Source organism: Bordetella sp. H567 (assembly GCF_001704295.1).
Classification (GTDB): Bacteria; Pseudomonadota; Gammaproteobacteria; order Burkholderiales; family Burkholderiaceae_B; genus Bordetella_C.
Map to the genome: position 1 here is coordinate 3185180 of NZ_CP012334.1, position 922746 is coordinate 4107925.

At 65.3% G+C, this 922746-nt stretch carries 806 protein-coding genes, 15 tRNA genes, 6 rRNA genes, 1 other RNA gene and 6 pseudogenes (1 of these 834 running past the window's edge); 352 read left to right on the forward strand and 482 right to left on the reverse strand.

The annotated features are described in order from the left end of the window. Positions 1–1136, forward strand: the 3' portion of a protein-coding gene (locus AKI39_RS14315) for an FAD-binding oxidoreductase (protein ID WP_066637179.1). 259 nt of this gene lie to the left of the window's left edge; the window shows 1136 of its 1395 coding nt (coding positions 260–1395); its start codon lies beyond the left edge, outside the window; the stop codon is at positions 1134–1136. An 81-nt stretch (positions 1137–1217) separates the two neighbouring features. Here AKI39_RS14315 and AKI39_RS14320 read toward each other — a convergent pair whose 3' ends face one another. Next, positions 1218–1895, reverse strand: a complete 678-nt coding sequence (locus AKI39_RS14320) for an ABC transporter ATP-binding protein (RefSeq protein ID WP_066637182.1) — start codon at positions 1893–1895, stop codon at positions 1218–1220. Between AKI39_RS14320 and AKI39_RS14325 the strand changes: the two genes are divergently transcribed. Beyond that, positions 1894–2541, forward strand: a complete 648-nt coding sequence (locus AKI39_RS14325; RefSeq protein WP_066637185.1) for an arylesterase — start codon at positions 1894–1896, stop codon at positions 2539–2541. The two genes, AKI39_RS14320 and AKI39_RS14325, sit on opposite strands and share 2 nt — an antisense overlap. A 38-nt stretch (positions 2542–2579) precedes the next feature. On the opposite strand, the gene AKI39_RS14330 is transcribed toward AKI39_RS14325, so the two are convergent. Next, on the reverse strand, positions 2580–4547 hold the full coding sequence (locus AKI39_RS14330) for a SurA N-terminal domain-containing protein (protein WP_066637191.1): 1968 nt from the start codon (positions 4545–4547) through the stop codon (positions 2580–2582). 397 nt (positions 4548–4944) lie between these two features. Between AKI39_RS14330 and ugpQ the strand changes: the two genes are divergently transcribed. Genes ugpQ through AKI39_RS14345 form a run of 3 tightly spaced genes read left to right on the forward strand, consistent with a single transcriptional unit; the run spans position 4945 to position 6795 of the window. Next, entirely contained in the window at positions 4945–5694 is a 750-nt protein-coding gene (gene ugpQ / locus AKI39_RS14335) for a glycerophosphodiester phosphodiesterase (RefSeq protein WP_066637195.1), read from the forward strand. 26 nt (positions 5695–5720) lie between these two features. After that, a complete protein-coding gene (locus AKI39_RS14340; protein ID WP_066637198.1) occupies positions 5721–6578 on the forward strand; it encodes a 23S rRNA (adenine(2030)-N(6))-methyltransferase RlmJ in 858 nt (285 codons plus the stop codon). A 22-nt stretch (positions 6579–6600) separates the two neighbouring features. After that, on the forward strand, positions 6601–6795 hold the full coding sequence (locus AKI39_RS14345) for a hypothetical protein (protein ID WP_066637208.1): 195 nt from the start codon (positions 6601–6603) through the stop codon (positions 6793–6795). A gap of 37 nt (positions 6796–6832) precedes the next feature. On the opposite strand, the gene adeC is transcribed toward AKI39_RS14345, so the two are convergent. The 3 genes from adeC to AKI39_RS14360 are packed head-to-tail and all read right to left on the reverse strand — an operon-like array spanning position 6833 to position 12816. Then, the gene (gene adeC, locus AKI39_RS14350) at positions 6833–8401 is read right to left on the reverse strand and encodes an AdeC/AdeK/OprM family multidrug efflux complex outer membrane factor (protein WP_145925279.1); all 1569 of its coding nucleotides are present in this window, start codon (positions 8399–8401) and stop codon (positions 6833–6835) included. An 11-nt stretch (positions 8402–8412) separates the two neighbouring features. Continuing rightward, complete coding sequence (locus AKI39_RS14355) at positions 8413–11604, reverse strand: efflux RND transporter permease subunit (RefSeq protein WP_066637211.1); 3192 nt, start codon at positions 11602–11604, stop codon at positions 8413–8415. A gap of 21 nt (positions 11605–11625) precedes the next feature. Further along, positions 11626–12816: an efflux RND transporter periplasmic adaptor subunit gene (locus AKI39_RS14360; protein ID WP_066637214.1), complete on the reverse strand. Its 1191-nt coding sequence runs from the start codon at positions 12814–12816 to the stop codon at positions 11626–11628. Between the two features lie 212 nt (positions 12817–13028). Between AKI39_RS14360 and AKI39_RS14365 the strand changes: the two genes are divergently transcribed. Continuing rightward, positions 13029–13964, forward strand: a complete 936-nt coding sequence (locus AKI39_RS14365; RefSeq protein ID WP_145925427.1) for a LysR family transcriptional regulator — start codon at positions 13029–13031, stop codon at positions 13962–13964. A 140-nt stretch (positions 13965–14104) separates the two neighbouring features. Here the strand turns inward: AKI39_RS14365 and mdeB are convergent, their stop codons facing one another. After that, positions 14105–16777, reverse strand: a complete 2673-nt coding sequence (mdeB, locus tag AKI39_RS14370; protein ID WP_066643021.1) for an alpha-ketoglutarate dehydrogenase — start codon at positions 16775–16777, stop codon at positions 14105–14107. Between the two features lie 327 nt (positions 16778–17104). Here mdeB and AKI39_RS14375 point away from each other — a divergent pair, with 327 nt between their 5' ends. Continuing rightward, complete coding sequence (locus AKI39_RS14375; RefSeq protein WP_066637219.1) at positions 17105–17587, forward strand: Lrp/AsnC family transcriptional regulator; 483 nt, start codon at positions 17105–17107, stop codon at positions 17585–17587. Between the two features lie 121 nt (positions 17588–17708). Here AKI39_RS14375 and AKI39_RS14380 read toward each other — a convergent pair whose 3' ends face one another. The 6 genes from AKI39_RS14380 to AKI39_RS25535 all read right to left on the reverse strand — a co-directional run bounded on the left by AKI39_RS14380 (position 17709) and on the right by AKI39_RS25535 (position 25112). Further along, on the reverse strand, positions 17709–18440 hold the full coding sequence (locus AKI39_RS14380; RefSeq protein ID WP_066643024.1) for a pseudouridine synthase: 732 nt from the start codon (positions 18438–18440) through the stop codon (positions 17709–17711). A 61-nt stretch (positions 18441–18501) separates the two neighbouring features. Next, complete coding sequence (locus tag AKI39_RS14385) at positions 18502–18951, reverse strand: hypothetical protein (RefSeq protein WP_235610652.1); 450 nt, start codon at positions 18949–18951, stop codon at positions 18502–18504. Beyond that, positions 18948–20456 (reverse strand): efflux transporter outer membrane subunit, encoded by a 1509-nt coding sequence (locus AKI39_RS14390; protein WP_066637227.1) that lies wholly within the window; start codon positions 20454–20456, stop codon positions 18948–18950. Before AKI39_RS14390 ends, AKI39_RS14385 begins: the two co-directional genes overlap by 4 nt. Next, positions 20453–23638, reverse strand: a complete 3186-nt coding sequence (locus tag AKI39_RS14395; RefSeq protein ID WP_066637229.1) for an efflux RND transporter permease subunit — start codon at positions 23636–23638, stop codon at positions 20453–20455. Before AKI39_RS14395 ends, AKI39_RS14390 begins: the two co-directional genes overlap by 4 nt. Next, a complete protein-coding gene (locus AKI39_RS14400) occupies positions 23635–24891 on the reverse strand; it encodes an efflux RND transporter periplasmic adaptor subunit (RefSeq protein WP_066637231.1) in 1257 nt (418 codons plus the stop codon). Before AKI39_RS14400 ends, AKI39_RS14395 begins: the two co-directional genes overlap by 4 nt. Next, positions 24891–25112 (reverse strand): hypothetical protein, encoded by a 222-nt coding sequence (locus AKI39_RS25535; RefSeq protein WP_145925280.1) that lies wholly within the window; start codon positions 25110–25112, stop codon positions 24891–24893. Before AKI39_RS25535 ends, AKI39_RS14400 begins: the two co-directional genes overlap by 1 nt. A 104-nt stretch (positions 25113–25216) precedes the next feature. Here AKI39_RS25535 and AKI39_RS14405 point away from each other — a divergent pair, with 104 nt between their 5' ends. Next, entirely contained in the window at positions 25217–25876 is a 660-nt protein-coding gene (locus AKI39_RS14405) for a chorismate--pyruvate lyase family protein (RefSeq protein ID WP_066637239.1), read from the forward strand. 272 nt (positions 25877–26148) lie between these two features. Here the strand turns inward: AKI39_RS14405 and AKI39_RS14410 are convergent, their stop codons facing one another. The 6 genes from AKI39_RS14410 to AKI39_RS14435 form a co-directional block, all read right to left on the reverse strand. Continuing rightward, complete coding sequence (locus AKI39_RS14410; protein ID WP_066637241.1) at positions 26149–26688, reverse strand: YaeQ family protein; 540 nt, start codon at positions 26686–26688, stop codon at positions 26149–26151. Between the two features lie 20 nt (positions 26689–26708). Further along, positions 26709–28583: a dipeptide ABC transporter ATP-binding protein gene (locus tag AKI39_RS14415; protein ID WP_145925428.1), complete on the reverse strand. Its 1875-nt coding sequence runs from the start codon at positions 28581–28583 to the stop codon at positions 26709–26711. Between the two features lie 12 nt (positions 28584–28595). Then, the gene (locus tag AKI39_RS14420; protein ID WP_066637250.1) at positions 28596–29477 is read right to left on the reverse strand and encodes an ABC transporter permease; all 882 of its coding nucleotides are present in this window, start codon (positions 29475–29477) and stop codon (positions 28596–28598) included. Next, entirely contained in the window at positions 29474–30418 is a 945-nt protein-coding gene (locus AKI39_RS14425; RefSeq protein ID WP_066637252.1) for an ABC transporter permease, read from the reverse strand. Before AKI39_RS14425 ends, AKI39_RS14420 begins: the two co-directional genes overlap by 4 nt. Positions 30419–30493: 75 nt before the next feature. Beyond that, positions 30494–32005, reverse strand: coding sequence for an ABC transporter substrate-binding protein (locus tag AKI39_RS14430; RefSeq protein WP_066637254.1), 1512 nt, complete (start codon positions 32003–32005; stop codon positions 30494–30496). A gap of 40 nt (positions 32006–32045) precedes the next feature. Continuing rightward, positions 32046–33674: a gamma-glutamyltransferase family protein gene (locus tag AKI39_RS14435; RefSeq protein WP_066637257.1), complete on the reverse strand. Its 1629-nt coding sequence runs from the start codon at positions 33672–33674 to the stop codon at positions 32046–32048. A gap of 193 nt (positions 33675–33867) precedes the next feature. Between AKI39_RS14435 and AKI39_RS14440 the strand changes: the two genes are divergently transcribed. Continuing rightward, a complete protein-coding gene (locus AKI39_RS14440) occupies positions 33868–34767 on the forward strand; it encodes a LysR substrate-binding domain-containing protein (RefSeq protein WP_066637259.1) in 900 nt (299 codons plus the stop codon). Between the two features lie 7 nt (positions 34768–34774). Here AKI39_RS14440 and AKI39_RS14445 read toward each other — a convergent pair whose 3' ends face one another. The 3 genes from AKI39_RS14445 to AKI39_RS14455 all read right to left on the reverse strand — a co-directional run bounded on the left by AKI39_RS14445 (position 34775) and on the right by AKI39_RS14455 (position 37237). Beyond that, positions 34775–35065, reverse strand: coding sequence for a 4a-hydroxytetrahydrobiopterin dehydratase (locus tag AKI39_RS14445; RefSeq protein WP_066637262.1), 291 nt, complete (start codon positions 35063–35065; stop codon positions 34775–34777). A gap of 78 nt (positions 35066–35143) precedes the next feature. Then, complete coding sequence (locus tag AKI39_RS14450; RefSeq protein ID WP_066637264.1) at positions 35144–35482, reverse strand: P-II family nitrogen regulator; 339 nt, start codon at positions 35480–35482, stop codon at positions 35144–35146. A 78-nt stretch (positions 35483–35560) separates the two neighbouring features. Next, a complete protein-coding gene (locus tag AKI39_RS14455) occupies positions 35561–37237 on the reverse strand; it encodes an NAD+ synthase (RefSeq protein WP_066637267.1) in 1677 nt (558 codons plus the stop codon). A gap of 138 nt (positions 37238–37375) precedes the next feature. Here AKI39_RS14455 and argH point away from each other — a divergent pair, with 138 nt between their 5' ends. Then, positions 37376–38794, forward strand: a complete 1419-nt coding sequence (gene argH / locus AKI39_RS14460; RefSeq protein WP_066637270.1) for an argininosuccinate lyase — start codon at positions 37376–37378, stop codon at positions 38792–38794. A gap of 76 nt (positions 38795–38870) precedes the next feature. On the opposite strand, the gene rlmD is transcribed toward argH, so the two are convergent. The 7 genes from rlmD to surE all read right to left on the reverse strand — a co-directional run bounded on the left by rlmD (position 38871) and on the right by surE (position 45829). After that, a complete protein-coding gene (rlmD, locus tag AKI39_RS14465; protein ID WP_066637272.1) occupies positions 38871–40277 on the reverse strand; it encodes a 23S rRNA (uracil(1939)-C(5))-methyltransferase RlmD in 1407 nt (468 codons plus the stop codon). Between the two features lie 195 nt (positions 40278–40472). Beyond that, positions 40473–41225: a TorF family putative porin gene (locus tag AKI39_RS14470; RefSeq protein WP_066637274.1), complete on the reverse strand. Its 753-nt coding sequence runs from the start codon at positions 41223–41225 to the stop codon at positions 40473–40475. Positions 41226–41784: 559 nt separating this feature from the next. Beyond that, positions 41785–42399 carry a hypothetical protein gene (locus AKI39_RS14475; protein WP_066637276.1) on the reverse strand — a complete coding sequence of 205 codons (615 nt, stop codon included), beginning with the start codon at positions 42397–42399 and terminating at the stop codon, positions 41785–41787. A gap of 136 nt (positions 42400–42535) precedes the next feature. Further along, the gene (locus AKI39_RS14480) at positions 42536–43315 is read right to left on the reverse strand and encodes a ribonuclease H-like domain-containing protein (RefSeq protein WP_066637286.1); all 780 of its coding nucleotides are present in this window, start codon (positions 43313–43315) and stop codon (positions 42536–42538) included. A gap of 2 nt (positions 43316–43317) precedes the next feature. Further along, the gene (locus AKI39_RS14485) at positions 43318–44235 is read right to left on the reverse strand and encodes a peptidoglycan DD-metalloendopeptidase family protein (RefSeq protein ID WP_066637289.1); all 918 of its coding nucleotides are present in this window, start codon (positions 44233–44235) and stop codon (positions 43318–43320) included. A 17-nt stretch (positions 44236–44252) separates the two neighbouring features. After that, on the reverse strand, positions 44253–45083 hold the full coding sequence (locus AKI39_RS14490; protein ID WP_066637290.1) for a protein-L-isoaspartate(D-aspartate) O-methyltransferase: 831 nt from the start codon (positions 45081–45083) through the stop codon (positions 44253–44255). Beyond that, positions 45068–45829: a 5'/3'-nucleotidase SurE gene (surE, locus tag AKI39_RS14495; protein WP_066637292.1), complete on the reverse strand. Its 762-nt coding sequence runs from the start codon at positions 45827–45829 to the stop codon at positions 45068–45070. The genes AKI39_RS14490 and surE overlap by 16 nt, the downstream gene beginning before the upstream one ends. Positions 45830–46021: 192 nt before the next feature. Between surE and plsY the strand changes: the two genes are divergently transcribed. Next, complete coding sequence (gene plsY / locus AKI39_RS14500; protein WP_066637294.1) at positions 46022–46669, forward strand: glycerol-3-phosphate 1-O-acyltransferase PlsY; 648 nt, start codon at positions 46022–46024, stop codon at positions 46667–46669. A gap of 27 nt (positions 46670–46696) precedes the next feature. Here the strand turns inward: plsY and tsaD are convergent, their stop codons facing one another. Further along, positions 46697–47740 (reverse strand): tRNA (adenosine(37)-N6)-threonylcarbamoyltransferase complex transferase subunit TsaD, encoded by a 1044-nt coding sequence (gene tsaD / locus AKI39_RS14505; protein WP_066637299.1) that lies wholly within the window; start codon positions 47738–47740, stop codon positions 46697–46699. A 120-nt stretch (positions 47741–47860) separates the two neighbouring features. Here tsaD and AKI39_RS14510 point away from each other — a divergent pair, with 120 nt between their 5' ends. From AKI39_RS14510 to queD, 3 genes are all read left to right on the forward strand, one after another. Continuing rightward, entirely contained in the window at positions 47861–49153 is a 1293-nt protein-coding gene (locus tag AKI39_RS14510; RefSeq protein WP_066637310.1) for an NCS2 family permease, read from the forward strand. Positions 49154–49243: 90 nt separating this feature from the next. After that, positions 49244–49876 carry a 7-carboxy-7-deazaguanine synthase gene (gene queE / locus AKI39_RS14515; protein ID WP_066637319.1) on the forward strand — a complete coding sequence of 211 codons (633 nt, stop codon included), beginning with the start codon at positions 49244–49246 and terminating at the stop codon, positions 49874–49876. Next, the gene (queD, locus tag AKI39_RS14520) at positions 49873–50346 is read left to right on the forward strand and encodes a 6-carboxytetrahydropterin synthase QueD (protein ID WP_066637327.1); all 474 of its coding nucleotides are present in this window, start codon (positions 49873–49875) and stop codon (positions 50344–50346) included. Before queE ends, queD begins: the two co-directional genes overlap by 4 nt. A 63-nt stretch (positions 50347–50409) precedes the next feature. Here queD and AKI39_RS14525 read toward each other — a convergent pair whose 3' ends face one another. The 3 genes from AKI39_RS14525 to AKI39_RS14535 form a co-directional block, all read right to left on the reverse strand. Beyond that, positions 50410–50625, reverse strand: coding sequence for a helix-turn-helix domain-containing protein (locus AKI39_RS14525; protein ID WP_066643027.1), 216 nt, complete (start codon positions 50623–50625; stop codon positions 50410–50412). Between the two features lie 38 nt (positions 50626–50663). Beyond that, complete coding sequence (locus AKI39_RS14530) at positions 50664–51257, reverse strand: DUF2975 domain-containing protein (RefSeq protein WP_076879706.1); 594 nt, start codon at positions 51255–51257, stop codon at positions 50664–50666. A gap of 240 nt (positions 51258–51497) precedes the next feature. Further along, the gene (locus AKI39_RS14535; protein ID WP_066637328.1) at positions 51498–53822 is read right to left on the reverse strand and encodes a phosphocholine-specific phospholipase C; all 2325 of its coding nucleotides are present in this window, start codon (positions 53820–53822) and stop codon (positions 51498–51500) included. Between the two features lie 94 nt (positions 53823–53916). Between AKI39_RS14535 and AKI39_RS14540 the strand changes: the two genes are divergently transcribed. From AKI39_RS14540 to AKI39_RS14550, 3 genes are all read left to right on the forward strand, one after another. After that, positions 53917–55368, forward strand: a complete 1452-nt coding sequence (locus AKI39_RS14540; RefSeq protein WP_083228857.1) for an FAD-containing oxidoreductase — start codon at positions 53917–53919, stop codon at positions 55366–55368. A gap of 212 nt (positions 55369–55580) precedes the next feature. Beyond that, entirely contained in the window at positions 55581–55922 is a 342-nt protein-coding gene (locus tag AKI39_RS14545; RefSeq protein WP_235610653.1) for a toxin-antitoxin system TumE family protein, read from the forward strand. 1 nt (position 55923) lies between these two features. Further along, positions 55924–56280 carry an HVO_A0114 family putative DNA-binding protein gene (locus tag AKI39_RS14550; protein WP_066637330.1) on the forward strand — a complete coding sequence of 119 codons (357 nt, stop codon included), beginning with the start codon at positions 55924–55926 and terminating at the stop codon, positions 56278–56280. A gap of 141 nt (positions 56281–56421) precedes the next feature. Here AKI39_RS14550 and AKI39_RS14555 read toward each other — a convergent pair whose 3' ends face one another. Then, positions 56422–57399: a Bug family tripartite tricarboxylate transporter substrate binding protein gene (locus AKI39_RS14555; protein ID WP_066637340.1), complete on the reverse strand. Its 978-nt coding sequence runs from the start codon at positions 57397–57399 to the stop codon at positions 56422–56424. 222 nt (positions 57400–57621) lie between these two features. After that, the gene (locus AKI39_RS14560) at positions 57622–58872 is read right to left on the reverse strand and encodes an MFS transporter (RefSeq protein WP_066637342.1); all 1251 of its coding nucleotides are present in this window, start codon (positions 58870–58872) and stop codon (positions 57622–57624) included. A gap of 560 nt (positions 58873–59432) precedes the next feature. Here AKI39_RS14560 and AKI39_RS14565 point away from each other — a divergent pair. Beyond that, the gene (locus AKI39_RS14565; RefSeq protein WP_066637345.1) at positions 59433–60413 is read left to right on the forward strand and encodes a Bug family tripartite tricarboxylate transporter substrate binding protein; all 981 of its coding nucleotides are present in this window, start codon (positions 59433–59435) and stop codon (positions 60411–60413) included. 1 nt (position 60414) lies between these two features. On the opposite strand, the gene hutI is transcribed toward AKI39_RS14565, so the two are convergent. After that, positions 60415–61662 carry an imidazolonepropionase gene (hutI, locus tag AKI39_RS14570; protein ID WP_066637347.1) on the reverse strand — a complete coding sequence of 416 codons (1248 nt, stop codon included), beginning with the start codon at positions 61660–61662 and terminating at the stop codon, positions 60415–60417. A 131-nt stretch (positions 61663–61793) separates the two neighbouring features. On the opposite strand from hutI, the gene hutC reads away from it, so the two are divergent. The 6 genes from hutC to AKI39_RS14600 all read left to right on the forward strand — a co-directional run bounded on the left by hutC (position 61794) and on the right by AKI39_RS14600 (position 68342). Then, the gene (gene hutC, locus AKI39_RS14575; protein ID WP_066637349.1) at positions 61794–62561 is read left to right on the forward strand and encodes a histidine utilization repressor; all 768 of its coding nucleotides are present in this window, start codon (positions 61794–61796) and stop codon (positions 62559–62561) included. Continuing rightward, positions 62558–64240, forward strand: a complete 1683-nt coding sequence (gene hutU / locus AKI39_RS14580; RefSeq protein ID WP_066637358.1) for a urocanate hydratase — start codon at positions 62558–62560, stop codon at positions 64238–64240. The genes hutC and hutU overlap by 4 nt, the downstream gene beginning before the upstream one ends. Positions 64241–64385: 145 nt before the next feature. Next, entirely contained in the window at positions 64386–65378 is a 993-nt protein-coding gene (locus tag AKI39_RS14585; RefSeq protein ID WP_066637360.1) for a Bug family tripartite tricarboxylate transporter substrate binding protein, read from the forward strand. Between the two features lie 13 nt (positions 65379–65391). Then, positions 65392–66396, forward strand: a complete 1005-nt coding sequence (locus AKI39_RS14590) for an ornithine cyclodeaminase family protein (protein ID WP_066637362.1) — start codon at positions 65392–65394, stop codon at positions 66394–66396. Beyond that, complete coding sequence (locus AKI39_RS14595; protein WP_235610654.1) at positions 66393–67223, forward strand: phosphate/phosphite/phosphonate ABC transporter substrate-binding protein; 831 nt, start codon at positions 66393–66395, stop codon at positions 67221–67223. The genes AKI39_RS14590 and AKI39_RS14595 overlap by 4 nt, the downstream gene beginning before the upstream one ends. A gap of 429 nt (positions 67224–67652) precedes the next feature. Further along, complete coding sequence (locus AKI39_RS14600; RefSeq protein WP_066637364.1) at positions 67653–68342, forward strand: SDR family NAD(P)-dependent oxidoreductase; 690 nt, start codon at positions 67653–67655, stop codon at positions 68340–68342. Between the two features lie 11 nt (positions 68343–68353). Here AKI39_RS14600 and AKI39_RS14605 read toward each other — a convergent pair whose 3' ends face one another. The 4 genes from AKI39_RS14605 to AKI39_RS14620 all read right to left on the reverse strand — a co-directional run bounded on the left by AKI39_RS14605 (position 68354) and on the right by AKI39_RS14620 (position 72496). Then, the gene (locus AKI39_RS14605; RefSeq protein WP_066637366.1) at positions 68354–69235 is read right to left on the reverse strand and encodes a polysaccharide deacetylase family protein; all 882 of its coding nucleotides are present in this window, start codon (positions 69233–69235) and stop codon (positions 68354–68356) included. Then, positions 69232–70059 carry a polysaccharide deacetylase family protein gene (locus AKI39_RS14610; RefSeq protein ID WP_066637370.1) on the reverse strand — a complete coding sequence of 276 codons (828 nt, stop codon included), beginning with the start codon at positions 70057–70059 and terminating at the stop codon, positions 69232–69234. The genes AKI39_RS14605 and AKI39_RS14610 overlap by 4 nt, the downstream gene beginning before the upstream one ends. Before the next feature lie 16 nt (positions 70060–70075). Further along, entirely contained in the window at positions 70076–71131 is a 1056-nt protein-coding gene (locus AKI39_RS14615) for a Bug family tripartite tricarboxylate transporter substrate binding protein (RefSeq protein ID WP_083228858.1), read from the reverse strand. A 234-nt stretch (positions 71132–71365) separates the two neighbouring features. Next, a complete protein-coding gene (locus AKI39_RS14620) occupies positions 71366–72496 on the reverse strand; it encodes a C45 family autoproteolytic acyltransferase/hydolase (protein ID WP_066637372.1) in 1131 nt (376 codons plus the stop codon). 121 nt (positions 72497–72617) lie between these two features. Here AKI39_RS14620 and AKI39_RS14625 point away from each other — a divergent pair, with 121 nt between their 5' ends. Together AKI39_RS14625 and AKI39_RS14630 are read left to right on the forward strand one after the other, a co-directional pair. Beyond that, positions 72618–73580 (forward strand): LysR family transcriptional regulator, encoded by a 963-nt coding sequence (locus AKI39_RS14625; protein WP_066637374.1) that lies wholly within the window; start codon positions 72618–72620, stop codon positions 73578–73580. Between the two features lie 58 nt (positions 73581–73638). Beyond that, positions 73639–74214: a hypothetical protein gene (locus AKI39_RS14630; RefSeq protein ID WP_145925282.1), complete on the forward strand. Its 576-nt coding sequence runs from the start codon at positions 73639–73641 to the stop codon at positions 74212–74214. A 143-nt stretch (positions 74215–74357) separates the two neighbouring features. Here AKI39_RS14630 and AKI39_RS14635 read toward each other — a convergent pair whose 3' ends face one another. The 14 genes from AKI39_RS14635 to AKI39_RS14705 form a co-directional block, all read right to left on the reverse strand. After that, complete coding sequence (locus AKI39_RS14635; RefSeq protein ID WP_066637378.1) at positions 74358–75182, reverse strand: nucleotidyltransferase domain-containing protein; 825 nt, start codon at positions 75180–75182, stop codon at positions 74358–74360. 93 nt (positions 75183–75275) lie between these two features. Further along, the gene (locus tag AKI39_RS14640; protein ID WP_145925283.1) at positions 75276–75569 is read right to left on the reverse strand and encodes a DUF6984 family protein; all 294 of its coding nucleotides are present in this window, start codon (positions 75567–75569) and stop codon (positions 75276–75278) included. A 519-nt stretch (positions 75570–76088) separates the two neighbouring features. Then, on the reverse strand, positions 76089–76544 hold the full coding sequence (locus AKI39_RS14645; RefSeq protein ID WP_235610655.1) for a hypothetical protein: 456 nt from the start codon (positions 76542–76544) through the stop codon (positions 76089–76091). 129 nt (positions 76545–76673) lie between these two features. Next, the gene (locus AKI39_RS14650) at positions 76674–76994 is read right to left on the reverse strand and encodes a hypothetical protein (protein WP_066637391.1); all 321 of its coding nucleotides are present in this window, start codon (positions 76992–76994) and stop codon (positions 76674–76676) included. 1185 nt (positions 76995–78179) lie between these two features. Further along, on the reverse strand, positions 78180–78752 hold the full coding sequence (locus AKI39_RS14660) for a hypothetical protein (RefSeq protein ID WP_066637396.1): 573 nt from the start codon (positions 78750–78752) through the stop codon (positions 78180–78182). 277 nt (positions 78753–79029) lie between these two features. After that, entirely contained in the window at positions 79030–79302 is a 273-nt protein-coding gene (locus AKI39_RS14665; RefSeq protein WP_066637399.1) for a hypothetical protein, read from the reverse strand. A 1307-nt stretch (positions 79303–80609) separates the two neighbouring features. After that, positions 80610–81386, reverse strand: a complete 777-nt coding sequence (locus tag AKI39_RS14675) for a hypothetical protein (protein WP_066637408.1) — start codon at positions 81384–81386, stop codon at positions 80610–80612. A gap of 425 nt (positions 81387–81811) precedes the next feature. After that, positions 81812–82084 carry a DUF2489 domain-containing protein gene (locus AKI39_RS24960; RefSeq protein ID WP_235610830.1) on the reverse strand — a complete coding sequence of 91 codons (273 nt, stop codon included), beginning with the start codon at positions 82082–82084 and terminating at the stop codon, positions 81812–81814. Positions 82085–82212: 128 nt separating this feature from the next. Next, positions 82213–82644, reverse strand: coding sequence for a hypothetical protein (locus tag AKI39_RS14680; protein WP_066637415.1), 432 nt, complete (start codon positions 82642–82644; stop codon positions 82213–82215). 13 nt (positions 82645–82657) lie between these two features. Next, positions 82658–83185 (reverse strand): hypothetical protein, encoded by a 528-nt coding sequence (locus AKI39_RS14685; RefSeq protein ID WP_066637418.1) that lies wholly within the window; start codon positions 83183–83185, stop codon positions 82658–82660. Between the two features lies 1 nt (position 83186). Next, positions 83187–85112, reverse strand: a complete 1926-nt coding sequence (locus AKI39_RS14690; protein ID WP_145925284.1) for a hypothetical protein — start codon at positions 85110–85112, stop codon at positions 83187–83189. Beyond that, complete coding sequence (locus AKI39_RS14695; RefSeq protein ID WP_145925285.1) at positions 85069–85569, reverse strand: hypothetical protein; 501 nt, start codon at positions 85567–85569, stop codon at positions 85069–85071. The genes AKI39_RS14690 and AKI39_RS14695 overlap by 44 nt, the downstream gene beginning before the upstream one ends. Positions 85570–85625: 56 nt before the next feature. Beyond that, positions 85626–87365: an ATP-dependent DNA ligase gene (locus AKI39_RS14700; RefSeq protein WP_083228859.1), complete on the reverse strand. Its 1740-nt coding sequence runs from the start codon at positions 87363–87365 to the stop codon at positions 85626–85628. Then, the gene (locus AKI39_RS14705; protein ID WP_076879708.1) at positions 87362–88510 is read right to left on the reverse strand and encodes a ligase-associated DNA damage response exonuclease; all 1149 of its coding nucleotides are present in this window, start codon (positions 88508–88510) and stop codon (positions 87362–87364) included. The genes AKI39_RS14700 and AKI39_RS14705 overlap by 4 nt, the downstream gene beginning before the upstream one ends. A gap of 486 nt (positions 88511–88996) precedes the next feature. On the opposite strand from AKI39_RS14705, the gene glgA reads away from it, so the two are divergent. From glgA to AKI39_RS14770, 13 genes are all read left to right on the forward strand, one after another. Then, positions 88997–90601 (forward strand): glycogen synthase GlgA, encoded by a 1605-nt coding sequence (gene glgA, locus AKI39_RS14710; RefSeq protein ID WP_443103627.1) that lies wholly within the window; start codon positions 88997–88999, stop codon positions 90599–90601. 211 nt (positions 90602–90812) lie between these two features. After that, complete coding sequence (locus AKI39_RS14715; protein WP_066637428.1) at positions 90813–94256, forward strand: maltotransferase domain-containing protein; 3444 nt, start codon at positions 90813–90815, stop codon at positions 94254–94256. Between the two features lie 41 nt (positions 94257–94297). Beyond that, positions 94298–97642 carry a maltose alpha-D-glucosyltransferase gene (gene treS / locus AKI39_RS14720; RefSeq protein WP_066637430.1) on the forward strand — a complete coding sequence of 1115 codons (3345 nt, stop codon included), beginning with the start codon at positions 94298–94300 and terminating at the stop codon, positions 97640–97642. Positions 97643–97655: 13 nt separating this feature from the next. Next, a complete protein-coding gene (glgB, locus tag AKI39_RS14725) occupies positions 97656–99869 on the forward strand; it encodes a 1,4-alpha-glucan branching protein GlgB (protein WP_066637432.1) in 2214 nt (737 codons plus the stop codon). A gap of 7 nt (positions 99870–99876) precedes the next feature. Further along, positions 99877–101985, forward strand: a complete 2109-nt coding sequence (gene glgX, locus AKI39_RS14730) for a glycogen debranching protein GlgX (RefSeq protein WP_066637434.1) — start codon at positions 99877–99879, stop codon at positions 101983–101985. Next, positions 101982–103820: a malto-oligosyltrehalose trehalohydrolase gene (gene treZ, locus AKI39_RS14735; RefSeq protein ID WP_083228861.1), complete on the forward strand. Its 1839-nt coding sequence runs from the start codon at positions 101982–101984 to the stop codon at positions 103818–103820. The genes glgX and treZ overlap by 4 nt, the downstream gene beginning before the upstream one ends. A gap of 73 nt (positions 103821–103893) precedes the next feature. Continuing rightward, positions 103894–106026, forward strand: a complete 2133-nt coding sequence (malQ, locus tag AKI39_RS14740) for a 4-alpha-glucanotransferase (protein WP_235610656.1) — start codon at positions 103894–103896, stop codon at positions 106024–106026. After that, positions 106023–108722 (forward strand): malto-oligosyltrehalose synthase, encoded by a 2700-nt coding sequence (treY, locus tag AKI39_RS14745; protein ID WP_066637436.1) that lies wholly within the window; start codon positions 106023–106025, stop codon positions 108720–108722. The genes malQ and treY overlap by 4 nt, the downstream gene beginning before the upstream one ends. A gap of 220 nt (positions 108723–108942) precedes the next feature. Then, positions 108943–109428 (forward strand): MarR family winged helix-turn-helix transcriptional regulator, encoded by a 486-nt coding sequence (locus AKI39_RS14750; RefSeq protein WP_066637438.1) that lies wholly within the window; start codon positions 108943–108945, stop codon positions 109426–109428. Continuing rightward, a complete protein-coding gene (locus AKI39_RS14755) occupies positions 109425–111497 on the forward strand; it encodes an FUSC family protein (RefSeq protein ID WP_066637440.1) in 2073 nt (690 codons plus the stop codon). Before AKI39_RS14750 ends, AKI39_RS14755 begins: the two co-directional genes overlap by 4 nt. Next, entirely contained in the window at positions 111494–111712 is a 219-nt protein-coding gene (locus tag AKI39_RS14760; protein WP_066637442.1) for a DUF1656 domain-containing protein, read from the forward strand. The genes AKI39_RS14755 and AKI39_RS14760 overlap by 4 nt, the downstream gene beginning before the upstream one ends. Then, positions 111709–112620, forward strand: coding sequence for an efflux RND transporter periplasmic adaptor subunit (locus AKI39_RS14765; protein ID WP_066637444.1), 912 nt, complete (start codon positions 111709–111711; stop codon positions 112618–112620). Before AKI39_RS14760 ends, AKI39_RS14765 begins: the two co-directional genes overlap by 4 nt. A gap of 10 nt (positions 112621–112630) precedes the next feature. Then, the gene (locus AKI39_RS14770; RefSeq protein WP_066643048.1) at positions 112631–114088 is read left to right on the forward strand and encodes an efflux transporter outer membrane subunit; all 1458 of its coding nucleotides are present in this window, start codon (positions 112631–112633) and stop codon (positions 114086–114088) included. A 104-nt stretch (positions 114089–114192) separates the two neighbouring features. On the opposite strand, the gene ypfH is transcribed toward AKI39_RS14770, so the two are convergent. The 3 genes from ypfH to AKI39_RS14785 all read right to left on the reverse strand — a co-directional run bounded on the left by ypfH (position 114193) and on the right by AKI39_RS14785 (position 116989). After that, on the reverse strand, positions 114193–114894 hold the full coding sequence (gene ypfH / locus AKI39_RS14775; RefSeq protein ID WP_066637445.1) for an esterase: 702 nt from the start codon (positions 114892–114894) through the stop codon (positions 114193–114195). Between the two features lie 61 nt (positions 114895–114955). Then, positions 114956–115969 (reverse strand): zinc-binding alcohol dehydrogenase family protein, encoded by a 1014-nt coding sequence (locus AKI39_RS14780; protein ID WP_066637453.1) that lies wholly within the window; start codon positions 115967–115969, stop codon positions 114956–114958. 114 nt (positions 115970–116083) lie between these two features. Then, on the reverse strand, positions 116084–116989 hold the full coding sequence (locus AKI39_RS14785) for an IclR family transcriptional regulator (RefSeq protein WP_066637456.1): 906 nt from the start codon (positions 116987–116989) through the stop codon (positions 116084–116086). 221 nt (positions 116990–117210) lie between these two features. On the opposite strand from AKI39_RS14785, the gene AKI39_RS14790 reads away from it, so the two are divergent. The 5 genes from AKI39_RS14790 to AKI39_RS14810 all read left to right on the forward strand — a co-directional run bounded on the left by AKI39_RS14790 (position 117211) and on the right by AKI39_RS14810 (position 122538). Continuing rightward, positions 117211–117981 (forward strand): SDR family NAD(P)-dependent oxidoreductase, encoded by a 771-nt coding sequence (locus AKI39_RS14790; RefSeq protein WP_066637459.1) that lies wholly within the window; start codon positions 117211–117213, stop codon positions 117979–117981. A 4-nt stretch (positions 117982–117985) separates the two neighbouring features. Then, complete coding sequence (locus tag AKI39_RS14795; RefSeq protein ID WP_066637461.1) at positions 117986–119464, forward strand: MmgE/PrpD family protein; 1479 nt, start codon at positions 117986–117988, stop codon at positions 119462–119464. 187 nt (positions 119465–119651) lie between these two features. After that, entirely contained in the window at positions 119652–120623 is a 972-nt protein-coding gene (locus AKI39_RS14800; protein WP_066637463.1) for a Bug family tripartite tricarboxylate transporter substrate binding protein, read from the forward strand. 16 nt (positions 120624–120639) lie between these two features. Then, the gene (locus AKI39_RS14805; RefSeq protein ID WP_145925286.1) at positions 120640–121323 is read left to right on the forward strand and encodes a DUF4286 family protein; all 684 of its coding nucleotides are present in this window, start codon (positions 120640–120642) and stop codon (positions 121321–121323) included. Between the two features lie 129 nt (positions 121324–121452). Further along, positions 121453–122538 (forward strand): Bug family tripartite tricarboxylate transporter substrate binding protein, encoded by a 1086-nt coding sequence (locus AKI39_RS14810; RefSeq protein ID WP_083228864.1) that lies wholly within the window; start codon positions 121453–121455, stop codon positions 122536–122538. A gap of 76 nt (positions 122539–122614) precedes the next feature. Here the strand turns inward: AKI39_RS14810 and AKI39_RS14815 are convergent, their stop codons facing one another. The 4 genes from AKI39_RS14815 to AKI39_RS14830 all read right to left on the reverse strand — a co-directional run bounded on the left by AKI39_RS14815 (position 122615) and on the right by AKI39_RS14830 (position 128163). Continuing rightward, positions 122615–123505 carry a Kdo hydroxylase family protein gene (locus AKI39_RS14815; protein WP_443103629.1) on the reverse strand — a complete coding sequence of 297 codons (891 nt, stop codon included), beginning with the start codon at positions 123503–123505 and terminating at the stop codon, positions 122615–122617. Between the two features lie 297 nt (positions 123506–123802). Beyond that, complete coding sequence (locus tag AKI39_RS14820; protein ID WP_201258507.1) at positions 123803–124948, reverse strand: lipocalin-like domain-containing protein; 1146 nt, start codon at positions 124946–124948, stop codon at positions 123803–123805. Further along, positions 124938–127409 (reverse strand): ABC transporter permease, encoded by a 2472-nt coding sequence (locus AKI39_RS14825; protein WP_066637467.1) that lies wholly within the window; start codon positions 127407–127409, stop codon positions 124938–124940. The genes AKI39_RS14820 and AKI39_RS14825 overlap by 11 nt, the downstream gene beginning before the upstream one ends. Positions 127410–127422: 13 nt before the next feature. Further along, positions 127423–128163, reverse strand: a complete 741-nt coding sequence (locus AKI39_RS14830; RefSeq protein ID WP_083228866.1) for an ABC transporter ATP-binding protein — start codon at positions 128161–128163, stop codon at positions 127423–127425. Between the two features lie 206 nt (positions 128164–128369). Here AKI39_RS14830 and AKI39_RS14835 point away from each other — a divergent pair, with 206 nt between their 5' ends. Further along, positions 128370–128966 (forward strand): hypothetical protein, encoded by a 597-nt coding sequence (locus AKI39_RS14835; RefSeq protein ID WP_066637470.1) that lies wholly within the window; start codon positions 128370–128372, stop codon positions 128964–128966. Between the two features lie 60 nt (positions 128967–129026). Here AKI39_RS14835 and AKI39_RS14840 read toward each other — a convergent pair whose 3' ends face one another. Both AKI39_RS14840 and AKI39_RS14845 read right to left on the reverse strand, forming a co-directional pair. Continuing rightward, positions 129027–130619, reverse strand: coding sequence for a GMC family oxidoreductase (locus AKI39_RS14840; protein ID WP_066637473.1), 1593 nt, complete (start codon positions 130617–130619; stop codon positions 129027–129029). A 9-nt stretch (positions 130620–130628) separates the two neighbouring features. Continuing rightward, positions 130629–131429: a shikimate dehydrogenase family protein gene (locus tag AKI39_RS14845; protein WP_066637476.1), complete on the reverse strand. Its 801-nt coding sequence runs from the start codon at positions 131427–131429 to the stop codon at positions 130629–130631. 226 nt (positions 131430–131655) lie between these two features. Between AKI39_RS14845 and AKI39_RS14850 the strand changes: the two genes are divergently transcribed. Further along, a complete protein-coding gene (locus tag AKI39_RS14850) occupies positions 131656–132363 on the forward strand; it encodes a GntR family transcriptional regulator (protein ID WP_066637478.1) in 708 nt (235 codons plus the stop codon). A 69-nt stretch (positions 132364–132432) separates the two neighbouring features. Here AKI39_RS14850 and AKI39_RS14855 read toward each other — a convergent pair whose 3' ends face one another. The 4 genes from AKI39_RS14855 to AKI39_RS14870 are packed head-to-tail and all read right to left on the reverse strand — an operon-like array spanning position 132433 to position 135503. Continuing rightward, the gene (locus AKI39_RS14855) at positions 132433–132792 is read right to left on the reverse strand and encodes a hypothetical protein (protein WP_145925287.1); all 360 of its coding nucleotides are present in this window, start codon (positions 132790–132792) and stop codon (positions 132433–132435) included. 31 nt (positions 132793–132823) lie between these two features. Continuing rightward, positions 132824–133759, reverse strand: coding sequence for a 3-keto-5-aminohexanoate cleavage protein (locus AKI39_RS14860; protein WP_066637483.1), 936 nt, complete (start codon positions 133757–133759; stop codon positions 132824–132826). Continuing rightward, positions 133752–134690, reverse strand: coding sequence for a 3-hydroxyacyl-CoA dehydrogenase (locus AKI39_RS14865; RefSeq protein ID WP_066637486.1), 939 nt, complete (start codon positions 134688–134690; stop codon positions 133752–133754). The genes AKI39_RS14860 and AKI39_RS14865 overlap by 8 nt, the downstream gene beginning before the upstream one ends. A 30-nt stretch (positions 134691–134720) precedes the next feature. Next, a complete protein-coding gene (locus AKI39_RS14870; protein WP_066637489.1) occupies positions 134721–135503 on the reverse strand; it encodes an SDR family oxidoreductase in 783 nt (260 codons plus the stop codon). 178 nt (positions 135504–135681) lie between these two features. Here AKI39_RS14870 and AKI39_RS14875 point away from each other — a divergent pair, with 178 nt between their 5' ends. The 5 genes from AKI39_RS14875 (at position 135682) to AKI39_RS14895 (ending at position 141405) form a co-directional block, all read left to right on the forward strand. After that, the gene (locus AKI39_RS14875) at positions 135682–136884 is read left to right on the forward strand and encodes an ABC transporter substrate-binding protein (protein ID WP_066637497.1); all 1203 of its coding nucleotides are present in this window, start codon (positions 135682–135684) and stop codon (positions 136882–136884) included. Positions 136885–137015: 131 nt separating this feature from the next. After that, complete coding sequence (locus AKI39_RS14880) at positions 137016–137882, forward strand: branched-chain amino acid ABC transporter permease (RefSeq protein ID WP_066637500.1); 867 nt, start codon at positions 137016–137018, stop codon at positions 137880–137882. Positions 137883–137895: 13 nt separating this feature from the next. Further along, positions 137896–139710, forward strand: a complete 1815-nt coding sequence (locus tag AKI39_RS14885; protein WP_066637502.1) for a branched-chain amino acid ABC transporter ATP-binding protein/permease — start codon at positions 137896–137898, stop codon at positions 139708–139710. Next, on the forward strand, positions 139703–140407 hold the full coding sequence (locus AKI39_RS14890; RefSeq protein ID WP_066637504.1) for an ABC transporter ATP-binding protein: 705 nt from the start codon (positions 139703–139705) through the stop codon (positions 140405–140407). Before AKI39_RS14885 ends, AKI39_RS14890 begins: the two co-directional genes overlap by 8 nt. A gap of 173 nt (positions 140408–140580) precedes the next feature. Next, complete coding sequence (locus tag AKI39_RS14895; RefSeq protein WP_083228867.1) at positions 140581–141405, forward strand: SDR family oxidoreductase; 825 nt, start codon at positions 140581–140583, stop codon at positions 141403–141405. A 29-nt stretch (positions 141406–141434) separates the two neighbouring features. Here the strand turns inward: AKI39_RS14895 and AKI39_RS14900 are convergent, their stop codons facing one another. Genes AKI39_RS14900 through AKI39_RS14915 form a run of 4 tightly spaced genes read right to left on the reverse strand, consistent with a single transcriptional unit; the run spans position 141435 to position 146411 of the window. Further along, positions 141435–142178 carry a FadR/GntR family transcriptional regulator gene (locus tag AKI39_RS14900; RefSeq protein ID WP_083228868.1) on the reverse strand — a complete coding sequence of 248 codons (744 nt, stop codon included), beginning with the start codon at positions 142176–142178 and terminating at the stop codon, positions 141435–141437. 10 nt (positions 142179–142188) lie between these two features. Next, the gene (locus AKI39_RS14905) at positions 142189–143403 is read right to left on the reverse strand and encodes a 2-oxo acid dehydrogenase subunit E2 (RefSeq protein WP_066637506.1); all 1215 of its coding nucleotides are present in this window, start codon (positions 143401–143403) and stop codon (positions 142189–142191) included. Continuing rightward, the gene (locus AKI39_RS14910; RefSeq protein ID WP_066637508.1) at positions 143403–145592 is read right to left on the reverse strand and encodes an alpha-ketoacid dehydrogenase subunit alpha/beta; all 2190 of its coding nucleotides are present in this window, start codon (positions 145590–145592) and stop codon (positions 143403–143405) included. Before AKI39_RS14910 ends, AKI39_RS14905 begins: the two co-directional genes overlap by 1 nt. Positions 145593–145607: 15 nt before the next feature. Continuing rightward, positions 145608–146411 carry an SDR family NAD(P)-dependent oxidoreductase gene (locus AKI39_RS14915; RefSeq protein ID WP_066637510.1) on the reverse strand — a complete coding sequence of 268 codons (804 nt, stop codon included), beginning with the start codon at positions 146409–146411 and terminating at the stop codon, positions 145608–145610. 223 nt (positions 146412–146634) lie between these two features. Between AKI39_RS14915 and AKI39_RS14920 the strand changes: the two genes are divergently transcribed. Continuing rightward, positions 146635–147738 (forward strand): mandelate racemase/muconate lactonizing enzyme family protein, encoded by a 1104-nt coding sequence (locus AKI39_RS14920; protein WP_066637512.1) that lies wholly within the window; start codon positions 146635–146637, stop codon positions 147736–147738. A 21-nt stretch (positions 147739–147759) separates the two neighbouring features. Here the strand turns inward: AKI39_RS14920 and AKI39_RS14925 are convergent, their stop codons facing one another. From AKI39_RS14925 to AKI39_RS14955, 7 genes are all read right to left on the reverse strand, one after another. Next, on the reverse strand, positions 147760–149490 hold the full coding sequence (locus tag AKI39_RS14925) for an ABC transporter substrate-binding protein (protein WP_066637514.1): 1731 nt from the start codon (positions 149488–149490) through the stop codon (positions 147760–147762). Between the two features lie 112 nt (positions 149491–149602). Further along, positions 149603–149911, reverse strand: a complete 309-nt coding sequence (locus AKI39_RS14930) for a DUF2160 domain-containing protein (RefSeq protein WP_066637516.1) — start codon at positions 149909–149911, stop codon at positions 149603–149605. Between the two features lie 9 nt (positions 149912–149920). After that, complete coding sequence (locus AKI39_RS14935; protein WP_066637518.1) at positions 149921–150733, reverse strand: carbohydrate ABC transporter permease; 813 nt, start codon at positions 150731–150733, stop codon at positions 149921–149923. Next, positions 150726–151616, reverse strand: coding sequence for a carbohydrate ABC transporter permease (locus AKI39_RS14940; protein WP_066637521.1), 891 nt, complete (start codon positions 151614–151616; stop codon positions 150726–150728). The genes AKI39_RS14935 and AKI39_RS14940 overlap by 8 nt, the downstream gene beginning before the upstream one ends. Continuing rightward, positions 151613–152701, reverse strand: a complete 1089-nt coding sequence (locus AKI39_RS14945; RefSeq protein WP_066637523.1) for an ABC transporter ATP-binding protein — start codon at positions 152699–152701, stop codon at positions 151613–151615. The genes AKI39_RS14940 and AKI39_RS14945 overlap by 4 nt, the downstream gene beginning before the upstream one ends. Beyond that, entirely contained in the window at positions 152701–153804 is a 1104-nt protein-coding gene (locus AKI39_RS14950; protein WP_066637525.1) for an ABC transporter ATP-binding protein, read from the reverse strand. The genes AKI39_RS14945 and AKI39_RS14950 overlap by 1 nt, the downstream gene beginning before the upstream one ends. A gap of 209 nt (positions 153805–154013) precedes the next feature. Then, complete coding sequence (locus AKI39_RS14955; protein WP_158515182.1) at positions 154014–155108, reverse strand: PHB depolymerase family esterase; 1095 nt, start codon at positions 155106–155108, stop codon at positions 154014–154016. Positions 155109–155310: 202 nt separating this feature from the next. On the opposite strand from AKI39_RS14955, the gene pdxR (AKI39_RS14960) reads away from it, so the two are divergent. Continuing rightward, a complete protein-coding gene (pdxR, locus tag AKI39_RS14960) occupies positions 155311–156759 on the forward strand; it encodes a MocR-like pyridoxine biosynthesis transcription factor PdxR (RefSeq protein ID WP_235610657.1) in 1449 nt (482 codons plus the stop codon). A gap of 20 nt (positions 156760–156779) precedes the next feature. Here the strand turns inward: pdxR (AKI39_RS14960) and AKI39_RS14965 are convergent, their stop codons facing one another. The 3 genes from AKI39_RS14965 to AKI39_RS14975 form a co-directional block, all read right to left on the reverse strand. Next, positions 156780–157736 (reverse strand): tripartite tricarboxylate transporter substrate binding protein, encoded by a 957-nt coding sequence (locus tag AKI39_RS14965; RefSeq protein WP_066637526.1) that lies wholly within the window; start codon positions 157734–157736, stop codon positions 156780–156782. Between the two features lie 185 nt (positions 157737–157921). Continuing rightward, on the reverse strand, positions 157922–158479 hold the full coding sequence (locus AKI39_RS14970) for a DUF4232 domain-containing protein (protein WP_066637527.1): 558 nt from the start codon (positions 158477–158479) through the stop codon (positions 157922–157924). A 189-nt stretch (positions 158480–158668) separates the two neighbouring features. Next, positions 158669–160117 carry an MFS transporter gene (locus tag AKI39_RS14975; protein WP_066637535.1) on the reverse strand — a complete coding sequence of 483 codons (1449 nt, stop codon included), beginning with the start codon at positions 160115–160117 and terminating at the stop codon, positions 158669–158671. 216 nt (positions 160118–160333) lie between these two features. On the opposite strand from AKI39_RS14975, the gene AKI39_RS14980 reads away from it, so the two are divergent. Continuing rightward, entirely contained in the window at positions 160334–160585 is a 252-nt protein-coding gene (locus AKI39_RS14980; RefSeq protein ID WP_066637537.1) for a hypothetical protein, read from the forward strand. A 252-nt stretch (positions 160586–160837) separates the two neighbouring features. Here the strand turns inward: AKI39_RS14980 and AKI39_RS14985 are convergent, their stop codons facing one another. Then, the gene (locus tag AKI39_RS14985) at positions 160838–161662 is read right to left on the reverse strand and encodes an alpha/beta fold hydrolase (RefSeq protein WP_083228871.1); all 825 of its coding nucleotides are present in this window, start codon (positions 161660–161662) and stop codon (positions 160838–160840) included. A gap of 231 nt (positions 161663–161893) precedes the next feature. Here AKI39_RS14985 and AKI39_RS14990 point away from each other — a divergent pair, with 231 nt between their 5' ends. The 3 genes from AKI39_RS14990 (at position 161894) to msrA (ending at position 163403) form a co-directional block, all read left to right on the forward strand. Further along, on the forward strand, positions 161894–162274 hold the full coding sequence (locus AKI39_RS14990; protein ID WP_066637542.1) for a VOC family protein: 381 nt from the start codon (positions 161894–161896) through the stop codon (positions 162272–162274). 164 nt (positions 162275–162438) lie between these two features. Then, positions 162439–162885 carry a peptide-methionine (R)-S-oxide reductase MsrB gene (msrB, locus tag AKI39_RS14995; RefSeq protein WP_066637545.1) on the forward strand — a complete coding sequence of 149 codons (447 nt, stop codon included), beginning with the start codon at positions 162439–162441 and terminating at the stop codon, positions 162883–162885. Continuing rightward, positions 162885–163403 carry a peptide-methionine (S)-S-oxide reductase MsrA gene (msrA, locus tag AKI39_RS15000; protein WP_066637548.1) on the forward strand — a complete coding sequence of 173 codons (519 nt, stop codon included), beginning with the start codon at positions 162885–162887 and terminating at the stop codon, positions 163401–163403. Before msrB (AKI39_RS14995) ends, msrA begins: the two co-directional genes overlap by 1 nt. Positions 163404–163422: 19 nt before the next feature. Here msrA and AKI39_RS15005 read toward each other — a convergent pair whose 3' ends face one another. After that, a complete protein-coding gene (locus AKI39_RS15005; RefSeq protein ID WP_066637551.1) occupies positions 163423–164628 on the reverse strand; it encodes an MFS transporter in 1206 nt (401 codons plus the stop codon). Between the two features lie 120 nt (positions 164629–164748). Here AKI39_RS15005 and AKI39_RS15010 point away from each other — a divergent pair, with 120 nt between their 5' ends. Beyond that, on the forward strand, positions 164749–165531 hold the full coding sequence (locus AKI39_RS15010; RefSeq protein ID WP_066637554.1) for an AraC family transcriptional regulator: 783 nt from the start codon (positions 164749–164751) through the stop codon (positions 165529–165531). 100 nt (positions 165532–165631) lie between these two features. Here the strand turns inward: AKI39_RS15010 and AKI39_RS15015 are convergent, their stop codons facing one another. Further along, a complete protein-coding gene (locus AKI39_RS15015) occupies positions 165632–166909 on the reverse strand; it encodes a YbfB/YjiJ family MFS transporter (protein ID WP_066643077.1) in 1278 nt (425 codons plus the stop codon). 149 nt (positions 166910–167058) lie between these two features. Here AKI39_RS15015 and AKI39_RS15020 point away from each other — a divergent pair, with 149 nt between their 5' ends. Beyond that, positions 167059–167988 carry a LysR family transcriptional regulator gene (locus AKI39_RS15020; RefSeq protein WP_066637556.1) on the forward strand — a complete coding sequence of 310 codons (930 nt, stop codon included), beginning with the start codon at positions 167059–167061 and terminating at the stop codon, positions 167986–167988. A 106-nt stretch (positions 167989–168094) separates the two neighbouring features. Here the strand turns inward: AKI39_RS15020 and AKI39_RS15025 are convergent, their stop codons facing one another. Beyond that, the gene (locus tag AKI39_RS15025) at positions 168095–168832 is read right to left on the reverse strand and encodes an SDR family oxidoreductase (RefSeq protein WP_066637559.1); all 738 of its coding nucleotides are present in this window, start codon (positions 168830–168832) and stop codon (positions 168095–168097) included. 375 nt (positions 168833–169207) lie between these two features. Here AKI39_RS15025 and AKI39_RS15030 point away from each other — a divergent pair, with 375 nt between their 5' ends. Next, positions 169208–169414, forward strand: coding sequence for a hypothetical protein (locus AKI39_RS15030; protein ID WP_145925288.1), 207 nt, complete (start codon positions 169208–169210; stop codon positions 169412–169414). A 21-nt stretch (positions 169415–169435) separates the two neighbouring features. On the opposite strand, the gene AKI39_RS15035 is transcribed toward AKI39_RS15030, so the two are convergent. Beyond that, on the reverse strand, positions 169436–170347 hold the full coding sequence (locus AKI39_RS15035) for a LysR family transcriptional regulator (RefSeq protein ID WP_066637564.1): 912 nt from the start codon (positions 170345–170347) through the stop codon (positions 169436–169438). Positions 170348–170564: 217 nt separating this feature from the next. Between AKI39_RS15035 and AKI39_RS15040 the strand changes: the two genes are divergently transcribed. Further along, positions 170565–171437, forward strand: a complete 873-nt coding sequence (locus AKI39_RS15040; protein ID WP_066637573.1) for an aldo/keto reductase family oxidoreductase — start codon at positions 170565–170567, stop codon at positions 171435–171437. 67 nt (positions 171438–171504) lie between these two features. Here the strand turns inward: AKI39_RS15040 and AKI39_RS15045 are convergent, their stop codons facing one another. Further along, positions 171505–172371, reverse strand: a complete 867-nt coding sequence (locus AKI39_RS15045) for an SDR family oxidoreductase (RefSeq protein WP_066637581.1) — start codon at positions 172369–172371, stop codon at positions 171505–171507. Between the two features lie 161 nt (positions 172372–172532). Here AKI39_RS15045 and AKI39_RS15050 point away from each other — a divergent pair, with 161 nt between their 5' ends. The 3 genes from AKI39_RS15050 to AKI39_RS15060 all read left to right on the forward strand — a co-directional run bounded on the left by AKI39_RS15050 (position 172533) and on the right by AKI39_RS15060 (position 175020). Beyond that, entirely contained in the window at positions 172533–172865 is a 333-nt protein-coding gene (locus AKI39_RS15050) for an ArsR/SmtB family transcription factor (protein WP_066637583.1), read from the forward strand. Continuing rightward, positions 172858–173328: an SRPBCC family protein gene (locus AKI39_RS15055; RefSeq protein WP_066637586.1), complete on the forward strand. Its 471-nt coding sequence runs from the start codon at positions 172858–172860 to the stop codon at positions 173326–173328. Before AKI39_RS15050 ends, AKI39_RS15055 begins: the two co-directional genes overlap by 8 nt. A 153-nt stretch (positions 173329–173481) precedes the next feature. Further along, on the forward strand, positions 173482–175020 hold the full coding sequence (locus tag AKI39_RS15060; protein ID WP_443102117.1) for a 3-deoxy-D-arabino-heptulosonate 7-phosphate synthase: 1539 nt from the start codon (positions 173482–173484) through the stop codon (positions 175018–175020). Positions 175021–175055: 35 nt separating this feature from the next. Here AKI39_RS15060 and AKI39_RS15065 read toward each other — a convergent pair whose 3' ends face one another. Then, on the reverse strand, positions 175056–176228 hold the full coding sequence (locus AKI39_RS15065; RefSeq protein WP_201258597.1) for an MFS transporter: 1173 nt from the start codon (positions 176226–176228) through the stop codon (positions 175056–175058). Between the two features lie 175 nt (positions 176229–176403). Here AKI39_RS15065 and AKI39_RS15070 point away from each other — a divergent pair, with 175 nt between their 5' ends. Continuing rightward, the gene (locus tag AKI39_RS15070) at positions 176404–176853 is read left to right on the forward strand and encodes a winged helix-turn-helix transcriptional regulator (protein ID WP_066637595.1); all 450 of its coding nucleotides are present in this window, start codon (positions 176404–176406) and stop codon (positions 176851–176853) included. A 33-nt stretch (positions 176854–176886) separates the two neighbouring features. Here AKI39_RS15070 and argC read toward each other — a convergent pair whose 3' ends face one another. Further along, positions 176887–177816, reverse strand: coding sequence for an N-acetyl-gamma-glutamyl-phosphate reductase (argC, locus tag AKI39_RS15075; RefSeq protein ID WP_066637598.1), 930 nt, complete (start codon positions 177814–177816; stop codon positions 176887–176889). Between the two features lie 119 nt (positions 177817–177935). Between argC and AKI39_RS15080 the strand changes: the two genes are divergently transcribed. Then, the gene (locus tag AKI39_RS15080) at positions 177936–178823 is read left to right on the forward strand and encodes a LysR family transcriptional regulator (RefSeq protein WP_066637600.1); all 888 of its coding nucleotides are present in this window, start codon (positions 177936–177938) and stop codon (positions 178821–178823) included. A gap of 24 nt (positions 178824–178847) precedes the next feature. On the opposite strand, the pseudogene AKI39_RS15085 reads toward AKI39_RS15080, so the two are convergent. From AKI39_RS15085 to AKI39_RS15100, 4 genes and pseudogenes are all read right to left on the reverse strand, one after another. Further along, positions 178848–179201, reverse strand: a pseudogene (locus AKI39_RS15085) (YciI family protein); the annotation flags it as partial. Between the two features lie 182 nt (positions 179202–179383). After that, positions 179384–179839, reverse strand: a complete 456-nt coding sequence (locus AKI39_RS15090; protein ID WP_066637604.1) for a carboxymuconolactone decarboxylase family protein — start codon at positions 179837–179839, stop codon at positions 179384–179386. Between the two features lie 24 nt (positions 179840–179863). Further along, positions 179864–180325 (reverse strand): cupin domain-containing protein, encoded by a 462-nt coding sequence (locus AKI39_RS15095; protein ID WP_066637607.1) that lies wholly within the window; start codon positions 180323–180325, stop codon positions 179864–179866. A gap of 37 nt (positions 180326–180362) precedes the next feature. Continuing rightward, positions 180363–181265 carry an MBL fold metallo-hydrolase gene (locus AKI39_RS15100; protein ID WP_066637609.1) on the reverse strand — a complete coding sequence of 301 codons (903 nt, stop codon included), beginning with the start codon at positions 181263–181265 and terminating at the stop codon, positions 180363–180365. A 149-nt stretch (positions 181266–181414) separates the two neighbouring features. Between AKI39_RS15100 and AKI39_RS15105 the strand changes: the two genes are divergently transcribed. Further along, complete coding sequence (locus tag AKI39_RS15105) at positions 181415–182371, forward strand: helix-turn-helix domain-containing protein (protein WP_145925431.1); 957 nt, start codon at positions 181415–181417, stop codon at positions 182369–182371. A 48-nt stretch (positions 182372–182419) separates the two neighbouring features. Here AKI39_RS15105 and AKI39_RS15110 read toward each other — a convergent pair whose 3' ends face one another. The 5 genes from AKI39_RS15110 to AKI39_RS15130 all read right to left on the reverse strand — a co-directional run bounded on the left by AKI39_RS15110 (position 182420) and on the right by AKI39_RS15130 (position 187295). Further along, positions 182420–183007 (reverse strand): DJ-1/PfpI family protein, encoded by a 588-nt coding sequence (locus AKI39_RS15110; protein WP_066637615.1) that lies wholly within the window; start codon positions 183005–183007, stop codon positions 182420–182422. A 65-nt stretch (positions 183008–183072) separates the two neighbouring features. Next, positions 183073–184026, reverse strand: a complete 954-nt coding sequence (locus AKI39_RS15115) for a substrate-binding domain-containing protein (RefSeq protein WP_066637617.1) — start codon at positions 184024–184026, stop codon at positions 183073–183075. 32 nt (positions 184027–184058) lie between these two features. Then, complete coding sequence (locus AKI39_RS15120; RefSeq protein WP_066637619.1) at positions 184059–185054, reverse strand: ABC transporter permease; 996 nt, start codon at positions 185052–185054, stop codon at positions 184059–184061. After that, on the reverse strand, positions 185020–186612 hold the full coding sequence (locus AKI39_RS15125; protein ID WP_066637621.1) for a sugar ABC transporter ATP-binding protein: 1593 nt from the start codon (positions 186610–186612) through the stop codon (positions 185020–185022). The genes AKI39_RS15120 and AKI39_RS15125 overlap by 35 nt, the downstream gene beginning before the upstream one ends. After that, positions 186609–187295, reverse strand: coding sequence for a GntR family transcriptional regulator (locus tag AKI39_RS15130; RefSeq protein ID WP_235610658.1), 687 nt, complete (start codon positions 187293–187295; stop codon positions 186609–186611). The genes AKI39_RS15125 and AKI39_RS15130 overlap by 4 nt, the downstream gene beginning before the upstream one ends. A gap of 172 nt (positions 187296–187467) precedes the next feature. On the opposite strand from AKI39_RS15130, the gene AKI39_RS15135 reads away from it, so the two are divergent. The 3 genes from AKI39_RS15135 to AKI39_RS15145 are packed head-to-tail and all read left to right on the forward strand — an operon-like array spanning position 187468 to position 191052. After that, a complete protein-coding gene (locus tag AKI39_RS15135) occupies positions 187468–188667 on the forward strand; it encodes an iron-containing alcohol dehydrogenase (RefSeq protein ID WP_066637626.1) in 1200 nt (399 codons plus the stop codon). 19 nt (positions 188668–188686) lie between these two features. Further along, positions 188687–190150, forward strand: a complete 1464-nt coding sequence (locus tag AKI39_RS15140; RefSeq protein WP_066637628.1) for an NAD-dependent succinate-semialdehyde dehydrogenase — start codon at positions 188687–188689, stop codon at positions 190148–190150. A 47-nt stretch (positions 190151–190197) separates the two neighbouring features. Further along, positions 190198–191052: an alpha/beta hydrolase gene (locus AKI39_RS15145; protein WP_066637636.1), complete on the forward strand. Its 855-nt coding sequence runs from the start codon at positions 190198–190200 to the stop codon at positions 191050–191052. Positions 191053–191126: 74 nt separating this feature from the next. Here AKI39_RS15145 and AKI39_RS15150 read toward each other — a convergent pair whose 3' ends face one another. Beyond that, positions 191127–191897 carry a DUF72 domain-containing protein gene (locus tag AKI39_RS15150; RefSeq protein WP_066637639.1) on the reverse strand — a complete coding sequence of 257 codons (771 nt, stop codon included), beginning with the start codon at positions 191895–191897 and terminating at the stop codon, positions 191127–191129. Positions 191898–192259: 362 nt separating this feature from the next. On the opposite strand from AKI39_RS15150, the gene AKI39_RS15155 reads away from it, so the two are divergent. The 6 genes from AKI39_RS15155 to AKI39_RS15180 are packed head-to-tail and all read left to right on the forward strand — an operon-like array spanning position 192260 to position 196351. Next, on the forward strand, positions 192260–193240 hold the full coding sequence (locus AKI39_RS15155) for a CobW family GTP-binding protein (RefSeq protein ID WP_066637641.1): 981 nt from the start codon (positions 192260–192262) through the stop codon (positions 193238–193240). Positions 193241–193279: 39 nt separating this feature from the next. Beyond that, positions 193280–193780 carry a DUF1097 domain-containing protein gene (locus AKI39_RS15160; protein WP_066637643.1) on the forward strand — a complete coding sequence of 167 codons (501 nt, stop codon included), beginning with the start codon at positions 193280–193282 and terminating at the stop codon, positions 193778–193780. Positions 193781–193804: 24 nt separating this feature from the next. Next, positions 193805–194554, forward strand: coding sequence for a nitrile hydratase subunit beta (gene nthB / locus AKI39_RS15165; RefSeq protein WP_066637645.1), 750 nt, complete (start codon positions 193805–193807; stop codon positions 194552–194554). A 21-nt stretch (positions 194555–194575) separates the two neighbouring features. Continuing rightward, entirely contained in the window at positions 194576–195202 is a 627-nt protein-coding gene (gene nthA / locus AKI39_RS15170) for a nitrile hydratase subunit alpha (protein ID WP_066637647.1), read from the forward strand. 14 nt (positions 195203–195216) lie between these two features. Beyond that, the gene (locus tag AKI39_RS15175; protein ID WP_066637650.1) at positions 195217–195549 is read left to right on the forward strand and encodes a nitrile hydratase accessory protein; all 333 of its coding nucleotides are present in this window, start codon (positions 195217–195219) and stop codon (positions 195547–195549) included. Then, positions 195539–196351 carry a HoxN/HupN/NixA family nickel/cobalt transporter gene (locus tag AKI39_RS15180; protein WP_083228872.1) on the forward strand — a complete coding sequence of 271 codons (813 nt, stop codon included), beginning with the start codon at positions 195539–195541 and terminating at the stop codon, positions 196349–196351. Before AKI39_RS15175 ends, AKI39_RS15180 begins: the two co-directional genes overlap by 11 nt. Before the next feature lie 26 nt (positions 196352–196377). Here the strand turns inward: AKI39_RS15180 and AKI39_RS15185 are convergent, their stop codons facing one another. From AKI39_RS15185 to AKI39_RS15195, 4 genes are all read right to left on the reverse strand, one after another. Next, positions 196378–197376: a GlxA family transcriptional regulator gene (locus AKI39_RS15185; RefSeq protein ID WP_235610659.1), complete on the reverse strand. Its 999-nt coding sequence runs from the start codon at positions 197374–197376 to the stop codon at positions 196378–196380. A gap of 43 nt (positions 197377–197419) precedes the next feature. Further along, entirely contained in the window at positions 197420–197575 is a 156-nt protein-coding gene (locus AKI39_RS25740) for a hypothetical protein (RefSeq protein WP_158515183.1), read from the reverse strand. Positions 197576–197648: 73 nt separating this feature from the next. Next, positions 197649–198248 (reverse strand): NADPH-dependent F420 reductase, encoded by a 600-nt coding sequence (locus AKI39_RS15190; protein WP_066637656.1) that lies wholly within the window; start codon positions 198246–198248, stop codon positions 197649–197651. A gap of 82 nt (positions 198249–198330) precedes the next feature. After that, on the reverse strand, positions 198331–199065 hold the full coding sequence (locus AKI39_RS15195; RefSeq protein WP_066637658.1) for an SDR family NAD(P)-dependent oxidoreductase: 735 nt from the start codon (positions 199063–199065) through the stop codon (positions 198331–198333). Positions 199066–199188: 123 nt separating this feature from the next. Between AKI39_RS15195 and AKI39_RS15200 the strand changes: the two genes are divergently transcribed. Next, positions 199189–199779, forward strand: coding sequence for a TetR/AcrR family transcriptional regulator (locus AKI39_RS15200; protein ID WP_066637660.1), 591 nt, complete (start codon positions 199189–199191; stop codon positions 199777–199779). Positions 199780–199971: 192 nt separating this feature from the next. Here the strand turns inward: AKI39_RS15200 and AKI39_RS15205 are convergent, their stop codons facing one another. Further along, entirely contained in the window at positions 199972–200931 is a 960-nt protein-coding gene (locus AKI39_RS15205) for a LysR family transcriptional regulator (protein ID WP_066637662.1), read from the reverse strand. 103 nt (positions 200932–201034) lie between these two features. On the opposite strand from AKI39_RS15205, the gene AKI39_RS15210 reads away from it, so the two are divergent. Both AKI39_RS15210 and AKI39_RS15215 read left to right on the forward strand, forming a co-directional pair. After that, positions 201035–202003, forward strand: a complete 969-nt coding sequence (locus AKI39_RS15210) for a Bug family tripartite tricarboxylate transporter substrate binding protein (RefSeq protein WP_066637664.1) — start codon at positions 201035–201037, stop codon at positions 202001–202003. 18 nt (positions 202004–202021) lie between these two features. Beyond that, on the forward strand, positions 202022–203482 hold the full coding sequence (locus AKI39_RS15215) for a sulfatase-like hydrolase/transferase (protein WP_066637667.1): 1461 nt from the start codon (positions 202022–202024) through the stop codon (positions 203480–203482). A gap of 51 nt (positions 203483–203533) precedes the next feature. On the opposite strand, the gene AKI39_RS15220 is transcribed toward AKI39_RS15215, so the two are convergent. Further along, entirely contained in the window at positions 203534–204631 is a 1098-nt protein-coding gene (locus tag AKI39_RS15220; protein WP_076879710.1) for a CaiB/BaiF CoA transferase family protein, read from the reverse strand. 1 nt (position 204632) lies between these two features. Beyond that, positions 204633–205574 carry a Bug family tripartite tricarboxylate transporter substrate binding protein gene (locus AKI39_RS15225; protein ID WP_066637671.1) on the reverse strand — a complete coding sequence of 314 codons (942 nt, stop codon included), beginning with the start codon at positions 205572–205574 and terminating at the stop codon, positions 204633–204635. A gap of 90 nt (positions 205575–205664) precedes the next feature. Here AKI39_RS15225 and AKI39_RS15230 point away from each other — a divergent pair, with 90 nt between their 5' ends. Both AKI39_RS15230 and AKI39_RS15235 read left to right on the forward strand, forming a co-directional pair. Next, positions 205665–206525 carry a TrmB family transcriptional regulator gene (locus AKI39_RS15230; RefSeq protein WP_066637673.1) on the forward strand — a complete coding sequence of 287 codons (861 nt, stop codon included), beginning with the start codon at positions 205665–205667 and terminating at the stop codon, positions 206523–206525. Between the two features lie 250 nt (positions 206526–206775). Then, positions 206776–207738 carry a DUF1460 domain-containing protein gene (locus AKI39_RS15235; RefSeq protein ID WP_235610660.1) on the forward strand — a complete coding sequence of 321 codons (963 nt, stop codon included), beginning with the start codon at positions 206776–206778 and terminating at the stop codon, positions 207736–207738. Between the two features lie 22 nt (positions 207739–207760). Here the strand turns inward: AKI39_RS15235 and AKI39_RS15240 are convergent. From AKI39_RS15240 to fusA, 5 genes and pseudogenes are all read right to left on the reverse strand, one after another. Then, positions 207761–208000, reverse strand: a pseudogene (locus tag AKI39_RS15240) (helix-turn-helix domain-containing protein); the annotation flags it as partial. A gap of 140 nt (positions 208001–208140) precedes the next feature. Then, complete coding sequence (locus tag AKI39_RS15245) at positions 208141–209193, reverse strand: alpha/beta fold hydrolase (protein ID WP_066637677.1); 1053 nt, start codon at positions 209191–209193, stop codon at positions 208141–208143. A gap of 832 nt (positions 209194–210025) precedes the next feature. Then, entirely contained in the window at positions 210026–211618 is a 1593-nt protein-coding gene (gene guaA, locus AKI39_RS15250) for a glutamine-hydrolyzing GMP synthase (protein ID WP_066637683.1), read from the reverse strand. A gap of 104 nt (positions 211619–211722) precedes the next feature. Beyond that, complete coding sequence (guaB, locus tag AKI39_RS15255) at positions 211723–213183, reverse strand: IMP dehydrogenase (protein WP_066637685.1); 1461 nt, start codon at positions 213181–213183, stop codon at positions 211723–211725. A 259-nt stretch (positions 213184–213442) separates the two neighbouring features. Continuing rightward, a complete protein-coding gene (gene fusA, locus AKI39_RS15260) occupies positions 213443–215551 on the reverse strand; it encodes an elongation factor G (RefSeq protein ID WP_066637687.1) in 2109 nt (702 codons plus the stop codon). A 310-nt stretch (positions 215552–215861) separates the two neighbouring features. On the opposite strand from fusA, the gene AKI39_RS15265 reads away from it, so the two are divergent. Further along, positions 215862–216695 (forward strand): class I SAM-dependent methyltransferase, encoded by an 834-nt coding sequence (locus AKI39_RS15265; RefSeq protein ID WP_066637690.1) that lies wholly within the window; start codon positions 215862–215864, stop codon positions 216693–216695. Between the two features lie 43 nt (positions 216696–216738). Here AKI39_RS15265 and AKI39_RS15270 read toward each other — a convergent pair whose 3' ends face one another. From AKI39_RS15270 to AKI39_RS15320, 11 genes are all read right to left on the reverse strand, one after another. Next, positions 216739–217299: a DUF1415 domain-containing protein gene (locus AKI39_RS15270; protein ID WP_066637693.1), complete on the reverse strand. Its 561-nt coding sequence runs from the start codon at positions 217297–217299 to the stop codon at positions 216739–216741. A gap of 19 nt (positions 217300–217318) precedes the next feature. Further along, positions 217319–218791, reverse strand: a complete 1473-nt coding sequence (locus AKI39_RS15275; protein WP_066637696.1) for a M20 family metallopeptidase — start codon at positions 218789–218791, stop codon at positions 217319–217321. 14 nt (positions 218792–218805) lie between these two features. After that, on the reverse strand, positions 218806–222843 hold the full coding sequence (purL, locus tag AKI39_RS15280) for a phosphoribosylformylglycinamidine synthase (RefSeq protein ID WP_066637698.1): 4038 nt from the start codon (positions 222841–222843) through the stop codon (positions 218806–218808). 90 nt (positions 222844–222933) lie between these two features. Beyond that, positions 222934–223491 (reverse strand): transcription elongation factor GreB, encoded by a 558-nt coding sequence (gene greB / locus AKI39_RS15285; protein WP_066643081.1) that lies wholly within the window; start codon positions 223489–223491, stop codon positions 222934–222936. A 97-nt stretch (positions 223492–223588) separates the two neighbouring features. Beyond that, a complete protein-coding gene (locus AKI39_RS15290; protein WP_066637700.1) occupies positions 223589–224437 on the reverse strand; it encodes a 3',5'-nucleoside bisphosphate phosphatase in 849 nt (282 codons plus the stop codon). A gap of 31 nt (positions 224438–224468) precedes the next feature. Further along, complete coding sequence (locus tag AKI39_RS15295; protein ID WP_066637701.1) at positions 224469–225401, reverse strand: alpha/beta fold hydrolase; 933 nt, start codon at positions 225399–225401, stop codon at positions 224469–224471. A gap of 104 nt (positions 225402–225505) precedes the next feature. After that, positions 225506–228013: a DNA internalization-related competence protein ComEC/Rec2 gene (locus AKI39_RS15300; protein WP_235610661.1), complete on the reverse strand. Its 2508-nt coding sequence runs from the start codon at positions 228011–228013 to the stop codon at positions 225506–225508. Between the two features lie 488 nt (positions 228014–228501). Next, entirely contained in the window at positions 228502–228843 is a 342-nt protein-coding gene (locus AKI39_RS15305) for a DUF4148 domain-containing protein (RefSeq protein WP_066637705.1), read from the reverse strand. 229 nt (positions 228844–229072) lie between these two features. Beyond that, entirely contained in the window at positions 229073–229882 is an 810-nt protein-coding gene (locus AKI39_RS15310) for a TatD family hydrolase (protein WP_066637708.1), read from the reverse strand. 24 nt (positions 229883–229906) lie between these two features. After that, entirely contained in the window at positions 229907–230581 is a 675-nt protein-coding gene (locus tag AKI39_RS15315; RefSeq protein ID WP_066637711.1) for an ABC transporter ATP-binding protein, read from the reverse strand. Further along, the gene (locus AKI39_RS15320) at positions 230574–231806 is read right to left on the reverse strand and encodes a lipoprotein-releasing ABC transporter permease subunit (protein ID WP_066643084.1); all 1233 of its coding nucleotides are present in this window, start codon (positions 231804–231806) and stop codon (positions 230574–230576) included. Before AKI39_RS15320 ends, AKI39_RS15315 begins: the two co-directional genes overlap by 8 nt. 178 nt (positions 231807–231984) lie before the next feature. Between AKI39_RS15320 and AKI39_RS15325 the strand changes: the two genes are divergently transcribed. Genes AKI39_RS15325 through AKI39_RS15335 form a run of 3 tightly spaced genes read left to right on the forward strand, consistent with a single transcriptional unit; the run spans position 231985 to position 235086 of the window. Beyond that, positions 231985–232935, forward strand: coding sequence for a hypothetical protein (locus tag AKI39_RS15325; RefSeq protein ID WP_066637713.1), 951 nt, complete (start codon positions 231985–231987; stop codon positions 232933–232935). Beyond that, positions 232917–234617, forward strand: coding sequence for a single-stranded-DNA-specific exonuclease RecJ (gene recJ / locus AKI39_RS15330; RefSeq protein ID WP_066637715.1), 1701 nt, complete (start codon positions 232917–232919; stop codon positions 234615–234617). Before AKI39_RS15325 ends, recJ begins: the two co-directional genes overlap by 19 nt. Before the next feature lie 4 nt (positions 234618–234621). Then, complete coding sequence (locus AKI39_RS15335; RefSeq protein ID WP_066637717.1) at positions 234622–235086, forward strand: NUDIX domain-containing protein; 465 nt, start codon at positions 234622–234624, stop codon at positions 235084–235086. Between the two features lie 136 nt (positions 235087–235222). Here the strand turns inward: AKI39_RS15335 and AKI39_RS15340 are convergent, their stop codons facing one another. Next, on the reverse strand, positions 235223–236530 hold the full coding sequence (locus AKI39_RS15340) for an MFS transporter (RefSeq protein WP_066637719.1): 1308 nt from the start codon (positions 236528–236530) through the stop codon (positions 235223–235225). Between the two features lie 321 nt (positions 236531–236851). Here AKI39_RS15340 and prfB point away from each other — a divergent pair. From prfB to lysS, 3 genes are all read left to right on the forward strand, one after another. Continuing rightward, a protein-coding gene (gene prfB / locus AKI39_RS24970; protein WP_145925289.1) for a peptide chain release factor 2 occupies positions 236852–237956 on the forward strand; the annotation gives its coding sequence in 2 pieces (ribosomal slippage) (positions 236852–236932 and positions 236934–237956; 1104 coding nt in all). Between the two features lie 52 nt (positions 237957–238008). Further along, on the forward strand, positions 238009–238764 hold the full coding sequence (locus AKI39_RS15345; protein WP_066637722.1) for an SDR family oxidoreductase: 756 nt from the start codon (positions 238009–238011) through the stop codon (positions 238762–238764). 8 nt (positions 238765–238772) lie between these two features. Then, a complete protein-coding gene (lysS, locus tag AKI39_RS15350) occupies positions 238773–240293 on the forward strand; it encodes a lysine--tRNA ligase (RefSeq protein ID WP_066637725.1) in 1521 nt (506 codons plus the stop codon). 84 nt (positions 240294–240377) lie between these two features. On the opposite strand, the gene AKI39_RS15355 is transcribed toward lysS, so the two are convergent. The 11 genes from AKI39_RS15355 to uvrB all read right to left on the reverse strand — a co-directional run bounded on the left by AKI39_RS15355 (position 240378) and on the right by uvrB (position 250317). Continuing rightward, positions 240378–241274 carry a methylglyoxal synthase gene (locus tag AKI39_RS15355; protein WP_066637728.1) on the reverse strand — a complete coding sequence of 299 codons (897 nt, stop codon included), beginning with the start codon at positions 241272–241274 and terminating at the stop codon, positions 240378–240380. Between the two features lie 244 nt (positions 241275–241518). Then, entirely contained in the window at positions 241519–241713 is a 195-nt protein-coding gene (gene iscX, locus AKI39_RS15360; RefSeq protein ID WP_066637730.1) for a Fe-S cluster assembly protein IscX, read from the reverse strand. Next, positions 241713–242054 (reverse strand): ISC system 2Fe-2S type ferredoxin, encoded by a 342-nt coding sequence (fdx, locus tag AKI39_RS15365; RefSeq protein ID WP_066637732.1) that lies wholly within the window; start codon positions 242052–242054, stop codon positions 241713–241715. The genes iscX and fdx overlap by 1 nt, the downstream gene beginning before the upstream one ends. A 26-nt stretch (positions 242055–242080) precedes the next feature. Further along, positions 242081–243946 carry a Fe-S protein assembly chaperone HscA gene (gene hscA / locus AKI39_RS15370; RefSeq protein WP_066637734.1) on the reverse strand — a complete coding sequence of 622 codons (1866 nt, stop codon included), beginning with the start codon at positions 243944–243946 and terminating at the stop codon, positions 242081–242083. 66 nt (positions 243947–244012) lie between these two features. Beyond that, positions 244013–244531: a Fe-S protein assembly co-chaperone HscB gene (gene hscB / locus AKI39_RS15375; RefSeq protein ID WP_066637737.1), complete on the reverse strand. Its 519-nt coding sequence runs from the start codon at positions 244529–244531 to the stop codon at positions 244013–244015. 3 nt (positions 244532–244534) lie between these two features. Then, positions 244535–244858, reverse strand: coding sequence for an iron-sulfur cluster assembly protein IscA (gene iscA / locus AKI39_RS15380; RefSeq protein ID WP_066637740.1), 324 nt, complete (start codon positions 244856–244858; stop codon positions 244535–244537). 1 nt (position 244859) lies between these two features. Beyond that, positions 244860–245246 (reverse strand): Fe-S cluster assembly scaffold IscU, encoded by a 387-nt coding sequence (iscU, locus tag AKI39_RS15385; RefSeq protein WP_066637749.1) that lies wholly within the window; start codon positions 245244–245246, stop codon positions 244860–244862. A 78-nt stretch (positions 245247–245324) separates the two neighbouring features. After that, entirely contained in the window at positions 245325–246536 is a 1212-nt protein-coding gene (locus tag AKI39_RS15390; protein WP_066637751.1) for an IscS subfamily cysteine desulfurase, read from the reverse strand. Between the two features lie 21 nt (positions 246537–246557). Continuing rightward, complete coding sequence (gene iscR / locus AKI39_RS15395) at positions 246558–247112, reverse strand: Fe-S cluster assembly transcriptional regulator IscR (protein ID WP_066637753.1); 555 nt, start codon at positions 247110–247112, stop codon at positions 246558–246560. A gap of 365 nt (positions 247113–247477) precedes the next feature. After that, the gene (locus AKI39_RS15400) at positions 247478–247969 is read right to left on the reverse strand and encodes a low molecular weight protein-tyrosine-phosphatase (protein WP_066351875.1); all 492 of its coding nucleotides are present in this window, start codon (positions 247967–247969) and stop codon (positions 247478–247480) included. A 320-nt stretch (positions 247970–248289) separates the two neighbouring features. Continuing rightward, complete coding sequence (uvrB, locus tag AKI39_RS15405) at positions 248290–250317, reverse strand: excinuclease ABC subunit UvrB (RefSeq protein WP_066637755.1); 2028 nt, start codon at positions 250315–250317, stop codon at positions 248290–248292. A gap of 76 nt (positions 250318–250393) precedes the next feature. Here uvrB and AKI39_RS15410 point away from each other — a divergent pair, with 76 nt between their 5' ends. Further along, positions 250394–251599, forward strand: a complete 1206-nt coding sequence (locus tag AKI39_RS15410) for an amino acid aminotransferase (RefSeq protein WP_066637758.1) — start codon at positions 250394–250396, stop codon at positions 251597–251599. Between the two features lie 199 nt (positions 251600–251798). Further along, a complete protein-coding gene (lexA, locus tag AKI39_RS15415; protein WP_066637760.1) occupies positions 251799–252449 on the forward strand; it encodes a transcriptional repressor LexA in 651 nt (216 codons plus the stop codon). A 57-nt stretch (positions 252450–252506) separates the two neighbouring features. Here lexA and lon read toward each other — a convergent pair whose 3' ends face one another. The 4 genes from lon to tig form a co-directional block, all read right to left on the reverse strand. Continuing rightward, positions 252507–254963, reverse strand: a complete 2457-nt coding sequence (gene lon / locus AKI39_RS15420) for an endopeptidase La (protein ID WP_066637761.1) — start codon at positions 254961–254963, stop codon at positions 252507–252509. A gap of 181 nt (positions 254964–255144) precedes the next feature. Continuing rightward, positions 255145–256443 carry an ATP-dependent Clp protease ATP-binding subunit ClpX gene (gene clpX / locus AKI39_RS15425; protein WP_066637763.1) on the reverse strand — a complete coding sequence of 433 codons (1299 nt, stop codon included), beginning with the start codon at positions 256441–256443 and terminating at the stop codon, positions 255145–255147. A gap of 97 nt (positions 256444–256540) precedes the next feature. Then, entirely contained in the window at positions 256541–257197 is a 657-nt protein-coding gene (clpP, locus tag AKI39_RS15430; RefSeq protein WP_066637765.1) for an ATP-dependent Clp endopeptidase proteolytic subunit ClpP, read from the reverse strand. After that, positions 257197–258507 (reverse strand): trigger factor, encoded by a 1311-nt coding sequence (gene tig / locus AKI39_RS15435; RefSeq protein ID WP_066637771.1) that lies wholly within the window; start codon positions 258505–258507, stop codon positions 257197–257199. Before tig ends, clpP begins: the two co-directional genes overlap by 1 nt. Positions 258508–258729: 222 nt before the next feature. Here tig and AKI39_RS15440 point away from each other — a divergent pair, with 222 nt between their 5' ends. After that, positions 258730–259305: a TIGR00645 family protein gene (locus AKI39_RS15440; RefSeq protein WP_066637774.1), complete on the forward strand. Its 576-nt coding sequence runs from the start codon at positions 258730–258732 to the stop codon at positions 259303–259305. 162 nt (positions 259306–259467) lie between these two features. On the opposite strand, the gene AKI39_RS15445 is transcribed toward AKI39_RS15440, so the two are convergent. After that, complete coding sequence (locus AKI39_RS15445) at positions 259468–259674, reverse strand: cold-shock protein (RefSeq protein ID WP_066637777.1); 207 nt, start codon at positions 259672–259674, stop codon at positions 259468–259470. Positions 259675–260384: 710 nt separating this feature from the next. Next, a tRNA-Leu gene (locus AKI39_RS15450) sits at positions 260385–260471 on the reverse strand. A 44-nt stretch (positions 260472–260515) separates the two neighbouring features. Here AKI39_RS15450 and dapC point away from each other — a divergent pair. The 5 genes from dapC to AKI39_RS15475 are packed head-to-tail and all read left to right on the forward strand — an operon-like array spanning position 260516 to position 266546. Beyond that, a complete protein-coding gene (dapC, locus tag AKI39_RS15455; RefSeq protein ID WP_066637780.1) occupies positions 260516–261715 on the forward strand; it encodes a succinyldiaminopimelate transaminase in 1200 nt (399 codons plus the stop codon). Positions 261716–261735: 20 nt separating this feature from the next. After that, the gene (dapD, locus tag AKI39_RS15460; protein ID WP_066637783.1) at positions 261736–262557 is read left to right on the forward strand and encodes a 2,3,4,5-tetrahydropyridine-2,6-dicarboxylate N-succinyltransferase; all 822 of its coding nucleotides are present in this window, start codon (positions 261736–261738) and stop codon (positions 262555–262557) included. After that, positions 262557–263696: a succinyl-diaminopimelate desuccinylase gene (dapE, locus tag AKI39_RS15465; RefSeq protein WP_066637786.1), complete on the forward strand. Its 1140-nt coding sequence runs from the start codon at positions 262557–262559 to the stop codon at positions 263694–263696. The genes dapD and dapE overlap by 1 nt, the downstream gene beginning before the upstream one ends. A 7-nt stretch (positions 263697–263703) precedes the next feature. Continuing rightward, the gene (gene prmB, locus AKI39_RS15470) at positions 263704–264600 is read left to right on the forward strand and encodes a 50S ribosomal protein L3 N(5)-glutamine methyltransferase (protein WP_066637789.1); all 897 of its coding nucleotides are present in this window, start codon (positions 263704–263706) and stop codon (positions 264598–264600) included. Then, on the forward strand, positions 264597–266546 hold the full coding sequence (locus AKI39_RS15475; protein WP_145925290.1) for an ABC-F family ATP-binding cassette domain-containing protein: 1950 nt from the start codon (positions 264597–264599) through the stop codon (positions 266544–266546). The genes prmB and AKI39_RS15475 overlap by 4 nt, the downstream gene beginning before the upstream one ends. Positions 266547–266677: 131 nt before the next feature. On the opposite strand, the gene AKI39_RS15480 is transcribed toward AKI39_RS15475, so the two are convergent. Further along, positions 266678–268963 (reverse strand): UvrD-helicase domain-containing protein, encoded by a 2286-nt coding sequence (locus AKI39_RS15480; protein WP_066637802.1) that lies wholly within the window; start codon positions 268961–268963, stop codon positions 266678–266680. Continuing rightward, the gene (locus tag AKI39_RS15485; RefSeq protein WP_066637804.1) at positions 268960–270168 is read right to left on the reverse strand and encodes a DesA family fatty acid desaturase; all 1209 of its coding nucleotides are present in this window, start codon (positions 270166–270168) and stop codon (positions 268960–268962) included. The genes AKI39_RS15480 and AKI39_RS15485 overlap by 4 nt, the downstream gene beginning before the upstream one ends. Before the next feature lie 243 nt (positions 270169–270411). Here AKI39_RS15485 and AKI39_RS15490 point away from each other — a divergent pair, with 243 nt between their 5' ends. Then, positions 270412–270831, forward strand: a complete 420-nt coding sequence (locus AKI39_RS15490) for a hypothetical protein (RefSeq protein WP_066637806.1) — start codon at positions 270412–270414, stop codon at positions 270829–270831. On the opposite strand, the gene AKI39_RS15495 is transcribed toward AKI39_RS15490, so the two are convergent. Together AKI39_RS15495 and purN are read right to left on the reverse strand one after the other, a co-directional pair. Continuing rightward, complete coding sequence (locus AKI39_RS15495; protein ID WP_066643092.1) at positions 270806–272176, reverse strand: RsmB/NOP family class I SAM-dependent RNA methyltransferase; 1371 nt, start codon at positions 272174–272176, stop codon at positions 270806–270808. The two genes, AKI39_RS15490 and AKI39_RS15495, sit on opposite strands and share 26 nt — an antisense overlap. A gap of 165 nt (positions 272177–272341) precedes the next feature. Continuing rightward, entirely contained in the window at positions 272342–272956 is a 615-nt protein-coding gene (purN, locus tag AKI39_RS15500; RefSeq protein WP_083228876.1) for a phosphoribosylglycinamide formyltransferase, read from the reverse strand. Between the two features lie 121 nt (positions 272957–273077). Between purN and AKI39_RS15505 the strand changes: the two genes are divergently transcribed. The 7 genes from AKI39_RS15505 to dut all read left to right on the forward strand — a co-directional run bounded on the left by AKI39_RS15505 (position 273078) and on the right by dut (position 280528). Beyond that, the gene (locus AKI39_RS15505) at positions 273078–274046 is read left to right on the forward strand and encodes a bifunctional riboflavin kinase/FAD synthetase (protein WP_066637810.1); all 969 of its coding nucleotides are present in this window, start codon (positions 273078–273080) and stop codon (positions 274044–274046) included. Beyond that, entirely contained in the window at positions 274036–276897 is a 2862-nt protein-coding gene (gene ileS, locus AKI39_RS15510; RefSeq protein WP_066637812.1) for an isoleucine--tRNA ligase, read from the forward strand. The genes AKI39_RS15505 and ileS overlap by 11 nt, the downstream gene beginning before the upstream one ends. After that, positions 276890–277420, forward strand: a complete 531-nt coding sequence (gene lspA, locus AKI39_RS15515; protein ID WP_066637814.1) for a signal peptidase II — start codon at positions 276890–276892, stop codon at positions 277418–277420. The genes ileS and lspA overlap by 8 nt, the downstream gene beginning before the upstream one ends. A 42-nt stretch (positions 277421–277462) precedes the next feature. Beyond that, positions 277463–278659, forward strand: a complete 1197-nt coding sequence (gene coaBC / locus AKI39_RS15520; protein ID WP_066637817.1) for a bifunctional phosphopantothenoylcysteine decarboxylase/phosphopantothenate--cysteine ligase CoaBC — start codon at positions 277463–277465, stop codon at positions 278657–278659. 167 nt (positions 278660–278826) lie between these two features. After that, positions 278827–279468 carry a DedA family protein gene (locus AKI39_RS15525; RefSeq protein ID WP_066637820.1) on the forward strand — a complete coding sequence of 214 codons (642 nt, stop codon included), beginning with the start codon at positions 278827–278829 and terminating at the stop codon, positions 279466–279468. 8 nt (positions 279469–279476) lie between these two features. Beyond that, positions 279477–280025, forward strand: a complete 549-nt coding sequence (locus AKI39_RS15530) for a hypothetical protein (RefSeq protein ID WP_066637824.1) — start codon at positions 279477–279479, stop codon at positions 280023–280025. A 53-nt stretch (positions 280026–280078) separates the two neighbouring features. Continuing rightward, on the forward strand, positions 280079–280528 hold the full coding sequence (dut, locus tag AKI39_RS15535; protein WP_066643095.1) for a dUTP diphosphatase: 450 nt from the start codon (positions 280079–280081) through the stop codon (positions 280526–280528). 15 nt (positions 280529–280543) lie between these two features. Here the strand turns inward: dut and AKI39_RS15540 are convergent, their stop codons facing one another. Continuing rightward, on the reverse strand, positions 280544–281656 hold the full coding sequence (locus tag AKI39_RS15540; RefSeq protein ID WP_066637826.1) for an NADH:flavin oxidoreductase/NADH oxidase: 1113 nt from the start codon (positions 281654–281656) through the stop codon (positions 280544–280546). A 164-nt stretch (positions 281657–281820) separates the two neighbouring features. Between AKI39_RS15540 and AKI39_RS15545 the strand changes: the two genes are divergently transcribed. Together AKI39_RS15545 and AKI39_RS15550 are read left to right on the forward strand one after the other, a co-directional pair. After that, positions 281821–282246, forward strand: coding sequence for an OsmC family protein (locus AKI39_RS15545; protein ID WP_066637828.1), 426 nt, complete (start codon positions 281821–281823; stop codon positions 282244–282246). A gap of 309 nt (positions 282247–282555) precedes the next feature. Continuing rightward, entirely contained in the window at positions 282556–283848 is a 1293-nt protein-coding gene (locus tag AKI39_RS15550; RefSeq protein WP_066637831.1) for an Nramp family divalent metal transporter, read from the forward strand. A gap of 39 nt (positions 283849–283887) precedes the next feature. On the opposite strand, the gene AKI39_RS15555 is transcribed toward AKI39_RS15550, so the two are convergent. The 14 genes and pseudogenes from AKI39_RS15555 to clpS all read right to left on the reverse strand — a co-directional run bounded on the left by AKI39_RS15555 (position 283888) and on the right by clpS (position 307043). Next, positions 283888–284619 carry an ABC transporter ATP-binding protein gene (locus AKI39_RS15555; RefSeq protein ID WP_066637834.1) on the reverse strand — a complete coding sequence of 244 codons (732 nt, stop codon included), beginning with the start codon at positions 284617–284619 and terminating at the stop codon, positions 283888–283890. A 77-nt stretch (positions 284620–284696) separates the two neighbouring features. Then, positions 284697–285482: an ABC transporter ATP-binding protein gene (locus AKI39_RS15560; RefSeq protein ID WP_066637837.1), complete on the reverse strand. Its 786-nt coding sequence runs from the start codon at positions 285480–285482 to the stop codon at positions 284697–284699. Next, on the reverse strand, positions 285479–286522 hold the full coding sequence (locus AKI39_RS15565; protein WP_443103633.1) for an ABC transporter permease subunit: 1044 nt from the start codon (positions 286520–286522) through the stop codon (positions 285479–285481). The genes AKI39_RS15560 and AKI39_RS15565 overlap by 4 nt, the downstream gene beginning before the upstream one ends. A 44-nt stretch (positions 286523–286566) precedes the next feature. After that, the gene (locus tag AKI39_RS15570) at positions 286567–287496 is read right to left on the reverse strand and encodes a branched-chain amino acid ABC transporter permease (protein WP_066637848.1); all 930 of its coding nucleotides are present in this window, start codon (positions 287494–287496) and stop codon (positions 286567–286569) included. A 102-nt stretch (positions 287497–287598) separates the two neighbouring features. Beyond that, entirely contained in the window at positions 287599–288753 is a 1155-nt protein-coding gene (locus tag AKI39_RS15575; protein WP_066637851.1) for a branched-chain amino acid ABC transporter substrate-binding protein, read from the reverse strand. A gap of 344 nt (positions 288754–289097) precedes the next feature. After that, positions 289098–289331 (reverse strand): annotated as a pseudogene (locus tag AKI39_RS26270) (hypothetical protein); the annotation flags it as partial. 71 nt (positions 289332–289402) lie between these two features. Further along, positions 289403–292910, reverse strand: a pseudogene (gene putA / locus AKI39_RS15580) (trifunctional transcriptional regulator/proline dehydrogenase/L-glutamate gamma-semialdehyde dehydrogenase); the annotation flags it as partial. 177 nt (positions 292911–293087) lie between these two features. Continuing rightward, the gene (locus AKI39_RS15585; RefSeq protein ID WP_066637856.1) at positions 293088–293756 is read right to left on the reverse strand and encodes a PqiC family protein; all 669 of its coding nucleotides are present in this window, start codon (positions 293754–293756) and stop codon (positions 293088–293090) included. Beyond that, positions 293753–295453, reverse strand: a complete 1701-nt coding sequence (locus AKI39_RS15590; protein ID WP_066637858.1) for a PqiB family protein — start codon at positions 295451–295453, stop codon at positions 293753–293755. Before AKI39_RS15590 ends, AKI39_RS15585 begins: the two co-directional genes overlap by 4 nt. A 12-nt stretch (positions 295454–295465) precedes the next feature. After that, complete coding sequence (locus AKI39_RS15595; protein ID WP_066637860.1) at positions 295466–296812, reverse strand: paraquat-inducible protein A; 1347 nt, start codon at positions 296810–296812, stop codon at positions 295466–295468. Next, the gene (clpA, locus tag AKI39_RS15600) at positions 296812–299115 is read right to left on the reverse strand and encodes an ATP-dependent Clp protease ATP-binding subunit ClpA (protein ID WP_066637862.1); all 2304 of its coding nucleotides are present in this window, start codon (positions 299113–299115) and stop codon (positions 296812–296814) included. Before clpA ends, AKI39_RS15595 begins: the two co-directional genes overlap by 1 nt. Before the next feature lie 55 nt (positions 299116–299170). Beyond that, positions 299171–301429, reverse strand: a complete 2259-nt coding sequence (gene pbpC / locus AKI39_RS15605) for a penicillin-binding protein 1C (protein ID WP_083228878.1) — start codon at positions 301427–301429, stop codon at positions 299171–299173. Next, positions 301429–306603 (reverse strand): alpha-2-macroglobulin family protein, encoded by a 5175-nt coding sequence (locus tag AKI39_RS15610; RefSeq protein WP_443103635.1) that lies wholly within the window; start codon positions 306601–306603, stop codon positions 301429–301431. The genes pbpC and AKI39_RS15610 overlap by 1 nt, the downstream gene beginning before the upstream one ends. A 125-nt stretch (positions 306604–306728) precedes the next feature. Then, positions 306729–307043: an ATP-dependent Clp protease adapter ClpS gene (gene clpS, locus AKI39_RS15615; protein ID WP_066637864.1), complete on the reverse strand. Its 315-nt coding sequence runs from the start codon at positions 307041–307043 to the stop codon at positions 306729–306731. A 220-nt stretch (positions 307044–307263) separates the two neighbouring features. Here clpS and AKI39_RS15620 point away from each other — a divergent pair, with 220 nt between their 5' ends. Together AKI39_RS15620 and AKI39_RS15625 are read left to right on the forward strand one after the other, a co-directional pair. After that, positions 307264–307509: a cold-shock protein gene (locus tag AKI39_RS15620; protein ID WP_006220277.1), complete on the forward strand. Its 246-nt coding sequence runs from the start codon at positions 307264–307266 to the stop codon at positions 307507–307509. Positions 307510–307625: 116 nt separating this feature from the next. Then, positions 307626–308111, forward strand: a complete 486-nt coding sequence (locus tag AKI39_RS15625) for a DUF192 domain-containing protein (RefSeq protein WP_443103637.1) — start codon at positions 307626–307628, stop codon at positions 308109–308111. A gap of 137 nt (positions 308112–308248) precedes the next feature. On the opposite strand, the gene pcaF is transcribed toward AKI39_RS15625, so the two are convergent. From pcaF to xseA, 4 genes are all read right to left on the reverse strand, one after another. Then, entirely contained in the window at positions 308249–309454 is a 1206-nt protein-coding gene (gene pcaF, locus AKI39_RS15630; protein ID WP_066637867.1) for a 3-oxoadipyl-CoA thiolase, read from the reverse strand. Between the two features lie 94 nt (positions 309455–309548). Then, complete coding sequence (locus tag AKI39_RS15635; RefSeq protein ID WP_066637870.1) at positions 309549–310949, reverse strand: chloride channel protein; 1401 nt, start codon at positions 310947–310949, stop codon at positions 309549–309551. 153 nt (positions 310950–311102) lie between these two features. Beyond that, positions 311103–311681, reverse strand: a complete 579-nt coding sequence (sodB, locus tag AKI39_RS15640; RefSeq protein ID WP_066637873.1) for a superoxide dismutase [Fe] — start codon at positions 311679–311681, stop codon at positions 311103–311105. Positions 311682–311806: 125 nt separating this feature from the next. Beyond that, on the reverse strand, positions 311807–313168 hold the full coding sequence (xseA, locus tag AKI39_RS15645) for an exodeoxyribonuclease VII large subunit (protein WP_066637876.1): 1362 nt from the start codon (positions 313166–313168) through the stop codon (positions 311807–311809). A 345-nt stretch (positions 313169–313513) separates the two neighbouring features. On the opposite strand from xseA, the gene AKI39_RS15650 reads away from it, so the two are divergent. From AKI39_RS15650 to rpsT, 10 genes are all read left to right on the forward strand, one after another. Beyond that, entirely contained in the window at positions 313514–314185 is a 672-nt protein-coding gene (locus AKI39_RS15650) for a MotA/TolQ/ExbB proton channel family protein (protein ID WP_066637879.1), read from the forward strand. Next, complete coding sequence (locus AKI39_RS15655) at positions 314182–314592, forward strand: ExbD/TolR family protein (protein WP_066637882.1); 411 nt, start codon at positions 314182–314184, stop codon at positions 314590–314592. Before AKI39_RS15650 ends, AKI39_RS15655 begins: the two co-directional genes overlap by 4 nt. Further along, positions 314589–315638, forward strand: a complete 1050-nt coding sequence (lpxK, locus tag AKI39_RS15660) for a tetraacyldisaccharide 4'-kinase (protein ID WP_066637884.1) — start codon at positions 314589–314591, stop codon at positions 315636–315638. The genes AKI39_RS15655 and lpxK overlap by 4 nt, the downstream gene beginning before the upstream one ends. Before the next feature lie 9 nt (positions 315639–315647). After that, a complete protein-coding gene (locus tag AKI39_RS15665) occupies positions 315648–315836 on the forward strand; it encodes a Trm112 family protein (protein ID WP_066637887.1) in 189 nt (62 codons plus the stop codon). A gap of 8 nt (positions 315837–315844) precedes the next feature. Beyond that, on the forward strand, positions 315845–316609 hold the full coding sequence (gene kdsB, locus AKI39_RS15670) for a 3-deoxy-manno-octulosonate cytidylyltransferase (RefSeq protein WP_066637889.1): 765 nt from the start codon (positions 315845–315847) through the stop codon (positions 316607–316609). A gap of 93 nt (positions 316610–316702) precedes the next feature. Next, positions 316703–317356 carry an adenylate kinase gene (gene adk / locus AKI39_RS15675; protein WP_066637891.1) on the forward strand — a complete coding sequence of 218 codons (654 nt, stop codon included), beginning with the start codon at positions 316703–316705 and terminating at the stop codon, positions 317354–317356. A gap of 22 nt (positions 317357–317378) precedes the next feature. Next, on the forward strand, positions 317379–318137 hold the full coding sequence (locus tag AKI39_RS15680; protein ID WP_066637893.1) for a 3-hydroxyacyl-CoA dehydrogenase: 759 nt from the start codon (positions 317379–317381) through the stop codon (positions 318135–318137). A gap of 37 nt (positions 318138–318174) precedes the next feature. Then, complete coding sequence (murJ, locus tag AKI39_RS15685) at positions 318175–319755, forward strand: murein biosynthesis integral membrane protein MurJ (RefSeq protein WP_066637895.1); 1581 nt, start codon at positions 318175–318177, stop codon at positions 319753–319755. 220 nt (positions 319756–319975) lie between these two features. Then, positions 319976–321013, forward strand: a complete 1038-nt coding sequence (locus AKI39_RS15690; RefSeq protein WP_066637898.1) for a FecR family protein — start codon at positions 319976–319978, stop codon at positions 321011–321013. Positions 321014–321088: 75 nt separating this feature from the next. Further along, a complete protein-coding gene (gene rpsT, locus AKI39_RS15695; RefSeq protein ID WP_066352075.1) occupies positions 321089–321352 on the forward strand; it encodes a 30S ribosomal protein S20 in 264 nt (87 codons plus the stop codon). Between the two features lie 231 nt (positions 321353–321583). On the opposite strand, the gene garL is transcribed toward rpsT, so the two are convergent. The 5 genes from garL to AKI39_RS15720 all read right to left on the reverse strand — a co-directional run bounded on the left by garL (position 321584) and on the right by AKI39_RS15720 (position 326404). Then, on the reverse strand, positions 321584–322348 hold the full coding sequence (gene garL, locus AKI39_RS15700; protein ID WP_066637901.1) for a 2-dehydro-3-deoxyglucarate aldolase: 765 nt from the start codon (positions 322346–322348) through the stop codon (positions 321584–321586). A gap of 111 nt (positions 322349–322459) precedes the next feature. Next, positions 322460–323455: a Bug family tripartite tricarboxylate transporter substrate binding protein gene (locus AKI39_RS15705; protein WP_066637904.1), complete on the reverse strand. Its 996-nt coding sequence runs from the start codon at positions 323453–323455 to the stop codon at positions 322460–322462. Between the two features lie 10 nt (positions 323456–323465). Next, positions 323466–324500, reverse strand: a complete 1035-nt coding sequence (locus AKI39_RS15710; protein ID WP_083229122.1) for an Ldh family oxidoreductase — start codon at positions 324498–324500, stop codon at positions 323466–323468. A gap of 134 nt (positions 324501–324634) precedes the next feature. After that, positions 324635–325336 carry a FadR/GntR family transcriptional regulator gene (locus tag AKI39_RS15715; RefSeq protein WP_066643106.1) on the reverse strand — a complete coding sequence of 234 codons (702 nt, stop codon included), beginning with the start codon at positions 325334–325336 and terminating at the stop codon, positions 324635–324637. 138 nt (positions 325337–325474) lie between these two features. After that, the gene (locus tag AKI39_RS15720) at positions 325475–326404 is read right to left on the reverse strand and encodes a dihydrodipicolinate synthase family protein (protein ID WP_066637908.1); all 930 of its coding nucleotides are present in this window, start codon (positions 326402–326404) and stop codon (positions 325475–325477) included. Between the two features lie 245 nt (positions 326405–326649). Between AKI39_RS15720 and AKI39_RS15725 the strand changes: the two genes are divergently transcribed. Together AKI39_RS15725 and AKI39_RS15730 are read left to right on the forward strand one after the other, a co-directional pair. Further along, complete coding sequence (locus tag AKI39_RS15725; protein ID WP_066637910.1) at positions 326650–327621, forward strand: Bug family tripartite tricarboxylate transporter substrate binding protein; 972 nt, start codon at positions 326650–326652, stop codon at positions 327619–327621. Positions 327622–327669: 48 nt separating this feature from the next. Continuing rightward, the gene (locus AKI39_RS15730; protein WP_066637916.1) at positions 327670–328629 is read left to right on the forward strand and encodes a 2-hydroxyacid dehydrogenase; all 960 of its coding nucleotides are present in this window, start codon (positions 327670–327672) and stop codon (positions 328627–328629) included. Positions 328630–328644: 15 nt separating this feature from the next. On the opposite strand, the gene AKI39_RS15735 is transcribed toward AKI39_RS15730, so the two are convergent. After that, positions 328645–328962 carry a DUF3579 domain-containing protein gene (locus AKI39_RS15735; protein ID WP_066643109.1) on the reverse strand — a complete coding sequence of 106 codons (318 nt, stop codon included), beginning with the start codon at positions 328960–328962 and terminating at the stop codon, positions 328645–328647. 252 nt (positions 328963–329214) lie between these two features. On the opposite strand from AKI39_RS15735, the gene argF reads away from it, so the two are divergent. Beyond that, the gene (gene argF / locus AKI39_RS15740) at positions 329215–330156 is read left to right on the forward strand and encodes an ornithine carbamoyltransferase (RefSeq protein WP_066637919.1); all 942 of its coding nucleotides are present in this window, start codon (positions 329215–329217) and stop codon (positions 330154–330156) included. 47 nt (positions 330157–330203) lie between these two features. On the opposite strand, the gene AKI39_RS15745 is transcribed toward argF, so the two are convergent. Continuing rightward, positions 330204–330812 carry a DUF4286 family protein gene (locus AKI39_RS15745; protein WP_201258508.1) on the reverse strand — a complete coding sequence of 203 codons (609 nt, stop codon included), beginning with the start codon at positions 330810–330812 and terminating at the stop codon, positions 330204–330206. 211 nt (positions 330813–331023) lie between these two features. Between AKI39_RS15745 and AKI39_RS15750 the strand changes: the two genes are divergently transcribed. The 3 genes from AKI39_RS15750 to argG all read left to right on the forward strand — a co-directional run bounded on the left by AKI39_RS15750 (position 331024) and on the right by argG (position 335291). Then, positions 331024–332514 (forward strand): amidase, encoded by a 1491-nt coding sequence (locus AKI39_RS15750; protein WP_066637922.1) that lies wholly within the window; start codon positions 331024–331026, stop codon positions 332512–332514. 52 nt (positions 332515–332566) lie between these two features. Then, positions 332567–333880 carry an MFS transporter gene (locus tag AKI39_RS15755; RefSeq protein ID WP_066637925.1) on the forward strand — a complete coding sequence of 438 codons (1314 nt, stop codon included), beginning with the start codon at positions 332567–332569 and terminating at the stop codon, positions 333878–333880. A gap of 76 nt (positions 333881–333956) precedes the next feature. Further along, the gene (gene argG, locus AKI39_RS15760) at positions 333957–335291 is read left to right on the forward strand and encodes an argininosuccinate synthase (protein WP_066637928.1); all 1335 of its coding nucleotides are present in this window, start codon (positions 333957–333959) and stop codon (positions 335289–335291) included. Positions 335292–335381: 90 nt separating this feature from the next. Here the strand turns inward: argG and AKI39_RS15765 are convergent, their stop codons facing one another. The 12 genes from AKI39_RS15765 to rnr all read right to left on the reverse strand — a co-directional run bounded on the left by AKI39_RS15765 (position 335382) and on the right by rnr (position 347764). Continuing rightward, positions 335382–337295, reverse strand: coding sequence for a potassium transporter Kup (locus AKI39_RS15765; protein WP_066637929.1), 1914 nt, complete (start codon positions 337293–337295; stop codon positions 335382–335384). Then, entirely contained in the window at positions 337292–338317 is a 1026-nt protein-coding gene (locus AKI39_RS15770) for a sensor histidine kinase (RefSeq protein WP_066643117.1), read from the reverse strand. Before AKI39_RS15770 ends, AKI39_RS15765 begins: the two co-directional genes overlap by 4 nt. Before the next feature lie 183 nt (positions 338318–338500). After that, positions 338501–339172 (reverse strand): response regulator transcription factor, encoded by a 672-nt coding sequence (locus tag AKI39_RS15775; protein WP_066637933.1) that lies wholly within the window; start codon positions 339170–339172, stop codon positions 338501–338503. A 73-nt stretch (positions 339173–339245) separates the two neighbouring features. Continuing rightward, positions 339246–339719, reverse strand: coding sequence for an ExbD/TolR family protein (locus tag AKI39_RS15780; protein ID WP_066637936.1), 474 nt, complete (start codon positions 339717–339719; stop codon positions 339246–339248). Further along, positions 339720–340601: a MotA/TolQ/ExbB proton channel family protein gene (locus AKI39_RS15785; protein ID WP_066637940.1), complete on the reverse strand. Its 882-nt coding sequence runs from the start codon at positions 340599–340601 to the stop codon at positions 339720–339722. Position 340602: 1 nt separating this feature from the next. Continuing rightward, a complete protein-coding gene (locus AKI39_RS15790) occupies positions 340603–341418 on the reverse strand; it encodes an energy transducer TonB (RefSeq protein WP_083228881.1) in 816 nt (271 codons plus the stop codon). Between the two features lie 346 nt (positions 341419–341764). Next, positions 341765–341840, reverse strand: a tRNA-Val gene (locus AKI39_RS15795). 161 nt (positions 341841–342001) lie between these two features. Further along, complete coding sequence (locus AKI39_RS15800) at positions 342002–342274, reverse strand: HU family DNA-binding protein (protein WP_066637942.1); 273 nt, start codon at positions 342272–342274, stop codon at positions 342002–342004. A 309-nt stretch (positions 342275–342583) separates the two neighbouring features. Next, the gene (locus AKI39_RS15805; RefSeq protein ID WP_066637945.1) at positions 342584–343264 is read right to left on the reverse strand and encodes a Fe2+-dependent dioxygenase; all 681 of its coding nucleotides are present in this window, start codon (positions 343262–343264) and stop codon (positions 342584–342586) included. Positions 343265–343278: 14 nt separating this feature from the next. Then, positions 343279–344523 (reverse strand): cystathionine gamma-synthase family protein, encoded by a 1245-nt coding sequence (locus AKI39_RS15810; protein ID WP_066643123.1) that lies wholly within the window; start codon positions 344521–344523, stop codon positions 343279–343281. Between the two features lie 39 nt (positions 344524–344562). Then, positions 344563–345300, reverse strand: a complete 738-nt coding sequence (rlmB, locus tag AKI39_RS15815; protein WP_066637947.1) for a 23S rRNA (guanosine(2251)-2'-O)-methyltransferase RlmB — start codon at positions 345298–345300, stop codon at positions 344563–344565. A 49-nt stretch (positions 345301–345349) separates the two neighbouring features. Next, complete coding sequence (gene rnr / locus AKI39_RS15820) at positions 345350–347764, reverse strand: ribonuclease R (RefSeq protein ID WP_076879770.1); 2415 nt, start codon at positions 347762–347764, stop codon at positions 345350–345352. A gap of 169 nt (positions 347765–347933) precedes the next feature. Between rnr and AKI39_RS15825 the strand changes: the two genes are divergently transcribed. Continuing rightward, positions 347934–348018 (forward strand) — tRNA-Leu (locus tag AKI39_RS15825). 245 nt (positions 348019–348263) lie between these two features. Next, positions 348264–348348 (forward strand) — tRNA-Leu (locus tag AKI39_RS15830). Between the two features lie 88 nt (positions 348349–348436). On the opposite strand, the gene AKI39_RS15835 is transcribed toward AKI39_RS15830, so the two are convergent. Further along, positions 348437–348880 (reverse strand): GNAT family N-acetyltransferase, encoded by a 444-nt coding sequence (locus AKI39_RS15835; protein ID WP_066637952.1) that lies wholly within the window; start codon positions 348878–348880, stop codon positions 348437–348439. 157 nt (positions 348881–349037) lie between these two features. Here AKI39_RS15835 and AKI39_RS15840 point away from each other — a divergent pair, with 157 nt between their 5' ends. From AKI39_RS15840 to AKI39_RS15860, 5 genes are all read left to right on the forward strand, one after another. Continuing rightward, positions 349038–349982 (forward strand): AEC family transporter, encoded by a 945-nt coding sequence (locus tag AKI39_RS15840; protein WP_066643125.1) that lies wholly within the window; start codon positions 349038–349040, stop codon positions 349980–349982. 60 nt (positions 349983–350042) lie between these two features. Beyond that, the gene (locus AKI39_RS15845) at positions 350043–351320 is read left to right on the forward strand and encodes an arsenic transporter (protein WP_066637954.1); all 1278 of its coding nucleotides are present in this window, start codon (positions 350043–350045) and stop codon (positions 351318–351320) included. 131 nt (positions 351321–351451) lie between these two features. After that, positions 351452–352678: a YeeE/YedE family protein gene (locus tag AKI39_RS15850; protein ID WP_066637957.1), complete on the forward strand. Its 1227-nt coding sequence runs from the start codon at positions 351452–351454 to the stop codon at positions 352676–352678. Positions 352679–352871: 193 nt separating this feature from the next. Next, on the forward strand, positions 352872–354533 hold the full coding sequence (locus tag AKI39_RS15855) for an FMN-binding glutamate synthase family protein (protein WP_066637965.1): 1662 nt from the start codon (positions 352872–352874) through the stop codon (positions 354531–354533). 86 nt (positions 354534–354619) lie between these two features. Beyond that, positions 354620–354901 (forward strand): MatE family transporter, encoded by a 282-nt coding sequence (locus AKI39_RS15860; RefSeq protein ID WP_235610662.1) that lies wholly within the window; start codon positions 354620–354622, stop codon positions 354899–354901. A gap of 95 nt (positions 354902–354996) precedes the next feature. Here the strand turns inward: AKI39_RS15860 and AKI39_RS15865 are convergent, their stop codons facing one another. Continuing rightward, positions 354997–356391 carry a sigma-54-dependent transcriptional regulator gene (locus AKI39_RS15865; RefSeq protein WP_066637968.1) on the reverse strand — a complete coding sequence of 465 codons (1395 nt, stop codon included), beginning with the start codon at positions 356389–356391 and terminating at the stop codon, positions 354997–354999. Positions 356392–356821: 430 nt separating this feature from the next. Here AKI39_RS15865 and AKI39_RS15870 point away from each other — a divergent pair, with 430 nt between their 5' ends. Beyond that, positions 356822–357742, forward strand: coding sequence for a sigma-54 interaction domain-containing protein (locus AKI39_RS15870; RefSeq protein ID WP_443102169.1), 921 nt, complete (start codon positions 356822–356824; stop codon positions 357740–357742). A 9-nt stretch (positions 357743–357751) separates the two neighbouring features. Here AKI39_RS15870 and AKI39_RS15875 read toward each other — a convergent pair whose 3' ends face one another. Next, positions 357752–358204 (reverse strand): PRC-barrel domain-containing protein, encoded by a 453-nt coding sequence (locus tag AKI39_RS15875; protein ID WP_066637977.1) that lies wholly within the window; start codon positions 358202–358204, stop codon positions 357752–357754. Positions 358205–358489: 285 nt separating this feature from the next. On the opposite strand from AKI39_RS15875, the gene AKI39_RS15880 reads away from it, so the two are divergent. From AKI39_RS15880 to AKI39_RS15890, 3 genes are all read left to right on the forward strand, one after another. Beyond that, positions 358490–359968 (forward strand): RNA polymerase factor sigma-54, encoded by a 1479-nt coding sequence (locus AKI39_RS15880; protein ID WP_443102171.1) that lies wholly within the window; start codon positions 358490–358492, stop codon positions 359966–359968. Positions 359969–360165: 197 nt separating this feature from the next. Next, a complete protein-coding gene (locus AKI39_RS25830; RefSeq protein WP_162493861.1) occupies positions 360166–360552 on the forward strand; it encodes a hypothetical protein in 387 nt (128 codons plus the stop codon). 54 nt (positions 360553–360606) lie between these two features. Further along, on the forward strand, positions 360607–360975 hold the full coding sequence (locus AKI39_RS15890; RefSeq protein ID WP_066637989.1) for a hypothetical protein: 369 nt from the start codon (positions 360607–360609) through the stop codon (positions 360973–360975). A 69-nt stretch (positions 360976–361044) separates the two neighbouring features. Here the strand turns inward: AKI39_RS15890 and AKI39_RS15895 are convergent, their stop codons facing one another. The 4 genes from AKI39_RS15895 to AKI39_RS15910 all read right to left on the reverse strand — a co-directional run bounded on the left by AKI39_RS15895 (position 361045) and on the right by AKI39_RS15910 (position 363831). Continuing rightward, positions 361045–362505, reverse strand: coding sequence for a phospholipase D-like domain-containing protein (locus tag AKI39_RS15895; protein ID WP_066637992.1), 1461 nt, complete (start codon positions 362503–362505; stop codon positions 361045–361047). Positions 362506–362605: 100 nt separating this feature from the next. Further along, positions 362606–362917, reverse strand: coding sequence for a hypothetical protein (locus AKI39_RS15900; RefSeq protein WP_066637995.1), 312 nt, complete (start codon positions 362915–362917; stop codon positions 362606–362608). A 16-nt stretch (positions 362918–362933) separates the two neighbouring features. Beyond that, positions 362934–363455 (reverse strand): hypothetical protein, encoded by a 522-nt coding sequence (locus AKI39_RS15905; RefSeq protein WP_066637998.1) that lies wholly within the window; start codon positions 363453–363455, stop codon positions 362934–362936. Between the two features lie 37 nt (positions 363456–363492). Then, a complete protein-coding gene (locus AKI39_RS15910; protein ID WP_066638001.1) occupies positions 363493–363831 on the reverse strand; it encodes a DUF883 family protein in 339 nt (112 codons plus the stop codon). A gap of 221 nt (positions 363832–364052) precedes the next feature. On the opposite strand from AKI39_RS15910, the gene egtD reads away from it, so the two are divergent. The 3 genes from egtD (at position 364053) to AKI39_RS15925 (ending at position 366635) form a co-directional block, all read left to right on the forward strand. Continuing rightward, a complete protein-coding gene (egtD, locus tag AKI39_RS15915; RefSeq protein ID WP_066638002.1) occupies positions 364053–365075 on the forward strand; it encodes an L-histidine N(alpha)-methyltransferase in 1023 nt (340 codons plus the stop codon). Positions 365076–365111: 36 nt separating this feature from the next. After that, the gene (gene egtB / locus AKI39_RS15920) at positions 365112–366404 is read left to right on the forward strand and encodes an ergothioneine biosynthesis protein EgtB (protein WP_066638005.1); all 1293 of its coding nucleotides are present in this window, start codon (positions 365112–365114) and stop codon (positions 366402–366404) included. A 154-nt stretch (positions 366405–366558) separates the two neighbouring features. Then, positions 366559–366635 (forward strand) — tRNA-Met (locus tag AKI39_RS15925). A gap of 521 nt (positions 366636–367156) precedes the next feature. Here AKI39_RS15925 and AKI39_RS15930 read toward each other — a convergent pair. Continuing rightward, positions 367157–367633 (reverse strand): DUF3597 domain-containing protein, encoded by a 477-nt coding sequence (locus tag AKI39_RS15930; protein WP_066638008.1) that lies wholly within the window; start codon positions 367631–367633, stop codon positions 367157–367159. Between the two features lie 164 nt (positions 367634–367797). On the opposite strand from AKI39_RS15930, the gene AKI39_RS15935 reads away from it, so the two are divergent. After that, the gene (locus AKI39_RS15935; protein ID WP_076879713.1) at positions 367798–368424 is read left to right on the forward strand and encodes a VirK family protein; all 627 of its coding nucleotides are present in this window, start codon (positions 367798–367800) and stop codon (positions 368422–368424) included. 190 nt (positions 368425–368614) lie between these two features. On the opposite strand, the gene AKI39_RS15940 is transcribed toward AKI39_RS15935, so the two are convergent. Beyond that, a complete protein-coding gene (locus AKI39_RS15940; RefSeq protein ID WP_066638013.1) occupies positions 368615–368818 on the reverse strand; it encodes a cold-shock protein in 204 nt (67 codons plus the stop codon). A gap of 387 nt (positions 368819–369205) precedes the next feature. Between AKI39_RS15940 and AKI39_RS15945 the strand changes: the two genes are divergently transcribed. Next, a complete protein-coding gene (locus tag AKI39_RS15945; RefSeq protein WP_066638015.1) occupies positions 369206–369544 on the forward strand; it encodes a hypothetical protein in 339 nt (112 codons plus the stop codon). A 24-nt stretch (positions 369545–369568) separates the two neighbouring features. Here AKI39_RS15945 and AKI39_RS15950 read toward each other — a convergent pair whose 3' ends face one another. From AKI39_RS15950 to purB, 3 genes are all read right to left on the reverse strand, one after another. After that, positions 369569–369868 (reverse strand): hypothetical protein, encoded by a 300-nt coding sequence (locus AKI39_RS15950; RefSeq protein WP_066638022.1) that lies wholly within the window; start codon positions 369866–369868, stop codon positions 369569–369571. A gap of 86 nt (positions 369869–369954) precedes the next feature. After that, entirely contained in the window at positions 369955–370185 is a 231-nt protein-coding gene (locus tag AKI39_RS15955; RefSeq protein WP_066638025.1) for a hypothetical protein, read from the reverse strand. Positions 370186–370443: 258 nt separating this feature from the next. Next, positions 370444–371820 (reverse strand): adenylosuccinate lyase, encoded by a 1377-nt coding sequence (gene purB / locus AKI39_RS15960; RefSeq protein WP_066638034.1) that lies wholly within the window; start codon positions 371818–371820, stop codon positions 370444–370446. 170 nt (positions 371821–371990) lie between these two features. Here purB and AKI39_RS15965 point away from each other — a divergent pair, with 170 nt between their 5' ends. After that, positions 371991–372605, forward strand: coding sequence for a glutathione S-transferase (locus AKI39_RS15965; protein ID WP_066638036.1), 615 nt, complete (start codon positions 371991–371993; stop codon positions 372603–372605). Between the two features lie 12 nt (positions 372606–372617). Here AKI39_RS15965 and AKI39_RS15970 read toward each other — a convergent pair whose 3' ends face one another. Together AKI39_RS15970 and mnmA are read right to left on the reverse strand one after the other, a co-directional pair. Continuing rightward, positions 372618–373433: a sulfite exporter TauE/SafE family protein gene (locus tag AKI39_RS15970; RefSeq protein ID WP_066643129.1), complete on the reverse strand. Its 816-nt coding sequence runs from the start codon at positions 373431–373433 to the stop codon at positions 372618–372620. A 19-nt stretch (positions 373434–373452) separates the two neighbouring features. Continuing rightward, a complete protein-coding gene (gene mnmA / locus AKI39_RS15975) occupies positions 373453–374574 on the reverse strand; it encodes a tRNA 2-thiouridine(34) synthase MnmA (protein WP_066638038.1) in 1122 nt (373 codons plus the stop codon). Positions 374575–374761: 187 nt separating this feature from the next. On the opposite strand from mnmA, the gene AKI39_RS15980 reads away from it, so the two are divergent. From AKI39_RS15980 to AKI39_RS15990, 3 genes are read left to right on the forward strand one after another with little or no spacing between them, the layout of a single operon-like run. Then, positions 374762–375880 carry a Re/Si-specific NAD(P)(+) transhydrogenase subunit alpha gene (locus tag AKI39_RS15980; RefSeq protein ID WP_066638050.1) on the forward strand — a complete coding sequence of 373 codons (1119 nt, stop codon included), beginning with the start codon at positions 374762–374764 and terminating at the stop codon, positions 375878–375880. After that, positions 375881–376198, forward strand: coding sequence for an NAD(P) transhydrogenase subunit alpha (locus AKI39_RS15985; RefSeq protein ID WP_066638052.1), 318 nt, complete (start codon positions 375881–375883; stop codon positions 376196–376198). Continuing rightward, on the forward strand, positions 376195–377634 hold the full coding sequence (locus tag AKI39_RS15990; protein ID WP_066638054.1) for an NAD(P)(+) transhydrogenase (Re/Si-specific) subunit beta: 1440 nt from the start codon (positions 376195–376197) through the stop codon (positions 377632–377634). Before AKI39_RS15985 ends, AKI39_RS15990 begins: the two co-directional genes overlap by 4 nt. Here AKI39_RS15990 and glcF read toward each other — a convergent pair. The 7 genes from glcF to AKI39_RS16025 form a co-directional block, all read right to left on the reverse strand. Further along, on the reverse strand, positions 377618–378874 hold the full coding sequence (glcF, locus tag AKI39_RS15995) for a glycolate oxidase subunit GlcF (RefSeq protein WP_066638060.1): 1257 nt from the start codon (positions 378872–378874) through the stop codon (positions 377618–377620). The genes AKI39_RS15990 and glcF overlap by 17 nt on opposite strands. A gap of 7 nt (positions 378875–378881) precedes the next feature. Next, positions 378882–379991, reverse strand: coding sequence for a glycolate oxidase subunit GlcE (gene glcE, locus AKI39_RS16000; RefSeq protein ID WP_066638062.1), 1110 nt, complete (start codon positions 379989–379991; stop codon positions 378882–378884). A 12-nt stretch (positions 379992–380003) separates the two neighbouring features. Next, positions 380004–381506: an FAD-linked oxidase C-terminal domain-containing protein gene (locus AKI39_RS16005; protein WP_066638065.1), complete on the reverse strand. Its 1503-nt coding sequence runs from the start codon at positions 381504–381506 to the stop codon at positions 380004–380006. A gap of 76 nt (positions 381507–381582) precedes the next feature. Next, positions 381583–382992 carry an FAD-binding oxidoreductase gene (locus tag AKI39_RS16010; protein ID WP_066638069.1) on the reverse strand — a complete coding sequence of 470 codons (1410 nt, stop codon included), beginning with the start codon at positions 382990–382992 and terminating at the stop codon, positions 381583–381585. Positions 382993–383067: 75 nt separating this feature from the next. Continuing rightward, positions 383068–384138, reverse strand: a complete 1071-nt coding sequence (gene aroG / locus AKI39_RS16015) for a 3-deoxy-7-phosphoheptulonate synthase AroG (protein WP_066638072.1) — start codon at positions 384136–384138, stop codon at positions 383068–383070. A gap of 367 nt (positions 384139–384505) precedes the next feature. Continuing rightward, complete coding sequence (tldD, locus tag AKI39_RS16020; RefSeq protein ID WP_066638075.1) at positions 384506–385966, reverse strand: metalloprotease TldD; 1461 nt, start codon at positions 385964–385966, stop codon at positions 384506–384508. 19 nt (positions 385967–385985) lie between these two features. Further along, the gene (locus tag AKI39_RS16025; protein ID WP_066638083.1) at positions 385986–386813 is read right to left on the reverse strand and encodes a carbon-nitrogen hydrolase family protein; all 828 of its coding nucleotides are present in this window, start codon (positions 386811–386813) and stop codon (positions 385986–385988) included. 117 nt (positions 386814–386930) lie between these two features. Between AKI39_RS16025 and AKI39_RS16030 the strand changes: the two genes are divergently transcribed. Then, complete coding sequence (locus AKI39_RS16030) at positions 386931–387299, forward strand: H-NS histone family protein (RefSeq protein ID WP_066638086.1); 369 nt, start codon at positions 386931–386933, stop codon at positions 387297–387299. Positions 387300–387510: 211 nt separating this feature from the next. Here the strand turns inward: AKI39_RS16030 and AKI39_RS16035 are convergent, their stop codons facing one another. Further along, positions 387511–388146: a DUF4136 domain-containing protein gene (locus AKI39_RS16035; protein WP_235610665.1), complete on the reverse strand. Its 636-nt coding sequence runs from the start codon at positions 388144–388146 to the stop codon at positions 387511–387513. Between the two features lie 168 nt (positions 388147–388314). Here AKI39_RS16035 and pepN point away from each other — a divergent pair, with 168 nt between their 5' ends. Continuing rightward, positions 388315–391017 carry an aminopeptidase N gene (gene pepN, locus AKI39_RS16040; RefSeq protein ID WP_066638091.1) on the forward strand — a complete coding sequence of 901 codons (2703 nt, stop codon included), beginning with the start codon at positions 388315–388317 and terminating at the stop codon, positions 391015–391017. A gap of 25 nt (positions 391018–391042) precedes the next feature. Continuing rightward, on the forward strand, positions 391043–392071 hold the full coding sequence (locus AKI39_RS16045; RefSeq protein ID WP_066638094.1) for a class 1 fructose-bisphosphatase: 1029 nt from the start codon (positions 391043–391045) through the stop codon (positions 392069–392071). A 69-nt stretch (positions 392072–392140) separates the two neighbouring features. On the opposite strand, the gene AKI39_RS16050 is transcribed toward AKI39_RS16045, so the two are convergent. The 3 genes from AKI39_RS16050 to AKI39_RS16060 form a co-directional block, all read right to left on the reverse strand. Then, complete coding sequence (locus tag AKI39_RS16050) at positions 392141–392356, reverse strand: YgdI/YgdR family lipoprotein (protein WP_066638097.1); 216 nt, start codon at positions 392354–392356, stop codon at positions 392141–392143. Between the two features lie 230 nt (positions 392357–392586). Next, positions 392587–393579 carry a quinone oxidoreductase family protein gene (locus AKI39_RS16055; RefSeq protein WP_066638100.1) on the reverse strand — a complete coding sequence of 331 codons (993 nt, stop codon included), beginning with the start codon at positions 393577–393579 and terminating at the stop codon, positions 392587–392589. Between the two features lie 80 nt (positions 393580–393659). After that, complete coding sequence (locus AKI39_RS16060; protein WP_066638101.1) at positions 393660–394613, reverse strand: DMT family transporter; 954 nt, start codon at positions 394611–394613, stop codon at positions 393660–393662. A 165-nt stretch (positions 394614–394778) separates the two neighbouring features. Here AKI39_RS16060 and AKI39_RS16065 point away from each other — a divergent pair, with 165 nt between their 5' ends. The 4 genes from AKI39_RS16065 to AKI39_RS16080 all read left to right on the forward strand — a co-directional run bounded on the left by AKI39_RS16065 (position 394779) and on the right by AKI39_RS16080 (position 399676). After that, a complete protein-coding gene (locus AKI39_RS16065; RefSeq protein WP_066638102.1) occupies positions 394779–395279 on the forward strand; it encodes a MarR family winged helix-turn-helix transcriptional regulator in 501 nt (166 codons plus the stop codon). 134 nt (positions 395280–395413) lie between these two features. Then, positions 395414–396853, forward strand: a complete 1440-nt coding sequence (locus tag AKI39_RS16070) for an efflux transporter outer membrane subunit (protein WP_066638108.1) — start codon at positions 395414–395416, stop codon at positions 396851–396853. Positions 396854–396869: 16 nt separating this feature from the next. After that, a complete protein-coding gene (locus tag AKI39_RS16075; protein WP_066638111.1) occupies positions 396870–398063 on the forward strand; it encodes an HlyD family secretion protein in 1194 nt (397 codons plus the stop codon). Beyond that, complete coding sequence (locus AKI39_RS16080; RefSeq protein WP_083228883.1) at positions 398060–399676, forward strand: DHA2 family efflux MFS transporter permease subunit; 1617 nt, start codon at positions 398060–398062, stop codon at positions 399674–399676. Before AKI39_RS16075 ends, AKI39_RS16080 begins: the two co-directional genes overlap by 4 nt. 69 nt (positions 399677–399745) lie before the next feature. Here the strand turns inward: AKI39_RS16080 and AKI39_RS16085 are convergent, their stop codons facing one another. Further along, positions 399746–400729, reverse strand: a complete 984-nt coding sequence (locus AKI39_RS16085) for a hypothetical protein (protein ID WP_235610666.1) — start codon at positions 400727–400729, stop codon at positions 399746–399748. A gap of 361 nt (positions 400730–401090) precedes the next feature. Next, a complete protein-coding gene (locus AKI39_RS16090; protein ID WP_066638113.1) occupies positions 401091–402158 on the reverse strand; it encodes a tartrate dehydrogenase in 1068 nt (355 codons plus the stop codon). Positions 402159–402341: 183 nt separating this feature from the next. On the opposite strand from AKI39_RS16090, the gene AKI39_RS16095 reads away from it, so the two are divergent. Then, positions 402342–403709 carry an aspartate aminotransferase family protein gene (locus AKI39_RS16095; protein ID WP_066638116.1) on the forward strand — a complete coding sequence of 456 codons (1368 nt, stop codon included), beginning with the start codon at positions 402342–402344 and terminating at the stop codon, positions 403707–403709. Between the two features lie 15 nt (positions 403710–403724). Here AKI39_RS16095 and AKI39_RS16100 read toward each other — a convergent pair whose 3' ends face one another. Further along, the gene (locus AKI39_RS16100) at positions 403725–405266 is read right to left on the reverse strand and encodes a helicase HerA-like domain-containing protein (RefSeq protein ID WP_145925292.1); all 1542 of its coding nucleotides are present in this window, start codon (positions 405264–405266) and stop codon (positions 403725–403727) included. Between the two features lie 147 nt (positions 405267–405413). Between AKI39_RS16100 and AKI39_RS16105 the strand changes: the two genes are divergently transcribed. From AKI39_RS16105 to AKI39_RS16135, 7 genes are all read left to right on the forward strand, one after another. Further along, complete coding sequence (locus AKI39_RS16105; RefSeq protein ID WP_066638119.1) at positions 405414–406148, forward strand: YebC/PmpR family DNA-binding transcriptional regulator; 735 nt, start codon at positions 405414–405416, stop codon at positions 406146–406148. Positions 406149–406247: 99 nt separating this feature from the next. After that, on the forward strand, positions 406248–407552 hold the full coding sequence (gene purD, locus AKI39_RS16110) for a phosphoribosylamine--glycine ligase (RefSeq protein ID WP_066638120.1): 1305 nt from the start codon (positions 406248–406250) through the stop codon (positions 407550–407552). 2 nt (positions 407553–407554) lie between these two features. Then, a complete protein-coding gene (hemF, locus tag AKI39_RS16115; protein ID WP_066638123.1) occupies positions 407555–408490 on the forward strand; it encodes an oxygen-dependent coproporphyrinogen oxidase in 936 nt (311 codons plus the stop codon). Continuing rightward, on the forward strand, positions 408481–409077 hold the full coding sequence (gene nadD / locus AKI39_RS16120; RefSeq protein ID WP_201258509.1) for a nicotinate (nicotinamide) nucleotide adenylyltransferase: 597 nt from the start codon (positions 408481–408483) through the stop codon (positions 409075–409077). Before hemF ends, nadD begins: the two co-directional genes overlap by 10 nt. Positions 409078–409152: 75 nt before the next feature. Further along, the gene (gene rsfS, locus AKI39_RS16125) at positions 409153–409548 is read left to right on the forward strand and encodes a ribosome silencing factor (RefSeq protein WP_066638128.1); all 396 of its coding nucleotides are present in this window, start codon (positions 409153–409155) and stop codon (positions 409546–409548) included. Between the two features lie 54 nt (positions 409549–409602). After that, on the forward strand, positions 409603–410073 hold the full coding sequence (gene rlmH / locus AKI39_RS16130) for a 23S rRNA (pseudouridine(1915)-N(3))-methyltransferase RlmH (RefSeq protein WP_066638131.1): 471 nt from the start codon (positions 409603–409605) through the stop codon (positions 410071–410073). A 12-nt stretch (positions 410074–410085) separates the two neighbouring features. After that, positions 410086–410709, forward strand: coding sequence for a Maf family protein (locus AKI39_RS16135; RefSeq protein WP_066638134.1), 624 nt, complete (start codon positions 410086–410088; stop codon positions 410707–410709). A gap of 99 nt (positions 410710–410808) precedes the next feature. Here AKI39_RS16135 and AKI39_RS16140 read toward each other — a convergent pair whose 3' ends face one another. The 6 genes from AKI39_RS16140 to AKI39_RS16165 form a co-directional block, all read right to left on the reverse strand. Continuing rightward, positions 410809–412137, reverse strand: coding sequence for a dicarboxylate/amino acid:cation symporter (locus AKI39_RS16140; protein ID WP_066638137.1), 1329 nt, complete (start codon positions 412135–412137; stop codon positions 410809–410811). 236 nt (positions 412138–412373) lie between these two features. Then, positions 412374–412486: ribosomal RNA gene (gene rrf, locus AKI39_RS16145) — 5S ribosomal RNA — on the reverse strand. A 306-nt stretch (positions 412487–412792) separates the two neighbouring features. Continuing rightward, positions 412793–415678, reverse strand: a 23S ribosomal RNA gene (locus AKI39_RS16150). Positions 415679–416020: 342 nt separating this feature from the next. Then, a tRNA-Ala gene (locus AKI39_RS16155) sits at positions 416021–416096 on the reverse strand. 27 nt (positions 416097–416123) lie between these two features. After that, positions 416124–416200: transfer RNA gene (locus tag AKI39_RS16160), tRNA-Ile, on the reverse strand. Positions 416201–416283: 83 nt separating this feature from the next. Next, positions 416284–417814, reverse strand: a 16S ribosomal RNA gene (locus AKI39_RS16165). Together the 16S, 23S and 5S rRNA genes with 2 tRNA genes alongside form the textbook arrangement of a ribosomal RNA operon. Before the next feature lie 691 nt (positions 417815–418505). On the opposite strand from AKI39_RS16165, the gene rng reads away from it, so the two are divergent. Further along, positions 418506–419990 carry a ribonuclease G gene (gene rng / locus AKI39_RS16170; RefSeq protein ID WP_066638138.1) on the forward strand — a complete coding sequence of 495 codons (1485 nt, stop codon included), beginning with the start codon at positions 418506–418508 and terminating at the stop codon, positions 419988–419990. Positions 419991–420071: 81 nt separating this feature from the next. On the opposite strand, the gene AKI39_RS16175 is transcribed toward rng, so the two are convergent. The 5 genes from AKI39_RS16175 to msbA all read right to left on the reverse strand — a co-directional run bounded on the left by AKI39_RS16175 (position 420072) and on the right by msbA (position 425362). Then, positions 420072–420632 (reverse strand): DUF924 family protein, encoded by a 561-nt coding sequence (locus AKI39_RS16175; RefSeq protein WP_066638139.1) that lies wholly within the window; start codon positions 420630–420632, stop codon positions 420072–420074. Between the two features lie 141 nt (positions 420633–420773). After that, positions 420774–422489, reverse strand: coding sequence for a copper resistance CopC/CopD family protein (locus AKI39_RS16180; RefSeq protein ID WP_066638141.1), 1716 nt, complete (start codon positions 422487–422489; stop codon positions 420774–420776). A 10-nt stretch (positions 422490–422499) separates the two neighbouring features. Continuing rightward, positions 422500–423027, reverse strand: a complete 528-nt coding sequence (locus AKI39_RS16185) for a YcnI family copper-binding membrane protein (RefSeq protein WP_066638148.1) — start codon at positions 423025–423027, stop codon at positions 422500–422502. Positions 423028–423092: 65 nt separating this feature from the next. Beyond that, the gene (locus tag AKI39_RS16190; RefSeq protein WP_066638150.1) at positions 423093–423482 is read right to left on the reverse strand and encodes a hypothetical protein; all 390 of its coding nucleotides are present in this window, start codon (positions 423480–423482) and stop codon (positions 423093–423095) included. 101 nt (positions 423483–423583) lie between these two features. After that, entirely contained in the window at positions 423584–425362 is a 1779-nt protein-coding gene (gene msbA / locus AKI39_RS16195) for a lipid A export permease/ATP-binding protein MsbA (protein ID WP_066638152.1), read from the reverse strand. A 132-nt stretch (positions 425363–425494) separates the two neighbouring features. Between msbA and AKI39_RS16200 the strand changes: the two genes are divergently transcribed. From AKI39_RS16200 to AKI39_RS16210, 3 genes are read left to right on the forward strand one after another with little or no spacing between them, the layout of a single operon-like run. Next, positions 425495–426502, forward strand: coding sequence for a glycosyltransferase family 9 protein (locus AKI39_RS16200; protein ID WP_066643141.1), 1008 nt, complete (start codon positions 425495–425497; stop codon positions 426500–426502). 14 nt (positions 426503–426516) lie between these two features. Beyond that, a complete protein-coding gene (locus AKI39_RS16205) occupies positions 426517–427281 on the forward strand; it encodes a YdcF family protein (RefSeq protein WP_066638155.1) in 765 nt (254 codons plus the stop codon). Continuing rightward, positions 427281–427547 (forward strand): YkgJ family cysteine cluster protein, encoded by a 267-nt coding sequence (locus AKI39_RS16210; protein ID WP_066643144.1) that lies wholly within the window; start codon positions 427281–427283, stop codon positions 427545–427547. The genes AKI39_RS16205 and AKI39_RS16210 overlap by 1 nt, the downstream gene beginning before the upstream one ends. 18 nt (positions 427548–427565) lie before the next feature. Here the strand turns inward: AKI39_RS16210 and AKI39_RS16215 are convergent, their stop codons facing one another. The 6 genes from AKI39_RS16215 to dnaE all read right to left on the reverse strand — a co-directional run bounded on the left by AKI39_RS16215 (position 427566) and on the right by dnaE (position 435705). Then, on the reverse strand, positions 427566–428294 hold the full coding sequence (locus AKI39_RS16215; RefSeq protein ID WP_076879714.1) for a polysaccharide deacetylase family protein: 729 nt from the start codon (positions 428292–428294) through the stop codon (positions 427566–427568). A gap of 89 nt (positions 428295–428383) precedes the next feature. Next, positions 428384–429496 (reverse strand): glycosyltransferase family 4 protein, encoded by a 1113-nt coding sequence (locus tag AKI39_RS16220; protein ID WP_066638159.1) that lies wholly within the window; start codon positions 429494–429496, stop codon positions 428384–428386. Beyond that, the gene (locus AKI39_RS16225; RefSeq protein WP_066638161.1) at positions 429493–430269 is read right to left on the reverse strand and encodes a glycosyltransferase family 2 protein; all 777 of its coding nucleotides are present in this window, start codon (positions 430267–430269) and stop codon (positions 429493–429495) included. Before AKI39_RS16225 ends, AKI39_RS16220 begins: the two co-directional genes overlap by 4 nt. After that, positions 430266–431114, reverse strand: coding sequence for a polysaccharide deacetylase family protein (locus AKI39_RS16230; RefSeq protein ID WP_066638163.1), 849 nt, complete (start codon positions 431112–431114; stop codon positions 430266–430268). Before AKI39_RS16230 ends, AKI39_RS16225 begins: the two co-directional genes overlap by 4 nt. Continuing rightward, positions 431111–432211: a glycosyltransferase family 4 protein gene (locus tag AKI39_RS16235; protein WP_066638165.1), complete on the reverse strand. Its 1101-nt coding sequence runs from the start codon at positions 432209–432211 to the stop codon at positions 431111–431113. The genes AKI39_RS16230 and AKI39_RS16235 overlap by 4 nt, the downstream gene beginning before the upstream one ends. Further along, complete coding sequence (gene dnaE / locus AKI39_RS16240) at positions 432208–435705, reverse strand: DNA polymerase III subunit alpha (protein ID WP_066638167.1); 3498 nt, start codon at positions 435703–435705, stop codon at positions 432208–432210. The genes AKI39_RS16235 and dnaE overlap by 4 nt, the downstream gene beginning before the upstream one ends. 119 nt (positions 435706–435824) lie before the next feature. Here dnaE and lpxO point away from each other — a divergent pair, with 119 nt between their 5' ends. Continuing rightward, complete coding sequence (gene lpxO / locus AKI39_RS16245; protein ID WP_066638174.1) at positions 435825–436724, forward strand: lipid A hydroxylase LpxO; 900 nt, start codon at positions 435825–435827, stop codon at positions 436722–436724. 15 nt (positions 436725–436739) lie between these two features. Here the strand turns inward: lpxO and AKI39_RS16250 are convergent, their stop codons facing one another. From AKI39_RS16250 to AKI39_RS16260, 3 genes are all read right to left on the reverse strand, one after another. Further along, positions 436740–436937: a hypothetical protein gene (locus AKI39_RS16250; RefSeq protein WP_066638177.1), complete on the reverse strand. Its 198-nt coding sequence runs from the start codon at positions 436935–436937 to the stop codon at positions 436740–436742. A 129-nt stretch (positions 436938–437066) separates the two neighbouring features. Continuing rightward, positions 437067–441041 (reverse strand): ATP-dependent RNA helicase HrpA, encoded by a 3975-nt coding sequence (hrpA, locus tag AKI39_RS16255; RefSeq protein WP_083228885.1) that lies wholly within the window; start codon positions 441039–441041, stop codon positions 437067–437069. 184 nt (positions 441042–441225) lie between these two features. Beyond that, entirely contained in the window at positions 441226–443016 is a 1791-nt protein-coding gene (locus AKI39_RS16260) for a DUF342 domain-containing protein (RefSeq protein WP_066638183.1), read from the reverse strand. Between the two features lie 360 nt (positions 443017–443376). Here AKI39_RS16260 and AKI39_RS16265 point away from each other — a divergent pair, with 360 nt between their 5' ends. The 3 genes from AKI39_RS16265 to AKI39_RS16275 all read left to right on the forward strand — a co-directional run bounded on the left by AKI39_RS16265 (position 443377) and on the right by AKI39_RS16275 (position 446058). Then, positions 443377–444156, forward strand: a complete 780-nt coding sequence (locus AKI39_RS16265) for an SDR family oxidoreductase (RefSeq protein WP_066638186.1) — start codon at positions 443377–443379, stop codon at positions 444154–444156. 95 nt (positions 444157–444251) lie between these two features. Beyond that, positions 444252–445607, forward strand: coding sequence for an amino-acid N-acetyltransferase (gene argA / locus AKI39_RS16270; RefSeq protein ID WP_066638189.1), 1356 nt, complete (start codon positions 444252–444254; stop codon positions 445605–445607). Positions 445608–445785: 178 nt separating this feature from the next. Continuing rightward, on the forward strand, positions 445786–446058 hold the full coding sequence (locus AKI39_RS16275; RefSeq protein WP_066638192.1) for an oxidative damage protection protein: 273 nt from the start codon (positions 445786–445788) through the stop codon (positions 446056–446058). A 126-nt stretch (positions 446059–446184) separates the two neighbouring features. Here AKI39_RS16275 and phoU read toward each other — a convergent pair whose 3' ends face one another. The 18 genes from phoU to AKI39_RS16365 all read right to left on the reverse strand — a co-directional run bounded on the left by phoU (position 446185) and on the right by AKI39_RS16365 (position 464273). Further along, entirely contained in the window at positions 446185–446910 is a 726-nt protein-coding gene (phoU, locus tag AKI39_RS16280) for a phosphate signaling complex protein PhoU (protein WP_066638194.1), read from the reverse strand. Between the two features lie 139 nt (positions 446911–447049). Next, positions 447050–447727: a ribose-5-phosphate isomerase RpiA gene (rpiA, locus tag AKI39_RS16285; RefSeq protein WP_066638196.1), complete on the reverse strand. Its 678-nt coding sequence runs from the start codon at positions 447725–447727 to the stop codon at positions 447050–447052. Positions 447728–447837: 110 nt separating this feature from the next. Further along, complete coding sequence (gene rmuC, locus AKI39_RS16290; RefSeq protein ID WP_145925435.1) at positions 447838–449187, reverse strand: DNA recombination protein RmuC; 1350 nt, start codon at positions 449185–449187, stop codon at positions 447838–447840. Between the two features lie 202 nt (positions 449188–449389). Beyond that, positions 449390–450082 (reverse strand): DNA-3-methyladenine glycosylase, encoded by a 693-nt coding sequence (locus tag AKI39_RS16295; protein WP_066638202.1) that lies wholly within the window; start codon positions 450080–450082, stop codon positions 449390–449392. A gap of 13 nt (positions 450083–450095) precedes the next feature. Continuing rightward, the gene (locus AKI39_RS16300) at positions 450096–450452 is read right to left on the reverse strand and encodes an arsenate reductase (RefSeq protein WP_066643147.1); all 357 of its coding nucleotides are present in this window, start codon (positions 450450–450452) and stop codon (positions 450096–450098) included. Between the two features lie 2 nt (positions 450453–450454). Then, on the reverse strand, positions 450455–451258 hold the full coding sequence (locus tag AKI39_RS16305) for an ABC transporter permease subunit (RefSeq protein ID WP_066638205.1): 804 nt from the start codon (positions 451256–451258) through the stop codon (positions 450455–450457). After that, entirely contained in the window at positions 451255–452175 is a 921-nt protein-coding gene (locus AKI39_RS16310) for an ABC transporter permease subunit (protein WP_066638208.1), read from the reverse strand. The genes AKI39_RS16305 and AKI39_RS16310 overlap by 4 nt, the downstream gene beginning before the upstream one ends. Continuing rightward, the gene (locus AKI39_RS16315) at positions 452172–453299 is read right to left on the reverse strand and encodes an ABC transporter ATP-binding protein (protein ID WP_066638209.1); all 1128 of its coding nucleotides are present in this window, start codon (positions 453297–453299) and stop codon (positions 452172–452174) included. The genes AKI39_RS16310 and AKI39_RS16315 overlap by 4 nt, the downstream gene beginning before the upstream one ends. Positions 453300–453304: 5 nt before the next feature. Next, the gene (locus AKI39_RS16320; RefSeq protein WP_066638210.1) at positions 453305–454408 is read right to left on the reverse strand and encodes a polyamine ABC transporter substrate-binding protein; all 1104 of its coding nucleotides are present in this window, start codon (positions 454406–454408) and stop codon (positions 453305–453307) included. Positions 454409–454505: 97 nt separating this feature from the next. After that, complete coding sequence (locus AKI39_RS16325) at positions 454506–455225, reverse strand: 3-deoxy-D-manno-octulosonic acid kinase (protein WP_066638213.1); 720 nt, start codon at positions 455223–455225, stop codon at positions 454506–454508. Further along, a complete protein-coding gene (locus AKI39_RS16330; RefSeq protein WP_066638215.1) occupies positions 455215–455643 on the reverse strand; it encodes a group II truncated hemoglobin in 429 nt (142 codons plus the stop codon). Before AKI39_RS16330 ends, AKI39_RS16325 begins: the two co-directional genes overlap by 11 nt. Further along, positions 455640–458192, reverse strand: coding sequence for an ABC transporter permease (locus AKI39_RS16335; RefSeq protein WP_083228887.1), 2553 nt, complete (start codon positions 458190–458192; stop codon positions 455640–455642). The genes AKI39_RS16330 and AKI39_RS16335 overlap by 4 nt, the downstream gene beginning before the upstream one ends. 125 nt (positions 458193–458317) lie before the next feature. Continuing rightward, entirely contained in the window at positions 458318–458521 is a 204-nt protein-coding gene (locus tag AKI39_RS16340; protein WP_066638217.1) for a hypothetical protein, read from the reverse strand. Positions 458522–458852: 331 nt separating this feature from the next. Then, a complete protein-coding gene (gene radA / locus AKI39_RS16345; protein ID WP_066638220.1) occupies positions 458853–460223 on the reverse strand; it encodes a DNA repair protein RadA in 1371 nt (456 codons plus the stop codon). An 80-nt stretch (positions 460224–460303) separates the two neighbouring features. Then, positions 460304–461020: an SDR family oxidoreductase gene (locus AKI39_RS16350; RefSeq protein WP_066638222.1), complete on the reverse strand. Its 717-nt coding sequence runs from the start codon at positions 461018–461020 to the stop codon at positions 460304–460306. 198 nt (positions 461021–461218) lie between these two features. Beyond that, positions 461219–462202, reverse strand: coding sequence for a tripartite tricarboxylate transporter substrate binding protein (locus AKI39_RS16355; protein ID WP_158515184.1), 984 nt, complete (start codon positions 462200–462202; stop codon positions 461219–461221). An 87-nt stretch (positions 462203–462289) separates the two neighbouring features. Next, complete coding sequence (locus AKI39_RS16360; protein WP_066638228.1) at positions 462290–463051, reverse strand: transporter substrate-binding domain-containing protein; 762 nt, start codon at positions 463049–463051, stop codon at positions 462290–462292. Positions 463052–463079: 28 nt separating this feature from the next. Further along, a complete protein-coding gene (locus AKI39_RS16365; RefSeq protein ID WP_066638230.1) occupies positions 463080–464273 on the reverse strand; it encodes an alpha-hydroxy acid oxidase in 1194 nt (397 codons plus the stop codon). Positions 464274–464668: 395 nt separating this feature from the next. Here AKI39_RS16365 and AKI39_RS16370 point away from each other — a divergent pair, with 395 nt between their 5' ends. From AKI39_RS16370 to AKI39_RS16395, 6 genes are all read left to right on the forward strand, one after another. Then, positions 464669–465625 carry a LysR substrate-binding domain-containing protein gene (locus AKI39_RS16370; RefSeq protein ID WP_066638233.1) on the forward strand — a complete coding sequence of 319 codons (957 nt, stop codon included), beginning with the start codon at positions 464669–464671 and terminating at the stop codon, positions 465623–465625. A gap of 242 nt (positions 465626–465867) precedes the next feature. Next, positions 465868–466812, forward strand: coding sequence for a Bug family tripartite tricarboxylate transporter substrate binding protein (locus AKI39_RS16375; RefSeq protein ID WP_066643153.1), 945 nt, complete (start codon positions 465868–465870; stop codon positions 466810–466812). 49 nt (positions 466813–466861) lie between these two features. After that, on the forward strand, positions 466862–467506 hold the full coding sequence (locus tag AKI39_RS16380; protein WP_066638235.1) for a flavin reductase family protein: 645 nt from the start codon (positions 466862–466864) through the stop codon (positions 467504–467506). Between the two features lie 37 nt (positions 467507–467543). Beyond that, the gene (locus AKI39_RS16385; protein ID WP_066638237.1) at positions 467544–468161 is read left to right on the forward strand and encodes a glutathione S-transferase N-terminal domain-containing protein; all 618 of its coding nucleotides are present in this window, start codon (positions 467544–467546) and stop codon (positions 468159–468161) included. Positions 468162–468180: 19 nt separating this feature from the next. After that, a complete protein-coding gene (locus AKI39_RS16390) occupies positions 468181–468795 on the forward strand; it encodes a carboxymuconolactone decarboxylase family protein (RefSeq protein WP_066638239.1) in 615 nt (204 codons plus the stop codon). After that, a complete protein-coding gene (locus tag AKI39_RS16395) occupies positions 468792–469694 on the forward strand; it encodes an amidohydrolase family protein (protein ID WP_066638241.1) in 903 nt (300 codons plus the stop codon). Before AKI39_RS16390 ends, AKI39_RS16395 begins: the two co-directional genes overlap by 4 nt. Before the next feature lie 7 nt (positions 469695–469701). Here the strand turns inward: AKI39_RS16395 and AKI39_RS16400 are convergent, their stop codons facing one another. From AKI39_RS16400 to AKI39_RS16425, 6 genes are all read right to left on the reverse strand, one after another. Further along, positions 469702–470664, reverse strand: coding sequence for a LysR family transcriptional regulator (locus AKI39_RS16400; RefSeq protein ID WP_066638244.1), 963 nt, complete (start codon positions 470662–470664; stop codon positions 469702–469704). Between the two features lie 106 nt (positions 470665–470770). Continuing rightward, the gene (locus AKI39_RS16405) at positions 470771–471742 is read right to left on the reverse strand and encodes a Bug family tripartite tricarboxylate transporter substrate binding protein (protein ID WP_066638247.1); all 972 of its coding nucleotides are present in this window, start codon (positions 471740–471742) and stop codon (positions 470771–470773) included. 35 nt (positions 471743–471777) lie between these two features. Continuing rightward, complete coding sequence (locus tag AKI39_RS16410) at positions 471778–474120, reverse strand: acyl-CoA dehydrogenase (protein ID WP_066638248.1); 2343 nt, start codon at positions 474118–474120, stop codon at positions 471778–471780. Further along, positions 474117–475340 carry a CaiB/BaiF CoA transferase family protein gene (locus tag AKI39_RS16415; RefSeq protein WP_066638250.1) on the reverse strand — a complete coding sequence of 408 codons (1224 nt, stop codon included), beginning with the start codon at positions 475338–475340 and terminating at the stop codon, positions 474117–474119. The genes AKI39_RS16410 and AKI39_RS16415 overlap by 4 nt, the downstream gene beginning before the upstream one ends. Before the next feature lie 94 nt (positions 475341–475434). Further along, positions 475435–476232, reverse strand: a complete 798-nt coding sequence (locus tag AKI39_RS16420; protein WP_145925293.1) for an enoyl-CoA hydratase/isomerase family protein — start codon at positions 476230–476232, stop codon at positions 475435–475437. Positions 476233–476250: 18 nt separating this feature from the next. Then, positions 476251–477471 carry a CaiB/BaiF CoA transferase family protein gene (locus AKI39_RS16425; protein ID WP_066638254.1) on the reverse strand — a complete coding sequence of 407 codons (1221 nt, stop codon included), beginning with the start codon at positions 477469–477471 and terminating at the stop codon, positions 476251–476253. 192 nt (positions 477472–477663) lie between these two features. On the opposite strand from AKI39_RS16425, the gene AKI39_RS16430 reads away from it, so the two are divergent. Both AKI39_RS16430 and AKI39_RS16435 read left to right on the forward strand, forming a co-directional pair. Then, entirely contained in the window at positions 477664–479997 is a 2334-nt protein-coding gene (locus tag AKI39_RS16430) for an acyl-CoA dehydrogenase (protein ID WP_066638257.1), read from the forward strand. Positions 479998–480061: 64 nt separating this feature from the next. Further along, on the forward strand, positions 480062–481036 hold the full coding sequence (locus AKI39_RS16435; RefSeq protein ID WP_235610667.1) for a Bug family tripartite tricarboxylate transporter substrate binding protein: 975 nt from the start codon (positions 480062–480064) through the stop codon (positions 481034–481036). A gap of 23 nt (positions 481037–481059) precedes the next feature. Here the strand turns inward: AKI39_RS16435 and AKI39_RS16440 are convergent, their stop codons facing one another. Both AKI39_RS16440 and AKI39_RS16445 read right to left on the reverse strand, forming a co-directional pair. Next, the gene (locus AKI39_RS16440) at positions 481060–482037 is read right to left on the reverse strand and encodes a Bug family tripartite tricarboxylate transporter substrate binding protein (protein ID WP_066638260.1); all 978 of its coding nucleotides are present in this window, start codon (positions 482035–482037) and stop codon (positions 481060–481062) included. 109 nt (positions 482038–482146) lie between these two features. Beyond that, positions 482147–482935: an enoyl-CoA hydratase/isomerase family protein gene (locus AKI39_RS16445; RefSeq protein ID WP_066638262.1), complete on the reverse strand. Its 789-nt coding sequence runs from the start codon at positions 482933–482935 to the stop codon at positions 482147–482149. Between the two features lie 68 nt (positions 482936–483003). On the opposite strand from AKI39_RS16445, the gene AKI39_RS16450 reads away from it, so the two are divergent. Then, a complete protein-coding gene (locus tag AKI39_RS16450; RefSeq protein ID WP_066638264.1) occupies positions 483004–483714 on the forward strand; it encodes a GntR family transcriptional regulator in 711 nt (236 codons plus the stop codon). A gap of 10 nt (positions 483715–483724) precedes the next feature. Continuing rightward, entirely contained in the window at positions 483725–484894 is a 1170-nt protein-coding gene (locus AKI39_RS16455; RefSeq protein ID WP_066638266.1) for a CaiB/BaiF CoA transferase family protein, read from the forward strand. Between the two features lie 6 nt (positions 484895–484900). Here the strand turns inward: AKI39_RS16455 and alr are convergent, their stop codons facing one another. After that, positions 484901–486046, reverse strand: coding sequence for an alanine racemase (alr, locus tag AKI39_RS16460; RefSeq protein ID WP_066638268.1), 1146 nt, complete (start codon positions 486044–486046; stop codon positions 484901–484903). A 103-nt stretch (positions 486047–486149) separates the two neighbouring features. Here alr and hpnC point away from each other — a divergent pair, with 103 nt between their 5' ends. From hpnC to hpnE, 3 genes are read left to right on the forward strand one after another with little or no spacing between them, the layout of a single operon-like run. Then, a complete protein-coding gene (gene hpnC, locus AKI39_RS16465) occupies positions 486150–486980 on the forward strand; it encodes a squalene synthase HpnC (protein WP_066638270.1) in 831 nt (276 codons plus the stop codon). Between the two features lies 1 nt (position 486981). Next, on the forward strand, positions 486982–487845 hold the full coding sequence (gene hpnD / locus AKI39_RS16470; RefSeq protein WP_066638271.1) for a presqualene diphosphate synthase HpnD: 864 nt from the start codon (positions 486982–486984) through the stop codon (positions 487843–487845). After that, on the forward strand, positions 487842–489158 hold the full coding sequence (gene hpnE, locus AKI39_RS16475) for a hydroxysqualene dehydroxylase HpnE (protein ID WP_066638273.1): 1317 nt from the start codon (positions 487842–487844) through the stop codon (positions 489156–489158). Before hpnD ends, hpnE begins: the two co-directional genes overlap by 4 nt. Before the next feature lie 71 nt (positions 489159–489229). Here the strand turns inward: hpnE and crcB are convergent, their stop codons facing one another. From crcB to AKI39_RS16490, 3 genes are read right to left on the reverse strand one after another with little or no spacing between them, the layout of a single operon-like run. Then, the gene (gene crcB, locus AKI39_RS16480) at positions 489230–489616 is read right to left on the reverse strand and encodes a fluoride efflux transporter CrcB (protein ID WP_145925294.1); all 387 of its coding nucleotides are present in this window, start codon (positions 489614–489616) and stop codon (positions 489230–489232) included. Positions 489617–489650: 34 nt separating this feature from the next. Then, positions 489651–490433, reverse strand: a complete 783-nt coding sequence (locus AKI39_RS16485; RefSeq protein WP_066643163.1) for an ABC transporter permease — start codon at positions 490431–490433, stop codon at positions 489651–489653. Between the two features lie 43 nt (positions 490434–490476). Beyond that, positions 490477–491427, reverse strand: coding sequence for an ATP-binding cassette domain-containing protein (locus tag AKI39_RS16490; protein WP_083228889.1), 951 nt, complete (start codon positions 491425–491427; stop codon positions 490477–490479). 242 nt (positions 491428–491669) lie between these two features. Here AKI39_RS16490 and AKI39_RS16495 point away from each other — a divergent pair, with 242 nt between their 5' ends. Continuing rightward, positions 491670–492644 carry a D-2-hydroxyacid dehydrogenase family protein gene (locus AKI39_RS16495; RefSeq protein ID WP_066638276.1) on the forward strand — a complete coding sequence of 325 codons (975 nt, stop codon included), beginning with the start codon at positions 491670–491672 and terminating at the stop codon, positions 492642–492644. 77 nt (positions 492645–492721) lie between these two features. On the opposite strand, the gene thrC is transcribed toward AKI39_RS16495, so the two are convergent. Genes thrC through alaC form a run of 3 tightly spaced genes read right to left on the reverse strand, consistent with a single transcriptional unit; the run spans position 492722 to position 496616 of the window. Continuing rightward, positions 492722–494131, reverse strand: coding sequence for a threonine synthase (thrC, locus tag AKI39_RS16500; protein ID WP_066638279.1), 1410 nt, complete (start codon positions 494129–494131; stop codon positions 492722–492724). Beyond that, a complete protein-coding gene (locus AKI39_RS16505; RefSeq protein WP_066638282.1) occupies positions 494128–495432 on the reverse strand; it encodes a homoserine dehydrogenase in 1305 nt (434 codons plus the stop codon). Before AKI39_RS16505 ends, thrC begins: the two co-directional genes overlap by 4 nt. Then, positions 495429–496616: an alanine transaminase gene (gene alaC, locus AKI39_RS16510; protein ID WP_066638285.1), complete on the reverse strand. Its 1188-nt coding sequence runs from the start codon at positions 496614–496616 to the stop codon at positions 495429–495431. The genes AKI39_RS16505 and alaC overlap by 4 nt, the downstream gene beginning before the upstream one ends. Before the next feature lie 167 nt (positions 496617–496783). Here alaC and AKI39_RS16515 point away from each other — a divergent pair, with 167 nt between their 5' ends. The 6 genes and pseudogenes from AKI39_RS16515 to AKI39_RS16540 all read left to right on the forward strand — a co-directional run bounded on the left by AKI39_RS16515 (position 496784) and on the right by AKI39_RS16540 (position 503172). Then, positions 496784–497236: an Mth938-like domain-containing protein gene (locus tag AKI39_RS16515; RefSeq protein WP_066643168.1), complete on the forward strand. Its 453-nt coding sequence runs from the start codon at positions 496784–496786 to the stop codon at positions 497234–497236. After that, on the forward strand, positions 497236–497700 hold the full coding sequence (locus AKI39_RS16520; protein ID WP_066638288.1) for a peroxiredoxin: 465 nt from the start codon (positions 497236–497238) through the stop codon (positions 497698–497700). The genes AKI39_RS16515 and AKI39_RS16520 overlap by 1 nt, the downstream gene beginning before the upstream one ends. A 57-nt stretch (positions 497701–497757) precedes the next feature. Continuing rightward, positions 497758–499467: a PhoH family protein gene (locus tag AKI39_RS16525; protein WP_066638291.1), complete on the forward strand. Its 1710-nt coding sequence runs from the start codon at positions 497758–497760 to the stop codon at positions 499465–499467. A 64-nt stretch (positions 499468–499531) separates the two neighbouring features. After that, complete coding sequence (pdxA, locus tag AKI39_RS16530; RefSeq protein ID WP_066638294.1) at positions 499532–500515, forward strand: 4-hydroxythreonine-4-phosphate dehydrogenase PdxA; 984 nt, start codon at positions 499532–499534, stop codon at positions 500513–500515. 106 nt (positions 500516–500621) lie between these two features. Further along, complete coding sequence (locus tag AKI39_RS16535) at positions 500622–501611, forward strand: bile acid:sodium symporter family protein (protein WP_066643171.1); 990 nt, start codon at positions 500622–500624, stop codon at positions 501609–501611. Positions 501612–501817: 206 nt separating this feature from the next. Continuing rightward, positions 501818–503172: pseudogene (locus AKI39_RS16540) on the forward strand (3-deoxy-D-manno-octulosonic acid transferase). Positions 503173–503229: 57 nt separating this feature from the next. Here AKI39_RS16540 and AKI39_RS16550 read toward each other — a convergent pair. Continuing rightward, on the reverse strand, positions 503230–505377 hold the full coding sequence (locus AKI39_RS16550) for a TonB-dependent siderophore receptor (RefSeq protein WP_066638304.1): 2148 nt from the start codon (positions 505375–505377) through the stop codon (positions 503230–503232). Between the two features lie 187 nt (positions 505378–505564). Here AKI39_RS16550 and AKI39_RS16555 point away from each other — a divergent pair, with 187 nt between their 5' ends. Then, on the forward strand, positions 505565–506398 hold the full coding sequence (locus AKI39_RS16555) for an AraC family transcriptional regulator (protein WP_066638306.1): 834 nt from the start codon (positions 505565–505567) through the stop codon (positions 506396–506398). Here AKI39_RS16555 and AKI39_RS16560 read toward each other — a convergent pair. From AKI39_RS16560 to AKI39_RS16605, 10 genes are all read right to left on the reverse strand, one after another. Then, positions 506376–507749 (reverse strand): replicative DNA helicase, encoded by a 1374-nt coding sequence (locus tag AKI39_RS16560; RefSeq protein ID WP_066638309.1) that lies wholly within the window; start codon positions 507747–507749, stop codon positions 506376–506378. The genes AKI39_RS16555 and AKI39_RS16560 overlap by 23 nt on opposite strands. 8 nt (positions 507750–507757) lie before the next feature. After that, positions 507758–508582: a hypothetical protein gene (locus AKI39_RS16565; RefSeq protein WP_066638312.1), complete on the reverse strand. Its 825-nt coding sequence runs from the start codon at positions 508580–508582 to the stop codon at positions 507758–507760. Between the two features lie 165 nt (positions 508583–508747). Continuing rightward, on the reverse strand, positions 508748–509203 hold the full coding sequence (gene rplI, locus AKI39_RS16570; RefSeq protein WP_066638314.1) for a 50S ribosomal protein L9: 456 nt from the start codon (positions 509201–509203) through the stop codon (positions 508748–508750). A 13-nt stretch (positions 509204–509216) separates the two neighbouring features. Next, positions 509217–509489 (reverse strand): 30S ribosomal protein S18, encoded by a 273-nt coding sequence (gene rpsR / locus AKI39_RS16575; RefSeq protein WP_066638316.1) that lies wholly within the window; start codon positions 509487–509489, stop codon positions 509217–509219. 96 nt (positions 509490–509585) lie between these two features. Beyond that, entirely contained in the window at positions 509586–509903 is a 318-nt protein-coding gene (gene priB, locus AKI39_RS16580) for a primosomal replication protein N (RefSeq protein ID WP_066638323.1), read from the reverse strand. A 63-nt stretch (positions 509904–509966) separates the two neighbouring features. Next, positions 509967–510344 (reverse strand): 30S ribosomal protein S6, encoded by a 378-nt coding sequence (gene rpsF, locus AKI39_RS16585; protein ID WP_066638325.1) that lies wholly within the window; start codon positions 510342–510344, stop codon positions 509967–509969. 207 nt (positions 510345–510551) lie between these two features. Beyond that, positions 510552–511367, reverse strand: a complete 816-nt coding sequence (gene folE2 / locus AKI39_RS16590) for a GTP cyclohydrolase FolE2 (protein WP_066638328.1) — start codon at positions 511365–511367, stop codon at positions 510552–510554. Between the two features lie 133 nt (positions 511368–511500). Continuing rightward, entirely contained in the window at positions 511501–513390 is a 1890-nt protein-coding gene (gene dxs, locus AKI39_RS16595; RefSeq protein ID WP_066638333.1) for a 1-deoxy-D-xylulose-5-phosphate synthase, read from the reverse strand. A 46-nt stretch (positions 513391–513436) separates the two neighbouring features. Beyond that, positions 513437–514348, reverse strand: a complete 912-nt coding sequence (locus AKI39_RS16600; RefSeq protein ID WP_066638335.1) for a polyprenyl synthetase family protein — start codon at positions 514346–514348, stop codon at positions 513437–513439. Beyond that, a complete protein-coding gene (locus AKI39_RS16605) occupies positions 514345–514632 on the reverse strand; it encodes an exodeoxyribonuclease VII small subunit (protein WP_066643174.1) in 288 nt (95 codons plus the stop codon). Before AKI39_RS16605 ends, AKI39_RS16600 begins: the two co-directional genes overlap by 4 nt. Positions 514633–514877: 245 nt before the next feature. Here AKI39_RS16605 and AKI39_RS16610 point away from each other — a divergent pair, with 245 nt between their 5' ends. Together AKI39_RS16610 and AKI39_RS16615 are read left to right on the forward strand one after the other, a co-directional pair. Beyond that, positions 514878–515843, forward strand: a complete 966-nt coding sequence (locus AKI39_RS16610; protein ID WP_066643176.1) for a Bug family tripartite tricarboxylate transporter substrate binding protein — start codon at positions 514878–514880, stop codon at positions 515841–515843. Positions 515844–516017: 174 nt separating this feature from the next. Further along, positions 516018–517175: an aromatic ring-hydroxylating oxygenase subunit alpha gene (locus tag AKI39_RS16615; RefSeq protein WP_066638337.1), complete on the forward strand. Its 1158-nt coding sequence runs from the start codon at positions 516018–516020 to the stop codon at positions 517173–517175. A gap of 131 nt (positions 517176–517306) precedes the next feature. On the opposite strand, the gene AKI39_RS16620 is transcribed toward AKI39_RS16615, so the two are convergent. Beyond that, complete coding sequence (locus AKI39_RS16620; protein ID WP_066638339.1) at positions 517307–518158, reverse strand: sulfurtransferase; 852 nt, start codon at positions 518156–518158, stop codon at positions 517307–517309. Next, positions 518155–519036: a DMT family transporter gene (locus AKI39_RS16625; RefSeq protein ID WP_066638341.1), complete on the reverse strand. Its 882-nt coding sequence runs from the start codon at positions 519034–519036 to the stop codon at positions 518155–518157. Before AKI39_RS16625 ends, AKI39_RS16620 begins: the two co-directional genes overlap by 4 nt. A 182-nt stretch (positions 519037–519218) precedes the next feature. Between AKI39_RS16625 and htpX the strand changes: the two genes are divergently transcribed. Then, positions 519219–520097, forward strand: coding sequence for a protease HtpX (gene htpX, locus AKI39_RS16630; protein WP_066638351.1), 879 nt, complete (start codon positions 519219–519221; stop codon positions 520095–520097). A gap of 121 nt (positions 520098–520218) precedes the next feature. Here the strand turns inward: htpX and AKI39_RS16635 are convergent, their stop codons facing one another. Next, positions 520219–521610 carry an L-serine ammonia-lyase gene (locus AKI39_RS16635; RefSeq protein WP_066638353.1) on the reverse strand — a complete coding sequence of 464 codons (1392 nt, stop codon included), beginning with the start codon at positions 521608–521610 and terminating at the stop codon, positions 520219–520221. A 229-nt stretch (positions 521611–521839) separates the two neighbouring features. Here AKI39_RS16635 and AKI39_RS16640 point away from each other — a divergent pair, with 229 nt between their 5' ends. After that, positions 521840–523501: a Na/Pi cotransporter family protein gene (locus AKI39_RS16640; protein ID WP_066638355.1), complete on the forward strand. Its 1662-nt coding sequence runs from the start codon at positions 521840–521842 to the stop codon at positions 523499–523501. Between the two features lie 98 nt (positions 523502–523599). Here AKI39_RS16640 and AKI39_RS16645 read toward each other — a convergent pair whose 3' ends face one another. Together AKI39_RS16645 and polA are read right to left on the reverse strand one after the other, a co-directional pair. Next, a complete protein-coding gene (locus tag AKI39_RS16645) occupies positions 523600–524391 on the reverse strand; it encodes a dienelactone hydrolase family protein (protein ID WP_066638356.1) in 792 nt (263 codons plus the stop codon). Between the two features lie 134 nt (positions 524392–524525). Further along, a complete protein-coding gene (gene polA, locus AKI39_RS16650) occupies positions 524526–527243 on the reverse strand; it encodes a DNA polymerase I (RefSeq protein ID WP_066638358.1) in 2718 nt (905 codons plus the stop codon). 55 nt (positions 527244–527298) lie between these two features. Here polA and AKI39_RS16655 point away from each other — a divergent pair, with 55 nt between their 5' ends. From AKI39_RS16655 to AKI39_RS16700, 10 genes are all read left to right on the forward strand, one after another. Continuing rightward, a complete protein-coding gene (locus AKI39_RS16655) occupies positions 527299–527925 on the forward strand; it encodes a TIGR00730 family Rossman fold protein (RefSeq protein ID WP_066643178.1) in 627 nt (208 codons plus the stop codon). 319 nt (positions 527926–528244) lie between these two features. Continuing rightward, the gene (locus AKI39_RS16660; RefSeq protein ID WP_066638360.1) at positions 528245–529117 is read left to right on the forward strand and encodes an urease accessory protein UreD; all 873 of its coding nucleotides are present in this window, start codon (positions 528245–528247) and stop codon (positions 529115–529117) included. Positions 529118–529134: 17 nt separating this feature from the next. Further along, positions 529135–529437 carry an urease subunit gamma gene (gene ureA / locus AKI39_RS16665; RefSeq protein ID WP_066643180.1) on the forward strand — a complete coding sequence of 101 codons (303 nt, stop codon included), beginning with the start codon at positions 529135–529137 and terminating at the stop codon, positions 529435–529437. A 44-nt stretch (positions 529438–529481) separates the two neighbouring features. Next, positions 529482–530081 carry a HupE/UreJ family protein gene (locus AKI39_RS16670; RefSeq protein ID WP_066638368.1) on the forward strand — a complete coding sequence of 200 codons (600 nt, stop codon included), beginning with the start codon at positions 529482–529484 and terminating at the stop codon, positions 530079–530081. 16 nt (positions 530082–530097) lie between these two features. Then, on the forward strand, positions 530098–530403 hold the full coding sequence (locus tag AKI39_RS16675) for an urease subunit beta (RefSeq protein WP_066638370.1): 306 nt from the start codon (positions 530098–530100) through the stop codon (positions 530401–530403). A gap of 172 nt (positions 530404–530575) precedes the next feature. Beyond that, a complete protein-coding gene (gene ureC, locus AKI39_RS16680; protein WP_066638372.1) occupies positions 530576–532279 on the forward strand; it encodes an urease subunit alpha in 1704 nt (567 codons plus the stop codon). Positions 532280–532311: 32 nt separating this feature from the next. Then, positions 532312–532968 carry an urease accessory protein UreE gene (ureE, locus tag AKI39_RS16685; RefSeq protein ID WP_066638374.1) on the forward strand — a complete coding sequence of 219 codons (657 nt, stop codon included), beginning with the start codon at positions 532312–532314 and terminating at the stop codon, positions 532966–532968. Next, positions 532946–533632, forward strand: coding sequence for an urease accessory protein UreF (locus tag AKI39_RS16690; RefSeq protein WP_274532996.1), 687 nt, complete (start codon positions 532946–532948; stop codon positions 533630–533632). The genes ureE and AKI39_RS16690 overlap by 23 nt, the downstream gene beginning before the upstream one ends. A gap of 36 nt (positions 533633–533668) precedes the next feature. Then, on the forward strand, positions 533669–534295 hold the full coding sequence (gene ureG / locus AKI39_RS16695; RefSeq protein WP_066643184.1) for an urease accessory protein UreG: 627 nt from the start codon (positions 533669–533671) through the stop codon (positions 534293–534295). A 354-nt stretch (positions 534296–534649) separates the two neighbouring features. Continuing rightward, positions 534650–535249 carry a nitroreductase family protein gene (locus AKI39_RS16700; protein WP_066638382.1) on the forward strand — a complete coding sequence of 200 codons (600 nt, stop codon included), beginning with the start codon at positions 534650–534652 and terminating at the stop codon, positions 535247–535249. A 53-nt stretch (positions 535250–535302) separates the two neighbouring features. Here the strand turns inward: AKI39_RS16700 and AKI39_RS16705 are convergent, their stop codons facing one another. From AKI39_RS16705 to scpB, 10 genes are all read right to left on the reverse strand, one after another. Then, complete coding sequence (locus AKI39_RS16705; protein ID WP_066638385.1) at positions 535303–536304, reverse strand: Bug family tripartite tricarboxylate transporter substrate binding protein; 1002 nt, start codon at positions 536302–536304, stop codon at positions 535303–535305. 252 nt (positions 536305–536556) lie between these two features. Next, the gene (locus tag AKI39_RS16710) at positions 536557–537705 is read right to left on the reverse strand and encodes an FAD-dependent oxidoreductase (protein ID WP_066638388.1); all 1149 of its coding nucleotides are present in this window, start codon (positions 537703–537705) and stop codon (positions 536557–536559) included. Positions 537706–537924: 219 nt separating this feature from the next. Continuing rightward, positions 537925–539751: a translational GTPase TypA gene (gene typA / locus AKI39_RS16715; protein WP_066638391.1), complete on the reverse strand. Its 1827-nt coding sequence runs from the start codon at positions 539749–539751 to the stop codon at positions 537925–537927. A gap of 10 nt (positions 539752–539761) precedes the next feature. Beyond that, positions 539762–540499: a tRNA pseudouridine(55) synthase TruB gene (gene truB / locus AKI39_RS16720; RefSeq protein WP_066638393.1), complete on the reverse strand. Its 738-nt coding sequence runs from the start codon at positions 540497–540499 to the stop codon at positions 539762–539764. Positions 540500–540535: 36 nt separating this feature from the next. Next, a complete protein-coding gene (gene rbfA, locus AKI39_RS16725) occupies positions 540536–540937 on the reverse strand; it encodes a 30S ribosome-binding factor RbfA (protein ID WP_066638395.1) in 402 nt (133 codons plus the stop codon). 18 nt (positions 540938–540955) lie between these two features. After that, positions 540956–544117, reverse strand: coding sequence for a translation initiation factor IF-2 (gene infB, locus AKI39_RS16730; protein WP_066638397.1), 3162 nt, complete (start codon positions 544115–544117; stop codon positions 540956–540958). Positions 544118–544218: 101 nt separating this feature from the next. After that, the gene (nusA, locus tag AKI39_RS16735; protein ID WP_066638401.1) at positions 544219–545700 is read right to left on the reverse strand and encodes a transcription termination factor NusA; all 1482 of its coding nucleotides are present in this window, start codon (positions 545698–545700) and stop codon (positions 544219–544221) included. Continuing rightward, entirely contained in the window at positions 545697–546179 is a 483-nt protein-coding gene (gene rimP / locus AKI39_RS16740) for a ribosome maturation factor RimP (protein ID WP_066638404.1), read from the reverse strand. Before rimP ends, nusA begins: the two co-directional genes overlap by 4 nt. A gap of 436 nt (positions 546180–546615) precedes the next feature. Next, the gene (locus AKI39_RS16745) at positions 546616–548481 is read right to left on the reverse strand and encodes a pseudouridine synthase (RefSeq protein WP_066643187.1); all 1866 of its coding nucleotides are present in this window, start codon (positions 548479–548481) and stop codon (positions 546616–546618) included. 716 nt (positions 548482–549197) lie between these two features. Next, positions 549198–550412: an SMC-Scp complex subunit ScpB gene (scpB, locus tag AKI39_RS25290; protein WP_083228891.1), complete on the reverse strand. Its 1215-nt coding sequence runs from the start codon at positions 550410–550412 to the stop codon at positions 549198–549200. 80 nt (positions 550413–550492) lie between these two features. Between scpB and AKI39_RS16755 the strand changes: the two genes are divergently transcribed. Beyond that, positions 550493–550569 (forward strand) — tRNA-Met (locus AKI39_RS16755). 752 nt (positions 550570–551321) lie between these two features. Here AKI39_RS16755 and AKI39_RS16760 read toward each other — a convergent pair. Continuing rightward, entirely contained in the window at positions 551322–552386 is a 1065-nt protein-coding gene (locus AKI39_RS16760) for a CobW family GTP-binding protein (RefSeq protein WP_443102225.1), read from the reverse strand. Next, entirely contained in the window at positions 552377–552757 is a 381-nt protein-coding gene (locus AKI39_RS16765; RefSeq protein ID WP_145925297.1) for a RidA family protein, read from the reverse strand. Before AKI39_RS16765 ends, AKI39_RS16760 begins: the two co-directional genes overlap by 10 nt. Before the next feature lie 220 nt (positions 552758–552977). Between AKI39_RS16765 and AKI39_RS16770 the strand changes: the two genes are divergently transcribed. The 7 genes from AKI39_RS16770 to AKI39_RS16800 all read left to right on the forward strand — a co-directional run bounded on the left by AKI39_RS16770 (position 552978) and on the right by AKI39_RS16800 (position 559460). Next, positions 552978–554000 (forward strand): ABC transporter substrate-binding protein, encoded by a 1023-nt coding sequence (locus AKI39_RS16770; protein ID WP_066638408.1) that lies wholly within the window; start codon positions 552978–552980, stop codon positions 553998–554000. Positions 554001–554008: 8 nt separating this feature from the next. Beyond that, positions 554009–554869 carry an ABC transporter ATP-binding protein gene (locus tag AKI39_RS16775; RefSeq protein WP_083228892.1) on the forward strand — a complete coding sequence of 287 codons (861 nt, stop codon included), beginning with the start codon at positions 554009–554011 and terminating at the stop codon, positions 554867–554869. Further along, complete coding sequence (locus AKI39_RS16780; RefSeq protein WP_066638410.1) at positions 554850–555656, forward strand: ABC transporter permease; 807 nt, start codon at positions 554850–554852, stop codon at positions 555654–555656. The genes AKI39_RS16775 and AKI39_RS16780 overlap by 20 nt, the downstream gene beginning before the upstream one ends. Before the next feature lie 45 nt (positions 555657–555701). After that, positions 555702–556466 (forward strand): SDR family NAD(P)-dependent oxidoreductase, encoded by a 765-nt coding sequence (locus AKI39_RS16785; protein ID WP_066638412.1) that lies wholly within the window; start codon positions 555702–555704, stop codon positions 556464–556466. Between the two features lie 135 nt (positions 556467–556601). Next, positions 556602–557444: a fumarylacetoacetate hydrolase family protein gene (locus tag AKI39_RS16790; protein WP_066638414.1), complete on the forward strand. Its 843-nt coding sequence runs from the start codon at positions 556602–556604 to the stop codon at positions 557442–557444. A gap of 64 nt (positions 557445–557508) precedes the next feature. Continuing rightward, entirely contained in the window at positions 557509–558522 is a 1014-nt protein-coding gene (locus AKI39_RS16795; protein ID WP_443103644.1) for an ABC transporter substrate-binding protein, read from the forward strand. Between the two features lie 17 nt (positions 558523–558539). Continuing rightward, positions 558540–559460, forward strand: a complete 921-nt coding sequence (locus tag AKI39_RS16800) for an SMP-30/gluconolactonase/LRE family protein (RefSeq protein ID WP_066643197.1) — start codon at positions 558540–558542, stop codon at positions 559458–559460. On the opposite strand, the gene AKI39_RS16805 is transcribed toward AKI39_RS16800, so the two are convergent. Continuing rightward, positions 559451–560365, reverse strand: a complete 915-nt coding sequence (locus AKI39_RS16805; protein WP_066638420.1) for a LysR family transcriptional regulator — start codon at positions 560363–560365, stop codon at positions 559451–559453. The two genes, AKI39_RS16800 and AKI39_RS16805, sit on opposite strands and share 10 nt — an antisense overlap. Positions 560366–560719: 354 nt before the next feature. Here AKI39_RS16805 and AKI39_RS16810 point away from each other — a divergent pair, with 354 nt between their 5' ends. After that, on the forward strand, positions 560720–560983 hold the full coding sequence (locus tag AKI39_RS16810) for a hypothetical protein (protein ID WP_066638423.1): 264 nt from the start codon (positions 560720–560722) through the stop codon (positions 560981–560983). Between the two features lie 137 nt (positions 560984–561120). Here AKI39_RS16810 and AKI39_RS16815 read toward each other — a convergent pair whose 3' ends face one another. The 3 genes from AKI39_RS16815 to AKI39_RS26070 form a co-directional block, all read right to left on the reverse strand. After that, positions 561121–562332, reverse strand: a complete 1212-nt coding sequence (locus AKI39_RS16815) for an MFS transporter (protein WP_066638432.1) — start codon at positions 562330–562332, stop codon at positions 561121–561123. Between the two features lie 141 nt (positions 562333–562473). After that, a complete protein-coding gene (locus AKI39_RS16820; protein ID WP_066638434.1) occupies positions 562474–562815 on the reverse strand; it encodes an HVO_A0114 family putative DNA-binding protein in 342 nt (113 codons plus the stop codon). Next, positions 562812–562970 (reverse strand): toxin-antitoxin system TumE family protein, encoded by a 159-nt coding sequence (locus AKI39_RS26070; protein WP_338012432.1) that lies wholly within the window; start codon positions 562968–562970, stop codon positions 562812–562814. Before AKI39_RS26070 ends, AKI39_RS16820 begins: the two co-directional genes overlap by 4 nt. 405 nt (positions 562971–563375) lie before the next feature. On the opposite strand from AKI39_RS26070, the gene AKI39_RS16830 reads away from it, so the two are divergent. Together AKI39_RS16830 and AKI39_RS16835 are read left to right on the forward strand one after the other, a co-directional pair. Continuing rightward, complete coding sequence (locus AKI39_RS16830; RefSeq protein ID WP_066638437.1) at positions 563376–564533, forward strand: serine hydrolase domain-containing protein; 1158 nt, start codon at positions 563376–563378, stop codon at positions 564531–564533. Between the two features lie 111 nt (positions 564534–564644). Further along, the gene (locus AKI39_RS16835; protein ID WP_158515185.1) at positions 564645–566324 is read left to right on the forward strand and encodes a S53 family peptidase; all 1680 of its coding nucleotides are present in this window, start codon (positions 564645–564647) and stop codon (positions 566322–566324) included. Here AKI39_RS16835 and AKI39_RS16840 read toward each other — a convergent pair. Then, a complete protein-coding gene (locus tag AKI39_RS16840) occupies positions 566321–566563 on the reverse strand; it encodes a hypothetical protein (protein WP_066638443.1) in 243 nt (80 codons plus the stop codon). The two genes, AKI39_RS16835 and AKI39_RS16840, sit on opposite strands and share 4 nt — an antisense overlap. A 637-nt stretch (positions 566564–567200) precedes the next feature. Then, a complete protein-coding gene (locus tag AKI39_RS16845; protein ID WP_076879715.1) occupies positions 567201–568364 on the reverse strand; it encodes an acyltransferase family protein in 1164 nt (387 codons plus the stop codon). Positions 568365–568730: 366 nt separating this feature from the next. Here AKI39_RS16845 and AKI39_RS16850 point away from each other — a divergent pair, with 366 nt between their 5' ends. After that, positions 568731–569204, forward strand: coding sequence for a site-specific integrase (locus AKI39_RS16850; protein ID WP_235610836.1), 474 nt, complete (start codon positions 568731–568733; stop codon positions 569202–569204). A 15-nt stretch (positions 569205–569219) separates the two neighbouring features. On the opposite strand, the gene AKI39_RS16855 is transcribed toward AKI39_RS16850, so the two are convergent. The 5 genes from AKI39_RS16855 to AKI39_RS16875 all read right to left on the reverse strand — a co-directional run bounded on the left by AKI39_RS16855 (position 569220) and on the right by AKI39_RS16875 (position 573541). Then, positions 569220–569295: transfer RNA gene (locus AKI39_RS16855), tRNA-Asn, on the reverse strand. A gap of 65 nt (positions 569296–569360) precedes the next feature. Beyond that, positions 569361–570689, reverse strand: a complete 1329-nt coding sequence (locus AKI39_RS16860; protein ID WP_066638450.1) for an MFS transporter — start codon at positions 570687–570689, stop codon at positions 569361–569363. Positions 570690–570749: 60 nt separating this feature from the next. Further along, positions 570750–572069: an amidase gene (locus tag AKI39_RS16865; protein ID WP_066638453.1), complete on the reverse strand. Its 1320-nt coding sequence runs from the start codon at positions 572067–572069 to the stop codon at positions 570750–570752. Between the two features lie 28 nt (positions 572070–572097). After that, positions 572098–572775: a DUF2848 domain-containing protein gene (locus AKI39_RS16870; RefSeq protein ID WP_066638463.1), complete on the reverse strand. Its 678-nt coding sequence runs from the start codon at positions 572773–572775 to the stop codon at positions 572098–572100. A 64-nt stretch (positions 572776–572839) separates the two neighbouring features. Next, complete coding sequence (locus AKI39_RS16875) at positions 572840–573541, reverse strand: GntR family transcriptional regulator (protein WP_066638464.1); 702 nt, start codon at positions 573539–573541, stop codon at positions 572840–572842. 431 nt (positions 573542–573972) lie between these two features. Here AKI39_RS16875 and AKI39_RS16880 point away from each other — a divergent pair. After that, positions 573973–574048: transfer RNA gene (locus AKI39_RS16880), tRNA-Thr, on the forward strand. A 53-nt stretch (positions 574049–574101) separates the two neighbouring features. On the opposite strand, the gene AKI39_RS16885 is transcribed toward AKI39_RS16880, so the two are convergent. Further along, positions 574102–574593 (reverse strand): DUF421 domain-containing protein, encoded by a 492-nt coding sequence (locus AKI39_RS16885; RefSeq protein ID WP_066638465.1) that lies wholly within the window; start codon positions 574591–574593, stop codon positions 574102–574104. A 131-nt stretch (positions 574594–574724) separates the two neighbouring features. Between AKI39_RS16885 and AKI39_RS16890 the strand changes: the two genes are divergently transcribed. Next, positions 574725–575228 (forward strand): CinA family protein, encoded by a 504-nt coding sequence (locus AKI39_RS16890; RefSeq protein ID WP_066638466.1) that lies wholly within the window; start codon positions 574725–574727, stop codon positions 575226–575228. A 47-nt stretch (positions 575229–575275) separates the two neighbouring features. Here AKI39_RS16890 and AKI39_RS16895 read toward each other — a convergent pair whose 3' ends face one another. After that, on the reverse strand, positions 575276–575803 hold the full coding sequence (locus AKI39_RS16895; protein WP_145925298.1) for a hypothetical protein: 528 nt from the start codon (positions 575801–575803) through the stop codon (positions 575276–575278). Positions 575804–576088: 285 nt separating this feature from the next. Here AKI39_RS16895 and AKI39_RS16900 point away from each other — a divergent pair, with 285 nt between their 5' ends. Together AKI39_RS16900 and AKI39_RS16905 are read left to right on the forward strand one after the other, a co-directional pair. Continuing rightward, positions 576089–576841, forward strand: a complete 753-nt coding sequence (locus tag AKI39_RS16900; protein WP_066638471.1) for a GntR family transcriptional regulator — start codon at positions 576089–576091, stop codon at positions 576839–576841. 30 nt (positions 576842–576871) lie between these two features. Continuing rightward, positions 576872–577747 (forward strand): NAD(P)-dependent oxidoreductase, encoded by an 876-nt coding sequence (locus AKI39_RS16905; protein ID WP_066643209.1) that lies wholly within the window; start codon positions 576872–576874, stop codon positions 577745–577747. Between the two features lie 115 nt (positions 577748–577862). Here the strand turns inward: AKI39_RS16905 and kdgD are convergent, their stop codons facing one another. After that, a complete protein-coding gene (gene kdgD / locus AKI39_RS16910; protein WP_066638472.1) occupies positions 577863–578777 on the reverse strand; it encodes a 5-dehydro-4-deoxyglucarate dehydratase in 915 nt (304 codons plus the stop codon). 205 nt (positions 578778–578982) lie between these two features. Between kdgD and garD the strand changes: the two genes are divergently transcribed. Continuing rightward, positions 578983–580536 (forward strand): galactarate dehydratase, encoded by a 1554-nt coding sequence (garD, locus tag AKI39_RS16915; protein ID WP_066638474.1) that lies wholly within the window; start codon positions 578983–578985, stop codon positions 580534–580536. A gap of 8 nt (positions 580537–580544) precedes the next feature. Here garD and maiA read toward each other — a convergent pair whose 3' ends face one another. Genes maiA through AKI39_RS16930 form a run of 3 tightly spaced genes read right to left on the reverse strand, consistent with a single transcriptional unit; the run spans position 580545 to position 582669 of the window. Next, a complete protein-coding gene (gene maiA / locus AKI39_RS16920; protein ID WP_066638477.1) occupies positions 580545–581189 on the reverse strand; it encodes a maleylacetoacetate isomerase in 645 nt (214 codons plus the stop codon). A 26-nt stretch (positions 581190–581215) separates the two neighbouring features. Beyond that, positions 581216–582205 carry a 4-hydroxy-3-methylbut-2-enyl diphosphate reductase gene (gene ispH, locus AKI39_RS16925; RefSeq protein WP_066638479.1) on the reverse strand — a complete coding sequence of 330 codons (990 nt, stop codon included), beginning with the start codon at positions 582203–582205 and terminating at the stop codon, positions 581216–581218. Next, complete coding sequence (locus tag AKI39_RS16930; protein ID WP_066638481.1) at positions 582205–582669, reverse strand: FKBP-type peptidyl-prolyl cis-trans isomerase; 465 nt, start codon at positions 582667–582669, stop codon at positions 582205–582207. Before AKI39_RS16930 ends, ispH begins: the two co-directional genes overlap by 1 nt. Before the next feature lie 109 nt (positions 582670–582778). On the opposite strand from AKI39_RS16930, the gene radC reads away from it, so the two are divergent. The 4 genes from radC to AKI39_RS16950 all read left to right on the forward strand — a co-directional run bounded on the left by radC (position 582779) and on the right by AKI39_RS16950 (position 587186). Further along, the gene (gene radC / locus AKI39_RS16935) at positions 582779–583459 is read left to right on the forward strand and encodes a RadC family protein (protein WP_066638483.1); all 681 of its coding nucleotides are present in this window, start codon (positions 582779–582781) and stop codon (positions 583457–583459) included. Between the two features lie 144 nt (positions 583460–583603). After that, a complete protein-coding gene (locus AKI39_RS16940; RefSeq protein WP_066638487.1) occupies positions 583604–583870 on the forward strand; it encodes a type B 50S ribosomal protein L31 in 267 nt (88 codons plus the stop codon). Between the two features lie 164 nt (positions 583871–584034). Then, on the forward strand, positions 584035–585771 hold the full coding sequence (locus AKI39_RS16945) for an ArnT family glycosyltransferase (RefSeq protein WP_066638489.1): 1737 nt from the start codon (positions 584035–584037) through the stop codon (positions 585769–585771). After that, positions 585768–587186, forward strand: coding sequence for an MATE family efflux transporter (locus AKI39_RS16950; RefSeq protein ID WP_066638492.1), 1419 nt, complete (start codon positions 585768–585770; stop codon positions 587184–587186). The genes AKI39_RS16945 and AKI39_RS16950 overlap by 4 nt, the downstream gene beginning before the upstream one ends. Before the next feature lie 12 nt (positions 587187–587198). Here AKI39_RS16950 and paaK read toward each other — a convergent pair whose 3' ends face one another. The 9 genes from paaK to paaA form a co-directional block, all read right to left on the reverse strand. Continuing rightward, entirely contained in the window at positions 587199–588512 is a 1314-nt protein-coding gene (gene paaK, locus AKI39_RS16955; protein ID WP_145925438.1) for a phenylacetate--CoA ligase PaaK, read from the reverse strand. A gap of 67 nt (positions 588513–588579) precedes the next feature. Beyond that, positions 588580–589032 carry a hydroxyphenylacetyl-CoA thioesterase PaaI gene (gene paaI, locus AKI39_RS16960; protein ID WP_066638495.1) on the reverse strand — a complete coding sequence of 151 codons (453 nt, stop codon included), beginning with the start codon at positions 589030–589032 and terminating at the stop codon, positions 588580–588582. Then, on the reverse strand, positions 589032–589826 hold the full coding sequence (paaG, locus tag AKI39_RS16965) for a 2-(1,2-epoxy-1,2-dihydrophenyl)acetyl-CoA isomerase PaaG (RefSeq protein WP_066638498.1): 795 nt from the start codon (positions 589824–589826) through the stop codon (positions 589032–589034). Before paaG ends, paaI begins: the two co-directional genes overlap by 1 nt. A gap of 28 nt (positions 589827–589854) precedes the next feature. Continuing rightward, positions 589855–591519: a phenylacetic acid degradation protein PaaN gene (gene paaN, locus AKI39_RS16970; protein WP_066638503.1), complete on the reverse strand. Its 1665-nt coding sequence runs from the start codon at positions 591517–591519 to the stop codon at positions 589855–589857. Positions 591520–591551: 32 nt separating this feature from the next. Then, positions 591552–592628: a 1,2-phenylacetyl-CoA epoxidase subunit PaaE gene (paaE, locus tag AKI39_RS16975; RefSeq protein WP_066638506.1), complete on the reverse strand. Its 1077-nt coding sequence runs from the start codon at positions 592626–592628 to the stop codon at positions 591552–591554. A 13-nt stretch (positions 592629–592641) separates the two neighbouring features. Then, positions 592642–593184, reverse strand: a complete 543-nt coding sequence (paaD, locus tag AKI39_RS16980) for a 1,2-phenylacetyl-CoA epoxidase subunit PaaD (protein WP_066638509.1) — start codon at positions 593182–593184, stop codon at positions 592642–592644. Beyond that, positions 593178–593942, reverse strand: coding sequence for a 1,2-phenylacetyl-CoA epoxidase subunit PaaC (gene paaC, locus AKI39_RS16985; protein WP_066638512.1), 765 nt, complete (start codon positions 593940–593942; stop codon positions 593178–593180). Before paaC ends, paaD begins: the two co-directional genes overlap by 7 nt. A gap of 8 nt (positions 593943–593950) precedes the next feature. Further along, entirely contained in the window at positions 593951–594238 is a 288-nt protein-coding gene (gene paaB / locus AKI39_RS16990) for a 1,2-phenylacetyl-CoA epoxidase subunit PaaB (RefSeq protein WP_066638578.1), read from the reverse strand. Between the two features lie 36 nt (positions 594239–594274). Continuing rightward, positions 594275–595258: a 1,2-phenylacetyl-CoA epoxidase subunit PaaA gene (paaA, locus tag AKI39_RS16995; protein ID WP_066638583.1), complete on the reverse strand. Its 984-nt coding sequence runs from the start codon at positions 595256–595258 to the stop codon at positions 594275–594277. A gap of 149 nt (positions 595259–595407) precedes the next feature. On the opposite strand from paaA, the gene paaX reads away from it, so the two are divergent. Continuing rightward, positions 595408–596355: a phenylacetic acid degradation operon negative regulatory protein PaaX gene (paaX, locus tag AKI39_RS17000; RefSeq protein ID WP_066643212.1), complete on the forward strand. Its 948-nt coding sequence runs from the start codon at positions 595408–595410 to the stop codon at positions 596353–596355. A 6-nt stretch (positions 596356–596361) separates the two neighbouring features. Here the strand turns inward: paaX and orn are convergent, their stop codons facing one another. After that, entirely contained in the window at positions 596362–596907 is a 546-nt protein-coding gene (orn, locus tag AKI39_RS17005) for an oligoribonuclease (protein WP_066638584.1), read from the reverse strand. A gap of 58 nt (positions 596908–596965) precedes the next feature. Between orn and AKI39_RS17010 the strand changes: the two genes are divergently transcribed. Both AKI39_RS17010 and rsgA read left to right on the forward strand, forming a co-directional pair. Beyond that, positions 596966–598216: a M48 family metallopeptidase gene (locus tag AKI39_RS17010; RefSeq protein WP_066638587.1), complete on the forward strand. Its 1251-nt coding sequence runs from the start codon at positions 596966–596968 to the stop codon at positions 598214–598216. A gap of 188 nt (positions 598217–598404) precedes the next feature. Beyond that, complete coding sequence (rsgA, locus tag AKI39_RS17015; RefSeq protein ID WP_066643216.1) at positions 598405–599241, forward strand: ribosome small subunit-dependent GTPase A; 837 nt, start codon at positions 598405–598407, stop codon at positions 599239–599241. Positions 599242–599273: 32 nt separating this feature from the next. On the opposite strand, the gene AKI39_RS17020 is transcribed toward rsgA, so the two are convergent. From AKI39_RS17020 to AKI39_RS17095, 16 genes are all read right to left on the reverse strand, one after another. Continuing rightward, complete coding sequence (locus tag AKI39_RS17020; RefSeq protein ID WP_066643219.1) at positions 599274–600017, reverse strand: CoA pyrophosphatase; 744 nt, start codon at positions 600015–600017, stop codon at positions 599274–599276. 93 nt (positions 600018–600110) lie between these two features. Further along, complete coding sequence (gene rplS / locus AKI39_RS17025) at positions 600111–600521, reverse strand: 50S ribosomal protein L19 (RefSeq protein WP_066638592.1); 411 nt, start codon at positions 600519–600521, stop codon at positions 600111–600113. 139 nt (positions 600522–600660) lie between these two features. Further along, on the reverse strand, positions 600661–601029 hold the full coding sequence (locus tag AKI39_RS17030; RefSeq protein ID WP_066638597.1) for a hypothetical protein: 369 nt from the start codon (positions 601027–601029) through the stop codon (positions 600661–600663). A gap of 24 nt (positions 601030–601053) precedes the next feature. Continuing rightward, positions 601054–602316 carry a PA0069 family radical SAM protein gene (locus AKI39_RS17035; RefSeq protein ID WP_083229126.1) on the reverse strand — a complete coding sequence of 421 codons (1263 nt, stop codon included), beginning with the start codon at positions 602314–602316 and terminating at the stop codon, positions 601054–601056. A gap of 201 nt (positions 602317–602517) precedes the next feature. After that, positions 602518–603813: a sulfate adenylyltransferase subunit 1 gene (locus AKI39_RS17040; RefSeq protein WP_066638598.1), complete on the reverse strand. Its 1296-nt coding sequence runs from the start codon at positions 603811–603813 to the stop codon at positions 602518–602520. Positions 603814–603834: 21 nt separating this feature from the next. Continuing rightward, complete coding sequence (cysD, locus tag AKI39_RS17045; protein ID WP_066638600.1) at positions 603835–604743, reverse strand: sulfate adenylyltransferase subunit CysD; 909 nt, start codon at positions 604741–604743, stop codon at positions 603835–603837. Positions 604744–604778: 35 nt separating this feature from the next. Further along, a complete protein-coding gene (locus AKI39_RS17050) occupies positions 604779–605558 on the reverse strand; it encodes a phosphoadenylyl-sulfate reductase (RefSeq protein WP_083228897.1) in 780 nt (259 codons plus the stop codon). Between the two features lie 33 nt (positions 605559–605591). Beyond that, a complete protein-coding gene (locus tag AKI39_RS17055) occupies positions 605592–606653 on the reverse strand; it encodes a sulfate/molybdate ABC transporter ATP-binding protein (protein WP_066638603.1) in 1062 nt (353 codons plus the stop codon). Between the two features lie 90 nt (positions 606654–606743). After that, positions 606744–607775: a sulfate ABC transporter permease subunit CysW gene (cysW, locus tag AKI39_RS17060; RefSeq protein ID WP_083228898.1), complete on the reverse strand. Its 1032-nt coding sequence runs from the start codon at positions 607773–607775 to the stop codon at positions 606744–606746. Next, entirely contained in the window at positions 607739–608596 is an 858-nt protein-coding gene (gene cysT / locus AKI39_RS17065) for a sulfate ABC transporter permease subunit CysT (protein WP_443103648.1), read from the reverse strand. The genes cysW and cysT overlap by 37 nt, the downstream gene beginning before the upstream one ends. Positions 608597–608648: 52 nt before the next feature. Next, on the reverse strand, positions 608649–609683 hold the full coding sequence (locus AKI39_RS17070) for a sulfate ABC transporter substrate-binding protein (RefSeq protein ID WP_066638612.1): 1035 nt from the start codon (positions 609681–609683) through the stop codon (positions 608649–608651). A gap of 252 nt (positions 609684–609935) precedes the next feature. Further along, the gene (locus tag AKI39_RS17075) at positions 609936–610577 is read right to left on the reverse strand and encodes a peroxiredoxin (protein ID WP_066643222.1); all 642 of its coding nucleotides are present in this window, start codon (positions 610575–610577) and stop codon (positions 609936–609938) included. A gap of 142 nt (positions 610578–610719) precedes the next feature. Then, a complete protein-coding gene (locus AKI39_RS17080; protein WP_066638615.1) occupies positions 610720–612564 on the reverse strand; it encodes an acyl-CoA dehydrogenase in 1845 nt (614 codons plus the stop codon). A 151-nt stretch (positions 612565–612715) separates the two neighbouring features. Continuing rightward, positions 612716–613645 carry an electron transfer flavoprotein subunit alpha/FixB family protein gene (locus tag AKI39_RS17085; RefSeq protein ID WP_066638617.1) on the reverse strand — a complete coding sequence of 310 codons (930 nt, stop codon included), beginning with the start codon at positions 613643–613645 and terminating at the stop codon, positions 612716–612718. 1 nt (position 613646) lies between these two features. After that, positions 613647–614396, reverse strand: coding sequence for an electron transfer flavoprotein subunit beta/FixA family protein (locus tag AKI39_RS17090; protein WP_066638620.1), 750 nt, complete (start codon positions 614394–614396; stop codon positions 613647–613649). 139 nt (positions 614397–614535) lie between these two features. After that, positions 614536–615459, reverse strand: coding sequence for a histone deacetylase family protein (locus AKI39_RS17095; RefSeq protein ID WP_066638622.1), 924 nt, complete (start codon positions 615457–615459; stop codon positions 614536–614538). 9 nt (positions 615460–615468) lie between these two features. On the opposite strand from AKI39_RS17095, the gene mltB reads away from it, so the two are divergent. After that, a complete protein-coding gene (gene mltB, locus AKI39_RS17100; RefSeq protein WP_066638625.1) occupies positions 615469–616719 on the forward strand; it encodes a lytic murein transglycosylase B in 1251 nt (416 codons plus the stop codon). On the opposite strand, the gene cysM is transcribed toward mltB, so the two are convergent. From cysM to gyrA, 15 genes and pseudogenes are all read right to left on the reverse strand, one after another. Beyond that, positions 616692–617603, reverse strand: coding sequence for a cysteine synthase CysM (gene cysM, locus AKI39_RS17105; RefSeq protein ID WP_066638628.1), 912 nt, complete (start codon positions 617601–617603; stop codon positions 616692–616694). The genes mltB and cysM overlap by 28 nt on opposite strands. Positions 617604–617677: 74 nt before the next feature. Further along, on the reverse strand, positions 617678–618151 hold the full coding sequence (locus AKI39_RS17110; protein ID WP_083229127.1) for a ComEA family DNA-binding protein: 474 nt from the start codon (positions 618149–618151) through the stop codon (positions 617678–617680). 118 nt (positions 618152–618269) lie between these two features. Then, a complete protein-coding gene (gene rfaD / locus AKI39_RS17115) occupies positions 618270–619265 on the reverse strand; it encodes an ADP-glyceromanno-heptose 6-epimerase (RefSeq protein WP_066638631.1) in 996 nt (331 codons plus the stop codon). Continuing rightward, the gene (gene rfaE1 / locus AKI39_RS17120; RefSeq protein WP_066638633.1) at positions 619262–620200 is read right to left on the reverse strand and encodes a D-glycero-beta-D-manno-heptose-7-phosphate kinase; all 939 of its coding nucleotides are present in this window, start codon (positions 620198–620200) and stop codon (positions 619262–619264) included. Before rfaE1 ends, rfaD begins: the two co-directional genes overlap by 4 nt. Beyond that, positions 620197–621417, reverse strand: coding sequence for a lipopolysaccharide assembly protein LapB (lapB, locus tag AKI39_RS17125; protein ID WP_066638634.1), 1221 nt, complete (start codon positions 621415–621417; stop codon positions 620197–620199). Before lapB ends, rfaE1 begins: the two co-directional genes overlap by 4 nt. 63 nt (positions 621418–621480) lie before the next feature. Continuing rightward, positions 621481–621804, reverse strand: a complete 324-nt coding sequence (locus tag AKI39_RS17130; protein WP_066638636.1) for a LapA family protein — start codon at positions 621802–621804, stop codon at positions 621481–621483. A gap of 262 nt (positions 621805–622066) precedes the next feature. Then, positions 622067–622429, reverse strand: coding sequence for an integration host factor subunit beta (locus tag AKI39_RS17135; protein WP_066638638.1), 363 nt, complete (start codon positions 622427–622429; stop codon positions 622067–622069). Between the two features lie 6 nt (positions 622430–622435). Then, a complete protein-coding gene (gene rpsA / locus AKI39_RS17140) occupies positions 622436–624175 on the reverse strand; it encodes a 30S ribosomal protein S1 (protein WP_066638640.1) in 1740 nt (579 codons plus the stop codon). Positions 624176–624358: 183 nt separating this feature from the next. Continuing rightward, positions 624359–625039 (reverse strand): annotated as a pseudogene (gene cmk, locus AKI39_RS17145) ((d)CMP kinase); the annotation flags it as partial. Further along, positions 625036–626370, reverse strand: a complete 1335-nt coding sequence (gene aroA, locus AKI39_RS17150; protein WP_066638643.1) for a 3-phosphoshikimate 1-carboxyvinyltransferase — start codon at positions 626368–626370, stop codon at positions 625036–625038. The pseudogene cmk and the gene aroA, both read right to left, overlap by 4 nt. A 98-nt stretch (positions 626371–626468) precedes the next feature. Next, entirely contained in the window at positions 626469–627368 is a 900-nt protein-coding gene (locus AKI39_RS17155) for a prephenate dehydrogenase (protein WP_066638646.1), read from the reverse strand. After that, positions 627365–628489, reverse strand: coding sequence for a histidinol-phosphate transaminase (hisC, locus tag AKI39_RS17160; RefSeq protein WP_066638649.1), 1125 nt, complete (start codon positions 628487–628489; stop codon positions 627365–627367). Before hisC ends, AKI39_RS17155 begins: the two co-directional genes overlap by 4 nt. A 70-nt stretch (positions 628490–628559) precedes the next feature. Beyond that, on the reverse strand, positions 628560–629645 hold the full coding sequence (pheA, locus tag AKI39_RS17165) for a prephenate dehydratase (protein ID WP_066638652.1): 1086 nt from the start codon (positions 629643–629645) through the stop codon (positions 628560–628562). After that, positions 629638–630768 (reverse strand): 3-phosphoserine/phosphohydroxythreonine transaminase, encoded by a 1131-nt coding sequence (gene serC / locus AKI39_RS17170; RefSeq protein ID WP_066638654.1) that lies wholly within the window; start codon positions 630766–630768, stop codon positions 629638–629640. The genes pheA and serC overlap by 8 nt, the downstream gene beginning before the upstream one ends. Continuing rightward, positions 630768–633425, reverse strand: coding sequence for a DNA gyrase subunit A (gyrA, locus tag AKI39_RS17175; protein ID WP_066638658.1), 2658 nt, complete (start codon positions 633423–633425; stop codon positions 630768–630770). Before gyrA ends, serC begins: the two co-directional genes overlap by 1 nt. A 492-nt stretch (positions 633426–633917) precedes the next feature. On the opposite strand from gyrA, the gene ompA reads away from it, so the two are divergent. From ompA to ssrA, 4 genes are all read left to right on the forward strand, one after another. Then, the gene (gene ompA / locus AKI39_RS17180; RefSeq protein WP_066638661.1) at positions 633918–634544 is read left to right on the forward strand and encodes an outer membrane protein OmpA; all 627 of its coding nucleotides are present in this window, start codon (positions 633918–633920) and stop codon (positions 634542–634544) included. Between the two features lie 165 nt (positions 634545–634709). Further along, positions 634710–635432: a bifunctional 2-polyprenyl-6-hydroxyphenol methylase/3-demethylubiquinol 3-O-methyltransferase UbiG gene (ubiG, locus tag AKI39_RS17185; RefSeq protein ID WP_066638664.1), complete on the forward strand. Its 723-nt coding sequence runs from the start codon at positions 634710–634712 to the stop codon at positions 635430–635432. Next, on the forward strand, positions 635429–636118 hold the full coding sequence (locus tag AKI39_RS17190) for an HAD-IA family hydrolase (RefSeq protein WP_066638667.1): 690 nt from the start codon (positions 635429–635431) through the stop codon (positions 636116–636118). The genes ubiG and AKI39_RS17190 overlap by 4 nt, the downstream gene beginning before the upstream one ends. 228 nt (positions 636119–636346) lie before the next feature. Further along, positions 636347–636751, forward strand: a transfer-messenger RNA (tmRNA) gene (gene ssrA, locus AKI39_RS17195). 159 nt (positions 636752–636910) lie between these two features. On the opposite strand, the gene AKI39_RS17200 is transcribed toward ssrA, so the two are convergent. The 7 genes from AKI39_RS17200 to AKI39_RS17230 form a co-directional block, all read right to left on the reverse strand. Then, the gene (locus AKI39_RS17200) at positions 636911–637264 is read right to left on the reverse strand and encodes a hypothetical protein (RefSeq protein ID WP_066638670.1); all 354 of its coding nucleotides are present in this window, start codon (positions 637262–637264) and stop codon (positions 636911–636913) included. A gap of 314 nt (positions 637265–637578) precedes the next feature. Beyond that, the gene (locus tag AKI39_RS17205) at positions 637579–638394 is read right to left on the reverse strand and encodes an alpha/beta fold hydrolase (protein ID WP_066638672.1); all 816 of its coding nucleotides are present in this window, start codon (positions 638392–638394) and stop codon (positions 637579–637581) included. A gap of 7 nt (positions 638395–638401) precedes the next feature. Continuing rightward, positions 638402–638728, reverse strand: coding sequence for an NIPSNAP family protein (locus AKI39_RS17210; RefSeq protein WP_066638674.1), 327 nt, complete (start codon positions 638726–638728; stop codon positions 638402–638404). A gap of 106 nt (positions 638729–638834) precedes the next feature. Beyond that, a complete protein-coding gene (locus AKI39_RS17215) occupies positions 638835–639689 on the reverse strand; it encodes a sulfurtransferase (RefSeq protein WP_066638676.1) in 855 nt (284 codons plus the stop codon). After that, entirely contained in the window at positions 639686–640660 is a 975-nt protein-coding gene (locus AKI39_RS17220) for a Bug family tripartite tricarboxylate transporter substrate binding protein (protein WP_066638679.1), read from the reverse strand. Before AKI39_RS17220 ends, AKI39_RS17215 begins: the two co-directional genes overlap by 4 nt. A gap of 78 nt (positions 640661–640738) precedes the next feature. Next, positions 640739–641242, reverse strand: a complete 504-nt coding sequence (locus AKI39_RS17225) for an aromatic-ring-hydroxylating dioxygenase subunit beta (RefSeq protein WP_083228903.1) — start codon at positions 641240–641242, stop codon at positions 640739–640741. Then, the gene (locus AKI39_RS17230; protein WP_066638681.1) at positions 641242–642510 is read right to left on the reverse strand and encodes an aromatic ring-hydroxylating oxygenase subunit alpha; all 1269 of its coding nucleotides are present in this window, start codon (positions 642508–642510) and stop codon (positions 641242–641244) included. The genes AKI39_RS17225 and AKI39_RS17230 overlap by 1 nt, the downstream gene beginning before the upstream one ends. Positions 642511–642617: 107 nt before the next feature. On the opposite strand from AKI39_RS17230, the gene AKI39_RS17235 reads away from it, so the two are divergent. The 3 genes from AKI39_RS17235 (at position 642618) to speG (ending at position 645233) form a co-directional block, all read left to right on the forward strand. Beyond that, positions 642618–643562, forward strand: a complete 945-nt coding sequence (locus AKI39_RS17235) for a LysR family transcriptional regulator (protein WP_083228904.1) — start codon at positions 642618–642620, stop codon at positions 643560–643562. A gap of 146 nt (positions 643563–643708) precedes the next feature. Further along, complete coding sequence (locus tag AKI39_RS17240; protein WP_066638684.1) at positions 643709–644404, forward strand: MBL fold metallo-hydrolase; 696 nt, start codon at positions 643709–643711, stop codon at positions 644402–644404. Between the two features lie 268 nt (positions 644405–644672). Further along, positions 644673–645233 (forward strand): spermidine N1-acetyltransferase, encoded by a 561-nt coding sequence (gene speG, locus AKI39_RS17245; protein WP_066638686.1) that lies wholly within the window; start codon positions 644673–644675, stop codon positions 645231–645233. Positions 645234–645294: 61 nt separating this feature from the next. Here the strand turns inward: speG and AKI39_RS17250 are convergent, their stop codons facing one another. Then, complete coding sequence (locus AKI39_RS17250; protein WP_066638689.1) at positions 645295–646230, reverse strand: AraC family transcriptional regulator; 936 nt, start codon at positions 646228–646230, stop codon at positions 645295–645297. Between the two features lie 169 nt (positions 646231–646399). On the opposite strand from AKI39_RS17250, the gene AKI39_RS17255 reads away from it, so the two are divergent. Further along, positions 646400–647287 carry an oxidoreductase gene (locus AKI39_RS17255; RefSeq protein ID WP_066638691.1) on the forward strand — a complete coding sequence of 296 codons (888 nt, stop codon included), beginning with the start codon at positions 646400–646402 and terminating at the stop codon, positions 647285–647287. 117 nt (positions 647288–647404) lie between these two features. Here AKI39_RS17255 and aqpZ read toward each other — a convergent pair whose 3' ends face one another. Further along, positions 647405–648151 (reverse strand): aquaporin Z, encoded by a 747-nt coding sequence (gene aqpZ / locus AKI39_RS17260; RefSeq protein WP_201258511.1) that lies wholly within the window; start codon positions 648149–648151, stop codon positions 647405–647407. Between the two features lie 270 nt (positions 648152–648421). Between aqpZ and AKI39_RS17265 the strand changes: the two genes are divergently transcribed. The 8 genes from AKI39_RS17265 (at position 648422) to AKI39_RS17300 (ending at position 656437) form a co-directional block, all read left to right on the forward strand. After that, the gene (locus AKI39_RS17265) at positions 648422–649546 is read left to right on the forward strand and encodes a 3-deoxy-7-phosphoheptulonate synthase (protein ID WP_066638695.1); all 1125 of its coding nucleotides are present in this window, start codon (positions 648422–648424) and stop codon (positions 649544–649546) included. 129 nt (positions 649547–649675) lie between these two features. After that, positions 649676–650194, forward strand: coding sequence for a DinB family protein (locus AKI39_RS17270; RefSeq protein ID WP_066638697.1), 519 nt, complete (start codon positions 649676–649678; stop codon positions 650192–650194). A gap of 320 nt (positions 650195–650514) precedes the next feature. Beyond that, the gene (locus AKI39_RS17275; protein WP_066638699.1) at positions 650515–650796 is read left to right on the forward strand and encodes a UxaA family hydrolase; all 282 of its coding nucleotides are present in this window, start codon (positions 650515–650517) and stop codon (positions 650794–650796) included. Positions 650797–650840: 44 nt separating this feature from the next. Continuing rightward, on the forward strand, positions 650841–652016 hold the full coding sequence (locus AKI39_RS17280; RefSeq protein ID WP_066638702.1) for a UxaA family hydrolase: 1176 nt from the start codon (positions 650841–650843) through the stop codon (positions 652014–652016). A 194-nt stretch (positions 652017–652210) separates the two neighbouring features. Further along, a complete protein-coding gene (locus AKI39_RS17285; RefSeq protein ID WP_066638707.1) occupies positions 652211–653230 on the forward strand; it encodes a Bug family tripartite tricarboxylate transporter substrate binding protein in 1020 nt (339 codons plus the stop codon). A gap of 205 nt (positions 653231–653435) precedes the next feature. Further along, entirely contained in the window at positions 653436–654365 is a 930-nt protein-coding gene (locus AKI39_RS17290; RefSeq protein WP_066638709.1) for a hydroxyacid dehydrogenase, read from the forward strand. 151 nt (positions 654366–654516) lie between these two features. Then, the gene (locus AKI39_RS17295) at positions 654517–655524 is read left to right on the forward strand and encodes an Ldh family oxidoreductase (protein ID WP_066638715.1); all 1008 of its coding nucleotides are present in this window, start codon (positions 654517–654519) and stop codon (positions 655522–655524) included. A 13-nt stretch (positions 655525–655537) separates the two neighbouring features. Continuing rightward, positions 655538–656437: an NAD(P)-dependent oxidoreductase gene (locus AKI39_RS17300; protein ID WP_066638718.1), complete on the forward strand. Its 900-nt coding sequence runs from the start codon at positions 655538–655540 to the stop codon at positions 656435–656437. Here the strand turns inward: AKI39_RS17300 and AKI39_RS17305 are convergent. Continuing rightward, positions 656400–657281, reverse strand: coding sequence for a ferritin-like domain-containing protein (locus AKI39_RS17305; protein ID WP_066638725.1), 882 nt, complete (start codon positions 657279–657281; stop codon positions 656400–656402). The two genes, AKI39_RS17300 and AKI39_RS17305, sit on opposite strands and share 38 nt — an antisense overlap. A gap of 92 nt (positions 657282–657373) precedes the next feature. Here AKI39_RS17305 and AKI39_RS17310 point away from each other — a divergent pair, with 92 nt between their 5' ends. From AKI39_RS17310 to AKI39_RS17345, 8 genes are all read left to right on the forward strand, one after another. Then, entirely contained in the window at positions 657374–658513 is a 1140-nt protein-coding gene (locus AKI39_RS17310; RefSeq protein ID WP_066638728.1) for a GNAT family N-acetyltransferase, read from the forward strand. A 126-nt stretch (positions 658514–658639) separates the two neighbouring features. After that, positions 658640–660271: a methyl-accepting chemotaxis protein gene (locus AKI39_RS17315; protein ID WP_066638731.1), complete on the forward strand. Its 1632-nt coding sequence runs from the start codon at positions 658640–658642 to the stop codon at positions 660269–660271. Then, positions 660271–660810 (forward strand): chemotaxis protein CheW, encoded by a 540-nt coding sequence (locus AKI39_RS17320; protein WP_066638733.1) that lies wholly within the window; start codon positions 660271–660273, stop codon positions 660808–660810. The genes AKI39_RS17315 and AKI39_RS17320 overlap by 1 nt, the downstream gene beginning before the upstream one ends. After that, on the forward strand, positions 660807–662168 hold the full coding sequence (locus tag AKI39_RS17325; RefSeq protein WP_066638736.1) for a CheR family methyltransferase: 1362 nt from the start codon (positions 660807–660809) through the stop codon (positions 662166–662168). The genes AKI39_RS17320 and AKI39_RS17325 overlap by 4 nt, the downstream gene beginning before the upstream one ends. Then, positions 662161–662823, forward strand: a complete 663-nt coding sequence (locus tag AKI39_RS17330) for a chemotaxis protein CheW (protein WP_066638739.1) — start codon at positions 662161–662163, stop codon at positions 662821–662823. Before AKI39_RS17325 ends, AKI39_RS17330 begins: the two co-directional genes overlap by 8 nt. Next, positions 662820–665054, forward strand: coding sequence for a hybrid sensor histidine kinase/response regulator (locus AKI39_RS17335; RefSeq protein WP_066638741.1), 2235 nt, complete (start codon positions 662820–662822; stop codon positions 665052–665054). Before AKI39_RS17330 ends, AKI39_RS17335 begins: the two co-directional genes overlap by 4 nt. Beyond that, positions 665051–666073, forward strand: a complete 1023-nt coding sequence (locus AKI39_RS17340) for a chemotaxis response regulator protein-glutamate methylesterase (protein WP_066638743.1) — start codon at positions 665051–665053, stop codon at positions 666071–666073. Before AKI39_RS17335 ends, AKI39_RS17340 begins: the two co-directional genes overlap by 4 nt. Positions 666074–666089: 16 nt before the next feature. After that, positions 666090–667106, forward strand: a complete 1017-nt coding sequence (locus tag AKI39_RS17345; RefSeq protein ID WP_066638746.1) for a response regulator — start codon at positions 666090–666092, stop codon at positions 667104–667106. A 1-nt stretch (position 667107) separates the two neighbouring features. Here AKI39_RS17345 and AKI39_RS17350 read toward each other — a convergent pair whose 3' ends face one another. The 3 genes from AKI39_RS17350 to manD all read right to left on the reverse strand — a co-directional run bounded on the left by AKI39_RS17350 (position 667108) and on the right by manD (position 670597). Beyond that, positions 667108–667836, reverse strand: coding sequence for a GntR family transcriptional regulator (locus AKI39_RS17350; RefSeq protein ID WP_083228906.1), 729 nt, complete (start codon positions 667834–667836; stop codon positions 667108–667110). Between the two features lie 105 nt (positions 667837–667941). Then, complete coding sequence (locus AKI39_RS17355; protein WP_066638749.1) at positions 667942–669291, reverse strand: MFS transporter; 1350 nt, start codon at positions 669289–669291, stop codon at positions 667942–667944. Between the two features lie 97 nt (positions 669292–669388). Then, complete coding sequence (manD, locus tag AKI39_RS17360; RefSeq protein ID WP_066638752.1) at positions 669389–670597, reverse strand: D-mannonate dehydratase ManD; 1209 nt, start codon at positions 670595–670597, stop codon at positions 669389–669391. Positions 670598–670657: 60 nt separating this feature from the next. On the opposite strand from manD, the gene AKI39_RS17365 reads away from it, so the two are divergent. Then, positions 670658–672124 (forward strand): mannitol dehydrogenase family protein, encoded by a 1467-nt coding sequence (locus tag AKI39_RS17365; protein ID WP_066638755.1) that lies wholly within the window; start codon positions 670658–670660, stop codon positions 672122–672124. A 9-nt stretch (positions 672125–672133) separates the two neighbouring features. On the opposite strand, the gene AKI39_RS17370 is transcribed toward AKI39_RS17365, so the two are convergent. Beyond that, the gene (locus AKI39_RS17370; RefSeq protein ID WP_066638758.1) at positions 672134–672616 is read right to left on the reverse strand and encodes a cyanophycin metabolism-associated DUF1854 family protein; all 483 of its coding nucleotides are present in this window, start codon (positions 672614–672616) and stop codon (positions 672134–672136) included. Then, positions 672591–674894 (reverse strand): cyanophycin metabolism-associated ABC transporter, encoded by a 2304-nt coding sequence (locus AKI39_RS17375; RefSeq protein ID WP_066643233.1) that lies wholly within the window; start codon positions 674892–674894, stop codon positions 672591–672593. The genes AKI39_RS17370 and AKI39_RS17375 overlap by 26 nt, the downstream gene beginning before the upstream one ends. Before the next feature lie 273 nt (positions 674895–675167). On the opposite strand from AKI39_RS17375, the gene cphA (AKI39_RS17380) reads away from it, so the two are divergent. The 4 genes from cphA (AKI39_RS17380) to AKI39_RS17395 all read left to right on the forward strand — a co-directional run bounded on the left by cphA (AKI39_RS17380) (position 675168) and on the right by AKI39_RS17395 (position 681285). Beyond that, positions 675168–677783 (forward strand): cyanophycin synthetase, encoded by a 2616-nt coding sequence (gene cphA / locus AKI39_RS17380; RefSeq protein WP_066638761.1) that lies wholly within the window; start codon positions 675168–675170, stop codon positions 677781–677783. 47 nt (positions 677784–677830) lie between these two features. Beyond that, the gene (gene cphA, locus AKI39_RS17385) at positions 677831–680407 is read left to right on the forward strand and encodes a cyanophycin synthetase (RefSeq protein WP_066638764.1); all 2577 of its coding nucleotides are present in this window, start codon (positions 677831–677833) and stop codon (positions 680405–680407) included. 321 nt (positions 680408–680728) lie between these two features. Beyond that, a complete protein-coding gene (locus tag AKI39_RS17390) occupies positions 680729–680890 on the forward strand; it encodes a DUF1328 domain-containing protein (RefSeq protein WP_066638768.1) in 162 nt (53 codons plus the stop codon). A gap of 44 nt (positions 680891–680934) precedes the next feature. After that, positions 680935–681285: a BON domain-containing protein gene (locus AKI39_RS17395; RefSeq protein WP_066638771.1), complete on the forward strand. Its 351-nt coding sequence runs from the start codon at positions 680935–680937 to the stop codon at positions 681283–681285. A gap of 290 nt (positions 681286–681575) precedes the next feature. Here the strand turns inward: AKI39_RS17395 and AKI39_RS17400 are convergent, their stop codons facing one another. The 11 genes from AKI39_RS17400 to AKI39_RS17450 all read right to left on the reverse strand — a co-directional run bounded on the left by AKI39_RS17400 (position 681576) and on the right by AKI39_RS17450 (position 692068). Next, positions 681576–682232, reverse strand: coding sequence for a hypothetical protein (locus AKI39_RS17400; protein WP_066638774.1), 657 nt, complete (start codon positions 682230–682232; stop codon positions 681576–681578). Between the two features lie 216 nt (positions 682233–682448). Further along, positions 682449–683423, reverse strand: a complete 975-nt coding sequence (locus tag AKI39_RS17405) for a PhzF family phenazine biosynthesis protein (protein ID WP_066638777.1) — start codon at positions 683421–683423, stop codon at positions 682449–682451. Continuing rightward, positions 683420–684805 (reverse strand): 4Fe-4S binding protein, encoded by a 1386-nt coding sequence (locus AKI39_RS17410; protein WP_066638780.1) that lies wholly within the window; start codon positions 684803–684805, stop codon positions 683420–683422. Before AKI39_RS17410 ends, AKI39_RS17405 begins: the two co-directional genes overlap by 4 nt. A gap of 40 nt (positions 684806–684845) precedes the next feature. Beyond that, a complete protein-coding gene (locus AKI39_RS17415) occupies positions 684846–685703 on the reverse strand; it encodes an FTR1 family iron permease (RefSeq protein WP_066638783.1) in 858 nt (285 codons plus the stop codon). Between the two features lie 29 nt (positions 685704–685732). After that, a complete protein-coding gene (locus AKI39_RS17420; RefSeq protein ID WP_066638786.1) occupies positions 685733–686083 on the reverse strand; it encodes a cupredoxin domain-containing protein in 351 nt (116 codons plus the stop codon). Next, a complete protein-coding gene (locus tag AKI39_RS17425; RefSeq protein ID WP_066638789.1) occupies positions 686083–686619 on the reverse strand; it encodes an iron transporter in 537 nt (178 codons plus the stop codon). Before AKI39_RS17425 ends, AKI39_RS17420 begins: the two co-directional genes overlap by 1 nt. Before the next feature lie 354 nt (positions 686620–686973). Beyond that, positions 686974–687537 carry a polyhydroxyalkanoate synthesis repressor PhaR gene (gene phaR, locus AKI39_RS17430; protein WP_066638791.1) on the reverse strand — a complete coding sequence of 188 codons (564 nt, stop codon included), beginning with the start codon at positions 687535–687537 and terminating at the stop codon, positions 686974–686976. A 151-nt stretch (positions 687538–687688) separates the two neighbouring features. Beyond that, complete coding sequence (gene phbB, locus AKI39_RS17435) at positions 687689–688426, reverse strand: acetoacetyl-CoA reductase (protein WP_066638794.1); 738 nt, start codon at positions 688424–688426, stop codon at positions 687689–687691. Between the two features lie 102 nt (positions 688427–688528). Beyond that, positions 688529–690187, reverse strand: a complete 1659-nt coding sequence (gene phaC, locus AKI39_RS17440; RefSeq protein WP_066638797.1) for a class I poly(R)-hydroxyalkanoic acid synthase — start codon at positions 690185–690187, stop codon at positions 688529–688531. A 125-nt stretch (positions 690188–690312) separates the two neighbouring features. Further along, positions 690313–691053, reverse strand: a complete 741-nt coding sequence (gene pgeF, locus AKI39_RS17445) for a peptidoglycan editing factor PgeF (protein ID WP_066638806.1) — start codon at positions 691051–691053, stop codon at positions 690313–690315. A 55-nt stretch (positions 691054–691108) separates the two neighbouring features. Next, on the reverse strand, positions 691109–692068 hold the full coding sequence (locus tag AKI39_RS17450) for an RluA family pseudouridine synthase (RefSeq protein WP_066638807.1): 960 nt from the start codon (positions 692066–692068) through the stop codon (positions 691109–691111). 49 nt (positions 692069–692117) lie between these two features. On the opposite strand from AKI39_RS17450, the gene AKI39_RS17455 reads away from it, so the two are divergent. Further along, positions 692118–692975 carry an outer membrane protein assembly factor BamD gene (locus AKI39_RS17455; protein ID WP_083229129.1) on the forward strand — a complete coding sequence of 286 codons (858 nt, stop codon included), beginning with the start codon at positions 692118–692120 and terminating at the stop codon, positions 692973–692975. Positions 692976–693268: 293 nt separating this feature from the next. Here the strand turns inward: AKI39_RS17455 and AKI39_RS17460 are convergent, their stop codons facing one another. Beyond that, positions 693269–695503, reverse strand: a complete 2235-nt coding sequence (locus tag AKI39_RS17460) for an ATP-dependent DNA helicase (RefSeq protein WP_066638808.1) — start codon at positions 695501–695503, stop codon at positions 693269–693271. A 162-nt stretch (positions 695504–695665) separates the two neighbouring features. Between AKI39_RS17460 and tex the strand changes: the two genes are divergently transcribed. Next, on the forward strand, positions 695666–698068 hold the full coding sequence (tex, locus tag AKI39_RS17465; protein WP_066643238.1) for an RNA-binding transcriptional accessory protein Tex: 2403 nt from the start codon (positions 695666–695668) through the stop codon (positions 698066–698068). Positions 698069–698155: 87 nt separating this feature from the next. Here tex and AKI39_RS17470 read toward each other — a convergent pair whose 3' ends face one another. The 7 genes from AKI39_RS17470 to AKI39_RS17500 form a co-directional block, all read right to left on the reverse strand. Continuing rightward, positions 698156–698482: a hypothetical protein gene (locus AKI39_RS17470; protein ID WP_066638810.1), complete on the reverse strand. Its 327-nt coding sequence runs from the start codon at positions 698480–698482 to the stop codon at positions 698156–698158. A gap of 436 nt (positions 698483–698918) precedes the next feature. Further along, the gene (locus AKI39_RS17475) at positions 698919–703616 is read right to left on the reverse strand and encodes an NEL-type E3 ubiquitin ligase domain-containing protein (RefSeq protein ID WP_066638812.1); all 4698 of its coding nucleotides are present in this window, start codon (positions 703614–703616) and stop codon (positions 698919–698921) included. A gap of 249 nt (positions 703617–703865) precedes the next feature. Then, a complete protein-coding gene (locus AKI39_RS17480; RefSeq protein ID WP_066638814.1) occupies positions 703866–705251 on the reverse strand; it encodes a tryptophan--tRNA ligase in 1386 nt (461 codons plus the stop codon). A gap of 31 nt (positions 705252–705282) precedes the next feature. After that, positions 705283–706374: a cell division protein ZapE gene (zapE, locus tag AKI39_RS17485; protein ID WP_066638816.1), complete on the reverse strand. Its 1092-nt coding sequence runs from the start codon at positions 706372–706374 to the stop codon at positions 705283–705285. A gap of 122 nt (positions 706375–706496) precedes the next feature. Next, on the reverse strand, positions 706497–707924 hold the full coding sequence (lpdA, locus tag AKI39_RS17490) for a dihydrolipoyl dehydrogenase (protein ID WP_066638820.1): 1428 nt from the start codon (positions 707922–707924) through the stop codon (positions 706497–706499). A gap of 163 nt (positions 707925–708087) precedes the next feature. Further along, complete coding sequence (gene odhB, locus AKI39_RS17495; RefSeq protein WP_066638822.1) at positions 708088–709308, reverse strand: 2-oxoglutarate dehydrogenase complex dihydrolipoyllysine-residue succinyltransferase; 1221 nt, start codon at positions 709306–709308, stop codon at positions 708088–708090. A gap of 88 nt (positions 709309–709396) precedes the next feature. Next, positions 709397–712267, reverse strand: coding sequence for a 2-oxoglutarate dehydrogenase E1 component (locus AKI39_RS17500; RefSeq protein ID WP_066638825.1), 2871 nt, complete (start codon positions 712265–712267; stop codon positions 709397–709399). A 513-nt stretch (positions 712268–712780) separates the two neighbouring features. On the opposite strand from AKI39_RS17500, the gene AKI39_RS17505 reads away from it, so the two are divergent. From AKI39_RS17505 to AKI39_RS17535, 7 genes are all read left to right on the forward strand, one after another. Further along, positions 712781–715078, forward strand: a complete 2298-nt coding sequence (locus AKI39_RS17505; RefSeq protein WP_066638827.1) for an NADP-dependent malic enzyme — start codon at positions 712781–712783, stop codon at positions 715076–715078. Positions 715079–715288: 210 nt separating this feature from the next. Further along, positions 715289–716641: a hypothetical protein gene (locus AKI39_RS17510; RefSeq protein ID WP_145925304.1), complete on the forward strand. Its 1353-nt coding sequence runs from the start codon at positions 715289–715291 to the stop codon at positions 716639–716641. A 113-nt stretch (positions 716642–716754) separates the two neighbouring features. Further along, positions 716755–717207 (forward strand): DUF2214 family protein, encoded by a 453-nt coding sequence (locus AKI39_RS17515; RefSeq protein ID WP_066638832.1) that lies wholly within the window; start codon positions 716755–716757, stop codon positions 717205–717207. A gap of 111 nt (positions 717208–717318) precedes the next feature. Next, complete coding sequence (locus AKI39_RS17520; protein ID WP_066638834.1) at positions 717319–718623, forward strand: pentapeptide repeat-containing protein; 1305 nt, start codon at positions 717319–717321, stop codon at positions 718621–718623. Positions 718624–718708: 85 nt separating this feature from the next. Next, positions 718709–719569, forward strand: a complete 861-nt coding sequence (locus AKI39_RS17525) for a pentapeptide repeat-containing protein (RefSeq protein WP_066638835.1) — start codon at positions 718709–718711, stop codon at positions 719567–719569. Positions 719570–719976: 407 nt separating this feature from the next. After that, complete coding sequence (locus tag AKI39_RS17530) at positions 719977–721023, forward strand: pentapeptide repeat-containing protein (protein ID WP_158515186.1); 1047 nt, start codon at positions 719977–719979, stop codon at positions 721021–721023. A 240-nt stretch (positions 721024–721263) separates the two neighbouring features. Then, positions 721264–722472 (forward strand): CocE/NonD family hydrolase, encoded by a 1209-nt coding sequence (locus AKI39_RS17535; RefSeq protein WP_201258512.1) that lies wholly within the window; start codon positions 721264–721266, stop codon positions 722470–722472. Positions 722473–722535: 63 nt separating this feature from the next. Here the strand turns inward: AKI39_RS17535 and AKI39_RS17540 are convergent, their stop codons facing one another. The 8 genes from AKI39_RS17540 to AKI39_RS17575 form a co-directional block, all read right to left on the reverse strand. Next, the gene (locus AKI39_RS17540) at positions 722536–723840 is read right to left on the reverse strand and encodes a citrate synthase (RefSeq protein WP_066638843.1); all 1305 of its coding nucleotides are present in this window, start codon (positions 723838–723840) and stop codon (positions 722536–722538) included. An 18-nt stretch (positions 723841–723858) separates the two neighbouring features. Further along, entirely contained in the window at positions 723859–724119 is a 261-nt protein-coding gene (locus AKI39_RS17545; RefSeq protein WP_145925305.1) for a succinate dehydrogenase assembly factor 2, read from the reverse strand. Positions 724120–724196: 77 nt separating this feature from the next. After that, on the reverse strand, positions 724197–724913 hold the full coding sequence (locus AKI39_RS17550) for a succinate dehydrogenase iron-sulfur subunit (RefSeq protein WP_066638851.1): 717 nt from the start codon (positions 724911–724913) through the stop codon (positions 724197–724199). Between the two features lie 13 nt (positions 724914–724926). After that, positions 724927–726705 carry a succinate dehydrogenase flavoprotein subunit gene (gene sdhA, locus AKI39_RS17555; RefSeq protein WP_066638853.1) on the reverse strand — a complete coding sequence of 593 codons (1779 nt, stop codon included), beginning with the start codon at positions 726703–726705 and terminating at the stop codon, positions 724927–724929. A gap of 3 nt (positions 726706–726708) precedes the next feature. Continuing rightward, positions 726709–727092 (reverse strand): succinate dehydrogenase, hydrophobic membrane anchor protein, encoded by a 384-nt coding sequence (gene sdhD, locus AKI39_RS17560; RefSeq protein ID WP_066638855.1) that lies wholly within the window; start codon positions 727090–727092, stop codon positions 726709–726711. Between the two features lie 2 nt (positions 727093–727094). Beyond that, positions 727095–727508: a succinate dehydrogenase, cytochrome b556 subunit gene (gene sdhC, locus AKI39_RS17565; RefSeq protein ID WP_066638858.1), complete on the reverse strand. Its 414-nt coding sequence runs from the start codon at positions 727506–727508 to the stop codon at positions 727095–727097. 120 nt (positions 727509–727628) lie between these two features. Further along, on the reverse strand, positions 727629–728411 hold the full coding sequence (locus tag AKI39_RS17570; RefSeq protein ID WP_066638861.1) for a GntR family transcriptional regulator: 783 nt from the start codon (positions 728409–728411) through the stop codon (positions 727629–727631). 305 nt (positions 728412–728716) lie between these two features. After that, positions 728717–729211, reverse strand: a complete 495-nt coding sequence (locus tag AKI39_RS17575) for a hypothetical protein (RefSeq protein ID WP_145925306.1) — start codon at positions 729209–729211, stop codon at positions 728717–728719. 350 nt (positions 729212–729561) lie between these two features. Here AKI39_RS17575 and AKI39_RS17580 point away from each other — a divergent pair, with 350 nt between their 5' ends. From AKI39_RS17580 to AKI39_RS17595, 4 genes are all read left to right on the forward strand, one after another. Further along, complete coding sequence (locus AKI39_RS17580) at positions 729562–730080, forward strand: hypothetical protein (protein WP_066638866.1); 519 nt, start codon at positions 729562–729564, stop codon at positions 730078–730080. Positions 730081–730293: 213 nt separating this feature from the next. Continuing rightward, a complete protein-coding gene (locus tag AKI39_RS17585; protein ID WP_066638868.1) occupies positions 730294–731283 on the forward strand; it encodes a malate dehydrogenase in 990 nt (329 codons plus the stop codon). A gap of 109 nt (positions 731284–731392) precedes the next feature. Then, entirely contained in the window at positions 731393–732559 is a 1167-nt protein-coding gene (gene prpC / locus AKI39_RS17590; protein ID WP_066638875.1) for a bifunctional 2-methylcitrate synthase/citrate synthase, read from the forward strand. 30 nt (positions 732560–732589) lie between these two features. Further along, a complete protein-coding gene (locus tag AKI39_RS17595; protein ID WP_066638877.1) occupies positions 732590–734041 on the forward strand; it encodes a bifunctional 2-methylcitrate dehydratase/aconitate hydratase in 1452 nt (483 codons plus the stop codon). 82 nt (positions 734042–734123) lie between these two features. Here AKI39_RS17595 and AKI39_RS17600 read toward each other — a convergent pair whose 3' ends face one another. Beyond that, on the reverse strand, positions 734124–734549 hold the full coding sequence (locus AKI39_RS17600; protein ID WP_066638879.1) for a hypothetical protein: 426 nt from the start codon (positions 734547–734549) through the stop codon (positions 734124–734126). A gap of 222 nt (positions 734550–734771) precedes the next feature. Between AKI39_RS17600 and AKI39_RS17605 the strand changes: the two genes are divergently transcribed. From AKI39_RS17605 to AKI39_RS17615, 3 genes are all read left to right on the forward strand, one after another. Next, positions 734772–735164 carry a hypothetical protein gene (locus AKI39_RS17605; RefSeq protein WP_235610668.1) on the forward strand — a complete coding sequence of 131 codons (393 nt, stop codon included), beginning with the start codon at positions 734772–734774 and terminating at the stop codon, positions 735162–735164. Between the two features lie 99 nt (positions 735165–735263). Beyond that, a complete protein-coding gene (locus AKI39_RS17610) occupies positions 735264–735890 on the forward strand; it encodes a glutathione S-transferase family protein (RefSeq protein ID WP_066638884.1) in 627 nt (208 codons plus the stop codon). A gap of 85 nt (positions 735891–735975) precedes the next feature. After that, positions 735976–736608 (forward strand): glutathione S-transferase family protein, encoded by a 633-nt coding sequence (locus AKI39_RS17615; protein WP_066638886.1) that lies wholly within the window; start codon positions 735976–735978, stop codon positions 736606–736608. A gap of 183 nt (positions 736609–736791) precedes the next feature. Here the strand turns inward: AKI39_RS17615 and AKI39_RS17620 are convergent, their stop codons facing one another. Continuing rightward, positions 736792–737694 (reverse strand): LysR family transcriptional regulator, encoded by a 903-nt coding sequence (locus AKI39_RS17620; RefSeq protein ID WP_066643240.1) that lies wholly within the window; start codon positions 737692–737694, stop codon positions 736792–736794. A 143-nt stretch (positions 737695–737837) separates the two neighbouring features. On the opposite strand from AKI39_RS17620, the gene AKI39_RS17625 reads away from it, so the two are divergent. The 3 genes from AKI39_RS17625 to AKI39_RS17635 are packed head-to-tail and all read left to right on the forward strand — an operon-like array spanning position 737838 to position 739958. Continuing rightward, positions 737838–739235: an MFS transporter gene (locus AKI39_RS17625; protein ID WP_066638889.1), complete on the forward strand. Its 1398-nt coding sequence runs from the start codon at positions 737838–737840 to the stop codon at positions 739233–739235. A gap of 49 nt (positions 739236–739284) precedes the next feature. Continuing rightward, positions 739285–739560 (forward strand): GNAT family N-acetyltransferase, encoded by a 276-nt coding sequence (locus tag AKI39_RS17630; RefSeq protein WP_066638890.1) that lies wholly within the window; start codon positions 739285–739287, stop codon positions 739558–739560. Between the two features lie 2 nt (positions 739561–739562). Continuing rightward, positions 739563–739958: a YchJ family protein gene (locus tag AKI39_RS17635; RefSeq protein ID WP_066638892.1), complete on the forward strand. Its 396-nt coding sequence runs from the start codon at positions 739563–739565 to the stop codon at positions 739956–739958. Between the two features lie 140 nt (positions 739959–740098). Here AKI39_RS17635 and rrf (AKI39_RS17640) read toward each other — a convergent pair. From rrf (AKI39_RS17640) to AKI39_RS17660, 5 genes are all read right to left on the reverse strand, one after another. Next, positions 740099–740211 (reverse strand): 5S ribosomal RNA (gene rrf / locus AKI39_RS17640). A gap of 306 nt (positions 740212–740517) precedes the next feature. Further along, positions 740518–743403 (reverse strand): 23S ribosomal RNA (locus tag AKI39_RS17645). Positions 743404–743745: 342 nt separating this feature from the next. After that, positions 743746–743821 (reverse strand) — tRNA-Ala (locus AKI39_RS17650). Positions 743822–743848: 27 nt separating this feature from the next. Beyond that, positions 743849–743925 (reverse strand) — tRNA-Ile (locus tag AKI39_RS17655). 83 nt (positions 743926–744008) lie between these two features. Further along, a 16S ribosomal RNA gene (locus AKI39_RS17660) occupies positions 744009–745539 on the reverse strand. A gap of 1043 nt (positions 745540–746582) precedes the next feature. On the opposite strand from AKI39_RS17660, the gene AKI39_RS17665 reads away from it, so the two are divergent. Next, complete coding sequence (locus AKI39_RS17665; protein WP_235610669.1) at positions 746583–747149, forward strand: carboxymuconolactone decarboxylase family protein; 567 nt, start codon at positions 746583–746585, stop codon at positions 747147–747149. 145 nt (positions 747150–747294) lie between these two features. Here AKI39_RS17665 and AKI39_RS17670 read toward each other — a convergent pair whose 3' ends face one another. The 7 genes from AKI39_RS17670 to AKI39_RS17700 all read right to left on the reverse strand — a co-directional run bounded on the left by AKI39_RS17670 (position 747295) and on the right by AKI39_RS17700 (position 754680). Continuing rightward, entirely contained in the window at positions 747295–747564 is a 270-nt protein-coding gene (locus AKI39_RS17670; RefSeq protein ID WP_066638894.1) for a hypothetical protein, read from the reverse strand. A 517-nt stretch (positions 747565–748081) separates the two neighbouring features. Further along, a complete protein-coding gene (locus tag AKI39_RS17675; RefSeq protein WP_066638901.1) occupies positions 748082–748792 on the reverse strand; it encodes a glutathione S-transferase in 711 nt (236 codons plus the stop codon). Between the two features lie 242 nt (positions 748793–749034). Continuing rightward, entirely contained in the window at positions 749035–749823 is a 789-nt protein-coding gene (locus AKI39_RS17680; protein ID WP_066638904.1) for an ABC transporter permease, read from the reverse strand. Continuing rightward, a complete protein-coding gene (locus AKI39_RS17685; protein WP_083228909.1) occupies positions 749820–750932 on the reverse strand; it encodes an ABC transporter permease in 1113 nt (370 codons plus the stop codon). Before AKI39_RS17685 ends, AKI39_RS17680 begins: the two co-directional genes overlap by 4 nt. Further along, positions 750929–752128 (reverse strand): ABC transporter ATP-binding protein, encoded by a 1200-nt coding sequence (locus AKI39_RS17690; RefSeq protein ID WP_066638908.1) that lies wholly within the window; start codon positions 752126–752128, stop codon positions 750929–750931. Before AKI39_RS17690 ends, AKI39_RS17685 begins: the two co-directional genes overlap by 4 nt. Next, positions 752125–753588: a hypothetical protein gene (locus AKI39_RS26075; protein ID WP_066638911.1), complete on the reverse strand. Its 1464-nt coding sequence runs from the start codon at positions 753586–753588 to the stop codon at positions 752125–752127. The genes AKI39_RS17690 and AKI39_RS26075 overlap by 4 nt, the downstream gene beginning before the upstream one ends. A gap of 30 nt (positions 753589–753618) precedes the next feature. Then, positions 753619–754680 carry an ABC transporter substrate-binding protein gene (locus tag AKI39_RS17700; protein ID WP_066638916.1) on the reverse strand — a complete coding sequence of 354 codons (1062 nt, stop codon included), beginning with the start codon at positions 754678–754680 and terminating at the stop codon, positions 753619–753621. 412 nt (positions 754681–755092) lie between these two features. Here AKI39_RS17700 and AKI39_RS17705 point away from each other — a divergent pair, with 412 nt between their 5' ends. Next, positions 755093–757459: a DUF3772 domain-containing protein gene (locus AKI39_RS17705; RefSeq protein ID WP_235610838.1), complete on the forward strand. Its 2367-nt coding sequence runs from the start codon at positions 755093–755095 to the stop codon at positions 757457–757459. A 69-nt stretch (positions 757460–757528) separates the two neighbouring features. Here AKI39_RS17705 and AKI39_RS17710 read toward each other — a convergent pair whose 3' ends face one another. Next, positions 757529–758497: a tripartite tricarboxylate transporter substrate binding protein gene (locus tag AKI39_RS17710; RefSeq protein ID WP_066638919.1), complete on the reverse strand. Its 969-nt coding sequence runs from the start codon at positions 758495–758497 to the stop codon at positions 757529–757531. A 278-nt stretch (positions 758498–758775) separates the two neighbouring features. Here AKI39_RS17710 and AKI39_RS17715 point away from each other — a divergent pair, with 278 nt between their 5' ends. Next, positions 758776–759735 (forward strand): LysR family transcriptional regulator, encoded by a 960-nt coding sequence (locus AKI39_RS17715; protein WP_066638922.1) that lies wholly within the window; start codon positions 758776–758778, stop codon positions 759733–759735. A 12-nt stretch (positions 759736–759747) separates the two neighbouring features. Here AKI39_RS17715 and AKI39_RS17720 read toward each other — a convergent pair whose 3' ends face one another. After that, positions 759748–760377 (reverse strand): transglycosylase SLT domain-containing protein, encoded by a 630-nt coding sequence (locus tag AKI39_RS17720; protein WP_145925309.1) that lies wholly within the window; start codon positions 760375–760377, stop codon positions 759748–759750. A gap of 255 nt (positions 760378–760632) precedes the next feature. On the opposite strand from AKI39_RS17720, the gene acnB reads away from it, so the two are divergent. The 4 genes from acnB to selA all read left to right on the forward strand — a co-directional run bounded on the left by acnB (position 760633) and on the right by selA (position 768344). Then, the gene (gene acnB, locus AKI39_RS17725; RefSeq protein ID WP_066638925.1) at positions 760633–763218 is read left to right on the forward strand and encodes a bifunctional aconitate hydratase 2/2-methylisocitrate dehydratase; all 2586 of its coding nucleotides are present in this window, start codon (positions 760633–760635) and stop codon (positions 763216–763218) included. 452 nt (positions 763219–763670) lie between these two features. Further along, on the forward strand, positions 763671–765908 hold the full coding sequence (locus tag AKI39_RS17730) for a TonB-dependent receptor (RefSeq protein WP_066638928.1): 2238 nt from the start codon (positions 763671–763673) through the stop codon (positions 765906–765908). Positions 765909–766009: 101 nt separating this feature from the next. Further along, complete coding sequence (locus AKI39_RS17735; RefSeq protein ID WP_066638931.1) at positions 766010–766900, forward strand: LysR substrate-binding domain-containing protein; 891 nt, start codon at positions 766010–766012, stop codon at positions 766898–766900. A 28-nt stretch (positions 766901–766928) separates the two neighbouring features. Next, positions 766929–768344 (forward strand): L-seryl-tRNA(Sec) selenium transferase, encoded by a 1416-nt coding sequence (selA, locus tag AKI39_RS17740; RefSeq protein WP_066643261.1) that lies wholly within the window; start codon positions 766929–766931, stop codon positions 768342–768344. Positions 768345–768390: 46 nt separating this feature from the next. On the opposite strand, the gene AKI39_RS17745 is transcribed toward selA, so the two are convergent. From AKI39_RS17745 to pdxR (AKI39_RS17755), 3 genes are all read right to left on the reverse strand, one after another. Beyond that, entirely contained in the window at positions 768391–768711 is a 321-nt protein-coding gene (locus tag AKI39_RS17745) for a DMT family transporter (protein ID WP_066638933.1), read from the reverse strand. A gap of 122 nt (positions 768712–768833) precedes the next feature. Continuing rightward, complete coding sequence (locus AKI39_RS17750) at positions 768834–769289, reverse strand: carboxymuconolactone decarboxylase family protein (protein WP_066638935.1); 456 nt, start codon at positions 769287–769289, stop codon at positions 768834–768836. Between the two features lie 123 nt (positions 769290–769412). Continuing rightward, positions 769413–770834 (reverse strand): MocR-like pyridoxine biosynthesis transcription factor PdxR, encoded by a 1422-nt coding sequence (gene pdxR, locus AKI39_RS17755; RefSeq protein WP_066638937.1) that lies wholly within the window; start codon positions 770832–770834, stop codon positions 769413–769415. Between the two features lie 207 nt (positions 770835–771041). On the opposite strand from pdxR (AKI39_RS17755), the gene AKI39_RS17760 reads away from it, so the two are divergent. Further along, positions 771042–771137 (forward strand) — tRNA-Sec (locus AKI39_RS17760). A gap of 10 nt (positions 771138–771147) precedes the next feature. On the opposite strand, the gene AKI39_RS17765 is transcribed toward AKI39_RS17760, so the two are convergent. Genes AKI39_RS17765 through AKI39_RS17775 form a run of 3 tightly spaced genes read right to left on the reverse strand, consistent with a single transcriptional unit; the run spans position 771148 to position 773905 of the window. Next, complete coding sequence (locus AKI39_RS17765; RefSeq protein WP_083228913.1) at positions 771148–772044, reverse strand: amidohydrolase family protein; 897 nt, start codon at positions 772042–772044, stop codon at positions 771148–771150. A gap of 44 nt (positions 772045–772088) precedes the next feature. Further along, positions 772089–773087: a Bug family tripartite tricarboxylate transporter substrate binding protein gene (locus tag AKI39_RS17770; protein ID WP_158515188.1), complete on the reverse strand. Its 999-nt coding sequence runs from the start codon at positions 773085–773087 to the stop codon at positions 772089–772091. 29 nt (positions 773088–773116) lie between these two features. Next, positions 773117–773905: a class II aldolase/adducin family protein gene (locus AKI39_RS17775; protein ID WP_066638939.1), complete on the reverse strand. Its 789-nt coding sequence runs from the start codon at positions 773903–773905 to the stop codon at positions 773117–773119. A gap of 279 nt (positions 773906–774184) precedes the next feature. Here AKI39_RS17775 and AKI39_RS17780 point away from each other — a divergent pair, with 279 nt between their 5' ends. From AKI39_RS17780 to pepE, 5 genes are all read left to right on the forward strand, one after another. Beyond that, entirely contained in the window at positions 774185–774982 is a 798-nt protein-coding gene (locus AKI39_RS17780; protein ID WP_066638942.1) for an IclR family transcriptional regulator, read from the forward strand. 21 nt (positions 774983–775003) lie between these two features. After that, positions 775004–776695 (forward strand): OPT/YSL family transporter, encoded by a 1692-nt coding sequence (locus tag AKI39_RS17785; RefSeq protein ID WP_066638944.1) that lies wholly within the window; start codon positions 775004–775006, stop codon positions 776693–776695. Positions 776696–776877: 182 nt separating this feature from the next. Beyond that, the gene (locus tag AKI39_RS17790) at positions 776878–777810 is read left to right on the forward strand and encodes a DUF1177 domain-containing protein (RefSeq protein ID WP_066638946.1); all 933 of its coding nucleotides are present in this window, start codon (positions 776878–776880) and stop codon (positions 777808–777810) included. 21 nt (positions 777811–777831) lie between these two features. Beyond that, entirely contained in the window at positions 777832–778521 is a 690-nt protein-coding gene (locus AKI39_RS17795) for an AroM family protein (RefSeq protein ID WP_066638952.1), read from the forward strand. A gap of 5 nt (positions 778522–778526) precedes the next feature. Next, entirely contained in the window at positions 778527–779219 is a 693-nt protein-coding gene (gene pepE / locus AKI39_RS17800; RefSeq protein ID WP_066643267.1) for a dipeptidase PepE, read from the forward strand. A gap of 69 nt (positions 779220–779288) precedes the next feature. Here the strand turns inward: pepE and AKI39_RS17805 are convergent, their stop codons facing one another. From AKI39_RS17805 to AKI39_RS17835, 7 genes are all read right to left on the reverse strand, one after another. After that, positions 779289–780050 carry an ABC transporter ATP-binding protein gene (locus AKI39_RS17805; protein ID WP_066638955.1) on the reverse strand — a complete coding sequence of 254 codons (762 nt, stop codon included), beginning with the start codon at positions 780048–780050 and terminating at the stop codon, positions 779289–779291. After that, positions 780047–781906 carry a branched-chain amino acid ABC transporter ATP-binding protein/permease gene (locus AKI39_RS17810; protein WP_066638958.1) on the reverse strand — a complete coding sequence of 620 codons (1860 nt, stop codon included), beginning with the start codon at positions 781904–781906 and terminating at the stop codon, positions 780047–780049. Before AKI39_RS17810 ends, AKI39_RS17805 begins: the two co-directional genes overlap by 4 nt. Positions 781907–781914: 8 nt before the next feature. Continuing rightward, positions 781915–782955, reverse strand: a complete 1041-nt coding sequence (locus AKI39_RS17815) for a branched-chain amino acid ABC transporter permease (protein WP_066638961.1) — start codon at positions 782953–782955, stop codon at positions 781915–781917. Between the two features lie 78 nt (positions 782956–783033). Then, positions 783034–784194, reverse strand: a complete 1161-nt coding sequence (locus tag AKI39_RS17820; RefSeq protein WP_066643270.1) for an ABC transporter substrate-binding protein — start codon at positions 784192–784194, stop codon at positions 783034–783036. Positions 784195–784356: 162 nt separating this feature from the next. Next, a complete protein-coding gene (locus tag AKI39_RS17825; RefSeq protein ID WP_066638964.1) occupies positions 784357–784917 on the reverse strand; it encodes a biotin transporter BioY in 561 nt (186 codons plus the stop codon). Between the two features lie 216 nt (positions 784918–785133). Beyond that, complete coding sequence (locus tag AKI39_RS17830) at positions 785134–785730, reverse strand: energy-coupling factor transporter transmembrane component T family protein (protein ID WP_066638966.1); 597 nt, start codon at positions 785728–785730, stop codon at positions 785134–785136. After that, positions 785727–786404: an energy-coupling factor ABC transporter ATP-binding protein gene (locus AKI39_RS17835; protein WP_066638969.1), complete on the reverse strand. Its 678-nt coding sequence runs from the start codon at positions 786402–786404 to the stop codon at positions 785727–785729. The genes AKI39_RS17830 and AKI39_RS17835 overlap by 4 nt, the downstream gene beginning before the upstream one ends. A gap of 52 nt (positions 786405–786456) precedes the next feature. Between AKI39_RS17835 and msrB (AKI39_RS17840) the strand changes: the two genes are divergently transcribed. Genes msrB (AKI39_RS17840) through AKI39_RS17855 form a run of 4 tightly spaced genes read left to right on the forward strand, consistent with a single transcriptional unit; the run spans position 786457 to position 788528 of the window. Then, a complete protein-coding gene (msrB, locus tag AKI39_RS17840; RefSeq protein ID WP_066638972.1) occupies positions 786457–786855 on the forward strand; it encodes a peptide-methionine (R)-S-oxide reductase MsrB in 399 nt (132 codons plus the stop codon). Then, entirely contained in the window at positions 786852–787442 is a 591-nt protein-coding gene (locus AKI39_RS17845; protein WP_066638976.1) for a septation protein A, read from the forward strand. Before msrB (AKI39_RS17840) ends, AKI39_RS17845 begins: the two co-directional genes overlap by 4 nt. A gap of 32 nt (positions 787443–787474) precedes the next feature. Further along, the gene (locus AKI39_RS17850; protein ID WP_066638979.1) at positions 787475–787741 is read left to right on the forward strand and encodes a BolA family protein; all 267 of its coding nucleotides are present in this window, start codon (positions 787475–787477) and stop codon (positions 787739–787741) included. A 10-nt stretch (positions 787742–787751) separates the two neighbouring features. After that, positions 787752–788528, forward strand: a complete 777-nt coding sequence (locus AKI39_RS17855; protein WP_066638987.1) for a peptidylprolyl isomerase — start codon at positions 787752–787754, stop codon at positions 788526–788528. 144 nt (positions 788529–788672) lie between these two features. Here AKI39_RS17855 and ligA read toward each other — a convergent pair whose 3' ends face one another. From ligA to smc, 3 genes are read right to left on the reverse strand one after another with little or no spacing between them, the layout of a single operon-like run. Continuing rightward, positions 788673–790787 carry an NAD-dependent DNA ligase LigA gene (ligA, locus tag AKI39_RS17860; RefSeq protein WP_066638989.1) on the reverse strand — a complete coding sequence of 705 codons (2115 nt, stop codon included), beginning with the start codon at positions 790785–790787 and terminating at the stop codon, positions 788673–788675. Further along, on the reverse strand, positions 790784–791905 hold the full coding sequence (locus AKI39_RS17865) for a cell division protein ZipA C-terminal FtsZ-binding domain-containing protein (RefSeq protein WP_066638990.1): 1122 nt from the start codon (positions 791903–791905) through the stop codon (positions 790784–790786). Before AKI39_RS17865 ends, ligA begins: the two co-directional genes overlap by 4 nt. Positions 791906–791949: 44 nt before the next feature. Then, on the reverse strand, positions 791950–795480 hold the full coding sequence (smc, locus tag AKI39_RS17870) for a chromosome segregation protein SMC (RefSeq protein WP_066638992.1): 3531 nt from the start codon (positions 795478–795480) through the stop codon (positions 791950–791952). Positions 795481–795858: 378 nt separating this feature from the next. On the opposite strand from smc, the gene lplT reads away from it, so the two are divergent. Next, positions 795859–797175, forward strand: coding sequence for a lysophospholipid transporter LplT (lplT, locus tag AKI39_RS17875; protein WP_066643272.1), 1317 nt, complete (start codon positions 795859–795861; stop codon positions 797173–797175). 74 nt (positions 797176–797249) lie between these two features. Here the strand turns inward: lplT and AKI39_RS17880 are convergent, their stop codons facing one another. Both AKI39_RS17880 and tsaB read right to left on the reverse strand, forming a co-directional pair. Further along, the gene (locus tag AKI39_RS17880) at positions 797250–798035 is read right to left on the reverse strand and encodes a uracil-DNA glycosylase family protein (protein ID WP_083229131.1); all 786 of its coding nucleotides are present in this window, start codon (positions 798033–798035) and stop codon (positions 797250–797252) included. Between the two features lie 322 nt (positions 798036–798357). After that, positions 798358–799725: a tRNA (adenosine(37)-N6)-threonylcarbamoyltransferase complex dimerization subunit type 1 TsaB gene (gene tsaB, locus AKI39_RS17885; RefSeq protein ID WP_066638996.1), complete on the reverse strand. Its 1368-nt coding sequence runs from the start codon at positions 799723–799725 to the stop codon at positions 798358–798360. Between the two features lie 131 nt (positions 799726–799856). On the opposite strand from tsaB, the gene risA reads away from it, so the two are divergent. From risA to AKI39_RS17905, 4 genes are read left to right on the forward strand one after another with little or no spacing between them, the layout of a single operon-like run. Continuing rightward, positions 799857–800591, forward strand: a complete 735-nt coding sequence (gene risA / locus AKI39_RS17890; protein WP_066639002.1) for a response regulator transcription factor RisA — start codon at positions 799857–799859, stop codon at positions 800589–800591. A gap of 34 nt (positions 800592–800625) precedes the next feature. Next, a complete protein-coding gene (gene risS / locus AKI39_RS17895; RefSeq protein ID WP_066639010.1) occupies positions 800626–802017 on the forward strand; it encodes a sensor histidine kinase RisS in 1392 nt (463 codons plus the stop codon). A 52-nt stretch (positions 802018–802069) separates the two neighbouring features. Then, positions 802070–802618: a peroxiredoxin gene (locus AKI39_RS17900; protein WP_066639014.1), complete on the forward strand. Its 549-nt coding sequence runs from the start codon at positions 802070–802072 to the stop codon at positions 802616–802618. Positions 802619–802672: 54 nt separating this feature from the next. Then, a complete protein-coding gene (locus AKI39_RS17905) occupies positions 802673–803191 on the forward strand; it encodes a carboxymuconolactone decarboxylase family protein (RefSeq protein ID WP_066639017.1) in 519 nt (172 codons plus the stop codon). Between the two features lie 40 nt (positions 803192–803231). On the opposite strand, the gene ispF is transcribed toward AKI39_RS17905, so the two are convergent. Both ispF and ispD read right to left on the reverse strand, forming a co-directional pair. Then, the gene (gene ispF / locus AKI39_RS17910; RefSeq protein ID WP_066639020.1) at positions 803232–803729 is read right to left on the reverse strand and encodes a 2-C-methyl-D-erythritol 2,4-cyclodiphosphate synthase; all 498 of its coding nucleotides are present in this window, start codon (positions 803727–803729) and stop codon (positions 803232–803234) included. Beyond that, entirely contained in the window at positions 803726–804409 is a 684-nt protein-coding gene (gene ispD / locus AKI39_RS17915; RefSeq protein ID WP_066639023.1) for a 2-C-methyl-D-erythritol 4-phosphate cytidylyltransferase, read from the reverse strand. The genes ispF and ispD overlap by 4 nt, the downstream gene beginning before the upstream one ends. 29 nt (positions 804410–804438) lie before the next feature. On the opposite strand from ispD, the gene mfd reads away from it, so the two are divergent. From mfd to AKI39_RS17930, 3 genes are all read left to right on the forward strand, one after another. Continuing rightward, positions 804439–807903 (forward strand): transcription-repair coupling factor, encoded by a 3465-nt coding sequence (mfd, locus tag AKI39_RS17920; protein WP_066639026.1) that lies wholly within the window; start codon positions 804439–804441, stop codon positions 807901–807903. A gap of 23 nt (positions 807904–807926) precedes the next feature. After that, entirely contained in the window at positions 807927–808784 is an 858-nt protein-coding gene (gene serB / locus AKI39_RS17925; RefSeq protein WP_066643274.1) for a phosphoserine phosphatase SerB, read from the forward strand. Between the two features lie 229 nt (positions 808785–809013). After that, complete coding sequence (locus tag AKI39_RS17930; protein ID WP_145925310.1) at positions 809014–810045, forward strand: hypothetical protein; 1032 nt, start codon at positions 809014–809016, stop codon at positions 810043–810045. A 42-nt stretch (positions 810046–810087) separates the two neighbouring features. On the opposite strand, the gene AKI39_RS17935 is transcribed toward AKI39_RS17930, so the two are convergent. After that, positions 810088–812322, reverse strand: coding sequence for a TonB-dependent receptor (locus AKI39_RS17935; RefSeq protein ID WP_066639031.1), 2235 nt, complete (start codon positions 812320–812322; stop codon positions 810088–810090). A gap of 277 nt (positions 812323–812599) precedes the next feature. On the opposite strand from AKI39_RS17935, the gene AKI39_RS17940 reads away from it, so the two are divergent. Next, entirely contained in the window at positions 812600–813022 is a 423-nt protein-coding gene (locus tag AKI39_RS17940; protein WP_066639033.1) for a YkvA family protein, read from the forward strand. Here AKI39_RS17940 and AKI39_RS17945 read toward each other — a convergent pair. From AKI39_RS17945 to AKI39_RS18035, 19 genes are all read right to left on the reverse strand, one after another. Continuing rightward, the gene (locus tag AKI39_RS17945; RefSeq protein ID WP_066639035.1) at positions 812991–813323 is read right to left on the reverse strand and encodes a DUF2818 family protein; all 333 of its coding nucleotides are present in this window, start codon (positions 813321–813323) and stop codon (positions 812991–812993) included. The two genes, AKI39_RS17940 and AKI39_RS17945, sit on opposite strands and share 32 nt — an antisense overlap. Positions 813324–813384: 61 nt before the next feature. Then, complete coding sequence (gene nuoN, locus AKI39_RS17950; RefSeq protein ID WP_066639038.1) at positions 813385–814854, reverse strand: NADH-quinone oxidoreductase subunit NuoN; 1470 nt, start codon at positions 814852–814854, stop codon at positions 813385–813387. Positions 814855–814863: 9 nt separating this feature from the next. Beyond that, positions 814864–816351, reverse strand: coding sequence for an NADH-quinone oxidoreductase subunit M (locus tag AKI39_RS17955; RefSeq protein WP_066639040.1), 1488 nt, complete (start codon positions 816349–816351; stop codon positions 814864–814866). Positions 816352–816363: 12 nt separating this feature from the next. Next, on the reverse strand, positions 816364–818418 hold the full coding sequence (nuoL, locus tag AKI39_RS17960) for an NADH-quinone oxidoreductase subunit L (protein WP_066639042.1): 2055 nt from the start codon (positions 818416–818418) through the stop codon (positions 816364–816366). A gap of 18 nt (positions 818419–818436) precedes the next feature. Then, a complete protein-coding gene (nuoK, locus tag AKI39_RS17965; RefSeq protein WP_066639044.1) occupies positions 818437–818745 on the reverse strand; it encodes an NADH-quinone oxidoreductase subunit NuoK in 309 nt (102 codons plus the stop codon). Beyond that, on the reverse strand, positions 818742–819386 hold the full coding sequence (locus AKI39_RS17970) for an NADH-quinone oxidoreductase subunit J (RefSeq protein WP_066639047.1): 645 nt from the start codon (positions 819384–819386) through the stop codon (positions 818742–818744). The genes nuoK and AKI39_RS17970 overlap by 4 nt, the downstream gene beginning before the upstream one ends. A gap of 16 nt (positions 819387–819402) precedes the next feature. Further along, positions 819403–819891, reverse strand: a complete 489-nt coding sequence (gene nuoI, locus AKI39_RS17975; RefSeq protein ID WP_066639049.1) for an NADH-quinone oxidoreductase subunit NuoI — start codon at positions 819889–819891, stop codon at positions 819403–819405. 20 nt (positions 819892–819911) lie between these two features. Further along, positions 819912–820985: an NADH-quinone oxidoreductase subunit NuoH gene (nuoH, locus tag AKI39_RS17980; protein WP_066639051.1), complete on the reverse strand. Its 1074-nt coding sequence runs from the start codon at positions 820983–820985 to the stop codon at positions 819912–819914. Continuing rightward, a complete protein-coding gene (nuoG, locus tag AKI39_RS17985) occupies positions 820985–823312 on the reverse strand; it encodes an NADH-quinone oxidoreductase subunit NuoG (protein WP_066639053.1) in 2328 nt (775 codons plus the stop codon). Before nuoG ends, nuoH begins: the two co-directional genes overlap by 1 nt. A gap of 15 nt (positions 823313–823327) precedes the next feature. Next, complete coding sequence (gene nuoF / locus AKI39_RS17990; protein ID WP_066639059.1) at positions 823328–824695, reverse strand: NADH-quinone oxidoreductase subunit NuoF; 1368 nt, start codon at positions 824693–824695, stop codon at positions 823328–823330. Beyond that, positions 824692–825186: an NADH-quinone oxidoreductase subunit NuoE gene (gene nuoE, locus AKI39_RS17995; protein WP_066639062.1), complete on the reverse strand. Its 495-nt coding sequence runs from the start codon at positions 825184–825186 to the stop codon at positions 824692–824694. Before nuoE ends, nuoF begins: the two co-directional genes overlap by 4 nt. Positions 825187–825247: 61 nt before the next feature. Then, the gene (locus AKI39_RS18000; RefSeq protein ID WP_066639068.1) at positions 825248–826504 is read right to left on the reverse strand and encodes an NADH-quinone oxidoreductase subunit D; all 1257 of its coding nucleotides are present in this window, start codon (positions 826502–826504) and stop codon (positions 825248–825250) included. A gap of 2 nt (positions 826505–826506) precedes the next feature. Further along, the gene (locus tag AKI39_RS18005) at positions 826507–827136 is read right to left on the reverse strand and encodes an NADH-quinone oxidoreductase subunit C (protein WP_066639070.1); all 630 of its coding nucleotides are present in this window, start codon (positions 827134–827136) and stop codon (positions 826507–826509) included. Positions 827137–827184: 48 nt separating this feature from the next. Continuing rightward, positions 827185–827664 carry a NuoB/complex I 20 kDa subunit family protein gene (locus tag AKI39_RS18010; protein WP_066353485.1) on the reverse strand — a complete coding sequence of 160 codons (480 nt, stop codon included), beginning with the start codon at positions 827662–827664 and terminating at the stop codon, positions 827185–827187. 42 nt (positions 827665–827706) lie between these two features. Then, the gene (locus AKI39_RS18015; RefSeq protein ID WP_066639071.1) at positions 827707–828066 is read right to left on the reverse strand and encodes an NADH-quinone oxidoreductase subunit A; all 360 of its coding nucleotides are present in this window, start codon (positions 828064–828066) and stop codon (positions 827707–827709) included. 446 nt (positions 828067–828512) lie between these two features. Then, complete coding sequence (locus AKI39_RS18020; protein WP_066639076.1) at positions 828513–829670, reverse strand: porin; 1158 nt, start codon at positions 829668–829670, stop codon at positions 828513–828515. A gap of 351 nt (positions 829671–830021) precedes the next feature. Next, positions 830022–831824: a gamma-glutamyltransferase family protein gene (locus AKI39_RS18025; RefSeq protein WP_145925444.1), complete on the reverse strand. Its 1803-nt coding sequence runs from the start codon at positions 831822–831824 to the stop codon at positions 830022–830024. Positions 831825–832001: 177 nt separating this feature from the next. Next, entirely contained in the window at positions 832002–833504 is a 1503-nt protein-coding gene (locus AKI39_RS18030) for an ABC transporter substrate-binding protein (protein ID WP_066639081.1), read from the reverse strand. Positions 833505–833600: 96 nt separating this feature from the next. After that, positions 833601–834536, reverse strand: coding sequence for a LysR family transcriptional regulator (locus AKI39_RS18035; RefSeq protein WP_066639084.1), 936 nt, complete (start codon positions 834534–834536; stop codon positions 833601–833603). A 250-nt stretch (positions 834537–834786) separates the two neighbouring features. On the opposite strand from AKI39_RS18035, the gene AKI39_RS18040 reads away from it, so the two are divergent. From AKI39_RS18040 to AKI39_RS18055, 4 genes are all read left to right on the forward strand, one after another. After that, the gene (locus AKI39_RS18040) at positions 834787–835875 is read left to right on the forward strand and encodes an Ldh family oxidoreductase (protein ID WP_066639086.1); all 1089 of its coding nucleotides are present in this window, start codon (positions 834787–834789) and stop codon (positions 835873–835875) included. A 160-nt stretch (positions 835876–836035) separates the two neighbouring features. After that, positions 836036–837196: a PQQ-dependent sugar dehydrogenase gene (locus tag AKI39_RS18045; RefSeq protein WP_145925312.1), complete on the forward strand. Its 1161-nt coding sequence runs from the start codon at positions 836036–836038 to the stop codon at positions 837194–837196. Positions 837197–837337: 141 nt separating this feature from the next. Then, entirely contained in the window at positions 837338–837700 is a 363-nt protein-coding gene (locus AKI39_RS18050) for a winged helix-turn-helix transcriptional regulator (protein WP_076879717.1), read from the forward strand. Between the two features lie 120 nt (positions 837701–837820). Continuing rightward, positions 837821–840511, forward strand: coding sequence for a mechanosensitive ion channel domain-containing protein (locus tag AKI39_RS18055; RefSeq protein ID WP_066639101.1), 2691 nt, complete (start codon positions 837821–837823; stop codon positions 840509–840511). A 13-nt stretch (positions 840512–840524) separates the two neighbouring features. Here the strand turns inward: AKI39_RS18055 and AKI39_RS18060 are convergent, their stop codons facing one another. Beyond that, positions 840525–841148, reverse strand: coding sequence for an FMN-binding negative transcriptional regulator (locus AKI39_RS18060; protein ID WP_066643276.1), 624 nt, complete (start codon positions 841146–841148; stop codon positions 840525–840527). A gap of 124 nt (positions 841149–841272) precedes the next feature. Further along, complete coding sequence (locus tag AKI39_RS18065) at positions 841273–841638, reverse strand: response regulator (RefSeq protein ID WP_066639104.1); 366 nt, start codon at positions 841636–841638, stop codon at positions 841273–841275. A 231-nt stretch (positions 841639–841869) separates the two neighbouring features. Between AKI39_RS18065 and AKI39_RS18070 the strand changes: the two genes are divergently transcribed. The 3 genes from AKI39_RS18070 to AKI39_RS18080 all read left to right on the forward strand — a co-directional run bounded on the left by AKI39_RS18070 (position 841870) and on the right by AKI39_RS18080 (position 844351). Further along, positions 841870–842241, forward strand: coding sequence for a DUF2784 domain-containing protein (locus AKI39_RS18070; RefSeq protein WP_066639106.1), 372 nt, complete (start codon positions 841870–841872; stop codon positions 842239–842241). 21 nt (positions 842242–842262) lie between these two features. Next, positions 842263–842751, forward strand: coding sequence for a DUF2946 family protein (locus AKI39_RS18075; RefSeq protein WP_066639107.1), 489 nt, complete (start codon positions 842263–842265; stop codon positions 842749–842751). A 73-nt stretch (positions 842752–842824) separates the two neighbouring features. Continuing rightward, positions 842825–844351 (forward strand): PepSY-associated TM helix domain-containing protein, encoded by a 1527-nt coding sequence (locus AKI39_RS18080; protein WP_066639108.1) that lies wholly within the window; start codon positions 842825–842827, stop codon positions 844349–844351. 77 nt (positions 844352–844428) lie between these two features. On the opposite strand, the gene AKI39_RS18085 is transcribed toward AKI39_RS18080, so the two are convergent. After that, positions 844429–845352, reverse strand: a complete 924-nt coding sequence (locus AKI39_RS18085) for a LysR family transcriptional regulator (protein WP_066639109.1) — start codon at positions 845350–845352, stop codon at positions 844429–844431. A gap of 209 nt (positions 845353–845561) precedes the next feature. Between AKI39_RS18085 and AKI39_RS18090 the strand changes: the two genes are divergently transcribed. The 4 genes from AKI39_RS18090 to AKI39_RS18105 all read left to right on the forward strand — a co-directional run bounded on the left by AKI39_RS18090 (position 845562) and on the right by AKI39_RS18105 (position 849423). Further along, the gene (locus AKI39_RS18090) at positions 845562–846614 is read left to right on the forward strand and encodes an NAD(P)-dependent alcohol dehydrogenase (protein WP_066639111.1); all 1053 of its coding nucleotides are present in this window, start codon (positions 845562–845564) and stop codon (positions 846612–846614) included. A 51-nt stretch (positions 846615–846665) separates the two neighbouring features. Next, positions 846666–847325: a thiopurine S-methyltransferase gene (locus AKI39_RS18095; protein ID WP_066639114.1), complete on the forward strand. Its 660-nt coding sequence runs from the start codon at positions 846666–846668 to the stop codon at positions 847323–847325. Between the two features lie 149 nt (positions 847326–847474). Then, the gene (locus AKI39_RS18100; RefSeq protein ID WP_066639116.1) at positions 847475–848023 is read left to right on the forward strand and encodes a gluconokinase; all 549 of its coding nucleotides are present in this window, start codon (positions 847475–847477) and stop codon (positions 848021–848023) included. Continuing rightward, on the forward strand, positions 848020–849423 hold the full coding sequence (locus AKI39_RS18105; RefSeq protein WP_066639121.1) for a GntT/GntP/DsdX family permease: 1404 nt from the start codon (positions 848020–848022) through the stop codon (positions 849421–849423). Before AKI39_RS18100 ends, AKI39_RS18105 begins: the two co-directional genes overlap by 4 nt. A 73-nt stretch (positions 849424–849496) precedes the next feature. Here the strand turns inward: AKI39_RS18105 and AKI39_RS18110 are convergent, their stop codons facing one another. Together AKI39_RS18110 and AKI39_RS18115 are read right to left on the reverse strand one after the other, a co-directional pair. Then, a complete protein-coding gene (locus AKI39_RS18110) occupies positions 849497–850417 on the reverse strand; it encodes an alpha/beta fold hydrolase (RefSeq protein WP_083228917.1) in 921 nt (306 codons plus the stop codon). Beyond that, positions 850417–851805, reverse strand: a complete 1389-nt coding sequence (locus AKI39_RS18115) for an MFS transporter (RefSeq protein WP_066639123.1) — start codon at positions 851803–851805, stop codon at positions 850417–850419. Before AKI39_RS18115 ends, AKI39_RS18110 begins: the two co-directional genes overlap by 1 nt. Positions 851806–852128: 323 nt before the next feature. On the opposite strand from AKI39_RS18115, the gene AKI39_RS18120 reads away from it, so the two are divergent. The 8 genes from AKI39_RS18120 to AKI39_RS18155 all read left to right on the forward strand — a co-directional run bounded on the left by AKI39_RS18120 (position 852129) and on the right by AKI39_RS18155 (position 861444). After that, entirely contained in the window at positions 852129–852905 is a 777-nt protein-coding gene (locus AKI39_RS18120; RefSeq protein WP_066639125.1) for an SDR family oxidoreductase, read from the forward strand. 225 nt (positions 852906–853130) lie between these two features. Then, a complete protein-coding gene (locus AKI39_RS18125; RefSeq protein WP_066639127.1) occupies positions 853131–854198 on the forward strand; it encodes an ABC transporter ATP-binding protein in 1068 nt (355 codons plus the stop codon). A gap of 14 nt (positions 854199–854212) precedes the next feature. Beyond that, the gene (locus AKI39_RS18130; protein ID WP_066639129.1) at positions 854213–855262 is read left to right on the forward strand and encodes an extracellular solute-binding protein; all 1050 of its coding nucleotides are present in this window, start codon (positions 854213–854215) and stop codon (positions 855260–855262) included. Between the two features lie 45 nt (positions 855263–855307). Beyond that, positions 855308–857026 (forward strand): ABC transporter permease, encoded by a 1719-nt coding sequence (locus tag AKI39_RS18135; RefSeq protein WP_066643281.1) that lies wholly within the window; start codon positions 855308–855310, stop codon positions 857024–857026. 75 nt (positions 857027–857101) lie between these two features. Then, complete coding sequence (locus tag AKI39_RS18140) at positions 857102–857809, forward strand: FCD domain-containing protein (RefSeq protein WP_066639131.1); 708 nt, start codon at positions 857102–857104, stop codon at positions 857807–857809. 41 nt (positions 857810–857850) lie between these two features. Beyond that, positions 857851–859266, forward strand: coding sequence for an MmgE/PrpD family protein (locus tag AKI39_RS18145; protein WP_066639133.1), 1416 nt, complete (start codon positions 857851–857853; stop codon positions 859264–859266). Between the two features lie 30 nt (positions 859267–859296). Further along, positions 859297–860373: an isocitrate/isopropylmalate dehydrogenase family protein gene (locus tag AKI39_RS18150; RefSeq protein WP_066639135.1), complete on the forward strand. Its 1077-nt coding sequence runs from the start codon at positions 859297–859299 to the stop codon at positions 860371–860373. A 69-nt stretch (positions 860374–860442) separates the two neighbouring features. Beyond that, complete coding sequence (locus tag AKI39_RS18155; protein WP_201258514.1) at positions 860443–861444, forward strand: PdxA family dehydrogenase; 1002 nt, start codon at positions 860443–860445, stop codon at positions 861442–861444. 90 nt (positions 861445–861534) lie between these two features. Here AKI39_RS18155 and AKI39_RS18160 read toward each other — a convergent pair whose 3' ends face one another. Further along, positions 861535–863094 carry a DHA2 family efflux MFS transporter permease subunit gene (locus tag AKI39_RS18160; protein WP_066639141.1) on the reverse strand — a complete coding sequence of 520 codons (1560 nt, stop codon included), beginning with the start codon at positions 863092–863094 and terminating at the stop codon, positions 861535–861537. A gap of 160 nt (positions 863095–863254) precedes the next feature. On the opposite strand from AKI39_RS18160, the gene AKI39_RS18165 reads away from it, so the two are divergent. Continuing rightward, positions 863255–864187: a LysR family transcriptional regulator gene (locus AKI39_RS18165; protein ID WP_066639148.1), complete on the forward strand. Its 933-nt coding sequence runs from the start codon at positions 863255–863257 to the stop codon at positions 864185–864187. Here AKI39_RS18165 and AKI39_RS18170 read toward each other — a convergent pair. After that, a complete protein-coding gene (locus AKI39_RS18170) occupies positions 864181–864411 on the reverse strand; it encodes a hypothetical protein (RefSeq protein WP_201258515.1) in 231 nt (76 codons plus the stop codon). The genes AKI39_RS18165 and AKI39_RS18170 overlap by 7 nt on opposite strands. A gap of 147 nt (positions 864412–864558) precedes the next feature. Between AKI39_RS18170 and AKI39_RS18175 the strand changes: the two genes are divergently transcribed. The 7 genes from AKI39_RS18175 (at position 864559) to AKI39_RS18205 (ending at position 869069) form a co-directional block, all read left to right on the forward strand. Next, a complete protein-coding gene (locus AKI39_RS18175; protein ID WP_066639150.1) occupies positions 864559–864870 on the forward strand; it encodes a BufA1 family periplasmic bufferin-type metallophore in 312 nt (103 codons plus the stop codon). Between the two features lie 33 nt (positions 864871–864903). Continuing rightward, positions 864904–865827: an MNIO family bufferin maturase gene (gene bufB, locus AKI39_RS18180; protein WP_083228919.1), complete on the forward strand. Its 924-nt coding sequence runs from the start codon at positions 864904–864906 to the stop codon at positions 865825–865827. After that, a complete protein-coding gene (locus AKI39_RS18185; RefSeq protein WP_066639153.1) occupies positions 865817–866611 on the forward strand; it encodes an HvfC/BufC N-terminal domain-containing protein in 795 nt (264 codons plus the stop codon). The genes bufB and AKI39_RS18185 overlap by 11 nt, the downstream gene beginning before the upstream one ends. Before the next feature lie 5 nt (positions 866612–866616). Further along, on the forward strand, positions 866617–867120 hold the full coding sequence (locus AKI39_RS18190; protein WP_083229132.1) for a DoxX family protein: 504 nt from the start codon (positions 866617–866619) through the stop codon (positions 867118–867120). 13 nt (positions 867121–867133) lie between these two features. Further along, positions 867134–867775, forward strand: a complete 642-nt coding sequence (locus AKI39_RS18195) for a DUF1109 domain-containing protein (RefSeq protein WP_066639156.1) — start codon at positions 867134–867136, stop codon at positions 867773–867775. A gap of 83 nt (positions 867776–867858) precedes the next feature. Continuing rightward, the gene (locus tag AKI39_RS18200; RefSeq protein ID WP_066639159.1) at positions 867859–868431 is read left to right on the forward strand and encodes a sigma-70 family RNA polymerase sigma factor; all 573 of its coding nucleotides are present in this window, start codon (positions 867859–867861) and stop codon (positions 868429–868431) included. After that, the gene (locus AKI39_RS18205; protein ID WP_066639160.1) at positions 868428–869069 is read left to right on the forward strand and encodes a DUF1109 domain-containing protein; all 642 of its coding nucleotides are present in this window, start codon (positions 868428–868430) and stop codon (positions 869067–869069) included. The genes AKI39_RS18200 and AKI39_RS18205 overlap by 4 nt, the downstream gene beginning before the upstream one ends. 111 nt (positions 869070–869180) lie before the next feature. Here the strand turns inward: AKI39_RS18205 and AKI39_RS18210 are convergent, their stop codons facing one another. Beyond that, the gene (locus tag AKI39_RS18210; RefSeq protein ID WP_066639161.1) at positions 869181–869669 is read right to left on the reverse strand and encodes a YciE/YciF ferroxidase family protein; all 489 of its coding nucleotides are present in this window, start codon (positions 869667–869669) and stop codon (positions 869181–869183) included. A gap of 364 nt (positions 869670–870033) precedes the next feature. Between AKI39_RS18210 and AKI39_RS18215 the strand changes: the two genes are divergently transcribed. From AKI39_RS18215 to AKI39_RS18225, 3 genes are all read left to right on the forward strand, one after another. Then, complete coding sequence (locus tag AKI39_RS18215) at positions 870034–870921, forward strand: manganese catalase family protein (RefSeq protein WP_066639165.1); 888 nt, start codon at positions 870034–870036, stop codon at positions 870919–870921. 150 nt (positions 870922–871071) lie between these two features. Continuing rightward, positions 871072–871398, forward strand: a complete 327-nt coding sequence (locus AKI39_RS18220) for a hypothetical protein (RefSeq protein ID WP_066639168.1) — start codon at positions 871072–871074, stop codon at positions 871396–871398. 49 nt (positions 871399–871447) lie between these two features. Next, a complete protein-coding gene (locus AKI39_RS18225; protein ID WP_066639171.1) occupies positions 871448–871897 on the forward strand; it encodes a low affinity iron permease family protein in 450 nt (149 codons plus the stop codon). Positions 871898–872001: 104 nt separating this feature from the next. On the opposite strand, the gene AKI39_RS18230 is transcribed toward AKI39_RS18225, so the two are convergent. From AKI39_RS18230 to AKI39_RS18240, 3 genes are read right to left on the reverse strand one after another with little or no spacing between them, the layout of a single operon-like run. After that, the gene (locus AKI39_RS18230) at positions 872002–873399 is read right to left on the reverse strand and encodes a hypothetical protein (RefSeq protein ID WP_066639173.1); all 1398 of its coding nucleotides are present in this window, start codon (positions 873397–873399) and stop codon (positions 872002–872004) included. Between the two features lie 39 nt (positions 873400–873438). Next, positions 873439–873762 carry a hypothetical protein gene (locus tag AKI39_RS18235; RefSeq protein ID WP_066639175.1) on the reverse strand — a complete coding sequence of 108 codons (324 nt, stop codon included), beginning with the start codon at positions 873760–873762 and terminating at the stop codon, positions 873439–873441. Positions 873763–873821: 59 nt separating this feature from the next. After that, a complete protein-coding gene (locus AKI39_RS18240; RefSeq protein WP_066639177.1) occupies positions 873822–874790 on the reverse strand; it encodes a Bug family tripartite tricarboxylate transporter substrate binding protein in 969 nt (322 codons plus the stop codon). Between the two features lie 177 nt (positions 874791–874967). Here AKI39_RS18240 and AKI39_RS18245 point away from each other — a divergent pair, with 177 nt between their 5' ends. From AKI39_RS18245 to AKI39_RS18255, 3 genes are all read left to right on the forward strand, one after another. After that, positions 874968–875903: an SDR family oxidoreductase gene (locus AKI39_RS18245; RefSeq protein WP_066639178.1), complete on the forward strand. Its 936-nt coding sequence runs from the start codon at positions 874968–874970 to the stop codon at positions 875901–875903. A gap of 20 nt (positions 875904–875923) precedes the next feature. After that, positions 875924–876811 (forward strand): formate/nitrite transporter family protein, encoded by an 888-nt coding sequence (locus AKI39_RS18250; protein WP_066639181.1) that lies wholly within the window; start codon positions 875924–875926, stop codon positions 876809–876811. Between the two features lie 95 nt (positions 876812–876906). Further along, complete coding sequence (locus AKI39_RS18255) at positions 876907–877329, forward strand: VOC family protein (RefSeq protein WP_066639183.1); 423 nt, start codon at positions 876907–876909, stop codon at positions 877327–877329. Between the two features lie 57 nt (positions 877330–877386). Here the strand turns inward: AKI39_RS18255 and AKI39_RS18260 are convergent, their stop codons facing one another. Next, positions 877387–878370 (reverse strand): LysR family transcriptional regulator, encoded by a 984-nt coding sequence (locus AKI39_RS18260; RefSeq protein ID WP_066639185.1) that lies wholly within the window; start codon positions 878368–878370, stop codon positions 877387–877389. Positions 878371–878468: 98 nt separating this feature from the next. Between AKI39_RS18260 and AKI39_RS18265 the strand changes: the two genes are divergently transcribed. After that, on the forward strand, positions 878469–879710 hold the full coding sequence (locus AKI39_RS18265) for an MFS transporter (protein ID WP_066639189.1): 1242 nt from the start codon (positions 878469–878471) through the stop codon (positions 879708–879710). 26 nt (positions 879711–879736) lie between these two features. On the opposite strand, the gene AKI39_RS18270 is transcribed toward AKI39_RS18265, so the two are convergent. The 7 genes from AKI39_RS18270 to AKI39_RS18300 all read right to left on the reverse strand — a co-directional run bounded on the left by AKI39_RS18270 (position 879737) and on the right by AKI39_RS18300 (position 886619). Continuing rightward, entirely contained in the window at positions 879737–880342 is a 606-nt protein-coding gene (locus AKI39_RS18270) for a PqiC family protein (RefSeq protein ID WP_066639192.1), read from the reverse strand. Continuing rightward, positions 880342–881970: a PqiB family protein gene (locus AKI39_RS18275; protein WP_066639198.1), complete on the reverse strand. Its 1629-nt coding sequence runs from the start codon at positions 881968–881970 to the stop codon at positions 880342–880344. Before AKI39_RS18275 ends, AKI39_RS18270 begins: the two co-directional genes overlap by 1 nt. Beyond that, the gene (locus AKI39_RS18280) at positions 881963–883348 is read right to left on the reverse strand and encodes a paraquat-inducible protein A (protein WP_235610670.1); all 1386 of its coding nucleotides are present in this window, start codon (positions 883346–883348) and stop codon (positions 881963–881965) included. Before AKI39_RS18280 ends, AKI39_RS18275 begins: the two co-directional genes overlap by 8 nt. A gap of 92 nt (positions 883349–883440) precedes the next feature. Then, entirely contained in the window at positions 883441–884001 is a 561-nt protein-coding gene (locus tag AKI39_RS18285; protein WP_066639202.1) for a YSC84-related protein, read from the reverse strand. 157 nt (positions 884002–884158) lie between these two features. Beyond that, on the reverse strand, positions 884159–884545 hold the full coding sequence (locus tag AKI39_RS18290) for a response regulator transcription factor (protein WP_066639204.1): 387 nt from the start codon (positions 884543–884545) through the stop codon (positions 884159–884161). Positions 884546–884685: 140 nt separating this feature from the next. Beyond that, on the reverse strand, positions 884686–885330 hold the full coding sequence (locus tag AKI39_RS18295) for a response regulator transcription factor (protein ID WP_066639206.1): 645 nt from the start codon (positions 885328–885330) through the stop codon (positions 884686–884688). Then, complete coding sequence (locus AKI39_RS18300; RefSeq protein ID WP_083228920.1) at positions 885327–886619, reverse strand: two-component system sensor histidine kinase NtrB; 1293 nt, start codon at positions 886617–886619, stop codon at positions 885327–885329. The genes AKI39_RS18295 and AKI39_RS18300 overlap by 4 nt, the downstream gene beginning before the upstream one ends. Positions 886620–887085: 466 nt before the next feature. Between AKI39_RS18300 and AKI39_RS18305 the strand changes: the two genes are divergently transcribed. Next, positions 887086–888552: a patatin-like phospholipase family protein gene (locus tag AKI39_RS18305; RefSeq protein WP_066639209.1), complete on the forward strand. Its 1467-nt coding sequence runs from the start codon at positions 887086–887088 to the stop codon at positions 888550–888552. A gap of 168 nt (positions 888553–888720) precedes the next feature. Here AKI39_RS18305 and AKI39_RS18310 read toward each other — a convergent pair. The 3 genes from AKI39_RS18310 to AKI39_RS18320 all read right to left on the reverse strand — a co-directional run bounded on the left by AKI39_RS18310 (position 888721) and on the right by AKI39_RS18320 (position 891170). After that, positions 888721–888805, reverse strand: a tRNA-Leu gene (locus tag AKI39_RS18310). A gap of 85 nt (positions 888806–888890) precedes the next feature. After that, positions 888891–890180: an amidase gene (locus tag AKI39_RS18315; protein ID WP_066639211.1), complete on the reverse strand. Its 1290-nt coding sequence runs from the start codon at positions 890178–890180 to the stop codon at positions 888891–888893. Between the two features lie 6 nt (positions 890181–890186). Further along, on the reverse strand, positions 890187–891170 hold the full coding sequence (locus AKI39_RS18320; protein ID WP_066639213.1) for a tripartite tricarboxylate transporter substrate binding protein: 984 nt from the start codon (positions 891168–891170) through the stop codon (positions 890187–890189). 145 nt (positions 891171–891315) lie between these two features. On the opposite strand from AKI39_RS18320, the gene AKI39_RS18325 reads away from it, so the two are divergent. Further along, the gene (locus AKI39_RS18325; RefSeq protein ID WP_066639217.1) at positions 891316–892239 is read left to right on the forward strand and encodes a LysR substrate-binding domain-containing protein; all 924 of its coding nucleotides are present in this window, start codon (positions 891316–891318) and stop codon (positions 892237–892239) included. 6 nt (positions 892240–892245) lie between these two features. Here the strand turns inward: AKI39_RS18325 and secG are convergent, their stop codons facing one another. The 3 genes from secG to AKI39_RS18340 all read right to left on the reverse strand — a co-directional run bounded on the left by secG (position 892246) and on the right by AKI39_RS18340 (position 894804). Next, positions 892246–892719, reverse strand: coding sequence for a preprotein translocase subunit SecG (gene secG / locus AKI39_RS18330; RefSeq protein ID WP_066639219.1), 474 nt, complete (start codon positions 892717–892719; stop codon positions 892246–892248). Between the two features lie 20 nt (positions 892720–892739). Further along, positions 892740–893438 carry a triose-phosphate isomerase gene (gene tpiA, locus AKI39_RS18335; protein WP_066643292.1) on the reverse strand — a complete coding sequence of 233 codons (699 nt, stop codon included), beginning with the start codon at positions 893436–893438 and terminating at the stop codon, positions 892740–892742. Between the two features lie 388 nt (positions 893439–893826). Beyond that, a complete protein-coding gene (locus AKI39_RS18340; protein ID WP_066639222.1) occupies positions 893827–894804 on the reverse strand; it encodes an NAD(P)H-quinone oxidoreductase in 978 nt (325 codons plus the stop codon). Between the two features lie 156 nt (positions 894805–894960). On the opposite strand from AKI39_RS18340, the gene AKI39_RS18345 reads away from it, so the two are divergent. The 9 genes from AKI39_RS18345 to AKI39_RS18385 all read left to right on the forward strand — a co-directional run bounded on the left by AKI39_RS18345 (position 894961) and on the right by AKI39_RS18385 (position 905095). Then, complete coding sequence (locus AKI39_RS18345; RefSeq protein WP_201258516.1) at positions 894961–895458, forward strand: DUF2165 family protein; 498 nt, start codon at positions 894961–894963, stop codon at positions 895456–895458. 21 nt (positions 895459–895479) lie between these two features. Next, positions 895480–895791 (forward strand): putative signal transducing protein, encoded by a 312-nt coding sequence (locus AKI39_RS18350; RefSeq protein ID WP_201258604.1) that lies wholly within the window; start codon positions 895480–895482, stop codon positions 895789–895791. 244 nt (positions 895792–896035) lie between these two features. Then, the gene (locus tag AKI39_RS18355; RefSeq protein ID WP_066639228.1) at positions 896036–897832 is read left to right on the forward strand and encodes a thiamine pyrophosphate-requiring protein; all 1797 of its coding nucleotides are present in this window, start codon (positions 896036–896038) and stop codon (positions 897830–897832) included. After that, positions 897829–898968, forward strand: a complete 1140-nt coding sequence (locus AKI39_RS18360; protein ID WP_066639231.1) for an enolase C-terminal domain-like protein — start codon at positions 897829–897831, stop codon at positions 898966–898968. The genes AKI39_RS18355 and AKI39_RS18360 overlap by 4 nt, the downstream gene beginning before the upstream one ends. Positions 898969–898984: 16 nt before the next feature. Next, the gene (locus AKI39_RS18365) at positions 898985–899977 is read left to right on the forward strand and encodes a hypothetical protein (RefSeq protein ID WP_066639234.1); all 993 of its coding nucleotides are present in this window, start codon (positions 898985–898987) and stop codon (positions 899975–899977) included. Then, a complete protein-coding gene (locus tag AKI39_RS18370; protein ID WP_066639237.1) occupies positions 899974–900630 on the forward strand; it encodes a gluconate 2-dehydrogenase subunit 3 family protein in 657 nt (218 codons plus the stop codon). Before AKI39_RS18365 ends, AKI39_RS18370 begins: the two co-directional genes overlap by 4 nt. 63 nt (positions 900631–900693) lie before the next feature. Continuing rightward, positions 900694–902262, forward strand: a complete 1569-nt coding sequence (locus AKI39_RS18375; RefSeq protein ID WP_235610671.1) for a GMC family oxidoreductase — start codon at positions 900694–900696, stop codon at positions 902260–902262. Between the two features lie 42 nt (positions 902263–902304). Next, positions 902305–903306 (forward strand): SDR family oxidoreductase, encoded by a 1002-nt coding sequence (locus AKI39_RS18380; protein ID WP_066639243.1) that lies wholly within the window; start codon positions 902305–902307, stop codon positions 903304–903306. A 4-nt stretch (positions 903307–903310) separates the two neighbouring features. Beyond that, the gene (locus tag AKI39_RS18385) at positions 903311–905095 is read left to right on the forward strand and encodes a glycoside hydrolase family 15 protein (RefSeq protein ID WP_066639245.1); all 1785 of its coding nucleotides are present in this window, start codon (positions 903311–903313) and stop codon (positions 905093–905095) included. Positions 905096–905103: 8 nt separating this feature from the next. On the opposite strand, the gene AKI39_RS18390 is transcribed toward AKI39_RS18385, so the two are convergent. Beyond that, the gene (locus AKI39_RS18390) at positions 905104–905640 is read right to left on the reverse strand and encodes a carboxymuconolactone decarboxylase family protein (RefSeq protein ID WP_066639246.1); all 537 of its coding nucleotides are present in this window, start codon (positions 905638–905640) and stop codon (positions 905104–905106) included. Positions 905641–905685: 45 nt separating this feature from the next. Continuing rightward, complete coding sequence (locus tag AKI39_RS18395) at positions 905686–906720, reverse strand: MBL fold metallo-hydrolase (RefSeq protein ID WP_066639248.1); 1035 nt, start codon at positions 906718–906720, stop codon at positions 905686–905688. A 311-nt stretch (positions 906721–907031) separates the two neighbouring features. On the opposite strand from AKI39_RS18395, the gene AKI39_RS18400 reads away from it, so the two are divergent. Then, positions 907032–907715 carry a M24 family metallopeptidase gene (locus tag AKI39_RS18400; protein WP_066639251.1) on the forward strand — a complete coding sequence of 228 codons (684 nt, stop codon included), beginning with the start codon at positions 907032–907034 and terminating at the stop codon, positions 907713–907715. 197 nt (positions 907716–907912) lie between these two features. Continuing rightward, the gene (locus AKI39_RS18405) at positions 907913–908896 is read left to right on the forward strand and encodes a GlxA family transcriptional regulator (protein ID WP_066639254.1); all 984 of its coding nucleotides are present in this window, start codon (positions 907913–907915) and stop codon (positions 908894–908896) included. A 557-nt stretch (positions 908897–909453) separates the two neighbouring features. Here AKI39_RS18405 and AKI39_RS18410 read toward each other — a convergent pair. Continuing rightward, positions 909454–909747, reverse strand: a complete 294-nt coding sequence (locus tag AKI39_RS18410; RefSeq protein ID WP_066639258.1) for an addiction module antidote protein — start codon at positions 909745–909747, stop codon at positions 909454–909456. A gap of 344 nt (positions 909748–910091) precedes the next feature. Between AKI39_RS18410 and AKI39_RS18415 the strand changes: the two genes are divergently transcribed. Both AKI39_RS18415 and AKI39_RS18420 read left to right on the forward strand, forming a co-directional pair. Then, positions 910092–910180 (forward strand) — tRNA-Leu (locus AKI39_RS18415). A 385-nt stretch (positions 910181–910565) separates the two neighbouring features. Then, the gene (locus AKI39_RS18420) at positions 910566–912374 is read left to right on the forward strand and encodes a DUF4153 domain-containing protein (protein ID WP_066639261.1); all 1809 of its coding nucleotides are present in this window, start codon (positions 910566–910568) and stop codon (positions 912372–912374) included. An 81-nt stretch (positions 912375–912455) separates the two neighbouring features. Here AKI39_RS18420 and AKI39_RS18425 read toward each other — a convergent pair whose 3' ends face one another. After that, positions 912456–913097: a DsbA family oxidoreductase gene (locus tag AKI39_RS18425; RefSeq protein ID WP_066639264.1), complete on the reverse strand. Its 642-nt coding sequence runs from the start codon at positions 913095–913097 to the stop codon at positions 912456–912458. Between the two features lie 239 nt (positions 913098–913336). Here AKI39_RS18425 and AKI39_RS18430 point away from each other — a divergent pair, with 239 nt between their 5' ends. Beyond that, positions 913337–913756, forward strand: coding sequence for a hypothetical protein (locus AKI39_RS18430; RefSeq protein ID WP_145925313.1), 420 nt, complete (start codon positions 913337–913339; stop codon positions 913754–913756). 192 nt (positions 913757–913948) lie between these two features. On the opposite strand, the gene AKI39_RS18435 is transcribed toward AKI39_RS18430, so the two are convergent. The 5 genes from AKI39_RS18435 to AKI39_RS18455 all read right to left on the reverse strand — a co-directional run bounded on the left by AKI39_RS18435 (position 913949) and on the right by AKI39_RS18455 (position 919803). Next, a complete protein-coding gene (locus AKI39_RS18435) occupies positions 913949–914365 on the reverse strand; it encodes a PRC-barrel domain-containing protein (RefSeq protein ID WP_066639270.1) in 417 nt (138 codons plus the stop codon). A gap of 389 nt (positions 914366–914754) precedes the next feature. Continuing rightward, complete coding sequence (locus AKI39_RS18440; RefSeq protein WP_066639272.1) at positions 914755–915855, reverse strand: ornithine cyclodeaminase family protein; 1101 nt, start codon at positions 915853–915855, stop codon at positions 914755–914757. Positions 915856–915974: 119 nt separating this feature from the next. Further along, a complete protein-coding gene (locus AKI39_RS18445) occupies positions 915975–916958 on the reverse strand; it encodes a Bug family tripartite tricarboxylate transporter substrate binding protein (protein WP_066639275.1) in 984 nt (327 codons plus the stop codon). A gap of 285 nt (positions 916959–917243) precedes the next feature. Beyond that, the gene (locus tag AKI39_RS18450; protein ID WP_066639279.1) at positions 917244–918869 is read right to left on the reverse strand and encodes a glucan biosynthesis protein; all 1626 of its coding nucleotides are present in this window, start codon (positions 918867–918869) and stop codon (positions 917244–917246) included. A 259-nt stretch (positions 918870–919128) separates the two neighbouring features. Beyond that, positions 919129–919803, reverse strand: a complete 675-nt coding sequence (locus AKI39_RS18455; protein ID WP_145925314.1) for a hypothetical protein — start codon at positions 919801–919803, stop codon at positions 919129–919131. Positions 919804–920022: 219 nt separating this feature from the next. Here AKI39_RS18455 and AKI39_RS18460 point away from each other — a divergent pair, with 219 nt between their 5' ends. Continuing rightward, positions 920023–920646, forward strand: a complete 624-nt coding sequence (locus AKI39_RS18460) for a PIN domain-containing protein (RefSeq protein WP_066639284.1) — start codon at positions 920023–920025, stop codon at positions 920644–920646. Positions 920647–920698: 52 nt separating this feature from the next. On the opposite strand, the gene AKI39_RS18465 is transcribed toward AKI39_RS18460, so the two are convergent. Next, a complete protein-coding gene (locus tag AKI39_RS18465) occupies positions 920699–921916 on the reverse strand; it encodes a threonine ammonia-lyase (RefSeq protein WP_066639287.1) in 1218 nt (405 codons plus the stop codon). Positions 921917–921965: 49 nt separating this feature from the next. Beyond that, positions 921966–922697 (reverse strand): hypothetical protein, encoded by a 732-nt coding sequence (locus AKI39_RS18470; protein WP_066643298.1) that lies wholly within the window; start codon positions 922695–922697, stop codon positions 921966–921968. Between the last annotated feature and the right edge of the window lie 49 nt (positions 922698–922746).

The window sequence follows — 922746 nt, forward strand, 5'->3', positions numbered from 1 at the left end:
GCGTCATGATCGACCTGTCGCTGATGCGCTCGGTGCGCATCGATCCGGCGACGCAACGGGCCTGGGTCGAACCGGGCGCGACGCTGGCCGACTTCGACCATGAAGCGCAGGCCTTCGGCCTGGCCACGCCGGTGGGCATCAATTCGACCACCGGCATCGCGGGCTTGACCCTGGGCGGCGGCTTCGGTTGGTTGAGCCGCCGCTTCGGCATGACGGTCGACAATCTGCGGGCGGCCGACGTCATCACGGCGGACGGCGAACGTATCCACGCCAGCCCGGCCACGCACGAGGACCTGTTCTGGGCGATACGCGGGGGCGGCGGCAATTTCGGTGTGGTGACGATGTTCGAATTCCAGCTGCACGCAGTCGGACCGCAGGTCTATGGCGGGCTGGTCGTGCTGCCGATGGACCAGGCGCGCGACGCCCTGCAGGCCTATCGCCAGGCCACCAAGTCCATGCCGGAGGAACTGACGGTGTGGGGCGTGCTGCGCCAGGCGCCGCCGCTGCCCTTCCTGCCGCCCGAGGTGCATGGGACACCGGTGGCCGTCTTCGCGGTGTGCTACAGCGGCCCGGTGGAAAACGGCCCCGTGGTGGTCGAACCGGTGCGTCAATTCGGCACGCTGCTCGGCGAGCACCTGGGCGTCATGCCCTATACCGCATGGCAGAAGGCGTTCGACCCCCTGTTGACCCCCGGCGCCCGCAACTACTGGAAGTCGCATGATTTCGGCGAACTATCGGACGATCTGTTCGAAACGCTGATCGATTCGGCATCGCGCCTGCCGTCGCCGCAATGCGAGATTTTCCTGGGACAGCTGGGTGGCCAGGCCGGACGGGTGCCGGCCGATGCGATGGCCTATCCCAACCGCAATGCGAAGTTCATCGTCAATGTGCATGCGCGCTGGGACGATCCCGCCGACGACGCGGCCTGCATCGCCTGGGCGCGCGGCTTTTTCGATGCGGCGGCGCCGTTCTCGCTGGGCAGCGTGTACGTGAACTTCATGACCGAAGAAGAAACCGGCCGCATCAACGCCGCCTACGGCGCCAACTACACGCGATTGGTTAGCATCAAGGGGCGCTACGACCCGCACAACCTGTTCCGGCACAACCAGAACATCCAGCCCGCCACGCGGGCGTAAGGGCGTTCCAGCGACTGTCACTGGGGCAAAGGCCGAAGACGGTGTCGCGGTCGCTTTATCACCTGCGACACCAATTCCGCCTCAAGCCCCCGATACCACTTTCCCGGCCGCCAGCACCAGTTGCCGTTCGCAGCGCGCGGCAAGACCGGCATCATGGGTGACGAGCACCAGCGTGGCGCCATGCTCGCGGTGCAGCTCGAAAATGAGGTCGATGACGCGCTCGCCGGTGGCAGCATCCAGGCTGCCGGTGGGCTCGTCGGCGAACAGCAGGTCCGGCTTGACCACGAAGGCGCGCGCCAGCGACACCCGCTGCTGTTCGCCGCCCGACAGCGTGCGCGGGTAATGATGCAGGCGGTCGCCCAGGCCCACGCGTTCGAGCATGCCGCGCGCGGCGTCGCCCGCCGGCAGCCCGGCCAATTCCAGCGGCAGCATGACGTTTTCCAGCGCGGTCAGATTCGGCAGCAGTTGGAAGGACTGGAAGACGAAGCCCACGTGATGGGCCCGCAGCCGGGCGCGGCCGTCCTCGTCCAGCGCGAACAGGTCGCGCCCCGCCAGCGTCACGGAGCCGGTGCTGGGAACATCCAGGCCGGCCAGCAGTCCCAGCAGAGTCGATTTGCCGGAGCCGGAACTGCCCGTGATGGCCAGGGCCGTACCCGCCGGAACCGTAAAATCGATGTCGTCCAGAATGGCCAGCGTGCCGCCTGCGTCGGCGACCCGCTTGCCCAGCCCCCGCACCTCTATTGCGTTACCTGTATCCATGCGCCCGCTCATCCGTTTGTTGTTTGTGACCATCCTGGCCCTGCTGGCGCCCGCCGCCTACGCTCAGACCACATCCGCCGCCACCGGTTCCGCCGGACAGAAAACCATACTGGTGGTGGGCGATAGTCTATCCGCGGAATATGGAATCGCGCGCGGCACCGGCTGGGTGCCCCTGCTGGGCCGGCGACTGTCCCAGCAGTATCCGGGCTGGACAGTCGTCAATGCCAGCATCAGCGGCGATACCACCAGCGGCGGGCTGACACGCCTGCCCGGCCTGCTGCGGCAGCATCATCCGGCCATCGTGATCCTGGAATTGGGCTCCAACGATGCGCTGCGCGGGCTACCGCTGGCGATGACCCAGCAGAACCTGGCCGCCATGACGCAACAGGCCAGGCAAGGCGGCGCCGCGGTGCTGCTGGTCGGCATGCAGATCCCGCCCAACTACGGCCGCGCCTACGCCGACCAGTTCCGCGAGCTGTTCGGCAAGGTGGCGAAGGCGGAGAACGCCGGCCTGGTACCGTTCCTGATGGAAGGTATCGCGAGCAACCGCGATCTGTTCCAGCCCGACGGACTGCACCCCAACGAGCAGGGCCAGCCCCGGCTCTTGGACAATGTATGGGCCGGATTGCGGCCGATGCTGAATTGACGGGGGCGCGCCGGCGCGGCGCCCCCGCTTGACGCGGTTCAGCTGGTCTGCTGCTCGGTTTCGCCGCCCTGCAGAATGCGGTTGGCCTCCGGCGCGATTTCCACCTTGTACTGCTGGCGCAGTATCTTCAGCACGGCTTCGTCCTCGGCTTGGCCCCAGGCACCGGACAACTGCTGGTTCAGGGCCGTCAGGGCCTCCGGATCGCTCTTGCCCGGCTCCACCTTGTCGATGCGCGCGACGACATAGTCGTCACCGTCGCGTGCGCCGGCATAGGACGGCAGCGGGGCGGCGGGCGCCCGCATAACGGCGTCCAGCAGCGGGCGCGCCATGTTCTGGGGGTTCTGGCGCGAGACGTCCGCCGCGCCGCCGAAACCGTCGGCCGGGGCCGCGGGCGTCTTGCGCAAGGCTTCCAGCATCTGCTCGCCCGCCTTGGCGGCGGCGTCGGCCGCCCGCGTTTCGACCAGGCGCGCGCGGATCTTGTCCTTCAATTGGTCCAGCGGCGGCACGTGAGCCGGCGTATTGGCCGCCACGCGCACCACGAGCATGGTGTCCGATGCCAGTTCGATCACGCCGGAATTCTGTTTGTCGCGCAGGACTTCCGGGCTGAACAGCGCCTGGCGCACGCGCGGATTATCGAGCAAGGCGGAATCCGGGCTGGCGGACGCGGAGCCCGGGCCCGTCTGGTCCTGCGGCAGCAAGCCGGTACGGGTGATGCCGCCCGCCTGGCGGATCTTCAGGCCCAGCGCATCCGCGGCCGGCTGCAGGCTGTCGCGCTGGTCATACACCAGCGAGGTCAACTTGGTGGCCATGTCGGAAAAGCGTGAGGAAGCGATCTGCTTGCGGATCTCGTCGACGATCTGGTCGCGCACTTCGGCCAGCGGCTTGGTCTGCGCCGGCTGCAGGTCGGTCAATTGCACGATATGCAGGCCGAAGGGGCTTTCGATCACGCCGGAGACCTGGCCCTTCTGCAGCGCGTCGACCGCCTTTTGCAGCGCCGGGGTCAGCATGCCCGGACCGATCCAGCCCAGGTCGCCGCCGCGGGTGCTGGAACCGGCATCCTCGGAATACTTCTTGGCCAGCTCGGCGAAGGCGCCGGGATGGGCGGCGGCCTGCTTGGCGATATCGTCCGCCTTGGCGCGGGCCGCTTGGCGCTGGGCGTCCGTCGCATCGGGCGCCAGCTTGATCATGATATGGCTGGCGCGGCGGCGCTCGGGCTGGCCGAAGCGGCTTTTGTTCTGCTCGTAGTACTTGGCGATATCGTCGTCGCTGACCTTGATGCCGGCGCTGGCGGCGGCTTCGTCCAGCACCAGGTATTGCGCCTGGACCTGGTCGGGCACCTGGTACTGCTGCTTGTTGGCGTCATACCAATTCTGGATGTCCGCGTCGCTGACCTGCACCTTGCTCTTGTAATCGACGGCGGCAAAGCGCCGCGTCGACACGTGGCGGGTTTCGGTCAGCGCATGCTCGATGGAGCCGGCCACGGCGGCGGGCAGCCGCGCCGATTGCGCGATCGGGTCCAGGACGCGGCCGATGGCCAGGTCGCGGCGCAGGCCGGCTTCGAACGCCGCCGGCGTCAGGCCCTGCGCGGCCAGCGCGGCGCGGTAGCGCTCCGGCGAAAACTTGCCGTTGTCCTGCACGGCGGGATTCGAGGCGATCGTATTGCGCAGGGTCTCGTCCGACACCGAAAAGTGGTTGTCGGTCGCCGCCGCCGCCAGCAAGCGCTGGTTGATCATCTGGTCCAGCAGCCGCTGGCGCATCGCCGGGGTATCCAGCAGCGCGGGATCGAACTGCGCGCCCATCATCTGTCGATATTGGTCCAGCTGGTCGCGCCGCGCCTGGTCGTATTCACGCTGCGTGATGGGCTTGCCGTTCACCGTCGCCATCTTGGGTTCTTCGGACATGAAGCTGCTGTAGCTTTGCACCCCGAAGAAGGCGAAGGTCGGAACAATCAGGATCAGCAGGATGAACTGCATCCAACGCTGATGGTTGCGGATGAAATCGAACATGAGGTCCCTGTTGCGGCGGGCGCTTGTCCCCGAGGGGCGTTTCTGGCTTCGAGCAGCCCGGCGCCAAAAAAAGCGAACTGGATTCGCCTCGCTTCTTGCTGTGGTACCGGATCAGCGGGCACAGGAGTTTAACACCTTCGGGCGTCCGTGGCCGGCATACGGGGACGGAGCCAAATCCGTCCCGGCTCCCCGTCGCCGTCGTACCACTGCCCTACACCGCCGGCCGGTATGAGATAGCGGCGAACGCCAGCTACATACTGGGTAACGAAGAACCCGTCGCACCCTGCGCGTTCGCGCTGTTCGACGATCTTCACGGCCCGAAAATACGGGCAATATGACATTCCCGAGGTTCCGGTATGCTGACGGACTCATACCGAATCAGATGCGCGACCCCGCTATGGACACTCCCCTTCCCGCCTGGCCCTATCCTCGCCTGATCGCCCATCGCGGCGGCGGCAGGCTGGCGCCCGAAAACACCATGGCCGGCATGCGCGTCGGCGCCGAGCATGGCTTTCGCATGTTCGAATACGACGTCAAGCTAAGCAAGGACGATGTCCTGATCCTGCTGCATGACGACGATCTCGATCGTACGACCAGCGGCCAAGGCCCGGCGCGCGCGAAGACCTATGCGGAATTGGCCCAGTTGGACGCCGGTGCGTGGCATTCCCCTGGCTTCGCCGGGGCCCGCATCCCCACGCTGGAAGAAGTCGCGCGCTACACGCTGGAACAGGGCATTGCCAGCAATGTAGAGATCAAGCCCTGCCCTGGCCGGGAAACCGAAACCGGCACGGCGGTCGCGTTGGCCGTGCGCGAACTCTGGCGCGGCGCCGCGGTGCCGCCGCTGCTTTCGTCGTTCTCCGAGTCGGCGCTGGCGGCCGCCCATGTGGCCGCGCCGACATTGCCGCGGGCGCTGCTCGTGGACAAGATCCCCATGGACTGGCGCGACCGCCTGGTGCAGCACGATTGCATCGCCTTCAACGTCAACCAGAAAACCGTCACGCCGGAACTGGTCAAGATGGTCCACGGCGCCGGCTACCGGCTGGCTGCCTGGACGGTAAACGACCCGGCACGCGCACGGGACCTGCTGGCCTGGGGCGTGGACGCCATTTTCACCGACGAACTGGCCACCATCCGGCCGGACGCCTGACCACGCGGGACCAGAGAGCGCACACCTTGTTCAGCTATCGCCACGCCTTTCACGCCGGCAACCACGCCGACGTGCTCAAGCACGCCATCCTGATCCACGTACTGGATTACCTGGGGCAGAAGGACACCCCCTACTGGGTCATCGATACCCACGCCGGTGCCGGCCTGTATCGGCTGGACAGCGATTGGGCCAATAAAAACGCCGAATTCGCCGACGGTATCGGCCGGCTGTGGGATCGCACCGACCTTCCACCCCTGCTGGCGCGCTACATGGAATGCATGCGCCAGTACAACCCGAATGGACAATTGCGGCACTACCCCGGCTCGCCGTGGCTGGCGCTGGACGGCTTGCGCGAGCACGACCGCCTGCGCCTGTTCGAGCGGCATCCAACCGAAGCGGAGGTCCTGGTCGGCAACCTGGAAAAGCGCGGTGGCATGGCGCTGCGCCAGGCAACGATTTTCGACACCGACGGCTTCGAGGGCATGAAGGCCCTGCTGCCGCCTCCCCCGCGCCGCGGCCTGGTGGTGATCGACCCTTCCTATGAGGACAAGCAGGACTATCGCCACGTGGCCCTCGCCGTGAAGGAAGGGCTCAAGCGCTTCGCCACGGGCACCTATGCGGTCTGGTACCCACAGGTGCAGCGGCGCGAATCGACGGAGCTGCCCAGGCAGCTGGAAAAGCTGGGCGCGCAGCGCTGGCTGCATGCCTCGTTATCCGTCAGGAAGCCGGCCACGGACGGCTTCGGCCTGCACGGCAGCGGCATGTTCCTGGTCAATCCGCCCTGGACGTTGGGGGCCCAGCTGAAGGAAGCGCTCCCCTGGCTGAAGAACGTCCTGGCGCAGGACGAACGCGCTCGATACACGCTAGACGTGCACATGGACTGATCCGCCACACGACCAGCCGCTTATGCGTATCGGAAACGCCTGCACCGGCGTCTATCCCCGGGATATCGACAATGCGGACCCGGTCTTGCAGGACCGCGGCAAGCGGTCGGCTGCGCCGGCGGCGGCCCTCACGTCCGCCCCCGACGCACACATACTGCGCGAATCGCTGGAGCACCTGTGGGCCACGCTGACGGGGCGCGACCGCCCGCCAGCCTGAGGGCGCCGGCCCTTGCGCCGCGTTGCCGAGCCGCCCGCTAGCGTGCCGCCGTTTGCCCGCCGGCCTGCGGCACGGCACCTTGCCGCGGTACGGCGGCCGTCGGCGCGTTCTGCCCTGCCTGCGCGTTCTGCCCCGCCTGCGTGTTCTGCCCCGCCTGCGCGGTGTGCTCCGTCCAGCCGCCGCCCAGCGCCTTGTACAGATTCACCAGATTGGTCAGGCGCGCCAGGCGCGTCTGCACCAGGATCTGCTGCGAGTCGTACAGCGAACGTTGCGAGTCGAGCACGTTCAAATAGCTGTCCACTCCCTGGCGGAAACGCTGCTGGGACAGATCGTAGGCGCGCTGGTTGGCCTGCACCAGCAACTGCTGGGCGCGGATCTGGTCGTCGATGGTGCCGCGGCCGGCCAAGGCATTGGCCACGTCGCGGAACGCCGACTGGATGGAGCGTTCGTAGTTCGCGATCTCGATGCGCTTCTGTACCTGGGACAAGTCCAGGTTGGCCTGCAGCGACCCGCCCGTGAAAATCGGCATGGTGATTTCCGGCGCGAAGCTCCAGGCACCCTGCCCGCCGTGGAATAGACGGCCCAGGCTGGCGCTGGCGGTGCCGGCGCTGGCGGTCAGCGAAATGGTCGGGAAGAAAGCCGCGCGGGCCGCGCCGATATTGGCGTTGGCCGCTTCCAGCTGGTGTTCCGCCGCGCGGATGTCCGGACGGCGTTCCAGCAGGTCGGACGGCAGCCCGGCCGGCAAGGTCGTGGGCATCATCGCGTCGTCCAGGGCCGACGGGGTTTCCAGCCTGGCGCGCACCTGCTGGGGCAGCGGATCGCCCAGCAACAGCACCAGGGCGTTCATGTCCTGCGCGACCTGGCGTTCGAACTGCGCCCGGTTGCGCTCGGCCGTGCGCACGGATACCTCGGCCTGGCTGAGGTCCAGCGCGGTCGCGATGTCGTTGTCGTAGCTCTGCTTGGTCAGGTTGTAGGAATCCTGCTGGCTTTTCAGCGTATCGCGGGTCAGCTGCAGCAATTCCTGGTCGCTGCGCAATGCCAGGTAGGCCGTCGCGACTTCGGACACCAGCGACAACTGCGTGGCCGTGCGCGTCTCGTCCTGCGCCAGGTAAAGCTGCAGGGCCTGTTCGTTCAGGCTCCGGATACGGCCGAACAGATCCAGTTCCCACGATGCCACGCTCGCGCCCACCTGGTAGGCGTGCGTGGTGGCCGCGGTGCCGCTGCGCGACAGGTCGCCCGGCGTGCGCTGCGCCGTTTCCTGCGCGCCCACGCCCACGGTGGGCAGCAGTTCCGAGCGCTGGATGCGGTACTGCGCGCGCGCCGCTTCCACATTCAGGGCCGCCACGCGCAGATCGCGGTTGTTCTGCAAAGACAGCGCGATCAGTTCCTGCAGCAGCGGATCCGTGAAGAACTCGCGCCATCCCACGTCGGCGGTTGCCACGCCGTTCGGCGCCGCAACGGCCTGGTTGGCGGAACGGTAGGCCGGCCCACTGGGATACGCGGCATCGATGGGCGCCGCCGGTCGTTCATAGTCCGGTATCAGGGTGCAGCCCGCCAGCACCGCGATAAAGGCGGCCGACAGGGAAAAACGCAGCGGTGTTCTCATTGTTCCGGCGCTCATTCGGCGTGCCCCTCTGCCGGGGCGGACGGCGCCGAACGGTGTTTCTCGTCATTGGGATCATGCGGATCGCCGCGCTCGCTGTGGCGCTTGACCTTGAACAGGCGCAGCATCGCCACGAAGAAGGTGGGCACGAAGAAAATGGCCAGGAAGGTCGCCGTCAGCATGCCGCCGATCACGCCGGTGCCGATGGCGTTCTGGCTGCCCGAACCCGCGCCGTTGGCGATGGCCAAGGGCACGACGCCCAGGATGAAGGCCATCGAGGTCATCAGGATGGGCCGCAGGCGCTGGCGCGCCGCGTGGATCGCGGCCTCCGTCAGGCTGGCCCCCGACTCGTAGTGTTCCTTGGCGAACTCCACGATCAGGATGGCGTTCTTCGCCGCCAGGCCCACGGTCGTCAGCAGGCCCACCTGGAAGTACACGTCGTTGGACAGGCCCCGCAACAGGGTGGCCCCCAGCGCGCCGACGATCCCCAGCGGGACCACCATCATCACCGCCGTCGGGATGGACCAGCTTTCGTACAGCGCCGCCAGGCACAGGAACACCACGATCAGCGATATCGCGTACAGCGCCGGCGCCTGCGAACCGGACAGGCGCTCTTCGTACGACAGGCCGGTCCACTCGTAGCCGATGCCGGGCGGCATGGTCGCCGCCAGGCGCTCCATTTCGGCCATGGCTTCGCCGGTGCTGCGGCCCGGCGCGGGCTGGCCCAGGATTTCGTAGGCCGGCACGCCGTTGTAGCGGTTCAGTTTCTGCGGACCGTAGCTCCATTCCGCCGACGCGAAGGCCGAGAACGGCACCATATCGCCATGCGCATTGCGCACGTACCACTTGTTCAGGTCGTCGGGCAACATGCGGGACGTAGGCATGCCCTGCACATAGACCTTCTTCACGCGGCCGCGGTCGATGAAGTCGTTGACGTAGCTCGAGCCCCATGCCGTGGTCAGCACGCTGTTCAGGTCCTGGATGGAAACCCCCAGCACGCGCGCTTTTTCGCGGTCGATGTTCAGCCGGTACTGCGGCGCGTCTTCCACGCTGTTCGGCCGCACGCCCGCCAGGAGGGGGCTTTGCGCGGCCGCGCCCAGCAGCTTGTTGCGTGCGTTCAGCAGCGCTTCGTGGCCCAGGCCCGCGCGGTCCATCAACATCATATCGAAACCGGTGGCGTTGCCCAGCTCCAGCACGGCGGGCGGCGCGAAGGCCACCACCATCGCGTCGCGGATGGCCTGCGCGAAATGGCCGGAAGCCCGCTGCGCCAGCGCCGCCACCTTCTGGGGGGCCTTCGGCCGGTCGCCCCAGTCCTTCAGCTTGACGAACATCAGTGCCGCATTCTGGCCGCGTCCGCCGAAGTTGAAGCCATTGATCGAGAAGACCGACGCCACCGTATCCTTTTCATTGTCCAGGAAGTACTTGGTGGCCTGGTCGACGACCGCCTGGGTGCGTTCGGCCGTCGCGCCCGATGGCGTGGCGATCTGGACGAACAGGATGCCCTGGTCTTCTTCCGGCAGGAAGGACGTGGGAATGCGGGTGAACATCACCACCATGCCGGCGACGATCAGCGCATAGATCAGCATCAACCGCGGCGTGCGGTTCAGCACTCGCGCCACGGTATTGGCATAACCATGGCTGCCGCGGTGGAAGGTGCGGTTGAACCAGCCGAAGAAACCGGTCTTGGCTTCGTGATGGTCCTTGTCGATGGGTTTGAGCAAGGTCGCGCACAGCGCCGGAGTGAAGACCAGCGCGACCAGCACGGACAGCGCCATCGACGAAACGATGGTGATGGAAAACTGCCGGTAGATCACGCCCGTGGAGCCGCCGAAGAAGGCCATCGGGATGAACACCGCCGCCAGCACCATCGCGATACCGACCAGGGCGCCGGTGATCTGCTCCATGGATTTGCGCGTCGCCTGGCGCGGGGTCAGTCCTTCCTCGGCCATCACGCGCTCGACGTTTTCCACCACGACGATGGCGTCGTCCACCAGCAGGCCGATGGCCAGCACCATGCCGAACATGGTCAGTGTATTGATGGAATAGCCGAATGCCGCCAGCACGCCGAACGTGCCGAGCAACACCACCGGCACCGCCAGCGTGGGGATCAGCGTGGCGCGCAGGTTCTGCAGGAACAGGTACATGACCAGGAACACCAGCACGATGGCTTCGCCCAGGGTCTTGAACACGTCCTCGATGGAAAGCTTGACGAACGGCGTGGTGTCATACGGGTACACCACCTGCATGCCCGGCGGGAAGAAAGGCTTCAGGCCGTCGATGGTGCGGCGGACCGCGTCGGCGGTATCCAGCGCGTTGGCGCCGCTGGCCAGCTTGATCGCCAGGCCTGCCGCGGGCTTGCCGTTGTACAGGCTGTCGATGGTGTACGACTGCGCGCCCAGGGCGACGCTGCCGACGTCGCGCAGGCGCACCTGCGAGCCGTCCGGATTGACCTTGAGCAGGATGTTGCCGAACTGGTCCGCCGTCTGCAGGCGGCTGGGACCGATGATGGTGGCCGTCAGGTCCTGGCCGCGCACGGCCGGCAACCCGCCCAGCTGGCCCGTGGACACCTGCACGTTCTGCTGGGAAATGCCGTTGACCACATCGATCGTGGTCAGGTTGTAGTTCAGCAGCTTGGCCGGGTCCAGCCAGATGCGCATGGCGTACTGCGAGCCGAACAGCTGGAAATCCCCCACGCCGCTGGTGCGGCTGATCGGATCCTGCACATAGGACGCGACGTAGTCGGCCAGGTCCGCGCGGTTCATGCTGCCGTCGGTGGAAATGAACGCCGCCACCATCAGGAAGTTCTTGGTGGCCTTGGTCACGCGGATGCCCTGCTGCTGCACTTCCTGCGGCAGCAGCGGCTGCGCGAGCGACAGCTTGTTCTGGACCTGGACCTGCGCGGTGTCGGGATTGGTGCCCTGCCCGAAGGTCAGCGTGATGGTCACGCTGCCGTCGGCGGCGCTTTCCGAGTTGAGGTATTCCAGGTTGTCCAGCCCGTTCATCTGCTGTTCGATGACCTGCACGACCGTGTCCTGCACGGTCTGCGCCGAAGCGCCCGGATAGTTCACCTGGATGCTGATCGACGGCGGCGCGATGGCGGGATACTGCGACACCGGCAGGCGCAGGATGGACAAGGCGCCCGCCAGCATCATGACGATCGCGATTACCCAGGCGAAGACCGGCCTTTCGATAAAAAACTTAGCCATGCTTGGAACTCCTTCCCCGCCTTACTGGGCCGGGGCGGCCGGGGCCGACGCGGTGGACGCCGGCGAGGCGCTGGCCTCGTGAGCGGCCACCTCCACGCCCGCGCGTATCGTCTGCAGGCCCTCGACCACGACCTTGTCGCCCGGCTTCAGGCCGGCGGTCACCAGCCAGTTCGAGCCGATGGCGCGATCCGTGACCAGGTCGTGGACCTCGATCTTGCCCTCTGCGTTCACCACGTAGGCGATGGGGGTGCCGCGCTGGTTGCGCGCCACGCCGCGCTGCGGCACCAGCAGGCCTTCGGTGGCGACGCCGTCGACCAGCCGGGCGCGCACGAACATGCCGGGCAGCAGCCGGTGCTCCGGGTTGGGGACAACGGCACGCAGGGTGACCGAACCGGTGCTCTGGTCCACCGTCACCTCGGAAAACTGCAGCTTGCCCTCGTGGTTGTACTGCGTGCCGTCCTCCAGCATCAAGGTCACCTGGGCCGCCTGCTCGCCGGCGGCGCGCTTGATTTCGCCCTTGGCCAGCTGGTCCTGCAGGCGCAGCAGCTGCACGCTGGACTGCACGACATCGACGTAGATGGGATCGATCTGCTGGACGGACGCCAGCGCGCTGGTCTGGTTGGCGGTCACCAGCGCGCCTTCCGTGACCGTGGAGCGGCCGATGATGCCGTCAATGGGCGACAGCACCTTGGTATAGACCAGGTTGATGCGGGCGGTGTCGACCGCCGCCTTGGCGGAGAGCACGTCGGCCTTGGCCTGGTCGCGCGCGGCCACGGCGTCGTCATAGGTCTGGCGGCTGATGGCGCGGGTTTCGGTCAGCGGCTTGTAGCGTTCGGCCAGCAGGCTGGCGGTCTTGACCTGGGCTTCCGCGCGGGCCAGGGCGGCGCGCTGGCTGTCCAGCGTGGCCTGGTACAGGGAAGGATCGATCTGGTACAGCTGCTGGCCGGCCTTGACCGTGCCGCCTTCGGTGAACAGGCGCTTCAGGACGATGCCGTTGACCTGCGGCCGGACCTCGGCCACGCGGAACGGCGAGGTACGGCCCGGCAATTCGGTGGTCAGCGATACGGACTGTGCCTGCACGGTCACCACGCCGACGGTCGGCTTGGCGGGGGCAGCGGCAGCGTTGTCCTTCTTCCCGCAGGCGGCCAGCATAAGCGCGAGCACGCCCATCGCGGCCGCCGCGGCGGCACGCCTGGCAGTCTTCTTATTCATACGGTGCATTTCCTGATTCCAGCTAGAGCCGACCGGCGAGCGCCGGCCTTCGTCACCATCACGGTCGCGCGCCGGCCACGGGGGGCAAGGCGCGTTGCTGCATTGCAAAAGTCTAGATTTTGCACTATTCCATCGGCGTAACAAAGGGGCGGTTCGCGAAAACATCGTTCCATGAGTGAGACAATTACGCCATGACCAAACGTTTGCTCACCATGGAACTGTTCGTCGAGGTCGCGCGCGCCAAGAGCTTCAGCCGCGCGGCCCTGGTGCTCGGCATCCCCAAATCCACGCTGTCGCGCCAGGTGGCCGAACTGGAACGATCGCTGGGGGTGCAATTGCTCAGCCGCACCACGCGCAAGGTGGAGCTGACCGATGCCGGCACCCGCTACTTCGAACGCTGCCAGCACATCGTCGCCGAAGCGCAGATCGCGGACGAGGAAATCCAGGGCCTGGCCAGCACGCTCGCCGGGCCGCTGCGCGTGAACATGCCGGTGGACTTCGGCACCGACTTCCTGGCCGAATCCCTGATGGCGTTTTCGCGCCGCTATCCCGACGTCACCTTCCACCTGGACATGGCCGCGCCCGAACACGCCGGCAAGGTCTTCCAGTCCTGCGACGTGGCCATCGAAATCGGCGAACTGCAGTCGGCCACCCGCATCGCGCGCCAGCTCGGCTCGATATCGGCCTACCTGTATGCCTCGCCGGCCTACCTGGCGGCGAGCGGCGTACCGCGGCATCCGGACGACCTGGCGGTGCACGAGTGCATGGAGTTCCGCGCGACGCTGGGCGCGCGCGTCACCCCGTGGCCGCTGCAGCGGAACGGCGAACATATCGACTTTCATCCAGGGAAGCGCTTCTCGCTGAACAGCGCCAGCATGATACGGCGGCTGGCCACACTGGGCGCGGGCATCGCGGTACTGACTGACGTCAGTGCGTCGCAGGAAGTGGCCGCGGGCCGGCTGCAGCGCGTGCTACCGGACTGGGAGGTCGGGCCCTTTCCTGTATACGCGGTGACCGAAACCCGCCTGCTGCCTGTCAAGACCCGCATATTCGTCGAGTTCCTGACCGAGCGTTTGCACCACGAATGGTCGCGCCAAGGCAAGGGTAGCGCAGCGCCCGTGGTGGCCGCGACCGTTGAAACCGACTGAAATAAGTGATGCGGCCCTGCTTATCGCAGGGTTATCCGCGTTTGCGAATGCGCGCCGTGGCGCCACCACGGCCGCGCCTCGCACCCCGCCCTGCCCCTGATTGCGTACCCATGCGAGGCGCGCTCCCGCGTAGACAGGCCCTAGCGTTCCCACGGCGGCGCGGTGCGGTAGTCGCTGTCCAGCCGCGTCCGCAGTGCCCGCACGGCGTCCTCGCGGCCCAGCATGTCCAGAGCCGTCAATACCTGCCAGTCCGCGCCGACCTCGAAGAAATCGCGCAACCGGGCGCGCGTGTCGCTGCGGCCGAAACCGTCCGTGCCCAGCGTGCGGTACGGTGCGCCGACCCACGCGCGGATCTGTTCCGGCACGGCGCGCACGTAATCGCTGGCCGCGACCACCGGCAGCGGCGTCCCGCCCCACTGGCTTTCCATCCATGAAGGCGCGGTCTGCCGCCCCAGCAGGCGCGCGCGCTCGACCGTCCGCGCGTCGCGCGCCAGTTCCGAAAAGCTTGTGGCGCTCCAGACTTCGGCGGCGATGCCGTACTCGTCACGCAGGCGTTGCGCGGCGACGACCGCCTCGTTCACGATGGCTCCCGCGGCAATCAGGCGGATGGCCGGTGCCCCGTCGGCCGCTCGCAGGCGGTACATGCCGCGCAGTATGCCCTCGCGCGCGGTGGCATCGGCCGGCATGTCGGGCTGCGCCAGGTTCTCATTGGTGACCGTCAGGTAGTAGAACTCGTCGCGCTGCTCGCCCAGCATGCGTCGCAGGCCGGCCTCGACGATGACCGCCACTTCGTAGGCATAGGCGGGATCGTAGGCGCGGCAATTGGGGATGGTGGCCGCCACGGCGTGGCTGCTGCCGTCCTGGTGCTGCAGGCCTTCCCCGCCCAGCGTCGTGCGCCCGGATGTGGCGCCCACCAGGAAACCGCGGGTGCGCTGGTCGGCCGCCGCCCAGATCAGGTCGCCCACGCGCTGGAAACCGAACATGGAGTAGTAGATGTAGAACGGCAGCATGGGCAGGCCGTTGACGGAATAGCTGGTGCCCGCCGCGATCCACGACGACAGGGCCCCGGCCTCGGTGATGCCCTCTTCCAGGATCTGCCCGTCGCGCGCCTCGCGATAATGCAGCACCGAACCGATGTCCTCCGGCTCGTACAGCTGGCCTTGCGAGGAATAGATGCCCACCTGGCGGAACAGGTTTGCCATGCCGAAGGTACGTGCCTCGTCGGCGACGATGGGCACGATGCGCGCGCCGATGCCCGGGTCCTTGAGCAAGGCGGTCAGCATGCGCACGATGGCCATGGTGCTGGACATTTCCTTGCCGTGCGGAGCCAGCGCGAAGGCGGCCCAGGCGTCCGCGGGCGGCGCGGCGAGCGACGGCGCCGCCGCGTTGCGGCGCGGCACGCAGCCGCCCAGCGCGGCGCGGCGTTCGCGCAGGTAGCGCATTTCCGCACTGTCCGCGTCGGGCCGATAGAAGGTCAGCGCGGCGCAATCCGCGTCGCTGATCGGCAGCGCGAAACGATCGCGGAACGCCAGCAGGGCCTCGACATCCAGCTTCTTCTGCTGGTGCGTGGTCATCCTGCCTTGGCCGGCCTCGCCCATCCCGTAGCCTTTCTTCGTCTGCGCAAGGATGACGGTGGGCTGGCCCGCATGCCGCACCGCGCGGTGATAGGCCGCATGGATCTTCGCGATATCGTGGCCGCCGCGACGCAGACGGTCGATGGCCTCGTCCGACCAGTCCGCCACCAGCGCCGCCAGGGCCGGATCGCGGCCGAAGAACGCGCGCCGGTTGTAGGCGCCGTCCTTGGCGGCGAAGGTCTGGAATTGCCCGTCCACGGTATGGGCGAAGGCGCGCGTCAGGGCACCGCCGGCGTCGCGGCGCAGCAGCGGATCCCAGTCGCCACCCCACAAGAGCTTGATGACGTTCCAGCCCGCGCCCGCGTACAGCGTTTCGAGCTCGTCGATGATGCGTCCGTTGCCACGCACCGGGCCATCCAGGCGCTGCAGGTTGCAGTTCACGACGAACACCAGGTTATCCAGGCGTTCGCGTGCGGCCAGGGTCAGCGCGGCGATCGACTCCGGCTCGTCCATCTCGCCGTCGCCGAAGATGCCCCACACCTTGCGGTCGGACGCGGCGGTCAGGCCGCGGTGTTCCAGGTAGCGCATGAAGCGCGCCTGGTAGATGGCGTTGATCGGGCCGATGCCCATGGAGCCGGTGGGGAACTGCCAGAAGTCCGGCATCAGCCAGGGATGCGGATAGGACGACAGGCCGCGCAGGCCGTGTTCCGCCGCGGTGATTTCGCGGCGGAAGTGCGCCAGGTCCGCTTCGCCCAGGAAGCCTTCCAGGAAGGCGCGCGCATAGACGCCCGGCGCGGAATGCGGCTGCATGTACACCAGATCGCCGCCGTGGCCGCCCGCGGGCGCGCGCCAGAAATGGTTGAAGCCGACTTCGAACAGGTCGGCGGCCGATGCATAGCTGGCGATATGGCCGCCCAGTTCGCCATGGGCCTGGTTGGCGCGCACCACCATGGCCAGGGCGTTCCAGCGATTGATGGATGCGATGCGTTCCTCGATGCGCAGGTCGCCCGGAAAAGGCGGCTCCTGCTCCACGGGGATGGTATTCAGGTAGGCCGACGCGACCGGGCCATGACCCCGCACGCCCAGCCTGGCGGCATGGGCCAGCACTTCGTCCAGGACGAAGGCCGCGCGGTCGGGGCCTTCCGCCGCGACGAGCGAGGCCAGCGCGTCGCGCCACTCCGCCGTTTCCTCGGGGTCGCCGTCCTGCGGGACGGCGAGCGGCGTCGGCGCATGCGCCATGGCGCCGTCCGCCGTGGCGTCCGCTGGCGGAACCGGAGCCTGCTGCAGCCCGGAGGCGCTCGCCGCCGCCACGGGGCCGTCCATCTTGGGCGCGTCGCCGGCCGGCGGAGTACCGGTCGCGCCATCTCGCGATGGGGTGGCTGTAAGAGGCGGCATCGTGTCGGTGTCGAACATGGGGGTCTCCAGGACGGCGGCGCGCGCGGGCCAGATGACCACGCCGCCACGGTTATCCTAGGCCCGACGCTCCGGCATAGGGATTTGAAATACCCATTTATAAACTGTTGATACAGCATAAAATGCTGCTGTTTGCACCACCGCGAGCAGCCCATGCCGAGCCCGACCCTGGACGCCATCGATCGCCGTATCCTGGAGGTCCTGCAGACCGACGCCAGCATCACCAATGTGGAGCTGGCCCGCCGCGTACATCTGTCGCCTTCGCCATGCCTGGCGCGCGTCAAGGCCCTGGAAGCAGCCGGCGTCATCCGGGGCTACGTCGCGCTGGCCGATCCGCTGACGCTGGGCCTGAGCCTGAACGTGTTCATCCAGGTCAGCCTGGAAAAACAGATCGAGGCGGAACTGGAACGCTTCCAGCAAGCGATGGCCGCCTATCCCGAAGTGATGGAGTGCTACCTGATGACCGGGGATGCCGATTACCTGCTGCGCGTCGTGGTTCCCGACATGCGTGGACTGGAGCGTTTCATCGTCAGCCACCTGTCGCGGATTCCCGGCGTGAAGAACATCCGCTCGGGCTTCGCGCTGAAGCAGGTCAAATACCAGACCGCCCTGCCCTTGCCCGAGCCGGCGCCCTGAAACGCCGCCGCGAAGGGCGGCGAGCGGCGTGCTGGCAAATAGACTGGGGCGACACGCCGGCCCGCACGGGGCGCCCGTCATGTGCATGGGACGCGCCGGACCGGCGATGGCCGCAGCGTGGCTAGAACTGCTCGCCGTCGCGCAGATAACGCCATTGCCCCGGCGGCAGGTCGCCCAGCATCACGCGCCCGATGCGCACCCGCTTCAATCCCACGACCTTCAGCCCGACCAATTCGCACATCCGCCGTATCTGGCGCTTCTTGCCTTCGCGCAGAATGAAGCGCAACTGGTCATCGTTCTGCCAGGCCACTTTGGCAGGACGCAAAGGCTTGCCGTCCAGCGACAGGCCGTGGTTGAGCAGCGCCAGCCCCTGTTCGCTCAGGCGGCCCTGCACACGCACCAGGTATTCCTTTTCGATCCCGGAATCCTCGCCGATCAGTTGCTTGGCGATGCGGCCGTCCTGCGTCAGCACCAGCAGGCCGGTCGAATCGATGTCCAGCCGCCCCGCCACGGCGAGTCCACGCAAGTGGGCGCGATCAAAGCGCAGGGGCGATCGATCGTTTGCCGCGCGCGAACGCGCATTGATCAGGGCGGCCGCGGGCTGGTAGCCGTCTTCGGCCTGCCCGGACACATAACCCATGGGTTTGTGGATGAGGATGGTCACGCGCTGGCGTTGCTGCGCCTGCGCCGCGCGCTCCAGCGTAATGATCTGGCTGGGATAAGCCTTCGCGCCCAGCTCGGACACGACTTCCCCGTCCACGCGAACCCAGCCGCGCTCGATATAGCTGTCGGCCTCGCGGCGGGAACACAGGCCGCGTTCGGACATGAGCTTGGAGATACGTACTTTTTCCATGGAGCGCGTCGCGAAAGCCGACATTCTAGCGGCTTTGCGCGCGCGGCCCCGCCACTTGCGCTCAGGAAACAGCCCGGCTGCTGTGCAAGGCTGGCGGGAGCGGATGCCGGGATTCTCCGTAGGCGTGCGCGATCGCGCTATCAGGTTGGCTCGGCAACCTGGTCCACTGCCGCAGCCTCTCTACCGGGTCAGGGCTTTCAATCACGTCATAGCCAGCACTGGTCAGTCGGTACTCCGCGGGCGATGCACATTCGGCCACGAGGCCCATATCCCTCAGCAAGGCCAGGTGCAGCCTGACTTCAGGCCAACTATGGCCCAGTGCCTTGCCTGCCCCGTTCTCGATGTCCTTGCAGCATTGGGTGGGCTGTTCATGATCCTGCATGAAGGACAGTATCGATTTAAGGATCTCAATGTTCCTGCGCATGTCGACCTCCAATGTGGACCATGAGCGGCCACGGCAACTATTGTTATGCCTGACTTCGATATTCGATCGACCGGTTTCCGCTTTCATTCGCCCTCGGTCGATGTGGCAGCCTCGGCCTGAGCAATGGGCCGGGGTGCGTCCCACCCCCCGCCCATCGCGCGGAATGCCCGAACCGCGGCTCTGGCCGCGTCTGCCCTTGAGGCATCGAGCGCATCCCGGGAGACGAGCAGTTGGCGATCGGCATCCAACACGTCGGTGAGCGTGATCGATCCTGCGCGATAGGCATACTCCGAGAGCTCCCTCGCTCGGGTGAGCGCAGAGACCTCTTGCGCCAACTCCTCAGTGCGCAGCTCAGTCTGTACGAGGCTCATGAAGGCATCCTCCACATCCTGGACCGCCTTTAGCGTTGACTCCCTGTACTCGGCGAGGGCTTCCGCATACGCACCTTCGGCCCGTTTGACTTCGGCATCAACTTTGCCGAAGTCGAACAGACGCCATGAAAATCCCGCGGTGCCGGCCGGCTGGAAGCTCGCCGATTTGAACAATCGACCGCCCGAGATGCTCTCGAAACCGAGTGCGCCAGATAGAGAAACCTTGGGGTAGTAATCGGAAATCGCGACACCGATATTCTCGCTCGACGCGGCCAAGCGGCGTTCCGCCGCGATGATGTCCGGGCGCCGCCGCAACACATCGACCGGCTGGTCCCCCGTGCCGATGGCAGGGATATCCGGTATGACGGCCACCCCATTGTCCGTCAGCTCGGCCGCGTAGGTCCCCGGCTGGACACCCATCAGAACGTCAAGGCGGTTCAGCTGCGCCTCAAGGGCGGTACGAAAGACCGGAACGACAGCCCGCGCCTGCCTAACCAAAGCTTCCGTCTGAGCAACTTCGCGACTATCCGCGGCGCCGGCCTTCAATCGCGCTTGTACCAGCTCCAGGAGATGTACATCGGTGTTGATCTGGTCTTGCGTTACGGCCAGCCTGGCCTGCAGCCCCCTGATCTGCAGGTACGCGTCCGCGGCGTCCGCGGCGACGCTTACGCGCGTCCCCATCTGATCGGCCTGCGCTGCCTGCTCTTCCGCCTGGGCCGCCGACTTCGCGCGCCTCAAGCCACCCGCCAGGTCGATCTCCCAGCTTGCGCTCGCGCCCACCGTGTACAACTCCTGGGAGCGGCTGTAGTCGGGGAAGGTGCTGGCAATCGCGCCCAAGGGGCTGTTCAGGCTCTGGTGCTGTTTGGTCGCGGAACCGACGGCGTCCACTGTCGGCAAAAGTTGAGCGCCGGCCCCTTGCGCGGCCGCTCGGGCCTGGGCTACCCGGGCGAGCGCCGCCTGTAGACTCAGGTTCTGATCCAAAGCACGCTGAACGACTTTCTCCAGCATCGGATCATTGAAGCCGGTCCACCAGCGATCAAGCATTGGAGCGTGCGGGCTCGTCTGCCCGCTCGCTACCAGCTTGGTGTTGTGAAACCGCGCCATATCAATCTCAGGCGCTGTGTAGTCCGGGCCGACGGCACAGCCCGCGAGCACGGCGCTCAGAAGGCTCGCAAATACGGGCTTTGGCCCCAGCGAACCCGCGAATGGGAAGTTCTTCATTGCGCGTTCCTCTTCCTGAGCCGCCAGCGTGCAGTGCCCAGGTCCTTCACCCCCAATTTGCGGACGAAGGTATAGAACGCCGGTGTGAAGGCCAGGCCGAAGATCGTGACCCCCAGCATTCCAAAGAACACGGTCGTTCCCAGCGATTGACGCATTTCCGATCCCGCGCCCGTCGCGATGACCAAGGGCGCGACGCCGGCAATGAAGGCAAGCGAGGTCATCAGGATCGGACGTAGACGCACCCTTGCCGAGTGAACCGCGGCGTCCTCCGGGCCAACGCCGTCTTCGTCCTGACGCTGTTTAGCGAACTCCACAATCAAGATCGCGTTCTTGGCCGCCAAGCCGACGAGCACCACGAATCCGATCTGTGCGAGGATGTCGATCGGCATGCCGCGCATATTCAACCCCAAGGCCGCCGCCAGCAGACACATCGGAACGATCAGCACAATGGCCAGCGGCGTCTTCCAGCTTTCGTACTGGGCCGCGAGCACCAGGAACACGAACAGGGCGGACGCGAGGAACACGACCAGGGGAGACGTGGCCTGCGTTTTCTCCTGGTGAGCCAAGTCGGTCCATTCATAAGATATTCCGTTCGGCAGCACTTCGTCGGCCAACGCTTCCATGCGTTTCAGTGCGTCGCCGGAAGATTTTCCCGGGGCCGCGGCACCCATGATTTCTGCGGCGGGAAACAGGTTGTACCGGGGCAGGCGATACGGTTCGGTCGTGTTCCTGAACTGCGCGACCGTCCCGATCGGCACCATTTCACCCGCCGAGTTCCGTACCTTGAGGCGACCGATGTCGTCAGGCGTTTTACGGAAAGCCTCGTCGCCCTGCACCCGCACCTGGTAGGTGCGGCCCAGGAAGTTGAAGTCATTCACATATTGCGACCCAAGATAAAGCTCCATTGTGGAGAAAATATCCGTGGGGGTAAGCCCGACCTTCTCCGCCTTGAGTCGATCGATATCGGCATAGACGGACGGTGCCGCGGCGTTGTAGAGCGTAAAGACGCCCCCGAACGTCTTGTCCTGGTTCGCGGCCTTGACCAGATCGTTGGCGGCTTTGGCAAGCGCATGCGGACCCAGCCCGGCGCGATCCTCGAGCATCAGCTTGAATCCACCGGCCGCGCCTAGTCCCTGTACGGGCGGGGGTTGGACGACGATGACGACGGCATCCTTGATGTGTGCCAATCGCTGCCTTAGCGTCACGAGCATCGTCGCGGCATTGACCCCGGGAACATGCTTTCCATACAAGGAAGGCAGTCCGAGGAAGACCGTCGCGACGTTCGGTGCATAGGTGCTTGTGGTCACATCGAATCCGGTCACCGGTGAGGTATGTCCGATCCCTTTGATTCCTGGCGTTTCAAGGATGATGTCGTTGACCTCGTGGAGCACCTTGTCGGTGCGTTCCAGGCTGGAGCCGGGCGGCAAGAATATGATCACGGCCTGGTAACCGATATCCTGGTCGGGAATGAAACCGCTGGGCATCCGCGCCATTTGGACACCGGTGGCGATGATCAGGCCCGCATAAACCACAAGCATGACCCCGGTCTTCCGCACAAAGCGCCCGGTGACTTTCCCGTACCGGATGGAAAGCGATTCGAAGAGACGGTTGAATCGCCCAAAGGTCGCGTCATGGAACCGGCTGTAGATAGTCTCGCGAGCGGGCACATCGTCATGCGCATGCGGCTTCAGGAGCACGGCGCAAAGCGCGGGACTCAAGGTCAACGAAACGAAGCACGAAATGACAGTCGATGCGGCGATCGTGATCGCGAATTGCTTGAAAAACAGCCCGGTGATTCCGGACATCAGCGCCGCGGGACCGAACACCGCGCAAAGCGTGAGCGCGATCGCCAGGAGCGCGGTCGACACTTCGTTCATCGTCTGATGCGCGGCCTCTTTCGGAGACATGCCGAGCGCCATATTTCGTTCGACATTCTCAACGACCACAATGGCGTCGTCGACGACTATCCCCACCGCCAGGACGAGCCCGAACAAGGACAGATTGTTGATCGATGCGCCAAAGATCGACAAGACCGTGAATGTTCCCAGCAAGGAAATCGGAATGGCGACCACCGGAATGAGCGTGGCGCGCCAATTTTGCAGAAACAGGTACACCACGACGACGACAAGCAGAATCGCATCGAAAATTGTCTTGATGACTTCTTCGATGGATTGGCTGACGAAGGTCGTCGGATCGTAGATCTTCTGATAATCCAGGCCTGGCGGGAAATTCTTTTTCAGCTCCGCCATCTTGTTCCAGATGGAATTTTCAACGTCGACCACGTTGGAGCCTGGCGTGGCGATGACCACCCATTGACTCGCGATCGACCGATCCACGTAGGCTTTGGAGCCGTAATCCACCGAGCCCAGCTCGACCCGGCCGATGTCGCGGATCCGTGTCACCCGCCCCTGCGCGTCGGACTTGACGACAATGTCGGCAAATTGCTCCGGCGTGGTCAGGCGCCCAAGCGCTGCCACGTTGATCTGGTAGGCCCCCTGGCTGGACACCGGCGGCTGATTCAGCACGCCGGCGGAGACTTGCGCGTTCTGCGCGCGCAAGACGGCCATGATCTCATTGGCGTTGATACTGTAGGCAGCCGCGCGGTCAGGGTCGATCCAGATCCGCATGGCGTATTGCCGTTCGCCCAGCGGCCAGAGTTCGGATACGCCCGGCAAGCGCGCGAGCTCGTCCCTGACTCCCAGCATGTAGTTGGACATGTACTCGGCGCTTCTGGAGCCGTCCGGAGAGTAGACGTGCACCGCCAGCAGCAGCGCCGGGATCGTTTTTTTGACCTGCACGCCCTGTAGCCGCACAGCTTCCGGCAGGCGGGACAACGTGTCCTCGACTCGGCTACGCGTCAGCAATAGCGCCGTATCCGGATTGGTGCCAACCTTGAAGATAAGGCTGATCGTCAACCGGCCGTCACTGGTCGATTGGCTACTCACGTAGTCCATGTTCTCGACGCCATTGACGGATTGCTCTATGGGCGTCGCTACGGTACGGGCGATCGTGTCGGACGAAGCGCCGGGATATGACGTCGAAATCTCGATGGTCGTCGGAACAATGTCTGGATACTGCGCAACAGGTAAAGAAACCATTGTTGCCAGACCAATCAGCACCAGGAAAATATTGAGCACCGCGGCAAAGCGCGGATGCTCGATGAAAAAGTGCGGCAGCCTCATGGGGAGCCTCCGAAGGCGACCTGATCGGCCTCGGAAGAGTACTGGATCGCTCCCTCTTGGGGAGTCACTTCCGCGCCAGCGCGCACCGTGGGGATACCGTCGATGATGACCTTGTCGTTCAGCGACAGTCCGGCGCGAATCACCCGCAGTCCGCCGCGCAGATCGCCGATCTCTACCTTCTTCGGGGTGACAAGGTGGTCTTGTCCGACCACATAAACGATATGGTCGGTGAGGTCAGCGAGCACCGCGGCATCGGGAACCAGCAGTGCCGGCTCCGGGTTCGAGACGACCAGTCGAATGCGCGCGAATCCGCCGGGGGTCAGCGACAGATCGCTATTCTGGGCCGTCGCACGGGCGTGGATAGTGCCGCTGGACCGATCGAGAGAATTATCGATGAAATTCAAAACGGCCTGACGAGAGAAATTCTCGTCGCCTGTCGGCGCGAGCGCCACTCGATTGAACACTGGCCCTGTCCGGCCTACGCGTTCTTGCTGGAACGCTGCGTAGTCGTTCTCGCTCATGTCGAAATCGATATAGACCGGATCAAGAGACACGATCGTCGCCAGGAGCGTGGTAGGACTGCTTCCCGCGCGATTGCCTGAAATCAGATTCCCGGTCGATACGAGATGGGCGCCCATCCGGCCCGCGAAAGGGGCCCTGACCTTGGTGCGATCGAGATCGAACCTGGCATCGTGGACCTGAGCCTCGGCGCGATCTATCGCGGCCTGGGCTGCACGATGTTCGGCGACTTTTTGATCGACGTTCTGCACCGAGCCCGCTTCGGAACGCTGCAGCGCCTGCGCTCGCGACAGCTCCCGTGTCGCCAGCGCGAGTCGAGCCTGGGCGGACGTGAGTTCAGCCTTCGCCAGGTTCAATTTGATCTCATAGGGCTCGCGGTCGATCTCGAAGAGCACGTCGCCCTTTTTGACGATGGCGCCATCTTCGAAGTGGATCTGGGTCAATACACCCCCCACTTGGGCCCGGAGCTCAACGCGGTTGACCGCCGAGAATTGGCCCAAGAAACCGAGCCTGCGTTCGATGTCGCGTTGAATCGGCGGGCTGACCGTCACCGACGGGGGCGGGCGGGCGGCGACGGCCGGAGTGCTACCCGCACGCATGTAGTAGTAGCTCGCGCCCATGAGGAGAAGCACCGCCAAGGCAATAGCCTTACCACGCGGACGGAAGGCGCGAGCTTGCGCTGACTCGCTACGAATACCCGGCTCCACCTTATGGGGTCCAATAGGCTCGTTCATCACAGTACTTCTACGGCAGCGCGTGATTTGCGCGGCAGATTGGGAATCGTCTGCGCGAAAGCCGGCTTCGGAATGTTCGCCGGCCCGGAGGCTCCAGCAAGGGTGAAGACTGCGACTGCCGCCGAAAATACTGGCGACGTCCGATGAATGCTCATGGTTCTCTCGTCATATTGGATTTTGCGTGGATTTTGTACCAACGACGATACGAACAGAAGAACCAAGATTCCCCTTTTCCATGTGTATCAAAGATGCAAATACGAAGGCGCCGATGCGGCACGGGCGGTTGCCGAACAGCGGTCGTGCGCTTGCGGGATAATACGTCGCCATGAAAATCCTCCATCCCGGCAGTCCCGGCTGGACGCCCCTGCCCCTGCCTTCCTGCACCCCCACCCAGAAGTTCTGGCTGTTCCGTCCCGGCGCCCTCACCGCCGGCCTGCGCCAATTGGGCGAATTCCGCCTGCGCGTGCTGGCCGAGTATGCCCAGGCAGTGCCGGTCGATGAAGCGCGCGCCATGCGGCTGCGGCCAGGATCGCTGGTGTGGGTGCGCGAAGTCCTGATGTCCGTCGACGGCGTGGATGGCGTGGTGGCGCGCAGCCTGACGCCGCTGGCGGCCTCCCGCGCCACCTGGCAAGGCATGCGGCGCCTACGGGCGCGTCCCTTGGCCGATATGCTGTATCACGATCGCACCGTGCTGCGTTCGGCCTTCGAATGCCGGCGGCTGTCGGCTGGCGTGCCGTTCTACGCCACCGCGCGTACGGTCATCGCGGACGCGCTGGCGCCGCGGCATCGAGCCGATGGCAAGGTCGTGGACATCCGCCATGCCATGCATCGCCATAACGCAACCCACAGCCGCGACGCCGTCAACCGGGATGCGCGCATACTCGCGCGCCGATCGGTCTTCTGGCGGCATGGCCAACCCTTGCTGGTGGCGGAAGGATTCCTGGCCGCGTTCTGGGAAAAGGCCGGCAACCGCCGGCCTGCGTGATGCGGGCGGAATGGGAAGAAAATCGGGTGCACGCCGTGACGGCCGGATAGTAGTGCCGCGATCCGGGTACGTTACGGGCTAACGCGTGGTCGTCTCTTCAACCCAATACGACGGGAACCACGGAGCTCACACCAGTGGTCGGTCCCGGCGTCAGCGATGCATCTGCCCCTATGGAACAACCCGTCAGCGTGCAGCTGAACGCGCTGTGCCAAGGCGGGATGTCGCTGATATGGAAAAAATTCTTACGTTAACCGGGCCGATGGCCCACGGGCTTACTCGCGCCAGGTTTCCGGCGCGATGACGGCGCTGCCTGCATCGGCCGTGACGAAGACCTCTCCGTCCTGCACGTTCAGGTCCAGCGACATGGTGCGTTCAGCCAGGGCGCCGAGCGCCTGCGTTTGCGGCGCCGGCAGGTTGACGACCTTCAGGTTGCGGGCGCGAGAGACGCGGTCGCGTACGCCGTCCCACCAGATCTGGCTGGCATGGCCGCCATAGCAGTAGATAAGCACCTGTTCCGCGCGGCCGCAGGCCTTCAAAATGCGGCGTTCGTCGGGCTGCCCTACTTCGATCCACAGCTCGATGGCGCCGGTCAGGTCCTTGCGCCATACGTCCGGCTCGTCGGTATCGCTCAGGCCCTTGGTGAACGCCAGCGATTCATCGGCGTTCAGCGCGTAGGCCAGAATGCGCACCATCATGCGCTCGTCGGTTTCCGAGGGGTGCCGCGCCACCGTGACGGCATGGCTGCCGTAATAGCGGCGATCGTTGTCCGCTATATTCAGGTCAGCCTTGTAGATTGTTGCGCGTAATGCCATGGGTGATCGTCGCCGCCGCCTTAAGCCATCGCCGGATAGGCACCGATGGCATGCCTGGCCACGAAATGGCCTGTCGATACCTCCACCAGCGGCGCGACGACGGGTTCGTCGCCCACCTTCCGTACGGGGCTGGGAATCTCGTCCACCAGCAGCGAACGCTGCCGGTGCCGGCGCTGCGGATCGGCGATGGGCACCGCCGCCATCAGCTTTTTGGTGTACGGATGCTGGGGGTTCTCGAAGATCGCCCGGCGTGGACCGATTTCGACGATCTGCCCCAGGTACATCACCGCCACACGATGGCTCACGCGCTCCACCACCGCCATATCGTGCGAGATGAACAGGAAGGACACGCCCAGCTCGCGCTGCAGGTCCAGCAGCAGATTGACGATTTGCGCCTGGATGGACACGTCCAGCGCCGACACGGATTCATCCGCGATCACCACCTTGGGGTTCAGCGCCAGGGCGCGCGCGATGCAGACGCGCTGGCGCTGCCCGCCGGAAAACTCGTGCGGGTAGCGCCCGATCATTTCCGGCACCAGGCCGCACTTGTCCATCAGCCAGCGCACGCGTTCCTGCGCCTGTGCGCCCTTGGCCACGCCGTGGATCAGCAGCGGCTCCATGATGGAGTCGCCCACCGTCATGCGCGGATCGAGCGATCCGAAGGGATCCTGGAAGATGAACTGGATATGGCGGCGCAGCGTCTGCATGGCCGCGCCGCGCAACGCACCGATATTGCGCCCATCGAACTCGATCGTGCCGCCCTGGCTATGCACCAGTTGCAGCAGCGAACGCCCGGTCGTCGTCTTGCCGCAGCCCGATTCGCCCACCAGGGCCAGCGTCTCGCCGGGATAGAGATCGAAGCTGACCTTTTCCACCGCATGGACACGGCGCTGCACGCGACCCAGGATGCCGCCGGCGATGTCATAGCGCGTAATCAGATCGCGAACCTTCAGCACCGGGCCGTTCTCGCGGCGCACCGTGCTTTCCGTGACGCGGATTTCGGGCGCGGGCACGGCCTGGCCAAGCTGCACGTCGCTCAGGGTCAGCAGCGGGAACGGCGCGGGCTCGTCGGTGCCATGCATGGCGCCCAAGCGTGGCACCGCGGACAGTAGCGCGCGCGTGTAGGCATGGCGCGGATGGGCGAAGACCTCGTCCGAGCCGCCCTCCTCCACCTTGTCGCCACGGTACATGACCAGCACGCGGTCGGCGACTTCCGCAACCACGCCCATATCGTGCGTGATGAAAATCACGCCCATGTTCATTTCTTCCTGCAGTTGGCGGATAAGCTGCAGGATCTGCGCCTGGATGGTCACGTCCAGGGCCGTGGTGGGTTCATCCGCGATCAGCAATTGCGGCTTGCAGGACAGCGCCATGGCGATCATCACGCGCTGCCGCATGCCGCCGGACAGTTGGTGCGGATAGCGGTCCAGCACGGATTTCGCTTCCGGAATACGCACGCGTTCCAGCATGCGCAGCGTCTCGGCGCGCGCCCCCGCGGCGTCCAGGCCCTGGTGCAGGCGCAAGGCTTCGGCGATCTGCACCCCCGCCGTAAAGCTGGGATTCAGGGACGTCATCGGTTCCTGGAAGATCATGGCGACGTCGGCGCCGCGCACGCGCTGCAGCGTGCCTTCGTCCGCCGCGGTCATGTCCAGGACGTCGCCGCTGCGGCGGCGCAGGCGGATCGCGCCATTGACGATCCTGCCGCCGCCGTACTCGACCAGCCGCATCAGCGCCAGCGAGGTTACCGATTTGCCGGAGCCCGATTCGCCCACGATGGCCAGGGTTTCGCCGCGATCGACGTGGAAGGACACATTGCGCACGGCTTCGACGGTGCGGTCGTGCGTCTTGAACCGCACGGTCAGGTCGTTGACGTCGACGACGCGGTTGGATTCCATCGCTTGCATGCGCTACTTCTCCTGGCGCGGATCGAGGGCGTCGCGCAGACCGTCGCCCAGCAGGTTGAAACCGAGCACCGCCAGGAAAATGGCGGAGCCGGGGAAAATCGACATCCAGGGCGCCTGGGTCATGAAATTCTTGGCCGTATTCAGCATGGAACCCCACGACGGATTGGGGGGCTGCAGCCCCAGGCCCAGGAAGGACAGGCTGGCCTCGGCGATGATGGCCGTGGCGATGGTGATGGTGGCCTGCACGATCAAGGGCGGCATGATGTTGGGCAGGATGTGCCGCACGATGATGCGGGTGTCCGACGCGCCCAGCGCCCGGGCGCTGGCGACGTAGTCCTCGTTCTTCACCGCCAGCACCTGGCCCCGCGCCAGCCGAACGAACTTGGGCGCGGCCGATACGCCGATGGCGATCATGGCATTGATCAGGCTGGGCCCCAGGAAGGCGGCCAGCGCGATGGCCAGGATCAGGAAGGGAATCGCCAGCAGCGCTTCGGTGACGCGGGAAATGGAGCTGTCCACCCACCCGCCGAAGTAGCCCGAGAGCAAGCCAAAGGGCACGCCGACGATCATGGCGATGAGGACCGACGCCAGGCCGGCCATCAGCGAGGCGCGCGCACCGAACAGCATGCGGGTATAGATGTCCCGGCCCAGTTCGTCGGTACCCAGCCAGAAGGTGGCCGAAGGCGCCTTGCGGATGGTCGTGAAGCTGGTCTGGAAAGGATCGTGGTTGACCAGCAGCGGCGCGAAGATGGCCACGACGACGAAGAACAGCACGATGGCCGCACCGATCATGGCGATGCGGTTGCGACGGAATTTACCCCACGCGCGGTGAGTGCGCCGGGGCATCGCGCCGCTGGAGATCGCGGGAGCTTGTGTAACGCTCATGAATGCCTCAGTCGGGGATTGACGACGATGTAAAGAATATCGGCCAGCAGGTTCATCACAATGAAGCCCACGGCGACGCAAAGCACGACGCCCTGCACCACCGCATAGTCACGGTTGAATACCGCGTCCACGACCAGCTTGCCGAAACCCGGAATCGTGAAGACCTGTTCCGTCAGCACCGCGCCGGCCAGCAGTTCACCGAACAGCAGCGTGACCAGCGTGACGATGGGCATGAGCGCGTTGCGCAAGGCATGGCGCAGCACCACCTTGCGCGGCGACACGCCCTTGGCGCGCGCGGTCCGCACATAGTCGGCCCCCAGGGCCTCCAGCATGGCCGACCGCGTGTGCCGCATCAGATAGGCCGCCAGCGACGTGGACAGCACGATGGCCGGCATGATCATGGTTTTCATGGAAAGCCAGAAATCTTCGTATGGCGACACATAGCCGGAGGCCGGCAGCCAGCGCAGCTGCACGGAGACGATCATGATCAGGATGATGCCCAGCCAGAAGTTCGGGATGGACATGCCGGACAGCGCCGCCACGTTGGCCCCGTATTCCAGCAGCTTGCCCTTGCGGACCGCCGCCAGGATACCCGTCGGTATGCCCACCAGCAGCGCGATGATCATGGCCATCGCCGCCAGTTGCAGCGTCACGGGCAGTTTCTGCGCGATCAGGGAGGTGACGGGCACGTCAGTGCGCAGCGATTTGCCCAGGTCGCCGGTGGCGACCTGCTTGACCCAGGCCAGGTACTGTACGGGCAAGGGGTCGTCCAGATGATATTTCTCGCGCAGGTAGTCGAGCACGGCAGGATCGCGCTCTTCGCCCGCCAGGGTCAATACCGGGTCGCCCGGCAGCACTTTCTGCAGCAGGAAAACGATCATCGACACCAGGATCAGCGTCGGGATCGCCACGAGCACGCGGCGTAGGATGAGTTTGAACATGGATAAAAACCGCTAAAACATAAAGAGCGAAGCGCCGGGACGAACATCCCGGACGCCCCGCTCGGCTGGATGCGCCTACTTGGAGAAGGTGACGCCCTTCAGGCGGATCATCCCGTCAGGATACGGCAAAAATCCCTTGACCTTCTTCTGCATCGCGAAGGGCCACGGCTGGAAGTACAGGAAGGCGTCGGGCATCTCTTTCTGGATGATGGCCTCTGCCTGCTCGTACAGCGCCTTGCGTTTGGCTTCGTCCGGCACCTTGCGCGCTTCGTTGAGGAACTGGTCCACCTTGGGGTTGCAGTATTCGCCGTCGTTCAACGCGCCCTTGCAGGTGATGAAGGGATAGACGTTGCCGTCCGGATCGGGGCGGCCCGACCATCCGCGCAGCGCGACCTCGAAGTTGCCCCCGCGCATCTGCGTCAGCAGCGCGGCATAGTCGGTCGGACGCAGGCTGAGTTCGATGCCCGCCTCGCGTGCCATGGCCTGCATCATTTCGGCGATGGCCGCGGTCGTGGTGTTGTTGCCGAACGCGAGCTCCGCCTTCACCTGCGTCATGCCGGCTTCCTTCAGCAGCGCCTTGGCCTTGGCCACGTCGCGCTTGGGCACCGGAAACTTGTCGCTGTGATAGGGGCTGGCAGGCGGAAAGGCCTGGTTGGCCGGCTCGTAGATGCCGCCGCCGATCACTTCGTTGATGGCCTCGCGGTCGATCGACAGGCTGAGCGCCTGCCGCACGCGCTCGTCGCGGAAGGGATTGGATTTGGCCCGGTCTCCGTTGTTCTGGTTGAAGACGATTTCCTGGAAGCCCAGGCCCGCCACCGAGGAAAAATGCAGGTTGGCGTCTTTCTTGACGTCGGGCGCGTCCGAGGGATTCAGGCGCTCCAGGATGTCCAGCCCGCCAGAGCGCAGGTTCTGCAGGCGTACCGTCGTATCCGGAATCGGCAGGAAGGTGATCTTGCTGAACTGGTAGTCCTTGGCGCCGTAGTACTTGTCGAACTTCTCCAGCACGATGCGGTCATTCTGCACGCGCTCGACGAACTTGTAGGGCCCCGAGCAGATCGGCTTGCGGCCGACCGCGTTGGGGTCCTTGTCGTTGAAGATGGCCGGCGACAGCATCATCCCGGCGCGGTCGGTCAACTGCGACAGCAAGGTCGCATCCGGCTGCTTCAGCTTCAGGACCAGCGTCTGCGCATCGGGTGCCTGCACATCCTGGATAGAGGCCAGTTCACCCTTGCGAAAGCTGTCGGGCAGCGTGCGCGCGCGGTCCAGGTTGGCCTTGGCCGCCGCGGCATCGAACTTGGTGCCGTCGTGGAAGACGACGTCGCCGCGCAGCTTCATGGTCAGCTCGGTGTTGTCGGCGTTCCAGGTCCACGACGTGGCCAGTTGCGGCACGATGTGCAGCTTGGGATCGATGTCCACCAGCTTGTCGCACAGCGACGTGAAAACGATGCGGCCCACATAGGTGCGGGCACGCGCCGGGTCCAGGACGTCCGGGTCTTCCTGCAAGCCGACGCGCAGTTCCTGCGCCACGGCCGAGCCGGCGGCCAGCGTCAGCATCACGGCGCCGATCGCGGAACCAAATTTTTTCATTGCATTCCCCTTGTCAGTTGCGCTTGGACGGCATTCGGAATCAGAAACCCACCGCCTGGCCGTCGCGACGGCTGTCGCTGGCCGCCACATAGCCCAGTTCGTTGTCGTCTTCGGACATGCGCCAGATGAATTGGCCGGAGCCGAAATCCATGTAGGGATCGTTGACGCTCTTGAGCGCGTGGCCCAGGTTCTTCAGTCCTTCGACCGTGCTGGCCGGCATGGTGGATTCCAGGTCGACGGTGAAGTCGCGGTTGACCTTCCAGCGCGGTGCGTCGCACGCCGCCTGCGGGTTCTGATGATAGTCCAACATGCGCACGACGGTCTGCAGATGGCCTTGCGGCTGCATGTCGCCCCCCATCACGCCAAAGCTCATGACCGGCTTGCCGCCGCGCGTCAGGAAACCCGGGATGATGGTATGGAAGGGGCGATGGCCGCCCTTGACCACGTTGGCCGCCTTGGGGTTCATGGAAAAACCGACGCCACGGTTCTGCAAGCTGATGCCGGTGCCCGGCACCACCACGCCCGAACCGAAGCCCATGTAGTTGGACATGATGAAGGAAATCATCATGCCGCTTTCGTCGGCGGCCGACATATAGATGGTGCCGCCGGCATGCGGACGCCCGGCGGCGAAGGCCGTGGCCTTGTCCATGTCGATCAGCTTGGCGCGCGAGGCTAGGTAGGCATCGTCCAGCATCTGTTCCGGCGTGACTTCCATGCTGCGCGGGTCGCCCACGTACTTGTACAGGTCGGCGAAGGCCAGCTTCATGGCTTCGATCTGCAGGTGCTGCGATCGCACCGAATCCAGCGGCAGGCCGGCGACGTCGAACTTGTCCAGGATGCCCAGCGCCATCAGCGCGGCGATGCCCTGGCCGTTGGGCGGAATCTCGTGCACGTCATAGCCGCGATAGGACCGCGAAATCGGCGTGACCCAGTCTGGCTTGTAGTTGCGCAGGTCGTCCAGCGTCATCGCGCCGCCGCATTCCTTGCTGAAGGCGGCGATTTTCTCGGCGATGTCGCCCTCGTAGTAGTCGCGCCCCTTGCTGGCCGCGATGCGGCGCAGCGTCCAGGCAGCTTCCGGGATGCGGAAGTGTTCGCCCACGTTGGGCGCGCGGCCGTTGGGCATGAAGGCCTGGGCGAAACCGGGCAGGTCTTTCAATTCCGCCGCGGCGGCGTTCCACTTGCGCGCCACGATGGGCGGCACGGCGTAGCCGCGCTCGGCGATTTCGATCGCCGGATCGAACAACTGTTCAAAAGGCAGCTTGCCGAATTTCTCGTGCAGCGCCGCCCAGCCCGCCACCGCGCCGGGAACGGTAACGCTGTCCCAGCCGCGCTTGGGCTGCTTGGCCAGGCCGTCGGCGCCTGTGCCGTACTTTTTCTTGAAGTATTCGATACTCCACGCGGCCGGCGCCACGCCGGAGGAATTCAGGCCCTGCAGCTGCTTGCCGTCCCAGACGATGGCGAAGCAGTCGCTGCCCAGGCCGCAGGACACCGGCTCGGTCAGCGTGATGGTCGCCGCCGCCGCAATGGCGGCGTCCACGGCGCTGCCGCCCTTGAGCAGCATGCGCAAGCCGGCCTGCGCGGCCAACGGATGCGACGTGGAGACGAAGTTGCGCGCGAACTGCGGCGCCCGGATGGTCGGATAGGGGTTTTCCCAGTTGAATGTCTTCATGGTGTCGGATCGTCGGTCGAAGAGGACGGCGCGCCAATAGGCGGGCCAAATCGTGGAAGTTACACGCGTGGTTTAATTAGATCAATTTGAATTTTTTTCGCGTCAAATAAGATTTTTTTGTGGATGCTTTCCTCCCCTCTGGGTGGCACGACCGGCCATCCCGAGCCTGAGGGCATACCCCTAGGATAAACCTGTGAGCACTGTGCGATTCCTGCGCACTTTCATGGCCGTCGCCCGCTATGGCTCCTTTTCGGAGGCGGCCGAGCGCGTCGCGCTGACCCAGGCCGCCGTCAGCTTCCAGATGCGCGCCCTGGAAGAGGAGATGGGCCGCGAGCTGTTCGACCGCAGCGGCCGGCTGGCCCTATTGAACGCCGCCGGCCGGGAGCTGCTGCCGGAGGTCAAGCAACTGCTGGACCTGTATGACCGGATGCGCTTGCCGCAGAAGCCCGGCCCGGGCGAACTGGCCGGTTCCGTGGCCTTCGGCGCCATCGTGTCCTGCATGGGCGCCCTTTCCAAGGTGGTCTCGCAGCTCAAGCGCCGGCATGACAGCCTGGACGTCCGCCTGTTCACCGGCAAGTCGGGTGAACTGGCGGGCAAGGTGGAAAGCGGCGAACTGGACGCGGCGCTGGTCGTGGAATCCGGCCGGCGCATGGCGAGCATGCGCTGGACGCCCTTGCATGAGGAACCGGTGGTGGTGCTGGCCTCGCCCACGGCGGCGGGCAAGACGGTGCGCGAGGTACTGGAGCAGAATCCCTTCCTGCGTTTTGACCGCACCCAGCGCACGGGCCTGCAGATCGACCGTGTGCTGCGGCGGATGAACGTACACGTCCACGACTTCCTGGAATTGAACGCCATCGAGACCGTGGTGGAACTGGTACGGCAGGAAGTCGGCGTCAGCCTGCTGCCCCTGCTGATGTGGGCGCAGTGGCGCACCGCGCCCGACCTGCGCGTGCTGCCCTTGCCGGAGGATATCGGGCCCGTGGTGCGCGCCGTCGGCATGATCGAGCGCCGCGAGCATGCGCGCCAGCACGTCACGGCATCGATCCTCAAGGAATACGCGGCCCTGTACGAGGCCCGCGACGACAAACGGTAGCCCGGCGCTAGGCGCCGACGACCAGGTCCATGAACCGGGCCATCTGCACGTCCAGCGACGTCACGCCGCCGGCATCGTGCGTGGACAGGGTGACTTCGACCCGGTTGTAGATGTTGAACCATTCGGGATGATGGTCCATTTTCTCGGCCATCAAGCTGATCCGGGCCATGAAACCGAAGGCCGCGTTGAAGTCGGCGAAAACGAAGGTCTTGGCGATCGCGTCGCGATCCGGAACGGCGGCCCATCCGGATAATTCACGCACGGCCCTGTCGGCGCCGATTTTATCGAGGTCACGCATGGAGGTTCTCCGTGGGGATCCAGGCGGCAGGTCCGTCCCCCCCGCGCACGGCGCGGCGGGCGCGGTCCCGTGCCGCGATTACAGCGCTTCGTTGTCGGATTCGCCGGTGCGGATCCGGATGGCCTGCTCGACCGGCGTCACGAAAATCTTGCCGTCACCGATCTTGCCGGTGCGCGAGGCCTTGACGATGGCTTCGATGGCGTTGTCGACCATCTCGTCCGGCAACACGACTTCGACGCGGATCTTGGGCAGGAAATCGACGACGTATTCCGCCCCGCGGTACAGCTCGGTATGCCCCTTCTGCCGCCCGAAGCCCTTGACTTCGGTCACGGTCAGGCCGCTGACGCCGACTTCGGCCAGGGCCTCGCGGACCTCGTCCAGCTTGAACGGTTTGATGATGGCGGTGACTTGTTTCACTTGCAGTCCTCAGTTCTATTTATGTCGAAGGGTTCGAGCGTGCCGGCAGCGGCCGGGCCAGGTGCCGGTCGCGGCGGGTCAGGGTGTTTCCCGAAAGCCGTTCGTGACAGGATAGCGCCAATCCCTGCCGAACGCCCGAGGAGTAATCCGGGGCCCCGGCGGCGCCTGGCGGCGCTTGTATTCGTTGATCCGGATCAGGCGTACCACCTGTTCGACCGCGTCCTCCGGGAAACCGGCCGCGACGATGTCGGCCGCCGAGGCGTTGCCCTCCATGTAGCGTTCCATGATGCCGTCCAGGATGTCGTACGGCGGCAGGCTGTCCTGGTCTTTCTGGTCGGGCCGCAGTTCCGCCGACGGGGGCCGCGTGATGATGCGTTCCGGAATGATTTCCTGCTGGCGGTTGCGCCAGTTGGCCAGCCGGTAGACCAGGGTCTTGGGCACGTCCTTGATGACCGCGAACCCGCCCGCCATGTCGCCGTAGAGGGTGCAGTAGCCCGTGGTCATTTCGGACTTGTTTCCGGTGGTGAGCACCAGCCGCCCGGTCTTGTTCGAGAGCGCCATCAACAGGGTGCCGCGCGTGCGGGCCTGGATGTTTTCCTCGGTGGCATCCGGCGCCATGCCGGCGAAATGCGGCGCCAGCGCCGATTCGAAGCCATCCACCACCGGCCCGATGGCGATCACGTCGTAGCGCACCCCCAGCCGCCTGGCCATGTCCGCGGCGTCGGTCTGCGAGATGTCGGCCGTGTAGCGCGACGGCATCATCACGGCGCGCACGTTGTCCGCGCCCAGCGCATCCACCGCGATGGCCAGCACCACGGCGGAATCGATGCCGCCGGACAGCCCGATGATGGCGCCCGGAAAACGGTTCTTGCCCAGGTAGTCGCGCACCCCCAGGACCAGGGCCTTCCAGACTTGCTCTTCCGTTTCCGTGGGCTGCATGTCCGATTGCGGACCGGCCGGCGTGACGGTCCCGTCCGGCCCGATGTCCACTGCGTGCACGCAGGCCTGGAATTCGGGCAGGCGGGCGCTGGGGCGGCCCTGGGCGTCGACCGCGAAAGAGGCGCCATCGAACACCAGTTCGTCCTGGCCGCCGACCAGGTTCGCATAGATGACCGGCCCGCCGCTCAGCCGCGCGCATTCCGCGATCACTTCCAGGCGCTGCGCCTGCTTGCCCGTGTTGTAGGGCGAGGCGTTGGGTACCAGCAGCACCTGGCTGCCGGCTTCGCGGGCCGCCTTGGGCGCGTGCTCGAACCAGATGTCCTCGCAGATGGCCACGCCGAAGCGCGTGCCCTTGACCTCGAAAGTAAAGGGCTTGCCGCCCGCGGTGAAATACCGCTGCTCGTCGAATACGGAGTAATTGGGCAGCTCGCGCTTGTGGTACGTGCCCAGCAGGCGGCCTTCGAACAGGACCGAGGCCGCGTTGTACAGCACGTGCCGGCCGTTGCGATCGGCGAAGGCGTAGGCCTTGGCGCCGCAGGTATCGCCATCCACGTGGCCCACCACCACGTGCAGGCCCTTGAACTGGGCCAGGTCCCGGCGCAGTTCGTCCAGCTGCTGCTGCTGTTCGCAGACGAACTGCGGGCGCAGCAGGAGGTCTTCGGGCGGATAGCCGGTCAGGACGAGTTCCGGCGTCAGGAGTATGTCGGCGCCCATCTCGTGCGCCTGGCGGGCCGCCTGCAGGACGCGTTCGGCATTGCCGCACAGGTCTCCGACACAAGCGTTGATCTGCGCGATCGCGACACGGGGTGCGTTCATGGGAATACTTCCGTATGAAGAGTGACAGACGGCCGGCGAGACCGTTGGAACGTGCCCCGATTATCTCACCACCGGCCCGGCATTGCCGGATCGATTATCTCACCGCCCTCCACGGCCGGCTCTATAATCCCCACCACTATGTCGACGCCTCCTTCTCCCTCCCAGAACCAGTTCGCCAACAAGGCGCAAGCCTGGTCCGCCCGCTTCTCCGAACCGGTTTCCGATCTCGTCAAACGCTACACGGCGTCCGTGGATTTCGATCGCCGCCTGGCGCGTCACGACATCCAGGGCTCCCTGGCCCATGCGGACATGCTGGCCGCCCAGGGCATCATTTCGGCGCAGGACAAGGCCGACATCGAACGTGCCATGGCGCAGATCCTGTCGGAGATCGATGCCGGCACCTTCCAGTGGCTGCTCGACCTGGAAGACGTGCACCTGAACATCGAAAAGCGCCTGGTGGAACTGGTGGGTGATGCCGGCAAGCGGCTGCACACCGGCCGTTCCCGCAACGACCAGGTCGCCACGGATATCCGCCTGTGGCTGCGCGGCGAAATCGACATCTTGCTGGACTTGCTGCGCCAGCTGCGCCATGCGCTGGCCACCGTGGCGGCGGCGCATGCCGACACGATCATGCCGGGCTTTACCCACCTGCAGGTGGCCCAGCCGGTCACCTTCGGCCACCATCTGCTGGCCTATGCGGAAATGTTCGGCCGCGACGCCGAACGCCTGCAGGATTGCCGCCGCCGCGTGAACCGCCTGCCGCTGGGCGCGGCCGCCCTGGCCGGCACCAGTTTCCCCATCGACCGCGAGCGCGTGGCCGCCACCCTGGGCTTTGACGGCGTCTGCCGCAATTCCCTGGACGCGGTGTCCGACCGCGATTTCGCCATCGAGTTCTGCGCGGCCGCGGCCCTCGTGATGACGCACGTCTCCCGGCTCTCCGAAGAATTGGTGCTGTGGATGAGCCCGCGCGTCGGCTTCATCGACCTGGCGGACCGCTTCTGCACCGGCAGCTCCATCATGCCGCAGAAGAAGAACCCGGACGTGCCCGAACTGGCACGCGGCAAGACCGGCCGCGTCAACGGCCATCTGGTGGCGCTGCTGACGCTGATGAAGGGCCAGCCCCTGGCCTACAACAAGGACAACCAGGAAGACAAGGAAGGCCTGTTCGATACCGCCGACACGCTGCGCGACACGCTGACCATCTTCGCGGACATGGTGGGCGGCATCAAGGTCAAGGCCGACAATATGCGCGCCGCGGCCCTGCAGGGCTATGCGACGGCAACGGACCTGGCGGATTACCTGGTCAAGCGCGGCCTGCCGTTCCGGGATGCGCACGAAGTCGTCGCGCATGCGGTGCGCGACTGCGAACAACGCGGCTGCGACCTGGCCGACCTGACGCTGGACGAGCTCAAGGCCTACAACCCGTCCATCGGCGAGGACGTGCACCAGGTCCTGACGCTGGAAGGCTCTGTGGCCGCGCGCAACCATATCGGCGGCACCGCGCCCGCCCGCGTGCGCGAGGAAGCGCAGCGGGTACTGGCTCAGACCTCCGCCTGAGCCGGCGCGGGCTCAGACCTCGGCCGGACCCTGCGCCGGCCGCCGCCCCTCCTGGGCCGGCCCCCGGCGCGGGATGCTAAGCCGCCTTCGCGTCCGCGGCGGCGCCTGCTTCGGCCGCTTCACGGCGCTTTTCCGCCGCCTGGCGCTGTGCCGTCTCGATGGCCGCCGTATCCTGCGATTCGAATACGGCGATCGATTCCACGTGACCGGTGTGCGGGAACATGTTGATCACGCCAGCGCTCAAGAGCGCGTAGCCGCCCTCGTGCACCAGGATCGCGGCATCGCGCGCAAGCGTGGCGGGGTTGCAGGAAACGTATACGATCCGGCGCGGACGCTCGTCGGCCGACAACTGCGCCAGCGCCTGCGCCACCGCCTGCGCGCCTTCGCGCGGCGGATCGATCAGCATGCGATCGAAGTGCCCCAAGCCGCGTAGCCAATCCACATCCACCTCGAACAGGTTCAAGGTGGCGAAGGACGTGCGTTCGCCCAAGCCGTTGCGCGTGGCGGCCTCATGGGCGCGGTCGGTCAGCGCCTTGCTGCCTTCGACGCCCACGACCTCGCGTGCGCGGGTGGCCAAAGGCAGCGTGAAATTGCCCAGCCCGCAGAACAGGTCGGCCACGCGCTCGTCCGGCTGCGCTTCCAGCAGCGACAAGGCGCGCGAGACCAGCGTGCGGTTGATGGCATGATTCACCTGCGTGAAATCGGTGGGTTTGAACGGCATGCGCAGGTCAAACTCCGGCAAGGTGTACGCCAGCGTTTCGGCATGCCCGGGTTCCAGCGGATGACAGGTGTCCGGCCCCTTGGGCTGCAGCCACCATTGCACGCCGTTTTCCTGCGCAAAGGCGCGCAGGATGTCGATATCGGCCGGCGTCAGCGGCAGCAGGTGGCGCAGCACCAGCACCGTGGCGACGTCCCCCACCGCCACTTCGATCTGCGGCAGGCGATCCGGCGCGGACATCGCGCCGATTATCGCGCGCAGCGGCAGCAACAGCCGCGCGACGTGGGGCGGCAGGACGTGGCATTCGCGCATATCCGCGACATAGCTGCTCCTGCGCTCGTGAAAGCCCACCAGCACGCCGCCCTTTTTCGGCACCACGCGTACGGAAAGCCGGGCGCGGAAGCGGTAGCCCCAGGTCGGCCCGTGCAGCGGCGGCAGGATGCGCTGCGGGCGCAGCTTGCCGACATGCCAGAAGGTGTCTTCCAGCGCCCGCTGCTTGATCGCGACCTGCGCCGCGGGCTCCAGGTGCTGCATGGCGCAGCCCCCGCACACGCCGAAATGCGCGCAGCGCGGCGTCACGCGCTGCGACGACGGGCGCAGCACCTCGACGGTGCGAGCGATCTCATAGGACGGCTTGCGCCGGACGGTATCGGCCGCCACGCGTTCGCCGGGCAGCGCGCCTTCGACGAAAACCACCTTGCCCTCGCGGCGGGCAATTCCCCTGGCTTCCAGGTCCAGGGATTCGATATTCAGAACTTCGGCCATCGGCAATCTCGAGAGAACAGCCCGGCATTGTAGAAGCTCTGGAAAAAAAACGTCCGCCGAGTGGCGGACGTTTCCCCTTGGGAGCGCGGTCAAGCCGCTTTTGGTATGGATGAGATCGGTCCCGTCACGCCGCGGCGCGAGGCGCCACGGCGGCAGGCCTGGTCGAACGATCGCGCCAGATGCGGCGCGGCCGCGTCAAAACGTACGTGAAATCGACGCGACCAGGCCCAGGCGGCCGGCCGGATGGTCGTACTTCGTGTTGTACCAATTGTCCTTGGACGCACCGACCGCGGCCAATCCGAAGACCCAGCCCTTGATGTCCTTGGTGACACCCAGCTTGTAGTCGACGTAATGGCCAAGCTCGTCGCCGTCCGTGTCGACCTGGTTCTTCAGCTTCTGGTAGCCGACGTGGCCCACCAGGCCCCAGCCGTCGCCCAGGTCGAAGGTCGCCGATCCGTCGAGGTACCAGGTGCCCTTGGAATTCGGCGTGCTGAAGAAATCGCCGGGCGTATAGGAATACTTCAAGGAATAGTTGCCGTAGGTACCGGCGATATAGAGATCGGTGTTGTTGTAGTTGCCGCCCTTGGGCGAGCTGGAGCCGGGGTAGTAGTAGTGCAGCACGCCGACGTCGATGCCGAAGCCCTTGTAGACCTCGCCGCGCCAGCCGCCGTAGAAGTCCATTTCCAGGTTGCCTTCGGTGTACAGCGTGCTGGACACATTGGAGTTCCAGTTGCCCAGGTAGAAGCCGGACGAGTGCGTCAGATCCAAGCCCAATTGCGCCGCGGGCCGGAAATCGGTCTGCGAATAGCCACGGAAGCGGTAGTCGTTGGTGATGGTGCCGTTGCCGCTCAAGGAAAATCCGCCGCCCAGGTCGGTCGGATCGGCGTGGGCAGCGGCGGCAAAACACGTGGCAAGGACAAGGGGCACTGCGCGCAGCGTCTTCTTCATGGCAAGAATCCTGAGGTCTAAGGTGCGTGTAGGTGGACATGAGCCGGCGGCCGAAGCCCCCGCTCATGGCGCGGCAGGAATAACCAGCTTCGAAGCCGCCGCGGCGATCCATCATTCGCATGAGGGACAGCCGCGCCTCCCCGGCTTCCACCCCATCAAAGCGAAATCCGTGCCAACTCTTCACACCATGAAGGATGCGTAAACGATGCATCGATGCCGTCGCCAGCGCGTATGGCTACACGGCCGCGGCGCGCACCACGGCAGTGCGAGCGGCCCGCGCGCACATCGCGGGCGCCCCACAACGGGGCCATCCGGCGCAGGCCGCTTCGCTTCGTCGCCGAGGCTGCGCGGCAAGGCGGTGGTCCGCGGAACGAAGCCCTGCCCGCCGGGTTCGCAAGCCGGTCCGCTGCCGCGGCGGGGCCGTGGTCGTCGAGGCGGCCGCGAAAGGAAAAACGCCCCGATTCGCACATGACGAATCGGGGCGTTGAGCGCGGCCACCCGCAGGGTGTGCCGCCTGGCCCGGACGCGGTCCGTACAGACCGCGCCGGCATGGGCCAAATCAGCCGGACGTGGCGGGCGCGGCCGGCGCCGGGCGGTGACCCGCGCCGGAATGGCCCTCCTTGCGATGTTCCTGCATGTGCGCCTGCTTGCGGGCCTGGCGGTCCTTGACGAACTGCGTCACCTGCTGGCGCTGGCCGTCGTTCAGGCTATCCCACAGGGCCAGCCATTTCTGCCTGGCCTGATCGGCCTGGGCCTGCATCTGCTGCCGCGCCTGGCCTTGCGCGTCCGCCAAGGCATGGGGATCCAGCTTGCCGGCCTTCAGCTGTTCATCCAGCATTTTGCGGCGGTTCATCTGGTTTTCGCGCATGGCCTTGTGAACGCCCTCCTGTGTCTGCTGGGCCGCGCTGAACAGGGACTGCTGGTTGGCATCCAGCTTCAGGGCCGCGATTTCCTTCTTGGCGATGGGGCCGACGCCGGGCAGCCAGATGGCGTCGCGCATTTCATGCATGTGGTGGAAATGGTGGCCGCCCGCATCCTTGCTGGCGTGATCGGCCCCGGACTGCGTTGCGGCGGGAGCGGCATCCGGCGCGGCCGAGGCGGCTCCGGCGAATGTGCCGGCGGCAAGGGCTACGGCCAGGCTGGCGACGATGGGACGAATGGCGAATCGGGACATGTAAGGTCTCCTACGGGGTGAGAGTGCGAGACCATTGTCATGGGGTGCCGATTACGCGCTGGTTTCGCGCGCGGCCCAGTCTGTTTCAGTCGATTGCGCAGCGGAGCAGGAAGCCGATATTTCAACGCCCGCGCGCTTATTCCTGGTCCCAGGCGGCCAGGTATTCCTTCCAGTGCGGCGCGGGACTGGCGGCGAGCGTTTCGCGCACCAGGTCGATTTCCTCTTGATACGAGGCCGCGTCCAGTTCGCCACGCAGGAAGCGCCAGCGGCAATACACCAGCCAGGTGTTGACCACGTCCGTTTCGCAATAGGCCCGGACTTCGTCGGCCTTGCCCTGGTTCCAGGCTTCCCAGACCTTGCTGCCGTCCATCCCCAGCTTGCCCGGAAACCCGCACAGCTTGGCCAGCTGGTCCAGCGGCGCATTGGCGCGGCCGTTGTACTTGGCCAGGACGTCCATGAGGTCGATGTGCCGGGTATGGTATCGGCCGATGTAGTTGTTGAACTTGAAGTCCCGGTCGTCTTCGCCGAGATCCCAGTAGCGCGGCGCGGCCACGCCATGAATCAGGCTGCGATAGTGCAACACCGGCAGATCGAAGCCCGAACCGTTCCAGCTGACCAGCTTGGGCGTATAGCGTTCGATGGTCTTGAAGAAACCGGCCAGCAGCACGGGTTCGGGATCGTCGGGATTGCCCAGTGTGCGCACGCGGAAACCCTGGTCGTCGCGAAACACGCAGCCGATCACCGCCACGCGGTGCAAGTGCAGTGGCAGGAAATCGCCGCCGGTCGCTTCACGCCGTTCGGCGAAGGCGCGTTCGGCGACTTCGCTGTCGGGCAGCTCCGCGGGCCATCCGTTCAGGCGGCGCAGGCCCGCCACGTCAGGCAGGGTTTCCAGATCGAAGACCAGGGTGGGCGTCATGGTCAGCGCTGCGGCAGGTATGACAGCGGATCGACCGGCGTGCCCTGGCGGCGCACTTCGAAGTGCAGGCGCGGCGACGGCGCGTCGGTCTGGCCGATTTCAGCGATCTTGGCGCCCTTCTTTACTTCGGCGCCGCTCTTGACCAGCAGCGCGCGATTGTGCGCGTACGCGGTGATGAAGCCGTTGGTGTGCTGGACGATGATCAGGTTGCCCAGGCCCCGTACACCGTTGCCGCTGTACATGACCTTGCCGTCGGCCGCCGCCACCACGGGATCGCCCGCATTGCCGGCGATATCGATACCCTTGGTACTGTTGCTGAAGTTGGCGATGACCGGGCCTTGCGCGGGCCAGCCCCAACCGATCACGCCGGCGTCGGGCGCGCGTTGCGGCTTGGGAGCTTCTGCCGGCGCCGGCGCTGGCGCTGGCGCGGCCGGCGGCGCACTGGCGGCGGGCGGCTGCGTGGGCTGCGTCGGTTGTTCGCCCGGCGGCGGCAGCGGCGTAGGTTCGATGCGCGTATCCGACGGCTTGACCGGCGTACCGGGCGCCGTTTTTGCGCCGCCCGCTCCGGCCGTCGCGGCACCGGCAGACGGCGCCGACAGCTTCAGGACCTGGCCGACGGCCAGGTGGTTGGAATCCGTGATGTTGTTCCAGCGCTTCAGGCTTTCGATGTCCACCCCATTGGCGCGCGAGATGCCGTACAGCGTGTCGCCCGGCTTGACCACATAGGTCGCGCCTGTCGCGGCGGGAGCCGCCGGCGCGGGCGAGGTGTTCAGATCGACGACAGGCGCGCGCGTCGTGCGTGATGCGCAGCCCGCCAGGACAAGGCACAGAAGTCCCACGCAAAGCATGGCGCGGGACGAGCGCGCGGCGTGCGCGCCCGGGAATTCGGTTCCGGTCAGCTGCAACTGCCCGTCGAGCATATGATTCTCCTGGTTGCTCACGATTGTATGCCGGCCCTTAGCGGGACGAAGCGTACGGCTTCGAGTTCCACGCGTTTCCAGCTGGACGCCCCGGTCCGTTCCACCAGCACCAGGCGCTGGTTGGAACCGCCCTCGGGCGCGATCAGCCGGCCGCCCGGCGCCAGCTGCGATAGCAATGCCTGCGGAATCGCCAGGCCGGCGGCGGCCACAACGATAGCATCGAAAGGCGCCGTGTTCGGCAATCCAAGCATGCCGTCGCCGTAGGTCAGCCGTACGCGGGTGGTCAGGCGCAATTGCCGCAAGTGGCCACGGGCCAGTTCGTACAGCCCGCGTATGCGTTCGATGGCGTAGACGTCCCGCACGAATTGCGCCAGCACGGCCGCCTGGTAGCCGCAACCCGCCCCGACTTCCAAGACCCGCGTGGGCGCGCGGCCCTCGCAGACGGCGGCGATCATGCGCGCCACGATCCAGGGCTGCGAGATGGTCTGCGAATGGCCTATCGGCAGCGCGGCGTCTTCGTAGGCGCGACTGGCCAGTGCCTGGTCCACGAAAAGATGCCGGGGGACGGCTTCCATGGCGTTCAGCACGCGGTCGTCGCTGATGCCCTGGTCGCGCAGCCGCTGCACCATGGCGCGGCGCAGGCGTTCCGAATTCAAGCCCAGATTGCCGGCCGCGTCGGGCACCGCCGGCGCGGGCGCATTGCGCGGCAGCGTCGCCGCGGAGATGCGCGTATTGCTGTTGGCGGCGGTGTAGCCCGGCCCCAGGGTACCGCTCTGGTACGCGGGGCCGCGAGACCGGACGGACGGGCTTGCCGGCGGGATGGGTTCGGGACCTACCCGTTTGCGCATAAAGGCTCCGCCCACGAACGCACTTCCGCCAGCCTGCCCTGGTGCGTCAGGTCGAGCCGCAAGGGGGTGATCGATACCGCGCCGTCGGCCACCGCATGGAAATCCGTGTCCGGGCCGGCGTCGGCGGCCAGCCCTGCCGGGCCGATCCAGTACACCGTGTCGCCGTAGGGCGTGGTCGTCCGCACGACCGGTTCGGAGGGATGGCGCTTGCCCAGCCGCGTCACCCGCATGCCCTGCATGGTGGGCAAGGGCCGGTTGGGGATATTCACATTCAACAGCACGGGCGCGGGCAGAGGCCGCTCGATCTGGTGTTCCACCACGCGGCGCGCCATCGCGGCGGCGGCATCCAGGTGCGCCCACCCCTTTTCATGCAGGGAGAACGCGATGGAGGGAATACCGAACAGATAGCCTTCGATCGCGGCGGCGACCGTGCCGGAATACAGGGTGTCGTCGCCCATGTTGGCGCCATTGTTGATGCCGGAGACGACCAGGTCGGGACGACCGTCCACCAGGCCGCCGGTAAGCGCGACGTGGACGCAATCGGAAGGCGTGCCGTTCACATAGAGAAAGCCATTGGCGGCTTCGCGCACGGACAACGGCCGGCTCAAGGTGAGGGAATTGGAGGCACCGCTGTGGTTGACCTCCGGCGCGACCACGGTCAGGTCGCCCAAGCCGCGCAAGGCCTCGACCAGCGCCTGCAGGCCGGGGGCCGAATAACCATCATCGTTGGAAACCAGAATCCGCATTCTGCATCGAAAGGAAAATTATGGCGCGGGTCGCGTCGAATTGTACTGTAGGCGGTCGGCGACAGGCGTTTCCCCGCCGTTGATGGCGCCGCCTTGTGCGCTTGCCGGCGCGCCCGCCGGGGCGCGGAAGCTCGCTGGCGCCCGGCCGCCACGGTAGAATCCGCCGCTGATTCCGTCCCGGGGAAAGATCCCATGCTGCAAAGCGCCCATCCCATCGTCTTCAACGTCGGCCTTATCCTGCTGGCCTATCTGATCGGCTCGATACCGTTCGCGGTGGTGGTGAGCCGCCTGATGGGCATGCAGGACCCGCGCACCTACGGCTCCGGCAACCCGGGCGCCACGAACGTTCTGCGTTCCGGCAACAAGACCGCCGCTGCGCTGACGCTGCTGGGCGACGCCGCCAAGGGCTGGTTCGCGGTGTGGCTGGTCAAGCAGCTTGGCAGCCCGGTCGGCGTGACCTGGAACGTGCTGGCGCTGTCGGCCGTGGCGGTCTTCCTAGGACACCTGTACCCCGTGTTTTTGAAATTTCGCGGCGGCAAAGGGGTGGCAACGGCGCTGGGCGTACTGTTCGCGATATCGCCCTGGCTGGCGCTGGCCACGGTGGCGACGTGGATCATCATCGCCGTGTTTTTCCGTTATTCGTCGCTGGCAGCTGTGGTCGCCGCGATTTTCGCGCCGCTGTACTACCTGTTCGGTTCCAAGCTGGCGTGGTACGCCGAGCCGCCTCTGCTGACCGCGATCGTCATCATCAGCATCCTGCTGATCCTGCGCCACCGCGCGAATATCGGCCGCCTCTTGAACGGAACCGAATCGCGAATCGGGCAGAAGAAAAAAGGCTGAGGGCAAGGCCGCCGGGCGGGTCTTTTGTCAGGCCGCCACGGACAGCTCCTCCAGATCCCAGCGCGGCCGCACGGTGAACGCGTGGTCGCTTCGATCCAGCACCGCGAGCCCGGCCTTGATGCGCTCACCCGCGGCAAACGCGATCATCGCGCCGTTATCGGTGCATAGCGACAGCGGCGGGAAATACGCCTGGGCCTTGAGCCGCGGCAGGGAATCCGCCAGCCGTTCGCGCAGCGCCTTGTTGGCGCCCACGCCGCCCGCCACCACCAGGCGCCGCAAACCCGTTTCCTTCAGCGCCCGCGCCGCTTTGGCAGCCAGCACGTCCACGATGGCGGCCTGCGTGGCGGCGGCCAGATCGGCAATCGTGGCGGCGTCCGGGGCGCCACCCGCCTGCGTTATCGCCTTGACCTTCGTCAGCACGGCGGTTTTCAGGCCGCTGAAGCTGAAATCCAGGTCGCCGCTGTGCAGCATGGGTCGGGGCAGCTCGAAGCGCGCGGGATCGCCCTGCTCCGCCACCTTGGCCAGCGCGGGGCCGCCCGGATAGCCCAGCCCCAGCAGCTTGGCCGACTTGTCGAAGGCTTCGCCGGCCGCGTCATCCAGGGTTTCGCCCAGCAGCGTATAGCGCCCCACCCCGTCCACCCGCATCAGCTGGGTATGGCCGCCTGAGACCAGCAGGGCAACGAAAGGGAATTCCGGCCTGGGGTCCGCCAGCATGGGAGACAGCAGGTGTCCCTCCAGGTGATGCACCGCGATGGCCGGCAGATCGCGCGCCCAGGCAAAAGCCTGCGCCACGCTGGCCCCGACCAGCAGCGCGCCCGCCAGGCCCGGGCCGGCCGTGTAGGCCACCGCGTCGATGTCCGAGACCGCCAGGCCGGCCTCATGCAGCACCTGCCGGGTCAGCGGGACCACGCGCCGCACGTGATCGCGCGACGCCAGTTCGGGCACGACGCCGCCGTATTCCTGGTGCATGGCGATCTGCGTATGCAAGGCATGCGCGAGCAGGCCGCGTTCGGTGCACACGGCCGCCACGCCGGTTTCATCGCAGGAGCTTTCAAAGCCGAGAATGATCATGGGCCCCAGTTTACTGCGCCCGTGCGCGACGCCGCCGCGGACCACGGCCGCGAGGAAGTGTTATTTTCGCGCCTTGGCCAATCACGCCCGCGACGACGGGAGACTGCCTGGGAGAGGCGCATGCTGGAACGAGTATTTCGACTGACCGAACACGGGACGACCACACGCGGAGAGATCATCGCGGGGCTGACAACCTTCCTGACGATGTCCTACATCATCTTCGTCAACCCGGACATTCTGTCGACGACCGGCATGGACCGCGATGCGGTGTTCGTGGCCACCTGCCTGGCGGCGGCGCTCGGCTCGCTGGTCATGGGCCTGTTGGCCAACTGGCCCATCGGCATGGCGCCCGGGATGGGATTGAATGCGTTTTTCGCCTTCACCGTGGTCAAGGCCATGGGATATTCCTGGCAGCAGGCGCTGGGCGCCGTCTTCATATCCGGCCTGATTTTCCTGCTGCTGACGATCACGGGCATACGCGGGTGGCTGATCAAGGGCATTCCGCAATCGCTGCGCAGCGCGATCGCCGCGGGCATCGGCCTGTTCCTGGCCATCATCGCGCTGTCCAATGCAGGCATCGTCGTGGCGAACCCGGCCACCAAGGTCAGCCTGGGGGACCTTCGCACGCACGGGCCGCTGTTCGCGGTGCTGGGGTTTTTCATCATCGCGGCGCTGGACGCGCTGCGCGTGCGCGGTGCCATCCTGATCGGCATCCTGGCCGTCACCGTGCTGTCGATGCTGCTGGGCTACAACAGCTTCCATGGCTTGTTCTCTTCGCCGCCCAGCCTGGCGCCGACCTTCCTTCAGCTTGATATCGCAGGCGCCCTGCACAGCGGCTTTTTTCACGTGATCCTGGTGTTCGTGCTGGTGGAAGTGTTCGACGCCACCGGTACGCTGATCGGCGTGGCCAAGCGTGCCGGCCTTATCCCGGAGGGCAAGCCCAACAACCTGGGCCGCGCCCTGTTCGCGGATAGCGCGGCCATCGTGGCCGGCTCCGCCCTGGGCACCAGCAGTACCACCGCCTACGTCGAAAGCGCGTCCGGCGTGCAGGCCGGCGGACGCACGGGCCTGACCGCCGTCGTGGTGGCGCTGCTCTTCCTTGCCGCGCTGTTCATCTCGCCGCTGGCCGGTTCGGTACCCGCCTATGCGACCGCCCCCGCCCTGCTCTACGTGGCCGGCCTGATGATGCGCGAATTGATCGAGGTCGACTGGAACGACGTTTCCGAGGCCACGCCCGCCGCACTCACGGCGCTGGTCATGCCCTTCACCTATTCCGTCGCCAACGGCCTGGCCTTCGGGTTCATCAGCTACGTCGTCCTGAAGACGCTGACGGGCAAGGCGCGCGACGTGCATGCCGCGACATGGCTGGTGGCCGCGCTGTTCGTGATCCGCTTCGCGTTTTTCGCCGGTTGAGCCGAGGGCACGGAGCAGAACGGCAAGGGAAAACCCTGGCGGGGTAAAATGTCGTGTTTTAGAGACTCGCTGCTGGCTTTTCAGACCCGTATGACCTACGCCGCCAAGGAAATTTTCAAAACCCTGCAGGGCGAAGGGGCGCAGGCAGGGCGTGCCGCGGTGTTTTGCCGCTTTGCCGGCTGCAATCTGTGGTCGGGCCGCGAAAGCGACCGCGCGACCGCCGCCTGTACCTTCTGCGATACCGACTTCGTCGGGACCGACGGCCCGGGCGGCGGCAAGTTCGCCACCGCCGACCGCTTGGCCGATGCGCTTGCCGCCGAATGGGGCCCCGATACCGCGGGCCGCTACGTGGTGTTCACGGGCGGCGAACCGCTGCTGCAGCTCGATCGCGCCTTGATCGACGCCGTGCATGCGCGCGGCTTCACCATCGCCATCGAAACCAACGGCACCATCGAACCGCCGCCGGGCATCGATTGGATTTGCGTCAGCCCCAAGGGCAAGGCGCCGGTCGTCGTGCGCGCCGGGAATGAATTGAAGCTGGTCTACCCGCAGGCCGATGCCCGGCCCGAGGCCTTCGCCGGCCTGCGCTTCGATCACTTTTTCCTGCAACCCATGGACGGGCCGGCGCGCGCGGCCCATACGCAAGCCATCGTCGAATACTGCATGGCTCACCCGCAATGGCGGCTGAGCCTGCAAACCCATAAATACATAGGCATTCCATGAGCAGCCCTACCCGCGCGCAGCCGGGCACGATTTCCGTCACACGCAGGCTGGAATTCGACGCCGGCCACCGTATTCCCGACCATCGCAGCCAGTGCAGCAACATGCACGGGCATCGCTACGTGCTGGAAGTCACGCTGGAAGGCCAGGTCATCGATGCGCCGGGCGCCTCGGACAACGGCATGGTGATGGACTTCTCGGACATCAAGGCCATCGCCAACGAACACCTGGTGGATCTGTGGGATCACGCCTTCCTGGTGTACTCGGGCGACAGCGCCGTGCGCGGCTTCCTGGAAAGTCTGCCCGGCCACAAGACCGTGGTGCTGGACCGCATCCCCACCGTGGAAAACCTGGCCCGCATCGCTTTCGACGTGCTGCGTCCGCACTATCACCGCCAATTTGGCGGCGAGCTGCGGCTGGCACGCGTGCGCCTGTACGAAACGCCCAACTGCTGGGCGGATTGCGAGGGCTGACCCCGACGTTGCAGCGCGGGTTGGCAGCCCCGCGGCGGCCGGGGCCTGCTGGCCCGGCCGCCGTCAGGCCTCGTCGGCTTCGCGGTATTCCAGCAGATCGCCCGGCTGACATTCCAGCGCGCGGCAGATCGCCTCCAGGGTGTCGAAACGCACGCCCTTGACCTTGCCGGACTTGAGCAGGGACAGGTTCTGTTCCGTGATCCCGACGATGGCCGCCAGGTCTTTCGATTTCATCTTGCGCTTGCTCAGCATGACGTCGAGCGTAACGACGATGGGCATTCCGGATCCTGTCGCAATGAAAATGTCGGGCGAGCCCATTACACGAACTGCTGGTTTTCCTGATAGACCTCGCAGGCGCGCTGCAGGATCTTGCCGATCACCGCGATGCACGCCGCGACGAACAGCGACACCAGGGCCGGCGTATCCAGGGACATGACGACCATGCGGTGGCCGGGCTCGGCCCGCAGCGTCAGCCATAGGCTGAGAATCGGTTCGGCCAGGAATTCCGCCAGGACCCACCAGGCGATCGAACGGCCCACGGTGGCCAGATTGCGCGCGGCCTCCATCGAAAAATACGCCCCGTCGGCATAGGAGCGGAACAGCGCGCGCAAGTGCGTCAGTCCGCGCATCAGGACAAGGAGCGGCACGCTGGTAATCAGGATGGCGCCCGCCGTCTGCCAGGCGGGAAACGCAGTGACGTCGATGGAACGATGGGCCAGCCAGCGCGAACTGAGCCCGAAACTGAAGCCATAGCTGTCGGAGGCATAAGGGGGGTACAGCCAATTGAGCACGTTCAGCGCAAGCAAGGCGGCCATGACGGCCAGGGTAAGCCCGGCCATGCGGTGGCTGAGACGGGCAAGACGATCGGGTGACACACTGCGCGCGGCAGCGGCGGGAGTGGAGAGCGGCATAGAAACCTCATGGGGAAAGCGTGGGACATCATAGCGCGCAAATTATCGCAAAACAATAATTAATGATCCCCGTTCGATAATTTCGATTCAACGCCTATGGGTCGCCCGAAGCCAGATGCTGCGCCCCGAGCGCTGTCCCGTCGGTTCGTCCCGCCAGCCCTGCCCGCCGGCTCCGTCTCGCTGAATTTGTCTCCCGGACTCGACATGTTGGATCAGGCGCACCGGATAAGGCACGCGGAATCACGCAATACGCGCCTGCGTCCCGACGGCTTGTCCGCCCATGGCGGGATCGGAATAGCCGTCGGCGCCCACCTCCATGCGCCCCGCAAAACGGCGGGCATAGCCGGCATGGCCGTCCAGCCGTAGCGTGAAGTCATACCAGTGATGCGAGGCCGCCAAGGGCCAGCGCCATTCGGCCTGCTGCCCCGCGGGTATCTCGCGCCGCCACGTGGCACGATCGAAATAAGCGTTGTCGCCGACCGTCGCCGCCACGGTCGCCTGGGTGTGATTGAGCACAGTCAGCACCAGCGCCCCTTCCCCGGGCGCATAGCGCACCCGCGCCATGCACCGGCTTGCGCCGACATGGGAATCCACGGTGCCCACGAAATGGCGATGAAAGCCGTTCGGCCCCAGCACCCAGAGGTCATAGCCGCCATCCGCCGCCGTCCACCAGCGGTCCGCCAGCGCCTTGCCCGGCTCTACGGTGTAGCGACGCGGCAACGCGTCCAGGCGGGCGACGTCGTACACATGGAACACCGCGGCACGCTGGCCGGTATTCGAGAAGCGCAATTGCACGACGCGCGCCTGGCTGCCGCCCGCGCGCCCATCATCGCCATGGACTGCATCGGCAGCGCCTTCATCGCGAGGGAGTACATCGCGCGGGACCGCATCGCAATGGCCTTCATCGCCATGGACTTCATCCACATGCAGCTCATACGGCAGGCCGCGCGAGCGCCGCGTGCCTTGCGCCTGGACCGGCAGCGCGGGCAGCGGCGGCGCCACGGGCGTGGCCACGCCGGGCAATGACCGGCTGCGCCGGTCCAGCGTGTCGGTGTCCGGCAACGGGGCCAGCACACTCCCATCGTTGGGCGTGGCGAAGTCGAAGCACGACATCAGGTCACCCGCCACGGCGCGGCGCCACGGACTGATGTTGGGTTCCTCCACGCCGAAGCGCCGCGCGATGAAGCGCAGCACCGACGTATGGTCGAAGACTTCGGAATTCACCCAGCCGCCGCGGCTCCACGGCGAGATCACGTACATGGGCACGCGCGGCCCCATGCCGTAGGGGTGATGGCGATACGGCAGCGTGGCCTCGATGCCGCCCACCGCATCGCCCAGGTAATCGTCGGTGGTGTCGACCGTGCTGGCGCCCTGCGGATCCCGCGACACCGCCCCGCCTTCCGTGCGGGCATACGACGGCGGCGCGGGCGGCGGCATGTGATCGAAGAAGCCGTCGTTCTCGTCGAAGTTCAGGATCAGCACCGTGCGGCTCCACACGCGGGGATTGGAGGTCAAGGCCTCCAGCACCTGCGCGGTGAAAGCCGCGCCCTGGGCCGGGCTGGACGGCTGCGGATGTTCGGACGCCGATGACGGCGCGCAGATCCACGACACCTGTGGCAGACGGTCCGCCATCACGTCGGCCTTCAGCATGGCCACATTGCGCGTGCGTATGCCCTTCTCGTACAGGGCGCGTTCACGCTCCGTGCGCGCCGGCGACACCGCCGGCACGCTGTGCGCGTACGCCTGGCGGAAGGCCTTGAACCCAAACAAGGGGTTCAGCGCATAGAACTCGAATTCATTGTCCTGATAGACCTGCCAGCTGACGCCGGCGTCCTCCAGGCGTTCCGCGTAGGTTGTCCACGTATAGCCGTCCTTGCGCGGGCCGTTGTTCAGCTTGTTGTAGCTGTTGTCCAGCGCGGGGCCGTTGTAGATGCCCGGCTTCTCCGGATCGTCCCTGCCGTGGTTGGTGCCCGTGAAGATGAAGCAGCGGTTCGGGTTGGTGCCGCCGGTCAGGGAGCAATAGTACGCATCGCACAGCGTGAAGGCATTGGCCAGGGCGAACTGGAAAGGCATATCGGCCTCGGTGTAGTACACCATCGAAGCGTTCTTCTTGAACTGCGGCCAATGCGTCATGCGGCCGCCGTCCCAGGCGTCCTGCGCATCGGGATACAGGTGCGGCGTACCGGCCGTGCGCATCAGGCGGAAATCCACCGCGGTGTCGTTGTGCTGCGGCGCCAGGATGGATGGCAGATCGGGCGGCTGGCCGTCATGGCGTTGGTACCAGACGGTCTTGCCCGCCATCCCGGGCGCATCCGGCACGGGGATGGGAAAGCGGTCGCCAAAGCCCCGCACGCCGGCCAGGGTGCCGAAGTAATGGTCGAAGGAGCGGTTCTCCTGCGTCAGCACCATGATGTGGGCGACGTCCTGCAGCGTGCCGGTGCGCCTGTCCGCCTCGATCGCCAGCGCCTTGCGGATGGCCGGCGGGAACATCGACAGCGCGGCGGCGGCGCCGGCGGAGCGGGCGGATCGGCGGAAAAATTCGCGGCGGCGGATGTCGGTGCTCATGCCGCGATGGTAGCGCCTTCCGGCCGCGACCGATTACAGTTGTGCCATCCCGTCATCCATCCGCCGCGCGGCCGCGCGCATAGAGAGGTATTTCATGAGCACGCATCCCGCGAACGTCCCTTCCGGAAAATCCTCCCCGCGCACGGCCTCGCCCTCGGGCGGCGCCGGCGCCAACCACTTCGACGCCATCATCATCGGCGCCGGCCAAGCGGGGCCGCCGCTGGCTGGCCGGCTGACGCAAGCCGGCCAGCGCGTCGCGATCATTGAACGCAAGGATTTCGGCGGCACCTGCGTCAATACCGGGTGCATGCCCACCAAAACCTTGGTCGCGAGCGCCTACGCCGCCCATCTGGCTCGCCGCTCGGCAGACTTCGGCGTGGCATTGCAGGGTGACGTCGGCGTCGACGCCAAGCGATTGAAGGCACGCAAGGAAGAGGTGGTCATGCGCGCCCGCACCAACGTGGAAAAGTGGCTGCGCGGCATGGACAACTGCACCGTCCTGAAAGGCCATGCGCGCTTCGTCGGCCCGCATGAACTGGACGTGAACGGCCAGCGCCTGTCTGCCGATCGCATCTACATCAACGTCGGCTGCCGCGCGAACATTCCGGACATGCCGGGTGCCGACGACGTCCCCCTGCTCACCAATACCAGCCTGCTGGAAATGGATATCGTGCCGCGGCACATGGTCGTGATCGGCGGCAGCTACATCGGCCTGGAATTCGGCCAGATGTACCGCCGCTTTGGTGCCGACGTGACCATCGTCGAGAAAGGCCCGCGGCTGATTTCAAGGGAAGATCCGGATGTCTCCGACGCCATCCTGCAGATTCTGGAAAAGGAAGGCATACGCGTGCAGTTGAATGCGGAATGCATACGCTTCGAAGCGCATGCCGACGGCGCGGCGGTGCGCGTGTCTTGCGACAAGGATCCCGGCCCCATCATCGGGTCGCACGTGCTGATGGCGGTGGGACGGCGGCCCAACACGGAAGACCTGGGACTGGACGTGGCGGGCGTGAAGACCGACAAACATGGCTACATCGTGGTCGACGACGCGCTACGCACCAGCGTTCCGCACATCTGGGCGATGGGTGACTGCAACGGACGCGGGGCTTTCACGCATACGTCGTACAACGATTTCGAGATCGTCGCGGCCAACCTTCTGGATGACGATCCGCGCCGCGTCACCGATCGCCTGCCCTGCTACGCCCTGTACATCGACCCGCCCCTGGGCCGCGTCGGCATGACGGAGGCCGCCGTGCGGGCGACGGGCCGGCCGGCGTTGGTCGGGATTCGGCCGATGACGCGCGTTGGCCGCGCTGTGGAAAAAGGGGAAACAGAGGGGTTCATGAAGGTGGTGGTCGATGCGGAAAGCAAGGCCATCCTGGGCGCGGCCATCCTGGGCACCGGTGGCGACGAGGCCATCCACGGGATACTGGATCTGATGTCGAGCAAGGCGCCGTATACGACGCTGCAGCGCACCGTGCATATTCATCCGACTGTGTCGGAGCTGATCCCTACGGTGTTGGGGGAGTTGAAGCCGTTGGAGTGAATTGGACGACGGACTCATAGTCCGTTGGTGTAGCGCGACGAGACGGTTGGAGTTCGGAGGCTCAGCTTTGGCTGGGCCTTTTTCATTGGCCCCACTGGGCGCCTGCGTGCCTTCCCTGGAACCGTCGATTGTCACGGTCAACACAAGCTCATGGCCTTGATTTTAGTTATTAACGAGTGATAACATTCATGAGATCCACGCGAGACGCCAGCTTGGACACTTTGCTGCTGCTTGACGGTGAAAGCTTTGTCGCGGACAAGGCCGGCAGGTTCTGGGTCAAGTTCGAGGTCCAGTCGGTCGAGGTTTCCGTGCATCGTCCGCACGGGGTCAAATACTCTTTGACACTGCACAATGACAGCGGGGAACGGATTCTCGGTTTTGATAACGCGCACCCTGTCAAAGAACGCACCGGTCCAGGCGCGCAAACACGCATTGAATATGACCACAAGCACAAAGGTCAGCGGGTACGCTTCTACACCTATACGGATGCCGCAACGCTAATACGGGATTTCTGGCAAGAAGTTGAGCTGATACTGCAAGAGAGGAGTCTCTGACATGAAGATGCTGAAAGTAGGCATTGCCTCGCTCGAACAATACAAAGCCAGGACCTTGGCGATTGCCCGAGGGGAATACAGGCCACAGCGTGGCGAACCCAAGGTCTGGTTTCAATCCATGGAGAGCCTATCCCAGGTCTTGTCGGACAAGAACCGAGCGTTGCTGGCCTTGATTGCACAGACGGAGCCAGCTTCGGTCAATGAGTTGGCCGCCAGAAGCGGTAGGGCGAAGTCCAACCTCTCACGTACCTTGCGCACAATGGAGCAGTACGGCCTGATTCATTTCGAGAAAGGTCCGGGCCGGCAGCTGGCTCCTCGGGCCAACTACTCCGGCATTTCGTTGGAAATGTCGTTCTAGGCGATCGAGGCCTGGCTCTGAGCCTGTCGCTCGATTACAGCCGGATAAAGTAAAGCATCCGGCCGAAGCCGAACGCTGCCTCGAACGAATAATCCTGATGCGGGCTTGTACATGGAAGCACGCGCCCGCCCTTTGTCGCGATCAATCCACCGTCGCGCCCGAATCCTTCACCGCCTTGCCCCAGGTGCCGATCTCCTTGATCACATAGCTGTGAAACTCGGCCGGCGTCATGTGCATGGCTTCCACGCCCAGCGTCGCCAGTTGTTCCTTGACGTCCGGGGCGTTCAGGATGGCCTGCACCTCCTTGTTCATGCGTTGCGTGATCGCATCCGAAATCCCGGCGGGGCCGAGCAGCCCATACCACGGCTGCGCATCGACGCCCTTGATGCCGGTTTCCGCCAGCGTCGGAACATCCGGCAAGGCCGCCGAACGCTGCGCGCCGGTCACCGCCAGCACCTTCAGGTTGCCGGCCTTCACCTGCTGCATGATGGGCAAGGGGTTTTCGAATGCCAGGGGCACCTGCCCGCCGACCAGGTCGTTCAGCAGCGGACCGGATCCCTTGTACGGGATATGGCGGATCTTGGTGCCCGCGGCGGTGTTGAACATCTCGCCGATGATGTGCTGCGGTGTGCCGGAGCCCGCCGAGCCGAAGACCAGGTCGCCCGTCTTGCCCTTGGCGATGATGTCCTGGATGGAGTTGAGCCCGGACTTGGCATTGACGGCCACCACGAAGCTGGTGCGCGCCAGCGGCACCACCTCCGTGAAGTCCTTGGCGGGGTCGTAGGGCAGCTTCTTGTACAGCGTGCCCGCGATCACGATGGGACCGCTGGCGGCCAGCAGAAAGGTGTAGCCGTCCGGCTTGGCCTTGGCGACATAGGCCGTGCCGATATTGCCGCCCGCGCCCGCGCGGTTTTCGACGATGATGGTCTGGCCCAGCTTGTCGTGCAGGCGGGTGGCCAGCAGCCGAGCGAGCACATCGGTGGTGCCGCCAGGCGCATAGGGCGACACCAGGGTAATCGATTTGTCCGGCCACGCATCCGCGGCCTGGGCAGCGGGAACGGCGGTGACCGCCGCGACGGCGAATAGCGCGGCAAAGCAACGGTTGAGAGCACAGCGCATGAATTTGTCTCCTTGGTTTTTTAATAACGCGATCACGTTGGATCGGGTCCGGATCGAAGTGCCGAACAGGGAGAATAAGCCAAGCGCAAGGATTGCGGGTAGCCCGCACCGTTGATCTTTTATTGCGCAAGCGCGACTTCGCGGGCATCCCCGCTGACTTTGCGTGTGACTCGAATCAAACCAGCAGCGTATCGCGCGGCAGCCTGACAAAAAGCTGATCGATCAACGCTGCCCGCGAGCGCGACGCACACGCACGGCGCGGTTGTACAAAGCACCCAGCGCCATCAACAGGCTGGTGCCCAGGAACACCGAGCGCATGCCGAAATGGCCGCCGACAAAACCGCCGGCCAGCGGGCCCACGACCTGCCCCACGTATTGAGCAGAGGTCGAATAGCCCAGCATGCCACCCGCCACGCGCTCCGGTACGTTATGACGGATCACGCTGGCGATACAGGGCAGCAAGCCGCCCAGCGACAGGCCCATCAGGAAACGCAGCGCGACCAGTTGCCAGCTCGATGTGATGAAGGCCTGCGGGATCAACAACAGGGCGGACACCAGCAGACAGCCGATGATCACATTCCAATGGCCGAGCCGATCGGCAAGGCGCCCCAGGCGCGATGCGGACAGGATGCTGCCCAGCGCCGTGGCGGACATCACCAGGCCCGACACCATGGTGACGTTGTGCGGCTCGGCGAACTGCGCGACGTACACCGTGATGATGGGCTCGATGGACATATTGGCCAGCATCAGCAGCGCGCCGGTGAACAGCATCGCCATCAGCGGCCCCTTGTCCGGCACGGCGGCCAGCCCGCCACGGGGCTTGTCCGCCGTCTTGTGCACCTTGGGACGACGCTCTTCCTTGATCAGGAAAGTCGTCACCAGGAAGGCGACGAAAATCAGCGCGCCCGATGCCAGGAAAGTCGCCCGTATGCCGATCAGCGGCGGTAGCGCGCCACCGATCAGTGGCCCGGCCAGGTTGCCCGCCATGATGCCCGACGAGAGCACGCCCAGCGCCCAACCGGTGCGCTGTTTGGGCGTCTGCGTGGCCACCAGCACCATGGACCCGGACGCGTAGCCGCCCAGCAGGCCGGCCAACAGGCGCAGTCCCACCAATTGATAGACGTTGCCGGCCATGCCGATCAACGACATGGCGATGGACATGCCCAGGCTGGCACGGATCAGCATCAGCTTGCGGCCGTAGCGGTCCGCCAGGCGGCCCCACAGCGGTGCCGTCAAGGCCGCGGTGAAGAACGTGGCGCCGAAGGCGACGCCGGACCATTGCACGATGGCCGCGTGGTCCTTCACCCCAAGTTGCTCTACGTAGAGCGGCAGGAACGGCAACAGCAGCGTCATGCCGACGATGGTGGTGAAGGAGCCGAACACGCATACCGCCAGATTGCGCATCCAATGGACCGAACCCTGTTCCAGGGTCGCCGTGTCGGCATGGGATGGCGTGGCGCTGGAAATCGTCATGGTGGTGAAGACACTGCTTGGGAAGGGCCTGCTTGCAAGAGCTGCGTACTATACGACCGCCATATATGCGCTACCAGCCGACCGACCGTACCCTGATATTGGGCACCGGCATCGCGGATACTGGAATCCGAAGCACCAGGATAAACGCGGTAGGTCCGGCCGGCCGAACTCAAGGTGCAGTACGCCGAAGCCGCGGTTGGCCGGCGACTGTGTTTCGACACCGGTCACCCGAAGACTTCGGCCACCGAAAACTGGGCATCCCAACGCAGCAAGCTTCGCTATGCTGAACAGAGCCTGAATCCGCAAACGTCGGGATTCCGCTCATGTCTTGAAACAGGCACAATCGCGGCAGGGAGATCGTTCACCGCAAGACGGCGCCGCCGATCCATCTGGCAGGACAAGAGCTGAATGCAGCACGACAAGTCGCGGAACGCAGCGGAACAAGCAGCGGAACGCGGCAAAACAAACGATGGAACGCTGCAGTGCGAGCGGCGCACCGCAGCACACCTGTCCAGGCAAGCCGGCACGCCCGCATAACGAGAAAAGACAGAGAGATCATCATGAAACAAGCATTCCTGCGCCGCGGTGCCGGCGTCGTGCTCGCCTTGTCCGCCTGCCTGGCCGGTGGCGCCTCCATGGCCGCGAACTGGCCCGAGCATCCCATCACCTTCGTCGCGCCGTTCAGTCCCGGCGGCGGCATCGACCTGGCGGCGCGCCTGGTCGCCAAGTCCGTCAGCGAACAGCTGCACCAGGCCGTCATCGTGGAAAACCGGCCCGGCGCGGGCGGCGCGATTGGCGCGGCCCACGTGGCGCACAGCACGCCGGATGGCTATACCTTCCTGGTGGGCGGCAACAGCGTGATCACCAACAGCCTGATCCGCCCCAACCAGCCGTACAAGGACGAAGAGCTGACACCGGTCGTACTGATGACCGTCACGCCCTCGGTCATCGTCACCAGCGGCGCCAACCCGGCCAACGACCTGAAGGAATTCCTGGACAACGCCAAGAAGAACCACAAGGGCCGCATCACCTTCTCCACGGCGGGCAACGGCAGCGCGCCGCAGTTCGTCGCGGAAATGCTGCGTGAAGCCACGGGGCTGGACGTCGAACCGATCACTTACAAGAGCGGCGGCGAAGGCGTCACGGCCGTGGTGGCCGGCCAGGTTGACGCGACCTCGGAAGCCAGTGTCGCCACCCTGCCCCTGATCAACGGCGGCAAGCTCAAGGGCCTGGCGATTACCGGCGACAAGCGCATGACGAGTGCGCCCAACATTCCGACCACGGCGGAACAAGGCCTGCCCACGCTGCGCATCGTGCACTGGGCCGGGCTGCTGGCGCCCACCGGCACGCCGGACGACATCCTGGACAAGATGAACGCCGCGGTCAACGCGGCGCTGAAGACGCCGGAAGTCCAGCAGGCGCTACAGCGCAGCAGCCAGGACGCCGGCGGCGGCACGCGCGCGTCGTTCGAGAAGTTCACCAAGGACGAACGCGCCCGCCTGGGACAGATCGTCAAGACAGGCCATATGCAGACGGACTGAGCTACACCCCGCGCCGCAGGATGCGCGCGGGGACGTGCATGCCGTGGCTGTAGCACAGCTCGGCCAGCGCGGGCACCTGCCAGAAGACCAGGTCCGCCCACTTGCCGGGTGCCAGGCTGCCGGCCTCGTCCTGCAGGCCCAGGGCCTGCGCGGCGGCGTGGGTGACGCCGTTCAGCGCCTCGGCCGGCGTCAGGCGAAATAGCGTGCACGCCATGTTTAGCATCAGCAGCAGGGACGTGAAGGGCGAGGTGCCGGGGTTGCAGTCGGTGGCGACGGCGATGGGCACGCCGTGCCGGCGCAGCAGATCCACCGGCGGCACCCGCGTATCGCGCAGGAAATAGAAGGCACCGGGCAATAGCACCGCGACGGTACCCGCGGCCGCCATGGCGCGCGCACCCGCTTCATCCAGGTGTTCCAGGTGGTCCGCCGACAAGGCACGGTAGCGTGCGCCCAGCGCGGCCGCGCCGCACAGGTTCAGCTGTTCGGCATGCACTTTGACCGGCAGGCCCAGCGCCGCCGCGGCGCGATAGACGCGTTCGGCCTGCGCGGCGTCGAAGCCTATGCTTTCGTGGAAGACGTCGACGGCGTCGGCCAAGCCCAGGCGCGCCGCTTCGGGCAGCACTTGCGTGCACACGAAATCGATGTAGTCGTCCGCCCGGCCGGCGTATTCCGGGGGCAGCGCGTGCGCGCCCAGGAAGGTGGTGCGCACCGTCACGGGCAGACGATGGCCCAGCGCGCGCGCCGCGCGCAGCATGGCCAGCTCCGTGTCGCGGTCCAGCCCATACCCTGACTTGATCTCCACCGTGGTCACGCCTTCGCGCAACAGCGCGCGCAAGCGGGGCAGCGCCTGCGCGATCAACCCTTCTTCGCCAGCCTGGCGCGTCGCGCGCACCGTCGACACGATGCCGCCGCCGGCGCGCGCGATGTCTTCATAGGACGCGCCGTTCAAGCGCATTTCGAATTCCGCGGCGCGCGTACCGGCGTACACAAGGTGGGTATGGCAATCGATCAGGCCTGGCGTGACCCAGGCGTCTTCGGCGTCGATCACGCGGCCCCGGCGCCCCTGCCCATCCGTCCACGCGGCAGCGGGTGCGTCCGCGCGCCGGCCTATCCAGGCGATGCGCCCGTCGCGCACCGCGATCGCGTCCGCGCCGTCCACCACGCCATAGGGCGCGGCCGTTCCCGGATCGAAGCTGGCAATCCTAGCGTTGACGATGAGGGCGGCGGCGCCCTGCGGTTCATTGTCCATGACAGCGCATCCCATGTCGGTACTCGGGTTTTCCATAGGCGCATCGTACTTGCCTATACTTGTATATTCAAGTTAGAGTTTGCCCCATGTTCCCACGTCCGCGCGCACCGCGCGGCTGCCTACAGGATGCCATGCCTTCCGTTTCCCGCGAGCTCCCGCTCCCGCCCTACGCCCGTATCAAGCAGCACATCGTCGAGCAGATCGAAGCCGGCGAATGGACCGTGAATGACCAGGTCCCTTCGGAAAACCAGCTGGCCGCGCAGTTCGAGGTGTCGCGCATGACGGCGCGCCGCGCCATCCTGGAGCTGACCCAGGAAGGCATCCTGGTGCGCAGCCAGGGCCTGGGCACTTTCGTGGCAGAGCAGAAGCCCGCCCTGCCCGTGCTGGAGGTGCGCAACATCGCGGAAGAGATTGCCCAGCGCGGCCATCGCTATTCGAATCGCATCCTGCAGCTGGAGCGCGCCACCGCGCCGGAAGGCATCGCGACCGCGCTCGCCCTGTCGATCGACAAATCGGTCTACCACTCGCTGATCCTGCACCTGGACAACGAGGTGCCCGTGCAGTTGGAGGAGCGCTACGTCAATCCCCGCGTGGCGCCGGACTACATCGAACAGGACTTCAGCTCCGAAACGCCCAATGTCTACCTGAGCCGGGTCGCGCCACTGACGGCCGTGGAGCACACCATCGAAGCGATTCTTCCCGACACGCGCGTGGCCGACTGGCTGGGGCTGAAAACCCCGCAAGCCTGCCTGCAGGTACTGCGCCGCACCTGGTCCGGCGCAGACGTCGTCACCTTTGCCCGCCTGATTCACCCCGGCGACCGCTACCGCCTGACGGGACACGCCGTCATGTCCACGCGCCCCGCCCCCGCCAAGACTTCCGGAGACCACGCATCATGAACCCAACCCAAACTTCCCGCCTGGATCCATCGCGCTCGATCCGCGCGCCACGCGGCAACGCGCTGACCTGCAAGAACTGGCTGATCGAAGCCGCCTACCGCATGATCCAGAACAACCTGGATGCGGAAGTCGCGGAACACCCGGAGCAACTCGTGGTGTACGGCGGCATCGGCCGCGCCGCGCGCGACTGGCCTTCCTACGACAAAATCCTGGAGGTGCTGCGCCGCCTGCAGCCTGACGAAACCCTGCTGATCCAGTCCGGCAAGCCGGTGGGCGTGTTCAAGACGCATGCGGATGCGCCGCGGGTGCTGCTGGCCAACTCGAACCTGGTGCCGCACTGGGCCACCTGGGAGCACTTCCACGAGCTGGACCGCAAGGGCCTGATGATGTACGGCCAGATGACCGCGGGCAGCTGGATCTACATCGGCTCGCAGGGCATCGTACAGGGCACCTACGAGACTTTCTACGCCATCGCCGACCGCCATTTCGGCGGCGACCCCAAGGGACGCTGGATCCTGACCGCCGGCCTGGGCGGCATGGGAGGCGCGCAGCCGCTGGCCGCGACCATGGCCGGCTTCAGCATGATCGCCGTCGAATGCGACGAATCGCGCATCGATTTCCGCCTGCGCACGCGCTACATCGACGTCAAGGCGAAGTCGCTGGACGAAGCGCTGGCCCTGCTGGAAGACGCGAAAAAACAGGGGCGCGCGGTGTCCATCGGCTTGCTGGGCAACGCCGCGGACGTGCTGCCCGAAATGGTCAAGCGCGGCATCACGCCGGACTGCGTCACCGACCAGACCTCCGCGCACGATCCCCTGAACGGCTACCTGCCGCAAGGCTGGACCATGGATGAATGGCGCGCGCGCCGCACGTCCGAGCCCGATGCCGTGGTGCGCGCCGCCAAGCAGTCCATGGCTGGCCACGTGCGTGCCATGCTGGCCTTGCAGGCGCGCGGCGCCGCGACGCTGGACTACGGCAACAACATCCGCCAGATGGCTTTGGAAATGGGCGTCGACAACGCCTTCGATTTCCCCGGCTTCGTACCGGCCTACATCCGCCCGCTGTTCTGCGAGGGCATCGGGCCTTTCCGCTGGGTGGCGCTGTCGGGCGATCCGGAAGACATCTACAAGACCGATGCCAAGGTCAAGGAACTGATCCCGCACGACAAGCACCTGCACAACTGGCTGGACATGGCGCGCGAGCGCATCGCCTTCCAGGGCCTGCCGGCGCGCATTTGCTGGGTGGGCGTGCGCGACCGCGCGCGACTGGGCCTTGCCTTCAACGAAATGGTGCGCACCGGCGAACTGAGCGCACCCATCGTCATCGGCCGCGACCACCTGGATTCCGGCTCGGTAGCCAGCCCCAACCGGGAAACCGAATCCATGCGCGATGGCTCGGACGCCGTCTCGGATTGGCCGCTGCTGAACGCCTTGCTGAACACCGCGGGCGGCGCGACCTGGGTATCACTGCATCACGGCGGCGGCGTCGGCATGGGATTCTCGCAACATGCGGGCGTGGTCATCGTCTGCGACGGCACCGAAGAGGCCGCGCGGCGCATTGGCCGCGTCCTGCACAACGACCCGGCCACGGGTGTCATGCGGCACGCCGACGCGGGCTATGACGAAGCCATCGCCTGCGCCCGCGACGCCGGACTGGACCTGCCCATGCTGGGCCGCTGACCGCACGATGGTGGCCGACTAAAAGGCGCGGCCGTATCCGGGATCCGGCGCAATAGCCGGCCCGCGCGGCGGCGCCCAAGCATACACACCGCTTCCATGCGGAGCGGCATTACGCAGCCGTAGCCATATATACAAGGGGAATACCATGAAATTGTCTTTCCACCTGCGCCTGGCGGCCGCCGCCGCCAGCGCCTTCATCGCGGCCGCGTCCGCGCCGGTGCACGCGGCCGACGGGGCCTATCCGTCCAAGCCCGTGACCGTCATCGTGCCTTTCGGCGCCGGCGGGGTGGCCGACGCGATCCCGCGCATCGTCGGGCAGAAGCTGAACGAAATGTGGGGCGTGCCGGTCATCATCGAGAATCGTCCGGGCGCATCCGGCAACCTGGGCATGGCACAGGTTGCGCGGGCCGCGCCCGACGGCTACACGCTGGGCCTGGCGCCGGCCGGCAACCTGACCGTCAATCCCCTGCTCTATACCAACCTGAATTTCGATACCGCGCACGCCTTCGCCCCCATCACCCTGCTGGCGACGTCGCCCAACATCCTGGTGGTGAACCCGGCCTTGCCTGCCAAGGATTTCAAGTCCTTCATCGAATACGCCAAGAGCAAGCCGGGCAAATTGAATTTCGCATCGCCGGGCGCGGGCAGCGGCGCGCACCTGGCCGGCGAACTGCTGAACCAGTCGGCCGACATCAGCGCCATGCACATTCCGTACAACGGCATGGCGCCGGCGGTCACCGACGTCGTGGCCGGCAACGTGGACATGATGTTCGCCGGCGTGTCCAGCGTGCTGCCCTTCATCCGCGGCGGCAAGCTGCGCGCGCTGGCCATCGCCGGACCGCACCGCCTGCAGCAACTGCCCGACGTGCCCACGGTGGCCGAAAGCGGCTACCCCGGCTTCGACGTGACGTCGTGGTACGGCCTGGTGGCCCCCGCGAGCACGCCGCCCGCTGTCCTGGACAAACTGCAGCGCGACATCGCCACGGTGCTGAAGGATCCCACCGTGCGCCAGAAATTCGAAGACCAGGGCGTGGAGCCCGCCAGCACCACCACGCAAGAATTCGCCGCCATGATTCAGAACGAGTCGCGCAAATGGGCCGACATCGTCAAGAAGGCCGGCATCAAGCCTATTCAATGAGACCGGAGACATCATGCAGTCCATCGACATTACCTATCTGAACGGGCCCGACGTGAAGGCCTTGGACATCACCGATGCGGAGATCCTGGCCGCGGTGGAAGGCGCGCTGCGCGCCCAGGGCCAGGGCAAGACCGTGATCGAGCCGCGCGTGCACCTGATTCCGGAATCCTCGGACAAGGGCCATTTCAACGTGCTGCGCGGCTATATCGAACCGCTGCACGTGGCGGGCGTAAAGGTCGTCAGCGACTTCGTCGACAACTACAAGGTCGGCCTGCCGTCGGAAATGGCGCTGCTGAACCTGTTCGATCCGGTCACGGGCAAGCCGCTGGCCATCGTCGACGCAACCGCCATCACCGACATGCGCACGGGCGCCGTTACCGCGCTGGGCGCCAAGCACCTGGCGCGCCGGGGCAGCAAGATCCTGGGCCATATCGGCGCGCGGGGCACGTCCTATTGGAACGTGCGGCTGCTGGACAGCATCTTCGACTTCGACGAAATCCGCGTCCATTCGCGCCGGCCGGAAAGCCGCCAGGCCTTCAGCGATCGGCTGTCGCGCGACCTGGGCAAGCCGGTCAAGGTGGTGGAAGACTGGGAATCCTGCGTGCGCGGCGCCGACATCGTCGTCGAGGCCTCGCGCCTGCCCGAGCCCACCCCGCTGCTGAAGACGGAATGGATCAAGCCGGGCGCGCTGGTCATGCCCTACGGCACCATGAGCGCCGTCGAGCTGTCGCTGACGGACATCATGAGCAAGGTGGTGGTGGACGACTGGGGCCAATGCCGCAAGGGCCTGCCTTTCGGCGCACTGCGCGCCCACGTGGACAGCGACCGCATCACCCAGGAAAACCTGCATGCGGAGCTCGGCCAGATCGTCGCCGGGCTGAAGCCGGGTCGCGAACGCGAGGACGAGACCATCCTGTTCTGGCATCGCGGCCTGTCCACCACCGACATCGCCCTGGGCCAGGCCATGCTGGACAAGGCGCGCCGCCTGGGCATCGGGCAGACCCTGAAGTTCGCATGACCGCCATGCCGGCCGCGTCGCTGATCACGTCCACCCGGATGTACGACGCCGCGCCGGCGGCGCGTGCCGCCTGGCAGGCGCTGCTGCGCGAAGCGCATCGGCGTGCGGGGTTGCGGGTGGACTTCATCGAACACGGCTGGCCCATGCCTATCGGCGAACTATGGACCCGGCCGGGCCTGTGCGGCGCCTTCATGTGCGGCTGGCCCTACGCGCGTGCCCGGCGCGACGGCCATGCCTACACCCCCGTCGCGGCCGTCGTGCCGGATTGGCCCTCCTATGGCGGGCAGGCACGCTATCGCAGCGAATTCCTGGCGCGGGCGGATTCGGGGTGGACGCGGCTGGAAGACGGGCTGGGCAACCGCTACGGCTGGATGGTGCGCGATTCCCAATCGGGATGGAACGCGCCGCGGCGGATGCTGGCGCCCTACGCGCGTCGGCGCGGCGGACGGCTTTTCCTGGAAAGCAAAGGCCCCTACGGCAATCCGCGCGGGCTGCTGCGGGCATTGCGCGACAGGGAAATCGACCTGACCGCGGTGGACGGCTGGTATCTGGACCTGCTGCGCGCGCATGATCCCGTTGCCCTGGACGGCATACACACCGTGGCCTGGACGGCATGGACGCCCAATCCGCTGCTGGTCAGCGGCCCCGATGTCGATGCCGGGGTATCGGCGCGACTCTCGCAGGCGCTGCTGGCCATGCACCAGGATGCGGCGGCGTGCGAGCTGTTGCGCCGCGCGCATGTCGCGCGTTTCCTTCCCGTGGATCCGCGCGACTACGATGCGTTGCTGGACGACGGCGACGCCGCAGACTATCCGGATATCGCTTAGCGGCGGCCGATGTCGCCGCGAATGCAGGCGCGATGTGGTCGCCAAAGGAAGCGCGATGTCCCCGCGAACGCAGCCACGATCTCACCGCGATTTGCAGCCACAGGATGAAAAAAGCGGCCGCCGGGCGGCCGCTAGCCTTTGCGTAAGGGTCGAAGCATCATCTCGTTTTACCGAACGGATCGCCGGCTTGCGCTTCCACCCCCGTTCGCAACGTCCGCTAAATAACGTGGAACAACCACAACAGGATAATGATCGGGATGGGGATTCCCAACAGCCATAGCAGGATGCCTCGCATGGCGCTCTCCTTTCTCGATTGCCCGCTACGTATGGCGAGCTTCGGCTGCCAGGGAGCAAACCCCGTGCCCACTGTCGGGCAGGCCGGTCTCGCCGGCGGCAACGACCGGGCGGTCTTCAACCAGGGGTATCTACATGGCCGGACAGAAAACCGTTCTTATCGTGGGCGCCTCGCGCGGCCTGGGGCTGGCGCTGGCCCAGGAATACTGCGACAAGGACTGGCACGTCATCGCCACGGTGCGCAGCCAGTCCGCCCAGTTGGAAGCCCTGCGCGAGCGCAATCCCTGCTCGCTGGAGATCCATCCCGTCGACATCGTCGACGTCCAGTCGGTGCGCGATCTGCGTGCCCGCCTGGACGGCCGCAGGCTGGACACCCTGTTCGTCAACGCCGGCATCTGCAAGGCCAACGAGCTGACGCCGCTGCAGGTGGACGAACAAGACTTCATCGATATGATGCTGACAAACGCGCTAAGCCCCATGCGCGTGATCGAGCTCTTTGCCGACACGGTGGCGTCCGATGGCGTCATCGCCGTCATGTCTTCCGACCTGGGCAGCATCACCTGGAACCAGGGCTGGTGGGAACTGTATAGCGCCAGCAAGGCGGCGCTGAACATGTTGATGAAGGCCTACGCAGCGCGGCACCCGGCGAACACGCGCGCGCTGCTGCTGGTCGCGCCGGGCTGGGTACGCACCGATATGGGCGGCCAGAATGCCGAGCTGGACGTATCGGAAAGTATTCCGCTGGTGGTGGATATGGTGCAGCGGCACGCGGGCAAGCCAGGGCTGCGCTTCACCAATCGCCATGGTGAAACGCTGCCCTGGTAAGGCCCGCGACGCTACAGCGGCCGGATCGCCAGATCGCCGCGATACACCGTCTTCGATAAGGTCTCGGCGTGGGCGCGGTGGGGGTCGGGCTCCGGCGCCAGGTTCAACGATAGCGTGTGTTCGGCCAGCTGCTGGCAGGTCATGAAACGCACGCCGCCCAGCTGCTTGATCTCCGCCAGCACCGTGTCCAGCACGGCGATGCGCGCGGCCCGCGTCGAACCGAAGTCGCCGCGCAGGTTCAGGGTGATGGGGATCAGCGTACCTTCCGCGTGCATGGCCGCGATCTCGTCGCGCCAGATCGCCAGCAGGCGTGCATGCGTATGCCGGGCCGAGTAAATCGGCGCATCGTCCAGGGCGAAGGTGGACGGCAGCTCCACCACTTTCTTGCCGCCCGACAGGCCGAACACATAGGGATGATCGGCGTCCTGGAAGCTGGCGTCGTAGATGAAGCCCAAGTCCGCCAGGTGATCCAGCGTCCGGGACGACAGCTCGCCCCCCGGCGCGCGGAACCCCAGGGGCGCCACGCCCGCGACGTCGGCAAGGATATCCCGGGCGGTCTTGAGTACCTGCGGCTCCTGCTCACCCAGCGTCGCGAAGTTCTCCAGGTCCACGCCGCGGGCGCCGATCTCGTGGCCATTCGCGACCAGTTCGCGGATCAGCCCGGGATGGCGCCGGGCGTCGGTGCCCGGCACAAAGAACGTCGCCGGCACATCGTGCTTCTTGAACAGGTCGATCAGGCGCGGAAAGCCGGCGCGCACCGCATAGCGGCCATACGAATAGCGGCCGAACATGCGCTCGGTCGGCACTTCCTTCAGGTCGAAGGATTCGGCGTCGAAGTTCACGGTCAGCAAGACCACCGCGCGCGCGCCATCGGGCCAGGTATACGTGGTCATGGGAACGACACCTCTTCAAGATTGCTGCTGTTTTCCAGGCACCATTTCGCGAAGGCACCCGCCTCCATGAACTGCACGCCGTCGTGGCCCCTCATATAGGCGATCAGGTCCGACAAGGCCTTGGTGCGCGAGGGCGTGCCCGAACCCCAGCCGGCGCGTGGATGCAGCGACATCACGAAGAAGCGGTCGCCGCCGTAGATGGCGTCGAACTCGGCCTTCCACTGCCCCAGCACTTCCGACGGCGGCGTATAGCTGAACTTGTAGAACGGGAAGTCGTCCAGGCTGTAGGTGTTGTTCGGCAGCTCCACGATGACATCGTCCTTGCCCTTGCCGAAACGCAGCCGGTACGGCCGGTCGTAATCCTTGTCGCTGGAATCGTACAGATAGCCCAGCGACTTCAGCACCGTCATCGTCTTGTCGCTCTTGCGGCCGGACGGCGAACGCCACCCTAGCACCGGCTTCTTGATGATGTCGCGCAGGATGCCGTCGGTCTTGCGCAGCAGCGCTTCTTCTTCGGCCGCCTCCAGCTCCCAGGCCTCGTGCAGGTAGCCGTGCGCCGCCACCTCGAAGCCGTTGCGATCGATGTCTTCGATCGTGCCGGGATGGCGCTCGGCGTCATAGCCCGGGATGAAGAACGTGGCCTTCACGCCGTGGCGCGCCAGCATTTCCATGTGGCGCGGCACGCCGCAGCGCGCGGAATAGTTGCCCCAGGAATGCTTGCCCAGCGGGGCGATGCCCCGCCCCACCTCATGGCTGGGGCCGTCGAAATCGATGCCGATCAACACGACGCAGCGCATCGCGTCGGGAAATGTGGTTTGTCTCATCCTTGGTCCTTTGCCGTCAGTCCAGCTTGATGTTCGATTCCCGCACGACGGTACCCCATTTCTTGCGCTCGTTCTCCAGGAACTTGGCGTACTCCGCGGGCGGCATCGCGGCGATATCGAAGGATCGCGCGCGCATGGTGGCCTGGAAGTCCGGCGATGCGTAGACTTTCTCGATGGCCTTGTACAGCGTATCCACCGCGGCCTTGGGCATGCCCGCCGGCCCGAACAGGCCCACCCAGCCGACCGCGCTGAAGCCGGGGTAGCCGGATTCCGCGATGGTGGGCACATTGGGCAGCACGGCATTGCGCTTGAGCGCCGTCGTGGCGATGGGGCGCACCTTGCCCGCCTGGATATTGCCGATCTGCGTGCCGACCAAGTCCAGCATGTAGTCCAGCCGGCCAGCCAGCAGGTCCGTCGTCGCCTGCCCCGCGCCGTTGTACGGCACCGCGCCGGCCTTGATGCCCGCATCGCGGTTGAACTTCTCCACCGCCAGGTGCGAGGAACTGCCCACCGTGGTCACGCCGTAGTTCAGCTTGCCCGGGTTGGCCTTGGCCGCGTCGACCAGCTCTTTCAGCGTATGGACCTTGGAGGATTCCGGCACGACGACGACATTGTCGAAGGTGGCCAGCAGCGTGATCGGCGTGAAATCCTTCACGGGGTCGTAGGGCAGCTTGGAATACAGGAACTGGTTGGCGCCGTGCGTGCCGGTAGAGCCGACCAGCAGCGTATAGCCGTCCGGCTTGGATTGGGCCACGAAGGCCGCGCCGATATTGCCGCCCGCGCCGGGCCGGTTCTCCACGACCACCGTCTGGCCCAGCACCTTGCCCATTTCCTGGGCGATGATGCGGGCCTGGATGTCCGTGCCGCCGCCGGCGCCGAAGGGCACGATCAGGCGGATGGGGTGGGAGGGATATTTATCCGCGCCCTGTGCGGATGCGATGCCCGGTACGGCGATGGCGGCGATGGTGGCAGCCGTGGCCGCCACGGTCACGGCCACGGCCGCCATGGCGCGGGCGCCCTTGCCCGCGAAAATGCCGCCGCGCGGCCGGTAGAGTTTGAACGCCCTCTTCATGGCTTCTTCCCTTGTGATGTTTTAAAAACCCCGGTTCATGCCGGTTCGATCTGCTGCCTGCTTTCGATGCAGGCAACTCTTGCGAGGTGCTGGCTACTTCCGGTGCTGCGACCCATACGACGTGCTACCTACTTCCGGTGCTGCGACCTATACGGTGTCGTATCTACTTACGGGGCCGCGACCCATACGATGTGCTATCTACTTCCGGGTACTGCGGCTTATACGATGTACTGCCTACTTCCGCTGCCGCAGCTCATACTTCGTGAATGTAGGATCCAGCGCCGGCAGGTTCGCCACTTCCATCACCCCCCGCGCCGGCTGCATCACCACCGTGGAGACGGTCGCGCTGCGCGTGTCCCGCCCGAAATCCCCGCGCGGCGGACGGCACACCGACCACGGCGACTGGAAATCATCCAGCAGCGCCTGCTTCACCGACTCCACCGTTATGCGGCCGACATCCGGCGCCAGCAGCTCACGCACGCGCTGCTCGCGATACAGCGTGCATGGCGAGAATGCGATGCCCGTGTCCTTCAGCTTGGACAAGGCGATCGGGCTCAGCCAATGATTGGAGTGCACCAGCAAGCCGTTCTGCGGCAGAACCTGGAAGGTCTCATCCGGCGCGCATTCGAAATTGATGGCGATGCCTTCGTGATGGCAGACGGCCATATTGTTCGACCCGGTCTTCGGCGTCGCATACACCGTATGCAGCGCCCAGGCCAGATAAGGGCTTTCCAAAGCCTTGCGGCGGATCATGGGCAGCGGCACGCCGATCTGCCGGTAATCGCGGTCGGATTCCAGGTTGTTGCCCGTAATCGAAATCCCCGCCGAATTGAACCCGGAGCGGGCCAGCATGCCGGCTTCGGTAAAGGTCAGGATGTCTGGGCCGTCTTCCCTCAGGATGCGCAGCACCACGCCCGTTTCCGAGCATTCCTCCTTCCAGTCCCAGTTCTGCGCGTGAATCAGCTGACCGTCGGCGGTCGCCTCGCGCATCACCTTTACAGAGGTGCAGCCGTCGTTGGTCTCGCCCAGCAGCCGCGCTCGTAATTCCGGCTTGAACGCCAGCTTCATCACTTCCGTGCGGGCGTTCAACAGGAAGATATCCTCGAAGCGCACGCCGGCGCCTTCCGCGATGCCCTGCATCTCCGTCAGGTAGTTCTCGTCGAACTTGCGGACGGCGGGGATATAGCTGTGGATGATCTTGTCGATCTCGGCACGCTCCAGCTTCCAGCGGGTGGCCTGCTCGCTGTAGTGCTCGATGGAACGGGCGATGCGCTTCCTGGCCTGCTCGCCGTAGGATCTGCCGCGCTCCAGCGGCGCGCCGGTAATCTCGTACAGCGGGAACGGCGTCACATGCGGGCTGCTCATCGGTTCTCTCCATCACATCCCGAGTCCAGGGAAGAGGAAAATCCTAAGCCGCCGTGCCCATAACATCAAATTATTTATCTGGAATCTATAATGCTTTTTTTGGTATGGATACCGGACGGCCGTGGAACTGGATACGCTGCGCAAGGTCAACCTGAACCTGCTGACCGTGTTTGAACTGCTGATGGAAACGCGCAGCGCCACCGAAACGGCGGCGCGGCTGCATACGACGCAGCCGGGCATCAGCAGGAAGCTGGCGGAACTGCGTCGCCTGCTGGCGGATCCCCTTTTCGTCCTGGTGCGGCGCCAACTGGTGCCCACCCCACGCGCCCTGGAGATCCGCCCTATCGTCCGCGAGGCCCTGGCGGCGATAGGCGGCATCATGGAAGACGGCGGCGCCTTCGATCCCTTGAAGTCATCGCGCACCTTCCGCATCGCGGCGCGCCACACCATTGAATGGATGCTGGCGCCCGGCCTGCGCAGCTATTGCGACGGGCATGCGCCGATGGTGCGATTCAGCTTCGTCAATATGCAGGGCGTGGCCCTACCGGAAAAGCAGCTGGAGGATCATTCCATCGATATCGCGCTGGGGCGTTTCGAGGACGTGAGCGGGCGATTCCGCACCCTGCCCTTGTTCGATGATGACCGGGTGTGCCTGATGCGGCAGGGCCATCCAGCCGCGCGCAAACGGCTGACGCCGGCGAACTTCTGCAAGCTGCGGTTCGTGACCACCACGGATATGTTCGGCAAGGACAACGAGGTGGATACTTGGCTGCACAAGGCGGGGTATCAGCGGCAGTTCGATCTATATGTGTCCAGCATGAGCCATGTACCGCTGATCCTGCTGCAGACGGATTTGGCGGTGACCATGCCCCGCAAACTGGCGACGTACGTGGCGCAGTTTCATCCGCTGAGTGTCGTGGAGCTGGGATTCAAACTGCCCAGTTCGCACTACAACATGGTCTGGCACGCCAGGTGGGATGACGTGCCCTCACATCGGTGGATGCGCGATGTCGTAAGCGGTTTGATGACGGATCAGGCGTTTCGGGCTAACCACACGGTGGAGGCCGCACACGGGACACGTTGATTAAGTTTTCAGAGCAGGTGCCGTAATACGGACTCCGGCCGCATAGATCCAAGACGATATGAGTACGCGCATTGTCACTGGCATCGCTCTGATCACGTTTGTTCTTTTGTTGGCAGGCTGCCAAAGCGCCAATGTCCAGTCCAGCTACGATCCTTCAACCGATGCGCGGGTCCGTATCTCGATGGTTTCGAAATGGTGGAAGGTCTGGTTCAATCGTTCCTGCTATCCCGTGTCCTTCGACCCAAATATCGACAAACTGGACACAGCCTATCGCTGGGACTTCGCCCCCAACAAAACGGTCGGCATGCCGCCAGGAATGCGCAGCCCGTATGACGAATACATCGTCCGCGCAGGTATGCCCATCACCCTGGGCATCGACCTTGGCGGAGTCAAGGGCTACGTCGCGCCCATTAACGGGGGCGACGTGGTTGAGCGACATCTCTATATCAAGGACTTCGTCTATATGACGATGAATCCCGGGACCGACTACGAGGTATTCCTGGATGGCAACGGCAAGATTGTCGTGCAGGTTCTTACCACTGTGGATGGAAAACCCCATACCGAAAGGCTAGATCTGCCCAGAGCACCGGAATGCCCCAAATACGTCCCGAAGAAACGCAAATTCGACGACTGAGCCGGCAAAGCGAGCGAGCCCGTGTGAGGTACGGTCCGGGCAAATTACCACCAATCGCAGCATCGGCACGAGGCTCGAGGGGTGCTTTGAAGCCCTGCCACTTCTTTAAAGACGCCACCTCGGCTGAAAGGCGCCTGTATAAATCAGCATGCCCAATATATGTCATCGCTTGTTGGGCTCATACCCCAGACTTCCTTTAGCACCTGTCGAAACAGTGTGGATAGCGCCGACTCAACGTCGCCGCGCCCATTGCGGAATGTAGCGATCGTGTCCAGCCGCTGTAGATCGCGCTCAATAAACAATTGGATCAAGGCCACTCTTGGCGACAGTCCCATTTCGGGCCAAGTGCGCTTTACATCGAGGAGGTCGTCAATCGCCTGCTGTAGCTCCGGCTCGCCCTCCACGACACAGCGCAGTTTGTCGAACTCTATCGGCGCCGGCGTACCGAACCGCTCGATCCATCGCACTGCCAGCAGCGGGCGCAGCACGTAGAAGTACTTCTTCAGCGGGACCATTTCCGCCTGCAAGTAGGCGCGGTAGTTGGTTTTAGCCATGCTCCGGTAGTGGTAGATGCCGCTTTCCAACGAATACACCCGCGGCAATAGCTGCAGCGCCCGCTCATGGAAAGTTCCCATGCTCTCGTAAACGATAGGGGACTGAATCCATTCCACAAATCCGGGATTGGATTTCCAGAAAAGCCGTAGAGCCTTACGCAGATCCCATCCATTGATGTCGATCTCGTCCAAGATCGGAAATTCTATTACATCGCGCTGCTCCTCCAGGCCTACCGACAGATACCACTCAGGTCGATGAACATAGATAAAGCGGGCGTCGTAGTCGCTGTTCGGCGACGCAAACCCCCAGGCCCGGCTGCCTGACTCTACGGCTAGAATCACCTTGACCTGATGCTCTTCCTCCGCACCACGCAGGCGGGCTCTTACTTCATTCTGAACAGTGCTAGGGATCATTTTTGAAGCGTCACAATAAAGCTCTTTCCCGTATCACCGAGAATAGGCAGCGTACGTCAAGACGTGCCGTCCGCCTAGCGGAGTATCACGTTATCAGCCTACGGCTGAAAACTTCTTCAGCGGTGAAAAATCGACCTTCCACATATCAAGTTCGAACAGGTCGCCCTGCTTGTCCACGTTAACCGCCACAGAAATCTCCACTCCATCGCTATCCAGGAAGGTCTGCTCAGCAACGATCCAGCCGAAGTGCCGCTCTGTATGCTCACCGGGCCAGACTATGCGCAGACTGCCCATTCCGCCGTCTTCCATTTCCTCGACGAACGCCCTCGTTAGGGATTCGGCCCATCTCTCCTCACCGTCCTTCCCCCGAATAAGCGCCAAAATCATGCCTCTCTCGGGATCCGTCATCTTCCGCACCATATCTCATCGCCTCCGTGGGCAAGGGGCCGAAGTCCGCCCAATTAGCGCCCGACAAGTGCGGGTATGCCAATAAGCCGGCCGGCTGCATCCGTCACGAAAATTTCAAGACTTGGATAGCGTCCGCATACGCTTGGGACTTGCCACCGGAAACGGCCGTGTTGCTTTACTGAAGGCTTTATCCACCGCCTACATAAGCGGTGACCAAAACCCTTTAAACGGGACCTGAGGAGCAACCAGCCGCCACACGTGACCCGACGCTTTGCAAAGATACCAATATTCCTCAAGCCCATAGATCAAGTCAGGGCTAGGCTGTACAACGGTAACTTGTTGAACGTCCCCACTATCGATTTGCGCGGTCAACCACGTACAAAAGCGTCGGTACTCACCGGGGGATTGGAACTCATTAATTACTTCCCAATTACACGGGTTCATTGCCGTATTCGAGGCGGTCTCCGCCAAACTTTTACAAAGCACGGTCTTATTCCCCTATCTCAGCAGATGGATGCGACGGAGCGCCTCTTCTTCAGACCAAAAATCGTGCGGGAAGACCTCAGGCGCTGGAAGGCCAACATATGACACTAGCTGCCCCATCTCGATTTCGTATGCCCCGTGGATATGCCACTTTCCCGACGGCGGCAAAATGAGGTATTCGTCAGTATAAGCTGCAACATAGGTAACACCTTCAAGGTGACCAGGCTCACATCTCAGACCAGAGAGGTACTGACGCTCCGTCATTTCGACGGAAAGCTCGATCACGGGAAACAGGCCAAAATTAGCGTAAAAGTCGAACCGGGTATCCTTCGCACGGTAAAGATCGTAAAAATAGATAACCGTATCGCCGCTCAGGTGGGCCAGTTGAGTTAGATACTGCCAGAACCCGCCTACGGCGAACTCCAGCCAATCAAAATATCGCCGCGACACTCCTTCCGATAAACGGGGCAACTGCCATTGCTCCGCAACTTCAGCGGTCTGAGTTAGCCTTCTATATAGTTGGACGTCCGATATGTACCCCATTATCGATCTCTTAATTAATTGGAGTGATCACCACCACTGGAAGGTGGCCGCTGTACTTCATGCGGCAAACGGTCTGTCTCGGACTGAATGACTAAAAAAGATGCGGAAATCGGGATCGTCGTCGCCAATCCCGTTCAAGCGATGCCTGAGATTAACGACCCATACCGCCCCCTCGAAAAAAGGCAGCTCTCCGGCCAACATAGCCTGGGTTAGCGCGACAAGCTGCCTCCGTCCCTCAGAATCGTCGAACAGGTAGGCACTTTCAAGGCTTTCAGCACCATCTTTAATCTGCTCCGGTACCGAACGGCTGCCGTTGACCGCCGCTGCAGAATCCACTACCAAACCCCCGAGGTGAGTCAAATCGTGTACAGCACGCATACTGAAATATACCGCGGGTGACAATTGCCATCCGACCCTATACTCGTCGCCGCAAAGAGGTCAACATTGCGGCGAAGTCTTCTGAGGATTCCACTGACATAGTAGGGTCATCGTAAAGCTCTATGTCATCGCTCAGCCATCGTTCGGTGGGGCGTTTCGCATGAAACTTCACGACTACACTTGACTCATTACCGCCAACAATGGCGACCAATGAGGACGTATACGTCCAGGTGCGCCACCCGGAAAACACACGCGAGATAAACTGGACGGCTTGAGCCAACGGGGCCTGGTCGTCATAGTCCTCGATATGAATCGAATTGACGAAACATTCGTATCCAGTGCAGTCGATAAAACTGGACCGAGAAACGTTGGTTGCCTTTCGTAAAAGCGCAGCGAGGAAATAGCACCCTGCCCTAACATCGAAGCCCTCATCGATTATAGCGGTCAGAGCAGGATGGATTTGCGGAAGGACTGCCACCGCGCCTAGCAATTCCTTCATCGGTGCATTACATTCCATTATCTAGCTCCAAGGTACATATTAAGTCCCTTCTAAATAGCGGCATTGAAGCGGGGGTTATTGATTAATTTTTTAACTGAGTTCGGCGCAAATCGGTGGAAGCCGTTGCCCAGGACTTTCTGGCGTAGCGATACTAGTCTGGCCTGCCGCGGGCGTAGCAATAGGACCAGTCGACTCGATAGGCCCGCCGCTGCCATAACCGGGCAGTGGATCCGAGAACCCGCCACCCAATACAAACTTCGTGAGCGCTTGTGTGCCCAGAGAGGAAACATAGTCCATCTCCTCCAACGCCGGGTGCAGGGAAGAGGAAAATCAACCCGAGCACCGCGCTTGATCCCTGCCGCTTGCGTCACTTTCGCCATACCGCCATACGACTCCTTCTTGCTTTCGAGATCTCCAACTCTCTTAGCCTTGATGTCGGCGGGTAGCGCAATGGGCAGGAAACATACGGGTCCGCCGTGGCTGCTCAGTACCGGTGCACCCGGGAACCTTGTTGATCTTCCGGTCGTACAGCCCGCCAACAGGGCGACGATCGTCAATCCAGTCAAACCAGTTCAGTAGTACACGTGCTTGCTCTCCCCGTTATTGGGGCGAACGTTACTTCAATTCATCGGGCGCCCGTGTTTTGCATACGGACGGGCCGCTTGCCCATCAGCGCGCTGGCTTGTTCAAACACCAGTCCCGGCAAGCACAATGTGCGACATGCCCTGCGTTCCGAGCAGTTCGACAAGCTCGATCAACGCGTCCGGCGGCGCGGTGCCCAGATCGCCCATCAGGGTCCAAAGCTCTTTGTGTTGCGGATGCTGCTCGACTTGGTAGAAATGATGCACCGCCCCGGTCAGCCCGGAGTGCGCCGCCGACCCGGTATCCTCGACATCCATCCAGCGTGTTATCCAGTCGTCGATCTGAGCCATGTCGGTCGGCGGCTTGTCGAAAATGAGCTGAATGTCGGACCAAGCGAACGGATGGATATCAAGCCTGAATGCCCCGCAGTCGTAGCAGATCGTCTGGTAGCCAGGATCGGGCCCCTGATGGACCAGATGCAGCCTCATTTTCCCGTCCGCCCCTTCGGACATAAGGTCAGGCCGGATATAGCGATACGGATAAGGCTCTTCATTCTTCAGGGCTATCAGCGGCTCGCTTTGGATGTCAGGTTGCTTTTCTTCGAGTATCGCCTTGGAGCCGGTGAAAAAATCCACGTACCGCTGAAATTCTCGCCGAATAACTTCTTCGATTTTCATGGTTTGGGCGACTGAAAGTTCAGGTGCATGATTATCACGATAGTTTCGTCAAGCACGTTCGTACAGGTCGGAGTCCAACCTTCAGGGTTTAGTTCATAGCAGCGTACACCCCGTCTTTGCGACAGCCCTTGGTTCACCGCGAAACTGACTTGCAGGCGACGAACGCACATTGCCCTTATTGCTTGCTTTGCACCGACGCTATTAACCTCAACCGTTGCGATCGTCAGAGTCTCCTTTTGGCGTCGAGCTAAAGCCATCTTAAGGCATACCGCGGGACTTACGTCTTGATGGATATTAGGTAGTCAGGACCAAGCTCGTGTTGCAGCTGACCCGCCAGCTGAACGCCTTGCGCCTTGAAAGCCGCCGCCGCTTCCGAAGTCTTAAAACCGGAGTTGGCTGGGTCCGCCATATTCAACGTCTCATCAAACGCGCGGGCCCAATCGGCGAGCTTTCGCTTTAATTGATCAGAGATGGGAAGCATATTCGGGTCGATATCACCATATGCGCCTGGGGACATGTCCCAGAGAGGATGACATTGATAGTCTGCCATTACTTTTATCGCCTTCATTTTGAAGTCCCCCGTGGATTTGCCCCCACGATAAATCCATTACCCAGCGTAATTGCGATCCGTTGTGATTCACCATTTACGGTGACCTCATAAATCGGTCGGCCAGAGCCCGACCCTTGGTAGCCGACGATATTTCCTTGAGTGCCAGCTTGCATAACCACCCCTTGTGAATTGATCCTGTACTAAGTGGTGCTCAGATGATCCATCCCACAAATGGCTATAAGACACATGGAGCACGTTGTTTGGCAGTAAGCCGCAGCGGCAGGGCCAATGTGCCTAGCGTACTAAGACGCCACTAACGTCCCGTCGTCCCCAATCCAAATCACCGCGGGAATGCTATAAAAATAAATATTCAAGTCTATGTCGTTCTCGTCCCGGGCGTTGGAGGGCCAGCGTTCCCGTAGAAAGCAAATAATCGATGCTGCTGAATCCCTCCAATGTGCTTCGCTGTCCTGGATGGTAAGACGGGGATGCGGATGCTGTGGCAAGATGTAGCAATCCGCGCCTGGAGCAATAAACTTTATACGCGCCTCCTCTAACAAAGTTTGTACCATCCAAAAAAACGCTTCTTTGTGCTCTTCGAAGGAAAGTGCCGGATTCCACGATTTAATGGCGTAAAACAGACTGGTGATCCATAATCCAAACGAGTCTGCGATTATTTCGTCTACATGCTTTATTCGGCCCACGGCTGGCGTCACTTTAAAAATTAATTAATGGACATTAGACGTCGATTTCGCGTATGAAGCCGGCATCTCCCGCAAATATGGTTGTGTCAACGACGCCCGGACGAAAGACCACACAACTAACCGGAATATTGAATAAAAGGCAGTCGTCCAGATTCGTATCATAATATGATGGTCCTTGAAATCGCTCGACGTCGCCCTCAGTGGCATCGAACCTATAAGCGGTTACGGGAGCGCTGGCGAGCAAGTCGCACACTCGCGCAACATAGAACGAGCAGGAGCGTTGCGACCGGAAGGCGTTCGCCAGTCGGCGGGCGTCATCGCCGAATATTGATTTGTCGTCGATCCTAGACACACGCCAGCGGCGCCGGGCCACTTCAACGTCGTCAAGCATTCCGTCCGACCGCAAGAGCCTGCGTAGGTCGAGTAGGAACTCGTCCGGAACGTGCATGCTGTCTTTCCTCGGCTCAGGACTGTCCATTCGCTAGCCTCCCAATATGCAGCTGCGAGAAATGGTTCCAAGATTGGGGTGCCCATAATGCGCCCAGACCAATAGACTTGACGCAACGAAGCGGCACTTCACTTCGCACTTCCCTGCGCGCTCATTCATTCTAGGAACTCAAATACCGGCGTGCGGTAGACATGGTCAACGCTGGCGGCAGGGTCATAGAAAATATTGTCGTCCAGATGTTCCTTGACACGCTGACGCACATCCTCAACCCCCACGTAGTCGTAATGAACATCGAAGAGGGATTCGGTAAGTTGGAGATAGACGAAATGTTCCGATAGCTGCTCCACCCTATACGCTGGCGCGGTCAACAGCGTTTCTAGACCAAATAACCGTATATACGCCGGGCCAAAAATCTGAGCCCACACTACATCCGGCAAGCAGCGCCTCAACTTATGGGTAAACATGAACATGGGGCCATTACTGGGCGCGAGACCGTTTTGCCGCGCCGCGTCCCTATAGCCTTCTGACGGGCTATCGCAGAACATATACTCAGCCTCATACCGGATCGCGGTACGCTGCAGGTACGTTAACAACTCCGCTACTTGGTCATTACTGTTGTAGCGGAAAAACAGAGCATGGTTCGCATGTTCTATTTCTAAGTTATGCCGAACTATTTTTTTTGTGATTTCGCCCCAGCCCGTCGGCCGGGACCTGCGCCTCCACAATATACTTCGCTCGCGCCCGGCCATCACCTCTCTGATTTCCGGAATATCCATTTGCTTGTTTATTGGCTCTGAAAACCCCCAGGTCTCGGGCCTACAGGCGGGAAACCCCTCAAGAAAACTTGAGGCGAACCCCGCGAATTCCTCACCTGTCGACAGAGGCCGACGGAGCAAAATCGTGCTATCTACATTTACGCTCTTAAGTTTCATTTTGAACTCATATCTCAATGGGATAGCCATGAGGTCACGGCCGCGGCGTTACTACGCATAGCGACGGCAATTTGCAACGGCGGGCGTTGGAGCGCCGCGCTGCACGTTCGCGACTTGAGCGGGACATCTCTTTCCCCTATTTCTCATTGCCACCTTCTCAGGAGTCGCTGCCCCCTGCGAGTCCGGGGCTCTTCATGGGGCAATCCACCCGTACTACTGAGGGCGACGTTCGTCCTATGGCCTTGCGAGACGACACAACCGTTTGGCGGTTCACATGCATGGAAATAGTTCCTCTCCACCCCAAATGGCCAGACTTCAACCAACGGAGATATCTATAAAGTTCGGCGTCGGAACACTGGCGAAGAAGCGCTGCAGTGCGTTTTGGATGTGACAGCCTTGGTCGCGCGGAGCAGCTATACGCGTGCTCATGGAGTAAATCGCGCGATCAAGTTCTTACATGCCTGCTCCGCAAAGCATTTCGCCCACTCCTCAGTTCGCAGAAATTCCGGCTCCAGAGCTTCCAGTGCACTCGCAGACCATAGTGGCCGCTGTGCTTCAAGCGGCAAATGGTCTGTCTCGGACTGAATGAGTACAAAAATGCGGAAATCAGGATCGTCGTCGCCAATCCCATTCAGGCAATGCATGAGATTAACGACGCGTACTGCCCCCTCGAAAAAAGGCAGCTCTCCCGCCAACATAGCCTGGGCTAACGCGACAAGCCGCCTCCGTTGCAAAACCTCGCCCTCATTCACCTGATTCGACAATCGGCCATCCGGGGAAAATACCAAAGTTTGATACCTTCTCGTTTACTATTACGACCCTAACCTCAACGCCATTTAAAATCTCCACAGACTTGTTCCAGGACCATGAAGAGCTCTTGGCTTTCTGGAGCGACCAAAGAGTCCCAACTACGCAGGCCACATTGGGTCATAATATCGACGAGCAGCGGAGTGCCGTGAAAATAGAGCACATTCCACAGTATATCTATCGGCATATCACACTCTAAATTCTCTTGCTGCAATAGAGCGCGAAGCAGACGAACATCCCGCTTGTCGTTAATCTCCCGTCTATGCGTGGCCTGGATCAGGCCGCAAACCAAAGTCGCACAGAGGAAATCGGTGACGGCCGACCGCCAGGCTTTCACATCCGCCCCATACTGCCCCCCTTGGAAATTTGCCAATGTGTCGTTCGGCGTAAAGTCATCCAAACTTGCGATGATCAGTTGGCGCTGATAGTCGAGCAACGAGGGCTGGTGCATGGGTCTTGTTCCGCTATTTCAGTAGATGGATACGACGGAGCGCCTCTTCTTCAGACCAAAAATCGTGTGGGAACACCTCAGGCGCTGGAAGGCCAACATATGACACTAGCTCCGCCATCTCGATTTCGTATGCCCCATGGATATGCCACTTTCCCGACGGCGGCAGAATGAGGTATTCATCAGTATAGGCTGGAATGTACGTCAGATGTTCCGAGTGCCCCGGTTCACAATTTAAAGCGGAGAGATACTCTCGCCCCGTCATTTCCACGGAAAGTTCGACTACCGGAAACAGGCCAAAAATAGCATAAAGATCAAACTCGGTGTTCTTCGCACGTTGTAGGTCATAGAAGTAAACCGTCGTGTCGCCGCTTAGGGACGCCAGCTGTGTCAGATACTCCCAGAACCCACGCACAACGAACTCCAGCCAATCAAAATATCGGCGCGATACCCGTTCGGATGGGTAGCCGACTTGCCATTGTTCTGCTAGCGCAGCCGTCTCCGTCAGCCGTTTATATAGCTCAACATCGGATATGCACGACATTTTACTTGTCCATTAATCTAATTTTACCGATCAATTCATCGCCGACCCGATAGTCAGCAGACGGGCCGTTGGTAGAGTTCGCATCATTTCGAACCGAATACCGCTTATCACCCTTGGTAAACAAAGTGACGTCTTTCGGCCCGCCAAGTTTTCGAGCAGTAAAACCGGCGTCCAGTAAGCCTTGTTCAAACTCAACCCTAGTGAGATTGATCTCCGTATTCGTAACGCTAGATCCCACTGTGATGTCCTTCCATGTTACGTGCGGGCCGTCGTTCAAGATGGCCGACTCGGACGAGGCGTTTGTTACAGCCTGCTTAACGCTCGAAATTTCTCCTCTTGCCTTCGTAACCCCGCGCCCCACTCCTTCAGTTGCTAGGATGATAAGGAGGTCAGTCAGGCTAGCGATGTAATTTTCCTTCCTAGTGACCTCGCTTTTCCTTAAATCGGCCACTTGCGATGCGGTTAAATACCCACCTGAAATCAGTTGCTCGTCTGAGACGTCCTGGAAGCCCGGACCTAGGTCGTTTGCCGCATTCTGCTCTACATAAGACAGCAGGTCGTTGTAGGTCTTACGTGCGGCAGCGAGCTGTACAGCTACAATTTTTGCTTCCCTGCCCGTAGCAGTTTGAGCGAAGGTCTCTAGCGCGGCAATGTCCTCGGCGATATCCTTTATCTCCTTGGCACACGAAGTCTTGCCTGTACACTGCTCCGTTGCCGCCGTATCGCGGTCATAACTAAGCTTTTCAAGTCTCGCTATGTCAGCCTTGGCATCCCGCTCGCACTGCGAGTCCTTGCAGTTCCCCAGTTTGTCTTCGGCAGCGACATACTCTTTAATCTCAGTGGGCATGAGATAGTTGTTTTCGGTCTCCGTGATTGCCGAGGACGTCGCTGCCGCGATGTTCCTGCCGGCGATCGTCGCGATGCCTTCCACCATTGAGGCGACCAGATTCCGTCGATCCTCCTGCTCCTGTGGGGACATGCCTTTCGGATCACCACCCAACAGCGAGTTGATGACCGACCCTGCGGCGGCGCCTAGGGCTCCGGCGCTACACGCTGCACTGCTCGCAGCAGCGCCCGCGCAGCCCACGATCGCGTGCAATGCGGCACGCGCGGCTTCCGCGCTTGGATTCGTAGAAGACGTCGATCCGGACGCCACGTCAGCATCTTTGCCCAACGCGTCGGCGATCTTCTTGACTTCACTAGCGCTCAGCGACTGAAAGTAATTAACAGCACCCGCCTGCAGCATCTGGCCGACGCCGCCGCTTACGTTGCCCGCGGTCCCCGCCAGAACCGCGTTCAATATGACGCGGTATTTGCCACCTGCCCCCCATTCGTTCTGGAGCTCAATGGCCTGCTGCAATGCCGCCTGTTGTTCCGCGGGTGATGCATTCTTGTCCGAGGCTGTCTTTAGCAGATCCGCGATGTCCTTCTGGCGATATGAAAAGAAGGTGGCCGCCTGCTGCTGTGCCGTCGTGACTATTCCGAAGCCCGCCTGTATCTTCTCTTTATCGAAGATAGGGCTCAGGCTGTTCAACGCGCCCGTTGTGTCATGGCTCAATGAAGCGATGGTTTCGGCAACGGTTTTTCCGGTAAGCGCCAGTTGGCCATCCGCGTTGCGGATAACGATATCGGCCCCGCTTATTGCGCTGTGCGTTGTGGACTTGTCGCTTCCGAATGCCACTGCCCACGTTGGGGGCAGCGCTGACGCACCGCCGCTAGTCGGCTGGGTCGCGCCAGCGCTGTTGGTTTGCTGCGCGCCGCCCCAGGAATACCCGCCGCTCACTCCGATTTGGTAGCCGTTATAGCTTCCGGTGTTCTTGATTTCCTGAGTGACGAGTGTCCCCGTGCTGAGCTGATTCAGCCCATTAGCGATAGCTTGATCGCTACTTGCGATGACACTCCCCACCAAGGTTGTGTTGCCTTTCACGTCGATCTGGGCGCGCGAAGCTGTTAGGCCCGTCCGTTTGCCATATGCCCATCACCTGGCGGATGCACAACGCTTCGGCATAGGGCCCCTCGAATCGCACCAGTTTTTCGACATCCGATATGGTGGTCCGGGCCCTGTCGTCTTCGTGCATCCACGCGATGCGTATGCGCGGCGGCGGCGGTACGCCCCAGTCCATGGGGCTGCTGTCCTCGTCCTCCGTGCCGTCGAACAGGCTCGCGGAGGACCGCAAGGGCCCGCCGGTCAACGGTACGTCGGCTAGCCTGGCGGCGAATTCATGTTGCGGCGTACCGGCTGCGTCGCCTCGCGGGGCAGCCGCGGTATCGCGATGGCTTGGGTCGGCGCCATCGCGGCGCACCCGGTGGAGGGTATCGGTGGGCAAAGCGCTCGCAATGCCGAACGCGGACGGCATATAGCCTGAAGTGGAGGTCAGCTGCATTCCTGGAACCTGTAGGGATGGGTATCGCCATGGGGCGAGGAAGCAGCTTGGTAGACCTATCCCTTTGCCGGTTCCTGTGCCGCGGAAGCCTCTCCGCTTGGCTCCCCTGTTTTTGCTGTCATGCCGTGCCGATCGTCCCGCCTCACATCCACCGCATCCGGCAACAGCGCAGCCAAGGTCTCCAGCGTATCCGCATCCTCCGGCGCCTTGTCATGACGCCAGCGCAGCATGCGCGGGAACCGTACGGCGATGCCGCTCTTGTGGCGCGCGCTGCGGGCGATGCCCTCGAAGCCCAGCTCGAATACCTGTGTCGGTTCCAGGCTGCGTACCGGGCCGAATTTCTCAATGGTGGTTTTGCGGACGATCGCGTCCATCTGGCGGATCTCCTCGTCCGTCAAGCCTGAATAGGCCTTGGCGAAAGGCACCAGCCGGCGTTCCGGCGCGCCCGGCGGCGCGTCCCACACCGCGAAGGTGTAGTCGGTGTAGAGGCTGGCGCGGCGTCCGTGGCCGCGCTGGGCATAGATCAATACCGCGTCGACCGAATACGGATCGACTTTCCACTTCCACCACACGCCGCTTTCCTTGGTGCGGCCGACGCCGTAATGGGCGTCGACCGCCTTCAACATCATTCCTTCCACGCCCAGCGCGCGCGAGGCTTCCCGCTGCCGCGCCAGGTCCGGCCAATCCTTGCCTTGCACCAGGGGCGACAGCACCAGCGCCTGGTCCTGGATGCCGGCCGCCAGGCGTTCGAGCGCGGCCCGCCGTTCGCCTTGCGGCCGGCCACGCCAGTCTTCGCCGTCGAGTTCGAGCAGGTCATAGGCCAACAACACCACGGGCGCGTCGGCCAGCAGCTTGGCGCCGACGGTCTTGCGGCCCAGCCGCTGCTGCAAGTGGGCGAAAGGCTGCACCCGGTCCTCGCGCCAAACGACGATTTCGCCATCCAGCACGGTGCCTTCGGGCAATCGATTGCCCAGGCGCATCAATTCGGGAAAGCGCTCGGTGACCAGCTCTTCGCCGCGCGACCAGACCCAGGTCTGTTCGGCGCGGCGCACCAGCTGGGCGCGGATGCCGTCCCATTTCCATTCGATCTGCCAGCGCGCCGGCGGGCCCAGCAGATCGTCGAAGGCGGCGACATCGGTGTTCAGCGGATGCGCCAGGAAGAAGGGATAGGGGTGGCCGTCCACGCGGGCCTGGCCTTCATGCGTAACGGGTTCGAGCAGCCGCGCGAACACATCGGCCTGCGGCCGCGCACCGATGTCGGTGTAGCCGATCAGCCGTTGCGCCATATGGCGGGTTTCCACTCCGGCGACGTCGGCCAGCGCACGGGTCAGCAGCAGTTTCGAGACGCCGACCCGCATGGCGCCCGTCATCAGCTTGGCGCAAACGAAACGTCCGTGCTGGTCCAGGCGGCCGAACAGGTCTTTCAGGCGGTACAGGATTTCGGCGGGCGGCAGGCCGCGCAGCGGCAGCAGCCTTTGCTCCACCCATTCCGCCAGGCCGGCCGTATCGGATACGCCCGGGTCCGGCAGCAGCAGCGAGAGCGTCTCGGCCAGATCGCCTACCGCCTGGTAGCTCTCTTCGAACAGCCACTCCGGGACGCCGGCCGCCTCGGTGATGAACTGGCGCAGCACCTTCGTCGGCACCAGCTGGCGCGGCTTGCCGCCGGCCAGGAAATACGCCGCCCACGCGCCGTCCTCCGGCGGCGCCTCGCGGAAATAATCTCGCATGGCGGCCAGCTTGCCGTTGCTGGAGGTGGTGGCGTCCAGGCGCGTATAGAGATCGGCGAAGGCTTTCACGACGTGGCGCCTCCGTCTTCTTCGGCGCTGCCTTCTTTTTCGGTGCCGCCCTCTCCTTCGGTGCTGGCCTCTCCTTCGGCGCTGCCTCCTCCTTCAGCACTACCCTCTTCTCCAGCACCGCCCTTTTCCTCGGCTCGTGGGTTGGCATCCGACCCGCCCTCGTCCTCCTCCGCCCCGTATTCGGTACTGAAGGCTTCCGCGCTAAGGCCCTGTTCGCTAAGCCAGCGCACCAGCACGGCGACGCTGCCGTGCGTCACGATCACCCGCTGCGCGCCGGTGGCCGCGATGGCCCGCGCCAGACCCGGCCAATCCGCATGGTCCGACATCACGAAGCCGCGGTCGACCCCGCGTCGGCGCCGCGCGCCGCGCAAGCGCATCCAGCCGCTGGCGAAGGCGTCGGCATGATCGCCGAAGCGGCGCGTCCAGGGCGTGCCGCGCGCCGACGGGGGCGCCAGGACCAGGGCGCGCCGCAGATCCTCGGCATCGCCGGCGCCGGCCGCCGTGACGGTAGGCGGCAAGACCACGCCCGATGCCCGATAGACGCGGTTGAGCGTTTCAACCGCGCCATGCGCCACGATGGGGCCGATCGAGGCGTCCAGGCCGTGCAGGATGCGCTGGGCCTTGCCGAAGGCATAGCAGTACAGGACCGAAGGCCGCCCCTGCGCCGCGTTGGCAGCCCACCAGGCGTTGATATCCGCGCGCACGGCCTCGACCTCGTCCCATCTGTAAATAGGTAGCCCAAAGGTGGACTCGGTAATAAAGACGTCACACGGTACGGGCTCAAATGGCTCGCACGTGCCGTCCGCCTGCAGCTTGTAGTCGCCGGAAGCGACCCAGACCTGGCCGCCATATTCCAGCCGCACCTGCGCCGAGCCCAGTACATGGCCCGCCGGGTGCAGGCTCAGGCGCACCCCGTTGTGCACGCGCGATTCGCCATAGGGCACGGCATCCAGGTCCACGTCGCCCACACGCGCGCGCAGCACGGCGGCGCCGGGCGCCGCGGCCAGGTAATGGCGATGGCCGAAACGTAAATGGTCGGAGTGGGCATGCGTGACGACCGCCCGGTCCACCGGTCGCCATGGGTCGATATAGAAATCGCCGGGTGGACAGTACAAGCCCTCGGGGCGCGAAACGATGAGGTCCATGAATGCTTCAGCAGCGACGCCAGGGCACGCTTGCAGGATCGGGAATCAAGTTGACCCGTCTTGCCTTATCCCCGTCAACCGCGAGCATGATCAGGCGGTTCCGGGGGATCGGCGTGGACGGCGGAATTGATCAAACGCAAACCGCAACGGCGGCCTGCAGGCGGAAAATGCGGAGACAGCAAGCGGTAAGCCGCGACGCGCCGCGCGGGTTACCAATCCATACATCACGACAGCGCTTCCATGCGCAAAATAGCTGTTCCTGACCGTATCCAATTCCTCGGGCACGCTGCTTGCCAAGACTAGACCAACCGGATGACGGCCGGTTGCGGTTAGCAGCAAAGCCTCGCGTATAGAAATTACTTTGCGTGTCATTTCCTACGCGAGAGACAGTAGCAAACGTTACCCCGCCGCCGCCGTCCGGCCTCCGAGCTTTTCTCGCCCCTGGCGCGTCCTCCTTTTTCCGGACGCGCTTTCATTGGAGTTGGTATCGTGTCGCTAAAGATCCTGGCTGTTACGTCGGAAGCGTTTCCCCTGGCAAAGACGGGGGGCTTGGGTGACGCCGTCAGCGGCATGGCGCGCGCCCTGCATGAAAGCGGCACCGCCATCACCCTGATGCTGCCCGCCTATCGCGGCACCATCGACAAGCTGACGCAGGTACGCGAGATCGCTCGCCTGCGCCGCCTGCCCGGCGGCGAGGCGCGGCTGCTGCACGGTGTCTGCCCGGCGCTGGGCGGCGTACCGGTCCTGCTGCTGCAGAACGATAAGCTGTACGACCGCGATGCCCTGTACGCCGACGCCGACGGCCGCGAATATCAGGACAACGCCATCCGCTTTGCCGCCCTGTCGCACGCCGCGGCGCGCGTGGCCGCCGGCGCGACGCGCCTTCCGCGCCCCGATATCGTGCATGCCCATGACTGGCACACCGGACTGGTGCCTTTGCTGGTGCGCGAAAAGGGCGTCAATGTGCGCACCGTACTGACCGTGCACAACATGGCCTTCCAAGGCGTCTTCCCGATGGAAACGGCGGCTTCGATCGGCGTGCATCCGCGCCATCTGAACGTCGAGGGCATCGAATACTGGGGCCAGCTCAGCTTCATGAAGGCCGGCCTGCGCCATGCGGACCGCATCACCACCGTCAGCCATACCTACGCGCGCGAGATCCTGACCGAGCGCTTCGGCTGCGGCCTGGAAGGCGTGCTCGCCACGCGCCTGCACGATCTGCTCGCGGTGCCCAACGGCATCGACCCGGACGAATGGAACCCGGCCGCCGATGCCCACCTGGGCGGCTACGCCTTCAGCGCGGGCAATATGGAAAACAAGCCGCTCTGCAAGCAGCGCCTGCAGCGGCATTTCGGCCTGACGGAAAACCCGCGCGCCCCCGTGCTGGTCATGGGCAGCCGGCTGACCAGCCAGAAAATGGCCGACCTGGCGGTCCAGGCGATCCCGCGCGTGCTGGACGACTATCCGGACCTGCAGGTCGCCGTGCTGGGCCAGGGCGACAAGTGGATCGAGGCCGCGCTCAGGCAATTGCAGCGCTGCTATCCGGGCCGCTGCGCCGCGCGGATCGGCTTCGACGAGGTCACCGCCCATATGCTGCACGGGGGCGGCGACATGCTGCTGCATGGCAGCCGCTTCGAGCCCTTCGGGCTGACGCCGCTGTATGCGATGCGCTACGGCACGATCCCGATCGGCTCCCGGGTCGGCGGCATGGCCGACACCATCACGGATCCCGGCATACGGGCCGGACGCGACGCCATGCGCAACGCCACCGGCGTGCTGTTCGACGGCGAAACGGTCGACACCATGGTCGGGGCGATCTGCCGCGCCATGAGCCTGTACCGACGGCCCCAGGTCTGGCAGGCGATGCGCCATCGCGCCATGACGGCGGACTTCAGCTGGGCCAGGGCCGTACCTGCCTACGACAGTCTGTACCGGTCGCTGATCCCCGACGAAGCCCTGCAACAGGCCCCCGTGGCCGCACCCGCGCGCCCGTCCCTGCTCGACCACGTTACCGCCGCGGCGCGGCCGCTGGTGGGATCGCGCACCGGCAAGGAGTCGGCATCCAGTGTCCTGAGCGCGGGCGCCGCCTGACAGGCATCCGACGCAGGGCGAAATCGGCCGGCGGCTCAACCCGCCGGCCGCGCCATGATGTGCCGATCGCGTGCCGCCTGCGGGGCGCGCGCCCGTGTCCGCCCGGCCGTCGGGCGCCCGCCCCGCTGGGCCTCGCACTTGCGAAGCGGACCCGGTTTCGTGGCATTCCGCTGCACGTACCGTTCAACAAGACATCCAACGAGCCCCATCAATGCGCATCTATTACGTCCATCCCGTGCTCGCCGGCCCTCTGTCCAACCATGCCGCCGGGCGCTGGCCGGCCATCTGCGCGCGCGCCAGGGCGCTGGGCTTCGATACGGTGATGATCGCGCCCCCCTGGGCGCCCGATCCGGCCGGCAACCCTTACGTCCCCGCGGATCCTGGGCGCCTGAACCCGGCACTGGGCGAACTGGCGCTGGATGAAGCCTTGGCCACCTTGTCCAGCCTGTGCGGCAAACACCGCCTTGCACTGATGGTGGACCTGGTGGTGGACCGCGTGGCGGCGAACGGCCCGATGGCGCAGGCCCATCCGGATTGGTATGCCGCCCCGGAGGGCGTCGATGCGCTGCGCGACCCGCGCAAGCCGCTGGAAGACCGGCATGCCCTGCCCTTGCGCCGCGATGACGGCCGCGCGCCGGAGGGCCTGGTCGCGGACTGGGTGGAACGCCTGGGGCTGTGGGTGCAGAACGGCGTGGCCGGTTTCCGCTGCATGTCGCCGCACCGCCTGGACGCGGCCGAATGGCGCGACCTGATGGAAGGGGTACGCGCGGTGCGCCCCGATTGCCGCTTCCTGGCATGGACGCCTGGGCTGGATCCCGCCCAGGTGGTTGCCTTGGGAGGCGCCGGTTTCGACGGCGTGTTCTCGTCGCTGCCGTGGTGGGACTACCGCGGGCCATGGCTGGTGGAAGAGTATGCGCGGCTGCGGGCGGTCGCGCCGGTGATCGCCGCGGCGGAAGCCCCTTACGCCAGGCGCGTGGCTGCATGGCACGGTGACAGCACAGGGCGCTACCTGAACGCCACGCGCGCCGTCTGGACGGCCGCGGTCGTCGGCGACGGCGGGATACTCGTGCCCATGGGCTTCGAGGACGGCGCCGTGGAGCCGCTCGAACTGCATGGGGGGAACGCCGACGTGGATGGCTGGTATGGCGGCGCCGCGGTCCAGGAAGGCGAAGCTCCTGGCCGGTCCGGCAAAAGACGCGATAGCGACTCCCCGCAAATGGAATCCGTACACCCGCCCCTGCACGGCGACGTCGCCTGCGTGAACCAATGGCTGGTGCGCACCGGCGAGGCTGCCGGCCCGCTGCACAGCCTGCTGGGACCGCTGTCGCCGGTGACCGCGCTGTTCCGGGGTGATGGCCGTCCCTACGCACTGACGGGCAACAGCCGCGCGCCGGCCCGATTGGTAGTGCTGAACCCTGACGATCACCGCGACGCCCCCATCGATTGGGAGATGCTGAACAGCCGGCTGCCGGACAACTACGCACGGCTCGATACCTGGGAGGCCGACCAGCCGGCGCAGGAGCTGCCCGATCGCCTGGGCCCAGGTGCCGTCGTGCGCCTGGGCGCAAGCCGCCTGGCGCCCGTGCGCGTGCCCGCCTCCGACGAGGGGCGCACTTCCGTCACGGCAGCCATGCGGGCGCCGCGCGTGGCCATCGAGCGCGTCACCCCCACGGTGGACGACGGTGCGTTTCCCGTCAAGCGCGTGGTCGACGAGCCCGTGTCCGTGCAGGCCGATGTATTCATGGACGGCCATGACCATATCGCCGTGGCCCTGCTCTGGCGGGCCGCCGACGAACGGGAATGGCGGCGCGAGCCCATGGCCCTGCTGAACAACGACCGCTGGGAGGGACGCTTCGTGCCGCGTCGCAACGGCCGCCATTATTTCGTGATCCAGGCCTGGGCCGATACCTGGCATTCCTTTACCGAGGGCTATACCAAGAAACACCAGGCCGGTGTGGACCTGGCCCTGGAAACCGCCGAAGGCCGGCAGGCCATCGCGGGCGCCCTGGAACGCCTGCCCGCCGAGTCCGCCGCGGCGGCCGTGTTGCAGCACGCGCTTCGGGTGCTGGGCCACGAACCGGAAGGCAACAAGCCCCGCCGCGGCCGCCGCAAGACGGACGCCCCGCCGCCGGTGTTCGCCTCGCCCACGCCGGAACAGGTCGCCGTCCTGCTGTCCGAGGAAACCACCCAGGCCATGCGGCAGGCGGACGCGCGGCCCTTCGAACACACCACGCCGGTCGAGTACGGCGTGACGGTGGATCGACCCGCCGCGCGCTTCTCCAGCTGGTACGAGATATTCCCGCGCTCGCAGACCGACGACCCGCGGCGCCACGGCACCTTCGACGACGTGATCCGGGAACTGCCGCGCATACGCGGCATGGGCTTCGACACGCTGTACTTCCCACCCATTCACCCCATCGGCCGCCGCAACCGCAAGGGGCGCAACAATACCCTGCGTCCCGAACCAGGTGACCCTGGCAGCCCCTACGCCATCGGCGCGGAAGAAGGCGGCCACGACGCCTTGCATCCGCAGCTGGGCACGCTGGCCGACTTCAAGCGCCTGGTCGATGCGGCGCATCAGCACGAGCTGGAGATCGCCCTGGATTTCGCCATCCAGTGTTCCCCTGACCACCCCTGGCTGAAGGAACACCCGGAATGGTTCGATTGGCGTCCCGATGGGTCGCTGAAGTACGCCGAAAATCCGCCCAAGAAGTACGAGGACATCGTCAACGTGGATTTCTACGGCGCGCAGGCCGGCGCATCGCGGCAGGCTTCGCTGTGGCGGGCACTGCGCGACGTGGTGCTGTTCTGGGTGGCGCACGGCGTACGGGTTTTCCGTGTGGACAATCCCCACACCAAGCCGCTGAACTTCTGGCAGTGGATGATCGCCGATGTGCAAAGCCGCCATCCGGAAACGATTTTCCTGTCCGAAGCCTTTACGCGGCCCAAGATGATGTATCGCTTGGCGAAAGTCGGCTTCACGCAGTCGTATACCTACTTCACGTGGCGCGACGCCAAGCACGAACTGGCCGAATACCTGACCGAATTGAATGCGACGCCGCCGGCGGACTTCTTCCGCCCGCATTTCTTCGTGAATACGCCGGACATCAATCCGCGCTTCCTGCAGGCGTCGGGCCGCGGCGGTTTCCTGATCCGCGCCGCGCTGGCCGCGACGCTGTCCGGACTATGGGGCGTCTATAACGGTTTTGAACTGTGCGAGGCGACGCCGGTGCCGGGCAAGGAAGAGTACCTGGATTCGGAAAAGTACCAGATCCGCATCTGGGACCACGGCAGGCCAGGCAACATCGTGCGCGAGATCACGCTGCTGAACGCGATACGGCGCGCCAATCCCGCGCTGCACAGCCATTTGGGCCTGCGCTTTCACACCGCGTACAACGACAACGTGCTGTTCTTTTCCAAGGCCACGCCCGAACGCGACAACGTCGTGCTGGTGGCGATCAGCCTGGATCCCTTCAACCCGCAAACGGCCACGGTGGAGATCCCCCTGTGGGAATTCGGCCTGCCCGACCACGGCACGCTTTATGCCGACGATCTCATCGACGGTAGCAGCCAGTCGTGGCAGGGCAAGCAGCAGTCCATTTATCTGCATCCGGGGCAGCCCTACCGGATCTGGCGGGTCGCGGGCATGGCCTAGATACCCGTGAACACAACAGAGACCTATAAGCGAAGCTAACCATGGCCGAAGACAGCACCGTCAACACTCCCGACCGCGATGATCCGCTCTGGTACAAGGATGCGGTCATCTATCAGTTGCATATCAAGTCTTTCTTCGATGCCAACAACGATGGTGTCGGCGATTTCGCCGGGCTGATCGAAAAGCTGGACTACATCTCGCAGCTTGGCGTCAACACCATCTGGCTGTTGCCCTTCTACCCGTCGCCGCGGCGTGACGACGGCTACGACATCGCCGACTATCGCGGCGTGCATCCGGACTACGGCGCCCTGCCCGACGTGCGCAAGTTCATCCGAGCCGCGCATGCGCGCGGCCTGCGCGTCATCACCGAACTCGTGGTGAACCACACGTCGGATCAGCATCCGTGGTTCCAGCGGGCGCGGCGGGCCAAACCCGGTTCGGCCGCGCGCAATTACTACGTATGGTCGGACAACGACCAGGCCTACGCCGGCACCCGCATCATTTTCCTGGATACGGAAAAATCCAACTGGACTTGGGACCCGGTGGCTGGCGCGTACTTCTGGCATCGCTTCTATTCGCACCAGCCCGACCTGAACTACGACAACCCTCAGGTGCTCAGGGAAGTGCTGGCGGTGATGCGCTATTGGCTGGACATGGGCGTGGACGGGCTGCGCCTGGACGCGGTGCCCTACCTGGTCGAACGCGAAGGCACGAACAACGAGAACCTGCCGGAAACACACGCGGTGCTCAAGACCATCCGCGCGCAGCTGGACGCGGAATACTCGGGGCGCCTGCTGCTGGCCGAAGCCAACCAGTGGCCCGAGGACGCGCAGGAATACTTCGGCAAGGGCGATGAATGCCATATGTCCTTCCACTTCCCGCTGATGCCGCGCATGTACATGGCCATCGCGCGGGAAGACCGCTTTCCCATCACGGACATCATGCGGCAGACGCCGGATATTCCGGACAACTGCCAATGGGCCATCTTCCTGCGCAATCACGATGAACTGACGCTGGAAATGGTGACCAGCAGCGAACGGGACTACCTATGGGACGTGTACGCGGCCGATCGCCGCGCGCGCTTGAACCTGGGCATCCGACGCCGCCTGGCACCGCTGATGGAACGCGACCGCCGCCGCATCGAGCTGATGAACAGCCTGCTGTTCTCCATGCCGGGCACGCCGGTCATCTATTACGGCGACGAACTGGGCATGGGCGATAACGTGCACCTGGGCGACCGCGACGGCGTGCGTACGCCCATGCAATGGTCGCCCGACCGCAACGGCGGCTTTTCGCGCGCCGATCCGGAACGGCTACCCCTGCCCGCGCTGATGGGACCGCTGTACGGCTACGAAGCCGTCAATGTCGAGGCGCAGCAGCGCGATCCGCATTCGCTGCTGAATTGGACGCGCCGCATGTTGGCCACGCGCCGCCAGACCCGCGCCTTCGGCCGCGGCACGCTGCGCTTCCTGTTCCCGGGCAACCGCAAGATCCTGGCTTACCTGCGCGAGTACGAAGACACCACCATCCTGTGCGTGGCCAACCTGTCGCGCGCGCCGCAGCCCGTGGAGCTGGACCTGTCCACCCTTAACGGGCGCGTGCCGGTGGAGCTCTTGGGCGGCACGCCCTTCCCCGCCATCGGGGAACTGCCCTATCTGCTGACCCTGCCTCCCTACGGTTTCTACTGGTTTGAACTGAGCGCGGTGGCCGCACCGCCGTCCTGGCACGCCACGCATCCGGAACAGATGCCGGAGTACTACACCCTGGTGCTGCGCGGGCGCACGGGCTACGAGTTGACCGAAGGCGCGGTGCGCTCGCTGCGCCAGGACGTGCTGCCGCTGTACCTGACGCGCCAGCGCTGGTTCCCCAAGGACCGCAAGGTCAACTTCGCGCAGGCCGCCTACGCCGTGCAGTTGAAGGACACGAAATACGAATGCTTCATCGCCGAACTGGAGATGGACTTCGACGGCAAGCCCGCCCGCTTCCTGCTGCCCGTGGCCTTGATCTGGAGCGAAACGCTGCCGCCCATGGCGCAGCAGTATGCGCTGGCCCGCGTGCGGCGCGCGGCCGAAATGGGGATGCTGACCGACGCCTATACGCTGCCTTCTTTCGTCCACGCGCTGGTGCGCGGACTACAGCAGCGGCTGGAATTGCCGGTGCCGCGCGCCCATCCGCCCTGCGTGCTGCACTTCCGTGGCGAACCCGGGCTGGACGAACTGGACCTGGCCGAGGACGCCGAAGTGACGTGGTTCACAGGCGAACAGTCCAACAGCTCCATGACCATCGGCGGCATGGCGATGCTCAAGCTGATCCGCCATGTCGTCCCCGGCGTGCATCCCGAAGCCGAGATGACGCGCCGGCTCACGCAGGCCGGCTACGCCAACAGCGCGCAGCTGCTGGGCGAGATCGTGCGCGTCGACGAGGACGGCAGGCCGCACACGCTGGCCCTGATGCATACCGTCATCACCAACCAGGGCGACGCCTGGGCCTGGACGCTGGAATACCTGAAGCGAACGCTGGAGGCCGCCGCCCTGACCGCGGAAAGCGTCGAAGACTACGACGAGGACCTAAAGGGCTACACCGCCTTCGCCTGCGCCATCGGCCGGCGTCTGGGCGAACTGCACGCGACCCTGGCCCAGCCTACCGACGACCCCGCGTTCGCCCCGCACAAGGCCACCGCCGCGGACGCCCGCAAGCGCGCCGCCGATGTCATCGCGATGCTGGACCGCGGCCTGAAGCTGTTGAAGGACAACATCGGCCGCCTGGAATCCGCCTGCGCCACCAAGGCGGAGGGCCTGGTCGCGCAGCGCGACGAACTGGTGGACGCCATCAAAACACTGGCGCAGCATGAGATCGGCACGCTGCATATCCGCATCCACGGCGACTTCCACCTGGGCCAGGTGCTGGTGGCGCAAAGCGACGCCTACATTATCGACTTCGAGGGTGAACCGGCACGCACGCTGGAAGAACGCCGCGCCAAGAGCAGCGCGGCCCGCGACGTCGCGGGCCTGCTGCGCTCCTTCGACTACGCGGCCGCGACTGTTGCCAACGGCTTTGGCGATGTGGAGGCCGCCGGCACGGAGGTACAGCCGGCCGAGACCGTGTTGCGCCATCGCCGCCGCGACCTGATCGTGCGCTTCCGCGATATCGCCGACAAAGCCTTCCTGTCCGCGTATCACGAGATCGCGCGCAACGCCGAGCCGCGCTGGATGGACGAAAGCCAGGAAGACGCGTTGATCGACCTGGCCCTGATCGAAAAAGCAGCCTACGAAATCGCCTATGAGGCAGCGCATCGGCCGGACTGGGTCAGCATCCCGCTGAACGGCCTGTACGCGCTGGCCAACCGCCTGCTGTCGACCGAAACCGCCTCCGGGCCCGCTGAATAGGAATACCGGCTTTATGACGCCCGCCTCTACCTTCGCCACGCCTCCCGACGCCTTGCACGGGGATATCGATGACTTGCTCACGGGCCGGCACGTCGACCCCTTCCGCATACTGGGCGCGCACCGGGACGGCGACCGCACGGTGGTCCGTGTCTTCGCGCCCAACGCGCGCCGGGTCAGCCTGGTGCGCCCCGGCACGGACGGCGCCACCGAACTGCAACACCTCCGCAACGGCTTCTACATGGTCCAGGCCGGCGACCTGCCGGTGGGCCAGCCCGGCGCCTATCGCCTGCGCGTCGACTGGGGCGGCCTGGAACAGGAAACGGAAGACCCCTACGCCTTCGGGCCCTTGCTGGGCGACCTGGACCTGTACCTGATCGGCGAAGGGCGCCATGAATCCTTGGCCGATTGCCTGGGATCGCATGTCACCACCGCGCAGGGCGTGCAAGGCGTGCGCTTCGCGGTATGGGCGCCGAACGCGCGGCGGGTCTCCGTGGTAGGCGACTTCAATTCCTGGGACGGTCGCCGCCATCCCATGCGCTTGCGTCACAGCGTGGGCGTGTGGGAATTGTTCATCCCCCGGCTGCAGGCCGGCGAGCGCTACAAGTACGAAATCATCGGCGCCAGCGGCGAGCTGCTGCCGTTGAAGGCGGACCCCTTGGCGCGCCAGACGGAAATGCCCCCCGCCACGGCATCGGTGGTCCCGCCGCCCGGCGACTTCACCTGGACCGACGGCGAATGGATGGCCAACCGCGCGGCACGGCAGGCGCCGGACGCGCCGATCTCGGTCTATGAGGTGCATGCGGGATCCTGGCTGCCGCGCGGCGGCGAGGCCCAAGGCAGCATCTGGGAACAGCTGGGGGACCGCCTGGTGCCCTATGCCAGAGACATGGGCTTCACGCACCTGGAATTGCTGCCCATCATGGAGCACCCCTTCGGCGGATCCTGGGGCTATCAGCCCTTGGGCGTCTTCGCGCCGACCGCCCGCTATGGCACGCCGGCCGACTTCGCGCGCTTCATCGACCGCTGCCATGCGGCGGGGCTGGGGGTCATCCTGGACTGGGTGCCTGCCCACTTCCCCACCGACACCCATGGCCTGGTGCAGTTCGACGGGACGGCGCTGTACGAATACAGCGACCCGCGCGAAGGCTTCCATCCCGACTGGAACACGCTGATCTACAACCTGGGCCGTACCGAGGTACGGAACTTCATGGTGGCCAGCGCCCTGGAATGGGTGCGCCGCTACCACGTGGACGCGCTGCGCGTGGACGCGGTGGCCTCCATGCTGTATCGCGACTACAGCCGTACCGCCGGCCAGTGGATACCCAACCGCTACGGAGGCCGCGAGAACCTGGAGGCAGTCGAATTCCTGCGCGACATGAACGCCACCGTCGCCAAGTTGTGCCCCGGCGCCGTCACGGTGGCCGAGGAATCGACCGCCTGGCCCGGCGTAACGGCGCGTACCGAAGATGGCGGCCTGGGCTTTACCTACAAGTGGAACATGGGCTGGATGCACGACACGCTGCGCTACATGCATCACGAAGCCGTACACCGCAGGTATCACCATAACGACATGACCTTCGGCATGGTGTACGCCTATTCCGAGCGCTTCATCCTGCCCTTGTCGCACGACGAAGTCGTGCATGGGAAGGGATCACTGCTGAACAAGATGCCCGGGGACCGCTGGCAGCGCTTCGCCAACCTGCGCGCCTATTTCGGCTTCATGTGGACGCATCCCGGGCGCAAGCTGTTGTTCATGGGCGGCGAGATCGCCCAGGAGCGGGAATGGAACCACGATGCCAGCATCGACTGGCCCGCGCTGGACGACGGCCTGCACCGGGGGGTGCAACAGCTGGTGCGGGACCTGAATCGCCTGTATCGCGAACTGCCGGCCTTGCACCGGCACGACGGCGATCCCAGCGGTTTCAACTGGGTGGTGGGCGACGACATCGGCAACAGCGTCTTCGCCTACATGCGCAAGGACGGCGACCGGCACGTGCTGGCCGTCAGCAACTTCACGCCGGTGCCGCGCCACGACTATCGCATCGGCGTTCCGCATCCGGGCTGGTGGCGCGAGCGGCTGAACAGCGACGCCGCGGACTACGGCGGATCCGGGGTCGGCAATGGCGGCGGCCGCCATACCGACGATGTGGGCGCGCATGGACAGCCGCAATCGCTGTCCCTGACCCTGCCCCCCTTGGCGACGGTGATATTCGAACACGAAGGATAGACCGCCCATGCCTGGTCCGCTTCCCGACCGGCTCGCGCCTGGCCTGCCCTATCCCCTGGGGGCATCCAGTGACGGGCTGGGTGTGAACTTCGCCGTTTTCTCCGCCAATGCAAGCCGTATCGACCTGTGCATCTTCGATGCCCGCGGGCGCAAGGAAATCCGCCGCATGCCGCTGCCCGAGTGCACCGACGAAGTGTGGCACGGCTATCTGCCGGACGCCGGTCCCGGCCTGGTGTACGGCTACCGCGCCTACGGCCCCTACGATCCCAAGAACGGCCATCGCTTCAACCCGCACAAACTGCTGCTCGACCCCTATGCACGCCAGCTGCTGGGCCCGCTGCGCTGGAGCGATGCGTTGTTCGGCTATCGGGCCGGCCATGCGCGCGGCGACCTGATGCCGGACCGCCGCGACAGCGCGCCGGCCATGCCCAAGGGCGTGGTGACGGACGAAGCCTTCAACTGGAGCGAAAGCCGCCGCCCGCATACCCCTTGGGAAAACACCGTCATCTACGAGGCCCACGTGCGCGGGGTATCGATGCGGCGCGACGATATCTGGCCGCATCTGCGCGGCACGGTCAGCGCGCTGTCCAATCCGCGCTTCATCGACCACCTGCACAAGATAGGGGTGACGGCGGTCGAACTGCTGCCGGTCCATGCCTTCCTGCAGGACAAGTTCCTGGTGGAAAAAGGCCTGAGCAACTATTGGGGCTACAGCACGCTGTCGTACTTCGCGCCCGAACCCGCCTACCTGCCGCAGGGCGACCCCAACGAACTGCGCATGGCCATCCGCCGGCTGCAGGCGGCAGGCATCGAGGTCATCCTGGACGTGGTCTACAACCACACCTGCGAAGGCAACGAAATGGGCCCTACCCTATCGTGGCGCGGACTGGACAACGCCAGCTACTACCGCCTGATCCCGCGCGAGGAACGCTACTACATCAACGATACCGGCTGCGGCAACACGGTGAACCTGTCGCATCCGCGCGTGCTGCAGATGGTGCTGGATTCCCTGCGGCATTGGGCCACGTCGTACCGGGTGGACGGCTTTCGCTTCGACCTGGGCGTCACGCTGGGCCGCGAGGGCACGGGTTTCGATCCGGGATCGGGCTTTTTCGATGCGATCTTGCAGGATCCCGTCCTGGCGCGGCTCAAGCTGATCTCCGAACCCTGGGACATCGGCCCGGACGGCTACCAGCTTGGCCAGCACCCGCCCGGCTTCGCGGAATGGAACGACAAATTCCGCGATACCGTGCGCCGCTTCTGGCGCGGCGATGCCGGGCAGCGGGGCAATCTGGCCGAACGCATGGCCGGTTCCAGCGACCTGTTCGACCGCCGCCACCGGCGGCCGTGGGCGTCGATCAACTTCGTCGCGGCGCATGACGGCTTCACGGTGCGCGACGTGGTCAGCTACAACGAAAAGCACAACGAGGCCAACCTGGAAGACGGACGGGACGGCCACAACGAGAACTGCAGCCGCAACTGGGGGATGGAAGGGCCCACCGATGACCCGCAGATCCTGCATGTGCGGCGGCGCATCCAGCGCGCGCTCCTGGCCACCACCTTGCTGTCGTACGGCACGCCCATGCTGTTGGCCGGCGACGAATTCGGCAACAGCCAGGACGGCAACAACAACGCCTATTGCCAGGACAACGCCGTGTCCTGGCTGGACTGGGAACAGGCGGCCGGCCAGGACGGCCGCGACCTGACCGCCTTCGTCGCCCGCATCGCCGCGTGCCGGCGCGAGCACGCCAGCCTGCGCAGCACGCGCTACATGAACGCCCACCAGGAAACAGCTCCCGGCGTGGCAGGGGTGACCTGGTTCGACGTCAACGGCCGGCCCATGACGCAACAGGCCTGGCATGACCCGGAAGGCCGGGCCCTGGGCTTGCGACGGGTGGTGGGCACCCGCGACGGACTCGACGTTACGCTGACCCTAATGAACGGCAGCAACAGCGACGCGTCCTTCGCGCTGCCCCACGATATGACGTGGCGCATGCTGGCCGATTCCACGCGGCCGGAAGTGCCGGAACACAATGTACATGGCCATCACGTGACGGTGCACGCGCACGGGATCGCGCTATTGAGCGGGTATCCCCGCAGCAGGGAGCAAGCATGACTAGCACTAACCCATCCGCAGAGCCGGAGAAACCCTCCGGCGAAGGGGCCGGCGCGGGGTTCCAGCCCTGCTTCGGCGCCTGGCACCTGCCCAGCGGGCTGACGCGGTTCCGCATCTGGGCTCCCAACGCCGAGCAAGGCGTTACGCTGGAAATCGCCGGCCGCGATCCGCTGCCGATGACGGCGGTCAGCGACGGCTTCCACGAAATCCAGACACCTTGCCCACCGGGTACGCGATATCGCTATCGCGTATCGCCGTCGCTCAGCGTCCCCGACCCGGCGTCGCGCCTGCAGGCGGGCGACGTGCACGACGACAGCGTCGTCACCGCGCCCGACGCCTATCCCTGGTGCAACACCAGCTGGCGTGGGCGCCCGTGGCACGAAACGGTGCTCTACGAACTGCACGCCGGCCTGGCGGGCGGCTACGCCGGCATCGAAAAGCGCCTGCCCGCGCTGGCCGAACTGGGCGTCACCGCGATCGAACTGATGCCCATCGCCGACTTTCCCGGGCCGCGCAACTGGGGCTACGACGGCGTGCTGCCCTATGCGCCGGACTGCGCCTATGGCACGCCGGACGAACTCAAGCGCATGATCGATACCGCGCACGGGCTGGGCCTGATGGTATTCCTGGACGTGGTCTACAACCACTTCGGGCCGGACGGCAACTACCTGTCGGCTTATGCGAGCGACTTCTTCCGCACCGATCTGCATACGCCCTGGGGCGTGGCCATCGATTTCCGCCGCCGCGCCGTGCGCCAGTTCTTCGCGGAGAACGCGCTGTACTGGCTCAGCGAATACCGCTTCGACGGCCTGCGCCTGGATGCGGTCCACGCCATCCGCGATACGGGCTGGCTGGAGGAAATGGCCGGCTTCGTGCGCACGCACCTGCCCGCCGACCGCCTGGTGCATCTGGTTCTGGAGAACGACGACAACCAGGTGCATCCGCTGGAACACGGCTACCAGGCGCAATGGAACGACGACGGCCACCACGTGCTGCACCAGCTGCTGACCGGCGAAAGCGAAGGCTATTACGGCGACTATGCCGTGCATCCCGCGCAGCGCCTGACGCGCGCCTTGACGGACGGCTTCATTTACCAGGGAGAAGCGTCCCCGCATCGCGGCGGCGTACGGCGCGGCGAACCCAGTGCGCACCTGCCGCCTACTTCCTTCGTGCTGTTCCTGCAGAACCATGACCAGATCGGCAACCGGGCCATGGGCGAACGCCTGATCACGTTGCTGCGCAACGATACGCGGCCTTTGCGCGCCGCGGTCGCGCTGCTGCTGCTGGCGCCGCAGATTCCCTTGATCTACATGGGCGAGGAGCGCGGGGCCACGGCCCCTTTCCTGTACTTCACCAGCCATACCGATCCCCAGCTGGCGCAGGCGGTGCGCGACGGCCGGCGCAAGGAGTTCGAGCATTTCCGCGCCTTCGCCCATGCCGAGACGCGCGACCGCATCCCGGACCCGAACGACCCGGAAACCTATGCCCGTTCCGACCCTTACCAGGAACCCACGGATCCGGACTGGCTGGACTACTACCAGGTGCTGCTGCAGCTGCGCCAGCGCATGATCGTGCCGCGGCTGGACGGCGCCCATTCGCTGGGCGCCCATGTGCTGGGGCTGCGCGCGGCGGTGGCGCAATGGCTGCTGGGCGACGGAGCCGTGCTGTCGGTCTACGTGAACCTGGCATCGGTGGACCTGCGGCCCGATTGGTTGCAGGAAGACCGCGGCGAGGAAGTACTGCTGTTTGAAAGCGAGACGGGCGCGGGACGCGCGCTGTACGATGGCTTGCTGCAGCACGGCACCACGGTGGCGTTGTTGAAGGAATTGGCATGAGCGCGCCCGCGCGGCCGCCCGGAGGGCGCGCTCTCCACGGGGACGATGTCGCGCAGCGACAGGAGGGTAGACAGTGAACAGCCACGCTATTCCGGAAGACGAACGTCAGGCCCTGGCGATGCTGGCGGAACGCGCAGGCATCGCCGTGCACTGGACCGACGCGCGCGGCCGGCCGCAGCGGGTAGGCGACGACGCCGTGCGCGCGCTGCTGAAGGCGCTGGAACTGCCCGCCGGCAGCGTCGCGCAGATCCGCGACAGCATTGAACAGCTGGCGCATGAGGGCGACGAGCACGACGGTTTCCTGGTCGCGGACGTGGGCGCGCCCATCACCCTGCACGGCGTGCGCGACATGCGTTTCGAACTGATCGACGAAGCGGGACAAGCGCGCGACGTCACGGCGCACGGCATGGACGACAGCATCGCCCACCTGCCGGCCGTGGATACCCCCGGCTATTACCGTCTGCGCGGTGATGGACGCGAATGGAGCCTGGCGGTCGCGCCGCGGCATTGCCCCAGTGTGGGCGAAATCATGGAAAACGCGACGCCGCGCACCTGGGGGGTGGCCGTGCAGCTGTACAGCCTGCGCCGCGCGCACGACGCCAGGCCGGCGCGCGCCGCGGGGCTGGGCGACTTCACCGCGCTGGCGCAGCTGGCAGGCGCGGCCGCGGCGCGCGGCGCACAGGCCATCGCCATCAGCCCCGTGCACGCCATGTTCGCCGCCGATCCCGGCCGCTACAGCCCTTATGCCCCGTCCAGCCGCCTGTTCCTGAACAGCCTGTACGCCGATCCCTGCCAGTTGTTGGGCGAAGCCGCCGTCGGCGCGGCGCTGAACGCCCTGGGCCTGGGCGATGAAATCATGCGCCTGGACGACCTCCCCCTGATCGACTGGCCCGCCGTGGCGCGCCTGCGCATGAAGCTGATGCGCAGGCTCTACGATGAATTCCGGGTCGACGGCAGCCCGGCGCTGCACGCCGATTTCGATGCCTTCCGCATGGCGGGCGGCGAACCGCTGGAAAGCCATGCACGCTTCGAAGCGCTGCACGCGCGCCATCTGCCGCCGCTGGGCGACGCCACGGACTGGCGCGACTGGCCCACCGATCTGCGCGATCCCTCGGGACCGGGCGTCAGGGCCTGGGCCCATGCGCACGACAAGGACGTCGCGTACCACGTTTTCCTGCAGTGGCTGGCCGCACGTGGCCTGGAGCAGGCGCAGCGCGCCGCGCGCGAGGCCGGCATGGCGATCGGCCTGATCAGCGACCTGGCGGTGGGTACCGATCCGGGCGGCAGCCATGCCTGGAGCCGGCAGGCCGATATCCTGGCTGACGTGTCGCCCGGCGCGCCCCCGGATCTCTACAACCCGCTGGGCCAGAGCTGGGGCCTGACCGCGTTTTCGCCCCGGTCCTTGCGGCGCAGCGGCTACGCCGCCTTTCGCGAAATGCTGCACGCGTCGCTGGCTTATACCGGCGGCGTGCGCGTGGACCATGTCCTGGGCCTGGCGCGCATGTGGCTGGTGCCGCGCGACGCCTCGGCCAAGGAAGGCGCCTACCTGCGCTACCCGCTGGACGACATGCTGCGGCTGGTCGCCCTGGAAGCCTGGCGCCACCGCGCCATCGTCGTCGGCGAGAACCTGGGCACCGTGCCGGAGGGTTTCAACGATCGCATCGAGCGCGCCGGCATGCTGGGCATGAACGTCCTTTGGTTCCAGCGCGAAGGCTGGAGCGATCCCACCCCCTTCCAGCCGCCTTCCTCCTGGTCGCCGTCGTCCATCGCGCTAACCACGACGCACGACCTGCCGACCGTGGCGGGCTGGTGGACCGGTACCGACATCGGCTGGCGCGCGCGCCTGCACTTGTTGGGCGAGGACGAAAACGAGGACGGCATGCACCAGCAGCGGGCCCGCGATCGGGGCGCGCTGTGGCATGCGATGCGCCAGGCCGGTTGCGTGGCTCATGATGCGCCGCACGAGCCGCCGCAGGAGGCGCCCATCGAGGACGTCCTGCGCTTCGTCTCGCACACGCCCGCGCCGTTGATGCTGGTGCCCACGGAGGACCTGCTGGGCCTGAACGAACAGCCCAACCTGCCGGGCACCATAGACCAGCACCCCAATTGGCGCCGTCGACTGGGCGCGGACGCGGCCCGGTTGTTCGACGGCGAAGCCGTGCGCCGCCGCGCCGACGCGGTCGCCGATACCCGGAGCACCCCATGAGCCCCCCGCTCGCCACCGTCCGGCTGCAACTGCACAGCGGCTTCACGCTGGCCGACGCATGCAGCCAGGTACCCTACTTCGCCCGCTTGGGCGTCAGCCACCTGTACTTGTCGCCCATCACCCGCGCCCGACCCGGTTCGCAGCATGGCTACGACGTCGTGGACCATGGCCAAGTCAATCCGGAATTGGGCGGAGAGGATGCGCTGCGCGCGCTTGCCGCGGTGGCGCGCGCCGCCGGCCTGGGGCTGATCGTGGACATCGTGCCCAACCACATGGCGACCAGCACCGACAATCCGTGGTGGCACAGCGTGCTGGCCCAGGGCCCCGCCAGTCCGCATGCCGAGTGGTTCGATATCGCGTGGGATAGCGTGGACCAGGACCTGCATGGCAAGGTGCTGGCGCCGTTCCTGGGCAAGCCCTACGGGGAGGCGCTGGCCGCCGGCGATATCCTGCTGCGCCACGACGCGCAATCCGACCGCTTCTTCCTGGAGGTCCATGGCACGCCCTACCCGCTCGATGCCGAAAGCCTGCGCACGCATGGCCCGCGCGATGCCGGCGGCCTGGCGGACTACGACCCCGCCACCGAGGCCGGGCGCGAACGGCTGCATGGCCTGCTGGAACGCCAGCATTACCGGCTGGCCTGGTGGCGCGCGGCACCCGAGGAAATCAACTGGCGGCGCTTTTTCGAGATCAGCGACCTGATCGGCGTGCGCGTGGACCGGCCGGAAGTATTCGATGCCGTGCATGCGATGACGCTGCGCTTCTACGAGGAAGGACTGATCGACGGGGTGCGCGTGGACCACGTGGACGGCTTGAGCGATCCCATCGGCTATTGCAACCGCCTGCGCGCGGCGCTGGCCGAACGCCGTGCGCGGCGCCCCGAGCCCCTGCGCACGCCGGACCCGTACCTCGTCATCGAGAAGATCCTGGCCGACGACGAAACGCTGGATGACCGGTGGAAGGTCGACGGCACCACGGGCTACGACTTCATGAGCCAGGCCGGCGCGGTGCTGCACGATCCCACCGGCGAACAGACGCTGACGGACCTCTGGGAAAGCATATCGCGCGATCCGCGGCCGTTTTCCGCGGTGGCGAACGAGGCGCGCGACCTGATGCTGCTGCGCCACTTCCCGGCGGAACGGCTGGCCGCGGCGCGCGCGCTGCACCGCGTGGCGCGACTGGACACGCGCACCCGGGACTGGGGCGAGTCGGCCATCCTGCGCGTGCTGTGGGACCTGCTGTCGGTGTTCCCCGTATACCGTATCTATGCGGACGAGCACGGCTGGCATCACATGGACCGCGTGCGCTTCGAGCACGCCGCCACGCAGGCGCACGCACGCATCCGGCTGGACCGCGACGGCGACGACGGCCCGCTGCTGGAACTGATGTCCGGCTGGCTGGGCGGCGAACCGCCGGAGAACTTTCCGGCCGCCGAATGCGCGGCGCGGCGCGAGGCCATCCGCCGCTTCCAGCAGCTGACGCCGCCGCTGACGGCCAAATCGTTGGAAGACACGGCGTTCTATCGCTACGGGCGGCTGCTGTCGCGCAATGAAGTGGGCGCCGATCCCGGGCTGTTTTGCATGGCGCCGGACGTCTTCCATCGCCGCTGCGCGGCGCGCGGGCGGCATTTCCCGCATGCGATGGTGGCGACTGCCACGCACGATCACAAGCGGGGCGAGGACACGCGCGCGCGCCTGGCGGCGTTGAGCGAAGTGTCCGCGCTATGGTCCGATACCGTCATGGATTGGATGAACCGGCATGTGCCCGCCACCTACAGCGGCGCCGGTACGCTGTCGCCGCATCCCGCGGATGTCTACATGCTGCTGCAGACCCTGGTGGGTGCCTGGCCGCTCGCGCTGCGGCCGGATGACGAGGCCGGGCTGCAGGCTTTCGGCGACCGCGTCTCCGCCTGGCAGCAGAAGTCCCTGCGCGAGGCCAAGCTGCGCACCAGCTGGGTGGTGCCGGACGCCACGTACGAAGCGGCCTGCGAAGACGTCTTGCGCAAACTGCTGGAGCCGGCCCCCGAAGCGGATGCGCCGGCCCGCGACATCGCGGCATTCGCCAACCGCATCGCGCCGGCGGGCATTGTCAACGGACTGTCGCAGACCCTGCTGCGCATGACCGTGCCCGGCGTGCCGGACCTTTACCAGGGCACGGAATTCTGGGATTTCAGCCTGGTGGATCCCGACAACCGCACGCCGGTCGACTATGCCGCACGGATGGCGGCGCTGGACGCCCCCGACGCGGCCGACCCGGAAGCGCTGCTGGCAAACTGGCGCGACGGCCACCTGAAGCAGGCCATCGTGCGCGGCGCGTTGCGGGCGCGGCGCGACCATGCCGACGTTTTCGAACAGGGCGGATACGTGCCCCTGCCCATCCTGGGACCGCGCGGGGCGCATATCCTGGCCTTCGTCCGCTGCCTGGAGGACCGGTGTGTATTCGTGCTGGCCCCGCGCCTGTGCGGCCAGGCGCTGCGCACGGAGGCGGGCGACGACCCATCCGCCACGCCCACCGCCTTGCCGCGCATCGACGGCGACTTCTGGGACACGACGGCCGTCGTGCTACCCCACCGCTACGCGGGCGCCGCGCTGCGCGACGCGCTCAGCGGGCGCGAACGCCGCGTCGGCGCGGACAGCATCCTGCCGCTGGCCGAGGCGCTGGCCGATTTCCCGGTCGCGTTGCTGGTGGCGGCTTAGGGGCTGTTGACAGGCCCTGGCCATGCGGCCGGCCGCCGGCCGCCGCCGGCGCAGCGCATGGCCGCTACAGCCGGCCCTCGCCCCGCACGCGACCTCCCCGCCGCCTGCATATGGGGCCCCCAGCCATACATTCCAGACCAGAAAAACACCATGAGTGGAAAACTGTTTTTCACTGAGGAGAAATAGATAGGATCCTAATAATTAGCTTATAATTTTTCCCATGAAAAAGCCCACCGATGCCCGTCTGGCGGTGCTTACCAGTCATATGCTGGTCATGCATCGCGCGTATCGCGCCGCGGCCGACAAGGCCCTGGCCGACTACGGCCTGTCGCAGGCCACTGCCTGGCCCGTGATCTGGGTGGGCCGGCTGGGCGACGGCGTGCGCCAGGGCGTGCTGGCCGATGCCATGGGCGTGGAAGGCCCATCGCTGGTCCGGGTCGTCGACCAGTTGCAAGCCGCCGGGCTGATCGAACGCCGCGAGGATCCGCTGGACCGCCGCGCCAAGACGCTGCACCTCACGCAAGCCGGCCATGCACTGCGCGAACGCGTGGAGGAAATGCTGGTGAGCTTGCGTCGCCAGGTCTTCCGCGGTGTGGACGCGGCCGACGCGGACGCCTGCATCCGGGTATTCGAACGCGTCAAGGCTTCGCTGGCCAACATCGAGCCCATTCCAATGAGCACGGGCAAGCAGGAGCGGCGGCAATGAAGCTCCCGACCGCCGAAGAAGCGCTGTTCTCCATCAAGGCCTACATCGGCGCGATGGCGGCACTCTACCTGTCCATGCTGATCGACCTGCCTCGTCCGTTCTGGGCGGTGACCACCGCGTATATCGTGTCCCAGCCCTGGGCCGGCGCCGTGCGTTCCAAGGCCTTATTCCGCCTGGGCGGCACGTTCTTCGGCTGCGCGGCCGTGGTCTACCTGGTGCCCCGGCTGGCCAACTACCCAGTGCTCATGGTGCTGGCGCTGTCGCTGTGGGTGGGCGTCTGCCTGTATCTCGCCGTGCTGGACCGTACGCCGCGTTCCTATCTGTTCATGCTGGCGGGATACACCGCGGCGATGATCGGGCTGCCTAGCGTGACCGCACCGGAAACCATATTCGACACCGGCCTGGCGCGGGTGGAGGAAATCAGCGCGGGCATCCTGTGTGCCATGCTCGCACACAGCCTCATTCTGCCGCGCGGCGTCGGCGGCGCGGTCATCGGCAAACTGGATGAGGCGCTGCGTGATGCGCGCGCCTGGATAGAGAACGCATTGCGCGGCGACACCGTCTCGCAAAGCGCGCGGGATCGCCGCGCGCTGGCCAACGACATAACGCAGCTGCGCCTGCTGGCTACCCACGTACCGTATGACACCGGCAACATCCGCTGGACGGCCCGTTCGGTGGCCGCCATGCAGGATCGGATGGCCGCGCTGACGCCCACCATATCGTCCATGGAAGATCGCCTGCGCGCCCTGCGAGCGTCCGGCCGTCCGCTGCCGGCGGAATTGCCGGCGCTGCTGGAGGACATCTCGGCCTGGGTGCAGGCCGGCCCGCGCGCCGACCGCGCCCAGGCCGCCGCGCTGCGCGCACGCGCCGCGAAGCTGGCGCCGCCGGTCCAGGCGGACGCCGGTTGGTACGATCTGCTGCTGGTCAGCCTGTCGGCGCGCCTGCGCGAGCTGATCGGCCATTGCGAACGCGGTTTCGCACTGCGGTGCGATATCGAGGCCGGCCTGTCCGGCGCGCCCGTGCGCACGCCACGTCAGGCGGCGACATCCAATCGTGCCCTGCACCACGATCACGGCATCGCCTTGCTGTCGTCCGTCTCTGCGGCGGTGGCGATCAGTGCCGTGTGTGCCTTCTGGATCGGGACCGCCTGGACCCGCGGCGCCACGGCGGCGATGCAGGCGGCGATCTTCAGCTGCTTTTTCGCGACACAGGACGATCCAGTGCCCGGGATCAAGCAATTCCTCGTCTACACCGTCGTCTCCATTCCCCTATCCGCCCTCTATCTATTGGGTGTCCTGCCCGCGCTGCACTCCTTCGAGATGGTGGCGATGGCCATGTTTCCCGTGTGCTTCCTCTGCGGCATCTACATCGCACGCCCGGCCAGCATGGGCAAGGCGATGGCGGTGTTCTTCGGGTTTTCGGGCACGCTGGCGCTGCACGACACGAATACGGCGGACCTGGTGTCCTTCCTGGACACGATGATCGCGCAGATCGTCGGCGTGGGCAGCGCCGCCGTGGTCGCCGCGCTGCTGCGCAGGATCAGCACCGAGTACAGCAGCCGGCGCATCCAGGCCGCCAACTGGCGCGAACTGGCGGACATGGCCACGGCGGACCGGCCGCCGGTGGGCAACAGCCACACCGTGCGCATGCTGGACCGCATCGGGCTGGTCTATACCCGGCTGGCCGTGCCCGCCCAGAACGATACGCCGGTGACCGAAGACACGCTGCTCGATCTGCGCGTGGGCAACGAAATCGCCGAACTGCAACGCGCGCGCCGCGGCCTGCCTGTCGCCGACGCGGCAATCCGGCCGGTCCTCTCCTGCCTGGGCGAGTGGTTCCGTGGCCGCATCCGCGGACGCGATGCGATGCCCGATGTGTTCCTGCCGCGTCTGGACCACGCCCTGTCGCGCGTGAACGCCACGCCCGCCGGCCCCGCGCGCGAGCGCGCCATCGTCGCGCTGGTCGGGCTGCGGCGTGGACTGTTTCCCCAGGCATCCGACTATATGCCGGCGCTGGCCTCGGCAAGGCCCGCCGCCACGCCGCAACCCGCACCCGGAGACGCATCATGATCGGCGAAGTCAGTCTCTACGGCATCTATATGCCCTGGCTGCTGGTCCTGGCCATCCTCACGCTGGGCGTGTCGTGGTTCGTGCGCCGGCTGCTGGCCCTGACCGGCGTCTATCGCCTGGTATGGCACCCCGCCCTCTTCGATCTGGCGCTGTATGTCGTGCTGCTGTACGGCGTGGTCTGGATTTCACCGCACATTTTTTCGAGAATCCCATGAAGGTCCCTCACCTGCCCGGTCCCGCCGCATGGGCCCGGTTCGCCCTCACCGCCCTGCTGGTCATCGCCGCCGTCATTGCCGGCCGGCACCTGTGGGCGCACTACGAGCTGGAGCCCTGGACCCGGGACGGCCGCGTCAAGGCCTATGTCGTCCAGGTGGCCCCGGACGTCTCCGGCCTGGTCACGGCCGTTCCCGTGCACGACAACCAGGACGTGAAAGCCGGCGATGTACTGTTCGAAATCGACCGCGCGCGCTTCCAGCTGGCCTACGACCAGGCCAAGGCCGCCGTCGCATCGGAAACCGTGGCGCTGCAACAGGCCACGCGCGATGCGCGCCGCAATCGCGAACTGGGCCAGCTGGTGTCCGCGGAGATCCGCGAACAGAGCCAGACGCACGTCGAACAGGCCGAGGCCGCGCTGGCCCAGGCGAAAGTGGCCCTGGAGGTCGCCAGCCTGAACCTGCAGCGCAGCCGCGTGGTGGCGGCCACGAACGGCCGCGTCACCAACCTCGACTTGCGCGTGGGCGCCTATGCCGCCGCGGGGCGTCCCGTGATGGCGCTGGTGGATTCCGGCAGCTTCTACGTGGAAGGCTATTTCGAGGAAACCAAGCTGCCGCGCATCCATGAAGGCGACGGCGTCACGATTGCGCTGATGGGCGACCCGCGCGCCCTGCGCGGCCGCGTGGAAAGCATTGCACTGGGCATTGCCGATCGCGACCGCACCAGCGCCGACAACATGCTGCCGAACGTGAATCCCAATTTCAACTGGGTCCGGCTGGCGCAGCGCATTCCGGTGCGCGTGCATATCGACGACGTGCCGGACGGCGTGCGTCTCGTGGCCGGGCAAACGGCCACGGTATCGGTCCTGGGATCCGGCGAGCCCGAGGATGCCGGAAAGACTGCGGAATGAGGGCGGCATCATGAACGGAATACGGTTTGCGCTTGCCGCCGCCGCGGCGGCTACGCTGGCGGCCTGCACCACAGTCGGCCCTGACTACCACGTGCCCGAGCAGGCCGTGGTCAACCGCCCCGCGGCATCGGCGCCCTTCGCCGGTGCGCAGGGCAGCGCGGTATTCCTCGCGCAGGCCGTGCCCGGCGACTGGTGGCGGCTGTACGACGACCCGGCGCTGAACGCCCTGGTCGCCAAGGCACTGCAGGCGAACACGGATTTGCGCGTGGCGGCGGCCAACCTGGAACACGCGGACGCCATCGTGCGCGAAGCGCAGGCGCAGACCCGGCCCAGCGCCACCCTGAACGCATCGCCCACCTACGGCCATGTATCCGGCATCCAGGAGCTCGCACCGAATTACCGTCCACCGAACTCGTGGTCCTACAGCGGAAGCGCGGGGATTTCCTACCAGGTTGACCTGGTCGGCCAGATCCGCCGCACCATCGAGGCCGCCGGCGCCGACCGCGACGCGGCGCAAGCCGCCTACGATGCGACGCGCGCCGCCGTCGCGGCGCAGACCACGCGCGCCTACACAACGGCCTGCGCGGCCGGGATGCAGCTGGCCTCGGCGCAGCATTCGGTCGACGTGCAGAATGAATCGCTGCAAGCCACGGAGCGGCTGCAGCGCCTGGGCCGCGGCACGGCGCTGGATGTCACCCGTGCCCGCAGCCAGCTGGAACAACTGCGCGCCAACCTGCCGCCGCTGCAGGCGCAGCGGCGCACGGCCCTGTTCCAGCTTGCCACGCTGACCGGCGACACACCCGCGCAGTTCCCGCCCGAACTGGCCCATTGTTCCACCGTGCCGGCGTTGCGCCAGCCCATCCCGGTCGGCGACGGCGCCGCCCTGCTGCGCCGCCGAGCCGATATCCGCCAGGCCGAACGCAGCCTGGCGGCGAACAACGCCCTCATCGGCGTGGCCACCGCGGACCTCTATCCGAAGATCACGCTGGGCCTGTCGGCGGCCTCGGCCGGCCCCGCCCAATACTTTGGTAATGCCAGCACCTTCAGCTGGAGCGTGGGGCCGCTGATCTCCTGGACGATACCCAACACGGGTGCCGTGCAGGCACGCATCGCCGAAGCAGAAGCGAATACGCGCGCCGCCTACGCGCGCTTCGATGCCACCGTGCTGAACGCGCTGCGCGAAACCGAAAGCGCGCTGGAGGTCTATGCGCGCGAACTGGACCGCGACGCTTCCCTGCGCGCCGCGCGCGACGAGAGCGCGCAGGCCGCGAAGCAGGCAAGCATGCTTTACCAGTATGGAAAGACGGATTACCTGACCGTGCTGGACGCGGAACGCACATTGGCCAGCAACGAAAGCGCCCTGGCCGCGTCGCAGGCGGAGCTGGCCAACGACCAGATCACCCTGTTCCTGGCGCTGGGCGGCGGGTGGCAGACGCAGGGCGATGAGCAAAAGGCCTCGACGCCCTGAGCCGCATGCGCGACAGCTGGCGGCCGCGCACCGTGCCCCTGTCGCGGCGGTCGCGGCATCGCGCGTGCGGCAGAAAACCTGCCGCTCGCGCGACGGCGCCTGCTTCAGTGCAGCACGGTTCCCGGCGGCGGCGCCTGGTTCAGGCCCAGTGCGGCTTCCCAGCTGCGCAGCGGCACGCAGGTCTGCAGACGCACCATGGCGCGTTCGATCAAGGCGGGGTGCAGCTCATGGCCCACCCGCGTGGCGATGTCGATGGTGGAATCGCCGTGCAGCGCATCCAGCCGCGCTTGCGCCTGGCGCGCATGCTCGGCCGGGATGACGCTGTCATCGGCGCCATGCAGCAGATGGATGGTGGTGTATTGCGGCGGGCTGTGGGGCATCGAGGCATAGCGGCCTGAAAACGCCAGCACCCGCCCCGCCAGGCCGTCATGCGCGGCGGTGGCTTCCAACGCCATGATGGCGCCCTGTGAAAACCCGGCCAGCGCGGTGTCGCTTTGCAGCAAATGAAAGCGCAGCTGCGTGGACCGCACGTAGTCGACCAAGGCGGGCAAGGCGCGCGCTACCCGGGCGGGACGGTTGTCCTCATCGATGCCGCGCAGGGAAAACCATTGCCGCCCGTCTGCCGCGCCATCGAAGGCCTCGAAGCCCGCCGGCACGACGATGGCCGATTGCGGGAAGGTGCGTCGCACCGACGCCGCCAGCTCGCGCATATCCGCCGGCGTGCCGCCGGCGCCGTGCAGCAGGATGAATAACTGCCGCACCTCGCCTTCCACGGGAACGTATTCGATATCGCTGGAAAAACTCATAGGCTGCTCCGGCCATGGCGGCCGGGCCGCCCATGAGCCTCATTCTAGGCTTGTTCGCCGATCACGCGCCAAAGCCCTCCAGTACGATCTTGCCGCGGGCCTTGCCGCTTTCCTGCAATGCATGGGCACGGCGCAGGTTGGCCGCGTCGATGCGTCCGTAGTGCTCGCCCAGTGTCGACCGCAGCATGCCCTGGTCAACCAGGCGCGCCACGCGCTCCAGGTATTCATGCTGGCGGATCATGTCGGGAGTCTGGTACAGCGAACGCGTGAACATCAGCTCCCAGTGCAGCGACAGGGCCTTGCGCTTCAAGGGCACCGCGTCCAGGGTGGCCGGGTCGTCGATGACCGCCAGCCTGCCCTGCGGAGCCAGGGCTTCCACCAGCTGGGGATAGTGCAGATCCGTATGGGTCAGGCTGGCCACATGGGTGACCGACGGGATGCCCACGCGCTTGAGCTCTTCCATCAAGCCGCGATTATGGTCGATCACGTGATGCGCCCCCAACTGCCGCACCCAGTCCTGGGTCTCGGGGCGCGACGCCGTGGCGATCACCGTGAGCCGCGTCAGGCGGGAGGCGAGCTGCGTCAGGATGGAACCCACGCCGCCGGCGCCGCCGATGATCAGCAAGCTCTGGCCTTCCCCGCCGCCTTCGGGCACGCCCAGGCGGTCGAACAGCAATTCCCACGCGGTGAGCGAGGTCAGCGGCAAGGCCGCGGCGTTGGCGAAGTCCAGCGTGGCGGGCTTGTGGCCGGCGATGCGCTCGTCGACCAGGGCGTACTCCGCGTTGCATCCGGGGCGCACCAGGGAACCGGCGTAGTAGACCTCGTCGCCCGGCTTGAACAGCGATACATCGTCCCCCACCGCGGTGACCACGCCCGCCGCGTCCCAGCCCAGGATGCGCGGCCCTTCGGGCGCGACGCCGCGCCGCACCTTGGTGTCGACCGGGTTGACCGCGATGGCGTGGATGCGCACCAGCAGGTCGCGCGGCCCCGGCGAGGGCACGGCAACGTCGGCGTCGTACAAGGCGCGGGGATCTTCCGGCTCCAGGCCGGCCTGGTCGTAGACGATGGCTTTCATGATTACCTCTGCTTCAGGATCGAGGTGCGGATTATGTCCTGGCCGGCGCATGTGAAAAAGCACCGCCGGGCGACAACAGCTGCTCCGGATTCAGCATAATCCTTGCGCCCGCCGTCACCGCGGTGGCGCCGCGCGATAGCCCAACTGGGCCGACAAGGCGCCCGCGGCCTCGCGCAAGGCGGCGATCATCGGCGCCGCGTCGGCACGCTCCCAGCGAAAGGTAGGCACCAGAAAGCCCAGGCTACCGACCACCTGCCCTTCCGCATCGAAGAAGGGGGCGCCCACGCCCACCGTGTTGGGCGTGCGGTGCGAATACGTGACCGCGTGGCCGTCCTCGCGTATGCGTGCCAGCACGGCGGTGATCTCGGCGGAGTCCGGCGTCCACCCCTGCACCGGCGACGGCCCGCTCGACGCAATGGCAGCGTCGATTTCGGCCGGACTCAGGTACGCCAGTATCACCCGCGCCGTGGCGCCCCAGACCAGCGGTTCCAGCACGTTCAGGCCGATGTTGTAGCGCATGGGATCGTCGGGCGATCCGCTGGCCGCGTGGAACATCTTCAGCTGGCGCCGCTCCAGCAGCGTCAGCAGCGAGGTCTCGTGAAACCGTTCGGACAGGGCCGCCAGGTAAGGCTCGGCCAGCCGGCGGTATGGCATGTGGCCGCCCAGCTTGGCCGCCATCCGGTAGATCTCCAGGCCCGGACCGAAGGCGCCGCCGGGCTCATGGCCCGCGTAGTCGTTGTCGCGCAGCGTGGCCAGCAGGCGATGCACGGTGCTGCGCGGCAGGTTCAGGCGCTGCGCCAGCGCCTGGGCGGATTCACCCGGATGGTCGACCAGGCATTGCAGCAGCAGCAGGATGCGCTTGATCGTGCTGGTTTCCTTGCCTTCTCCGCCGGCCGGCTCGCCCGACGACCCCGCCGCCTGCTCATCCATGCGCTGTGCCCGCGCGTCCTCGCGCGGGGCGGTGCCCTGGCGGCGCCGCACCGTCGCGGCCACGGGGGCCTCGGTCCTGGTCTGTTTCATCACGCTCCACGTGTTGGCTGTGTTGATCCGGCGGGATTGTAAAAGCCCCGCCCGTGCAAACCCGGCGTTGACAAGACGGCATGGCCCGCCCAGAATTATCATTCATTGGACATCTGTCTCAGTCATTGAGACAACCACAGAATACCAGGGGGCGGCCGTACTCGCCACACCCCTCTACTCGCCGGCCTGCCGGCCGGCCCACTTCCAGGCAGAGAGACACGATGGAACTGAATTTCGAAGGACGCACCGCGCTCGTCACCGGCGCCAGCCAAGGCATAGGCCGCACGACGGCCCGCTTGCTGGCGCTTTCCGGCGCCAACGTGGTCGCGGTGGCGCGCCGCGTCGAACTGGTGGAAAAAAGCGCGGCGGAAATCGCCGAACAGGTCGCCAGGCAAGGCAAGGGCGGCAAGATCATTCCGCTGCAAGCGGACTTCTACGACGAAGACGCGCCGGAACGCGTTGCCGCCGAAGCGCAGCGCCTGCTGGGCCGGGTGGACATCCTGATGAACGCGGCCGGCGCCAGCCGGCCCGTTCCCTTCGACGCCACCCGGGACCAGTGGCATGAAGGCATGCTGCTGAATTTCTTCCGCATCCGCGAACTGACGCACGCCATCGTGCCGGGCATGCGCGAGCACGGCTGGGGCCGCATCGTGACCTTCACGGGCACCTCCGAACCGCGCATGCTGAACGCCGCCTTCACCGCCAAGGCCGCTGTGCATGTCTGGTCCAAGGGACTGTCGCGCGAGGTCGCCCCCTACGGCATCACAATCAACTGCCTGCAGCCCGGCCGCATCCGCAGCGAACAGATCTCCAAGCGCTATCCCACGCCGGAAAGCGAGCGCGAATATGCCCAGGCCGAAATTCCCGTGGGTCGCTTCGGCGAGCCGGAGGAAATCGCCGCCGTCGCGCTGTTCCTGGCGTCGCCGCTGGCCAGCTATGTCACCGGCACCGTCATCCCGGTGGACGGCGGCTCCAGCCGCTTCGCGTTCTGACGCCATGGCCACGCCTTCCCATCCGACCGGGGCCGCCGTGCCCACCGCGCCCGCGGCGGCCGCCGCGGGCACCGTGACAAGCGCAGCGGGGACCGCGCCGACCGTATTGCAAGGCCTCGCGGCCTTCGTCCATGACGTGCGGTATGAGGCCCTGCCGCCCGAGGTCATCCACTATGCCAAGCGCCTGATCCTGGACACGCTGGGTTGCGCCTTCGGCGCCCTGGGCAGCGACGTCGCGGCGGCGCTGCACCGCGTCGCCGATGACCTCGGCGGCGCGCCGCAGGCCACGCTCATCGGCAGCGGGCGCAAGACCTCGGTCGCGCTGGCGACGCTGGTCAATGGCGGCTTGCTGCGCTACCTGGACAGCAACGACTATTACTTCGGCCGCGACCCCGCGCATCCCAGCGGCAACCTGGCGCCGGCCCTGGCCATGGCGGAGCGTGAAGGCCGCGACGGCAAGGCCCTGATCGCGGCGCTGGCGGCCGCGTATGAAGTCCACCTGCGGCTGGCCGACCATGCCGGCGATCCCTCGTTGTGGCGGCGCGGCTGGCATCACGGCACCAATGCGCAATTTTCCAGCGCGGCGGTCGCCGCGCGGCTGGCCGGCCTGGATGCGGCGCGTACCGCGCACGCCATGGCCATCGCGGGCAGCCACCAGAACACGCTGGCGCAGTTGCAGAGCGGCGCCATCTCCATGATCAAGGCCACGGCGGAAGCCTGGGTCGCCAAGGCCGGCGTCGAAGCCGCGCTGCTGGCCGGCCACGGCATGACCGGGCCATTGACGCTGCTGGAAGGACCGAACGGCTGGGTGGAAACGGTCGCCGGCCAGAGCGCCGATGCGTTCGACGCGGCGGCCTTGACCGCCCCGTTCGACGGCCGGTATCGCCTGCTGGAAACCAGCATCAAGCCTTATCCGGTCGTGGCCACCGCGTCTGCCCCGGTGCGCGCGGCCATCGATCTGCATCAGCGGGGATTGCCCGCGGCCGAGGCCATCGAGCGCATCGTGGTGCGCCTGCCCGGTTTCGCCCTGCGCACGCCATCCGCCCATCCCGACCGCCGCTATCCGGCCGGCATCGAAAGCGCCCAGCACAGCTTCTATTTCTGCGCGGCGGTCGCGCTGCGCGACGGCGCCTGCGGCGATGCGCAGTTCCAAGCCGACGTGCTGAAGGATCCAGCCCTGCGCCAGTTGCTGGAGAAGGTGGTCCTGCAAGCGGATCCGGAACTGGACACCCGCTGGCCGCAGGCCGCCGGCGGCGGCATCGAACTGCATCTACGCGACGGCACGACCCTGCAACGCATGTGCCCCTATCCGCCCGGCCATCCGCGACTGGCCCTGAGCGACGAAGAACTTGCCGGCAAGTTCCTGGCCTATGCCGAGCCGGTGCTGGGACATCAGCGCGCCCGCGCGCTGCGCGATGCGGTGCTGCGGCTGGACGAATACCAGGATCTGCGGGAATTCACGCCCTTGCTGGCGCCGGATTGAGCGTCGCATGTCGCGGGCAAGGCCTTGAAGCAGCAGCTGCCGAGCGCCACGCATCGATGCCTGGCTTGCCGACCGTGGCGTTCGAGCGTGGCTTGCCGATGGCGGCGCATTGAATCGCCGACCCGCGACCGGCGCGGTCAACCGAAAACGACATGAACCCGGCGATATCGCCGACCAGGAGATCAGAATGAGCGGACACTTCCTCAAGCGCGCCGCGTGGCTGGCGACGCTGCTCTTTCCGCTGGCCGCGGCCGCGCAGACCTATCCGGACAAACCCATCCACCTGATCGTCCCCTTTCCGCCAGGGGGCGTGGCCGACATCATCGCCCGCCCCATCGCGGAACAACTATCCACCACGCTGGGACAGCCCGTCATCGTGGAAAACCGCGGCGGCGCCACCGGCACCATCGGCGCATCCTACGTCGCCCATTCCGCGCCGGACGGCTATACGCTGCTGCTCGGCACCACCAATGAAATCGCGATGAGCCCGACGTTGTACGGCACGCTGCCCTACGACCCCACGCAGGACTTCGCGCCAATCTCCATCGTTGCCCAGTTTCCCAACGTGCTGGTCGTCGGCCCCAGCGTCAAGGCGGCCAGGCTGGCGGACCTGACCGCGCAGGCCAAGTCGAAACCCAAAAGCCTGACATTCGCCTCCTCCGGCCAGGGCAGCACCAATCACCTGACGGCCGAGCTCTATCAGAACGAGGCCGGCGTGCAGGTCACGCACATTCCCTACAAAGGCGGCGGCCCGGCACTGGTGGACCTGACCGGCGGGCACGTCGACGCGATGTTCGCCACGCTGCCGTCGGCGATCACCTTGATCAAGGCAGGCAAGCTGCACGCGCTGGCCGTCACGGGAGAGAAGCGCTCGTCCGCGCTGCCGGACGTGCCCACGGTGAAGGAATCGGGCCTGCCCGGCGTGGTCGTGACGACCTGGAACGGCATTATCGCGCCGGCCGGCACGCCGCCCGCCATCGTGGACAAACTGGCGCAAGCCTTGAAGCGGGCCGTCGAGGATCCTGGCATCCAGCAAAAGCTCGCGGCCGTCGGCGCCGAACCCATGTACACCCCGCCGCAGGCCTTCGCCGGCATCATCCGCGACGATTACGCGCGCTGGTCCGCCGTGATCAAGAAGGCGGGCATCAAGGTCGATTGAATCAAAAGGAATCGCAATGGCAGCAATGATGGGAACCGGCGCGCTGGCGCTGTGGATAGACGTCGACCCGGCGCTGGATCGGGAAACCGATGCCTGGTACATCGAGGAACACATGCCCGAGCGCATCGACATCGGCGGCTACCGCCGTGCACGCCGCTACCAGGCAATGGAAGGCGCGCCGCGTTACCTGACGCTGTTCGAGGCGGACACGCCGGATGCGCTGGCCAGCCCGGGTTACCTGCGGCTGGTGGGCAAGATCAGCGAGCAGTCCAAGCGCATCCGCGCCGGCTTTTCCAATGTGGCGCGCAACACCTTTCGCGTCCGGGACACGCACGGCCGCGGCCTGGGCGCGGTGGCCGCCAGCCTGCGGCTGCGCCAGCACGACGGCAAGAATACGGCCGCGGCGCACGCCTGGCTGGAGGAACGCCTGCGCGCCGCCATGACGCAGCATGCCATCGTCGGCGCCCACAGCCTGGAAGCCGCGCCGCACGTGCGCGAACGGATGGATGCCGTGCGCGTCACCGGTGTGGGCGACGCCAAGGTCGAGCACGTCGTGCTTATTGAAGCCACGCGCGCGGATGATCTTCGCACCTTGCGGGCAGACCTGTTCACGACCGAGGCGCTCGCGCAAGGCGGCTGGACGGAAGACGCCTACGGCCTTTATGCCTTGCTTTACGAGGTATCCGAGCCCGGCCGCTGACATGGCGCCATATCGGAAGGATTGATCCGCCACATCGCGATAACCGTGTCATAACGGAATGGCGGGCCGGTACACGACAACAACACGCCATGTCGGGCTCATACGCCACACGGCAATAAGGAGACAAGCATGATGCACGCCCGCACTTTCTTATCCGCGCGCCAAGCGCCGGTCCATCCGTTGCTGAACGCTTTTCCATCGGCAAAATCACACGCCACGCACACGCCTGGCCAAGCCTCGCCGGCCAAGCGGCCGCGCCGCCTGCGCTGGTTCGCCGCACTGGCCTTGCTGGCAGGCATGCAAGCTGGCCACGCAGCCGGCTATCCCGACCACGCCATTACCTGGGTCGTCCCCTACCCGCCCGGCGGGACCACCGATGTGATCGCGCGCAATCTCGCGCAGGCCATGGGGCCGATCCTGGGCCAGTCCATCGTGGTGGAAAACAAGGCGGGCGCGGGCGGCCAGACCGCGATGGCCTACGTCGCGCGCGCCACGCCGGACGGGTATACCCTGCTGGTCAGCGACGCCAGCGTCGCGACCGCGCCCAGCCTTTACCCCAGCATGCCTTTCGATCCCGTCAAGGACCTGCGGGCCGTTACGCTATTCGTCACCGTGCCGCATCTGCTGGTGGTCACCCCCGCGCTGAAGGCGAATTCGCTGAAGGACCTGATCGCCCTGACCGAAAAAGAGCCCGGCAAGATCAACTTCAGCTCGGGCGGCATCGGCTCGCCACTGCAGCTGGCCGGCGAAGCATTGCGGCTGGAAACGGGCCTGAAGTGGACGCACATTCCGTACAAGGGCGCGGGCCCGGCCCTGATGGCCGCGGTCAGCGGCGAAGCGCAGGTCGCCACGCCTTCGCTGCCCGCTGCGCTGCCGCAGGTGCAGGCCGGCAAGCTGCGCGCGCTGGCGGTCACCAGCCCACAGCGTATTGCGCTGCTGCCGGATGTGCCCACGGTAAGCGAACTGGGTTACCCCAAGGCCACGGTGTTCGGTTGGGTGGGCCTGCATGCACCGGCCGGCACGCCGCCCCCGGTGATCCAGACCCTGGCGGCTGCGGCTCGAAAGGCCATGCAGGACCCCGCCCTGGTCGAACGCCTGAAGGGCCAGGGCGCCGAAAACGCCTACCGCGACAGCGCCGGCTACGCGAAGCTGGTCACCGAAGAAGCCGCGCGCTGGAAACGCGTCGTGCAGGAAGCGGGAATCAAGCCGGAATGACAAAGCGCGGACCGCCGGCATCGCGGCGATGTGAGAGCGGCTCGTGGCCGCCCGCGCTTGCATGGCCTGGCGGCACCTAGGCCGCGAGCAAGCGGCGGCCGGTCAAGCGCTCCAGCACCCGCACCGGCGCCAGCTCAGGCAAGGCCATCGCGGACAGGGGCACCATCCAGGTCTGCTCCAGCATGAACTGCCCGCTCATGGCCGCGTGCGGCACCTGGTCGGAGAAGCAGATCCAGCTGCTGCCCGGCCGGAACCCGACATCCAGCCAGACGCCCCCGCGTTGATAAGCCTCGTCGCGTTTCATCTGGTCGTGCAGCTGCAGCATCAGGTGGTCGTATTCCGTGCGCCTGCGCTTGGTGATGCCCACGCGATGCATCAGCGCCGCCATCATGGGACGCCAGGGCCGGTCCAAGCGGGGCAGGTAGCGGCGCGCGACCTCCTCGAAAGGCTCGCCCACGCGCCAGGCGCGCACCTGCTTCGGATCCGGATGGATGTTGGTGAACACGCGCAGGATGCGTTCGCCGTGGATGGGACGCGAGGGAAAGGCATCGACGAGCAGACGGCGGTCGTCCTTGCGCCAGGAGGGCTGCCAGGAGCCGATGGCATGCAGGCGCAGGCTGGTCGCCGGCGTGTGCCGCGCATCCCGGTAGCGCGGAAAGAGCGCGTCCAACAGTGTCGACGCCTGGTCGCGATAGCGCCGCAGCAGCCCATGCAACAGCGCCAACTGGGCGCCCGTCGCCACTGAACCCGAGACACCGCCGGCCGACAGGCTGATGTTCTTGCGCTTGGGATGCGTCAGCGCCGGGTCCAGCAATGCGGTCTCTTCCTCCAGCAAGTGAAATCCCAGCAGCGGGAAGTGCAGCACACGGCCATGCTCCAGCGCATCGCTGGCCTCGCCGGCCAGCGCGGGCACGCCGGGCGCGGACCAATCGCGCAGCGGAAAATCCATGATGGGCGCCAAACGCAGCGGTTCGACCGGGGCGGGGGTGGCCGGCGCACCCGCACGGCCGCCCGAAGGGTGCGCGCCCTCCCCCGGGGAGGCAGTCGCGCAGCGACAGGAGGGTACACAGTGGGCGGACATGGCGTGCGGCATCCTCGGTCTCCCGGAGACGGCCATATAGCGCCAGGCGGACGCGGGGCAGGCCGTGTGACGGGTCGCCTTACTTTAGCGTGGGCACATGACAAATAGCGGTCGCGCAATCCCGCCGCCTTCGCTTCCAGTCGCTGCCCGCTTGCACCGATCCGCTGATGCGGCGTGCCGGGCTCAATAGCCGGTCATTTCCAGATAACCGACGCCGCCCAGGGACAATCGCACCGGCCCTTCCCAATATGCAAAGCGGGTGCCCATCCACGCGTGCGGCTGCAAGGCATCCGCGGTCACGTCCACGTCGCCGCCCGGCACCCCGGCTACCCGTACCCGCCAGCGCGTCGGCAGCCGGCGACCGTCGTCCTGGCGTGTCCAGTCCAGCGGATCCAGCTGGATCTGTCCCGGCCGCAGCGCCACCGCGCGGCCGTCGGCGGCGATCCAGGTGCCGGCCCGATACGGCGCGCCGTCGGTCTGCCGCACCTGGAACAGCATCAGCCTGGGGCCGCCGGCCAGGTGCAGCGAAAACCAATCCCAGCCTTGCTGGTTCGCCGACAGCGGCTGACTGCTCCACTCGCGGTCCAGCCAGGCCCTGCCCTGCACGCGATGCCGCTTGCCGCCTCGTTCGACCTCGCCGCTGACCCGATAGAACGGCTGGCTGTAGTAATACGAGGCCTGTCCCTGTCCGGACTTCTCGCTATAGCCCGCATCGCCGTGCAGCACCAGCGGCCCGTCGGCCACCAGCGTCAGGCGATAGCCGAAATCCTTGCTTTGTGCCCGCATCGTCACATGGTCGATATCCGGTCCTTCCAGCGTCCAATCGTCGATCCACGCGCGAAAGGGCTGTGCCTGTACGCCCGCCTGGCCGATACCGCCACGCGCCATCTTTTCCACGAACTGATGGGCGTTGGCATCGGTCAGGGCGGCGTGCGCCATCCATACGTTGGCGCTTTCCCATCCGGCCTGGTCCGGGCCGGGACGCAGGGCCGAGCGGAACAGCGTCCATTGCACGCCCCAGTCGTGCCCCTCTTCGTCCTTCAGATCGGCCGTGACGTACCACCATTCGATGCGATAGCCGTCGTGGGGACCGTGGTCCCCGGGAAAGCGCAGTAGGCGGCCGCGTTCCACGGGCGCATAGGCCGATGCCTCCTGCCCCAACCCGGCGTAGCCGCTGCGGGACGCCGGCGCATTGCCGTCATCGCAGGCGCCCAGCAGTAGCGCCAGGCAAGTGGCCAGACATGCCTTCAGGCCGATGATGAGGCGGGCGCCATGCCGCCGGGGCGGCATTGTCGCCGCGCTCGCGCGCAACCACGCTCTAGTTCTCATCGGCGAACCGCCTCAGCAATTCCGCCGGCTGCCGGCGGCGCAGCTGCCACACCGGCCAAGCCGCCGCCAGCGCGCTGGTCAGCAGCCCCAGCCCGGCCAGCGCCAGCAGCTGTGCGGGAAACACATACAAGGGCAAGCGCCAGCCGAACGCCTGCACATTCACCACGGCCACCAGCGTCCATGCCAGCAATATCCCCAGCGGCATGGCGCACAGCACCGTCATCAGCGACAAGGTCAGCACCTGGCCCAGCGCCAGCCATGCCAGCCGCGCGCGCGGCACACCCAGCGCCCACAGTGGCGCCAGCTGGCCCAGCCGGCTCTGGCTCAGGGTAAGCAGGCTGATGAACAAGGCGATGCCGGCCACGCCCAGCGTCAGGGTGTTCAAGGCCGCGGTCGCGGCAAAGGTCCGCTCGAACACCTGCGTGGACCATAGCTTGATGGACGCCTGGTCCACCACCTGCATGCCGTCGCGGCCGTAACGTGACTCCAGCGCCGCGCGCAGCGATGCAAGCCGGTCGGGCTCGGCATAGACGTTCAGGCTGCGCACCGCGGCCTGCGGGTCGTAGCGGCGCAGCACGCCGGCATCCAGCAGCACGTGGCCTCGCGGGTTGCCGTAGTCGGCATAGACGGCCGTCACGCTGAAAGCCGGCGGCGCGCCGGCCGCGCCCGGAAACAGCGTGATGCGGTCGCCCACGCGCAGGTGAAGCCGCCGCGCCAGCTGCTCGCTGATCATCACGCCACGCCCCTCCCCCAATTCCCGCCACGCGTCCGCGGCTTGCCGCAACAAAGGCCATTGCCGCCGCGTTTCAGGATGATCGACGACGCCTTGCAGCTCGACCGGCCAGCCCTGCACGCGGGTCGCGGCGCGCCACTGCGGCAGCACCGCCCGCACGCCGGGCCGCCCGCGCAGCCAGTCCGCGGCATCCACCCCCTGCGCGCCGTCACGCGGATTCAGGTAGATGTCCGCCGACAAGCGCTGGTCCAGCCATGTCACGAATGTCTTGCGGAAACCGTCGGTCATGCTGCCCACGCCCACGCTCGCCCCCAGGGCCAGCAGCAGCGCCATCAAGGCCAGGCTCAGGGCCGGCAACTGCTGGCGGCTGTCGGCGACGAACCATGCCGCCAGCGGCCCGTGCGCCCGGCGGGCCGCCCAGGACAACATGCCATCCAGCAACGACGGCAGCAACAGGGCCGCGGCCAGCAGGATGGCTGCCTGCATCGCGAATGCGCTGGCCAGGCTGTCGCCCCAGGCACATGCGGCCGCCAGCAATACGAGCAGGCCTGCACCGATGGCCTGGCGCCGCTGCGACACAACCTGCGCCCCACGCCAGGCCTGTGGCCGGGCTACCGCCAGCAGCGGCAGGCGCGCGGCGCGGACCAGGCTGCCCACACCGGCGGCCAGCACGCCCAGCAGCGTCATGCCGATGCCGGCCAGCCACCACCACGCCGGCAAGCTCAGGCGTCCGGCCACTTCCGCCCCGTACAGCCCGCGCAGGCTGGCCGCCAGATCGCCCAATAGCAGCCCGGCCAACAGATAACCGCTGGCGACACCCGCCAGCCCGCCGGCCAAGGCGAATACGCCGAGTTCCACCGCCAGCGCGGCCACCAGCGCGCGTACGCTGATGCCCAGGGCGCGCAAGGTACGCAGCAAGGCGCGCCGCTGTTCGAGCGCAAGGCCGATGGAGGCATGCACGATGAACAGTCCCACGATGAAGGCGAGCATCCCCAGGGCGGCCAGATTCAGGTGAAAACTGGCGGTCAAGCGGTCCAGGTCGTCGCGCTCGCCGGCGCGCGCCGCGACCAGGACATCGGTCCAAGGCGCCGGCGGCTCCTGCGTCTCATCCGCCCCGAGCAGCAGCCGCGAGATCTTGCCCTGCGCGTGCAGCAGCGCCTGCGCATGACCGATATCCATGACGATGACGCCCGGGGCCAGGCCCGCCTGCACACGCAGCGGAGGCAGGCGCTCGCCATCGACGGTCACCGGCACATCGCCCTCCCGCATGCGCAGGCGCTGCAAGGTATCCGGCCCCACCCAGGCTTGCCCCGGCAGGCCGATGAACGCCGCGAGGTCGAAGGACGAAGTGGCCTGCCCCGCCACCACCGTCCCCGCGGGCAGGCCTAGCGGTTCGATGCCCAACACGCGCAGCGACAGCGGCGGCTCGCCCGGAAAGCGCAGCCGCCCTTCCAGCACCGGCGAGACCGCGTGCCCCGCCAGGCGCAGCCGCACGTACACGTCCTGGTCCAACAGCCCGCCCTGCCGCGGCAGCCATTGTGCCTGCGCCGGTCCGGCGAGCACCGCGCTGGCGCGCGCATAATCCTCGCGCGCCTGCGCATTCAGCGCCTGCACGCCGCTCCACAACGCCGTCGCCAGCCACAAGCCGCACAGGATGCTGGCACATTGCAGCGGATGTCGCCGCCAGTGTCCGGCCAGCGCACGCATGCAGGAAAGAAAGATCCTCATGGCGTAACTACCTTCATCGCGTCCGTGCCGGGTCTTGGGCATCGGCATGGCCGGCCATGGCCTCGGCATCCCCGGCGGCATCGATGGAACCGCCGCCATCGCCGCCCACCCGCCCCAGATGCAGCGTCAGGCGTCGCGACAGGCGCGCGGCCAGCCGCGCACTATGGGTCACCATGAGCAGCGTGCTGCCCGCGTCGCGCACCAGCCCCAGCAGCAGGTCCAGCACCACATCGCTGCTGGCCTCGTCCAGGCTGCCGGTAGGCTCGTCGGCCAGTACCAGCGAAGGCCGTCCGGCCAGGGCCCGGCCGATGGCCACGCGCTGCTGTTGTCCCCCCGACAATTGCTCGGGATAGCGCGACAGCAGGGGCGACAACCCCAACCGTTCCGTCAGATGCGCCGTCCAGGCGGCGTCCTCGCGTCCCGCCAGCCGGGCCTGGAATCGCAGGTTCGCCGAGACATCCAGGCTGCCGATCAGGTTGTACTGCTGGAAAATCAAGCCGATCCCGGTCCTGCGCCAGCGCGCCAGCCCGGCTTCGCCACGTGCGTGCAGGCTTTCCCCGTCGACCAGGACGCGCCCGCCATCGGGCCGTTCCAGCCCCGCGATCACGTGCAGCAGCGTGCTTTTGCCGCTGCCGGACTCGCCCATCAAGGCCAGGCTTTCACCGGCCGCCAGTTGCAGGTTGACGCCGCGCAGCACGGGCAGGCTGCCCTGCGCGGTAGAGAAGCTTTTGTGCAGTTCTTCGACGATGAGCAAGCCTGGCTCCTTGCGGTGCCTGCATCGCGGCGCACGCGGCCGTCCTGCGCCAGCGAAAACCGCCGATTCGGCACCTGATGCCTATCGTAACCGGGACGTGGCGGGCGCCCGGCCGCGGCGAACGCGCGCGCGAAGCGGCAGGGCCGACAGGAACTTTCGCCAGGGGGGCCGCACTCAGCCACGCGCTCATACGCAAGGAGGCACACGTGAACGTATCCGGCAATCCCAACTGCTACTACCCCCTGATTCCACCGGCCAACGCCGGGATCGATGCCTCAGGCTACGTCAAAGGCCTCGATCTTCAGGGCACCCGCGGCTATGAACAGCTCGTCGATATGCTGGCCCATCATCAAAGCCCCTCCTCCCCGGCCGCCGCGCAGGACCGGAAAGACGCGCAAGCCGCCGTCGACCAGATGAAGATCAAGGCAGGCACCGTCCTCATCGCGCCATGCCATCCCGGCCATACCGCCGCCGACCGCGTGGCTCCCTCCGACGCCGGAGACCTCCCCGCCAGCGACACGCCGGCCAAACGGCCACCGCGCAGCCTCGCGAACGCCGGCGCCGACACCGACTCGGACAACAACCGAACGCGGGAGTACGTCACGGCCACCCACCGCCATGACCTTTCCCTGTGGGACAAATTCGTCATCGTGGTGAAGGACCTCTTTTCCCCGCACGGCAAAGACCAGGACGGCGGCAAACCATACGACATCAACGCCTATCAGCGCGAGCTGGACGCCTTTGCGTTCGCCACCGTCTCCAGGCGATATGCCGACGGGCACACCGGCCAAGACCAACTCTGACGGCACGACAACAGCCGAAAACGGGCGCGCAGACGTCCGTCGAAAAAAACGCGCCGCTATTCATGGCGCGTCTTCCAGCACCATATCGGCCGCTTTTTCGGCGATCATCATCACCGCGGCCTGGGTATTGCCCGATACCATGCCGGGCATCACCGAAGCATCCACCACCCGCAATCCCCGTATCCCGCGCACGCGCAGCCGGGGATCGGTCACCGCGCCGCCGTCCGTACCCATGCGGCAGGTGCCTACCGGGTGATAAATGGTCTGGCCGTTGCGCCGGGCGAAATCCAGCCATTCGTCATCGGTGCTGACGGCCGCGCCAGGACTCGTCTCCTGCGATACATAGCGGCGCAGGGCCGGCTGTCCCACGATACGGCGGGCGATTTTCATGGCGTCCACCAGACAGCGCCGATCGACCTCGGCGCTAAGGAAATTCGGACGGATGGCCGGCGCATCGTATGGGCTGGCGGTCCTGATGTGTATGCTGCCCACCGATTGCGGCCGCAGCTGCGCCACGCCCAAGGTCATGCCGGGATGGCGATCCAGGATACGTTCGGCCGCATTGGCATAGCTGGCGTGCACAAAGAAGTACTGCGCATCCGGCATGGCCATGCCCGGCCCGGTCTTGACGAAGCCATGCACCAGACCTGTGCCCAAGGTCAGGATGCCGCGGCGCGCGGCGTAGTACTTACCCAGCTGCTGCATCAGCCGCCATCCGCGCGACATCTCGTTCAAGGTCACGGTGCCCTTGACGCGCCAGTTCATGCGCGTCGCATAGTGTTCGCGGTAGTTCTCCCCCACTTGCGGCAGCGCCTGCACCACCGGGATGCCCAGGGCCCGCAGGCGTTCCGGGTCGCCGATGCCGGACAGCTCGAGCATCTGCGGCGATTGAACGGCACCCATGCACAGCAGCGTCTCGATGCCGGCCCGGGCCGTGGTCTCCGTCACCCCCCTGCGATATTGAACGCCCACGCAACGCACGCCGTCGAACAACAGCCGCGTCACCTGTGCCCCGGCGACGATATGCAGGTTCGAGCGCCGCCGCGCCGGGTCCAGATAGCCGTCCACCACCGTCCAGCGGCGGCCGCGATGCTGCAGCACCTGGTAGTAGCCGAAACCCTCCTGGTCGCCGGCGTTGTAGTCGGGGTTGATGCGTTGGCCGTCCTCGCGCGCGGCGGCCAGGAAGGCGTCGGACAGCGCGAAGCGTTCCCGCACCTGGACCACGTGCATGGGGCCGCCCTTGCCGCGCGACGCGCCGCCTTGCGGATAGTCTTCCAGCTTGCGGAAATAGGATTCGACATCGCGATATCCCCATCCCGGCGCGCCGCCCCCTTCCCAGGCATCGTAATCGTCCGGCTGGCCACGCACGTAAATGCCGCCGTTGATCAGCGTGGACCCGCCCACGCCCCGGCCCCGCGGGACGGATATCGCCCGGTTGTAGACGTTTTCCTCCGGCTCGGTCTGGAAGCGCCAGTTGTAGACCGGATCCACCAGCAGCTTGCTGAAGCCGGCCGGGATCGATACCCACATATTCGCGCCGTCTCGGCCGGCTTCCAGCATCAGGACGCGGTAACGCCCGTCGGCGCTCAAGCGGTTGGCCAGGATGCAGCCCGCCGTCCCGCCGCCGGCAATGATGAAGTCGTAGGTGTCCATCGCCCGCGGCTATGCCGTCCGCGCACCCAGGAAGTCGGCCATCAGCCCGACCTGCGCGGCCAGCATGGGCGCGCCATACTGGATGGCGCAGCCGCGCTCGCGCGCGGCCAGCAGCAGCGCGGTCTCGCGCGGCTGCATGATGACCTCGCACACGAGCTGCGGCGGCGCCAGGCGCGATACATCCAGCGGCAACGCATCGCCTTGCCGCATACCGAGCGATGTCGCGTTGACCACCAGGTCGTGCCCGCTGGGATCGTCCGAACCGACGCGCACGTCCGCCCCGGGATGCAAGGCCAGGATGCGTTGGCGCAGGTCCTCGGCCTTGGACCGCGTGCGGTTGGCGACGGTCAGCCGCGCCACGCCAGCCCCGACCAGGGAAAACGCGATGGCGTTGGCGGCACCGCCCGCACCGGCCAGATAAGCGGTTTTTCCTTCCACCTGCCGGCCTTCGGCGCGCAGCCCACCGACGAAACCTTCGCCGTCGAGCATGGTCGCGACCAGGCGCCCGTCCGGCTCGCGGCGAACGACGTTGGCGGCGCCGATCTTGCGCGTGACCGCCGAGGCCTCGTCGCACAAGGCAAGAATGGCTGTCTTGTGCGGCACCGTGACCACCACGCCGCCCAGGTTCTCCATGCCGCGCAGGCCTGCCACGACCGCCGGCAGGTTGTCGGGCCGCACATGGATCGGGATCATCACGCCGTCGAACCCGATGGACGCGAAAAACTCGTTCAAGCGCTGGGGCGCCTGGACGTGATGAATGGGATCGGCCAGGATGCCGTATACCTGCGTCTTGCCGCTGATGGGCGTCATCGTTTGTCTCCGTTTCCTTTATCGTCCAGGATCGCCTGACGGATACCCTGTACATGCAGCGTATCGCACCGCCCAATCGCAGCGCGCATGGTGTTTACGTGGGCATGCTGGCGCGACATGCAGCGCGGCAGCCGTCATATATGATATATAATATAGCCGCACGATTATAAAAAAACGACTGCACGCTAGAATTCCGTCCTTTCCTCAGCGGCTCGCAGTACGCGCCATGTCCAACCTGAAGCCCGTCAAAAAAGAGAACCTGTCGGTCCGGGTCTATACCGAAATACGGGAAGCGCTCATCAACGGCCAATACGAGCCTGGCGAGCGGCTGATCATCGGTGAACTGGCCCAGGAACTGGGCGTGTCCATCACACCGGTGCGGGAAGCGATTTTCCGGCTGATCAGCGAACAAGGGCTGGAAATGCAGGCCGCCACGGCCGTCTACGTGCCTTACGTCAACTCGGAAAAGATGCGGGAGATCCAGCAGATCCGCTTCCACCTGGAAGGCATGGGCGCCGCGGAAGCCGCGCGCAAGATCACACGGGCGCAGTTGGACAAGCTGGTGGCGCTGCAGGAAGAATTCATCGCCCATACGTCCACCGACCCCAAGCGCGCGAGCTACCTGAACCGCAAATTCCATTTCGCCATTCTGGAAGCCAGCCGGATGCCGATCCTGCGCAACACGGTGGAATCGTTCTGGGTCATCACGGGCCCTATCCTGAAGGTCTTCCACGTCAAGACAGCGGGCCTGGATTACTCAGGCGGGCAACATCGCCACGAGGCCGTACTGACGGCCTTGAAGGCACGCGACCCCGAAGCCGCCACCAAGGCGATCCAGGCAGACCTGGTCTGGGGCGGCAAGATCATGATCGATTGGCTGGTCGAAAAAGAAAAAGAACAGGAAGCGCTGGCCGCGGCTGCGCGCGGCAAATAGCGGTTATTTGCAAAGGCGCCGCTGGGTCGCGGCCCCGGCATGCCTCGAATGCAATAACGAAGGCTGCCGTCACTTCCCTTGCGGAACGCGCACGGCTTCCTTTTCGGCTGCGCTCTCGGCCTTGCCGGTGTTCTCGCCGGCGCGCTTCTCCAGCTTGCCTTGTTCGCGCTTTTCCCACTGCTTACCTTCCTGGACCTTTTCCTCGGCCTCGTTTTTCCAGGTTTCGGCCTTGCCTTCCAGCTTCGACTCCATTGAGTCGGCCGCGAATACGGCTCCGGAACCGACAACCAGGGCCAACGCGATACTTGTTGCGATAGTCTTCTTCATGGCAACGCTCCTCTCGGTAAACCGCGAATGCGCGAGGTGCGCATCCACGGATTTGAACTCGGCGCCATTGTGGTGGCGCGCGTCGATCGGGGCGTCACACATTCCTAAACAAATTGAAAATCCAAAATCGGCGCTAGAACGCGACCTTGTCCCGGCCCTTCAGGCCCAGCTTCTCGCGCGCGTCGTCCGGCGTGGCGATTTCAAGGTTGAGCGCTTCCAGGATGGTGCGGATCCGCTCCACCTGGGCGCGGTTGGATTCCGCCAGCTTTCCCGGCCCGATCCACAGCGAATCCTCCAGTCCCACTCGTACGTTCGAGCCCATGGCCGCGCCTATCGTGGCCAGCGGGATCTGGTTGCGCCCCGCCCCCAGGATGGACCATTCATATTCGCTGCCGAACAGCCTGTCCGCCGTGCGCTTCATGTGCATCAGGTCTTCCGGATGCGGCCCGATGCCGCCCAGGATGCCGAACACCGATTGAATGAACGGCGGCGACTTCACCAACCCACGGTCGACGAAGTGCTTGAGGTTGTACAGGTGGCTGATGTCATAGCACTCGAACTCGAAGCGCGTCCCGTTGGCGTTGCCGATGGCCAGGATGCTCTCGATGTCCTGATACGTATTGCGGAAAATCAGTGAGCGGCTGTTTTCAAGGTGTTCGCGTTCCCAATCATGCTGGAACTCCTTGAAGCGATCCAGCATGGGGAACAGCCCGAAGTTCATGGACCCCATGTTCAGCGAGGCCACCTCGGGCTTGAAAGTCGCCGCCGGACGCATGCGTTCCTCCACCGTCATATGGGGGCTGCCGCCGGTGGTGATATTGATGACCGCGTCCGTTTCCTGCTTGATGCGTTTCAAAAAAGGCTCGAACAGCGCAGGGTCCTGCGAGGGCTTTCCGGTCTTGGGATCGCGGGCATGCAGGTGCAGCACCGCGGCGCCCGCGCGGGCCGCGCCGATTGCCGCCTCCGCGATTTCGTCCGCCGTCACCGGCAGATGCGGCGACATGCTGGGCGTATGGATCGCGCCCGTCACGGCACACGTAATGATTACCTTCTGCTTGCCTTTAGCCATTCGTCTCTCCGTTCCGCTGTTTGTGTCGCATCAAGCACATCAGTTGTTCGTCGCGCCAGAATCGGCGCGCCGGCAGGTCCGTGGCGGGAAGCCGTTCGCGCCGCTCGCGCTCCAGCCTTTTCACCAGCGCATCATCCCACGCCGGGCAGTCGGCCTGGGCGGCGCCTATGGAGGCGTACATCGCGCCATAGCGCTGGCAATAGTCCGCGATACCGCCGGGGGCGTTCAGGTCTATGGTCTCCAGCGGCCCCATGAAGGACCAGCGCAGGCCCAGGCCGTCCTTGATCGTCGTATCGATGTCCTCCGCGCTGGCGATGCCGTCGCGGAACAGGCGAAAGGCTTCTTGCAGCAATGCGCCCTGCAGGCGATTGAGGATGAAGCCTTCGATCTCCTTGCGGACCACCACCGGCCGCTGGCCGACCTTGGCCAGGATGTCGCGCGTGCGCGCGATCGCGTCGGCGGACGTCCACGGCGCGCCGCTGATTTCCACCACGGGAATCAGGTAAGGCGGGTTCACCGGATGCGCCACCAGGCAGCGATGGCGATGCGACAGGTGCTCCGTGAACAGGCTGGCCGGGATACTTGAGGTGGAACTGGCCAGTATCGTCTCGGGCGGGGCCAGTGCGTCCAGTTCGCCGAACACGGCCCGCTTGACGTCCAGCCGTTCGGGCGAGTTTTCCTGCACATAGGCCGCGCCGGCCAGTGCGGCATCCAGGCTGTCGGCCGTCTGCACGCGTGCGGCGATGGCCTCGGCGTCCTGCAGCAGTCCGTGCGCCTGCAGCGCATACAGCTGCTGTTCGACCAGGGCCTGTGCTTCGGCCAGCCGGTCCGCGGCCACGTCGTACAGGCGAACCTCCCAGCCGGCACGTGCAAACACGATGGCCCAGCCTTGCCCCACCAGCCCGGCACCGACAATGGCAACGATAGGCATGGCGCATTCTCCTTGCGGCCCGGACGGGCCCTAGTAGAGCTTCTCGGTGTAGCCGTCGACCGCGATGGCCTGGCCGGAAATACTGCCGGCCGCCTCGCTGGCATTAAACAGCACCATATTGGCCACGTCCCGCGCGGTGATCATGCGGCCCAGCGCGGCCTGGGTTTCGTATTGGCCCGCGATTTCCGCCACGGGCCGGCCCAGGGCGCGCGCCTTGGCGTCGATCACGGCACGGATGCGCGGTCCTTCCACCGCGCCAGGCAGGATGGCATTGACGCGGATGCCATGCGGGCCCAGCTCCAGCGCCAGCGTCTTGGTGAACCCGACGACCGCCCATTTGGATGCCGCGTAGGCCGACCGTCCTGGAAATCCAAGATGGCCCGCCGCCGACGAGAGGTTGATCATGACGCCCGCCCTGGACTGCTTCAGCAGCGGCACGGCCAGGCGCGCGCACAGGAATTGCCCGGTGATGTTCACCGCCAGCGTACGATCCCAATCGGCCTTGGACAGCGTTTCGACATGGCCGGTGGGGCCGGCGATGCCGGCGTTGTTGACCAGCACGTCCAGGCCGCCCAGCCGAGCGTCCACGGCCTGGAACAGTGCGGCAACGCTGGCCTCGTCCGCCACGTCGGCCAGTACCGTATGCAGCCCGGGCAGCTCCCTGCCCGCTTCGTCCAATCGCGCCTGGTTGACGTCGCAGATCATCACATGGGCGCCGGCGCGGTGGAACAGCTGCGTCATCTCCCACCCCAGGCCATCGGCGCCCGCCGTGATAAGGACCTTCCTGCCGCGGAAATCGACTTCGTCGAACATGGGCTAGTCTCCTGTGAGGGCGCGGGCGGGATGGGCCGGGTTATCCCCCATTTACCGTGATTCCAGCACCACGACAGAATTGGGCAGCTTCCGATCGTCCGCGCGGAAAATATATCATATATGTTTTGTGCGCCCGGTCACGCGCGGCCATCCCCACAACGACATAACGGAGCGAGACATGCACAAAATCACGAGGTTCGCCTTGGCGGTCGGCACATGCGGGATGCTGCTCAGCACGGGCGCATCGGCGGACATCAAGGTCGGCGCCGTCTATCCGTTCAGCGGCGCGCTGGCGCTGCTGGGACAGGAAAGCTTTCGCGGGCTGGAAATCGCCGTGAACGAAGTAAACGCCGCAGGCGGCGTCAATGGCGAGAAAATCCAGATCCTGAAGGCCGACGCCGTCGATCCCAACCAGGCGGTCTCGGAGACCAAGCGCCTGACCTCCTCCGGTGTGGCCGCCGTCTTCGGCAGCTATGCGTCGGGTATCTCCTATGCCGCGACGCCGGTCACGGAACTGGCCGGCATCCCCTATTTCGAACTGGGCGCCACGGCGCACAAGATCACGCAACGCGGCTACAAATACCTGTTCCGCAGCAATCCCAATACCGGCAAGTACGGCTATGCGGTCGTCAACGCGCTGCATGACCTGGTGGCGCCGGGCATGGGGATGAGCGCCAAGGACATCGTCATCGGCATCATCCATGAGGACGGCCCCTACGGCACGGACGTCGCGGCGACCGAACAACAGCGCGCCAAGGAGCTGGGCTACAAAGTCGCGGAAGTCCTGCCCTATTCGGCCAAGACGGTGGACCTGTCGTCGCTGATCCTGCGCCTGAAGGGCGCCAACGTGAACGTGGTGCTGCAGACGGCCTACCAGAACGACGCCATCCTGTATTTCAACCAGGCGAAGTCCGCGGGCTTCACGCCCAAGGTGGTGATCGGCGCGGGCGGCGGCTATTCGCTGGCCGACACCGCGAAGGCGGTGGGCCCCGGCATCAACGGCGTGTTCGACCTGGATTTCCCGCAGGGATCCATCAACCCCCAGGGCGCGCCGGGCCTGGACAAATTCCTGCAGGCCTACAAGACCGCATACAAGAGCGATCCGCAATCCGGCCACAGCCTGGCCAACTATGTGGGCGCCAAGGCCTTCCTGGAAGCCATGGCCAACGCCAAGTCCACCGACAAGGACAAGATCCGCGCCGCGGTGCTGGCCTACAAGAAGAAGCCGGGCGAGACCGCCAATGGCTGGGGCTTCGACTTCGGCGAGGACGGCCAGAACAATGCATCGGAATTCTATGTGATGCAGTGGCAGGACAACGGCAAGCTGGTCACCATCTCGCCACCCAATCTCGCGCTGGGCAAGCCGGTGTTCAACAAGTAGTCCAGGCCAGGGCCTGTTGATCCCGGAACGAGCCTGGGCCGGACACGCCGGCGCAGCGCCGGCAGGCTCCGACCGGACCGCAGGCCGGCCACCCGCCCGGGGCCGGCCTTGCGCCTTCGCGGGATTGCACAATGGATATCTTCGTACAGCTGATCATCAATGGGCTGCTGCTGGGCGGCGCCTACACCATCATCAGCCTGGGACTGACCTTGATCTTCGGCGTCGTGCGCGTGGTGAATTTCGCGCATGGCGAGTTCCTGATGGTGGGTATGTACCTGGTCTACCTGGCCGCCAGCCAGTTCGGCATCCATCCGTATATCGGCCTGGCGCCCGTGGCCGTCATCATGTTCGCGTTGGGCGCCTTCACGCAGCGGGCCATCATCCAGCCCTTGCTCAATGCGGATGAACATATCCAGATCTTCGCCACCGTCGGTGTATCGACCATATTGCTGAACCTGGCCCTGGTGGTGTTCGGCGCCAACGTCTTCCGTGCTCCGGTCGAGGTGGGCACGGGGGCCTTCACGCTGGGCCGGTATTCCATGGTGAGCGGGCAGCTGATCACATTCCTGATCGCGCTCGCGCTGGCCGTCCTGCTGCATGTCTTCATGCACCGGACCTACCTGGGCCGCGCGCTGCGCGCCGTGGCCCAGCACCGCTACGCCGCCATGCTGATGGGCGTGAATGTCAGGATGGTGTACGTCATCGCCTTCGGCCTGGGCACCGCCTTCGTCGGTGTCGCCGCCGGACTGCTCGCGCCGCAGTATCCAGTGTTCCCCACCGTCGGCACGTATTTCGTGCTGACGGCCTTCGTCATCGTCGTGCTGGGCGGCATGGGCAGCCTGTACGGGGCGGTGGCGGGGTCCATGATCATCGGCGTGGTGGATGCGCTGGCGGGCTACTACATCGCGCCCGACCTGAAGGAGGTCGTTTACTTCGGCATCTTCCTGCTGATCCTCGTCTTGCGGCCGGCCGGCTTGTTCGGCGTCGGCACGGAATAACCAGGAGCAAGACGTGTTTCCCGATTTCCGCAGCCCCAAAGCCTATGTCAGCGCCATCCTGCTGGCCGCCATGTTCGCGCTGCCGGTGGCGCTGGGCACGCCATTCTGGACCAATCTGTTCATCCTGATCTTCGTGTTCGCGGCCATGGCGGTAGCCTGGAATATCGTGGGCGGCTATGCTGGCAAGCTATCGCTGGGCCATGCCGTGTTCTACGGCATCGGCGGCTACACCGCCACCCTGCTGACGCAGAATTTCGCGATCTCGCCATGGATAGGCATGGCTGCCGGCGCGCTGCTGTCCGGCATCGTCGCGGTGGTGGTGAGCTATCCCACGCTGCGCCTGCGCGGGCCGTTCTTCGCGCTGGCCAGCATCGCCATCCTGGAAGTCTTCCGCCTGCTGGTCATCCACGAGGAAAGCTGGACGGGCGGCTCCAGCGGCATCAGCCTGCCGCTGAACATCGGCTGGACGTGGATCGTGTTTCGCGAAAAGGTGAACTACGTCATCATCGCCTTCGCGCTGTTCGTACTGGTCCTGTGGGTGTCCTGGCTGGTGCGCCGGTCGCGCATGGGCCATTACCTGATCGCCATCCGCGAACGCGAGGATGCCGCCCGCGCGGTCGGCATCCATACCACCCGGGTGAAGATCCTGGCCGCCGTCATCTCGGCCGTGCTCACCAGCATCATCGGCACTTTCCATATCACTTACCTGACCTTCATCGACCCCGCGTCGGCGTTTTCCCTGGACCTGTCGGTGCAGATCGCGATGTTCGCGTTGATCGGCGGGCTCGGCACCGTGGCCGGGCCGGTCGCCGGCACCGTGCTGGTCCTGCCGATCGCGGAGCTGGCGCGTGGCTGGCTCAGCGCGGTGGGCAACGGCATGCATGGACTGATCTACGGCCTGATCCTGGTGGCCGTGGTACTGACCATTCCGCGCGGCCTGGCCGGGGCATTCGGCCCCCGGCTGGAAGGCATGCTGGCGCGGCTGCCCTATCTGGGGCGGCCGCCGCAAAAGCGAAGCGCCACGCCGGACGGGATGGGAGCCCCGGGCATGCCCATCGCTGCCGCCGCGGCGGCCAATCCGGGGCCGCCCGGCGCGGCCCTGCTGAAGGCCGAAAACCTGCACAAAAGCTTCGGGGGCCTGCGCGCGACGAACGATGTGTCCTTGACCCTGCACGAACACGAGATCCTGGGAATCATCGGCCCGAACGGCGCGGGCAAGACCACGGTGTTCAACCTGTTGTCGGGCTTTCTCGCGCCCGACCACGGCAGCGTGCTGCTGCGCGATGCGGACGGCGCATGGGTTTCCTGCGACACGCCGGATCAGTTCGCCCACCGGGGGCTGGGCCGGACCTTCCAGATTGCCCAGCCCTTCACCGGCCTGAGCGTCCTGGAAAACATCATGCTGGGCGCCTACCTCCACACCCGCGACCACGACGAAGCGGAGCAGATCGCGCGCGAGGTCGCGCAACGCACCCACCTGACGCGATTCCTCGACACCGAGGCGCGCAACCTGACCGTGGGCGGCATGAAGCGGCTGGAAGTCGCCCGCGCGCTGGCCACGCGCCCGCGCATCCTGCTGCTGGACGAAGTCATGGCCGGCCTGAACCCCACCGATATCCAGATCGCGATCCAGCTGATCCGCGGCATACGCGACAGCGGCGTCTCCATCCTGCTGATCGAACACATGATGCGCGCCACGATGGCCCTGTCCGACCGCATCATCGTCATCAACGAAGGCAGCGTCCTGGTCAGCGGCCCGCCGCGCGAGGTCGTGGAAGACCCGGCGGTCATCGAGGCCTATCTGGGCAAGGAGTACCAGGATGCTTAAGGTATCCCAGCTGCGTGCCGGCTATGGCAAGACCCAGGTGCTGAACGGGCTGGATTTCGAGGTTCGCGCGGGCGAAATCGTGACGCTGATCGGCGCCAACGGCGCGGGCAAGACGACCACCTTGAAGACCCTGTGCGGCATCATCCCCTGCCAGGGCGGCAGCGTCGAATTCGAAGGGCGGACGCTGACCCACCGCAACCCCTACGACATCGTCGACGCGGGCATCACCATGATCCCGGAAGGCCGCCAGCTATTCCCCCATTTCACCGTGCGCGACAACCTGCTGATGGGGTCCTACAAGCGCGCGGCGCGGCCGCAGGTGCGGCGCAAGCTGGAAGAGGTGCTGGAGATCTTTCCGCGCGTCAGGCAGCGGCTGGACCAGTACGCGGGCTCGCTCTCGGGCGGCGAACAGCAGATGGTCGCCATCGCGCGCGGGCTGATGGCCGATCCCAGGCTGCTGATGCTCGACGAGCCTTCCCTGGGCCTGTCACCCCTGCTCGTGCAGCAGATGTTCGACATCATCCGCGGCATCACCGCGCACGGCGTCACGGTGCTGCTGGTCGAGCAGAACGTATTCCGCACGCTGCGGCTGGCCGACCGGGGCTACGTGCTGGAAAACGGCGCGATCGTGCTGGCCGGCACCGGCGAGGAACTGCTGGACAACCCGCATGTGAAGAAGGCGTATCTCGGGCATTGACGCGCATCGCATCGCGTTCAAGGGATGGCCGGAAGGGAATTGCCGCACGGGAATCGGCCACAGGTCTCATACAGGATTTGCCTCACAGGATCCACACAGGATTCGCCTCACAGGATCCACACAGGATTCGCCTCACAGGATCCACACAGGACTCGCCTCACAGGAATCGCATCATGCCGCCTTTATCCGCTCCCCCACCCGAGGCCCTGCAGCCATCCCCCGGCGGCCGCGCCGCCCCCGGCCTGGCCGGCAAGACGGCCATCGTGACTGGCGCCGCCGGCGGCATCGGCGCCGCCATCGTGCAGGCGCTACTGGACGATGGCGCGAAGGTGGGCCTGATCGATCGCGACGTGCAGGCCGGTGCGGCGCTGGCGGCGCGCCTGGCCGGCGCCGGCCATGGCGTGCACTTCGTCCAGGCGGACATCCAGGACTTCGCCGCCTGCACCGCCGCCTACGACACCCTGGCGCAGGCCCTGGGCAACGCGGACATCCTGATCAACAACGCCGGCATCTCGCCCAAGACCGGCGGCCGTGCATTGAAGGTATGGGAAATGCCGCCGCAGGAATGGGACATGGTCATGCGCGTCAACCTGAACGCCGCCTTCTACCTGACGCGCCTGGCCACGCCGCACATGATGGCGCGGCGCTGGGGCCGCATCGTGAATATGTCCTCCGTCGCCGGCAAGGCCTACTGCGACATCGTCGCCGCCCACTACGCGGCGACCAAGGCGGGGCTGATCGGCCTGACGCGCCACTGGGCGGGAGAACTGGGCGAATACGGGATCACGGTCAATGCGTTGGCGCCGGGCCGCATCGGCACGCCCCTGCTGAAGACCGTACCGCAGGAGGTCAACGATGCGGTGACGCGTGTGACCGCCATGCGTCGCCTGGGCACCCCGGAGGAAGTGGCCGATGCCTGCCTGTTCCTGGCATCGGACCAGGCGCGATTCATCACCGGACAAACCATCGATATCGCGGGCGGCTGGTTGATGACCTGACGGCCGGCGACAAGCCGCCCCGCCGGCGTTCATCTCCTGTACAAGGCCAGCCTCGCGGCCGCATGGGTCAAATGGCTGGCGGCCGCTGCGCTGGCCCGATCCCCGTCGCCGTCCTCGATGGCGCGCAGTATCGCTTCATGTTCGCGCTGCACCTGCCACACCAGCTCCATGGAACGGTTGCGCGTGTTCTTGCGCGCGGCGCGGATCAGCCCGCGCACACGGGTGTCCAGAAAGCTGGCGAAGGCAATGAAATACGGGTTGTGGCTGGCCTGGACGATCGCGCGGTGAAAGGCCTCGTCTTCCTCCGTGCCGTCGCCCAGGTCGCGCGTGGTCTGGTAAAGCCGCTGGTATGCGGCGCGTATGGCGTCCAGTTCGGCGGCACTGCGGCGCTGGGCGGCCAGCCGTGTCGCGGGCACCTCGACGGCCAGCAGAAACTCGAACAACTCACCCAGGCCTTCTTCCGTATCCACGGGCGGCTCCAGGCGGAATACGCTGCTGCCTTGCGGATTGACGAACTGGCCCCGTCCCTGATGGGAAATCACCAGGCCGTCGGACTTCAGCAGCGACATGGCCTCGCGGATCACCGGCCTGCTGACGCCATACGCCTTGGCCAGGGCCGCCTCGGACGGCAGCCTGTTGCCGGCCGCCGCGATGTCGCGCCGTTCGATGGCGTGGCGCAGGCGCTGGGCGACGCCGGCGGCCAGTCCCTCTCCACGGGCAATGGGCTGTTCGTCCAGCGCGTCGATACAAGGTGGGATGGAAGAATGCTGCATGGTGTATGTCTCAAACAAGCATCGCGACGGGACGCTCCAGGTACCACGTAAAGCGCCCCAGCCAGCGCGCGGCCAGTTCGCCGTCGATGGCGCGATGATCGACGGCAAGGGTATAACGCATCACCGACGCGACGCGTATCGTATCGTCATCGACAACGGCTTCCCTCGCGATCGCGCCGATCGCCAACATGGCGGACTGCGGCGGGTTGATGATGGCGGCGAAGTCGGATACGCCCAGCATGCCCAGGTTGCTGATGCCGAAGCTGCCGCCCTCGTATTCGGCGGGCGCCAACTCGCCGGATCGGGCACGCTCGATCAGCGAGGCCATGGCGCCGCTGATCGCGGGCACGCCCAGCTGGTCGGCCGCGCGCACGATGGGCGTTACCAGGCCGTTCGGCGTGGCAACGGCGACCGAGATGTCCGCGTGGTGATAGCGCCGCAACGCATCCGCCGTCCAGGTGACGTTCATCTCCGGGACATCGCGCAAGGCGCAGGCCGCGCCGCGCACGACCAGGTCGTTGATGGACACGCGCCCCGGCACGACCGCCTTGAGCTGATCCCGCAGCCCCAGCAGCGCGTCGGCCCGGCATTGCCCGCGCAAATAGAAATGCGGAACCGTGCGCTTGCTTTCCGTCAACCGCCGCGCGATGGCCCTGCGCATCGAGCCGTGGGGGACCAGGTCGTAGGCGGATTCCCCCGGGTTTGCCGGAACGGTCCCGGCCTGGACGGCATCGCGCGCCAAGGCGTGTTCGACGTCCCGCTTGATCACGCGGCCATGCGGACCGGATCCAGCGAGCGCGGCCAGCGGCAAAGCGGCGTCCGCGGCCATCCGCCGGGCGACCGGACTGGCGAACACGCGTGCCCCGCCCGGCTGCGCCTGGCCGGCGTCGCGGCCGTTATCGCGCAGGGTTGCCGTCGCTGTGGCGCCTGACGGCGCCGCTGCCTCCGCCCGCGCCGCGGCCTGCGCGATGTCCTGCGGCGTCTCCCCTTCCCGCAGCAGCAAGGCCACCGGCGCGCCCACCGCCACGCGGGTTCCCGGCGCCACCAGCAGCCTGCCCACCACGCCGTCGTGTTCGGCCTCCAGGTCCACGACGGCCTTGTCGGTCTCTATCCCACCCAGGCTGTCGCCCGCGCGCACGCTGTCGCCTTCCTTTACCGTCCAGTCGGCCAGCACGGCGTCCGGCGCATTGGCCGACACGGCAGGCATGCACACCATCGTCGCCATCAGCCTTCTCCCTTGTTGCGCAGGATCTCGCGCAGTCCTTCGACCACTTCGTCGGTACGCGCCGCCGCGGCGCGCTCCAATACCTTGGAAATACTGGGCGCGGCCAGGCCCCCCGTCACGCGCTGCACGGGCTGGTCCAGCCAATCGAAATAACGCCGCTGGATCTCATCGGCGAGCCAGCCGCCGTACGAGGTGCCCCGCGCGCCCTGCTCCACGATCAGCACGTTGTTGGTCTTGCGCACGCTGGCGCCCACGGTGTCCCAATCCAGGCTGGCGCGGTCCAGCCAGCGCAGGTCGATCAGGTCGGCCTGCATTCCCATCCGGTCCAGCGCTTCAATGGCATGCTGCACCATGGACAGATAGGCGATCACCGTCACCGCCGACCCCGTGCGCCGCAGCGCGGCGCGGCCGACCGGCAGCACGAAATCCAGGTCGTCGCGCGGCGCGGGCGCCGTGGCGTTGTACAGATCCACGTGTTCGATGACCAGCACCGGATCCTTGCAGCGCAAGGCCGCGTTCATCAGTCCCACGTAGTCGCAGGGATTGGACGGCGCGACGATGCGCCAGCCCGGACAGGTCGCGAAGATGCCGGCGGGATCCATGGAATGCTGCGAGCCATAGCCCGTGCCCATCGCCACCTTGGTCCGCAGGACCAGCGGCACCGCATCGCCGCCACCGAACATGTGGCGCACCTTGCCGATCTGGTTGAAGACCTGGTCGGCCGCCACCCACATGAAATCCGGGTACATGAACTCCACCACCGGCTTGTAGCGCCCGTCCAGCGCGATGCCGCCGGCCAGGCCCACGAAGGCATTTTCGCTGATGGGCGTACCCAGGCAGCGATCCGGGTAGCGCTGCGCCAAGCCACGGGTGGCGCCGTTGGTGCCGCCCTTCAGCCGGTGCACGTCCTCGCCCATCACCACGATGGCGTCGTCGCACGCCATGCGGCGGTCCATCACGTCGGCCACCACGTCGACGAACTTGCGCGGCACCGTCTCCCCGTGCAAGTGCTCGCCTTCTTCATGGGCGGGGGCGGGCATTTCCGACAGGTCGCCCAGTATCCCGACATCGCGGAAATCGGCGGCCGGCCACAGGTCCGGCCGGATGCGCCGCTTGCCCTCGCCGGCCTGCGCGTCCGGCTCCAGCAGCGCATCGGCCGCGCCGCGCATGGCGCCGGCCACGCGTTCCCGCAAATCGTCGATCTGTGCTTGCGAGACCAAGCCGCGCGCCATCATCCGCCGCGCCAGCAGATCCAGCGGATCACGCGCGCGCCAGGCTTTTTCCTCTTCCTTGTCACGGTAGCCGAAGGCACTGCCCGGGAACGGCCCGTTCTGGTGGAAATAGCGGTACACGTCCGCTTCGACCAAGGTGGGACCCTGGCCCGCGCGCATATGGGCCACCGCCGCCTGCATCGCCAGATGCACCGCCAGCGGGTCCATGCCGTCGACATGCCAGCTGGGAATATTGAAGGCCATGCCGCGCGCCGACAGGCGTGGCTCCGCGGTGATTTCCTCCACGCCAGTGGCGACGGCATAGCGATTGTTCTCGATGAAGAAGCACAAGGGCAGCTTCCAGGCCGCGGCCAGGTTCATCGTTTCCAGCACGGAACCGATGTTGATGGCCCCATCGCCAAAGTAGGTGACCATCACGGCATCGGTGCCGGCCTTGCGGTTGGCCCAGGCCTGGCCGGCCGCCATGGGGACACCGCCGCCGACGATGGCATTCGTGCCCAGGGCGCCGGCCTCGGGCCAGCGCAGGTGCATGGACCCGCCCCGCCCCTTGCAGAAGCCCTGCGCCAGGCCCAGGATCTCGGCCAGCGTGCGCTGCAACAGCGCCTGCACGGACGGCGCAATGGCGGCCGTGGGATCGATGCTGTCCGGGCACAGATAGGCCAGCGATTTGGCCAGGAACTGGTGATGGCCCCGATGCGATCCGCTCACGCCATCGGCCGCGCGCAGGCCCACGATGGACCCGGCCGCCCCGCCTTCCTGTCCGATGCTGGAATGCGCCGGGCCGTGCACCAGGCCTTCGCCGGCGAGCGCCAGCACCGTTTCCTCGAAACCTCGGATCAGGTGGCAATGCGCCAGCAGCGTACCGAGCAAGGCGGGGTCGGCGTGCGCCCAATCCTGTTCGGTGGCGGTAAGCGCCACCCAAGGGGCATGGGGCGTCAGGGGGTGCAGATCCGGCATGGCGGCCCATACTCCTCAAAGATAGCCATTGGCGGTCCATCCGCCGTCGGACAGCATGGCGTGGCCCGTCGTATAGCGTGCGGCGTCCGAGGCCAGGAAGAGCGCGACCTCGGCCATTTCCGCGGGCGTGCCCAGGCGGCCCATCGGCGCGCGGGCCTCGATACGGCCGGCATCGAGCGCACCCCGCGCGATCAGATCGTCCACCAGCGCCGTGCGGATATAGCCCGGGCACAGCGCGTTCACGCGGATCCCGTGCCGCCCCCACTCCACCGCCAGGGATTTGCTGAGCGCGACCACACCTGCCTTCGCGGCGCAGTAGGCGGCGCGTTCGGGTGCCGCGACCACGCCATACATCGAGGCGGTATTCACGATGACCCCGGCGCCCTGCGCGACCATGATGCGCCCGGCCGCCTGGCAGCAATAGAACACGCCGCTCAGGTCGATATCGATGGCGCGCCGCCATTCCTCGCCGCTCAGTTCCAGCGTCGGCTTGTTCATGGAAATGCCGGCATTGTTCAGTGTGATGTCGACGCGGCCGAAATGCGCGCGCGCCGCGGCATAGGCCTGTTCCACCGCGGCATCGTCGCGCACGGAGGCCCGCAGGCATAGCGCTTGGACGCCGGGATGGCGCTCGCGCACCTGCATGGCGGCCGCGTCCATGCCCTCGGCATCCATGTCCAACAGCACCAGGCGGCAGCCGTGCCGCGCAAAGGCATCCAGCATGGCCCGTCCGATGCCCTGGGCGGCGCCGGTGCACACCACGACCTTGCCGCACAGCCCGGGATAGGCGGCCAACGGCGACGCATTCGAATCGGGCACGGCGGTCTCCTCGGGGCATCGTTATGCGCCGCATGCCAGACCACCACGCGGGGCTGTTCCATCGCATCCTATCTGCTTATCAAGTTGCCTTACAACCAAGTAGAAACCCTAGCCACGTGAGCCCTGCGCGGCGGCTTGGACGACGCTATTGCGCGCGCCACCGAGTCCATAATGCAGGCTGTCCGCTGTTCCGCTGTCCCATCCACCATCACCAGGAGCGCGCATGGCCGCCATCGCATCCGTCGAGGTATTGCTCGTCAACCTTCCCCCCAAGGTCAAACGCACGGACGCCGTCCAGAGTTTCGAATGCCAGGAAACCCCGATGGTGCGTATCCGCGACACCGACGGCATGGTCGGCACGGGTTACAGCTACACCATCGGCACCGGCGGTTCCTCCGTGGCGCGGCTGCTGGACGACCACCTTGCGCCCATGCTGATTGGCCGCGAAGCCGACGATATCGAAAGACTGTGGCGTGACCTGTTCTTCCGCGTGCACGCCACCACGGTGGGCGCGCTGACCTCCATCGCGCTGGCCGCCATCGACACCGCCTTGTGGGACTTGCGCGCGCGACGCGCCGCCCTGCCCCTGCACCGGTTGGCCGGCGGCGCCAAGGACGCCATCGAGATGTACTACACGGAGGGCGGCTGGCTGCACCTGGACGAAGCGCAATTGGTGGAAGAGGCCCTGCGCGCCCAGGAAGCCGGCTTCGGCGGCACCAAGATCAAGGTGGGCCGTCCGCACGTGGCCGAAGACATGGAACGCCTGTCGGCGGTGCGCGACGCCGTCGGCCCCGGCTGGGAAGTCATGACCGATGCCAACCAGGGGCTCAACCTGAGCGAAGCGATCCGCCGCGCCCGCTGCTTCGAAGCGCTGGATATCGCCTGGTTCGAAGAACCCATCCACGCGGACGACGTCGATGCCCACCGCCGCCTATGCGCCTCGACGACGGTACCGATCGCCGTCGGCGAATCCCTGTATAGCCTGTCGCAATTCAAGGACTACCTGCAAAGCGGGGCCTGCAGCATTGTCCAGGTCGACGTCGGCCGCATCGGCGGCATCACGCCGTGGCTGAAGGTGGCGCACATGGCCGAGGCCTATAACGTACCCGTCTGCCCGCACTTCCTGATGGAAATCCACGTGGCGCTATGCTGCGCCATCCCGAACAGCCGCTGGCTGGAATACATTCCGCAGCTCGATATGGTCACGGCGACGGGCATGCGCGTCGAAAACGGCCGCGCCATCCCGTCGCCGGACCCTGGGTTGGGCATCGATTGGGACTGGGACAAGCTGGCGCGGTACCAGGTCCATCGGGCGGAACACCGCTAGGTTTCGGTGGCCTGCGGTGGACTACCGCACCTTGCCCTCCTTCCACGCCTGCAGCAGCTTGTCGTAGGCAATGGTTTCGCCCTTGGGCTTCTCGTTGGCCAGCTTCTTCCACGGCGCATGCTGGTCCGATAACCACTTCGACGGATCGCTGCGTGCGTTCAGCTTGGGCGCGCACTGCGCCATCCCGGCGCGCTGCAGCCGTGCCATGACCTGGTCCATTTCATTGGCCAGGCTGTCCATGGCCTGCTGCGGCGTTTTTTCGCCCGTCACGGCCGTGGCGATGTTGTTCCACCAGAGCTGCGCCAGCTTGGGATAGTCCGGCACGTTGGTCCCGGTTGGCGTCCATGCCACGCGCGCCGGACTGCGGTAGAACTCGATCAGTCCGCCATAGTTGTTGGCGTTCTTGGTAAAGAAGTCGCTGTGTATGTCGCTGTCGCGGATAAAGGTCAGCCCCGTGATGGATTTCTTCAGCGATACCGTCTTGGACGTCACGAACTGCGCATACAGCCAGGCGGCGGCCATACGGTTGGGATCCGTGGACTTGAAGAAAGTCCATGACCCCACATCCTGGTAGCCGTTCTGCATGCCGTCCTTCCAGTACGGTCCATACGGGGAAGGTGCCATGCGCCATTTGGGCGTGCCGTCGTCATTCACCACGGGCAGGCCCTTCTTCGTCATGTCCGCCGTGAAGGCCGTGTACCAGAATATCTGCTGCGCGATCTGGCCCTGCGCGGGCACGGGACCGGACTCGGAAAAGGTCATGCCGGTGGCTTGCTGCGGCGCGTACTTCTTCATCCAATCCACGTATTTCGTCAGGGCATAGACCGCGGCCGGGCTGTTGGTCGCGCCGCCGCGCTCCACCGAGGCGCCAACCGGCGTGCACTTGTCGTCCGCCACCCGTATGCCCCATTCGTCCACGGGCATGCCGTTGGGCAATCCCTTGTCCGCCGTGCCGGCCATCGACAGCCAGGCATCGGTAAAGCGCCAGCCCAGCGACGGGTCCTTCTTGCCGTAGTCCATGTGGCCGTACACGCGCTTGCCATCGAGCTCCTTGACGTCATTGGTGAAGAAATCCGCGATGTCCTCGTAGGCCGACCAATTGGTGGGCACGCCGAGTTCATAGCCATACTTGGCCTTGAACTTGTCCTGCAGATCCTTGCGCGCGAACCAGTCGGCGCGGAACCAATACAGGTTGGCGAACTGCTGATCCGGCAATTGGTACAGCTTGCCGTCCGGCGCGGTGGTAAAGCGCGTACCGATGAAATCCTTCAGGTCCAGGCCGGGGTTGGTATATTCCTTGCCCGAGCCGTTCATGTAGTCGGATAGCGGCAGGACGGCGCCGTAGCGGTAATGCGTGCCGATCAGGTCGGAATCGGAGATCCACCCGTCGTAGATGGATTTGCCCGACTGCATCGACGTCTGCAGCTTCTCGACCACGTCGCCTTCCTGGATGATGTCGTGGTTCACCTTGATGCCGGTGATCTCGGCGAACGCCCGCGCCAGCGTCTTGGATTCGTATTCGTGTGTCGTGATGGTCTCCGACACCACGTTGACTTCATTGATGCCCTTCGCCTTCAGCTTGGCTGCCGCGTCGATGAACCATTTCATCTCGGCCATCTGCTGGTCCTTGGAGAGCGTCGACGGCTGGAACTCCGTATCGATCCATTTCTGCGCCTCGGGTTCCCCGGCCCAGGCGCCCGGCGATCCGATCAGGGCGATGGCGGCTGCCACGGCATGCATGCGCACTTTCATGAGCTGTCTCCTCGATAAGCCCTTCCCTGTTGTGCTGCGGACGCGGCCGGGAAAGGCGGTGGCCGTGGTCCATGGAATCGTGACGGCCCGTGTCCGCGGGGCCGCATCCTGCTCAGCCCTTGCGCATGACGAGCGCCAGCACCAGCATGGAAACCACGAAACTGATCCACACCGAGGGCGGCTCGTCCAGCGAAAACCAGGCCATGAAGCGCTGGCCCATCCCGACGAAAACCAGGTTGACCCAGGCGGCGCACATCAGGCCGATGAACAGCCGGTCGCCGCGCGTGGTGGCGATGGGCAGGAAGCCCTTGCGCGTGTGCGTCGGCGAGCGCAATTCCCAGATCGTCATGCCCGCCAGCATCAGGACGACGCAGCCGAAGAACACGGCAACCGGGGTAGTCCAAACCATCCAGGCGAACATCGTCGGCTCCTATACGCGTCCCATGGCGAAACCCTTGGCGATATACCGGCGCACGAACCAGATCACGATGCCGCCGGGCACGATGGTCAGCACGCCCGCGGCCGCCAGCACGCCCCAGTCCATGCCGGCGGCCGACACCGTGCGTGTCATGGTCGCCACGATGGGCTTGGCGTTCACGGAGGTGAGCGTGCGCGCCAGCAGCAGCTCCACCCAGCTGAACATGAAGCAGAAGAAGGCCGTCACGCCGACGCCCGCCTTGATCAGGGGCAGGAATATGGTCAGGAAAAACCGCGGAAAGGAATAGCCGTCCACATAGGCGGTCTCGTCGATCTCGCGCGGCACGCCGGACATAAAGCCTTCCAGTATCCACACGGCCAGCGGCACGTTGAATACCAGGTGCGCCAGCGCCACGGCGATATGCGTGTCCATCAGCCCCAGGGATGAGTACAACTGGAAAAAAGGCAAGAGAAAGACCGCCGGCGGCGTCATCCTGTTGGTCAAGAGCCAGAAGAACACATGCTTGTCGCCGATGAAGCTGTAGCGCGAGAACGCATAGGCGGCCGGCAAGGCCACCACCAGCGAAATGACCGTGTTGATCGCCACATAGATCAGCGAATTGATGTAGCCCGAATACCAGGCCGGATCGGTGAAGATGGTCTGGTAGTGCCGCAGCGTGAACTCGCGTGGCCACAGCGTCAGGGCGCCGACGATCTCGCTATTGGGCTTGAACGACATGTTCAGCATCCAGTACAGCGGCAGGATGGCGAACAGCAGGTACAGGACCAGGAAGGCACTGCGCCAGACGATGGGTTTTTCACGCACGGGCGTTCTCCTCGTCGAGGGCGCCGGAAGTGCCGGCCCGCAGGATCCAGTTATACAGGAGGAAGCACAGCAGCAGAATGATCAGGAAGTAGACGATGGAAAACGCCGCCGCCGGGCCCAGGTCGAACTGCCCCACCGCCTTCTGCGTCAGGTATTGCGACAGGAAGGTGGTGGAATTGCCGGGCCCGCCGCCCGTCAGGACGAAGGGCTCGGTGTAGATCATGAAGCTGTCCATGAAGCGCAGCAGCACCGCGATCATCAGCACCCCGCGCATCTTGGGCAGCTCGATATACCGGAATACCGCCATGCGGGAGGCGCCGTCGATGCGGGCGGCCTGGTAATAGGCCTGCGGAATGGCACGCAGGCCGGCATAGCACAGCAGCGCCACCAACGGCGTCCAGTGCCAGACGTCCATGACGAGCACGGTCAGCCATGCATCCAGGTCGGCGCCGGTGTAGTTGTAGTTGACGCCCATCCACGACAAGGCCGCGCCCAGCAGCCCGATGTCCGTCCGTCCGAACACCTGCCATATCGTGCCCACCACGTTCCAGGGGATCAGCAGCGAGAGCGCGACGATCACCAGCACCGCGGATGCCTGCCACCCGGATGCCGGCATGCACAGGGCCAGCAGGATGCCCAGCGGGATCTCCACCAGCAGCACGGCCAGCGAAAAACCGATCTGGCGCCACAGCGCGCTGTGCAGCTCCGGATCCTGCAGCACGGAAGCGAACCATTCCGTGCCGACGAACACCCGCCGGTCCGGCGAAATGATGTCCTGCACCGAATAATTGACGATGGTCATCAGCGGCAGGATCGCGGAAAAGGCGACGCACACCACCACTGGCAGGACCAGCAGCCAGGCCTTCTGGTTGATCGGCTTCATCGGATCAGCTCCTCGTCGCGATAAAAGCAGGTATGCGCATTGAGCACGGACAGCCAGGCGGTGCTGCCCGGCGCGCCCACGCCGCTGTCCAGCGGCAGGCGCGCCCGCACGGTGTGACCTTCGAAGGTGCCGGTCAGCAGCAGATAGGTGCCGATGTCCTGCACCCGTGTCAGCGCCACGGGCAATGCCTCGGGCGCATCCCCCGCGCACAGGCGCGCGAATTCCGGCCGTATGCCCAGCGTGAACGGGCCTGCCCGCGCCAGCTCGGCCGCTGCGTCGGCCGGGGCCTGGCGCAGCACGCGCGTACCGATGCGCACCCCGCCGTCGTCCCAGCGCGCCGGCAGGAAGTTCATCCCGGGCGAGCCGATAAAATGCCCGACGAAGGTATGGGCGGGCCGCAGGAAGAGATCGTCCGCCGTGCCCACCTGAACGACCTTGCCGCGTGACATCACCACCACCTGGTCGGCGAAGGTAAGCGCCTCGGTCTGGTCGTGGGTGACGTAGATCAGCGTCAGCTTGAACTCCTGGTGTATCTCCTTCAGCTTGCGCCGCAGGGACCATTTCAGGTTCGGGTCGATGACCGTCAACGGTTCGTCGAACAACACGGCCGACACGTCGCTGCGCACCAGCCCGCGGCCCAGCGAGATCTTCTGCTTGGCGTCCGCGGCCAGGCCGCTCGCGCGCCGGTCCAGTACCGACGACAGCTCCAGCATTTCGGCGACGCGCCCTACCCGCTCGCGCACGCGCGCTTCCGGCACGCCGCGATTGCGCAGCGGAAACGCCAGGTTGTCCGCGACGGTCATGGTGTCGTAGACCACCGGAAACTGGAACACCTGCGCGATGTTGCGCTGTTGCGGCGTCTGCCCCGTCACATCGCGGCCGTCGAAGCGGACGTGCCCGGACGAAGGCCGCAGCAGCCCCGACATGCAGTTCAGGAGCGTGGTCTTGCCGCAGCCGGAGGGGCCAAGCAGGGCATAGGCACCGCCATCGCGGAAGGTGTAGCGCAGCGGCAGCAGGGCGTAGTCTTCGTCCCGGGCGGGATGGGCAACGTAGGAATGCGACAGGTCCAGCTCGATGCTTGCCATCAGTGCGCCCCCACCTTCGCGCCGATCGGCGCGGCACGGTAGGCGGGTGCCGCCAGCAGGTCGCCCGCGGCATCGAAGGCGTAGGTCTGTCCTGGGTCGAAGTACAGGCGTATCGCTTCGCCCAGCGCGAAACGATGGACGCCGGTAAGCTGCGCCACCAGGTCTCCCGCCGCGGTGGCCGTATGCACGAAGGTATCGGACCCGGATATCTCCGCCAGCTTGACCGTGCCGTGCAGCGCCAGGCAGCCGGGACGCTCGTCCACGTACAACGCGCCGGCGCGCAGGCCGGCCGTGACCTCGGCGCCGTCCGCGCCGCCGGTGGGCAATTCGCGTGGCACGCGCAGGCCATCGCCCAGCACGAAACCCAGGCTGTCGCGGCGCGCGCGCAGCAGGTTCATCGGCGGATCGCTGAACACGCGGGCCACGCGGATGGAACATGGACGATGGAACACTTCGGCGGTGGGGCCGTACTGCAGCAGTTCGCCCGCGTCCAGCACCGCGGTATGGCCGCCCAGCAACAGGGCCTCGGCCGGCTCGGTGGTGGCGTAGACCACGGTAGCGCGGCCTTCATCGAACAATTCGGCAAGCTCGTCGCGCAATTCCTCGCGCAGCTTGTAGTCCAGGTTGACCAGGGGTTCGTCCAGCAGGACCAACGGTGCGTCCTTGACCAGGGCGCGGGCCAGCGCGACGCGCTGCTGCTGCCCTCCGGACAGCTCCGCGGGATATCGCTGAAGCAGATGCTCGATGTGCAGGCGCGCGGCCATCGCCCTGACGCGCTCGTCCACGCCCTGCATCCGGCGCAGCCGCAGCGGCGAGGCGATATTGTCGAACACCGTCATCGAGGGGTAGTTGATGAACTGCTGGTACACCATGGCGACGTTGCGTTCCCGCACGGGAACCCGTGTCACGTCCGTACCGTCGACCCGCACGGCGCCCTGGCTGGGCCGGTCCAGGCCGGCCATGATCCGCATCAGCGATGTCTTGCCCGCTTGGGTCACCCCCAGCAGGACCGTCATGGCGCCGGGTTCCGGCGCCAGGCTCATCGGATACAGCAGGACTTGTGATCCCGCCTGTCGTTGAATGCCTTCCAGCATCAGCCGCATCGTGTCTCCTGACGAAAAGCTGCCTGTTAGCCTTCATCTGTTTTCTGCGTTTGTACAGAAAGCGCGGAAGAAAGACAACGGCGGCCTGCGGCGGCCGGCTGGAATTTATGTACGGTCGGCGGGTGCGGACGTCCGCGATGCCGGGACGCGGCGACGGCGGGGCGCCTGGATCGGACCGTCGAACAACTACCCGGGGACGGTCACATGCCCTACTTGTGGTTGAGAATCCAGTCCATCACGGTACCCGTAATCCGCTGCAATTGCTGGCTTTTGCGTACGTCGTAGTTCGCGTCCGTGTATCCCCACCAGTCCCAGCAGCCGCCGTAGTTGCCGAAGAAAGTCTTGGTCTGCGGATACAGGACGGCGACATGAAAAGCATCGGCCCAGCGATTGAAGCCGGCCAATCGGACAAAGTTATCGCCGATGGACGTGTAGTTCTGGCCGCACCCGTGCAGGGCGACAAGCAGCCCACAACGCTGGCCGTCCAGGCAGGAAGCTGGCGTGTACAAATACGCCCAGTCCTCCATATAGGCCGAGCCGGCCGCGCCGGAAACCGGAACCTGCCGAAGCTTGCCGGCCGCGCCGGTCCGCACTACCTGGCTCGAATCGATTTCGGGGTACAGGTGCGTGAGTATCAATTTCGCGCCATCGAACTTGCAGTGCCCAATATAAGGCAACGCGGATGTCTTGCAGTCATCCTTCGAATAGGGTTGCCCCCAGACTGGCGCGGACGGCAGATCGGTCGGGAACGTATGCCCAAAATCGCGGCTGTTATCGTCGATAATGGTCAAGTTAGCCAGCCCGGCCTGCTGCTTGAGCTCGGTGTAGTACGCCATGGTCGCTTCGGCCACGGGCGGTTTCACAATCACATCGGCAGTGCCATGCAGCAGGTAAACGATGCCGTTGCTCAGTTCGGTCAAGGGCCCGACCTCGCGGTTGTTGGAGCGCCGTATCGTGGTTTGAACGAAGCGCTTGACATCCGCCTGCGATGGCGCGCCCTCCATGCAGCGCTTGATCATGGCGGCCACGCTGCCCTCGGCGCACTCGTAGGGCCCGCCCGCCAGTATGCCCGCCCGCCGGAACATTTTCGGGAAAGCAATTTGCGCCTGCACCGCCATATAGGCGCCGGACGAGAAGCCTGCCACGGCGATGCGCGACGTGTCCACGTTGATCGGCGCGGGCGCCGACGCAGCGGCGTCACGCGGCCCGGCGGCTTGCTGGCCCCATGCGACATTCAAATACGAAGGCATCAGGGAGCTGGCAGCCAGGAACAAGATGCCGAGCCCATAGGTCACGGTTTTCATTGGACTTCCACCTTGAAAAGAGTCTGCGCCCCGATATGGCCGGACTGCCGCCATGGGATTGTTCAGCAGGAAATGAGCAGGCGCTGCATCATTTCGACTAAGGCTAGTCTATGCCGCCGCGGGTCGGCGCCGATGCATTTTCAATCGCCGATACACGGGTTTCGGTCCCATCGGCCGCCTGGAATTTATGTACGATCGGCGGATGCCCACTTCCAATAACGACCTGATCGAGACGATGGAGACTCCCGACAATTTTCAGATCGCCATCGACCGCCAGGCGCGCACGCCGCTGGCCGGACAGATCCACCACGCCATCGGCCAGGCCATCCGGGAAGGCCAGCTCGCCCCGGGCGCGCGCTTGCCCTCGTGGCGCGATCTCGCGTCGCAGCTGGGCGTGGCGCGGGGCACCGTGCGGGCGGCCTATGAACGCCTGGTCGACGAGCAATTGCTGGTGCCGGCGGGCGCGGCGGGGACCTTCGTCTCGCGCCATGCCATCCCGGCACCGCCACCGCCCTCACCCGGCGATACGGCGCCCGTGCCGGACCTGATCCAGCGGTTTTCGGCCCGCCCCATGCCGTTCCAGATGGGCCTTCCGGGCCAGGACACGTTTCCCGCGACAGTGTGGTCCCGCCTTTTTACCCAGGCTGCCCGCGAAATGGCCACCGGTCCGATGGGTTATCCCGATCCGCGCGGCGAACCGCGCCTGCGCGAACAGATCGCGGCCTATCTGGCGCTGGCGCGAGGCGTGGCATGTTCGCCGGCGCAGGTCCTGATCACCGCGGGCTTCAGCGGCGCGCTCAATCTGGTCATACGGGCGCTGGGCCTGGAAGGCCAGACCGCCTGGATGGAAGACCCGGGTTTTCCCTTGACGCGCCGCGCCCTTGCCCTGGCCGGCATGCGGCTGGCCCATGTGCCGGTCGACGCGCAGGGCCTGGACGTCGAAGCCGGCCTGCGCATGGCGCCGGACGCCGCCCTGGCGGTCGTCACGCCCGGACAGCAGGCGCCGCTGGGCGTGACCATGGCACCGGCACGCCGGCGCGCGCTGCTGGACTGGGCCGCCGGCCAAGGCGCCTGGGTCGTCGAAGACGACTTCCTCAGCGAACTCCACTTGCGCGGCCGTGCCGCGCCGGCGCTGGCGGCGCTCGACGGCGCCGGCCGCGTCCTGCATATCGGTACGTTCAGCAAGACGATCAGTCCGCTGTTGCGGCTGGGTTTCATCGTCGTGCCCGCCGCGAACGCGCGCCACTTCACCGAGGTCGCCGCCTGCCTGGCACCCGCGCCGACTCCCACGCCGCAGCTCGTGCTGGCCGAGTTCATGCGCCAAGGCCACTACCTGCGGCATCTGCGCCGCATGAAGCGGCTCTATGCCGCCCGGCGCGACGCCCTGGTGGCCTGCCTGGCCCGTTTGCCGCTGGACGCGCAGACGGGGCCCGCCGGCCTGGCCGTACACCTGGCGCTGCCGGACGGCACCGACGACGTCGGGATCGCGCGGCGTGCGCTGGAGCACGGCATCGCTCCCGGTCCGCTATCCAACTGGTTCGTATCGCTGCCGCCCCGGCCGGGGCTGATGCTGGCCGTCAGCAATGTGTCCGAAGCCACCCTCGAAGCGGACTGCCGCGAACTGCTGCGCCTGATCCACGAAGCCGCCTGATCGCGCGCAGCACGCAAGCCTCAATCCACTTCCGCGCCCGAGGACTTCACCGCGGCGCCCCATTTGGCGATCTCGCCATTGATGAAGGTGGCGGTCTGGGCCGGCGTCATCGCCATCGGTTCGGCGCCGCGTTCGCGCAGATAGCCTTGCATGGCCGGCGAATTGAGGATGGCGCCGATGCGCTGGCTGAGGAAATCCACGATGGGCGCGGGCGTGTCCTTGGGCGCCAGCACGGCGGCCCAGCCGATGGCCTCGAAGCCCGGATAGCCGGATTCGGCGATCGTGGGCACATTCGGCAATTGCGGCAGACGCTTGGCCGTGGTGACGGCCAGCGCGATGGCCTTGCCGCTTTGCACGTGCGGCAGCCCGGCCGTGACCGAATCCACCATCAGCGGCACCTGGTTGCCCAGGAAATCCGCCTGGGCCGGCCCGCTGCCCTTGTAGGGAATATGGCGTATATCGACCTGCGCCGCCGCCTTGAACATCTCGGCCGACAAATGCTGGGTGCCGCCGATGCCTGCGCTGGCGTAGGCCAGTTCGCCCGGATGCGCCTTGGCCCGCTCCACCAGCTGGCGCAGCGTCTTGATCCCGGATTGCGGATTGGACAGGAACATCAAGGGCACCGAGAACACGCCCGTGACCGGCGCGTAGTCCTTGGCCAGGCTGTAGTCCAGCTTCTTGTACAAGGTCTGGTTTACCGCCGCGGCGCTGCCCGCGATGACGAGGGTATAGCCGTCGGCCGGTGCACGCGTCGCCTGCGCCATGCCGATATTGCTGCCGGCGCCAGCGCGGTTGTCGACGATGATGGGCTGCTTCAGCTCGGCGCCCAGCTTTTCCGCCAGGGCGCGGGCGAAGATGTCCGTCGCCTGCCCGGGCGGGAACGGCACGATCATGCGGATGGCGTGATCCGGATATTGCGCGTGAGCGGCCACGGCGGCCGCCGCCAGCGTGGTGCCGGCGATCAATTGTTTGAACATGGGGTCCCCCTCCTCTAGCGCGTTTCGCGAGGTTGCATTATGGCCGATCGCGCAGCCAGCGGAAGCCGCGGTGCCGGCCATCGTCTCCGGGGCAGACCGCATCGCAAGGGGCGCAGGAACGGCGCATCGCGCCAGGGCACGGGCATCGCCACCATAGGCGCGGAGGGGGATGCCGGCCGCCTGCTCTACCGGGCAGGCGCGGCGTACACCGGATCGCGGCGCAGCAGCGTAAGGGAATACGAAGGCGCTGCGTGCGCCGGGCCGCACAGCTGCGTCGCCAGCGGTACCGTGAAATGCGGCTGTCCGCGGATCGACAAGGAGATAAAGGCCGACGCCACGCAGTTGCCGGCGCCGAACGCGTCGCTGGAGACCCAGCGCGCTTCACTGGTCAACTCGGCCCCGGGTGGTACGGCCACCGGCGGCAGCACCGGCCCCGGGTGCATGCCGGCCGGTCGCTGCAGCGAAACCGGCAGCGGGTGTTGCGCGGCATCCAGGAAACCCACCTCCGGCCGGGCGGGCACGGTGCAGGTATTCGGTCCGAGATTACGCACGACCAGAAGGGTCCCGGAGTGCGACATCCCGTCGAACTGGCCGCCCTCGCGGTCCACGGCGAACGACAACTGCGCAGGATCGCAGGCCGGCTCGGCCCGCGCGGCGCCCACGGCCGTCAACGCCGCCAGCGCGCAAAGGACGCGGATCGACGCCCGAAGGCGCCATGCGGGAAACGGGGATGCCTGTTTCATCGATGGGGGACTCCATGTTCGTGCATGCGCGTATCGCCGGCCATTATGCACGGCGGCCATGCAGGCATCCCGCCCCGGACATTTTCTGTTTTCGGAAATTACGCCTGCGTCGAACCCGCATGGGCGCAGGGGCCGGCGCATACAGGCGCCAAAGCCCATGTAAACCGGTGGGGGCCGCCGCCCCGCGGCTCACTCGCCCGCCGCGGCGGCGGCCAGTGCCGCCCGGCGCGCGCGGCGCCGCCATTCGTAGGCCAGCGTGACCAGCACCAGCATCCCGACGACGACGAATTCCATCGTGAGCACGCCGCTGGCGCCCTGCAGATAATTCCCATGCGGGGCCGTCAGGAAATACGTCAACACCGAACCGGAGATGGCCGGCCCCAGCCCCAGCGCGCTTTGCTGCACGGTCGACAGCGTCGCGCTTCCCGCGCCCGCCTGCTCGGGGGGAACTTCGGACAGGCCGATGCGAAAGAAGCAGCCCACGATAAAGGCCTGGCCCAAGCCGATCGGCACGGTCGCCGCCATCAGGTTGAACACCGTGGGTTCCGGCCATACCGCGCGCAAGGTCACCATCAGCGCCAGCACGCCCGCCATCTGCACCAGGCAGCCGAAAACCAATACGGGCGCCTTGTCGAAGCGCGCCACGGCCCGGCTGGTCATCAGCGATCCGATGAAATAGGCCGTGCCCATGGCGATGAACGTATTGCCCGACGACAGCGGCGACATGCCCGCGCCCGCCTGCAGCGTCAGCGCCATCGCGAACATGAAGCCGCTCCAGCTGGAGAAGAACAACACCGCGACACACACGCCGAAGCGGATGCTGGACAGGCGCAGCAGCGCAGGCGGCAGCAAGGGAAACGCCTTGCGTCGCTCCTGGCGCACTTCCACATGCCATAGCGCATACAGCAGCACCGGCACGGCGGCCAGCATCGCCTCGCACTGCCACGGCCAGTGCAGCACCGGCCCCACGGCGACAGGGATCAGCAGGCACAGGATCACCATCGCCAGGAGCCAGGTCCCCGGCCAGTCGATGCGGGCGGGATGCGAGGATCGCGTTTCCGGCAACAGGCGGCCGGTGTAGGCCATCACGGCCAGTCCTATCGGAAGATTGATCAGGAATACGCTGCGCCAGCCCAGTCCGCCGACATCCAGCGACACCAGCAGGCCCCCCAGCACCTGGCCCACCACGAAGGCAAGGCCGCCGATGGCGCCGTACAAGCCCAGCGCACGGGAGTGCTCATGGCCACGCAGGCTGACATGGATGGTGGCAAGAATCTGGGGCACCGCCAGCGCGGCCGCCACGCCCTGCAGCGCGCGCGCCGCCAGCAGCACCCATACCTGGCCCGCCAGTCCGCACAGCAGCGACGCCACCGTGAACAACATCACGCCCCACCAGAACACGCGCCGGCGTCCGTAGTTGTCGCCCAGCCGTCCGCCCATCGCCAGGCACACCGCGAAGGCGACGCCGTAGACGGCGACAATCAGCTCCAGTTCCATTTCGCTGGCATGCAGCGAGTGCGCCATCGCGTCCAGCGCGACGTTGACGATGGAGAAATCGATCATGGGCAGGAGTTGCCCCGCCAGCAGCAGGTACAGCCCGGCCCGGCCAAGTTGTGCGTGGGATTTCGAAGCAGTCATGAGACGTACGGCGCGATGGCCCGTCGGGGATGCCGCGCGCCGCGATACGGTGCAGGATGCGAGGGGCGCAGTATATTTTGCAGTGCAGTAAGGAAGAGGCATGTCCCTGCTGGGCACAGGGTCGGCCGATATGGGCGGGGTCGCGGATATCGCCGGAACCTTCACGGGGACGACCGTACTCAGGACTCTCGCTCTATCATCCCAAGGAGTTTCATCATGACCCTATCGGCCACCGCTGCGTCCTCTCAGAACGTGCAGGCATTGTCCGTGCCGCAGGACCAACCCCAGGCGCTCATCCCCTCCGCCGGGCTCCTGGACGCCATGCCGACGTCCTTTGTCGGCATCATCACCGAGTTGCTGTCGAAGATCACCACCAGTGATATCGCCCAGGTCGGAGACCTGATGATCAACGGACGAGAACACGCGGTGTATGCAGACCGGCCGCCCGTAAAGAAATGGCAGGCTTGATGCCGTAGGAAGGCAGCCAGAACGACGGCAATAGCCGGGTCGCCACCACGCCCCTGTCGGAACGGATCTCCAAGCAACTGAAGCGCCCGGGCTTCAAGTTCGCCGGTGCCACACATCGTGTACGCGTGGATGCAGGCCGTGGGCATCGTGAACGACCACGCCATCGGCCGCTTTCGGCGCGCACAGGTATCGGTGGCCCGGCTAGCGCCGCTTTTGCACCCGTCGCGCGCCTGCCCTATCAGGCCTGCCGTATCAGCTTTGAATGAAGGCGAGCAGATCCGCGTTGATCACGTCGGCATGCGTGGTGCACATGCCGTGCGGATAGCCCTTGTAGACTTTCAGCGTTCCGCGCTTCACCAGCTTCGCGGACAACATTGCCGAATCGGCGATGGGCACGATCTGGTCGTCATCGCCGTGCATGATCAGCACCGGCACGTCGATCTGCTTCAGGTCCTCGGTGAAATCGGTTTCCGAGAATGCCTTGATGCAATCGTAGTGTGCATTGGCGGCGCCCATCATGCCCTGGCGCCACCAGTTCTGGATCACGCCCTGGGCCACCTTGGCGTCGGGCCGGTTGAATCCGTAAAAAGGACCGCTGGGCACGTCAAGGAAAAATTGCGCACGGTTCGCGGCCAGCGCCTGGCGAAAACCGTCGAAGACCTCCAGCGGCAGGCCGCCAGGGTTTTTCTCGCTTTTCACCATGACCGGCGGGACCGCGCCGATCAGTACCGCCTTGGCGACGCGCCCCTTTCCATGGCGTGCCACATAGCGGGCCACTTCACCGCCCCCGGTCGAATGACCGACGTGGATGGCGTCGCGCAGATCCAGCGCGGCGGCCAGTTCAGCGACGTCGGCGGCGTAGGTGTCCATTTCATGGCCCGTCGCGCTCTGCGACGAACGGCCGTGGCCACGCCGGTCATGGGCGATCACGCGATAGCCCTTGTGCAGGAAGAACAGCATCTGGGCGTCCCAGTCGTCCGCGCTCAGCGGCCAGCCGTGATGGAAAACGATGGGTTGTCCCGTCCCCCAATCCTTGTAGAAGATCTCCGTACCGTCTTTCGTCTTGATCGTGCTCATTGCGCATCCTTTCGATGAATCGGGAGAAACACCCGCGATCGCCGGGTACACCGGCCCGCGGACAGGCGACTGAAGCGTATACCGCGACGACAGTAGCGTCTATCGCGGATCGGCCGCTTCCATCATTGGGATAGCACCAGATTGACGGCCAGGCCCGGTCTTGCCGCCGCAACATGCAGCCACTATCGTGAGACCGTTACCCCACGCTGCCACCTTGAAGGAGAACGTCCCATGAAGCTGGAAAATCCCGTAGGCTGGTTCGAAATCTACGTGCAGGACATGAATCGCGCGAAAGCGTTCTACGAGACCGTCCTGAACACCCGTCTGGAAAAAATCGACAGCCCGGACCCCAAGCTGGAGATGCATGCCTTTCCCATGTCGATGGACGAACCCGGCTGTGCCGGTACGCTGGCCAAGATGGAAGGCGTCCCGTCCGGCGGCAACAGCACGCTGGTCTATTTCAAGTGCGACGATTGCGCCAAGGAGGCGGCCCGTGTCGGGCAGGCGGGCGGCCGCATCCACCTGGAAAAAACCGCCATCGGGGCCTACGGCTTCATCGCCCTGGCCATCGACACGGAAGGCAATATGTTCGGTCTGCATTCCAGGCAGTAGTACCGGGCCGCGGGCTTGCCTAGCCCGCGGCATCCCCTCTTGCACCTTCTATACTTATCCTTGGCCACCACCCTCCGGTGCCATGGTTTTTGCTGCCTGGGCGCCCTTGAATCCGGTGCGAACCGCCCCACATAATCGACCTTCCCTGTTCCAAGGAGCGAACCATGTCCAACTACAGAAAAGACCCGGAAGCCATCGCACGGCTCACGCCGGAGCAATATCGGGTCACCCAGGAAAGCGCCACCGAGCGTGCGGGCACCGGCGAATACCTGGACAACAAGGAACCGGGCATCTACGTCGACATCGTCTCCGGCGAGCCGCTGTTCGCCTCGTCGGATAAATACGAATCCGGTTGCGGCTGGCCCAGTTTTACCAAGCCCATCGAACCGGCCAACATCAACGAATTGCGCGATGCGTCGCATGGCATGGTCCGGACGGAGGTCCGCTCCAGCCATGGCGACAGCCATCTGGGCCACGTATTTCCAGATGGCCCGCGTGACCGCGGCGGCCTGCGCTACTGCATCAATTCGGCCTCGCTGCGCTTCATTCCGCGCGACCGGATGGAAGCGGAAGGCTACGGCGCCTATCTCGACCAAGTGGAGGACATCTGATGAACCACGAACGCGCTGTACTCGCCGGGGGCTGCTTCTGGGGGATGCAGGATCTTATCCGCCGTTTCGACGGCGTGATGTCCACGCGCGTCGGCTACACCGGCGGCGACGTGCCAAATGCCACCTACCGCAACCACGGAACGCATGCCGAGGCGATTGAAATCGTCTTCGATCCGGCCAAGACCAGCTATCGCCAACTGCTGGAATTCTTTTTTCAGATCCATGACCCCACCACGCGCAACCGGCAGGGCAACGACACCGGCACGAGCTACCGTTCGGCGATCTACTACACCAGCCCCGAACAGAAGCGCATCGCCGAAGACACGATAGCCGACGTCGACGCGTCCGGCCTGTGGCCGGGCAAGGTGGTGACGGAAGTGGCGCAGGCCGGTCCCTTCTGGGAAGCCGAACCGGAACACCAGGACTACCTGGAACGGATACCCAACGGCTATACCTGCCATTTCGTGCGCCCAAACTGGACACTGCCCAGGCGCACGCAAACCGCCAGCGCGGGGTAAGGCGGCGGATCGAAAGGGCTTATCGTGGAGCAGGCGCGGGACGGGCGTGCATCTGGCGCGCGCGGCCCGCCAGCGCCCCGAACACCGCCATCACGATGGCCAGCACGAAGCCCCCCATCATGACGGTATTCCAGGTTCCCGCCAGGTCATGCGCCTTGCCGGCCAGCGTCGGGCCGCACGCGGCCAGCAGATAACCGACCCCCTGCGCCATGCCGGACAGCGCCGCGGCCTGGTGCACGCTGGCCACGCGCAGGCTCATGAACATCAGCGACAGGATGATCGCGCTGCCGGAGCCCGCGCCGAACAGGACGGCCCAGAGCGTTGCCCAAGCTGGCACGTATATGAATCCCAGCAGGGCCACGGCGATCGCCACCGCCATGGCGGCCGAGATCGCCACCTGGTTTTTCAGGCGGCTCACCACGGCCCCCAACACCAGGCCGGGCAAGGCGCAGGACAGCTGCATCAGGCCGTGCACGGAACCGGCCTCGCCGGCGCTGAAGCCCTGTTCCGTCAGGATGACCGGCAGCCACCCGACCAGGACGTAGTACAGCAGGGAGTTGATGCCCATGTACAGGGTCACGTGCCAAGCGATCGCCGAATGCCAGATGCGTCCGCCATGCGGCATGGCGGCGGTGCCCCGTGCCGGCGCGGTATGCGATCCCAGCTGCGTACGCCATACCGCCAGCGCGATCAGCGGCAGCACGACGAACACCGCCAGTGCGGTGCGCCATCCATAGGCTAGCGCAAGCGGCACGGCGATCACCGAGGCGCCGGCGGCGATCGCGCCCATCATCAGGGCGCAGATGCCCGTCACGGTGGGGACCTTGGCCGGAAAGTCGCGCTTCACCAGGCTGGGGAGCAGCACATTGGCCACCGCGATGCCGGCCCCGATCAGCCCCGTGCCCGCATACAAGGCCCACAATGGGCCCGCCCAGCGCACCCCCATGCCCACGACGATAAGCACCAGCGCGCCGAACAGCGTGCGCTCGATGCCCTGCGCGCGCGCCAGCGACGCCGCGAAGGGAGAAATCAGGCCGAACGCCACCAGGGGCAGCGTCGTCAACAGGCCGGCCTGCGCACGAGTAAGCGCATAAGTGGACTGGATCATATCCAGCACCGGGGCCACGCCGGTGACCGGCGCGCGCAGCACGCATGCGATCAGCAGCAGGCCGGTAAGGAGGAGAAGCGGCCTTGCGACAGGAAGGCGTATGGTTTGGGAAGACATCAAGCTACCGGAAGGCGGGAAAAGACACCGTGCTACCTTACCCCTGCGGCGTCGACGTGAATTTAGCTATTATGACAACAAATCTCTAAAAACCGACATTCGCCTCCTTTCCGCGCCGCGATGCTGCTGGACCACCTGTTCAAGGACTTCAATCTGGACCGCGCCACCGGCCCGGTCATCGGCATACGGCTGGAAACCGCGGACTATGGCAGCGAGATCCCGGTGCACCAGCATCGCCAGGGCCAACTGATCCTGGCCATGAAAGGCGGCGTGACCTGCGAGGTGTCCGGGGCCATCTGGATGGTGCCGCCCCACTATGCTGTGTGGGTGCCCGGCATGATGCCGCACAGCGTGCGCGCCACCGCCAATGCGCGCATCTGCTACCTGTATGTCCAGCCAGGGGCGGCCCGCTTACCCGCGCAGTGCTGCACGCTGGCGATATCGCCGCTGGTGCACGAACTGATCCTCGACATGGCAAACCAGCCGGCCGACTACGACGCGGACAGCCGCACCGGCCGCAAGGCGGCCGTGCTGTTGGAAGAGCTGGCGATCATGCCGGTGGAGCAGCTGCATTTGCCGATTTCGGACGAACCGCGCATGCGCAGGATCGCAACGATGCTCTCGGATCATCCGGCGGACCGCCGCACGCTCGCCGAATGGGCCAGGCTGGTGGCCATGAGCGAGCGCTCCCTGGCCAGGCTGATCCGCCATGAAACCGGGTTGACCTTCGGCCGCTGGCGCCAGCAATTGCACCTGATCATCGCCCTGCGCCAATTGGCCGCGGGGCAAACGGTGCAGCGAGTGGCCGAGGAACTGGGCTATGAATCGGTCACCGCCTTCATCACCATGTTCAAGAAATCGCTCGGCAAGCCGCCGGCGAAATACTTTGCGTCCATCAGCTGAGTGGGACGACGGTGGGCCCGACGGCTAGCGGACGGCATCCGGGCACCATGCTCAAGGACCAAGCACCGAGCATCGGGCATCAAGCATCAAGCATCAGGCATCAGGCATCCGTCAGCGCCGGCCGCGCGGCCTTGGCCGCTACCACGTCGATAAGCAAGGCGAGGACCATGGCCACCGTCCCGATGACGAAGAGCAGGATGTAGTCGCCGCCGGTGCGTGTAAAGATGAAGGACAGCGCGTAGGCCGCCACCGCCTGGAACAGCGCGAACGCCACGGTAGCCGTGCGCCACGCCGCGTTGCGGAAGGCTGGATGATGCGCCAGCAGCTCATGCACGCGGCCCAGCACCAGCGGCACCGTCCCGGTGACGAACGCGCCCACGACCACGCTGGACACCACCAGCCAGGCGGTTCCCATACCCAGGGCCGGTATCGCCACGCCCACGGCCTGCAGCGTGAACGCCAGCCGCAGCGCGCGGCCAAAGCCTATGCGGTCGGCCAGCGCGCCCGCCAGCACCGGTCCCACGGTCGCGCCGATGCCGAACAACACCCAATATTCGGCGCCGGCCTCCACACCCTGGCCCAAGCCGCGCGCGACGAAATCGACCAGGAAGATCATGTGGGGCACCCAGCCGGCCGCGTTCAGCGCATATTCGGCATACAGGGCGCGCAGCGCCGGGATGCGCGGTGCCCGGAGGGGATGCGGACGCTGATGCGCATGCCGTGACTGGGATGCTGCCCGCGCGGGCGTCTGTTGCGCGGACTGCGCCGGTGCCGCCGCGCGCTCGACGGGCACGTCACGCGGCCAGCCCTTCCAGGCAATCGCGGTCAAGACCAGCGAGAGCCCGCCCAAGCCCAGCCACGTGTCCTGCAGGCTCTGTCGCAACAGCAGCGGGACGAGGGTTCCGGAGACCGCCACGCCCACGCCGACGCCCATGAAAATCACGCCGCCAGCCAGCCCGCGGCGCGCGGCGGGCACCAGCGCCAGCACCGTGGGCGCGGCAAGCACCATCAAGGCGCCGCCCGCCAGGCCCGACAGAAAACGCCACGAGAAGAACCAGGAAAAGGAAAGCGGATACGCACAGGCGAAGAACGCCACCGTGGCCAGCGCCATCATGGCGCGCAGCGTCACCGCGATCGGCACGCGCGCGGCGATCGGCCGCCCGAGCAATGCCCCTGCCAGATACCCCGCCAGATTGGCGGCACCCAGATAGGCGGCCACGGATGCGTCGAACCAGTGCGCGCCCACAATCGCCGGCAGCAAGGGCGTATAGGCGAAACGGGCCAGGCCGATGCCGACCAGGCTGGCGCAAAAGCCCGCCAATGTGGCCCAGCGGGCGCTGACCGCGCGCGTGCCCGTATTGCCGCCATTGTCGACCATGACCCTGTCCATGATTCCGTCCTTCAAGCGCCGATGAGGTCAGCTTACGCCGGGCGACCTATCTCCAGAAGCGAATTAACGAGATACGGGATATCGATTCTAGTGATATGTGCTAAGCTGCCCCGGGGCTACTTCCCACCTGGTGCATCATGGACGTCGCGGATCTGAAAACCCTCGCTGCCGTCGCCAAGCACGGCAGCATGAACAAGGCGGCTGGCGAGCTGCATACCGTTCAGTCCAACGTCACGGCGCGCATCCGCGCGCTGGAAGACGAGATCGGCGTCCCGCTGTTCCAGCGCCACGCCCGCGGCGTCACCATCACGGCCGCGGGCCAGCGCATGCTGCCGTTCGTCGGCCGCATCGCAAAGCTGCTTGCCGAAGCGCACGCCGCTGCGCGGGACGACGGCGTGCCCGGCGGCGCCCTGGTGCTGGGCGGCCTGGAAACCACGACGGCGCTCAGGTTGACGCCCCTGTTGACGCAGTTCGCCCATGCCTATCCAGACGTCCGTTTGGCGCTGAGCACGGGCACCACCGCCGGGCTGCTGCGCGATGTCGTGGAGTGCCGCCTCGATGGGGCTTTCGTCAGTGGCCCGATCAATCATCCGGATATCCACCACGAAGCCATTTTCACGGAAGAACTGGTGCTGGTCACCAGCCCGGCCATCAGGTCCATCAAGGACCTGGCCAACATCGCCGACCTCAAAACCATCGTCTTCCAGCGCGGCTGTTCCTATCGCCAGCGCCTGGAAACCTTGCTTGCCGGCATGGGCATCGTCGTTGCGCGGCCGCTGGAATTCGGTTCCCTCGATGCCATCATCAGCTGCGCCGGCGCCGGCGTGGGCGTGACCCTGCTACCCCGCGGCGTGGTCGCGTCCGCCTTCGAAGCCGGCCGCGTTTCCATCCACCGGCTGCCTCGCGAACACGCGCGCGTGGAGACGGTATTCATCCGCCGCGCGGACGGCTATGTATCCAGCGCCCTGAGCGCTTTCCTGGGCATTGCCCGGCGCTTTCACCGCGTGCCGGAAAAGGACCGGGCGCCCGTGCCGATCTCGACACTGGCGCCCCGGAAGCGGGCCTAGGGCCGCGCGCACCGCTGCCTACCGCGCCACGCGCGCCCGCCGGACGGCGCGTCCACGATCCCGGCGATGGCGTTGGCCGCCAGGCTGGGAAGGCGCGGCCGGCGGATTAGATGACGCCGCCGTTGACGCGCAGCGTCTGGCCGTTGACCCACGCGCCGTCGGGACCGGCCAAGAAGGACACCGCGTTGGCGATATCGTCGGGCTGGCCCAGGCGTTCGAGCGGCGACATCCGGGCCAGGTTATCGATGGCCTCCTGCGGCTTGCCATCGAGGAACAGCGCGGTGGCGGTCGGCCCAGGGGCCACGGTATTGACCGTGATGTCGCGGCCGCGCAGCTCCTTGGTCAGGATGTGCGTCATGGCTTCGACGCCGGCCTTGGTGGCGGCATAGACCGCATAGGTCGGCGGGTACAGGCCCACGATGCTGGACGACAGGTTGATGATCCGGCCGCCGTTGCGCAGGCGGCGGGACGCTTCGCGCAAGGTGTTGAAGGTGCCCTTCAGGTTGATCGCCATTTGGCTGTCGAACAGTGCGTCATCGCTGTCGGCCAGCCGCGCCAGGCGCATGATGCCGGCATTGTTGACCAGCACGTCGACGCCGCCGTAGGCGGCTTCGGCGGCGTCGAACAGGCGCGCCACCGCGGCGGCGTCGGACACGTCGGCTTGCGCGGTGATGGCCCTGCCCCCGTCTTTCTCGATCTGGGCGGCCAGCTTCTCGGCTTCCGCCGCGCTACCGGCGTAGTTGATGACGACGGTAAAACCGTCTCGCGCCAGGCGCTTGGCGATCGCGGCGCCGATGCCGCGCGACGAGCCGGTGACAATTGCGACGTGGTTCTGGTTGGTCATGGCAGTTCTCCTGGGGGTTGTGAAGGCGCCGCGTCGTCGCGGCATGGGGAGAACTATGCACCCGGCCGGGATGAACATAATCCCATACGGATGACCATCACTGTTTCCGGTACAGCAACAATAGCCGGCGGGTGTTCCGCCAAGCCGGCCCTAAGGCCCGGCGCCCCGGGCTGCGGGGCCGGGCACCCCGGCGTCGAACCCATCGGCGTCCCGTCACCATGCGCCCCGGTCGGTGCAACCCCACGCGGCCCACGGTGACTCACCCACCCCGGCCGCCGCTGGCACTGACACGGGTACGCATGGCCATGCCCTGCCCGCCAAGTCGCCCGCTGGCTGGACGACCACCTTTGAACACCCACTTCCCCTGGAGCCTTCGTGCGTTCAATTTTGTCATCCATGGGCGTGATCGCCCTGGTATTCACCTCTGCCTGCACCTGGAAGGATGCCTACAACGTCGCGCAGAGCGTGGGGCAACCCCAATGTATCTACCTGGCGGATATGCAGGAGCGGCAGCAATGCATGAAGTCCCGCTCCATGTCCTACGACGCTTACGAAGGCGAACGCCAGAGACTGCGTCCATGAGGCGGCGCATCCGCGCGCGCGCTAGGGACGCAAGCCGGCCGGTGCCTTGACGAAGTCGACGAACGCTTTCAGCGGCGCCGGCATCAAGCGCCGGCCGGGGTAATACAGATACGGCCCGGAAAAGCTCGGCCACCACGGCGCCAGGACGGGTTCCAGCGCGCCGCTGTCCAGATGCGGCCGCAGCCACTGCTCGAACAGATAAATGATGCCGGCCCCACCGATCGCCGCGTCGACCAGCAGATCGACCGCCCCGCCTATCCGCACGATCAGCGGCCCGGTGGGCTCCAGCCGCATCGACTCGCCATCGCGCTGGAACTCCCAGGGCGGCATCGCGCCACTGGGAAAGCGGCCGCGCAAGCACGCATGGTTGACCAGATCCCGAGGGTGCTCCGGACGGCCATGGCGATCGAGATAGGCGGGCGAGGCAGCGGCCGCGAAATGCTGGACGCGCGGCCCGATCGGCACCGCGATCATGTCCTGCTCCAGGCGCTCCTCATAGCGTATGCCGGCGTCGCAGCCCGCCGCCAGTACATCGACGAAGCTTTCCTCGGCCACGACGTCCAGCAGGATGTCCGGATACGCGGCCAGGAAGGGCGGGACGATGGCGGGAAGCACCAGCCGGGCCACGCTCACCGGAACATTGAGCCGCAAGGTGCCCGCGGGCCTGTCGCGAAAGCCGTTCACCGTATCGAGCGCCGCTTCCATCTCGGTCAAGGCGGGCGACAGCCGCGCCAGCAGGCCCGCGCCCGCCTCGGTGGGCGCCACGCTGCGGGTCGTGCGATTGAGCAGCCGTACCCCGATCTGCGCCTCCAGGCGCCGCACCGCTTCACTCAGGCCCGAGGCGCTGACACCGTTCATCCGGGCCGCATCGCGGAAGCCACCGGCGCGCGCCACGGCCACGAAGGCATTCAGATCGTTCAAGTCGACTTTCACTGATCTTCCGGATCCGCTTTCAACGGGTGGTGCGGACCGAACTTCACCTCCGGATCCGCTGTGAGCGGGTGGCAAGGACTTCATCGCGGTCCGGATGCGGCATCGCGCCGCGCCCATCGTTCGAATTTACGCACAACCCGTACGGATTGTACGGGATTATCGGATGGCGCCAGACTCGCTATCTTGATCGCCTGCGTCAACGTCAAAGGAACAAACCATGTCCACCCTCGATGAAGCCGGGACCTACCCGCTGGGTAATCGCACCGTGAAACGCCTGGGCTACGGCGCCATGCAGCTTGCCGGCCCCGGCGTCTTCGGGCCGCCCAAGGACAGGGATGCAGCGCTGGCGGTACTGCGTGCAGCCGTCGCGGCCGGTGTGAATCACATCGATACCAGCGACTTCTACGGCCCGCATATCACCAACCAGCTGGTCCGCGAGGCGCTGGCGCCTTATCCGGACGACCTGACCATCGTCACGAAGATCGGCGCCCGCCGGGGCAGCGACGCATCCTGGCTGCCGGCATACGCCCCGGAGGAGCTGACCCAGGCGGTCCACGACAACCTGCGCAATCTGGGACTGGACGTGCTGGAGGTCGTCAACCTGCGCATCATGTTCGATACGCACGGGCCGGCCGAAGGCGCGATCGAGCCTTTCCTTGCTCCTCTCGCGCGGCTTCAGCGCCAGGGCCTGGTGCGGCACATCGGGCTGAGCAACGTCACCCCCGCGCAGGTGGCAGAAGGGCGCCGCATATGCGAAATCGTCTGCGTGCAGAACCACTACAACCTGGCGCATCGCGCCGACGATGCCTTGATCGATGCGCTGGGCCGCGCGGGCATCGCCTATGTGCCCTTCTTCCCGCTGGGGGGCTTCAGCCCGCTGCAGTCGTCCACGCTATCCGATGTCGCACGGAAGCTGCACGCCACGCCCATGCAGGTGGCGCTGGCCTGGCTGCTGCGGCGGGCACCCAACATCCTGCTGATACCCGGCACATCCTCGGTCGCGCACCTGCATGAGAATCTTGCCGCCGCCGCGCTGCAGCTGCCCGACGAAGCCATGCAGGCACTCAACGGCATAGTGGCACGGGCTTGAGCCGAAGCCGCCCATGAGCAGGTCCGACCGGCCGCGTCGCAGGGCAAGGTGGCGCTGGAGGCGGCATTCAAATAATGGGCGATCCGCCGGTCACCGCGATCGTCGCGCCGGAGATATAGCTGGCTTCGTCGGAGGCCAGCATCACATAGGCGGGGGCCAGTTCGGCCGGCTGTCCCGGGCGCTTCATCGGTACCTGCTTGCCGAATTGCTGCACTTTCTCCGGCGGCATGGTGGATGGGATCAAGGGCGTCCAGATGGGACCGGGTGCGACGCAGTTGGCCCGGATGCCCTTCTCCGCCAGCAACTGAGCCAAGCCACCGGTGAAATTCTGGATCGCGCCCTTGGTCGTGGCATAGGCAATCAGCCCGGGATTGGGATGGTCGGCATTGATCGACGTCGTGTTCACGATGGAGGCGCCCGGCTTCATGTGCTTGACCGCCGCCCGGGTGATCCTGAACATCGCCCCGATATTCGTATCGAAGGTCTTGTCCCATTCCTCGTCGCTGATATCTTCGAGCGAGGGATAGGTCATCTGATAGGCCGCATTGTTGACGAGCACATCGAGCCGTCCGAATTCCCGGACGGCTCTTTCCACGATCTCCGTGCAATGCGCGGGATCGGTGATGTCGCCGGCCAACAGCACAGCCTTGCGGCCCGCCTGCTCCACCCAGCGGGCAGTCTCCCGCGCGTCGTCGTGTTCGTTCAGATACGAGATCAGCACATCCGCGCCTTCGCGCGCGAACGCGATCGCCACTGCGCGGCCGATGCCGCTGTCGCCACCGGTGATGATGGCGGCCTTACCGGTAAGCCGTCCGGAACCTCGGTAGGTTTTCTCGCCGTGATCCGGCTGGGGCGTCATCTCGGCTGTCTGGCCCGGCGTGTGGTCTTGCTGTTGGGTGTCAAAAGGTGGGGTTGGGCGTTGCGCATCGGTCATGGCCGTCTCCAGAAATAGCAGGGGATGGGCGTCGGGCAAGAAACGCACCCGCTACAGGGCGGAAGCAACCCGCGGACCCGCCACGCACCGCTGAATGCGCTTGACAGGCAAGTCTATACTTGCATATTATTCATGCAACCAAGTACTTGCGTATTTTCCACATGGCGGAGCGCCACGATACCGACCTCCTGTTCAAGGCCCTGGCCGATCCCAGCCGCCGCAAGCTGCTGGACCTGCTGCATGCGCACGACGGCCGGACACTGAACGAATTGTGCGAACACCTGGACATGACGCGGCAGGGCGTGACGCAGCACCTGGCCCTGCTGGAAGCGGCGAACCTGGTCGCCACCGTACGGCGCGGCCGCGAGAAATTGCACTTCCTCAATCCCGTGCCGCTGCAGGAAATCTACGAACGCTGGATCGCCAAGTTCGAGAAGCCGCGCCTGAAGGCGCTTTCAGACCTGAAACACCGCCTGGAGAAAACCGATGACTAAATCGACCTTCGTATACGTCACCTACATCCGCACCACGCCGCAAAAGCTGTGGTCCGCGCTGACCGACGCGGAATTCATGAAGCAGTACTGGTTCGGCATGCACTGCGAAAGCGAGTGGACGGCCGGTGCCTCCTGGAAGCTGGTGTCCGGCGACGGCGCGCAGATCTACGACGACGGCGAAATCCTGGAGGCCGACCCGCCCCGCCGCCTGGTGATCCGGTGGCAACACCAGAACCGGCCCGAGCTCAAGGCGGAAGGCCCGTCGCTATGCACGATGGAACTACACGCCGATGGCGAGGCGGTCAAGCTCTCCATCACCCACACCATCGAGCGCGAGCATTCCAAGCTGATCGAGGCCGTGTCCGGCGGGTGGCCCAAGATTCTCTCCAACCTGAAGTCCCTGCTGGAGACGGGCGCGATCGTTCTGCCAGACCCCTACCCCAGCAAGGGCGGCAACGCTTGAGACGCCCGGCGTTCCAGGACTCGCGCATCCGGCGGGGCTCGCCAGTTGCTCCTACCCTGCGCCATGTTCCCGGTTCCCCGCCCTTCCTTGCTTGAGCAGGTTCTGCGCAACGTCGCGCGCCGGTATCGCCTGCCGCCGATACCGGCGCCTGGGATGCCTGTGCCGCCTTCGCTGCCAACGTCGCCTTCGTCCCCCGTGGCCGCGGGTCAGGCGCCTGGTCCTGCCGCGACGCTGGCCCTTGCCCTCGAGCATGCCCGCGTGGCCATGGAGCGCGGCGAAACACCGGACGCCGCGCTCAAGCCACTATTCCTGGAGGCGCTGGCCCGCATGATCCATGACGCGATGCAGGCCGAGCATGGGGATCCTGTCTTCCAGGCCATGGTGCTGCGGCACCGGTTGCCGCGGGTGCGCGAGTACGCATCGCTGTCCGCCCATGCCGATCGCGATCAGCGCCGAGTTCGCGCCATGGTCGACGCCGTCGCCCATCCCGGCAAGGCGCAAGCACGCGGTGCCGGTCCCGAACGCATGGCACTGGCGCGACTGCACGCCCTGGCGTCATCGGCCGCCTGGGCGGCGCTTGCCGACAGCGCGCGGCATCTGGCGGGCATGCCGCGGATCTCCAGCGATGCGCCACTGTTGCGCGGCCTGCAAAAGCTGCTCGACGATCCGGCGCTGGCGCGCTTGCAGCGTGTGGCGGAACTGGCATCGGACGAAGCGGTGCAGCGGCATCAGGCGCTGCTTGACCGCAACGGCCCGCGTGCGGGCAGCCCCGAGGCAAGCGCACAAGGCTGGACGACACAGCGCCGCGGCGCGGCGGTCGAGGCATCGGCCGCGCGAGTACTGGCCGCCCTTGCCCAACGACTCAATGACACTGAGCAAGGGCACGACCTCTACCGTGTCGTGACGTCCATGCGCGTGCCGGCGTCGATACCGGGCAACGCGGAGCGGGCCAAGTCGGAATGGGACGCCGTGCTATTGCGACGCGCACCGCCCCTTCGTCCGGCATCGGACCACGAAGCGAATCTCGCGGACGACTTCCGGGCCGCCGCCGCCCCGGGCACCCCAAGCCCCGGAATCGTCAACGAGAAACCTTCCGCGCCGGCCGGCGCGCCATGCGGCTTGGCCTCAGCGCCCCGTTGGGACATCTGCCTGCTTGTGGAGGCCAAGGCATCCATCGATGCGGCCGCCACGGATTTCCCCCGCCTGCTGCGCGGCCTGCGCCTGCTGGCGCACGCCGATGCGACCAGCGTTTATCCCTTCGAGACCCAGCAAGGCGTGGTGTGCCTGCGTGGTGCCTCATTGAAAGCGCTGAAAGCGGATGCCGACGATCCGGCCGGCACGGTGCTCTACTGCTGTGACGTCCCCACCGATACAAGCACCCGCGTGCTCAGCGCGGCCAGCCGCATGCAGCTGCTCTGCGCACAGGGCAGCCTGGTCTACGCCAGCCGGCTGGCGGAGCAGCAATCCGTGGCCCACGCCAACGGGCGCGGGGAACGGCGGTCCGTGGACCACGCCAACGGGCTTGCGGACCAGCAGTCCCTGGATTACCACGATCTGGAACCTGTCTGGGACGAGCTGCTGGCCTCGCCTCGATGGCACGGGGTGCTGCACCAGTACGCGACCCTGCGGCGCGCCCGCGCATTGATGGTAAACGTCGAGGACCTGGCCGCCGCCATCGACGGCGCGGCGTAGCGCCGATGCTTGTGGCGGAGGACATCCGCGGATGCCTACCGTCGCGGTCCCGGCATCGCGCGCAGCGTGGCGGCCCAGAAGAGCATCGCCACCAAACTGACCGTTGCCCCGAGCATGCACACGCCTTGCCAGCCAGCATGGGCATAAGTCACGGTCGCGCTGATCGAACCCAAGCCACTGCCGACCGCATAGAAAAGCATGTACAGGCCAACCAGCCGGCCGTGGGCCTGCGGGCGAGTGCGCAAGATCATGCTCTGGCTGGTCACGTGCAAGGCCTGCCCGCCGAGGTCCAGCAAAACGATACCGGCCAGCAAGCTCCACAGTGAGCGGTCCATCAGCGAAAGCGGCCACCATGCCAGCAAGAGGACAGCGAGCGCGACGGCGCTGGTGCGCTGGCCAAAACCTTTATCGGCCCATTGCCCCGCACGCGCGGCCGCCAGCGCGCCCGCCACGCCCGCCAGCCCAAACGCGCCGATGGCGGTATGCGAAAAGCGCCAGGGCGGCGCGCTCAGCGGCAACACCAGCGCGCTCCAGAAGATATTGAAAGCCGCAAACATTAACAATGCGAGCACGCCGCGTATCTGCAGCACCCGCTCCTCGCGCAGCAAAGTCAGCATGGAGGCAATCAGCCGGGCATAGCGCAGGCCGTCCGGCGCGGGCGTCAACTTGGGCAATCGCCGCCACAGCGGCAGGCCGAGTCCCACCATCAAGCCCGCCGAACACAGATACACGCCCCGCCAGCCAAGCAGATCGCTGACCGCGCCGGCAAATACGCGCGCGAGCAACAGGCCAATGAACACGCCGCCCTGGGCCGCGCCTACTACCCTGCCCTGTTCGCCATGGCCGGCCGCGCTGGCCGCATATGCGATTAGCCCCTGGGTCATCGCCGTGCCGAGCAAGCCCACGGCCAGCATGCCCGCCAGCAGTACGGCCGTGGAGCCTGCCAGCGCGACCACGCAAAGCGCAAGCACCAAGGCCAGCAACTGCGCGACAACAAGACGGCGGCGATCCACCCGGTCGCCGAGCGGGACCAGCAGCAGCAAGGCGAGCGCGCAACCGGCCTGCGTGGCCGTGACGATGCCGCCGACCGCGGCATGGCTGATGCGGAAGTCCATCGCCAACGCATCCAGCAAAGGTTGCGCATAGTACACATTGGCCACGCTCAAGCCGCTGGCGGCCGCGAAAAGCAGCACTAGGCCGTCCGGCATGTTCGCCGGCTTGGCGGCCGCCAGCGCTTTGCGCGGCGTCGGGAAGCAGATCGTCATGGATACAAACCAGTTTCGATTAAAAACTGGTTGAATGGTAGAGCAGGCAGTTTTAAACTGCAACCAGATAGCGCCCCGTTCCCCTCGAACGAGCGATTCTTCATCGGAGAAAAGCGAAATGCCGCCCCGCAAGCCCATGACCGAGGAGACGTGCCCCGTCGCCCGCACCGTCGATGTGGTTGGCGACCGCTGGTCCCTGCTGATCGTGCGGGATGCGTTCGACGGCATGCATCGCTTCGGTGACTTCCAACGCAGCCTGGGCATGGCCCGTAATATCCTCTCCGATCGCCTGCACCGGCTGGTCCAGGCCGGGATCCTGGAAACGCGGCCCGCATCGGATGGCAGCGCTTACCAGGAATACGCCCTGACCCCAAAGGGCGAAAGCCTTTTTCCGGTCGTGGTGGCACTTCGGCAATGGGGCGAACAGCACCTGTTCTCCCGCGACGAGCCGTACTCCAGGTTGCTCGACAGGAAGACGGGTAAGCCCATCCCTTTCATGGCCCCGTTGGACAGCCGCGGCGCCGAATTGCTGCCGGAAAAAACCGAAGTACGGAAAGTGCCGCGATAGCGGTCCTGGCCACGGCGGCATCCGCCGGACGCTTCACATCGCGCCCAGCATCAACTCCAGGTTCTGCACTGCTGCTCCGGACGCGCCTTTGCCAAGATTGTCGAAGACGGCGGATAAAAGCACCTGGCCGTGCTCCTCATTCACGAATACGCCGATGCGAAGGTCATTGGTTCCGTTCAATGCCTGCGGATCGAGATGGGTCATGGCCTGCGCATCCGCGAGCGACATCACGTGGACGTGACGTTCGTCCGCATAATGCCGAGCCAGGCAGGCATGCAGGCGTTCGCCGTCGACACCGGCCGGCAGCAGCCGCAGCTCGATCGGCACGGTCAGGACGATGCCCTGCCGGTATGCGCCATAGGCCGGCACGAAGAACGGACGGCTTGCCAAGCCCGCGTGCTGCTGCATTTCCGGGGTGTGCTTGTGTTCCAACGCCAGGCCATACACCTGGGACGGCGGCACGCGTGGCGTACCGCTGGACTCGTGCGCGTCGATCGCGGCTCTTCCCCCGCCGGAATAACCAGATATGGCGGAAATGGCAACCGGGTAGTCGCGCGGCAGCAGGCCAGCCTGCGCCAGCGGGCGCAGCAGGGCGATGGCTCCCGTCGGATAGCAGCCGGGATTGGTCACCCGCCGGGCCTGGGCGATCCGCTGCGCCTGTCCCTGGGCCATCTCCGGAAAGCCATACACCCAATCCGGCTGTGTGCGATGCGCCGAGCTCGCGTCGATCACGCGCACCTCCGGATTCCGGATGAAGCCGACTGCCTCGCGCGCGGCCTGGTCCGGCAGGCAAAGGATGGCGATGTCGCAGTCGTTGATGGCTTGTGCGCGGCGCTGCGGATCCTTGCGCTCCCCCGGCGGCAAGGTCAGCAGACGCAAGTCGGCGCGATCGCGCAGGCGGTCATGGATGTGCAGGCCCGTCGTGCCCTGGTCGCCGTCGATGAATACAGTGGGGAAGTTCATGGTATCGCGCCCTCGCCTTCGATCCTGGTGGCAATACCGTATCTTCCGCGTTCCCCTAGAATAGGAAAAGTTGAATTTCATGACGATGCAGTTCAGATTTCCTGAATCGGAGAACCAATATGCGCGAGATCAGCCTGGACCGCCTGCGTACGCTGGTGGCGATCGCCGACCACGGGTCTTTCGCGGCCGCGGCCCGATTGCTGAACCTTGCACCGCCGACCGTCAGCCTGCACATCGCCGATCTCGAAAGCCGTATCGGCGCATCCCTGCTGACCCGGCAGCGGGGCAACGTGCGGCCATCGGCGGCGGGGGAAATGCTGGTGGAGCGGGCGCGCCGGCTGCTGGCCGAGGTCGAATCGACGCTGGATGACGTCAGCCGGCAGGTGCAAGGGCTGGCGGGGCGGGTGCGCCTGGGTGCCTCCACCGGCGCGATCGCGCATCTGCTGCCCCAGGCAGTCGCGCGGCTTCGTCAGGGCCATCCCGACATCGACGTGCAGATCTCGGTGCTCACCTCGCAGGACACGCTGGCGCGCCTGGCGCAAGGCAAGCTGGACGTGGGCCTGGTCGCCTTGCCGCAAGCCCCCGTCGCGGGACTATCGATCCGACCGTGGCGGCGCGATCCTGTCATGGCGTTTTTGCCGGCCGACTGGCGCGCTCCCGCGCGCATGACACCCGCATGGCTGGCGGCGCGGCCACTGATTCTTAACGATGCAAGCACGCGCCTGTCCCGGCAGACGTCGGAATGGTTCGCCGCTGGCGGTCATCGGCCCGTGCCCCGCATCGAGCTGAACTACAACGACGCAATCAAGAGCCTTGTCGCCGCGGGCTATGGGGCGGCGCTCCTGCCGCACGAGGCCGGAGCGCCGCAGCCGGATCCGCGTATGGCGCTGCGCGCACTGCGCCCTGCCCTTTGGCGTGAACTCGGTATTGCCCACCGCGCCGGGCCGGCCGAGCGCGCGACGCAGCACGTACTGGATGCCCTGTGGGAATTCAAGGCGCGCGGCTGACGCCGATCCCGGCCGAGGTCATTGGAAGTCAGACATCTCATACAGCGGCCGGATCTCGATCTCGCTAGGCCCGGGCATCGGATTGGGGCAGCGCTTCACCCAGGCGACGGCCTCGTCCATGTCCTTGACCTCCCAAAGCCAGAAGCCGGCAACCAGCTCACGGGTCGCTGCAAACGGGCCGTCGATGACCGTGCGGTCGGGCCCATCGAATGCCACGCGCTTGCCCTGCGAGGAAGGCTTTAGCCCGTCGGCGGCGCGCATGATGCCGGCATTGATCAAGGCCTGGTTGAACCTGCCCATCGCCTCGAACATCTCTGCCTTGGGGAGCAAACCCTTTTCGCTGTCCTCTGTCGCTTTCACTAGCACCATCACACGCATGTCCGTCTCCTTGTTGGAACGAGGCCCGATCGGCCTGGCATTGGAACGACGAACGGGGTGATGGGAAATCGACATCACCCCTATTTCACGTGAACGACCCAGGCGGGTTGCCCAAAACCGGCATTTCGCCACCTGGTGCCCGGCGGCCAAGGCCAGCTATTTCTTTCGGGCCCTCGCCCGCCTCACTGCTCCAGCACCGCTTGAGGCGTGTTGCGGAAACTGATCGCCATGCGGTTATAGGTGTTCATCAGGCTGATGGCGATCGTCAGATCCACCAGTTCCCGCTCATCGAACACCGCACGCGCGGCTTCATAGGCGTCGTCCGGAACACCGGTTTCCGCAACCTTTGTCACGGTTTCCGCCCATGCCAAGGCGGCACGTTCGCGGTCATCAAACACCTTGCCGCCTTCGCGCCATGCCTGCACCAACGCCAGCTTTTCGACCTTCACACCGCGCTTCAGCAAATCGCGGGTGTGCATGTCCAGGCAATAGGCGCAATTGTTGATCTGCGATACGCGAAGGTAAGCCAGATCCACCAGCACGGGTGAAAGGCTGCTCTGCATCACATAACCGTAGACGCCACCGAGAGCCTTGCTGCCCTCCGGCGCGACCTGGTTGTAATCGAGACGCTTGCTCATGTCCTTGCTCCTTGAAGCACTAGATTATTTGACCGGAGTGGTCAAAGCCTTGTCGTCGGTATCCACCACGAATACCGCAAGCAGCTTCGCCGGCTTGGTCTTGCTCGCATTGCGGCTTACGCGGTGCAGCGCGCCGGGCTCTTCGAAAAAGCTTTCACCGGCGTGATAGACGCGCTTTGGGCCGTCATTCACCTGCGACTCGATCTCGCCCGACAGAACGTACGCATAGATGAATGCGGACTTCGCATGCTCATGCGTGGGTGACGTCCCGCCGGGTCCATAGTCGACGACCACGGCGATCAGCGACTTGCCGGGAATGTTGGGGATGACGTGACTGAAGTTCGGCGTGACAGTCTCCGCATCGCCATGGGCGATCGCAGGCGACGCGATGGCCAACGCAGCGGCAGCGCAGCCGGCGGCGAGAATGGAGCGGATGCTGACGATACGGCGTGTAGAGGTCTTTCGCACGTTTACGCTATTCGACATGAGGATTCCTTTGTGGGGCTATGGATGCAATGATCGATCAGAAGCGGTAGGACTCGCCGTCTTCGGGCACCAGCACGCGCTGCGCGCTCATTCCCTTCTCGGAAATGTAGTCGCGCAGTTCCTTGCGCGATTGGGTGCAATGGGCAAGTGCTTCCATGTGGCTGGCGACTACCTTGGCATTGGGCAAGGCCTGGTAAGCGCGATAGAGGTCTCCCTTGCCCATGATGAAAGCGCCGTCATAACCGACCAGGCGTCCATAACAGGCGTTGACGATCATGACATCGGGCCGGTATTGCTGGATTGCATCCTCGACATACCGGTTCCATACCGTATCCCCGGCGACGTACACCGTCTTGTATCCGGGCCGCTCGAACACGACTCCCGAGGACTGGCCCAGGCGTTTCCCGCGCCCGGCCAACATCTCGTCACTGCCGTGCTGGCCCGCGGTCTTGCTCAGGCGCGTCCCGTTGAAGTCGACATTGGCCGTCAGCACGCGCACGTTTTCGAAACCGTACTTGCGGATGCTCTCGGCGTCCTCTTCGCTCTGCGCGAAGATTGGGATGTTCTTGGGCAGGCTGCGCTTGGCCTCGTCATCCCAGTGATCATAGTGCTGCGTATGGGTGACGATAACGGCGTCGGCCTTGATCACTTCGCTCAACGGCATGGGCAGCTCTACCAGCGGATTCCTGAGTTGGCTGTTGTAAGTGCCTTCGAACCCCTGGTATGCGCCTTTCCTGGCCAGCATGGGGTCGATCAGGAAGGTCGTGCCGGCGTACTCAACCTTGATCGTCGCATTGCGGATCTGCGTGAATTGCACGGCTTGGGCGCCGGGCGTGGGCGCCTTCTGGGCGGCGGTGCCGGCGGAAACGGTACCGGTGCCGGCGGACAGCAGGAGTGCGCACGCGGCAACGGTACGAGGCAAACGGTTCAGGATCTTCATGGGAGCAGGCCGTCGGTTTTCGTACGGGGAAGAGAGGGTTCTCCCCATGGCCTCTATTCTGTGAATATCCGGCGGACGGGGATAGCGTCCCGAAGGCCAACGTTCGATATAATTGGGCCATGCGCAAAAAAGCCCCCTCCCCTCGCCGCATGAAGGTCGCCGTCATTGCCTTCGACGGCATTACCCCTTTTCACCTCGCGGTGCCTTGCCTGATTTTCGAAGGCAACGCCCAAGACCCTGGGGTGTCGGGTTTCGAGGTCGTCGTCTGCGCCGCGGGCCAGGCGCCGCTGCGCACGACGGCCGGTTTCTCCATCGACACGTCGTGCGACCTTTCCGCCGCGGATTCCGCGGACTTGGTGATCATGCCGTCCTGGCACGATGACTGCCGCGAAGCACCGGCGGACTTGCTGAAAACACTGGAGCGGGCGCACCGCCGCGGCGCCAAAGTGGTCGGTTTGTGCCTGGGCGCGTTCCCCCTGGCCGAAGCGGGCTTGCTGGACGGCAAAAGCGCCACCACTCACTGGGAGTGCGCGGACATACTGGCGCAACGGTATCCCAAGATAAAAGTGGATCCGGATGTCATGTATGTCGACGAAGGCGATGTCGTCACCTCGGCGGGCGTGGCGGCGGGCATCGACTGCTGCCTGCATCTATTGCGCCAGATCTCCGGCGCGGAGGTCGCCAACCGGCGCGCCAGAAGACTGCTGATCGCTCCGCACCGGCAAGGGGGACAGGCGCAGTTCATCGAACGGCCATTGCCGGTCACCGAGAGCGACGGCCGGCTCTCCCGGGTGCTGGCATGGGCCACGCAGCACCTGGACCAAGCCCACACCATAGAATCGCTCGCCGAGCGCGCGGCCATGAGCCGCCGCAACTTCACCCGTCATTTCCGCCAGACGACCGGCACGTCGTTCAAGCAATGGATATTGAGCCAGCGGGTGGCGCATGCCCAGCATATGCTGGAAAGCAGCGATGCTTCGATCGAGATGGTCGCGCAGGAAGCGGGGTTTGGCTCGGGGTTGTCGCTCAGGCAGCATTTCCGGACCGCGCTTCGCATCTCGCCATCGGCCTATCGCAAGCAGTTCCGGGCCGGTGTATCCGGCTGATCGCGCCAAGGGCAGCAACGGGGTGGGGGCCAACCCACCCCGACGCCATCAGCCATGCGTGATCCGGGTGCCGAGCACCTTCAAGCATTCCCGCATGAAAGCGGCAAGTCCTGTCCAGCCCTTGGCGGAAACCAGATTTCCATCGGTATAGGCTTGGTTCGGCTCGACGTCGATGAATGTGCCCCCCACGGCCGTGACCTCGGGCTCACAGGCTCCCAGACCGGCGACCTTCCTTCCCTTCAGCACCCCGGGAACCGCCATCAGTATCTGCACGCCATGGCAGATGGTGAAAATCGGCTTCCCGGCCTCATGGAAATGGCGCACCATGTCCTGCACGCGTCTATCGGTGCGGATGTATTCGGGGCCACGGCCCCCCGCCGCGTAGACCGCGTCATATTCCTCCACCTTCACTTCGGAAAAAGTCTTGTTGATCTCGGCGTAATGGCCCGGCTTCTCGGTATAGGTCTGGTCACCCTCGAAATCATGCAGCGAAGTCTTGATCCGGTCGCCCGCCTTCTTGTCGGGGCAGACGACATGGACCACATGGCCGACCGCCTCCATGCCTTGCTGAAAGACATAGATTTCATATTCCTCGGTGAATTCGCCGGTGAGCATGAGGATCTTCTTGCCGTTCATATCGTGTCTCCTGTTGTCATGGTATGGCCGCGGCGCCAGGCTCCAGCCCGGCACCGCGGGAATGATCAGAACGGCGATTTAGGAAAATAGAACTGGTCCGCGTTCTTGGCCGTGATCAAGGGCGCGTCGAGCAGGAACGAGCCTCGCATCGGCGCCTGCCCCCTGAATTGGCTCGCCGTCATATACATCGCCGACTTGATCATTGAGGGCGGATAAGGCGTGGAAATCGGCGTGCGCTTATTGCCTGCCTTCACCATCTCGATGACCTGCTTCATGCCGTTGCCGCCGAGCGCGTACTTGATGTCCGTACGGTGCGCCTGGTCGATGGCTTCGATGACTCCCAGCAGCATGTCGTCGTCGTTGGCCCACACCGCGTCGATCTTCGGATACTTGGAGAGGTAATCCTGCATCAACTTGAATGCCTCGTCCTGGTTCCAGTGGGCATACTGGATATCGAGTATCTTGATTTTGGTCTTGGCGATGACGTCGGTGAAGCCTTTGATGCGCTCGTCGTCGATCACGGTCGGAATGCCGCGCAGCACGACGATCTGGCCCTGCCCTTCCAGCTGTTCCGCCAGCCAGTGCGCGGTGTTCGCACCGACGGCGATGTTGTCGCCGGCGACGTAGAGATCCTGCACCGAAGGATCGGTAAGGCCGCGATCCACCACGGAAATGAACGTCCCCTTGGCCTTGATCTGCTGCACCGGGCCCGTCAGCTCCTCTGAAGTGAAAGGGAGGATGACAAGCGCATCAAGCTTACGGGTAGCGGAAAGATCTTCCAGCGCCGCCACCTGCGCGGTGGCCGATGACGCGGTCGTGACCACCACGTCGATGTTCGGGAAGGCAGCCTCGATTTCCTTGGCTGCCTGCTCCGCGTGATAGACCACTCCACCCGTCCAGCCGTGGGTTGCGGCCGGTATGGAAACCGCGATGGTGACCTTCTCTGCGTGCGCCGATGCTACCCCTAGCGCCAACCCGATCGCCAGGGTAGCGATGGACTTTGCCATTATTGCTTTCATTTTTGTCTCCTCCTTGGATGTACTACGTCTTTTCAACCGCTGCGAGTAAAACGATGCGCAAGCATGGCGATGATGATGATCGCTCCTTGCACGGCGGCAATGAGGTACTCGGAAACCATGTCGGACAGGACCATGACGTTCGCGATGATCTCCAGAATGAGCGCGCCCGCCACGCTCCCCCAGATACGCCCTCTGCCTCCGCGCAGCAGGGTGCCTCCGATGACGACGGCGGTAATGACCTGCAGCTCCCATAGCTGCCCCGTTGTAGGCGTGGCGGCACCCAGCCGGGGCACGTAGCAGATCGCCGCGGCAGCGACGCACAGCCCCTGTATCACGTACGCAAGGGTGCGAACGCGGTTGACATTGACGCCTGAAAAACGCGCCACATCGGCGTTCGAGCCGGACGCCGTCAGGCGGCGGCCATATTTCGTGCGATAAAGCGCGAACGCGCCGACAAGCACCACGGCCAGCGTGATCAGCACCGGATACGGGATGCCGAACGCATTACCGAAATAGACGGGACGATAGGCTTCCCTCAGGCTGCGGTCGATCGGCAGCGAACCGCCGTTGGTCATGAAGGTGATGAAGGCGCGGAAGATCCCCATGGTGCCGAGTGTCACGATGAAGGGCTCTATTCGTCCGACCGTCACGATCAAGCCGTTGACCAGGCCGCACAAGGCACCGACCACGACCGCCACACACGCGCCCATCGGGATTGCCCAATTGCCGAAGGAGGGGGCCAACCCGTTCATGGTCATGATCATGATGCCCGTGACGAACGCCATCATCGATCCCACCGACAGATCGAGTCCTCCGGACGAAATGACGAACGTGGCCCCGACCGCGATGATCGCGACAAAGGCGCTACGCGTAATGACGTTGGCCAGATTGGCCGCCGAGGTGAAATTGGAATTTATCAGCGCACCCAACAGCAGAATGACGGCGAGTGCGATGAACGGCGCGAAATCAGCCCAGCGGATACGGTCGCGGTCGTCAGCCTTCGCGACGGTTGCGGTCGCTGTGGTCATGTGAGTTTTCCCCCCAGGTGCCAAGGCCGCCGGTGGTGGCAGCGTAGACGATGTTTTCTTCGCTGATCTCGTCGCCTTCGAACTCAGCGACAATACGTCCCGCCCGCATCACCAGGACCCGGTCGGCAAGCCCGACCAATTCCTGCATTTCCGACGATATGACGATGCAGGCCTTGCCCGATCGGACCAAGGCGTCGATATATCCGTAGATCTGGCTCTTGTTGCCGATATCCACGCCGCGCGTCGGTTCGTCGATGATGATGATCGACGGCTCGGCCATCATCACCTTGGCCAGCAGCAGCTTCTGCTGGTTTCCTCCCGAGAGCTTGCCGGCCTCGAGCGTCAACGCACGCGCGCGTATGTCGTAGTCCGAGACGGCCTTGCGCAGCGCCGCGGCTTCCGCCTTCCTGTCGAGCACCCCGCCAGGATGGACGCGGTCCAATGCGTGCAAGGTCAGGTTGGGCGCCAGCCGCTCGTCCAACAGCAGTCCTTTGCCCTTGCGGTCCTCGGTAAGGTAGACAATGCCAGCCTGCATCAGGGTGGCGACAGAGCGGCTGGCGATGGGCCGGTCATTCAGCACGACCGCCGCGGCATGAGACGGGCGCAGGCCCATCAGGCCCTCCATCAGTTCCGTACGCCCCGAGCCGATCATGCCGCCGATGCCCAGCACTTCCCCGGCCCTCACGCTGAACGACGCCTTCGTCGTCCCGCGATCCACTTCAAGGTCGGTAACGGACAGGATGGGAGGCGCCATCGCGACGGCACGCTTGGGTGGGTAAAGCTTTTCGAGCTTGCGCCCGACCATCAACTCGGCCATTTCGCGCTGGCCCAGCTCCGCTGCCGGCCAGGTGCCCACCATGCGCCCGTCGCGCAGCACGGTGACCCGATCGGCCAGCGCATGCACCTCGTCAAGGCGGTGCGAGATGTACAGCACCGCGACGCCTTGGTCGCGCAGGCGGCGCACGATATCCAACAGCGCCGCAACCTCTTCGTTCGCCAGGACGGCTGTGGGCTCGTCGAAAATGACGACCTTGCGCTCATACAACAGCGCTCGTGCAATCTGCACCAGTTGCCGCTGCGCGAGCGGCAGGTCGGCCACCCGGTCGCGGGGCCGCGCGACCGCACCAACGCGCGCGAGCAGGTCGGCCGTTCGGCGGTTCATTTCCCGGTCGTCTACCGCCAGGCCCCGTACGATCTCATGCCCGAGGAACAGGTTCTGTGCCACCGTCAGATCCGCGGCCAGCAGGATCTCCTGGTGGATGAGGACGATGCCCGCCTTTTCCGCCTGAACGGCATTGGCGAACAGCACCGGCTGCCCGTCCATGTCCATCTTCCCGGCCGTGGGCGCGACATGGCCGGACAGCAATTTCATCAGCGTGGATTTGCCCGCGCCATTCTCGCCGATGACTGCATGCACTTCGCCAGCCCGGATATCGAGCGTCACGTTCGACAGGACCGTAATGGCCCCGTACGCCTTGCAGAGGCCTTCGGCCCGCAAGGCGACAGCGGTCGGCGCGGTGTGCGCTTCGACGGCGCGCAATGGCAACGGCGCGCTCATTCGAAGGCGGAAAGAAGGCGATCACGCGAGCGCTGAATGTGCTCGTACATCGCGGCATAGGCCGCGTCCGGATCGTGCGCCCGGAACGCGGCGAGCAGATTCTCGTGTTCCTGCAAGGCCTCCTGGGTGACGCGCGAGTGGAACATCAAGCGGAAGATATGAAGATGGACATGCAGGTTGAACAGCGTCGTACGGATGACTTCGTTGCCCGCGATCTTCATGATCTCGTCGTGGAAATTGGCATCGGTCCGCGCGAACCGGGAATAGCGAGTATTGCGGTCGATCGGAGGTTCCCCATTGCCCATGTCCGCCGCCGAGTTTTCAAGCACCTGCAACGATTCGGGCGTCATATGGAGCGCGGCCAGCCTGGCGGCTTCGGGTTCGAGAAGCAGGCGGAATGCATAGAGATCCTCGAACTGCTTGCGCGTCCATTGCGGTGCCGCGCTGTAGCCGATGAGATGTTCCTTGCGTACCAGCCCTTCGCGTTCTAGGCGGCTGAGCGCCTCGCGCACTGGGGTTTGCGATACGCCCAGTTCGCGCGCGAGCACGTCGATCGGAATACGGGCCCCGGGGGGAATCTCCAGCGACATCAGCTTGTGGTAGACGCTGTCATAGACGCCGTCCACCACACTGCTGGGCCGCAGGTTGACCGGCTTGCCTTCCCGTTCGGCAAGGAACGTCACATCCATTCTCCTGAAAACGTCCATGTGGGCGGGGCCATTCTCGCGCGGCGAATATTTGATGTCAAATTAAATATCCTATACGATCCGATATACGATTTGCCGCAACCCATCAGGCGACGAGATCGGCGCGCCCCGCCGCCGCTCTCTCCGCCCACCACAAAGGAATAACGGCATGTATTCATTCGGCACGATCAGGGCACCTCGCGAACTGATATTCGGCTTTGGCCAACGACACGCGTTGGCTTCCATCGCCAGCAAGCTGGGGCGAAGGCCGCTGCTCGTCACGGATGCTCGCCTGGCTGGCGATGAAGACTTCCTGGCCATGGCCAGCCAACTCGAAAAAGCCGGCCTGGCCGTCAAGGTGGACAGTTCGACCCTGCCCGATGTGCCTGTGGACGCTGCCATGGCCAGCGCCGCTGCCGCGCGCGCCTTCGCACCGGATCTTGTCATCGGCGTCGGCGGTGGATCGTGCCTGGACATGGCCAAGTGCGTGGCCCTCCTGTTGGCGCACGGCGGCCAACCGCAGGACTACTACGGCGAACACAAGGTGCCGGGGCCCATCATGCCGCTGATCGCCATCCCGACCACGGCAGGAACCGGTTCCGAAGTCACGCCGGTGGCCGTCCTGTCGGATACGGCCCGCAGCCTGAAGGTCGGCATTTCCAGTCCCTACCTTGTTCCGACCGTTTCCATCTGCGACCCGGACCTCACCCTGAGTTGCCCGCCCAGCCTGACAGCCATCTCCGGCGCCGATGCCATGACGCATGCCATCGAGGCGTTCACCGCGATCCGCCGCCCCCCTGTTCCCGGCATCGCACAGGAGCGCGTCTTCGTCGGCAAGAACGACCTCTCGGACCATTTCGCGCTGGGCGCCATCACGCTTCTCTGGCAGGGCCTGGAGACCGCCTGCCGGGAAGGATCGAATCGCGCGGCGCGGGCAAACGTGATGATGGGCGCGACGCTTGCCGGCCTCGCCTTCGGCGTGGCGGGCACGGCGGCGGCGCACGCCATCCAGTATCCGGTGGGGGCCTTGACGCATACCGCGCACGGCACCGGTGTCGCCTGCCTGATGCCTTATGTCATGGCCTGGAACGCTCCCGCGATTCAGCAAGAGCTCGGGCAGCTCGCCGCAGCCATGGGCCTGCCCGCCGCGCGAGACGTCATCCCTGCAGTGGCCGCGCTTTTCGAGAGGATAGGGATTCCGACGACGCTGCGCGATCTCGGGCTGGACAAGGAGCGCATCGACTGGGTCGCGGAGCAAAGCTGCGGCATCAGCCGGCTGATCCAGAACAACCCTCGACCGCTGTCCCTGCCCGACATGCAAACCGTCGTCAGGGCCGCCTATGCCGGCGATCGCGCCGCCTTGAACTAATCCAACCAGGACCTGCAGCATGATCCCCTACCCCGAGCTCTCCGGCTACGCCGCCCCTGCCCTGCACGCCCACGGGCTCTACATCGGCGGAACCTGGCAACAAGGCGGCGGTATCCCGGTCTTGAATCCGTCCACGGGAGATGTCCTGGCGGAAGTACCGGATGCCAGCACGGAAGATGCCATGCGGGCGGTGGCCGCCGCCGAGGCCGCGGCGCCCGCATGGCGCGCCACGCCTGCGCGCCGGCGCTCCGAAATCCTGAGCCGCTGGTTCCAACTGATGTCCGAACATGCGGAAGAGATCGCGACATTGATCGCGCTGGAAAACGGCAAGGCGCTGCCCGATGCCCGCGGCGAGGTTGCCTATGCCGCCGAGTTCTTCCGCTGGTATGCCGAAGAAGCCACCCGCATCCCGGGCGAATACCGGCATACGCCGTCGGGTTCGCACACGATCCTGGTCGATCACGAACCCATCGGCATCGCCGTGTTGATCACGCCGTGGAATTTTCCCGCCGCGATGGCCACGCGCAAGATCGCCCCCGCCCTGGCGGCCGGTTGCACCGTCATTCTGAAACCCGCCTCGGAAACCCCATTGACGGCCTATGCCATGGCCCGCCTGGGCGCAGAGGCCGGCGTGCCGCCTGGCGTCGTCAACGTACTGACCACACAGAACCCCGCCGACGTGACCAACGCCATGCTGGCCGACCCGCGGGTGCGTAAGCTGTCGTTCACCGGTTCGACGGCGGTCGGCCGTACCCTGCTGGCCGAAGCCGCCAAGCGCGTGGTGAGCTGCTCGATGGAGCTGGGCGGCAATGCGCCGTTTATCGTCCTGGACGATGCCGACCTGGACGCGGCGCTCGATGGCGCCATGGTGGCCAAGATGCGCAATGCCGGAGAAGCCTGCACCGCGGCCAACCGCTTCTATGTCCAGGCCGGCATCCATGACGACTTCGTCAAGGGGCTGACCGCCCGCATGGGCGCCCTGCGCATCGGCGCCGGCTACGACCCGGCCACGCAATGCGGGCCGATGATCACACGCAGAGCGATCGAGAAAATCGACCACCTCGTCTCGACCGCGGTCCGACTGGGTGCGCGCGTCACTACCGGTGGCGCGCCGCTGCCCGGCCCTGGCTATTTCTATCCCCCCACGGTCCTGGAAAACGTCCCCGCGGGCGCCCGGATCGCGCGCGAGGAAATATTCGGCCCCGTCGCCCCCATCTACCGATTCGAGACCGAGGACGAGGCGGTCCAGCTGGCCAACGATACGGAGTATGGCCTGGCGGCCTACCTCTACACGCGTGACTTGAAGCGCGCCATGCGGCTAGGCAAGCGCCTGGAGACCGGCATGCTGGGAATCAATCGTGGCCTGATGTCGGATCCGGCGGCACCGTTCGGAGGCGTAAAGCAGAGCGGGCTTGGGCGCGAAGGCGGCGTGACGGGCATCCTGGAATTCATGGAACCGAAATACTATGCCGTGGAGTTCTAGGGTTTCGGCGCCGAAAGCATGGATACGGATCACAAAGGAGGACATGAATGTTGGGGAAAGATGCCTATCGCATCCGGGACTTCGTGCCGGATTTCGACGCGATCGCAGCCGAGTTCGCCGAGCGCAGTCGCGCGCTGTCTTCCCGGGCCATCCTGAAGACCGATATCGCCTACGGCCCGCGCAAACGGGAAACCCTGGACCTGGTCTTCCCCGACAATCCGCGCCCGGACGCGCCGCTGCACATGCTCGTCCACGGCGGCTATTGGCGCTCCGGAGAAAAGGCGAACTACCGTCTGGTCGCGGCCCCGGTCATCGCGGCGGGCGGCATCGCCGCCGTTGTCGAATACGACCTCATGCCGCGTGCAGGCCTGTCCGTGCTCGTCGATCAGGTGCGCCGTGCCGCCCGATGGCTGCAAGCCCATGCGCGAGACTTCGGCGCCGACCCTGCCCGGATGACGGCAAGCGGCCACTCTGCCGGCGCGCATCTCACGTCCTACCTCGCCGCGACAGGACCGGATGAGACCATGGCGCCGCGCCTGCCGACCTTGCAAGGCATGCTACTGGTCAGCGGCATCTACGACCTGTCTGGAATTCCGGACAGCTTCCTCAAGGACGAAGCCCGGATGACTCCCACGGAGGCGCAGGCATGGAGCCCGCTGCGTGCCGTCCAGCATGCCGGACCGGCACGCATCGTGGCCTATGGCACGGACGAAACCCCGCCCTTCCTCCAGCAGGCAGTCGCCCTGCACGCCAAGCTGCGCGCATCCGGACAAGCCGCGGAGCTGCTGCCGGCGGCGAAGCTGAACCACATGAGCGTTGTGCTGGATATGGCAGACCCGGAACGCGCCCTGGGGCGCAGGCTTTCGGAGCTGGTGGCGTCCAGGCCGACAGGCCGCGCATGATACGGTCGAGCACCCGCTGGCCAACCGTCGCCTTGTAATGGCCGCCGCGCTGCGGGGACCGGCGTCGGCCAGTCTCACCCCCCTGCCTTCTTCAATTTTTCCAGCAGCATAAGCGCGTTGGGAACCGCCTCGCCATGCGCGGTATTGTCGAAAATACACCAGACCTCGGTGTTCGAATTTCGAGCATCGACGATACGCGCAGCCACCGCCTCGATGAATGGCTCTTCGTAGGTCGAGTAATAGATCCTGGGCGACCCATGCAGTCGGATGTACAGCATATCCGAAGCGCCGATGGGCTCGACGCCAGCGATTGGCGGCGGGTCCGCGCGGACACAAGCGACCCCGGCATTTTTCATCGTTTCCGCGCCCGCCGGGGTAAACCATGTCGCGTGACGTGGTTCGCAGACGATACGCGCGTCCGTCAGGCCGCGTAGCAGCGAAAAAAAATCCCGCGCCACGGGCTCATCCAGTGCCAGGCTGGGGGGCAGCTGCAGCAGCAGGCACCCCAATTTTTCACCCAAGGACATGACCTCTTGCATGAATTCGCGAAGCGCGACCTCCGTGTCGCGTAGCCTGAGCTCGTGCGAGATCCTCCGCGGGATCTTGACGGAGAACCGGAAGGCGTCGGGCACGCTCGCGGCCCATTTGGCATAGGTTTTCGACTGATGCGGACGAGAGAACGACGAGTTGATTTCAACCGAAGAAAAGACCCGCGCATACCGCTCAAGATGACTGCCCTGGGCGGTAAACCGCCCCCCGGTACTGGCTGGCAGCGTCCATCCTGCACAGCCTATACGTATCGGGGATGCTGCGGCAGAGTTCTCGCGATGTGTTGCATGCATCATGGCGCGTCCGTACAGAGCAGTGGAGCCGAGGCGGAGCTCGTGATGCCGCGGCGCTGGCGACTTGATTGTCGCATCACCAGGTCGCACAGGCCTGGATGGCGAAAGGGATGCGCGCGCCAGAATGGCGCAATTCCCGTTTTCTTGCGCACCACAAAGCGCACCCTGAAAGTGCATCCCGAAATTCCGCAATAAGCGACCACCGCTTCGCGGAACGTCTAAATTCGTCAAAGATGACAAATTAGGACTCGACGGCGCACAAGATCAGACGCGAAACGAATATTAATGGACATGCTCGCCTCGTTGGTACGTGGGCCGCTAGGTGTGGATTCGTTCGCTCATCGAGCGTCGAGGAAAACGAGGCTATGTCACCCACAACAACGTTCGCAAGAATTCCGGTCACCGTGATTTCCGGCTTCCTGGGTGCGGGCAAGACCACGCTCGTCAATCATCTGATGCAGCAGTGCCCCACCGAGCAAATCGCTGTCATCGTGAACGAGTTTGGCGAGGTTGGCATCGACGGTCAGCTGATCGTGGCCGACGACAACCCGCTGATCGAGATCAACAACGGTTGCGTCTGTTGCACCGTACGCAAAGATCTCGCCGTTGCCGTGCGAGAACTGCTGCGGCCCGGGGGCCGGGAGCTCGACCGGATCGTGATCGAGACCTCGGGCCTGGCCGATCCTGCGCCGGTGCTGCAAACCTTCCTGGCCGACCCCGACCTGATACAGCAGGTCGAACTCGAGTCGGTCATCGCGGTGGTCGACGCATTGCACGTGCATCTGCATCTCGATGACGAAATCGTGCGCGAGCAGATCGCCTTCGCCGACGCGATCGTGCTTAACAAGGTCTCGTCGATGGGGCCAGTGGCGCTGGCGGACCTGGAAGCGCGACTGCTGCAGCTCAATCCTGCCGCGCACCTCGAAAGGACCGACTATGCGCAAGTAGCGGCACAGTCATTATTCGGGATACGCCGCTTTTCCCTGCCAAATGTGCTGGCCATCGAACCCGATCTGCTCGATGGCGGCGAACACGACCACGAGCACGACGAATCGATTCAGGCCCTCTGCGTGGATGTGGCCGATCCCCTCGATGCCGAGCGCTTCAACCGCTGGATGAACCAGTTAGTCCAACGTGCAGGTGCCGACCTGATGCGAACCAAGGGCGTACTGAACATGCGGTCCGAAGCACGTCAATTCCATTTCCATAGCGTGCATATGTTGCTCGACGCCAGGCCGGGACGGCGCTGGCGCGATGACGAGATACGCGACAGCAAGCTGGTATTCATCGGCCGCCGGCTCGATGGAGACGCACTGCGCATCGGATTGCGGAACTGCATTGCCTGAAAACAATATTTTTTACTTCAATCATCCAAGGGGAATTCGATGAAATCCAAAGAAGCCTACACCGTCAGCATCGGCGTTCTTGCCGTCGCCGACACCTACCTGACCGCGACGATCCTGCCCTTGCCGGTCTGGGTCACCTTTATCGCCTGGGCATCATTTTTCATCCTGGGCGGTGGCACCAAGGGACTTTTCCAAAGCATCGTGTCTAACCTGATCGGCGTGGCCATCAGTTCGCTCACGCTGCTGGCGATCGCGTCGGGCGGTAGCTCGCCCATCGTCGTCGCGATTGCGGTGGGCATCGGCAGCGCGTTGATGGTGCAGGCTTCGAAGTTCGCCACGATCAGCGTATTGCCCGCCATCGTGTGGGGCTTTGCCTCGACAGTGGCCACGAGCGTGGCGACCGCACAGCCGATCACGATGCCGGCACTTAATAACCCCGGGCTCGTTGCTGCGGCTTCGCTGGTGCTCGGCGGTCTGTTCGGCTTCGTGTCCGAAGCGCTCGGAGAGGCGCTGACCGCCAAGGACACGCAGTTGGCCTGAACCATACAACGAAGGAAAGCCATCATGAAACTTCAACATTCGCTGGGCGGCCTGGAGAACCTGGGCCCCGTCAACGTCGAGCCGCGCGTCTTCGTACAGGATTGGGAAAAGCGCATTTTCGGTATCCACACCGTGATGATGGCGGAGAGCGCGCACCTGTCAGGTGCGCTACACCGGTACCCGGTGGACATGCTTCCGACCGCCTTCAAGGAAACCTGGACCTGGGCCTCGCTGCGTACCGGTGCCGAGAGCATGCAGCCCTTCGATTACTTCAAGTTCCGCTATTACGAGAAATGGCTGATGGGCATCAGCCAGTTCTTCATCGACAAGGGGTATGTCACGGCCGAGGAGATGGCACAAGAGGCCTCGTTCTACCACGACCAGCCCGATGCGCCGCTGCCGGACCTGCCGAGCAAGCCGATTCGGGACCAGGTCATCGACTATCTGATGCGGGGCGATTCACCACTGCGCAGTCAATCATCGCCACCGCGGTTCGTGCCCGGCCAAACCGTGACCGTGGCCGATCCCTTGGCCGCGGACCACACGCGCCTGCCCGGCTACTTGCGCAACAAGAAGGGAACGGTCGACGAGGTCTATCCGGACGCATTCGAGTATTTCTGCTCGACAGGGCCGGATGGCCTGGATGGGCCGATGCCCGTCTACCGTGTCGCCTTCGACGCGGCTGACATCTGGGGAGCCAGCATGTGCGAACCCAACACCACCATCTACGCGGATCTGTTCGAAGTCTACGTACTTCCCGGCGACCAGTCCTGAAGACAAAAGAGGATTTCCATCATGAGCGACATGTTCAACTACGAAGAAGACCGCGAGGCCAAGAGTGCCGCCAAAGTGCGAGCATTGGAAGCGCTGTTGATAAAAAAAGGCGTGATCGGCAGTGACTCGGTCGATGCCGTGTTGTCGCATTTCGAGAACGTGGCCGGTCCCTTCAACGGCGCGCGTATCGTCGCCCGAGCCTGGGTCGATCCCGAATATAAACGCCGCTTGATCGAAAACACACCGAAGGCCATCGCCGAACTTGATGTCGCGCGAGGCATGACCGGAGCCGAAGGCGAACACATGGCCGCCGTGGCTAACGGCCCGGGTGTGCACAACCTGATCATTTGCACGCTGTGCTCTTGCTACCCGTGGCCTGTGCTGGGCTTGCCGCCGTACTGGTACAAGGATCCGGTTTTCCGCGCGCGCGGCGTGCGCGAACCACGCGCGGTGTTGCGCGAATTCGGCGTGCCTATCGATGAAGCCACGGAGGTCAAGGTCTGGGACAGCAGCGCGCAAATCCGCTGGTTCGTCGTGCCGGAACGCCCCGCCAACACGGATGGCATGACCGAAGAAGAGCTTGCCGCCCTTGTCACGCCAGAGGCAATGATGGGCGTGGCGCTGGTGCCCGCGCCAACGGCGCCCTGAAGGAGGAACGCGCCATGTTCACCCGTTTCGAGGAATTCGCCGCGGCCCAGATGCTGGGCCAACCCGACTCCCCGCCGCGCAGCCTTGGCAAGCTGCACTTCAGCAAGGAATGGCAACGAACGCTGTTCGGCCTAACGCTGGCGTTGTCAAAAGAAGGTCACTTCGAATGGGAAGACTTTCGCCGCAATCTGATCGCGGCGATTGGCGACTGGGAGCAACTGGACTGCGAGAGCCAGCCTCCGTGGGACTACTACGAGCGTTTCCTGCTCGCGCTGATACAGGTGCTCGATCAACACCAAGTACTGAGTCCCGCTGATATCGAACGGCAGATGCATCATGACGTCTGAACTGGTTTCCCTCTCGGGCCTCTTGCTGATGTTCGTACTCGGCCTGCGCCATGGTCTGGACCCGGACCATATCGCCTGCATCGATGGCCTGACCTGGCGCGCGCTCAACCATTCGCACCGGCATGCGCCTTCGATCGGCACGCTGTTCGCGCTCGGGCACGGATTGTTGGTCACGATGATCGCCGTCGTGGTCAGCCGAGTCACGCTGCATGTCGATCCGCCGCCATTCGCAATACGGATCTTCGAGTGGGTGCCGACCGCGCTACTGATCCTGGTCGGCACACTGAATCTTCGGCTGCTACTGCGCGGCGGCGAGGCGTACGCGCCGATGGGCTGGAAGATGGGACTCATACCGGAGCGCCTGCGCCGGCACACCAGCGCTTGGTCGGTGGTGCTGATTGGCGTGTTATTCGCTACTGTGTTCGATACCGCCACGCAGGCTGCCGCCTGGGGATACGTTGCGAGCAACAAGGGCGGCGGAAGTGGCGCCGCGTTGTTGGCGGGACTGGTATTCACTGCCGGGATGATGGTGACGGACACGTTGGACGGACGCATCGTCTGCCGCATCGGCCGCGGTACCCATGGCGTCGCCGCGGCACGCCGCGTGCGCCGCACGCTGGGCTGGCTGATCGTGGCGATTTCCTATGGCGTTGCCTTCTACAACATCACCAAGGCTTGGATGCCACGGATCGAACTCGACGACCTGGCGTTCTCGCTTACCGGCAGCGCGCTGGTGATGCTGATGTTCGCCATCTGGGGCTGGAGCGCTCGGCAGAACAAGCTTTCGCAACAGAAATACTGAACGCCTCGGCGCGCCAACATGCCGCGCTATGACGAAGGCGACGTGGCATGAGCCTCAACTGAGGTCACGTCGTCCGGACGGTCACCCGAACGAAACCGCTGACGGTATTGTGCGGGGGTCAATTGCAAGCGGCGCAGGAATACCCGGCGCAACTGCGACGCATCGTCCAAGCCGCATCGGGCAGCCACCTGGCCAAGCTCCAGATTCGTCGTCTCCAGCAAGCGGCGGGCAGCATCCACACGTGCGTTCTCCAGAAAGGTCATCGGGCTGATGCCGCATTCCCGCACGAACAACCGGGACAGATGCCGCGGACTCACACCCGCATGCTGGGCAATGGAGTCCGCCGAATGATCGTCGGCAAGGTTTTGGAGCAAGAATCGCTGAATGGCGTCGACCTCCGAGTGTGCGGACGCCTGCGTCTCCAGCAGCGGGCTGAACTGTGACTGGCTACCATCGCGGCGTAGATACACGATCAGATACTTCGCCACGGCAAGCGCCATGGGACGATCAATGTCCTCCTCGACCAGCACCAGCGCCAGGTCTATGCCGGCGGTGACACCTGCTGTGCTGTAGAGGTTCCCGTCTTTGACGTAAAGGCGGTCCGGATGCACGATGGCCGATGGAAACCGGCGGGCAAGCTCCGAGGCATCCATCCAGTGTGTCGTGACTGTTCTGCCTGGCAGCAGGCCAGCCGCCCCCAACGCGAATATACCGTTGCAGATAGAGGCGAGACGGCGGCATTGGCGCGATTGTTGAGCCAGCCAGTCGCTCAGCGTCGTATCTTCCAGTACATCGAACACGCCGATGCCGCCAGCGACGATGACCGTATCGAAGTACGGACAAGGATCGAAGATGGTGCGATCCGGCACGATTGAAATACCGCAGGACGACTTGATGGCCGATCGTGTGCTTCCGATGACCATCAATTGATACTCCACCGCTCCCGCCGACAGAACGCGAACTTCGCCGAACGCATCCGAAGGGCCAGCCACATCCAGCAGCTGGAAACCGGGAAAGACGACCAACGCTACACTAATCCGCCGCATGTTGCCTTCGCTGTTGTCCGGATCAAGAGGAGAGCGCGTCGTGGCGGTTCTGCGCCGCCGCGATCACCCGCGCGTCGGTACCACGCGCTCCGATAACCGATAAACCGACTGGCGCGCCGTCGATGATGCACCATGGAAAGCTTATCCGCAACGGATGGGCCAGCATCAGCTTGCGCATGTTCCGGCGAGACACACCTACGATTTCGGCGAGGTCGGTCAAGCCTGCAGAATTCGGTGATACCTCGCTTCGCTCATCTGTCGAACTTGACCAAGTCCTTGAAGATCAGGTGACCCCAGCTTTTCCCGCGCGCATGCACAAGCAGCCCCCCTTCAGAAAGCGCGCCGAGTTGGATGGGCGCGAATCCGAGGTCTTCCGCAAGCGCACCCATCTCCGCCGCAGCGCCGTCATCGTCGCTCGCCAGGAACACGACCCTCCTGCCACCGTGTACGGCCGGGTCCTGGTCAAGGACGGCAGCGACCAGATGGTTGAAGCCTTTCACCAGCCTGGCTCCGGTAAACACCTTCGCGATGAAAGCAGAGGACGGGAGACCGTCCAGTTCCTCAAGCGGGGCCTGCGTGTTCATCGCGTCGATGACGGTCTTCCCCTTCCAGTCGGGCAGCGCTATCGCAACCTCCGGGTGCGACTCGAAACGGACAGCCAGAAAGATGATGTCCGCCTTGACGGCTTCCGCCAGGGTCTTGGGAATGATCGTGGAACCGATCGCGGCCGCATCGGCTGCAAAGGTTTCCGGGTCGCGCGTGGTCGCAACGGCCACTTCGATGCCGTTCCGGGCGAACGCCTTGGCAAGTGCGTGGCCGATCTTGCCGAAGCCAATGATTGCGTAATTCATATGTTTCTCCTTCGTTTCTCGGCGCGGTCAGAGCGTGTAACCGCCGCTCGCTTCAATCGATTGTGTCAATTGATTTTTCTCCTCAGAGTTGTGCCAAGCCACCGTCGACGGCAACCTCGCTGGCGGTCATGAAGCTGCTGTCCGACGACGCAAGAAAGGCTGCGACCGCCCCGATCTCCGCCGGATCGGCCATACGCTGGAGCGGCGTCATCGCACCGTAGGCCTTCTGGCCCTCTTCCCCCAGCGCCTGCTTGGCGAGTTCCGTGGCCGTCGCCCCAGGCGACAGCACATTTACCCGGATGCCGGTGCCCTTCAGGTCCTCCGCCCAAGTCCGGGCGAGGTTGCGCACCGCGGCTTTGCTCGCGCTGTAGGCCGTGAATCCTGGAGCTCCCGTGGTGCCGGCGCTCGATCCGGTCAGGATGATGGAACCGCCTGGACCCATCAGCGGGAGTGCCTTCTGGACCGTAAAGATCGTCCCCTTCACATTGGTGTCGAAGGTGTCGTCAATGTGCTCGGCAGTGATCTGGCCAAGTGGAAGCGGGCTTCCCGCCCCGGCGTTGGCGAAGACGATGTCGAGGGATCCGCGCTCGGCCTTCACCGCCGCGTAGAGTCGGTCGAGGTGAGCCAGCTCGGAGACGGAGCCCTTCACAGCTCGGCCATTGGGCCCGAGGGCCGTGACAGCGGCATCGAGCGCCTCCTGCCGACGGCCGAAGATGAAGACGAACGCGCCTTCCTCGATGAAGCGCTTTGCCGCGGCGAGGCCGATGCCCGTCGCGCCGCCAGTGATGACGGCGGTCTTTCCATTCAGTCTGTTCATGTCATGGGCTCTTTCGTTGGAGTTGCGCGGAAGCTGGAGAAATGCCGTATGGCGCGGTATTATGTGGATCACCGATCCAGATAAGGACTATATGGATCACTGATCCACTTGTCAAGACAACCCATGCGAGCCGACGCCCAAAAAAATCGCAGCCAAATCCTCACGGTCGCGCGTGAAGTCGTCGCCGAGCATGGCGCCGAGGCGTCGATGCGCGATATCGCCCGCCGCGCCGGTGTAGGCCTGGCCACGCTGCTTCGTCATTTCCCGACACGAGAAGCCTTGTTCGAGGCCTTGCTGTGTACCCATCTGGACACACTGACCCAGAAGGCGGACGCACTCGAAACCTCGGCTTCGGCTGACGAAGCACTTCTCACCTGGTTTCGGGAATTGGTGGTGTTCACCCAAAGCTACAGGGGCGTTGTCGCCATGATGGCGGCCGCCCACACCAACCCGGACTCCGCGCTTTACGGTTCATGCGCCGCGGTGCACTCGGCAGGCGCGCGGCTGCTGCTGCGCGCCCAAGACGAAGGAACGGCACGCGCCGACATGACGGGGGACGACCTGTTCGCCCTGATAACGGCGCTGGGCTGGGTGGTTGACCAACCCTCATTCGCGTCGCGGGCGGATCATCTCGTTCACCTCATTACGAGCGCCATCCTGACAAGTCGACCTCGCAGCGATGCCAAGAGGGCGAAGTCACGGAGCGCAACGTAGTGCTGTTTGCATGGCGTGGGGTGGCGTCGGTAAGCGGTAAGCCGACCCCATGACAGCATGCTCAATCAGCGCGAGAAACCCATGCCATCATCGAGCATCGCGTAGCGTCGCCAGCAGGTTGCGCGCGAGAACGAAGGACACGATCGCACTCCCTCCACAGCAGTCATCGCGCGATTGCCCTCACACCGCCGTTCAAGCACTCGCGTTCGACCGGACACTTTCGCGAAACGATGCGATAGTCTCGTCTGCTGCGCTCAGTTTGCGGCTGGCAAAGACGATCGGTGCGGCTGTAATCTTCGCCGGCAATGGCAGCAAGGCCACCATCTCCCGAAATTTATTGGCCTCCCGTCTGGGTACGACCGCCAAAAGATTAGTGGTCGCGACGATATGGATGGCATACATGAAGTTTTCGCATTCCACAGACGCCTGTGGCATCCGGTATCCCGCGGCGCTGAATCCATCGGACAGAACCCGATGTACAAAACCCTCGGAGGGCGGCCTCAACCAGCGCTCTTGCGCCATGGCCCGCCACGTTACGCGGCGCGCATTGGCCAGCGCGTGGTGCCGGCCGACGATCAGACATTGGGGTTCATCGTAGAGCACCTCGACGTCGAGCCCCGGCAACAGCCCTCTGATCGTTTCATAGCCTTCTCCTTGCATCTGGCTTTGCGGCAATCGAGCAATGACGCAATCCAGATCGCCATCAGCGAGTCTTTGAAATAGCTCGAAGCTGGTGCCGGGCCGGACCTTGATCACCGTGTTGGGTTGATCGTGCTCCAGCGCTCCGATGACCCGGGCTAGCAGCTCGACGATAACTACGGGCAGGGCACCCACGACTATGGTGCGCCGTGGCGACTCTGACGCTATTTCGTGTTCGGCGGTTGTTAATTCGCGCAGTATCGCCTTGCTGCTCCGATACAGCACTTGCGCCCGATGATTTGCAGTCATCCCCCGTGCCGATCGAATGAATAGCGGTCCGCCGAACACAGCCTCCAGCTCATTGATCATGCGGCTGGCGCCTGGCTGCGAGAGATACAGCTTCGCCGCGGCGCGCCTGACGCTCCCATGGTCCATGATCGCGGCCAGGAGGGACAGGTGTCGGATCTGCAGCTTGCCGATACTGCCGCGAAGCTTATCGAGTTCGTGATTCATGACGGGAGCGTCCCTGTGATTCAAAAGGTGGATCACCCTATGCGGATTTGATCGCTATTCAGTATATGCCCCGGCTCCTAGAATGCCTGCATGGAGACGAAGAATGAATAGACGAACCATCATCAAGGGAATGGGCGCCAGCGCGTGCATCCTTTCTTTTGCACCCCGTGCAGCCAGCGCATATCCCGACCGTCCCATCCGGGTAATCCTCGGTCTGGCACCGGGTGGGGGTGTCGACCGCATCAGCCGGCTGGTCACCGAGCAGATGTCCGTGATCCTGGGCCGGCCGATGATCGTGGAGAACCGTCCTGGGGCGCTCGGTGCCATCGCGGTCGACATGGTCGGCTCGGCGGCGCCCGATGGCTATACGTTATTGGCATGCGGGGCTGGCGAGATAGTCGTAACCCCCGCGTTCGACGCCGCCGCATTGGAGAAATCCCGCAGGCTGCGCCCCGTCGTGCTCTTCGCCGAGTCGCCGAACCTTCTCATCGCTCATCCGTCGGTCAAGGACGATGATCTCCGGCGCATGTTGAAGGGCGCCCAGACCGACGGATCGACATCCATCGGCGTGTCGGGTACAGGCGGAACGCAATTCCTGACGCTGGCAGTCCTCAAATCGGCGGGTCTCGACATCACCTCAGTTCCATACAAGGGTGCGGGCCCCGCATTGACGGATCTGTTGGGAGGACACATTCCTTTCGCATTACTCGGCGCACCCGCCTGCTATCCGGCGATACGCAGCGGCGGCGCCAAACCGGTGGCGATCGGACTGTCCCATCGATCTTCGATACTGCCCGATGTGCCGACGCTGGCCGAGGCATTACAGATGCCCGGCCTGGATTCAAGCACGTGGCACGGGATGATGGCACCCGCAAAAACGCCGGATGCTGTTGTGAATGCCCTTGCGAATGCCGCGCTTCGCGCATTGAAGGACTCCGTACTGCGGAGTCACATCACCGACCTCGGAGCGGAGTTGCGGGCCAGCCCACCCGAGGAATTCTCTGTGTTGATAGAAACTCAGCTCACACGCAATACAGACACCGTGAAGCGCCTCAAGCTGAGCCTGACCTGAACCTTCTACGAGCGAAGCATGAACAAGGCAAAGAATCTGCTTATCGTCATGAATGACGAACACAGCCGCAAGGCACTGGGTTGCTACGGACACCCGTTCGTCCGCACACCGAATCTAGACAAACTCGCCGGCCGCGGAATGCAATTCAACAACGCATATTCAGCGAGTCCGATCTGCGTGCCCGCCCGTGGCGCCATCGCCACGGGGCGCTACGTCCACGAAATCGGCTGCTGGGACAATGCCAACGCCTACGACGGCACGATCCCGAGTTGGCATCACTTGTTGCGAGAACAGGGGCACGAAGTCATTTCGATCGGCAAGCTGCACTTTCAGCGTGAAGGGCAGGACCATGGGTTTGATCGTGAAATTGTCCCGATGCACCTGGCGGAAGGTCGCGGTGCATTGATCAGCCTGCTGCGCGACCCCACGATCAAGCGCGGCACCTCAAGTGCGTTGGCCGACACGGCAGGTCCTGGCGAATCCGCATACACACGCTACGACCGGGAAATCTCGGCACATGCTCAAGTCTGGCTGCGCGAAACCGCTCCGACTCTGGGACCCAAGCCATGGGCGCTGTTCGTTTCCTTCGTTGCGCCCCATTTTCCCCTGACGTGCCCGCCGGAGTTCTACTACCAATATCCTCTGGACCGCATCGATGTTCCCAAGCTTCATGGGCGCCAGGTTGAGCACGTTCATCCGTATGTCAAAGGCCTCTGGTCATACCATCGCCACGCCGATTTCTTCAAGGACGATATGCATGTACGAAAGGCAATCGCGGCGTATTACGGACTTTGCACATTCATCGATGGGGAGATCGGCAAGGTGCTCGGCGCCCTGGATTCGGCAGGTCTCGCTGATGAGACACGTGTCATCTACACCAGCGACCACGGGGATAATCTGGGAACCCGCGGTCTGTGGGGCAAGAACACGATGTATGAAGAGTCCGTGGGCGTTCCGTTGATCGTGGCCGGGCCCGACGTTCCACACGGGGTCTGCGATACGCCGGTCAGCCACATCGACATGTACCCCTACATCCTCGAATCGGTGGGCGCCCAGCCCGATGATGCGGTCCGTCCCGGCGTTTCGTTGTCGGATATCTGGGCCGGCAGAAAAGCTCCGCCTTTTGCTTTCTCCGAGTATCACGCATCGGGTTCAGTGGACGGCGTGTTCATGATCCGAACCCAGCGATATAAATACATCTTCCATGTTGCACTGCTAGCCGAACTTTATGACCTGGAAAGAGATCCGGAGGAGCTGGATAACCTGGCGGAAAATCCGGATTATGTGGGTGTTGTTGCTGAACTGAAGGCTATGCTGTTTACGCTGTGCGATCCATTCGAGGTTGATCGGGCAGCGAAGCGCCGGCAAGCAGAATTGATCGAGCAGAACGGTGGACGAGAAGCGGTGCTCAGTCGTGGAGACTTCGGGAATACACCTGCCCCCGGCACCAAGGTGGTATATGAAAAAACGCAAGGCTAGAAGGCACCGCGTTGATTGACGACCGGACGATTCGATGTGGCGTTAGAAGTCTTAGCGCTTGATCGCCTCGGGCTCTTGCACAATCGCCCCACGCTCCCCGTCGATGCTGAATGGCAGCGTCATGTAGGTGCGGCCTGATCCTTCCTTCCGCTGTTGCACGAAGTCCGCGTCGGCCTCCCGGGCAGTGGCCAGGGCGACGTCCAGGCCCTGCACCGGCGAACACGGTACACCTGCGGTGTTAAGTGCCAGGTCGAGGTCCGCCTTGCGCTTCGTTGCAATACGTTCCTGCACCTGCGATAACAGTTTTTCCGGTGCAGCCTCTTCAATACCTAGTGTGCGCAGCAATCCACTCAACTGATGTGGTTCGTTTACCGCTATGCACACTTGCCCATCCAGCGTCGCGTAGGATCGCGATAGCAAGGCACCACTTGACGCGACATTACCGCGAGGAGCCAGCGATTCACGGCCGTTCATAAACCCGCTAGCAGTGCTGTGCATCATCGCCAGCGCCGTATCAAGCATCGACACGGAAACGCGCCGCCCTTTCGGTTCGCGCAGATTCATGACAATGGCGCTCACGACGCCCAGTGCCGCATTCAAACCGGTGGCGTAATCGATAATGGGTGCCCCCGCCTTGATAGGTCCGCTGCCCGGCGTCCCGGTGAGCTGCATCAGGCCGCTAGCGGCCTGAATAATACTGTCGTAAGCCGGATACTCACGGCGCGGACCGGCGCGACCGTAGCCCGTGATTGAGCACCAGAGCAAGCCTGGATTGCGATTGCGCACGGCTTCTTCCGTGATACCCAGGCGATCGAGGGCGCCAGTCCGGAAGTTCTCCACCAATACGTCATGCCGTGCGACTATTTCCAGAAAACGCGCGGTGGCTGCGGGCTGCTTCAGATCCAACAGGATCAGTTCCTTGTTACAGGCCTGGGCGATGTAATCAGTGCTCAGACCTTGCGCGCCCAGTTCTTGATTCGCACGGGAACGCCAGCGAATTGAATCGCCGCCTGGTGCACGCTCTACACGCGTCACCGTGGCACCCAGAAGACCTAGCAAATACGCGCAATACGGGCCTGCTAGCACGCGGGTTGCGTCGAGGACACGGATTCCTGCGAGCGGGCGGACCTGGTCTGGAGATGTCGTCATGTCACAGGACACTAATGTCAAATTGCTCAATGATGGCCTTATAGCGTTGCACTTCGTCGTCTACCTTGATCGCCGTTTCCGCAGGGGACAGGCCCAGAGGGGTCGCGCCGTCCGAGTTGATCTTGTGGATCACGTCGGGGGTTTTGAGGACCTCCTTAAGCGCGCCGTACAGTTTGTCGATGTCCGAAGCAGGCAAGACGGCGGGCGCGAACAGGGCCTGCCAGTTGTCGAACTCGAGGCGCGGGTTGTTCAAGGTCAGCAATGGGATACCCTCCATCCCGGGAGGCGACGCCCGGCCAGCGATGCCGATTGCGCGGAGGGCTCCGCTACGGAGGTGTGGAGCCACCGCGACCGCGGCCAGCATGGAGAAATCTATCTCTTTACCGATCAAAGCGGTAAGCACTTGTCCCGCACCCTTGTAGGGTATATGCGTCCCCTTGAAGTCCAAGGTACTGCTGAGTACTGCACACCCGAGATGACTGGTCGTGCCGATGCCGGGCGAACCGTAATTCAGCCCGCTGGGAGCCTTGCCAACGGCGGCGAGCAAATCGCTCAATGATTTGACTTGGCTCGTACCCGGCACGGTCAAGACCAAGGGGGATGACGTCAACATTGATACCGGCAGGATTTCCTTGTCCAGCCTGAAGGATAGGTTCTTATAAAGTGTCTGATTGACAGCGATCGAAGCAGTCGTGAACAACAGGCGGTGCCGGGTGCGGTCGCGCGCGACCAGCTCAGCGCCGATATTTCCGGCCGCGCCTGGTTTGTTTTCGACAATGATCGACTCACCCCATTTCGCGCCTAACTGCTGGGCTAACGTGCGGGCCAGCAGATCGGTACCGCCGCCAGCCGAGAACGGCACGGTCAGGGTCAACGGCATGGCGGGCCACTTATCGGAGGCGGCATGGGCACCGCGGCAGACCAACCCCGCCATGCTGGCCATCAGTATGTCTCGTCTCGTCCTGTTCATGGGCAACGCGCCTTATGGGATGGTATGTTCGAAGAAATGATCTTATCGACGATTTGGTAGCTCATGAAACTACTAACAGAAAGCGACGTCCCAGATTCCAAGGCGGCTCGGCTGCTACGCCGGCTGGGCTTCTCGACGTACGAGAGCGCGGTGTGGCTTGAACTAGTGAACGGCTTTCCGGCCACGGCCTACCAAGTGGCGAAGCGCTCGGGCTTACAGCGCGCGAATGTCTATCGTGCCTTGGAAGGTCTGGCGGAAAGGCATGCAGTGAAGACGTTGCAGGTCAAGCCGACCCTATATGTGCCGGTCGACCCGCGTAGCATGATCGCGAGCCTTACTGCGAACTTGGCCGGTGAATGCGAATGGTTCGCCGGGCATGTCAGCAGTCGGATGCAATCCCGCAATCAGGGCACCATCAGCACCGCCTCGGGCATAGATGCCTGCCTGGATCGCATGCGCAGCGAACTCTCGGCCGCCCGCCACTACGCGTGGCTGAAAGGAGATGCCTCAACGCTCAGGCTCTTTATCGAAGACACGGACGCCGCTTGCCGCCGCGGCGTAGAGGTCAAAATCATCGCTTTTGGCGCCTGGAAGACGTTGCACAGAAAACTACCTCGGGCCCTGATCTACCCGCATGAGGGCACTGCCCAACGGCTCTCCTCGGCCACGGACAGCCTCATGACTCTCGCCCGGGACGGCCGCTCGGTCACCACCGCTATTTTCTCCGACCAGGCCACGGTCACCTCAATACTGGATCACGCACTGACCTACCAAATGCACTCCTACTTGCTCCATGAAATATTCCTCGCGGAAATGGTGCTGGCCGAGCGAGCCGACGGCACCGTCACCCGTAGCCTCCAAGCCCTGCGCCAGAAGCATCGCCCAGCTGCCATGGAGCGCTCGCTATCCCACGGATCGGAGTAAGCGGGCGATCTACCTGCGCCGGCGGCGGCGTGAACTGCCGCAGACGAAGCGTGCGAACCTGACGTTCGCGCGTGGGTCGATGCAGTTGCCGGTCGAGGTCAAAGGCCAGTGGCATGGCGAGGTCTGGGGCGCTGTCTTTCCGCACTGTCTTTCCGTTAACAAACTTGATGAATTTTGCCGGAACTCTCCCGTCCGCGTTCACACCACTCAGAACGAGTAAGACGCTGGCCGCTTACCACCAGGAGAACCCATGCACGTATCATCGAATTCATCCAGCACCTCATTGAACACCGCCGACGGCGGATTCCACACCGGTCTCCCACAGAAAGCGAAAGAAGATGGAACCGTCGCATCCGCGATGGCCGCATTCGAGGCGGTGCGCAGTAATGCACCGGATACGAGCGCAGGCCACCGTCGACGTACCGCTGAACCAAAAAGAACGCCCGAGTCGTCTCAACCGAACCAAACGATAATGCCGCAACAAACCGCGATAGCAACCATGAGTGAAGAGACGTCTAGAAAACTCGACACGTTGCTAGCGATACGCGCGGCGAATGCGGGCCTTAGCGCCGGACAGCTCATCGAACTCTTGTCGCGCGAATTTTTAGGCACACCTTACAAGGGCAACATGCTGAAGGGGTCAGCGACCTCTCCAGAACAACTCGTGATCGACTTCAGCGGACTGGATTGCTTCACATATCTCGATTACGTCGAGGCCGCGAGGAAAGCGACGACGAAAGCCGGTTACGTCGGCCATCTCATCCAAACTCGCTACGTGGATGGTGACATCGATTTCGTACACCGCCGGCATTTTTTTACGGATTGGGCAGACCGAACGCAGGTGCTTGCTGATGACGTGACCGCCACGATCAGCACCCACGCTGTCACGGTCGAGAAACGACTCAATAGGAAATCGGATGGCGGATCCTATCTGCCAGGATTGCCTGTCGTTGAACGGAATATCACCTATATTCCGAGCGAATTCATCGACGCCAATGTCATCAGTCAACTTCGAACTGGCGATCTTATCGGCATTTATTCCACAGCAGACGGGCTGGACGTGACCCATGTCGGATTCTTCGTCGAGACGAGTGACGGGCCGGTGCTGCGCAATGCATCGTCGAAGAAAATAAATATGAAAGTCGTCGATTCGCCGTTTCTCGAGTATGTGAACAACACACCCGGTATCGTGGTGCTTCGGCCTCTGGCATAGATGGAAAATCGTCCAACCATGCTCAGTGCGAGACAACCGCGACTTCCAGTTGCGCCGGTGCCATCAGCGCGAAGGCCGAACGCATTTCGCGCGCTTCTTCCCCTGGGCTGCGGCCGAAGAAGCGCTTGAATTCGTGGTTGAACTGCGGCGCGCTCTCATACCCGACCCGTGCCGCCGCGCCCGCCGCGGTGACAGCGTCGCGGATCATAATCAGCCGTGCCTGGTGCAATCGCACTGCCTTGATGTACTGGATCGGAGACGTGGCGCACAGGTATAAGCGTGCAGCCCCAAGTCCTGATGTTGGCCGCCGCGGTGAACTGTGCGCAGACACACACGAAGCGAACCGCGGCGCAGCCTCTTATCACTGACTCAAACGAGCAGCGGCCTTCGGAGGCATCGATTTCAGCTTTCGGGGGCGTGCGGAAAGCGCCCTTCTTCCAACCAAGCGATGATGCCGTCGGCAATCTGGTCGCTATTGCTTTCCATCATCATCATGTGGCCATTTCCTGTGATGCCGCGCTCGGCCAGCGGAATGAACTCGGCCCGTGCACCGTTCTGATTCAGCCAATCGACGATGGGTTTATCGACGGCCACGGGGTGATCGGCATCGTTGGTGCCGAGGATAAGCGCCACGCGCTTGTTCTTGTAGCCATTGAAGTCAGTCACGCGTGGCGCGCTGTTGCCATAGTTGACTCGTTCCAGCAGCAGACGCGGCGGAATCACATTGAGCATGGCCAGATAGTCGTCCAAGTGCTCGCGCGGAAAACGGGTGCTGGTGCCCACCAGTTTCTTGGCGGCCCAGTTGCGTTCCGCGACGAAAGGGTCCTTGCGACTGAGCTTGAACGCCAGCGCGCCCGGCGCCAGACGCACCTCGACCGTATCCGGCGTATCGGAAACGATCTCGGTGGGTGCGCTCACGTTCCCGGGACCACCCGGCGCGATGGCAACCAGCGCCGCGATGCGGTCGCCATACTGCTCCAGCAACTTCCAGCCGAAAGGGCCAGACATCGAATGGGTCATCACGATGGCGGGCTGGTCCAGCGACATCAGCACGTTGCCCAAGCCTCGCACTACCATCTCTCCGCTCAAGTCGGTATATGGCACATAGCCGCTGCGACCGGTGCCGGCCCAGTCTGGCACCACGACCCGGTAGCCCCTGGCGGCGAAGGCATAGGCCCAACCAGGGCGGCCATCCGCGGTGGTCATGTAGCAGGAGCCCGTGTGGGCGCCGCCATGGATCAACAGCACGGGAGGCTTGCGAGACTCGCCGGCCGGTTCAAGGGTCTCGAAGTAAGTGTTGGGATTCTCGGTGAAGCCTACACGCATGCGTACAGGATTCGCAGCGCGGGCGGCAGATACCGCCGCCTGTGCGGTAGTGTGGAGCGTGCTGGTGGCCGCGGCTGCCAGCGCTGTGCCGCGCCTCAGGAATCCACGGCGAGAAGAGATGAATGGCATGGTGACGTCTCCTGCTTTATATAGGTGGTCGCGCTGAATGATTACAGCTGCCGCCAAGATAATAGTTAGATATCTAACTTAATTAACCTAGACAAAACCCTGATCAACCTGGGTTTGGGCATGCAGTGGGCCCGCTTGCACTCGTAGGCTGGCCGTTCCACCTTTGAACGCGAAACGCGGCTTCTGCCCAGCACCGGCAGAATCTCGACCAACAGCCTCGCCTGTTAGATCGACACCATCCAGCGGCACATGCGGCAGCGACGCATGCCGAATGGCACTCGGCCAACGCCAGGAACGTTTGGGTTTGATCCTGCGGCAGTGTCGCGGCAGCAGGCCGCCGGCCGCAGGCGCAGCGTGGTCAAGACTGCATCAGCGCGTCCGACTCGTAGACCAAAGCTTGCATCCGCGACGCCATCGTGCAGTTCCAGCATGGCCCGCTCGAGCATTGGAGCAGACCAGGGCATCGGTGCTCGATACCAAGCCAGGGCCTTGCTCGGACAACGTCTTCCCGGGCATCTCCGCCGTGAACGACAAGAGCGGCGGATCGAACCGCCCCCTGCCTAGGAACTCGAAACGCGGTTCCAAAGGGAAGCTGCCCAGCCAGCGCAGAGGCGCGCTGGCCCATACAGGGTCAGTGTTCCGGGATCCCCCCGGCGCAGGTATCGCTCATGCCTCTCATCGACATGCCGCGAGCCACCATTCACGCGGTCATGGTGTCGGCACTTTTTCCACTGGTACGCCCTCCGCGTACCATGAAAAATACCGTTGATGATGTGGAATATAGTTGTTGAATTAGATTTTTATCATTAGATCAGCAACTTATAACCCAACCTCACTCCCACTCAATCGTCGCAGGCGGCTTGCTGCTCACGTCATACACCACCCGATTGATCCCGCGCACTTCATTGATAATCCGCGAGCTGACCTTGGCCAGCAAGGGATACGGCAAGGGCGCCCAATCCGCGGTCATGAAATCCGAGGTCTGCACCGCGCGCAGCGCGACGACATAATCGTACGTCCTTCCATCCCCCATCACCCCCACCGACTTCACCGGCAGGAACACCGCGAAGGCCTGCGACGTCAGGTCGTACCAGGATTTCCCACTAACGGGATCCAGCGTGCTGCGCAGTTCATCAATGAAAATCGCGTCCGCGCGACGCAGCAGGTCCGCATACTCGGTCTTCACCTCACCCAGGATGCGCACGCCCAGGCCCGGCCCCGGGAAGGGATGGCGATACACCATCGACGGCGGCAGCCCCAAGGCCACGCCCAGCTCGCGCACTTCATCCTTGAACAATTCGCGCAGGGGTTCCAGCAGCTTCAGGTTCAAGGTCTCCGGCAAGCCACCCACATTGTGGTGCGACTTGATCGCCACGGCCTTGCCCGTCTTGGCCCCGGCCGACTCGATGACGTCCGGATAGATCGTGCCCTGTGCCAGCCACTTGGCGGCCTTCAGCTTGGCCGCTTCCGCCTGGAACACTTCCACGAACTCGCGGCCGATGATCTTGCGCTTGGCTTCGGGATCCGCGACGCCGGCCAGCTTGCCCATGAATTGCGTGCTGGCGTCGATGTGCAGGATCTTCACGCCCATGTTTTCGGCAAAGGTCTGCATGACCTGCTTGCCTTCGTCCAGGCGCAACAAGCCGTGATCCACGAACACGCACGTCAGCTGGTCACCGATCGCCTTGTGGATCAGGGCCGCTGCCACGGAGGAATCTACGCCGCCTGACAGGCCCAGGATGACTTCATCGGCACCGACCTGCTCGCGGATGCGCTGCACGGCCTCGGACACGTAGTCCGGCATGTTCCAGTCGCCGGCGCAGCCGCAGATCTCGCGGACAAAGCGTTCCAGCAGTGCCTTGCCCTGGATGGTGTGCGTGACTTCCGGATGGAACTGCACGCCGTAAAAACCGCGTTCTTCGTCCGCCATGCCGGCGATGGGGCAGGACGGCGTCGAGGCCATCAGCTTGAAGCCCGGCGGCAACTGCGTGACCTTGTCGCCGTGGCTCATCCACACCTTGAGCATGCCGTAGCCTTCGGGCGTGGAGAAATCCTCGATGTCGGTCAGCAGGCGCGTATGGCCATGCGCACGCACTTCCGCATAGCCGAATTCGCGGTGATCCGACCATTCGACCTTGCCGCCCAGCTGCTGCGCCATGCTTTGCATGCCGTAGCAGATGCCCAGCACGGGCACGTCGACCTCGAAGACGGCGTGCGGGACGCGCAGCGAGCCTTCCTCGTAGGCGGACGCGTGGCTGCCGGACAGGATGATGCCCTTCAGCCCCTGCGACCGCTGTTCGCGCACGAAATCGTCGCCCACGTCGCCGGGATGGATTTCGCAGTACACGCCGGTTTCGCGCACGCGGCGGGCGATGAGCTGGGTGACCTGTGAACCGTAATCAAGGATCAGAATGCGCTGGTGCATGGTTGGCTCTGGTATCGGGCGCGGCGCCCGTTTAATAGAAAAGCGCACCGGCGGGAAGCTGGCTTCCCCCGGTGCGCGGATACGGCATGGCGATGCGCCGGGAGTCAGTCGGCGCGGTAGTTGGGCGCTTCCTTGGTGATCTGCACGTCATGGACGTGGGACTCGCGGAAGCCCGCCGAGGTGATCTGCACGAATTGGGTCTTGGTGCGCATTTCGTCGATGGTCGCGCAACCGCAGTAACCCATGGAGGCGCGAACCCCGCCCGCCAGTTGGTAAATGATGGCCAGGACGCTGCCCTTGTAGGGGACGCGGCCTTCGATGCCTTCCGGGACCAGTTTGTCGGCGTTGTTGGCGGGATCCTGGAAGTAGCGGTCGGCCGAACCGTCGGCCATCGCGCCCAGGCTGCCCATGCCGCGGTACGACTTGTACGAACGTCCCTGGAACAGGACGACCTCGCCGGGGGCCTCTTCCGTGCCGGCGAACATGCCGCCCATCATGCACGCGAAGGCGCCAGCCGCCAGCGCCTTGGCGACGTCGCCGGAATACCGGATGCCACCGTCGGCGATCAGCGGAACGCCGGTGCCTTCCAGCGCCTTGGCCACGTCGGAGATGGCGGTGATCTGCGGCACGCCCACGCCCGCGACGACGCGCGTCGTGCAGATGGAGCCGGGGCCGATGCCCACCTTGACGCCATCGGCGCCATGTTCCATCAAGGCGCGCGCGGCATCGGCGGTGGCGATGTTGCCGCCGATGACGTCGACCTTGGGATAGTTCTTCTTGACCCAGCGCACGCCTTCCAGCACGCCGGCCGAATGGCCGTGCGCCGTGTCGACGACGATGACGTCCACGCCCGCGGCGACGAGCTTTTCCACCCGTTCTTCCGTGCCGGCGCCCACGCCGACCGCGGCGCCGACGCGCAGCTGGCCGTGGGCGTCCTTGTTGGCCTGCGGGTGTGCGGTGTTCTTGACGATGTCCTTGACGGTGGCCAGGCCGCGCAGTTCGAAGGCATCGTTGACAATCAGCACGCGTTCCAGACGGTGCTTGTGCATCAGGTGCTGGGCTTCATCCAGCGTGGCGCCCTCGCGCATCGTGACCAGGCGTTCCCGCGGGGTCATGATCGTGCGAATAGGCTCGTCCAGCCGGGTTTCGAAACGCAGGTCGCGGTTGGTGACGATGCCGACCACCTTGCGGCCTTCGACCACCGGCAGGCCGGAGATGCCGTGCTGGCGCTGCAGGGCGATGGCTTCGCGTACCTTCATCTGCGGCGTGACGGTGATCGGGTCGATCACGATGCCGAATTCGTGCCGCTTGACGCGGGCGACTTCCCGGGCCTGCTCATCCGCGCTCAGGTTCTTGTGGATAATCCCTATCCCGCCTTCCTGCGCCATGGCGATGGCCAGGTTCGATTCCGTCACGGTATCCATGGCGGCGGACACGAGCGGAATGTTCAGGGTGATGTTGCGAGTGAGGCGGGTGGCCAGCGAGGTGTCGCGTGGCAGCACCTGGGAGAACGCGGGCACCAACAGAACGTCGTCGAAGGTGAGCGCGGTTTGGATGAGACGCATGGGAAACTCCGGGCGCAAAGCAAGATTATACGCGTTCCGTCCGGATTTTCTAGGTGTAAGCCCTAGGATGCGACGGTATGCCGTTATACGCGCGAAGGGCGGCTGCCCTTGGCAAACCGCCCTTCCTTGCGCCGATATCGCGGCCCCGGGCCGGTACATGGCGTCGCGGCGTGCGCTGCCGCGGCGCCCCGCACCAAGGGAGTATCCCCTGCCCTGCGGCGGCCGCGCGGGTCCCGGCCTGGGACGCCGCGCGGCTTCCTTACTTGCCGCCCTTGGACGCCATGACTTCGTCGGCGATCTGGCGCGGCACTTCGGCGTAGTGCTTGAACTCCATGGTGTACGTGGCGCGCCCCTGGCTCAGCGAGCGCAGCGTCGTGGAGTAGCCGAACATTTCGGACAGCGGCACCTCGGCCCGCACCAGCTTGCCGCCGCCGCCCGCGATGTCGTCCATGCCCTGCACCATGCCACGCCGCGACGAGAGGTCGCCCATGACATTGCCCATGAAGTCCTCAGGGGTTTCGACCTCCACATGCATCATGGGCTCCAGCAGCACCGGCTTGGCGCGCCGCATGGCTTCCTTGAACGCCATGGAACCCGCCATGCGGAAGGCGTTTTCATTGGAGTCCACGTCGTGGTAGGAGCCGAAGGTCAACGTGACCTTGACGTCGACGACGGGGTAGCCGGCTAGGATGCCCGAGCGCAAGGTGTCCTGGATACCCTTGTCCACCGCCGGGATGTACTCGCGCGGAATCACGCCACCCTTGATGGCATCGACGAACTCGTAGCCCTTGCCCGCCTCGTTCGGCTCCAGCGTAATGACCGCATGGCCGTACTGGCCGCGACCGCCGGATTGCTTGACGAACTTGCCTTCGACGTCCTTGGCGACGGCGCGCACCGTTTCGCGGTACGCCACCTGGGGCTTACCGACTGTGGCTTCCACGCCGAATTCGCGTTTCATCCGGTCGATCAGGATTTCCAGGTGCAGCTCGCCCATGCCGGAAATAATCGTCTGGCCGGATTCCTCGTCGGTATGAACGCGGAACGACGGGTCTTCCTGGGCCAGCCGATTCAGCGCGACGCCCATCTTTTCCTGGTCGGCCTGCGTCTTGGGTTCCACCGCCTGCGAAATAACCGGTTCGGGGAAGATCATCTTTTCCAGGATGATCGTCTGCGACGCATCGCACAGCGTATCGCCGGTGGTGACGTCCTTCAGGCCTACCGCCGCCGCGATATCGCCTGCGCGCACTTCCTTGATTTCCTTGCGCTCGTTGGCGTGCATTTGCAGCAGGCGGCCCAGGCGTTCCTTCTTGCTCTTGCTGGAGACCAGCACGGTATCGCCGGAGTTGACCACGCCGGAATAGACGCGGAAGAAGACCAACTGGCCGACGAAGGGGTCCGTCATGATCTTGAACGCCAGCGCGGAGAACTTTTCATCGTCGGCGGGATGGCGCTCGATTTCCTTGTCGTGGTCGTCGTGGCCCTTGATGGCCGGCACGTCCACCGGCGACGGCAGATAGTCGATGACCGCGTCCAGCATCGCCTGCACGCCCTTGTTCTTGAAGGCGCTGCCACAGAGCATGGGCACGATTTCGTTGGCGATGGTGCGCGCCCGCAGGCCCTGCTTGATTTCGGCTTCAGTCAGCGTTTCGCCGCCCAGGTATTTGTCCAGCAGCGTTTCATTGGCTTCGGCAGCCGCCTCCACCATCTTGTCGTGCCATTCCTGGGCCAGCTCGCGCAGGTCGGCCGGGATATCGACGTACTGGAACTTGATACCCTGGCTTTCATCGTCCCAGATGATGGCCTGCATTTTCACCAGGTCGATGACGCCCTGGAAATGGTCTTCCGCGCCGACGGGAATCTGCACCGGCACGGCCACGCCCTTCAGGCGTTCGCCGATCTGGCGCTGCACACGGAAGAAGTCCGCGCCGACGCGGTCCATCTTGTTGACGAACGCGATGCGGGGCACGCCGTACTTATTGGCCTGGCGCCAGACGGTTTCGGACTGCGGCTGCACGCCGCCCACGGAGTCGTAGACCATGCAGGCGCCATCCAGCACGCGCATGGAACGCTCGACTTCAATCGTGAAGTCCACGTGGCCCGGGGTGTCGATAATGTTGATGCGGTGCTCGGGATAGGTCCCGGCCATGCCGCGCCAGAAGGCGGTGGTGGCAGCCGAGGTGATCGTGATGCCGCGTTCCTGCTCCTGTTCCATCCAGTCCATGGTGGCGGCGCCGTCGTGCACCTCGCCTATTTTGTGGTTCACCCCGGTATAGAAAAGAATGCGCTCGGTGGTCGTGGTCTTGCCAGCGTCGATGTGGGCGCTGATACCGATATTGCGGTAATTCTCGATAGGGGTCTTGCGAGGCACGATTTTCTCCAAGGATGGGGCCGTCCGGCGATGCGCGGTGGACGGGCTTCCGCGACGACGCGGCAACGCGGCGCGCGCGGAACTCCGCCTGCTATCTTCGCCTTGCCCTAAGGAAAGCGCAAGGGACGGAGAGTCCAAATAAATTGGGGCGTCGGGCGCGCTTTCAAGGCTGCGTCCCTTTTTTATTATGTCGATGGCGCCCCATAGAGCCCCAGCTAGCCGCGGCCAACCCGGGTGAATTCTCCGAACGGCACATCCAAGTAGAATGACGCCGTCCCGGCGCACAATGCCGGGCCTGTCTTTCCCAGCCATGTCCAATACGCACGAAATACGTCCCGGCCAGTCCGTCGAGCTGCTGAAGGAGCTGCACATCCTGACGCGCGACGGCAAGATGAACCAGGACAGCCGCCGCAAGCTCAAGCAGGTCTACCACCTGTTCCAATTCATCGAACCGCTGCTCAAGAGCCTGAAGGAAGACGGCCGCGATATCTCGCTGGTCGACCATGGGGCGGGCAAGTCCTATCTGGGCTTCATCCTCTACGACCTGTTCTTCAAGGGCCTGGGCGACCGCTCACATATCTACGGCATCGAAACGCGAGAGCAACTGGTGCGGCATACGCAGGAGCTGGCGCAGCGGCTGGGCTTCTCCCACGGGATGTCATTCCTGAACCTGTCCGTGGCCGAAGCCACCGAATCGCCGGCGCTACCCGCCACGGTCGATATCGTGACCGCGCTGCACGCATGCGATACCGCCACGGACGACGCGATACGTTTTGCCTTGCGCAAGCAGGCGCGCTATATCGTCGTGGTGCCTTGCTGCCAGGCGGAAGTCGCCGCGGCGCTGCGGCGGCACAAGCAGCAGGCCATGAGCGACCCGCTGTCGGAGATCTGGCGCCATCCGCTGCATACCCGCGAATTCGGCAGCCAAGTCACCAACGTGCTGCGCTGCCTGCAGCTGGAGGCGCACGGCTACCAGGTCAGCGTGACGGAACTGGTCGGCTGGGAGCACTCGATGAAGAACGAACTGATCATCGCGCAATACAGGAATGCGCCGCAGCGCCGCGCGGCCGAGCGCTTGAATGCCATGCTGGATCGCATCGGGCTGCCGGAGCTGAAAAGCCGTTTTTTCGCGCCCGCGGGCTGAGGCCGCGACACGACACCGTGTTGCGCAAGCTCGTGGACAGCCGCTACGAGGGCTCGCGCATCAGTGCGCGCCACCCTTCCCAGCCCAGCCGGCGCATGGTCTGCTGATTGCGCTCGTAGATATCGTCCGGATCGGGATAGGCGTCCACCGCCCGGGCCACGCTTTCCTCGCGCAGCAGATGCAGGATGGGGTACGGCGACCGGTTGGTGCAGTTCTCGATATCGTCCGGCGCGCTGTCGGCAAACTGGTAGTCGGGATGGAAGCTGGCGATCTGCAGGACGCCGCGCAGGCGCAGGCGCTTGAGCAGGCGATCGCCCCGCCCCAGGAAGTCGTTGTAGTCGCCGAAATCCTGCAAGGCGGACGGCAGGATGATCAAGGTGGTATCGATGGTTTCCGCATCGCTGTCGGCCAGCAGCCGCAGCTCGCGCTCCAGGTCGGCCGCGACACCGTCCGCGTCCGTCGCCGCGCTGGCGACATAGCGGATTTGATCCTTCACGTGCACTGCCTTGGCGAACGGGCACAGGTTCAGGCCGATGACCGCGCGGGTCAGCCACGCCCGCGTGGCCGCGATGGCGGCATGCCCCTGGGAATGCGTATCGGCCATCGCCCGTTCGTTTTCCCGCTCAGCCCGCCGGCATCGCCGCGATGGTCTGTGCCACCGCCGCGGTGAGCTTTTTGCCGTAAGGAACGTGCAGGAACTCGTTCGGGCCATGCGCGTTGGACTTGGGGCCCAGGACGCCACACACCATGAATTGCGCCCGGGGAAAGCCCTGCTGCAACGTATTCATCAGCGGAATGGTCCCGCCCTGCCCGATATAGCCACAGGGTGCGCCGTAGTACTGCTGGGAGGCCGCATCCAGCGCGGCCGTGAGCCAGGGCTGCGAAGCCGGCGCGTTCCAGCCGGTGGATTGACCTTCGCTGGGCTTGAAGATCACCTTCGCGTTGTAGGGGGCGTCGTGTTCCAGCAGAGATTTCAGTTCCTGCGCGGCGGCCACCGCATCGACCAGCGGCGGCAGGCGCAGCGACAGCTTGAACGCGGTACGCGGGCGCAGCACGTTGCCGGCGCTGGACAGCGGCGGCAGGCCATCGGCGCCGGTGACCGACAGCGTGGGCCGCCAGGTGCGGTTCAGCAGCGCTTCTTCAGGCTGGGTCGTCATGGGCAGGACGAAGCCGCCGTCCGCGCCGCAGCTCCAGGGAAAACGGCGCCAGACCTCGTCGCCCAGGATTTTTGCCGTCGCATGCACTTGTTCGATGCGTTCGGCCGGAATTTCGCAGTGGAAGCTCTGCGGCAGCAAGCGCCCCGTGGCGCTGTCCTCCAGGCGGTCCAGCAGGTGCCGCAGGATGCGGAAACTGGAGGGCACGACGCCGCTGGAATCGCCCGAGTGCACGCCCTCGTCCAGCACCTGGACCTCCAGGGTGCCCGAGACCATGCCGCGCAAGGATGTGGTCATCCACAGCTGGTCATAATTGCCGGCGCCCGAATCCAGGCACACCACCAGGGCCACATTGCCCAGGCGGCTGCGCAGCGCATCGACATAAGGCAGCAGGTCGTAGCTGCCCGATTCCTCGCAGGTTTCGACGATGCCGACGCAGCGCGGACGCGGTATGCCCTGCTTGTCCAGCGCCAGGATGGCGGTGAGCGAGGCATAGATGGCATAGCCGTCGTCCGCGCCGCCGCGGCCGTACAGCTTGCCGTCCTCGTATTTGGGCGTCCAGGGCCCCAGGCCGGCACGCCAGCCGGAAAACTCCGGCTGCTTGTCCAGGTGGCCGTACAGGAGCACGGTGTCGCCGTTGTCCGCCCGGGTGGCGGGCGCGTCGAAGAAGATCACCGGCGTACGGCCGGGCAGGCGCACGATCTCCAGCGTCAGCCCGTTGACCTTTTGCGCTTCGACCCATTGCGCCGCATCGCGCACCACCCGCTCGATATAGGCGTTGGCTTCCCAATCGGCGTCGAAGGCGGGACTCTTGGCCGGGATGGCGATGTAGTCGGTCAGGGCCGGCAGGATGTCGCTATCCCACTTGCCGTCGACGTAGGCCTGCAAGGCCTGGGGATCGAGGGGACCGGCGTGCGCGGAATCGGGTACGCGTGCGTTCATGGGATCTCCTTGGCTTAGTTCATCCAGACGCGCGCATTGCGGAATGCGCGCATCCACGGGCTGAAGGCGCCGCCGCTGTCGCGATCGCCCCACTTTTCCGGCGCCCAGGACATCATCACGTTGCGCGTGACGCGTTCGGGGTGCGGCATGATGGCGGTGAAGCGCCCGTCCGGAGTCGTCACCGCGGTAAGGCCGCCCTGGCTCCCGTTGGGGTTGTAGGGATAGGCCTCGGTGTACGCGCCACGGTTGTCGATGAAACGCGCCGCCGCGATCACCTGGGCGGGATCGCCCTGGCGCGCGAAGTTCGCATAGCCTTCTCCGTGCGCCACCGCGACCGGCGTACGGGTGCCTGCCATGCCGGCGAAGAAGATCGACGGCGAGTCGGCGATCTCGACCATGGCCAGGCGCGCCTCGTATTTCTCGGACAGGTTGCGCGTGAAGCGCGGCCAGGCCTGCGCGCCCGGGATCATGCTGGCCAGCGCGCCGAACATCTGCGCGCCGTTGCATACGCCCAGGCCGAAGGTGTCCTGGCGGCCGAAGAAGGCGGCGAACTGGTCCGCCAGCTGGCTGTTGAAGCGTATGGTGCGGGCCCAGCCTTCGCCGGCCCCGAGCACGTCGCCGTAGCTGAAGCCCCCCACGGCGACCATGCCGTTCACGCTGCGCAGGTCGACGCGGCCGGTCAATAGGTCGGTCATGTGCACATCGACGGCATCGAAGCCCGCGGTATCGAAGGCCCAGGCCATTTCGACCTGGCTGTTGCATCCCTGTTCGCGCAGGATCGCGACGCGCGGACGCCGGCCGGTGGCAATGTAGGGCGCCGCGATGTCTTCCTGCGGATCGAACGCGACCACGGGAGAAAAGCCGGGATCGTCCTTGTCCTGCCAGACATCGAATTCGGCCTGCGCGCAAGCGGGATTGTCGCGGCGCGCCATGATGCGGTAGCTGGTCTCGCTCCAGGCGCGGCCCAGTTCGGCGCGCGGCTGGCCCCAGATCTTGCGGCCGTCGCGGAAAAACTCGACTTCGTCGCTATTGTTCAGCCCGCCGATGACGTGGGCGAATTTCGACAGGCCCGCGCCGCGCAGCACCTGCATCACGGCATCGCGCTGCGCCGCCGGCACCTGGATCACCGCGCCGGCCTCTTCGGAGAACAAGGCCTTCAGAGTGAGTTCTTCACGCTGGACTGCAACCTGTTCGGGCCGGATCTTGTAATCGCCCCAATCGGCCGAATTGGCATCGAAGGTGAGCATGTCCAGATTGACCGAGACGCCGGTGTGGCCGGCGAACGCCATTTCGCACAGCGTGGCGAACAAACCGCCGTCGGAGCGGTCATGGTAGGCCAGCAGCGTGCCGGCTTCGGCCAGCGTGCGGATGGTGATGAAGAAGGCGCGCAGGTCCTGGGGAACGTCGATATCCGGGGTGTCCGTGCCCACCTGGTTATAGACCTGCGCCAGAATGGAGCCACCCATGCGGTGCAGCCCGCGTCCCAGGTCGATCAGGATCAATACCGTGTCGCCTGCATCGGTGCGCAGGCGTGGCGTCAGGCTTTCCCGCGCATCGGCCACCGGCGCGAAGGCGGTGACGATCAGCGATACCGGCGAGACCACTTGGCGCTGCTCGCCGTCCTGCGACCAGGACGTTTTCATGGACAGGGAATCCTTGCCCACCGGAATCGACAATCCGACCGTCTGGCACAGCTCGCTGACGGCGGACACCGTGTCGTACAGCGCGGCATCCTGTCCCGGCACGCCGCACGCGGCCATCCAGTTGGCCGACAGCTTGATGTGCTCGACCTGCCGGACGTCGGCCGCCGCCAGGTTGGTCAGCGCTTCGGCCACGGCCATGCGGCCGGACGCGGGGGCGTCGATCATGGCGATGGGCGTGCGTTCGCCCATGGCCATGGCTTCGCCGCGGAAGCCTTCGTAGTCGGACAGGGTGACCGCGCAATCGGCCACCGGTACCTGCCAGGGGCCGACCATCTGGTCGCGTGCCGACAGGCCGCCCACGTTGCGGTCGCCGATGGTGATCAGGAAGGTTTTATTGGCCACCGTGGGATGGCGCAGCACGCGATAGGCCGCTTCCGTGAGATCGATACCGGCCAGGTCGACCGGTTCGGCCGCGCCGGGCAGGCGCTGCACGTCGCGCGTCATGCGCGGCGGCTTGCCCAGGATAACGTCGATGGGAACGTCCACGGGGCGTACGGGGCCCGCCGCTTCGCCCGGCGCGTCCACGCCGGGCAGCCCTTCGCCCTGCACCACGCGCAACTGCCGTTCTTCGGTGGCGATGCCCACCACCGCGTAGGGGCAGCGCTCGCGCCGCGCGATGGCGTCGAAACGGGCGAGGTCGTCGGGCATGACCGCCAGGACGTAGCGTTCCTGCGATTCGTTGCTCCAGATTTCCGCCGGGGACATGCCGGATTCTTCCACCGGCACGCGTTTCAGGTCGAACACGGCGCCGCGGCCCGCGTCGTTGACCAGTTCCGGAAAGGCATTGGACAGGCCGCCCGCGCCGACATCATGGATCGCCAGGATGGGGTTGCGATCGCCCTGCTGCCAGCATCGGTCGATGACCTCCTGGGCGCGCCGCTCGATTTCCGGGTTGCCGCGCTGGACCGAATCGAAATCCAGGTCCGCGCTATTGCTGCCCACGCTCATGCTGGAGGCGGCGCCGCCGCCCATGCCGATGCGCAGGCCCGGGCCGCCCAGCTGGATCAGCAAGGCGCCGCCGGGGATCTTTTCCTTGTGCGTCAATCCCGCGTCGATGCTGCCCAGCCCGCCCGCGATCATGATGGGCTTGTGATAGCCCCACCGCGTACCGCCCGCGGTCTGTTCGAAGGTGCGGAAATAGCCGAGCAGGTTGGGCCGGCCGAATTCGTTGTTGAACGCGGCACCGCCCAGCGGGCCGTCGATCATGATGGACAGCGGCGACGCGATGCGGTCGGGCAGCCCATGGTGATCGGATTCCCAGGGTTGCGGCGCATCGTCGAAGCGCAGGTGGGACACGGTGAAACCCGTCAGCCCCGCCTTGGGCTTGGAGCCGCGCCCCGTCGCGCCTTCGTCGCGAATTTCGCCGCCCGCGCCCGTGGATGCGCCCGGGAACGGCGCGATCGCGGTGGGGTGGTTGTGGGTCTCGACCTTCATCAAGGTATGGACCAGGGCTTCCCGGCGTTTGTAGGTGAGCGCATCTTCCGATGCGCCGGCCACGTCCGCGTGGAAGCGCTGGGCCGTGCCCCCTTCCATGATGGCGGCGTTGTCGGAATAGGCCACCACGGTACCGCCCGGCTGGGCGGCATGCGTGGCGCGGATCATGCCAAACAGCGTCTTGTCCTGCGGCTGGCCGTCGATGACCCATTGCGCGTTGAAGATCTTGTGCCGGCAATGTTCGCTATTGGCCTGCGCGAACATCATCAGCTCCACGTCGGTGGGGTCGCGTTCCAGCTTGGCGAAAGCATCGGCCAGATAGTCGATTTCGTCGTCGGAAAGCGCCAGGCCCAGGGCGGTGTTGGCCTGTTCCAGCGCGGCGTGGCCCTGCGCCAGGACCGGCACGGTGCGCATGGGCCGGCCCGTCACTGCTGCGAACAGCGCCTGCCCGTCGAATTGCGCATCCACGACCGTTTCCACCATGCGATCGTGCAGGCAGTCCGCCGCGCGGGCGAGCATGGCGTCGTCGAAGGATTTGGCGCCCAGCAGCCCGCGTTCCGGCGCCAGGATATAGCGCACGCCGCGTTCGATGCGGCGCACGCCGGCAAACCCGCAGTTGTGGGCGATATCGGTGGCCTTGCTGGCCCAGGGGGAAATCGTGCCCAGGCGCGGAATGACGCGCAGGACCAGGGCCTTGGCCGGTTCGGCGGTTTCGTAGGGGTCGCCGTAGTCCAGCAGTTCGGCCAGCCGTTGCTGGTCTGCCGCGGAGAGCGCGGTGTCGCACAGCACGAAATGCTCGTAGCGGGCCGAGATGTCCGCCACCGGCAGCCCGGCCTGTTTCAGTTGGGCGAGCAGTCGCTCGCGGCGAAAAGTGGACAGGACAGACGAACCGGGAAGGTACTGAACGATGGACACGATGGGCGCCGTAGAAGGGAGGGCAAAACGGGGATTTTACCCGTTACGGCCCCCGCTTTCGCCGCGGGCGGACGGTTTTGTCGCGCGCCGTCAGGCCGCGTCCGGATAACGCACTTCCAGGATCTCCAGCGACTCCACGCCGCCGGGCGTGCGCAAGGTCACGGTATCGCCCTCGCGGGCCTTGAGCAGCGCGCGCGCCACCGGGGAAATCCAGCTGATCTTGCCCGCCAGCGGCTCGGCCTCGTCCACCCCCACGATGGTGACCTGGTGCTCCTCGCCGCCCTTGTCCATATACAGGACCGTGGCGCCGAAAAACACCTGGTCGCGGTTGGGCTGCACGGCGGGATCGACGACCTCGGCAATGTCCAGGCGCCGCGTCAGGAAGCGCATGCGCCGGTCGATTTCGCGCAGGCGCTTCTTGCCGTACAGGTAATCGCCGTTTTCCGAGCGATCGCCGTTGGAGGCCGCCCACGACACCACCTGGACGACGGATGGACGTTCCACGTTCATCAGGTGCGCAAGCTCATCGCGCAGCCGCGCATAGCCCTGCGGTGTGATGTAGTTGCGCGTACCGGGCGGCAAGGCTTGCGCCTGGGGAATATCGTCGTCTTCGTCCTGGTCGGACTCTTTTACAAAGGCTTTGTTCATGGCGGACTCGGATGCCTGGGTCGCGAAACGGTATGCGCGGCGAATCGATATGGCGATATGGGGATAAGACAAATGGCGCGGGAGGCGCGCCGGCCGGTCAAATCCAGTCGTGCCACACCGGCCGCAGATCGGGCGGCAAGGGAGGCAGGCGCCCCAGGTCGACCCGGCTTTCGCGGGGACTGTGGAAATCCGAACCGCGCGAAGCCAGCAGGGAACGCTCCCGGGCCACGTCGGCATAACGGCGGCATTCGTCGCTGTTATGGCTGCCAGTGGTGACCTCGACGCCCTCGCCGCCCAATGCCTGAAATTCGTCGAAAAACGCGGAGAACTGCAGCGGGGTGTATTTATAGCGGCCCGGATGGGCAACCACCGCGCGTCCGCCGGCATCGTGGATCCAGCCGATCGCATCGGGCAGGCTCGCCCATTCGATGGCGACCTGGCCCGGGCAGTCATCGCCCAGATATTTGTTGAATACCGTCTGTACGTCGGGACAAAAACCGGCCTCGACCAGATAACGGGCGAAATGCGTGCGGCTGATCAGTTCGGGATTGCCGGCAAAAGGCAACGCGCCTTCAAAGGCGCCCGGCATGCCCATCGCCGCCAGTTTTTCGCCGATCTTGCGTGCGCGGTCGGCCCGGCCGGCGCGGGTGCGGCGCAGGCCTTCGCGCAAGCCCTGGTGTTCCGGATCGAAGCCCAGACCCACGATATGCACGGTCTGGCCCGCCCAGGTGACGGAAATTTCCACGCCGGTGATGAACTGCAGGCCCACTTCCCTGGCCGCGGCCCCGGCTTCGGCCAGCCCGCCGACTTCGTCGTGATCGGTCAGCGCCCAGACGTCGACGCCGTTTGCCCGGGCGCGCAGCGCCACGTCGCGGGGCGACAGCACGCCGTCCGAAACGGTGGAATGGCAATGCAGATCGACGTTGGAGGCAGAGGTCAGGGGCATGAGGCTATTGTAGGCGCCCCGCTCCGGCGCGTCAGCCCGGTTCGCGAAGAAAAGCGGCGACGGGTTCGATCTGGGCATCGTCCATCAAGGTGGGCGCATGCCCGACGCCCGGGACTTCCACCATGCGCGCCCTTGGATTGCGGCGGACCATCTCAGCGGCGGTATCGGCCGTGAGCAAGTCCGAGTCACGGCCCCGCATGATCAGGATCGGACTGTCGATGGCTTCGTAGGAATGCCAAAGCAATTGTTCGCCGGCGGCCATGGCGGCATCGTCGTGGGCGGCGAACGGCGTGGCCAGTCCCAGGTCGTAGTGCTTGACCCAGCGGTCGCCGCGCTGCAGGAATACGTGCCGCGCCAGCTCGCGCCATTGCTCGTCCGTATGGGGGCCGAATGCCGCGGATACCTGGCGCAGGTAGGCAACCGCCTCGTCGAAACTGTCGAAGGCCTGGCCTTCTCCGACGTACTGGCCGATGCGCGCCAGCGCATCCGTGGCCAGGCGCGGCCCGACATCGTTCAGGACGATGCGGTCCACATGCAAGCCCGGCCCGGCCAACCCGCTGCCGGCGTGGATCTGGCGCGCGACGCGCATCCGGACCGACAACGCGGCCGACCCTGCCAACACCATGCCGATCAATCCACCCATCGAGGTGCCCACCCAGTGCAGCGTCTTGGGTTGCAGGCGCGCGATCAGCGTCACCATATCGCCCACGTACTGGGGCACCGTATAGAAAGCCGGATTCAGGAGCCAATCGGAAGCGCCGCGGCCCACCACGTCCGGACATACCACCCGGTATTCGCCGCTCAGCCGCCGTGCCAGGGTATCGAAGTCGCGGCCGGTGCGCGTAAGGCCATGCACGCACAGCAGCACTTTGTCGTTGCCGGGATCGCCCCACTCCCAATACGCCACGCGATGCATGCCCGCCGGACTGGCGCAGGTCACGAAGTCAAGACGGGGGTTGTGCATGGACGCTCCAGGGCGGGGACCGGAGCGGTTCGCCGGCCACGACCATGTTATCGCAAGGCCTGTGCCCCACCCCTGGCGCCCCGCGTCCCCCTGGCAAACGTGTACTACATGGCCGCATGCCAATAGCGGCGCGCGCGGTCGCGCTGTCCGTGCACCGCCAGGCCGTCCTCGCCTGAAAATGCGATGACCGCGCCATGATGGTCCGTACGCCAAAAAACCGCCCCGGCGCGGCGCCAGCGCCGTTCAACGGATGAAGCAGGATGGCGGAAGCGGTTCAGATAGCCCACTTGCGCGATGACGTGATCCGCTTGCGAGGCGTCGACCAGCGCGGCGCCGGATGAGGTGGATGAGCCGTGATGCGGAGCCATCATCACATGAATGCGCGGCAGGCCATGGGCAAAGCGGAGCTCCTGGACGACACCGACGTCCCCGGGCAACAAGGCGGCGTGATGGCGTCCCTGAATGAGCAGCACACAGCCGCCGGCGTTGGTGCCCCCGTCGGATCGCCGGCGCGGCGCGGGGCGGTCGGCACGCCGGGGCGCCGACCGCGGGCCCGCCGGCAAGGGATGCAGGAAGGCGAAGCGCACCCCATCCGCTTCCCATGCCTGCCCCGCCGCGCAAGACCGGAACTCCGCCGGGGGCGGTGCCTCCTGGGCCAGCCCACGTACGCGGGCGTCCCGGCGCAAACGCGCGCGCAGATCGAAAGAGGCATACGCGTGGTCCACCCGCACCGCGCGCAGCAGGCTGTCCAGGCCGCCGGCATGATCCTGATCCCCATGCGACACCACCAGCGTATCGATGCGCCTGATGCCCCGCGCCCTGAGATAGGGCCACACCACCCGCTGCGCCCCGTCCGTTCCATTGCGATGTAGCGGTCCCGCATCGAAAACCAGGGTCCGCCGCGCCGTTTCCACGACGACCGCGCCGCCCTGGCCTACATCCAGCGCGGTCAGTCGCCATTCGCCATCGGCGGGCCGCGCCGGCCGCCAGCACAGCGCGGGCAGTATCAGCAGCCAGGCCCAGCGGCGCGACGCCATGCCGGGCGGCAGCAAGGCCCACGCGATGCCGCATGCCGCCACGGCAATCAACGCGGCCGGCGGCGCCGCCACATCGAGGACGGCCCAATCGCGGGCGGCGAGCCAGCCTACCCATTGCATCGCCACGCCGAACACCCACTGCGCCGCTTGCCCCGCCCACGCCGCGGCAAATGCGGCGCCGGGAATCGCGCACAACGCGGCGCACAGCAGCGCCAAGGGCGTGACCACCAGACTCACGACCGGAATCGCGACCGCGTTGGCAAGCGGCGAGGCGACGGCGACCTGCTGCGTCAGGAAGGCCAGAACCGGCATCAGGCTGAGCGTCACCACACACTGCAAACGGGCCGCCTGCACGCCGCCACGCAGCCAGCGCCCTGCCCCGGCGAGGGCGGTCTCGCCGGCGCTCGCAACCGCGGGCACACGCGTGGCCTGCCCCCAAGCCAACACGGCGCCAACGGCACCGAAGGATAGCCAGAACCCCGGGGCGATCGGCGCCCAGGGATCGAGGACGACAACCACGCAGGCGGCCGCGAGCAGCATCGCGCTGCACGACAGCGGTAGCCTCAGCAGCGCCGCGGCGCCCGCGACGGCGAGCATGAAGAAGGTGCGCCGCGCCGGTATGCCCCACCCTGCCAACAGGCAATACACCCACGCCACGTCCAACGCCGCGGCGATTCCCGCCAGTTGCGCCGGCAGCCTTTCCGCCAGGCATACGCCCCGCCACCGCAGCCGCGGCCAGCACCACGCAACGGCACTGCCTGCCAAGCCCGCCACCAGCGTGACGTGCAATCCACTGATGGACACCAGGTGCGTGATGCCCGTTGCGTTGAAGACCTGCCAATCCTCGCGCGCCACGCCGGCCTGGTCGCCCAGTGCCAGGGCAACGATGACGGAGCCATATCGGGTGTGATCCAGCAGCCCGCGCATGCGCTCGCGCAGCACGTGCCGCGCGCGATGCACGCCGACCATGCCGATGCGCCAGCCTTCGTCCTGCAGCAATTGCGGCGTGCCACGCACGCTTGCCGTCGCGCGCACGTTGCGCTGGAACATGCGGGCTTCGCCGTCCGCCGCGTGGGGATTCTGCGCGGCATGCGGACGCTTCAAGACCAATGCCGCGCGCCACTGCTGGCCCGGCATCACGGACCGCTGCGCTGTCGCGGTGCCGCGCATCGGCAACGGCCAGGAAACGCGTAGCCGGCGCGGCACGGCGGACGGAACCGCATCCACGACCTGTGCATCGAACCTGACCGCGTCAGCCCCGAATTCAGCCAAGGAAACGACCCGGAACGTTACCCGCGCGACCTGGTTTTCCTGGTCCGCAGGAAGCGCGTCATCCAGGCGCGACTGGCCGCGCTCGATTGCATACAAGGCACTGCAACCCCCTGTGCAAACACATAAGGCCGTGGCACGCAGAAATCGTTTTGCATGAATATGCCGGCCGGATATCGCATCCGCGCCACGCCAACGCAACAGAACGGACACCAGGACCGAACCCGCCAGCAGCAAACGCGCTTCGATGGCCGGCAAAATGGCCAAGGTCTGTACACCGGCGGCGGCCGCGATAAATGCAAGCATGGCCAAACGCCCTTCCATTCCGATCCCCGCAAATGCAGGGCATGCTAGCCGAGGAACGGAACGGGATGTCGCGAGTGCGACGAAAACAGCGCGCGCAGGCGATCGCATCATGACGGACTTGGCTGGCGTCCAGTTCTTGTTCTTTTACCGCCTGCACCACTCACGCCCCGCGTAAGCGTTCCTGTGTTACCGACCTAATCGTCGGCCCGTCGTTCGCTCCACGTAGAAGAGTCGGCACACGGCAATAAGGGAGCGTGACAGCCGGGCCTGTAAAGCAAACGGCCCCGCTTGCGCGGGGCCGGGTACTGCACGAGAGGACTTCACAGCATCCCCGCCTCTCACCGGGGAAACCATGCGGAGGGCAAATCCGCATGGCCAGGACTTCCTGATCACACGCGCCGTGGCACGGGCGACCCGAAAGCGAGCCGTTGGGTCATGGAAGTGGCGGGCCGAAGATCACAGGCCGCGCCGGTTCGGAACCCGGCGCATCAGGCGCCTTGGAACGGCTGATTGTCGATGTCGCCAAAAGCGATATCCGTGGTGCTATTGCCGTGGTCGACATTCGCGGCGACTTGCGCGCGCGTCACGCCGCTGTCCTGCTGCGCGGCGAAGGGCACGTTATCGATGTCACCGTTGTTGCCGGTCAGTCCGACAGTACGGGCTTGTTGCAGCTCGGCCAGTACCTGGCTGCGGCTGGCACTGGCCTGGTCCTGTCCGTAGACGCCCTGGAAGGGCTGGTTGTCCGAATCGCCGCGGGGCGTCTGAGCCTGGGCGGCGCCGACGGCGGCAAACGACAAAATCAGTGCGGTGGCGACGGTCTTGATTTTCATGGCAGTACTCCTGGTCCTGGATGGTTTGGATAGGGCCGGATACCGCGCTCCGCTATGGGAGTGAAGATTCGCGGTATTCGTTGCTGTGCCCCCATGCGCTGCATTCTGCGCCGGCCAGACCTAGGTATAAACCCGGATACGCGGAAATCATTTTTCCAATTCCTGGAGCAATCCATTCTTGGGCGCCGCAATAACCCTTAGACTCAGTTTCTTCACAGATTGAAGGCCGTCAGGCCACGACGGGCACCAGCCGCGGCAACACACGCAAGGCGGTGGCCGCCGTGCCCGCCGCCACGGACATCGCGTCGGACCCGCGCAATTCGGCCAACGCCTGCGCCACGCCGGCAACCTGGGCGGGCGTATTGCGACGATCCGGCGCATGCAGCCAGGCGGGCGGGATGTCCGGCGCATCCGTTTCCAGGACAAGATGCTCCAGCCCCAGGTGCTGCGCGTGCCGCCTGATCTGCAAGGCGCGGGGAAAGGTCATGGCGCCGCCTATGCCCAGGGCAAAGCCCAGCTCGACGAAACCCTGCGCTTGCTGCTCGCTGCCATTGAAGGCATGCGCGATGCCGCCGAGCCGCCCGCGATGCCGCCGCAGATGCTTCAATACGATGTCCTGCGAACGCCGCACATGCAGCAGTACCGGCAAACCGAATTCGACGGCCAGATCCAGTTGAGCCGCGTAGTAGCGTTCCTGCTTGTCGCGCGCTTCGCCGCTGGCGATTTCCTTGACAAAGAAGTCGAGACCGATCTCGCCGATCGCGACAAAGCGCGGATCGTCCATTGCCGCTTCGACGGCATGGCGCAGGAGGGCGAGATCGTCATCCCAGGCGGCGCCCACGTAGAGGGGATGGATGCCCAGCGCATAAGCGCCGCCGGGCATCGCGTGCGCCAGGTCGCGCACGGCCTGGAAGTTCCCGCGCCCGATGGCGGGTATCACGACCGCCCGCACGCCGGCTTCGGCCGCCTGGGCTATGACCTGGGTACGGTCCGGGTCGAACTCCTGGGCGTCAAGATGGCAGTGGGTGTCGATCAGCATGGGGACTCCTGGGAGCCGTTGCCGCTACACCAGACGGCCCTGCTCCATGGCGAGTTGTCGATCAGCGCGGCCAGCCAGCTCACGGTCGTGGGTGACGATAGCAAAGGCCGTACCCGATTCCTTGTTCACGCGGGTCAGCAGTTCGAACATGCTGTGGGCCGTATTGCGATCCAGATTGCCCGTGGGTTCGTCCGCCAGCACGCATACCGGACGCGTCACCAGGGCGCGTGCCAGGGCCACACGTTGGCGTTCGCCGCCGGACAACTGGCCGGGAAAATGCAGCGCCCGCGGCGCCAGGCCGACCTGTTCGAGCACCGCCTGGGCCTGCTCGCGAGCGCTCTCCCTGTCCATGCGCCGCACGATCAGCGGCATGGCGACGTTGTCCAGCGCGGAGAACTCGGCCAGCAGGTGATGAAACTGATAGACGAAGCCCAGGCTGCGATTGCGCAGCGTGCTCTTGGCACGTTCCGCCAGCCCGGAGGCATCCACGCCATCGACGATAACCGTCCCGTGCGTGGGCACATCGAGCAGCCCCAGGATATGCAGCAAGGTGCTCTTGCCGGAACCCGAGGCGCCGACGATGGCCAACATTTCGCCGCGCCGGATCGACACGCTGACATCCCGCAGCACTTCGATGCGCGCGGGCCCTTCGTCGTAGACCTTGGTCAGGTTTTCCGCATGCAGCGCGTAGTCAGTCATGGCGCAGCACCTGGGCAGGTTGCAGGCGCGACGCGCGCCAGCTCGGATAAAGCGTGGCCAGCAGCGATAGCACCAGCGATGTGATGCCGATGGTGACGATGTCGGTCATCTCCGGATCCGAAGGAAGCTCGCTGATGAAATAGATCTGGCGCGGCAGGAAATGTACGCCGAGCAGGTGCTCGATGAACGGCACGATGGTCTCGATGTTGTAGGCGATCAGCATGCCGCCCAACACGCCCAGCAGCGTCCCGACGACCCCGATCAGCGCCCCCTGCACCAGGAAAATGCGCGCGACTTCGCCCGGATTGGCGCCGAGCGTGCGCAGGATGGCGATGTCCGACTGCTTGTCCTTCACCGCCATGACCAATGAGGACAACAGGTTGAAAGCCGCAACGGCGACGATCAGCGCCAGGATCAGGAACATCATCCGCTTTTCCGTCTGCACGGCCGCGAACCATGTACGGTTATTGCGCGTCCAGTCGCTGGCCATGACGTAGGGCGGCAATTCCTTGGAGAGTTCGGCAGCCACCTGGGGCGCCCGCTGCATGTCCTCGATGCGCAGCCGCACCCCTGCCGTACCGCTGTCGCGGAACACCTTGGCGGCGTCCTCGTCGTCGATGAAGGCCAGGGACGAATCGTATTCGTAGTGCCCGGAAGAAAACACGCCCACCACCGTGAACTGCCGCATGCGCGGAGCGAAACCGGCCGGACTGATCGACGCCTGCGGCGCGAGCAGCAGCACCGTATCGCCAACCTGCAGCCCCAGATCCGACGCCAGGTCGCGGCCGAGCACCACGCCGAAGGAGCCCGGCTTGAGGTCATCGAGCTTGCCGGCCACCATCTGGCGCGGAATATCCGACACATGGCCCTCGATTTGCGGATCGATACCGCGCACCTGCACGCCGCGCAGGGCTTGGCCCCGTACCAGCATGCCCTGGGCGGCCACGAACGGCGCCGCCGCGCGCACTTCCTTGTTGCGCTCGGCCGCCTTCGCCAGCGCCTGCCACTGCGCCAGGATGTGGTCCGGATTGCCGCCGGGCACGTACAGCTCGATATGCGGCAGCACCGACAACATGCGATCGCGCACATCCCGCTGGAAGCCGTTCATCACCGACAATACGATGATCAGCGCGGCGACGCCCAGGGCGATACCCGCCATCGAACTGGCGGCGATAAACGAGATGAACCTGTCGCGGCGGCCGCGACGCTGGCGGATACGGGCCATGCCCGCATAGCGGGCGCCTATCCAGAATTCGTAGGGTATTTTCAGCACCCGCGCATTATGGCATTAACAGCCCCGCGGCGATGCGCGCCCCAGCGTGGTCGCGGCGTCTGGAGGCGCGCCCGCTCATGCGCCAGGACGGCCGCTTGGCGGCGCGCCCCGCCGCACTACAATCCCGCCCATGCATATCGTCCTTCCCGGCGCGCTGCCTCCCAGCGCGCCCATCGCCGCGGAGCTGGCCAAGCGGCTGCCCACGGCAGCCCCGACCTTGTATGCCTGGATGCGCCAGGGCGCGGGCCGCCAGGAGCCCTTCGACCCGCACGAGCACGGCTGCACGCCCTTCGAGGCCTGGCAGTTGGAGCAGGCGGGCTTCCACCCCGCGCCACGCCAACCCATCGGCGCGGGCCTGGGCCCCTTGCGGGCCGGTGTCGACGCGCTCGCCGGCACGCGCGTGTGGATCGCCGACCTGGCCCATATCGCCTTGGGCACGGACCGCGCCAGCCTGGTGCCGGCGGAAGCGCTGGACCTTACCGAAACCGAAGGCGCGGCGCTGTTCGAGGCGGCGCGCCCGCTATTCCAGGACACGCCTTTCGACGCGGCGCCGCTGGAACCGTTTCGCTGGCGCGTCGGCGTCCCCGAGGACATGGCCCTGCCCACCGCCAGCCCCGCCGTGGTGACCGGACAACCGTTGAATGCCTGGTGGACCCAGGACGCGGCCGCCCGTCCCTGGCGCCGCCTGGTCAACGAAATACAGATGGCTTGGTACGAGCATCCCGCCAACGTGCAGCGCGCCGCTCGCGGGCAACTGCCGGTGAACGGCCTGTGGCTGTACGGCGGCGCGGCGCCTTGGCCGCGGACAGCCGCCTCCCCCGCGCCGTGCATCGCCGACGACCTGCTGTCCGCCTTCCAGGCCGAAGACTGGGGCGCATGGTTGCAGTCGCTGGAACGCCTGGACGCCGGAATCCTGCAACCCTGCGCCAACGGCAAGGGCGCGCCGCTGCGGCCATTGATGCTGACCATGCTGGGCCGGGACCGCCGTGCCACGCTGACCCTGCAGCCGCGCGGCCCGCTCCTGCGCTGGCTGCCCACCCGCGAACATTCCTGGAGGGCCTGGTGGTCTCCCCCCGTCTGACCGTACGCAGCGGCGACCCTGCCGCCTGCCGGGTGCTGGAAGCCGCCGGCATTCATCCCTTGCTGGCGCGGCTGTGGGCCGCGCGCGGCGTTGTGCATCCGGACCAGACGCGGCTGGCCTGGCCCGCCATGCTGCCGCCCGCACACCTGACCCGGACCGACCAGGCCGCGGCCATCCTGGCGGACGCCATCGAGCGGCGCCTGCGCCTGCTGATCGTCGCCGACTACGATTGCGACGGCGCCACCGCCTGCGCCGTTGGCCTGCGTGCGCTGCGCAGCATGGGCGCCATCGTGGACTTCCTGGTCCCCAACCGCTTCGAAACCGGCTACGGGCTCTCACCGGCCGTCGTCGAGCTGGCCTGCCGCCATCACGCCGGCAAGCCCGATCTGATCGTCACGGTGGACAACGGCATCGCCAGCGTGGACGGCGTGGCCAGCGCCAACGCCGCCGGCATCGGCGTACTGATCACCGACCACCACCTGCCCGGCGACCGGCTGCCCGACGCGCTGGCCATCGTCAACCCCAACCAGCCGGGCTGCGGCTTCCCCTCCAAGAACCTGGCGGGCGTCGGCGTCATCTTCTACTTGATGCTGGCCTTGCGTGCCGAGCTGCGACGGCGCGGCGTCTATCCTCCCGACGGCGGCCCGCGCCTGGACACGTTGTCCGACCTGGTTGCCCTGGGCACCGTCGCCGACGTGGTCAAGCTCGACGCCAACAATCGCTTGCTGGTCACACAGGGCCTGCAGCGTATCCGCAGCGGCCGCATGCAGGCGGGCCTGCGCGCGCTGTACGCGGTGGCCGCGCGCGAGCCCCGCTCGGCCAGCGCCTTCGACCTCGGTTTTGCGCTGGGTCCACGCATCAACGCGGCCGGCCGCCTTTCCGACATGAGCCTGGGCATCGCTTGCCTCACCACGGACGACGAGGCGCGGGCCCTGGAAATCGCCCGCGAGCTGGACGCCATCAACCGCGACCGCCGTACCATCGAAGCGGCCATGCGCGAGCAGGCCATGGCGGCGATGCAGGCACCGGAAGCAGCCGCCGGCGCGACGGTCTGCGTGTACGACGACACCTGGCACCAGGGCGTGGTGGGCCTGGTCGCGTCGCGGCTCAAGGACCAGTTCTGGCGCCCCACCCTGGCCTTCGCGCCGGCCGGCGACGACGAGCTTCGCGGGTCGGGACGCTCGATTCCCGACGTGCATCTGCGCGACGCGCTGGACCTCGTGTCCAAGCGCGATCCCACCCTGATCCGCAAATTCGGCGGCCATGCCATGGCGGCGGGCCTGACCGTCGGGCGCGCCGACTTCCCGCGTTTCGCGCCTGCCTTCGAGGCCGCCGTCCGCGAGCTCACGGGGCGCGACAACTTCGAGCCGGTCCTGGAGACCGACGGTTCGCTCGAATCGGGCTATGCCAACGCCGACGTGGCCGGTCTGCTGCAGCAACAAGTATGGGGCTCGGGCTTCGCCGCGCCGCTATTCCTGGATACCTTCCAGATCCGCGCGCAGCGCCTGCTGGGCGACAAGCACCTGAAGCTGACGCTGGAGCGCGGCTATCAACGTTTCGATGCCATCTGGTTCGGCCAGACCCGCCTGCTGCCGGACACCGTGGACGTCGCCTACCGGCTGGAGCAGAACCTCTGGAACGGGCGCGTCTCCGTGCAACTGGTGGTCGAACACGCCGCCTGAAGCCATGCCCAAGACCAGCGCCGGGATCCTGATGTATCGCCGATCGCCGTCGGGGCTGTCCGTACTGCTGGCGCATCCCGGCGGACCGTTCTGGGCCAGCCGGGATACCGGCGCATGGACGATTCCCAAGGGCGAGCTGGACCCGGCCGAAGACGCCCAGGCAGCGGCGCTGCGCGAGTTCGCGGAGGAGCTAGGCCAACTTCCCCAGGGCATACCCTGGCTGCTCGGGGACATCCGCCAGCGCGGGGGCAAGCGCGTCATCGCCTATGCCGTGGAAGGTGATTTCGATGTGGCCACGGTGCGCAGCAATACCTTCGAAATGGAATGGCCGCCGCGCAGCGGCCGGGTGCAGGCCTTCCCGGAGGTGGACCGGGCGGCCTGGATGCCCCTGGACCAGGCAGGCGAGAAAATCCTTCCAAGCCAGAAGCCCTTGCTCGACCTGCTGGCGCGGATGACCCAATCGGCCTAGCGCGGACGCCTCGGGCGCGCAGCCGTGCCGCGGCATTGATGCCCCCGCCCGGGGTCAGCGCGGTACTTCCGTTCTCGTTCGTGCTGAAACCGTAGCCTTTCGACAGGGCCGGGGCCAGCCCCGGCCCACGCGTCGCTTAACGATTCACCAGCTTGGCCGGCTGCGCCAGGGCGACCAGCGCGCCCACGCACAGGCAGGCCGCCAGGACATAGATCCCGCTGTTGGTCGAACCCGTGGTGTCCTTCAGCCACCCCACCAGGTAAGGGCTGATGAAGCCGGCCAGGTTGCTGACCGAATTGATCAGCGCGATACCGGCGGCCGCGGCGGTTCCGCCCAGCACGGCGGTCGGCAAGCTCCAGAACAAGGGCAGTACCGTGCAGATGCCCACGTTGGCGACGGTCAGCGCCACGATGGCTATCCAGGTATTGCCGCTGTACATGGCTGAAAACACCAGTCCGACCGCGCCGATCAACGACGGAATGGCCAGGTGCCACCGCCGCTCATGCTCGCGATCCGAGCTACGCGAGATCAGGATCATGCCTATCACCGCGAACAGATTCGGCACCGCGGTCAGCAAGCCGATGGTCAGCGGATCCTGCACGCCGGTATTGCGAATCAGCGTGGGCATCCAGAACCCCACGCCATACAGGCCCATCACGAAGGAAAAATAAATGCTGGCCATCGCCCAGACGCGCGGCTTGGTCATCGCTTCGCGTATCGGCGGGTCCTCCTTGACCTTTTCTTCGGCTTCGATGTTGCGGGCCAGCGTGGCCCGTTCGCTTTCGGTCAGCCATTTCGCCTGGCTGATGCGGTCGTCCAGGTACACCAGCACGATCAGGCCGATGATCACCGACGGAATGCCTTCCAGGATGAACAACCACTGCCATCCGGCCATGCCGTGGTCGCCATGGAAGGTGTGCATGATCCAACCCGAGATCGGCCCGCCGATCAGGCCGGACAAGGGCACGGCAGTCATGAAGAACGTCGTGATGCGGCCCCGTCGCGCGTGCGGAAACCAATAGGTCAGGTACAGGATGATGCCGGGGAAGAAGCCAGCTTCAGCCAAACCCAACAGAAAGCGCAGCAGATAGAACATGCCCGGCGTGGTCACGAAAATCATGGCCGCCGAGATAATGCCCCAGGTGATCATGATGCGGGCGATCCACCGGCGCGCGCCGACGCGATGCAGGATGATGTTGCTGGGCACTTCGAACAGGAAATAGCCCAGGAAGAAAATCCCCGCGCCCAGCCCGTAGACCGTGTCGCTGAAATTCAGGTCCTGCAGCATCTGCAGTTTGGCGAAGCCGACATTCACGCGGTCCAGGTAGGCGACCACGTAGCACAGGACCAGGAAAGGCACCAGACGCAGCGTGACCTTGCGGTAGAGCGGATCCTCCGCGCTGGCGGACGGCGCGGATGCGCCGGGGGTAATGACTGTTTCCATTCGTCTCCTCCGTACGGGATGGTTGTGCCGCCTGGCGGCGGCCGCGCATGCATGGAACACACGCACTATTGTTGCCGCGCTGCGAAAGCAGGGACGGCTTTATAAAGCACGCAGCCTAGACGCCTGAAACTGACGTAAACCTGAACGCAAGCCGAAAAAATCCGGTCCTGCCCGGCATCGGCGTGGCGATGCCGGGCGCACAACGCCCCGCGCCTTCCGCCCAGCGGCCCGCTTGCCCCCGCCCATTTCCTTGCGTCGCCGGCTTGCCCAGCCCAGGCAGGCTAAAATGTCGGGTTTTCGAAATTCAAGCCAGGATGCACCATGGAAGCCGAACGTCAGAACCAGATCGCCGCCCGACTCGCCGACTACGCCGAGCGCGAACAGGCTCTACGGAGGTATCTTTGACTACGATGCCAAATCCGAGCGCCTGCAGGTCGTAAACGCGGAACTCGAAAATCCCGACGTCTGGAACGATCCCAAGCACGCGCAGGACCTGGGCCGCGAAAAGAAAGGCCTGGAAGATGTCGTGATGACGCTGTCCGCGCTGGGCAGCGGCCTGGCGGACGCCGCGGAACTCTTCGAACTGGCGGCCGCCGATGAAGACGACGCCACCCTGCTCTCCATCGAGACGGATGCCGCCGGCTTCCAGGAAAAACTGGAAGGCCTGGAATTCCGCCGCATGTTCTCCAACCCGGCGGACCCGCTGAACTGCTTCCTGGATATCCAGGCCGGCGCCGGCGGTACCGAGGCCCAGGACTGGGCCTCGATGCTGCTGCGCCAGTATCTGAAGTACTGCGAACGCAAGGGCTTCAAGGCCGAAGTCCTTGAAGAGTCGGAAGGCGAAGTCGCCGGCATCAAGTCCGCCACCATCAAGGTGGAAGGCGAATACGCATTCGGCTACTTGCGCACGGAAACCGGGGTGCATCGCCTGGTGCGCAAAAGCCCCTTTGACTCCTCCGGCGGCCGGCACACCTCGTTCGCCAGCGTATTCGTGTATCCCGAGATCGACGACTCTTTCGAAATCGAGATCAATCCGGCGGACCTGCGCGTGGATACCTACCGTGCCAGCGGCGCCGGCGGCCAGCACATCAACAAGACGGACTCCGCCGTCCGTATCACGCACATGCCGACCGGCATCGTCGTGCAGTGCCAGAACGACCGTTCGCAGCACCGCAACCGCGCCGAAGCCATGCAGATGCTGAAGTCGCGGCTGTACGAACTGGAAATGCGCAACCGGATGGCCGAACAGCAGAAGCTGGAAGACTCCAAGACCGACGTGGGCTGGGGCCACCAGATCCGCTCCTACGTCCTGGACCAGAGCCGGATCAAAGATCTGCGCACCAACGTGGAAATCTCGAATACCCAGAAAGTCCTGGACGGCGATCTCGATCCCTTCATCCAGGCCAGCCTGAAACAGGGCGTCTGACGCCCCGCGGTTTTCCTCCCACCCCTTGACGCACGCGCACAAAGGCCATTCCATGACCCACTCCGTAGTCGTTCTGACCGGCGCTTCCCGCGGCATCGGCGCCGCCCTGGCGCGCCAACTGGCAAAATCCGGCACCCGCTTGATCACGCTGGCGCGCCGGCAGGATCCTGAACTGGCCGCCCATGCCTCGGCCCAAGGGGCGGAGCTGGAGCAGATCGCCGTGGATCTGTCGGATACGGCGGCCGCCACCGCTGTCGCCGCGCGCGTGGCCGCCGGCTTGCCGCGCGACGCGAAGCGCTATGTGCTGATCAACAATGCCGGCACGGTCAACCCGGTGTCGTCGGTAGACGCCCTGGACGATGCGGCGGCGATCAACCAGGCCCTGAATCTGAACGTCGTGGCGGTGATGCTGCTGACCTCGCGCTTCCTGGCCGCGACCCGCGGCCTGCAGGCCGATCGGCGCGTGCTGAACATTTCTTCCGGCGCCGGCCGCAATCCCACCGCCGGCTGGGGCGTCTACTGCGCCACCAAGGCCGCGCTGGATATGTACACGCGTGTCGCCAAGCAGGAACAGGACGCCCACGGCGCCAAACTGGTTTCGCTGGCGCCCGGCGTCGTCGATACCGACATGCAAGGCGTGATCCGCTCCAGCGATCCCGCCGCCTTCCCCGCCCTGCCCCGCTTCCAGGACCTGCATGCCGGCGGCAAGCTGGCCGCCCCGGCAGACGTCGCGGCGCGCATTGCCGCCTATCTTGAACGCGACGATTTCGGGACCACCGAGATCGACGACATCCGCAATTACAACTGATCCGTACCATGACCGATACTTCGACCGCCCCCGTCGCGCAGGACGAGAACCGGCTGATCGCCGAACGGCGAACCAAGCTGGCCAAGCTGCGCGAAAGCGGCCCCGCCTACCCGAACGACTTCACGCCGGACGCCCGCGCGGCCGACTTGCACGCGCAATACGACGGCACGGAGCAGGATGCCCTGGCCTCCCTCGGCAAGGTCGTCAAGGTGGCCGGCCGCATGATGCTCAAGCGCGTCATGGGCAAGGCAAGCTTCGCCACGGTGCAGGACGCCAGCGGTCGCATCCAGATCTATCTGGACCGCGGCGTGCTGGGCGAAGATAGCTATGCCGCGTTCAAGCAATGGGACATCGGCGATGTCATCGCGGTCGAAGGCACGGTCTTCAAGACCAACAAGGGCGAACTTTCCATCCATGCCACGCAGGCACGGCTGCTGTCGAAGTCCCTGCGCCCGCTTCCCGACAAGTTCCACGGCGTGGCCGACACGGAGCTGCGCTATCGCCAGCGCTACGTCGACCTCATCATGACCGAGGCCACGCGCCGCACCTTCGAGGCGCGCAGCAAGACCATAGGCGCCATCCGCAAGAGCATGCTGGATGCTGGTTTTCTGGAAGTCGAAACGCCCATGCTGCACCCCATCCCGGGAGGGGCCGCGGCCAAGCCTTTCGTGACGCACCACAATGCGCTCGATATGGAAATGTTCCTGCGCATCGCGCCCGAGCTCTACCTGAAGCGTCTGATCGTGGGCGGCTTCGATCGTGTCTTCGAGATCAACCGCAACTTCCGCAATGAAGGCGTCAGCCCGCGCCACAATCCGGAATTCACCATGATGGAGTTCTACGCCGCGTACACGGATTACCGCTGGCTCATGGACTTCACCGAACAACTGATCCGCCAGGCGGCGATCGCGGCCGCGGGCAGCGCGGTCTTGACCTACCAGGAACGCGAGCTGGACCTTTCCCGGCCCTTCGACCGCCTGACCATCTGCGATGCCATCCTGAAGTACGCGCCGGGCTATACCCAGGTGCAGCTGGACGACGCCGCCTTCCTGCGCACGGAACTGAAGAGGTTGAAGGTGGATGTGGACGCGCCGCCGCTGTCGCGTGCCGGCCTGGGCGCGCTGCAGCTGGCGCTGTTCGAGGAAACCGCCGAAGCGCAGCTCTGGAATCCCACCTACATCATCGACTATCCGGTGGAAGTTTCGCCCCTGGCGCGCGCCTCGGACGCGCGTCTCGGCATCACGGAACGCTTCGAACTGTTCATCACGGGCCGGGAGATCGCCAACGGCTTCTCGGAACTGAACGACCCGGAAGACCAGGCCGAACGTTTCCGCGCCCAGGTCGAAGCCAAGGATGCCGGCGACGAAGAGGCCATGTACTACGACGCGGACTACATCCGGGCGCTGGAATACGGCATGCCGCCCACCGGGGGCTGTGGCATCGGCATCGATCGCCTGGTCATGCTGCTGACCGACAGCCCCAGCATACGGGACGTCATCCTGTTTCCGCACCTGCGGCGCGAAGACTGAACCCGCGGGCATCCCGCAACGGATGCCCCGCTTACCGTCCGCCCTCTCCGACACGGGCGGCGGCTCATGGTCGGCGGCCTTGGGCTAGTTTCCGGGTGCCGCGTCCCGCAGGATCACGGCCTGCGCCCAGCGCCGCGCCACCGCGGGCGAGGTGGCGCACGCGGCCACCCGCGTCACCACTCGCACGGCACGCTCCAGCAGCTGGATATCCGCTTCGTGCTGCCGTGCGACGTGCGGATCCTCGAAGAAAATCACCCGCTGGCATTGCCGTTCGAGCACGAGTTCGGCGATCTGGGCGTCACCGCCCAGGGGGCCGCTCAGGTAGCGGTGCGTCCAGGACTGGTCCTTGGGCCAGCCGCGCGACCACGCAAGCTCGTTCAGACGGCCGCCGGTCGTGCCCGTGGCCACCCGGCGCCGAAAGCGCGACAGCACATCGAAATGAGCGTCGGCAAAGGCCACCATCTCGTCCTTCAGGGCATCATGGGCCACCAGTGCCAGCGTCTGCGCTGAAAAATCGAAGAGCTCGGCGGCCGCCGGTTCCGGGCTCAATCCTGCATGCAGGCGTTCCACCTCTATCCATTCGCGTGCGCCGGCCAGTGTGGAAATAAAGGGCTTGCCGTGCGTGACGCATTGGCGCTTCAGCGCCTGCGCCTCCGGAAAGATCGAAGAGGGATCGACCGGATCGATGAAATAGATCGCCCCGTCGAACGGCACCGTGCCGTCGCCCCCTTCCGTCACCCGCGCGACCAGCTTCATCAGGCCGCCGTCGCGGCCGTACGGATAGCGGATCAGCCCCGCGTAGCCCTGCAGCATGCCTTCGCGCGAAATGGCGTCATGCGTGCGGCCGACGGTGTAGAGATGTATCCCCATTTCGCGGATGCCGGCCGAGCAGGCACGCAGCCAGTCGAACAGCACGGCATCGGGTGTCTCGTGATGCAGCCTGTTGGCGGCGAGGCCGAATCGCAGGATGGGGATGGACATGGCGGGACACCGAAGTCGGGGCAGCTAGGGATAATACCGCTACCGCCCCACTGGAACCGTGTCAGCCGGAAAAAGCACTGCGTCAGTGCTGAGCACGTCCGTCCCGGGCAGGCGAGCGCTCTTGCAGCGCCCCGGGCCCGTATTCAGCGAGCCAGAGCCGCCGTGTCGGTGCCCGAACGCCCGTGTGGGGCCTTGGAAGCCCGTGCCAGGCGCAAGGAAAACGCCGGGTCAGGCACGGCCCGGCTCAGGCCGCCTCGTCGATCCAGGCCTGCTGGATGGCTTCCAGGATTTTTTCGCCGCAATGCTTGGGATCGTCGTCGAAATCCGGCAGGGCCAGCACCAGGTCGCGCAGCGCCGTGAAACGGACCAGGGCGGGATCGATGCCCGGGTGCCCATCGGCAAGCGCCGCCGCGATATCGTTAATATCGGTCCACTTCATCAGTGGCTCTCCTTGGCGTGGTTGATACTGTAGCGCGGGATTTCCACGGTAATGTCCTGGTCGGCCAGCATGGCCTGGCAAGACAAGCGAGAGGTCGACGTCAGGCCCCAGGCCTTGTCCAGCAGGTCCTCTTCCATATCGGTGGCCTCGTCCAGCGACTGGTAGCCCTGGCGCACGATGACGTGGCAGGTCGTACACGCGCACGACAGCTCGCAGGCGTGCTCGATTTCCACGTCGTGATCCAGAAGCACGCGGCAGATCGACACGCCGGCGGGGGCGTCGTCGATGACTTTGCCCTCTGGACAGACATCGGGATGGGGCAATACGGTCAGTTTCGGCATGATGGGAAAGGAAAATAAACGACCGCTCAGGTCAACTCGTCCAGCTTGCGGCCCGACAAGGCCCGGCGAATGCTGCGGTCCATGCGGCGAGCCGCAAAGTCCTCCGTCGATGCCGACAGTGCCTGCACCGCGGCGCGTACGGCGTCGACGTCTTCGTTGTCCTGGGCAGCCTCGGCCCGCACCAATGCCGCGTCCACGCGGGCTCGCTCCTCGGCGTCCAGCAGGTCGCCGTCCACGGCCAGCGCCGCGCGCACCGATTCGGCCAATTGACGCGCTTCCACCTGCTGTTCGCGCAGCATGCGCGCCCGCGCATCGGCGTCCGCCTGGTCGATGCTGTCGGCCAGCATGCGGGTGATCTCGTCATCGGAAAGGCCATAGGAAGGCTTCACCGTCACGGAAGCCTCCACCCCGGTGCTCTGCTCGCGCGCGGTCACGCCCAACAACCCGTCGGCGTCGACCTGGAAGGTCACACGGATGCGCGCCGCCCCCGCCACCATCGGCGGGATTCCGCGCAGTTCGAAGCGGGCCAGCGAGCGGCAGGCGGAGACCAGCTCCCGTTCGCCCTGTACCACATGGATGCTCATCGCACCCTGGCCGTCCTTGAACGTCGTGAATTCCTGCGCCCGCGCGACCGGAATCGTGCTGTTGCGCGGGATGATGCGTTCCACCAGCCCGCCCATGGTTTCCAGGCCCAGCGACAGCGGGATGACGTCCAGCAGCAGCCAGTCTTCGCCGGGCGCGCGGTTGCCGGCCAGCAGATTGGCCTGCAGGGCGGCGCCCAGGGCCACCACCTGGTCCGGATCCAGATCGGTCAGCGGGGTCTGGCCGAACAGTTCGCCGACGGCGCGCTGCACGACAGGCATGCGCGTGGCGCCGCCCACCATCACCACCCCGCGTACGTCCGAGGCCGCCAGCTTCGCGTCGCGCAAGGCGCGCCGCGCACAGTCCAGCGTGCGTTCGATCAACGGTGCGGCCAGGGTTTCAAACGCCAGGCGGGTCAGCGGCACGTCCACCGCCGTCCCGTCCTGCAACTGGAAGCTCACGGTGGTTTCCGCGACATCGGACAAGCGCTCACGGGCCGCGCGCGACGCCACCATCAGGGCGCGCTTGTCATGGCGCGACCAACCGTCCGACCGGGCCACCTCGGCCATGACCCGTTGCGAGATCAAGGCATCGAAATCGTCACCGCCCAGGGCGGTATCCCCACCGGTGGAGACGACTTCGAACACGCCCTTGGTCAGCCGCAGTATGGACACATCGAACGTGCCCCCGCCCAGGTCATAGACGGCGTACACGCCTTCCGAGGCGTTCTCCAACCCATAGGCAATGGCCGCCGCGGTCGGTTCGTTCAGCAGGCGCAACACGTTCAGGCCGGCCAGCCGCGCGGCGTCGCGCGTGGCCTGCCGCTGGGCATCGTCGAAGTACGCGGGCACCGTGATCACGGCGCCCACCAGTTCGTCGCCCAGCGCCGCTTCCGCACGGCTGCGCAGCCGCGCCAGGATGTGGGCGGATACTTCCACGGGGCTGAGATCGCCCTGCGCGGTGTGCAGACGCACCATGCCGGGGGCGTCGACCAGGTCGTAGCCCGCGCCCGACGCACGTACTTCGTCGGCCGTGCGCCCCATGAACCGTTTCACCGACACGATGGTGTTGCCGGGATCCTCTGCCTGGGCAGCCAGGGCCTCGTGCCCCACGACCGGCTCGCCGTCCGGCAGATACCGCACCGCCGATGGCAGCAGCGCGCGGCCAGCCTCGTCCCGCAGCACTTCGGGCACGCTGCTGCGCACCGTGGCGACCAGCGAGTTGGTCGTGCCCAGGTCTATTCCGACCGCGAGCTTGCGCTCGTGCGGCGCGGGGGATTCACCCGGTTCGGAAATCTGCAGTAAAGCCATGGTTGGGATTTATAAGTGTGTGAATGACGGCAGACCCGCTGCCGGCCCATCCGGCGATGAAGCGGCCTAATCGATGGCCTGCGCGAGTTCCTGGCTTATCTTTCGCACGAACATCCATTCGCGGATCTTCGTGGCGGCACCTGCCGCGTCGCGCCGCTGATCCAGCAGACCGGACACCTGGCGCTGGAAATCGGCTTCCGCTTCCTGCAGCTCGGCTCGCAGCGTCTCGGCCTCCGGGCCCGTGCCGCCCTGCTCGCGCACGTCGTCCAGCATTTCCCGCCAGGCCATCTGCTGCATCAGGAAATCGGTATCCATGGACGTATTGCTTTCCGTCTGCAGATCGACGCCCGCCTGCTCGCACAGATAACGTGCGCGCAGCAAGGGATCGCGCAGCTGCCGATATGCCTCGTTCGCGCGCGCGGACCACTGCATGGCCACCCGGCGTTCGGCGGGCGAGGCCGTGGCGTAGCGGTCGGGATGCACCTGGGCGGCGACGGCCCGCCACGCGTGCTCCAGCTGCGTGGCGTCGATCTCGAACCGCGCCGGCAGACCGAACAGTGAAAAATGATCGTCGACGGCTGCCAAGGTTTACACCGTGAAGGACTCGCCGCAGCCGCAGGTCGCCTTTTCGTTGGGATTGTAGAACTTGAACCCTTCGTTCAGCCCTTCGCGCGCATAGTCCAGTTCCGTCCCGTCGATATACGCCAGGCTTTTCGGATCCACGAACACCTTCACGCCATGGCTTTCGAAGACCTGGTCGGCGGCATCGGGCTCGTCCACGTATTCCAGCTTATAGGCCATCCCGGAACAGCCGGTGGTCCTGACGCCCAGACGCAAGCCCACGCCTTTGCCGCGGCGCTGCAAATACCGGCTGATGTGGTTTGCCGCTTGAGGAGTCAGCGTGACGCCCATATCAACTCCGGGAATGCTTGTCTTTGTAATCCTTGACGGCCGCCTTGATGGCGTCTTCCGCAAGGATGGAACAGTGGATCTTCACCGGCGGCAGGGCCAGCTCTTCGGCGATCTGCGTATTGCGGATGTTCATCGCCTCGTCCAGCGTCTTGCCCTTGACCCATTCGGTCACCAGCGAGCTGGAAGCAATGGCCGAGCCGCAGCCATAGGTCTTGAACCGCGCGTCTTCGATGACGCCGCTGGCATTGACCCTGATCTGCAGCTTCATCACGTCGCCACAGGCCGGCGCGCCGACCATGCCGGTTCCGACGGAATCGTCGCCCTTTTCGAAGGACCCCACGTTGCGGGGGTTTTCGTAGTGATCCAGAACTTTTTCGCTATATGCCATGATATTTCTCCCCTTCGCCAGGCGAAGGCAATTTGAATTCGCTCGCGCGGTACGGCGGGCGCCCCTGCGGGTTACCGGTCAGTGCGCCGCCCACTGCACGCTGTTCAAATCCACGCCTTCCTTGGCCATTTCCCAAAGCGGCGACATGTCGCGCAGCTTGCCGACCCGCTTCTTCAGCAGATCGACGGTAAAGTCGATTTCCTGTTCCGTGGTAAAGCGTCCAATCGTGAAGCGGATGGAACTGTGCGCCAGTTCATCGTTGCGGCCCAGGGCGCGCAGCACATAGGACGGCTCCAGGCTGGCGGAGGTACAGGCCGACCCGCTGGACACCGCCAGTTCCTTGACGGCCATGATCAGCGACTCGCCTTCCACGTAGTTGAAGCTGACGTTCAGGTTGTGCGGCACGCGGCGATCCATATCGCCATTCAGGTAGACCTCTTCGATTCCCGACAAGCCCGCCCAGAGGCGGTCCCGCAGCATACGGATACGCTCGTTCTCCGTGCCCATTTCCTCGCGCGCCAGGCGGAAGGCTTCGCCCATGCCGACGATCTGGTGCGTGGGCAGCGTGCCGGACCGAAAGCCCCGCTCGTGGCCACCGCCATGCATCTGGGCTTCGATGCGCACACGGGGCTTGCGCCGCACATACAAGGCGCCTATGCCCTTCGGGCCATAGGTTTTGTGCGCGGAAAACGACATCAAGTCGATCTTGAGCTTCTGCAGGTCGATTTCCACCTTGCCGGTCGCTTGCGCGGCGTCGACATGAAAAATGATGCCGCGCTCGCGACAGATTTCGCCCAGCGTTTCGACGTCCTGGATGACACCGATCTCGTTGTTCACCATCATCACCGACACCAGGACGGTATCGGGGCGCAGTGCCGCCTTGAACACATCCAGATCGATCAGGCCGTTTTCCATCACGTCCAGATACGTGACTTCGAAACCCTGGCGCTCCAGCTCACGCGTGGTGTCCAGCACCGCCTTGTGCTCGGTCTTGACCGTAATGATGTGCTTGCCGCGTTCCTTGTAGAAATTCGCCGCACCCTTGATCGCCAGGTTGTCCGATTCCGTGGCGCCCGACGTCCAGATGATTTCACGCGGATCGGCGTTCACCAGCTTGGCGACCTCTTCACGGGCGCGTTCGACCGCATCCTCCGCTTCCCAGCCGATGGAGTGGCTGCGCGAGGCGGGGTTGCCGAAGTTTTCATACAGCCACGGCACCATTTTTTCCACCACGCGCGGATCGACCGGAGTCGTGGCGGAATAGTCGAGGTAGATGGGACGGTTGGTCATGTCGTACAGCTCCTGATTTTCTTATACGGTGGCGGACGCGCCCGGTTGCGCCGCGCTGGCACTGGTACACGGGCTGGCAACGCTGGCGCCATTCGTCAACCGATTGACGCGGACCGTGCCGTTCTGGGCCTGGCTGTTCGCTTCCTGGAGCTGGCGCACGCGCTGCTGGTCGACCAGGTCCTGCAGGGAAACGGAATCCAGGTAATCCACCATCTTGCGATTGAGCGTGGCCCACAGCTCATGCGTCATGCACTTGCCGGACTTGCCATCCTTGCCGCTCGTACAGTCTTGCTTGCCGCCGCAGCTGGTCGCATCCAGCGGTTCGTCCACGGCGAAGATGATGTCGGCCACCGTGACGTTGCGAGCCAGGCGCGCGAGCGAGTAGCCACCGCCCGGACCACGCACGCTGTCGACCAATTCGTGGCGACGCAGCTTGCCGAACAGCTGTTCCAGATAAGAAAGAGAGATGTTTTGGCGCTGGCTGATGGCCGCCAGCGTAACCGGCCCGCTGTGCTGGCGCATGGCGAGGTCGATCATGGCGGTCACGGCGAAACGTCCTTTGGTAGTCAGCCGCATAACGAGGGTTTCCTGTTTAGCCAGTAGGCCCGGCGCAGCCGGGATCCAATACCTGAGTAATTGGCTCAAGTATAGCCTATTCCCGACTAATTTGCTATGAAACCCTGCGCCCGATAGGGGCGAGGAAGGCGCCGGCCAAGGCCGGGCGCCAGGCACCGTATGACCGCGCCAAGGCGCCAGCGCCGGCGACGCGAGGGGCGCGGCTCAACGCCCCCAGGCAGATGAAGACTGCCGCATACGGACCGCTGTCCACCCAGGCTGAAAGGCCGGCCACGGATGCCGCAAGACGCCAATACGTGCAAATGCCCGCCAGACGGGCGGGCATTAGCTCTGCAGTGAGACTACGCCGGACATCGCCGGAACGATCAAGCCGCCTGGTATTGCGTGGCGCGCTTGCGGACCAATTCCAGCACGCCCTGACAGGCGTCTTCCAGATAGTCCAGCACCTTGCCGAATCCCTCCGGCCCGCCGTAGTACGGATCCGGAACAGTTGCCTCTTCGAACTCGTTGGCGAACCGCATCAGCAACATCAGCTTGTGCTGGTATGCCTTCGGGCATTGCTGCTGGAGCGCGGAGAGGTTTTCCCAGTCCATCGCCAGAATGAGATCGAACTCACGAAAATCGTCGGGCGTGACCTGACGCGCCTCGCAATGCGTGATTTCATAGCCGCGCTTGCGGGCTGCGGCCTGGGCCCGGGCATCCGGGGCTTCGCCAATGTGGAAAGCATGCGTACCGGCGGAATCTATCCGCACGACATCGCCCAGCCCGGCGTCATTGACCAGCCGGCGGAACACGCCTTCTGCGCTCGGCGAGCGGCAGATGTTGCCCATGCAAACGAAAAGTACCTTGGTCATCATGCTTGATAGTCTGCGGGAAAACCCGCAACTAGGCAAGCTTTTTTTCTGTCCAAAACCGGTATCCGCGACGAACTTTGCCAGCGGAAAAACCGTGATGAATCAGCCACCTATAGGCCGAACCTAATAAAGCGATTGATGCTTTCTAAGTCCGTTTTCGAACCGGATTCAATGCTCTGGGACGCGGCGCAACAACACGACATCATGTCCGCCTGATGTCAGCGCGATGACATCCCCGCAACAAGCCCGGCGCGGCGGCTGCCCATGCCACCGCGGCGCTGCAGGCTCGAAAAAAGGGAACACCACACGTCCCAAGCGCATGCTCAGCGGGCGCCGTCCAGAAGCACCCGCTCCTTCAGGGCATTCAGGGCATCCCGCGCGGCCGCGGCCTGTTCGAATTCCAGGTTGCGGGCATGATCCATCATGAGTTTTTCCAGGCGGCGGATTTCCCGGGCCAACGCTTTCTCGTCGGTCAGCAGCTCGGCGGGCAAGGCGTCCTCGATGGTCGGATGATGAACCGGCGCCACCACTCCGTCGATCAGTTCCCTGACGGCCTTTTGCACGCCCTTGGCGGTAATGCCGTGGGTTACATTGAACTCTTCCTGTTTTTTCCGACGCCGCTCCGTTTCACCGATGGCGCGATGCATCGAATCGGTCACGCGGTCCGCGTACAGGATGGCCCTGCCGTTCAGGTTGCGCGCCGCCCGCCCGATGGTCTGGATCAGGCTGCGTTCGGACCTCAGGAAACCTTCCTTGTCCGCGTCCAGGATGGCGACCAGTGAAACCTCGGGGATATCCAGCCCTTCACGCAACAGGTTGATCCCGACCAGCACGTCGAAGGTACCCAGTCGCAGGTCGCGGATGATCTCCACCCGCTCCACCGTGTCGATGTCCGAATGCAGGTACCGTACGCGCACGCCATGTTCGGCCAGGAAATCGGTCAGGTCCTCGGCCATGCGCTTGGTCAGCGTGGTGACCAGCACGCGGTCGGATTGCGCCACGCGCAGCTTGATTTCGCCCAGCAGGTCGTCGACCTGCGTGCGCGCCGGGCGCACTTCCACGATGGGATCGACCAGGCCCGTGGGACGCACCACCTGCTCGACGATATTATCGGAATGCTCTTTCTCGTAAGTCGACGGCGTGGCCGACACGAACACGCATTGACGCATGCGGGCTTCGAATTCCTGCAGCTGCAGGGGCCGGTTATCCAGCGCGGACGGCAAGCGGAAGCCGTACTGGACCAGGGTGTCCTTGCGCGAACGGTCGCCGCGATACATGCCGCTCAGCTGGCCGATGGTGACATGGCTTTCATCAATGAACATCAGCGCGTCGGCGGGCAGGTAGTCGATCAGCGTGGGTGGCGGTTCGCCCGGCGCCGCCCCGGACAAATGGCGGGAATAGTTTTCGATTCCTTTGCAAAAACCCAGCTCCTGCAGCATTTCCAGGTCGAACCGGGTACGCTGTTCCAGGCGCTGCGCTTCGACCAGCTTGCTTTGGGACGTGAAGAATTGCACCCGTTCGCGCAGCTCTTCCTTGATCGTGTCGATGGCGCGCAGGACCGTATCGCGTGGCGTGACGTAATGGGAACCGGGATAGACGGTGAAACGCGGCACTTTCTGCCGCACCTTTCCGGTCAAGGGATCGAAGAGTTCCAGCGTTTCGACTTCGTCGTCGAACAGGGTCAGGCGCAACGCAAGTTCGGCACTTTCGGCGGGGAAAATGTCGATGGTCTCGCCCCGCACGCGGAAGACGCCGCGGGTGAAATCCGCGTCATTGCGCGTGTACTGCATCGCGACCAGGCGCGCCAGGATTTCCCGGCGCGAGATGCGATCCCCCGCACGCAGGATGAGCACCATGGCGTGATAATCGCCGGGATTACCGATACCGTAGATGCACGAGACCGTGCCCACGATCACCGTATCGCGCCGTTCAAGCAGGCTTTTCGTGGCCGACAGACGCATCTGCTCGATGTGCTCGTTGATGGACGAGTCCTTCTCGATGAACAGGTCGCGCGTCGGCACATACGCTTCGGGCTGGTAATAGTCGTAGTACGAGACGAAATACTCGATGGCGTTCTTGGGGAAGAACTCGCGCATTTCCGCGTAAAGCTGCGCAGCCAAGGTTTTATTAGGCGCAAGCACCAGCGCGGGACGCCCCAGCCTGGCGATCACGTTGGCCATCGTGTACGTCTTCCCCGAGCCGGTCACGCCCAGCAGGGTCTGGTACATCAAACCGTCCCGCACGCCATCGGCCAGCGCGCCGATCGCGGCCGGCTGGTCTCCCGCGGGCGGATAAGGCTGGTAGAGCTGAAAAGGGCTGTCCGGAAATTCGACGAATCCAGGTTCGGTCATGCTAGACTGTCTCAGGGTAAACCCCCCATTATCCGCCGCATATCCGGCTGCGTCCACCTACCCTTCTTGTACTCCGATGAGCACTCTTTTCCAAAACGTCGAGTTGGCCCCGCGCGACCCCATCCTCGGGCTGAATGAACAGTACAACGCCGACAACCGGCCGGGGAAGGTCAATCTGGGCGTGGGGGTGTACTACGACGACAACGGCCGCATTCCGCTGCTGTCGGCCGTGCGCAAGGCAGAAATCGCCCGCATCGAAGCGGCTGCCGCGCGCGGCTACCTGCCCATCGAAGGCATCGCCACCTACAACAAGGGCGCGCAGGCGCTGCTGCTGGGCGCGGATTCTCCCCTCTCGGCCGCCGGCCGTGTGCTGACCGCGCAGGCGCTGGGCGGCACGGGCGCACTGAAGATCGGTGCTGATTTCCTGCATCAACTGCTGCCCCAATCCAAGGCCTACATTAGCGACCCCAGTTGGGAAAACCACCGAGCGCTGTTCGAACGGGCCGGGTTCGAGGTCGAGACATATCCCTACTACGATCCGATCACCCACGGCTTGAACTTCGAAGGCATGCTGGCCGGGCTGAAGTCCATGCCAGCGCACAGCGTGGTCGTGCTGCATGCATGCTGCCACAACCCCACTGGCGTGGATCCCACGCCGGAGCAATGGCAGCAGATCGCCACTGTGGTCAAGGACCGCGACCTTGTGCCCTTCCTGGACATCGCTTACCAGGGTTTCGGGGCGGGCCTGCACGAAGACGCCGCGGTGGTGCGCCTGTTCGCGGGCATGGACATGACGGTGTTCGTCAGCTCGTCGTTTTCCAAATCGTTTTCGCTGTACGGCGAACGCGTCGGCGCGCTGACCGTCATCGCGGGCAGCAAGGATGAAGCCGCGCGCGTGCTCAGCCAACTCAAGCGCGTCATCCGCACCAACTATTCCAACCCGCCCACCCACGGCGGCACCATCGTTTCCACGGTGTTGAACACGCCTGAACTGTTCGCGCTCTGGGAGCAAGAGCTGGGCGGCATGCGCGATCGCATTCGCTTGATGCGGCGGCAATTGGTCGAAAAGATCAAGGAACACGGCGCGCAGCAGGATTTCAGCTTCGTCCTTCAGCAACGCGGCATGTTCTCGTATTCCGGCTTGACGTCCGCCCAGGTCGATCGGCTGCGCGACGAGCATGGGATCTATGCGGTTTCCAGTGGGCGCATCTGTGTGGCCGCGCTGAACAGCCAGAATATCGACGCCGCCGCCAAGGGTATCGCCGCCGTGCTGAAAAACTAGGCGATACGCATATCCAGGTACCGCGCCGGCATACCGGATCAGAGCCGGGCAGCACGCGTGGACCGGAACGAAGAATGGGGCCGCTGGCCCCATTCTTTTTGGCGTCTTGCGTTGCCATCGCCCCAGACCCCTTGCGTTTTGAAGCTGCGTCCCCCAAAATGCGGAGCTGTATATCCATACAGGGAACCAGGAACCCGCAATGGCCAGCAAACTTACCGAACGCCAACAGCAGATCCTAGACCTCATACGCCAGGCAGTCTCCAGTACCGGCTTTCCTCCGACCCGCGCGGAAATCGCCCAGGCACTGGGGTTCCGCTCGCCCAACGCCGCGGAAGACCACCTGAAGGCCCTGGCCCGCAAAGGGGCGATCGAACTCACCGCGGGCGCCTCCCGCGGCATCCGCCTGAAAGAAGCGCGTGGTGAAAGCGGGCAAGCCATGCTGCCGATCCCCGCCCTCGCCCAATTGATGCTGCCGCTGGTGGGACGAGTTGCCGCGGGCAGCCCCATCCTGGCCGCGGAGCATGTGGAAAGGGACGTAGGCGTGGACCCGGCCCTTTTCGCCCAGCGTCCGGACTACCTGCTCAAGGTCCGTGGGATGAGCATGCGCGACGTGGGAATCCTCGACGGGGACCTGCTCGCCGTCAAGAAGGCCAGCGAAGCGCGGGAGGGGCAGATCGTGGTCGCCCGCATCGACGAAGACGTTACCGTCAAGCGACTGCACCGCCACGGCGGCCGTATCGAACTGCTGCCGGAAAATCCGGACTTCCAACCCATCGTAGTACAGCCCGGCCAGGAATTCGCCCTGGAGGGCATCGCGGTCGGCCTTATCCGCACACAGGCCCTGCACTAGAAAAGGGCCTGTCAGCTTGCGCTGCAGGCCCTTACGATCACGAACGGTCGGCGCGGATCAGTGCTTGATGACCGGGTCCACGGAGTCCGACGCGGACGTGGCGGCCGGCGTCACCAAGGGCTTGTCCTTCGCCTCTTCTTCCGAAATAGGCTCGGGCATACGCTCCAAGGCACGTTCCAGCACCTTGTCGATCCAGCGAACCGGAACGACCTCCAGCTGGTTCTTCACGTTGTCCGGGATCTCCGCCAGGTCCTTGACGTTTTCCTCGGGTATCAACACCGTCTTGATACCGCCACGGTGCGCGGCCAGCAGCTTTTCTTTCAGGCCGCCGATGGCCAGCACCTCGCCGCGCAGGGTGATTTCCCCCGTCATCGCAACGTCTGCCCGCACCGGGATGCCGGACAACGCCGAGACCATGGCCGTCGTGATGGCGATACCCGCCGACGGGCCGTCCTTGGGCGTGGCACCCTCCGGTACGTGCACGTGCATATCCCGCTTTTCGAAGACGCTGTCGGCGAAACCCAGCCGGCGGGCGCGCGAGCGCACGACGGTACGCGCCGCTTCGACCGACTCCTTCATTACGTCCCCGAGCGAACCCGTACGCTGGATTGCGCCCTTGCCCGGCATATCGGCAACTTCGATGGTCAGCAGATCGCCACCCACCTCCGTCCAGGCCAGGCCGGTCACCTGCCCCACCTGGTTTTCCTTTTCCGCCATGCCAAAGTTATAGCGACGCACACCCAGATAGTCGTTCAGGTTCTCCGAGGTAACGGCGATCGGCTTGGCTTCGCCATTGGCATCCGACTTGGCCTTGGCATCGCGTTCCGTCAGCAATTGCTTGACGACCTTGCGGCAGATCTTGCCGACCTCGCGCTCAAGCGCGCGCACACCGGCCTCGCGCGTGTAGTACCGCACGATGTCCCGCAGCGCGGATTCGTCAATCGTAAGCTCCGCTTCCTTCAGGCCATTGTTCTTCAATAGCTTGGGAATCAGGTGATCGCTGGCGATGTGAACCTTCTCGTCCTCGGTATAGCCCGACAGGCGGATGACTTCCATCCGATCCAGCAATGCGGGCGGAATGTTCAGCGTATTGCTGGTCGCCACGAACATCACGTCCGACAGGTCGAAATCCACCTCGACGTAGTGATCCTGGAACGTGTGGTTCTGTTCGGGATCCAACACTTCCAGCAGCGCGGACGACGGATCGCCGCGGAAATCCATGCCGAGCTTGTCGATTTCGTCCAGCAGGAACAGGGGGTTGCGTACGCCCACCTTGCTCATGTTCTGCAGGATCTTGCCCGGCATCGAACCGATATAGGTACGGCGATGGCCGCGAATTTCGGCTTCGTCACGGACACCGCCCAGCGCCATGCGGACGAACTTGCGGTTCGTCGCCTTGGCAATGGACTGACCCAGCGACGTCTTACCGACACCCGGAGGGCCCACCAGGCACAGGATCGGCGCCTTTACCTTGTCCACGCGCTGCTGCACGGCCAGATATTCAAGGATGCGTTCCTTGACCTTCTCCAGGCCGTAGTGATCGTCGTCCAGCACGGTTTCGGCGTTGCCGATCGAATTGTTTACCTTGCTCTTCTTGCGCCACGGCAGATTGATCAGCGTGTCGATGTAGTTGCGCACCACCGTCGCCTCGGCCGACATCGGCGACATCAGCTTGAGCTTCTTCAGCTCCGCATCGGCTTTTTTGCGCGCTTCCTTGGGCATACGCGCGGCAACGATTTTCTTTTCGAGTTCCTCGATATCGGCGCCTTCCTCGCCTTCACCCAATTCCTTCTGGATGGCCTTTACCTGTTCATTCAGGTAGTAATCGCGCTGGCTCTTTTCCATCTGCTTTTTCACGCGGCCGCGGATCCGCTTTTCGACCTGCAGAATGTCGATTTCGGTTTCCAGCTGCGTGAGCAGGCCTTCCAGGCGCTCGGCCGTGCCGAAGATCTCCAGCATCTTCTGCTTCTGTTCGAGCTTCAGCGGCAGATGCGCGGCAATGGTGTCGGCCAAGCGACCGGCATCATCGATTCCCGCCAGAGACGTCAGGATCTCCGGTGGGATCTTTTTGTTGAGCTTCACGTACTGCTCGAACTGCGCCACGATGGCACGACGCAGCGCTTCCGTCTCGGAACCCTGGATGGGATCGAGCTGGATAGGCACGACTTCGCAGGTGAAATGCGATTCGACATCATCCACGCGAGTGATACGAGCGCGCTGTGCGCCTTCCACCAGCACCTTTACAGTGCCATCGGGCAGCTTCAACATCTGGAGGATGCCTGCCACGCAGCCGATTTCGTACACGTCCTCAGGGGATGGGTCATCCTTGCCCGCGGACTTCTGTGCCACCAGCATGATGCTCTTGCCGGCTTCCATGGCCACTTCGAGCGCACGTATGGAGCGGGGACGTCCGACGAATAGCGGGATGACCATGTGCGGGAACACCACGACGTCGCGCAGGGGCAACAGCGGAAGGTCGATGGGTTCTGAAGGCAGGGTCTGAGTGCCAGACATAAAGAATTCCTTGGGATGACTCAACGTATGGGCGGTATGGCGGGAAATCCCTTTCGGCGTTCTCCCGTCTGTCGTCAGTTACGTCTGATATGGGAACAATAGCCGAAAAATCAAGCTTTCGACCGTCTGCAGCGAAAACCTTGAAAAACCCGCCCAGCACAGGACGGGGGGTTCAACGGTCTTATGCCGCGGCGTCCCTGACCTCGCCCCGGTCGGGTTTCGATGCCTGCGTGGCATCGTCCGCATAGATGAGTAAAGGCTGGCCGTCGCCTTCGATCACGTTCTCGTCGAGTACGACCCGGCTGACATTGCCCAGTGAAGGCAGCTCGTACATCGTATCGAGTAGCGCGAATTCCAGGATGGAGCGCAATCCACGTGCCCCCGTCTTTCGCTTGAGTGCCTTACGGGCAATAGCGCGCAATGCGGCAGGCCGGATGTCCAGTTCGGCGCCTTCCATGGCGAACAGCTTCTGGAACTGCTTCACCAGGGCGTTCTTGGGCTCCGTCAGAATCTGGACCAGGGCGACTTCATCGAGCTCATCAAGCGTCGCGACCACCGGCAAACGGCCGACCAATTCGGGAATCAGACCGAACTTGATGAGATCTTCAGGTTCGGCTTCACTGAACAACTCGCCCACGCCACGCTCGGATTTCGCGCGCACCGACGCGGAGAAGCCGATACCGGATTTTTCCGTCCGATCACGAATGACCTTTTCCAGCCCGTCGAAGGCACCCCCCACGATGAACAGGATGTTCGTGGTATCCACCTGGACGAAGTCCTGGTTCGGATGTTTCCGGCCGCCTTGGGGCGGGACCGAGGCCACCGTACCCTCGATCAGCTTCAGCAGGGCCTGCTGGACGCCCTCACCGGATACGTCGCGGGTAATGGAAGGGTTATCCGACTTGCGCGAAATCTTGTCGATTTCGTCGATGTAGATAATCGCGCGCTGCGCCTTTTCAACTTCGTAGTTGCAGTTTTGCAGTAGTTTCTGAATGATATTTTCGACGTCTTCGCCCACGTATCCCGCTTCGGTCAGCGTGGTCGCGTCGGCCATGACAAACGGCACGTTCAACATGCGCGCCAGCGTCTGGGCCAACAACGTCTTGCCGGAACCCGTCGGGCCGACAAGCAGAATATTGCTCTTGGACAGTTCGACTTCGTCGCCCTTGAGTTCGCCATGGCGGATGCGCTTGTAGTGGTTGTATACAGCAACCGCCAGCGTGCGCTTGGGCGTGTCCTGCCCAATGACGTACTGGTCCAGGAATTTTTTGATTTCAGTCGGGGTGGGCAGTTCCGAGCGAATAGCGGCGCGTGCGGTCGCTTGCGCTTCTTCCCGAATGATATCGTTGCAAAGATCGATGCATTCGTCGCAGATGAAAACGGAAGGGCCCGCGATCAATTTGCGGACTTCATGCTGGCTCTTGTTGCAGAAAGAGCAATGCAGCACCTTCGCGTCTGCCGATCCCTTTTTTTCAGGCATATATATCTCTGGTGACGATGGGTGTCGCGCCTGCGCGCGCCACCCATCCTACGCTGGCTCGAAATAGCGGCGGCTCGGAACCGGACCCGCGGACGCCTTAGCGATCCTCGGAGCGCGAGGCCAGGACCTTGTCCACCAAGCCATACGATACCGCATCTTCCGCCGACATGAAGTTGTCGCGCTCGGTGTCCTGCTCGATGCGATCGACGGGCTGGCCCGTGTTGTCCGCCAGGATGCGATTCAGGCGGGACCGCAGGTCCAGGATCTCGCGCGCCTGGATCTGGATATCGCTGGCTTGGCCCTGCGCACCACCGGAAGGCTGGTGAATCATGATGCGGGAATTGGGCAGCGAGTAACGCTTGCCCTTCTTGCCCGCCGCGAGCAGGAAAGCGCCCATGCTGGCCGCAAGACCCGTGCACAACGTGGACACATCCGGCTTCACGAAGTTCATCGTGTCGTAGATGGCCATGCCGGCATAGACCGAGCCGCCCGGCGAGTTGATATAAAACGAAATGTCCTTGTCCGGATTTTCCGATTCCAGGAACAGCAACTGGGCAACAACGAGGTTGGCCGAGTTGTCGCTCACAGGACCGACCAGGAATACGACCCGTTCCCGCAACAAGCGGGAATAAATGTCGTATGCCCGTTCGCCGCGCCCCGACTGCTCGATCACCATGGGGATATACCCCAGGGCGGTCGGCGTCACGGACGCGCCGCCGTGCATGGACGCGTAGAAATCCGTAAATCTGTTCATCAAGCCATCCCCATCAACTGGTCGAAAGGCACCTGCTCATCCGCGACCTTGGCCTTTTCGAGCACATAGGAAACTACGTTGTCTTCCACCACGAGCGCCTCGATTTCAGCGCGGCGCTGGCGGTCGGACAGATAATAGCTGACCACCTGGGCCGGCTCTTCGTAATTCTGGGCGAATTCCTCGATGCGCGCGCGCACTTGCTCAGGCTTGGCCTGCAGTTGCGCGTCCTTGACCAGTTCCGACACCAGCAGGCCCAGGCGAACGCGGCGCTCCGATTCGGTGCTGAAGGCTTCCGGCGGGATGGGAACGGAGTCGGCGTTGGGCAAGCCACGCTGCTTCAGCTCTTCGCGGGCCGCGGCGACGCGACTGCTCACGTCGCTGTCCACCAGCGCGGCCGGCACATCGAATTTGGCGGCTTCGGCCAATGCGTCCATGACGCTGTTCTTGGTACGCACCAGCAGGCGCGTCCTGGCTTCGCGCTCGACGTTCTTGCGGATGTCGGCCTTCAGCTTTTCGACATCGCCTTCGGATTGCCCCAGCGACTTGGCGAATTCGCCATCCACCGTAGGCAGCACGGCCTCGGCCACTTCCTTGATCGTGATGGTGAATTCGGCCGTCTTGCCGGCGACTTCCTTGCCTTGGTAGTCGGCCGGGAAAGTCAGCGGGAACACCTTGGTATCGCCCGCCTTCAGGCCCTGCGCGGCGGCTTCGAATTCCGGCAGCATGCGGCCCTGGCCCAGCACGAAGGGAAAGCCTTCCGCCTTGCCGCCTTCGAACGGTACACCGTCGATCGTGCCGGCGAAATCCAGCGTCACGCGGTCCCCGTCCTGCGCGGCGCGGCCTTCGCGCGGCTCGTAGGTCGCGCGCTGCATGCGCAGGACGTCAATGGTCTGCTCGACCTGGGCGTCGGTCACGGGGCTGTCGTAGCGCGTGACGGACAGGCTGGCCAAGTCGGGCAAGGTGATCTCGGGATAGACCTCGAAGGTCGCGGAAAACGCCAGCGTGTCGTCGGCTACGCCTTCGGTCTTGGGTTCGATCGAAGGAGCGCCGGCGATGCGCAGCTTGGCGGAATCGACGGCCTGTTCGAATGCACGTCCCACCTGCGAGTTGATGACGTCGTAGCGAATGCCGGGACCGTGGCTGCGTTCCAGCATGGTCATGGGCACTTTGCCGGGACGGAAGCCGGGCACCTTGGCGGTGCGCGCGACGCGCTTCAGCTGCGCCTGGACTTCTTTTTCGACTTCCGCGACGGACACGGACAGATCGACGCGGCGCTTCAGGCCGGAGAGGGTTTCAACCACAGGCTGCATTAGAAAAGACCTATTTTGCGAGTGAATGGAAGATGGGATCAACCGGTCATTTTACCGGAAACTCGTTTGTGCCCCTTCCCGCCCCGCCCGAGGCCGGGGACGGATAACTTCAGGCGTTGATCCGATGCCGGCGGATGTAGGACACGGCGACGCGCGGACACGGAAAGCTGCTCGTCAGCTTGATAGAATTCCAGCCCCATTCAGCCCCCCCACGCCTCTTTCATGCAATCACGCGTTCCCGGCGGTGCCCCTCCTCGCCTGAGCACCATGGCGGCCCTGATCTTCAGCTCGCGCTGGCTGCAACTACCCCTGTACCTCGGCCTGATCGCGGCACAGGGCGTCTATGTGCTGCTTTTCCTGAAGGAACTATGGCATCTCGTCAGCCATGCGACGACGTTCGGCGAACAGCAGATCATGTTGATCGTGCTTGGCCTGATCGACGTCGTCATGATCTCCAACCTGCTGGTCATGGTTATCGTCGGCGGCTACGAAACTTTCGTCTCCCGCCTGAGGCTGGAAGGCCATCCGGATCAGCCGGAATGGCTCAGCCACGTGAACGCCAGCGTACTGAAGGTCAAATTGGCCATGGCGATTATCGGGATTTTGTCCATTCACCTGTTGCGCACTTTCATCGAGGCCGGCGCCCTGGGCACCCCGGAAGTCAAGTTCACCGAGAGCGGCGTCATGTGGCAGACGATCATCCACTGCGTATTCATTCTGTCGGCCATCGGCATCGCCTATGTGGACAGACTACTGATGCCGGCGCAAGCGGTGGCCAAGGCACAAGCCGCGCACTGAAGCCGCGCCGGCCCGTGCCAGCCATGAAAAACGGCGTGCCTGGGCACGCCGTTTTTTTTAGCGCCCGCCGACCGCATCGCCGACAGGACGCGGCAGACGGTGCGCCAATGGAAATCGCGAAGGCGACGCTGGCGGGCCGCCGATGCGGCCCAGGCCACGGCCTTACTTGAGAATCTGGATGTTCATGGCGGCGGGGCCTTTGGCACCCTGGCCGACATCATATGTAACGCGCTGGTTTTCCTGAAGTGTCTTGTACCCTTCGGTACGAATTTGTGAAAAATGCACGAACAGATCCTTGCTGCCATCGTCGGGCACGATAAAACCGTACCCCTTTTCCGCGTTGAACCACTTGACGATGCCCGTTGCCATATTTGCCACCACCTGAGCTGATGAATAGAAAGGGATACGCTAGATTATCAAGGAAGGGAAATCGGCAACTACAGTACCTATGACGGCGACAGATAGAATTAAGATCACGTCGCTTGAATATCTCGCCAATCGAGTGTAATCGCGATGTTTTTACGGGGTCAACCGTGCCTCCCCGAAAATAGGCACTTTGCGTAGCGCTCCGTCGGACGTGCCGAACGGGTGCGATGTATGGCTGCCATCCCACCTTTCCAGGCTGCCGGTTTCGGACGTTGCGAGGGCGCGCATCGGCCGCGTCGCGAGGTGGCGCGCCCGAGCCTCCAGGACATATTCAAACTTGCGGGGCCCGAGACGCTGACGGCCATCCTGTACCGGCATTTCGTCGGCATGGATATAAAAAACTGAACAGCAAGTTCGCGTTGTTCGAGTTACAGAAACGGAAACTCGTCAGCCGCGCTGCGCGCCTGACTGCGGAGGAGTTGAAGATTCTGAAACGGCCTTATGCCAGGCCCTGGGCAGGCCCGCTATGTTTCAAACGGTTCGGACAACTCGTGGGGAGTGGCCGTAACCGAGGCCCCGCGGGAGGGTCGTGTGGGCCTTTGACGTGCCATACTGCGTGATACACAGCATCGAAGGCCGCAATGCCCGCCTTGGGAGGGGACATTGCGGCGGGGGCATCGTAGGCATTACGCCAACCGATACCCCGATGTAGGTGGTGCGAAGGAGGGGACTCGAACCCCTACACCTGTTACGGCGTCAGGACCTAAACCTGGTGCGTCTACCAATTTCGCCACCTTCGCAAGCGCAGCGCGGTATTGTAGCTTGCTTGTTAAAATCGCGCCCCATGAACCCCCGCCTCGATGCACTACACCCCTATCCCTTCGAAAAGCTGCGCCGCCTGATGGCCGCCGCGGGCTCGCCTCCCAGCGGGCTTGCGCCCATCAATCTCTCGATCGGGGAGCCCAAGCACGACACTCCCGCCCGCGTCGCACAGGCCATGGTACAGGCCCTGCCCGGCGGCCTGGCATCCTATCCCACCACCAAGGGCGAGACTCGCCTGCGGGAGGTCATCGCGCAGTGGCTGGCCAAGCGCTATGGCATTCCCGCACCCGACCCGGAAACGCAGGTCCTGCCGGTGCTGGGCTCGCGGGAGGCGCTCTTCGCCTTCGCCCAGGCCATGATCGATCCCACTGGCGACGACGTGGTGATCTGCCCCAATCCGTTCTATCAAATCTACGAAGGCGCTGCCCTGCTGGCCGGCGCGCGTCCGTATTACGTCAACGCCGATCCGGACCGCAACTTCGGACCCGACTGGAGCCAGGTGCCGGAAGAGGTATGGCGCAAGACTCGCATGGTGTACGTGTGCTCGCCTGGCAATCCGGCGGGCAACGTCATGTCCATGGACGATTGGCGCGAGATCCTGGAACTGAGCGACCGCTACGGCTTCATCGTGGCGTCCGACGAGTGCTATTCCGAAATCTACCTGAATGAAACCCATCCGCCCCTGGGCGGGCTGCAGGCAGCGCAGGCGCTGGGCCGAACCGACTATCGCAATCTGATCGCCTTCTCCAGCCTGTCCAAGCGATCGAATGTTCCGGGCATGCGATCCGGATTCGTGGCGGGCGACGCCGCGCTGGTCGCGCGCTTCCTGCTTTACCGCACTTATCATGGCAGCGCGATGAGTCCGGTCGTATCCGCGGCCAGCATCGCGGCCTGGACGGATGAAACCCATGTGCGCGAAAATCGCCGGCTTTACCGCGAAAAGTTCGATGCGGTGGTTCCCATCCTGCAGCGCGCGATAAACGTCACGCGCCCCCCGGCATCGTTCTATCTGTGGGTTGCCACCCCCACCGCCGATACCGATTTCGCCCGCGACCTATACGCCCGGACCGGCGTGACGGTGCTTCCCGGCAGCTATCTCGCCCGCGATGCCCATGGCCGCAACCCTGGGGTGAACCGCATCCGCATGGCGCTGGTCGCACCGCTGGCGCAATGCGTCGACGCCGCCGAACGTATCGCCGACTTCGTCAGATCCTCCGTTTAACTCCTCAACTGCTGAAAAACATGACTCTCGACCTCCAAACCACCATCGAACACGCCTGGGAAGCCAGGGCCTCCCTGACGCCCTCCGACGCCAGCGCCGAAGTTCGCGAAGCCGTCGAACACACCATCGATGGCCTGGATACCGGCCGCCTGCGGGTGGCGGACAAAGCGACGGGCGAATGGGTCGTGCACCAGTGGATCAAGAAGGCGGTGCTGCTGTCGTTCCGCCTGCAGGAGAACGCCGTGATGGGTCAAGCGCCGCTGCAGTTCTACGACAAGGTGCCGCTGAAGTTCGCCGAATACGGTAACGCGGCCTTCCAGCACGGCGGCTACCGCGTCGTCCCGCCCGCCGTGGCCCGCCGCGGCGCCTTCATCGCCCGCAACGTCGTGCTGATGCCGTCGTACGTCAACCTGGGCGCCTATGTCGACGAAGGCACCATGGTCGATACCTGGGCCACCGTGGGATCGTGCGCCCAGATCGGCAAGAACGTCCACCTGTCCGGCGGCGTCGGTATCGGCGGCGTGTTGGAGCCGCTGCAGGCCAACCCCACGATCATTGAAGACAACTGCTTCATCGGCGCCCGGTCGGAAATCGTCGAAGGGGTCATCGTCGAGGAGAACTCCGTACTCTCCATGGGCGTGTATCTCTCGCAAAGCACCAAGATCTACGACCGCGCCACGGGCAAGATCAGCTACGGCCGCATCCCCTCCGGTTCGGTGGTGGTGCCCGGATCGCTGCCGGCGGCCGACGGCTCGCACAGCCTGTATTGCGCCGTGATCGTCAAGCGCGTCGACGCGCAAACGCGCGCGAAGACCAGCATCAACGATTTGCTGAGGGCGTAATGGCCGCAACCGCCGTACTCGACCTGGTCAAGGACCTGATCGCCCGCCCCTCGGTCACGCCGGAAGACTTCGACTGCCAGCGGATGCTGGCCCAGCGGCTGGAACGGAGCGGTTTCCGCTGCGAGACGATCGTCCGCAACGGCGTGACCAATCTATGGGCACGGCGCGGCACGACCGGTCCGCTAGTCGTGTTCGCGGGGCACACGGATGTGGTGCCTCCCGGTCCGCGCGAAAAATGGGAAAGCGATCCCTTCGTACCGGTCGAGCGCGACGGTTTCCTGTACGGCCGCGGCGCGGCCGACATGAAAAGCTCCATCGCCGCCTTCGTGGTGGCGGCCGAGGAATTCGTGGCCGGCCACCCCGGGCATGCGGGGTCCATCGCCCTGTTGCTGACCTCCGATGAAGAAGGCCCGTCGGTGGATGGCACCGTGCGTGTCTGCGAATGGCTGCAGCAACGCGGGGAATCGCTGGACTACTGCATCGTGGGCGAACCCACGTCGACCGACCGCGTGGGCGACGTCTGCAAGAACGGGCGCCGCGGCTCGCTGTCCGGCCGGCTGACGGTCAAGGGTGTCCAAGGCCATGTTGCCTACCCCCATCTGGCCCGTAACGCCGTGCACGACGTAGTGCCCGCGCTGGCCGAGCTGGTTGCCATCGAGTGGGACCAGGGCAACGCCTACTTTCCGCCCACCACGTTCCAGATCTCGAATATGTCGGCGGGTACCGGGGCCACCAACATCGTGCCCGGCGAAGCGGTTTTGCTGTTCAACTTCCGCTTCTCCACGGCCAGTACCCCGGATAGCCTGAAAACGCGCGTCACCACGGTCCTGGACAAACATGGCGTCGACTACCACATCGACTGGGAGCTGGGCGGCGAGCCCTTCCTTACCCCCAAGGGCACACTGAGCGACGCCCTGAGCGAGGCGATCCGCGCGGAGACGGGCCTGGAGACCGAACTCTCCACCACCGGCGGCACCTCCGACGGCCGCTTCCTGGCGAAGATCTGCCCGCAGGTCATCGAGTTCGGGCCATGCAACGCCACTATCCACAAAGTCAACGAACGCATCGAACTCGATTCGCTCGTTCCGCTGAAAAACATCTATCGCCGCACGGTCGAGAACCTGCTGCTTGCGGTGTGACCGTCCAATGCCCTCCTCAAATCGCACCGAATTGCTGACCGTCCGCGACCTGATCCGCTACGGTGTATCGCGGCTGAATGCCGGTCAGGTAAGTTTCGGCCACGGCAGCGACAATGCCTGGGACGAAGCCGTGTATCTGGTGCTGCATACGCTGCACCTTCCGCTCGATATGCTGGACCCTTTCCTGGACGCGCGCGTCCTGGCCGAAGAGCGTGAACAGGTGCTGGCGCTGCTGGACCGGCGCGTCCGCGAACGCGTGCCGGCGCCTTACCTGACCAACGAGGCGTGGCTGCGCGGGCGCCGCTTCTACGTCGATAATCGCGTCATCGTGCCGCGTTCGCCCATTGCCGAACTGCTGGACGACAGCCTGTCGCCCTGGGTGTCCGATCCCGAAACCGTGGAATATGTCCTGGACATGTGCACCGGCTCGGGTTGCCTGGCGGTGCTGTCCGCGCTGGCGTTCCCTTTCGCGCACGTCGATGGCGTGGATGTTTCAGCCAGCGCGCTGGAAGTGGCGATGCATAACGTGGGCGCCTACAACCTGCACGAGCGCGTCTTTCTGCATTGCAGCGATCTTTTCCAGAAGCTCACGCCGCGCCAGTACGATGTGATCATCTGCAACCCGCCCTACGTGAATGCGCACTCCATGGATGCGCTGCCCCAGGAATATCGGCATGAACCGCAGATGGCGCTGGCCGGCGGCGACGACGGCATGGACCTGGTAAGGCGCATCCTGAACGACGCGCCGGCCTATATGACGCCCAAGGGCATCCTCGTACTGGAAATCGGACACGAGCGCGCGCATTTCGAGACTGCGTTTCCACACCTGGAACCCGTCTGGCTGGACTCGTCGGAGGCCTCCGACCAGATCGTACTGCTGACCCGCGAGCAACTGTCACCGTGATACGCGGATCCGGAATCACCCTGCGCCGCGGGACGAAAGTCCTGCTGGACGGCGCGGACTTCGTCGTCAACCCCGGAGAGCGCGTCGGTATCGTCGGCAAGAACGGCGCGGGCAAGTCCTCGCTGTTCGCGTTGCTGACGGGTGCGCTGGATGTCGATGCCGGCTCGCTGTCCCTGCCGCCGGATTGGCGCATCGCCAGCGTCCAGCAGGAGCTGCATGCCGATGCACGCCCGGCCCGGGAGTTCGTCATCGACGGGGATACGCCGCTGCGTGCCCTGCAGGCCAAACGCGCGACGCTCGGCGATCACCAGGGTACCGAAATCGGCGAGACCGAAGCCGCGCTGGTCGAAGCCGGCGCCTGGAGCGCGCCGTCGCGTGCCGAACAACTGCTTGCGGGCCTGGGATTCAAGCCAGCGGAATGGATGCAACCGGTCGCGAGCTTTTCCGGCGGCTGGCGCATGCGGCTGGCGCTGGCCCGCGCCCTGATGGCACCGTCGGATCTGCTGCTGCTGGACGAGCCGACCAACCACCTGGATCTGGACGCCATGCTGTGGCTGGAGAAATGGCTGGCCGCCTACCCCGGTACGGTGCTGCTGATTTCTCACGACACGGAATTCCTGGACGCGGCGGCCCGGTCTATCCTGCATTTTGATCACGGCAAGCTGGTGCGCTATCGCGGCGGCTACCAGGACTTCCTGGAACAGCGTGCGGAACGCCTGCGCCAAACCCGCATCGCCTGGGAAAAGCAAACGCGCGACACGGCTCGCCTGCAGGGATTCATCGACCGCTTCAAGGCCAAGGCGTCCAAGGCCAAGCAGGCGCAAAGCCGTGTCAAGGCGCTTGCCCGCATGCAGACGCTGGCGCCGCTGCAGGCCGAGTCCGGCATCGACATCCGTATCCCTTCGCCCGACCATATGCCGGATCCTCTGTTGGTCCTGGACAAGCTGTCGGCCGGCTATACGGATGCCGCCGGCCACCCCGTCGATATCCTGCGGGACGTAACGCTGATGGTGCGTGCGGGCAGCCGCGTGGGCATCCTGGGCGCGAACGGTGCAGGCAAGAGCACACTGGTAAAGACGCTGGCGGAAACGCTGCCCGTGCGGGCCGGGGAACGCCGAGCCTCGCGCGGGCTGTCGATCGGCTACTTCGCGCAGCATCAGCTGGACATGCTGGACCTCAACGCCACGCCGCTGCTGCATCTGGCGCGTATCGCGCCGGACAGCCGCGAACAGGAACTGCGCAATTATCTCGGCGGCTTCGGCTTTTCCGGCGATGCCGTGACGGGGCCCGTGGGCCCGATGTCCGGCGGTGAAAAGGCGCGGCTGGCCTTGTCCCTGATCGTCTGGCAAAAGCCCAACCTGCTGTTGCTGGACGAACCCAGCAACCACCTGGACGTGGAAACCCGCGAGGCCCTGGCGGCGGCCCTGGCCGAATTCGCCGGCAGCATGCTGCTGGTCTCGCATGACCGCCACCTGCTGCGCACGACGGTGGACAGCTTCTGGATCGTGGCCGACGGTACGGTGCATGAATTCGACGGCGACCTGGAGGATTACCGGGATTGGCTGGCCGCCCGCGGCACGGAAGAAAAAGCGCAAGCCGCGCGGGCCGCGTCCGCCGATACGCCTGCTCCGGCGGATCGCAAGCAGCAGCGTCGCCAGGAAGCCGAACAGCGCCAGCGGGTCGCAGCCGCCCGCAAGCCGCTGGAGAGCAAGCTGGCCAAGGTGGACGCGGAAATGGAAACCATCCGCGTGCGGCTGGAGGCGCTGGACGCCTTGATCGCCGACGCCGACCTGTATTCGGACGCGCGCCGCACTGAGCGCCAGAAAGTCATGAGCGAACACGGCGAACTGGCCAAGCGCATGAGCGATCTGGAAGAACAATGGCTGGGCTTGCACGAAGCCATCGAGGCCGCGGAAAAAAGCGTCTTGGGAAGCTCGTCTGCGTGACGACGCGAACGTTGGGGTCCCAGGGATTGACCTGTTGCGAAACGAAAAACCGGGCACAAGCCCGGTTTTTTACACTCGTGAACGATCATGGCAGGGCGCGCCCACCCGCGCGGCCCCTTCCCGCTATCGCATCAGCCCGCGATGACGTCCAGCTTAGCGATGCCCAGCGCCAGCGTCTTGGCGCCCACATCGCGGAACTGTATCTGGGCCTGCGCATCCTGTCCGCTTCCACTCAGGCCTATGATGGTGCCGTCGCCGAAACGGGCATGGCGGACACCTTGCCCGATGCGGTACTGACGATCGCCCACGGTCACACCCGACGTCACACCACGGGGCTGGCGCGGGGCAATGGCCCCCACGGGCTTGCGTCCGAACGCATCGCGCGCGGCACCGCCCCAGGGGGCGCCGCCACGCACATGGTCATCGGTGGCGCCCGCCCGGGGCGTCAGCCATTTCAGATGCTGTTCGGGGATTTCCGCCAGGAAGCGCGACCGCATGGCATAGCGCGTTTGCCCATGCAGCATGCGGCTTTGCGCCAGGCTGAGGTACAGGCGCTCGCGTGCGCGCGTGATCGCGACATACATCAGGCGCCGTTCTTCTTCCAGGCCCGCTTGTTCCAGCACGCTGTTTTCGTGCGGGAACAAGCCTTCTTCCAGACCGGTGATAAAGACGGCATCGAACTCCAGCCCCTTGGCGGCATGGACGGTCATCATCTGCACGGCGTCCTGCCCCGCCTGCGCCTGGTTGTCGCCCGCTTCCAGCGCGGCGTGCGACAGGAACGCAGCGAGCGGCGTCAGGTTTTCCGCAACGGCGTTGAACCCCGCGTCCAGCGTGGCGTCCGGGGTAGCCTCCCGCTGCGCGGGCACACCCGCGGGCAGGCCGTCGAAGTGTTCCTCGCTGGAGAACACCGCGGCGGCGGTGACCAGTTCGTTCAGGTTTTCGATGCGCTCGGTACCTTCTTTTTCGCCCCGGTAATGTTCGATGAGGCCGCTGGCCTCCAGCACGTGCTCGACCATTTCAGGCAGGGGCAGTTCCCGCGTTTCATCGGCCATGCGGCCGATCAAGGTGGCGAACTGGGCCAGGTTCGAGCCGCCCTTTCCCGCCACGCGCGCCACCGCGCCATACAGGCTGGTGTCATGGGCGCGCGCCGCGTCCGCCAGCTGTTCCAGCGTGCGCGCGCCGATACCCCGCGCGGGAAAGTTCACCACGCGCATCCAAGACGTATCGTCGTGCGGATTGCTGATCAGCCGCAGATAGGCCAGCGCGTGCTTGACTTCCTGCCGTTCGAAAAAGCGCAGGCCCCCATAGACTTTATAGGGTATGCCCGCCGAGAACAGCGCATGTTCGAGCACGCGCGACTGGGCGTTGCTGCGGTAGAGCACCGCGATCTCGCGGCGCAGCCGCCCTTCATTGACCAGGGCGCGGATCTCGTCCACCACCCACTGCGCCTCCATGCCGTCGGAGGGCTGCTCGACGACTCGGACGGGCTCGCCTTCGCCTTGCTCCGTCCATAGGTTCTTGCCCAGGCGACCACTGTTATGGTCGATCAAGGCATTGGCGGAATCCAGGATGTGGCCGTAGGAGCGGTAGTTCTGTTCCAGGCGAATGACGGTGCCGCGCGCATAGTCGCGTTCGAAATCGGCCATGTTGCCGACGTTCGCGCCACGAAACGCATAAATGGACTGGTCGTCGTCACCCACCGCGAAAATGTAGGCGCCGCCGCCCGCAAGCAACCGCAGCCACTTGTACTGCAGCGTGTTGGTGTCCTGGAACTCGTCGACGAGTATGTGGCGGAAGCGGCGCTGGTAATGCTCGCGCACCGGCGCGTTGCGCGACAGCAGTTCGTAGGCGCGCAGCAGCAGTTCGGGAAAGTCGACCACCCCTTCCCGCTGGCATTGCGCTTCATACAACTGGTAGATTTCGATCAGCCGGCGGCGGTGGCTATCCCAGGCTTCCAGGTCGCCCGGGCGTTCGCCTTCTTCCTTGGCGCTGTTGATGAAGCGCTGGACGTCACGCGGCGGATATTTTTCGTCATCGATGCCGTTGGCCTTGAGCAGCCGCTTGATGGCCGCCAGCTGGTCTGCGGTATCGAGGATCTGGAAGGCCTGCGGCAGCCCGGCATCACGGTGGTGCGCCCTCAACAGCCGATTGCAGAGGCCATGGAAGGTGCCCACCCACAGGCCGCGCGTATCGATGGGCAGGATCGCCGAGATGCGCGCGAGCATCTCGCGCGCAGCCTTGTTGGTAAAAGTGACTGCCAGGAGCGCATAAGGGCTGGCCAGACCATTCTGGATCAGCCATGCCATGCGTGTGGTCAGTACGCGCGTCTTGCCGCTACCCGCCCCGGCCAGGACCAGGGCGTGCTGCGGTTCCAGCGTGACGGCGGCGCGTTGTTCGGGATTTAACTTGTCGATCATGCCGCATAGCGGCGGAGTCGGTCGGCGAACTGCTCCAGCCCTTCAATTCCGCTCTGCTGCGCCCGCTGGCACCAGGCCTGCAGATGGCTCAGCAATTGTTCGCTGCTGGCGCTGGAGCTTTCCCATAGACGGCCCAGCTCGCGCCGCATCTGCACCAGCGTCGACAGCGACTGGCTGCCGGCGATGGCCTGATCCACCTGGGCGAGCTGTTCCGGCTGCAAGGCGTCTTCCGAACGATGCAACCAGCGACGGACCTGGCGCAGGGTCGTCCAGCGGCATTCCGTACCGTCCGGGTTGCGGGACGTCTTGAGCTTGGCCAGTTCCTGGCGCGCGGCGCTCTTGATGATGTCGCCATAGCGCGCCATGACTTCGTAGCGGTGCGTGATCACGCCCTGCAGGGTACTGAGATCCACCATCGGCTTGTTGGAATCCAGCTTGAGCTTGGGTGCGACCTTCTTGATCTTGGCCAGCCCGACGAATTGCAGGATGCGGATGTAGCCCCAGCCGATGTCGAATTCGTACCACTTGGCGGAGAACTTGGCGGACGTACCGTAGGCGTGGTGGTTGTTGTGCAGTTCTTCGCCACCGATGATGATGCCCCACGGAAACACGTTGGTGCTGGTGTCCGGGCTGGCGTAGTTGCGGTAGCCCCAATAGTGGCCGATGCCATTGACGACGCCGGCCGCCCAGAACGGGATCCATGCCATCTGCACCGCCCACACCGTCACGCCGACGGCGCCGAACATGGCGATATCCAGCGCCAGCATGATCATCACGCCCATCAGGCTGTGGCGGGCATAGACGTGGCGTTCAAGCCAGTCGTCCGGGGTGCCGTGGCCGAATTTGGCCATCGTTTCCGCGTTCGTGGCTTCTTCGCGATACAGCTCCGCGCCACGGAACAACACCTTCCAGATGCCGAAGCGCATCGGCGAATGCGGGTCGCCATCGCGTTCACATTTCGCGTGGTGCTTGCGGTGAATGGCCACCCATTCCTTGGTCACCATGCCCGTGGTCATCCAGAGCCAGAAGCGGAAGAAATGCATGACGGCCGGATGCAGGTCCAGCCCGCGGTGCGCCTGGCTGCGATGAAGGAATACCGTAACCCCTACGATGGTGACGTGGGTGGCCACCAGGGTAAAGGCGACGATCTGCCACCAAGAGGCATGCAGAAAACCGCCGCCGACGAACGAAAGGATGTGATCCATATGGAGCGTAGAAACCTCAGCGAAGAGCGAGAAGCCGAGTTTAGCCTACCTTGCGCGGTTATGACAGCGCCCCGCCTTGACCTCACCCCCTTGAAATTCCGGCAAAATTGTTGTTTCACCCGACTTCCTGTGCTCATCTTGATCGCTTTTTCAACGCTCCACCCGGTGCGGCCCCCTGTGCGGCGGCCACGGACCCTCACGTGGCCCACCTCCGGCCGGCGCTGGCGCCGCCCGCGGCCCGGCGTGCCGCGTTTCTTTTCCGCCACAGTGGCGGCCGCCCTGCTGGCCTTTCCGGCCCCCGCCGTCCGAGCGGACGAAGCGCCCCAGCGCTTGTCCTGGACGGTCGGGACCAGCAGTACGGTGGTCCTGGCGGAATACTACGAAATCCAGGAATCGGACTGCCGGGCGATGCGCGCGCCGCCCGTGGTCGTCAAGGCCCGCCCCACCTTGGGCAAGCTGGTGATCAACACGACCACCGGGCAAGCCAGCCAGTCGGCCAAGTGCCGGCACGTCCAGGTGCCGGTGACGCGGGTGCTCTACCATGCGGGCACCGAAGCGGGGCGGGACAGTTTCTCCTGGGAGATCTTCTTCCAGGCGCGCGACTTGGGCACGCGCTCCGTACAGGGCAGCGCGACCCTTACCCGCCGGCCGACGGATCGCTGAGCGGCGACTGCCGGGACTCCGGCTCCAGGTCCAGGTCCGCGTCCGCCCGCGCCGGTGCGATCGCTTCGGCGGGCAGGCCGGCCGCCGCCGACTCGCCCTCGGCCTCGGCCGTGGCCTGTTCACTCGCTGCCCCGCCCTTGCGGCGCTCGAACACGGCGGCGAAGAAGCCGTCCGTACCGTGCACGTCGGGCCGCAACTGCATATAGGGGCCCTGCAGGTTCAGGCCCTCGCAGCGCGCGCCGATCAGCGCGGCTGCGTCCAAGCGCTCGAATTCGGGATGCGAGGCCAGGAAGATTTCGGCCTGCGCCTCGTTTTCCTCGGCCAGCAGGCTGCAGGTGGCGTAGACCAGCCGCCCGCCGGGCGCGACGCAACGGGCCGCGGCGGCCAGGATCCGGGTCTGCAGAAGCCCGAGTTCCTGCAGCGCATCCGGGTGCTGCCGCCATTTCAAGTCCGGATTGCGCCGCAGGGTGCCGATACCACTGCAAGGGGCATCCACCAGTACCCGCTGCGCCTTGCCGGCCAGCCGCTTGACCCGGGTGTCGTTTTCGCTGTCGATGACCACCGGCACCACATTGGACAGCCCGCTGCGGGCGAAACGGGGCTTGGCCCGCGCCAGGCGCGCCGCGGACACATCGAAGGCATACAGACGGCCCGTGGACCGCATCAGGGCGCCCAGCAGCAAGGTCTTGCCCCCCGCGCCCGCGCAAAAATCGATAATCATTTCGCCGCGCCGCGGCGCCACGAGCAGGGCCAGCAACTGGCTGCCTTCGTCCTGCACCTCGATTTCGCCCGCCTCGAACTGCGGCCAGCGATTCACCGGCGGACGTCCGGCGAGCCGTATGCCCCAGGGCGAAAACGGCATCGCGCGCGGCTGGTACCGCGCGGCCGGCCCGTCGTTCAAGCCGCGCAGCACGGCGTCGCGGTCCGCCTTCAGAGGGTTGACGCGAAGGTCCAGCGGCGCCGGACGATTCAAGGCGTCGACCAGGGCGTCAGCGTCCTCGAACGCCCCCAGGCGCTCGTCCAGCCAGTCCGGCAGGCTGGCGCGCACGGCACGCGGCAGCGTGGCCGGATCGATGCGCAGGATATGGTCGAGCCAATCGTTTTCTTCCGGCGTCAGGGCATCGCGCAGCGCGTCCCGCCCCAGCGTGGCGGACAAACCCAGGATGGCGAGCCTCCGGGCGGACGCGCCGACGCCGGTTTCCGCGAAGCGGCGATAGCGCCGCAGATTGCGCAGTACATCGTAAGCGGCTTCGGATACTTCCGCGCGGTCGCGGCCGCCCAGCGCCGGGTGGGCGCGCAGCCAATGCGTCAGGACGCCATCGGCGGGATACGCCCATTGCAGCATTTCGCCCAGTACCTGCTGGACCTGGCCCAGCCGGACGGCGGCAAACGACGGCCGCGGGCGATCCGCCTCGCCGGCGCGCGGCGCCATGGATCTTGCGCCTGCGCGTTGCGGTTTCTTCATGTCGATTCCCTGACGGACGGGACGTCCGTCGATAAAAAAATTGGTTTATGTTGCGCGGATGCCGTCCGCGGACCACATATACAGGCGGGCTGGATCGCCCTGGACCTGCACGCGATGGTCCGCCCCCAGGCTGACACGGCCTTCCGCGAGCCAGCGCACCGCCGCGGGAAAGACGCAGTGTTCCATCACCAGCACGCGCTCGGCCAGGCTTTCCGGCGTATCGCCAGGCAGCACGGGCACGCAGGCTTGCGCGATGATGGGCCCGTGGTCGACCAGGGGCGTGACGAAATGCACCGTGCAGCCATGCACCTGGACCCCGGTGGCCAGCGCCTGGCCATGGGTGTGCAGGCCCGGAAACGCCGGCAGCAGCGAAGGATGGATATTGACGAGGCGATCCGCGTAGCGGTTGACGAACCCGGGCGTGAGTACCCGCATGAATCCGGCCAGGATGACGTAATCCGGCCGATACCGGTCGATCTCGTCGGCCAGCGCCGCGTCGAACGCCTCGCGGCCGGCGAACTCGCGGTGATGGACGGACGCCGCCGGGATGCCGGCCTCGCGCGCCCACTGCAGGCCGGGCGCATCGGGCCGGCTGGCGATGACCGCGGAAATGTCGGCCGGCCAGTGCTCTTGCCGGCAGGCCTGGACCAGGGCCTGCATATTGCTGCCACGGCCGGAAATGAGGATGACGAGCCGCCGACGGCCCGGGGATAAAGCTGCCAAGGTATAGGTTCCAGAGGAAATAAAGAGCAGGCGCGGGCAAAATTGTAAACTCTCGTTCGTGAAACCCGCGCTGCATATCTTCCGCTCCCTCCCCCCGCTCGGCGCCCGCCGGCCCTGCGCCCTGACAATCGGCAACTTCGACGGGGTGCACCGCGGACACCAGGCCATGCTGGCGCGCGTGCGCGCCGCGGCCGTGGACCGTGGCCTGACGCCGGCGGTGATGACCTTCGAACCGCATCCGCGCGAATATTTCGCGGCGTTGAACCATCGTCCCGAACTGGCGCCCACCCGTATCACCGGCCTGCGCGACAAGCTGGATGCCCTGGCGCGTTTCGGCGTGGAGCAGGTGATGGTCGAACGCTTCAATGCGCGCCTGGCGGAAATGTCACCCGAGACCTTTATCGAACGGCTGCTGGTGCGCGGCCTGGGCGCGCGATGGATCCTGGTCGGCCCGGATTTCCGCTTCGGCCACAAGCGCAGCGGCGATATCACCCTGCTGCGCGACGCCGGCAAGCTGCATGGTTTCGACGTCGAAACGCTGGACGACGTCACCGACGCGCACGGCCACCGCATCTCCAGCTCCGAAGTCCGCACGGCCCTGGCCGTAGGCGATCTGGCGCGCGCGCAGGACCTGCTCGGCCATCCCTATCACCTCAGCGGGCACGTCGTGCACGGCCGCAAGCTGGGCCGCACACTGGGATTCCCGACGCTGAACGTACGCGTCACACCGCGCTGCGCGGCCCGGTCCGGCATTTACGTCGTGCGGGTGCATGGCCTGGGCGCGTCGCCGCTACCCGCGGTCGCCAGCTTGGGGGTGCGCCCCACCGTGGAGGACCACGGCCAGGTGCTGCTGGAAGCCCATGTGCTGGATGCCGCCGCCCTGGACGCATACGGTAAACTCGTGCGGATCGAATTCCTGCAACAGCTGCGGGACGAAGAAAAGTTCCGCGACCTCCCTTCCCTGACTGCCGCCATCGCCGAAGACGCGCGAAACGCGCGCGCCTATTTTGCCGTTCATGGACTATAAAAAGACGCTCAACCTGCCCGACACCTCCTTTCCGATGCGGGGCGACCTTGCGAAGCGCGAGCCCGCGTGGGTTGCCGAATGGGAGGAAAACCACGTCTACCAGGCCATCCGCGCCGCCAGCAAAGGCCGGCCGCGCTTCGTCCTGCATGACGGGCCGCCCTATGCGAACGGCGATATTCACATCGGCCACGCGGTCAACAAGATCCTGAAGGACATCATCCTGAAAAGCCGGAACATGGCCGGCTACGACGCGCACTACGTGCCGGGCTGGGATTGCCACGGCATGCCGATCGAAATCCAGATCGAAAAGAAATTCGGCAAGAACCTGCCCGTCGCGGAAATGCAGTCCAAGGCCCGCGCCTATGCCCACGAGCAGATCGAGCGGCAGAAAAAGGACTTCAAGCGCCTGGGCGTGCTGGGCCAATGGGACCGCCCCTATATGACGATGGCCTTCCGCAACGAGGCCAACGAGATCCGCGCGCTGGCGCGCATCATGGAAAAAGGCTATGTCTTCCGCGGCCTGAAGCCGGTGAACTGGTGCTTCGACTGCGGCTCGGCGCTGGCCGAGGCCGAAGTCGAATACGCCGACCGCGTCGACCCGGCCGTTGACGTGGCCTTCCCGTTCGCGGACAAGGCGGGCGTGGCGCGCGCATTCGGCCTGTCATCGGTGGATGACGGCGCCATCGTCATCTGGACGACGACGCCGTGGACGATACCCTCCAACCAGGCGCTGAACCTGCATCCGGAGATCGAGTACGCGCTGGTGCGCGTATCGCCCGCGCGGCCCACCGGCTCCCTGCTGCTGTTGGCGGCCGAACGCGTGGAGTCCTGTCTGAAGCAATGGGAGCTGGAAGGCGAAGTCGTCGCCACCACGCGGGGGGAAGCCCTGGCCGGGCTGACCTTCCATCATCCGCTGGCGCGGGTGGATGCCGGGTATGACCGCCTTTCGCCGATCTACCTGGGCGATTACGTCACCCTGGATACCGGCACGGGCGTCGTGCATTCCGCGCCGGCCTACGGCATCGAGGACTTCGTCTCCTGCAAGGCGCATGGCCTGGCCGACGCCGACATGCTCAGCCCCGTGATGGGCGACGGGCGATTTGCCTCCACGCTGCCGCTGTTCGGCGGCCTGAGCGTCTGGGATGCCAATCCGAAAATCGTCGAGACCCTGCGCGAGGCGGGCACGTTGCTGCATGGCGAAAAGCACAAGCACAGCTACATGCACTGCTGGCGCCACAAGACCCCGATCATTTACCGCGCCACCAACCAGTGGTTCGCCGGCATGGACATCGCGCCGCGCGACGGCGGCCCGACCCTGCGCGAAGCCGCGCTGGCCGGCATCGACGCCACGCGGTTCTACCCTGCCTGGGGCCGCGCGCGCCTGCACGCGATGATCGCCAACCGCCCGGACTGGACCCTGTCGCGCCAGCGCCAGTGGGGCGTACCGATGGCTTTCTTCGTGCACAAGGAAACGGGCACGCTGCACCCGCGCACCGTCGAGCTGCTGGAACAGGTCGCGCAGCGCGTCGAACAGGGCGGCATCGAAACCTGGCAATCCCTGGACCCGCGTGAATTGCTGGGCAACGAAGCGGACATGTATGAGAAAAGCCGCGACACGCTGGATGTGTGGTTCGATTCCGGCACCACCCACTTCACGGTACTGGGCGGCAAGGACGCCACGCAATCGGGCTCGCACGGCGAAGAACTGGCCTGGCCGGCGGATCTATACCTGGAGGGCTCCGACCAGCATCGGGGCTGGTTCCACTCCTCGCTGCTGACCGGTTGCATGCTTTACGGCCGCGCGCCCTACAACGCATTGCTCACGCACGGCTTCGTCGTCGACGGCCAGGGCCGCAAGATGAGCAAATCGGTGGGCAATGTCATCGCGCCGCAAAAAGTGTCGGACTCCCTGGGCGCGGAAATCCTGCGTCTGTGGGTGGCGTCGACCGACTACTCGGGTGAGTTGTCGATCTCCGACGAGATCCTGAAGCGGGTCGTCGAGAGCTATCGCCGCATCCGCAACACCCTGCGCTTCCTGTTGGCCAACCTGGCGGACTTCGACGCGGTCTCGATGGCGGTGCCCTACGCGCAGCGCCTGGAAATCGACCGCTACGCACTGGCCATGACGGCGCAGATGCACCAGGAAGTGCTGGCCCACTACGAGAAGTACGACTTCCATCCGGCGGTATCGCGGCTGCAGAACTTCTGCTCCGAAGACCTGGGCGCCTTCTACCTGGATATCCTGAAGGATCGCCTGTACACGACAGGCGCGTCCAGCGTGGCGCGCCGGTCCGCGCAGAGCACGCTGTTGGATATCACGCAGACCCTGGTGAAGCTGATGGCGCCGGTGCTGTCCTTTACCGCGGAAGAAGCCTGGAAGGAATTGACCGGCACGGCGCTCAAGCACCAGGCCGACGCGTCGCGGGCCACGGTCTTCGCCGAGGTCTTCCAGGCCCTGCCGCCGCTGGCGGACAGCGATCCGCTGCCCGCGCGATGGAACCGGCTGCGCACGATCCGCGCGGAAGTGATGCGCAAGCTGGAAGAAGTGCGCAGCGCCGGTGGCATTGGTTCGTCGCTGCAGGCCGAAATCGATATCACCGCGTCCGGCGACGACCTCGCCGCGCTGCAGGCCCTGGGCGACGACCTGCGCTTCGTGCTGATCGTCTCGCGCGCGACGGTGCATGCCGGCACGGGCGAACTGCAAATCGCGATCGCGCCGTCGTCGCACAAGAAATGCGAACGCTGCTGGCACTGGCGCGCGGACATCGGCGCGGATCCGGAACACCCCGAAATCTGCGGTCGCTGCGTCAGCAACCTGTTCGGCGCCGGCGAGGCACGCAGCCATGCTTGACGCCGGCCATCAGCTGTCCGCCGCCGCGACGCGGCCGCCGCAAGGCCGCGGGCTGGCGTTCTGGCTCTCGCTGGCGGCGGCCGTCATCGTCCTGGACCAGGCGGCCAAGCTGTACTTCAACGCCCGCTTCAGCTTCGGCCAGCGCGTCAACGTACTGCCGGTGTTCGACTTCACCCTGGTCTACAACCGCGGCGCGGCATTCAGCTTCCTGGCCACGGAAGCCGGGTGGCAGCGTTGGTTCTTCACCGCGCTGGGCATCGCCGCGGCCGCCGTCATCACGGCAATCCTGGCGCGCCAGGGACGCCGCGCGCAGCCCCGCTTCGCGCTCGCCCTGGCGCTGATCATGGGCGGCGCGGTGGGCAATGTGATCGATCGCGTGGCCTATGGGCACGTCGTCGATTTCCTGCTTTTCTACTGGAAGGACTGGTACTACCCGGCCTTCAATCTGGCCGATGTCGCCATCACGTGCGGCGCCGTCCTGCTGGTCCTGGACGAAATGCTGCGGATGCGCAAACCGCGCTAGTCGGCGCATAATGGGCGGATCTTTCCTCGCCGCGGTTACTCCATGCTCGATCTCGCCCGCAAACGTATCGTCCTAGGCATGTCGGGTGGCATCGCCTGCTACAAAATCGCCGAGCTGGTGCGCCGGCTCACCGAACAGGGCGCGTCCGTCGATGTCGTCATGACCGAGGCCGCGACGCACTTCATCACGCCGGTGACCATGCAGGCGCTCTCGGGCCGCCCCGTCTACGTCAGCGAATGGGATGCGCGGTTCGACAACAACATGGCGCACATCGACCTGACCCGTGGCGCGGATGCCGTGCTGGTCGCGCCATGCAGCGCCGACTTCATCGCCAAGCTGGCGCACGGCATGGCCAATGACCTGCTATCCACCCTGTGCCTGGCACGTGCCTGTCCGCTGCTCATCGTGCCCGCGATGAACCGCGAAATGTGGGCCAACCGCGCCACCCAGCGCAACGCCGCGCAACTGCGCGAGGACGGCATCGAAATCCTCGGCCCGGCCGCGGGCGATCAGGCCTGCGGGGAAATCGGCGACGGGCGCATGATCGAACCCCATGAAATCCTGGCCGATGTCATCGCGTTCTTCCAACCCAAGACACTGGCGGGCAAGCATGTGCTGCTGACCGCCGGGCCTACCGTGGAACCCATCGATCCGGTGCGCGTCATCAGCAACCGGTCCTCGGGCAAGACGGGCTACGCGATCGCGCGCGCCGCGCGCGAGGCCGGCGCACGGGTCACCCTGGTCAGCGGGCCCACCGCCCTGCCCGCGCCGCGCGGCGTGGAGGTCCATCCGGTGCAGACCGCCCTGCAGATGCACGCCGCCGTGATGGCGCAGGCGCGACAGGCCGACGTATTCATCGCCGTGGCCGCCGTCGCCGATTGGCGCGTGAAGAACGCCAGCGAACAGAAGATGAAAAAGGACGAGTCCGGCGGCGGCGCCCCCGTACTCGAATTCGAGACCAACCCGGATATCCTGGCCGGCGTCGCCGCAATGACCGACGGCCCCTGGTGCGTGGGTTTCGCGGCGGAGACCGAGGACCTGGCCAGGCACGCGGAGGCCAAGCGCCGCCGCAAGGGTATCCCGCTGCTGGTCGGCAACCTGGCGCACCGGGTGATGGACGTCGATGACACCGAACTCGTGCTGTTCGACGAACACGGGGCCCACCCGCTGCCGCCCGCCAATAAACTGGACGCGGCACGCCGCCTGGTCGCCGAAATCGCCGCCCGGCTGCCGGGCTGAACCGTCCTATTCCGCTTGCTCGGACGCTGTCTGGAAGATGCCGCCCATTACGACATGCGTCAGGGTCTCTTGTCTGCGTGTATTTCCTTGCCGCGACCGCGCGGCGCCGCCCCGCGCGGCGTGCGGCTCACAAGGTAAGATACCGCATCCGAATGGCGGGGCCTGGCATGGACCAATTCGTCGACCAGATACGAAGCTTCATCGAAACCAACCAGGATTGGGCGGGTCCCGTCACCGCCCTGCTCACCATGGCGGAATCCCTGGTGATCATCGGGCTGTTCGTGCCCGCCACGGCGCTAATGCTCATCACCGGCGGCCTGGTGGGCAGCGGGTCGCTGGACGGCGGCACGATCCTGCTCTGGGGCATGGCCGGCGCCATCATTGGCGACGCGCTGTCGTATTGGCTGGGACGGGGCGTGGGCCCGCGCGTGCTGCGGCGCTGGCCGCTCAGCAAGCATCGCCCCGCGGTCGCGCGTGCCCGCCTGTTCTTTTCGCGCTACGGTTTCGCGTCCGTGCTGGCCGGACGATTCATGGGGCCCATACGCAGCACCATTCCGACCGTCGCCGGCGTCATGGGGATGAGCCACGCCCGGTTCCAGGCGGCCAACGTCCTGTCCGCTGCCCTCTGGATGCCCGCCATGCTGGCGCCCGGCTACCTGACCGTACGCAACATGGACGATATCTCCGGCGCCAGCCATATCGGCATGGTGGTTGGCACCGGTTTTTCCATCGTGATGGGCGTCTGGCTGTTGTACATGGTGCTGCGCAAGCGGCGCGTCTCCGCGGCGGCGCGCCGTGCGCGGCGCTAGGAGTCCGCATGGCCATCGATGGTGAACCGAAAGACGGCGACTACGTCCGTTATGTCGAAAAATTGATCAACCGCGGCCAGGCCGCGCCCGGCCAGGTGGTGGGCAAGACGCGGGACGGCGCGGCGGCGCCGTTGCCGCCGCCCTCGCCCGGAGAAGTGGTGCGCGACACGTCGCCGGCCGTCCGCAACCCGGGCGCCAACCGGGGCCGTGGCACCGCCGCGGACGCCCGCGGCGCTCCGGCTGGCACGCCGCCGCGCAAGGACGCACAGGGCGCCGACGCCACGTTGGCCGCACGGACCACCCGGCGCAGGGGTGCGGTGGCCGTGACCCTCGTCGCGCTGGCCATTGCCTGGCAAGCGGTCCGCATGCTCTTCGATGCCCTGCGTCAACCCGGTTTCGACCCACACGACCTGGTGCCGGTCGCGTTCCTGGCGATTTTCGCCGGCCTGCTCTGGCGAGCGGCACGCAGCCAGCGTACACGGGCAGACCAAGCGCTCGCGCGCCTGCCACCGCTGACCACCATATCGCAGAACGGACCGGGCAAATCCGGCCGCTGAATCTCCCTGCCGTCCGCGCCTGTTGGGCGGCCTTGCCTTTCTATCCCGATACGATGAAATCCGTAGCCCTGAAGATACTCGATGACCGCATGCGCGAATTCCTGCCCGCCTACGCCACGCCCGGCGCCGCCGGCCTGGACCTGCGCGCCTGCCTGGAAAGCCCGCTGACCCTGGACCCGGGCGCCACCGCCCTGGTGCCCACCGGCTTGGCCATCCACATCGGTGACCCCGGCTACGCCGCGATGATCCTGCCGCGCTCGGGCCTCGGGCACAAGCACGGCATCGTACTGGGCAACCTGGTCGGCCTGATCGATTCCGATTACCAGGGCCAGTTGATGGTGTCGACGTGGAACCGCGGCGATACCACCTTCACCCTGCACCCCATGGACCGGCTGGCGCAAATGGTCATCGTGCCGGTGGCACAAGTGGCCTTCGAAGTCGTGGCCGATTTCCCGACATCCGACCGCGGCGCCGGCGGCTTCGGCAGCACGGGGCGCGGCTAGGCCGCGCCCGCGCCCTTAGCGCTGGCCGAAGCGCGCGTCCAGAAACAGCTCCTTCAGGTCGCGGGGCTGCGAACGCCAATATTGCTTGGGCGCGTGCACGTGCTGGCCCAACTGCGCCGCGGCGTGCCAGGGCCAACGCGGGTTGTAAAGCATCCCCCGGGCCAGCGATACCATGTCCGCCTTGCCCTGGGCAATGATCTGGTCAGCCTGTTCGGGCTCGGTGATCAGCCCGACCGCCATGGTCGGCAAGCCGGTATCGCGTTTGACGCGTTCGGCGAACGGCACCTGATAGCCCGGCGCAAGAGCAATCTTCTGGGCCGGCGACAAGCCCCCCGACGACACATCGATGTAGTCGCAGCCACGCGCCTTCAAGGCTCGCGCGAACGCCACGGTCTGCTCCAGGTCCCATCCGCCGTCCACCCAATCGGTGGCCGAGACGCGTATGCCCACGGGCTTGTCGGCATCGAAGGCCTCGCGGACGGCATCGAACACCTCCAGCGGGAAACGCATGCGGTTTTCGAGGCTGCCGCCATATTCGTCCGTGCGGCGATTGGCGAGCGGCGACAGAAACTGGTGCAGCAGATAGCCGTGCGCGGCATGCACCTGGACGGTATCGAAACCGAGCCGGTCGGCGCGACGGGCCGCTTGCGCAAAGGCTGTGCGGACGCGGTCCAGGCCGGCCCGGTCCAGGGCGTGAGGCGCTTCTTCGCCTTCCTTGTACGCAACCGCCGAAGGCGCATCGCATATCCATCCCCCTTGCGTGGATGGAATCTGGTTGCCGCCTTCCCAGGGGGTGTGGCTGGATGCCTTGCGGCCGGCGTGCGCCAGCTGCATTCCCATATGGATGGTGGAATAGCGGCGGATGGCCTTCATGACCTTTGCAATGGAGGCTTCGGTCTCGTCGTCCCACAGGCCGAGATCGGCTGGCGTGATGCGGCCGCCGGGCTCGACAGCCGTGGCTTCGGTAAACAGCAAGCCGGCGCCGGACAAGGCGAGATGTCCCAGGTGAATCATGTGCCAATCCGTCGCCTTGCCTTCCTCGGCCGAGTATTCGCACATGGGGGCGATGACGATGCGGTTGGCGAGCGGCAGCCGCCCGAGGGAAATGGAAGAAAACAGCGTGGCCATGCGAACTCCGTACGAAAGGAACCCGGCCGTTATACCGCAGGGGCGCGGGCATGCCCCTGAATCCCCCTACTAGGGGCCCGGGCAGCGGCGCGGATCTATGATCGGAAAGACCATGCAGCCATGCATGGCGGTTTCTGAATACCCACCCGTCAAGGAGTACGAGCATGAAGCGAAAAGCATCAGCAGTATGGAAAGGCGATCTCAAGTCCGGCACGGGGACGATCTCAACCGATAGCGGCGCGCTGTCCGACGCGCCCTACGGTTTCAATACCCGTTTCGGCGACGCGAAGGGGACGAATCCGGAGGAACTCCTGGGCGCGGCGCATGCCGGCTGCTTCTCCATGGCGCTATCGAATATCCTGGGCGAGGCCGGCATGACGGCCGACAGCATCCAGACGGAAGCCGCGGTCACGCTGGACAAGGCGGAAGGCGGATTCGCCATTACCGCCGTGCATTTGACCGTGGTGGCGAAGATACCGGGCGCGGATGCGCGTGCCTTCGAGGAAGCGGCCAACAAGGCCAAGGCAGGATGCCCGGTTTCCAAGGTGTTGAACGCTGCCATCACGATGGACGCGCGCCTGGCGTCCTGAGACATAGTCCGGGTGCATGCCGGGCGCCGACACGCCGCTGCCCGGCATCCCGCGCCCCGTCCCGCGAACCGACGGGCCGGGCCAGGCAGCCGTCCCGGCCCAGCGCCTGTCATCCGGGCACACCCCGTGCGCTCACGGCCGCCATGGCGATACGGGCGGCGCCGCAAAGCCCCCGCGCCATGGAAGCCATCCCATCCCGGCGTGGTTTCCTTTCGATAGAAAAATTCTAACAAGTTCGGAATATCAATTTATTTGACCCGCAGCCCATCCGTCACGACAATAAGAACCATTCTCATAAGGAAAAACACCATGAGCGAGCTGATTTTCGCGATCTCGGGCGGCAAGGCTGCCCTCCAGGCCGATGGCAGGATGCCGGCGGGCCTGCGCCGCCTGATCGGCTCCGGGCTGCTCGTTGCCGTGGGATATATCGATCCTGGCAACTGGGCCACCGACATCGCGGGAGGCAGCCGCTTCGGTTATCAGCTGCTGATGGTGGTATTTCTCGCGGCGTTCCTGGCCCTGGGGTTCCAGGTCCTGGTGTCGCGGCTGGCGCTGGCGACGGGACAGGATCTGGCCGCGCTGACCGTGCGCCACTTGCCACGCCCGCTCGCCCGCGCCGCATGGCTGGCGGGAGAAGCGGCCATCCTGGCCACCGCGCTGGCGGAACTCATCGGCGGGGCCATCGCGCTGCGCCTGCTCTTCAGCATACCGTTGATGGTCGGCGTCGCCATGACGGGCGCCGGCACCTATGCCGTGTTGCTGTTCGCACGCGACAACGCCCAGCGCCACGAGCGGATCATCGGCCTGCTGTTGGCCATCGTCTCCGTATCATTCGTGTATTTGCTCTTCCAGGCCCGTCCCGAGTGGGCGGCAGTGGCGCAAGACGCCGCCCGGCCCGCGAGCGCGCTGCGTGCGCCCGAAGGTTTCCTGATCGCGCTGGGCGTCGTGGGCGCTACGCTGATGCCGCACAACCTCTACCTGCAGTCCGGCGAACTGGCCCAGCGGGCCCGCGGCCTGCCTGTGGCGATGCGCAGCGTGGCGATGCGCGTGGCGCGCAGCGATACGATGTTCTCGCTGGGGATTGCCACCCTGATCAATGCCGCGATCATGATAGTCGCCGCCGCATCCTTGTCCGGGGCGGGGCTGGCGGTGACGAGCCTGGACCAGGCCCACGCCGTCATCGGCAAGACGCTGGGCGTGGGCGCGGCCATCGTCTTCGCCGTGGCGCTGTACGCCGCCGGGCAAAGCTCCACCATCACCGGCATCCTGGCTGGCAAGGTGCTGTCGAAAGGATTCAGCACGGGCGGGTGGTCGGATCGCAGACGAGCGCTGGTCACGCGAGCCATCGCGGGCGCCGCGGCCTCGGCGATGCTGGCCTACACCGGCGGCCAGGAACCGGACCAGCTGTTGGTGCTGAGCCAGGTCATCCTGAGCCTGGCCCTGCCCTTCGCACTGGTGCCTTTGGTCATGTTGGCCGTACGCCGCGATGTCATGGGCGTCTTCGTATTGCGCGGCACCTGGCGGGTCCTGGCCATCGGGGCGACGACCGGCATCATCATGCTGGACGGCTATCTTCTGCTCGTCCAGGCGCTGCAGGGGTGACGATGCCAGTCCCGCACCGCGGGCTCGGGGTCGGCCTCGCTACGCGGTTTCGAGCTCACCCAGATAGGCGGCACGAACCTTGGGATCGGTCAGCAAGGTCCTGGCCGGACCAGACAGGATCAGTTCACCCGATTCCATGACATAGCCGCGCTTGCTGTACTCCAGCGCCAGACGCGCGTTCTGCTCGATCAGCAGAATCGTGACGCCGTCCGCGGCGATGCCGGAGATGACTTCGAACACCTTCTCCACCATCAGCGGCGCCAGTCCCATCGAGGGTTCGTCGAGCAGCAGCAAGGTCGGACGGGCGATCATCGCGCGCCCGAGCGCCACCATTTGCTGTTCGCCGCCGGACAGTGTGCCGGCCGCCTGCTTGCGCCGTTCCGCCAGCCGCGGGAACTGCTCGAAGACGCTTTCCATATCGGCGCGGATACCCGCGGCATCACGCCGGACATAGGCACCCATCGCCAGGTTTTCCTCGATGGTCAGGTGGCCGAAAATGCCGCGGCCTTCGGGCACCATGACCAGTCCTTCACGGACCAGTTCGTGGGACCGGCGTCCGTGGATGGAAGCGCCCTGATAGAGGATCTGGCCCCCAGCAGGGGGGATGAGGCCGCAGATCGCGCGCACCGTCGAACTCTTGCCCGCGCCATTGGCCCCGATCAGGCACACCAATTCGCCGCGGTTCACCGCAAGATTGACACCGCGCACCGCGCGGATGCCGCCATAGGCGACCTGCAGATCGCGCAGCTCCAGCAAAGGCGTCTCGCTCACTGATGTACCCTCCTGTCGCTGCGCGACTGCCTCCCCGAGGGAGGGCGCGCGCCCTTCGGGCGGCCGTGCGGTCGCGCTCATGCCGCCGCCTCCTGTGCCGCGCCGACGCCCAGGTACGCCTCGATCACCTTGGGATCGCGCTGTACGTCGGCGGGCTTGCCCATGGCCAGGACCTTGCCGTATTCCAGTACGAGGACGCGATCGCACAAACCCATTACCAATTTCATATCGTGTTCTATCAAAAGCACGGTGACGCCGTCGGTGCGGATTTTTTCGATCAGGCGACGCAGCACCACGGTTTCGGAAGCGTTCATACCGGCGGCCGGTTCATCCAGCGCCAGCAGACGGGGTTCGGTGGCCAATGCCCGCGCGATTTCAAGGCGTCGCTGATCGCCGTAGGACAAGGATTTGGCGATGTCGTTGGCGCGCGCCGCGATGCCTGTGTATTCCAGCAAGGCATGCGCACGTGCCTCGATCGCGGCCTCCTCGGCACGCGTGCGGCGGTTGCGCAGCACGGCACCGACCAGGCCGGCCCGCGTGCGCACATGGCGGCCGATCATGACGTTTTCCAATGCGGTCAGGTTCGCGAACAGGCGAATGTTCTGGAAAGTGCGCGCCATGCCCAGCGCGGCGATCTCGTGTGGCTTCGCGCCCACCAGGTTTTCGCCGGCGAAGACGCATTGCCCTGCCTCCGGCACGTACAGGCCGGTCAGGACGTTGAACAAGGTCGTCTTGCCGGCGCCGTTCGGGCCGATCAGCCCGTAGATTTCGCCGCTCCGGATATCGAAACTGACATCCGACAGCGCCTGCAGGCCGCCGAACCGTTTGCCTAAACCGCGGGCTTCGAGCAAAGTCGCGTTCATGCCTGGCCTCCTTCCGACGAACGGCTCAATTCACGCTTGCGCACCGATGACGGCCACAAGCCAGCGGGCCGGAAAAGCATGACGCACACCATGGCCAGGCCAAACAGCAGCATGCGGATGGCTTCGGGATCGACCACGATGCCGCCGAAGATGGCTTCCTGCGCGGGCACGATGACGGCGCGCAGGAATTCGGGGAACACCGCCAGGATGACGGCGCCGAGGATGACGCCGGGAATATGGCCCATCCCGCCCAGGACCACCATGCACAGCACCGAAATGGACTCGGTCAGGCTGAAGCTTTCCGGGCTGACGAAACCCTGCATGGATGCAAACAGCGCGCCAGCCACCCCGCCGAAGGACGCTCCCATCGCGAAGGCCAACAGTTTGACGTTGCGTGTGTTGATGCCCATGGCTTTGGCCGCGACTTCGTCTTCCCGTATGGCCTCCCACGCGCGGCCAATGCGCGAGTTCTGCAGGCGCAGGCACACGAACATGATCAGCAGCGTCAACAGCAGCAGCAGGTAGTAGTACTTCTCCGGCCCGGTGAAACGTATCCCGAACAGGGTTTCGGTGCGGTTGAACGCGAACCCCGCCACGCGGACTGGATCGATGCGATTGACGCCCTGGGGCCCGTTCGTGATGTTGATCGGCGCGTTCAGGTTGTTGAGGAATACGCGAATGATTTCGCCGAAGCCCAAGGTGACGATGGCAAGGTAATCGCCGCGCAACCTGAGGGTGGGTGCGCCCAGCAATACGCCGAACAGGCAGGCCAGCCCGACGCTGATCGGCAGGATGGCCCAGAATGGCAGGTGCAGGTTGAAATGCGGCGAGGCGAGCAAGGCCCAGGCATAGGCGCCGACCGCGTAGAAGGCGATATATCCCAGGTCCAGCAGGCCGGCGAAACCGACGACGATATTCAGGCCCAGGGAAAGCATCACATACAGCAGCGCGAAATTGAGGATGCGAACCCAGCTTTGGCCGGCCATGCCCAATACGAAGGGCAGGACAGCCAAGGCCACGGCCACCCCTGCCACCCCCATCCATGCAGCAGGCGAGATGCGGCCGCGCGTAGCAAAACTTGTGATCATGCGCGATCTCCCACGCGTTCACCCAGCAGTCCCGAAGGACGGAAGATCAGGACCAGCACCAGCACGAGGAAGGCGAAGACGTCCTGGTAATGGCTGCCCATGAAGCCGCCGGTCAGGTCGCCGATATATCCGGCGGCAAGAGCTTCGATCACGCCGAGCAATATGCCGCCGCACATGGCGCCGGCAAGGTTGCCGATGCCACCCAGCACCGCCGCGGTAAAAGCCTTCAGGCCCAGCATGAATCCCATCGTGTAGTGCGCCACGCCATAGTAGGTGGTCACCATCATGCCGGCGACCGCCGCCAGCGCAGAACCGATGAGGAAAGCCGCGGAAATCACCGTATTGATATTCACGCCCATCAGGCCGGCGACTTCGCGGTTCTGCGCGGTCGCGCGCATGGCCGTGCCCAGGCGCGTCTTGTGCACGAGCAGCAGCAGTCCGGCCATCATCAGTGCGGCGATCGCGATGATGGCGATCTGCAGCGTGCTGATGCGCGCACCGACAAGCTCGAAAACGCGGGGCGTGAGTATCTGCGGGAAATGCGCGTAATCCCGCCCCCATATCATCATGGCCAGGTTCTGCAGGATGATGGAGACGCCGATCGCGGTGATCAGGGCGGCCAAGCGGGGCGCCCGCCGCAATGGCCGGTAGGCGACCCGCTCCGCCAGCCAGCCCAGCGTCATGCAAATCGGTGGCGCGCAAAGCAGGCCCACGCCGAAGACCAGCCAAGGCGAGATCGACGGATCCGCGCCCACCAGCGTCAACGCCAGCGTGGTCGCCACCATGGCCCCTACCATGACGACATCCCCGTGGGCAAAGTTGATCAGGCCGACGATGCCATACACCATGGTATAGCCCAGCGCGACGAGGGCATACATGCTGCCCTGCGTCAGGCCGTTGATGAGTTGCTGTATGAAAATATCCATGGAATGCCAGGTGAAACGTAAATCGCGCGGACAGCCGATGCCGCGCAGGGATGAACCCCGGAGGCGGGGTCGCGGCACGGCATCGCGCCGTGCCGGCGCGCTTTATTGCGCCTGACTCACCATGGTCTTGACCATCTGCCACTTACCATGCTCGACCTGGTAGATGGTGACGGAAACTTCCTTCAGATCGCCCTTGGCGTCATAGGCGATACTGTCGCTGGTCGCGCCCTTGCGCTGCAGCTTGCGCAGCATGGGCAGGTACTTTTGCGGTTCGGCGGATTGAGCCTGCTCCATGGCCGTGATCATGTTCCACGCGCCATCGTAGGCGTAAGGCGCATAGACGCCGGGATCTTCCTTGAACCGCGCCTTGTAGGCGGCGGCGAAGTCCTTGCCCGCCGCCATTTCGTCCAGCGGTACGCCAGCCAGCGACGCGTAGGTGCCCTCGGCCGCATCGCCTGCCAGCTTCAGGAAGGTATCGCTGCGCGTCATTTCGCCGGATACGAACGGCTTCGTCAGCCCGAGGGTGGCCAGCTGGCGCCTCATCGGACCAGATTGCGCATCCAGGCCGCCGAAGAAAATGGCGTCGGGCGACGCGCCCTTGATATTGGTCAGGATGGACGTGAAGTCGTTGGCCTTGTCGCTCGTGTACTCGCGCCGGACCACTTTGCCGCCCGCGGCCTTCACCGCCTTTTCAACCTGGTCGGCCAGCCCCTGCCCGTAGGAAGTGCGGTCGTCGATGATGGCGATGTTGTTCGCGTGCAGGTCCTTCACCATGAACTCACCGACCGCCGCGCCCTGCTGCGTATCGCTGGTCATCATGCGGAAGGTATTTTCATAGCCCTGGTTGGTATATTCGGGCGCCGTCCCCATGGCGATCTGCACCAGGCCGGCATCGTGGTAGAGCTGCGACGCCGGTATGGTGGTGCCGGAATTGAAATGCCCCAGGATGCCCTTCACATCCTCATCGACGAGTTGCTGCGCGACCGCCACGGCGGTACGGGGATCGGCCTGATCGTCCCGCGAAACGAGGACGAACTTGACGGTCTTGCCATCCAGCTTGATGCCTTTCTTGTTTGCCTCCTCGATGGCGAGGATCAGGCCTTTCTGCATGTCCTCCCCATAGTGCGCTTGTGGGCCGGTCAGCGGACCGGCATAGCCCAGTTTGACTTCCGTATCGGCTGCATGCGCGGCGCCGGCCACGCAAAACCCGGTGGCGATGGACATTGCGACCGATCGTATCGTTGTAGTAAAGCGCATCTATTCCTCCTTGTAGGATAGCCAGTGAGATCTGCGGGAGGGTTTCCCGTCCGTCGTTGCCTGCACGGACCGCGTGATCGCGCGGTCCGTGCTGTTTTGAATTTATGCGTGCGCCGGATAGGCGCGGCTCTGGCGATCGACGCCATGGCAACGGAATTTTCGGTGCCGCCGACGGCGGCAGATATTGGCGATTACCCTCCCCACCATACCGCCCGCGCCCGGACGCCATGGAAGGCGAAAGGATATGTCATGTCACGCGCCGGTGCGCTTCGTTGTCTCCCTGCTAAAACGCACCGGCGTTTTCACTTTTTCAACGCTTACGGGACTCAAGCGTGGAAAACGCCTCAGCCTATGGTCATCAGGCTGGCATTGCCCCCGGCCGCCGCCGTATTGACGCTGATCGAGCGCTCCGCCACCAGGCGATCCAGCACATAGGACTGCCCCTGTGCCAGCGTGTCGGTCGACAAGCCCTGCACCGAGACGATCGGTCCAGGCCGCGCAGCCACGCGTCCGCCCAGCGAGCGCAGGGCGTCGCCGTCGCCTTCGAATAGCACCGCCTGGAAATCCGCCGTCTCCACGTCCTCGTCGCGCATGAAAAGCACGCTATCGCGCTGGGCGGGCGGCAGGTTCTGGACGAACTGACGTGCCACGCCGTTATCGGCGAACAGGACGCGGTTGCCAGTCGCCTGGGCAGCCGCCCACTGTGCCCGGGCGCCCTGTTCGGACGCCGCCACGCACAGCACCGTGCCGCGCGGTTCCAGGCGGTAGCTATTGGCTTCGCCCGTGGGCCCTGGCAGGGTGAGGACGACAGGCATCGCCGGAGCACCGCCTCCCACCGCCAGTCCCGCAGGACGCCGCGACAGAAGCCGATACAGATACAGCGGCCCGCCCGCCTTGGGCCCCGTCCCCGACAGCCCTTCACCGCCGAACGGCTGCACGCCCACCACGGCACCGACGATATTGCGGTTCACATACATATTGCCGGCATGTACCCGGCTGGTGACATGGCCGATGGTTTCATCGATGCGGGTATGGACACCGAACGTCAGGCCGTAACCCGTGGCGTTGATGTCGTCCAGGAGCCCGTCCAGCTGATCGCGCTTGTATCGGACCACGTGCAGGACCGGCCCGAAGACTTCGCGCTTGAGCTCGCGCACGCTGCCGATCTCGATCAAGGTAGGCGCGACGAAGGTACCGTTGCGGCACGCCGGCGACAGCGGGATCTGAGTCACCGCTTTGCCCGCGGTGTGCATGCCGTCGATATGGCGCTGTATCCCTTCCCTGGCCTCGTTGTCGATGACCGGGCCGACATCCGTCGACAGATGGTCGGGATTGCCGACGCGCAATTCCGCCATGGCGCCGCGCAGCATTTCCAGCACGCGGTCGGCGCTGTCCTCCTGCACGCACAACACACGCAGGGCGGAGCAGCGCTGGCCGGCGGAATCGAAGGCCGAACTCAGCACATCGTAGACGACCTGCTCGGTCAAGGCCGAGGAATCCACCACCATCGCGTTCTGCCCACCCGTTTCGGCGATCAGCGGAATCGTGTGGCCCGCGTCATCCAGACGGTCCGCCAGGCTGCGCGCGATCAGCCGCGCGACATCGGTCGAACCGGTAAACAGGACACCGCGGATATCCGGGCTGGCCACCAGCGCGGCGCCAACCGTTTCGCCACGGCCCGGCAGCAGTTGCACGGCATCTTCGGGTACGCCGGCGGCACGCAGGATTTCCACGGCCTGCGCCGCGATCAACGGCGTCTGTTCGGCCGGCTTGGCGATTACCGCATTGCCGGCCGCGAGCGCGGCCGCGACCTGCCCGGTGAAAATCGCCAGCGGAAAGTTCCATGGACTGATGCACAGCACCGGCCCCAAGGGACGATGCGTGGCATTGTCGAATTCGCGTTCCGCCTGTTCCGCGTAGTAGCGCAGGAAATCCACCGCTTCGCGCACTTCGGCGATGGCGTTCTGCAATGATTTGCCCGCTTCACGCACGATCAGGCCAAGCAAGGTCTGCATCTGCTCTTCGAGCATCTGCGCGGCGCGGCGCAGGCACAGTGCACGTTCGGGAACCGGGGTGGATTGCCAGATCGAGGCCCCTTGCCCGGCCCGGCGCAGCGCCTCCTGCGTTTCGGCTTCGGATGCTTCGATGACCTGGCCGACGATATCGCGGTGGTCCGCCGGGTTGCGCACGGGTATGGCGCGCGCGTCATCCCATGCAGCGGCACCCACCGTGGGATAGGCGCGCCACGCGGTGGCCGTGCTGGACAGCAAGGCGGCCGACAAGGACGCCAGGCGATGTTCATTGCTCAGGTCCAGGCCTTGCGAATTGGCGCGGGCACCGGCGCGCACGCTGCCGTAGAGCTCGCGCGGCAGCGGGATCTTCTCGTGCGGGGCGCCCAGCGGGACGATGGCCGAGGCGGCCTCCACCGGGTCTTCGATCAATTCGTCGATCGATATGCTTTCATCGCCAATGCGATTCACGAAGGACGTGTTCGCGCCGTTTTCCAGCAGGCGGCGCACCAGATACGCCAGCAGCGTTTCGTGCGTCCCCACCGGCGCATAGATGCGGCAAGGACGATTCAGTTTGCCCTGCGAGACGGGGCCGACCACTTCTTCATAAAGCGATTCGCCCATGCCGTGCAGGCACTGAAATTCATACTGGCCGGGATAGTAGTTCTGCCCCGCCAACTGATAGATCGCCGAAAGGGTATAGGCGTTGTGCGTGGCAAATTGCGGGAAAACCGCTTCGGGCGCACCCAGCAGCTTGCGCGCGCACGCCAGGTAAGCGACGTCCGTATAGACCTTGCGCGTGTAGACGGGATAGCCTTCCAGGCCGTCGACCTGCGCGCGCTTGATTTCGCTGTCCCAATACGCGCCCTTGACCAGGCGGATCATCAGGCGATGCCGGCTGCGGCGCGCCAGATCGATGACGTAGTCGATAACGAACGGGGCACGCTTCTGGTAAGCCTGAATCACGAAACCGATACCGTTCCAGCCCTCCAGGTCCGGATCGAAGCACAGCGCCTCGAGTAGATCGAGGGAGATTTCCAGGCGGTCTGCTTCTTCGGCATCGATGTTCAGGCCGATGTCATAGCCGCGGGCCAGCCGCGTCAGGGCGCGCACGCGCGGCAGCAGTTCGGCCATGACGCGATCGCGCTGCGCACGCGAATAGCGCGGATGCAGGGCCGACAACTTGATGGAGATGCCCGGCCCCTGATAGATGCCGCGCCCTGCTGCCGCCTTGCCGATGGCATGGATCGCCTGCTCGTAGGAAGCGTAGTAGCGGTCCGCGTCCGCCGACGTGGTGGCCGCCTCGCCCAGCATGTCATAGGAATAGCTGAAGCCCTTGGCTTCCATCTTGCGATTGTTCGCCAGCGCTTCGGAGATGGTTTGGCCGGACACGAACTGCTCGCCCATCATGCGCATCGCGATGTTCACGCCCTTGCGGATCAAGGGTTCGCCGCCCTTGCCGATGAGACGGGTCAAGGCGCGCGAAAGCGACTGCTCGCTATTGACGGCAACCAGCTTGCCCGTGAGCATCAGGCCCCACGTCGCGGCATTCACGAACAGCGAAGGCGATTCGCCCACGTGCGACCGCCAATCCCCGCGCGCCACCTTGTCGCGGATCAAGGCATCGCGCGTGGCACGGTCGGGGATGCGCAGCAGGGCTTCGGCCAGGCACATCAGCGCCACGCCTTCCTGGCTGGACAGCGAAAACTCCTGGATCAGGCCTTCCACGCCGCCGCCCGTCCGCTTGTCACGAAGCGCGCGCACCAGGCCGGCCGCCGTGGCATGGATTTTCTCGGGGTTGGGCATGCGCGCCTGGCCCAGCAGCAGCGGCACGCATTCCGGCTCGGGCCGGCGGTAGGCAGCCGTGATGGCCGCGCGCAGCACCGACTGCGACTGCACATCCTGACCGAACTCGAAGAAAGGCGGCACCTGGGCCAGCGGCTGCAGTTCGGGCTCCTCCGGCGGTGCCTCCCCGCCCGTGAAATGGGCGATTTCCGCGGGCAACTGGCCCCGCTCGATCCTTTCGAGATAGGCCACGATGGCCTGTTTGTGCAGCCAGTGCGGGGTGCATTTCAATTTGGATGCGGCGTCCTTCAGACGGTCGCGCAACGCTTCGTCGACTTTGACGCCAAGAGTGGTAGTGCCCATGCTGGCTCGGTACTCGCTATTTATAAAGAAAAAGGGCCATATCGCCCGCCTTCGGGCTGGAGGTTGCCCGCGATAGTAGGCGGGTTATACCTTACAGAATATTAAGGTTAACCCTAGATTTTTAAAAGCTTTATCGATACCGCAGCGGGCCACAGGGTGACACCGCGCCCCGCTCGCTCAAGCGCCGTCGCAGCCCTTGAGTTGTACCGCGTCGCTGCCGGCCCGGGCCGATGCTCCCGCCGACTGTATGCCGCTGGCGATGGTGCCGGCCAGGGCCACGGTGGCCTTTTGCTGCGCGGATACCGCGCGCGCCGGCGTGGCGCCTTCCATGGGAACGTGAATCAGGCTGCGGCAGAGCAAGGTTCGGCCCGGCAGGTTGACCGGCCGCACCCGCCACGTCGCATCCAGCACCGCCTCGCCCCCCGCTGTCGCGTCGAAGCGCTGCACGTCGACCTGGACCCGCCACAAGGGGGCATTGGCCGGCGCATTGATGGATTGCACGTCCAGCACGCCCAGGTCGCGGACCAGGTTGTAGGAGAGTGCCCCCCGGATCTCATCGGCGAGCGGCGCTGTCCACCGATCCGAGTAATACGCCGCCACCACGCCATCGGCTTCCCGCATCATGATCTGCGGTTGATCGGCCTGCGGCGGCACCGTGACCGGCAGGATGTCGAGGAGATACGGCGGCTTGCCGCCGTCCGGCTGCCCCGCCGCGGGTACGGGCGCGTGCGGCCCGGCGTCCGGCGTGAGCAAGGTGTAGTAATGCACGGGCGGGGAAGTTGCACATCCTCCCAGCGCCGCTGCCAGCAGCGCAGGCATGAGCGCGCGTCCGATCATCGCATTCATCGTGGATTCCTGGTGGTACCGTAGTTGGGCAGCGGGTCCGGCCCTCGGCCGCGCAGCAGCGCTTCCGGATTGGCCTGCAGATAGTCCGCCAGGGCGCGCAGCGAGCGCGCCGCCCGCGACAGTTCATCCATGGCGTTCTGTGCATTCACCGGCAGGGGCGCATCCGGGGCCAATAGATTACCGAGATCGGCCAGCGACTTGTTGGCCTGTTTGAGCAGGGCTTCGGCCTGCGGGGCCACCTGCTTGTCCAACCGTGCCATCAGGCGCGCGGAATTGGCCAGCGTCCGCTGCAGATCCACGCCTATCTGGTCAAAAGGAATCTTGTCCAGCTTGGCGGCCACATTGGCGATTTGTTGCTGCAGTTGATCGAGATTGCCCGCCTGCGTTGGAATCTGCGCCGGCGTCGACATCTCGAACGTAACCGGCTTGGCGTTCGGGAACACGTCCAGGGCCACGTACAGCTGGCCGGTCAGCAGGTTCGAACTGCGCAGCTGCGCCCGCAGGCCGTGCTGGATCATCGAACCGAGCAGGCGGCCACCGGGATGGGTGACACCCTCCCTGCCGGCATCCTTGTCCTCCTGCGCGGAGAACTCGCGCACGCGCTCGTACACGGCGCCCAGCCGCTGCGGATAGAGATTGGCGTGCACCAGGGCAAAGAAGCGCTTGGATGCGCGGTCGAAGTCCAAGCTGATGGAATCGACCTGCCCCAATACCACGCCATTGAAATCGATGGGCGCGCCCACGCTCAGCCCGCGTATCGATTGGTCGAAGCGCATGACGATGGGGAACGGGTCGCCATCCGGAATGGCTTCAGCGGCCGCCTCGCTGCCGTACAGCTTGAACACCGTATCGGCCTTGGCCGGCGTGTCCGTCGTGTCGTCGTCGCGCTGGCCGAAGGCAATCCCGCCCACGGCCACGGATACAAGCGACTGCGTGCGGACCTTCAGGCCCTCCGCATTCAGCGTGAAATCCACCCCGCTGGCGTTCCAGAAATGCGTGTCGCTCGTCACGAACTTATCGTGGGGCGCATCGACGAAAATCTGGATATTCACGAAATGCCCGGTGCTGTCCAACTGGTATCCGATCACCTGCCCAACACTGATACGCCGGTAATACACCGGCGAACCGACGTCCAGGGACCCCAGATCCGTGGCGCGCACCGTGAAACGCTTGCCGGGCCGGTCGTGCGTGACTTCCGGCGGCGTCTCCAACCCGACGAACTCGGTTTTTTCTTCGTCGGAAACCGGTTTGCCGCTCGCGTCCTTGCCATTGTTGGCATCTACCCCGATATAGGCGCCCGACAGCAGCGTACCCAGGCCCGACACGCCGCTCAAGCCCAGGCGTGGCCGCACGACCCAGAACTGCGTGCCTTCACGGGCAATGCTGGCCGCATCCTTGACCAGTTCCGCCTTCACGATGACCTTGGACCGGTCCTGGCTCAAGTGGATGCTGCGCACCGTTCCGATATTGACGTCCTTGTAGCGGACCTGGGTTTTGCCGACCTCCAGGCCCTCGGCGGTCTTGAAGGTAATGGTGACCGTGGGGCCCGACTCCAGCCAGGTGCGCGCCACCAGTGTGAAGCCGGCGACGGCGGCGACAAATGGGACAAGCCAGATCCAGGAAATACGGCGTTTACGCCGGGTGACCTCCGGAGTCCGGATCGCTGCGTGGTCTCCGGACGATGCTGGGTCAGACATTCTGGTGCTTCCTTATTCCTCTTGTTTGTGAATCGCACTGTTCGCAGCCGGCATGCCGGCTGCCGCCTTCGCGTGCTGCCCGGCCAGCCGCGCGGCGGCGGGCGCCGCGCGCTCGGCCTGCGAAGCCGCGACATCCCAGCCGCGTCGCGGGTCGAAGCTCATGGCGGCGAGCATGGTCAGTATGACGACCATGCCAAATGCACCGGCCCCCGCGCCCGCGCTGATCGTCATCAATCCGTGGAACCGCGCCAGTGCGGCCAACAGAATCACGACAAATACATCCAGCATCGACCATTGGCCAATGAATTCCACCATGCCATACAAACGCGTGCGCTGGCGCAGGTTATCGACGCTGCCCCGCTGCACATGCCAGGCCAGCACCGCCAGGGCCAGCAGCTTGGTCAAGGGGACCATTACGCTGGCCACGAAGACGATCATGGCAATATCCCAGGACCCTGTCTGCCACAGCTCGATCACGCCGCCGAGTATCGTGTGCCCGCTGTCGCCGAAAATCGAGTCGATATTCATGACAGGCAGGATATTGGCGGGAATATACAGAATGGCCGCCGCCACCAGCAGCGCCCAGGTGCGTGCCAGGTGATCCGGTTTACGCAGATGCAAGGCGCTATCGCAGCGCACGCAGTGATGGACGGATTCCGAATGCGCGACAGGCAGCGCCTGCACCTGCCCGCATACATGGCACCCTGTCAGTGCCTCGCCCGGCCGGGCCTGCGGAATATGCACATGCACCACACCCGTCCGCTCGGCGTAATGCCAGAGCGTATGGGGAGTCAGGCGTCCAAGCATGGTCAGCAGGATGGTCAACAGCGCGAAACCGCCCAGGCCCACGCCAGGCGAAACCGAAGCCATGCCGGCCAATTTGACGACCGCGACCAGCACACCCAGCACGAACACAGGCACCATGCTCCAGGGCTCCAACAGGCCCAGCATGCGCGTGGCAAGGGAGAATGCGGGTGGCCTGGCACCCGACGCTATCGGATAGAGCACCCATAGCAGCAGCACCAGTTGGAACAGCGGCAGAACCAGGCCCGCCAGGCCGGTCATGATCGCGACGATCTCGTGCCCTTGGCGCCAGGTCACGATAACGGCATCCGGGAAAGAAGCCGCCTGCACCATCCCCTGAACGCGCATGATGGCGACGGGATAGGCGTTGGCAATGAGGAAAACAATCAGGGCGGCCAGCGCAAGCGCCAACCACCCCGATGGATGCAGACCGCTGTAGCGCCACAACACCGTGCCACAGCGGACGCAGGAAGCCTGTTCACCTGGCCCCAGCTCCTGGCGACGATAGACGCCGCCGCAATGCTCGCAGGAGATGAGGGGCGATGTCGGGGCCATTACTCCGCCAGCGCGACTTCCTGCGCGTCAGGCGCGTCCGAAGCCGGCTTATCGCCGAAAGTCAGCGAGACCTTGCCGTCCTGATCCAGGTCGACAGTGACCGAGCCGCCATCGACCAGTTTGCCAAAGAGCAACTCGTCGGCCAGCGCACGGCGTATCGTGTCCTGTATCAGGCGCTGCATCGGCCGCGCGCCCATGAGCGGATCGAATCCTTCCTTTGCCAGATGAGCGCGCAAGGTTTCCGTGAACACGGCGTCGACACGACGCTCATGCAGCTGGTCCTCCAGCTGCATGAGGAATTTGTCGACCACGCGCAGGATGATCTCGCGCGAGAGCGGTGCGAATGGAATGATGGCGTCCAGACGATTGCGGAATTCGGGCGTGAACATCCGGCGGATTTCCGCCATTTCGTCCCCGACGACTCGCGCATTCGCGAAGCCGATCGACGGGCGATTCAGGGTCTCCGCGCCGGCGTTCGTCGTCATGATCAGAATGACGTTACGGAAATCGGCCTTGCGCCCGTTGTTGTCCGTCAGGGTGCCGTGGTCCATCACCTGCAGCAGGATGTTGAAGACGTCCGGGTGCGCCTTTTCGATTTCATCGAGCAGCAGGACGCAATGCGGCTGCTTGGTGATGGCTTCGGTCAGCAAGCCGCCCTGGTCGAAACCGACGTACCCCGGGGGCGCACCGATCAGGCGCGACACGGCGTGGCGCTCCATATATTCCGACATATCGAAACGCAGGAGTTCGACGCCCATGGTGAACGCCAGCTGTCGCGCGACTTCGGTCTTGCCGACGCCCGTCGGGCCGGAAAACAGGAAAGCGCCGATCGGCTTTTCCGGTTTGCCCAGGCCGGAACGCGCCATCTTGATGGAGGCGGACAACGCCTCGATGGCCGCTTCCTGGCCGAAGACGACCGTTTTCAGGTCGCGGTCCAAGGTGGCCAGCTTGCTGCGGTCGTCGTTCGACACCGATTGCGGCGGAATGCGCGCGATCTTCGAAACGATGTTTTCGATATCGACCTTGCCGATGACCTTTTTCTGGCGCGAGCGAGGCAGCAGCCGCTGGGCGGCCCCGGCTTCATCGATGACGTCGATGGCCTTGTCCGGCAGGTGGCGATCATTGATATGGCGCGCCGACAATTCCGCCGCGGCCAACAGCGCCGCCGCTGAATAGCGGACATTGTGGTGTTCTTCGAAACGGGTCTTCAGGCCGCGCAGGATCTGCACGGTCTGTTCGACGCTGGGTTCGCTGACATCGATCTTCTGGAAACGGCGCGACAGCGCGTGGTCTTTTTCGAAGACCCCGCGATACTCGGTATAGGTGGTCGCGCCGATGCACTTGAGCTGGCCGGAGGACAGCGCCGGCTTGAGCAGGTTGGATGCGTCCAGCGTACCGCCCGATGCGGAGCCCGCTCCGATCAGCGTATGGATTTCGTCGATGAACAGGATCGCGTCGGGATTGCCGCGCAGTTGCTTCAGGACGCCCTTCAGCCGCTGTTCGAAATCGCCACGGTATTTCGTGCCCGCCAGCAAGGCGCCCATATCGAGCGCATAAACTTGTGCGGCCTGCAGGATTTCCGGGACTTCGCCACGGGTAATGCGCCACGCCAGACCTTCCGCGATCGCGGTTTTGCCCACGCCCGCTTCGCCCACCAGCAAGGGGTTGTTCTTGCGGCGCCGGCAAAGGACCTGGATGACGCGTTCTACCTCGGATTCCCGGCCAATCAGCGGATCGATGCGCCCGGCCAGCGCGGCGGCATTGAGATCCGTCGCATACTGGTCCAGCGGCGACTGCCGCGATTCACCCTGTTCCTCGGGGTTGGGCTGCTGTTCCTTCTGCGACGCGGCCGACTCGACCTGCGGCTGCTTGGTGATTCCGTGTGACAGGAAGTTGACCACGTCCAGCCGCGTGACACCCTGCTGCTGCAGGTAGTACACCGCGTGCGAATCCTTTTCACCGAAAATCGCGACCAGCACATTGGCGCCGGTAACGGGCTTCTTGCCGCTGCCGCCCGCCGAGACATGCATGATGGCGCGCTGGATCACGCGCTGGAAACCCAGCGTCGGCTGGGTGTCCACTTCGGCGCCACTCGGAATGACAGGCGTGTTCTCGTTGACGAACTGCCGCAGGTTGCGGCGCAGGTCGTCCAAATTGGCGGCGCAAGCGCGCAGCACTTCCACCGCGGAAGCGTTGTCGAGCAGCGATAACAGTAGATGCTCTACTGTAATAAATTCGTGCCGGGCCGAACGGGCCTCGACGAAAGCCATATGCAGGCTGACTTCAAGCTCTTGGGAAATCACGCTTCCTCCATAACGCATCGAAGCGGACAAAAACACAATTCATATTCTATGCCTATCAGGGCGTAACGCCAGCGATTTCAAATTCGATCCGATCGTAACGCCCCCGGCTGTCCATTACCGTAAGCGTATACCGACCGTCGCGCCCCAACGACACCGTAAACGGATGATCCGCCCGCGCCTGACCCAGCACCCGGCCGTCCAGCATCCACCATACCTCACCTTCGGCCCCTGTCGCCGTCACATCGAACGCGATAAGACGCCGTCCCGGAACCGGACGCAGTACCGAACCCTGCGCCACGCCTGCCAGCCGCAGCGGCGCGCGGCCCGGGTCTGCATACCCCGTGAACGAAGGCGGGACAGTGTTGTTCAAAGCCCACGCCAACCGCTGCTCCGGACACATTTTCGCGCCCATGGCTTGCACGCGCACGCCCAATGGCCAGCAGATGACCGCCGCTTGCACGCTTGCCGGACGGATACGCGCACGCGGCGCCCCATCCGGCAAGGCAGATACCACATCCCGCAACAACGGCGCAGCGACATTCGCACCGAAGAATCCGGGATTGGGCGTACCGTCGGGCCGGCCCACCCACACGCCTATCGTCCAGTTGTTCGTTACGCCCACCGCCCAGGCATCGCGAAACCCAAAGCTGGTGCCGGTTTTCCACGCCAAATCCTTGCCCGGCGCACCAGTCTGGTGAAACGGACGATCCGGATGCCCCCCGCCCTCGAGGATATCCCGAACGATCCAGGCCGCGCCGGCGCTGAGCATGCGCGATTCGCGCAATGGTTGCCTTGGATCGAGCCGGGGAAGGCCGGCCAGCCCATCGCGCGCCAAGGCACGGTATGCACCCACCAGTTCTTCCAAGGTGGTGCCGCCGCCGCCCAAAATCAAGGTCAGATTGGGCGCGGCGCCGGCAGGCATGCGCAGACGGACTCCGCCACTAAGCATAACCGAAGCAAAATGCGCCGGTCCGACACGGTCCAGCAAATCCACCGCCGGCACGTTGAGCGAGCGTTGCAAGGCTTGTGCGACGCTGACGGGGCCTGAGAACGCCGCCTGGAAATTGCCGGGGGCATATCCACTGAACGACATCGGAACATCCAGCAGCAGGCTTTCCGAATGGATCAGCCCATCGTCCAGCGCAATGCCATAGAGAAATGGTTTCAGGGTAGATCCGGGCGATCGGACGGCTGTCACCATATCCACGTGCGCATAACGGGTATTGTCGGTGTAATCGGCGGAGCCCGCGTAGGCCCGAATGGCCAGGCTATCGTTATCCATGACCAGTACGGCCATGGAAACCTTCGGCGGCAGCACATCGACGCGATCAATCAGCATCTGTTCCACGCGGGCCTGCAGCTCGGCATCGATGGTGGATGCGATGACTTGTGGCCCGGGCCGCACGCGAGGCGTGGAAGGCGCGAACGTACATTCCGCGCACGCTGGCGCGCGCGGCGCGCCCATTTCGCGCACCAGGCGCTGCGCCGCCAGGGGTGCCAGCCAATGCGCACGCAGGGGCGGAGCCATGACCGGCTCCATCTTCGCGTCCGCGACCTGGGCGGCCGTCCAGCGATCCAGCGCCGCCATGCGGTCCAGTACCTTGTCACGCGCGGCGCGCGCCAGCCCCGGATTGCGGTCGGGCCGCAATAGCGACGGCGACTGCGGCAAGGCGGTCAGCAAGGCGGACTCGCCGGCACTCAGGTCCCGCGCGGACTTGCCCAGCCAAAGCCGCGCCGCCATCTCGGTACCCTCCACGATGCCGCCCATCGGGGCCCGGCTCAGATACATCGCCAGGATCTCGTCCTTGCTGTAGTGCAATTCGAGCTGCACGGCGCGCAGCACCTGGCGCATCTTGGCCCCGACGCTATGGGATGGACGGCCAGCCAGTGCAGGATCGATCAGGCGCGCCACCTGCATGGTCAGCGTCGACCCGCCCGACACGATGTGGCCGGACATCAGCCATTGGGCTGCCGCGCGCGCCATCGCGACGGGATTGATGCCGGGATGCCAGCGAAACCAGCGATCCTCGTAGGCAAGCAAGGTTTGCAGATAAAGAGGCGAAACGTCGCTGGCTTGAACGGGGTAGCGCCAAATGCCGTCCCGGCTGGGATAGTTGCGCAACGGCGTGCCGTCCACCGCGGTTACCACCACCGCACCGTCGGCATAAGCCTGCGGCAAGGGATACGCGCGGTCCAATGCCAGCACGGCGGCGCACGCGAGGATGGTAAGCGCTGCCGCGACGGTGGCGGCGCGCACCAGGGTGCGGGCCGCCCGTCGATGGCCGCGCGGGGCAGCCTCGCCGGCCGTGCGCATCACGGCTTCGTGGTGCCGCGATCGCGGATCTCGATATCGCCCCACGATGCGCCCACGCCCCGCACTTCCGGGCGGTACATATCTTCCGCCACGGTCGACGGGACGACGTATCTGCCGGGCGTCACCACGCGCAGAAGGTAGAAGATGTCGACCGGCCCCTGTCCCAGCGCGACCGCCGCGACATAGCGGTCGTCGCGAAACTCGGTGTGCTTGATCCGTGGATCGGCCAGCGCATCGGCCACGCGGTGTTGCGCGATGGTCCAATCGTTCATGTCCGGGTTCTGCGACAGGTTCAGGTTCTCGACCTCCAGCCCCGCCGGCACGCGGTCGGTGATCAGCCCGTCGGGAATGGCCTGGCTGGCGTCCGCGCGTATCCATACCACCAGCATATCGCCGGTCTGCAGCGTCCCGCCGTCCCAGGCGGTGCCGTCGGGCCTATACCATTGCCGCTGCAAACGGATGATGTCGGCGCGCGGCGCGGGCGCCTGGACAGCGGTGCCCTGGATGTCGAATTCCGCGAATACCGGTTGGGTGCCCGTATTGGTCAGCTGCACGCCGCCGATGTCCTTGACCGCCAGCGGCACGGTGCGATCGTCGCCGCCTTGCAGCACGGTACGCTCGACACCCTTGGACAGCGTGACCTCCCACGATCCACCGGTGCCAGGGCCTGCCGCGCGCGCGGCCAGCAACAGGGCCATTTCCTCCTGCGTGGAGAAATACGACCGTCCCGCCAGACGCGCGGCCAGGTCGGTGAGCAGGACCTCGCGGCGGGGATGCGCCATGTCGTACTGCCGCATCAGTGCGTAGGACAGCGCCAGGTCGCGCACCGCGCTGCCATAATCGCCCAGCCACTCATCGACGCCCCCATGCATCGTGCCGAAGCCGTATGGACGAGCCATGGCGGCGTCCAGCGCCGCGCGCGAACGGTCGGCGTCGCCCATCAGCTTGAAGGCGGCGGCAAGCTGAATCAGCGGCAACGGCGAACGGGCACGCTCCTGATAGTTGTCGAACAATTGCCGCACGGTGGCCAACGGCGCCTTGCCGTCGCGGGCCAGCACCAACGATGCGGCCGCCAGACCGGCGAACCGGCGATGATCCTCGCGCAGCACGTTCTGCGCGTCGGCGGGAATACGGCCTGCCTGCACGGCCGCACGCAGCACCGCGGACCACGTACCGAAACCGGAAGGCGCATGCTGGACCTGCTGCAACAGCCAGCCGCGGGAGCGGTCCAGCGTGGCGTCCGGCACGCTGAAGCCGCGCTCGCGCACGTCTTGCAGGAAGCCCACGGCATAGGCAGTCAGCCATACATCGCGGCTGCCGGCCGGGCCGCCCCACAGGGCATAGGCGCCGCTCGCGCCTTGCATGCCCGACAAGCGCTGCAACGCCCTGTCCACCCTGTCCTGGCGTGCCGTGGCCGAGAAGTCCTTCACGCCATACAGGCGGGCCGTATCGGCGTCCATCAGCAGCCAGGGCCAGGCCGCGCTGATGGTCTGCTCGGTGCATCCATAGGGGTAGGTCAACAGGTTCTTGACGATGCGTTCGACGTTGAACGGTGGACGGTCGGACACGGTCAGGCTGACGGTCGCCGAATCGGGGTAGTAGCCCGCCATCCACGCCGCATCGGGTCGCACGCTTTCGCCAGGCATCAGGCGCAGCCGGCGCACCTGGCTTTCCGGCGCCTGCGCGGGTTCCACCTGCAACACCGATTCGCGCACGATATGAACGGCGTCGGCGCTACCCTGGCTGGACACGGACAAACGCATCAAGCCCAGGCCATACGATCCGGTTGCCGTGGCGGTGTAGCGCAAGGTCGTACGCTGCTGGTTCTTCAATGTGATGGTGCGCGGCTGGCCATCGGCGATCGCCAGCGGATCGCGGGCCTCGAGCGATACGGCGAAGGTCTGGGTAGCGCCGGTAAGGTTGGTCACGTCCAGCGCAATGGCCGCGCGGTCGCCCGGTGTAATGAAACGCGGGGTGCTCAGTTCGGCCACCACCGGCGCGGCGACGATCATCTCGGCGTCCGCGCTGCCATAGCGGTCCGCCGTGAAGGCCACCGCCATTAGCCGCAAGGTCCCATTGAAATCCGGCACATCCAAGGGGATGTCTGCCTCCCCTTTGGCATCCAGGGTCACGGGACCGGAGAACAGATCGACCAGCTTCACCTTCTTGGGCAAGGTGCGGGTGTCGCCGCGCATCGCGGCATCGCCGCCCCATTTGAGCCGGCCCTTGGTGCCGTCCATTTTTTCGATGAGCTTTCCGTACATGTCCAGCAGATCGGGCGCGTAGCGATGCTTGCCGAAAAAGAAACCATAAGGATCCGGCGTCGCATAGCGGTCGATGTTCAGGATGCCGACGTCGACCGCGGACAAGGTGACGGTGGCCTGCGCATTCGCGACACCGTCGACCTTCACCCGCACGGTCGCGCGGGTTTCTGGACGGATCTTTGCCGGCGCCTGCAGATGCACGTCGAGCTTGCGCGCCGACGTATCGAGCGGCAAGGGCGCCAGACCGACCGCGCGCGCCGGGGTCACGCGGTCGCCCTGGCTGCCGGGACGAAAAACCACCGCCCCGATATAGAGGTCGTGGCGCTTCCACGCCGGATCCACCGGAATATCGACATCGGTACCGGTGGCCTTGGCATCGACCCACTTGGACCACAGCATGCGGTCGCCTTCGACCGTGACAAGCGCATGGCCATCATGCGGCGGCGTCAAGGTCAGTTTGACGGTATCTCCGGGCCTGGCGGGCAGTCCTTCGACTTTCATGCGGACACGGTCGGGACGGTTGCCCGCGGCCTCCTCGCCCTGGGCGCCCCAGCCGGCGTAGAACCGGTAGCGCAAGGTCTGCCCCGTTTCCGGATCGGAAATCTCCAGGCGGTAGCGGCCGTAGGTGACCGGCACGTTGAAGGTTTCTCTTCCCGTCAGCGGCAAGACGCGTGAATCGGCCAGTTCCTCGGTTTCGGTGTACCCGCTGTTCCAGCCGCGCTGTTCGTCGTAACGCCAGTAGTACTGGCGCTCTTCCCGATACAGCCGCATCTGCGCCTGCGCCAGGGGCTTGATGCCGCCGTCGGCATCCACCCGCACCGCCTCGAATGCCGCGGGGGTGTTTTCCTGCGCCACATCGCCATCGAAAAGCGGACGCACCGCAATCAGCGCCGGCGCGGGCCAGACCGACCGCGTCAAGGAGCGCACGACGGGCCGGCCGCCCGATTCCAGCAGGCTGGCCGACACCCGGACCTGCAGGGGCGACGCGACTTTCTGGCCGGATAGATCGATATCGATCGCCCCCTTGCCCTCGTCATCCAGCTGCGACTCAGGCAGTTCTTCGTAATGGCGCAAGGTATCGTCCGCGACGTCGCCGAAAATGAATCCCGGCCATTGCGCCGGCAAGGCATAGCGGTCGCGACGGACCGTAAAGCTGGAGAGCAGGCGATTGCCCGCGGCCGGCGCGCCGTACAGGTAATCTCCCTGCACGTTGACGCGCAGCGACTCGCCGGCCGAGAGTACGCCCTCCGGTGCGGTGAGCATCAGCTTCATCCGCTCCGGCAGGAATTCCTCGACATGGAACGGCCACGTCGCATCCGCGTTGCGCGCCGCCGGATCGACCCGTACTTCGAGCAGCCACGTGCCGGTCTGGGCATCGGGGGGCAGCTCGATGGCATGCTGGACGTAGCCCTGTATCGCAGGCTGCGGTCGCCACAGCGCGGCCTGCACGACGCGCCCATCCGGCCGCTTCAATGTGGCGGTCAAGGGCGACGAGGCCAGCGAACGGCCGTCGGCATCGCGCGGCAGGACCGACACCTGCAGCGTTTCCCCGGGACGGTACAGGTCGCGGCCAGCGTACACGAACAGGTTATTGTCCGCCGTGGGCAGGCCGCCGACGTCGAACTCCGACAGATCAAGCGCCGGCTCGGCCAGCGACAAGACCGTCATCTCTTTGCCCCGCGTGGCGCGCAGCACGCTAGCGCGTTGGTAGTCCCCGTCGAAACGCACGTGGCCCTGTGCATCCGCTGTGGCCCTGGCCAGCACCTTGCCGGCGCCGTCCAGCAATTCCACGGCATCGCCGGCGATAGGTTCGCCCGAACGCAAGGACACGGAAAAGGCTTCGATGCGGCTGTCGTAGCGCCTGGCGTGCAAGCCGATATCGCTGACGTAGAAGTAGGTGGTCTGGTATTCGCTGCGAAACCGGCCTGGCTCGCTCATCACGGCGACGTAAATGCCGGCGTCCTGCAATTCCTTGATGTTCTCCACCGGCAGGAAAGTGACATGGCGCCGATTGGGCTTGTCGTCTGTCAGGAAGCGGCCCTGGTACACGCTGGACGCGATCGTCTTCAGGCGATCAAGGTCCCAGGCACTGACGGCGCCCTTCATCGACACCGAACTGTCGTAGCCGCCGCCTTCGTCGTCGTACGAGTCGCCCCTGGAACGGCCTCGATTGCCCATCAGCAAATCGAAAAAGGCGGGCACGTGTTCCGGCGCAATGCGCAGGAACTGCACGTCGACTTCCGGCATATTGACCGTCGCAACGGGTAGGCCGCCGTTCTGGCCGGCCGGCAACACGACACCACGGCTGGCGAAATAGAAGGCCGGCGGCATTGCGTCGGTGTCGACCTGGCAGTGGGCGCTTTCGCGCAGCGCGGAGCCATCGCCGGCGGGAAGCCCCGCGGCCAGCCTGACGGTATAACGCCGCTGCGGCAGGATGTAGGGGAAATAGATAACACGCGGGTTGTCGCCGACCACCCAGTTGCCCTGCACCGGCTTGCCGGAAGCCGTGACATCGCCCGTTTCGATGGCGCTTGCGGGCGCGGTGGTGCGCCGCGCGCTGGTTTCATCGTCCGGAGCGTCGGCCGGCTTTGCCGCACCGCCATCGATCACCTGCAGATATCGTCCCAGGTCGCCTTTGCGCTCGACCGGCTGGGCAAGCGTCACGGCCAGCGCAAGGCTGCCTTGATACTGCCGTGTGCTGCAATTCAAGCCCGCGAATGGGTCTGAACGGACCACCGCCGTGCTGGCCGGCGCGGGCCCCGCCCCGGGCGAAGTGGCGGCGGCGGAATCGGGGGCAGCCGCCGGGGGGAAGGCATAACCATGTGCCAGCCATACGGCGGCCAGAATAACCAGGACGGCCAAGATGGCCACGCCCGCCACCCGGCCGGCGCGCTTGCGCTGCTGCACGATACCCCTCTCCCATGTGTCGACTACAAGGTCCCCAGGCCCGGGCTTGGCCGGGCCGCCAGCGGGCTCGCTCTTGCTTATTGCTTATTGCTTATTGCGCCGTGAGCCTGGACCCGCCAGGCACATTGTCAAAGAGGTTCCATTACGCACTGCAAGGGGTGCTGCTTGGCACGCGCGTACTGCGCGACCTGGGCGACGCGGGTGGATGCGATATCGCGCGGGTACACGCCGCATACGCCGCGGCCCTCATGATGCACTTGCAGCATGATCCGGGTAGCTTCTTCCTCGCTTTTGCCAAAAAATTTCTGCAGCACGCCGACGACAAATTCCATCGGCGTGTAATCGTCATTTAGTAGTACGACCTGGTACATGGGGGGCGGCGCGGTTCGCGCGGCCTCCTTCTCCACGACCAGATCATGCTGAGTATCCGTACTTGTGCTCATAGCGGCGGCTATTTTATTTAACGGTAGAAAAGCGGGTATCGAATTCGGCCTATTTTTACATGTCGAAATGCGTAGTTTCCATACTTGACGCGACAAAGAAAAACGGCGCATTATCGAGGGATTCTAAGCGCTTTCAACTGTTTGTTAGGCTTGGAAAAGGGGGGGAGACGGCCCGGCCGGGGAGCCCTTCTGTCAACATATGATTCAAGAGGCAGTCCGCATGTCTGATACGACCGCAACCGCTGTCCAAGGGGACAACCCAAAATCCACGGGTACCGTGAAGTGGTTCAACGACGCCAAGGGATTCGGTTTCATCACTCCCGACGACGGCGGTGAAGACTTGTTCGCGCACTTCTCGTCTATCCAGATGAATGGGTTCAAGACCCTGAAAGAGGGCCAAAAGGTGGCATTCGAGATCATCCAAGGACCCAAGGGCAAACAGGCTTTGAACATTACCGCAGCCTGAGCGATCAGGCGTGGCGTTATAGGCGTCTTCGAGTACCATACGAAGGCGGGGCGGCTGACGCCCCGCCTTTTTTGCGTACTACTTTCGTAGCCATCATGCATAACGGTGCTGTCTTGCTGCAAGCTCAAATTCAGTCCAAACGGGGCCGGGCGGCCCTGGCGTCCGTCCTCGTCGCCGCAGCGCTGGCCGCGGCGACCCTGGCTGGCCCCACCCACGCCCAGGGGATCACCGAACCGCAAGCCGTCCTCCCCAAGACCCAGCTGTCGGCGGGGATCCATATCATCCAGGCCGAAGTCGCGAACTCCGACGAAACCCGGCAACGCGGCCTGATGTTTCGCAAACGGCTGGACGGCAACGACGGCATGCTGTTCGTCTTCGAACGGCCGGACAAACAGTGTTTCTGGATGCATAACACCCCCCTTCCGCTGTCGATCGCCTTCATCGCCGACGACGGCACCATTGTCAATATCGACGACATGGCGCCCGAAACGGACGATACCCACTGTTCCCGCAAACCCGTCCGCTATGCTCTGGAAATGGCGCAAGGCTGGTTTGCAGACCATGGAATCAGCGCGGGCAAGAAAATCGACGGACTGCCTTAAATGTATTGAGAAGAATACATAATAAAAAAGCGAGCCGCCATGCTCGCTTTTATTGATAACGATAATCACGGTTAATACGGCTGATAATGCCGGATGGTAAACCGGAAGGGGGGCGGACATAAGCCGCCCCTCGCCGATCAGACCCGTTCCAGGATGACCGCGATGCCCTGGCCTACACCGATGCACATGGTGCACAAGGCGTAACGGCCGCCGGTCCGCTCCAGTTGGTTGACCGCCGTGGTCGCCAGACGGGCACCGCTCGCGCCCAGCGGATGGCCCAGCGCAATTGCGCCGCCGTTGGGATTGACGCGCGGGTCCGTCTCGCTGATGCCCAATTCGCGCAGTACGGCGATGCCCTGCGCCGCGAAAGCTTCGTTCAGCTCGATCACGTCGATCTGGTCCAGCTTCAGACCCGTCAGGGCCAGGACCTTGCGCGTGGCGGGCACCGGGCCGATCCCCATGATGCGCGGCGGGACCCCGGCGGTGGCCATGCCCACCACGCGCGCGCGCGGGGTCAGGCCATGGCGCTTCAGGGCGCTTTCGCCGGCCAACAACAGGGCCGCGGCGCCGTCGTTGACACCCGAGGCGTTGCCCGCGGTGACCGTCCCGCCGTCCCGGACCACGCCCTTCAGGCGGCCGAGCACTTCCAGGCTGGTTTCGCGGGGATGTTCATCCTTGGCGACCAGCACGGGGTCGCCCTTCTTCTGCGGTACGGATACCGGGGTCAGTTCGCTGTCGAAGTAGCCGGTCTGTTGCGCCCTGATGGCCCTTTCCTGGCTGGCCAAGGCAAAACGGTCCTGGTCCTCTCGCCCCACCTTGAAGTCGGTCGCCACGTTTTCGGCGGTTTCCGGCATGGAGTCCACGCCGTACTGGGCCTTCATCAGCTTGTTGACGAAGCGCCAGCCGATCGTGGTGTCGTAGATGGCGGCATTGCGCGAAAAGGCCGTTTCGGCCTTGCCCATGACGAAAGGCGCCCGGCTCATGCTTTCGACGCCCCCCGCCAGCATCAGGCGGGCTTCGCCGGCGCGTATCGCACGCGCAGCGCTACCCAGCGCATCCAGGCCCGAGCCGCACAGGCGGTTCACCGTGGAGCCGGGGACCTCGACGGGCAGCCCTGCCAGCAGCAGCGCCATGCGCGCCACGTTGCGATTGTCCTCGCCCGCCTGGTTCGCGCAGCCGAAAATCACATCGTCCAGTTCCTGCCATTGCACGCCCGCATTGCGTGCCATCAAGGCCTTGATCGGGACGGCCGCCAGATCGTCCGCCCGCACGGACGACAAAGCGCCGCCATAGCGGCCGAAAGGGGTACGGATGGCGTCACAAATGTAGGCGTGCTCGGTCATGGCTGGCTCTCAAAAGTTGCGAAGCGGAATGGTATCGCAGGGGGATTTTCCCCCCTGCACCGCCGCGGCCGGCCGTCCATGCCATGGACGGCGTCTAAGGCGCGGACGCCGCCTTGGCGGCCCGACCGGCCTCTACGATAGCCTGCCGGCGGAATCGGCCTCCAGCCAGATGGTAAAACGCCTGGGGGCAGAATTGGCGCGACACCAGCGATGCCGTAAGCGCTCCCAGCAGGAGCCAGAAAAGCATGGGCTGGCTCCCGGTCATTTCCATGACCACCACGCTGGCCGTCAAAGGCGCCTGCGTGGCCGCGGCAAGAAAGGCCGCCATGGAGATGAGCACCAGCACGCGCTGATCCACCACGCCTTGTGTCAATCGCCAGACCGATTCTCCTATCCCGGCGCCAGCGGTGAGTGCCGGGGTGAAAATACCACCGGGAATGCCGGCCCAGTACGATGCCAGCGTGGCCGCCACCTTGGCCAGCCCGAAGCCCTGCTGCTCAGTGGGGTGTCCGGCCAACAGCTGGGCGGCGGCGTCATAGCCGGTACCGTAGGTCGTCCCGCCCATGACCCAGCCCAGCGCGGCCAGCGCGAGTCCCAGGACAAAGGCCGTCACGATGGGATGCGTCCGGACGGCGGAGCGCCATCGCGCGGGAAGCAGCACGGCCGGACCTTTGCCCAACAGGCGTCCGAAGATGCCGCCGACCACGCCGTTGACCACACCGCAAAGCAGCACCCAACCGACCATATGGCTGACCGTGCCGCCGCCGAAAACACCGAAATAGGGATTGTTGCCGACCACCGCCACAACCATGAAGCCGGACGCCAGGACGCCGATGAGGACCAGGCGTTCCCAGCGCAGCACGGTGCTGCGGCCCAATTCCTCGATGGCGAAGATCACACCGGCCAGTGGAGCGTTGAAAGCGGCCGCAAGCCCGCCCGCGGCGCCGGCCGCGATCAGCTCATTATTGTGGAAGGACCGCAGGGGTAGACGGCGGTTTTTCCAGAAACGGCCCCACGCCAGCATGAAGGCCGCGCCGACCTGGACCGATGGCCCTTCCCGCCCGATGGAGGCGCCCGCCAGCAGTCCGATGAAGGTCAGCGGAATCTTCCAGACCGTCTGCCGCAGCGACACCAGGCTGTACTGACTGGGACCGGGCGGCAGGGACAAGGCACCGATCACCTGGGGAATCCCGCTACCCGACGCATTCGGTGCAAGACGCAAGGTCAGCCACCGCGCCGCCGCCAGCCCGAAGGGCAGCAGAATGAAGGCCAACCAGCTCGAGCGGGCGATCCAGCTCGCATTCCATTTCAGCGCCAGATCAGCTAACTGCGCAAAGCCCAGCGAGACCAGGGCAACCAGCGCGGCGCCGCTGAGGAGCAGCGCCAATTCCACGGATTTCCGGGAAAGCCGGGACGTCTGGTGCACCTTGCGGCGCAGGACGCGACGAAGACGCGCGGATGAGCCTCGCAAGGACGAAGGCGAAGATTCGGACATCGGTGAATGACGACGGGGCGGGCAAGGCCGTAACCATACCATCATCCACGCCGCCCATCCGACGCGCCGCGGCGCCGTTTCCTACAGGGGTTGAATCAAAAAAACAAAAGGGCCGCCACCCTGAGGCGGCGGCCCTTGCGGGCTGGTGCAGGATCAGCCGAAATTCTTGGCCGCGAAGTCCCAGTTCACCAGGTTCCAGAAATTTTCCAGGTACTTGGGACGGGCATTGCGATAGTCGATGTAATAAGCGTGTTCCCACACGTCACAGGTCAGCAGCGCCTTGTCGCCCGTGGTCAGCGGCGTGGCGGCATTGCTCGTGTTGACGATGTCGACCGAACCATCGCCCTTCTTCACCAGCCAGGTCCAGCCCGAGCCGAAGTTGCCGGCGGCCGACTTGTTGAACGCTTCCTTGAAAGCGTCGAGGCTGCCCCACTTGGCGTTGATGGCGTCAGCCAGCTTGCCGCTGGGCGCGCCGCCGCCCTGTGGCTTGAGGCTGTTCCAGTAGAAGGTGTGGTTCCACACCTGGGCGGCGTTGTTGAAAATGCCGCCCGAGGACTTCTTGACGATGTCTTCGAGGGAAGCGTTTTCGAATTCCGTGTCTTTGATGAGGTTGTTCAGGTTGGTAACGTAGGTCTGATGGTGCTTGCCATAGTGGAACTCCAGCGTCTCCTTGGAGATGTGCGGTTGCAGGGCATCCATCGCGTAAGGCAGGGGGGGAAGCGTGTGCGGCATATCCGGTTCCTTCTTGGTTGAGAGCACTATCGAGCCAATCATTGTATCGGCACTTTCCGCGCCGGTGCATTAACCCCTGCGGCGGTACGGGGTTAAGGGCGCCAGGCGCGAAAGTGCGCGAGGTGTCATGCATGGGGCGGATGCGTTGCCAGGACGGTGACGTCCGCGCCGCCCTGGCTGAACAGCACGTCCAGCACCTGGCCGGCCGCCAACTGCCCTGCATCCCGCACGACGTGGCCACGATCGTCGCGGACCAGTGCATAACCGCGCGCCAGCACGTGCTGCGGATCGAAAGCGCGCAGTTGCGTGGATAGCGAGTCCAGCCGCGCACGGCGGTGTTCCAGCAAGCGTACCTTGGCGCGCTGCAATCGACGCAGGCGATCCTGCAGCCGGTCCGCGGCGCGATCCAGGTCGGGCCCACGATGGAGCACCTTGGCCACCAGCAGGTCGATGCGGGCGTGCCGGCGCGCGTGCGGGGTAGCCCAGGCGTTGGCCAGCCGATGCCGCAATGTCGCCAGACGTTCCCGCTGGTGCGCCAGGCGCTGCCCGGGCGACGTCAACTGGCCGGCCGCCCGGTCCAGGCGCTGCGCCAGCCGCTCCAGACGTCGCTCCTGGGCCCGCACCAGGGAGCCGGCCAATTGCATCACCCGGTTGTAAAGCTCCAGGCGCGGCACGCAGGCCAGTTCGGCCGCCGCCGTCGGTGTGGGCGCGCGCAAGTCGGATACGAAATCGACGATGGTGAAGTCCGTTTCGTGCCCGACGCCGCTGATCACCGGAATCGCGCTCGCGGCCACGGTGCGCGCCAGGCCTTCATCGTTGAAGCTCCACAGATCCTCGATGCTGCCGCCGCCCCGGACCAGCAGCAGCGTATCGACCTCGGCCCGCCGGTTCGCCGCGGCGATGGCGGCGATCAGGCGCGGCGCCGCGTCCGCCCCCTGCACCGGCGCCGGATAGAGAATGACCGGGACGTGGGGCGCGCGCCGCGCCAGGGCCGACAACACGTCGCGCAGTGCAGCCGCGCGCAGGGACGTGACGACGCCGATGGCGCGCGGCTGCGCCACGGGCGCCCGTTTCCGTTCCGGCAAAAAGAGGCCTTCGGATTCCAGCTTCTGTTTCAGGCGAAGAAATGCCTCGAACAGATCGCCCAGGCCGGCGCGCCGCATCGCCTCCACCTGCAACTGGTAATCGCCGCGAGGTTCGTACAGGCTGACCCGCGCCCGCACCTCCACCTTGTCACCCGCCCTGGGGACGAAGCCGACCGCCATGGCACGCCCGCGGAACATGACGGCGCGCACGGCCGCCCTGCTGTCCTTGAGCGTGAAGTACCAGTGACCGGACGCGGCCTGGGTGAAATTCGAAATTTCGCCGCGGACCCAGAGCATCGGGATGCTGCGCTCCAGGACCTGTCCGACCGCCTGATTGAGCTGTCCCACCGTGACGATGTCGCCCACAAATACGGCTTCTTTAACTTGAAATTCAACTGTCATAAGGGTTTCCGGGCGAAACCTGTCCACAGGCCGCGAAAATACGTGGGAGAGCCCCCTACGGGGGTGTTTTTTTACGTTGCGTCGGTTTCCGCTTTAAAACAACGGCGCAAGCCATTGAAAACAAAAGAAAAGCGACTTGGACACGCATTTGCCCGCGAGACGGCATCCCGACGCGGGGCCCGCAGGAATGGGCCATCCACAGGGGTTTTACACAGAATTATCCACAAAAATTGTGGATAGTTTGCGCCGCCCCGGGCTATTGCCAGGGCAGCCCCCGGCCCGTTACAGTGCGCTGATTCCGCCCCCTACCGCCCGCTATGTCCCGGCGCGCTCTGGAGTTCCTTCTTGCTGTCCGTCCTTCGTGATGCGGGCTGGCCTATCTGGCCCCTGCTTGCCACCTCCGTCCTCTGCCTGGCGCTGATCATCGAACGGCTGTTCTCGCTACGCCGCAGCCAGGTGGCGCCCGCTGGGCTCACCACGCAGGTCCTCGACATGGTGCGCAACCGACAGGACTCGCCGGAAGCCATTGCCCGGCTGGAGCGCAATTCACCGCTGGGACGCGTGCTGGCAGAAGTTCTGCGCCAGCGGCATCTGCCGCGCGACGAAATGCGCGGCGCCGTGGAAGACACCGGGCGTGCCGTGGCCCACGAGCTGAACCGATACATCGGTGCCATCGGCACCATCGCGGTCGTCGCCCCCTTGCTCGGGCTGTTCGGCACGGTGGTGGGGATGATAGACATTTTCGGTTCCTATTCCCCCACTGGAGGCGATCCGGCGCAGTTGGCGCATGGCATTTCCGTGGCGCTGTACAACACGGGTTTCGGCATACTGATCGCCATTCCCGCCATGATTTTCCACCGCTACCTGCGCGGCCGCGTGGACGAATACATGCACCAGCTGGAAAACGCCGCCTCGCGTACCGCCCGCATCCTGACGGCACCCGGGCGCCGGCGCGGCGAAGAAGAGGAACCGCTGTTCGGCACGCGCGCCGCGGCGCTGCAGGACCCCCTGGCATGAACTTCGGCAATCACCGCAGGCAGGACGAGCTGGAGATCAACCTTATCCCGTTGATCGACGTGCTGCTGGTCATCCTGATCTTCCTGGCCGCCACCACCTCGTTCGCGCGTTTCAGCCAGTTGAAGGTCACCCTACCCCAGGCCGCCGCGGAACAGCGGGCGGCCGCGCCCATCGAGGTCGCCATCAGCCAGGACGGCCATTACGCCCTGGACGGCACGCTGCTGCAAGCCACGACCACGGACGATATCGCGGACGCGCTGCGCCGCGCCGCGGCGGGCAAGGCCGATCCCGTTCTGGTCATCAATGCCGACGCCCTCGCGACCCACCAGACCGTGGTGAACGTCATGGAAGCGGCGCGCCTGGCCGGCATTGCCAGGGTGAATTTCGCCACGCAAATTGCCCGGTGAGCCGCGTGGTGCGCGCCCTGATCCAGAAGCAATGGCGGCACGGCGGCTGGCTGTCCGCCCTGCTCAGTCCCCTGTCCGCCGTGACCCTGTTGGCCGTCAGCGCCAAGCGCGCCTTTTACCGGCGAGGCTGGCTGCAGTGCTACCGGCCGCCCGTGCCGGTCATCGTGGTCGGCAACATCTATGTCGGAGGCACAGGGAAGACCCCAGTCGTTATCGCGATGGTCCAGGCCCTGCGCGAGCGCGGCTGGAACCCCGGCGTGGTCAGCCGCGGGTACGGGGTGAAAATCGGCAAGCATCCGCGCACCGGACAAGGCGACCTCGCCGCGGAGCGCTTCGGCGATGAACCGGCCCTGATCGCCCACACGACAAACGCCCCGGTCAGCATCCATCCCGACCGGCCACGCGCGGTCCGCACCTTGTTGAGCGCCTTTCCGCATGTCGACGTCATCGTGTCCGATGACGGGCTGCAACATCTGGCCCTGGCCAGGGACATCGAGATCGTGGTCCAGGACGGACGGGGCATCGGCAACGGGCTGCTGCTGCCGGCAGGCCCGCTGCGCGAGCCCGCCACGCGGCTGCGCGAAGTACACGCGGTCATCACCAATGTCGACGGACCCGAGCCCGTCGCGGCGGCGTCGTCCGGCGAACCCTATCGCGTCAGCATGTGGATGGAACCCGGCGCAGCGTGGAACCTGCGCGACGGGACCTTGCGGACGCTATGGGAACTGCAGGCGGCGTATCGGACCAGCGGCATCGCGGCGGCTGCGGGCATCGGCAATCCTGAGCGGTTCTTCGCCACGCTGCGCTCCGCCGGCTTGACACTGAACGCGACCATTCCCCTGCCGGACCACTACAGCTACGTGAAATCGCCGTTCGCGTCGATCAAGACCGGACTGATCCTGGTCACCGCCAAGGATGCCGTCAAATGCAGCGGACTCGGGGACGCGCGCCTGTGGGCCGTGCCGGTCACGCCGCATTTCTCAGACCCCGCGTTCTTCGACCGCGTGGCCGCCCGCCTGCCGGCCCCGGGGCGAAAACTCCACTAAAATCTGCCCATGGAATCCCGCCTGCTCGATATTCTCGTCTGCCCGATCTGCAAGGGCCCCCTCCGGTACGACCGCCAGAACGCGGAGCTGGTCTGCTCGGCCGACCGCTTGGCGTATCCGGTACGCGACGGCATCCCTGTCATGCTGGAAAGCGAAGCGCGATCGCTTGATGCCGAGCGCGCCCCGGATGCACTGTAGCAGCCGCCGTGGAATTCATCGCTCTCATCCCCGCGCGCGCGGCCTCCACGCGGCTGCCCGACAAGCCCCTGGCGGATATCGCCGGCAAACCCATGGTGGTGCGCACCGCTGAACGCGCTGCGCTGTCCGGCGCCAGCCGTGTGCTGGTGGCCACCGACGACGAACGCGTCGCCCAGGCCGTGCGGCAGCACGGACACGAGGCCCTGATCACCCGCAGCGACCATGCCACCGGCACCGATCGCCTGGCGGAAGCCGTGGATCTTCTGGCCTTGCCGGACGACGCCATCGTCGTGAACGTGCAGGGCGACGAACCGCTCATCGAGCCCGAGCTGATCGATGCGGTTGCGCGCCTGCTCGCGCAGCGTCCCGATGCGGCGATCGCCACCTGTGCATCGCCCGTGGCCGACGCCGAAGCGCTGTTCAATCCCACCGTCGTCAAGGCCGTCTGCGCGGCGGACGGTCGCGCGCTCTACTTTTCGCGCGCGCCCATACCCTGGGCGCGCGATGCCCTTGCCGACGGCGAACGACGGATGGCGGAGGGATTGCCGGCATGGCACCATGTGGGCCTCTATGCGTATCGGGCCGAATTCCTTCGCCGCTTTCCACTCCTGCCGCAAGGCCTCCTGGAACGCTACGAGTCGCTGGAACAACTGCGCGCGCTGGAGCATGGCTATACCATCCTGATCCACCAGGTGCCGCGGGCGCCCGCGGGCGGCGTCGATACGCCGGCCGATCTGGATCGCGTGCGTGCGATATACGCAAATCGGTTATAAGGGATCGACCTCTTGCCGCTCCCGCGGGCATGCCCCGCGGTCGATGCGGCATAATCGGGCCCGGCAAAGAATTACATTCCCTCAGGAGCTTTTATGCGTCTCATCCTGCTCGGCCCTCCCGGCGCCGGTAAAGGTACCCAAGCGGGCTTCATCACCCAGCAGTTCGGCATTCCGCAGATCTCTACGGGCGACATGCTCCGAGCCGCCGTCAAGGCCGGCACGCCGCTGGGACTGGAGGCGAAAAAGATCATGGACACGGGCGGTCTGGTTTCCGATGAAATCATCATCGGGCTCGTGCGCGACCGCCTGACGCAGCCGGATTGCGCTCAGGGGTATCTGTTCGATGGGTTTCCACGCACCATCCCCCAGGCTGACGCGCTCAAGGATGCAGACGTCAAGCTGGACTACGTGGTCGAGATCGAGGTGCCCGAAGAAGACATCATCGATCGGATGAGCGGCCGCCGCGTGCACCCGGCCAGCGGGCGCAGCTATCACGTGCGGTTCAATCCGCCCAAGACCGAAGGCAAGGACGACGTGACCGGCGAGCCGCTGGTTCAGCGCGACGACGACCGCGAGGAAACGGTGCGCCGCCGCCTGGCGGTCTATCGCGAGCAGACCCGGCCGCTGGTGGACTACTACGCCAGCTGGGCCAAGGCCGACGCGCAAGCGCCCCGCTATCGCAAGATCTCGGGTGTCGGCGCCGTCGACGAAATCCGCGCGCGACTGATCGCCGCCCTTCAAAGCTGAACGCCCAAGGTCGCACCACGCCATGGAAATTGCCAACAAGGTATTCATCGTCACCGGGGGCGCCTCCGGTCTGGGCGCCGGCACGGCACGCATGCTGGTCGCCAACGGGGCACGCGTCGTCATCGCGGATGTTCAGGATCAGGCGGGCGGCGACCTTGCCGCCGAACTCGGCCAGCGCTATGTCCACTGCGACGTCACCCAGGACGCCGACGCGCAGGGCGCGGTGGACGCGGCCACGGCGCTTGGTCCGTTGTTCGGGCTGGTGAATTGCGCCGGCATCGCTCCCGCGGCACGCATCGTGGGCAAGAACGGCCCGCATGCGCTGGAGCTGTTCCAGAAAGTCATCGCCATCAATTTGATCGGCAGCTTCAACATGATGCGGTTGTGCGCGCAAGCCATGAGCGCAAACGCACCCGAGCCCACGGGCGAGCGCGGTGTCCTGATCAACACCGCTTCGGTCGCCGCTTTCGACGGGCAGATTGGCCAGGCCGCGTACGCGGCCTCCAAGGCCGGCGTGGCCGGCATGACGCTGCCGATCGCGCGCGACCTGTCCAAGGTGGGCATACGCTGCATGACCATCGCCCCTGGCATTTTCGGTACGCCCATGATTTTCGGCATGCCGCAGGAAGTGCAGGATTCGCTGGCCGCCAGTATTCCGTTCCCCGCGCGCCTGGGACGGCCGGAAGACTACGCCAAGCTGGTGCACAGCATCATCACCAACGACATGCTGAACGGCGAAACCATCCGTCTGGATGGCGCCATCCGCATGCCGCCCAAGTGAATCCCCGCGTCAGCCGCCCTTTCGATCCGTCTTCGCCATGAGCTTGCTGCGATCGGCCGCCACGGTCAGCAGTTTCACTTTGCTGTCCCGCATTGCCGGCCTGATCCGCGACGTCCTGGTGGCCCGCGCCTTCGGCGCCGGGCCCCTGACGGACGCCTTCTGGGTGGCCTTCCGTATTCCCAACCTGCTGCGGCGCCTGTTCGCCGAAGGCGCGTTCGCCCAGGCCTTCGTCCCTATCCTGGGAACGGTGCGCACCAAGCACGGCGACGAACAGGTCCGCACCCTGCTGGACCGGGTGGCCTTGCTGCTGACCTGCGCGTTGATGCTGGTCACCCTCATCGGCATCGCGCTCGCGCCGTGGGTGGTCGCCGCCATGGCCAGCGGCTTGCGCAGAGAGGCTGGCGCACAGGCGTTCGACGCCGCGGTATGGATGACGCGGGCGATGTTTCCGTACATCCTTTGCATGTCCCTCGTCGCGTTCGCCTCCGGAGTACTGAATACCTGGCGCCGTTTCGCGGTTCCGGCGTTCACGCCGGTGCTGTTGAACCTGGCCATGATCGCGGCCTGCCTGTGGCTGGCGCCCCGCTACCATCCGCCCATCTACGCCCTGGCCATCGGTGTGATGGCGGGCGGGATCCTGCAATTGGCCATCCAGTGGGCAGCACTGTCGCGCCTGGGGCTGGTACCCCGCTATAGCCTGCGGCTGCGCGCCGCCTGGTCCGACCCCATGGTCCGGCGCATCCTGAAGCAGATGCTGCCCGCCATCCTTGGCGTATCGGTGGGACAGATATCGCTGTTGATCAACACCAATATCGCCACCTGGCTGCCCCCCGGCAGCGTGACCTGGCTGTCCTATGCCGATCGTCTGATGGAGTTTCCCACCGCGCTGCTCGGCGTGGCGCTGGGCACCGTGCTGCTTCCCAGCCTTTCCGCGGCCAATGCCCGCGCCGACAGCGACGGCTACAGCGCGCTGCTGGACTGGGGCCTGCGCCTGACGCTACTGCTGGGCCTGCCCAGCGCGCTGGGCCTGGCGCTGCTTTCCGACGGGCTGGTGGCCACCCTGTTCCACTACGGCGCCTTCGCCGCGCGCGACGTCATGCAAACGCGCATGGCGGTCATGGCCTACTCCGTGGGATTAGTCGGCCTGCTGGCGGTCAAAATCCTGGCGCCAGGGTTCTATGCGCGCCAGGACATCCGCACGCCCGTCAAGATCGCCATCGTGGCCCTGGTCGCCACGCAATCGCTGAATGTACTGCTGGTCCCCAGGCTGGCCCATGCCGGCCTCGCGCTGGCGATCGCGCTTGGCGCCTGCCTGAACGCCCTGCTGCTGCTGACGGTACTGCACAAGCGGGGGGTATATCGCCCCAGCCCCGGCTGGCTCCTGTTCGTGCTGCGCTTGCTGCCTGCCTTGGCTGCGCTGGCGGCGCTGCTGCTGTACGCCGATGCCCGCCTGGACTGGATCGCGCTGCAGGCCCACGGCTGGCAGCGTGTGGGGCTGCTGGCGGCCGTATTAAGCGCCAGCGGCGTGACGTATTTCGGCATCCTGCTGGCCTGCGGTTTCCGGCCCACCGACTTTACGCGTCGATCCGCCGCCCCCGCCGCGCGCGGCGTGGCCTGATGCGTCTGTTGTTTTCACAAGACACTATTGACCACCGCGCGCTGAAGGCCCTGGGGACGCTATGCAAACCCTCGTAACGCGCCAGCGCTAAGACTTTATAGGGTTTGACACCGCCGCTTGCCGGATTTTTTGCTTACGCCGCTAGCAAATTGCCCCTCTTCTTGATAAAACGCTTTAATATTTACAATTCGACACCCCTTGCGGCCACTCGGAAGCCACTTTGGATCAAGACGCCACCCCGGACAAGTCCACGCCCGTCGCAGACCAGGTCGTAAACTGGCTGCTGCTGCTGCGTTCGGGCCGCGCGTCGCAGTCCGATTACGCCGATTTCCTGGCCTGGCGGGCAGAAAACCCCATGCATGAAAGCGCATGGCAGCAACTGACGTCCGCACTGGGCTCATCGTTCGGCCGCCTCAGCGACTTCTATCCCATCGGCTTTTCCACGTCCAACGCCCGTCCGACCTTGACGCCAGCCATGGCGGCCTATCGGTCCACGCCGCCTATGGCTACGCGGCCCTTGCCGCCAAATCCCGCGCGGCGCCGTTTCGTTGCGGGCGGCGCGGCGGCCGTGGCAGCGGCCGTGGTGGGATCCGTGGCGCTGAACGAGCTCTATCCCCTGCACAACCTGACCGCCGACGCGGCAACCGCCACAGGCGAACGCCGGCTGTACATGTTGTCCGACGGCAGCCAGATGCTGCTGGACGCCCGCTCCCGTGTACAACTGGATTTCGCCGGCTCCGAGCGCAATGTCCGTTTGCTGGAGGGAGCGATCACCGTGTCGGTCGCCCACGATCCCAATCGTCCCTTCATCGTCACCACCGAACAGGGAACGGTGCGCGCGCTGGGCACCCGTTTCATGGTGCGCCAACAGGCCCGGCGTTCCCTCGTCGTGGTGCATGAGCACGAAGTGGAAGTGCAGACCCTCGAAAAGGCACGTGGCGTCATCGGTGCCGGGACGGGCGCACGCTTTGACGATGCGCGGGTGGATCCGCCCCGGGCGGAACTGCTGGCCGACGCCGCCTGGGAAACCGGCTGGATCGCGGTGCGCAACCGCCCCCTGGCGGACGTCGTGGCCGCGCTGCGCCCCTACCGCAGCGGCATCCTGCGTATTTCCATGGCGGCGGGCGGCCTGCCTGTTACCGGCCAGTTCCCTCTGGACGATACGGACGCCACCCTGGATACGCTGGAGCAGAGCATGACCGTGACCGTCCGGCGCTACACTCCCTGGCTGATCAGCATAGACGTAACCCCCGCTTGACGCTTGCAAGCTTGCTTTTCAGGGGGAACTTGCTAGAATGTCGAGCTTTGCCGAATTTCTAATTTCCAACTGCACATGGCCAATACTGCCCAAGCTCGCAAACGCGCTCGCCAATCGGTCGAGCGCAACAAGCACAATTCCAGCCTGCGTTCCATGCTGCGCACCGCGATCAAGCGCGTACGCCAAGCTGTGGAAGCCGGCGACAAGGCGGCCGCCGCCGCCGTGCTGCAAAAGGCGACCAGCGTGATTGACCGCGTCGCGGACAAGAACATCATTCACAAGAACAAGGCCGCTCGCCATAAGAGCCGTCTGTCGGCTGCCGTCAAGGCGCTGGCCTGATACGCCTGTTCCGATACTGTTCTGATGTTATCGGCCGCCCTGCCCCGGGCGGCGCCTGACGCGGCTCAAGTTTGCTTGCATGCCTCGCATGCATGATGCGCCGCGTATGGACGGCATGATGCAATTGGCTGCGGGTCCCGGCCGCGCCCACGCTTACGACAAGCAAGGCGGCACCCCGCATCGGCAAATACGAAAAAGGACGCTCTGGGCGTCCTTTTTCGCATGTGGCCGCTAGCGGAATGCTTCGCGCAGCGCGAAGGTTGCCTGCTTGAACACGCCCAGGTCGGTCCCCACGGCCACGAAGTGCATGCCCATTTCCAGATAGCGTTTCGCGTCCGCCGCGACGGGCGCGAGTATGCCGACTGCCTTGCCATGCGCGCTGGCTCGCTCGTACAGATGCCGGATGGCGGCCTGCACGTCGGGATGCGAGGGGTTGCCGATATGCCCTAGGGCCGCGGCCAGGTCGGATGGACCGATAAAAATACCATCCACGCCCTCCACCGCCGCGATCTCGTCCACCGCTTCGATGCCCGGCCGGCTCTCGATCTGCAGGAGCACGCAGATGTTGTCGTTGATGCGGGTCAGGTAGTCCGGGATCGTGCCGAAGCGATTGCTGCGCTGCAAGCCCGCCACCCCGCGCATGCCCGCGGGAGGATAGCGCGTGGCCGCCACGGCGCGGCGGGCTTCTTCCGCCGATTCGATAAAGGGAATCAGCAGGTTGTAGAAGCCGATGTCCAGCAGCCGTTTGATTTCGACCGGGTCGTTGATCGTCGGGCGCCCCACGGCCGCGGACTCGCTGCCCTGCAAGGCCTGCAGTTGCTGCAGGAACATCGGCACGTCATTGGGCGAATGCTCGCCATCGAGCAGCAGCCAATCGTAGCCGGCAAGTCCAGCCAGTTCCGCCGTGATGTGGCTAGCCATGCTCATCCAGAAACCGATCAAGGTTTCACGCGCAAGTACACGCTGACGAAAACAATTGGGAATCGGTGCATTCATCCTGGTTCATCCTGGTGTTGCCGCGCGGCGTCCGATGCCACGGCGGCGGTACCGGCCAGCGCGGCCGGCGGCGCGAATGTGTCGAAGAAGAGTCAGCGCAGAGGGACCGCATCAATCCATGCGGGCTCCAGAGTCCTTGGCCGCCTTGCCCCATTTTTTGATCTCGGCCGTGACGAACCCGGAGAATTCGCTCGGGCCAACCCCCACCACCACGAAACCGACGGCCTCCAGTTTCTGGCGTAGCGCGGGGTCCGCCAGCGCGGTGCGCGTCGCATCGCTCAAGCGCTGGACGACGGCGGGCGGCGTCTTCGCGGGCGCGGACAGGCCGAACCAGGATTCCGCGGCAAAGCCGGGATAACCGGATTCGGCGATCGTCGGGATATCGGGATAGGCGGGATTGCGCTTCTCGCTGGCCACGGCCAGTGCCCGCAGCTTGCCGGCCTTGACCTGCGGCAGAACGTTGTCCTGGTTCAGGAACAGCACCGACACACGGCCGGCGATGGTGTCGGTGATCGCCGCGGCGCCCCCCTTGTAGGGAACGTGGACCAGGTCGATGCCGGCGGCGCGCTTGAGCATTTCCATGGCCAGGTGGCCGGACGATCCATTGCCCGAACTGGCATGCGTGTACTTGCCGGGATTCGCCTGCGCCAGCGCAATGAAGTCCTTGAAGGTCTTGGCCGGAAAGTCGGGATTGGCCACCAGGACATTCGGCCCGGTCGCCAGCAGGGAAATATGCGCGAAGTCGCTGTCCTTGTAAGGCATGCTCGCGTACAGCGCATAGTTGATGGCATTGGATCCGACGCCGGAGAGCAGCAGCGTATAACCATCCGGCGCGGCCTTGGCGACAACGTCCGAACCAATATTGCCGTTGGCGCCGCCCTTGTTCTCCACGATCACCGTTTGGTTCAGCGCCTTGCCCAGCTCCGCCGCGACCAGGCGCCCCACGGCGTCGGTGCTGCCGCCGGGCGGGAAAGGCACGACCAGCCGTATGGGGCGGGAAGGCCAGTCCCCGGTCTGGGCCTGGGCGGCGCCCGCCAGGCCCAGCAGCGCGAGCGCGAGTGTGGATAGCCAGCGGCGGCGAGCGCGGTTGATGGAACGCGGCAACATGCATGTCTCCCTATGATGATATGGGCTGCAACACGTAGCGGGCCTTGCAGCGTGCACAGATCTCGTGCAAGCGTGCGTCAAGCGCCGGGGGAATCGGTATGCCCTTGCGTTCCCGCTGCGCGCGCGCCCGGGCCTCGGGTTCGCCGGCCACCTGCACGGGCACATCCGGCTGTGCGCGGGGCGTCTGGTGCATCGCGTCGATCATTTCGTCCAGATCGGCCTCGAACGAGCCCGCATCGCGAAATGTGTCGGGATTCAGCGCCAGGAAGAAATGCCCGATGTTGTCGGGATCGCCGGGGCCGCGTCGCTTGGCGTGCAGGGCCGCGAAACCGCTGCCGGTGAGTGTCGACCCCAGTATCTGCGCCATCATTGCCAGGCCATAACCCTTGTGGCTGCTCATTGCCGGCGTACCACCCAGCGGCGATAGCCCGCCTTCCGGGTGCTTGAAGATATATGCCATGGCCTGCGCGGCGTCCGTGACCGGTTCGCCGCGGCCGTCCACGGCCCAGCCGGGCGGCAGGGGCTTGCCATGAAAGTCGTATACCTTCACCTTGTTGGCGGCCACCGTGGTGGTCGCCATATCCAGCACGAAGGGTTCATTGCGCGCGGCGGGCGCCGCGAACGCGATGGGGTTGGTTCCCAGCATCGGCATGGCGCCGCCGGTCGGCACCATGATGACGCCGTTCGCGCTACTGGTTACCAGGCCAACCACGCCGCGTCGCACGGCAATGCGTGCATAGACGCCCGCGGCGCCGAAGTGATGGGAATTGCGCACCGCCACCGCGCCCACGCCATGCGCCAACGCCTTGTCCACCGCCAGATGCATGGCCTGCGCGGCCACGGGATATCCCAGCCCACCCATGCCGTCCAGCAAGGCCGACGCCGGCCCATCGCGCACCACGCGCGGTCGCGCGGCGATCGCCAGCGTGCCGGCCAGTACCTTGTCCTCGTAGCTGGGCAGCATGGAAATACCGTGCGAATCGATGCCCAGCAAGTCCGTCTCGGCCATCAGGTCTGCCGACGTATCCGCCAGGTCCGGCTGCATGCCCCAGGCGCGCAACACCAGGACGATCTGCTCGCGTACGGACGGCACGGAGGCATTGAAGCCCGACGTTTGTTCGCTTGCCACTGCCTGTCTCCCTATTGTCGTTTTGACGGGTGGGTCGTGCCGCACGCGCGTCAGTCGCGGTCGCGGTCCACCAGGCGATAGCGCGCCTGCCCCAGATGGAACTGCATGGCGGTCCGTGCCCGTTCGCCATCCTGTTCGCGGATGGCCGCGAGTATGCTCGCGTGTTCGTCCATTACGCGTTCCGCGCGCTGGCGCGAGCCGGTGCGCGTGAGGTTCAGCGACAGACGCATGAAGCCATGTATGGATTCGTGGATCGTTTCCAGCACGCCCAGGAAAAAATCATTGCCGCTCGCCTCGGCGATACTCGCGTGAAAGGCCAGGTCGGCCTCGGCGGATACCCGCCCCTGCGCCAGGCCTTCGGCGAAGGTCTCATGCGCCTCCACGATTTTTTTCATCTGCTCCTCGGTGCGCCGCAACGCGGCCAGCCGGGCCGCCTCGCCTTCCAGCGCCAGCCGCACTTCCTGCGCACGCAGATACGCGCCCACGTTCTGCACGTCGCCGAAGGTTTTCAGCCGCGGCGCGGGCTGGTGGATGACGAAGGTGCCCAAGCCCTGGTATGCGCTGACCAGGCCGTCCGCGCGCAGCCTGAGCAAGGCCTCGCGCACGACGGGACGCGATACGCCGAACTGTTCGCAGATCTCATGCTCGGACGGCAGCTTGTCGCCTACGTTGAGATCGCCCGAAGCGATGCGATCGAAGATCTGCCCGTAGAGCTGGTCGCCCAGGCGCACGCGCTGGCCGCGATCGAGCATGCGCGTGCCGTCCGCGCCGGCGTCAATGGCACGGGCGCTCTCCGTATCCTGCGTGCGTTGCTTGGTGGACACGTCGCTCTCCTTTGAATCGAGCGCTAATCGTACGCCATCGACGTCGCGGCTCCGCTCCCCGCACCCTTATCCCGGCAGCACATCGCGATCGCGCGCCAGCAGGGCGCGCGCGACGGGCGCCACGCGCTCGCGCTCGGCTGCCGTCAGACCGGTCAGCAAAGGCAGCATCGGCCCCATATCCGCGATGCCCGCCAGCGTCACGGCATCATGCAGCACGCGGATGGGGCTGATGGCATCGCGGCAGTCCTCCAGGGGCATGTAGGCGGCCCGCACGCGTTCCGCCTCCGGCAGCCGGCCTTCCTGAAGCAGCCGCAGCAATTGCATGGAGCCACGCGGCGCGACACATACGGAACCGGACGTGAAACTCTGCAGCCCGAATTCGCGGCAGTGGACGATCGCCGGCCGCTCGCCGATGCCGCTCACCATCAACCTGGGATCGACCGCCTTCAGCAGGGCCGACAAATAAGGATCCTGGGATGGCTCCTGCCGCACCACTGCGTATTTCACGGCGGCGATGCGGCCTTCCTCCACCAAGCGCCCCAAGGTGGAAGGCGCGATGTAGTCGGATGCCTTGATATACACGACCACCGGCCGCGAGAGGGCGTCGCTGAAGCGACGTATGCCATCAGCCAGCCCCGCGTCGGTGAACGGAAACGACATGGGCAGCAACATCGCCGTCGGAAAACTTCGCGATCTCAGGATGGCCGCCTGGTCCATCAATTTGCCGTAGTCCGGGCCCGCCGAGGGCAATATCCAGGTATCCGGCCCGGCCTGCTCGGCCAGGAAGTCGATGATGCGCGCGTACTCGCTCACGGCGACGTTGTAGAAATTCGCATTGCCGCCATACATCACGCTGCGCACGCCGCCCTGCTCCAGATGCCGTAGCAAGGCCGTATTCGCCTGTGCGTTAAGGCTGAGATCGGCATTGCGCGCCAGCGGCGGCACCGCAATCACGGACCGGCGCAGGTCGTCCACCGTAACGGGCGTGGTTTTCATGAGGCAACTCCTATGGGCATGAACGAACGACGGCTGCCGCGCGTGGCGTCATCCAGCCGCCTGCTCGCATGGACGCGCTTGTCGGACAAGCTTACCGCGCCAGCCCGAAAAGTATACTTGGTTGACATATTACTGCTCAATACATATAGTTGTTTTACAAGCAGGTGGTCTGAGAACACATAAGCACGGCGCGCGGGCCTGCCCTCTTTCGCAATGCGCCACCTCATAACAGCCAGGAGACAACCATGACCCCATCCCTACGCACGATCGCGCTGGGCGCCGCCCTCGCGCTGGTCGCGGCCGCGCCGGTCGCCGCCAAATACCCGGACAAGCCCGTCACGGTGATCGTGCCCTTTGTCCCTGGCGGATCGTCCGACATTACCGCCCGCGCCGTGTTGCCCGGCATGAACAAGATTTTTGGCCAGACCTTCGTGGTGGAAAACAAGCCTGGCGCCAACGGCTCCATCGGCGCGCAGGCCTTGGCGCGCGCCACGCCCGACGGCTACACCATGATGGTGGGCTCCATCGGCACCTTCGCCATCAATCAGGCGCTGTACAAGGATCTGTCCTACAACCCCAGCAAGGATTTCAAGTACCTCACCATGGCGGTGCGCAACCCCAATGTGCTGGTGGCCTCGCCCAACTTTCCTGCAAAGACCGTGGCCGAACTGGTCGCCTACGCCAAGAAGAATCCCGGCTCGGTGTCCTACGCATCATCGGGCACGGGGTCTTCGGATCACCTGTCCGCCGTGCTGTTCCGCCAGAAGACCGATACGTCGGGTGTCGACGTCCCGTACCGGGGCGGCGGCGCGGCCATCAGCGACCTCATGGGCAGCCAGGTGAATGTCTCCTTCCAGAACCTGGGCGCCGTGCTGTCGCACATCAAGGCCGGCAAGCTGAAGGCGCTCGCCACCACCGGCCAGCAGCGCATTCCCGAACTCCCGGACGTACCGACGATGGCGGACGCCGGCATCAAGGACATGGTGGTGTATTCGTGGCAGGGTTTCGCCGTACCCGCGGCGACGCCGGCCGGGATCGTGAAGGAACTGTCTGACGGGCTGCGCAAGACGCTGCGCGATCCCGCCGTCGAAAAGACGCTGCACGGCCTGGGCTTCGAGGTCGTGGCCGATAGCCCCGAAGAATTCACCCGGTTCCAGCAATCCGAAGTCAAGCGCTGGCAGGACGTGATCGCCAAAAGCAATATCAAGTTGGAGTAAATTAGGCGCTGCCGATTTCCCGGCGATAGACCAGGTACGCGAACCTCCATGACCGCCAAGCACCGCATCATCCAGGTCGGCTCCTATGCCGGCTCTCCTACCGCCAACGAGCGGCTCGCCCGGGACTACGATGTCGTCGAACTATGGAAGTATCCCGAGCGCGAGGCGGCGCTGGCGCAACACGGAAAAGGCGTCGATGTCCTGGTGACCTCGGCCAATTTCGGCTGCTCGGCGGAAATGATGGATGCCTTGCCGGATCTGAAGGCCATCTGCAGCTGGGGCGTCGGGTACGAAACCATAGACATCAAGGCCGCGCAGCAGCGCGGCGTGCAGGTCAGCAATACGCCTGACGTACTGACCGACTGCGTGGCGGATCTCGCGTGGGGCCTGATGCTCGGCGCGGCGCGCCGCATCGCCTATGGCGACCGCTTCGTCCGCACCGGCGGGTGGGGACAGGTGCACGGCAGTATTCCGCTGGGCACGCGTGTCAGCGGCAAAAAGCTCGGTATCGTGGGACTGGGCCGCATCGGCCAGGCGATCGCCAAGCGCGGCATCGGCTTTGACATGGACGTGCGCTATCACAGCCGCAACAAGCGCAACGACGTCGACTACCGCTATGAGGCCTCGCTGGTGGACCTTGCCGCGTGGGCCGATTTCCTGGTGGTGGCCACGGTCGGCGGGCCGGGCACCCACCACCTGATTTCGCGGGAAGTGCTGGAAGCGCTCGGGCCCAAGGGCACCATCATCAACATCGCCCGCGGCCCCGTCATCGACGAGTCCGCCTTGGTGGAAGCATTGCAGGCGGGCAAGCTCGGCAACGCCGCCCTGGACGTATTCGAGCACGAGCCCAAGGTGCCTGATGCACTGAAAACCAACGACAACGTTGTCCTGCTGCCCCACATCGGCAGCGCTACGTACGAAACGCGCCGCGACATGGAAGACCTGATGGTGAAAAACCTGGAGGCCTTCCTGCGGACCGGCAAGGTCATCACACCGGTGACCCGCTAGCAGGAAGCCGCACGCCTACGACGGATGGGCGATTTCGCGCTCTTCCGTCTTCAGGCGATTATCCTTGGCGAAGTCCATGACGAACTTCCAGGCAAGCGGTTCCAGCTCGCGCAGGCGTTCGTCCACGACGACGCTGCGGTGGCCGTCCACGATGACGGGCAACACATAAGGGGAGTAATAAAGCGGACTGGCGGGGGCGCTACCCGGCGGCCGGAATTGCGCCATGACGCCGGCAAGCCGCTCGGCCCAATCGCTGGGTCGAAAGCGCTGGCCTTCTTCCGTAACACCGAGGATAACGAGTTGTCGCACGCGGAATACCGTTGGTTCTGCTATCGGCGACGGGCGCGGCGCGCCGTCAGTGTGACCAGCCCGCGACACGCGGGTCGCGACGCCGATTGTATATGATTGATGCTTCCCCGGATTGTATTCGGCCGGCTGCCTCACGGTCGAATCGCTCGCTTTATCTGGCTTTCCCGCGCTTTTCCACGCATCCTCGCCGCAGCGGACGTATTTAAAAAAGAACGGGCATAATGAGGCGCCTCGCCCGGCCTCCAGCGGGCGAGACCAACGATGTGCAGACCGACCATGACAACCGCAAGCACCCAAAACGGCCCCCTGCGCCACTTCCTGCAGTTCCGCGATTTTTCCGCCGCCGAAATCAACTATGTGCTGGAGCGCGCGCGCCTGATCAAGGACAAGTTCAAGCGCTATGAGCCGCACATGACGCTGCATGACCGCACGCTGGCAATGGTTTTCGAAAAAGCCAGCACGCGCACGCGCGTGTCTTTCGAAGCAGGGATGTACCAGTTGGGCGGGTCCGTCATCAACCTCACGTCCAACGATTCGCAGCTGGGACGCGCCGAACCCATCGAAGACACCGCGCGCGTGATTTCGCGCATGGTGGACATCGTGATGATCCGCACCTTCGAGCAGACCCGCATCGAACGCTTTGCCGCGCATTCCCGCGTGCCGGTCATCAACGGCCTGACCAATGAATTCCACCCCTGCCAGATACTGGCGGACATCTTCACCTATGTGGAGCATCGCGGCCCGATCGCCGGCAAGATCGTCGCGTGGGTTGGCGATGCGAACAACATGTCCTATACCTGGCTGCAGGCGGCTGAAATGCTGGGCTTCACGCTGCACGTATCGACGCCCTCCGGCTACGAGCTGGACGCGATGCGCACCGGCACGCCGCCGGCGTCGGTGTTGCGGCAATTCAAGGACCCGATGGAAGCGTGCCGCGGGGCACACCTGGTCACCACCGATGTCTGGACCAGCATGGGCTACGAGGCGGAGAACGAACAGCGCCGTGCCGCCTTCGCGGACTGGTGCGTCGATGCGGACATGATGGCCGTGGCCGCTCCCGATGCGGTCTTCATGCATTGCCTGCCGGCGCATCGGGGCGAGGAAGTCACGGGCGAGGTCATCGATGGCCCGCAGAGCGTGGTGTGGGACGAGGCCGAGAACCGTCTGCACGTGCAGAAAGCCCTGATGGAGTTCCTGCTGCTGGGCCACCTGTCCTGACGTGACGGGACGGCGCCGCGCGGCCGCCCTCCCGAAGGCCCCACCGTCTACACGATCGCCTTGAACATGTTGCGCAGGGTGTTGCGAAACGACGGGCGCACACGGTCGCTCCATGCCGTCGCGCGCACGGCCAGCCAGGGCGGGCTGCCGAAGGTTTCCACCGTCTCCAGGTCATAACACGCGTGATAGCGGGGCGCGGCCTCGTTGCACGCGAAACGTTCGGCCCGCACCGTGCCTGGCACGTTCGCCAGGCCGGGAAGGTGCTCCTGGTCATACCAATTGTTCAGGTCCTGTTCGGCCTCCGGCACCACATCGGTTTCCACGATGTAATGCCAGGGTGCGGCGCGCCCCTGCGAGGCGCCGGGCAAGTCCGAGATGCGGCGCAGCCGCCGGATCGTAGCGTCCGGGCGGACGTGCCTAGCCCGTTCTCCAAGCGCCGCAGCCGCCCCGTCCGCATCGCCGGACGGCAGGCGGCAGTAGACATAGGTCTGCGCACCTTCAATGGCGGCATAGCCTTCGACCACCACGCCGTGCGGCTCCGGATTCAGCGCGGCGCGCAAGGCCGCCAGCTGCTCCACCGTCAGGCATATGCCCGGAATCTTCAACAGCAGGACATCTCCCCCCGGAGCCGGTGTCTCGCGCCTTGTATCGGTCATGCCATCCTCGCTCGAAAAACCGCCATGGTCGCGCAGCCGGCAGCAGCTAGCAACGCCGCGCGGCGGTTTTTTTACATCCCATGGCGGGCCTCCGGACCGGATTTACCCTTGGTCGGGACAATCCCGATGCGATGGCGTGAGAATATAGTATACAAAGTACTGCGATCACGCCCGACGCCGCCCGCCCCCCCCCTCAGCCAGGAAGCCCGCCTTGGATACCGTCGCAGATTCCGTAGATAGCCGCTTCGAAGATCCGTCATACCGGCCGCTATGGCAGTGCCTCCAGGCCCTGGAGTCCGGAGCGGTCACTGCCGAACAGCTGGTGGACGCCTGCGAACAGGCTTTCAAGGTGCACCACGCGCGTGTCAACGCCCTGCCCGTGCACGATTACGCGGCGGCGAGAACGGCGGCACGGGCCGCCGATGCCGCGCGCCGCCGCGGCGAGACGCTGGGACCGCTGCATGGCATCCCCTTTTCCATCAAGGAAAGCTTCGATGTCGCCGGCTGGCCGACCACGTGCGGCGATCCGGCCCACGCGCAGCGCATGGTCGCACGCGATTCGGACGTCGTCCGCCGTCTGCGGGATGCCGGCGCCATCCTGGTAGGCAAATCCAATGTGCCACTACATCTGCGCGACTGGCAAAGCTACAACGCGCTGTACGGCACGACGCGCAATCCGCACGACCTCTCTCGTACCCCCGGCGGCTCTTCCGGCGGCAGCGCCGCCGCAGTCTGCACGGGCATGAGCGTGTTCGACATCGGGTCGGACATCGGCTCTTCGGTGCGGAATCCGGCGCACTATTGCGGGGTTTTCTCCCACAAGAGCAGCCACGGCTTGATATCGCTACGCGGCCACGGCATCAACGGCACGGACGAGTCGCCCGATATCAACGTCGCCGGCCCCATTGCGCGCTCGGCGCGCGATCTGGAACTCCTGCTGCGCGTCCTGGCATGCGATGCCGGCGCGGGCGCGGGCCCGCGCCTGCCGTTTCCAGGTGAAGAGGAACGGGCGCCGCGCGACTTCCGGGTCGCGGTGCTTCCCACGCATCCCTACGCGCCGGTGGATGGCGCCGTCTCGGCGATTATCGAGGATCTGGGCAGGGAACTGGAAGGCGAAGGTTTGCGCGTCTCCTGGAACGCTCAGCCGGCGATCGATGCAGCGACCTTGTGGCGGACCTATGTCCTGATGCTGCGGGCGGCAACTTCGCTCGCCGCCAGCGATGCGGCCTACCAGGCCATGCGCGATCGCGCGCGGCACGTGGATCCGGATGACCTCTCCTACGCGGCGCTGCAATACGTGGGCGCGACGCTGGATCATCGCGGCTGGCTCAAGCTGGCCGGCGTGCGGCGGGGTATCGCTCAGGCATGGACCGATTTCTTCGCCAGCCACGATGTGCTGCTGTGCCCGGCCGCCGCCACGCCGGCATTCGAACTGAACGAAACGGGCGAGCCCTGGCAGCGCCATCTGTGGGTGAACGGCGAACCTCAGCCCATGACGACGCAACTGTTCTGGGCCGGCTACTCCGGACTTTGCGGACTGCCGTCCACCGTCGCTCCCGCGGGCCGCACCGCGGACGGCCTGCCGGTCGGCGTGCAGATCGTCGCCGGCCGGTACCACGACTTGACCTCGCTGCGCTTCGCGCAGTGGCTGGAAGCGCACGGCCACGCATTCCAACCGCCCGTCCTGGCTCGCACGGCGTAGAGCGGGACGGCATTCCTAACCTGATTCACCATCGGACGCAAAGGGGAAAGCGATGCTCAGCTGGTTCACCGAACTGACGCGCATGGAGCGCAAAGGGTTCTACGGCGCCTTTCTGGGGCACGCCGTGGACGTGTTCGACTTCATGATCTATTCGTTCCTGATCTCCACCCTGCTGTCGCAATGGAACATGAGCAAATCCGAAGCAGGGGCGATCGTGACCTATACGCTGGTATCGTCGCTGGCGGGGGCGATCCTGGCCGGCATGCTGGCCGATCGTTATGGCCGCGTACGCGTCCTGCGCTGGACCATCGTGGTCTTCGCGTTCGCCTGTTTCCTATGCGGATTGGCCCAGACGCCCACGCAGTTGATGATGTTCCGCATCATCCAGGGACTGGGCTTCGGTGGCGAATCGTCCCTGTGCATGGTGCTGGTCACGGAGATGATCAGGAATCCCACCCATCGCGGCAAATACTCCGGCTTCACCGCGAGCAGCTACTCGTTCGGCTGGGGCGCCGCGGCGCTTGCCTACGCGGCCATGTACGCGATCATGCCGGCCGAATATGCGTGGCGGGCCTGCTTTTTCCTGGGCATCCTGCCGGCCCTGGTGGTGATTTACCTGCGGCGCAACCTTGTCGAGCCCGAGATCTACGTCGCCTCGCGCGCGGCCGCCGAAAGCGTTCCGCTCAAGCGCAATCTCCTGCGGGTATTCCAGACGCCGTTGCTGCCCAAGACCATCCTGTGCAGCCTGCTGTCCGGCGGCATGCTGGGCGGCTATTACGCGATCGCGACGTGGCTGCCCACCTACCTGAAGCTGGAGCGTGGCCTGTCGGTATTCGGGACGAGCTCGTATCTGGTGGTCATGATACTGGGCTCTTTCCTGGGCTATGTGACCGGTGCCTACGCCACCGATCGCCTCGGACGCCGCGCCACCTATGTCCTGTTCGCGGTGGGCGCGCTCGCGATGGCGCTGATCTACATGATGATCCCGATTTCCAACACCTCCATGCTGTTCCTGGGCTTCCCCATGGGGATCCTGATGCAGGGCATGTTCTCCGGAATCGGCGCGACGCTTTCCGAATCGTATCCAAGCAGCGTGCGCGCGACCGGCTACGGGGTGTCGTACAACGCCGGCCGCGTGATTGGATCGCTCTTCCCCTTGAGCGTGGGCTGGCTCAGCGGCGGCACGCTGCCCCTGGGCATCTCGATCGCCGTGGTCGCGGGCGTCGGCTACGCCGTGGTCATCGTTTCCGCCCTCCTGCTGCCGGAGACCAATGGACTGGACCTGTCGCGCATCGACGAAGACGGCCGCGGGCCGGACGGCGGCCTGGATGCCGTGCCGGGGATGACGCCCAACCGGCCTGCCTGAAGCGACGGGCAGCAGCGCCTGGGGGCATCGCAAAAGCGGTAAAATCGCTGGTTTTCTTCCCCCCAGGCGATACGCAATGGCAACCATCCTTCAGCACATCCCCGTCGGCCAGAAGGTCGGCATCGCGTTCTCAGGCGGCCTGGACACGAGCGCCGCGCTTCACTGGATGCGCGAAAAAGGCGCAGTGCCCTATGCGTATACCGCCAATCTGGGCCAGCCGGACGAGCCCGACTACGACGAAATCCCGCGCCGCGCCATGCAATACGGGGCGGAAAAAGCCCGCCTGGTCGATTGCCGCAGCCAACTCGTTGCAGAAGGCATCGCCGCGCTGCAAAGTGGCGCTTTCCATATTTCCACCGCGGGCATCACCTACTTCAACACGACCCCCATCGGACGCGCCGTCACGGGCACCATGCTGGTCGCGGCCATGAAGGAAGACGACGTCAATATCTGGGGTGACGGCAGCACCTTCAAGGGCAACGACATCGAGCGCTTCTACCGCTACGGCCTGTTGACCAACCCGGATCTCAAGATCTACAAGCCTTGGCTGGACCAGGCTTTCATCGACGAACTCGGCGGCCGCGCCGAAATGTCGGAATACATGCGCCAGTCGGGCTTCGAATACCGCATGTCGGCGGAAAAGGCCTATTCCACCGACTCCAACATGCTGGGTGCCACCCACGAGGCGAAAGACCTGGAACACCTGAATTCCGGCATCCGCATCGTCCAACCCATCATGGGCGTGGCGTTCTGGCGTGACGAGGTCGACGTCAAGCGTGAAGAAGTCAGCGTGCGTTTCGTCGAAGGCCGCCCGGTGGCCCTGAACGGGGTGGAATACAACGACCCTGTTGCATTGATGCTGGAAGCCAACCGCATCGGCGGACGCCATGGCCTGGGCATGAGCGACCAGATCGAGAACCGCATCATCGAAGCCAAGAGCCGCGGCATCTACGAAGCCCCGGGAATGGCGCTGCTGTTCATCGCCTACGAGCGTCTGATCACCGGCATCCATAACGAAGACACCATCGAGCAGTACCGCGAAAACGGCCGCAAGCTGGGCCGTCTGCTGTACCAGGGCCGGTGGTTCGATCCGCAGGCCATCATGCTGCGCGAAACCGCGCAGCGCTGGGTGGCGCGCGCCGTGACGGGCGAGGTGACCATTGAACTGCGCCGCGGGAACGATTACTCCATCGTCAATACCGAATCCGCCAACCTGACGTACAAGCCGGAACGCCTGACGATGGAAAAGGGCGAATCGGTATTCTCGCCGCAAGACCGGATCGGCCAGCTCACCATGCGCAACCTCGACATCGTCGATACGCGCGACAAGCTGTTCACCTACGTCAAGGCCGGCCTGCTGGCGCCATCGGCAGGCGCCGCCCTGCCCCAGCTGAAGGAAGACAAGAAATAAAAGCACCGCGCGCGGGTTCGCGCCTTGCCATGAAAAAAAGCCGCGGGTTTCCGCGGCTTTTTCCTTGGGCTACCCGCAGGCGTAAGGGCGCTACAGCTCTACCTGCATCCCCATTTCCACGACGCGGTTCGGCGGAATCTTGAAGAACTTCGTGCTACGCGTGGAATTGCGTGCCATGAAGGCGAATATCGCGCGCCGCCAGCCCCGCATGGCCGGCCGCTTGGCCGCTACCACGGTCTGCCGCGACAAATAATACGACGTGCGCATCGGCTCCAGATCCACCTCGGGATAAGCCTCCGCCACTACTCGCAAGGCGTCCGGCACGTCAGGCTCTTCCTTGAAGCCGTAGGTCAGCACTGCTTGCCAGCTGGAAGCACTGAGCTTGGTCAGGGAAAAGCGTTCCTCCGACGAAACGTAGGGCACGTCGGCGCTGCGTATGGTCAAAAACAGCACGTGGTCATGCAGCACCTTGTTGTGCTTCAGGTTGTGCAGCAGCGCGGGCGGCACGTTGCCGGGATTCATCGTCATGAAAATGGCGGTGCCATGCACGCGCGCCGGGGGGAACTGTTCCAGCTGCTCCATGAACTCCCCCAGCGGTTGCCGGTCGCGCTGCTGCTGCTGGCTGAGCAAGTAGCGGCCGCGCCGCCATGTCAGCATCAGGGTGAACACCACGATCCCCACCGAAAGCGGCAGCCACCCGCCCTCTTCCACCTTGAGCGCGTTCGCCGAAAACAACAGCAGGTCGAACACCAGGATGAAGCCCAGTATGGCCCACCACATGGCACGCCGGGGGCCGCTGACGGCGGCACGCGACATCAGCGACAACAGCAGGACGGACGTGGTCAGCATGGTCCCCGTAACGGCGAAGCCATACGCGGCGGCCAGGTTGTCGGAGCTGCGGAACACCACCACCAGGACAAGCACCGCGACCAGCAGCAATGCATTGACCTGCGGCAGGTAGATCTGGCCTTTTTCAACCGCGGAGGTGTGCAGGATCTCCATGCGTGGCCAGTATCCCAGCTGAACGGCCTGGCGCGTCATCGAATACGCGCCCGAGATCACGGCCTGCGAGGCAATGATCGTGGCCACCGTTGCCAGGCAGACCAAGGGCACCACGCCCCAGTCGGGCGCCATCAGGAAGAAGGGGTTGGCGATCGCGTGCGGATCGCGCAGCAACAGCGCTCCCTGGCCGAAGTAGCACAGCGTCAAGGCCGGCGCCACCATCCAGAACCAGGCGCGGCGGATCGCGCCCCGCCCGAAATGCCCCATATCGGCGTAGAGGGCCTCCGCCCCCGTCAACGCCAGCACGACCGAGCCCAGCAGCACGAAGCTGGCGCGCGGCGATTCGACCACGAAATGCACGCCCCAGATCGGATTCAGGGCCTGCAATATCGCCGGCGCCTGGACGATCTGCCATACGCCCAGCACGGCCAGCGTGCCGAACCACAGGCCCATGATGGGACCGAACAGCTTGCCCATCACGCCGGTCCCATGCGACTGGATCATGAACAGTGCGATCAGCACGATCAAGGCAAGCGGCACCACCCAATGCTCGAAGCGATGGGATACGACGCTGATCCCTTCCAGCGCCGACAGCACCGAGATGGCCGGCGTGATCATGCTGTCGCCGTAGAACAGCGCCGCACCGAATATTGCGAGCGCAATCAGCAGTATGCGCAACTTGCCTTGGCGTCCGCGTATGGCCAGCTCCAGCAGCGCCAGCGTACCGCCTTCACCCCGGTTGTCCGCGCGCAGCACCAGCATGATGTACTTGAACGACACCACCAGCATCAACATCCAGAAGAGGATGGACAGTACTCCCAGGACATGGCCGGGCTGGAGGTCACCGTATCCGACCAGGCACTGGCGCAGGGTGTAAAGCGGGCTGGTGCCGATGTCGCCATACACGACGCCGAGCGCCCCGATGACCAGGGCGGCCCTGGAAGATGGCGCGTGGTGGGCCGCTGCCACCGGGGACGGGCTTGCTGCGGTTCCGGTCGTCATACCTGTATGTCGTGTCGAGTCAATTGGGCGCCTTTGCGTGGACCGGGAAACACCACGGTCAAACGCGTGCCGGGGAATTCGGGACGGCTGGACAGTTTCCACCACGCGCCGTGCGCATGGGCGATTTCGCGAACGATGGCCAGGCCCAGGCCGGAGCCTCCCGCGGTTGCCGCGGGCGAGCGATAAAAAGCCTCGAATACCCGATCCTGGTCTTCCGCCGGGATGCCCGGACCATCGTCCATGATGGTAAGGCTGGGCGGATTGGTGCCCACGGTCAGGGTAATCCTGCCGCCCGCCGCGCCGTAACGCAGGGCGTTGTCCAGCAGATTGCCGAGCAGCTCATCCAGCAGCAGCGGATCGGCGTCGACCCACACCGGCGTATCGGGCGCGTTCAGATCCAGTTCGAACTGCGCGGCCCGCACACGCGGGATCCACTCGGCGCCGCTGGCGCGGATCCATTCGCACAGGTCGACGCGGACAAAGCTGTCCTGCGGGCGGGCGTTGGGGTCTGCGCGCGCCAGCACCAGCAGTTGCTGTCCCAGACGGATCATCCTGTCGCTGACCGCCTTGATGCGTTCGGCGCGAGCGCGGACGTCGTCCGGCAGGGGACGGGCAAGCATCAATTCGGATTCCAGCCGCAAGCCGCTCAATGGCGTACGCAACTGATGCGCGGCATGGCCGATGAAGCGGCGCTGGGCGGCCAGGGACGCGTCCAGGCGGGCGAGCAGATCATTGGTATGCAGCACCAGCGGCTCCATTTCGGCGGGCACGCCGGCGACTTCGAGCGGCTGCATGTCATCGATGGAGCGTTGCCGGATTTCGTCGGACAGCAGGTTCACCGAACGCAGGCCGGAACGTACGCCATGCACGACGACCCAGGCGAACAGCGACATCAGGATGACCTGGCCGACCACCATCAGCAGGAAGAAATCTTCCAGCTCCCATAGGGTCATGTCGATCTTGTGGGTCATTACCCACGTCGCGGCCAAGTCCAGGAGCACCAGCAGCAGGATGGCGGGCAGCAGCCGCACCACCAGATAGCGAGCCAGGGAACCCCGAGGCAGAAGAAGACCAGACCGGTAAGTGCGGGAGCTTTGCGGGCTGCTACGGATACGGTCGGAGGAAATATCCACGGTCATGTTCGTAGGCCAACCCCGCCGGACGAGATCAATCCGGGCATGTGGTCACCGCACGGAAGCGAGCGTTCAGGCTGCTTCCACATCCAACAGATAACCGAAGCCGCGCACCGTCTGGATACTCGCGCCGGTACCTTCCAGGCGCTTGCGCAGTCGATATACGTAGACTTCCACCGCGTTCTCGCTGAAATCGGCGTCCCATGCGGAAAGGGAATTGACGATCTGGCGCTTGGTGACGACGCGACCGACGCGGGCCATCAGCATTTCCAGCACGGACAATTCACGCACCGACAGGGACAGGCGTTCGCCGTGGACCCGGACTTCCCGGCCGACGGTGTCGAAGACCAGCGGCCCGACTTCGATCAAGGGCTGCGCCTGGCCGCTGCGTCGCCGGAAGAACGCGCGCACCCGGGCGGCGAGTTCAGGCAATTCGAACGGTTTGGTGACATAGTCGTCCGCGCCGGCGTCCAGCCCTGCCACACGGTCTTCCAGACCGTCGCGGGCCGTCAATATAAGGACAGGCACCTGGTTGCCGTCCGCGCGCAATTGCCGCAGGACATCCAGGCCGCTCATGCCGGGCAGGTTGAGATCGAGCAGAAGCAGATCGTAAGGTTGGCCCGCCAAGGCGCCCAACACCTTGTCGCCATCGGTGAGCCAATCGACCGCATACCCCTGGTCGGCCAGAAACTCCTGCAGCGCGTGGCCCAGGGTTGTGTCGTCTTCGATTACCAGTACTCGCATGGCGCGATTCTAGCGCGATCCGGACCGCAACGCGCTAGCCTCCGTGGACGCCATGTGAAATATTTCGCCACCTTTAGTTGGCGGGGGGAGCGCCGGCCGACGCCCCCGGGGCACCGGCGCCAGCCGCCGACGGGGCCGGATTCGTGACGAAACCGATACGGCCCAATCCGGCGCGGCGGGCGGCGCCCATCACCTTGGCCAAGGTTTCGTAACGGGTGTTCAAGTCGGCGCGGATGCGCAGCTCAGGTTGGGGCTGGGTCCCCGCGGCGGCGGCGAAGCGATCGGGCAGCTCCGCTTCGAGTACCGGTTTATCGTCCCAGAATAGTTGGCCGCCGGCGTCGATCGCCAGGTCGACGGTCTTGGGCTCTTCCTTGACCGGCTCCGCGCTGACCTGGGGCATATCGATCCGGATCGAATGGGCCAGCAGCGGCGCGGTAATGATGAAAATCACCAACAGCACCAGCATCACGTCGATGAGGGGCACCATGTTGATCTCCGACATCGCGTGGCTGCCGGAACCCTTGTTGTCAAAGCCGCCGAAAGCCATTTATTCGCTCCCGCGCGTCGCCTGCGAACCGCCAGTCCGGCGCATGGCGCGCACCTTGCTGTCCGATATCGCCACTTGCTGGCCGGTTGTCAGGAAGGCGAAAAGGTCATGCGCGAACGCGTCCAACCGAGACAGGAAGACGCGATTCTTGCGCACGAAGGTGTTGTATGCCAGCACGGCGGGAATGGCCACTGCCAGGCCCAGGCCGGTCATGATCAGCGCCTCGCCGACCGGGCCGGCGATACGGTTGATGGTCACGCCATCGGCCAGGCCGATGCCCACCAGCGCGTGATACACGCCCCATACGGTGCCGAACAGCCCCACGAACGGTGCCGTGGAGCCCACCGACGCCAGCACGGTCAGGCCATTTTCCAGCTTGGCGGTTTCCTCGTCGATGACCTTGCGCATGGTGCGCGTCACGAATTCGCTGTTGGAACCGGCCTCGGACAGCGTGGTCGCGCCATATTTGGCGTGGTGTGCCTGCGCATACATGGCATGTGACGCAAGATGCGAGAACGGGTCGCGTGCCCCATGCGTGGTGATTTCATGCTCCACCTGCTCCAGCGAGCTGGCACCCCAGAACTTGTCGAGAAAATCGCGCGAACGCATGCGGATCATCGTGCTGTTCAGTGCCTTGACGACGATCAGGTACCAGGTCACCAGGGACATCAGGATCAGGATGACGAACAGTGTCTTGCCGACGATATCGCTCTGCGAGACGAAATGCAGGATGCCCATGTCGGGCGTCGGCAGCGGCGCGGGGGCCGCCGGCATGGCGGTGGACTGCAGCGCCGTCCCGGCGTTCTGCGCGACGGCAGGCTCGGCCGTCGCGGCGGGCGCCGCCTGCGCCAGCACCATGGCGATATGGTGTGCGATGGACATGTCAGTTCCTTATATTGAAATCGAACGGAATTCTTGCCTGGACCGTATAGGCGATGCCATTGCGCTTATAGGGTTTGAAACGCACGCGGCGCACGGCATCCAGCGCGGCCTCATCGAGCCGCGGAAAACCGGAGGAAGCCACGACCGTCGCCTTTTCGATCGCGCCCTGCGTATTGACGACCACCAGCACGGTAACGCGCCCCTCTTCGCGGCGTCGCTTCGATGCCATGGGATAGACCGCGGACGGCCCGGGCCCCAGGTATTCGATATTCGAGACCGTTTCGGGTTGATCGCGGGGCGGCCCCTGGCGCGGCGCCTGGGTGGCCGTCGCCCCGTCCGGCGCGCCCGTCGGCGGCGACGGTGGCGCGGGCGGCTGTTCGATCGGCTTGGGCGGCGGCGTTTCCTGCACCGGCTGCGGCTTCGGTTTGGGCTGCGGTGTGGGCTGCGGCTTGGGCTTGGGCTTCGGCGCGGGAACGGGCGGCTTTTCGATGACCGGTTCCGGTTCGGGCTGCACTGTCTCGGGTGGCGTGGGCGCCGGCTCGGGTTGCACCTTCGGTTGCGGCGGCGTGGGCGGCTGCACGTCGGGCTTGGGTGGCTCGGGCGTTTCGGGTGCCTTGGCGACTTGCGGTACCGGCGCTTCCACCACGCTTACCATGATGGGTTGGCTTTCCGGCGGCAGGGGCACCACTTCCCGCGTGGAGAGCATGGCCCCCGCCACCACGGCATGCACCGCTACGACGACGATCGCTGCGCCCAGCCTGATACCCAGGGAAGCGTTCGACGACGTGGACCAATTGCGCTTTTTGTTGCTAGGCATGAACCAGCCCGATGCCCTGACTAGAGTGAAGCCGCGACACGCGTGGAGCGCGGGAATGAGTCCGACATGCTATCTCAAATGGGAATTATTCGCAAAATCATTTGATGTGGTCCGGAGACAGGAATCGTGACGGTCCATGCCGCTGGCATGCAAGCGTGACCAGGGCCCGTGCCCAAGCGGTGCGTGAAGGGAAAGCAGGCAGGCATCCGGACAACAGCGCCCAAGGCGAAGGCCGAAAACCGAAGAGGGATACGCAGACGCGCGGACGGCCGCTTACGAACGACAGCCCGGGATGATACGTGGGGGAAATACCGGAGGGGGAGACCGCGATTGCGACGGAAGGGAGTGGTGGGTGCTGAGGGGTTCGAACCCCCGACCTACGCCTTGTAAGGGCGCCGCTCTACCAGCTGAGCTAAGCACCCCAATAGAGTGGGGCCACTCTTCAAGCAAACCGCGAGCGTGGATTATAGCGACCGCCCGGTAAGGCCGCAAACGAGGGGGAATCGAGACTATGCATGCAAGCGGCGCGATACGAGGCGCTCATCGTCCCCTGCCTGCCGGGCGATCCTGATCGAACGATCGATCAGTTGACTGCGTCCTTCAGGGCCTTGCCGGCGCGGAACTTGGGCACCTTGGCTTTTTTGATTTTGATGCTTTCACCGGTGCGGGGATTGCGACCGGTACGTGCTGCACGGGAAGACACGGCGAACGTGCCGAAACCGACCAGGGTTACGGTGCCGCCCTTCTTCAGCGTCGACTTCACGGCGCCGATCAACGCGTCGAGGGAACGGCCCGCGGCCGCCTTCGAGATATCCGCTTTGCTGGCGATGTGGTCGATGAGTTCAGTTTTGTTCATGCAGGATTACCCCTCACAGGTATGGTGTCCCGGCGGCCGTCGCGGCCAGCGAAACATTCGAACGACTTCTTATTGAACGGTTTGCATGACAAACCGCGACGCTTAAATTGCTACGCCGCCCATGATTTCGCCCGCATGAAAGCGGGCAAACCAGGAGCGACGTAGAGGCGTATTAGGCCCTGACGACACAAGGCTGTCAAGAAAAAATCCGCCGAAAACCCGCGTCTTTACTGGCTTTCCGCATTGAAAGCGACAGTACTTGCCGAGGCTTTACGCGTGGTGTGCGGGCAGCGCATCGGCAGCGCAACGTTACACGTCCACCCACCGGCGCAGCAGGTTGTGATACACGCCTGTCAATTGAACCAGCGAGGGATGTTCCTTGAGATCCTGCGTCAATCTTTGAATAGCGACATCCAGGTCCAGCAGCAAGGTGCGCTGCGCATCCTCGCGCACCAGGCTCTGCAGCCAGAAAAAGGCACTGATGCGCGCGCCACGCGTCACGGCGTTCACGCGATGCAGGCTGGTGCCCGGATACAGCACCATGTGGCCCGCCGCGAGCTTGATGCTGCGCGGACCATACAGGTCATCGACCACCAGTTCCCCGCCCTCGTAGCTATCCGGCTCGGACAGGAACAAGGTCGCGGACATATCGGTGCGCACGCGATCGGGCGAGCCCGTAACGGGCCGCACCGCGTTATCGACGTGATAGCCGAAGTTTTCTCCGCCCTCGTAGCGATTGAACAGCGGTGGAATGATTTTGCGCGGCAAGGCCGCGGCCATGAAAAGCGGATTGTGGGTCAACCGCTGCACGATCGCGCTACCCAGCTCCTGCGCAAGCGGATTGCTTTCCGCCAATTGGCGGTTCTGCTTGACCTGGGCCGACTGGTGGCCCGCGGTAACCCTGCCGTCGACCCAATCGGCTGCTTCAAGCCGGGCACGCATTTCGGCGGCTTCGGCAGGCGTGAAAACGTCGGCGATCTGGATCAACATGGGGTAGCTCCGGCTCAGGTGTTCAGACAGGCGCGCAGCGCCTGGTCGAAATCTCCCAGCAGGTCTTGTTCGTCCTCGATCCCGACGGACACGCGAATGAAACTGTCGGCTATCCCCATCTGCGCGCGGCGCTGCGCGCCCATTTCGTAGTAGATGGTATGGGCGGCCGGCAACGCCAAGGTGCGCGTATCGCCCAGGTGCGTGGCCAGGATGACGACCTGCAGCCGGTTGAGGAAATCGAAGCAATCTATGCCCTCTACCAGCTCCACGCCCATCAAGGCACCGAAGCATCCGTCGAACAACGACGCCGCGCGGGCATGCTGGGGATGCGATGCCAGGCCGGGGTAATACACCCGGGCCACGCCAGGGTGGCTTTCCAGCATGCGGGCCAGGGCAAGCGCGTTGTCGCAATGCCGGCGCATGCGTAGCGCCAGCGTTTCTGAACCCACCGCGATGCGGTGCGCCGCGTCGGCCGACAAGGTGCCGCCCATATCGCGCAAGCCCTTTTTCTTGATCTGCAACAGTCCCCAACCGGTCGACGGGCCCTTGCGATAGGAATCAAAAATATTCTTGTAGCCGGACCAGTCGAACAGGCCCGTATCGGTGATGGAACCGCCCAGCGCATTGCCATGGCCGCCGATGTACTTGGACAGCGAGTTCATGACCAGCGACGCCTGCACATCGATGCCGCGCAGCATCCACGGCGAGGTCAGCGTATTGTCGACCAGGTAGACCAGGCCACGCTCGCGGCACAGCGCGCCGATGCCGGCCAGGTCCGCGACCTGTGTCCCCGGGTTGGCGATGGTTTCGACGAACACCATGCGGGTATTCGGCCGCAGCGCGGCCTTAACCTGTTCGGTATCGGTGGCATCGACAAAGCTGATTTCCACGCCCAGCTCGGCGAGCGTCGCGAACAGGCTGTTGGTATTGCCAAAGAGGAACTGGCTGGACACCAGATGATCGCCCGCGCGCAACAGCGTGGTGAACACCGCGGCCAGGGCCGCCATGCCGGTCGCGAAGCTGACTGTCGCGACACCCTTTTCCATCCGCGTGATGCGGGTCTCCAGCGCGGCCGTTGTCGGCGTGCCTTGCCGCGCGTACGAATAGCCGGCCTTGCCCTGAAACACAGCCGCCAGCTCGCGCGCGTCGGCGTAGCCGTACTCGGACGACACATGTATGGGCTTGTGGACGGCCCCATGTTCGACGGCATCACGCCGATCGGAGTGAAGAATGCTAGTGGTAAAGCCGGATTTATCCATGATCGCGCGCACCAGTGATACGGGAATGAGCGGAGAATTTTACGCCTGGCGTTGGCGCACGGTCTCGTACAGGCAGACAGCGCTCGCGACGCTGACATTCAAGCTTTCCACCGAACCCAGCATCGGGATATGCACCAGTTCGTCGCAGGTTTCGCGTGTCAGCCGACGCATGCCCTCGCCTTCGGCGCCCATGACCCACGCCATGGGCCGGCGCGCGTCCACCCCGTGCATCGGCGTCCCGGCCTGGTCGTCCGTGCCGACCAGCCATACGTCACGTTCCTTCAGCGCGCGCATGGTTCGCGCCAGGTTGGTGACCATGATGTACGGCACGGTGTCCGCCGCACCGCAGGCCACGCGCTGCACCGTGGCATTCAGCCCGACGGCGCGGTCGCGCGGCGCGATGACGGCATGCACGCCGGCCGCATCGGCCGTGCGCAGGCAGGCACCCAGATTGTGCGGATCCGTCACGCCATCCAGTATCAGCAGGAAAGCCGGACCTTCAATCACGTCCAGCACGTCGTCGACATCGACCGCCAGTTGGGCCGGCACGGCCAGGGCCACCACGCCCTGGTGCCGCGTGCCGTGCGCCAGGCCGTCCAGCCGTTCGGCCGGCACCGGGTGCACTTTGCGCCCGGCGCGTTCGGCTTGTTCGACCAGCGACGCCATGCGTTTGTCGCGGCGCGAGGCCTCGACATAAATTTCCTTGATGGACGACGGCGCATGGCGCAGGCGCGCCACGACCGCGTGAAACCCTGCGAGTACCTGGGTCGACGCCATAAAACCATACCTCTCTTGTAACCCCCGCCCGCCACGGGCGGGGCCATGCTCAACGGCGCTTGCGCGCGGCGGACGGGGTGGAAGCCTGCGCCTGGCGCACGGCCACGCGATCCGCCTTCTTTGCTTCGGCGCGCCGCACCTTGGCCGTCTGGCCCTTCAGGGCCTTGGGCTTGGTGCCGGCCGCCTTCTTGATGCGCCGGGGCGGTTCTTCCGGCCCACGCTGGGCGGCCTTGCGCAGCGATTCAAAACTGGTGCCCTTGACCAGGCGGAACTCGATGCGCCGCGCTTCCAGATCCACGCGCGCCACCTGTACCTGGACCTTGTCCGTCAGGCGGTAGCGCATGCCGGTACGTTCGCCGCGCAATTCATGCAGCGCGTCGTTGAACTGGAAGTACTCGCCACCCAGTTCCGAGACGTGTACGAGTCCTTCCACGTGCAAGGTATCCAGCGTGACGAAGATGCCGAAGCTGGCCACCCCGGTCACGGTGCCGCTGAAGTCCTCGCCGACGCGTTCCTTGACGAACCAGCACTTCAACCAGGCCTCCACGTCGCGCGACGCATCGTCGGCGCGGCGTTCGCTGGATGAAAGCAGCAGGCCCAGCTTTTCCCAGATGGCGTGCTCGTGCTCCTTGTGGGAGCGGCCTATCACCACGGGCTCGTCCTCCAGCGAGGGGACATATCGCTGGCCGTGCAACAAGGCCTTGATCACCCGGTGCGTCAGCAGGTCGGGATAACGCCGGATGGGCGAGGTGAAATGCGTATACGCCGGATAGGCCAGCCCGAAATGGCCGACATTTTCAGGGCTGTACATGGCCTGCTGCATCGAACGCAGACACATGGTCTGCAGCAGGGGATAGTCGGGGCGCGCGCGCACGCTGTCGAGAAACTCGCCGTAGTCCTTGGCCGTCGGTGCATCACCGCCGCCCAGCGTCAGTCCCAGCGTGCGCAAGAATTCGCGCAACGACTGCAGACGATCCGGCGTGGGTCCTTCATGGATACGGTACAGGCCGGGATGCTTGCTGCGCGCCATGAAGTCGGCCGCGCAGGTGTTGGCCGCGAGCATGCATTCCTCGATGAGCTTGTGCGCATCATTGCGCACCACGCCGACAATCTGTTCGATGCGCCCCAGCTCGTTGCAGACGATCTTGGTCTCGACCGTATCGAAGTCGATCGCGCCGCGCTTGCGGCGCGCCTGCGACAGCAGCTGGTACAGCTCGTACAGGTCGCGCACCTGCGGCATCACACCGGCCATGGCCTGCGCGGCCGGCCCGCCGGGCTGCTGCAGCGCCGCCCAGATGTTCGTGTACGTGGTGCGCGCATGCGAATGCATGACCGCGTTGTAGAACTGATACGCGGTGACCGTGCCGGCCTTGGCCCCGCTGGCCGGAATCACCATGTCGCAAACCAGCACCAGCCTGTCGACGTGCGGATTCAGCGAACACAGCCCGTTCGACAACGTTTCCGGCAGCATGGGAATGACCCGGCGCGGGAAGTACACGCTCGTGCCGCGCTCCACCGCATCGTCATCCAGCGCGTCGTTGGGCTGTACGTAATGGCTCACATCGGCGATCGCGACGAGCAGGCGCCACGCCGGCCGCTTGCGCTGGCCGGAACCGAGCTCCACCGCCTCGCAATACACCGCATCGTCGAAGTCGCGCGCGTCCTCGCCGTCGATGGTGATCAACGGTACGTCGCGCAGGTCGATGCGGTCCTTCAGATCCGTCTTGCGCACGGTGTCCGGCAGGCGGGCGGCCTGCTTGCGCGCGGCTTCCGAGAACTCCACCGGCACGTCGAATTTGCGTACGGCGATTTCGATTTCCATGCCGGGATCGTCGATTTCGCCCAGCACTTCGGCGACGCGTCCCAGGGGCTGCGTGTGCCGGGTGGGTTGTTCGATGATTTCCACCGACACGACCTGTCCGTGCTGGGCGCCGTTGGTGTCGCCGGGCGGAATCAGGATATCGTGCTTGATGCGCTGGTCTTCCGGCACAACGATGGACAGGCCGTGCTCATGCAGGAAGCGCCCCACCAGCTTGTTGGTGCGGCGTTCGATGACTTCGACAATATTGCCTTCGGGCTTGCCGCGGTATTCGCCTCCGGGCTTGACCAGCACGCGGTCCCCATGCAGCACCTTCAGCATTTCGCGCGGCGAGAGGAAGATGTCCGGCCCGCCGTCATCACGCACCAGGAAGCCGAACCCATCGCGGTGGCCCTGCACCCTGCCCGCCACGAAGTCCAGTTTGGTGGCCAGGAGCAGCACGCCCTTGCGGTTGGGCAGCAGTTGGCCGTCGCGCTCCATCGCGGCCAGGCGGCGCTCAAAGCCTATGGAGGTATCGGGACGCGCCACGCCCATGCGGTCGGCAAGCTCGGCGGGCGACAAGGGGGCACCGGCGGACCGCAACGCACGAAGAATGGCTTCTCGGCTGGGTACGTCGGGATCGAAATCGGGGGGCGCCTCAGGCACGACCGTCGGTCTGTTCTTGTTCGCGGCGTCGTCGCTCGATCGTTTTGCCAAAGTCGAAATTCCTGTTTATAATGCGCAGCTTATGTGCTTTCGGAAGAATTACTGCGCCGCGGGTTCAGAACCAGCGGTTTGCCACAAAGCAAAAGCGGTATTCTAACGAAAATACAGTGCCCAGGTGGCGGAATTGGTAGACGCGCATGGTTCAGGTCCATGTGCCGCAAGGTGTGGAGGTTCGAGTCCTCTCCTGGGCACCACGAATTCCCAAAACCCCCGATGTGGAAACGCATCGGGGGTTTTGTTTTTTGCATCTTTGGTTCTTTCCATCTTTAGTTCTTTCCATCTTTAGTTCTTTGCATCGCATGCTTTTGGCATCGCGCGTTCCTCGCATCGCGTGATGGGCACGAACCCCGACAAAAAAGCGAAAACTTGCGGGCCGCAAAAAAAATGTGCATAATCGCGCCTCTTCGCTTCCGCGGCATTCGACGCGGCGACGAAGCGGGCCCAGGTGGCGGAATTGGTAGACGCGCATGGTTCAGGTCCATGTGCCGCAAGGTGTGGAGGTTCGAGTCCTCTCCTGGGCACCACCCGATCGCGATATTCGCGGCAACGCCGCGAGTGAATGAAAGCAGGAAACCCCGCAAGACTCCGTCTCGCGGGGTTTTTTATTTGGCGTCACGCCGGCAATGCGCGCGCCATCGCCACATGCGGGATGCCCGCCTCCATGAATTCGTCGCCTTCCACCACGAAGCCCTGTCGTTCATAAAAGCCCCGCGCATGCGTCTGGGCGTTCAGCATCAGTTTCCGATGGCCCGCGGCGCGCCCGGCCTCGACCAGTGCCTGCAACAGATGCGCGCCGACGCCCAGGCCCCGCGCGCGGCGATGTACCGCCATGCGGCCGATGTGGCCATCGGGAAGCAACCTGCCCGTTCCCACGACCTGTCCATCGGCATCGTAGGCCACCGCATGGACACACACGGCATCGAATTCGTCCATCTCGATTTCCGGCGGCACATTCTGCTCCACGACGAAAACGGCATGCCGGACCGCGGCTGCGTCATCGCGCAGGCGCGTCCAATCGCCCACGACGACGGTAACGGTAACGGGTGGCTGCCTCATGCTGTTTTCCCTTCTCACAGACCAAGAAAGCCTCGATTTTCGCCAGTGCGGGCCGGACAGGCAAATTTCCGCACCGGTCCCGGAGAAGACGCCGGCGGATACATGACGGAATGCGCGGACAGTTAGAATGACTCCCTTTTTTCCACGCATTTTTCCCATGCATGCCGTCATTACCGCCGCCCTGCCGGTGTTCGCGCTGATTCTGGTGGGATGGCTGGCGGCACGCAGGCGGCTGCTCGGTGCAACCGCCAGCGACGTACTCAATCGCTTCGTGGTCTATCTGTCACTGCCGGCGCTGTTGTTTCGCGCCATGTCACAAGTGACTTGGGAACAACTCGCGCATCCGGGCTATGTCCTGTCGTTCCTCGGCGGCATCGCCGCGGCCTTCGCGGTGGCCCTGATCGCGCATCGCGGCAAGCACACTGCCCTGACCGACATCAGCATCGAAGCCTTGAGCAATTCCTATGCGAATGTCGGTTTCATGGGCATCCCGCTCTGCCTGGTCCTGTTCGGCCAGCAAAGCCTTGCGCCCGCGGTCGTGGCGACCCTCATGACGGCCTGCGTGCTGTTTGGGGTGTCGATCGCGCTCATCGAAGCGGACCAGCGGCATGGCCAGCACCTGGGCAAAACCGCGGCCAAGGTAGGCGCGGCCTTGATCCGCAATCCCTTGCTCGTATCGCCGGTACTGGGCTTCGCCTGGGCGGTCACCGGCCTGCCGCTGCCGGAATCCATGGATCGCTTCATGGTCCTGCTGGGCAACGCGGCCAGCCCCTGCGCCCTGATCGCCATCGGGCTGTTTCTGGCCCAGACCGAGGCCGGGGGCAATGGCGTCGTGGTCGCACGCGTGGTGGCGGCGAAGCTGCTGGTACAACCCGCGGTCACGGCCGCTCTGGCTTTCGGCGTATTTACCATGCCGCCCGTCTGGTCATGGACCGCTGTGCTGCTAAGCGCCCTGCCCATAGGCACCGGCCCTTTCATCCTGGCCCAGCTGTATGGCCGCGACGCCCGCGTGGCATCGCGCACCATCCTGCTCTCCACGCTGGCCTCGGTCTTGACCATTTCGGCGCTGGTCGCCTGGATAGAGCAGCTTGGCGTGCGCTAGCACACCACCGGCCCCCGCTCGTGAACCTCTACCCTTCCTGCCTCCCCTGACGCCTGCCCCATGCTCGCCGCCTGCATCTTCATCCTGACCCTCGCCATGGTCATCATCCAGCCCCGTGGCCTGGGTGTCGGCTGGAGCGCCGCGGGCGGCGCCTTGCTGGCGCTCGCCGTGGGCGTCGTGCACGTCGGCGATATCGCCGAAGTGTGGCATATCGTGTGGAACGCCACGGCCACATTCATCGCCATCATCATCACCAGCCTGATCCTGGACGAAGCGGGCTTCTTCAAATGGTGCGCATTGCATGTGGCGCGATGGGGCCGAGGACATGGCGGGCGGCTGTTCGTGCTGGTGGTACTGCTGGGCGCCATGGTCACCGCGCTGTTCGCCAACGATGGCGCGGCGTTGATCCTGACGCCTATCGTCATGGAAGTGCTGCTGGCGCTCGGCTTCGGACCGGCTGCCTCCCTTTCTTTCGTCATGGCGGCGGGCTTCATCGCCGATACCGGCAGCCTGCCGCTGATCGTCTCCAATCTGGTCAATATCGTCTCGGCGGATTTCTTCAACACCGGTTTCGCGCGCTATGCCGCCGTCATGGTGCCGGTGAACGTCGCCGCCGTGGCCGCTTCCCTGGTCATGCTGACGCTCGTATTCAGGCGCGCCATCCCCAGCCGCTACGACGATAGCCGGCTGCCCGAGCCGCGCAGCGCGATACGCGACCGCGCGACCTTTCGCGCGGGGTGGATCGTGCTGGCCCTGCTGCTGGCCGGCTTTTTCATTCTGGAGCCCGTGGGCATACCGGTAAGCGCGATTGCCGCGGTAGGCGCGCTGGCGCTGCTCGCCGTGGCGGGACGCACCCACATCGTGGGCACGCGCCGCATCATGCGCGGCGCGCCGTGGCACATCGTCGTGTTCTCGCTGGGGATGTATTTGGTGGTGTATGGACTGCGCAATGCCGGCCTGACATCGCAGCTGAGTACCTTCCTGTCCTGGTGCGCGCAAGGCGGCGTGTGGGGCGGCGCGTTCGGGGCGGGCATCGCCGCGGCCACGCTGTCGTCCATCATGAACAATCTGCCGGCGGTGTTAGTGGGTGCGCTTTCGATCGCCGACGCCACGGCCACGGCTGCCGCGCGCGAGGCCATGATCTATGCCAACGTCATCGGCAGCGACCTGGGCCCCAAGATCACGCCCATCGGCAGCCTGGCGACCTTGCTGTGGCTGCATGTGCTCGAACGCAAGGGCATGCGCATCGGCTGGGGATATTACTTTCGCATCGGCATCGTGCTGACCATCCCGGTGCTGTTGGCTACCCTGGCCGCCCTGGCCTGGCGCTTGAGCTGACACCGCAGCATTATTTCTTTTTTATCTAAATAAATCGACAATAATTATTTAAAGAAATAAGTCGCCCGCCCGTACATTCACGATTTTGGCGCCCCCTTCGCAAGGGGCGCTGCCACTTTCCGCACAGTCTCATGTCTGCCAACGCCTCGACCCTCGATTTCCGCCCCACGGCCCCTGGGCTGCGCTTCAATAGCCGTCCATTCTGGGTCGCCTTGCTGCTGCTGGGGGTGGGTGCCTGGTACCTGGAGGCTACCGTAGGCTGGCGACAGGCCGCCTTGTGGATCACGGGTGCCCTGCTCGGCGTCACCCTGTACCACGCGTCGTTCGGCTTCACCCAGGCATGGCGCGTATTTGTGTCCGACCGCCGCGCGGCCGGCCTGCGCGGCCAGATGCTGATGCTCGCGGTCGGCGTCGTGTTGTTCTTTCCAATCCTGGCCCAAGGCACGTTGTTCGGCCAGCCGGTGGCCGGCCTGGTATCGCCAGCCGGCGGCTCGGTACTGCTGGGCGCATTCCTGTTCGGCGTGGGCATGCAGCTGGGCGGCGGCTGCGCCTCGGGCACGCTCTTCGCGGTAGGCGGCGGCAACACACGCATGCTGGTGACCTTGTTGTTCTTCGTGGTGGGCTCGGTGCTGGGCACCTATACCTTCCCCTGGTGGTCGGCCCTGCCCGCCATCAAGCCGACGTCCTTCGTGCTGGCCTGGGGGCCTCTGCCCGCCATCCTCTCCAACTTGGCGGTGTTCGCGCTCATCGCCTGGATCGCGACCCGCATGGAGCGGCGCCGCCACGGCCGTATCGTCTCGTTCGCTTCGCGCACCGACCGCCCGGCCAGCCTGTGGCGCGGCCCGTGGCCGCTGATCTGGGGCGGCGTCGCCCTGGTGGGACTGAACCTCGTCACGCTGGCGCTGGCCGGCCGTCCCTGGGGCATTACGTCGGCTTTCGCGCTTTGGGGCGCGAAGGCTTACGACGCGATGGGCGGCGACGTGGCCGGCTGGGCTTATTGGGTCAAGCAATCCAAGTCGCTGGCCGCCCCCTTGCGAGAGGATGTCAGCACGGTCATGGACATCGGACTGATGCTTGGCGCCCTGGTCGCCGCCTGTGCCGCCGGCAAATTCGCGCCGGTCTGGAAAGTACCGGCGCGTTCCCTGGCCGGCGCCGTGGCAGGCGGCCTGCTGCTGGGATTCGGCGCCCGCATGGCCTACGGGTGCAATATCGGCGCCTATTTCAGCGGCATCCTATCGGGCAGCCTGCATGCCTGGCTGTGGCTGCCGGCGGCCTTCGCCGGCAGCGCGCTGGGCGTCCAGCTGCGTCCCATCTTTGGCCTGGCCGTGGAAAAATCCCCGCCGCCCAGCAGCTGCTGACGGCGTCATCCGGCCGCACAGGCCGGCGCGAACCCCCAGAAACCGGAGCCCGTGGCTCCGGTTTTGCTTTTCTCCGTCCGCCGGCACCTGTTTCAACGCCCCCACACCTGCGCGCGCATGGCCGACGCGGCTTTCTGTTATGGTTTGCCGCGTTCGATTCAGCGGGGCCCGCGCCCGGCGGTAAGGAAGACATATGTCCTGGTTCGCGATACGGTTTTCGACATTGGCACTCGTTCTGGTGGGCACGGTTTGCACCGTCACGCTGGCGCTCGTCTCTTCGCTGGCATGGCTCTGGGCCGCGATCCCCTTGGCGGCCCTGGCATTGCTGGGCCTGTATGACCTGGCCCAGCCGCACCACGCGATACGCCGCAACTATCCCATCCTGGGCAACCTGCGCTTCCTGTTCGAAGCCATACGTCCGGAGATCCGCCAGTACTTCCTGGAAGACGATACCAACGCCACGCCGTTTTCACGGGCGCAGCGCTCCATCGTCTATCAGCGCGCCAAGAAACAGGTGGACAAGCGCCCTTTCGGTACCCAGGAAGAGGTCTATAACGACCGCTATGAATGGATGAATCATTCGCTCGCGCCGACGCACGTGGCCGACAGCGACTTCCGGGTCACCATCGGCGGCCCGCATTGCAAGCAGCCTTATTCCATGTCGGCGCTGAATATCTCGGCGATGAGCTTTGGCGCGCTGTCCGGCAACGCCATCACGGCATTGAACGAAGGCGCGCGCATCGGCAATTTCGCCCACGACACCGGCGAAGGCGGCATCAGTCCGTATCACCGCAAGCCGGGCGGCGCGCTGGTCTGGAACATTGGATCCGGCTATTTCGGCTGCCGCGACGAACAAGGCAATTTTTCGCCTGAGGCATTTGCGCGCAATGCCCGCAATCCCCAAGTGAAGATGATCGAAATCAAGCTGTCGCAGGGCGCCAAACCCGGCCATGGCGGTATCCTGCCCGGCGCCAAGGTGACGCCGGAAATCGCCGAAACGCGCGGCGTGGCACCGTGGAAGGACTGCAACTCGCCCGCCGGGCACAGCGCCTTCGACACGCCCATCGGGTTGATGCGCTTCGTGGCGCGGCTGCGCGAGCTGTCCGAAGGCAAGCCCGTGGGCTTCAAGTTTTGCGTCGGCCATCCCTGGGAATGGTTCGCCATCGTGAAGGCGATGCTCGAAACTGGGATCACGCCGGACTTCATCGTCGTCGATGGCGCCGAAGGCGGAACCGGCGCGGCGCCACCGGAATTCGTGGACCACGTGGGCACGCCGCTGCGCGAAGGCTTGCGCCTGGTGCATAACACGCTGGTCGGCGTCAATCTGCGGGAACGCATCCGTATCGGCGCATCCGGCAAGATCATCACGGCCTTCGACATGGCGCGCACCATGGCGCTGGGCGCCGACTGGTGCAACGCCGCGCGCGGCTTCATGTTCGCGATCGGCTGTATCCAGGCGCAGTCGTGCCACACGGACAAATGCCCCACCGGCGTCGCAACCCAGGACCCGGTGCGCCAGCGCGCGCTGGTTGTACCAGACAAGGCGCAGCGCGTGGCGAACTTCCATGAGAACACCCTGCATGCGCTGGCCGAGCTGCTGGGCGCGGCCGGCCTGACCCATCCCGGCGCGCTGAGGCCCCATCACATCGCGAGACGCATCTCGCCTTCGGAGGTACGGCTGCTTTCCGCGGTCTTTCCCGAACTGTCGCCTGGTGAATTGCTGGAAGGCAAGTTCCGGCACCGTCTGTTCGAGACGGGCTGGACTATGGCGCGCGCGGATTCATTCCTGCCCACGCAGGACATTACGTCCGTCCAGGCGATCGCCGACTGCCCGCCCGAGCCCGTGCCCGCCTGAACCCGGTACCGCGGCACAGGGCTTGCGTGCCCGGGCCTACCGCGCCCGCAGTGCAACGCCGGGCGCCACCTGTTCAGGAGGCTCACATGGCAACACGCTACAACCCTGACGCCGATCTCATGGGTAATGGGCTGCCCGGCCACGGCAACCGTGCGCTAGGCCCCAGCGATTCCTCGGACTCGGCCAGCGATCTCGGCCCCGATACGCCGGACACCGACAGCGATGCCAGCGGCACCGGCGAACGAGCGGACGTCGAAGGCGATTCGGACGACATCATCGGCGACGACGTCGCGCCCGACCGCATCGTGGATGAAGACCAGGCGGGGCTGGCGCACACGCGCCCGGACCCGACCCGCAACGGTGGCTAAGCCCGTCTTGCAGGGCCTGCGCGCGGGACCTGCCCGTTGATCGACACGCCTGCTCCAGCCGGCATACGGCCATTTACGGCCGATGTGCGCGGCCCCTACTTTGCCGCGCGGCCGGCCGATTCCGGCTTGGCGCCGCCATCGCCGTTCACCTTGGGGAAATGCCCCGCGGCCGCGTACTCTTCCAGGCGGTTGTAAAGCGTCTTCAGGCTGATGCCGAGGATTTCGGCGGCGTGCTTCTTGACCCCACCGCATTGCTCCAGCGTCGCGAAGATCAATCGCCGATCCGCGTCGGCCAGGGGCACGCCCACCGGCACCGTGATCTGCGAACCCGTCGCGGTCTTTTCGGGAGACATCTGCAAGGGCACCACGCCGGCACGGATTTCATTGTCGTCAGCCAGGATGAAGGCGCGATGGACGTAGTTCTTCAGTTCGCGCACATTACCCGGCCAGGTGTGATTGCGCAGGCTCTCCAGCGTATCGACGGCGAACTTCTTGTCCGCGCCGCGTTCCTTGTTCAGCATGTCCAGATAGCGCTGCGCGATGAGGATCACGTCGTCCCCGCGCTCACGCAGCGGCGGCAGCTCCACGGGAAACACGTTCAGCCGGTGATAGAGGTCCTCGCGCAACTTGCCTTCGGCGACGGCCTCTTCCGGATTGCGGTTGGTTGCCGCCACGACGCGTACGTCGCTGGCGATCTCGCGGTTGGTCCCGACGCGCATGAATAGCCCCGTCTCCAGCACGCGCAGCAACTTCACCTGCAGGTCGATGGGCATTTCGGTGATTTCGTCCAGGAACAGCGTGCCGCCCGCCGCGCGTTCGAAGTAGCCCTTGTGCTGTCGGTCCGCGCCGGTAAAGCTCCCACGCTCGTGGCCGAACATCTCGCTTTCGATCAGGTTGGGCGAAATGGCGCCGCAATTGACCGGCAGGAAGGGGCCCTTGCGCCGCCCGCTCAATTCGTGAATGGCTTGCGCGGCAAGCTCCTTGCCCGTGCCGCTGTCACCCATGAGAAAGACGGTGGCTTCCGTCGGCGCAACCTTGGCGATCTGGCGATACAGCTGCTTCATGGGCTGCGAGCGCCCGAGCATCTTGCCGAAGCGGTCCTCGTCCTCGAATGGCCCGCCCCACGGCGACAGGTCGGCATTGCGCGGCATGCGCCCGAGCACCATCTTCAGGCGCTGGATATTGACGGGCTTGAGCAGATAATCGATGGCGCCAAGGCGCAACGCATCCACCGCGCTCTCGACGCTGGCGTGGCCGGTAATGAACACGACGTCGACGTTCGGTGAACTCAATGCCTGGAAGATGTCCAGGCCACTTCCATCCGGTAGCTGCAGGTCGGACAAAACCAGGTCCGGCGATTGACGAAGAATCTGGATCTTCGCCTCGCGCAAGTCGCTGGCTTGGGCAACGGTAAACCCTTCGTCCTTGACGATCTCGGCCAGCGCGGTTCGCACTGGAGATTCGTCATCGACGATCAAAACATGTGGCATGCGCAGTTCCGTGAAGTTCGCGGTTTTTTTCAGGGTCTGAAAAAGCCGGGGCGCACCGCGCCCCGCTGGGCTTTATTCTAGCCTCCACCGTACGCCCCCCGCATCGCGTTTAAGACGGAGGCCAGTGCATAATGGGGACCATTCGCGGGCAGCGAAGCTTATCGCGCCGTGTTTTGGGCGTACGTAATCAATTCGTACAGTTAGCTAAGATTTTCATCTACTTTCAAGTGCTTGCAATGGCGAGTATTCTGGATAAGTAGGATCACGAGATATGCAGCCGACCGATATTGCGAACGCCAATTCCAGGCGCCCGACAGCCAAACGAGCCATCAAGGAAATGGGAAGCCCCACCCCTACGACGTCACGGGTCGCGAATCGCGCGGACCCGGCGGCCTTCCCAGCTCCCTCGTCCATGGGAAAGTGCGATGCCATGCGCCGTCTGGCTGAGCAGATCGACAAAGTAGCCGGTACCGATGCCAGCGTTCTGGTCGTGGGCGAAAGCGGTACCGGGAAGGAGCTGGTGGCGCGCGCCATACACGGCGGCAGCGACCGCGCCGACCAACCTTTCGTCCCCGTCAACTGCGGCGCCATCCCGGCCACCTTGATCGAGGCCGAACTGTTCGGCCACGAGAAAGGCAGCTTTACCGGCGCCATCGCCCAGAATATCGGCTACTTCGAGCATGCCAGCGGCGGCACGCTGTTCCTGGACGAGGTAACCGAGATGCCGCTGGACATGCAGGTGCAGCTGTTGCGCGTCCTGGAGACCGGCACGTTTCATCGGGTGGGCGGACTACAGCCGGTGCGCGTCAATGTGCGCATCGTCGCGGCGACGAATCGTGACCCGTATACCGCCGTCAACGAAGGCCGGTTCCGCGAGGACCTGCTCTACCGGCTGGCGGTCGTGCCGCTCCGCGTGCCGCCGCTGCGTGAGCGGCTGGAGGACGTACCGTACCTGGCGCAACGCTTCCTGGACAGCTTCAACGCTGCGGAAGGCACCAACAAGACCTTCTCGAAGCGGGCCCTGGAAACGCTCCTGGCCTACGACTGGCCCGGCAATGTCCGCGAACTGAAGAACACCATACACCGGGCCTACATCCTTGCCGACAATGTAGTGGAAATCGCGGGGCCGGCGCTGTCGCGCCGCCAACCCAAGGCGCAGGTCGCCCAGGGCACCCTGAAGATGTCCGTGGGGACGTCCCTGCTGCAGGCGCAGCGGGAGCTGATCCTGGCCACGCTGGCGCATCACCAGGGCGACAAGCGCCTTACCGCCCGCACCTTGGGCATCAGCCTGAAGACGCTATACAACCGGCTCGGCACCTACGACGCCTCGGCCGGTTCCCACACAGGATAAGCAGCGCGTTCAGGACCAGTACGGCGGCTGCCCGTAGTATTCATGGATGGCCGCGGCCCATGCGGGGTCCGCCATGCGAGGCCAGTTGTCCTTGTCGAATCCCGCGGCGTTGCGCAGCCGCTCCAGATCGATATCGAGCAGAAAGCATTTGCGGTCGGTGTCCAGCGTAAGCGCGCTCCACGGCACCGCGAAGAGCTTGTCGCCTATCCCCATGACGCCGCCGCGGGCCAGGACAGCATAGGCGATACGCCCCGCCGGAACGTCGATCATGATGTCCTGCAGCACCCCCAGTTTCTCCCCGGACAGGTTGAGCACGTCGTTGCCTTCCAGCGTGGCCGCGGCCATGATCTCGGGCCCCGGCCCCGTGCCGGACTTCTTTCCCGACCCCACGATGCGCGTTTCGGCGGGGGAGCCGGCCGCGGCAACCCGTGCCGGGCCGGCGGTATCACGGCCATGGTCCATCTCGACCTCCTGGAAACTGCACCACCGAGCGCCGCCTGGGCCCCGTCTGGAAGTTATTACATGAGCTGGTAATTCCGTCTGGCGAAGAGAAGGACACCGCGCCAACCCGGGATTTGCCAGACACCATGCCAGCATGCGGCGTGCCTTGGAAAGCCAATAAATACGCGGGTTTGCCGGCAGCCGCTCGCCGAGGCAGCGTCGTGCCAAAACATGGCATGGACTTTGCTTATGGTTGTCTTGAATGGGATGTGCGTTTTCATCCCGGCAGTCAAACGGAGACAGCAATTGGCACATCAAGCCACGTACGAACTCAGGGCGCGTCAGCAGACCAGCCTGACGCCGCGGCTCCAGCAGTCGGTGAAACTGCTGCAGATGTCCGCGCTGGAATTCACCCGCGAAATCGAGCAAGCGCTCGCGACCAATCCATTCCTGGAGGAAGGCGAAGACGAATCGGCGCCCGCGGAGACCGGCGCTTCGACGGCGCCCTCGGCGGAGGCGACCCTGAATGAAAGCTTGTCCGGGGCCGCGGACCTGCAAGGCCCGGCGCTCACGGAGGCTCCGCCCGAAGTAGTCGTGGAGCTGCCTGAACTGCCGGATATCCAGTCGGAATATTCCGGTGATTACCCGGCCGCGAGGGTGTCCGGCGACGGCGACAGCGACGTCGGCCAATGGGCGCGCAGCACCGAAGACCTGCGCGACCGGCTGTGTGGCGAGCTATGCAGCTACCGCCTGGCGCCGCGCGACCGCCTGATGGCCGAATACATCATCGAAGGCCTCGACGAGGAAGGCTACCTGCGCACCGAACTGACCGAACTGGCCGGAGACGGCGTGTTCGACCCGCCGCCCGATCCCGCGGAATGGGAGGTCGCCTTGAAGCTGGTCCAGCAGTTGGACACGCCCGGCCTGGGCGCACGCAATCTGGCGGAATGCCTGAAGTTGCAACTCATGGCGATGGATGAGGACACCCCAGGCCGCAGCCTGGCCATGCACATCGTCGAACATGAACTGGAACGCCTGGGCAAGCACGACTTCTCCGGGCTGGTGCGCGCCTGCCAATGCAGCGACGACGCGATGCGCGAGGCCTGCGCGCTGATTCGCCGTCTGGACCCTCGCCCCGGACTGCGCTATTCCCAGGCGGATTCCAGCTACGTGGTACCCGATGTCGTCGTGCAGAAGTTCAACAATCAGTGGATCGTCACGCCGAACCGCGCCGCCATGCCGCGGGCGCGCCTGCATCGGGCCTATGCCGACCTTTTCCGCAACGCGCGCTACAGCGACCGCTCGCCGATGGCACAGGAACTACAGGAAGCACGCTGGCTGATTCGCAACGTGGAGCAGCGCTACAGCACCATCCAACGCGTGGCGGAAGCCATCGTTCTGCGCCAGCAGACATTCTTCGAATACGGCGAAATTGCCCTGCGCCCGCTTATGTTGCGCGAGATCGCCGACGAGCTGGAAATTCACGAGTCCACGGTATCGCGGGCCACCAGCAACAAGTACATGGCGACGCCGCGCGGCATATTCGAGTTCAAGCATTTCTTCTCCCGCGAACTCTATACCGACACGGGCGGCAGCTGCTCGGCCGCCGCCGTACGGGCATTGATCAAGGAAATGATTGACGGCGAAGACGCCTCGACACCTTTGTCGGACGTCGATCTGGCGCACCTGCTAGGCCAACAGGGCGTCGTCGTGGCCCGCCGCACAGTGTCGAAATACCGCGGACAGCTGAAGTACCCACCCGCAGATATGCGGCGGCAGTACTGACGGCGCGATGCGCCCGCACCGACCCGCGCGCGTATCAACATCACATGGAAAACGGGGCACCTTGGTGCCCCGTTTTCGGTGGATCTGCCTGTAAGCGCATGCCGGCGCCACGGCGCGGCATGCGTCAGGCGGCACGGCATCACCGTTTGCCGGTGTCGGTATAAGATGCACCGCCGCCCTGTGTGGGCGAAACGTTGGTGTTCTTCATATCGGATGGCATCCGCGGCTCTTTTTCCTTCCTCACATCACTGCCGGACGAGTCTCGCATGACCGGCGCGGTGCCGGAGGGATGGCTGGCGTACGGCGCGGGAGCGGGCGTTCCAGGCGGCACCTTGTCATTCCTCGGCGGCGTGGCGGTGGAATCATTGGGCGTGGTGGAAGGGGTCGTCGGAGCGTTCTGCTGCGCCAACGCCGCCCCGGACCCGCAAGCCGCGGCCAGGATCAACATGGAGGTGAGACGACTGATCTTCATTCTGCTCTCCTTTCGTGTGGCGAATTGGGACTTCCTGTCCAGCAAACCCTATGCCTGTCCATGCCCCATGCTGCGGTCAGCATGGTCGGGTACGGGGCTTGCTCGACAGTAGGAGGCCCATCGGGGGCCAGGCCGATCGGCCTGTAGACAACAAAGGAGTAGCGTCATGAGCATCATCAAACTTTCCCTGAGCGCCATCGCCTTGAGCATTCCGGCAGTCACCTTCACCGCGCATGCGCAAACCCAGGCGCCGATGACCAACAAGGAAATCGATGCGCAGTATAAGGCCGACCAAAAGAAGTGCGATGGCCTGAAGGGCAATGACAAGGACGTCTGCAAGAAGGAAGCCAAGGCTACGCGCGACAACGCCAAGGCCGATGCGAAGCAGGCCAAGAAGCAAGCCGAATCGCGTCACGATGCGACGAAGGAGAAACGTAATTCCGCCTACGATGTCGCAAAGGAAAAATGCGACGCGATGTCGGGCAACGCCAAGGACGCCTGCATGGCCGATGCGAAGACCCGCTACGGCAAGTAATGCTGCACCCTTGATCGCGAAACAGCCGGCGCACGCGCCGGCTGTTTCGCATTCCATTCCTAGCGACGATCATAGCCAGCGTTCGAACATCCGGCCGATCGATTCCATGAATCTTTCCTTGATGCCGCGGTCCGACCATGCTGCGGAATCGACGCGCTGGGCGCGCGCCACATCGTCGGCAAACAGGGTTTCCATCTGCTGCGCGAAGCGCGGCCCAAGAATGACCGCATTCAACTCGTAGTTCAGCGCAAAACTGCGCCAGTCCATATTGCTCGAGCCCACCGTGGACCATACCCCGTCGATCACGGCGGTCTTGGCGTGCAGGAAGGCATCGCGGCGCTCATAGATCTTCACGCCGGCGTCCAGCAGCTCGGAGTAGTAGGATCGGCCCGCATGAAATACCAGTGAAGAATCGCTGAACCCGGGCAGCACCAACACCACGTCCACCTTGCGTCTGGCCGCATCCGCGAGTGCCCGCACGAAGGCGGGATCGGGCACGAAGTAAGCCATGGTGATATGAATGGAGCGCTGCGCGCTCTGTATCGCCGACATGAAGGTCAGGTACAGGGTATAGCCGTCATGGTCTCCTGGCCGGTTGGCGATGATGCGCACGCGCAAGTCACCCTGGCGTGAGGTCGCCGGATAGAACTCGCGCGGGTCGAGGGCCGGGCCGTGCTGCGCCTGCCAGCCTTCCTGCATGACACGCTCGATGTCCGCCACCGCGGGCCCTTGCACGCGGATTTGCGTATCGCGCCACGGCGCTTCCTTGGGATCGGGCGGCTTGCCCTGGTCCGTGGAGCTCCCCCGCAGTATCGAAGACGACGCACCGCTCGATGCGGACGACTCGTATACCGAACTGATGTTGACCCCGCCCAGGAATCCCGTCTTGCCGTCGACCACGAGCAGCTTCCGGTGATCACGGTTGTTGGGCGACCACCCCGCGCGCGCCTTTGCCGGATTGACGGGATTGAAAATGACCACCTGAACACCGGCATCGCGCATGCGATCGAAGAACGCCTTGGGCGTATTCAGCGTTCCCACGCCATCGACCATGAGCGCGACCGGTACGCCCTGGCTGCGCTTCGCGATAAGCGCATCGGCGAATGTCCGGCCCGCCTCGTCATCGTCGAAGATATAACTTTCCATATGAATGTACTGGCGTGCACCGCGGATGGCCTGCAGCATGGCGTGATAGGTGGTCGGCCCGTCCGTCAGCAGGTCCACGCGGTTGCCTGCCTCCATGGGCGATCCGCTGATCGCGTCTTCCACCTGCAGATGCCGCTGCAGAAAGCCAGCGGTGGTGGGATCGATATCTCCGGAGTCGGGCACGACCGGCGAGCTGGGCGTGCCGGCGGCATCGAGCTTCTTGATGACATCCTGGCTGCGCTGGTAACTCTGCCAACCGGAATCCGTCGCCGTGCGAATCTGGCTGCGCGGCATCGTGCCAGCGGAGGTATCTGGGACCGTGGCACAGGCCGCGAGAGCGCAAGTGAATACCGCGAGCGCAAAGGCCCGCCATAATGGTTTCATCGTTATTTTTTGCTTGTGTGGGGTCGATCGGCCGTCCTTTATTTCTTGTGGGCGATGGGACGGCCGTTTGCTCAAAGGCGCGGTTTTCGCGCGTTATCCGTTATTTATTCCGTTCACCCTTTGCCGACGACGGCGTAGCCTGCCGCGAGCCGACGCGACGCTCGGCATCCTCCTTACGGGGAAAGCCGAAGTCGCGCGTTTCGTATTTGCCTTGGTCGTAATCGCCCTTGTAGCCGCCTTGATCGCCCTTCTGGAAACCGGGGTCCTGCGCGGCCTTGTCCCAATCCTGCTGTTTGTCCAGCTCGTGCGATACGCGCGCCGGCCCTTCCGTGCGCTTTTCCTGCGGATTGTCGGGCGAGCGCCCGTGATTGCTTGGAGCCTTGTCGTGCTCGTCGGTACGTCCGGCTTTCATTACGGTCTCCTGAACATCATGAAATAGGAAAGCCTGTTCGAAACGCGTCTTTCATGCCCTCGCGGCCCGGTATCAATTCGGACAGGATGTGCCGGCCCCGCAGGCGCTCCATGCTACGGCCGCCGGCGTCATGCAGAAGTTGCGTGCCTTTCGCTTCCTGGCCCGGGCCCGTCACTACGGCCACGAATGCTGCCTGCGAGGGCAACGCGCCATCCGATGTGGCGCGCCGTTCGAAGCGGGTGAGCACCGTCGCGGCCAGCGAGCCGGCCAGCGCGCCCATGGCCGCAATCAGCACGCTGTATGGATCGGGAATGGCCAGCGCCACGGTCGCGGCAACGCCGACGGCGGCGCCGGCCGCGCCCAAGGCGGCGGTCCTGGCGATAGCGGCATGCACCAGGCGGCCGGGCCATCGTTCGCCGCGCTCGGCTGCACGGAAAACGCAGACGGCATCCTCGCGAAAACCATCGCCCACCAGCGCATGGGCGGCGCTGGCGGCATCGGGCAGCGTGTCAAATCTGGCGACCACAATCATGGGCATGATCGCGTCTCATGGTGAATGGGAAGGGCCTGCGGGCCTAGCGGCGGTCGCCGCCCGAGGACAAGCAGGCACCCAGCAACAGGCCCACGAGCGCGGCGATGCCGATTGACTTCCAGGCATTCTCGTGCACGTACTCGTCCGTCGCATCCGCCACATAGCGATAGCGTTCCGCCGCGGTGCTTTCCCATGAGCCCGCCATGCTGCGGGCGTTCTCGAGCTGGCTCTTCAGGCGCTGGCGCGCGCGCTCGACTTCTTCACCGGTATAAGAGGCCGTGGAGCGGAGCAGTTCTTCGGTGCCTGCCATCAATTCCCGCAGGCTGGCCGAGACTTTTTCCTTGCTTGCCAGAAGTTGTTCGCTATGGGAATTCGAGTTCATGGTCTCTCCTTGGAAAAAACCCTTGCCGGTTACAAAGGGGACGGCGTACCGTATGAGCCATTGTCGAGCTTGACGGTGGCGGTGGCCCTTTTCTTTCGCAACGATGGGTAAAGCGCTATTTCAGCCCGGCGATTGCCTAGAATTCGCGCTAGCATCCCCTGGGAACGGGGTTTGCTCCCCCACATGCCCGGCCGATGCCGGCCCGCCCACAAGGATTCCGCATGCGTTCACCCTCGTATTCGTCGCCTTCTATCGCCGATGCGGTCATTCCGTCGGCCGCGCCGCAGGCGCTACCGACCGAACCGCGCTTTCACCAACGCCACGTCGAGACGACCGATACGGTAAGAAAAGAGTTGCTGGATGGCCTAACCAAGCCCCAGGCCGATATCAGCCCCAAATTTCTTTACGACGAACTGGGCTCCAGCCTGTTCACCGCCATCACGCTATTGGATGAGTACTACCCGACACGCTGCGAAAACCAGATCTTCAGCCGCCATTCCCCGGACATCGTGGCGCATGCCGGACCAGTGTGCAGCTTGATCGATCTGGGCGCCGGGGACTGCGCCAAGGCGGAACGCCTGCTTGCCCATATGCGCCCGTCACACTACGTGCCCATCGACATCTCCGTCGACTACCTGAAAACCGCCGTCAAGCGCATTGCGGACCGCTACCCGGGTCTGGACATCACCGCGCTGGGGATGGATTTCTTCAACGACCTGAGCATTCCCGACGAAGTACACGCAGACCAGCGCGCCTTCTTCTATCCCGGCTCCAGCATCGGCAACCTGCCGCCCGACCATGCAGCCGATTTGCTGGCGAACATACGTCGGCAATGCGCGGACGGCGCATTGATCATTGGCGTCGATCTGGTCAAGCCCCGGGAAATACTGGAGCCGGCCTATGATGATGCGGTGGGCGTAACGGCAGCGTTCAATCTGAACCTGTTGCGCCACGTCAATGCGATCCTGGGCTCAGATTTCAATCTGGCACAGTGGCAGCATGTCGCCTGCTTCAACGAGGCCCGCTCGCGCATGGAAATGCACTTGCGCGCCCGGGTCGCAACCACGGTGCGCTGGGCTGGCGGCGAGCGGCGCTTCGAGGAAGGCGAAAGAATCCATACTGAAGACTCGTACAAATATCGCCCGCACGCCTTCAAGGCCATGCTGGCTCGCGCCGGCTTCGGTCAGATCCGCTATTGGACCGACGAGCGCGAATGGTTCGCGGTTTTCTGTGCCCGGGCCTGAGACAAGCGACATCGCGCAAGACCGTACGTGAAGACGATGGACACACCGCACACATCGATCCGGCCGGCAACGCCGGCCACCTCCCTGCTGGCCCGTTACGAAGCGGTACGCAGCGCCAGCCTGGCACTGGCCGCACCGCTCAGCGCGGAAGACTGCCAGGCCCAGTCCATGCCTGACGCAAGCCCGGTGAAATGGCATCTGGCGCATACGACATGGTTTTTCGAGACCTTCCTGCTGCAGCCGCGCCTTCCCGGCTATACGGTCTTCCATCCCCGCTACGGCTTTCTCTTCAATTCCTATTACAACGCCATCGGCGAAAGGCACCCACGGCCGCAACGTGGCCTGCTGACTCGCCCTCCGTTGCAGGACGTTCTCGCCTACCGCGCACATGTCGATGAGGCCATGGCACGGCTTATCCCGCGCCTCGACGGCGATCGCGACATGGAGGCACTGGTAGAACTGGGCCTGCATCACGAACAGCAGCATCAGGAATTGATCCTCACCGACATCAAGCACCTGCTCTCGTGCAATGCGCTGCGTCCGGCCTATGTCGGCACGCCTCGCCCGTGCGCGGTCGTCAGCACCGCGCGGCAGGAGTGGGTGGACCATCCCGGTGGCATCGTCCAGGTGGGCCATGATGGCGACGGCTTCTGCTTCGACAACGAAACACCCCTCCACCAGGTGCTGTTGCGGCCTTTCCGGCTGGCGCGACGCCCCGTGACACAGGGTGAATACCTGGCGTTCATGGACGATGGCGGCTATCGCCGACCGGAGCTCTGGCTCTCGTTGGGCTGGGACATCGTGCGCACGCAAGGCTGGGAAGCGCCCCTTTACTGGGAATACCTGGACGAAACATGGCAGGCATTCACCCTGCACGGCATGGAAGCGATCGACCCCGACGCGCCTGTCACCCACATCAGCTATTTCGAGGCCGACGCGTATGCGCGGTGGGCGGGCGCCCGTCTACCCAAGGAAGCGGAGTGGGAACAGATCGCGCGCGGCCACCCTCTGGAGCCGCAAGCCAACTTCGTCGAAACAGGCGAGCTGCATCCCCGCGCCGCCCCGGCAGGCAATGACGAGAAGGCACCCCTGCAACTGTACGGCGATATCTGGGAATGGACCGCGAGTCCTTACGAGCCCTACCCCGGCTTCGCGCCGCCACCGGGCGCAGTAGGCGAATACAACGGCAAGTTCATGTGCAACCAGTACGTATTGCGCGGCGGTTCCTGCGCCACGCCCCGGTCGCATATCCGGGCCACGTATCGAAATTTCTTCCCGCCGGACGCGCGATGGCAGTTTTCAGGCATCCGGCTGGCGTGCGATGCATGAGGCGTCGTTGAACTGGCAGGTGGCGATGCCACGCCCGCAGCCTACAGGCTTTCGATAAGCGATTTGGCAAACGGCAAAGCTACATGCTAGAATTTTGGTCTTTCCCGGGGCGCGGTATGTCGCTAGCGATATATCCGTGGTCCGTGTGGAATATGGCGCATTAGCTCAGCCGGTTAGAGCGACGGAATCATAATCCGCAGGTCCCCTGTTCGAATCAGGGATGCGCCACCAGCAAATTCAAAGGCCTCCACTTACGTGGAGGCCTTTTTCTTTGCCGTTTTGAACGGGATACTGTGAACGGGATATTGCACACCGCCCAATATTCCGGGGGGCGTCCGTCCGATGCCGTGTATCGGTGCACCGGTGAGTTACTGCGAATGCCGATTTCTTTCCATTCGCCGTCATCAGGGCGCTTCGAATCGTACCTAGGCTGATCCTGGCACTGATCCTCACGGGGCATAGCGTACTGGTGTGACACCTACATCAGCCCGCCACAGCCCCACATTGTCAACGGCCCCCTCTGGACCGTTTGCCAGGAGCGCGTGAATATATCGAAGGCATTCTGGCCTATGTTGGCCCTGCTTGTCCCATGCTTTAGCGCCGCGCATTGCAATTCAAGGTGAGATCCAGCAGCCGATCCGAGCCCACAACCGCCGCGATAACAACCCGCTAGTTACTTGCCGGCCGGCCTCCAGCCAGGGCCGGCCCGCGCTAAGCCCCCCGCCTTTCGATGGGGGCTTTTCTTCTTGCCCTCAGTGCCTCAGCTCGTCCGGCACCTTTCCGCCATTTTCCGCCAGCTTGGTCATGACCTGCTTGTGCAACCAGACATTCATGGACGCCGAGTCTTCCATGTTGCCGCTGTAGCCCAACTCGGACGCCAGGCTTTTGCGCGCGGCCAGGCTGCTGTCCAGCCCCAGCAGCTTCATCAGGTCGACGATCGACGTTTCCCAATTGAGCTTTTGCGGGTTCTTGCCTTGCAGGTCCAGGAGCACGGCCCGGACATCGACTTCCGGCATGGTCGCCGGTGCCGTGCCGGTGGCTGGCGCGGGGCTGCTGGCTGCACCGGCCGCGCTGGATGGCGCCGACACGCTGCCGGCACCGCCCCCGGAGGGCTGCGTGGACGCGCCGGCTCCCGTGCCGGCCACGGGCGCATCCGCGCCCGACACCTGGGTGTTGGCGGGATGGTTGCTCGGAAAAATCCTGGCCAGTATCGACTTGAAGATGCTCATGATGCCTCCCATTCCGACTCGGCATTGCGATACGCCCGGATGGCGCATAGAGGTGTTTTAACCCGGAACCAAGTCTGTCCGGCCTCTCACACACCGCGGCCGTTCGAACGGGGCAAACCACATTTGCCGCGCCTGCGTCGCGGCGGGCGCCCTTTGGAGCAGACATGACCATACATACCCATCCACCCACGACCGGAAGCCGGGCGCCTTGCCCGACCGCGCCGCGCCGCCCGGCACGGCCGCGCTACGCGCGCCTGCGGGCCGCAGTCCTGGCCGGCATTGCATGCGCACTGGCCGGCACGCCGGCAGCGGCCCATGAACTGTCGACCTACCGCTCTCTTGTCGACGCGCTGATGACAGGTCAATCGGTCACTACCCTGCTCGACCTGGCCCTCTGCACTCGAGAGGGCAGCGACGCGGCCGGCCCGAAGGTAAAGGGAGGTTCTCGCATCACGCGATTCCTCATTCCGGGTGACCAATATGTGGCCTTCGCCGACACGCACCGCACGCTGGATGCAGAGGAGAAACCTGTTGTCGAATACATTCGCTATCGCGCGATGCCCGACGGGAGCGTGACGGTACGCTTTGCCAGACAGGCCGGATCCAGCGACGAAATCACGCCGCGGGGGAAATTCCAATGCCGCATGACGCATGGCGTCCGTTTTATCGGGGGCGAAGCGCCTCGCGCCCTACCGCTGAGAACGCGGATGGACGCCCCTATCCAGACCCCCGCACAGGACGGCGATGCAGAGCCGCGGCAGCCTGCTGACCGCCTCGATCCTCACCCATAGCGCTGACACGTCATCGCCACGCAACGCGCCAGGGGGTGAAGCCGCACTCACCACGCCCGCCTGTGGCGTCCGCGCGACGCCGACCGGGTGGGTGTGGCCCCGAGACCAACAGACGCCGGCCACATTAGCGCAAGCAACAAAAAGCCCCGCCGAGGCGGGGCCTTTTGCTCAAGTATTCATGCCAGAGGCATTACAGAACCGTGATCTTCGTTGCCTGAGGGCCCTTGGGACCCTGAGCGATGACGTATGACACACGCTGGTTTTCTTCGAGCGAGCGGAAGCCGCTGCCTTGAATCTCAGAGAAGTGCGCGAACAAGTCCTTACCGCCCGCTTCCGGGGTGATAAAGCCATAACCTTTTTCAGAGTTGAACCACTTGACGATGCCGGTTTCCATACCGATTTTTCCTTGCATTTACAATGGGCCAAAAGCCCGGGACACGAGACATTCAAGCTAGGGCCAAGAACAATAACGGAGACCGGAAAGAACCCTGAACTGTACAAAGATCGCGCTGCTTGAAAATCTCCACGACACTATGAACGCGACATTCATTTAAGTCAAAAACATTTTCCCCAGCGCGGACGGCTATGTGAAACTAATTGCTACATCGCCGCGCATAAAAGCCATCTACCATTACCGGGCGTTGCACATGAACATTGTGGAGCTCGGAACGAAAACGAATGGCTGTGCATTACAGCCCCGACGCGCCAGCCAGCGCTATATATTGATCGAGCAAAAGGGCGGCCCGCGGACGGCCCGCCCCGTACGAAAGAAAGGCAACTCATGAGCATTATCAGCGCCCGCACGGCGGATGTGGCCTCGGGCATGGCCTTGCGGACTACCCTCGACGGGGAATTCATACGCAGCTATGTCGTCATCAGCCCGCCGGATCTGGACCTCATCGCGGACATCGTGCCCCCTGCGGAGGTTGAGGCCGGCGGGGCCATCCATGCCACGGCCGTCACAGACCCGGCCTCGGCACCGGAGCAAATCGGCGATGTCCTGGACAATATCAATCCAGGCGACATCGCCGTATTTCTCTGTGTCGATTCAGCTGCGTATGAAGCCGCACTGCAGCTTCTCGGTTACGACCCGGGCCGACACGATACCGAATTGCATTAAGTTCAATACAAACCACCACTGCGATCAGGCGGGTACTTGATAAACCCGCACGCCCGCGCGCGGGGCGTTTTCCGGTGGGGAATATTGCGGCTTGGCGCCACCCTGCACCGGCGCCAGGCGAAACCCCAGGTCCATACCCCAACGATCGGTTTCGCGTACCCACTGGGTATGGCAGCACGAGCAGCGGAAGCGGTCTTCACGGTGGTTCTCGCGGCGCTTTTCGGTGGGGCGCACGAAGCCTTCATGCACGAGATTCTGGTGGGCTTGAAGCCCGGGCCTGGCAAGGGTGATGCTCTGGCACGGAAGGCACATCATGGCGCTCATTTTCTTCTCCATTCGTTCATAAAGCGATAAGACAGGACAAAATCGAAGCAACATCCCGCTGGCACCGCAGGTGCCCGCGTAGGCGCTCACCCCTGCGCGGGATAGGGCTCGGGAACCAATCCTTCCAAAGCGGCCCGGCCGTCCAGGATGGTTTCGCTCATGGAAGGAAAGTGGACGGGCGACACGATGCATTGCAATCGGGGCTCGCCGTGTCGGCGGTCTTCGACCAGAATCTTCCAGCTGTAGCGGCCACCGCCATCGGGGTCCACCGTTAAGGTGGCACCCCAGGCGTTGAAGGTTTTTGCGAAAACTTCCATTGCGTATCGCCCGAGGGACTGTTGCTTCCCCTCCCGCAAGCGGCGTGCCCGGCCCTTGATGTCGGGTGCTCACAGAGGGCAGCCGCCGGCTCGAAGCGCGCTCTGCAATAAGGGACGCGGTCTCGAAATGGGACGAATCAGGAAGTGCCCCGACACAAAGTCATTAGCAAATGCAACCCGACGGCGGGTCGCTTTTTGAGCCCGAAAAGCAAAGGGCCGGCGGAAATCCGCCGGCCCGTGCACGCCTGGATGACTTTTTTACAACGATCGGGCCAGTTGGGCGGCCAAGCCGATATAAGAGCGGGGAGTCAGTCGCAGAAGGCGCGTCTTCGCGTCCGCCGGCAGCGCCAGCCCCTGTATGAACTCGCGCAACGCCGTTTCGGTGATGCCTTTGCCGCGTGTCAGCGCCTTGAGCTGTTCGTAAGGCTGGGGCAATCCATAACGCCGCATGACGGTTTGAACGGGTTCGGCGAGGACCTCCCAGCAAGCGTCGATATCGGCATCGATGGCGCCGGCATTGATTTCCAGCTTTTCCAGGCCGCGCAGACACGCGTCCCAGGCCACCATGCAATACCCGAAGGCCACGCCGAGGTTGCGCAATACGGTGGAGTCGGTCAGATCGCGCTGCCACCGCGACACGGGAAGCTTGTCCGCCAGATGGCGCAGCATGGCATTGGCCAGGCCGATATTGCCTTCCGAGTTTTCGAAGTCGATCGGATTGACCTTGTGCGGCATGGTAGAGGAGCCAACCTCGCCTTCCTTGAGCCGCTGCTTGAAGTACCCCAGGGAGACATAGCCCCAGATATCGCGGTCCAGGTCCAGGATGATGATGTTGGCGCGCGCCACGGCATCGAAGAGCGCCGCCATCCAATCATGCGGCTCGATCTGGATGGTGTGGCGATTTTGCGTCAATCCCAGGCCCTGGAGAACGCGCTGGCTGAAAGCAGGCCAATCGACCTCGGGGTAGGCGGACAGGTGCGCGTTGTAGTTGCCGGTGGCGCCGTTCAGTTTGGCCAGCGGCTGCACCGCGCGGATCGCGTCCAGAGCGCGCCCCAGGCGCGCGGCCACGTTGGCGAATTCCTTGCCCAGCGTGGTGGGGCTGGCTGGCTGCCCATGCGTGCGCGACAGCATGGGCTGGTCGGCATGAGTCGCCGCCATCGCGACAAGCTTGCCGTGCAGCTTCTGCAGTGTAGGAACCAGCACACCGTTGCAAGCGCGCGACAACATGAGCGCATGTGAGGTGTTGTTGATATCTTCCGAGGTGCAGGCGAAATGAATGAATTCCGCCGCGCGGGAGAGCTCGACGTGATCGGCCACCTTTTCCTTCAGCCAATATTCGACCGCCTTGACGTCATGGTTGGTGACGCGTTCGATTTCCTTGATACGGGCGGCATCGGCTTCGCTGAAGTCTTGCACGATCGCCGCCAGGCGGGCGCGGGCATCCCCGGAAAAGCGTGGCAGTTCCGGCAGCCCCGCTTCGGCCAGGGCCGACAGCCACGCGACCTCGACTTCGACGCGGTGGGCCATGAAGCCGGCTTCGGACAACAAGCCGCGCAAGGCGTCGCCGCGCGAGGCGTATCGCCCATCAAGTGGAGAAAGCGCATTGAGCGGACTGAGGGCGGAGGCGATATGCATGAGCAGGAAAATAGACCGAAACGAGTATTGAAAATCGCGAAAAAACTCAGCGATTTTATCATCCGCTGTTCCTCATCCACCGGTGTGAGCAGCCGGCCGCGCCATCCGCGGTCCGACGTGGCATCATCCTGCTATACTGCCGCCCGCTTTCCGACTATGACCGTGCATCCATGAAACTGATAGGCTCCCTTACTAGCCCGTACGTACGTAAGGTACGGATCGTCATGGCGGAGAAGAAGCTGGATTACCGCTTTGAACTGGAGAACGTCTGGTCTCCGGACACCAAGATCCAGCAATACAACCCCCTGGGCAAGGTGCCCTGCCTGGTCATGGAAGACGGCGGCGCATTGTTCGATTCGCGCGTGATCGTCGAGTACCTCGATACCCTTTCCCCCGTCGCACGCCTCATCCCGCAGTCAGGCCGGGAGCGCGCCGCCGTCAAATGCTGGGAAGCCATCGCCGATGGCGTACTCGACGCCGCTGTGGGCATCGTCAAGGAAAGACAGCGTCCCGATGGCTTGCGCAATGACGAATGGATTGCGCGCCAGTACGGCAAGATCCACGCCAGCCTGGACGCGATGAACAAGAGCCTCGGTGAACACGCCCACTGCATGGGCATCAACCACAGCCTGGCCGACGTGGCCGTGGGCTGCGCCCTGGGCTACCTGGACCTGCGTTTTGCGGACCTGAACTGGCGGACGGGGCACCCGAACCTGGCGCGTCTGTTCGAAAAGCTCTCCACGCGCCAGTCCTTCATCGATACCGCGCCCCCGCAAAACGCCTGAGGGCGCGCTGCGTCAGGTGAAGGCCCGCCAGGCCTTGTAGGCCATGAAGATGGCCAGCGCGAAAAGCAGGAAGGCGAAGGTGCGCTTGACCGTCGCGACCGGCAGGCTGTGCGCCGCGCGGGCGCCGATGGGTGCTGTCAACACGCTCATGCAGACCAGCGCCAGCAAGGCCGGCCAATAGATATATCCCAGCATGCCCGGCGTGCTGCCCGCTTCCCGCAGGCCAGAAATCACATATCCCGTGCTGTTCGCCAAGGCGATAGGGAAACCCAGCGCGGCCGACGTCGCCACGGCGTTGCGCAGTGGCACGTTGCACCAGATCATGAATGGCACGGAAAGAAATCCGCCGCCCGCCCCCACCAGGCCTGAAACGAACCCGATACCGACGCCGGCCGCCGAGGTCCCCGCCACGCCGGGTATCTGGCGTGACGGCTTGGGCTTGGTATTGCGCAGCATCGAATAGCCGGAATACAGCACGAAAGCGGCGAAGAACGCCGACAGCCAGCCGGTATGCAGCGCGGCGAACACAGCGCCGCCGGCCAGCAGCCCGCCCACGATGAGCCCCGGCGCCATCGCCAAGGCGACGCGCCAAATGACCGCGCCGGCAGCGTGATGGGCCCGCACGCTGGAGACCGATGTGAACAGGATGGACGTCATCGACGTCGCGATGGCTGCGTGCACGATGAGGTCATCGCTCATGCCCTGCCAACCAAAAATCATCGTCAGGAAAGGCACCAGTACCATGCCACCGCCTATGCCCAGCAGGCCGGCGGCGAACCCCGCGCCGGCACCCAGCAGCAACAGGCAGATCAAGATAGGAATATCCACGTCCACTCCCTTGTTATGGTCATTGGGACGCGATGATACCTCCACCCAGGCAAATGTCACCGTCGTACAGCACGGCCGACTGTCCGGGGGTGACCGCCCACTGCGCTTGGTCGAAGTCCAGCGTGAAGGTTTCGCCGCCGCCATCGCGCAGCATGCAGGCGGCATCGGCCTGGCGGTAGCGGGTCTTCGCCGCATAGGCGCCGGCGGGAGGCGGGTGTCCGGCGACCCAACTGGCATCCTGGGCGCCGAGCGACCCGGACAGCAGCCACGGATGGTCATGGCCCTGCACGACGTAGAGCGTGTTGGCCGGTAGATCCTTGCGAGCGGCATACCAGGCTTCCGCGGTGCCGTCGTCGCGCTGCCTGCCCTTGATGCCGCCAATACCTATGCCCTTGCGCTGGCCCAGCGTATAGAACGACAAGCCCGTATGCGTGCCCACGCGGTGGCCTTCCGGCGTCAGGATGGGGCCGGGCGCTGTCGGCAGATAGCGGTTCAGGAATTCACGGAAAGGCCGTTCGCCGATGAAGCATATGCCGGTCGAATCCTTCTTCGCGGCATTGGGCAAGCCGATGTCATGGGCGAGCCGGCGGACCTGGGTCTTCGGTATTTCACCCAGGGGAAACATCGTGTGCGACAACTGCTGCTGGTTCAGGCGATGCAGGAAATAGCTCTGGTCCTTGGTGCCGTCCAGCGCCTTGAGCAACTGATAGCGGGTTCCACCCGCCGCGGCCATGGCGCGTACCCGCGCGTAGTGGCCCGTGGCGATGAGGTCCGCGCCAAGGCTCATGGCATGGTCCAGAAAAGCCTTGAACTTGATTTCCGCGTTGCACAGCACGTCCGGGTTGGGCGTACGGCCGGCGGAGTATTCGCGCAGGAATTCCGCGAAGACGCGGTCCTTGTATTCCGCGGCGAAGTTTACGGCTTCGATATCGACGCCGACGAGATCCGCGACGCTGGCGGCGTCCAGCCAATCCTGCCGCGTCGAGCAGTATTCGGAATCGTCATCGTCCTCCCAGTTCTTCATGAACAGCCCGATCACTTCGTAGCCTTGCTGCTTGAGCAGCCAGGCCGTGACGGATGAATCGACGCCGCCGGACATGCCGACGACGACGCGGCCTTTGGTAGGAGCAATGGAGGACATGGAAAGCGGGGAAGATCAGCGACAAACGAAGGGCGGCATTGCCCGGATGGCGCGGACACCCGAAAAAGCATCGGCCGCGGCGGTCCGGGAAGAACCGGACAGGTATTTTACCCGGTGGATTTACCGACGCCACGGCGGGGCAAGTCGTGTATAAGTGTCACGGCCCGATATCCGACAAGGAGAACGTATGCGTATCGGTATACCGCGAGAGACCCTGGAGGGGGAAACACGCGTGGCGGCGACCCCGGAAACCGTCAAGAAATACGTGGCGGGGGGAAATACCGTGATCGTGCAGCACGGCGCCGGCAGCGCCGCGCGCTACACGGATGAAGCCTATGAGGCCGCGGGCGCCACGCTCGGCTCGGCGGCGGACGCCCTGGGTGCCGACCTGGTGCTCACCGTGCGGATGCCGGAAGCCGAGGGCTTGGCGGCGCTCAAGCGCGGCGCCGTGCTGGCCGGCATGCTGGACCCCTTCGATGCCGAGGGCATCGCGCGGCTGGCGGCAACCGGCGTCACCGGCTTCGCATTGGAAGCGGCGCCGCGCATCACGCGAGCGCAAAGCCTGGACGTGCTGTCGTCCCAAGCGAACCTGGCGGGCTACAAGGCGGTGCTGCTGGCGGCCCACTACTACGGCCGGCTGTTTCCCATGATGATGACCGCGGCCGGCACACTGAAGGCGGCCCGCGCGGTCGTCCTGGGCGCCGGCGTGGCTGGCCTGCAGGCCATTGCCACGGCGCGGCGGCTGGGGGCGGTGGTCGAGGCATCCGACGTGCGCCCCGCCGCGAAGGAACAGGTGGAATCGCTAGGCGCCAAATTTATCGACGTGCCGTTCGAAACCGAGGAGGAACGCGAAATCGCCCAGGGCGTCGGCGGCTATGCCCGGCCCATGCCGACCGCATGGATGGCGCGCCAGGCCGCCCTGGTATCGGAGCGTTGCCGGCAGGCTGACATCATCATCATGACGGCCCTGATACCGGGGCGCCCCGCGCCCACGCTGGTGTCCGCGGAAACCGTACAGGCCATGAAGCCCGGCTCGGTGCTGGTGGACCTGGCCGTCGAACGCGGCGGCAACTGCCCCTTGTCCGAAAAGGGCCGCGTCGTGGAAAAGCATGGCGTAACGCTGGTCGGACTGGCCAACCTGCCCGCCCTGGTGCCCACGGATGCATCGGCGCTCTATGCGCGCAACATGGCGGATTTCCTCAAGCTGATCGTGGACAAGGACGGCGCGCTCGCCATCCAGCGCCAGGATGAAATCGTCGCGGCCTGCCTGGTCTGCGAATCCGGCAATGCGGTTCGGAGGTCTTGAATGGAAGCCTTGAGTCCCACCCTGATCAATCTGATCATCTTCGTCCTGGCCGTGTACGTGGGTTATCACGTCGTCTGGAACGTCACGCCGGCGCTGCACACGCCCCTGATGGCCGTCACCAACGCCATTTCCGCCATCATCATCGTCGGCGCGATGCTGGCGGCGGCCCTCACCGAAGGCGGCCTGGCGCGCGGCATGGGCGTGCTGGCCGTCGCGCTGGCCGCGGTGAACGTCTTCGGCGGTTTCCTGGTCACCCGGCGCATGCTGGAAATGTTCAAGAAAAAAGACCGCAAGCTGGCGAAGGAGGACGCGCGATGATCTCGCTGAACATCGTCACGCTGCTTTACCTGCTGGCATCGGTTTGCTTCATCCAGGCCCTGAAGGGCCTCTCGCATCCGACCACCTCGCGCGTCGGCAACGCCTTCGGCATGGCCGGCATGGCAATCGCCGTGCTGACCACCGGCGCGCTGATCCTGGCCCTGGCCGGTCCGGGCATAGCCGGACTGGGACTGGGCTGGGTGCTGCTGGGCCTGCTGATCGGCGGCACGGCAGGCACCATCATGGCCCGACGCGTCGAAATGACGAAGATGCCAGAACTGGTCGCCTTCATGCATAGCATGATCGGCTTGGCGGCCGTGGCGATCGCCGTCGCGGTGGTGGCTGAACCGCATGCCTTCGGCATCGCGCCCATGGGCACGGCGCTGCCGACGGGCAACCGCGTCGAGATCTTCATCGGCACCTTCGTCGGCGCCATCACGTTTTCCGGCTCCGTCATCGCGTTCGGCAAGTTGTCCGGCAAATACCGGTTCCGCCTGTTCCAGGGCGCGCCCGTGGTGTTCCCCGGGCAGCATATCGTCAACCTGCTGCTGGCCCTAGTCATGCTGGCGTGCGGGGTGGCCTTCGTGATGACGGAGGGCTGGACGCCGTTCATCGCGATGGCGGCCATCGCTTTCGTACTGGGTGTGCTGATCATCATTCCGATCGGCGGCGCCGACATGCCGGTCGTAGTGTCCATGTTGAACAGCTATTCGGGCTGGGCCGCGGCCGGCATCGGTTTTTCGCTGAACAACCCGATGCTGATCATCGCGGGCTCGCTGGTCGGCTCGTCCGGCGCGATCCTGTCGTACATCATGTGCAAGGCGATGAACCGCTCGTTCTTCAATGTACTGCTGGGCGGCTTCGGCAACGGGGGCGGTGGCGGCAACGCCAACGCGGCGGCACAGCAGCGCAACGTGAAGTCGGGTAGCGCCGACGACGCCGCGTTCCTGATGACCAATGCCGAGACGGTCATCATCATCCCGGGCTATGGACTGGCCGTGGCGCGGGCGCAGCATGCCTTGAAGGAGCTGGCGGCCAAGCTGACGGAAAAAGGCGTGACCGTGCGCTATGCCATCCACCCTGTGGCCGGCCGCATGCCCGGCCATATGAACGTCCTGCTGGCCGAGGCCGAAGTGCCCTACGACCAGGTCTTCGAGATGGACGACATCAACGGCGAGTTCGGCCAGACCGACGTGGTCCTGGTCCTGGGCGCCAACGACGTCGTGAATCCCGCGGCCAAGAACGATCCACAGTCCGCCATCGCCGGCATGCCGATCCTGGAAGCCTACAAGGCGCGCACCATCATCGTGAACAAGCGTTCGATGGCGGCCGGCTATGCCGGCCTGGACAATGAACTGTTCTACATGGACCGCACGATGATGGTCTTCGGCGACGCCAAGAAAATCATCGAAGATATGGTCAAGGCCGTGGAGTAGCCGCGTCCCTGGCGGCATCCTGGTGGAGGCGTTCGTCCAACGCCTCTATCCAGTGACGCACCGGCGTGGCCGTCCCGCTTTGCAGATGGGTGATGCAGCCGATGTTGGCGGAGAGGATCACGTCGGGCGCGGTCGGCGCGATGGCGGCCAGCTTGCGGTCGCGCAGGGTGCCCGCCATTTCGGGATGCATGACCGAGTAGGCGCCCGCCGAACCGCAACACAGGTGACGGTCGGCAAACGGCTGCAGATGGAAGCCCAGCTCCGTCAACACGGTGTCGGCCAGGGGCCGCAGTCCCTGCCAGTGCTGCAGCGTGCACGGCGGATGAAACGCCGCGCGCACGGGTGCCCCGAGGCGCTCGCGCAGCTCACGCGCGTGCGGCGCGACGACTTCCGACACGTCGCGCACCAGCGAGACGATACGCGCGGCGCGATCCGCATAGGCCGGGTCCTTGCGCAGGTGATGCGCATACTCCTTCACCATGGCGCCGCAGCCGGAGGCGTTCATCACGATCGCCTCGACCCTGCCGCTTTCCACCAGCGGCCACCAGGCATCGACGTTGGCTCGCATCTGTCCCAGCGCGGTCGATGCATCGTCCAGATGCAGATTGATGGCACCGCAGCATCCGCTTCCCGCCACGACCATCGTGCCGATACCCAGGCTATCCAATACCCGTATCGTCGCCGCGTCGATGGTCGGCATCATCGAGGGCTGCACGCAGCCGGACAATAGAATCACCTGGCGCGCATGCGCACGGCCGTCTGGCAGCTTGCCCACGGCACGCGTCTCCGGAACCTTGGCCCGCATGGCCGCCGGCAGCAGGGGCCGCACTGCCTTGCCCAGCCGCATCGCCGGCGCGAACCAGCGGGAAGTCAGGCCCTTGCGCAGCAGCACTCGTTTGAGGCGCTGGCCCCAAGGCCGGCTGACACGGCTTTCCACCAGGGCGCGGCCGATGTCGACGAGATGCCCGTATTCGACGCCGGAGGGACATGTGGTTTCGCAGTTGCGGCAGGTCAGGCAGCGGTCCAGGTGCGTCTGCGTCGACCGGGTGGGCTCGGCGCCTTCCAGCATCTGCTTGATCAAGTAGATGCGTCCGCGCGGACCATCCAGTTCGTCGCCCAGCACCTGATATGTCGGGCACGTCGCCGTACAAAAGCCGCAGTGTACGCAACGGCGCAGTATGGCGTCTGCTTCGCGGCCATAGTCTGTGTCGCGTGCCCAGGAAGCGATTTGGGTTTGCATGAGGATCCTATAGTTCCAGCGCCAATCGACCCGGATTGAATAGCCCGGAAGGATCGAGTTCCTGTTTCAGCCGGCGCGTCAATGTCGCGACGCCCGGCGCCAAGGGTTGGAACACACCGTCCGCGGGCAAGTCCTCGCGCTGCGTGGCGCGGAACAGGGTGGCGTGTCCTCCCCTGCCCTGCGCCGCGGCCCGAACCGATGCCGCGTCGTATTGTCCGCTCAGCCATCGCTGCCCGCCCCCCCATTCGATCAACGTGGTGCCCAGTTCCATCGGTGCCGTCGCGGGCGGCACCGCGATCCGCCACAACGGCCGCGAGCGATCGAAGAAAGCGTGCGTCTGCTCGCGCACCGACAGCCAGAACCCGTCGGCCTGAACAGGGTCCACCACGTCGCCGCCGATCCGGATCCGCGCCGCATCGATGGCGGGCGGCGCGCCGGACAGGCGCACCCATATCGTGCCGTTATCGGAAGGTACTTCGGGCACCCAGCAAGCCGCGGAGACCGGCATCGGCAGGCGCCGCCATGTGGCGAATGCCGCCAAGGCCTCGCGTTCCGACGCCGCCAGGCGCAGTGTGGTCTCCGTGGCAGGGCGAGGCAGCACCTTCAACGAGACTTCCAGCAGCACGCCGAAGATGCCCAGCGACCCGGCCAGCAGCCGGGACACGTCATAGCCCGCCACATTCTTCATGACCTCGCCGCCGAAGTTCAGCATGCGGCCCTGAGCGTCCAACAGGCGCGCACCGAGCACGAAATCCCGTACGCTGCCCGCCGCCATGCGGCGCGGCCCCGCCAGCCCCGAGGCCACGCAGCCTCCTACCGTTGCGGACGCCTCATAGTGAGGCGGTTCGAACGCCAGCATCTGCCCTTGCGCGGCAAGCTCGGCTTCGAGTTCGCGCAGCGGCGTCCCCGCCCTGGCGGTCACCACGAGCTCGGAGGGCTGATAATTGACGATGCCGCGGTACGCCGTCACGTCGAGCAGGCAATGGCCGTCCTCCGGCCGCAAGGGGCGATGGTTGCCGTAGAAAGCCTTGCTGCCGCCGCCGCAGATAAACAACGGCTTGTGCCCGGCGCGCGCGGTCATGACCTGGTCGCACAACTCCGACAGGACGAAATCCATGACGACCCTGTATCAGAAGCGAGATAGATCAGGGAATCGGAGCTCGCCGCCGTGCACGTGCATCTTGCCGTACTCGGCGCAGCGCGCCAAGGTTGGAATGACCTTCTGCGGATTGAGCAGACACTGGGGATCGAAGGCTCTTTTCACGGCGAGGAACGTGTCGAGCTCCTCGCGCGAGAACTGCACGCACATCTGATTGATTTTCTCCATACCCACACCGTGCTCTCCGGTCACGGTGCCTCCCACCTGTACGCACAGCTCGAGTATCGCGACGCCGAATTTATCTGCGCGCTCGGTCTCGTCCGGCTTGTTGGAATCGAAAAGGATAAGCGGGTGCAGGTTGCCGTCGCCCGCGTGGAACACATTGGCGCAACGCAACCCGAACTCGTCTTCCATCTGTTCGATGGCGCCCAGCACGCGGGCAAGGTGCCGCCGCGGGATGGTGCCATCCATGCAATAGTAATCCGGCGAAACGCGCCCTGCCGCCGGGAAGGCGTTCTTGCGCCCGGCCCAGAACCGCAGACGCTCCTGTTCCGACGTGGACACCTGCAGGCGGGTCGCACCCGCGTCCTGCAGCACGGCCTCCATGTGCGCGACTTCATGCGCGACTTCCTCCGGAGTACCGTCGGATTCGCACAGCAGGATGGCTTGCGCGTCCATGTCGTAGCCGGCCTGCACGAAAGGCTCGACCATGTGCACGGCCTGCTTGTCCATCATTTCAAGGCCGGCCGGGATGATGCCCGCGCCGATGATGCGCGTGACGGCATTCCCCGCGGCTTCCACGCTGGGGAAGCTTGCCAGCACCACCTGCGCGCAAACGGGCTTGGGCAGCAGCTTGACGGTGATTTCGGTCACGATGCCCAGCATGCCTTCGGATCCGACGAACACTGCCAGCAGGTCCAGACCCGGCGCGTCGGGCGCCTCGCTGCCCAGTTCGACGATATCGCCATCGATGGTCACCACACGAACACGCAATATGTTGTGCACCGTCAGGCCATACTTCATGCAGCGCACGCCGCCCGAGTTTTCGGCAACGTTGCCGCCGATGGAACAGGCGATCTGGCTGGAGGGATCCGGGGCGTAATACAGGCCTTGCGCGGCCGCCGCCTCCGAGATCGCCAGATTGCGTACGCCGGGCTCGACCACCGCAAGCGCGTTGTCCGCGTCGATGCGCTTGATGCGGTTCAATTTCGACAGGCCCAGCAGCACGCCCTGGCTGTGCGGCATGGCACCGCCGGACAAGCCGGTCCCCGCCCCGCGCGGCACGACGGGCGCGCTCAGGCGCTTGCACACGCGCATCACCTGCTGCACCTGCGCTTCGGTTTCAGGCAGGCAGACCACGGCCGGCAAGGCTCGGTACAAGGACAGGCCGTCGCACTCGTAGGGCCGCGTGTCTTCCTCGCGATACAACACGCAATGGGCCGGCAGCACCGCCTGCAGCGCCGCCACCAGTTCCGGCGCTGCAGGCGGCGCCACCTGCGCATCCGTAAGATCGGTCTCTACCAAGGTATTCATGGTTCAAAGATAGCGCGGGCGGGAGAATCGCACAGTCAGGGATTTACCCCAAGGTAACAAGCCCCCGCCCGCCGCGTCACCAGTTGACGATCTTTCCGGGATTGAGGATGTTGTTGGGATCGAAGGCATGCTTGAGACTGCGCATCAGATCAAGCGCGTCCTGGCCATGCTCCTCAAGGAGAAACCCCATCTTGTGCAGGCCGACACCGTGCTCACCGGTGCAGGTTCCGTCGGCCGCGATCGCGCGCCGGACGAGCGCATGGTTGATCCGTTCCGAAGCTTCCCATTCCTGCTGGCTGTCCGGATCCAACAGCATCAGCACATGGAAATTCCCGTCCCCGACATGGCCAACGATGGTGGTCGGGAACGGCGCCTCGGCCAGATCGCGGGCGGTTTCGCGCACGCAGTCGGCCAGTGCCGAAATCGGCACGCAGACGTCCGTCGTGCTGGCACGGCAGCCAGGCCTCAGCTGCAGGCCGGCGAAATAGGCATTGTGGCGCGCGGCCCACAGTCGACTGCGGTCTTCGGGTCGGTGCGCCCATTCGAAATCCATGCCGCCATGTTCGTGCACGATCGCTTGTACGGACGCCGCCTGCTCCTGCACCCCCGCCGCGCTGCCATGGAACTCGAAAAGCAGCAGTGGCGTTTCACGCAAGTCCAGCTTGCTATGCCGGTTCACGGACCGCACCGCGTGTTCGTCCATGAACTCGACGCGCGCCACCGGCACGCCCGCCTGCATGATCTCGATGACGCTGTCCACGGCATCGCCCAGCGTCGGGAAATTGCACACCGCGGCCGAAACGGCCTCCGGTTGAGGATAGAGCTTGACGGTGACTTCCGTGATGATGCCCAGCGTGCCTTCGCTGCCCACGAAAATGCGCGTCAGGTCATAGCCGGCGGACGATTTCGGCGCGCGCCGCGCGGTGCGCAGCACGCGGCCGTCGGCGGTGACCACGGTCAGCGATACGACGTTTTCGCGCATGGTGCCGTACCGGACGGCATTGGTGCCGGATGCCCGCGTGGCCGCCATCCCGCCCAGGCTCGCGTCGGCGCCAGGGTCTACCGGAAAAAACAATCCAGTGTCGCGCAAATGCTCGTTCAGCTGCTTGCGCGTCACGCCGGCCTGCACCGTGGCGGTGAAGTCTTCGGCATGGACGGCCAGGACGGCGTTCATGCCCGAGAGGTCCAGCGTGATGCCGCCCTGCACGGGAAGCAGATGGCCCTCCAGCGAAGAGCCGGCGCCATACGCCACCAGCGGCACGCCGTGTTCATTGCATACGCGCGCCACGGCCGCGACTTCCTCGGTGGTCCGCGCGAAGACCACCGCGTCCGGCAGGATGTCCGGGTACGGTGATTCGTCATGGCCGTGGTGCTCGCGCACGACCTGGGCGGTGGACAGCCGATCGCCGACGATCGCCCGCAAGGCGTCCAGGCAAGGGCCGGGCAGCGGGCGCCGCAACGGCGAAGGATCGGTCAGGTCATTCATCTTGTTCTATCCGAGCCGGACTCATACCGGCATTCTACGCCGCCCCGACGCCGGGCGTCGGGCGCTGCGGCCCTATTATTTTCCGCTGCTTGCGCCGCGCCGGCGTTCCCTCACCGCCGCGGCCAGCCCTTCCAGCAGATCGACGGAAGCATCCCAAGCGATACAGCCATCGGTGATGCTCTGCCCATAGGTGAGCGGCTGGCCGGGAACGAGGTCCTGCCGGCCCGCCAGCAGGTGGCTTTCCACCATCAAGCCGACGATCCGGGCATCGCCTCCCGCGACCTGCCGGCCGATATCCTGGGCCACCAAAGGCTGGTTCTGTGGATTTTTGCTGCTGTTGGCGTGGCTGGTATCGATCATCAGGCGCTGCGCCAACCCCGATTTGGCCAATTCCTGGCTGGCGGCTTCGATACTGGCGGCGTCGTAATTGGGCGCCTTGCCGCCACGCAGGATCACGTGGCAGTCTTCGTTGCCCGCGGTGGAAACGATGGCGGAATGCCCGCCCTTGGTGACCGAAAGAAAATGGTGGGGCTGCGACGCCGCCTTGATCGCATCGACTGCAATCTTCACATTGCCGTCGGTACCGTTCTTGAAACCCACCGGACATGACAGCCCGGAAGCCAGTTCCCGATGCACCTGGCTTTCGGTGGTGCGCGCGCCAATAGCCCCCCAGGACACCAGGTCCGCAATATATTGCGGCGTGATCATGTCCAGGAACTCACATCCCGCGGGCAGCCCCAGCGTATTGATTTCAAGCAGCAGCTCGCGGCCGACGCGTATGCCCTTGTTAATGTTGAAGCTGCCGTCCAGGTCCGGATCGTTGATCAGCCCTTTCCAACCGACGGTCGTGCGCGGCTTTTCGAAGTAAACGCGCATGATGATTTCCAGATCGCCCTGCAGGCGGTCGCGTACGGGCTTTAATCGGCTCGCATAGTCCAGCGCCGCCTTGGGATCATGGATCGAACATGGACCGATAACCACGGCAAGCCGGTCGTCCATACCGTGCAGGATGCGATGCAGCGCCTGGCGTGCCGAATAAACGGTGTCGGACACCGACTGACTGCAGGGAAATTCGCGCATGACATGCGCCGGGGGCGTCAATTCCTTGATCTCTCGGATACGCAGGTCATCGGTATTGTGTGACACGGTGATGCTCCTTCCTGGGGGTACGTTGCCAGGCTGGCGGACATGAAAAAAGCCGCCAGATCGCTGGCGGCTTTTTGGGGGGATTTTCGCGGACTTCAGTTTGCGCGCAACCCTTCCTCCGCCAGCGGCATCGGAAAGCCATAAAAATAAAATCGGGCGGCCAGGCCGCGGTTGCTTGCGTACGTCATATTCGACTCTATTCAGCCGGATGCAAGGTGCACCCTGCGTAACCTGGCCGGTGGGTGCTTCCGTCCGGTGTCACGCGCATTTACATCGCGGCAAATCCTAGCACAAAAAAAGGCGTCGGTCATGGCGGAATACCGCCTGGCCGCCGCCTCCCACACCAGGCGGCGCCCGGTGGCCGCGCTCAGGCCGTTCCGCCCACGGTCAGGCCATCCATGCGCAAGGTCGGCATGCCGACGCCCACGGGCACGCTCTGGCCTTCCTTTCCGCAGGTGCCGACGCCGGAGTCGAGCTGCATGTCGTTGCCGATCAGGCTGACACGCGTCATGGCGTCCGGACCGTTGCCGATCAGCGTGGCTCCCTTCACCGGATAAGTGACTTTGCCGTTTTCGATCATGTAGGCTTCGGACGCGGAGAACACGAACTTCCCGCTGGTGATATCCACCTGGCCGCCGCCGAAGTTCACGGCATACAGGCCGCGCTTGACCGAAGCGATGATTTCTTCGGGAGGCGTATCGCCCCCCAGCATATAGGTATTGGTCATGCGCGGCATCGGCAGATGCGCGAACGATTCACGCCGTCCATTGCCGGTGGCCGCCGTCTTCATCAAGCGCGCGTTCATCGTGTCCTGCATGTAGCCGCGCAGGATGCCGTCCTCGATCAGAAAATTGCGCTGCGTCGGATTGCCCTCGTCGTCCACGTTCAGCGAGCCGCGGCGATCCGGCAGTGTGCCGTCGTCGACGACGGTAACGCCCTTGGAAGCCACGCGCTCGCCGATGCGCCCGGCAAAGACGCTGGACCCCTTGCGATTGAAGTCACCCTCCAGTCCATGCCCCACGGCTTCGTGCAGCAGGATGCCCGGCCAGCCGGAGCCCAGCACCACGGTCATTTCGCCCGCGGGCGCCGGCCTCGCATCGAGATTCACCAGGGCTTCGTGCACGGCATGCTCGACATAGCCGCGCAGGATATCGTCGGTGAAATAGGCCAGGCCGGAACGGCCACCGCCGCCCGCATGCCCCATTTCGCGCCGGCCGTCACGTTCGGCGATTACCGTCAGGGACAGCCGTACCAGCGGCCGCACGTCGGCCGCCAGCCGGCCGTCGCTGCCCGCCACCAGGATGACGTCGTATTCCGCGCCCAAACCCGCCATCACCTGAATAATGTGCGGGTCACGCGCCCGGGCCATGCGTTCGATGCGTTCAAGCAAAGCCACTTTATCGGGCGCGCTGAGCGTAAGCAGGGGATCGATGGGCGGGTACAGGTCACGCGCCGGCTCCGCCCCGCCCTGTGCGCGCACCTTGGCCTTGCCGGCGCCTTGCCGCGCGATGCCACGCACCGCCCGGGCGGATGACAGCAAGGCATCCGCGGACAGCGAATCCGAATATGCAAACGCGGTCTTCTCGCCGCTGATGGCCCGCACGCCCACGCCCTGACCAATGGAAAAACTGCCAGTCTTGACGATGCCTTCTTCCAGGCTCCAGCCTTCGCTGCGGGTGTACTGGAAATAAAGATCGGCGTAATCCACCTTGTGCGTGAATATCTCGCCCAGCGCGCGCGCCATGTCCGCCTCGCTCAACCCCCAGGGATCGAGAAGCAGGGATTTGGCGGTGGCCAGGGCTTGAATGTCGGGATCGGTGATTTTCATATCGGCAACTCGGTGGGATTCACATGACGCGGTGGCGTAGTGCGGGCAAGGCGGTTCGCACTTCGGACAGCCGTGCGGGGTCTATGTTACCCGCTACCACCCCCGGCCCTTCGGCCAGGACGTCGACGATATCGCCCCAAGGATCGATGAGCATGGAATGCCCCCAGGTGCGGCGGCCATTGGGGTGCACGCCACCTTGCGCCGGCGCCAGCACATAGCATTGATTTTCGATGGCCCGGGCGCGCAACAGTAATTCCCAATGCGCCTTGCCCGTTGTATAGGTGAACGCGGACGGCACCACGATCAGATCCACCTGCCCCAGCGCCCGATACAGCTCCGGGAACCGCAGGTCATAGCACACAGACAGACCGACTCTGGCGAACGGCGTATCGACGGTGCGTACTTCGGTCCCTGGCCGAATGGCAATGGACTCGTCGTAGGACTCGGCGCCGCGCTTGAAATTGAACAAATGGATTTTGTCGTATCGCACGAGGGACTTGCCGTCCGGTCCATATACCAGCGAGGTGTTGTACACCCGGCTTGCATCGGGACTGGCGAGGGGTAACGTTCCTCCAACCACGTATAAGCCATGCCGGCCCGCTTGGTCGGACAGAAACTCCTGGATCGGGCCAGCCCCCTGCGTTTCCCGTATGGCCAACTTATCGTGATCTTTTTGTCCCATGAAACAGAAATATTCTGGCAAGGCCACTAATCGGGCCCCGGATTCGGCCGCTTTTGCGATTAAATGGGACGCAGCATCCAGATTTTCCCTGACAATGGGCGTACTGACCATCTGGACTGCCGCGACGCGGGCGGGTGTGGAAGTGGCGGAAGAAAGTTCAGTCATCGGAAACAAATAGATTCAAGAATTCCAGGGATAATTCCCAACTCGTTTTGTGCTATTGTCGACAAAATAACTATAATCTGGTCTGAAAATCCGTTCGATAATAAGGATCGATATACCATGCCAAGAGAGACCTACTCCGTCCAGCAAGCCAGGATCGAAAAGGAGATCGATAAGCTCCGTAAAAAGGCCGAAGCGCTGCAGATGAAGCGCCGCAAGCCCGTGGTTGCTTCGATCATCCGGTCGATGCGTGAATACAATATCACTCCGGAAGAAATCGTCGCTGCCTTCGGCAAGCCCGCCGCGCGCCGCGGCCCGGGCCGCAAGAGCGCTGCCGGAACCGCCGCTACGCCGGCAAAGCGTGCCGTCGCCCCGAAATACCGCCATCCGGATACCGGTGAAACCTGGAGCGGCCGCGGTAAAGCGCCGCGCTGGCTGACGGCCGCGGAAGCCGCCGGTGCATCGCGCGAAAGCTTCCTCATCCAGTAGTATCGCCACGCCAGAACGCGCGACGCCGGCGCTGGGCAATCAGGTTTGGGCTCCAGGCTACCGCGACCGCGGTCCCCGCTTTTCCAGCAAGCCCCGTGCAATTGCACGGGGCTTGCGCCTTTTGAACGCAACGGCGCCAGGGGCAGCCGCGTCGAATGCATTCCCAGGCAGAATACCGCCTTGGCGGTATTGCACTTTGAGGGGCGGCGGGTCATCTGTCCATGACATAGCTTACTTGCCGTTCGGAACCGTTGTTGGCGGGAAAGCCGTCGAAAATGGCGCGCACCAAATAAGGCATCACTTTCAGAAGCCGGTCGTTTTCGGCCACGCTGTACGCCGTCGCTCGGTAAACCTCCTTGCCGCCCTGGCTGGCGTCGCGTATTTCAACTGTAAGCGCATTGCGATAAGCGACAGACGGAACATCTACCCAATCGGGTCCCCAGAACCCAGGGCCCCACGGGCCGCCCCAATATCGGCCGCCATAGAAGCCCGGCCCATAACCACCGTAGAAATAAGGGTCGATCGGCCTGCGGACATTCACCTGTGTCTGGGTCACCCCATACCGGAACGACACATCAAAACGGGCTGGCTGGCCGGGCCCGGCCTCTACCAGGCCGGTCGGGCTGATCCCGCTTCGCACCATGTCCTGGAAACTCTGATACTCCAGGTTGTTATTCTGGCTGGGATCCGCAGGCACGAAGCGATACCGCTGTCCCGTTGCGTCCGCCGGCCATTCCTGGAATGACGTTACGCGCGCCGACACGGTCGGTGTGCTTGCGCAGCCCGCAAGCAGACCCGTGACCAGTACCAGGATCGCTGCTTGTGCCCAGCGCCAGGAACAGGACATGGGGACTCGATACATAAAAGCTCCTGCAAAACGACGAGGGGTCGATACTCATGCAACCATCATAATGGCTGCTCATGAGCTTGGACAGGAAACGGGAAGCAAAGTTTTGCGGCCCGCGGCGGGCACCGCCCTACAATAATGGCCAAGCTCACCACGACAGGCATGGCCATGCGTACAGAAACCTCCGTCACCGTCTACCGCAAGGATTACCAGCCCTATCCGTTCGATATACCGGAGGTCGCGCTGGAGTTCGACCTGCACCCGGAAGCCACCACCGTGACCTCGCGCCTGACGGTACGTCGGCGCACACCCGATGATGCCGCGCCGCTGAGGCTGGACGGCAGCGACCTGGAACTTGTTTCGGTGTCGGTGGACGGCCGCGTCCTGGATGCCGGTGAATACGCGCTGGACGAACATGCGTTGACGCTGCTCCACCTGGGCCCCAGCGCATCGATACAGATCGTCAGCCGATGCCGTCCCGCAGCGAATTCCACGCTGATGGGCCTATATGTATCGGGTGGCAATTTCTTTACCCAATGCGAGGCGGAAGGCTTTCGCCGCATTACCTGGTTCGCGGACCGCCCGGACGTCATGTCACGGTATCGCGTCACGCTACGCGCGCCGACGGATTATCCGGTGCTGCTCAGCAACGGCAATTTGCTGGAGCACCGCCCCCTTCCCGACGGCCGCGCGCAAGCCGTGTGGGAGGACCCCTTCCCCAAGCCCTGCTACCTGTTCGCCCTGGTCGCGGGGCGCCTGACGCACCGGGAGACCCGGGTGAATACCGCCTCCGGGCGCCAGGTTCTCCTGCAGGTCTATAGCGACCCTGGAGCCGAATCCAAGACGGAATGGGCGCTGGAATCCCTGGTGCGTTCGCTGCGCTGGGACGAAAGCCGGTTCGGGCTGGAACTGGACCTGGACCGTTTCATGGTGGTCGCCGTGCGCGATTTCAATATGGGCGCCATGGAAAACAAGGGCTTGAACATATTCAACGCCGCCTACGTACTGGCAGACGCCGATACGGCCACCGACGCGAACTACGAAGCCATCGAGGCGGTCATCGGGCACGAGTACTTCCATAATTGGACCGGCAACCGGGTAACGTGCCGCGATTGGTTCCAACTGAGCCTGAAAGAAGGCCTGACGGTATTCCGCGACCAGGAATTCAGCGCCGACATGATGGCCCGGGGACTGGACGCGCATGCAGCCGCCAGCGCGCGCGCCGTCAAGCGCATCGATGACGTCGTTACGCTGCGGGCCGCGCAGTTTCCGGAAGACGCTGGGCCGATGGCCCATCCGATCCGGCCGGAAAGCTACCAGGAAATCGGCAATTTCTATACGGCGACCGTTTACGAAAAAGGCGCCGAGGTCATCCGGATGCAGCACACCCTGTTGGGCGAAGCGGGATTCCGCGCCGGCATGGACGAGTATTTCCGCCGCCATGACGGGCAGGCCGTGACCTGCGACGATTTCGTCGCGGCCATGGAGTCGGTGTATACCCGGCAGCATCCGGGTCGCGATCTGCAGGTATTCCGCCGCTGGTACCGCCAGGCGGGAACGCCCCGCGTCACGGTGGAATTGCATTACGACGCGGCCGCCCGCCGCTGTACCGTCACGCTGGCACAGCGCTGCGCGCCGGTGGGCGTCGAAAAAGCCCATCCCAATCCCGAGGGCAAACAGCCTTTTCATATCCCTTTCGCGCTAGGCCTGCTGGACCGCGACGGCCGGCCCGTCACGCTACGGTTCGATGGCCAGCAAACGGCGACAGCCCTGCTGGAGCTCACCCAGGAACGCCAACAGTGGGTATTCGACGATGTTCCCACTCAACCCATCCCTTCCCTGCTGCGGGGATTTTCCGCGCCGGTCATCGTCGAATACCCATGGAGCGACGAAGAGCTGGCGCTGCTGTCGGCCCACGATACGGATCCCTTCGCGCGCTGGGAAGCAGGGCAGGAACTGGCTACCCGCGAGATCCTCGGCCTGACCGCGGCGCGGCAGGCAGGCGCCGAAATGAAAGCCGGTGACGGCTTCATCGCCGCGTGGCGCGCCTTGCTGGAAGATCCAGACCTGGATGCCGCCTATCGGGCACGCGCCCTCTCCTTGCCTTCCGAAAAAACCCTTGCCGAACGCATGGCGGCGATAGACCCGCCATCCCTGGCCTTTGCGCGCGATTTCCTGCGCGCTCAAATCGGGCGGCAATTGGCCGGTCTGTGGCGCAAAGCCTTCACCGATAGCCAGACGCCGGGGCCTTATACCCCCGCGCCGGAGCCGGCCGGCAAACGCGCCTTGAAGAATATGGCATTGACCCACCTCATGGCGGGAGGCGATGCCGAAGCCGCAAAATGGGCGTTGGACCAATATGAAGGCGCCGGCAACATGACCGATCGGCTGGGTGCATTGACGGCACTGGTCAACCACGGCGAAGAGGATGTCGCCACGCGTGCCCTGAGCCACTTCTACGAGCAATGGCAGCATGATCCCCTGGTCATCGACAAATGGTTTGCGCTGCAAGCGACGGCGCGCTCCACCACCGTGGAAACCGTGCGGGGGCTGATGGCGCATCCCGCCTTCACGCTGCGCAATCCCAACCGCGCGCGCGCCCTGGTGTTCCAGTTCTGCCTGAACAACGCGCGAGGGCTGCATGGCGGCAATGGCGCCGGCTATGTCTTCTGGGAAGAACAGGTGCTGGCGCTCGATGCCCTGAACCCGGAAATCGCCGCGCGCCTGGCGCGCGCCATGGATAACTGGTCACGCTTCGTTCCCTCGCTACGGGCGCCCATGCGCGCGGCGATCGAACGGGTGCGCAACCACCCCGGCTTATCGCGCAATGTCATGGAAATCGTATCCAAGGCGCTGGAATTGGCCGCCTGAGAATTATCTGCTCTAGGAGAATCCTTTGAAACGCAAAACCCTAACCCAGTACCTGGTCGAGCAGCAGCGCGAGGCCCAGGCCGTCGGCCCGGAGGTGCGCCTGCTTATCGAAGTGGTGGCGCGCGCCTGCAAGGCAATCAGCCACGCCGTCAGCAAGGGCGCGCTGGGCGGCGTGCTGGGCAGCCTGGACTCGGAAAACGTGCAGGGCGAAGTCCAGAAAAAGCTGGATGTCATGTCCAACGAAATCCTGCTGGAAGCCAATGAATGGGGCGGCCATCTCGCCGCCATGGCGTCGGAGGAAATGGAAACCATTCACCTGATTCCCAACCGCTATCCCAAGGGCGAATACCTGCTGCTGTTCGATCCCCTGGACGGTTCCTCCAATATCGACGTCAACGTTTCGATCGGCACGATTTTTTCGGTATTGCATGCGCCGCATGAAGTGCACGGCCAGTCCGTCACGGAAAATGACTTCCTGCAATGCGGCAAGCAGCAGGTAGCGGCCGGTTATGCCGTCTACGGGCCGCAAAGCATGCTGGTGTTGACCGTGGGCAATGGGGTGGTCGGCTTTACCCTGGACCGTGAAATGGGATCCTGGGTGCTGACACATGAAAACATGCAGATCCCGGCGGACACCAAGGAATTTGCCATCAACATGTCGAACATGCGCCATTGGGCACCCCCGGTAAAGCGCTATATCGACGATTGCCTGGCCGGCAAGACGGGACCGCGCGGCAAGGATTTCAATATGCGCTGGGTCGCTTCCATGGTGGCCGACGTACATCGCATCCTGACGCGCGGCGGCATCTTCATGTACCCCTGGGACGCACGTGAACCGTCCAAACCCGGCAAGCTGCGCCTGATGTACGAAGCCAATCCGATGAGCTTCATCGTTGAACAGGCGGGCGGTGCGTCGATCAATGGCACGCAGCGCATCCTGGATATCGAACCGACCCAGCTGCATGAGCGCGTCAGCGTCATATTGGGATCGCGCAATGAAGTGGAAACCGTGGCGCGCTACCATCGCGAGCACGAGGCCCAGACGACCCGGTAGACGAAGAATCCAGCCAAATGAAAACCGGCGCATTTGCGCCGGTTTTCATTGGCGGGCACGTGGACGCGGCTATTTCACCTGCTGGATCGATTTCACGTCATCCTTGTTGATCTGCATATCGCGGCCGTTGTCCTCGTATTGGTACATGCCGGACTTCTTGTCGTACTTGGGCGTGTCCGGGGTCACGATCTGCGAACCGTCTCGGGTAGTTACGACGGAAGGCGAAGAGCATCCGGCCAGGGCGGCGATAGCGGCCAAGGACATCGCGGTCAACTTGAGAGTCATGTCATCTCCTTGCGTAAAGGACATGTCCAATGTATCGAAGGACCTGCATGCGAGCGGTGACGGGATGTCGGCAAAATGCGAGTATCTGTTAACGGGGCCAAAGCACGTTTCACCGGCTTACGGTCGCCCTTCAACGTAAAAAACTTCGTTCCCGGTGGACAATCGCGCCACCGGGATATAAAAGGCCGCCTCGGGGGCGGCCTTTGTTGCCTGCGCCGCGGACTCGCGGTTCAATTATCCAGCGTCAATATGGTCGCACCGGTGGTTTTGCGCGATGCCAGCGCCGTTTGCGCCTCTCCCGCCTGGTCCAGCGGATAACGCTGATCGATGCGCATGCGGATTTTCTTTTTCAGGACCAGATCGAACAGCTCGTCAGAGGCGGCTTTCAGCTTTGCCGGCGTATTGACGTGTATGCCCAGCGACGGCCGAGTGAGATACAGGCAGCCCTTCTGGTTCAGGATACCCACATTGACACCGGTGACCGGGCCGGACGCATTTCCGAAACTTACCATCAGGCCGCGCGGCTCGATGCAGTCCAGCGAAATCTCCCAGGTGTCCTTGCCGACGCCGTCGTAGACGACGGGCACCTTTTTGCCGCCGGTCAATTCCAGCACACGTTCGACCACGTTTTCACGCGAATAGTCGATGGTCTGCCACGCGCCGTGTTCACGCGCGAGTTCGGCCTTCTCAGGGCTGGAGACCGTGCCGATAAGCTTTACTCCCAGTGCCCTGGCCCACTGGCACGCAATCAGGCCCACGCCGCCGGCGGCCGCATGAAAAAGAATGGTTTCGTGCCCCTGCAGGCGATACGTCTGGCGGAACAGATATTGCACCGTCAGGCCCTTGAGCATCATGGCCGCGGCCTCGTCGAAGCCGATGCCCTTGGGCAGCTGGACCACATTGGCCGCCGGCACATTGCGCATCTCGGCGTAGGCGCCCAGCGGGCTCTGTCCATAAGCGACGCGGTCGCCCTTCCTGATATGCGTGACTTCGCTCCCCACCGCTTCGACGATGCCCGCCGCTTCAAACCCCAAGCCATGCGGAAGCGGGTGGGGATACAGGCCGGTGCGGTAATAGATGTCGATGAAATTCAAGCCGGCCGCATGCTGGCGCACCGTCACTTCGTTCGGACCCGGCGGGGGCACCTCCACGTCCACCAACTTAAGGACTTCCGGGCCGCCATGGGCCTCCAGTTGGATTGCCTTGACTGTGTTGTTGGCCATACAACGCTCCTTGTTATGCGTTCGTCGCGGATAAGAGGGATAGGTGGATCAAAGACATTCCAGGTGCGCGGACACCCGGCTTACTTTCGTTTCGCCAGGGCCGACGTGGGCGCCGTCAGGACGAAAACGCCCGCCAGCACGAAAGCCGTGCCGGCCAGCTGCCATGCCGTCACGGGTTCGCCCAGGAACCAGTACGCCAGGAAAAGGACCGACACCGGCCCGAGCATACCCAGCTGCGCGGCCAGCGGCGGACCGATGCGGGACACCGCGCTCATAATCATGAACACCGGCAAGACGGTATTGACCGTGGCATGAATCAGCGACAAGCCATAAAAGCCCGCCGGCTGGATCAGCATGGACGGCGGATGCATCACGAAAAACTGCACCAGGCAGGCGATGCTGGACACCGACATCGCATAGGCGGTCAACCGCATGGCGCCTACCCGCTTCACGAGTTCGCCCGAGCCGATCAGATACAAGGCATAGGTGAATGCCGAAGCGAAGACGAAGGCCGAACCCAGCAGCACCGCGCCGCCGCCCGTTTGCGACATATCGTGCGCGAACACAAGCACGACGCCAAGATAGGAAAGCAACAGCGCCAGCCATTGGCGCGGCGCGATGGGGCGCTTCAGCCAGAACGCGGTGATCAGGAGTACCAGCGTCGGCGCGAGGAAAAGGATCAGGCGCTCCAGTCCGACGCTGATATAACGCAGCCCCAGAAAATCGAGGAAGCTCGAGAGGTAATAGCCGATGAGCCCGAGCAGCACAAGCTTGATGCATTCCGTGCGGGTCAGCACCGGTATCTCCCCACGATCGGCGCGGCATGATTGCCGCCACCCGATGAAGGCAAAGAACGGCAGCGAAAACAGCATGCGAAAGGCAATCAATGTTACGGCATCCACCTCATATTCGTAGGTGAACTTGACGACGATGGCCTTGCCGGAAAACAGGATGGCGCCCAGGGCGGCCAGGCAAAAGCCGACGGCACGGCTGGAAAAAAGCGCGGCGGCCGGTGTGGCAACGGAGGAATTCATGGCGGCGATTTTATGTTCCGCGTGCGTGTCTGTGCACGGTCTTTCTGACGTGCGTGTCCCGGCACGGCCCCCGGGCGCGGGGGACACAGGCGCCGTGGGCGCCCAACCGCGCGAGGCCGCAGCAAGCGCTTGACAATAGCTGCCTAGGCAGCTAATATTCAAGCCATGAACGACGAACCTATTGCCACGTCAGGCGAATCACCGCCTTACCGCTGCGACCGCAGCCGCGTCGAGGACAACCCCGGTTACCTCATCCGCCTGGTGTTCAATTCGCTCAATCGGGCACTGGACCAGGAAATGGCGCCGCTGGGCCTGACGGCGACACAATGGCGTCCCGTCGCGATGGTGGCCCTGGGCCGTGCGGATACGGCCGCGGAACTGGCCCGGCTGAACGAAGTGGATACCGGCGCGATGACGCGTACGCTGGACCGCCTGGAAGCGAAGAAACTGCTTCGCCGCAAGCGCAGCGACCAGGATCGCCGTGTCGTCAAGATCGAACTCACGGAAGAAGGCCAGGCGATGGTGCGCGAGATCCCCGCGAATATCGCGCGCACGCTGAATCATTACCTGCGCGGGTTTTCCGAAGAGGAAGTGGACCTGCTCACCCACTTTATGCGTCGCATGCTGGCCAACGGTTCGGCGCCCGTGCCGCCAGCCAAAGGTTGAGCAGGATTTCCTCCATTATTTCGCCCAGATAGCTGCCTAGTCAATTAGTAACGCGTCAACAAAATGACAGTACGCTTAACGCCGCCTTCCCACCCCGGAATGGTCTTCCCGCCTACCCTCCCCCGCTGATCCCTATGAAACGCTTATCGACTTTGCTAATGGTGATCGCCTTGAGCGGTTGCGCATTCATGGAGAAAGGCCCCGCGCCCGTGCCCGAGATCACGGCGCAGAAGCTGGGCCTGACGGAACAGTCCGCAGCCTGGCCGACCACGCAATGGTGGGAGCGGTACGAAGATCCCCAACTGGACACCCTGGTCCAGGAAGCCCTGGCCAACAATCCCTCGATGACGGCAGCGCAGGCGCGGCTGGCGCAGGCCAATGCAGCCGTGGGCGGTGCGCGCGCGCCGCTGCTGCCCCGCGTGGACGCCGACTACTCACTGCAGCGCGAGCATATATCGCGCACCTACATCTATCCCGAACCGCTCGCCGGTTCGACACAGACCGACAATCGCCTGGGACTGGATTTCAGCTACGAGCTGGACTTCTGGGGCAAGAACCGCTCCGCCTTGCAGGCCGCGCTGTCGCGCGAACAGGCCGCCCAGGCCGACAGGCAGGCGGCACGCACGATGCTGTCGAGCGCCATGGTGCAAAGCTATCTGAATCTACAGAACGCTTTCGCGCAACGCACCGTCCTTCATCGCATCATCGCGCAGCGCGAAGAAAGCCTTTCCATTACGCGCCAGCGTTTCAACGCCGGCCTGGACACCCAGGTGGAGGTCAAGCAGGCGGACTCCCAGCTGGCTTCTGCGAAGGTCCAGCTGACGCAGATCGAGACGACCTTGGCACAATTGCGCAATCAGGTCGCGGCCCTGGCCGGGGCGGGCCCGGAACGCGGGCAAAGCCTGCAAGAGGCCAAGCTTACGGTGCCACCCGGCGGTATTCCCGCATCGATTCCCCTGGACCTGCTGGGCCACCGCGCCGACGTCGTCGCCGCGCGTTGGCGTGCCGAAGCCGCTCGCCGTACGATCGACGTCGCCAAGGCGGATTTCTATCCCAACGTGAATATCACCGCCTTCATCGGCTTCCAGGCGCTGGGAACCAATAACTTGCTGCAGGCCGCCAGCCACGCGGCGAATATCGGCCCGGCCATCTCGCTGCCGATTTTCCACGGCGGCGAATTGAACGCCAATCTGGCCGGCCGCCGCGCCGATACGGATCTCGCGGTATCGGACTACAACCAAACCGTCCTGGACGCGGTGCGGCAGGTCGCCGACGCGCTGGACGCGCTGCGCCTGATCGGCCGTGAAACCGCCGAGCAGCGCCAGGCCCGCGAGTCCATCGACGCGGCCTACAACCTGGCCGTGGACCGCTACAAGGCGGGCCTGGGCAATTACCTGACCGTGCTGGTCGCGCAAAACGAAGTGCTGACGCAAGCGCGGCTGGAAACGGATCTGCAATTCCGAACCTACAAGCTGGATGCCGAATTGGCCAACGCATTGGGCGGCGGCTATGTCCCGGCGCCAGCGAACGCCGAACTCGCACAGAACCAGGGCAACTCGAACACCACCCATTGAAGAATCGGACGACGTCATGAACGCTCCTCAAAGCTCCAATCCCAAACGCAAGCGCCTGATGCTGATCGCAACGGGTGTGTTCTTGCTGATCGCCATTGCGTACGGCGCATGGTGGTGGCTGGTCGGCTCGCATTTCGAGAGCACCGACGACGCCTACGTCCACGGCAACCTGGTGCAGATCACGCCCCAGGTGCCCGGCACCGTGGTCGCCATCGAGGCCGACGACACGGAAACCATCCAGGCAGGCGCGCCGCTGGTGCGGCTGGATCCCGCGGATACCGACATCGCCCTGCAACAGGCCGAAGCCAAGCTGGCCCAGACAGTGCGCCAGGTGCGGACACTGTTCGTGCAGAACGATGCGCTGGCGGCTGACGTCGCGGTGCGCAAGGCCGACGTGGAACGGGCGCAGGCCGACTTGACGCGTGCGCGCAGCGACCTCGCGCGCCGCCAGACGCTGGCCAAATCCGGGGGCGTGAGCGGCGAGGAAATCCTGCATGCGCAGACCACGCTGAAGTCCGCCGAATCCGGGCTTGCGCAGGCGCTGGCGTCGCTGGAGGCGTCCAAGGCCAAGCTGGCGACCAACCAGGCGCTGACGCACGGCACCAGCGTGGAGAACCATCCGGACGTGCGTGAGTCCGAAGCCGAATTGCGCAACGCCTGGCTGGCGCAGTCCCGCACGGTGCTGCCGGCGCCCGTGACCGGCATGGTGGCGCGGCGCAGCGTCCAGGTTGGCCAGCGCGTGGCGCCCGGCAACACGCTGATGAATGTCGTGCCGCTGGACCAGGTATGGGTGGAAGCCAACTTCAAGGAAGGCCAGCTGCGCCAGATGCGTGTGGGCCAGCCGGTGAAGCTGACGGCCGACCTGTATGGCGGCAGCGTGACCTACCACGGCAAGGTCGTGGGCCTGGATGCCGGCACCGGCAGCGCTTTCGCCCTGCTTCCCGCGCAGAATGCCACCGGCAACTGGATCAAGGTGGTGCAGCGCGTGCCCGTGCGCATCGCGCTCGACCCGCAGGAACTGCAAGCCCATCCGCTGCGTATCGGCCTTTCCATGGACGTCGAGGTGGACCTGAGCAAGCAGGAAGGCCCCGCCGTCACGCAGCAGGTGCAACGCGCCGAACCAGCGCTGGCCACTCGCGCGTTCGATCCCGATCATCAGCAGGTCGACGCCATGATCCAGAAAATAGTGCAAGCGAACCTCGTGCAATGAATCCCGCCAGCAACGCCGTGCCGGCCAGGCCTGAACCGCCGGCGCCCACCTCGGGCCAGCAGCGACCGGTGGCCTACCCGCCCCTCGAAGGCAGCCTGCGCATCGTCGGCTCCATCGCCCTGTCGACCGCGGTGTTCATGAATGTGCTGGACACCTCGATCGCCAACGTCTCTATCCCGACGATGTCCGGCGACCTGGGCGTCAGCACCAGCCAGGGGACCTGGGTCATTACCTCGTTCGCCGTCGCCAATGCCATCACGGTGCCGCTGACGGGCTGGCTCACCCAGCGCTTCGGGCAGGTCCGGCTGTTCCTGGCCTCGACCCTTCTTTTCGTGTTGGCGTCGTGGCTGTGCGGCTTCGCGCCCACGCTGGAGGCCTTGATCGGCTTCCGCGTGCTGCAGGGCGCCGTGGCGGGCCCGATGATCCCCTTGTCGCAGACCCTGATGCTGGCCAGCTTTCCCAAGCATAAGGCCGGCATGGCGTTGGCGTTGTGGTCGATGACCACCCTGGTGGCACCGGTCGCGGGCCCGCTGCTGGGCGGCTGGATCTCCGATAACTACTCCTGGCCCTGGATCTTCTACATCAACGTCCCGGTGGGGCTGATCGCCGCGTGGTTCAGCTGGCGCATCTACAAGGACCGGGAATCGGTCACCCACAAGCTTCCCATCGACAAAGCCGGCCTGGTGCTGATCGTCATCTGGGTCGGCGCCTTGCAGGTGATGCTGGACAAAGGCAAGGAACTGGACTGGTTCCAAAGTCCCACGATCATCGCGCTTGCCGTCACGACCGTGGTGGCCTTCGTCTTCTTCATCATCTGGGAGCTGACGGAAGCCCATCCCATCGTGGACCTGCGGCTGTTCAAGGGGCGCAACTTCACGGTAGGCGCCGTCACGCTGGCGATCGCCTACGGCGTTTTCTTCGGCAACGTGGTACTGCTGCCGCTGTGGCTGCAAAGCAATATGAACTACACCGCCACCGATGCGGGCATCGTGACCGCGCCGGTAGGCATCCTGGCCATTGTGCTTACCCCCGTGATCGGACGCATGCTGGCCACGCGCGATCCAAGGCAGATCGTGACATTCGCCTTCGTCGTCTTCGCGCTGGTCTGCTACATGCGCGCCAGCTTCACGCCACAGACTGACATGGGCGCGCTCATGATTCCGACGATCATCCAGGGCGCCGCCATGGCCGCCTTCTTCGTCCCGCTGACCTCGATCACGCTATCCGGCCTGGAACCCTGGCGCATCCCCGCCGCCTCGGGCCTGTCGAACTTCTGCCGCCTGACGGCGGGCGCGTTCGGCACATCGATCTCCACGACGCTGTGGGAAAACCGCGCAAGCCTGCATCATGCGCGGCTGTCCGAAACCGCGACCCCCGGATCGCAGGCGTACGATCAAGTCATGCACACGCTGGGCTCGCTAGGCATGTCGGCGGAGCAGGGGCTGAACGCGCTGAACGGCATGTTGAATACCCAGGCGTTCACGATGTCCGCGCTGGACGTCTTCTACGGGTCGGCGGTGGTCTTTCTTCTTCTCACCGGCCTGGTATGGTTCGCGCGCCCGGTGCGGGCCAAGGACGCCGCCGCCGCGGAAGCGGCTGCCGGCGCGCACTGAAGCGCAATCGCGCACGCCAGGGTGCCCCGGCCATATCGCGGACGGGGCGCATCGATCAAGCAAGGGGAATCAAGCGGCCAGCGTGCGCCAGTCCAGCTTCGGGATGATCCGGTCCGACAGGGCGCTATTCAGCGACAGATTGAACACGTCCACGCCCCGTGCCCTCAACAACGCCGCGGCCTGCGAGAAAGACGGTTCGATCAGCCGGTCGAAGTTGCGCACCAGGCGGCTGTCTTCGGGTTGCGCTTCCTTGTAGAAGCGCCGTGCACCGGAAAAGCCCAGATCCAGGCCATGCATGTAGATCCGGCCCACGCCCCCGGCCACCAGCACCTGCAGCGCCGCATACGCCACCGTGTCGGCGTCGAACACACCGCTGGCCAGGTCGAAGCTATAGCCCAGCGAGCGCTGTGAATCGAACAGCGAGAGCGCCGGGTTGGCCTGCGCCATCGCCGCGAGCTCGTCCGGGCTGAAGTGCGGAAGGTAGGCGCGTTCAGACACGACTTCGATCACGCAAATGCGGCACTTGTAGCGTTCGGGCCACGGCATGCCCTGCACCATGTAGCGCAGCACGTCCGGCGTGATGAACAAGGTCAGGTCGCGTTCGACCACCTCGCGCATCAGGTCGATGCGGCGGCGGACGAAGTTCTGGTCGATCACGCAGTAGTAGCGGAACGGGATATCGAAGTGGCGGGCCAGCGAAATGGACCCGTTGACCCCCATTGCCGCCTGCATGGGCAGGCGGTCATACTGGATCTCCGCGACGGAAGGCCCGCTGAGGATGACGTGAACGGTATCGTGGTGTTCGGTGAACGCCTGTTGCAGCGGAGTGACCGGGACGACATGGCGGAACGCTGAAAAGGCATTGATGGCGCCTTGCGCATCCCGACCGATGGACACATACGGCCACAGGTGGCGGTTGTGCTGCATGCGACGGCTGCGGAACAGGGTGTAGAACTTGCGCCAGAAGCGATCGAGCGGCTTATCGCCCACGGTGCGATCGTCGGCAACGACGACACTACCGCCCTCGGGGAGCAGCGCCGGCTTCCCCGCCACAAGGGAATCCGCGTTGTCGGCAGCCAAACTTGTCGAAGATAACAATGCGAAACTCGAACGTGAGGGCGCAAACGTACGAAAATGTACAGCGCGATCGGAAAGTATCGGGGACGCAGCTTAGGATCATGCACGCATCCGCAGTCAAACTATACCTTCGCATGTGCGTCAATAGTTTGAATTTCCGACGGAATTTACAAAGTTCCGACCGTGAGACCGGACGATGCGGCACATATGCCGCAAGCAAAAAAGGGACGGCGTAACCTTAGCACGGATCGCATACGGATGGGGTGGGAACATCCACCCCACCAAAATTACAGCTTGTTGCGGACCGGGGCGCTTCGGCCCCGGTCGGGGCGCTCGATCAGGAGGCGGCCAGCCGGTCCGCTACGGCGCGCCCTACCTCTTCCGTGCGCGCCTGCCCCTGCATGTCCGGCGTACGGGGGCCGTTGGCCAGTACGTGCTCGATCGCGGATACCACGGCGGCGGCCGCGTCGGGATGGCCGAGAAAATCCAGCATCAAGGCGCCGCTCCATATCTGGCCGATGGGGTTGGCGATGCCCTTGCCATAGATATCCGGCGCGGAACCGTGCACGGGCTCGAACAAGGAAGGGAATTTGCGTTCCGGGTTGAGGTTGGCGGATGGTGCAATACCGATGGTGCCCGTGCAGGCCGGCCCCAGGTCCGAAAGAATATCGCCGAACAGGTTGGACGCCACGACGACGTCGAAGGTGTCGGGACGCTGCACGAAGTGCGCGCACAGTATGTCTATGTGGAACTTGTCCCACCGCACGTCGGGATAGCGCTGCCCCATTTCGGCAACCCGCTCGTCCCACCATGGCATGGAAATCGAAATCCCGTTGGATTTCGTGGCCGCGGTCAGATGCTTGCCGCGCTTGCGGGCGAGTTCAAACGCAAACTTCAGGACCCGTTCGGCTCCCACGCGCGTAAACACGCTTTCCTGGATGACGACCTCGCGCTCCGTGCCGGCGAACAGTTTGCCGCCACTGTTGGAGTATTCCCCTTCGGTGTTTTCACGCACGATGAAGAAGTCGATATCGCCGGGTTTGCGGTTGGCCAGGGGCGATACGACGCCGGGCATCAGCCGGACCGGCCGCAGATTGATGTATTGGTCGAAATCGCGGCGGAAGCGGAACAGCGACCCCCACAGGGCTTCATGGTCCGGCACGGCATCCGGCCATCCGATGGCGCCGAAGAAAATGGCTTCGTGGCCGCCGATCTGGCGGGCCCAGTCGTCCGGCATCATCTTGCCGTGCTTGGCGTAATAGTCGCAGCTCCAGTCGAAATGGTCCCATTGGAACTCGATACCGAACTTGGCCGCCGCGGCATCCAGCACGCGCAGCCCTTCCGGGACCACTTCCTTGCCGATACCGTCGCCGGGAATTACCGCGATCCTGTGTTTTTTAGCCACCGCCTGGTCTCCATGATCGATTTGATTTGAATAGGCCCGGCCATTATCGGACACAGGTGCGCGGCACGGCAACCGTGGCATGCAAGCGGCCGATACCCGGCGCGACGCAGGCCGGCTACTATGGAGGAACGGTGCTTTCCCGGCCTGCCCAGCAGCTCAACCCCAGCCCTATCGCGAACCTCCATGCCGACCTCTACGCCCATCCATGCGCAGGATATCCGCCATCAGATCCATCCCTATACCAATGCGGTGAAGCATCGCACCGTGGGTCCGCTCGTCATCGACCGGGGCGAGGGCATCTACGTTTACGACGACCAGGGAAACAAGTATCTGGAAGGCATGGCCGGACTCTGGAGCGTGGCGGTCGGATTCGGCGAACCGCGCCTGGTGGAGGCGGCGAGCCGCCAGATGGGCAAACTGCCCTACTACCACACGTTCACGCACAAATCGAACGCGCCGTCGATCGCGCTGGCCGAGCGGTTGATCGGCTACACCCAGGGTCGCATGTCCGGTGCGTTCTTTACCAATTCCGGTTCGGAAGCGAACGATACGGTGATCAAGTTCGTCTGGTATTACAACAACGCGCTGGGCCGTCCGCTGAAGAAGAAAATCATCGCGCGGCAGCGGGGCTATCACGGCGTTACGGTCGCCTCGGCCAGCCTTACCGGGTTGGCGGGCAATCATCGCGATTTCGATCTTCCCCTGCCGCAGATGAAGCACACGGCCTGTCCGCATCATTACCGCCATGCACAGCCGGGAGAAAGCGAAGAGGATTTCGCCACCCGGATGGCGGCCGAACTGGAGGCGCTGATCCTGCAGGAAGGCGCCGACACGGTCGCCGCCTTCATCGGCGAGCCGGTGATGGGCGCGGGCGGCGTGATCGTGCCCCCGCGCACCTACTGGCCCAAGATCCAGGCCGTCTGCCGCAAGTACGACGTGCTGGTGATCGCCGACGAAGTCATCACGGGCTTCGGCCGCCTGGGCACCTTCTTCGGCAGCGACACCTACGGCATCGAGCCGGACATCATGGTGTTGTCCAAGCAGATCACGTCTTCCTACGTTCCCCTGGCGGCGGTGCTGGTGTCGCCCAAGGTGCACGAAACGATCGCCGAGAACAGCGGACGCGTGGGTACGCTGGGACATGGCTACACCGCCAGCGGCCATCCGGTTGCCACGGCGGTCGCGCTGGAGAACCTGAACATCATCGAAGAGCGCAAGCTGGTGGAAAACGCGGCCCGTTCCGGCGAAGTGCTGCAGCAGGAGTTGCGTGCCCTGGCCGGCCATCCTCTGGTCGGCGAGGTGCGGGGCGTGGGGCTCATCGCCGGGGTGGAACTGGTGGCCGACAAGGCCAGCAAGCGTCCCTTCGACCCGCTGGGCAAGGCCGGCGCCTACGCCTACGAACAGGCCCACGCGCATGGCCTGATCATCCGCGGCATCCAGGATACGGTGGCGTTCTGCCCACCGCTGATCATTACGCCGGATCAGGTGCGCGACATGGTCGCCCGCTTCGTCCGCACGCTGGAGGATGTCTCGCGCTTCGTGGCCGCCTGATTGTTGTGCGGCGGATCAGCGGCGGCGGGACCCCAGCAGGGAGCCCAGCACGCCGCGCACCAGTTCCCGCGCGACGGAACGCATCGCGGTCTTCGCCATGGACTGGACGACGCCGTCGCGGCGCCCTCCGCGCGGGCCGGTGGAGCCGAACAGCACGTCGTTCAGCCCGCCCATCAGGCCTCCACCGGCTGCCGTCCCGTCCGGCGCCTGCGTGCCTGCGCCGTGGGGCGCGCCGGAGGGCGATCCCGTGTCCGCCGGCTTCGCGGCGCGGCGGGCCAGCACTTCGTAGGCCGACTCCCGGTCGATCGCCTGCTCATACTTGCCTGTGACGGGCGAGGCCGCACGCAGCGCATCGCGTTCCACGGACGTGGCGGGCCCGATGCGGCTGGCTGGCGGCACGATCCAGGCGCGTTGCGTCATCCCCGGACGCCCCTGGCTATCCAATAGGGAAACCAAGGCTTCTCCCACGCCCAATTCCGTAATGGCCTGCTCCAGATCCAGGTCCGGATTCGCGCGCATGGTCTGCGCGGCCGTCCGTACCGCCTTCTGGTCGCGCGGCGTGAAGGCGCGCAAGGCGTGCTGGATGCGGTTGCCGAGCTGGCCCAGCACGGTTTCCGGAATATCGAGGGGATTCTGCGTAACGAAGTACACCCCTACGCCTTTGGATCGCACCAGCCGGACCACTTGCTCTATCCTGTCCAGCAACGCCTTGGGGGCATCAGTGAAGAGCAAATGCGCCTCGTCGAAGAAGAACACCATACGCGGCTTGTCCGGGTCGCCCACCTCCGGCAGCTTTTCATAGAGTTCGGCCAGCAGCCATAGCAGAAAGATCGCGTACAAGCGCGGGGCCTGCATCAGCTTGTCCGCCGCCAGAATGCTGACCACGCCATGCCCCTGGGCGTCGACCCGCATCAGGTCGGCGATGTCCAGCATGGGTTCGCCGAAGAATGCTTCCGCGCCTTGGGACTCCAGCCGCAGCAAGCCCCGCTGGATCGCCCCGATGGTGGAGGCCGACACGTTGCCGTAGCGGGTCTTCAGCGATGCGGCGCGATCGGCGACGTCCTGCAGCATCGCCCGCAGATCCTTCAAGTCCAGCAGCAGCTGGCCCTCGTCGTCGGCCACCTTGAACGTCATGGCCAGCACGCCTTCCTGGGTGTCGTTCAGCTCGAGCATGCGGGACAGCAGCAGCGGTCCCATATCGGAGACCGTCGCGCGCACCGGATGGCCCTGCTGGCCGAAGACATCCCACAACACGGCCGGCGCAGCGGCCCAGGCTGGCTCGGGCAGCCCCAGGGCATCCAGGCGTTCGCGCAGCTTCGGGCCGGCGGTGCCGGCCTGCGAAATCCCGGTCAAGTCGCCTTTGACGTCGGCCAGGAAAACCGGCGTCCCGATGCGGGAAAACTGTTCCGCGAGCACCTGCAGGGTTACGGTTTTGCCGGTGCCGGTGGCGCCGGTAATGCAGCCATGGCGGTTTGCCATGCCGGCCAGCAGCGCCAGATCCTGGCCATCGTGCCGGGCGACTCGCAAGGGCGGGATGGGCGTGGCGGTGTTTGACATGGCGGTCTCCGGATGGCGTTTACGCGCCGGCGTGAGCCGGCGCGGCCATTCTCCGCCGTGGCGCGCGCGCGCGCAACACGCCCGGACCACCGCGAAAGGGATGGCACGGTAAAATAGCCGTCTTTGCCTCACTCTTATCGGAAAGCCATGGCCGGACACAGTAAATGGGCCAATATTCAGCACCGCAAGGGCCGCCAGGACGCCAAGCGCGGCAAGCTGTGGACCAAGATCATCCGTGAAATCACCGTCGCCGCGCGTGCGGGGGGTGCCGATCCGGAAAGCAACCCGCGGCTGCGGCTGGCCTGGGACAAGGCAACCGACGCCAACATGCCCAAGGACAACATCCAGCGCGCCATCCAGCGCGGCGCGGGCGGCGCCGATGGCGATAACTACGAGGAAGTTCGCTACGAAGGCTATGGCGTGGGCGGGGCGGCCGTCATCGTCGACTGCATGACCGACAACCGCACCCGCACGGTCGCGGAGGTGCGCCACGCGTTCGCCAAGAACGGTGGGAACCTGGGCCAGGAAGGATCCGTGGCCTTCATGTTCAAGCACTGCGGCCAGTTCATTTTCGCGCCCGGCACGCCCGAGGACAAAGTCATGGAAACCGCGCTGGAAGCCGGTGCCGAAGACGTCGTCACGGATGCCGAGGGTGTGATCGAAGTCATTTGCGCGCCTGCCGACTACGCCGCCGTGCGCCAGGCCTTCGAAGCCGCGGGCCTGAAGGCCGAAATGGACGCCGTCGTCATGAAAGCCCTGAACGAAACCGAGCTCGCGGGCGAGGACGCGGTCAAGATGCAAAAACTGCTCGACGCCCTGGAAGGGCTGGATGACGTGCAGGAGGTGTACACCACCGCCGTCCTCGATGAAACCGGCGCTTGAGCCTCACGGACCCGCCGCGCGCGGGTCCGGTCTTCCCGGGGGCCGCTCCGGCTCCCCACGGCGCCGTCCTCGCACGTTTATCTTTATCAGCCACACACTATGAAACTCCTGGTTATCGGCTCGGGCGGCCGCGAACATGCCCTCGCCTGGCGCCTGGCGCAATCGCCGCGCGTGCACAAGGTGTACGTCGCGCCCGGCAACGGCGGCACGCACGGCGGCAGCCTGCAGAATATCCCCCTGACGCAGGCGGAAGAGCTGGCGGACTTCGTCCAGCGCGAAGGGGTATCGCTTACCGTGGTCGGCCCGGAAGCGCCCTTGGCCGCCGGCGTGGTCGATGTGTTCCGCGCCCGCGGCCTGAAGATCTTCGGTCCTACCAAGGCCGCCGCGCAGCTGGAAAGCTCCAAGGACTACGCCAAGGCCTTCATGGTGCGGCACAACATCCCCACCGCGCGTTATCAGACTTTCACGGATCCCGCGCTGGCCCACGCCTATATCGACCAGGAAGGCGCGCCCATTGTCATCAAGGCAGACGGCCTGGCCGCGGGCAAGGGCGTCGTGGTGGCGGCCACGCTGGCGGAGGCGCATGCCGCCGTCGACGCCATGCTAGGCGACGGTTCGCTGGGCGCGGCGGGCGCGCGGGTGGTGATCGAGGAATGCCTGGAAGGCGAGGAAGCCAGCTTCATCGTCATGGTCGACGGACGCAACGTGCTGGCCCTGGCCACCAGCCAAGACCACAAGCGGCTGAAGGACGGGGACCAGGGTCCCAACACCGGAGGCATGGGCGCCTACTCACCAGCGCCGGTGGTCACGCCCGAACTGCACCATCGCATCATGCGCGAGGTCATCCTGCCCACAGTGCAGGGCATGGCGCGCGACGGCCTGCCGTACACGGGCTTTCTGTACGCCGGCGTGATGATTGCGTCGGGAGACGATCCCGACCGCGCCATCAAGGTGCTGGAATTCAACTGCCGCATGGGCGACCCGGAAACGCAGCCGATCATGATGCGGATCAAAAGCGATTTCGTGGATGTGGTGGAACATGCCATTGCCGGAACGCTGAACCAGGCGGATATCGTCTGGGACCGGCGCACTGCCCTGGGCGTGGTGCTGGCGGCCCATAACTATCCCGGGACACCCCGTACGGGCGATGTGATCACGGGCTTGCCGGAAGACGCCGCGGATTGCATGGTGTTCCATGCCGCCACGCAACTGGACGGTGATCAGGTCAAGACCGCAGGCGGTCGCGTGCTGTGCGTAACGGCCCTGGGGGACTCGGTGCGCATGGCCCGTGAGCGCGTATATGAAACCGTGGACCGTGTCGCGTTCGATGGCCGCCAATATCGCACCGACATCGGCTGGCGCGCCCTCAAGCGCGTCCCGCCCAAACCGAAGGCTAGCCCTTGAAAATGAACGCCCCATCCGCACCCACCCCATCCTTCGAATCCGCCATCGAATCCGCGCGAGACTATTTCGCGAACCTGCAGGCGCGCATCGTCGCTGCCCTCGAACAGGCGGATGGCACTACGTTCCACACGGATGCGTGGGAACGGCCCGAGGGCGGCGGCGGGGTCTCGCGGATGCTGGAAGGCGGCCAGCTGTTCGAACGGGCCGCCGTGCTGTTCAGCCATGTCATGGGCCGCAACCTGCCGCCGTCGGCCAGCGCGCGGCGCCCTGACCTGGCCGGGCGCCCCTGGCAAGCCATGGGCGTGTCGCTGGTGTTGCATCCGCGCAATCCCTACGTGCCGACCGTGCACATGAATGTGCGGCTGTTTGTCGCGCCCGCGCGCCACAGTGGCGAAACGCCCGCCTACTGGTTCGGCGGCGGCATGGACCTGACGCCCTACTATCCCTTCGAGGAAGACGCCCGGCATTTCCACCGCACTTGCCGCGACGCGCTCGCCCCGCATGGCGAAGACTACTACCCCCGCTTCAAGAAGTGGTGCGACGAATATTTCCACTTGAAGCACCGGGGAGAAGCGCGCGGGATCGGCGGCATCTTCTTCGACGACCTGGCCGAGCCCGGATTCGACGCCTGCTTCGCCCTGGTCCGCGATGTCGGCGATGCCTTCCTGCCCGCCTATATTCCCATCGTTGAACTGCGCCGGAACAAGCCCTACGGGGAACGCGAACGCGACTTCCAGGCGTATCGCCGCGGCCGCTACGTGGAATTCAACCTGGTCTACGATCGGGGCACCCTGTTTGGCCTGCAGTCTGGCGGGCGCACGGAATCCATTCTGTTGTCCATGCCGCCAGTTGCCCACTGGCGCTATGACTGGAAGCCGGAACCGGGTACGCCGGAAGCCGTCCTGGCCGGCTTTCTCACGCCCAGGGAATGGCTTTGAAACGCATCGGCCTGCTGGGCGGCAGCTTCGACCCCGTGCACGCGGCGCATATCGCGCTGGCGCGGACCGCCTTGCGCACGCTGGATTTGGCGCAGGTACAGCTGATACCCGCGGCCGCGCCCTGGCAAAGGGGCCCGCTGCGCGCTACGCCCGCGCAGCGCTGCGACATGATCCGCCTGGCCATTGCCGACGAGCCCAGCATCGTACTGAATACCACCGAAATCGACCGTGGCGGTCCCACCTATACGATCGACACCGTAAGCGCCCTGCCCGTCCAGCATCGCTATGTATGGCTGCTGGGCACGGACCAGCTGGCCAACTTCTGCACCTGGCGGGCGTGGCAGGCAATCGCCGACCGGGTCGACCTGGCGGTGGCCATGCGCCCCGGAACGCCGCCGCAACCGCCGGCGGAGCTGCAAAGGCATATGGCCGCGCAACAGCGCCAGGTGGAAATTCTGCCGTTCGCAGAGATGCCGGTTTCCGCCTCGGCGATTCGCGATCGACTGGCAGACGGCTTGCCGGTGGACGACATGCTTCCCACGCCGGTATACCAATACATACGCGCCCACCACCTCTACCACGACTGACGCGCGATCCTCATCCTGATGGCGGAGCAGCCCCCGCCGCCCCCGAAACCCACTACCGGGGGTTATAGTTGCGACATGGAAATACAGAAACTACAACGCGCCGTCATTGACGCCCTTGAAGACGTCAAGGCGCAGGACATCAAGGTCTTCAATACCACCCACCTGACTAGCCTGTTCGACCGTGTCGTCATCGCCAGCGCCACGTCGAACCGGCAGACCCGCGCGCTGGCCTCCAGCGTCGCCGATCGGGGCCGCGCCCTGAAGCTGACGGTCACCGTCGAAGGCGAGGATACGGGCGAATGGGTCGTCGTCGACCTGGGCGATATCGTCGTCCATGTCATGCAGCCCGCGATACGCGAATACTACAACCTGGAAGAAATCTGGGGCGGCAAGCCGGTGCGGGTCAAGCTGCTGCCGCAATCCTCGCGCACCGTCCTCTCGGGCGCCACCTACGACGACGACGACGTCTGAACCGGCAAGGCGCGACACGATGACCATCATGCCAGGCGCCGGAGGCCCCACGCCGTGAAGCTGGTGGTCGTCGCGGTCGGCAACCGCATGCCGGGCTGGGTGCAAACCGCATGGGACGACTATGCCCGTCGGCTGCCGCCCGACTGTGCGCTCGAACTGCGCGAGATCAAGCCGGAACCGCGCACCAGCGGCAAGACGACGGCGCAGATGATGGCAGCGGAAGCCAAACGTATCGAAGCGGGCGTGCCCCCAGGGGCCTTGCGGATAGCGCTGGACGAGCGCGGCCGGGATTTGACCACGGTGGCGTTGGCAAAAACGCTGGAACAATGGCGCGCGCAAGGTCGCGATGTCGCGCTGCTGGTAGGGGGACCGGACGGCCTGGACGCCACACTGAAATCGTCCTGCGATGGCCTGATCCGCTTATCGTCGCTGACCCTGCCCCATCCCATGGTGCGCGTGCTTTTGGCGGAACAGCTCTACCGGGCCTGGGCGATCCTCACCAACCATCCCTATCACCGCGCGTGAGCGTCGCGCCGCATGCCTATGTCGTCCCATTTACATTCCGCCCCCCGCTTATACCTTGCATCGGCCAGCCCGCGCCGGCGTGAGCTTCTCTCCCAGATCGGCCTGGCACATCAGGTCCTTGACGTTCCATCGCCGCCGGGCGAGGACGAACCGCGACACGCCGGCGAACCGGCCGCGGACTATGTGCGCCGAACCGCCCGCGACAAGGCTCTACGGGGCGAGCAGTATCGACAGGCGCAGGGGCTGCCGGCGCTGCCGCTGCTGGCGGCGGACACCACGGTCATCCTGGACGGGGACGTGCTGGGTAAACCCGCGGACCGGGATCATGCCATCCAGATGCTGATGCGCCTGTCCGGTTCTTGCCACGAAGTCCACACCGCCGTCGCCTTGTTCGCGCACGACCGCCTGCATGAAAGGGTGTCGATCACGCAGGTGCGGATGCGCGAACTCCGGCCCGACGAAGTCGCCCGCTACTGCGATAGCGGCGAGCCCTACGGCAAGGCGGGTGCCTACGGCATTCAGGGACTGGCCGCTGCCTTCATCGAGCGCATCGACGGCAGCTATACCGGCGTCATGGGATTGCCGCTTTTCGAAACCGCGGCGCTGCTGCGCCGCGTCGACATCACGCTGCCCTGAAAAGCAACATGCCCTGGTACGGCTCGCGTACCAGGGCATGCGTCGACATGACGGAATGCAGGGTGTGGCGCCGGCGAGGCGCCTTGCCCGAGGCCGCGTTCAGTGTCCAGGCACCGCCGCGGGCTGCACCGGCTGCACGGGCGTTAGTTGCCCGTTCAGCGCGGCATCGAGCGCGGGTTTGTCCAGTTGTCCTTCCCACCGGGCCACGACGATGGAGGCCGTGGCGTTGCCCACCAGATTCGTCAAGGCGCGGCACTCCGACATGAAGCGGTCCACGCCCAGGATCAGCGCCATGCCGGCGACCGGCAAGCTGGGCACGACCGACAGCGTGGCCGCCAGGGTGATAAAGCCCGAGCCCGTGACGCCAGCCGCCCCCTTGGAGCTCAGCATGGCGACCAGCAGCAAAAGCACCTGGTCGCCCAGCGACAGATGGATGTCGCAGGCTTGGGCGATGAAGAGCGCCGCCATGGTCATGTAGATATTGGTGCCATCCAGGTTGAACGAATAGCCCGTCGGCACGACCAGGCCAACCACCGACTTGGAGCAGCCGGCGCGTTCCATCTTCTGCATCAGGCTGGGCAGCGCCGCTTCCGACGAACTGGTCCCCAGCACGAGCAGCAGTTCCTCGCGGATATAGCGGACCAGCTTGATGATGGAGAAGCCGTTGTAGCGCGCAACCAGGCCCAGGACGACCACGACAAAGAGGACGGCCGTGGCGTAGAACGTGCCGACCAAGGCGGCCAGGTTCAGCACGGACTTGATGCCGTACTTCCCGATCGTAAACGCCATCGCGCCAAAGGCGCCGATCGGCGCGGCGCGCATCAGGATCGCCACCATCTTGAACACGGGGTGCGCCAGCGCGTTCAGCAGGTTCACGACAGGTCTGCCACGTTCGCCGACCAGGGCCAGCGCCACCCCAAACAACACCGACACGAACAACACCTGCAGGATATCACCGGTGACGAACGGGCCCGGCAGCGAGCTGGGAATGACGTTCATCAGGAAGCCGGTGACGGTGGTGTCGTGCGCCTTGGTGACGTAATCGGCAACTGCTTTACTGTCCAGCGACTGCGGATTCACGTGCATGCCCGCACCCGGCTGGACGATATGGCTGACCACCATGCCCACGATCAAGGCGATGGTGGAGAAGGTCAAGAAGTACGCGAACGCCTTGCCCGCCACGCGGCCGACACGCTTCAGGTCGTTCATGCCGGCAATGCCGGTGCTCACGGTCAGGAAGATGACCGGCGCAATGATCAGCTTGACCAGCCTGATAAAGCCATCGCCCAGCGGCCGCATGGCTTCCGCGGTATCAGGTTTGTAATATCCCAGCAAAATGCCGATGACGATTGCGACGATCACCTGCACGTAGAGGATCTGATAAAACTTCTGCTTCCGCGGCACCGCGGTCTGATCTATTTCGATCATTGCTCATCCACTTGTTTTGATCATCAGGCGCCCTACAGGCCCACGAACATCGCGCCCGCGCCGTGATGGTCAATTATCGCATCCCAAACAGGCGAGCTACCGGCCGGGATGGAGAAAAACTCGATTCAGAAAAACGGGGTAGCACGGAAAGCGCTGCCTACCACCCCGGTATGGCATGGCGCGGCACATAAAGCAAAACCCCGCTGGGGTGACCCAGCGGGGTTTTGGGGGTAAGAGCCTGACGATGACCTACTTTCACAGACGTCCGTCCACTATCATCGGCGCGAAGGCGTTTCACTGTCCTGTTCGGGATGGGAAGGAGTGGGGCCACCTTGCTATGGTCGTCAGGCGTAAAGGGTTGCGCGGCGTGCCGGCCCGGTTGGGGGGCTGGCGCGTCACGCCAATCTGGTCAAAGCACACGCAAGCGCGCTTGCGGCGAGGGTATTGGGGTTGCCGGCAGCGGCGGCGCTGTTGAGGCGCGGCCGGTGAGCGGCATAGGATTCGGGTTGGGACTGCGTGGCGGATCGCATGGATCCGCGTGGCACGTCTACGCCAAGCATCATGGCAAGCGGGCGGCCTGGGCAGGTGGCTCAGGCGACCGGCTCGCAGTCAGTTGCGAGGGTTGCAATTGTTGGGGTCTAACCATCAGGGTTATAGGATCAAGCCGCACGGGCAATTAGTATCGGTTAGCTTAACGCATTACTGCGCTTCCACACCCGACCTATCAACGTCCTGGTCTTGAACGACCCTTTAGGGGGCTCGAGGCCCCGGGATACCTAATCTTCAGACGAGTTTCCCGCTTAGATGCCTTCAGCGGTTATCTCTTCCGTACATAGCTACCCGGCAATGCCATTGGCATGACAACCGGTACACCAGAGGTACGTCCACTCCGGTCCTCTCGTACTAGGAGCAGGCTCCGTCAAGTATCCAACGCCCACGGCAGATAGGGACCAAACTGTCTCACGACGTTTTAAACCCAGCTCACGTACCTCTTTAAATGGCGAACAGCCATACCCTTGGGACCGGCTACAGCCCCAGGATGAGATGAGCCGACATCGAGGTGCCAAACACCGCCGTCGATATGAACTCTTGGGCGGTATCAGCCTGTTATCCCCAGAGTACCTTTTATCCGTTGAGCGATGGCCCTTCCATTCAGAACCACCGGATCACTATGTCCTGCTTTCGCACCTGTTCGACTTGTCAGTCTCACAGTCAAGCACGCTTATGCCATTGCACTATCAGCACGATTTCCGACCGTACCTAGCGTACCTTCGAACTCCTCCGTTACGCTTTGGGAGGAGACCGCCCCAGTCAAACTGCCCACCATGCACTGTCCCCAACCCGGATAACGGGCCAAGGTTAGAACCGCAAACAGACCAGGGTGGTATTTCAAGGTTGGCTCCACCGAATCTGGCGACTCGGTTTCCGCGCCTCCCACCTATCCTACACAGGCCGGTTCACAGTCCAATGCAAAGCTACAGTAAAGGTTCATGGGGTCTTTCCGTCTAGCCGCGGGTAGATTGCATCATCACAAACACTTCAACTTCGCTGAGTCTCGGGAGGAGACAGTGTGGCCATCGTTACGCCATTCGTGCAGGTCGGAACTTACCCGACAAGGAATTTCGCTACCTTAGGACCGTTATAGTTACGGCCGCCGTTTACCGGGGCTTCGATCAAGAGCTTGCACCCCATCACTTAACCTTCCGGCACCGGGCAGGCGTCACACCCTATACGTCGACTTTCGTCTTTGCAGAGTGCTGTGTTTTTAATAAACAGTCGCAGCCACCGATTCTCTGCGACCCCATCATGCTCAGCGCGCAGGCGCCTCACACTACCGGGGCATACCTTCTCCCGAAGTTACGGTATCAATTTGCCGAGTTCCTTCTCCCGAGTTCTCTCAAGCGCCTTGGAATATTCATCCCGTCCACCTGTGTCGGTTTGCGGTACGGTCTCGTACAGCTGAAGCTTAGAGGCTTTTCTTGGAACCACTTCCAATCACTTCGCGAGACATGCTCGCTCGTGCCACACCCTTGAGTCACGCGCCCGGATTTGCCTAAGCGCCCTCTCTAATGCAGCAACAGGGACATCCAACACCCTGATGATCTTCCGCGATCCGTCCCCCCATCGCACTGTACGACGGTGCTGGAATATTAACCAGCTTCCCATCAGCTACGCATCTCTGCCTCGCCTTAGGGGCCGACTCACCCTGCGCCGATGAACGTTGCGCAGGAAACCTTGGACTTACGGCGAGGGGGCTTTTCACCCCCTTTATCGCTACTCATGTCAGCATTCGCACTTCTGATACCTCCAGCAACCCTTACGAGTCACCTTCACAGGCTTACAGAACGCTCTCCTACCGCGTGCAGTTTGACCTGCACACCCGCAGCTTCGGTTTATCGCTTAGCCCCGTTACATCTTCCGCGCAGGACGACTCGATCAGTGAGCTATTACGCTTTCTTTAAAGGATGGCTGCTTCTAAGCCAACCTCCTGACTGTCTAAGCCTTCCCACTTCGTTTCCCACTTAGCGATAATTCGGGACCTTAGCTGGCGGTCTGGGTTGTTTCCCTCTTGAGTCCGGACGTTAGCACCCGGTGCTCTGTCTCCCAAGCTGGACTTGCGGGTATTCGGAGTTTGCCATGGTTTGGTAAGTCGCCATGACCCCCTAGCCATAACAGTGCTCTACCCCCCGCAGTCATACTTGAGGCACTACCTAAATAGTTTTCGGAGAGAACCAGCTATTTCCAGATTTGTTTAGCCTTTCACCCCTATCCACAGCTCATCCCCTAGTTTTTCAACACTAGTGGGTTCGGTCCTCCAGCACGTGTTACCGTGCCTTCAACCTGGCCATGGATAGATCATCTGGTTTCGGGTCTACACCCAGCGACTAAATCGCCCTATTCGGACTCGCTTTCGCTACGCCTTCCCTATCCGGTTAAGCTTGCCACTGAATGTAAGTCGCTGACCCATTATACAAAAGGTACGCCGTCACCCCACAAGGAGGCTCCGACTGTTTGTATGCATACGGTTTCAGGATCTATTTCACTCCCCTTCCGGGGTTCTTTTCGCCTTTCCCTCACGGTACTGGTTCACTATCGGTCGATCACGAGTATTTAGCCTTGGAGGATGGTCCCCCCATCTTCAAACAGGATTTCACGTGTCCCGCCCTACTTCTCTTACGCTTAGTTCCACGCATTGCATTTCGCCTACAGGGCTATCACCTGCTACGGCCGGACTTTCCATTCCGTTCGACTATACAACGCGCTAAAACGTAAAGGCTCTTCCGATTTCGCTCGCCACTACTTTCGGAATCTCGGTTGATTTCTTTTCCTCGAGTTACTGAGATGTTTCAGTTCACCCGGTTCGCTTCCTGGAACCTATGTATTCAGCCCAGGATACCGTCTCGCGACGGTGGGTTTCCCCATTCGGATATCTGCGGATCAATGCTTGTTTGCCAGCTCCCCGCAGCTTTTCGCAGGCTACAACGTCCTTCATCGCCTGTGATCGCCAAGGCATCCACCATATGCACTTAGTCGCTTGATCCTATAACGCTAATGGCTATAAAACCGAACAAGCAACCGTCTTGCTTCTGACATGATTACTTCGCGTTTGTGCCGTTCAAATCAATTCACTTGAGTTTGAACTATCATGCAATCACAACCCGTATCCAACGGCGCATTCAACTTCAATGCACCGCCAATACTTCTCGTTGTGCTTCTTCCAGATTGTTAAAGAACGAATAAAACTGTCGAGTCAAAAACCCAACGCTCAAGACTCGACCCGCCAGAACCCGGCAGGTCAAACACTGAGCGTTGAACTCTTTCTTCGCGGACCCGGCACTCGCACTCACCAATGGCCGCCAATTGACCAGCAATTGACAGTAAATGGTGGAGGTGAACGGGATCGAACCGATGACATCCTGCTTGCAAAGCAGGCGCTCTCCCAGCTGAGCTACACCCCCAATTAAAGCGTCGCCGCCCTAATCTCGTGGTGGGTCTGGTTGGATTCGAACCAACGACCCCCGCCTTATCAAGACGGTGCTCTAACCGACTGAGCTACAGACCCAATGCGTATCGGATCCGCTATCGATCCAGTCTTTTCAACAACCGATAAGTGTGGCCGCTTAACAAACCCTGACGCGCGCTCTGAAAGGAGGTGATCCAGCCGCACCTTCCGATACGGCTACCTTGTTACGACTTCACCCCAGTCATGAATCCTACCGTGGTAATCGCCCTCCTTGCGGTTAGGCTAACTACTTCTGGTAAAACCCACTCCCATGGTGTGACGGGCGGTGTGTACAAGACCCGGGAACGTATTCACCGCGACATGCTGATCCGCGATTACTAGCGATTCCGACTTCACGCAGTCGAGTTGCAGACTGCGATCCGGACTACGATCGGGTTTCTGGGATTGGCTCCCCCTCGCGGGTTGGCGACCCTCTGTCCCGACCATTGTATGACGTGTGAAGCCCTACCCATAAGGGCCATGAGGACTTGACGTCATCCCCACCTTCCTCCGGTTTGTCACCGGCAGTCTCATTAGAGTGCCCTTTCGTAGCAACTAATGACAAGGGTTGCGCTCGTTGCGGGACTTAACCCAACATCTCACGACACGAGCTGACGACAGCCATGCAGCACCTGTGTTCCGGTTCTCTTGCGAGCACTCCCAAATCTCTTCGGGATTCCAGACATGTCAAGGGTAGGTAAGGTTTTTCGCGTTGCATCGAATTAATCCACATCATCCACCGCTTGTGCGGGTCCCCGTCAATTCCTTTGAGTTTTAATCTTGCGACCGTACTCCCCAGGCGGTCAACTTCACGCGTTAGCTGCGCTACCAAGGCCCGAAGGCCCCAACAGCTAGTTGACATCGTTTAGGGCGTGGACTACCAGGGTATCTAATCCTGTTTGCTCCCCACGCTTTCGTGCATGAGCGTCAGTGTTATCCCAGGGGGCTGCCTTCGCCATCGGTGTTCCTCCACATATCTACGCATTTCACTGCTACACGTGGAATTCCACCCCCCTCTGACACACTCTAGCCCGGTAGTTAAAAATGCAGTTCCAAGGTTAAGCCCTGGGATTTCACATCTTTCTTTCCGAACCGCCTGCGCACGCTTTACGCCCAGTAATTCCGATTAACGCTTGCACCCTACGTATTACCGCGGCTGCTGGCACGTAGTTAGCCGGTGCTTATTCTGCAGGTACCGTCAGTTACGCCAGGTATTAGCCGGCGCCGTTTCTTTCCTGCCAAAAGTGCTTTACAACCCGAAGGCCTTCATCGCACACGCGGGATGGCTGGATCAGGGTTGCCCCCATTGTCCAAAATTCCCCACTGCTGCCTCCCGTAGGAGTCTGGGCCGTGTCTCAGTCCCAGTGTGGCTGGTCGTCCTCTCAAACCAGCTACGGATCGTCGCCTTGGTGAGCCGTTACCCCACCAACTAGCTAATCCGATATCGGCCGCTCCAATAGTGCGAGGTCCTAAGATCCCCCGCTTTCCCCCGTAGGGCGTATGCGGTATTAGCTACGCTTTCGCGTAGTTATCCCCCGCTACTGGGCACGTTCCGATACATTACTCACCCGTTCGCCACTCGCCGCCAGACCGAAGTCCGCGCTGCCGTTCGACTTGCATGTGTAAGGCATCCCGCCAGCGTTCAATCTGAGCCAGGATCAAACTCTTCAGTTCAATCTCTGTTTCGTACAACCCACGTATCCGGAGACACGGGGCTGTCTTTCGCTAGCGCTCTCAAAGGAAGTGAGGACCCAGACGAACTAAATCGCCTGATTCCTGACACTTACTTTTGTGAGCACTTGATTTCTTCGGCCCCATCCCACCCAGCATTTGCATGCCGCGCAAGACAGGTGCGCCTTGATTCATCAAGCGCCCACACTTATCGGTTGTTTCGTTTTTAAAGAACAAGTCGGGCTCGCCACCCCGGGCACCTTGCGGTTCCCGCTGACCTCGCATCGGCATTTCAGCCTTGCCATCCAAGCCGCCTAAGTCACCGTTACCGGCTGCTTCGCGTCGCTTGCTGTGTCAGCAGCAGAGAAACGAGATTATGAAGACATTTTTTTGGGCTGTCAAATCGGCGTCACCTTCACTCGCTTGATTTGCTCGCCGGGTTTTCATCCCCGGCCGCCCAAGATACCGATGGCTCGCATGCGCGCTATCGGTACTGCCTTTGCTCTCGCTCTTCGCCAACAGCGAAGGGGCGCGACTATAGCACATCGCTGCGCGCTCCGCTGCGCGGCGGGCGCGAATCGCCGCCGCGCGACTTTATGGATAGACTTGAACTGATGTGCAGGCGCATCGGCCCATGCGGAAACGACCGCGATGCGCGCCGCCGCCCTGCCCCACCTAACGATAAGCACCGATCATGTCAGCCACCCATCCCGACGTCTACGAAGACATCCTCATCAATGTCACCCCCTTCGAGACCCGAGTCGCGGTGGTCTCGCAGGGCGCCGTGCAGGAGCTGCACGTCGAACGCAGTATCCAGCGGGGACACGTGGGCAATATCTACCTGGGCCGCGTGGTGCGCGTCCTGCCGGGCATGCAGAGCGCCTTCGTGGATATCGGCCTGGAGCGCGCGGCCTTCATCCATATCGCGGACCTGCGCGAAAACCGCGCCGAGCGCAGCCAGGGCATGAATCCCACGCCCATCGAAAAGCTGCTGTTCGAAGGCCAGACGCTGATGGTGCAGGTGATCAAGGACCCACTCGGCACGAAAGGCGCGCGCCTGTCGACGCAGATCAGCATGGCCGGCCGCATGCTGGTCTATCTGCCGCATGATCCGCATATCGGCATTTCCCAGAAGATCGATTCCGAAAGCGAACGCGTGCAGCTGCGCGAGCGCTTGCAGGCCTTGATGCCCGCGGAAGAGAAAGGCGGGTTTATCGTGCGCACCCAGGCGGAAGGCTCCGCCGACGAAGAGCTGCACGCGGACCTGGACTACCTGCGCAAACTCTGGGGCAGCGTGCAGGCCGCCGCGCGCAGCCATCCCGCCCCCGCCGTGCTGCACCAGGACCTGACGCTGGCGCAACGGGTCTTGAGGGATATGGTGGGCCCGCACACCGGCACCATACGGGTGGATTCCCGCACCACGACGGCCGACCTGATCGAATGGGCCCGCCTGTATACGCCTTCGGTGGTGGACCGCATCCATCACTACAGCGGCGAGCGCCCATTGTTCGATACCGCCAATGTGGACGAGGAAATCCAGCGCGCGTTGTCCCGTCGGGTGGACTTGAAATCGGGTGGCTATTTGATTATCGACCAGACCGAAGCCTTGACGACGGTGGACGTGAACACCGGCGGCTTCGTGGGAGGCCGGAATTTCGACGACACGATATTCAAGACCAACCTGGAAGCGGCCCAAGCGATCGCGCGCCAACTGCGGCTGCGCAACCTGGGCGGCATCGTGATCCTGGATTTCATCGATATGGAGGATGCCGAGCACCGCGAAACGGTGCTGGCGGAGTTGCGCAAGGCCCTGTCCCGTGACCGGACGCGCATGACCGTAAACGGCTTCACCCAGTTGGGCCTGGTGGAAATGACGCGCAAGCGCACCCGCGACTCGCTGGCGCACCAGCTGTGCGAGGCCTGCCCCACTTGCCAATCCCGCGGACACGTACGTACCGCGCGCACCATCTGCTACGAGATCCTCCGGGAGATCCTGCGCGAGGCACGCCAGTTCAACCCCAAGGAATTCCGCATCCTGGCGTCGCAGCAGGTGGTGGATCTGTTCCTGGAAGAGGAAAGCCAGCATCTGGCGATGCTGGGGGACTTCGTGGGCAAGACGGTGTCGCTGGAAGTCGAGACCACCTATACGCAGGAACAGTACGACCTGATCCTGATCTAGGCGCCGCGGCACGGCTCAGCGGCGGGACAGCAAGGGGCTGAGCGCGACGAAGGCGACGACGCAGCCAACGCCATGGATTGATTACCCCGCGAAGCCTTTTTGGTCCAGGAAGGCCTGTTCATCGGGCGTCGTCGTACGGCCGAGATGCGGATTGCGATGCGGAAATCGGCCGAAACGGGCGATGATGTCCCGGTGCAGGATGGCGAAGTCCCGGCTGCGCGGGTCCAGCTTGCGTGCGAGTTCGACCGACCGCGCCTGATCCAGCGCATCCTCCGAATGCTCGAATGGCAAGTAGAAGAAGACCAGCATGTCGGGTTCCGCCTGCCGGTCCAGGCCCTGCTCTATCGCGCGGGTAGCGAACAGCCGCGCCAAGGGATCGGTGGCGTACATATGGGCAGTGCCGCGGAAGGCGTTGCGTGGGTACTGGTCCAGAAGGATCAACAGCGCCAGCACTCCCGGTGCCGTCGCTGCCCAATGGTCCAGCTCGCGGCGCGCGGCCGCGAAATGCAGGGCCGCGAATCGATCGGCGAATTCAGCATCGAAGGCCGGGTCCTTGGCGAACCATTTGCGGGGTCCCGCATCCCGCCAGAATTGGATGACGGCCGCTGCGTCCGTGGGTATATCCTGCTGCGCGAGGGACATGGCATCGGCTCTCGATACGAAACCCGCAGATTACCAGCGATCGTGGCGCGGGGCGCCGCGGCTCGCCAGCAGCAAGCGGACAACCTTGCGGCGTATACCCATGGGGCAGAGGGCGGCCGACGGAGATACCGTTAGCGCCGTTCAGGCGCCCCCGGGCCCCAGCATGCCCTGGCCCTGCAGCGAAATGCTGTCGAAATCGGAGACCAGCGCATCGACCTTGACGGCCCACGCTCCGGACGCCAACAGCGGTACATCGTCCACCACCCACGTATCCGCGACGTCACCCTGACCCGCGCGATGGGCTGGCCGGACGATGCCTTCAATGCCCATCTGCGCCATGGAAAACGTGACCGACACTTCCCTCGCCCGCAGGGCCGCACCATCGTCGCGCGTCAAGCTGAGCGTCACGCGTGCATGGCCGTCCGGTTTCTGCGCCACGATCAGCCGGCATTGCGCGCCACCGCCATGGAGCTGCAGCGTCGCACCGTCGCCGGACAAGGCATGGGCGGACGATAGCGCCGGGTCCATGGCGCGCGTATCGTTCATCGACATCGACCGGTCCACCGCGGCCGCATGACTGCCCGGCATTGGATGTGCCGCGGCCGTCGCCATCGCCGGCAAGGCGCGGGGCGGCGGGGTGAAACGCCATAGGGCGACGGCGCAGAGTATGCCGACCGCGAGCGCGATTTCCCAGTGGATATTGCGCACGAGTGCCCGCATGGCACCCAGGTCGCCGCGCACGGTGGGCCCAGTCCATCGCCAGCGGTTCCTGGCGCCCAGCGCAAGCAAGCCCGCGACGAGTATCAGCTTTCCGGCCAGTAGGCGGCCATAATCGGTGCGCCAGAGATCCGAAGGTTGCCGCAATTGCCACCAGGCCAGCAGCAGGCCCGTGGCTGCCAGCATGGCGACGATAACGCCCGCCGCCGCGGAAAAGCGGCGCAAGGGCGTTTCGCCATAACCGGCCCGCAGCTGGATGGGCAGGCAGGCCAGCGCGCCAAGCCAGGACGCTACCGCGACGACATGCAGGAACACCGTGATGCGCGCGGCATTGCCGACGGTGGCCGTCGCGGCATGCCCGCTGGACGCCAGGGCGGCGCCCAGCAGCAGCGTGGACAGCAGCGCGAGCAGGCGCCGCCGCCGCGCGGTGCCGGCCACGCTGGCGAACAAGCCGGCGAGCGCGGCGGCCTCCGCTATCCATACCAGCAGCCCATAGGAAGTGCTCATGGCCGCCGTCCAGCACGCGCGGGTCAAGAGCGCGGACCACGGCGCGGCGAGCGCATCCAGACCCTGCAGTCCCAGCGATACAGGCACGGCGATGGCGGCGAGCAGCAGCGCGGGCAGGTGCTTGCGGCAGCCGCCGGACTCATACTGCGTTGCCCAGGCATCGAACGCCACGCCGCCAATACCGAACAACAGACCGGCCAGCAGGGCGACGGCCGTCAGCGCCATGATGGGGTACAGCCACGGCGCGCGGTACGGCGGCGACGCCGTAGGCGCATGGGCATCCGCCACGCCGATGGCAAAGCTGAGCGTACCGCCGACGGGATGGCCGTCGGCGGAGGCGATGCGCCAGCTGAACAGGTAGCTGCCGGCCGGCGACCGCGGCGGCAACGGCACCGACAGCGTGTCGCCCTGGACATCCGCCTGCGCCAGTGGAAGCTGCGTACCGCCTGGGCCCAGCAGGTGCAGCGCCAACGGCGCGACAGGCTCGTTGAAGCTCAGGATGATTGCGTCCGGCGGCGCCGCCAGCACCGCGCCTTCGGCCGGCGCAGTCCGTATCAGTTCGGCATGGGCATGGGCCGCCGTCGAAACCATGGACAGGCATGCGAAAAAGACGGCCGTCGCCAGTGCTCTCATGATGCGGTCCCTAGTGCGGTTGTGCCGGCAATATCCGCAGCGCCGGCGCCGGATGCGGCGGCCGGGGCCCGTTGTTCGCCGGAATTTCGATCCAGCGCGACGTACCCTTGTCGCACTCCTGCACGACGGGGAAGTACAGCGGCTTGCCGGCTGGCACGTCGTCCGCCAGATAGGCATTGAAGACGAACTCGTCGTAGTAGGCGTCCGGCAGGTCACCTGTCCAGCTGAGCTCCTTGACGCCTTGCTCCACGCGCGCCCCGTGCAAGGTGTACGGCTTATCGTAGTTGCCCTGCACGATATCCAGCTTCCATCCCGGCTTGGGCTGGGGTTTTACGCCGATGACGCCGTCCGGAATGCGGATCCGCAGTTTGCGGGTGTCGGAACCGCCGCAGCCATGCGGGACGCGGAAGACGGCCTTGTAATAACTGCCCGCGGGCGCCTCGCGAGTCTCGATGGTGACGTGGGCATGGACGGCGCCGGCGATGGTCGACAGGCCGAGCGCGGCCAGCATCGATGCGCACCGGAGAAAACGGGACATGGAAATACCTCGATGGAACGAAACCGTGAGCGCGCTGCCCGCGACGCGGGGAGCGCTCGGATGCATCAAGCGAGGTGGGACGGAGGCGCGCGCGATCCGACCGGAGGACCGCCGATGATGCCGGGCGCGGACGATGGAGCCGCAGGGGGCGCCGGCATGCGCCACGCCAGCGCAAGCATCGACGCGACGACGATGGGCAGGGAGGGCAGTAAGGTGTGGGTGCCCGTCAAGCCGTAGGGGCAGTCGGCCGGCATGCCGGCGCCGTCCGGCGCCGCGGGGGCGCCGCCCGCGACGAAGGCATGGGCCGCCATGCCATGCATATGGCCCGCTATCGCCTTGCCGGCCGGTATCGAGCCGGCGGCGCTGCAATAGATGAGGTGGAAATGTCCCGCGCGCAGGGCATCCGGGTCGGGCATGAAGCCCGTCGGCAGCAAGGCGCGAAGACAAAACAGCATCGCGGCGAGCCATGGCAGGCAAGATCGCCGCGCACCGTGACGCGGGGTAAAGAACACCGGGAGCGCGCCTGCCGTTATCCGACGCACGTCCCTATCTCCGCTTATTCCGACTCGCGAAACTGCATGCGGTACAGCGAGGCGTAAAGGCCGTTGGCCGCAAGCAGTTTTTCGTGGCGACCCTGCTCCATGACCTTGCCGGCATCCAGCACGATGATGCGGTCCGCGTTCTGCACGGTGGAAAGACGATGGGCGATCACCAGCGTGGTGCGGCCCTTCATGAGTCGTTCCAGCGATGCCTGCACCTGCCGTTCCGATTCGTTGTCCAAGGCGGAAGTGGCTTCGTCCAGAATCAGGATGGGCGCGTTCTTGATCAGCGCGCGCGCGATCGCCAGCCGCTGACGCTGGCCGCCCGACAGGCGGGCGGCGTTTTCGCCCACCCGGGTATGGATGCCGTTGGGCAGGCTGTTGACGAAGTCCCGCAGGTTCGCGGCTTCCAGCGCGTCCAGCACCTGCTGGTCGCTGGCTTGGCCCAGCGCGCCGTAGCCTACGTTCACCGCGATGGTGTCGTCGAACAACACGACGTCCTGGCTGACCAGGGATAGATTCGAGCGCAGGCTGCTTAGTGTGAGCTCGCGGATGTCCACGCCGTCCACCGAGATGCAGCCGGCGGTGGGGTGGACGAAGCGAGGCAGCATGTTGACCAGCGTCGTCTTGCCGCTACCCGATCGCCCCACCAGCGCCACGGTTTCGCCCGGCTGCACCGTGAAGGACACATCGCTCACCGTATCCCGGATGGCGTCGGGAAAGCGATGGCATACGCCGCGGAATTCCACCTGTCCGCGTATGGGCTGCGGCAGCGTCCGGTTGCCGGTTTCCTGTTCGGGGACTTCGTCGATAAGCAGGAAAACGCTTTCGGCCGAGACCAGCATGCGCTGCATGCGGCCGGCCAGGTTAGTCAGGCGCTTGACGGGATCGAACAACTGCGCCAGGGACGCCATGAAGGCCGCAAAGCTGCCGGCGGTGAGCGTGCCCGCGTTGGCCTGCCCTAGCGCGACCGCGATGATGCCCCCGACCGACAGGGCGATGCAGACCTGCGTGAGCGGCGTCATGGCCGCGTCGGCCACGGCGCTGCGCATGGCGTAGCGGCGCAGGCGCGAATTGACGTAGCCGAAACGGCCGCGCTCGTATTCATAGCCGTCGAACAGCTTGATGACGCGCTGGCCGTCGATGCCTTCGCCGACCACGCGCGTCAGCTCGGCATTCATGTTGACGGTTTCGCGGTTGATCTTGCGCAAACGCCGGATGAACACGCGCGCGATCAGGACGGAAACCGGCAGCATGACGAGGATGATCAACGTCAGCAGCCACGACATATAAAGCAGGACGCAGATCAGGGCGACCACCACCAGGGTTTCGCGCACCAGAACGGTGATGACGTCCGTGGCATAGCCGGTCACGTTGCCGGCATCGATGGTGAAGCGGTTCAAGAGGCGCCCGGTATCGCCGCGCTTGAATTCCTCGTCCGGCAGACCCAGCAGGCGGTCGAACATTTCCTGGCGGATGCCGCGCAGGACATTGTTGGCGACCCAGGCCAGCAGGTAGTCACTGAAGAAGTTGCACACGCCGCGCAGGAAAATAAGGCCGACGACGGCAAGCGGGATGGCCCACACGTAATAAGGCCGGGCGCCGCTGAACCCCTCGTCCAGCAGGGGCTTCATGATGACGGCCAAGGTAGGCTGGGTACCCGCCGCCCCTGCCATCAGCAGAATTGCCAGCAGCAAGGCCTTCCAGTGCGACCCGACGCGCGAATATATACGTTTCCAGAGCACGGCCCTGACCGGCTGCGATCCGGTAGGCCTGGTGCGAGTGGCAGAATCCAAGAAATCTCTCGCTTTTATACAATCGTCCGGGGGCATTGTACCGTCGGCTGCTTCCCCTTCCGGGCCGGCGGCGACGCTCTGTTCCCTGTCCACGCCCACCCCTTGCGCCGGCCGCCGGCGGACCTTGCCTTTATGCCATCCATCACCCGTTTGTACGTGCGACTGCCCAATTGGGTGGGCGATGTCTGCATGAGCCTGCCCACCCTGCGCCTGCTGCGGGAGGCCGGACTGCCGCTGGTCCTGTGCGCCCGGCCCTGGGCGCGGGACCTGCTTGCCGGCGTTGCCGCGCAGGACGATTTCATCGCCATGCGCGGCGCGTTCTGGCAGGACCGCGCTGCCGTGCGGGCGCACGTGCGGAACTCGGAAGGGGGTGGCGCGGCACTGGCGCTGCCGGATTCGCTGTCCAGCGCGGCGGTCTTTCGCCTGGCGGGATTGCCCGTGGCGGGCTACCGGGACGACGGCCGCAGGCCGCTGCTGCGGTGGCCTGTGCGCAAGCCCGACGCGCCGCTGCATGCGGTCGAATCCTGGTACTACCTGGCGCGCGAGGCCCTGGGCCGCTGGGGCCTGCCGGCCGGCGCGCCGCGGCCGGGCCCCGCGTTGGGCTTGACGCTGACTGATGCACACCAGGCGCAGGCCCAATCCTGCCTGTCCCAGGCCGGGCTGGGACAGGCGCCCTTCGTCCTGATCGCACCCACCGCCACGGGGCTGCACCGCGGGCGCAACAAGGTATGGCCAGGGTTTGCCGCGCTGACGCGCGATCTGCAGGCAAGCGGCATACAGGTCGCCATGTGCCCTCCCCCGGCCGAAGTGGAGGCGGCGCGCGCCAATGCACCGGACGCACTGCTGCTGCCGGCCATGGGACTGGGCGCCTTCGCCGCCCTGACCACCCGCGCCGCCCTGGTCATATGCAACGATTCCGGCGTGTCCCACGTGGCCGCGGCGGCGGGAGCGCGCCAGATCACCCTGTTCGGGGTCACCCAGCGCGACCGCACCGGCCCGTGGTCGGCCGCGGCGCGTTGCCTGGGATCGGACCAGGGCTGGCCGGAGGTGCGGGAAGTCGCGCAAAACGCGTATGCAATGTTGAATGGGCATGAGGCCGGCCATGCACCGCATGAATTGACAGGGGCCGCGCCGACCTGAACAATCGTGATGGTATGTCCATCGTCAGTCTTCTCGCGTATCTCATCGTCCCGCTGTATTTGTGCCTGGTGCTCGTGGTCCTGGGTCTGGTGCTGGCCCTCTTCCGCTGGCGCAAGACCGGCATGGCCCTGGCGCTGGCCGGCGTGGCGTGGGCCTATGCCTGGTCGCTGCCCGCGACCACGCTGTGGCTGGGCGGCATCCTGGAAAGCGAATATCCCTATCGGGCGCCGGCCGAACTGCCGACCGCGGACGCCATCGTCGTGCTGGGCGGCAACATCGCCAACGACCGCCAGAACTGGTTCCTGCCCTATGACCGCGAAACGGCGATCCGGCGCTTCCAGACGGCGGAACAGCTGTACGACGCCGGCCGCGCGCCGAAAATCGTACTGTCCGGGGGTGCGTTGAGCGGCGATGTCAGCGAAGCGGAAGGCATGGCGTATGCGCTGCGCCAGTCCGGCGTGCCGCGCAGCGCGATGATCCTGGAGAACGACAGCCGGACGACGTACGAGAACGCCATCCTGACGGAAGGGCAGTTGAAGGAGCACGACATCCGTACGGTGCTGCTGGTGACCTCGGCCCTGCACATGCCCCGAGCCATGGCGGCCTTCCGCAAACAGGGCGTGACGGCGATTCCCGCGCCGTCGCAGCCGCAGATCGTCCTGCCGGCCTCGCCGCGGATCTCGCCGTGGCTGCCAGACGAACGGGCTTTCGATGCCAGCCGCTCCATCATCAAGGAATACACCGGTCTGTTCCTGTACTGGGTGCGGGGGTGGATCTGATGACCGCCGCCCTCGCCTGCCGGCCCGGATGCGGCGCCTGTTGCATTGCGCCATCGATCACGCGGCCGTTGCCGGGCATGCCGTCGGGCAAGCCGGCCGGCGTGCGCTGTGCGCAGCTGACCGACGACATGCGCTGCGCGGTCTTCGGCAAGCCGGAACGGCCAGACTTCTGCGGCGGACTGCGCCCGGCCGCCGACATGTGCGGATCCGATCGTGAATACGCCATCGCGTGGCTGGCGCGGCTGGAAAAGGCGACCGCGCCGTAAAGCCTCGCCGCGATGGCGCTACCAACGGCGGCGCTTGCGGTCCTCCAGCGACGTCAAGGTCTTGCGCAGGAAGCCAAACAGGCCCGTGGATCCCGCGATGAGGACGCGCGGCAGCCCCATGGGATCGTCCTGCGCATTCGCCAAGCCGCGCTTGGTCAGCGTGGCGTTGTCGTAGCCGGCCTCGCGCGCCATGTCCATGAGCGCCGCGTTGTATTCGCCGTAGGGATAGCAGAATGCCGTCACCGGGCCGCCCAGCGCGTCTTCCAGTTCGCGGCGCGACGCGCCGATCTGGCGGCGCGCCTCGTCCGGAGGGAGCTGTGGCAGATGCACGTGATCAAGGGTGTGCGAGCCGACCTCGTTGCCGCTGGCCGCCCATTCGCGCATTTCCGCGGCGGTCATCAGCGGCGACGGGGGGACGCCGTGCGCATGGTCCCAGACATTGCTGCCGCCGAACTGCCGGGCGACGAAGTAGTTCGTGGCGGTGAAGCCCAGCTCCGCCAGCACCGGCATCGCGTTGCGATGCACGTTGCGGTAGCCGTCGTCGAAGGTAATGCCGAAGACCTTGCCGGCCCGTTGACCGCGCAGATACGGCATCAGGTCGCGCATGGACAATCCCCGATAGCCCAGGCGGCGCATCCAGGACATCTGCCGACGGAAGGCGGCCGCGTCCACGGTCAGGCCGCGATAAGGCGTGCCGCGCGGCGGCAGCGTGCCGACCTGATGGTACATGAGGATAGGGATCGCCATGGACGCGATTATAGGTGGGCCCGGGTGACGGGACGGGCTTGCGAAGGTGGGCCGGACGCGGGACGGGCGGCGCGGGTGTACCCGCTTGCCTACCGGCGGTCCAGCGCGGCCTGGTAGACAGCGAAAGTCGCGTCCACGAACCTGGGCAGGTTGAACTCGCGCAGGCTTTTCTCGCGCGCGGCCGCGCCCATGGCGCCGATCCGCCGCGGATCGGCCAGCATGCCCCGCAGGACGCCGGCGATGGCTCGCGGATCGCGCACCGGCACGATCCAGCCGTCACGGCCGTCGGCCACGTTCTCCGGCAGGCCGCCGGCATTCGATATCAAGGCGGGCAGGCCCAGGGACATGACCTCGCGGCAGGCGAAGGACAGGGCTTCGCGATACGACAACACGAAGCCGACGTCGCAGGCCGCCAGCGCGGAACGCACGTCATCCAGCAGCCCCGGAAACACGACCTGGTCCTGCATGCCCACCTCGCGTACGCGGGCCATTTTGGCGTCGTCCGGCACGTCGCCGGCAATCAGCACGCGGAAGCGCTGCCTTTCTTCGGGCGCGAGCATCGCCAGGCCGGCCAGCAAGTCCAGCCAGCCCTTGTCGTAGTCCGTGCCGCCCGCGCTGCCCAGCAGGATCTTGCCTGGCGCCGTGGGCCCGAAATATTTTTCGCGCAGGCCCGGACGCAGGGCATCCGAAGGCGGCGCGAAGTAGTCCGTATCGATGCCGTGGCGGACGGTGGCGATGGGCAGGCGCGCATAAGGCGAGCGCCGCAACAGCCCGGCGACGAATTCGCTGACCGCGATGACGCGGTCTGTGCCGAAGCGCGCCCGCATGCGATGGCCGACGGTGCCGAGCGGCAGATCGTTGTGCTTGGTAAAGACGATGGGCGGCCGCCGCCCGCCCAGGGTAGCGAGCATCGCCAGCCTGTGGTCCGTCGAACCGTTCACATGGATGACGTCGAATCTTTCCTGCTGGACCAGGCGGCGCAGCGCCGCGCATTCGCTGAACAGCGCGGAGGCGCGCGAGCGGAAGCGGATATCCGCCACGCGGACACCCGGCAGTTCGGCGGCATAGCGGTACAGCCGGCTGGTGCCGGGCGTGGCGACGGTGATGTCATGCGCCTGCCGCAGGCCACGCGCCAGGTTCATGATGTAGGTGACGTGCCCGCCGCCGTTGCGCGGATGGAAGTTGGTGTAAAGGATTTTCAAGGACGGGGAGCGCCGTCGCGGCGCGCATTGTCGGATAGGAACATCAGCTTGGCATAGCGAAAAAAGCTGCCCGCCGCCGCGGTCACGGCCAGCACCAGCCCGTGGCGGCCGTCGAGAAACCCGCGGCGTATCAGGTAGATACGGACAAAGGTCCAGAAGCCGTGGCCCAGCGCGCCGAGTATGCCGGTACGCTTGCCGCGCGCGTGCATCATCGCCGCGGCATCCGACGAATAGCGGTTCACCTTGCCGACCAGCGCGTCCAGGTTGGGATACGGGTAGTGAAGGAAATGTCCGCGCAGGCGCCCCACCGTGCCCGGTTTCGCGGGAACGACCTTTTCGTGCACCGCGGCGTCGCTGAAGCGCGCGGTGCCGCGGCGGAACAGGCGCAGCACGTAGTCGGGCCACCAGCCGCTGTGCCGGATGAAACGGCCGCAGAAGTCCGACAGCCGCGCGATTTCATAGGCGTCGCAGGCCGGGGCGGCGATGGCTTCCTGGATGGCCTGGGCCAATTCCGGCGTGACGCGTTCGTCGGCGTCGATGGACAAGACCCATTCGCCCTCGGCCAGGTTCAGCGCACGATTCTTCTGCGGGCCGAACCCGGGCCAGTCATGGGTCTGCTCGACGGTGGCGCCCATCGCCCGGGCCAGTTCGACGGTGTTGTCGGTACTGCCCGAATCGACGACGATGAACTCGTCGGCGAAGGCCACCGAATCCAGGCAGGCCACGATGTTTGCCGCCTCGTTCTTCGTGATGACGATGACCGAGAGCTTCATGCGCGCCCCTTCAGGCGGCGCTTCCAGGCTTTCCACGCGTGATAGCGCGGGCCCCAGAAGGGATGGCCGCCCAGCCACAGGCGGCGCGCCAGCCAGCGTCCGGGCTGGTCGCGCACCGCGAAGCGGTAGATATGCTCGGGATCGCCGCCGGCCGTGTTCTGGCCCAGCGCGTCCGTGGTGTAGAAATAGCGGAAGCCCGCCTGCCGGCCGGCGTCCAGATAGTCGTCGTCGAAGTAGCCCTGCGGCCAGCACAGGTGCGGGCTCTGTTCGCCCAGCCGCTGGCCCAGCACGGCGCCCGACCGCCGCAGTTCCTCGGCGATACGCTCGCGCTTCTGCGCGGCATCCGCGCCGCACGCCTTGTCCCAGCGCGTGTGGGTGTGCGTATGGCTGTGGAACTCGAAGGTGCCGGCGGCGCGCATGGCTTCGATCTCGCTCCAGCGCGCCATGACCTGGTCCGCTCGCTCGCCGGCGATGGCGGCCTTGCAGGCGGCATGGTCCGGCACCGCGGGCGCCCCGCCCTGCCCCGCCGTCGGACGCGCCGGCCCATCGCCGATCCAGCCTGTCACGATGAACATCACCGCATGCATGCCATAACGGTGCAGGATGGGATGCGCATGCACCCAGTTGTCCAGGTAGCCGTCATCGAAGGTGATCAGGACGGACTTTTCCGGAACCGGCTCGCCCGCGAGGTGGGCGGCGAAACGGTCCGCGGTCAGCGTGGTATAGCCGGTGCGCGCCAGCCGTTCGATCTGGCTTTCGAAGTGCTCGGGCGTGGCCGCAATCATGCCGCCCGCCGGCGTGACATGGTGGTACATCAACACGGGCACATTGTGCGCGTGCTTCATCGCCGCCGCTCCGCCAGCCATTTGCGATAGATGAGTTCCGTGCGCTCGGCCAGCCGCTGCGGCGAGAACACGCCTTCTTCGCGGATCATGCGGCGGCCGGCCTCGCCCATGCGACTGCGCAGCGCCGGATCGTCGATCAGCCGCTGCAAGGCATCCTGCAACGCGGCCGGATCCTTGGGGGGCACCAGGAAACCGCTGACGCCGTCGCGGAACATTTCGGAAACGCCGCCCACGTTGGTGCCGACCACGGGCAGGCCGCTGGCCTGCGCTTCCACATAGACCGTGCCGGAGGCTTCCTGCTCGGTAGCCAGCGCGAACAGGTCGAAGCCGGCCAGCAGGTTCGGCACGTCGCGGCGCGTGCCCATCAGGTGGATGCGCGACTGCAGGCCCAGCTCGCCGATATAGGCCTGCACGCGCTCGAACGTGGGCGAACCGCTGCCGATGAAAACCAGGTGCAGGTTGGGCCGCGTGGCCATCAACGTCCGCATGGCGTCGATCAGGGCGATATGGCCCTTGGCCGGACGCATGACGGCGACGCAGCCGACCACGACATCGGTGTCGGCCAGGCCCAGTTCATCGCGCAGCGTGGATTTTTCGATGGGCGGCGGCGGCACGATGGGCGAATACAGCGTGGCAACGCGTTCGCGCGGCACGCCGCGCGTGATCAGGTATTCACGGACAGCGTCGCTGACCGTGGTAACGCGATGCGGCAGGATGGTGTACGACCACATCGATCCGACCTTGCTGGCCAGGTGGCGCGTGCGCACGATCAGCGGCGTGCCCGCCATGCGCGCGGCCGGCGCGGCGATCACCGTGTCGCGCCGGCTGTGGGTGTTCAGCACGTCGAAGTGGCCTTCGCGCAGGATGCGCCGGATCGCCGCGATGCCCTTGAAATAGTTAGGCACGCCATCCATGTCGACCTGGTGGACGGTAAAGCCCTCGTCGGACAGCCGCTTGACAAGCTGCGCACGCGACTGGCAGATGGCTTCCATATGATGGCCGCGCTCGCGCATGGCGATCATTTCCTTGAAGATGCGGTGCTCCTGCCCGCCGAAGGCCACCGCGGCTTCGGCATGGACGATGCGTAGGGGTGTCATGAGTACGAGATCTCCACGCCTTCCGGACGTGTCCATTCATTGAGCCGGTCCAGCAGCGCGTCGGCCATGCGCACGCGCCAGTCTTCGCCCAGCCGCACCGTGCAGAGGAAGTTGTCCCGCGTGTAGATCACTTCCACGGGCGTTCCCGGCACGCCGTTCTCCGGCTCGGCGCGATAGGGATTGAGCAGCTTGCGCAGGTGTTCCGCGTCCGCGTTGCCGTTCAGGCGGATGCGCAGCGAGCGCGCCCGTGCCTCGCGCGCCAGCTGCAGGTCGAACAGGGATTCGGCGACGATGCGCATGCCGCCGGAATACTCGTCGTTGCTGACCTTGCCGTGGACGATCAGCAGCTGGTCCTCGCGCAGGCGGTTGCGGTGCTTTTCGTAGAGCTCATTGAAGATGGAAATTTCCACTTGCGCCGTGCCGTCGTCCAGCACGGCGAACACCATCTTGCCGCGCCGCGTCATCATCGCGCGCACGCCCGAGAGCACACCGCACATCCATTGCGGTTCGCGCTGCGGTTCCACGCGCGCGAGCGTCATGGGCACGATGCGCCGGACTTCGTCGCGCCAGGCGTCGAAGAGATGGCCGCTGAAGTAATAGCCCAGCGCGGATTTTTCCTCCGTCAGGCGCGTATGCAGGTTCCATGGTGGCACCTTGGCGAGTTCGCTGGCCACCACGTCGCTGGCATCGTCGCCGAATAGCGATACCTGGTTGGCGCTGCGCGCGGCCTGTTCGGCGGCTTCCATGGCGGTGGGCACGGAAGCCAGCAGGGCGGCGCGGTTGGGCTCGATGCCGTCGAAGGCGCCCGCCTTGATCAGCGCCTCGACGGTGCGGCGGTTCACCGAATGCTTGTCGACACGGCGGCAGAAGTCGAACAGGTCGCGGAAGGGGCCGCCTTCCTGGCGGGCGCGGATGATGTCCTCGACCGCGCCCTGCCCCGTGCCCTTCACGGCGCCCAGGCCGTAGCGCATGGTGCGCGGCGGCAGGCCCTTGGCGGTGCGATCGTCCGCCACCGGCTCGAAGCGGTAGCCCGATGCGTTGACGTCCGGCGGCAGCACTTCGACGCCGTTGTCCGTGGCGTCGCGCCAGAAGATCTGGACCTTGTCGGTGTCGTCCATGTCGGACGACAGGGTCGCGGCAAGGAACTCCGTGGGATGGTAGGCCTTGAGCCAGGCGGTCTGGTAGGCGATCAGCGCATAGGCGGCCGAGTGCGACTTGTTGAAACCATAGCCCGCGAACTTTTCCATCAGGTCGAACAGCTTGACCGCCAGGTTGGGGTCGTGGCCCTTGGCTTCCGCGCCTTTCTGGAACAGCTCCCGGTGCTTGGCCATTTCCTCGGGCTTTTTCTTGCCCATGGCCCGCCGCAGCAGGTCGGCGCCGCCCAGCGAGTAGCCGCCGATGATCTGCGAGATCAGCATCACCTGTTCCTGGTAGACGATGACCCCGTAGGTACTCTTGAGGGTGCCTTCCAGGTCCGAATGGAAGTAGTCGACCGGCGCGCGACCGTGCTTGCGATTGACGAAGTCGTCCACCATGCCCGATTCCAGCGGACCGGGACGGTACAGCGCCAGCATGGCGATGACGTCTTCGAAGGTATTCGGCCGCAGCTTCTTCAGCAGCTCTTTCATACCGCGCGATTCCAGCTGGAAGACGGCGGTGGTATTGGCTTCGGTCAACACCTTGTACGCCGCCGGGTCGTCCAGCGGCACGGCCATGATGTCGAAGTCGCGCTTGTTCTCGTTGAACTGCCGGACGTAGCGCACGGCCCAGTCCAGGATGGTCAGGTTGCGCAGCCCGAGGAAGTCGAACTTGACCAGGCCGGCGGCCTCGACGTCGTCCTTGTCGAACTGGGATACCGCGCTGTTTTCCTGGCCGGGCTGGCAATACAGCGGGCAGAAGTCGGTCAGCTTGCCGGGCGCGATGAGCACGCCGCCGGCGTGCATGCCGATATTTCGCGTCAGGCCCTCGAGCGGCTGCGCCAGGTCGACCAGGCCCCGCACTTCCTCTTCCTGCTCGTAGCGTTCCTTGAAGGCCGGCTCGTCCTTGAGCGCGCGCTCCAGGGTCCAGGGATCGGCGGGATTGAACGGAATGAGCTTGGACAGGCCGTCGCAGAACATATACGGCATGTCCAGCACACGCCCGGCGTCGCGCACCACCGCCTTGGCGCCCAGCGTGCCGAAGGTGGCGATCTGGCTGACGGCGTCGCGGCCGTATTTTTCCTTGACGTAATCGATGACCCGTTCGCGGTTGTCCTGGCAGAAGTCGATATCGAAGTCGGGCATGGATACCCGCTCCGGATTCAGGAAGCGTTCGAACAGCAGGTCGTAGCGGATGGGGTCCAGATCCGTGATGCCCAGCGCGTATGCCACCAGCGAACCCGCGCCCGAGCCCCGGCCGGGGCCTACCGGCACGCCGTTGTTCTTGCCCCAGTTGATGAAGTCCTGCACGATCAGGAAGTAGCCCGGGAAGCCCATCTGGATGATGGTCCTGCATTCCCAGCGCAGGCGTTCGAAGTAAACATCGCGCTTGGCGTTGCGTTCGTCTTCGTTCGGAAACAGGAACAGCAGGCGCTTTTCGAGCCCCTGCTCGGACAGCTGGACCAGATAGTCGTCCAGCGTGACGCCTTCCGGCGTGGGGAAATTCGGCAGGCTCGGCTTGCCCAGGACCAGCGTCAGGTTGCAGCGGCGGGCGATTTCGACCGTATTGGCCAGGGCCGACGGCACGTCGGCGAAGCGGCGCGCCATTTCCTGGCTGTCCAGCATGTACTGCTCGGGCGTGAAGCGCCGGACGCGGCGGGGATTGGCCAGGATCTCGCCTTCCGCGATACAGACCCGCGCCTCGTGGGCCTGGAATTCGTGCTTGTCCAGGAATTGGATGGGATGCGTCGCGACCACCGGCAAATGGCATTCGCCGGCCAGCCGCAGGGCGGCCTGTACGTAGGCTTCGTCCCCGTCCATGCCGGCGCGCTGCAGCTCGATGTAATAGGCATCCGGAAACGCCTGCGCCCACTGGCGCGCCAGTGCCTGCGCCTGTGCCGCATTGCCCGTTTCCAGGGCCTGGCCGACATCGCCGGCGCGGCCGCCGGACAGCACGATCAGGCCGCCGGCCTGCTGCACCCATTCGCGGCGGACTTCCGCGCGGCCCCTGTGCTGGTTGGTCAGATAGGCGCGCGTCAGCAGGTCGCACAGGTTCAGGTAGCCCTGCCGGTCGCGCACCAGCAGCAGCAGGCGGTGCGGCTTGTCCCGGTCGTCGTCATTGGTCATCCAGACGTCGCATCCGGCGACGGGCTTGATGCCGGCGCCCCGGGCGGCCTTGTAGAACTTGATCAGGCCGAACAGGTTGGACAGATCCGTGAGGGCGACGGCGGGCTGGCCGAGCTTGGCGGCGCGCTTGACCAGATCGGAAATACGGACCGTGCCGTCCACCACCGAAAATTCGGAGTGGACACGCAGGTGGACAAAGGGGGACGGGGCAATGACGGCTTCTTCTGACATGTCCGCGATTGTACTCAGCAGACCGGCCCGCCGGCCGCCTCCCGGCCATCTGGAGCCCCACCGGCGGGCAGGCTGTGCAAGAATAGATGGTCTATAGGTATCTTGCTTTCCCTTCCGCTATGAAATGGCTGATCCCGGGGCTTTGGCTGGCCTCCATACTGTATGGGCACTATCGTGGCCGCGTACGGCTCGCGTGGTCGCGCGTCTTCCTGGACCACTCCGTCCTGCTGGCGCCGGTGAATGCCTTCATGGTGCTCGCCTCGCGCGTGCCCACCACCGCGTATGTGTCCACACGCGAAATTCCCGAATTGCAGGTCTTGCAGGACAACTGGGAAATCATCCGCGACGAAGCCCTGCAGATGGCCGAGATGCGCCGCATCAAGGCGGCGGAGCGGCACGACGACATCGGCTTCAATTCTTTCTTCAAATACGGCTGGAAGCGCTTCTACCTGAAGTGGTATGACGCCCGCCATCCCTCGGCGGAAGCCCTGTGCCCGCGCACGGTTGCGCTGCTCAAGACCCTGCCCAAGGTGAAGGCGGCGATGTTCGCCGAACTGCCCGACGGCGGCAGGCTGAACCCCCACCGCGATCCGTTCTCCGGTTCGCTGCGGTATCACCTGGGCCTGGCCACACCCAACGACGACCGCTGCTACATCGACGTGGATGGCGAGCGCTACAGCTGGCGGGACGGCCAGGGCGTGGTCTTCGACGAAACCTACATCCATGAAGCGCACAACAACTCGGGCCAGAACCGCATCATCCTGTTCTGCGACGTGGAGCGGCCGCTGCGCTGGCGCTGGGCCGAAGCCTTCAATGCATGGTTCGGCAAGGTAGTCATGTCGGCGGCCAGCTCGCCCAACGACGATGGCGACAAGACCGGCGCGATCAACCGGCTGACGCATGCCCACTGGCGCCTGGACCAGGCGCGCAAGCGCTTCAAGACCTGGAACCGCCCACTCTACAAGGCCGTGAAGTGGGGCCTGCTGGTGCTGGTGGTCGGCGCCTTTGTCTGGATCTGAAGGCCGCGCAGGCCCCTACCAGCGCTGGGGCTTGTAGGCGGAGATGACCGGACGCAGATGGCGCCCGCGCTCCATTTCCGCGAAGACCTCCGCCACGTAATCCACCATGCCGTCGCCCAGCTGTTTCAGCCGCAGCCGGCGAAACCAGGGCAATCCGCCGGACCAGCCGCGCCGGGGTCGAAATGCTTCGGCGTTCAGGACAGTGTCGCTCATGATCTTCTCCTGAAAACAGGATTAGTCTTCGCCTTGCCTGTGTCGATGATAGGCCGCGGCCTCGAAGGATGGCAACGGGGCGCACGCCAAGGCCGCCCCCGCCCGTAGCGCCTTGGCGACACAGGCGGCTCAGCGCCGCATCGATTCCCAGGATTTCTGCAGGCGCTTGACCGATACCGGCATCGGCGTGCGCAGCTCCTGCGCGAACAAGGCGACTCGCAGTTCCTCCAGCAGCCAGCGGAATTCATCCAGGCGCGGATCCGGCGCGCCCTTGAGCGCGGCGCGAGCACGCTGGTACTGCGTCAGCAGCGGCGCCATGTCCGCCATCAGCCGCTGGTCGCGGGCGGGGTCCGCGCGCAGCTTGTCGATGCGGGCCACCGCGGCTTTCAGATAGCGGGGAAAATGCGCCAGTTGCGCATACGGCGAATCGCGCAGGAAGGTGGGCGACACCAGCGCCCCGGCCTGCTGCTGAAGATCGGCGTAGGCCCCCGGGTGGCCCTTGGCCTGGGGCAGCTTGCGCTGCAGGGCGGCCCACTCCGTCAGGACCGCGCCGGCCAGCCTGCCCACTTCCTGCGCCAGCAGGCCCAGCCTGCCCTTGCCTTCCAGGCGGCGCGACTCGAATTCGGCCTGGTTGACGGGCCAGGGCTCGGCCAGGCATGCGCGTTCCACGGCACAGTCGACGATCTGGTCACGCAAGGCCTCCTGCGTGCCCAAGGGCATGAACAGCATGCTGATGCGGGTCAGGTCCGGCAGGTTCTTTTCCAGGAATTTGATTTGCTCGCGCAGGCCCAGCCGGAACAGGCGCAAGAGGCCCGCGCGATGATGCCGACGCGCTTCCTCGGGATCGTCGAAGACGTCCAGGTCGCAGTGCGTACCGCGATCGACCAGCGCGGGATAGCCGATGACGGATTGCCCCTTGCGCTTGATCTCCATGATTTCCGGCAATTCGCCGAAGGTCCAGCCGGTCAGCCCGTCCTGGGCCAGTGCCTGCGCCACCTGCGTATCGCGCGCGGCGAGCTGCTGGAAGTCCGCCTGCGCCTGGCGGCCGAACTCCGCCTTCAGCGATGCCAGGTTGCGGCCGGCCGCCAGCATGCGCCCATGCTCGTCGACCACGCGGAAATTCATGAATAGATGCGGCGGCAGCGTTTCCAGCTTGAAGTCCGCGGGCGCCGGGCGCACCTTGACCTGCTCCCACATATCGGCGGCCAATGCGTCGAGCAGGCCCTGCTGGGGATCCGCCAGCCGGTCGAACCAGCGCGCATAGAACGCGGCGGCGTAGTCGGGCAAGGGTACGCAATGGCGCCGTATCTTCTGCGGCAGCGACTTCAACAGCAGGTGTACCTTGTCCTTGAGCATGCCCGGCACCAGCCATTCGCAGCGCTGCGGGTCGATCTGGTTCAGGGCGAACAAGGGCACGGACAGAGTCACGCCGTCGCGCGGCGACCCGGGCTCGAAGTGATAGTCCAGGGGCATGGTCACGCCCTGCCATTCCACCTTCTTGGGAAAGACTTCCGTGGTGATGCCCGCGGCTTCATGGCGCATCAGGGCGTCGCGGGTCAGCAGCAGCGCGTCCGCCGCGGCCTTGTCCAGGCCGGCAACCCATTTTTCCAGCGTCGTGGTCTGGCTCATGCCGGCCGGGATCTGGCGATCGTAGAAGGCCTGGATCAGCGTCTCGTCGACCAGGATGTCCGGCCTGCGTGCGCGATGCTCCAGCTTTTCGATCTCCGCGATCAGGCGGCGGTTCTGCGCGACAAAGGGCAGCCGCGTGTCGATTTCCCCCGGCACCAGTGCGTCGCGGATGAAGATCTCGCGCGCGTGCTCGGGGTTGATGCGGCCATAGTGCACGCGACGCCCGGCATAGATGGCCAATCCGTACAAGGTCGCGCGTTCGTTGGCGACGACCTGTCCGGCCTTTTTCTCCCAGCGCGGGTCGGACCAATTGCGGCGCAGCAGGTGCGCGGCGGCCCGTTCGATCCAGGCGGGCTCGATGCGCGCGATGCAGCGCGCGTACAGCCGCGTCGTTTCCACCAGTTCGGCCGCGACGATCCAGCGGCCTGCCTTGCGGGCCAGGCGCGAACCCGGATGAATATGGAAACGGATGTCGCGCGCGCCCTGGTAATGGCCGCCCTCGTCGCTCTTGTAGCCGATATTGCCCAGCAGGCCGGCCAGCAGGGCCATGTGGATCTGCTCGAAGGTCGCCTCCGTCTGGTTCAGGCGCCAGCCCTGCTCGCCCACCACCGAAGCCAGCTGGCCATGCACGTCGTGCCATTCGCGCAGGCGCAGCGGCGACAGGAAGTTCTGCCGCAGCAGGCCGACCAGCTTGCGCTGCGACGCCTTGTGCTGCACCTGTTCGCCGTACCAGCGCCACAGCTTCAGGAAGGACAGGAATTCCGATTTGTCGTCGGCGAACTTCGCGTGCGCGTTTTCCGCCGCTTCTTTTTCCTGCATCGGGCGGTCGCGCGGGTCCTGGATGGACAGGGCCGACGCGATGATCAGCATTTCAGTCAGGCACTGCTGTTCGCGCGCGGCCAGGATCATGCGGCCGATGCGAGGGTCCAGCGGCAGGCGCGCCAGCTCATGGCCGGTACGGGTCAGCGCGAAGGCCGGGGCGGCCTGCGCGGCGGCATCGTCCGCGCCCGCATCGCGGTCGGCGCGTTGCACCGGCTCGATCGCCCCCAGTTCCTGTAGCAGGTGATAGCCGTCGGCGATCGCCCGGCCCGGGGGCGCCTCGACGAAGGGAAAATCCTCGATGTCGTCCAGCTTGAGCGACTTCATGCGCAGGATCACCGAAGCCAGCGAGGACCGCAGGACCTCCGGATCGGTGAAGGGAGCGCGCGCGTTGAAATCGGCCTCGTCGTACAGGCGGATGCAAAGCCCCGGACCGACGCGTCCGCAGCGCCCGGCGCGCTGGTTGGCGGACGCCCGGCTGATGGGCTCGATGCGCAGCTGCTCGACCTTGTTGCGCCAGGAATAGCGCTTGACGCGGGCCAGCCCGCTGTCCACCACGAAGCGGATGCCCGGCACGGTCAGCGAGGTCTCGGCCACGTTGGTCGCCAGGACAACGCGTCGTCCGCTGCCGCGCGGCCGGAAGATCTGTTCCTGCTCGGCCTGGGACAGGCGCGCATACAGCGCCAGTACTTCCGTGCCGACCGGGTGATGCTTGCGCAGGGCCTCGGATGCCTCGCGGATTTCCCGTTCGCCCGGCAGGAACACCAGGACATCGCCGGGGCCATGGCGGGCGCATTCGTCCACGGCGTCCACCAGGGCGTCGATCAGGTCGCGCTCTTCGTCGCCGGCGCGCTCGCGGGCGGAACGGCTGGCGGCATCCGCCTCGGTTTCGTCCTGGCGGACGGGCCGATAGCGCAGCTCGACCGGATACAGGCGGCCCGATACCTCGATGACGGGCGCGGGCCGGTCCGGTGCCGCGGCGAAGTGCCTGGCGAAGCGCTCGGCATCGATGGTGGCCGACGTGATGATGACTTTCAGGTCCGGCCGGCGCGGCAACACGCGCTTCAGGTAGCCCAGCAGGAAGTCGATGTTCAGGCTGCGCTCATGGGCCTCGTCGATGATCAGCGTGTCGTAGCGCTTGAGCAGCGGATCGCGCTGCGTCTCGGCCAGCAGGATGCCGTCGGTCATCAGCTTGATGGCCGCGTTCGGCCCGGTGCGGTCGTTGAACCGGACCTGGTAGCCAACCACCTCTCCCAACGGGGTCTGCAGCTCTTCCGCGATGCGGCGCGCCACCGAGGTCGCGGCCAGGCGGCGCGGCTGGGTATGACCGATCATGCGCGTGCGCCCGCGTCCCAGTTCCAGGCAGATCTTCGGTAGTTGCGTGGTTTTGCCGGAGCCGGTTTCTCCGCTGACGATCACGACCTGGTGGCCTTCGATGGCGCGGGCGATTTCCTCGCGCCGGGCGCTTACGGGCAGCTCTTCGGGATAGCGGATGGGCGGAATGGCGCGCGGCGCGGGTGCGGCGGGGTCGCGCACCGCACGCGGCCGGGGCGCCGCATCATCGAGGGGCGCGGGCGGCGATGCGGGGGTGGACGGCGCGGCCGCTCTCGGCGCGGCCCGGTCGCGCCGAGAGGGGGTTTGAGGCTTGACGGTCATTCCCGCGATTATAGTTTTTCGCGGATGCGGTCCGCGCGGCGGCCGGCGCAAGGCCTGCTAACGCCACACGGCGCCTGGCATGAGTACGCGATCCGGTGGGTGGCAAGGCGCGAAGCGCAGCCGCGGCGGTGCCACGGCGAGCATACGCCACGCAGCCACGCGCGCCTTCCAGCGTCAACAGGCCCTAGCGGATGATCAGCTTGCCGTCCGACAGCTTGGCGGTACCGGCCGGCAGGTCCTCGGTGATGCTTTCGCGGCGGTTGACCACCTGCAGCTCGACGCCGCCATGGATTTTGCGCGACGCATGGATGACCGCGTCCTCGGCCACGGAGCTTTCCGCGGTCAGGCGGCGTTCGCGCGCGTCCACGCCGGCCAGATCCTTGATCAGCTTGGTGTGGGTCTGCACGGCGCGTTCGCCGATGCCGTTGGAGGCTTTCTCGGGATGCTTCTGCAGGAAGATCAGCAACTGCTCCAGCTTTCCCTTTTCTTCCTGCAGGCGCTTGCGCGTGCGCTGCAGCGCTTCCTTCTGTGCCTGTGCGTGCGGGTTGATGCCGACCTGGATGATGGTCTTGACGCCGGCCATGGTGCCCAGCGTGGCCGCCCTGACGCCGCGCAGCGCGCGCACCTGGCCGCCGCTGATGTTGCCCTGCGTGGAGCCCTTCGCGCCCACGGTGACCGTATCGCCTGCGTTCACGTCGCTCTGGCGGATTTCGCTTTCGACCTGGACGTCCTTGCCGGCGTTGATGGTGGCGTTGCCGATGAAGCGGGCCTTCACCGAACCGCGCGCGGTGACCTGCGCCAGTCGCGCGGCCGGATCGGCGGTGGTCGCGCCTTCCGCGGCCCCCAGGATGCCGCCCTTGACCACCACATTGCCGCCGGCGTCGATGTGAGCCGCTTCCACCGTCCCGCTGACCAGGACATCGCCGGTGACCTTGACCGACATGCCGGTCGTAACGTCGCCACGCACCTGCAGCGTGCCTTCGAAATTGATGTTGCCCGAGTTCAGGTTGACCGCGTCGACTTCGACGACGGGGTTCACCGATACGCCGCAAGGCAGCACCGACGGCGCGCCGTCGATGGCCGCGACCAGCACGTCGGGGTCGTTGGCGTCGCGGACGATGCCCGTAAGGTTGTCGTCGTACGGCAGGTCCTCCGGCGCCGGCGCGGGCGCGGGATTGCCATACACGTCGATACCGTCCGTGCCGGCCGTGCCGGGAGTACGGCGCATCAGGGGCATCCCGGCCTTCACCAGGACCAGATTGCCCATCGAGCGGTAATCCACGAGCGCGTTCTCGTCGACATCCCCTTCCGCGTGGCGCGACAGCAGGCTTTCGAAACGCGTGGGCATGCCGTCCTTGGGCGGGATGCCCGAGGCGATCAGCGCTCCCTCCGCGTTCCCCCCTTCCACCGTCTGCAGCAGCGCCTCTTCATTGACGCCGTAGACGATGCCATGCTGGGCCAGCGCGGCGCGCACGTCGCCCAGCTGCACACTGCGGCCGCCCTTGGGCGCATGCATCGTCAGATAGACCTGCAGCTTGTCTTCGGTGATCTCGAGTTCGAAGGCGCCGTCGACGACCTCGCCTATCACCGCCTCGATCACGCCGTCGGCCGCCGTCGGCAGCGGGACGTCCGGTTCGGGACTGTCCATCAGTTCCAGCGCGGCGCCCAGCCGGGCGGCGTTGGACTCGATCGCGGCCAATTCGCCGGACAGCTCCTCGGCGGCGGACGTGGCCGCCGCCACCGCGGTCCCGGTCTGGCGCAGGGCTTCGGCGCTGATGCGAGCCGCCGCTTCCTGGCAGCGCGCCAGGAATTCGGTGACCGCCGCGCCGTCCAGGGCGTCGGCCGTCCAGCCGCGAGCCGCCAGCGCGGCCTGCAGCATATCGTTGTCGGGTGGCGCGACCGCCGCGGCGGCACGGAAACCGGCACGCAGGGCGCGGGTCGTGGGATCCAAGGTCAACCAATAGGATTGCGTCACTGCCGTGTATCCTCGAGAAATTACCGACGTGGGGCGACGGCCTGTCTCCGTGTCGGCTTGGAATCGTTGTTGGGCCCCGAAGGCTTCCTGCGTGTCGACAATATTGGGCTCAGCGCGTATTTCAAAATATTAATAGCGAAACAGCAAGTTGCGACCCTTTTTTTCTGAAAATTCGGTAATTTTTCGCCGGGAACGGTCGTGCCAGTCGTGGCGACCGCGTCGCCGCGGCCCCGCCGCGGTGTTTCGGCGGGGCCACCGGCCTCTTTCACCGGCCCCAATGGACCGGTCCGGGGCCATACGCGGCGGCGGCCGAGCCACCGGGGCGGGGCCATCCATCCCTCTTTTCAAGGAGACTGCATCATGGATCTGGGCATAGAAGGACGTACCGCGCTGGTCTGCGCATCCAGCAAGGGGCTGGGCCGCGCCTGCGCGCTGTCGCTGGCGCGCGAAGGCGTGCGGGTAATCATGTCGGCGCGCGGCGCGGATGCCCTGGAGGAAGCGGCGGACGCCATACGCCGTGAAACGGGGGCTACCGTGATCACCGTGGCGGCCGACGTGACGACCGCGGAGGGCCGTGCACGCCTGCTCGCCGCCTGCCCGGACCCCGACATCCTGGTCAACAACGCCGGCGGTCCCAAGCCGGGCGATTTCCGCGAATGGTCGCGCGACGACTGGGTCAAGGCGCTGGACGCCAACATGATCACGCCCATCGAGCTGATCAAGGCCACCCTCGACACCATGATCGCGCGCCGCTTCGGCCGCATCGTGAACATCACCTCGGCGGCCGTGAAGATGCCCATCGACCACCTGGGCCTGTCCAACGGCGCGCGCGCCGGCCTGACGGGCTTCGTCGCCGGACTGGCGCGCCAGGTGGCCGAACACAACGTCACCATCAACAACCTGCTGCCCGGCCCCTTCGACACCGACCGGCTGCGCGGCACGGCGATCGCGACGGCGCAGAAAACCGGCAAGTCCGTCGAGGAAATCCTGGAGAGCCGCCGCAGGACCGTGCCCGCCAGGCGCCTGGGCGACCCCGCCGAATTCGGCGATGCCTGTGCCTTCCTGTGCGGCGCGCGCGCGGGCTTCATGACGGGACAGAACCTGGTGCTGGACGGCGGGACCTATCCGGGCACGCTGTAGGGGCACGCGGCAGGCCATGCCATCCTATAATTTCGCGATTCAACCCAGGGTTCGCCTGGCCGCCCCACCCGTTTTTCAGGGTCTTCACACGCATCATGCCCGACCTGGATCAAGATACCGTTTCAGCACTGGAAGCCCCTGAATTCGCGCCGGCGCAGTTCGTGCGCTGGTTCCGCGAAGTCGCTCCCTACGTACACGCCTTCCGCGGCAAGACCTTCGTGGTGGCGTTCGGCGGCGAGCTGATCCAGGCCGGGGCGCTGAACCCGCTGGTGCAGGACCTGTCGCTGCTTTCCGCGCTGGGAATACGCCTGGTGCTGGTGCATGGGTCGCGTCCCCAGGTCAATGAACAACTGCGCCTGAAGGGCTTCACGCACCAGTTCGACCGCGGGCTGTCGCCGACGGATGCCGCTTCGCTGGAATGCGCGAAGGAAGCCGCCGGCGAGATCCGCCTGGATATCGAAGCCGCGTTCAGCCAGGGGCTGCCGAATACGCCGATGTCGCATTCGCAGATCCGCGTCATCTCGGGCAACTTCGTCACGGCGCGGCCCACCGGCGTGATCGACGGCGTGGACTACCGGCACACCGGCCACGTCCGCAAGATCGACGTCGACGCCATGCGCTTTGCCATGGAAAAAGGCTCGGTGATCTTGCTGTCGCCCCTGGGCTTTTCACCCACGGGCGATGCTTTCAACCTGGCCATGGAAGACCTAGCCACCAGCGTGGCCGTTGCCCTGCGCGCGGAAAAGCTGATTTTCCTCTCGACCGCGGAAGGCGTACGCAACGAAGACGGCACCATCGATACGGAGCTGGCGCGCGTGGACGCCGATGCCTTGCTGGCCCAGGGCGGGCTGGACGAGGACACGGCCTTGTTCGTCAAGTACAGCTCGCAAGCGGTCAAGCGCGGCGTGGCACGCGCCCACGTCGTGCCCTTCAGCCTGGATGGCAGCGTGCTGCTGGAAATCTTCACGCACGACGGCGTCGGCACCATGGTGGTGGAAGACACGCTGGATGACCTGCGGCCCGCGACGGTGGACGACGTCGGCGCCATCCTCAGCCTGGTCGAGCCGCTGGAAGCCGACGGCACGCTGGTGCCGCGCGGGCGCAGCGTCATCGAGCGGGATGTCGAGAACTTCACGGTGCTGGAGCACGACGGCGTCATCTACGGCTGCGCCGCCCTGCATCCCTATCTTGAAGAGCACATGGCCGAAATGGCCTGCCTGATCGTGCACCCGGAATGGCAGGGATCGGGCGAAGGCGAACTGCTGCTGCGCCATATGGAATCGCGCGCCCGGGCGCTGGGCGCCAAGCGCCTGTTCGTGCTCACCACGCGCACGTCGCACTGGTTCATGAAGCGCGGCTTCGTGCAGGGCGGCGTCACGGACCTGCCCCACGACAAGCAGGCGCACTACAACCGGTCGCGCAACAGCCTGGTATTCATCAAGCGGCTGTGATGGATCCCACCCCCGGAGCGCTGCGCGCTTCCCCCTCCAGGGGGCGACGCCGGCGGACCGGCGGAGCCGGATCCGCGGCGTCCCCGATCCGGCGATATCTGTTTCATGCGATGCGGGCGCCTGGTGTGCCGCGTTTCGGTAAAATCGACGATCCAACGTTTATCCGGCAGCGATACCCATGACCCGTACTGTTCATTGCGTCAAACTCAAGCGCGACGCCGAAGGGCTCGATTTTCCGCCCTACCCCGGCGAACTCGGCCAGCGCATCTGGCAACAGGTGTCCAAGGAGGCGTGGGAAGAGTGGAAAGGCGTGCAAACGCGCCTGGTCAACGAAAACCGCCTGAACCTGGCCGACGCCCGCGCGCGCAAGTATCTGCAGCAGCAGATGGAACGCTTCCTGTTCGAGGACGGCAGCGTCGAAGCGCAGGGCTACGTTCCGCCCTCCGCCTGAAGGGGTATGGGGGCCGTGGCTAAGCCCGGGAGCCCGCCTGCGCGGGCGCCGGCGGCCTAGCCCGCCGCCGGTGACTGCACGCGCCCATAGGCCGCGTGGCGCCCGTGGCCGGGGCGGCGGCCCGCCTTATTCCGTGGTCTCGGTGCTTTCCTCTTCGCCCCGCGCCTGCCGTTCGGCATTCTTGGCGCCGGTGTGGCGCACATCCGCGCCGCGAACCATATAGATCACCCGCTCGGACATGTTCTTGGCATGGTCGCCGATGCGTTCCATCGCGCGCGCGATGAAGATGAGGTCGATGGAAGGCGTGATCGTGCGCGGGTCCTCGATCATGAACGAAATCAGCTGGCGCAGCGCCGCCTTCCATTCCTTGTCGACTTCCTTGTCGCTGCGCACCACCTGGGCCGCCTGCATCGGATCCAGGCGGGCAAAGGCGTCCAGCGACTGGCGCAGCATGGCGCGCACGCTGTTGGCCATGTGCCGCAGGTCCACCATGGGCGCGGCGCGCAGCTCGCCGTCATGGATGCGGCGCGCGACGGTCGCGATCTTTTCCGCCTCGTCGCCGGAGCGTTCCATGTCGGTCAGCATCTTGGACACGGCCAGCAGCATGCGCAGGTCGATCGCGGTGGGTTGGTGGCGCGCCAGGATATAGCTGATGCGCTGGTCGATATCGACTTCGTAGCGGTTGACTTCCTTTTCCCGCTCGCGAACCTTGTCGACGAGGTCCAGGTCACCGTTGGCCAAGGCATCGATGGCGTCCTGGATCATGGCTTCCACCACGCCGCCCATCGCCAGAAACTGCGAACGGACGCCTTCCAGGTCGGCATCGAATTGTTTGTTTGTGTGCTCGGTCATCCGGGCTCCCTGCGGGGTTGACGATGGTTCCATTGCCATGCGAGCCTCCAAGAATGCCATCAGGAAGTCCCCGGGCCGCATCGGTCGGCTAGGTTATGACTTCCATGTGACAAGATTATGAACCGCCTGCCGCCTCGGATTACGGGCGCGTCAGGCGCCTTATGGCCTGCTGCGTGGCCAGTAGCGCGACATCGGCGCCCGGCTGCGTGAACAGTCCGCAGGTGACCACACCTGGCAGATTGTTGACCTGCATTTCCAGCGCCGGGGCATCGGTGATACGCAGGCCCGCCACGTCCAGGATGACATTGCCGTTGTCGGTGACGAAGCCGGCGCGCAGCACCGGCCGTCCGCCCAGGGCCGACAGCTTGCGCGCCACGGCGGCGCGCGCCATGGGGATGACTTCCACGGGCAGCGGAAACGCGCCCAGGCACTCGACCAGCTTGGATTCATCGGCGATGCAGACGAAACGGTCGGCGACCGAGGCCACGATCTTCTCGCGCGTCTGCGCCCCGCCGCCGCCCTTGATCATGTGCAGCCTGCCATCGATTTCATCCGCGCCATCGACGTACACCGGCATGTGTTCGACATCATTGAGGTCCAGCACGGGAATGCCCAGCGCGGCCAGCCGCGCCGCGCTGCGTTCCGAGCTGGCGACGGTACCGCGCAGGCGCCCCTTGAACCGCGCCAGGCCATCGATGAACAAATCGGCGGTCGAACCGGTGCCCACGCCGATGATGACGTCCGGGCCGGCGACTTCGTCGACGATATCCAAGGCGGCCGTGGCGGCCTGCTGCTTCAATTCTTGCTGGCTGAGCATGGGGAAGACTCGATGAGTAAGTGAAATGCGCGCGATCGGGCGAAGCGCAGCAATTTAGCAGATCGCCGGCCGCCCCCCTGGCAGATCGCCGCGCGCCGCCATGCTTCATGCTACGCCGATCGGGTGTCCTCGTCCTCCGCCGCGGAGGCATCTTCCGGCAGATGTGCCAGCACAGCGGCCGGCGCGGCGCCGTCGTCGGGCAGGGCCTCCACCGACTTCAGGCTGCGCAGCATCGCCCGGGTACGTGTTTCCGTCTGGCCTATCTTGGTGCTGGCGGTTTCCAAGGTGCGCTTGACGCCGGCCAGCGCATCGCCGAAGCGGCCGAATTCCGTCTTCACGGCGCGCAGCACCTGCCAGACTTCGGAAGAGCGCCGCTCGATGGCCAGCGTGCGGAATCCCATCTGCAGGCTGTTCAACAAGGCCGCCAGGTTGGCCGGCCCGCTGACGTTCACGCGCAACTGATGCAGCTTGTCGATCAGCCCGGGCCGCCGCAGCACTTCCGCATACAACCCTTCGGTGGGCAGGAACATGATGGCGAAGTCCGTGGTATGCGGCGGCGCGATGTATTTGTCGGCGATGGCGCGCGCCTGCAGCTCCACGGCGCGAGCCAGTGCCGCGGCCGCCGCCCGCGCCCCGTCGGCGTCGGCTGCCTGCTCGGCTTCGACCAGGCGTTCGTATTCTTCCTTGGGAAACTTGGCGTCCAGCGGCAGCCAGACCGGCGCGCCGTCTTCCGCGCGCCCGGGCAGCCGGATCGCGAACTCGACGATCGCGTCGCTGCCGGGCACCGGCTTCACGTTGCGCGCGTACTGGTCCGGCGTCATGGTGTCTTCCAGCAGGCGGGCCAGCTGGACTTCGCCCCACGTGCCGCGCGACTTGACGTTGGTCAGCACCCGCTTCAGGTCACCCACGCCGGACGCCAGCGTCTGCATTTCGCCGAGTCCCTTGTGCACGGCTTCCAGCCGCTCCGATACCTGCCTGAAGGATTCGCCCAGGCGCTGTTCCAGGGTGGCGTGCAGTTTTTCATCCACCGTGCGCCGCATTTCGTCCAGCTTGCCGGCGTTTTCCGCCTGCAAGGCAGACAGCCGCTGGTCGACCGTTTCTCGCACTTCCTGCAGGCGGCGGTCGTTCATGTCGATCAGGCGCTGCACTTGTTCGCCGAACACGGTGCCGAACCGCCCCAGCGATTCCGCCGATTCGCGACGCGCAGCCTGGGCATCGCGGGCCAGGCCGCTGCGCAGGTCGTCCAGATGCCGCCCCAGCTCGATCCGCAGCCCGCGCATGGCCTCGCCCAACTCGCCGCGCAGGCCTCGCTGGCTTTCCGCCAATTCGGCGCGCAGCGCGGCGGCCATCCGCTCCTGTTCCGCCATCAGGGCGGCGAGGCGTTCCGCCCCCTTCTTCGAGCCACCGGAACGCCAGGCGGCCACCGCGGCCGCCACGGCCGCGGCCAGGGCCGCGCCCATGCTGACCCACAGCAATAATGCAATGTCGCTTTGCGGCAACACGACTCCTCCCCATGACCAGGGCGCATTGTAGGGCGTGCGCCACATCGGGCGTGTTTTGCTTCCCGCGGCCGGCTTTCGCGGTCACACTGCCGGCATCATTGACGGCAAGCATGGAACCCCAGGGGAAAGAGCGCGAAGCGCCGAGCAAAGCCGGAAAGGGTCAGGTCCGCGTGACCTGACCCTTGCAAGGCCGGCCCAGCCTCGTCACCCAGTCGTAGTCGCGCCCGGCCACCTGCCCGCGCCGTAGGGGATTGCGGGTGCAGAACGGCGCGTACGCCGGATCGACGAAGCGATACGGCAGATGCGCATCCCGGCCTTCGGGTATGCCCAGGCGCACGGTGCGGATCAGCCGCGGCGGCCGGGCGCCGATATCCTCCACGAAAAACGCCGAGGGGTCGAAATGCCCGCCGTCCCAGTCCGGCACTTTCAGGCCCAGCGCGCGGCACAGCAGGGTCTGGCCCGCGCACAGCCGCTGCGGCGGCCGGCTGCGCCCTTGTGCGTCCGGATTCAAGGCTTGCATGCGCGCCAGCGCGTCTTCGCCGGACACGGCGTCCACCCAGGGGTGCCCGGACTTGATCAGCACCGCATTGCCCGGCCCACCCGCGCTGATGTTCAGCGAATCGCCGCCCCGCGCGTAGTACATATAGATCGTGCCGCCGCCCATGAACAGCGCGCGCCGCTTGTGCGTGTAGCCCAGCGATGCATGGCTGCCCTTGTCGTGCAGGTAATAGGCTTCGGTCTCGATGATGCGCGCCGACAGCCACAGGCCTTCATGGCGGCGGCGCAGCACCATGCCGATGAGCTCACGGGCCACCTGGCATGAATCTCGGTCGAAAAAGGTATCGGGCAACATGTGCCCGCCGGCGTCAGGCAAAGCGTTCGGTGTAGCGCTTTTCGGAAAAGCCGACGGTCGCCACGCCGTCCGGCGTGACGGTTACCGGCCGCCGCACGAGGGCGGGATATTCCGCGATCAGGGCCTGCCACTGGCTGTCGGTGGCGGCGGCCTTGCGGGCGTCCGGCAAGGCCCGCCACGTCATGGAGGTGCGGTTAACGAGTTTTTCCCAGCCGCCCACCTGCCCGGCCCATTCCTTCAGCGTCGCGGCGGGAACGGGGTGGTCGCGGTAGTCGATGAACTGGTGTTGGACCCCATGTTCGTCCAGCCAAGTGCGCGCCTTGACGCACGTGCTGCATTGCTTGAGGCCATAGAGTACGGTTTGGCTCACGATCAACCCCCGATAGACGAGCGACGCTGCAAGCGGTTCGCCACCACGACGCACACGCCCACGATCAAAATGAAGAGCGCCGCCAGCGCGTTGACTTCCGGCTTCAGTCCCAGGCGCACTCGCGAAAACACTTCGATCGGCAGCGTGGTGTAGCCGGGCCCGGACAGGAAGGACGACAGGATCACGTCGTCCAGCGACAGCGTGAAGGACAGCAGCCATGCCGATGCCAGCGCCGGCGCGATCAACGGCAGCGTGATGGAAAAGAATACCTTCAGCGGCGTGGCGCCCAGGTCCAGCGCGGCCTCTTCCAGCGAACGGTCCAGGTCCCGCACTCGCGATTGGATGATGACCGCCACGAAGGCCATGCAGAACGTCGTATGCCCCACCCAGATGGTGAAAATGCCGTTCTCCGGCCATCCTATGGTGGTGCGCACCTCGACGAACATCAGCAGCAGCGAAATGCCGATCACCACCTCGGGAATGACGAGCGGCGCGCTGAGCATGCCGATGTACAGCGAAAACCCGCGGAAGCGGCCCATGCGGGCCAACACGTATCCCGCCCAGGTGCCGATGATGGTGGCCGCGGTGGCGGCCAGCGCAGCGACCCGCAAGGACAGCCAGGCGGCGCTGAGCAGCGCGTCGTCATGCAAGAGCGAGCCGTACCACTTCAGCGAGAAGCCGGACCAGGACGTGACCAGCGGCGAGTCGTTGAAGGAAAACACCACCAGACTGAGGATGGGGATATACAGGAAGGCGAAGCCCACGCCGAGCGCCAGCGCGCGCATGCCGCGATGTGGCCCTTTCATTGCCTGGCCTCCCGGCCGGGATCGACCTGCTTGACCTGGTTGTATTGGAACAAGGCCAGCGGCACCAGCAGCAGCAGGACCATCACGCAGGTCACCGCCGCGGCCATAGGCCAGTCCGCATTGTTGAAGAATTCGCCCCACATGACGCGGCCCATCATCAGCGTATTGGCGCCGCCCAGCATCTCGGGGATCACGTATTCGCCTACCGCCGGAATGAATACCAGCATGGCCCCCGCGATAACGCCGGGGCGCGACAGCGGCATGGTGATCTGCCAGAAAGCCTGCCAGGGCCGGGCGCCCAGGTCGTAGGCGGCTTCCAGCAGGCGCAAGTCCATTTTGACCAGGTTGGCGTAGAGCGGCAGGATGAAGAACGGCAGGTAGGAATACACCATGCCGATATAGACGGCCAGGTCGGTCCGGTAGATTTCCAGCGGCTGGGAGATGACGCCCAGGGCCAGCAGCAGCTTATTAAGCAGGCCGTCGTTGCGCAGGATGCCGACCCAGGCATACACGCGCAGCAGCAGCGAGGTCCAGAACGGCAGGATCACCCCCAGCAGCAATAGATTGCGGGTGGCCGGCGCCGATCGCGCGATGTAGTAGGCCATGGGGTAGCCGATCAGGATGCAGCACGCGGTACTGATGGCGGCGATCTTGACGGAGCTCAGGTAGGTGGCCAGGTACAGGGTGTCGGTGAACAGCAGCGCATAGCCGCGCAGGTGCAGGCTGAAGTTCAGCGCTTCGTCCTTCAGCTCCACCAGCGGCGTATAGGGCGGCACGCCGAACTGCAGGTCGGCCAGGCTGATCTTCAGCACCAGCAGGAAAGGCACCAGCAGGAAAAGCGCCAGCCAGGCGAAGGGCGGGACGATGGCCAGCGTGCGCGAGGACGGCAGCAGGCGGCGCAGCGGCACGACGTTCATGACGGCAGCACCGTCGCGCTGTCGGCGTCCCAGCTCACGTAGATTTCCTCGTGGACGGCGGGCGCGGCGTCCTGGGCGAAGACACGGCGGGGCACCGTGGCTTCCACCGTCATGCCGGAATCCAGGCGGATGTGATACAGCGCATAGCTGCCCATCCAGGCCATATGGCTGACTGCCCCGTGTGCCCAGTTGTAGATGCTTTCCGGCTGTTCGCGGGACACCACGATGCGTTCCGGACGGATCGAAACGTACACTTGCATGCCCAGCGGTTCGCTCACGCCATGGCTGACGTACAGCTGGCGCGACAACTGGTCGGATTCGATGGCGACGTGGTCCGGCTCGTCGACCACGATGGTGCCCGGAAACAGATTGGTGCTGCCGATGAAGCCGGCGACGAAACGCGAACTCGGAAATTCATAGACGTCCTGCGGCGTGCCGATCTGGACGATCTGGCCCTCCGTCATGACCGCCAGCCGGTGCGCCATGGTCATGGCTTCTTCCTGGTCATGCGTGACCAGGATGCAGGTGACGCCAACCTGTTCCAGGATGCGGACCAGTTCGATCTGCGTGGCCTGGCGAATCTGCTTGTCCAGCGCCGACATGGGCTCGTCCAGCAACAGCAGCTTGGGCCGCTTGACCAGGCTGCGGGCCAGCGCCACGCGCTGTTGCTGGCCGCCCGAAAGCTGGTGCGGCTTGCGGCGCGAATACCCCGCCATCTGGACCAGGTTCAAGGCCTCGAATACGCGGTCATGGATTTCCCCGCGGTCCACGCCTTCCTGCTTCAGGCCAAAGGCGACGTTGGCTTCCACCGACATGTGCGGGAACAAGGCATAGGACTGGAACATCATGTTCACGGGTCGCCGATACGGCGGCACGCCGGTGATGTCCTCGCCATCCAGCAGGATCTGTCCGGAGGTGGCTTCCTCGAAACCGGCCAGCATGCGCAGCAAGGTGGATTTGCCGCAGCCGGAGCTGCCGAGCAGCGCGAAAAGTTCGTTGCGGCGCACCGACAGGCTCACCGATCGGACGGCGACCGTATCGCCGAATATCTTGACCAGATCGGAAACGCGAACGAATTCGTCGGCATCCGCGGCGTGGGGGGCCGCGTAACGGCTGTCGTTCATGATGCTTATCGCCCGGACTTCAGTTCGGCCCACATGCGGGTTTGCAGGCGCAGGATATTGATGGGTTGCGCCTTGATGACGTAGAGGGTCTTGGACACATCCGCCGGCGGATAGATCATGGGATTGTCGGCAACGTCCTTGACGACGTATTTGCGCGCTTCTTTATTGGCGTTCGGATAGAACATCTTGTTCGTGATCGCGGCATGCACCTGCGGCGTCTCGATGTAGTTGATGAATTTCATCGCGTTGTCCGGATGCGGCGCATCCTTGGGCACGGCCATGACGTCGAACCAGGCGGGCGCCCCGCCCTGCGGAATGAAATAGTTGATATCGAAGGTCTGCTTGTTCTGGCGGGCACGGTCGCGCGCGATCATGACGTCGCCGGAAAAGCCGTACACCATGCAGAGATCGCCGGAAGCCATTTCATCGATGTAGCCCGACGAACTGAATTGGCGGATATACGGCCGGATTTTCTTCAGGACCTCGAAGGCGGCCTTGTAGTCGTCCGGATTGCTGCTGTTGGGATCCTTGCCGATGTAGTGCAGCACGGCGGGAAACACCTGCGCGGCTTCGTCCAGGACGGAGATGCCGCACTCCTTCAACTTGGCCGCGTTCTCCGGCTTGAACAACATGTCCCAGCTGTCCAGCGGGGCGTCCTTGCCCATGATCTGCCGGACCTTAGTGACGTTGTAGCCCAGGCCGTTGGTGCCGTAGCCCCACGGCACGAAATACTTGTTGCCCGGATCGACCTGGGCGACCAGCGCCATCATGTCCGGATCCAGGTTTTGCAGGTTGGGCATTTTCGCCTTGTCCAGCGGCTGGAATAAGCCGCCCTGCAGCTGGCGCGATGCGTAATGCGTGGACGGGACGACCACGTCATAGCCCGACTTGCCGGTCAGCAGCTTGGCCTGCAGCGTGTCGTTATTGTCGTAGGTGTCGTAGCGCACCTGGATGCCCGTTTCGCGGGTGAAGCCCGGAATGGTGTCCGGCGCGGTGTATTCGGCCCAGTTGTAGACGTTGACGACGTTTTCCTGCGCCCTGGCCTCCGACAGCGCGGCAAGCGCCACCAAAGCCCCCGCCGCGAAGCGCACACCCGCGTTGATCCCCATGCCCCTTGCCCCTTGCCGAGAAAACCTTGTCGAGAAGAATTTCGCGGGAGGCTTCCCGCGCGCAAAGGCAAAATGATAATTCGTTTTCCACCGGCAGTCAGGCCGGCGCGCGGGCCATCCGGTCGTGGTAGGACCGCGCCAGTTTCTCGTAGAAGGCCAGCCCCGCCGGACCGGCCACCTTTTCCAGGGAACGGCGCAGGCGTTCGACATTCCGCCGCTGGCCGCGCTCGGAGACGCCGCCCTGCCGGCCGCGGTCGAAATCGATGATCCACGCCTTGCCGCGGTCATCCACCAGGATGTTGTAGGCATTCAGGTCCGCGTGCCACACGCCCGCCTGGTGCATGCGGGCGATCGCGTCGGCCGCCACGTCCCACACCGGCTGGTCCAGCATCTGGGCCAGCGGGCGCACGTCGGGCAGGCGCGCCACCAGGATGGCGGCTTCGTAGCACATGGCCCCCACCCGCCAATAGGCCGCGGCCAGCGGCGCCGGCACGGGAAGACCCTGCGACGACAGGGACTCCAGCAGCTGGAATTCCATGAAGCAGCGGGTACGCGCCTCGCCCAGCCAGATATAGCGCTGCCGGCTCAGCCGGGCCACCATGCCGCCGCGGCGGTAATGGCGCAGGACGCCATGGCCAAAGCCGCCCTCCACGAACCACGCGGCCTGGCGGCCACCCGCTTGCACCGGTGCGGCGCATGACCCGTAGTAAGCAGGATCGAAGAGCGCCGGCCCGGGCGCCGGGACGCTGGCGGCGTCATAGCACATCGCGCCGGGCCGCTCACCTTCCCAGGCCAGGCGGCGCACATCAGCCGGCACGGTTGCGCATCCAGTCGGCCGTGCCGTAGAAGGAATGCAGGAGGCGGTCCATCAAGGGCTGCGGCACGTTCATATCCTGCATGGCGCGCCCCATGCAGGCGACCCATTGGTCGCGTTCCGCTTCGCCTATGGAAAAAGGCAGGTGACGGGCGCGCAAGCGGGGATGCCCGTGGCGCTGGACGTAAAGGTCCGGTCCGCCGAAATAGCCGCACAGGAACAGGAACAGCTTTTCGCGCGCCGAATCCAGGCTGGGGCCATGCGCCGCGCGCAGCGCGGCCAGGTCTTCGTCCATGTCCATCAGGTCATAGAAACGGTTGACCAGGGCGCGCACCGCGTCTTCGCCGCCCAGCTGTTCGAATATCGTGCGGCTGTGATCCAGGGGTTCGAAGATGGGCTCGACCCGCGTGGTGGTAGTCATATTGCTTCTCTCAGGGTAACCAGCGGTGGCGTGCGCAGCACACCGCGCAACGCCAATGCGCCGCCTGCCCAGGCCGCCAGCATGCCGGCGGCGATGCCGGCCAGCCAGGGCCACAGGCTGAAGGTAATGTCGAAATCGAATACCCGCCGCGACAGCGCCCAGGCGACGGCGCCCGCGCCGGCGGCGCCCAGGGCGCCGGCCAGCCCACCGACCGCCAGCAGCTCGATGCGCTGTGCGCGGGCCAGTTGCTGCCGCGTGGCGCCCAGCGCCCGCAGCACGGCGGCTTCCCGCACACGCTCATCGCGCGTGGCGGCCAGGGCCGCGGTCAGTACCAGCACGCCGGCGGCCAGGGTAAACCCGAACAGCAGCTGCACCGCCTGCGCGACCTGGTCGAGGACGTCCTGCAATTGACGCAGGATCGCGTCCACGTCGAACACGGTCAGATTGGGAAAGCGCTGTACCAGCCGGGGCAGCAGTTCCGGCTGTCCGGGCGGCAAGCGGAAGGACGTGATCCAGCTTTGCGGCGCGCCGGCCAGCACGCTGGGCGACAGCATGGCGAAGAAGTTCGCCCGCATGGTGTCCCAATCGACGCCGCGCAGGCTGGTGACCGTTACCTCCACCGCCTGGCCCGCGATGTCGAAGGTCAGCCTGTCGCCCATGTGCAGCCCCAGCGTGCCGGAAATGCCCGCCTCCATCGACACCTCGCGAGTATCGGGCTTCATCCATTGCCCCGCCCGCAAGGTGTTGTAGGAAGGTATCTGGTCACTATAGGAAAGATTGAACTCCCGGTCGATCAGCCGCCGGGCGCGTTCGTCCGTGTAGTCGGCCGACGACACCGCGCGGCCGTTCACCGCCACCAGGCGTCCGCGGATCATCGGGAACAGCACCACGTCGGGCACCCCGGCGTTCGCCAGCGCGGCCGCGACGGCGTCGCGCTGGTCGGGCTGGATATTGATCAGGAAGCGGTTGGGCGCATCGGGCGGCAGCGTGCGCTGCCAGCCCGCGATCAGGTCGGTGCGCGTCATGGCCAGGAGCAGCAGTGCCATCAAGCCGATCGCCAGGGCGCACACCTGCGTGATGGTGGCGGCGCGGCGCCGCACGACGCCCGCCAGCGCGAAACGCAGCGCCGGCATGCCGCCGGCCCTGCGCCGCAGGCGGGCCAGCGCCAGCACGCACAGCCAGGCCACCAGCGCGAACGCCGCGAAAGCCCCCAGGAACCCGCCTGCGACCACGGCGCCCAGCTGCACGTCTCCGGCGAACCACCATATAAGCAGGGCAAAGCCCGTGGCGCCCACGGCATAGCCCAGGGCGCTGCCCATGCGCATGCCGCCGGCATCGCGGCGCAGGACGCGGGCGGGCGGCACGTGGCGCAATTGCGCGAGCGACGGCAAGGCGAAGCCCAGGAGCAGCCACATGCCGGTGGCCAGGCCCTGCAGACCCGGGATGATCGAGGGCGCGGGCAGGTCCGCGCCGATCATGCGGCCCAGCATGGCGATCAGCACCAGATGGGCGACGTAGCCGGCCAGACCGCCCAGGATGGAACCCGCCAGGCCGACCAGGGCGAATTCCACGGACAGCATGCGCGTTATCTGCGCCTGGGTGGCGCCCATGCAGCGCATGACCGCGATGCCGTCGCGATGGCGCAGCATGAAACGGGTCGCGCCCAAGGCCACCGCCACCGCGGAAATCAACACAGCCAGCAAGGCGACCAGGGACAGGAAGCGTTGGGCGCGATCCAGCACGCGGCGGATTTCAGGACGGCCGGATTCCACCGTGGAAAGCTTCTGGCCGCGCTGGAGCCGCGCGGCCAGCCATTCGGTATAGGCGCCGACAGCCTGGGCATCACCGGCCGCGAGCAAGCCGTAATCGATGCGGCTGCCCGGGGCAAGCAAGCCGGTCGCCTGCAGTTCGTCGGCGCGCATCAACACCCGCGGCGACAGGTTCACAAAGGACATGCCGCGGTCGGGCTCGTAGGTCACGACACGCGCAATGCGGAAACGGCTGTCTCCGAGCGCGATCGTATCGCCCATCCGCACGCCCAGCGACGCCAACAGCTGGGGATCGACCCACACCGTGCCGGGCTCGGGAATGCCTCGCGTGGCGCTTTCCGCCGCGGCCGGCCCGGCCGCCGTGCGCAGGCTGCCGCGCAGCGGATAGCCGGCTTCCACCGCCTTTAGCGAGACGAGCAGCGCGGCCTGTCCGGCCGATGCCATGGAGGGAAACTGGTATGTGTGGGCCAGGCGCAGCCCGTGATCGGCGGCCTGCCGTTCGAAGGCCGGCGGAATCGGCTCGTCCGCGTCCAGCACGATATCGCCGCCCAGCATTTGCGCGGCGTTGCGTTCCAGCGCGCGGCCGACGCGATCGGCCAGGAACCCGACGCTGGTTACCGCGGCCACCGCCACGATCAGCGCGATCAGCAACAGCCGCAATTCACCCGAGCGCCAGTCGCGCAGCAGCGTGCGCGCGCCCAGCCGGACACCCGGGACAAGGCCGGTGGAGGCAGCCGCCGGAAGGGCAGCGTCGGGGCGGGCGGCGGATGTGTCGTGCATGACGGTATCGTAACCTGACGGTTCCCTTGCCGGTCACGGCGTATCCGCGCCTGGGACGGCCGCTACACAGAAAAAAAGCGAAGCTCCCTTGCGGAAGCTTCGCTCCGGGCACAACAAAGCCCTGCTTACTTCGCGGGCGTGGCAGGCGTGGCGGGAGTCGCCGACTTCTTCGCCTTGGTATGAGACTTGGCCTTGTGCTTGTGGGTCGTCGCCTTGGCCGGCTTGGCCATGGTACCGGCGTCGGCAGCAAAAACAGCCGGTGCGGCGGTCAGGCCCAGGCAAAGGGTGGACGCGGACAAAAACGCAGCAATACGGGAGCGGTTGGTCATTTAAAAACTCCAGATTTAGCAAAGGCCACGTGGCCTCATCCCACGGTTGCACGGCATCGTGCCGTGATTCCGTACTGCCTTGGAGCAAGCACATTCACGAAGGTTTCACGGTGCGCAAAAAAAATTTCACGATCTGCGATTTAGAAATGATTGGGCAGGCGCGGGCGCCGTTTTATTCAGGGAACCTTCAGGATATGGCGCGATTCACCGGCGCCGGCACATCGTTATCCAAGCCGCGGGGCCCGGCAAGGCGACGCCGCATCGGTCCAGCCGACGCGCCGCGTTCACGCAGCGACGCGCCGATGCATAGACCCGCGCCGCGTCGACGTCTTCAGGCGTTCTTCAAACGGTCCAGCGCGTTTTCCAGGCGGTCCACCGCCCATACCTCCAGGCCCTCGATCGGCTGCCGGGGTGCGTTGGCCTTGGGTATCAGCGCCACGCTGAATCCCAGCTTGGCGGCCTCGCGCAGGCGCTCCTGCCCCCGCGGCGCAGGGCGTATCTCGCCCGCCAGCCCGACTTCGCCGAAGGCGATCAGGCCGCGCGGCAGCGGCCGGTCGCGCAGCGAGGACATGATGGAAAGCAGCACGGGCAGGTCGGCCGCCGGCTCGGTGATGCGCACGCCGCCCACGGCATTGACGAACACGTCCTGGTCCGAAGTCACCACGCCGGCATGCCGGTGCAGTACCGCCAGCAGCATGGCCAGCCGATTGCTTTCCAAACCCACGGTCAGGCGGCGCGCATTGGCGCCCTGCACGCCGTCGACCAACGCCTGGATTTCCACCAGCAGCGGCCGCGTGCCCTCCTGTGTCGCCATCACGCAGGAACCGGCGACCTGACGATCGTGCTGCGACAGGAACAAGGCGGAAGGATTGGCCACGCCGCGCAGGCCGCGGTCCGTCATCGCGAACACTCCCAGTTCGTTGACGGCGCCGAAGCGGTTCTTGAAGGCGCGCACCAGGCGGAAGGAGGAATGGGTATCCCCTTCGAAATACAGCACGGTATCCACGATGTGCTCCAGCACGCGCGGGCCCGCCAGCGCGCCGTCCTTGGTGACGTGGCCGATCATGACGATGGCGATGCCTGTCTGCTTGGCCAGCCGGGTCAACTGCGCCGCGCATTCGCGCACCTGCGACACCGAGCCCGGCGCCGCGGTCAGCTCGCCGCTGTACAAGGTCTGGATCGAATCGATGACGGCCACGGTGGGCTTTTGCTCGGTGACGGCCGCCTGGATGGCCTCCAGGCGGATTTCGGCCAGCAGATTGACGTTGCCGGTACTCAGGCCCAGGCGCCGCGCGCGCAAGGCCACCTGCTCGGCCGATTCCTCGCCCGTCACGTACAGCACGCTGGTGGTTTCCGACAGCGATGCCAGCGCCTGCAGCAGCAGCGTGGACTTGCCGATGCCCGGATCGCCGCCGATCAGCACCACCGCCCCGGCGACCAGGCCGCCGCCCAGCACGCGGTCGAATTCCTCCAGACCGGTGGGTTGGCGCGGGACTTCACGCGCTTCGATTTCGGCAAGGCTGCGGACGGGGCTGGAGGCGGCCAGCGGCGCGTAGCGGTGTGCCGCGGCGGCCGCCGGCGCGGCCGTCTCCACGGTTTCTTCCAGGGTGTTCCAGGCCGAGCAATGCGGGCATTTCCCCTGCCATTTCGGGCTGGTGCCGCCGCATTCGGCGCAGACATAGACGGTTCGAGATTTGGCCATGCCGGCAGTGTACCGGCAAGGCGGCGCCCGGGCCGGGGACGGTGCGCCCTGGCGGCCCGCCGGCGTGGCAGCCGCGGTGCCTAGCGGCCCGCCACGCTGCCGCCGCCGTCCACCGCCAGGACCTGGCCGGTGATATAGCCGGCGTCGTCCGACAGCAGGAAAGTAATGGCCGCCGCGACATCGGCGGGCGAGCCGACGCGCTTCATGGGGATGGAAGACAGGATGCGCTTTTCCGCATCGCTGCCGACGGGCCGGCTGGCGCGGAACAGTTCGGTTTCGATGGGACCGGGCGAGACGGCGTTCACCGTGATGCCGTATTCGGCCAACTCCAGCGCCCAGGTGCGGGTACATCCCACCAGGGCGTTCTTGGCGGCCGAATAGCTGGTGCGCTCATGTCCGCCATGGATGGCGCGGCTGACGACGTTGACGATGCGCCCGGCACGGCGCGCCTTCATCGACTCGACGAAAGCCTGCGCCACCTGCACGGCCACCCGTACGTTCAGGTCCAGCACGTTATATAGAGAAGCGAGTTCGATGGATCCGAGCGCCTGCGGCAATACGAGGCCGACGTTGTTGACCACCGCGTCCACCGGGAACTTGTCGCGGATTTCGCGCAGCGTCTCTTCCGTCTTGCCGGCGTCCGACAGGTCGCAGGCATAGAGATAACCTGGAAAATCCACATCGCCGGTGTGGCGCGCGATGCCGACCACGTGGCATCCCATATCCGCCAGGCGGCGCGTCAGCGCCCAGCCGATTCCCTTGGTGGCACCCGTCACGAGTACGCATTTATCTTTCATGATCTACCTCGACAACGTCCCGCTTACCGCAAACTCCCGAGTAGACCACCAACCCGGGCGCCCTGTCTTGGCTTTTCGTGACATATTAAGGGAAGCCGGCGGGCGGCGGGACGGCCTGGCGGCCCTGGCCTGCCCCGCCCCGCCCGGCGAACGTTTCCCCGGCGCGGCGCGGGGCAAGCCCCTAGCGCCGGGCCCGGCTCAATTCACCGAGGCGTTCGACTGCTGGACGATGACGCGCCAGCGGGCGACTTCGTCGGCCAGGAATTTTTTGAAAAATTCCGGCGATTCATTCATGGGCGCCATGCCCAGCTCTTCGAACCGCTTGCGCAGTTCGGGCTCCGTCATGGCCTGGTTGATCGCCTTGTTCAGCTTATCGACGATGGGCCGCGGCGTACCGGCCGGCGCCACGATCGAATACCACGTCGCCACCTCCATGCCATTCATGCCGGCCTCGGCCATGGTCGGGATGTTCGGCACCGCGGGAAAGCGCTTGGCGCTCGTGATGGCCAGGGCCTTGAGCTGTCCGCTTTCGATCAACTGCTTGCTGCTGGGAATGTTGATGAAGGTGAAGTCGGCCTCGCCGCCGATGACCGCCGTCAACGCGGGCGCGGAGCCCTTGTAGGGAATGTGCGCGGCATCGAAGCCACCCTTGATCTTGAAGAGCTCCCCGGCCAGGTGCTGGGTACTGCCGCTGCCGGCCGACGAGAAGTTCAACTTGCCGGGATGCTTCTTGCCATATTCGACAAGGTCCGCCACCGAATTGACCGGCAGCTTGGGGTTGACCAACAGCAGGTTCGGCGCTTCCGCGAAAATGGCGATCGGCTCGAAATCCTTGATCGCGTCATAGTCCAGCTTTTTGTATAGCGTGACATTCACCGCCAGCGCGGTCGAGGACAGCGACAGGGTATAGCCGTCCGGCGCGGACCGGGCGACATACGACGCCGCGATATTGGTACCCGCGCCGGCGCGGTTTTCCACCACGATGGAACCGTGCAGGATGGACGCGAGCTCCTTGGCAAGCAGGCGCGCGGCAACATCGTTGCCGCCGCCAGGCGCATAACCCACGACCAGCTTGATGGGGTGATCCGGATACTTGTCCACGGCCGAAGACTGCGCGTGAGCGGCGCTGGCCAGCAGCGAAAAACCGAGCAGCGCGGCTTGGACGGATCGGGGGAACTTCATATGCAACATCTCCGTTGTTGTGTGTGTCTGACTGCGAGGACGCCGACCAGGATCGCGGCGGCCTCGTTTGTTCGATACCGCAATGCGTCAATCGGCGGACGCAGGCGCCTTGACGGGTTCCGCCCCGGCAAAACCGGACTGGCCGATGAAGGCCGCCAACGCGCCGGACCTGGCCGCCCACGCCGAAAACGACGAAAGCGCCTGCAGTGCATCCTGGCGCCCCTGAGGCATGCCCAGCGCGTATTGCTCCAACCCCCAGGACCCCGGCAGTATCCGGGCGCCCGGAACGGCTGCCGCCACCTTGGACAGGATCGCCATGTTGGTGGCGAAGCCATCCACCTCGCCAGCCCGCAGCGCGGCGGCAGCACGGTCCAGGTTTTCCATGGGCACCAGTTCGGCCTTGGGGAAGATCGAGGAAAACTCCGTGCCGGTGGTGCTGCCCTGGCTGTATCCGATCTTGAATCGCGCCGCGCCCAGGGACTGCATGTCCTGGACCGGCGATTGCGGCGTAACCAGCACGGTCTTGCCCACCGTCAGCAGCACGCTCGCGAAGGCGATGTATTGCGCACGTTCACGCGTCGCATTGGTAAAGACCAGGTCCACCGTTGCGCTTTTCACGGCGGCCAGGACTTCCTGGTTGCTCTGGAACAGGCAAGGCGAAAAGGCGACGCCAAGAGACCGCGCGAAGCACTCCCCCAGCAGATAGCCCACGCCTGACGCCTGGCCGGACGCCGGGTCGCGCACGTATGACGAGGGACTGCCCTGATACAAGCCCATGCGCAGCGAGCCGCCCGGTGCGATCCGCTGCCGGGTTTCGTCGGTCCCTTCGAACTTGAACGGTGTCTTCATTTTCAATGCCTCCCAGGGCTTCGTGCGGTCACACGCACAGCATCGCGCCATCGGCCCGAGCATGGGCCAGTTCCGCAATGGTGTTGTATCCCATCATCCCGAGGGTCCGGAAGACTTCGTCCTTCAACAGCCGGGCGGCGTGCAGGACGCCCGATTCACCGGCGACCGCATTGGCGAAATTGAAAGGCCTGCCGACGAAAACGAAGTCGGCGCCCAGCGCGAGCGCTTTCACGACGTCCGTACCGCGGCGCAAGCCCCCGTCGATCATGACCGGAACGCGTGGGCCGGACGCTTCCAGCGCCGCGATGATGCCCGGCAGCATGCGCACCGCGGATGGACTGCCGTCCAATTGCCGCCCGCCATGGTTGGACACGATGATGCCGTCCGCGCCGCGGTCCCGGGCGATGCGGCAATCCTCGGGATGCAGCAGCCCCTTCACGATCAGCTTCCCCGTCCAGGATTCCCGGATCAGGGAAAATCGCTCCCAATCCATATGGTCCTTGGGCGCATGATCGCGGATGGCACTGGCCGAGATGATGGGCGCCCCGCGCGTCGCGAAGGAATTCTCGAAATGGGGCATGCCGTGGCGCAGCACCGTCCGCAGGAAGACCTTCGCCAGCCAGCGCGGGTGCGACAGGCCATCCCAGGCCAATCCCAGCCCCGGCCGCAAGGGCGTGCTGAAGCCTGCGCGGACCTGGTTTTCCCTGCTGGCGCCGACGAAGGTGTCGAAAGTCAGGACCAGGTTCTTGTATCCCGCGGCCTTTATGCGCTGCAACAGCGGCGTCGTGCGCGCCAGGTCGCCGGGCAGATAGGCCTGGAACCAGGCGTCCGGGTTGACGGCGATAACGTCTTCCATTCGGATCGTCGACGTGCCGCTGACGATCATGGGGATATGGAAGTCATGCGCGGCGCGGGCGAGCGCGATGTCGCCCCGGTAGGCGGACAGCGCGGAAAGCCCCATGGGACAAATGCCGAAGGGGGCGGACCATTGCTCGCCGAACAAGGCGGTGGCGATGGAGCGCTTGGACACGTCCCGCATCACGCGCGTAACCAGCAGGTAGTCGGCGAACACCGCGCGGTTTTCCCGCAGCGTATGCGTGTCCTCCGTGCCGCCAGCGACATATTCATAGACGGCGCGGGGCAGGAGGCACTGGGCCGCCCGTTGGAAGTCGTCCAGCGAAAAAATGCCTTTCAAAGCCCTGGGTTTTTTCTGCGATGCCATTGGTTTGCCGGGCTGGGCGCAGTTCCGTCGGCCGCGACTTCCTTGCAGCCGTGCTGCGGGTGTCTCCGGACAGGCGCTTGCGCCGGTGCCTTTTTATCGTTGGTCTTGAGCCGTGCAGTGTGACGGGTTCGCGCCGAAATCGCATTCGGCCTGGCCAAACGGCTGTTTGGCCCAAACGAACGGCCAACGAAGCGCGACGACGCCCGGCACCCCGCCGGAGAGGCAGCCTGTCCAGGTGTGGGTGCTATGCTTTCGGCGCCGGATCGCGAGGTGACGGCCGCCGGATCGCCCGATTTCCGGATTGCCGGATTGCCGCATCGCCCGATCGCCGGCTTGCGGGACTGCCGCATCCCCGCATCCCCGCATCGCCACGCAGGACACCCCTTCCTACTTACATGGAACTCAGACAGCTTCGATCCTTTGTCCGTGTCGTGGAACTCAGCAGCATGGGACGGGCAGCGCTGGAGCTCGGCATTGCCACCTCGACGCTCAGCCAGCAGATCAGCCAGCTGGAAAATGAACTGGCCACGCGTCTGCTGCAGCGGCGTTCGACCGGCGTCTTCCCGACCGAAGCGGGCCTGGACTTCTGGCATCAGGCCCAGGTCATCCTGAGACAGGTGGACGCCGCCGCCTCGGTGGCCAAGCAAGGCAGGTTTTCCGGCCAGGTAAGCGTGGGCATGGCCACCACGACGGCCTCCGTCCTGGCGGTACCGCTGTTGTCGGCGATGCGCGAACGATACCCCACCGTGCGCGTGCGGATCATCGAGGGCTTGACCAGCCATCTGGCCGCCCTGCTGAATTCCCGCCAACTGGACTTGGCGCTGCTGTTCGAGGCCAACGACCCCAAGCGATGGAGCGTGACGCCCCTGCTCGATGAAAGGCTGTTCGTGGTGGGACGAACGGACATGCCCGGGTTTCCCCCTATCCTGTCCACCGCCAGAAGCGTCAGGGTCAGCCAGATCGGCGACCTGCCGTTGATCATGCCGGGAAACAGCCATGCGCTGCGTGACCTGCTGACGGCAAGTTTCCATGCGGTGAACCAGACCCCCAACGTCGTGCTGGAAATCGACGGGGCGAACAGCCTGATGCGCGCGGTCCGCGCAGGACTGGGCGCGACCGTACAACCCGGGGCCGTGCTGTCCATGCTGGACGCGGAGGGCGACCCCACCTCCACCGACGCGTCGTTGCGCGCGATCCCGATCGAGGATACGTCGATGCGGCGTCGCTGCCTGCTGGCCAGCTTTTCGGACGACGAGCTTTCGCCGGCCGGCCTGGCGACGCGCGTGATCCTTATCCAGCTGGCAAGGCAGCTTGCGCAGGACGGTATCTGGCGCGGCGCCATCACGCTGTAAGCGCATGACCGGGCGCCGCATGGCGCCGGCTCCGCATACCTGCCGGCGCCGGGCACCACGGTCATGGCGGCGGCAAAGCGATCCGCCCTGCCCTTGCATACCTGATTTGCCGGCGCCGGCATAGCTCGCGTTCGCGGCGCCCCATACCATGCTCTCCATCACGACAACACCAAGAAAATTGGGGAGACAACTTGCCTACAGCCCTTGCCCGTCGCTTGCTGGCCGCGGTCGCCGTGGCCGCCATGGCCCCCGCCGGCCTGCCAGCCGCCCATGCGGCCGGCCCGGGCAACGCTTATCCGGACCACCCCATCACCCTGGTCAACCCTTATGCCGCCGGCGGGCCCGCCGACATCGTGGCGCGCAGCCTGGCGCGGGCGATGGAAAAACGACTGGGCCAGCCAGTGGTGGTGGAGAACAAGCCGGGCGGCGGCGCCTCGATAGGTACGGGTTTCGTGGCACGCGCGAAGCCGGACGGCTATACGCTGCTGCTGGGTACGTCGGCCGGCCATGTCGTCACGCCCCTGATGCAAAAGACGGCCTATGACGGCGTGCGCGACTTCGCGTTCTGTTCGGTGGTGGCCGTGCAGCCCATCATGCTGGCCGTCAACCCCGCAAGCGGCATCAAGACGGTGGCGGACCTGATCGCGCGCGCCCGCGCCGAGCCCGGCAAGCTCAGCTACGGTTCGGCCGGCGTGGGGGGCGCCACGCATCTGGGTGCAGAACTGTTCCAACAGGCCGCGCACATCAAACTCAACCACATCCCCTACCCCGGCGCTTCGCCCGCCGTCAATGACGCCGTCGGCGGACAGCTGGACATGGTGATGCTGAACCTGTCGGCCAGCCTGGCCTTCATCCGCCAGGGCCGCCTGGTGCCGCTGGCGTATGCGTCGGACCAGCGTTCGCCGCTGCTGCCGCAGGTTCCCACCCTGGACGAGGCCGGCGTGCACGGGGCGCAATCGGCGACCTGGTACAGCCTCGCGGCGCCGGCGGGCACGCCGGCCGCGATCGTGCAGCGCCTGAGCGCAGCCGTCCGCGACGTGAACCAGGACACGGACTACCGTCGCGTGATGCAGGAACAGGCCATAGAGCTGATGGCCCTTGCGCCGGACCAGGCCCAGGCCTACGTGGAAAAAGACCGCGCCGACATGCAGGCCCTGCTGGACCGGCTGGGGTTGCTCGGGAAATGATGTCGATGCACGGCGCGCCCTCCCGCCGGCCACGTGCGGCCAGACCAACATGAACTTCGATTTCAGCCAATTGACATCGACGGACGCCTTCAAGCTGCTATCCAGCGTGGTGGTGCCGCGCCCCATTGCGTGGGTCGTCAGCCAATCGCCGCAAGGGCGGCTGAACGCCGCGCCGTTTTCCTTTTTCAACGTGGTGAGCAGCGACCCGCCCATCGTGGCGTTGGGCATCGGGCCGCGCGGCGGGGAATTGAAGGATACGTCGCGCAATATCCTGGCCACCGGCGAATTCGTCATCAATGTCGCCTCGGCGGGACTGGCCGAGCAGATGAATCGCACCAGCGTGGACTATATCGCCGACGTGAACGAATTGACCCGGGCGGGGCTGAGCACCGAACCGTCGCTGCTCGTGGCCCCGCCGCGCATCGCACAAAGCCCGGCGGCGCTGGAATGCCGGGTCTGGCAGGTACTGGAGGCCGCGCCGCAGCGCGTTATCGTATTGGCGCGCGTGGTGGCGATGTATCTGTGCGACGAGGCCATCCTGAACCCGCAGCGCTTTCACGTGGATACGCCGTCGCTGCGGCTGCTGGGACGCATGCATGGCGCGGGCTGGTACGCCCATACGAACAACCTGTTCCAGATGGTGACGCCCGATGCCGACGACGACCCCGCGGTGCGGCCGGCGCAGGGACATTGACAGCCGCCGGCCATCGCCGGTTTTCCTGGAGACATGAATGAAACTGCATTGGTCGCCGCGTTCGCCCTTCGTCCGCAAGGTCATGATCGTGCTGTACGAGGCCGGCATCGAAGACCGGGTCGCCTGCGTGCGCACGCCCGTGGCGATGGACAAGCCCAACCTGGACCTGCTGCCCGACAATCCGCTCCTCAAGCTGCCCACTCTGGTCCTGGAGGACGGCACCGCGATCTACGATTCGCGCGTCATCTGCGCCTACCTGAACGAGCTGGCGGGCGCCGGCCTGCTGCCGGCGGAGCCGCGCGCGCGCCTGACCGCGGAACGCCGCCAGGCGCTGGGCGACGGCTTGCTGGACGTGCTGCTGCTCTATCGCCAGGAACGCAACAAGCCGCCCGCGCGGCAGACGCCGGCCTGGCTGGACGCCTTCGGGCTGAAAGTGGATGCGGCCCTGGCGGCCCTGGAAAAGGAAGCGCCCGCGCTGCGGACAACGCCCTTGGACCTGGGCCTGATCGCCATCGGCTGCGCCCTGTCGTACCTGGACTACCGTTTCGCGGACCTGGGCTGGCGCGATGGCCATCCCGGGCTCGCGGCCTGGCACCAGGACTTCAGCAAGCGTCCATCGGTGACGCGCAGCCAGCCCGACGACGCGGCGGCTTGAATCCACGCAAGGACACGACATGAGCCGTATTCCCTTCCCTACCCCCGAAACGATGAGCGAAGCGCAAAGGCGCGTCTACGAGCGCATCGTCTCCGGTCCGCGCGGCCGGCTGGTCGGGCCGCTGCGCGCCGCCCTGCACAATCCCGAACTGGCCGAGCGCTGGCAGGCCTTCGGGGCCTTGCTGCGCTACGGCACCAGCCTGCCGCCGCGCGTAAGCGAACTGGCCATCGTGGTCACCGCGCGACGCTGGAACAGCCAGATCGAATGGCACATCCACGCCCAGGCCGCGGCGCAGGCCGGCATCGCCTCCGCGGTGCTGGAGGCGATCCAGGCGCGGCGCACGCCGGTGTTCGAGACCGCCGCGGATGAAGTCGTCTATGAATACGCCCGCCAGCTGCAGGAAACCGGCCGGGTGGCGCCGGCGCTGCATGCCCGCGCGGTGGAGCTCTGGGACGTGGCGGGAGTGGTCGAACTGACGGCGGTCATCGGCTACTACACGCTGGTTTCCATGACGCTGAACGCGCATGAGATCCCCATGCCGGACGACGCGCCCGCGCCCCTGGACGTACCGTCCGAGGCCGGCCAGCCGGCGCTGAGCCGCCTGGCGCCCCTGCCCGGCAAGGATGGCCGATGACGGCCGATCCGCAAGCCGCTTCCTATATTCCCGCGACGACGGAAACGCCGCGCATGCCAGGCCGTCCCCGCCATGCGCTGCCCGCGCATGCGTGCGACGCGCATTGCCACGTGTTCGGCCCCTATGACCGTTTTCCGCTGCGGCACCCGTCTTCGTACGCCGCGCCGGATGCGCCGGCCCGGCGCTACCTCTCCATGCTGGACACCCTGGGAGCACAGCGTGGCGTGCTGGTGCAGCCCGCGCCTTACGGCACCGATGCGGCCGCATTGCTGGACGCGCTGAAGCAAGGGCAAGGCCGGCTGCGCGGCGTCGCCGTGGCCGATCCCGGTATCAGCGACGCCGGCTTGCAGGCGCTGCACGACGGTGGCGTGCGCGGGCTGCGCTTTGTAGAGGCGCGAGACCCCGCCGGCCGGCTCTTTCCCGGCAGCGTCGGCTTCGACCAGATCGCGGCATTGGCGCCCCGCATGAAGCAGCATGGCCTGCATGCGCAATTGTGGGCGCCATGCGACGTATATGCGCGGCACCTGCCGGCGCTCGCGGGCCTGGGGCTGCCGCTGGTCATCGACCATCTTGGCAGCCTGGTGCCGGCGCGTGGGCCGGCGGACGACGTGTTCCAGCTATTGCGCGGACTGCTGGCCGACGGCGCCCTCTGGATGAAGCTGACGCTGTGCCGGGTGGGCACCGCGCCCGACTATGCCGACGCCCGCTATCTGCACGACGCCTTCGCCAGCGCGAATCCAGACCAATGTCTGTGGGGTTCGGACTGGCCCTTCGTGCGCATGGGCGAGAAGGCGCCCGCGGCGGACGCCCTGCTGGACGTGGCGTGGGACTGGCTGGGCAGCGACGCGCTGCGCCACAAGGTATGGGTGGACAACCCGGCGCGCCTGTACGGCTTTTAGCGGCCGTTCAAGGGCTGACGTGCCAGACGCCCTCGCCGCCGATTTCACGCGCCAGGGCTTCGATCTGCCCGGCCACCTCCATGACGGTGCGCCCGGGCCCTTTGCTGCGCGAGTACGCCATCGAGATGATGCGCCCCAGCGCGGGGTCGCGCAGCGCGGCGACGCTCAGGCGGCCTTCCTGCACTTCCTGCCACACTGCGTGCAACGGCAGCACGGTATACATTTTCTCGTGCTGCACGATGGATTTCATCAGCGGCAGCGAGTCCGCCTCGATCAGCGGCGCGATGGCGATCTTGCGGGCGCGCGCCAGGCCATCCAGCGTATTGCGCAGGCCGTTGGGCGCTCCCGGCAGGATGAACGGCAGCCCGTCGAGTTCGTCGAAACGGATTTCGCCCGTCCGCGTGCGGGCATCGCCGGCCGCGCCGACCAGGTAGGACTCCACGAAAGCCAGGGCCGTTTCGCCGGGCGGGCATTTCTCCGCATAGCGGTAAAGGATGGCAATGTCCACGCGATTGTCGGTCAGCCATTCTTCTATCTGGCCGCTCGACCCTTCGAATATCCGCAGATGGACCTTCGGGTACTGCGCACGCATCCGGGAAAACAGCCGGCGAATCAGTGGATGCGCGGTGGACGGCAACAGCCCCAGCCTGACTTCGCCGGCCGGCTCGCGCGCCTGGCCGTTGACCTCCAGTTCCAGGCGCTCCGCGTCTTCGAGCAGCGCCCGCACCAAGGGGAACAGGCGCTCCCCGACTTCGGACAGCTGCACGCCGCGGCCGGTGCGGTTGAACAGGCGCGCATTGCATTCGCGTTCCAGGGCGTTGATGCGCCGGCTAAGGACCGACTGGTCCTGGTCCAGGTGCAGGGCGGCGCGCGTGATGCTGCCCAGTTCGGCGATGGCGACGAAGGCGCGCCATTTGTGCAGATCGGCGGTCAGATCCAGGCCCGGACCCAGGACTTTGGCGGTAGGCATAATCGCGATGGGAAGGAAGAGGCGCAGACACTATACGGCAGCCGCCGCGCGGATGGCCCTGCGATGTCGTCCGTACATCGTACGGATGGCGGCATCGCCCCCTTGCCTATTGCAATCCCAGCTTCCCCCGGCGTATGACTTCGCCCCATTTCCGCGATTCCGATTCCATCAGCTTGCGATAGTCGTCCGGCGTGGTGGCCTGCGGCACCGCGCCCTGTTCGATGATCTTGTCGCGCAGCGCCGGATCCCGCAGCGATTGCGCGATGGCTTCGGCCATCCGGTTCACGATGTCGATGGGCGTTCCGGTGGGCGCGATCACGCCATAGTTGGACTCCACCTGTACGCCGGGCAAGCCCAGCTCGCTGGTGGTGGGCACATCGGACAGGCCCACGAAACGCTCGGCGCTGCCTACCGCCAGCGCGCGCAGCTTGCCGCCCTTGATCAGGCCCAGCACGCCGGAAGCGTCGCCGGGAAACATCTGTACTTCGCCGGATAGAAGCGCCGCGATCGCGGGCGCCGCCCCCTTGTAGGGAACGTGCATGATGTCGATGCCGGTCTGCTGCCTGAGCAGTTCGCCGGCCAGGTGCGGGGTCGTCAGGTTGCCCGCGGACCCGTAGTTGTACTTGCCCGGGTCTTTCTTCGCGGCGGCGATAAGCGCGGGCAAGGTACTTTCCGGGATGGCCGGGTTGACGACGAACACCACCGGAATGCGCGCGACCAGGGACACGTACTGGATCCGGGAGACGTCGTAGGGCACCTTCATGATGTGCGGCAAGCCGGAAATGGCCCCCGGCACGCCGAAACCGAAGGTGCTGCCGTCCGGCGTGGCCCGCACGGTCGCGTCCACGCCTATGGTGCCCGAAGCGCCCGCCTTGTTTTCCACGACGATGGTCTGCCCCAGCTTCTGGCCCAGCGTCGGCGCCAGCAGCCGCGCCAGGTTGTCCACCGAGCCGCCGGGCGGGTAAGGCACGATCAGGCGTATGGGCTGGTTGGGCCAGGGCGCGGCAGCCCACGCGGCCGCGGCGGGCAGCGCGCCCAGGGTCAGCGCGGCGGCCAGCAAGGCGCGGCGTTTCTTCATGGATTTGTCTCCTCGTGGCGCGCGGCACGCGCGCTTCATGCGCCTTCCAGGCCCAGTACCTGCTTGGCGTAGATATTGCGCTGTATTTCGTTGGTTCCGCTGAAGATGGTGGCGGCGAGCGCATTGATATAGGGCGCCAGCGCGTGGACATCGCCGTGGTTGTCCTGCACGGCGGCGCCGCCGTATTCCTCGCTGGCCTGTATCAGCAGGGCCCCCAGCCGCTCGTGCGTTTCGGTGGCCCATATCTTCAACAACGACAGCTGCGGCGGCAGCGGCAGACCGCGGCGCGCCATGTCGGCGAAGACTTCGTACATGGCCGTCAGGTCGGCCGCGTCCAGGCGCAGCTCGGCCAGCCGGTCGCGAAAGGCCGCGTCGGCCAGCAGTCCGCGCTGGCGCGCCCGGCTGTAGATCTGCTGCAAGGCATGGTTGGCGTGCTTGGGGCTGCCGCTGAACAGGCGCTCGAAGCCCAGCAGTTCCTTGGCGATGCCCCAGCCCGCATTCAGTTCACCCACCAGGTTGGCGCGCGGCACACGCACCTGGTCGAAGAAGACTTCGCAGAATTCCTCATGGCCGGCCAGCGTGCGAATCGGACGGCGGCTGACGGCGGGGCTGCGCAGGTCTACCAGCAGGAAGCTGATGCCGGCCTGCTTCTTCACGGTTTTGTCCGTGCGCACCAGCATGAACATATGGGTCGCATCCTGGGCCAGCGTGGACCAGGTCTTCTGCCCCGTCACGACCAGTTCATCCCCATCGAGGACCGCCTCGCAGCGCAGCGCGGCAAGATCGGAACCGGCATTGGGTTCGGAATAACCCTGCGCCCACACGTCCTGGCCGGACAGAATGCCCGGCAGGAAACGGTCGCGCTGTTCCTGCGTGCCATGGCGAAACAGGATGGGCCCCAGCATGACCAGTCCCTGGTCGGGAGCGCGCGCCACGCCATGGCGTTCGGCTTCCTCGATATAGGCGATCAGGCGCGACGGCGACAGCGCCATGCCGCCGTGTTCGCGCGGCCACGACGGAGCGATCCAGCCCTGGCGGGACAGGGTGAAATACCAGTCCTTGATCTCGTCCCAGTGCAGCCGCCACGGCACGTGGCGCAGGTGCGCCGGATAACGGGCGCGGAAGAATCGCCGCAGCATGGCGCGGAAATCGGCCTCCGGCATGGCGTTCCAGTCGGCGTCGCGCGGGAAGTCTTCGCCGGCCTTGTGTGCCGCCGCCGCGTCCTGGTCTTCGTCACGAGGTACGGGCGCCAGCGCGCCGAAGCGCTGCCGGTGCGCGGTAGCGTTGCCCAGCCAGGCGGCGTGGTGCAGCGCGTGGCGGAAATACAGGCTGACGTCGCATTCGTCGGTATAGCCGATGGCGCCGTGCAGTTGCACGGCAAGGCGCGCGGCCTCCACGCCGGCGCGCGCCGCCCGCGCCTTCACACGGCTGGCGGCCGTGCGCGCGGCGGTTCGGTCGGCGTCGGCCTGCCCTTTCAGCGCGCTCAGCAGGCTGGAGGCAGCCAGTTCCACCTGCATGGCGGCGTCCACCAGCCGATGCTGCAGGGCCTGGAACGCGGCCAGGGACTTGCCGAATTGCTGCCGGGTGTTCAGGTAGACGACGGTGTCGGCCAGTACCTGGCGCGCCGCCCCGATCATCTCTGCCGCCTGCATCAAGCGGCCGGCGTCCAGCGCGGCATCCATGGCGTCCAGTACGCCGTGCCGCGCCAGCAGCGAATCGGGCGGTACGGCAACGGCTTCCAGCGCCAAATGGCAGGCGCGGGTGCCGTCGGCCCGCGCGTACGGGGTGACGGCCACGCCCTGGGTATCGGCGGGCAAGTAGAACAGCGCCGGCCCTTGTTCACCGTCGCCGCAGACCAGCCAGCCGTCCACGCCGTCACCGGCGATGACGTGGCGCTTTTCCCCGTTCAGTACGTACGCGCCCTCGCACGACGTGACGCTGACGCCGAAGGCCCCCGCCGCTTCGCCGGCCTCCAGTTGGCCCTCTGCTTCCTGCCAGGCCAGCGCCACGATGCGCGTGCCCGCGCAGATGTCCCGCAGCAGCCCGCGGCGTACCGCCGCGGCCGCGTCGCCGCTGTCCGGGCCATCCAGCCGCATGAGCAGCGCCGCCGGCAGCACGGCGGCGGCCACCAGCGGCTCGGGCAACTGCGCCCGCCCGGCCTCTTCCATGACCGCCGCCATCGCGTGCCAGTCCAGCCCGAGTCCGCCCAGCGTCTCGGGCACGGTCATGCCCAGCCAGCCGACGCCGGCGATCTCGCGCCAGTAGTCGCGGTCCAGGGGCGCGCCCTGCCGCTTGCGCTGCCGCTGATCGCGACGCCGCAGGAAATCGCGCGCGCTGTCGCGTATTTCTTCGATCAATGCGTCGTCGGGCAAATTCATACGATGCCTTCCGCGCGCAATTGCGCCATTTCCGCTTCGCTCATGCCCAGCTCGGCGGCCAGCACCGCGGCGGTGTGCTCGCCCAGCAGCGGCGGCGGCAGCCCGGGCTGGATGGGCGTATCGGAAAAATGAATGGGATTGCGGATGAACGGCATGCTGCCCAGGCGCGGGTGCGGCATGCGGCCCAGTACCTGGCGATGCCGCACCTGCGGGTCCTCGAACACCTGGTCCATGGTGTAGATGGGGCCGCAAGGCACCTTCGCCTTTTGCAGCGCGGTATTCCAATCGGCCACCTTGCGGGCAAGCATCGCCGGTTCGATCAAGGCCGACAGTTCGGCCTGGGCGGCCGCGCGCCTGGGATTGGTGGTGAAGCGGGGATCGCCGGCCAGTTCGGGCAGGCCGATCACGCCGCAAAAGCTCTGGAACTGCGTGTCGTTGCCCACCGCCACCATCAGGTGTCCATCCTGGCACGCAAAGGCCCGAAAAGGCGCGGTGATCTGCGAGGACGAGCCCGTGCGCGCGGGCAGTTGCCCGCTGGCCAGATAGTTCATGCCGATGTGCGACATGGCCGCGATCTGCGCGTCCAGCAGCGCCAGGTCGATGTACTGGCCACGGCCCGATATCTGGTCGCGATGGCGCAAGGCGGCGAGAATGGCGCAGACGGCATAGAAGCCGGCGGTCAGGTCCGATACCGAATAGCCCGCCTTCACCGGCCCGGCCCCGGGTTCGCCATCGGGCACGCCCGTCACGCTCATCAGGCCGCTCATCGACTGGAATATCGGGTCGTAGCCCGGCAGGTGGCTATACGGACCGTCCTGGCCAAAGCCGGTGATCGAGCAATACACCAGCCGGGGATTCAGCTGCGCCAGCGAAGCGTAGTCCAGGCCGTAGCGCCGCAGGTCCCCGGCCTTGAAGTTCTCGATCAGGATGTCGGCCTTGCAGGCCAGGCGCCGCACGAGCGCCTGCCCGCGCGGGTGGGCGATATCGATGGTCAACGAGCGCTTGCCGCGATTCATCGCCACGAACGACGACGTTTCGCTGCCGGGCGCGCCATCGGCGGCCGGCATCGGATAACCCTGGTGCCGCACGTCGTCGCCGCGGCCGGGACGCTCCACCTTGATCACCTCGGCGCCGAAGTCGGCCAGCATCTGGGCCGCCCAGGGGCCCGAGAATACGCGGCTCAGGTCCAGCACTTTCACGCCATCGAGCGCGCCTGCCATGATGTCTCCTTGGTATCCGGAAATCCGTCCCGCCGCGTTCCGGGCGGTGCGGTCGACAGGGCCAAATCGGCCCGCCCCATTGCGCGGGCGCGGGCTAGCAGCCCTTGAACACCGGTGGGCGCTTTTCGAGGAAGGCGCGGCGCGCCTCCTGCGCGTCTTCGGTCCTTGCGATGGCGGCCGTCATGTCCTGTTCGTAGCGATAGCCGTCGCGCAGGCTCATGTCCTCTATGACGTTGAGCGTCTGTTTGGCCAGCACCGAAGCCAGCGGGCTCTTGGACGCCAACTCGCGCGCCAGCGCCATCGCTTCGTCCATCAGCGACTCCGGCGCAACCGCGGCCTCCACGATGCCCAGCCGATAAAGCTCGTTGCCGTCGACGCGCAGCCCGGTCAGCATCATGCGGCGCAGGCGGGAATGGCCGAACAGCCGCATGCCGTGCCGGCCGCCGCCCAGCAGGCCCACGTTGATTTCCGGCAACCCCACCGTGGCGGTCGAGGCCGCGACCAGGATGTCGCACGACGCCACGATGGCCAGGCCGGCGCCCAGCGCCGCGCCATTGATGGCGCACACCACCGGCTTGGCGCATTCGCGGATGGCATGGAAGCACTCCCGGGTCCGCCGCGAATGCTGCGGCAGGTCGCCCGGGCCCTTGATCGTCGCGGCGCGGTTCTTCAGGTCGGCGCCCGCGCAGAAAGTCCTGCCCTGTCCGGACAGCACCACCGCGCGCACCTCCGGCGTCTCGGAGATGCGGTCCAGCACCCAGGACAGCTCGATCATCATGTCGGTCGACAACGCGTTCACCGGCGGGTTGGCCAGCAGAATGACGGCCACGCCACCGTCCAGCGTCACGTCAAGGGCGGTATAGGGACCGGTCAGGGCCTCGGGCATGTTCATGGCGGGTTCTCTATGGGTTCAGATGATGTTGCGTTCGCGAAGCGCCTGGATCTGCTCGGCGCTCAAGCCCAGTTCGGCCAGCACCTCGGCCGTGTGCTCGCCCAGCAGCGGCGGCGCGCGGTCCACACGCAGCGCGGCATTGCCGAAGCGCAGCGGGTTCATGACCTGCGGCACGGAGCCCGCCACCGGATGCGGCAGATGGCGCAGCATGGCGCGGTGCACGACTTGCGGGTCCTCGAACACCTCCGGCACGGTGTTGATGGAACCCGCCGGCACGCCGGCCTTTCGCAGTTCCTCCAGCCAGTGCGCGCGCGGCTGGCGCACGAAAGCGGCGTCCAGTACCGGGTCCAGGCTTTCCTGGTTCTTCACGCGCCGGCCGTTGGTGGCGTAGCGCGCATCGCGGGCCAGGGCCGGCTGGCCGATCACTTCGCATAGCGCGGTGAACTGCGCGTCATTGCCCACCACGATGACGATGTCGCCGTCGGCGCAGCTGAAGGTGCGCTGCGGCTGGATGTTGGGATGCGACGTGCCGGTGCGGCGCGGCACGCGCTGGCCCAGCAGGAAATTCATGGCCTGGTTGGCCAACAGGCCCACCTGCACGTCCAGCATGGCGACATCCACGTATTCGCCCTGCCCTGTCTGGGTGCGGCGCAGCAGCGCCGCCACGATGCCCAGCGCCGCGTAGACGCCGGTGCTCAGGTCGACGATGGGCACGCCCACTTTCTGCGGCCCCCCGCCGGGCTTGTCGTCGCGCTCGCCGGTGACACTCATCAGGCCGCCCATGGCCTGGATCAGGAAGTCATAGGCGGGCTCCGCCGCGCGCGGGCCGGTCTGCCCGAAGCCGGTCACGGAGCAATACACCAGCCGCGGATTTATCTTCGACAGCGCCGCGTAGTCCAGCCCCAGCCGCGCCAGCGTTCCGACCTTGTAATTCTCCAGCACCACGTCGACGTCCCGGCACAGCGCCTTCACCAGCTCCTGGCCATCGCGCGTCTGCAGGTCCAGGGTGATGGAGCGCTTGCCGCGGTTGGTGGCGATGAAGTAGGCCCCATCGGCCGTGTCCTCGCCGGCCGCGTTCTTCAGGAAGGGCGGGCCCCACGCGCGCGTGTCGTCGCCGCGTCCCGGACGTTCCACCTTGATCACGTCCGCGCCCAGGTCCGCCAGGATCTGGCTCGCCCACGGCCCGGCCAGCACGCGGCTCAGGTCCAGTACCTTGATGTTCGATAACAGCGGCTGCAAGCGTGACCCCTCGATTCCTGAATGTGCGGCCAGTCTAGGAATCGGGGCGTGTCCAAGGTACTGGCGCGGAACACAAAGCTGTTATGTGCCTGGCGCTACAGCGCAAGGCACGGCAACGCGGTATCTTTGGTCCGCCCCGTTCAAGCCGGTCCCCTTCAAGCCACCCACCGGAAAGGAAGCGATACGCCACCCATGCAGAATGAAGCCGCCCTCGATGCTTCGGACCTGACGCGCGTGTTCCAGGACAGCGCGCGGGCTTTCCTGGAACGGGAATCACCCCTGGCGCGCCTGCGCCTGTGGCGCGACCAGGTGCCGGGCTACGACCGCGCGATGTGGGCGAAGATCGCCGATGCCGGCTGGACGGGCCTGCTGGTGCCGGAGGAATACGGCGGCCTCGGGCTGGGCCTGCGCGAATGCATGGCGATCGGCCAGGAGATCGGCCGCCATCCCCTGCCGGAACCCGTGCTGGCGGTCGCGGTCCAGGCCGTCGCCGCGCTGAATGCGCTGCGCCCCGCGCCGGCGCGCGACACCTTGCTGCGGCGCATCACCCAAGGCGGCGCCATCGTCGGCCTGGCGTGGCAGGAGCAGGCGGGAACAATGGAATACGAGCCCCCGACGCTGGCGGTCTGCACGCGCGACGGCAAGCGGGTGGCGCACGGCCGCAAGCGGTGGGTTCATCCCGGCGCGGCCGATGGCTGGCTGGTCGTGTGCCTTGAAGACGGCCAGGACGCCTTGTACTGGGTCGCCGCCGGCACGGCGGGATTGCGGGCAGAGACGCAGGCGCGCGTCGACGGCTCGCTGTGCGCCGAACTGGCTTTCGATGGCGCGTTGCTGCAGGGCCAGGATTGCCTGGCGCGGGGGCCGGCGGTGGAGCGCGCCGTCAGGGCTGCGGACCTTGCCGCGCGCGCGGTGCAATCAGCCGAACTGGCGGGCATCGCCCGGCAGGCCTACACCCTGACGCTGGATTACCTGAAGACGCGCGTCCAGTTCGGCCGGCCCATCGGCGCGAACCAGGCGCTGCAGCATCGCATGGTGGACGCCTATATGCGGATCCGATTGGCCGAAGCGGTGCTGACCGATCCGGCCGGTGACGCGCCGCCGGAGTCGGCACGTTTCCGCGCCTGGGTCTCCCGGCTGAAAAGCCGTTGTGCGCAGGCCGCGCTCCACATGACGCGGCAGGCGATCCAGCTGCATGGCGCCATCGGCTATACCGACGAGTGCGACGTCGGCCTGTACCTGAAGCGCGCGCTGCACCTGTGCGGCTGGCTGGGCGGCGAGCGGCAGAACCGCCGGCTGGCGGCCCGCGACCTGGACGAGGAAGCGAGCGCCATTGCCGCCGCGCCCGCGCTGGCGCCCGAACCCGCGCAGGCCGATGCGAACATCGATTGGAACGCGATGCCGGAAGACGAATTCCGCATGCGCGTGCGGGCCTTCGTGCGGCAATACTATCCGGCGGCATTGTGCCATCCGCCCCGGCGCCTGCACTGGGCCGATATCCGGGAGTGGTATCTGGCGCTGTCGCGCAAGGGCTGGCTGGCGCCGGCATGGCCCAGGGCGTACGGCGGCATGGCCCTGGAGCCCGGGCGCATCATCGCGATGATGGAAGAGATGGAAGCCCATGGCGTCGCGCGCATGCCGGACCAGGGCATCATCAATATCGGCCCCATTCTTATCCGCTACGGAAGCGAAGCACAGCGCCAGGAATATCTGCCCCGGATACTTTCCGGCGAACACATCTGGTGCCAGGGCTATTCGGAGCCCGATGCGGGCTCCGATCTGGCCTCCCTGCGCACGGAGGCCATCGTCGACGGCGACGATTTCGTGGTGACGGGCCAGAAGATCTGGACCACGCTGGCGCAGGACGCCACCCATATCTTCATGCTGGTGCGCACGGACAAGACCGCGAAGAAACAGGCCGGCATCAGCTTCCTGCTGTCGCCACTCGATATCCCGGGCATCACGGTCAGGCCGATCCGCAACATCGGCGGCGAAGAGGAATTCTGTGTAGTGTTTTTCGACCAGGTGCGCGTGCCGCGCGCCAACCTGGTGGGCCAACCGAACCAGGGCTGGACCATCGCCAAGGCGCTATTGGAATACGAGCGCATCTTCGTGGGCAGTCCCGGCCAGGCGCGCTATGCGCTGAACCAGCTGCGCAGGACCGGCCAGATGCATGGCCTGTTCGCCAGCGAAACCTTCGCCGACCGGTACGCGGCCAGCTTGCTGGACGTGGCCGATCTGCAATCGCTGTACGCGGGCTTCGCCGACATCGTCAAGCGCGGCGAAAAATTGCCTGCCAGCGTATCGCTGCTGAAGATTTGGGCGACCGAAGTCTATACACGCATCGCGATGGAAATCGTGGAATGGTCATTCGAGCGCGGCGCGGATGCCCAGCCCTTCATGGCCGGGGACACGCGGATCACCCCGGCGGGCCGGCTGTACAACGCCGCGGTCACCACGATCTACGGCGGCACCAACGAAATCCAACGGAACATTCTGGCCAAACAGGTCCTGGAGCTTCCCATGTGACCGCCGCCCCGAATGCGCGCCGCGCCCGCGGCGCCGTATTGCCATAACGAAAACGGAGACAAGAATGACCATGCAGAAATTCCTGCGGGCCGCGGCCCTGTGGGCGCTGTGCGCCGTGGCGGGAACCGCCATCGGGGCGACGAACTTCCCCAGCCATCCGCTGCGCATGATCGTACCGTTCGCCCCCGGCGGCGGGGCCGACCTTACCGCCCGCATGATCGCGGAGCCCTTGGGCAAGCTGCTGGGCCAGCCCGTCGTCGTGGAGAACAAGCCTAGCGCCGGCGGCACCCTGGGCGCGACACAGGTGGCGCGCGCCACGTCCGACGGCTACACCCTGCTCTACACCACCCCGGGGCCGCAGATCACCAACCCCTATCTGATGAAGAGCCTGCCCTATGACCCGCGCAAGGACCTGGTCCCCGTGTCCGAGCTGGCCGTCGTGCCCAGCGTGCTGGTGGCGGCCAAGCGCCTGAACGTGTCCACCGTGCGCGAACTGGTCCAGTACGCCGCCGCCCATCCGCATGAGGTGCGCTTCGCCAGCGCCGGCATCGGCGCCAGCAGCCACCTCTCTGGAGAGCTGTTCAAGGCGATGGCCAATGTGCAGATCGACCACGTGCCGTACGCGGGTACCGGCGCCGCCCTGCGCGACGTGCTGGGCGGGACGGTGGAAATCGCCATCGACAGCGTCGCGGTGTATCTGCCCTATATCCAGTCCGGCGCGGTCAAGGCCCTGGGCGTCACCACACCCACGGAGCTGCCCATGCTGCCCGGCGTCCCGCCCATCGGCAAGGATCTGGCCGGATTCGATGCATCGCCCGTCAACTACCTGTCCGCGCCCGCCGGCACGCCGCCGGAGGTCATCGCGAAACTCAACGCCGCCGTGGTCGAAGTGTTGAAATCTGCCGACCTGCGCAAGCGCATGATGGACATCGGGCTGCTGCCGGAAAGCAGTACGCCGCAGGCCATGGCGGCGCTGATCGATGCCGAATCGTCCAAATGGAAGAAGGTAATAGAAATGTCGGGCGCGCGCCTGGACTGAGGCGCCGACGCGCGCCCCGCGCCTCAATTGGCCTTGATCTGGTTCTCGGCGATGACGCTCTTCCACGTTCTTGTCTGATCCGCGATGAACTGCGTGGACTCGACAGGTGAAGCGCCCATGGGCTCCCCGCCCATATCGATCAGCTGCTTGTGCACCGTGGGGTCGTTGACCGCGGCATGCGCGGCGGCGGCGAGCTTATCCACTACGGCTTGCGGTGTACCCGCCGGCACGAACAGCGCGTTCCACTCATACGCCTGCATGGGCGTTCCCGCCTCCGCCATCGTGGGCACGTCCGGCAAGCCGGCGCTGCGAGCGGCGCCGGTGATGGCCAGCGGCGTCACCTTGCCGCTCTGGATGAAGGGCAGCGCCGAGGCACCATTGGCGAACATGATCGGAACCTGGCCGCCGGCGACGTCCGTCAAGGCCGGGCCGCCTCCCTTGTAGGGGATATGCACCAGCTGTCCCTGGATCTTGCTGGCGAACAGCGCGCCCGCAAGGTGCTGGACGGATCCGGTCCCTGACGAGGCGTAGGAGACCTTGCCGGGCTCCTTGTGCACCAGGTCGATCAGCGACTTCACGTCGCCGACAGGGAACTTGGGATTCTTGACCAGGATGTTGGGAAACTTCACCAGTACCGAAACCGGGGTGAAGTCCTTCGCGGCGTTGTAAGGCAGCGAGGGATACAGCGTGGGATTGATGGAAAAGCCCGTGGCGTCCAGCATGACGGTGTAGCCGTCCGGCGCGCTGCGCGCCAGCGTGTTGGCGCCGATCTGCCCGTTCGCGCCGGGGCGATTTTCCACGATGAACTGCTGGCCGAGCGACGTCGTCATCTTCGCGGCGACCAGGCGCGCGACGATGTCCGCGCCGCCTCCGGGCGGATAGGTGACGATCAGGCGAACAGGCTTGTCCGGATAACCGGCTGCCTGGCCCGTCGCGGCGACCAATGACAATGAAACGGCGGTCAGGGCAGCAAGCAAGTGACGATGAATCGGGGTGGACATCTATGTCTCCTTCGTGTCCATTGATAGGAAGCGGCAGCGAAGGCGGCCGCTATTCGACAACCGTGGGGCCAACCGGGACCCTTACGGCCACGGTGGGCAACCGAAGCGCTCAGCGCCCCTGGAATTTCGGCGCGCGTTTTTCCGCCCAAGCGGCCACGCCTTCCTTCAGGTCGGCCGAGCGCAGGGTCTCGGCTTCCCGCTCCTTGAAAGCGTCGACATCGAAATCGCCTCGCGCCAGGGCATCTATGGCTTGTTTGGCGCCGCGTATCGCCAAGGGCGCCTGTTCGCACAAACGGTCGGTCAGCCGCGCGATGCGGCGGTCCAGTTCTTCTTCGGCGACCAGTTCATTGAGGAAGCCCATGCGCAGCATGGCGGCCGCATCCAGCTTTTCCCCGAGCAGGAACAACTCCTTGGCGTGGCGCACGCCCAGGCGCTGGGTGAAGCGCCGTATGCCCGACGGGTAGTACAGAAGTCCCAACTGCGCGGCGGGCATGAACATTTCCGTGGCGGACGTGCCGATGCGCAGGTCGCAGGCCAGGGCCAGGTCGGTCGCGCCGCCATAGACACCGCCATGCAGGCGGGCGATGGTGGGCTGCGGCAGGCGCTCCACCGCTTCCACCACCGCCTCGAACGGGTTGTCCAACGGTCCCACCGGTGTGTTTTCGGCGATGGAAAGGATGCGGCGGATGTCATAGCCGGCGCAGAAATGCCGCCCTTCCGCCTCCAGGACCACCGCGCGCACCGTCGTGTCCCGGGACAGGCGGGCGCAGAAATCCAGCAAGGTCTGCAGGTCCTCCGGCTCCAGGCGGTTGGCATGGGCGGGGCGCTGCAGCCTGATGCGCGCCAAGTATCCTTGCACGTTCAAGGACGGGGGTAGTGACTTTTTTTCGTCGTCCATTTAATTCACTTTGCCGTTTGTGTAATTTATATAGGTCATTCTATAATTTATACCGTGGAATCTGCAATATGAAAGAGAAGACGAAAACCAACTTCGCGCTGGTCATCCGCGCCAAGATCGAGGAAGACATGCTTGCCGGCACCTATGCGCCCGGCGAAGCGCTGGACGAACTCGTCCTCGCGGAGCGCTACGGCGTGTCCCGCACGCCCATCCGGGAGGCCATCCAGCTGCTGGAGGTCCAGGGCCTGGCCTATCGGGTTCCCCGCGGCGGGGCCTTCGTCGCCAAGCTGTCGAGCAAGGACCTGCTTGCGCTGCTGGAACTGCTCGCCTACCAGGAGGGGCTATGCGCGATGCTCGCCGCCCGGCGCATGGCACCCGAAGCCCTGCCCCTGTTGCGCGAAATCGTGGACCGCTGCGATGTGGCCGCCACGCAGGGGGATGTCGAGGCCTACGCCCGCGAGAACATGGCGTTCCATGAGCTGCTGTACGCCAGTTGCCGCAATGAATTCCTGACCCGCGAGGTCACCATCCTGCGCAAGCGCTCGCAGCTGTACCGGCGCAACAACTTCCACCAGTCCGGCCGGATGACCGAGTCCGCGGCCGACCACCGGCGCATCCTGGAAGCGATCGAAAAGCAGGACGAAATGGCGGCGTTCCGCGCCGCGGTCGACCACATCGCCGTGGCCGGCAGGTCGTTCGCTGAATTCCTTATGACATTGCCCGACGAGTTCATTGCGGACACGAACCGGGCGGCATCCCTCCCATCCGAGGAAACCTAGAGAGGCATTGATGGCACTTTCCCGTTCCGGCAAGACTGGTCCCCTGAGCGACCTGATCGTGGTCGACCTGACACGCTATCTGTCCGGCCCTTACTGCACGCTGCTGCTGGCCGACCTCGGCGCTCGCGTCATCAAGATCGAGAGCCCGGGCAACGGCGACGACTCGCGCTACGTGCCGCCCATCGAAGACGGGAAATCCGCGTACTTCATGTCCATCAATCGCGGCAAGGAATCGATCGCGCTGGACCTGAAGAACCCCGAGCACCGCGCCGTTCTGGAAAACATGCTGGAAGGGGCGGACATCCTGGTGGAGAACTTCCGGCCCGGCGTGATGGACAAACTGGGCTACTCCGCCGACTTCATTGCCGAGCGGTATCCCTCGCTGGTCTACGGATCCATATCCGGCTTCGGCCAGACAGGCCCCTGGCGCGACTTGCCCGCCTACGACCTGGTCGTGCAGGCACTCAGCGGCATGATGAGCATCAATGGCTACCCCGACGGTCCGCCCACGCGGGTCGGAACCTCCATCGGCGACCTGTGCGCCGGTGTCTACGCGGCGCTGGCCATCGTGGCCGCGGTCAACGAGCGCCGCCGCACCGGGCGCGGCAGCCGGGTCGACGTCGCGATGCTGGATTGCCAGGTGGCGCTGCTGGAAAGCCATTACATGCGCCACAACGTGACGGGCGAGGAGCCGGGACGTGTCGGCTCGCGCCACCCCCTCATCACGCCTTTCGACACCTTTTCCTGCGCGGACGGCTATATCGTCATCTGCACCGTGGGCGATGCGATGTACCGCAACCTGGTGAAGGCCATCGGCTTGCCGGCGCTGGCCGAGCACCCGCTGTACCTCACGCCCAAGGACCGCCTGGCCAACGGCGAAGCGCTCAAGCGTGAACTGGAAGCGCATCTGGGCAAGGCGGGCCGCGAGCACTGGATGAAAATCATCGGCGCGGCCGGCATCCCGTGCAGCCCGATCAACACCATTCCGGAAATGGCCGACAGCGAGCAGCTGAAGGCGCGCGGCGTGTTCGTCAATGTGCAGGCGGACGGCTTCGCATACCGGGCGGTGCGCACGCCCGTCCTTGCACGGCCCGGCTTCGATCCCGCCTTCCACGAGCGCGCACCGATGATCGACGAGGACGGCGACCGGATACGCGCCGAACTGGCGCAGACGCGATAAGAGAGTTCAGGCTGTCGTGCGCACCGGCACGCGGGTGGCCAAGGCGCACAGCAGTTCGTAGCCGATGGTGCCGGCCGCCTGCGCCACTTCGTCCACTGAAGGGCCGTCGGCCCCCCACAGGGAAACCGGCGTGCCGATGCCGGCGTCCGGCACGGGTGTGAGGTCCACGGCCAGCATGTCCATGGAAACCCGCCCCAGGACGCGGGTGCGTATCCCCCCTACCACGATCGGTGTGCCGGTACCGGCGTGACGAGGATAGCCGTCCGCATAGCCACAGGCCACAACGCCGATCCGCGTCGGCGCATCCGCCGTATAGAGGCTGCCATATCCCACGGCATCGCCGGCACGCAGCTGCTGCGTGGCAATGATGCGCGAACGCAGCGACATCGCCGGCTTCAGGCCGAAGGAGGCGGCGTCGGCATCGGCGAACGGCGATGCGCCATACAGGCAGATGCCGGGACGCACCCAGCTTTCCGTGCCGGGACGCGCCAGGGCGATCTCCGGATAGCGCAGCGTGGCGGCCGAATTCGATATGCTCACCGGACCGGGCAGCCCGCCCGTGACGCGCTCGAATACCTCCAGCTGGCGCGCCACGCCGCCAGGCGCGTCGGCGTTGGCGAAATGGGTCATGCGCCCGACGCTGCCCAGGATGCCCTGTTGCTGCAATTCCAGCGCCCGGGCATGCGCGGCGCCATAGGCGTCCGGGGCGAAGCCCAGCCGGTTCATCCCGCTGTTCAGCTTGACGAACACGTCCAGGGCGCGCGCGGGCCGGGCACGCGCCAGCATGTCCAGCTGTTCGCGGCAATGCACGACCGAGGTCAGGCGGTATTGCTCGGCCAGCTCCAGATCGCCGGGTTCGAAAAAGCCTTCCAGCAGCAGGATGGGGCGCGAGAAGCCGGATTCGCGGCACTCCAGGGCTTCCGCCAGGTCCAGCATGGCTAGGCCGTCGGCCTGCGCGAACCCTTGCACGCCTTGCGGCGTGCCATGGCCGTAGCTGTGCGCCTTGATCACGGCCCAGATGGCGGGCGGTGCCCATTGCGTGCCGTCCGCCGCGGATGCCGACGCGGCGGCCTGGTGAAGATGCTGGCGGACGACGGCAAGGTTGTGGGCCAGGGCGGAGACGGAAATAGTGACGGAAATCGGTCGTGGCATCGCGGCTATCCTGAAGCCCGGTAAGTCTACCCGATCCACCTTTGCCGCCACGCGGCCGGCATAAAATGCCCGATCCGCATGGACCGGGCTCGCGCCCACCGCTATGGCCGTCGATCATTACGAGAACTTCCCCGTTGCATCCATCCTGCTGCCGCGCCGGCTGCGCGCGGCGGTCGGCGATATCTACCGTTTCGCGCGCAGTGCCGACGACATCGCCGATGAAGGCAGCGCGGACGATGCCAGCCGCCTTGCCGCGCTGGCGGCCTATCGGGACGAGCTGCATCGCATCGCCCAGGGCAAGCCCGGCGCGCGCGTGGTGGCCGATCCGGCGCTGGCTGCCATCTTCGACCCCTTGGCCGCCACCATCGCGCGCCATCAATTGCCGATTACGCCTTTCTACGACCTGCTCTCCGCCTTCGAGCAGGACGTGACGGTCAAGCGCTATGCCGACGAGGCCGCGCTGCTGGATTACTGCGCCCGCTCGGCCAATCCCGTCGGGCGCCTGATGCTGCACCTGTACGGCGCCGCGGGCCCGGACAACCTGCGCGATGCCGACGCCATCTGCACGGGCCTGCAATTGGTCAATTTCTGGCAGGACGTGCACATCGATTGGCGCAAGGAACGCGTGTACCTGCCGCAGGATGCGCTGTGCCGCCACGGCGTGACGGAAGAGGACATCGCCACCTGCCGGCTGGCGCCGGCCTGGGAAGCGCTGATGGCCGAGATGGTCGCCCGGACGCGCGCGCTGTTACACTCCGGCGCCCCCCTGGCCCGCAGGCTGCCTGGCCGCATCGGCCTGGAACTGCGCCTGGTGGTACAGGGAGGACTCCGTATACTGGAACGCATCGAGCGGGCACGCTACGACGTGTTCATGAATCGCCCGGAACTGGGCGCGAGGGATTGGGGCGTCATGATGTGGCGCGCTTTCAGGTGACATGACTCCCGACGAATATTGCCAGGACAAGGCCGCCAAGAGCGGATCCAGCTTCTACTACGCCTTTCTCTTCCTGCCGCCGGAACGGCGGCGCGCGATCACCGCGCTGTACGCCTTCGGCCGCGAAGTCGACGACGTGGTCGACGAAGTCAGCGATGTGTCGGTGGCGCGCATCAAGCTGGCATGGTGGCGCACCGAGATCGACCGCCTGTACGGCGGCGCGCCGGAACACCCGGTGACCCGCGCGTTGGCCCCGCATCTGCAGGCCTACGGCATCCCGCGCGACCGCATGCTGGCGGTCGTCGACGGCATGGAAATGGACCTGGACCAGACGCGCTACCTGGACTGGCCGGGCCTGCGCAAATACTGCTGGCACGTGGCGGGCGTCATCGGGGAAATGTCGGCCCGCATTTTCGGCTACACCGATCCGTCCACCCTGGCCTATGCCGAAAAACTGGGCCTGGCCTTCCAGATGACCAACATCATCCGCGATGTGGGCGACGATGCCCGGCGCGGCCGCATCTACCTACCCGTCGACGAACTGCAGCAATTCGACGTCAAGGCGGCGGATATCCTGAACGGCAGGTACTCGCCCGGCTTCAGCGCCTTGATGGCCTTCCAGGCCGCGCGCGCGCGTGCGCTGTACAAGGAGGCGATGTCGGCCCTGCCCGAGGCCGACCGGCGGGCGCAGCGGCCCGGCCTGATGATGGCGGCGATCTACCACGCCCTGCTGGATGAAATCGAACGCGACGACTGGCAGGTCCTGCACCAGCGTATTTCGCTGACCCCCGTGCGCAAGCTGTGGCTGGCATGGAAAACCTGGGTGGGCGGCGGACGGGGACTCGTGCGCCGGTTGTCTCGATGAAGGTCGCGGTCGTCGGCGCGGGCTGGGCGGGCCTGGCCGCGGCAACCACCTTGCACGACGCGGGCTGCGCGGTCACGGTGTACGAAGCCGCCCACACGCCCGGCGGCCGCGCGAAACGGGTGCAGCACCTGCCCCACGACGGATTCGCCACGCCGCTGGACAACGGCCAGCATATCCTGCTGGGCGCCTATACCGACACCCTGGCATTGATGCGGCGCCTGGGATGCGATCCCGATACGCTGCTTGTACGCCAGCCGCTATGCCTGGCCGCGCTGGACGGCGGCTTCACGCTGGCCGCGCCCCGCCTGCCGGCGCCGTGGCATGCCGCGGTGGCCCTGCTCTCGGCGCGCGGCCTGCCCTGGCCCGATCGGCTGGCCTGCCTGCGCCTGATGCGTGGCCTGCGCGGCGCGCACTGGCGCGTGCCGCGGAACGAAACCGTCAAAAACCTGCTGGCCCGCTACGCCCAGCCGGCGCGCGCCACGCGCTTGCTGTGGGAGCCGCTGTGCCTGGCCGCGCTCAATACGCCCGTCGAGCTCGCCTGCGCCCAGCTTTATGCCAACGTGTTGCGCGACAGCCTGGGCGGGCCCCGCGCCGCCACCGATGTCCTTCTGCCGCGTACGGACTTGTCCTCCTTGTGGCCGGAGGCCGCGGCGGCGCGCCTGACCATGCGCTACGGCCATGCCGTGCACACGGCGGCTCCCGATGCGAACGGCGTGGACATCGACGGCGAGCGCCATGAGGCGGCGGTGATTGCCGTCCCGCCGTCTGTCGCGGCGCGAATACTGGCGCGCGGCCCCGCCCATGAATTGGCGGCGGGCTTGGCCGATATGCGGCACGCGCCGATCGCTACCTTGACATTGAAGCTGGATGCGCCGTGGAGGCTGCCGCGCGCCATGATGATGCTGGCCGACGATCCTGCGCGCGGCCACTACGGGCAATGGATATTCGACAGGACATCGCTGGCGGGGCAGCATACCGGCCACACGGAACTGACTATCGTGGTCAGCGCGGCGACCGCGCTGGCCGAACAGGACCGCGAGCAAGCCACTCGGTCGCTCATAGAGCAGGTGAGCGAGCACGGTATGCGTGGTGGGTTGCCGGCCATGCCCCGCGTGGTGGGTACGGCCTTGTTCATCGATAAGCGCGCGACCTTCCTGGCCGTGCCGGGCCTGGCGCGCCCCGCGCAAAAAACGGCATGGCCCACACTCGCGCTGGCCGGCGATTGGACGGATACGGGCTATCCCGGCGTGCTGGAAGGCGCGGTGCGCAGCGGCCTGCGCGCGGCGGATGCCCTCATCTCCCGCGCCACGTGAGATACACGCGGCACCTTGCCCCGCCACGTGCATGCCCATCTCGCACCCGCGACCGCCGGTGCGGCGCAGGATCAGGCCAGGCTGCGAACCGTACAAAGCCCCGCTGCCGTCAATAACATCGACCCCGCCAGGCTGGCGCCCGCATAGGCCAACGCCATCCCGTATGCGCCCTCTTCCACGAAGGCGACCGTTTCCGCCGAAAAGGTCGAGAAGGTCGTCAGCCCACCCAGGAAGCCGGTGATGCATGCCAGCCGTATCCACGCCGGCCAGTCGGGGTGCGCCGCGATCAGGGCGACCATCACGCCGATCAGATAGCCGCCGGCCAGATTCGCCGCCATCGTGCCCCAAGGCCACCCGCCGGCATTGAAGAACAGCCCCAGGACCCAGCGCAGCCACGCGCCCAGGGCGGCACCGATACCGATCGCCAGGAAATTCCCGGTAGAGAACATGACGGCCATGCGCATACGCCCCGAATGGAAAACGAAGCGGGAATTATCGCAATAAACGCCGGCGCATCAACACGGCCGCCACCCACACCGCCGCCACGGCGGTGACCAGCAGCTGGGCGAGGTCGCGCCACAACGCGGGCGGGTGCTGCCCCAGCACCAGGGGCCGCAGGATATCGACGGCGGGCGACAGGGGCAGGCAGCGCATCACGGCGACCAGGGGAGCCGGCAGCTGGGACACGGGAAAGAACACGCCCGAAAGAAACACCATGGGCGTGACGACCAGCGTGAAGTAGTACATGAAGAAGTCGTAGCCGCGCGCCAGCGCGCTGACGATCATGGCCATGGCGGCGAACAGTACGCCCATCGGCACCAGTATCAGCGGTATCCAGGCCAGCGTCGGCGCACGCGAAATATCCAGGGCGATCACCACCAGCAAGATGGCGATGCCGCTCTTCATGGCTTTGGCCGCCGCCCACAGGATCTCGGCCCACACCACGTCGTCCAGGCTGAGGGGGGTATTCAGCATCGCATCCCAGGTGCGCTGTATCTGCAAGCGCGAGAACGCGCTGTAGGTAGCCTCGAAGGTCGCGCCGTACAGCGCGCCCACGCAGATCGAGCCGGCCGACAGGTAAGTCACATAGGGCACCCCTGCCACGCCGGGCAGCATGCCCCCCAGGCCGTAGCCAAGCGCCAGCAAGGCCACCATGGGGTCCAGCACATCGCCCAGGGTGGTGGTCAGGGCGGTCTTGCGCCACACCAGGAAATTGCGGCGTATCACGGCGAAACTGCGCGCCGTCGGCCAAGGCCAGCGCAGCAGGGCCGGCATGGTCGACGGCGAAGTTTCTGCCTTCAAGGCGGGTTCCATGGCCCTACGTATCCTCGCGCATATCGCGGCCCGTCAGCCGCAGGAACAGATCTTCCAGGTTGGCCGGCCGATGCAGGTAGCGCAGCCCCGGGGCGTCGCGCAAGGTGCGAACGATGGGCTCGGCATCCTGGGTATAGCAGAACGCCGTTTCGCCGCTGACCTCGATGCGCGCGTTCAACATGGCACGCTCGCGCTCCAGCCAGGCGCGCAAGCCGTCGCCATAGACCTCCACCACCTGCGGTTCGACATGCTGCCCGATCAGCGCGGTCGGCGTGCCTTCGGCAATCATCCGGCCGCGGTCGATGACGCCCAGGCGATCGCACAGCCGTTCGGCCTCGTCCATGAAGTGCGTGGTCAGCAGGATGGTCTTGCCGTGCGAGAGCAGGGTCTTCAAGCGTTCCCAGATCAGATGGCGCGCCTGCGGATCCAGGCCGGTGGTGGGCTCGTCCATCACGATCAGCGCGGGGTCGTTGATCATGGCGCGCGCCAGCGTCAGGCGCCGCTTCATGCCGCCGGAGAGTTCGCCGATGCGCGCGTGCGCCTTGGCTGTGAGCGCGGCGAATTCCAGCAGCGCGGGGATGCGTTCGCGGATCTGCGCATCGCGCAGGCCGAAATACCGGCCGAAGACCAGCAGGTTCTCCGCCACGGTGAAATCCGGATCCAGGTTGTCCATCTGCGGCACGACGCCGACCCCCATGCGCGCCTGCCGGGCCTGGGCCGGCACGGCATGGCCCAGCAGCTCGATGCGCCCGCGATCGAACGGCGTCAGGCCCAGCAGCGTGCGCAGCGTGGTCGTCTTGCCGGCGCCGTTGGGGCCCAGCAGCCCATAGCATTCGCCGCGCCGCAGGAAAAAGGAAAGGTCGTGCACGATGGGCCGCCCGTTGTAGCCCTTGCGCAAGCCTTCAATGCGCAGGGCCGCCGTATCCGGCTCGGGAAGGATCGTCGTGGATCTCATCGGGGCATTCTAGCCCTGCCGCCCCGCCACGCCGAACCACCGCCCATACGGCGTATGCGCGGCAGGCCGGCAAGCCATTTCCACGCCATGGAAATGACGGCCCCACGGGCAGGCGCCCTTCCTCTACACTCGGCATACAACAAGCACCGCACGGCGCGCGCCACCGCTCCAACGCTGGCGTTCGTCTGCCCCCATCCTCAAGGGGGTTGCGCCGCGCGTAATGAATTTCCACGAGACACCCCATGCGTATCGCGATTCCCGACGATTACCAGGACTGCGTGCGCAGCCTGGACTGCTATGCCCGGCTGGCCGGCCACGACGTCACCGTCTTCCATGACAACGTGAAGGACATCGACGCGCTGGCCGAACGCTTCCGCGACGCCGAAGCCATCGTGCTGACGCGCGAGCGCACCCAGGTCGGCGAAGCGCTGCTGCGCCGCCTGCCTCGGCTGCGGCTGATCAGCCAGATCGGCAAGGTCGCGCCGCACATCGATGTGGCGGCGTGCACGGCGCATGGCGTGGCGGTGGCGGAAGGATCGGGCTCGGGCGCGGCCACGGCGGAACTGACCTGGGCGCTGATGCTGGCCAGCCGGCGGCACCTGGTGACCGAAGCGAACCGCCTGCGTGCGGGCAAGTGGCAGGGCACGCTGGGACAGGAGCTGCGGGGCCAACGCCTGGGCGTCTGGAGCTACGGCCGCATCGGCCGCCAGGTCGCGGGCTACGGCCGCGCCTTCGGCATGCGGGTCTGGGTCTGGGGCGGGCCCGATTCCACCCGCCAGGCACGCGAGGACGGCATCGAAGTGGCGCCCAGCCGCGAGGATTTCTTTGCGGACAGCGACGTCCTGACCCTGCACCTGCGGCTGGGCCCGGCCACCCAGGGCGTGATCGGCGCCGGCGACCTGGCCCACATGAAAACGACGGCGCTGATCGTCAACACCAGCCGCGCCGAACTGATCGCGCCCGGCGTCTTGGAGGCCGCCCTGCGCGCGGGCCGGCCAGGCTATGCGGCGGTCGATACCTTCGAATCCGAGCCCATACTCGGCGCGGACCACCCGCTGCTGGGCATGGACAACGCCTTGTGCACGCCACACCTGGGCTTCGTGGAAAAGGACAACTACGAAGCCTATTTCGGCACGGCGTTCGACAACATCAATGCATACTGCGCCGGCACGCCGACCCATCTGGTGAACCCGGACGTCCTGCGCATCCAGCGCTGAAGGCGGGCCTCGCGTCCGGGCCCGCGCGGCCCCTATGGCTCAGTCAGGGCTATGGGATCGCGGGCCGGCAGCCCGCCCTACAACACCGCGTGCGTCTTGACGTAGGCCTTCACGGCTTGCGCGTCGCAATCCATGATCTGCACGCGCTGCGGCAGCGACTCCAGGTCGGCCAGCCCGGCCGGCGGCGGCACCGGACGGCCCAGTGCTTCCTGGATGGTGTCGGAAAACTTCGCCGGCAGCGCCGTTTCCAGCACCAGCATCGGCACGCCCGGTTCCACGTAGGCGCGCGCGACCTTCACGCCATCGGCCGTGTGCGGATCGATCAACATCCCGCTGTCGTCATAGGTGGAGCGTATGGTCGCCAGCCTGTCGGCATGCGTGCTGACCCCGCCGACAAAGCCATACTGCGAGGCGAACGAGGCCCGCATCGCTGAGAGATCGAACTGCCCGGTTTCGGCCAGCTCGCGCCACAATGCCTGCACCCTGGGGGCATCGCCGCCCACCAGGTCGTAGACGAAACGCTCGAAGTTCGAGGCCCGTGAAATATCCATGGAGGGGCTGGAGGTCGCATAGGTATGCAAGGCGGAGCGCGGCCGGTAGACACCCGTGCGGAAGAACTCCTCCAGCACGTTGTTTTCGTTGGTGGCCAGCACAAGCCGGCGCACCGGCAGCCCCATGCGGCGGGCGATATGCCCGGCCAGGATGTTGCCGAAATTGCCCGAGGGCACCGCGAACGACACCTGCTGGTCGGCGCGCGTCGTGGCGCGCAGCCAGCCATGGATGTAGTACACCACCTGGGCGGCGATGCGCGCCCAGTTGATGGAGTTGACCGCGCCCAGCCGGCAGGCCGCCTTGAACTCCAGGTCCGCCGCCAGCAGCTTGACGATGTCCTGGCAATCGTCGAATACGCCGCGCACGGCGATGTTGTGGATGTTCGCGTCCTGCAGCGAATACATCTGCGCGCGCTGGAAAGAGCTCATCCGGCCATGCGGCGACAGCATGAATACCGCCACGCCCTTCTTGCCGCGCAGCGCGTATTCCGCCGCCGAGCCCGTATCGCCGGAGGTCGCGCCCAGGATGTTCAGCGTCGTGCCGCGCTTGGTCAGCACGTACTCGAAGACCTGGCCCAGGAACTGCATGGCCATGTCCTTGAACGCCAGCGTCGGGCCATCGGACAGGCCCAGCAGGCTCATTCCGTCCGTCAGCGGCCGCAGCGGCACGATGTCCTCGCTGCCGAACACTTTTTCGGTATAGGCGGCGCGCGTGAGGCGATGCAGGTCGTCGGCCGGAATATCGTCGGCGAACAGGCGCAGCACCTCGAACGCCAGGTCGGCATAAGGCAGGCCGCGCCACGATGCCAGCGTTTCGGCGGACAGCCGCGGCAATGCTTCGGGGACGGCCAGGCCGCCGTCCGGCGCCAGGCCTTCGAGCAGGATGTCCGAAAAGTTCTGCGGCGCCATGCCGCCGCGCGTGGACACGTATTTCATGACAGGGACTCCATGCGGATGCGGGTGACGCGCGAACGCACGAAGGGCAGCCCTTCGATGCGCCCGATCGCCGTGTTGATGGCACCTTCCACGGCTTCGTGCGTCAGGAAAATGATGTCCGCGCCGCCGATGTGCGAGGGCTGCTGGATCATGGACCCGATGGAAATGCGGTGTTCCGCCAGGATGCGCGCGATGTCCGCCAGCACGCCGGGCTGGTCGTCCACCCGCAATCGCAGGTAATAGGACGTCGATACCTTGTCGATGGGCAGGATGGGCGTATCGGCCATGGACTCCGGCTGGAAAGCCAGATGCGGCACGCGATTGCCCGGGTCGGCGGTGTGCAGGCGCGTCACGTCGACCAGGTCGGCCACCACGGCCGACGCCGTGGGCTCCTCGCCGGCGCCCTGGCCGTAGTACAGCGTCGGGCCCACGGCATCGCCGCGCACCAGCACGGCATTCATCGGGCCTTCCACGTTGGCCAGCAAGCGCTCGGCCGGGATAAGCGCCGGATGCACGCGCAGTTCGATGCCGTCGGGACGGCGCCGCGTAATGCCCAGCAGCTTGATGCGATAGCCCAGCCGTTCGGCATGCGCGATGTCTTCCTGCGCCAGCGCGGAAATCCCTTCCACATAGGCCTTGTCGAACTGTACCGGCACGCCGAAGGCCAGCGATGCCAGCAGCGTCAGCTTGTGCGCGGCGTCGATGCCTTCGATATCGAAGGTGGGATCGGCCTCGGCATAGCCCAGGCGCTGCGCTTCGGCCAGGACTTCCGCGAAGGGCTGGCCGCGCGTACGCATTTCGGACAGGATGAAGTTGGTGGTGCCGTTGATGATGCCGGCCACCCACTCGATACGGTTGGCGGTCAGGCCCTCGCGTATGGCCTTGATGATGGGAATGCCGCCGGCCACCGCGGCCTCGAAGGCCACCATCACGCCGCGCGCCGATGCCGCCGCGAAAATCTCGTTGCCATGCTTGGCCAGCAGCGCCTTGTTCGCCGTGACCACGTGCTTGCCCTGGGCGATGGCTTCCAGCACCAGTTCACGGGCCAGCGTATCGCCGCCGATCAGTTCGACGACAATCTCGATATTCGGATTGCGCACGACCTCGTACGGGTCGGTCGTGATCACCGCCGCGTCGCCCACGCGGCTGGCCGCCTTCGCGGCGTCGCGCACGGCGATGTGGCTGACTTCGATGCGACGGCCCGCGCGCCGTGCGATTTCTTCGGCGTTGCGCGACAGGACCGTGAAGGTTCCGCCACCCACCACGCCCAGGCCCAGTAGGCCCACCTTCATGGGGTTCATTTCAGCAATCCGTCCTTGCGGAACATTTCCTTGATACCGCGCACGGCCTGGCGCGTGCGCTGTTCGTTTTCGATGAGCGCGAAGCGCACATAATCGTCACCGTATTCGCCGAAACCGATGCCCGGCGAAACCGCCACCTTGGCGTCCGCCAGCAGCCGCTTGGAAAACTCCAGCGAACCCTGGGCCTTGTAGGGCTCGGGAATCTGCGCCCAGATATACATGGAGGCCTTGGGGATCTCCACATTCCAGCCGGCCTCGTGCAGGCCGCGGGCCAGCACGTCGCGCCGGCTGCGGTATTGTTCCACCACCTGCTTGACACAATCCTGCGGGCCGTCCAGCGCGGCGATCGATGCCACCTGGATGGGAGTGAAAGTGCCGTAGTCGTGATAGCTCTTGATGCGCGCCAGCGCATGCACCAGTTCGCGATTGCCCACCATGAAGCCGATACGCCAGCCGGCCATGTTGTAGCTCTTGCTCATGGTGAAGAATTCCACCGCCACGTCGCGCGCGCCGGGCACTTGCATGATGGACGGCGCCACATAACCGTCGAAGCAGATATCGGCATAGGCCAGGTCGTGCACCACCAGGATGTCATGCTCCTTGGCCAGCGCCACGACGCGCTCGAAAAAGCCCAGGTCCACGCACTGCGCGGTGGGGTTGCTGGGAAAGCCCAGCACCATCATCTTGGGCTTGGGAATGGATTCGCGCACCGCGCGCTCCAGTTCCTCGAAGAAATCCACCCCCGGCGTCATCCGCACCGAGCGAATGTTGGCGCCGGCGATCACGGCGCCATAGATATGGATGGGGTAGCTGGGATTGGGCACCAGCACCGTGTCGCCGCGGTCCAGGGTGGCCAGCATCAGGTGCGCCAGGCCTTCCTTGGAACCGATGGTGACGATGGCTTCGCTGTCCGGATCGATCTCGACGGCATAGCGCCGCTGGTACCAGTCGGAGATCGCCTTGCGCAGCCGCGGAATTCCCTTGGAGACGGAATAGCCATGGGTATCGGGCCGGTTGGCGGCCTCGACCAGCTTGTCGACGATATGGCGTGGCGTGGCACCGTCCGGGTTGCCCATGGACATGTCGATGATGTCCTCCCCGCGCCGTCGTGCCGCCATTTTCAATTCGGCCGTGATATTGAAAACGTAAGGCGGCAGGCGCTCGATGCGCGAGAAGTTCCTCATGACGGGAATCCTTGATGCGGGTGGGGAATTATGGGGCTAACCCGATAATCTAGCCGAAGGCGGGCAGGCCGGCAAATAACAGCGAGAATAGCGTTTCCCCCCGTGTGAAGGGCGCAACATGCAGCATGGCGATGCGCTATCATCCGCACAACAAGCCGGAGTCCTTATTGAAGCTGCATACTGAGCCTGCGTCGGCCCTGAATACCGTGACCGCATACGGTGACGGATATATCGAAGTCAACCAGGTACGTTTTTCCCACGCGGTCGCGTTCGGCCCGGAAGGCGCGGTCGCCGAATGGCCGGTCAAGGCGGCAGACCAGATCACTTCCGCACTATTGCGCCAGGCCGCCGGCCTGCCAGAACCGGTTCGCGATCCGCTCGCCTTCCTGGACGAGCCCGATACCGCGCCCGCCCTTCCCCCCAATGCTCCCGAAGTGCTGCTCATCGGCACGGGCAGCCGTCAGCGCTTCCTGCGCCCGGACGTGCTGCGCCCCCTGCTGGCAGCCGGTATCGGCATCGAAACCATGGACACCCAGGCGGCCGCGCGCACCTACAACATACTGATGTCGGAAGGCCGACGCGTCATCGTCGCGCTGATCCCCACCGGAGAATCCCAATAATGAAGCCGATCATAGGCAAACCGGCCCCGCTTTTTACCGCCGAGAGCACCATCGGGCCGATCAGCCTGGAACAATGCCGCGGCCGCGCCGTGGTGCTGTATTTCTACCCCAAGGACAATACGCCCGGCTGCACCACCGAAAGCCAGGATTTCCGCGACCTTCACGAAACCTTCCTCGCCGCCGGCTGCGTGGTCGTCGGCATTTCCCGCGATTCCCTCAAATCCCACGAAAACTTCCGCTGCAAGTACGAACTTCCCTTTCCGCTGATTACCGACCCGGACGAGACCGTATGCAACCTGTTCGGCGTCATCAAGCAGAAAAACATGTATGGCAAACAGGTGCGCGGCATCGAACGCAGCACCTTTCTGATCGATGCCTATGGCGTGCTGGTACAGGAATGGCGCGGGGTCAAGGTACCCGGTCACGCCAAGGAAGTCCTGCAAGCCGCGAAAAGCATAGGTTGATCGATTCCTGTAGTCCCCGTCAGGCGATATTGCCGGCCCCCCAAGGAGAGTGACTCCATGCCGCTTCCCAAGTTGCCCACCCGTCCCGCCGCCATCCTGACCTTCCCTTCGGGCGAAACCGCCCGTACCCCGGCCGCGCGCGCGGCCAAGCCGCAGGCAAGCCAGCTGGCGCCGGAACTCGTCCAGCCTCAGCTCACGGGCATTGCCGCCCCCCAGCCCGAAGCGCCGCCTAAAGCGCCGGCACGCAAGGAATCCGGCCGCCAGGCCACGCCAGCCGAGTCCAGCGCGGTAGCGCCCGCGGCGCCGGGCCTGCGTGCGGCGCCTCCGGCAGCAGCGCCGGCAGCGCAGGCGCCGACGCGCAAAACCCGCGCGCGCAGCGAAACGGGCGTGCGCAAACTGTTCGTCCTGGACACCAACGTTCTCCTGCACGATCCCAGTTCGCTGTTCCGCTTCGAAGAACACGACATCTTCCTGCCGATGATGACGCTGGAAGAGCTGGACCATCAGAAGAAAGGCATGTCGGAAGTCGCGCGCAACGCGCGCCAGGTCAGCCGTTCGCTGGACGCCCTGGTCAGCGACACCGTCAAGCTCGACGAAGGATTGGCGTTGAATGCGCTGGGCAACAAGGACGCCAACGGGCGCCTGCTGCTGCAGACCACCGCCATCCACAGCACCCTGCCGTCGGACCTGCCCATGGGCAAGGCGGACAACCAGATCCTGGGCGTGGTACGCGCCCTGCAGGAAAAATATTCGCAGCGCGAAGTCGTCCTGGTATCCAAGGACATCAACATGCGCCTGAAGGCGCGCGCGCTGGGGATGGCGGCCGAGGACTACTTCAACGACCACGTCCTGGAAGATTCCGACCTGCTCTACACCGGCGTGATGCAGCTGCCGGAGGATTTCTGGAACAAGCACGGCAAGGACGTCGAGTCCTGGCAACAGGGCGGCACCACCTTCTACCGCATCAACGGCCCCTTGTGCGCGCAGTTCGTCGTCAACCAGTTCGTCTATTTCGAAGGCCAGATGCCGCTGTACGCCCAGGTGCGCGAAGTCAGCGGCAAGACGGCGGTACTGGCCACCTTGCGGGACTACACGCACGGCAAGAACAATGTATGGGGCATCACGGCGCGCAACCGCGAGCAGAATTTCGCACTGAACCTGCTGATGAACCCGGAATGCGATTTCATTTCGCTGCTGGGCCAGGCGGGCACGGGCAAGACCCTGCTGGCCCTGGCGGCCGGATTGACGCAGGTGCTGGAAACCAAGCGCTATACCGAAATCATCATGACCCGCGTCACCGTGCCCGTCGGTGAGGACATCGGCTTCCTGCCCGGCACGGAAGAGGAAAAGATGCTGCCGTGGATGGGTGCGCTGGAAGACAACCTGGACGTACTCAATATGGGCGAGGGCGACGGCAACGGGGACTGGGGCCGTGCCGCCACGATGGACCTGATCCGCTCGCGCATCAAGGTGAAATCGCTGAACTTCATGCGTGGGCGCACCTTCCTGAATAAATACCTGATCATCGACGAAGCGCAGAACCTGACGCCCAAGCAGATGAAGACCCTGGTCACGCGCGCCGGTCCGGGCACCAAGGTGATCTGCCTGGGCAATATCGCCCAGATCGATACGCCCTACCTCACGGAAGGCAGCTCGGGCCTGACCTATGTGGTGGACCGCTTCAAGGGCTGGCCGCATTCCGGCCATGTCACGCTGCAGCGGGGCGAACGCTCCAGGCTGGCCGACTACGCCGGCGACGTGCTGTAGCCGCCGGGGACAGGGGCCGCCGCATGCACCGTCCGCACGCATCGCCTTGCAAGGGCGCCACGCCATGAAACAGGCACTCCCCGTCGGCATCACCATGGGTGACGCCGCGGGCATCGGGCCGGAAATCGTGGTCCAGGCGCTGGCGCAGGGCCTGGCCGCGCCGGCCATCGTCTACGGCGACGCGGGCGCCTTGCGGCGCGCCGCGGATATGCTGGGCGCGCAGCTGGCCATCGAGGAAATCCCGACGGCCGCCCAGGCCAACCCGCGCGCGGGCGTCATCCAGGTGGTGGCCTGCCATCCCGCCCTGCCCGCCACCCTGGCGCCCGGCCAGGTCGATGCGCAGGCCGGCCGTGCCGCCTATGACTATGTGTGCGCGGCCATCGACGACGCCATGGCCGGCCGCATCCGCGCCATCGTCACCGCGCCGCTGAACAAGGCCTCCATGCACGCGGGCGGCATCGACTACCCCGGCCACACCGAAATCCTGGCCGAACGCAGCGGCACGCGCGACTTCGCCATGATGCTGGCCAACCGCGAGCTGCGTGTCCTGCTGGTCACCATCCACGTAGCATTGGCGGATGTATTCGCCGGCATCACCCTGGAAGCGGAACTGCGGGCCATCCGCCTGGCCCACGCGGCCTGCCTTCGGATGGGCATCGCACGGCCGCGCATCGCCGTGGCGGGCCTGAATCCGCACGCCGGCGAAGGCGGCAAATTCGGCCGCGAGGAAATCCAGGTCATCGCCCCCGCCATCGAGGCCGCGCGCGAGGAAGGCATGGATGCCAGCGGGCCCTGGCCCGGCGACACGGTGTTCATGCGGGCGCGGCGCGGCGATTTCGACATCGTCGTGGCCCAGTATCACGACCAGGGGCTGATCCCGGTCAAGTACCTGGGGGTGGAAGAAGGCGTCAACGTCACCGTCGGCCTGCCCTTCGTGCGGACCAGCGTCGATCACGGCACCGCATTCGATATCGCCTGGCAGGGGATCGCGGACCCCACCTCGCTGGTCGCGGCCTTCGACATGGCCCTGGCCATGACAGCGGGCTGAAAGAGTCCGCACAGCGCACGGTCTACAATAGACGCCGTCCTGAATTCTCCATCCCGGCCGGCTGGCGCGCTAGGCGCGTGGCATGACCGTTCCCCGCTGCAGCTCCATGAATCGCCTCACTCGCTTTCTGCCCGACCGCTTCACGCTGTTCCTGGTCACCACCGTCATCATTGCCAGCCTGCTTCCTGCCCACGGCACAGGGCTGACCATCTTCAACGACATCACCAATATCGCCGTCGGCCTGCTGTTCTTCCTGCATGGCGCGCGGCTGTCACGCGAAGCCATCGTCGCCGGCATCACGCACTGGCGTCTTCACGGCCTGATCTTCACGACGACGTTCATCCTGTTCCCGATCATCGGCCTGCTGCTCAAGCCCGTCCTGATGCCGCTGGTGACGCCGGAGCTCTACCTGGGCATCATGTTCCTGTGCTGCCTGCCCGCCACCGTGCAATCGGCCATCGCCTTCACGTCGATGGCGCGCGGCAACGTGCCGGCCGCGGTATGCAGCGCCTCGGCCTCCAGCCTGCTGGGCATCTTCATCACGCCGCTGGCCGCCGGGCTGGTCGTGGTGAACGCAGGCAGTGCGCCGGTGTCCTTCGATGCCGTGCTCAAGATCATGCTGCAGCTGTTGCTGCCCTTCGTGCTGGGCCAGGTCCTGCGGCGCTGGATCGGCGGCTGGGTACACAAGCGCAAGTCGCTGCTGAAGGTCGTCGACCAGGGCTCGATCCTGCTGGTCGTCTACACCGCCTTTTCGGAAGCGGTCAACGAAGGGCTATGGCACAACACGCCCATCCCGGCGCTGCTCGGACTGATCGTGGCCTGCGGCGTCATCCTGGCGGTTGCCCTGGTGCTGACCAGCCTGTTCGGCCGGGCGATGCACTTCAATACCCCGGACCGCATCACATTGATGTTCTGCGGCTCGAAGAAAAGCCTGGCCAGCGGCATCCCGATGGCCCAGGTGCTGTTCGCCGGGCACGCCGTCGGCGCCATCGTGCTGCCGCTGATGATGTTTCATCAAATCCAGCTGATGGTCTGCGGTGTGCTGGCCAGCCGCTTCGCCAAGCGCCCCGGCAACGAAGGCCACGGCGACGACTGATCGCACGTGCGGAAATACCGCGCCCGTACACGTGGGCGCATGGCGGCGCCGCGCTACCGAACGGCGCCGCTTCGCATGAGCGCCGTTGTAAAGATCCTGACACGCCGCTGTAAAGTCCCGGACACGCGACTGTAAATTGCCGGACATGCACGCCGTGCATGCTGGACCCTGCTCATACTTTGTGAGCCATCCGAGGGGCCGCCAGCATGAACCGAACCACTTATGCCTGTATCCTGCGCGCCTGCGCCCCCGCCCTCGCCGCCCGCGCCTTGGCGCGCGGCCGATCCGATGCGCTGCACAGCGCGGCGCTCTGGGAACGGTTCGGCTTCGGCTATGCCCTGCCGCCCAGCGGGGTCGCCCCTGTCTGGGTGCACGCGCTCAGCCTCGGTGAAACCCGCGCCGCGCAACCGCTGGTACAGGCACTGCTGAAGCGGCGCTGGCCGGTCGTCCTGACCCACACCACCGCCACCGGCCGGCGCGAAGGGACGCGTCTGTTCGGCGTGGCGATCGACGCCGGCCATCTGCGGCAGGCCTGGCTACCCTACGACACGCCCGGCGCGTGCAGGCGCTTCCTGGACGAAGTCGCGCCATCCTGCGGCATCCTGATCGAACGGGAAGTCTGGCCCAACATGATCCACGAAGCGAATGCGCGCGGCGTGCCCATGGTGCTCGCCAGCGCGCCCCTGTCGGAACGCTCCGCCCGGCGGAGCCGCTATGCCGCCCGCGTCCTGCGGGAGGCGTATGCGGGACTGGACCAGGTCCTGGCGCAGAGCGAGGCCGACGCGGTTCGCCTGCGCGCCAGCGGCGCACGCGCGGTCGAGGTTTGCGGCAACATCAAATTCGATATGGCGGTTCCCGCCGACCAGGTGGCCCTGGGCCGCGCCTGGCGCGAGATGTGGCGGCGCCGCGTGGTGGTGGTCGCCAGCACGCACGAAGGCGAAGAAGCGGCGGTCCTGCAAGCCTACGCATCGCGGGCATGGCCGGACGAAGGCCGCAACGCGCCGCTGCTCATCATCGTGCCCCGCCATCCCGAACGCTTCGAGGCCGTGGCCGCGCAGCTGGCCGAAACGCGGCTGCGCTGGGTGCGCCGCAGCGCCACCGACCTGCTGCGGCCCCTGCCCGAAGGCACGCAGATCATGCTGGGCGACAGCATGGGGGAACTGGCCACCTACTACGCAGCGGACGACGTCGCCATCGTGGCGGGCGGTTTCGTGGCGGCGGGCGGCCAGAACCTGATCGAACCCTGCGCGGTCGGCACGCCCGTCATCGTGGGGCCGCATGCCGCAACTTCCTGGAGGTGGCCCGGCAAGCCGTGTCCGCCGGCGCGGCGCTACGCGCCGCCGATGCCGCCGACGCGCTGGACATCGCCGTCAAGCTGGTGGACAACGCAGCGGCCCGCGCCGAGATGATCGCCGCCGGCCTGCGTTATGTCGGCGCCCATGCCGGCGCGGTCGAACGCATCGTGCAGGATGTCTCCCAACTGCTGTCCGAACGCGGGATCATTCCGGGCAAGGTGGGCGCCGTGTCGCACGGCAACCCGGCGCTGCAGTTCCTGTTCTAGGAGAAAACAACGCGCATGTTCAGCGCGCGACCTTCCCGCATGGGTTGCCGGGGGCGGTCACCATTGATAACGCGCGGTCGCCAACACTGTCCGCGATGCCCCCCAATAGCAAACCGTGGGGTTGGTGCAATACGCCAAATACGCCTTGTTGAACAAATTGCTGGCATTCAAGGCAAAGCGCCAGCGCCCCGTATCGTAGTGAACCGCGGCGTCCACCAAGACGCGCTCGGGCAGCACCAGGTCGTTGTCTGCGGACCCATAAGTCTGCCCGACGTACCGCACCCCGGCGCCAAACCCCAGCCCGTTCAGATCGCCGCCCCGTATCGTGTAGTCGGCCCACGTCGAGGCCATGTGCTTGGGGATCCCCGTGGGATGCTTGCCCTGCGTGGCGTTATTCGCCTTGGCCACGACGTTATCCAGATACGCATAGGAAGCGATCACACTGAGTTCCCGGGTCAGCTCGGCATGGGCCTCCAGTTCCAGGCCGCGTGAGCGGATCTCCCCCGACTGCACCGATGCCTGCGGATGGCTGGGGTCCGGGTCCGGCGTCACGACATTCGTCTGGCGCAGGTCGAACACCGCGACGGTGGCATAGCTGCGCATCGCATCCGGCTGGAACTTGATGCCCAATTCGTACTGCTTGCCGCGCGTCGGGATGAAGGGGTTGCCATTCCAGTCGGCGCCGCTCTGCGGCTGGAAAGACGTCGAATAGCTGGCATAAGGCGCGATGCCGTTGTCGAACCGGTAGGTCAGCCCGCCGCGCCAGGTAAACGCGTGGTCGCCCGTGCGGCTGGACACCATGTTGGCCCCGGTCATGGCGTTGTCCTGCACGTCGCGCGAGCTGGCATAGTCCTTCCGCGCGCCCAAGGTCAACGCCCAGCGGTCCCAGCGCAGCTGTTCCTGCAGATAGGCGCCCACCTGCGCCAGCCGCGTGGTCTCGTCCACCGTGACCGGCACGCGCGGGTAGCCGGCGTAATCCGGATTGAAAAGGTCGATGGGATAGTTCGAAAAGAACTGCCCGCCGCGCCGGATATCGTTCTGCAAATACTGATAGTCCACCCCGGCCAGTACGGTATGCCGCAGCGGGCCGGTGCTGAAATCGAACTGCGCCTGGTTGTCGATCGTGAACTGCGACATGTGTTCGCGATTGATGTTGGCCCACATATAGGCGCTGCGACGGTCCGGCGTCAGCGGGCTGGATAACGAGGTCTGGTAGTAATCGACATCATCGTGCAGGTAGCGCACGTTCTGGCGCACCTGCAGCAGATCATTGAAGCGGTGCTCCAGCAGATAGCCGGCGGAGTATTGCGTGCGGCGGAAACGGTCGGTGTCGGGGTTGCCCAGGTAATCCTCGGGGCGCAGCTTGCCGTTCGGATTCCAGCGCACCGTGCCATAGGCCGGCACCGGATTGAACAGGCCGCCTTGCGGATCGTACTGATAGCCACCCAGGAAAGTCAGCCGCGTATCGCCGCTGGGCTGCCACGTCAGCGCCGGCGCGATGCCGATGCGCTGCTCCTCCACATGGCGGGTCTGGGTATTGGCATCGCGGCCCAGCCCGGTCACGCGATAAAGCCATTTTCCGTCCTGGTCCACCGGGCCGCCAAAATCGAATCCCAGCTGATACCGCTGGTCATTGCCGATGCCCATTTCGATGGAATGCAGCGGCTCGGCGGTCGGCCGCTTGGACACCATGTCCACCAGGCCGCCGGGACTGGCCTGCCCATACAGCACCGACGCGGGGCCACGCAGCACGTCGATGCGTTCAAGGAAATAGGGATCGATACGGGGATTGGCGAACCAGGTCGTGCGGTTCAGCTTCATGCCGTCCAGATAGGAATCCGCGGCGAAGCCCCGTATGGTCAGTTGATCGAAGCGCAGGTCGTTATCCTGGCTGTATACCGCCGGGACGTAGCGCAGCGCCTGGTCCAGCGTCTGGGCGGCCTGGTCGTCCATCTGCTGCCGCGTCACCACCGAGATCGATTGTGGCGTCTCGACCAGCGGCGTATCGGTCTTGCTGCCAGCGCTGCTGCGCCTGGCCACATAGCCCGGCACGGGACCCTCCGCGGTCTCCACCGCTTCGCCCGTCACGCTGATGACGGGCAACTGCTGGGTTTCCTGCGCCCACGTGGGAGAGGCCGGGCAGGCCATCATGGCGAGTGCAAGCGTCGACACCCGTAGCGAGCGGGGCGTGGCGGATACGAACATACAAGGGCTGCTCCGCGCGAGATGCGGCGAAAAAACGACGCCTTTCGGGCGGCTCGCGCTAGTTAAGTTATGTTAATCACAATCATTCTCATTTAACTCGCTAAACTTGAGGTGTGGTGGACAACATGATTCGCCGAAGCGTCAAGTTCGGACGGCTTCGCGAAGCTATACGGAAAAAGTCAGCGGAATGGACAACATCTGGAGGCGCCGTTTTGCGCCGGGCTACCAACGGCTTAAACGGCCCGTCATGGCGTACCAGTTCGACTACCCCCACGGCAGCCGCGAGATCTGGCACAGCCACGAGCAAGGCCAACTGGTGCACGCGCTACGCGGCGTGGTGCGCGTGCTCACGCCCCACGGGGCCTGGACGGTGGCGCCCACGGATGCCTTCTGGATCGCGCCCGGCGTGGATCACGAACTGCACATGGTCGGCCGCGTGCCCCTGCGCGCCCTGCGCATCGAACCGGACACGGCGCTCTGGCTATGGACCGAATGCCGCCATATCGCCGTCGGTCCGCTACTGCGCGAGCTGATCCTGGCCATGCTGGAGGACCCGCCGGAGTACGCGCCGGACAGCACGGCGGCGCTGTGCGTTCCCCTGCTGCTGCGCCAGCTGCAGCACGCGCCCGCGCTCGAGCACGGCAAACTGCCGCTGCCCCGCGACAAGCGGCTGCTGAGGGTGTGCGAGCTTTTGATGGAAACGCCCGGCAGCGTCGCCACGATGGACGTTCTGGGCATGCAGGTGGGCGCCAGCATGCGCACGCTGGGCCGCCTGTTCAAGCGGGAAACCGGGCTTACGTTCGGCCAGTGGCGCCAGCAGCTGCGGCTGGCGGAAGCGATATGCCAGCTATCGCTGGGCACGCCGGTGGCCAGCGTCGCACGCGAGCTGGGCTACGCGACGGCAAATGCCTTCAGCACCATGTTCCATCGCGCGCTTGGCGCCCCGCCGCAGCGCTACATCAGGCAGGCGCATGCCGGCATGCGCGGCGACGACGATATCAATACTGCGGGCCGGCGGTAAAGTTCAGGAAGCGCGTGCTCATGCCCTGGAAGGTCAGGCGCACCGTGCCGATCGGGCCGTTACGCTGTTTGCCGATGATGATCTCGGCCGTTCCCTTGTCCGGGGAATCCGGGTTGTACACCTCGTCCCGATAAATGAACAGGATCACGTCCGCGTCCTGTTCGATGGCGCCGGATTCGCGCAGATCGCTCATGACGGGCCGTTTGTTGGGACGTTGTTCCAGGCTGCGATTCAACTGCGACAGTGCGATCAAGGGGCAATTCAGCTCCTTGGCCAGGCCCTTGAGCGAACGGCTGATCTCGGAGATTTCCGTGGCGCGGTTTTCGCCGCCGCCGCTGCCCGACATGAGCTGCAGGTAATCGATGATGATCAGGCCCAGCTGCCCGCACTGGCGCGCCAGCCGCCGCGTGCGGGCCCGCACTTCCATCGCGCTCAGCGCCGGCGTTTCATCGATGTAGACCTGCGCGTCCTGCATCATCTGCACCGCGTGCGTGACGCGCGGCCAGTCCTCGGCGATCAGCTTGCCGGTCCGCATGCGGTGCTGATCGAGCATGCCCACGGAACCGAGCATACGCATGGCCAGCTGCACCGCGCCCATTTCCATGGAAAACACCGCCACGGGCAGACCCTGCTCGATGGCGACGTGTTCGCCGATGTTCATCGAGAACGAGGTCTTGCCCATGGACGGGCGTCCCGCGACGATGACCAGGTCCCCCGGCTGCAGGCCGGAGGTCATCTTGTCCAGGTCTGTAAATCCCGTGGGCACGCCCGTGACGTCGGAATCGGTATCGCGGTGGTAGAGCTCGTCGATGCGCTCGACCACTTGCGTCAGCAGCGGCTGGATCTCCTGGAAACCGGCCGAACCGCGCGCGCCTTCCTGGGCGATCTTGAAGACCTTGGATTCGGCTTCGTCCAACAGTTGGCGCGCTTCCTTGCCTTGCGGATTCAGCGCGGCCGCCGAGATCTCGTCGGCGATGGACACCAGCTTGCGCAAGGTGGCCCGCTCGCGCACGATTTCCGCGTACCGGCGGATGTTGGCCGCCGACGGCGTATTGTGTGCCAGGGAATTCAGGTAGGCGATGCCGCCCACGTCGTCGGCCTTGCCGGCACTCACCAGCGATTCATGCACCGTGATCACGTCGGCCGGCCGCGCCAGACCCACCAGGCGGGCGATGTGCTGCCAGATCAGCCGGTGGTCGTGTCGGTAGAAGTCTTCTTCGACCAGTACGTCGGCGATGCGGTCCCAGGCGGCGTTATCCAGCAGCAAACCGCCCAGCACGGATTGCTCGGCCTCGATGGAATGCGGCGGTACCCGCAGGTAGTCGAGCGAGGTATCGGTGGAGGCGTTCATCGGTTCATTCATGGTCGCAGCGTATCGGCAACACGAAAAAATCCCTGGATGTCGCGCGAGCGCAGCCATCCCAGCAGGGGCCGCAGCGGCCAAGCCGCTCCGCGCATGAAACGGCCCAGGCGCAGCAGGCGGGCGCGCACGTCAGGGTCCGGGTTGGCTTCAAAATAAGACGCCAGCATAACCTGCCCCAGCCGGGGCATGATCGCGCTGGGCAGATTGCGCATGGACAGCACCGAAGCCACCATCTGGAACAGGTCGTAGGCCTGGCCCAGCGGGCGAGACAAGGCCTCGCCGATGTTTTCCTCGAAATCGATGCGCCACATCTCCTTGCCGCGGATCGTCAGATTGCGGATCTGCGCTCCGCCGTGGCAAAAGCCCTGCTTGTGGAACTCCGCCAGGTCCCGTCCGGCCTGCGCCGCGAGCGCGACGCGGGTCTCGTCGCTGCCATGGCGGATCAGCGCGTTCAGGTCGGTGCCCACATGTTCCAGGACCAGCAGGCCAGGTTCCTGCCACCAGATATCCGGCACGCGGCAATCCGCGGCGCGCAGGCGGCGCAGGCGTTCGGCTTCGTAGTCCAGGCCGTTGCGCAGCAGTATGCGCGGATCGGGGAATTCTCCCAGGACGAGCTTGCAGCCCACGGCAAGCAATGCGGCGCGAAGATAGCGCAAGGCATAGCTGACGGCCCCGCGCACGCTGGGCCGGCGATACTTGACCACGCACCATACGCCGTCGATGTTGACCTCGTCGACGGACGGCAAGGGCGTCTGCTTGGCCCGCGCCAGCCATTGCTGCAGGCCGGGCGGCGGGGGTTCGTGTTCAGGCGGCGAGGTCAAACGCGGACCTTGAGCAAAAGGATAGGGTTCGCCTTGGGGCGGCCACGGCAAAAAAAGAAGCCGGCACCAGGCCGGCTCTTTTTTCCGCACGAGGGCGGACGGACGATGATACGCCTGTCGCGCGGGCCGGCGGAAAACGATACATGCCCGCCGGCGCAAGCGACATCAGGCGATATCGCCCTCGACCACGACGGTGACTTCCACCGCCACGTCCGCGTGCAGGCTGATTTGCACCGGGTATTCGCCGATCGCCTTCAGCGGGCCGGACGGCAGGCGGATATTCGACTTTTCCACCGACTCGTAGCCAGCCTTGTGCAAGGCGGCCACGATGTCGCCACTGGTCACGGAACCGAACAGGCGGCCGTCGACGCCGGCCTTCTGCTGGATCTTGACCTGTTGGCCGTTCAGGCGATCCGCCACGCCCTGGGCGACGGCCAGCTTGTCGGCCTGGACCTTTTCGAGTTCGGCGCGACGCGCTTCGAACGCTTCCAGTACCTTGGGCGTGACGCGCTGCGCCTTCTTCTGCGGAATCAGCCAGTTGCGGGCGAAGCCGTCACGGACACGGACTTTATCGCCCAGATTGCCCTTGCCGGGGACTTTTTCGAGCAGGATCACTTCCATCGCGATCTCCAGATTAATTGTGGTTATCGGTGTAAGGCAGCAGCGCCAGGAAGCGCGCGCGCTTGATGGCGGTGTCCAGCTGGCGCTGATAGTGCGCCTTCGTGCCCGTCAGGCGAGCCGGGATGATCTTGCCGTTTTCCTGGAGGAAGTCGCGCAGGGTGTCCAGATCCTTGTAGTCGATCTCTTCCACGCCGGCCGCGGTGAAGCGGCAGAACTTGCGGCGCTTGAACAGCGGATTCTGCTGCGTGAACTTGCGTTTTTCCTTGCGCTTACCGAAGAAAGCCATGATGTGCCTCTTGATTCGTGTGGGTCCTTGACCCGTAATCCTTACCTATGCAGGCGTTCCCTGCCCCATCGTTCCTGTCCGGCACCCGTGTGGCCATCAGGCCACCAGCGGATCCTCGCCGGCCGACACCCTGGTCGCGCGCTGCACATGCAGCTTCAGCTTGACCGCCCCCTGGCGAACAGGGGCCAGGAAGCCTTGCACCTGCAACGATGTACCCAGCTGGATATCGGCCAGCATCAGCGCCAGGTCGCCCATCAGGACCGCCTGTATCGTCAGTTCGACGCGGCGCGGGTGACCGGCCTCGATGACTTCCGACACATGCTCCAGCAGCATCTCCAGCACGGGAATCCCGGCGGGAGTGTGCCGCAGCGGTTCTCTTTCAAGAACCTGGGCGCTTAACGCTGTTTCGTTCATCGCTTGCCGGCCGGGCCGGGTTGCGGGAATCGCGGGCGGAACGTCCTGCCCTCGAAAACCGTGTTACTCAGCAGCCTGGGGCACGACCGCTTCCGCGGATGCCTTGCGGGCTTCTTCGCGCTCGACCGACTTCATCATGATCGACGCGCCAGTCTGGGCCTTCTTGGTCTTGATGACCAGGTGGCGCAAAACGGCATCGTTGTAGCGGAAGGAATGCTCCAGCTCGTCCAGGGTGGACTGGTTGCACTCGATGTTCAGGCACACATAGTGAGCCTTGACCAGCTTCTGGATGGGATAGGCCAGTTGACGGCGGCCCCAGTCTTCCAGACGGTGCACGGTACCGCCCTGGCCCGTGACCAGCGACTGATACCGCTCGACCATGGCGGGCACCTGCTCGCTCTGGTCGGGGTGAACGATAAACACCACTTCGTAGTGACGCATGGGTAAAACTCCTGGTGGATGTCCCGGGCCTGGCGTGACTTCGCCGCGAGTTGTCCGCGGTTGCGTCCAGGTTGCATCAAACACACGCGCGGCCCGGGGGGCAGCCCGCCGCCCAATATGGACAGTCGAGCAGGAAAGCCTTCGATTATCGCCGGAATCCGGCCATTGTGCAACCGCACAAAGCCGCGTGGCGCCCGTGCAACGCGGTCAGGGGCGCGCCGGGCCTTCGCCTTCCACGACCGCGTAGGCGGAATGATTGTGGATGGACTCGAAGTTTTCGGCCTCGACGCGGTAGCGCGCCACGCCGGCGCGCACCGACAGCCGCGCCGCCACGTCACGGACCAGGTCCTCGACGAACTTCGGATTGTCGTAGGCGCGCTCGGTCACGAATTTTTCGTCGGGCCGCTTGAGCAGGCCCCACACCTCGCAGGAACCTTCGTCCTCGATCAATCGGATGATTTCGTCCACGCCGACCTCGTCGCCGATGAGCGCGGCCACGGTGACATGCGAACGTTGATTGTGCGCGCCGTATTCGGAAATCGCCTTGGAGCAGGGGCAAAGGCTGGTCAGCGGCACCTGCACGATCAATTCGAATTCGACTTTTTCCCCGGCCGCCCGCGCCACCCACTGGATTTCGTAATCCATCAGGCTTTGCACGCCGGAGACGGGCGCCGACTTGTTGATGAAATACGGGAAGGCCGCCGTGATGTCGCCGCGCTCGGCATGCAGCAAGGGCAGCATTTCGCGCGCCATGGCACGAAAGGACCCCGGCGTCATGGGCGTACTGCGGTATTTTTCCAACAGCGCCACGAAGCGGGACATATGGGTGCCCTTTTCTTCGGCCGGCAGGGCCACCGTCAAGGTCCAGTTGGCCACCGTTGCCATGGCACTGCCGTCCGCGGCCCGGACCAGCATGGGATGGCGCACGCCGCGTATCCCCACGCGCTGGATGGGGATATGCCGCGTATCGGCCGAACTCTGGATGTCCGGCATGATGAGGGCGGAATCGATTGGGGAATTCATAGGTCTGGCCTGTGACAAACGGGCTTCCGGAGCACCGTCTCAAGTGTCGATGGACGAGCATTATCGCCCAACGGAATCCGTCTGCCCGGGAAAACCCTTTTCCCGACAGGCCTCGAGGCGCTCCGGCGCCGCTTTACCCGTGGTTGACCTTGGGCACCGGCCGCGCCAGCAATTCGCCAAAACGCGCCCGCACGGCGGCCTCGATACCGGCTGCGTCCAGCCCCACGCTGCTTAGCAACGCCTGCTGGTCGCCATGGTCGATGAAGCGGTCCGGCAGGCCCAGCTGCAATACCGGCAGGGTGATACCCGCGGCATTCAGGGCCTCACAGACGGCGCTGCCCGCACCGCCCATGACGGCGCCTTCCTCCAGGGTCACCAGGGCATCATGGCGCGACGCCAGTTCGCGCACGAGCGCTTCGTCCAGCGGCTTGACAAACCGCATGTCGGCCACCGTTGCGTCCAGCGCCTCGGCCGCCTTTTCCGCCGCGGGCAGCAGCGTGCCGAAACACAGGATGGCAATCGTGCCGCCATGGCGCCGCACGATGCCTTTGCCCAAAGGCACGTCTTCGAGCGTGGCGGGCACCGCCGCGCCACGCCCACCCCCGCGCGCGTAGCGGACCGAAGCCGGCCCGGCATGGCGATAACAGGTGGTCAGCAGCAAACGCGCCTCGGCTTCATCCGAGGGCGTGGCCACGACCATATTCGGAATGCAGCGCAGGAAGGCGATATCGTAATTGCCCGCATGGGTGGCGCCGTCCGCGCCCACCAGGCCGGCGCGGTCCAGCGCGAATGTCACGTCCAGGTTCTGCAGGGCCACATCGTGGATGAACTGATCGTAGCCGCGCTGCATGAAGGTCGAATAGATCGCCACCACCGGCTTGTGCTGCTCGCAGGCCAGGCCGGCGGCAAACGTGACGGCATGCTGCTCGGCGATGCCGACATCGAAGTAGCGCGACGGGAAACGCCGTTCGAATTCCACCAGCCCGCTGCCTTCGCGCATGGCGGGCGTAATACCGACCAGTCTTTCATCCTGTTCGGCCATGTCGCACAGCCACTGGCCGAAGACTTGCGTGAACGTCAGCTTGGAAGGCGCCTTGGCCGGCACGATGCCGACTTCCGGGTCGAATTTGCCGGGACCGTGGTACAGCACCGGGTCGGCTTCCGCCAGCTTGTAGCCCTGCCCCTTGCGCGTCACCACATGCAGGAATTGCAGTCCCTGCAAGGCCTTCAGGTTCTGCAGCGTGGGCACCAGCGCGTCCAGGTCGTGGCCGTCGATGGGACCCACGTAGTTGAAACCGAATTCCTCGAACAGCGTGGCCGGGGTCACCATGCCCTTGGCATGTTCCTCGATGCGCCGGGCCAGTTCCAGCACCGGCGGCACGTGCTGCAGCACGGCCTTGCCGACGTTCTTGGCGGCCGCATAGAAACGGCCGGACATCAGCCGCGCCAGGTAGCGGTTCAGTGCCCCCACCGGCGGCGAGATCGACATGTCGTTGTCGTTCAGGATCACCAGCAGGTTGATGCCCGGGGTGACGCCCGCATTGTTCATGGCCTCGAACGCCATGCCCGCCGACATGGCGCCGTCGCCGATCACGGCGATGTGCTGGCGCGATACGCCGGCGTTGCGCGATGCCACGGCCATGCCCAGCGCCGCCGAAATGGACGTCGACGAATGCGCGGTACCGAAGGCGTCGTATTCCGATTCGCAGCGGCGCGGAAAGCCCGAAATACCACCGGCCTGCCGCAGATGCGCCATGCCTTCCCGGCGGCCGGTCAGGATCTTGTGCGGATAGGACTGGTGCCCCACGTCCCAGACCAGGCGGTCGTGCGGCGTGTCGAACACGTAGTGCAGCGCCAGCGTGAGTTCCACGGTACCCAGGTTGGACGACAGATGCCCGCCGGTGCGGGAAACCGAGGCCAGAATGAAGGCGCGCAGTTCGTCGGCGAGCTTTTTCAGCGCCCTGCGGTCCAGTCGCTTCAGGTCTGCCGGACTGTCGATGGTTTCCAGTAATTCAGTGGTCATGCTTTTCGCAACCCAGGTCGCGAGCCCGATCACGCCGCAGCGCGCGTCAACGGTCTCGCAGTACGATGAAATCGGCCAGTTCCGCCAGCCGCGCGCGGCCTTCGCCCAATGGGGCGAGGGCCTGCAGGGCAACCTGTCGCAAGTCCTGCGCGAAGGCGCGCGCCTGCTCCAGGCCCATCAGTGAAACATAGGTCGGCTTGTTGTCGGCGGCGTCCTTGCCCGCGGTCTTGCCCAGCTTGCCGGCATCCGCCGTCACGTCCAGGATGTCGTCCACGACCTGGAAGGCCAGGCCGATCGCCTGCGCGTAGTTGTCCAGGGCCTGGCGGGCGTTGGAGCTGGCCCCCGATACGATGCCGCCCAGGGCCACGCTGACCGCCAGCATGGCCCCTGTCTTCATGCCATGCATGGTCTGCAAGGCGTCGCGGTCCAGCGCGCGGCCCACGCTTTCCAGGTCGATCGCCTGCCCGCCCGCCATGCCCAGGCTGCCGGAGGCGCGTGCCAGCGCCTGCGTGGCCTGCACGACCAGTGCGGGCGCGATGGGCATTTCGGACAGCAGCTCGAAAGCCAGCGGCTGCAAGGCGTCGCCCACCAGCATGGCGGTGGCTTCGTCATACTGCACATGGGTGGTCGGCCGCCCGCGGCGCAGGGTGTCGTCGTCCATGCAGGGCAGGTCGTCGTGCACCAGCGAATAGGCGTGTATCAATTCCACGGCGGCCGCCGCGCGGTCCAGCGAGGCCTCCACGGCGGTGGCATGGCCGCTGATCGGGCAGGCCTGGCCGGCCGCGTAGACCAGCGCGGCGCGCACGCGCTTGCCGCCGCCCAACACGGCATAGCGCATGGCCTCGTGCAGGCGTGCCGGCACGGCGTCCACGGGCGGCAGGAATTCGTCCAGCGTCCGTTCGACGTGCGCGGCACGGTCGCGCAGCCATTCCTGAAAAGCGAGATGCGAGTGCTTCATCCGTTCGATTCGTCATCCAGCGCGCCGGGATCCAGCGGACGCAGCAGGTCGCCTTCCAAGACACGTACCTGCTGTTCGGCCTGCGCCAGGCGTTCCTGGCAAATGCGGGTGAGCTCCACGCCGCGGCGATAGGCCGCCAGCGACTCTTCCAGCGGAAGGGAACCGTCTTCCATGGCGGCGACGAGGGCTTCGAGTTGGGCCAGGGCGGTCTCGAAATCCTGCGGCAGCGCGGAAGCGGCGCGGCTCGCGGTTGCGTTTTCCGCATCGGGTCGGCTGGCGGGCATTGGGGAATCGTCGCGCGGATCGGCTTGCGTGGGGGCCAAGCGTGTCTCCGGTAAGGCTGGCTGTGGATAATCCTGGAATTGTACGAGATCGCGAACCCTGGCCCCAGGGCATCCCCGATTGCGTTCGGGGCCGGCCCTTCCTATAGTCGGCGCCTTGGGGGTTGCATCGGCCCGCGTCGTCGCGGCCCGCGGACCGATGAGCACTGCCCGTGGCCGCGCCCGGAACGAACAACAAGGGGATCACCATGCTTTTCTGGGGCAAGCTTATCGCGGCGGCCACGCTGGCCGCCGCCTGCGCGGCCGTGCAGGCGCAAACCTATCCGTCCCGTCCCGTCAAGGTCGTATCGCCCTTCCCGGCCGGCGGCGCCACGGATGTCCTGACGCGACTGTTGGCCGAGCGCATGGGCAAGGACCTGGGAGTGGCCATGGTGGTGGAAAACCGCGCGGGCGCCGGCACCAGCATCGGCGCCTCTTTCGTCCAGCGCGAACCGGCCGACGGCTACACCATCCTGATGGCCACCAACTCGACACTGGTCACCAACCGCTATCTGTACAAGGAACTGCCCTACGACCCGGACGGATTCGAACCCATCGGCATGGTCGGCGTCGGCCCGCTGGTGCTCTTGTCCAGTCCCAAGGCGCCGTTCAGCAATACCAAGGAGCTGGTCGACTACGCGCGCCAGCACCCTGGCAAGGTGACCTTCGCCACCTTTGGCCCCGGCACCTCGTCCCACCTGGCCGCCGAGCAGTTCAAGAGCCTGACCGGCACCGACATGCTGCATGTTCCCTTCAAGGGCGCCACGCAGGCCCTGCCGGCCCTGATTTCGGGCGACGTCGATATCTTCTTCGATATGGTGGCGACCGGGATGCCGCAGGCGGACGCCGGTAAGGTCAAGGTCTTCGGCATCACCAGCCCGCGGCGCCTGGACAGCGAGCCCCAGCTCGCCACCCTGGCTGAGCAGGGCTACCCGCAATTCGACATCACGGCCTGGTTCAGCTTCGTCGCGCCGCCGCACACGCCCGCGCAAGCGTTGGCAAAGTTGCGCGCCGCGCTGGCCGATGCGCTGAAGGACGAAACAGTGCGCAAGAAAATGCTGGACATGGGCATACAACCGGCTTCCGGCACGCCCGAAGCCCTGAGCCAGCAGATCGCGGCCGAACGGCCGGTGATACAGAAACTGGTACGGCAGGCCAACGTGGTTCTGCAATAAGTCATGCAATAAACATCTTCTGAACGCCATCGCGGGTTCTTCAGGTTGCCACACGGGCGCGCTTGTAGCGGCTGGGGTACAATCGCTTTGTAATTTCGATCGGCCAGACCGATTTTTCTTCGCGCCAGAACGGATTCGTGCCGTCCTGGCTTTTTTATCCGAGCGGAGGGAATCATGACCGACATTGGTCGGATGGCGCAGTTCGTGCCAGCTCGCACCCAGCTACCCGTCAGCGCATATTTTGACGAAGCCCGCTTCAAGCGCGAGCAAGAACTCATTTTCAAACAATCCGCGCTTTACGTCGGCCACCGCAAAATGGTGCCAGAAGTCGGCGATTGGCGTACGCTGGTCCAGGAAAAAGGTGGACGTGCCCTTGTCCATACGCCCCAGGGGGTAGAACTCATCTCAAATGTCTGCCGCCACCGCCAGGCCTTGATGCTGGGCGGCGTGGCGGGCAATGTCGCGGGCAGCGCCAACACGGCCGGCAATCTCCGCGCGACGGGGGGCAATATCGTCTGCCCCCTGCATCGCTGGACCTACAGCGCCCAAGGCGAGCTGCTGGGCGCGCCGCAGTTCGACAGCACGCCCTGCGCGAAGCTGGACCGCTTCCGCCTGCGCGACTGCCACGGCCTGCTGTTCGAAGGCCAGCGCGATCCCCTGCAGGATATCGGCGGCCTGTTCGCGCGGCCCGAGTTCGATTTCGGCGACTATGTGCTGGACCGCGTCCAGATCCACCAGTGCAACTACAACTGGAAGACCTTCATCGAGGTCTACCTGGAGGACTATCACGTCGGTCCCTTCCACCCCGGCCTGGGCCGCTTCGTCACCTGCGACGACCTCGCCTGGGACTTCGGTTCCTGGCACAGCGTGCAGCGCGTGGGCGTACACCAGGCCCTGGCCAATCCGGGCTCGGACGTCTACCGCGCCTGGCATAACCGGGTGCTGGACTTCCGCCAGGGCGAAACGCCGGATTTCGGGGCCATCTGGGCAACCTACTTCCCCACGCACATGATCGAGGTCTACCCGCACGTGCTGGTGCTGTCCACGCTGCATCCCCGCGGTCCGCAGGACACCTTGAACGTGGTGGAGTTCTATTACCCGGAAGAAATCGTCGCCTTCGAACGCGAATTCGTCGAGGCGCAGCAAGCCGCCTATATGGAAACCGCGGGGGAGGACGACGAAATCGCCGAACGGATGGACGCCGGCCGCAGGGCGCTGCATGAACGGGGCGTGACCGAAGCCGGGCCGTACCAATCCCCCATGGAAGCCGGCATGCAGCACTTCCACGAATGGTACCGCCGCGTCATGGCGGAAACCGACCCGCATCCGTGACGCCAACCCGCCCGCGGTTGAACGAATAAAGGCGCCATGAATTTCATGGCGCCTTTATTTTCTGCCGCCGGGCCGCCCCAAGGCAGAAACGGCCCCCTTGGGGGGCAGCAAGCCGCCCCAAGTAAAGCCGATCAGCCCTTTTCCCGCGGCCGGGAAGGATCGCTAATCCACTCGCTCCAGGAACCCGGGTACAGGCGCGAACCGCTCAACCCCGCGACTTCCATCGCGAAGAGATTGGCAGAAGCCGTAATGCCGGAGCCGCATTGGTGCACGATGGACGACGGTGTGCGGTCGCCCAGGACGGCCTGGAATTCCTGCCGCAGTTGCGCCGGCGACTTGAATCGCCCGTCGGCGTCCAGGTTGTCGGTGTACGGCCGGTTCAGTGCGCCGGGTATGCGGCCGGCCTCCGGGTCGATCGGTTCGACTTCGCCTCGATAGCGGGCGGCCGCGCGCGCGTCGACCACGGTAAAGTCCTTGGTGCGCAGGTTGGCCAATACGGCCGCGGCATCCACCGCTTCGACCAGGGACGGCCGCGGCGATGCACCACCACCCGACGCCGGCGCGGGCGCCGGCCCGCTTTCGACAGGCAAGCCGGCCGCCGTCCACGCCTGCCACCCACCGTCCAATACCGTGGCACGGTCATGCCCGATCCAGCGCAGCAGCCACCACAGATGCGCCGCATACTGGCCGCCGCTGGCGTCGTAGCCCACCACCAGCGTGTCCGGGCCGACGCCATGGGCAGCCATCAGGTCTGCCAGCGCGGCGCGATCGGGCAGCGGATGACGGCCGTTGCGCCCCGTATGCGCGCCGGCCAGCTCGCGTTCGTTGTCCAGGAAACGCGCGCCGGCGATGTGCGACGCCTCGAACTGCCGCCGGCCGGCAGCGAAATCGCCCAGGTCGTGGCGCACATCGAACACACGCACGTCGGCGTCATTCAACCGGCCCGCCAGCTGCGAGACGGACATCAAGGTCATCGAAGTCATGCCTGTTTCTCCCGAGTGGACGTGACGGCGGGCCGCGATTCGCGCATCGTGCGCCAAATCGACATCAAGCCGGCCGCGATGATCAAACCCATGCCCAGCAGCGCCATATCGTCCAGATGGTCTTGCCAGAATGCCATCCCCAGGATGGCCGCGAAAATGATGGTGGTGTACTGCAGCGCCGCCGTCAACAGCGCCGACCCCAGGCCGAAGGCCCGCGTAACGGCCAATTGACCGAACAGGCCCGACAGCCCGATGCCGGTCAGCGCGAGATAGCCGGTCAGGTCGGTATCGCCCCAGCCTTCCGAGGCGAGGCCGACCACGCTGCTCAGGCAAACGGCGCAGGAAAAAAACAGCACGGTCCGCCATTCGGGTTCGCCGATGCGGCCAAGCTGGCGTATCTGCATCATCGCGATCGCCGCCGTGGCCCCCGAGGCCAGGCCCAACAGCGCCGCCAGCCATTGATCCTGCCCTATGCTGGGGCGCAGGACCGCGATCACGCCAAGAAAGCCCAGCGCCACCGAAAGGATCCGCACGATGTCACGCTGTGCCCCGCCCCATCCCAGCATCCAGGCGGCAATGAACAAGGGAGAGGTGTAGGTCAGGCTGGTGGCCGTGGCCAGCGGCAAATGCGCCAGCGCGAAAAACCCCAGCCACATCGAACTGACGCCGGACAGGTTGCGCCAGAAATGGGGTTTCCAGCTACGGGGAACGATGGACTGGCGGCCGGCACGCGCCCACGCCAGCAACAGGATCACCGAGGGCAGTCCGCGAAACAGCACGACCTGCGACAGGGACGAGTCATGTTCCGTTGCCAGCTTCACGCAGGAACCCATGATGGCGAACATGAGGGACGCCAACAACATCCAGAGAGCCTGCATGGGAAGAACGCCGGGAACCGTAGAGTTGCGGGGAAGCGATACTATACTCGCGGTGGCCCCAGCCCCGCATCCATCCGCATCGGCCATATCGTCCGCCGCCCGCGGCCCGGCTCGCGCGCCGAGGAACCTGGACGCGCCGGGGCCGTCAAAGCTACATCGCTCGCAAAGGGACCATAAAAACCATGAAACGCATTGTTCTGTTCGTGCTTACCAACCTGGCCGTCATGCTCGTGCTGTCGGCCACGCTGCGCATCCTGGGGATCGACCGCTACCTGACCGCGAACGGGCTGAACATCAACGCCCTGCTCGTCTTCTCCCTGGTCGTCGGCTTCACCGGCGCCATCATTTCGCTGCTTATGAGCAAGCCGATGGCCAAGTGGAGCACCGGCGCGCACGTCATCGATCCCAACGCGCCGCGCAGCCAGCGCGAAGCCTGGCTGCTGGATACGGTGCACCAGCTGGCCGACCGTGCCGGCATCGGCCGCCCGGAGGTCGCGATCTACGAAGGCGCCCCCAATGCCTTCGCCACCGGCGCCTTCAAGAACGACTCACTGGTCGCCGTGAGCACGGGGCTGCTGGAGAGCATGACGGAAGAAGAAGTCACCGCGGTACTGGGACACGAGATTGCCCACGTCGCCAACGGCGACATGGTCACGCTGACCCTGATCCAGGGCGTGGTCAACACCTTCGTGGTATTCCTGGCGCGCGTCGTCGGCTATTTCATCGACAAGGCCGTGTTCCGCAATGAACGGGGCGTGGGCGCCGGCTACTACATCACGGTCATCGTCTGCGAGATCCTGTTCGGCATCGCCGCGTCGATCATCGTCGCGTGGTTCTCGCGCCAGCGCGAATACCGCGCCGATGCAGGCTCCGCGCATCTGCTCAGCTCGCGCGACCCCATGATTCGCGCCCTGGCGCGCCTGGGGGGCCTGGAGCCCGGCGCGCTGCCAAAGTCCTTCGAGGCTTCCGGCATTACGGGCGGCGGCGCCGTCAGCGCGCTGTTCGCCTCGCACCCGCCCATCCAGGCGCGCATCGCTGCGCTGCAACGCGTGCCCCTGTAAACCGCCGGACGCGCCGCGGTGGACCGCCGTGGCGCATCCGCGCCAGCCGCTCGCCGCGGCATGGCAGGGCCGGCATGCCGCCGGCCCAGGTCCCGCGCCCGGCCGCGATGCGACCCGACGCTCAACATTCGACGATATTCACGGCCAGGCCACCGCGCGCCGTTTCCTTGTACTTGATCTTCATGTCGGCGCCGGTTTCGCGCATCGTCTTGATGACGGAATCCAGCGAAACGTAGTGATGGCCATCGCCGCGCAAGGCCATGCGCGCGGCGTTCAGGGCCTTGATCGACGCCATCGCGTTGCGTTCGATACAGGGGATCTGTACCAGGCCGCCCACCGGGTCGCAGGTCAGACCCAGGTTGTGCTCCATGCCGATCTCGGCCGCGTTCTCCACCTGGGAAACGCTGCCCCCCAGCACGGCGGCCAGGCCGCCGGCCGCCATGGAGCACGCCACGCCGACCTCGCCCTGGCACCCCACCTCGGCCCCGGAAATCGAGGCATTGAACTTGTAGAGCATCCCGATGGCCGCCGCGGTCAGCAGGAAATCATGCACCCCTTCGCGCGAGGCGCCGGGCACGAAGCGATCGTAGTAGTGCAGCACGGCCGGAATGATGCCCGCCGCGCCATTGGTCGGCGCCGTGACGACCCGGCCGCCGGCGGCATTTTCCTCGTTGACGGCAATGGCGTACATGTTGACCCAGTCCATGACGGACAGCGGATCCGAGAGCGTGCGTTCCGCGCGCTGCGTCAGGCTGCGATACAGTTCCGGCGCGCGCCGGCGGACACGCAGCGGCCCCGGCAATTCGCCGTCGGCGCCCGGGTTGTCGATGCCGCAGCCGCGCGCCACGCATTGCTGCATGACCTCCCAGATACGGTCCAGCCCCACGCGCACTTCGTCTTGGCCGCGCCACACCTGTTCGTTCCGCATCATCAACTGGGCGACGCTCAGGCCCGAGGAGGCCGTCATATCCACGAGTTGCCGGCCGGTGCGGAAAGGAAACGGCAACTGGTCGTGCGCCGCGATGACCTGCGTATTGGGTGCCCCGGCGGTGACGACGAAACCGCCGCCCACCGACAGGTAGCGTGCCTCCCGCAGGCTCGCGCCGGCGGCATCGAAGGCATGGAACTTCATCCCGTTGGGGTGTTCCGCCATGGCTTCGCGGCGATAGAACAGCAGGTGCTCTTTTTCGATGAACGGTACGCTGTGCTGGCCCAGCAACGGGAGCACGCGGCTGGCGCGGACCGCCTGCAGCATGCCCGCCACGGCCGCGGGGTCGACCGTGTCCGGCGCTTCGCCCATCAAGCCCAGCATGACGCCCTTGTCGGTACCGTGGCCCTTGCCCGTGGCGCCCAGTGAGCCATACAGCTCGGCGCGTACGCTGGCCACCGAGGGCAGCAGGCCGTCGCGCCGCAGACCTTGCGCGAACAACAGGGCCGCGCGCATGGGCCCCACCGTGTGCGAACTGGAAGGCCCGATACCGATCTTGAACAGGTCAAAGACAGAAACCGCCACGATGGCTCCACAGACTGGCTATCCGGAAACCCGCGTCCCGGCACATCGCTATGATAGCCCCGTGGCTGCCGCGCGATCGGGCGGCAGCGAGGTCTCGCCTGAACGATGGATGAGAACGTTTTCAACGTCTCCGTCCCCAAGGCGTGGAACCGTGCGATCATTGACGCTGGCCCGCGCGGCCCCAGACGGTTCGCTTTCCTACTTCAACACTCGCCCCTGAAACCGACCTATGTCCGGAACCCTGACGCTGCTCGACTTTGCCGGCTATGTGGCCCTGCTGCTCTGGGGTGTCCATATGGTCCAGACCGGCGTGCAGCGGGCATTCGGCGCGGCGCTCGGGGCTGTGCTGGGCCGGGCCCTGGGAACTCGCCTGCGCGCCTTCGCCGCAGGCCTGGGCATCACCGCGGCCTTGCAAAGCAGTACCGCCACCGGCTTGATGATCACCGGTTTCGCCGCCGGCGGGGTGGTCGGCCTCGTGCCCGCCTTGTCCGCCATGCTGGGCGCCAACGTAGGCACCACCCTGATCGTCCAGCTGCTGTCCTTCGACCTGACAGCGCTGGCGCCCATCCTGATCCTGTTCGGCGTGTGGATGTTCCGCCGCTATCCGCCGGGGCGCACGCGCGACCTGGGCCGTGTGTTCATCGGCCTGGGCTTGCTGCTGATCTCGCTGCATTCCCTGGTCGACCTCTTCGCCCCTTTCCAGAACGCACCGTTGCTGCGCATCCTGCTGCAGGCGCTGGGCAGCCAGCCGGTCGCCGCGATGCTGGTCGCCGCCGGCCTGACCTGGGCGGCGCACTCCAGCGTGGCCGTGGTGGTCCTGTTGATGTCGATGGCCTCGCACAACCTGGTCGCGCCGGACGCGGCCTACGCCATGGTGCTGGGCGCGAACCTGGGCACGGCCATCAATCCCATAATCGAAGGCGTCACGGGCGACGATCCCGCGGCCCGCCGGCTGCCCCTGGGCAATCTGCTGACGCGCGTCGCCGGCGTGGTCATCGGCCTCGTGCTGCTGCCCTGGGTCGGCCCCTGGATGACGCAGCTCTCGGAGGACCCGGCACGCGCGGTCGCCAACTTTCATACGCTGTTCAATGCCGTCGTCGCGCTGGCCTTCCTGCCGCTGCTGGTGCCCTATGCCGCGTTATTGACGCGCTGGCTGCCCAAGCGCATCGACCCGGACGATCCCGCGCGGCCGCAATACCTGGACGAATCGGCGCATGACATTCCCGCGGTGGCCCTGGGCAATGCATCGCGCGAAGCCCTGCGAATGGCCGATATGCTGCAGACCCTGCTGGCGCTCGCACGGGCCGGCTACAAGCGCGACAACCGGCATCGGCTGCCGCAGGCCAAGCAGTTGGACATCGCGATGGACAAGCTGGAAACCGCGATCACGCTGTACCTGGCTACCCTGGACCGAGAAAGCATGACCAGCGACGACGTCCAGCGCATGGAGGAAATCCTGGCCTTCACCAGCAATATCGGCCATGCCGCCGACATCACGCACGGCGGCCTGTTGAGCCATGCCACCCGCCTGCGCAAGCAGGGTTGGACGCTGGCACCGGAACAGCGCGAGCAACTGGACGAGTCCCTAGGACATCTGTTGACCAACGAACGGCGCGCGGCGGCACTGTTCGTGAACGCCGACCTGCGCCAGGCGCGCGCGCTGGCCGGCGAAAAGGAAAGCTTTCGCGCGCTGGAAGTCCAGGCCGCCGAAGCCCATCTGCAGAAAATGAAATCCGGCCAGGTCGAGGAAGCGGAAATCGGCCAGCTGTACCTGGACATCCTGCGCGATGTGAAGGGCGTGAATTCCTACCTGGTCGGGGCGGCGGCGTACCCCGTGCTGGCAAAGGAAGGCGAACTGCTGCCCAGCCGCCTGCGCGAATCGGCGAACTGACGTCCCGCGCCGCCGCCCACGCGCGGATTGGGAACCGGGGCCCGCCTTCGCAACCCGCGCCGGATCTACAGCCGGCGCCGCTGGTCCGGAGCCGCGCCTTACTTCAAGTACTGCGCGAACCAGTCCCGCATCTTCTGCCAGCCGTCCTTGGCATCCTGCGGGTTATAGCTGGGGCGGTAGTCCGCCAGGAAGGCGTGGCCGGAATCGGGATAGACCACCATCTTCGATGCCTTGGCATGTTCGTTGCCCTCGGCCAGCCGCTGCTTCATGGTCTCGACGTCTTCGAGCGGAATGCTGGTGTCCTTGGCGCCATACAGTCCCAGCACCGGGCCATGCAGCTCCTTGGTCACGTCCACGGCGTTGCGCTTGATCAGCGGTCCGTGGCCCTGTGTCAGCTTGCCGTACCACGCGACGCCGGCTTTCACCTTGGGGCTGTAGGCGGTGTACATCCACGTGATGCGTCCACCCCAGCAGAAACCCGTGACTCCCACCCGGTTGCCGTCCCCGCCATGCTGGGCGGCCCAGGCCACGCTGGCGTCCAGGTCGGCCATCACCTGCTCGTCCGGCACCTTGGCCACGATGTCCTGGATGAGCTTGGGGATATCGGTATAGGCGGACGCGTCGCCCTGGCGCTCGTACAAATTGACGGCAATGGCGAAGTAGCCCTCCTTCGCCAGGCGGCGGCACAGGTCCTGGATATGTTCGTGTATGCCGAAGATTTCCTGCACCACGCACACGATGGGCACGTCGGTCTTGCCCTCCGGCGATGCGTAGTAGGCGGAAATCGTGCCGTCCTTGACCGGCAGATCGATCAGGCCGTGCGTCAGGCCCTGCGGGCTGGTATGGATGGCCGTGTCCTGCACGGTTCCTGCGGCGGGCGAAAAACTCATGGCGGTATCCTCTGTCTTTGGGGGTTGGGCACAAGGCGCGGACACGGCGCTAATGCGTGCCGCCCGGGCGCCGTCCCGCCGATTATGCCGCGCATTCGCTTAACGCGTGCTGGCAACCCCGGGCACGGCGCGGCCTAGTGCGCCTGTTCCCAGTTCTTGCCCACGCCCACCTCCGCCACGAGCGGCACGCGCAGCTGCGCCACGTCGCACATCAGGCCGGGCAGTTCGGCGCGCACCCTGTCGACCTCCGCGTCTGGCACTTCCAGCACCAGTTCGTCATGCACCTGCATGATCACGCGCGTCAGCAGTTTTTCGCTTTCGATCCAGCGATGGACCGCCACCATGGCCATCTTGATCAGGTCGGCCGCCGTGCCCTGCATGGGGGCATTGATGGCCGCGCGCTCGGCCGCCTGCCGCCGTGGCCCGGAGCCGCCGCGGATCTCCGGCAGCCACAAGCGCCGCCCGAATACCGTTTCCACATAACCCTGTTCGCGCGCCAGCACGCGCGTCGATTCCATGTACTGCGCCACGCCGGGATAGCGCGCGAAATAGCGGTCGATATACGCCTGCGCCGCGTCGCGCGTAATGCCCAGGTTCGACGCCAGGCCGAACACGCCCATGCCGTAGATCAAGCCGAAGTTGATCGCCTTGGCGGCGCGCCGCTGTTCCGCGGCGACCGCGTCCAGCGGCACGCCGAACACTTCCGACGCCGTGGCGCGGTGGATGTCCTCTCCCGCGGCGAAGGCCTGTTGCAGGTTGGTGTCGTCCGACACGTGGGCCATGATGCGCAGTTCGATCTGCGAATAGTCGGCGGACATCAGCACGCCGCGCTCGGCGATGAAGGCCTCGCGCACGCGGCGCCCGGCCGGCGTGCGCACCGGGATGTTCTGCAGGTTCGGATCGGAAGACGCCAGCCGCCCCGTGATGACGGCCGCCTGAGCATAGTGGGTATGCACGCGTCCTGTCGCCGCGTTGATCATGCGCGGCAGTTTGTCCGTATACGTGGACTTCAGCTTGGACAGGCCGCGATATTCCAGCAGCACCTGCGGCAGCGGATAGTCCTGGGCCAGCTTGCTCAGCACCTCCTCATCGGTGGACGGCGCGCCACTGGCGGTCTTGCGCACCACGGGCAGCTGCATGCGGCCGAACAGGATCTCGCCCAGCTGCTTCGGCGAATTCAAGTTGAAGGGCTGGCCCGCCAGATCGTAGGCGCGCTGTTCCAGGGTAAGCATTTCCTGCCCCAGCGCACTGCTTTGCTGCATCAGCGCCTGCGCATCGACACGCACGCCGGTGCGCTCGATATCGGTCAGCACTTCGGAAACCAGCAGCTCCAGCTTGTAGATGCGTTCAAGGCCGGCATCCGCGCTGACGCGCGGGCGCAGCAGGCCGTGCATCCGCATGGTGAAGTCGGCATCTTCGGACGCGTAATGCCCCGCGCGCTCTGTCGGTACTTCGTCGAAGCAGATCTGATTGGCGCCCTTGCCGCACAGTTCTTCATAGGTAATGCCGCTGCGTCCGAGCCAGCGCTGCGCCAGGTCGGCCAGGCTGACGCTGCGATGCGATTCCAGCACGTAGGCCTGCAGCATGGTGTCTTCCGCGATGCCGGCGAGCCGTATGCCCTCGTTGCGCAGCACGTGCGCATCGTACTTGGCGTTGTGCAGCAGCTTGGGCACGGCCGGATCTTCGAGCCACGCGCGCAGGCGTTGCAGCACTTCATCCTTGGGCAGTTGTTCGCCCGCCTCCGGCCCGCGATGGGCCACGGGGATGTAGCAGGCCACACCGGGCTCGATCGAGAACGACAGGCCTACCAGGCGAGCCTGCATTTCGTCCAGCGATGTGGTTTCCGTATCCACTGCCGCCAGCGGCGCGGCGCGCAACTTGTCCAGCCAGGCATCGAAGGCCGCCCAGTCGGTGATGAGCTGGTAATCCACCTGTTCGGGCGCCACCGGGCGTTCAGGCGCGACGCGGGAGTCGCCCACGGGTACGCGTTCCGTTTCGCCGCTGACTTCGCGCAACCAGGTCCGGAAGCCATAGCGTTCGTACAGCGCCAGCAGGGCTTCCTTGTCTTCTTCCAGCGGCACCAGGGCTTCCGGGCCAGGCACCGTGGCGGATAGATCGCAATCGCGCCGTACGGACAGCAATTCGCGGGTCAGCGGAAAATTCGCGGCGGCGGTCCGCAGGTTGTTGCCGGCCACACCCTTGATGGTTTCTGCGGCTTCCATCAATTTGTCGACCGAACCGTATTCGGTCAGCCATTTGACGGCGGTCTTGGGCCCGACCTTGTCCACGCCGGGCACGTTGTCCACCGCATCGCCGATCAACATCAGGTAGTCCACGATGCGCTCAGGCGGCACGCCGAATTTCTTGACGACGCCCGCCGGGTCCAGGGTTTCGCCCGTCATGGTGTTGACCAGCGTGACATCGTCATCCACCAGTTGGGCTAGGTCCTTGTCCCCTGTCGAAACCACCGTCTTGATGCCATGCTCCGTGGCGATGCGGGCCAGCGTGCCGATGACATCGTCGGCTTCCACGCCCTCGATGGCGAAAACCGGCCAGCCCAGGGCGCGAACCACGTTGTGGATCGGTTCGATCTGCGCGGCAAGGTCTTCCGGCATGGGGGGGCGGTGCGACTTGTAGTCGGGATACAGGTCGTCACGGAAGGTCTTGCCCCGGGCATCGAAAATGCAAGCCGCGTACTGCGCGTCATAGTCCTGCTTCAGCTTGCGGAGCATATTGACGACGCCGTACAGCGCGCCCGTCGGTTCTCCTTGTGCGTTCCGCAAGTCAGGCATGGCATGATAGGCGCGGTATAGATAGCTAGAACCGTCAACCAGCAACAGGGTTTTATTCATGGTCAAAAAGGAAGATGGCAGGGAGACTCCCGCCGGCAAGCAAATACCGGTGATTATGTCAGAGATACTGACCGCGGCTGAGAAGCTGCGCGAGCTGGGTCCGGCCGTCAGCATTTTCGGCAGCGCGCGCGTCAGCCGGGAATCGCCCTATTACGCGCAGGCCGAAGCGTTGTCGGCCGCACTGGCGCAAGCGGGGTTCGCGATTATCGCGGGCGGCGGTCCGGGCATCATGGAAGCCGCCAACAAAGGGGCATTCGAAACGGGCGGCACCAGCGTCGGCCTGAATATCGTTCTTCCGCACGAGGCGAACAATAACGAATACCAGACCATCAGCCTGATGTTCGAGTATTTCTATGCGCGCAAGGCCACGTTCTTCATGCACAGCTTCGCCTATGTCGCGCTGCCCGGGGGCTTCGGCACATTGGACGAGTTGTTCGAGGCCTTGACACTGGTGCAGACAGGCAAAGTACCCCCGGCCCCCATCGTACTCATGGGCAAGGAATACTGGCGCGGTTTGGTCGACTGGCTGGCCAAGACCGTGCTCAGCAACGGCATGATCGGCGCGCACGACCTTGAGCTGTTCATCGTGGAGGACGATCCCAAGGTGGTTGTGAGCCGCATCATCGATTTCCATATGCGCTACCTGTCGCCGGAACAGTACGCCCCATCGCTGCCGGCTTGAGGCCCGCAGCCCGCGTCCGGGCACCGCCCGTGGCGCGCGCCCGGCCCCGGGCGGCCGCCCGCACCGCCCCGGCCCATGTCGGTGCATGCATGCGCACAAAACGGGCGCAAATGTGCACGAATCTGGTGCAACCGTCTCCAAAAGCGACATGGCGCCGGGCCATCTCGCACCGAAGGCGCCACGCTGGACACCTCGTGCACGAATATGGCACGGATTTTGCTTGAAGTTGTGCATGGATACCGCATCGCTGCCCCGCGCACGCGGCGGTCTCGCTCCCAACTTCCGCCAATTATCCGCATCTCCGGACATCTGCCGCTCCATGGACGCCCTCTCCCCGCTTCTGGAAACCCCTCACACAGGGGGATGGGATGCTCGCCTGCGGCTGTCCCTGGCCCAACGCCACGGGCGAACCGTTCTGGTCCGTCGCGAACACGCCGGCCCGCTTACGGTGCAGAAGGCGTTGTATCCCGAGGCCGATAGCGGTATCTGCCACCTTGCCGTGCTGCATCCCCCGGGCGGCCTGGCCAGCGGCGACGCGCTGCGGCTCGATATCGAACTCGAGGCTGCGGCACACGCGGTATTCACCACCCCCGGCGCCACCAAGTGGTACAAGGCCACCGCGATCCATCCGTCCCGGCAGGATGTGAGCATCCACGTCGGCGACGGCGCGCGGCTGGATTGGCTGCCCCTGGAAAACATTTACTTCGACCACAGCCACGCCCGCCAGCACATCGACATCCGGCTCGGCGCGGGCGCGACCGCCCTCGGTTGGGATGCGGCGCTGCTGGGGCGCCAGGCCGCCGGCGAGACGTGGTCGGCCGGGCAGCTCCGCACGGACTTCCGGCTGCTGGACCGCGACGGCCGGCTGGTGTGGACGGAGCGGCAGCGCCTGCAGGCGGCGTCGCGCGTACGGCATGCACCGCAAGGGCTCGCCGGATTGCCGGCCTATGGCACGCTGTGGGCGGCCGGCGCCGCATGCACCACGGCCCTGGCCGAGGCGCTAGCCCCCTCCCTGCCTTTCGAGGCCGCGCTGCGCGCCGGTGCCACCAGTCCCAGCCCCGGTGTACTGCTCGTCCGCGCCGCCGCCACCCACATCGAACCCATGCGCCGCCTGTTCGCCGCGTTGTGGCTGCGCCTGCGTCCGCTGGTACACGGCGTTCCCGGCCGCCCCTTGCGCCTTTGGGCGACCTGACATCCCTGGACCTTCCCATGAAGCTGACGCCGCGCGAAAAAGACAAGCTGTTGATATTCACCGCCGCCCTGCTGGCCGAACGGCGCAAGGCGCGCGGCTTGAAACTGAACTACCCGGAAGCCGTCGCCTACATCAGCGCCGCGCTGATGGAGGGCGCACGCGACGGCCGCACCGTCGCGGAGCTGATGGACTACGGCACCACGCTGCTGGCGCGCGAGGACGTCATGGACGGCGTCCCGGAAATGATTCCCGACGTGCAGATCGAGGCGACCTTTCCCGACGGTACCAAGCTGGTCACCGTTCACCACCCGATTCCCTGACCGAAGCCTGCTCATTCCCCCATCCCGACGGAGATAAGAAAGAGATGAATCGCTCACGTATCGCGGCGATCGCCGCCTTCGCCACGCTGCCGCTGGCCGGCGTCGCGGCCGCCCACCCGCTGCAGGAACATATCGCCGAAGCAGCGGGCATGGCCGCCAGCGCCATGGCGGGCCTGCTGCATCCCCTGACGGGCGTGGATCACCTCTGCGCCATGATCGCCGTCGGCATGTGGAGCGCGTTGACCGCCCGCCGCGCGTGGGTCGCCCCGCTGTCTTTCGCGACCGTCCTCCTGCTGGGCGCCCTGTTCGGCCTGGCGCGCGTGTCGCTGCCGGCAGTGGAGCCGATGATCGCCGCGTCCCTGCTCGTGCTGGGCTTGTTGCTGGCCGCACGCGCCCGCCTGCCGGAATGGTCGGGCGCGGCCATCGCGGGCGTCTTCGCCTTCTTCCATGGCCATGCGCATGGCTATGAACTGCCGGAGACCGCAAACGCCGGCGCCTACATTGCCGGGTTCATGGCGGCCACGATAGGGCTGCATTGCACGGGCATCGCCGCGGGCGTGGCCTTGCGCCAGGCGTGGGCATGGCTGCCGCGTGCCGCCGGGCTCGGCGTGGCGCTGTACGGCCTGGCACTACTGGCTGCCTGAGCGTAGGAGTCCAACGATGATTCCAGGCGAACTGCTGGTGGACGACGGCGAGATCGAACTCAACGCGGGCCGCGAGACGATCACGGTCAGCGTCGCGAACACGGGCGACCGGCCCATCCAGGTCGGTTCGCATTTCCATTTCTACGAAGTCAACGACGCCCTGCATTTCGATCGCGCGGCCACACGCGGCTTCCGCCTGAACATCACGGCGGGGACCGCCGTACGTTTCGAACCTGGACAGGCCCGCACCGTGGAATTGGTGGCCCTGGCGGGCGACCGCAGGGTCCACGGCTTCGCCGGTCGCGTCATGGGCAGGCTGTAAGGCCTGCCCGCTTGTGTTGCCAAGACGCCGCGCCGGGCAGCGCCGTCGACGGCACCACGCGCACCATCAAGCGCACAGGATGCACCATGACCGGCAAGGGACTCACCATGATCGAAGCAGGATCCGCAATTATCCACATCGGCCCGGCGCGCGCCGCCACGGGAGCATCCGCATGAGCGTGAAAATCGGCCGCCGCGCCTACGCCGAGATGTTCGGCCCCACCACCGGTGATCGCATCCGGTTGGCGGACACCGAACTCCTCATTGAAATCGAACGCGACTACACCGTCTATGGCGAAGAGGTGAAGTTCGGCGGCGGCAAGGTGATCCGCGACGGCATGGGCCAGTCCCAGCGCCTCGGCGCGGAGGTTGCCGATACCGTCATCACCAACGCCGTGATCCTGGATCATTGGGGCATCGTCAAGGCCGACATCGCCTTGAAGAACGGCCGCATCCAGGCCATCGGCAAGGCAGGCAATCCCGATATCCAGCCGGGCGTGACCATCGTCATCGGCGCCGGCACCGAGGTGATCGCGGGCGAAGGCAAGATCGTCACGGCGGGCGGCATCGATACGCACATCCACTTCATCTGCCCCCAACTGATCGACGAAGCGCTGTCCGCCGGGCTCACCACGCTGGTGGGCGGGGGCACCGGCCCGGCCGCCGGCACCTCGGCCACGACGTGCACGCCGGGCGCGTGGCATATCGAGACCATGCTGGCGGCCGCGGACGGCTGGCCGATCAATATCGGCTTGCTCGGCAAGGGCAACGCCAGTCAGCCCGAGCCGCTGCTGGAACAGATAGACGCGGGCGCCGTGGGCCTGAAGCTGCACGAAGACTGGGGAAGCACGCCGGCCGCCATCGACTGCTGCCTGGGCGTGGCCGAACGCACCGATACGCAGGTGGCCATCCACACCGACACGCTGAATGAAAGCGGCTTCCTGGAGAGTACCGTCGCGGCGTTCAAGGACCGCACCATCCACACGTATCACACGGAAGGCGCGGGCGGCGGCCACGCGCCCGATATCCTGAAGGTTGCGGGGCTGCCCAACGTGCTGCCCTCCTCCACCAATCCCACGCGGCCCTACACGGTCAACACCGTCGACGAGCACCTGGACATGCTGATGGTGTGCCATCACCTGGACGCCGGCATCGCGGAAGATGTCGCCTTCGCGGAATCGCGCATACGCCGCGAAACCATCGCCGCGGAGGACATCCTGCAGGACCTCGGTGCCATTTCGATGATTTCCAGCGATTCGCAAGCCATGGGCCGCATCGGCGAAGTGATCATGCGCGCGTGGCAGACGGCGCACAAGATGAAAGTGCAGCGCGGCGCGCTGCCGGGCGACGGCCGCGCCGACAACGCGCGCGCCAAACGCTACGTTGCCAAATACACCATCAATCCGGCGATCACACATGGCATGGCGCACGAGATCGGTTCGATCGAAGCGGGCAAATGGGCGGACCTGGTGCTGTGGGATCCCGCCTTCTTCGGCGTCAAGCCGGATATGGTGCTGAAAGGCGGCATCATCACCACCGCCCTGATGGGCGACCCGAACGCGTCCATCCCCACACCGCAGCCGGTACACTACCGCGATATGTTCGGCACGCGCGCGGGTGCGCTGGCCCGGGGCAGCCTGACCTTCGTTTCGCAATCGGCCTACCAGGCCGGCATCGCGGCGAAGTACGGTTTATCCAAGCGCGTGGTGCCCGTCCACGGCATCCGGGGCGTACGCAAATCGCACATGGTGCACAACGACTGGCTGCCGCACATCGATGTCGATCCCGAAACCTATCGCGTCCTCGCCGATGGGCAGGAGCTGATCTGCGAACCCGCCCGGGTCCTGCCCATGGCGCAACGCTACTTCCTGTTCTGAGCGGCGGCGCATCACTCACTGTGCAGATTCGCATGAGACGTATAGAAAAAGTGGTCGGTCGCGGCCAGGCCGTGGCCAAGGCGCTGCTGCGGCGCGCCCCTACCCTGACGCTGCCGTTCGATACACGCAGCCGCAGCCGCCTCGCGGCCACGCTGGACAACGGCGAAGAGGTCACCCTGTTCCTGCCGCGCGGCACCATCCTGCGCGACGGCGACGCGCTGGTGACCGAAGACGGCGGCCTGGTGCGCGTGGTCGCAGCACCCCAGCCCGTGCTGCGCGCCACCTGCGTGGATCCGCACATCCTGCTGCGCGCGGCCTACCATCTGGGCAACCGCCACACGCCGGTGGAGGTGGGCCCGGATTACCTGCAGCTGGAACATGATCCGGTGCTGCGCGACCTGCTGCTGCGCCTGGGGCTGACGGTGATTGCGATCGAAGCGCCCTTCGAGCCCGAAGCCGGCGCCTATGGCGGCGGCCACAAGCATGGGCACGACGAGACCTTCGAAGAAGACTATGCGCTGGCGCAGCAGGCTTATCAGGACCGGCATGGGCATGCCTCGCAGCACGGCCGTGCACATGACCACGATCATGGACATGGGGACGATCATGGACATGGGGACGATCATGGGCATGGGCATGGGCACGATCACGGGCACAAGCACGATCATGGCCACGGGCACAAGCACTGAACTGATTGCCCTGCTCCACCTGGCGTCGCCGGCCCTGCCGATCGGCGCCTTCAGCTATTCGCAGGGCTTGGAAGCGGCGATCGACGCCGGCGTGATCGCCGACGCCGACGATGCACGCCGCTGGATCGCGGACGGTCTGGAGATCGCCGCCGATGGCGAGGCCGTCCTGCTCGGCCAGCAGTTCCGGAACTGGGCCGCCGGCGACATCCCGGCGGTCGCGACGTTGAATGAATGGCTGCTGGCGATGCGGGAATCCGCCGAACTGCGCCAGGAAACCGAACAAATGGGCTGGTCCTTGTCGCGGCTGCTGGATGAACTGGAATGGGGCAATGCGCAAGGCCGTGCGGCGCTGCGCGCCATGCGCCCCCTCAGCCTGCCCACGGTCTATGCCTACGCCGCCCAGTCCACCGGCGCGACGCTGGAGGACTGCCTGACCGCCTGGCTCTTCGCCTGGACCGAAAACCAGGTGGCCGCGGCCCTGAAGGCCGTTCCGCTGGGACAAGTTGCCGGCCAGCGCATCCTGTTCGGCCTGCACGGCGCGATCCAGGCCGCCGCCCACCGCGCCGCCGCCACGCCGGAGGACGAGGCCTCCACGTTTTCCCCGTTGCTCGGCATCCTCTCCGCCCGCCACGAAACCCAGTATTCACGCCTGTTCCGGTCCTGAGGGCCGCCTACTCACACAGAATTCGTTCTCATGGCCATGACTCAGCGCACCAAGAAAAATCCCCCCTTGCGAGTGGGCATAGGCGGCCCCGTCGGCTCCGGCAAGACCACCCTGACCGAAATGCTGTGCAAGGCCATGCGGGACAGCTATGACCTTGTGGTCATCACCAACGACATCTACACCAAGGAAGACCAGCGCCTGTTGACCGTGGCAGGCGCCCTGCCGGCGGAGCGCATCATGGGCGTCGAAACCGGCGGCTGCCCGCACACCGCGATCCGCGAAGATGCCTCCATCAACCTGGAAGCCGTGGATCGCATGCTGGGCCGTTTCCCCGACGCCGACATCGTCTTCATCGAATCCGGCGGCGACAACCTGGCGGCCACCTTCAGTCCGGAACTGTCCGACCTGACCATCTACGTCATCGACGTCGCCGGCGGCGAAAAAATTCCGCGCAAGGGCGGCCCCGGCATCACCAAATCGGATTTGCTCGTTATCAACAAAACCGATCTGGCGCCCATGGTCGGGGCATCGTTGGCGATCATGGAAGAAGACACACAGCGCATGCGCGGCACGCGGCCTTATGTGATGAGCGATATGAAGGCGGGCACGGGCCTGGCGGAAATCGTCCGGTTCATCGAGAAGCGAGGTTTGCTGACTGCCTGAAACGCACTGTGTGAGCACACCGCCTCGATGGCCCCCGCTGGCGGGCTCAGCGGCAACCGGACGGTTTGCGCACCGGGGCGCCATGCTCACATCACCGCCGCTGGATGAGAATCGGGGCTTATTTGGCAGACAGAGATCTGCCGAATCTGATGCCGAGCGGGGGATATGCACACCGGGTAAACCACCCACTCCAAACGAAGAGACTGGACGTTCTAGTGGGGGCTCCGCGGCACGGCGCATTCTTACTTCAACCTGAAACCCCTACGTCGAACAAGGGTGAACTGGACGCTCTTCTACAGGATGGGATCATGCGGGCATGCGATTTTTCCGCAGATCAACATAGGAACTTTCTCGATGGATAACGCCTTCCTCGATGCGCTGAAGCGCCGTCGCACGCAGTACACCCTGGGCCGCAATCTTCCGGTGTCTCATGACGCCGTCAAGACGCTGATCCAGGAAGCGATCAAGCACACGCCGTCGTCCTTCAACTCCCAAAGTTCGCGAGCCGTCATCCTGTTCGGCGCGCAAAGCATCAAACTGTGGGATATCGCCAAGGACGCCCTGCGCAAGATCGTGCCTGCCGACGCCTTCGTAAACACCGAGAAGAAACTCAACAGCTTCGCCGCCGGCGCCGGTACCGTGCTGTTCTTCGAAGACCACGACGTCGTCAGGGCGCTGCAGGAGAAATTCGCCCTGTACGCCGACAACTTCCCGGTCTGGTCGGAACAAGCCGGCGGCATGGCGCAATTGGCGGTATGGTCAGCCCTGGCAAACGCCGGCATCGGCGCCAGCCTGCAACACTACAACCCGGTGATCGACGAAGCCGTCGCCAAGGAATGGAACATTCCCGCGAGCTGGAAACTGCGCGCGCAAATGCCGTTCGGCTCGAACGAAGCCCCGTTCGGCGAAAAGACCTTCATGGACGACACAGAGCGCTTCCGCGTGCATCATTAAGCTGAACTTCGGCGGTCCGAGCTCGCATGCCGGACCGCATTGAAGCAGCCCCGTCAACGGGGGGTTATATTGCGTTCCCGGACGATCGCGGTCCACCTTTCGGTTTCTTCTGCGATCAATTGGCCAAGGGTTTCCGGCGTGTTCGGGCGCAAAGGCGCCACATAGCCCTGGACCATAAAAGCTTCCTGCACCTCCCGGTTGATCAGAATGTTGTTCGTACATTCGTTCAGGGTCGCTACGATTTCAACCGGCGTGCCCGCGGGCGCCATTAACCCGAACCACGTGTCGATATCCACGCCAAGTACGCCGGATTCCTCCACAGTGGGCACATCCGGGATGGCCGGGGCCCGCTGCTGGGACATCACCGCGACGGCCCGTATGGACCCGGCCCTCAGGTAAGGAAGCGCACCGGCAAGGGAAAAGATGAGCAGGTCGACACGTCCACCAATGAGGTCCACCATTGCCGCGGCGCCGCCCCGGTACGGAACGTGAAGAAGACTCGTATGTGTTTCGCGTTGGAAAAGTTCACCTAACAAATGCGTATCCGAGGCGACCCCCGTGGAAGCGTATGTCACCATTCCCGGATGTGTCTTCGCCAGCGCGATCACGTCACTCATCGTCGCAATAGGCGCCTGCGCCGAAGTGACCATGACATTGGGCAATTTCGCGAGTAAACCGATGGGCGCAAAATCCCGCGCCATATCGAAGTCGAAATGGCTGTACATCGCCCTATGGATGGCATTCGCGCGTGTACCGATATACAACGTGTAGCCGTCCGCTGCGGCGCGCGCTACGGACTCAGCCGCAATATTGCTGGCGGCCCCCGGCTTGTTGTCGACCACTATCTTGTGGCCGAGCTGCCGACCAAGGTGATCCGCCAGCAACCGCGCAAGGGTATCGGCGCCCCCGCCATGAGGGTAGCCCACAACCAAGGAGCTGGGATGCAGGGGATACTGGGATCGCGAACCCTGTGTCCTGCCGCAGCTAGGCAGCAGACTGCTTAGCACGGTGGCGGCGGCCAGTTTTCGTTTACCGAGGTTTATTGCTGTCTCCATGGGCTCTCGTAGGGGAAGATTAGATCGTTGCCCCATCGTTGCCGGAGCGGTCGGATCAGTCACCTGTTATGTGGCAGAGTTCCTTTTCTTCCGACATGTGGCACAGACATTCCCCTACCCATGGGCGGCCCTCTCCCTCCACACTGGCGAAAGGAGCTGGCGCCACAGCCGCAGGTTTTCTGGCCCGAACCTCGGCAGGCCGGCGTCGCCACGGCGGATATGCGGGTCAATGGCTCAAGCCCTAAAGACAAGTCAGAACCGCCGCATCCCGTCGAACATCGACGCGATGCGCCGAACAGCGGATTCGGACTCGGCGAGATCTGGGACGTCATTGCTGTTATTGAAGTCCCCGTTGTGGCCCTTGCTGCGGACGATCAGGCCGTCGCTTCGCGGCACGACGTTGAACTGGCTGGTGCTCAGGCCGTACGCAACTTCCGGCTGCGGGATGAGCCGCGCGATCTGGCCGCGTATGGGGACGATGGAATCGTCACCGAACAGCTTCCTGGCGCCGTAGCCGGTGGCGTTGATGATCGTATCTTCCCGCAGGTTCGATAGATCGCCCGGCCGCGTGAACTCGATGACTTTGATCCTGCCGCCCGACGCGAGAAAACTAGTCAGGAGCATGTGCGCATAGGCGCTGATGTTGAACATCAAGGTCGTCCAGCCGCGCACGTAGGGCTGCCCAAACGGATGGCTACCCTTGCACAGTTCGACGGGCCGTGGAATGAAATCATGGGAAGGATCCCGCAGCCTGCCGTACACCGGCTCGCCTTCCTCGGCTTCGGAATGCGCGCCGAATGGCGTGTCGGACAAGGAATAGCCGCGGATCCACTCGACCGGCTTGCCCGGCAAGCCCAACAGTGTCTGGTACCGGGCAAACGACGCATTCGCCATCTCCTTCCAGCGCGCGGCCAGGCGCGGTGCGTGCACGGCATCGCAAAGCTGCGAGTCCGGCGTCCACAAGCCTGTGGCAGCCATGGAATAGACATCCGACGGCATATCCTTGGTATAGATGCAAACGGCCAGGCCGGCTTGCCGTGCCAACACCGCCGATGTCAGGCCCATCGCGCCGCAGCCGATCACCGCGACCGAACGGGCGCCTGCATCGTGCGCCAGTCGCAACGCAAGCCGACTCGAGCCCCAGGACAAGGACCATCCGGCGCCGCCATGTCCGTAGTTGTGCACGACGGTCTTGGTCCCCAGGCGTTGCGCTTCGATCCGTGGGCCAGCGTGACGGAATGGCCGCAGGCCGACGCGGACGTCGGTGATGCGGTCTGTGCGCGCCTGGATAGGCGACAGGCTCACATCGCTATTCGAACAGGACGCCGCTAATACCATGCCCGGCGCGGACGACAGCGCCACGGTGGCGCCCATTCGCCCTAGAAACTGACGGCGCTTCATCACGCTGCTCCTTTGGTTGGTTGATGACCATCGCGTCTGGGACTGGACACGCAGAGACCGGCACAACCGGCGCTGCGGCGCCGTGACGCGGCCGCATCAGTGCCGCGCGCGGATAGCAGGTTCCTTCACGCCACGCACAAAAAAATTTGGCCCTTCGCCGGCATCGCTGCCAGGGAAGGGCCAAAAGAGACGGTGTCCCGCGAGGAGACGTACAGCGCGTCAGGTGGCGGTGCGCGACATCCGCTTACGCTCATTCTCCGTCAGGTAGCGCTTGCGCAGACGGATGGACTTGGGCGTGACTTCCACCAGTTCATCGTCGTCGATGAATTCGACTGCGTATTCCAGCGACATCTGGATCGGCGGCACCAGGCGCACGGCTTCGTCCGTGCCGGATGCGCGGACGTTGGTCAGCTGCTTGCCCTTGATGGGGTTGACAACCAGATCGTTGTCGCGGCTGTGGATGCCGATGATCATGCCTTCATACAGCGCATCACCCGGATTGACGAACATGCGGCCGCGATCCTGCAGCTTCCACAGCGCATAGGCCACGGCGTCGCCGTTGTCCTGGCTGATCAGCACGCCGTTGCGGCGCTCGCCGATACTGCCTTCGCGCGCCGGCGCGTACTCGTCGAAGATGTGGCTCATCAAGCCTGTGCCACGGGTCATGGTCAGGAACTCGTTCTGGAAGCCGATCAGCCCACGGGCGGGAATGCGGTATTCCAGGCGGGTGCGGCCGCGGCCGTCCGGCTGCATGTCCAGCAGGTCGCCCTTGCGGCGGCCCAGTTCTTCCATGACGCCGCCCTGGTGGGCATCTTCCACGTCCACGGTCAGCAGTTCGAACGGCTCATGGCGTTCGCCGTCGATTTCCTTGAACACCACGCGCGGACGCGACACGGCCAGTTCGTAGCCTTCGCGACGCATCGTTTCCAGCAGAATGGTCAGGTGCAGTTCGCCGCGTCCCGATACTTCGAACACGGTGTCGTCGCCGGTGTCGCGCACGCGCAGCGCCACGTTGGACTTGAGCTCGCGGTCCAGGCGGTCGCGCAGCTGACGGCTGGTCACGAACTTGCCTTCCCGCCCGGCCAGCGGCGATGTGTTGACCATGAAGTTCATCGTCAGGGTGGGCTCGTCGATGCGCAGCATGGGCAGCGCCTCTTCGGCCGGCGAAGCCGCGTCCATGAGCGTGCAGCCGATACCGATGCCTTCGATGCCGTTGATCAGCACGATGTCGCCGGCTTCGGCCTCGCTGACCACTTCCCGCTCCAGGCCCTTGAACTTCAGCACCTGGTTGATGCGGCCCTTGCCGCTCTCACCGTCGGGGCCAAAGCGATATTGCACATCCATGCCGCTGCGAATGCGGCCGCGGTTGACGCGCCCCACGCCGATCTTGCCGACATAGCTGCTGTAGTCCAACGAAATGATCTGCAGCTGCAGCGGGCCGTTGGGGTCGTCGTTGCGTTGCGGCACGTGGTGCAGGATGGCTTCGAACAAGGGGCGCATGTCGCCGTCGCGCACGTCGGCCGTCATGCCGGCATAGCCCGACAGGCCCGACGCGTAGATGACCGGGAAGTCCAGCTGTTCTTCCGTCGCGCCCAGCTTGTCGAAGAGTTCGAAGGTGGCATTGATGACGAAGTCCGGGCGTGCGCCAGGACGGTCGATTTTGTTGACCACCACGATGGGCTTCAGGCCCAGGGCCAGCGCCTTGCGCGTCACGAAAATGGTCTGCGGCATCGGGCCTTCCACGGCGTCGACCAGCAGCAGCACGCCGTCGACCATCGACAGCACGCGCTCGACCTCGCCGCCGAAGTCCGCGTGTCCCGGGGTATCGACGATGTTGATGTGAGTGCCTTCGTATTCGACGGCACAGTTCTTGGCCAGGATGGTGATGCCGCGTTCCTTCTCCAGGTCGTTCGAGTCCATGACGCGCTCGGCGACGGCCTGGTTTTCACGGAAGGTGCCCGATTGGCGCAGCAGCTGGTCGACCAGCGTGGTCTTGCCGTGGTCGACGTGGGCGATGATGGCGACGTTGCGCAAGGCGCGAGTCATAAACGATCCTTTAAGGTAAGGCGGGCGCGAGGCCCGCCGGCAATTCATTCAGGGGCAGCAGGGCCTGTTTGGGGTCCGGCATCGCTTGCAGCGCGTCCAGCGTGACGGCGCCGTCCAACGCGAACGGGCCTACCTGCGTACGGCGCAGGGCCACCAGGTGTGCATAACAGCCCAAGGCGCGGCCGATATCCTGGGCCAGCGTACGAAGATAGGTGCCCTTGCTGCAAGACACATCGATTTCGGCCGTCATGCCGTCGCAGGACAGCAATTCGACCCGATACAAGGTAATCTGCCGCGCTTCGCGTTCGACTTCCACGCCGGCGCGCGCGTACTCGTACAAAGGCTTGCCGTCGCGCTTCAAGGCCGAGTACATCGGCGGAATCTGCGTGATCGTGCCTTGGAAACGTGACAGGACGTCGCGCAGGGCCGTTTCCTCCACGCCGGCGAAACCTTCCGGCGCGCGGGCCACGACGTGGCCCGTAAGATCGCCGGAATCCGTCTCCTCGCCAAAGCGCAGCGTGGCGCGATAGCCCTTGTCCGCGCCCAACATCACACCGCACAGCTTGGTGCCCTTGCCCATGCAACACACCAGCAGGCCCGTGGCGAACGGATCCAGCGTGCCGGTGTGGCCCGCCTTGGCCGCATCCAGGGTGCGGCGCGCGCGCTGCAAGGCGTGATTGCTGGACAAGCCTTCAGGCTTGTCCAGGAGCAGGACACCGTCGAGCATCAGCCCGCGTCGTTTGGCCATCGTCTTATCCGAGAAAAACGCCGTGACGACAGCCCCTCAGGACTGGTCTTCCGGTTCGTCGGGTTCCGTCCGGTAGGAACCAGGCTGGTTGGCGCGATCGATCAGGCGCGACATCTCGATCCCGCGCGCGACCTGCTCATCGTGCACGAAATGCAGCGTCGGCACCGTGTGGATATGCAGCATGCGATATAGCTGCGAATGCAGCCAGCCCGCTTTTTCCTTGAGCAGGCCTTCGGTCAGGGCCGGCTCGGCGCCCAGCACGGTGAAGTACACCTTGGCGTGCGCGTAGTCGGGCGACAACTCGACACCGGACAGCGTGATCAGCCCGGCCCGCGCGACGTCGAGTTCGCGCTGGATCAGGCCGGCCAGGTCCTTCTGGATCTGGTCGGCCAGCCGCAGGTTGCGGCCGGGGATCGCTTTGGATTTATGACGGCTCATGCGCTGAGCGCGAGATGCTTACAGCGTCCGCGCGATTTCCTTGATCTCGAAGACTTCCAGCTGGTCGCCCACCTGGATGTCGTTGTTGCCGCGCAGGGTCAGGCCGCAGTCGAAGCCGGCCTTGACCTCGCGGACGTCGTCCTTGAAGCGGCGCAGCGAATCCAGATGGCCGGTCCAGGTGACCACGTTGTTGCGCAACAACCGTACCTGCGCATCGCGCCGGACGATACCGTCGAGCACCATGCAACCGGCGATATTGCCGACGCGGGAAACCGAATAGATTTCGCGGATCTCGACCAGCCCGATGATTTCTTCGCGCTTCTCGGGCGCCAACATGCCCGACATCGCCGCCTTCACCTCATCCACGGCATCGTAGATGATGTTGTAGTAGCGCAGGTCGATGCCGTTGGACTCGGCCAGCTTCTTGACGCTCTGGTCGGCGCGTACGTTAAAGCCGATGATCACCGCGTTGGACGCGATCGCCAGGTTCACATCGCTTTCCGAAATACCACCCACCGCGGCGTGCACGACCTGCACGCGCACTTCTTCCGTGGACAGCTTGGTCAGCGCGGCAACCAGGGCTTCTTGCGAACCCTGTACGTCGGTCTTGACGATAAGCGCCAGGGTCTGCGTGCCTTCGCCCATGTTGTCGAACATGGATTCCAGCTTCGCGGCCTGCTGGCGGGCCAGCTTGACGTCGCGGAACTTGCCCTGGCGGAACAGCGCGATTTCGCGCGCCTTGCGTTCGTCGGACAGGACCATCAGTTCGTCGCCGGCGGCCGGCACATCCGTCAGGCCCTGGATTTCCACCGGGATGGACGGGCCCGCGCTTTGCACCTGCTTGGCGTTTTCGTCCAGCATGGCACGAACCCGGCCGAAGCTCGCGCCCGCCAACACGACGTCGCCGCGCTTGAGCGTGCCGCTCTGCACCAGGATGGTGGCCACGGGACCGCGGCCCTTGTCCAGGCGTGCTTCGATGACCAGGCCCTTGGCGTGTGCGTTCACAGGCGCCTTCAGCTCCAGGATTTCCGCCTGCAGCAGGACGTTTTCCAGCAGATCCTCGATGCCCGCGCCGGTCTTGGCCGACACGCTCACGAAGGGCACGTCGCCGCCATATTCTTCCGGCACGACCTCTTCGGCCACCAGTTCCTGCTTGACGCGCTCGGGGTTGGCATCCGGCTTGTCGATCTTGTTCACCGCCACGACCAGCGGCACGCCGGCAGCCTTGGCATGGTGGATGGCTTCACGCGTTTGCGGCATCACGCCATCGTCCGCGGCCACCACCAGGATGACGATGTCGGTGGCCTTCGCGCCGCGCGCACGCATGGCGGTAAAGGCCTCGTGACCCGGGGTGTCCAGGAAGGTGACCATGCCACGGTCGGTCTCGACGTGATACGCACCGATGTGCTGCGTAATGCCACCGGCTTCGCCCGCGGCAACCTTGGCGCGGCGGATGTAGTCCAGCAGCGAGGTCTTGCCATGGTCGACGTGGCCCATGACGGTCACGACCGGCGCACGCGACAGCAGTTCGGCATCTTCGCCTTCGGGCGCGGCGGATTCGTCCAGGAACGCTTCCGGGTCGTCCAGCTTCGCGGCGATGGCCTTGTGGCCCAGTTCCTCGACCACGATCATGGCCGTTTCCTGGTCCAGCACCTGGTTGATGGTGACCATCTGGCCGAGCTTCATCAATTGCTTGATGACTTCGGCGGCCTTGACCGACATCTTGTGGGCAAGGTCGGCCACGGTGATGGTTTCCGGCACGTGGACTTCGCGCGCGATGAATTCCTGCGGCGCCTGTTCCACCACGCCGCGGCGGTCGGACTGCTGGTTGCGTCCGCCACGGCCGCTGGACTTGCCGCCAGCCTTGCCGCCCGCACGCCAACCGTCGCGGGTGGGCGCGCCCGCCGGCTTGTCCGCCGGCTTCTTGCGCGCATTGTCGTCGGTCCACGTGGACGAGACCTCGGCGGTCTTGATGGTCTTTTTGGTGCCGGCGCCGGCGCCCGGCTTGGCGTCCTTCTTGACCGCTCCGCCCGCCTTGGCGGCCGGCTTGTGCAAGGTGCCCGAAATGGCAGGCGCGGCGGCCGGCTGTTCCGGTTCCGGCGCGCGCAGCACCTTGCGCGGGCGATTCAGCATCTCGCGCAGCGCGGCGGCTTCGGCCTCGGCATTGCGGCGGGCTTCGTCGCGCTGTGCGGTGCTCATGACCTGCGCGGGCGAGGCCGCGGGCGGCGGCCCACGGCGGGCATCGCCGGCACGCGGGCCCTTGGAGACGGACGGCTTGGGCGGCACGGGCATGCCGGGCCGCGGACGATCGCCCTGGAGAGTGGGCGACGGCGCGACGGCCGGCGCCTTGGATACGGCGGGGGTTTGGGTTTCCGGTTTCTCGGAAACCGCGATGGTGTCAGTCGTGTTCACGGGCTCTTGCGGGACAGCTTCGACCGGCGGCTCGGCGGCGGGGCCGGCGGCGGCTGCCACGGGTGCCTCGTGTTCGGGTTCCGGCTGGATAGATTCGGGGGTGGCCTGCGGCGCCGGCGCCGCGGGGGCGGCTTCCTGGACAGCAGGCTCGACGTGCGGCGCGGGCGCCGCCATTTCAGCGGCAGGCGCGGGCGCGGCAGGCTCGGAAACGGCCGATGCAGCGACCTCGCCCTGTTCGGGGGTGGCCGCGGGTTCCGGCGTTTCGGCCGGCGCAGCGGGCGCGGCCTCCGGCGCAGCGGGCGCGGCCTCCGGCGCAGCGGCGGCGACAGGTGCGGCGGGTGCGGCCGGCGCGGGGGCGGCAGCGACCTGCGCGGTTTCCGTCGCGGCCACGGGCTCGGCCGACGTATCGGGTTTTTCAGCGGGCTCGGCCTGAGCGCGAGTCGCCGCGGCTTCGGCGGCGAGTTCGGCCGGATCACGCTTGACGAAGACGCGCTTCTTGCGCACTTCGACCTGGATCGTGCGCGAGCGCCCCGTGGCATCCGCCTGGCGGATCTCGGAGGTCTGGCGACGCGTCAGCGTGATCTTCTTGCCCTCTCCGGCCCCGCCATGCGCGCGGCGCAGCGAGTCGAGCAGTTTCGCCTTGTCGCTGTCGGTGACGGCGTCGTCGACCGATTTGAGGTCAACGCCGGCCGAGCGCAGCTGGTCCAGCAGCACGTTGGCAGGCATTTTCAGCTCGGTAGCGAACTGGGCGACGGTATTGCTCGACATTAGGCTTTCTTCCTGTGTACGGCGATATAACAATATGACTAGCGCTATCCAATAAAACAAGTTCGGGAAGGCGCCGTGCCGGCTCTTCCCCGCCTATGCAACTATTGTTCCTCGTTGAACCAGTGCGCGCGCGCCCGCATGATGAGCTCGCTGGCCTGGTTTTCGTCGAGGCCCGAGATTTCCGCCAGCTCATCCGAGGATAGCTCGGCCAGGTCGTCCCGGGTGTGTACCTTGCGCTCGGACAGGCGCGCGGCCAGTTCGGGCGTCATACCTTCAAGTTCGAGCAGGTCCTGCGCGGTTTCAAGGCGCTCTTCCTGCGCAATGGCTTCGGTCAGGAGCGCATTGCGTGCGCGGGTGCGCAGCTCGTTGATGGTGTCTTCGTCGAAGGCCTCGATTTCCAGCAGTTCCTGCATGGGCACGTAGGCAATTTCCTCCAGCCCCGTGAAGCCTTCATCGATCAGGATGTCGGCGACTTCCTCGTCGACGTCCAGCTTACTCATGAACGTATTGCGCAAGGAGGAACGTTCGACTTCCTGCCGGTTCTGGCTTTCTTCCGGCGTCATGATGTTGATCTGCCAACCGGTCAGCTCGGAGGCGAGGCGGACGTTCTGCCCCTTGGCGCCGATGGCCTTGGGCAGGTTTTCCTCGTCCACCACCACATCCATGGCGTGTTTGTCTTCGTCGACGACGATGGATTCGACGTTGGCGGGTGCCAGGGCGCCGATGACGAACTGCGCCGGATCTTCCGACCACAGGACGATATCCACCTGCTCGCCGCCCAGCTCGTTGCGCACGGCGGTGACGCGCGAACCGCGCATGCCGACGCACGTGCCAATGGGATCGATACGCTTGTCGTAGGCGATGACGGCGATCTTGGCGCGTACGCCGGGGTCGCGCGCGGCGGCCTTGATCTCGAGCAGGCCCTGTTCGATTTCCGGCACTTCGTTTTCGAAGAGCTGGCGAATGAATTCCGACGAGGTGCGCGACAGGATTACCTGCTGGCCGCGCGCCGCATGGTCGATGCGCAGCACGAAAGCCCGCACACGGTCGCCCACGCGCAGGTTTTCCTTGGGGATCATCTCCGATCGCGGCAGGCGGGCTTCGATCTTGCCGGTTTCGATGATGGCATCGCCCTTGTCCATGCGCTTGACCGTGCCCGACACGATGGTTTCCCCGCGTTCGAGGAAGTCGTTCAGCACCTGTTCGCGCTCGGCATCGCGGATTTTCTGCAGGATCGCCTGCTTGGCCGCCTGCGCGCCGATGCGGCCGAACTCGATGGGTTCCAGCGGCTCTTCGATATATTCGCCGACCTGGATGTTCGGAACGGCCTCGCGGGCGTCGGAATACATTTCCTGCTTGTCAGGCTCCTGCAGTCCGGCTTCGTCGGGGACCACCAGCCAGCGGCGGAACCCTTCGTGGCTGCCGCTTTCGCGATCGATGGAAACACGGATGTCCGCGTCTTCCTTGAAGCGCTTTTTCATGGCCGAAGCCAGCGCACTTTCCAGCGCTCCGAACACCACTTCGCGCGATACGTTCTTTTCGCGCGCCAAGGCGTCGACCAACAGAAGAATTTCGCGACTCATCGCTTTTTGCCCTTGAAATCCAGGACGGGATCCAGTTTGGCGCGCTCGACTTCGTCGAACGTGAAGTGCACCATCTGGATATCGTCCTTCTTTGCCTCAAATTCCACGCCGAAAACCGCTTTCCCCTGGTCCTGTGCCGCGGCCGCCGCTACCAGCGTGCCGGTAAAGACCTTGCGGTTGTCCACGGCCTGCCGCAGCTTGACTTCTACCCGCTGACCCGCGAAGCGATGGAGATCTGCCTCGGTGCGCAGCGGGCGGTCCACGCCGGGGGATCCGACCTCCAATCGCTTGTAGTCGATGTTCTCGACTTCGTAGACCCGCGACAACTGACGCGAAACCTGCTCGCACTCTTCGATCCGCACGCCTTCCGGGCGGTCGATCGTGACGCGCAACAGGCCGAGCGCCGCCCGTTCGACGTCGACAAGTTCGACGTCCATGCCGGACAGCGCTTCCTGGGTCAATGCGAATAAATCAGCCATATGCTCGAAAAAAATGGGCTGTAAGCCCAGCCCATTGTTATCACGTGGTACAGCGCATTCCAGCGCAGATCACCTGCCCTTGAAATGCGCCCCGGCCACTCCAACGAAGAAGCCGCCGTCCGCGCCATATTTGGTTCTTGCCGTGGCACCCCGGGCCGCCCCGGGCGATCATGCCGTACGTACATCCAGCCAGCGCATGCCGCGCTTGCTTTCAACCCGTACCGCCGCCTGGACGTTCCCGCCGCGTGCTGCCTTGCCGTACCACCCTGCGTGCCGCCCTGCCGTACTACCCTGCCGTACTACTTATATATAAGCCATACATGCCGGCACGGCCAGCGCCCGCGTGGGATGCCCCACGAAAACCAGCGATCTTACCATAGAACGGCCAAATTTGCCTGATGCGTCGCGGGTTTACGTATTGGGGCCGGACTGCGGCTTATCGCGACCCGCGCCCGCGGACGCCGATCACGCCCAGGCGCGATTCGTGGGCGGCCGCGCCACGCGGCTGCCAGTCGTCGCCGCGCCCCGCACCACCGCCACCACCGCCACCACCGCCGCCATTACCGCGTGGCGCCTTGGCGTTGCCATTGCCGCGCTTCTTGCCAGGCGCGGCGTTCTTTCCCGGGCGCCCGCGCTGCGGCCCCTTTCCGGGACCGCCTGCCGGCGGCTGCCCGGCTCCCTGCCCTTGGCCCTGGGCGCTGAACCCCGCGGCATTCGGCCTTCCGGCATTGCCGCCGCCAGGCTTGCCCTTGCGCGCCGACTTGCCGCGAGGCGGATGCTGACCGGCCGCCTGGCCTTGTCCTTGGCCTTGTCCTTGGCCTTGGCCTTGGCCTTGTCCTTGTCCTTGGCCTTGGCCAGGACCCTGGCCCTGGGCGGGCCGCTTGCCGGGGCCACGGCGTTGCTGCCCCTTGCCGCCGCGCGCGCCGCCACCATCGTTGCCCATGGGGTGGCCGTTGGCGTAGCCGCCCGTGATCATCAACCCTGTGCCGAATGGATCGGAGGGATACGACATGCCGGCGCCGGCGCTCTTGCCCGGTCGCCCGCCCTGCAGCTTTCCGCGCCGACCGACCCGGGCGCCGGTCATTCCATTGTTCTGCAGCGTGCCAAAGCCTGGTGGCAGCGCGCTGTCATGCGATTGCGGCTGCTTCGGACGGCGTCCGCTTTCATCGTCATCACGCAGCAGCCCCAGCTGCACCATCAACGCCGTCACGAGATTGGGATCGAGCTCTTCCCAACGACCGCGGCGCAGGTTGCGCGGAAGGACGATATCGCCGAAGCGCGTACGGATGAGCCGGCTGACGGTGACACCGATCGCCTCGAACATACGGCGCACTTCGCGATTGCGCCCTTCCTGCAGCGTGACGCGATACCAGCGATTGCTACCGTCGCCGCCCAGGTAATCCAGCGCTCCGAAGGCTGCCTTGCCGTCCTCCAGCTCGATACCTTCCACCAGCGACGTACGCTGCGCCGCGTCCATTTCCCCCAGGATGCGCACCGCGTACTCGCGCTCGGTGCCATACCGCGGATGCATGATGCGGTTGGCCATATCGCCCGACGTGGTGAAGATCAGCAGGCCTTCCGTATTCAAGTCCAGCCGTCCGACGGACAGCCACTTTCCGGTGCGCAGCTTCGGCAGGCGGGCGAACACGCTCGCGCGGCCGCCCGGATCGTCATGGCTGACGATTTCGCCGGCGGGCTTGTGATACAGGATCACACGGGGGGGCTTGCGCGTGTTGGCGCGCGTGATCAGCTTGCCGTTGACCCGTACTTGATCCCCGCCCGCGACGCGCTGGCCGATGTGAGCCGGTTCGCCGTTCACGGAAACGCGGCCCGCGACGATCAGCTCTTCCATTTCGCGGCGCGAGCCGATACCCGCGTCCGCCAGCACCTTGTGCAGCTTCGGCATGACGGCTTCGCTGTTCAGATACTTGGTCAGGCGCTGTTCCATACGGGCAGCCTTTTCAAGGTAAGCGAGTGCCTGCTCGGCTTCGCGTTCGCCGCCCGGCGACATGGCATCGGGATCGACCACCGTGGCCGCTTGCGGCGGCAAAGCCTGCGAGCCGGCGTCTCCCGCGGGGGCGCCGTCGGCGCCCGTCACGGCATCGCCACGACGGCGGCGGAAAGGCGTGCGCAGTTTGCGGCCACGCCCACGATTGGCCGCCGACGGGTCGGCTTCGGGGGCCGACGCCGACCCGGCGAAAGCCGTCCCTGTCGCCGGGGTGCCCGACGAACGGGTGTCCGCCAAAGTGGTGTCCGAAGAAGCAGGCCCCGACGGCGCGGCGTACCCGAAAGCCGGCGCCATGTCCGCCGAAGGGATACCGACCGAAGCCGTGCCGGCCGGAGCGCGGTCGCCCGCCGCATCGCCGGCGTGGGCTGCCGCAACGTTAGCAGTATCGCGGGGGCGCCGCCGGCGCATACCTGCGTCCTGCGTGAGCCGCTGCGCACCGGCATCGCGCACCGCGTCTTCCCTGTCGGGGGTCGCGGCCGCGTAGGCATCGGATGCGCCGCTGTCGACCGCATCCTCCGTCTTGCGCCTGCGCGGGCGTTTCACGGGCGCGGACTGGTCCGCCTGCGCCGCCTGGACGGGAGCCGCGACTTGCGCTTCCAACGCCAGGGGCAGCGAACCTTGCTCGCTCACCGGAGCCGTCCGCGGCTTGCGGCTACGGGCGCGCGACGGCGGCGTCGCATCGGGCGCTTCTGCCTGCGCGTCGATGACCGGCACCGGTGCCGATCCGGCGGATCGCGCCTTGCGAGCCGGCTTCGGCGCCGGCGCGGCGGACTGCGCCTCGGCTTGCGAATCCGGCGCGGCGGACTGCACATCGGTGTGCGATGCGTCGGCCGCGCCCTTGGCGCGCGACGGGCGGCGGGCACGCGGACGTGGCACGAGTTGCGCGCCAGCGTCCTCCACCGGAGCGGCACCGTCGGCGCGCGGCGCCGCCGCAGCGGCCGCCGTTTCACGCGGTTTCATGACATCGTCCTGCACGTTCTTATTGATACTCACTGGGACTACTCCAGAATTCAGTCTTTACGCGGCGCGCCTGGCGCGTCTTCTTCATTGTCGTTATCGGATTGTCCGGGAGGCACTTCGGGTGTCTCGCCTGGTACGGGCGGCACGATTTCGGGCGCCGGGTCCGCAGGACGGATTTCAGGATTCCCGCCGGGAGGAATGATTTCGGGGTGCTGGCCCGGCGGCGTGATCTCGGGGCGATGCCCGCCGGGATCGATGGTGTCTCGCTCGGGCACGGGAATCTCGGGTTCTTCAGGCGCGGGGCCGGTAGCCGCCAGCATGGCATGGGCGGACTCGCCGGACCGCCCCGTCACCTCGGAAAGATCGGCGACGTCGGTGACATCAGTGACATCGGCGACGTCAGTAATGTCGGCGACATCGGTCAGCTCGGAGACGTCGGCGGTATCGGCGGTGTCAGGATTGTCCTCAGCATCGGCCACGCCCGCGATAACGGAGGCGTCATTACCTGCGTCCGACGAGGCCGTCTCGACGACCTCGAACGCTTCGGAGGCGTCCCCGGCCGGCGCGACGTCGGATGCTTCAGCGGGCGCGGAGCCATCGGCAGCTTCCGTGGCATCGGCAGCTTCCGTGGCATCGGCAGCTTCCGTGGCATCGGCAGCTTCCGTGGCATCGGCAGCTTCCGTAGCATCGGCATCACCGGTGGCATTGCCGCCGGTGAGATCCAATCCTTCCAGCGCCGCCATCGCGCCACCGGCCTCGAGCGGCGGCAGCTCGTCCAGCGCGCGCAGCCCCAGATCGTCCAGGAATTGCCGGGTGGTGCCGAACAAGGCGGGGCGGCCCGGGGCGTCACGATGGCCGATGACTTCGATCCAGCCCCGATCCTCCAGCGTCTTCACGATCTGCGAGGACACGGTCACACCACGTATGTCTTCGATATCGCCCCGCGTGACGGGCTGGCGCCACGCCACGATGGCCAGCGTCTCGAGAACCGCGCGCGAGTACTTCGGCGGTTTTTCCGGGCTGAGACGTTCCAGGTAGCGCTGCATCGCCGGACGGCTCTGGAAACGCCAGCCGCCGGCCAGCGACACCAGTTCCAGCCCGCGATCCTGCCACGCCCCCTGCAGGCCTTCCAGCAGACCGTCCATGCGTGCATTATCCACGCCGTCGTCGTCGGAAAACAGCCTGCGCAACTCTGCCTTCGGCATGGGTTGCGCCGCGCAGAGCAGCGCGGTTTCTATCACCAGTGTTGCCTCGCTATCGTTCATCGATATGTTCAATTCATCGTGGTAAGTAATGCCCGGACTTGCCAAGGCTGAAAAACTGAAGTAATATTTCTTTCTCCAGACGCGGGGTGGAGCAGTCTGGCAGCTCGTCGGGCTCATAACCCGAAGGTCGTAGGTTCAAATCCTGCCCCCGCAACCAAACAGCAAACAGATAAGGCTTGGCGAATTCGCCAAGCCTTTTTTGTTTTGTCGATGAATTCGACGATGCCTGGCTCGGCGCGCCCATAAAAACGACGATGCAAAGGGCGATGCAAAGGGCGATGCAAAGGACAAGGCAAAGGACGATGGGCCGGTCCATGCCTGCATGGCCTACATGGCGTGCGGGCACCTGCTGGGACACAGGAACAACGGGCGAACGAATGCTGCTCTGCCGTCCGGCATGGGCCGGCACGGCGCGGACACGCGTCTGTGCGAAAGCAGCCGCGGACTGCGGCTCGAAACGGAAAAACGCTTGCAAAAAAACCTCGGCCAATAAGGCTGGTCTGCGATACCCATGCGGCGTTCGGGCATGCTGTAGCAACCACGAACCGCAAATGCCGAAAAGGAACGATATGGCAATGGACGACGGGCGGACGGTATCCGCGCGCCCCTGAACGGGGATACCTGGCGCGGCACCGATGAAAATTGAACTGAGCCGTCCGGCAGTACCCCGGATAATCGGAGCGTCTTTTTATTGCCGTTCAACCTGCGTGTCGACGGAAGAGGCGAAAGCGGGGTGCGGACTACGCGAACCACCCGAAACGGCCTACCAGGGGCATGCCCATCTTTGGCCGTTCGAATCAAGCCTAACCGCCTGCAGGAACCTACAAATTATACCCACATTAACAGTTCCATAGGGGAAAAATAGCCGACGGATATACGCCCACGTGTCTATCGCAGGGCCACAAAGCCTCAGGCGCCGCCCACCTGTCCTAGTCCAAGGTGCAGGCGCACCCGCTTGTCCAGTTCGGCGGCATCCAGGCCGCGGGCGATGAAGACCAGCCGAGGGTCGTCCTCGACATCGGGCCATTCGGACAAGGGCACGATGGGATACAGCTTGTCGTGCACGCCATGCACGGCACTGGGCGCCGCATCGCCTTCGAACCGTACCAGGCCTTTCATCCGCAGCAGCGATACGCCCAACTCCGCCTGCAGGGCCGACATTCCGCGCACGAAGGCGGCGCGTGGGATCGAAGGCGGCAGGATCAGCGTGGCCACCGCGACATCGTGCGCAGGCAGGTCGGGCCCCGCCTCGCTCCCACCGGGGGGCCATCCCCGGCGGCTATAACGGCCCAGCCAAGGCGTGCCCCGCGGGGCGGCGGGCGGCCTGCCGCGGTACAGGCGCTCCGCCAGCAAGCCGGCCGGCAGCGGGCCTTCCCGCTCCAGCACATGGACGCGCGCCGTGGGATTGACACGCAGGACGGCCTCGCCGGCCGCGCGCACCTGCGCCTGCGAAGCCAGGTCGGCCTTGCTGATGGCGACTTCGTCGGCCAGCGCCAGTTGCTGGATGGCCTCCGGCTCGGAAGCGAGCTGTGCCACCACGCGCTGCGCGTCCGCGACCGCGATGGTGCCGTTGTAGACGTAGCGTTCGGCCAGGAAGTGTTCGTGGCGCAGGGTGAACAGGACGGGCGCCGGGCTGGCCAGCCCGCTGGTTTCGATCAGCACATGGCGAAACGGCTGGATCGCGCGGCGCAGGGCCAGCAGGAAAAGATCACGCAAGGTGTCCGCCAGGCCGCCGCGCACCATGCAGCAGATGCAGCCGCCCTCCACCACCCGAACGTTGTCGGCCACATGACGGACCAGATGATGGTCGATGCCGATGCTGCCGAACTCGTTGATCACCACCGCCGATTGCGCGAACCGCGGTTCACGCACCATGCGGTTGAGCAGCGTGGTTTTGCCGCTGCCCAGGAAACCGGTCAGGACGGTGACGCCGATGCGGGCGTCCGAGGGCGCAGCGGACGTCGTCAAGGGCAAACCGCGACCGCGTTCACTTCGATGAGCGCGCCATAGTGCAGCGCGGTCGTGGGCACGACGGTACGCGCGGGCCGCGCACTGCCCATCACCGCTTCGTACACCGCGTTGACTTCTCCCCACAGCGATACGTCGGGGATGAAGATCTGTACGCTCACCAGGTTAGCCATGGTGGTGCCCGCCGCATCCAGGATGGCGCGCACATTCTCCAGGCACTGCCGGGCTTGCGCCGCCATGCCATCCGGCAGGATGCGCTGCGCGCCAGGCGGGAAAGGCAGCTGTCCCGATACGAAGACGAATCCATTGGCCTTGATGGCTTGCGAATAATGGCCGGCGGGCAGGGGCGCGCCCGCGGTTTCGATACGTTCGATCATGATGGCGGCAGGTCCGAATGAAGTGTAGGCCCATCATACCGGGTTCACCCGTCTGGGCGCATCGCGATGCGGACGTCGGCCCACCCGGCCCGCCGCGCCACCATCGCCGTTCGAGATGGTGGTTTTCCCAAAAACCACGCCGGGGCCGGGCGACAGCATGCATCATTACTCGCCGCGATGCCTTGCATCGCGGCAAAAAAAACCAAGAAAGGAGACAAACATGAAGACGCTGCTGGCGGTCGCGCTCAGTGCCGCCGCGATGATCTGCGGCACGGCCGCGGCACAATCGAAGACGCCCCCGGAGAAGAAGGAAGTACACATCGGCGCGGCATCCACCGGCATCACCTACTTGCCCGTCATCATTGCCAAGCAGTTGGGCTACTTCCGCGATGAAGGGATCGACGCGACCATCGCCGCGTTCTCCGGTGGATCCAAGGCGCTGGAAGCCATGCTGGGCGGCAGCACCGACATGACGGCCGGCGCCTACTCCAACACGCTGACCATGGCCGCCAAGGGCCAGAAACTGGTCACCATCGCCGCCCAGGTGGTGTGCCCGGGCTGGGTTTTCGGCGTGTCCAGGAAGAACTTCGACAAGGTGAAATCGCCGGCCGACCTGAAGGGTATGCGGGTGGGGGTGAGCGCGCCCGGTTCGAGTACGCACATGGTCGTCAACTACATCCTGCACAAGGCGGGGCTGAAGGCGGACGATGTGTCCATCATCGGCGTGGGCCAGGCCGCGGGCGCGGTCGCCGCGGTGCGGGCCGGCCAGATCGACGCCTTGATCGTGAACGACCCCGTGGCGACCGTGCTGGTCGATGGCGGCGATCTCAAGCCTTTGGCCGAGATGCGGACGGCGGACGGCAACAAGCAGGTCTTCGGCGCCGACTATCCGGAATCCAGCCTCTACGCCACCAAGTCCTTCGTCGACAAGAATCCTCGCACGGTACAGGCCGTGGCCGACGCCATCGTCCGTGCCGAACACTGGCTGGCCAAGGCGACGCCGCAGCAGGTCGTGGCCACGGTGCCCGCCGAATACCTGGTGGACAACAAGGACCTCTATGCGAAATCCTTCGAGAACAGCCGCCGCTGCCTGTCGCCGGACGGCGTGATCTCCGATGATGGCGCTCGCACCGTACGTGACGTACTGGCCGCCTTCGACCCGTCCATCGGCGCGGCGCATATCGATCTGGCGGCGACTTACGACAACCGCTATGTCAAGAAGGCCGGAGAATCCGTGCAATGAGAGGAGCCATGCTGCGCAGCATCGACCATCCCGTGCATGCCGCGCGCCCGCACGCGGCGGCCGCGCGCGAAGCGCTGCATTTCGACGGCGTGACCTGCACCTTCGCCAGCAACGAAGGCCGGGGACAGACCTATACCGCCGTGCGGGACGTGAACCTGGCCATCCGTGACGGCGAATTCGTGTCCGTGGTCGGCCCCACGGGATGCGGCAAGTCCACCTTGCTCAATGTGGCGGCCGGCCTGATGCGTCCGTCGGCCGGCACGCTGAGCGTGTTCGGCCAGCCCTTGATGCAGGGCTTGAACAAAGAGGCATCCTATCTGTTCCAGGTCGATGCGCTGATGCCCTGGAAGACCGCGGAGGACAACATCGCGGCGGGGCTGATATTCCATGGCACGCCCAAGGCCCAGGCCCTGGCGTCCGCCCGCGAATGGCTGGAACGCGTCGGCCTGGCAGGGCACGGCCGGAAGTATCCGCACCAGATGTCGGGCGGCATGCGCAAGCGCGCCGGCCTCGCGCAGGCGTTGGTTCTCAATCCGCGTATTTTGCTGATGGACGAGCCGTTCAGCGCCCTGGATATCCAGACGCGCCACTTGATGGAAGACGAACTGCTGCGCCTGTGGTCCGCCGACCGCAAGTCGGTGGTATTCGTGACCCACGATCTGGAGGAAGCGATCTCGCTGTCGGACCGGGTGATCGTGCTGTCCGCCGGACCGGGCACCCGTCCCATCGCGGAATTCGAAATCGACCTGCAACGGCCGCGGGAAGTCGCCGAGATCCGGATGACCCAGCGCTTCCTGCAACTGCACACCGAAATATGGGAAGTACTCCGAGGGGAGGTATTGAAAAGCTATGCCAGTGCTCGCTCTTGATCCGCGCAACCGCATCCTGGTCCTTGCCACCCGACTGCTGCTGTTGGCGGGTGCGATCTTCCTGTGGTGGCTGTGCACCAGCCGGCAATGGCTGTCGCCCTTTTTCTTCGGCGACCCATGGGGCGTGGCGCGGCGCATCGTCACCTGGTTCGCCAGCGGATCTATCTTCATCCATCTGTACACCACCCTGATCGAAACGCTGCTGGCCTTCGTCATCGGTACCGTGCTGGGGCTCGCCTGCGGGTTGTGGCTGGCGCTGAATCCCTTCCTGGCCGTGGTCACGGACCCGTTCATCAAGGCCTTCAACTCCATGCCGCGGCTGATCTTCGCGCCCATTTTCGCGCTGTGGTTCGGCTTGGGCATCTGGTCGAAAATCGCGCTGGGCGTAACGCTGGTGTTCTTTGTCGTGTTCTTCAACGTGTTCCAGGGCGTGCGGGAAGTCAGCCCCGCAGTGCTGTCCAACACGCGCATGCTGGGCGCGAACTCGCGTCAGCTGATGCGGCATGTCTACATGCCATCGGCGATGAGCTGGGTGTTCTCGAGCCTGCACAACGCCGTGGGGATCGCCTTCGTGGGCAGCGTGGTGGGCGAATACCTGGGATCCGAGAAAGGTGTCGGCTATCTCATCCTGTTGGCCGAAGGCGTATTCGACATCAATGCGGTGATCGCCGGCATTCTGCTGTTGACGGTATTCGCCTTGGTGCTGGACACCGCCGTATCCCTGTTCGAAGACCACTTCATGCGCTGGCGCCCCGTGGCGGGCCAGACCGTCGCCGCCGGCGCTTGACCACTTCCCTCCCGCATTGGAACAACCCACACAAGGAACCGCATCTTGCAAACGAATGCCATCCATCTGAACGGCCGTGCGGCCGTGGTCACCGGCGGCGCACAGGGCATCGGCCTGACGGTAGTGCGGCGCTTCCTGGAATCCGGCGCGCGCGTGGCGATCTGGGACATCAACGCCGACGCGCTGGCGAAGGTGAAGAAGGAGCTAGCCGACGCCGGCCACACGGTGCACACCGAACACGTCGATATCGCCGACTACGCCAGCGTGGAGGCGGGCGTGGCGGGTACCCTGCGTGCCCTGGGCAAGCTGGAAATCCTGATCAACAACGCCGCCATCGTGGGCCCCAATACCACGCTGGCGGAGTATCCGCTGGACCAGTGGCGCAAGGTTATCGATATCGACGTCAACGGTACCTTCTACTGCTGCCGCGCGGTCGCGCCCGTCATGATCGCGCAGAAGTACGGCCGCATCGTCAACGTGGCATCGATCGCCGGCAAGGAAGGCAATCCCAACGCGGCGGCGTACAGCTCGGCCAAGGCGGCGGTCATCGCCATGACCAAGTCGCTGGGCAAGGAACTGGCCGGCCACGATATCGCCGTCAATTGCGTGACGCCCGCGGTCGCGCGCACGCCGGGCGCGATGGAGCAGCAATCGCCCGAGCATATCGCCTACATGCTGAGCCGCATCCCGCGCGGCCGCTTTCTTGAACTGCACGAAGCCGCCGCCATGATCGCCTGGCTGTCCAGCGAGGAAAACTCGTTCACCACGGGTGCGGTCTTCGACCTGTCCGGCGGACGCGCCACCTATTGAACTGCGGCGGGCCACCGCCTGCCGCCGCGTCGACGCGGCTTGCCGCCGACCGTCCGGGCCGCGGCGCCGGACGGCGTTTTCCATCCGGACGGCACACGGCCGCCCGGTGTTTTCATTCGCATAAGGGAGTCAAGGATGAAGTTGCTACGCTACGGCGCCAAGGGGCAGGAAAAGCCGGGACTGCTGGATCCGCAAGGCCGCATACGGGACCTGTCCGGCCATATCGCCGACATCGGCGCGGCCGCCCTGTTGCCGGAAACGCTGGCTCGCCTGAAGGCGATCGATGCGGCGGCCCTGCCCCTGGTGCCGGGCACGCCGCGGCTGGGGCCCTGCGTGACGGGCACGGGCAAGTTCATCTGCATCGGATTGAACTATTCGGACCACGCCGCGGAAACCGGCGCGACCGTGCCGCCGGAGCCCATCATCTTCATGAAGGCAACCAGCGCCATCACGGGTCCGAACGATCCGATCGAAATCCCGCGCGGTTCGGAAAAGACGGACTGGGAAGTCGAGTTGGGCGTGGTCATCGGCAAGCCGGCGAAATACGTGAGCGAAAGCGACGCCATGTCGCACGTGGCCGGCTATTGCCTGATCAACGATGTGTCCGAACGCGCTTTCCAGGCCGAGCGCCAGGGCCAGTGGACCAAGGGCAAGTCCGCCGACACCTTCGGGCCCATCGGTCCGTGGCTGGTCACGCCCGACGAAATCGCGGATCCGCAGGCCTTGTCCATGTGGCTGGAAGTGAACGGCCACCGGTACCAGAACGGCAGCACGGCGACCATGGTGTACGGGGTGCGCTACCTGGTGTCCTACCTGTCGCAGTTCATGTCGCTACAGCCGGGGGACATCATTTCCACCGGTACGCCGCCCGGCGTGGGCCTGGGCCAGAACCCGCAGGTCTACCTGAAGCGCGGCGACGTCGTGACGCTGGGCATCGAAGGCCTGGGCACGCAGCGCCAGGACGTGGTCCAGGGATAAACAGAGCGGGAACGCGCCGGGCAACGCCGCGCCCCTATCCACCAGGAGGAGAACGACAATGATGATGCGTCTTGCCACGGCGTGGGTTTCCCTCGCATTGCTGGCCGGCACGCCGCTGGCCGCGCGCGCCGACGGTGCCCCCGAAAAACCCAAGTTGCACCTGGCGGCGGCCGGCGTCGGCTTTCCGTATCTGCCCTTCGTCATCGCCAGCAGCCGCGAGTATTTCAAGCAGGCCGGGTTGGAGGTCGATATCGGCGTATACAGCGGTGGCGCCAAGGCGCTACAAGCCCTGCTGGGCGGAAGCGCCGACTTCGTCGCCGGCGCGTATTCGAACACCATCACGATGGCGGTCAAGGGCCAGAAGCTGGTGTCCTTCGCCATCCAGGCCAACTGCCCCGGCTTTGTGTTCGGAGTCACCAAGGCCAGCCACGACAAGATCAAGTCCTATGCGGACCTGAAGGGCAAGCGCATCGGCGTGAGCTCGCCCGGCTCCAGCTTCCACATGGGCGTCAACTATCTGTTGAGCCGGGCCGGTGTGAAGCCCGACGAGGTATCCATCATCGGCGTGGGTTCGTCCTCCGGCGCGGTCGCGGCGGCGCGCAGCGGCCAGGTGGACGCGATGATGTCCAACGACCCGGTGGCGACGATCCTGCAGGACAGCGGCGACCTGTTCCCGCTGGCCGCGATGCGCAGCCCCGAGGCGACACGGGCGACCCTGGGCGGCAACTATCCCGAAGCCGCCGTGTACGCCACCAAGGACTTCATCGACAAGAATCCCAACACGGTACAGGCCATCGCCACCGCCATCGTCCGGGCCGAACAATGGCTGGCGCAGGCCACGCCCGCTCAGGTGGCGGCCGCTGTTCCGCCGGAATACGCGCTGGCCGACAAGGAAATCTTTGCCCAGGCGTTCACCAATATGCGGGCCTGCCTGTCGAGCGACGGCGTCATGACGGATGAGGCCGCGCAAACCGTGCGCAACGTCCTGGCCGCCTTCGACCCCGCCATCGCCGCGGCCAATATCGACCTGGATGCGACCTACACCAATCGATACGTCCAGAAGGTGCCCAAGCAGTGATGACGGCGGATACGGCGATGAGCGACTTCAAGGTAATTGCCAGCGGGCTGCAGTTTCCCGAAGGACCGGTGGCGCACGACGACGGATCGGTCGTGCTGGTGGAAATCCAGCGCGAGACGATCAGCCGGGTCGCGCCGGATGGCAGCGTCCAGGTGTTGATCGAAACGGGCGGCGGGCCCAACGGCCTGGCGGTGGGACCGGACGGTGCCTACTACGTGGCCAACAACGGCGGCTTCCTGTTCCAGACCATCGCGGGCTACAACCGTACGCGGGCCGGCATCCATCCCGCCTACACCAGCGGACGGATCGAGCGTTTCGATCCGCGCACGGGCGAACTACGTACCTTGTACGACCGTTGCGGCGAGGCGCCTCTATGCGGCCCGAACGACTTGGTATTCGATAGCCGGGGCGGCTTCTATTTCACCGACTTCGGCAAGAACCGCAAACGCGACCGCGACCATGCGGGCCTGTACTATGCGCTGGCGGACGGATCGATGATCGTGGAGGTCGCTTATCCGCTGACCACCGCCAACGGCGTAGGGCTGTCGCCGGACGAGACCGTGGTGTACGTATCGGAAACCGAAACGGGCCGCGTGTGGGCCTTCGACCTGGACGCCCCCGGGCGGCCGCGCAAGCACCCCTTCCCTTCGCCCAACGGCGGTCGGCTGATATGCACGCTGCCCGGCTACCAGCGACTGGACAGCATGGCGGTGGATGTCCACGGCAATATCTGCGTGGGCACGCTGATCACCGGCTGCATCACGATCATCGCGCCATCGGGCGAAATTCTGCGCCAGGTCATGCTGCCGGACCCGATGGTCACCAACATCTGCTTCGGCGGACCGGACCGCAGGACCGCGTACATCACCTTGTCAGGAACGGGTCAGCTTATCGCCATGCCGTGGCCGGATCCGGGCCTGCGCCTGCCCTACGGCTGACGGCCGGCATCCTGGCTCTCGCTATGCTCGCTCAGATGCTTGATGAGTAGCTGCACGGGGGCGGGCAAGGATTCGGCGTCGCGTACGCAGATCTTCCAGTGACGCATGGCCCAGTCCTCGTCCAACGGAACGGCGACCAGCGGCCCCGACGCGACATAGCGCGCGGCATGGTGTTCGGACACCAGCGCGATCCCGAGCCGCGCCTCGACCATGCTGCGCGCGGGTTCGAATCCATTGACCCGGATGCGAAACCGCAAGGGGCAATCGAGGTCGGCCGCCGCGCGCAGCACCAGCGAATTCAAATAGCTGCCCGGCTGCGGGCCGACCAGCTCATGCTCGGCAACCTGGCGGAAAGTCAGTTTGCGCGCCTTGGCCAGGACGTGGTCGGCGGTCATGATGACCACCAGCCGGTCGCTGTGATACGGATACACGCGCAGGCCCGGGACCACCGCGTTGCCGCCGAAAATCCCGATGTCGGCTGCGTTCTCCGCCACCGCGCGCACGACTTCGGGGCTAAGGCTTTCCTGAAGATCGATGCGCAGGGCAGGATGCAGGGCCAGGAAGTCGCGGATATCGTTCGCGAGGTACTGGACGATGGTCGACAGGCTGGCGTGCAACCGTATCTGCCCCCGCAGGCCCTCCGCATGGTCGAAGAGTTCGCTTTCCATCTGCGCCAGGTCGCGCAGGATCACGCGCGCATGGTTCAGCAGCGAATGCGCGGCCGGCGTCAATTCCAGGCCCTTGTTGCTACGCAGGAAGAGCGGCGTCTTCAGCATGTCTTCCATCTGCGAGATGCGCTTGCTGACCGCCGAGGGCGCGATGCTTTCCGCGTCCGCGGCGCGCGAGATATTCAGATGCTCGCAGACCGCGACGAACAGCTTGAGCGACAACAGATCGAAACGCATCAGCCTCCTCCAACGCCAGGGGCCCGCGCCGGGCGCCCATCAACTTTTGCACGCGGCGTGTGAATGCGGCGCCGTCGGCCCCACGCGGCAAGACGGCTGCGCTCGCCGGCAATCCGCTGAACGGGCTACATGGCCGCCACGTGGCGTCAGCACTATACAACGCGATGCGGCAGCGATATCCCGATGCGGCCCTAGCCAGTCGCCGACCGAAGGAGGGCCTGGACACCGCCCTGGACATTAGCCTACGGACAAGGGCGCCGTCCTCGTGCATGCCACCCCGAAAAATCACCGCTTGGCGGCGTATTGTTTGCTGGCAGACGCGCTTTGCTTTTCTCACGCCCCCCGGAGCCAACCATGAATCACCCGCAGCAGCTGTATATCGATTTGCGCACCACGGATCGGCTCATCGCCGAATGCCGGCATCAGCTTGAATGCCAATACCGGCTGATTGCGCGCCTGCGACAACAGCGCGGCCTGGCGTGGCGCGAACGGCTGCACGCGCGGACCATGGAGAAGCGGATGTCGGCGCTATGCGTGCACCGCGATGCGTTGATCCAGGCGGTGGCGGCGCCGCAGGAGCCTGCTGGCCAGAACGTGCAGGGAAGCGACCCCGACTGACCGCGGTGGTCGGGGTACCCAACAGACCGGATACGGATAGAAAAAAACCCGATACGGACGCGCCTGGCCATGGCGGGGAGCGCCAAGGATGCCCGTTCGGACGCCAGCCCTGCCGGCCCCTTGCCGGCAGATGCAGCTCAGCAGGCCCGGCTGCCAGCCACGGCAGCGATCGCAGTGGCGCGGCGGCGCTGCAGCGTCACGGCCGCCAACCACAATGGCATGGCGGCGATGGCTAGCAGGCTGCCCACCCAACCGGTGGATGTCCAGCCATAACCGGCGGCGATTGCCAGACCGCCAAGGAATGGGCCCAGTGCGTTGGCCGTATTGAAAGCGGAATGATTGAGGGCGGCGGCCAATCCCTGGGCGTCCTCCGCCACATCCATCAGCCGGGTCTGCAGCACCGTGGCCAGCGCGCCGCCCAGGCCGATCAGGAACACGGCCAGCATGATCAGCCAGACGTTGCCCGCCATGAAGGGAAACAGCGCCAGGACGGCCGCTGTCCACAGCAGCAGCAGGCCCGCGGTACGCATGATGGCGCGGTCGGCGTAAAGCGGCACGACCATGTTGCCCGCCGTCAACCCCACACCGAAGACGCTCAGCACCAGAGGTACCGTAGCGGCCGGCACGTGCGTCACGGCGGCCAGCGTGTCGGCCAGATAGGTATAGACCGCAAACAGCCCGCCGAAGCCGACTGCGCCGATGCCCAGCGTCAGCCATACCTGGCCGCGCCGCAACGCACTGAGTTCGCGCAGCGGGCTGGATGCGGGGTCGGCCGGTGTATCGGGCGCGAACAGCCGCACGCTGGTCATCGTCAGCAGCGCCAGCAGCGATACCAGCGCGAAGCTCCAGCGCCAACCGACGGCCTGGCCCAGCCAGTTGGCCAGCGGCACGCCCACGATGGTGGCGAACGTCAAGCCCAGGAACACGCGTCCCACCGCCACGGTGCGCCGGTTCGCCGGCACCAGCGAGCTGGCCACCAGCGACGCGATACCGAAATACGCGCCATGCGGCAGGCCGCTCAGGAAACGCGCCGCCAGCATCGCGTGATAGGTGGGCGCGACGGCGCTCAAGGCGTTGCCGATGGCGAACAGGCCCATCAGGAGGACCAGCAGCGTACGCCTGCGCAGTCTGGCGCCCAGCACCGCCAACACGGGCGCGCCGACCACGACCCCCAGCGCATAGGCACTGATCACGTGGCCCGCCGTTGGCGCATCGATGCCCAGGCTGGCCGCGAAGTACGGCAGCAGGCTCATCGTGGCGAATTCGGTGGTGCCGATGGCAAAGCTGCCGACGGCGAGCGCAAGAATGACGAGGCCGAGCCGAGGCGGCACGGCAGGCGTATCCATCATGGGGAAGGTCCTGCATAGCGGTGAAAGCGGGATTGCTGCAGTGCAGCGACGCTATTTTACGCAGCTTGGCCGCGACTTCCCAAGGACGCCGATCGTGTCGCGGTTTGCGCGACATCCTCCCAGTGAGAGGAAGCGCCGCCGTTAGGCGGCAGCACGCAGCATGAAGTCCACGTGCACGGCGTCATACGGGAAGGCGACGCCCTCGCTGGATTGTTCCAGCACACCGGCATCGAGCAAAGCATGTACGTCGCCATGCACGCCTTTGACATCCCGTCGGACCCGCCGTGCCACCTCACGTATCGACATCGGGCCCTGCCCCGTCATGGCGCGCAGGATTTCCCAGCGCTTGGCGGTCAGGATCTTCCATAGAAGCTCGGGTGTCGCAAAGGAAATATGCGCGCCTTGGCGCTTGCCCTGAAGCGCGCCCAGCGTCCGACGCATGACGTCTTCGCGAGACGCTACAGACAAAGTTACGGTCTTCATATCCTGGGCCTCCATTGGTCCACGTCGCGCCAGAAATCAGCGATCAACCTCTCGGGCGTAGTGACCGCGTAAGGGACTTCTTGATCGCCGATATGGCGATGATCGCCCTTGCCAGCTTCGTTGTCGTAGCGCAATACGCAAACGCCCTCCACCACATAGGTCAATCAGTACTTGAAGCAATGCATGGACGCTGCCACGGGCGTCGTGACAGACCAGACGACAATTTCCACGAAAGAGCACTCCGTCAGATCGAAGCGCTCGCGCAACAGAAGATCGGCCCTCATGTTGGAGACAATACCAACACGCGCCGTTGTAGCTTACAACAACAGTGAAATTTAGGACAGTTTGACGGAGATGGTGACATTGCGACGCGCGATATGCGGCCCCGTCGACGATTACGCGTATGGCCTTTTTTAGGCACCGAACGAGGCGCTGTCGCTTTTTTTGCCAAGCGCCGCGGAATCCGTTTTGCGGTTTCCCGTTTGAAGTGGTTTTCTCCCCTCGCCTGCCATATTCTTTGCGCTGCCCTTTCCGTACCGACGCCATGCTGGAGCGCCACGATGATGAGTTCCGATGCTTTGTCCGCCTTGGTCGCCAATATCTTCAATCCCAAGGTCGCGGCACCCGACCATCCTGAAACAGGCAAATGCGTGGGCTTCCTCATCGGCGTCACCATCAAAGGAGCCCGCTACTATTTCCGGCACGGCGACATCAGCCTGCAGGCGGGCGGCACCTTGCCGCCGAACCGCGACATCGTTTTCTTCATCGGATCGAACAGCAAGGTCTTCACCGCCACCCTGCTTCCCCTCGCGGCGTCGCAGGCGGTAAATCCGGTCACCGGCGATACCTCGGTCGATTCCCTGCTGCCGGGCAACGTGACGTTCAGCCAACCCGACGGGCAGGTCCTGCTGTGGCACCTGGCAACGCACAGCGCGGGGCTGCCCGATCCTGTATGCGGCTATCGCCCGCATTTCGGCGACTACCCGTTTTCCTCGCTGACAAAATTCCTGGACACTTTCCAGCCGCCCTATGCGCCTGGCCAGTGGTGGGAGTACAGCAATCCCGGGTTCGCCCTGCTGGGCGACGTGCTTTCCCACGCCTATATGACGGCTAGCCAGAGCGCCGATTGGGACAGCACTTACCAGCAATGGCCGGCGCTTATCCGGCAGCAGCTGACCGAGCCCTTGGGCATGCAGTCCACCCAGGTGGACTATTCCACGGTGGCCAGCCGCGTGGCGCAAGGCTACAACTACACCGACCACGGCGGCACGCCCGCATATACACCCATCGATCCACCCAAGTGGGGACTGCAATCGGCGGCCCTGGCGGCGGGAGCGCTGTCTTCCACGCTGGACGACATGCTGACGTTTCTGGAAGCGCAGATCGATCCGTCGTCGGTGGCCGATACCGCGCTGGGCGATGCCATCGCCGCCACGCAGCAGCCATGGCCGGCCTCCAATTCGCTGTCGATGGGCCTAGGCTGGCAGTTGTCGAACGATTATCTGGACAAGAACGGCGCGCTGCCGGGCTACAACAGCTACATGGCCTTCGATCCCGGCGCGAAGATCGGTGTGTTCGTCCTTGGAAATACGAACGGGGACGCCGCGGGCGCGGGCGTCGATAGCGGCGGACGCACGCTGCTGGGCAAGATCCGCGGCACCGTCGCGGCGCCTTCGAAGTTTCCCAAGCCTGGAACAGCCCCCACGTGCCCGGGCTGAATCGTCCTAGACGCCGGACGCATCGACGCTTCTTACCATCGCACCGTCGCCACGCATCGGCCGGCATGAGACGCACGGCCTTGCTCCATTGCCCCGGGAGAAATGAGCGCCATGACAAAACATCCGCAACCGCCCATTTTCCAGGCGAGTCCATTGCCCGCGCATCTGCTGACCCGCCCGGCCGGCGCGGCGGCCCCCGATCAGGTCCTGCGGCTGGCACTGCGGCTGATAGGCCGAGGCGGCGACGCGGCGATTTTTGCCCGAGCCGCGGAGCTTGGCGGGCAACATCCCCGGCAGCGGCAGTACCTGGACGCGCAATCGCTGGCAGCGGAATTCGGCCCGCCGCCGGAGGCGCTGGATGCCGTGCGCGCGTTCTGCGTCCAGCATGGCTTCACCCTGGATCACACGTCGATGGGCGGCCTTTTCGTCACCATCGTCGGCAAGGCAGGAGACCTGGCGCGCGCCTTCGATGTCGAACTCTCGATGTATCACCATGAAGATCGCACCTTCCGCGGCTATGCGGGAACGCTCGCACTGCCGCCCGCGCTGGACGCGCATGTTGCCGCGGTGCTGGGCATGGACGAGCTGGCTTCGCTGCCTGCACGGCAGACCACCACGGAAGACAACACGTGCTGGGTGTCGACCAACTCGAACGGACATAACTCTCCCATTACCGTCGCAAACCAGTATTACCAATATCCCACTTCGTACAGCGGCGTCGGCGCGACGATCGCACTCATCGAGGACAATCTTCTGGTCGACCAGGAGAACTACACGCAGTATTTCCAATCCTTGAACGAGGATGTGAAGGTAGAACTTATCCATGGCGCGAACAGCGCGGCGAAGGTGGCCGGCGCGAAACTGGCCAGCCATACCGACTACAACGGCGAAGCCATGCTGGACATCAAGCTGGCGGGATCGGTCGCGCCTGGCGCGACCCTGGTGGTGTACGGACGATCGGAGGATTATGGCCACGGCGGCGGGTCGTGGATCGACACGCTGCTGGAGGCCTTCGACAATACGGCGTATCCGTGCAATGTCGCGTCCATCAGCCTGGGCGTCCCGGAGTACTGCTGGGATCCCCAATATGCGCAGAGCGTGAACCTGCTGTTTGCGGTTGCGACGCTGACGGGCGTGACCATCTGCGTTTCCTCGGGCGACTACGGCGCACGCGGCAATCCCAAGGGCCTGCTCGCACAGAACTGCGCCTTCCCCGCAAGCTCGCCTTACTGCCTGGCCTGCGGCGGGACGGAATTGATTATTTCCGACGACCTCGCGCTCGACGGCGAAGTCGTGTGGAACGAGATGAGCCAGGTAGGCCAGAAATGCGCCACCGGCGGCGGCCGCAGCGTGCTATTTCCCGTGCCGGATTACCAGCAGGGGCTGGCGCTGCCCGACTCCTTCAACGCCGGACTGCTCGCGGGACGCGCCCTGCCCGACGTCGCGGCGAATGCCGCCATTGCGAGCGGCTACGCCATGCAGCCCCCAGGACTGCCGAGCGATTACTACGGCACCAGCGCGGCTGCGCCGATGTGGGCGGCCCTGATCGCCCGGCTGGTCGAGGGCTGCGACAAGGCGCTCGGCTACCTGAACCCGTGGCTGTACGCCGGACAGATCGATTTCAGCTCGTCGTTCTGCACGCCCATCACCGAGGGCAACAATGGCGCGCCCGGCGACACGGTTGCCTTTTATGCGGAGACCGGCAATGTGTGGAATGCCTGCTGCGGGCTGGGGTCGCCCGTGGGCGTGCATATCGCGAACGGGTTGGGGCTGATGCCGGCAAGACCTTAGTAGGTCAACGGGTACGGCACCCCGTTTTCGTCGACGGACTCGATGCGATCCACAACAACATCAGCGGCGGTCTTGGCATCGCTAAGGTCGATGAATGTGTGATCCGTGACGACTCGAAAGAATCGGCCCGACTCAGGCTGACCTTCCTTCTGGGTCGCGACATCAGCAATTGCGGGCACATCACCCGACTGGAAAGCGCCGCTAGACACGGTCCAACCGTCAATTTCACGTGCGCTCATTCTTTCTCTCCATCTATTTATGCAAGGGGGGATCGTAGCATGCCCCCCCAAACGCCCCCCGACGTCCTGCTGTCCGTCGCTCGTCGCCGGACCGATCAACCGCTACATCTCCACGATGAGTCGCATGCCTTCGCGTTGCGGCCGGCAGGGATGGAACGACAAGGCTCCCAAGCAGACTGCCTACGAAGAACCCGGAGACACGCATGCGATGGGAAGCGAACTCCCGCCACGGACGCCACAATCAGGTTCAAAACGCGAATCCCAGACGACAAAAAAAACGCCACGCGGGCGGTTTGATGTCTTTGTTTCCCTAGAAGATTTGGCTCCCCGAGCTGGGCTCGAAACAGCGACCTGCGGATTAACAATCGGGCGACCAGAAATAACTGAAAGGGGAAACCGCGGCTATATCAATGACTTGCGGGTGTAGCTACCCATAAACCGGCGGCGGATTTCACATCATTTTGGATCAGCTTTCGGGCATCGTGGACACGTTTTGGCCAAGCCACCGTATTCCTCAATGTCTTACATAAGCGCGCCTTCCATTGCCGAAGCAGCCCCAGCGTTCGGGAACAGGCAGGCCACTTTCTGGAAAAACCAATTCCTAGTTCCTCAACGTTGATAGCAATCTGCGGCACAACTAAGGTCGCGCTGCTCCGGGAGGCACATGAGCCAAGTCGGCCTCGGCCGTCCGCCCCCCAGCGAATAGACTGAGCATTTTCGTCTGAGCAAATCGCGAAAATGGCTTTTCTACCATGCTGTAGAAGATCGCCCCCGTGACCACTCCGAACGCGATAGATCCAAAAAAATTACACATCGCCGCTTTCGTAGCGTCTTCTATATGAAGGCTGGAAACCAGCAACCCAGACAGTCGGAACCCAAAGAGATGCGTGAGATATAGCGAATAGGAGATGTCGCCAAGCCATAGAGCCCATTTCGGAGCGCCGATCTCCTTGGTCTTGGCAAGCAAGACAATCCCGAGAAACAAAGCCGCTAGCGGCGCGCCGAAGCCAGTCATTCCGTGGGGGCTAGGGGAACCCATCACGGCCTTCATCAAGATGGCGGCAATCGATAATAGGATGATCAAATAGCTCCACTGCATCGCGGCTGTCGAAGGTAGCCGCGCACCCGAAAGGTAAAGCGCTCCTCCAAGCAAGCCCGCGATGAAGTCCCACACAATCGGATTGATTGCAACGTTGGCGAAGTTCAGCCAGTGGATTGGCTGTTGCCCGAACGGGTCAAGGCTGTAGTGGCCACTATGCACCGGATACCAAACCAGAGTCACGGCGAACCAGCATGCCGCAGCGATCCAGCGCCACCGCCCGAAAAACATCGACACAGCAAGCACGGCATAAAAGTAGACCTCGAAAGTCAGCGTCCATGACACGTTCACCGGCATGCCAAGATACAAGCCAGCATCAGGGTTGACTGGAATCAGAAGCAGACTCCGAATGAAGCCTTTTATGTGAGCCCAATTAGAAAGCCACCCAGCGTCCGGCGGAAGCAAAAGTGTGAGCAGACTGACGCACAGGTATAGAGGCCAGATTCGGGCCACTCGCTTTATCGCAAATGTTCGGACATATGCGGCCGAGCCGTCGCTGCTTTTCGTTGTAAGGGCCATTATGAAGCCGCTAACAATGAAGAAGAGATCCACCCCCATGGCGCCCGGGAAGAAGAAAGTGTCCGCGATGAAATGGCCGGTCGGCCCGGGAAGGATGAACCGCGCGTGCACGAGGACTATCAATAGGGCTGCAATTCCCCGAAGCGATTGGATCCAGGGAAGGACCTGTTTATTACTGTTCATTGGCTACCGCGCAACGGTAAATTCTTGCAAAGAATAACGTTGCGGAACGTTAACATACCTCTCTGAGTGCGCCGTAATCATCGGTTAGTAATGTGTAGAACGGGGTGTCTACCTGACAGGTCTCCAGGAGCAGTTCTCGAAACCGGTCGGGTTGTGCGCTAGGCCCTACTTCGCCGTTCCGTCAGGTGGCACATCCTGCCTTATCGACGTAGATCGGCCTCGTCCAGTCGCAGGCCGTGTCAACGATCCGCGTCTTTACCGGCTGAATCGGCAGTTCCTGCACCGGCTTGTTCAGCCTGTACTTAACTGGCTCGCAGCGGAGCCAATAGGAAGGGAAGCAACCTGCGTCAAAGCGAAATCACCTCGCTGAGGTGGACGCAGGTCGACACGGCCGAGCAACATGCCTATATCACCGCGCCGGGCGCGAAGTCCAAGAAGGCGCGGGCCGTGCCGCTGAACGCTGACGCCATGCAGGTGCTGCGCCAGCGCAAGGGCTTGGATCCCACGGTCGTTTTCACGCGATCGGAAGTGCCCGACCGCGAACCCATCGAGATCCAGGCGGTCGACTACCGTGTGCTGACCGGAGCATGCGCCGCGGTCAACCTCGAGGACTTTTACTTCCACGACTTCCGGCACACGTGGGCATCGTGGCACGTGCAAAGCGGCACGCCGCTGCTTGTGCTCAAAGAGCTTGGCGGGCGGAAGAAAATCGAGACGGTTTCGAAGTACGGGCATCTCGCGCCTGACCGCCTATCGCACCGCGCGCACGCGGCCACGTTTTCGTCACAGCAGGAAGCGCAAAAAGAAAAACCGCCGGCCAGGGCGGTTTTAATTGCTTGATTCTCTAAACAGTTTTGGCTCCCCGAGCTGGGCTCGAACCAGCGACCTGCGGATTAACAGTCCGTCGCTCTACCGACTGAGCTATCGGGGATCTGTTAGAGAAGCGAGACTATAGCACGATTTTTTATGGTCGCGCAAATCCCACTTCACTCGCTGTCAGGCGCGCGGGGTGTCGCGCTTGACCTTGATGAACAACAGCACCAGGATGGCCGCGCACAGCTCCATCAGGCCGACGCTATACAAGCCCGATGCCAGGCTGCCGGTCTTGTCCTTCAGCCAGCCCATCAGGTACGGCGCGGCGAATCCGGCCAGGTTGCCCACGGAGTTGATCAGCGCGATACCGCCCGCCGCGGCGGTGCCGGTCAGGAAGGCGGCCGGCAGCGACCAGAACACCGGAAAGGCGGCCAGGATGCCGATGGCGGCGAACGACAGCGCGTACAGCGCCGCGACGGGACTGCCCAGGAAATAGCCGGTCAGCACCAGCCCGACGGCGGCCGCCAGGCTGGCCAGCACGCTGTGCATGCGGCGTTCGCCGGTGCGGTCGGAATGGATGCCGTTCAGCACCATGGCGACGGTCCCCAGGATGAAGGGAATCGCCGACACGAGGCCGATCTTGAAATTGCCCTGCACGCCCAGTTCCTTGATGATGGACGGCGTCCAGAACGCGATGGTGGCGTTGCCGCTGACGATGCAGAAATAGATCAGCGCGCACAGCCACACCCGCCCGTTGAAGGCATCGCGCAGCGACGAATGCTTGGCCGGATCGCGCCTTTCCGCGTCCAGGTCGCGCGCCACGATGGCGCGCTCGCTATCGTTCAGCCACTTGGCGTCGGCGGGTTTTTCCGGCAGCCAGGCCAGCACGGCGAACCCCGCGAGCACCGACGGAATGCCTTCGATCAGGAACAGCCACTGCCAGTTCGCCAAGCCGTCGACGCTGGACATGGCGCTCATGATGAAGCCGGCGACCGGGCCGCCGACCACGCCCGCGATGGCGAACGAGGTCATGAAATAGCCATTGATGCGGGCGCGGCGATCGGCCGGAAACCAATACGTCAGGTAAAGCACCACGCCGGGAAAGAAGCCGGCTTCGAAGACACCCAGCAGAAAGCGCATCACGTAGAACTGCGTCGGCGTCTTGACGAAGATCATCGCCATGGAAGCCAGGCCCCACAGGATGGTGATGCGCGCCAGGGTGCGGCGCGCGCCGATCTTCTCCAGCAGCAGATTGCTGGGCACTTCGAACAGGAAGTAGCCGATGAAGAAGATTCCCGCGCCCAGGCCATAGACGGTTTCGCTGAACTGCAGGTCCTGCAGCATCTGCAGCTTGGCAAAGCCGATATTGACGCGGTCGATCCACGCCAGCACGAACAGGAAGACCAGGAAGGGAATCAGACGCACGGCGATCTTGCGATACGCCAGCGTACGCTCGGCCGGGAACGGCGCGCTGGCGGCCCCCCCCGGCGCCGGGGTAACGGTGGATGACATGGAATTGCTCCGTAGGTAGACGAAATGGATAGCCCGCCCCGCGGCGGGGATGTTGTTGAATCAGCCCAAGGCGGGCTCGACCGCGCCCGCCACCTGCAGGATCCGGGCGTCCGTGCCTTGCAGTCCGCAGACCGCCAGGCCGATACCCGGCTGCCCGGTCGGCAGCGATACGCCGCAGCCGTCCAGGAAATTGATCACGCTGGTATTGCGCAGCACCAGCGCGTTGGTTGCGAAGAAGGCCTCTTCGGTTTGCAGGTCCTCGACGCGCGGCGGCAGCACGGCCACGGTGGGCATGAGCCAGGCATCCGCGTCGCGCAAGCGCTCGGCCGCGGCCGCCATCAGGCGGGCACGATGGTCGATCAGCGTGATGTAGTCGGCCGCCGATTGCTTCTCACCGCGGCGGATGCGCATGGCGACCAGTGGGTCATATTCCTGCGCCTTGGCCGCCAGCAAGTCCCGGTGCCAGTGCCAGGCCTCGGCCGCCGTAAAGCCGCCGCCGCTGTTGATGGTCGGCAACTGCTGCAATTCCGGAAAGTCGAAGGGTACGATCTGCGCGCCGCGCGCGGACAAGCGCGACAGGGCCGACTCGAAGGCGGCCGCCACGGCTGGGTCTATTCCGTCGAAGACGAAGTCGCGCGTGACGTACAGGCGCAATCCCTTCAGGGATGCGGGCCGCGCATCCAGCACTGCGCCGCTCAGGATGCGATCGAGGATCACGCAGCAGTCCACGGAATTGGCCAGCGGCCCGGCCGAATCCAGCGTGCGCGACAGCGGCACGGCGCCTCGCAGCGAAACGCGATGCGACGTCGGCTTGAAACCGGTCAAGCCGCAGAACGCCGCCGGGATGCGGATAGAACCGCCGGTATCCGTGCCCAGCGTGGCCACGGCCATGCCCTTGGCCACGCTCACCGCGCCGCCGGAAGTCGAACCGCCGGCAACGCGGGCTTCGTCGAAGGGCGCGCGCGGCGTGCCATGGTGCGGATTCAGGCCCAGGCCGGAGAAGGCGAACTCGCTCATGTTGGTGCGGCCCAGCAGCACCGCGCCGGCGGCGCGCAGCCGCGCCACGGCGACGGCGTCCTCCGCGGCGGGCGCGGACGAGGCCAGCGCGCGCGAACCGGCTGCGGTCACCTGCCCACGCACATCGAACAAGTCCTTGATCGAGACAGGCAAACCGGCGATGGGCGACGGTGCGTTACCCGCGCGACGGGCGGCATCGCTGGCGCGTGCCGCCTGCAGCGCTGCCTCCGCGTCCACATGGAGGTAAGCCGCGCCGCCCGCCTGGCGGTACGACGCGATGGCGGCCAGGGCCTGCTCCACCAGCTTCTCGCTGGTGGTCCGCCCCGCCTGCAGGTCGCCCTGCAATTGCTTGATGGTCTGCATGGATGGAGTCCCTTCCGGCGGCGCCGGTTCAGTCGGTAACGGGCAGCACGCGCACGCGGTACGCGTGGCGCAAGCTGCGGTTCAACACGGGGTCGTGCAGCTCGACCTCGAACTGCTCGCCATAGCCCAGCTGGCCGATGACGGTCTGCGTGCCGCAGTACATGGCGGTGCCCACCGGCAGTCCGCCCAGGCCGGCGTATTTTTCCGCCAACTCGCGCGGATCGCGCAGGCTGGTCATGGGGCCTTCCTGGTACAGCGCCCGCTGGCCGTCACGCACGCGCCAGGTGCGCGACACCAGTTGATCCCAATGGCCGGCGACCTCGTCGAAGCGCCATAGTTCACGGCTGACCGGCTTGGCGCACATCTGCTTGGACACCGTCACGTCATAGGCCTCGACCTTGCGGTCAGTGTGATCCGAACCGATGCCGACCAACAGGCCCTCCGGCGTGGCCAGGAGCACCGCCTCCACTTCGCCGGAGGAATCCGCGCGGGGAATCTCGATTTCCTCGTCGGTCGTCAGCAGCGATGCCGCCAAGGGGTAATAGCAAGGAACCGTCGAAGGCGGCTTCACGCCGATCTCTTGCAGTTCGCGGATATGGTGTTGCACGGCCGCCGCATCGCGGCCCGCCCAACCGGCGATGACCAGGCGATCGATCAGAATTGTGCGGTCGCCCAGTCCGGCGACGTGGAACTTCAATTGCGGCATGGCGATAACCCTCGTGTGATGCCGCGGCCGCTGGGGCCGCGATGAAAGCCAGGAGCTCCCTCGGTCAGATGGAGCGGATGATGTTCTTGCGGAATTCGTCGATGTGGGCGCGGATGGCCTCGCGCGCCGCCGGAATGTCGCGGCGCGCCAGCGCATCCAACACGGCCATATGCTCGTGGTAGACGTTGGCCAGGTGCTCCGGATCCTGCAGCGACAGGAACCAGAAGCGCGCCTGCTTTTCGTGCAGCCCGCGCAGCAGCTCGGCCAGTACGCGGTTGCGCGACGCCGCCGAAATGGCATTGTGGAATTTCAGGTCCAGCTGCATCAGCCCGTTGATGTCCCGGTGTTCGAGCAGCGCGGCGGACCGTTCGACGATATCCCGCATGGCCTGGATATCGCTGCCATGGGCGCGCTCGGCCGCCAGCGTCACGCACAGCAATTCATTGCTGAGGCGGACCTCGATCATGTCCAGCACTTCATTGAGAGAAAGCGGCGCGACCAGCACGCCCTTGCGCGGCAGGATGGACACCAGGCCATCGCTTTCGAGCCGGTGCAATGCCTGGTGGACGGGCGTCCGTCCCAACCCCAGCAAGGCACCCACCTGGGATTCGTTGATCGCCTCGCCGGGACGGAACTCACAGGAGATGATGCGACGCTTGATCTCCGCATAGGCCAGCTCGCGCAAGGCGGCGCCGGAAGACGCCCGGCCGCCCGTTACGGGAGGCGCGGTGTCCTGCTTCGCGGTCGGGATGGAATTGCTGGCCATGGTGATCCATTGCTAAAACGCAAGTGATAATACTCTGATATATCACACAGACCGTATCAGGGATAACCCGGTCGCGACAAGGTGGCGATGGGCACGGGCTATGGCTCGCAGCATTCCATGGATCCCGCCGGCATCTTCGCGACCTGTCCCGCGACGTAGCGGGGACCCCGGGGGCTGCTTCGGCCACCGTTGTGGCTCCGTTGTGGCTCCCGTTGTGGTTATCGTTGTGGCTACCGTTGCGCTTGTGCGCGGCTTCTGTTGCGGCCTTCGATGGCGTCCTCTTCCGATACTTTCCGTGTATCCAAAAACTCTGATATGATCTCGGTCTTTTCCGGGACAGCCATCCCGGAAGCAGTTCAAGTTCTTGGTGAACTGTCAGCGATAAGGCGGTAATTGCGCATGCAGGGGCAACCCGGCCGCGATATCGTTCAGCCGGCATAGCTCAGTTGGTAGAGCAGCGCATTCGTAATGCGAAGGTCGTAGGTTCGACTCCTATTGCCGGCACCAGATCAAAAAAGGCCAACCCATACGGGTTGGCCTTTTGCTTTGGGCCCGAATTCCTATTCTCCCGTGTTCTTGATCACGCTAACCGACCCGTCCGGCTCCAGGTAGGCGCGCCGCACCTCCGAGATGTCCTCGACTCCCTTCTGCCGGAGTTCGCTGGCGAGTTCATCCGAGGTAATGCTTTCGCGCCGCATGGCCCGCCTCTGCAATTGCCCGTCCTTCACCAGGCACAGCTTCGGCGGCATCAGGAAAGGCCGCACGATAGGAAAGGCAAAGGCCACGCGGTCGACGACGAAGCTCCAGAACACGATCGTCGCGATCAGCACCATGCCGTCCGGCACCGCCTTGTATTCCCCAGCCATGGCGTTTTGCGCGGCGTCCGCGATGAGCACGACCACGAGCAGATCGGCGATCCCCAGGGACCCGACGTCCCGGCGTCCGGCCAGGCGTAGAAGAATGAAAATGAACCAGTAGGTCAACGTGCCGCGTATCACGATCTCGATGGGCGACATGCTGAACTTGATGATGTTTTCCCACTGAATGTCCATGGGAGCTGCTCCTTTTCGCGCGCGGACCGGGCCCGGCCGGACGGTTGCCGTTCGGCCATGGCAGCCCATCAGTAAGCAACCGGCGGACCCGGGTCCACGAGTTGCTTGGGGCGGGGTCGGGAGGAAGACCTATGAACGCCATCGAGCGCGTCGCCGTATTCATGCGCGACCATCACCTGACGCTGGTCACCGCGGAGTCCTGCACGGCAGGCCTGATCGCCAGCATGCTTGCCGACATTCCTGGCGCGGGCGCATTGCTGGACTGCGCCTTCGTCGTCTATTCCCCGGATGCCAAGCGGCGGTGCCTGGAGGTATCGCAGCGCACCCTTGATACGCACAACCTGACCAGCGAGGCCGTGGCGCGCGAGATGGCCCTGGGCGCGGCTGCCCGCAGTCCGGCCAACGTGGCAATCGCCAATACCGGCCTGGCGGACGACAAGGATGACGGCATACCGGCCGGGACCCAGTGTTTCGCATGGGTCTTCAAGACCAGCCCCGCCGACGCGAATCCCGCGGTCTACACGGAAACCCATCGCTTTGACGGTGGACGGCACGGCATACGGAAAGCGGCGGCCAGCTTCGCGTTGGAAAGAATGCCCGCCTTGTACCGGGAGTGGCGAAAAGACGGCCGCTAGGGACAGGGCGACACGTGGCTTCTACGCCGGCGTGCCGGCGCAATCGGTCAGTGGCCCGGCTTGGTGTCCGAACCGCGATGCCCCGGTCCCTTGTCGCTGTTGGCCTCGCTGCCTTTTGCGCTGTCGCTCTGGCCCACCGTCCCATGCGGCGCGGGGCCTGTGCTACCCGGCTGCGTATCGTTGCCCTGGTGTCCGTGCATATCGTTGCCGCCGCGGCCGCCGGATACGGACTGGCCGCCCGACGCGGACGTGGCGTCACGCCCTTGTCCCTGTCCGTCTGCGGAACCGGTGGTGCCGGCGCCCGCCGGCCTGGAGGAACCGGATTCGGCAGGCTTCCGATGCCCCCCGCCGTTGGACCCGCCCTCCTGCCCGCCCGTGCCCTGGCCAGCCTGTGCGACCCGCGGGCCGCCATCTACCGGCGTGCCGTGCGCCGGCTGCGCGGCGCACAGCGGGGCGCCGAACAAGGCGGCGCCGAACAACGCGGCGCCCGACAACGCGGCGACGATGCGCCCGGAGCGCGGACGCTCCATCAGCATGGGAATGTATGCACGATGATTGCAAGTGCCTGTTTTCATGAACCGCTCCTGGCAAATGGCATTGGAACGCGACGCGGGGCCGTGCGAAACCGCCGTGCGGCGGGACAGCGCATTGGCGCGACAACCCAGCGGCGGCGCGTCGGCGATCGACGCGGAGGCCACGCAGCAAGGCGCATGCGCGCGCGGGGGTGGGGCCAGGCATGACAGCGACGCGGGCGCCGTTTGTCTATCGCGATGTATTCATATATATGATATATATAATCCCAACCGCGAGTGCGAAGCGGGACCTCGCCTTACAATCCGCGCCATTATGCTGGAAGCGATATGAACTATCAGCCGTCCTCGGCCGTGCCACTGGGCAGCCCCCTTTACGAACAGGTCAAGAAGGCGATGCTGACCGCGCTGGCACACGGCGAATGGAAACAGGGCGAAGCCATCCCGCCGGAGAAAATGCTGGCCGAGCGCTTCGGCGTATCCATCGGTACGCTGCGCAAAGCGGTGGACGAACTGGCGGCGGAAAACATCCTGGTGCGCCATCAGGGGCGCGGCACCTACGTCGCCGTCCACACGCGCAACTCGCATTTCTTCAAGTTTTTCCGCATCGTGCGGCAGGACGGTGAAAAATCCTACCCCACCACCGAGCTGATGCGCTTTCGCCGCCTACGCGCCGCGCCGCTGGTCCGCGAAAAACTCGGGCTGCCGGCCGGCAGCCATGTGTTCGAATTCAACAACGTGCTGTCCCTGAACGGCGACGTGGTGATGGTCGATGAAGTCAGCCTGCCCGAAACGCTGTTTCCCGGCATGACGGAACGCCACCTGCGCGAACGCCCGAGCACCTTGTATAGTCTCTACCAGGACATGTTCGGCGTGAACGTCATCGCAACCGATGAGCGCCTGCGGACCTGCCGCGCCAGCGCCACCCATGCGCCGTGGCTGGGGGTGCCTGAAGGCGAACCGCTGCTGCAGATTCGCCGCGTGGCCTATTCCTATCACCGCCAGCCGGTGGAATGGCGCGTCTCGCACGTGAATACCGAGGCCTACGAATACCTGGGGCAGGAGTACACGGGCGGCGCCTGAACGCCGGCGGCTTTGCCTTGGGGCATCGTCATGCATATCGGATTCATCGGTCTGGGCAATATGGGCCGCGCGATCGCGGCCAACCTGATCAAGGGCGGACACACGCTGACCGTGTGGAATCGCTCGCCGCAAGCCGCCGCGCCGTTGCGCGAGCTGGGCGCGCGGGTGGCGGACAGTCCCGCGCAAGCGTGCGAGGCGGACGTCGTCTTCAGCATGCTGGCGGACGACCAGGCCGTCGACCAGGTATTTCTGGATGGCGGCGCGCTCGCGCGCATGCACAAGGACGCCGTGCACGTGAACATGGCGACGATCTCCATCCCCGCCGCGCGCCGGCTGGCCGATGCGCATGCCGCCCAGGGAGTGGCTTATGTCGCGGCGCCGGTGATGGGCCGCCCCGACGCGGCCGCCGCCGCCAAGCTGACATTGCTGGTCGCCGGCAAGCCCGACGCGGTACGCACGGTCGAACCGCTGTTCGGCCTGATCGGCCACAAGACGGTGATGCTGGGCGACACGCCCGACAGCGCAAACGCCATGAAGCTGACGGTGAATTTCATCCTGACCAGCGCGGTGGAAGCCCTGGCCGAGGGCGCAGCGCTCGCCAACGCCTATGGCATCGGCACCGGCACGCTGGTCGAGCTGCTGACCAGCACCATCCTGCCAGGCCCGCTGCACACGGGTTATGGCGCCTTGATGACGAAAGCAAGCTACGAACCGGCCAGTTTCCGCGCGCGCCTGGGATTGAAAGACGTGTCCCTGGCGCAAGAGGCGGCGCGGGAAGTCGGCGCCTCCCTGCCCTTGGCCGACATCGTGGCGGCGAGCATGCGCGAGGCGGTCGCGCAGGGCTTGGGCGACCACGACCTGGCCGTGCTGGGCCAGGTCGCCTTGAACCGCAACAAGCGCGGATGATGCGTGAACGCGGGCGCCCGTCCGCGTGTCCCTGAACGCCGCACATGCCGCACATGCCGCACATGCCGCGCTTGCCGGGGAACGCCGGCGCCTGCCGCGCCGGCCTTGGCGCTCCTTACTGCGATCCCAGCTTGCGGATCAGCGCGTCCAGCGGTGCGCATTCCTCTTCGGTCAGGTCGGTCAACGGGGCGCGTACGGGCCCCGCATCGCGGCCGACCAGGCGGGCACCGGCCTTGACGATGCTGACCGCATAGCCCGCGCGCCGGTTGCGGATTTCCAGATACGGCAGGAAGAATTCGTCCAGCAACTTGCCGACCGTGGCATGGTCGTCCGCCGCGATGGCGCGATAGAACTGCATCGCGGTCTTGGGAATGAAATTGAACACGGCGGACGAATACACCGGCACGCCCAGCGCCTTGTACGCCGCCGCATAGACTTCCGCGGTGGGCAGGCCGCCCAGATAAGCAAAACGGTCTCCCATGGCGCGGCGCACACGCACCATGTTTTCGATATCGCCCACGCCGTCCTTGAAGCCGATCAGGTTCGGGCAGCGGTCGGCCACGCGGCGCAGATGGTCCGGGCCCAGACGCGAATTGGCGCGGTTGTAGACGATGACGCCGATCTTCAACGACTTGCATACTTGCTCGACGTGTTCCGCGATGCCATCCGCGCTGGCTTCCGTCAGGTAGTGCGGCATCAGCAGGATGCCCTTGGCGCCCAGCCGTTCGGCTTCCTGCGCATAGGCGATCGCCGTGCGGGTGGGACCGCCCGCGCCGGCCAGGATGGGCACCTTGCCGGCGCAGGTTTGCACCGCGGTACGGATCACATCGGCGTATTCCGCCGGGGCCAGGGAAAAATACTCGCCGGTGCCGCCGGCCGCGAACAAGGCGCTGGCGCCGTAGGGCGCCAGCCATTCCAGGCGCTCGATATAGGTCCTGGGGCGGAAATCGCCTTGCTCATCGAAGTCAGTGATGGGAAAGGACAGCAGGCCTTGGGAGATGATTTGCTTGAGTTCGAGCGGCGTGGTCATTGTGTGGGCGCGTACGGGCGGGTTACAGGGTTGTAGCGGTAGTTATACGTTATCGTACAACGTACCCACCGCCCCTGCCAGCCTTTTTTACGGGCACCGTTCTACCAGGGGGCAGCCAACTTGGCTGACAAGTTCGCCGATACCGTTGTACGATGACAAACACCAGTCTCCTGGCCCACCGACCGAACCGCCGTTGCGAGCCCCCATGTCCGAGCCGCGAACCCCTCTCTATATACGCATCCATGATGACGACAACGTCGCGATCGTCGTCAATGACGGCGGCCTGCCCGCGGACGCCGTCTTCCCTGATGGCCTGGCCTTGCGCGAGGCCGTCCCGCAAGGCCACAAGGTCGCGCTGCGCGACCTGGCCGAAGGAGACGCCATCGTCCGCTACGGTGTGGTTATCGGTTACGCGGCCCAGGCGCTGCCGCGCGGCAGCTGGGTGAACGAGCGCGTCACCACCCTTCCCGCGCCGCCGGGGCTGGACCAGTTGCCGATGTCCACGCGCGTGCCAACCCCTGCGGAACCCCTGGAAGGCTACACCTTCATGGGCTATCGCAACGCCGACGGGTCGGTCGGCACCCGCAATATCCTGGCCATCACCACCACGGTCCAATGCGTATCCGGTGTCGTCGAGCACGCCGTCAAGCGCATCCGGTCCGAACTGCTGCCCCGCTATCCCAATGTGGACGATGTGGTCGGGCTGGAGCATACGTATGGCTGCGGCGTCGCCATCGACGCCCCGGATGCCATCATTCCGATCCGCACCCTGCGCAACATCGCGCTCAACCCCAATTTCGGCGGCACCGCCATGATGGTCAGCCTGGGCTGTGAGAAGCTGCAGCCGGACCGCCTGATGCCGCCGGGCAGCATTCCCATCGCGGGCGGCGGCAACCGGGTGGACACCGTGACGCTGCAGGACGAGGCCCACGTGGGATTCGAATCGATGGTGGCGTCCATCATGCAAACCGCGCAACGCCATCTGGCCCGGCTGGACGCCCGGCGGCGCGTCGAATGTCCGGTGTCGGACCTGGTGGTGGGCGTGCAATGCGGCGGCAGCGATGCGTTTTCCGGCATCACGGCGAACCCCGCGGTGGGCTATGCCAGCGACCTGCTGGTGCGCGCCGGCGCAACCGTCATGTTTTCAGAGAACACGGAAGTGCGCGACGGCATCGCGCAATTGACGGCGCGTGCGGCCACGCCGGAAGTGGCGCAGGCACTGATCCGCGAGATGGCGTGGTACGACGCCTACCTGGCGCGCGGCAACGCCGACCGCAGCGCCAACACCTCGCCGGGCAACAAGAAAGGCGGCCTGTCGAACATCGTGGAAAAAGCCATGGGGTCGATCGCGAAATCCGGACGCTCGGCGATCTCTGGCGTGCTTGCGCCCGGCGAGAAACTGGCGACCAAGGGGCTGGTGTACACCGCCACGCCGGCCAGCGACTTCATCTGCGGCACGCTGCAGCTGGCCGCGGGCATGAACCTGCATGTCTTCACCACGGGCCGCGGCACGCCCTATGGGCTGGCCGAGGTACCCGTCATCAAGGTGGCGACGCGCAACGACCTGGCACGGCGCTGGCACGACCTGATGGATGTGAACGCGGGCCGCATCGCCACCGGCGAAGCGACGATCGCCGACGTCGGCTGGGAGCTGTTCCACACCATGCTGGACGTGGCGAGCGGCCGCCGCAAGAGCCGTGCGGAGGCGCTGCGGCTGCACAACGCCCTGGCCTTGTTCAACCCCGCGCCGGTGACCTGAAGCCGCCGCTATCCGGCATCGGGCTGGTTTTCCGGCGCGGCTTGCGCGAAAGCCGGCAAGGCGCGGCAGGCCTCGTCGATACGCACGATGATGGGCATGGCCGAGAGGTCGCAATCCAGCCGGCGCGCATTGAAGATCTGGGGAACCAGGCAGGCATCGGCCAGTGTCGGCGTGTCGCCGTGGCAATACACGCCGGTGTCCGGTGAATCCGCCAGCATGCGCTCCAGCGCAAGCAGGCCGGTTTCCACCCAATGCCGGTACCAGGCGTCGCGCGCCGCGTCCGTCACGTCCAGTTCGCGTTTCAGATAGCGCAGCACCCGCAGATTGTTCAACGGGTGGACATCGCAGGCGATCCCTTGTGCCAGGGCGCGCACCCGCGCGCGCGCAACCGGCGTGGAAGGCAGCAGCGGCGGCTGCGGATGCGTTTCTTCCAGGTATTCGATGATGGCCATCGACTGCGTCAACACCGCCGTGCCATCCACCAGCGTGGGCACGAGCGCCTGCGGATTCAGCCGCAGATAGTCGGGCTTGAGCTGCTGGCCGCCCTCCTTGAGCAGATGGACCGTCGCATAGTCGTAGGGCAGTCCCTTCAGATTCAGCGCGATACGGACGCGATAGGCGGCCGAACTGCGGAAGTAGCTGTATAGCTGCATGCGGGCTCCTGGCAGTGCGCCACGCCTCAACGCGGCGGCTGGGCCGGGTCGGCGGTCTTGCGGGACAGGCCCTTGGGCAAGGGAAACGCGACGTTTTCTTCCAGGCCGGGCATCGTCCTGACGGACACCGCGCCCAATTCCCTCACGCGATCGATCACCTGCCGCACCAGGACTTCCGGGGCCGAAGCGCCCGCGGTAATGCCGATGCGCTTGCGGCCTTGCAGCCACGCGGGATCGATGGCCTGCGCGCCGTCGACGAGGAAGGCGGCCACGCCCTTGCGTTCCGCGACTTCCCGCAGCCGGTTGGAATTCGAGCTGTTGGGACTGCCCACCACCAGCACCAGATCGCATTCGGGTGCCAGCACCTTGACGGCATCCTGGCGGTTTTGCGTCGCGTAGCAGATATCGCTCTTGCGCGGCTCGACGATGGAAGGAAAGCGCGACTTCAGCGCGGCGGCGACCGCGGCGGCGTCATCCACCGAAAGCGTGGTCTGGGTAACGAAGGCCAGTCGTTCCGGGTCCGTGACGCGCAGGGCCTGGACGTCTTCCACCGTCTCGACCAGATACATGCCGTCGCGGGACTGGCCCAGCGTGCCTTCCACTTCCGGATGTCCCTTGTGGCCGATCATGACGATCTCGCGGCCCGCGGCGCGCATCCGCGCGACCTCCACGTGCACCTTGGTCACCAGCGGGCATGTGGCATCGAAGACCCGCAGGCCGCGTTCTTCGGCTTCCGCGCGCACGGCCTTGGATACGCCATGCGCGGAAAACACCACGATGGCCCCGGCCGGCGCGTCTTCCAGTTCGTCGATGAAGACGGCACCCTTGCGCCGCAGGTCTTCGACGACGTACCGGTTGTGAACGATCTCGTGGCGCACGTAGATGGGCGCGCCATGCAGCTCGAGCGCGCGCTCGACGATATCGATGGCGCGGTCCACGCCGGCGCAAAAGCCGCGCGGTTGCGCCAGCAGGACTTCAGCCTGCGGCGCGGTCACGGTGGCGGAGCTCCCTCTCATCACAGCACTCCCAGGATCTGGACATCGAGCCGCAGCGCGGTGCCCGCCAGCGGATGGTTGAAGTCGAACAGCGCGCCGTCGTCGTCGAGGGACTTCAGCACACCGGAATAACGGCCGCCGTTGGGCGCCTGGAATTCCACCAGGTCGCCCGGTTCGAAGCCGGCGTCGGCGCCGGCATGTTCGGCGAGCATGGCGCGGCTGACGCGCTGGATCAGCTCGGGATTGCGATCCCCGTAGGCCTGCGCGGGCGCCAGCGTCACGCTGAAGAGGCTGCCTTCGGGCTGGTCCAGCAGGGCGGCTTCCATGCCTGGCGCCCATAGGCCCGTTCCCAACTGCAAGGTGGCCGGACGGCCAGTGAAGGTATCGGCGAAGACGGACCCTTCGCCCGGCCCGGAGGCAAGGACGATGCGGTAATGCAGGGTCAGGTAGGAATCCGGACGGACAAAAACGTTCGCGCTGGGCATGGCGGTGCTCAAGATATGCCACCGTATTGGAGTGAATCCGCCATTTTAGTCCCACGCGCGCCGGCCCCTGTCCACGGGGCCGCCCCGCGCGCCCCGCCTGGAGCCGCCCATGCTTGCCCCTACCCACGCCCTGCCGGATACGGAACGTCCCCGCGAACGGCTGCTGCGCCACGGCGCCGCCGTCCTGACCGACGCCGAACTGCTGGCGCTGCTGCTGCGCACCGGCACGCCGGGACGGCCGGTGATCGCCCTGGCGCATGACATCCTGGCCCATTTCGGCGGGCTGCGGGGGCTGTTCGGCGCCGGCGCGGACGCGCTGGGCCGGGTGCACGGCCTGGGCAGCGCCAAGGTCTGCCAATTGTCCAGCATCCTGGAACTGGCGCGCCGGGCCATGCGGGAAGAGCTGGCGGAAAGCTGCGCGCTGGATCAACCCGACCGGGTCAAGCAGTATTGCGTGGCCCTGCTGGGGCATCACGACATCGAGCACTGCATCGCCCTCTACCTGGACAACCGCCTGCGCCTGATCGCGACGGGAGAAGTCGCCCGGGGTACGCTGTCCCAGGCGTCGGTCTACCCGCGCGAAGTCGTGCGCGACGCCTTGCGGCATCACGCCGCGGCCCTGATCCTGGCGCACAACCATCCATCGGGGCTCGCCCTGCCCAGCGAGGCCGACGAACGCTTGACGCGACACCTGCGCCAAGCCCTGGCGCTGGTCGACGTACGGCTGCTGGATCACCTGATCATCGCCGGCGGCGCCGCGCTGTCGATGGCGGAACAGGGCCGGATGTAATGCCACCGCGGCGGGGCCGGGCCCAGGCTCGAGCCATCGTAACGACTTGCGGCCGGGCAGCGATCGGGCTAGAATGCCGAGTTCTCTCTGGATACGTGGTGGCAGCGTGAAGTCCACCGGCGACCCGCATTCTTAGGAAAAGCCATGAAACAGAATACCCATCCTGAATACCGCCAAGTGGTGTTCATGGACGTCCAGACGGGCGACAAGTTCATCATCGGTTCCACCATCAACACGCGTGAAACCATCGACCTGGACGGCAAGACGTACCCGCTCTTCAAGTGCGACGTGACGTCCCAATCGCATCCGTTCTATACGGGCGCGCAAACCCGTATCGTCGAAACCGGCCGTGTGGAGAAATTCCGCGCCCGTTTCGCCCGCACCACGGGTGTCGCCAAGTCGGCGTCCTGATCGCCGGCAAGCGCACGCACCAGAAAAAGCAGCCTGCGGGCTGCTTTTTTTTGCGGACAAGGCGGCCTGGCGACGCAGCGTGAGGGCGGGTTTTTGCTTTTTTCTTTACTCTCCCTCATTCCCAGACAAAAAACGACGGTCCTCTATCCGGTACAGTACGCCCCGTGTCCCCCCTATCCCGCACTACCCCTGCCCGGCTGACCGCGCCGGCGACCGTCAAGCTGCCCCGGCTGCCCTTGCTGGGGCTGGCGATCGCCTACATCGCCTTCGGACTCTTCATGCGCGATCCGTGGAAAACGGACGACGTGGTGGGGCTGGCGACGATGCTGACGGCGGTGCGCGATGGGGGCCATGCCTGGCTGTTGCCGCAAGTGGGCCACCTGGCGCATGCCGAGGAAGGACCGCTCATCACCTGGGTGGGCGCCGCGTCGATGTGGCTGTTCGGCCCGATCCTGGGTGACATCACCGCGGGCCGGCTGCCTAATCTGCTGTGGTTCTTCATTACCACCGCTTCGCTGTGGTATGGCACCTATCTGCTGGGCCGCCGCCCCGAAGCCCAGCCCCTTGCCCTGCCCTTCGGCGGCGAGCCGACGGTGCGGGACTACGGACGGATGCTGGCCGACGCGGCGCTGCTGCTGCTGCTGGCGACGGTGGGCATACTGCAGCGTGTCCATGAGACATCCGAGATTCCGGCCATCATGGCCGCGCAGGCCGCCGTCTTCTATTCACTGGCGCGCATGCTGGACCGCCCTCGCCTGGGCGCGATCAGCCTGGGCGTGGCCCTGGCCGCCAGCTTCCTGGTACGCGGCTGGGTAGGCGCCATACCGATCATGCTGGGCAGCCTGCTGGCCTTCCATCCCAAGAGCATTCTGTGGACACGGCGGCGCTGGGGGGCCTTGTCCGCCGCCCTGTGCGTGGCCATCATACTGGCGTGGTGGATACCGGCCACCTTGTCGAGCGAGTACTGGATCCGCAACTGGAAGCTCTGGAATATCGACAATTACGCGCTGCCGGAAGTTGGCGACCTGCTGCGAACGCTGCGCGACCTGCCCTGGTATCTGTGGCCCACCTGGCCCTTCGCCCTGCTGGCGCTGTGGCGCTGGCGCGCGTGGCGCTACGCGCCGCATGTCTGGCTGCCGCTGGCCATGCTGGTGTGCCCCGTGGTCCTCATCGCCTTCACCGACGAGCCCTCCGACGCGGAGTTCATCCTGCTGGCCGTGCCGTGCGCCTGCCTGGCCGCGTTCTCCCTGCCGACGCTGCGGCGCGCCGTGGTCAATACGCTGGACTGGTTCGCCGTCATGTGTTTTTCCCTGACCGCCGCCACGGTGTGGCTGGGATGGGTGGCGCTGAATTTCGGCTTCCCCGCCAAGATCGCGCGCAACATCCAGCGCCAGACCACCGGCTACGTGCCGGAGATCTCCTGGATCGCCGTGGCGCTGGCCTTGGCGGTCAGCGTGAGCTGGATCGGGCTGGTGGCGTGGCGCCTGCGCGTGCGGCCGACCGCGCTGTGGCGCGGAACCGTCATGTCGGCCGCGGGACTGGCCGCCACCTGGATCCTGCTGGTGCTGCTGTGGCAGCCCCCGGTGGACTACGCGCGCAGCTACCGCAAGGTCTCGGCGGAACTGGCGGAGGTGCTGGCGCACAACGTGCGCCCCGGCGAATGCGTGCGCGGCCTGGGCCTGGGCAATGGCCAGCGCGCATCCTTCCTCGTCTTCGACGACCTAAATTTCCCCTATGACAACCGCTGCACGCTGATCCTGCAGCAAACCTCGCGCAGCAGCCTGCGGGACGGCACCGCCGCCTACAGCGATGGCGCGGACGTGCTGTGGCAAGGCGGGCGCCTGTCCGACCGCAGCGAAGTCTTCCGCCTGCTGCGCGTCCCCCCCACGCCGGCGCGATGACGCAGACGCTGTCCGCTGAAGTCCCCTTCGGGGCCTCCGTGCGCGCCATCGCGCGCCAGGCCTGGCCGGTGCTGATCAGCCAGTGGGCCGGTATCGCCTTCGGCGTGCTCGATACCGCCATGACCGGCCACGCCAGCCCGGACGACCTAGCCGCCATGTCGCTGTCGGCCTCGGTCTACATCACGGTTTTCGTCGGCTTGATGGGCGTCATCCACGCGCTCATTCCGATCCTGGCCCAGCAGTTCGGCGGGGGGCGCATGGGCGATGTCGGCGCGATGTGGGGACAGGGGGTATGGCTGGCCATCGGCCTGTCCGTGATCGGTGGGGCGCTGATGCTGTTTCCCGACGCATGGCTGTCGATGTCGGGCAACGTCGCGCCGGACGTGCGCGCCCGCGTGGCCAGCTATCTACAGGCGCTGACGCTGGCGCTGCCGGCGGCGCTGGTGTTCCGCACCATCTATGCGCTGGGCACCGCCGTGTCGCGTCCCAAGCTGGTCATGGGCATCAACCTGATCGCGGTGCTGTTCAAGGCGCTGCTCAATTGGCTGTTCATCTACGGCAAGCTCGGGCTGCCCGCCATGGGCGCCACCGGCGCCGGCCTGTCGTCGGCCGTCGTGTCGTGGATGAGCCTGGGCGCCGGATTGTGGATCGTCAGCCACGACAAATACTACGCGCGCTTCAAGCTGCGTGTCGGGCGCCCGGACTGGGCCGCCCAGAAGGAATTGCTGCGCCTGGGCCTGCCCATGGGGGGCTCCTACCTGGTGGAAGTGTGCGCCTTCACGTTCATGGCGCTGCTGGTCGCGCGCGAAGGCACCTTCGTGATCGGCGGGCACCAGATCATGTCCAACCTGGCCGCGCTGTGCTACATGATGCCCATGGCGATCGGGATCGCGAGCGCCTCGCTGACCGCCCAGGCCATCGGCGCCGGCCGACCCATGCTCGCCCACCGTACGGGCATGGCGGGACTGGCCCTGGGCCTGCTGGGCGCGGCCTTCACGGCCTGCGTGCTGTGGACCGGCAAGCCGCTGATCCTGCGCGCCTATACCGACAATGCGCAAGTCGCCGCGGTGGCCGCCACGCTGTTGCAGGTCATCCCCCTGTTCCACCTGTGCGACGCCATGCAGTGCATCAATTCCTATCTGCTGCGGGCGTACAAGGTGGCCGTGGTGCCGCTGGTGCTGCAGGTGGCCGCGCTGGGCCTCTTCGGCCTGGGCGGCGGCTGGCTGTTCGGCTTCGGACCGGCACGCGGCCATCTGGACACCCTGCGGACGCTGCTGCTGCCGGGCTCGCCCGTGGGTGCCGGCTCCATGTGGTTCATGGCGATGTGCGGCCTGGGACTTTCCGCCGCGCTGCTGCATGTCTGGTACCGGCACATCGTGCGGCGCAGCCTGGCGGGCACGGCGGCGGCGCGCTGAAACGGCGCGCCGTTACTTCGGCCGCTTGTCCACCACGCGCCGGGCCTTGCCGGTCAGGGTCCTTTCCACCTGCCCGCACTCAAGCACCCGTACCGCGGCGCTGACGCCGATATGCGCCTTGACGGCATGCGCGAGCTGCACGGCCAGCGCGGCGCGTTCGGCCTCGGCCATGCCTTCCAGTTCGGACCTGGGTTCGGCCAGGATTTCCAGTTCATCCAGCGCGCCGCTGCGTGTCAGCACCAATTGGTAATGCGGCGCCAGCTGGCCGGTTTTCAGCACCAGCTCCTCCACCTGCGTGGGGAACAGGTTCACGCCGCGCACGATCAGCATGTCGTCGCTGCGACCGGTGATCTTGTCCATGCGGCGCATGCTGCGCGCGGTGGGCGGCAGCAGACGCGTCAGGTCGCGCGTGCGATAGCGGACGACCGGCATGGCCTGCTTGGTCAGCGAGGTGAACACCAGCTCGCCCGGCTCGCCGTCGGCGACGGGCAGGCCGGTATCGGGATCGACGACTTCCGGATAGAAATGGTCTTCCCATATGACCGGCCCGTCCTTGGTTTCGACGCATTCGTTGGCCACGCCAGGCCCCATGACTTCGGACAGCCCGTAGATGTCCACCGCGTCGATGCCCGCGCGCCCTTCGAGCTCCTCGCGCAGCCGTCCCGTCCAGGGTTCGGCGCCGAAGATGCCGATGCGCAGGGACGATTCCCGGGGATCCATCCCTTGCCGGTCCATCTCCTCCAGGATGTTGCAGAAGTAGGAGGGCGTGACCATGATGATGTCCGGACGGAAGTCCTGGATCAGCTGCACCTGCTTTTCCGTCTGTCCACCGGACATGGGAACGACCGTGCAGCCCAGGCGTTCCGCGCCGTAGTGCGCGCCCAGGCCGCCCGTGAACAAACCATAGCCATACGCCACATGGACGATGTCGCCGGGCCGCCCGCCCGAGGCCCGGATGGACCGCGCCACCAGCCCCGCCCAGTTGTCCAGGTCTTCGCGCGTATAGCCGACCACGGTGGGCTTGCCCGTCGTTCCGCTGGAGGCGTGCACGCGCGCAACCTGCTCGCGCGGTACGGCGAACATGCCGAAGGGATAGTTGGCGCGCAAGTCCTGCTTGGTCGTGAAGGGAAACTTCGCCAGGTCCGCCAGCTGCTTCAAGTCGGCCGGATGCACGCCTGCGGCATCGAAGGCCTGCCGGTAGTGCGGGACGTGCTCATAGGCGTGCGCCAGCGTCCATTGCAGGCGGTGCAGCTGCAGCGCCTCGATCTCGTCGCGGCTGGCGTGTTCGATGGGATCAAGTCCCGGCTTGCTGAGCGTGGCCATGATGATGTCTCCGTTCGCTTTATGCCGCGCGGCCGGGCCCGGCCGTCCGCGCCGTCCTGCCGCCGGCGCGTCAGTCGCCGACGATCTGCCCCTTGATGCGATACGATCGGCCGCGGAACAGCGCGACCGCCTGGCCATCCTGGTTGTTCACGATCACGTCATACACGCCGGTGCGGCCGGCCAGCGACCGCTCGCGCGCCGTGGCCGTCAGCACGTCGCCTTCACGCGCGGGCGCCAGGAAGTCGATGGTGCAGCCCGAGGCGACCGTGCTGGCGTTGCGCGAATTGCAGGCAAAGGCGAAAGCGCTGTCCGCCAGCGAAAAAATGAACCCGCCGTGGCAGGTGCGGTGCCCGTTCAGCATGTCGCCCCGGACCGGCATGGTAAGCGTGGCGTGGCCGGGGCCGATATCGTCCAGGCGCATGCCCAGCGCCTGGCTGGCGGCATCGGCGGCGTACATGGCATGCGCCACCGTGCGGGCCAGCGCGGCGGGATCGCCGGACAACAGGGACGCGTCATCGTTCATCATCGCCCCTGGAAGCGCGGCTCACGTTTTTCCAGGAAGGCCGCCACGCCTTCCGCGTAGTCCTCGCTGCGGCCGAGTTCGCGCATCATCTGCACCTCCAGCGCCAGCTGTTCGTCCAGGGTGTGGTCCAGGCTGGCATGCAAGGCGCGCTTGGTATAGGCCAGGCCCTTGGTCGGCGCCGCGGAGAAATGCCGGCACAGGCGCTCCAGGGTGTCGTCGAACGCGTCGTCCGGCACGCATTGCCAGATCAGGCCCCACTGTTCCGCCTGGCGCGCCGTGATTCGTTCGCCCAGCATAGCCATGCCCATGGCACGCGCCCGTCCGGCCAGCCGCGGCAGCACATAGGTGCCGCCCGTATCCGGGATCAGCCCCAACCGGCAGAACGCTTCAATGAAGCTGGCCGATTCCTTGGCGATGACGATATCGCCCGCCAGCGCGAGGTTGGCACCGGCCCCCGCGGCGACACCGTTCACCCCCACGACCACGGGCAGCGGCAGGGCGTGCAGCCGACGCACCAGCGGCGCGTAGTATTTTTCGACGGTCTCGCCCAGGTCGACCGGGGCCGCGCCAGGCGCGGGACGGCGTTCGCTCAGGTCCTGCCCGGCGCAGAATCCCCTGCCCGCACCGGTGATCAGCAGCACGCGGGCGGATGCGCCTTGCACTTGGTCCAGGGCCTGTGCCACTTCGCCATGCATGCGCGCGGTGAAGCTGTTCAGCTTGTCGGGGCGGTTCAGGGTCAGGCGGGCTATGCCGTCCTGCAGCGAGAACCGGATGTCTTCGTACGATGTCGTCATGATGCGGACGTTCCTTGGATTCGCGGTATCAGATGTGCCAGCGGGCCTGCACGACGCGGAAGCGGTTTGCCACGTAGGCGCTGTCACACAGCGATGCATTGGCCGCGGGATTGGCGCCGGTGCCGTGGAAATCGCTGAATGCCGCCGATTGGTTGACGAATATGCCACCCGTAAGATTAAGCGACAGCGAAACGCCGGCGTCCTCCGCCGCATCGCGGACCGCGCGCGCGACCTGTGCATCGGTGGTGTAGGCCGACAGCGTCAGCGCGCCGTTTTCGTGCGCGCTATCGCGCGCCAGCCCGATGCTGTGCGCGGTGCTGTCCGTTTCGACGACGAAAGCCACCGGGCCGAACCATTCGCGCGCGATGGCGGGATGGCCCGCCTGCGCCCGCAGCAAGAGCGGCGTGCGGATACGCGCGCCGTCGAATTGCGGATGCGTGATGGCGCGGCTTTGCGCCAACTCCGGCATGCCCAGGCCCCGTGCTTCTTCGATGCGCGCCAGCGTGGCCTCGCTCTGGATGCCGCCCAGCAGGTCGGCCGCCTTGGCCTCGTCCGCCGTCATGGCCTGCAGCGCGGCGGCAATGGCATCCGCCACCTCGTCGAAGCTCGCGTGGCCCTGCGCCGTGCGAATGCCGTCACGGGGCACGTAGATGTTCTGCGGCGCGGTGCACATCTGGCCGCTGTAGAGCGTGAGTGAAAACGCCAGGTTGCGCGCCGCGGCCTTCAGGTCGTCGACGGAATCGACGATGACCGTGTTGACGCCGGACTTTTCGGTGTAGACCTGCGCCTGCCGCGCATGCTGCTCCAGCCATTCGCCGTTCGCCTTACTGCCCGTGAAATCGACGATCTTGACCTGCGGATGGGTGGCCAGCGCCTGCGCCGTCTCGTCGCCCGCGGCATGCGGAACGAGCAGCACCACGTCGGGATCGTAGCCGGCTTCGCCCAGCACTTCGCGCGCGATGCGCACGGTAATGGCCAATGGCAGGATGGCCGTGGGATGCGGCTTGACGATCACCGTATTGCCGGTTGCCAGGCTGGCGAACAGCCCGGGATAGCCATTCCAGGTGGGAAAGGTCGAACAGCCGATCACCAGGGCGACGCCGCGCGGAACCACGGTGTAGTGCTTCTCCATGCGCACCGGATCCTGCTTGCCCTGGGGCTTTTCCCAGACGATCTGCTCGGGGATGCGGGCCATTTCCTGCCAGGCATAAGCCACGGCTTCCAGGCCGCGATCCTGCGCGTGCGGTCCGCCGGCCTGGAAGGCCATCAGGTAGCCCTGGCCGGTCGTATGCTGCACGGCATGGGCGATCTCGAAACTGGCGCGGTTCAGCCGTTGCAGGATTTCCAGCGATACGCCGACCCACGCGCGGGGGCCGGCGCGGCGCCAGCCGGCCAGCGCGCGCGCCGAGGCAGCCACCGCTGCTTGCGGCGACAGGCGCGGATAAGTGATGTGCAGATCGAAGCCGAACGGGGAACGCTCGCCGCCCGCCATGCGGTCGGCCCCCGCCACCTGCATCGGGAAATCGCCGCCGCGCAGCGCCTCGAAGGCGGCGCGGCCCGCTTCGCCGGCCGTTTCGCCGTAATTGCGCGGGCTGGGCGACTCCGGGTAAGGGCTCCAGTACTCACGCGTCGCGCTGGCGCGGACGGCCCGGTCCAGCAGCTCGCGATGTCGTTCGAAAAAATCCACGGTCACGATTGTCTCCTCGATGAGCGGCCGCGGGCCGCTCAGGTTTCCTGGTCGAAATCCAGTACCAGCGTGTCGCTGACGGGATAGCTTTGGCAACTCAATATGAAGCCGCGAGCGACTTCGTAGTCTTCCAGGGCGAAATTCGCGTCCATGTCGACTTCGCCCTCCACGACCTTGCATCGGCAAGTGGAGCAGACGCCCCCCTTGCAGGAGTACGGCAGCTCGATGCCCTGCGCCAGCGCGGCGTCCAGCACGCTGTCGCGGTTCTTGTCGATGGTAAAGCTGCGGCGATGCCCGTCCTGCACCACGGTGACGCGGCACTGCGCCTGGCCTGCCGCGGCGCCGCGGGACCGGGGGCCGGGAACGGCGCGGGGCGCGCCGAACAACTCGAACTTGATGCGCGCGCGCGGCACGCCCAGGGCCTCCAGGGTGGGAACGACGTCCTCGATCATGGTCTGCGGTCCGCACAGGAACACGTAATCGATGTCCCGCACCCGCAGCCACTGCGTCAGCAGGGCCCGCACCTTGGCACCGTCCAGGCGCCCATTGAAGAGCTCGACGTCCTGGGTCTCGCGGCTCATGACGTGGCACAGCGAAAAGCGCGCCATGTAACGGTTCTTGAGGTCTTCCAGTGCCTCGCGAAACAGCACCGACGACGAGGCCCGATTGCCGTAGAACAGCGTGACGCGGCAGTCGGGCTCGGTGGCCAGCGCCGCCTTGATCAGCGAATACACCGGCGTGATGCCGCTGCCGACGGCGAACGCGACGAAATGCCGCGCCTGCCCGGGGGCGAACTCGATGGTGAACTCGCCGTCCGGCGGCATCACGTCCAGCATGGCGCCGGGGCGCAGCTCGCGATTGGCCCAGCTGGAAAACGCGCCGTCGTCCACCCGCTTGATCGCTACCTTCAAGGCACCTTCGTCCGGCGAGGAGCAGATCGAATAGGAGCGCCGCAATTCCTCGGCGCCCACGTGCGTGCGCAAGGTCAGGTACTGGCCAGGACGGAATGCGAACTGCCGTGCCAGCGCCGGCGGCAGATCAAAGGTCAGCACGACCGCATCGCGCGTATCGCGCGCCACGTCGACAACCTTAAGCGGGTGAAACGAACTGGCCATGGCGCTCGCGTCGTCAATGGGATTTGAAGTAGTCGAAGGGTTCGCGGCAGGCATTGCAGCGGTACAGGGCGCGGCAGGACGTGGCGCCGAAGCCGCTGAGCACGCGCGTATCCGCCGAGCCACAATGCGGACAGGCCACCGCTGGCGCGGCGCGGCGCGCGATGCCGGACACGTCGATGGCGCGTTCCACGGGCGGCGCGATGCCTTCGGCCAGCAAGGCCTGCCTGCCGCGTTCCGACAGCCAGTCCGTGGTCCAGGCCGGCGCCAGCCGCGTGCGCACCGCGATGGCACCGATGCCATGCCCGCGCAGCACCCCTTCGATATCCTGGGTGATTTCCCGCATCGCGGGGCATCCCGAATAGGTGGGCGTGATCGTGACCACGCAGACGGGCGCGGCAGGTGGACCTTCCCAGGCGATGTCGCGCACGATGCCCAGGTCCATGACGGACAGCGTGGGCAGCTCGGGATCCCGCACGGCGTGCAGCCAGCGCGCGATACGTTCCGGTGGCAGGCGCGTAGGCAGCGCCGGCTCCTCCAGGCGGCCGGGCGCTACCATGTCGCCCCCGGATAAGCGCGTTGCAGAAACTGCATCTCGGCCAGCAGCGGTCCCAGCGCCTCGGTGTGCCGCCCTTGCCGGCCGCCGCGATAGGCAGCGTGGTGGGCCAGGGATTCGTCGGGCACGTCCAGGGTCGCCTCATCCAGCACTGCGCGCACCTGCGCGAGCCAGGGCGGGCGCAAGCCGGCCAGCGGACAGGCGATACCGCGCCGGGCTGCTTCGACGTCGACCGGGTCGTCCACGAAAAGCTCCCCGGTATAGGGCCACGCGTCGTCCACCGCCGCCTGCATGCGGGCGTGGCTTTCCGGCGTTCCATCACCCAGGCGCACGACGATATCGGCGGAACGGCGGGCGTGGTAAGCCGCTTCCTTGACGGCCTTTTGCGCGATGGCCGCGACGCGCGGCTCGGAAGATGCGGCCAGCCGGTCCAGCAGGAAGTAATGCCAGGCATCGAAGAAGAACTGCCGCGCCATCGTGTCGGCATAGTTGCCGTTAGGCCTTTCCACCAGCAGCGCATTGCGGAACTCGTGCGCATCGCGCAGGTAGGCAAGCTGGTCTTCGTCGCGGCGGGCGCCTTCGGCCTCGGCCGCCAGCGTCAGCCACAGCCGCGCCTGGCCCAGCAGATCCAGCGCCGTATTCGTCAGCGCCAGGTCTTCTTCCAGGATGGGGCCGTGGCCGCACCAGGCGGACAGCCGCTGCGACAGGATCAGCGTCGTATCACCCATGCGCAGCGCGAAATCGAACAGGCAGCGGTCCATCGCGGCTCCTACATGTGTTTGACTTCGTCCGGCATCGGGAAGAAGGTCGGATGACGGTAGACCTTGCCGCGGGCGGGATCGAACAACGCGTCCTTGTCGGCCGGGTCGCTGGCCACGATATCGGCCGCGCGCACCACCCAAATGCTCATGCCTTCGTTGCGACGCGTGTAGACGTCCCGCGCATTCAACAAGGCCATTTCGGCGTCGGGCGCGTGCAGGCTGCCGACGTGCTTGTGCGCCAGGCCATGCTGGCCTCGGATGAAGACCTCCCAAAGAGGCCAGTGCTTCTCGTCCATGCGGTCTCCCTGTTCGCCGCCGTGCCAGGCCCGGATTCAGGCGGCCTTGCGCTGGCGCTGTTTTTCGGCATGGGCGGCCATGGCCTCACGCACCCATGCGCCCTCTTCGTGGGCCCGCACGCGCGCCTGCAGGCGTTCGCGGTTGCAGGGCCCGTGGCCGTCCAGCACGGCGCGGAATTCCGCCCAGTCGATTTCACCGAAATCGTAGTGCCCGCGCTCCGCATTCCAGCGCAGGGCCGCGTCTGGGATCCGCAACCCCAGGTAGTCCGCCTGCGGCACCGTCTGGTCGACCATCTTCTGGCGCAGCTCGTCATTGGAAAACAGCTTGATCCGCCAGCGCGTGGAACGCGCGCTGTTCGGCGATTCGGCGTCGGGCGGCCCGAACATCATCAAGGCGGGCCACCACCAGCGATCCAGCGCATCCTGGCACATCGCCTTCTGTTCGGGCGTGCCATGCAGGCACATCTGGATCAGCAGGTCATAGCCCTGGCGCTGGTGGAAGGATTCCTCCTTGCAGATGCGTACCATCGCGCGGGCATAGGGGCCATAGGAACAGCGGCACAGGGGAATCTGGTTGATGATCGCCGAGCCGTCCACCAGCCAGCCGATCATGCCGATATCGGCCCAGGTCAGCGTGGGGTAATTGAAGATGCTGGAATACTTGGCCTTACCGGTGTGCAAGTCCTCGATCATCGCGTCGCGCGACGTGCCGAGGGTTTCCGCGGCGCTGTATAGGTACAGGCCGTGCCCGCATTCATCCTGCACCTTGGCCAGCAGGATGGCCTTGCGCTTGAGCGTCGGCGCGCGGGATATCCAGTTGCCCTCCGGCAGCATGCCCACGATTTCGGAATGGGCGTGCTGCGAAATCTGGCGGACCAGCGTCCTGCGATAGGCGTCCGGCATCGCGTCGCGCGGTTCGATGCGCACCCCGGCATCGATGCGCCGCTGGAATGCGACCTCCGCCGGATCGGCGTCGAAGGCCGTTTCGAGGTGCCCAGGTTCTGGCGCGTGCGCATCCATGATGGTTGTCTCCTGCCTGACGCTTCACGGCGTCATGGCGATGAGACGATTATTTAATACAGAAATTTCTCTGTCAAACGTATTTCTGTATCACATTTGATTTATGTATCATGTCCCCGTCATCCATGCAGGATCATCCCTTCATCCCCATGGCCCCTGCCGCGTCCGCGCTGGAACGCCTTACCGCCCGGCTGATCAAGGCCGACCCGCCGAGGGCGAAATCGCTGTGCGTCAGCCTGCTGGGCGACGCCATGGAACCGCATGGCGGGGCGATCTGGCTGGGCGACCTGATCGCCTTGCTGCTGCCGCTGGGCATCAACGAACGCCTGCTGCGCACCAGCGTGTTCCGCCTGGTGGCCGAGGGTTGGCTGCAAGCCGAACGGCACGGCCGCCGCAGCCTGTACCGGCTGTCGCCGCAGGGCGCGCGCAATACGGGGCATGCCGGCCAACGCATCTACCAGGCCGCCGAACCGCCCTGGAATGGCGAATGGACGCTGGTGATCATCCCCCGCATGAACGGCAACGGACTGGCCGAGCGCACTGAACTGCGGCGCGCCCTGGAATGGGAAGGCTATGGCATGGTCGCCCCAGGCGTGTTTGCCCACCCGCGCGCGCACCCAGATGCCGCCGGCGGCATCCTCGAATCGCTGGGCATACCGGACAAGGCCGTGGTGCTGGCCGCTCGGGACTTGCCCGGCGTGGGGGCCCTGCCCCTGGCGGCGCTGGCGTCACAATGCTGGAATCTGGCCGACCTGGCGGACCAATACCGTGCGTTCACACACCAGTTCGCGCCGCTGGAGAAAACGCTGGACGCCGACAGGGCGGAAAACCGTGGCGCACCGCCGCCCGCCGCGGCGTTCGCCGCCCGCATGCTGCTGCTGCATCGGTGGCGGCGCATCGTCCTGCATGACCCGCGGCTGCCAGCCGACATGCTGCCGCCGGACTGGCCGGGCCATCCGGCGCGTGCGCTGTGCCGGCGGCTGTACTGGGCTGTGTTCGACGCGTCCGAAACGCATCTGCAAGCCGTCGCCGGACACGGCGACGCGCACTACCGGCCGCTGGCGGCCGAGGCGCTGCAGCGCTTCGGAGGAAGGTAGCCGGCGTCAAACCTTCAGGAAATGCTCCCGATAGTGCTTGAGTTCATCGATGGAGTCGTGGATGTCGGCCAGGGCTTCGTGCCGGCTCTTTTTTTCGAAGCTCTTGTAGACGTCTGGCCGCCAGCGGCGGGCCAGTTCCTTCAAGGTGCTGACATCCAGGTTGCGGTAATGGAAGAATTGCTCCAGCCGCGGCATGTAGCGGAACATGAAGCGTCGGTCCTGGCTGATGGTATTGCCGCACAGGGGCGACTTGCCGGCCGGCACATGCTGCGACAGGAAGGCGATCAGGATGTCTTCGGCCTGGGCTTCGCTAAGGGTGGATGCCTTGACCTTGTCGATGAGCCCGCTTTTGCCATGGGTGGACTTGTTCCAGTTGTCCATCGCGTCCAGCAGGCTGTCAGGCTGGTGGATGGCCAGCGCCGGGCCTTCGGCGACGATGGTCAGGTCGGGCTCGGTGACAACCACCGCCACTTCGATGATGCGTTCTTTTTCAGGATCCAGGCCGGTCATCTCCATGTCGAGCCAGACCAGGCGGTTCTCGTTCAGAGCCATATAATTTGCCTTTTGAAAATCCGATTTTCTCATATCGGTTTCCCGAGCCGGACCCTCCATGCTGACACTGTTGTTCGTTGCACTCCTGCTGGTCGATATCGGCATCAGGCTCTGGCTGTCCACGCGGCAAATCCGCCATGTCACCCGTCACCGGGACCGCGTGCCCGACGAATTCGCCAATCGTATCGGCCTGGCCAGCCACCAGCGCGCGGCCGACTACACGGTCGCCCGCGTTCGGCTGGGCATGGTGGAACGCGTGTTCGACGCCGCGGTGCTGGTCGCCCTTACCCTGCTGGGGGGGCTGCAGGCCATCGACCTCTTCGCCGCGCGCCTCACCGACAATGACTTCCTGCACCAGATGCTGCTGCTCGTCCTGACCGGCCTGCTGCTGGGGGCGCTGGAGCTGCCCTTCACCGTTTGGCGCCAATTCCGGCTCGAAGCCCGTTTCGGTTTCAACCGCATGACGCCCGCCCTCTTCATTTCGGACATGCTCAAAGGCATCGCCCTTACCGCCGTGATCGGCTTGCCCCTGATCGCCGCCATCCTGTGGCTGATGGGCAAGGCGGGCTCGCTGTGGTGGATCTGGGCCTGGGGCGTGTGGGTCGGCTTCAGCTTGTTGACACTGCTGCTGTTTCCCATGGTCATCGCGCCCTTGTTCAACAAATTCACGCCGCTGGCGGACCAGGACCTGTCCAATCGCATCCGGCAGCTGGTGCAGCGCTGCGGCTTCGCCATCAATGGCCTGTTCGTCATGGACGGATCGCGGCGCTCCGGCCATGGCAACGCGTATTTCACGGGCTTCGGCAAATCGCGGCGCATCGTGTTCTTCGACACGCTGCTGTCCCGGCTGAACGGCGACGAGATCGAAGCGGTGCTGGCGCATGAGCTCGGGCACTTCGCCCGCCGCCACATCGCGCGCCGCATCGCGGTCAGCTTCGCCGTCGCACTGGGCTTTTTCGCGCTGCTGGGCTGGCTGGCACGCCAGCCATGGTTCTACGAGCAACTGGGCGTCCTGCCCCGCCTGGATGGCCGCAACGACGCAATGGCGCTGCTGTTGTTCTTCCTGGCCGTACCGGTATTCACCTTTCTGTTCACGCCCATCGCCAGCTGGTATTCGCGGCGTGATGAATTCCAGGCGGACGACTACGCGGCCCGTCAAAGCTCGGCCCAGCAACTGGTATCGGCGCTGGTCAAGCTGTATGACGACAACGCGGCCACCCTGACGCCGGACCCTCTCCATTCCGCGTTCTACGATAGCCATCCGCCGGCGGCGGTCCGCATCCGGCACCTGGGCGCGGCCGCTCGATGAGCCGCCACAACCGCCCCGCGCGACTCGGACGCCAGGAAGTCGCATCCGCCACGCCGGCGGACAAGCCCAAGGCCAAGGGCCTGGAGACGGCAGATAGCCAGGACCACGACGGCCCGGGCGGCGAACATCCGGCCGCGCTGCTGGATGGCCGTATCGTGGCAGCCCACGGCCGCCACTATCTGGTGGAAATGGCCGACGGCGCCTTGTGGCAGTGTTTCCCGCGCGGCAAGAAAGGCGGCGCGGCGGTGGGCGATCGCGTGCACGTCGCACCGCAGGGCCGCGACGAGGGCGTCATCGAGCAGATCCTGCCCCGCAGCAATCTGCTGTACCGCTCGGACGACATGCGTACCAAGCAGTTCGCCGCCAATGTCGATCGGCTGTTCATCGTGGTGGCCGTGGTCCCGACGTTCGCGGACGACCTGGTCGGCCGCGCCCTGGCGGGCGCCTGGAGCGTCGGCATCACGCCGCTGATCGTGCTGAACAAGATAGACCTGCGGCAGGGCCTGGACGAAGCGCGGGCGCGGCTGGCACCGCTGGCGCGCCTGGGGGTGCCGGTGCTCGAAGTCAGTGCCCTGGATACGCAGGCCACGCGCCGGACGCTGTTCGCGCACATGAAGGGACATGTGAGCTTGCTGCTGGGCCAGAGCGGCATGGGTAAATCGACGCTGCTCAACGACCTGATCCCGGGGGCCAACGCCGCCACGCGGGAACATTCCACTGCCCTGGACATGGGCCGGCACACGACCACCAGCACGCGGCTTTACCATTTACCCGACGGCGGCGACCTGATCGATTCCCCGGGCTTCCAGGCATTCGGCCTGCAACACCTGTCCCGCGAAGAGATCGAGCGAGGTTTTCCCGAATTCGCCGCCTACGCGGCGCAATGCCGCTTCTACAACTGCACGCATCAGCACGAACCGGGTTGCGGCGTGCTGCAAGCCCTGGCGGACAAGCATATCGATGCCGCTCGCCACGCGCTGTACACGCGCATCCTGCAGGAAAACGCCGCGGCACAGCGCTATTGAAGACGCCTGCCACGCTAGTGAGGGGTAATCGGCTATTCAGGCACGGTATCGCGTGCGGTGGGATCGCACAGCATGTGATACAGGTTGCGCAGCATCGCCGCCGTGGCGCCCCAGATGAAGTACTTGCCCCAGGGCATCGAGTAGTAGCGCCGCACACGCCCGTCCGGCAGCTCGACCCGATGCAGGCGGTGGTTGGCCGGGTCCGTGATGAAGGACAGCGGGACTTCGAAGATCTCCGCGACCTCGAAAGCGTCCGGTACCAGTTGGAAGCCCGGCCGCACCAGCGCGACGGCCGGCGTGATGGAAAACCCCGTCGCGGTCAGATAGGCCGGCATCGTGCCCAGCACCTCTACCCACTCCGCCCCCAGGCCCGTTTCTTCCTGCGTCTCGCGCAAGGCCGCGGCGATCGGGTTCGGATCGGTATCCTCGATCCGTCCGCCTGGGAAACTGATCTGGCCGGCGTGATCATGCAGATGGGCGGTGCGCTGTGTCAGCATGACCGTCACGCCCTCTTCCCGCATCACCAGCGGGATCAGCACCGCCGCCAGCACGGGCGGCCCTTCACGCCCGGGATAGCGCAGGTCGCCGTTCAAGGGCAGTTGCACCGGCAAGCCTGCCGGATGCTGCAGCACGCGGCGCAGCTCGTCCACGGCCAGCGCCTCCGGCGGCACGGCGCGCAAGCCTTCGTTGGCGGCAACCCAGGGCTGGACCGCCGCGTCAAAGGCGGGTCGGATGATGGGACGACGCGGACGCGACGAAGGAGGCTGGTCAGGCATGAGGAAGGCGCGGAATGGACGAAAAAACAAAAAGGCACCCGCTGGGGGTGCCTTTGCTGACGCGGGACCGACTGGCGGTACCCGTCATCGCGATCAGGACGCGGCGCCCTCGGCAGCCTGGGCCGATTGCGCGGCAGCCTGACGGCTGACCAGCTTTTCCTTGATACGAGCGGACTTGCCCGAACGATCGCGGAGATAGTACAGCTTGGCACGGCGAACGTCACCGCGGCGCTTCACCTCGATGGAGGCGATCTGCGGCGAATACAGCTGGAATGTACGTTCCACGGCCTGGCCCGACGAAATCTTGCGCACGATGAAGGCCGAATTCAGGCCGCGGTTGCGCTTGGCGATGACCACGCCTTCGAAAGCCTGCACACGCTTGCGCGTACCTTCGACAACGTTGACGCTGACGACCACGGTGTCGCCGGGCGCGAAAGACGGCATCGTCTTGTCGGCGGTCAGGCGCTTGATTTCTTCCTGTTCCAGGATAGCGATAAGGTTCATGAGAACTCCGAAATCATCATGCCATGCGATTGTTATGATGAAACCTGCGCCGCATGCAGAGGATGACGTTTGGCAAACCCAGCATTCTACATGAAATCAGGGGCTTAGGTAAACAGCCCCCAGGTAGGCAGCCCTGACGTCAGAATCCAGCGGCCGCCCCCAGCCACATCAGGGCCGGAATCATGGCGCCCCACATGGCCACCAGCAGGATATCCACCACCATCTGCCGCACGGTTACGTCCCTGTCCGCGGCGAATACAGCCGCGGAGGCGATGGAACCCACGGCGGCACCCGCCGGCGCGCTGACCAAGGCTTGGTCCGCCATACCGGTGTTGGCGGTGCTGGCGGGCTGGGTGGCGGCGAATCCCCCGCCCCCCTGGGTGTACCGCCGGCCATGGCGGAAAGGCGACAGCAAAGGCGTCAGGACCCGAGCCCACGCCCGGCGTGCTGGCGGCGCGGGCGGGAACGGCCATTTGCTTGGGAATTGCGATTCGGCGGCGAGATTCATGCGGGCGCTCCTTGGGAGACAGACTTAGTCGAATAGACCCAGCTGCCTCGCGGGCGCAGGTCCATGTGCAAGATCCGGCCTCGTCGAAGACGAAAAAAGGGCCGGAGCAATAAACTGCTTGGTATCCAGTTGCAGGCGCTGCCGGTTCAGTCCGGCCTTGCGTACCGCTATGTCGAAACGCTGCCGCAGCAGGTCGGCCCAGATGCCGGTGCCCCGCATCCGCGTGCCGAAGCGCGGGTCGTTGCGCTTGCCTTCTCGCATGTCTTCGATGCGGTGCAGGACGCGTTCGGCGCGGTCGGGAAAATGCGCCTGCAGCCATTCCTCGAAAACAGGCCTGACTTCCCAAGGCAGCCGGACCACGGTGTAGCTGGCGTAATAGGCGCCCGCCTGGGCGGCCTCGTCGATGATGCGTTCGAGGAACTCGTCGGTGATGAAGGGGATGACAGGCGCTGCCAGCACCCCCACGGGAATGCCAGCATCCGCCAGCTTGCGTACCGCCTGAAGGCGCCGCCAGGGGGCGGATGCACGAGGCTCCAGGGTGCGCGAGACGTCGGCATCCAAAGAGGTAATGCTGATGTAGACCGCCGCCAGATTGCGCCGCGCCAGCGCCTGCAGCAGATCCAGGTCGCGTTCGATCAGGGCATTCTTGGTGACGATGGTCAGGGGGTGGCCCGTTTCCAGCAGTAATTCGATGACGCCCCGCGTCAGGCGCCAGGTACGTTCGATGGGCTGGTAGACATCGGTGGCCGACCCGATATTGATGGGCTCCACCTGATATCCCGGGTGAGCCAGTTCCGCCCGCAGGGCGTCCACGGCGTTGGCTTTCGCGACGAGCCGGGTTTCGAAATCCAGCCCCGGGGAGTAGCCCAGGTAGGCGTGGGTCGGACGGGCATAGCAATAGGCGCAGCCGTGTTCGCAGCCACGGTAGGTGTTCACGGCACGATCGAACGGGACGTCCGGGGAATCGTTGCGCGACAACAGCTTGCGCGCCTGCTCCACGGCGACCGTGGTGGTCCCGACGCGGCGGGCGTCGGTGTCGTCCTGCGCCTGCTGCAGCGGATACGTGGGATACCGGGCACCGGGAGAGTGTCCAGCGACGGAAGAAGCGGATAGAATGAAGGGGACGGATTCGGCCAGTGCCGGCTCGTCCGCCGGATCCACGGCGCTTCGTTCATCCTGCTGGAAACGATGCCGAACATTAGTAACCGCACCCCGACCGCGCAAGGCGGCGGGGGCGGCAGCCGGGGACCCAGAACCGGCAAAAACGGAATGATCGGTACGTGCCATGTAGATACTGTACATCCATACAGTACTTCTGGCAAGAACCTGCCGCCGTTTTTTTGGCGACGTCCAACTTTACCCCAAGTCCGGCGGCCGCTGGGGCCAATTTCCGGGACTGTGGCTTTGTCGCAAAACCCGCATGAAATAAGGCTTTGCGGGCGATGCCATGGTAAAAGCGCGCTCCGCCCCCGCCCGATTCGCGGGGGTTCAGCGCAGCATGCCGGCCGCCGCCGTCTGATGCGTCGATTCGTCGATCAGGATGAATGCGCCGGTGGCCGCGACATCGTCGTAGCGGTCCGTCGACAGCGGATCGCGCGTGGCGATCAACACCTTGCCGATATCGTTCATCGCAAGCGTGTCGACCTCGCTGTCGATCTCGCGCAGCTCATGGATATCGCGCCGTGTCACGACCCGGATCTTCGCGGTGGTGAGCCGCGTGCCGTGCTTCAGCCAATACCTGCGCGCCGGATTCAGCGGCTGCGTATCCAGCCAGCACACTTCAGCTTCCAAGTCCTTGCCGACTCGCGCCGGCGCCGTGGCGTGCGACAGCACATCGCCGCGCGATACGTCGACATCGCGATCCAGCACCACGATGACCGAATCCCCAGCCTGTGCACGGGACAGGATGCGATCGTGCGCGCGCACTTGCACCACGCGGGCCGCCGTGCCGGACGGCTGCACCAGGACATCGTCGCCCGGCCGCAGCGTGCCGCTGGCGATCCGGCCCGCATAGCCGCGGAAATCGTGGGCGCTGTTGCCGCCGTGGCGCACCACCCACTGCACGGGAAACCGCAGGGGCGCATCGGCGCCGTCGACGGAGGGATCCAGCGCTTCCAGCAGATCCAGCAGCGGCGCGCCGTCGTACCAAGGGGTGTGCGCGGACGGCGCCACGACGTTGTCGCCGTTCAGCGCCGACAAGGGCAGCACCTGGAAGTCCGCGATGCCGATGCGACGGGCCAGGTCGGCGTAGGCATCGCGTATCCGCTCGAACACCGCACGGTCCCAGGCCAGCAGGTCCATCTTGTTGATCGCGACGATGATGTGCCGAATACCGAGCAGGCGGGCGATGGCGCTGTGCCGTTTCGTCTGCGGCAGCAGCGTGCCGTCGGCAGCGCGCGTCGCGTCGATCAGGATCACCGCCACGTCAGCGGTGGAGGCTCCCGTGACCATGTTGCGGGTGTACTGCTCGTGGCCAGGCGCATCGGCGACGATGAACTTGCGGCGCGGCGTGGCGAAGTAGCGGTAGGCCACGTCGATGGTGATGCCCTGTTCCCGTTCGGCCTCCAGGCCGTCCGTCAGGAGCGCGAAATCGATGCCGTCGCCGGCTACCCGCTTGTACTTGGCGCGGGCGATGGCATCCAGTTGATCCGCGTACACGCTTTTGCTGTCGTACAGCAGACGGCCGATCAAGGTGGACTTGCCGTCGTCGACCGAGCCGGCCGTGATCAGGCGGATGACAGTCGTCTCGCCCGAGGGAAGAAAGGATTCGTTGATTGCATTCATGCTGTGTGCTCCCGGCCGGCTTCAGAAATAGCCTTCCTTCTTGCGGCGCTCCATGGAGGCCTCGGAGGTCTGGTCGTCCATGCGCGTGGCGCCGCGTTCGGTAACGTCGCTCAGCGCGGTCTCGGCGATGATGGCCTGGTTGTCGGCGGCATCGGAGGCCACCGGGCAGGTGCACGAGATATCGCCGACGGTGCGGAACCGCACCGACAGGGTTTCCACCTGTTCGTCCGCCTGCGGCGGCGTCGAGGGTGTGACCGGCACCAGCAGGCCGCGGCGCCGCACCACGTCGCGCCGATGCGCGTAGTAGATCGACGGCAGCGCCAGGTCTTCGCGGGCGATGTACTGCCACACGTCCAGTTCGGTCCAGTTGGAGATCGGGAATACCCGCATGTTTTCGCCGCGGTGCACGCGCGTGTTGTACAGGCTCCAGACTTCCGGGCGCTGGCTCTTGGGATCCCACTGGCCAAACTCGTCGCGGAAGGAAAAGATGCGTTCCTTGGCGCGCGCCTTTTCCTCGTCGCGCCGCGCGCCGCCGATGCAGGCGTCGAAGCCGAATTCGGCGATGGCTTCCAGCAGCGTGACCGCCTGGGCGGCATTGCGTGAATCGGTTTCCTTGCGCAGCACCACCGAACCACGCGCCAGCGAGTCCTCCACGCTGCGCACGACCAGCCGTTCGCCCAATTCCGCTGCGCGGGCGTCACGGAACTGGATGACTTCGGGGAAGTTGTGCCCCGTATCGATATGCATCAGGGGAAAGGGAAACCGGGCCGGCCGGAAGGCCTTTTCCGCCAGGCGCAGCAGCACGCAGGAATCCTTGCCGCCGGAGAACAGCAGGACCGGCTTCTCGCATTCAGCCGCGACCTCGCGCATGATGAAAATTGCTTCGGACTCCAGCCAATCCAGATGGCTGCGGGTATGAACGGTAGACATGGGCGGTCTCGCTTGCTTCGGGGAAAAACGGCGCGTCAGGCCTTGGCGGCGGCGGCATCCCGGGCGTGGCCGCCCACTGGGTGGCCGGCACGGTGGCCGTCATCGTTGCCCGCGTGCAATCCGCACTCCTTGCTGTCGGAGGATTCCCACCACCAGCGCCCGGCTCGGACGTCTTCGCCGGGCCGGATGGCCCGCGTGCAGGGCTCGCAGCCGATGGAGGGATAGCCGCGGTCATGCAGCGGGTTGTAGGGAATATCCAGCAAGCGGATCGCGTGCCAGACCTCCGCTTCTTCCCACGCCGCCAGGGGATTGAACTTGTACAGGCCGAAAACCGCATCCTGCTCCGCTTCGGCCAGGCTGCCGCGCGTCGCCGCCTGGGCGCGCCGCTGGCCGGTGATCCAGGCGCCCCGCCCCGCCAGCGCGCGCGTCAGGGGTTCCACCTTGCGGATATGGCAGCAGGCCTGGCGCAGTTCCCGGCTTTCATAGAAGGCGAAGGCGCCATGCGCCGCGACATGCGCCTCGACCGTCTCTTGCCGCGGCCGGTACACCGTCGGCCGCCGGCCATAGCGGCGCTCGATGACGTCCAGCATGGCCAGGGTCTGCGCATGCAGGCGCCCCGTATCCAGCGTGAAGACCTCGATCGGCAGGCCGCTGGTATGAATGGCATGCGTCAGCACCATGTCCTCGGCCGCCAGGGAAGAAGCCAGCGCCGCATCGGGATAGCGCGCGGCGATGTCGGCCAGTTGGCGCAGCAGCTCGGACCAGCGCGTGGCGATGGCGATGTCTGGATGGGAGGCGGACGCGATACGGGTCATGGCGATAAGGACAGACTCGAGCAAGCGCGCGGTTCAGGCGCCTGCGGGAAAGATGCGGCCCCGGCGCGGACGCGCCAGCAGCATCGCGCCTTCGCGCAGATCCAGGCCGTGGTAGTCGTCTTCGGACAACTGCGCCTCCAGCAGGGCGCCGTCCTCGCGCTGCAGCTCCAGGAAGGCGCTGGGACCTGCCAGGTAGGCATGGTTCAGCTTGACCGCGATACCCTCGCCCGTTGGCGCATAAGGCACGATATCGAGTTCATGCGGCCGCACGTAGGCCACGGCACGTTGTTCGTCCAGGCCATCGAAAGCCGGCGCGGGCAGCGCGATGCCATTCGCCCGCCACTGGCCGCCGGCGGCATAGCCCTCGATCTGGTTGACGTCGCCCAGGAAGCCGTAGACGAAAGGCGTGGCCGGGTGCGCCCACACGTCGCGCGGCGTGCCCACCTGTTCGATGTGGCCGGCGTTCATCACGACGACGCGGTCGGCCACTTCCAGGGCCTCTTCCTGGTCGTGTGTGACGAACACGCTGGCCACGTGCAGTTCATCGTGCAGCCGGCGCAGCCAGCGGCGCAACTCCTTGCGCACCTTGGCGTCCAGCGCGCCGAAAGGCTCGTCCAGCAGCAGGACGCGCGGCTCCACCGCCAGCGCGCGGGCCAGCGCGATGCGCTGGCGCTGCCCGCCGGACAGCTGCCCCGGGTAGCGGTCGGCCAGCCAGTCCAGCTGCACCAGGCCCAGCAGCGCATGCACTTTTTCCTTGATGGCGGCCTCGTTGGGGCGCTGGCCGCGCGGCTTGATGCGCAGACCGAACGCGACGTTCTCGAACACCGTCATGTGGCGGAACAGCGCGTAATGCTGGAATACGAAGCCGACCTGCCGCTCGCGCACATGCACGTCCGTGCTGTCCTCGCCGGAGAAATAGATGCTGCCGCTGTCCGGCGTTTCCAGGCCCGCGATGATGCGCAGCAAGGTGGTCTTGCCGCAGCCGGACGGCCCCAGCAGCGCGACCAGTTCGCCTGAGTCGATGTGCAGATTGACATCGCGCAAGGCCTGGAAAGCGCCGAAGTGCTTGTTGACCGATTTGATCTCGATATCCATGAGTATTCCTTGATCCTTATCCGAGCTCAGCCGCGCGACGCGTCAGCGGCACACCCAGGCGCCTGCAGGGCCGCCGGCACCGCGTGGACATCATCCTAGTTCTCCATGACGCCCCGCGCCACCCGCCACGCACGAAACAGGTAGGCCGCGACCGGGGACGGCGCGGAGCCGGCTTTGCCGGTCCGCGACCGTCGCCCCCTTGAGGGGGAAGCGCAAAGCGCTTCGGGGGTGGGCCTGCCGCAACCGCGCCACGGCCCCCGCGTGCCGCCATTGCACCACGGTTTTGACGGCCAGCGTGACGAGGGCCAGCACGGCCAGCAGCGACGCGACCGAGAATCCCGCCTGGATCTGGTATTCGTTGTAGAGAATTTCCACCTGCAGGGGAATGGTGTTGGTCAGGCCGCGGATATGCCCGGATATGACGGAGACAGCGCCGAATTCGCCCATCGCACGCGCATTGCACAGGATCACGCCATACAACAGGCCCCAGCGGATGTTGGGCAGGGTGACGTGCCAGAATGTTTGCCAGCCGCGCGCGCCCAGGACGATGGCGGCTTCTTCCTCCTCGCTGCCCTGGGCCTGCATCAGCGGGACCAGCTCGCGTGCCACCAGTGGCAGCGTCACGAAGGTGGTGACCAGCACGATGCCGGGCACGGCGAAAGCGATCTTCAGGTCGTGCGCCATCAGCCACGGCCCCATCCAGCCCTGCGCCCCGACGATCAGCATGCAGGAAAGGCCGGCCACCACGGGGGAGACGGAAAACGGCAGGTCGATCAGGGTGAGCAGCACGGATTTCCCGCGAAATTTATGCTTGGCGATCGCCCAGGCGACCGCTACGCCGAAGGCCATGTTCATGGGCACGCAGATCGCCGCGGTCTGTAGCGTCAGCAGGATGGCCGACAACGAATCCGGCTGCGCCAGCGCGGCCACGTAGGCATCCGCTCCCTTGCGCAAGGCTTCGATGCACACGGTGCATAGCGGCAGGACAAGGAACAGCGTCAGGAAGGCGGCCGCCGCCACGATCAGCGACACGCGCCCGATGCGCCCGGAGGGCAAAGGTGAACGCGACACCAGGGAAGACGCCCTCACGGCAGCCCTCCGTCCTGGACGCGACGGCGCCATGCCTGCAGGCCGTTGATCCCCAGCAGCATCGCGAAGGACAGGCCCAGCAGCACCGCGCCGATCGCGGCGGCGCCGGCATAGTCGAACTGTTCCAGCTTGACGAGTATCAGCAAGGGCGCGATTTCCGACACCATGGGCATATTGCCCGCGATGAAAACCACCGAACCGTATTCCCCGATCGCGCGGGCGAACGCCATCGCGAAGCCGGTCAGCAGCGCCGGCGTGATGGCGGGCAGCAGCACACGGATGAACACCTGGACGGGCCTCGCGCCCAGGCTGGATGCGGCCTCCTCCAGCGCGGCCTCGACGTCCTCCAGCACCGGCTGCACCGTGCGCACGACGAAGGGAATGCCGATGAAGATAAGCGCGACGACGATGCCCGCGGGCGTGTAGGCGATCTTGATACCCAGCGGCGCGAGCAGGCCGCCTATCCAGCCGTGCGGACCCAGCAGCGCCGCCAGCGCGATACCGGCGACCGCGGTGGGCAGCGCGAACGGCAGGTCGACCAGCGCATCGAGCAGGCGTTTGCCGGGAAACCGGTAGCGCACCAGGACCCATGCCACCAGAAGGCCGAAGACCAGATTGACCAGCGCCGCGATCAAGGATGCGCCGAAGGTGACGCGATACGCCGCCAGCACCCGCGGCGAGGCGACGGCGGCGGCGAAGGCGTCCCACGTCAAGCCGGCGGCCTTGATGACCAAGGCCGATAGCGGCAGCAGCACCAAGACGCCCAGATACAGGAGGGATAGGCCGAGCGTCAGGTTCAGGCCCGGCAGCAGCGAGGGCGTACGTGCGCCGCGGCGACCCGATGGCAGGGGCAGCACGGGGGGCGGCTCGCGCGTGGGCGAGATCATCGTGGCCATCGCCAGGCGGCTACTGCTTGACATAGATCTGGTCGAATATCCCGTTATCGGCGAAATGCAGCTTGTCCACCGCGGGCCAGCCGCCCAGGTCACGAATGGTGAACAGGTCCAGCTTCGCGAACCGCGATGCATACCGAACCTTGGCTTTCTCGCCGGTGGGCCGGTAGTCATTGCGGGCGATGAGGTCTTGCGCTTCGTCGGAATACAGATACTTCAGATAGGCTTCGGCCACGTCGCGCGTACCCTTGCGATCGACATTCTTGTCGACGACTGCCACCGTGGGTTCGCACAGCACGCTCAGGGCCGGCACGACGATATCGAGCTGGCCCGCGCCGAATTCCTTCTGCGCCAGGAAGGCATCGTTTTCCCAGGAAATCAGCACGTCGCCCACGCCGCGTTGCGCGAACGTGATGGTCGACCCGCGTGCGCCGGAATCCAGCAACGGCACATTGCGGTAGAGTTTTTCAATGAAGGCCCTGGCGCCTGCCTCGCCGGAAACGCGGCGCGCGTGCTCCCATGCCGCAAGATAATTCCAGCGTGCGCCGGCCGACGTCTTGGGGTTGGGCGTGATGACCGACACCCCGGGCTGGACCAGGTCGTCCCAGCCCTTGATCCCTTTGGGGTTGCCCTTGCGCACCAGCAGAATGATCGTGGATGTATACGGGGAGGAATTGCCGGGAAGGCGGCCTTGCCATCCCGGCCTGACGAGGCCGCCATGGGCGACCAGCGCCTCGACATCCGGGGCCAGGCCCAGCGTGACCACATCGGCGTCGACGCCGTCGATGACGCTGCGCGCCTGCTTGGAAGAACCGCCATGCGAATTCCGGATGGAGACGTCCTGGCCGGTCCTGTCTTTCCAGTACTTCGCGAACAAGGGGTTGTACTGCGCATACAGCTCCCGTGTGGGATCGTAGGACACGTTCAGAAGTTCGAGCGGACGCCCCTGCCCGCGCGCGGCCGGCCCCAGCGGGCTCAATCCCATGCAGGCGGACGCCAGGCCCAGCGACCGTTTCAGGAAGTCCCGCTTGTGCTTGTCGTGCGTCATGGCGTCCGTTTGGGCGATGTTGCCCCGCGGGGCATTATGGGTCTGCTCGGGCGACGCGCGAGCGCCTCACGATGAAGCGGCATTGTGCGGGCGATGTCCGGCGCATCAAACGAAGATGTGCTTGTTTGCATATTTCTGGAAGCGGAATCGCGGCGTGCTTGACGACCGCGGCCGGGAATATTCCCGCCGCGGCGCCCAAAAAAAAGCCTCCGTCCACCGGAGGCCTTCGACGCAAGCGGACGCTTGCCGCGCTTACTTGTTCGGTTGGGGCGTGATGCGCAGATAGGGCCGCACCGCCTTGTATCCCTTGGGGAATTTCTGCTTGATGACGTCCTCGTCCTTCAGCGACGGCACGATGATGACGTCGTCGCCATCCTGCCAATTCACCGGCGTGGCCACGCTGTGGCTGTCGGTCAATTGCAGCGAATCGATCACGCGCAGGATCTCGTTGAAGTTGCGGCCCGTGCTGGCGGGATAGGTAATGATCAGGCGTACCTTCTTGGCGGGATCGACGATGAATACCGAACGCACCGTGGCCGTGGCGCTGGCGTTCGGGTGAATCATGTCATACAGCTCCGATACCTTGCGGTCTTCGTCCGCCAGGATGGGGAAGTTGACCGTCGTTCCTTGCGTGTCGTTGATGTCGTCGATCCACTTGGTGTGCGAATCCACGGGGTCCACCGACAGCGCCAGCACTTTCACGTTGCGCTTGGCGAACTCGTCCGCCAGCTTGGCGGTATAGCCCAGTTCCGTGGTGCATACCGGCGTGAAGTCGGCCGGATGGGAAAAAAGCACACCCCAGCTATTGCCCAGGTACTCGTGAAAACGGATGGGGCCGACGGAGGATTTTTGCTCGAAATCGGGGGCTTCATCGCCCAAACGTAGTTGTCCCATGATCGATCCTTTCCGGAGAAAATAAAGGCCGGGCGCGAAATGCTGTCCGGCGGACATATGGGCTCGCGCCCATTCCCGACGCAATCCATCCCATGATTCTTGCATCAAACTCCGCTACACAAAAGCAAAAATGTATATAACTTTATGCAATATCGGAGTATCTCGCGCAGGTCTCCACGACAACGCCGGCCTGCACCGCGGACGATAGCGCCGCCGCCCGCGGAAGGATGTGCGCCCCATAGAAAAACGCCGTCGCCACCTTGTTGCGCAGAAATTCCGCGGACCATTCCGTACCCGTCGCATCGCCTTCGCTCAGAAGTCGCTCGCACGCTATCGCCGTCCGGCCCATCTGCCATCCCGCCACGAGTATCCCGGTGAGCATCAGGAAAGGCACGCTGCCCGCGAAAACCGCGCGCACGTTGCCCATCGCCGTGCGCGCCATGAACTCCAGGGCCTGCTGCTGAGCCTGCATGGCCTGCGCCAGATTGGCATGCAGTAGCGCCAGGGCCGGCGCGTTGCGGTCATCGGCCCGCGCCTGTGCCGCCTGCAGCGCATCCAGCGTCGCGCGGATCTCCTGCTGGATGCGGCGCGCGGTGGCGCCGCCGTCGCGCAGCAGCTTGCGCCCGATCAAGTCGTTTGCCTGGATGGCGGTCGTGCCTTCGTAGATCGGCAGGATGCGGGCGTCGCGATAGTGCTGCGCGGCTCCGGTCTCTTCGATATAGCCCATGCCGCCGTGTACCTGCACCCCCAGGGAAGCCACCTCCACCGCGGACTCCGTGCAGAACCCCTTGACCACGGGCACCATGAACTCGTAGAAAGCGCGGTTGCGGTCGCGCGTGCCCGCGTCCGGATGATGGTTCGCCATATCCAGGGCAGCCGCCGTCGCATAGGACAGCGAGCGTCCGCCTTCCGTCAAGGCCCGCATGGTCAACAGCATGCGCTGCACATCCGGATGGTGCGCGATGGTCACTGGCCCGCTCGAACCTTCCACGGCCCGGCCCTGGACGCGTTCGCGCGCATAGGCCACCGCCTGCTGCGTGGCCCGCTCGGCCAGCGCCACGCCCTGCTGTCCAACGGCATAGCGGGCCGCGTTCATCATGATGAACATGTATTCCAGGCCGTGGTTTTCCTCGCCCACCAGATGGCCGACCGCGCCCTCGCCCACGTCGCCCTTGCCCGCGCCATACATCAACACCGCCGTCGGGCTGCCGTGAATGCCCAGCTTGTGCTCCAGCGAGGCACACCACACATCGTTGCGCACGCCCGGGCGGCCGTCGGCGTCGGGCAGGTATTTGGGAACGACGAACAGCGATATGCCTTTCACGCCGCGCGGAGCATCAGGCGTGCGCGCCAGCACCAGATGGACGATGTTCTCGGCCATATCGTGTTCGCCGTAAGTAATGAAGATTTTCTGGCCCGCCAGACGGTAGCTGCCGTCCGGCTGCGGCACCGCGCGCGTGGCGATCTGCGCCAGGTCCGAGCCGGCTTGCGGTTCGGTCAGGTTCATCGTGCCGGTCCATTTGCCCGAGACCAGATTCGGCACATAGGTATTGCGCAGCGCTTCGCTGCCTACCGTCAGCAGGGCCTCGATCACGCCGTCGGTCAACAGCGGGCAAAGCGAAAAAGCAAGGCAGGCGGCATTGATGTTCTCGTTTGCAATCGCCGCCACCACCTTGGGCAGGCCCTGGCCGCCCCACGCGGGCGGATGCAGCAAGCCCTGCCAGCCGCCCTCGGCATAGGTGCGATAGGCCGCGGCATAGCCCGGCGGCGTGGCCACCGCACCGTCGCGCCAGGCGGCAGGCTGCCGATCGCCGGTGCGATTCAGCGGCGCCACGGCCTCTTCCACGAAGCGCGCGTTTTCGCGCAGCACCGCATCCACCAGATCCGCGGAAACCTCTGCGTATCCCGGCAAGGCCAGGATGTCGTCCAGGCTGGCCAGTTCCTTCAGGGTGAAGCGGATATCCGCGATCGGTACGTGGTAGCTCATGTCGTCTCCTTGTCGGACGCAACCGGCGGCCGCCGTGCGGGACGCCGGGTGCGCCCCGGCCCACGCCGAAAGCACAACGGCCGTCCACCAGGACGGCCGTTGCTGTGCGCGCGGCGAACCGCAATGCGCCTTGGTCTGCCTATATTAAAGCTTAAAGCGCGCTGACCAGTTCGGGCACTAGCGTGAACAGATCGCCCACCAGGCCGTAGTCCGCCACGCCGAAAATCGGCGCTTCCGCATCCTTGTTGATGGCCACGATGACCTTGGAATCCTTCATCCCCGCCAAATGCTGGATGGCGCCGGAAATGCCGACCGCCACGTACAGCTGCGGGGCGACGATCTTGCCGGTCTGGCCCACCTGCCAGTCGTTGGGCGCATAGCCGGCATCGACGGCCGCGCGCGAGGCACCCAGCGCCGCGCCCAGCTTGTCGGCCAGCGGATCCAGGATCTTGAAGTTCTCCGCGCTGCCCAGCCCGCGGCCGCCCGATACCACCGCGCGCGCGCCCGCCAGTTCAGGACGATCGCTCTTGGCCACTTCGCGGCCGACGAACGACGACAGGCCGCTGTCGGCCACCGGCGCCACGGTGTCGACCTGGGCCGAACCGCCTTGCGCGGCCGCGGCGTCGAAGGCCGTCGTGCGCACCGTAATGACCTTGACCGCATCGCTGGACTGGACCGTGGCGATCGCATTGCCCGCATAGATGGGCCGCTCGAAGGTATCCGCGGAGTCCACCGCCGAAATGTCGGAAATCTGCGCGACATCCAGCTTGGCGGCCACGCGCGGCGCGACGTTCTTGCCGGAGGCCGTGGCCGGGAACAGGATGTGGCTGTAGGCCTGCGCCACCGCCAGCACCTGAGCGGCGAGGTTTTCCGCCAGGCCGTTGGCCAGGTGCGGCGCATCGGCCAGCAGTACCTTGGACACGCCCGCGATACGGGCGGCTTGCTCCGCGACGGCTTGCGCGCCGCCGCCGGCCACCAGCACGTGTACGTCGCCGCCCAGCTTGGCGGCCGCGGCGACCGTGTTCAGCGTCGCCCCTTTCAGCTGGGCGTTATCGTGTTCGGCAATAACCAGGCTCGTCATCTCAAACCACCTTCGCTTCGTTCTTCAGTTTGTCCACCAGCGTCGCCACGTCGGGCACCTTGATGCCGGCCTTGCGCGCGGGCGGCTCGGTCACCTTCAAGGTCTTCAGGCGCGGCGCCGGATCCACGCCCAGGTCCTGCGGCGTGACGGTGTCCAGCGTCTTCTTCTTGGCCTTCATGATGTTCGGCAGCGTGACGTAGCGCGGCTCGTTCAGGCGCAGGTCGGTGGTGACGATGGCGGGCAGCTTCAGCGCCACGGTTTCCAGGCCGCCGTCGACCTCGCGGGTGACCGTGGCCTTGCCGTCGGCGATCTCCACCTTGTTGGCGAAGGTGGCCTGCGGCCAGTCCAGCAGCGCGGCCAGCATCTGGCCCGTCTGGTTGGCGTCGTCATCGATGGCCTGCTTGCCGAGGATGACCAGCTGCGGCTGCTCCTTGTCCACCAGCGCCTTCAAGAGCTTGGCGACGGCCAGCGGCTGCAACTCGGCATCGGTCTGCACCAGGACGCCGCGGTCCGCCCCGATGGCCATGGCCGTGCGCAGGGTTTCCTGGCACTGCGCGACGCCGCACGACACCGCGATGACTTCGCTTGCCGTGCCGTTTTCCTTGAGCCGGGTGGCCTCTTCCACGGCGATTTCGTCGAACGGGTTCATCGACATTTTGACGTTGGCAATGTCGACGCCCGTTTGATCGGATTTCACGCGCACCTTGACGTTGTAGTCAACCACGCGTTTGACCGGTACCAAGACCTTCATCCAGCAGCCTCCAGATATCGAATAATCGAACGCCGCGCGAAAACCGCGGCGTATAGTGGAATCGCCTGATTCTACAACCTTGGGGGCACGGCCTGCCCTGCCCCCGTTTCACGTCGCGAAAAGCAAGCGGCAACGGCGGCTACAAGCGCGCCAGCTCGCGGATATGGGCGACCGCGCTGCGGCCCAGCGCGGAAAGGTCGTAGCCCCCTTCCAGCATGCTGACCACGCGGCCCTGGGCATGGCGATCGGCAAGTTGCATGAGCTGGTTCGTGATCCAGGCGTAATCGGCCTCGACCAAGCCCAGTTGGCCCAGTTCGTCCTCGCGATGGGCGTCGAAGCCGGCCGATACCAGCACCAGTTGCGGACGGTGGGCCTCCAGCCGCGGCAGCCAGATCCGCGTCACGATGTCGCGCACCTCGGCGCCGGCCGTGTACGCCGCCACGGGCACATTGAGCATATTGTCCGCGGCCGGATCGGCGCCGCTATAGGGATAGAACGGGTGCTGGAAAATCCCGCACATCAGCACGCGCGCATCGCCCGCGAAGATATCCTCGGTGCCATTGCCATGGTGCACGTCGAAGTCCACGATGGCCACGCGCTCCAGGCCGTAGCGCGCCATGGCGTGATGCGCGGCGATCGCGACGTTGTTGAACAGGCAGAAACCCATGGCACGGTCGCGGCAGGCATGATGGCCGGGTGGACGGACCGCGCAGAAGGCCGTGGGCGCCTCGCCTGCCATGATCCAGTCCACCGCCTGCACACCCGCACCCGCGGCATGCAAGGCGGCCTCGTAGCTGTGCGGATTCATGTGGGTATCCGGATCCAGCGCGCGGTAGCCCGCGCTGGGCACCGCCGCGGCCAAGGCATCCACATAGGCCGCGTCATGGGCGCGCAACAGGGCCTCGCGTGGCGCGGGACCGGCTTCGCGCGCATCCAGGTAGGGCATGATGCCGCTGGCCAGCAGCTGATCCGAGATGGCATCGAGTCTCTGCGGACATTCGGGATGCCACTCGCCCATTTCATGCAGCCGGCAGGATGGGTGGGTAAGATACAGGGTCTCCATGGAAGGATTATGTTCACCTGTCGGCAATTACTGCAACTCGGCCTGATAACCACCCTGCTATTGACGGGCTGCTCCACCGCCCGCAACCGGCCGGATGGCATCCCCGGCGCGGCGGGCGCCCAGGCGCCGGCTGTTCCGGACGCGTCGGTGCCGCGCATCCGCATCGGCCCGCCCCCCGGGGTAGGCTCCGCATCCACGATAGGCAGCGAAGGCGGCGCCGTAACGGCCGATGAGCAGCGGTCCGCGGTCGCGGCGCCGGACGGCCAGATGCGAGCGGACGTGCAGGCCTTCATCCAGCAACTGTCCACGGAACGCGGCCTGCCCGCATCCCAGCTGGCCGGGGCGCTGGCCGATGCCCGCTATAGCCCCGCCGTGGCACGGCTGATTGCCCCGCCGCCGGGCCGGAAGATCTCGCGCAGCTGGGCCACGTATCGGGCCCGCGTGGTGGAACCGAAGCGCATCGGCTGGGGCATGACATTCTGGCAGGAGAACGCCGATACGCTGAACCAGGCGGCGCAGCGTTTCGGCGTGCCGCCGGCCATCATCGTGGGCATCATCGGCGTGGAAACCCTGTACGGCCGCAACATGGGGAATTTCCGCGTCCTGGACGCGCTGTCGACCCTGGCCTTCGACTATCCGGACCCGTCCAAGCCCGAACGCGCGCAGATGTTCCAATCGCAACTGGCGGATTTCCTGACATTGGCGCTGCAGGGCAAACTGGACCTGCAGACCCAAGGGTCCTATGCCGGCGCCATCGGCATGCCGCAGTTCATGCCGGGCAGCATCATGCGCTATGCGGTGGATGGGGACGGCAGCGGCCATATCGACCTGGCCAACAACCCCCGCGACGCCATTCTGTCGGTGGGCAATTTCCTGATGGAGCACGGTTGGGAACGGGGCCGCCCGGTGTTCGCGCCGGTTCTTTTACCCGCCGATGCCGGACGGCTGGTGGACGGCGGGCTGGCGCCGACGCGCACATGGCCGCAACTGCAGGCCGCGGGCGCGACCCTGACCGCGAGCGCGACGCCGGTTTCAGATACCGGCTGGCAGCAGGGCATGCTGGGTGTCATTGACTTGCCGGAGGAGTCCGCCGGTACCGCCGAATACCGCACCGGCACGGTGAATTTCTTTGCCCTGACGCAATACAACCACAGCTATTTCTACGCCACGTCCGTGGCGGACCTGGCCACCGCCATCCAGGCGCGCATGGGCGCCATGGCGGCCCAATCGCTTCAGTTGAACACGCCGGTGGACAGATAGCGGTCGCCACGGTCGCACACGATGAACACGATGGTGGCGTTTTCCACGCGGGCGGCCACGCGCAGCGCGGCCAGCAGCGCGCCGGCCGAGGAAATGCCGGCGAAGATGCCCTCTTCCGCCGCCAGGCGGCGGGCCATGGCTTCGGCATCGGCCTGCTTGATGTTTTCGTAGGCATCCACGCGGCTGCGATCGAAAATGGCCGGCAGATAGGCTTCCGGCCATTTGCGTATGCCGGGGATCTGCGAGCCTTCCTCGGGCTGCGCGCCGATCACCTGGATGGCGGAATTACGCGCCTTCAGATAGGTGGACACGCCCATGATGGTGCCGGTGGTCCCCATCGCGCTGACGAAATGGGTGATGCCGCCCTCGGTCTGGCTCCAGAGTTCGGGCCCCGTGCCTTCGATATGCGCGCGGGGATTGTCCGGATTGGCGAACTGGTCCAGGACCTTGCCCTTGCCTTCGCTCTGCATCGCCATCGCCAGATCGCGCGCGTACTCCATGCCGCCCTTGTTCGCCGGCGTCAGGATCAACTGCGCGCCATACGCGGTCATGGCGGCACGTCGTTCCACCGAGAGGTTGTCCGGCATGATCAGGATCATGCGGTAGCCACGCATCGCCGCCACCATGGCCAGCGCAATGCCGGTGTTGCCGCTCGTGGCCTCGATCAACGTGTCGCCGGGCTTGATTTCGCCGCGCGCCTCGGCGTGGCGGATCATGGACAAGGCGGGACGGTCCTTGACCGAACCGGCGGGATTGTTGCCTTCCAGCTTGGCCAGGATGACGTTGCCGCGGGCGGCATTATCCGACCCGGGGATGCGCTGCAGGCGAACCAATGGCGTATTGCCGACGGTCTGTTCGACGGTGGGATAGGTAACGGGTTTCATGCCCCCACTATAACTCGGCCAAAAATGCGCCGACGCCTTGGCCGCGTCGGCGCAAGGGGCACGCAATACGCGGATCAGCGCGCGCCGCGCGGCGCGCTGCGTCCGGCTTGCGCATCCTTGTTGTTCCGGCCGCCTGGGGTGGCCCCCGCGGCGGGGGCGGACGGGGAACGGGCGCCCGGCGCGGCGACGCCCGGCGACACGCGCAGGCCGGCGGCTTCCAGGGCTTGCGCACGGCGCGGTCCGATGCCGCGGACGCGTTCGGACAGATCTTCCATGGATTCGAAGCGGCCGCCGCGTTCGCGTTCCTTGACGATGGTTTCGGCCGTCTTGGGCCCTACACCGCGGATGGCGCGCAACTGGTCGACCGTCGCGCTGTTTACGTCCAGCGCCCGCGCGGGCAGCACTGCCATGGCCAGGCCGGCGGCAAGCGCCAGGCGGCCGAACGCGCGCTGCCAGCGCGTATGCCGCGGCGCCGGCGTGGGCGGCGCGGCGACGCAGGCCGGCGCCGCCGGAACGGTCGCCACGGAATTGTGCAGAAAAGGATACATAAGGGCCTCCGGACAGCGGTGAAAGGCGTTGATGGGCGGCGTCTGAAACGCCGAAGCCATCATCGCCCGCCGCCATCCGGGGCGGAGCGCGAGTGAACGTAAACGTCCACCCGGGAATCTACGCCTGCTTGCGCGCGCGCCAGTAGCGCACGTATTCGGCCACCCCCGTCTGCACGTCCCGCATCGGTTGGTCGAAGCCCGCCGCGCGCAGACGGCTGGTGTCGGCCTGCGTGTAGCTCTGGTAGCGGCCCTTCAGATCGTCCGGGAAGGGGATATAGCGGATCAGCCCCTGGCTGACGAGCTGGTCCAGGGGCAGCGGGGCTTCCCCGCGCTCTTCGCGCAGGCTGTTGACCACGGCCATCGCCACATCGTTGAAGGGCTGGGCGCGGCCGGTGCCGCAGTTGAAGACGCCCGAGGTCCGCGGGTTGTCCAGGAAGTGCAGGTTGACCGCCACCACGTCCTCGACGGAAATGAAGTCGCGGCTTTGGCCGCCGTCCGGGTAGCCGTCCCAGCCGGCGAACAGGCGCACATGCCCCTCCGCCAGGAACTGGTTCATGTTGTGGAAGGCCACGGACGCCATGCGGCCCTTGTGCTGCTCGTGCGGGCCGTAGACATTGAAGTAGCGCAGGCCCACGGCCTGGGCCGTCAGCGACGACAGCCGCGTGCGCAGCACCTGGTCGAAGAGCAGCTTGGAATAACCGTAGACGTTCAGCGGCTGCTCGTTGGCGGGATCTTCCGCATAGACCGACGACCCGCCATAGGTTGCCGCCGAGGATGCATACAGGAAGGGCACGCATTCCGATTGGCAATAGTCGAACAATTCCAGCGTCACGCGGTAATTGTTGTCCATCATGTACTTGCCGTTGCGCTCGGTCGTGTCGGAACACGCGCCCTGGTGAAACACGGCGTCCATCTTCGGCAACGAGCGGGCGTTCACCAGCTGGCGGAAGTAGTCCTTGTCCATGTAGTCCGCGATCCGGCAATCCGCCAGGTTCACGAACTTGTCGCCATCGCTGAGGTCGTCCACCGCGATGATGTCCTGGATGCCGCGCCGGTTCAGACCGCGCACCAGGTTGCTGCCGATGAAGCCTGCCGCTCCGGTCACGACGATCATGATAGGTCTCCCAGTTCCTTGGCGCTGACGGTGGATGTTCCCAGCTTGCCGACCACCACGCCGCCGGCGCGGTTGGCCCAACGCATGGCCTGCGGCCACGGCATGCCGACCGCGCGCGTCACCGCCAGCGTGGCCAGCACGGTATCGCCCGCGCCGGAGACGTCGAATACCTCGTGCGCCTGGGCATCCACGTGTTCCCGGCCGTCATCCGTGAACAGCGTCATGCCCTGTTCCGAGCGGGTCACCAGCAACGCCTCCAGCGCCAGGTCCGCGCGCAGGCGCTGAGCGCGCCCTGCCAGGTCGTCCTCGGAGGTCCATCGGCCCACCGCCTGCTGCATTTCCGAACGGTTGGGCGTGACCAGCGTGGCGCCGCGATAGATATCGTAATGATCGCCCTTGGGATCCACCAGCACCGGGATGCCGGCCTTGCGGGCGCTATGGATGAGCTGCGACACGCGCGCCAGCGCCCCCTTGGCGTAGTCCGACACCACTACCACGTCATGGCCGGCCAGGTGCCGTTCGAATTCCGCGCCCAAGGCATCCAGGGCGGCGACACGCGGGGACTCTTCGAAGTCCACTCGCAGCAGCTGCTGCTGGCGGCCTAGTACGCGCATCTTCAGCGTGGTGGGATGGCCCGCATCGGCGACCAGGGCCGGCGCGATGCCGGCATCGTGCGCCAGCGCGTGGATCCGTTCGCCGGCCTCGTCGGCGCCGACGACGCCGATGAGCGTGGCCCGGCCACCGAGTGCGACCACGTTGCGCGCCACGTTGGCGGCGCCGCCCAGGCGATCCTCACGGCGGGCCACGCGCACGATGGGCACCGGCGCTTCCGGCGATACGCGGTCGACTTCGCCGAACCAGTAGCGGTCCAGCATGACGTCGCCCACGACCAGGATGCGGCGACGCGAAATGTCGTCAACGGGAAATGCACTCATTCAAGTTCTTCCAGACGGCGCGGCGCGTAGGTCTCCCACGCGTTGCAACCAGGACATTGCCAATAATAGCGGCGCGCCTGAAAGCCGCAGGAACGGCAGGCGTAGCGATCGAGGCGCTGGGTGTGCTTGTGGATCAGGCTGCGCAACAGGCTGAGATCGGCGCCCGGCACGGGGCTGGTCTCGCCATCGCCGCCGGGTGCCGCCAATTCGGCTTCCAGCAAGCGGTCCAGGCCCAGCAGCGAGGGATGATGGCGCAGCGCCGAACGGGCGAACGCCCAGGCCGGGGCCGCGCCCTGCAGCGCGCGCAATTCGCGGAAGACCACGTTGAACAGGTCCAGCGAGGGATAGTTGGCGTACTGCTTTTGCAGCAGCTCCAGCGCGGCGGCAGCGCCGTTGTTGGCGCGATAGCTGTTGAGCAGCGATTCCGCCACCAGGCCGGCGAATTCCGGCTCGTCGGTCAGGACGGACTCCAGATGCAGGCGTTCGCGCTTGGCATCGCCCTCCAGGGCGGCAAGCCGGGCACGCAGCATGGAAATCCGCACCAGCGACCCCTTGCTGGGCGAACTGCCTTCGCCCGCGATACTGGCCGCATGGTCGGCCGCGTCCAGGGCGGCCAGGGCGGCATCGACGTCCGGCGGCTGCAAGGACATGGCCTGCTGCGCCTGTTCGCAGTGGTAATGCACCAGTTGGGGCACCGGCTCATCCACCAGGCCGCGCAGCGTCTTGACGGCTTCGATGGCCCGAGGCCAATCATGTTCGGATTCGTAGATGCGGATCAGCGAACGCAGGGCGGGCAGCGAATAACGCGTATCGCGCAGCTGTTTGAAGCCTGCTTCGGCGCGGTCCAGCATGCCGGCCTTCAGGAAGTCCTGGGCCAGCTCGTGCTGGGCGTGTTCGCGTTCCGCGACAGGCAGGTCGGCGCGGTTGAGCAGGCTTTGGTGCACGCGGATGGCGCGTTCCATTTCACCGCGGCGGCGGAACAGGCTGCCCAGCGCGAAGTGCAGTTCGGTGGTTTCCGGATCCAGCTTGGCGACTTCGACGAACGCATCGATCGCGCGATCCGGCTCTTCATTCAACAGGAAGTTCAGGCCACGGAAGTAGGAGTCCGGCAGGACACGGGTTTCCGACAGCATCTGGCGGATATCGAAACGCGCGGCCAGCCAGCCGAGCGCGAACAACAGGGGGACGAATATCAACCACCAGGGTTCAAAATCCACGGCGCTCGCTCTTGAGGGGTTGGGACGCGCGCGGCGGCGCGGCAATGAAAACGGCCACCGGCATTACAGGGGTGACATGGGGGCTATGGCTTCCGGCGGCACATTGGCCGGCTGGCCAGCCTGGTTGTTCAGGGCGGCCTGCATACGGTCCAATTCCTTGCGCAGGCGCACGGCTTCGCGCCGGCGGCGCATGGCTGCGGGTACGGTCAACAGCAACCCGAAAATCGCGCCCACCACGAAGGTGATGAGCATGACGACGATGAGCGGTACATCGTGCATGATGTAGTCGCCGTAGAAATTGACCTGGACAGGGTTGGTGTTCTTGAGCGCGAACATCAGCACCGCGACGAATACGATCAATCGCAGCGCCCAGACGAAATAGCGCATGACGCGAGCTCCACAAGGTTCAGTATCGGGATTGTAAGCGCGCTTTGACCCCGGTAGCCCAATCCTCTTGAATGGGCCGATATATCGGCTTTCCACCCCCCAGGGTCGTTCTGCCTTGGAGCGGCGCCAAGGCAAAAAGGCCGCCGTAGAACGGCGGCCTTTTGCATACTATCGGAGAGACCCGACGGAGAAGATCCATGGGGACGGTGTAGACCCCTGCGACACCCCTGTACCGGCGAAGTGGCAACCGCCACCGCCCGGATCAGAGCATCGCGTGGGCACCTACGCCCGACACCGCGGTTTCCACGCTGTCGCCGGCGGCATTCGACGATGCATCGTCGGTGCTGTCCAGGTCGACACGTTCGCGAAGTTCCTTGCCCGCCTTGAAATGCGGCACCTGCTTGCCAGGCACCAGCACCTGTTCGCCGGATTTGGGATTACGGCCGATGCGCGGCGAACGCCGCGACAGCGAAAAACTGCCGAAACCCCGGATTTCGATGCGCTGGCCCGCGGCAAGCGCCTGGGCCATCGCATCGAGAATCGTCTTCACGGCGAAATCGGTATCGCGGGCGGCCAGCTGTGGATAGCGGGCCGCCAAGGCGGCGATAAGCTCCGACTTGGTCACAACGATTTAACCGTCGTTGCGCTGCTGGTCCAGCTTGGCCTTCAGCAGGGCGCCCAGGTTGGTGGTGCCCGACGAAGCGCTGGCTTCAGACATGCGCTGGATCGTATCCGCGGTTTCGGCGTTGTCACGCGCCTTGATGGACAACTGGATCGAACGCGTCTTGCGATCGACGTTGACGATCATGGCTTCGATGTTGTCGCCGGCGTTCAGCACCGTCGTGGCGTCTTCGACACGGCCCGACGAGATCTCGGAAGCACGCAGATAGCCTTCGACATCCACGGACAGCGTCACCACGGCGCCCTTGGGCTCGACCGATTTGATCGTGCCGGGAACGACCGCACCCTTGTCATGGGTGGCGACGAAGTTGTTGAACGGATCGCCTTCCAGCTGCTTGACGCCCAGCGAGATGCGTTCCTTGTCGGTGTCGATGCCCAGGACCACGGCTTCGATTTCGTCGCCCTTCTTGAAGTTGCGCACGGCTTCTTCGCCGGTTTCCGTCCACGACAGGTCGGACAGGTGCACCAGGCCATCGATACCGCCGGGCAGGCCGACGAACACGCCGAAGTCCGTGATGGACTTGATCGCGCCCTGGACCTTGTCGCCACGCTTGAAGTTCGTGGCGAATTCTTCCCACGGATTCTGTCGGCACTGCTTCATGCCCAGCGAGATGCGGCGACGGTCTTCGTCGATTTCCAGGACCATGACTTCGACTTCTTCGCCCAGGGTAACAACCTTGCGCGGGTCGACGTTCTTGTTGGTCCAGTCCATTTCGGAGACGTGCACCAGGCCTTCGATGCCGGCTTCGACTTCGACGAACGCGCCGTAGTCGGTGAGGTTGGTGACCTTGCCGAACAGACGGGTGCCCTGCGGATAGCGGCGAGCCAGGCCCACCCACGGATCTTCGCCCAGCTGCTTGACGCCCAGCGAGACGCGGCTCTTTTCCTGGTCGAACTTGAGGACCTTGGCTTCCACTTCCTGGCCCACCTGCAGGACCTCGGAGGGGTGACGCACGCGGCGCCATGCCATGTCGGTGATGTGCAGCAGGCCGTCGATACCGCCCAGGTCCACGAACGCGCCGTAGTCGGTGATGTTCTTGACCACGCCCTTGACCACCGCGCCTTCGTGCAGGGTTTCCAGCAGCTTCTGGCGCTCTTCGCCCATGCTGGCTTCCAGCACCTGGCGGCGGGACAGCACGACGTTGTTGCGCTTGCGGTCGAGCTTGATGACCTTGAATTCGAGGGTCTTGCCTTCGTACGGCGTGGTGTCCTTGACCGGACGCAGGTCCACCAGCGAGCCCGGCAGGAACGCGCGGATGCCGTTGGTCATGACAGTCAGGCCGCCCTTCACCTTGCCGGTGATGGTGCCGGTGACCAGTTCGCCGTTTTCCAGTGCCTGCTCGAGCTGCAGCCAGGCCGACAGGCGCTTGGCGCGGTCGCGCGACAGGATGGTGTCGCCATAGCCGTTTTCCAGCGAATCGATGGCCACCGAGACGAAATCGCCCGGGTTGACTTCGACTTCGCCCTGATCATTCAGGAATTCTTCCAGCGGAATCAGCGCTTCGGACTTGAGCCCAGCATTGACGACGACAAAGTTGTGGTCGATACGCACGACTTCGGCGCTGATGACCTCGCCGGACTTCATGTCCTGGTCTTTGAGGCTTTCGGCAAACAGGTCGGCAAAGCTTTCGCTGCCCATGGCGTCGCGGACAGCAGTAGAGGGATTGGAAGACATTGAATTGAAATCCATAGGCCGGAATGGCCTTGTTATATATGCACGCCAGCGCGGGTTGCCCGTACCAGCGGAGTGGAACAAAAACCGTCGGAAACAGCGCTATCTAGGAGCGATATTCCCGGCGGCGCCGGAAAAACCTTTTGCTTTCCCCGCCGCGCCCGCCGTGGCAGGCGCGGACCCGCTGTTACGCAGGCCGTTCCAGAGATCGAGTATGGCTTGCACCGTTTCCTGGGCCGTCATTTTGGACGAATCCAACACCCGGGCGTCTTCAGCAGGCGCCAGGGGCGCCACCGTACGCTGGGTATCGCGGGCGTCGCGCTCGCGCATATCTCGCAAAAGGTCATCTAGATTAGCAGAAATACCCTTTTCCATCAACTGCTTACGCCTTCTTTCGGCACGTGCCTCGACGTCGGCCACTAGGAAAATCTTGAGCGCAGCGTCCGGAAAGACCACCGTCCCCATGTCGCGGCCATCCGCGACCAGCCCAGGCACCCGGCGGAAGGCGCGCTGCCGGTCCAGCAAGGCCTGTCGCACCGACCCGAAAGCCGCCACCCGCGAGGCGAAATTGCCCACCCTTTCCTGGCGGATGTCGTAGCCGACTTCCCGGCCGTCCAGGTAGATATGCTGTCCCTCGAAACGCACCGCCAGCGTGCGGGCGGCCTCGGCCACGCCGGCTTCGTCCTCCGGCGCGATGCCCAGGTCCAGCGCGGCCAGCGCGGTCAGACGGTAGAGCGCCCCGCTGTCGAGCACGGTCCACCCCAGCCGCCGGGCCACGCCATGCGCGACGGTGCCTTTGCCCGAGGCGGTCGGGCCATCGATGGCGATCACCGGCGGCAGCGCCGGCGCGGTCGCCAGGGACGTGTCGTCTGCCTGCGTCATACGGGCTCCTCGCCGCCGACCAGGCCGGCATAGACATCGAAATACGTGGGAAAAGTCTTGCTGACGCATCCCGGGTCCAGGATGCGCACGGCGGCCGGCCCGAAGGCGGCCAGCGACATCGACATGGCCATCCGGTGATCGTCCCAGGTGCCGATTTCCGCATCGCGCCAACCATCCGGCCCGGGCGGCGTGACTTCCAGCCAGTCGGGGCCCGAGGACACGCCGGCCCCGAGTTTGCTCAGTTCCGTCTGCATGGCATGGATGCGATCGGTTTCCTTGACGCGCCAGCTGCCGATATTGCGCAGGCGGCACGGGCCGTCGGCAAACAGCGCCAGCGCCGCCGCCGTCATGGCGGCATCGGGAATCAGGTTGAAATCGGCGTCGAAGGCGCGCAGGGTTTCGCCGCGCGCCACGCATACGCCGCGCGATTCGATCCAATCGCCGCCGAATTCGATGCGCACGCCCATGGTTTCAAGGGTGTGGGCAAAGGCCACGTCGCCCTGGATGCTGTCGCGCCCGACGCCCTGCACCCGCACCGGCCCGCCGCCCACGGCCCCCAGCGCCAGGAAATACGAGGCGGACGAGGCATCGCCTTCGACCGCGATGCGCCCGGGGCTGCGATAGCATGCGCCCACGGGCACGGTAAAGCGCGACCAGCCTTCGCGCTTTACCGCGACGCCGTAGCGCGCCATCAGGTTCAGCGTGATTTCGATATACGGCTTGGAGATCAGGTCGCCCACGATCTCGATGACCAGCGGCTCGCCCACGGTGTCGGTATAGATGGGCGCGGCCAGCAGCATGGCGGTCAGGAACTGGCTGGACACGGCGCCCGGCATGCGCACGGGCCCCTGCGTACCGAGCGTGCCGCTGCCAATGCGCAAGGGGGGATAGCCTTCGCGGCCGGTGTAGTCGATCCTCGCGCCTAGCGCGCGCAAGGCATCGACCAGGTCGCCGATGGGCCGTTCATGCATGCGGGGAACGCCGGAAACGCCATAGTCGCCACCCATCAGCGCCAGCGCCGCGGTCAGCGGCCGCACGGCGGTGCCGGCATTGCCCAGGAAAAGATCCGCGGCCGGCTGAGGAAAGCGCCCCGCGCCGCACACCGTGACGCGCCCTTCCCCGCGTTCGTCCAGCGTGACGCCCAACGCGCGCAGCGCCGCCAGCATCACCCGCGTATCGTCCGAGTCCAGCAGGCCGCTGATTTCGGTCGTACCGTCGGCCAGCGCCGCCAGCAGCAGCACGCGGTTGGAAATACTCTTGGACCCGGGCAGGGATACCGTGCCTCGCGCCTGGGTCGCGCGCGGCAGATCGAGAAAAGAAGGTCCGCTCATGTAAGCCGTGTCCTGTGGTAAACCGTGTTCCGTCGCGCTGCCGCCGGCCGCCACTGCGCGAACCGCCCCGATGAAGACGTGAAGCGGCCGGTGCCGCCTTACCGCCCCGTTTTCCAGTCCCGCCTGAACCGCGCCGCCTCTTCCAGTAAGGCTTCCAGTGCGGCGCCGTCCCCGCGGTCCAGCGCGCGCTCGGCCTCGTCGAGTACCGTGCGCACCTCCGCCAGTTCCGCCTTCATCGCCGCGCGATTCGAAACGAAAATATCGCGCCACATTTCCGCCGATCCGGCGGCGATGCGGGTGAAATCCCGAAACCCCGTTCCCGCGATGGCAAGACGCTGCCTGCTATCCGCGCTGCGGGCGACCTGCGCCACATACACGGCGGCCAGGAAATGCGGCATATGGCTGACCGAAGCGAGGACCTGGTCGTGTTCGACCGTATCCATTTCCAGCACGCGTGCCCCGCAGGCTTCCCAGGCGGCCCGCACGCGCGCGACATCGGCCGCGGCGTTTTCCGGCAGCGGCGTCAGGACCACGTTGCGACCAGTATAAAGACATGGATCGGCAGCGTCAGGCCCGACTTTTTCCGCGCCGGCGATGGGGTGTCCGGGGACGAAGCAGGCGAGGCGCTCGCCCAGCGCCGCGCGTGCGGCCTGGGCAACCGCCACCTTGGTGCTGCCGGCGTCGGTGACGATGGCGCCCGGCTTCAAGCTGGCCCGCATCTCGGCCAGGATGGCGCCGAACGTGCCCACGGGCGAGGCCAGCATGATCAGGTCCGCCCGGGCCGCCGCCTCGGCCGCGCCGACGGCTTCGTCTATGAGGCCCAGTTCGCGCGCGCGCTCCAGCGAGGGGCCGTTGCGGCCGACTCCCAGCACGCGCCCCACCTGGCCCGCGCGCCGCAAGGCCGCCGCGAACGACCCGCCGATCAGGCCGACGCCCACCACGGCCAGGACCGGTATCGGCTCGGCCGCGGTGCGCGCATCCGCCTGCTGCAGCGTCATGATGCCTTCAGGATGCCGGTCAGCGCGTCGATGAAACGCGTGTTTTCCTGCGGCAGGCCGATGCTGACGCGCAGCCATTCGGGCAAGCCGTCGCCCGCCACCGGGCGCACGATCACGCCGCGCTTGAGCAATTCAAGATTGATGCGCGCGGCATCGCCCACCCGCACCAGCACGAAGTTGCCGTAGCTCGGCACATACTTCAGGTTCAAGGCGTCGAAGGCCTGGCACAACTGCGCCTTGCCTTCCTTGTTGAGCGTGTAGGAACGTGCCAGGAAGTCACGGTCCTGCAGGGCCGCCACCGCCGCCGCCTGCGCCAGCGTGTTCACGTTGAAGGGCTGGCGCACCCGGTTCAGCAGGTCGGTCAACGCGGGCTGCGACGTGCCGAAGCCGACACGCAAGCCCGCCAGCCCGTAGGCCTTGGACAGCGTGCGCGACACGATCAGGTTCGGAAATTCCCGCACCCACGCCACGCTGTCGAAGCGGTACTCCGGGTCCAGGTATTCATTGTAGGCCTCGTCGAGCACGACGACGACACGCTGCCCATGACGCTCGCGCACCTGCTCCAGAAAGGCCTGGATGCGGGGCGCCGGCAGGAAGGTCCCGGTGGGATTGTTGGGGTTGGCGATAAAGACCACGCGCGTATCGTCGGCGATGGCCGCCAGCATGGCGTCCAGGTCGTGCCCGTAGTCGCGCGCCGGCACCATGATATGGCGTGCGCCGCGCGCCTGCGTGGCCAGGCGATACACCATGAATGCGTGCTGCGCGTAGACCGCGGAGGTGCCCTTTTCCAACAGCGCCAGCGCGACCAGCTCCAGGATGTCGTTGGAACCATTGCCCAACGTGATCCAGTCCATGGGAACGCCATACAGGCGGGACAGCGTGGACTTCAGCTCGAAGCCATTGGGGTCCGGATAGCGGCCCAGGGATGTTGCGGCGGCCAGCATCGCGGCGCGCGCGGATTCCGGCATGCCCAAGGGATTTTCATTGGATGCCAGCTTGACGATCGTGGCGGGATCCAGGCCGAACTCGCGCGCGAGTTCTTCGATGGGCTTGCCGGCTTGATAGGGCGCGATGACGCTTACATGGGCGGGCGCGGCCAGGGTTTTGTTCGTGTCAGTCATAGCGGATCAGGCTGGTGCCGCCCGCGGTACCCGGCGCTGTGCCGGGCTGCCGCCCGCGGCTTGCCGCCCTTCATTGCGCGGGATAGGAACCCAGGAGTTTGAAAAAAGCCACTTGCGAACGCAGCGTCTCGAACGCGCGCGCGACATGCGCATCCTGCGCGTGGCCAAGCACGTCGACGTAGAAATAGTATTCCCACTGGCCCGTGCGTGCCGGACGCGATTCGAAGCGCGTCATCGACACTTTGTTTTCGGCCAGCGGCGCCAGCATTTCGTATACGGCCCCGGCACGATTCGGCACCGCCATGATCAGGCTGGTCTTGTCGTTGCCGGTGGGCTGGCTGGGAATCGATCCCAGCGCCAGGAAGCGCGTGCGGTTGTGCGGGTCGTCCTGGATACCGGCGCTGATCACGCGCAGGCCCCAGCTTGCGGCGGCAGATTCGCCGGCGATCGCCGCCACCGTGGGATCCTGCGCGGCGACGCGCGCGGCCTCGGCGTTGCTGGAGGCCGCCGAACGCGCCAGTTCCGGGTGATTGCGGCTTAGCCATGCCTGGCACTGCGCCAGTGCCTGCGGATGCGCCATGACCGTCTTCACGCCATCCAGGGCGCCGCTCTGCGACATCAGGCAATGACGGATGACCAGCGAACGCTCGCCCATGACCGTCAGGGAGGTATTCAGCAGCAGGTCCAGGGTGCGGTTGACCGCCCCTTCGGTGGAGTTTTCCACCGGCACCATGCCCACATCGGCCTGCCCCGCCTCCAAGGCGCGAAAGACCTCATCGAAGGACGGGCAAGGCAGCCGGTTCACCGCGTGGCCGAAATGCTCGAGCGCCGCCTGTTCGGAATACGAACCTTCCGGGCCCAGGTAGGCCAGCGTCAGGCCGCGCTCCAGGCCCCGGCAGGCGGACATGATCTCGGTCCAGATGGCCGCCACCGCCTCGCGCGGGATGGGCCCCGCATTCAAGTGCTGCAGCCGGCGGATGACTTCCGCCTCGCGGTCCGGGCGCAGTACCGGGCCGTCGGCGTTTTCGGCATGCTTGACCTCGCCCACCGCGATCGCGGTGCGGGCGCGCTGCGTCAGCAAGTCCAGGATCTGCGCATCGATGGCATCGATGCGTTCGCGCAGCGGGCGCAGCTTTTCGGCAAGGGAATCAGCCATGGCGTCGCTCGAAATCCTGCATGTAAGACACCAGCGCCTGGACCGCTTCCAGCGGCACGGCGTTGTAGATCGACGCGCGCATGCCGCCCACGCTCTTGTGGCCCTTGAGCTGCGTCAATCCGGCCTGGTCCGCCCCTTTCAGGAAGGCGTCGTTGAGCGATTCATCGCTGAGGATGAACGGCACGTTCATGCGCGACCGCACGGGTGCATGCACCGGATTGCGGTAGAAATCCGTGCTGTCCAGATAGCCGTACAGCAATTCGGCCTTGGCGATGCTGGCGCGCTCCATCGCCGCCACGCCGCCCTGCGCCTTGATCCACTTGAACACCAGGCCGGCGACATAGATGGCATAGGTCGGCGGCGTATTGAAGCGCGAATGTTCGGGCGCGACGTTGGCATAGTCGAAGGCCGCCGGGCAGATCGGCAAGGCGTGGCCAATCAGGTCGCGGCGCACCACGACGACGGTCACGCCGGCCGGGCCCGCGTTCTTCTGCGCGCCCGCGTACACCATGCCGGTACGGGCGATATCCATGGGGCGCGACAGGAAGTGGGAGGACGCGTCCACGACCAGGGGAACGTCGTCCACGCCCAGGCGGGCGGCCGTGGGCCAGTCCGTGAACTCCACCCCACCGATGGTCTCGTTGCTGCAGAAATGCAGGTAGGCGGCATTCTTGCGCACCTTCCACGTTTCCACGGGCGGCACCCAGGTCCAGGGCTTCTGCCGCTGGCCATCCAGTTCCGTCTCGGTGCCGCTGCTGGCGGCAATGCCGGCGTCGCCGTACTTGGACGCTTCCTTCTGCGACTTCACCGACCATTGGCCCGTCAGGACGTAGTCGGCCACCGCGGCGCCGCGCCGACCGATCAGGTTCATCGGAACGATGGCGTTTTCCGCCGTGGCGCCGCCCTGCATGAACAACACCGCATAGTCGTCCGACACCGCCAGCAGGTCGCGCAGGTCCTGTTCGGCCTCATCGCAGATCTGCACGAACTGCTTGCCGCGATGGCTCATTTCCATCACCGACATGCCGCTGCCGTGCCAATCGAGCATTTCCTCGGCCGCCTGCCGCAGCACGGGTTCCGGCAAGGCCGAGGGCCCCGCCGAGAAGTTCCAGGGACGCGCCATTATTCCTCCGTCGGCTCAGTCGCTTGGTCGCCGTCGGTCGACTCGGCCGGCGGCTGCGCATCGTCGCTCTCCGCCTCGGCATCGAGGTCGGCATCGCTTTCCACCACGCGGCGCACGCCGGACAAGCGGCTGCCGTCATCCACGCTGATCAGCGTCACGCCCTGCGTGGCCCGGCCCATTTCGCGGATCTCGGACACGCGGGTACGGACCAGCACGCCGCCCGTGGTGATCAGCATGATCTCGTGTTCGGGCTGCACCAACACCGCGCCGACGACCTTGCCGTTGCGCGAGCTGGTCTGGATGGCAATCATGCCTTTGGTGCCGCGGCCGTGGCGCGTGTATTCCGTGATGGAGGTGCGCTTGCCGAAGCCGTTTTCGGTGGCGGTGAGCACGCTCTGCACTTCGTCGCCCGCGACCAGCATCGCGATGACGCTTTGGCCGTCCTCCAGCATCATGCCGCGCACGCCGCGCGCATTGCGGCCCATCGGGCGCACGTCGTTCTCGTCGAAGCGCACGGCCTTGCCGGCATCGGAGAACAGCATGACATCATGCTTGCCGTCGGTCAGGTCGGCCCCGATCAGGTAGTCGCCATCGTCCAGGTCGACCGCGATGATGCCGGCCTTGCGCGGATTGGAGAAGTCGGACAGCGGGGTCTTCTTGACGGTGCCGCGCGAGGTCGCCATGAACACGTAGTGGTCGTCGCTGAATTCCTTGACCGGCAGCACCACGTTGACTTTTTCGCCGTCGATCAGCGGGAACATATTGACGATGGGCTTGCCGCGCGAGGTGCGCGTGCCCTGCGGCACTTCCCACACCTTGAGCCAGTACACGCGGCCACGATTGGAGAAGCACAGCAGGTAATCGTGCGTGTTGGCGATGAACAGCTGGTCGATCCAGTCGTCGTCCTTCATCGCCGTGGCCTGCTTGCCGCGGCCGCCGCGCTTCTGTGCGCGGTATTCGGACAAGGGCTGGCTCTTGATGTAGCCGCCATGCGACAGGGTCACGACCATATCGGTAGGCGTGATCAGGTCTTCGGTATCGAGTTCCGTGGCGTTGAGTTCGACTTCCGAACGGCGCACATCCTTCGCGGCCGTGGAGAACTCTGCCTTGATGGCCTGCAGTTCATCGCTGATGATGGTGGTGATGCGCTCCGGCTTGGCCAGGATGTCCAGCAAGTCGGCGATGGTGGCCATCACTTCCTTGTATTCGCCGACGATCTTGTCCTGCTCCAGCCCGGTCAGGCGCTGCAGGCGCATGTTCAGGATTTCCTGCGCCTGGGTATCGCTCAGGCGGTACATCCCGTCCTGCTGCATGCCGTAGCTGGGCAGCAGATCGTCGGGCCGATAGGCCGCGATGCCGCCCGGGGTATCGCCGTCGGCGCGCGCAAGCATTTCACGCACCAGGGAGGAGTCCCAGGCACGCGCCATCAGCTCCTGCCGCGCCACCGGCGGCGTGGGCGCCGCCTTGATGATGGCGATGAATTCGTCGATGTTGGCCAGCGCCACCGCCAGGCCTTCCAGCACATGGCCGCGTTCGCGCGCCTTGCGCAGCTGGAATACCGTGCGGCGCGTCACCACTTCGCGGCGATGCTGCAGGAAGTATTCCACCATCTGCTTCAGGTTGAGCAGGCGCGGCTGGCCGTCGACCAGCGCCACCAGGTTCATCCCGAAGGTGTCCTGCAACTGCGTATTCTTATAGAGGTTGTTCAGCACGACCTCGGGCACTTCACCGCGCTTGAGCTCGATGACCAGCCGCATGCCGTCCTTGTCCGATTCATCGCGAATATCGGAAATGCCCTCGATCTTCTTTTCGTTGACCAGCTCGGCAATGCGCTCTTGCAGGGTTTTCTTATTGACCTGGAAAGGAATCGCATCGACCACGATGGCCTGGCGATTGCCCTTTTCCATGTCCTCGATGTGGGTCTTGGCCCGCATCACCACACGGCCGCGGCCGGTGCGGTAGCCTTCGCGCACGCCGGACAGGCCGTAGATGATGCCCCCCGTCGGGAAATCCGGCGCCGGAATCAGTTCGATGAGTTCATCGACGGTACATTCCGGATTGCGCAGGCAGTACAGGCAGCCGTCGATGACTTCCTGCAGGTTGTGCGGCGGGATATTGGTGGCCATCCCCACCGCGATGCCGGAGCTGCCGTTGACCAGCAGGTTAGGCAGCCGCGAGGGCAGCAGCAGGGGCTCTTTTTCGCTGCCGTCGTAATTGGGGCCGAAGTCGACGGTTTCCTGGTCGATGTCCGCCAGCAGTTCGTGGGCGATCTTGGCCAGGCGGATTTCGGTATACCGCATGGCCGCCGCGTTATCGCCGTCGATGGAGCCGAAGTTGCCCTGCCCGTCCACCAGCATGTAGCGCAGCGAGAAATCCTGCGCCATGCGCACGATGGAGTCGTATACCGCCTGGTCGCCATGGGGATGGTACTTACCGATCACATCCCCGACGATACGCGCCGATTTTTTATAGGCGCGGTTCCAGTCGTTGTTCAGCTCGTGCATGGCGAACAACACGCGCCGGTGCACCGGCTTGAGGCCGTCCCGGACATCCGGTAGGGCCCGACCCACGATCACGCTCATGGCGTAATCGAGGTAGCTGCGACGCATCTCTTCTTCCAGCGATACCGGAAGCGTCTCCTTGGCGAAGGAATCCATATATATAAGTAAGTGGCGACTCTAGTGAAGCCCTGGCCCGTGGCGACCCGTGGCAACTTAGTGACCGACCCGACCGGCCGGCGGCGGACTGGAACCTTCCGCGGCCGGGAGCGGCATGCAGCGCCGCGCGACATGCCCGTCGGGGAAACAGGAAATTCTATCATTCCGGGCCGTTCAGGACGGGGCTGCGCGATTCAAGCCGGCGGGGGCGTATCGCGCGACCCATGCTCATCCAGGGGCTTTACAGGCCCTGCATGCCCTGTTGCCAAAAACCAACATAGGGCAAGGACTGGGCGGTGAAATGGTCCAGTCGGGCATGAATGCACGGGTCAGGGCACGACAAATGCCTTAAGATTGTTTCCAGCACGCAGGAAACCCAGTCGCAATCCTTTGATCCTATTCTTGGCGTTGCTATACTGGCCCCGTTTTCCTGATAGCGGCGGGGGTTCGCTGCGAGTCACTTATCCAGCTTCAAGCTCAACGAGGAGAAACATGAACAAACCCTCCAAATTCGCTCTGGCGCTCGCGTTTGCCGCCGTTACGGCCTCCGGTGCAGCCTCGGCCCAGACCGTCGACAACTGGCGCAACCCGTTCGGCAACGTGTGGAAAAACGGCACCAACGAATTGTGCTGGCGCGATGCGTTCTGGACCCCCGCCACCGGCATCCCCGGTTGCGACGGCGTGCCGGTCGCGCAGGCCGCTCCGAAGGCTCCGGCCCCCACGCCGATGGCCTCCAAGGTGGTCTTCAACGCCGACACCTTCTTCGACTTCGACAAGTCGACGTTGAAGCCGGAAGGTCAGAAGCTGCTGGATCAGGTGGCCGCTCAAACCCAAACGATCAACCTGGAAACGGTCATCGCCGTCGGCCACACCGACTCGATCGGTACGGAGAAGTACAACCTGGCCCTGTCCAAGCGTCGCGCTGAAGCGGTCAAGAAGTACCTGGTCAGCAAGGGTGTTCCGGCCGACCGTATCTACACCGAAGGCAAGGGCGAATCGCAGCCGGTCGCGACGAACAAGACCGCCGCAGGCCGCGCCCAGAACCGCCGCGTGGAACTGGAAATCGTCGGTACCCGTCGTGCAGGGGAAACCTCCCAGACGGTTCCGGGCGCGAAGTAATCGCACCGGAAGCTACAATGAAAGGCCTCGCGCAAGCGAGGCCTTTTTTTCGCCCATTTTCCGGGCCGGGACGTTGTGCCGGTCCGTATGGAAGGCCTGTCGTTCAGGCCGCGGGCGCCTGCCTCTAATTAATATATACCCGTCGAATCTGCCGCCGTTCCCGCCATGACTCTTACGCCCCCCTCTGCCCCGCCTGCCAACGCCGATCAAGCTGAGCTGGAAAAGTTCAGTGCGCTGGCCGCCCGCTGGTGGGATCCGGACAGCGAGTTCAAGCCGCTGCATGCGATCAATCCGCTGCGCCTGGACTGGATCCGCCAGGCCGTGGGCAGCCTGACGGGCAAGCGCATCCTGGATGTGGGCTGCGGAGGCGGCATTCTCTCGGAAAGCATGGCCGCCGAAGGGGCCGAAGTCACCGGCATCGACCTGGCGGAGAAGTCGCTGAAGGTGGCGCGCCTGCATGGGCTGGAGTCGGGCATCAAGGTAGAGTACCGGGCGGTGCCGGTGGAGCAACTGGCGCAGGAGCAACCCGGCCGGTACGACATCGTCACATGCATGGAGATGCTGGAGCACGTGCCGGATGCGGCTTCGGTGATACGCGCATGCGCCACCTTGGTGCAGCCCGGCGGCTGGGTGTTCTTTTCCACCTTGAACCGGAATCCCAAATCCTTCCTGTTCGCCATCGTGGGCGCGGAATACCTGCTGCGACTGCTGCCGCGCGGCACCCACAGCTACGAGAATTTCATCAAGCCCAGCGAATTGGCCGCGTCCGCCCGCGCGGCGGAATTGCAGCCGGTGAAGATCGCCGGCATGACCTATAACCCGCTGACGCAGGTCTACGCGCTCTCGGCGGACGCGTCGGTGAATTATCTGATGGCAACCCGCAAATGAGCGCGCTCATCCTGTTCGACTTCGACGGCACGCTGGCCGATACGGCGCCGGATCTGGCGGCCGCGGCCAACCGGCAGCGGCTGCGCCGCGGGCTGGCGCCGATGCCTTACGAGCTGCTGCGGCCCGTGGCGTCCCAAGGGGCGCGGGGACTGTTGCGGGTCGCCCTAGGCATGATGCCGGACCACCCCGAATTCGACGAAACCCGCAGCCAGTTCCTGGCCGACTACGCGGAAAGCTCCACCGTGCACACCCGCCTGTTCCCGGGTATCGCGCAGCTGCTCAGCGATATCCGTGCCAAGGGGCACGCCTGGGGAATCGTCACCAATAAAGTAAGCCATCTGACTTTGCCTATTGTGGAATTCCTGGGGTTGATGGACAGCACCGCCACGCTGGTCTGCGGCGACACGGCGCCTCGCTCCAAACCCTATCCTGACCCCCTGCTCCACGCCGCGCGCGATGCCGGTTATGACGCGGCGCGCTGCGTGTATGTCGGCGACGATTTGCGCGACATCCAGGCCGCCCACGCCGCCGGAATGCCGGCCGTGGCCGCCGGCTACGGCTACCTGGGCGGCGACCACGACATTACGCTGTGGGAGGCCGACGCCCGGGCCGACACGCCGGACGCGTTGTGGGACGCCATCGAAAGTGTGCTGCCGGCGCAGGTGGGGACTGGCTCACGCGCCTGACCGCATTGAGTCCACGCCGTCCCGGCCGGATGACGTGGCGCCAGGCGCGGTCCCGGCTCCGATAGCGGATTAACGTGCGTGTTCTGCGCGGCGCTGCACCGCTACGGCGGTCGTTGAAATCGCGCCATCCACCCCGATATTCGTACAAGGTCCCGCCGACGCGCGATAGCGCGTCATCACACAACGGAAGGCGGCGGGGCCGCATTGCGAGTACAATGAAGGACAACTGGGGCCGATCCGGATTCGACGTGGGTCGCGAAACAGTCAGGGCATGCCGAGCACCAGTCAGCTCGTAAATCCACTGGAACACTCACAAACGCCAACGAAGACGTTTTTGCTCAACAGCCCGCTCTGCGTGCTGCCTAAATGAGCTGCTGCACTGATTTGTCTTTGGGTCAGGTGGAGGGAGGCAACTTCCTAGGAGAGGTAACTCTTCGAACCACAGCAGTATCACTTAACAAAGAATCGGCGTATTCCGGGGTCACACGGGGTACGTTTAAACTATGTGACTCGCTTCGGTCCGGCCTGTCGACTGGCTAAGATTCGGGGTTAAATCCAAATAGGTCGACTACGCATGTAGAACTGCCTGCAGAGGGCTTGCGGACGGGGGTTCAATTCCCCCCGGCTCCACCAATTCAACGCCAAGAGATTGATTTCTTGGTGAAACCCATAAAGTGGTCATCTCGCCACTTTATGGGTTTTTTTCTGCTTGGCCACATTATGTGGTTTCTGCAGAACGCCTGCCGGGGCGATAGTTTTTCCGCCAAGGCATGGAATAAGCCATCGGACGGATCAAGCCACCTCCCATAACGCCGCCGTCAGGCCTAGCAGCAGCAGCACGGCCGACGCGATGAACCACCGAACGGTTTGCCGGTATTCGTCCTCGGCCTCGTCCTCCAGGCGCAAGGCGCGGTAAAGCGCGATGATCTGCAGCAGGATGGCCAGGAACAGGGCGATGCCAGGCAGTACCGACAGCGCGCTCCACTCGCCTGGCGCGTCGAAGCCCCAATAGCGCAGGAAGCCCAGGGAAAATCCCAGCAACACCGTAATCGAGGTAATCAATCCCGTCCGGTAGCCCTGCGGCAGATTGCGGGGACTTGAGCCGCGGGCAGGCACTGCTTCGTCGGCAGGGGTTTCCGGTGTCATCGTGACATCTCGCACTGCGTGTCCACGTCCGGCCCGCCGGACACTATGAGGGAGTGCGAAGGCGGAACACCTGCCGTCGCGCGGCAGCGGGCTGGATTCATTATGGTTGATATCACCGCGGAATGGCGCGATCTCAACCATATGGATGTCCTTGGCGCAGCCGCGGACCGATTTGCGGTCCATGACAGGAATGCCTGGTCCAGTTTCCGGGCGCGCCAATGCCAATTTGGACACACGCTGTCCGATGGATGCAGCGCCATGCACCTGATTCTGATTTGGCGAAAGCGCTCATCCAGTATCTTGAGGAGGAAGTACTACGGTGCCCGGTCGATGGGGGCCACGCGGGCGAGGTGCCGCATCAAGGCCGCGTCGAAGGCGGTGGGATTTTCGATATTCGGAAGATGTCCCGCGGCGGGAATCATTTCCAGCACGGCGCCGGGGATGCGGTGCGCCAGCGCCGCCATTTCGGCGGGCAGCACGCCGTCGTTTTCGCCACATATCAGCGTCATGGGCAAATCGACCTCATCCAGTCCCGGGCGAAAATCGAAATCCTGCAAGGCCCGGGCAGTGCCGACGAAGCCTTCGACCGGTGTTTCGCACAGCATGCGATGGATGGCACGGGCTGGATCCGATTCGCGGAATCCGGCGCCGAACCAGCGCGCGACCGTGGGCGATGCCAGCGCCTTCATGCCCTGCTCGCGCGCCAGTTCGATGCGTTCCTCCCAGGGCCGGGCGAAGGATTCGGGGCTGTCGGCCCGCGCGTCGCAGATGACGGCGCTGCAAAGGCGCCGGGGATGCCGGGTGGCCAGGTCGAAGGCAATCATGCCGCCCAGCGAGAGGCCGACGAAATGCGCGCGTGCGATGCCCATGGCATCGAGCAGCCCGATGACATCGTCGGCCAGTTGCGTCAATTGGTACGGCGCGGGGGAAACCACGCTGGCGCCGTGGCCGCGCGCGTCATACGCGATGGCGCGGTAGCCCGCCCGGGACAGGCGCTCCACCTGCCCTTGCCACATGGCGTGGGTGGTCATGATGGAATGGCTGAACACGACGCAGGGCCCGGAAGCCGGCCCCTGGTCCAGGATGGCGAAGCCGGCATCGCCGACCGGTATCGTGCGGGTTGGTGGCATGGTGGTATCAGGCCTTCTCATGGGGTGAAAATTCCGTCGGGACGAGTGCCACGGTAGTCTGTCCAGCCAAAAGGGGGCCGTCCGTCTCGCTGGCCGCCTTGGCGGCCTTCCATTCCGGGTCCGCGCCGAATGCCTGCAGCGCGGCATCGCGCGCCTCTGCCGACGGAAAGCGCGTCAGGTAGTAGAAGGCGTCGGGGGCGCCGGGTTCGGTCCAGCAATGCAGGACTTCGATGCCCAGGCGCTCGAATATCGGCATGGTGCGCGCCTGGAAGCGCTGCTTCAAGGCCTCGGCCTTGCCTGGATTGGCGGTGTATTTCTTCAGTTCGTAGATCATGGGGATTTCCTTCCTCCAATAAAGTCGATGGCCGGCCCGGGGCCGGGATCGCGTTTCACGCTCGAAGTACCGTGGCACCGCATGCCGGCGATGAGCTCCCGGCCGGCTACGGCCCTGTCGCGACGGGCAGGCCGGGCGTCGAGCCCCATTCCGTCCACGAGCCGTCATAGATCCGTACCCGGCCGGCGCCCAGGCGCGCCAGCGCGAGCCGCACCACACACGCCGTCACCCCCGAACCGCAGGTGCAGACGATGGGACCGTGTGGGTCGATCCCTGCCTGGCCGAAGACCGCCCGCAATCGCGCGGCGTCCAGCAAGGTACCGTCGGCGGCATCGAACAGGCGTGTATAGGGAAGATTGACACTGCCCGGGATATGTCCGCCGCGCAAGCCTGGCCGCGGCTCGGCTTCGTCGCCGCGATAGCGTCCCGGACTGCGCGCGTCGACGATCTGTACACCGTCCCGGGCAGCGGCCCGCACCTCGTCCAGCGTGCAGGCGTGCGCCCATGGATCGTCGGCAACATAGCGGCGGGGCGGCGGCACGACCTGGCCGCCTTCGACCGCGCCGCCATCGGCGCGCCATTTCGGCAGGCCGCCGTCCAGTACCGCCACGCGCGCATGGCCGTAGGCCTTGAACAGCCACCACGCCCGCGGCGCCGTATGCATGCCGGCCCGGTCATACACCACCACGGCATCGTCCCTGCCGATGCCCATGGCGCCGGCCACCGCCGCGAAGTGCGGCGCGGGCGCAAGCGTGTGGGGCAAGGTCGCCCCGGGATCGGCGGCGGCATCCAGGTCCAGGAACACCGCGCCCGGGATATGGGCTTGCCGATAGGCCTCGCGGGCCGGCGGCGTCGAGGCCGCCATCGACCACGAGGCATCGACGATGCGCAGTCCCGGCGCATTCAGGCGCGCAGCCAGCCAGCCGCTGTCGACGACGTCCGGTATCCGGGGCGGGATCATTGTTCGACCTTGATGCCGGTGCGTTCGACGAAAGAACGCCATTTTTCGGATTCCTTCTCCATGAACGCCTTGAATTCCGCCGGCGTGCCGCCGCCTGGCTCGGCGCCGATATTCATCATCTTTTCCCTTAGCGCGGGGTCCTTCAAGCCGGCAGCCAGGACCTTGTAGATCCTGTCGACGACAACCGGCGGCGTGCCCGCGGGCGCCAGCAGCGCGCTCCAGCCCTGCACGTCGAAGCCCGGCACGCCCGATTCGGCGATCGTCGGTATTTCGGGCGACTGCGGAAAGCGCTGGGTGCTGGTCAATGCGATGGGGCGCAGCTTGCCGGCCTTCATCCACGCCAGCGCATCGGAATAGTTGGCGAAGGTGATCTGCACTTCCCCCGCGGCCGCCGCCGTGACCGCCGGCGCGCCGCCGCGATAGCGAACGTGGGCGATGTTCACGCCCGTCATGTACTTGAAGATCTCGCCGCTGAATTGCGTCAGTCCGCCGGCATCGGAAAAGAAAATCTGCCCGGGCTTCTGCCTGGCCAGCGCGATCAGGTCCTGCACCGTGTGCACCGGCAAGGACGGATTCGCCATCAACACCAGTGGGTTGGTGTTCAGCAGCGTGATCGGGGCGAAGTCCTTTACGCCGTCGTAGGGCACTTTGTAGATGTATTGATTCAGCGTCTGCGGCGCGGCCAGCCCGAGCAGCAGCGTATAACCGTCGGGCTCGGCTCGCGCCACGTATTCGGTGGCCAGGCTGCCGCTGGCGCCCGGCTTGTTCTCGACGATGATGGACTGCCCCAATCCGTCTTGCAGTATCGGACTGAGCATGCGCGCCAGGATATCGGCGATGCCGCCCGGCGCGAAAGGCACGATGATGCGTATGGGCTTGACGGGCCAGTCCGCCGCCTGGGCAGCGGGCAGGCAGGCGATCAGCAGTACACAGGCGGCCATGGCGGCAAGCCGCCTGACGATCTGGTTCATGATAGTCTCCCCCGGACCTCTTCCGATCCGGTATGTCGTTTTATCGCCGGGTAGCCACGCGGCCAGGGCCTGTTGACGCTAGATAGGAAACACCAGCAGTGTGTCTATCCTGCGCGAATCCACCACCGCACGCCTTTCCTGGAAGCGCAGCCCCGCCCCGTCGCGACGAATCACGTCCCGGTATTTGCCGGTGGCGAAGAGTTCGGCGCGGCCGTCGTACATCGTGCGGTACACCACGAAGTTGGAGCGCACGGTCAGCACGCCATCGACATCCTGCAGGATCGTGGGCTGCCCGTTGATGTGGCAGTACACATGGCTTTCGTAGATATTGGCGATCTTCAGCGCCTTGATGCGGTCCAGCAGCATGCCGCGTCCTTCGCAGTAGACGATGCCGACCGGATAATGGGCCGCTTCGTTTTCCCGCGTGGTGACCTGGTAGATACCGTCGTCGTCGAAGAAATCCACCCAGTCGTCGACGCGGCCGTCGTCCAGCGCGTCGGCATAGCGGGTAAGGAAGTGCACCACGTCCGCGTGCGCCGGATGGATGGCCGCGCCGGTTTTCTCCTGTGCCACGATCGTCATCACGCCGCCTCCCCGAAGCCCATGATTTCCCGGTAGCCATGCCAGAATCCGCGCACGGCGGCCTCGGTCGCCCGGGACGATTCGTTTGATTCGGCGACACGCCCGCCCATTTCGATAAAGGCGGCGCGATCCGGACTGCCGTGCGTGCCCCGTTGCACGAAGGAATTGATGCAGCCGTCCTCCAGCGCCACCAGCCCGGCGGCGCCGGTCAGGTTGGCCTGCATGATGCGCATTTTTTCCTGTTCCGGCGTGTCGTCCTCGTGGCCCAGGAAGATCCAGAACAGTTCGGTCTTGTCCACGCCGCGCGGCACGAAGAAGCGCACCGCCAGCGAATTCAGCGTCAGCTGGATCACCAGGGTCGGAAAGACCGTCTGGATGCTGTGGGTGATGTTGTCTTCATAGGCATCCCAGGCTTGCAGCAGCGCCGGACCCGCGAGCTCGGAATCGTATTGTGCGGAGTGCACCGCGGATTCCTGGTATTCCGCCGCAGGCGCGAGCGTGGCGCGCTTGGAATAGCTGATGTGGTGCCATTTCTTGTCCGACAGGATGATGCCGCCATCCATGTCCAGGCGATTCACGCGGAAGGTGGTGTAGAAGGTGTGCAGCAGCGTCGCATGGTAGGAGTCGCGCACGTTTTCGGCGTACAGCTTCCAGTTGTTGTGAATGATCTGGCTGTGCTTGCCCAGGACCTTCAGCGGCTGGTCCATGTTCCGCGCCAGGAAGGCGGAAATCTTTTCGCCCAGGAACTGCCGCAGCGGCTCGGTCTGCTCGGAATGCGTGCCGAAGACGATGCCGCCGAAGCGCTCGATGCGTAGCGGTTCGAGCCGGTGGCAGCCGGGATCGAAGTCTTCCGGCATGCCGCCCTTGCCGCGCACGCCGTTGCGAAACGCCACGCCTTTCAGCTGTCCGTCCAGGCCGTAGTTCCACGCATGGTAGACACAGGTCAGCGAATGCCGGTTGTCGTGGTCCTTCAGGCAAACGAGCGCGCCCTTGTGCGCGCAGCGGTTGATCATCGCGTGCACGCGGCCATTTTCGTCGCGCGTCACGATGATGGGCGTGTCGCCCACCCAGGTGGTACGGATGTCCCCTTTGTTGGGGATTTCCGCCTCCAGGCACAGGTAGTGCCAGACCGGGCCGCGGAAGATCTTCTGCTGCTCCATGGCATAGATCTCCGGATCCGAAAACACCTGGAAGGGGACGCGCGTCACGCCGCCCTCCGGCCAGGCCAGCGATGGGCGCGGCGCGGCCGCGGTTTGAGGGGTATCCATGCCTTGGTCTCCGTTGTTGGAATCGTATGGATGAAGCGTAAAGAGAGGACCAAGATTTCTCAATGACATAACAGTTATATTGAATATCTCGATTGGAGATAACGCCCATGAACCTGGATGTCCACCTGCTGCGGGTATTCCTGGCCATTTACGAGACGCGCAGCGTGGGGCGCTCCGCGCAGCTGCTAGACATGAGCCAACCCGGGCTGAGCACGGCGCTGCGGCGGCTGCGAGGTCTGCTGGGCGATCCGCTGTTCGTGAAGACCTATAACGGCATGGAGCCCACCAGCCGGGCGCGTGAACTCGCCGCGCCGATACGCGGCATCGTGCAGGCGGTCGACAACGAACTGTTCGCCGTGCCGCGCTTCGACCCGGCCACGTCCACGCGGGAATTCCGGCTGGGACTGACCGATATCGGCGAAGGCATCTACCTGCCCTTTGCCGTCCAAGCCCTGGAGCAGGCGGCGCCGTCGATTGCCCTGCGCTCGCTGTACCTGCCGCCACGCGAACTGGAGGAGGCCATGGCCGCCGGCGAAGTGGACCTGGCCTGCGGCTACTTCCCCGACATCACCAGCAACCAGTTCCTGCATCGCCGCATCGGGCTGCACTCTTTCGCATGCATCATGCGCGCGAACCATCCCATCCGGGATCGCGCGCTTACCATGGATCAATACCTGAGCCTGAACCACGTCGAAGTGGAGGCGCCCGGCCGCAGCCTGGAGGTGTTCGAGAACTTCCTGCGCAAGAAAAAACTGCGGCGCAAGGTGGTGCTGCGCACGCCGCATTTCATGAGCATCTCGGTCATCGTGGGCAGTACGGACGTCGTGGCGACGGTGCCCCAGGCCCTGGCGGACTTCTTCGCTTCCATGAAGGAACTGCGCCAAGTGGGACTGCCCTTCCGGCCGCCCACGTTCCAGGTCAACATGTATTGGCACCGCAGCCAGACGAACGACCCGGGCAATCAATGGCTGCGGCAGGTGATCACGGCACAGCTGGACACGCTGAAGGCGCGGGCATATCACCGCAACGGCAGACCGGCCGCCGGCGGGTGACCCGACGGTATCGGGTGGGAGTATCGAGGCCGCAGGAGAGATAGGGCTAAATCGAATGCGTGACGCGGCGGTATTGACGCAGCGGGGGTAGGCGCTCTTATAATTTCCAGAAATATACTTATTCCATACTGGATTAAGGAGTCGCCATGATTCTGCGCCAGTTCTTCGATGCCGCGTCGTCGACCTACACCTACCTGATCGCCTCCGGGACCGGGGGCGAGGCCTTGATCATCGACCCCGTGAAAGAGCATTGCGAGGCCTACGCCACCCTGTTGCGCCAGCTTGACGTGCGTCTGCTGCATGCGATCGACACCCACACCCACGCCGACCACATCACGGCGCTCGGCGATTTGCGCGCCGTCACCGGATGCTTGACGGTGATGGGTCAACACACCAAGGCGGACTGCGTGTCGCGCCGTATCGTCGACGGCGAAGTGCTGCGCGTCGGCGATATCGCGCTGCAGGGCGTTTATACGCCGGGGCATACGGACGAGTCCTTCAGCTTCGTATTGCATCCCAGCCGGCCGCTTGCGGTATTCACCGGCGATGTGCTGCTCATACGCGGCACGGGGCGCACGGACTTCCAGGGCGGCGACCCGCATCGGTCGTGGGACTCCATCGTCAACAAGCTTTTTCGCCTGCCGGACGACACCGTCGTGTATCCGGCGCACGACTACCGTGGCTGCACGGCGACCACCATCGGCGAGGAAAAGCGCTTCAATCCCAGGCTGGCCGGCAAGTCGGAAGCCGAATACGTCGACATCATGAATGGGCTGAACCTGCCGGCGCCCAAAATGATGGATATCGCGGTTCCCGCGAATCTGAGCTGCGGTCGCGGCTAGCAGGACTTGCCTCATGCACGGCCGCCGGCGTAGACGTCCGGCGACGGCCCTGCCGTGTCGATTCTTGGCCGCCCTGCCCGCCCTTACAAGGATTTGATCGTTTTCTTACCCGAGGTATCGGCCCAAGGAAGGATGCAGCACCACGCATCATCCATGTTCATTTCACGCGGCAGCGAGACAATGCCGGGGGCCGTATGCTGGACCAGACATTGAGTCGGCTCGATAACGCGGCCTCATCGACGCCGAGCATTGCCATCGATGGACAATCATGACCACGGAAACAACGATCAAACTTCGCCCGCTGGAGCGGGAACACCTGCATTTTGTACATCAGCTGGACAACAATGCGAGCGTGATGCGGTACTGGTTCGAAGAGCCTTATGAGACCTTCGCCGAACTTTCCTCGCTCTATGAGGAACACATTCACGACCAGCGCGAACGCCGTTTCCTGGTGGAAGCCGAGGGCGTCAATGTGGGATTGGTCGAATTGGTCGAGATCGACCACGTACATCGCCGGGCGGAATTCCAGATCATCGTCGCGCCCGATCACCAAGGGAAAGGCATCGCCTCCACGGCGACGAAGCTGGCCCTGGAGTACGGCTTCAGCGTGCTTAACCTGTACAAGATCTATCTGATCGTGGACAAGGAGAACCACAAGGCGCTGCAGATCTACAAGAAGCAGGGCTTTCAGGTGGAAGGCGAACTCAAGCATGAATTCTTTATCAACGGCCAGTACCGGGATGTGATCCGGATGAGTCTTTTTCAGCACGACTACCTGGCCAGGCACCGGCAGGCGCAGCCCGCGCTGGTAAGCTCCACCGCCAAATAAACAGCAGCGCCGAGCGTGCTGCACAGGCCTATGGCCGCAAGGGCAAATGCCCCGCGATACGCTAATGAGACGACACGTATTCCGAACCCGCATGCGCGGGCGGGATGGCGAAGCTTGCTTTCATGCGCCGTACTTCCGCGGCCGGCGTCAGGCCGAACAGGCGCTTGAATTCGCGATTGAATTGAGACGGGCTCTCGTATCCCACGGCGTGGCACGCGGTGGTGGCGGATACGCCTTCGCGGACTATCAATAGCCTGGCCTGATGCAGGCGGGTGGACTTCACGTACTGCATGGGCGAGGTGTTCGTCACGGCCTTGAAGTGCGTGTGAAAGCTGGGCACGCTCATGCCTGCTTCCGCCGCTAATTGGGCAATATCCAGATGAGTCGCGTAGCACGCGTGAATGCGGCGCAACGCCTTTCCGATTTTGCCGAATTGGCCCTGCATGGTCAGTGCAGCTCGCATGGCGCTGCCCTGTGGCCCGGTGAGCACGCGGAAGTACAGTTCACGCACCAGCGACCGGCCCAGGATGACGGCCTCCAGGGGGCGACTCAATGCCGTGAGCAGCCGCGATACCGAGCTTTGGAAGTCCTGGTCCATGGGGCTGGACATCATGCTTTGCGGAGGCGCCGCGGATAGCGCGGTGCCTGCCAGGTCGATCTGCAGCATCAATTCAGCCGCCATCTGAAAATCCAGATGCATGTAGATTGCCAGCAGCGGGCGGTCCGGCGTGGCGTCGGTTTCCATGGTGAAAGGAACCGGTACGGAGACGGCCAGGTAATGCTGTTCGTCATACAGATAGACCCGATCGCCGAAGTAGCCGCGCTTGTTCCCTTGGCAGACGATGACGATGCCGGGGTCGTACAACACCGGCGTGCTGGCGAGCGGACGGTCGGACCGCAGGACACGCACGTCCGGCAGCGCCGTCAAGTTGTGGCCTTCCTGGGGCGCCAACTTGCGGAATAACGTGCCGAGCCGGCGGCTGGATGGGGCCGACATGCGCGCGGAATCCGCGGATGAAGAAGGGAGACGAAGCATTTGGATCAGATAGGGATAGGCCCGGCCTGTCCCATATTAATAGGCAATAAACATAGAGAAATCCGGCTCACCTCGGCATTTCTTGCAGAATATCATGCACTTCTGATTGAACTTCCGGAGTGCTTTTTATATGTCGTCTGCTAGTCCGCTGGAACCCTCCCATCCCGCGCGTATCCCCAAGGGGGTATCTTCACCCAAGCTGTTGCTGATCACAGGTGTCAGCTGCGGCTTCGGTCGGGCGCTGGCGCTGGAGGCAATCGCAGCCGGCCACCGCGTGGTCGGTACCGTTCGCAGCGCCGAAGCGCGGCGCGCTTTTGAAAGCCTGGCACCGGGCTCGGCCACAGGCCGGCAGTTGGACGTGACAGACTTCGACGCCATCGGTGGCGTGGTCGCAACCATCGAATCCGACGTCGGGCCGGTGGATGTCCTGGTGAACAACGCCGGCTACGGCCACGAAGGCGTGATGGAAGAATCCCCGCTGGCGGAAATGCGCCGTCAGTTCGACGTGAACGTGTTCGGCGCGGTCGCGATGATGAAGGCGGTTCTGCCCTACATGCGCCGGCGGCGCAGCGGCCGTATCCTCAATATCACTTCCATGGGCGGCACGATCACGATGCCGGGCATTGCCTATTACTGCGGCAGCAAATTCGCGCTGGAAGGCATCTCGGAAACCGTCGGCAAGGAGGTGCTGCCTTTCGGAATCCATGTCACCGCGGTGGCACCGGGATCGTTTCGCACGGACTGGGCGGGCCGCTCCATGGTGCGCACGCCACGATCGATCGCCGATTACGACGCATTGTTCGATCCCATACGCCGGGCGCGCGAAGAAAAAAGCGGGAAGCAGCCAGGCGACCCACTAAAGGCCGCCCGCGCCATGTTGTCGCTGATCGACAGCGACGAGCCGCCCGCCCATTTGCTGCTGGGCAGCGACGCATTGGCATTGGTACGTGAAAAGCTCGCCGCGACGGCGCGCGAGATCAATCGTTGGGAAGCACTAAGCCGCTCAACGGACGGCTGAGTTGAAAAGCAATGGCCCGCACAGCGCTCCTCGGCGATCTTCGCGTCGAGATCCGCGCCGTCGCGATGGCAGGCAAGCCGCACCGCCGGCACGCCGTGACGGCGGCGCGGATGTTCGTCATGCCGTGGACGCCGGCGCCGATGGAAACGCGCCGGCATCGCGGCGGCCGCTATCGGGTGCCGCCAGATAGCGATAAACAAGGCCGCCGACGATGCCGCCCAGCAACGGGACGAGCCAGAACATCCATAATTGCCCGATGGCCCAACTGCCTTGGAACAAGGCTACGCCGGTGCTGCGCGCCGGATTTACCGACGTGTTCGTCACGGGAATGCTGATCAGGTGTATCAGCGTCAGGCATAGGCCGATGGCCAGCGGGGCGAAGCCGGCCGGCGCGCGCGTGTCCGTGATGCCGTGGATGACGATCAGGAAAAACGCGGTGAGCACGAATTCCGCGATCATGCAGGCAAGCAGGGAATAACCGCCGGGGGAATGTTCCGCATAGCCATTGGAGGCGAAGCCGGCGGTCGGATCGAAGCCGGTCTTGCCGCTGGCGATGGCGTAGAGCACGGCGCCCGCGGCGATGCCGCCCACGACCTGCGACAAGACATAGGGCAGGATGTCCTTGGCGGAGATGCGGCCGCCGGCCCACAGGCCCACGGTGACCGCCGGATTGAAGTGGCCGCCGGAAATATGGCCGACCGCATAGGCCATGGTAACCACCGTCAGGCCGAAAGCCAGCGCCACGCCGGCGAAGCCGATGCCCAGTTGAGGATAGGCGGCTGCCAGGACGGCTGAACCGCACCCGCCCAGCACCAGCCAGAAGGTACCCAGGAACTCCGCCAAACACCGCTTGCCCATCGTCATCTCCTTTGAGGACCGTGCCGCCGCGCGTCTGCATGAAGGCGTGGTTGCAGCACGCGCGGCATCGTGGAAGATCGCCATCCGCGGGCGCTCGGCGCCAGGGCCCCGTGCCGGCGGAATGAGGCAACATAGCAGCGGGAAAACCGGGCCGGGTGTACATAAACCGTAAGCAAAATTATAGCGTTGCGTGTGGGTCAGAACTCCTTCCCCCGCTCCGTGTGCCGGCCAGGGCGCCCGAGAGTGCAATAATCGCGCTATCGCCTGGAGAAAGCCTTGAACCGCCTGGATGACCCTTTACACGACCGTGAAGTCGGCAGTGCCGATTCCACCCTGGATACCACCCGCATCGACGACGTGCGCATCGGCGCCGTGCGCCCGCTGATTTCTCCCGCGCTGCTGCTGGACGAACTGCCGGTTTCGCCGGCGATACAGGACCTGGTGGAGCGAACCCGTGCGTCGATCGCCGACGTGCTGCACGCGCGCGACGACCGGCTCGTGGTGGTCGTTGGTCCCTGCTCCATCCACGATCACGACCAGGCGATGGATTACGCACGGCTGCTGAAATCGGCCGCCGACGAATTGAACGAAGACCTGCTGATCGTGATGCGGGTGTATTTCGAGAAGCCGCGCACCACGGTAGGCTGGAAAGGCTACATCAACGATCCGCGCCTGGACGGCAGCTACCGCATCAACGAAGGGCTGCGGCGCGCACGCGAGCTGTTGCTGGACATCGCCGGCCTGGGCTTGCCCACGGGCACGGAGTTCCTGGACCTGCTCAGCCCGCAGTTCATCGCCGACCTGATCGCCTGGGGCGCCATAGGCGCGCGCACGACGGAAAGCCAGAGCCACCGCCAGCTCTCGTCCGGCCTGAGCTGTCCCCTGGGTTTCAAGAACGGAACGGACGGTGGCGTGCAGATCGCGGCGGACGCCATCGTCGCGGCGCGCGCCAGCCATGCCTTCATGGGCATGACCAAGATGGGCATGGCGGCGATTTTCGAGACGCGCGGCAATGACGATACCCACGTCATCCTGCGCGGCGGCAAGCAAGGGACCAACTACGACGCCGCCAGTATCGCGGCGTGCTGCGACATCCTGCAGCGTGCCGGCCTGCGCGAACAAGTCATGGTGGATTGCTCGCACGCCAACTCGAACAAGTCGCACAGCCGGCAGATCGACGTGGCCCGGGACGTCGGCGGACAGATCGCCGGTGGCGACCGGCGCATCGTCGGCGTGATGATCGAAAGCCATCTCGAAGAGGGCCGCCAGGACCTGAAGCCGGGCGTGGCGCTGCGGCGGGGCGTGTCCATTACGGACGCCTGCCTGGGGTGGGCCCAGACGGAACCGGTGTTGCGGCAACTGGCAGAGGCCGTGCGGCAGCGTCGCGCGGCGGGCCGCTGAAACGATCGGGTTGCCGGTCCGCGCATCGATCTGCGGCCGGCCGACGGAGACGATAGGCGGTTGACAGTTTGCGTACAGTTTCGCGGCGTATGCTGGCCGGCACCTGAACCCCACTCGGGAAGAACTGCCATGCTGACCCCCGCATCCGCCCGCATGCTCGCCGACTACAAACGCTGGGCAAACCGCGAAACCTTTGCCATCGTGATGGCCTTGCCGTCGGAAGAAATCTACAAGGACCGCGTTTCGCTGTTCAAGAATTTCGCGCGCTCCCTGAACCACACCTATGTGGTGGACCGGATCTGGCAGGCGCACATCGAAGGGCGCGAACACGGCATGGCGGCACTGAATACGGTGACTCATCCGGATATCGCGGACCTGTGGGCGGCGCAGCAGGAAATCGACGCGTGGTACATCGCCTGGGCCGCCGCGCAGACCGAGACCTCGCTGGCGCGCGAGAAGGACTACGCATTGATCGGCGGCAATACGGGGCGCATGTCGCAAGGGGAAATCCTGCTGCACGTGGTCAACCACAACAGCTATCACCGCGGCTTCGTCTCGGACCTGCTGACGCAGATTTCCGCACCCCGGCCCAGCGTGGACCTGCCGGTGTACAAGCGCAAACTGGTTGAAAACGCGACCCGCCCCTGAAGAACCCCGCAAGCGCAGGCGTCCCCCCTTTTTCCTTCACCGTCCCGCTCCGGGACACCCCACGTCCGCCCATCCCACGGCGCGCCGTCCCACGCCCTCCCGTACCGCAGGGGATCGCCCCCGCCGACGTGCCGGCGCCGCCATGCATGCCTTCAGGACGACATCCGGCGAGCCGCCGATGGCGTCCCGTTTTTACTTCACTAAGTCATATATATGATTTGGTTGACATGGATGAAATTCGAAAATAAGATCGTCAACACGATCAACAGCGGGCACGGCGCCGGGACGCAGGCGACCGTGCCGCCACCAGGAGGAAACTCATGATTCATGCCGTATTGCACGATGCCAAGGACACGGTGGCCGTGGCCGTGGTGGAAGGCATCACCGCGGGCACCGATCTCAATGCCTGGATCATGGATGAAGACAAGATCATCCAGGTCAAGGCCAAGCAGGACATTCCCATCGGGCACAAGGTGGCGCTGAAGGACATGAAGACCGGCGATACCGTCTTCAAGTACGGCGTCGATATCGGCAAGGTCGTCGCCGATATCCAGGCAGGCCAGCACGCGCACGTCCACAACATCAAGACCAAGCGCTGGTAAGCCGCCGCGTCCTTCTCCATTCCCGCCCGCCCAAGGAACCACTCATGGCTGTCATCTCCGCATCCACCACCTTCCGCGGCTATCGCCGCGACAACGGCCGCGTCGGCGTACGCAATCACGTGATCGTGCTGCCCGTGGACGATATCTCCAACGCCGCCGCCGAAGCGGTGGCCAACAACATCAAGGGCACGATGGCCCTGCCCCACCCCTATGGCCGGCTGCAGTTCGGCGAAGACCTGGAACTGCACTTCCGCACGCTGATCGGCACGGGGTCCAATCCCAACGTCGCGGCGGTGGTGGTCATCGGCATCGAGGAAGGCTGGACCAAGCGCATCGTCGACGCGATCGCCAAGACCGGCAAGCCGGTGGCGGGGTTCTCCATCGAACTGCACGGCGACCATGACACCATCATGCGCGCCTCCAAGGCCGCCAAGGAATTCGTGCACTACGCCACGTCGCTGCAGCGCACGGAATGCCCGATCAGCGACCTGTGGGTCTCGACCAAGTGCGGTGAATCGGATACGACGTCCGGCTGTGGCGCCAACCCCACCGTGGGCAATGCCTTCGACAAGCTGTACCCGCTGGGCACCACGCTGGTGTTCGGCGAAACCTCCGAACTGACGGGCGGCGAACATATCGTGGCGGAACGCTGCGCCAACGACAAGGTGCGCGAGCGCTTCATGTTCATGTTCGACCGCTACCAGGCCATGATCGACCGCTGGAAGACCAGCGATCTGTCGGAATCGCAGCCCACCAAGGGGAATATCGCCGGCGGCCTGACGACGATCGAGGAAAAAGCCATGGGCAACATCCAGAAGATCGGCAAGAAATGCCGCATCGACGGGGTGCTGGACAAGGCGGAAATCCCGGATCACTCGGGCCTGTGGTTCATGGATTCGTCGTCGGCCGCCGCCGAAATGGTCACGCTGTGCGCGGCCTCCGGGTACGCGGTGCACTTCTTCCCCACCGGCCAGGGCAACGTGATCGGCAACCCCATCCTGCCGGTCATCAAGATCTGCGCCAACCCACGCACGGTGCGCACCATGTCCGAGCACGTCGACGTCGATACCTCGGGCCTGCTGCAGCGCGAAATGGATCTGGACCAGGCGGGCGACAAGTTGCTGGAATGCATGCTCGCCACCGTCAACGGCCGCTGGACCGCCGCCGAGGCCCTGGGCCATCGCGAGTTCGTGCTGACGCGCCTGTTCGAAAGCGCCTGACGTTCGTAGACACGCCTGTCTGAAAACGCCTGAGCGTCGTTCAGACACGCCTGTTCCCAGGCTGAGGTTCAGCCCGCCGGCATGCAGCGGCCGGCATTCCTGGCGTACCGGCCCCCAGATGGCCGGACGCCGCCACGCCCGTCAGGACGCCCGCGCGTCCGGCGACGTTCCCCCTTGTCGGAGGAGACAACCCCATGAAACGCGTCATCACGGATCTGCCGGTTTCGGCTGCCCGTCGTTCCACCCTGGGCGTGCTCGGCGCCGCCGGGCTGACCCTGCTCACACCGTTTTCCAAGGCCTGGGCGCAAGGCGACAAGTGGCCGCCCAAACCCATCAACTACGTGGTCCCCTTCCCACCCGGCGGCCTGACCGACGTGGCGGCGCGGCAGGTCGCCAAGGCCGTGTCGTCTTCCGAAGGCTGGAATGTGGTGGTCGAGAACAAGCCGGGCGGCAGCGCGAATATCGGCGCGGCCTATGTGGCGCGCGCCGAAGCCGACGGATGCACCTGGCTGGCCATGACGATGTCCCACGCCGCCAACGCCACGCTGTTCCAAGGCAAGGCGGGCTATGACCTGATGCAGGACCTGACGCCGCTGGCCGGCCTGGCGTCGTCGTCCATGATGATCGTGGTCAATCCGAAGAGCGACATCAAGACGCTGGCCGACCTGACGAAAGCCGCCCAGGCCAAGCAGGGCGGGCTGTCCGCCGGATCCAGCGGCAACGGCACGCCGCCGCACCTGACGCTGGCGCTGTACCAGCAGCTGACCGGCACCAAGTTGCTGCACGTCCCGTACAAGGGCGGCGCGCCCTCGCTGACGGACCTGATCGGCGGCCAGCTGGACGTGATTTTTTCCAATTACCCGGAATCCCTGGCCTATGTGAAAGGCGGACAGCTGCGCGCGCTGGCGGTGACCACCAAGGAGCGCAGCCCGGACCTGCCCGACGTACCCACCGTGGCGGAAGCCGGCCTGCCGGACCTGGTTGTCGAGAACTTCACCGGCGTCATGGCGCCCGCGCACACCGATCCCAAGCTGATCGCGCGCATCGGCAAGGCCATCGAGACGCAGATACGGCAGCCGGAAATGCAGAAGACGCTGACGCAGCTCGGCTTCATCCCGCGGCCACGCGGGCCCGAGGAATTCAAGCAGTACCTGGCGGGCGAAGTCGCGCGCTGGGCCAAGACGATCAAGCAGGCAAACATCCAGGTGGGATAAAGCACCACGCCCCCATCGACATTACTGCCTGTCCGTTCACTGTTTCTCAACCAGTAGCGCCCATCCTCCCTGCAGCTCCCGCCCCGCATCAACGGTGCCGCCAGATCGGGGACGCCGCGGATCCGGCTCCGCCGGTCCGCCAGCGTCGCCCCCTTGAGGGGGAAGCGCGCAGCGCTTCGGGGGTGGGTTTCTCTTGGATCGCCCTATGCATATCGTCATTTCCGAGTTCATGGACACCGGCGCGGTGGACCTGCTGCGGCGGGACTTCCAGGTCCTGTACGAACCCGACCTGGTGGACCGGCGCGCCGATCTGCTCAAGGCGGTGGCCGAGGCCGACGCCCTGATCGTCCGCAACCGTACCCGCGTCGATGGCGAGGTGCTGGCCGCCGGCCGGCGCCTGCGAGCGGTCGGCCGGCTGGGCGTGGGCCTGGACAACATCGATGTGCCGGCCTGCCGCGAACGCGGCATCCACGTGCTACCGGCCACCGGCGCCAATGCGCGTGCCGTGGCCGAATACGTGGTGACCAGCGTGCTGGTCCTCACGCGCGGCGTCTATCACAACAGCAGCCAGGTGGCGCAAGGCGCCTGGCCGCGCACGGCGATGTCCAACGGCCGCGAAGTCCATGGCCGCACGCTGGGCGTCGTGGGTTTCGGCGGAATCGGCCGGATGACGGCGCGCCTGGCGCAGGGCCTGGATATGCGGGTGGTGGCCTACGACCCCATGCTGCCCGGTACCGACCCGGTGTGGCGGGAAACGCAGGTCGAGCCCGTGAGCCTGGATGCGCTGCTGGCGGGCGCCGATGCGGTGACGCTGCACATTCCGTTGACGGAGGGCACGCGCAAGCTGATCGACGGGCCGCGTATCGCCGCGATGAAGGACGGGGCCGTGCTGGTCAATACCGCGCGCGGCGGCATCGTCGACGAAGCGGCGCTGGCGCAGGCCTTGCGCGACGGCAAGCTGCGCGGCGCGGCAATGGACGTGTTCGGTGAAGAGCCTTTGCCCGCGGGCAGTCCGCTGGCCGGCGCGCCCAATCTGATCCTGACGCCGCACGTGGCGGGGTTGAGCGTGGAGGCCAACACCCGTGTCTCCGACATGGTTGCCCAGCGCGTGGCGGCCGTATTGAAGCAAGGGTGATCGCGGCGGGGTATCGCACGAGCCATCGCGCGTGCCCATCGCACCAGATCGCGCATCGCGTAATCACGACGGCCCAAGGCAAGGGCCAATGGCAACGCCCGCTGGGCCCCGGGGCCGCTGCGGCCGTCGAACGACTTCAGGAAACACGAACATGGCAACCATGCATCTCGATGCTCTGTATGACCTGGCCGCGGCCGCACTGCAAGGCGCCGGCGCGAGCGCGCGTATGGCCGCCGACACGGCACGCGCACTGATCTACGCGGAGGGCCAGGGCATCGCCTCGCACGGCGTCTCGCGCGTGCCGTTCTATGCCACCCATCTGCGCAACGGACGCGCCGACGGCCAGGCCGTGGCCAGCGTCATCCGGGAACGCGGCGGCGCGGTGCTGGTGGATGCGGCCGATGGCCTGGCCTTCCCGGCCTGCGCCCTGGCCATCGAGCAGGCCATCGCACGCGCGCGCGAGCACGGCGTCGCCTTCGCCGGCGTCACCAACAGCCATCACTTCGGCGTCGCGGCCTATCATCTGGACGCGGTGGCGCGGGCCGGCATGGTGGGCCTGGCCATGGGAAATTCACCGTCCGCCATGCCGGCATGGGGCGGCAAGCGCGCGCTGTTCGGCACCAACCCCATCGCCGCCGCCTTCCCGCGCCGCGACGCGCTGCCCCTGGTGATCGACTTGTCGCTGTCCGAAGTGGCGCGCGGCAAACTGATGGTGGCGGCGCGCGAAGGCAAGGAGATCCCCCTGGGCTGGGCGCTGGATGCGCAGGGCAGGCCCACCACGGACCCCAAGGCGGGCCTGGCGGGCAGCATGCTGCCCATGGGGGGCGCCAAGGGCGCCATGCTGGCCTTGACCGTCGAACTGCTGGCCTGCGCATTGACGGGCGCCCATTTCGGTTTCGAAGCGGACTCCTTCTTCACCGAGCAAGGCAACCGCGCGCGCATCGGCCAGGCCTTCCTGGTCATCGATCCGGGTGCGCTGGCCGGGCGCGAGGCCTACCTAGAACGCGTGGAAACGCTGGTATCGGCTATGCTCGCGGACGAAGGCGTACGGCTGCCCGGCCAACGCCGCGCCGCGCTTGAACAGACGGCGCGAGAACAGGGCGTCAACGTGCCCGACGCCTTGCTGGCGGAAATGAACCAGCTGGCGGGACGGGCCTGAACCGGAGACAGTCATGGCGCAAGCCGGCAAGAACCGTATCGGCATTATTGGCGTGGGCCAGATGGGCCACGGGATCGCGTTCAACATCGTCAAGGCCGGCTATCCGCTGGTCTTCCTGGACCACCCGGGCAACCAGCCCGTGGACGATCTGCTGGCGCGTGGCGCTGCGCGCGCGAGCACGCCCGCCGATGTGGCGCGGCAGGCGGACATGGTCATCCTGTGCGTGACCGGTACGCCGGAGGTAGAGGACGTCCTTTTCAAGGAGGACGGCGTGCTGGCCGGCATGCGGCCGGGCACGGTGGTGATCGATTGCTCCACCGCCATCCCCTCGTCCACGCTGCGGGTCGCCCAGGCGGTTGAAAAGGCCGGCGGCCTGTTCCTGGATGCCCCAATGACACGCACGCCCAAGGAGGCCGCCGAGGGGCGGCTGAACCTGATCGTGGGCGGGGACCCCGCCCTGTTCGAGCGCTGCAAGCCGGTGCTGCAAACCTATGCGGAAAACATCGTGCACGCCGGTCCGATCGGCTCGGGTCACCGCCTGAAGCTGCTGCACAATTACGTGTCGCTGGGGTTTTCGGCGGTACTGGCCGAAGCCGCGGCCTGCGCCCGGCTGGCCAACGTGGATTCCGCCGTGCTGCTGGAGATCCTGGCCAAGGGCGGCGGCGATGGCGTGGTGCTGGGGCGCCTGCGCCCCTATATCGAATCCGGCGACACGGCGAACTTCCGCTTTTCCATCGCCAATGCGTTGAAGGACATGGGGTACTACACCACCATGGCCGAGGAAACCGGCGCGCCCCACGGTACCGCGCAAGCCATCCGCGATACCTATGCCGACGCGAGCCGGGCCGGCATCGCGCAGGCGCCGGTCCCGCAAATCATCGACTATCTGGCCGGTCCGCCGGCACGGCACTGAGCCTCTCTGGCCCGCGCGCCGCGTCCAGGGCGGCCAGCTCCGCTTCGTCGAAACCGGCCGCCCGGCGGGCCTCCAGATTGAACGGTCCGCGCTGGCGCGGCGCCGCGTAACGGGCCGCCAGTTCGGCGTGCCAGGCGACGCTATCCTTGCCGTGCGCCGTGCACAGATACCGCCACCAGCGGTTGCCGACGGCGACATGGCCGATTTCGTCGCGCAGGATGATTTCCAGGATGGCCGCGCCCGCCTCGTCGCCCACCGCCCGCAGCTTGTCGCGAATCTGCGGCGAAGCGTCCAGGCCGCGCGCTTCCAGGATGCGAGGCACCAGCGTCAAACGCGCCGCCAGATCGGCGCGCGTCTTTTCCGCCATTTCCCACAGGCCGTTGTGTGCCGGGAAATCGCCATAGGCGTAGCCCAGCGTGCCCAGGTGGGCGTTCAGCAGCTGGAAATGGCTGGACTCCTCCCGGGCCACGCGCAACCAGTCCCGGTAGAAGCCCGCCGGCATGCCGGCAAAGCGCCACAGGATATCCAGCGCGAGATTGACCGCATTGAACTCGATATGCGCCAGGGCATGGATCAGGGCGGCCCGCCCCGCGGTCGTGCCGACCGGGCGCGGCTTGAGCTGGGCCGGGGCAACCAGCTCCGGCCGGGCAGGCCTGCCGGGCAGGCCGGGCGGAGCGGTCAACGTGGCTAGGGTGTCAACCTGCCCGTCCAGGGGCATGGCGTCGACGGCCCGCAGCTTCGCGGGCCAGTCCGCCAGGGCCAAGGCGCGCAGGGCGTCGCGGCGCAGCTCGCCTGCCGGCAGTGGGATGGAGGGAACGGGGTCATCGGGTACGGCGTGGCTCATCCCGGCAGTATAGGAAAAAGGAGCACCCCAGGCCGCGCATCCGGCTTGCTCCCCTGCTGCCCTATACTGCACGGGCATCGAAGCTGACCGCCATGACCGCCGACATACGCCTGCAAGTCCTTGAATCCCTTAGCGATGTGGAGCCGGCCCAATGGGACGCGCTGGCGGGGCGCCAGCCTTTCCTGCGCCATGCCTTCCTGACCGCACTGCACCAGACCGGCTGCGCGGCGTCGGACACCGGATGGGCGCCCTTCTATCTGGCCCTGTGGCGCGACGGCGCCCTGGCGGGCGCCATGCCGCTCTACGTCAAGTCCCATTCCCGGGGCGAATATGTGTTCGACCAGCTCTGGGCCGATGCCTTCGCTCGCCATGGCCTGCGGTACTACCCCAAGCTGCTGTGCGCCGTGCCGTTTACTCCGGTGACCGGACCGCGCCTGCTGGCCGCGGCCCACGAAGACCGCGTGCGGCTGGCCAACGGCGCCATCGAACTGGCGGCGCGGCTGAAGCTTTCTTCGCTGCATGTGCTGTTTCCCGCCGAAGAAGACCTGGCCGCGCTGCGCGAGGCCGGCTACATGGTCCGCCAGGGCGTGCAGTTCCACTGGCGCAACCAGGGCTATGCAGGGTTCGAGGGCTTCCTGGCGTCGCTGAACCACGATAAACGCAAAAAACTGCGCCAGGACCGCAAACGCGTCGCCGCGGCGGGTGTCACCTTCCGCTGGCGGCGCGGAGCGGACATCGACGACGACGCCCTGCGCTTTTTCCATGGCTGCTACGAAGAAACTTACCGCAACCATTGGTCTTCGCCGTATCTGAGCCTGGACTTCTTCCGGCGCGTGCATCACGCGCTGCCAGACGCCTTCGTCCTGATCGAGGCGGTGCGCGACGGCGAGCCCATCGCATCGGCCCTGAACGTTACCGACGGCGCCGTGCTGTATGGACGCCACTGGGGGGCGCGCGCCTTCGTGCCCGGGCTGCATTTCGAGACCTGCTATGTGCAGGGCATCGAATACTGCCTGGCGAACGGCATCGAATGCTTCGAGGGCGGCGCCCAGGGCGAACACAAGATGGCCCGCGGGCTGCTGCCGGTGCCGACATGCTCGGCGCACTGGATCGCCGACGCCCGCTTCGCGGACGCCATCGCCGACTTCCTGGACCAGGAAGGAGCCGCCGTGGGCGAGTACCGGGACGAACTGGCCGCCCATACGCCGTTCAAAAACAACGACGAAGCCTGAATTCCGGCCTGTAACCCGGCTTGGAGCGATCCTTGCTTGAAATGCGGGACAGCGGCATCGTATTGTGTCGGGTCAGTCGTTTTCGACAAAATTCAAAAGTCTCCGCAACAAATCCGAAAAGTCCGTATGAAGAATCAATCTTTGAAACGGCGTCTATACGCGAGCTTCGCCGCCGTGCTGGCCGTGATGCTGTTGATGGTGGTCGTGGACTACCTGCGGCTGCTGGCGATCGATGAAGACGCGCAAGGGCTAAGCAAGGACTCGCTGCCCGGGCTGCGATACAGCATCGATATGCGGGACACCTGGCGCGATGCCTTCGAAATGCTGCGCGAAGGCATCGCGCACCAGGCGGAACAGCCCGGCGCCGACGGCGTGGCGGCCCTGCGCGCCACACTGGCCCGCACGCACGGCCAGCTCGATGCGGTTATGCGGGGCTACGAGGCCACGCCTTTCGTCGACAACGACCGCGCCGTCTACGACGAATTCAGGCGCACGCTGGAGACATACCGCAAGACCGAGGACGGGGTGCTGGCCATCCTGCAGACCGGCGATGCGGCCCGCGCGCGGCTGTTGTCGCGGGAACAGCTGCAGCCGGTTTTCCACACCGGCCTGGCCGTGACGGACAAGATGCTGGTGGACAACCGTACCCGTGCCGATTCCTCCACCACGCAAATCCTGCAAGCCTTGCGGCACACCGAAATGGTCATGCTCGTCGGGCTGATCCTGGCACTGCTGGTGGCCGCGGTGGCGGGCATGCTGCTGATGCGGGCCATCAATGGCCCGATGCAGCGCATCGTCGCCGTCCTGGGCGCCTTGGGCTCGGGCGACCTGGCCAGCCGCCTGGACCTGGGCCGGCGAGACGAGTTCGGCGCCGTCGAGACGGGCTTCAACCGCATGGCCGACGAGTTGGCCGACCTGGTCGGCAAGACGCAGCGGTCCGCCATCCAGGTGGCCACATCGGTCACACAGATCGCGGCCACGTCCAAGGAACAACAGGCGACGGCCTCGGAAGTCGCGGCGACCACCACGGAAATCGGTGCCACCTCGCGCGAGATCGCCGCGACGTCGCGCGACCTGGTGCGCACCATGAACGAAGTCTCGGGGGCCGCCGACCAGACCGCCACGCTGGCCGACGAAGGCCATCACGACCTGGCCCGCATGGAAACCACCATGCGCACGGTCGTCGACGCGGCCGGCTCGGTGAATGCGAAACTGGCCGTGCTCAACGAAAAAGCCGGCAACATCAACCAGGTGGTGACCACCATCAACAAGGTCGCGGACCAGACCAACCTGCTGTCGCTGAACGCGGCCATCGAAGCCGAAAAGGCAGGCGAATACGGCCGCGGCTTCGCGGTCGTGGCGACGGAGATCCGCCGCCTGGCGGACCAGACGGCAGTCGCCACCTACGACATCGAGCAGATCGTGCGGGAAATCCAGTCTTCCGTGGCGGCCGGCGTCATGGGCATGGATAAATTCTCGGAGGAAGTGCGGCGCGGCATGACCGAGATGCAGCAGGTGGGCGAGCAGCTGGCCCAGATCATCCAGCATGTGCAAACGCTGGCACCTCGCGTGCAGATGGTCAATGAAGGCATGCAGGCCCAGGCCACCGGCGCCGAGCAGATCAACCAGGCGCTGAGCCAGCTGGCCGACGCCACGCAACAGACCGTGGAATCGCTGCGCCAATCCAGCGTCGCCATCGAGGACCTGAACGGGGTCGCCGGCGAACTGCGCGGCAGCGTGACGCGGTTCAGGATGTGATGGCTCCCAGCACGCGCGGTTCCGGCCCAGTGGCGCCCGCCGGCCCCGGCGGCCGCAAACGGCTGTTGTACCTGCGCTTCGATATCGCCGGGGACCGCTACGTGCTGCCCGCGTCGTCCATCGTGCGCATGCTGCCGGTCACGCCGCTGAAAAGCCTGCCCGCCGCCCCGCCGTGGGTGGCCGGCGTCCTGCTGTACGGCGACACCCCGGTGCCGGTGATCGACGTTCGCGCGCTCGCCCTCGGCCAGGCCTCGGCGGCGCGTGCCAGCACGCGCATCGCGGTGGTGGACTATCGTCCAGCCGCGGACGCGCCCGCGCATCTTCTGGGGCTGCTGCTGGAACACGCCACGGAGACCGTGCATTACGATCCGGACGACTTCGTCCCGTACGGCCTGGATAATCGCGACGCGCGCTACCTGGGGCCGGTGCGGGCCGACGCGCATGGCATGGTGCAGTGGGTCCATCTGCGGGACCTGCTGCCGGCGGACGTGCGCGAGCGGCTGTTCCAGGATGCCGCGCAGGAGGCCGCCGCGCCATGATCGTGGGCAACATCAGCGCGCTGCTCAAACGCTGGATGGGCCTGGATGCCGAATCCATCGGCATGGCGGCCGTGCGGCGCGCGGTGCGCCAGCGCGCCCAGGCCACGACGGGGGGCAACGAAGCGGCGTATTGGCAGCTGCTGGCAGGCTCGCCGCAGGAGCAGCAGGAACTGATCGAGACCGTGGTGGTGCCGGAGACTTCGTTCTTCCGGCATGCCGAATCCATGGATACGCTGGCAGCGCTGGCGCGCCAGCGCGCCTCGCACGGCGCGGCCCTCCGCATCCTGAGCCTGCCCTGCTCCAGCGGGGAAGAGCCTTACACGATCGCGATGGCCTTGCTGGACGCCGGTGTCGATCCGGAGCGTTTCGCGGTCCTGGGCATGGACATCAGCGATCGCCTGGTGGCGCGCGCCGAGCAAGGCCTCTACGGCCGCAACGCCTTCCGCGGCGAAACGCTGGACTACCGTGCACGGCATTTCACGGAGACGCCCCAGGGGTATTCCGTGAGCCCGCGGGTGCGCGCGCACGTCCGCTTCCAGTCCGGCAACCTGCTGGATCCCGCCCTGCCCTTGCCGGCGGACGCCTACGACTTCGTGTTCTGCCGCAATCTGCTTATTTATTTCGACAATGCGACCCAGGAGGCGGCCGTGGGCGTGCTGCGCCGGCTCTGCCGGCGCGATGGCGTGATCTTCGTCGGACCGGCGGAGGCCAGCCTGCTCACTCGCCTGGGCATGAAGCAGATCGACGCGGCGCGTGCGTTCGCGTTCCGCAATGCGCAAGAGGACACGGCGTCCGTGCACGCGCAGCGTGAGCGCGGCGCGGGACCGCGATCGCGTTCGCCCGCGTGGCCGTCCGAGGGGGACGCACGGAGCCGGACGGAGCCCGCGCCAGGCCGGACGGCAAGGCTGGCCTCGGTATCGGCCGCGGCGCGATCCGGATGGGCCGCCGCGTCGCGCTCCGGCCCGGCGATATCATCGGCACCGAAAGCCGCATCGCCACCACCCATCGAAGAATCGCCATCCGCAGGCCACGGCGGCGATTCCGCCGTCCCATCGTCCCTGGCGGCTATCCAGGCATTGGCCGACGCCGGACGGCTGGACGAGGCACGCGCGGCCGCCGCGGCGCACGTCGAAACGCATGGGGCGTCCGCCGACGCCTACTACTTGATCGGCCTGCTGGACGACGCCGCCAGCCAGCCCGCCGCGGCCGAAGCCGCCTATCGCAAGACCTTGTACCTGGACCCTGGGCACCGACAGGCGCTGCTGCATCTGGCATCGCTGCTGGAAACGCGCGGACAAATCGCGGCCGCCCGCCAGCTGAGAGCGCGCGCCGCGCGCCGCGAGAACCGCCATGCATGACCGCACGCCCGCCGTGGACGATTGCTGGAACCGCATCGGGGTGCGCGGCGACCGTTCCTGTCCGCGCTTGAACGAATACGTGCATTGCCGGCAATGCCCCGTCTACGCGACCGCGGCGAAGAACCTGCTGTACCGCGTCGCGCCCAGCATGCCGGCGGCGGCCGGCACCACGGACAGCCCCGACTTGAACGGAGTGGACCCGCAGGCGGCCGGCATGAAATCGCTGCTGGTCTTCCGGCTGCACGGCGAATGGCTGGCCCTGCCCGTCGCGGCGCTGGCGGAGGTCACGCCGATGCGGCCCGTCCATAGCCTGCCGCGGCGTTCGGGCATCGTGCTCGGCGTATGCAATGTGCGAGGCCGCCTGATCCCGTGCATATCGCTCGCCACCCTGCTGGATCTCGCGCCGCGAGACGAAGCCGGCGCCGGCAAAGCGGCGCCGCGCATGCTGGTCCTGTCCATGCATACCGGAACGGTGGTCGCGCCGGTGGACGACGTCGCGGGCATACAGCCCTTCGCGGCCTCGTCCATAGGCCCGCTGCCGGATACGCTGGCCGGTGCGCGCTACGCCAGCGGCGTGGTGCGCTACCGCGAACGCGCCGTTGGCGTGCTTGACGGCGCGCGGCTCGCGCGGGCCGTCGAAGAGAGGCTGGCATGAGTCCCAACCCCTTGCGCGACGCCTCGCTGCTGGACCTGTACAAGATGGAAGCGGCCGCCCAGGTGCAGGTGCTGGACGCCGGACTGCTTGCGCTGGAGCGCGATCCGCGGGCCGAGGCGCATCTGGCCGCCTGCATGCGCGCGGCCCATTCGCTCAAGGGTGCGGCCCGCATCGTCGGGCTGGACGGCCCGGTCCGCGTGGCCCATGCCATGGAAGACCGGCTCGTCGACGCCCAGAAAGGCCATGCGCCCCTGGACGCCCACGCCATCGACCTGCTGCTGCGCGGAACCGACCTGCTGCGCAACATGCCGACGCAGGACGGACAAACCGACTTCGTGGCCGCGCGCACCTTCGTGGAATCGCTGATGCAGTCGGGCGGCTCGCGGGCGGACACCATGTATTCCGAGGCCGCGACCGAACCCGCGCCGCCGGATGCCGCACACGCCGCCGCCCCCGCACCGGCCCCATCGGAACGCCCCGGCGAACGCGCGCTGCGCGTGACGGCCCGCACGCTCGATGAATTGCTGGGGCTGTCCAGCGAAACACTGGTAGAGGCCAACCGCCTGTCGCCCTTCGCGGCTTCCCTGCTGCCGCTCAAGCGTATGCAGGACGGCTTGGCGAAACTGCTGGAGTCGCTGCATCACCGCACCGCGGGCACGGCCGTGGACGAGGACATCGCCGCCGCGCTGGCGCAGGCGCGCCAACAGGCGGACGCCTGCCAGCGGATGCTGGACGACCGCATGGCGCAAGCGGACCAGTTCGGCTGGCGCATCGGCGATCTGGGCCAGCGGCTGTACGACACGGCGCTTCGATGCCGGATGCGCCCCTTCGGCGACACCCTCGCCAGCTTGCCGCGCATGGTGCGCGACCTGGCGCGCACGCTGGGCAAGCAGGCCCGCCTGGAGATCGTCGGCGCCACCACCCGGGTGGACCGCGACATTCTGGAAGGCCTGGAGGCCCCGCTGACGCATCTGCTGCGCAACGCCGTGGACCACGGCATCGAAACGCCGGCGCGCCGCCGCGCGGCCGGCAAGCCCGAGGAAGGCACCGTCACCCTGCAGGCGCGCCATAGCGCCGGCATGCTCCTGGTGGAAGTCAGCGATGACGGCGCCGGCATCGACGTCGCCGCGCTGCGCGATGAAGTCGTCCGCCGGGGCCTGGCGACGCAACACACCGTCGACGCGCTCAGCGAAAGCGAAGCCCTGGCCTTCCTGTTCCTGCCTGGTTTCACCACGCGCAGCGCGGTCACCGAGATATCGGGGCGCGGTGTGGGCCTGGACGTCGTGCACGACATGGCGCGCCGCCTGCGCGGAACCGCCCGCGTGCACCAGCGGCCCGGCGAAGGCGCCCGCTTCACCCTGGAGCTGCCGCTGTCGCTATCGGTCGTGCGCAGCCTGATCGTGGAAATCGCCGATGAACGCTATGCCTTTCCACTGGCCCACGTATCCCGCACGCTGCGGCTGCCGCGCGATGCCGTCGAACAGCTGGAAGGACGACAGCATTTCACGCACGACGGCCGCCAAATCGGCCTGGTCGGCGCCAGCCAGGTCCTGGAGTACACGCGGCGCCCGCCGCTGGGCGAAGTGGTGTCGGTGGTCCTGCTGACCGATACGCAGGGGCACCATTATGGCGTGGCGGTGGACCGCTTCGTGGCGGAACAGACCCTGGTGGTACAACCGCTGGACCCGCGCCTGGGGAAACTGCAGGACATCCAGGCGGGCGCGGTGATGGAAGACGGCGCGCCCGTGCTTATCCTCGATGTGGAGGACATGCTGCGCACCATCGAGAAACAGGTCGCCAGCGGGACGCTGCAGCGCGTCGATGCGGACGCCGCGCCGCGCATGCCGGAGCGTCGCAAGCGCATCCTGGTGGTGGACGATTCCTTGACCGTACGCGAGCTGGAACGCAAACTGCTGTCGAACCGCGGCTACGACGTCGCCGTGGCGGTCGACGGCATGGACGGCTGGAACATGGCACGGGCGCAGCACTTCGACCTGGTCGTCACCGACGTCGATATGCCACGCATGGACGGCATCGAACTGGTCACGCTGATCCGCAAGGATCCACGCCTGCAGTCCATGCACGTGATGGTCGTGTCGTACAAGGACCGCCCGGAAGACCGCCAGCGCGGACTGGATGCCGGCGCGGACTACTACCTGGGCAAGAGCAGCTTCCACGACGACGCGCTGCTGGACGCCGTCGAGGATCTCATCGGACGGGCGGGCACGTGAAAATAGGCATCGTCAACGACAAACCGGCGGCGGTGGAAGTGATCCGGCAGGCGCTGGCCGGCGACCCCGACCTGCAGGTTGCCTGGGTGGCGTCCGATGGCGCCGAGGCCGTGCAGCGATGCGCGGCGGCGCGGCCCGACATCGTCCTGATGGAGCTGGCGATGCCCGTCATGGACGGCAGCGAAGCGACGCGCCGCATCATGGCCGATACGCCCTGCGCCATCATCATCGTCGCCACCGACGTCGAGCGCCACACGGCCTGCGTCTTCAATGCCATGGGCCATGGCGCCCTGGACGCGATCGAAATCCCGGCCCTGGCCGACCAGGACCCGCGCGCAGCAGCGGCGCCGCTGCTGCGCAAGATCCGCAACGCGGGATGGCTGATCGGCGCCTACGATCGCCAGCGTCCGGCCACGCGCATACCCGCCGAACCGGCGCCCCCAGGGCAGGGGCAGTTGGTGGCCATAGGCGCCAGCGCGGGCGGGCCGCCTTCGCTGGCCGTGCTGCTGAAGGCGCTGCCCGCCGGTTTTCCCGCCGGGATCGTGCTCGTGCAGCACGTGGACGCCACCTTCGCGCAGGACATGGCGCGCTGGCTGGACGAACAGATCGACATGCCGGTGCGCCTGGCGCTGGCGGGCGACAGGCCGCAGCCCCGTACGGTGCTGCTCGCGGGTACCAACGACCATCTGGTGCTGATGCGCGATGGCACCTTGAACTACACCAAGCACCCCGTGGAAGGCCTGTACCGCCCGTCCATCGACGTCTTCTTCAACAGCGTAGCGCGCCACTGGCGCGGCGACGCCGCGGGGGTACTATTGACCGGCATGGGCAGGGACGGCGCGTTGGGCCTGAAGGCCATGCGCGACAGCGGCTTTTTCACCATCGCCCAGGACCGCGCCACCAGCGCCGTCTACGGCATGCCCAAGGCCGCGGCGGAACTCGGGGCCGCCATGGAAATCACGCCATTGCCCCAGATCGCCGACAGCCTCTCGGCCCGTTTCGCGCGCAAGCCGGCCTGACAGCAAAGGACACAACATGGAACCTGTCATCGACTACGTGGCCGGCCTCGACAATAAACCCCAAAACGCGATGGTCCTGCTGGTGGACGACCAGATCATGGTGGGCGAAGCCGTGCGCCGCGCGCTGGCCGGCGAACCGAACATCGATTTCCATTTCTGCCCGGACGCGCAGGAAGCGCTGAACGTCGCCACCCAGACGCGCCCTACCGTCATCCTGCAGGACCTGGTGCTGCCCGGCGTCGACGGCCTGACGCTGGTGCGTGCCTACCGGGCGAATCCCGCGACGCGTGACATCCCCATCATCGTGCTGTCTTCCAAGGAAGACGCGCAGGTCAAGAGCGCGGCCTTCAGCGCGGGCGCCAACGATTACCTGGTCAAGCTGCCGGACACCATCGAACTGGTGGCGCGCATCCGCTACCACTCGCGTTCCTACCTGGCGATGCAGCAGCGCGACGAGGCTTACCAGGCCCTGCGGCAGAGCCAGCAGCAGCTGATGGAAATCAACCTGGAACTGCGCCGCCTGACGAATTCCGACGGCCTGACGGGCCTGTCCAACCGGCGCTATTTCGACAGCTACCTGAGCGCGGAATGGAAACGGGCGATGCGCGAGCAAACCGAGATCAGCATGCTGATGATCGACGTCGACCACTTCAAGAGCTACAACGACGCCTATGGCCACATGGCGGGCGACGAGGTGCTGAAGAAGGTGGCGCACACCATCGCCAGCTGCTGCGACCGCTCCACGGACCTGTCGGCGCGCTTCGGCGGCGAGGAATTCACCGTGGTGCTGCCCGGCACGCCGCTGTCCGGCGCGCGCCAGGTGGCGGAGAAAATCCGCCGCTCCATCGAAGGCCTGCATATCCCGCACCGGGATTCGGTCACGTCGGAATGGCTGACCGTCAGCGTCGGCATCGCCACCCTGGTGCCCGACCGGCCGGACCGCTACACGCAGATCATCGATGCGGCCGACCGCGGCCTGTACAACGCCAAGCGCCAGGGACGCAACCGCGTGATGGCCCGCTCGGACGCGTGAATCAATCGTCCTCGGCACCGAACCAGTCGGGGCTGCGCGCCCGTATGGGTTCGAAGGACATCGTCAATTCCCGCAGGTGGTGGCCCATGGCGGCCTGCGCGGCCTGCGGGTCGCCGTCGCGCAGCGCCTGGAAGATCGCCTGGTGCTGGTCGATCAGCATCTCCAGCGGCGACACTTCGGCCAGGCTCAGGTAGCGCACCCGGTCCATATTGGCCTTGATGTTCTCGATCGTCTGCCATACCGCGGGGCACTCCGCCGCCCCAGCGATCGCCTGGTGAAAGGCATCGTCCAGGTCCAGGAAGGCGGCGGTATCGTTGTCGCGCGCGGCCTGGCGCTGGCGCTCCAGCAATTCCTCCATGGCCCGCAACTGCAAGGCCGTGACGCGCTGCGCGGCGCGCCCGGCCACCGCGACCTCGACGGCTTCGCGAATGAAGCGGCCGTCTTCCACGCGCTTGGGCGAGATCTTCATCACGAAGGTGCCACGCTGCGGCCGCACCTGGACGAGGCCCGCCTCGCCCAGCTTGATGAAGGCTTCGCGCACCGGCTGGCGCGACACCCCGAGGCGCTCGGACAGGTCCTTTTCAGAGAGCGGCGATCCCGGCGGAAAGATGCCCTTGACGATGGCCTCGCGCAGCATGCGGTATATCCGCTGGTTCACCGGCCCATGCGTATCCGGGGGCAGCGGCAGCGCCGCCACCCCGCCGTCCGCTCTCTTGCGCGCCACCGCCATGGGCTTGTCCTCGTTCGTCTTACGGCCAGGCCCGAGTATATCGCCGGGACGTGTCCGCGCCGGCACGGCGCCGGGGCAAGGCTGTCTAGGGCCTGTTAACAGGCTCTAACGATGGCCCCAATCGTTCAGGTCGGTACCGCCGCGCCGTGCCGGCGCGGTCTCGGGCAGCAGGCGCAGCGCCAGCAGCGATGCGATACCCAGCGCCAGCATATAGGCCGCCAGCCCCCCATAATGGCCACCGCTGGCCTGGATGATTTTCACCGCGACCAGCCCCAGTATGCCGCTGCCGATCAGCGCTCCGATCTGCCAGATCAGCGCGATGCCGCTGCAGCGCACGCGGGTGGGGAACATTTCGGGGAACATGGAGGCCTGCGGCGCATAGCACAGCGCATGGCCCACCGACAGGACCAGGATCATGGCCAGGTGCGTCAACAGGCGATCGCCGCTGTTCAGCATCAGGAAGAACGGCACCACCATGACGATCTGCACCAGCGCGCCCGCCATGTAGACGGGACGGCGGCCGAAACGGTCGGACAGCAGGCCGGCGACGGGAATGGTGAACAGCTCCAGCCCCACGGCCAGCAGGATGCCTTGCAGCAGCCAGGCGTCGTTCAGGTGGTTAGCCTTGCCGTAGGCCAGCACGATGGTGCTGTACATCGCGAAGGCGCAGGCTTCCACCAGCTTGGCGAATACGCCCTTGGTGATGATGCCGGGATAGCTGCGCAGTACCTCGGCCACCGGCCGCGATTCCACCGCCTTGGTCTTGCGGATTTCGTCGAAGACCGGCGATTCGTCGATCCGCAGCCGCACGTACAGGCCGATGATCACCAGCACCAGGCTCAACAGGAAGGGAATGCGCCAGCCCCAGTCCAGCAACTGCGATTCGCTGAGCGTGGACGTCAGCAGCGCGAACAGGCCGGCCGGGATCAGGAAGCCCGCGGGGGCGCCCAGTTGCACCCAGCTGGCGTAGAAGCCGCGGCGCGCGCGCGGCGCGTACTCCGCGGTCATGAGCACCGCGCCCGCCTGTTCACCCCCCACCCCGAAGCCCTGCAGGATGCGGATCAATACCAGCGCCAGCGGCGCCCAGAAGCCGATGCGCGCATAGGTCGGCATCAGGCCGATGACGAAAGTGCCCAGGCCCACGATCAGGATGGTCACCACCAGGGCCTTCTTGCGGCCCAGCTTGTCGCCGAAGTGGCCGAACACGATGCCGCCGATGGGCCGTGCCAGGAAGCCGACCGCGTAGGTGGCGAATGCCGCCACGGTGCCGACCATGGGATCGGAGCTGGGAAAGAACAGCTTGCCGAAGAACAGCACGGCCGCGGTGGCATAGACGAAGAAATCGTAGTATTCGGCGGCGGTGCCGATGGTCGAGGCCACGGCGGCCCGCCGCAGCATGCCTTCGGGGCGCTCGCCTTGGCCCACGGCGCGGGCTTCGCTGGTAAGGGTGCTCATGTCTGCTCCACTTCCTTCTGTTTTTCACGTGCGGCCGCGCCGGCGGCCGCATCGGGCTATGCGCCGGCCGCGCCTGACGATCCAGGCGCGCGCCGGTCTACCAATTCCACAAGGTGCCGTCGTCCAGGCGGGCCACCGGCAGATAGGCCGGGTCGTACGGGTACCTGGCGGCAAGCTTCTCGTCGATGTCCACGCCCAATCCGGGGGCGTCGCCGGGATGCATGCCGCCCTTGCTGAATTCCCAGGCATGGGGGAACACATCCAGCGCCTCCGGCGGGTAGCCCATGTACTCCTGCACGCCGAAGTTGGGCACCCACAGGTCGAAATGCAGCGCGGCGCCCATGCAGACCGGAGACAGGTCGGACGGGCCGTGGCAGCCCGTGCGGACCTGGTACAACGCGGCGAAATCGGCGATGCGGCGCAGGTGGGTGATGCCGCCCGCGTGGGTCAGCGTCGCGCGGATGTAATCGATGAGCTGTTCTTCGATCAGCTGCTTGCAGTCCCAGATACTGTTGAACACCTCGCCGACCGCGATGGGCGTGACGGTATGCCGGCGAATCAGGCGGAAGGCCTCCTGGTTCTCGGCCGGCGTGGGGTCTTCCATCCAGAACAGGCGATAGGGTTCCACCGATTTCCCCAGCCGGGCGGCCTCGATCGGCGTCAGGCGGTGGTGCACATCGTGCAGCAGGTGGGTATCGAAGCCGAAACGGTCGCGCACCGCCTCGAACAGCCGGGGAATGAAATCCAGGTATTTTTCGCTGGACCAGGACTGTTCCTCGGGCCAGCCCTTGGTGGCGGGCTCGTAGGCGCCGCCGTGCTTGGTGACCCCGTAGACGGATTTCATGCCCGGCACGCCGCACTGGATCCGTATGGCCTGGTAGCCCTGGTCCACGTGCTCGGCGTACTTGTCCAGCGCTTCTTCCAGATCGCGGCCGGTCGCATGGCCGTACACCATCACGCGCTCGCGCGATGCCCCGCCCAGCAGCTGGTACAGGGGCATGCCGGCCATCTTCGCCTTGATATCCCATAGCGCCATATCGACCGCGGCAATCGCCGACATGGTGACCGGCCCGCGGCGCCAGTAGGCGCCCTTGTACAGGTATTGCCAGGTATCTTCGATATTGCGCGGATCGCGACCGATCAACACAGGGCAGACGTGGTCCTTCAGGTAGGACGCCACGGCAAGCTCGCGGCCGTTCAGCGTGGCGTCGCCCACGCCATGCACGCCCTGGTCCGTGACCAGCTTCAAGGTGACGAAGTTGCGGCCGGGACAGGTGACGATGACCTCGGCATGGGTAATTTTCATGGCGGTTCCGGCTTGATCGACTTGACCTTGGATACTACCATACCAGATATGAAACTCGACATGAACGCCGCCCTTCCCCGTCTGGCACCGGACCGCCTGCCCAGCCTGGGCGCCTACCTGCCTGCCCTGCCCTGGACGCAGCCGCGCGTGGGCATCGTCCACCTGGGCCTGGGCAATTTCCATCGTGCACACCAGGCGATGTACACCGAGGACGCCATGCTGGCCGCCGGCGGCGACTGGGGCATCTGCGGCGTATCCCTGCGCCGGCCCGATACGCGCGACGCGCTGGCGCCGCAGGACTGCCTGTACAGCGTGCTGGTGCGCGACGCGAGCGGCCAGCGGGTGCGCGTCGTGCGCGCGCTGCGGCGTATCCTGGTGGCAACGGAAGACACGGACGCGGTGCTGGCCGCCTTGCGCGATCCCGGCGTGCGTATCGTGACGCTGACGGTGACGGAAAAAGGCTATTGCCTGGATCCCCGGACGGGCGGACTGGACCTGGGCCATCCCCTGATCGTCCATGACCTGGCGGACCCGGCGCATCCGCAAAGCGTGCCGGGCTACCTGGCGGCGGCCCTGCGGGCGCGGCGCGAGCACCCCTTCACGGTACTGTCCTGCGACAACCTGGCGCACAACGGCGCGGCCCTGCGCCGCGTGGTGGTCGACTACGCACGGGTGCTGGACCCGGAGCTGGCGGACTGGATCGCGCGCGCCGTGGCCTTCCCCTCGACCATGGTGGACCGCATCGTGCCCGCCACGACGGATGCCGACCGCCAGGCGGCCGCCGAGGCGCTGGGCTGCGTCGACGCCTGGCCCGTACCGGCGGAAAGCTTCCGGCAATGGGTCATCGAAGACCGCTTCCCCGCCGGACGTCCGGCCTGGGAACAGGCCGGCGCGCTACTGGTGGACGATGTCACGCCCTACGAGACGGCGAAGCTGCGCATGCTGAACGGCATCCATTCCACCTTGGCCTACCTGGCGCTGCTGGCCGACATCGAGACGGTCGACCACGCCGCCGGCCAGCCCGACCTGCGGGCGCTGCTGCATCGGATGATGACGGACGACATCGCGCCGACCCTGACGGTGCCCCCCAGTTTCGACAGGGCCCGCTATCGAGACGAGCTGCTGGCGCGTTTCGCCAACCCGGCGCTGAAGCACCGCTGCATCCAGATCGCCATGGACGGCAGCCAGAAGCTGCCCCCGCGCCTGTTGGGCACGATCTCGGATCGCCTGCGCGACGGCCAGGCGGTGGACCGGCTGGCGCTGGGCATCGCGGCCTGGATGCGCTTCCTGTCGGGCCGGTCGGAAGGCGGCGCGGCGCTGGAGCTCAACGACCCGATGGCGGCGCGCCTGCGCGCGCTGGCCGCGCCCGGCGCGCACGATCCGGTCGCGGGCTTGCTCGGGCTGCACGAGATTTTCCCGCCGACATTGGCCGAGGACGTCCGCTTCGCGGGCGCGGTGCGGCGTGCGTACGATGCGCTGGGGCGCCAGGGCGCGCTGGCCACGGCGCGCCGCTACGCGGCGTTGTAGCGGATGCGGCTATAAAAAGCGGTCCAGCAGCTTGCGGCTGTGCTTGTCCAGCGCGCGCATGTCGCCGACCAGGTAATGGATGCCGTGGCTGTCGGCGATCAACAGCGCCTGGCCACCGAGCCGCCGGATATCTTCCTCGCCACGCAGCACGAAGGACGTCGCGCCACGATCGGTCTGGACATTCCAGGTGCAGGGCGTCGCATAGCCGGACACGGCAACGATGCGCTGGATGCGTGGCATGAATTCGCGCGCGCTCAGCGCTTCCTGCACCAGCGTGCGCATGGACGGCGGCAGGTCGTCCACCCGGTCGATCCAGGCCACCTCGTGGCCGGACGGGTCCACCAGGGAACAGCCGCCGTCCGGCGCCGATATCGGAAAGGCACGCACCGGCACGACGCCGTCGACGCTCGCGCCGTCCGGCCCCAGGTACACCAGCCTGCCGTGGGCGTTGCGCTGCAGGGCGAAATCAGGTTTCGGCGACGAGGTCGTCATCGTCATCCTCCTCGCTGGAACGTGCTTCCGCGTCGGCCTCGGCCTGCCGGGCCTGCGCCTGGTAAAGCGCGTGATACGCGCCGCCCGCCGCCATCAGCTGCTCGTGATTGCCTTGCTCGACGATGCGGCCGCGATCCAGGACCACCAGCCGGTCCGCCTTGCGCAGCGTGCTTAGCCGGTGCGCGATGGCGATGGTCGTGCGGCCGCGCACCAGATTGTCCAGGGCTTTCTGGATTTCCTTTTCGGTGGCGGTATCCACCGACGAGGTGGCCTCGTCCAGGATCAGGATGCGCGGGTCGATCAGTAGCGCCCGCGCGATGGAAATGCGCTGGCGCTCGCCGCCGGACAAGGCCTGCCCGCGTTCGCCGACCAGCGAATCGTAGCCGTGCGGCAGCCGCAGGATGAACTCGTGCGCGTGCGCTGCCCGCGCCGCCGCGACGATCTCCTCGCGCGTCGCCTCGGGCTTGCCATAGGCGATGTTCTCGGCGATCGTGCCGAAGAACAGGAAAGGCTCCTGCAGCACCAGGCCGATGTTGCGCCGGTACTGCGCGATGCTCATGGTGCGGATGTCGATGCCGTCCACCAGGATGGCACCCTCGGTCACGTCGTAGAAGCGGCAGATCAGGTTGATCAGCGTGCTCTTGCCCGAACCGCTGTGGCCCACCAGCCCCACCATCGTGCCGGGCTCGATGGACAGGTCCAGCCCGTGCATGACCGACCGGTTGCCATAGCGGAATCCCACGTCGCGCAGTTCGATGCGGCCGCGCAGGCGACCCACCGGCACCGGGTTGCGCGGTTCCGGCACGCTGGACACATGGTCCAGGATATCGAAGATGCGCTTGGCGCCCGCCGCCGCCTTCTGCGTCACCGACACGATGCGGCTCATCGAATCCAGGCGCGTATAGAAGCGGCCGATATAGGCCAGGAAGGCCGCCAGCACGCCCACCGTGATCTCGTGCCGCGACACCTGCCAGATACCGTAGATCCACACCACCAGCAGGCCGATCTCGGTCAGCAGCGTCACGGTCGGCGAAAACAGCGCCCAGATGGTATTGACCCGATCGTTGACGTCCAGGTTGCGCTGGTTGGCCTCGCGGAAGCGGCGCACTTCGCGCTTTTCCTGGGCGAAGGCCTTGACCACGCGTATGCCGGGGATCGTGTCGGCGAGCACGTTGGTGATTTCCGACCACACCCGGTCCACTTTCTCGAAGCCATGGCGCAGGTGGTCGCGCACCGCGTGGATCATCCAGCCGATGAACGGCAGGGGCACCAGCGTCACCAGCGCCAGCCAGGGATTGATGGAAATCAGGATCGCCGCCGTCATCACGATCATCAGCACGTCGGTCGCGAAGTCCAGCAGGTGCAGCGACAGGAAGATGCAGATGCGGTCGGTCTCGCTGCCGATGCGCGCGATCAGGTCTCCCGTGCGCTTGCCGCCGAAATAGGCCAGCGACAGGTGATGCATGTGCTCGTAGGTGGTCGTGCGCAGGTCCGCGCCGATGCGTTCGCTGACCCACGCCAGGATATACGTGCGGCCCCAACCTAGGCCCCAGGCCAGCAGCGCCGAGGCGAACAGGCCCGACAGGTACATCACCACGCGGCCATGGTCGATGGGCGCGCCGTTCTGGAAGGGAATCAGCACCTCGTCCATCAAGGGCATGGTCAGGTACGGCGCGACCAGCGTCGCGGCGGTCGCCAGCAGGGTCAGCACGAAGCCGATGATCAGCGGCAGCTGGTAGGGAACGGCGAAGCGCCACAGGCGCAGCAAGGCCCAGGTGGCGGGCGGTTCGGGCGTCGGCGGATTGCAGGCGGGGCAGACGTCCTGCTCTGCGGTAAGCGGCTCAAGACAGGTGGCGCACTGGCGGTCCGAGGATGCGCCCGGGCTGGACAGGCCGCGCAGGGCGTCGCGCTGGCGCATATAGGCGTCGCGCAGCCGCAGCGCGGCCGGATTCCGCCCCAGCGTGTAGCGCCATACGGCCAATCGCGCCTCGGGCCCATGCAATTCCAGCGCCCCGGCGCCGGCGTGGTCGGAAACCGTTACGCTTTCACTCGCTTCGTAAGGCCAGCGGCGCCATTGGTCGTCGCCCGGCTCGCGGGCGACGATCGCCCGGTCGGTCACGAAAACCAGGCCGTTGCGGAACTTCAGTGCCGCATCGAGGTCTAGCGCCAACCAGGCGAGCAATATCTCGCCCTCACCCAGCTGGGCGACCATGTCGGCGTGCCAGTCACCTGGCAGGGCAGCTGCGTCCGGGACGAAGTCTAAAACGGGTTTCTTCATGGAAAACGTATTCACAGCCGCGGCGGAACCAGCAGGCCGGGACCCCGATTTCGGCGCGAAGCTGAAAACGTGTTCCTTCCTTGCAACACACCGGACGTCATGGATAGAATCCGCGTCGCCGCCTGCTTACCGATATTTCTATAATCGGCGGCATGCACAGAGCATCCTGGCACCGACGAAACGCGCACCGTATACCTACACGGGATAACCACGAACCGCCCAAAGCCCAGGAATTTCTTCCGTTCGCCATCGGAATTTTCGGCAAATTAGAACATGAAAAAGAAAGACATTGAATTTCTCGATGTCGTGGCTTTGCGCGGCCCGAACATCTGGACATACCGCCCCGTGCTGGAAGCCTGGGTGGATATCGGCGAACTGGAGGATTATCCCTCCAACACGATTCCCGGTTTTTACGAGCGCCTGTCGACGTGGTTGCCGACACTGATCGAGCATCGCTGCAGCCCCGGCGTGCGCGGGGGGTTCCTGCAGCGCCTGCGCGAGGGCACCTGGCCGGCCCATATCCTGGAGCACGTCACGCTCGAATTGCAGAATCTGGCCGGCCTGCCGGGCGGCTTCGGCAAGGCCCGTGAAACGGCCACCCGGGGCATCTACAAGGTGATCGTGCGGGCTTGGCACGAAGACGTCACCCGCGCCGCGCTCGGCGAGGCGCGCGACCTGGTCATGGCGGCCATGGAAGACCGCCCCTTCGACGTCGACGCCACCGTCGCGCGGCTGCGCCGCATGGTGGACCGCCATTGCCTGGGCCCCAGCACGGCCTGCATCGTCGATGCCGCGGACGACCGGGACATCCCCTATATCCGCCTGTTCGAAGGCAACCTGGTGCAGATGGGATACGGCGCGCGCCAGCGCCGCATCTGGACGGCCGAAACCGACCGCACCAGCGCCATCGCCGAAGGGATCTCGCGCGACAAGGACCTGACCAAGCGCCTGCTGGCCGAATGCGGCGTGCCGGTGCCCGAAGGCCGCCTGGTCGAGTCGGAGGACGCGGCCTGGGAAGCGGCGCAGGACATTGGCCTGCCGGTGGTCGTCAAGCCCTACGACGGCAATCACGGCCGCGGCGTCTTCACCAACCTGAACAGCCATGAAGAGGTCAAGGCGGCCTATGCCGTGGCCCAGGAAGAAGGCAGCGGCGTCCTGGTCGAACGCTTCGTATCCGGCAACGAACACCGCCTGCTGGTCGTCGGCGATCGCATGGTGGCCGCCGCGCGCGGGGAGCCTGCGTGGATCGTCGGCGATGGCGAGCACACCGTCGAAGACCTGATCGAGCTGCAGATCAACACCGATCCGCGGCGCGGCAGCGGCGAGGACTGCCCGCTGAACAAGGTCAGGCTGGATTCCGCCGCCCGGCTGGAAATCGCCCGCCAGGGCTTGGCCGCCGACAGCGTGCCCCCGGCCGGCCGGGAAGTGATGATCCAGCGCAACGGCAACGTGGCCTTCGACGTCACGGATCTGGTCCATCCCGAGGTCGCCCACGCCGTCACGCTGGCGGCGCGCATCGTCGGCCTGGATGTCGCCGGCGTGGACCTGGTGGCGGAGGACATCTCCCGCCCGCTGGAGGAACAGCGCGGCGCCATCGTGGAAGTCAATGCGGGCCCGGGCTTGCTCATGCACTTGAAGCCGGCCGACGGCAAGCCACGCCCCGTGGGCAAGGCCATCATCGATTACCTGTTCCCCGACGGCGAGGACGGTCGCATTCCGGTCGTCGGCGTCACGGGCACCAACGGCAAGACCGTGGTGGCGCGGTTGACGGCGCGCCTGCTGCAGCTGTGGGGCCGGCATGTCGGCCTGGCGTGCAGCGAAGGCCTGTACTTCAACCAGCGCCAGGTCGAACGAGGCGATCGCGGCGACTGGGCCACGGGCCGGCGCGTCCTGCTGAACCGCTCCGTCGATGCGGCCGTCATCGAAAACAGCAGCACCGTCATCCTGCGCCAGGGCCTGGCCTACGACCGCTGCCAGGTCGGCATCGTGACCAATATCGACGAAGGCGACCATCTGGGCGAACACGACATCCGCGACCTGGACGGCATGTACAACGTCCTGCGCACGCAGGTCGACGTGGTGCTGCCCACCGGTACCGCGGTGCTGAACGCGCGCGACGAGCGCGTGGTCGAGATGGCCGCGCTATGCGACGGCGACGTGGTGTTCTTCGGCATCGACCCGGGCCTGCCCGCCATCGCATCGCACGTGGCATCGGGCAAGCGCGCGGTCTTCGTGCGCGACGGCCACGTCGTGCTGGCCGACGGCAGCCGCGAAACCCGCATCACCGAGCTGGGGGCCATCCCCCTGACCGAAGAGGGACGCGTGCTCTTCCAGATCGAAAACGTGCTGGCGGCGGTCGGCGCGGCCTGGGCCCTGGGCGTCCCGGCGGACATCATCCGTGTCGGCGTCGAGACCTTCGATATCGATCGCGCGGACGCGCCGTGGCAATTCACGGCGGTCGACCGCAAGGACGCGACCGTGGTCGTGGACGGGGCACACAACCTGTCCGCGCTGCGCGCGCTGGTGGCCGCCGCGGAGCGCTTCCCGGCGCGCCGGCGCCGCATCGTCTACGGCGCCGGCAAGGACCGCCGCGACCAGGACCTGCTGGACCAGGGCGCCCTGCTGGGTGCCTCCTTCGACCAGGTGGTGCTGTACGACGACACGACCGTGCCGAGCGCGCGTCCGGTCGGCCAGGCGCGCGGCCTGTTGCGCGCCGGCGCGCAGCAAGGCGGGCGCGCCACGTCCATCGTGGACGAGCCGGACCACGCCACGGCGATGCGCACGGTGCTGGACAGCGTGCGTCCCGGCGATTTCATCATCATGCAGTGCGACGAGGGCAGCGCCGAAGCTTCGCTTCATATGCTGCGACTCTGGATCGAGCAGAACTAAGGACTATGCCGCCGCCGTCCCGGCGATCCGGCCGACAGGAATACCGCATGGAAGTCTCCCGCATACGCGCACTGCGCGGCCCCAACCTGTGGAGCCGCAATACCGCCATCGAAGCCATCGTCGCCTGTGACGACCTCGAATGCTCCATCGATCAGTTGCCCCCCCTGGAACCGCGCCTGCGCGCGCGCTTTCCGCAGCTGGGGCTGCTGCGTCCCGAAGGTGACGAAGGGACGGTGTCGATGGCCCACGTGCTGGAACGCGTGGCGCTGCTGCTGCAGGCCCATGCGGGCTGTCGGGTCACCTTCAGCCGCACCGCGGCCACGATAGAGCCGGGCGTGTTCCAGGTCGTCGTCGAATACACCGAGGAAGCCGTCGGCCGGCTGGCGCTGGAGCTGGCCGAACAACTATGCGTGGCCGCGCGCGAAGACACCGCTTTCGACCTGGCCAACGCCCTGCACCGCCTGCGCGAACTGGACGAGGACATCCGCCTGGGTCCCAGCACCGGCTCCATCGTCCATGCCGCCGTCACGCGCAATATCCCGTATCGCCGCCTGACGCAAGGCAGCATGGTGCAGTTCGGCTGGGGATCGCGGCAACGCCGTATCCAGGCGGCCGAGACCGACCGCACCAATGCCATTTCCGAATCCATCGCGCAGGACAAGGACCTGACGAAGATGCTGCTGGACGCCGCCGGCGTGCCGGTGCCGTTCGGGCGCACGGTATCCAGCGCGGAGGACGCCTGGGCCGCGGCCCAGGAACTGGGCGGCCCCGTCGTGGTCAAGCCCCGCGACGGCAGCCAGGGGCGTGGCGTCGCGGTCAACATCGAAACGCGCGAGCGGGTCACGGCCGCCTATGCCGCCGCCGCCGACATCAGCCGCGACGTCATTGTCGAACGCTATATCCCCGGCCATGATTTCCGCCTGCTGGTCGTGGGCGACACCCTGGTCGCGGCCGCGCGCCGCGACCCGCCCCAGGTGTCCGGCGACGGCGTGCATACCGTGCGCCAGCTGGTCGACCGGGTCAACCAGGATCCGCTGCGCGGCGACGGCCACGCCACCTCGCTGACGAAGATACGCATCGACGACATCGCGATCGCCACGCTGGCCAAGCAAGGCTACACCGTGGACTCCATTCCGTCCGCGGGCGCGCGCGTGGTCCTGCGCAACAATGCCAACCTCAGCACCGGCGGCTCGGCCACGGACGTCACGGACGAAGTGCATCCCGAACTGGCGGCCCGCGCGGTGACCGCGGCGCGCATGATAGGGCTGGACCTGTGCGGGGTGGACGTGGTGGCGGAGACCATGCACCTGCCGCTGGAAGAGCAGCGGGGCGCCATCGTGGAAATCAATGCCGCGCCGGGCCTGCGCATGCACCTGACGCCTTCCTTCGGCAAGGGCCGCGCGGTGGGCGAAGCCATCATCGCCAACATGTTCGCGGACGGCGAAGACGGCCGCATCCCCGTGGTGGCGGTGGCCGGCACGAACGGCAAGACTACGACGGTGCGCCTGACCGCCCACCTGCTCGGCCAGGACGGCACGCGCGTGGGCATGACCAATTCCGATGGCGTGTACATCGGCGCGCGGCGCATCGATACGGGAGACTGCAGCGGCCCGCGCAGCGCGCGCAGCGTGCTGGCGCATCCGGACGTGGACGCCGCCGTGCTGGAAACGGCGCGCGGCGGCATCCTGCGTGAAGGCCTGGCGTTCGACCGCTGCAATGTGGCGGTCGTCACCAACATCGGCATGGGCGACCACCTGGGCCTGGGCTATATCAGCACGGTCGAAGACCTCGCCGTGGTCAAACGCGTCATCGTGCAGTATGTCCAGCCCTCCGGCTACGCCGTGCTGAACGCGGCCGACCCCATCGTCGCGGAGATGGCCGCCAGCTGTCCCGGCGGCATCGTCTTCTTCGCACTGGACGGCCAGCATCCGCGCATGACCACGCATCGCGCGCGAGGAGGCCGGGTGGTCTATCGCGACGGCCAGCACCTGGTCGCCGCGCAAGGCTCGAAAACCGAGCGAATCGCGCTGGCGGATATACCGCTGACGCGCGGCGGCAGCATTGCCTTCCAGGTGGAGAACGCCATGGCCGCCATCGGTGCCGCCTGGGCGCTGGAGACCCCGTGGGCACACGTCCGCCAGGGCCTGAAGACCTTCGTCAACGATGCCGCGACCGCACCGGGCCGCTTCAATGTCTTCGACTACCGGGGCGCCACCATCATCGCCGACTACGGCCACAATCCCGACGCCATCGCCGCGCTGGTACAGGCCGTGGAAGCCATGCCGGCCGCGCGCCGGTCCGTGGTGATCAGCGGCGCCGGCGACCGCCGCGACGAGGACATCCGCCGTCAGACCGAGATCCTGGGCGAAGCCTTCGACGACGTACTGCTGTACGAGGACCAGTGCCAACGCGGCCGCGCCGACGGCGAAGTCATCGCCCTGCTGCGCGAAGGCCTGCGCCATGCCAGCCGCACCGCCTATTCGACCGAAATCAACGGCGAATTCGTCGCCATCGATACCGCGCTGGCGCGCCTGCAGGCGGGCGATCTATGCCTGATCCTGGTCGACCAGGTGGAAGAAGCGCTGGCGCATATCGCCATGCGGGTGGCGGAAGCCGGGGCGTAGGCTGACCGTAGGCCCAGGGCAAGCTCCCGGGGGCGGCCGCGCGACCGCACGCACAGGGCGGCTCGCGTCGGCCGCGCGACTGTTACCCGTATCCGTCAAAACCCGGACAAGGGTTGCGCAGTTGTAACAGCGGTGCCCTCATGCGGCTAAGACCGTCCTCAACGCTACGCCGTTTACATTTGCCCACATCCGCGTTTGATCCTGATGGGGCCGGGCACGTAGCGTGTTGCTAACCCGTACGCCCAGCCACACCGGCCGGGCATCGAGGCCACGCCAGGTCGCATCGCGAGCCCGGCGCTTTTCCGAATCGGGAGGCAAACCATGCTGTACTACGCCGCTGTTTTCTTCGTCATCGCCATCATCGCCGCCGTGCTGGGCTTCGGCGGCATCGCCGCGGGCGCTGCGGGCATCGCGAAGATCCTTTTCATCGTTTTCCTCGTCCTGGCGCTGCTGTCCGTCCTGGGTGGCATATTCCGACGATAGTGCCGGAATTCGGTCCCCTTAAAACTGCACAAGGAGAAACGCCTATGCGTACCCGCCAACTCTTCATCAGCGCCGTCCTGGCCCTGGGTGCCGGCGCCCTGCCGGCCGCCCACGCCGCGGACACGACCAACGCCAACGGCAAACCCAAGGAATCGGTCGGTGAATACGCGTCCGACACGGTCATCACCACCAAGGTGAAGGCCGCGATCGTCGCCGACAAGTCGCTGAGCGCCCTGGACGTCGCCGTGGAAACCAATAATGGCGTCGTCACGCTGACCGGCACGGTGGCATCCGCCGCGCAAAGCGATGCGGCCACGCATGCCGCGCGTGGCGTCGAAGGCGTCAAGCAGGTCAAGAACAACCTGAAGGTCGATGCGACGAAGAGCCGGAAGTAAAGGCCCCATACCCGAAGATAGACGGCCGTCGCGGGGCGGCCGTTTGTTTACCTGGGAGCGGGTCAAGAAGCGGCGTCAGATCAGGGAAACGCGGTATACGCCCACGTTCAAAGCACTTCCGTCCTTGGGAACCGTTCCCAAGCCGGATAGGTAGTAAAGATTATTCACGCTGTCAGCCCACGCCGACGGCAACGTAATAATGTCCATTTCCGGAGGCGGGGTGCCCGTCACGAGGAGTGGCTTATCGGTGGCGACATCGATAGCCCGAAGATGAGGCGGCGGAGCGCTCGCTACGAGCGTCGGGCCGACCAGATCCGCCGCATCATCATGTTGTTCGACGCCTCGAGTCCTTTCGTCTTATAGAAGAAGCCCTGGGCGGGCGAGCCACCATAGTAGTAAACAGCCGGTGTCGCGCCGTCTTTTACCTCGACAGAAAAGAATGCATTGTTCGCGCCCCACACATCCTTTGTAAACCCGTAGATCACGCCATCCCGTTCCAGCATCTGCTGGACCTTCCCGACGTTGTCGTCGAATACGATGGTGCAGTCCAGGTCCCAGCCCCATTTCGCCGAGGCCGGGCTGTTATGCACCTGCAAGACGACGACGTTGCTGTCCCGAACGGCGAAGGCTACCCTGCCGTCGCTTACGCCGCATGCGGCATCCATCCTTGAGCCGGACGGCCATGTCGACAAGGTCGCCGGCGATACGGGCGGCGCCTGGAGGATCGCGAAGTTCGGGATCCCGTCGAGGAGTTCGAGGCCAACTATCCCGAGCCCATCGCCGGACACCTGGCCGACGAGTGCGGCCGAGACGTAGCTGGAATCCGGAGAAGGCTTGATGCCGTCCAGGAAGCAGGCGGGAAGTCCTTCCTCGTCCGTAAGTCCTACGGGTATGGGAATTTGTGCGAGTTTCTCGAACTGGACGCGTTTTCCGGTGTCGGATTGCATGGTGCCCTTCTCCCGTTGACCACCCCTCGCAATACGCCCAGCCCACTAGAGAGCCCATGTCGGCGCAACGCAAGACGATGATGGCGAAAATAACAGGGGCGCCAAATACCGGTCTTTGCAAACCGTGCTTTTTATTTTGATTTCGCGTAAAGATGCGGCCCGACACCGCTGTCATCGACGCATATCAAGGATGCGTACGTCCAGCCCGGGCTGGCGTCAGGGCAGCTTGATGCTTCCGCTGCCCAATTCCAGCACTTGCCCCGACACGCTGATTCGGCCGTCGGCCGTGACCCGCAACCCCATGACGCATGGCCGGCCGGCTTGTTCGCCCTGCGCCACACGGATATGCAACGGCAGGGATCGGCCGGTGGCGACGCACCAACCGCCCAGGTTGGCGCAGGCCGAACCGGTACCCGGGTCTTCCACCACGCCGCCGCCCGGCTTCACGAAGAAATAGCGCGCCAGCACGTGGTTCACGCCATTACCGCCATGGGGCGGGCTTCCATCGCCGCCCTCCCCCGGGTCCGCGTTGCCGCCATGCGGGCGGCGCCCATCGCCGGAGCGATGCGCGTGCCCGGCGGGATCGTCCAGCCGGAGGTCGAAGGCGAATACATAGGCCACCCGGCGGCTCGCCTTGCTGGCTTCCCATTCATCCAGGCGCGCTGCGTCGGGCCTGGCCCGGCGCACTGCTTCCACCGACTTCAGCGGTACCAGCAATTGATGCGCGCCCGTATCGAGCCACAGCGGCTCGGACAGCAGGTCGTCCGTGGACACGCCCAATTGAGCGGCAATGGTGGCGGCAGGCAACACCGGCCGGCGCACTTCCGGCGCGCCCCCGCCAGGCGCCACCAGCGTCCAGGTATCGCCCTGTGCCTGCACCGGCACCACGCCGGCCCGCATCTCCAGCGTCAGGCTATCGCCCACGCCGGTCAGCGCGCGCACCACGTGCGACGTACCCAGGGTAGGATGGCCGGCGAAGGGCATTTCGTAGCCGGGCGTGAAAATCCGCACCCGCGCCGTCGCCGAGCGCGAAGGCAGGATGAACGTCGTTTCGGATAGATTGAATTGCAGCGCGAGCGCCTGCATTTCGGCATCGCTCAGGCCGCTGCCGTCTTCGAACACGCACAAGGGATTGCCGCCGAAGGTGGTTTCGGCGAAGACGTTCAGGATGCGGTAGCGGTAGGTTCTCACCACGTCACGAAGAACAAGACCCAGGCCAGGCAGAACGGCACCATCCCGGCGGCAAACACCAGCCATGCCGCGAGCCTGCGGCCGATCGATGGCGTGCGCTGCCCCATGACGCGCCAGGCCAGCCGCAGGGACCACCCCACGGCGAGCGTCAGCAGCGTAAAGCGCACGGGATTGGCCCAGAGCGCGTGCACGCCTTCATGCTTGAGCAGGGTAATGGTGGTGGCGGACAGGCCCAGGAAGACGCCGATGCCGGCGGCCGGGATCAAGGGCTGCGCCAGCTTGTGCAGGCCGGCCCCGCCCCAGCGCGACCGCCCTTGCACCGCCGGCAGCAGGCGGTCGGCCAGCCACAGCGCCGCATAGAGTGCACCACCGACCACCGCGGTGGTGGCGGCGATGAAGAACAGGATGGTGGCGCCATCCAGCCAGGAAAAGGCGTCGTTGACTTCCGGGTAATGGGTCAGGATGAACCACGGGGCGTTGTCCGCCAGCGGCCACATGATGTCCTTGTCGATCAACCAGGTGGCGGCGGCCTGCTTGATGGTCACGAACCAGGGGCTGGCACTCCACAGGAACGCACCCATGGCGATGCCCATCATGCCGAACACCACCAGCGCGGTCTGCCAGGCATCGCCCTGTGCCACGTCGACGATCTCTGCTTCGGGCGAACGCGGGGTCAGCGCGATGGCGCCGCGGTAGCCGCTGCAACGTCCGCACATATGGCAATCGCCGGCGCCCTTCATATGGCGCAGCGGCACCAGGGGCGCGCAGTTCACCGCCTGGATGCGGATGACTGGATGCCGCCACGCTTCCTCGTTCACCTTGAAATGCCACGGCGACAGCTTGGCCAGCAAGTTGAATACGCCGTTGACCGGGCACAGGTATTTGCACCAGACGCGCTTGCTGCGGCCGTAGCGCCATCCCACCACCATGGCCGCCGCCGTGGACCCGCCCAGGACCGCCAGGACAGCCAGCGGGTACTGATACACGCTGACCAGCTGGCCGTAGATCGTGGTCAGGGCGAAGGCGACGAAAGGCCAGCCGCCCCAGCGCATCCAGCGCGGAATGGCCAGGCCCTTGCCGTGCTCGCTGGCCCATTCGGTCAGCATGCCTTCGGGGCAGAAAAGGCCGCACCAGGCCCGCCCCAGGATAGGCATGGAAACCAGCACGAAAGGCCACCATATGCCCCAGAAGGCGAACTGCGCGACCACCGTGAGGTTGTTGAACACCGACGCGGTATTGCCCGGCAGCGGCATGGCCGCCGGCACGATCAGCAGGAAGGCATATAACGCGACAATGCCCCATTGCAGCTTGCGCAGCAAAGGGGCATGGTCACGCAGGAAATCGGCCACGCGGACAGTTGCCCGCGCTACTGCTACAGCCATGGTCCCACCTTTACAGATATTCGGCTTATCGCGGCCGCCATTATCGCGCGCTGGCCGACGCCGCCGCCCCGGCGGGACGAGGCGCCGCCGGACCGGCGCGCCGCAGCAGCGCCCACACCACGATCCAGTAGGCCGCCCACACCAGCACGGTGGTCAGCGCCGGATACGCACGATAGCCCGCGAAATCGGCCAGGATCTTGCCCACGCCAGTGCTGTCATTCAGCAGCCGGCTGCTGTCCCAGATCGGATCCACCAGCGGCGGCACCACGCCCAGCGAAATCAGGTGGTCCAGGCCGCCCACCAGCAGGGAACCGGCCAGCAGCAGCAACAGGATTTCCGTCACCCGGAAGAAGCGCCGCCACGTAATCAGCTTGCCGCCCAGCTGCAGCAGCCAGAAGGTCAGCAAGGCGACGGCAAAGCCCGCCAGGCCCGCCAGCCCCAGCATCCACGCGCTGCTGCCTTCCGCCCCGGCCGATACCGTGCCGTACAGGAACACCACCGTTTCACTGCCCTCGCGCGCCACCGCGATCACGACCAGAATCAGCAGACCCCACCAGTTGTCGTCGCGCACGGATTCGCGCGCGCCGCTTTCCAGTTCGCCCTTCAGCGTGCGGCCATGCTTCTTCATCCAGAAGACCATTTGCACGACCAGGGCGCAGGCCACCAGCGCCATGCCCGCCTGGAACCATTCCTGTCCGGTATCGGACAGCCAGGACGAAACGCCCAGCAGGACCAGGGCCAGCGCGACAGCCAGCCCCAGGCCCCCCGCCACGCCGCCCCAAAGATAAGGCAGCCCGCGCCGGCCCTCGGGGGTGGCGCGCAGCCAGGAATACAGGATGCCCACGACCAGCAGGGCTTCGACGGATTCGCGCCAAACGATAAAAGAGACCTGTTCCATGACATCGAGGGGGCGCGGGTACGCCCGTTTCAATCCTTGGGTTGAACGACCAGCGTGCCCTTGACGTCCTGGTGGAAATCGTCGAAGAACGGATATTCACCGGGCCGAGAAATGGTGATCACGACGAAGGACTTCACGCCGGGTCCCAGCACTTTTTCCTTGCGCAGCGGAATGCTTTCGAATTCCACCGGCTCCTTGCTTTCATTGCTCAATTCGATCTTGAAGCGGCCCGCCGGAACGACCAGCCGCGCGGGTTCGAAGGTGCCGTCCGCCTTGAAGGTGAGCTGGAACGTCGGCATGTCGTCGGCGCGGGCCGGGCCCGCCGCGCACAGCAGGGCCAGCGCGAACGCCGGCAGCCATGCATGGGCCGCGCGCTTCATCAGTAGCCACCCTTCTTGCCGGTACCGGCGTAGACGAATTCATAGTCCTGTTCGAATGGCGCGAACCACGGGCCCACGCCGGTTTCCTTGTCCACATGGCGGCCGAAGTGATTGTGGCCATCGGCGGTGGGCGGGGAAATGAAGAACTTGAGCTTGTACTTGCCCGGGCCATCGAGCTTGACGTTTTCGCCATAGTGCGGGCCGTCGTTGGCGACCATGGGCATCAGCATGCCTTGTTGCACCTTGTCGCTGCCTACCTTCTGGAGTTCGTACTTGACCACCAGGTAAGGCATCCACTCGCCTTCCGGGAAGCCGGTGGGATTGTTGGCCGTGGCATGGATGTCGGCTTCCAGGTGGATGTCCGAGTCCCGGGCCGCCCGCATGACCCCGGGGGGATCCATTTCGATGGGTTGCAAATACACCGCACCGACTTCCATGCCGCCCTTCTCCACGGGCTTGCCGATGGGGTATTCGGCTGCGTGGGCCGCGCCGCAGAGGGCGAGGCCGGCAGCCAGAGCGAGGGCCTGTCTGATCATCGAATTTCCTTCCGGCGGAGTTCCGCCGTCATGCGACCGTAAAGTTGAAAGCATAGGGAAAAGCAAGGATGAATGCAAACAAGAACTGTTTTCATGCCGATGGCGGGCTATCTCATCCTTGGCGAACTCCCTGCCGGGGCCCCCACCCTTTGCCAGGACGGCGGTCTACGGGGCGCCAGGGGAGCGGTAGGACCGGGATTGCTTGCGGTGGTTCCCCTGCCGCGCCTGCCCGCGTACGCGGCGGCCCGGCAGTATTCGTTTAAGGGAGGTTGAACCGGCGGGCCGGAAGGTGGAAGGCTGCCCGCCCCTATTGGCGGGCGGGCAGCCGCCTTTCGATTTTTGCCGGCTCCCGCCCTACTTGCCCCGGTTGCCCTGGGCCGCGCCAGGGAATGGGAAGGTCGAGAACATCGAGCGGGTCTGGTCCTGCATCTTGTCCTGCATCTGCACGAACAGGTTCTTGCTCTGCTCGATGTAGCTGTTCATCATGTTCTGCATCATGGGGGCCTGGCCATTCATGAACTGGGTCCAGGCCTCGGGGCCGAACTGGTTGCCGTACAGTCCCTTGGACTGCTCGGCCATGCGCTCCTGGATCTCCATGAAAGCCTGGATGTTCTTCTCCAGGTAGGAACCCATGATGCCCTGCATGGCATGCCCATAGAAGCGGATGATCTGCGCCAGCATGTTCGACGAGAACATCGGCACGCCGCCGCCTTCTTCTTCCAGGATGATCTGCAGCAGGATGCTGCGGGTCAGGTCGTCGCCGCTTTTCGCATCGACGACCTGGAAGGATTCGTTGGCGAGGACCAGCTGCTTGACATCCGCCAGCGTGATGTACGTGCTGGTCTGCGTGTCGTACAAGCGACGGTTCGGGTACTTCTTGATCAGGCGTGTACTGGCGCCTGCTTGGGCTTGCGTCATGGTTGTCCCCTGCTCGGGTCGATCGTGTTGTACTTATGGATGTGACATCGGTCGATACGGCCGCCCGCGGGGCCTGTGCGACGGCCTATATCTTAGTCCTGCTTGCCGCGATCATGGCACCGGACCCCTGCGGCCCGGCGCGCTCGCCGGTTCAATGCATATGCAGACCGCCGTTCAAGGAAAAGTCAGCGCCTGTGGCGAAGCCCGATTGATCCGAGGCCAGCCACGAGACCATGGACGCGATTTCCTCCGGCGTGCCCAGGCGCCGCACCGGGATGGTGGCGACGATTTTTTCCAGGACGTCGGGACGGATGGCGCGCACCATGTCCGTGCCGATATAGCCCGGCGATACCGTGTTCACGGTAACGCCCTTGTTGGCGACTTCCTGGGCCAGCGCCATGGTGAAACCGTGGATGCCGGCCTTGGCGGTGGAATAGTTGGTCTGCCCGAACTGGCCTTTCTGCCCGTTGACCGAACTGATGTTGATGATCCGGCCCCATTGGCGGTCGACCATGTGCTCCAACACCTGCTTGGTCACATTGAACACGCCATTCAGGTTGGTGTCGATTACGGCGCGCCAGTCATCAAGCGACATTTTGCGAAACAGGCCATCGCGGGTAATGCCGGCGTTGTTCACCAGCACATCCACCTGGCCATAGTCGGCGCGGACTTTTTCAAAAGCCTGGACGGTTGAATCCCAGTCCGCGACGTTGCCGACGGAGGCATAGAACGTATAGCCCTGTGCCGCCTGTTCATCCAGCCACTGCTCGTAATTGCGGCTAGGCCCGCATCCCGCGACCACGCGGAAGCCGTCCTTCGCCAGGCGCTGGCAGATGCAAGTTCCTATACCGCCCATGCCACCGGTCACGTATGCCAGTTTTCCGCTCATCGATGTTCTCCTGTGTGCTGCCGCACTTCGAATGTGCTGCCCGTGGGTCCTGCCTGTATGTCTTTGTCTTGCCGGTGGGTGCTGCCTGCACGCCCAGCCGCATTACATGGCTCTTACCTTCACATAGCGCCCCGGCGCGGGCTCGATGGGCGGATGTTCCGCGCTGCCCATACGGCTCGGCGCCTTCCCCTGCCGGCCCGAATGGCCGGCCAGCCAGGCTGTCCAGTCGGGCCACCAGCTGCCGGGATGTTCTTCCGCGCGCGCCAGCCAGGCGGAAGGATCGCCGGGCAGCATGGCATTTCCGTTGCCGTCGCCGTTGCCGTTTCCGTTTCCCGCGGCGGTGGTCCAGTAGCTGCGCCGTTTCTTCGCCGGCGGATTGATGACGCCCGCGATGTGTCCGGATGCGCCCAGGACGAAACGCTGGGTGCCGCGCAGCAATTGCGTGGAAGCATAGGCCGATGTCCACGGCACGATGTGATCCTCGCGCGAACCGAAGATGTAGGCCGGCATGTCGAGGCTGGTCAGGTCCAGCGGCACGTCCGCCACGACGCAGCGGCCCGGCACCTTCAGGTTGTTTTCCAGATAGGTATTACGGAAATACCAGGCGAAGAACGGTCCTGGCAGATTGGTGCTGTCCGCGTTCCAGAACAACAGGTCGAAGGCCGGCGGCTTGCGGCCCTTGAGATAGTTGTCCACCACGTAATTCCACACCAGTTCGTTCGGGCGCAGGAAGGAAAAGGTGGTGGCCAGTTCGCGACCGGGCATCAAGCCGCCGCCGCCCAGCAGGCGATCGCGCAGCAGGGCATGGGTTTCGTCCACGAACACGCTCAGCACGCCGGTGTCGCGGAAATCCAGCAAGGCGGTCAGCAGCGTCAAGGCCGCCACCGGCCTTTCGCCGCGGGCATGCGCCAGCGCCAGGGCCGACGCCAGCAGCGTGCCGCCAACGCAGAAGCCCAGGGCGTTCACCTGGGGCTGGCCGGTGATCTCCCCGGCCATGCGCAGCGCGGGAAGAACGGCGTTTTCCAAGTAGTCGTCCCACTGCGCACGGTCCACGCCGTCTTCGTCGGCGGGTACCGGATTGCGCCACGACATCATGAACACCGTAAAGCCCGCCTCCACCGCGTGGCGGACGAAGGAATTCGCGGGCTGCAGGTCCAGGACATAGAACTTGTTGATATTCGGCGGCACGATCACCAGGGGCCGCTGGTACACGGTTGGCGTCGAGGGCGTGTACTGGATCAGCTGGAACAGCGGGTTTTCGAACACCACCTGCCCGGGCGTGACCGCGACGTTGACGCCGATTTCGAACTGGCTTTCGTCGGTCTGCGTGATGCGGCCCTTGCCCAGATCGTTCAGCAGGTTGGCCAGGCCTTCGTTCAGCGCCTTGCCGGCCGAGGCCAGGACGGATTCCTGGGCATCGGGATTGAAGGCCAAGAAATTGGACGGCGCAATCGCGTCCAGCCACTGCATGATGGAAAACCGCAGCCGGTCGCGCAGTGCCTCGCTGACGCTGGCGGCGTCCACCATGCGATGCAGGGCGCGCGCGGACAGCAGGTAGGCATGGGCCATGACGAGGTGATGGGGGCTGCGGCGCCAGGCCTCGCCCGCGAACCGTTTGTCGGAGGGAGGTTCCAGGCGGCCGGCGCGGGCATCGTCGGCGAGGCGCTGCCAGTCGCGGGAGAAGTCCGCCTGTATCTGCGCCAGGATGTCCGGTGCGACACCGACCGGGACGGGCCATGCTGCGGATGGATGGGCAGTCACCTCGACACCTTGTTATGGTCGCTTTTCAAAAGGATGGTGCATTGCGGTGCAAGTAGTGTCAATGCGGGTAATCGCAGGGGGCGCGTTGCCCGTTTTCGCGGCTGCGCGGCGTCGGCGGGACGCCCTCATGGGTGGCACAACCAGGCCAGCATCGCCATTCGGCCCGTCTGTCCGTCACGCCGATAGGAAAAGAAACGGCCGGGATCCGAGACCGTGCAGAGCCCGCTGCGGTGCACCGCCGCCACGCCGGCGCGGGCCAGCCGCAGGGCAGCCAGCGCCGGCAGGTCGGCCAGCCATTTGCCGGCCACGCCCGGGCGGGGCGCAAACAGCGCGGCGGCCTGCGGCCCGTCCGCGCCGAACGCCTCCAGCACATCGGGCCCGACCTCGAAGGCCGCCGGGCCTATCCCCGGCCCGATCCAGGCTTGCCAGCCCGCGGCATCCGGACATTTCCGGCGCAAGGCCTCCAGGGTGTGTTCCAGGACGCCGCCGGCCAGCCCGCGCCAGCCGGCGTGGGCGGCCCCCAGGACACGCCCGCCGGTATCGGCGATGAGCACCGGCAGGCAATCAGCCACCATGATGGCCAGGGGACGTTCCGGGACGGCCGTCACGGCGGCATCCGCGGCGGGTTCGTCTTGCGCCGGCCCATCGGCGTCAACAACCCGCGCGCCGTGCACCTGCCGCAGCCATAGCGGGTCGGCCGGCAGCATGGCGCGGACGCGCCGCCGGTTTTCCGCGACGGCTTGCGGCTGGTCGCCGGCGCGCAGGCCCAGGTTCAAGGTGTCGTGCGGCGCCGTCCCGACGCCGCCGGCCCGGGTGGTGCAGAAGTAGCGCACACCGGCCCACTGCGGGCCGGTGACCACCGGCAAGGCGGCCTGTCCGGCCTGGGGGGATGCTGATGCGGTGAAGCTCACGGATGACCTCTCAGGCGTTCCAGGCGATCGCCTGGCAAACGGCCGCCATGTCGGAAGGGGGCGGCGCCTCGAAGGACAACGGCCCGGTGCCGGCCGGGTCGTCGAAGCGCAGGGCGCGCGCGTGCAGCATCTGGCGTGTTGCCCCCGCCACCGCCTTGCCGCCATACAAGGTATCGCCCAGCAAGGGGTGCCCCAGGCTGGCCAGGTGGACGCGTATCTGGTGCGTGCGGCCGGTTTCCAGGCGGCATGCGATGCGCGATGCGCGCGTCTCGCCGGCCAGGCCGGCGGCTTCGGGCGCGTAATGCGTGACGGCATGCTTGGGCGCGATGGGGCGCTCCACGCTCATGCGCACCGGCACGCGGGCATCGCGGCCCACCGGCCGGTCCACCGTGCCGGGACCGGCCAGCCAGCCGTGGACCAGCGCGACGTATTCGCGGCCCATGGTGCGCGCCTGCAGCTGGCGTACCAGGTGAGTCTGCGCCTGTTCGGTGCGCGCCACGACGAGCAAGCCGGAGGTGTCCTTGTCCAGGCGATGGACGATGCCGGCCCGTGCCACCCCGCGCAATTCGGGATAGCGGAACAGCAAACCGTTGAGCAGCGTGCCGCGCCAGTTGCCGGCGCCGGGATGCGTCACCAACCCGGCGGGCTTGTCGACGACGATCCAGGCCGGGCTGTCCGCCACGACGCGGAAATCCACGGGTTCGGGCTCGAAAGCCTGGGCATCGGGCGCGGGCTGCTCCCACACGGCGATGAGGTCGCCGGGGCCGACGGGCTGGCGTACCTTGGCGGGCGCGCCGTTCACCTGCACGTAACCGGCCTCGATCCAGCCCTGCAGGCGGCTGCGGGAGTGCTCTGCCAAGAGACCGGAAAGCACCTTGTCCAGCCGGTCGGCCTGGACGGTTTCCGGGACGCGCAGAATTTGCGGTTCGTCATCGGAAGGAAGATCCGCGCTGGCGGCTAACTCGGACATGGAGACAAATCATATAATCGACGCAGCCAGCCATGCTAACACCAAGGAAATGACCGTCGTGACTCCCCGCGTTCCCGCCCCTCCGTTTTCCGCCTCCCGCCTCGGGTCGGTCGCGCGCCTGTGCCTGGCGCTTGCCCTTACCGCCCTGCTGGCTGCCTGCGGCACCAGCGGCGCCAAGTACGACAAGACCGCCAACTGGAGCGCGGAACAGCTCTACAACGACGCCAAGCAGGAAATGGACGCCGGCAACTGGAAAGACGCCCGCGAACGCCTGACGGCCGTCGAAAGCCGCTATCCGTTCGGCGTGTACGCGCAACAGGCTTTGATCAACCTGGCCTACGTCAATTGGAAGGACGGTGAAAACGACCAGGCGCTGGCGGCCATCGACCGGTTCCAGCAGTTGTATCCCAACCATCCCGGCACCGACTACGTGCTGTACCTGAAGGGACTGATCAATTTCACGCCGGCCAGCGCGTTCATGACGAACATCACCGGCCAGGATCCCAGCGAACGCGATCCCAAGGGGCTGCGCGCCTCGTATGACGCATTCAACGAACTGATCAAGCGCTACCCGGACAGCAAGTACGCCGCCGACGCCCGCCTGCGCGTGGTGTGGCTGGTGAATGCCATTGCCATGAACGAAGTGCACGTGGCGCGCTACTACTACGAACGCGGCGCCTATATCGCGGCCGCCAACCGCGCGCAGACCGTGATCACGGACTTCCAGGGCGCGCCGGCTTCGGAAGAAGCGCTGTACATCCTGTACAAGTCCTACGAAAAGCTGAAGATGCCGCAGCTGGAAGCCGATGCCCGCCGGGTGTTGAACACCAACTTCCCCAACAGCAAATACCCCACGCAAGGCTTCAAGCAGGACAAGAACTGGTGGGATCCCTGGAGCTGGATGTAAGCCGGCAAACGCCCGCCTCTCCTGCCACCAACAGACGCGCCCCTACGCCGGGGCGCGTTTTTTTTGGGTGCGGCCCAAGCGCTGCGCGTCACCCACGTCGCATGAAACGGGCGTCGCCCCCTTGAGGGGGAAGCGCGCAGCGCTTCGGGGGTGGGTTCAACCAGCGGCTTCCACACACCACTCGTCGCATGAAACGGGTGTCGCCCGACCGGGGACGCCGCAGATCCGGCTCCGCCGGTCCGCCGGCGTCGCCCCCTTGAGGGGGAAGCGCGCAGCGCTTCGGGGGTGGGTTTTTATCCAGCCGTGTTTTCCTGGGTCTTGCGGTCCAGGAAGGCCAGGGCCTCGTTCAATTCGCGAGTACGCGCAAAAGGTGGCAAGCCGCGCCACAGGCGCTTGCCGTAGCTTTTTTCCACCAGGCGGACGTCCCCCACCATCAGCACCCCCCAGTCGCCCATGGTACGGATCAGGCGGCCTGCGCCTTGCTTCAGGGCAATGGCGGCTTCCGGCAGTTGGTATTCGGCGAAGGGGTTGCCGCCGCGCGCCCGGCATTCGCGCAAGCGCGCCTCGATGACGGGATCGTCCGGCGGGGCGAACGGAAGCTTGTCGATCGCCACCAGCGTCAGCACATCGCCCGGCAGGTCTATGCCTTCCCAGAAGCTGGCGCTGCCGACCAGCACCGGGTGGGTCAGCGTACGGAACCGTTCCAGCAGATCGCGCCGCGTCCCTTCGCCTTGCCGAAGCAAGGGCCATTCGACGCCATCGGCGTCGAAGGCATCGGCCAGCAGGCCGGCGAAGCGATCCACGGCGCGCAGCGTCGTGCACAGCACGAGCGCGCCCCCGGGACTGGCATGCAGCAGCGGCATCAAGGTTTCGACGAAACGTTCGGCGAAACGCGGCGCCTGTGGCTCCGGCAGGTCCTTCGGGACGAAAAGCAGGCCCTGTGACCCGTAATCGAACGGCGATTCCCAATGGCCCGTCACGGCATCGTCCAGCCCCAGCTGGCGCGTGAAGTGGCCGAAGTCGCCATGCACCGACAGCGTGGCGGAGGTCAGCACCCAGGCCTGGCCCGGTTTGCGGTATCTGGAGAATGCCTGCGCCACGGACAAGGGCGCGGCATGCAGGCGCACATGATGGGTGCCGTGTTCGACCCAGCGCACGGAAGGGCCCGTCCAGTCGGCAAGCGGTGGCGGCGTGACCACCGCAGCCGCGGGCGATGGGATGGATACCGCCGGCGATACCGATGCGGCCGCCGCCGCGGGCGTCTGTAGCGCCGCCGCCGGCGCCCCCCGCGTGGGGTCAGGCAACGATGCCGGCGACGCGTCGGCGGGCCGCGCATCGGCGTGGGCGGGGGAAACGCCCGCCATCATCGCGGCCGACCAGGCGGCGACAACGGCCTCGTCGCTTTCCTCCGGCGTAACGGCCGGCGCCGCATCCGCCTGCGCCGGCGGCGCCCAGCGCTTCAGGCGCAGGAGGATTTCCGCGCCCTGCCGTGCCGCCGCGGCCAGGTCGGGATGTTTTTCCGCCACCTGGGTCAGGCCACGGGTTACCCCATGCACCGCGTCGTTCAGGTTCCTGAGCGCCTCATGGAAGCCGTCGGCATCCGGCACGGTGTCGAAGTTGGCCTTGCGGCCCGGCATGTGCTCGATGGCGCCGCAGGACAGGCGCAGCTCACGCGCGGCGTGCTCCAGCTTGCGCGAGGCTTCGCCCCAGTTCATTGCCTCGCGCGCATAAGCCAGGCCGGCGGCTTCGGCGGCGCGGCCGAAGTCCAGCAGCTGGTGCGTGGACAGGCTGGTGCCCAGGAAGCGCGTGGCCGTGTCCGGCAATTGATGCGCTTCGTCGAAGATGACGGTGTCGGCTTCCGGCAGCAGATCGGTGATGCCTTCTTCGCGCAGTACCAAGTCGGCCATGAAGAGCGCGTGGTTGATGACCACGACGTCGGCTTCCTGGGCTTCGCGACGCGCCTTCACGACGAAGCAATCGCGAATGCGGGGACATTCCTGACCCAGGCAGTTTTCGCGGGTGGAGGTGGCTCGCTGCCAGATGTCCGCGTCTTCGGGCACCTGGGCCAGGTCCGCGCGATCGCCCGTCTTGGTGTGCGCGGCAAAGCGCTGGATATGGCGCAGCTGGCTGATTTCGGCCCGCGACTTCAACGCACGGTCGTCGCCGGAAAGGCGATCCAGGTGATAGTGGCAAAGATAGTTGCCGCGCCCCTTCAGCAGCGCCGCCGTCACGGGCACCGCCAAGGCGGCGCGCACGCGTGGCAAGTCGCGATTGAACAGCTGGTCCTGCAACGTTCGTGTCCCGGTGGAGATCAGCACCTTGCCGCCCCCCAGGAAGGCCGGAACGAGGTATGCCCAGGTCTTGCCGATGCCGGTGCCGGCTTCGGCGACCAAGGTGGCGCGATGCGAAATCGCCTGTTCGATGGCCTGTGCCAGCTCTATCTGGGACGCGCGCACGCGATAGCCGGGCGACGCTTTCGCAAGCGGGCCGTCTTCGGCGAAATACTCGGCAAGCTCCGGATGCAACATGGAAAGACAGGATGGCGGTACAGGCTGGAATCATACCGTCCGCGGCCCGGCCCGACCCTAAACAGGGACAAAATCATCCGGGGCGCATTTTTTCGCAACCGGCCCTTGTGGCAAAATCCGGCGCTTGTTTTTCCTAGTTTTTCCTTCTTTGTCGCCCAAGAGATGCCTGAGACCTCCGCTACCACGTCCGCCGCGGCGCCCGCCGTCGACCAAGCCCGCATCCTCGCCCAGCTCGCCACCGAGCTAGGTGCAAGGCCCAACCAGGTCGCCGCCGCGGTCGAACTGCTGGACGACGGCGCCACGGTGCCGTTCATCGCGCGCTACCGCAAGGAGGCCACCGGCGGGCTGGACGATACCGTCCTGCGCAACCTGGAAGTCCGCCTGGGCTACCTGCGCGAACTGGAAGAACGGCGCGCGGCGATCCTGGACTCCGTCGGCCAGCAGGACAAGCTGACGCCCGAGCTGCGCAAGGAAATCGAAGCGGCCGACACCAAGCAGCGGCTGGAAGATCTCTACGCCCCGTACAAGCCCAAGCGCCGTACGCGTGCCCAGATCGCGCGCGAAGCCGGCCTGGAGCCCCTGGCCGATGCCCTTCTCGCCGACGCCGCCTGCGATCCCGCGGTGCTCGCGCAGCAATACCTGAATCCCGAGGCCTCCGTCAACGACGCCAAGGCGGCGCTGGACGGCGCGCGCGACATCCTGGCGGAACGGTATGCGGAAAACGCCGACCTGCTGGCCGACATGCGCGAGTACCTGTGGTCGACGGGCCTGCTGTATTCCAAGATGGCGGAAGGCAAGGAAACCGAAGGCGCCAATTTCCGCGACTGGTTCGACTTCAGCGAACCCCTGCGCACCCTGCCCTCGCATCGTGTGCTCGCGCTGCTGCGCGGCCGCCAGCAAGGCGTGCTCGAAGTGCGCCTGGGCCTGGAAGCGGAACAGGAAGCGCTGACGCCGCATCCCTGCGTGGCGCGCATCGCCAAGCTGCTCAAGCTGGGCACCGGGCTGTTCGATATCGACGCCTCGCCGCGCGACCGCTGGCTGGGCGAGGTCTGCCGCTGGACGTGGCGCGTGAAGCTGCTGTCGGCCTTCGAAAGCGAACTCGTGGGCCGCCTGCGCGAAAGCGCGGAAGCCGAAGCCATCCGGGTATTTTCCGCGAATCTGAAGGACCTGCTGCTGGCTGCGCCGGCCGGCCCGCGCGCCGTGCTGGGCCTGGACCCCGGCATCCGCACGGGCGTGAAGGTCGCCGCCATCGACCAGACCGGCAAGGTGGTGCAGACGGCCACGGTCTATCCCTTCGAACCCCGGCGCGACCGCGAAGGCTCCATCGCCACGCTGGCCGCCATCGCCGCCAAACACAAGATCGAACTGGTTGCCATCGGCAACGGCACGGCGTCGCGCGAAACCGAGAAACTCGTCGGCGACCTGATGTCGCGCTTTCCTGAGCTGGGCCTGACCCGCGTCGTGGTCTCGGAGGCCGGCGCGTCGGTCTACTCCGCGTCCGAACTGGCGGCGCACGAGTTCCCCGATCTGGACGTCAGCCTGCGCGGTGCCGTCTCCATCGCCCGCCGCCTGCAGGATCCGCTGGCCGAACTGGTCAAGATCGAACCCAAGGCCATCGGCGTCGGGCAGTATCAGCACGACGTCAACCAGCGCGAGCTGGCCCGTTCGCTGGACGCCGTCATCGAGGACTGCGTGAACGCCGTCGGCGTCGATGTGAATACCGCGTCGGCCCCCCTGCTTGCGCGCGTGTCGGGCCTGAATTCCCTGCTGGCGAAGAATATCGTCGCGTGGCGCGATGAAAATGGCGCCTTCCCCTCGCGCGACACGCTGCGCAAAGTGCCCCGTTTCGGCGACAAGGCCTTCGAACAGGCCGCTGGCTTCCTGCGCATCCGCGAAGGCGAAAACCCCTTGGACGCGTCTTCCGTGCACCCGGAAGCCTACCCCGTCGTCGAACGCATCCTCGCCAGGATCCAGGCGGACGTACGCGCGATCATGGGCCAGCGCGAAGCGTTGAAGGGCATTTCGCCCGCCGAATTCACCGACGAACGTTTCGGCCTTCCCACGGTGCGCGACATCTTCGCGGAGCTGGAAAAACCCGGCCGCGACCCGCGCCCGGAATTCAAGACCGCGCAGTTTAAGGAAGGCGTCGAAACCCTGAACGACCTGCACGAAGGCATGATCCTGGAAGGGGTGGTCACCAACGTCGCCAACTTCGGCGCCTTCGTCGACATCGGCGTGCACCAGGACGGGCTGGTGCATATCTCCGCCCTCTCCGAGAAATTCGTCAAGGACCCGCGCGATGTCGTTCGCGTCGGCCAGACGGTACAGGTCAAGGTGCTGGAAGTCGACGTCGCGCGCAAGCGCGTGGCGCTGACCATGCGCTTGAACGATACCGCCGCGCCGGCACGGCGCGCGGGCGGCGGCGATAGCCGCGGCGCCGGCGCGCCGCGGCAAGGCAACGACCGGGCACGACGCGGCGGCCAGGAGGCCCGCGCCGCCGCCCCCGCCGCGGGCGGCGCCATGGCCGACGCCATGGCACAGGCCCTGGCCAAGCTGAAGCGCTAGCGGCTAGCGGCTAGCGGCTAGCGGCTAGCGGATCGCTCACAGGCCGCGACGCCGCGCAGCAATCCGCGGATGGAATAGGCGGCGTTCCTATACGGGAACGTTTTCCATCCCGGCCGCCTCGGACTGCAGCGCGGCAGCCTCTAAACGGCTATGCGTCAGCGGCGCCAGCGCGCGATACCGGATCCGCCGCATGACGGTGCGGCCCAGTTGCGCGCGCGCATCGCTGTCCTGCGGGTCCAGTTGATTGCGCGCCAGTTCTTCCCGCAATTCCTGTTCGAACCCCGCTTCCAGCAAGCGATGCGCCTCCTGCTCCGCCTGCGTATATGCCCCGGGGTCCTTGCGCTGTAGCAGCGTTTGCCAGGGCTCGTAGTCCAGGACAAGGAAAGCGTCGAATTCCTCGCGAACCCAGCGCAAGTTTCAGTGCCTCGGACAATGCCGGGTCGCGGTGCGCGACGGGCTCGGCGCCGCCGGACGGACGCACCTGGGACAGGGCCTTGGCCATGCCGGCTCCGCTATCCACGCCGGCGTCTTCATCGCGGCCGCGCGGCACATGGGATAGCGGCGCAGCGGACTGGGCGATAAGCCCGGTGCTTGCGACTTGGGTACTCAATCAAAAACCTCCACGTATAGCGTGCGTGTCGCCGATCGCGCAGCCGGGTAAAACAGATGCATGGGCATCCAGGCGTAGATCCGTATGCGGGAAAGCCTGGGCGTCGCCAGGATCAGCGGCATTCAGCTCGCCGGTTGTCCCGGGAGCTCGATGTGCTCGGCGTTCAGGAGATCACGCGTCAGCGGTTCCAGGCCTACCGCCGAAAGCGCGAGGCGGCAGCGTACGGCCTGCCAGGCCGGTCTAGTCCGCAACCGGCGCGGGATCGGACCGGTTCAGGTGCCTGTCCGTCAACGGCTTGAACGCCTGATAGCGGAGCTCGCGCATGACACCCGGCCCCAGGTCCTTGCGGGCATCCGCCAGCAAGGCCTCGTCGGCCGGATCCAGGCCCAGCTTGACCGTTTCTTCGCGCAAGCGCTGCTCGAAAGTCGTCTCCAGCAGGCGCTGCGCTTCCTGTTCGGCATCCGCGTAGGCCTGGGCATCCTTGCGTTTGAGCAAGGTCTGCCACGGTTCGTAGTCCAGCACCAGGTACTTGTCGAACTCCTCGCGCTCACGTGCCAGCACGGTTTCACGCGCCTGGACCAGGTCATGGCCGGTCACGAACGAAAGATCATAGAACCGCATCGTGGGCGCCACCGTCGTCAGGCGCAGCGGATCGCGCAGCCGCACCAGGTAGGCCAGGTACAGTTCGACCGGATCGACCACGGGCCGGCCACGCTCATGATGCCGCGCAATCGCGGTCAATACGTCGATCCGGAACATCTGCCTGGCGGTATCCACGACGTCCCCGATGCGAGCGTCGTACAACCCCAGCCGAACGTCGTCGTTGCGGCGCAGATTCTGCAGGTCGTTCCAGGTTGCCACGAGGCGGTCTTCGCAGCTTTGCGTCGCGCCATGGCATACGGCCAGCGTCTCGTCGAGCAGCGTGCCGCGTTCCGGCTTCGACAGCTCGGTCAGCCAATCCTGTATCTGCGCCCGGAAACCGGCATCGTGATAGCTCGCTGTCGTACGCAGCCGGTCCAGGAACAGCGCGAACTCCATGGTTTCCGCGCGAGTACCGGCCACCCTGTCGATGGCATCCCACCGGGCCTGCGCCTGCGCCGACGGCTCGGTCCACCAGCGGCGCACGACCTGCGCCACGCCGCGCGCGGGCGCCGCGGTGTTGCTGCCCGGTGCGGTAAAGAAGATACGCGGTCCGCGACCGCCGACCGCGATGATGGGAATCGCGCCGACAGCCAGCGGATTGCCGTCGAGCTGGATCGTGCATGCATGCAATCCGGCGATGCCGGCAGGGAGATCCTCGATGGCGTTGTGCTGCAATGCCAGCAGCGTCAGGCTGGACGGCAGGTCGTCGGGCAGACGTCGCAGACGGTTGCGGGAGACCGTCAGCACTTCGAGTTCGCGCGGCAAATTGGCCGGCACTTCGTGCAGGGCATTGGAAGCCGCTTCCAGAATCAGCAGCGTGGGCGGCAACGACGGCAAGGCTTGCAGCCGGTTCCAGGACACATGCAGCTCTTCCAGCGCGCCGGGCAAGTCGGGCAGGCTCGCCAGGCGGTTGTGCTCCGCCCGCAGGACCTCCAGACGCGGCGGCAGATCGTCCGGCAACCCGGTCAACGCATTGTTCGACACATCCAGCAGCTCCAGTCCGCGAGGCAGGCGTGCCGGCAAGGTCTCCAGGCTGTTCTCGTAAAGCACAAGCTCTTTCAAGCCGTCGGGAAGATCCGGGACGGCGGTCAGGCCGTTGCGTCCCAGCCCCAGCCGCTCCAGGCCGGCCGGCAGCACCATGGATGAACCGGCCAGACGATTGTTGGATACATGCAGCTCCTTCAGCCCGACGGGCAAGTTGGGCGGCAGCGCCGACATGCCGGTCCCTTCCGCGTAAAGAAAGCCCAGGCCGGCGGGGAGATTGCTCCAGTCGCGAATCGGGTTGTTGGATACGTTCAATGCCTTCGTATCGCCAGGCAAAGGCGGAATGCTGTCCAGGCCGCGATGGGAAAAGTTGAGCCGCACATGCGCGCGACCGTACTGGTTTCTCAGCAAGGCCTTCAAGGCGGTCCTGTCCAACCCGCCATAACAACGCATTTCGCGCAACTGCTGCCGCAGATACGCCACCACGGATTCGCGCGGCGACATGAAGTCGGACGGCCTGCCCGCCACCGCCGCCGTGCGCGAGGGTTCGTGCGGATCCTGCGCAAGCCACCCGGTCCAGGCGGATTCCAGCCGTTCATCCAGGGGCGGGCCGCCCTGGGCCAGCAAGGCCTGGAAAGGGTCTTCGTTCTGCAGCACGCCCGTCATGTTGTTGTAGACCGCGCCCAATTCCTGCACGGCCGCCTCGGTGGTACCGTACCTCAGCGCCTCCAGGTCCAGGTGCCATGTCTTGCCGGGAGCCGGTTGATCCAGCGTCGGCCGGGCCGCAGCCGCGCTCGCGCCGGCACGCAGGACGATGTCGGGCGCCTGGTCCAGCAATTCGTAGTGGGCGCTCATCGCATTCAGGATCACCCTGCCGCGGCGATCCGCGGCGACACGATCGAGCAAGGCCTCCAGCGCGTGGGTCTGTTCAGGCGTTCCACCGCGCACGCCCCCGATCATTGCCGCGCGAAGGCGCGCCAGCTGCGCTGCGTCCGGGCTCACCCGTACATCCGCGGCCGTTCCCGCGCCGCCACGCAGGCGCAGCCTTGTCGATCCCCCTCCCCCGGCCAGGCGCGGAACCGCGGCATGGCGCCATAAGCCCTCCGTGCCATCGTGGGCCAGGCGGTACGCGATAACGTCCGGCACGACGCCCTGGGGTGCCACCACGCGCCAGATCGGCTGCGCGCCCGTGGAAACCGCGGGATCCAGGACGACCTGCACGTAGTCGGCGCCCAGACGCGCATAATGGCTGCCATCCAGCGCGACCGTGCCGTCCCGCGCCATCCGCATACCGTCCAGCGTTCGTATGAGCTCCGGCGATCCGACACGGTAGCGTTCCAGGCTGGCCAGCGGCAGGGTCTGATGCAGCCACCCGCCGCTGTCGGCCACCAGCAGCGCGCCCATGCGCTGACCCGCCTCATCTATCTGCGTATACGTTCCGGCGCGATTGCCGTAGGGCAGCAGCGACAGCTTGTCGCCTTGCAGATTGCGCGCGGTAAGCCGCGGCATGGCGCTGATCGCGTCGACGGATTCCGCCCGCGCAACGGCACCTTCGCTCACGCGCCACACGCCGTCCGGGATCGTGGCCCCGCGCGCGCGTGCCGCCAGGCCATCCAGGATATCCGCCAGCCTGGGCGCCGTCGGCCGCAGCGCCTGCGCCACGCGCCGCACGTCCAGGGGCCGCAGGCGCCCCCAGCCTCCGACGACCGACCGGGCCACGCTGCCCTTGATGCGGTCGTACAGCAGCGGAATGCGGCCGGCCACGTGCCGCAGGCTGTTCAAGCCTTGCCTGCCCGCTACCGAACCAAACCGCGCGCTCATGGCCAGCCAGGGCGCCGCGGAGCGGGCTGCCGCGCCTGTCAAGCGCACGCCGGCGCCCACCAGGGGCAGCAGGGAAAACACGTCCAGGCCGCCCTGCACGATGGCGGTGGGCAGGTCGCCCTTGCGTAACGCGACCACCATGGCGCGAAAGGGAATCAGGTTCAGCAGGTCATCCACGATTTCCTCGGACGGCGTGTGCCCCCGCGCGGCTTCGCGTCCTTTTTCGACCTCGCCGCGGAATATGTCGGCTGACCATTGCCGCATGGCGGCGTGCGCGCCGGACCCCATTTCCTCCACGGCAACCCGTGGCGACCAGCGCGCGGGACCGCCCGCCAATGCCGCTCGCGCCTCGGCGTCTTCGAACACCCGTTCATGCTCGGCGCGTAGCCACGATTCGACGGATACGCCCGCCGGCAGCACGTGCACCGCGCCGGTTCGCGTCGAAATGAAGCATCGATGCAGGCCGCCGTTCAGGCCCTGGACGGAAACCAGGAATCCCTGTGACGGGACGGTACCGTACGAATCGGAATACTTGACCGAATCGCCCATGCGCATACCCATCGCCCGCGCGAAGAATCGCATCGTCGCCCGCGATATCGTCACCGTCGCGCCGGTCAGGTCGATGGCATGCTCGCGGGCATGCAGGGACAAGCGGGCGGACAGCCACTGGGCGAGCAGCGTGGACATGCGCTCCTTGTGGCCGTCGAAGCGCCGGCCGAACTCCGCGTCCAGCGACGCCGGCAATGCGTCCGCGATACGGGCGGCCTGTGCATCGGTCGGCAGGTCCCCACCGCGCATTTTCATTTTTCCGATGTCGCGCGCGTTCAGCGTATCCCGGTCGAAGTAGAACTGGCCCGCTTTCCAGGTTCGGATCAATGGCGGCGAAGATGCCGACACGCCATGGCGGATGGAGTGGTAGATGTTGTACATCAACACGTCGGGCTCGACGCCCTGCGCGTGCAGCAAGGCGTTGGCGAGTTGCTGGCGGCCCAGCAGGGGCGGCTCCGCCGCCATGGCATCCAGGGCCTGGTAAAGATCGATTTCGTCGGCGAATTCCGCCTGCACGAAGGCGCCGACCTGCTCGGCGATCTTGTCCTGGTCGCGCGCCGCCCATGCCGCCTCGTCCACCTTGCCTTCCACGCGGGCCACGGCAAGCAGGATGCTGTCCGTCGTGCCTGCCAGGATATGGTCGGCCACGGTCTGGCGGCCCAGGGCCGTCAGTTCTTCCGCGTCCAGCGCACGGTCGTCCAGGCCCAGTTCGCGCGCGGCGTGCACCCCCACCTTGAAGGCCATCCGTTGACGGCTGTCCCGGGCGATCGATTCCGGTACGACGATCCCGGCGGCCTGGGCCGGCGGCGGTGGCGGTACGCGCGGCAGCCACAAGGACAGCAGTTTCAGCGCGTCCGCGGGTTCAAGTTCGGCCGCGCCCGGCCGCGGCGTCGGCTCGGCCGCACTGCGCGGCGCGCGGACCGTGGCGAAGGCTGCGGCCATTCCCGCCAGCGGCGACCCGGTTTCGCCCTGTGCGGACTGCCCGGCATGCTCCCTGGATGCCTCACTGGGGGGCATGCCTGGGCGGATCGCGACCGCCCGATGTATGACTGCTTCACTCAACGCAACAACTCCCGACGAATAAGCCACCGGCGCCATGAGGCGCCGGCGGCTGGCATGGGCGGCGTGCCCATGCCGAGGTGGGTCGGTACGGAGATGCGCCGGTTCCTTGCGGCCCCGGTTAGTGGAAGGTCAGGCGGCCGGATCCCGCGCCGCATCCAGCAGCATATTCAGCGCGTCCCGCGTACGGGCCATCGCGGCCTGCTGGGCATCGGGTCCGGCATTGGGGGGGCCGTATGCCACCTGTGCACCATCCACGACGGCGACATAGGCGGCGCCCTTTGCATCCGACAGGGCCTCCAGGGCCACCGGCTCGGACTGCAGCCGCCGCATGACGGCGCCGGCATCCTTGGGATCGGCATAGGCCACCGAACACAGCAGTTCGTCGCCGTCCGTGGCCAGCAGGCGGAAACGGAAACTGCCGGTTTCGTCGCGGAAGCTGACGAAACGCGGCCCGCGCGCCAGGGCTTTTTTCGCGCCCTTGGCGGCGGCCGCCGGCTTGGACGCTTCCAGGCGGCGCAGGCCGACCGCATGGCGCAGCCGCGCGACGAACGGCGCGGCCAGCTTGCGCGCCTTGTCCGCGCCCGCCATGAGGATGTCCTCGATGCGTTCCGGCCTGCTCATCAGTTCGACGTAGCGCTCGCGCATATCGGCAACGCTGCCTTCCAGGAGTTCGCACAAGGCTTGCTTGGCGTCGCCCCAGCCCATGCCTTGCTCCAGCGCCTTGCGAAAGTCCGCGGACTGGCCGGCGGACGCGAAGGCGCGGTACAGCGTATACAGGTGCGAGTTCTCGGCATCCTTGGGTTCGCCGGGCTGGCGCGAGTCCGTCACGATGCGCATCACGGCGGCGCGCAGGGCCGCCGTGCCGCCTTCGAACAAGGGAATGGTGTTGTTATAGCTCTTGGACATCTTGCGTCCGTCCAGCCCGGGCAGGGTCGCGACTTCCTCGGCGATCACCACTTCGGGCAGGACGAAATAGTCGTCGCCGTAGATATGGTTGAAGCGCTGCGCGATATCGCGCGCCATCTCCAGGTGCTGGATCTGGTCACGGCCGACGGGCACCTTGTGGGCGTTGAACAGCAGGATGTCGGCGGCCATCAGCACAGGATAGGAAAACAGCCCCATGCTGATGCCGTCGTCCGGGTCCACGCCCTTGGCGGTATTCTGGTCGACCGACGCCTTGTAGGCATGGGCGCGGTTCATCAGGCCCTTGGGGGTCACGCAGGTCAGCAACCAGCACAGTTCCGGGATTTCAGGGATGTCCGATTGCCGATAGAACGTGACCCGCTCCGGGTCCAGCCCCGCCGCCAGCCAGGTTGCGGCGATCTCCAGCCGGGACCGCGCCACGCGCGCCGGATCCTCGGTGGTCTTGATCAGCGCGTGGTAGTCCGCCAGGAAGAAAAACGCATCCACGCCGGGCTGTTGGCTGGCCTGGATGGCGGGACGGATGGCGCCGGCGTAGTTGCCCAGATGAGGGGTGCCGGAAGTCGTAATGCCGGTAAGGACGCGGGTAGTCATGGCGGTGGGACGAGAAAAACAAAGGGCAAGTTTACAGCGCCACCGTATCGCGCCGCGTTGATTCCAGGTATTCCCGGGACTGCATCTCCAGGATCCGCGATACGGTGCGGTGGAACTCATTGGCCAGCGAGCCCTCCGTGTAAAGCAGTTCGGGCTCCACCGCGGCGGACATGATCAGCTTGACGCGGTGGTCATAGAACACGTCCACCAGCCACGTGAAGCGGCGCGCCTCGGAGGCATTGCGGGGCGCCATCCTGGGCACGTCGGACAGGATCACCGCCTGGAAGCGGCTGGCGAGCTCCAGATAATCGTTCTGCGAACGCGGCCCGCCGCACAGCGTGGCGAAGTCGAACCACACCACGCTGCCGGCCAGCGCCTTGGCGTTGAGCTCGCGGTGCTCGATATGCAGCACGGGTTTTTCCGGCGGATGGTCCGCCAGCTTGTCGAAAGCCTGCCGCAAGGCGGCGTCGGCCTCCGCGCCCAGCGGCGTATGGTACGCCTTGACCTGCTCCAGCGTGCGCCGGCGGTAGTCCACGCCTGCATCGACGTTCAACACGTCCATGCGCGTCTTGATGAGCTCGATCGCCGGCAGTATGCGTTCGCGGTACAGCGCTTCGGGGTACAGCTTGTCCGGCTCGTAGTTCGACGTCATCACGAATGACGTGCCGTTCTCGAACAGCTTGAGCAGCAGCCGGTGCAGGATCATCGCGTCCGCCACGTCCGACACGTGGAACTCATCGAAGCAGATCAGCCGGTAGCGCTTGGCGACCCGCCGCGCGACTTCGTCCAGCGGATCCTGCATGCCTTTGACTTCCTGCAGTTCGCGATGGATGCTGCGCATGAACTCATGGAAGTGGACGCGGGTCTTGCGCACCACCGGCACGGTGACATAGAAGGCATCCATCAGGAAGCTTTTGCCTCGCCCCACGCCGCCCCACAGGTACACGCCGCGCGGCACGTCGGGACGGTTCAGCAGCTTCTTCAGGGCGTTGGAACGCAAGGCCTTGAAGCCGACCCAATCGTCGTAGTACTTCTGCAGGCGGTCCACGGCGCGCTCCTGCGCCGCATCGGACTGATAACCGCGCTCGGCCAGCGCATGCTCGTAATACTCGCGGACATTCATGGGGATGTTCCCGGATATAAAAAAGGCGCCCCGTCATGGGGGCGCCCGGCCTTGCTTCAGCCCCTCCGGACGACGCGCCGCCGTTTCGCACGGGGTATCGGGTGCGCCGGAGAGGCAAGGCCTTAGAAGTTCAGCGTACGCTTGTCCACCGCCAGGGCGGCTTCCTTCACGGCTTCCGACAGGGTCGGGTGCGCGTGGCAGATGCGCGCGATGTCTTCGGCCGCGCCGCGGAATTCCATGATGGTCACGGCTTCGGAAATCAGTTCCGACGCCATGGGACCCACGATGTGCACGCCCAGGACCTCGTCGGTCTTGGCATCGGCGATCACCTTGGCGAAGCCGGTGGTATCGCCCAGCGCCCGCGCGCGTCCATTGGCCAGGAAGGGGAAACTGCCGGCCTTGTATTCGCGGCCCTCGGCCTTGAGCTGCTGTTCGTTCTTGCCGACCCAGGCGATCTCCGGCGAGGTATAGATGACCCACGGCACCGTGTCGAGATTGACGTGCCCGTGCTGGCCAGCGATGCGCTCGGCCACCGCCACGCCTTCTTCTTCCGCCTTGTGCGCCAGCATCGGGCCGCGCACCACGTCGCCGATGGCCCATACATTGGGCAGATTGGTCTTGCATTCCGCGTCGACCGCGACAAAGCCGCGCTCGTCCAGCTTCAGGCCGACGGTGTCGGCCTTCAGGCCATCGGTATAGGGAAGGCGCCCGATCGACACGATCAGCTTGTCCACCGTCAGCGCCTGCTGCTCGCCCTTGGCGTCGGTATACGGTACGGTCACCGACTTGCCGTTGGCCTTCACTTCGCCGATCTTCACACCCATCTGGATATTCAGGCCCTGCTTGGTGAAGGCCTTCAGGGCTTCCTTGGCCACCTGCTGGTCGGCGGCGGCCAGGAATTCCGGCATGGCTTCCAGGATGGTGACTTCCGCGCCCAGGCGGCGCCACACGCTGCCCATTTCCAGCCCGATCACGCCGGCGCCGATAACGCCCAGCTTCTTCGGCACGGCGCCGATGGCCAGCGCGCCATCGTTGGACAGGACGTTCTTTTCGTCGAAGGGCAGGCCCGGCAGCGCACGCGCCGCGGAACCCGTGGCCACGATGATGTGCTTGCCCACCAGGTCTTCCTGCGTGGGACCGGTCACCTTGATACCCCAGCCGCCCTCTACCTGGCCGGCGAATTCGCCCTTGCCATGGAAGAAAGCGACCTTGTTCTTCTTGAACAGGTAAAGGATGCCGTCATTGTTCTGCTTGACCACCGAATTCTTGCGGCCCAGCATGGTATCGACCTTGACGCTGGCGCCCTTGACTTCGATGCCGTGCTCGCCGAAGTGGTGGTTCAACTGCTCGTAGTGCTCGGACGACTGCAGCAGCGCCTTGGAGGGGATGCAGCCGACGTTGGTGCAGGTGCCGCCCGGGGCGGGGCCGCCCTGTGCGTTCTGCCAGGCGTCGATGCAGGCGACCGACATGCCGAGCTGGGCGGCGCGTATGGCCGCGATATAGCCGCCGGGGCCGGCGCCGATGACGATGACGTCAAATTGTTTGGACATGAATCTCTCGCGGTTGGTGCGGTGGGGACCGGTGTGGCGCCGGCCGACCGACGGGGTGAAGCGCAAGGCGGTAATGCTGGCCGCCGCGCCGGACGCCGCATGGCGTGCGTCCGCGGGCGGAGCGGGCGGCCCCGGGATGAAACCACGGGGACCGCGGCGCGGCTTACAGCTCCAGCAGCAGACGCTGCGGGTCTTCCAGGGCTTCCTTCATGGCCACCAGGCCCAGCACGGCTTCGCGGCCGTCGATGATGCGGTGGTCGTAGGACATGGCCAGGTAGTTGATCGGCCGGATCACAATCTGGCCGTTTTCGACCACGGGGCGTTCCTTGGTGGCATGGATGCCCAGGATGGCGGACTGAGGCGGGTTGATGATGGGCGTGGACAGCATGGACCCGAAGACGCCGCCATTGGAAATGGAGAACGTGCCGCCGGTCATTTCGTCGATGCCCAGCTTGCCTTCGCCGGCGCGCTTGCCGAAGTCGGCGATGGTCTTCTCGATCTCGGCGATGCTGAGCTGGTCGGCATTGCGCAGGATGGGCACCACCAGGCCGCGCGGGCTGCCCACGGCGATACCGATGTCGAAGTAGCCGTGATAGATGATGTCCTTGCCGTCGACCGAGGCGTTGATCACCGGGTACTTCTTCAGCGCGGCGACGGCGGCCTTCACGAAGAACGACATGAAGCCCAGCTTGACGCCGTGCTCTTTCTCGAACTTTTCCTTGTACTTGTTGCGCAGGTCGATCACCGCCTGCATGTTGACCTCGTTGAACGTGGTCAGGATCGCGTTTTCCTGCTGCGACTGCAGCAGGCGTTCGGCCACGCGCGCGCGCAGGCGGCTCATGGGCACGCGCTGTTCCGGGCGGCCATCCAGCGACAGCTGGGTCGGGGCGGGCGCGGGGGCGGCCGCAGGCTTGGCGCCGGCTTCCAGGGCATCGCCCTTGGTGATGCGGCCGCCACGGCCCGTACCGGACACGCTGTCGGGCGACACGCCCTTGTCGGCCAGGATCTTGGCGGCGGCGGGCGAAGCCACGGTACTGGTGGCGGCCGGCGCGGGCGCGGCGGCGGGTGCCGCGGCAGCGGCGGCTTGGGCGGCCTTGGGTGCCTCGGCGGCGGGCGCGGTCGGCGCGGCGGCCGCGGCCTTGGCGGCGGTGTCGATCCGGGCGATGACCTCGCCGGAAGTTACCGTGCTGCCGTCGGGCTTGACGATTTCGGCCAGCACGCCGGAAGCCGGCGCGGGCACCTCGAGCACGACTTTGTCGGTCTCGACTTCGATCAAGATTTCATCCGCCTGGACCGCGGCGCCCGGCTGCTTCTTCCAGGTCAGCAGCGAAGCCTCCGAGACGGACTCGGACAGCTGGGGAACTACGACATCGGTATTGGCCATTATTTTTTCCGTAAAAAAGATATTCGTGTGATCCACGCGCGCACGGCCGGGCCCGAACCCGGACACGCGGCCATGCGCCGTTGCGCGCTTACTTGGTCAGCATGAAGCCCTTGTACTTGGGCGCCAGGGCCTGCTCCACCAGGGCCTTCTGCTGCTCCTGGTGCTTGGCCAGGTACCCGACGGCCGGCGAGGCCGAGGCGGGACGGCCGGCATAGGCCAGCTTCTGGCCCTCGGCCATGTTTTCGTACAAGTGGTGCTGCACGTAGAACCACGGGCCCTGGTTCTGCGGTTCGTCCTGAACCCAGATGACCTCGGTGGCCTTGGGATACTTGCGCAGTTCCGCTTCGAACGCCTTGTGGGCGAAGGGATAGAGCTGTTCGACGCGGATGATGGCGACGTTGTCCAGCTCACGCTCCTTGCGCGCGTTGACCAGGTCGTAATAGACCTTGCCCGAGCACGCCAGCACGCGCTTGACGGAAGCACCCTTGATGCTTTCGGTCACTTCACCGATGACGGGGCGGAAGCCGCCGCCCGCCAGGTCGGCCAGCGGCGAACCGGCATCCTTGTTGCGCAGCAGGGACTTGGGCGTCAGGATGACCAGCGGCTTGCGGAAGGGCCGGATCATCTGGCGGCGCAACACATGGAAGATCTGCGCGGCCGTCGTGGGCTGCACGACCTGCATATTGTTGTCCGCGCACAGCTGCAGGAAGCGCTCGATGCGGGCGGACGAGTGTTCCGGGCCCTGGCCTTCGTAGCCGTGCGGCAGCATCATGGTCAGGCCGGACTGGCGGCCCCACTTGGCTTCGCCGGCGCTGATGAACTGGTCGATCACGACCTGGGCGCCGTTGACGAAGTCGCCGAACTGCGCTTCCCAGATGGTCAGGGTGTTGGGCTCGGCGCTGGAATAGCCGTATTCGAAGCCCAGCACCGCCTCTTCGGACAGCACCGAGTCGATCACGACGAACGGCGCCTGGCCTTCCGACACGTTCTGCAGCGGAATGTAGGTGCCATCGTTCCAGCGTTCGCGGTTCTGGTCATGCAGCACGGCATGGCGGTGCGTGAACGTCCCGCGGCCCGAATCCTGGCCGGTGATGCGTATGGCATAGCCCGACGACACCAGCGTGGCAAAGGCCAGGTGTTCGCCCATGCCCCAGTCCAGGTTCAGATCGCCGCGCGCCATGGCGCGGCGGTCGTTCAGCAGGCGGGCCACCAGCGGGTGCACCGTGAAGCCTTCCGGCACGGTGGTGATGCGTTCGCCGATACGCTTGAGTTCGGCCAGCGGCACGCCGGTATCGGCCTGGTCCGTCCACTTGGCGCCCAGGTAGGCCGACCAGTCGATCGCGTACTTGCTCTTGTAGTCGGTCAGCACCGGCTCGATGGTGCGATGGCCGTCTTCCATCAGCTGGCGGTAGTCCTTCACCAGTTGGTCGGCGTCGGCGTCAGCCATGACGCCCTGCGCCACCAGCTTGTCGGCGTAGGCCTTGCGGGTACCGGGATGGTGGCTGATCCGCTTGTACATCAGCGGCTGCGTCAGCGAGGGCGTGTCCTGCTCGTTATGGCCCAGCTTGCGGAAGCAGACAATGTCGACCACGACGTCGTGGTGGAACTGGGCACGGTAGTCCAGCGCCAGGCGCGTAACGAAAACGACCGCCTCTGGATCGTCGCCGTTCACGTGGAACACGGGGGCTTCGATCATCTTGACCACGTCGGTGCAATACAGCGTGGAACGCGAATCGCGCGGATCGGACGTGGTGAAGCCGATCTGGTTGTTGATGACGATGTGCAGCGTACCGCCCGTGCCGTAGCCGCGGGTCTGCGCCAGGTTCAGCGTTTCCATGACGACGCCCTGGCCGGCGAAGGCCGCATCGCCGTGCACCAGCACGGGCAGCACCTGCTTGCCTTCCTGGTCGCCGCGGCGTTCCTGGCGCGCGCGCACGCTGCCTTCGACCACCGGGTTGACGATTTCCAGGTGCGAGGGGTTGAAGGCCAGGGACAGGTGCACCGGGCCGCCACGCGTGGAGAGGTCGCTGGAGAAGCCGTTGTGGTACTTCACGTCGCCGTCGGTCAGGCCTTCGGCGTGCTTGCCTTCGAACTCGGCGAACAAGTCACCGGGCATCTTGCCCATGATGTTCACCAGCATGTTCAGGCGGCCGCGGTGGGCCATGCCCACGACGATTTCCTGCACGCCGTTTTCGCCGGCGTGGTTGACCACCTCGTCCATGGAGGCGATGAAGCTTTCACCGCCCTCCAGTGAAAAGCGCTTCTGGCCCACGTATTTGGTGTGCAAGAAGCGCTCGAGACCTTCGGCTTCGGTCAGTTGCTGCAGGATATGGCGTTTATGTTCCGCGGAGACCGGGGGGGCGCTAAGGGTCGATTCCAGCCGTTCCTCGATCCATCGCTTGACGGCCGGATCGGAGCAATGCATGAACTCCGCGCCGATGCTGCGACAGTAGGTGTCGCGCAGGTTCTTCAGGATGTCGCGCAGCGTCATCGTGCTGGCGGTCGTGAAGTAGGTGTTGGTCGCCGAATAGACCTGGTCCAGGTCGGCTTCCGTCAGGCCGTAGAAAGCGGGGTCCAGCTCGGGGATGGCCGGGCGTTCCTGGCGCTTGAGCGGATCCAGGTCGGCGTAGCGCGAACCCAGGGTGCGATAGGCACCGATCAGTTGCTGTACCGAGATCTGCTTGGAGGCGACGGAAAGATCCGGCTCCTGGGCGCGATGCACGAATCCATTGCTGCGCGCGCGCTGGGCGAACGAGGCAATGATGGGCGCATGGGCTTGATCGCGGGTGCTTTCCTGGCCGTCAGTGGCGGGCAGGTGCTGCAGCGAATCGAAATAGTTGCGCCAGTTGTCGCCAACGGCCGCCGGATTGTCGAGATAGGCTTCGTAGAGCTCTTCGACGTAGGGAGCGTTGCTCCCGAACAGATATGAGGTGGACTTGGATTCGATCTCTGTGGACATATAACGCTTCACCTTACCGGGTGCTTCACCCGTTGCGATGCAGGGAAAACCTTCCGCGACACGGCTCAACCGGTTGGCGGATAGCGGGGCAGAAGGCACGTACAAGCCTTGATAGCCGTATCGAAGCAGTATAGCGCTTTGTATAACGGCCCGTGTGAGGCGCCCTCCGGGAAACGGGTTGGGGCGATCCGGCCGCGACATTTTGCACCTATTTCGTGGCGGGACGGCGACAAATCCGCCGGTTCAGGATATGGTCAGCAGATCGGCGTTGAAGCGACCTTTACGCCGCGCTGCAACAAGCTTCCACCGGCGCTTTCTGCTGAAATACACGGCCGGCCCGCTTCCGCCGCCGCGCCAGCGTCCCCAACCGGGACGCGCCCGCCCCGATCCCGGGCGCCGCGCGGCAGCCATGCGCCGGCCGCCCGACCGCCCGCGCGGTTTCCGCGCCGCGCCACGAAAGGCGTGCCCGCGCCGCCACCGATTTCCTTCTTTATTGATAAAGGCTGCACCGCAATGGACGAAACCCTAACCAAATTGGCCCTGGATTATCACGCCTATCCCACGCCGGGCAAGATATCCGTCACGCCGACCAAGACGCTGGCGAACCAGGACGACCTCTCGCTGGCCTATTCGCCGGGCGTGGCCGCGGCGTGCATGGCCATCCATGCCGGCGGCGACGAGGCCGCCTCCAAGTACACGTCGCGCGGCAACCTCGTGGGCGTGATCACCAACGGCACCGCCGTCCTGGGCCTGGGCAACATCGGCCCGCTGGCCGCCAAGCCCGTCATGGAGGGCAAGGGCTGCCTGTTCAAGAAATTCGCCGGCATCGACGTCTTCGACATCGAACTGGCCGAAACCGATCCGGACAAGCTGGTCGACATCATCGCGGCGCTGGAGCCCACCCTGGGCGGCGTCAACCTGGAAGACATCAAGGCCCCCGAGTGCTTCTATATCGAAAAGAAGCTGCGCGAACGCATGAAGATCCCCGTCTTCCATGATGACCAGCACGGCACGGCCATCATCTCGTCGGCGGCCATCCTGAACGGGCTGAAAGTGGTGGGCAAGCGCATGGACCAGGTCAAGCTGGTGTGCTCCGGCGCCGGTGCAGCGGCCATTGCCTGCCTGGACATGCTGGCGCAGCTGGGCATCCGCCAGGAAAACATCTATGTGACGGATTCGCGCGGTGTCATCTGGGAAGGCCGCGATGCCAACATGGAGCCGAACAAGAAGCGCTACGCGCAAAAGACCGATGCGCGCACGCTGGCCGATATCGTCAAGGGCGCGGACGTGTTCCTGGGCTGCTCGACCGCGGGCGTACTGACCGCCGACATGGTCAAGACCATGGCGGACCAGCCCCTGATCCTGGCGCTGGCCAACCCGGATCCCGAAATCCGCCCCGAAATCGCCAAGGCGGCGCGCCCGGACTGCATCATCGCCACCGGTCGCTCGGACTACCCCAACCAGGTCAACAACGTCCTGTGCTTCCCCTTCATCTTCCGCGGCGCCATGGACGCCGGCGCCACCCGCATCACGGAGGAAATGAAACTGGCCGCGGTGAAAGCCATCGCCGAACTGGCCGAAGCCGAGCAGAACGATGAAGTGGCGCGCGCCTATGCCGGACAGGAGCTCAGCTTCGGACCGGACTACATCATTCCCAAGCCCTTCGATCCGCGCCTGATCGTCAAGATCGCGCCCGCCGTTGCGCAGGCCGCGGCGGATTCCGGCGTGGCGCTGCGGCCCATCCAGGACATGGAAGCCTATCGCCAGAAACTGATGGGCTTCGTGTATCACTCCGGGCAGTTGATGCGCCCCCTCTTCCACCAGGCCAAGCAGGCGCCCAAGCGCGTCATCTACGCCGACGGCGAAGACGAGCGCGTGCTGCGTGCGGTACAGACGGTGGTCGACGAACAGCTGGCCCGGCCTATCCTGGTCGGACGCCCCTCCGTCATCGACATGCGCATACGCAAGTTCGGCCTGCGCCTGGTCGCCGGCGACAACATCGAGATCGTCGATCCCGAGGACGATGCGCGCTTTAACGAGACCTGGAGCGGCTACTACCACATGCGCGGCCGCCAGGGCGTGACGCCGGCCATCGCGAAGGCGATGGTACGCAAGCACAACACGCTGATCGGCGCCATGCTGCTGCAACGCGGCGACGCCGATGCGCTGCTTTGCGGCGTCGGCAGCCGCTATGACAACCAGTTGAAGTACGTCGACGACGTCATCGGCCGCAAGCCGGGCACCCAGGCCTATGCCGCCCTGAATGTGCTGATGCTGCCCGACCAGACGCTGTTCATCGCCGACACGCATGTCAACGAGGATCCCACCGCCGAGGAACTGGCCGACATCACCATCCAGGCCGCCGAGGAAATGCTGCGCTTCGGCGTGGTGCCCAAGATCGCGCTGCTGTCGCATTCGAACTTCGGCAGCCGCAGCACGGCGTCCTCCAGCAAGATGGCCCGCGCACGCCAGCTCGTTTCCGAACGCGCGCCCAACCTGGAGGTGGACGGCGAAATGCATGCCGACGCGGCGCTTTCCGAATCGATCCGCATGACGTCCTACCCGGACAGTACGCTGAAGGGACCGGCCAACCTGCTGATCATGCCCAACCTGGATACCGGCAACATCACCTACAACATGCTGAAGATGACGGGCAGCCGCGGCATCGCAATGGGCCCCATCCTGCTGGGCGCCGCCCGCCCCGTGCACATCCTGACCAACAGCGCCACGGTACGCCGCATCGTCAACATGACGGCCCTGGCCGTGGTTGACGCGCAGCAGGAAGCGGCGGAAGCAGCGAAGCGTCGCTGATGCCCCCGCACCGGCAGGACCACTCTTATGGGCGTGGCTTGCCGGTGCCACCTCCGCCGTAAGCTGGCGTCACCGCGCGAGCACCGCCGAAACGGGTGCATCGCATGCGGCCATGCGCGGAGGAACATGTGCGCCGGTTTCCGTACTCATTGGGCTGGCCGCCGTATCGCGCGGCGCGGTAGTCCCGAATGAACGTTCCGTCGGATCGCCATGTTTACTTCTCCCGTTTCTCCGCCCTCTTCCACTTCCCACGTCCGGACGGGCTGCGAGCCCGTTGAACCGGACCTCGCGCTATCAGGCAAAGCCGCCGAGGAACTGAAAGCGCTAGCCGAGGCACACCACCTCAGCGCCCGGGGAATGCAGGCCTTGACGCAATGGACTTGCTGGCTGTCCTATGCCACCGCACAGTCCAAGATCCCCCATATCACGGACGATCCCGGCTGGAAGCTTGTCTTGCCCATCGATGCGAAACACGCGCAGGAACATCTTTACCGCCTGCTCTTGCGCGCCGGAGAGCCGCCGGATACCGCGCTGGAAACGGCGATGGCATGCTATCCCTTCATGTATGTACCCATGCTGGAGTCGCGTTTGCTTCCCAGGCCGCTGAAATGCGTGCAGCGGCCCCAGGATGGCATCGCCGATTTTGCGGCAAAAGACCTTCCCGCACACGCGGTGCCGTTTGCAAGCCTGCCCACCTGGGCCAGGGAAGTCGCCCTCTTTGCAACGGACCTGACGGAGAAATCGCTTTCCGGCATGGAGGGGCTCAACGGTCTCGATTTGCGCTATTTAAGCGCCTATGGCGTCGACATCGGCGATCGCAATCTGGAGGATTCCGGTCTTTCCAATGCGGATATGCGCCGCGCGAACATGTCCCGCACCAACGTTGACGACAGGCACATGCAGGGCGCGACAAGCAGCCCGGTCGAGGGCACGCTGAAGCGCTCCTACCCCGGCTCCAGCCTGTTCGATCCCGCCGGTGCCGTGATGGATCCTCGTAAGGTGCAGAAAGAAGATTTTCTCCACGACAGAGAGATCCTCCGGGTTATTCCTGGCACGCAAACCCGTCAGGTCGGGGGGCTGGACATCCGCTATACCGAAGATGGCAAATCCATCATCCAGCAACAGACCCTCTGGGGTAGCTCGGCCGCGGTCTCCGCCATGTTGATTGCCGACCGCGGCGGCGAGATAAACGTAGAGCAGCTCTTGTCGCGCGGCGACGCCAACGACAAACAGGTGCTGATGGATATCAAGGCCGCCGGCATGCATCCCGTCACTGTGCAAATCGACAGCCTCAGAATGCTCGCGGATCGGCTTGCCGCGGCAGGCCCCGCCATCGTCAGCCTGGACGACGAGATCAAGGGGCACTACATCATCGTCGATACGGTCGACCTCGAGCGCCACGTGGCGCAGCTACGAGATCCCTTTCATGGCTGGGCGGTCATCATTCCGCTGGTCGCATTCACCAGCCGATGGAAGAACCCCAATCCCACCATCATCCAGATCGCCCCAGCCGGCACCGATACTTTTCCGCACCACTCCGCGCATCGCACACTATGGATATAGCGTCCGTAGACTGTCGACGCGCACACCTGCACACACGGTCTTCCAGGCGACCGCCTCTTTGCGGTACAAACTAGGGCGAACCGCGGCGTCATGCCGCGCGTCATGGAGCACGTATGCTGACCGACGCCCTGCTCGCCTGGCTACATTTTTTGGCGATCTTCACCCTGATCGTTCCCCTCGCCGCCGAAACCGTATTGCTGCGGCCCGACATGCCGGCATCCGTCGTACGGCGCCTTGCCAACTACGATCGCCTTTACCTGGCTTGCGCACTGGCGGTCATCGCGACGGGCCTGCTGCGGCTTTTTTATGGTGCCAAGGGCGTATCCTTCTATCTGCCCAATCCCTGGTTCCACGCCAAGATGGGGCTGTTCGTCCTCATCGCGCTGCTATCGCTGCGCCCGACCGTCGCCTTTTTGAAATGGCGGCGCCAGGCACGCATGCTGCCCGGCTTCGTGCCGACCAATACCGAGATCAAGCGCATCCGCCGCTGGGTCATGATCCAGGTTCACCTGTTCGGCTTCCTGCCCCTGTTCGCGGTCCTCATGGCACGCGGCATCGGCCGTTGACCCGCGCAAGGCCGCGGAACCGCGCCGGCATCGCCACCACCAAGCTTGCCACGTGTTTCAACCTGGATAGCGAGCAGCGCTCGCTTGCCCGCCACGCGAGGCAAGCTTCCCATGCCCGGTTCCATCCAACCCGCCAACATCGGCATCGGCCCCGCCGATCCGCCGCCCGCACCTCACTCCGCGACCGGCGCCCCACCCGGTCACGTCGCCCAAGCCGTGGAATTCCTATTCCAGGCTACGGAACTGGGTGAAACGGGGCGACAGGCCCTGAAGCAATGGACCACCTGGACGGCCTATGTCGCAACGCTCACGGATGCCGACCCGCACCTGGCGCAGTTGCCGGGTTGGAATGTCGTCCTACCCATTGACCAAGCGGCCACCGCAGACAATCTGCGCCGCCTGCTGCTGCGCGCGGGGGAACCGCCGGGAGTCGCGCGGGAGGCCGCCCAGGCCTTCTGCGCCCGCCCTCCCTTCCCGCGTGCGACGGACGCTGCAGCTTACCGGCAAGCCTGCCTCGAATGGCTGGGCGGGCAGTTGCCAGCGCATGCGCTTGCATTCGAGGCACTGCCGGACTGGACCCGGACAGTCGCCTTGTACGCGGCCAACCTGGTCGGCAGGGACTGCCGCGGCATGCCGGGCTTGCGCGGACTGGACTTGCGCTACCTGTGCGCCACCCACGCCAACTTCGGCGGCTGCGATCTTGGCGGCTGCGATTTTTCCAAGGCGGATGTACGGGGCACAGACTTCAGCCGGGCAGATATCACCGACGCGCGGTTCGACGATGATGCCACCCTACTGCAGGTCGCGCGCGAGAACCGCTCCGTGCCGCCCATCGCGCTGGGCGACACTCGCCACGTGTATCGGAACGGCAGAACATGCAGCGATCACGGATCCACCCAGGTTTTCGACGATGATGAAATCCTGTTCGTCGAACCGCTCGCCTGGCGGGGGGAGGTGGACGACATCGCGATCGGCCGCACGCACGACGGCAGGAACGTCGTCCAGCAGCAATCGACGCGCGGCTGCACGGCGGCGTCGACCGCCATGCTGATCCTGGACCAGGGTTTCGATTTCGATCCCGATCAGTTGAGGTACAGAAACATGGCCATCGACGAACGCCTGCACGGCGATATCCGTCGCGCGGGCTTGCAGGTTCTCCAGACACAGGTCGACTCCATGCAAGCCCTGGCCGCGCAGGTGAAAGCGGCCGGCCCGGCGGAAATCGGCGTATTCGACCTGGAGATCGGCAGCCACAGCATCATCCTCGACGCCGTGGACCTGGACGGCGGCAAAGCGCAAGTGCGCGACCCGTATCACGGCTGGGCGATCACCATTGCGTTGAACGCACTGACCAAACGCTTCTCCTTTCCTGATCGCACCATCCAGGCGATACAGCCGCAAACGGAACAGCCTTGACCGCCCGCGCCACGAAGCTCGCTCTCCCATACAGGGAAAGCGGCTCATCCGGGCCCGCCTTCTCTCCAACGCAGGCACGGTCACCATGCAGCTTTCTTTCGCCACCTTCATCCCATGCGTCGACTGCCGGTCCGGCGATGCGGACTTCGCCGACGACACGGCTCGTAGAATCGAGAATACCGTCCGGTCCGTGGCGAAAACCGCCAAGCTGGGCCGCGATGGCCAACAAGCGCTGCTGCAATGGTCCATCTGGGCCGCCTATGCCACCGCGCTGACTGTCTACGACCCTCATGTGGCGCAGCAACCGGGCTGGAATATCGTTCTGCCTATCGACCGCGCGCACCGCAACGCGAACCTGCATCGACTGCTGCTGCGCGCGGGCGAATCGGCGCAGAGGGCACAGGATGCCGTCGACGCGTTCTACAGGAACGACCCGATTCCCTCGTTGCAGGACGCCATCGACGCATTCGACGGCAACGCGTCTTCTTCGCCCGCAGGGGGCGCCTCACTGCGCGAAGCGGCATGGCGCGAGTGGCTGAGCAGCTTGCCCCCTAACGATCTGCCGGAAAAAATCGTCCCCTTCGAGATGCTGCCGGCCCCGTTCAGGGAAGTCGCCTTGTATATGGCCAACCTGGCAGGCAGGGACTGCCGCAACACACCCGGGCTGAACCGACTGGATCTGCGCTATCTGCACGCGCCGGATGCGGATTTCCAAGGCTGCGATCTAAGCGGCTCCAATTTTTTCGGAGGGAATCTCAGCCGCAGCAAGCTCACGAACACCAGGATCGGCGGCGCCATCCTTCCCGCGACGGCCCGGACGGGCGCGGCTTCGGTCCCTGCCCAGCCGCCCGCGCCTTCGACCTCGCCGTGGTATCAGAAGGCCGCGCAAGATGGCCGCCCTTACACGGATCCCATGCCCGTATGGCATGAAGGGATGCTCATCTAGGAACACAGCCCCGGCCGCACCCCGCCGGCCGCCGCGCCGCAACCATGGCAAACGTCATGGCTTGCGCCGCGCACAGGCATCCATCCGCACATCACACAAGACGATATCTGCCCAAGGCCGGCCCCCTCACCATGCTTACCTTCCTGTCATCCATCATTCCCTGCATTTCGGCACGCCATGAGCCCGACCAACCGCGCCTGGCCGCGTCAAGTACAGCCGCCGAGAAACTGCACGCGCTTGGCAGCGCGTGCGGGCTGGGCCAGAAGGGAACCCAGGCCTTGGTGAACTGGACTTGCTGGGTCGCCTATGCCAATACTCAGGCCCGGGACCCGCATATCCTGGATGTCCCCGGCTGGGGGACCCTTCTTCCCCTCGATATCGCGCACGCGCAGGAACACCTTTATCGCGTGCTCCTGCGCGCCGGCGAATCCAGGGAAACCGCCCTGAAGACGGCGATGAAGTGCTATCCCGACAGGGGGGGACTTTACGCGGAGCCACCTTTGCCGAAGCCTTTGCGAAGCGTGCCGGACGGCATGGCCGCCTTCAAGGCCGAGGACCTGCCCTCCAACGCCGTCCCGTATGAAAGCCTGCCCAGCTGGGCCAGGGAAATCGCGCTCTATGCCACCGACCTGACGGGGAAATCGCTGGCCGATTTGACCAGCATTGCCGGCCTCGATCTGCGCTTTTTGAACCTCTACTGCGCCGACCTCAGCGACCTCGATATGCAGAACTGCGATTGCATGAATGCGGATATGCGGGGCGCGCACATACGCAACGCAAACATCGACCGCGCCCGCATGGACCCTTCAATAGGCAGCCGGGTCAATGGCAAGCTGATCCGGTCCTATGCCCCACCCTCGCACGTGGACACCCGGCGCGGCAACGCCCCCCTTCGAGACGGCAAGGTGGATTTTTTCCACGATAGGGAAATCCTGGACATTTTCCCCGTTCAACGCACCGAGCGTGTGGGCGGCGTGGACATCGGCTATTTGGAAGATGGCAGGTGGGTCATCCAGCAACAAGCCCAGCGCGCCTGCTCGGCCGGTGTCTCCGCCATGTTGAGCGCGGACCACGGTGGCAAGATAAACGTACACAGGCTATGGAGCCGCAGCTTGGCGGACGAGGCTCAAGTACTGATTGACCTCAAGGGTGCCACGGACTATACCCCCATCACCGCGCGCCCCCAAACCGTCGAAGCGCTAGCGGAGCAACTGAACAAGCACGGCTCCGCTATCGTTTCCGTCAACGGCGAGATCGGCAGCCATTTCATCATCGTGGATGGGATCGACCTGACAGCGCATACCGTAGCGCTGCGGGATCCTTATCACGGCTGGGCGATCCAGGTGCCCCTCGTCGCCTTCACCAGCCGATGGGCGCCCGGCAGCCAGGACAGAATCGTCCAGCTCTCCTTGCCCCATGCCCAGGCATCCCCGCCCCCCGCACTGTGGGCATGATCCATGCCGCCCTCCAGCGTTGCCGCAAGGAACTTGGCTGGCATCAAGTCATCATCGATGACGTGGATATGACAACGTCCCGCGCCCGATTACGCGATCCTTTCCACGGTTGGGCCGTTATCATTCCGCTGCAAGCCTTGACCAGCCGCCTGCATTTCCCTACCGCCATGATTCAAGCGGCGGTCTGGACACACCCCCGCCGCCGTCCAGGCGCTTGCGAAATCAAGATCTGGGAGCCAGATGGGTTATTCCCAGCGGCGCCCGCAAGAGACCGAGGCGACGAACGTGACACGATGCCGCGCTATCGTTAGACAACACTTGCCATCCATGGCGGCTCTCCTGGCCGCCATGATTTTGATATCGACGAACTGCCTTGCCGATCCCCTTGTGGTGGAAGAGCACGTCACCCTGCCGGTCACGATCGACGGCCGCGCGGAACATCTCGAAGCCCTGATCGTCCGACCGGCGACAGGCGGCCGTTTTCCGATCGCGCTCATCGTCAACGGTGCATCCAGGCATCCACGAAGCATGCATGCCGACGACCTGGCCAATCTCGCGCACGACTTTGCCCATCGCGGCTGGCTGGCGGCTTCCATCGTCTGGCGGGGATATGGTCACTCCAGTGGCGTTGTCCAGGACGAAGCCGGCACCTGCACCCGGCCGGATGTCGCGCGCTACCTTGACGCACGTGCCGACGATCTGGCCGCGGCCCTGGCATCGCTTCGGACCCGGCCCGACGTCGACAACACCACGGTCCTGGGCGTGGGCACATCCGTTGGCGGCGTATCGATGCTGGACCTGGCGGCGCGACCGGATCGTCCGCTCACGGCGGTCATCAACCTATCGGGCGGCCTCTACCACGACGCCAGGCCCTTCGCGCCGAATCCGGCATGCGGTCCCTTCGAAACAGCGCTGGTTCGCCAGGTCTCGGCCTTCGGTGCGGCCGCCGTGCCCACGCTGTGGATTTACGCCAGGAACGATCCGTGGTTCCGGCCCGAACTGGTCGAACGCATGCTGCAGGGATACCGCGCAGGGGGCGGGAAAGCCGACTTCGCGATGCTCCCGCCGTTCCGCAAGGACGGACACACCTTGTACCGATGGGAAGCCAGCGACCTGACACAGCCCAGGATCGACGGCTTCCTGGCGGCCAATCATCTTCCCGCCATGGAGGACAGCGCCGTTTTCACTCCCTTGCTGGCCGTGCTGAACGCCCGTGGCCGGGAAGATGTCCAACGCTATCTGCGGGCGTCCACGGAGAAGGCGCTGGCCATTTCGGCGAACGATCATGGCGTCTACTGGGCGGTCAACACCCGCTCGCTCGCGAAGGCGCGAGAAAAGGCGCTCGCCCACTGCCGGACATCGAGCGGCCGGCAATGCCACGTGATAGCGGAGAACCGCAACCTTCTGGCCACATGGCGCGACGCGTACCAACAACAAGGGCCGCGCTAACGCGGCCCTGCATACGCCTATGAGGCCCGGCACCGGCCCTGCGGCCGGCGCCCACCCCGTTGCTTACTTGCCGCGCTTGATATCGCGCGCGGGCGAACCCGTGAACAGCTGGCGCGGACGGCCGATCTTGTAATCGGGGTCGGTCAGCATTTCGTTCCACTGGGCGATCCAGCCCACCGTGCGGGCCAGGGCGAAGTTCGCCGTGAACAGCGCGGTCGGCACGCCGATGGCGCGCTGCACGATACCCGAGTAGAAGTCCACGTTCGGGTACAGCTTGCGGTCCACGAAGTAGGAGTCTTCCAGCGCAATGCGCTCCAGCTCCATGGCCAGCTTGAACAGGGGATCGTTTTCCAGGTTCAGCGCGGCCAGCACTTCCTTGCACGTCTGCTGCATCAGCTTGGCGCGCGGATCGTAGTTCTTGTACACGCGATGGCCGAAGCCCATCAGGCGCACGCCCGAGTTCTTGTCCTTGACCTTTTCCATGAACTCGCCGACCTTGGCGACGCCGCCGTTGGCCTGCAGTTCTTCCAGCATCTGCAGGCAGGCTTCGTTCGCGCCGCCGTGGGCAGGACCCCACAGGCAGGCCACGCCGGCGGCGATGGCGGCGAACGGGTTGGTGCCCGACGAACCGCACAGGCGCACGGTGGACGTCGACGCGTTCTGCTCATGGTCGGCGTGCAGGATGAAGATGCGGTCGAGCGCGCGTTCGACGACTTCGTTCACCTGATAGTCTTCGCAGGGCGTCGCGAACATCATGCGCAGGAAATTGCCGGTGTACGACAGATTGTTCTGCGGATAGATGAAGGGCTGTCCTTGCGAATACTTGTATGCCATCGCAACCAGCGTCGGCATCTTGGCGATCAGGCGGATCGCGGAAATATGGCGATGCTGCGGGTTCGTGATATCCAGCGAGTCGTGATAGAACGCCGACAGCGCGCCGACCAGTCCGGTCAGCACCGCCATCGGGTGCGCGTCGCGGCGGAAACCGCGCAGGAAGAAGTGCAGCTGCTCGTTCACCATGGTGTGATGCGTCACCTGGGAATCGAAGTCCTTTTTCTGTTCCGGCGTGGGCAGTTCGCCATTCAGGATCAGGTAGCAGACATCCATGAAGTCGCAGTTCACCGCGAGCTGCTCGATGGGATAGCCGCGATACAGCAGTTCGCCCTTGTCGCCGTCGATGTAGGTGATCGCGGAAGAGCACGCCGCCGTCGACATGAAACCGGGGTCGTACGTGAACATCCCCGACTGGCCGTAGAGCTTGCGAATGTCGATAACGTCCGGACCTACCGTACCCTGGTAAATCGGGAATTCAATCGGAGCACTGCCGTCCGAAAACGTTAGGGTGGCCTTTTTGTCTGACTGTTTCATCGTACATTCCTCTCAAAGTTACAGCTCGCGCATCTTGGCGATGATTCCGCGTAGCCTCGGCGTATCCAGTTCACCTTCTGGTTCACTGCGCGCCAGCAACAGGTCGAGCAGGTCGTTATCGCCCAGTTCGAATAGCTGCGTCAGCGCTGCTACATCCGCGTCGGTCAGTTGCGACTCGTACGCATCCAGGTATTTCGTAATGATGAGGTCGTTTTCGAGCAGGCCTCGACGCGCCCGCCAACGCAACCGCGCACGCTCCAATTCGGTAAGTGCGACCACGTTACTCCCCCCGCCGCCGCGTGGCGACATCCCGCGTGGCGGCGTGCTTCAAGGCGGAGGGCGAGCGGGTACTCATGCTAGACCGTCCGCCGGACCATCAGTTCCCGGATCTTGCCGATCGCCTTGGTCGGATTCAGGCCCTTGGGACAGACGTCCACGCAATTCATGATGGTGTGGCAACGGAAGAGCCGATACGGATCCTCCAGGTTGTCCAGGCGATCGCCGGTTGCTTCGTCGCGGCTGTCCGCGATGAAGCGGTAGGCCTGCAACAGGCCGGCCGGGCCGACGAACTTGTCCGGGTTCCACCAGAACGACGGGCAGGAGGTCGAGCAGCAGGCGCACAGGATGCACTCGTACAGCCCGTCCAGCTCTTCCCGGGCCTCCGGCGACTGCAGGCGCTCACGCTCGGGCGGCGGCGTGTCGTTGATCAGGTAAGGCTTGATCGAGTGGTACTGGTTGAAGAAGTGCGTCATGTCCACGATCAGGTCGCGGATTACGGGCAGTCCGGGCAGCGGCTTCAGGACGATGGGTTCCTTGAGCTCGCGCAGGTTGGTGACACAGGCAAGCCCGTTCTTCCCGTTGATGTTCATCGCATCCGAGCCGCACACGCCTTCGCGGCAGGAACGGCGCAGCGCGAGGCTGTCATCGACGTCGTTCTTGATGCGGACCAGCGCGTCCAGCAGCATCTTGTCCGTCGGCTGGAGTTCGACTTCCAGCTTCTGCATATAGGGACGCTCGTCCTTGTCCGGATCGTAGCGGTAGATCTCGAATTTCACGATTCGCTTGGTGCTCATGCCGGCATCCTGCTTAGAAAGTACGCGCTTTGGGCGGGAACGACTCGACCGTCAGCGGCTGCATCTGTACGGGCTTGTAGTCCAGGCGGCTGCCCTCGGAATACCAGAGGGTATGTTTCAGCCAGTTCTCGTCGTCGCGGGTGGGGTGGTCGTTCAGGGCGTGGGCGCCGCGGCTCTCGGTGCGGTTGGCGGCCGACTTGATGGTGGCGCGCGCCACTTCCGTCATGTTGGCCAGTTCCAGCGCTTCCACGCGGGCCGTGTTGAACACCTTGGACTTGTCCTTGAAGGCGATGTGGTCCGCCTGCTGGGCCAATTCCTCGATCTGCCCCACGCCTTCGTTCAGCAGTTCCAGGGTGCGGAACACGCCGCAGTGGCGCTGCATGGACATGCGGATGGCGTTAGCCACGTCCTGGGTCTTTTCGCCCGAGGTGCGCGATTCCAGCTTGTTGACGCGGTCCAGCGAATAATCCACCGAGGATTGCGACACCGTCTGGAACGTATGCTGGCGTTCCAGGTGTTCCCCAACGATATGGTTGCCCGTGGCGCGGCCGAACACGATCAGGTCCAGCAGCGAGTTGGTGCCCAGGCGGTTGGCGCCGTGCACCGATACCGCGGCGCACTCGCCGATGGCGTACAGGCCGTTGACGATCTTGCTTTCGCCGTTCTGCCACGACACGACCTGGCCGTGATAGTTGGCGGGGATGCCGCCCATCTGGTAGTGGATGGTCGGAACGACGGGAATGGGTTCCTTGATGGGATCGACGTTGCCGAACTTGATCGCGATTTCACGGATCGACGGCAGGCGCTTGTTGATCGTTTCGGCGCCCAGGTGGTCGAGCTTGAGCACGACGTAGCTGCCGTCCGGACCGCAGCCGCGTCCTTCCTTGATTTCCTGGTCCATCGAACGCGACACGAAGTCGCGCGGCGCCAGATCCTTCAGCGTGGGCGCGTAGCGTTCCATGAAACGCTCGCCGTCCTTGTTCAGCAGGATGCCGCCTTCGCCGCGCACGCCTTCGGTGATCAGCACGCCCGCGCCGGCCACGCCGGTCGGGTGGAATTGCCAGAACTCCATGTCCTGCAGCGCGATGCCGGCACGCGCGGCCATGCCCAGGCCGTCGCCGGTATTGATGAAGGCGTTGGTGGACGCTGCCCAGATACGGCCCGCGCCGCCGGTGGCCAGCACGGTCGCCTTGGCTTCCAGGATGTAGATTTCGCCGGTTTCCATTTCCAGCGCGGTGACGCCCACGACGTCGCCGTTTTCATTGCGCAGCAGGTCCAGCGCCATCCATTCGACGAAGAACTGCGTGCGCGCGGCGACGTTGCGCTGGTACAGCGTATGCAGCAGCGCGTGGCCGGTGCGGTCGGCGGCGGCACAGGCGCGCTGCACCGGCTTTTCACCGAAGTTGGCGGTGTGGCCGCCGAAGGGACGCTGGTAGATGGTGCCGTCCGGGTTGCGGTCGAACGGCATGCCGAAGTGTTCCATTTCGTACACCGCGCTCGGCGCCTCGCGGCACATGAACTCGATGGCGTCCTGGTCACCCAGCCAATCCGAACCCTTCACGGTGTCGTACATGTGCCAGTACCAATTGTCCTCGCTCATGTTGCCCAGCGACGCACTGACGCCGCCCTGGGCGGCCACGGTATGCGACCGGGTGGGGAACACTTTGGACAGCACCGCCACCGACAGGCCCGCCTGGGCCAATTGCAGGGAACAGCGCATGCCGGCACCGCCGGCGCCGACCACCACCACATCGAATTGGCGGCGCGGCAAGGAATTCATGACAGCGACCACGGCTTAGAGCCTCCAGATGATTTGCGCGAAGTAAGCGAGGGAGCCCACCAGCCACAGGATGGTCAGCACCTGCAACAGCAGGCGCACGCCCACCGGCCTGACGTAGTCCATCCAGATATCCCGCACGCCGATCCACGCATGCCAGATCAGCGACACGAAGGCCAGCGTGGCCAGCACCTGGCCCAGCGGCAAGGCGAACACGTGGAAGGAAAACAGCGCCTTCCAGCTCTCGTAGGTAAAGCCCGGCATCACCAGGATGCCCACCAGCAGCACGATGGTGTACAGGGCCAGGATGACGGCGGTGATGCGCTGGGCGATGAAATCCATCGTGCCGTAGTGCGCGCCTACGACCAGGCGCTTGGCGCCATAGTTCTTGGTGACAGCCATGCTTACCAGGCTCCGAACAGTTTGAGACCGAACACCACGGTCAGCGCCAGGCTGACCCCCAGGACCACACCGGCGCTTCGCTGCGCGGGCGCCTTATCGATGCCTTTGTGCAGGTCCAGGATCAGGTATCGGATGCCCGCACAGAAGTGATGCAGATAGCCCCAGATCAGCGCCAGCAGGATCAGCTTGACGATGGGGTTGCCGGTGATCGCGGCGATATTCGCAAAGCTTTCCGGCGAAGCCAGGCTGGCCGCGAGCAGCGGCAACAGGACCAAGGGAAGACAGAGGAACAGCAGTGCACCGCTGACGCGGTGCAGAATCGACACCTTGCCGGGAAGCGGCAGGCGGTAGCTAAGGATCTGCGGAACGCTGATATTGCGAAACTGCGGACGCGGCTTGGCAGCTGAGTCGGACATGACGGCCTCGGGGTTTCGGAACTAGGAAATCGTAACGGCGGGAGTGCCTGGCCCTTGCGGGAAAAACGGACTATTTTCGCCCATGTAACGGGTTGCTATCAAATCGGGTGAAAAAGCCCATCAATTCAAACTATTACGGTAATGGTACCGATCAGTCAGGTATAAGCCCCGCCGGATTTCCATCGGGCGATCGCCATACGTGTAGGAAGTGCGGTCCACCTGCAGCAGCGGCGCGCCGGGCGCCACGTGCAGCTCGGCCGCGGCCTCCGGCGTCGCCGCCACCGCGCGCAGCTTTTCGTCCGCGCGGATCATGCTGACGCCGAACTCGGATTCCAGGAAACCATACAGGGGTGCCTTGTTCGCGGCCAGCAGCTCCAGCGTCAGGCGGCGGAAGATCGAACCGGGCAAGTAGATATCGTCCAGCACCGTCGGCACGCCGCCGAAGGTCAGCAGGCGGCGGATCGCAACGACGGTTTCGCCGGCCCGCAGCTCCAGCGCACGCGCGACCTCCGCGGAGGCACGCACGCGGCGGCACTCCTTGACATGGCTTTCGGCGATTTCCCCTTCCACGCCTTCGTCGCTGGCCAGCCGCAGGAAGCGGAAGCGCACGCGAGCTTCGTGGTGGGTTGCGACGAAGGTGCCCTTGCCCTGCCGGCGCAGCAGTACGTGTTCCGCGGCAAGCTCGTCGATGGCCTTGCGAACAGTGCCCTGGCTGACCTGGAAGCGCGCCGCCAAGTCGATTTCGCTGGGGATCGGTTCACCCGGCTTCCACTCGGCCCGGTCCAGGCTTTGCACCAGCAATTGCTTGATCTGCCGATACAGCGGACTGAAAGCGGCGCTCGGGCCGCCAGGACCGGCGGCACCTTTGTTGCGCGAAGAGGGTTCGGGCCGGGGGTCTGCCATGGGGTACGGATAAAGCCACGTCGTGAGCGGCGCAAGCCGACGTGGCTGGAAGTCGAACGGCGCGGAAACTTAGCGCAAAATTATCGCACGGCGGGCCTGCACTGTCCAATATCTTATATAAGACCCAGCAGGCCGGTAACGCGTCGTCCCAGGGCCACCCGTCCGCCGTTCGCGCGCTTTCGACACCTCGCCTGCCCTATCAGGCGAGCCATGACGCGAATGGATGAACGGCGCCGCTGGGGCGCCGTTCCGGTTGGGCGAATCGCCAAGAAACCAGGAGCACGTAATTCAGCTGCGCAAACGAATCAAAACATAATGTCCACGAGTACCACATTGGGCTGCCATTGATTCAGGCAGTTATACGAGTTTTCATTACCCGACTGCATGCATGTGGCAGACTGCACATGGTCCCCGTAAATGATGGTTTCCCAGGTACCGGCCTGTGTCTGGTGCAAGAACTGAACCGTCCCACCGAGGCTTGAGTTCCAGATCACGTTCTTCCACGATCCATTACAACTACCGCCGTTATCATCATCGAGAATCTCATTCTTCGGCCGGCCTGGTTGCACCGTGAAACTGGCATCGCCCGGGTTGTACATGCACTGCGAAGACGCGAGCGTCAACGTAATATTGGAAGACGTCGTATTGATGAACGTCACGGTATAAGGCGTTTCCTTTTCCGCTCCCACCCTGGGCTTTCCTGTCTTTTCTTTCTGGGCCATCGCCGGCCCCGCGCCGATCAGCAAGCCCGCCAGCACGCAAGTCATAGCCGCGCCCAATCCTGATCTTGTGTTCGCCATAATGAATCTCCCACTCGAGAGTGTGTGTCAATGACGCCCCGCTGAAGCCAACGGCTTGGCGGGCGTTACCGTCGCACTACCGGCAAGCGGAAGATAGTCCCATGCCGCACCGCATGCAGAGCAACTTCGCGTAAAAGGCTGTGAGTGAGGGAATAATTGCGTCCCCCCGCGCCCGGGGATCGGTTCGATTCGACGAACGTAATTTCGATTCTGCGCGCCGTCCGCTCGACCATGGACCTGCTACAAAACACATACCGTGGCGTGGCTGCGGCCTGGTAACAATCGAGCGCGCCGTTGGGAGCGTAAATGCTCAATGGCGGCATCACCTATCGCACCAATAAGGAAACGGAATGCGTACGCTAGAAAACCTGTTATGGACAGCCATACTCGCCACTCTTCTTCTCCCCAGCCTCTCGCACTCGGAGACAACAAAGCAAAAGGCCACGCTGGAAAGTGGCGATGTACCTGTATTCGCCCGGAAACTCGTGAAAAATGCTCCGCCGCCTCTCCGTAACGGGGCCCGGGCCCGCTGCTTCATGAGCGACCACCGTCTCACGGAAAGCGAGTTCTGTCCTGTCATCATCTATCGGGGCTTGACATATTGGCCGATGTCCTTCGACGATAATCGCGTGGCGATTCTGGCGGCAGGATACGACGACAATAAAAAACTCGTGCGCGAGGTATATATGTGCGGTACACGGTACGTTTTTTACGCCACCATCGACACGAAAGTACAGAACGTCGTTTTCTGGGGCCAGGCGGGCGATAACGGCGACGCGACTTCCGCCAAAGTCTCCTGGCGGCTGTTGCGAGAGGGAGGAGCCACATGCCCTGTCCCCTCCGCCACAGGCCTCAAACCGGCGCCTTGACACCTTGACATCATGCGTCCGCGCATCGCCTTGAACTGATCCCGCGATTGCGCCGCTTCTGCGCGGGACACGTCCGGGAGGAAGCTGGTCGGGAAGTTTCGAGTCGGGCTTGGCTCTCCGTTGCCATGCCTTGCCGCCAATGAACGCGGTCAAGGGCATTACGATTACACTATCCGGCGAGATTTTTCTCGACGACCATTACGGAGAATGTTCATGTCCAAGCCCGCTTTGCGCGTCGCCGTGACCGGCGCCGCCGGTCAAATCGGCTACGCCCTGCTCTTTCGCATCGCTTCCGGCGAAATGCTCGGCAAAGACCAGCCCGTCATCCTGCAACTGCTTGAAATCCCTGATGAAAAGGCCCAGAAGGCGCTGAAGGGCGTCATGATGGAACTGGACGACTGCGCCTTCCCGCTGCTGCAGGGGATGACCGCGCACAGCGATCCGCGCACCGCCTTCAAGGACGCCGACGTCGCCCTGCTGGTGGGCGCCCGTCCCCGCGGACCGGGCATGGAACGCAAGGACCTGCTCACGGTCAACGCCCAGATCTTCACCGCTCAGGGCCGCGCCCTGAACGAAGTCGCCAAGCGCGACGTCAAGGTCCTGGTGGTCGGCAACCCCGCCAACACCAACGCCTACATCGCCATGAAGTCCGCGCCGGACCTGGCGGCCGAAAACTTCACCGCGATGCTGCGCCTGGACCACAACCGTGCCCTGTCGCAACTGGCGGCCAAGTCGGGCAAGGCCGTGGCCGACATCGAGAAACTCATCGTCTGGGGCAACCACTCGCCCACGATGTATCCCGATATCCGCTTCGCCACGGTCGGCGGCCAGAGCCTGGCCAAGCTGATCAACGACGACGCATGGAACCGCGACGTCTTCATCCCCACCGTCGGCAAGCGCGGCGCCGCCATCATCGATGCACGCGGTCTCTCTTCCGCGGCCTCGGCCGCCAACGCCGCCATCGACCACGTGCGTGACTGGGTCCTGGGCAGCAACGGCAAGTGGGTCACGATGGGTATCCCGTCCGACGGCTCCTACGGCATTCCGGAAGGCATCATCTACGGCGTGCCCGTCACCACCGCCAACGGCAAGTACACCCGCGTCACCGGGCTGGAGATCGACGCCTTCTCGCGCGAGCGCATGGACCTGACGCTGAAGGAACTGCTCGAAGAGCGCGACGGCGTGAAAGACCTGCTGAAGTAATCAAGCAGCAAGCAAAAAGGCCCGCCATGTACGGGCCTTTTTTTGTCGAAAAACCGGCGGCGCCCACAAGGCGAAGCGATAGCAAGTACCCCTCGGGAAAGGAGCAGACATGAGCACGTCCGACCAGGACCAGCAGCAACCGGGATTCAAGCCCAAGAAATCAGTCGCACTGTCAGGCGTCGTCGCTGGCAATACGGCCTTGTGCACGGTGGGCCGCAGCGGCAACGACCTGCACTATCGCGGCTACGACATCCTGGATATCGCGGATACCAGCGAATTCGAGGAAATCGCCCATCTGCTGGTCCATGGCAAGCTGCCCAACAAAGCGGAGCTGCAGGCGTACAAGCGCAAATTGCGCGCGCTGCGCGGCCTGCCGGCACAGCTGCAGGTTGCCCTGGAAGCCCTGCCGGCGTCCAGCCATCCCATGGACGTGATGCGTACCGCCGTGTCGGTGCTCGGTTGCATCCTGCCCGAAAAGGACGACCACAACCTTCCTGGGGCGCGCGATATCGCCGACCGCCTGATGGCCAGCCTGGGATCGGCACTGCTCTATTGGTATCACTACAGCCACAACGGCCGGCCCATCGACGTCGAAACCGACGACGACAGCATCGGCGGGCACTTCCTGCACCTGCTGCATGGTGAAAAACCCAGCGACGATTGGGTCAAGGCGATGCACAGCTCGCTGATCCTGTACGCGGAACACGAGTTCAATGCTTCCACCTTCACCTGCCGCGTCGTCGCCGGTACGGGCTCGGACATGTACTCGGCCATTACCGCCGGCATCGGGGCGCTGCGCGGCCCCAAGCACGGTGGCGCCAACGAGGTCGCCTTCGAAGTGCAGAGCCGCTACGAAACGCCGGACGAGGCCGAAGCGGACATCCGCCGCCGCGTGGAAAACAAGGAAGTCGTCATCGGCTTCGGGCATCCCGTCTATACGGTCGCGGACCCGCGCAACAAGGTCATCAAGGCGATCTCGCAGAAGCTGTCCAAGCAGAGCGGCAGCATGCAGCTGTACAGCATCGCGGAACGCATCGAAAGCGTCATGTGGGACGCCAAGAAAATGTTCGCCAACCTGGATTGGTACTCCGCGGTCAGCTACAACAAGATGGGCGTGCCCACCGCCATGTTCACGCCGCTGTTCGTCATCGCGCGCACGGCCGGCTGGGCGGCCCACATCATCGAACAACGCGTGGACAACAAGATCATCCGGCCAACCGCCAATTACGTGGGACCGGAAGACCGCAAGTTCGTCCCTATCGAAAAGCGCAAGTAATCCGCCGCACGCAACCAGAAGGCAAACATCATGTCCTCACACATCTCCAACGTCCGGCCGGAGCCGGACCAGGTATTGGTCGACATCGCCGACTACGTTCTCAACTACGAAATCAAGAGCGAGTTGGCGTACGAGACCGCGCGCAACTGCCTGATCGATACGCTGGGCTGCGGTCTGGAAGCACTCGAGTATCCCGCCTGCCGCAAGCTGATGGGCCCCATCGTCCCGGGCACCGTGGTGCCCAACGGCGCGAAGGTGCCCGGCACGCAATTCCAGCTGGATCCGGTGCAGGCGGCATTCAATATCGGCGCCATGATCCGCTGGCTGGATTTCAACGACACCTGGCTTGCCGCCGAATGGGGCCATCCCTCGGACAACCTGGGCGGCATCCTGGCCACGGCCGACTGGCTGTCGCGCAATGCCGTGGCCGCCGGCAAGCAAGCGCTGACCATGCGCAAGGTATTGACCGGCATGATCAAGGCCCATGAAATCCAGGGCTGCATCGCGCTGGAAAACTCCTTCAACAAGGTGGGCCTGGACCACGTCGTCCTGGTGAAGGTCGCGTCCACCGCCGTGGTCGCCGAAATGCTGGGCCTGAGCCGCGAAGAGATCATCAATGCGGTATCGCTGGCCTGGGTCGACGGCCAAAGCCTGCGCACCTACCGGCACGCGCCCAATGCGGGCAGCCGCAAGAGCTGGGCAGCGGGCGACGCCACCAGCCGCGCCGTACGGCTGGCCCTGATCGCCCGCACCGGTGAAATGGGCTATCCATCCGTGCTGACCGCCAAGACCTGGGGGTTCTACGACGTCTCGTTCAAGGGGCAGCCGTTCAAGTTCCAGCGTCCCTACGGCAGCTATGTGATGGAAAACGTGCTGTTCAAGATTTCCTATCCCGCCGAATTCCACTCGCAGACCGCGGTGGAATGCGCCATGCAGCTGCACCAGCAGATGGCCGCGCAAGGCAAGCGGGCGCAGGACATCAGCAAGATCACGATCCGCACGCACGAAGCCTGCATCCGCATCATCGACAAGAAGGGTCCACTGAACAACCCGGCCGACCGCGACCATTGCATCCAGTACATGGTGGCGGTGCCGCTGATTTTCGGCCACCTGACGGCGGCAGACTACGAAGACGACTTCGCCCGCGATCCGCGCATCGACGCGCTGCGCGACAAGATCGAATGCGTCGAGGACCCGGCGTTCACGCGCGACTATCACGATCCCGACAAGCGCTCGATCGCCAATGCCTTGACCATCGAGTTCAACGACGGCAGCAAGCTGGGCGAAGTGGTGTGCGAATACCCGATCGGCCACCGGCGCCGCCGCCAGGATGGCATCCCGCTGCTGGAAGCCAAGTTCCGCACCAACCTGGCGCGGCAATTCCCGGCGCGCCAGCAGAACCGCATCCTGGATGTATCGCTCGACCAGCAGAAGCTGGAAGCCATGCCGGTCCACGAGTACGTGGACTTGTATGTGATCTAGCGCGGCCTCCCCCCGCCCACACCACGCCTAGTGCGACGCACGCGGCCAGCCCATGGCAAGCCGCGTGCGGGCATATGCGGCGCTAGACCCTGATGAGCGGCTCCAGCATCGTCTTGGGCAGGTTACGCCACTCCGATAGGGGCGTGTACGGAAGGGCCTGTGCCTTGAGGATGACCGGCAGGGTTTTTCCCAGCATATGTTCCACAGGTGCGGAAGGAAGCGCGATGACCTTGCCCACTGCCTGGAAAATCGAGGGGAGCATCGTCAGCGGCGGCATAACGGCGACGGCCGCCCCGGGCGTGCGGGAGAAATGGTCGAAGGCCTCTTTGCCGACTTCGGTCGTGCTTTGTCCGATGCCGTCCACCCTGGCGATCAGGTCGGCCATCGCGCCGCCGAACAACTGCTCCGCCAAGCCTGGACCAGACGGCGTGGCGGGTGCGGTGGCCGCCGCAGCCGCGGCCATGCAGCCTGCATCAGGGCCGGCTACGCTAAAGTTGGAAGTACCCATTCCAGTATCCTCAAAAAAACGCGGCCTCGAATCGGCCGCGACGCTCAGTAACCCGTATTTTTTCCCTGTTCTGCCATGCCCTGGCGAACGCCCCCGGATTCGTCCTGAACGATGTACCGCTGCTCGCGGCCCTAGCGCCATGCGGCATGTGCCGCCGGCGCGCCGATACGGCCGGCCTGTGCAAGAGCGCCCGACCGCCGCATCGGCGTTATGCTTACGATGATGAACACGCCCATTTACGCCGTCGTGCTGACGACCGCCTTCAATGTTTTCGTCGCCTGCTTCTTCGTATCAGCGGTGTCGCTGGCCACGATCTGGTTTTTCAAGCTGGACCGCATCAACGACACGCTGCGGCATCCCTTGCTGCAACATCGCCCTTTCCGCGAGTTTCCGCGGGCCATCCAGGCCGGTATTTTCCTGGACTATTTCCTGCGGCTGCTGTTTCCGCGGGCCCGCAAGGGCTTGTTCGGCCAGGCCAACCGAAATCTTGCCCACGTGGATCCGGTCCACGTGCCCATGGACGTCAAGTGGCCCATCATGGGCTTGTGGGCGGGCTGCTGGATTGGCTTGCTTGCCATGATCGTCGTGTGGGCGCTGCTGCTGGTGCGCCATTGAAGGCGCGCGTTTTCGCGCTCGATTACCGCGTTGCATGAAAGGCAAACCATACGGCCGCCAGGCCTTGACGACAAACCATACCGAGGACAGGACATCGCCATGATCAGGATTTGGGGTCGCGTGAATTCCGTGAACGTACAGAAGGTGCTGTGGTGCTGCGACGAACTGTCGCTCCCCTACGACCGCGTGGATGCCGGCCTGCACTTCGGCCGCAACACCGAGGCGGATTATCTGGCCATGAACCCCAATGGCAAGGTGCCGACGCTGGAAGACGGCGATTTCGTGCTGTGGGAGTCCAACGCCATCATCCGCTACCTGGCCATGCAATATGGGCCGCAAAGCGGCCTGTATCCCGAAGCGCCCCGCTTGCGCGCATCGGTCGACCGCTGGATGGACTGGGTGCTGTCGACCCTGCAGCCTGTCGAGCGCGGCGTGTTCTGGGGCATGGTGCGCACGCCCCCCGAAAAGCGCGATATGGCGGCTATCCAGAAATCCGCGGATGACGCCGGCAAGCTATGGTTGATGGTGGACGCGCACCTGCAAGGACGCGAATTCCTGGAAGGCGAAGGCTTCACCCTGGCCGACATCGTGCTGGGCGCATATTGCCGGCGCTTCATCGAGCTGGACGGCATCCGGCGACCTGAAACCCCTCGTGTGCAAGCCTGGTACGACGGCTTGAAGAAGCGCCCCGCGTTCCAGCGCCACATCGCGCCGGCATTGACCTGATCCAGCCTGTCGTTGCCCCTTGATAACCCGCCCCGATCGTCCCGCGGGGCCTGTCTCTCCGCATCCTTTTGCCTACTCCGCCATCATGACCATAGACCTGCATACCTGGAACACGCCGAACGGCCGCAAGATCAGCGTCGCCCTGGAAGAAATGGGCTTGCCCTATACCGTCCACCCTGTCGACATCCGCAACGGGGAGCAGCACAAGCCCGAGTTCCTGCGCATCAGCCCCAATAACCGGATACCGGCCATCGTCGACCCGCAAGGTCCCGACGGCAAGCCGATCAGCGTTTTCGAATCGGGCGCCATCCTGCTGTACCTGGGCGAAAAAACGGGTAAGTTCCTGCCCGCCAGGCTGGCCGAGCGTGTGCCGGTGCTGGAATGGTTGATGTGGCAAATGGGCGGTTTCGGCCCGATGCCGGGACAGGCGCATCATTTCCTGAGCCTGCAGAACGAAGACGATAAACGCTACGGTGCCAAGCGCTACGTGGACGAAACCCGCCGCCTGTACGGGGTACTGGATCGGCGCCTGGACAAGGTGGAATTCGTGGCGGGCGCGCTCTCGGTCGCCGACTTCGCCATCGTCGGTTGGGCCTGGCGCCACGAGCGGCACCTGGTGGACCTGGCCGACTTCCCCAATGTGAAGCGCTGGTACGAAACGATGATGGCCCGGCCGGCCACGCGCCGCGGCTTCGAAGTCAAGCTGGACAATTTGTAAACAATGTGTGGAGGGTGTTGCGTGCTTTGTGAGCCCGGAACCTTATGTCGTTGAGATCTCAGGCTATTTTGATTTTCTCCGTGACATTTCCAAATGGTTGTCCACAGTAAATGTGGACAGATCGGACGGTGTCTCGCCGCGTGCACGGGGGTGTGGATAATCTCGCCAAGGCTGCACGCGCCGCTAGGCTTTTTTCGGCCTAGCCGCGACGGGCTTTTCCTCGCCGTGCTCGAACACATCGACAATCGCGTCGGCCACCGCGCGTACGCGGGCGGTGCGATGCAGATCCCCATGCATCACCAGCCATAGGTCATAGAACTCGGCGCAGTCCGGCCAGATCCGCACCAGGCTGGACGAGTCCTGGGCCAGATAGGTGGAAAGCTCGGCGACGCCCAGTCCGCGGCTGGCCGCCTCCAGCATCATCAGGCCTGAATTGACTTCCAACGCCACGCGCGCGTTGCCGAACGGTTCGCCGCAAAGGGTGTCGGCCCGCGCGCCAAACACAGCACGCTGGTAGACGACGACCGTATGGCCTTCGAAGGCAGTGCCGCGCCGCGGCTCGCCGTGCTGCTTCAGGTAGTGTTTGCTGGCGTATACGCCCAGCTCGCGGCGTCCCAGCCGCCGGGATATCAGGTCAGGATTGTCGGGTCGCACGTTGCGCACGGCGATGTCGGCTTCACGCCGCGTCAGGTTGCTCAAATGCGTGGATGCAGTGAGCACCAGCCGAAGGTCGGGGTGGGCTTCACGCAGGCGCTGGATCGCCGGCATCACGAACGCGCGTGCGATCGTGTCCGAGGTCGTCACGCGCACCGTTCCGGACACGCGTTCATCCGTACCCTGCGTCAAGCGCTCCAATTGGTCGGCCGCCTTTTCCATGGCTTCGGCCGCCGGCAGGGCAAGTTCGCCAGCGCGGGTGGGCACATAGCCGCGCGGCGTATGCAGGAAAAGGCGCGCGTGCAGGGCCTCTTCCAGCGCCCGCAGGCGCCTGCCCACCGTGGCCTGGTCCACGTGCAGCAGGGCCGCGGCGGCCCGCAATGTCCCACCGCGATAGATCGCCAGGAGAATCCGCGCGTCGTCCCAGTCCATGTTGATGCAGATTTGCATTGCTCCGACGAAATTCTACGTATTTTTGCATCACGCGGCAGGGGATATCATTCGCGCCGAAGGAGAATCCGCGCGTCCGAGCCGTTCCAAGAAAGGGCCTTCGCGCCGACCGCCGTATACCTGCCATGTCGGAACTCACCTCTTCATCGCGCCTGTCCATCGCGCCGGGCGCACCGGTCCGCTATCTGCCGCTGATCACGCTGGCCATGGGCTTTGTCATGGCCACCCTCGATGTCACGGTGGTCAACGTCGGGCTCTCCAATATCGCCGGCCAGTTGCAGGTCCCACTCTCGGGACTGGTGTGGGTCGTGGACGGCTACACGCTGACCTTCGCCGCCATGTTGCTGGTGGGTGGCGGCCTGGCCGACCGTTTTGGCGCGAAGAACGTCTACCAGACCGGCCTGGCGGTCTTCGTCCTGGCGTCGCTGCTGTGCGGGGCGGCACCCAACGGCACCACGCTGGTGGCCGCGCGCTTCCTGCAGGGCGTAGGGGCGGCGCTGTTCATGCCCAGTTCCCTGAGCCTGCTGGCGCGGGCCTATCCGCAAGATCGCGTACGCGCGCGCATGCTGGGGCTTTGGTCGGCGATCGTATCCATCGCCGGCGCCTCGGGGCCACTGGTCGGCGGCATCCTGATCGACCGCTTCGGCTGGCGCAGCATTTTTCTGGTCAACCTTCCCATCGGGCTGATCGGGTTGGCAATGGCGCAGAACGTGATCCCCGCGTCCGTGCGTCATCCACGCGCATTGAACGCCGTCAGCCATCTGCTGGGCGTCACGGCCCTGGCCGGACTGAGCTTCACCTTGATCGAAGGCCCGGTACATGGATGGACGTCCTTTCCTATCCAGTGCGCCGCAGTGGTCACGCTGGCGGCGGCAATTGCCTTCGTTCAGCGCGAGCGCCGCGTCGCCAGCCCGCTGCTGCCGCGCGATCTGTTCAGGACGGCGCGCTTTGGGGCTGCCAACATGCTGGGTTTCCTGATCAATTTCGGCGGCTACGGGCAATTGTTCCTGCTTAGCCTCTTCTTGCAGGAAGCGCGCGGCGCCACGCCGCTGCAGGCCGGCACGCAATTGCTGCCGACGATGATCATGTTCACGCTGGGCAATCTGTCCGCCCCGCGTGTCGTGTCCCGCATCGGCCCGCGCGCCGCGCTGATGGCCAGCATGGCCCTGTGCGGCGCGTCCAGCGCAGCGACGGCCTGGGTACTCAGGCCGGAAACCGATTACTGGCTGTTCGCCGCCGTCGTCTCGCTGATCAACCTGGGCGTGGGCGTGGCGGTTCCGGCAATGACGGCGGTCGTCATGCAGATCGCGGGGCAGTCACACGCCAATATCGCCGCGGCGTGCCTGAACGCCAACCGGCAGATCGGCGTGCTGGTGGGCGTGGCCATCATGGGAACCATCCTGCACGCCTATGCGGATTGGCATATCGCGCTACCGCTGGCCTTCGCCACCATGGGTACCCTATATGGACTCGGTACCGCCCTGGTGTGGCGGTATCTGAGAGCCGACTCCACATCGCGTTAAAGTGTGGGTGCGCTCCGCTTGATGAGCGCCGGACCCCGGAGATTCCAGAATGGACATTACGATTACCCATGATGCGGGTGCGCATCGTTTCAAAGCCATCGTGGAGCATCATGAAAGCCACGTCGAATATGCGCTCCGCGACAACGTCATGGTGATTCTCCATACCATCGTGCCCCGGGAAGTGGAAGGCCGCGGTATTGCAGGGCGGTTGACGGTCGCTGCCCTGGACTATGCGCGGTCGCACGGCTTGAAGGTGCAGCCTGTCTGCGCCTACGCCGCCGGATATTTGCAGCGCCATCCGGAATACGCAGACCTGGTGGCGTAACCTTGACCGGCACTCTCTCCACATGCCCCTGCGGCACGGGCCGACCCTACGTCGATTGCTGCGGTGTCTGGCACGCGGGGCCGCGGTATCTACAGGCGCCGACAGCCGAAGCCCTGATGCGTTCGCGATACAGCGCGTATGTACTGGGCCTACTGGATTATCTGCGAGACACCTGGCATCCGTCGACGCGTCCAGCCGCGCTGGAACCCAATCCACCAGATCTGAAATGGCTAGGCCTGGACGTGAAGCGCCATATCGTCCAGGACGAGCAACACGCCCAGGTTGAATTCGTCGCGCGCAGCCGCCTGCGGGGCAAAGGACAGCGCATGCACGAAACCAGCCGCTTCGTGCGCGAGGACGGCCGCTGGCTATACGTCGACGGCGACATACGCAACTAGCGCTGCTGGCCCCAGGCGCTTCTACCCCTGTAAAGCGAAGAGATCGCTATCAAGCGAAGGGGGCGCTGTGACGTCTTCCGAAGGGCGGCACATAAAGCAAAACCCCGCTGGGGTGACCCAGCGGGGTTTTGGGGATAAGAGCCTGACGATGACCTACTTTCACAGACGTCCGTCCACTATCATCGGCGCGAAGGCGTTTCACTGTCCTGTTCGGGATGGGAAGGAGTGGGGCCACCTTGCTATGGTCGTCAGGCGTAAAGGGTTGCGCGGCGTGCCGGCCCGGTTGGGGGGCTGGCGCGTCACGCCAATCTGGTTAAAGCACACGCAAGCGCGCTTGCGGCGAGGGTATTGGGGTTGCCGGCAGCGGCGCCGCTGTTGAGGCGCGGCCGGTGAGCGGCATAGGATTCGGGTTGGGACTGCGTGGCGGATCGCATGGATCCGCGTGGCACGTCTACGCCAAGCATCATGGCAAGCGGGCGGCCTGGGCAGGTGGCTCAGGCGACCGGCTCGCAGTCAGTTGCGAGGGTTGCAATTGTTGGGGTCTAACCATCAGGGTTATAGGATCAAGCCGCACGGGCAATTAGTATCGGTTAGCTTAACGCATTACTGCGCTTCCACACCCGACCTATCAACGTCCTGGTCTTGAACGACCCTTTAGGGGGCTCGAGGCCCCGGGATACCTAATCTTCAGACGAGTTTCCCGCTTAGATGCCTTCAGCGGTTATCTCTTCCGTACATAGCTACCCGGCAATGCCATTGGCATGACAACCGGTACACCAGAGGTACGTCCACTCCGGTCCTCTCGTACTAGGAGCAGGCTCCGTCAAGTATCCAACGCCCACGGCAGATAGGGACCAAACTGTCTCACGACGTTTTAAACCCAGCTCACGTACCTCTTTAAATGGCGAACAGCCATACCCTTGGGACCGGCTACAGCCCCAGGATGAGATGAGCCGACATCGAGGTGCCAAACACCGCCGTCGATATGAACTCTTGGGCGGTATCAGCCTGTTATCCCCAGAGTACCTTTTATCCGTTGAGCGATGGCCCTTCCATTCAGAACCACCGGATCACTATGTCCTGCTTTCGCACCTGTTCGACTTGTCAGTCTCACAGTCAAGCACGCTTATGCCATTGCACTATCAGCACGATTTCCGACCGTACCTAGCGTACCTTCGAACTCCTCCGTTACGCTTTGGGAGGAGACCGCCCCAGTCAAACTGCCCACCATGCACTGTCCCCAACCCGGATAACGGGCCAAGGTTAGAACCGCAAACAGACCAGGGTGGTATTTCAAGGTTGGCTCCACCGAATCTGGCGACTCGGTTTCCGCGCCTCCCACCTATCCTACACAGGCCGGTTCACAGTCCAATGCAAAGCTACAGTAAAGGTTCATGGGGTCTTTCCGTCTAGCCGCGGGTAGATTGCATCATCACAAACACTTCAACTTCGCTGAGTCTCGGGAGGAGACAGTGTGGCCATCGTTACGCCATTCGTGCAGGTCGGAACTTACCCGACAAGGAATTTCGCTACCTTAGGACCGTTATAGTTACGGCCGCCGTTTACCGGGGCTTCGATCAAGAGCTTGCACCCCATCACTTAACCTTCCGGCACCGGGCAGGCGTCACACCCTATACGTCGACTTTCGTCTTTGCAGAGTGCTGTGTTTTTAATAAACAGTCGCAGCCACCGATTCTCTGCGACCCCATCATGCTCAGCGCGCAGGCGCCTCACACTACCGGGGCATACCTTCTCCCGAAGTTACGGTATCAATTTGCCGAGTTCCTTCTCCCGAGTTCTCTCAAGCGCCTTGGAATATTCATCCCGTCCACCTGTGTCGGTTTGCGGTACGGTCTCGTACAGCTGAAGCTTAGAGGCTTTTCTTGGAACCACTTCCAATCACTTCGCGAGACATGCTCGCTCGTGCCACACCCTTGAGTCACGCGCCCGGATTTGCCTAAGCGCCCTCTCTAATGCAGCAACAGGGACATCCAACACCCTGATGATCTTCCGCGATCCGTCCCCCCATCGCACTGTACGACGGTGCTGGAATATTAACCAGCTTCCCATCAGCTACGCATCTCTGCCTCGCCTTAGGGGCCGACTCACCCTGCGCCGATGAACGTTGCGCAGGAAACCTTGGACTTACGGCGAGGGGGCTTTTCACCCCCTTTATCGCTACTCATGTCAGCATTCGCACTTCTGATACCTCCAGCAACCCTTACGAGTCACCTTCACAGGCTTACAGAACGCTCTCCTACCGCGTGCAGTTTGACCTGCACACCCGCAGCTTCGGTTTATCGCTTAGCCCCGTTACATCTTCCGCGCAGGACGACTCGATCAGTGAGCTATTACGCTTTCTTTAAAGGATGGCTGCTTCTAAGCCAACCTCCTGACTGTCTAAGCCTTCCCACTTCGTTTCCCACTTAGCGATAATTCGGGACCTTAGCTGGCGGTCTGGGTTGTTTCCCTCTTGAGTCCGGACGTTAGCACCCGGTGCTCTGTCTCCCAAGCTGGACTTGCGGGTATTCGGAGTTTGCCATGGTTTGGTAAGTCGCCATGACCCCCTAGCCATAACAGTGCTCTACCCCCCGCAGTCATACTTGAGGCACTACCTAAATAGTTTTCGGAGAGAACCAGCTATTTCCAGATTTGTTTAGCCTTTCACCCCTATCCACAGCTCATCCCCTAGTTTTTCAACACTAGTGGGTTCGGTCCTCCAGCACGTGTTACCGTGCCTTCAACCTGGCCATGGATAGATCATCTGGTTTCGGGTCTACACCCAGCGACTGAATCGCCCTATTCGGACTCGCTTTCGCTACGCCTTCCCTATCCGGTTAAGCTTGCCACTGAATGTAAGTCGCTGACCCATTATACAAAAGGTACGCCGTCACCCCACAAGGAGGCTCCGACTGTTTGTATGCATACGGTTTCAGGATCTATTTCACTCCCCTTCCGGGGTTCTTTTCGCCTTTCCCTCACGGTACTGGTTCACTATCGGTCGATCACGAGTATTTAGCCTTGGAGGATGGTCCCCCCATCTTCAAACAGGATTTCACGTGTCCCGCCCTACTTCTCTTACGCTTAGTTCCACGCATTGCATTTCGCCTACAGGGCTATCACCTGCTACGGCCGGACTTTCCATTCCGTTCGACTATACAACGCGCTAAAACGTAAAGGCTCTTCCGATTTCGCTCGCCACTACTTTCGGAATCTCGGTTGATTTCTTTTCCTCGAGTTACTGAGATGTTTCAGTTCACCCGGTTCGCTTCCTGGAACCTATGTATTCAGCCCAGGATACCGTCTCGCGACGGTGGGTTTCCCCATTCGGATATCTGCGGATCAATGCTTGTTTGCCAGCTCCCCGCAGCTTTTCGCAGGCTACAACGTCCTTCATCGCCTGTGATCGCCAAGGCATCCACCATATGCACTTAGTCGCTTGATCCTATAACGCTAATGGCTATAAAACCGAACAAGCAACCGTCTTGCTTCTGACATGATTACTTCGCGTTTGTGCCGTTCAAATCAATTCACTTGAGTTTGAACTATCATGCAATCACAACCCGTATCCAACGGCGCATTCAACTTCAATGCACCGCCAATACTTCTCGTTGTGCTTCTTCCAGATTGTTAAAGAACGAATAAAACTGTCGAGTCAAAAACCCAACGCTCAAGACTCGACCCGCCAGAACCCGGCAGGTCAAACACTGAGCGTTGAACTCTTTCTTCGCGGACCCGGCACTCGCACTCACCAATGGCCGCCAATTGACCAGCAATTGACAGTAAATGGTGGAGGTGAACGGGATCGAACCGATGACATCCTGCTTGCAAAGCAGGCGCTCTCCCAGCTGAGCTACACCCCCAATTAAAGCGTCGCCGCCCTAATCTCGTGGTGGGTCTGGTTGGATTCGAACCAACGACCCCCGCCTTATCAAGACGGTGCTCTAACCGACTGAGCTACAGACCCAATGCGTATCGGATCCGCTATCGATCCAGTCTTTTCAACAACCGATAAGTGTGGCCGCTTAACAAACCCTGACGCGCGCTCTGAAAGGAGGTGATCCAGCCGCACCTTCCGATACGGCTACCTTGTTACGACTTCACCCCAGTCATGAATCCTACCGTGGTAATCGCCCTCCTTGCGGTTAGGCTAACTACTTCTGGTAAAACCCACTCCCATGGTGTGACGGGCGGTGTGTACAAGACCCGGGAACGTATTCACCGCGACATGCTGATCCGCGATTACTAGCGATTCCGACTTCACGCAGTCGAGTTGCAGACTGCGATCCGGACTACGATCGGGTTTCTGGGATTGGCTCCCCCTCGCGGGTTGGCGACCCTCTGTCCCGACCATTGTATGACGTGTGAAGCCCTACCCATAAGGGCCATGAGGACTTGACGTCATCCCCACCTTCCTCCGGTTTGTCACCGGCAGTCTCATTAGAGTGCCCTTTCGTAGCAACTAATGACAAGGGTTGCGCTCGTTGCGGGACTTAACCCAACATCTCACGACACGAGCTGACGACAGCCATGCAGCACCTGTGTTCCGGTTCTCTTGCGAGCACTCCCAAATCTCTTCGGGATTCCAGACATGTCAAGGGTAGGTAAGGTTTTTCGCGTTGCATCGAATTAATCCACATCATCCACCGCTTGTGCGGGTCCCCGTCAATTCCTTTGAGTTTTAATCTTGCGACCGTACTCCCCAGGCGGTCAACTTCACGCGTTAGCTGCGCTACCAAGGCCCGAAGGCCCCAACAGCTAGTTGACATCGTTTAGGGCGTGGACTACCAGGGTATCTAATCCTGTTTGCTCCCCACGCTTTCGTGCATGAGCGTCAGTGTTATCCCAGGGGGCTGCCTTCGCCATCGGTGTTCCTCCACATATCTACGCATTTCACTGCTACACGTGGAATTCCACCCCCCTCTGACACACTCTAGCCCGGTAGTTAAAAATGCAGTTCCAAGGTTAAGCCCTGGGATTTCACATCTTTCTTTCCGAACCGCCTGCGCACGCTTTACGCCCAGTAATTCCGATTAACGCTTGCACCCTACGTATTACCGCGGCTGCTGGCACGTAGTTAGCCGGTGCTTATTCTGCAGGTACCGTCAGTTACGCCAGGTATTAGCCGGCGCCGTTTCTTTCCTGCCAAAAGTGCTTTACAACCCGAAGGCCTTCATCGCACACGCGGGATGGCTGGATCAGGGTTGCCCCCATTGTCCAAAATTCCCCACTGCTGCCTCCCGTAGGAGTCTGGGCCGTGTCTCAGTCCCAGTGTGGCTGGTCGTCCTCTCAAACCAGCTACGGATCGTCGCCTTGGTGAGCCGTTACCCCACCAACTAGCTAATCCGATATCGGCCGCTCCAATAGTGCGAGGTCCTAAGATCCCCCGCTTTCCCCCGTAGGGCGTATGCGGTATTAGCTACGCTTTCGCGTAGTTATCCCCCGCTACTGGGCACGTTCCGATACATTACTCACCCGTTCGCCACTCGCCGCCAGACCGAAGTCCGCGCTGCCGTTCGACTTGCATGTGTAAGGCATCCCGCCAGCGTTCAATCTGAGCCAGGATCAAACTCTTCAGTTCAATCTCTGTTTCGTACAACCCACGTATCCGGAGACACGGGGCTGTCTTTCGCTAGCGCTCTCAAAGGAAGTGAGGACCCAGACGAACTAAATCGCCTGATTCCTGACACTTACTTTTGTGAGCACTTGATTTCTTCGGCCCCATCCCACCCGGCATTTGCATGCCACGCGAGACAGGTGCGCCTTGATTCATCAAGCGCCCACACTTATCGGTTGTTTCGTTTTTAAAGAACAAGTCGGGCTCGCCACCCCGGGAACCTTGCGGTCCCCGCTGACCTCGCATCGGCATTTCAGCCTTGCCATCCAAGCCGCCTAAGTCACCGTTACCGGCTGCTTCGCGTCGCTTGCTGTGTCAGCAGCAGAGAAACGAGATTATGAAGACATTTTTTTGGGCTGTCAAATCAAGCTTGGCTTCGATCTCACTGCCCGGGTACTTCACCATCCCGTCTTCACTATTTGCCGAAGGCGCTACATAGGGCGCTGGGATCACGCGAGCACTGCCCTATTTTTCAAGAGCCGCACCACGCTTACCCGAGTCAGCGGACGATGCATCCGTTCCGCGAACAGCGAAGGGGCGCGACTATAGCACAGGGGCGAAAAGCGCGCCGCGCGCATCGCTGCACACCGTAGAACCGCAGGCTCTACTGGATCCGAGGATGCGGGGATGCGGGGATGCGGGAGATACCCGAGATACGGAGATACCGAGACCCCGGAGATACGGAGATACGCAAATACAAGGGATGCGGCAGACACAGGAGATACACGAATAGCGGGATAGGCGGAGGAGGATGGGCGTGGCGGAGCAGGAACACGACCCCCATGGAGAATGCATACGGCAAGACGATCTACGGCATACGCGTGGAAAGAAGGTGTAGAGGGAAGCAGCACGCGGACACGGTGAGATTTCAAAATGGCGTCGTTTCAGATCGATGTAGGCGCGCAGCCCCCACAATATTGATCCGATAGACCTGCTGTTCCTAGGCGCCGCGGTACACCACACGTGACCGCCTGGCGCGGTATCGGGAAACAGACCTGGAGATTTGCATGAGCACCCCCCGTTTGCCCCGCGTTCCCTTGCTGGAACCCGCGCAGATGAGCCCCGAGCAGAAGCGCATCCATGACGTGATCACTTCCGGGCCTCGCGGGCAGGTGCGCGGGCCCTTGGGCGTGTGGCTGCACCGTCCGGCCATGGCCGAACATGCCCAGGCGTTGGGTCAATATTGCCGCTATGAAACCAGCCTGCCCACACGGCTGTCGGAATGGGCGATCCTGATCATGGCGCGGCACTGGCGTTCGGAATATGAGTGGTGGGCACACAAGCCCCGCGCAATAAAGGCGGGCGTTGGTGAAAAGATGATCGCGGCCCTACGCGAAGGTACGCCCATCCCCTACGCCCAGGCCGACGAGGCGCTGGTCCATGAATTCCTGACGGTATTGCACGAAACCCGTCGCACGCCGCAGGCGCTGTATGAGCGCATCGTGCATGTGCTGGGGGAGTCCGGCGTGATCGACCTGGTCAGCATCGCCGGCTATTACACCTTGATCGCCATGACGCTGGGTGCGTTCGATATCCAGCCACCGGAAGGCACGCCCGCGGAGTTGGGCGAATAACCGCCGCCCGGGAGGCGATAACGGGCCCAGCCTGTACGAACGGAGCGGATAAAGAGCCGCCGGCGCGAAAGGCCGGCGGGCGAGACAACATGCACAAGGCGCGGATCGGTGGCAGGCGCGCACAATCGCGCAAGCCTGACTTGGGTTACCAGTAATAGAGGCTCATCGCATAGGCGCGGCTGTACTCGAATTCTTGCAGCGCCTGAGCCTCCGCGCGCATCTCCGGCGATACCCCCATATCGGCGAGCTCGCCGTCGCTGTATTCGCGCACGTCGAAGAAGGTGTCCGGCGTGGACCAGCTCTTCCACAACGCGACGAACGGCGCGGCCAACAGGCCGCACAAAGCGCGCCCCATGCCAGCGCGTTCCAGGGTGAGGGGCGAAGCGGCCGCCACCGCGGTAGAGGTATTGGACATCAATGGTCTCCTGATAAAGGCGAATGGTTGTGCTTGCTCCGCCCCAACGCGTTGTTTCGCCGTGCGCACTCGCCACGGGGAAGTACGTGATTTCGCGAGGTGGGGCTCGATGAGGCCGCAAGCGCCTGGGAGTAACCCAGCTCCACCGGCGGGTTCCGGCTGAAAGGGGGGTGCTCACGCACAATCAGACCGGATGAAAGGCGCTGGCCCGCCCATCCGGTCACACTCGTCGCGTGTTCGATGCCCACGATGCGGGCTGCTTCCCGTGGGGAAAGCACGCCCTCCCTTGAAGCGCATATCCCGGCCGCACAGACGGGATATGCGATGCGGCCTCCGGCCCTCGCGGAGGCCCCGCTTCCGGGTGGCGGGTGGCCCGTGCCAGTGCCCGGGCCCGCGCCCATGCCTCAGGGGCGACCGCGCCCGGCACCTTTCGGCCTAGGCGCGGCCGGATCCAGCCTTCTGACCTCGGACCGCATGGGCGCCTGTGGCCCTTGGACCGGGTCGAGCGCTCGTGCCCTTAGGCCGCGTCCAGCGCCGGATAGTGGCGGAATATCCCATCGCCGTACGGTAGGCGGCGTTCGCTGGACAGATACTCCTGCAGTTCCGGCAGGGCGGCCACGCGCTCGTACAAGCGCCTGACCTTGGGATACTGTCCCGCGAGAGTGGCCATGCGCTTGGGGAAGGCAAAGCGCAATCCATCGATGAGCTGGAACAGCGAGAGATCGGCATAGGTCCATTTTTCGCCACCCGCCAACCACAAGCCTTCGTGCACCAGGATGCGTTCGAACCAGGCCAGGAACTTGGGAATGCGTTCTTCGCGGAAATGCTTGGCGCGTCGCGCCGCCTCTTTCTTCTGATCCTCGTAATAGAGACTATTGGCGATGGGATGGTGCACATCGTGCGCCTCGGCGACGAGGTCGGCGATGGTGAGCTGTATCTGGTGCACCCAAAGCCGGCCGGCGAGGTCCTGCGGCGCCAGGCCATGTTTCTCGCCCAGGAAAAGCAGGATGTTGGCGGTCTGGCCGACCGATATGCCCTCCCCCACGAGGTAGGGCGGTGCGAACGGCGGATGGTGGTCGCGGGTCTTCATGTCGCGGACGATCGCCGCGTCGCCGCCCGGCTCGCGCGCCCGATCCCGATAGGGAATGCCGCCAGCCTCAAGTGCCAGGCGCACGAACTCGCCACGCCCCGGAATGCCGTCCCAATACCAGAGGTCGTAAGGTGCCATCGATGCATCTCCAACGAGAAAGGCGCCGTCCAGCAAACCGTGTACCCATTGCGCGAAGCCAGGCCGTCGGGACGGCGGCGGCGCCGCACGTTCCCCCTGTTGCACGACACCGTATCCGCCGCACGAAACGGCGCTGTACCGTAAGGTATCACCCCAGCGGGATGTGGCAATGCGGCAATCACTCCTGCGCGATGCGCGCCCTTGCACGACACGGCGCGCCTACCGCTGAACGCGCCCCGCCGCTACCGTTGCACGATACGCCGCGCCCCGACGATGCGTTCGGCGAGCACGAGGATCAGGATGATCATGATGACCTGTAGCGCCGAGGCGGCGGCCACGACCAGTTGGCTGCCCTGGAACTGAAGATAACTGAAGATCTCGATCGGCAGCGTGACGATGCCGGGTCCGGTAAGAAACAGCGCGGCGTTCAATTCGCCGAAAGAGACGATGAAGGCGAAAAGCCAGGCCGACAGCAGCGCCGGCCAGATGATCGGCATGGTGATCAACATGAAGGACTTGATCGGACCCGCGCCCAGGCTCAGCCCGGCTTCCTCCAATGCGGTATCGAAGGCCTGCAGGGCAGCGACGATGGCTCGAAACGCATACGGCAGGCACACCACCACGTGGGCGATCAACAAGCCCGGCAGGATGGCAACCCCCAGGGTGCGATACAAAAGCAGCAGGGCCAGGCCCAGGATGATGGTGGGAAAAACCAGCGGCGCCATGAACAGCATTTGCAGCAGGTTGGATAGCCAGCCGCGTCGCCGCGACGCATAGATGGCGGCCAGCAATCCGAGCAGGCCCGCCAGCGTCGCGGAAACAAACGCCAGCCACAGGCTCAGTCCGAAAGCCTGTCGCATCTCCGGAATGGTGAAGAAGGCCTGGAACCAGCGCAGGGAAAAGCCGGGCGGCGGAAAGACCAGCGTATCGGCCGAGCTGAAAGCAAACAGGAAGATGACCAGGATAGGCCCCAGGATCAGGACCAGCGCGATGCCGGTAATGAGGCGCAAAAGAAAGCGGCCGGCGCTCATGTGCCCTTCCCCTGCACCCTTTGCGGGCGCATCACGATCTGGATGGCGGCCGCGATGACCAGGGCGATGGCCAGCAGCACGAAGGACAACGCGGCCGCGCGAGGCCAGCGGAAGGTCGCGGCGCTGTCGAACACCAAGCTGACCAGCAGCTTGAACCGCGGACCGCCCAGCAGCGCGATGGTGACATAGGCGCTCAGCATGAGGAAGGTGACGAGCATCAGGCCGGAGGTCACGCCGGGACTGGACAGCGGCAGCGTGACGCGGAAGAAAGTCTGCCACGGGCCGGCACCCAGCGATTGCGCCGCCTCGGTATAGCGCTGGTCGATGGCCGTGAGGGAATTCGTAATGGACACGACCATGAAGGGAAGCAGGATGGTCAGCAGGCCGACCACCACCGCATCGAAGGAATACAGGAACTGGATGGGCCGATCCGTCAGGCCAGCTTCGCGCAGGGTGACACTGAGAATGCCGGTACGGCCCAGGATGCTGACCCAGCCATAGGCGCGCACGACGTTGCTGACCATCAAGGGGAACATCATGAGCAGCAGCATGATCATGCGTCCGCGCGGCGGCAGGCGCGAGGCGTAGAGGGCCACGGGGTAGCCGAGCAGGAGACAGGCGATCAGTACCACGCCGGTAGCCAGCAAGGTGCGCTGGATGATCAACAGGTAGAAGGGGTCGGTGGCGACCTCGACGTAGTTGCGCAGGGTCGGCGCCAGGTCGTACAGCGCCGTCTGGGAGTTCGTCATGAAGCTGACGAAGAACAGGTAGGCCAGCGGCAGGACGAAGAACACGAGCAGCAGCAGGACGGGCGGCGTGGCCACCGCCCACAGCAGTCCCGTACGCGACAGCAGCGCGCGGTTCCGGGGTGTGTCGTCCTGTCGCTGCGCGACTTCCTCCCCAAGGGAGGGAGCGCGCCCTTCGCGCGGCCGCGCGGGCGCGCCGGACGATGTGCCCTCCTGTCGCTGCGCGACTGCCTCCCCAAGGGAGGGAGCGCGCCCTTCGGGCGGCCGCGCGGGCGCGCCGGACGATGTGCCCTCCTGTCGCTGCGCGACTGCCTCCCCAAGGGAGGGAGCGCGCCCTTCGGGCGGCCGCGCGGGCCCGCTCATGGACGTGCCCTCCCGTCCCCGCGCGAGCCGGCGGTAGGGGTTTGGGTACCGGGGGCAGCCGGCGTGGGCGCGAGTGCCACCACGGCGGCGTCGTCCCAGGCCAGGCGGACCACCGCGCCGGGGGCGAGGTGCATGGCGCGCACGCCGTCATTCGGCAGATGGGCCGCCAGCGCGCCGCCTTCGCTTTCCATGAACAGATGCGTCTGCGCGCCGCGGTACACCACCTCTTTTAGCGTGGCGGCCAGGCGGCCTTGTGGGTCCAGGCGGACCTTTTCCGGGCGCAGCGCGAGCTTGATGGCGTCGCCGACCGCGTGGGATCCGCTTGCGGTGCCCGTGCCGGCGGGGGCGTCCACGGTCAGGCAGGTACCGCCCAGGCCGACCACCAGCTTGTCGCCCTCGCGGCCGCGGATTTCGCCGTGCAGGATGTTGCTGGCGCCTAGGAAGGTGGCGACGAACTCCGTGCCTGGACGTTCGTAGATGTCGCGCGGCGCGCCGGCCTGCTGGATGCGGCCGTCCTTCATGACGGCCACGCGATCGGACATGGTCAGGGCCTCTTCCTGGTCGTGCGTGACGAACACCGTCGTGGTGCCCAGGCGGCGTTGCAGCTGCCTCAGTTCGACCTGCATCTGCTCGCGCAGCAATTTATCCAATGCCGACAGCGGCTCGTCCAGCAGCAGCACGTCCGGCTCGAACACGATGGCGCGCGCCAACGCGACGCGCTGCTGCTGTCCGCCGGATAACTGGCGCGGATAGCGCTGCCCGAACCCGCCGAGCGCCACCATGTCCAGCGCACCGGCCACGCGGCGCGCGATGCTGGCCGTGTCGACGCGGCGCATCTTCAGCCCGAACGCGACGTTCTCGGCCACCGTCAGGTGCGGAAACAAGGCGAAGCTCTGGAAGACCATGCCGAAGTTGCGCTTGTGGGCCGGCACGCCGGTGACGCGCTTGCCGCGGATGTGGATATCGCCGCGGCTCGGCTGTTCGAAGCCGGCGATAAGGCGCAGCGTGGTGGTCTTGCCGCAGCCACTGGGCCCGAGCAGGGAGAAGAAAGTCCCGCGCTCGATATCGAGATCCAGCCGATGCAAGGCGACGGTCGGTCCGAAACGCTTTTCCACGCCATCGAAGCGTACATCCAGGGCAGCGGCATCCGCTGTCCGTGCGGGGCCGTCCACCACCGCGCTCGCCACCACGCTCACATCGACTCCTTGATGACGCGGTCGAACCGCGCAATACGTACCGCCGCCGCCAGCAGGCGCACGGGAAGCTCCAACAGAACCAGCATCTCCACGGCACGGCGCGGCGCGCCCTGCAGGGCGAGGATGGCATCGTCCATCACCAGGCACAGCTCGGCCGACAACGCCTCGTCGTCCCCGTCGCGCAGTTCGGGCGCCAGCAGCAGTTCTTTCCATTCGTCGGCCAGGGTGTGCAACATCCCACCCATGAGTTCGGACAGCGCGGGTTCTTCGTTATCGAGCCGGCCGGCCAGGGCGTTGGCCGCCACGTGCCAGGACTGCTCCGCGCGCCGCAGGTTTTCATCCGGCGAACACGCCGGCGCGGGCGCCGCCGTGCCACCGGAGCGCAGGGCCGCGCTTTCCTGGTGCTGCCGTCCAAGGTCCACGGCGCCGCGGTCCCCCCGGACATCGAAGGCGCCCAGCATCAGCGCCGCGTTCAGCACCAGCCGGAAGCTCAGGCAATCCTCGCGGGCGTAAAAACGCAGGGTTTCTTCCATGGTCTTGCGTCCGCGAATGGGCAGGTATTTGCGCACATAGCCGTCCAGCGCCATGGCCTTGCGCAAGAACTCGCCCATTTCCGGATGCGGCGAAAAGCCGACCACGCGCCCTTCATGCGCGTTGCTGGACAGGATGGCGACACGATCGCGCATGACGCGGTCGAAGCGCTCGCCCTCCAGCGGATTATCGATGAACAGCCGGGTCGACATGATGTGGCTTTCAAACGTCCCGCCGGTGCGGGCGCGGCGATGCCCGGGCTCGTACACGGGGCCGTGGTAGTACGCCAGCTCCATCGTTTCCGGCAGATCGCGGCGCAGCGCGGCATCGGCCAGCCGCACATTGAGCAGGCCCGCGCCGGTACACAGGTATTCGTGGGTATAACGCGGCTTGGCATCGAGCAGGCCCAGCCAATGCGGCCGCCCCTGCGAAAAATAATAAGCGCCGCCGCAGGACCCGATGCCGGCGCCGCCGCGCGCGAGAAAGGCCCGGATCGCGTCATCGACGCCGGTCTGGCCTTCGATGCGGTCCAGGCCCCAGGTGGCGAAGCCACCCGGCAGGATCAGGACGTCGGCATGGTCCAGGATGCCGCCGGCGATATCCGCCGCGGTGGCGCGCCGGTACGGCAGGCCCAGGCTCCACAGGCAGTGCGAGTAGTACGCGTAGTAGGGATAGCCGATGGCGGCGCCGCAATACAGCACGATGCGCGGTAGCGCGATCGGTCGCTCGTCTTGGGCAGCGGGCGCGCCGGGGCCGGACACCGCGGCAGCGGGCAGTCCCGCGTGCCGCGCCGCCCGTGCCAGGGTGTCGGGACCGGCGTAGCCGTCCGGCGTGAGCCGGAGGGCGTGGCCGCGCGCCATGGCGCGATGCGCCAGCACGGCGATGCCCAGGGCATCGCCGTGCGGCGACCAGGAAAGCCGGGACGCCATGCAAGGCTCCTTACAGGTTCAAAACGGGGCCTAGGCGCCGCTGATGACGCGGTTCCATTGATCGGTCCAATCGCCGCGCCGCGCCGAAATAAAGGCCTGGTCCAGATCGATGATGCGGGAGACTTCCGCATCGGAGAACTGCACGCGCTGCTGCAGCTCGGGCGACAGCAGCTTGATCATGGCGGGATTGGAGCCGGCGTAATTGAATACCTTCGCCACCCAGGTCTGATATTCCGGGTTCAGCGTCATATTGATGTATTGCTCGGCCAGGGCCTTGTGCTTTGTGCCCTTGGCGATACCGGTGCCCGCCACATAGGAAATCGCGCCTTCGGCGGGAAACACCCATTCCGCCTGGCCGCCCTTTTCGCGCACGGTATAGGTCTGCGATTTGTAAAGCAGCCCGACGACGGCCTCGCCGGTCTGCAGCGAGCTCATGATGGTGTCCGTATCCTTGGCCCAGATCGGCTCCAGCTTGACCATCTTGCGCAGCATGTCGAAGCCCGCTTTTTCGTCCTTCGGGTCCTTGCCGGCCGCCATCGCGCCGATGGGGATGATGTAGGGGCCGATGGAGTGGGTGATCTCGGGCAGCACGATGCGCCCCTGGAATTCGGGACGCCAGAGGTCCGCGTATCCGCGTGGGGGATTCTTGACTTCCTTGGGGTTGTAGACGATACCCAGCGCCGAATAGATCATCGCGACCCACCCGGGCCGCTTGAAGCGATCCGGAATCTGCTTCAGGAAGCTCAGATTCGGCGAGGCGGGATCCAGGGGTTCCAGCACGCCCTGCGACTCGGCCAGCGGAACGACGCCGTCGTGCAGCTGTACGAGGTCGTAGGGCTGGTTGCCCAGGTTGATCTTCAGCTTGGTCACCCGTTCGACCGGCGTGGGCCCGCGGTCCTGGGTGATGGTGTAGCCGGTACTCTTGGCGAACGGGGCGTCCACGTACTGGGCCATGCCGTTGCCCCACAGGCCGCCCCACGTCATCATCGCCAGCGTACCGGACGATTGCGCCGCGGCGAGCGACAGACGGCCGGCGGCCGACATGCCCATGGCCGTGACGGCCGACTTCTTCAGAAATTCGCGGCGCTGCATGGCTGGTTCCTCTTGGGTATGCATCGCGTGGCACCGGCGGCGCCCGCTGTATTGCGTCAGATACAAACGTCTAAGATATCCTAAATATATTTGGTGGAAGAAGCGGGACAAACCCTGACATATCCGCCACGGGCGCCGGCGCACGCGAAATCACGCGCCCGTGCGGCCGCCCTGTCGGGCCAGGCATAACTTTGTTGCAGCGATGCGGCTGTCCGCGCGGTATGCTCCGGCGTCCCCGACTTGCATGGCGCCAATGCGTTTTCCCGCTTTCTTTCCCTCCGCCGCGCTTCGCCGACCGGCGATCGCCTCCCGCCCTCAACACTATCCGGCACGCCCGTCCGCCCCATCCGCATTCCGGACACTGGCAACACGCTTGCTGTTATCGCTGTTCCTGGCGCTGGCCGTGGCACCGATGTGGAGCCACGCCCAGACCTCGACCCCGCAACAGGAAATCGACAAGTCGCTGGATGCCGCCCGCAAGGAGATGGAAGCCCTGCGCAAGAACCTGGCGGAACAGACGGATGACGCGGAGTTGCTGCGTCGGCGTGCGGCGGCAATGGACATCCAGTCCAAGGCCGACGCGATCGCGGAAAAGCTGACGCCCATACTCGCCTCGGTGCAGGCGCGCCTGACCGAACTGGGGCCTGCTTCCGATACGGGCAAGGAGGCACGCGACATCGCGGCCCAGCGCGCCGATCTGGAGAAGTCCCGCTCCACGCTGGATGCGCAGATCAAGCTGGCCCGGCTGCTGTCCGTGGAAGGCGTGCAGACCGCCGAGCTGGTGTCGACCATGCGGCGTTCGCAGTTCCAGGCGCGGCTGGGTGAACGGCGGCCCTCGATGCTGGGCACGCAGTTCCGCGACGACTTCGAGGAGGATCTGCCGCGCGACCTGAGCCGGTTCGACAGCCTGCGCGACGAACTGGCCGCTGCCTTGCGCGGCACGCCCGGATGGGTGTGGGCCGTTCTGCTGGCGTTGGCGGCCGCGGTCATCGGCATGTCGGCGGCGGTGGCGCGCGTGGTGCGCCGCTTCACCGCATCGCGGGTACCGGCGGGCCGGCTGCGCCGTTCTTTCCATGCGCTGATCGTGGTGCTGGTGGCCACGCTGGCACCCGGCCTGATCGGGCAGCTCCTGTACATCGGCCTGGACTGGCAAGGGCAGTTGCCGGACGCCACGCAGGCGCTGATATCCGGTTTTGCCGGCATGCTTTGCATGGGAGGCTACGTCACCGGGCTGGGCCTGGCCTTGATATCGCCTTCCCGGCCCTCGTGGCGGCTGCCGGACATCCCGGATGCGATCGCCGAGAAAATGCGGTGGTTTCCGCATACGCTGGGCCCCCTGATCGTCGTGGTGTGGCTGCTCGACCGCCTGCCGGTTTCGCTGAATGCCAGCCTGAGCACGGCGATCTCCGTCAATTGCCTGGTGACCTTCCTGCTGGTCGCCCTCATGGCGACGGCCTTGGTGCGGCTGGAACGCACGCGGCGCAAGGTCCTGCGCGATCCGGAGACCGGCCATGCGCCGCCCCGCCCGCTATGGATGCTGATCACCGTCAGCACGGCATGGGTCGTCATGGCGGTTGGGCTGATCGCGGTGCTGACCGGCTATGTGGCCTTCGGCAACTTCGCGGCCAAGCAGCTGGTATGGACCCTCATCGTGCTCAGCTCCGCCTACCTGCTGACGGTGCTGACCGACGATTTCTTCATGTCGGTGCTGGGCTCCTCCAGGCGTGACGCCGACGGCCATGAGCACGGCCCCGAACCGCGCATCCGCGACCAGGCCGCGGTGGTGCTGTCCGGCGTGACCCGCGTGCTGATCGGGCTGGTGGCCTTCGTGATGGTGCTGGGCCAGTTCGCCGAGGGGCCGGTGGAGCTCCTGCAGCGCGCGGAGCAACTGCTCAACGGCCTGGCGATCGGCCATGTCGAACTGCGCCCCGCCGCGCTGGTCCAGGGTTTCCTCGTCCTGGCCGCCAGCCTGCTGGGCGTGCGCCTGCTCAAGCGCTGGCTGATCAACCGCTACCTGCCCACCACGACGCTGGATCCGGGCATGCAGACGTCGGCCACCACGCTGTTCGGCTACATAGGCGTGGCCGTCGCGGTGGGCCTGTCGCTGTCGGCGGTGGGCATCGGGCTGGAACGGGTGGCCTGGGTTGCCAGCGCCTTGTCGGTGGGTATCGGCTTCGGCCTGCAGGCGGTGGTGCAGAACTTCGTCTCCGGCCTGATCCTGCTGGCCGAACGCCCGGTCAAGGTGGGCGACTGGGTGTCGCTGGGGGGTGTCGAAGGCGATATCCGCCGCATCAATGTACGGGCCACGGAAATCCAGATGAGCGACCGCTCCACGGTGATCGTGCCCAATTCGGAGTTCATCACCAAGACGGTCCGCAACGTCACCCATGCCAACCCGCTGGGCCTGGTACAGATCAAGCTGCCCATGCCGCTGGCCACGGATGCGACCAAGACGCGCGAAATCATTCTTTCGGCATTCCGCGAGCACGAGGACATCCTGGATACGCCGGCGCCCAATGTGTTCCTGGACGGCATCGATGCCGGCAACCTGATGTTCAACGCGACTGGCTACGTCGGCTCGCCGCGCCAGGCCTACGGCACCCGCAGCGCACTGCTGTTCGAGGTCCTGCAGCGCCTGGCCGAGGCCAACATCGGCCTGGGCAAGCCGCCCACCATGCTGGTCGCCGCCCCCGCGCCGCTGCTGCCGGGGATAGCCGCCAGCGCGGAGCCCCTCGCGCCGGCGCCGCCCGACCCTTCCCGCACGGCCGACACGGAATAGCGTGCCGGCGCGGCGAACGCCGGCGAGGATACCGGCCGGCCCTGCGCAAGCCCGGGGCGCGCGATACGGCTACTGCGGCGGAATGCCGGCCTCGGCGACGACCTGGCGCCACTTCGTCATCTGTTGCCCGATGAACCGGGAGAAGTCCGCGCGGCTGCCCCCGGCCGGCACCACGCCTTGCGCCTTGAAGGTTTCGCGCACGTCGTCCATGCGCAGGATCGCGTTGATCTGCGTATTCAGCTTGTCCAGGATCTCCGGCGGCGTGCCGGCGGGCGCGACGAAGCCGTGCCAGGACGAGACGTCATAGCCGGGCACCCCCGCTTCCGACACCGTCGGCAAATCCGGCAGCAGCGGCGTGCGGCGCGTATCGGCCACCGCGATGGGACGCACCTTGCCGGACTGGACGAAGGCCCAACAGTTGGCGATCGCGTCGAATGCGGCCTCGACCTGGCCGCCGGCCAGGTCGGTCATCATGGGCGAACTGCCTTTGTAGGGAATCTGCACCATGTGGATGCCGGCCATGCGTTCGAACAGCGCCATGGCCAGATGATTGGACGACCCGGTGCCGGATGAACCGTAGTTGATGGCCGCCGGCGATTTCTTCGCCGCCTGGACCAGGTCGCGGACCGTCTTGATCGAGGAGTCCTTGCGCACCGTCAGCAGCATGGGCGACTGGCCCGCCAGCACGATGGGCGCGAAGTCCTTGCCCGTGTCGTAGGGCAAGGACCGGTATACCGACGGATTGGACGCGAAGGGAAACTGCGCCACCAGCAAGGTATAGCCGTCGGCCGGCGCCTTGGCCACCGTGGACGTCCCCACGATGGTGCCCGCGCCGGGCCGGTTCTCGACGATTACCGGCTGGCCCCAGGCCGCGCTCAGCTTGGCCCCCACCAGCCGCCCCAGTGTGTCGTTGAATCCTCCCGGCGGGTAAGGCACGACGATGTGGATGGGTTTGTCGGGATACTGCCCCGCCCACGCGCCGCCTGGCGCGCACAGGACCACGGTCAACGCCAGCAGGCGCGCAAGTCGCTTGATCAATGCTGTCTCCTTGGTCCTTGCCGGACACGCTGTTATCGGGCCGCCAAGGGAGGCGGTCTTATCCGAGGGCAGTCTAGGAAGGCAGGCTATATCAGGTCAATTAATCTTTAATTATCAAGTTCATCATTGTTAATGATATACATCCCCTGTGAGCGAGATGGACTGAGAGAGCCCTCCTTCGCATTCACGCGTATCCCTTAATATGCGGTCCATTAGCAATAGTGATGTCGCGACCGCGCAGCCACCCGGCCGCGACACCGCGGCGACACGAGGCCGACATGGAATTCCGCCAGATCCAATACTTCATCTGCCTGTTCGAGGAAGGCACCGTCACGCGCGCCGCCCGCCGCCTGAATATCGTGCAGCCCGCACTGAGCATGCAGATCGCCCGGCTGGAGGAAGAGCTGGGCCGCAAGTTGTTCGAACGCAGCCAGCAGGGCATGCAGCCGACAGCCGCGGCGCGGCAGATGTACCGGCTGTTCCTGCCCATCCTGCGGGATTACACGCATGCGCGCGAGCAGGTGCTGCGCACGGACGGCGAGCTGAACGGCCACGTCAACGTGGGCATGATCGCCTCGGTCGCCCAAGGCGTGCTGTCCGACGCCCTGGCGGCATTCAATGCCCGTCACCCGAAGGTGACGGTGACCGTGACGGACGGATATAGCGCGACCCTGGCGGACCTGGTCGCGGGCGGCCAGCTGGACGCGGCGTTCATCAACAAGCCACGCCGGCCGCTGTCGCTCAGCGTGGAACACATCGCGGACGAAGACGTCGTGCTGGTCACGGGCACCGGGCACGCCCATGGCCTGGGGCCCACGCTGTCGTTCCGCGAAGCCGCCGCGCTGGACCTGGCCCTGCCCACCCGGCAGCACGGCCTGCGCGGCATCCTGGAAAGCTTTGCCCGCACCGAGGACGTCGACCTGTCGCCGCAGTTCGAAATGGACTCCATCGTCTCCATCATCAAGCTGGTGGAACGCACGCGCTACGCCACCCTCCTGCCGCGCGTGGCCATACGCAATCGCGTCCGCCGCGGACGCCTGAACTGCCACGAAGTGGTATCGCCGCGCCTGATCCGGCAGATCGCCTGTGTCACGCACCCTCGCCGCGCGTTGAGCGCGGAGGCCACCGCCTTCGTCGGCGTGCTCGCCGACCACGTGCGCGGCCTGGCGGAAGACGCCGACACGCCGGCCGCCAGTCGGAACGATGCGACGGCCGAGGCATCGCCCCCGCGGGGCTAGCGCCCGGGCGCGCTAGAACGGCCAGAAACCGGAATCCAGTTCATCCTTGCAGCCGGCGTACTGCTGACGGAAGCGATCGGCACGCGCCTGCACCTTGCGCGCGACGCCGATCAGCCACGGCTTGCGGTTGTAGCTCCTGGCACGGTAGCCGCCCCACCCTTCGTGGTAATTCAGGTATTGGCCATAGGCGTCCAACTTCGACACGCCGTTCAGCTTCTGCGTCTTGTCGATGTACCAGCCCATGAAATCCATGGCGTCGTCGAAGTCGTCCCGGCTCGCGAACCAGCGGTGGTTCTGGCTGACATAGTCGTCCCAGGTTTCATCCTTGGCCTGGGCATAGCCGTAGGCCGAGCTCACGCGCCCCCAGGGGATGAAGCCCAGCAGATAATCGCGCGGCGGCTTGGCGTCGTAGCGAAAGCCCGATTCCTGGAACAGGATGGCGAACGGCACCTGCACCGGCACGCCCCATTTTTTCTGGATATCCAACGCGGCCTCGTACCAGTCGTCCTTTTCACGGAAGATGGCGCAGATATCCTCCGGATTGCGCGGCGGCGCGGTCGCGCAGCCGGACAGCCACACCAGCGGAAAGACCAGCGCCGCGAGCGCGGCCGGGCGCACCCGCGCGGCGGCAAGGGCGCACATTCTGGCGTAGCTGACAGCGGGGTGGCGAAACACGTGCGAGCGACCTCGGAAACGGCGGCGCGCCGCGCAGCCCGGGCGCGCCGAAGAACGCCGGCCGGAAAACCGGGCCGGAACGCCGTATTAAACACCGGCCGCGCACGGATCCGTTGCGCGGCCGCATCGGCACTCTTATATAAGATATAAGACCCCTTGCCCCGAGGCGGGGAGGCTACTACAATCGCGGCCGATATTCCCCAACCACGACCAGGGCAATCCATGCTAGCTACCTATCGCCAACACGTCGCCGAACGCGCGGCACTGGGCGTTCCCCCGCTCCCCCTGTCGGCCCAGCAGACCGCCGACCTGATCGAACTGCTGAAGGCGCCGCCCAAGGGCGAGGAAGCCTTCCTGCTGGAATTGATCACGCATCGCGTCCCCGCGGGCGTGGACGACGCCGCCAAGGTCAAGGCCTCGTACCTCGCCGCCGTGGCCCTGGGCAAGGAATCGTGTCCGCTGATCGATCGCGCCAAGGCGACGGAGCTGCTGGGCACCATGCTGGGCGGCTACAACATCGGCGCGCTGGTCGAACTGCTGGACGACGCGCAAGTCGGCCCCATCGCCGCCAACGGCCTGAAGACCACCCTGCTGATGTTCGACGCCTTCCATGACGTGAAGGAAAAGGCGGACAAGGGCAACGCCAACGCCAAGGCCGTGCTGCAGAGCTGGGCTGACGCCGAATGGTTCACCTCGCGCCCCGAAGTGCCGAAAAGCCTGACCGTCACGGTCTTCAAGGTCACCGGCGAAACGAATACCGACGATCTGTCTCCCGCGCCGGACGCCTGGAGCCGCCCCGACATCCCGCTGCACGCGCAGGCCATGCTGAAGAACGCGCGGCCCGGCATCGAGCCGGACGAGCCCGGCAAGGTCGGCCCGGTGAAGTTCCTGAACCAGCTCAAGGAAAAAGGCAACCTGGTCGCCTACGTCGGCGACGTGGTCGGCACCGGCTCGTCGCGCAAGTCGGCGACCAATTCCGTGCTGTGGTTCACGGGTGAAGACATCCCCTACGTGCCCAACAAGCGCTTCGGCGGCGTGTGCCTGGGCAGCAAGATCGCCCCGATCTTCTACAACACCATGGAAGACGCCGGCGCGCTGCCCATCGAACTGGACGTGTCGCAGATGAACATGGGCGACGTGGTGGAACTGCGTCCCTATGAGGGCAAGGCCCTGAAGGATGGCAAGGTCATCGCCGAGTTCCAGGTGAAGTCCGACGTGCTGTTCGACGAAGTGCGCGCCGGCGGCCGCATTCCGCTGATCATCGGCCGCGGCCTGACCACCAAGGCGCGCGAAGCGCTGGGCCTGGCGCCGTCCACCCTGTTCCGCCTGCCCGTCAGCCCGGCCGATACCGGCAAGGGCTACACCCTGGCGCAGAAGATGGTCGGCCGCGCCTGCGGCCTGGCCGAAGGCACGGGCGTGCGTCCCGGCACCTACTGCGAGCCGCGCATGTCGGCTGTCGGCAGCCAGGACACCACCGGCACCATGACGCGCGACGAGCTGAAGGACTTGGCCTGCCTGGGCTTTTCGGCCGATCTGGTGATGCAGTCCTTCTGCCACACCGCCGCGTATCCCAAGCCCGTGGACGTGAAGACGCACCACACGCTGCCGCAGTTCATGAGCACCCGCGGCGGCATCTCGCTGAAGCCGGGTGACGGCGTCATCCACTCCTGGCTGAACCGCATGCTGCTGCCCGATACCGTGGGCACCGGCGGCGATTCGCACACCCGCTTCCCCATCGGCATTTCCTTCCCCGCGGGCTCGGGCCTGGTGGCCTTTGCCGCCGCCACGGGCGTGATGCCGCTGGATATGCCGGAATCGGTGCTGGTGCGCTTCAAGGGCAAGATGCAGCCCGGCGTGACGCTGCGCGACCTGGTCAACGCGATCCCGCTGTACGCCATCAAGCAGGGCCTGCTGACGGTCGAAAAGCAGAACAAGAAGAACGTGTTCTCCGGCCGCATCCTGGAAATCGAAGGGCTGCCCGACTTGAAGTGCGAGCAGGCTTTCGAACTGTCCGACGCCTCGGCCGAACGTTCGGCCGCCGCCTGCACGGTGCGCCTGAACAAAGAACCGATCATCGAGTACATCAACAGCAACATCGTCATGCTGAAATGGCTGATCGCCAACGGCTATGAGGATGAGCGTTCGATCCGCCGCCGGATCCAGGCCATGGAAGCGTGGCTGGCCAATCCCCAGCTGCTGCAACCGGATGCCGACGCCGAGTACGCCGCGGTGATCGACATCGACCTGGCCGAGATCAAGGAACCCATCGTCGCCTGCCCCAACGACCCCGACGACGTGAAGACGCTGTCGGACGTGGCCGGCGCCAAGATCGACGAAGTGTTCATCGGCAGCTGCATGACCAATATCGGCCACTTCCGCGCGGCGTCCAAGCTGCTGGAAGGCAAGCGCGATATCCCGGTCAAGCTGTGGGTGGCCCCGCCGACCAAGATGGACGCCCGCCAGCTGACCGAGGAAGGCCATTACGGCACCTTCGGCGCCGCCGGCGCGCGCACCGAAATGCCGGGCTGCTCGCTGTGCATGGGCAACCAGGCGCAGGTGCGCGAAGGCGCCACGGTCATGTCGACCAGTACCCGCAACTTCCCCAACCGCCTGGGCAAGAACACGAACGTGTACCTGGGCTCCGCGGAACTGGCCGCCATCTGCTCCAAGCTGGGCCGCATCCCGACCCGCGAGGAATACATGACGGACATCGGCGTCGTCAACGAGAACGGCGACAAGATCTACCAGTACCTGAACTTCGACAAGATCGACGACTACAAGGACGTCGCCGACGTCGTGGAAGTCTGATAGAAGCCTGATAGAAGGCTCACCCCCGAAGCGCTCCGCGCTTCCCCCTCAAGGGGGCGACGCACGTGGACCGGAGGGAAGGCTCACCCCGAAGCGCTCCCGCGCTTCCCCCTCAAGGGGCGACGCCTGCGGACCGGCAAAGCCGGCTCCGCAGCGTCCCCGATCGGGCGACACCCGTTTCTTGCGCTGCTGACGCACGGCGCAAACGGATAAAACGACACGCCGGCGGCGCCGACGAGCCACCGCTGCGGCCATACCCCCTCCCGCCAGACATAGAACGTTGCACCCAAAGCGCGAATTATTGATAATGCGAATGCTTCGCATTATTGAAAACGCTTCGTTTCTTTTAAGAAAGCGCGTGTCGCATGCGCTTCCGGCGCATGTATCCCCATTAAAAGCGGCCACCGTACCTTCGGGTGTGGGGCCATGATCGCGTCCAAGGGAATCCTTACATGTTCCAGCTGTTCCTCTCCCGGTCCGGTTCATACGCCGGCCTGAGCCTTTCGCCGCCCCGATCCGCGGGACGCCCGGGGCCGTCGGCCCTGGCCCTGGCCATCCGCCTGGCCTTCGCGGGGGTTGCGGCGGGAAGCACCACGCTTCCGGCGGGTGCGTGGGCGCAGACGGCCGCGCCCGTCACGACCCTGGCGCCGGTTTCCGTGACCGCCACGGCCGTCACCGAGAGCGACACGCTGCCTCCCGTCTACGCCGGGGGCCAGGTCGCCAAGGGCGCGCGGTTGGGCGTGCTGGGCGAACAGGATGCGGCCAACGTGCCTTTCAGCGTGACCAGCTTCACCTCGCAGCTGGTCGAGGACCAACAGGCCCGCACCCTGGGCGATGTGCTGCGCAACGACCCGTCGGTGCAGGTCACGCGCGGTTTCGGCAACGACGCGCAGCTGTTCGTGATCCGCGGCTTCCAGCTCAATGGCGACGACATCTCCTACGGCGGCCTGTTCGGGGTGATGCCGCGCCAGATCATTTCCCCCCAGGGCGCCGAACGGATCGAGATATTCAAGGGTCCCAGCGCCTTCCTGAACGGCGTGCCCCCGGGCGGATCGGGCGTGGGCGGCATGGTGAACATCGAACCCAAGCGGGCCGGCGACGACCCGCTGACACGCTTGTCGGTGGATTACGGAACGGCGTCGCAGCGCGGCGCGGCCGCCGACATCGGCCGCCGCTGGGGCGCCAGCAACCAGTTCGGCATCCGCGTGAACGCCTTGCAGCGCGAAGGCGATACAGGCATCCACGACGACAGCACGCGCATGACCTTCGGCTCGGTGGGGATGGACTACCGAGGGGAGCGCTTGCGCGCATCGCTGGACCTGGGCTACCAGAAGCAGCGCACCCGCCAGGGACGCCCCATGGTGCAGGTGATCGGCGACGATATCCCGGACGCGCCTTCGGCCGGGCACAACTACGCGCAGCCCTGGACGTACTCCATGACCGAGAACACCTTCGGCATGCTGCGCGCGGAATACGACCTGGCCGAACGCTGGACCGCCTATGCGGCCATCGGCGGCAACCACGCGCGCGAAAAAGGTTCGTACTCTTCCCTGACGGTGAACGGCGATGGCGTGGGCACCGCCAGCCGCCTGGACGTGCCTTATGAATCCGACACCTACGGCATGATGGGCGGGGTGCGCGGCAAGTTCGAGACCGGGCCGCTGACCCACGCCGTGAACGCGGCGTTTTCCAGCGTCTATCTGAAGAAGCGTTCCGCATTCACGTTCGGTTCGTCCTTCGCCACCCGCCTGGACGATACGCCCGAAGTCGCCTCCCCGCCCACCATCCTGACCGGCGGCAACATGGACGACCCGGGCGTGACGGGCCGCAACCGCATGACGGGCATCTCCATTTCCGACACGCTTTCCTTCCTGGACGACCGCGTCTTCGTGACCGTGGGCGCGCGCCACCAGAAACTGCGCGTCACCAACTACGCCTACACCGGCGAAGTCGACAGCAAATACGATGATTCCGCCACGTCGCCTGTCTTCGGGCTGGTGGTCAAACCCTGGCAGCATCTCTCGCTGTACGCCAACCATATCGAAGGCCTGCAGCAAGGGCCCACGGCGCCGCTGACCGCGATCAATGCCAACACCACCTTCGCGCCGTCGAAGTCCAAGCAGAACGAGGTGGGCGCGAAGCTGGACATGGGCAGCTATGGCGCCAGCCTGGCGTTTTTCGAGATCCAGCAACCCACCGGCGTCACCGACCCGGCCACGCAGATATTTTCCGTGGCGGGCGAACAGCGCAACCGCGGCGTCGAACTGAACGTCTACGGCGAACCGCTGCGGGGCGTGCGCGTCATCGGCGGCGTGTCGGTCATCGATGCCACGCTGCGCGACACCAAAAATCCGGCCACGGAGGGCAACGATGGCGTCGGCGTGCCCGATTACACGGCGGTGCTGAATACGGAATGGGACCTCCCGTGGGTGCCGGGCCTGACACTGCAGGGCCGCGTCACCCATGCCGGCTCGCAGTACCTGGATACGGCGAACACCCAGAAGGTGAAGCCATGGACCACGCTGGACCTGGGCGCGCGCTACGCCATGAAGGTTGACCGGCATGATGTCGTATGGCGGCTGGGCGTGGAGAACGTCACCAACAAGCGGTATTGGTCGTCCGCCAACGGCGGCTACCTGATTCAGGGCGACCCGCGCACGGTCAAGCTGTCGGTGGCGGTGGACTTCTAGGGCGCGGCGAGGCGGCATGCCGGTCCTGGCCGGCGGTCCGCGCGGGTACACTCAGGCCCATGGAGACTCGGGCCGGGCGCCAGCCGCCGGCCATCACGGCAATGAAGATAGACCTATCCGCGCTGCAGATGCTGGTGGCCGCCATCGAGGAACGCAGCCTGGCCAAGGCCGGCGAACGCGAACACCTGGTCACCTCGGCCGCCAGCAAGCGCATCGCGGAACTGGAGCGCCAGATCGGCACCGCGCTGCTGGTGCGGCACAACCGCGGCGTGGAGCCGACGCCGGCAGGCGCCGCGCTGTATCACAAGGCCAAGGCCATCCTGACCAGCGTGCGCACGCTGGAAGGCCTTTGCGAGGAATTCTCGCCGGACGGCATCCCGAAGATCCGGCTCGCCGCGAACCGTTCTGCCATCGTCGAATTCCTGCCCACCGACATCCGTGCCTTCCAGGCCATCAGCCCCAAGTCGCGGCTGGACTTGGTGGAGGCGTATAGCGGCGACATTCCGCGCATGGTGTCCGACCAGGAAGTGGACATCGGCATTTATCACGCCGTCGGCGCCGCGCCCGGCGTGGTGTCCTTTCCCTACCGCAGCGATCACGTGGTGCTGGTGGTGCCGCGCGGCCATCCGCTGGCCGACGCGCCCGCCCTGCACCTGGACCAGGCGCGCGACTACGACTTCCTGGGCTACTTCCCGCGGCATTCCTTCGAAGCCTTCATGGAACTGGTCGGCCCCACGCTGACCGGCCCCTTGAACGTCAAGATCCAGGTGGCCAACTACGAGGCCCGCTGCCGCATGGTGCGCGAGGGCCTGGGCATCGCCGTCATGCCGGAGCCGATCGCCGACACCTATCTGAGCCTGCTGGGGCTGGTGAAGATTCGCCTGCTGGACGACTGGGCGAAGCGGCAATTCTATGTCTGCGCGCGGGATCGCTCGCACATGCGCATGGCGGCAGGGGATCTCTTCGATTTCCTGGTGAAGGCGGGCGCTTAGCTTGGACGCGGCGGACAAGGAACCGGTCATGGCCAGCGTCCCTGCCCGCGCCGCGGACATCCCCTCGCTTGACCGGCTGCTGAACGCCGCCCCTATGCGGCCCGCGCTGCAGCAGTATGGGCACACGCAGGTGGTTGGTGCCTTGCGAGCGCATCTGGATACCCTGCGCCAGGCGGCCCTGACGGGAGAGCTGGCGGCTGGATCCATCGCCGCGGAGGCCATCACGCGCCAGGTACGGAAGGCATTGGACGCCGCCGCGCGGCCCCGCCTGCGCGCCGTCTTCAACCTGACCGGCACGGTGCTGCACACCAATCTGGGCCGCGCCCTGCTGCCCGACGATGCCGTGGCGGCGGTCGTGCAGGCACTGACCACGCCGGCCAATCTGGAATTCGACCTGGACAACGGCGGCCGCGGCGACCGCGACGACCTGGTGGAAGACCTGCTTCGGGAACTGACCGGCGCGCAAGCCGCGACCGTGGTGAACAACAATGCCGCGGCAGTGCTGCTGATGCTGAGTTCGCTGGCGGACCGCCGGGAAGTCGTGGTGTCGCGCGGCGAACTGGTGGAAATCGGTGGCGCCTTCCGCATTCCGGACGTCATGAAGCGCGCCGGCGCCAGGCTGGTGGAAGTCGGCACCACCAATCGCACGCATCCCGCCGATTACGAATCCGCCATCGGTCCGCGCACCGCCATGCTGATGAAGGTGCATTGCAGCAACTATGCCGTCACCGGGTTCACCAGCAGCGTGGACGTGGCGCACGTGGCGGACATCGCGCACCGCGCGGGCCTGCCGATGACGGTGGACCTGGGCAGCGGCACGCTGCTGGACCTCTCGCGCTGGGGGCTGCCACGTGAAGATACCGTGCGCGCAACGCTATCCGCGGGCGCGGATCTGGTGACCTTCAGCGGCGACAAGCTGCTGGGCGGCCCACAGGCCGGCCTGATCGTGGGGCGCGCGGACCTGATACGCCGCATCAAGAAGAACCCCTTGAAGCGCGCCTTGCGGGTGGGCAAGCTGACCCTGGCCGCGCTGGAGCCCGTGCTAGCGCTGTACCGCGCGCCGGAATTGCTGGCCGAAAGACTGACCACCCTGCGCCTGCTGACGCGTCCGGCCGCGCAGATGCGTGAGCAGGCCGAGCGCATGCTGCCTGCGCTGCAACAGGCGCTGGGCGCCGGCTACAAGGCCGTGGCCGCGCCAATGTTCAGCCAGATCGGCAGCGGCGCGCTGCCGGTGGATCAACTGCCCAGCTACGGGTACGCCATCCGCCACGCGGGTCCGGGACGCCCCGGACGCGCGCTGGAAAAACTGGAAGCCGCCCTGCGCGCGCTGCCGCGGCCGGTGATCGGGCGCATCGGCGACAAGGCCTTATGGCTGGACCTGCGCTGCCTTGAAGCCCGCGACGAATCGGCATTCCTCGCGCAGCTCCAGGCGCCGCTGGCATGATTGCCGGCACCGCGGCCATATCCGGCTGCCGATGCCGCCGGCGATCCTAGTTCGCCGAGACCAGTTTGAGCCCGATGACACCGGTCAGGATGAGACCGATGCAAAGCATCCTGGCTGGTGCGGCGGAATCGCCCAGGAAGGCGATTCCGATGATCGCCGTGCCGGCGGCGCCTATGCCGGTCCAGACCGCGTAGCCGGTTCCGACGGGCAGGGTGCGCAGCGATATCGACAGGAGAATGACGCTGGCCAGGCCGGTGACGACGGTCAGTATGGCAGGCGTCAGGCGCGTAAAGCCGAACGACATTTTCATGAAGGAAGCGAAGGCGATTTCCAGAATGCCCGCTGCGCCAAGTAGTATCCAGGGCATTTTTATCATTCCATCCGTGTTTGAGTGCAAAGGGCGCGAGCACTGCGCTACGGGTTTGCTTGCGCAGGCTCAGGCTCGTCGGTTGAGGTTGCCGATCGGGGCCTTGGGCCTCGGGCGGCGTGTTAAGCGTTGACGGCGGCGGCCGGCGCCTTGCGGAATGAAATGCCAAGGCGGTTGAACGCGTTCATCAAGCCGATCGCATAGGTGAGATCGGCCAGCTCTCTATCGCCGAATTCGGCGGCGGCGGCGTCATAGTCGGCGTCGGGAACGCCGGTTTCGGCCACGCGGGTGACGGTTTCCGCCCACGCGAGTGCAGCCCGTTCGCGGGCACTGAATACGTTGCCGGATTCGTGCCATACGGGTACGAGCACGAGCTTTTCCACTGCGAGGCCGGCCTTCAGCAGATCTCGGCTGTGCATGTCGATGCAGAACGCGCAGCCGTTGATTTGCGAAACGCGCAGGTACACCAGGTCGACCAATTCTTTCGGCAAGGTGCTTTTCAGCAGGGTGGCGTATACGTTGCCCAAGGCCTTGTAGCCTTCGGGGGAAGCTTCGATGTAGTCGATGCGGTGCGTCATGACGGGTCCTTGGTGTTGATGATCAGAGACGCCATCATGGTGGATCTTGGCCTAGCCAGGAAGATCCAAGGATCGCAATTTGTATTGAGCCATGATCGGGAGGCCACCAAGCCGGCGCCGCGCTCACATCAATTGCAGGATCCGCTTTCCGAGCGTTTCCGCGGTGCTCTGCGTGTCCACGTTCGTGAAATTCAGTAGCAGGGCCGGTGTTCCGGCCCGATCCACCGTCCACTCCGTGAGCGCCTCCGCATACAAACTGGCTTGCCGCATCCGCGCGACAAGCTGGCGGTCTGAGCGTCTTCCCTGCAGCTTCAGGATCAAGTGCATGCCGCCTGGCTGTGTATCGATACGCACGTATTTGCCCAGGGTCTTTTCCAGGCCCGCCGCGGTGGCCTGCCGGCGTTCGGCGTACAGCTTGCGCATCCTTTGAATGTGGCGGGCGAAGTGGCCTTCCTTGAAGAAAGCGGTGACCACGGCCTGCGTAAGTTCCGGACTGCCGGCGGTAAAGATTTGGCTGATCTGTTCAAACCGTTCGACCTGGGCTTGCGGCACGACCAGGTAGGCGAGCCGCAGGCTGGGAAGAAGTACCTTGCTGAACGTGCCGCAATACAGCACGCGGCCTTCACGGTCCAGGCTTTTCAGCGCGGGAAGCGGACGGCTGACATAGCGGTATTCGCCATCGTAGTCGTCCTCGATGACCCAGGCCTTGTTTCGCGCCGCCCAGTCCAGCAGCGCCAGGCGCCGCGGCAGGGACAAGGACACGCAAAGCGGACTTTGATGCGCGGGCGTGACAACCGCGGCACGCGCCCGTGGTGCTCGCTTGATTCCCTCGGAAACGACCATGCCATCCTGATCGACGGATACCGGGACGGCGCCGATATTCATATGTCGCAACAATTCCCGTGTAGGCGGATATCCTGGATTCTCCACCCAGACGCGATCGCCCACCCTTAACAAGGCCTGCGCTATCAATGCGATGGTGTGGCGATATCCCGATGTGACGAATACCTGGGATGGCGAACAATCGATCCCGCGCGAAACCTGCAGATAGGCGGCAATGTGGGTGCGCAGTTCGGGCAGCCCGTACACGGCGGGATGGACCATGCCCGGCGGCTGCATCGCGCGCGCGCATCGTGCCCCCAGGCGTGCCCAGATTTTGCGAGGAAACTCGTCAAGGGCGGGCAAGCCCATCTGGAATGGCAGGACGGAATCCGGACGAAAGCTGGGTGCGGCCGCCGTGTTCTCGGGTTTGGGCACCGGGGCCGTGGCAGGTGCCCTCGGTTTGAGGTCCGGAGTCACGATGGTTCCCGCCTGCCCGCGTGGCTGGATATAGCCTTCGGCGGCAAGCAGGGAATAGGCGGCATCGATGGTGCCCCGGGCCAGACCCAGCTCTTTCGTCAGTGCCCGGGCGGACGGTATGCGGTCGCCGGGCTTCAACACGCCGCCGGCGATGGCGTCGCGGAACCGGTCGTAGATCTGGCGATAAAAGGGGGCAGCCGCCGCAGGATCCAAGGGCGGAAGATGGCTTGGTTTCGCGATGGGCATGGCCTGATTGATTCTGACTATTCATCAAAACCGACTGTACCATCCGAGTAGCCATCCCCGGCCGCCCCCCGCGATGGCGGACACCACCGCGATACTGAAAGCGGCACAGGGGCCGACCTGGCGTCGCCCCTGCAATGATGAAGCCTTCAAGGCTCGCGGCGGCATTGCGGCGAGCCTTGATCCTATCCCCTACAATGCATCTCGTTTGGAAGGCATCCGTGTCCGGTGGCACGGCCGGGCTTCAAACCCGGTTGGGGACGTCAGACGTTCCCACGTAGGTTCGACTCCTGCTGCCTTCCGCCATCAATCCCGTTCAGGCAGCCGCAAAGCCGTACAGGCGCGCGGGGTTGTCCACCAGCACCCGCTTGCGCGTGGCTTCATCCGGCATCCAGTCCGCCAGCAGGTTCAGCAGGATGCCGTCGTCCGGGACCTGCGCCGCGTTGAAGTAATTGATGTGGGGCCAATCCGTACCCCAGACGACGCGTTCGCTGTTGGCTTTCAGCAGCGAGGTCGCGAAGGGCGCGATATCGGGGAAAGGCGATCCCGCCGCCGTATTGCGGTCCGCGCCGGATATCTTGGTCCAGGCCTTGCCTTCGGCCAGCAGCTTGCACAGGAACTGGAAGCCGGGATCGTTCACGCCGCGCGATACGTTCATGCGCCCTTGGTGATCGACCACCAGGTCCACACCCGAGGCCAGCAGCGTGGGGGCCAGTTCCGGCAGGTCCGGCGCATGGATCCAGATCTGCGCATGCATGCCGCGCGCTTTCAGGCGCGGCGCCAGCGCGACGAAATCGTCGATGCCGACGCCATTGCGGTAAACCGCCTTGCCGTCATGCTTGTACAGATTGAAGCGCGCGCCGCGCACGCCCTGCCCGGCCAAGTCGTCCAAGTCCTTGTCCGAAATACCCGCCCGCACGACGCCCACGGCCCGCAGGCGGTCCGGGTGGGCGGCCAGCGCCTGCAGCACGTTGCGGTTGTCGTCGCCCTGCGCGCTGGCCGTGACCAGCACGCCGCGGGCCAATCCCAGCCTGTCCAGGTGCGCGATGAAACGGTCGGCGCCGTTTTCCGGCGGCGTGTAGCTGCGGTCCTCACTCAGGGGAAAATGGGCGTATGGACCGAACACGTGCGCATGCGAATCGCAGGCGCCGGCCGGCACGGCGAAGCGCAAGGGCGTGAAAGCGGAATGGGGCGGCAAACAGGGCTTGGTCATGTCTCGTTCGGCTGTGATCGGGGTCGTCGTGCGGGAGACGCTGCTCAGCGCGCGTTGTCGGGTTTCAACACGCCGGAAGTCAGCAACGGCTGCAGCTTGGCTTCTTCCTTGGCGAAGATCTGCGCGGTCTGGTCGATGGTGGACGGCACGACTTGCGAGCCGATATTCGCCAGCTGGCGCTGCACCTCCGGATCTGCCACCGCCTTGGCCAACGCGTCGTTCAGCACCTGGCGCACCGCCTGCGGCGTGCCCTTGGGCGTCATCAACGCCGAGTAAGTCACCATCTCGAAATCCGGCTTGCCCAGTTCGGCCACCGTCGGCACGTTCGCCAGCTGCGGCACGCGCTTGGCCGAAGTCACGGCCAGCGCGGTCAGGGCGCCGTTCTGGATCTGCGGCTGCGAACTGGTCAGCTGGTCCACCATGCCGTCGACCTGGTTGCCCAGCATATCCGCCAAGGCGGGCGCCGAACCCTTGTACGGGATGGGATTCATCTTGATGCCGAAGTCCTGCTCCAGCAGCAACTCGGCGATGTGGTTGGTGGTGCCCGTACCGGAATGGGCCACGGCCACTTCGCCCGGATGGGCCTTGGCGTAGGCGATGAAGCCCTTGAAGTCGGTGATGCCCTGCCTGTTCTTGGCGTTCACCTCCAGCACGGAAGGCACCACGGCCAGCATCCCCACCGGATCGAAGTCGCCCAGTTTGACGCGGGTGCCCGGTACCAGCGTCGGGTTGACGACCAGCGGCACGATGGTGGTGGACAGCACCGTATAGCCGTCCGCCGCGGCGCGCGCGACGTTGCCCGCGCCGATCGAGCCACCGGCGCCGCCCAGGTTTTCCACCACGATGGACTGCTTCAGGTAGCGCGCCATGGCGGTGGTGATGGCGCGCGTGGTGATGTCCAGGTTGCCGCCGGGCGGATAGGGAACCACCAGCCGGATGGGCTTGTCGGGATAGCCCTCGGCCGCGGCCATACCCGCATGCGCGCCCAGGGCAAGGGCAACAACCATCCCAAGCGCTTTGACGGCGCCTTTGAACTGCTTCATTGAAATCTCCGAACTTCTCTGCGAAAAAATTACGTGCGGTACGACGGATCCAGGCGATCCGCCAGGCGCAGCAGCGCGGGCCATTCCATCTGGCCGTAGGGCCGGCGCGTGCCGGGCTGATATTGGTTCCAGGTCGCCTCGATCACATCCTTGGATACGGGGTTCAGCGGCGCGTTGCAAGCCATCGCGGCCAGCTGGGCGCGGCAGGACACTTCCAGGCGATGCATCCAGTTGAAGGCCTCGCCGATGCTGCGGCCCACGGTCAGCAGGCCGTGGTTGCGCAGGATCAGGGCTTCGTTCTGGCCCAGGTCGCGGCACAGCGATTCCTGTTCGCTCAAGTCCAGCACCACGCCTTCGTAGTCGTGGTAGCCGATCTTGGCGAAGCGCATGGAAGTCTGGTTCAGCGGCAGCAGGCCGCAGGCCAGCGACGAAACCGCCATGCCGGCCCAGGTGTGCGTGTGGATGACGCAGTCGACTTCGGGGCGCTTTTCGTGGATGGCGCTATGAATCACGAAGCCGGCCTTGTTCACGCCATAGGAAAGATGGGGACCGAAATCCGGCTTGCTGAGAATGTTGCCGTGGTGGTCGATCTTCAGCAGGCTGGACGCCGTGATTTCTTCATAGAGCAAGCCGTAGGCATTGATCAGGAAGGCGCCCGGCTCGCCCGGTACGCGCAGCGAGACGTGGTTGGCGATCATGTCGGACATGCCGTAATGCGCGATCAGGCGGTAACAGGCGGCCAGGTCCACGCGCGCCTCCCACTCCGCTTCGGTGCATTGCTCTTTCATGGAAGAAATCTTCAGTTCGTGCTTCATCATGGCGATCTCCTGGCAGGCCAATACGGCGGGGCGCACATAAGGCCCGCGGCTTGCGACCGCGGGCGTACCCGCCCCACCGTGGGCGGGCGTGCGCCAGAAAGATGATGTTACGAGACCTGGGCCGCGCCGGCTTGCCGATTTGAGAATGCGGCGTTTCCCTCCCTTCGATGGTGCACTGCAGCGTGCCAGGGAAACCGGAAGACCCCTGCGGCACGGAAGCGAGGCTAGAATCGATGGATTCCATCCTTTGATACCTGGTTCCATATTTCGGAACTCACCATGAGTGTTCTCGACAATGCGACCCGCGTCCTGCGCGTCCTGGCGCAGCACGGTGGCCAAGTGAGCGTCACGGAGGTCGTAGCCCAGCTTGGGCTACCCAAGAGCTCCTCGTCACGGCTGTTGAAGCAGATGCTGGAAAGCGGCCTGCTGGAACGCGACCCCGCCACCCTCAGGTACCGCCCCGCCCTGCTGCTGCTCGAAGTCGCGCATCAATCGCGCGCCAGCACGCCGCTGATCCGCCGCATGGAACAGGCGCTGGAATCGCTGGTGGCCGATACCGGCCACACCGGCTATATCTCGGTGCTGGATGACAATCGGCGCGATGTCGTGGTGGTGCGGGCCTTTCCTGGATCGCATCTCTTGCGCGTCGTGACGCAGCCCGGCTACCGCCTGCCTGCCTACGCGAGCTCCACGGGACGCGCGCTGCTGGCGCGCCTGGACGATGCCGCCGCGCGCCAGGCGCATCCCGCCGCCGCGGATCCGCGCGCCGCCGTGCTGCCGCATGCGCCGCGCACCTTGGCAGCACTGCGCGCGCAGCTGGAGCAAGTGCGCGCCCGCGGCTGGGCCTGGGCGCTGGACGAGAGCGTGACCGGCGTGGGCTCGGTCAGTGCCACCGTCGGCGATGCGCAAAGCGGCGAGACGCTGGCCTTCTGCCTGAGTTTTCCCGCGTCGCTGAACCGGCCCGGTTTTGTCGACGTGCTGGCCCATCGCCTGGTCGGATACGCCGCCGCCATCGGCCGTGCCGCGGGCGATAGCTTCTGGCGGACCACGGCGCCGGCCAGCGCCGTGCACGACTGAAAAAATACAAGGGGAATACACATGCCGCATCCAGCCTTGCATCCACGCGCGTTCAGCGGCGGGACCTTCCTTCTGCTGGTGCTGCTCAGCGTCTTCGGCGCCATCATCGGCATCCAGCTGCTGGTGTCGCTGGGCGTCACCCCCAATACCTCCATCATCGGCGCGCTGGTCGCCATGATCCTGGCGCGCATCCCGCTGGCGCTGTTTGCGCGCTTCCGCTCGATACACGAACAGAACCTGGCGCAAAGCGCCATTTCGTCCGCAACCTTCGGCGCGGCCAACAGCCTGCTGCTGCCGATCGCCATTCCGTTCCTGTTCGGCCGCACGGACCTGGTGCTGCCCATGTTCGTCGGCGTGTCGGCGGCCATGCTGCTGGACGGCTACATGCTGTACCGGCTGTTCGACAGCCGCGTCTTCCCCGCCGCGGGCGCATGGCCGCCCGGCGTGGCGGCCGCCGAGGCCATCAAGGCCGGCGACACCGGCGGACGCCAGGCGCGGCTGCTGGGCGTGGGCATAGGCGTGGGACTGGTCGGCGCCTGGCTGCACATTCCCATGTCGGCCTTCGGCACGGCTTTCCTTGGCAATATCTGGGCGCTGACGATGTTCGGCATCGGCCTGCTGATACGCGGCTACGCCAAGCCGCTGATGGGTTGGGACATCAACGCGCTCTATATTCCGCACGGACTGATGATAGGGGCGGGCCTGGTTGCCCTGATCCAGGTGATCGCGCAGATCCGTTCGCGCGGCGGCGACGAGACAACGCCGGGCCGCCGCCACGCCGGCGCGCCGGCCGCGCCCCTCGGCACGCGCGACGGCAACGGCAATGGCAATGGCGACACGGTGCCGGCGGCGGCGACGGCCGAAGCAGAACCGGCGGCGCGCCCCACCCGCACGGTGCAGGACATGCGCCGCACCCTGCGCATGGGCGCCATCGCCTACCTCGTGCTGGCCGCGCTGCTGGCGCTGGGCAGCGGCCTGTACACGGGCATGTCCACACCCATGCTGATCGGCTTCGTGGTGTACGCAGCCTTCGCCGCCTTCGTGCATGAATTGCTGGTGGGCATCGCCGCGATGCACTCAGGCTGGTTTCCCGCCTTCGCGGTGGCCCTGATCACCTTGCTGATCGGCATGCTGATCGGCTTTCCGCCGGTGGCGCTGGTGATCCTGTGCGGCTTCGCCGCGGCGACGGGCCCCGCCTTCGCCGACATGGGCTACGACCTGAAGGCGGGCTATCTGTTGCGCGGCAACGGCACCCATCCCGCCTTCGAGCTGGACGGGCGGCGCCAGCAGCTGGCCGCCGGCATGCTCGCCTTCGTCATCAGCATGCCGATGGTGTACTTCACCTACCACAGCTATTTCGACCAGGGGCTGACACCGCCCGTGGCCGCCGTCTACGTCGCCACCATCAAGGCGGGCGTGGCCCCCGGCGTGGCGATGCAGCTGCTGATCTGGGCCATTCCGGGCGCACTGATCCAATGGATCGGCGGCCCGCGCCGCCAATTGGGCGTGTTGCTCTCCACCGGTCTGCTGATCCCCAATCCGCTGGCGGGCTGGGCCGTGCTGGCCGGCATCGTGCTGCGCGTCCTGGCACTGCGCCTGTGGGGCGACAAGGTGCGCAACAGCCTGGAGGTATTCGCCGCCGGCACCATCGCGGGCGATGCGCTGTACAGCTTCTTCAATTCCCTGATCCGGTATCAGGCCAAGGAAAGATAAAGCCCACCCCGGAAGTCAAGCCCACCCCCGAAGCGCTGCGCGCTTCCCCCTCGAGGGGGCGACGCTGGCGGACCGGCGGAGCCGGATCCGCGGTGTCCTCGGTCTGGATACATCCGTTTCTGGGTACATCCGTTTTTGCGATGGAGATGCGCGCCATCAATCACTTATATGGAAGATACGATATGAGCCTTACGCATACTCTCAAAGTCTTCGACGCCTTCGATAGCGCCTACGCCAGCGGCCAAACCGTGGCCGACTTGCTGCAGCCCTATGCCGCCCACGCCACGGTCGCGGTCAAGACGATTACCGGCCCGAAAGGCAAGACGGATTTCGTCCGCATCGAAATCCGCGGCACCGACGGCAAGCAGGCCGGCGGCCAGGCGCCCACGCTGGGCATCGTTGGCCGCCTGGGCGGCATCGGCGCGCGCCCCAGCCGCATCGGCCTGGTATCCGACGGCGACGGCGCCATCGCCGCGGTGGCGGCGGCGCTGAAGCTGGCGCACATGTCCACGCAGGGCGACCGGCTGCCGGGCGACGTCGTCATCAGCACGCACGTTTGCCCCGACGCGCCGACGCGCCCGCACGAGCCCGTGGACTTCATGGACTCGCCCATGGACACCGAAACCCTGAACGAGAACGAAGTCTCGGACGAGATGGACGCGGTGCTGTCCATCGACACGACCAAGGGCAATCGCATCCTGAACCACAAGGGCTATGCGATTTCTCCCACCGTCAAGCAGGGCTATATCCTGCGTGTATCGGACGATCTGGTCCGCATCATGGAAATGACCAGCGGCCGCCCGGCGGTAACCTTCCCCATCACCACGCAGGACATCACGCCGTATGGCAACGGCGTCTACCATCTGAACAGCATCCTGCAGCCGTCGGTGGCCACGCGCGCGCCCACCGTGGGCGTGGCGATTTCGGCCATCAGCGTGGTGCCGGGCTGCGGCACGGGAGCCAGCGACGAAGCCGATATCGCGGCGGCGGTGCGCTTCACGGTGGAGGTCGCCAAGGAGTTCACCCGCGGTACCTGTGCCTTCCACGACGCGCAGGAATACGACCGCCTGGTTTCCATGTATGGATCGCTGGAACACCTGCAGAAGCGCCAGTAGCCGTATGGCGCGGAGAACATCATGACCGACAAGCACGCTTTGCTGGGCACGATCACGATAGGCCAGGCGCCGCGCGCCGACATCACGCCCATCCTGCTGGCGGCATTGCCGGCCGGCGTACGGACGCTGCACGTGGGCGTGCTGGACGGCCTGTCCCCCGACGATATCGCCGCGCGCTACGCGCCCCGGCCGGGCCAGGCGCTGCTGGTCTCGCGGCTGCTGGACGGCCATTCCGTCATCCTCGACAAGGCCGCCGTGCAGGGCGCGCTGGCCGGCAAGGTAGCGGAACTGGAGGCCAGCGGCTGCACCGTCATCCTGGTGCTGTGCACGGGCGAATTCCACGGCCTGGGTGCGCAGCGGGCGTGGCTGGTCGAACCGGACCGCATCGTGCCGCCGGCCGCGGCGGCCTTGGCGGGCGACCGCCAGGTCGGTATCATCGTGCCCCTGGCGGAACAGGCCACGAGCGAGGCCGGCAAGTTCTCCATGCTGTCCCGCGCGCCGCTGTGCGAAGCGGCGTCGCCGTACGACGACGGGCTGCAAGCCGTCGAGACGGCGGCACGGACGCTGCGCGAACGCGGTGCCCAGATGCTGTTGATGGACTGCATGGGCTTCGTGGAGGACCACCGCGCCGCCGCGCGGCGCGCCAGCGGCCTGCCCACGGTCCTGTCCAATGCCCTGATCGCAAAACTCGTCGCGGAGCTCGTACGCTAATGCCCATGCAACTGCTTCTTTTCAGCAACTCCCGGTCTCCCGACGGCAGTTACCTGACCCATGCCCTGGAGCCCCTGCGCGCGCTGGCCGGCGAACGCCGCAAAACGCTCTTCGTGCCCTTCGCCGGGGTGACGGCCAGCTGGGACGACTACACCGCCAACGTCGGCAAAAGCCTGGCCCCGCTAGGCCTGGCGCTGACGGGCGCGCATACCGTGGACGCCGGCGCCGCGGACGGCTTCGACCTGATCCTGGTGGGCGGCGGCAACACCTTCCAGCTGGTGGCGGAATGCCGCCGCCGCGGCTGGCTGGCCACCATCGCGGAACGCGTGAAGGCCGGCACGCCCTATTCCGGCTGGAGCGCGGGGGCAAACCTGGCGTGCCCCACGCTGTGCACCACCAACGATATGCCCATCGTCGATCCGGGCGGTTTCAATGCCTTGGGCCTGATCGGTTTCCAGATCAACCCGCACTACACGAATGCCTTGCCCGCGGGACACCAAGGCGAAACGCGCAATGACCGCATCGCGGAATTCCTGGTGGCCAATCCGGCGGTGACGGTGGTCGGCTTGCCGGAAGGCGACTGGCTGGCGGGCGATGGCGCACACATGACCCTGCACGGGCCGCACACGGGGTATGTCTTCCGCAAGGGGCAGGCGCCGGCTGAACTGCGCCCGGGCGTGGCGGTGGACGCGGCCTGATTCCGGCCATTCGACGCGCGGTGGCCGCGGTGGCCGCCAGCGCCTGTTAACGCTAGAGGGCGGACGATGTCAGCCCGCCTTGCCCAGCCCCAGATAGCTTTCCACCACGCGCGGATTGTGCGCCAGTTCCGCGGCGGGCCCGGACAGCACGACCTCTCCGGTCTCCAGTACATAGCCCTGGTCGGCCACCTGCAAGGCCGCACGGGCGTTCTGTTCCACCAGCAGGATGGACACGCCCGCTTCGCGCAGGCGGGCAATGATGTGAAAAATCTCGCGCACGATGCGCGGCGCCAGGCCCAGGCTGGGTTCGTCCAGCATCAGCAGGCGCGGCTTGGCCATCAGCGCGCGCCCCACCGCCAGCATCTGTCTCTCGCCGCCCGACAGCGTGCCCGCTTCCTGCGCGCGCCGTTCCTTCAGCCGTGGAAAAAGTTCATAGATGTCCTGCATGCTGTCGCGCCAGCCGGCCTCGCGCATGCGATAGCGCCGGAAGCCGCCCAGCAGCAGGTTGTCTTCCACGGACATGCTGGCGAAGAGTTCGCGCCGCTCCGGCACCAGCGACATGCCGGCGGCCACGCGCCGCTCCACGGGCCAGCCGGACACGTCCCGCCCATCGAGCCATACCGCGCCCGCGGCCTGTCCCGACAGCGGCAAGGCACCCATGATGGCGTTCAGCATCGTCGACTTGCCGGCGCCGTTGGCGCCGATCACCGTCACGATGCTGCCGGCCGGAACGCAGAGCGACACCGGCGACAGCGCCGCCACCTTGCCGTAGCGCGCGCCCAGGCTCTCCACCCTCAGCAGCGGCGCGCCCGTGCCGGCGGGCGCGCTCATCGCGACTCTCCCGCGGCCGCGTCCTGCGCATCCGGCAAGACGGCCGTGTCGTCGTCATCCAGTCCGCCCAGGTAGGCTTCCAGCACCGCGGGATCGCGCTGGATATCCGCCGGCACGCCTTCGGCCAGCTTGGTGCCGAAGTCCATGACGACGAGGTGATTGGTCAAGCGCATGACGAAATCCATATCGTGTTCCACCAGCAGAATGCTCATGCCCTCGTCGCGCAGCTGCTCCAGCACCCGGGCCAAGTCTTGCTTTTCCTTGTAGCGCAAGCCGGCGGCGGGCTCGTCCAGCAGCAGCAGGATGGGATCGCTGGCCAGCGCCCGCGCGATTTCCAGGATGCGCTGCTGCCCCAAAGCCAGATTGCCGGCCTGTTCGTGCATGCAGTCGCCCAGACCCACGCGCTCGAGTTGGCGCGCCGCTTCGTGAAGCAGACGCACCTCGGCCGCGCGGTCCAGGCGCAGCGCCCCCGCCAGCACGCCCACGTTGGCGCGCAGGTGCGCGCCCAGCGCGACGTTTTCCAGCACCGTCATGCCCGGCAGCAGCTGGACGTGCTGGAACGTGCGGCTGACGCCGCGCCGCGCGATGTCCCGGGCCGACAGGCGCTCGATGCGTTCGCCCATGAAGCTGACCCCGCCGCGCGTGCACGGCAGCACGCCCGTGATCAGATTGAAGGTGGTGCTCTTGCCGGCGCCGTTGGGGCCGATCAGGCCCATGATTTCGCCGGCGCGCACCTTGAAGGAAATATCGTTGACGGCCACCAAGCCGCCGAAGGTCTTGCGGATGGCGTCCACGTCCAGCACCACCTGCCCCAAGGCTGGGCGGGCACGCCGGGCCAGGGCCGGCGCGGGGCTCGGGGGCGGCGCGCCGCGGTCTCGCGCGGCATCGCCGCCCGCCACCCGGCGCCAGCCCGCGGCCAGCATGGGCCACACACCGTCGCGCGCATACTGCAGCATCAGGATCAGCAGGATGCCGAAGACGATCAGTTCGAAGTTGGCGGTGGTGTCCAGCAATCGAGGCACGACGTTCTGGATCTGGTCCTTCAGCACCAGGATGATGGCCGAGCCCAGCAAGGCGCCCCAGACGTGCGCCGCGCCGCCCACCACCGCCATGAACAGGTACTCGATGCCGTAGTTCAGGCCGAACGGGCTGGGACTGACCGCGCGCTGCATGTGCGCGTACAGCCACCCCGACACGCTGGCCAGCAATGCCGCATAGACGAACACGATGACCTTGTAGCGCCGCGTATGCACGCCCATGGATTCGGCCATGCCGGCGCCGTTGCGCAGCGCGCGGATGGCGCGGCCCGGCCGCGAATCCAGCAGATTGCCGGTCGCCCAGACGGCCGCCAGCACCAGCACCCAGATCAGATAGTAGATATGCCGCCCGCTGGCCAGCGAGACGCCGAACAGCGTCAGCGGGGCGATGCCGGCAATCCCGTCGTGGCGTCCCAGGGCTTCCACGGTGCCGTACAAATAGAACAGCGCCAGGCACCAGGCGATGGTACCCAGAGGCAGGTAATGACCCGACAGTCGCAGGGTGACGGTGCCCAGCAGCCAGGCGATCGCGCCCGTCAGCAGCAGTCCCGCCAGCAGGCCGAGCCAGGGCGACCAGCCCTGGGCGGTGGTCAGCCAGGCTGTGGCATAGGCGCCGATGCCCACGAACGCCGCCTGCCCGAACGACGTCAGCCCGCTGACGCCCGTGAGCACCACCAGGCCCAGCACCACCAGGCTGGCCAGGCCGATGTAATTGAGCTGCGTGATCCAGAATTCCGGCGTGGCGGCGAACGCCGGCAACAGTGCCAGCAGCACCACGAACACCAGCAGGGGCAGCCGCCGCGCGAAGCTCGTCTTCATGTGCGCCCCTAGTCCTCGGTCTCGGCGTGGGTGCCGCCGCGCAGCGACAGCCACAGCAGCACCGGGATGATGAGCGTGAACACGATCACTTCCTTGTACGCACTGGCCCAGAAGGAAGAGAAGGATTCCAGCAGGCCCACCAGCAGCGCGCCGGCGGCGGCCACCGGATAGCTGGCCAGCGCGCCGATGATCGCGCCGACGAAGCCCTTCAGGCCGATGAGGAAACCCGTGTCGTAATAGATCGTGGTGACGGGCGCGATCAGTATCCCCGAAATGGCGCCCATCAGCGCCGCCAGCGTGAACGTAATGGTGCCGGAGATCGAGCTGCTGATACCGACCAATCGCGCGCCGCGGCGATTGACCGCCGTGGCGCGCAAGGCGCGGCCATAGAGCGTCTTGCCGAAGAACAGCCAAAGCGCCAGGATCAGGACCAGCGATGTCCCGACCACGAACAGGCTTTGCGCCGACCACGCGGCGATGCCGAAATCCACCTGGCCGTCGACGAAGGCCGGCGTGCGCCATCCTTCGGCGCCGAAGAACACCAGCCCCATGCCGACCAGGACGAAATGCACCGCGACCGAGGTAATCAGCAGCACCAGCACGCTGGCCTCCGCCAGCGGCTGATAGACGATGCGGTACACCATCGGCCCCATGGGCACGATCAACAGCAGCGTCAGCAGCATATTGCGCCACAACGGCGTATCGGGACCCGTCAGGCGGCTGGTCACCCAGTACAGCAGCGCCGGCAGCACCACATTGGCCAGGATGGCCTTGGGCAGCGCGGCGGCACTGCCCAGGCGCAGCGCGCGCCCAAGCTCCAGCAGGAAGACGACACCGCCCAGCAGGGGCAGCAGGTATACCGTCCCGGGCAGCTTGCCATCCACCAGCATGGCCAGCGTCAAAGCGCCGAAGGCGACGAATTCACCCTGCGGGATGAAGATCACCCGCGTCACCGCGAATACCAGCACCAGCGCCATGCCCAGCAAGGCGTAGATCGCCCCGCTGACGACGCCGTCCTGCAGCAGGATGAACGCTATGGAAGAATCCATCGACCGTTTACCGTGAAAGGCATCGGCGCGCGCGAACCCGGGGCCGCGCGCGCCGATGCATGCTTCATGTGCGCCGCGTCACAGTCCCGGCTGGTAGACCCACTTGCCGTTCTGCACCTTCACCATGACCCGCGCGCGCTCGTCGAAACCGGCGTGGTCGGTGGGGCTCATATTGAACACGCCCTGCGAGGCCGGCAGGTCCTTGATGTTTTCCAGGGCATCGCGCATCGCCGCGCGGAATTCCGGCGTGCCGGGCTGGGCCTGCTTCAGCGCGTTGGGCACGGCCGCCAGCACCAGTTGGCCGGCGTCCCACAGATGGCCGCCGAAGGTACTGACGGAACCGGCGCCGTGCGCCTTTTCATAGGCGGCCACATAGGCAAGCGCCGACTTCTTCACCGGATTGCTGTCCGGCAGTTGCTCGGCGACCAGCAACGGGCCGGCGGGCAACAGCATGCCTTCGCAATCCTTGCCGCAAACGCGCAGGAAATCGCCGTTGGCCACGCCATGCGTCTGGTAGATCAGGCCGCCGTAGTTGCGGGCGCGCAGTTCCTTCTGCGGCAGCGCCGCCGGCGTGCCGGAAGCGGCGATCAGCACCGCGTCGGGACGGGCGCCGACCAATTTCAGCACCTGGCCGGTCACGCTGGTATCGGTGCGGCCGTATTTTTCGACGGCGACGACCTTGATGCCTTTCTTCTCGGTGGCGTTCTTGATTTCCTGCAGCCAGCTATCGCCATAGGCATCGGCAAAGCCGATGAAGCCCAGGGTCTTGACCTTGCCCTTGGCCATCGCGTCGGCCAGCGCGCCCGCCATCAGCGCATCGTTCTGCGGGGTCTTGAAGGCCCATTTGCGCGGCCCGTCGACCGGGTCGACGATCTTCACGCTGGCCGCCACGCTGATCATCGGCGTCCGGGTTTCGCCCGCGACGTCGACCATCGCCAGGGACGCCGGCGTCACCGACGTGCCGATCACGACGTCCACCTTGTCCTCGCTGACGAACTTGCGCATGTTCTTGACGGCCTGGGTGGTATCGGTCGCATCGTCCAACACGATCCAGTCGATCTTCTGGCCCGCCACTTCCTTCGGCAGCAGGGCCACCGTGTTGCGCTCCGGAATACCCAGCGACGCCGCCGGCCCGGTGCTGGAGAGAGTGACGCCGACCTTGATCTGCGCGTGTGCCATCAAGGGCAAGGCCAGCGCCAGCGCCGCGGCCGCCATGCGCGTCTTATGCTTGGGATGCATCATTGAAGTCTCCAGAGAGGGAGCCGGCGCCTGGCGCACGGCGGCAACAACATATGGGATCGTTCTGCAAGCTATACAGAAAAACGGATTATAGGTTTAAAACCGTATCAAATTAGCGCGACGCGGGGGGCAGTAGTCACCCCCATCCACCGTGGTGCGCGCTCAGCGCTCACCGCCGAACGCCCATACGCGGCGCACCCTTTGCGTCACGACGGCGGCCACGATCGCCTTGGCGATGTCGCCGGGCAGGAACACCACCATGGCCAGCGCCGCCTTGCTCAATGTCATGCCCGCGATGGCCGCCAGCCAGGGAATACCCACGGCATAGACCACGACCAGCCCGCCGGCCAGAGCGGCCCCGAAGTAACCCAGCAGCGCCGGCAGCGTATCGGCGCCCGACCGCGCCACGCGCTGCGCCATCGCACCGCACAGCGCCGCGCCGACCAGCATGCCGACCAGGAACCCGCCGGTCGGGCCGGCATACACGCCCAGCCCGCCGCGGCCCCCGGGCAGCACCGGCAGCCCGATCGCCGCCAGGACCAGATAGAGCGCCACGGCCGCCGCGCCGCGGGCCGGCCCCAGCATGCAGCCGGCGAGCATGACGCCCAGCGCCTGCAAGGTGATGGGCACCGGCAGGGCCGGCACCGGTATGGGCGGCGCCAGGCTCAACACGACGATAAAGGCCGCGAACATCGCGACCGTCACGGTATCCTTCGTGCGCATGCAGACTCTCCTCTTGCGGTGAAACCCGCGATCCTTGTGTATGGCTTCCGGGCCACTCTCGGCGAGATCCGGCTCCGTTCTCCAAGACATTCCCCACCACCCGCGTCGCATGAAACCGGCCTCCCCCGATCGGGGACGCCGCGGATCCGGCTCCGCCGGTCCGCCAGCGTCGCCCCCCTTGAGGGGGGAAGGGCGCAGCGCTTCGGGGGGTGGGATTCATCCACTACGCGCGTCGATGGCATCGGCGACTTCCTCGGCGCGCTTGAGCGTGCGCACCAGCAGGGGCACCGTCAGCGCCAGCGCGTTGCGCGACAGACCGCGCGCGGCCTGGGCCTCGCGGATATCCTGGTAATTGCGCCAGATCTCGGGGATGAAGCGCAGCGTCAGCGCCAGGGCCAGCGCGACACGGCCGGCATCGACCCATCCCAGCCTGTCCAGCGGATACAGCGCCCGTTCACATACCTGGATCAGGTCGCTGGTGCGCGTCGTCAGGGTCACGGCCAGGGCCAGGGCCACCAAGGCCCCCACGCGCAGCAGGACTTCCGCCGCGCGCGCCGCGCCATCGAAATAGCCCGTGAAGGCGCCCACCACGGCCAGGATAGGCAACAGCCCCCGCACGTGGCGCCAGATCGCGCCGGCCTGCGCGCCCGACATGGCCACCAGCAGCCCGCCGCATGCGAAGGCGACGGCCAGTCCATCCAGCCGGTGCACGGCGAACAACCCTGCGCCCGCGGCCAGCAGCGCGATCAGCTTGTACGGCGCCGGGATGCGGTGGAGCACGCCATCGCCTTCGACATAGAGCGGTTCCATCATGCGCAATGCTCCCGGTACCAGCGCAGCGCCGCGGCAGGGGTGTCGTCGGCGGCGACGCGACCGTCGGCGATCACCAATACGCGATCGAAGTCCTCCAGCAAGTCCAGGTCGTGGCTGACGACCACGGCCTCGCAGTCCAGGCCGGCAATGGCGGCACGCACCCGGTTGCGGTTGCGCAGATCCAGCTGCGTCGTCGGTTCGTCGAACACGATCACCCTGGGCCGCATGACCAGCACGGCGGCAAGCGCCACCAGCTGGCGCTCGCCGCCGGACAGCGTATGACTGGCGCGGTCTGCCAGATGGCCCACCCCGAGCGCGGCCAGTTGTTCGACGGCGCGCGCCTGGCGGGACGCCTTGTCCGGCACCTGCGCCTTCAGGCCGAATTCCATGTCTTCCCGCACGATGGGAAAAACGATCTGGTTCTCCGGGTTCTGGAATACGAAGCCCACTTCCCGCCTGACGGCGCGCGTGGCCTGGCGGGTATCATGGCCATTGACGCGCACCGCGCCGGACGACGGCAATACCAGCCCGTTGATGAGCCGCGCCAGGGTGCTTTTGCCCGCGCCGTTGGGCCCGACGATACCGATGCGGCGTTCGGTCAGCACGGCGCTCACCCCATGCAGAATCTGCGCGCGGGGCGTCTTCACGACGGCATGATCAAACTCGATTAACATGGGGCGCGATTATGCCCGAACCTGTTGCTTGCCCGGAAACCCCAGCGCGGACATGGAAAAAGTACGCAAGACCGACGCCGAATGGCGCGCCCTGCTCTCGCCGGATGAGTTCTACGTTACTCGCGAAAAGGGGACGGAAAGGGCCTTCACCGGCCGCTACTGGGACACCGCGACGCCGGGCATTTACCGCTGCGTCGCCTGCGGCACGGCGCTGTTCGCGTCCGATACCAAATTCGACGCGGGCTGCGGCTGGCCCAGCTATTACGAGCCCCTGGGTCCCGACCTGGTGCGCGAACAACGCGATACCAGCCACGACATGATACGTACCGAGGTATTGTGCAACGTATGCGATTCCCATCTGGGACATGTTTTCCCGGACGGTCCGCCCCCCACCGGCCGGCGCTACTGCATTAATTCCCTGGCATTGAAATTCGAACCTGCCGAAGAATGAAGAAGTTTCTATTCGATCTGTTTCCGCTGCTGCTGTTTTTCATCGCATACCGCTATGCCGGAATCTATACGGCCACCGCGGTGGCCATCACCGCGTCCGTCCTGCAGATTCTGTGGCTCAAATTCACCGGCCGCCCCATCGAAGGTATGCATTGGATCAATCTGACGGTAATCGTCGTCTTTGGCGGCGCCACGCTATGGCTGCACAGCGACGTCTTCATCAAATGGAAACCGACGGTGCTGTATTGGCTGTTCGGCGCCGCGCTGCTGGCGGGCCGCTGGATATTCAAGCGTAACCTGGTGCGCCGGCTGCTGGACAAGCAGATCGCCCTGCCGGATGCGGTCTGGGACAAACTGAATGCCACCTGGGCGGTATTCTTTTTGATCGCCGGGGCCGCCAATCTGTATGTCGCCTTTTCGGGCCGTTTCTCGGAATCCGAATGGGTCACGTTCAAGGCCTTCGGCCTGATGGGCCTGATGATTGTTTTCGTCCTGGCGCAGTCGATCTGGCTGGGGCGGCACCTGCAGGTACCCGGTGCCGCCGGCGAAGCCACCGACGAAACCGGCCGTGAAACCGGCAAACGCTGAATTGATTTCTGAATTGATTTGAATAACTTTCCATGACTCAGATTACCGACGTCGCTGCTACCATTCGCGAACGCCTGCAAGTGCTCGCGCCCGTGGCGCTGGAGATCCAGGACGATTCCCATCTGCACGCGGGACATGCTGGCGCGCATGGCGGCGCCTCGCACTTCACAGTGAGGATAACGTCCGCCAAATTCGAAGGGCTGACACCGGTGGCGCGTCATCGCCTGGTGTATGATCATTTGAATGATTTAATGCCCTACCCCATCCACGCGCTTGCGCTGGAAACCCGTACCCCCTGAAAGGATCTACATGAAACGCTTCATCCTGCTGGTGGCGGCTTGCGTGATTGCTGCCCCCGCTTTTGCCCAGAACGTGGCGACGGTCAATGGCAAACCCATTACCCAGAAAAGCCTGGACCAGTTCGTAAAGCTGCTCGTCAGCCAGGGCGCCACCGATTCGCCTCAGCTGCGCGATCAGGTCAAGCAGGAAATGATCAACCGCCAGGTTTTCGTGCAGGCCGCCGAAAAGGCCGGCGTCGCGAAACAGGCCGACGTGCAGACTGAAGTCGAACTGGCTCGCCAGGGCATCCTGGTCCGCGCCTTGATGGCCGATTATCTGCAAAAGCATCCGGTCACGGACAAACAAGTCCAGGACGAATACAACGAGGTCAAGCAGCAGCAGGCCGGCAAGCTGGAATACAAAGTCCGCCATATCCTGGTCCCGGACGAAAAAACCGCCAACGACCTGCTGGCGCAGATCAAGAGCGGCAAGCTGAAATTCGATGACGCCGCCAAGAAGGAATCCAAGGATCCCGGCAGTGCGCAAAATGGCGGCGACCTGGGCTGGGCGCCGGCCACGAATTATGTCCCGCCTTTCGCGCAGGCCGTGACCTCGCTCAAGAAGGGCGAATTGGCCGAAAAGCCGGTGCAAACCCAGTACGGCTGGCACATCATCGAGGTGGAAGACACCCGTCCGGTCGAATTCCCGCCGTTGGACCAGGTCCGTCCGCAACTGGAAGAAATGCTGCGCCAGCAACTCCTGGCCGACTACCAGAAATCGCTGCGCGAGCAAGCCAAGGTCCAATAAGCGCAGGCCTTGCGCGCGGCGCCGGCAATCGCAGGCGCCCGCAAAAAAAGAACCCCGCCGTTTCACCGCGGGGTTCTTTTTTTTTGCCTGGTCTCTTTATGAGCCGTTAATCGCCGTCCTGACCGCAGGGCGCCCGGGATGCCCCTATTCGCGCAACCCCAGCAACTGCTTCAGGCCCTCTTCATCCAGTATGGGCACGCCCAGTTTCTCGGCATTGGCCAGCTTGCTGCCGGCGTCGGCGCCCGCCACCACATACGCGGTTTTCCTGGATACCGAGCCGCTGACCTTACCGCCCGCGGCCAGGATATGGCTGGTTGCCTCTTCGCGCGTCATGGTCGGCAGCGTACCGGTCAGGACGAAAGTCTTGCCCGACAGGCCACCGCTGCGCGCGGCGGCCTCCGCTACCGGATGTACACCCTGCCGCTTCAGCGCTTCCACGATATCGCGGTTATGCGGCTCGGCAAAAAAGCGGTGTATCGAGGCCGCGACCGCCGGCCCCACATCGGAAACCTCCAGCAGCTGCGCTTCCCCGGCGTCCATGATGGCGTCCATGCCGCCGAAGTGCCGGGCCACGTCGCGCGCCGTGGTTTCGCCGACGTGACGGATGCCCAGCGCGAACAGCAGCCGGCCCAGCGTGGGCGTGCGCGCCTTGTCGATGGCGCGCACCAGGTTCTCGGCCGATTTCGTTCCCATACGCTCATAGCCGGCCAGTTCCTCGGCGGTCAGGCCGTAGATATCCGCCAAGGACTTGATGCGATCGCGGTCCACCAGTTGATCGACCAGCTTCTCACCCAGCCCCTCGATATCCAGCGCCTTGCGGCCCGCCGCGTGCAGCAGCGTCTGCTTGCGCTGTGCGGCGCAGAACAGCCCACCGGTGCAGCGGGCGATGGCCTCGCCCTCCGGCCGCTCGATCGCGGAGCCGCACACCGGGCACACGGGGTACTTCTGCTTCATGTCGAACGACGCCGCCGCCGCGGGCCGCTTTTCCAGCACCGGGCCGACGACTTCGGGAATCACGTCGCCGGCGCGCCGCACGATGACGGTATCGCCGATCCGCACATCCTTGCGGCGGATCTCGTCTTCGTTATGCAGTGTGGCGTTGGTGACGGTCACCCCGCCGACAAAAATGGGCTGCAGGCGCGCCACCGGCGTAATGGCGCCGGTGCGGCCGACCTGGACTTCGATGTCCAGCAGCGTGGTGGTGGCTTCCTCGGCGGGATATTTGTGTGCCAGCGCGAAGCGCGGCGCGCGCGCGACAAAGCCCAGTACTTTCTGCGCCGGCAGGGAATCGACCTTGTAGACCACGCCATCGATGTCGTAGGGCAGCGTCGGCCGCAGCTTTGCGACATGCGCATAGAAAGCGAGCAGCCCGTCAGCGCCCTTGGCCTTCTGGTTGTGCGCGGTGTTGATCGGCAGGCCCAGTTCGGCCAGCCAGTCCAGCATGGCGCTGTGCGACTCGCGCGGCAGCGTGGCGGCCTGGCGCACGCCGGGCGCGGGCTCGTCGAAGAGCTCCGGCTGGCGACCGGCAAGCCCATGGACTTCGCCCCATCCATAGGCGAAGAAACGCAGCGGGCGCTGCGCCGTGATGCGCGGGTCCAGTTGCCGCAGGCTGCCGGCGGCGGCATTGCGCGGATTGACGAAGACTTTTTCGCCCCGCTCGGCTTGCGATGCATTCAAGCGCTCGAATTCGCGGCGATTCATCAGCACTTCGCCGCGCACTTCCAGCACGCGGGGGGCGCCGGCCTTCAGCTGCAGCGGAATCGAGCGTATGGTACGGATATTGGCCGTCACGTCCTCGCCGGTCTGCCCGTCGCCGCGTGTCGCGGCCTGCGTCAGCTTGCCGTTTTCATAGCGCAGGCTGATGGCCAGGCCGTCCAGCTTCAGTTCGCAGAAATAATCCGGTTGGCTGGCCGGACCCAGTTGGCCGGACGCACGCAGCGTGTCCGTGACACGCTTATCGAAGGCCCGGACTTCGTCTTCGTCGAAAGCATTGCCCAACGACAGCATGGGCACCGCATGGGTGACGGCGCCAAAGGCCGCCAGCGGGGCGGCACCCACGCGCTGGGTGGGCGACTCCGGCGTCACGAGCTCGGGATGGGCTTCCTCGAGCGCCACGAGTCTGCGCATCAAGGCATCGTATTCGGCGTCGGAAATGCTGGGCGCGTCTTCGACGTAGTACCGGTAGTTGTGCTGCTCGATTTCGACGCGCAGGTGGGCGATTTCTTCCTGCGCGTCGGTGGCCTTGTTGCCAGCCTTCACGAAAACACCCGCAACGCGCGCGCGCTGCCGGCACGCAGGCCGGCCTGCTCCAATTGCCCGAACAGGACCTGCAGGCGTTCGTCGATGACGGCGACGGAGGCATCGGCCAGCGGCTTGCCCTGGTCGTCGACGAGTTCGGCGCGCAGGCGCTGCGCCAACTGGCGCCCGACCTCCACCATGCGCCCGAAGGCGCGTTCATCGGGCGGGCTGCACGGCACATCCAGCAGCAGGTTCAAGCGCTCGACTCCGCCCATGCCGGCATCGAAGGCGGCGCCGTCGCCGCGCATCAGCGTAAAGCGTGGCAACCCGACGTCCGACATCCAAACCAGGCGCGGACCGTCATGGATGAAGCCCAGGTCGCGGGCGACGGCCAGGACTTCCGCCGCCGGCTGCGCGCCGCCCAGAAGCAGCGTCAGACCCACCTGCGTATCGAGCGCGGCGCAGGTATCGTCCAGGCGCGCGGCCTGCTCCAGCACGGCCTGCTGGTCGGGTCCTTCGATGGCGGCATCGAAACGCTCGCCCAGGTCCTGGGCCCGCGCCCAGGCCTGCGACCATTCGATGGCCGTCAGCGGACCGGTGCGATTGGCCAGCAGCACGGCGATCTGCAGCGCGCCGTAGCGCTCGTCGCCGCGCAGCCGCGCACGGTGGCGCTGGTCGTCCGTCTGGCCGAATACCCGCATGGGCTTGCGGCCGGCCGAGCGCATGCTTTGGGTGACCGGCAGCAGATCGGCGCCACGCACCGGTTCGGCGAACGTCACTTCGATCACCACTTCGCAGGCGGGATCGGCTTCCTCGCTGTCATCGGAGTCGACAGGGGCGGCGCTCGGCGATCCGGCGGCCGTGTCCGCATGCATGCCGGAGGTACGCACCGTCCCGGCGGCCGCCGTCCCGGCGAATCCGGGCTCGCGGCGCTGCGGGGCATGCGCCCCCTGGCCCGCGGCCGCATGCGGCGCGCCCACTTCATGGCCCCCGCCACCCAGCAGGGGATCGTGCTCGTTGCTGGGAAAATGCGCCTGCATCCTGCGGCGCACCCGGCGATCCTGCCACCAGTTGAAGCCGAGCACCATCAGGATGAGCAGGACACCCAGGACGATCAGCCCGATCTGCAAATCACTCATGTATCAATTCCGCGCCCTTCGGGCCGCGCCTCTGTCAATCTAGGTTATGCGGCCTCGGCCGCGAGCTGAACCGCCGAATCGATATCCACCGCGACAATGCGGGACACCCCTTGTTCCTGCATCGTAACGCCGACCAGTTGTTTCGCCATCTGCATGGCGATCTTGTTGTGCGAAATGAATAGGAACTGGGTCTGCTCGCTCATCGTGCTGACCAGGTTGGCATAGCGTTCGGTATTCGCATCATCCAGCGGCGCGTCCACTTCGTCCAGCAGGCAGAACGGCGCGGGATTCAGCTTGAACAGCGCGAAGACCAGCGCCGTCGCCGTCAAGGCTTTCTCACCGCCCGACAACAGGTGGATGGTGCTGTTGCGCTTGCCTGGAGGTTGCGCCATCACCTGCACGCCCGCATCCAGGATTTCGTCGCCGGTCATCATCAGCTTGGCCTCGCCGCCACCGAACAGCTTGGGGAAAAGCTCGCCGAAATGGCCGTTGACGGTATTGAAGGTTTCCTGCAGCAGCTCGCGCGTTTCGCGGTCTATCTTGCGGATGGCGTCCTCCAGCGTTTCGATGGCCGTCAGCAAATCCTGCTGCTGGGCGTCCAGGAACTCCTTGCGTTCCCGCGACGTGGTCAGTTCATCCAGCGCGGCCAGATTGACCGAACCCAGGCTATCGATCTGCCGGGAAATACGGGTGACTTCCGACTGCAGCCAATTGGCGCGGCGCCATTCCTCCGGCATCGATTCGAGCGATTGCGCCAGCGCGTCGCGGTCGACTTCCTGGGCGTTCAGCTGTTCGCTGAACTGCTCCTCGGCCAGGCGCGCCGCCTGCTCCTGCAGCTGCAGCTCCATGATGCGGGCGCGCCGCGGTTCCAGCGACTGCTCCAGACGGACGCGGTCCTCGTCGGCGCCGCGCAGCTGGGCCGCCAGGTTGTCCATCTCGATGCGCGCGCGCGCCAAGGCCTCCTCCCGTTCGGCGCGCAGTTCCAGGGCATCCTGCAACCCGGCTTGCGACGCCGACGCGTCCAGTTCGAACAATTCGCCCTGCAATTGCTCCAGTTCGGCGCGGGCACGCTGGCTCTGGTCCGCCGCCAACTGCTGATTGCGTTGCAGGTCCTGGATGCGCGCCTCGATGCCGCGCTGGGCGAACTCGGATTCGTGCACCGCGCGTTCCAGTTCGCGCAACCGGGCCCGCGCGGCCTCGGCCTGTTCGGCCAGGGTTTCCCCCTCGATCTCCGCATCGGCAAAACGAGTTTGGTGTTCCGCCAGTTCCTGGTCCAGCGTTTCGAAGCGCACCTCGGCGTCTTCGCGCGCCGCCCGCAACTCTTCCTCGTGCGCGTTGATTTCGGCCAGGTCCTCGCGCAATCGCGCACCACGTTCGCCCGATTGTTGCGCCTGCTGCTGCAGCCGGGAATACTCCAATTGGATGTCGTGCACGCGGCGGGTGACTTCGGCCACGCGCTGGCGCGCCGGAACCAGCGCCTGCGATACCTGCTGCCACGCGGCTTCGCCGCGCGCCACGGCGGCGCGCGACTGGTCCGCGATCAGCTGCTGGGCCTTCAATTCGCGCTGCAGGTTTTCGATTTCCTGCTGCCGCGCCAACAGCCCGGCCTGTTCCGAATCCGCCGCGTAGAAGCGGACGCTGTGGGCATCGACCAGATGGCCGTCCTTCACCACATACGCCCCGCCTGCCGGCAGGGAGGCGCGGGCAGCCAGCGCCTGCGCCAGGCTGTCACCGACGTAGACGTCGCGCAGCCAGTCGTTCATCAGCGTGCGCAAGTCGCCGTCGGCGATGCGCAGCAGGGCGGTCAGCGGCTGCAGCCCCGGCGCGGCGGCGGGCGCCGGCGCCGCGACCGGTAACTGGTAGAAGGCCAGCCGCGCCGGAGGCGCATCGTCCGCGAAGGCCTTGGCCCAATCCAGGCTGCGCACTTCCAGCGCCGCCATGCGTTCGCGCAAGGCCGCTTCCAGGGCCGTTTCCCATCCCGGCTCGATATGCAGCTTCTGCCACAAGCGCCCCAGGCCCGCCAATTCGTGCTTGGCCAGCCACGGCTCCAGCGCGCCCTGCTTCTGGACGTCTTCCTGCAGCTTGGTCAGGGCCGCCAGCCGGGCTTCCAGCCGCGCCAGCGTCTGGGCTTCCTGCTGCGCGGCGGCCTGCGCACGGGCGCGCTCCGCGTCGGCTTCGGGCAGGCGCGTTTCCAGCGCCGCCAATTCTTCCTGCGCGGCCTCCAATTGTTCCTGGCCGGAGGCCAAGGCACCGGCCAGTTCCTCCAGCCGCGCAGGATCCGGGGTCTGCAATTCCCGCATTTCCTGCTGCACGCGCTCGCGGCGCTGCTCCAGCGCCTGCAACTGGCGGTCGGCATCGCGCTGGCTCTGGGCCACCAGCGCCAGGTCCTGCTCCACCCGCGCCAACGCGCTGCGCATGGCATCGCGGCCCTGGGCGGCATCGCGCACGCGGGCCTCGACGGCCGGCAGGGCCGCCTGGGCGTCCTCGGCCATCGCGCGCGCTTCCTGCGCGCGTTCGGTGCCCGCCGCAAGGTCTTCCTCGGCCTGGGCGATCTGTTCGGTGCAGTGCGTCTGCTGCGCTTCCCATTCCTCGATCTGGCGCGTCAATTGTTCGCGACGCGCCTGTACCCGGTTGCGGGATTCCACCACGTGGCGGATTTCTGCTTCCAGGCGGCTGACCTGGGCATTGGCCTCGTACAGCTGGCCCTGGGCCGCATGCACCTGGTCGCTGGCCGCGTAGTGGGCCTGGCGGCGCGATTCCAGCGCGGCTTCGCCCGCCCGCAGTTCCGCGACGGCGGCTTCCAGTTCGTTCTGGGCCCGGTCGATTTCCTGGGTTTTCTTCTGCCGCTCCAGGCGCGCGCCGGATTCCTTCAGGAACCACAAGGCATGCTGCTTGCGCTCGCCGTCGGCCTGTAATTCGCGGTATTCGCGTGCCACTTCGGCTTGCGCTTCCAGCTTTTCCAGCTGGCTGTTCAGTTCGCGCAGGATGTCTTCGACGCGGGTCAGGTTCTCGCGCGTATCGGACAGGCGGTTTTCGGTTTCGCGGCGGCGCTCCTTGTAGCGCGACACACCGGCCGCTTCTTCCAGGAATACCCGCAGTTCCTCGGGCCGCGCCTCGATCAGGCGATTGATCATGCCCTGGCCGATGATGGCGTACCCGCGCGCGCCCAGGCCGGTGCCCAGGAAGATGTCGTGGATGTCGCGGCGGCGCACCTGCTGGTTATTGACGAAATAGCTGCTGGTGCCGTCGCGCGTCAGGACCCGCCGCACCGCGATTTCGGCGTAGGTGCTCCATTGCCCGGCGGCGCGTCCTTCGCTGTTGTCGAACACCATTTCCACGGACGCGCGGGCGGCCGGCTTGCGGTTGCCCGATCCATTGAAGATGACGTCCTGCATGGATTCGCCGCGCAGTTCCGATGCCTTGGCCTCGCCCAGCACCCATCGTACGGCGTCGATGATGTTCGATTTGCCGCAGCCATTGGGTCCCACCACGCCGACCAGCTGGCTGGGGACCGGAATGACCGTGGGATCGACAAACGATTTGAAGCCGGCGAGTTTTAGCTGGGTAAGGCGCACAGTATCTGATTGACTGACCGGAGGGTTGATGGACGCGTGTGAACGGACCTGCCGCGCATTGCAAATCGGCCCCGCGGGGCCGATGCTGACGAACCGGCTCGATGGACCGGCTTTTTTCGGGCCTTATGATACCCCACCGGATACCCCGCCGGCCGCCCCGGCCGCACGGGGCGCAGCCCATCCGCCGCTTCCCTGGGCCGCTCCGCGGGCCCCGCGCACCCCGATGCGGCGCCGCGTCATGGGGCCTGGGCCGGGGCCGCGATCAACGCCGCGCCCCAGGGCGGACGCTATACTCCCTGACACTTTTATTTGGCGCGGGCCTATTCATACCGCGGCCGCTGCCGGATACTGACCGGCAACGTGAATGGGGACATCTCTTTGAAACGCGGTTTCTTTCTGGTCATGGCGGCGCAGGCCCTGTCCTCGCTGGCGGACAATGCGCTGTTCATCGCGGCGATCGCCCTCATCCAGGAATTGCGCGGTCCGGACTGGATGGCGCCGGTCATGAAATGGTCCTTTGCGCTGGCCTACGTGCTGCTGGCCGCTTTTGTCGGCGCCATCGCGGATTCCTACCCCAAGGGCCGCGTGATGTTCGCCACCAACGCCTTGAAGGTCGGCGGCTGCCTGCTGATGTTTTCCTATGCAAGCCTGGGCGTCGCGCACGCGCATCAAACCTATCTGGTCTGCCTGGCCTACGCGCTGGTGGGCGTCGGCGCGGCCGCCTATTCGCCCGCCAAGTACGGCATCGTGACCGAAATGCTGCCGCCCGAGCTCCTGGTCAAGGGCAATAGCTGGATCGAAGGCCTGACGGTCATCTCCATCATCCTCGGCACGGTGCTGGGCGGCGCGCTGATTTCGCCCGATGTGTCCGACCTCATCCTGCACCACCCCTGGAGCGCCAAGCTGGTACACACGCCGGCCGAGGCCGCCATCCTGGTCATCGCCGGCGTCTACCTGCTGGCGTCGGCCGGCAATCTCATCATCCCCAAGACGCACGTACGCTATCCGCCGCAGCAGAAGAACCCCATCCGGCTCATCTCCACCTTCGGCGGCTACGTGCGCGTGTTGTGGCACGACAAGCTGGGCCAGATCTCGCTGGCCGTCACCACCCTGTTCTGGGGCGCGGGGGCCACCCTGCAACTGATCGTCATCGAATGGGGCCGCAGCCAGCTGGGCTACCGGCTGGACCAGGCGTCCATCCTGATGGGGATCGCTGCGGTGGGTACGGTCATCGGGTCCATCCTGGCCGGGCGCATCCCGTTGCGCAAGGCGCTGAGCGTGCTGCCCGTCGGTGCCGCCATGGGGCTGGTCGTACTGCTGATGCCTTTGGTGCATACGACCTGGCAGGTGTATGTGCTGCTGCTGGTGGTGGGGGGCTCGGCGGGTTTCTTCGTCGTGCCGATGAACGCGCTGCTGCAGCATCGGGGCCATGTCCTGCTGTCGGCGGGGCACTCCATCGCGGTGCAGAACTTCAACGAGCAGCTCAATATCCTGCTCATGGTGGCGATGTACACGCTGTTGCTGTGGCTGGACCTGCCTATCGGCATCATCATCGTGATCTTCGGCTCCATCGTGGCCATCCTGATGCTGATCTTCATGCGCTGGAGCCGCCGCAACATGCAGGAGCGCCCGGAACTGATCGGCCAGATCGGCCAGGAAGGCCACGGCAAGGCCCTGGAGGGCCGCGCCCACTAAAGGTCGCGGCCGCGACGCCTGCCGCGCGGCGCCGGACTCGGCCGCCGCGAGGCGCCTTCCAGCGTTGACAGGCCCTAGGACTGCAGCAGGCTCACCGCCAGCCGCAAGTCCTGCCAGGCGCGCGCCTTTTCAACCGGACTGCGCAGAAGATACGCCGGGTGGTAGCTGACCACCATGGGTATCTCGCCATCCGCCGTCTTCAAGGTGTGCACGCGCCCGCGCAGGCTGCCGATGGCGGCATCGGTCTCCAGCAGCGTCTGGGCGGCGAAGCGGCCCAGCACCAGGATGCGTTCCGGCTTGAGTAGCGCGATCTGGCGCATCAGGTATGGCCGGCACGCGGCGATTTCTTCAGGCTTGGGATTGCGATTGCCGGGCGGCCGGCACTTGATGACGTTGGCGATATAGACGTCGCGCTCGCGGCTCATGCCGACGGCCGCCAGCATGGCGTCCAGCAACTGGCCGGAGCGGCCCACGAAAGGCAGGCCCTGCCGGTCTTCCTGTTCGCCCGGCGCCTCGCCGACCACCAGCCAGCGGGCCTGTTCCGCTCCCATGCCGAACACCGCCTGCCGGCGTCCCCGGCACAAGCCGCAGGCCGTGCATTCGATCACGCGGTCGCGCAAGGTAGCCATGTCCAGCATCGCCAGCGATTCCGCGGTTGGCGCCGGCTGCGGCGGCGGCGCATCCTTGGCCGGACGCGCGCCGAGCGCAGGCGGCCTGGCCGGACGCGGCACCACGACCGGTATCCGTGCCGGCGCATCCGGCGCGGCCGCGGACGCGACGCCGGCGGCCTGGTTCGCCGCGGGCCCCGGCGCGATGCCCGGTGCCTGGTTCGTCGCGGATGCCGGCGCCTGGGGCGGCAGGCCCGCCGCCCCGGCGGGGGCGCCCGCCTCGGATCGACCTTCCGACCCGGCTGGCGTGCCAGCCTCGCCATGCGGCCCGGCGCTGGCGTGTGGGCCCGCATCGACATGCGGCCCGGCGGCCACGCGCAACCCGGCCACCCCCCCGGCGCCCGTGCCGGCCGCGGCTACACCCGCGGCCGCCGTGCGGGCGTCGGCCTGTACGCCGGGTGCGCGGGGTTCAGGCTCACCCTGCCGCAGCCACACCTTTTCCATTCCGATCTCGCGCAGCCACGCCCGCTGCAGCGGATTCAGCAGCGGCGCCTTCGCGGATACGGGCGTCCCGTCAGTCATGGGCGGTGGCCTCCTGGGGCACCGGCTTCTGCATCACCAGCGCGTCTTCGCGCCGGCCCCGGCCGGCCGGATAGTAGCCGCGGCGCAGGCCCACGCGCAGGAACCCATGATGTTCATAGAAGGCCACCGCCCCCGTGTTCGACGGACGCACTTCCAGCAGCAGGCCGCCGATGCCTCGCTCGCGCGCCCGCTGGACGCACCACGCGATCAGCCGGGAACCCAGCCCCTGGCGATGCATGGCCTTGTCGACGGCCACCACCAGCAGATGCGACACATCGGGGGCATGCATCAGGATGCAGAAACCGAGCATGCGGCCGGCCCGGCGCAGTACGCAGGTGTCATAGCCGGCCGCCAGCGCGTCCGCGAAATTGCGGCGCGTCCAGGGAAAGGCCTGCACCGAGGCTTCGATGCGCTCCATATCGTCCAGGTCCAGCACCGTCATGGGCGACATGTCGACCGGCAGGCCGTCGGACTGGGGCCCGATCGCCGGGGCGGCCTGCGCCGTGTCCGATGCGGCGGCGGCCATCCCGGACACCATCGCCGCGCCGGCGGCTGTTCCGGGCGCGGGGCCCGGCGCCAGCACGGAGGCGGCCTTCGGGTTGCCGCCCTGGCCTGCCATCCGTTCCGCCGTGGTATAGGCCACGCGGTCGCGGACGTACAAAGGCATGGCCTGTTCCGGCGGCACGGTTTCACCGCGGCGCCACGCCAGCAGCGCCAGCCGGGCGATATCCCGCGCGTGCGGGCGCTTGGCGTCGAAACGCGTCCAATCCGCGTGCGGCGCCATTTGCCGTGCATAAACGTCCCAGGCGTCGCCAGCCAGGACCGGCGCGAGCGCCAGCCCCGTGCGCATGCGCCAATCTTCCAGATGGCCCTCCACCCAGGGCACGACGTGCGCCGCGGCGATCAGCAGAGGGGCTTGCAGGACATCCCAGGCGGTATCGTCGTCGGCGCCCTGCACACGCCGGTACACGGCCAGATAGACCTCGTCCATGCGGGCATCCAGGGCCACCACCACCGCCTGGTCGGGCCGGGCGGGCACTTGCGCCGCGACAGCCAGATGCGAAACCACCGGGACGACCGGCAAGTCGTGCGCCAGCGCGATGCCTTGCGCCACCCCGCAGGCCACCCGCAGGCCGGTGAAGCCCCCCGGCCCCTGGCCGAATGCCACGGCATGGATGCCGCTGGCCTCGATGCCGGCGTCGCGCAGCAGGTCGCGCGCCATGGGCAACAGGCGCTCGGCATGTTCCTGTGCACCGTCATGCTCGAGCGTGGCGATGGCCATGCCGTCCGTGCCATCACGCAGCAGCGCGACGCTGCATCGGGACGACGATGTCTCAAGGGCCAGTAAAGTGGGTCTCATGGTCCGGAATTGTACGTAATACCAAAGACTTGCCCTCGGTTGTAAGGATGAGTTCAACCATCCTGTCCAATGTGTAATATCTTGTGAACGACCACTAGCCGCTCATTCCGGGCGCTGTTACATTTCCGGCCATGAATACGCAAAACACCACTCCGACGCGCAAAGTCCTGGTTGTCGACGACGATCCCCGCCTGCGGGACCTGCTCAGGCGGTATCTGTCGGAACAGGGCTTCAACGTCTTCGTTGCCGAAGACGCCAAGGAAATGGGCAAGCTGTGGCAGCGCGAGCACTTCGACCTGCTGGTGCTGGACCTGATGCTGCCGGGCGAAGACGGCCTGTCCATCTGCCGCCGCCTTCGAGGTGGGCACGACAATACCCCTATTATCATGCTGACCGCCAAGGCCGAGGAAATCGACCGCATCGTCGGCCTGGAAATGGGCGCGGACGACTACCTGTCCAAGCCGTTCAACCCTCGCGAACTGCTGGCCCGCATCAACGCCATCCTGCGCCGCCGCGGCACGGAAGAGCACCCCGGCGCGCCCAGTCAGGAAAACGAATCCATTGCCTTCGGCCCTTATGTGCTGAACCTCTCAACGCGCACCTTGACGCGCAACAACGAGCAGGTGCCCATCACCACCGGGGAATTCTCGGTGCTGAAGGTGTTTGCCCGCCATCCCAAGATTCCCCTGTCGCGCGACAAGCTGATGGAGCTGGCCCGCGGCCGCGAATACGAAGCGTTCGATCGCAGCCTGGACGTACAGATTTCCCGCCTGCGCAAACTGATCGAACCGAACCCTTCCAAGCCCGTATTCATCCAGACGGTATGGGGGCTGGGTTACGTCTTCGTGCCGGACGGTGGCAGCTGAAACCTGATCGTTCCCGGGGCAGGAACGCCGCAACATGCTCCGTTTTCGCAGCGCCCTCAAAGCCATGACGTCACGCGTGCGTCTTGGGCTGTTCGGCCGTACCTTTCTCTTGCTTGCCGCCCTCATGCTGGTCAGCCTGGGGGCCTGGTTGCAGGTGTTCTTCAGCATGGAGCTGGGGCCACGTGCCAACCAGATGGCGCAGCGGGTCATCACCGCCGTCAATATCACGCGCACCGCCCTGGTCTATTCCGAGGCGGACGAACGCAGCAAGCTGCTGCTGGACCTGGCGACCAACGAAGGGATCCAGGTCTACCCCCGGGAACTGACCGATTTCGCCGAGCCCCTGCCCAACGACGACTACTGGCAGCGCGTGGCGGACCACATCCGTAGCCGTTTCGGCCCCGAAACCCAGATCGCCTGGGGCGTCAACCAGGTACCGGGCTTCTGGGTCAGCTTTCAGATCGATCATGACCTGTACTGGCTGGTCTTCGAACGCGAGCAGATCGGCCTGACGGGCGGCATCGAATGGCTGGGCTGGGGCGCCACCGCGCTACTGCTGTCGCTGGTGGGCGCGGCGGTGAGCGTCGGGTTCGTGAACCGTCCGCTGTCCCGGCTGGCGCGCGCGGCACAGGTGCTGTCCCGGGGCGAAACGCCCGCTCCCCTGCCGGAAAACGGGCCGCTGGAGATCCGCGACCTGAACGCCTCGTTCAACCGCATGGCCAAGGACATCCGGCAGACGGAGGCAGACCGCGAATTGATGCTGGCCGGCATCTCGCACGATCTGCGCACTCCGCTGGCGCGCATGCGCCTGGAGATCGAAATGAGCGGCGTGTCGGAGGACGCGCGCCAGGCAATCGACGACGATCTCGCCCAGATCGACCACAGTATCGGGCAGTTGATGGAATATGCGCGCCCGGCCGGCACACTCCCGCAGATGGCCACGGACGTCTCCAGCGTACTGGGCGAGCTGCTGGACCGCGAGCGCAGCCACACCGCGTCCACCGGGGGCGAAATCGAAGCCTTCATCACGCCGGGTCTGCGGGCGCGCATCACCGCGCTGGATCTGAAGCGCATCGTCAGCAACCTGCTCGAAAACGCCCGCCGCTACGGGCGCTCGGGCGACGGGCAAGCCCATCTGTACATGGGCGTGCAATCCGAAGGCAATATCATCGCCATCGAAGTGTCCGACCGCGGCCCGGGCATCGCCGCCGACGACGTGGACCGCCTGCTGCGGCCCTTCTCGCGCGGCGAGGCCGCGCGCACGGGCGTCAGCGGCGCGGGATTGGGCTTGGCTATCGTCGAACGCCTGCTCAAGCACGTGGGCGGCACGCTGAAAATGCTGCCGCGACCGGGCGGCGGGCTGACGGCCAGGATAGAATTGCCCAAAGCGCGGATTAGGAATTTTCAATTAGACAGCGAAACCTAATAGCGTAAAATTTCCTGTCTGAATTTCATCACCCAAAAACCAAGGAGTCCACATGAAAACTGTTGGCGACAAACTCGATCCTTTCAAGGTTGCCGGCGTCAAGCCCGGTTTCAACCATCACGAAGAAAACGGCGTGTCCGCCTTCGAGGACATCACCGAGAGCTCGTTCCCTGGCAAGTGGAAGGTGATCTACTTCTATCCGAAGGACTTCACCTTCGTGTGCCCGACCGAAATCGTCGGCTTCAACGCCCTGGCGAAGGAATTCGAAGACCGTGACGCCGTCCTGCTGGGCGGTTCGACCGACAACGAATTCGTCAAGCTGGCCTGGCGCCGCGAACACCCGGACCTGAACAAGCTGGGTCACTATCAGTTCGGCGACACCACGGGTGCCCTGGTCGACCAACTGGGCGTGCGGGAAAAGTCCGCTGGCGTGGCGCTGCGCGCGACCTTCATCGTCGATCCGGACAATGTCATTCAACACGTTTCGGTGAACAACCTGAACGTGGGCCGCAACCCGGAAGAAGTCCTGCGTTTGCTCGACGGCCTGCAAACCGATGAGCTCTGCCCCTGCAACCGTAAGGTTGGCGGCGAGACGCTGTAAGACTCCCAGCCCGGTTCGCCGGGCTTTCGCTGCTTCACGCTATAGGTAAAAACTATGGAATTTATCCAAACCATTAAGGACGCAGTGCCGGATTGGGCCAAGGATATCCGGCTGAACCTGGACGGCGTGATTGCGCGGTCCACGTTGCCGGCGGCCGACGCCGTCGGGGCGGCCCTGGCGGCGGCTTTCGCCTCGCGCAGCCCCACCCTGATCGACGCGTTCAAGCAAGGCCTGTCGGAAACCGACGCAACCGCCGCATTGACGGCTGCCGCGCTGATGGGGATGAACAACGTCTGGTATCCGTATGTCGAGATGGCGGAAGATGCCCAGTTGAAGAGCCTGCCCGCGCAGTTGCGGATGAATGCGTACTCGACCAGCGGCGGCGTGGAGAAGAAGCGGTTCGAATTGTTCGCCTTGGCGGCTTCCATCGTCGGCAAATGCCACTTCTGCGTGCAATCGCACTACGCACTGCTGAAAAAGGAAGGCTACACGGTGGAACAGCTGCGCGACGTCGGCCGCATCGCGGCCGTGGTCAATGCCGCGGCGCTGGTGTTGACGGCCCAGGGCAAGTAAAGCGCCGGGCGCGCGTACGCCACGGCGTGGGCGTGACGTATCAAGCGCCCGTCTCGTCGCGCGCCAGCAAGGCAACGACCGTCGCCGCGATGCCTTCCTTGCGGCCCAGGTAGCCCAGGCCTTCGTTGGTCTTGGCCTTGATGTTGACCGCGCCGGGATCCACGCCCAGATCGGCCGCGACGTTGCGCACCATCGCGGCGGCGTGGGGCCCGATCTTGGGCGCCTGCGCGTGCACCGTGGCATCGATGTTGACGACCATCCAGCCGGCGGCCTTGACCTTGGCCATTGCCGCCCGCAGCAGCACGCGGCTGTCGGCGCCGTGATAGGCCGCGTCCGTATCCGGGAAATGCCGGCCGATGTCGCCCAGGGCCGCGCCGCCCAGCACCGCGTCGGTGATGGCGTGCAGCAGGACATCGGCATCGGAATGCCCTTGCAGCCCGTGCGTATGCGGAATGGTCACGCCGCCGATGATCAGCGGCCGGCCTGTCACCAGGGCGTGGACGTCGAACCCCTGCCCGACGCGGAAGGGAATGCTCATAGCCATTTCTCCATCAGGGCGAAATCCTCCGGCCAGGTCACCTTGAAGTTGCGCATGACGCCCGGCACCAGCAGCGGTGCGTGTCCGGCGGCCTCGACGGCCGAGGCTTCGTCGGTGACCTCCACGCCGCGACCGGCGGCATCGGCCAGGGCCTGCCGGAGCAGGCCGGCGCGGAACATCTGCGGGGTCTGGGCCAGCCATAGCTCCTGGCGATCCACGGTGCGGGCGACGCGTCCGGGTCCCGCCTTGACCGTATCGCGCACCGGCAAGGCCAGCAAGCCGCCCACGGGATCGTCCATGCAGGCATCGATCAGCCGCGCCAGCGCATCGGCCGACAGTCCCGGCCGCGCGGCATCGTGGACCAATATCCAGTCATCGTCCGCGGCCCCGCTGTCGGCCAGCGCATTGGCGACCGTACGGGCACGCGTCGGCCCGCCACAAGGACGCCATACCGTGCGCGGCAGTCCCGCCAGGGCGGCCTGCACCCAGGCGTCGCCCGCCGACACGGCAACGCGCACCTGGCGTATACGGGTATCGGACAGGAGGGCCAGCACCGAATGCCGCAGCATGGGCTGGCCGGCCAGGGGCTGGTATTGCTTGGGAAGGCCGCCGCTGTCCCCGGTCAGGGCGCGGGCGCCGATGCCGGCGGCGGGAACGAGCGCGATAAGAGAGGCAGACATAAGCAGGTGATTTTATAATCTTCCGTCTCATGCCTGCAGATTTCCCCCCCTCTCCCGCGCCGCCGCTGGTCCCGTCGACGGACTCCATCCTGGCGGCCCTGAAGCCCGGCACCCGATATGCACAGCCCCGCCCCCCAGGGTCGGGCGATGCCTGGCTGCTTGCCGACCTCGCTCGCCACGCCGCGCGCCCACTTCTGGTGCTGACCGCCGATCCGCTGGAAGCCCAGCGGCTGACCGACGAAATCCACCTGTTCGCGCCCGACCTGCGCGTGCGCCAGCTGCCCGACTGGGAAACGCTGCCCTACGATGCGTTCTCGCCTCACCACGACCTGATTTCCGAGCGGCTGAAGACGCTGGACGCGCTGATGCACCATACGGTCGACGTGCTGACCGTGCCGGTGACCACCGCGCTGTATCGCCTGGCGCCGCCAGCGTTCATGGCGGCCTATACCTTTTCGTTCAAGCAGCGCGACAAGCTGGACGAAGCGGCCTTGCGCGCGCAGCTGACGCTGGCCAACTACACGCACGTCACCCAGGTCACGGCGCCCGGGGAATTCTGCCTGCGCGGCGGGCTGATCGACCTGTTCCCCATGGGTTCGGCCGTGCCCTATCGCCTGGACCTGTTCGACGACGAAATCGAATCGATACGCGCCTTCGACGTCGACACCCAGCGCAGCCTCTATCCGGTCAATCAGGTCCAGCTGCTGCCTGGCCGCGAATTCCCGATGGACGAGGAAGCGCGCAACCGCTTCCGCGCGCGGTTTCGCGAGCTTTTCGAAGGCGATCCCTCGCGCGCCTTGCCTTATCGCGACATCGGCAACGGCATTGCCTTCGCGGGGGTCGAATACTACCTGCCGCTGTTCTTCGACCAGACCGCCACGCTGTTCGACTACCTGGCGCCGTCGACCATCACCGTCACGATCGGCGACATCGACGACGCCATCCGCCGCTTCGCCCAGGACACCTCCAGCCGCTACGGATTCCTGAAGAGCGACCGCGAACGCCCGGTGCTGCCGCCCTCCGCGCTGTTCCTGGATACGCAGGCGCTGTTCGAACAATTGAAGGATTTCGAACGCCTGGCGCTGACCGCGGAACCCCAGCATCCGGACATCGGGCCGGCGCCCGACGTGGCCGTCATGCGGCGGGCCGACGATCCCGTGGCGCGGCTGCGTGCCGTCGTCGATGCCGGCAAGTGGCGCATCCTGCTGTGCGCGGATTCCGCCGGACGGCGCGAGACCCTGGCCCAGATGCTGGCCGAATTCGACCTGGCGCCGGACTTCGAAGCCGCCTCGATCGAGGATTTCCGGCTGTCGCCGGCGCGCCTGGCCCTGCTGGCCGCCCCGCTGACCTCGGGTTTCAGCCTTCCCGCCGAAGGCATCGCCTTCATTACCGAAAACGACCTGTATCCGGGCCAGGCCGCGGTAGGCCGGCGCGGCCGCCGCGAACAGGAACGCGCCAGCAACGTCGAAGCCATGGTGCGCGACCTGTCGGAACTGCGCGAAGGCGACCCGGTGGTCCACGCGCAGCACGGCATCGGTCGCTACCATGGCCTGATCAATATGGACATGGGCGAAGGCGAGATGGAATTCCTGCATCTCGAATACGCCAATGGCAGCACGCTTTATGTTCCGGTCTCGCAGCTGCACGTCATCGCGCGCTACAGCGGCGCCGATCCGGAAGCCGCGCCGCTGCACCAGCTGGGTTCCGGGCAGTGGGACAAGGCGCGGCGCAAGGCCGCCAAGCAGGTGCGCGATACCGCGGCGGAACTGCTGGACCTGTACGCCAAGCGGGCCGCGCGCGAAGGCTACGCCTTCAAGCTGCAACTGAACGACTACGAAGCCTTCGCCGAAGGCTTCGGCTTCGAGGAAACGGCCGACCAGGCCGCCGCCATCCAGGCCGTGATCCTGGACATGACCTCCGGCAAGCCCATGGACCGGCTGGTCTGCGGCGACGTCGGCTTCGGCAAGACGGAAGTCGCCCTGCGGGCCGCCTTTCTGGCGGTTGCCAATGGCAAGCAGGTGGCGCTGCTCTGTCCCACCACCCTGCTGGCGGAACAGCACGCGCAGACCTTCGCTGACCGCTTCGCCGACTGGCCCGTGCGCGTCGTGGAGCTGTCGCGCTTCCGTTCCGCCAAGGAAGTCGCCGCGGCCATCCAGGGCATCAACAACGGCAGCGTCGATATCGTCATCGGCACGCACAAGATCCTATCCAAGGATGTCCGATTCAAGCAGCTCGGCCTGGTGATCATCGACGAGGAACACCGCTTCGGCGTGCGCCAGAAAGAGGCCTTGAAATCCCTGCGCGCCGAAGTGGACGTGCTCACGCTGACCGCTACGCCGATTCCGCGCACGCTGGGCATGTCGCTGGAAGGCATACGCGATTTTTCCGTCATCGCCACCGCGCCGCAAAAGCGCCTGGCCATCAAGACCTTCGTGCGGCGCGAAGACGGCAGCACCGTCCGCGAAGCCTTGCTGCGCGAGCTCAAGCGCGGCGGCCAGGCCTACTTCCTGCACAACGAAGTCGAAACCATCCACAACCGGCGCGCCCGCCTGGAAGAACTGGTGCCTGAAGCGCGCATCGCCGTGGCCCATGGCCAGATGGGGGAGCGCGATCTTGAACAGGTCATGAAGGGGTTCTACCAGCAGCGTTTCAACGTGCTGCTCTGTACCACCATCATCGAGACCGGCATCGACGTCCCGACGGCCAATACCATCGTGATCCATCGCGCGGACCGCTTCGGCCTGGCGCAGCTGCACCAGCTGCGCGGCCGCGTCGGCCGGTCCCACCACCAGGCCTATGCCTACCTGCTCACTCCGGGCGAAGACGCGATCACGTCCAATGCCAAGAAGCGCCTGGAGGCGATCCAGGCCATGGAAGAACTGGGCTCGGGCTTCTACCTGGCCATGCACGATCTGGAAATCCGCGGCACCGGCGAAGTGCTGGGCGAATCGCAGTCCGGCAATATCCAGGAAGTCGGCTTCTCCATGTACACCGATATGCTGAACGAAGCCGTGCGCGCCCTGAAAGCGGGAGAAGAACCCGACCTGGAAGCGCCCTTCGGCAAGGCCTGCGAAGTCAATCTGCATGCGCCGGCCCTGCTGCCGGCCGACTATTGCGCCGACGTGCATGCCCGCCTGGCCGTGTACAAGCGCCTGTCGCACGCGGCCGGCGAAGACGACCTGATCCGCATCCAGGAAGAACTGATAGACCGCTTCGGCAAGCTGCCGGAATCGGCACAGACGCTGCTGGCCTCGCACCGCCTGCGACTGGCGGCGCAAGCCCTGGGCATCATCAAGATCGATGCCAGCGAAACCCAGGCGCTGGTGCAGTTCGGCCCCAACCCGCCAGTGGACTCGCTGCGCATCATCGAACTCGTGCAGAAACAGCGCCATATCAAGCTGGCCGGCCAGGACAAGCTGCGCGTGGAAATCAAGGGGCAGCAGATCCCCGCCCGCGTCGACGCGGTGCGCACGGTGCTGCGCGCCCTGGCATGAACAACACGGACAATTCCTTCGACATGAACCCCCACCATCTGGTCATTCAATCCCCTGCCCTGGCCGCCGAACATTGCGAGCAGGTCGCCGCCCTGGCGCAGGCGCAGGGCCTGCACCGCCTGAGCGCGACGGCCGCACGGTTGCTGGACGTGCAGCACGACGAAGCGACCCGGCGCGAAGTGCGGCAATGGTGCGACGCGGCCGGGGTGGACTACGCCTTCGTGCCGCGCGGCAGCACCTTGTCGCAATGCAAGGTACTGGCCATGGACATGGACTCCACCCTCATCAATATCGAGTGCATCGACGAGATTGCCGGCGTCGCGGGCGTCAAGGACAAGGTGGCCGCCATCACGGAAGCCGCGATGCGCGGAGAGATCACGGATTTCTCCGAAAGCCTGCGGCGCCGCGTCGCCTTGCTGGCCGGCCAGCCGGCACAGGCGCTGGAACAGGTGTACCGCGAGAAACTTCGCCTGAATCCCGGTGCGGAAACCCTGATCGCATCGGCGCGCAGCGCGGGTATCAGGATCCTGCTGGTATCGGGCGGCTTTACCTTCTTCACCGAACGCCTGCGCGAACGCCTGGGGCTGGACGAAGCGCACTCCAATACCCTGGAGATCGAAGACGGCAAACTGACTGGCCGCGTACTGGGCGATATCGTCGACGCGGCGGGCAAGGCCGAACGGCTGCGTGCCTTCGCCGAACGCCATGGCGCGGCGCCGCAGCAGATCATCGCCATGGGCGACGGCGCCAATGACCTGAAGATGCTGGGCCTGGCCGGCTATTCGGTGGCCTACCACGCCAAGCCCATCGTGCGGGAACAGACACGTTTCGCGCTGAACGTGTCCGGCCTGGATGGCGTGCTGAACTGGTTCGAACATTGAGCGCATGACGCGCCTGCAATTTCGAATGTTTGCGGGCATCAGAGATTTCTAGGCGACTTGCTCACTCGATGGAGCAAGAATGGGTTCAGGGGGCGGCGCGGTTCAGCGTCTTCGCCCTTAACCCATACGTCAGGAGATTTCGATGCTGAATCCGAATCCATATCGTACGCAGACGATGCGGAACGCGATAACCGCGATGGCGAACGCGCCCAAAAGGAATGCGGCCTACATGGCCGAACAAGCCCAGATGCACGACGCGGTCCTGGCGATGATGGAAGCCGCGCTGGGAGGCTTGGAAATCGCCAGAAGGGAATGCCACGCGGCGGGTGGCTTTACCCTCCACGAAGCAAGCGCATGGCTCGATCTCTTCGAGCAAATCGCGCCGATAATCGCCCAGATCCCTTTTGGCTACGGACCGGTCAAGGCGCTGCCCGTCCTTGGAACGAAAGTGGCGGCGGCCGCCGGGATCAGCATGCCCATGGTCGACAAGATCGTCAACAACGCCGTGGATATCTCCGGCAGCGCGTCCGTGGTCATGACGCCGCTGGGTTGGGTGGAGAAGATCGCGCAGGCCTTCTCCGTGACGGGCTACGCGCATGGCGCCGCGACCTACGGTTCGCACTTCGCCACCCCGCTTGGCGTCAAGACGGCACTTTCACCGACATTGGCCAACCTGTTGAGCCAGATCGCCTCCTGGACCGGAAGCAGTACCAGCGCCTTCGCGCATTTCGCCAGCAACTTCGCCGCCGTCGGATCGGCATTCGCCCACTTGATGACCGCGTTGAAGGTCTATCTTTCGTACAGCAAGCTCGATGGGGTCCAGTCGGTCCTGGATCACTACCCCGATCACGGCTGCAGCTGCTGCGAATACACGCGGGAAATCGTCGCCATGTGCCAGGATGCAAGCATGGACGCCGCCCTCGCCCTGAATCCGGTCACGGCGGTGATACCCGTATGGCACATGGCGCAGAAGAAAGGCCATGCCATCGCCAACAAATTCCGCGATGATCAAGACAGGACACATCGCCGTCCCCATGCCATTGCCATGAGCCTGCTGGACGGCGCGCAAATGCCCTCCAGGCATGAGATCGACCCGACATCCCCGCCGCGGAATGCATCGTCGCGATGCCCCGTGGCCATGCTGACCATCGCGACCCTTTTCGGCAACGGCAATCCGGCCAAGGGATACAAGGCCGCGGTGGCCGCCATACAGGCAATCCCCGGCACGGGCGCCGACAAGCTCAAGGGCAAAATCGGCTGATCCGCCGCCGCATGGGGGGACGCGCGCGCGCCCCGACGTGCGTCAGTACCGGATGGACGTGGTCAGGATGGCCTGGCGGCCGGGACCGTAATCGGCATGGTGTACGCCGTTGGTCCGCGCGAAGTACGCCTTGTCGGTCAGGTTGAGCACGTTCAACTGGAAGCTCAGGTTAGGCGACACCTGATAGGCCGCCATGGCATCGAAGCGCCAATAGGCAGGCATATACACGCTGTTGGCCCCCCCGCCCGCGCCGCCCTGGTTGCCGCCGTAGGTCTTGCCCACGTAGTAGATGCCGCCACCGACCGTGAACTTGGGCAGCAGCTTGTAGGTGTTCCACAGGCTGAAGCTGTTGCGCGGCGTATTGGCCAGCGGATCGCCTTCGTTCACGCCGTTGTAGGCGCCCTTGACCAGTTCGCTATCCATGTAGCTATAACCGCCGAAGACGTTCCACTTCGGGGTAACGGCGCCGGCGAACCCCAGCTCCAGACCGCGTACGCGGGTCTTGCCCGCCTGCGCGAAGACACCTGGGTCCACCTCGATCTGCGCATCCTCGCGATCGGTCTGGTACAAGGCGGCGGTCAGGGTCAGCTTCTCGTCCAGGACATCCCACTTGGTCCCCAGTTCGATCGTGCGGCTCTTTTCAGGGTCCAGGCTGCCGACGTCCGCCGACAGGCCCTCCTGATCGCCGCCGCTGATCGTCGGCGGCGTGGACGCCGTCGCGTACGACAGGTAAATGCTGCCGTTGGACGCCGGCTTGTAGACGATGCCGGCCTGGTAGCTGAAGATGTTCCAGCTGCCGTCGCTGCTTTGCGGCATCGTGGCGCCCCGCGGCAGGAAGTCGCCGTCGATGCGGTAATTGTCGAAGCGGCCGCCCAGGTTCAGCGACCAGCGTTCATTGAAGTCTATCGTGTCGAATGCGTAGATTGCCCGGGTGTTGGAAGTGGAATCGTTGCTGAGCGGCCCCCGAGAAATACGCCCCGACCAGTTGTCGTGCGGATCGGGATGGTACAGCGGCGTGCAGTCCATGGCGCCGGCCGGAAACACCCCTGGGCAGAAACTGCCCGATGTCGTGGTGACGTTATAGCTGGCGTTCTTGTTCTTTTCGCTGGTGAATTCGACACCGATATCGTAGGTATGCTTGAGCGCGCCCGTGTTGAACTTGCCGTACAACTCCGTCACGTTCGATAGCAACGTCGTCTGCTGCCAACGCGACTTCAGCCCACGCTGCATCCACCATTCGTTGCTGGCCGGATCGAAGCGGGCCGCGCCGCCGTCGCCCGGGTTGGTCAATACGTAGTCATTCAGCGTTTGCCCATAGCGCGTCGCGTTGCGCACGGTCGCGTGCGGGTTGAAATCGTGTTCGATCTCGACGGTTCCGATGTCGGATTTGTTCTTCTGATAGTCGCGGTCGAGAACGCCATAGAACTTGGCGCGTCCCACGTTCAGGATGCCGTCGCTGGTGTGCTTGCCCGGTATCTTGCTGGCCAGCGGCACGCCATAGTCGGGCATGCCGTCGGATTCATAGTGGTAGTAGCTGAGGGTCACGCGCGTCGGCGTGCCCAGGCCGAAGGACAGCGACGGCGCGACGCCCCATTTGTCGTAGTCGACCACGTTGCGGCCCGGCACATTGCCTTTGCCGTCCAGCAGGTTCAGGCGGAAGGCGGCGTTATCGTTGAACTGCCAGTTGGCGTCGACAGTGCCACGCCAGTAGGCATCGCTGCCCAGGCCGGCATCGGCCTGCACGAAGGAGCCCAGCCTCGGCTTCTTGCTGACCAGGTTGATGCTGCCGCCGCCGGACCCGCGTCCGCCATAGGCGGAATCCGCGCCACGGATGATCTCCAAGCTCTCGACATTGAAGATCTCGCGCGTCTGGCCGCCCGGATCGCGTATGCCGTCCACGAAGATGTTGTTCCCCGACGAGCTGCCGCGTATGAAGGGGCGGTCGGCCAGGGGCTGGCCTCCTTCGCCCGCCCCGAAGGTGATGCCGGGAGAATTTCGCAGGACATCCTGAAGCGAAGTCGCGCCCGTGTCCTGGATAACGGTCTGCGGAATGATTTGCACCGACTTGGGCGTATCCAGCAGTGGCGCCGTGAACTTCGTCGACGACGACACCGGTACGTCGTACAGGGAATCGCCTTCCACCCGCACCGGCGCCATTTCGGTAATCGGCGGGGTCTGCGCCGACGCCGGCGTAGCCAGGAACAGGGCGGGACCGGCCAATGCAAAGGCCAGGGAGTGGGTCAGCGTATTCAGCGAATACGTCTCCTGTTGCTTCAAGGGGCTTCTCCGAGATAACACTAATGACAATGATTCGCATTTATATAATTGCGACGGATCATATCCAATGTGCTAGGCTCGAACAATCTTTATTAACCTTATGAAGACATTCTGGCCGTTCAGCCTCATGTCAGTACGAACGTACGCAGAAGAGACAGCCACTTACGACGGTGGGTATTCCCGCGGGCGTGCCCGGGGCATGCGGCCGCCGCCCCTGATGACGAAGGCGATACGCGATAAGCTTAGGTGGATCCCTTCCCGGAACCGCGGAGATGCAATGGCTTGGCTAAGGATGACGCGCCTGTGGGCGCTCAGGACGCGGCAGGATGCGATGGCGCTATGGTTCGCGCTGCGCCATCCTGCAACGCCCTGGTACGTCAAGGCGCTGGCCATTCTGGTCGTCGCCTATATCCTCAGTCCGATCGACCTGATACCGGATTTCATACCCGTACTGGGTTTGCTGGACGACATCATCCTGGTGCCGATATTGATCGCGGCAACGATGCGCGCCCTGCCCGCACCGGTGCGTGTGGACAGCCGCGAACGCGAGCGGGAGTGGTCGGCACGCAAGCTGGCCAAGCCGCGCAGCCGGGCGGGCGCGATCTTCGTGATTCTGGTGTGGATCGCGATCGTCGCCGCGATCGCGCTATGGGCGCATGCCGCCTGGTTCAGTCCCGCCGCGCCGGGCGCCGGCGCTTGAGCAGGTAGCGGATCACAAAGCCGGGATACGCCAGCACCAGGAACAGGCACAGGGCGATGGCGTAGAACTGCCAGCCCTGGGGAAAGCGGTTGCCCAAGGTGGATTCGAAGGCGAAACCCAGCGCGCCGACGATCAGGTAGAACGCCAGCAATTCGACCAGGCGCAGCCAGAACGGCTTGGTCATCGGCGTGCCACCCTTGCGCCAGACGAACACGGCAAAAACCCGTTCGTTCAGGAAAGGCAGATTCGCGCAGACCAGGGCCAACGCAATCAACAACCAGACAGCAAGGGTTTGACTCATCGGCCCGGAATAAGCGTGTCGCGGCCCCGGAAACGGGGCCGCGACGGCGATTGGATGTCGATCAAAGGCCCAGCGACGTCTGGACCGCGCGCACGCATGCCGCCATCAGGCCGCCGGGCAGCACGCCCAGCAGCAGCAGCAAGACGCCGTTCAGCGACATCAGGCCGCGTTGCGCGTACGAAGCCGAAACCGGATGGGCCTCGCCGACCGGGTCGTCGAAGTACACGACCTTGACCACGCGCAGGTAGTAGAAGGCGCCCACCAGGGAGAACATCACCGCGACCACGGCGATGCCGACATGGCCCATCTGGATCAGCGGCTGCAGCACGGCCAGCTTGGCGTAGAAACCCACCGTGGGCGGCAGGCCGGTCAGCGAAACCATCAGCATCAGCACGATAAAGGCGTGCCAGGGGCTGCGCCGGTTCAGTCCCTTCAGGTCGTCGATGGCGTCGCACTCGAAGCCGTCGCGCGACAGTAGCAGGATCATGCCGAAACTGCCCAGGGTGGTCAGGACGTACGTCACCATGTAGAACAGCGCCGCGCCGTAGCCGACCGCGGCGGACTCGCCGCCCGCGGCCAGGCCCAGCAGGACGAAGCCCATATGGGAGATCGTCGAATAGGCCAGCATGCGCTTGAAGTTGCTTTGCGCGATCGCGGTGATGTTGCCTATCGCCAGCGACAGCACGGCCAGGATCAGCAGCATGGGCTGCCAGTCGGTAGCCAGCGTATGCAGGGCTTCGATCAGCACGCGCAGCGTGATGGCGAAGGCGGCCAGCTTGGGCGCGGCACCCAGCAGCAGCGTGACCGCCGTCGGCGCGCCGTGGTAGACGTCAGGCACCCACATATGGAAAGGCGCCGCGCCAAGCTTGAACGCCAGGCCGGCCACGATGAACACCACGCCCAGCACCAGTGGCAGGTTCTGCGCCTTGCCCCCGGCGATGACGGCGGCGATCTGCGCCAGGTCCAGCTGCCCGGTCGCGCCATAGATCATGGACATGCCGTACAACAGGAAGCCGGACGCCAGCGCGCCCAGCACGAAGTACTTCATGGCGGCCTCGGTCGCGGTGGTGTCGTCGCGGCGCAGCGCGATCAGCGCATACAGCGACAGCGACATCAGCTCCAGGCCCAGGTACACCGTGATCAGGTTGCCGGCCGAGATCATCACCATCTGGCCCAGCAGGCCGAACAGGGCGAGCACGTACAGTTCGCCGCCGCGCAGCATGTCGCGCGACTGCGAATAGAGGCGACCGTAGACCAGGGTGATGAACACCGCGACGTAGGAAGCGACCTTAAGCAGGTGCGCCAGGTCGTCGGCCACGTACAGGCCGCCGAACGCCCTGCCCTTCACGCCGTCGTGCCACTGCACCAGCGAAACGATGGTCACGACCACCAGGGTGCCCAGCGTCAGCAGATAGCTGAGCTTGCGCGTCGGGTGGTTGCTGACCGCGTCGATCAGCAGGATGGCCGCGCCCAGTATCAGCAGCAGGATCTCCGGCGTCGCCAATGCGAAATCGAGTGAGGAGTGCATCATGGTCTCGGTTTACAGTTTGGAGATGGCGACGTGTTGCATCAGAGCCTGGACCGACGCGTGCATCACGTCGGTGAAGGGCTTGGGATAAATCCCCATGTACAGCACGGTGATCGCCATCAGGCCCAGGATCAGGAATTCACGGCTACCGATGTCGGTAAGCTGGCGCACGTGCTCGTTGGCGATTTCACCGAAGGCCACGCGCTTGACCATCCACAGCGAGTACGACGCGCCCAGGATCAAGGCGGTGGCCGCGGCCAGGCCGATCCAGAAGTCGTGCTGTACCGCGCCCATGATGACCATGAACTCGCCCACGAAGCCGCTGGTGGCGGGCAAGCCGCTGTTGGCCATGGAAAACAGCACGAAGAAGGTGACGAAGCGCGGCATCGTGTTCACCACGCCGCCGTAGTCGGCGATGCGCCGGCTGTGCACGCGGTCGTACAGCACGCCGATGCACATGAACATGGCGCCCGACACGAATCCGTGCGAAATCATCTGCACGATCGCGCCTTCCACGCCCGCGGTGTTGAAAATGAAGAAGCCCAGCGTCACGAAGCCCATGTGCGCCACGGACGAATACGCGACCAGCTTTTTCATGTCGTCCTGGACGATGGCGACCAAGCCGATGTAGATCACCGCGATCAGGGACAAGGCGATCATCATGCCGGCCAGGCTGTGCGACGCATCGGGCGCGATCGGCAGCGAGAAGCGCAGGAAGCCGTAGGCCCCCAGCTTCAGCATGATGGCCGCCAGCACGATGGAGCCGCCCGTGGGCGCTTCCACGTGCGCGTCCGGCAGCCAGGTATGCACCGGCCACATCGGCACCTTCACCGCGAAGGCCGCCAGCATGGCCACGAACAGCAGTACCTGGGGCGTCATGCCCAGCTTCAGCTGCTGCCACTGCAGGATGTCGAACGAACCGCCCGATGCGTTCCACAGGTAGATGAAGGCCACCAGGGTCAGCAGCGAGCCCAGCAGCGTATACAGGAAGAACTTGATCGCCGCGTAGACCCGGTTGGGTCCGCCCCACACGCCCACGATGATGTACATCGGGATCAGCGTGGCCTCGAAGAACACGTAGAACAGCAGGCCATCCAGCGCGACGAACACGCCGATCATCAGGCCGGACAGGATCAGGAAGGCCGCCATGTACTGCGCCAGGCGGCTGGTGATGACCTCCCAGCCGGCCAGCACCACGATCACCGTGATGAAGGCGGTCAGCAGCACGAACCACAGCGATATGCCGTCCACGCCCAGGTGGTAGTTGATGTTGAAGGTGCTGATCCACGGCACGTTCTCGACGAACTGCATGTTCGCCGTCGACGGGTCGAAGCCGGTATACAGCGGAATCGTCACCAGCAGGCCAGCCACGGCGCCGATCAGCGACAGCCACAACGTCAGGCCGCGCTTGTTGTCGCCACCCAGGGCAAGCACCAGCAGACCGAAAACGATAGGGACAAAGACCGCGAGGGTAAGCCAGGGAAAAGTGTGGGATGCCATCTCGCTAGCCATTTATTGGGGAATCAGTACGAAGAAAGTCACCAGGGCCAGGATGCCGATGATCATGGCGAAGGCATAGTGATAGATGAAGCCGGACTGCAGGTAGCGGCTGACACCAGCCACCCAGCCCACCAGCCTGGCGCTGCCGTTGATCAGGCCATCGATCAGCCCACGGTCGCCGGCGTGCCACAGGCCCCGGCCCAGGCCACGGGCGGCGCGGGCGATGACCTGTTCGTTGAACCAATCCACGTAGTACTTGTTTTCCAGGATGGCATTGATGCCCGACAGGCTGGACTTGATGGCGGCCGGCACCCGGGGATTGACCAGGTAGCAGTACCAGGCCACCACCGCGCCCGCCACCACCAGCCAGAAGGCCGTCGTGGTGAAGGCATGCAGGCCGAACTCCACCCAGCCGTGCCAGTCCTCGGCGAGCTCGTGCATGGCAGGGTGTTGTGGCATGACGGCGATCGCGCCCTGGAAATACTTGCCGAACAGCAGCGGGTCGATGACCAGCGCGCCGATGATGACCGAAGGAATCGCCAGCACCACCAGGGGCAGCGTCACCACCCAGGGCGACTCGCGCGGCGGACCGCCGTGGCCATGGTCGTCATGGCCATGGGCGTCCGCGGTGCCGTGCACCTGGGCTTCCGCGCCGTGGTTGTCATCGTGGTGTGCATGGCCGTGGCCGTGCACATCGAAGCGCTCCTTGCCATGGAAGACCAGGAAGTAGACGCGGAAGGAATACAGCGAGGTAACGAACACGCCGGCCAGGGTCGCGAAGTGTGCGAACCCGGCCCCCCAGACATCGGCGGCGCCCGCCGCTTCGATGATGTGTTCCTTCGAGTAGAAGCCGGAGAAGAACGGCGTACCCACCAGGGCCAGCGTACCGATCAGGAAGGTGATCCACGTGACGGGCATGTACTTGCGCAGGCCGCCCATGTTGCGGATGTCCTGGTCGTGGTGCATGCCGATGATCACCGAGCCGGCACCCAGGAACAGCAGTGCCTTGAAGAAGGCATGCGTCATCAGGTGGAAGATCGCCACCTGGTAGGCCGACGCGCCCAGCGCGACCGTCATGTAGCCCAGCTGCGACAGCGTGGAATACGCCACCACGCGCTTGATGTCGTTCTGGATGATGCCCAGGATGCCCAGGAACAGCGCGCCGATGGCACCGATGACGATGACGAAGGACAACGCGGTATCGGAATGCTCGAACAGCGGCGAGAAACGCGCCACCATGAAAATGCCTGCCGTCACCATCGTGGCGGCGTGGATCAGCGCCGAAATCGGCGTCGGGCCTTCCATCGAGTCCGGCAGCCAGGCGTGCAGCGGAACCTGGGCCGATTTACCCATGGCGCCGATGAACAGGCAGATGCAGGCCACGGTCAGCAGCTTCCAGTCGCCGCCGGGAAAGGTCATGCCGGCCAGCTTGTCGGCCTGGCCGAACACGTCCGCGTACTGCATCGAACCGACATAGGCGAACAACAGACCGATGCCCAGCACGAAGCCGAAGTCGCCGACGCGGTTGATCAGGAAGGCCTTCATGTTGGCGAAGATGGCCGTCGGGCGCGTGTACCAGAAGCCGATCAGCAGGTACGACACCAGGCCCACCGCTTCCCAGCCGAAGAACAGCTGCACCATGTTGTTCGACATGACCAGCATCAGCATCGAAAACGTGAACAGCGAGATATAGGCGAAGAAACGCTGGTAGCCGGGATCGTCCGCCATGTAGCCGATGGTGTAGATATGGACCATCAGCGACACGCTAGTGACGACCACCATCATCAGGGCCGACAGCGGGTCGATCAGGAAGCCGATGTTCAGCGGCGTGCTGCCGATCAGGCTCCAGGTGTAGACGTTGCCGTCATACGTGTGCCCGGCCAGCACGTCGCCCAGCACCACGAAGGCGCCGATCGTGGAGATCAGCACGCCCAGGATGGTGATCAGGTGCGCGCCGCGCCGCCCGATGGCGTTGCCGAGAAACCCGGTGCCGAACAGACCGGCCAGGATGGCGCCGGCCAAGGGCGCCAGCGCGATGAGCAGGTAAAGATTGGGAGAGCTAGACATTGTTATTCCTGGATTCCGTCAGCCCTTCAGGCGGTCGAGTTCGTCAACGTTGATGGTGTTCAGGTTGCGGAACAGCAGCACCAGAATGGCCAGCCCGATCGCGGCTTCGGCGGCGGCGACGGTCAGGATGAAGAACACGAAGACCTGGCCGGCGGTATCGCCGGACCAGCTCGAGAAAGCCACGAAGTTCATGTTGACGGCCAGCAGCACGAGCTCGATGGACATCAGCAGGATGATCAGGTTGCGGCGGTTCAGGAAGATGCCGAATATGCCGATGGCGAAGAGGATCGCCCCCAGTATCAGGTAATGGGCCAGCGTCAGCGTCACTTCTGTTCTCCTTGGGACGGAACGGCCGCGGCGGTCCGGGCCTGGGCCCGTTCGCTCTGCGCCGGCATGCTCACCAGGCGGAAGCGGTCCTTGGCGCGCACGCGCACGGCTTCCGACGGATTGTTGTACTTGACGTCGCGGCGGCGGCGCAGGGTCAGCGCGATGGCCGCCACCATGCCCACCAGCAGCAGCACGGCGCCCACTTCCACGGCATACACGTACTGCGTATACATGGCGGTGCCCAGCGCGCGTGCGTTGTTGTAGTCGCCCGCCATGGCCGCCGGCGGGCCGGCGTCGAACCAGGCCGTTCCCAGCACGAAGGAGATCTCCAGCACAAGGACCAGGCCGATCACCAGGCCCAGCGGCAGGTAGGTCTTGAGCCCATGCCGCAGCGCCGCCATGCGGATGTCCAGCATCATCACGACGAAGAGGAACAGCACCATCACGGCGCCGACGTAGACCAGGACCAGCAGCAAGCCCAGGAATTCCGCGCCCAGCAGCATCCAGAGCATGGCCGCGTTGAAGAAGGCCAGGATCAGGTGCAGCACGGCGGTGACGGGGCTGCGCGCCGTGATGACGCGGAACGCCGCCACCACGAGCACGATGGACAGTATGTAGAACAGAACGGTGGTGAAAGTCATGGAGTCGTACCCGGCATCAACGGTAGGGCGCGTCTTCGGCGCGGCGTTGGGCGATTTCCGCCTCGTAGCGGTCGCCGACCGCAAGCAGCATGTCCTTCGTGAAGTACAGGTCGCCGCGTTTCTCGCCGTGGTATTCGTGGATATGTGTTTCCACGATGGAATCCACCGGACAGCTTTCTTCGCAGAATCCGCAGAAGATGCACTTGGTCAGGTCGATGTCGTAGCGCGTGGTGCGGCGGCTGCCGTCATCGCGCACGTCCGACTCGATGGTGATGGCCAGGGCGGGACACACCGCCTCGCACAGTTTGCAGGCGATGCAGCGCTCTTCCCCATTGGGATAGCGGCGCAACGCGTGCAGCCCGCGGAACCGCGGCGAAGCCGGGGTTTTTTCCACGGGGTAGCGCAGGGTCACCTTGCGCTTGAAAAAGTACTTGCCCGTGAGGCGCATGCCCTTGAGCAGTTCGGACAGCAAGAGGCTGCCGAAGAAATCCTTGATCGCTTCCATATCCTGCCTTTTGCCTATCGCTAGCGCCAAATATTCCAGGGCGTCTGCATCCAGATCGCCACGACTAGCAGCCATACGCCGGTCAGCGGGATGAAGATCTTCCAGCCCAGGCGCATGATCTGGTCGTAGCGATACCGCGGGAACGAGGCCCGGAACCACACGAACAGGGACACCACGACGAACGTCTTCAGACCCAGCCAGATCCAGCCGGGGATCCAGGTAAGCGGAGCCACATTGATGGGCGAGGCCCAGCCGCCCAGGAACATGATGGAGGCCAGCGCCGACAACAGGATCATGTTGGCGTACTCGCCCAGGAAGAACAGGGCGAAGGCCATGCCCGAATATTCCACCATGTGCCCGGCGACGATTTCCGATTCGCCTTCCACCACGTCGAAGGGATGGCGGTTCGTTTCCGCCACGGCCGACACCACGTAGATCACGAACAGCGGCAGCAGCGGCAGCCAGTTCCAGGACAGGAAGGTCAGGCCGTGATCCGCGAACCAGCCACGCAGCTGGCCTTGCACGATATCGTTCATGTTCAGGCTGCCGGACACCAGCAGCACCGTTACCAGCACGAAGCCGATGGCCAGTTCATACGAGACCATCTGCGCGGACGCGCGCAGTGCGCCCAGGAAGGCGTACTTGGAGTTGGACGCCCAGCCCGCCACGATCACGCCATACACGCCCACGGACGTGATGGCCATGATGTACAGCAGCCCGGCATTGACGTTGGCCAGCACCGTCTGCGGTCCGAAGGGCATCACCGCCCAGGCGGCCAGCGCCGGCATCAGCGTCACCACGGGCGCCAGCACGAAGAGGACGCGGTTGGCCTCCGTGGGCACCACCACTTCCTTGGTCAGCAGCTTGAACACGTCGGCGAAAGGCTGCAGCAGCCCACGGAAGCCCACGCGATTGGGCCCCAGGCGCACGTGCATGAAGCCGATCATCTTGCGTTCCCAGTACGTCAGGTAGGCCACGCACAGGATGATGGGTACCGCGATGATCACGATCTTGGCGACCGTCCAGATCACCAGCCAGGGCGTGGCGCCCAGCAAGGCCTGCCCTTGGCTTTCCAAAGTATTGAGCCATTCCATCAGGCACGCTCCACGCTGATTTCACCGAATGCACCGCCCAGGGCGGCCGTTTGCTCGAAGCCCGCCGAAACACGCACTGCGCGGTCGGCGACCGTCTCGTCCTGCACCGTTTCCAGTTCGACGGCGCCGGTCGCGGTGCGCACGCGCACCTTGATACCGGCGGTCAGGCCCAGGCCCGCCAGGGTCTGCCCGTTCATGCGGGCCGCGGGCGCACGCGACGCCGGGGCTGCTTGCAGGGATTCAGCGCGGCGCACGATGGCGTCCGTACGGTAGATCGGCAGGTCGGCCACGCGCTCCAGGCCGCCACGCGCCGCGCCCACGCCGGGCGCCGCGTTGATGCGGTTGGACAGGCGCCCTTCCACCCCGCCGGACAGCACGCTGTCGCGTACCGATTCGGAGGTTTCGTCATCGAAGCCGGAGAGCTGGAGCACATTGCCCAGCACCCGCAGCACTTTCCACGCGGGCCGGCTCTGCTGGAACGGCGCGACCGTGCCCTTGAAGCCTTGCGCCAGGCCCTGCGCGTTGACGAAGGTACCGGAGGTTTCCGTGAAAGGCGCGACGGGCAGCATCACATTGGCCCACTGCGCGGCCGCCGAACGGTACGGGGTGAGCGCCACGGCGAACTGCGCGTCGCGCAGCGCGGCCACGGCCTGCGGGCCGTTGTCCGCGTCCAGCAGCGGCTCGGCGTGCAGCACGATATAGGCCTTGAGGGGATCGGCCAGCATGGCGGCGGCGGTCTTGCCCCCCTTGCCCGGCACGGCACCGGCCAGATAGCCGCCCACCGTGTTGCCGCCGGAAGTCAGGAAGCCCAGACGCGCGCCGGCCATCGCTGCGATGGCTTGGGCGTTCGCGGCGATCGTGGACGCCTGCGGCGACGCGACGGCCATGTTGCCCAACAGCACCGCGGCTTGGCTGCCGGAGGCCAGGCTGGCCGCGATGACCTTGGCTTGTTCGCCCGGGACGACACCGCCGAATTCGGCGGGCACGTCCTGGCCCTTGCCCTGGGCCAGGGCCACGGCCACTTCCGCCAACGCGCGCGGCAGCGCCGACGGCGCAACGGTGAAGCGGCCGGCGACCGGCATCAGCGGATCGTCCGCCAGGCTGTCGACCAGCAGGATTTGCGTGCCGCGCTTGGCGGCCTGGCGCAGGCGCTGCGCCATCAGGGGATGATCCTTGCGCAGCACGGACCCAACGACCAGGACACGATCCAGCGTATCCAGGTCGGCCACCGGCATGCCCAGCCAGGGCGCGCCTTCCAGCGCGGCGCCGAGGGCCGGATCGGTCTGGCGCAGGCGGAAATCGATGTTCTCCGACCCCAGCGCGCGGACCAGGCGGCCCAGCAGCGCGTATTCTTCCGTGGTGGCGTATTCGGTCGCCAGCGCGCCGATCTGGCCGCCGCCAAAGCTGTCGCGCACGCGGGACAGGCCCTGTGCGACGGCCTGCAGCGCATCGGCCCAGGAGGCTTCCTGCCATTCGCCATCGGCGCCCTTGATCATGGGCGTGGCCAGGCGGTCGTCGGCGTTCAGGCCTTCATACGAGAAACGGTCGCGGTCGCTCAGCCAGCATTCGTTCAGCGCGTCGTTTTCGAAGGGCACGACACGCAGCACCTTGTCGCCCTTGACCTGCACGACCAGGTTGGCGCCCATGCTGTCGTGCGGGCTGATCGAACGGCGGCGGGCCAATTCCCAGGTGCGCGCGCTGTAGCGGAACGGCTTGGACGTCAGCGCGCCGACCGGGCACAGGTCTATCATGTTGCCCGACAGTTCGGATTCGACCGAACGTCCCACGAAGGACGTGATCTCGGAGTGCTCGCCCCGGTTGATCATGCCCAGTTCCATCACGCCGGCGATTTCCTGGCCGAAGCGCACGCAGCGCGTGCAATGGATGCAGCGGCTCATTTCCTCGGCCGACACCAGCGGGCCCAGGTCCTTGTGGAACACAACGCGCTTTTCTTCGTGGTAGCGCGAGGCCGAGCCGCCGTAGCCCACTGCCAGGTCCTGCAGCTGGCATTCGCCACCCTGGTCGCAGATGGGGCAATCCAGCGGATGGTTGATCAACAGGAACTCCATGACCGACTTCTGGGCGGCCTTGGCTTTTTCCGAGTTGGTGAACACCACCATGCCGTTGGTCACGGGCGTGGCGCAGGCCGGCAGCGCCTTGGGCGCCTTTTCGACCTCGACCAGGCACATGCGGCAGTTGGCCGCGATGGAAAGCTTCTTGTGGTAGCAGAAATGCGGCACGTACTGCCCGAGTTTCTGGGCAGCATGCATCACCATGCTGCCTTCGGGCACTTCTACCTTGTTGCCGTCGACGGTTAGTTCAACCATTGTCTGTTCCTGGACCTACAGATAGTGCGGGACCACGCACTTCTTGTGCTCGACGTGGTACGCGAATTCATCGTGGAAATGCTTCAGGAAACCGCGCACGGGCATGGCGGCGGCGTCACCCAGGGCGCAGATGGTGCGGCCCATGATGTTGCCCGCCACGCTGTCGAGCAGGTCCAGATCTTCGGGCCTGCCCTCGCCGTGTTCGATGCGGTTGACCATGCGATACAGCCAGCCCGTGCCTTCGCGGCACGGCGTGCACTGGCCGCAGCTTTCCTCGAAATAGAAATACGAAAGGCGCAGCAGGGACTTCACCATGCAGCGCGTGTCGTCCATGACGATGACGGCGCCCGAACCCAGCATGGAACCCGCCTTGGCGATGGCGTCGTAATCCATGGTGGTGTCCATCATGATGCCGGCCGGCAGCACGGGCGCGCTGGAACCGCCGGGGATCACGGCCTTCAGCTTGCGGCCCGCGCGCATCCCGCCCGCCAGTTCGAGCAGCTTGGAGAACGGCGTGCCCATGGGAATCTCGTAGTTGCCGGGACGTTCCACGTCGCCGGTAATCGAGAATATCTTGGTGCCGCCATTGTTCGGCTTGCCGATTTCCAGATACTGCTGGCCGCTGTTGCGGATGATCCACGGCACCGCCGCGAAGGTTTCAGTGTTGTTGATAGTGGTGGGCTTGCCGTAAAGGCCGAAGCTGGCGGGGAACGGCGGCTTGAACCGCGGCTGGCCCTTCTTGCCTTCCAGCGATTCCAGCAGCGCGGTTTCCTCGCCGCAGATGTACGCGCCATAGCCATGGAAGGCATGCAGCTGGAAACTGAAGTCCGATCCCAGGATCTTGTCGCCCAGGAAGCCCGCGGCACGCGCTTCTTCCAGGGCTTCCTCGAAGCGTTCGTACACCTCGAAGATTTCCCCGTGGATGTAGTTGTAGCCCACGGAAATGCCCATGGCATACGCGGCGATGGCCATGCCTTCGATCACGATGTGCGGATTGAAGCGCAGGATGTCGCGATCCTTGAACGTGCCGGGTTCCCCCTCGTCCGAATTGCACACCAGGTATTTCTGGCCTGGGAACGTACGCGGCATGAAGCTCCACTTCAGCCCCGTGGGAAAGCCCGCGCCGCCGCGGCCGCGCAAGCCGGAAGCCTTCACTTCGGCGATGACTTCCTCCGGCTTCATGCCGGTGCTCAGGATCTTGCGCAGCGCCTCGTAGCCACCACGCTTGACGTAGTCTTCCAGGCGCCAGTTGGCGCCGTCCAGGTCTGCCAGGATCTGCGGCTGCATGTGGCGGCCGTGCAGGCACATCGACTGCGACAGGTCGTGCAGCGGGTTGGGGTCCAGCCCCTGGGCGAACTGGCGGTACAGGTCCGGCGCGTTCATGCCGTTTCTCCTTGCGCGCGCAGGCCGTCGATCAGCTCGTCCAACCGAGCCTCGGTCATGCGTACACACATATGCTTGTTGTTCACCAGCAGCACCGGCGAATCGCCGCAGGCGCCCATGCATTCGCCCTCGACCAGGGTGAACATGCCGTCGGCGCTGGTGCCGCGGTAATCCACGCCCAGCTTGCGCTTGAGGTAGTCGCCCGCTTTTTCACCATCGCGCAGCGCGCACGGCAGGTTGGTACAGACCGAGATCTTGTGCTTGCCGGCGCGCGTCACGTTGAACATGTTGTAGAACGTGGCGACTTCCTGGACCGCGATGGGCGGCACGCCCAGATAGGTGGCGACGTCCTCGATGATCTCGGTGGAGAGCCAGCCCTTCTCGTCCTGTGCGATCGCCAGCGCGGCCATGATGGCTGACTGCTTCTGGTCGCCCGGGAACTTCGTGAGCTCCCGGTCGATTTTCTGGTAAGCCTGTTCGGAAAGCAGCATAGTTTGAATCCGGAATATGCAAGAGGCCCCTACGGGTCTTCTTCGAGGTCGTGCGCGTTCCCTAGCGGTCGATTTCGCCGAACACGATGTCCTGCGTGCCGATGACGGTCACGGCGTCGGCGATCATGTGTCCGCGGGTCATTTCGTCCAGCGACTGCAGATGCGGGAAGCCCGGCGCACGGATCTTCAGGCGATACGGCTTGTTCGCCCCGTCCGACACCAGGTAGATGCCGAACTCGCCCTTGGGATGCTCGACCGCTGCATAGGCCTCGCCGGGCGGCACATGGAAACCTTCGGTGAAGAGCTTGAAATGGTGAATCAGCTCTTCCATGTTGGTCTTCATGGCGGCCCGCTTGGGCGGTGCGACCTTGTGGTTATCGATCATGACCGGGCCAGGGTTGTTGCGCAGCCACTCCACGCACTGGCGGATGATGTGGGTGCTCTGGCGCATTTCGGCGACGCGGACGAGATAGCGGTCATAGCAGTCGCCGTTCACGCCGACCGGCACGTCGAAATCGAGCAGGTCATAGACTTCGTAGGGCTGCGTCTTGCGCAGGTCCCAGGCCACGCCGGAGCCGCGCAGCATGGGGCCGGTAAAGCCCAGGGCCTTGGCGCGCTCGGGCGATACGACACCGATGCCCACCAGGCGCTGTTTCCAGATGCGGTTGTCCGTCAGCAGCGTTTCGTACTCGTCCACGCAGGCCGGGAAGCGGTTGGTGAAGTCCTCGATGAAGTCCAGCAGCGATCCGGAACGCGCGTCGTTCATGACGCGCAGGTCTTTTTCGCTGCGGTACTTGTTGGTCCCGGTATATTGCGGCATCGTATCCGGCAGGTCGCGATACACGCCGCCCGGACGGTAGTAGGCGGCATGCATGCGCGCGCCGGATACCGCTTCGTAGCAATCCATCAGGTCTTCGCGCTCGCGGAAGGCGTACAGGAAGACCGCCATGGCGCCGACGTCCAGGGCATGGGAACCCAGCGACATCAGGTGGTTCAAGAGCCGCGTGATCTCGTCGAACATGACGCGGATGTACTGCGCGCGCAGCGGCGCCTCGATGCCCAGCAACTTCTCGATGGCCATGACGTAGGCGTGCTCGTTGCACATCATGGACACGTAGTCCAGGCGGTCCATGTAGGGCAGCGCCTGGATGAAGGTCTTGTGTTCGGCCAGCTTTTCGGTGGCGCGATGCAGCAGGCCGATATGCGGATCGGCGCGCTGGATGACTTCGCCGTCCAGTTCGAGCACCAGGCGCAGCACACCGTGCGCGGCCGGATGCTGGGGACCGAAGTTCAGGGTGTAGTTCTTGATTTCAGCCATGATCAGCGACCGGCTCCATAGGTATCTTCGCGCACGACGCGCGGCGTGATTTCACGCGGATCGATGGTGACCGGTTGATAGATGACGCGGCGCTGCTCGGGGTCGTAGCGCATTTCCACGTTGCCGGACAAGGGGAAGTCCTTGCGGAACGGATGCCCGATGAAGCCGTAGTCGGTAAGGATGCGACGCAGGTCCGGATGACCTTCGAAGATGATGCCGTACAGGTCGAAGGCTTCGCGTTCGTACCAGCCGACCGCGGGCCAGCACTCGATGAGCGAGGCGACCATGGGGAAGTCGTCGTCGGGCGCCCAGGTGCGCACGCGCAAACGCCAGTTGTGCTCGATGGACAGCAGGTGAATCACGATCGCGTAGCGGCCGCGCTGGCCGCGCGAGCTGGTGCGTTCGTCGGCCTGCGCACGGGTGCCGTTACCCCACGTAAGGTAGTCCACGCCGCACAGGTCGATACAGGTTTCGAACTGCAGGGCGGCGTCGGTACGCAGCCGGTTGCACACCGATATCCATTGGGCCGCCGGCACTTCCAGCGTCAATTCGCCCAGCGCCTCGGTCAGCGCGATCGTTTCACCGAACGCGGCGTGCAGATTGGTTTTCAGGGTTTCGAGCCTGGTCATCATCTTCAACGATTAGGTAAGCCGTGACATGCGATGCGGGCAAGCGCCCGATCAGCGCGCGATGGTATTGGTCAGGCGTATCTTGTTCTGCATTTGCAGCAGACCGTAGACCAGCGCTTCGGCCGTGGGCGGACAGCCCGGTACGTAGACGTCCACGGGAACGATGCGGTCGCAACCGCGCACTACGGAGTACGAATAGTGATAGTACCCACCGCCGTTGGCACACGAACCCATCGATACGACCCAACGCGGTTCGGGCATCTGGTCGTACACCTTGCGCAGTGCCGGTGCCATCTTGTTGCACAGCGTGCCGGCGACGATCATCAGGTCGGATTGCCGGGGGCTGGGGCGAAAGATAATGCCAAACTGGTCAAGGTCATAGCGCGCCGCGCCGGCGTGCATCATCTCCACTGCGCAACAGGCCAAGCCGAACGTCATCGGCCACATCGAACCCGTCTTCGCCCAATTGATGAACTTGTCGGCACTCGTCGTGATGAAGCCTTGCTTGTGGATGCCTTCTTCAATAGCCATATTGATCTCTGGTGGCGTGAATGGACAATGAGCCGGTCGGCATCATTCCCAATCGAGCGCGCCCTTCTTCCATTCGTAGATGAAACCCACCGTCAGAACCGCGAGAAAAATCATCACGGTCCAGAAACCGACCAGACCAACAGCGCCATGCGCGATGGCCCACGGAAACAGGAATGCGATCTCGAGGTCGAACAGGATGAAAAGGATGGCGACGAGGTAATAGCGCACGTCGAATTTCATGCGCGCGTCTTCGAACGCTTCGAAGCCGCATTCGTAGGGGGAAAGTTTTTCCGCGTAGGGACGCCGAGGTCCAAGCAGCGAGCCTGCCGTGATCAACGCAAAACCGATCAGCGTCGCCACAACGATGAATAGCAGAACGGGGAAATACTGTTGCAGGTTCATTTGGGGCGCGTCCGTCTAATGCTCAAACCTTAGGATTGTAGCATTTGCGCCGTTACTTCCCGCTGAACTCTGTAGCTGGAAGAGAGGTATAGGCACCGCCTTGGCGGAGCCTCCGGCAAGCGCGATTCACGCACGCGGAAAAGAGACCCATACCCGGCTGCGCCACCCGCGCCCGCACGAAAAAAGGGTCGATTCGGTGCGGCCAGAGGCGACCGGGACACCGGGCAAGCCCCATACAGAGGGCCCTAACAATAGCAAAAAAACCGGGGCGAGACAAAAAGCCAGCAAGCGAACCGAACAAAAAAAGCCACCTCGGAAGGTGGCTTTCAACAAGCCCCGCCGATGCGCTGGCGGGGCTTTTATATGCTCACGCCGCCCGGGAATAATCCCGGCCAGAGGAAACACATTCGGTGCGGGGCGACGAATCGCCCCGGCACCGTTGTTGCTTAGAAGCGGTGACGGATACCGACGCCGACCAGCGTGCTCTTCAGGCCGTCCACGAAACCGTAGTTTTGCGTGTAGGAACCCAGAGCGTACAGGTTCGTGCGCTTGGACAGGTCATACGTCACGCCCAGCGAGTAGACGTTCATGTTGCTGTCTTCGCCAGCGAAGTTGCCGGTCGTGTACAGGCTGTCGTTCTTGACGTTGGCACGCTGCCAGGAACCGAACACGCTGGTCGCGCCGCCGATCGGGGCGCTCAGACCCAGCATCCACTGCTGCGACTTGAAGTCGTCGCTGTAGGTGTTGGTGGGCAGAACGCTGCCGCCCAGGTTGGGCGTACCGCTGGTGAACAGACCGGTCAGGTTGGTAGCCTGGATCCAGCCACCCTTGGTTTGACCGTAGGCAGCCGAGACCTTGACGACTTCGAAGTCGTAGGCGCCGCCAACCAACCAGGCGCGGATGCGATCGCCGCCACCGGTGGTGTCAGCGTCGGCAACGGCCGTGCTGCGGTTGACCTGGTCATACGCGGCGGCCAGGTTCAGCGGGCCGTTCACGTAGCGCAGACCACCGTTGATGTTGCGCTGGTTGTTGTTGCTGTTGAAGCCGGTTTGCGCGGCGTTCGTGTCGTCGATGTTGAACGAGTAGCCGACACCAACCTGGAAACCGCCGAACACGGGCGATTGATACAGGACCATGTTGTCGTAGCGCGTCGTATTGGCCGAGCTGAACACGGTACCGATGTTGGCCAGGCCAAAGCCTTCAGCGAACGGATCGATCGAACCGAAGAACTTGGAAGCGATGTTGGTCTGACGGCCGAAGTCCAGTTGGCCCCAGCTGTTGCTGGCCAGGCCAATGGTGGCTTGACGACCGAACAGGCGGCCGCCTTGAGCGGAGTTACCGTCGCCGGAGTTGAAGCCCGACTCGATCGTGAACACCGCGCGCAGACCGTCACCCAGGTCTTCCGAACCACGCAGGCCCCAGCGCGAACCGTTCTGCACGCCGTTCAGCATGCCGAACTTGGACTGATCATTGATGCCATGGCCGCGGATGTTTTGGTAGCCGATGCCGGTGTCCAGAATCCCGTACAGGGTCACGGACGTTTCTGCCTGTGCAACACCGGCAAAACCGGCGAGCAGGGCGGCAGCGAGCAGAGTCTTTTTCATTTAAGAAATCTCCGTTGATTTGAGTGACAAGAGCAGCAATCCAGCACACCAGCCTGCCGCCCCCCTAACTCCGCGAAGGGAAGTTGACGCTATTGCATCAAAAATCCAGGGGGCTGGCTATGGTCGTGCCGCAAAACCACGGCTTTAGGCCCAGGGTTTGTTGGGTCCATACAACAGGGTGCGCTCTGAGCCGGATGCTTGCGTCCCCTTTTGCACGACCCGACGGCAGGAATATCGGGACGGTGCTCCAGGGGCCACAGGAGCGATTCAGCTCTCTGACAGGTGGCCGGAGGGCCCTGCCGGCCGTGGCCTCGCTCGCCCTCCCCCCAGAACATTCCTATTGCCCCCTGTTCACCGCCCCGCCGCGTAGGCCTGCATCAGGCGTGGCGTGGCGGCGGCATGCATCAGGCCATCCTCGTCCAGCGACGCGGCGGTCAGGCGCCCCACGGACCAGGCCGGCACTTCCTCGATCTGGTGGCCCCGGGCGCGCAGCGCGTCGATGGCGTCCTTGCCGAAGGAAGCCTCCACCGCCAGATGGCCCGGCTTGCGGTCGCGGGGATAGAAGGAACTGGGGAAATGCATGGTGTGCGACATAGGCAGGTCGATGGCCTCCTGCAGGTTCAGCCCATGATGGACGTGGCGCAGGAACAGCTGCAGCTGCCACTGCTCCTGCTGGTCGCCGCCAGGCGTGCCGAACACCATGTAGGGCCGGCCGTCGCGCAGGGCCAGGGAGGGCGTCAGCGTGGTGCGCGGGCGCTTGCGGGGCGCCAGGGTGCCGGGAAGGCCCGGCTCCAGCCAGAACATCTGGGCGCGCGTGGTCAGGCCGAAGCCCAGCTCCGGGATGACCGGCGAGGACTGGAACCAGCCCCCGGACGGCGTGGCGGAAACCATATTGCCCCAGCGGTCGATGACATCGACGTGAGTGGTGTCGCCGCGCTTCACGGACGCGGACGCGCGCATGTCGGCCATGGTCGGTTCGTTGGTCGCCGTGCCCGCCTGCGTGATGCGAGACAGCCGCCGCAGTACATCCATCATCCGCGCGTGCTGGTCTTCGTAGCCCGGAAGCACGCCGGGACGCAGCTCGTGCGAAGCGCGGTCGCCGATCAGCGCTCGCCGGGGGGCGTTATAGGGCTCCGACAGCAGCTCGGCCAGGGGAACGTCGACGAAGGCCGGATCGCCGTAGTAAACCTCGCGGTCGGCGAAGGCAAGCTTCATCGCCTCGGTCAGGCAGTGGACGAATTCCGGGCTGGAGGGGCCCATCGCGTCCAGGCCGGCCCCTTTGAGCAAGGCCAGCGTCTGCAGGAACACGGGGCCCTGGCTCCAGGCGTCCGCCTTGGCAACGGTGTAGTTTTCGTAATCGTAGGTACGCGGCGCCTCGTAGGTGGCCGACCAGGACGCCACGTCGTCGGCGGTGATGACGCCGGCGTGCGGGCTGCCGCTTTCGTCCATGAAGGATAGGCGGGCGAAGCGGTCTATCGCCTCGGCGACGAACCCGCGATAGAAGGCGTCGCGGGCCGCTTCGATCTGCCGCTGGCGGTCGGCCCCGGCCGATTCGGCTTCGCGCAGCACGCGCTGCCAGGTCTGGGCCAGGCGGGGATTGCGGAACAGTTTACGCGCCGGGGGTACGCTGCCATTCGGTACGTAGACCTCCGCCGTGCTGGGCCAGTTCTTCTGGAAGAAGTCCTTCAAGCCGGCGATGGTGTTGGAAATCCGCGGCATCAGCGCATGCCCGCTTTCCGCGTAGTAGATGGCCGGCTCCAGGACGTCGCGCAGGCGCATGCTGCCGTGATCGCGCAGGAGCAGCATCCAGGCGTCGAAGGAGCCGGGAACGACCGCGGGCAGCAGGCCGTTGCCGGGAATCAGGTCCAAGCCCTCGGCGCGGAAGCGGTCCAGCGTGGCGGCCGCCGGCGTGGTGCCCTGGCCGCACAGCACCTCTACCTTGCCCCGTGCGGCGGAATGGAAAACGATGGGGACTTCGCCGGCGGGACCGACCAGGTGGGGTTCCACGACCTGCAGGACGAAGGCGGTGGCGACGCAGGCGTCGAAGGCATTGCCGCCGCGCTCGAGCATGGCCATGCCGGCCGCGGTGGCCAGCCAGTGCGTCGAGGTGACGACGCCGAACGTGCCCAGGATTTCCGGGCGGGTGGTGAACATCATGTCGGTCTCCCGGCCGCCCCGCACAAACCGTGGCGCGGCCATACAGGTTTGTGGAGCGGCGGTGCGGGTAGACCGACCCCAGGATTCCGGGGCGCGATCCTGTGGACCGGGATCGCCGCAGGGGAATGCAAGCGGGACCCGCTGCCGTGCCGGGTCCCGCGACCTTGCTTCCCTTTACTTGGCGGCCATCGTCACGCCCTTCAGGCGGATCAGGCCGTCCGGATAAGGCACGAAGCCCTGGATCTTCTTTTGCACGCCGAACGTCCACGGCAGGTAGAACAGGTAGACGGTGGGATCTTCGTCGTGCACGATGTTCATCACCCTGCCGTACAGCGCCTTGCGCTTGCTTTCGTCCGCCTCGGCCCGCGCCTCGTTGAGCAGCTTGTCGGCCTCCGCATTGCTGAACTTGCCGTCGTTCAGGCTGCCCTTGGTGGCCATGTACTGGTAGATATTGCCGCTGGGATCGACGCGGCCGGACCACCCGCTCTGCCCCGCTTCGAAATCGCCGCGCGCCAGCGCGGATTGCAGCGCCGCGAATTCCACCGGGCGCAGGGAGATGTCGAAACCGGCATCCGCGCCCATCGCCTGGATAAGCTCGTACACCTGCTGCATGGTCGTGTTATTGCCAAAGGTGATTTCCAGCTTCACGCGGTCGAAGCCGGCTTGCTTGAGCAACTCCTTGGCCTTCTTGGGATCGCGGCCGCTGCGCTCCAGGCGCTTTTCATAGGCAAAACTGGCTGGCGGAAACGGCTGGTAGGCCGGCTGGAACATGCCCTCGCCCACTACCTGGTTGATGGCATCGCGATCGATGGCCAGGTCCAGCGCCTGCCGCACGCGCTTGTCCTTGGCGAAGGGGTTGTTCGCGCGCGGGCCATTGCCCAGGTTGAAGGAAAGCGATTGGTAGCCCAGGCCGGTGACCGGCGCCAGGCGCAGGTTGGCATCGTCCTTGACTGCCTTGGCGTCGGAAGGCGCCACGCGTTCGATGATGTTCAGGTCGCCGGCGCGCAGATTGTTCACGCGCACGGTGGCGTCCGGGATGGGCGTGAAGATGACGCGGTCGAAGTGATAGTCGGCGGCATCCCAGTATTGCGGGAATTTCTCCAGAACGATGCGATCGTTCTGCACGCGTTCCTTGAACTTGTAGGGCCCCGAGCACACCGGCTTGCTGCCGGGATCCTTGTCGAAGGAAGCGGGCGAGATCATCATCCCGGCACGATCGGACAGCTGCGACAGCAGGGACGCGTCGGGCTCGGTCAAGTGGAGGACGACGGTATCCGCGTCGGGAGCGTCCACGCTGGCCAGCGTGACGAGTTCGCTCTTGCGATTGCTGTCGGGCAAGGTGTGGGCACGGTCCAGGTTGGCCTTGACCGACGCCGCATCGATGGGCGTACCGTCATGGTAGACCGCGCCCTTGCGCAACTTCATGGTCAGGGTCTTGCCGTCCGCGCTGGTGGACCATGACAAGGCCAGTTGGGGGATGATCTTCAGATCGGGCGTGATGTCGACCAGCTTGTCGCACAGGGAAGCGAAAACGATGCGGCCGACGAAGGTGCGGGCGCGCGCCGGATCGAGTACGTCCGGATCGTCCTGCAGGCCGATACGCAGGGTGGATTGCGCCATCGCGGCGCCGCTGGCCAGCAGGCCAGCCAGCGTCATGGCCAGGCAGAGTTTACGCATGAGACTTCTCCAGAGTGCGAACCGGCCGCGCGCCGCCCATGCGGGCCGCCGGGGATCAAAGCGCGCATTGTATCCAAGCCATATCGACGCGGGCCGTTATACGCCTTTTTTACGGGCCTGCCTGGGACCGTCGGAAAAACTGAACACGCCCTTGGCGACCAGGTCCGCACATTCCGCCTTGACGATGTCGGTAAACAAGGAGATGCCGGGACGGGTGCTGCCGTCCCGGCGTACGGCCAACATCAATAGGCGGTTCAACTGTACGCCGAGGACTTCCGACAACGCCACCGTCCGGGCTTCGCGCTGGCGGCGAAATACGGACACCGGCATCACGGTGGCCCAGCGCCCCTGCATGACCAGTTCAGCGATCGATTCCACTGAGTCGATCTCGGCGTAGATGTTCAAGCGGCCACCCACGACGCCAAGCTGCCGCTCGACGACGCTGCGGTGGAAGCGCGTCATCAGCAGCGGGATGTCGGCCAGCGCGGACACCGGAACGCTGGCGGGTACGCGCCGCGGCGCTGCCGTGATCAGCGCGAAGGGCTCGCTGTAGAGATGGTGCAGGACGAAATCGCCCGACCCTTCCGGATTGGTCAGGAAGGCGACATCGACCAGGCCCCGCTCCAGCCAGTCCGACAAAATGGGGGTGAAGGACTCGCGCAGCGCGATGCGAAAACCGCCCAAGGCGCTGTCGCACCGTTCGAACAAGCCTGGCAGCAGAACCCTCCCCAAGGTTGGCGAGGCACCGACGGTGATGGTCGATTGCCCCAGTTGCGCGCGGGTGGTCAATTGCGTCTTCACCTGCTCGGCTTCGGCCAGGATGCGGCGAGCCGCCTCGCACAAGGCGGCGCCTTCCTGGGTCAGCTGGGCGCCGCGGGCGCTGCGGCGCAGCAGGGACACGCCCAATTCGCTTTCTAGCTCGCGCACATGGCGACTGAGCGCGGGCTGGGCGATCCGGACGAGGGCCGCGGCGGCGGTAAAGCTGCCGGTATCGGCGATGGCGACGAAGTAACGCAGGGCTTTCAGGTTCATGCGATCGACGCTTATGGGTTTGTTTATGTGCCTGTGCTGCGGAGTCCGGCGTACCCGGGCCGGCCTCGCGCCCTGGCTGCGGCGCGGGGTCATGGGCGCTGCATTGCCCTCGAGTGCGTCTGAACAGCGAGTCTAGAACAGTTTGTTATGGATGGGTCAGAAAACAGCATTGGCCTCATAGGAGGCCGCTTCCTATACTTCCTGCCTCTCAGTCCAAATTGATATGGCGGGACCTGCGTCCCGTGCTTCGATGTCCCAAGAAACCGCCTCCGGCGCCAGCGCGCCGCACCCGATCCGCGTCCCGGCCGCCCGCCTGCAGGATTTCATCGCCCGTGTATTGACGGCCGTCGGCATGCCCGAATCCGACGCCCATGTGGTGGGCGGGATCATGGCCGAGGCCGATGCCCGCGGCGCGGACGCGCACGGCGTTTTCCGCCTGCCCCCCTATGTGAAGCGCATCCGCGCCGGCGGCATGAATATGCAGCCGGACATCCAGATCCTGGAGGAGCGCGCGGGCTCGGCGCTGCTGGACGGCGACAACGGCATCGGCCACCTGATCATGAAGAAGGCAGCCGACCTGGCGGTGCACAAGGCGCGCAACACGGGCGTGGCGTGGGTCGGCGCCCGCATGAGCAACCATGCCGGGCCGGCCGGCATCTACGCCCGCATGCCGCTGCGACACGGGATGATCGGTATCTATATGGCGGTAGGCAGTGCCAACCATATGCCGCCATGGGGCGGCACGGAAATGCTGCTGTCCACCAACCCCATCGCCATCGCGGTGCCCAGCCGTAGCCATCCGCCCATCGTGCTGGACATGGCCACGACCAATGCCGCCTACGGCAAGGTCAAGGCCAAGGCGCAGCGCGGCGAGATGATGCCCGAAGGCTGGATGGTGGGACGCGACGGCAAACCGCTGCTGGATCCCAAACGATCGAACGAAGGGTTTTTGCTGCCCATCGGCGGCGCCAAGGGCTATGGCCTGGCGATGATGTTCGGCCTGCTCGCGGGCACGCTGAACGGCGCCGCCTTCGGCAAGGACGTGGTGGATTTCAACCAGGACTACGCCACGACGACCAACACCGGCCACACGGTGATCGCCCTGGATGTGGAGGCCTTCATGCCGCTGCGCCAGTTCGAGGAGCAGGTCGACGATATCTGGGCACAAATGAAGTCGTCGGAACGGTTGCCGGGCTGCGACGAAATCCGCCTTCCCGGCGAGCAGTCCCACCGGACGTACGAGGATCGCATGGCCCACGGCGTGCCGATACATGCGGAATTGCGGGCGGCGCTGGATATGCTGGCGGAAAGCGTGGGCGTGGCGCCCCTGGACGTCTGAGCGGCTCCCTCACGCGGGGCGCAGAAGCGCGGCAGGCCATGCGCCGGCCGCGGATGGTCGATGTGCGGTCCGTCGACGGGCGGATGCGCGGATGCGGGATGCGCCGCCGGCACGGATGCCGGCGGCGGGATGACGATACACGGAGGCAGGAGGTCGACTCATGCAGCTTGCTCGTATCACCCTCACTGGAATCGCTGCTGCCCTGGCCGCCACGCTAAGCATGGCAGCCGTGCCGGCCCGAGCCATGGCTGAAACCAATGCCGGCCGGATCAAGCCCCGCGACGACAAGCCTTTCGTCGCTGTGCCGGTCGCCACCTTCGACGAACCGTGGGCCATCGCCTTCCTGCCTGACGGGCGCATGCTGATTACCGAAAAGCCGGGGCGGATGTACCTGGTCGATCCCCGCGGCCGCAAGACCCCGGTCGCAGGGGTACCCAAGGTGGCCTATGGCGGCCAGAACGGGTTGCTGGATGTGGCGGTCGCGCCGGACCAGGCAGCCACGCACGCAATCTACTTCACCTATATGGAACCAGGCCCGGGCGGCAGCAGCCTGGCACTGGCCCGGGCGACGCTGGACACGGCCGGCGGCTCTGCCGCCCTTCGGGATCTGCGCGTCCTCTGGCGGCAGGCACCTAAAGGGTCCGGCGGCCAGCCCGGCGGCATCATCGCCTTCGCACCCGATGGCCGTCATCTCTTCCTGACATCGGGAGACCGCATGCGGCCCGATACGGCCCAGGATCCCGATCAGGCGCTGGGCAAGGTGCTGCGGCTGAACCTGGACGGCAGCACGCCGCCGGACAATCCCTGGTCCTCCCAGGGCGGCGTCAGAGCGCAGACCTGGACGACCGGCCACCGCAATCCCTATGGCTTGGCCTTCGCACCGGACGGCCGCCTGTGGATGGATGAAATGGGTCCCAAGGGCGGCGATGAACTGAACCTGATCGTCCGCGGCCGCAATTACGGCTGGCCCATCGTGTCGAACGGCGACAACTATAACGGCACGCCCATCCCGCGCCACGCAACGCATCCCGAATTCGAAGCGCCGGTGATCTATTGGACGCCGGTTATCGCGCCCGCCGGGTTGGCCTTCTATACAGGCTCCCTGTTCCCGCAATGGCAAGGATCTGCCTTCATCGGCGGCCTGCGGGCACGGGCGCTGGCGCGCATCACGTTCGACGACCACGGCGGTGCGACGGAGGCCGACCTGTGGGATATGGGCAACCGCATCCGCGACGTGGCGGTGGCGCCGGACGGCGCGCTATGGGTGATCGAGGACGGTGGCGATGGTCGCTTGCTTCGCTTGACGCCACGAAAACCGTAGGCATGCGCCGGTGCGGCCACGACGGCGGAAGTCGCGCTGCGCCGGGGAGAAGCGCGTTTTGGCTGTTGGGCGCCACCCGAGCCATGAGATGTGCAAAAGGTTGTACCGCAATGACCCTTGTTATCCATAAGGAACGAGTCGATGAAAAGAAAGTGTCTTCACGCCTCACCCTGCCCCATCGCCCGGGCACTGGATTGCATCGGCGACTGGTGGACATTGCTGATCCTGCGCGACGCCGCCAAGGGAATCGGCCGCTTCAACGCCATCCAGAAAAACCTCAAGATTCCGCGCAACATCCTGACCACGCGGCTGCGCATGCTGGTCCAGCGCGGCATCCTTTCGATCGCGCCCGCCTCCGACGGCAGCGCCTACCGGGAGTATGTCCTAACCGATCGCGGTCGTGACCTGGTTCCCGTCCTGCTGGCGCTGGGGCAATGGGGGGAGCGGCATGCGACGCCCATGGAAGCAGACGAGGACGAGGAGGCCGAGCTGCTGGCGTACTGATAGCCCATACCCGCACGGAGTAACCAGCCGGCGTGGTCGGAGGCGTTACCGGCGGGTATGACACTTGCGCCAGGACCCGCTTTTGATCTTTGCGCCGGTCCACGTCTCCGGCTCTCCGGTATGCGCATAAGCGAAATTCTCCGTGCAGGCTTGGCCTTTGCCGCTTTTTCACTCTTTCTGCATGGCGCCGCCGAGGCGCAGCACGGGGTCCCTCCGCCATCGGCGGCGGTCAGGCCGGCTGTCACACCGGCCGAGGCCCGGCATACCGCCGATATCCTGCGGGACGATGCCAAGCGCGCGGCACTGATCCAAACGCTGGACACCATCGCCGCCGCCGCGCCGGCGGGACCGGCACCGGCGGCCACCACCGCCGGCGGACAGGGATCGTCGGCCACGCCCGCTTCCCTGGCGCCCACCGGCGCCGTTCCCTCGGCCGCCCCCCAAGCTTCCCCGGCGCCGGAGGAAAAATCGAGCATCGTGCCCTTGGAGAGCGACGGGCTGATGGCACGCATGCTTCGCAGCCTGGACCAGTGGATGGATAACTTCGCGGCGCAAATGCGTGAAGCAGCCCAGGCGGCAAAGCAAATTCCCGCCTTGCTCACACACTCACGCGCGGTCGCGACGGATGCGGGACAACGCCTGCTGGCCCTGCTGGCCTTGTCGCTGGCTGCCGCGTTCGCGGCGGGCCTGGTATTGGAGTGGGTGCTGCATCGCGCGCTGCGCCGTCCGCGCAGGGCGCTGGAAGAGCATGCCAATCGGCAGGCGATGCGGCGGCCCACGACGTCGGCACCCCCTGCAACACCGGCGGCCACGCCGGCGGATCCGGCTAGCGATACGGCCCAGGCCGGATTGGCGCCGCCGTCCGAAGGCGTTGCCGTGATCCAGACCCAGCGTGACGGCGTCGATCATGTCGAGACCATCCCGGTCGGCAAACAGAATGCGGCGGGGTCCATTCCTGTCTCGGCGCCCCCACCGTCGCCCGATCCCGACGCGGCGCGCACGCGTGAAGCACGCAATCAGTCATGGCAGCAGAACTCCCGTCACCACTGGCGTACCTTGCGCAACATGCCTTATGCGATCGGTGCGCTCATGCTGCAAGTGCTGCCCATCGCCTTGTTCTTCCTTGGCGCCAGCCTGACACTGCGCTACGTGGCCAGCGACCATCCGCACGTGCGCCAAGCCATCACCGGCTTTATCGCGGCCTACGTCGTGCTGCGGCTGACCATGGCGGTCGTGCGCCTGCTGGTCTCGCCCGCCGGCCAGGGCCTGCGCCTGCTGGACATCAGCCCGGCCACGGCCCACGTCCTGTTGATATGGACGCGCTGGATCGCCGGTCTGGCGTTGTTCGGCATGGCAATCGCCGACACGATTCCCCTGCTGGGCACCGCGCCTGGACTGCGGATGGCCTTCTTGAAAGCGGTGTCCCTGCTGGTCCACCTGAGCGCGGTCGTTCTCGTTTTGAAACTGCGCCGGCCCATACGCCAGGCCGTGCGCGGCGCCCCCGATGCGAGCGGGCCACTGGCCGCCGCGCGCAGCTGGCTGGCCGAGGCATGGGCCGCCATCGCCATCGTGCTGATCATGGGCGTCTGGGTGGTATGGGCCTTGGGCGTGGAGGACGGTTTTCCCAAGCTGATCCACTTCGTCCTGATATCGGCCGCGGTGCTCGTCGTCGCTCGCCTGCTGGCCATCCTGATCCTGGGTAGCCTGGGCCGGCTGTTCTCCACCGGCCCGGACGCCGGGCACGGCGATGACGCCACGGCCGCGCGCGGGTCCGCGCGGCTGTCGGACCGCTACTACCCCTGGACGCGCGGCCTGGTGTCGGTGGTCCTTACGCTATGCACGATCGTCGTGCTGTTCGAATCCTGGGGCATCGACGCGCTGGGCTGGTTCGCCAGCGGATCGCTGGGCCGCAGCCTGGCCTCCGCGGCGCTGACCATCGTCATTGCGATCATCATCGCCATTCTGGTCTGGGAAGCCGTGCAGTACGCGGTGGAGCGCCGACTGGCGCGCTGGACACGCCAGGGCGACGTCGTGCGGGCGGCGCGGCTGCGCACGCTGCTGCCCATGTTGCGCACCGCGCTATTCATCGTCGTGGCCTTGATCGTCGGCCTCACGGCCCTGAACGAAATCGGTATCAACACCACGCCACTGCTGGCTGGCGCCAGCATCGTCGGCGTGGCGCTGGGTTTCGGATCGCAGAAGCTGGTGCAGGACTTCATCACCGGCATTTTCCTGCTGATGGAAAACGCCATGCGGGTCGGCGATTGGGTGACCGTGGCCGGCGTGTCGGGCAGCGTCGAATACCTGTCCATACGCACCGTGCGGCTGCGCGGCGGCGATGGCGCGCTATACATCGTGCCCTTCAGCTCGGTATCCACCGTGAGCAACAGCAATCGCGGCATCGGCAACGCAGCCGTGCGCATCAGCGTCGCCTACGATACCGACATCGATATGGTCGTGCGGGAATTGAAGCAGATCGGCGCCTCGCTGCGCGAGGATCCGAACTTCAAGGATCAGATCTTGAACGACCTCGAAGTGTGGGGCGTGGATTCCGTCGACGGATCCATGGTGACCCTGGTGGGCCAGATGCGCTGCAGCGACAAGGGCCGCTGGGGCGTGCAGCGCGAGATCAACCGGCGCATCCTGGAGCGTTTTCGCGAACTGGGTATCGAGATCGCCAATCCGCGCGCCAGCCTGCTGCTGCCGCCCGACGCCTCGCCACTGGTCGCCCCGGCAAACGAGACGGAAGCGGCGTCCGCGCACGGCCCCGCCCGCGCGGGCAACGGTGCGGGACAGCGCCGTACAAGCTGAGCCCGGCGGTTCTTTATTTGGGGATCAGCGCGGCGGCAGCGCGGTCCATGGGATCCTCGCTGGCCGCCAGCCCGGCCATCACGCCGGCGCGGTCCTCCGTGCTGCGGTTCTGGCTCATCTTGCGCTTGGCGTCGATGCGGGCGATGGGCAGCCTTATCCCGACGATGCCGCGCAGCATCGAGGCGACGTAATCGGGCGGTGCATCCGACACGGACCACGGTTCGTCGCGGGCGGCTTCCTGGCGATCGGTCAGGCCGGAAACCACCTGCAGCAAGCGCTGCGCATCGTCGAAGAATTCCACCGGCCCATATGCATGGACCGCCAGGTAGTTCCAGGTGGGCACCACCTTGCCGTCGCGTGCTTTGCTGGCATACCAGGACGGCGAGACATAGGCATCGGGGCCCATGAAGATGGCCAGTGCCTCGCCTGTTATCGCCGCGCGCCAATGTGGATTGGCCCGCGCCATGTGACCGTACAGCACGCCCTGCTCGCCTTCGTCCGCCGCCAGCAGCATGGGCAAGGGCGTTGCCATCAAGCCGTCCGGCCCGGCCGTTACCAGCTGGATCAGCCGCGCTTCCCGCATGGCGCGATGGATGGTGGACAAATCTTCTTCGCGAAAGGCCGGCGGTACGTACATGATGGGAACTCCCGGGGAATGCGCCATTATCGGGCAATCCTGCCCGGCGTACCGCCCGCGGGTGCGCGGCGGATGACACGGTCAAAGCGCGGCCCGCGTATCCCCGGAGGGCGGCAAGGCCACGCTAGTGCGAGGTTCCCAGAACGCGGTTCACCATATCCACGATGGCGGACAGGTCGAAGGGCTTGGCGATGAAGGCGGTATAGCGGGGGCAGGCATTGACGACGGATTCTTCCGGCATGCCGCTCATGACGATGACGGGCACCTCCTCCAGGTAGGCGTTGTCGCGCATAGCCGTCAGCAGCGAGGCTCCGCCCATGCCGGGCATCATGACATCGGACACGACAAGGTCCGGTTGGATTTCCAGCATCCGTGTCAGGGCCTTCAGGCCGTCGTTCTCTACATATACCGTATGGCCGGCACCACTGAGGGCCTCGTGAACCACTCTCGCCAGGGTGGCCTCGTCGTCCACCACCATGATTTTTGCCATATTCGCTCCGCCGCGCCGTCAAGCGCGTCCGCTATGCCAGCCCGCAGCCATGCGGGATATTGTTGAACCAAAGGACTACGTCCGCAAGCCTCGTGCCTGTCCTGGTGACGCGGGGCGGTACTCAATACCGCTTGCGAGGACGCGTAAGATACTTCTATGAGCTTATGCCGTCAGTATGGTTCCGGCGCTATCTTTTCCTTTCCTTACATCGCACCCGGCGCTCACACCCGCATGATGTATCGCATTCTGGCCGACGCTGTCCTGATCGCGCATATGCTGTTCGTGGCCTGGGTGGTTTTCGGCGGCCTGTCCGTCTTCTGGAAGCGGTGGCTGGCCTGGGTTCATCTACCCGCGCTCGCCTGGGGCGTGGCCGTGGCCGGCATGGGATGGATCTGCCCGCTGACCCCGCTGGAAAATGCGCTGCGAGTCCAGGCGGACCAAACACCCTACGGCGGCGATTTTATCCATCACTACCTGACGGCGCTCATCTATCCGCCCGGATTGAACCGCGTGACGCAGACGCTGCTGGCCGTCCTGCTGCTGGCGGGCAACGCCATCGTTTATGCATTGCTGTACAGACGCCGACGGCGCAAAGCAGGGTGATTGATCGTAAAATCCGCTGCCATGCTTCCCGTTTTCAGGATTCCTCGCGCCGCCTGGGGCACACGCACGCTGCTGTGCCTGCTGCTGCTTGCCGTCAGCTTGCGCGCGATGATTCCGGTGGGATATATGCCGGATACCGCCGCGCTGCGGCAAGGTGTCATGCGCATCGGCCTGTGCACCTCGACAGGCATGGTCACCGTCATGCAGGTCTTGCCGGGCGGGGCCGCGCAAGACTTGCATACGCTCGGGCCGGACACGCACCTGGATCGCGACGGCGCCGTCCATGGCATCGACGGCGGCCCGGATCATGACGGAAGCCACCATGCCGCGGGCGCCGAATGCCCGTTCTGGGCCGCGGCCCATCTGGCCGTGGACCTGCCGCCTGCGGCGATCATGCCCCTGCTGGCCGCCGTTCGCGACCTGCCGGTGCGCTTCACCGCGCCCGCCGCCTTGCCCCCACTGCCGCCCGCCGGTCCGCCGCTGGGTTCGCGCGCGCCACCTTCCGCCTGACCTCGAACGCATCATCCGCGGCCGCGCGACGCGCAAGGCCGCTCGTCCGTTCACAAGACAAGGTGGATCCATCATGTCCTATGCATTTCATCGCGCCGCGTCCGGGCAGGACGGCACGGCCAGGCCGGCCGTCGGCGCCGCGCTCATCGCGCTTATCACACGCCTGCACTTCTACGTCGGCCTGTTCGTGGGGCCCTTCATCCTCGTCGCCGCCGTCACGGGCACGCTGTTCGTGCTTACCCCTCAAATCGAAAACCGGCTCTACGCCGATCAGCTGTACACCGATGCGACGGGGCCCGCACATAGCCTGACCGAGCAGATCGCCGCCGCGCGGGCGGTCGCCGGCCCGCACGCCGCGCTGTTCGCCGTGCGCCCCGCGCCGCGGCCCGGGACCACGACGCGGGTCCTGTTCAAGGCGACCGGGCTGCAGGATTCCGAACATCGCGGCATCTTCGTCGATCCCGTTACGCTGGCGATCAAGGGCGACCTGAACGTCTACGGCACCAGCGGCACGCTGCCCTTGCGCACGACACTCGATACCCTGCACCGCAATCTGCTGCTGGGAGACCGGGGCCGCAACTACAGCGAACTCGCGGCATCCTGGCTGTGGTTTGCCGCCTTGGGCGGCATCATCCTGTGGGCCTACGGCCGTCGCCGCCGCGCACAATTGGCGGCGACCTCCTCCAGCGCCAGACTGCGCCTGCGGCGCCTTCATAGCGTGATCGGGTTATGGATAGCACTGGGCCTGTTCTTCCTGTCCGCCACCGGCCTGACGTGGTCGCGCTGGGCCGGCGGGAATATCAACGTGGTGCGCCAGGAACTCGGTTGGGTCACGCCTTCCGTATCGACAAGCCTGAAGCCGGCCGACGCGGCGCGGCCCGCAAGCGGCGACGTCCACGATGACGGCGACGGCGACGGCGAGCATGCCGCGCACAGCGGCGGTGGGGAGCACATGGGACACATGGCAGGCGCGGGCCGCATGGGAGACGCGGCGTCCATGGTGCATACCGCGCCCGAGATGAGCGGCGCGAACGCCTACGCCGGCCAATTCGACCGGGTCCTCGCCACCGCGCGCGCCGCCGGCATCGATGCGGGCGAAGTGGAAATCCGTCCGCCCCGCAAGGCCGACCAGGCCTGGGCGGTCAACGAAGTCGATCGCTCCTGGCCCACCCAAGTCGATGCCATTGCCATCGACGGCCGCGACCTATCCATCGTGAGCCGGGCCGACTTCGCGACCTTCCCGCTGGTGGCCAAGCTGATTCGCTGGGGCATCGACACCCACATGGGCATCCTGTTCGGCTGGCCCAACCAGCTGCTGATGGCGGCCTTCGGCATCGCCTTGAGCATCATGGTCCTGCTGGGCTACGTGATGTGGTGGCGGCGCCGGCCCGCGCCGGGTTCACCCGTCCTGACGGTGACCCAGGCCTGGGGGCGCCTGTCGGCAATCCCGCGCGGCATCGCGGCCTTGGTGGCCGCCGCGCTGGGATGGAGTCTCCCGCTGATGGGCGCCAGCCTGCTGGCCTTCATGCTGGTCGATGTCCTCCGTTGGCGGCTGGCCGCCCGGCCGCGATCGGGCGCGTACTCGCGGCGACCGGTCTAGTCGAATATCGCCTCTGTGCATGCGCGCCGATCGCGTCCGCAGGCGCGGCGGCAGCGCGCGCCCGTTCGGCCAGGCGCCTAGCGGGGACGCGGCGGCGGCGGCGCCTGGCGCTCGACGTCCTTGAGCACGTCGACGAAGGCACGCAATGCCACCGGGACCAGGCGGTGGCTTGGGTAGTACAGATAATGGCCTTCGAACGGTGGCGTCCAGTCGTCCAGGATCGTGACCAGCTTGCCGCTGTCGAGCGCGGGGCGCGCCGTGTCGTCCCAGACGAAGGCGATGCCCAGTCCCTTGATGGCCGCATCCACCATCAGATCCATGTTGTCCAGCGTGATCGGACCGTTGGCGTCGAACTTGAATTCCTGCCCGTGCCGCTTGAACTCCCAGCGGTACATCTTTCCGCTGGGCAGCCGAAACCGGACGCAGGGATGCCGTGCGAGCTCGTCGGGCGTGCGCGGCGTACCCGCGCGCCGCAGGTAGTCTGGCGATGCCACGCAAAGCAGCCGGCAATCGCCGCCGAAAGGCACGGCCACCATATCGCGCGGCAACGATTCGCCCAGCCGGACGCCGGCGTCGAAGCCTTCGGCCACGATGTCCACCAGCCGCCCTTCCACGACCAGGTCCACATGTATGCCCGGATAGCGTTCCAGGAAGGCAGGCACGATACGGTCCATCAAGGCGCGCGCGGCCGGCTCCGCCGCGTTGATGCGCACGCTGCCCGTCGGCTGCTCGCTCAAGGCGCCGACATCGGCCAAGGCCCGATCGAGGTCGCTCAGCACGGGCGACACATTGTGGAAGAAGCGCGCGCCGGCCTCCGTCGGCGCGACGCTGCGGGTCGTGCGATGGAACAGGCGCAGGCCCAGGCGCTGTTCCAGCGCCCGCATCATATGGCTCAATGTGGAAGCCGACATGCCCAATTCATCGGCGGCGGCGCGGAAACTGGCGTGGCGCACGATCGCGGCGAAGGCGGTGAGTTCGGTCAGGCTGGGACGTTGATTCATGGCGTTTTGCCAGTAGGTCATGCCAATTCTAGGGCATAGACCCAACAATCGGCCATCCCTATACTGCCCGCAGCCGCGCCCTGCCCCTCAATCGCGCCGATCCGGCGCACCGGCGGCGCAGTGCAGCTTGTCCCCCCACACGTCCGCGCACCGCCAGGCCCCAGGGCCTTCGTGGCGTGCCGGCGTGTGCATCATCGGAAGGAACCACCATGCAAACCAAGGCTTTTGCCGCGCACTCCCCCACGACCACGCTGGCCCCATTGACCATCGAGCGGCGCGAGCCCGGCCCCACCGACGTCGCCATCCAGATCCTGTATTGCGGCGTCTGCCATTCGGACCTGCACACCGTGCGGGGCGAATGGGCCGGCGTGCGCTACCCGTCCGTGCCGGGCCACGAAATCGTCGGCCGGGTCAGCGCCATCGGCAAGGACGTGTCGCGCTTCAAGTTGGGCGATCTCGTCGGGGTTGGCTGCATGGTCGATAGCTGCCGCACCTGCCCTTCCTGCCGCGATGGCCTGGAACAGTACTGCGAAGGTCCGCACGGCTTCCAGGGCACCTACAACGGCTGGCTGGACGGCAGCGGCGAGAACACCTACGGCGGCTATTCCGCCGATGTGGTCGTCGATGAATACTTCGTTTTGAAGATCCGGCACGCCCAGGCCGACCTGGCGGCCACCGCGCCGCTGCTGTGCGCCGGCGTCACCACCTGGTCGCCGCTGCGCCACTGGAAGGTTGGCCCCGGCAAGAAGGTCGGCATCGTCGGCATCGGCGGCCTGGGCCACATGGGCATCAAGCTGGCGCACGCGTTGGGCGCGCACGTGGTGGCCTTCACCACCTCGCCCTCCAAGGCCGAGGAAGCCCGCAAGCTGGGCGCCGACGAGGTGGTCGTCTCGCGTGATGCCGATGCAATGGCCGGCCACGCGCGCAGCTTCGACTTCATCCTGAATACGGTCGCCGTCGCGCACGACCTGGACGCCTACACCACGCTGCTGAAACGCGACGGCGCGATGACCCTGGTCGGCGTGCCGGCCACGCCGCATCCGACGCCCAATGTCGGCAACCTGATCATGGGCCGTCGCTCCATCGCCGGCTCGGTGATCGGCGGCATCCCGGAAACCCAGGAAATGCTGGACTTCTGCGCGGAGCACGGCATCACTGCCGATATCGAGATGATCGACATGCAGGACATCGAGAAGGCCTACGCCCGCATGCTGAAAAGCGACGTCAAGTACCGCTTCGTCATCGACATGGCGACGATCTGACGGCGCGGTCCGTACAATAGCCGCGTCGGTCAAACACAAGGAGCAGGCGGCATGGATGCGGAATTCTGGCTGGAACGGTGGCGCGAAGGGCGAACCCATTTTCATCAGACACGCATCTCGCCGCCGCTGGAGCGCTTCTGGCCCACGCTGCAATTCGCCCCGGGCAGCCGCGTGCTCGTTCCCTTGTGCGGTAAATCCCTGGACATGCCGTGGCTCGCCCAGCGCGGCCTGAACGTGCTGGGCGTCGAACTGTCGGCGCTGGCGGTGGAACAGTTCTTCGACGAGAACCGACTGACGCCACAGGTGCGGCGCTCCGCGATGGGCGACCACTACGTGGCCGGCAACATCGAGATCATCCGCGGCGATATCTTCGACGTGGACGCCGAGACGCTGCGCGGCTGCACGGGCGTCTTCGACCGCGCGGCCCTGGTCGCCCTTCCCCGCGACATGCGTCCGCGCTACGTGCAACATGTGTACGGCCAGCTATCCGATCGGTACCAGGGACTGCTCATTACCCTGGACTATCCCCAGCAGGAAATGGACGGCCCGCCCTTTTCGGTGGACGACGAAGAGGTCCAGGCCTTGTACGCCGGCCACTCGGTCGCCGAACTGGTCTACCGCCGCGACATCCTGGACCTGGAACCCAAGTTCCAGAAGGCCGGCGTCAGCAAGCTCGATGCATTGGCGTACCGCCTGCAACGGCGCGCTTGAGGGCTGCCCACCGCATCGCCCGGCGCCCCGCGAGCCCGCCCAAAAAGCCGCTCGCCCTGATCGCTCAACTTGGGCTAATCTGTCCACGACCCGCCTACCTGACCATCATCTGACAGCGGGCCTGCAAACACGCGAGGGAGGGTAGACGCATGGCCACATCCATCGACAAACCGGTGGTCCTGGTGCTCATGGGCGTATCGGGCTGCGGCAAGACCACCGTTGCCGCCATTCTTTCCGGACGGCTGGACTGGCCTTTCGAGGAAGGCGACGCCCTGCATCCCCAATCCAACATCGACAAGATGCACGCCGGACATCCACTGACCGACGAGGATCGCGCGCCCTGGCTGGAGAAAGTCGCGCAGTGGGTCGAGCAATGCCTGGATGCGGGCGAGAACGGCCTGATCACCTGCTCCGCCCTGAAGCGTTCCTATCGGGACATCATCAACCGCCGCGGCCACGGCGTGCAGTTCGTCTATCTGGCCGGGTCCAAGCAAACCATCGCCGCGCGCCTGGCCGCCCGCCACGGCCACTTCATGCCTCCTGCCCTGCTCGACAGCCAGTTCGAGGCGCTGCAGGAGCCGACGGCCGACGAGCCCGCCATCCGCGTGGACATCGGGCCCGCGCCGTCGACCATCGCCAACACCATCATCGACACGCTAGGCTTGAACGCAACCACAGGAAAGAAGGAAAACGAATGAACCTGTCCACTGTGTTGACGTCCCACGACACCCAGGTATTGATCGTCGCGGCCATCGGCATCGTCTTGCTGGTCGTCCTGATCGTCTGGTTGAAACTGCACGCGTTCATCGCGCTGACCATCGGCGCGCTGTTCGTCGGCGTCGGCTCCGGCATTCCCCTGGAGAAAGTGACCAGCTCGTACGAGGCCGGCGTGGGCGGCGTGCTGGGCTACGTCGGCGTCCTTATCGCGCTGGGCGCCATGCTGGGCAAGCTGCTGGCGGATTCAGGCGGCGCGGACCAGGTCGTGGAACGCATCCTGCGCGGCCGGCCCGCCACGCTGCCCTGGAAGATGGCCCTGGTGGCCAGCATCATCGGCATTCCGATGTTCTTCGAGATCGGCCTAGTGCTGCTGATACCGGTCGTCATGCTTGCCGTGCACAAATCGCGCGGACCGGCCATGCGGCTTGGCATCCCCGCCCTGGCGGGCCTTTCCGTGCTGCACGGCTTCATCCCGCCGCATCCCGGCCCCTTGGCGGCCATCGCGATCCTGCATGCCGACGTCGGCGTGACGCTGGCGATCGGCCTGCTGATCGCCATTCCCACCGTCGCGGTCGGCGGCCCGCTGTTCGGCCTGCTTGCCGCGCGCATGGTACCCATCGGCGCGGCCGGCGCGGGGCTGGCGGTCACCGGCTCGGACCGGCGGGCGGAAGGGGCACAGGTCTCCACGGACGAGGCGGATGCCGCGCCGGTGCGCAGCCCTACGTTCGCCGTAACCCTGGTCACGCTGCTGTCGCCCATCGTCCTGATGCTGATCAAGGCCGGCGCCGATATCTGGATGGGCAAGGATGACCCGGTGCGCCATGTCCTGGACTTCATCGGCGATCCGGTGTTTGCCCTGCTGGTCGCGGTCCTGCTGGCCATGGTCACCTTCGGCACCTCGGTCGGCTTCAACATCTCGGTGCTCGGGAAAAAAATCGCCGCCAGCCTGTTGCCAGTCGTGGGCGTGATGCTGATCGTCGGCGCCGGCGGCGGCTTCAAGCAGGCGCTGGTCGACGGCGGGACCGGCGCCGCGATTGCGAAGATCGCGCTGGCCACGGGGTTGTCGACGCTGGTGCTGGGCTGGATCGTCGCGGTATTCATTCGCCTGGCCACGGGCTCCGCCACGGTCGCGACCGTCACGGCCGCGGGCATCGTCGCCCCGCTCGCCACCCACCTGCCGCCGAACCACCTCTCGCTGGTCGTGCTGGCCATCGGCGCCGGCTCGCTGTTCTTTTCCCACGTCAACGACGCCGGCTTCTGGCTGGTCAAGGAATATTTCGGCCTGACCGTGGGACAGACCATCAAGACCTGGTCCTTCATGGAAACCGTGCTGGCCGTGATGGGGCTGATCCTGACCTACGGGCTGTCGCTGGTGATGTAGCGGCGACTGTCCCGGCCGATGGAGGCGCTGCCGCCCGGGATGGGCAGGCAGCCTACGCCAGGCGGCGCCGCGCTCACACTTCCCGCACGAAGGCCGCGAGTTCCTGGTTGAAGCGCTCTGGGTACTCCTGGAACGGCGAATGCCCACACTCCTCGTACCAGGATATCCGCGCATGCGGAATCGCTTCCACGATCATGTGGGCGGCCGCCGGCAGGACGATCGTATCGCGCATGCCCTGCGTCACCAGCGTGGGTACGCGCACCTTGCGCAGTGCCGCGATGGTTTCGGCGGGATCGGTATGCCAGGCCGCCGCCGCGCGCCGCACGGGCATCGGCACGATGGCGTTGTAGCAGAGGGCCCGCTCGTACAGCGCGCGCGCGGGCCGCTTGTAATAGCAGGCATCCAGGAACGAGATGGTCTGCTCGACTTCCTGCGCCACGGTCGGATGACCGCAGGGCTGCGCGGTGGGCGTGGCGGGCCCGGCGGCGCGCGGGTCCTCGATCACGCGCGCTCCGACGAAGTGGATGCCGGCCAGCGCGCCATCGCCGTAGCGCATCAGATACTGCCGCAGGACGCGGCCACCCATGGACCATCCCACCGCGACAGGACGCCGCAGCGCCTTGGCCTGCAGCACGGCCGCGATATCGTCGGCCCAGGCGCTGTGATGCTGGTACGCGGCCGTATCCAGCGGCTTGTCCGCCGCGCCGTGGCCGCGCAGGTCCACCGCGACAATACGGAACTCGCGCGCGAGCGCGCTGGCGATCTGCGGCGCGAAGCACAAATGGCATTGGGCCACCCCATGAACCAGCAGGATCTCCCTGCCCTCCGGGTTGCCCCATTCATAGGCCGCCACCCGTACGCCGCCCGCGCCGGCGATCATCAAGGGCGGCACGTCGGGCACGATCCACGTTCCTTCATGGCCGTCGGCATCGTGGCCGCGCATAGGCAGGGCGTGCGCGTTGCGGTCGCCTGTCTCGGATTCCTGCATATCCATCAGCGTGAGATCTCCTCAAGCGGCCGGCGCAAGGTGCGCGGGCCGAAAACCGCGATGACCAGGATCATCAACACCATCGCGACACCCATGAAGGCCGCGACCCCCGGCGTGCCGCCGACACTGAGGAAGAAGCCGATCAGCAGGCCCACGATGGCCGCGCTGGCGCGCCCCCAGCCGTATACGAAGCCGACGGCGCGGCCACGCAGGCGCGTGGGAAACTGTTCAGCCTGGTAGCTGTGGAAGATAAACGAGAGCCAGTTGTTCGACAAGGTCACGAGCACGCCGAAGACGATCACCGTCACCGGGCTGACTTGCATGGCGAACAGCACCATGAAGCCGCCGATGCCGATACCGGCACAGACGATCTGCCATTTCGGTTCCATCCGGTCGGCAATGAGCAGGCCCAGCAACGGACCGAAGGGGTTGGCGATGGCGATGATGAAGGCGTACTGAAGGCTCTTCGTGATTTCCACGCCCTTGGCGATCAGCAGCGTGGGCACCCAGGCGCTGAATCCATAGAAGCCGATCACGGCCAGCAGGTTGAAGACCGACATCACGATCAGGCGCTTGCGGTGCGGGGGACGCAGCAACTCCACGAAGCGGCCTTGCGATTCGACCCGGGCGGTGCCCGGCACCTGGGCCGGCGGCAGCGGGCGTCCCAGGTCGCGCGTTGCACTGGCCTCGATGTCCCGCATGATGCGCTCGGCGCGCTCTCTTTTGCCATGCATGGCCAGCCAGCGCGGGCTTTCCGGAAGCGCTCGACGCAACCACCACGCGGCCAATGCCCCCACCGACGCGATGATGGCGACCCAGCGCCAGCCATCCAGCCCCAGGGGCTGGCGCGGCACCAGCAGCCAGCCCAGCAAGGCCACCACCGGCACGATCAGGAATTCGATGAACTGGTACAGGGCAAAGGCCCGGCCGCGCGCGTTCGGTGGCACCAGCTCCGGAATGAAGGTATCGATGGTCACCTGCTCCAGCCCCAGGCCGATCGAGGCGATGAAGCGAAACAGGTCGATGCCGCCCGCCGTATGCTGGAACGCCATGATCAGCGTGGCGAGCGAATACCACACCAGGGACACCGTGAAGATCGCGCGCCGCCCGGCTCGGTCGGCGATGAAACCGAAGAAGATGGTACCGACGAACATGCCCGCGAAGGTGCAGAAGACGAAGAAGCCCACGCCGCTCAAGCCGAAGAAGTGCAAAGAACTCGTGGCGAACAACCCGCTCTTGACCAGCCCGGGCGCGATGTAGGCCGTCATGAACAGGTCGTACAGCTCGAAGATCGCCCCGATCGAAATCAGGAAGACGAAGTGCTTGGCCGTTCTGGAATAGGGCAGGCGATCCAGACGCGCCGCGACGTGCAGCGCGTATTCGTCGTCCGACATGGTCGTGGCGGCCGGCGGGGAGGTCGGGGCCAGGGGGGAGGTCGGGGCCGGCGAGTGGCCGGACGCTGGCGCAAGGGCAGCCCCTGGCGCCGCACCCGCGGGGGCGTGCGTATCCATATGCTCTGTCTCCTGATCGTTATTGTGGTGTTGCGTGGCGAATGTTCCAGGAAGCACACAAAGCTACGCAAGCCAAATAAACGCACGGGGCGCATGACAAAAAATCATGGGCCGGCAGGCGGCGCTTACCGCACGGCATCAATAGCACCGCTTTGCCATACACTGGCGCCTTGCCGCACGCCTGTTCAACCGACCACGGAAAACCCATGGAAATCAGTTTGCAAGGACGCACCGCCATCGTGACTGGCGCCAGCAAGGGCCTTGGCCATGCCATCGCGGATCGATTTGTGCAATGCGGCGCGAACGTCGTCATCGCGGCCCGCACGGAAGCGCCCCTGCAAGCGGCTCACGCCACGCTGGCGCAACGCCAGGGCGGACAGGTGCATGCCTGCGCCTGCGACGTGTCCACGGCGCAGGGCGTGCAAAACCTGTACGACAGTGCCATGAAGGGCTTCGGCCGCGTCGACATCATCGTCAACAACGCCGGGACGTCGGCCGCGCGGCCGTTTGGCGACGTGACGGACCAGGACTGGCAGGATGACCTGGACCTGAAGCTCTTCGCCGCCATCCGCCTGACGCGACTGGTCTGGCCGCAGATGAAGGAGCGGCGGTGGGGACGTGTCGTCAATGTCCTGAATATTGGCGCGAAAGCGCCGGGCGCCAAATCGGTGCCGACGTCCGTCTCGCGCGCCGCCGGCATGGCGCTGACCAAGGCCCTGTCGGCCGAAGGGGCGCCCGACAACATCCTGGTCAACGCGCTGCTGGTGGGCAAGATCGAAAGCGACCAATGGGTACGGCGCGCCGACGCGCGTGGCGTTCCCGTCGCCACGGTGCTGCGGGAAATGGCTGCCGGCATTCCGCTCGGACGCGTGGGACGGGCCGACGAATTCGCCGCCGCGGCATGCTTCCTGGCCTCGGACTGGGCCTCCTACATCACCGGCACCGCCATCAACGTGGACGGCGGGGCTTCCCCCGTCGTTTAGGCCACTGCCTGGGCCGCGTTGCCCGGCCACTCCGGCCGGCTTGCCGCGTTTGCCTGAGGGCGGGCTCGGCACTCGCCATTGAGCCATCCCCCTCTTGGCTTAGTCCTCCTGACGGTTACTGCGAGGACACCTCCCGATAGTAATCTGTTGACAATCTTCAGCGGTCCACGGCCTCGCTGATCGAAGGGGCGTTCACGCAAGAACCGGCCATGTAAAGGAGCACGGGTGTCGTTCCTCGAATTGGATGGATTGACCAAACGCTATGGCTCCTTGACGGTCATCAAGGACGTGAACCTGTCGGTCGACAAAGGCAAGCTGGTCTGCCTGCTCGGCCCTTCCGGATGCGGCAAGACGACGACGCTGCGTTTGATCGCCGGGTTCGGCAAGGCCGACGGTGGCGAAATCCGCGTGGGCGGACGGACGATCTCCTCGGCGGAATCGACGGTTCCCCCGGAAGCCCGGAACATGTCGATGATCTTCCAGAGCTACGCGCTCTGGCCCCACATGACGGTGTTCCAGAACGTCGCCTATGGCCTGAAGCTGCGACGCCTGCCCGCCCAGGACCTCGCATCCCGGGTCCGCACCATATTGGCCTCCACGCAGCTCGGCGCGCTGGAAGACCGCTATCCCGGAGAACTGTCCGGGGGACAGCAGCAGCGCGTCTCGCTGGCACGCGCCCTGGTGATCAAGCCCGAGATCCTGCTGCTGGACGAACCGCTGTCCAACCTGGACGCAAACCTGCGCGAAGAGATGCGCTTCGAGATACGCCGCCTGCACGACGAGTTCCGCTACACCACGGTATATGTCACGCACGACCAGGCGGAGGCAATGACCACCGCCGACATTATCGTGGTCATGAACGAAGGTCGCATAGAACAGGTGGGATCGCCCGAGGACATCTATGAGCGGCCGCAAACCGAATTTGTCGCGCGCTTCATCGGCGGGACGAACATCTTGAAGGGCACCCGAGATGCCCAGGACACCGTGCTATGCGACGGCGGTTTCGTCTTGCGGTGCGCCAGCGGAAGTTTCGCCGCCGGTGGCCGGACGGCGGTCTCCGTCAGGCACCATGATGTCCAGCTGTTCCAGACCAAGCCCAAGGACACGACCGCCAACTGGGCAGCGGGCATCGTCAAGCGCCAGATCTACCTCGGATCCCACCGGGATTACCTGGTCACGCTTCGTGGTGGCGAAACGGTGCGCGCCGTCGCGCCAGTCAACGTCGCGATTTCCGTCGGTCAAGAGGTCGGTCTTTACTTCGCACCGGAAAACTGCCGGGCGCTCGCGCAATAACGGAGGAGACAAACATGTGGAACAAGGCAAAAACAGTCGTCGCGCTGCTCGCGGCGGGACTGGCCGCCGCGACCGGCGCCAGGGCGGCACCGCCCGCGCCTTACGACGTCACACCGGAACTGGTGGCGGCCGCCAAGGCAGAAAAAAAGGTCGTTTTCTACACCGCCACCGACGTGGCGGTCGCGGAGAAGATAGCCGCGCAATTCCAGGCCAAGTATCCCGGCGTCACCGTACAGGTGGAACGCTCCGGCTCCGAGCGCGTCTTCCAGCGTATCGGCCAGGAGTACTCGACCGGGATACACAATGTCGACGTCATCGAAACCTCGGATGCGGTGAATTTCGTGTATTTCAAACAGCACGGGTGGCTGCGGCCGCTGGTGCCCAAAGTCGTGGCCGAGAAATGGCCGGCCGCGGATCGCGACGCTGACGGCTATTTCGCCGCCTACCGCGCGCACCTTTCGGTCATGGCGTACAACACCGCGCTCATGACGGAAACGGACGCGCCGAAAACCTGGAAGGACCTGCTGGACCCGCGCTTCAAGGGCAAGATGGTCAAAGGGCACCCCGGCTATAGCGGCACCATCATGACGGCGACCTTCGTGCTCAGCCAGCTGCTGGGCTGGGATTACTTTGAAAAGCTCGGCAAGCAGGATGTGATGCAGGTGCAGTCGTCCACCGAGCCGCCGAAGAAATTGGCGGAAAAGGAAAGAGCCGTCGAAGTGGACGGCAACGAGTACAACATCTTCCGCTTGCAGGAGAAAGGGGTACCGATAAAGATCGTTTATCCGCCCGAGGGCACGCCGATCGCCGTGGGTAATGCGGGAGTGTTGAAGGACGCCCCCCATCCGAATGCCGCCAAGCTCTTCTACGCATTCCTGTTCTCACTGGAAGCGCAGCAGCTCAATAGCGATTTCGGTGGCCTGCGCTCGTTCCACCCGGACGTCAAGGAGAACCCCAACCGCACGCCGCTTTCGAAAATCAAGATATTGAATTCGGACCCCGCGAAGCTGGAGCCGCAGATACAGACGATCAAGTCCAATTACGAAAAATACTTCGGCACCTGATCCGAGCCTTGCTTCGATTCCAGACAGGGGACTGGTATGGGAACCATGACCAGCATCACACTCGCGCACAAGCCGCCGTCGCGCCGCATCGATTTCTCGGTGCTCACCTTTGTCGTGCTCGCGCTGGTGCTGGGCGTGCTGGTCATTCTTCCCCTGTTCTGGCTGCTCTACTACGCGTTCCGCGGCGATAGCGGGGAGCTCACATTCCAGAACCTGGCCGCGCTCTTCTCCGACGCCAGCCTGTTCACCGCCTATAAGCGGACCATAGGCATGGCGCTGGGCGTGGCCGTCCTGGCATGCCTGATTGCCACGCCGATGGCCTGGCTGGTCGCACGCACCGATCTACCGTGCCGCCGCCAGATCCGCATGCTTGTTACCGCCTCGTTCGTCACGCCGCCCTTTCTGGGGGCCATCGCCTACGAAATCCTGGCTGCACCCAATAGCGGGCTCGTCAATGTCGCCTACCGTGCCCTCTTTGGCCTGGCACGCACCGATCGGCTGGTCAATATCTACACGTTTACCGGCATTGTCTTCGCCATCGCCTGCTTCACTTTCCCTTATGTGTTTACGCTTGTCGCCAATGCGCTGGACAAGGTCCCGTCCGACCTCGAGGATGCCTCGTCCATCCTGGGCGGCAAGCCGATAACGACGCTGCGCAAGGTGACCATCCCGCTCGTGTTGCCCGCGATGCTCGCGGGCATGCTGATCGCCCTGCTCCAATCGCTGACGATGTTCGGCTCGCCCGCGATCCTTGCGTTGCCGGCCGGCTTTCACGTCGTCACGACGAAGATCTGGAGCTTTTTCCAGTTTCCCGCCCGGCTTGGCCTGGCCGCGGCGGCCTCCATCCCCTTGTTGCTGATCACGGTAGGATTGCTCCGTGCTCAGAAGGCGATACTGGGCGCCAAGGGGTATACGGTGCTGGGCGGCAAGAGCGGCACGCCCCGTGTCACGGAGCTGGGCCGCTGGAAATGGGCGGCGCTTGCCTTCGTTTTCGCGGTGCTGTGCCTGACGGTTTTCCTGCCCTATGCCGCCCTGCTGAAGGTGTCCTTCACCAAAACCGTGGGCGACCCCGTCAACCTGAGCACGCTGACGCTAAGCCATTGGCATTTCGTGCTGTTCGAGTTCTCCGCGACCCGGCTCGCCCTGAGCAATACCCTGATCCTCGGCTTGCTGAGCGCCACGGCGGTGACCGCCCTGGCCCTGGTGGTGTCGTACCTAGCCGCGCGCAGGGCGATATGGGGAACGCAAATCCTGGGCATGCTGGCGACCGCGCCGGTCGCGATCCCCGGCATCGTGCTGGGCGTGGGGCTTTTCCTGAGCTATGCCAACCCCACGTTCCAGCTTTACGGCACGCTGTGGATCCTGCTGATCGCCTTCGTCACCATCGAATTGCCCGCCGGCTACCAGCAGATATCGTCGGCGTTCACGGGGGTGCACCCGGAACTTGAAGAGGCCAGCCGCATACTGGGCGCGTCGCGACTGCGGGCCTTGTGGCAGATCACCGCACCGCTGCTGCGGACCAGCGTGATCGCCACCTGGTGCTTTGTGTTCGTCGGCACGATCCGCGAATTGTCCGCCACCATTCTACTGACGACGGCCAACACCAAACTGGTGTCGGTCATCATCTACGACCTTAACGAGAGCGGCGATCTCGGCGCCATCTGCGTGCTCGGCATCCTTCTTCTGGTGGCCTCATTCGCCGTCGTTTTTCTTGCCAATGCCCTTCCCATACTCGGGGGATCCCAAACCGCCCACCGCAGCTGAAGCGGCCCGGCAGCCCTGCACCCCCCCTATCGGCAACGCTTCCCGCCGCCTCCGGCCCACTCACAGTCCTCCACGATGTCGGATCTTCCGAACCCATCTTCCAGCGTCTCCGCGATCAACTTTCTGCGCACCAAGTCGCTGACCAACGTGGTGCAGGCCGAAATCGAGCGCATGATCATCGACGGCGAGTTCCAGCCCAACGAGCGCGTCAATGAAAACAGCTTATCGCATCGGCTCGGCGTCAGCCGCGGGCCCATTCGTGAAGCGTGTAGCGCCCTCGCCGCGATGGGACTGATCGAAATCATTCCCAACCGCGGTTTTTTCATCCGGGCGCTGTCGAACGAAGAGGCCCAGGACCTGTCCGTGGCGCGTGCCGGCATTTTCGGCTGCATGGCCATGATGCTCGCCGAAAGCGTCAGCCCCGCGCAAATCGCAATCCTGCGGGCGCTGCTCGCGCGCATGGATGAGATCGCCGTGCTCGGCGACGTTCATATCTACTATCCGGTCAATCTCGAATTCCACAAGCAGATCGCCTTGATGGCAGGCAACAACCGGCTCAGCGCGATCTACCAGAGTCTCGTGCGCGAATTGCATATCCAGCGCTATCGCGCACTCTCCAGCCCCGATGTCCTGCACGTCTCCAATGCCGAGCATCGTGAAATCGTCGACGCGCTGGAGGCTGGGGACCCTGTTCGCACCCTGATCGCCGCACGCTTGCACATCGTCAACGGCATTGTCCGGACCCAAAACGCCGGACAGCCGGGCCAGGCCGGCTGTCGATAGGCTCCACCCACACCCACGACACACTCAACGCGAGGACAGACATGGACAAGCATCAAGCATCGGACGTGGAACTGACGAGATACGTCGCCGAGTTCGTCGTGAACACCCGCGCGAACGATCTTCCCGCGGACGTCATCGAATTGGGGAAAAAGTCCATCCTCGATGGCCTGGGCTTGGCCCTTTCGGGGTCGGTATCCAAAACCGGTGACCTGGTGCGGCGTCATCTGGACGAGCTGAACCTCGGTGCCGGCGCGGCGACCCTCATCGGGGGCGGACGCAAGGTCGCCCCTCGCTTCGCCGCTTTCGCCAACGGCGTCGGTATCCATGCGGACGACTATGACGACACCCAGCTCGCCGTGGCCAAGGACCGGGTGTACGGCCTGTTGACGCACCCCACCGCGCCCGCGCTACCGGCTGCGCTCGCCGTCGCCGAGCTCGTCAATGCGCCGGGCCGGGAACTGATGCTGGCTTATCAGCTGGGCGTCGAAGTGGAATGCAAGATCGCCGAAGCGATCGCCCCGCGCCACTATCAAACCGGGTTCCATGCCACGGGCACCTGCGGCACCTTCGCCGGCGCGGTGGCCGGCGCCAAACTGCTGGCTCTCGATGTCGCCACGACGCGGCGCGCCTTGTCGATGGCGGGTAGCCAGTCGGCGGGCCTGCGCGAGAATTTCGGCACGATGACCAAGCCTTTCCATGCTGGCCGCGCATCCGAAAGCGGCGTCGTCGCGGCCCAGTTCGCCTCTTACGGCTGGACGGCCGCGCCGCGCATACTCGAAGCGCCGCGCGGCTTCTTTTCCGCGGCGGGAGGCGGCTACGATCCGGCCGCCATCTTCGGCAAACTGGGCGCGCCGTGGACCCTGTTCGATCCCGGTGTGTCGATCAAGCCCCACCCCTCCGGCTCGTTGACGCACCCCGGCATGACCGAGATGCTGCGTCTTATCCAGGCCAACGGTATCCATGCCAAGGACGTCAGGCACGTGCGCGTGGGCACCAACTCCAACATGCCGAACGCCTTGATACATCATCGTCCGAAAGACGAGCTGCAGGCAAAATTTTCCATGGAGTTCTGCATCGCCATCCTGCTGCTGGAGGGCCGCGCGGGCCTCAACGAGTTCACCGACGCCGCCGTCGAACGGGAGGACGTCAAGGCCATGATCGAAAAGGTGGATTTCGTTATCGATGACGTGGCCGAGGCCGCGGGCTATCACCTGATGACGACGCTGATCGATATCGACCTCGCCGACGGCCGCCGCATATCCGGGCGCGCCGATTTCGGCAAGGGCAGTCCGGCCATGCCAATGAGCTACGACGAGGTCGCCCGCAAGTTCCACGAAAACGCCGAATTCGCCGGCATGGACAGGAATACCGCCTCCGAAATCGTCGAGCTGGTGAGCGGACTGGAAAAGCTCGATTCGATGGAGCCGTTGACACGCCGCTTGATCCGTATCGCCTGAGCGAACCCCTGAACCTCCAAAGGTCTATCCATGCAAAATCCATTGGTGATCGGCATTCTGAACGGCGACGACATCGGACATGAAATCGTGCCTGCTGCTGTCGAGGTGACTCGCGCCGCGGCGGCCAAAACCGGCCTGCTCATCGACTGGCGGCCCATGCCCATCGGCCGCACGGCGCTTGAGGCGCAGGGCTCGACATTCCCGGACGGCACGCTGGAGGCGGTCTCCGGCATGGACGGCTTCATCCTCGGCCCCATAGGCCATCAGGCCTACCCCAAGGTTCCCGGCGCGATCAATCCCCACCCCATCCTGCGCAAGCGTCTGAACCTGTTCGCCAACATCAGGCCCACACGCTCCTATCCCGGCCTGGGTGCCATCCATGACGATATCGATCTCGTGATCGTGCGGGAGAACAACGAGGGTTTCCAGCCGGACCGCAACGTCGTGGCCGGGTCGGGGGAGTTCCGGCCGACCGACGATGTGACGATCTCCGTGCGCGTCATCACGCGTCTTGGCTCGGCCCGTGTCGCGCGCGTCGCGCTGGAGATCGCCCGGCAACGGCGGAAACGACTGACGCTGGTCCACAAGGACACCGTGTTCAAGCTGGGCTGTGGCATGTTCGTCGAGGAATGCCGCCGCGTCGCGCGCGAATTCCCGGACGTCGCGGTGGACGAGGTCATCGTGGACACCATGGCCATGCGCCTGGTTCGCGATCCCCAGACTTTCGACGTGGTGGTCACCACCAACATGTTCGGCGACATACTGACCGACGAAGCAGCGGGCCTGGTGGGCGGCCTGGGCATGGCGCCGGGGCTGTGCATCGGCGACGGCAGCCTGGCAATGGCCCAGGCCACCCACGGCTCGGCGCCCGATATCGCGGGCAAGGGCATCGCGAATCCCTACGCGATGATCGAATCCACGCGGATGATGATCGAGTGGCTGGGCCACAATCGCGGTGTCGAGCAGGCGGTCAAGGCGGCCGCGCTGATGGAGGGCGCGATCACCGCCGCACTCGCGGATCCCGCCACCCGCACGCGGGATATAAAGGGCAGCGGCAATACCAGGGATATGACGCGCGGCATCGTTGCGGCGATCGAAGCGGCCTGAGCAGGACGAATCGGCGGGTCGCCGATTCAGATCACATCATCCTTCGCAACTTCCCCAGGCAAGGACATCATGAGCCATCCACTACCGATCATCGCCCTGACGCCCGGAGACTGCACCGGCATCGGACCCGAACAGGTCGCACGCATTCTGCACGACCGCCGCATGGCGGACACCGCGCGCATCGTCGTGGTGGGCGATGCGCGCGTCCTGGACCTTGGCATGCGCCAGGCCGGCGTGTCCTTCGAATACCGGCGCTACGATAAGCCGGCCTCGATAGACTGGTCGCACAATTCGATTGCGCTGGTCGATCTGGCCAACACCGACCCGGCCCGCTACCCGCCCGGCGTCGGCAGCGCGGAGTCGGGCCGACTGACCGGCGAAACGCTATCGCGCGCCATCGATTTCGCGAAGGCGGGCGAGGTCCACGCGATCACCTTCGCACCGCTGAACAAGCGCGCCATGTATGACGGCGGCTGGAAGTTCCCGGACGAGCACAAGATGTTCGCGCATCTGCTGGGACATCAAGGCTATTTCAGCGAGATGAACGTGCTCGGCAATCAGTGGATGTCTCGCGTGACGTCGCATATTGCCCTGCGCCAGGCGCTGGACCAGATCACACGCGAAGCCGTCGAAGAGGCTATCGTGCTGTCGGACAGCATGATGAGAAAAGCCGGCATTGCCGCCCCCCGGATCGCCGTCGCGGCGCTCAATCCACATGGCGGCGAAGGCGGCCTTTTCGGCACGGAGGAAATCGACATCATCGGTCCCGCCGTGGCCGCCATGGCTGCCCGGGGCATCGCCTGCTCGGGCCCATTCCCCTCGGATACGGTCTACCTGAAAGCCTTCGCCGGCGAGTATGACGGGGTGGTTTCGATGTATCATGACCAAGGGCAGATCGCCACGAAAATGCAGGGCTTCAATCGCGGCGTCACGATCACGGCCGGCCTGGACACGGTCTTCACGACCCCCGCGCACGGCACCGCTTTCGACATCGCCGGCAAGGGCGTCGCGAATACGGGCGCGATCGAGGCCGCGCTGACCCTGGCAAGCCGATTGGCGGCTCGGGCATAAGCGTCCCACGCCGGCGCAAGCTTGTGGCCCGGATCCGTTCGGCGGTTCGCGGCGCCATTATTTCCCGCGCGCGGCGCCCTCATACGCTGTTCAATGCGCCGCCGACGCATCTGCGCCGGCACCGCCCTTGGCGGGCCGCGTGATCCAGATCAGCGGGATGATCAACAGGAAGATGGCGGCCGACACATAGAAGATATCGTTCAATCCCATCATGGCCGCCTGCGCGTTCAACATCGCGTCGAACAATGCGTTCGACGCGCCGGTATTCAGGTGCAGCAGCGCGCGTATCGAATCGATCTGTTGGGTGAACACCGGGTTGGTGGAGGTGGCCACCTCGGTCAAGCGTTCATGATGCATGACGGTCCGGTTGTTCCATACCGTTCCCGCGATGGACGTGCCAACCGCGCCGCAGAACACCCGCACGAAGTTCGACAGCCCCGCCGCCGCCGGTATCCGGTGCGGAGGCTGGCCCGACAGGATGATCGCGGTCAGCGGCACGAAGAACAGGGCCATGGGAATGCCTTGCAGCAGCGTCGGCCACACCAGGTGCCAGGTATCGATTTGGGTGACGTAGTTCGAGCGCATGTAGAACACGACGGCGAAGCAGAGGAAGGCCACCGTGGCGATGATGCGGGCATCCGACCGCGGCAGCAGCTTGCCCAGCACGGGCGACAGCAGCAGCGCGAAAATACCCAGCGGCGCCATCACCAACCCGGCATCGACGGACCGGTAGTTCAGGTATTCCTGCATCCATTGCGGCAGCAGCACCAGGTTGCCGAAGAACACGCCATAGGCGATGGAGATCGCGATCGTGCCGCCGCTGAAATTGCGCTGGCCGAACAGCCGCAGGTCGACGATGGGATGGTCTTCCGTCAGTTCCCAGATCAGGAAAAACGTAAAGCTGACGAAAGCCGTGACCGCAAGCCCCACGATCAACGGAGAATTGAACCAGTCCAGGTCGCGGCCCTTGTCCAGCATGATCTGCAGCGCCGCTACCCAGGTGACCAGCAGAACCAGGCCTACCAGGTCGATGGGCAGCTTGCGCGTCGGCGTCTCCCGGTGGCGATAGATGCTCCAGGTCACCAGGGCGGCGAAGATGCCGACCGGGATATTGATGTAGAAAATCCACGACCAGTTGTAGCTGTCGGTGATCCAGCCGCCTAGCGAAGGTCCGGCGATCGGGCCCACGGTGGCGGTCATGGCCCACAGCGCCAGCGCCATGGAGCTTTTCTCCTTGGGATAGGAGCCCAGCAGGATCGCCTGCGACATCGGGATGAGCGGCCCCGCGACGGCGCCCTGCAGCACGCGTGCGAACAAGAGCACCGGCAGGCTGGGCGCGATGCCGCAGAGCCAGGATGCCAGGGTGAACAGCGCGATCGCGCCGACGAACAGCCGGATCTGGCCCACCCGCTGGGTCAACCAGCCCGTCATGGGAATGGATACCGCGTTGGACGCGGCGAACACCGTGATGACCCAGGTGCCTTCGTCGACGGACACGCCCATGTTGCCGGATATCGTCGGAATCGCCACATTGGCGATCGACGTATCGAGCACGTTCATGAAGGTCGCCAGCGCCACGGCGACCGTCGCCAGGATGAGTTGCCCCCCATGCAAGGGCGGCAAAGGGGAAGGAGTTTGCTGAGTGGCCATGAGACTGCCTTTGGATACCTGCTCCTAGGGTCTCATGGCGACCTGAATGCAAGCTGAGCGCCCCTGGGACGCATCTCCGTCCCCAAAGGGCATGACCTCGCGATCCGCCTGGGTTACGATGTCGCCGCCATCAAACCGCGTCATCTGAGGGGAATCGACGTTGGATCAGTTCAGCGAAATCGGTGTGTTCGTCAAGGTGGTGGAACTATGCAGCCTGACCAAAACGGCGGATGCACTGGAGACATCCAACGCCACGGTCAGTCGCATTCTTTCCAAGCTGGAGGCCGACCTGGGCGCCAAGCTGCTGGAACGAACGACCCGCCGGGTCAACCCGACGCCGGACGGCCTGGCGTTCTACGAGCGATGCAAGCGCATCCTGGACGAGCTCGAGGAAGCCAAGAACGAGATCACCGCGCTGCGGGAAACGCCGCGCGGCACCGTGCGGGTGGTGCTGCCGGTCAGCTACGGCAAGATCTGGCTGATGCCGCTGATGAACAGCATCGCCAAGCGTTTTCAGGAACTGACGATCAGCGTCACCTTGTCGGACCGGCTGGATGACCTTGCCGAAGACAGTTTCGACGTGGCCGTCGCTGTCGGCAATGCGGCCGACTCTCGCCTGGTTGCCCGCAAGCTGCGCGTGTCGCGCATCGTCACCGCCGCGGCGCCCGGCTACCTGGAGGAATGGGGCACGCCGCAAACCCCGCAAGACCTGGCCGAGCACAACTGCCTGTTGTATGTCCGGCCCGGCCGCCGGCTGAAATGGTTGTGGGATTTCGTCGACGCCAAGCAGACTCATCACAACGTTGCCGTCAGCGGCAATATGCTCATCGACAATGGCGAAGCGCTGCTGGAAGCGGCCGCGCAGGGCGTCGGTATCATCCAGGCGCCCGACTACGTTTCCCTGCCGCAGCTGCGCAAGGGCGCGCTGGTCGAAATACTGACCGAATACCAGCCCCCCGGCCCGACGATATGGGTGCTGTACCCGCCTAGCCGCCAGCGCGCCAGCCGGGTACAGATGCTGATCGAAGAGCTTTTCGCGCTGGCCGATTCGCTGCCCGGGATGGAGCCGGCCCAGGCAGGCCCCGGTCATTGAGCGACGCTGGCCGACGCGGACCAGCCGGTTTCCCGCGCGCGGCGGGATGCGCCGGCCAGGCGGTCTTGCAGCGATAGCGCGCCGTTGCCCAGAAGAACGACCGCCGCGGAAATGAACAGCAGCACGGCCAGATACTCCCAGCCGCCGCCGGGGCTCGTATAGATCCACCCGTGCGAACCATGCACGAAGGCGATTGCGCCGATCAGCGTAGGCGCCAGCAGCAAGGCGGCCCATTGCGCCTGGGATGTGGAAGCGTTGGTCGCTCCGCCGCGAAAGTTTTTTTCGACCGCGCTGTAACCCGCGCGCCGGTACCGGCGAATTAGCTTGTGTATCCGCCACGGATACCTTCATGCCACCACCGGAGACATCCCATGTCCACAAAAACCACCGTGACTTCCGCCCTGCTGGCCAGCGCCGTCGCCAGCATCTTTGCCTCCATGGCCCATGCCGCCCCCTTGACCCAGGCGGAAACCAACGCTGCCCTGGCCGCGCACAAGGAGAAGTGCTACGGCGTCGCCCTGAAGGGCCAGAACGATTGCGCCGCGGGTCCCGGCACCACCTGCCAGGGCACCTCGACCATGGACTTCCAGGGCAATGCCTGGAAGTTCGTGCAAGGCGGTACGTGCACCAGCATCCAGGTTCCCGGCGGCGGCCACGGCTCGCTGACGCCGATCAAGTCCTGATCGCGCGAACGACCACGGGAAACGGGGATAGCCATGAACGCTTGCACCGTGACAGCGGCGGTTCGCGAACCCGGCCGTCCCCGCCCTGCGGCGCCGGCCGCGCCGATACTCGCCGGCACCAGTTTCAAGCCCGGACACCTGTCCGCGATACTCGCGGACGGCGCCCAGGGCGGGTTCTTCGAGGTCCACGCCGAAAACTACATGGGTGCCGGCGGTCCGCCGCACCGGATGCTCGCCGCCATTCGCGAGCGTTATCCGCTTTCCCTGCACGGGGTCTGCATGTCGATCGGCGGGCCCGATGCGCTGGACACGCAACACCTGGCGCGCTTTCGCGACCTGGTCTTGCGGTACGAGCCTGCCCTGGTGTCGGAACACCTGGCCTGGTCCTCGCATGGCGGAACGTTCTACAACGACCTTCTTCCCCTGCCTTACACCAGGGAAACCCTGGACCGCGTGTGCGCGCACATCGGCCAAGTCCAGGATGCGATCCGGCGCCCGCTGCTGCTGGAGAATCCATCGACGTACGTGGCGTTCGCATCGTCGACGCTAAGCGAGACGGATTTCATCCACGCGGTCGCGCGCCGGACCGGCTGCGGCCTGCTGCTCGACGTCAACAACGTGTTCGTATCGGCGACCAATCATGGCTATTCCGCGGCCGCCTACCTTGACGATTTCCCGCTCCGGCACGTCGGCCAGATCCATCTGGCCGGACATGGCCAACAGCGCGACGACGAAGACGAACTGCTGCTCATAGACAGCCACGACGGCCCCATCGCCGATGCGGTGTGGGGCTTGTACCGGCGCGTCGTCGCGCGCATCGGCCCCACGCCCACACTGATCGAATGGGACAGCAAACTGCCCGACTGGAGCGTGCTGCGGTCCCAGGCACAGGCGGCATACCGGATCATGGCGGCCCATGCGGGCGCACCCGCGGAGGTTCTCCATCATGCATCGTGAGCATGGCTTGCACCAGGACGAGGCCCACGCTCATGCCGGGGATTTCGCGGCGGGCCTGACCGACCCCGCACGCCCCGCGCCCGAAGACGCCGTCGCGCGGCGCGGCAAGGGCGTGATCAAGCGATACAACGTCTATCGCAACAACGTGACCGTCAGCCTGATCGACGCGTTGGCCGCCATCTATCCCGCGGTCCAGCGCATCACGGGCGTGGACTTCTTCCGCGCGATGGCCCGCTTCCACATCCGCGCCAGGCCGCCCGTATCGCCACTGCTGTTCGAGTACGGACGGGACTTCCCGGCCTTCATCGAGGCTTACGAATATGCGCGCGACATGCCCTGGCTGGCGGATACCGCGCGCATCGAGCGCGCCTGGCTGGACGCCTATCACGCCGCCGATGCACCTCCGCTGGCGGCCGAAGCGCTCGCCGCCGTCCCCCCGGCATGCCTGGCCGAATTGCGTTTCACGCCGCACCCGGCCGCGCGTGTCGTGCGCTCGATATACCCTGCCGTATCGATATTCACGATGAACAAGGCGGAAGGTCCGGTGACGCCGCTGTGTTCGAACGAAGCGGAAGACGCGCTCATCACGCGGCCCGCGCAGGACGTCATCGTGTCGCGCCTGCCGGCGGGCGGCGCGGTCTTCCTCGGTCGTCTGATGGAAGGCGCCACGCTGGGGCAGGCGGCTGCCGCCGCATTCCAGGAAAGCCCTGCCTTCGATCTTCCCGCGAACCTCGCGGGGATGATGTCGGCGGGCGTCTTCACCGCCATTGAACACGGAGATTGACCATCATGTCGGCCATACCACATACCCCACGGCCCGCCCGCGGCGGTCCCGCAAGGGCCGTCATCGCGGCCCGGCGCACGGTCGAATGGTTCGCACAGCCATGGCTCGTCCAGCTGCTGCTGCGGATCGCGCTGGCCGTGCCGTTCTGGAGATCGGGCATCCTGAAATGGCAGGGCTTCTTGCAGCTGAACGACACGGCGATCACCCTGTTCACCGACGAGTTCCAGTTGCACCTGCCCGGCGGCCCCTATCCTTTCCCCGCTCCTGCCGTCTTCGCCTTCCTGTCCGGCTGCGGCGAAGTGATGTTCCCGGTGCTGCTGGTGCTGGGGCTGGGAACGCGTTTCGCCGCCATCGGCCTGCTCCTGATGACCTGCATCATTGAACTGACCGTGCCGGACGGCTGGCCGGTGCACCTGACTTGGGCCGCGATGGCGTTGGGAATCGCGGCCTGGGGACCCGGCCGCATTTCCATCGACCATCTGCTGGGGGACCGGTTGCCGCGATCGTGAGCCGTATACGCCGATGAAAACACAGGATCTGGTCTCCAGGCTGGCCGGCGACCTTGCGCCGGTCGAGCGCAACGCCGTCCCCCGCACGCTGAATCGCGCCCTCATGATCGGGCTGGCGGGCAACACCGCGCTGCTGGTCGCGCTGTACGGCTTCGGCAGCGACATGCCGGAACAGATGCTGAAAGCGATGTTCTGGATCCGCCTTGCCTTTCCCCTGGCGATCATCGCGGCGGCCCTGAAGCTGACCGAAGGCCTGTCGCGTCCGGGAACCCCGCTGGCACTGGCCTGGGTCGCGACCACCGCGCCCATCGCCAGCATGCTGCTCGTCGCCGCCGCGTTCCAGCTCGCGACGCCTTCGGACTATCGCCTGCAACTGGTGGTGGGCCATACCTGGCGCACCACCACGGCGGGCGTGGTCCTGCTGTCGCTGCCTTCGCTGGCCGCCGTCATGCACGCGATGAAGGGGCTCGCCCCCACGCGCCTGATGCCCGCCGGCGCAGGCGCGGGCCTGCTGGCGGGTGCACAAGGGCTGCTCGTCTATTCGCTTTATTGCCCCGTCATGCCGGTGCCGTTCTGGAGCGTCTGGCACGTGCTGGCGATCGCCGTCACCGCCGGCATCGGCGCCGCATTGGCCCCGAATTACCTGCGATGGTAGGCATCCGGTCCGCCCGACTCATGCAACCCGCGCCCGCCGCGTAGAATCACGAGAACTTTTCGCGCCCCGCTGCCGAAGCCGCCATGAACCCAGCACCGCAGTATGCACCGCCGGAGTCCGCCGAAATCAGGCTGCGCGCCCTGCTCCTTGCGGGACTGGACGGCGATGCGCGGGCTTATCACGCCTTTCTCCAGGCTTTGGGCGCGCATCTGCGCGCGTTTCTGCGCAAGCGCCTATATCGCCTGCCGGACGATATCGAGGATATCGTCCAGGAGATCCTGATCGCCGTGCACAACGGACGCCATACCTACCTTCCCGACCAGCCCCTGACCGCCTGGACCCACGCCATCGCCCGGTACAAGGTCGCCGATTACCTGCGCCACCGCTCGCGCCACGAAGCACTGAACGAACCGCTGGACGACCAGCAGGACATCTTCGCCGAATCCGACGAAGAAGCAGCGCAGGCCCGGCGCGACGTCGACAAGCTGCTCGCCCAATTGCCGGATCGGCACCGGCTACCCATCCTCCATGTCAAATTACAGGGGCTTTCCGTCGCGGAAACCGCGCAGCTGACAGGCCTTTCGGAATCCGCGGTGAAAGTGGGCGTGCACCGCGGACTCAAGGCGCTGGCGGCAAAGATACGAGGCACGCTATGAAGACAGACGACATGATCTCCCTGCTGGCCGCCAACGTCGCCCCGGTGGACCGGGACGTATTGGCCCGGCGCTACCGCTGGGGAGTGCTGTTGGGCGCGCTGGGTTCGGTACTGCTGATGTCCGTGATATTCGGAATACGGCCCGACATCCAAACGATGATGGTCACGCCGCTGTTCTGGGCCAAGATCGCGTTCCCCGCCGGCGTGGCGGCCGCGGCGCTGCTGACCGCGGTGCGCCTGTCGCGCCCCGGCATGCCGGTCGGCCATGGGTGGCGATGGCTCGCCGTGCCGCCGGCTGTCGTCTGGGTCGCCGCCGCCCTGGTGCTGGCCGTGGCGCCGGCTCCGGAACGCCTGCCGATGATCCTGGGCTCCACCTGGCGCACCTGCCCGTTCAATATCGCGCTGCTGTCGGTGCCGACCTTCATTGGCGTGTTCTGGGCGATGAAGGGACTGGCGCCCACCCGTTTGCGCGCGGCTGGCGCCGTCGCCGGGTTGCTGGCCAGCTCGGTCGCAGCCATCGCCTACTGCCTGCACTGTCCGGAAATGGGCGTGGCGTTCTGGGCGGTATGGTATGTGGCCGGCATGCTCCTGCCGGCCTTGCTGGGGGCTCTGCTCGGCCCGGCACTGCTGCGCTGGTAGACAACAAAAAACCCGCGTGGCGCGGCTATCACAAGGAATTGCCGCGCCACGCGGGATGACCACTGGGGTGGCGCACTGCGACGCGAGTCGGCGCGGGCGCGCGATCGGTGATCAGCCCTTGGCGCTCTGGTTCACCTTGCTGGCCAGCGCCGTCAGCTTCTCGTCTGTCGACTTTTCTTCCTGCAGCGTTTCCAGCAGCAGCTTGAGCGCGTCCTGCTGGCCCAGCTGCTTGGCAAACGCGGCCAGCGTGCCGTAGCTGGCGATCTCGTAGTGCTCCACCTTCTGGGCGGCCCCGATCAGGGCCGCGTCGAGCACGGGGCCCTTCTCGATTTCCTCCATCACTTCCTTGCCTTCCTCGACCAGGCCTTCCATGGCCATGCACTTTACGCGCTTGAGGCGCAGCCCCGTCTTTTCCACGATCTGGTCGATACGATCGATCTGGCCCTGCGTCTCTTGCAGGTGTGTTTCGAACGCCGTCCGCAGCTCGGGAGTGGTCGCCGCGCGGGCCATTTTCGGCAAGGCCTTGGTCAGTTGCTTCTCCGCGCTGTAGATATCGGATAGTTCATGCAGAAAGAGATCCTCAACGGTTTTCGCAGCCATGAATGTGCTCCTGTACGGGATAGTGGATATCGGAATGACTTGCTAATCGAACGCAGCGCGTCATGCCTGGTTCGCGGTACCCACATGCAAGCGACATGCCTGTAGACCATCCTTGGCCGACGCCGCCACCAGCCGCGCGATTGACGAACGCCCCGTCACCGTAGACGCTGATGAGCAGGCATGGCCCCAGGCGCGGCGAGCCTGGCATGGCGCATCACGCGCCACCACACTGCCACCACACCGCCATCGCGGCAAGCCGGCCGCACTGTCCACCGGCATGGGCGCACGCGGGAATACGGGTTGCTCTCGGTTGGCCCGATCGCGGGCAGCGGGCTCGCGGCACAAAATCCCGAATGGAGGATTTATGTTCGCTCACAACAAGCGATTGCAATACACGGTGCGCGTCCAGGAAAGCAATCCTGGCCTGGCGAACCTGCTCCTGGAGCAGTTCGGCGGCCCGCAGGGTGAGTTGGCGGCGGCGATGCGCTACTTCACGCAATACGTCGCCGAGGAAGACCCGGGCCGCAAGGACATGCTCATCGACATCGCGACGGAGGAATTGAGCCACCTTGAAGTCATCGGCACGCTGGTGGCCATGCTGAACAAGGGCGCGAAAGGCAAGCTTGCCGAAGCCGTCGACGAGGAAGCGGAGCTTTACCGGGCCATCCATGGCGCGGGCAACGATTCGCACGTCACGCAAGTGTTGTACGGCGGCGGGCCGGCGTTGACCAATTCCGGCGGGCAGCTGTGGAGTGCCGGCTATATCGATTCCATCGGCGATCCTTCATGTGACCTGCGGTCGAACATTGCCGCGGAGGCGCGCGCCAAAATCATCTACGAACGGCTGATCAACGTGACCGACGACCCCGGCGTCAAGGATGCGCTGACCTTCCTGATGACGCGCGAAGTATCGCATCAGAAGTCTTTCGAAAAGGCGCTGTACTCCATGCAGCCCAACTTCCCGCCGGGCAAGCTGCCTCCCGACCCGCGTTTCGCCAACACCTACTTCAATATGTCGGAAGGCGAAGGCGACACGCGCGGCCCCTGGAACAGCGACGAGAACTTCGAGTTCGTTCCCACCGCCGCGCAGGCGGGCCCGCAGGACGGCGACGGCATGGCCAGCGTCCAGCAACTGAGCGTGGAAGAGACCCAGGCGCTGCAAGGCCTGGTGGCGCGTACGGCGTCCGACCCGCAATCCAATCCGGAAACCGGGGCGGATCTGGGCGCGGGCAACGCAACGCGTACGCTGTGATCCCGTCGTGATCGCCGCAGCCGTGATCGCGCCGCCAGGTGCGGTCACGGCGCGTGAACGCGCCTTGCGCCGTGGCCGCCGAAAGAACAAGCCCCAAGTGAGCGGAGCTGACGATATACTGTTTATCCATACAGTATATGCTGCTCTGCCATGCCGCTCCGGCCGCCCCTGACCCGCGACGACCTCACCCGCATCCGCGCGCGCTACGAGGTGACACCGGACCGCGCTCCCTGTTCTTATCAGGATGCCGTGGTGTGGCATGACGTCATCGCCCTGCTTCACGAAATAAAACGCCTGCGTGCCATGCTGTTGCGTGCCGAGCAGCTGCGCGAGCGCTTTCCCAAGCCGGGCAACTGCCTGGATCAGGTCTGGGAAAAATTCCAGCACGACCTCGCGGCGGAGCCTTGCGTACGCGAACTGGGCCAGATCAAGGAGGAACTCACCGCCCCCCGGCACCGGAAGCGAAAAGGTGCATAAGGCACGTGGCTTGCTCTACCGTAGGTTCGCATCCGGCAGGGAGACCATCATGGACCGTTTGTTCGCCAAATTCGCCAACGCCACCGCACGCGCCGCCGGCAGCCCCTATGCGTTCATCCTTTGCGTGCTGCTGGTCGTCATCTGGGCGGCCACCGGCCCGATGTTCCATTACTCCGAAACCTGGCAGCTGATCATCAACACCGGCACGACCATCATCACCTTCCTGATGGTATTCGTGATCCAAAACTCACAGAATCGCGATGGCCACGCCCTGCAGACCAAGCTGGACGAACTCATACGCTCATCCAACGCCGAAGACGAGTTCATGGGCATAGAAAAGCTGACCGACAAAGAGCTGGAGGTCCTCCACGCCAGGTGCGAGGCGGCAGCCAAGTCATACCAGGTAAACCTGGACAAGATGCGCGGCGAGCGCGAAAAGCGGTCGCGCGCGAAGACATCGCACCATCATCACGCGGGCAGGGAAGCCGACCAATCGTGATTCCATAGGGCGCGCGGCAAGCGTCCATCGACGGCCGTACAAAAGCACGGGCGCCCCCGCAGATGCCCAGGCGCCTGCCGGCAAGGTCCCTGCTTCGGCTTGCCTTACTTCCTTGCCTGCGCCAGCAGCCTGTCCCAGTCCTTGGGCAGGCGCACCTTGCGGCTGGTCGGCGGCCCCTGCACATGGTTGCTCATATAGGCCCGCGACTGATTGCGGCCGGCATCCCCCGCCACCACGATCTCGACCATGGCCGCATCGATGATCACATTCACCAGCCGCTCGGGATCATCGGAGGCCGCATATTCCGCCGGCAGGATGCCCTCGCGCACCAGGCGCTCGAAGCTGAAGGTGGGCGTGCTCGTCATCCGTGCATGGTGGGTGGCCCGGGCAGCGCTGACCTTGATCGTGTCGCGCAGGTATTGGCGTACCTGGTCCTTGCTCCACTGCTTGGCGATCACGGCGGCCACGCTGGGTCCTGCCAGGATCAGCGGGCTCCATAAGCCCGTCTTGAAACCGGTATGGGCCCAGTAGGTAAAGCTTCCGCCGATGACGTCTGCCCATTGCCGCACATGGGGCATTACCTCGTCGCCGGCGCTGTAGATGGGCGAGGAAATACTGACGACACTGCGCAAGGTGACCATGTTCTCGCCGGCCGCGAACCCTCGATCTTCCGCGTACGTGGGCCATCCGATCTCGCGCGCGCTGTCCTCGTCCTCGCCCAGCGCCACCAGGAAGCTTTGCCCGATGCTGCACTTGTCTCCCGCGCCCGGCGGGATACGGAAGCCGCAGATATTGCGCAGGTACATGCGAACGAAACGGCCGATGCTGGTATTGGCCTGGCGGCCGAACCGCATCACGCCCTGTCCCGTGTTGAAATCCAGCGCCTTCACAATGGGGCCGTTGACGATGACCATGTGTTCCCAGCCGGGCGTCGATCCCGAGTCCTCTACCCGGTATGCCGGATCGCACAGGTTCTCGACAACGGCAACCAGCACCGGCATGTACTCCGGCCGGCAACCGGCCATCACGCCGGTCACCGCGATGCTACGCACCGAGGCCTCTCGTCCTTCCTGCGGAATGGCGCGAAAGACATGGCCGGGATCCAGATCGGTGTAGGCCAGGAAGGCGTCCACGCGCGCCCGCGTCGGCGGCACGATGGGCAAGCCATCCGTCCACATCTGGCGATGGAAGTATTCCTGCACCTCGTCATAATCGCCGCGCAGGATGACGGTATCCGGCTCGGGCTCGGCTTGCTCGGCCTCGGCCTCCATGCCAGGCATGCCGGTATCCAGTCCGGCGTCCGTGCCGGTCAATCCCGCCAGCAAGCCGGGAGCCAGCGATGACTCTACCTTGCGACGCAGTTCTTCCTCGCTGTCCACCATGGGCGCGCCCGGATAGACGCCGATGGACAAGGGCACGCCCAGCCCCTTCATCAGGACTTCGGCCTGCTTCAGGAATCCGGACCCCAGGATTGAGGCCGTCGGAATTCCCAGTTTTTCCACTGCAGCGGCTGCCCGCAACACGGCGGGTGTGCACGCGCCTCAGGCACCTATGCCCACGATGACGGCGTCTGCCTGGAAGTGCTTGAGCTTGTCGGGAATGGTGGCCATGACGGCGTGTTCGCGCGCGCCGTGGAAGTTGCCGAAGTTCTCGTACGTGACGAACTTCACGCCGGGAAAGCGCTTCTTGATGTATTCGCGCACCAGCGGGTAGATCGCCTCGCCGCGGAAAATGACGTCCCACAATTCGCAGATGACCTTGCCGTTCAGGTCCGGCACGCGGGGCGCGCGGGCAACCGGCTTCACCGCCTTGCGCGACAATGGCCACAATACGTCGAACACGGGTTCGTTGGCGTTGGCTGGCATGCTTGTATCTCCCAGGGAAATGGACGTCGTTTCAGGTGCTGGCCGAGGGTCGCGGCGGGTCATGACTTCAGTCCCGTCATCTGGATAATGCGTCCGGACTTGGCCATTTCGGTTTTCAGGAAAGCCGCGAAGTCTTCCGGCGTGCCGGCAACCGCCGTCATGCCCTGGTCGGCGAGCTGCCTGCGCGTATCCTCGGCCTTGAGCGCACGCGCGCATTCCTGCTGCAGGGCATGGACGAGCTCCGGCGGCGTCCCGCCTCGGACAAGCAGGCCATACCAGTTCGTCATGTCGAAGTCCGGCACGCCGCTTTCCGCGATGGTCGGCAGATCCGGCGCGATCGGACTACGGCTTGGCGTCGTCACGCCCAGGGCGCGCAGCTTGCCGGCCTTGATGAGCGGCAGGCATTGCAGCACGTTCATGAAGTACAGCTGCACCTGGCCGCTGAGCAAATCGGCGACGGCCGCGCCGGCCCCCTTGTAGGGAACCTCCGTGATCCGGGTGCCCGCGTCCAGGTTGAACAGCCCGGCACATAGGGAAGGAAGCGAGCCACGTCCGGCCGAGCCGGCATTCAGCGCCCCGGGCTTGGACTGCGCCAAGGCGATCAGATCCTTGACGGTATGCACGGGAAGACTCGGATGCACCACCAGCACCAGGGGCCCGGAAGCCAGCAAGGACACGGGCGCCAGGTCGCGGCTCGAATCGAACGGCAGATTGGGATAAAGCGCCGGATTGGCCGCGAACCCGGCCGGCACGACTAGCAGGGTTTTGCCGTCAGGCTCGCTGCGGGCAACGTAGGCCGAGCCTATCGTGCCATTGGCGCCGGGGCGATTGTCGACGATGACGGATACGTGGAGGTTTTCGCCGAACTTCCTGGACAGAATGCGCCCGAGTATGTCCGTACCGCCCCCGGGTTCGTACGGCGACACAATGCGGATGACGCCGTGCGGATTGTTTTGCGCGATGCTGCGTATCGGGAGTGTGGCGCCGGCAACGACCGCTGCCAGCACGCCACGACGCGATATCGCCATGCTACGAGAAGGACGTGTCTCGAATCATCGTTATGGCCTCCATACGGGGCGCGATAGGTGCAGGGATTATGCACCTGCGCTGCCGGATGGGCAAACCACCCTTACGCTGATGTCGCCCATTGCGCCGCCCGGCATGTCGATTGCACTGCCAACATGTCAACTCAAGGGGAGAATCCCATGGCGCTGAAACTCAAACCCATTGCTGAACAGGTCATCGTGATCACCGGGGCCTCCAGCGGCATCGGGCTCGCGACCGCCATGCTGGCCGCGCACCAAGGCGCCCGCGTGGTCATGGCGGCGCGCAGCCGCAGCACGCTGGAACACGTTGCGGCGGAGCTGGTCCGCAACGGCTACGAGGCGACCGCCGTGGCGGCCGACGTGTCTGTCCGCGAGGACATGGACCGTGTCGCCCGCGTCGCCATGGAGCGTTACGGCCGCGTGGACACCTGGGTCAACAACGCCGGCCTGTCCATCTACGGACGCCTGGACGAAGTGCCGGAAGAGGATGCCCTGCGGCTCTTCCAGGTGAACTTCTGGGGCGTGGTGCACGGCTCGCTGGCGGCGCTGCCGCTGCTGAAGGCGCGCGGCGGCGCGCTCATCAACGTGGGCAGCGAAGTCTCGGATGCCACGGTGCCGCTGCAGGGCATGTATTCGGCCAGCAAGCACGCCGTGAAAGGTTTTACTGATGCATTGCGCATCGAACTGGAAGCCGACAAGGCGCCGGTGTCCGTCACGCTCATCCAGCCCACGGCGGTGGACACGCCCTTTCCCGAGCATGCGGCCAACTATATGGACCAGGCCGCCAAGCTGCCTTCCCCCATGATTCCCGCGGAGAAAGTCGCCGCCGCCATCCTGGGCGCCGCCACGGATGGCGACCGGGAAGTGAAGGTAGGCGCGCTGTCGGTCATCAACACCGCCATGTTCAAGCTGCTGCCGGGACTGGCGGACAAGATGGCGAAGAAACAGATGGGAAGGCAGCAGCGCAACGCCCCCTCGCATCCGCATCAAGGCACCTTGTACGTGCCTGGGGAAAGCGGCGAAACCGCGGGCTTCGGCGACAGCAATCCGGCGGACCCGGACGACGCCATGCGCCGCAATACCCGGCCTTCGTAGCGTAGCCCTGAAGGATCGCCATGCCCGACCATCGCGACGCCGGCGGCCGATCTCCCCATCTTTCCGAAGACGAACAGGGGCAGGCCGCCGAGCACTCCACGCCGCACGCCCTGGTCATCCATGAGATCGTCCGGGAGGACGGCGAAGCCGCCTTGCGGCGCCCCGTCGGCGCACTGGCATGGTCGGCCCTGGCCGCGGGCCTTTCCATGGGCTTCTCTTTCCTGGTCCAGGCCGTGCTCGCGGCCGGCATGCCCGAGACGGCCTGGCGGCACCTGGTCGCCGGCCTGGGCTATTGCACCGGCTTTGTGATCGTGATCCTGGGACGGCAGCAGCTGTTCACCGAAAGCACCTTGACGGTCGTGCTGCCCGTCCTGATGCATCGCGATGGGCGCACCCTGCTCACGGCCTTGCGGCTGTGGGCCGTCGTGCTGGCGGTCAATGTGGCGGGGACGATCGCGTTTGCCGCGCTGCTTATCGTGCCAGGCGTCTTCCAGGCGGAAGTCGTCCACAGCCTGCAAACGCTGGCCATGGAGGCCATCCCGGATGCATTCTGGCCGACGGTGCTGCGGGCGGTATTCGCCGGATGGCTGATCGCATTGATGGTCTGGCTGCTGCCCAGCGCGCGCTCGGCGCGGTTGCTGACGATACTGTTCATCAGCTATATCGTCGGTGTCAGCCGGCTATCGCACATCATTGCCGGATCGGTGGAAGCGGCCTACGCGGTCCTGACGCACCATGCCTCGGTCCAGGACTTCATCGCTCGCTTCTTCGCGCCCACGCTGCTCGGCAACATCATCGGCGGTGTGTCGCTGGTCGCGATGATCAACCATGCCGCAGTCGCATCGGAGCTGGAAGACCGCCACGAGGCTGGCCACACCAAGGAACGCGTCGCGGATCCACGGGCCTGATCCTGGCCGCATCGCCATCGATGGCCGAACGAGGCTGGCCGCCGATCGATGTCCAGTCAGCTACCCTATGGGTTTCCCGCGAACAGGAGCGACACGTGCAACCCTGGATCTCGTTCATCACCCTTGGCGTCGACCACCTGGAACGCGCCGTTGCCTTCTACCGGGATGGATTGGGCTTGCCCACGAAGGGCATCGTGGGCACGGAGTTCGAACATGGCGCCGTGGCCTTTTTCGATATGCAGCCGGGGTTGAAGCTGGCGCTATGGGGACGAGACAGCCTGGCGGCCGATACGGGCTTGCCCGTCGCGCCCAGCCCCGCAACGGGTTTCGCGCTGGCGCACAACGTGCGCAGCGAAACAGAGGTGGACCGCACGCTGGAACAGGCGAGCCAGGCAGGTGGCAGGATCGTGAAGCCGGGGGGCAAAACCTTCTGGGGTGGCTACGCGGGGTATTTCCAGGACCTGGACGGATACCTTTGGGAAGTGGCGTGGAACCCGGCGATCCCCCTGGACGAATAAGCCGGCCCGCATCCGTAAGGCCGGGCAGGCCAGTCCCCAGCCTGGACGCGCATCGCGCTATCGGGCAATGCCCGAGGGGACACCCGCGGGCGTCGCGGGAAACGGAGCGGGCGACGTCCCGAACCGCGCCGCAAGCTCCGCGCGCATCGTATCGATGAAGCAGCGCAGGCGCTGCGGCTGCAAGCGGCTGGCGGGATAGACCAGGTAGAGCGGCGGCGCGCTGGCCTGCCACTGCGGCGCCAGTTGCCGTAGCCGGCCTGCCTTGAGGTCTTCTTCAAAGACCCATGTGGACGCGACGCCCACCCCCAGGCCCAATAGTGCAGCCGAACGCAGCGCATACAGGCTATCGGTGGACACGCGAGGCTGGATCGGCACCCGCACCGATTCGCCCGTCGCGATATTGCTGAAGGCGATATCGTCGCGATAGAAACTGCGCAGGGCCAGCCAGGGCAGCCGCGCCAGGTCGGCGGGGTGCGCCGGCACGTGCCCATGCTCCAGCAGCCCGGGGGCCGCGACGATGATGCGCGGCACATTGCCCAGCTTGATGGCGACCACCGACTCGTCCTGCACTTCGCCGACGCGGATCGCGCAATCCACGCCGTCGGACACGAAATCCGGCATGCGGTCCTGCAGCAGCCACTCCACCCGCATCCCGGGATAGCGTTGCAGATACGTGGCCAAGGGACCGACGAACTGTTGTTGCCCGAAGGCATGCGGCACGATCACGCGCAGCGTCCCGACCGGCTGCTGGCCTGCCCCGCGCACCTCGCTATCGAATGCCTGCCAGGAAGCGATCAACTCCTCGGCCCGGTCGTAGCAACGGCGGCCCTCTTCCGTCAATTGCATCCCATGGGTGGAACGCTGGATCAGCCGCACGCCCACCGTCCGCTCCAGCGCCTGCAGCCTTCGGCTGACCGTGGGCTGGGTGGCGCCCAGTTGCTCCGCGGCCGCGCTCAGGCTGCCGGCGTTGACGATGCGGACGAAGGTGTCGATCAGGGTGAGGCGGTCGGCGCCGCCTGGGCCGGAAATCAGTTCTTTCATGCGTGATACGTATAACCGATTTACCGGCGCTGCGTCTACCGCGCCGACGTGCTCTGGATCACAATGCCCTCACACCCGAATCAACTCATGGACTCGCCATGTCGACTATTCGCGAAACGCATGACAACCCCTCCACCCCTGCCCCCTTGTCCACCCCGCTGCTTCTGCTGCTCGCGATCGCGGCGGGCTTGAGCGTCGCTTCGCTGTACTACAGCCAGCCCATGCTGGGCGTACTCGGCCCGGAAATCGGCGCCAGCACGAGGATGGTAGGCTGGCTGCCGACCCTGACCCAGCTGGGCTACGCCCTGGGCATCCTGTTCCTGGCGCCCCTGGGCGACCGCTACGACCGCAAGCGCATCATCCTGATCAAGGCCGCCCTGTTGAGTCTCGCGCTGCTGTTGAGCGGAGCCGCACCGTCGATCAGTACGCTGTTGGCCGCGAGCTTCGCGATCGGCCTATCCGCCACCCTGGCGCAGGACATCGTTCCGGCGGCAGCCACGTTGGCGGCCCCCCATCAACGGGGCAGGACCGTCGGCACCGTGATGACGGGCCTGCTGCTGGGTATCCTGCTGTCGCGCGTGATCAGCGGTTTCGTCGCGGAGCACTTCGGATGGCGCACGATGTTCCACGCGGCTGCGTTGGCGGCCATCCTGCTTGGCCTGATGTTGTGGCGCGGCTTGCCCGCATTCGCACCCACCAGCCGGCTGCCTTACGCCGCGCTGCTGGAGTCCATCGTGCAGCTGTGGCGCAAGCATCCGGCGCTGCGCCTGGCCGCCGTGTCCCAGGGATTGCTGTCGCTTGCCTTCAGCGCCTTCTGGTCCACGCTGGCCGTCATGCTTCATGCGGCGCCCTTCAACCTGGGCGCCGGCGCGGCGGGCGCTTTCGGCATTGCCGGCGCGGCAGGCGCGCTCGCCGCGCCCCTGGCGGGCCGCATGGCGGACGTGCACGGCCCCGCCATGGTCAGCCGCGTCGGCGCCGGCCTGGTGGCCATTTCGTTTGCCGTGATGGCGATGATGCCCACGCTGTCGCCCCACGGGGCGCTGTGGCTGCTGGGCATCAGCACGGTGGGTTTCGACCTGGGCATCCAGATCGCGCTGATCTCGCATCAGACCATCGTGTACGCACTGGATGCCGCGGCTCGCAGCCGGCTCAACGCGGTCCTGATGGTGGGCGTATTCGTCGGCATGGCGCTGGGCGGCGCGATGGGTAGCTTTGCGTTGGCGAACTTCGGATGGATAGGCGTCACCGCGGTCGCAACGGTCGCCGCCGTCGCCGCGCTGATCCTGCGGCTGCGTCCTGCGAAGGCGCGCGCCAGGATGCCGGCGTCTGAATCGATGTGATTCGACGCCGCGCCGGCGGACATCCGTCACCGCTGTTGCGCGCGCGGCATCGCCCCGATCGCCCGGGCGATGTCCGAACTGACGGCCGCCAGCGCACGGCTGTGCGCATCGACCAGCGCGTCATAGCCCTGCCCGCCGGTCGATTCCTGCACGGTGGAGCGCCCCCTCACTATCTCGCCCTCTTGCGGCGGACGCACCGCCCAGAGGACCGCGATGCTGGCATTCCCGCCGGGCACGGACTCGAAGCTTTGCACATCGACGGATACGCGGATAGTGGACATATCCTCGCCCCACGAGGGGTCGCTCGACACCAGCGCACCCGGAACCAACTGCGCCAGATCCGCGGCGATCACCTGGGCGATCTGGCCCTTCAGGGGCTCGGCCCAGCGTTCGAACTCGTTGATCCCCACCTGGGTGGCGTCTATCCTTGCCACGATCTGCGGCCGGTCGATCAGGTCGGGCACCGTCACCGACGCGATCGCGATTCTGACGGGGGCGGTCGTCGAGACGCGTTCCTGCCGCGCCGCATCGGGTTGCGACCGTACGTTCAAGGTGTAGAACTTGGCCTGGGGCGAGTTCGCGCATCCGCTCATCGATACGGCCAGGATGGCGACCCATAGGAAAGCGCGCATCACTGTCTGTACTCCGGTTTGCCGCGAAGCAGCGCCTCGGGATGGCGTTCGAGATAGTCGGCAAGCGCGCGGAAGGCCGCCGCCGTTCTCGACAGTTCGCGCATCGTGTCGGCCGTACTCTGCGCGACCGCGGACACCGGTTGCAGCGTCCTGTTGGCCGACTCCAGCGAGGTACGCGCCGCCACGAGCGCAGCCCTTGCCTCGGGCGCCACACTGCTGCCCAGGGTTTTCAATAGCACGCTCGCATCCTGCAGGGTTCGGCGAAGATCCTTGCCGATTCCCTCGAATGGCACTTTATTGAGCTTGTCGACGAGACTGCTGATGGAGTCTTGCAGCGATTGCAGTCCGCCAGGCACGGTGGGCAGTTCGGGCGGGTTCTTGTCCCACTCCATCGTCGCTTTTGGCGCATCCGGAAAGAAATCCATCGCGATGTAAAGCTGGCCGGTCAGCAGGTTTCCGGTTCTCAGTTGGCCGCGCAGACCGTTGGACACCAGCCACTGCGCCATCTTGTGCGGGTCTTCGCCCAGCCTTCCGCCCTTGGCCCCGGACTCGTAGCGCGACGTGAAGCGCTCGGGGAAGATGTGTACCTCGACAGGGATGCTGAATTCCCTCTTCGCCGCGTCGTAGCGCGTATAGATCGCCGTTACCTCGCCGATCACGATGCCGCGGAAGTCGATCGGTGCGCCCACCATCAAGCCTCGCACCGACTCCTTGAAATTGAACACGTAGGTATCGACAAGGCGGTCGTGGCGCCTCATCGCCTCTGTACGGTCGCTGAAGACCTGGAATTCGCTGTCCGCCTCGGCCGGCTCTGTCTCGGCCGAGCCGGGCGGGCTCTGGAACGCGAGCCCTCCCGACAAAATGGACACCAGCGACTCCGTGTTGACCTTTATCCCGCTCGAATCGAGGGACACATCGATTCCGCTTGCCTGCCAGAAGCGCGTATCGTCCTTCACGTACTGGTCATAGGGCGCGTTGATGAATACGCGAAAGGTGACACCGGTGCCACCGGGATCGAGCACGTAGGATTTCACTTGTCCTACCTGCAGGCGACGAAAGTACACGGGCGCGCCGACGTCGAGCGATCCCATCGTCTCGCTCTTCAACACGAACTCACGCCCCGGCACGCCACTCGCGATCACCGGCGGCGTCTCCAATCCGACGAAGTCGCGCCGCTTCTGCGTCTGGGACCCGACATCCATGCCGATGAACGAGCCTGAGAGCAGCGTGCCCAACCCGGAGACCGTGCCGCCTGAAATGCGGGGACTGACGACCCAGAAGCGCGTATCGTCCACCAACAGGTTCGTCGCGCTTTTGGCAAGTTCCGCCGTGGCGATCACGTTCTTGTAGTCGGGCGCCAGGTCGACGTTGTTGACCACCCCGATGTCGACGTTCTTGAACTTGATCTTGGTCTTGCCTGCCTCCAGGCCATCGCCGGTCGCGAAACGTATGGTGATCGTAGGGCCCTTGTTCATGACCTCCTTCACCGCGATCCAGCCGCCGATCAACACCGCGACGATGGGTACCAGCCATACGAGCTGCGCCCCCCAGCGCGAGCGCGGTCTGGCAACCGCTTCCGGAAAAGCGGCGGGATCGGCCTCGTCGCGCCGTTCGGGCGGTTCAACCATGATGCTTCCCCGCGGCATCCCAGATCAGGCGCGGGTCGAACGACCTCGCGGCGAGCATGGTCAACACCACCACCGCCCCGAACGCGATCGCCGCCGGACCGGCCTTTATGGTGGCGAGCGCGCTGAACTGCACCAGGGCCACCAGCAAGGTAATCACGTAGATATCGAGCATGGACCAGCGCCCGACGAGTTCCACCAGCCGATAGATGCGCGTGCGCCGCACGGGCATCCAGGCCGAACCTCTTTGCACCATCGTGACCAGGAATACCAGTGCGAAGATCTTGAGCAGCGGCACCGCCACGCTTGCGATGAAAACCACCACCGCGAGCGGCCACGAACCCGACGTCCAGAGGTAGACCACACCGCTCATGATGGTATCGGCCTGCGCGCCGAAGAGCGAGCTCGTATCCATTACCGGCAGCACGTTGGCCGGGATATACAGGACTATCGCGGCAAGGACGAAAGCCCAGCTCCGCGACAGGCTATGGGGTTTGCGAAAGTGCAGATGCGCACCGCAACGTGGGCAATATCCTTCGTGGGCGTGGGCCGCCGGCCTGGAAAGCAGCCCACAATCATGGCAGGCGAACAGGCCATAGCTGGCGGCGGTGGGCATGGAGGGCGAGGCCGATGGCGACGGCGCTCGCGTGATAGACATCGATGTCGATGTCGATGGCGATAGGGATGAGGACGCGGGCATCGATGCCGATGTCGACGGGGAGACACTTTCTTCGATGTCATGCCGGCCCGCTCGCCTTCGCGCGGCGCCGATGCGCGCCCAGGCATCCCGAGGATCGAACGCGGCGGCGGTCGCGGCCACCATGAGCATCGCACCGCCGAAGGCCCACAGGGCGACGCCGGGCACTACACTGGCGATATGCACCAGCTTCACGAGCGCGACCAGTATGCCGAGGATCAGGACCTCGGTCATGCCCCACGGCCGCGCAAGAAGCAAGACACGGAAAGCCAGATCTGGCCGCAGCGGCGCGCGGTACAGCCGCAGCGGCAACAACAGATACAGGATCGCCGCGATCTCCATCAACGGCATCAACATGGCCGTGACGAACACAAGACCCGCCAACGGCCACATGCCGTCGCGGTAAAGGATACGCACCGCGCCGAACAGCGTGCTCTGCACGAGGTCTCCGCCGACCTTCAGACCCAGGATGGGGAAGGTGTTGGCCAGGGCGAACAGCGCTATCGCCGCGAGCGCGCAGGCGAGCGCCCGATTCATACTATCGGGCCGGTTGCGATACAGCTCTGCACCACAGCGGCGGCATCGCGCAATACCGCCACTCTGCAGCACCGTCTCGCGCTGCAGCAGATCGCACTCGTGGCAAGCGATAAGGCCTACGCGATCCATTGCGCCCCCCGACATCATCCAACGCCCGCTGCATTGACCGACCGGTCCTGTCCATGCATGGCTACGGCCATGCGTCCCGTGCCGGTGTTCCCGCCCCCTTCTGGCTGCCCTCAGTCGTCAAACTTGACTATCCTTTGGCCTTGCAGGCCCAGGCCGGCCATCAAGCCCTCCTGCCCGAAGATGAACGCGTAGACATCCGATTTCAATGTCGTCGTTGTCATCGACTTGGCCATTCCTTCGTCCACCACCACGACGCTCGGACCCATCCCGACCGACATTCCGGTTCCGCTCGTAAGTTCGGTGATCGCCGCATCGGTCATCAGGAACATCGCCTGCGAGAAGCTCTGCCCGCCCGCCTGCAGTCCATACGAAACGGCGCGAGCCCTGTAGTAGCCCAGGACGCGACCGTCCGGGGCGAACATCACGCCTTTTCCGCCTTCGGCGCCCACGATCAGGCCGGCCTTGATGATGCTGGGGAAGACGAGGACAGCTTTCGCCTGGTATTGGAGATCCTTCGCCTTCGGCGTACTGTCGAATAGCTGCTGCAAGGCCTGGCGCGCCTCGGCTTCCAACTTCGGGTCTCCGCCGTTCGCAACGGTGGGATTCGTGGAACACGCCATCGTGGCCAGCAACAACGGGATAGCGAGGGCAAGCCGAAGATACTTCATCATGATGTGCGCTCCATATCGGATATTCGTCACGACGAAAAATGCAATTCCGCCTGGAATACATCTTGGGTCGTGTCCATAGTGGAATACCGGGTCCGTTTAAACCATTGGACTTTGGTCCAATAGCGCTTCGCGGCCATTGCCTCGCGCCGCCATCCCCTTACGCATCGGGCGTCGGATCCATGGCCTTGCTGACGGCATCGATAAGCACCTCATCATTGAAGGGCTTGCGCAGATAGGCGACGGCGCCGGCCGCCAGCGCCTGCTCGCGAACGCCCGGCTCGTCATGTGCGGTGATGAATATCACCGGAATGCCGCTGCCCGCCAGCCGCTTCTGCACCCCGAGTCCATTCAGGCCAGGCATCTGCAGGTCGAGCACGACGCAGGCCGGACGGTACGAGGGCGTCGAATGGAACATGTCCAGGAAATCGTCGCCTGATCCGAACGTGTCCGCGGCCATCCCGGCCGAACGCAGCAGGCGCTTGATGGCCCGATTCACCGATTCGTCGTCGTCCACGACCGCGACGACCGGCGTTGCTTTGCTCATGGCGTATGCCCCCACCGTTCCCGCAGCCCGAAAACTGGTTCGACGGGATCAAGACTATGGCAGCTGGGGCGAACCTAGGTATTGGACTTTGGTCCTACGACAGCAAGCGCGTATGCGCGGCCGCCGGTGCCGCGCTTGCGTCAGCCCGCCACGGCCTGCCGGGGCAAGGGGGGCATGCCAGCCTTATCGGCGGCCCGCGCGAGTTCCACGAGCGAGTGTGCTTCCATCTTTTCCATCACTCTGGCGCGGTGGACTTTTATGGTCTTTTCCGCGACGCCCAATTCGTAAGCCGCCTGCTTGTTCAGCCGGCCTTCGACCAGCAGCACCAGCACCTCGCGCTCGCGCGGTGTAAGGCGGGCCAAACGGCCTCGAATCGACTCGATTTCGATACGCTTCTCGAGCGCTTGGGAAGCGTTCCGCAACGCGGTATCCACCGCTCGGAGTAGATCGGCGTCTTCAAAGGGCTTCGTCAGGAAATCCGTCGCGCCGGCCTTCATCGCGCGGACCGTCATCGCGATGTCGCCATGTCCCGTAATGAAAATAATGGGCAGGGACGCGCCCGCCGCGTTCAGCCTGCCTTGCAGGTCCAGCCCGTTGAGCTCGGGCATGCGTACATCCAGTATCAGGCACGCGGGACAGTCCGCCAGGGGCGGGCATTGCAGGAACTCGGATGCCGATCGATACGCCTGGACGCGGTAGCCCGCCGAGCGGACCAGACGCGCCAGCGCCTGACGGACCGCATCGTCATCATCAACCACCAGGACGATGGGGGCCCGCTCGTTCACGACGGTGGCCCGGAATGTGTGGGATCCGCCGCGACGCCCACGGGCAGGGTGAAACAGAAGGCGGCGCCTTGATCGTCATTGTTTTCCGCCCAGATGCGACCGCCGTGCATTTCCACGATCGATCGGCTGATGGAGAGCCCAAGGCCAAGCCCTTCACGCTTGGAGGTGAAGTACGGCATGAAAAGCTTGTGGATCTGGTCCCCGGCGAGGCCCGGACCGCGGTCGCGCACGACGACGCGGATCATCCGTGCGCTATCGGGTGCGGCTTCGATCATGACCACACGGTCGTGCGGGGCGCGGGACGCCAACGCTTCGAATGCATTAAGCAGCAAGTTCAGCAGGACCTGCTCCAGCTGTACCCTGTCGCCATATGCCGGCGGCAGTTCCGGGGAAATGTCCAGGTACATCCGGATTCCGCGGCCGATCGCATCGCTATGTACCAACAGTGCGACATCGGCGATGACGCTTTCCATACTCAGGACTACAACTTCTGGCTCGCCCTTTTTGACGAGGAGGCGGATCTTGCGAAGAACTTCGCTGGCGCGATGGTTATCCTTGACGAGGTCCTTCAATATTTCCCGCACTTCTTCCAGGTTGCTCGGCTGCGCCGCCATGAAGCGCTGGGCCGCCTGGGCGTTGCTCAATATGGCGGTGAGGGGCTGATTCAACTCGTGTGCGAGGGAGCCAGCCAGTTCCCCCAGTGTGGAGACGCGCGTCAGATGGGCAAGTTCTTGCCGATGGCGCAATAGTTCATAGCGGTCCGTCCGGTCGATGACTACCGTCAAGGTCTCGGCGCCCCCGTCGGACGAGATGGGATGTGTGGTGACTTCCGCCAGAAAATCCGTGCCGTCCTTGCGCCGCGCGAGCCGGTCACATGCCCCGTATACCGCCCGAACCGGCCGTGCCGAAGAGGTGTCGTCCGGGTGCCCCCTATCGCAGTGCGGCTGCCACGGGGGGATGAGCACATCAGCGTGGACGTTCAGTAGTTCTTCGGGCGTATAGCCGAACAAGGCGGCCGTCGCCGCGTTGGCCTGCACGATCCGGCCATCCTCATCAGTCACAAGGACCGCAAACGGCAGGAGCTCCAGCATCCCGCCAAATTGCCTGTCGTGTTGGTGCGGCGGCGGCGCACGGGATACGCCGGGCGTGTCCGTCCGCACTTGTGCGTGTCCGCGGTGCCCCCATGGGAACGAGGCGATTCGACGGAAGTTTCCAGGCCGGAAATACCTGAGCATGGTCAGGAGCGCGACCAACCCAGCAGCCACAACGGCATCGTCAACCAGGACCATCACGCCGCACTCCCCTCAGGAGTTCACCCGATCGCATGCATAACCGGCGCTTTCTCATTCAAAAAGGCACGGCCAGGGATCAAGCATTGGTGCGCGATAAATAGCGCAACGGCTAACGGCTGCATGACAGCGTCATAGCGTTAGCTGAATCCGAGCTTATACCCGGTGATCGGTCGCGTAAAGGGAATACTCATCGCTGGTTCAGGGCGCGCATGCGACTTGTCGATTTACCGATATGCCTGGAGCCGCAGTCGTCAGCGAAGACGAACAGCATGTGTGTGCACGTGGCATGGAAGCCCTGGAAGCGGCCGTCCAGGCGTACATCGACGCCACCAATAACTCTTCCGTTTCCCGATCACGCTGTACGCAAAAGGATTAAGCCATCGCGCGCACTTGGCCCAGCGCTTGGTCACGGGTGTAAGGTGCGTCAATCGATCTCGGCGGCGCCGAGCAGGCCGGAGGTTGCATGAATCAAGCACCACACTCGTCCTGGCTGGTACTTGCACTATGCCTGCTGGTAAGCGCGTGCGCCACGCGTCCGGTCAACCCGCCGATTACGCACACGGATATAGCCACCGGTTACCGGTACGTGACCCGCCCGCAGTTTTCGAAGAAGGACGAAAGCCTGGTGATCCTGGCATTCTCGGGCGGCGGTACCCGGGCGGCCGCATTTTCCTACGGGGCGCTGGAATTCCTGCGCGATACCGTGATCATTGCTCCCAACGGCGACAGGTCGCGTCTGATCGACCACGTTGGCGTCATCACAGGCGTCTCGGGCGGCAGCTTTACCGCGCTTGCGTATGGGCTCTATGGCGACAAGCTATTCGACGAGTACGAACAACGCTTTCTCAAGCGCGACGTGCAGGGAGCGATAGTTTCCCGTGTGCTCAACCCGGGTTACTGGCCATCGTTGTGGTCCACCGGATGGGGGCGTTCGGAACTGGCGGCCGATCTGTACGACGAGATACTGTTTAACGGCGCCACGTTTGGCGACCTGAAGCGGGGCAACGGCCCAATGATCATTGCATCGGCCACCGACATCACCACGGGTGCCCGGCTGCCCTTTACCCAAACCACGTTTGACGTGCTGTGCGCTGATCTCGATGCGATACGCCTTTCGCGTGCCGCCGCCGCTTCGTCGGCGGTGCCGGTGGTGCTCTCGCCCATCACGCTCAATAACTATGGGGGAACGTGCAACTATGTTCCTCCCAGTTGGATCCAGCCATTTATCGACGCTGCCGACCCGCCGCGGCCGGCGGCGCGTGCGATTCGCCATATGCGCGAAGAAGCGGAATTCGCGGACGGCGCGAATCGCCCTTATATCCACGTCGTGGATGGCGGTGTCGCGGACAACGTCGGCATGCGCAGCGTACTGGACGTACTGGAGCTCATGGAAGCGCTGCAGTCTGTCGGTTACACCACACCGCTCGACCATATACGAAAGATAATCGTGTTTGTGGTCAATTCCCTATCCATACCGAAGGTAAGCTGGGACAAGTCGGAAGACGCGCCCGGCACACTCCAGATCATGGTGAAAGCCGCCGGCGTACCGATAGACCACTATTCCTATGAATCGACGGAGCTGCTGCGCGATATGCAGGCGAAATGGAAATCCATGAGCCTGGTCAGGGATTCACCGGCATTCGCCGGCGAAAAAGACAAGGCGGTCACGGCCGCGCTGCACACGCCCGAAGCAACGATATACGCGATCGATGTGTCGTTCGCCCAGTTGAAGGACAAAGACGAACGCGCCTATTTGAATGAACTGCCCACGAGTTTTCGCCTGGAGCCGGAGCAAGTCGACCGGCTGCGTGCCGCCGCGGGAAAAATCATCCTGGAGTCGCCCGACTTCCGTCGCCTGATTCAAGACCTGGGCGGCAGGATCGAATCTACCCGGCCCGCCGCGCCGGTCAACCATGACGCTGCTCCGTAAGCACCCTGCACCCCAGCGGTGTAAACCACGCACCTTGAGCGCAGTCAAAAGTGCTCAAACGCAACTGATGCACGGAAACGACGAGGAACGGCTTGAACAACAAAAAACCCGCAGAACCTAGAGTTCATGCGGGTTTCCGGTCGATCAGGAGCTTCCTGAACTAAATCTTGGTGCCGACGGCGAGACTCGAACTCGCACAGCTTTCGCCACTACCCCCTCAAGATAGCGTGTCTACCAATTTCACCACGTCGGCGGGGAAAATCTGCTTCCAGCCAATGCTAACGCTGGAAAGCGCAAGATTTTAGCATGGTTCGTCCGCACCGCCCGGCGGGACCACGTCAACCCTCAACGCCACCGCCCCTTACCGCGGCATGCTCGGCAATCTGCAACAGTGCTTCGTCCTTCCCATAGCGTCCAACCAGCTGCACGCCCAGCGGCAAACCGCCCGACCCACGCGCGACCGGCAGCGCCACCGTAGGCAGATGCAGCAGCGTCCACAACGCCCCGTAGCGCGGCGAACCCGAGTTCGTGAGCCCCGCTTCCGCCTCGCCGTCGGTGGCCGGATAGACCAGCGCGTCGACGCCGTCGAACAGCATCTCGGCACGGCAACGGCCCAACGCGGCGCGCTGCTGCATGGCCAGATAGGCAGGCATGTCGATGCCCTCGCCGCCCGCCATGCGTTCGGTCAGGCGCGGACTGAGGCGGGAAGCATCGGTACAGCGCTCATGGGCCAGCGCCTGGCGGGCGTCGTAGGCGACCAGGCGGCCTTGGTCGACTATCAGCGTTTCGAATTCCGCTGGCAGCGAACGCTGTCTGACCGCGAAGCCCGCGGCGGCCAGGCGGCCCACCCACGACTGCAGCGCCTGGACCGCCTCCGGACTGGCGTACTGCCACTGCGACGACAGGCAGACGCCGAGCCGGTAGCGGCTGTCCGCCGGCGCCGATTCAAAGCGCCGGCCGTGGATGCCCATGACGGTGGCGGCGGCATCGCCGACGTCACGCGCCAGGACACCCACGGTGTCCTGCAAGGGGCTGAGCAAGCCCACGCCCGCCGTCGACACCAGCCCGAAACTGGGCTTGTAGCCGACCACCCCGCAATAGATGGCCGGACGAGTAATGGAGCCGGTGGTCTGCGTACCCCAGGCCACCATCGCCATCCCGTCCGCCACCGCGGCCGCCGATCCGCTGGAAGAACCGCCGGGCGTATGCGCCAGATTCAGGGGATTGCGCGTGAGACCGGGCGTCTGCGTGGCGAACTCGCTGGTGACGACCTTGCCCATCAGCACCGCCCCCTGCTCGCGCGACAGCGCCACACAGGCCGCGTCGCGTCCGGTGCGGTGGCCGGCATAGATGGGCGAGCCGTAGGTAGTGGGGTAATCGGCGCTTTGGATGACGTCCTTGACGGCAAAGGGGATGCCACGCAGCAGGCCGCGGCGGCGGCCGGCATCCGCCTCGTCGGCCTGCGCGCGTATGCGTGTCGCGTCGTAGGCGGCATAGGCCTGCACGTCGGCATTGCGCGCATCGATCCGCGCCAGGCATGTTTCGGCCAATTCCCGCGCGCGTAGCTCGCCCGCTTCCATGCGGCGCAGCGCTTGCGCGATGCCGGGCAATCGTGTCGGTTGTTCCATCTCGTACTACTCGAGGCGAATATTCGCGTCCTTGATGACCTTGGCCCACTTGTCGTGTTCGGCCTGCACGAAGCGGGCGAACTCCTGCTGGCTGCCGGCATTGGGTTCGGCGCCTTGGCGGCGGATCTGGTCCATGGTCGCGGGCGTGGCCAGCAGTTTGGCCGTCTCGTCATGCAGGCGGGCGACGATCTCTGCCGGCACCTTGGCCGGCGCGAACAGCGCGAACCAGCCGTCCACGGAATAACCGGGCAGGCCGGCCTCCGCAATCGTCGGGACATTCGGCAGCAGCGGCGAGCGCTTCGTGGAAGTCACGCCCAAGGCCACCAGCTTTCCGGCCTGGATATGAGGCAGGCACACGGGCAGATTGCAGAACATCACCTGCACGCGATTGCTCATCAGGTCCGGCAAGGGTTCGCTGCCGCCTTTGTAGGGGATGTGCACCATGTCCGTCTTGGACATGCTCTTGAACAGCTCCGCCGACAGGTGCTGGCTGCCGCCGGCGCCGCCCGAGGCGTAGCTGTAATTGTTCGTCTTCAGCTCCTCGATCAGCGCCGCGACACTACGCGCCTTCACTTGCGGATTGACCACCAGCACGTTGGTGACCGACGCCACATTGGCGACAGGAACGAAATCCTTCATCGGATCGAACTTCAGGTTCGAGTACAGGCTGGGATTGATGGCGTTGGTGCTGGCCGCGCCCATCAACAGCGTGTAGCCGTCGGGCGCGCTCTCGGCCACGTAGCCCGCGCCGATGTTGCCGCCCGCGCCGGCCTTATTTTCCACGACCACGGACTGCCCCAGGCGTTCCGCCAGGCCGGTGGCGACGATACGCGCCAGCTGGTCGGTCACGCTGCCCGGGCCAAAGGGCACGATGAGGCGGATGGGCTTGGTGGGATAAGCGACGGCCTGCGCCCGGGCGGCGGGCACGGCGGCAAAGGCGAGCATCAGGCCGGCGGCCAGCGCCGCCAGGCAGCGTTTGCGGATGGACATAGGTTCCCCTCGGTAATGGTTTTGTCTAATGCCGGGACACGGGGGCCCAGCCTCCGACATAGTAGGCAGTGGCCATTCATATATCCAATATAAAATTCCGCGAACGTTGATACGATAATCGTCTCAATCCCTCACCGGAGAGGCCGTGGCGCTTTTCTCTCGTCAGCTCATTGCCTTCATGGCGGTCGCGGAAGAACTGCATTTCGGCCGTGCGGCGCGACGCCTGCATGTCAGCCAGCCACCCTTGAGCCAGCAGGTTCGCCTGTTCGAGGAAACAGTGGGCGTGCCATTGATCGAGCGATCCACCCGCACGGTACGGTTGACGGCGGCCGGCGTGGCGCTGCGCGATGCGTTGCAACGGCTGATGGATGACGGCGACGCGGCGCTGACCGCGGCGCGTCGCGTGGCCGTGGGCGAGGCCGGCTTGCTGCGCATCGGTTTTACCCCCACCGCCGCCTATCGGCTGGTGCCGACCGCGGTCGGGATTTATCGCCAGCAATACCCCGGCGTCCATCTATCCATGATCGAGGCGGACACCGCCCAGCTGCATGCGCTCCTGCGCCATGACAGGCTGGATATCGCGGTTACGCGCCGCCACGAGAACATCGCGGACGACGACTTGCACATGGAGCCGATCGATACCGAACCGCTGGTCGTCGCCCTGCCCGTGAACCATGCCTTGGCCACGCGACGCGAAATCGATATCGAGGAGCTGGCCGACCTGCCGCTGGTGGGCTTCGTGCGAGCCAGATCGGAATACTTCCATGCGCTGCTGAACGAGCTGTTCAGGGCGAACGGCGTTGCGCCGAACATCGTCATGGAAAGCCTGTTGCCCACCTTGCTGACGCCGGTGGAAGCCGGCGTGGGCGTCGCCGTCGTGCCCGCCTCCATCAGCGAGCTGCGGCCGCGCGGGGTACGGTACCTGCCACTGAAGGCCAGGGTGCTGCCTTGCTCGACCTTGTATGTCGCCTACCGCAAGGATGACGTCAACCCGGCGGTGCCGGGATTGCGCGCGGCATTGGCGGGCGTGGGCACGATACCGCCCGGCCTTGCCGACCGGGCGGATTGAAGGCGCTTACTTCGCGGGCGCCGCCGGCTTGGCGGGCGCGGCCGGCGCCTGCGGCACCGAAGCGTCCGGCTTGGCGGGCGCGGTTTGCGCGGGCGCCGGGACCGAAGGCACGGCGCCGGGGACCGACGCATCGCCCTGCGGCGCGGGCACGGCGGCGCCGCCCGGCGCCAGCGGCACGGATTTGTCGGCGGGAACCTGGTAGCCCTGCATCACGCCCGTATCCACGGACACCGGCTGCGTGCCTTTGTGCGAGACATAAGCCAGGCCGGCCGTCGATGCAAAGAACACCACCGCCGCCCACTTCGTCGTGCGCGACAGGAAATTGGCGGCGCCCGACGCACCGAACAGGCTGCCTGCGGAGCCGCTGCCAAAGGCCGAGCCCATATCGGCGCCCTTGCCTTGCTGCAGCAGGACCAGAATGATGATGGCCAGTGCCGAGAGCACCTGCACGATCATCAGCGCGGAAAGCATGAGAGACATCACTTACTCCAGACGGAAACTTAGATTGCGGCTATGCGCAGGAATTCATCGGCCACCAGCGACGCACCGCCCACCAGGGCGCCGTCGATATCCGGCATCGCGAAAAGCTCGGCGGCATTGGCGGCCTTGACGCTGCCGCCGTACAAAATACGAACTTGCGGAACCCCCAGGCCGTCCAAGGCGACGCGGATCGCGCCATGGACTTCCTGCGCCTGCTCCGGCGTGGCGGTGCGGCCGGTGCCGATGGCCCAGACGGGCTCATAGGCCAGCACGATATGCATCAGCGACTTGGCGCCCAGCGCCAGGACGGGTTCCAGTTGGCGTTCGATCACGCCCAGGGTATTGCCCCCTTCCCGTTCGCCCAGCGTTTCGCCGACGCAAACGACAGGGGTCAGGCCCGCGGCCAGGGCAGTCCTGGCTTTCTCCGCGACCAGCTCGTCGGTTTCGCCGTGCATGGCGCGGCGCTCGGAATGGCCGGCCAGCACCCAGCGGCAGCCGAAGTCCTTCAGCATGGCCGCGGAAACTTCGCCGGTGTAGGCGCCCTTCTCGTACACGCTGATGTCCTGGGCTCCCCAGGAGACGGCGCTGCCGTCCAGCAGGGCCTGGGTCTGCGCCAGATAGGGGAACGGCACGCACACGCCCATCTGGCAAGTGCCGGCGCCGGCACGGGCGCGCAGGGCTTGCAGCAGCGCGGTGTTTTCCGCCAGGCTGCCATGCATCTTCCAGTTGCCCAGGACCAGGCGAGCCCGTGCCGCGCCGGCGGGCGTCGGAGTAGCGGCATCGGCGGGCGTGTCACGGCGATCGTCTGTGCTCATGGCTTGTGGGCTTGTCTCTGCTGTCTCGGAGGGGTTTCCGCGTTGTACGGGGCACGGCATACGTGCCCCGTCGGAGGGTATTTGGGGGACGTCGCCCGGAAAATCCGGGTCAAACCCGCGATTGTATCGTGTTTGGGCAATTTCCGGATACGGCGCGGGGCGGCGCCCGCCTTTCACGGACGCGGGACGGTTCGCCTGGCGCAGCCCGCGAGATGCCGCCCGGGCCAGGGACGAAGGCCGCCGTCCTGCCCACGGCCACGACGCCCCTTCGCCACGTGCCAACCATCACGGCCTACACGGTCAGGATGATCTTGCCGATCTGCTCTCCCGCCTCCATCATGGCGTGCGCCTTGGCGGCTTGTTCCAGGGGGAAGGTGGCGTGGACGATGGGCTTGATCTTCTTGCTTTCGAGCAAGGGCCACACATGGCGGCGCAGGCTGGTCGCGATCTCTCCCTTGAAGGCGACCGGACGCGGGCGCAGCGTGGAGCCGGTGATGGTCAAGCGCCGGCGCATCACCTGCCCGAAGTCGACCTGGCCGTGGTTGCCACCCAGGGTGGCGATGAGCACGATGCGGCCTTCGTCCGCCAAGCAATGGATGTCGCGGGCGATATAGTCCCCCGCCACCATGTCCAGGATCACATTGACGCCGGCGCCGCCGGTCGCATCCAGCACCTCTTTGACGAAATCCTGGTCGCGATAGTTGATGCCGCGGGCAGCCCCCAGCTTTTCGATCGCGCGGGCGCGCTCGTCGCTGCCGGCGGTGCCATAGACCTTATGGCCCAGGGCGCTGGCAAGCTGGATCGCCGTGGTACCGATGCCGCTGGCCCCGCCGTGGACCAGCAGGCTTTCGCCTGCGGCCAGGCCGCCGCGATCGAACACATTGCTCCACACGGTGAAGTAGGTTTCCGGCAGGCCGGCTGCCTCGGTGTCGGACAGTCCGGCCGGAATGGGCAGGCACTGCTGGACCGGCACGGCGCAATACTCGGCGTAGCCCCCGCCGGCGACCAGCGCGCAGACCTTGTCACCGACGGCGTACCCGCCCAGGGCCGCGTCGCCGCCGACGATTTCCCCGGCGATCTCCAGGCCGGGCAGGTCCGACGCGCCGCGCGGCGGCGGGTAGCTGCCCTTGCGCTGGAAGGTGTCGGGACGGTTCACGCCCGCCGCCGAGACCTTTACCAATACTTCACCGGCGCGGAGCTCCGGCATCGGCCGTTGAACGGGAACGAGCACTTCGGGTCCGCCGGGGCGGGAGATTTCAACGGCGCGCATGGAGGGCTCCTGGTATTGTCCTGGACGAAAACCTGCATTATCGCGCCGCCAGCCCGGCGACGGCGACGTGCTTTGATCTATCATGCCTGCCGGCCGTCCGGCAAACGGCGCGACTTCACCGCGGACGCAGGAACAGGATCCATAAGGAATAAGGCAATGATCGCAGTCCGCTACACCAAGGCGTTCATGGTTCTGGGACTGGCCGCCTTCGGCCTGCTGGTGGGCTTCGACAATATCGTCGACTACCCCGCCAACGACGCCTTCGTGCAGCACGTGCTGAGCATGGACACCGTGTTTCCGGACAATGCGCTGAAGTGGCGCGCCATTACCCACCCGGGATGGCAAACCGCCGCCTACGTGGCCATTATCGCCGCCCAGATCGCGATGGGACTGTGCTTCCTGTTCTGCGCGGCGCGGCTGTTCATGCATGCCCGCAAAAGCGCCCCCGTCTTCCAGCGTGCCAAGACGCTGGGCATCGTGGGCGCGGGCCTTGCCTTCGCGATCTGGTTCGTCGGCTTCATGGTCATCGGCGGGGAGTGGTTTTCCATGTGGCAATCGCAACAGTGGAACGGCCAGCAAGGCGCCTTTCACTTCTATATGACCGCCATGGCGGTACTCATCTTCTTGATGCAACCGGATGGCGAGATCGCTTAGTCGCCCCGCCCCCATGCCATGATCCGCCTGACACGCGCCCCTAATCTACTGATCGCCCAGCACTGGATCAACCTGCTGGAACAGGCGCACATACGCTGCGAACTGCACAACCAATATCTGCTCGGCGCGATGGGCGAAATACCGGCGGACCAATGCAGCCCGGAGATCTGGCTGGAACGCGAAGGCGACCTGGATCTGGCCACGCGCATCATCAATGGAACATGGCACGAACCGGGCCAGTCGGCGGCCCAGTGGTGCTGCGCCTCCTGCGGCGAGTGGTCCGAGCCGCAGTTCACGGTGTGCTGGCAGTGCGGCGCCGCGAAAGACGAGTGACATTCCCCGCTTTCACCGCGCACGCAGGCCGCTGACAAACGCCTGACGCGCGCGTACAGCGCGGCAGCCGTACAGGTCCGGCACGGGCCGCCACGTACGCGCATGGGTACAAGTCTTGCTGAACCTGCCGGGTCGAATCACAGGGCAGATGCGCATCCGTTTTCACGGCCCCGCACTCGCCCCATCACCCAGCGGACGCACGGCATGCCTAGGCAGGAGTCGTTCGCAGTCCTGGAGCAAGGCCATGTCAGCCACTGTCGGAGACTTCATCGTCGAACGCCTGCACGCATGGGGCGTGCGGCGCATCTACGGCTATCCCGGAGACGGCATCAACGGCGTCTTCGGCGCACTGAGCCGAGCCAAGGGAAAGATCGAATTCATCCAGGTACGCCACGAAGAAATGGCGGCCTTCATGGCCTCGGCTCACGCCAAGTTCACCGGCGAACTGGGGGTTTGCATTGCGACGTCCGGCCCCGGTGCATCGCACTTGATCACCGGCATGTACGACGCGCGCATGGACCATATGCCGCTGCTTGCCATCGTCGGGCAACAGGCGCGTGCCGCGCTTGGCGGCCACTACCAGCAGGAACTGGATCTGGTGTCCATGTTCAAGGATGTGGCGGGCGGATTCGTGCAGCAGGCCAGCGTGCCCGCGCAGGTCCGCCATCTGGTGGACCGCGCGGTTCGCACGGCGCTGGGAGAGAGGCTGGTCACTGCCCTCGTGCTGCCCAACGATCTGCAAGACCTGCCGTACGAGGCCCCCGGCCGCAAGCATGGCACCGTCCATTCGGGCGTGGGCTACCGGCCGCCGCGCACGGTGCCCTACCAGGAAGACTTGCGCCGCGCCGCGCAGGTCCTGAACGCCGGCAAGAAGGTGGCCATCCTGGTCGGCGCGGGCGCGCTGCACGCCACCGATGAAGTCATCGCGGTGGCGGACAAGCTGGGCGCCGGCGTAGCAAAGGCCTTGCTGGGCAAGGCCGCGCTGCCGGACGACCTGCCCTGGGTGACCGGATCCATCGGCCTGCTGGGCACGGAGCCCAGCTACAAGTTGATGACGGAGTGCGACACGCTGCTGATGATAGGCTCGGGCTTCCCGTATTCGGAATTCCTGCCGAAGGAAGGCCAGGCGCGTGGCGTGCAGATCGACATCAAGCCGGACATGTTGAGCCTGCGCTATCCCATGGAAGTGAACCTGGTCGGCGACAGCGCGGAAACGCTGCGCGAACTGCTGCCCCTGCTGCAGCCGCATACCGATGCGGGGTGGCGCAAGTCGATCGAAGGCTGGAACGCCGACTGGTGGAAGAAGCTGGAAGAACGCGCGCTGGCCGACGCCGAAGGCGGCGTCAATCCGCAGCGCACGATATGGGAGCTCTCGCCACGCATCCCGTCCAACGCCATTGTGACCAGCGATTCGGGTTCGGTGGCCAACTGGTATGCGCGTGACCTGAAGGTGCAACGCGGCATGATGTGCTCGCTATCCGGCGGGTTGGCCTCCATGGGCGCGGCCGTTCCCTATGCCATCGCCGCGAAGTTCGCCTATCCGCAGCGGCCCGTCATCGCGCTGGTGGGCGACGGCGCCATGCAGATGAACAACATGGCCGAGCTGATCACGGTCTCCAAGTACTGGAAGCAATGGGCCGACCCGCGCTGGATCTGCATGGTGCTGAATAACTCGGACCTGAACCAGGTGACCTGGGAACAGCGCGTCATGGAAGGCGACCCGAAGTTCGAGGCATCGCAGGACATTCCATCCGTGCCCTATCACCAGTTCGCCGAATCCATAGGCTTGCGCGGCATCTATGTCGACCGCGCGGATGCGCTGGGCGCGGCATGGGACCAGGCATTGGGTTCGGACCGCCCCGTGGTGATCGAGGTGAAGAGCGACCCCAACGTACCGCCGCTGCCGCCGCATATCACGCTGGCGCAAGCCAAGGCATTCGCCAGCACCCTGATCAAAGGCGACCCGGATCAAGGCCATGTGCTGCTCGACACCGCCAAGCAGGTGCTGGGCAGCGTGCTGCCGGGGCACAAGAACAAATGACGACGGACGACCGCACGGACGGCAAGCGGACGCCGTCCGGTCAACAGGACCTGGTGCCGATCCACGCCGTGCGGGCCCGCGCCTACACTATCCCCACCGACGCGCCGGAGGCCGATGGGACGCTGGAATGGAACGCGACCACGATCATCGTGGTCGAGATCGACGCCGGCGGCAAGACGGGGCTGGGCTACACCTATACCGATGCCTGCGCGGCCAGGTTGATCCAGGACACGCTGGCCAGCCAGCTTGTCGGCCGCGATGCGATGGACATCGAAGGCCTGTGGCAGCGCCTGTACCGGCACGTGCGCAACCTGGGCCGCGCCGGTATCGCGTCGACGGCGATCTCGGCGATCGACGCGGCCCTGTGGGACGTGAAAGCGCTGTTGCTGGACCTTCCCCTGGCGCGCCTGCTGGGTGCCGTGCGTGACCGCGTGCCGGTCTATGGCAGCGGCGGGTTCACCACCTATTCCGACGGCCGCATGCGCGAGCAACTTCGGCTATGGAAGGACCACGGCTGTCGCTGGTTCAAGATCAAGGTGGGCCGCGATCCCGAACGCGACCTGGAGCGTATCCGGGTCGCGCGCCGCGCCATCGGCGAGGCCGGCCTGTTCGTCGATGCGAACGGCGCCTTCCATGCCAAGGCGGCGCTGCATTACGCGCGCCGCTATGCCGAACAGGGCGTGGCCTGGTTCGAGGAACCCGTCTCGTCGGACGACACGGATGGCTTGCGGATGCTGAAACATCAGGGTCCGGCCGGCATGGATATCGCCGCGGGCGAGTACGGCTACACGGCGGCCGACTTCCGGCATCTGCTACAGGCCGATGCGGTCGACGTCCTGCAGGCAGACGCCTCCCGCTGCGGCGGCATCACCGGCTTCCTGAAAACCGCGGCGCTGTGCGAAGCCTTGCAGGTCCCGCTGTCCGCGCATTGCGCGCCGGCCCTGCACCTGCACGCCGCCTGTGCGGTGCGGCCGCTCGCCCACCAGGAATGGTTTCACGATCACGTCCGTATCGAGGACATGCTGTTCGACGGCGCGCCGCGCGTGCGGGACGGGACCATCGCGCCTGACTGGTCCAGGCCCGGCTGTGGACTGGCGTTCAAGCGCCTGGACGCGGCCCCTTACGCGATCTCGTAGGAAAGGCGGAGGGAAAATGACGGCAAACGGATATCGCGCGGCCGCCCTGGCCTGCACCTTGGCGGGTATCGCGATGGCCGCGCTATCGGGCGGCCGCGAGCCTGCCGCATCCGGCCGTGCCGCAACGACCGCGGAAGACGAACGGCATGCGGCGCGCCTGCGCCTTCATGCGCCCGCCAACGCCGGATGCACCGGCCAGCCGGCCCACGTCGCGGCGGCACGCGGCTGCAACCACAGCGCCAGCCTGCTCGCCCTATCCGTGCTGACCGACAGCGCGATGGAACATTACCGCGGCAGCTTCGAGAACCCCGCCATGTTCGCGCCGCTGGCTTCTTCCGCGCTGACGCTGCTGGCCAGCCTGCATGGCGGCGCCGACGGCAACGCGCGCCGCCATCGCCTGCGCCATGCCGTGTATGTCGCGGCGGGCGCCACGGGCGTGGCGGGGGCCGCCTTCCATCTCTATAACGTCGGTAAACGGCCCGGTGGCTTCCGATGGGAGAACCTGTTCCATGCCGCGCCCATCGGTGCCCCAGGCGCATTGTTCGCCGCCGGGGCGCTGGGGGTGTTCGGTGAAAGACTGCGCGATGCCCAGGCCGCGGCGCCCCGCATGGCAGGGATGCCGGCGGGCCGGGCGCTGGCGCTGCTGGCCGGCATCGGCCTGTTCGGCACCGTCATGGAAGCGGGCTTGCTGCACTTTCGCGGCGCCTTCCAGCATCGCGCGATGTACGTACCGGTGACCGTGCCGCCCGTCGCCGCGGCCCTGCTGGTGCATGCGGCGGTGGCGCGGCCAGACGAACGCCCGTGGACGCGGCTTTGGCTGCGCCTGACCACCGCGCTGGGCTTCGTCGGGGCGGCCTTCCATGCGCGTGGAATTGCCCGGCGCCAGGGCGGCTGGCGCAACTGGAGCCAGAACCTGTTCGCGGGGCCGCCGCTGCCGGCGCCGCCTGGCTTCTCCGCCCTCGCCATGGCGGGCCTGGCGGCCCTGCGCCTGCGCCGGAGAGAGCGATGACGGCGCGCGTGGACACCCTGTATCCCGGCTACGACGTCCTGCGCAAACGGGACACGCCGTCGTGGGACGGCATCACGCGGCGGGTCATCGACGAGCGCCTGGCCGTACGGCCGCAGCCGCGCTTCTTCAACGACACGGAATGGCTGGCGCTGCAGGCCCTGTGCGACTGCATCGTGCCGCAAGGGGATACGCAGGAACGCGTGCCGCTGGCCGCGCTGCTCGATACCAAGCTGCACGGTACGGCACCGGGCGACGGCTATCGCGATGCGCGGCTACCGCCGATGCGCGAGGCATGGCGCCGCGGCCTGGAGGCGCTGGACGCCGAAAGCCGCGCCCTGCATGAGCTGCCCTTCGCCAGCCTGCCCGCTGAGGCCCGCAATGCCCTGCTGCATCGCGCGCAGCTGGGCGACCTGCGCAGCCCCGCCTGGCGCGGCATGCCGTCGGACCTGTTCTTCGCGGAACGCGTCCTTCACGACATCTGCGGCCTTTACTACGCCCATCCTTATGCCTGGAGCGAAATCGGCTTCGGCGGCCCCGCCAACCCGCGTGGCTACGTACGGCTGGTGTCCGATCGCCGCGACCCCTGGGAGCCGCGCGAAACGCGCCCTGGCGAGGAAGACCGCATACGCAGGGAGAACCAGGGTGTCCGATGACGCACTGCACACCCCCGTGGAAAGAACGGCCGGGCGCCCGACGTCATGCGCCGCGGCGCCTGGATGCCCATGCGCGAATACCGCAACGACGAGGAGGTCGACTTCCTCATCGTGGGCACGGGCGCCGGCGGCGGCACGCTGGCCTGCCGGCTGGCCGAACGGGGCTACACCGTGGTGGCGCTGGACGCCGGCGCATGGTGGCGGCCGCTGGAGGAATTCGCCTCCGACGAGACGCACCAGAACAAGCTGTTCTGGACCGACGAGCGCCTGTGCGACGGCGACAACCCCCTGAAGCTCGGCAACAACAATAGCGGCAGGGCGGTGGGGGGCAGCATGGTGCATTTCGCCATGGTGTCGCTGCGCTTCCGGCCGGAATGGTTCAAGTCGCGCACCCTGCTCGGCTACGGCGCCGACTGGCCGATCGACTGGCGGGAGATGTGGCATTACTACGCGCAAGTGGAAGACGCACTGAAAATCGCCGGCCCCGTCACTTATCCCTGGGGTCCGAAGCGCCCGCGCTACCCGTATCGCGCCCATCAACTGAACGAGGCCGCGCTCATCCTGGCACGCGGCGCCGAAGCCCTGGGTATAGATTGGTCGCCTACACCGCTGGCTACCCTGTCCGCGCCGCGCGGGCAGGCGCACCCATGCGTCTACCGCGGCTTCTGCGTCTCCGGCTGCGCCACCAACGCCAAGCAAAGTGCGCTCGTCACCTGGATCCCGCGCGCCGTGAAGGCCGGCGCCGAGATCCGCGACCTGGCCATGGCCGGCCGCATCGAAACCGACAACGCCGGCCGCGCCACGGGTGTTTCCTACTTCCGCGAAGGCCGATGGCGGTTCCAGAAAGCCCGCAACGTGGTTGTAGCCGGCTATGCGATCGAAACGCCGCGACTGCTGCTGAACTCGGCCACCAGCCGCTTTCCCCACGGCCTGGCGAACAGTTCCGGCCTGGTGGGCAAGTACCTGATGGCGCAATCGAACCAGGCCGTCTGGGGCGAAATGGACAAGGAAGTCCGCGCCTACAAGGGGCCACCGTCGCTCGCCATGACGGAACATTGGAACTACACCGACAAGGGCAAGGATTTCTTCGGGGGCTATTGCTATATGAGCCAGGGTCCCCTGCCGGTGGCCTGGGCGTCCACCTTGAACGGACGCGGCTTGTGGGGCGATGCACTGACGCGCGCCATGCGCCGCTACAACCACCAGGTCGGCCTGAAGATCGTCGGCGAGATGCTGCCCCAGGAACGCAACCAGGTCACGCTGGCCGACGAAAAAGACCGCTACGGCCTGCCCATCGCGCGGGTCACCTACTCCTGGTGTGACAACGACAAGCGCCTGATCGCGCATGCCCTGGACTTCATGGGCAAGGCGCTGGATGCCGCCGGGGCGCGCGGCATCTGGAATGAAATGGACGACACGGCGCATCTGAACGGCACGGCCCGCATGGGCGACCGCCCCGAGAACAGCGTGGTGAACGCCGACTGCAGAAGCTGGGACATCCCCAATCTATGGGTCTGCGACGGTTCGGTCTTTCCGACGGTGGGCGGGGTGAACCCCTCCTTGACCATCCAGGCCATCGCCTGCCGCACCGCGGATCGCATCGCCGCGCTGGCGGCGAGGGGCGAACTGTAGGGTTGCCACATTCACGATAACAATCCACGCGGAGGATTCCCCATGCATCATCGCAAGCACGCTATCCAGACCGTGGTCATCACCGGCGCCAGCGCCGGCGTCGGCCGCGCGACCGCGCTGGAGTTCGCCCGCCAGGGCGCCGATATCGCGCTGCTGGCGCGCGACGCCGACGCGCTGGAATCCGCCGCACAGGAAGTCCGCGAGCTCGGCGTCCGTGCCCTGCCCATTCCGGTCGACGTGGGCGATGCCAAGGCGGTGCACCGCGCGGCGGAGCAGGTCGAGGAAGAACTCGGGCCCATGGACGTATGGGTGAACAACGCCATGCTGACGGTGTTCTCGCCCTTGTCCAAGCTGACGCCGGAGGAATATGCACGGGTCACGGAAGTCACCTACCTGGGCCAGGTATATGGCACGATGGCTGCCCTGCGACACATGCGGCCGCGCGACCACGGGACCATCGTGCAGGTCGGGTCCGCCCTGGCGTATCGCTCGATTCCCCTGCAATCGGCCTATTGCGGGGCCAAGCACGGCGTGCGCGGCTTTACGGATTCGCTGCGCAGCGAACTCATGCACGACCGCAGCCGCGTCCACGTCACGATGGTGCAGATGCCCGCGCTGAACACGCCGCAATTCGACTGGGCGGAGTGCCACATGCCCTATGCGCCCCAGCCGGTGCCGCCCATTTTCCAGCCGGAAGTCGCGGCGCGGGCCATCGTGTGGGCCGCGCGCCACCGGCGGCGCGAATTGTATGTGGGGATGCCGGCCATCAAGGCCATCATCGCCAACAAGTTCTTTCCCGGCCTGCTGGACAGGTACCTGGCGCGCACCAACTACTCGGCCCAGCAACGCAAGCCCCTCTCGTCACCGCCCCGCATGTCCAACCTGTGGCGGCCCGTACCGGGCCTGCACAGCACCCATGGTTCCTTCGACGAACGGGCACAGGGCTGCAGCCCGGCGCTATGGGGCGCCACGCACCGCACCGCCCTGGTGGGCGCCGGCCTGGCCCTGGGCGGCCTGCTTTGGGCGACGCTCAAAAAGCGCTGATCCCATGGCCGCGCGCATCGAAGACTATGCATTGCTGGGCGATGGCGCCAGCGCGGCGCTGGTCTCGCGCGACGGATCCATCGACTGGCTGTGCTGGCCGAGCTTCAGCGGGGACGCCTTGTTCGCCGCGCTGCTCGGCCACGCGGCAAACGGCTGCTGGCGTATCGCGCCGCGCGGCGAGATCACGACGGCATCGCGACGCTACCTGCCGGGCACCATGGTGCTGGAAACACGCCTCGCCACCGCGGAAGGCGAGGCCGTCCTGCTGGACTGGATGGCCTGGAACACGGACCATCCCCTGCTGTTGCGGCGTGTACGCTGCACATGGGGCCGCGTGCGACTGGACTTCGAATTGCAGGTCTGCCGGGACTACGGCCGGCATCCCGCGCCCGGCGTCTCGATCGCGGGCAAGGATATCCCTGCATGGTCCCTGGACGATGAACACCTGGCCTGGCTCCAGGGCGCGCCGGAGCCGCCGGGCGAGGACGGCGGCCTGCGCGCGGAATTCCGGCTGGCCGCGGGCTCGCAGCGCGATTTCGTCCTGGGCTGCCACCCCGCGCGGTTGCCGGCGCCAGCCCCGGTGGACGCCAGCGCGGTCTTGCGCGACACCGTGCACGCATGGCGGCGCTGGCAGGCCAAGGGCAACCCACAAGGCCCTTATGCCGAAGTCATCCAGCATTCCTTGATGGTGCTCAAGACATTGGGCAACGTGCGCAGCGGCGGATTGATCGCCGCACCGACCAGTTCCCTGCCCGAGCAGGCCGGCGGATCGCGCAACTGGGACTATCGCTACTGCTGGATCCGCGATGCCAGCTTCACCATGCAAGCCCTTATCCTGGGAGGCTATCGCGACGAGGCGGCCGCATGGCGCGACTGGCTGGTCGGCGCCATATCCACGCATCCATCGCAACTGCGCGTCCTGTACGACGTCAGCGGCGGCCCGGCGATGAAGGAATGGGAATGTCCATGGTTGCCCGGCTACGGCGGCTCGCGTCCCGTGCGCTTTGGCAACGGTGCGGCGGCGCAACTACAGCTCGATGTCTACGGCGAAGTCCTGAACGCGCTGTACGTCAGCCGCAAGCATGGCCTGCCGCCGGACGCCGACGCGTGGGAACTTGAGAAGCGCCTGGTCGACCATCTCGGTGAGATCTGGCGCGAACCCGACAACGGATTCTGGGAAGTCCGTGGCGAACGCCGCCACTTCACGACATCGAAGGTCATGATGTGGGTCGCGGTCGATCGCGCGATGCGATCGGCGCGCGAGTTTGCCAAGGACGCGCCGTTGCACGCATGGCACGCGCTGGCCGAGCGCATCCGCGGCGACGTACTCGAACACGGGGTCGACGCCCGCCGCCAGCTATTCACGTCCAGCTACGGCAGCACGGCACTGGATGCGAGCCTGCTGATCATCCCATTGAGCGGTTTCCTGCCCGTGGCGGACCCGCGGGTGGCCAACACCATCCGCGCGCTGGAGACGCACTTGATGCGTGACGGGCTGCTGTATCGCTACGATCCGGCCATCTTCCAGGATGGCGCGCCCGGCCATGACCATGCCTTCCTCGCCTGCAGCCTCTGGCTGGTGCAGGTGCGCGCCATGCAGGGCCGGCGCCAGGAAGCGCAGGCGCTGTACGAGCGCATCCTGGCCCTGCGCAACGATCTCGGCCTGCTGGCGGAACAATATGACCCTTCCGAAGGCCGCCTGTGGGGCAATTACCCACAGGCGCTCTCCCACGTCGCGCTTGTCAACGCCGCGTTCATGCTGCAAGGGGATGGCCCCCTGGGCCCGTGACCCCGGCCTTAATCGGCGGCGGGAAAGTCGAGCACCGTGTCGTTGATGCGGTTGAACAGGTTGGTGAACATGATGCTCGCGACGGCCATCGTGACATCGACGATCTGCGCGTCGGTCACCCCGGCCTCCTTGACGGCCGCTACCGCCTCGGCGGGCACCGTGCCGCTGGTCGTCAGCAGACGCAGCGTAAACGTGGCCAAGGCGTCGTTGCGCGCGTCGCCCGTGGGCAGGGCCTGGCGCAGCGACAGGATCGCGTCACGGCTCAAGCCTATCTTTTTACCCATCAGCGTGTGCGCCGCCAGGCAGTAGTCACAACCCGTCGCCTGGCTAACGACCAATTTGACGACCTCGATGTCGGCGGCACTCAAGCTGCTCTTTTTCAACGAGGCTTCCAGGTTCAGTACCGCCTCCAGGGCAACCGGGCTGTTGCCGCCGATTCCGACATAGGAGTTCGGGACTTTGCCTATCGCGCCTTTTACGGCTGCGAACAGTTCCGCGGCGCGGCCGGTGGCTTCGGACAAGGCGATGGTATGAAGGCGGGGCATGATGGCTTCCTTGGTCTATGAGATAAATAAAAAATCTATGGGTGCTTATTTGGTTTCCGGCGACAGGCCTGCATACACCATGCGCGTGAACTGATCACCGTTGAACACGAAATTGCCCCATTTGGCGTCGAAGGCCGCAGTCGGCTTGGCGGCAATGATTTCGTCCAGTGACTTGCCTTGTTGTTTCAAAGCCGCCACGTTGTTCCGCACCGTCACGAGCATGTCGCGGAACTCGATCAGCTGGGTACGCGTACCGACAGCGCCGTGGCCTGGGACCAAGAGGGTATGGTCGGTGGTGCGGTCGATCGCCTTGTTGGCCCATTTGATCGCGCCGTCGATACTGCCGCCGTCTTCGTTATCGATATACGGGTAGATGCCATTCCAGAAGGTATCTCCCAGCGCCAGTACGTCCGCTTTTTCGAAATAGACCCACAGGTCGCCATCGGTATGGCCGCCACCGAAGTTTTCCACCTGGATGCGGGTTCCGTCGAAATCGAAGGTCTTTTCACGGTCGATCAGCAGCGTCGGGCGCGCCGCGGCGGGTACCGGATCGAAGGTCCAATTCCATGCATTGACATGGGTGACTTCGGTCAAATGCTTGTGGGTATTCTGCTGCGCGACGATCGTTGCGCCGGCCTCGTGCAGCCACGCGTTCCCATCGGTGTGGTCCCAGTGCCAATGCGTGTTGACCACATACTTCAGCGGCGAAGGACCAATCTTCTCCAGTACCGAGCGCAGCTTTTGCTGCGACTTGCTGATGCCCGCATCGACCAGGAACTTGCCGTCCGGACCGGAGAGGACCGTAATGTTGCCGCCCGACCCCATCAGTACCGTGACGTCGTCGCGCAGGGGCTGCACGACGATATCCTGGTCGGCGCGGCGCAGGTATCGCGCGCCCGCACCCGTGTGAAAGTAGTCATCCGGCGTGGCATTCGCGCTCGCCGGCGCGGCCTGGGCTGCGTCGGCAAAGGCCACCGCAGGCACCAGCGGCGCGCTGGCGGCAAGCGCGATCGACAGACTCAGCACTTTGAACAGCATGGACGCCTTGGCAGCCGTGCCGGATTTACGGAATACTTCCATCTCGTCTCTCCTTGCGAACGAGGTCGTCCGCGCATGGAGAAAATTATCGGCGGCGGGCGTGGATTTCGATATCTGCACATACCGCCAAATCGTGCCAAAGCGCGCTGATTCCATGCCAACGGCGATCCCTTCCCGCGCCCCCCGCCTGATGCGGCCTTACGCCACACCGGGCCCGGGCCACCCACGGCACGAAAACACGGCAATCTGGCTGTTTCACACGGCTTGGAATAAGCCAATGCCCGCTCTCCAGACCGGACAATACCGGCCTCGCGCCAGGCATCTGTGCCGGCGCATCCCATGGAGAGCAAACAATGAGCAACGTCCACAGCCCGGCCGAACGCGTTGGGCCCGCATTTTCTGTCGAAGGCATGCTGCAGGCACGGGAAAAAACCCGTGAGGCTATTCGACAGATCTCGGCGCGCGTCAAGCCCGGCATGGTCGAGGAAGATGCCGTCGAGATGGCCAAGGGCATCCTCGTCGACGCCGGCTTGGCATTGAGCTGGCACCCCACGCGTGTGCGTTTCGGCAGCAACACCACCAAGCCCATGAAGAAACCCTCGGTGCCTGGGGTGGTGCTTCAGGAGAACGATATTTTCTTCATCGACATCGCGCCGCGTTTCGATGCCTGGGAAGGTGATGGCGGAGCGTCGTTCGTCGTCGGTGAGAATCCCGCCTACGAGCGTTGCGCGCGCGATGCGGAACGCTTGTTCCACGACGTTCGCCGGGTCTGGGAGAAAGAGAAACTGACCGGGCAGGCGCTCTATGCGTATGCCGACAAGACGGCCCGTGCCATGGGCTGGGAGCTGAATTTCGACCTGCCCGGCCATCGTGTATCGGATTTCCCCCACGCCACCATCTACACGGGATCCCTGGCGGACCTCGATATCACGCCTTCGGCGATGCGCTGGATCCTGGAGATCCACCTGCGCGATCCACAAGGACAATTCGGCGCATTCTTCGAAGACATGCTGCTGGATGACGAGTGCTATCGCTGATCCTTGCCCGCTGCCGGTTGTCATGCGCGGCTTGCGAACAAGCCGCGTGGGTGGCGGCATTCCGCCCCTGGCCCGGCCGCAATGGCGGCGCTCACGGAGAGTAAAATCCACGGCGACGTTGCGCGGCGACGTGGTATTTGCAAGTCACGTTATACGTAATCGGATCCGAACCAGCCCATACACATCCTCATTGCCCGATGCGCAACATCGCCATACTCGTTTTCCCGGGCGTCCAGGCACTCGATGTGTTTGGCCCGACCGATGTTTTTTCCGAAGCGAACCGCTTTCTGCGGCCCAGCGATCAATACCAACTTGAGCTGATCTCGACGGAACCCGACGTACTGCGATGCTCCAGCGGCCTGCGGATTCATGCGGACCGATACTTCGGCGACGTTTCCGATGGCCATGACCTGCTGCTTGTCGCCGGGGGGCCCAGCCTGGTACATAACGCCCTGGACGATGCCGTGCATGCATGGCTCAAGGAAGCAAGCGAGCGGGCGCGGCGCTTCGGCTCCATCTGCAACGGCGCCTTGACCCTGGCCAGGGCCGGCCTGCTGGATGGCCGCTTTGTCACCACGCACTGGAACGACGCGGCGGCGTTGGCGGCGGCCTGCCCAACCGCCAAGGTCGAGTTCGACCGCATCTTCATCCAGGATGGGAATCTTTATACCTCGGCGGGCGTAACCGCCGGCATTGACCTGTCCTTGTACCTGCTGGCGCAGGACCATGGCCCAGAAGTCGCATTGAATGTCGCCAAGCGGCTGGTCGTGTTTCTTCAACGGGCGGGTGGCCAATCCCAGTTCAGCCCGTATTTGACTCCCTACGCCGAGGCCTCCTCCCCCATCGCGCAGGTACAGCAATACGTGCTCGGGCACCTGGCGGACGATCTCAGCATCGACGTCCTGGCGGAGGTGGCCAAGATGAGCAAACGCAATTTTTCTCGGATATTCGTTCGGGACACGAACGTGACACCCGCCGAATTCGTGGAAAGCGCACGCATAGATGCCGCACGAGTAATGCTGGAAAATAGTGCTGACCCGCTCAAGACCATCGCGTGGCGGTGCGGCCTGGGGAACTCGGATCACTTTCGGCTGAGCTTCAAGCGGCGGATCGGCATAACGCCGCAGCAATACCGGCGCCATTTCGGCGGATTTGGTGCCACGGCTGCCTCTGACGACTGATATGGACCGTGGCGGAGACGGCCGCCGCCCGGGTCAGGTGCTTTGATATGCAGACGCTTATAGATCCGGAAGTGCGGTCACGTCGTCAAGGCACGCGTATTTGGCGGAAGGTGTGAGATTCGAACTCACGAGGGCCGTGAAGCCCCGCCGGTTTTCCTTACCCCTATGGCTTTCGCCACCAGGCCGTGCCTGTTTGCGGGTCTGGACTTTGCCTTCACCATGGTCCTGCGCTGGCGCGGGACGTTAGGTGGGAGCCGTCAAGTCTCTACACGTTATCGATGCATTCAAGCCGGATTCGCGTTCGCACGCGGTCTCCGGGCTATCTGGACAGCCGCCGAAACGACCATCCTTCATCGATCTTCGCTCGGCGTTACCTCGGAAGCGTCCAGGGGCTTCGCCGAATTTGACTCCTTACATCCCAAGGGTTTCCCCAAGGGCGCTCGATTGAACAAGACCGGTGCATTCAACCACTCTGCCAACCTTCCACGGGCAGGATTGTATCGGATTTCGCCGGCGCGGCCGGCTGCTGAACCGCGCGCCGTGATCGCGGTTGCCCATCAAGCCGATTCGGCGTGCAAACGGATGCCGAGTGCGCGCACGACCTTCCAAATCGTCGCGAATTCCGGGTTGCCTTCCCCGGAAAGCGCGCGGTAAAGGCTTTCTCGCTTGACCCCGGTCTCACGGGCCAACTGACTCATACCGCGGGCGCGAGCGATCACACCCAGTGCGTGTGCGACGAAACGAGGATCATCGCCAGCTTCTTCAAGAGCCGCGTCGAAATAGGCAGCCATTTCTTCTTCGGTGCGAAGATGCGCCGCAGAATCCCATTGACGGATTTGTACCTTCGGCATACTCACTCCAGATCCAAGCGCCAACGGGCAGCGACGAAAAACTGTAACTCATAGGGGACAGTCGCGCAGCTGGGTGCGATATGGACTCGATGCGCGGATCGGCTCCGTGTCCCTGCGGGGGCCGCGGTTCCGAAGGTATTTTCCTCAGTGTCTTACAAGCGGTCGACTGGAATTCTCTATTGCGACACGCCGCCACACGGCGGGCTACGGCGCCAATGGATAAGCGTCCGCGAGACGCGACACGCCCGGAGCTCCCGATACGAAGCAGTACAATGCGGCACCTCGGAGGCATGGTGACATGGGCGCACGCCCCTGAGCTCTCCGCAGCGGCGCGCTGCCGTATAGCCCGAGTGGTGAAATTGGTAGACACAGAGGACTTAAAATCCTCCGGCTTTAATCGGCCGTACCGGTTCGATTCCGGTCTCGGGCACCACCGACGATTTCCAAGATTTTCCGCTCTTCAGAAAATATGGCAGCCCAAGGCGCTTCGGGTCCAGGCTTTCCTTCGAGACTTCCCTTCACTGGCGAGCAAGATTTGGGGAGCGGTGAAGACGCCGGATCTTGCTGCCTGGCGCGATACCCGGGGCGGTTCACATCGCGGCGTTGCCCAGGGGCGAAGTTGGTATCTCACCCATACGTCTTCTCACTACACCGCTCTGGAAAGCAGGGCAGCCAAAGCGCCATTTCCGCGTGCAAAGGGGCACCACCGCCGCGAGTGAACTCTGATCCACAATCCACCACGCACTCTCCTTGACCGCTCCGTTCCCGGCCAGGCCTCCTGCCGCGCCGCGAACAGCCGGCAGCCTACAGGAGAGTGCATGCAGCAAGAACCCACGTCCCACTCGCCAGAACAATCAGCGCAGCATGGCTGCTTCCTGGCGATGCGGCTCGCCACCGCGCTGGTCCAGGCCGCCATGCTATACCTCCTGACGCACGTGGCCGCGACCGGCGCATCCTGGCAAGCCGCTTATCCGGCGCTCTTCATACCCTTGCTGCTGGTCTTCACCTACGTGCCGCTGGTCATCATGCTGGGGCTTGGCCAGATGCCGGGCCGCCCGCTGGTGATCTGGGCATGGGCCGCCGCCGTCGTCATCGCCGGACTCGGCTATTACGAAGGCACGCGCGGCAGCGCCCTCGAATACCCGGACCAAGCTGTCGCCTCGCCTCGTTTCATGATGTTCCTGGCCACCGGTGCAGCCCTGTTTATCGCTCACGTGCTGGTGGCCGGTGGTGCCGCGGAAAGACGACTCTTCCCCTCCTACAAACGCCTTTTCAACATGGTCTGGAAGATGGGCATGCAAATCGCCCTGGCGATGGCCTTTGTCGGCATGCTCTGGGTCCTGCTTATGCTGGGCGCGCATCTGTTCGAATTGTTGGGCCTGCGCGGGTTCTACCGCGTTATCGGCCAGGCCTGGTTCATCTATCCCGCCACCACGCTCGCGCTGGCGACGGCGCTGCACCTTACGGACGCACGGCCCGCCTTGATTCAAAGCGTCCATGCCATCGTGCTCGGCTTATTGTCGTGGCTATTGCCGCTGCTGACGGCCATCGTGGCCGCGTTTCTTTGCAGCCTGCCCTTCACCTCGCTGGAGCCGTTGTGGCAAACCCGATTCGCCGCGAGCCTGCTGCTCGCGACCATGGCCGCGCTTGTATTCCTGATCAACTGCAGCTATCAGGGCGGTAGCCCCGAACACACCAGATCGCGTGTCAAGCGGCTTGCCAGCACGGTGGGCGCGGTGATGCTGCTTCCGCTATGCGGCTTGGCGATCCAGGCGCTGCACCTGCGCGTCGCGCAGTACGGATGGACCGCGGATCGTATCTTCGGGGCCGCGGCCATCACCATCGCGGCGTGCTATGCGGTCGGCTACGCCCTCGCCGCCATGCCGTCGCCGGGATGGTTCAAACGGTTGGAAGCCGTCAACGTGGCGGCTGCGTACCTGGCCATCGCCGTGGTGCTGGCCATCTTCTCGCCCATGGCGGATCCGGCGCGGCTGATGGTGGTCACCCAGGTCCAACGCCTGGCCACGGGCGTCGTCGCCGCGGACAAGTTCGACTACGCGTCATTGAAATACGACGGCGCACGCTGGGGCATGGCCGCCCTGCAGAAGCTTGAACGCCAACAGGACGGAAGCGATGCCGCGACGGTACGAGAGAAGGCGCAACGTGTACTGGCATCGCAATCGCGCGAGCCGTTCGTGGAGAAACCGTCCGTGACGCCAGACACGCTACGGGCGCAACTCAACCCCGCGAACCCTGGCCGCCCTCTGCCTGCCGGGTTCTACGACCCCGCGTTCTGGCAGGGGCAAACGCGAGTGCCGCAATGCTTGCAAGCGGGGCAAGGCCCTTGTACCGGCAGCTATATCGCACTGTCACCCGACGCGCCGGAGGCTATCCTGCTCGTGGACGATGTCGAAGGCGCGATCTTCCAGCAAGACGACAGGGGCCACTGGGAATGGACCGCAGTGGTCAACGGCCTTGGGTTTTGCCGAGACCACGGGCTTCGGCAAGCCATGCGGGATGAAACGATCGTGACCGCTCCCCACCCGTGGCAGGACATCGTCGTGGAAGGCATGCGCTTCGTCGTCGTGCCCGAAAAGCAGAAATGCCCCGAGGCGACCGGCAAATAAACCAGATTCGATCGAAGCCCCTTGCGCCCGGCTGGCCGCCGCCCGTGCTGGCCGCCATCCCGCGCGGGGGCCACCGCGACGCTAGCCCTCCGCCACGATCTGCCGTATTGCCTGCTCGAATACCTCTACCGGCTGCCCGCCGCTGACCAGGTACTTCTCATTGAAAATGATGGCCGGCACGGATTGAATGCCCATCGCCATATACTGCTGTTCCTCGGCGCGTACGTCGTCGGCATACTCGCTGCTTTCCAGTATCTCTTTCGCACGCTGAGGATCCAGGCCTACGGACCGTGCCGCGTCGACCAGGACATCGTGCTTGCTCGGGTCCTTGCCGTCCGAATGATAGGCCTGCAACAGCGCCATCTTCAGCGGCAATTGCTTGCCCTCGATGCCCGCCCAGAACAGCAACCGATGCGCATCGAAGGTGTTATAGACGCGGGTACGCTGGCCGAAGGTAAAGCCCACACTGGCGCCGCGTTCGCGGATCATCGCCTGCGATTCAGCGATCTGCTCGGGCGTGCGCCCGTACTTCTTGCCGATATAGTCCACCAGGGACTCGCCTTCGGCCTTCATATCCGGATTCAGCTCGAAGGGATGCATCACGATCTGCGCCGCGACCGCGTCGCCCACGTTCGCGAGCGCCCGCTGCAGGGAAGACAAGCCCACCGCGCACCACGGACAGGCCACATCGGACACGAAATCTATTCTCAGGGATAAGGTCATTGCTTTGCCTCGGAAAGGAGACGAATAAATAAAAGTACGTGCAACCGCCAAAAAGCCCACATGCCTCGACATCCGCATCGACACTTGCAATCCAACGTCAGGACTCCGGCACCCAAAGGGGCTGGACGCTACGGTCAGGGGCTCCTTCCCGCGTTGCACTCAGCGCCAAAGTATTACCTCACCCGCTTTGTCGTCCGCCCTAGACTGCCATCGTCGCACATCGCCGACCAGGAGACATCATGCGCACACGTCACGGAGTGACTTTGGTCAGTTTCTGTATTGCCATCGTGGGAACGGTTGTGGTTTCCAGTGGCTGGGCAGAAGACAAGCGTTCGCTAGGATCTGAAACCGACAAGGTAAACTGCTCAATGGAGGGCACGTCTCTGAAATGCCCCTTTGTCAACAGCAAATACACCTTTGTCGCCAACATGGAGCAGCCGATAGATGCCGGCTCAAATGGCACCGGCACCATGACCTTGGAAAGCGGTGTCTCCAACTATACAGGCGTCAACTGCCAGATAGACGTCAACCCCGACTTTAGTTCCATCAATGGCAGTATCTGGTGCGGTAACCGCCACGCTACGCTCAGTCAACCAGCGGTCCACGTAATGTTCGCGAACGCCGTCCATGGCAACGGTAGTTTCTTTATACCGCAGTGAGCGGGTAAGAATAGAGGGCTGAGGCCTCGTGCGGCCGGCCCCTCGGAATACAGATGAGCGTCCAGCCCGCGCCAATGACCGCGGGCGCGATAAACCGCGCTTCGATTCAGGCCGGCATCAACGCGTCCCGCGCTTCTGCCCGCTGAATCTCGATAACCGCCACCACCGCCATGACTGCCGCCAGGCGCCCTGTCAATCCTTGGCGTAGCGGAATTCCGGCAGGGCGCGCAGGCTGTCCTTGCTTGCGCCCTCCATGCGCAGCCGCTTGTCGGCGACATGCAATTCCTTGAACGGCACGGCGACCAGCCGTTGGCCCAGGCCCAGGAAGCCGCCCACCGACAGGATGGCATAGGGCTCCTGATTGGCCGGGCTGACGATAATGTCGTCGAGGGTGCCGATCTTGTCCTTATCGCTGTTCTGCACGTCGGCGCCGATGAGCTTGGACGCCCGATAGCCGGTCGCCAGCTGGACGACATCCACTCGTTTCTCCGTGATGGATTGCGGCGCACCCTGCGCCATAAGCGTGTCGACGGGCATGGCCGCGGCCAGGCCCAGGACAAGCGCATATCCCCAGGCGGTAAGCCTGGACGAGACGGCGATTGTCTGCATGATGCTCTCCCGGGAAGTGGCAAACACGCGCGAGTGCGCGGCTGGGGCGGACGGCGGTTTCCGGATCAACCGGCTGCCGTGCCGCCCATCCCGGGCTGTGAAGCAAGCATCAGGCCCGGCGCCCGCCTGTCCCGCTGTTCCCGGATACGCTTTTGTAGTCTACTTTCTACTGAAAGAACGTCCCAGCGGGATGAGCGCCAGAGGCATCTATGTGGATATGCAGGCAGTGCGGCACGGCTTATAGACCCAGCGACCTGAGCGCGGAACGCGACCTGGATGGCTACTATTTCCGTTGCAAGGTATGCGACTGCCGCAACGAACTCGTCGACGTGAGACGGAAGGACGACGAGGACGCCGACGTGGGCTTGAGACAACCGCCGGCGTAGCACTCAATTCCGGATATCCTGGATGAACCACTCCAGCGGCAGCTCGTGCCCCAAGCCTTGCTCCTTGGCCTTCCTGTACACCACGCCGCCCACCGATGAGAACTGCACGCCCCAGTTGCCCACCGTGTAATAGAACGTGATCTGGTCATCGCGCGTGCGGCCCGGCGCCTTGCCGGAAATCACGTCGGTATAAACAGGCCAGTCCTGCGTGGGTAGCCGCGCTTTCTTCGGTTTCGGCAGGCGCTGCTGTTCTTCGGCGGTGCCGGCCACGTAAGCGCCCGGGCTGCCGGAAATGCCTTTACGGAAGCGATCGGTTTCCGGCATGGGGAGTTCTTCCCTGCCCTGCTGCACCGCCACATCGAAGCGCTGCACGATGGACGGGTCGATTTCACGCGGCGTCAGCACCACTACGTGCATGCCCGGTTCCAGCCAATCCGCTTCCAGTACCGGCGTCATGCTGTCTGTGCAGGTCGCGACGATATCCGCTCCGCGGACCGCCTCGCGCGGCGTATCCACCGGCGCGATCTCCACGCCGAAGCGTTCCGCACATTCGCGGGCAAAGCGTTCGCGATTGTCGCGGCTGCGGCTGAAGACGCGGACGCGCTTGATCCCGCGCACGGCAAGGATGGCTTCCAGGAACGTGCGCGCCATGCCGCCCGAGCCGATGATGCCAAGTTCGCGCGAGTTCTCGCGTGACAGCAGGCGCGTGCCGATGCCGGCCGCGCCGCCCACGCGCATGTGCTGCAGGTGTCCGTCGTTGAGCAAGGCCAAGGGCTTGCCGTTGCCCGTGCTGAACAGGAACACCAGCCCGCAGTACGTGCCGGGCTCGATGCAGTATTTCTGCTCGCTGCCGCCGGCGCCTTCATTGCGTGGCCAGACCAGAATGTCCGACTTCAGCCTCACCGCGAGGATGCCGTCGCTGGTGCCGTCCACCGTTCCCCAACGGTAGTAGCCGTCGTCGCGGTCGCACGGTACATACATATCGATGCGTGGACGGCCGATTGCCGCACCGGTCAGCAGACCGGCGAAGGCGCGCTCCTGCGCCTCGATGCATTCGCGCATGGTCAGCACTTTTTCGACGACTTCGTTATTGATCAAAAGCATGTTTTCTCCAGATACACCGGCCGGCCGGCGCCTTGTGCGTGCCAAGGCGGAAGGCCGGATTCAAGACAGCAGGCAAACCAAACGCGAATGGCATCCGCACCCCGGCGAGCGCGAGCGCCCTACTGCGGCTGTATGCCCGACTTGCGGATGACGTCTCCCCAGCGTTGGCTTTCGCTGCGGATGAACTCCCTGAATTCCTCGGGCGTCGAGCCCTTGGGCTCCGCGCCTTCCTCGACCAGCATTTTGTTCACCGCCGGCGCGTGCACGAACCTGACGATCTCGCGATGCAGCTTGTCGATGATGGGTTTGGGCGTGCCCTTGGGCGCCAGGACGCCGTACCAGACGCTGGCCGCATAACCCGGTACGGTCTCCGCGACCGTGGGCACCTCGGGTAACGCGGGATTGCGCTGCGGCGTGGTGACCGCCACCGCGCGCAGCTGGTGGTTCTTGACGAAGGCCAGCCCCGCCGTCATGTCGGCGAAGGTCATGGTTACCTCGCCCGTCATCACCGCCTGGATGGCCGGCGCCGTTCCCTTGTACGGCACGTGCAGCATGTCCGCGCCGGAAAGCACTTTCAGCAACTGGGCAGAGAGGTGTGCCGTCCCGCCCAGCCCGGACGACGAAAACGTCAGCTTCCCGGGCTCCTTGCGGGCCAGGTCCAGCAGATCCTTTACCGTATGGATAGGCGAATCGTTCTTCACCAGCAGGACCGCGGGCACATCGGCGATCAGGCTGATGGGTTCCAGGTCTTTCTGCGGGTCGTAGTTCAGTTTCTTCATCAGGTAGGGCGCGACCACCAGCGGCGAGGGCGAATCCAGGATCAGCGTATAGCCGTCCGGCGCGGCGGTGATCAGCGACTGGGTGCCCACCACGCCGCCTGCGCCCGGGCGGTTTTCCACCACCACCGGTACGCCGAGTTCCTGGGTCAGGTTCCGCGCAACCATGCGCGCCATGATGTCCACACCGCCGCCCGGCTCGTAGGGCGAGATCAACCGTATCGGCCGGTTCGGGTAAGACCCACTGGACGGCGTTTCCGCATGCGCGGCAAAGTAAGGACTCAGGGCCAGGACGGCGCACAGCGCCACGCGGCAAGGCAGCTTCATATCGTTGTCTCCGATCACCTTGGGAGCGGCCGGTGTCGCATGGACCCGGCCATGTTTATTAGTATGCTACGGTATACCATCTTTACTACAGCGACAATGATGGTTTATTCCGCATGACAGACGGCTTAATCGTCCCCCGCATGCCGCACGGGTCCGCACGGACAGGACCCGCTCTTCTCACACACCCGGAAAGCGAAACGCCCGACGGTTTCCCGTCGGGCGTCCAGGGCGTCGGCCGATGCGGCCGCGCGATGCGTTGGGCTGGTGTCCCAGCCCGATGCGCCGTCAGGTGTACCGGCGCTTCTCCGGCGGCGGCGGAAAATACTGATACAGCCAGGTCTCGCTGAGAACCTGCTTATCGCTGATACGCCGGATGAATCCCCGCATCTCCACGGGTTCGGTGCTGTTGTCGGTCGGATACCAGTCGAACATGGCGCGAAAGCCTTCCACTTCGGGATGCAGCGCGAAGATCTGGAAATCCTGGGCGCGGCCATGGGACACCGTGATCACGGATTCGATGCGCTCGTTCCTGTCCATGCCGTGCAGCGGCCCGCCCACGAAATCGATGGCGAAGCGGCGCGCCCAGACGTCCGGATAGTGTTCGCCCGGGGCCCAGCCTTCCGTGAAGCCACCCATGCCGCTGCGCGTTGCCAGCACGCGGGCCAGCGACGGCTGCACGGGCGCCAATGCGGCCCAATGCAGCTTGTAGCCATAGTGCAGCGACTGGCCGGCCTTGACCGGTTCCTTCGGATTCCAGAGCGCTACGATGTTATCCAGGGTTTCGCCCGTGGTGGGCAATTCCATCAGATTGATGGCGCCCTCGCCCCACGCGGTGGTGGGTTCCACCCATAGGCTGGGCCGGCGGCTGTACCAGTCCACGGTGTCCTGGTAAGACGTGAAGTCGTGGTCCGTCTGCAGCAAGCCGAAGCCGCGCGGATTGTTGTCCATGTACACATTGAACTGGATACGCTCCGGGTTGTTCAGCGGGCGGCATATCCATTCTCCATTGCCCCGCCACATCGAGAGCCGGTCCGAGTCGTGGATCTTGGGATGGATGGTGTCGCACATGCGGCGCTCATTCGTGCCGCAGCTGAACATGCTGGTCATCGGCGCGATGCCGAGCTGCTTGATGTCCTTGCGCGCGTTGACGTGGGCGTCGATGTCCATGACGACGCGGTCATGCAGGCAATTGATGTCGAAACGGTAGGCCCCGGTGAGACTGGGCGAATCCATCAGGGCGTAGAGCACGAAGCGGGTGCTGTCCCGTGCGGGTGTTTCGAACCAGAATTCGACGAAATCCGGGAATTCCTCCACCGTGCCGATGTAGGTGTTTACCGCCACGCCGCGCGCGGACAAGCCATATTGTCCGGTGTTGTCCACGGCGCGGAAGTAGCTGGCCCCCAGGAAGGACACGATGTCGTACTTGTCGATATTCGGCTGCTTGAACACCTTCAGCCCGGAGAATCCCAAGTCGCCCTCGAGCTGGCCGACGTCCACCCCGCTGCTGTCGTAGTCGAACAGTTCGGGCCGGAAGTGGACTTCCTTGGCAATGCGGGTTTTGGGATCGATGCTATGCATGCGGACCGGCGTGCGAAACCCCATGCCGACGTGGAAGAACTGCACATCCAGTTTTCCCTTGCGTCCCCACAACGAATGCGCGGCGTCATACTGGATGGCATTGAACTGCTGCGGCGTCATGTTCGCCAGGGTGGGCGGCAGCACCTGCCGGGTGTCCACATAGGGCTTGGCGGCCAATTCCTTGGCGCGATCCTGCACGCGCTCGAAACTGAAGGGTGTGGCTTCGCCGTCGGCGATGTCCGCGAACGCGCGCGAGGCAAACAGGAAAGGGGCCGGCAAACCCGAGCAGGCCGCCAAGGCCGTGGAGGCTTTGAGCAGTGATCGTCGATGCATGGATACCTATGGAAAACGTAGCCAAAGAAAGGGCGTGGCCGGAACCGCGCCACGCCCGAACACCCACATTGAACCATAGCTTTCAGATCATTCCGACCCGACGAGGCGCCTGAATAGAACGCCGTGTCAGGACGTCACCAACCGACACGCCCGGAAAAGAAGCGGCCGGCGGATGGAGCCTCTGCGAAGGGCTTTTCCCTTACCGGGACCCAAGGCCGCCGGACCGATGGAAGGCGCCGCGGCCCCTTCAAGCGCGGCATCACGCAAGCCGGTGTGCCACCACGGGATTTTCCGGTCGGGCGCTGCTCGCGCCTTGAACGGCTTGTTTCGGCGTGCCGCTGATTTCGACGACAACGGCCCGAGCCTTGGCCAAGGGCGCGTGTTTGCTTCCAAAGCCGGGGCCACGCCCGATCGCGGTGATCAGGCCTTCATCCACCCCCCTGTAGACCAGGAAATCCTTCACGGCCTGCGCCCGCATCTTGCCGAACTCCGAGAAGAACGGGAAATAGCCCTTGATCTCGATTTCCTTGACGTCCATGCCTTTGGCAACGTCGACGACCTTGTCGAGCTCGGCACGCAGATCATCGCCCTTGAGCAATTCACTCAGCGGGCCGTCGACGCGCTCGATGGTGATCTTGGTCGTCGACACGTCACGCTTTCCGCGCGCCTGTCCAACGGCTTCTTCGGGCCGGAGTGTGCACGATGCCGGGTCGAGCATGTCCGGCGCTCGGGTCACCGGGAGGGCGCCGGCGAAAGACACGGCGGCATTTTCCAGTAAAGCTTGGCCGCCAGCCTCGGGGAGTCTGCCGGCTTGCCTGGCGTCCAATGCAACGGCGTCCGGCGTCTTCGAAGGTGTGACCGGGCCGGCGTTGTCCGCGAAAGGCGCGAAACTGGCAAGGTAGGCGCCGGGATTGGGGCTGATGGATGTTCCCATGATCATGTCTCCAGGAAAATAGCGTGGAACTGCGGGCGATATGTTTCTGGCCCGAAGGGGCCGGTTCCGGCCCGTGCCATCGCAAACGGACGCCATAGGGCATATCGGACGCAATGACGGCCTGCGACATCCCCCGCCAGGTCCCAGCGGCTTTGGCGCTACGATAGCGCTCGTCCGCGGCCATTGCGTCTCGCCACGCCGCTGCCTCCTTGTGCCGACATGCCACCCGCCGTTCCGTCTTCCACCGTTCCGCCCTTCGTCGTCCTGGACGCCTGCGTCCTGATGTCGTCCATCCTTCGCCCGCTGCTGCTGCGCCTGGCCCGCGAGAGGATATACAGGCCGGTATGGAGCGCACGCATCGGCGAGGAATGGATACGCAACGCCGCCCGCCTATGGAAAGTGACGACGGATGAGGTGGCCCTGCTATGGGCGGCCATGCAGCGCGAGTTTCCCGATGCCGACGCAGGCGACGTGCTGCCCTACGAGACCGGCCTGCGCTACAGCGATCCCAAGGACCATCACGTCATCGCCGCCGGCCTGGCGAAACGCGCGCGATGCGGCCTGCAGCAGCCGCCCGCCGTGCTGGTCATGACGTGGAATTTGAAGGACTTCAATCGATCGGAGATGCGCCGGCTGGGCATGGATGCCTTCAATCCCGACAGGCTGCTATCGCAGTGGTGGGGGCAATCGACGGCCACCCTGCGGCTGGCGCTGCAGGGCGTCGCGGCCGACGCGGCGGCGCTCGGACGGGAACCGGAGCCACTGGCTACCACCCTGCATCGGGAACGGCTTTATCGTCTGCGTGCATTGGTAAACCAGGATCCCGCGGCCGGCGCGACGTAACGCGACGCAACGGGCGCCGCGCCGTGCCGCAGGTGCGCGGGCAATCGCCACATCAATGATCGTGGTTGCTGGCCGCGAAGCCGGCCGCATTCAAGCGGTCGATGACTTCGGCGATGTGCTCCGGGCCGCGCGTCTGCAGCACGAAATCCACTTCCACATTGCGCACCGGCAGCGCCGTGAACGCCCGCTGGTGATGGACTTCGGTGATATTGGCGTGGGCCTCGGCGATGACGGCCGTGGCGTGCGCGAGGGCACCCGGCAGGTCGCGCAGGTCCACCCGGATGCGGGCCAGGCGACCGGCACGCACCATGCCGCGTTCGATCAATTCTCCCAGCATCAGGGGATCGATATTGCCGCCAGTCAGCACCAGCCCTACCCGCTTGCCCTGGAAGCGCGTGCTGTCCTGGGCCTGGTCGCGCAGCATGGCCGCCAGGCCGGCCGCGCCGGCGCCTTCCACCACGGTTTTCTCGATTTCCAGCAACACCACAATGGCATGCTCGATATCCGCTTCGCTGACGAGGTCGATTCGGTCGACCAGGCGCTCCACGATCTCACGGGTCAGTTCACCCGGCGAGCGCACGGCGATGCCCTCGGCGATGGTGTACTGGCCATGCGGCAGCGTCACGCCCTGGGTGGCCTCGTACATGGACGGAAAGCGTTCGGTCTGCACGCCCACGATTTCGATGTCCGGCTTGATGGCCTTGGCGGCCACCGCCATGCCGGATATCAGGCCGCCCCCGCCGATCGCCACGACCAGCGTGTCCAGGTCCGGCCTGGCCTGCAGCATTTCCAGCGCGATCGTACCCTGTCCGGCGATGACGTAGGGATCGTCGTAGGGATGGATCATGACCAGCCCGCGTTCCTCGGCCAGCGTGTAGCCGTGGGCCTTGGCGTCGTCGAAGGTCTCGCCGGCCAGGACGACCTCGGCACCGAAGCGGCGCGTGTTGGCCACCTTGACCGTGGGGGTGAAGCGCGGCATGACGATGACCGCCGGGATGCCCATGCGCTGGGCATGGTAGGCCACCCCTTGGGCATGATTGCCGGCCGATACGGCGATGACGCCGCGCGCGCGCTCGTGCGCGTCCAGGCTGAGCATGCGGTTCAGCGCACCGCGCTCCTTGAACGAGGCGGTGAACTGCAGGTTCTCGAATTTGAGCCAGACTTCCGCGCCCAGTATGTCGGACAGCGTGCGCGAATGCGAAAACGGCGTGTTCAGGACTTGTCCCTGCAAGCGCTGATACGCGGACTGGATGGCGGACAGGTCGATCACGGTAGGCTCCTGATGGGACGGCTGGCGGGCACCGCGCCGGCGGCAGCCATCAACGCACCGGTAGAAAATTGAAGAACAGCAAGCCTTGGGCGTAGTTGATGCCGACGCGCCGGCCATTTTCCCCGAGCAGGTTGGCGATCAGGTCCAGCCTGCCTATGATTGCGCCGAACTCGCGCTCGAAGCTCAGGTTGGTAGCGCTGGCGCTGATTTCGTTGGCCAGCAGCAGGGGCTGGCCGGCGCTGTCGCGGCGGCTGCCCAGCAGCCAGGCCGCGGCCTCGACGTTACGAGCCGCATTGTAGACGCGCTGGCCGTCCAGCATATCGGAGACATAGAACCGCGTCTTGCCGTTGTGCGCCGCGATGATGGTGTCGGCAAGGCCGTAGACGAAGGCCGACACGCGGTCACCCTGGAAACGCGGATCCAGGGACACGGCCAGGATCTGGATGTCCCGCAACCCCGACAGCGAGGCCGGCGGCGTGTGGTTGTCGATGGCGCCGCGCAAGCGCGCCACCGCGGCGGCCTGGTCTGCCATGCCGGCCTTGCGCCATTCGCGGGGATTGCGGCGGTACAGCTTGTCAGCCAGCGCATACAGGCTATTCAGGTTGTCGCGCATCTCCAGGGTGACGGTGCGGTTGAAATCCGTCTGCATGAGCTGGTCGGCGGACATGGATTCCGCGTCGGGCGTCCGACCGTCGCGGGAAGGGGCCTGCGGGGACACGCAAGCCGCGAGCGTCATGCCCGCACCGATGATCGCCAAGGCCATGCGCCCGCGCCGCTTCATGCCATATTTGCCTGTATTCCGGATGCCGCGTGATGCGCCGCGCGTGGTC

Coding starts and splice junctions, on each gene's coding strand:
- AKI39_RS18060 (WP_066643276.1), bottom strand. CDS start 841,148: ATGTACGTACCGCCGGCCTTTCGCGAAGAAGATTTGTCCACCATCCAT.
- rimP (WP_066638404.1), bottom strand. CDS start 546,179: ATGGCTGATTTATTCGCATTGACCCAGGAAGCGCTGTCCGGCATGGAC.
- AKI39_RS15015 (WP_066643077.1), bottom strand. CDS start 166,909: ATGGTCGACAATGGCGGCAATACGGGCACGCGCGCGGTCAGCGCCCGC.
- AKI39_RS16050 (WP_066638097.1), bottom strand. CDS start 392,356: ATGACTCTCAAGTTGACCGCGATGTCCTTGGCCGCTATCGCCGCCCTG.
- infB (WP_066638397.1), bottom strand. CDS start 544,117: ATGTCGAGCAATACCGTCGCCCAGTTCGCTACCGAGCTGAAAATGCCT.
- AKI39_RS14550 (WP_066637330.1), top strand. CDS start 55,924: ATGAAGATGCTGAAAGTAGGCATTGCCTCGCTCGAACAATACAAAGCC.
- AKI39_RS15235 (WP_235610660.1), top strand. CDS start 206,776: ATGCACGTATCATCGAATTCATCCAGCACCTCATTGAACACCGCCGAC.
- AKI39_RS18035 (WP_066639084.1), bottom strand. CDS start 834,536: ATGAACCTGAAAGCCCTGCGTTACTTCGTCGCCATCGCCGATACCGGC.
- AKI39_RS18250 (WP_066639181.1), top strand. CDS start 875,924: ATGCCCGACCATCGCGACGCCGGCGGCCGATCTCCCCATCTTTCCGAA.
- AKI39_RS18200 (WP_066639159.1), top strand. CDS start 867,859: ATGAACCCAGCACCGCAGTATGCACCGCCGGAGTCCGCCGAAATCAGG.
- AKI39_RS14400 (WP_066637231.1), bottom strand. CDS start 24,891: ATGAACGAGCCTATTGGACCCCATAAGGTGGAGCCGGGTATTCGTAGC.
- AKI39_RS14490 (WP_066637290.1), bottom strand. CDS start 45,083: ATGCGCAAACGGGTAGGTCCCGAACCCATCCCGCCGGCAAGCCCGTCC.
- AKI39_RS16005 (WP_066638065.1), bottom strand. CDS start 381,506: ATGAATACCTTGGTAGAGACCGATCTTACGGATGCGCAGGTGGCGCCG.
- AKI39_RS17240 (WP_066638684.1), top strand. CDS start 643,709: ATGATTCTGCGCCAGTTCTTCGATGCCGCGTCGTCGACCTACACCTAC.
- AKI39_RS18390 (WP_066639246.1), bottom strand. CDS start 905,640: ATGCCCCGCCTTCATACCATCGCCTTGTCCGAAGCCACCGGCCGCGCC.
- treZ (WP_083228861.1), top strand. CDS start 101,982: ATGACTAGCACTAACCCATCCGCAGAGCCGGAGAAACCCTCCGGCGAA.
- paaE (WP_066638506.1), bottom strand. CDS start 592,628: ATGGCCAGTTCGTTTCACCCGCTTAAGGTTGTCGACGTGGCGCGCGAT.
- AKI39_RS18365 (WP_066639234.1), top strand. CDS start 898,985: ATGACGGCAAACGGATATCGCGCGGCCGCCCTGGCCTGCACCTTGGCG.
- AKI39_RS17615 (WP_066638886.1), top strand. CDS start 735,976: ATGACCATAGACCTGCATACCTGGAACACGCCGAACGGCCGCAAGATC.
- AKI39_RS18065 (WP_066639104.1), bottom strand. CDS start 841,638: ATGGCAAAAATCATGGTGGTGGACGACGAGGCCACCCTGGCGAGAGTG.
- hpnD (WP_066638271.1), top strand. CDS start 486,982: ATGACTCCCGACGAATATTGCCAGGACAAGGCCGCCAAGAGCGGATCC.
- rsgA (WP_066643216.1), top strand. CDS start 598,405: ATGGCCGACGGCGCCTTGTGGCAGTGTTTCCCGCGCGGCAAGAAAGGC.
- AKI39_RS16080 (WP_083228883.1), top strand. CDS start 398,060: ATGAATCCCGCCAGCAACGCCGTGCCGGCCAGGCCTGAACCGCCGGCG.
- mnmA (WP_066638038.1), bottom strand. CDS start 374,574: ATGTCCTCCATTGCTCCTACCAAAGGCCGCGTCGTCGTCGGCATGTCC.
- AKI39_RS18385 (WP_066639245.1), top strand. CDS start 903,311: ATGGCCGCGCGCATCGAAGACTATGCATTGCTGGGCGATGGCGCCAGC.
- AKI39_RS17505 (WP_066638827.1), top strand. CDS start 712,781: ATGGACGAAACCCTAACCAAATTGGCCCTGGATTATCACGCCTATCCC.
- AKI39_RS15910 (WP_066638001.1), bottom strand. CDS start 363,831: ATGAACTCGAATTCCCATAGCGAACAACTTCTGGCAAGCAAGGAAAAA.
- AKI39_RS15550 (WP_066637831.1), top strand. CDS start 282,556: ATGAGCGAGCTGATTTTCGCGATCTCGGGCGGCAAGGCTGCCCTCCAG.
- AKI39_RS18245 (WP_066639178.1), top strand. CDS start 874,968: ATGGCGCTGAAACTCAAACCCATTGCTGAACAGGTCATCGTGATCACC.
- AKI39_RS16180 (WP_066638141.1), bottom strand. CDS start 422,489: ATGAGAGCACTGGCGACGGCCGTCTTTTTCGCATGCCTGTCCATGGTT.
- AKI39_RS15340 (WP_066637719.1), bottom strand. CDS start 236,530: ATGGAAACAGTCATTACCCCCGGCGCATCCGCGCCGTCCGCCAGCGCG.
- AKI39_RS15400 (WP_066351875.1), bottom strand. CDS start 247,969: ATGATGACCAAGGTACTTTTCGTTTGCATGGGCAACATCTGCCGCTCG.
- queD (WP_066637327.1), top strand. CDS start 49,873: ATGAGCAGCCCTACCCGCGCGCAGCCGGGCACGATTTCCGTCACACGC.
- AKI39_RS16095 (WP_066638116.1), top strand. CDS start 402,342: ATGCCGACCTCTACGCCCATCCATGCGCAGGATATCCGCCATCAGATC.
- ugpQ (WP_066637195.1), top strand. CDS start 4,945: ATGGACACTCCCCTTCCCGCCTGGCCCTATCCTCGCCTGATCGCCCAT.
- AKI39_RS14410 (WP_066637241.1), bottom strand. CDS start 26,688: ATGGCATTACGCGCAACAATCTACAAGGCTGACCTGAATATAGCGGAC.
- rplS (WP_066638592.1), bottom strand. CDS start 600,521: ATGAACCTTATCGCTATCCTGGAACAGGAAGAAATCAAGCGCCTGACC.
- radA (WP_066638220.1), bottom strand. CDS start 460,223: ATGGCCAAATCTCGAACCGTCTATGTCTGCGCCGAATGCGGCGGCACC.
- AKI39_RS16950 (WP_066638492.1), top strand. CDS start 585,768: ATGACGCAGACGCTGTCCGCTGAAGTCCCCTTCGGGGCCTCCGTGCGC.
- AKI39_RS14650 (WP_066637391.1), bottom strand. CDS start 76,994: ATGCGTGCTGTACACGATTTGACTCACCTCGGGGGTTTGGTAGTGGAT.
- AKI39_RS15720 (WP_066637908.1), bottom strand. CDS start 326,404: ATGAAAACCACGCCCGTTACGGTGGACGACCTGCGCCGGTCCGTGATT.
- AKI39_RS16865 (WP_066638453.1), bottom strand. CDS start 572,069: ATGCAGACCATCAAGCAATTGCAGGGCGACCTGCAGGCGGGGCGGACC.
- AKI39_RS17460 (WP_066638808.1), bottom strand. CDS start 695,503: ATGTTGCATCCGGAGCTTGCCGAGTATTTCGCCGAAGACGGCCCGCTT.
- AKI39_RS16490 (WP_083228889.1), bottom strand. CDS start 491,427: ATGAGATCCACGACGATCCTTCCCGAGCCGGATACGGCGGCCCTGCGC.
- nuoE (WP_066639062.1), bottom strand. CDS start 825,186: ATGCTGCTTTCCGAACAGGCTTACCAGAAAATCGACCGGGAGCTCACG.
- iscR (WP_066637753.1), bottom strand. CDS start 247,112: ATGCGGCTGACTACCAAAGGACGTTTCGCCGTGACCGCCATGATCGAC.
- pheA (WP_066638652.1), bottom strand. CDS start 629,645: ATGGCTGATTCCCTTGCCGAAAAGCTGCGCCCGCTGCGCGAACGCATC.
- AKI39_RS18140 (WP_066639131.1), top strand. CDS start 857,102: ATGTCGGATCTTCCGAACCCATCTTCCAGCGTCTCCGCGATCAACTTT.
- nthA (WP_066637647.1), top strand. CDS start 194,576: ATGAGCGACATGTTCAACTACGAAGAAGACCGCGAGGCCAAGAGTGCC.
- alaC (WP_066638285.1), bottom strand. CDS start 496,616: ATGAGGAACTTCTCGCGCATCGAGCGCCTGCCGCCTTACGTTTTCAAT.
- AKI39_RS14880 (WP_066637500.1), top strand. CDS start 137,016: ATGGATATCTTCGTACAGCTGATCATCAATGGGCTGCTGCTGGGCGGC.
- argG (WP_066637928.1), top strand. CDS start 333,957: ATGGCAACCATCCTTCAGCACATCCCCGTCGGCCAGAAGGTCGGCATC.
- AKI39_RS17905 (WP_066639017.1), top strand. CDS start 802,673: ATGGAATTTATCCAAACCATTAAGGACGCAGTGCCGGATTGGGCCAAG.
- AKI39_RS15110 (WP_066637615.1), bottom strand. CDS start 183,007: ATGAACGGCAAGAAGATCCTCATGCTCACCGGCGAATTCACCGAGGAA.
- AKI39_RS16335 (WP_083228887.1), bottom strand. CDS start 458,192: ATGCACGACACATCCGCCGCCCGCCCCGACGCTGCCCTTCCGGCGGCT.
- serC (WP_066638654.1), bottom strand. CDS start 630,768: ATGGCGCGTCCCTGGAACTTCTCGGCGGGGCCCTCGGCCTTGCCGGAA.
- AKI39_RS16275 (WP_066638192.1), top strand. CDS start 445,786: ATGACCCGTACTGTTCATTGCGTCAAACTCAAGCGCGACGCCGAAGGG.
- iscA (WP_066637740.1), bottom strand. CDS start 244,858: ATGGGCGTCACGCTGACTCCTCAAGCGGCAAACCACATCAGCCGGTAT.
- AKI39_RS17850 (WP_066638979.1), top strand. CDS start 787,475: ATGACTCAGATTACCGACGTCGCTGCTACCATTCGCGAACGCCTGCAA.
- AKI39_RS14615 (WP_083228858.1), bottom strand. CDS start 71,131: ATGAAGAGGGCGTTCAAACTCTACCGGCCGCGCGGCGGCATTTTCGCG.
- AKI39_RS14865 (WP_066637486.1), bottom strand. CDS start 134,690: ATGCCTATCGTTGCCATTGTCGGTGCCGGGCTGGTGGGGCAAGGCTGG.
- argC (WP_066637598.1), bottom strand. CDS start 177,816: ATGAACTTCCCCACTGTATTCATCGACGGCGACCAGGGCACGACGGGC.
- AKI39_RS18175 (WP_066639150.1), top strand. CDS start 864,559: ATGTCCACAAAAACCACCGTGACTTCCGCCCTGCTGGCCAGCGCCGTC.
- AKI39_RS17675 (WP_066638901.1), bottom strand. CDS start 748,792: ATGGCACCTTACGACCTCTGGTATTGGGACGGCATTCCGGGGCGTGGC.
- ureA (WP_066643180.1), top strand. CDS start 529,135: ATGAAGCTGACGCCGCGCGAAAAAGACAAGCTGTTGATATTCACCGCC.
- AKI39_RS17110 (WP_083229127.1), bottom strand. CDS start 618,151: ATGTATCCTTTTCTGCACAATTCCGTGGCGACCGTTCCGGCGGCGCCG.
- AKI39_RS15025 (WP_066637559.1), bottom strand. CDS start 168,832: ATGACCAACCAGAACCACGTCGCAATTGTCACCGGCTCGTCGCGCGGC.
- egtB (WP_066638005.1), top strand. CDS start 365,112: ATGGACACACCGCACACATCGATCCGGCCGGCAACGCCGGCCACCTCC.
- rfaE1 (WP_066638633.1), bottom strand. CDS start 620,200: ATGAGTGCATTTCCCGTTGACGACATTTCGCGTCGCCGCATCCTGGTC.
- AKI39_RS17970 (WP_066639047.1), bottom strand. CDS start 819,386: ATGACTTTCACCACCGTTCTGTTCTACATACTGTCCATCGTGCTCGTG.
- AKI39_RS14875 (WP_066637497.1), top strand. CDS start 135,682: ATGCACAAAATCACGAGGTTCGCCTTGGCGGTCGGCACATGCGGGATG.
- dapC (WP_066637780.1), top strand. CDS start 260,516: ATGAACCCCCGCCTCGATGCACTACACCCCTATCCCTTCGAAAAGCTG.
- AKI39_RS16765 (WP_145925297.1), bottom strand. CDS start 552,757: ATGATCGAACGTATCGAAACCGCGGGCGCGCCCCTGCCCGCCGGCCAT.
- pdxA (WP_066638294.1), top strand. CDS start 499,532: ATGAAACAGGCACTCCCCGTCGGCATCACCATGGGTGACGCCGCGGGC.
- AKI39_RS18015 (WP_066639071.1), bottom strand. CDS start 828,066: ATGAACCTGCAACAGTATTTCCCCGTTCTGCTATTCATCGTTGTGGCG.
- AKI39_RS18100 (WP_066639116.1), top strand. CDS start 847,475: ATGGCCACATCCATCGACAAACCGGTGGTCCTGGTGCTCATGGGCGTA.
- AKI39_RS15655 (WP_066637882.1), top strand. CDS start 314,182: ATGAACTTCGGCAATCACCGCAGGCAGGACGAGCTGGAGATCAACCTT.
- AKI39_RS14900 (WP_083228868.1), bottom strand. CDS start 142,178: ATGCAGCATTCTTCCATCCCACCTTGTATCGACGCGCTGGACGAACAG.
- AKI39_RS14845 (WP_066637476.1), bottom strand. CDS start 131,429: ATGACGCCCATCAGCGGCAAGACGCAGGTATACGGCATCCTGGCCGAT.
- AKI39_RS17020 (WP_066643219.1), bottom strand. CDS start 600,017: ATGCCTGACCAGCCTCCTTCGTCGCGTCCGCGTCGTCCCATCATCCGA.
- AKI39_RS17735 (WP_066638931.1), top strand. CDS start 766,010: ATGAAGATAGACCTATCCGCGCTGCAGATGCTGGTGGCCGCCATCGAG.
- AKI39_RS14785 (WP_066637456.1), bottom strand. CDS start 116,989: ATGAAACAGACCAGGACCGAGGCCCCCGTGGCCGCGACGGTGCGGCGC.
- AKI39_RS14475 (WP_066637276.1), bottom strand. CDS start 42,399: ATGTCCCGATTCGCCATTCGTCCCATCGTCGCCAGCCTGGCCGTAGCC.
- scpB (WP_083228891.1), bottom strand. CDS start 550,412: ATGAACGATAGCGAGGCAACACTGGTGATAGAAACCGCGCTGCTCTGC.
- AKI39_RS16835 (WP_158515185.1), top strand. CDS start 564,645: ATGACAAAACATCCGCAACCGCCCATTTTCCAGGCGAGTCCATTGCCC.
- AKI39_RS14360 (WP_066637214.1), bottom strand. CDS start 12,816: ATGAATAAGAAGACTGCCAGGCGTGCCGCCGCGGCGGCCGCGATGGGC.
- AKI39_RS24960 (WP_235610830.1), bottom strand. CDS start 82,084: ATGTTGGCGGGAGAGCTGCCTTTTTTCGAGGGGGCAGTACGCGTCGTT.
- AKI39_RS15055 (WP_066637586.1), top strand. CDS start 172,858: ATGACTAAATCGACCTTCGTATACGTCACCTACATCCGCACCACGCCG.
- AKI39_RS17805 (WP_066638955.1), bottom strand. CDS start 780,050: ATGAGCGCGCCCGCCGGCACGGGCGCGCCGCTGCTGAGGGTGGAGAGC.
- AKI39_RS18235 (WP_066639175.1), bottom strand. CDS start 873,762: ATGCCAGCCAACGCCAACGAACCCGTGTTCGACGTATTGTGGCCATTG.
- AKI39_RS14390 (WP_066637227.1), bottom strand. CDS start 20,456: ATGAAGAACTTCCCATTCGCGGGTTCGCTGGGGCCAAAGCCCGTATTT.
- AKI39_RS16625 (WP_066638341.1), bottom strand. CDS start 519,036: ATGCAGGCTCTCTGGATGTTGTTGGCGTCCCTCATGTTCGCCATCATG.
- AKI39_RS17730 (WP_066638928.1), top strand. CDS start 763,671: ATGTTCCAGCTGTTCCTCTCCCGGTCCGGTTCATACGCCGGCCTGAGC.
- AKI39_RS16225 (WP_066638161.1), bottom strand. CDS start 430,269: ATGAAGCTCTCGGTCATCGTCATCACGAAGAACGAGGCGGCAAACATC.
- AKI39_RS15225 (WP_066637671.1), bottom strand. CDS start 205,574: ATGGCCAGCATGGCGGGGTTGGTCTGCCGCGGTGCCCATGCCGCCTCC.
- queE (WP_066637319.1), top strand. CDS start 49,244: ATGACCTACGCCGCCAAGGAAATTTTCAAAACCCTGCAGGGCGAAGGG.
- AKI39_RS15480 (WP_066637802.1), bottom strand. CDS start 268,963: ATGATCGACAAGTTAAATCCCGAACAACGCGCCGCCGTCACGCTGGAA.
- AKI39_RS17075 (WP_066643222.1), bottom strand. CDS start 610,577: ATGGGACAACTACGTTTGGGCGATGAAGCCCCCGATTTCGAGCAAAAA.
- AKI39_RS14955 (WP_158515182.1), bottom strand. CDS start 155,108: ATGAAAACCGTGACCTATGGGCTCGGCATCTTGTTCCTGGCTGCCAGC.
- ureG (WP_066643184.1), top strand. CDS start 533,669: ATGACTCAGCGCACCAAGAAAAATCCCCCCTTGCGAGTGGGCATAGGC.
- hutU (WP_066637358.1), top strand. CDS start 62,558: ATGAACCCAACCCAAACTTCCCGCCTGGATCCATCGCGCTCGATCCGC.
- ureC (WP_066638372.1), top strand. CDS start 530,576: ATGAGCGTGAAAATCGGCCGCCGCGCCTACGCCGAGATGTTCGGCCCC.
- fdx (WP_066637732.1), bottom strand. CDS start 242,054: ATGCCGAAACTGACCGTATTGCCCCATCCCGATGTCTGTCCAGAGGGC.
- AKI39_RS16795 (WP_443103644.1), top strand. CDS start 557,509: ATGCGTCTTGCCACGGCGTGGGTTTCCCTCGCATTGCTGGCCGGCACG.
- AKI39_RS15805 (WP_066637945.1), bottom strand. CDS start 343,264: ATGTTGATCCAGATCGCCGACGTTTTCACGCCTGCCGAAGCCGCCGAA.
- radC (WP_066638483.1), top strand. CDS start 582,779: ATGCTTGCCCCTACCCACGCCCTGCCGGATACGGAACGTCCCCGCGAA.
- AKI39_RS18020 (WP_066639076.1), bottom strand. CDS start 829,670: ATGAAAAAGACTCTGCTCGCTGCCGCCCTGCTCGCCGGTTTTGCCGGT.
- AKI39_RS18190 (WP_083229132.1), top strand. CDS start 866,617: ATGTCGGCCATACCACATACCCCACGGCCCGCCCGCGGCGGTCCCGCA.
- AKI39_RS18445 (WP_066639275.1), bottom strand. CDS start 916,958: ATGAAGCTGCCTTGCCGCGTGGCGCTGTGCGCCGTCCTGGCCCTGAGT.
- AKI39_RS16860 (WP_066638450.1), bottom strand. CDS start 570,689: ATGTCATCCACCGTTACCCCGGCGCCGGGGGGGGCCGCCAGCGCGCCG.
- AKI39_RS17610 (WP_066638884.1), top strand. CDS start 735,264: ATGATCAGGATTTGGGGTCGCGTGAATTCCGTGAACGTACAGAAGGTG.
- AKI39_RS26075 (WP_066638911.1), bottom strand. CDS start 753,588: ATGGCGTCCCGGCTTTCCTGGTCGCCGCACGGCGATGCCCTGGGCATC.
- AKI39_RS18410 (WP_066639258.1), bottom strand. CDS start 909,747: ATGCCGAAGGTACAAATCCGTCAATGGGATTCTGCGGCGCATCTTCGC.
- murJ (WP_066637895.1), top strand. CDS start 318,175: ATGAGCTTGCTGCGATCGGCCGCCACGGTCAGCAGTTTCACTTTGCTG.
- AKI39_RS16525 (WP_066638291.1), top strand. CDS start 497,758: ATGCCGCTTCCCAAGTTGCCCACCCGTCCCGCCGCCATCCTGACCTTC.
- AKI39_RS15635 (WP_066637870.1), bottom strand. CDS start 310,949: ATGTCCGAATCTTCGCCTTCGTCCTTGCGAGGCTCATCCGCGCGTCTT.
- AKI39_RS16025 (WP_066638083.1), bottom strand. CDS start 386,813: ATGACTGAACTTTCTTCCGCCACTTCCACACCCGCCCGCGTCGCGGCA.
- AKI39_RS17670 (WP_066638894.1), bottom strand. CDS start 747,564: ATGTCCAATACCTCTACCGCGGTGGCGGCCGCTTCGCCCCTCACCCTG.
- AKI39_RS14510 (WP_066637310.1), top strand. CDS start 47,861: ATGCTGGAACGAGTATTTCGACTGACCGAACACGGGACGACCACACGC.
- AKI39_RS17845 (WP_066638976.1), top strand. CDS start 786,852: ATGAAGAAGTTTCTATTCGATCTGTTTCCGCTGCTGCTGTTTTTCATC.
- AKI39_RS14680 (WP_066637415.1), bottom strand. CDS start 82,644: ATGCACCAGCCCTCGTTGCTCGACTATCAGCGCCAACTGATCATCGCA.
- AKI39_RS14715 (WP_066637428.1), top strand. CDS start 90,813: ATGCGCATCTATTACGTCCATCCCGTGCTCGCCGGCCCTCTGTCCAAC.
- AKI39_RS17705 (WP_235610838.1), top strand. CDS start 755,093: ATGTGGAGCCACGCCCAGACCTCGACCCCGCAACAGGAAATCGACAAG.
- AKI39_RS17250 (WP_066638689.1), bottom strand. CDS start 646,230: ATGTCGGCCCCATCCAGCCGCCGGCTCGGCACGTTATTCCGCAAGTTG.
- AKI39_RS14890 (WP_066637504.1), top strand. CDS start 139,703: ATGCTTAAGGTATCCCAGCTGCGTGCCGGCTATGGCAAGACCCAGGTG.
- AKI39_RS18010 (WP_066353485.1), bottom strand. CDS start 827,664: ATGGCTATTGAAGAAGGCATCCACAAGCAAGGCTTCATCACGACGAGT.
- AKI39_RS18265 (WP_066639189.1), top strand. CDS start 878,469: ATGTCGACTATTCGCGAAACGCATGACAACCCCTCCACCCCTGCCCCC.
- xseA (WP_066637876.1), bottom strand. CDS start 313,168: ATGACAGTTGAATTTCAAGTTAAAGAAGCCGTATTTGTGGGCGACATC.
- AKI39_RS16175 (WP_066638139.1), bottom strand. CDS start 420,632: ATGTCCCTCGCGCAGCAGGATATACCCACGGACGCAGCGGCCGTCATC.
- ispD (WP_066639023.1), bottom strand. CDS start 804,409: ATGTCTGCCTCTCTTATCGCGCTCGTTCCCGCCGCCGGCATCGGCGCC.
- AKI39_RS16900 (WP_066638471.1), top strand. CDS start 576,089: ATGAACTATCAGCCGTCCTCGGCCGTGCCACTGGGCAGCCCCCTTTAC.
- AKI39_RS17815 (WP_066638961.1), bottom strand. CDS start 782,955: ATGGATTCTTCCATAGCGTTCATCCTGCTGCAGGACGGCGTCGTCAGC.
- tex (WP_066643238.1), top strand. CDS start 695,666: ATGCCTGAGACCTCCGCTACCACGTCCGCCGCGGCGCCCGCCGTCGAC.
- AKI39_RS18160 (WP_066639141.1), bottom strand. CDS start 863,094: ATGGCCACTCAGCAAACTCCTTCCCCTTTGCCGCCCTTGCATGGGGGG.
- AKI39_RS18030 (WP_066639081.1), bottom strand. CDS start 833,504: ATGCGTAAACTCTGCCTGGCCATGACGCTGGCTGGCCTGCTGGCCAGC.
- AKI39_RS14695 (WP_145925285.1), bottom strand. CDS start 85,569: ATGCAGCTGACCTCCACTTCAGGCTATATGCCGTCCGCGTTCGGCATT.
- AKI39_RS16400 (WP_066638244.1), bottom strand. CDS start 470,664: ATGCCTACCGCCAAAGTCCTGGGTCCGGGCCTGGATCTGACCGCCGAT.
- AKI39_RS18000 (WP_066639068.1), bottom strand. CDS start 826,504: ATGGCTGAAATCAAGAACTACACCCTGAACTTCGGTCCCCAGCATCCG.
- AKI39_RS18315 (WP_066639211.1), bottom strand. CDS start 890,180: ATGGAACAACCGACACGATTGCCCGGCATCGCGCAAGCGCTGCGCCGC.
- AKI39_RS16645 (WP_066638356.1), bottom strand. CDS start 524,391: ATGAGTTTTTCGCCCGCCGCAGGAACCGTGCAGGACACGGCCATCCAT.
- AKI39_RS17335 (WP_066638741.1), top strand. CDS start 662,820: ATGAGTCCCAACCCCTTGCGCGACGCCTCGCTGCTGGACCTGTACAAG.
- AKI39_RS16230 (WP_066638163.1), bottom strand. CDS start 431,114: ATGAAGCACGCGCACAATGTGCCCGTGTTGATGTACCACCATGTCACG.
- AKI39_RS16405 (WP_066638247.1), bottom strand. CDS start 471,742: ATGAAGAAACGCCGCGCCTTGCTGGCCGCCGCGCTGACCCTGGGCGCG.
- AKI39_RS15090 (WP_066637604.1), bottom strand. CDS start 179,839: ATGAGCAAGCGTCTCGATTACAACCAGGTCGCGCCGGAGGGCAGCAAG.
- AKI39_RS16305 (WP_066638205.1), bottom strand. CDS start 451,258: ATGAAAGGGCCACATCGCGGCATGCGCGCGCTGGCGCTCGGCGTGGGC.
- AKI39_RS15230 (WP_066637673.1), top strand. CDS start 205,665: ATGAAACTACTAACAGAAAGCGACGTCCCAGATTCCAAGGCGGCTCGG.
- paaG (WP_066638498.1), bottom strand. CDS start 589,826: ATGACGACATCGTACGAAGACATCCGGTTCTCGCTGCAGGACGGCATA.
- AKI39_RS17600 (WP_066638879.1), bottom strand. CDS start 734,549: ATGGGTACTTCCAACTTTAGCGTAGCCGGCCCTGATGCAGGCTGCATG.
- AKI39_RS14945 (WP_066637523.1), bottom strand. CDS start 152,701: ATGGCAAGCATCGAGCTGGACCTGTCGCATTCCTACGTTGCCCATCCC.
- rfaD (WP_066638631.1), bottom strand. CDS start 619,265: ATGATCGTCGTGACCGGAGCGGCAGGCTTCATCGGCAGCAACCTGGTG.
- AKI39_RS14910 (WP_066637508.1), bottom strand. CDS start 145,592: ATGCCGGATCTGCACCCCCTGACGCCCCATGCCCCTTGGGTGGCGCTT.
- AKI39_RS16235 (WP_066638165.1), bottom strand. CDS start 432,211: ATGACACCCCTACGCATCGTCCATGCCGAAGCCGCGGTGGCCTTCGGC.
- AKI39_RS15275 (WP_066637696.1), bottom strand. CDS start 218,791: ATGAACGCACGCGTACCCGATTCCGCGCACGCCGGTCCCCTCGATCCC.
- AKI39_RS18070 (WP_066639106.1), top strand. CDS start 841,870: ATGATGTATCGCATTCTGGCCGACGCTGTCCTGATCGCGCATATGCTG.
- AKI39_RS18275 (WP_066639198.1), bottom strand. CDS start 881,970: ATGGTTGAACCGCCCGAACGGCGCGACGAGGCCGATCCCGCCGCTTTT.
- kdgD (WP_066638472.1), bottom strand. CDS start 578,777: ATGACCACGCCGCTCGAACTCAAGCAAATCATCTCCCAAGGCCTGCTG.
- coaBC (WP_066637817.1), top strand. CDS start 277,463: ATGCTCGATCTCGCCCGCAAACGTATCGTCCTAGGCATGTCGGGTGGC.
- AKI39_RS15095 (WP_066637607.1), bottom strand. CDS start 180,325: ATGTCGAATAGCGTAAACGTGCGAAAGACCTCTACACGCCGTATCGTC.
- hpnE (WP_066638273.1), top strand. CDS start 487,842: ATGAAGGTCGCGGTCGTCGGCGCGGGCTGGGCGGGCCTGGCCGCGGCA.
- AKI39_RS14420 (WP_066637250.1), bottom strand. CDS start 29,477: ATGAGCGTTACACAAGCTCCCGCGATCTCCAGCGGCGCGATGCCCCGG.
- manD (WP_066638752.1), bottom strand. CDS start 670,597: ATGAAAATTACCCATGCCGAGGTCATCGTCACCTGTCCCGGCCGCAAC.
- acnB (WP_066638925.1), top strand. CDS start 760,633: ATGCTAGCTACCTATCGCCAACACGTCGCCGAACGCGCGGCACTGGGC.
- AKI39_RS17515 (WP_066638832.1), top strand. CDS start 716,755: ATGCTGACCGACGCCCTGCTCGCCTGGCTACATTTTTTGGCGATCTTC.
- AKI39_RS17820 (WP_066643270.1), bottom strand. CDS start 784,194: ATGCATCCCAAGCATAAGACGCGCATGGCGGCCGCGGCGCTGGCGCTG.
- nuoI (WP_066639049.1), bottom strand. CDS start 819,891: ATGGAAGCGATCAAGGATTTCTTCGGCAGCCTCTTGCTGTCCGAACTG.
- AKI39_RS14610 (WP_066637370.1), bottom strand. CDS start 70,059: ATGAGACAAACCACATTTCCCGACGCGATGCGCTGCGTCGTGTTGATC.
- AKI39_RS14590 (WP_066637362.1), top strand. CDS start 65,392: ATGCAGTCCATCGACATTACCTATCTGAACGGGCCCGACGTGAAGGCC.
- AKI39_RS17625 (WP_066638889.1), top strand. CDS start 737,838: ATGTCGGAACTCACCTCTTCATCGCGCCTGTCCATCGCGCCGGGCGCA.
- AKI39_RS14425 (WP_066637252.1), bottom strand. CDS start 30,418: ATGTTCAAACTCATCCTACGCCGCGTGCTCGTGGCGATCCCGACGCTG.
- AKI39_RS18195 (WP_066639156.1), top strand. CDS start 867,134: ATGAAAACACAGGATCTGGTCTCCAGGCTGGCCGGCGACCTTGCGCCG.
- AKI39_RS16940 (WP_066638487.1), top strand. CDS start 583,604: ATGAAACAGAATACCCATCCTGAATACCGCCAAGTGGTGTTCATGGAC.
- AKI39_RS15800 (WP_066637942.1), bottom strand. CDS start 342,274: ATGAACAAAACTGAACTCATCGACCACATCGCCAGCAAAGCGGATATC.
- AKI39_RS15445 (WP_066637777.1), bottom strand. CDS start 259,674: ATGGCAACGGGCATCGTCAAGTGGTTCAACGCGGAAAAGGGGTACGGT.
- AKI39_RS14325 (WP_066637185.1), top strand. CDS start 1,894: ATGCGCCCGCTCATCCGTTTGTTGTTTGTGACCATCCTGGCCCTGCTG.
- AKI39_RS15585 (WP_066637856.1), bottom strand. CDS start 293,756: ATGAATGCGATGATCGGACGCGCGCTCATGCCTGCGCTGCTGGCAGCG.
- AKI39_RS17270 (WP_066638697.1), top strand. CDS start 649,676: ATGCTGACCCCCGCATCCGCCCGCATGCTCGCCGACTACAAACGCTGG.
- AKI39_RS17235 (WP_083228904.1), top strand. CDS start 642,618: ATGAACCTGGATGTCCACCTGCTGCGGGTATTCCTGGCCATTTACGAG.
- paaX (WP_066643212.1), top strand. CDS start 595,408: ATGGCCCCTGCCGCGTCCGCGCTGGAACGCCTTACCGCCCGGCTGATC.
- AKI39_RS17790 (WP_066638946.1), top strand. CDS start 776,878: ATGAGCCTTACGCATACTCTCAAAGTCTTCGACGCCTTCGATAGCGCC.
- AKI39_RS18080 (WP_066639108.1), top strand. CDS start 842,825: ATGTCCTATGCATTTCATCGCGCCGCGTCCGGGCAGGACGGCACGGCC.
- AKI39_RS16200 (WP_066643141.1), top strand. CDS start 425,495: ATGCCATCCATCACCCGTTTGTACGTGCGACTGCCCAATTGGGTGGGC.
- AKI39_RS15115 (WP_066637617.1), bottom strand. CDS start 184,026: ATGAAAGCAATAATGGCAAAGTCCATCGCTACCCTGGCGATCGGGTTG.
- AKI39_RS15840 (WP_066643125.1), top strand. CDS start 349,038: ATGCATGCCGTCATTACCGCCGCCCTGCCGGTGTTCGCGCTGATTCTG.
- AKI39_RS17830 (WP_066638966.1), bottom strand. CDS start 785,730: ATGATGGAACCGCTCTATGTCGAAGGCGATGGCGTGCTCCACCGCATC.
- AKI39_RS18455 (WP_145925314.1), bottom strand. CDS start 919,803: ATGGGAACATCCATCAGCCCCAATCCCGGCGCCTACCTTGCCAGTTTC.
- AKI39_RS18095 (WP_066639114.1), top strand. CDS start 846,666: ATGGATGCGGAATTCTGGCTGGAACGGTGGCGCGAAGGGCGAACCCAT.
- AKI39_RS15355 (WP_066637728.1), bottom strand. CDS start 241,274: ATGTCCATCCCCATCCTGCGATTCGGCCTCGCCGCCAACAGGCTGCAT.
- AKI39_RS18360 (WP_066639231.1), top strand. CDS start 897,829: ATGACGACGGACGACCGCACGGACGGCAAGCGGACGCCGTCCGGTCAA.
- AKI39_RS16520 (WP_066638288.1), top strand. CDS start 497,236: ATGAAGCCGATCATAGGCAAACCGGCCCCGCTTTTTACCGCCGAGAGC.
- AKI39_RS18425 (WP_066639264.1), bottom strand. CDS start 913,097: ATGACCTTATCCCTGAGAATAGATTTCGTGTCCGATGTGGCCTGTCCG.
- AKI39_RS16455 (WP_066638266.1), top strand. CDS start 483,725: ATGGCACTTTCCCGTTCCGGCAAGACTGGTCCCCTGAGCGACCTGATC.
- nuoL (WP_066639042.1), bottom strand. CDS start 818,418: ATGTCTAGCTCTCCCAATCTTTACCTGCTCATCGCGCTGGCGCCCTTG.
- AKI39_RS17810 (WP_066638958.1), bottom strand. CDS start 781,906: ATGAAGACGAGCTTCGCGCGGCGGCTGCCCCTGCTGGTGTTCGTGGTG.
- crcB (WP_145925294.1), bottom strand. CDS start 489,616: ATGGCCGTCATGTTCTCTACCGGGAATTTCCTGGCGATCGGTATCGGT.
- AKI39_RS14595 (WP_235610654.1), top strand. CDS start 66,393: ATGACCGCCATGCCGGCCGCGTCGCTGATCACGTCCACCCGGATGTAC.
- AKI39_RS17420 (WP_066638786.1), bottom strand. CDS start 686,083: ATGAAGCGCGCGGCCCATGCATGGCTGCCGGCGTTCGCGCTGGCCCTG.
- surE (WP_066637292.1), bottom strand. CDS start 45,829: ATGCGGATTCTGGTTTCCAACGATGATGGTTATTCGGCCCCCGGCCTG.
- AKI39_RS16435 (WP_235610667.1), top strand. CDS start 480,062: ATGACCATGCAGAAATTCCTGCGGGCCGCGGCCCTGTGGGCGCTGTGC.
- hscA (WP_066637734.1), bottom strand. CDS start 243,946: ATGGCTTTACTGCAGATTTCCGAACCGGGTGAATCCCCCGCGCCGCAC.
- AKI39_RS18305 (WP_066639209.1), top strand. CDS start 887,086: ATGAATCAAGCACCACACTCGTCCTGGCTGGTACTTGCACTATGCCTG.
- nadD (WP_201258509.1), top strand. CDS start 408,481: ATGGCTTTGAAACGCATCGGCCTGCTGGGCGGCAGCTTCGACCCCGTG.
- AKI39_RS17795 (WP_066638952.1), top strand. CDS start 777,832: ATGACCGACAAGCACGCTTTGCTGGGCACGATCACGATAGGCCAGGCG.
- AKI39_RS15100 (WP_066637609.1), bottom strand. CDS start 181,265: ATGAAGATCCTGAACCGTTTGCCTCGTACCGTTGCCGCGTGCGCACTC.
- AKI39_RS16660 (WP_066638360.1), top strand. CDS start 528,245: ATGGACGCCCTCTCCCCGCTTCTGGAAACCCCTCACACAGGGGGATGG.
- ubiG (WP_066638664.1), top strand. CDS start 634,710: ATGACTCTTACGCCCCCCTCTGCCCCGCCTGCCAACGCCGATCAAGCT.
- AKI39_RS15345 (WP_066637722.1), top strand. CDS start 238,009: ATGACCCACTCCGTAGTCGTTCTGACCGGCGCTTCCCGCGGCATCGGC.
- AKI39_RS14755 (WP_066637440.1), top strand. CDS start 109,425: ATGAAGCTCCCGACCGCCGAAGAAGCGCTGTTCTCCATCAAGGCCTAC.
- dnaE (WP_066638167.1), bottom strand. CDS start 435,705: ATGTCAGAAGAAGCCGTCATTGCCCCGTCCCCCTTTGTCCACCTGCGT.
- AKI39_RS14820 (WP_201258507.1), bottom strand. CDS start 124,948: ATGAGAACTAGAGCGTGGTTGCGCGCGAGCGCGGCGACAATGCCGCCC.
- AKI39_RS15875 (WP_066637977.1), bottom strand. CDS start 358,204: ATGGACCATGGCCGTGATACCGCCGGCCCGGCACGGGTTGCCGCGGCC.
- AKI39_RS14405 (WP_066637239.1), top strand. CDS start 25,217: ATGAAAATCCTCCATCCCGGCAGTCCCGGCTGGACGCCCCTGCCCCTG.
- AKI39_RS15265 (WP_066637690.1), top strand. CDS start 215,862: ATGTCCAATACGCACGAAATACGTCCCGGCCAGTCCGTCGAGCTGCTG.
- AKI39_RS15560 (WP_066637837.1), bottom strand. CDS start 285,482: ATGAACGCGACTTTGCTCGAAGCCCGCGGTTTAGGCAAACGGTTCGGC.
- AKI39_RS16690 (WP_274532996.1), top strand. CDS start 532,946: ATGGCCACGGGCACAAGCACTGAACTGATTGCCCTGCTCCACCTGGCG.
- AKI39_RS14805 (WP_145925286.1), top strand. CDS start 120,640: ATGGCAGCAATGATGGGAACCGGCGCGCTGGCGCTGTGGATAGACGTC.
- paaD (WP_066638509.1), bottom strand. CDS start 593,184: ATGGTAGCGCCCGGCCGCCTGGAGGAGCCGGCGCTGCCTACGCGCCTG.
- AKI39_RS18375 (WP_235610671.1), top strand. CDS start 900,694: ATGCCCATGCGCGAATACCGCAACGACGAGGAGGTCGACTTCCTCATC.
- AKI39_RS14990 (WP_066637542.1), top strand. CDS start 161,894: ATGAAGCTGGAAAATCCCGTAGGCTGGTTCGAAATCTACGTGCAGGAC.
- rpsR (WP_066638316.1), bottom strand. CDS start 509,489: ATGGCTTTCTTCGGTAAGCGCAAGGAAAAACGCAAGTTCACGCAGCAG.
- AKI39_RS16330 (WP_066638215.1), bottom strand. CDS start 455,643: ATGACTACCACCACGCGGGTCGAGCCCATCTTCGAACCCCTGGATCAC.
- phoU (WP_066638194.1), bottom strand. CDS start 446,910: ATGACCGAGCACACAAACAAACAATTCGATGCCGACCTGGAAGGCGTC.
- ompA (WP_066638661.1), top strand. CDS start 633,918: ATGAACAAACCCTCCAAATTCGCTCTGGCGCTCGCGTTTGCCGCCGTT.
- adk (WP_066637891.1), top strand. CDS start 316,703: ATGCGTCTCATCCTGCTCGGCCCTCCCGGCGCCGGTAAAGGTACCCAA.
- AKI39_RS17510 (WP_145925304.1), top strand. CDS start 715,289: ATGTTTACTTCTCCCGTTTCTCCGCCCTCTTCCACTTCCCACGTCCGG.
- cysW (WP_083228898.1), bottom strand. CDS start 607,775: ATGGCGCCGTCGCGTCCAGGACGGAGGGCTGCCGTGAGGGCGTCTTCC.
- cphA (WP_066638764.1), top strand. CDS start 677,831: ATGGAAGTCTCCCGCATACGCGCACTGCGCGGCCCCAACCTGTGGAGC.
- AKI39_RS18460 (WP_066639284.1), top strand. CDS start 920,023: ATGCCACCCGCCGTTCCGTCTTCCACCGTTCCGCCCTTCGTCGTCCTG.
- cysD (WP_066638600.1), bottom strand. CDS start 604,743: ATGTCTACCGTTCATACCCGCAGCCATCTGGATTGGCTGGAGTCCGAA.
- AKI39_RS17400 (WP_066638774.1), bottom strand. CDS start 682,232: ATGCAATCCGACACCGGAAAACGCGTCCAGTTCGAGAAACTCGCACAA.
- adeC (WP_145925279.1), bottom strand. CDS start 8,401: ATGAGAACACCGCTGCGTTTTTCCCTGTCGGCCGCCTTTATCGCGGTG.
- prmB (WP_066637789.1), top strand. CDS start 263,704: ATGCCCTCCTCAAATCGCACCGAATTGCTGACCGTCCGCGACCTGATC.
- AKI39_RS14940 (WP_066637521.1), bottom strand. CDS start 151,616: ATGAAGCCGATCAACCAGAAGGCCTGGCTGCTGGTCCTGCCAGTGGTG.
- AKI39_RS15005 (WP_066637551.1), bottom strand. CDS start 164,628: ATGTCTTCCCAAACCATACGCCTTCCTGTCGCAAGGCCGCTTCTCCTC.
- AKI39_RS17220 (WP_066638679.1), bottom strand. CDS start 640,660: ATGAACCAGATCGTCAGGCGGCTTGCCGCCATGGCCGCCTGTGTACTG.
- AKI39_RS17945 (WP_066639035.1), bottom strand. CDS start 813,323: ATGAGTCAAACCCTTGCTGTCTGGTTGTTGATTGCGTTGGCCCTGGTC.
- glgB (WP_066637432.1), top strand. CDS start 97,656: ATGACGCCCGCCTCTACCTTCGCCACGCCTCCCGACGCCTTGCACGGG.
- AKI39_RS16320 (WP_066638210.1), bottom strand. CDS start 454,408: ATGGGGATCAACGCGGGTGTGCGCTTCGCGGCGGGGGCTTTGGTGGCG.
- AKI39_RS18395 (WP_066639248.1), bottom strand. CDS start 906,720: ATGGAAGTATTCCGTAAATCCGGCACGGCTGCCAAGGCGTCCATGCTG.
- AKI39_RS14395 (WP_066637229.1), bottom strand. CDS start 23,638: ATGAGGCTGCCGCACTTTTTCATCGAGCATCCGCGCTTTGCCGCGGTG.
- AKI39_RS17900 (WP_066639014.1), top strand. CDS start 802,070: ATGAAAACTGTTGGCGACAAACTCGATCCTTTCAAGGTTGCCGGCGTC.
- AKI39_RS15135 (WP_066637626.1), top strand. CDS start 187,468: ATGTATTCATTCGGCACGATCAGGGCACCTCGCGAACTGATATTCGGC.
- AKI39_RS16410 (WP_066638248.1), bottom strand. CDS start 474,120: ATGAATTTGCCCGACGACGCATTGATCGAAGAAATACGCGACAGCGCG.
- serB (WP_066643274.1), top strand. CDS start 807,927: ATGAACCCCCACCATCTGGTCATTCAATCCCCTGCCCTGGCCGCCGAA.
- sdhC (WP_066638858.1), bottom strand. CDS start 727,508: ATGTCCGACTCAGCTGCCAAGCCGCGTCCGCAGTTTCGCAATATCAGC.
- AKI39_RS14660 (WP_066637396.1), bottom strand. CDS start 78,752: ATGAAAATCGAAGAAGTTATTCGGCGAGAATTTCAGCGGTACGTGGAT.
- AKI39_RS16930 (WP_066638481.1), bottom strand. CDS start 582,669: ATGCCCAGCGCGAACGTTTTTGTCCGTCCGGATTCCTACCTGACCCTG.
- AKI39_RS17570 (WP_066638861.1), bottom strand. CDS start 728,411: ATGGCAGACCCCCGGCCCGAACCCTCTTCGCGCAACAAAGGTGCCGCC.
- tsaD (WP_066637299.1), bottom strand. CDS start 47,740: ATGATCATTCTCGGCTTTGAAAGCTCCTGCGATGAAACCGGCGTGGCG.
- AKI39_RS18270 (WP_066639192.1), bottom strand. CDS start 880,342: ATGCGCGCTTTCCTATGGGTCGCCATCCTGGCCGTATCGATGAGCGGA.
- AKI39_RS16810 (WP_066638423.1), top strand. CDS start 560,720: ATGAATCACCCGCAGCAGCTGTATATCGATTTGCGCACCACGGATCGG.
- AKI39_RS18120 (WP_066639125.1), top strand. CDS start 852,129: ATGGAAATCAGTTTGCAAGGACGCACCGCCATCGTGACTGGCGCCAGC.
- AKI39_RS14685 (WP_066637418.1), bottom strand. CDS start 83,185: ATGTCGTGCATATCCGATGTTGAGCTATATAAACGGCTGACGGAGACG.
- AKI39_RS17315 (WP_066638731.1), top strand. CDS start 658,640: ATGAAGAATCAATCTTTGAAACGGCGTCTATACGCGAGCTTCGCCGCC.
- rng (WP_066638138.1), top strand. CDS start 418,506: ATGTCAGCCACCCATCCCGACGTCTACGAAGACATCCTCATCAATGTC.
- AKI39_RS16310 (WP_066638208.1), bottom strand. CDS start 452,175: ATGAACGTCGTGCCGCTGCGCCGCCTGCTGCCGTCCTCGCGCACGCTG.
- AKI39_RS14455 (WP_066637267.1), bottom strand. CDS start 37,237: ATGAACGCACCCCGTGTCGCGATCGCGCAGATCAACGCTTGTGTCGGA.
- AKI39_RS18185 (WP_066639153.1), top strand. CDS start 865,817: ATGCATCGTGAGCATGGCTTGCACCAGGACGAGGCCCACGCTCATGCC.
- htpX (WP_066638351.1), top strand. CDS start 519,219: ATGAAACGCATTGTTCTGTTCGTGCTTACCAACCTGGCCGTCATGCTC.
- AKI39_RS18135 (WP_066643281.1), top strand. CDS start 855,308: ATGACCAGCATCACACTCGCGCACAAGCCGCCGTCGCGCCGCATCGAT.
- rpsF (WP_066638325.1), bottom strand. CDS start 510,344: ATGCGTCACTACGAAGTGGTGTTTATCGTTCACCCCGACCAGAGCGAG.
- AKI39_RS14540 (WP_083228857.1), top strand. CDS start 53,917: ATGAGCACGCATCCCGCGAACGTCCCTTCCGGAAAATCCTCCCCGCGC.
- AKI39_RS15710 (WP_083229122.1), bottom strand. CDS start 324,500: ATGCAGCCGGACCTGGCGGATACGTCGGCAGACCTGATGGCCGAGACG.
- AKI39_RS15010 (WP_066637554.1), top strand. CDS start 164,749: ATGCTGCTGGACCACCTGTTCAAGGACTTCAATCTGGACCGCGCCACC.
- ispH (WP_066638479.1), bottom strand. CDS start 582,205: ATGAGAGGGAGCTCCGCCACCGTGACCGCGCCGCAGGCTGAAGTCCTG.
- uvrB (WP_066637755.1), bottom strand. CDS start 250,317: ATGACCGAACCTGGATTCGTCGAATTTCCGGACAGCCCTTTTCAGCTC.
- AKI39_RS17775 (WP_066638939.1), bottom strand. CDS start 773,905: ATGATGAAGCACGAACTGAAGATTTCTTCCATGAAAGAGCAATGCACC.
- AKI39_RS17425 (WP_066638789.1), bottom strand. CDS start 686,619: ATGATCAGACAGGCCCTCGCTCTGGCTGCCGGCCTCGCCCTCTGCGGC.
- rbfA (WP_066638395.1), bottom strand. CDS start 540,937: ATGAGCCGTCATAAATCCAAAGCGATCCCCGGCCGCAACCTGCGGCTG.
- AKI39_RS15125 (WP_066637621.1), bottom strand. CDS start 186,612: ATGAGCGCGCCGTTGCCATTGCGCGCCGTCGAAGCGCACACCGCGCCG.
- AKI39_RS14600 (WP_066637364.1), top strand. CDS start 67,653: ATGGCCGGACAGAAAACCGTTCTTATCGTGGGCGCCTCGCGCGGCCTG.
- AKI39_RS16640 (WP_066638355.1), top strand. CDS start 521,840: ATGTCCGGAACCCTGACGCTGCTCGACTTTGCCGGCTATGTGGCCCTG.
- garL (WP_066637901.1), bottom strand. CDS start 322,348: ATGAATGCACCGATTCCCAATTGTTTTCGTCAGCGTGTACTTGCGCGT.
- AKI39_RS17285 (WP_066638707.1), top strand. CDS start 652,211: ATGAAACGCGTCATCACGGATCTGCCGGTTTCGGCTGCCCGTCGTTCC.
- AKI39_RS17280 (WP_066638702.1), top strand. CDS start 650,841: ATGGCTGTCATCTCCGCATCCACCACCTTCCGCGGCTATCGCCGCGAC.
- AKI39_RS17455 (WP_083229129.1), top strand. CDS start 692,118: ATGACCGTCGTGACTCCCCGCGTTCCCGCCCCTCCGTTTTCCGCCTCC.
- AKI39_RS17540 (WP_066638843.1), bottom strand. CDS start 723,840: ATGAAACAGTCAGACAAAAAGGCCACCCTAACGTTTTCGGACGGCAGT.
- egtD (WP_066638002.1), top strand. CDS start 364,053: ATGCGTTCACCCTCGTATTCGTCGCCTTCTATCGCCGATGCGGTCATT.
- glcF (WP_066638060.1), bottom strand. CDS start 378,874: ATGCAAACCCAAATCGCTTCCTGGGCACGCGACACAGACTATGGCCGC.
- AKI39_RS18345 (WP_201258516.1), top strand. CDS start 894,961: ATGATCGCAGTCCGCTACACCAAGGCGTTCATGGTTCTGGGACTGGCC.
- AKI39_RS16440 (WP_066638260.1), bottom strand. CDS start 482,037: ATGTCCACCCCGATTCATCGTCACTTGCTTGCTGCCCTGACCGCCGTT.
- AKI39_RS17770 (WP_158515188.1), bottom strand. CDS start 773,087: ATGAAGCAGTTCAAAGGCGCCGTCAAAGCGCTTGGGATGGTTGTTGCC.
- AKI39_RS17550 (WP_066638851.1), bottom strand. CDS start 724,913: ATGAGCACCAAGCGAATCGTGAAATTCGAGATCTACCGCTACGATCCG.
- AKI39_RS15620 (WP_006220277.1), top strand. CDS start 307,264: ATGTCTGATACGACCGCAACCGCTGTCCAAGGGGACAACCCAAAATCC.
- AKI39_RS15410 (WP_066637758.1), top strand. CDS start 250,394: ATGAGCACTCTTTTCCAAAACGTCGAGTTGGCCCCGCGCGACCCCATC.
- aqpZ (WP_201258511.1), bottom strand. CDS start 648,151: ATGACGATGGGCAAGCGGTGTTTGGCGGAGTTCCTGGGTACCTTCTGG.
- speG (WP_066638686.1), top strand. CDS start 644,673: ATGACCACGGAAACAACGATCAAACTTCGCCCGCTGGAGCGGGAACAC.
- AKI39_RS14530 (WP_076879706.1), bottom strand. CDS start 51,257: ATGCCGCTCTCCACTCCCGCCGCTGCCGCGCGCAGTGTGTCACCCGAT.
- AKI39_RS14825 (WP_066637467.1), bottom strand. CDS start 127,409: ATGAGGATCTTTCTTTCCTGCATGCGTGCGCTGGCCGGACACTGGCGG.
- AKI39_RS16075 (WP_066638111.1), top strand. CDS start 396,870: ATGAACGCTCCTCAAAGCTCCAATCCCAAACGCAAGCGCCTGATGCTG.
- AKI39_RS15590 (WP_066637858.1), bottom strand. CDS start 295,453: ATGTCTGACCCAGCATCGTCCGGAGACCACGCAGCGATCCGGACTCCG.
- AKI39_RS17605 (WP_235610668.1), top strand. CDS start 734,772: ATGAACACGCCCATTTACGCCGTCGTGCTGACGACCGCCTTCAATGTT.
- AKI39_RS17620 (WP_066643240.1), bottom strand. CDS start 737,694: ATGGACTGGGACGACGCGCGGATTCTCCTGGCGATCTATCGCGGTGGG.
- lysS (WP_066637725.1), top strand. CDS start 238,773: ATGACCGATACTTCGACCGCCCCCGTCGCGCAGGACGAGAACCGGCTG.
- AKI39_RS15175 (WP_066637650.1), top strand. CDS start 195,217: ATGTTCACCCGTTTCGAGGAATTCGCCGCGGCCCAGATGCTGGGCCAA.
- AKI39_RS16485 (WP_066643163.1), bottom strand. CDS start 490,433: ATGCCGGCCCTGCTGCGCTGGCCTTGGCCGACGGCGCGCAGTTTCGCC.
- AKI39_RS17720 (WP_145925309.1), bottom strand. CDS start 760,377: ATGTGCGCCCTTGCCGCCGCGCGGGTGCGCCCGGCCGCGCTCGCGGCG.
- AKI39_RS18400 (WP_066639251.1), top strand. CDS start 907,032: ATGAGCAACGTCCACAGCCCGGCCGAACGCGTTGGGCCCGCATTTTCT.
- AKI39_RS14480 (WP_066637286.1), bottom strand. CDS start 43,315: ATGACGCCCACCCTGGTCTTCGATCTGGAAACCCTGCCTGACGTGGCG.
- dapE (WP_066637786.1), top strand. CDS start 262,557: ATGGCCGCAACCGCCGTACTCGACCTGGTCAAGGACCTGATCGCCCGC.
- lpdA (WP_066638820.1), bottom strand. CDS start 707,924: ATGTCCAAACAATTTGACGTCATCGTCATCGGCGCCGGCCCCGGCGGC.
- AKI39_RS15845 (WP_066637954.1), top strand. CDS start 350,043: ATGCTCGCCGCCTGCATCTTCATCCTGACCCTCGCCATGGTCATCATC.
- glcE (WP_066638062.1), bottom strand. CDS start 379,991: ATGGATTTCGTCCTGTCGGAGTTGTGCGACCAGGTCATGACCGCGCGC.
- nusA (WP_066638401.1), bottom strand. CDS start 545,700: ATGAGTCGCGAAATTCTTCTGTTGGTCGACGCCTTGGCGCGCGAAAAG.
- AKI39_RS18105 (WP_066639121.1), top strand. CDS start 848,020: ATGAACCTGTCCACTGTGTTGACGTCCCACGACACCCAGGTATTGATC.
- AKI39_RS15890 (WP_066637989.1), top strand. CDS start 360,607: ATGAGCATCATCAAACTTTCCCTGAGCGCCATCGCCTTGAGCATTCCG.
- bufB (WP_083228919.1), top strand. CDS start 864,904: ATGAACGCTTGCACCGTGACAGCGGCGGTTCGCGAACCCGGCCGTCCC.
- AKI39_RS17030 (WP_066638597.1), bottom strand. CDS start 601,029: ATGAATCTCGCCGCCGAATCGCAATTCCCAAGCAAATGGCCGTTCCCG.
- AKI39_RS17070 (WP_066638612.1), bottom strand. CDS start 609,683: ATGACGCACGACAAGCACAAGCGGGACTTCCTGAAACGGTCGCTGGGC.
- purN (WP_083228876.1), bottom strand. CDS start 272,956: ATGCAGGCCCTGGTCCAGGCCTGCCGGCAAGAGCACTGGCCGGCCGAC.
- msrA (WP_066637548.1), top strand. CDS start 162,885: ATGAACCACGAACGCGCTGTACTCGCCGGGGGCTGCTTCTGGGGGATG.
- AKI39_RS16800 (WP_066643197.1), top strand. CDS start 558,540: ATGAGCGACTTCAAGGTAATTGCCAGCGGGCTGCAGTTTCCCGAAGGA.
- AKI39_RS15980 (WP_066638050.1), top strand. CDS start 374,762: ATGCGTATCGGTATACCGCGAGAGACCCTGGAGGGGGAAACACGCGTG.
- AKI39_RS14800 (WP_066637463.1), top strand. CDS start 119,652: ATGAGCGGACACTTCCTCAAGCGCGCCGCGTGGCTGGCGACGCTGCTC.
- AKI39_RS15140 (WP_066637628.1), top strand. CDS start 188,687: ATGATCCCCTACCCCGAGCTCTCCGGCTACGCCGCCCCTGCCCTGCAC.
- AKI39_RS18215 (WP_066639165.1), top strand. CDS start 870,034: ATGTTCGCTCACAACAAGCGATTGCAATACACGGTGCGCGTCCAGGAA.
- AKI39_RS15810 (WP_066643123.1), bottom strand. CDS start 344,523: ATGGATAAATCCGGCTTTACCACTAGCATTCTTCACTCCGATCGGCGT.
- thrC (WP_066638279.1), bottom strand. CDS start 494,131: ATGAAATACGTGTCCACGCGCGGCGGCATGGCGCCGCAGAACTTTTCG.
- AKI39_RS15160 (WP_066637643.1), top strand. CDS start 193,280: ATGAAATCCAAAGAAGCCTACACCGTCAGCATCGGCGTTCTTGCCGTC.
- AKI39_RS16065 (WP_066638102.1), top strand. CDS start 394,779: ATGAACGACGAACCTATTGCCACGTCAGGCGAATCACCGCCTTACCGC.
- AKI39_RS16505 (WP_066638282.1), bottom strand. CDS start 495,432: ATGAACCCCATGAAGGTGGGCCTACTGGGCCTGGGCGTGGTGGGTGGC.
- garD (WP_066638474.1), top strand. CDS start 578,983: ATGTCCGAGCCGCGAACCCCTCTCTATATACGCATCCATGATGACGAC.
- AKI39_RS18280 (WP_235610670.1), bottom strand. CDS start 883,348: ATGATGTCGGGGGGCGCAATGGATCGCGTAGGCCTTATCGCTTGCCAC.
- AKI39_RS15870 (WP_443102169.1), top strand. CDS start 356,822: ATGCGCCGTCTGGCTGAGCAGATCGACAAAGTAGCCGGTACCGATGCC.
- AKI39_RS17595 (WP_066638877.1), top strand. CDS start 732,590: ATGTCCTCACACATCTCCAACGTCCGGCCGGAGCCGGACCAGGTATTG.
- AKI39_RS17865 (WP_066638990.1), bottom strand. CDS start 791,905: ATGAGTGATTTGCAGATCGGGCTGATCGTCCTGGGTGTCCTGCTCATC.
- rpsA (WP_066638640.1), bottom strand. CDS start 624,175: ATGGATTTCAATTCAATGTCTTCCAATCCCTCTACTGCTGTCCGCGAC.
- purD (WP_066638120.1), top strand. CDS start 406,248: ATGAAACTCCTGGTTATCGGCTCGGGCGGCCGCGAACATGCCCTCGCC.
- rplI (WP_066638314.1), bottom strand. CDS start 509,203: ATGGAAGTGATCCTGCTCGAAAAAGTCCCCGGCAAGGGCAATCTGGGC.
- AKI39_RS17345 (WP_066638746.1), top strand. CDS start 666,090: ATGGAACCTGTCATCGACTACGTGGCCGGCCTCGACAATAAACCCCAA.
- AKI39_RS16890 (WP_066638466.1), top strand. CDS start 574,725: ATGAACGCCATCGAGCGCGTCGCCGTATTCATGCGCGACCATCACCTG.
- tldD (WP_066638075.1), bottom strand. CDS start 385,966: ATGAAAATCACCGATCCCGACATTCAAGCCCTGGCCACCGCCAAATCC.
- AKI39_RS14980 (WP_066637537.1), top strand. CDS start 160,334: ATGACCCTATCGGCCACCGCTGCGTCCTCTCAGAACGTGCAGGCATTG.
- AKI39_RS15495 (WP_066643092.1), bottom strand. CDS start 272,176: ATGCTGCAATGGGCGTATCCCGCCGATGGCGTCCTGACGCATTGGCTG.
- paaC (WP_066638512.1), bottom strand. CDS start 593,942: ATGGACCGCTGCCTGTTCGATTTCGCGCTGCGCATGGGTGATACGACG.
- AKI39_RS16265 (WP_066638186.1), top strand. CDS start 443,377: ATGGATCTGGGCATAGAAGGACGTACCGCGCTGGTCTGCGCATCCAGC.
- AKI39_RS18430 (WP_145925313.1), top strand. CDS start 913,337: ATGCGCACACGTCACGGAGTGACTTTGGTCAGTTTCTGTATTGCCATC.
- AKI39_RS18115 (WP_066639123.1), bottom strand. CDS start 851,805: ATGTCGGACGACGAATACGCGCTGCACGTCGCGGCGCGTCTGGATCGC.
- AKI39_RS17715 (WP_066638922.1), top strand. CDS start 758,776: ATGGAATTCCGCCAGATCCAATACTTCATCTGCCTGTTCGAGGAAGGC.
- lpxO (WP_066638174.1), top strand. CDS start 435,825: ATGAAATGGCTGATCCCGGGGCTTTGGCTGGCCTCCATACTGTATGGG.
- AKI39_RS17520 (WP_066638834.1), top strand. CDS start 717,319: ATGCCCGGTTCCATCCAACCCGCCAACATCGGCATCGGCCCCGCCGAT.
- AKI39_RS16055 (WP_066638100.1), bottom strand. CDS start 393,579: ATGGCCAACAACACAGTCAAGGCAATCCAACTGGAGGCCCATGGCGGC.
- rlmB (WP_066637947.1), bottom strand. CDS start 345,300: ATGGCGTCGACCCAGGTACTCGCAGGGTTTCACGCGGTCGTGGCGCGC.
- AKI39_RS18240 (WP_066639177.1), bottom strand. CDS start 874,790: ATGGCGATATCGCGTCGTGGCGTGCTGGCAGCGGTCGTTGCCGGCGCC.
- AKI39_RS14985 (WP_083228871.1), bottom strand. CDS start 161,662: ATGAGCACGATCAAGACGAAAGACGGTACGGAGATCTTCTACAAGGAT.
- AKI39_RS16870 (WP_066638463.1), bottom strand. CDS start 572,775: ATGCCGCAATTGAAGTTCCACGTCGCCGGACTGGGCGACCGCACAATT.
- AKI39_RS14635 (WP_066637378.1), bottom strand. CDS start 75,182: ATGATCCCTAGCACTGTTCAGAATGAAGTAAGAGCCCGCCTGCGTGGT.
- AKI39_RS14605 (WP_066637366.1), bottom strand. CDS start 69,235: ATGACCACGTATACCTGGCCCGATGGCGCGCGCGCGGTGGTCTTGCTG.
- AKI39_RS14950 (WP_066637525.1), bottom strand. CDS start 153,804: ATGCGGCTGATGCTGGAAGGCATTCAACGACAGGCGGGATCACAAGTC.
- AKI39_RS17295 (WP_066638715.1), top strand. CDS start 654,517: ATGGCAACCATGCATCTCGATGCTCTGTATGACCTGGCCGCGGCCGCA.
- AKI39_RS14665 (WP_066637399.1), bottom strand. CDS start 79,302: ATGGCAGACTATCAATGTCATCCTCTCTGGGACATGTCCCCAGGCGCA.
- AKI39_RS14620 (WP_066637372.1), bottom strand. CDS start 72,496: ATGAGCAGCCCGCATGTGACGCCGTTCCCGCTGTACGAGATTACCGGC.
- AKI39_RS16340 (WP_066638217.1), bottom strand. CDS start 458,521: ATGACCAACCGCTCCCGTATTGCTGCGTTTTTGTCCGCGTCCACCCTT.
- AKI39_RS18040 (WP_066639086.1), top strand. CDS start 834,787: ATGTCCCAAGAAACCGCCTCCGGCGCCAGCGCGCCGCACCCGATCCGC.
- AKI39_RS17085 (WP_066638617.1), bottom strand. CDS start 613,645: ATGACGAGCCTGGTTATTGCCGAACACGATAACGCCCAGCTGAAAGGG.
- AKI39_RS16035 (WP_235610665.1), bottom strand. CDS start 388,146: ATGTCCTGTTCCTGGCGCTGGGCACAAGCAGCGATCCTGGTACTGGTC.
- AKI39_RS14760 (WP_066637442.1), top strand. CDS start 111,494: ATGATCGGCGAAGTCAGTCTCTACGGCATCTATATGCCCTGGCTGCTG.
- greB (WP_066643081.1), bottom strand. CDS start 223,491: ATGAACAAAGCCTTTGTAAAAGAGTCCGACCAGGACGAAGACGACGAT.
- AKI39_RS15120 (WP_066637619.1), bottom strand. CDS start 185,054: ATGACCACAGCGACCGCAACCGTCGCGAAGGCTGACGACCGCGACCGT.
- AKI39_RS17415 (WP_066638783.1), bottom strand. CDS start 685,703: ATGGAACAGGTCTCTTTTATCGTTTGGCGCGAATCCGTCGAAGCCCTG.
- AKI39_RS17155 (WP_066638646.1), bottom strand. CDS start 627,368: ATGACGCTGCAGCAGGCGGATGCGCGCACCGCGGCCGAGCCGATACCG.
- AKI39_RS15705 (WP_066637904.1), bottom strand. CDS start 323,455: ATGTTGCCGCGTTCCATCAACCGCGCTCGCCGCCGCTGGCTATCCACA.
- risA (WP_066639002.1), top strand. CDS start 799,857: ATGAATACGCAAAACACCACTCCGACGCGCAAAGTCCTGGTTGTCGAC.
- AKI39_RS16605 (WP_066643174.1), bottom strand. CDS start 514,632: ATGCCCGCCAGCCGACCCGATGCGGAAAACGCAACCGCGAGCCGCGCC.
- AKI39_RS17410 (WP_066638780.1), bottom strand. CDS start 684,805: ATGGCTGTAGCAGTAGCGCGGGCAACTGTCCGCGTGGCCGATTTCCTG.
- paaI (WP_066638495.1), bottom strand. CDS start 589,032: ATGAACGATGACGCGTCCCTGTTGTCCGGCGATCCCGCCGCGCTGGCC.
- AKI39_RS16450 (WP_066638264.1), top strand. CDS start 483,004: ATGAAAGAGAAGACGAAAACCAACTTCGCGCTGGTCATCCGCGCCAAG.
- AKI39_RS15850 (WP_066637957.1), top strand. CDS start 351,452: ATGTCTGCCAACGCCTCGACCCTCGATTTCCGCCCCACGGCCCCTGGG.
- AKI39_RS15295 (WP_066637701.1), bottom strand. CDS start 225,401: ATGCACAACCCCCGTCTTGACTTCGTGACCTGCGCCAGTCCGGCGGGC.
- AKI39_RS16830 (WP_066638437.1), top strand. CDS start 563,376: ATGATGAGTTCCGATGCTTTGTCCGCCTTGGTCGCCAATATCTTCAAT.
- AKI39_RS14640 (WP_145925283.1), bottom strand. CDS start 75,569: ATGATTTTGGCGCTTATTCGGGGGAAGGACGGTGAGGAGAGATGGGCC.
- AKI39_RS14365 (WP_145925427.1), top strand. CDS start 13,029: ATGGAACTGTTCGTCGAGGTCGCGCGCGCCAAGAGCTTCAGCCGCGCG.
- typA (WP_066638391.1), bottom strand. CDS start 539,751: ATGACTCGCGCCTTGCGCAACGTCGCCATCATCGCCCACGTCGACCAC.
- AKI39_RS15065 (WP_201258597.1), bottom strand. CDS start 176,228: ATGCCGGACGGCCTAGTGCTGCTTTTCGCGGCCGCCAGCGGCTTGAGC.
- sdhD (WP_066638855.1), bottom strand. CDS start 727,092: ATGGCTGTCACCAAGAACTATGGCGCCAAGCGCCTGGTCGTAGGCGCG.
- AKI39_RS15220 (WP_076879710.1), bottom strand. CDS start 204,631: ATGACGACATCTCCAGACCAGGTCCGCCCGCTCGCAGGAATCCGTGTC.
- AKI39_RS17255 (WP_066638691.1), top strand. CDS start 646,400: ATGTCGTCTGCTAGTCCGCTGGAACCCTCCCATCCCGCGCGTATCCCC.
- hemF (WP_066638123.1), top strand. CDS start 407,555: ATGAACGCCCCATCCGCACCCACCCCATCCTTCGAATCCGCCATCGAA.
- hutI (WP_066637347.1), bottom strand. CDS start 61,662: ATGGACAATGAACCGCAGGGCGCCGCCGCCCTCATCGTCAACGCTAGG.
- AKI39_RS16815 (WP_066638432.1), bottom strand. CDS start 562,332: ATGATGGATACGCCTGCCGTGCCGCCTCGGCTCGGCCTCGTCATTCTT.
- AKI39_RS15020 (WP_066637556.1), top strand. CDS start 167,059: ATGGACGTCGCGGATCTGAAAACCCTCGCTGCCGTCGCCAAGCACGGC.
- AKI39_RS14565 (WP_066637345.1), top strand. CDS start 59,433: ATGAAACAAGCATTCCTGCGCCGCGGTGCCGGCGTCGTGCTCGCCTTG.
- AKI39_RS15150 (WP_066637639.1), bottom strand. CDS start 191,897: ATGATGCATGCAACACATCGCGAGAACTCTGCCGCAGCATCCCCGATA.
- AKI39_RS16600 (WP_066638335.1), bottom strand. CDS start 514,348: ATGAAGCACTCGCATCTCGCTTTTCAGGAATGGCTGCGCGACCGTGCC.
- AKI39_RS16875 (WP_066638464.1), bottom strand. CDS start 573,541: ATGGCCAGCAATTCCATCCCGACCGCGAAGCAGGACACCGCGCCTCCC.
- AKI39_RS14970 (WP_066637527.1), bottom strand. CDS start 158,479: ATGAAACAGGCATCCCCGTTTCCCGCATGGCGCCTTCGGGCGTCGATC.
- AKI39_RS16380 (WP_066638235.1), top strand. CDS start 466,862: ATGAACTTCGATTTCAGCCAATTGACATCGACGGACGCCTTCAAGCTG.
- AKI39_RS15390 (WP_066637751.1), bottom strand. CDS start 246,536: ATGACCAACCGTCCCATCTACCTCGACTATTCCGCCACGACTCCGGTC.
- AKI39_RS15990 (WP_066638054.1), top strand. CDS start 376,195: ATGATCTCGCTGAACATCGTCACGCTGCTTTACCTGCTGGCATCGGTT.
- AKI39_RS15570 (WP_066637848.1), bottom strand. CDS start 287,496: ATGGATATTTTCATACAGCAACTCATCAACGGCCTGACGCAGGGCAGC.
- AKI39_RS18380 (WP_066639243.1), top strand. CDS start 902,305: ATGCATCATCGCAAGCACGCTATCCAGACCGTGGTCATCACCGGCGCC.
- dut (WP_066643095.1), top strand. CDS start 280,079: ATGAAATCCGTAGCCCTGAAGATACTCGATGACCGCATGCGCGAATTC.
- AKI39_RS17535 (WP_201258512.1), top strand. CDS start 721,264: ATGGGTTATTCCCAGCGGCGCCCGCAAGAGACCGAGGCGACGAACGTG.
- AKI39_RS17930 (WP_145925310.1), top strand. CDS start 809,014: ATGGCCGAACAAGCCCAGATGCACGACGCGGTCCTGGCGATGATGGAA.
- AKI39_RS18225 (WP_066639171.1), top strand. CDS start 871,448: ATGGACCGTTTGTTCGCCAAATTCGCCAACGCCACCGCACGCGCCGCC.
- AKI39_RS16775 (WP_083228892.1), top strand. CDS start 554,009: ATGCTGCGCAGCATCGACCATCCCGTGCATGCCGCGCGCCCGCACGCG.
- AKI39_RS15950 (WP_066638022.1), bottom strand. CDS start 369,868: ATGAGCGCCATGATGTGCCTTCCGTGCCAGAGCATCACCCTTGCCAGG.
- AKI39_RS17355 (WP_066638749.1), bottom strand. CDS start 669,291: ATGAGCACCCTTACCAGCGAAGCCCGCGCCGTGGGCCAAGGCGAGCGC.
- AKI39_RS15190 (WP_066637656.1), bottom strand. CDS start 198,248: ATGAATTACGCAATCATTGGCTTCGGCAAGATCGGCCACGCACTTGCC.
- AKI39_RS17665 (WP_235610669.1), top strand. CDS start 746,583: ATGAGCACCCCCCGTTTGCCCCGCGTTCCCTTGCTGGAACCCGCGCAG.
- tsaB (WP_066638996.1), bottom strand. CDS start 799,725: ATGAGACCCACTTTACTGGCCCTTGAGACATCGTCGTCCCGATGCAGC.
- mltB (WP_066638625.1), top strand. CDS start 615,469: ATGTTCACCTGTCGGCAATTACTGCAACTCGGCCTGATAACCACCCTG.
- AKI39_RS15070 (WP_066637595.1), top strand. CDS start 176,404: ATGCCGCCCCGCAAGCCCATGACCGAGGAGACGTGCCCCGTCGCCCGC.
- ispF (WP_066639020.1), bottom strand. CDS start 803,729: ATGAGCATTCCCTTCCGCGTCGGGCAGGGGTTCGACGTCCACGCCCTG.
- AKI39_RS15935 (WP_076879713.1), top strand. CDS start 367,798: ATGACCATACATACCCATCCACCCACGACCGGAAGCCGGGCGCCTTGC.
- hpnC (WP_066638270.1), top strand. CDS start 486,150: ATGGCCGTCGATCATTACGAGAACTTCCCCGTTGCATCCATCCTGCTG.
- AKI39_RS14525 (WP_066643027.1), bottom strand. CDS start 50,625: ATGCCCATCGTCGTTACGCTCGACGTCATGCTGAGCAAGCGCAAGATG.
- tig (WP_066637771.1), bottom strand. CDS start 258,507: ATGCAGCCTGTGGTTGAAACCCTCTCCGGCCTGAAGCGCCGCGTCGAT.
- AKI39_RS17330 (WP_066638739.1), top strand. CDS start 662,161: ATGCATGACCGCACGCCCGCCGTGGACGATTGCTGGAACCGCATCGGG.
- AKI39_RS14555 (WP_066637340.1), bottom strand. CDS start 57,399: ATGCGCTGTGCTCTCAACCGTTGCTTTGCCGCGCTATTCGCCGTCGCG.
- AKI39_RS14780 (WP_066637453.1), bottom strand. CDS start 115,969: ATGAAAGCCATCGTCTACGACCAGGCCGGCCTGGAGCCGGAAGATCCC.
- AKI39_RS17835 (WP_066638969.1), bottom strand. CDS start 786,404: ATGTTAATCGAGTTTGATCATGCCGTCGTGAAGACGCCCCGCGCGCAG.
- hisC (WP_066638649.1), bottom strand. CDS start 628,489: ATGACTGACACGAACAAAACCCTGGCCGCGCCCGCCCATGTAAGCGTC.
- AKI39_RS16820 (WP_066638434.1), bottom strand. CDS start 562,815: ATGAAGACCGTAACTTTGTCTGTAGCGTCTCGCGAAGACGTCATGCGT.
- AKI39_RS17290 (WP_066638709.1), top strand. CDS start 653,436: ATGCATATCGTCATTTCCGAGTTCATGGACACCGGCGCGGTGGACCTG.
- AKI39_RS16105 (WP_066638119.1), top strand. CDS start 405,414: ATGGCCGGACACAGTAAATGGGCCAATATTCAGCACCGCAAGGGCCGC.
- AKI39_RS14485 (WP_066637289.1), bottom strand. CDS start 44,235: ATGCTCGACGGGCAGTTGCAGCTGACCGGAACCGAATTCCCGGGCGCG.
- AKI39_RS14765 (WP_066637444.1), top strand. CDS start 111,709: ATGAAGGTCCCTCACCTGCCCGGTCCCGCCGCATGGGCCCGGTTCGCC.
- hutC (WP_066637349.1), top strand. CDS start 61,794: ATGCCTTCCGTTTCCCGCGAGCTCCCGCTCCCGCCCTACGCCCGTATC.
- AKI39_RS17525 (WP_066638835.1), top strand. CDS start 718,709: ATGCAGCTTTCTTTCGCCACCTTCATCCCATGCGTCGACTGCCGGTCC.
- pbpC (WP_083228878.1), bottom strand. CDS start 301,429: ATGCGCACGGCCGGCGAGGCTGCCCCGCGCGGCCATCGACGGGCGGCC.
- orn (WP_066638584.1), bottom strand. CDS start 596,907: ATGGCTCTGAACGAGAACCGCCTGGTCTGGCTCGACATGGAGATGACC.
- AKI39_RS17310 (WP_066638728.1), top strand. CDS start 657,374: ATGACCGCCGACATACGCCTGCAAGTCCTTGAATCCCTTAGCGATGTG.
- AKI39_RS18005 (WP_066639070.1), bottom strand. CDS start 827,136: ATGATGACCAGGCTCGAAACCCTGAAAACCAATCTGCACGCCGCGTTC.
- AKI39_RS16780 (WP_066638410.1), top strand. CDS start 554,850: ATGCCAGTGCTCGCTCTTGATCCGCGCAACCGCATCCTGGTCCTTGCC.
- AKI39_RS17700 (WP_066638916.1), bottom strand. CDS start 754,680: ATGCAGCGCCGCGAATTTCTGAAGAAGTCGGCCGTCACGGCCATGGGC.
- AKI39_RS17305 (WP_066638725.1), bottom strand. CDS start 657,281: ATGAGCCACGCCGTACCCGATGACCCCGTTCCCTCCATCCCACTGCCG.
- AKI39_RS16215 (WP_076879714.1), bottom strand. CDS start 428,294: ATGGCGATCCCTATCCTCATGTACCATCAGGTCGGCACGCTGCCGCCG.
- AKI39_RS15790 (WP_083228881.1), bottom strand. CDS start 341,418: ATGCCTAGCAACAAAAAGCGCAATTGGTCCACGTCGTCGAACGCTTCC.
- AKI39_RS18260 (WP_066639185.1), bottom strand. CDS start 878,370: ATGAAAGAACTGATTTCCGGCCCAGGCGGCGCCGACCGCCTCACCCTG.
- AKI39_RS17390 (WP_066638768.1), top strand. CDS start 680,729: ATGCTGTACTACGCCGCTGTTTTCTTCGTCATCGCCATCATCGCCGCC.
- AKI39_RS14430 (WP_066637254.1), bottom strand. CDS start 32,005: ATGAAAAAATTTGGTTCCGCGATCGGCGCCGTGATGCTGACGCTGGCC.
- AKI39_RS15965 (WP_066638036.1), top strand. CDS start 371,991: ATGAAACTGATAGGCTCCCTTACTAGCCCGTACGTACGTAAGGTACGG.
- AKI39_RS17350 (WP_083228906.1), bottom strand. CDS start 667,836: ATGGCGGTGGCGCGCAAGAGAGCGGACGGCGGGGTGGCGGCGCTGCCG.
- AKI39_RS15785 (WP_066637940.1), bottom strand. CDS start 340,601: ATGTCCATCGCACACCATATCGCCATGGTGCTGGCGCAGGCGGCGCCC.
- AKI39_RS15540 (WP_066637826.1), bottom strand. CDS start 281,656: ATGGCCACGCTGTTTTCTTCCATTTCCCTCGGGCGGCTGCCGCTCGCC.
- AKI39_RS15155 (WP_066637641.1), top strand. CDS start 192,260: ATGTCACCCACAACAACGTTCGCAAGAATTCCGGTCACCGTGATTTCC.
- AKI39_RS16385 (WP_066638237.1), top strand. CDS start 467,544: ATGAAACTGCATTGGTCGCCGCGTTCGCCCTTCGTCCGCAAGGTCATG.
- AKI39_RS15940 (WP_066638013.1), bottom strand. CDS start 368,818: ATGGAAACCGGCATCGTCAAGTGGTTCAACTCTGAAAAAGGTTATGGC.
- AKI39_RS14905 (WP_066637506.1), bottom strand. CDS start 143,403: ATGGCGACGATGGTGTGCATGCCTGCCGTGTCGGCCAATGCGCCGGAC.
- AKI39_RS17475 (WP_066638812.1), bottom strand. CDS start 703,616: ATGGCCGCAGCCTTCGCCACGGTCCGCGCGCCGCGCAGTGCGGCCGAG.
- AKI39_RS16390 (WP_066638239.1), top strand. CDS start 468,181: ATGAGCCGTATTCCCTTCCCTACCCCCGAAACGATGAGCGAAGCGCAA.
- msrB (WP_066638972.1), top strand. CDS start 786,457: ATGGAAAAAGTACGCAAGACCGACGCCGAATGGCGCGCCCTGCTCTCG.
- pdxR (WP_066638937.1), bottom strand. CDS start 770,834: ATGCCCATCGCGAAACCAAGCCATCTTCCGCCCTTGGATCCTGCGGCG.
- AKI39_RS15595 (WP_066637860.1), bottom strand. CDS start 296,812: ATGGCCCCGACATCGCCCCTCATCTCCTGCGAGCATTGCGGCGGCGTC.
- AKI39_RS16070 (WP_066638108.1), top strand. CDS start 395,414: ATGAAACGCTTATCGACTTTGCTAATGGTGATCGCCTTGAGCGGTTGC.
- AKI39_RS15310 (WP_066637708.1), bottom strand. CDS start 229,882: ATGCTGATCGACACCCACTGCCATCTTGACGCCCAGGAGTTCGACCCG.
- AKI39_RS17035 (WP_083229126.1), bottom strand. CDS start 602,316: ATGGCACGTACCGATCATTCCGTTTTTGCCGGTTCTGGGTCCCCGGCT.
- AKI39_RS15325 (WP_066637713.1), top strand. CDS start 231,985: ATGCATATCGTCCTTCCCGGCGCGCTGCCTCCCAGCGCGCCCATCGCC.
- AKI39_RS15855 (WP_066637965.1), top strand. CDS start 352,872: ATGTCCTGGTTCGCGATACGGTTTTCGACATTGGCACTCGTTCTGGTG.
- AKI39_RS16770 (WP_066638408.1), top strand. CDS start 552,978: ATGAAGACGCTGCTGGCGGTCGCGCTCAGTGCCGCCGCGATGATCTGC.
- phaR (WP_066638791.1), bottom strand. CDS start 687,537: ATGACGCAAGCCCAAGCAGGCGCCAGTACACGCCTGATCAAGAAGTAC.
- AKI39_RS16185 (WP_066638148.1), bottom strand. CDS start 423,027: ATGTCCCGTTTTCTCCGGTGCGCATCGATGCTGGCCGCGCTCGGCCTG.
- AKI39_RS15300 (WP_235610661.1), bottom strand. CDS start 228,013: ATGCTTGCATTTATCGCGGCCGCCGCCGGTGTACAGACCTTGGCCATT.
- AKI39_RS15200 (WP_066637660.1), top strand. CDS start 199,189: ATGCGAGCCGACGCCCAAAAAAATCGCAGCCAAATCCTCACGGTCGCG.
- AKI39_RS14535 (WP_066637328.1), bottom strand. CDS start 53,822: ATGAGCACCGACATCCGCCGCCGCGAATTTTTCCGCCGATCCGCCCGC.
- AKI39_RS15955 (WP_066638025.1), bottom strand. CDS start 370,185: ATGGAAGTTTTCGCAAAAACCTTCAACGCCTGGGGTGCCACCTTAACG.
- AKI39_RS17050 (WP_083228897.1), bottom strand. CDS start 605,558: ATGACCCGTATCGCGTCCGCCTCCCATCCAGACATCGCCATCGCCACG.
- AKI39_RS18050 (WP_076879717.1), top strand. CDS start 837,338: ATGAAAAGAAAGTGTCTTCACGCCTCACCCTGCCCCATCGCCCGGGCA.
- AKI39_RS15945 (WP_066638015.1), top strand. CDS start 369,206: ATGAGCATTATCAGCGCCCGCACGGCGGATGTGGCCTCGGGCATGGCC.
- AKI39_RS18370 (WP_066639237.1), top strand. CDS start 899,974: ATGACGGCGCGCGTGGACACCCTGTATCCCGGCTACGACGTCCTGCGC.
- AKI39_RS17765 (WP_083228913.1), bottom strand. CDS start 772,044: ATGACCAAGCCCTGTTTGCCGCCCCATTCCGCTTTCACGCCCTTGCGC.
- AKI39_RS17685 (WP_083228909.1), bottom strand. CDS start 750,932: ATGAGCGGGCCCGCGCGGCCGCCCGAAGGGCGCGCTCCCTCCCTTGGG.
- AKI39_RS15730 (WP_066637916.1), top strand. CDS start 327,670: ATGACCGCCAAGCACCGCATCATCCAGGTCGGCTCCTATGCCGGCTCT.
- AKI39_RS14445 (WP_066637262.1), bottom strand. CDS start 35,065: ATGCGTGACCTCGATAAAATCGGCGCCGACAGGGCCGTGCGTGAATTA.
- purB (WP_066638034.1), bottom strand. CDS start 371,820: ATGCATATCGCCTCCGCCCTCAGTCCGCTCAATGCGCTTTCTCCACTT.
- argF (WP_066637919.1), top strand. CDS start 329,215: ATGACAACCGCAAGCACCCAAAACGGCCCCCTGCGCCACTTCCTGCAG.
- treS (WP_066637430.1), top strand. CDS start 94,298: ATGGCCGAAGACAGCACCGTCAACACTCCCGACCGCGATGATCCGCTC.
- AKI39_RS17225 (WP_083228903.1), bottom strand. CDS start 641,242: ATGACGATCGTGGCACAGGAGAAAACCGGCGCGGCCATCCATCCGGCG.
- AKI39_RS18420 (WP_066639261.1), top strand. CDS start 910,566: ATGCAGCAAGAACCCACGTCCCACTCGCCAGAACAATCAGCGCAGCAT.
- AKI39_RS14470 (WP_066637274.1), bottom strand. CDS start 41,225: ATGAAGAAGACGCTGCGCGCAGTGCCCCTTGTCCTTGCCACGTGTTTT.
- AKI39_RS17205 (WP_066638672.1), bottom strand. CDS start 638,394: ATGCCACCAACCCGCACGATACCGGTCGGCGATGCCGGCTTCGCCATC.
- AKI39_RS16675 (WP_066638370.1), top strand. CDS start 530,098: ATGATTCCAGGCGAACTGCTGGTGGACGACGGCGAGATCGAACTCAAC.
- nthB (WP_066637645.1), top strand. CDS start 193,805: ATGAAACTTCAACATTCGCTGGGCGGCCTGGAGAACCTGGGCCCCGTC.
- AKI39_RS14920 (WP_066637512.1), top strand. CDS start 146,635: ATGGCCGCCATCGCATCCGTCGAGGTATTGCTCGTCAACCTTCCCCCC.
- AKI39_RS15270 (WP_066637693.1), bottom strand. CDS start 217,299: ATGGCCGATACGCATTCCCAGGGGCATGCCGCCATCGCGGCCACGCGG.
- AKI39_RS17630 (WP_066638890.1), top strand. CDS start 739,285: ATGGACATTACGATTACCCATGATGCGGGTGCGCATCGTTTCAAAGCC.
- AKI39_RS17200 (WP_066638670.1), bottom strand. CDS start 637,264: ATGACACCGGAAACCCCTGCCGACGAAGCAGTGCCTGCCCGCGGCTCA.
- AKI39_RS15245 (WP_066637677.1), bottom strand. CDS start 209,193: ATGCCATTCATCTCTTCTCGCCGTGGATTCCTGAGGCGCGGCACAGCG.
- AKI39_RS15040 (WP_066637573.1), top strand. CDS start 170,565: ATGTCCACCCTCGATGAAGCCGGGACCTACCCGCTGGGTAATCGCACC.
- clpX (WP_066637763.1), bottom strand. CDS start 256,443: ATGCCTGAAAAAAAGGGATCGGCAGACGCGAAGGTGCTGCATTGCTCT.
- AKI39_RS16550 (WP_066638304.1), bottom strand. CDS start 505,377: ATGTTCGTATCCGCCACGCCCCGCTCGCTACGGGTGTCGACGCTTGCA.
- AKI39_RS16430 (WP_066638257.1), top strand. CDS start 477,664: ATGCAGAATGAAGCCGCCCTCGATGCTTCGGACCTGACGCGCGTGTTC.
- AKI39_RS18285 (WP_066639202.1), bottom strand. CDS start 884,001: ATGATGAAGTATCTTCGGCTTGCCCTCGCTATCCCGTTGTTGCTGGCC.
- AKI39_RS17680 (WP_066638904.1), bottom strand. CDS start 749,823: ATGAGCGCCGGCCGCTTTCTTTTGCGCCTCATTACCGGCATCGCGCTG.
- AKI39_RS16790 (WP_066638414.1), top strand. CDS start 556,602: ATGAAGTTGCTACGCTACGGCGCCAAGGGGCAGGAAAAGCCGGGACTG.
- AKI39_RS17320 (WP_066638733.1), top strand. CDS start 660,271: ATGGCTCCCAGCACGCGCGGTTCCGGCCCAGTGGCGCCCGCCGGCCCC.
- AKI39_RS18075 (WP_066639107.1), top strand. CDS start 842,263: ATGCTTCCCGTTTTCAGGATTCCTCGCGCCGCCTGGGGCACACGCACG.
- AKI39_RS15905 (WP_066637998.1), bottom strand. CDS start 363,455: ATGCCCATGATTGTGGTCGCCAGATTTGACACGCTGCCCGATGCCGCC.
- AKI39_RS16495 (WP_066638276.1), top strand. CDS start 491,670: ATGCGTATCGCGATTCCCGACGATTACCAGGACTGCGTGCGCAGCCTG.
- dapD (WP_066637783.1), top strand. CDS start 261,736: ATGACTCTCGACCTCCAAACCACCATCGAACACGCCTGGGAAGCCAGG.
- AKI39_RS14975 (WP_066637535.1), bottom strand. CDS start 160,117: ATGACTGCTTCGAAATCCCACGCACAACTTGGCCGGGCCGGGCTGTAC.
- AKI39_RS18210 (WP_066639161.1), bottom strand. CDS start 869,669: ATGGCTGCGAAAACCGTTGAGGATCTCTTTCTGCATGAACTATCCGAT.
- AKI39_RS17055 (WP_066638603.1), bottom strand. CDS start 606,653: ATGGATATCGAGATCAAATCGGTCAACAAGCACTTCGGCGCTTTCCAG.
- AKI39_RS14840 (WP_066637473.1), bottom strand. CDS start 130,619: ATGGACACCTACGACTTCATCATTGCCGGCGGCGGGACGGCGGGCTGC.
- AKI39_RS15485 (WP_066637804.1), bottom strand. CDS start 270,168: ATGGATCACATCCTTTCGTTCGTCGGCGGCGGTTTTCTGCATGCCTCT.
- AKI39_RS16360 (WP_066638228.1), bottom strand. CDS start 463,051: ATGAAGACACCGTTCAAGTTCGAAGGGACCGACGAAACCCGGCAGCGG.
- truB (WP_066638393.1), bottom strand. CDS start 540,499: ATGGCCAAACGACGCGGGCTGATGCTCGACGGTGTCCTGCTCCTGGAC.
- AKI39_RS16555 (WP_066638306.1), top strand. CDS start 505,565: ATGGACAACATCTGGAGGCGCCGTTTTGCGCCGGGCTACCAACGGCTT.
- AKI39_RS17750 (WP_066638935.1), bottom strand. CDS start 769,289: ATGACGCACCGCATCGACTACATCGAAGCTTCCCCCGAAGGCTACAAG.
- AKI39_RS17375 (WP_066643233.1), bottom strand. CDS start 674,894: ATGAAGAAACCCGTTTTAGACTTCGTCCCGGACGCAGCTGCCCTGCCA.
- AKI39_RS16365 (WP_066638230.1), bottom strand. CDS start 464,273: ATGGCATCGCAGAAAAAACCCAGGGCTTTGAAAGGCATTTTTTCGCTG.
- AKI39_RS17785 (WP_066638944.1), top strand. CDS start 775,004: ATGCCGCATCCAGCCTTGCATCCACGCGCGTTCAGCGGCGGGACCTTC.
- AKI39_RS17215 (WP_066638676.1), bottom strand. CDS start 639,689: ATGATCCCGCCCCGGATACCGGACGTCGTCGACAGCGGCTGGCTGGCT.
- AKI39_RS16535 (WP_066643171.1), top strand. CDS start 500,622: ATGAATCGCCTCACTCGCTTTCTGCCCGACCGCTTCACGCTGTTCCTG.
- hrpA (WP_083228885.1), bottom strand. CDS start 441,041: ATGACCGTCAAGCCTCAAACCCCCTCTCGGCGCGACCGGGCCGCGCCG.
- AKI39_RS18025 (WP_145925444.1), bottom strand. CDS start 831,824: ATGTTCACCACCCGCCCGGAAATCCTGGGCACGTTCGGCGTCGTCACC.
- AKI39_RS15530 (WP_066637824.1), top strand. CDS start 279,477: ATGGCCATCGATGGTGAACCGAAAGACGGCGACTACGTCCGTTATGTC.
- nuoH (WP_066639051.1), bottom strand. CDS start 820,985: ATGGAATGGCTCAATACTTTGGAAAGCCAAGGGCAGGCCTTGCTGGGC.
- maiA (WP_066638477.1), bottom strand. CDS start 581,189: ATGCAGCTATACAGCTACTTCCGCAGTTCGGCCGCCTATCGCGTCCGT.
- AKI39_RS17370 (WP_066638758.1), bottom strand. CDS start 672,616: ATGACGACCTCGTCGCCGAAACCTGATTTCGCCCTGCAGCGCAACGCC.
- AKI39_RS17010 (WP_066638587.1), top strand. CDS start 596,966: ATGCTGACACTGTTGTTCGTTGCACTCCTGCTGGTCGATATCGGCATC.
- AKI39_RS18220 (WP_066639168.1), top strand. CDS start 871,072: ATGCCGCTCCGGCCGCCCCTGACCCGCGACGACCTCACCCGCATCCGC.
- AKI39_RS16315 (WP_066638209.1), bottom strand. CDS start 453,299: ATGAACGACAGCCGTTACGCGGCCCCCCACGCCGCGGATGCCGACGAA.
- AKI39_RS15900 (WP_066637995.1), bottom strand. CDS start 362,917: ATGAAAGCCGGACGTACCGACGAGCACGACAAGGCTCCAAGCAATCAC.
- AKI39_RS16805 (WP_066638420.1), bottom strand. CDS start 560,365: ATGCGTTTCGATCTGTTGTCGCTCAAGCTGTTCGTCGCGGTCTGCGAG.
- AKI39_RS15930 (WP_066638008.1), bottom strand. CDS start 367,633: ATGAGCATCTTCAAGTCGATACTGGCCAGGATTTTTCCGAGCAACCAT.
- AKI39_RS14705 (WP_076879708.1), bottom strand. CDS start 88,510: ATGGACCTCATCGTTTCGCGCCCCGAGGGCTTGTACTGTCCACCCGGC.
- AKI39_RS18435 (WP_066639270.1), bottom strand. CDS start 914,365: ATGCAGACAATCGCCGTCTCGTCCAGGCTTACCGCCTGGGGATATGCG.
- AKI39_RS18085 (WP_066639109.1), bottom strand. CDS start 845,352: ATGAATCAACGTCCCAGCCTGACCGAACTCACCGCCTTCGCCGCGATC.
- AKI39_RS16350 (WP_066638222.1), bottom strand. CDS start 461,020: ATGAAAGATAAATGCGTACTCGTGACGGGTGCCACCAAGGGAATCGGC.
- AKI39_RS16895 (WP_145925298.1), bottom strand. CDS start 575,803: ATGAAAACAGGCACTTGCAATCATCGTGCATACATTCCCATGCTGATG.
- AKI39_RS18045 (WP_145925312.1), top strand. CDS start 836,036: ATGCAGCTTGCTCGTATCACCCTCACTGGAATCGCTGCTGCCCTGGCC.
- AKI39_RS18130 (WP_066639129.1), top strand. CDS start 854,213: ATGTGGAACAAGGCAAAAACAGTCGTCGCGCTGCTCGCGGCGGGACTG.
- AKI39_RS16420 (WP_145925293.1), bottom strand. CDS start 476,232: ATGAACATGCCCGAGGCCCTGACCGGTCCCTATACCGCCCTTGACGTG.
- AKI39_RS16375 (WP_066643153.1), top strand. CDS start 465,868: ATGGCCCCCGCCGGCCTGCCAGCCGCCCATGCGGCCGGCCCGGGCAAC.
- AKI39_RS15195 (WP_066637658.1), bottom strand. CDS start 199,065: ATGAACAGACTGAATGGAAAGACCGCCGTCATCACTGGCGGCGCGACG.
- ypfH (WP_066637445.1), bottom strand. CDS start 114,894: ATGAGTTTTTCCAGCGATATCGAATACGTTCCCGTGGAAGGCGAGGTG.
- AKI39_RS17745 (WP_066638933.1), bottom strand. CDS start 768,711: ATGCCCTGGATACTACTTGGCGCAGCGGGCATTCTGGAAATCGCCTTC.
- AKI39_RS15525 (WP_066637820.1), top strand. CDS start 278,827: ATGGACCAATTCGTCGACCAGATACGAAGCTTCATCGAAACCAACCAG.
- AKI39_RS15775 (WP_066637933.1), bottom strand. CDS start 339,172: ATGCGAGTACTGGTAATCGAAGACGACACAACCCTGGGCCACGCGCTG.
- AKI39_RS15080 (WP_066637600.1), top strand. CDS start 177,936: ATGCGCGAGATCAGCCTGGACCGCCTGCGTACGCTGGTGGCGATCGCC.
- AKI39_RS14385 (WP_235610652.1), bottom strand. CDS start 18,951: ATGAAAGCGGAAACCGGTCGATCGAATATCGAAGTCAGGCATAACAAT.
- AKI39_RS17780 (WP_066638942.1), top strand. CDS start 774,185: ATGAGTGTTCTCGACAATGCGACCCGCGTCCTGCGCGTCCTGGCGCAG.
- AKI39_RS18205 (WP_066639160.1), top strand. CDS start 868,428: ATGAAGACAGACGACATGATCTCCCTGCTGGCCGCCAACGTCGCCCCG.
- AKI39_RS14415 (WP_145925428.1), bottom strand. CDS start 28,583: ATGGAATCCAACCGCGTCGTCGACGTCAACGACCTGACCGTGCGGTTC.
- AKI39_RS15860 (WP_235610662.1), top strand. CDS start 354,620: ATGGCAACACGCTACAACCCTGACGCCGATCTCATGGGTAATGGGCTG.
- ureE (WP_066638374.1), top strand. CDS start 532,312: ATGAGACGTATAGAAAAAGTGGTCGGTCGCGGCCAGGCCGTGGCCAAG.
- dxs (WP_066638333.1), bottom strand. CDS start 513,390: ATGACCACTGAATTACTGGAAACCATCGACAGTCCGGCAGACCTGAAG.
- AKI39_RS15780 (WP_066637936.1), bottom strand. CDS start 339,719: ATGGCTTTCGGCGGCTTTGACAACAAGGGTTCCGGCAGCCACGCGATG.
- iscU (WP_066637749.1), bottom strand. CDS start 245,246: ATGGCATATAGCGAAAAAGTTCTGGATCACTACGAAAACCCCCGCAAC.
- cysM (WP_066638628.1), bottom strand. CDS start 617,603: ATGAAACCCGTTACCTATCCCACCGTCGAACAGACCGTCGGCAATACG.
- rpsT (WP_066352075.1), top strand. CDS start 321,089: ATGGCCAATACTGCCCAAGCTCGCAAACGCGCTCGCCAATCGGTCGAG.
- AKI39_RS15105 (WP_145925431.1), top strand. CDS start 181,415: ATGAAGGTCGCCGTCATTGCCTTCGACGGCATTACCCCTTTTCACCTC.
- AKI39_RS14630 (WP_145925282.1), top strand. CDS start 73,639: ATGAGTACGCGCATTGTCACTGGCATCGCTCTGATCACGTTTGTTCTT.
- zapE (WP_066638816.1), bottom strand. CDS start 706,374: ATGAATGTCCGCGAGTATTACGAGCATGCGCTGGCCGAGCGCGGTTAT.
- AKI39_RS15215 (WP_066637667.1), top strand. CDS start 202,022: ATGAACAAGGCAAAGAATCTGCTTATCGTCATGAATGACGAACACAGC.
- AKI39_RS16250 (WP_066638177.1), bottom strand. CDS start 436,937: ATGAGCGACACTGTCCTGAACGCCGAAGCATTTCGACCCCGGCGCGGC.
- AKI39_RS16610 (WP_066643176.1), top strand. CDS start 514,878: ATGCTTTTCTGGGGCAAGCTTATCGCGGCGGCCACGCTGGCCGCCGCC.
- AKI39_RS14355 (WP_066637211.1), bottom strand. CDS start 11,604: ATGGCTAAGTTTTTTATCGAAAGGCCGGTCTTCGCCTGGGTAATCGCG.
- AKI39_RS16210 (WP_066643144.1), top strand. CDS start 427,281: ATGACCGCCGCCCTCGCCTGCCGGCCCGGATGCGGCGCCTGTTGCATT.
- AKI39_RS18055 (WP_066639101.1), top strand. CDS start 837,821: ATGCGCATAAGCGAAATTCTCCGTGCAGGCTTGGCCTTTGCCGCTTTT.
- folE2 (WP_066638328.1), bottom strand. CDS start 511,367: ATGAATTCCCCAATCGATTCCGCCCTCATCATGCCGGACATCCAGAGT.
- AKI39_RS14855 (WP_145925287.1), bottom strand. CDS start 132,792: ATGTGTGACGCCCCGATCGACGCGCGCCACCACAATGGCGCCGAGTTC.
- AKI39_RS14770 (WP_066643048.1), top strand. CDS start 112,631: ATGAACGGAATACGGTTTGCGCTTGCCGCCGCCGCGGCGGCTACGCTG.
- AKI39_RS15725 (WP_066637910.1), top strand. CDS start 326,650: ATGACCCCATCCCTACGCACGATCGCGCTGGGCGCCGCCCTCGCGCTG.
- AKI39_RS18110 (WP_083228917.1), bottom strand. CDS start 850,417: ATGGATATGCAGGAATCCGAGACAGGCGACCGCAACGCGCACGCCCTG.
- AKI39_RS18155 (WP_201258514.1), top strand. CDS start 860,443: ATGAGCCATCCACTACCGATCATCGCCCTGACGCCCGGAGACTGCACC.
- AKI39_RS16615 (WP_066638337.1), top strand. CDS start 516,018: ATGACCGACATTGGTCGGATGGCGCAGTTCGTGCCAGCTCGCACCCAG.
- AKI39_RS17480 (WP_066638814.1), bottom strand. CDS start 705,251: ATGACTACCCGCGTCCTTACCGGCATTACGACTTCCGGCACCCCTCAT.
- AKI39_RS17365 (WP_066638755.1), top strand. CDS start 670,658: ATGAACGCCGCCCTTCCCCGTCTGGCACCGGACCGCCTGCCCAGCCTG.
- AKI39_RS15865 (WP_066637968.1), bottom strand. CDS start 356,391: ATGCCACATGTTTTGATCGTCGATGACGAATCTCCAGTGCGAACCGCG.
- AKI39_RS15895 (WP_066637992.1), bottom strand. CDS start 362,505: ATGAAACCATTATGGCGGGCCTTTGCGCTCGCGGTATTCACTTGCGCT.
- AKI39_RS14435 (WP_066637257.1), bottom strand. CDS start 33,674: ATGAAGACATTCAACTGGGAAAACCCCTATCCGACCATCCGGGCGCCG.
- argH (WP_066637270.1), top strand. CDS start 37,376: ATGTCGACGCCTCCTTCTCCCTCCCAGAACCAGTTCGCCAACAAGGCG.
- AKI39_RS14925 (WP_066637514.1), bottom strand. CDS start 149,490: ATGAAAGTGCGCATGCATGCCGTGGCAGCCGCCATCGCCCTGATCGGA.
- AKI39_RS15545 (WP_066637828.1), top strand. CDS start 281,821: ATGAAGCGAAAAGCATCAGCAGTATGGAAAGGCGATCTCAAGTCCGGC.
- AKI39_RS15320 (WP_066643084.1), bottom strand. CDS start 231,806: ATGGCCCGTATCCGCCAGCGTCGCGGCCGCCGCGACAGGTTCATCTCG.
- AKI39_RS18320 (WP_066639213.1), bottom strand. CDS start 891,170: ATGTCCATCCGCAAACGCTGCCTGGCGGCGCTGGCCGCCGGCCTGATG.
- AKI39_RS14795 (WP_066637461.1), top strand. CDS start 117,986: ATGGCCACGCCTTCCCATCCGACCGGGGCCGCCGTGCCCACCGCGCCC.
- AKI39_RS14850 (WP_066637478.1), top strand. CDS start 131,656: ATGTCCAACCTGAAGCCCGTCAAAAAAGAGAACCTGTCGGTCCGGGTC.
- iscX (WP_066637730.1), bottom strand. CDS start 241,713: ATGAAGTGGACCGATATTAACGATATCGCGGCGGCGCTTGCCGATGGG.
- AKI39_RS18405 (WP_066639254.1), top strand. CDS start 907,913: ATGCGCAACATCGCCATACTCGTTTTCCCGGGCGTCCAGGCACTCGAT.
- AKI39_RS16135 (WP_066638134.1), top strand. CDS start 410,086: ATGCCTATGTCGTCCCATTTACATTCCGCCCCCCGCTTATACCTTGCA.
- AKI39_RS15045 (WP_066637581.1), bottom strand. CDS start 172,371: ATGACCGATGCGCAACGCCCAACCCCACCTTTTGACACCCAACAGCAA.
- AKI39_RS17300 (WP_066638718.1), top strand. CDS start 655,538: ATGGCGCAAGCCGGCAAGAACCGTATCGGCATTATTGGCGTGGGCCAG.
- lexA (WP_066637760.1), top strand. CDS start 251,799: ATGGCCAGCAAACTTACCGAACGCCAACAGCAGATCCTAGACCTCATA.
- AKI39_RS17395 (WP_066638771.1), top strand. CDS start 680,935: ATGCGTACCCGCCAACTCTTCATCAGCGCCGTCCTGGCCCTGGGTGCC.
- AKI39_RS14380 (WP_066643024.1), bottom strand. CDS start 18,440: ATGGAAAAAGTACGTATCTCCAAGCTCATGTCCGAACGCGGCCTGTGT.
- AKI39_RS14560 (WP_066637342.1), bottom strand. CDS start 58,872: ATGACGATTTCCAGCGCCACGCCATCCCATGCCGACACGGCGACCCTG.
- AKI39_RS18355 (WP_066639228.1), top strand. CDS start 896,036: ATGTCAGCCACTGTCGGAGACTTCATCGTCGAACGCCTGCACGCATGG.
- AKI39_RS17095 (WP_066638622.1), bottom strand. CDS start 615,459: ATGGAGACCCTGTATCTTACCCACCCATCCTGCCGGCTGCATGAAATG.
- secG (WP_066639219.1), bottom strand. CDS start 892,719: ATGTCTCTCATGCTTTCCGCGCTGATGATCGTGCAGGTGCTCTCGGCA.
- AKI39_RS14790 (WP_066637459.1), top strand. CDS start 117,211: ATGGAACTGAATTTCGAAGGACGCACCGCGCTCGTCACCGGCGCCAGC.
- AKI39_RS18470 (WP_066643298.1), bottom strand. CDS start 922,697: ATGAAGCGGCGCGGGCGCATGGCCTTGGCGATCATCGGTGCGGGCATG.
- AKI39_RS16655 (WP_066643178.1), top strand. CDS start 527,299: ATGTCAGAGATACTGACCGCGGCTGAGAAGCTGCGCGAGCTGGGTCCG.
- priB (WP_066638323.1), bottom strand. CDS start 509,903: ATGAACGAAACAGCGTTAAGCGCCCAGGTTCTTGAAAGAGAACCGCTG.
- AKI39_RS17230 (WP_066638681.1), bottom strand. CDS start 642,510: ATGGATACCCCTCAAACCGCGGCCGCGCCGCGCCCATCGCTGGCCTGG.
- rmuC (WP_145925435.1), bottom strand. CDS start 449,187: ATGGGCGCGGCCCTGGCCGCGGCCGTGGCGGCCGCGGTGGCCGCCTGG.
- AKI39_RS15145 (WP_066637636.1), top strand. CDS start 190,198: ATGTTGGGGAAAGATGCCTATCGCATCCGGGACTTCGTGCCGGATTTC.
- AKI39_RS16415 (WP_066638250.1), bottom strand. CDS start 475,340: ATGGCAGGCGCGCTCGATGGCGTGAAAGTGCTGGACCTGAGCCGCGTA.
- rsfS (WP_066638128.1), top strand. CDS start 409,153: ATGGAAATACAGAAACTACAACGCGCCGTCATTGACGCCCTTGAAGAC.
- AKI39_RS15305 (WP_066637705.1), bottom strand. CDS start 228,843: ATGAAAATCAAGACCGTCGCCACCGCACTGATTTTGTCGTTTGCCGCC.
- AKI39_RS14930 (WP_066637516.1), bottom strand. CDS start 149,911: ATGTTCGCCTGGATGGTTTGGACTACCCCGGTTGCCGTGTTCTTCGGC.
- AKI39_RS15680 (WP_066637893.1), top strand. CDS start 317,379: ATGGAAATTGCCAACAAGGTATTCATCGTCACCGGGGGCGCCTCCGGT.
- AKI39_RS14585 (WP_066637360.1), top strand. CDS start 64,386: ATGAAATTGTCTTTCCACCTGCGCCTGGCGGCCGCCGCCGCCAGCGCC.
- AKI39_RS15050 (WP_066637583.1), top strand. CDS start 172,533: ATGGCGGAGCGCCACGATACCGACCTCCTGTTCAAGGCCCTGGCCGAT.
- AKI39_RS15060 (WP_443102117.1), top strand. CDS start 173,482: ATGCCTGTGCCGCCTTCGCTGCCAACGTCGCCTTCGTCCCCCGTGGCC.
- AKI39_RS16190 (WP_066638150.1), bottom strand. CDS start 423,482: ATGCTGTTTTGTCTTCGCGCCTTGCTGCCGACGGGCTTCATGCCCGAC.
- guaB (WP_066637685.1), bottom strand. CDS start 213,183: ATGCGTCTCATCCAAACCGCGCTCACCTTCGACGACGTTCTGTTGGTG.
- AKI39_RS14375 (WP_066637219.1), top strand. CDS start 17,105: ATGCCGAGCCCGACCCTGGACGCCATCGATCGCCGTATCCTGGAGGTC.
- AKI39_RS17940 (WP_066639033.1), top strand. CDS start 812,600: ATGGCTTGGCTAAGGATGACGCGCCTGTGGGCGCTCAGGACGCGGCAG.
- AKI39_RS17825 (WP_066638964.1), bottom strand. CDS start 784,917: ATGCGCACGAAGGATACCGTGACGGTCGCGATGTTCGCGGCCTTTATC.
- AKI39_RS18440 (WP_066639272.1), bottom strand. CDS start 915,855: ATGCTTTTGATCAATAACGAAGTCGTCGAAAAAGTGCTGACCATGCGC.
- AKI39_RS14750 (WP_066637438.1), top strand. CDS start 108,943: ATGAAAAAGCCCACCGATGCCCGTCTGGCGGTGCTTACCAGTCATATG.
- prpC (WP_066638875.1), top strand. CDS start 731,393: ATGAGCACGTCCGACCAGGACCAGCAGCAACCGGGATTCAAGCCCAAG.
- AKI39_RS14330 (WP_066637191.1), bottom strand. CDS start 4,547: ATGTTCGATTTCATCCGCAACCATCAGCGTTGGATGCAGTTCATCCTG.
- lspA (WP_066637814.1), top strand. CDS start 276,890: ATGCTTGACGCCGGCCATCAGCTGTCCGCCGCCGCGACGCGGCCGCCG.
- AKI39_RS16905 (WP_066643209.1), top strand. CDS start 576,872: ATGCATATCGGATTCATCGGTCTGGGCAATATGGGCCGCGCGATCGCG.
- AKI39_RS16395 (WP_066638241.1), top strand. CDS start 468,792: ATGACGGCCGATCCGCAAGCCGCTTCCTATATTCCCGCGACGACGGAA.
- AKI39_RS17955 (WP_066639040.1), bottom strand. CDS start 816,351: ATGGCATCCCACACTTTTCCCTGGCTTACCCTCGCGGTCTTTGTCCCT.
- AKI39_RS15985 (WP_066638052.1), top strand. CDS start 375,881: ATGGAAGCCTTGAGTCCCACCCTGATCAATCTGATCATCTTCGTCCTG.
- risS (WP_066639010.1), top strand. CDS start 800,626: ATGCTCCGTTTTCGCAGCGCCCTCAAAGCCATGACGTCACGCGTGCGT.
- tpiA (WP_066643292.1), bottom strand. CDS start 893,438: ATGCATGGCAGCCTGGCGGAAAACACCGCGCTGCTGCAAGCCCTGCGC.
- AKI39_RS15335 (WP_066637717.1), top strand. CDS start 234,622: ATGCCCAAGACCAGCGCCGGGATCCTGATGTATCGCCGATCGCCGTCG.
- AKI39_RS16030 (WP_066638086.1), top strand. CDS start 386,931: ATGCCAAGAGAGACCTACTCCGTCCAGCAAGCCAGGATCGAAAAGGAG.
- AKI39_RS14870 (WP_066637489.1), bottom strand. CDS start 135,503: ATGTTCGACGAAGTCGATTTCCGCGGCAGGAAGGTCCTTATCACGGCG.
- nuoG (WP_066639053.1), bottom strand. CDS start 823,312: ATGGTTGAACTAACCGTCGACGGCAACAAGGTAGAAGTGCCCGAAGGC.
- AKI39_RS16060 (WP_066638101.1), bottom strand. CDS start 394,613: ATGAATTCCTCCGTTGCCACACCGGCCGCCGCGCTTTTTTCCAGCCGT.
- AKI39_RS17585 (WP_066638868.1), top strand. CDS start 730,294: ATGTCCAAGCCCGCTTTGCGCGTCGCCGTGACCGGCGCCGCCGGTCAA.
- AKI39_RS17275 (WP_066638699.1), top strand. CDS start 650,515: ATGATTCATGCCGTATTGCACGATGCCAAGGACACGGTGGCCGTGGCC.
- AKI39_RS16370 (WP_066638233.1), top strand. CDS start 464,669: ATGGAACTCAGACAGCTTCGATCCTTTGTCCGTGTCGTGGAACTCAGC.
- AKI39_RS17580 (WP_066638866.1), top strand. CDS start 729,562: ATGCGTACGCTAGAAAACCTGTTATGGACAGCCATACTCGCCACTCTT.
- nuoF (WP_066639059.1), bottom strand. CDS start 824,695: ATGAACGCGCCGGACCTGTACCGCCAGTTCGCCCAGGGGCTGGACCCC.
- AKI39_RS25740 (WP_158515183.1), bottom strand. CDS start 197,575: ATGCGCAAGCTGATGCTGGCCCATCCGTTGCGGATAAGCTTTCCATGG.
- glgX (WP_066637434.1), top strand. CDS start 99,877: ATGCCTGGTCCGCTTCCCGACCGGCTCGCGCCTGGCCTGCCCTATCCC.
- AKI39_RS15205 (WP_066637662.1), bottom strand. CDS start 200,931: ATGAATCACGAACTCGATAAGCTTCGCGGCAGTATCGGCAAGCTGCAG.
- treY (WP_066637436.1), top strand. CDS start 106,023: ATGAGCCCCCCGCTCGCCACCGTCCGGCTGCAACTGCACAGCGGCTTC.
- AKI39_RS16840 (WP_066638443.1), bottom strand. CDS start 566,563: ATGAGCGCACGTGAAATTGACGGTTGGACCGTGTCTAGCGGCGCTTTC.
- AKI39_RS16705 (WP_066638385.1), bottom strand. CDS start 536,304: ATGGAGACAGCAATAAACCTCGGTAAACGAAAACTGGCCGCCGCCACC.
- AKI39_RS17210 (WP_066638674.1), bottom strand. CDS start 638,728: ATGATCTACGAACTGAAGAAATACACCGCCAATCCAGGCAAGGCCGAG.
- AKI39_RS15575 (WP_066637851.1), bottom strand. CDS start 288,753: ATGCGCTTTACTACAACGATACGATCGGTCGCAATGTCCATCGCCACC.
- AKI39_RS17190 (WP_066638667.1), top strand. CDS start 635,429: ATGAGCGCGCTCATCCTGTTCGACTTCGACGGCACGCTGGCCGATACG.
- AKI39_RS18300 (WP_083228920.1), bottom strand. CDS start 886,619: ATGGTCCTGGTTGACGATGCCGTTGTGGCTGCTGGGTTGGTCGCGCTC.
- AKI39_RS15290 (WP_066637700.1), bottom strand. CDS start 224,437: ATGCCCCTGACCTCTGCCTCCAACGTCGATCTGCATTGCCATTCCACC.
- AKI39_RS14895 (WP_083228867.1), top strand. CDS start 140,581: ATGCCGCCTTTATCCGCTCCCCCACCCGAGGCCCTGCAGCCATCCCCC.
- alr (WP_066638268.1), bottom strand. CDS start 486,046: ATGCCACGACCGATTTCCGTCACTATTTCCGTCTCCGCCCTGGCCCAC.
- mfd (WP_066639026.1), top strand. CDS start 804,439: ATGCCTGCAGATTTCCCCCCCTCTCCCGCGCCGCCGCTGGTCCCGTCG.
- argA (WP_066638189.1), top strand. CDS start 444,252: ATGCCCGACCTGGATCAAGATACCGTTTCAGCACTGGAAGCCCCTGAA.
- AKI39_RS18340 (WP_066639222.1), bottom strand. CDS start 894,804: ATGCGCGCCGTTGAAATCTCCCGCCCCGGCGGACCCGAAGTGCTCGTT.
- AKI39_RS16560 (WP_066638309.1), bottom strand. CDS start 507,749: ATGAACGCCTCCACCGATACCTCGCTCGACTACCTGCGGGTACCGCCG.
- AKI39_RS18145 (WP_066639133.1), top strand. CDS start 857,851: ATGGACAAGCATCAAGCATCGGACGTGGAACTGACGAGATACGTCGCC.
- AKI39_RS15440 (WP_066637774.1), top strand. CDS start 258,730: ATGCAATCACGCGTTCCCGGCGGTGCCCCTCCTCGCCTGAGCACCATG.
- lon (WP_066637761.1), bottom strand. CDS start 254,963: ATGTCTGGCACTCAGACCCTGCCTTCAGAACCCATCGACCTTCCGCTG.
- pepN (WP_066638091.1), top strand. CDS start 388,315: ATGCGTACAGAAACCTCCGTCACCGTCTACCGCAAGGATTACCAGCCC.
- AKI39_RS15210 (WP_066637664.1), top strand. CDS start 201,035: ATGAATAGACGAACCATCATCAAGGGAATGGGCGCCAGCGCGTGCATC.
- AKI39_RS16010 (WP_066638069.1), bottom strand. CDS start 382,992: ATGAATGACCTGACCGATCCTTCGCCGTTGCGGCGCCCGCTGCCCGGC.
- cphA (WP_066638761.1), top strand. CDS start 675,168: ATGAAAAAGAAAGACATTGAATTTCTCGATGTCGTGGCTTTGCGCGGC.
- AKI39_RS14345 (WP_066637208.1), top strand. CDS start 6,601: ATGCGTATCGGAAACGCCTGCACCGGCGTCTATCCCCGGGATATCGAC.
- AKI39_RS17325 (WP_066638736.1), top strand. CDS start 660,807: ATGATCGTGGGCAACATCAGCGCGCTGCTCAAACGCTGGATGGGCCTG.
- AKI39_RS16355 (WP_158515184.1), bottom strand. CDS start 462,202: ATGAAGTTCCCCCGATCCGTCCAAGCCGCGCTGCTCGGTTTTTCGCTG.
- AKI39_RS18150 (WP_066639135.1), top strand. CDS start 859,297: ATGCAAAATCCATTGGTGATCGGCATTCTGAACGGCGACGACATCGGA.
- pdxR (WP_235610657.1), top strand. CDS start 155,311: ATGCCCACTTCCAATAACGACCTGATCGAGACGATGGAGACTCCCGAC.
- aroA (WP_066638643.1), bottom strand. CDS start 626,370: ATGAGCGGACCTTCTTTTCTCGATCTGCCGCGCGCGACCCAGGCGCGA.
- AKI39_RS17080 (WP_066638615.1), bottom strand. CDS start 612,564: ATGAGCTACCACGTACCGATCGCGGATATCCGCTTCACCCTGAAGGAA.
- AKI39_RS14320 (WP_066637182.1), bottom strand. CDS start 1,895: ATGGATACAGGTAACGCAATAGAGGTGCGGGGGCTGGGCAAGCGGGTC.
- AKI39_RS14965 (WP_066637526.1), bottom strand. CDS start 157,736: ATGTTCAAACAATTGATCGCCGGCACCACGCTGGCGGCGGCCGCCGTG.
- AKI39_RS16885 (WP_066638465.1), bottom strand. CDS start 574,593: ATGGACATTCAGTGGGAAAACATCATCAAGTTCAGCATGTCGCCCATC.
- AKI39_RS15835 (WP_066637952.1), bottom strand. CDS start 348,880: ATGAGGCAGCCACCCGTTACCGTTACCGTCGTCGTGGGCGATTGGACG.
- rlmD (WP_066637272.1), bottom strand. CDS start 40,277: ATGGCCGAAGTTCTGAATATCGAATCCCTGGACCTGGAAGCCAGGGGA.
- AKI39_RS15315 (WP_066637711.1), bottom strand. CDS start 230,581: ATGACTGACTACGCGCTGCATGCGGAAAACCTGACCAAGGTCTACGAC.
- AKI39_RS18450 (WP_066639279.1), bottom strand. CDS start 918,869: ATGCATCGACGATCACTGCTCAAAGCCTCCACGGCCTTGGCGGCCTGC.
- AKI39_RS15565 (WP_443103633.1), bottom strand. CDS start 286,522: ATGGGGGTGGCAGGGGTGGCCGTGGCCTTGGCTGTCCTGCCCTTCGTA.
- AKI39_RS17450 (WP_066638807.1), bottom strand. CDS start 692,068: ATGTCCGAGTTAGCCGCCAGCGCGGATCTTCCTTCCGATGACGAACCG.
- AKI39_RS17040 (WP_066638598.1), bottom strand. CDS start 603,813: ATGAATGCAATCAACGAATCCTTTCTTCCCTCGGGCGAGACGACTGTC.
- phbB (WP_066638794.1), bottom strand. CDS start 688,426: ATGAGCGGAAAACTGGCATACGTGACCGGTGGCATGGGCGGTATAGGA.
- AKI39_RS15755 (WP_066637925.1), top strand. CDS start 332,567: ATGCTCAGCTGGTTCACCGAACTGACGCGCATGGAGCGCAAAGGGTTC.
- AKI39_RS16445 (WP_066638262.1), bottom strand. CDS start 482,935: ATGGACGACGAAAAAAAGTCACTACCCCCGTCCTTGAACGTGCAAGGA.
- gyrA (WP_066638658.1), bottom strand. CDS start 633,425: ATGGATTCCTTCGCCAAGGAGACGCTTCCGGTATCGCTGGAAGAAGAG.
- sodB (WP_066637873.1), bottom strand. CDS start 311,681: ATGCCGCACACGCTTCCCCCCCTGCCTTACGCGATGGATGCCCTGCAA.
- rpiA (WP_066638196.1), bottom strand. CDS start 447,727: ATGCTCAGCCAGCAAGAATTGAAGCAGCAGGCCGCCACGGCCGCCTTG.
- AKI39_RS16745 (WP_066643187.1), bottom strand. CDS start 548,481: ATGGCGCCGGCTTTCGGGTACGCCGCGCCGTCGGGGCCTGCTTCTTCG.
- AKI39_RS15665 (WP_066637887.1), top strand. CDS start 315,648: ATGGAATCCCGCCTGCTCGATATTCTCGTCTGCCCGATCTGCAAGGGC.
- AKI39_RS16620 (WP_066638339.1), bottom strand. CDS start 518,158: ATGACTTCGATGACCTTGATGTCCGTCTCGCAGCTGGCGGGCCGGTTG.
- AKI39_RS16295 (WP_066638202.1), bottom strand. CDS start 450,082: ATGTTGCCCGATACCTTTTTCGACCGAGATTCATGCCAGGTGGCCCGT.
- AKI39_RS17090 (WP_066638620.1), bottom strand. CDS start 614,396: ATGAAGGTCTTGGTACCGGTCAAACGCGTGGTTGACTACAACGTCAAG.
- AKI39_RS15715 (WP_066643106.1), bottom strand. CDS start 325,336: ATGCTCGATCGCGGCCAGCGCGTGCGCCTGGGCGACCAGCTCTACGGG.
- AKI39_RS16100 (WP_145925292.1), bottom strand. CDS start 405,266: ATGTCAAACACCGCCACGCCCATCCCGCCCTTGCGAGTCGCCCGGCAC.
- guaA (WP_066637683.1), bottom strand. CDS start 211,618: ATGCACCAGCGCATTCTGATCCTTGATTACGGTTCACAGGTCACCCAG.
- paaB (WP_066638578.1), bottom strand. CDS start 594,238: ATGGACGAGAAGCACTGGCCTCTTTGGGAGGTCTTCATCCGAGGCCAG.
- AKI39_RS17855 (WP_066638987.1), top strand. CDS start 787,752: ATGAAACGCTTCATCCTGCTGGTGGCGGCTTGCGTGATTGCTGCCCCC.
- AKI39_RS18290 (WP_066639204.1), bottom strand. CDS start 884,545: ATGAGCAAAGCAACGCCGGTCGTCGCGGTCGTGGACGACGACGAATCG.
- paaA (WP_066638583.1), bottom strand. CDS start 595,258: ATGGATGCGCACGCGCCAGAACCTGGGCACCTCGAAACGGCCTTCGAC.
- AKI39_RS14810 (WP_083228864.1), top strand. CDS start 121,453: ATGATGCACGCCCGCACTTTCTTATCCGCGCGCCAAGCGCCGGTCCAT.
- polA (WP_066638358.1), bottom strand. CDS start 527,243: ATGAATAAAACCCTGTTGCTGGTTGACGGTTCTAGCTATCTATACCGC.
- AKI39_RS16670 (WP_066638368.1), top strand. CDS start 529,482: ATGAATCGCTCACGTATCGCGGCGATCGCCGCCTTCGCCACGCTGCCG.
- AKI39_RS14860 (WP_066637483.1), bottom strand. CDS start 133,759: ATGGCTAAAGGCAAGCAGAAGGTAATCATTACGTGTGCCGTGACGGGC.
- AKI39_RS14675 (WP_066637408.1), bottom strand. CDS start 81,386: ATGAAACTTAAGAGCGTAAATGTAGATAGCACGATTTTGCTCCGTCGG.
- nuoN (WP_066639038.1), bottom strand. CDS start 814,854: ATGATGCACTCCTCACTCGATTTCGCATTGGCGACGCCGGAGATCCTG.
- ileS (WP_066637812.1), top strand. CDS start 274,036: ATGGACTATAAAAAGACGCTCAACCTGCCCGACACCTCCTTTCCGATG.
- AKI39_RS15745 (WP_201258508.1), bottom strand. CDS start 330,812: ATGACCGATACAAGGCGCGAGACACCGGCTCCGGGGGGAGATGTCCTG.
- odhB (WP_066638822.1), bottom strand. CDS start 709,308: ATGGCCAATACCGATGTCGTAGTTCCCCAGCTGTCCGAGTCCGTCTCG.
- AKI39_RS18090 (WP_066639111.1), top strand. CDS start 845,562: ATGCAAACCAAGGCTTTTGCCGCGCACTCCCCCACGACCACGCTGGCC.
- AKI39_RS15765 (WP_066637929.1), bottom strand. CDS start 337,295: ATGACGACCGGAACCGCAGCAAGCCCGTCCCCGGTGGCAGCGGCCCAC.
- AKI39_RS16710 (WP_066638388.1), bottom strand. CDS start 537,705: ATGAAGCGCCGTCAGTTTCTAGGGCGAATGGGCGCCACCGTGGCGCTG.
- clpS (WP_066637864.1), bottom strand. CDS start 307,043: ATGAGCACAAGTACGGATACTCAGCATGATCTGGTCGTGGAGAAGGAG.
- AKI39_RS16140 (WP_066638137.1), bottom strand. CDS start 412,137: ATGATCGAAATAGATCAGACCGCGGTGCCGCGGAAGCAGAAGTTTTAT.
- pcaF (WP_066637867.1), bottom strand. CDS start 309,454: ATGACCGAGCACGCCTACATTTGTGACGCCATCCGTACCCCTTTCGGC.
- AKI39_RS17500 (WP_066638825.1), bottom strand. CDS start 712,267: ATGTCCACAGAGATCGAATCCAAGTCCACCTCATATCTGTTCGGGAGC.
- AKI39_RS17575 (WP_145925306.1), bottom strand. CDS start 729,211: ATGGCGAACACAAGATCAGGATTGGGCGCGGCTATGACTTGCGTGCTG.
- selA (WP_066643261.1), top strand. CDS start 766,929: ATGGCCAGCGTCCCTGCCCGCGCCGCGGACATCCCCTCGCTTGACCGG.
- msrB (WP_066637545.1), top strand. CDS start 162,439: ATGTCCAACTACAGAAAAGACCCGGAAGCCATCGCACGGCTCACGCCG.
- pepE (WP_066643267.1), top strand. CDS start 778,527: ATGCAACTGCTTCTTTTCAGCAACTCCCGGTCTCCCGACGGCAGTTAC.
- AKI39_RS16845 (WP_076879715.1), bottom strand. CDS start 568,364: ATGAACAGTAATAAACAGGTCCTTCCCTGGATCCAATCGCTTCGGGGA.
- clpP (WP_066637765.1), bottom strand. CDS start 257,197: ATGAACAGATTTACGGATTTCTACGCGTCCATGCACGGCGGCGCGTCC.
- AKI39_RS16700 (WP_066638382.1), top strand. CDS start 534,650: ATGGATAACGCCTTCCTCGATGCGCTGAAGCGCCGTCGCACGCAGTAC.
- AKI39_RS17130 (WP_066638636.1), bottom strand. CDS start 621,804: ATGCGCTATTTCGTCTGGGCGCTGCGATTGATCGTATTCGTCGCGGTG.
- plsY (WP_066637294.1), top strand. CDS start 46,022: ATGCTGCAAAGCGCCCATCCCATCGTCTTCAACGTCGGCCTTATCCTG.
- mdeB (WP_066643021.1), bottom strand. CDS start 16,777: ATGGCGCATGCGCCGACGCCGCTCGCCGTCCCGCAGGACGGCGACCCC.
- AKI39_RS16205 (WP_066638155.1), top strand. CDS start 426,517: ATGTCCATCGTCAGTCTTCTCGCGTATCTCATCGTCCCGCTGTATTTG.
- AKI39_RS15180 (WP_083228872.1), top strand. CDS start 195,539: ATGACGTCTGAACTGGTTTCCCTCTCGGGCCTCTTGCTGATGTTCGTA.